The sequence below is a fragment of the Rhodococcus sp. JCM 9793 genome (assembly GCF_055380405.1).
Genome location: NZ_AP043721.1, coordinates 4,420,941 through 5,343,686, shown reverse-complemented (window position 1 = coordinate 5,343,686; position 922,746 = coordinate 4,420,941). Strand labels below are relative to the sequence as shown.

The 922,746-nt window shown below is 65.5% G+C and carries 833 protein-coding genes, 5 tRNA genes, 9 pseudogenes and 2 riboswitches (2 of these 849 running past the window's edge); of the genes and pseudogenes, 485 read left to right on the top strand and 362 right to left on the bottom strand.

Going from position 1 to position 922,746, the window contains the following annotated elements; genetic code table 11:
• Window positions 1-1,321 carry the 3' portion of a DUF6924 domain-containing protein gene (locus ACZ46K_RS26780; protein ID WP_464745731.1) on the top strand. It extends 839 nt beyond the left edge of the window, so 1,321 of the gene's 2,160 nt are visible here — the last part of the coding sequence; its start codon lies off the left edge, out of view; its stop codon occupies window positions 1,319-1,321.
• A gap of 3 nt (window positions 1,322-1,324) precedes the next feature.
• Window positions 1,325-2,152 (top strand): AAA family ATPase, encoded by an 828-nt coding sequence (locus tag ACZ46K_RS26775; protein ID WP_464745729.1) that lies wholly within the window; start codon window positions 1,325-1,327, stop codon window positions 2,150-2,152.
• A gap of 52 nt (window positions 2,153-2,204) precedes the next feature.
• Here the strand turns inward: ACZ46K_RS26775 and ACZ46K_RS26770 are convergent, their stop codons facing one another.
• Both ACZ46K_RS26770 and ACZ46K_RS26765 read right to left on the bottom strand, forming a co-directional pair.
• Entirely contained in the window at window positions 2,205-2,474 is a 270-nt protein-coding gene (locus ACZ46K_RS26770; RefSeq protein WP_054805515.1) for a hypothetical protein, read from the bottom strand.
• Window positions 2,475-2,500: 26 nt separating this feature from the next.
• Complete coding sequence (locus ACZ46K_RS26765) at window positions 2,501-3,424, bottom strand: nitroreductase family protein (RefSeq protein WP_054805516.1); 924 nt, start codon at window positions 3,422-3,424, stop codon at window positions 2,501-2,503.
• A 189-nt stretch (window positions 3,425-3,613) separates the two neighbouring features.
• Between ACZ46K_RS26765 and ACZ46K_RS26760 the strand changes: the two genes are divergently transcribed.
• Window positions 3,614-4,261 (top strand): response regulator transcription factor, encoded by a 648-nt coding sequence (locus tag ACZ46K_RS26760; protein ID WP_054805517.1) that lies wholly within the window; start codon window positions 3,614-3,616, stop codon window positions 4,259-4,261.
• Window positions 4,262-4,283: 22 nt separating this feature from the next.
• Here ACZ46K_RS26760 and ACZ46K_RS26755 read toward each other — a convergent pair whose 3' ends face one another.
• The 4 genes from ACZ46K_RS26755 to ACZ46K_RS26740 are packed head-to-tail and all read right to left on the bottom strand — an operon-like array spanning window position 4,284 to window position 8,569.
• Entirely contained in the window at window positions 4,284-5,945 is a 1,662-nt protein-coding gene (locus tag ACZ46K_RS26755) for a GAF domain-containing protein (RefSeq protein ID WP_054809685.1), read from the bottom strand.
• Window positions 5,946-5,950: 5 nt separating this feature from the next.
• A complete protein-coding gene (locus ACZ46K_RS26750; RefSeq protein ID WP_464745726.1) occupies window positions 5,951-6,595 on the bottom strand; it encodes an alpha/beta hydrolase family protein in 645 nt (214 codons plus the stop codon).
• A 19-nt stretch (window positions 6,596-6,614) separates the two neighbouring features.
• Window positions 6,615-7,691: a tellurite resistance/C4-dicarboxylate transporter family protein gene (locus ACZ46K_RS26745; RefSeq protein WP_464745724.1), complete on the bottom strand. Its 1,077-nt coding sequence runs from the start codon at window positions 7,689-7,691 to the stop codon at window positions 6,615-6,617.
• Window positions 7,692-7,702: 11 nt separating this feature from the next.
• The gene (locus ACZ46K_RS26740; protein WP_054809680.1) at window positions 7,703-8,569 is read right to left on the bottom strand and encodes an Fpg/Nei family DNA glycosylase; all 867 of its coding nucleotides are present in this window, start codon (window positions 8,567-8,569) and stop codon (window positions 7,703-7,705) included.
• An 86-nt stretch (window positions 8,570-8,655) separates the two neighbouring features.
• On the opposite strand from ACZ46K_RS26740, the gene ACZ46K_RS26735 reads away from it, so the two are divergent.
• From ACZ46K_RS26735 to ACZ46K_RS26725, 3 genes are read left to right on the top strand one after another with little or no spacing between them, the layout of a single operon-like run.
• The gene (locus ACZ46K_RS26735) at window positions 8,656-9,456 is read left to right on the top strand and encodes a thymidylate synthase (RefSeq protein ID WP_054809681.1); all 801 of its coding nucleotides are present in this window, start codon (window positions 8,656-8,658) and stop codon (window positions 9,454-9,456) included.
• Entirely contained in the window at window positions 9,453-9,944 is a 492-nt protein-coding gene (locus tag ACZ46K_RS26730; protein ID WP_054805518.1) for a dihydrofolate reductase, read from the top strand. The genes ACZ46K_RS26735 and ACZ46K_RS26730 overlap by 4 nt, the downstream gene beginning before the upstream one ends.
• Window positions 9,945-9,978: 34 nt before the next feature.
• Window positions 9,979-10,305 carry a cupin domain-containing protein gene (locus ACZ46K_RS26725; RefSeq protein ID WP_054805519.1) on the top strand — a complete coding sequence of 109 codons (327 nt, stop codon included), beginning with the start codon at window positions 9,979-9,981 and terminating at the stop codon, window positions 10,303-10,305.
• A gap of 28 nt (window positions 10,306-10,333) precedes the next feature.
• Here ACZ46K_RS26725 and ACZ46K_RS26720 read toward each other — a convergent pair whose 3' ends face one another.
• A complete protein-coding gene (locus tag ACZ46K_RS26720) occupies window positions 10,334-11,851 on the bottom strand; it encodes a carboxylesterase/lipase family protein (RefSeq protein ID WP_464745722.1) in 1,518 nt (505 codons plus the stop codon).
• A 116-nt stretch (window positions 11,852-11,967) separates the two neighbouring features.
• On the opposite strand from ACZ46K_RS26720, the gene ACZ46K_RS26715 reads away from it, so the two are divergent.
• From ACZ46K_RS26715 to ACZ46K_RS26690, 6 genes are all read left to right on the top strand, one after another.
• The gene (locus ACZ46K_RS26715) at window positions 11,968-13,824 is read left to right on the top strand and encodes a dynamin family protein (protein ID WP_464745719.1); all 1,857 of its coding nucleotides are present in this window, start codon (window positions 11,968-11,970) and stop codon (window positions 13,822-13,824) included.
• 38 nt (window positions 13,825-13,862) lie between these two features.
• On the top strand, window positions 13,863-15,260 hold the full coding sequence (locus ACZ46K_RS26710; protein WP_464745717.1) for a GTPase: 1,398 nt from the start codon (window positions 13,863-13,865) through the stop codon (window positions 15,258-15,260).
• Window positions 15,261-15,384: 124 nt separating this feature from the next.
• Window positions 15,385-16,398: an Hsp70 family protein gene (locus ACZ46K_RS26705; RefSeq protein WP_464745715.1), complete on the top strand. Its 1,014-nt coding sequence runs from the start codon at window positions 15,385-15,387 to the stop codon at window positions 16,396-16,398.
• A gap of 95 nt (window positions 16,399-16,493) precedes the next feature.
• The gene (locus ACZ46K_RS26700; RefSeq protein WP_054807681.1) at window positions 16,494-16,871 is read left to right on the top strand and encodes a hypothetical protein; all 378 of its coding nucleotides are present in this window, start codon (window positions 16,494-16,496) and stop codon (window positions 16,869-16,871) included.
• Window positions 16,872-16,893: 22 nt separating this feature from the next.
• Window positions 16,894-17,217 (top strand): hypothetical protein, encoded by a 324-nt coding sequence (locus ACZ46K_RS26695; RefSeq protein WP_054807680.1) that lies wholly within the window; start codon window positions 16,894-16,896, stop codon window positions 17,215-17,217.
• Between the two features lie 52 nt (window positions 17,218-17,269).
• Window positions 17,270-17,788 (top strand): RNA polymerase sigma factor, encoded by a 519-nt coding sequence (locus tag ACZ46K_RS26690; protein WP_054807683.1) that lies wholly within the window; start codon window positions 17,270-17,272, stop codon window positions 17,786-17,788.
• Between the two features lie 30 nt (window positions 17,789-17,818).
• On the opposite strand, the gene ACZ46K_RS26685 is transcribed toward ACZ46K_RS26690, so the two are convergent.
• A complete protein-coding gene (locus ACZ46K_RS26685; protein WP_464745712.1) occupies window positions 17,819-18,031 on the bottom strand; it encodes a hypothetical protein in 213 nt (70 codons plus the stop codon).
• An 84-nt stretch (window positions 18,032-18,115) separates the two neighbouring features.
• Between ACZ46K_RS26685 and ACZ46K_RS26680 the strand changes: the two genes are divergently transcribed.
• From ACZ46K_RS26680 to ACZ46K_RS26670, 3 genes are all read left to right on the top strand, one after another.
• Entirely contained in the window at window positions 18,116-18,742 is a 627-nt protein-coding gene (locus ACZ46K_RS26680; RefSeq protein ID WP_054807682.1) for a TetR/AcrR family transcriptional regulator, read from the top strand.
• Window positions 18,739-20,361: an acyl-CoA dehydrogenase family protein gene (locus ACZ46K_RS26675; protein ID WP_464745710.1), complete on the top strand. Its 1,623-nt coding sequence runs from the start codon at window positions 18,739-18,741 to the stop codon at window positions 20,359-20,361. Before ACZ46K_RS26680 ends, ACZ46K_RS26675 begins: the two co-directional genes overlap by 4 nt.
• 95 nt (window positions 20,362-20,456) lie before the next feature.
• Window positions 20,457-21,245 carry an FAD:protein FMN transferase gene (locus ACZ46K_RS26670; protein WP_464745708.1) on the top strand — a complete coding sequence of 263 codons (789 nt, stop codon included), beginning with the start codon at window positions 20,457-20,459 and terminating at the stop codon, window positions 21,243-21,245.
• A gap of 6 nt (window positions 21,246-21,251) precedes the next feature.
• Here the strand turns inward: ACZ46K_RS26670 and pgi are convergent, their stop codons facing one another.
• Entirely contained in the window at window positions 21,252-22,886 is a 1,635-nt protein-coding gene (gene pgi / locus ACZ46K_RS26665) for a glucose-6-phosphate isomerase (protein ID WP_054810933.1), read from the bottom strand.
• A 75-nt stretch (window positions 22,887-22,961) separates the two neighbouring features.
• On the opposite strand from pgi, the gene ACZ46K_RS26660 reads away from it, so the two are divergent.
• The gene (locus ACZ46K_RS26660; protein ID WP_464745706.1) at window positions 22,962-24,413 is read left to right on the top strand and encodes an NAD-dependent succinate-semialdehyde dehydrogenase; all 1,452 of its coding nucleotides are present in this window, start codon (window positions 22,962-22,964) and stop codon (window positions 24,411-24,413) included.
• 40 nt (window positions 24,414-24,453) lie between these two features.
• Here the strand turns inward: ACZ46K_RS26660 and ACZ46K_RS26655 are convergent, their stop codons facing one another.
• The gene (locus ACZ46K_RS26655; protein WP_054805351.1) at window positions 24,454-24,777 is read right to left on the bottom strand and encodes a chorismate mutase; all 324 of its coding nucleotides are present in this window, start codon (window positions 24,775-24,777) and stop codon (window positions 24,454-24,456) included.
• 209 nt (window positions 24,778-24,986) lie between these two features.
• On the opposite strand from ACZ46K_RS26655, the gene pcrA reads away from it, so the two are divergent.
• Complete coding sequence (gene pcrA / locus ACZ46K_RS26650; RefSeq protein WP_054805352.1) at window positions 24,987-27,353, top strand: DNA helicase PcrA; 2,367 nt, start codon at window positions 24,987-24,989, stop codon at window positions 27,351-27,353.
• A 39-nt stretch (window positions 27,354-27,392) separates the two neighbouring features.
• Here pcrA and ACZ46K_RS26645 read toward each other — a convergent pair whose 3' ends face one another.
• The gene (locus ACZ46K_RS26645) at window positions 27,393-28,352 is read right to left on the bottom strand and encodes a M23 family metallopeptidase (protein ID WP_464745703.1); all 960 of its coding nucleotides are present in this window, start codon (window positions 28,350-28,352) and stop codon (window positions 27,393-27,395) included.
• Window positions 28,353-28,827: 475 nt separating this feature from the next.
• On the opposite strand from ACZ46K_RS26645, the gene sucC reads away from it, so the two are divergent.
• Window positions 28,828-29,997: an ADP-forming succinate--CoA ligase subunit beta gene (gene sucC, locus ACZ46K_RS26640; protein WP_464745701.1), complete on the top strand. Its 1,170-nt coding sequence runs from the start codon at window positions 28,828-28,830 to the stop codon at window positions 29,995-29,997.
• Between the two features lie 13 nt (window positions 29,998-30,010).
• The gene (gene sucD, locus ACZ46K_RS26635; protein ID WP_464745699.1) at window positions 30,011-30,913 is read left to right on the top strand and encodes a succinate--CoA ligase subunit alpha; all 903 of its coding nucleotides are present in this window, start codon (window positions 30,011-30,013) and stop codon (window positions 30,911-30,913) included.
• Window positions 30,914-31,040: 127 nt separating this feature from the next.
• On the opposite strand, the gene ACZ46K_RS26630 is transcribed toward sucD, so the two are convergent.
• On the bottom strand, window positions 31,041-31,661 hold the full coding sequence (locus tag ACZ46K_RS26630) for an IMPACT family protein (protein ID WP_054805364.1): 621 nt from the start codon (window positions 31,659-31,661) through the stop codon (window positions 31,041-31,043).
• 64 nt (window positions 31,662-31,725) lie between these two features.
• Between ACZ46K_RS26630 and ACZ46K_RS26625 the strand changes: the two genes are divergently transcribed.
• From ACZ46K_RS26625 to purH, 4 genes are read left to right on the top strand one after another with little or no spacing between them, the layout of a single operon-like run.
• Complete coding sequence (locus ACZ46K_RS26625; protein WP_464745696.1) at window positions 31,726-32,640, top strand: DUF5336 domain-containing protein; 915 nt, start codon at window positions 31,726-31,728, stop codon at window positions 32,638-32,640.
• Window positions 32,641-32,689: 49 nt separating this feature from the next.
• Window positions 32,690-34,258 carry a cell division protein PerM gene (locus ACZ46K_RS26620; protein WP_464745694.1) on the top strand — a complete coding sequence of 523 codons (1,569 nt, stop codon included), beginning with the start codon at window positions 32,690-32,692 and terminating at the stop codon, window positions 34,256-34,258.
• 54 nt (window positions 34,259-34,312) lie between these two features.
• Complete coding sequence (gene purN, locus ACZ46K_RS26615) at window positions 34,313-34,960, top strand: phosphoribosylglycinamide formyltransferase (protein WP_464749479.1); 648 nt, start codon at window positions 34,313-34,315, stop codon at window positions 34,958-34,960.
• Window positions 34,947-36,542 carry a bifunctional phosphoribosylaminoimidazolecarboxamide formyltransferase/IMP cyclohydrolase gene (gene purH, locus ACZ46K_RS26610; protein WP_464745692.1) on the top strand — a complete coding sequence of 532 codons (1,596 nt, stop codon included), beginning with the start codon at window positions 34,947-34,949 and terminating at the stop codon, window positions 36,540-36,542. Before purN ends, purH begins: the two co-directional genes overlap by 14 nt.
• Before the next feature lie 55 nt (window positions 36,543-36,597).
• On the opposite strand, the gene ACZ46K_RS26605 is transcribed toward purH, so the two are convergent.
• The 3 genes from ACZ46K_RS26605 to ACZ46K_RS26595 all read right to left on the bottom strand — a co-directional run bounded on the left by ACZ46K_RS26605 (window position 36,598) and on the right by ACZ46K_RS26595 (window position 38,694).
• On the bottom strand, window positions 36,598-36,828 hold the full coding sequence (locus ACZ46K_RS26605) for a hypothetical protein (protein WP_464745690.1): 231 nt from the start codon (window positions 36,826-36,828) through the stop codon (window positions 36,598-36,600).
• Between the two features lie 274 nt (window positions 36,829-37,102).
• Window positions 37,103-38,074 carry an alpha/beta hydrolase gene (locus tag ACZ46K_RS26600; RefSeq protein WP_054805358.1) on the bottom strand — a complete coding sequence of 324 codons (972 nt, stop codon included), beginning with the start codon at window positions 38,072-38,074 and terminating at the stop codon, window positions 37,103-37,105.
• A 38-nt stretch (window positions 38,075-38,112) separates the two neighbouring features.
• Window positions 38,113-38,694, bottom strand: a complete 582-nt coding sequence (locus ACZ46K_RS26595; protein ID WP_054805359.1) for a DUF4126 domain-containing protein — start codon at window positions 38,692-38,694, stop codon at window positions 38,113-38,115.
• Between the two features lie 99 nt (window positions 38,695-38,793).
• On the opposite strand from ACZ46K_RS26595, the gene ACZ46K_RS26590 reads away from it, so the two are divergent.
• Window positions 38,794-40,179 carry a sigma 54-interacting transcriptional regulator gene (locus ACZ46K_RS26590; RefSeq protein WP_054805360.1) on the top strand — a complete coding sequence of 462 codons (1,386 nt, stop codon included), beginning with the start codon at window positions 38,794-38,796 and terminating at the stop codon, window positions 40,177-40,179.
• Complete coding sequence (locus ACZ46K_RS26585; RefSeq protein WP_464745687.1) at window positions 40,179-42,113, top strand: vWA domain-containing protein; 1,935 nt, start codon at window positions 40,179-40,181, stop codon at window positions 42,111-42,113. The genes ACZ46K_RS26590 and ACZ46K_RS26585 overlap by 1 nt, the downstream gene beginning before the upstream one ends.
• A 30-nt stretch (window positions 42,114-42,143) precedes the next feature.
• Here the strand turns inward: ACZ46K_RS26585 and ACZ46K_RS26580 are convergent, their stop codons facing one another.
• Entirely contained in the window at window positions 42,144-42,836 is a 693-nt protein-coding gene (locus ACZ46K_RS26580; protein WP_054805361.1) for an SDR family NAD(P)-dependent oxidoreductase, read from the bottom strand.
• A 135-nt stretch (window positions 42,837-42,971) separates the two neighbouring features.
• On the opposite strand from ACZ46K_RS26580, the gene ACZ46K_RS26575 reads away from it, so the two are divergent.
• The 8 genes from ACZ46K_RS26575 (at window position 42,972) to ACZ46K_RS26540 (ending at window position 52,803) form a co-directional block, all read left to right on the top strand.
• Window positions 42,972-43,871 (top strand): LysR family transcriptional regulator, encoded by a 900-nt coding sequence (locus ACZ46K_RS26575; protein ID WP_464745684.1) that lies wholly within the window; start codon window positions 42,972-42,974, stop codon window positions 43,869-43,871.
• A gap of 142 nt (window positions 43,872-44,013) precedes the next feature.
• Window positions 44,014-45,372, top strand: coding sequence for an MFS transporter (locus ACZ46K_RS26570; RefSeq protein WP_054805362.1), 1,359 nt, complete (start codon window positions 44,014-44,016; stop codon window positions 45,370-45,372).
• Window positions 45,373-45,431: 59 nt separating this feature from the next.
• Window positions 45,432-46,343, top strand: coding sequence for a shikimate dehydrogenase (locus ACZ46K_RS26565; protein ID WP_464749478.1), 912 nt, complete (start codon window positions 45,432-45,434; stop codon window positions 46,341-46,343).
• Window positions 46,340-48,289, top strand: a complete 1,950-nt coding sequence (locus ACZ46K_RS26560) for an NADH:flavin oxidoreductase (RefSeq protein ID WP_054810560.1) — start codon at window positions 46,340-46,342, stop codon at window positions 48,287-48,289. The genes ACZ46K_RS26565 and ACZ46K_RS26560 overlap by 4 nt, the downstream gene beginning before the upstream one ends.
• Window positions 48,286-49,164 carry an aldo/keto reductase gene (locus tag ACZ46K_RS26555; protein ID WP_464745681.1) on the top strand — a complete coding sequence of 293 codons (879 nt, stop codon included), beginning with the start codon at window positions 48,286-48,288 and terminating at the stop codon, window positions 49,162-49,164. The genes ACZ46K_RS26560 and ACZ46K_RS26555 overlap by 4 nt, the downstream gene beginning before the upstream one ends.
• A complete protein-coding gene (locus tag ACZ46K_RS26550) occupies window positions 49,164-50,243 on the top strand; it encodes a Gfo/Idh/MocA family protein (protein ID WP_054805363.1) in 1,080 nt (359 codons plus the stop codon). The genes ACZ46K_RS26555 and ACZ46K_RS26550 overlap by 1 nt, the downstream gene beginning before the upstream one ends.
• A gap of 8 nt (window positions 50,244-50,251) precedes the next feature.
• Entirely contained in the window at window positions 50,252-51,982 is a 1,731-nt protein-coding gene (locus ACZ46K_RS26545; protein WP_054810562.1) for an FAD-dependent oxidoreductase, read from the top strand.
• Window positions 51,979-52,803, top strand: a complete 825-nt coding sequence (locus tag ACZ46K_RS26540) for a sugar phosphate isomerase/epimerase family protein (RefSeq protein WP_464745678.1) — start codon at window positions 51,979-51,981, stop codon at window positions 52,801-52,803. Before ACZ46K_RS26545 ends, ACZ46K_RS26540 begins: the two co-directional genes overlap by 4 nt.
• Window positions 52,804-52,823: 20 nt before the next feature.
• On the opposite strand, the gene ACZ46K_RS26535 is transcribed toward ACZ46K_RS26540, so the two are convergent.
• From ACZ46K_RS26535 to ACZ46K_RS26525, 3 genes are all read right to left on the bottom strand, one after another.
• A complete protein-coding gene (locus tag ACZ46K_RS26535) occupies window positions 52,824-53,996 on the bottom strand; it encodes an MFS transporter (RefSeq protein ID WP_464745676.1) in 1,173 nt (390 codons plus the stop codon).
• A 3-nt stretch (window positions 53,997-53,999) separates the two neighbouring features.
• Complete coding sequence (locus ACZ46K_RS26530; protein WP_054807505.1) at window positions 54,000-54,392, bottom strand: flagellar basal body L-ring protein FlgH; 393 nt, start codon at window positions 54,390-54,392, stop codon at window positions 54,000-54,002.
• A gap of 102 nt (window positions 54,393-54,494) precedes the next feature.
• Window positions 54,495-54,902 (bottom strand): zinc ribbon domain-containing protein, encoded by a 408-nt coding sequence (locus ACZ46K_RS26525; RefSeq protein WP_464745674.1) that lies wholly within the window; start codon window positions 54,900-54,902, stop codon window positions 54,495-54,497.
• 74 nt (window positions 54,903-54,976) lie between these two features.
• On the opposite strand from ACZ46K_RS26525, the gene ACZ46K_RS26520 reads away from it, so the two are divergent.
• Both ACZ46K_RS26520 and ACZ46K_RS26515 read left to right on the top strand, forming a co-directional pair.
• Window positions 54,977-56,707 carry an ABC transporter ATP-binding protein gene (locus ACZ46K_RS26520; RefSeq protein WP_464745673.1) on the top strand — a complete coding sequence of 577 codons (1,731 nt, stop codon included), beginning with the start codon at window positions 54,977-54,979 and terminating at the stop codon, window positions 56,705-56,707.
• Window positions 56,704-58,494 carry an ABC transporter ATP-binding protein gene (locus tag ACZ46K_RS26515; protein ID WP_464745671.1) on the top strand — a complete coding sequence of 597 codons (1,791 nt, stop codon included), beginning with the start codon at window positions 56,704-56,706 and terminating at the stop codon, window positions 58,492-58,494. The genes ACZ46K_RS26520 and ACZ46K_RS26515 overlap by 4 nt, the downstream gene beginning before the upstream one ends.
• On the opposite strand, the gene ACZ46K_RS26510 is transcribed toward ACZ46K_RS26515, so the two are convergent.
• The 3 genes and pseudogenes from ACZ46K_RS26510 to ACZ46K_RS26500 all read right to left on the bottom strand — a co-directional run.
• Entirely contained in the window at window positions 58,483-59,409 is a 927-nt protein-coding gene (locus tag ACZ46K_RS26510; RefSeq protein ID WP_464745669.1) for an AEC family transporter, read from the bottom strand. The two genes, ACZ46K_RS26515 and ACZ46K_RS26510, sit on opposite strands and share 12 nt — an antisense overlap.
• Window positions 59,410-59,895: 486 nt before the next feature.
• On the bottom strand, window positions 59,896-60,153 hold the full coding sequence (rpsR, locus tag ACZ46K_RS26505; protein WP_054719669.1) for a 30S ribosomal protein S18: 258 nt from the start codon (window positions 60,151-60,153) through the stop codon (window positions 59,896-59,898).
• Window positions 60,154-60,231: 78 nt separating this feature from the next.
• Window positions 60,232-60,318, bottom strand: a pseudogene (locus ACZ46K_RS26500) (30S ribosomal protein S14); the annotation flags it as partial.
• Window positions 60,319-60,362: 44 nt separating this feature from the next.
• Between ACZ46K_RS26500 and ACZ46K_RS26495 the strand changes: the two are divergent.
• The 6 genes from ACZ46K_RS26495 (at window position 60,363) to ACZ46K_RS26470 (ending at window position 66,657) form a co-directional block, all read left to right on the top strand.
• Complete coding sequence (locus ACZ46K_RS26495) at window positions 60,363-61,052, top strand: response regulator transcription factor (RefSeq protein ID WP_464745667.1); 690 nt, start codon at window positions 60,363-60,365, stop codon at window positions 61,050-61,052.
• An 8-nt stretch (window positions 61,053-61,060) separates the two neighbouring features.
• Complete coding sequence (locus ACZ46K_RS26490) at window positions 61,061-62,440, top strand: sensor histidine kinase (protein WP_464745665.1); 1,380 nt, start codon at window positions 61,061-61,063, stop codon at window positions 62,438-62,440.
• Window positions 62,441-62,572: 132 nt separating this feature from the next.
• The gene (locus ACZ46K_RS26485; RefSeq protein ID WP_054807335.1) at window positions 62,573-63,787 is read left to right on the top strand and encodes a S1C family serine protease; all 1,215 of its coding nucleotides are present in this window, start codon (window positions 62,573-62,575) and stop codon (window positions 63,785-63,787) included.
• Window positions 63,788-63,861: 74 nt separating this feature from the next.
• Complete coding sequence (locus ACZ46K_RS26480) at window positions 63,862-64,359, top strand: MogA/MoaB family molybdenum cofactor biosynthesis protein (protein WP_464745663.1); 498 nt, start codon at window positions 63,862-63,864, stop codon at window positions 64,357-64,359.
• 808 nt (window positions 64,360-65,167) lie between these two features.
• Entirely contained in the window at window positions 65,168-65,968 is an 801-nt protein-coding gene (locus ACZ46K_RS26475) for an MspA family porin (protein WP_054810702.1), read from the top strand.
• A 53-nt stretch (window positions 65,969-66,021) separates the two neighbouring features.
• Entirely contained in the window at window positions 66,022-66,657 is a 636-nt protein-coding gene (locus ACZ46K_RS26470) for an MspA family porin (RefSeq protein WP_054807336.1), read from the top strand.
• Between the two features lie 90 nt (window positions 66,658-66,747).
• Here ACZ46K_RS26470 and mscL (ACZ46K_RS26465) read toward each other — a convergent pair whose 3' ends face one another.
• The 4 genes from mscL (ACZ46K_RS26465) to ACZ46K_RS26450 all read right to left on the bottom strand — a co-directional run bounded on the left by mscL (ACZ46K_RS26465) (window position 66,748) and on the right by ACZ46K_RS26450 (window position 69,070).
• Entirely contained in the window at window positions 66,748-67,182 is a 435-nt protein-coding gene (gene mscL, locus ACZ46K_RS26465; protein WP_054807338.1) for a large conductance mechanosensitive channel protein MscL, read from the bottom strand.
• 117 nt (window positions 67,183-67,299) lie between these two features.
• Complete coding sequence (locus ACZ46K_RS26460) at window positions 67,300-67,998, bottom strand: SAF domain-containing protein (protein WP_464745660.1); 699 nt, start codon at window positions 67,996-67,998, stop codon at window positions 67,300-67,302.
• Window positions 67,999-68,106: 108 nt separating this feature from the next.
• Window positions 68,107-68,406: an FmdB family zinc ribbon protein gene (locus ACZ46K_RS26455; RefSeq protein ID WP_054810913.1), complete on the bottom strand. Its 300-nt coding sequence runs from the start codon at window positions 68,404-68,406 to the stop codon at window positions 68,107-68,109.
• A gap of 61 nt (window positions 68,407-68,467) precedes the next feature.
• The gene (locus tag ACZ46K_RS26450; RefSeq protein WP_054807809.1) at window positions 68,468-69,070 is read right to left on the bottom strand and encodes a 5-formyltetrahydrofolate cyclo-ligase; all 603 of its coding nucleotides are present in this window, start codon (window positions 69,068-69,070) and stop codon (window positions 68,468-68,470) included.
• 60 nt (window positions 69,071-69,130) lie between these two features.
• Between ACZ46K_RS26450 and ACZ46K_RS26445 the strand changes: the two genes are divergently transcribed.
• The 5 genes from ACZ46K_RS26445 (at window position 69,131) to ACZ46K_RS26425 (ending at window position 73,343) form a co-directional block, all read left to right on the top strand.
• Complete coding sequence (locus tag ACZ46K_RS26445; protein ID WP_054810914.1) at window positions 69,131-70,042, top strand: UTP--glucose-1-phosphate uridylyltransferase; 912 nt, start codon at window positions 69,131-69,133, stop codon at window positions 70,040-70,042.
• Window positions 70,043-70,104: 62 nt separating this feature from the next.
• Window positions 70,105-71,367, top strand: a complete 1,263-nt coding sequence (glp, locus tag ACZ46K_RS26440; RefSeq protein ID WP_464745658.1) for a molybdotransferase-like divisome protein Glp — start codon at window positions 70,105-70,107, stop codon at window positions 71,365-71,367.
• On the top strand, window positions 71,364-71,999 hold the full coding sequence (locus ACZ46K_RS26435; protein WP_054810893.1) for a GNAT family N-acetyltransferase: 636 nt from the start codon (window positions 71,364-71,366) through the stop codon (window positions 71,997-71,999). Before glp ends, ACZ46K_RS26435 begins: the two co-directional genes overlap by 4 nt.
• 265 nt (window positions 72,000-72,264) lie before the next feature.
• Window positions 72,265-73,119 (top strand): divisome protein SepX/GlpR, encoded by an 855-nt coding sequence (sepX, locus tag ACZ46K_RS26430; RefSeq protein WP_054810894.1) that lies wholly within the window; start codon window positions 72,265-72,267, stop codon window positions 73,117-73,119.
• A 148-nt stretch (window positions 73,120-73,267) separates the two neighbouring features.
• A tRNA-Ala gene (locus ACZ46K_RS26425) sits at window positions 73,268-73,343 on the top strand.
• A 68-nt stretch (window positions 73,344-73,411) separates the two neighbouring features.
• On the opposite strand, the gene ACZ46K_RS26420 is transcribed toward ACZ46K_RS26425, so the two are convergent.
• Window positions 73,412-74,335, bottom strand: coding sequence for an AraC family transcriptional regulator (locus ACZ46K_RS26420; protein ID WP_464745655.1), 924 nt, complete (start codon window positions 74,333-74,335; stop codon window positions 73,412-73,414).
• 82 nt (window positions 74,336-74,417) lie between these two features.
• Here ACZ46K_RS26420 and ACZ46K_RS26415 point away from each other — a divergent pair, with 82 nt between their 5' ends.
• Complete coding sequence (locus ACZ46K_RS26415) at window positions 74,418-74,861, top strand: pyridoxamine 5'-phosphate oxidase family protein (protein WP_464745653.1); 444 nt, start codon at window positions 74,418-74,420, stop codon at window positions 74,859-74,861.
• 3 nt (window positions 74,862-74,864) lie between these two features.
• On the opposite strand, the gene ACZ46K_RS26410 is transcribed toward ACZ46K_RS26415, so the two are convergent.
• Both ACZ46K_RS26410 and ACZ46K_RS26405 read right to left on the bottom strand, forming a co-directional pair.
• A complete protein-coding gene (locus ACZ46K_RS26410; RefSeq protein ID WP_054807957.1) occupies window positions 74,865-75,206 on the bottom strand; it encodes a TfoX/Sxy family protein in 342 nt (113 codons plus the stop codon).
• A gap of 44 nt (window positions 75,207-75,250) precedes the next feature.
• Window positions 75,251-75,892 (bottom strand): class I SAM-dependent methyltransferase, encoded by a 642-nt coding sequence (locus ACZ46K_RS26405; protein ID WP_464745651.1) that lies wholly within the window; start codon window positions 75,890-75,892, stop codon window positions 75,251-75,253.
• A gap of 56 nt (window positions 75,893-75,948) precedes the next feature.
• Between ACZ46K_RS26405 and ACZ46K_RS26400 the strand changes: the two genes are divergently transcribed.
• A complete protein-coding gene (locus tag ACZ46K_RS26400; RefSeq protein ID WP_054806819.1) occupies window positions 75,949-76,371 on the top strand; it encodes a MerR family transcriptional regulator in 423 nt (140 codons plus the stop codon).
• A gap of 46 nt (window positions 76,372-76,417) precedes the next feature.
• Here the strand turns inward: ACZ46K_RS26400 and ACZ46K_RS26395 are convergent, their stop codons facing one another.
• The 5 genes from ACZ46K_RS26395 to ACZ46K_RS26375 form a co-directional block, all read right to left on the bottom strand.
• Window positions 76,418-77,752 carry an LLM class flavin-dependent oxidoreductase gene (locus ACZ46K_RS26395; RefSeq protein WP_464745649.1) on the bottom strand — a complete coding sequence of 445 codons (1,335 nt, stop codon included), beginning with the start codon at window positions 77,750-77,752 and terminating at the stop codon, window positions 76,418-76,420.
• A complete protein-coding gene (locus tag ACZ46K_RS26390; RefSeq protein WP_054806820.1) occupies window positions 77,752-78,525 on the bottom strand; it encodes a 3-oxoacyl-ACP reductase in 774 nt (257 codons plus the stop codon). Before ACZ46K_RS26390 ends, ACZ46K_RS26395 begins: the two co-directional genes overlap by 1 nt.
• A gap of 58 nt (window positions 78,526-78,583) precedes the next feature.
• Window positions 78,584-78,675, bottom strand: a riboswitch (TPP riboswitch).
• 43 nt (window positions 78,676-78,718) lie between these two features.
• A complete protein-coding gene (locus tag ACZ46K_RS26385; RefSeq protein WP_054806825.1) occupies window positions 78,719-79,309 on the bottom strand; it encodes a DUF998 domain-containing protein in 591 nt (196 codons plus the stop codon).
• A gap of 4 nt (window positions 79,310-79,313) precedes the next feature.
• Window positions 79,314-80,081: an ABC transporter permease gene (locus tag ACZ46K_RS26380; protein WP_054806821.1), complete on the bottom strand. Its 768-nt coding sequence runs from the start codon at window positions 80,079-80,081 to the stop codon at window positions 79,314-79,316.
• Complete coding sequence (locus tag ACZ46K_RS26375; RefSeq protein ID WP_054810024.1) at window positions 80,078-80,824, bottom strand: ABC transporter ATP-binding protein; 747 nt, start codon at window positions 80,822-80,824, stop codon at window positions 80,078-80,080. The genes ACZ46K_RS26380 and ACZ46K_RS26375 overlap by 4 nt, the downstream gene beginning before the upstream one ends.
• A gap of 112 nt (window positions 80,825-80,936) precedes the next feature.
• Between ACZ46K_RS26375 and ACZ46K_RS26370 the strand changes: the two genes are divergently transcribed.
• The 4 genes from ACZ46K_RS26370 (at window position 80,937) to ACZ46K_RS26355 (ending at window position 83,830) form a co-directional block, all read left to right on the top strand.
• Window positions 80,937-82,040, top strand: a complete 1,104-nt coding sequence (locus ACZ46K_RS26370; RefSeq protein WP_464745646.1) for a sensor histidine kinase — start codon at window positions 80,937-80,939, stop codon at window positions 82,038-82,040.
• The gene (locus ACZ46K_RS26365) at window positions 82,037-82,681 is read left to right on the top strand and encodes a response regulator (RefSeq protein WP_464745644.1); all 645 of its coding nucleotides are present in this window, start codon (window positions 82,037-82,039) and stop codon (window positions 82,679-82,681) included. The genes ACZ46K_RS26370 and ACZ46K_RS26365 overlap by 4 nt, the downstream gene beginning before the upstream one ends.
• Window positions 82,682-82,782: 101 nt before the next feature.
• Window positions 82,783-82,926 carry a hypothetical protein gene (locus ACZ46K_RS26360; RefSeq protein ID WP_464745642.1) on the top strand — a complete coding sequence of 48 codons (144 nt, stop codon included), beginning with the start codon at window positions 82,783-82,785 and terminating at the stop codon, window positions 82,924-82,926.
• Between the two features lie 46 nt (window positions 82,927-82,972).
• On the top strand, window positions 82,973-83,830 hold the full coding sequence (locus ACZ46K_RS26355) for an SDR family oxidoreductase (protein WP_054806823.1): 858 nt from the start codon (window positions 82,973-82,975) through the stop codon (window positions 83,828-83,830).
• A gap of 104 nt (window positions 83,831-83,934) precedes the next feature.
• Here ACZ46K_RS26355 and ACZ46K_RS26350 read toward each other — a convergent pair whose 3' ends face one another.
• Entirely contained in the window at window positions 83,935-84,414 is a 480-nt protein-coding gene (locus ACZ46K_RS26350; protein ID WP_464745639.1) for a heme-binding beta-barrel domain-containing protein, read from the bottom strand.
• A gap of 69 nt (window positions 84,415-84,483) precedes the next feature.
• Between ACZ46K_RS26350 and arcA the strand changes: the two genes are divergently transcribed.
• The gene (arcA, locus tag ACZ46K_RS26345; protein WP_054810025.1) at window positions 84,484-85,695 is read left to right on the top strand and encodes an arginine deiminase; all 1,212 of its coding nucleotides are present in this window, start codon (window positions 84,484-84,486) and stop codon (window positions 85,693-85,695) included.
• Between the two features lie 6 nt (window positions 85,696-85,701).
• Here the strand turns inward: arcA and arsC are convergent, their stop codons facing one another.
• Window positions 85,702-86,049 (bottom strand): arsenate reductase (glutaredoxin), encoded by a 348-nt coding sequence (arsC, locus tag ACZ46K_RS26340; protein ID WP_054807068.1) that lies wholly within the window; start codon window positions 86,047-86,049, stop codon window positions 85,702-85,704.
• Between the two features lie 127 nt (window positions 86,050-86,176).
• Between arsC and mscL (ACZ46K_RS26335) the strand changes: the two genes are divergently transcribed.
• From mscL (ACZ46K_RS26335) to ACZ46K_RS26310, 6 genes are all read left to right on the top strand, one after another.
• A complete protein-coding gene (gene mscL / locus ACZ46K_RS26335) occupies window positions 86,177-86,620 on the top strand; it encodes a large conductance mechanosensitive channel protein MscL (RefSeq protein WP_054807067.1) in 444 nt (147 codons plus the stop codon).
• Window positions 86,621-86,720: 100 nt separating this feature from the next.
• Complete coding sequence (locus tag ACZ46K_RS26330) at window positions 86,721-87,080, top strand: GntR family transcriptional regulator (RefSeq protein WP_054807066.1); 360 nt, start codon at window positions 86,721-86,723, stop codon at window positions 87,078-87,080.
• 459 nt (window positions 87,081-87,539) lie between these two features.
• On the top strand, window positions 87,540-89,144 hold the full coding sequence (locus ACZ46K_RS26325) for a BCCT family transporter (protein WP_464745637.1): 1,605 nt from the start codon (window positions 87,540-87,542) through the stop codon (window positions 89,142-89,144).
• On the top strand, window positions 89,141-89,566 hold the full coding sequence (locus tag ACZ46K_RS26320) for a hypothetical protein (RefSeq protein ID WP_054807065.1): 426 nt from the start codon (window positions 89,141-89,143) through the stop codon (window positions 89,564-89,566). The genes ACZ46K_RS26325 and ACZ46K_RS26320 overlap by 4 nt, the downstream gene beginning before the upstream one ends.
• Entirely contained in the window at window positions 89,563-90,864 is a 1,302-nt protein-coding gene (locus tag ACZ46K_RS26315; protein WP_464745635.1) for a class I SAM-dependent methyltransferase, read from the top strand. Before ACZ46K_RS26320 ends, ACZ46K_RS26315 begins: the two co-directional genes overlap by 4 nt.
• Window positions 90,865-90,961: 97 nt before the next feature.
• On the top strand, window positions 90,962-91,735 hold the full coding sequence (locus tag ACZ46K_RS26310) for a T3SS (YopN, CesT) and YbjN peptide-binding chaperone 1 (RefSeq protein ID WP_464745633.1): 774 nt from the start codon (window positions 90,962-90,964) through the stop codon (window positions 91,733-91,735).
• Window positions 91,736-91,791: 56 nt separating this feature from the next.
• Here ACZ46K_RS26310 and ACZ46K_RS26305 read toward each other — a convergent pair whose 3' ends face one another.
• Window positions 91,792-93,345, bottom strand: a complete 1,554-nt coding sequence (locus ACZ46K_RS26305) for a dolichyl-phosphate-mannose--protein mannosyltransferase (RefSeq protein ID WP_464745631.1) — start codon at window positions 93,343-93,345, stop codon at window positions 91,792-91,794.
• Between the two features lie 23 nt (window positions 93,346-93,368).
• On the opposite strand from ACZ46K_RS26305, the gene rsmI reads away from it, so the two are divergent.
• The 3 genes from rsmI (at window position 93,369) to ACZ46K_RS26290 (ending at window position 99,988) form a co-directional block, all read left to right on the top strand.
• A complete protein-coding gene (gene rsmI / locus ACZ46K_RS26300; protein WP_464745629.1) occupies window positions 93,369-94,235 on the top strand; it encodes a 16S rRNA (cytidine(1402)-2'-O)-methyltransferase in 867 nt (288 codons plus the stop codon).
• A gap of 77 nt (window positions 94,236-94,312) precedes the next feature.
• Window positions 94,313-95,710, top strand: a complete 1,398-nt coding sequence (locus ACZ46K_RS26295; RefSeq protein WP_464745627.1) for an alanine/glycine:cation symporter family protein — start codon at window positions 94,313-94,315, stop codon at window positions 95,708-95,710.
• A 309-nt stretch (window positions 95,711-96,019) separates the two neighbouring features.
• Window positions 96,020-99,988, top strand: coding sequence for an NACHT and WD repeat domain-containing protein (locus tag ACZ46K_RS26290; RefSeq protein ID WP_464745625.1), 3,969 nt, complete (start codon window positions 96,020-96,022; stop codon window positions 99,986-99,988).
• On the opposite strand, the gene ACZ46K_RS26285 is transcribed toward ACZ46K_RS26290, so the two are convergent.
• From ACZ46K_RS26285 to metG, 5 genes are all read right to left on the bottom strand, one after another.
• Window positions 99,933-101,243 (bottom strand): aminodeoxychorismate synthase component I, encoded by a 1,311-nt coding sequence (locus tag ACZ46K_RS26285; RefSeq protein ID WP_464745623.1) that lies wholly within the window; start codon window positions 101,241-101,243, stop codon window positions 99,933-99,935. The genes ACZ46K_RS26290 and ACZ46K_RS26285 overlap by 56 nt on opposite strands.
• 12 nt (window positions 101,244-101,255) lie before the next feature.
• Window positions 101,256-102,155: an RNA polymerase sigma-70 factor gene (locus tag ACZ46K_RS26280; protein WP_464745621.1), complete on the bottom strand. Its 900-nt coding sequence runs from the start codon at window positions 102,153-102,155 to the stop codon at window positions 101,256-101,258.
• Window positions 102,152-103,300 carry an NAD(P)/FAD-dependent oxidoreductase gene (locus ACZ46K_RS26275; RefSeq protein ID WP_464745619.1) on the bottom strand — a complete coding sequence of 383 codons (1,149 nt, stop codon included), beginning with the start codon at window positions 103,298-103,300 and terminating at the stop codon, window positions 102,152-102,154. Before ACZ46K_RS26275 ends, ACZ46K_RS26280 begins: the two co-directional genes overlap by 4 nt.
• 115 nt (window positions 103,301-103,415) lie before the next feature.
• Window positions 103,416-104,561, bottom strand: coding sequence for a DUF2786 domain-containing protein (locus ACZ46K_RS26270; protein WP_464745617.1), 1,146 nt, complete (start codon window positions 104,559-104,561; stop codon window positions 103,416-103,418).
• 130 nt (window positions 104,562-104,691) lie between these two features.
• Window positions 104,692-106,248: a methionine--tRNA ligase gene (gene metG, locus ACZ46K_RS26265; protein WP_464745615.1), complete on the bottom strand. Its 1,557-nt coding sequence runs from the start codon at window positions 106,246-106,248 to the stop codon at window positions 104,692-104,694.
• 22 nt (window positions 106,249-106,270) lie between these two features.
• Between metG and ACZ46K_RS26260 the strand changes: the two genes are divergently transcribed.
• From ACZ46K_RS26260 to ACZ46K_RS26235, 6 genes are all read left to right on the top strand, one after another.
• Window positions 106,271-107,101, top strand: a complete 831-nt coding sequence (locus ACZ46K_RS26260) for a TatD family hydrolase (protein WP_464745613.1) — start codon at window positions 106,271-106,273, stop codon at window positions 107,099-107,101.
• A 42-nt stretch (window positions 107,102-107,143) separates the two neighbouring features.
• Window positions 107,144-108,202 carry a maleylacetate reductase gene (locus tag ACZ46K_RS26255; protein WP_054805819.1) on the top strand — a complete coding sequence of 353 codons (1,059 nt, stop codon included), beginning with the start codon at window positions 107,144-107,146 and terminating at the stop codon, window positions 108,200-108,202.
• Window positions 108,203-108,314: 112 nt separating this feature from the next.
• Window positions 108,315-108,764 (top strand): DoxX family protein, encoded by a 450-nt coding sequence (locus tag ACZ46K_RS26250; protein WP_054805818.1) that lies wholly within the window; start codon window positions 108,315-108,317, stop codon window positions 108,762-108,764.
• Window positions 108,765-109,162: 398 nt separating this feature from the next.
• Window positions 109,163-110,290 (top strand): transglycosylase family protein, encoded by a 1,128-nt coding sequence (locus ACZ46K_RS26245; RefSeq protein WP_464745610.1) that lies wholly within the window; start codon window positions 109,163-109,165, stop codon window positions 110,288-110,290.
• A gap of 39 nt (window positions 110,291-110,329) precedes the next feature.
• The gene (rsmA, locus tag ACZ46K_RS26240) at window positions 110,330-111,235 is read left to right on the top strand and encodes a 16S rRNA (adenine(1518)-N(6)/adenine(1519)-N(6))-dimethyltransferase RsmA (RefSeq protein ID WP_054810568.1); all 906 of its coding nucleotides are present in this window, start codon (window positions 110,330-110,332) and stop codon (window positions 111,233-111,235) included.
• Window positions 111,236-111,457: 222 nt separating this feature from the next.
• A complete protein-coding gene (locus tag ACZ46K_RS26235) occupies window positions 111,458-111,661 on the top strand; it encodes a cold-shock protein (RefSeq protein ID WP_054717914.1) in 204 nt (67 codons plus the stop codon).
• 82 nt (window positions 111,662-111,743) lie between these two features.
• Here the strand turns inward: ACZ46K_RS26235 and ACZ46K_RS26230 are convergent, their stop codons facing one another.
• Window positions 111,744-112,013, bottom strand: a complete 270-nt coding sequence (locus ACZ46K_RS26230; RefSeq protein WP_464745608.1) for a hypothetical protein — start codon at window positions 112,011-112,013, stop codon at window positions 111,744-111,746.
• Window positions 112,014-112,078: 65 nt separating this feature from the next.
• Window positions 112,079-113,047, bottom strand: a complete 969-nt coding sequence (locus tag ACZ46K_RS26225; RefSeq protein ID WP_464745606.1) for a helix-turn-helix transcriptional regulator — start codon at window positions 113,045-113,047, stop codon at window positions 112,079-112,081.
• Between the two features lie 86 nt (window positions 113,048-113,133).
• Here ACZ46K_RS26225 and ACZ46K_RS26220 point away from each other — a divergent pair, with 86 nt between their 5' ends.
• The 3 genes from ACZ46K_RS26220 (at window position 113,134) to ACZ46K_RS26210 (ending at window position 116,505) form a co-directional block, all read left to right on the top strand.
• Window positions 113,134-114,060 (top strand): 4-(cytidine 5'-diphospho)-2-C-methyl-D-erythritol kinase, encoded by a 927-nt coding sequence (locus ACZ46K_RS26220; protein ID WP_054805817.1) that lies wholly within the window; start codon window positions 113,134-113,136, stop codon window positions 114,058-114,060.
• Window positions 114,061-114,110: 50 nt separating this feature from the next.
• The gene (locus tag ACZ46K_RS26215) at window positions 114,111-115,898 is read left to right on the top strand and encodes an ABC-F family ATP-binding cassette domain-containing protein (RefSeq protein ID WP_464745604.1); all 1,788 of its coding nucleotides are present in this window, start codon (window positions 114,111-114,113) and stop codon (window positions 115,896-115,898) included.
• A 169-nt stretch (window positions 115,899-116,067) separates the two neighbouring features.
• The gene (locus ACZ46K_RS26210; protein WP_054805816.1) at window positions 116,068-116,505 is read left to right on the top strand and encodes a DUF6069 family protein; all 438 of its coding nucleotides are present in this window, start codon (window positions 116,068-116,070) and stop codon (window positions 116,503-116,505) included.
• Window positions 116,506-116,636: 131 nt separating this feature from the next.
• On the opposite strand, the gene ACZ46K_RS26205 is transcribed toward ACZ46K_RS26210, so the two are convergent.
• Window positions 116,637-118,160, bottom strand: coding sequence for an acetyl-CoA acetyltransferase (locus ACZ46K_RS26205; protein WP_464745602.1), 1,524 nt, complete (start codon window positions 118,158-118,160; stop codon window positions 116,637-116,639).
• A gap of 209 nt (window positions 118,161-118,369) precedes the next feature.
• Here ACZ46K_RS26205 and ACZ46K_RS26200 point away from each other — a divergent pair, with 209 nt between their 5' ends.
• From ACZ46K_RS26200 to ACZ46K_RS26190, 3 genes are read left to right on the top strand one after another with little or no spacing between them, the layout of a single operon-like run.
• The gene (locus tag ACZ46K_RS26200) at window positions 118,370-118,855 is read left to right on the top strand and encodes a nuclear transport factor 2 family protein (RefSeq protein WP_054805815.1); all 486 of its coding nucleotides are present in this window, start codon (window positions 118,370-118,372) and stop codon (window positions 118,853-118,855) included.
• Window positions 118,856-118,895: 40 nt separating this feature from the next.
• Window positions 118,896-119,330 (top strand): VOC family protein, encoded by a 435-nt coding sequence (locus ACZ46K_RS26195; RefSeq protein ID WP_464745600.1) that lies wholly within the window; start codon window positions 118,896-118,898, stop codon window positions 119,328-119,330.
• A 60-nt stretch (window positions 119,331-119,390) separates the two neighbouring features.
• Window positions 119,391-120,431, top strand: a complete 1,041-nt coding sequence (locus tag ACZ46K_RS26190; RefSeq protein WP_054805814.1) for an enoyl-CoA hydratase/isomerase family protein — start codon at window positions 119,391-119,393, stop codon at window positions 120,429-120,431.
• A 38-nt stretch (window positions 120,432-120,469) separates the two neighbouring features.
• Here ACZ46K_RS26190 and ACZ46K_RS26185 read toward each other — a convergent pair whose 3' ends face one another.
• Together ACZ46K_RS26185 and ACZ46K_RS26180 are read right to left on the bottom strand one after the other, a co-directional pair.
• Entirely contained in the window at window positions 120,470-121,090 is a 621-nt protein-coding gene (locus ACZ46K_RS26185) for a hypothetical protein (protein ID WP_464745598.1), read from the bottom strand.
• A gap of 104 nt (window positions 121,091-121,194) precedes the next feature.
• The gene (locus ACZ46K_RS26180; protein WP_054805812.1) at window positions 121,195-122,889 is read right to left on the bottom strand and encodes a peptide chain release factor 3; all 1,695 of its coding nucleotides are present in this window, start codon (window positions 122,887-122,889) and stop codon (window positions 121,195-121,197) included.
• A gap of 204 nt (window positions 122,890-123,093) precedes the next feature.
• Between ACZ46K_RS26180 and ACZ46K_RS26175 the strand changes: the two genes are divergently transcribed.
• A complete protein-coding gene (locus ACZ46K_RS26175; protein ID WP_464745597.1) occupies window positions 123,094-124,728 on the top strand; it encodes a fatty acyl-AMP ligase in 1,635 nt (544 codons plus the stop codon).
• A gap of 51 nt (window positions 124,729-124,779) precedes the next feature.
• Here ACZ46K_RS26175 and pth read toward each other — a convergent pair whose 3' ends face one another.
• The 3 genes from pth to ACZ46K_RS26160 form a co-directional block, all read right to left on the bottom strand.
• Window positions 124,780-125,352 (bottom strand): aminoacyl-tRNA hydrolase, encoded by a 573-nt coding sequence (gene pth, locus ACZ46K_RS26170; RefSeq protein WP_054810509.1) that lies wholly within the window; start codon window positions 125,350-125,352, stop codon window positions 124,780-124,782.
• A gap of 131 nt (window positions 125,353-125,483) precedes the next feature.
• Complete coding sequence (locus tag ACZ46K_RS26165) at window positions 125,484-126,086, bottom strand: 50S ribosomal protein L25/general stress protein Ctc (protein WP_464745595.1); 603 nt, start codon at window positions 126,084-126,086, stop codon at window positions 125,484-125,486.
• A gap of 211 nt (window positions 126,087-126,297) precedes the next feature.
• Window positions 126,298-127,470, bottom strand: a complete 1,173-nt coding sequence (locus tag ACZ46K_RS26160; protein ID WP_464745593.1) for an aminotransferase class V-fold PLP-dependent enzyme — start codon at window positions 127,468-127,470, stop codon at window positions 126,298-126,300.
• Between the two features lie 155 nt (window positions 127,471-127,625).
• On the opposite strand from ACZ46K_RS26160, the gene egtA reads away from it, so the two are divergent.
• From egtA to egtD, 4 genes are read left to right on the top strand one after another with little or no spacing between them, the layout of a single operon-like run.
• A complete protein-coding gene (egtA, locus tag ACZ46K_RS26155) occupies window positions 127,626-128,852 on the top strand; it encodes an ergothioneine biosynthesis glutamate--cysteine ligase EgtA (RefSeq protein WP_464749477.1) in 1,227 nt (408 codons plus the stop codon).
• 2 nt (window positions 128,853-128,854) lie between these two features.
• Window positions 128,855-130,162 carry an ergothioneine biosynthesis protein EgtB gene (gene egtB, locus ACZ46K_RS26150; protein WP_054806591.1) on the top strand — a complete coding sequence of 436 codons (1,308 nt, stop codon included), beginning with the start codon at window positions 128,855-128,857 and terminating at the stop codon, window positions 130,160-130,162.
• Window positions 130,155-130,904 carry an ergothioneine biosynthesis protein EgtC gene (gene egtC / locus ACZ46K_RS26145; RefSeq protein ID WP_054806590.1) on the top strand — a complete coding sequence of 250 codons (750 nt, stop codon included), beginning with the start codon at window positions 130,155-130,157 and terminating at the stop codon, window positions 130,902-130,904. The genes egtB and egtC overlap by 8 nt, the downstream gene beginning before the upstream one ends.
• Window positions 130,901-131,857, top strand: coding sequence for an L-histidine N(alpha)-methyltransferase (gene egtD, locus ACZ46K_RS26140; protein WP_054806589.1), 957 nt, complete (start codon window positions 130,901-130,903; stop codon window positions 131,855-131,857). Before egtC ends, egtD begins: the two co-directional genes overlap by 4 nt.
• 96 nt (window positions 131,858-131,953) lie before the next feature.
• Here egtD and ACZ46K_RS26135 read toward each other — a convergent pair whose 3' ends face one another.
• From ACZ46K_RS26135 to ACZ46K_RS26125, 3 genes are read right to left on the bottom strand one after another with little or no spacing between them, the layout of a single operon-like run.
• Window positions 131,954-133,726: a GMC family oxidoreductase N-terminal domain-containing protein gene (locus ACZ46K_RS26135; RefSeq protein WP_054806594.1), complete on the bottom strand. Its 1,773-nt coding sequence runs from the start codon at window positions 133,724-133,726 to the stop codon at window positions 131,954-131,956.
• A gap of 2 nt (window positions 133,727-133,728) precedes the next feature.
• A complete protein-coding gene (locus tag ACZ46K_RS26130; RefSeq protein WP_464745590.1) occupies window positions 133,729-134,403 on the bottom strand; it encodes a hypothetical protein in 675 nt (224 codons plus the stop codon).
• A gap of 16 nt (window positions 134,404-134,419) precedes the next feature.
• Window positions 134,420-136,690 carry an ATP-binding protein gene (locus ACZ46K_RS26125; protein WP_054809967.1) on the bottom strand — a complete coding sequence of 757 codons (2,271 nt, stop codon included), beginning with the start codon at window positions 136,688-136,690 and terminating at the stop codon, window positions 134,420-134,422.
• A 227-nt stretch (window positions 136,691-136,917) separates the two neighbouring features.
• Between ACZ46K_RS26125 and ACZ46K_RS26120 the strand changes: the two genes are divergently transcribed.
• From ACZ46K_RS26120 to ACZ46K_RS26110, 3 genes are all read left to right on the top strand, one after another.
• Window positions 136,918-138,567, top strand: coding sequence for a flavin-containing monooxygenase (locus ACZ46K_RS26120; protein WP_464745588.1), 1,650 nt, complete (start codon window positions 136,918-136,920; stop codon window positions 138,565-138,567).
• 36 nt (window positions 138,568-138,603) lie between these two features.
• Entirely contained in the window at window positions 138,604-139,548 is a 945-nt protein-coding gene (locus tag ACZ46K_RS26115; RefSeq protein WP_464745586.1) for an alpha/beta hydrolase, read from the top strand.
• A gap of 163 nt (window positions 139,549-139,711) precedes the next feature.
• On the top strand, window positions 139,712-140,776 hold the full coding sequence (locus ACZ46K_RS26110; RefSeq protein ID WP_464745584.1) for a hypothetical protein: 1,065 nt from the start codon (window positions 139,712-139,714) through the stop codon (window positions 140,774-140,776).
• A 113-nt stretch (window positions 140,777-140,889) separates the two neighbouring features.
• Here the strand turns inward: ACZ46K_RS26110 and ACZ46K_RS26105 are convergent, their stop codons facing one another.
• The 5 genes from ACZ46K_RS26105 to ACZ46K_RS26085 form a co-directional block, all read right to left on the bottom strand.
• Window positions 140,890-141,546 (bottom strand): hypothetical protein, encoded by a 657-nt coding sequence (locus ACZ46K_RS26105; protein WP_464745582.1) that lies wholly within the window; start codon window positions 141,544-141,546, stop codon window positions 140,890-140,892.
• Between the two features lie 223 nt (window positions 141,547-141,769).
• A complete protein-coding gene (locus ACZ46K_RS26100; protein WP_054807120.1) occupies window positions 141,770-142,399 on the bottom strand; it encodes a DUF2461 domain-containing protein in 630 nt (209 codons plus the stop codon).
• Between the two features lie 29 nt (window positions 142,400-142,428).
• Entirely contained in the window at window positions 142,429-143,406 is a 978-nt protein-coding gene (locus ACZ46K_RS26095; RefSeq protein ID WP_054807119.1) for a ribose-phosphate diphosphokinase, read from the bottom strand.
• On the bottom strand, window positions 143,403-144,881 hold the full coding sequence (gene glmU / locus ACZ46K_RS26090; RefSeq protein ID WP_464745580.1) for a bifunctional UDP-N-acetylglucosamine diphosphorylase/glucosamine-1-phosphate N-acetyltransferase GlmU: 1,479 nt from the start codon (window positions 144,879-144,881) through the stop codon (window positions 143,403-143,405). The genes ACZ46K_RS26095 and glmU overlap by 4 nt, the downstream gene beginning before the upstream one ends.
• A gap of 82 nt (window positions 144,882-144,963) precedes the next feature.
• Window positions 144,964-145,035: transfer RNA gene (locus ACZ46K_RS26085), tRNA-Gln, on the bottom strand.
• Between the two features lie 211 nt (window positions 145,036-145,246).
• Here ACZ46K_RS26085 and ACZ46K_RS26080 point away from each other — a divergent pair.
• The 34 genes from ACZ46K_RS26080 to ACZ46K_RS25915 all read left to right on the top strand — a co-directional run bounded on the left by ACZ46K_RS26080 (window position 145,247) and on the right by ACZ46K_RS25915 (window position 180,952).
• The gene (locus ACZ46K_RS26080; RefSeq protein ID WP_464749475.1) at window positions 145,247-145,840 is read left to right on the top strand and encodes a TetR/AcrR family transcriptional regulator; all 594 of its coding nucleotides are present in this window, start codon (window positions 145,247-145,249) and stop codon (window positions 145,838-145,840) included.
• A 210-nt stretch (window positions 145,841-146,050) separates the two neighbouring features.
• A complete protein-coding gene (locus tag ACZ46K_RS26075; protein WP_378490420.1) occupies window positions 146,051-146,689 on the top strand; it encodes a ScbR family autoregulator-binding transcription factor in 639 nt (212 codons plus the stop codon).
• Between the two features lie 9 nt (window positions 146,690-146,698).
• Window positions 146,699-147,028 carry a helix-turn-helix domain-containing protein gene (locus ACZ46K_RS26070; RefSeq protein ID WP_054807117.1) on the top strand — a complete coding sequence of 110 codons (330 nt, stop codon included), beginning with the start codon at window positions 146,699-146,701 and terminating at the stop codon, window positions 147,026-147,028.
• A gap of 23 nt (window positions 147,029-147,051) precedes the next feature.
• A complete protein-coding gene (locus ACZ46K_RS26065; RefSeq protein ID WP_464745579.1) occupies window positions 147,052-147,654 on the top strand; it encodes a PIN domain-containing protein in 603 nt (200 codons plus the stop codon).
• 94 nt (window positions 147,655-147,748) lie between these two features.
• Window positions 147,749-151,405, top strand: a complete 3,657-nt coding sequence (mfd, locus tag ACZ46K_RS26060) for a transcription-repair coupling factor (protein WP_464745575.1) — start codon at window positions 147,749-147,751, stop codon at window positions 151,403-151,405.
• A gap of 7 nt (window positions 151,406-151,412) precedes the next feature.
• Window positions 151,413-152,081: a nucleoside triphosphate pyrophosphohydrolase gene (locus ACZ46K_RS26055; protein WP_054810337.1), complete on the top strand. Its 669-nt coding sequence runs from the start codon at window positions 151,413-151,415 to the stop codon at window positions 152,079-152,081.
• Between the two features lie 274 nt (window positions 152,082-152,355).
• Window positions 152,356-153,195: a glycosyltransferase family 2 protein gene (locus tag ACZ46K_RS26050; RefSeq protein WP_464745572.1), complete on the top strand. Its 840-nt coding sequence runs from the start codon at window positions 152,356-152,358 to the stop codon at window positions 153,193-153,195.
• Window positions 153,196-153,198: 3 nt separating this feature from the next.
• A complete protein-coding gene (locus tag ACZ46K_RS26045; RefSeq protein WP_054810336.1) occupies window positions 153,199-153,978 on the top strand; it encodes an NAD-dependent epimerase/dehydratase family protein in 780 nt (259 codons plus the stop codon).
• Window positions 153,968-154,384 carry a hypothetical protein gene (locus ACZ46K_RS26040; RefSeq protein WP_054810335.1) on the top strand — a complete coding sequence of 139 codons (417 nt, stop codon included), beginning with the start codon at window positions 153,968-153,970 and terminating at the stop codon, window positions 154,382-154,384. Before ACZ46K_RS26045 ends, ACZ46K_RS26040 begins: the two co-directional genes overlap by 11 nt.
• Window positions 154,381-155,349: a glycosyltransferase family 2 protein gene (locus ACZ46K_RS26035; protein ID WP_464745570.1), complete on the top strand. Its 969-nt coding sequence runs from the start codon at window positions 154,381-154,383 to the stop codon at window positions 155,347-155,349. Before ACZ46K_RS26040 ends, ACZ46K_RS26035 begins: the two co-directional genes overlap by 4 nt.
• Window positions 155,346-156,155 carry a polysaccharide deacetylase family protein gene (locus ACZ46K_RS26030; RefSeq protein WP_464745568.1) on the top strand — a complete coding sequence of 270 codons (810 nt, stop codon included), beginning with the start codon at window positions 155,346-155,348 and terminating at the stop codon, window positions 156,153-156,155. Before ACZ46K_RS26035 ends, ACZ46K_RS26030 begins: the two co-directional genes overlap by 4 nt.
• A complete protein-coding gene (locus tag ACZ46K_RS26025; RefSeq protein WP_464745566.1) occupies window positions 156,148-157,548 on the top strand; it encodes a polysaccharide biosynthesis protein in 1,401 nt (466 codons plus the stop codon). The genes ACZ46K_RS26030 and ACZ46K_RS26025 overlap by 8 nt, the downstream gene beginning before the upstream one ends.
• The gene (locus ACZ46K_RS26020; protein WP_464745564.1) at window positions 157,539-159,674 is read left to right on the top strand and encodes a hypothetical protein; all 2,136 of its coding nucleotides are present in this window, start codon (window positions 157,539-157,541) and stop codon (window positions 159,672-159,674) included. Before ACZ46K_RS26025 ends, ACZ46K_RS26020 begins: the two co-directional genes overlap by 10 nt.
• A gap of 53 nt (window positions 159,675-159,727) precedes the next feature.
• Window positions 159,728-161,305, top strand: a complete 1,578-nt coding sequence (locus ACZ46K_RS26015; protein ID WP_464745563.1) for an AMP-binding protein — start codon at window positions 159,728-159,730, stop codon at window positions 161,303-161,305.
• Entirely contained in the window at window positions 161,302-161,523 is a 222-nt protein-coding gene (locus ACZ46K_RS26010) for an acyl carrier protein (protein WP_054806043.1), read from the top strand. Before ACZ46K_RS26015 ends, ACZ46K_RS26010 begins: the two co-directional genes overlap by 4 nt.
• On the top strand, window positions 161,520-162,908 hold the full coding sequence (locus ACZ46K_RS26005) for a flavin monoamine oxidase family protein (RefSeq protein WP_464745562.1): 1,389 nt from the start codon (window positions 161,520-161,522) through the stop codon (window positions 162,906-162,908). The genes ACZ46K_RS26010 and ACZ46K_RS26005 overlap by 4 nt, the downstream gene beginning before the upstream one ends.
• Window positions 162,905-164,332 (top strand): KamA family radical SAM protein, encoded by a 1,428-nt coding sequence (locus ACZ46K_RS26000; protein ID WP_054806044.1) that lies wholly within the window; start codon window positions 162,905-162,907, stop codon window positions 164,330-164,332. The genes ACZ46K_RS26005 and ACZ46K_RS26000 overlap by 4 nt, the downstream gene beginning before the upstream one ends.
• Entirely contained in the window at window positions 164,329-165,177 is an 849-nt protein-coding gene (locus ACZ46K_RS25995; RefSeq protein ID WP_464745560.1) for a hypothetical protein, read from the top strand. Before ACZ46K_RS26000 ends, ACZ46K_RS25995 begins: the two co-directional genes overlap by 4 nt.
• 41 nt (window positions 165,178-165,218) lie before the next feature.
• A complete protein-coding gene (locus tag ACZ46K_RS25990) occupies window positions 165,219-165,380 on the top strand; it encodes a hypothetical protein (protein WP_464745558.1) in 162 nt (53 codons plus the stop codon).
• An 18-nt stretch (window positions 165,381-165,398) separates the two neighbouring features.
• Entirely contained in the window at window positions 165,399-166,757 is a 1,359-nt protein-coding gene (locus ACZ46K_RS25985; protein ID WP_464745556.1) for a GH39 family glycosyl hydrolase, read from the top strand.
• 217 nt (window positions 166,758-166,974) lie between these two features.
• Window positions 166,975-167,439, top strand: a complete 465-nt coding sequence (locus ACZ46K_RS25980) for a GyrI-like domain-containing protein (RefSeq protein WP_464745554.1) — start codon at window positions 166,975-166,977, stop codon at window positions 167,437-167,439.
• Window positions 167,436-167,861, top strand: a complete 426-nt coding sequence (locus ACZ46K_RS25975; protein WP_054810030.1) for a hypothetical protein — start codon at window positions 167,436-167,438, stop codon at window positions 167,859-167,861. Before ACZ46K_RS25980 ends, ACZ46K_RS25975 begins: the two co-directional genes overlap by 4 nt.
• Window positions 167,862-167,920: 59 nt before the next feature.
• Window positions 167,921-168,742 carry a hypothetical protein gene (locus ACZ46K_RS25970; protein WP_054806046.1) on the top strand — a complete coding sequence of 274 codons (822 nt, stop codon included), beginning with the start codon at window positions 167,921-167,923 and terminating at the stop codon, window positions 168,740-168,742.
• A complete protein-coding gene (locus ACZ46K_RS25965) occupies window positions 168,739-170,886 on the top strand; it encodes an Rv1355c family protein (RefSeq protein WP_464745552.1) in 2,148 nt (715 codons plus the stop codon). The genes ACZ46K_RS25970 and ACZ46K_RS25965 overlap by 4 nt, the downstream gene beginning before the upstream one ends.
• A 12-nt stretch (window positions 170,887-170,898) precedes the next feature.
• A complete protein-coding gene (locus ACZ46K_RS25960) occupies window positions 170,899-172,812 on the top strand; it encodes a putative bifunctional diguanylate cyclase/phosphodiesterase (protein ID WP_464745550.1) in 1,914 nt (637 codons plus the stop codon).
• 102 nt (window positions 172,813-172,914) lie between these two features.
• Window positions 172,915-173,973 (top strand): nucleoside-diphosphate sugar epimerase/dehydratase, encoded by a 1,059-nt coding sequence (locus ACZ46K_RS25955; RefSeq protein WP_464745548.1) that lies wholly within the window; start codon window positions 172,915-172,917, stop codon window positions 173,971-173,973.
• 26 nt (window positions 173,974-173,999) lie between these two features.
• Window positions 174,000-175,010: a UDP-glucose 4-epimerase GalE gene (gene galE / locus ACZ46K_RS25950; protein ID WP_464745546.1), complete on the top strand. Its 1,011-nt coding sequence runs from the start codon at window positions 174,000-174,002 to the stop codon at window positions 175,008-175,010.
• Between the two features lie 103 nt (window positions 175,011-175,113).
• Window positions 175,114-175,875 carry a lytic transglycosylase domain-containing protein gene (locus tag ACZ46K_RS25945; protein ID WP_464745544.1) on the top strand — a complete coding sequence of 254 codons (762 nt, stop codon included), beginning with the start codon at window positions 175,114-175,116 and terminating at the stop codon, window positions 175,873-175,875.
• Window positions 175,876-176,002: 127 nt separating this feature from the next.
• Entirely contained in the window at window positions 176,003-177,289 is a 1,287-nt protein-coding gene (gene eno / locus ACZ46K_RS25940; protein WP_464745542.1) for a phosphopyruvate hydratase, read from the top strand.
• Window positions 177,290-177,351: 62 nt separating this feature from the next.
• A complete protein-coding gene (locus ACZ46K_RS25935; RefSeq protein WP_464749473.1) occupies window positions 177,352-177,999 on the top strand; it encodes an FtsB family cell division protein in 648 nt (215 codons plus the stop codon).
• Complete coding sequence (locus tag ACZ46K_RS25930; RefSeq protein ID WP_054805574.1) at window positions 177,996-178,523, top strand: DUF501 domain-containing protein; 528 nt, start codon at window positions 177,996-177,998, stop codon at window positions 178,521-178,523. Before ACZ46K_RS25935 ends, ACZ46K_RS25930 begins: the two co-directional genes overlap by 4 nt.
• A complete protein-coding gene (locus ACZ46K_RS25925) occupies window positions 178,520-179,473 on the top strand; it encodes a Ppx/GppA phosphatase family protein (RefSeq protein ID WP_054809819.1) in 954 nt (317 codons plus the stop codon). Before ACZ46K_RS25930 ends, ACZ46K_RS25925 begins: the two co-directional genes overlap by 4 nt.
• A 110-nt stretch (window positions 179,474-179,583) precedes the next feature.
• Window positions 179,584-180,774 carry a lipase family protein gene (locus ACZ46K_RS25920; RefSeq protein WP_464745540.1) on the top strand — a complete coding sequence of 397 codons (1,191 nt, stop codon included), beginning with the start codon at window positions 179,584-179,586 and terminating at the stop codon, window positions 180,772-180,774.
• A 101-nt stretch (window positions 180,775-180,875) separates the two neighbouring features.
• Window positions 180,876-180,952: transfer RNA gene (locus ACZ46K_RS25915), tRNA-Leu, on the top strand.
• Window positions 180,953-181,329: 377 nt separating this feature from the next.
• Here the strand turns inward: ACZ46K_RS25915 and ACZ46K_RS25910 are convergent.
• Window positions 181,330-181,641 (bottom strand): DUF3303 family protein, encoded by a 312-nt coding sequence (locus ACZ46K_RS25910; protein WP_054805583.1) that lies wholly within the window; start codon window positions 181,639-181,641, stop codon window positions 181,330-181,332.
• 449 nt (window positions 181,642-182,090) lie between these two features.
• Here ACZ46K_RS25910 and ACZ46K_RS25905 point away from each other — a divergent pair, with 449 nt between their 5' ends.
• Window positions 182,091-182,603, top strand: a complete 513-nt coding sequence (locus ACZ46K_RS25905) for a nitroreductase/quinone reductase family protein (protein ID WP_054805575.1) — start codon at window positions 182,091-182,093, stop codon at window positions 182,601-182,603.
• A gap of 70 nt (window positions 182,604-182,673) precedes the next feature.
• On the opposite strand, the gene ACZ46K_RS25900 is transcribed toward ACZ46K_RS25905, so the two are convergent.
• Window positions 182,674-183,348 (bottom strand): TetR/AcrR family transcriptional regulator, encoded by a 675-nt coding sequence (locus ACZ46K_RS25900; RefSeq protein WP_054805576.1) that lies wholly within the window; start codon window positions 183,346-183,348, stop codon window positions 182,674-182,676.
• A 212-nt stretch (window positions 183,349-183,560) separates the two neighbouring features.
• On the opposite strand from ACZ46K_RS25900, the gene ACZ46K_RS25895 reads away from it, so the two are divergent.
• Genes ACZ46K_RS25895 through ACZ46K_RS25885 form a run of 3 tightly spaced genes read left to right on the top strand, consistent with a single transcriptional unit; the run spans window position 183,561 to window position 187,094 of the window.
• A complete protein-coding gene (locus ACZ46K_RS25895) occupies window positions 183,561-184,364 on the top strand; it encodes an SDR family NAD(P)-dependent oxidoreductase (protein ID WP_054805584.1) in 804 nt (267 codons plus the stop codon).
• Between the two features lie 11 nt (window positions 184,365-184,375).
• Window positions 184,376-185,524 carry a DUF5938 domain-containing protein gene (locus ACZ46K_RS25890; RefSeq protein WP_464745537.1) on the top strand — a complete coding sequence of 383 codons (1,149 nt, stop codon included), beginning with the start codon at window positions 184,376-184,378 and terminating at the stop codon, window positions 185,522-185,524.
• A 28-nt stretch (window positions 185,525-185,552) separates the two neighbouring features.
• Window positions 185,553-187,094: an acyl-CoA synthetase gene (locus ACZ46K_RS25885; RefSeq protein WP_054809822.1), complete on the top strand. Its 1,542-nt coding sequence runs from the start codon at window positions 185,553-185,555 to the stop codon at window positions 187,092-187,094.
• Window positions 187,095-187,482: 388 nt separating this feature from the next.
• Here ACZ46K_RS25885 and ACZ46K_RS25880 read toward each other — a convergent pair whose 3' ends face one another.
• The gene (locus ACZ46K_RS25880; protein ID WP_464745534.1) at window positions 187,483-188,628 is read right to left on the bottom strand and encodes an MFS transporter; all 1,146 of its coding nucleotides are present in this window, start codon (window positions 188,626-188,628) and stop codon (window positions 187,483-187,485) included.
• Between the two features lie 106 nt (window positions 188,629-188,734).
• Between ACZ46K_RS25880 and ACZ46K_RS25875 the strand changes: the two genes are divergently transcribed.
• Together ACZ46K_RS25875 and ACZ46K_RS25870 are read left to right on the top strand one after the other, a co-directional pair.
• On the top strand, window positions 188,735-189,097 hold the full coding sequence (locus ACZ46K_RS25875) for a MerR family transcriptional regulator (protein ID WP_464745530.1): 363 nt from the start codon (window positions 188,735-188,737) through the stop codon (window positions 189,095-189,097).
• A gap of 192 nt (window positions 189,098-189,289) precedes the next feature.
• Window positions 189,290-189,763: a hypothetical protein gene (locus ACZ46K_RS25870; protein WP_054805578.1), complete on the top strand. Its 474-nt coding sequence runs from the start codon at window positions 189,290-189,292 to the stop codon at window positions 189,761-189,763.
• A 1-nt stretch (window position 189,764) separates the two neighbouring features.
• On the opposite strand, the gene ACZ46K_RS25865 is transcribed toward ACZ46K_RS25870, so the two are convergent.
• Window positions 189,765-190,565 carry a replication protein gene (locus ACZ46K_RS25865; RefSeq protein WP_464745527.1) on the bottom strand — a complete coding sequence of 267 codons (801 nt, stop codon included), beginning with the start codon at window positions 190,563-190,565 and terminating at the stop codon, window positions 189,765-189,767.
• Between the two features lie 222 nt (window positions 190,566-190,787).
• On the opposite strand from ACZ46K_RS25865, the gene ACZ46K_RS25860 reads away from it, so the two are divergent.
• Both ACZ46K_RS25860 and ACZ46K_RS25855 read left to right on the top strand, forming a co-directional pair.
• Window positions 190,788-191,720 carry a tyrosine-protein phosphatase gene (locus ACZ46K_RS25860; protein ID WP_054805579.1) on the top strand — a complete coding sequence of 311 codons (933 nt, stop codon included), beginning with the start codon at window positions 190,788-190,790 and terminating at the stop codon, window positions 191,718-191,720.
• A gap of 178 nt (window positions 191,721-191,898) precedes the next feature.
• Complete coding sequence (locus ACZ46K_RS25855) at window positions 191,899-193,632, top strand: hypothetical protein (protein WP_464745523.1); 1,734 nt, start codon at window positions 191,899-191,901, stop codon at window positions 193,630-193,632.
• A 5-nt stretch (window positions 193,633-193,637) separates the two neighbouring features.
• On the opposite strand, the gene ACZ46K_RS25850 is transcribed toward ACZ46K_RS25855, so the two are convergent.
• Window positions 193,638-193,784, bottom strand: a complete 147-nt coding sequence (locus tag ACZ46K_RS25850; protein ID WP_464745522.1) for a hypothetical protein — start codon at window positions 193,782-193,784, stop codon at window positions 193,638-193,640.
• A gap of 217 nt (window positions 193,785-194,001) precedes the next feature.
• Here ACZ46K_RS25850 and ACZ46K_RS25845 point away from each other — a divergent pair, with 217 nt between their 5' ends.
• The gene (locus tag ACZ46K_RS25845) at window positions 194,002-195,465 is read left to right on the top strand and encodes a SulP family inorganic anion transporter (protein ID WP_464745520.1); all 1,464 of its coding nucleotides are present in this window, start codon (window positions 194,002-194,004) and stop codon (window positions 195,463-195,465) included.
• A gap of 50 nt (window positions 195,466-195,515) precedes the next feature.
• Entirely contained in the window at window positions 195,516-195,710 is a 195-nt protein-coding gene (locus tag ACZ46K_RS25840) for a hypothetical protein (protein WP_054805580.1), read from the top strand.
• A 69-nt stretch (window positions 195,711-195,779) separates the two neighbouring features.
• On the opposite strand, the gene ACZ46K_RS25835 is transcribed toward ACZ46K_RS25840, so the two are convergent.
• Window positions 195,780-195,977 carry a CsbD family protein gene (locus tag ACZ46K_RS25835; protein ID WP_054805581.1) on the bottom strand — a complete coding sequence of 66 codons (198 nt, stop codon included), beginning with the start codon at window positions 195,975-195,977 and terminating at the stop codon, window positions 195,780-195,782.
• Between the two features lie 147 nt (window positions 195,978-196,124).
• On the opposite strand from ACZ46K_RS25835, the gene ACZ46K_RS25830 reads away from it, so the two are divergent.
• Window positions 196,125-196,286 carry a hypothetical protein gene (locus tag ACZ46K_RS25830; protein ID WP_464745518.1) on the top strand — a complete coding sequence of 54 codons (162 nt, stop codon included), beginning with the start codon at window positions 196,125-196,127 and terminating at the stop codon, window positions 196,284-196,286.
• A 10-nt stretch (window positions 196,287-196,296) separates the two neighbouring features.
• Here the strand turns inward: ACZ46K_RS25830 and ACZ46K_RS25825 are convergent, their stop codons facing one another.
• Window positions 196,297-197,307, bottom strand: a complete 1,011-nt coding sequence (locus ACZ46K_RS25825; RefSeq protein ID WP_464745516.1) for a magnesium transporter CorA family protein — start codon at window positions 197,305-197,307, stop codon at window positions 196,297-196,299.
• An 18-nt stretch (window positions 197,308-197,325) separates the two neighbouring features.
• Complete coding sequence (locus ACZ46K_RS25820) at window positions 197,326-200,823, bottom strand: protein kinase domain-containing protein (RefSeq protein ID WP_464745514.1); 3,498 nt, start codon at window positions 200,821-200,823, stop codon at window positions 197,326-197,328.
• A gap of 161 nt (window positions 200,824-200,984) precedes the next feature.
• Between ACZ46K_RS25820 and ACZ46K_RS25815 the strand changes: the two genes are divergently transcribed.
• From ACZ46K_RS25815 to ACZ46K_RS25780, 8 genes are all read left to right on the top strand, one after another.
• Window positions 200,985-201,347 (top strand): hypothetical protein, encoded by a 363-nt coding sequence (locus ACZ46K_RS25815; protein WP_054809821.1) that lies wholly within the window; start codon window positions 200,985-200,987, stop codon window positions 201,345-201,347.
• On the top strand, window positions 201,338-202,468 hold the full coding sequence (locus ACZ46K_RS25810) for a class I SAM-dependent methyltransferase (protein WP_464745511.1): 1,131 nt from the start codon (window positions 201,338-201,340) through the stop codon (window positions 202,466-202,468). The genes ACZ46K_RS25815 and ACZ46K_RS25810 overlap by 10 nt, the downstream gene beginning before the upstream one ends.
• A gap of 123 nt (window positions 202,469-202,591) precedes the next feature.
• Window positions 202,592-203,443, top strand: coding sequence for a Bax inhibitor-1/YccA family protein (locus ACZ46K_RS25805; RefSeq protein WP_054807523.1), 852 nt, complete (start codon window positions 202,592-202,594; stop codon window positions 203,441-203,443).
• Between the two features lie 102 nt (window positions 203,444-203,545).
• A complete protein-coding gene (locus ACZ46K_RS25800) occupies window positions 203,546-204,931 on the top strand; it encodes a cystathionine beta-synthase (RefSeq protein WP_464745510.1) in 1,386 nt (461 codons plus the stop codon).
• Window positions 204,932-204,943: 12 nt separating this feature from the next.
• Window positions 204,944-206,095: a cystathionine gamma-synthase gene (locus tag ACZ46K_RS25795; RefSeq protein WP_464745508.1), complete on the top strand. Its 1,152-nt coding sequence runs from the start codon at window positions 204,944-204,946 to the stop codon at window positions 206,093-206,095.
• A gap of 84 nt (window positions 206,096-206,179) precedes the next feature.
• Window positions 206,180-207,403 (top strand): threonine ammonia-lyase, encoded by a 1,224-nt coding sequence (ilvA, locus tag ACZ46K_RS25790; protein ID WP_464745507.1) that lies wholly within the window; start codon window positions 206,180-206,182, stop codon window positions 207,401-207,403.
• Window positions 207,404-207,472: 69 nt separating this feature from the next.
• Entirely contained in the window at window positions 207,473-209,392 is a 1,920-nt protein-coding gene (locus tag ACZ46K_RS25785) for an SEC-C domain-containing protein (RefSeq protein WP_464745505.1), read from the top strand.
• Between the two features lie 150 nt (window positions 209,393-209,542).
• Window positions 209,543-210,886 (top strand): NlpC/P60 family protein, encoded by a 1,344-nt coding sequence (locus ACZ46K_RS25780; RefSeq protein WP_464745503.1) that lies wholly within the window; start codon window positions 209,543-209,545, stop codon window positions 210,884-210,886.
• 66 nt (window positions 210,887-210,952) lie between these two features.
• On the opposite strand, the gene greA is transcribed toward ACZ46K_RS25780, so the two are convergent.
• Window positions 210,953-211,447 carry a transcription elongation factor GreA gene (gene greA, locus ACZ46K_RS25775; protein WP_054810756.1) on the bottom strand — a complete coding sequence of 165 codons (495 nt, stop codon included), beginning with the start codon at window positions 211,445-211,447 and terminating at the stop codon, window positions 210,953-210,955.
• A gap of 227 nt (window positions 211,448-211,674) precedes the next feature.
• Window positions 211,675-212,103, bottom strand: coding sequence for a DUF4307 domain-containing protein (locus ACZ46K_RS25770; protein ID WP_054807140.1), 429 nt, complete (start codon window positions 212,101-212,103; stop codon window positions 211,675-211,677).
• A gap of 160 nt (window positions 212,104-212,263) precedes the next feature.
• Here ACZ46K_RS25770 and mca point away from each other — a divergent pair, with 160 nt between their 5' ends.
• From mca to ACZ46K_RS25755, 3 genes are read left to right on the top strand one after another with little or no spacing between them, the layout of a single operon-like run.
• The gene (gene mca, locus ACZ46K_RS25765) at window positions 212,264-213,142 is read left to right on the top strand and encodes a mycothiol conjugate amidase Mca (RefSeq protein ID WP_054807144.1); all 879 of its coding nucleotides are present in this window, start codon (window positions 212,264-212,266) and stop codon (window positions 213,140-213,142) included.
• A complete protein-coding gene (locus tag ACZ46K_RS25760) occupies window positions 213,139-213,447 on the top strand; it encodes a hypothetical protein (protein WP_054807139.1) in 309 nt (102 codons plus the stop codon). Before mca ends, ACZ46K_RS25760 begins: the two co-directional genes overlap by 4 nt.
• A 19-nt stretch (window positions 213,448-213,466) precedes the next feature.
• Window positions 213,467-215,461 carry a thioredoxin domain-containing protein gene (locus tag ACZ46K_RS25755; RefSeq protein ID WP_464745500.1) on the top strand — a complete coding sequence of 665 codons (1,995 nt, stop codon included), beginning with the start codon at window positions 213,467-213,469 and terminating at the stop codon, window positions 215,459-215,461.
• Between the two features lie 15 nt (window positions 215,462-215,476).
• Here the strand turns inward: ACZ46K_RS25755 and ACZ46K_RS25750 are convergent, their stop codons facing one another.
• The gene (locus ACZ46K_RS25750) at window positions 215,477-216,175 is read right to left on the bottom strand and encodes a TetR/AcrR family transcriptional regulator (protein WP_464745498.1); all 699 of its coding nucleotides are present in this window, start codon (window positions 216,173-216,175) and stop codon (window positions 215,477-215,479) included.
• A gap of 109 nt (window positions 216,176-216,284) precedes the next feature.
• Between ACZ46K_RS25750 and ACZ46K_RS25745 the strand changes: the two genes are divergently transcribed.
• On the top strand, window positions 216,285-218,381 hold the full coding sequence (locus tag ACZ46K_RS25745) for an ABC transporter permease (RefSeq protein ID WP_464745496.1): 2,097 nt from the start codon (window positions 216,285-216,287) through the stop codon (window positions 218,379-218,381).
• On the opposite strand, the gene ACZ46K_RS25740 is transcribed toward ACZ46K_RS25745, so the two are convergent.
• Complete coding sequence (locus ACZ46K_RS25740; protein WP_054810188.1) at window positions 218,378-219,295, bottom strand: mechanosensitive ion channel family protein; 918 nt, start codon at window positions 219,293-219,295, stop codon at window positions 218,378-218,380. The two genes, ACZ46K_RS25745 and ACZ46K_RS25740, sit on opposite strands and share 4 nt — an antisense overlap.
• 65 nt (window positions 219,296-219,360) lie before the next feature.
• Window positions 219,361-220,026, bottom strand: coding sequence for a PAQR family membrane homeostasis protein TrhA (trhA, locus tag ACZ46K_RS25735; protein WP_464745493.1), 666 nt, complete (start codon window positions 220,024-220,026; stop codon window positions 219,361-219,363).
• Between the two features lie 157 nt (window positions 220,027-220,183).
• On the opposite strand from trhA, the gene ACZ46K_RS25730 reads away from it, so the two are divergent.
• Window positions 220,184-220,951, top strand: coding sequence for an isoprenyl transferase (locus tag ACZ46K_RS25730; protein ID WP_464745490.1), 768 nt, complete (start codon window positions 220,184-220,186; stop codon window positions 220,949-220,951).
• Between the two features lie 21 nt (window positions 220,952-220,972).
• On the opposite strand, the gene coaA is transcribed toward ACZ46K_RS25730, so the two are convergent.
• Window positions 220,973-221,905 carry a type I pantothenate kinase gene (gene coaA, locus ACZ46K_RS25725; RefSeq protein ID WP_054806325.1) on the bottom strand — a complete coding sequence of 311 codons (933 nt, stop codon included), beginning with the start codon at window positions 221,903-221,905 and terminating at the stop codon, window positions 220,973-220,975.
• A 175-nt stretch (window positions 221,906-222,080) separates the two neighbouring features.
• Between coaA and ACZ46K_RS25720 the strand changes: the two genes are divergently transcribed.
• From ACZ46K_RS25720 to ACZ46K_RS25705, 4 genes are all read left to right on the top strand, one after another.
• Complete coding sequence (locus tag ACZ46K_RS25720; protein WP_054806326.1) at window positions 222,081-223,280, top strand: hypothetical protein; 1,200 nt, start codon at window positions 222,081-222,083, stop codon at window positions 223,278-223,280.
• A gap of 94 nt (window positions 223,281-223,374) precedes the next feature.
• Window positions 223,375-224,670, top strand: coding sequence for a serine hydroxymethyltransferase (gene glyA / locus ACZ46K_RS25715; RefSeq protein ID WP_054810189.1), 1,296 nt, complete (start codon window positions 223,375-223,377; stop codon window positions 224,668-224,670).
• Window positions 224,671-224,873: 203 nt separating this feature from the next.
• Entirely contained in the window at window positions 224,874-225,560 is a 687-nt protein-coding gene (locus tag ACZ46K_RS25710) for an isochorismatase family protein (protein WP_464745488.1), read from the top strand.
• A 256-nt stretch (window positions 225,561-225,816) separates the two neighbouring features.
• A complete protein-coding gene (locus ACZ46K_RS25705; RefSeq protein ID WP_464745486.1) occupies window positions 225,817-227,136 on the top strand; it encodes a PhoH family protein in 1,320 nt (439 codons plus the stop codon).
• A gap of 72 nt (window positions 227,137-227,208) precedes the next feature.
• On the opposite strand, the gene ACZ46K_RS25700 is transcribed toward ACZ46K_RS25705, so the two are convergent.
• On the bottom strand, window positions 227,209-227,619 hold the full coding sequence (locus tag ACZ46K_RS25700; protein ID WP_054806327.1) for a carboxymuconolactone decarboxylase family protein: 411 nt from the start codon (window positions 227,617-227,619) through the stop codon (window positions 227,209-227,211).
• 52 nt (window positions 227,620-227,671) lie between these two features.
• A complete protein-coding gene (locus tag ACZ46K_RS25695) occupies window positions 227,672-228,106 on the bottom strand; it encodes a limonene-1,2-epoxide hydrolase family protein (RefSeq protein ID WP_464745482.1) in 435 nt (144 codons plus the stop codon).
• Between the two features lie 244 nt (window positions 228,107-228,350).
• Here ACZ46K_RS25695 and ACZ46K_RS25690 point away from each other — a divergent pair, with 244 nt between their 5' ends.
• A complete protein-coding gene (locus ACZ46K_RS25690) occupies window positions 228,351-228,950 on the top strand; it encodes an LGFP repeat-containing protein (RefSeq protein ID WP_464745480.1) in 600 nt (199 codons plus the stop codon).
• A 440-nt stretch (window positions 228,951-229,390) separates the two neighbouring features.
• The gene (locus tag ACZ46K_RS25685) at window positions 229,391-230,599 is read left to right on the top strand and encodes an IS30 family transposase (protein ID WP_464749314.1); all 1,209 of its coding nucleotides are present in this window, start codon (window positions 229,391-229,393) and stop codon (window positions 230,597-230,599) included.
• A 66-nt stretch (window positions 230,600-230,665) separates the two neighbouring features.
• Here ACZ46K_RS25685 and ACZ46K_RS25680 read toward each other — a convergent pair whose 3' ends face one another.
• Complete coding sequence (locus ACZ46K_RS25680; RefSeq protein ID WP_054807884.1) at window positions 230,666-232,084, bottom strand: class II fumarate hydratase; 1,419 nt, start codon at window positions 232,082-232,084, stop codon at window positions 230,666-230,668.
• Window positions 232,085-232,168: 84 nt separating this feature from the next.
• Window positions 232,169-233,206 (bottom strand): class II fructose-bisphosphatase, encoded by a 1,038-nt coding sequence (gene glpX / locus ACZ46K_RS25675; RefSeq protein WP_464745478.1) that lies wholly within the window; start codon window positions 233,204-233,206, stop codon window positions 232,169-232,171.
• A gap of 189 nt (window positions 233,207-233,395) precedes the next feature.
• On the opposite strand from glpX, the gene ACZ46K_RS25670 reads away from it, so the two are divergent.
• Window positions 233,396-233,965, top strand: a complete 570-nt coding sequence (locus tag ACZ46K_RS25670; protein WP_464745476.1) for a DUF4245 domain-containing protein — start codon at window positions 233,396-233,398, stop codon at window positions 233,963-233,965.
• Window positions 233,966-233,981: 16 nt separating this feature from the next.
• Here the strand turns inward: ACZ46K_RS25670 and ACZ46K_RS25665 are convergent, their stop codons facing one another.
• From ACZ46K_RS25665 to ACZ46K_RS25655, 3 genes are read right to left on the bottom strand one after another with little or no spacing between them, the layout of a single operon-like run.
• Complete coding sequence (locus ACZ46K_RS25665) at window positions 233,982-234,236, bottom strand: exodeoxyribonuclease VII small subunit (RefSeq protein ID WP_054807543.1); 255 nt, start codon at window positions 234,234-234,236, stop codon at window positions 233,982-233,984.
• Between the two features lie 11 nt (window positions 234,237-234,247).
• Window positions 234,248-235,495: an exodeoxyribonuclease VII large subunit gene (gene xseA / locus ACZ46K_RS25660; RefSeq protein ID WP_054807544.1), complete on the bottom strand. Its 1,248-nt coding sequence runs from the start codon at window positions 235,493-235,495 to the stop codon at window positions 234,248-234,250.
• Complete coding sequence (locus ACZ46K_RS25655; protein ID WP_464745474.1) at window positions 235,492-236,313, bottom strand: lipid droplet-associated protein; 822 nt, start codon at window positions 236,311-236,313, stop codon at window positions 235,492-235,494. Before ACZ46K_RS25655 ends, xseA begins: the two co-directional genes overlap by 4 nt.
• Window positions 236,314-236,391: 78 nt before the next feature.
• Here ACZ46K_RS25655 and ACZ46K_RS25650 point away from each other — a divergent pair, with 78 nt between their 5' ends.
• Entirely contained in the window at window positions 236,392-237,390 is a 999-nt protein-coding gene (locus tag ACZ46K_RS25650; RefSeq protein ID WP_054807545.1) for a 4-hydroxy-3-methylbut-2-enyl diphosphate reductase, read from the top strand.
• A 17-nt stretch (window positions 237,391-237,407) separates the two neighbouring features.
• Here ACZ46K_RS25650 and ACZ46K_RS25645 read toward each other — a convergent pair whose 3' ends face one another.
• Both ACZ46K_RS25645 and ACZ46K_RS25640 read right to left on the bottom strand, forming a co-directional pair.
• Window positions 237,408-238,325 (bottom strand): DUF6542 domain-containing protein, encoded by a 918-nt coding sequence (locus tag ACZ46K_RS25645; RefSeq protein ID WP_464745472.1) that lies wholly within the window; start codon window positions 238,323-238,325, stop codon window positions 237,408-237,410.
• Between the two features lie 24 nt (window positions 238,326-238,349).
• Complete coding sequence (locus tag ACZ46K_RS25640) at window positions 238,350-239,513, bottom strand: DNA recombination protein RmuC (protein WP_464745470.1); 1,164 nt, start codon at window positions 239,511-239,513, stop codon at window positions 238,350-238,352.
• 78 nt (window positions 239,514-239,591) lie between these two features.
• On the opposite strand from ACZ46K_RS25640, the gene ACZ46K_RS25635 reads away from it, so the two are divergent.
• Window positions 239,592-240,785, top strand: a complete 1,194-nt coding sequence (locus ACZ46K_RS25635; RefSeq protein WP_054810988.1) for an exonuclease SbcCD subunit D — start codon at window positions 239,592-239,594, stop codon at window positions 240,783-240,785.
• Window positions 240,782-243,760 carry an AAA family ATPase gene (locus ACZ46K_RS25630; protein ID WP_464745466.1) on the top strand — a complete coding sequence of 993 codons (2,979 nt, stop codon included), beginning with the start codon at window positions 240,782-240,784 and terminating at the stop codon, window positions 243,758-243,760. Before ACZ46K_RS25635 ends, ACZ46K_RS25630 begins: the two co-directional genes overlap by 4 nt.
• Window positions 243,761-243,767: 7 nt before the next feature.
• Here ACZ46K_RS25630 and ACZ46K_RS25625 read toward each other — a convergent pair whose 3' ends face one another.
• On the bottom strand, window positions 243,768-245,015 hold the full coding sequence (locus ACZ46K_RS25625; protein ID WP_464745464.1) for an AI-2E family transporter: 1,248 nt from the start codon (window positions 245,013-245,015) through the stop codon (window positions 243,768-243,770).
• Window positions 245,016-245,177: 162 nt separating this feature from the next.
• Between ACZ46K_RS25625 and ACZ46K_RS25620 the strand changes: the two genes are divergently transcribed.
• Entirely contained in the window at window positions 245,178-245,606 is a 429-nt protein-coding gene (locus ACZ46K_RS25620; RefSeq protein WP_464745462.1) for a hypothetical protein, read from the top strand.
• Between the two features lie 36 nt (window positions 245,607-245,642).
• Window positions 245,643-246,722, top strand: a complete 1,080-nt coding sequence (ychF, locus tag ACZ46K_RS25615) for a redox-regulated ATPase YchF (protein WP_054807444.1) — start codon at window positions 245,643-245,645, stop codon at window positions 246,720-246,722.
• Window positions 246,723-247,029: 307 nt separating this feature from the next.
• On the opposite strand, the gene ACZ46K_RS25610 is transcribed toward ychF, so the two are convergent.
• Window positions 247,030-247,701, bottom strand: a complete 672-nt coding sequence (locus tag ACZ46K_RS25610) for a TetR/AcrR family transcriptional regulator (protein ID WP_464745460.1) — start codon at window positions 247,699-247,701, stop codon at window positions 247,030-247,032.
• Between the two features lie 144 nt (window positions 247,702-247,845).
• On the opposite strand from ACZ46K_RS25610, the gene ACZ46K_RS25605 reads away from it, so the two are divergent.
• Window positions 247,846-248,604 (top strand): SDR family NAD(P)-dependent oxidoreductase, encoded by a 759-nt coding sequence (locus tag ACZ46K_RS25605; protein ID WP_054810490.1) that lies wholly within the window; start codon window positions 247,846-247,848, stop codon window positions 248,602-248,604.
• 136 nt (window positions 248,605-248,740) lie between these two features.
• A pseudogene (locus ACZ46K_RS25600) lies at window positions 248,741-249,022 on the top strand (PIN domain-containing protein); the annotation flags it as partial.
• Between the two features lie 22 nt (window positions 249,023-249,044).
• Here ACZ46K_RS25600 and ACZ46K_RS25595 read toward each other — a convergent pair.
• Window positions 249,045-250,676 carry an MFS transporter gene (locus tag ACZ46K_RS25595; protein WP_464745458.1) on the bottom strand — a complete coding sequence of 544 codons (1,632 nt, stop codon included), beginning with the start codon at window positions 250,674-250,676 and terminating at the stop codon, window positions 249,045-249,047.
• On the bottom strand, window positions 250,630-250,842 hold the full coding sequence (locus ACZ46K_RS25590) for a hypothetical protein (protein WP_464745457.1): 213 nt from the start codon (window positions 250,840-250,842) through the stop codon (window positions 250,630-250,632). The genes ACZ46K_RS25595 and ACZ46K_RS25590 overlap by 47 nt, the downstream gene beginning before the upstream one ends.
• Before the next feature lie 94 nt (window positions 250,843-250,936).
• Here ACZ46K_RS25590 and ACZ46K_RS25585 point away from each other — a divergent pair, with 94 nt between their 5' ends.
• Together ACZ46K_RS25585 and ACZ46K_RS25580 are read left to right on the top strand one after the other, a co-directional pair.
• Window positions 250,937-251,308: an ArsR/SmtB family transcription factor gene (locus ACZ46K_RS25585; RefSeq protein WP_464745455.1), complete on the top strand. Its 372-nt coding sequence runs from the start codon at window positions 250,937-250,939 to the stop codon at window positions 251,306-251,308.
• Between the two features lie 133 nt (window positions 251,309-251,441).
• Window positions 251,442-251,675, top strand: a pseudogene (locus tag ACZ46K_RS25580) (zinc ribbon domain-containing protein); the annotation flags it as partial.
• Between the two features lie 206 nt (window positions 251,676-251,881).
• On the opposite strand, the gene ACZ46K_RS25575 reads toward ACZ46K_RS25580, so the two are convergent.
• Entirely contained in the window at window positions 251,882-252,448 is a 567-nt protein-coding gene (locus ACZ46K_RS25575) for an RBBP9/YdeN family alpha/beta hydrolase (protein ID WP_054805185.1), read from the bottom strand.
• 60 nt (window positions 252,449-252,508) lie between these two features.
• Between ACZ46K_RS25575 and ACZ46K_RS25570 the strand changes: the two genes are divergently transcribed.
• Window positions 252,509-252,862: a MerR family transcriptional regulator gene (locus ACZ46K_RS25570; protein ID WP_054805163.1), complete on the top strand. Its 354-nt coding sequence runs from the start codon at window positions 252,509-252,511 to the stop codon at window positions 252,860-252,862.
• Window positions 252,863-252,923: 61 nt separating this feature from the next.
• On the opposite strand, the gene ACZ46K_RS25565 is transcribed toward ACZ46K_RS25570, so the two are convergent.
• The gene (locus ACZ46K_RS25565; RefSeq protein WP_054805186.1) at window positions 252,924-253,415 is read right to left on the bottom strand and encodes an SRPBCC family protein; all 492 of its coding nucleotides are present in this window, start codon (window positions 253,413-253,415) and stop codon (window positions 252,924-252,926) included.
• 216 nt (window positions 253,416-253,631) lie between these two features.
• A complete protein-coding gene (locus tag ACZ46K_RS25560; protein ID WP_054805164.1) occupies window positions 253,632-254,486 on the bottom strand; it encodes an NAD(P)H-binding protein in 855 nt (284 codons plus the stop codon).
• An 81-nt stretch (window positions 254,487-254,567) separates the two neighbouring features.
• Between ACZ46K_RS25560 and ACZ46K_RS25555 the strand changes: the two genes are divergently transcribed.
• Window positions 254,568-255,230, top strand: a complete 663-nt coding sequence (locus ACZ46K_RS25555; RefSeq protein WP_464745453.1) for a TetR/AcrR family transcriptional regulator — start codon at window positions 254,568-254,570, stop codon at window positions 255,228-255,230.
• 50 nt (window positions 255,231-255,280) lie between these two features.
• Here ACZ46K_RS25555 and ACZ46K_RS25550 read toward each other — a convergent pair whose 3' ends face one another.
• Window positions 255,281-255,943, bottom strand: a complete 663-nt coding sequence (locus ACZ46K_RS25550) for a FadR/GntR family transcriptional regulator (RefSeq protein WP_464745451.1) — start codon at window positions 255,941-255,943, stop codon at window positions 255,281-255,283.
• Between the two features lie 188 nt (window positions 255,944-256,131).
• On the opposite strand from ACZ46K_RS25550, the gene ACZ46K_RS25545 reads away from it, so the two are divergent.
• Together ACZ46K_RS25545 and ACZ46K_RS25540 are read left to right on the top strand one after the other, a co-directional pair.
• Complete coding sequence (locus ACZ46K_RS25545) at window positions 256,132-257,367, top strand: MFS transporter (protein WP_054805166.1); 1,236 nt, start codon at window positions 256,132-256,134, stop codon at window positions 257,365-257,367.
• The gene (locus tag ACZ46K_RS25540) at window positions 257,360-258,154 is read left to right on the top strand and encodes an ABC transporter ATP-binding protein (protein WP_054805167.1); all 795 of its coding nucleotides are present in this window, start codon (window positions 257,360-257,362) and stop codon (window positions 258,152-258,154) included. Before ACZ46K_RS25545 ends, ACZ46K_RS25540 begins: the two co-directional genes overlap by 8 nt.
• A gap of 100 nt (window positions 258,155-258,254) precedes the next feature.
• Here ACZ46K_RS25540 and ACZ46K_RS25535 read toward each other — a convergent pair whose 3' ends face one another.
• From ACZ46K_RS25535 to ACZ46K_RS25525, 3 genes are all read right to left on the bottom strand, one after another.
• Complete coding sequence (locus ACZ46K_RS25535) at window positions 258,255-258,461, bottom strand: hypothetical protein (protein WP_464745449.1); 207 nt, start codon at window positions 258,459-258,461, stop codon at window positions 258,255-258,257.
• Window positions 258,462-258,622: 161 nt separating this feature from the next.
• Window positions 258,623-259,123: a DinB family protein gene (locus tag ACZ46K_RS25530; RefSeq protein WP_054805169.1), complete on the bottom strand. Its 501-nt coding sequence runs from the start codon at window positions 259,121-259,123 to the stop codon at window positions 258,623-258,625.
• Window positions 259,124-259,159: 36 nt separating this feature from the next.
• Window positions 259,160-259,696: an SAM-dependent methyltransferase gene (locus ACZ46K_RS25525; protein ID WP_054810164.1), complete on the bottom strand. Its 537-nt coding sequence runs from the start codon at window positions 259,694-259,696 to the stop codon at window positions 259,160-259,162.
• A 182-nt stretch (window positions 259,697-259,878) separates the two neighbouring features.
• Between ACZ46K_RS25525 and ACZ46K_RS25520 the strand changes: the two genes are divergently transcribed.
• Complete coding sequence (locus ACZ46K_RS25520) at window positions 259,879-260,448, top strand: helix-turn-helix domain-containing protein (RefSeq protein WP_464745446.1); 570 nt, start codon at window positions 259,879-259,881, stop codon at window positions 260,446-260,448.
• A 20-nt stretch (window positions 260,449-260,468) separates the two neighbouring features.
• Here ACZ46K_RS25520 and ACZ46K_RS25515 read toward each other — a convergent pair whose 3' ends face one another.
• On the bottom strand, window positions 260,469-260,861 hold the full coding sequence (locus tag ACZ46K_RS25515) for a DUF4259 domain-containing protein (protein ID WP_054805170.1): 393 nt from the start codon (window positions 260,859-260,861) through the stop codon (window positions 260,469-260,471).
• A 112-nt stretch (window positions 260,862-260,973) separates the two neighbouring features.
• Between ACZ46K_RS25515 and ACZ46K_RS25510 the strand changes: the two genes are divergently transcribed.
• Entirely contained in the window at window positions 260,974-262,221 is a 1,248-nt protein-coding gene (locus ACZ46K_RS25510) for a DUF4303 domain-containing protein (protein WP_464745444.1), read from the top strand.
• A gap of 30 nt (window positions 262,222-262,251) precedes the next feature.
• On the opposite strand, the gene ACZ46K_RS25505 is transcribed toward ACZ46K_RS25510, so the two are convergent.
• Together ACZ46K_RS25505 and ACZ46K_RS25500 are read right to left on the bottom strand one after the other, a co-directional pair.
• Window positions 262,252-264,150: an ABC transporter ATP-binding protein gene (locus ACZ46K_RS25505; protein WP_464745442.1), complete on the bottom strand. Its 1,899-nt coding sequence runs from the start codon at window positions 264,148-264,150 to the stop codon at window positions 262,252-262,254.
• Window positions 264,147-265,739 carry an ABC transporter transmembrane domain-containing protein gene (locus tag ACZ46K_RS25500; RefSeq protein ID WP_464745440.1) on the bottom strand — a complete coding sequence of 531 codons (1,593 nt, stop codon included), beginning with the start codon at window positions 265,737-265,739 and terminating at the stop codon, window positions 264,147-264,149. The genes ACZ46K_RS25505 and ACZ46K_RS25500 overlap by 4 nt, the downstream gene beginning before the upstream one ends.
• A 294-nt stretch (window positions 265,740-266,033) precedes the next feature.
• Between ACZ46K_RS25500 and ACZ46K_RS25495 the strand changes: the two are divergent.
• A pseudogene (locus ACZ46K_RS25495) lies at window positions 266,034-266,195 on the top strand (hypothetical protein); the annotation flags it as partial.
• 104 nt (window positions 266,196-266,299) lie between these two features.
• On the opposite strand, the gene ACZ46K_RS25490 reads toward ACZ46K_RS25495, so the two are convergent.
• Entirely contained in the window at window positions 266,300-267,259 is a 960-nt protein-coding gene (locus ACZ46K_RS25490) for a pseudouridine synthase (RefSeq protein ID WP_464749471.1), read from the bottom strand.
• A 159-nt stretch (window positions 267,260-267,418) separates the two neighbouring features.
• Between ACZ46K_RS25490 and ACZ46K_RS25485 the strand changes: the two genes are divergently transcribed.
• From ACZ46K_RS25485 to ACZ46K_RS25475, 3 genes are read left to right on the top strand one after another with little or no spacing between them, the layout of a single operon-like run.
• Window positions 267,419-267,709, top strand: coding sequence for a zinc ribbon domain-containing protein (locus tag ACZ46K_RS25485; protein WP_464745438.1), 291 nt, complete (start codon window positions 267,419-267,421; stop codon window positions 267,707-267,709).
• A 39-nt stretch (window positions 267,710-267,748) separates the two neighbouring features.
• Window positions 267,749-269,002, top strand: a complete 1,254-nt coding sequence (gene fmdA, locus ACZ46K_RS25480; RefSeq protein WP_464745436.1) for a formamidase — start codon at window positions 267,749-267,751, stop codon at window positions 269,000-269,002.
• 38 nt (window positions 269,003-269,040) lie between these two features.
• Window positions 269,041-269,916, top strand: a complete 876-nt coding sequence (locus tag ACZ46K_RS25475) for an alpha/beta fold hydrolase (RefSeq protein ID WP_054805173.1) — start codon at window positions 269,041-269,043, stop codon at window positions 269,914-269,916.
• Here the strand turns inward: ACZ46K_RS25475 and ACZ46K_RS25470 are convergent.
• Window positions 269,904-270,779, bottom strand: a complete 876-nt coding sequence (locus ACZ46K_RS25470; RefSeq protein WP_054805174.1) for an RCC1 domain-containing protein — start codon at window positions 270,777-270,779, stop codon at window positions 269,904-269,906. The two genes, ACZ46K_RS25475 and ACZ46K_RS25470, sit on opposite strands and share 13 nt — an antisense overlap.
• Before the next feature lie 215 nt (window positions 270,780-270,994).
• On the bottom strand, window positions 270,995-271,378 hold the full coding sequence (locus ACZ46K_RS25465) for a VOC family protein (protein WP_054805175.1): 384 nt from the start codon (window positions 271,376-271,378) through the stop codon (window positions 270,995-270,997).
• 120 nt (window positions 271,379-271,498) lie between these two features.
• On the opposite strand from ACZ46K_RS25465, the gene ACZ46K_RS25460 reads away from it, so the two are divergent.
• Window positions 271,499-273,121 carry a long-chain fatty acid--CoA ligase gene (locus ACZ46K_RS25460; RefSeq protein WP_054805187.1) on the top strand — a complete coding sequence of 541 codons (1,623 nt, stop codon included), beginning with the start codon at window positions 271,499-271,501 and terminating at the stop codon, window positions 273,119-273,121.
• A 52-nt stretch (window positions 273,122-273,173) separates the two neighbouring features.
• On the opposite strand, the gene ACZ46K_RS25455 is transcribed toward ACZ46K_RS25460, so the two are convergent.
• The 3 genes from ACZ46K_RS25455 to ACZ46K_RS25445 are packed head-to-tail and all read right to left on the bottom strand — an operon-like array spanning window position 273,174 to window position 274,576.
• On the bottom strand, window positions 273,174-273,443 hold the full coding sequence (locus tag ACZ46K_RS25455; protein ID WP_054805176.1) for a hypothetical protein: 270 nt from the start codon (window positions 273,441-273,443) through the stop codon (window positions 273,174-273,176).
• Window positions 273,444-273,500: 57 nt separating this feature from the next.
• Window positions 273,501-273,923, bottom strand: a complete 423-nt coding sequence (locus ACZ46K_RS25450) for a hypothetical protein (RefSeq protein WP_054805177.1) — start codon at window positions 273,921-273,923, stop codon at window positions 273,501-273,503.
• 8 nt (window positions 273,924-273,931) lie between these two features.
• The gene (locus ACZ46K_RS25445; protein ID WP_464749470.1) at window positions 273,932-274,576 is read right to left on the bottom strand and encodes a DNA alkylation repair protein; all 645 of its coding nucleotides are present in this window, start codon (window positions 274,574-274,576) and stop codon (window positions 273,932-273,934) included.
• Between the two features lie 153 nt (window positions 274,577-274,729).
• Between ACZ46K_RS25445 and ACZ46K_RS25440 the strand changes: the two genes are divergently transcribed.
• Entirely contained in the window at window positions 274,730-275,098 is a 369-nt protein-coding gene (locus ACZ46K_RS25440) for a hypothetical protein (RefSeq protein WP_054805178.1), read from the top strand.
• On the opposite strand, the gene ACZ46K_RS25435 is transcribed toward ACZ46K_RS25440, so the two are convergent.
• Window positions 275,078-275,677, bottom strand: a complete 600-nt coding sequence (locus ACZ46K_RS25435) for a helix-turn-helix domain-containing protein (RefSeq protein ID WP_054805179.1) — start codon at window positions 275,675-275,677, stop codon at window positions 275,078-275,080. The two genes, ACZ46K_RS25440 and ACZ46K_RS25435, sit on opposite strands and share 21 nt — an antisense overlap.
• 48 nt (window positions 275,678-275,725) lie before the next feature.
• On the opposite strand from ACZ46K_RS25435, the gene ACZ46K_RS25430 reads away from it, so the two are divergent.
• The 3 genes and pseudogenes from ACZ46K_RS25430 to ACZ46K_RS25420 form a co-directional block, all read left to right on the top strand.
• Complete coding sequence (locus tag ACZ46K_RS25430; RefSeq protein WP_464745434.1) at window positions 275,726-276,565, top strand: class I SAM-dependent methyltransferase; 840 nt, start codon at window positions 275,726-275,728, stop codon at window positions 276,563-276,565.
• Window positions 276,565-277,527 (top strand): NAD(P)/FAD-dependent oxidoreductase, encoded by a 963-nt coding sequence (locus tag ACZ46K_RS25425; protein ID WP_054805180.1) that lies wholly within the window; start codon window positions 276,565-276,567, stop codon window positions 277,525-277,527. Before ACZ46K_RS25430 ends, ACZ46K_RS25425 begins: the two co-directional genes overlap by 1 nt.
• A 133-nt stretch (window positions 277,528-277,660) precedes the next feature.
• Window positions 277,661-277,858, top strand: a pseudogene (locus ACZ46K_RS25420) (putative sulfate exporter family transporter); the annotation flags it as partial.
• Between the two features lie 95 nt (window positions 277,859-277,953).
• Here the strand turns inward: ACZ46K_RS25420 and zapE are convergent.
• Window positions 277,954-279,000, bottom strand: a complete 1,047-nt coding sequence (zapE, locus tag ACZ46K_RS25415; protein WP_054805182.1) for a cell division protein ZapE — start codon at window positions 278,998-279,000, stop codon at window positions 277,954-277,956.
• 41 nt (window positions 279,001-279,041) lie between these two features.
• Here zapE and ACZ46K_RS25410 point away from each other — a divergent pair, with 41 nt between their 5' ends.
• From ACZ46K_RS25410 to ACZ46K_RS25400, 3 genes are all read left to right on the top strand, one after another.
• Window positions 279,042-279,635: a TetR/AcrR family transcriptional regulator gene (locus ACZ46K_RS25410; protein WP_054805183.1), complete on the top strand. Its 594-nt coding sequence runs from the start codon at window positions 279,042-279,044 to the stop codon at window positions 279,633-279,635.
• 16 nt (window positions 279,636-279,651) lie between these two features.
• Window positions 279,652-280,194 (top strand): helix-hairpin-helix domain-containing protein, encoded by a 543-nt coding sequence (locus ACZ46K_RS25405; protein WP_054805184.1) that lies wholly within the window; start codon window positions 279,652-279,654, stop codon window positions 280,192-280,194.
• A 150-nt stretch (window positions 280,195-280,344) separates the two neighbouring features.
• Window positions 280,345-281,370, top strand: a complete 1,026-nt coding sequence (locus tag ACZ46K_RS25400) for an alpha/beta hydrolase (protein WP_464745431.1) — start codon at window positions 280,345-280,347, stop codon at window positions 281,368-281,370.
• Between the two features lie 25 nt (window positions 281,371-281,395).
• Here the strand turns inward: ACZ46K_RS25400 and map are convergent, their stop codons facing one another.
• Complete coding sequence (gene map / locus ACZ46K_RS25395; RefSeq protein ID WP_054810480.1) at window positions 281,396-282,166, bottom strand: type I methionyl aminopeptidase; 771 nt, start codon at window positions 282,164-282,166, stop codon at window positions 281,396-281,398.
• A gap of 74 nt (window positions 282,167-282,240) precedes the next feature.
• On the opposite strand from map, the gene ACZ46K_RS25390 reads away from it, so the two are divergent.
• The 10 genes from ACZ46K_RS25390 (at window position 282,241) to ACZ46K_RS25345 (ending at window position 294,992) form a co-directional block, all read left to right on the top strand.
• Entirely contained in the window at window positions 282,241-282,516 is a 276-nt protein-coding gene (locus tag ACZ46K_RS25390; RefSeq protein ID WP_464745429.1) for a helix-turn-helix domain-containing protein, read from the top strand.
• A 90-nt stretch (window positions 282,517-282,606) separates the two neighbouring features.
• Entirely contained in the window at window positions 282,607-282,813 is a 207-nt protein-coding gene (locus ACZ46K_RS25385) for a hypothetical protein (protein WP_054810874.1), read from the top strand.
• Between the two features lie 96 nt (window positions 282,814-282,909).
• Complete coding sequence (locus ACZ46K_RS25380; protein ID WP_054807780.1) at window positions 282,910-283,413, top strand: DUF2505 domain-containing protein; 504 nt, start codon at window positions 282,910-282,912, stop codon at window positions 283,411-283,413.
• A 137-nt stretch (window positions 283,414-283,550) separates the two neighbouring features.
• Window positions 283,551-283,892 (top strand): hypothetical protein, encoded by a 342-nt coding sequence (locus ACZ46K_RS25375; protein WP_464745427.1) that lies wholly within the window; start codon window positions 283,551-283,553, stop codon window positions 283,890-283,892.
• A 96-nt stretch (window positions 283,893-283,988) separates the two neighbouring features.
• Window positions 283,989-284,498, top strand: a complete 510-nt coding sequence (locus ACZ46K_RS25370) for an SgcJ/EcaC family oxidoreductase (protein ID WP_054807781.1) — start codon at window positions 283,989-283,991, stop codon at window positions 284,496-284,498.
• Between the two features lie 78 nt (window positions 284,499-284,576).
• The gene (locus ACZ46K_RS25365; RefSeq protein WP_464745425.1) at window positions 284,577-284,810 is read left to right on the top strand and encodes an RNA-binding S4 domain-containing protein; all 234 of its coding nucleotides are present in this window, start codon (window positions 284,577-284,579) and stop codon (window positions 284,808-284,810) included.
• Window positions 284,811-284,919: 109 nt separating this feature from the next.
• Complete coding sequence (gene recC, locus ACZ46K_RS25360; protein ID WP_464745423.1) at window positions 284,920-288,276, top strand: exodeoxyribonuclease V subunit gamma; 3,357 nt, start codon at window positions 284,920-284,922, stop codon at window positions 288,274-288,276.
• A gap of 29 nt (window positions 288,277-288,305) precedes the next feature.
• Window positions 288,306-291,605 (top strand): UvrD-helicase domain-containing protein, encoded by a 3,300-nt coding sequence (locus tag ACZ46K_RS25355; RefSeq protein WP_464745421.1) that lies wholly within the window; start codon window positions 288,306-288,308, stop codon window positions 291,603-291,605.
• A complete protein-coding gene (gene recD, locus ACZ46K_RS25350; RefSeq protein WP_464745419.1) occupies window positions 291,602-293,482 on the top strand; it encodes an exodeoxyribonuclease V subunit alpha in 1,881 nt (626 codons plus the stop codon). The genes ACZ46K_RS25355 and recD overlap by 4 nt, the downstream gene beginning before the upstream one ends.
• 76 nt (window positions 293,483-293,558) lie before the next feature.
• Window positions 293,559-294,992, top strand: a complete 1,434-nt coding sequence (locus ACZ46K_RS25345) for a lipase maturation factor family protein (protein WP_464745417.1) — start codon at window positions 293,559-293,561, stop codon at window positions 294,990-294,992.
• Window positions 294,993-295,016: 24 nt separating this feature from the next.
• Here the strand turns inward: ACZ46K_RS25345 and ACZ46K_RS25340 are convergent, their stop codons facing one another.
• The 4 genes from ACZ46K_RS25340 to tnpA all read right to left on the bottom strand — a co-directional run bounded on the left by ACZ46K_RS25340 (window position 295,017) and on the right by tnpA (window position 298,992).
• Window positions 295,017-295,604 (bottom strand): hypothetical protein, encoded by a 588-nt coding sequence (locus ACZ46K_RS25340; RefSeq protein WP_464745415.1) that lies wholly within the window; start codon window positions 295,602-295,604, stop codon window positions 295,017-295,019.
• Window positions 295,601-296,737 (bottom strand): flavin-containing monooxygenase, encoded by a 1,137-nt coding sequence (locus ACZ46K_RS25335; RefSeq protein WP_054809909.1) that lies wholly within the window; start codon window positions 296,735-296,737, stop codon window positions 295,601-295,603. The genes ACZ46K_RS25340 and ACZ46K_RS25335 overlap by 4 nt, the downstream gene beginning before the upstream one ends.
• A 106-nt stretch (window positions 296,738-296,843) precedes the next feature.
• Entirely contained in the window at window positions 296,844-298,475 is a 1,632-nt protein-coding gene (locus ACZ46K_RS25330) for a LuxR C-terminal-related transcriptional regulator (protein ID WP_464745413.1), read from the bottom strand.
• Between the two features lie 100 nt (window positions 298,476-298,575).
• Window positions 298,576-298,992: an IS200/IS605 family transposase gene (gene tnpA / locus ACZ46K_RS25325; RefSeq protein WP_464745411.1), complete on the bottom strand. Its 417-nt coding sequence runs from the start codon at window positions 298,990-298,992 to the stop codon at window positions 298,576-298,578.
• Between the two features lie 24 nt (window positions 298,993-299,016).
• On the opposite strand from tnpA, the gene ACZ46K_RS25320 reads away from it, so the two are divergent.
• On the top strand, window positions 299,017-300,261 hold the full coding sequence (locus ACZ46K_RS25320; protein ID WP_464745409.1) for an RNA-guided endonuclease InsQ/TnpB family protein: 1,245 nt from the start codon (window positions 299,017-299,019) through the stop codon (window positions 300,259-300,261).
• Window positions 300,262-300,322: 61 nt separating this feature from the next.
• Here ACZ46K_RS25320 and ACZ46K_RS25315 read toward each other — a convergent pair whose 3' ends face one another.
• From ACZ46K_RS25315 to ACZ46K_RS25295, 5 genes are read right to left on the bottom strand one after another with little or no spacing between them, the layout of a single operon-like run.
• Entirely contained in the window at window positions 300,323-301,405 is a 1,083-nt protein-coding gene (locus tag ACZ46K_RS25315) for an ABC transporter ATP-binding protein (protein WP_054805808.1), read from the bottom strand.
• A gap of 57 nt (window positions 301,406-301,462) precedes the next feature.
• Complete coding sequence (locus ACZ46K_RS25310) at window positions 301,463-302,353, bottom strand: carbohydrate ABC transporter permease (RefSeq protein ID WP_378559678.1); 891 nt, start codon at window positions 302,351-302,353, stop codon at window positions 301,463-301,465.
• Window positions 302,350-303,279 (bottom strand): ABC transporter permease subunit, encoded by a 930-nt coding sequence (locus ACZ46K_RS25305; RefSeq protein WP_054805807.1) that lies wholly within the window; start codon window positions 303,277-303,279, stop codon window positions 302,350-302,352. Before ACZ46K_RS25305 ends, ACZ46K_RS25310 begins: the two co-directional genes overlap by 4 nt.
• A 32-nt stretch (window positions 303,280-303,311) precedes the next feature.
• Window positions 303,312-304,691 (bottom strand): ABC transporter substrate-binding protein, encoded by a 1,380-nt coding sequence (locus tag ACZ46K_RS25300; RefSeq protein WP_464745407.1) that lies wholly within the window; start codon window positions 304,689-304,691, stop codon window positions 303,312-303,314.
• A gap of 5 nt (window positions 304,692-304,696) precedes the next feature.
• Complete coding sequence (locus ACZ46K_RS25295; protein WP_464745405.1) at window positions 304,697-305,752, bottom strand: sugar-binding transcriptional regulator; 1,056 nt, start codon at window positions 305,750-305,752, stop codon at window positions 304,697-304,699.
• 125 nt (window positions 305,753-305,877) lie between these two features.
• On the opposite strand from ACZ46K_RS25295, the gene ACZ46K_RS25290 reads away from it, so the two are divergent.
• The 6 genes from ACZ46K_RS25290 to ACZ46K_RS25265 all read left to right on the top strand — a co-directional run bounded on the left by ACZ46K_RS25290 (window position 305,878) and on the right by ACZ46K_RS25265 (window position 312,675).
• Complete coding sequence (locus tag ACZ46K_RS25290; protein ID WP_464749469.1) at window positions 305,878-306,909, top strand: NAD(P)-dependent alcohol dehydrogenase; 1,032 nt, start codon at window positions 305,878-305,880, stop codon at window positions 306,907-306,909.
• Window positions 306,896-308,368: a mannitol dehydrogenase family protein gene (locus tag ACZ46K_RS25285; protein WP_054805806.1), complete on the top strand. Its 1,473-nt coding sequence runs from the start codon at window positions 306,896-306,898 to the stop codon at window positions 308,366-308,368. The genes ACZ46K_RS25290 and ACZ46K_RS25285 overlap by 14 nt, the downstream gene beginning before the upstream one ends.
• A 14-nt stretch (window positions 308,369-308,382) precedes the next feature.
• Window positions 308,383-309,309: a carbohydrate kinase family protein gene (locus ACZ46K_RS25280; protein ID WP_464745403.1), complete on the top strand. Its 927-nt coding sequence runs from the start codon at window positions 308,383-308,385 to the stop codon at window positions 309,307-309,309.
• On the top strand, window positions 309,306-310,724 hold the full coding sequence (locus ACZ46K_RS25275; RefSeq protein WP_464745401.1) for a xylulokinase: 1,419 nt from the start codon (window positions 309,306-309,308) through the stop codon (window positions 310,722-310,724). The genes ACZ46K_RS25280 and ACZ46K_RS25275 overlap by 4 nt, the downstream gene beginning before the upstream one ends.
• Before the next feature lie 118 nt (window positions 310,725-310,842).
• Window positions 310,843-311,316: a glyoxalase family protein gene (locus ACZ46K_RS25270; RefSeq protein WP_054806025.1), complete on the top strand. Its 474-nt coding sequence runs from the start codon at window positions 310,843-310,845 to the stop codon at window positions 311,314-311,316.
• 39 nt (window positions 311,317-311,355) lie between these two features.
• Complete coding sequence (locus ACZ46K_RS25265) at window positions 311,356-312,675, top strand: MFS transporter (protein ID WP_054806020.1); 1,320 nt, start codon at window positions 311,356-311,358, stop codon at window positions 312,673-312,675.
• A 178-nt stretch (window positions 312,676-312,853) separates the two neighbouring features.
• Here the strand turns inward: ACZ46K_RS25265 and ACZ46K_RS25260 are convergent, their stop codons facing one another.
• Window positions 312,854-313,555 (bottom strand): type 1 glutamine amidotransferase domain-containing protein, encoded by a 702-nt coding sequence (locus ACZ46K_RS25260; protein ID WP_054806019.1) that lies wholly within the window; start codon window positions 313,553-313,555, stop codon window positions 312,854-312,856.
• A gap of 133 nt (window positions 313,556-313,688) precedes the next feature.
• On the bottom strand, window positions 313,689-314,648 hold the full coding sequence (locus ACZ46K_RS25255; protein WP_054806024.1) for a hypothetical protein: 960 nt from the start codon (window positions 314,646-314,648) through the stop codon (window positions 313,689-313,691).
• A 227-nt stretch (window positions 314,649-314,875) separates the two neighbouring features.
• Between ACZ46K_RS25255 and ACZ46K_RS25250 the strand changes: the two genes are divergently transcribed.
• Together ACZ46K_RS25250 and ACZ46K_RS25245 are read left to right on the top strand one after the other, a co-directional pair.
• On the top strand, window positions 314,876-315,499 hold the full coding sequence (locus ACZ46K_RS25250; protein WP_464749467.1) for a ClpP family protease: 624 nt from the start codon (window positions 314,876-314,878) through the stop codon (window positions 315,497-315,499).
• A complete protein-coding gene (locus ACZ46K_RS25245) occupies window positions 315,496-316,092 on the top strand; it encodes an ATP-dependent Clp protease proteolytic subunit (protein ID WP_054806018.1) in 597 nt (198 codons plus the stop codon). The genes ACZ46K_RS25250 and ACZ46K_RS25245 overlap by 4 nt, the downstream gene beginning before the upstream one ends.
• Window positions 316,093-316,111: 19 nt before the next feature.
• On the opposite strand, the gene ACZ46K_RS25240 is transcribed toward ACZ46K_RS25245, so the two are convergent.
• Together ACZ46K_RS25240 and ACZ46K_RS25235 are read right to left on the bottom strand one after the other, a co-directional pair.
• Window positions 316,112-316,606: a hypothetical protein gene (locus tag ACZ46K_RS25240; RefSeq protein ID WP_054806017.1), complete on the bottom strand. Its 495-nt coding sequence runs from the start codon at window positions 316,604-316,606 to the stop codon at window positions 316,112-316,114.
• A 131-nt stretch (window positions 316,607-316,737) separates the two neighbouring features.
• Window positions 316,738-317,076 carry a helix-turn-helix domain-containing protein gene (locus tag ACZ46K_RS25235; RefSeq protein WP_054806023.1) on the bottom strand — a complete coding sequence of 113 codons (339 nt, stop codon included), beginning with the start codon at window positions 317,074-317,076 and terminating at the stop codon, window positions 316,738-316,740.
• A 194-nt stretch (window positions 317,077-317,270) separates the two neighbouring features.
• Between ACZ46K_RS25235 and ACZ46K_RS25230 the strand changes: the two genes are divergently transcribed.
• From ACZ46K_RS25230 to ACZ46K_RS25205, 6 genes are all read left to right on the top strand, one after another.
• Window positions 317,271-318,530, top strand: a complete 1,260-nt coding sequence (locus ACZ46K_RS25230) for a DUF6986 family protein (RefSeq protein ID WP_464745399.1) — start codon at window positions 317,271-317,273, stop codon at window positions 318,528-318,530.
• Window positions 318,527-319,882, top strand: coding sequence for an allantoinase AllB (gene allB, locus ACZ46K_RS25225; protein ID WP_054806022.1), 1,356 nt, complete (start codon window positions 318,527-318,529; stop codon window positions 319,880-319,882). The genes ACZ46K_RS25230 and allB overlap by 4 nt, the downstream gene beginning before the upstream one ends.
• On the top strand, window positions 319,879-320,847 hold the full coding sequence (alc, locus tag ACZ46K_RS25220) for an allantoicase (RefSeq protein ID WP_054806016.1): 969 nt from the start codon (window positions 319,879-319,881) through the stop codon (window positions 320,845-320,847). The genes allB and alc overlap by 4 nt, the downstream gene beginning before the upstream one ends.
• Window positions 320,848-320,973: 126 nt before the next feature.
• Window positions 320,974-322,368 carry a nucleobase:cation symporter-2 family protein gene (locus ACZ46K_RS25215; RefSeq protein ID WP_054806021.1) on the top strand — a complete coding sequence of 465 codons (1,395 nt, stop codon included), beginning with the start codon at window positions 320,974-320,976 and terminating at the stop codon, window positions 322,366-322,368.
• Window positions 322,349-323,398, top strand: coding sequence for an isopenicillin N synthase family dioxygenase (locus ACZ46K_RS25210; RefSeq protein WP_054806015.1), 1,050 nt, complete (start codon window positions 322,349-322,351; stop codon window positions 323,396-323,398). The genes ACZ46K_RS25215 and ACZ46K_RS25210 overlap by 20 nt, the downstream gene beginning before the upstream one ends.
• On the top strand, window positions 323,395-324,126 hold the full coding sequence (locus ACZ46K_RS25205; protein WP_054810212.1) for an alpha/beta fold hydrolase: 732 nt from the start codon (window positions 323,395-323,397) through the stop codon (window positions 324,124-324,126). Before ACZ46K_RS25210 ends, ACZ46K_RS25205 begins: the two co-directional genes overlap by 4 nt.
• A gap of 82 nt (window positions 324,127-324,208) precedes the next feature.
• Here ACZ46K_RS25205 and ACZ46K_RS25200 read toward each other — a convergent pair whose 3' ends face one another.
• Genes ACZ46K_RS25200 through ACZ46K_RS25185 form a run of 4 tightly spaced genes read right to left on the bottom strand, consistent with a single transcriptional unit; the run spans window position 324,209 to window position 328,884 of the window.
• Window positions 324,209-325,237, bottom strand: coding sequence for a BMP family protein (locus ACZ46K_RS25200; RefSeq protein ID WP_464745397.1), 1,029 nt, complete (start codon window positions 325,235-325,237; stop codon window positions 324,209-324,211).
• A 58-nt stretch (window positions 325,238-325,295) separates the two neighbouring features.
• Window positions 325,296-326,258, bottom strand: a complete 963-nt coding sequence (locus ACZ46K_RS25195) for an ABC transporter permease (protein WP_464745395.1) — start codon at window positions 326,256-326,258, stop codon at window positions 325,296-325,298.
• Window positions 326,255-327,331 (bottom strand): ABC transporter permease, encoded by a 1,077-nt coding sequence (locus ACZ46K_RS25190; protein WP_464745393.1) that lies wholly within the window; start codon window positions 327,329-327,331, stop codon window positions 326,255-326,257. Before ACZ46K_RS25190 ends, ACZ46K_RS25195 begins: the two co-directional genes overlap by 4 nt.
• Window positions 327,328-328,884: an ABC transporter ATP-binding protein gene (locus tag ACZ46K_RS25185; RefSeq protein ID WP_464745391.1), complete on the bottom strand. Its 1,557-nt coding sequence runs from the start codon at window positions 328,882-328,884 to the stop codon at window positions 327,328-327,330. Before ACZ46K_RS25185 ends, ACZ46K_RS25190 begins: the two co-directional genes overlap by 4 nt.
• A 128-nt stretch (window positions 328,885-329,012) precedes the next feature.
• Between ACZ46K_RS25185 and ACZ46K_RS25180 the strand changes: the two genes are divergently transcribed.
• Window positions 329,013-329,585 (top strand): helix-turn-helix domain-containing protein, encoded by a 573-nt coding sequence (locus tag ACZ46K_RS25180; protein WP_054807201.1) that lies wholly within the window; start codon window positions 329,013-329,015, stop codon window positions 329,583-329,585.
• 85 nt (window positions 329,586-329,670) lie between these two features.
• Window positions 329,671-330,630 carry an isopenicillin N synthase family dioxygenase gene (locus tag ACZ46K_RS25175; protein WP_464745389.1) on the top strand — a complete coding sequence of 320 codons (960 nt, stop codon included), beginning with the start codon at window positions 329,671-329,673 and terminating at the stop codon, window positions 330,628-330,630.
• 56 nt (window positions 330,631-330,686) lie between these two features.
• Here ACZ46K_RS25175 and ACZ46K_RS25170 read toward each other — a convergent pair whose 3' ends face one another.
• The 11 genes from ACZ46K_RS25170 to ACZ46K_RS25120 all read right to left on the bottom strand — a co-directional run bounded on the left by ACZ46K_RS25170 (window position 330,687) and on the right by ACZ46K_RS25120 (window position 342,405).
• On the bottom strand, window positions 330,687-332,180 hold the full coding sequence (locus tag ACZ46K_RS25170) for an aldehyde dehydrogenase family protein (protein ID WP_464745387.1): 1,494 nt from the start codon (window positions 332,178-332,180) through the stop codon (window positions 330,687-330,689).
• Window positions 332,177-333,055, bottom strand: a complete 879-nt coding sequence (locus ACZ46K_RS25165) for a hypothetical protein (protein WP_054807202.1) — start codon at window positions 333,053-333,055, stop codon at window positions 332,177-332,179. The genes ACZ46K_RS25170 and ACZ46K_RS25165 overlap by 4 nt, the downstream gene beginning before the upstream one ends.
• The gene (locus ACZ46K_RS25160; RefSeq protein WP_464745385.1) at window positions 333,052-334,620 is read right to left on the bottom strand and encodes a GMC family oxidoreductase; all 1,569 of its coding nucleotides are present in this window, start codon (window positions 334,618-334,620) and stop codon (window positions 333,052-333,054) included. The genes ACZ46K_RS25165 and ACZ46K_RS25160 overlap by 4 nt, the downstream gene beginning before the upstream one ends.
• Window positions 334,607-335,230: a thiamine pyrophosphate-dependent enzyme gene (locus ACZ46K_RS25155; protein ID WP_464745383.1), complete on the bottom strand. Its 624-nt coding sequence runs from the start codon at window positions 335,228-335,230 to the stop codon at window positions 334,607-334,609. The genes ACZ46K_RS25160 and ACZ46K_RS25155 overlap by 14 nt, the downstream gene beginning before the upstream one ends.
• Complete coding sequence (locus ACZ46K_RS25150) at window positions 335,227-335,727, bottom strand: thiamine pyrophosphate-binding protein (protein ID WP_054807350.1); 501 nt, start codon at window positions 335,725-335,727, stop codon at window positions 335,227-335,229. The genes ACZ46K_RS25155 and ACZ46K_RS25150 overlap by 4 nt, the downstream gene beginning before the upstream one ends.
• Before the next feature lie 32 nt (window positions 335,728-335,759).
• On the bottom strand, window positions 335,760-336,347 hold the full coding sequence (locus ACZ46K_RS25145) for a glutathione S-transferase family protein (RefSeq protein ID WP_464745381.1): 588 nt from the start codon (window positions 336,345-336,347) through the stop codon (window positions 335,760-335,762).
• On the bottom strand, window positions 336,347-337,006 hold the full coding sequence (locus tag ACZ46K_RS25140) for a Rieske 2Fe-2S domain-containing protein (protein ID WP_054810447.1): 660 nt from the start codon (window positions 337,004-337,006) through the stop codon (window positions 336,347-336,349). The genes ACZ46K_RS25145 and ACZ46K_RS25140 overlap by 1 nt, the downstream gene beginning before the upstream one ends.
• Complete coding sequence (locus tag ACZ46K_RS25135; RefSeq protein ID WP_464745378.1) at window positions 337,003-337,323, bottom strand: hypothetical protein; 321 nt, start codon at window positions 337,321-337,323, stop codon at window positions 337,003-337,005. The genes ACZ46K_RS25140 and ACZ46K_RS25135 overlap by 4 nt, the downstream gene beginning before the upstream one ends.
• A gap of 164 nt (window positions 337,324-337,487) precedes the next feature.
• Window positions 337,488-340,202 carry a molybdopterin-dependent oxidoreductase gene (locus tag ACZ46K_RS25130; protein WP_464745376.1) on the bottom strand — a complete coding sequence of 905 codons (2,715 nt, stop codon included), beginning with the start codon at window positions 340,200-340,202 and terminating at the stop codon, window positions 337,488-337,490.
• Entirely contained in the window at window positions 340,199-341,026 is an 828-nt protein-coding gene (locus ACZ46K_RS25125; RefSeq protein WP_054810450.1) for an FAD binding domain-containing protein, read from the bottom strand. Before ACZ46K_RS25125 ends, ACZ46K_RS25130 begins: the two co-directional genes overlap by 4 nt.
• 5 nt (window positions 341,027-341,031) lie before the next feature.
• Window positions 341,032-342,405, bottom strand: coding sequence for an 8-oxoguanine deaminase (locus ACZ46K_RS25120; protein WP_464745374.1), 1,374 nt, complete (start codon window positions 342,403-342,405; stop codon window positions 341,032-341,034).
• A 142-nt stretch (window positions 342,406-342,547) separates the two neighbouring features.
• On the opposite strand from ACZ46K_RS25120, the gene ACZ46K_RS25115 reads away from it, so the two are divergent.
• Window positions 342,548-344,050, top strand: coding sequence for a PucR family transcriptional regulator (locus ACZ46K_RS25115; protein ID WP_464745373.1), 1,503 nt, complete (start codon window positions 342,548-342,550; stop codon window positions 344,048-344,050).
• On the opposite strand, the gene pucL is transcribed toward ACZ46K_RS25115, so the two are convergent.
• Genes pucL through uraD form a run of 3 tightly spaced genes read right to left on the bottom strand, consistent with a single transcriptional unit; the run spans window position 344,032 to window position 345,814 of the window.
• Complete coding sequence (gene pucL / locus ACZ46K_RS25110) at window positions 344,032-344,952, bottom strand: factor-independent urate hydroxylase (protein WP_464745371.1); 921 nt, start codon at window positions 344,950-344,952, stop codon at window positions 344,032-344,034. The two genes, ACZ46K_RS25115 and pucL, sit on opposite strands and share 19 nt — an antisense overlap.
• Window positions 344,953-344,954: 2 nt before the next feature.
• A complete protein-coding gene (uraH, locus tag ACZ46K_RS25105) occupies window positions 344,955-345,281 on the bottom strand; it encodes a hydroxyisourate hydrolase (RefSeq protein ID WP_054805621.1) in 327 nt (108 codons plus the stop codon).
• Window positions 345,278-345,814 carry a 2-oxo-4-hydroxy-4-carboxy-5-ureidoimidazoline decarboxylase gene (gene uraD, locus ACZ46K_RS25100; protein ID WP_464745369.1) on the bottom strand — a complete coding sequence of 179 codons (537 nt, stop codon included), beginning with the start codon at window positions 345,812-345,814 and terminating at the stop codon, window positions 345,278-345,280. The genes uraH and uraD overlap by 4 nt, the downstream gene beginning before the upstream one ends.
• A gap of 205 nt (window positions 345,815-346,019) precedes the next feature.
• Between uraD and ACZ46K_RS25095 the strand changes: the two genes are divergently transcribed.
• Entirely contained in the window at window positions 346,020-346,412 is a 393-nt protein-coding gene (locus ACZ46K_RS25095; RefSeq protein ID WP_054805626.1) for a hypothetical protein, read from the top strand.
• A gap of 100 nt (window positions 346,413-346,512) precedes the next feature.
• Here ACZ46K_RS25095 and ACZ46K_RS25090 read toward each other — a convergent pair whose 3' ends face one another.
• Window positions 346,513-348,210 carry a fumarate hydratase gene (locus tag ACZ46K_RS25090; RefSeq protein ID WP_054805625.1) on the bottom strand — a complete coding sequence of 566 codons (1,698 nt, stop codon included), beginning with the start codon at window positions 348,208-348,210 and terminating at the stop codon, window positions 346,513-346,515.
• Between the two features lie 219 nt (window positions 348,211-348,429).
• Here ACZ46K_RS25090 and ACZ46K_RS25085 point away from each other — a divergent pair, with 219 nt between their 5' ends.
• The 3 genes from ACZ46K_RS25085 to ACZ46K_RS25075 all read left to right on the top strand — a co-directional run bounded on the left by ACZ46K_RS25085 (window position 348,430) and on the right by ACZ46K_RS25075 (window position 350,316).
• Window positions 348,430-349,179: a lysostaphin resistance A-like protein gene (locus ACZ46K_RS25085; protein ID WP_464745367.1), complete on the top strand. Its 750-nt coding sequence runs from the start codon at window positions 348,430-348,432 to the stop codon at window positions 349,177-349,179.
• Window positions 349,180-349,289: 110 nt separating this feature from the next.
• Window positions 349,290-349,700 (top strand): YciI family protein, encoded by a 411-nt coding sequence (locus ACZ46K_RS25080; RefSeq protein ID WP_054805620.1) that lies wholly within the window; start codon window positions 349,290-349,292, stop codon window positions 349,698-349,700.
• A 91-nt stretch (window positions 349,701-349,791) separates the two neighbouring features.
• A complete protein-coding gene (locus tag ACZ46K_RS25075; protein ID WP_464745365.1) occupies window positions 349,792-350,316 on the top strand; it encodes a 2'-5' RNA ligase family protein in 525 nt (174 codons plus the stop codon).
• An 18-nt stretch (window positions 350,317-350,334) separates the two neighbouring features.
• On the opposite strand, the gene ACZ46K_RS25070 is transcribed toward ACZ46K_RS25075, so the two are convergent.
• A complete protein-coding gene (locus ACZ46K_RS25070) occupies window positions 350,335-350,550 on the bottom strand; it encodes a hypothetical protein (protein ID WP_054810141.1) in 216 nt (71 codons plus the stop codon).
• An 88-nt stretch (window positions 350,551-350,638) separates the two neighbouring features.
• The gene (locus tag ACZ46K_RS25065) at window positions 350,639-351,415 is read right to left on the bottom strand and encodes a helix-turn-helix domain-containing protein (protein WP_464745363.1); all 777 of its coding nucleotides are present in this window, start codon (window positions 351,413-351,415) and stop codon (window positions 350,639-350,641) included.
• Between the two features lie 87 nt (window positions 351,416-351,502).
• Here ACZ46K_RS25065 and ACZ46K_RS25060 point away from each other — a divergent pair, with 87 nt between their 5' ends.
• Entirely contained in the window at window positions 351,503-351,841 is a 339-nt protein-coding gene (locus ACZ46K_RS25060) for a DUF1330 domain-containing protein (protein ID WP_054805617.1), read from the top strand.
• Here the strand turns inward: ACZ46K_RS25060 and ACZ46K_RS25055 are convergent, their stop codons facing one another.
• Together ACZ46K_RS25055 and ACZ46K_RS25050 are read right to left on the bottom strand one after the other, a co-directional pair.
• Complete coding sequence (locus tag ACZ46K_RS25055; protein ID WP_054805616.1) at window positions 351,842-352,411, bottom strand: mismatch-specific DNA-glycosylase; 570 nt, start codon at window positions 352,409-352,411, stop codon at window positions 351,842-351,844. It abuts the gene before it with no gap.
• Window positions 352,412-352,420: 9 nt separating this feature from the next.
• Window positions 352,421-353,791: a carotenoid oxygenase family protein gene (locus ACZ46K_RS25050; RefSeq protein WP_464749466.1), complete on the bottom strand. Its 1,371-nt coding sequence runs from the start codon at window positions 353,789-353,791 to the stop codon at window positions 352,421-352,423.
• Between the two features lie 179 nt (window positions 353,792-353,970).
• On the opposite strand from ACZ46K_RS25050, the gene ACZ46K_RS25045 reads away from it, so the two are divergent.
• Both ACZ46K_RS25045 and ACZ46K_RS25040 read left to right on the top strand, forming a co-directional pair.
• Window positions 353,971-354,906 carry a restriction endonuclease gene (locus tag ACZ46K_RS25045; RefSeq protein ID WP_054805615.1) on the top strand — a complete coding sequence of 312 codons (936 nt, stop codon included), beginning with the start codon at window positions 353,971-353,973 and terminating at the stop codon, window positions 354,904-354,906.
• A gap of 110 nt (window positions 354,907-355,016) precedes the next feature.
• Entirely contained in the window at window positions 355,017-355,739 is a 723-nt protein-coding gene (locus ACZ46K_RS25040; protein WP_054805624.1) for a glycoside hydrolase domain-containing protein, read from the top strand.
• Window positions 355,740-355,758: 19 nt separating this feature from the next.
• On the opposite strand, the gene ACZ46K_RS25035 is transcribed toward ACZ46K_RS25040, so the two are convergent.
• The 3 genes from ACZ46K_RS25035 to ACZ46K_RS25025 form a co-directional block, all read right to left on the bottom strand.
• Window positions 355,759-357,186, bottom strand: a complete 1,428-nt coding sequence (locus tag ACZ46K_RS25035) for an MFS transporter (RefSeq protein WP_464745360.1) — start codon at window positions 357,184-357,186, stop codon at window positions 355,759-355,761.
• Between the two features lie 130 nt (window positions 357,187-357,316).
• The gene (locus ACZ46K_RS25030) at window positions 357,317-357,661 is read right to left on the bottom strand and encodes a hypothetical protein (protein WP_054805614.1); all 345 of its coding nucleotides are present in this window, start codon (window positions 357,659-357,661) and stop codon (window positions 357,317-357,319) included.
• Window positions 357,662-357,771: 110 nt separating this feature from the next.
• Window positions 357,772-358,608 (bottom strand): Rv1157c family protein, encoded by an 837-nt coding sequence (locus tag ACZ46K_RS25025; RefSeq protein ID WP_464749465.1) that lies wholly within the window; start codon window positions 358,606-358,608, stop codon window positions 357,772-357,774.
• A gap of 351 nt (window positions 358,609-358,959) precedes the next feature.
• On the opposite strand from ACZ46K_RS25025, the gene ACZ46K_RS25020 reads away from it, so the two are divergent.
• On the top strand, window positions 358,960-360,204 hold the full coding sequence (locus ACZ46K_RS25020) for a mannosyltransferase (protein WP_464745358.1): 1,245 nt from the start codon (window positions 358,960-358,962) through the stop codon (window positions 360,202-360,204).
• Here ACZ46K_RS25020 and ACZ46K_RS25015 read toward each other — a convergent pair.
• Entirely contained in the window at window positions 360,149-360,436 is a 288-nt protein-coding gene (locus ACZ46K_RS25015) for a 4a-hydroxytetrahydrobiopterin dehydratase (protein ID WP_464745356.1), read from the bottom strand. The two genes, ACZ46K_RS25020 and ACZ46K_RS25015, sit on opposite strands and share 56 nt — an antisense overlap.
• A gap of 64 nt (window positions 360,437-360,500) precedes the next feature.
• Complete coding sequence (locus tag ACZ46K_RS25010; RefSeq protein WP_054810343.1) at window positions 360,501-360,683, bottom strand: hypothetical protein; 183 nt, start codon at window positions 360,681-360,683, stop codon at window positions 360,501-360,503.
• 357 nt (window positions 360,684-361,040) lie between these two features.
• On the opposite strand from ACZ46K_RS25010, the gene typA reads away from it, so the two are divergent.
• From typA to ACZ46K_RS24985, 5 genes are all read left to right on the top strand, one after another.
• On the top strand, window positions 361,041-362,939 hold the full coding sequence (gene typA, locus ACZ46K_RS25005; protein ID WP_464745354.1) for a translational GTPase TypA: 1,899 nt from the start codon (window positions 361,041-361,043) through the stop codon (window positions 362,937-362,939).
• A 121-nt stretch (window positions 362,940-363,060) separates the two neighbouring features.
• Window positions 363,061-365,037: an ABC transporter family substrate-binding protein gene (locus ACZ46K_RS25000; protein ID WP_464745352.1), complete on the top strand. Its 1,977-nt coding sequence runs from the start codon at window positions 363,061-363,063 to the stop codon at window positions 365,035-365,037.
• A complete protein-coding gene (gene mshB, locus ACZ46K_RS24995) occupies window positions 365,034-365,918 on the top strand; it encodes an N-acetyl-1-D-myo-inositol-2-amino-2-deoxy-alpha-D-glucopyranoside deacetylase (RefSeq protein ID WP_464745350.1) in 885 nt (294 codons plus the stop codon). Before ACZ46K_RS25000 ends, mshB begins: the two co-directional genes overlap by 4 nt.
• 35 nt (window positions 365,919-365,953) lie before the next feature.
• A complete protein-coding gene (locus ACZ46K_RS24990) occupies window positions 365,954-366,112 on the top strand; it encodes a hypothetical protein (protein WP_199233193.1) in 159 nt (52 codons plus the stop codon).
• A 55-nt stretch (window positions 366,113-366,167) separates the two neighbouring features.
• On the top strand, window positions 366,168-366,602 hold the full coding sequence (locus ACZ46K_RS24985; RefSeq protein WP_054805623.1) for a hypothetical protein: 435 nt from the start codon (window positions 366,168-366,170) through the stop codon (window positions 366,600-366,602).
• On the opposite strand, the gene ACZ46K_RS24980 is transcribed toward ACZ46K_RS24985, so the two are convergent.
• The 3 genes from ACZ46K_RS24980 to ACZ46K_RS24970 all read right to left on the bottom strand — a co-directional run bounded on the left by ACZ46K_RS24980 (window position 366,565) and on the right by ACZ46K_RS24970 (window position 369,310).
• Window positions 366,565-367,257, bottom strand: a complete 693-nt coding sequence (locus tag ACZ46K_RS24980) for a uracil-DNA glycosylase family protein (RefSeq protein ID WP_054805622.1) — start codon at window positions 367,255-367,257, stop codon at window positions 366,565-366,567. The two genes, ACZ46K_RS24985 and ACZ46K_RS24980, sit on opposite strands and share 38 nt — an antisense overlap.
• A gap of 41 nt (window positions 367,258-367,298) precedes the next feature.
• Window positions 367,299-368,771, bottom strand: coding sequence for a PH domain-containing protein (locus ACZ46K_RS24975; protein ID WP_464749464.1), 1,473 nt, complete (start codon window positions 368,769-368,771; stop codon window positions 367,299-367,301).
• Between the two features lie 62 nt (window positions 368,772-368,833).
• The gene (locus tag ACZ46K_RS24970; RefSeq protein ID WP_464749463.1) at window positions 368,834-369,310 is read right to left on the bottom strand and encodes a PH domain-containing protein; all 477 of its coding nucleotides are present in this window, start codon (window positions 369,308-369,310) and stop codon (window positions 368,834-368,836) included.
• A 603-nt stretch (window positions 369,311-369,913) separates the two neighbouring features.
• Between ACZ46K_RS24970 and ACZ46K_RS24965 the strand changes: the two genes are divergently transcribed.
• The 9 genes from ACZ46K_RS24965 (at window position 369,914) to ACZ46K_RS24925 (ending at window position 380,845) form a co-directional block, all read left to right on the top strand.
• On the top strand, window positions 369,914-370,129 hold the full coding sequence (locus ACZ46K_RS24965) for a hypothetical protein (RefSeq protein ID WP_330136297.1): 216 nt from the start codon (window positions 369,914-369,916) through the stop codon (window positions 370,127-370,129).
• 55 nt (window positions 370,130-370,184) lie between these two features.
• On the top strand, window positions 370,185-372,884 hold the full coding sequence (locus tag ACZ46K_RS24960; RefSeq protein ID WP_464745348.1) for a bifunctional FO biosynthesis protein CofGH: 2,700 nt from the start codon (window positions 370,185-370,187) through the stop codon (window positions 372,882-372,884).
• A 150-nt stretch (window positions 372,885-373,034) separates the two neighbouring features.
• Window positions 373,035-373,358, top strand: coding sequence for a ferredoxin (fdxA, locus tag ACZ46K_RS24955; protein ID WP_054807352.1), 324 nt, complete (start codon window positions 373,035-373,037; stop codon window positions 373,356-373,358).
• A gap of 6 nt (window positions 373,359-373,364) precedes the next feature.
• Entirely contained in the window at window positions 373,365-374,474 is a 1,110-nt protein-coding gene (gene dapC / locus ACZ46K_RS24950) for a succinyldiaminopimelate transaminase (RefSeq protein ID WP_464745346.1), read from the top strand.
• Window positions 374,475-374,533: 59 nt separating this feature from the next.
• On the top strand, window positions 374,534-376,189 hold the full coding sequence (pruA, locus tag ACZ46K_RS24945) for an L-glutamate gamma-semialdehyde dehydrogenase (protein WP_464745344.1): 1,656 nt from the start codon (window positions 374,534-374,536) through the stop codon (window positions 376,187-376,189).
• Window positions 376,186-377,175: a proline dehydrogenase family protein gene (locus tag ACZ46K_RS24940; protein ID WP_464745342.1), complete on the top strand. Its 990-nt coding sequence runs from the start codon at window positions 376,186-376,188 to the stop codon at window positions 377,173-377,175. Before pruA ends, ACZ46K_RS24940 begins: the two co-directional genes overlap by 4 nt.
• 30 nt (window positions 377,176-377,205) lie before the next feature.
• Complete coding sequence (locus ACZ46K_RS24935; protein ID WP_464745340.1) at window positions 377,206-377,901, top strand: rhomboid family intramembrane serine protease; 696 nt, start codon at window positions 377,206-377,208, stop codon at window positions 377,899-377,901.
• 53 nt (window positions 377,902-377,954) lie between these two features.
• Window positions 377,955-379,397, top strand: coding sequence for an acyl-CoA synthetase (locus ACZ46K_RS24930; RefSeq protein ID WP_464745338.1), 1,443 nt, complete (start codon window positions 377,955-377,957; stop codon window positions 379,395-379,397).
• Between the two features lie 227 nt (window positions 379,398-379,624).
• Window positions 379,625-380,845 (top strand): PucR family transcriptional regulator, encoded by a 1,221-nt coding sequence (locus ACZ46K_RS24925; RefSeq protein WP_464749462.1) that lies wholly within the window; start codon window positions 379,625-379,627, stop codon window positions 380,843-380,845.
• Window positions 380,846-380,902: 57 nt separating this feature from the next.
• Here the strand turns inward: ACZ46K_RS24925 and ACZ46K_RS24920 are convergent, their stop codons facing one another.
• Entirely contained in the window at window positions 380,903-382,234 is a 1,332-nt protein-coding gene (locus ACZ46K_RS24920; RefSeq protein WP_464749461.1) for an amino acid permease, read from the bottom strand.
• 85 nt (window positions 382,235-382,319) lie between these two features.
• Window positions 382,320-383,273, bottom strand: a complete 954-nt coding sequence (dapD, locus tag ACZ46K_RS24915) for a 2,3,4,5-tetrahydropyridine-2,6-dicarboxylate N-succinyltransferase (RefSeq protein ID WP_054810781.1) — start codon at window positions 383,271-383,273, stop codon at window positions 382,320-382,322.
• A 98-nt stretch (window positions 383,274-383,371) separates the two neighbouring features.
• Here dapD and dapE point away from each other — a divergent pair, with 98 nt between their 5' ends.
• The 10 genes from dapE to ACZ46K_RS24865 all read left to right on the top strand — a co-directional run bounded on the left by dapE (window position 383,372) and on the right by ACZ46K_RS24865 (window position 391,932).
• Window positions 383,372-384,448 carry a succinyl-diaminopimelate desuccinylase gene (gene dapE / locus ACZ46K_RS24910; RefSeq protein ID WP_464745335.1) on the top strand — a complete coding sequence of 359 codons (1,077 nt, stop codon included), beginning with the start codon at window positions 383,372-383,374 and terminating at the stop codon, window positions 384,446-384,448.
• A 10-nt stretch (window positions 384,449-384,458) separates the two neighbouring features.
• Window positions 384,459-385,271 (top strand): TIGR00730 family Rossman fold protein, encoded by an 813-nt coding sequence (locus tag ACZ46K_RS24905; RefSeq protein WP_054807693.1) that lies wholly within the window; start codon window positions 384,459-384,461, stop codon window positions 385,269-385,271.
• Window positions 385,265-385,825: an LOG family protein gene (locus ACZ46K_RS24900; RefSeq protein ID WP_464745333.1), complete on the top strand. Its 561-nt coding sequence runs from the start codon at window positions 385,265-385,267 to the stop codon at window positions 385,823-385,825. The genes ACZ46K_RS24905 and ACZ46K_RS24900 overlap by 7 nt, the downstream gene beginning before the upstream one ends.
• A gap of 115 nt (window positions 385,826-385,940) precedes the next feature.
• On the top strand, window positions 385,941-387,716 hold the full coding sequence (locus ACZ46K_RS24895) for a long-chain-acyl-CoA synthetase (RefSeq protein WP_464749460.1): 1,776 nt from the start codon (window positions 385,941-385,943) through the stop codon (window positions 387,714-387,716).
• Between the two features lie 19 nt (window positions 387,717-387,735).
• Window positions 387,736-388,689, top strand: coding sequence for a dihydropteroate synthase (folP, locus tag ACZ46K_RS24890; RefSeq protein ID WP_464745331.1), 954 nt, complete (start codon window positions 387,736-387,738; stop codon window positions 388,687-388,689).
• Window positions 388,686-389,603, top strand: a complete 918-nt coding sequence (locus ACZ46K_RS24885; protein ID WP_464745329.1) for a glucosyl-3-phosphoglycerate synthase — start codon at window positions 388,686-388,688, stop codon at window positions 389,601-389,603. Before folP ends, ACZ46K_RS24885 begins: the two co-directional genes overlap by 4 nt.
• Before the next feature lie 34 nt (window positions 389,604-389,637).
• Window positions 389,638-390,084 (top strand): DivIVA domain-containing protein, encoded by a 447-nt coding sequence (locus tag ACZ46K_RS24880; RefSeq protein ID WP_464745327.1) that lies wholly within the window; start codon window positions 389,638-389,640, stop codon window positions 390,082-390,084.
• Window positions 390,081-390,653, top strand: a complete 573-nt coding sequence (locus ACZ46K_RS24875) for a DNA-3-methyladenine glycosylase I (protein WP_464745325.1) — start codon at window positions 390,081-390,083, stop codon at window positions 390,651-390,653. The genes ACZ46K_RS24880 and ACZ46K_RS24875 overlap by 4 nt, the downstream gene beginning before the upstream one ends.
• A gap of 151 nt (window positions 390,654-390,804) precedes the next feature.
• Window positions 390,805-390,972, top strand: a complete 168-nt coding sequence (locus tag ACZ46K_RS24870) for a DUF3117 domain-containing protein (RefSeq protein ID WP_011211259.1) — start codon at window positions 390,805-390,807, stop codon at window positions 390,970-390,972.
• Window positions 390,973-391,077: 105 nt separating this feature from the next.
• The gene (locus tag ACZ46K_RS24865) at window positions 391,078-391,932 is read left to right on the top strand and encodes a putative RNA methyltransferase (RefSeq protein WP_054806955.1); all 855 of its coding nucleotides are present in this window, start codon (window positions 391,078-391,080) and stop codon (window positions 391,930-391,932) included.
• Here the strand turns inward: ACZ46K_RS24865 and glgA are convergent.
• Window positions 391,919-393,091 (bottom strand): glycogen synthase, encoded by a 1,173-nt coding sequence (gene glgA / locus ACZ46K_RS24860; protein ID WP_054806956.1) that lies wholly within the window; start codon window positions 393,089-393,091, stop codon window positions 391,919-391,921. The genes ACZ46K_RS24865 and glgA overlap by 14 nt on opposite strands.
• 144 nt (window positions 393,092-393,235) lie before the next feature.
• Between glgA and glgC the strand changes: the two genes are divergently transcribed.
• Window positions 393,236-394,450: a glucose-1-phosphate adenylyltransferase gene (gene glgC / locus ACZ46K_RS24855; protein ID WP_464745320.1), complete on the top strand. Its 1,215-nt coding sequence runs from the start codon at window positions 393,236-393,238 to the stop codon at window positions 394,448-394,450.
• A 22-nt stretch (window positions 394,451-394,472) separates the two neighbouring features.
• Here the strand turns inward: glgC and ACZ46K_RS24850 are convergent, their stop codons facing one another.
• Window positions 394,473-395,108 (bottom strand): O-methyltransferase, encoded by a 636-nt coding sequence (locus ACZ46K_RS24850; protein ID WP_054806957.1) that lies wholly within the window; start codon window positions 395,106-395,108, stop codon window positions 394,473-394,475.
• 285 nt (window positions 395,109-395,393) lie between these two features.
• Between ACZ46K_RS24850 and sigE the strand changes: the two genes are divergently transcribed.
• The 4 genes from sigE to tatB all read left to right on the top strand — a co-directional run bounded on the left by sigE (window position 395,394) and on the right by tatB (window position 398,570).
• On the top strand, window positions 395,394-396,020 hold the full coding sequence (gene sigE, locus ACZ46K_RS24845) for an RNA polymerase sigma factor SigE (RefSeq protein ID WP_054806959.1): 627 nt from the start codon (window positions 395,394-395,396) through the stop codon (window positions 396,018-396,020).
• 16 nt (window positions 396,021-396,036) lie between these two features.
• Window positions 396,037-396,408 (top strand): hypothetical protein, encoded by a 372-nt coding sequence (locus tag ACZ46K_RS24840; protein ID WP_054806958.1) that lies wholly within the window; start codon window positions 396,037-396,039, stop codon window positions 396,406-396,408.
• 177 nt (window positions 396,409-396,585) lie between these two features.
• Window positions 396,586-398,082 (top strand): S1C family serine protease, encoded by a 1,497-nt coding sequence (locus ACZ46K_RS24835; protein ID WP_464749459.1) that lies wholly within the window; start codon window positions 396,586-396,588, stop codon window positions 398,080-398,082.
• 68 nt (window positions 398,083-398,150) lie between these two features.
• Window positions 398,151-398,570, top strand: a complete 420-nt coding sequence (gene tatB / locus ACZ46K_RS24830; protein WP_054807532.1) for a Sec-independent protein translocase protein TatB — start codon at window positions 398,151-398,153, stop codon at window positions 398,568-398,570.
• Window positions 398,571-398,626: 56 nt separating this feature from the next.
• On the opposite strand, the gene ACZ46K_RS24825 is transcribed toward tatB, so the two are convergent.
• The 5 genes from ACZ46K_RS24825 to ACZ46K_RS24805 form a co-directional block, all read right to left on the bottom strand.
• On the bottom strand, window positions 398,627-399,760 hold the full coding sequence (locus ACZ46K_RS24825) for an Mrp/NBP35 family ATP-binding protein (protein ID WP_464745317.1): 1,134 nt from the start codon (window positions 399,758-399,760) through the stop codon (window positions 398,627-398,629).
• Window positions 399,761-399,785: 25 nt separating this feature from the next.
• Complete coding sequence (locus tag ACZ46K_RS24820) at window positions 399,786-400,667, bottom strand: lytic transglycosylase domain-containing protein (protein ID WP_054810761.1); 882 nt, start codon at window positions 400,665-400,667, stop codon at window positions 399,786-399,788.
• Between the two features lie 301 nt (window positions 400,668-400,968).
• Complete coding sequence (locus tag ACZ46K_RS24815; RefSeq protein ID WP_464745315.1) at window positions 400,969-401,892, bottom strand: lysozyme family protein; 924 nt, start codon at window positions 401,890-401,892, stop codon at window positions 400,969-400,971.
• Window positions 401,893-401,985: 93 nt separating this feature from the next.
• Entirely contained in the window at window positions 401,986-402,507 is a 522-nt protein-coding gene (locus tag ACZ46K_RS24810; protein ID WP_464745313.1) for a DUF1003 domain-containing protein, read from the bottom strand.
• Entirely contained in the window at window positions 402,500-403,774 is a 1,275-nt protein-coding gene (locus ACZ46K_RS24805) for a magnesium transporter MgtE N-terminal domain-containing protein (RefSeq protein ID WP_054810926.1), read from the bottom strand. Before ACZ46K_RS24805 ends, ACZ46K_RS24810 begins: the two co-directional genes overlap by 8 nt.
• A gap of 400 nt (window positions 403,775-404,174) precedes the next feature.
• Between ACZ46K_RS24805 and ACZ46K_RS24800 the strand changes: the two are divergent.
• The 3 genes and pseudogenes from ACZ46K_RS24800 to ACZ46K_RS24790 form a co-directional block, all read left to right on the top strand.
• A pseudogene (locus tag ACZ46K_RS24800) lies at window positions 404,175-405,043 on the top strand (zinc ribbon domain-containing protein); the annotation flags it as partial.
• Between the two features lie 78 nt (window positions 405,044-405,121).
• A complete protein-coding gene (locus tag ACZ46K_RS24795) occupies window positions 405,122-406,078 on the top strand; it encodes an HpcH/HpaI aldolase/citrate lyase family protein (RefSeq protein ID WP_054810559.1) in 957 nt (318 codons plus the stop codon).
• 102 nt (window positions 406,079-406,180) lie between these two features.
• Window positions 406,181-406,666, top strand: a complete 486-nt coding sequence (locus tag ACZ46K_RS24790) for a YflT domain-containing protein (protein ID WP_054807018.1) — start codon at window positions 406,181-406,183, stop codon at window positions 406,664-406,666.
• 34 nt (window positions 406,667-406,700) lie between these two features.
• Here ACZ46K_RS24790 and ACZ46K_RS24785 read toward each other — a convergent pair whose 3' ends face one another.
• Together ACZ46K_RS24785 and ACZ46K_RS24780 are read right to left on the bottom strand one after the other, a co-directional pair.
• Window positions 406,701-407,360, bottom strand: a complete 660-nt coding sequence (locus ACZ46K_RS24785) for a response regulator (RefSeq protein WP_464745311.1) — start codon at window positions 407,358-407,360, stop codon at window positions 406,701-406,703.
• Entirely contained in the window at window positions 407,351-408,640 is a 1,290-nt protein-coding gene (locus ACZ46K_RS24780) for a sensor histidine kinase (protein WP_464745309.1), read from the bottom strand. Before ACZ46K_RS24780 ends, ACZ46K_RS24785 begins: the two co-directional genes overlap by 10 nt.
• 285 nt (window positions 408,641-408,925) lie before the next feature.
• Here ACZ46K_RS24780 and ACZ46K_RS24775 point away from each other — a divergent pair, with 285 nt between their 5' ends.
• The 4 genes from ACZ46K_RS24775 to ACZ46K_RS24760 are packed head-to-tail and all read left to right on the top strand — an operon-like array spanning window position 408,926 to window position 413,246.
• The gene (locus ACZ46K_RS24775; protein WP_464745307.1) at window positions 408,926-409,129 is read left to right on the top strand and encodes a hypothetical protein; all 204 of its coding nucleotides are present in this window, start codon (window positions 408,926-408,928) and stop codon (window positions 409,127-409,129) included.
• Window positions 409,126-409,905, top strand: coding sequence for an ABC transporter ATP-binding protein (locus tag ACZ46K_RS24770; RefSeq protein WP_054807015.1), 780 nt, complete (start codon window positions 409,126-409,128; stop codon window positions 409,903-409,905). Before ACZ46K_RS24775 ends, ACZ46K_RS24770 begins: the two co-directional genes overlap by 4 nt.
• Window positions 409,902-412,391 carry an ABC transporter permease gene (locus ACZ46K_RS24765; RefSeq protein ID WP_464745305.1) on the top strand — a complete coding sequence of 830 codons (2,490 nt, stop codon included), beginning with the start codon at window positions 409,902-409,904 and terminating at the stop codon, window positions 412,389-412,391. The genes ACZ46K_RS24770 and ACZ46K_RS24765 overlap by 4 nt, the downstream gene beginning before the upstream one ends.
• A gap of 21 nt (window positions 412,392-412,412) precedes the next feature.
• The gene (locus ACZ46K_RS24760) at window positions 412,413-413,246 is read left to right on the top strand and encodes a hypothetical protein (protein WP_464745303.1); all 834 of its coding nucleotides are present in this window, start codon (window positions 412,413-412,415) and stop codon (window positions 413,244-413,246) included.
• On the opposite strand, the gene ACZ46K_RS24755 is transcribed toward ACZ46K_RS24760, so the two are convergent.
• Entirely contained in the window at window positions 413,235-413,672 is a 438-nt protein-coding gene (locus ACZ46K_RS24755; RefSeq protein ID WP_464745302.1) for a protein-tyrosine phosphatase family protein, read from the bottom strand. The genes ACZ46K_RS24760 and ACZ46K_RS24755 overlap by 12 nt on opposite strands.
• Window positions 413,673-413,749: 77 nt before the next feature.
• On the opposite strand from ACZ46K_RS24755, the gene ACZ46K_RS24750 reads away from it, so the two are divergent.
• The 3 genes from ACZ46K_RS24750 (at window position 413,750) to ACZ46K_RS24740 (ending at window position 416,810) form a co-directional block, all read left to right on the top strand.
• On the top strand, window positions 413,750-414,865 hold the full coding sequence (locus tag ACZ46K_RS24750) for a winged helix DNA-binding domain-containing protein (protein WP_464745300.1): 1,116 nt from the start codon (window positions 413,750-413,752) through the stop codon (window positions 414,863-414,865).
• 22 nt (window positions 414,866-414,887) lie between these two features.
• Window positions 414,888-416,126 (top strand): GNAT family N-acetyltransferase, encoded by a 1,239-nt coding sequence (locus ACZ46K_RS24745; RefSeq protein ID WP_054807515.1) that lies wholly within the window; start codon window positions 414,888-414,890, stop codon window positions 416,124-416,126.
• Between the two features lie 90 nt (window positions 416,127-416,216).
• On the top strand, window positions 416,217-416,810 hold the full coding sequence (locus ACZ46K_RS24740; RefSeq protein WP_054807516.1) for a suppressor of fused domain protein: 594 nt from the start codon (window positions 416,217-416,219) through the stop codon (window positions 416,808-416,810).
• A 3-nt stretch (window positions 416,811-416,813) separates the two neighbouring features.
• On the opposite strand, the gene ACZ46K_RS24735 is transcribed toward ACZ46K_RS24740, so the two are convergent.
• Window positions 416,814-418,616, bottom strand: coding sequence for a hypothetical protein (locus tag ACZ46K_RS24735; RefSeq protein ID WP_464745298.1), 1,803 nt, complete (start codon window positions 418,614-418,616; stop codon window positions 416,814-416,816).
• A complete protein-coding gene (locus ACZ46K_RS24730) occupies window positions 418,607-419,719 on the bottom strand; it encodes a magnesium and cobalt transport protein CorA (protein WP_464749458.1) in 1,113 nt (370 codons plus the stop codon). Before ACZ46K_RS24730 ends, ACZ46K_RS24735 begins: the two co-directional genes overlap by 10 nt.
• Window positions 419,720-419,797: 78 nt before the next feature.
• Here ACZ46K_RS24730 and ACZ46K_RS24725 point away from each other — a divergent pair, with 78 nt between their 5' ends.
• From ACZ46K_RS24725 to ACZ46K_RS24710, 4 genes are all read left to right on the top strand, one after another.
• Complete coding sequence (locus ACZ46K_RS24725; RefSeq protein WP_464745296.1) at window positions 419,798-420,652, top strand: PHP domain-containing protein; 855 nt, start codon at window positions 419,798-419,800, stop codon at window positions 420,650-420,652.
• Window positions 420,649-421,077 (top strand): hypothetical protein, encoded by a 429-nt coding sequence (locus ACZ46K_RS24720; protein ID WP_464745294.1) that lies wholly within the window; start codon window positions 420,649-420,651, stop codon window positions 421,075-421,077. Before ACZ46K_RS24725 ends, ACZ46K_RS24720 begins: the two co-directional genes overlap by 4 nt.
• A 466-nt stretch (window positions 421,078-421,543) precedes the next feature.
• Complete coding sequence (locus ACZ46K_RS24715) at window positions 421,544-422,737, top strand: NAD(P)-dependent malic enzyme (protein ID WP_464745292.1); 1,194 nt, start codon at window positions 421,544-421,546, stop codon at window positions 422,735-422,737.
• 104 nt (window positions 422,738-422,841) lie between these two features.
• Window positions 422,842-423,792 (top strand): glycine betaine ABC transporter substrate-binding protein, encoded by a 951-nt coding sequence (locus ACZ46K_RS24710; RefSeq protein WP_054807566.1) that lies wholly within the window; start codon window positions 422,842-422,844, stop codon window positions 423,790-423,792.
• A gap of 13 nt (window positions 423,793-423,805) precedes the next feature.
• Here ACZ46K_RS24710 and ACZ46K_RS24705 read toward each other — a convergent pair whose 3' ends face one another.
• From ACZ46K_RS24705 to ACZ46K_RS24695, 3 genes are read right to left on the bottom strand one after another with little or no spacing between them, the layout of a single operon-like run.
• Window positions 423,806-424,711 (bottom strand): alpha/beta hydrolase, encoded by a 906-nt coding sequence (locus tag ACZ46K_RS24705; RefSeq protein ID WP_464745290.1) that lies wholly within the window; start codon window positions 424,709-424,711, stop codon window positions 423,806-423,808.
• Window positions 424,712-424,719: 8 nt separating this feature from the next.
• Complete coding sequence (locus ACZ46K_RS24700; protein WP_464745289.1) at window positions 424,720-425,547, bottom strand: SDR family NAD(P)-dependent oxidoreductase; 828 nt, start codon at window positions 425,545-425,547, stop codon at window positions 424,720-424,722.
• Window positions 425,544-427,112 carry a flavin-containing monooxygenase gene (locus ACZ46K_RS24695; protein WP_464745287.1) on the bottom strand — a complete coding sequence of 523 codons (1,569 nt, stop codon included), beginning with the start codon at window positions 427,110-427,112 and terminating at the stop codon, window positions 425,544-425,546. Before ACZ46K_RS24695 ends, ACZ46K_RS24700 begins: the two co-directional genes overlap by 4 nt.
• Window positions 427,113-427,183: 71 nt before the next feature.
• Between ACZ46K_RS24695 and ACZ46K_RS24690 the strand changes: the two genes are divergently transcribed.
• Entirely contained in the window at window positions 427,184-427,849 is a 666-nt protein-coding gene (locus ACZ46K_RS24690; RefSeq protein WP_054807228.1) for a TetR/AcrR family transcriptional regulator, read from the top strand.
• Window positions 427,850-427,886: 37 nt separating this feature from the next.
• On the opposite strand, the gene ACZ46K_RS24685 is transcribed toward ACZ46K_RS24690, so the two are convergent.
• The 5 genes from ACZ46K_RS24685 to ACZ46K_RS24665 all read right to left on the bottom strand — a co-directional run bounded on the left by ACZ46K_RS24685 (window position 427,887) and on the right by ACZ46K_RS24665 (window position 438,417).
• Complete coding sequence (locus ACZ46K_RS24685) at window positions 427,887-431,552, bottom strand: multifunctional oxoglutarate decarboxylase/oxoglutarate dehydrogenase thiamine pyrophosphate-binding subunit/dihydrolipoyllysine-residue succinyltransferase subunit (RefSeq protein ID WP_464749457.1); 3,666 nt, start codon at window positions 431,550-431,552, stop codon at window positions 427,887-427,889.
• Between the two features lie 258 nt (window positions 431,553-431,810).
• On the bottom strand, window positions 431,811-435,674 hold the full coding sequence (locus tag ACZ46K_RS24680; RefSeq protein ID WP_464745285.1) for an ABC transporter ATP-binding protein: 3,864 nt from the start codon (window positions 435,672-435,674) through the stop codon (window positions 431,811-431,813).
• Between the two features lie 37 nt (window positions 435,675-435,711).
• Window positions 435,712-436,491, bottom strand: coding sequence for an ABC transporter permease (locus ACZ46K_RS24675; protein ID WP_054806540.1), 780 nt, complete (start codon window positions 436,489-436,491; stop codon window positions 435,712-435,714).
• Entirely contained in the window at window positions 436,488-437,555 is a 1,068-nt protein-coding gene (locus tag ACZ46K_RS24670; RefSeq protein ID WP_464745283.1) for an ABC transporter ATP-binding protein, read from the bottom strand. Before ACZ46K_RS24670 ends, ACZ46K_RS24675 begins: the two co-directional genes overlap by 4 nt.
• Before the next feature lie 127 nt (window positions 437,556-437,682).
• Window positions 437,683-438,417, bottom strand: a complete 735-nt coding sequence (locus tag ACZ46K_RS24665) for a hypothetical protein (protein ID WP_054810215.1) — start codon at window positions 438,415-438,417, stop codon at window positions 437,683-437,685.
• A gap of 43 nt (window positions 438,418-438,460) precedes the next feature.
• Between ACZ46K_RS24665 and ACZ46K_RS24660 the strand changes: the two genes are divergently transcribed.
• Window positions 438,461-439,309, top strand: a complete 849-nt coding sequence (locus tag ACZ46K_RS24660; protein ID WP_464745281.1) for a helix-turn-helix domain-containing protein — start codon at window positions 438,461-438,463, stop codon at window positions 439,307-439,309.
• A gap of 19 nt (window positions 439,310-439,328) precedes the next feature.
• Window positions 439,329-439,766: a VOC family protein gene (locus tag ACZ46K_RS24655; protein WP_464745279.1), complete on the top strand. Its 438-nt coding sequence runs from the start codon at window positions 439,329-439,331 to the stop codon at window positions 439,764-439,766.
• Here ACZ46K_RS24655 and ACZ46K_RS24650 read toward each other — a convergent pair.
• Both ACZ46K_RS24650 and ACZ46K_RS24645 read right to left on the bottom strand, forming a co-directional pair.
• Complete coding sequence (locus ACZ46K_RS24650) at window positions 439,760-440,833, bottom strand: glutathione S-transferase family protein (RefSeq protein WP_464745277.1); 1,074 nt, start codon at window positions 440,831-440,833, stop codon at window positions 439,760-439,762. The genes ACZ46K_RS24655 and ACZ46K_RS24650 overlap by 7 nt on opposite strands.
• Window positions 440,834-440,875: 42 nt before the next feature.
• Window positions 440,876-441,556, bottom strand: a complete 681-nt coding sequence (locus tag ACZ46K_RS24645; protein WP_054806541.1) for a GNAT family N-acetyltransferase — start codon at window positions 441,554-441,556, stop codon at window positions 440,876-440,878.
• Between the two features lie 151 nt (window positions 441,557-441,707).
• Between ACZ46K_RS24645 and ACZ46K_RS24640 the strand changes: the two genes are divergently transcribed.
• Window positions 441,708-442,763: a class I adenylate-forming enzyme family protein gene (locus tag ACZ46K_RS24640; protein ID WP_054806542.1), complete on the top strand. Its 1,056-nt coding sequence runs from the start codon at window positions 441,708-441,710 to the stop codon at window positions 442,761-442,763.
• Window positions 442,764-442,894: 131 nt separating this feature from the next.
• Entirely contained in the window at window positions 442,895-443,851 is a 957-nt protein-coding gene (locus ACZ46K_RS24635; protein ID WP_054806543.1) for an adenosine deaminase, read from the top strand.
• A 15-nt stretch (window positions 443,852-443,866) separates the two neighbouring features.
• Here ACZ46K_RS24635 and ACZ46K_RS24630 read toward each other — a convergent pair whose 3' ends face one another.
• Window positions 443,867-445,171 carry a D-arabinono-1,4-lactone oxidase gene (locus ACZ46K_RS24630; protein WP_464745275.1) on the bottom strand — a complete coding sequence of 435 codons (1,305 nt, stop codon included), beginning with the start codon at window positions 445,169-445,171 and terminating at the stop codon, window positions 443,867-443,869.
• A 76-nt stretch (window positions 445,172-445,247) separates the two neighbouring features.
• Here ACZ46K_RS24630 and ACZ46K_RS24625 point away from each other — a divergent pair, with 76 nt between their 5' ends.
• From ACZ46K_RS24625 to ACZ46K_RS24615, 3 genes are read left to right on the top strand one after another with little or no spacing between them, the layout of a single operon-like run.
• Window positions 445,248-445,889, top strand: coding sequence for a TetR/AcrR family transcriptional regulator (locus ACZ46K_RS24625; RefSeq protein ID WP_464745273.1), 642 nt, complete (start codon window positions 445,248-445,250; stop codon window positions 445,887-445,889).
• Window positions 445,890-445,905: 16 nt separating this feature from the next.
• A complete protein-coding gene (locus tag ACZ46K_RS24620; RefSeq protein WP_054810218.1) occupies window positions 445,906-447,111 on the top strand; it encodes an alanine racemase in 1,206 nt (401 codons plus the stop codon).
• Window positions 447,112-447,142: 31 nt separating this feature from the next.
• Entirely contained in the window at window positions 447,143-447,766 is a 624-nt protein-coding gene (locus ACZ46K_RS24615) for an alpha/beta hydrolase (RefSeq protein ID WP_464745271.1), read from the top strand.
• Between the two features lie 94 nt (window positions 447,767-447,860).
• Here the strand turns inward: ACZ46K_RS24615 and ACZ46K_RS24610 are convergent, their stop codons facing one another.
• Together ACZ46K_RS24610 and ACZ46K_RS24605 are read right to left on the bottom strand one after the other, a co-directional pair.
• Entirely contained in the window at window positions 447,861-449,663 is a 1,803-nt protein-coding gene (locus ACZ46K_RS24610; RefSeq protein WP_464745269.1) for an AMP-dependent synthetase/ligase, read from the bottom strand.
• A 153-nt stretch (window positions 449,664-449,816) separates the two neighbouring features.
• Entirely contained in the window at window positions 449,817-450,467 is a 651-nt protein-coding gene (locus ACZ46K_RS24605; protein WP_464745267.1) for a phosphoribosyltransferase, read from the bottom strand.
• A gap of 336 nt (window positions 450,468-450,803) precedes the next feature.
• Between ACZ46K_RS24605 and ACZ46K_RS24600 the strand changes: the two genes are divergently transcribed.
• Window positions 450,804-452,666 (top strand): DEAD/DEAH box helicase, encoded by a 1,863-nt coding sequence (locus tag ACZ46K_RS24600; RefSeq protein ID WP_464745265.1) that lies wholly within the window; start codon window positions 450,804-450,806, stop codon window positions 452,664-452,666.
• A gap of 4 nt (window positions 452,667-452,670) precedes the next feature.
• On the opposite strand, the gene ACZ46K_RS24595 is transcribed toward ACZ46K_RS24600, so the two are convergent.
• From ACZ46K_RS24595 to ACZ46K_RS24585, 3 genes are all read right to left on the bottom strand, one after another.
• A complete protein-coding gene (locus ACZ46K_RS24595; RefSeq protein WP_464745263.1) occupies window positions 452,671-453,204 on the bottom strand; it encodes a mycothiol transferase in 534 nt (177 codons plus the stop codon).
• On the bottom strand, window positions 453,201-455,102 hold the full coding sequence (locus ACZ46K_RS24590) for an ABC transporter ATP-binding protein (RefSeq protein WP_464745262.1): 1,902 nt from the start codon (window positions 455,100-455,102) through the stop codon (window positions 453,201-453,203). Before ACZ46K_RS24590 ends, ACZ46K_RS24595 begins: the two co-directional genes overlap by 4 nt.
• 77 nt (window positions 455,103-455,179) lie before the next feature.
• The gene (locus tag ACZ46K_RS24585) at window positions 455,180-455,758 is read right to left on the bottom strand and encodes an AMIN-like domain-containing (lipo)protein (protein WP_054806362.1); all 579 of its coding nucleotides are present in this window, start codon (window positions 455,756-455,758) and stop codon (window positions 455,180-455,182) included.
• A 125-nt stretch (window positions 455,759-455,883) separates the two neighbouring features.
• On the opposite strand from ACZ46K_RS24585, the gene ACZ46K_RS24580 reads away from it, so the two are divergent.
• The 3 genes from ACZ46K_RS24580 to ACZ46K_RS24570 are packed head-to-tail and all read left to right on the top strand — an operon-like array spanning window position 455,884 to window position 458,002.
• Window positions 455,884-456,615, top strand: coding sequence for an ABC transporter ATP-binding protein (locus ACZ46K_RS24580; RefSeq protein ID WP_054806363.1), 732 nt, complete (start codon window positions 455,884-455,886; stop codon window positions 456,613-456,615).
• A 2-nt stretch (window positions 456,616-456,617) separates the two neighbouring features.
• Window positions 456,618-457,373: an ABC transporter permease gene (locus ACZ46K_RS24575; protein WP_054806368.1), complete on the top strand. Its 756-nt coding sequence runs from the start codon at window positions 456,618-456,620 to the stop codon at window positions 457,371-457,373.
• Window positions 457,370-458,002, top strand: coding sequence for a TetR/AcrR family transcriptional regulator (locus ACZ46K_RS24570; protein WP_054810136.1), 633 nt, complete (start codon window positions 457,370-457,372; stop codon window positions 458,000-458,002). The genes ACZ46K_RS24575 and ACZ46K_RS24570 overlap by 4 nt, the downstream gene beginning before the upstream one ends.
• On the opposite strand, the gene ACZ46K_RS24565 is transcribed toward ACZ46K_RS24570, so the two are convergent.
• Window positions 457,971-458,696: an SDR family NAD(P)-dependent oxidoreductase gene (locus tag ACZ46K_RS24565; protein WP_464745260.1), complete on the bottom strand. Its 726-nt coding sequence runs from the start codon at window positions 458,694-458,696 to the stop codon at window positions 457,971-457,973. The genes ACZ46K_RS24570 and ACZ46K_RS24565 overlap by 32 nt on opposite strands.
• Window positions 458,697-458,796: 100 nt before the next feature.
• On the opposite strand from ACZ46K_RS24565, the gene ACZ46K_RS24560 reads away from it, so the two are divergent.
• The gene (locus ACZ46K_RS24560) at window positions 458,797-459,672 is read left to right on the top strand and encodes a helix-turn-helix domain-containing protein (RefSeq protein WP_464745258.1); all 876 of its coding nucleotides are present in this window, start codon (window positions 458,797-458,799) and stop codon (window positions 459,670-459,672) included.
• 35 nt (window positions 459,673-459,707) lie between these two features.
• Here the strand turns inward: ACZ46K_RS24560 and ACZ46K_RS24555 are convergent, their stop codons facing one another.
• From ACZ46K_RS24555 to ACZ46K_RS24545, 3 genes are all read right to left on the bottom strand, one after another.
• A complete protein-coding gene (locus ACZ46K_RS24555) occupies window positions 459,708-460,076 on the bottom strand; it encodes a VOC family protein (RefSeq protein ID WP_464745256.1) in 369 nt (122 codons plus the stop codon).
• A 178-nt stretch (window positions 460,077-460,254) separates the two neighbouring features.
• The gene (locus ACZ46K_RS24550; protein WP_464745254.1) at window positions 460,255-461,025 is read right to left on the bottom strand and encodes a deoxyribonuclease IV; all 771 of its coding nucleotides are present in this window, start codon (window positions 461,023-461,025) and stop codon (window positions 460,255-460,257) included.
• Window positions 461,026-461,093: 68 nt separating this feature from the next.
• A complete protein-coding gene (locus tag ACZ46K_RS24545; RefSeq protein WP_054806365.1) occupies window positions 461,094-461,717 on the bottom strand; it encodes a T3SS (YopN, CesT) and YbjN peptide-binding chaperone 1 in 624 nt (207 codons plus the stop codon).
• A 178-nt stretch (window positions 461,718-461,895) separates the two neighbouring features.
• Here ACZ46K_RS24545 and ACZ46K_RS24540 point away from each other — a divergent pair, with 178 nt between their 5' ends.
• From ACZ46K_RS24540 to ACZ46K_RS24530, 3 genes are all read left to right on the top strand, one after another.
• Complete coding sequence (locus ACZ46K_RS24540; RefSeq protein ID WP_054806366.1) at window positions 461,896-462,657, top strand: SDR family NAD(P)-dependent oxidoreductase; 762 nt, start codon at window positions 461,896-461,898, stop codon at window positions 462,655-462,657.
• Window positions 462,658-462,733: 76 nt separating this feature from the next.
• Complete coding sequence (locus ACZ46K_RS24535) at window positions 462,734-463,510, top strand: ABC transporter ATP-binding protein (protein WP_054810137.1); 777 nt, start codon at window positions 462,734-462,736, stop codon at window positions 463,508-463,510.
• Window positions 463,511-463,522: 12 nt separating this feature from the next.
• Window positions 463,523-466,051 carry an ABC transporter permease gene (locus ACZ46K_RS24530; RefSeq protein ID WP_464745252.1) on the top strand — a complete coding sequence of 843 codons (2,529 nt, stop codon included), beginning with the start codon at window positions 463,523-463,525 and terminating at the stop codon, window positions 466,049-466,051.
• A 13-nt stretch (window positions 466,052-466,064) separates the two neighbouring features.
• Here ACZ46K_RS24530 and ACZ46K_RS24525 read toward each other — a convergent pair whose 3' ends face one another.
• Complete coding sequence (locus tag ACZ46K_RS24525) at window positions 466,065-467,294, bottom strand: FAD-dependent monooxygenase (RefSeq protein ID WP_464745250.1); 1,230 nt, start codon at window positions 467,292-467,294, stop codon at window positions 466,065-466,067.
• Window positions 467,295-467,396: 102 nt separating this feature from the next.
• On the opposite strand from ACZ46K_RS24525, the gene ACZ46K_RS24520 reads away from it, so the two are divergent.
• The 5 genes and pseudogenes from ACZ46K_RS24520 to ACZ46K_RS24500 form a co-directional block, all read left to right on the top strand.
• Window positions 467,397-467,969, top strand: coding sequence for a TetR/AcrR family transcriptional regulator (locus ACZ46K_RS24520; RefSeq protein WP_054807737.1), 573 nt, complete (start codon window positions 467,397-467,399; stop codon window positions 467,967-467,969).
• A 115-nt stretch (window positions 467,970-468,084) separates the two neighbouring features.
• Window positions 468,085-469,728 carry an alpha/beta hydrolase gene (locus ACZ46K_RS24515; protein ID WP_464745248.1) on the top strand — a complete coding sequence of 548 codons (1,644 nt, stop codon included), beginning with the start codon at window positions 468,085-468,087 and terminating at the stop codon, window positions 469,726-469,728.
• On the top strand, window positions 469,725-470,213 hold the full coding sequence (locus tag ACZ46K_RS24510; RefSeq protein WP_054807736.1) for an LppA family lipoprotein: 489 nt from the start codon (window positions 469,725-469,727) through the stop codon (window positions 470,211-470,213). Before ACZ46K_RS24515 ends, ACZ46K_RS24510 begins: the two co-directional genes overlap by 4 nt.
• A gap of 59 nt (window positions 470,214-470,272) precedes the next feature.
• Complete coding sequence (locus ACZ46K_RS24505) at window positions 470,273-471,391, top strand: hypothetical protein (protein ID WP_464745246.1); 1,119 nt, start codon at window positions 470,273-470,275, stop codon at window positions 471,389-471,391.
• A 59-nt stretch (window positions 471,392-471,450) separates the two neighbouring features.
• Window positions 471,451-472,413: pseudogene (locus ACZ46K_RS24500) on the top strand (MsnO8 family LLM class oxidoreductase); the annotation flags it as partial.
• On the opposite strand, the gene ACZ46K_RS24495 reads toward ACZ46K_RS24500, so the two are convergent.
• A complete protein-coding gene (locus tag ACZ46K_RS24495; protein WP_464745244.1) occupies window positions 472,383-473,378 on the bottom strand; it encodes a glycerate kinase in 996 nt (331 codons plus the stop codon). The pseudogene ACZ46K_RS24500 and the gene ACZ46K_RS24495 overlap by 31 nt on opposite strands.
• Entirely contained in the window at window positions 473,375-474,283 is a 909-nt protein-coding gene (locus tag ACZ46K_RS24490; RefSeq protein WP_054810768.1) for a hydroxymethylglutaryl-CoA lyase, read from the bottom strand. Before ACZ46K_RS24490 ends, ACZ46K_RS24495 begins: the two co-directional genes overlap by 4 nt.
• 184 nt (window positions 474,284-474,467) lie before the next feature.
• On the opposite strand from ACZ46K_RS24490, the gene ACZ46K_RS24485 reads away from it, so the two are divergent.
• From ACZ46K_RS24485 to ACZ46K_RS24450, 8 genes are all read left to right on the top strand, one after another.
• Window positions 474,468-474,680, top strand: a complete 213-nt coding sequence (locus tag ACZ46K_RS24485) for a hypothetical protein (protein WP_054807902.1) — start codon at window positions 474,468-474,470, stop codon at window positions 474,678-474,680.
• A gap of 189 nt (window positions 474,681-474,869) precedes the next feature.
• The gene (locus ACZ46K_RS24480) at window positions 474,870-476,975 is read left to right on the top strand and encodes a hypothetical protein (protein ID WP_464745242.1); all 2,106 of its coding nucleotides are present in this window, start codon (window positions 474,870-474,872) and stop codon (window positions 476,973-476,975) included.
• A 51-nt stretch (window positions 476,976-477,026) separates the two neighbouring features.
• Complete coding sequence (locus ACZ46K_RS24475) at window positions 477,027-477,923, top strand: hypothetical protein (protein WP_464745240.1); 897 nt, start codon at window positions 477,027-477,029, stop codon at window positions 477,921-477,923.
• Window positions 477,924-478,050: 127 nt separating this feature from the next.
• Window positions 478,051-484,980 carry an amino acid adenylation domain-containing protein gene (locus tag ACZ46K_RS24470; RefSeq protein WP_464745238.1) on the top strand — a complete coding sequence of 2,310 codons (6,930 nt, stop codon included), beginning with the start codon at window positions 478,051-478,053 and terminating at the stop codon, window positions 484,978-484,980.
• The gene (locus ACZ46K_RS24465; RefSeq protein ID WP_054807007.1) at window positions 484,977-485,618 is read left to right on the top strand and encodes a DUF6875 domain-containing protein; all 642 of its coding nucleotides are present in this window, start codon (window positions 484,977-484,979) and stop codon (window positions 485,616-485,618) included. Before ACZ46K_RS24470 ends, ACZ46K_RS24465 begins: the two co-directional genes overlap by 4 nt.
• An 18-nt stretch (window positions 485,619-485,636) precedes the next feature.
• Complete coding sequence (locus tag ACZ46K_RS24460; protein ID WP_054807006.1) at window positions 485,637-486,572, top strand: LysR family transcriptional regulator; 936 nt, start codon at window positions 485,637-485,639, stop codon at window positions 486,570-486,572.
• Between the two features lie 160 nt (window positions 486,573-486,732).
• Window positions 486,733-488,070, top strand: a complete 1,338-nt coding sequence (locus ACZ46K_RS24455; protein WP_464745236.1) for an MFS transporter — start codon at window positions 486,733-486,735, stop codon at window positions 488,068-488,070.
• Between the two features lie 3 nt (window positions 488,071-488,073).
• Window positions 488,074-489,972 carry an FAD-dependent oxidoreductase gene (locus ACZ46K_RS24450; protein WP_464745234.1) on the top strand — a complete coding sequence of 633 codons (1,899 nt, stop codon included), beginning with the start codon at window positions 488,074-488,076 and terminating at the stop codon, window positions 489,970-489,972.
• Window positions 489,973-490,069: 97 nt separating this feature from the next.
• Here ACZ46K_RS24450 and ACZ46K_RS24445 read toward each other — a convergent pair whose 3' ends face one another.
• Window positions 490,070-490,729 (bottom strand): SDR family oxidoreductase, encoded by a 660-nt coding sequence (locus ACZ46K_RS24445; RefSeq protein WP_054810460.1) that lies wholly within the window; start codon window positions 490,727-490,729, stop codon window positions 490,070-490,072.
• A 160-nt stretch (window positions 490,730-490,889) separates the two neighbouring features.
• On the bottom strand, window positions 490,890-492,143 hold the full coding sequence (locus ACZ46K_RS24440; RefSeq protein ID WP_464745232.1) for a TetR/AcrR family transcriptional regulator: 1,254 nt from the start codon (window positions 492,141-492,143) through the stop codon (window positions 490,890-490,892).
• Window positions 492,144-492,145: 2 nt separating this feature from the next.
• Here ACZ46K_RS24440 and ACZ46K_RS24435 point away from each other — a divergent pair, with 2 nt between their 5' ends.
• Window positions 492,146-492,277: a hypothetical protein gene (locus ACZ46K_RS24435; RefSeq protein ID WP_464745230.1), complete on the top strand. Its 132-nt coding sequence runs from the start codon at window positions 492,146-492,148 to the stop codon at window positions 492,275-492,277.
• An 18-nt stretch (window positions 492,278-492,295) separates the two neighbouring features.
• On the opposite strand, the gene ACZ46K_RS24430 is transcribed toward ACZ46K_RS24435, so the two are convergent.
• A complete protein-coding gene (locus ACZ46K_RS24430; protein ID WP_464745228.1) occupies window positions 492,296-493,492 on the bottom strand; it encodes an FAD-dependent monooxygenase in 1,197 nt (398 codons plus the stop codon).
• A 109-nt stretch (window positions 493,493-493,601) separates the two neighbouring features.
• On the opposite strand from ACZ46K_RS24430, the gene ACZ46K_RS24425 reads away from it, so the two are divergent.
• The 4 genes from ACZ46K_RS24425 to ACZ46K_RS24410 are packed head-to-tail and all read left to right on the top strand — an operon-like array spanning window position 493,602 to window position 497,169.
• Window positions 493,602-494,474 carry an IclR family transcriptional regulator gene (locus ACZ46K_RS24425; RefSeq protein ID WP_464745226.1) on the top strand — a complete coding sequence of 291 codons (873 nt, stop codon included), beginning with the start codon at window positions 493,602-493,604 and terminating at the stop codon, window positions 494,472-494,474.
• A 57-nt stretch (window positions 494,475-494,531) separates the two neighbouring features.
• On the top strand, window positions 494,532-495,617 hold the full coding sequence (locus tag ACZ46K_RS24420; RefSeq protein WP_464745224.1) for a cupin domain-containing protein: 1,086 nt from the start codon (window positions 494,532-494,534) through the stop codon (window positions 495,615-495,617).
• A 5-nt stretch (window positions 495,618-495,622) separates the two neighbouring features.
• Complete coding sequence (locus ACZ46K_RS24415; RefSeq protein WP_054806116.1) at window positions 495,623-496,444, top strand: fumarylacetoacetate hydrolase family protein; 822 nt, start codon at window positions 495,623-495,625, stop codon at window positions 496,442-496,444.
• 11 nt (window positions 496,445-496,455) lie between these two features.
• Window positions 496,456-497,169: a maleylpyruvate isomerase family mycothiol-dependent enzyme gene (locus ACZ46K_RS24410; protein WP_464745222.1), complete on the top strand. Its 714-nt coding sequence runs from the start codon at window positions 496,456-496,458 to the stop codon at window positions 497,167-497,169.
• Window positions 497,170-497,248: 79 nt separating this feature from the next.
• Here the strand turns inward: ACZ46K_RS24410 and ACZ46K_RS24405 are convergent, their stop codons facing one another.
• The 3 genes from ACZ46K_RS24405 to ACZ46K_RS24395 all read right to left on the bottom strand — a co-directional run bounded on the left by ACZ46K_RS24405 (window position 497,249) and on the right by ACZ46K_RS24395 (window position 500,586).
• Window positions 497,249-497,650, bottom strand: a complete 402-nt coding sequence (locus ACZ46K_RS24405; RefSeq protein WP_464745220.1) for an excalibur calcium-binding domain-containing protein — start codon at window positions 497,648-497,650, stop codon at window positions 497,249-497,251.
• Between the two features lie 112 nt (window positions 497,651-497,762).
• Window positions 497,763-499,706, bottom strand: a complete 1,944-nt coding sequence (locus ACZ46K_RS24400) for a ketoacyl-ACP synthase III (protein WP_054810355.1) — start codon at window positions 499,704-499,706, stop codon at window positions 497,763-497,765.
• A 49-nt stretch (window positions 499,707-499,755) separates the two neighbouring features.
• A complete protein-coding gene (locus tag ACZ46K_RS24395) occupies window positions 499,756-500,586 on the bottom strand; it encodes a beta-ketoacyl-ACP reductase (protein WP_054806117.1) in 831 nt (276 codons plus the stop codon).
• Between the two features lie 690 nt (window positions 500,587-501,276).
• On the opposite strand from ACZ46K_RS24395, the gene ACZ46K_RS24390 reads away from it, so the two are divergent.
• The gene (locus ACZ46K_RS24390) at window positions 501,277-502,038 is read left to right on the top strand and encodes an alpha/beta fold hydrolase (RefSeq protein ID WP_464749456.1); all 762 of its coding nucleotides are present in this window, start codon (window positions 501,277-501,279) and stop codon (window positions 502,036-502,038) included.
• 119 nt (window positions 502,039-502,157) lie between these two features.
• Complete coding sequence (locus tag ACZ46K_RS24385; RefSeq protein ID WP_054806118.1) at window positions 502,158-502,580, top strand: RodZ family helix-turn-helix domain-containing protein; 423 nt, start codon at window positions 502,158-502,160, stop codon at window positions 502,578-502,580.
• A 72-nt stretch (window positions 502,581-502,652) separates the two neighbouring features.
• On the opposite strand, the gene ACZ46K_RS24380 is transcribed toward ACZ46K_RS24385, so the two are convergent.
• Window positions 502,653-508,130 (bottom strand): ATP-binding protein, encoded by a 5,478-nt coding sequence (locus tag ACZ46K_RS24380; RefSeq protein ID WP_464749455.1) that lies wholly within the window; start codon window positions 508,128-508,130, stop codon window positions 502,653-502,655.
• Between the two features lie 792 nt (window positions 508,131-508,922).
• Here ACZ46K_RS24380 and ACZ46K_RS24375 point away from each other — a divergent pair.
• The 5 genes from ACZ46K_RS24375 to ACZ46K_RS24355 all read left to right on the top strand — a co-directional run bounded on the left by ACZ46K_RS24375 (window position 508,923) and on the right by ACZ46K_RS24355 (window position 512,983).
• Window positions 508,923-510,107 carry a hypothetical protein gene (locus ACZ46K_RS24375; RefSeq protein WP_464745218.1) on the top strand — a complete coding sequence of 395 codons (1,185 nt, stop codon included), beginning with the start codon at window positions 508,923-508,925 and terminating at the stop codon, window positions 510,105-510,107.
• Between the two features lie 159 nt (window positions 510,108-510,266).
• Complete coding sequence (locus ACZ46K_RS24370) at window positions 510,267-510,734, top strand: hypothetical protein (protein ID WP_464745216.1); 468 nt, start codon at window positions 510,267-510,269, stop codon at window positions 510,732-510,734.
• An 83-nt stretch (window positions 510,735-510,817) separates the two neighbouring features.
• Window positions 510,818-511,675: an AAA family ATPase gene (locus tag ACZ46K_RS24365; protein ID WP_054807877.1), complete on the top strand. Its 858-nt coding sequence runs from the start codon at window positions 510,818-510,820 to the stop codon at window positions 511,673-511,675.
• On the top strand, window positions 511,672-512,178 hold the full coding sequence (locus ACZ46K_RS24360; RefSeq protein ID WP_464745214.1) for a hypothetical protein: 507 nt from the start codon (window positions 511,672-511,674) through the stop codon (window positions 512,176-512,178). Before ACZ46K_RS24365 ends, ACZ46K_RS24360 begins: the two co-directional genes overlap by 4 nt.
• A gap of 49 nt (window positions 512,179-512,227) precedes the next feature.
• Window positions 512,228-512,983, top strand: a complete 756-nt coding sequence (locus tag ACZ46K_RS24355) for a hypothetical protein (protein ID WP_464745212.1) — start codon at window positions 512,228-512,230, stop codon at window positions 512,981-512,983.
• A gap of 7 nt (window positions 512,984-512,990) precedes the next feature.
• On the opposite strand, the gene ACZ46K_RS24350 is transcribed toward ACZ46K_RS24355, so the two are convergent.
• Both ACZ46K_RS24350 and ACZ46K_RS24345 read right to left on the bottom strand, forming a co-directional pair.
• Window positions 512,991-513,410: a CoA-binding protein gene (locus ACZ46K_RS24350; protein ID WP_054811023.1), complete on the bottom strand. Its 420-nt coding sequence runs from the start codon at window positions 513,408-513,410 to the stop codon at window positions 512,991-512,993.
• A gap of 38 nt (window positions 513,411-513,448) precedes the next feature.
• The gene (locus ACZ46K_RS24345; protein WP_464745210.1) at window positions 513,449-514,288 is read right to left on the bottom strand and encodes a hypothetical protein; all 840 of its coding nucleotides are present in this window, start codon (window positions 514,286-514,288) and stop codon (window positions 513,449-513,451) included.
• A 108-nt stretch (window positions 514,289-514,396) separates the two neighbouring features.
• On the opposite strand from ACZ46K_RS24345, the gene ACZ46K_RS24340 reads away from it, so the two are divergent.
• The 3 genes from ACZ46K_RS24340 (at window position 514,397) to ctaD (ending at window position 518,156) form a co-directional block, all read left to right on the top strand.
• Window positions 514,397-515,374 (top strand): TauD/TfdA dioxygenase family protein, encoded by a 978-nt coding sequence (locus tag ACZ46K_RS24340; RefSeq protein WP_464745208.1) that lies wholly within the window; start codon window positions 514,397-514,399, stop codon window positions 515,372-515,374.
• 171 nt (window positions 515,375-515,545) lie between these two features.
• Entirely contained in the window at window positions 515,546-516,229 is a 684-nt protein-coding gene (locus tag ACZ46K_RS24335) for a hypothetical protein (RefSeq protein ID WP_054806851.1), read from the top strand.
• A 172-nt stretch (window positions 516,230-516,401) separates the two neighbouring features.
• A complete protein-coding gene (gene ctaD / locus ACZ46K_RS24330; RefSeq protein WP_464745206.1) occupies window positions 516,402-518,156 on the top strand; it encodes an aa3-type cytochrome oxidase subunit I in 1,755 nt (584 codons plus the stop codon).
• 3 nt (window positions 518,157-518,159) lie between these two features.
• Here ctaD and ACZ46K_RS24325 read toward each other — a convergent pair whose 3' ends face one another.
• A complete protein-coding gene (locus ACZ46K_RS24325) occupies window positions 518,160-518,858 on the bottom strand; it encodes a TetR/AcrR family transcriptional regulator (protein ID WP_464745204.1) in 699 nt (232 codons plus the stop codon).
• A 176-nt stretch (window positions 518,859-519,034) separates the two neighbouring features.
• Here ACZ46K_RS24325 and ACZ46K_RS24320 point away from each other — a divergent pair, with 176 nt between their 5' ends.
• From ACZ46K_RS24320 to ACZ46K_RS24295, 6 genes are read left to right on the top strand one after another with little or no spacing between them, the layout of a single operon-like run.
• A complete protein-coding gene (locus ACZ46K_RS24320) occupies window positions 519,035-519,877 on the top strand; it encodes an urea amidolyase associated protein UAAP1 (RefSeq protein WP_464745202.1) in 843 nt (280 codons plus the stop codon).
• Between the two features lie 3 nt (window positions 519,878-519,880).
• A complete protein-coding gene (locus ACZ46K_RS24315) occupies window positions 519,881-520,531 on the top strand; it encodes an urea amidolyase associated protein UAAP2 (RefSeq protein WP_054806850.1) in 651 nt (216 codons plus the stop codon).
• A gap of 7 nt (window positions 520,532-520,538) precedes the next feature.
• The gene (locus ACZ46K_RS24310; RefSeq protein ID WP_464745199.1) at window positions 520,539-522,509 is read left to right on the top strand and encodes a 5-oxoprolinase/urea amidolyase family protein; all 1,971 of its coding nucleotides are present in this window, start codon (window positions 520,539-520,541) and stop codon (window positions 522,507-522,509) included.
• Complete coding sequence (locus tag ACZ46K_RS24305) at window positions 522,506-523,258, top strand: hypothetical protein (RefSeq protein ID WP_464745197.1); 753 nt, start codon at window positions 522,506-522,508, stop codon at window positions 523,256-523,258. The genes ACZ46K_RS24310 and ACZ46K_RS24305 overlap by 4 nt, the downstream gene beginning before the upstream one ends.
• Complete coding sequence (locus ACZ46K_RS24300) at window positions 523,255-524,283, top strand: isopenicillin N synthase family dioxygenase (protein WP_464745195.1); 1,029 nt, start codon at window positions 523,255-523,257, stop codon at window positions 524,281-524,283. The genes ACZ46K_RS24305 and ACZ46K_RS24300 overlap by 4 nt, the downstream gene beginning before the upstream one ends.
• Before the next feature lie 19 nt (window positions 524,284-524,302).
• On the top strand, window positions 524,303-525,784 hold the full coding sequence (locus tag ACZ46K_RS24295; RefSeq protein ID WP_054809853.1) for a high affinity choline transporter 1: 1,482 nt from the start codon (window positions 524,303-524,305) through the stop codon (window positions 525,782-525,784).
• Window positions 525,785-525,803: 19 nt separating this feature from the next.
• Here ACZ46K_RS24295 and ACZ46K_RS24290 read toward each other — a convergent pair whose 3' ends face one another.
• Window positions 525,804-526,562 (bottom strand): aminotransferase class V-fold PLP-dependent enzyme, encoded by a 759-nt coding sequence (locus tag ACZ46K_RS24290; RefSeq protein WP_054805662.1) that lies wholly within the window; start codon window positions 526,560-526,562, stop codon window positions 525,804-525,806.
• Between the two features lie 48 nt (window positions 526,563-526,610).
• On the bottom strand, window positions 526,611-526,835 hold the full coding sequence (locus ACZ46K_RS24285) for a twin-arginine translocation signal domain-containing protein (protein WP_464745193.1): 225 nt from the start codon (window positions 526,833-526,835) through the stop codon (window positions 526,611-526,613).
• A 352-nt stretch (window positions 526,836-527,187) separates the two neighbouring features.
• Here ACZ46K_RS24285 and ACZ46K_RS24280 point away from each other — a divergent pair, with 352 nt between their 5' ends.
• A complete protein-coding gene (locus ACZ46K_RS24280) occupies window positions 527,188-528,108 on the top strand; it encodes a phosphodiesterase (RefSeq protein WP_464745191.1) in 921 nt (306 codons plus the stop codon).
• A gap of 9 nt (window positions 528,109-528,117) precedes the next feature.
• Here ACZ46K_RS24280 and ACZ46K_RS24275 read toward each other — a convergent pair whose 3' ends face one another.
• From ACZ46K_RS24275 to ACZ46K_RS24260, 4 genes are all read right to left on the bottom strand, one after another.
• The gene (locus tag ACZ46K_RS24275) at window positions 528,118-529,602 is read right to left on the bottom strand and encodes a stealth family protein (protein ID WP_464749454.1); all 1,485 of its coding nucleotides are present in this window, start codon (window positions 529,600-529,602) and stop codon (window positions 528,118-528,120) included.
• Between the two features lie 316 nt (window positions 529,603-529,918).
• Window positions 529,919-530,947: a 4-hydroxy-2-oxovalerate aldolase gene (gene dmpG / locus ACZ46K_RS24270; RefSeq protein WP_054809855.1), complete on the bottom strand. Its 1,029-nt coding sequence runs from the start codon at window positions 530,945-530,947 to the stop codon at window positions 529,919-529,921.
• Window positions 530,947-531,888, bottom strand: a complete 942-nt coding sequence (locus tag ACZ46K_RS24265) for an acetaldehyde dehydrogenase (acetylating) (RefSeq protein ID WP_054809856.1) — start codon at window positions 531,886-531,888, stop codon at window positions 530,947-530,949. Before ACZ46K_RS24265 ends, dmpG begins: the two co-directional genes overlap by 1 nt.
• Window positions 531,885-532,709 (bottom strand): 2-keto-4-pentenoate hydratase, encoded by an 825-nt coding sequence (locus tag ACZ46K_RS24260; RefSeq protein ID WP_054805660.1) that lies wholly within the window; start codon window positions 532,707-532,709, stop codon window positions 531,885-531,887. Before ACZ46K_RS24260 ends, ACZ46K_RS24265 begins: the two co-directional genes overlap by 4 nt.
• 36 nt (window positions 532,710-532,745) lie before the next feature.
• Between ACZ46K_RS24260 and ACZ46K_RS24255 the strand changes: the two genes are divergently transcribed.
• From ACZ46K_RS24255 to ACZ46K_RS24245, 3 genes are all read left to right on the top strand, one after another.
• Window positions 532,746-533,534: an IclR family transcriptional regulator gene (locus ACZ46K_RS24255; RefSeq protein ID WP_054713175.1), complete on the top strand. Its 789-nt coding sequence runs from the start codon at window positions 532,746-532,748 to the stop codon at window positions 533,532-533,534.
• An 83-nt stretch (window positions 533,535-533,617) separates the two neighbouring features.
• The gene (locus ACZ46K_RS24250) at window positions 533,618-533,977 is read left to right on the top strand and encodes a PadR family transcriptional regulator (RefSeq protein WP_054805659.1); all 360 of its coding nucleotides are present in this window, start codon (window positions 533,618-533,620) and stop codon (window positions 533,975-533,977) included.
• Window positions 533,977-535,335 carry a permease prefix domain 1-containing protein gene (locus tag ACZ46K_RS24245; RefSeq protein ID WP_464749453.1) on the top strand — a complete coding sequence of 453 codons (1,359 nt, stop codon included), beginning with the start codon at window positions 533,977-533,979 and terminating at the stop codon, window positions 535,333-535,335. The genes ACZ46K_RS24250 and ACZ46K_RS24245 overlap by 1 nt, the downstream gene beginning before the upstream one ends.
• Before the next feature lie 9 nt (window positions 535,336-535,344).
• Here ACZ46K_RS24245 and ACZ46K_RS24240 read toward each other — a convergent pair whose 3' ends face one another.
• The 10 genes from ACZ46K_RS24240 to ACZ46K_RS24195 form a co-directional block, all read right to left on the bottom strand.
• The gene (locus ACZ46K_RS24240) at window positions 535,345-535,506 is read right to left on the bottom strand and encodes a hypothetical protein (RefSeq protein ID WP_464745189.1); all 162 of its coding nucleotides are present in this window, start codon (window positions 535,504-535,506) and stop codon (window positions 535,345-535,347) included.
• A gap of 27 nt (window positions 535,507-535,533) precedes the next feature.
• Window positions 535,534-536,193, bottom strand: a complete 660-nt coding sequence (locus ACZ46K_RS24235; protein WP_464745188.1) for a hypothetical protein — start codon at window positions 536,191-536,193, stop codon at window positions 535,534-535,536.
• A 56-nt stretch (window positions 536,194-536,249) separates the two neighbouring features.
• A complete protein-coding gene (locus ACZ46K_RS24230) occupies window positions 536,250-537,164 on the bottom strand; it encodes a type IV toxin-antitoxin system AbiEi family antitoxin domain-containing protein (protein ID WP_054805657.1) in 915 nt (304 codons plus the stop codon).
• Between the two features lie 91 nt (window positions 537,165-537,255).
• A complete protein-coding gene (locus tag ACZ46K_RS24225) occupies window positions 537,256-538,026 on the bottom strand; it encodes an 8-oxoguanine DNA glycosylase OGG fold protein (RefSeq protein ID WP_464745186.1) in 771 nt (256 codons plus the stop codon).
• A 76-nt stretch (window positions 538,027-538,102) separates the two neighbouring features.
• Window positions 538,103-538,438, bottom strand: coding sequence for a hypothetical protein (locus ACZ46K_RS24220; RefSeq protein WP_054809857.1), 336 nt, complete (start codon window positions 538,436-538,438; stop codon window positions 538,103-538,105).
• Window positions 538,439-538,470: 32 nt separating this feature from the next.
• Window positions 538,471-539,067 carry a DUF3558 domain-containing protein gene (locus ACZ46K_RS24215; protein WP_054805655.1) on the bottom strand — a complete coding sequence of 199 codons (597 nt, stop codon included), beginning with the start codon at window positions 539,065-539,067 and terminating at the stop codon, window positions 538,471-538,473.
• Between the two features lie 135 nt (window positions 539,068-539,202).
• The gene (locus ACZ46K_RS24210; protein ID WP_464745183.1) at window positions 539,203-540,150 is read right to left on the bottom strand and encodes an exodeoxyribonuclease III; all 948 of its coding nucleotides are present in this window, start codon (window positions 540,148-540,150) and stop codon (window positions 539,203-539,205) included.
• A gap of 2 nt (window positions 540,151-540,152) precedes the next feature.
• On the bottom strand, window positions 540,153-542,375 hold the full coding sequence (locus ACZ46K_RS24205; protein ID WP_464745181.1) for a glycoside hydrolase family 3 C-terminal domain-containing protein: 2,223 nt from the start codon (window positions 542,373-542,375) through the stop codon (window positions 540,153-540,155).
• A 49-nt stretch (window positions 542,376-542,424) separates the two neighbouring features.
• Window positions 542,425-542,808 carry a RidA family protein gene (locus ACZ46K_RS24200; RefSeq protein ID WP_054805654.1) on the bottom strand — a complete coding sequence of 128 codons (384 nt, stop codon included), beginning with the start codon at window positions 542,806-542,808 and terminating at the stop codon, window positions 542,425-542,427.
• Window positions 542,805-543,374, bottom strand: a complete 570-nt coding sequence (locus tag ACZ46K_RS24195; protein WP_054805653.1) for a DinB family protein — start codon at window positions 543,372-543,374, stop codon at window positions 542,805-542,807. Before ACZ46K_RS24195 ends, ACZ46K_RS24200 begins: the two co-directional genes overlap by 4 nt.
• Window positions 543,375-543,436: 62 nt before the next feature.
• Here ACZ46K_RS24195 and ACZ46K_RS24190 point away from each other — a divergent pair, with 62 nt between their 5' ends.
• Window positions 543,437-544,369 (top strand): helix-turn-helix transcriptional regulator, encoded by a 933-nt coding sequence (locus tag ACZ46K_RS24190; RefSeq protein WP_464745179.1) that lies wholly within the window; start codon window positions 543,437-543,439, stop codon window positions 544,367-544,369.
• Between the two features lie 61 nt (window positions 544,370-544,430).
• Here ACZ46K_RS24190 and ACZ46K_RS24185 read toward each other — a convergent pair whose 3' ends face one another.
• Window positions 544,431-545,249 carry an SDR family NAD(P)-dependent oxidoreductase gene (locus tag ACZ46K_RS24185; RefSeq protein ID WP_464745178.1) on the bottom strand — a complete coding sequence of 273 codons (819 nt, stop codon included), beginning with the start codon at window positions 545,247-545,249 and terminating at the stop codon, window positions 544,431-544,433.
• A gap of 269 nt (window positions 545,250-545,518) precedes the next feature.
• Window positions 545,519-546,148: a TetR/AcrR family transcriptional regulator gene (locus ACZ46K_RS24180; protein ID WP_464745176.1), complete on the bottom strand. Its 630-nt coding sequence runs from the start codon at window positions 546,146-546,148 to the stop codon at window positions 545,519-545,521.
• A gap of 285 nt (window positions 546,149-546,433) precedes the next feature.
• On the opposite strand from ACZ46K_RS24180, the gene ACZ46K_RS24175 reads away from it, so the two are divergent.
• From ACZ46K_RS24175 to ACZ46K_RS24130, 10 genes are all read left to right on the top strand, one after another.
• The gene (locus tag ACZ46K_RS24175) at window positions 546,434-547,912 is read left to right on the top strand and encodes an aldehyde dehydrogenase family protein (RefSeq protein WP_054809663.1); all 1,479 of its coding nucleotides are present in this window, start codon (window positions 546,434-546,436) and stop codon (window positions 547,910-547,912) included.
• Window positions 547,913-548,185: 273 nt separating this feature from the next.
• Complete coding sequence (locus ACZ46K_RS24170; protein WP_464745174.1) at window positions 548,186-549,109, top strand: HpcH/HpaI aldolase/citrate lyase family protein; 924 nt, start codon at window positions 548,186-548,188, stop codon at window positions 549,107-549,109.
• Window positions 549,106-549,861, top strand: a complete 756-nt coding sequence (locus ACZ46K_RS24165) for an SDR family NAD(P)-dependent oxidoreductase (protein ID WP_054805092.1) — start codon at window positions 549,106-549,108, stop codon at window positions 549,859-549,861. The genes ACZ46K_RS24170 and ACZ46K_RS24165 overlap by 4 nt, the downstream gene beginning before the upstream one ends.
• A 31-nt stretch (window positions 549,862-549,892) precedes the next feature.
• Window positions 549,893-550,855, top strand: a complete 963-nt coding sequence (locus ACZ46K_RS24160) for a TIGR03621 family F420-dependent LLM class oxidoreductase (protein ID WP_464745171.1) — start codon at window positions 549,893-549,895, stop codon at window positions 550,853-550,855.
• Window positions 550,856-550,867: 12 nt separating this feature from the next.
• Window positions 550,868-551,782, top strand: coding sequence for an enoyl-CoA hydratase/isomerase family protein (locus ACZ46K_RS24155; RefSeq protein ID WP_054805093.1), 915 nt, complete (start codon window positions 550,868-550,870; stop codon window positions 551,780-551,782).
• Window positions 551,783-551,785: 3 nt separating this feature from the next.
• On the top strand, window positions 551,786-552,970 hold the full coding sequence (locus ACZ46K_RS24150) for a CaiB/BaiF CoA transferase family protein (RefSeq protein WP_464745169.1): 1,185 nt from the start codon (window positions 551,786-551,788) through the stop codon (window positions 552,968-552,970).
• A gap of 39 nt (window positions 552,971-553,009) precedes the next feature.
• Entirely contained in the window at window positions 553,010-554,299 is a 1,290-nt protein-coding gene (locus tag ACZ46K_RS24145) for an aromatic ring-hydroxylating oxygenase subunit alpha (RefSeq protein ID WP_054809664.1), read from the top strand.
• Between the two features lie 11 nt (window positions 554,300-554,310).
• Window positions 554,311-554,646, top strand: a complete 336-nt coding sequence (locus ACZ46K_RS24140; RefSeq protein WP_054805094.1) for a hypothetical protein — start codon at window positions 554,311-554,313, stop codon at window positions 554,644-554,646.
• A 4-nt stretch (window positions 554,647-554,650) separates the two neighbouring features.
• Entirely contained in the window at window positions 554,651-555,487 is an 837-nt protein-coding gene (locus tag ACZ46K_RS24135) for a TauD/TfdA dioxygenase family protein (RefSeq protein WP_054805095.1), read from the top strand.
• Window positions 555,484-556,236: an SDR family NAD(P)-dependent oxidoreductase gene (locus ACZ46K_RS24130; RefSeq protein ID WP_054805096.1), complete on the top strand. Its 753-nt coding sequence runs from the start codon at window positions 555,484-555,486 to the stop codon at window positions 556,234-556,236. The genes ACZ46K_RS24135 and ACZ46K_RS24130 overlap by 4 nt, the downstream gene beginning before the upstream one ends.
• A 112-nt stretch (window positions 556,237-556,348) precedes the next feature.
• On the opposite strand, the gene ACZ46K_RS24125 is transcribed toward ACZ46K_RS24130, so the two are convergent.
• From ACZ46K_RS24125 to ACZ46K_RS24100, 6 genes are all read right to left on the bottom strand, one after another.
• Window positions 556,349-556,678, bottom strand: coding sequence for a hypothetical protein (locus tag ACZ46K_RS24125; protein ID WP_054805097.1), 330 nt, complete (start codon window positions 556,676-556,678; stop codon window positions 556,349-556,351).
• Window positions 556,679-556,701: 23 nt separating this feature from the next.
• Window positions 556,702-557,295, bottom strand: a complete 594-nt coding sequence (locus ACZ46K_RS24120) for a DUF3558 domain-containing protein (protein ID WP_054805098.1) — start codon at window positions 557,293-557,295, stop codon at window positions 556,702-556,704.
• Window positions 557,296-557,515: 220 nt separating this feature from the next.
• Window positions 557,516-557,818: a hypothetical protein gene (locus ACZ46K_RS24115; RefSeq protein WP_054805099.1), complete on the bottom strand. Its 303-nt coding sequence runs from the start codon at window positions 557,816-557,818 to the stop codon at window positions 557,516-557,518.
• 78 nt (window positions 557,819-557,896) lie between these two features.
• Window positions 557,897-558,886 (bottom strand): linear amide C-N hydrolase, encoded by a 990-nt coding sequence (locus ACZ46K_RS24110; protein ID WP_054809665.1) that lies wholly within the window; start codon window positions 558,884-558,886, stop codon window positions 557,897-557,899.
• A gap of 397 nt (window positions 558,887-559,283) precedes the next feature.
• Window positions 559,284-559,502: a hypothetical protein gene (locus ACZ46K_RS24105; protein WP_054805100.1), complete on the bottom strand. Its 219-nt coding sequence runs from the start codon at window positions 559,500-559,502 to the stop codon at window positions 559,284-559,286.
• Complete coding sequence (locus ACZ46K_RS24100) at window positions 559,499-559,900, bottom strand: mechanosensitive ion channel family protein (RefSeq protein WP_464745166.1); 402 nt, start codon at window positions 559,898-559,900, stop codon at window positions 559,499-559,501. The genes ACZ46K_RS24105 and ACZ46K_RS24100 overlap by 4 nt, the downstream gene beginning before the upstream one ends.
• 512 nt (window positions 559,901-560,412) lie before the next feature.
• Here ACZ46K_RS24100 and ACZ46K_RS24095 point away from each other — a divergent pair.
• Together ACZ46K_RS24095 and ACZ46K_RS24090 are read left to right on the top strand one after the other, a co-directional pair.
• Complete coding sequence (locus ACZ46K_RS24095; protein WP_054805102.1) at window positions 560,413-561,267, top strand: 3-hydroxyacyl-CoA dehydrogenase; 855 nt, start codon at window positions 560,413-560,415, stop codon at window positions 561,265-561,267.
• 18 nt (window positions 561,268-561,285) lie between these two features.
• Window positions 561,286-563,052, top strand: a complete 1,767-nt coding sequence (locus ACZ46K_RS24090; RefSeq protein WP_464745163.1) for an oleate hydratase — start codon at window positions 561,286-561,288, stop codon at window positions 563,050-563,052.
• A 25-nt stretch (window positions 563,053-563,077) separates the two neighbouring features.
• Here ACZ46K_RS24090 and ACZ46K_RS24085 read toward each other — a convergent pair whose 3' ends face one another.
• Genes ACZ46K_RS24085 through ACZ46K_RS24075 form a run of 3 tightly spaced genes read right to left on the bottom strand, consistent with a single transcriptional unit; the run spans window position 563,078 to window position 566,050 of the window.
• Window positions 563,078-564,043: a zinc-binding dehydrogenase gene (locus ACZ46K_RS24085; RefSeq protein WP_464745161.1), complete on the bottom strand. Its 966-nt coding sequence runs from the start codon at window positions 564,041-564,043 to the stop codon at window positions 563,078-563,080.
• A 1-nt stretch (window position 564,044) separates the two neighbouring features.
• Window positions 564,045-565,469 carry a DHA2 family efflux MFS transporter permease subunit gene (locus ACZ46K_RS24080; RefSeq protein ID WP_054805103.1) on the bottom strand — a complete coding sequence of 475 codons (1,425 nt, stop codon included), beginning with the start codon at window positions 565,467-565,469 and terminating at the stop codon, window positions 564,045-564,047.
• The gene (locus ACZ46K_RS24075) at window positions 565,466-566,050 is read right to left on the bottom strand and encodes an NADPH-dependent FMN reductase (protein WP_054713509.1); all 585 of its coding nucleotides are present in this window, start codon (window positions 566,048-566,050) and stop codon (window positions 565,466-565,468) included. Before ACZ46K_RS24075 ends, ACZ46K_RS24080 begins: the two co-directional genes overlap by 4 nt.
• Before the next feature lie 91 nt (window positions 566,051-566,141).
• Here ACZ46K_RS24075 and ACZ46K_RS24070 point away from each other — a divergent pair, with 91 nt between their 5' ends.
• Complete coding sequence (locus tag ACZ46K_RS24070; protein ID WP_054805104.1) at window positions 566,142-566,717, top strand: TetR/AcrR family transcriptional regulator; 576 nt, start codon at window positions 566,142-566,144, stop codon at window positions 566,715-566,717.
• Window positions 566,718-566,774: 57 nt separating this feature from the next.
• On the opposite strand, the gene ACZ46K_RS24065 is transcribed toward ACZ46K_RS24070, so the two are convergent.
• The 8 genes from ACZ46K_RS24065 to ACZ46K_RS24030 form a co-directional block, all read right to left on the bottom strand.
• Window positions 566,775-568,346 (bottom strand): ABC transporter substrate-binding protein, encoded by a 1,572-nt coding sequence (locus ACZ46K_RS24065; RefSeq protein ID WP_054805113.1) that lies wholly within the window; start codon window positions 568,344-568,346, stop codon window positions 566,775-566,777.
• Between the two features lie 217 nt (window positions 568,347-568,563).
• Window positions 568,564-569,400, bottom strand: a complete 837-nt coding sequence (locus tag ACZ46K_RS24060; RefSeq protein ID WP_464745159.1) for a mycofactocin-coupled SDR family oxidoreductase — start codon at window positions 569,398-569,400, stop codon at window positions 568,564-568,566.
• A 93-nt stretch (window positions 569,401-569,493) separates the two neighbouring features.
• On the bottom strand, window positions 569,494-570,186 hold the full coding sequence (locus tag ACZ46K_RS24055) for an SRPBCC family protein (protein WP_054809667.1): 693 nt from the start codon (window positions 570,184-570,186) through the stop codon (window positions 569,494-569,496).
• A gap of 29 nt (window positions 570,187-570,215) precedes the next feature.
• A complete protein-coding gene (locus ACZ46K_RS24050) occupies window positions 570,216-570,686 on the bottom strand; it encodes a (2Fe-2S)-binding protein (protein ID WP_464745157.1) in 471 nt (156 codons plus the stop codon).
• Entirely contained in the window at window positions 570,679-571,554 is an 876-nt protein-coding gene (locus ACZ46K_RS24045; protein ID WP_054809669.1) for an FAD binding domain-containing protein, read from the bottom strand. The genes ACZ46K_RS24050 and ACZ46K_RS24045 overlap by 8 nt, the downstream gene beginning before the upstream one ends.
• Window positions 571,551-573,890: a xanthine dehydrogenase family protein molybdopterin-binding subunit gene (locus ACZ46K_RS24040; RefSeq protein WP_464745155.1), complete on the bottom strand. Its 2,340-nt coding sequence runs from the start codon at window positions 573,888-573,890 to the stop codon at window positions 571,551-571,553. Before ACZ46K_RS24040 ends, ACZ46K_RS24045 begins: the two co-directional genes overlap by 4 nt.
• A gap of 564 nt (window positions 573,891-574,454) precedes the next feature.
• The gene (locus tag ACZ46K_RS24035) at window positions 574,455-575,738 is read right to left on the bottom strand and encodes a cytochrome P450 (protein ID WP_464745153.1); all 1,284 of its coding nucleotides are present in this window, start codon (window positions 575,736-575,738) and stop codon (window positions 574,455-574,457) included.
• Window positions 575,735-576,439, bottom strand: a complete 705-nt coding sequence (locus tag ACZ46K_RS24030; protein WP_464745151.1) for a TetR/AcrR family transcriptional regulator — start codon at window positions 576,437-576,439, stop codon at window positions 575,735-575,737. Before ACZ46K_RS24030 ends, ACZ46K_RS24035 begins: the two co-directional genes overlap by 4 nt.
• 156 nt (window positions 576,440-576,595) lie before the next feature.
• On the opposite strand from ACZ46K_RS24030, the gene ACZ46K_RS24025 reads away from it, so the two are divergent.
• From ACZ46K_RS24025 to ACZ46K_RS23980, 10 genes are all read left to right on the top strand, one after another.
• Window positions 576,596-576,793: a ferredoxin gene (locus tag ACZ46K_RS24025; protein ID WP_054805107.1), complete on the top strand. Its 198-nt coding sequence runs from the start codon at window positions 576,596-576,598 to the stop codon at window positions 576,791-576,793.
• Window positions 576,794-577,086: 293 nt separating this feature from the next.
• Window positions 577,087-577,617: a hypothetical protein gene (locus ACZ46K_RS24020; RefSeq protein ID WP_464745149.1), complete on the top strand. Its 531-nt coding sequence runs from the start codon at window positions 577,087-577,089 to the stop codon at window positions 577,615-577,617.
• Window positions 577,584-580,349 carry a vWA domain-containing protein gene (locus ACZ46K_RS24015; RefSeq protein ID WP_464745147.1) on the top strand — a complete coding sequence of 922 codons (2,766 nt, stop codon included), beginning with the start codon at window positions 577,584-577,586 and terminating at the stop codon, window positions 580,347-580,349. The genes ACZ46K_RS24020 and ACZ46K_RS24015 overlap by 34 nt, the downstream gene beginning before the upstream one ends.
• 42 nt (window positions 580,350-580,391) lie before the next feature.
• Complete coding sequence (locus tag ACZ46K_RS24010) at window positions 580,392-583,967, top strand: tubulin-like doman-containing protein (RefSeq protein ID WP_464745145.1); 3,576 nt, start codon at window positions 580,392-580,394, stop codon at window positions 583,965-583,967.
• Entirely contained in the window at window positions 583,967-586,696 is a 2,730-nt protein-coding gene (locus ACZ46K_RS24005; RefSeq protein ID WP_464745143.1) for a magnesium transporter, read from the top strand. The genes ACZ46K_RS24010 and ACZ46K_RS24005 overlap by 1 nt, the downstream gene beginning before the upstream one ends.
• A 14-nt stretch (window positions 586,697-586,710) precedes the next feature.
• Window positions 586,711-588,717 carry a hypothetical protein gene (locus tag ACZ46K_RS24000; protein WP_054804702.1) on the top strand — a complete coding sequence of 669 codons (2,007 nt, stop codon included), beginning with the start codon at window positions 586,711-586,713 and terminating at the stop codon, window positions 588,715-588,717.
• Window positions 588,701-591,463 carry a GAP1-N2 domain-containing protein gene (locus tag ACZ46K_RS23995; RefSeq protein WP_464745141.1) on the top strand — a complete coding sequence of 921 codons (2,763 nt, stop codon included), beginning with the start codon at window positions 588,701-588,703 and terminating at the stop codon, window positions 591,461-591,463. Before ACZ46K_RS24000 ends, ACZ46K_RS23995 begins: the two co-directional genes overlap by 17 nt.
• Window positions 591,463-592,491: a hypothetical protein gene (locus tag ACZ46K_RS23990; protein ID WP_464745139.1), complete on the top strand. Its 1,029-nt coding sequence runs from the start codon at window positions 591,463-591,465 to the stop codon at window positions 592,489-592,491. Before ACZ46K_RS23995 ends, ACZ46K_RS23990 begins: the two co-directional genes overlap by 1 nt.
• Window positions 592,491-593,654: a TRAFAC clade GTPase domain-containing protein gene (locus ACZ46K_RS23985; RefSeq protein WP_464745137.1), complete on the top strand. Its 1,164-nt coding sequence runs from the start codon at window positions 592,491-592,493 to the stop codon at window positions 593,652-593,654. Before ACZ46K_RS23990 ends, ACZ46K_RS23985 begins: the two co-directional genes overlap by 1 nt.
• A gap of 332 nt (window positions 593,655-593,986) precedes the next feature.
• Entirely contained in the window at window positions 593,987-594,316 is a 330-nt protein-coding gene (locus tag ACZ46K_RS23980; RefSeq protein ID WP_464745135.1) for a PASTA domain-containing protein, read from the top strand.
• A gap of 82 nt (window positions 594,317-594,398) precedes the next feature.
• Here ACZ46K_RS23980 and ACZ46K_RS23975 read toward each other — a convergent pair whose 3' ends face one another.
• Window positions 594,399-594,704: a maleylpyruvate isomerase N-terminal domain-containing protein gene (locus tag ACZ46K_RS23975; RefSeq protein WP_464745133.1), complete on the bottom strand. Its 306-nt coding sequence runs from the start codon at window positions 594,702-594,704 to the stop codon at window positions 594,399-594,401.
• A 4-nt stretch (window positions 594,705-594,708) separates the two neighbouring features.
• On the opposite strand from ACZ46K_RS23975, the gene pip reads away from it, so the two are divergent.
• From pip to ACZ46K_RS23960, 3 genes are all read left to right on the top strand, one after another.
• Window positions 594,709-595,794: a prolyl aminopeptidase gene (pip, locus tag ACZ46K_RS23970; RefSeq protein ID WP_464745131.1), complete on the top strand. Its 1,086-nt coding sequence runs from the start codon at window positions 594,709-594,711 to the stop codon at window positions 595,792-595,794.
• Window positions 595,795-595,957: 163 nt separating this feature from the next.
• Window positions 595,958-597,781, top strand: coding sequence for a TerD family protein (locus tag ACZ46K_RS23965; protein WP_464745130.1), 1,824 nt, complete (start codon window positions 595,958-595,960; stop codon window positions 597,779-597,781).
• A gap of 231 nt (window positions 597,782-598,012) precedes the next feature.
• Window positions 598,013-600,742 (top strand): GAP1-N2 domain-containing protein, encoded by a 2,730-nt coding sequence (locus ACZ46K_RS23960; protein ID WP_464745128.1) that lies wholly within the window; start codon window positions 598,013-598,015, stop codon window positions 600,740-600,742.
• Between the two features lie 244 nt (window positions 600,743-600,986).
• On the opposite strand, the gene ACZ46K_RS23955 is transcribed toward ACZ46K_RS23960, so the two are convergent.
• The 13 genes from ACZ46K_RS23955 to ACZ46K_RS23895 all read right to left on the bottom strand — a co-directional run bounded on the left by ACZ46K_RS23955 (window position 600,987) and on the right by ACZ46K_RS23895 (window position 613,157).
• Window positions 600,987-601,691, bottom strand: a complete 705-nt coding sequence (locus ACZ46K_RS23955) for a helix-turn-helix domain-containing protein (protein WP_464745126.1) — start codon at window positions 601,689-601,691, stop codon at window positions 600,987-600,989.
• 134 nt (window positions 601,692-601,825) lie between these two features.
• A complete protein-coding gene (locus ACZ46K_RS23950; RefSeq protein ID WP_054804710.1) occupies window positions 601,826-603,397 on the bottom strand; it encodes an ABC transporter substrate-binding protein in 1,572 nt (523 codons plus the stop codon).
• A gap of 62 nt (window positions 603,398-603,459) precedes the next feature.
• Entirely contained in the window at window positions 603,460-604,908 is a 1,449-nt protein-coding gene (locus ACZ46K_RS23945; RefSeq protein WP_464745124.1) for an aldehyde dehydrogenase, read from the bottom strand.
• A gap of 47 nt (window positions 604,909-604,955) precedes the next feature.
• Window positions 604,956-605,276, bottom strand: coding sequence for a hypothetical protein (locus ACZ46K_RS23940; protein WP_054804711.1), 321 nt, complete (start codon window positions 605,274-605,276; stop codon window positions 604,956-604,958).
• A 29-nt stretch (window positions 605,277-605,305) separates the two neighbouring features.
• The gene (locus ACZ46K_RS23935; RefSeq protein WP_464749452.1) at window positions 605,306-606,592 is read right to left on the bottom strand and encodes a metal-dependent hydrolase family protein; all 1,287 of its coding nucleotides are present in this window, start codon (window positions 606,590-606,592) and stop codon (window positions 605,306-605,308) included.
• Window positions 606,589-606,924 carry a hypothetical protein gene (locus ACZ46K_RS23930; RefSeq protein ID WP_054804712.1) on the bottom strand — a complete coding sequence of 112 codons (336 nt, stop codon included), beginning with the start codon at window positions 606,922-606,924 and terminating at the stop codon, window positions 606,589-606,591. Before ACZ46K_RS23930 ends, ACZ46K_RS23935 begins: the two co-directional genes overlap by 4 nt.
• The gene (locus ACZ46K_RS23925) at window positions 606,921-608,201 is read right to left on the bottom strand and encodes an aromatic ring-hydroxylating oxygenase subunit alpha (protein WP_464745122.1); all 1,281 of its coding nucleotides are present in this window, start codon (window positions 608,199-608,201) and stop codon (window positions 606,921-606,923) included. The genes ACZ46K_RS23930 and ACZ46K_RS23925 overlap by 4 nt, the downstream gene beginning before the upstream one ends.
• Window positions 608,202-608,262: 61 nt before the next feature.
• On the bottom strand, window positions 608,263-609,105 hold the full coding sequence (locus ACZ46K_RS23920) for a TauD/TfdA dioxygenase family protein (RefSeq protein ID WP_054804713.1): 843 nt from the start codon (window positions 609,103-609,105) through the stop codon (window positions 608,263-608,265).
• A gap of 71 nt (window positions 609,106-609,176) precedes the next feature.
• Window positions 609,177-609,515: a hypothetical protein gene (locus ACZ46K_RS23915; RefSeq protein WP_054804714.1), complete on the bottom strand. Its 339-nt coding sequence runs from the start codon at window positions 609,513-609,515 to the stop codon at window positions 609,177-609,179.
• Window positions 609,512-610,786: an aromatic ring-hydroxylating oxygenase subunit alpha gene (locus ACZ46K_RS23910; RefSeq protein WP_464745120.1), complete on the bottom strand. Its 1,275-nt coding sequence runs from the start codon at window positions 610,784-610,786 to the stop codon at window positions 609,512-609,514. The genes ACZ46K_RS23915 and ACZ46K_RS23910 overlap by 4 nt, the downstream gene beginning before the upstream one ends.
• The gene (locus ACZ46K_RS23905; protein ID WP_464745118.1) at window positions 610,783-611,403 is read right to left on the bottom strand and encodes a carboxymuconolactone decarboxylase family protein; all 621 of its coding nucleotides are present in this window, start codon (window positions 611,401-611,403) and stop codon (window positions 610,783-610,785) included. The genes ACZ46K_RS23910 and ACZ46K_RS23905 overlap by 4 nt, the downstream gene beginning before the upstream one ends.
• The gene (locus ACZ46K_RS23900; RefSeq protein ID WP_464745116.1) at window positions 611,400-612,203 is read right to left on the bottom strand and encodes an SDR family NAD(P)-dependent oxidoreductase; all 804 of its coding nucleotides are present in this window, start codon (window positions 612,201-612,203) and stop codon (window positions 611,400-611,402) included. Before ACZ46K_RS23900 ends, ACZ46K_RS23905 begins: the two co-directional genes overlap by 4 nt.
• Window positions 612,204-612,215: 12 nt before the next feature.
• Window positions 612,216-613,157, bottom strand: coding sequence for a 2Fe-2S iron-sulfur cluster-binding protein (locus ACZ46K_RS23895; protein WP_464745114.1), 942 nt, complete (start codon window positions 613,155-613,157; stop codon window positions 612,216-612,218).
• A gap of 393 nt (window positions 613,158-613,550) precedes the next feature.
• On the opposite strand from ACZ46K_RS23895, the gene ACZ46K_RS23890 reads away from it, so the two are divergent.
• Entirely contained in the window at window positions 613,551-614,189 is a 639-nt protein-coding gene (locus ACZ46K_RS23890) for a TetR/AcrR family transcriptional regulator (protein ID WP_054804716.1), read from the top strand.
• Window positions 614,190-614,229: 40 nt separating this feature from the next.
• A tRNA-Cys gene (locus ACZ46K_RS23885) sits at window positions 614,230-614,301 on the top strand.
• Between the two features lie 9 nt (window positions 614,302-614,310).
• On the opposite strand, the gene ACZ46K_RS23880 is transcribed toward ACZ46K_RS23885, so the two are convergent.
• The gene (locus ACZ46K_RS23880; protein ID WP_464745112.1) at window positions 614,311-616,788 is read right to left on the bottom strand and encodes a LuxR C-terminal-related transcriptional regulator; all 2,478 of its coding nucleotides are present in this window, start codon (window positions 616,786-616,788) and stop codon (window positions 614,311-614,313) included.
• A 374-nt stretch (window positions 616,789-617,162) separates the two neighbouring features.
• Here ACZ46K_RS23880 and ACZ46K_RS23875 point away from each other — a divergent pair, with 374 nt between their 5' ends.
• Window positions 617,163-621,992: an AAA domain-containing protein gene (locus ACZ46K_RS23875; protein ID WP_464749451.1), complete on the top strand. Its 4,830-nt coding sequence runs from the start codon at window positions 617,163-617,165 to the stop codon at window positions 621,990-621,992.
• 65 nt (window positions 621,993-622,057) lie between these two features.
• Complete coding sequence (locus ACZ46K_RS23870) at window positions 622,058-622,477, top strand: cupin domain-containing protein (protein ID WP_054804727.1); 420 nt, start codon at window positions 622,058-622,060, stop codon at window positions 622,475-622,477.
• A gap of 12 nt (window positions 622,478-622,489) precedes the next feature.
• On the opposite strand, the gene ACZ46K_RS23865 is transcribed toward ACZ46K_RS23870, so the two are convergent.
• On the bottom strand, window positions 622,490-623,323 hold the full coding sequence (locus ACZ46K_RS23865) for a helix-turn-helix domain-containing protein (protein WP_054809670.1): 834 nt from the start codon (window positions 623,321-623,323) through the stop codon (window positions 622,490-622,492).
• Between the two features lie 50 nt (window positions 623,324-623,373).
• Between ACZ46K_RS23865 and ACZ46K_RS23860 the strand changes: the two genes are divergently transcribed.
• Window positions 623,374-624,084, top strand: coding sequence for an SGNH/GDSL hydrolase family protein (locus ACZ46K_RS23860; RefSeq protein WP_464745110.1), 711 nt, complete (start codon window positions 623,374-623,376; stop codon window positions 624,082-624,084).
• A 291-nt stretch (window positions 624,085-624,375) separates the two neighbouring features.
• Here ACZ46K_RS23860 and ACZ46K_RS23855 read toward each other — a convergent pair whose 3' ends face one another.
• A complete protein-coding gene (locus tag ACZ46K_RS23855) occupies window positions 624,376-624,870 on the bottom strand; it encodes an HNH endonuclease (RefSeq protein WP_054804719.1) in 495 nt (164 codons plus the stop codon).
• 223 nt (window positions 624,871-625,093) lie between these two features.
• Between ACZ46K_RS23855 and ACZ46K_RS23850 the strand changes: the two genes are divergently transcribed.
• From ACZ46K_RS23850 to ACZ46K_RS23835, 4 genes and pseudogenes are all read left to right on the top strand, one after another.
• Window positions 625,094-625,906, top strand: a complete 813-nt coding sequence (locus tag ACZ46K_RS23850) for a GIY-YIG nuclease family protein (protein ID WP_054804720.1) — start codon at window positions 625,094-625,096, stop codon at window positions 625,904-625,906.
• Window positions 625,907-626,177: 271 nt separating this feature from the next.
• Window positions 626,178-629,264 (top strand): annotated as a pseudogene (locus ACZ46K_RS23845) (AAA domain-containing protein); the annotation flags it as partial.
• Window positions 629,265-629,400: 136 nt separating this feature from the next.
• Window positions 629,401-630,048 (top strand): type IV toxin-antitoxin system AbiEi family antitoxin, encoded by a 648-nt coding sequence (locus ACZ46K_RS23840; protein WP_054804721.1) that lies wholly within the window; start codon window positions 629,401-629,403, stop codon window positions 630,046-630,048.
• Window positions 630,045-630,794, top strand: a complete 750-nt coding sequence (locus tag ACZ46K_RS23835; RefSeq protein ID WP_464745108.1) for a nucleotidyl transferase AbiEii/AbiGii toxin family protein — start codon at window positions 630,045-630,047, stop codon at window positions 630,792-630,794. The genes ACZ46K_RS23840 and ACZ46K_RS23835 overlap by 4 nt, the downstream gene beginning before the upstream one ends.
• A gap of 9 nt (window positions 630,795-630,803) precedes the next feature.
• On the opposite strand, the gene ACZ46K_RS23830 is transcribed toward ACZ46K_RS23835, so the two are convergent.
• A complete protein-coding gene (locus tag ACZ46K_RS23830) occupies window positions 630,804-631,601 on the bottom strand; it encodes a restriction endonuclease (RefSeq protein ID WP_464745107.1) in 798 nt (265 codons plus the stop codon).
• Window positions 631,602-631,660: 59 nt separating this feature from the next.
• The gene (locus ACZ46K_RS23825; protein ID WP_464745105.1) at window positions 631,661-631,867 is read right to left on the bottom strand and encodes a hypothetical protein; all 207 of its coding nucleotides are present in this window, start codon (window positions 631,865-631,867) and stop codon (window positions 631,661-631,663) included.
• 708 nt (window positions 631,868-632,575) lie between these two features.
• Here ACZ46K_RS23825 and ACZ46K_RS23820 point away from each other — a divergent pair.
• A complete protein-coding gene (locus ACZ46K_RS23820) occupies window positions 632,576-639,265 on the top strand; it encodes a DUF3320 domain-containing protein (RefSeq protein WP_464745104.1) in 6,690 nt (2,229 codons plus the stop codon).
• Between the two features lie 101 nt (window positions 639,266-639,366).
• Here the strand turns inward: ACZ46K_RS23820 and ACZ46K_RS23815 are convergent, their stop codons facing one another.
• The 8 genes from ACZ46K_RS23815 to ACZ46K_RS23780 all read right to left on the bottom strand — a co-directional run bounded on the left by ACZ46K_RS23815 (window position 639,367) and on the right by ACZ46K_RS23780 (window position 661,930).
• Complete coding sequence (locus ACZ46K_RS23815) at window positions 639,367-640,026, bottom strand: hypothetical protein (protein ID WP_464745102.1); 660 nt, start codon at window positions 640,024-640,026, stop codon at window positions 639,367-639,369.
• A 96-nt stretch (window positions 640,027-640,122) separates the two neighbouring features.
• Window positions 640,123-642,363: a 3'-5' exonuclease gene (locus ACZ46K_RS23810; RefSeq protein ID WP_464745100.1), complete on the bottom strand. Its 2,241-nt coding sequence runs from the start codon at window positions 642,361-642,363 to the stop codon at window positions 640,123-640,125.
• Window positions 642,363-645,113, bottom strand: coding sequence for a DUF262 domain-containing protein (locus ACZ46K_RS23805; protein ID WP_464745098.1), 2,751 nt, complete (start codon window positions 645,111-645,113; stop codon window positions 642,363-642,365). The genes ACZ46K_RS23810 and ACZ46K_RS23805 overlap by 1 nt, the downstream gene beginning before the upstream one ends.
• 3 nt (window positions 645,114-645,116) lie before the next feature.
• Entirely contained in the window at window positions 645,117-651,452 is a 6,336-nt protein-coding gene (locus ACZ46K_RS23800; RefSeq protein WP_464745096.1) for a DEAD/DEAH box helicase, read from the bottom strand.
• A 189-nt stretch (window positions 651,453-651,641) separates the two neighbouring features.
• Entirely contained in the window at window positions 651,642-652,571 is a 930-nt protein-coding gene (locus tag ACZ46K_RS23795; RefSeq protein WP_464745094.1) for a hypothetical protein, read from the bottom strand.
• A gap of 266 nt (window positions 652,572-652,837) precedes the next feature.
• A complete protein-coding gene (locus ACZ46K_RS23790; RefSeq protein ID WP_464745092.1) occupies window positions 652,838-654,439 on the bottom strand; it encodes an ATP-dependent nuclease in 1,602 nt (533 codons plus the stop codon).
• Entirely contained in the window at window positions 654,429-659,027 is a 4,599-nt protein-coding gene (locus ACZ46K_RS23785; protein WP_464745090.1) for a DNA methyltransferase family protein, read from the bottom strand. Before ACZ46K_RS23785 ends, ACZ46K_RS23790 begins: the two co-directional genes overlap by 11 nt.
• A 2-nt stretch (window positions 659,028-659,029) precedes the next feature.
• Window positions 659,030-661,930 (bottom strand): helicase-related protein, encoded by a 2,901-nt coding sequence (locus tag ACZ46K_RS23780; protein ID WP_054810171.1) that lies wholly within the window; start codon window positions 661,928-661,930, stop codon window positions 659,030-659,032.
• A gap of 222 nt (window positions 661,931-662,152) precedes the next feature.
• Between ACZ46K_RS23780 and ACZ46K_RS23775 the strand changes: the two genes are divergently transcribed.
• Window positions 662,153-663,547 (top strand): IS1380 family transposase, encoded by a 1,395-nt coding sequence (locus ACZ46K_RS23775; RefSeq protein ID WP_054811013.1) that lies wholly within the window; start codon window positions 662,153-662,155, stop codon window positions 663,545-663,547.
• Between the two features lie 175 nt (window positions 663,548-663,722).
• On the top strand, window positions 663,723-664,247 hold the full coding sequence (locus ACZ46K_RS23770; RefSeq protein WP_054807653.1) for a hypothetical protein: 525 nt from the start codon (window positions 663,723-663,725) through the stop codon (window positions 664,245-664,247).
• Between the two features lie 144 nt (window positions 664,248-664,391).
• Here the strand turns inward: ACZ46K_RS23770 and ACZ46K_RS23765 are convergent, their stop codons facing one another.
• Window positions 664,392-664,739: a hypothetical protein gene (locus ACZ46K_RS23765; protein ID WP_464745088.1), complete on the bottom strand. Its 348-nt coding sequence runs from the start codon at window positions 664,737-664,739 to the stop codon at window positions 664,392-664,394.
• Window positions 664,740-665,319: 580 nt separating this feature from the next.
• Between ACZ46K_RS23765 and ACZ46K_RS23760 the strand changes: the two genes are divergently transcribed.
• Window positions 665,320-666,063: a DUF4352 domain-containing protein gene (locus tag ACZ46K_RS23760; protein ID WP_464745086.1), complete on the top strand. Its 744-nt coding sequence runs from the start codon at window positions 665,320-665,322 to the stop codon at window positions 666,061-666,063.
• A gap of 120 nt (window positions 666,064-666,183) precedes the next feature.
• The gene (locus tag ACZ46K_RS23755) at window positions 666,184-666,663 is read left to right on the top strand and encodes a hypothetical protein (RefSeq protein ID WP_464745084.1); all 480 of its coding nucleotides are present in this window, start codon (window positions 666,184-666,186) and stop codon (window positions 666,661-666,663) included.
• Window positions 666,664-666,678: 15 nt separating this feature from the next.
• Here the strand turns inward: ACZ46K_RS23755 and ACZ46K_RS23750 are convergent, their stop codons facing one another.
• From ACZ46K_RS23750 to ACZ46K_RS23700, 11 genes are all read right to left on the bottom strand, one after another.
• Window positions 666,679-667,287 carry a DUF2510 domain-containing protein gene (locus ACZ46K_RS23750; protein ID WP_054810792.1) on the bottom strand — a complete coding sequence of 203 codons (609 nt, stop codon included), beginning with the start codon at window positions 667,285-667,287 and terminating at the stop codon, window positions 666,679-666,681.
• 321 nt (window positions 667,288-667,608) lie between these two features.
• Window positions 667,609-669,003 carry an IS1380 family transposase gene (locus ACZ46K_RS23745; protein WP_054811013.1) on the bottom strand — a complete coding sequence of 465 codons (1,395 nt, stop codon included), beginning with the start codon at window positions 669,001-669,003 and terminating at the stop codon, window positions 667,609-667,611.
• A 187-nt stretch (window positions 669,004-669,190) separates the two neighbouring features.
• Complete coding sequence (locus ACZ46K_RS23740; protein ID WP_464745082.1) at window positions 669,191-669,961, bottom strand: replication protein; 771 nt, start codon at window positions 669,959-669,961, stop codon at window positions 669,191-669,193.
• A 227-nt stretch (window positions 669,962-670,188) separates the two neighbouring features.
• Window positions 670,189-670,596, bottom strand: coding sequence for an SgcJ/EcaC family oxidoreductase (locus ACZ46K_RS23735; protein WP_054805288.1), 408 nt, complete (start codon window positions 670,594-670,596; stop codon window positions 670,189-670,191).
• Between the two features lie 351 nt (window positions 670,597-670,947).
• Window positions 670,948-671,400 (bottom strand): hypothetical protein, encoded by a 453-nt coding sequence (locus ACZ46K_RS23730; RefSeq protein WP_054809699.1) that lies wholly within the window; start codon window positions 671,398-671,400, stop codon window positions 670,948-670,950.
• 245 nt (window positions 671,401-671,645) lie between these two features.
• Window positions 671,646-672,752, bottom strand: coding sequence for an ABC transporter ATP-binding protein (locus tag ACZ46K_RS23725; protein ID WP_464745079.1), 1,107 nt, complete (start codon window positions 672,750-672,752; stop codon window positions 671,646-671,648).
• A complete protein-coding gene (locus ACZ46K_RS23720; RefSeq protein WP_464745077.1) occupies window positions 672,749-674,080 on the bottom strand; it encodes an ABC transporter substrate-binding protein in 1,332 nt (443 codons plus the stop codon). The genes ACZ46K_RS23725 and ACZ46K_RS23720 overlap by 4 nt, the downstream gene beginning before the upstream one ends.
• Window positions 674,081-674,115: 35 nt before the next feature.
• On the bottom strand, window positions 674,116-674,937 hold the full coding sequence (locus ACZ46K_RS23715) for a carbohydrate ABC transporter permease (protein ID WP_199233166.1): 822 nt from the start codon (window positions 674,935-674,937) through the stop codon (window positions 674,116-674,118).
• Window positions 674,934-675,884 (bottom strand): carbohydrate ABC transporter permease, encoded by a 951-nt coding sequence (locus ACZ46K_RS23710; protein WP_464745076.1) that lies wholly within the window; start codon window positions 675,882-675,884, stop codon window positions 674,934-674,936. Before ACZ46K_RS23710 ends, ACZ46K_RS23715 begins: the two co-directional genes overlap by 4 nt.
• A complete protein-coding gene (locus ACZ46K_RS23705; RefSeq protein ID WP_464745074.1) occupies window positions 675,881-678,016 on the bottom strand; it encodes an outer membrane protein assembly factor BamB family protein in 2,136 nt (711 codons plus the stop codon). The genes ACZ46K_RS23710 and ACZ46K_RS23705 overlap by 4 nt, the downstream gene beginning before the upstream one ends.
• 34 nt (window positions 678,017-678,050) lie before the next feature.
• On the bottom strand, window positions 678,051-678,917 hold the full coding sequence (locus tag ACZ46K_RS23700) for a MurR/RpiR family transcriptional regulator (protein WP_464745073.1): 867 nt from the start codon (window positions 678,915-678,917) through the stop codon (window positions 678,051-678,053).
• Window positions 678,918-679,121: 204 nt separating this feature from the next.
• Between ACZ46K_RS23700 and ACZ46K_RS23695 the strand changes: the two genes are divergently transcribed.
• A complete protein-coding gene (locus ACZ46K_RS23695) occupies window positions 679,122-679,763 on the top strand; it encodes an HAD family hydrolase (RefSeq protein WP_054809704.1) in 642 nt (213 codons plus the stop codon).
• A gap of 28 nt (window positions 679,764-679,791) precedes the next feature.
• Here ACZ46K_RS23695 and ACZ46K_RS23690 read toward each other — a convergent pair whose 3' ends face one another.
• From ACZ46K_RS23690 to ACZ46K_RS23675, 4 genes are all read right to left on the bottom strand, one after another.
• The gene (locus tag ACZ46K_RS23690; protein ID WP_464745072.1) at window positions 679,792-681,387 is read right to left on the bottom strand and encodes an alpha/beta fold hydrolase; all 1,596 of its coding nucleotides are present in this window, start codon (window positions 681,385-681,387) and stop codon (window positions 679,792-679,794) included.
• Window positions 681,388-681,419: 32 nt separating this feature from the next.
• A complete protein-coding gene (locus tag ACZ46K_RS23685) occupies window positions 681,420-682,148 on the bottom strand; it encodes a MerR family transcriptional regulator (RefSeq protein ID WP_054805316.1) in 729 nt (242 codons plus the stop codon).
• 26 nt (window positions 682,149-682,174) lie between these two features.
• On the bottom strand, window positions 682,175-684,088 hold the full coding sequence (locus tag ACZ46K_RS23680; protein ID WP_132471252.1) for a S9 family peptidase: 1,914 nt from the start codon (window positions 684,086-684,088) through the stop codon (window positions 682,175-682,177).
• 105 nt (window positions 684,089-684,193) lie between these two features.
• Window positions 684,194-685,690, bottom strand: coding sequence for an alpha/beta hydrolase (locus ACZ46K_RS23675; RefSeq protein WP_054809705.1), 1,497 nt, complete (start codon window positions 685,688-685,690; stop codon window positions 684,194-684,196).
• A 164-nt stretch (window positions 685,691-685,854) separates the two neighbouring features.
• Between ACZ46K_RS23675 and ACZ46K_RS23670 the strand changes: the two genes are divergently transcribed.
• The 4 genes from ACZ46K_RS23670 (at window position 685,855) to ACZ46K_RS23655 (ending at window position 690,175) form a co-directional block, all read left to right on the top strand.
• Window positions 685,855-686,460 (top strand): TetR/AcrR family transcriptional regulator, encoded by a 606-nt coding sequence (locus tag ACZ46K_RS23670; RefSeq protein ID WP_054809706.1) that lies wholly within the window; start codon window positions 685,855-685,857, stop codon window positions 686,458-686,460.
• A 207-nt stretch (window positions 686,461-686,667) separates the two neighbouring features.
• On the top strand, window positions 686,668-687,663 hold the full coding sequence (locus ACZ46K_RS23665) for an AraC family transcriptional regulator (protein WP_464745070.1): 996 nt from the start codon (window positions 686,668-686,670) through the stop codon (window positions 687,661-687,663).
• Window positions 687,664-687,771: 108 nt separating this feature from the next.
• Window positions 687,772-688,971 carry a methyl acetate hydrolase AcmB gene (acmB, locus tag ACZ46K_RS23660; protein WP_464745068.1) on the top strand — a complete coding sequence of 400 codons (1,200 nt, stop codon included), beginning with the start codon at window positions 687,772-687,774 and terminating at the stop codon, window positions 688,969-688,971.
• An 82-nt stretch (window positions 688,972-689,053) separates the two neighbouring features.
• The gene (locus ACZ46K_RS23655; protein ID WP_464745066.1) at window positions 689,054-690,175 is read left to right on the top strand and encodes a hypothetical protein; all 1,122 of its coding nucleotides are present in this window, start codon (window positions 689,054-689,056) and stop codon (window positions 690,173-690,175) included.
• A gap of 494 nt (window positions 690,176-690,669) precedes the next feature.
• On the opposite strand, the gene ACZ46K_RS23650 is transcribed toward ACZ46K_RS23655, so the two are convergent.
• Genes ACZ46K_RS23650 through ACZ46K_RS23640 form a run of 3 tightly spaced genes read right to left on the bottom strand, consistent with a single transcriptional unit; the run spans window position 690,670 to window position 694,111 of the window.
• Window positions 690,670-691,422 carry a hypothetical protein gene (locus ACZ46K_RS23650; protein WP_054805304.1) on the bottom strand — a complete coding sequence of 251 codons (753 nt, stop codon included), beginning with the start codon at window positions 691,420-691,422 and terminating at the stop codon, window positions 690,670-690,672.
• Window positions 691,419-693,752, bottom strand: a complete 2,334-nt coding sequence (locus tag ACZ46K_RS23645; RefSeq protein ID WP_464745064.1) for a TPR repeat domain-containing protein — start codon at window positions 693,750-693,752, stop codon at window positions 691,419-691,421. Before ACZ46K_RS23645 ends, ACZ46K_RS23650 begins: the two co-directional genes overlap by 4 nt.
• Before the next feature lie 53 nt (window positions 693,753-693,805).
• The gene (locus ACZ46K_RS23640) at window positions 693,806-694,111 is read right to left on the bottom strand and encodes a hypothetical protein (protein WP_054809709.1); all 306 of its coding nucleotides are present in this window, start codon (window positions 694,109-694,111) and stop codon (window positions 693,806-693,808) included.
• A gap of 151 nt (window positions 694,112-694,262) precedes the next feature.
• Between ACZ46K_RS23640 and ACZ46K_RS23635 the strand changes: the two genes are divergently transcribed.
• From ACZ46K_RS23635 to ACZ46K_RS23605, 7 genes are all read left to right on the top strand, one after another.
• Window positions 694,263-697,373, top strand: a complete 3,111-nt coding sequence (locus tag ACZ46K_RS23635; RefSeq protein ID WP_464745062.1) for a DEAD/DEAH box helicase — start codon at window positions 694,263-694,265, stop codon at window positions 697,371-697,373.
• Window positions 697,374-697,722: 349 nt separating this feature from the next.
• A complete protein-coding gene (locus tag ACZ46K_RS23630) occupies window positions 697,723-698,091 on the top strand; it encodes a cupredoxin domain-containing protein (protein WP_054717689.1) in 369 nt (122 codons plus the stop codon).
• Between the two features lie 504 nt (window positions 698,092-698,595).
• Window positions 698,596-698,769, top strand: a complete 174-nt coding sequence (locus ACZ46K_RS23625; protein ID WP_464745060.1) for a hypothetical protein — start codon at window positions 698,596-698,598, stop codon at window positions 698,767-698,769.
• A 117-nt stretch (window positions 698,770-698,886) separates the two neighbouring features.
• Window positions 698,887-699,009, top strand: a complete 123-nt coding sequence (locus ACZ46K_RS23620) for a hypothetical protein (RefSeq protein WP_464745058.1) — start codon at window positions 698,887-698,889, stop codon at window positions 699,007-699,009.
• Window positions 699,006-699,170, top strand: coding sequence for a hypothetical protein (locus ACZ46K_RS23615; protein ID WP_158289129.1), 165 nt, complete (start codon window positions 699,006-699,008; stop codon window positions 699,168-699,170). Before ACZ46K_RS23620 ends, ACZ46K_RS23615 begins: the two co-directional genes overlap by 4 nt.
• 105 nt (window positions 699,171-699,275) lie before the next feature.
• Window positions 699,276-699,494 (top strand): cold shock domain-containing protein, encoded by a 219-nt coding sequence (locus ACZ46K_RS23610; RefSeq protein ID WP_054807845.1) that lies wholly within the window; start codon window positions 699,276-699,278, stop codon window positions 699,492-699,494.
• A 75-nt stretch (window positions 699,495-699,569) separates the two neighbouring features.
• Entirely contained in the window at window positions 699,570-700,502 is a 933-nt protein-coding gene (locus ACZ46K_RS23605) for a TIGR03619 family F420-dependent LLM class oxidoreductase (protein ID WP_054720184.1), read from the top strand.
• A 74-nt stretch (window positions 700,503-700,576) separates the two neighbouring features.
• Here ACZ46K_RS23605 and ACZ46K_RS23600 read toward each other — a convergent pair whose 3' ends face one another.
• A complete protein-coding gene (locus ACZ46K_RS23600) occupies window positions 700,577-701,146 on the bottom strand; it encodes a dihydrofolate reductase family protein (RefSeq protein ID WP_054807846.1) in 570 nt (189 codons plus the stop codon).
• 518 nt (window positions 701,147-701,664) lie between these two features.
• Here ACZ46K_RS23600 and ACZ46K_RS23595 point away from each other — a divergent pair.
• The 3 genes from ACZ46K_RS23595 (at window position 701,665) to ACZ46K_RS23585 (ending at window position 704,669) form a co-directional block, all read left to right on the top strand.
• Window positions 701,665-702,969 (top strand): lipase family protein, encoded by a 1,305-nt coding sequence (locus ACZ46K_RS23595; RefSeq protein WP_464745055.1) that lies wholly within the window; start codon window positions 701,665-701,667, stop codon window positions 702,967-702,969.
• A 63-nt stretch (window positions 702,970-703,032) separates the two neighbouring features.
• Window positions 703,033-703,671, top strand: a complete 639-nt coding sequence (locus ACZ46K_RS23590) for a DUF3159 domain-containing protein (RefSeq protein WP_054805828.1) — start codon at window positions 703,033-703,035, stop codon at window positions 703,669-703,671.
• Window positions 703,672-703,820: 149 nt separating this feature from the next.
• Window positions 703,821-704,669, top strand: a complete 849-nt coding sequence (locus ACZ46K_RS23585; protein ID WP_054805844.1) for a Cof-type HAD-IIB family hydrolase — start codon at window positions 703,821-703,823, stop codon at window positions 704,667-704,669.
• A gap of 34 nt (window positions 704,670-704,703) precedes the next feature.
• On the opposite strand, the gene ACZ46K_RS23580 is transcribed toward ACZ46K_RS23585, so the two are convergent.
• Window positions 704,704-706,266 carry a class I adenylate-forming enzyme family protein gene (locus ACZ46K_RS23580; RefSeq protein ID WP_464745053.1) on the bottom strand — a complete coding sequence of 521 codons (1,563 nt, stop codon included), beginning with the start codon at window positions 706,264-706,266 and terminating at the stop codon, window positions 704,704-704,706.
• Window positions 706,267-706,546: 280 nt separating this feature from the next.
• Here ACZ46K_RS23580 and ACZ46K_RS23575 point away from each other — a divergent pair, with 280 nt between their 5' ends.
• From ACZ46K_RS23575 to ACZ46K_RS23565, 3 genes are all read left to right on the top strand, one after another.
• On the top strand, window positions 706,547-706,807 hold the full coding sequence (locus tag ACZ46K_RS23575; RefSeq protein WP_464745051.1) for an RGCVC family protein: 261 nt from the start codon (window positions 706,547-706,549) through the stop codon (window positions 706,805-706,807).
• Window positions 706,808-706,930: 123 nt separating this feature from the next.
• Window positions 706,931-707,896, top strand: coding sequence for a TIGR03557 family F420-dependent LLM class oxidoreductase (locus tag ACZ46K_RS23570; protein WP_054809927.1), 966 nt, complete (start codon window positions 706,931-706,933; stop codon window positions 707,894-707,896).
• A gap of 148 nt (window positions 707,897-708,044) precedes the next feature.
• Complete coding sequence (locus ACZ46K_RS23565) at window positions 708,045-708,410, top strand: VOC family protein (RefSeq protein ID WP_054805845.1); 366 nt, start codon at window positions 708,045-708,047, stop codon at window positions 708,408-708,410.
• A gap of 27 nt (window positions 708,411-708,437) precedes the next feature.
• Here ACZ46K_RS23565 and ACZ46K_RS23560 read toward each other — a convergent pair whose 3' ends face one another.
• The 3 genes from ACZ46K_RS23560 to ACZ46K_RS23550 all read right to left on the bottom strand — a co-directional run bounded on the left by ACZ46K_RS23560 (window position 708,438) and on the right by ACZ46K_RS23550 (window position 710,846).
• Window positions 708,438-708,866 (bottom strand): hypothetical protein, encoded by a 429-nt coding sequence (locus tag ACZ46K_RS23560; RefSeq protein ID WP_054805831.1) that lies wholly within the window; start codon window positions 708,864-708,866, stop codon window positions 708,438-708,440.
• A 91-nt stretch (window positions 708,867-708,957) separates the two neighbouring features.
• Window positions 708,958-709,998, bottom strand: a complete 1,041-nt coding sequence (locus ACZ46K_RS23555) for an SMP-30/gluconolactonase/LRE family protein (protein ID WP_464745048.1) — start codon at window positions 709,996-709,998, stop codon at window positions 708,958-708,960.
• 119 nt (window positions 709,999-710,117) lie between these two features.
• On the bottom strand, window positions 710,118-710,846 hold the full coding sequence (locus ACZ46K_RS23550; protein ID WP_464745046.1) for an IclR family transcriptional regulator: 729 nt from the start codon (window positions 710,844-710,846) through the stop codon (window positions 710,118-710,120).
• 125 nt (window positions 710,847-710,971) lie between these two features.
• Between ACZ46K_RS23550 and ACZ46K_RS23545 the strand changes: the two genes are divergently transcribed.
• Window positions 710,972-712,558 (top strand): ABC transporter substrate-binding protein, encoded by a 1,587-nt coding sequence (locus ACZ46K_RS23545; protein ID WP_464745044.1) that lies wholly within the window; start codon window positions 710,972-710,974, stop codon window positions 712,556-712,558.
• On the top strand, window positions 712,555-713,736 hold the full coding sequence (locus tag ACZ46K_RS23540; protein ID WP_464745042.1) for a hypothetical protein: 1,182 nt from the start codon (window positions 712,555-712,557) through the stop codon (window positions 713,734-713,736). Before ACZ46K_RS23545 ends, ACZ46K_RS23540 begins: the two co-directional genes overlap by 4 nt.
• 14 nt (window positions 713,737-713,750) lie before the next feature.
• Here the strand turns inward: ACZ46K_RS23540 and ACZ46K_RS23535 are convergent, their stop codons facing one another.
• The gene (locus ACZ46K_RS23535) at window positions 713,751-714,632 is read right to left on the bottom strand and encodes a ferritin-like domain-containing protein (RefSeq protein WP_464745040.1); all 882 of its coding nucleotides are present in this window, start codon (window positions 714,630-714,632) and stop codon (window positions 713,751-713,753) included.
• 38 nt (window positions 714,633-714,670) lie between these two features.
• On the opposite strand from ACZ46K_RS23535, the gene ACZ46K_RS23530 reads away from it, so the two are divergent.
• Window positions 714,671-715,333: a hemerythrin domain-containing protein gene (locus ACZ46K_RS23530; RefSeq protein WP_054805837.1), complete on the top strand. Its 663-nt coding sequence runs from the start codon at window positions 714,671-714,673 to the stop codon at window positions 715,331-715,333.
• A 9-nt stretch (window positions 715,334-715,342) separates the two neighbouring features.
• Here ACZ46K_RS23530 and ACZ46K_RS23525 read toward each other — a convergent pair whose 3' ends face one another.
• Window positions 715,343-718,663: a BTAD domain-containing putative transcriptional regulator gene (locus ACZ46K_RS23525; RefSeq protein ID WP_464745038.1), complete on the bottom strand. Its 3,321-nt coding sequence runs from the start codon at window positions 718,661-718,663 to the stop codon at window positions 715,343-715,345.
• 126 nt (window positions 718,664-718,789) lie between these two features.
• Here ACZ46K_RS23525 and ACZ46K_RS23520 point away from each other — a divergent pair, with 126 nt between their 5' ends.
• From ACZ46K_RS23520 to ACZ46K_RS23490, 7 genes are all read left to right on the top strand, one after another.
• On the top strand, window positions 718,790-719,935 hold the full coding sequence (locus ACZ46K_RS23520) for an RNA-guided endonuclease InsQ/TnpB family protein (protein ID WP_054809918.1): 1,146 nt from the start codon (window positions 718,790-718,792) through the stop codon (window positions 719,933-719,935).
• Between the two features lie 125 nt (window positions 719,936-720,060).
• Entirely contained in the window at window positions 720,061-721,776 is a 1,716-nt protein-coding gene (locus tag ACZ46K_RS23515; RefSeq protein ID WP_054809917.1) for a CocE/NonD family hydrolase, read from the top strand.
• A 55-nt stretch (window positions 721,777-721,831) separates the two neighbouring features.
• Complete coding sequence (locus tag ACZ46K_RS23510; RefSeq protein WP_464745036.1) at window positions 721,832-723,220, top strand: maltokinase N-terminal cap-like domain-containing protein; 1,389 nt, start codon at window positions 721,832-721,834, stop codon at window positions 723,218-723,220.
• A gap of 108 nt (window positions 723,221-723,328) precedes the next feature.
• On the top strand, window positions 723,329-723,784 hold the full coding sequence (locus ACZ46K_RS23505) for a MarR family winged helix-turn-helix transcriptional regulator (protein WP_464745034.1): 456 nt from the start codon (window positions 723,329-723,331) through the stop codon (window positions 723,782-723,784).
• A gap of 8 nt (window positions 723,785-723,792) precedes the next feature.
• On the top strand, window positions 723,793-724,215 hold the full coding sequence (locus ACZ46K_RS23500) for an organic hydroperoxide resistance protein (protein WP_054809618.1): 423 nt from the start codon (window positions 723,793-723,795) through the stop codon (window positions 724,213-724,215).
• A 45-nt stretch (window positions 724,216-724,260) separates the two neighbouring features.
• A complete protein-coding gene (locus tag ACZ46K_RS23495; RefSeq protein WP_464745032.1) occupies window positions 724,261-725,064 on the top strand; it encodes an NAD(P)H-binding protein in 804 nt (267 codons plus the stop codon).
• Window positions 725,065-725,134: 70 nt separating this feature from the next.
• Window positions 725,135-725,545 (top strand): flavodoxin domain-containing protein, encoded by a 411-nt coding sequence (locus tag ACZ46K_RS23490; RefSeq protein ID WP_054809617.1) that lies wholly within the window; start codon window positions 725,135-725,137, stop codon window positions 725,543-725,545.
• 27 nt (window positions 725,546-725,572) lie between these two features.
• Here the strand turns inward: ACZ46K_RS23490 and ACZ46K_RS23485 are convergent, their stop codons facing one another.
• The 6 genes from ACZ46K_RS23485 to ACZ46K_RS23460 all read right to left on the bottom strand — a co-directional run bounded on the left by ACZ46K_RS23485 (window position 725,573) and on the right by ACZ46K_RS23460 (window position 731,413).
• Window positions 725,573-726,466, bottom strand: a complete 894-nt coding sequence (locus ACZ46K_RS23485; protein WP_464745030.1) for an alpha/beta hydrolase family protein — start codon at window positions 726,464-726,466, stop codon at window positions 725,573-725,575.
• An 89-nt stretch (window positions 726,467-726,555) separates the two neighbouring features.
• A complete protein-coding gene (locus tag ACZ46K_RS23480; RefSeq protein WP_464745028.1) occupies window positions 726,556-726,933 on the bottom strand; it encodes a DUF4345 domain-containing protein in 378 nt (125 codons plus the stop codon).
• A 61-nt stretch (window positions 726,934-726,994) separates the two neighbouring features.
• Window positions 726,995-727,132: a helix-turn-helix domain-containing protein gene (locus ACZ46K_RS23475; RefSeq protein WP_464745026.1), complete on the bottom strand. Its 138-nt coding sequence runs from the start codon at window positions 727,130-727,132 to the stop codon at window positions 726,995-726,997.
• A 105-nt stretch (window positions 727,133-727,237) separates the two neighbouring features.
• The gene (locus tag ACZ46K_RS23470; protein WP_464745024.1) at window positions 727,238-728,530 is read right to left on the bottom strand and encodes an amidohydrolase family protein; all 1,293 of its coding nucleotides are present in this window, start codon (window positions 728,528-728,530) and stop codon (window positions 727,238-727,240) included.
• Window positions 728,531-728,592: 62 nt separating this feature from the next.
• Complete coding sequence (locus ACZ46K_RS23465) at window positions 728,593-729,975, bottom strand: ABC transporter substrate-binding protein (protein ID WP_464745022.1); 1,383 nt, start codon at window positions 729,973-729,975, stop codon at window positions 728,593-728,595.
• 232 nt (window positions 729,976-730,207) lie between these two features.
• Complete coding sequence (locus ACZ46K_RS23460) at window positions 730,208-731,413, bottom strand: CaiB/BaiF CoA transferase family protein (RefSeq protein WP_054805153.1); 1,206 nt, start codon at window positions 731,411-731,413, stop codon at window positions 730,208-730,210.
• 173 nt (window positions 731,414-731,586) lie between these two features.
• On the opposite strand from ACZ46K_RS23460, the gene ACZ46K_RS23455 reads away from it, so the two are divergent.
• On the top strand, window positions 731,587-732,405 hold the full coding sequence (locus ACZ46K_RS23455) for an NAD(P)-dependent oxidoreductase (protein WP_054805152.1): 819 nt from the start codon (window positions 731,587-731,589) through the stop codon (window positions 732,403-732,405).
• Window positions 732,406-732,465: 60 nt separating this feature from the next.
• On the opposite strand, the gene ACZ46K_RS23450 is transcribed toward ACZ46K_RS23455, so the two are convergent.
• Window positions 732,466-733,950: an aldehyde dehydrogenase family protein gene (locus ACZ46K_RS23450; protein WP_054809616.1), complete on the bottom strand. Its 1,485-nt coding sequence runs from the start codon at window positions 733,948-733,950 to the stop codon at window positions 732,466-732,468.
• Window positions 733,951-733,982: 32 nt separating this feature from the next.
• Window positions 733,983-734,546: a nuclear transport factor 2 family protein gene (locus ACZ46K_RS23445; RefSeq protein ID WP_054809615.1), complete on the bottom strand. Its 564-nt coding sequence runs from the start codon at window positions 734,544-734,546 to the stop codon at window positions 733,983-733,985.
• A 191-nt stretch (window positions 734,547-734,737) separates the two neighbouring features.
• On the opposite strand from ACZ46K_RS23445, the gene ACZ46K_RS23440 reads away from it, so the two are divergent.
• The gene (locus ACZ46K_RS23440) at window positions 734,738-735,391 is read left to right on the top strand and encodes a TetR family transcriptional regulator (protein WP_054805151.1); all 654 of its coding nucleotides are present in this window, start codon (window positions 734,738-734,740) and stop codon (window positions 735,389-735,391) included.
• Here the strand turns inward: ACZ46K_RS23440 and ACZ46K_RS23435 are convergent.
• Entirely contained in the window at window positions 735,384-736,568 is a 1,185-nt protein-coding gene (locus ACZ46K_RS23435; RefSeq protein ID WP_054805150.1) for a cytochrome P450, read from the bottom strand. The genes ACZ46K_RS23440 and ACZ46K_RS23435 overlap by 8 nt on opposite strands.
• Window positions 736,569-736,714: 146 nt before the next feature.
• Between ACZ46K_RS23435 and ACZ46K_RS23430 the strand changes: the two genes are divergently transcribed.
• From ACZ46K_RS23430 to ACZ46K_RS23405, 6 genes are all read left to right on the top strand, one after another.
• Window positions 736,715-737,485, top strand: a complete 771-nt coding sequence (locus tag ACZ46K_RS23430; protein ID WP_464745020.1) for an SDR family NAD(P)-dependent oxidoreductase — start codon at window positions 736,715-736,717, stop codon at window positions 737,483-737,485.
• A gap of 129 nt (window positions 737,486-737,614) precedes the next feature.
• A complete protein-coding gene (locus ACZ46K_RS23425; RefSeq protein ID WP_054805147.1) occupies window positions 737,615-738,367 on the top strand; it encodes an SDR family NAD(P)-dependent oxidoreductase in 753 nt (250 codons plus the stop codon).
• An 82-nt stretch (window positions 738,368-738,449) separates the two neighbouring features.
• Window positions 738,450-739,310, top strand: coding sequence for a mycofactocin-coupled SDR family oxidoreductase (locus tag ACZ46K_RS23420; protein WP_054805146.1), 861 nt, complete (start codon window positions 738,450-738,452; stop codon window positions 739,308-739,310).
• Window positions 739,303-740,655, top strand: a complete 1,353-nt coding sequence (locus ACZ46K_RS23415; RefSeq protein WP_054809614.1) for a cytochrome P450 — start codon at window positions 739,303-739,305, stop codon at window positions 740,653-740,655. Before ACZ46K_RS23420 ends, ACZ46K_RS23415 begins: the two co-directional genes overlap by 8 nt.
• 103 nt (window positions 740,656-740,758) lie before the next feature.
• Window positions 740,759-741,373, top strand: coding sequence for a PaaI family thioesterase (locus ACZ46K_RS23410; protein ID WP_054809613.1), 615 nt, complete (start codon window positions 740,759-740,761; stop codon window positions 741,371-741,373).
• Between the two features lie 70 nt (window positions 741,374-741,443).
• Window positions 741,444-742,004, top strand: a complete 561-nt coding sequence (locus ACZ46K_RS23405) for a PaaI family thioesterase (protein ID WP_464745017.1) — start codon at window positions 741,444-741,446, stop codon at window positions 742,002-742,004.
• A gap of 234 nt (window positions 742,005-742,238) precedes the next feature.
• On the opposite strand, the gene ACZ46K_RS23400 is transcribed toward ACZ46K_RS23405, so the two are convergent.
• The gene (locus tag ACZ46K_RS23400; RefSeq protein WP_054805142.1) at window positions 742,239-743,147 is read right to left on the bottom strand and encodes a zinc-binding dehydrogenase; all 909 of its coding nucleotides are present in this window, start codon (window positions 743,145-743,147) and stop codon (window positions 742,239-742,241) included.
• A 713-nt stretch (window positions 743,148-743,860) separates the two neighbouring features.
• On the opposite strand from ACZ46K_RS23400, the gene ACZ46K_RS23395 reads away from it, so the two are divergent.
• The 4 genes and pseudogenes from ACZ46K_RS23395 to ACZ46K_RS23380 all read left to right on the top strand — a co-directional run bounded on the left by ACZ46K_RS23395 (window position 743,861) and on the right by ACZ46K_RS23380 (window position 749,528).
• On the top strand, window positions 743,861-744,472 hold the full coding sequence (locus ACZ46K_RS23395) for a carboxymuconolactone decarboxylase family protein (protein WP_464745015.1): 612 nt from the start codon (window positions 743,861-743,863) through the stop codon (window positions 744,470-744,472).
• Window positions 744,473-744,791: 319 nt separating this feature from the next.
• Window positions 744,792-745,282, top strand: a pseudogene (locus ACZ46K_RS23390) (AMP-binding enzyme); the annotation flags it as partial.
• A 149-nt stretch (window positions 745,283-745,431) separates the two neighbouring features.
• On the top strand, window positions 745,432-746,745 hold the full coding sequence (locus tag ACZ46K_RS23385) for an MFS transporter (protein ID WP_464745014.1): 1,314 nt from the start codon (window positions 745,432-745,434) through the stop codon (window positions 746,743-746,745).
• Window positions 746,742-749,528, top strand: a complete 2,787-nt coding sequence (locus ACZ46K_RS23380) for a DUF2804 family protein (RefSeq protein WP_132471211.1) — start codon at window positions 746,742-746,744, stop codon at window positions 749,526-749,528. The genes ACZ46K_RS23385 and ACZ46K_RS23380 overlap by 4 nt, the downstream gene beginning before the upstream one ends.
• Before the next feature lie 21 nt (window positions 749,529-749,549).
• Here the strand turns inward: ACZ46K_RS23380 and ACZ46K_RS23375 are convergent, their stop codons facing one another.
• On the bottom strand, window positions 749,550-749,678 hold the full coding sequence (locus ACZ46K_RS23375) for a hypothetical protein (RefSeq protein WP_464745013.1): 129 nt from the start codon (window positions 749,676-749,678) through the stop codon (window positions 749,550-749,552).
• Window positions 749,679-749,894: 216 nt separating this feature from the next.
• Entirely contained in the window at window positions 749,895-750,644 is a 750-nt protein-coding gene (locus ACZ46K_RS23370) for a GntR family transcriptional regulator (protein ID WP_054805141.1), read from the bottom strand.
• A 168-nt stretch (window positions 750,645-750,812) separates the two neighbouring features.
• On the opposite strand from ACZ46K_RS23370, the gene ACZ46K_RS23365 reads away from it, so the two are divergent.
• The 6 genes from ACZ46K_RS23365 to ACZ46K_RS23340 all read left to right on the top strand — a co-directional run bounded on the left by ACZ46K_RS23365 (window position 750,813) and on the right by ACZ46K_RS23340 (window position 757,338).
• Complete coding sequence (locus ACZ46K_RS23365; RefSeq protein WP_054714791.1) at window positions 750,813-751,934, top strand: TIGR03364 family FAD-dependent oxidoreductase; 1,122 nt, start codon at window positions 750,813-750,815, stop codon at window positions 751,932-751,934.
• Between the two features lie 173 nt (window positions 751,935-752,107).
• Entirely contained in the window at window positions 752,108-753,046 is a 939-nt protein-coding gene (locus tag ACZ46K_RS23360) for a phosphate/phosphite/phosphonate ABC transporter substrate-binding protein (RefSeq protein WP_464745011.1), read from the top strand.
• A 33-nt stretch (window positions 753,047-753,079) separates the two neighbouring features.
• Window positions 753,080-753,895 (top strand): phosphonate ABC transporter ATP-binding protein, encoded by an 816-nt coding sequence (gene phnC / locus ACZ46K_RS23355; protein ID WP_132471369.1) that lies wholly within the window; start codon window positions 753,080-753,082, stop codon window positions 753,893-753,895.
• Window positions 753,892-755,568, top strand: a complete 1,677-nt coding sequence (gene phnE / locus ACZ46K_RS23350) for a phosphonate ABC transporter, permease protein PhnE (RefSeq protein ID WP_054714785.1) — start codon at window positions 753,892-753,894, stop codon at window positions 755,566-755,568. The genes phnC and phnE overlap by 4 nt, the downstream gene beginning before the upstream one ends.
• A gap of 52 nt (window positions 755,569-755,620) precedes the next feature.
• Window positions 755,621-756,304 carry a phosphonatase-like hydrolase gene (locus ACZ46K_RS23345; protein ID WP_054805140.1) on the top strand — a complete coding sequence of 228 codons (684 nt, stop codon included), beginning with the start codon at window positions 755,621-755,623 and terminating at the stop codon, window positions 756,302-756,304.
• 56 nt (window positions 756,305-756,360) lie between these two features.
• Window positions 756,361-757,338, top strand: a complete 978-nt coding sequence (locus ACZ46K_RS23340; protein ID WP_132471367.1) for a zinc-binding dehydrogenase — start codon at window positions 756,361-756,363, stop codon at window positions 757,336-757,338.
• A 225-nt stretch (window positions 757,339-757,563) separates the two neighbouring features.
• On the opposite strand, the gene ACZ46K_RS23335 is transcribed toward ACZ46K_RS23340, so the two are convergent.
• From ACZ46K_RS23335 to ACZ46K_RS23310, 6 genes are all read right to left on the bottom strand, one after another.
• A complete protein-coding gene (locus tag ACZ46K_RS23335; protein WP_054805751.1) occupies window positions 757,564-758,085 on the bottom strand; it encodes a hypothetical protein in 522 nt (173 codons plus the stop codon).
• A complete protein-coding gene (locus ACZ46K_RS23330; protein ID WP_464749450.1) occupies window positions 758,082-759,110 on the bottom strand; it encodes a zinc-binding alcohol dehydrogenase family protein in 1,029 nt (342 codons plus the stop codon). Before ACZ46K_RS23330 ends, ACZ46K_RS23335 begins: the two co-directional genes overlap by 4 nt.
• Window positions 759,111-759,236: 126 nt before the next feature.
• The gene (locus tag ACZ46K_RS23325) at window positions 759,237-759,587 is read right to left on the bottom strand and encodes a hypothetical protein (RefSeq protein WP_054713146.1); all 351 of its coding nucleotides are present in this window, start codon (window positions 759,585-759,587) and stop codon (window positions 759,237-759,239) included.
• A gap of 38 nt (window positions 759,588-759,625) precedes the next feature.
• Window positions 759,626-760,321, bottom strand: coding sequence for an SIMPL domain-containing protein (locus ACZ46K_RS23320; protein WP_054713134.1), 696 nt, complete (start codon window positions 760,319-760,321; stop codon window positions 759,626-759,628).
• A 56-nt stretch (window positions 760,322-760,377) separates the two neighbouring features.
• Window positions 760,378-760,881 carry a hypothetical protein gene (locus ACZ46K_RS23315; protein ID WP_054805752.1) on the bottom strand — a complete coding sequence of 168 codons (504 nt, stop codon included), beginning with the start codon at window positions 760,879-760,881 and terminating at the stop codon, window positions 760,378-760,380.
• Window positions 760,882-760,986: 105 nt separating this feature from the next.
• On the bottom strand, window positions 760,987-762,510 hold the full coding sequence (locus tag ACZ46K_RS23310; protein ID WP_132471207.1) for an MDR family MFS transporter: 1,524 nt from the start codon (window positions 762,508-762,510) through the stop codon (window positions 760,987-760,989).
• 209 nt (window positions 762,511-762,719) lie between these two features.
• Here ACZ46K_RS23310 and ACZ46K_RS23305 point away from each other — a divergent pair, with 209 nt between their 5' ends.
• Complete coding sequence (locus ACZ46K_RS23305) at window positions 762,720-763,751, top strand: TIGR03617 family F420-dependent LLM class oxidoreductase (protein ID WP_054713147.1); 1,032 nt, start codon at window positions 762,720-762,722, stop codon at window positions 763,749-763,751.
• A 98-nt stretch (window positions 763,752-763,849) separates the two neighbouring features.
• On the opposite strand, the gene ACZ46K_RS23300 is transcribed toward ACZ46K_RS23305, so the two are convergent.
• Window positions 763,850-764,395 carry a helix-turn-helix domain-containing protein gene (locus ACZ46K_RS23300; RefSeq protein WP_054713136.1) on the bottom strand — a complete coding sequence of 182 codons (546 nt, stop codon included), beginning with the start codon at window positions 764,393-764,395 and terminating at the stop codon, window positions 763,850-763,852.
• 81 nt (window positions 764,396-764,476) lie between these two features.
• On the opposite strand from ACZ46K_RS23300, the gene ACZ46K_RS23295 reads away from it, so the two are divergent.
• From ACZ46K_RS23295 to ACZ46K_RS23285, 3 genes are read left to right on the top strand one after another with little or no spacing between them, the layout of a single operon-like run.
• Window positions 764,477-764,842, top strand: coding sequence for a hypothetical protein (locus ACZ46K_RS23295; protein ID WP_054713137.1), 366 nt, complete (start codon window positions 764,477-764,479; stop codon window positions 764,840-764,842).
• Complete coding sequence (locus tag ACZ46K_RS23290) at window positions 764,839-765,558, top strand: ABC transporter ATP-binding protein (RefSeq protein ID WP_054713138.1); 720 nt, start codon at window positions 764,839-764,841, stop codon at window positions 765,556-765,558. Before ACZ46K_RS23295 ends, ACZ46K_RS23290 begins: the two co-directional genes overlap by 4 nt.
• Window positions 765,555-766,352 carry a fused MFS transporter/spermidine synthase family protein gene (locus ACZ46K_RS23285; RefSeq protein WP_054713139.1) on the top strand — a complete coding sequence of 266 codons (798 nt, stop codon included), beginning with the start codon at window positions 765,555-765,557 and terminating at the stop codon, window positions 766,350-766,352. The genes ACZ46K_RS23290 and ACZ46K_RS23285 overlap by 4 nt, the downstream gene beginning before the upstream one ends.
• A 3-nt stretch (window positions 766,353-766,355) precedes the next feature.
• Here ACZ46K_RS23285 and ACZ46K_RS23280 read toward each other — a convergent pair whose 3' ends face one another.
• Window positions 766,356-767,030: a maleylpyruvate isomerase family mycothiol-dependent enzyme gene (locus ACZ46K_RS23280; protein WP_054805753.1), complete on the bottom strand. Its 675-nt coding sequence runs from the start codon at window positions 767,028-767,030 to the stop codon at window positions 766,356-766,358.
• A 107-nt stretch (window positions 767,031-767,137) separates the two neighbouring features.
• Between ACZ46K_RS23280 and ACZ46K_RS23275 the strand changes: the two genes are divergently transcribed.
• The 5 genes from ACZ46K_RS23275 (at window position 767,138) to ACZ46K_RS23255 (ending at window position 770,735) form a co-directional block, all read left to right on the top strand.
• Window positions 767,138-767,542 carry a MarR family winged helix-turn-helix transcriptional regulator gene (locus ACZ46K_RS23275; protein ID WP_054713148.1) on the top strand — a complete coding sequence of 135 codons (405 nt, stop codon included), beginning with the start codon at window positions 767,138-767,140 and terminating at the stop codon, window positions 767,540-767,542.
• Between the two features lie 233 nt (window positions 767,543-767,775).
• Window positions 767,776-768,210, top strand: coding sequence for a serine/threonine protein kinase (locus ACZ46K_RS23270; protein ID WP_132471203.1), 435 nt, complete (start codon window positions 767,776-767,778; stop codon window positions 768,208-768,210).
• Window positions 768,211-768,296: 86 nt separating this feature from the next.
• The gene (locus ACZ46K_RS23265; protein WP_054805757.1) at window positions 768,297-768,860 is read left to right on the top strand and encodes a dihydrofolate reductase family protein; all 564 of its coding nucleotides are present in this window, start codon (window positions 768,297-768,299) and stop codon (window positions 768,858-768,860) included.
• A gap of 144 nt (window positions 768,861-769,004) precedes the next feature.
• Window positions 769,005-769,790 carry a bifunctional 2-polyprenyl-6-hydroxyphenol methylase/3-demethylubiquinol 3-O-methyltransferase UbiG gene (gene ubiG / locus ACZ46K_RS23260; protein ID WP_132471202.1) on the top strand — a complete coding sequence of 262 codons (786 nt, stop codon included), beginning with the start codon at window positions 769,005-769,007 and terminating at the stop codon, window positions 769,788-769,790.
• 66 nt (window positions 769,791-769,856) lie between these two features.
• Window positions 769,857-770,735 (top strand): sulfurtransferase, encoded by an 879-nt coding sequence (locus ACZ46K_RS23255; protein WP_054810038.1) that lies wholly within the window; start codon window positions 769,857-769,859, stop codon window positions 770,733-770,735.
• Window positions 770,736-770,792: 57 nt separating this feature from the next.
• On the opposite strand, the gene ACZ46K_RS23250 is transcribed toward ACZ46K_RS23255, so the two are convergent.
• Both ACZ46K_RS23250 and ACZ46K_RS23245 read right to left on the bottom strand, forming a co-directional pair.
• Window positions 770,793-771,914 (bottom strand): DNA alkylation repair protein, encoded by a 1,122-nt coding sequence (locus ACZ46K_RS23250; RefSeq protein ID WP_054810040.1) that lies wholly within the window; start codon window positions 771,912-771,914, stop codon window positions 770,793-770,795.
• A 128-nt stretch (window positions 771,915-772,042) separates the two neighbouring features.
• The gene (locus ACZ46K_RS23245) at window positions 772,043-773,269 is read right to left on the bottom strand and encodes an oxygenase MpaB family protein (protein WP_054805755.1); all 1,227 of its coding nucleotides are present in this window, start codon (window positions 773,267-773,269) and stop codon (window positions 772,043-772,045) included.
• Between the two features lie 174 nt (window positions 773,270-773,443).
• Here ACZ46K_RS23245 and ACZ46K_RS23240 point away from each other — a divergent pair, with 174 nt between their 5' ends.
• On the top strand, window positions 773,444-774,082 hold the full coding sequence (locus tag ACZ46K_RS23240) for a TetR/AcrR family transcriptional regulator (RefSeq protein ID WP_054713143.1): 639 nt from the start codon (window positions 773,444-773,446) through the stop codon (window positions 774,080-774,082).
• Between the two features lies 1 nt (window position 774,083).
• Here the strand turns inward: ACZ46K_RS23240 and ACZ46K_RS23235 are convergent, their stop codons facing one another.
• Window positions 774,084-775,730 carry an FAD-dependent oxidoreductase gene (locus tag ACZ46K_RS23235; RefSeq protein ID WP_464745008.1) on the bottom strand — a complete coding sequence of 549 codons (1,647 nt, stop codon included), beginning with the start codon at window positions 775,728-775,730 and terminating at the stop codon, window positions 774,084-774,086.
• A gap of 93 nt (window positions 775,731-775,823) precedes the next feature.
• Between ACZ46K_RS23235 and ACZ46K_RS23230 the strand changes: the two genes are divergently transcribed.
• From ACZ46K_RS23230 to ACZ46K_RS23195, 8 genes are all read left to right on the top strand, one after another.
• The gene (locus ACZ46K_RS23230; RefSeq protein ID WP_132471199.1) at window positions 775,824-776,591 is read left to right on the top strand and encodes a helix-turn-helix transcriptional regulator; all 768 of its coding nucleotides are present in this window, start codon (window positions 775,824-775,826) and stop codon (window positions 776,589-776,591) included.
• Between the two features lie 147 nt (window positions 776,592-776,738).
• Window positions 776,739-777,767: an iron-siderophore ABC transporter substrate-binding protein gene (locus ACZ46K_RS23225; protein WP_054805756.1), complete on the top strand. Its 1,029-nt coding sequence runs from the start codon at window positions 776,739-776,741 to the stop codon at window positions 777,765-777,767.
• A 74-nt stretch (window positions 777,768-777,841) separates the two neighbouring features.
• Window positions 777,842-778,807: a FecCD family ABC transporter permease gene (locus ACZ46K_RS23220; RefSeq protein WP_132471365.1), complete on the top strand. Its 966-nt coding sequence runs from the start codon at window positions 777,842-777,844 to the stop codon at window positions 778,805-778,807.
• Window positions 778,804-779,856, top strand: a complete 1,053-nt coding sequence (locus ACZ46K_RS23215; RefSeq protein WP_054719748.1) for a FecCD family ABC transporter permease — start codon at window positions 778,804-778,806, stop codon at window positions 779,854-779,856. Before ACZ46K_RS23220 ends, ACZ46K_RS23215 begins: the two co-directional genes overlap by 4 nt.
• Complete coding sequence (locus tag ACZ46K_RS23210; protein WP_132471198.1) at window positions 779,853-780,656, top strand: ABC transporter ATP-binding protein; 804 nt, start codon at window positions 779,853-779,855, stop codon at window positions 780,654-780,656. The genes ACZ46K_RS23215 and ACZ46K_RS23210 overlap by 4 nt, the downstream gene beginning before the upstream one ends.
• Before the next feature lie 65 nt (window positions 780,657-780,721).
• Window positions 780,722-782,314 carry an FAD-dependent oxidoreductase gene (locus ACZ46K_RS23205; protein ID WP_464745005.1) on the top strand — a complete coding sequence of 531 codons (1,593 nt, stop codon included), beginning with the start codon at window positions 780,722-780,724 and terminating at the stop codon, window positions 782,312-782,314.
• Window positions 782,311-782,649 carry a 4Fe-4S dicluster domain-containing protein gene (locus tag ACZ46K_RS23200; RefSeq protein WP_054808031.1) on the top strand — a complete coding sequence of 113 codons (339 nt, stop codon included), beginning with the start codon at window positions 782,311-782,313 and terminating at the stop codon, window positions 782,647-782,649. The genes ACZ46K_RS23205 and ACZ46K_RS23200 overlap by 4 nt, the downstream gene beginning before the upstream one ends.
• A 213-nt stretch (window positions 782,650-782,862) precedes the next feature.
• Complete coding sequence (locus ACZ46K_RS23195; RefSeq protein ID WP_464745003.1) at window positions 782,863-784,017, top strand: LLM class flavin-dependent oxidoreductase; 1,155 nt, start codon at window positions 782,863-782,865, stop codon at window positions 784,015-784,017.
• Window positions 784,018-784,076: 59 nt separating this feature from the next.
• On the opposite strand, the gene ACZ46K_RS23190 is transcribed toward ACZ46K_RS23195, so the two are convergent.
• From ACZ46K_RS23190 to ACZ46K_RS23180, 3 genes are read right to left on the bottom strand one after another with little or no spacing between them, the layout of a single operon-like run.
• Window positions 784,077-784,874 carry an ABC transporter ATP-binding protein gene (locus tag ACZ46K_RS23190; protein ID WP_054715279.1) on the bottom strand — a complete coding sequence of 266 codons (798 nt, stop codon included), beginning with the start codon at window positions 784,872-784,874 and terminating at the stop codon, window positions 784,077-784,079.
• A complete protein-coding gene (locus tag ACZ46K_RS23185; protein WP_464745001.1) occupies window positions 784,871-785,932 on the bottom strand; it encodes a taurine ABC transporter substrate-binding protein in 1,062 nt (353 codons plus the stop codon). The genes ACZ46K_RS23190 and ACZ46K_RS23185 overlap by 4 nt, the downstream gene beginning before the upstream one ends.
• On the bottom strand, window positions 785,929-786,762 hold the full coding sequence (locus ACZ46K_RS23180) for an ABC transporter permease (protein ID WP_054715288.1): 834 nt from the start codon (window positions 786,760-786,762) through the stop codon (window positions 785,929-785,931). The genes ACZ46K_RS23185 and ACZ46K_RS23180 overlap by 4 nt, the downstream gene beginning before the upstream one ends.
• A 459-nt stretch (window positions 786,763-787,221) precedes the next feature.
• Here ACZ46K_RS23180 and ACZ46K_RS23175 point away from each other — a divergent pair, with 459 nt between their 5' ends.
• From ACZ46K_RS23175 to ACZ46K_RS23145, 7 genes are all read left to right on the top strand, one after another.
• Window positions 787,222-787,983: a GntR family transcriptional regulator gene (locus ACZ46K_RS23175; RefSeq protein ID WP_054715269.1), complete on the top strand. Its 762-nt coding sequence runs from the start codon at window positions 787,222-787,224 to the stop codon at window positions 787,981-787,983.
• A complete protein-coding gene (locus ACZ46K_RS23170) occupies window positions 787,980-788,207 on the top strand; it encodes a 4Fe-4S dicluster domain-containing protein (protein WP_054715267.1) in 228 nt (75 codons plus the stop codon). The genes ACZ46K_RS23175 and ACZ46K_RS23170 overlap by 4 nt, the downstream gene beginning before the upstream one ends.
• A 19-nt stretch (window positions 788,208-788,226) precedes the next feature.
• Window positions 788,227-789,651 (top strand): ABC transporter substrate-binding protein, encoded by a 1,425-nt coding sequence (locus ACZ46K_RS23165; RefSeq protein ID WP_054810345.1) that lies wholly within the window; start codon window positions 788,227-788,229, stop codon window positions 789,649-789,651.
• On the top strand, window positions 789,648-790,487 hold the full coding sequence (locus tag ACZ46K_RS23160; protein WP_054715265.1) for an ABC transporter permease: 840 nt from the start codon (window positions 789,648-789,650) through the stop codon (window positions 790,485-790,487). The genes ACZ46K_RS23165 and ACZ46K_RS23160 overlap by 4 nt, the downstream gene beginning before the upstream one ends.
• A 93-nt stretch (window positions 790,488-790,580) precedes the next feature.
• Complete coding sequence (locus ACZ46K_RS23155; protein ID WP_054806855.1) at window positions 790,581-791,729, top strand: RNA-guided endonuclease TnpB family protein; 1,149 nt, start codon at window positions 790,581-790,583, stop codon at window positions 791,727-791,729.
• 109 nt (window positions 791,730-791,838) lie between these two features.
• Window positions 791,839-792,567 (top strand): ABC transporter ATP-binding protein, encoded by a 729-nt coding sequence (locus ACZ46K_RS23150; RefSeq protein ID WP_464749448.1) that lies wholly within the window; start codon window positions 791,839-791,841, stop codon window positions 792,565-792,567.
• A 10-nt stretch (window positions 792,568-792,577) separates the two neighbouring features.
• Window positions 792,578-795,346: a fumarate reductase/succinate dehydrogenase flavoprotein subunit gene (locus ACZ46K_RS23145; protein WP_464744998.1), complete on the top strand. Its 2,769-nt coding sequence runs from the start codon at window positions 792,578-792,580 to the stop codon at window positions 795,344-795,346.
• Here ACZ46K_RS23145 and ACZ46K_RS23140 read toward each other — a convergent pair.
• The 4 genes from ACZ46K_RS23140 to efeU all read right to left on the bottom strand — a co-directional run bounded on the left by ACZ46K_RS23140 (window position 795,341) and on the right by efeU (window position 799,040).
• On the bottom strand, window positions 795,341-795,607 hold the full coding sequence (locus ACZ46K_RS23140) for a hypothetical protein (protein ID WP_054715804.1): 267 nt from the start codon (window positions 795,605-795,607) through the stop codon (window positions 795,341-795,343). The two genes, ACZ46K_RS23145 and ACZ46K_RS23140, sit on opposite strands and share 6 nt — an antisense overlap.
• Window positions 795,608-795,728: 121 nt before the next feature.
• The gene (gene efeB, locus ACZ46K_RS23135; RefSeq protein ID WP_464744996.1) at window positions 795,729-796,970 is read right to left on the bottom strand and encodes an iron uptake transporter deferrochelatase/peroxidase subunit; all 1,242 of its coding nucleotides are present in this window, start codon (window positions 796,968-796,970) and stop codon (window positions 795,729-795,731) included.
• Window positions 796,967-798,106: an iron uptake system protein EfeO gene (gene efeO / locus ACZ46K_RS23130; RefSeq protein ID WP_464744994.1), complete on the bottom strand. Its 1,140-nt coding sequence runs from the start codon at window positions 798,104-798,106 to the stop codon at window positions 796,967-796,969. The genes efeB and efeO overlap by 4 nt, the downstream gene beginning before the upstream one ends.
• Before the next feature lie 46 nt (window positions 798,107-798,152).
• Window positions 798,153-799,040: an iron uptake transporter permease EfeU gene (gene efeU, locus ACZ46K_RS23125; protein WP_464744992.1), complete on the bottom strand. Its 888-nt coding sequence runs from the start codon at window positions 799,038-799,040 to the stop codon at window positions 798,153-798,155.
• A gap of 610 nt (window positions 799,041-799,650) precedes the next feature.
• Between efeU and ACZ46K_RS23120 the strand changes: the two genes are divergently transcribed.
• Genes ACZ46K_RS23120 through ACZ46K_RS23110 form a run of 3 tightly spaced genes read left to right on the top strand, consistent with a single transcriptional unit; the run spans window position 799,651 to window position 803,806 of the window.
• Entirely contained in the window at window positions 799,651-801,018 is a 1,368-nt protein-coding gene (locus ACZ46K_RS23120) for a WS/DGAT/MGAT family O-acyltransferase (RefSeq protein WP_464749447.1), read from the top strand.
• Between the two features lie 29 nt (window positions 801,019-801,047).
• On the top strand, window positions 801,048-803,063 hold the full coding sequence (locus ACZ46K_RS23115) for an ABC transporter ATP-binding protein (RefSeq protein WP_464744990.1): 2,016 nt from the start codon (window positions 801,048-801,050) through the stop codon (window positions 803,061-803,063).
• Window positions 803,063-803,806 (top strand): energy-coupling factor transporter transmembrane component T family protein, encoded by a 744-nt coding sequence (locus tag ACZ46K_RS23110; RefSeq protein ID WP_054810015.1) that lies wholly within the window; start codon window positions 803,063-803,065, stop codon window positions 803,804-803,806. Before ACZ46K_RS23115 ends, ACZ46K_RS23110 begins: the two co-directional genes overlap by 1 nt.
• 4 nt (window positions 803,807-803,810) lie before the next feature.
• Here the strand turns inward: ACZ46K_RS23110 and ACZ46K_RS23105 are convergent, their stop codons facing one another.
• The gene (locus ACZ46K_RS23105) at window positions 803,811-804,443 is read right to left on the bottom strand and encodes a maleylpyruvate isomerase family mycothiol-dependent enzyme (RefSeq protein ID WP_054810014.1); all 633 of its coding nucleotides are present in this window, start codon (window positions 804,441-804,443) and stop codon (window positions 803,811-803,813) included.
• 44 nt (window positions 804,444-804,487) lie between these two features.
• Here ACZ46K_RS23105 and ACZ46K_RS23100 point away from each other — a divergent pair, with 44 nt between their 5' ends.
• Window positions 804,488-805,522, top strand: a complete 1,035-nt coding sequence (locus tag ACZ46K_RS23100; RefSeq protein ID WP_054807234.1) for a DNA polymerase IV — start codon at window positions 804,488-804,490, stop codon at window positions 805,520-805,522.
• Here ACZ46K_RS23100 and ACZ46K_RS23095 read toward each other — a convergent pair whose 3' ends face one another.
• Window positions 805,523-805,951 carry a PPOX class F420-dependent oxidoreductase gene (locus ACZ46K_RS23095; RefSeq protein ID WP_054807233.1) on the bottom strand — a complete coding sequence of 143 codons (429 nt, stop codon included), beginning with the start codon at window positions 805,949-805,951 and terminating at the stop codon, window positions 805,523-805,525.
• A 129-nt stretch (window positions 805,952-806,080) separates the two neighbouring features.
• Here ACZ46K_RS23095 and ACZ46K_RS23090 point away from each other — a divergent pair, with 129 nt between their 5' ends.
• Complete coding sequence (locus ACZ46K_RS23090; protein WP_054810013.1) at window positions 806,081-806,779, top strand: hypothetical protein; 699 nt, start codon at window positions 806,081-806,083, stop codon at window positions 806,777-806,779.
• Between the two features lie 12 nt (window positions 806,780-806,791).
• On the opposite strand, the gene ACZ46K_RS23085 is transcribed toward ACZ46K_RS23090, so the two are convergent.
• Window positions 806,792-807,637: a helix-turn-helix domain-containing protein gene (locus ACZ46K_RS23085; protein WP_464744987.1), complete on the bottom strand. Its 846-nt coding sequence runs from the start codon at window positions 807,635-807,637 to the stop codon at window positions 806,792-806,794.
• 37 nt (window positions 807,638-807,674) lie between these two features.
• Here ACZ46K_RS23085 and ACZ46K_RS23080 point away from each other — a divergent pair, with 37 nt between their 5' ends.
• The 5 genes from ACZ46K_RS23080 to ACZ46K_RS23060 all read left to right on the top strand — a co-directional run bounded on the left by ACZ46K_RS23080 (window position 807,675) and on the right by ACZ46K_RS23060 (window position 812,563).
• Window positions 807,675-808,238, top strand: coding sequence for a maleylpyruvate isomerase family mycothiol-dependent enzyme (locus ACZ46K_RS23080; protein WP_054807231.1), 564 nt, complete (start codon window positions 807,675-807,677; stop codon window positions 808,236-808,238).
• A 16-nt stretch (window positions 808,239-808,254) separates the two neighbouring features.
• Entirely contained in the window at window positions 808,255-809,169 is a 915-nt protein-coding gene (locus tag ACZ46K_RS23075; RefSeq protein ID WP_464744985.1) for a pseudouridine-5'-phosphate glycosidase, read from the top strand.
• 160 nt (window positions 809,170-809,329) lie between these two features.
• On the top strand, window positions 809,330-809,890 hold the full coding sequence (locus ACZ46K_RS23070) for a TetR/AcrR family transcriptional regulator (protein WP_054807230.1): 561 nt from the start codon (window positions 809,330-809,332) through the stop codon (window positions 809,888-809,890).
• Window positions 809,887-811,293, top strand: a complete 1,407-nt coding sequence (locus ACZ46K_RS23065; protein WP_464744983.1) for an MFS transporter — start codon at window positions 809,887-809,889, stop codon at window positions 811,291-811,293. Before ACZ46K_RS23070 ends, ACZ46K_RS23065 begins: the two co-directional genes overlap by 4 nt.
• A 37-nt stretch (window positions 811,294-811,330) precedes the next feature.
• On the top strand, window positions 811,331-812,563 hold the full coding sequence (locus ACZ46K_RS23060; protein ID WP_464744981.1) for an HNH endonuclease signature motif containing protein: 1,233 nt from the start codon (window positions 811,331-811,333) through the stop codon (window positions 812,561-812,563).
• A gap of 39 nt (window positions 812,564-812,602) precedes the next feature.
• On the opposite strand, the gene ACZ46K_RS23055 is transcribed toward ACZ46K_RS23060, so the two are convergent.
• Together ACZ46K_RS23055 and ACZ46K_RS23050 are read right to left on the bottom strand one after the other, a co-directional pair.
• On the bottom strand, window positions 812,603-813,232 hold the full coding sequence (locus ACZ46K_RS23055; protein WP_054712814.1) for a histidine phosphatase family protein: 630 nt from the start codon (window positions 813,230-813,232) through the stop codon (window positions 812,603-812,605).
• Window positions 813,232-813,906 carry an NUDIX hydrolase gene (locus ACZ46K_RS23050; RefSeq protein WP_054807268.1) on the bottom strand — a complete coding sequence of 225 codons (675 nt, stop codon included), beginning with the start codon at window positions 813,904-813,906 and terminating at the stop codon, window positions 813,232-813,234. The genes ACZ46K_RS23055 and ACZ46K_RS23050 overlap by 1 nt, the downstream gene beginning before the upstream one ends.
• A gap of 62 nt (window positions 813,907-813,968) precedes the next feature.
• Here ACZ46K_RS23050 and ACZ46K_RS23045 point away from each other — a divergent pair, with 62 nt between their 5' ends.
• Window positions 813,969-814,916, top strand: coding sequence for an ADP-ribosylglycohydrolase family protein (locus ACZ46K_RS23045; protein WP_464744979.1), 948 nt, complete (start codon window positions 813,969-813,971; stop codon window positions 814,914-814,916).
• Between the two features lie 9 nt (window positions 814,917-814,925).
• Here ACZ46K_RS23045 and ACZ46K_RS23040 read toward each other — a convergent pair whose 3' ends face one another.
• Together ACZ46K_RS23040 and ACZ46K_RS23035 are read right to left on the bottom strand one after the other, a co-directional pair.
• Window positions 814,926-815,105 carry a hypothetical protein gene (locus ACZ46K_RS23040; protein ID WP_054712836.1) on the bottom strand — a complete coding sequence of 60 codons (180 nt, stop codon included), beginning with the start codon at window positions 815,103-815,105 and terminating at the stop codon, window positions 814,926-814,928.
• A 68-nt stretch (window positions 815,106-815,173) separates the two neighbouring features.
• On the bottom strand, window positions 815,174-817,228 hold the full coding sequence (locus tag ACZ46K_RS23035) for an elongation factor G-like protein EF-G2 (RefSeq protein ID WP_464744977.1): 2,055 nt from the start codon (window positions 817,226-817,228) through the stop codon (window positions 815,174-815,176).
• Window positions 817,229-817,452: 224 nt separating this feature from the next.
• On the opposite strand from ACZ46K_RS23035, the gene ACZ46K_RS23030 reads away from it, so the two are divergent.
• Together ACZ46K_RS23030 and ACZ46K_RS23025 are read left to right on the top strand one after the other, a co-directional pair.
• Entirely contained in the window at window positions 817,453-818,652 is a 1,200-nt protein-coding gene (locus ACZ46K_RS23030) for an MSCRAMM family protein (protein WP_054810762.1), read from the top strand.
• A gap of 1 nt (window position 818,653) precedes the next feature.
• On the top strand, window positions 818,654-819,265 hold the full coding sequence (locus tag ACZ46K_RS23025; RefSeq protein WP_132471178.1) for a class F sortase: 612 nt from the start codon (window positions 818,654-818,656) through the stop codon (window positions 819,263-819,265).
• On the opposite strand, the gene ACZ46K_RS23020 is transcribed toward ACZ46K_RS23025, so the two are convergent.
• Window positions 819,249-819,926 (bottom strand): TetR/AcrR family transcriptional regulator, encoded by a 678-nt coding sequence (locus ACZ46K_RS23020; protein WP_241996884.1) that lies wholly within the window; start codon window positions 819,924-819,926, stop codon window positions 819,249-819,251. The two genes, ACZ46K_RS23025 and ACZ46K_RS23020, sit on opposite strands and share 17 nt — an antisense overlap.
• A 291-nt stretch (window positions 819,927-820,217) precedes the next feature.
• Between ACZ46K_RS23020 and ACZ46K_RS23015 the strand changes: the two genes are divergently transcribed.
• The 11 genes from ACZ46K_RS23015 to ACZ46K_RS22965 all read left to right on the top strand — a co-directional run bounded on the left by ACZ46K_RS23015 (window position 820,218) and on the right by ACZ46K_RS22965 (window position 830,457).
• Window positions 820,218-821,597, top strand: coding sequence for an aromatic ring-hydroxylating oxygenase subunit alpha (locus tag ACZ46K_RS23015; protein ID WP_464744975.1), 1,380 nt, complete (start codon window positions 820,218-820,220; stop codon window positions 821,595-821,597).
• Between the two features lie 50 nt (window positions 821,598-821,647).
• Entirely contained in the window at window positions 821,648-822,118 is a 471-nt protein-coding gene (locus ACZ46K_RS23010; RefSeq protein ID WP_054712805.1) for a hypothetical protein, read from the top strand.
• Window positions 822,119-822,165: 47 nt separating this feature from the next.
• On the top strand, window positions 822,166-822,705 hold the full coding sequence (locus ACZ46K_RS23005; protein ID WP_132471175.1) for a hypothetical protein: 540 nt from the start codon (window positions 822,166-822,168) through the stop codon (window positions 822,703-822,705).
• A gap of 69 nt (window positions 822,706-822,774) precedes the next feature.
• Window positions 822,775-823,581 (top strand): TauD/TfdA dioxygenase family protein, encoded by an 807-nt coding sequence (locus tag ACZ46K_RS23000; protein WP_054712801.1) that lies wholly within the window; start codon window positions 822,775-822,777, stop codon window positions 823,579-823,581.
• Entirely contained in the window at window positions 823,578-824,282 is a 705-nt protein-coding gene (locus ACZ46K_RS22995) for an SDR family oxidoreductase (RefSeq protein WP_054810078.1), read from the top strand. The genes ACZ46K_RS23000 and ACZ46K_RS22995 overlap by 4 nt, the downstream gene beginning before the upstream one ends.
• Before the next feature lie 313 nt (window positions 824,283-824,595).
• Complete coding sequence (locus ACZ46K_RS22990; protein WP_132471174.1) at window positions 824,596-825,987, top strand: ABC transporter substrate-binding protein; 1,392 nt, start codon at window positions 824,596-824,598, stop codon at window positions 825,985-825,987.
• Complete coding sequence (locus ACZ46K_RS22985; protein ID WP_464749446.1) at window positions 825,987-828,110, top strand: branched-chain amino acid ABC transporter permease; 2,124 nt, start codon at window positions 825,987-825,989, stop codon at window positions 828,108-828,110. Before ACZ46K_RS22990 ends, ACZ46K_RS22985 begins: the two co-directional genes overlap by 1 nt.
• Window positions 828,088-828,801: an ABC transporter ATP-binding protein gene (locus ACZ46K_RS22980; RefSeq protein ID WP_054805434.1), complete on the top strand. Its 714-nt coding sequence runs from the start codon at window positions 828,088-828,090 to the stop codon at window positions 828,799-828,801. Before ACZ46K_RS22985 ends, ACZ46K_RS22980 begins: the two co-directional genes overlap by 23 nt.
• Complete coding sequence (locus tag ACZ46K_RS22975) at window positions 828,798-829,499, top strand: ABC transporter ATP-binding protein (RefSeq protein ID WP_054810076.1); 702 nt, start codon at window positions 828,798-828,800, stop codon at window positions 829,497-829,499. The genes ACZ46K_RS22980 and ACZ46K_RS22975 overlap by 4 nt, the downstream gene beginning before the upstream one ends.
• Window positions 829,496-829,852, top strand: coding sequence for a hypothetical protein (locus ACZ46K_RS22970; protein ID WP_464744972.1), 357 nt, complete (start codon window positions 829,496-829,498; stop codon window positions 829,850-829,852). Before ACZ46K_RS22975 ends, ACZ46K_RS22970 begins: the two co-directional genes overlap by 4 nt.
• A 53-nt stretch (window positions 829,853-829,905) precedes the next feature.
• Window positions 829,906-830,457, top strand: a complete 552-nt coding sequence (locus tag ACZ46K_RS22965; RefSeq protein ID WP_054712789.1) for an MTB12 C-terminal domain-containing protein — start codon at window positions 829,906-829,908, stop codon at window positions 830,455-830,457.
• 77 nt (window positions 830,458-830,534) lie between these two features.
• Here the strand turns inward: ACZ46K_RS22965 and ACZ46K_RS22960 are convergent, their stop codons facing one another.
• Window positions 830,535-832,295, bottom strand: coding sequence for a sulfite reductase subunit alpha (locus ACZ46K_RS22960; protein WP_054805435.1), 1,761 nt, complete (start codon window positions 832,293-832,295; stop codon window positions 830,535-830,537).
• Window positions 832,292-837,781: a glutamate synthase-related protein gene (locus ACZ46K_RS22955; protein ID WP_464744970.1), complete on the bottom strand. Its 5,490-nt coding sequence runs from the start codon at window positions 837,779-837,781 to the stop codon at window positions 832,292-832,294. Before ACZ46K_RS22955 ends, ACZ46K_RS22960 begins: the two co-directional genes overlap by 4 nt.
• A 341-nt stretch (window positions 837,782-838,122) precedes the next feature.
• On the opposite strand from ACZ46K_RS22955, the gene ACZ46K_RS22950 reads away from it, so the two are divergent.
• Both ACZ46K_RS22950 and ACZ46K_RS22945 read left to right on the top strand, forming a co-directional pair.
• Window positions 838,123-839,547 carry an aldehyde dehydrogenase family protein gene (locus ACZ46K_RS22950; RefSeq protein WP_464744968.1) on the top strand — a complete coding sequence of 475 codons (1,425 nt, stop codon included), beginning with the start codon at window positions 838,123-838,125 and terminating at the stop codon, window positions 839,545-839,547.
• A gap of 154 nt (window positions 839,548-839,701) precedes the next feature.
• Entirely contained in the window at window positions 839,702-840,193 is a 492-nt protein-coding gene (locus ACZ46K_RS22945) for a hypothetical protein (protein WP_054805436.1), read from the top strand.
• Between the two features lie 95 nt (window positions 840,194-840,288).
• Here ACZ46K_RS22945 and ACZ46K_RS22940 read toward each other — a convergent pair whose 3' ends face one another.
• Window positions 840,289-840,588: a chorismate mutase gene (locus ACZ46K_RS22940; protein WP_054805441.1), complete on the bottom strand. Its 300-nt coding sequence runs from the start codon at window positions 840,586-840,588 to the stop codon at window positions 840,289-840,291.
• A gap of 313 nt (window positions 840,589-840,901) precedes the next feature.
• On the opposite strand from ACZ46K_RS22940, the gene ACZ46K_RS22935 reads away from it, so the two are divergent.
• Window positions 840,902-841,780: a hypothetical protein gene (locus tag ACZ46K_RS22935; protein WP_464744966.1), complete on the top strand. Its 879-nt coding sequence runs from the start codon at window positions 840,902-840,904 to the stop codon at window positions 841,778-841,780.
• A gap of 170 nt (window positions 841,781-841,950) precedes the next feature.
• Window positions 841,951-843,135 (top strand): thiolase family protein, encoded by a 1,185-nt coding sequence (locus ACZ46K_RS22930; RefSeq protein WP_464744964.1) that lies wholly within the window; start codon window positions 841,951-841,953, stop codon window positions 843,133-843,135.
• A gap of 66 nt (window positions 843,136-843,201) precedes the next feature.
• Here the strand turns inward: ACZ46K_RS22930 and ACZ46K_RS22925 are convergent, their stop codons facing one another.
• Genes ACZ46K_RS22925 through ACZ46K_RS22905 form a run of 5 tightly spaced genes read right to left on the bottom strand, consistent with a single transcriptional unit; the run spans window position 843,202 to window position 852,113 of the window.
• Window positions 843,202-844,761 carry a long-chain-fatty-acid--CoA ligase gene (locus tag ACZ46K_RS22925; protein ID WP_464744962.1) on the bottom strand — a complete coding sequence of 520 codons (1,560 nt, stop codon included), beginning with the start codon at window positions 844,759-844,761 and terminating at the stop codon, window positions 843,202-843,204.
• 49 nt (window positions 844,762-844,810) lie between these two features.
• Window positions 844,811-845,305: an NUDIX domain-containing protein gene (locus tag ACZ46K_RS22920; protein WP_054805438.1), complete on the bottom strand. Its 495-nt coding sequence runs from the start codon at window positions 845,303-845,305 to the stop codon at window positions 844,811-844,813.
• 30 nt (window positions 845,306-845,335) lie between these two features.
• On the bottom strand, window positions 845,336-849,493 hold the full coding sequence (locus tag ACZ46K_RS22915) for a TIGR02680 family protein (RefSeq protein WP_464744961.1): 4,158 nt from the start codon (window positions 849,491-849,493) through the stop codon (window positions 845,336-845,338).
• Window positions 849,490-850,641 (bottom strand): TIGR02678 family protein, encoded by a 1,152-nt coding sequence (locus ACZ46K_RS22910; protein WP_464744959.1) that lies wholly within the window; start codon window positions 850,639-850,641, stop codon window positions 849,490-849,492. Before ACZ46K_RS22910 ends, ACZ46K_RS22915 begins: the two co-directional genes overlap by 4 nt.
• Entirely contained in the window at window positions 850,635-852,113 is a 1,479-nt protein-coding gene (locus ACZ46K_RS22905; RefSeq protein WP_464744957.1) for a DUF2397 domain-containing protein, read from the bottom strand. The genes ACZ46K_RS22910 and ACZ46K_RS22905 overlap by 7 nt, the downstream gene beginning before the upstream one ends.
• A gap of 275 nt (window positions 852,114-852,388) precedes the next feature.
• Between ACZ46K_RS22905 and ACZ46K_RS22900 the strand changes: the two genes are divergently transcribed.
• The gene (locus tag ACZ46K_RS22900; protein WP_054806961.1) at window positions 852,389-852,880 is read left to right on the top strand and encodes a MarR family winged helix-turn-helix transcriptional regulator; all 492 of its coding nucleotides are present in this window, start codon (window positions 852,389-852,391) and stop codon (window positions 852,878-852,880) included.
• Entirely contained in the window at window positions 852,873-854,669 is a 1,797-nt protein-coding gene (locus tag ACZ46K_RS22895) for an AMP-dependent synthetase/ligase (RefSeq protein WP_464744955.1), read from the top strand. The genes ACZ46K_RS22900 and ACZ46K_RS22895 overlap by 8 nt, the downstream gene beginning before the upstream one ends.
• A 3-nt stretch (window positions 854,670-854,672) precedes the next feature.
• Here ACZ46K_RS22895 and malQ read toward each other — a convergent pair whose 3' ends face one another.
• On the bottom strand, window positions 854,673-856,793 hold the full coding sequence (malQ, locus tag ACZ46K_RS22890) for a 4-alpha-glucanotransferase (RefSeq protein ID WP_464744953.1): 2,121 nt from the start codon (window positions 856,791-856,793) through the stop codon (window positions 854,673-854,675).
• Window positions 856,794-856,851: 58 nt separating this feature from the next.
• On the opposite strand from malQ, the gene ACZ46K_RS22885 reads away from it, so the two are divergent.
• Window positions 856,852-857,367 (top strand): O-acetyl-ADP-ribose deacetylase, encoded by a 516-nt coding sequence (locus tag ACZ46K_RS22885; RefSeq protein ID WP_054806962.1) that lies wholly within the window; start codon window positions 856,852-856,854, stop codon window positions 857,365-857,367.
• On the opposite strand, the gene ACZ46K_RS22880 is transcribed toward ACZ46K_RS22885, so the two are convergent.
• Window positions 857,364-858,776 carry a T3SS (YopN, CesT) and YbjN peptide-binding chaperone 1 gene (locus ACZ46K_RS22880; protein WP_464744951.1) on the bottom strand — a complete coding sequence of 471 codons (1,413 nt, stop codon included), beginning with the start codon at window positions 858,774-858,776 and terminating at the stop codon, window positions 857,364-857,366. The genes ACZ46K_RS22885 and ACZ46K_RS22880 overlap by 4 nt on opposite strands.
• A 118-nt stretch (window positions 858,777-858,894) precedes the next feature.
• Here ACZ46K_RS22880 and ACZ46K_RS22875 point away from each other — a divergent pair, with 118 nt between their 5' ends.
• Window positions 858,895-859,461 (top strand): potassium channel family protein, encoded by a 567-nt coding sequence (locus ACZ46K_RS22875; RefSeq protein WP_464744949.1) that lies wholly within the window; start codon window positions 858,895-858,897, stop codon window positions 859,459-859,461.
• A gap of 79 nt (window positions 859,462-859,540) precedes the next feature.
• On the opposite strand, the gene ACZ46K_RS22870 is transcribed toward ACZ46K_RS22875, so the two are convergent.
• The 6 genes from ACZ46K_RS22870 to ACZ46K_RS22845 all read right to left on the bottom strand — a co-directional run bounded on the left by ACZ46K_RS22870 (window position 859,541) and on the right by ACZ46K_RS22845 (window position 864,720).
• Window positions 859,541-860,101, bottom strand: a complete 561-nt coding sequence (locus ACZ46K_RS22870; protein WP_464744947.1) for a LysM peptidoglycan-binding domain-containing protein — start codon at window positions 860,099-860,101, stop codon at window positions 859,541-859,543.
• Window positions 860,102-860,225: 124 nt separating this feature from the next.
• Entirely contained in the window at window positions 860,226-861,233 is a 1,008-nt protein-coding gene (locus tag ACZ46K_RS22865; RefSeq protein WP_054810375.1) for an alpha/beta hydrolase, read from the bottom strand.
• Window positions 861,234-861,412: 179 nt separating this feature from the next.
• On the bottom strand, window positions 861,413-862,162 hold the full coding sequence (locus tag ACZ46K_RS22860; protein ID WP_054806947.1) for an ABC transporter ATP-binding protein: 750 nt from the start codon (window positions 862,160-862,162) through the stop codon (window positions 861,413-861,415).
• Window positions 862,159-863,022 carry an ABC transporter permease subunit gene (locus tag ACZ46K_RS22855; protein ID WP_054806946.1) on the bottom strand — a complete coding sequence of 288 codons (864 nt, stop codon included), beginning with the start codon at window positions 863,020-863,022 and terminating at the stop codon, window positions 862,159-862,161. The genes ACZ46K_RS22860 and ACZ46K_RS22855 overlap by 4 nt, the downstream gene beginning before the upstream one ends.
• Window positions 863,003-864,025 (bottom strand): ABC transporter substrate-binding protein, encoded by a 1,023-nt coding sequence (locus ACZ46K_RS22850; RefSeq protein WP_464744945.1) that lies wholly within the window; start codon window positions 864,023-864,025, stop codon window positions 863,003-863,005. The genes ACZ46K_RS22855 and ACZ46K_RS22850 overlap by 20 nt, the downstream gene beginning before the upstream one ends.
• Window positions 864,010-864,720 carry a TenA family protein gene (locus ACZ46K_RS22845; protein ID WP_054806948.1) on the bottom strand — a complete coding sequence of 237 codons (711 nt, stop codon included), beginning with the start codon at window positions 864,718-864,720 and terminating at the stop codon, window positions 864,010-864,012. Before ACZ46K_RS22845 ends, ACZ46K_RS22850 begins: the two co-directional genes overlap by 16 nt.
• Window positions 864,713-864,809: riboswitch (TPP riboswitch) on the bottom strand. It overlaps the preceding gene by 8 nt.
• An 86-nt stretch (window positions 864,810-864,895) precedes the next feature.
• On the opposite strand from ACZ46K_RS22845, the gene ACZ46K_RS22840 reads away from it, so the two are divergent.
• From ACZ46K_RS22840 to ACZ46K_RS22825, 4 genes are all read left to right on the top strand, one after another.
• Window positions 864,896-866,437, top strand: a complete 1,542-nt coding sequence (locus ACZ46K_RS22840; RefSeq protein ID WP_464744943.1) for a carboxylesterase/lipase family protein — start codon at window positions 864,896-864,898, stop codon at window positions 866,435-866,437.
• Window positions 866,438-866,509: 72 nt separating this feature from the next.
• A complete protein-coding gene (locus ACZ46K_RS22835; RefSeq protein WP_054806945.1) occupies window positions 866,510-867,163 on the top strand; it encodes a TetR family transcriptional regulator in 654 nt (217 codons plus the stop codon).
• Window positions 867,164-867,183: 20 nt separating this feature from the next.
• Complete coding sequence (locus ACZ46K_RS22830; RefSeq protein WP_054806944.1) at window positions 867,184-868,110, top strand: ABC transporter ATP-binding protein; 927 nt, start codon at window positions 867,184-867,186, stop codon at window positions 868,108-868,110.
• The gene (locus tag ACZ46K_RS22825; RefSeq protein ID WP_464744941.1) at window positions 868,107-869,747 is read left to right on the top strand and encodes an ABC transporter permease; all 1,641 of its coding nucleotides are present in this window, start codon (window positions 868,107-868,109) and stop codon (window positions 869,745-869,747) included. The genes ACZ46K_RS22830 and ACZ46K_RS22825 overlap by 4 nt, the downstream gene beginning before the upstream one ends.
• A 10-nt stretch (window positions 869,748-869,757) precedes the next feature.
• Here ACZ46K_RS22825 and ACZ46K_RS22820 read toward each other — a convergent pair whose 3' ends face one another.
• The 7 genes from ACZ46K_RS22820 to ACZ46K_RS22790 are packed head-to-tail and all read right to left on the bottom strand — an operon-like array spanning window position 869,758 to window position 873,258.
• Window positions 869,758-870,045 carry a GNAT family N-acetyltransferase gene (locus ACZ46K_RS22820; RefSeq protein ID WP_054806413.1) on the bottom strand — a complete coding sequence of 96 codons (288 nt, stop codon included), beginning with the start codon at window positions 870,043-870,045 and terminating at the stop codon, window positions 869,758-869,760.
• Between the two features lie 10 nt (window positions 870,046-870,055).
• A complete protein-coding gene (locus ACZ46K_RS22815) occupies window positions 870,056-870,694 on the bottom strand; it encodes a Type 1 glutamine amidotransferase-like domain-containing protein (protein WP_054810382.1) in 639 nt (212 codons plus the stop codon).
• 3 nt (window positions 870,695-870,697) lie between these two features.
• Window positions 870,698-871,501 (bottom strand): maleylpyruvate isomerase family mycothiol-dependent enzyme, encoded by an 804-nt coding sequence (locus tag ACZ46K_RS22810; protein WP_054806412.1) that lies wholly within the window; start codon window positions 871,499-871,501, stop codon window positions 870,698-870,700.
• Between the two features lie 38 nt (window positions 871,502-871,539).
• The gene (locus ACZ46K_RS22805) at window positions 871,540-871,980 is read right to left on the bottom strand and encodes an HIT family protein (RefSeq protein ID WP_464744939.1); all 441 of its coding nucleotides are present in this window, start codon (window positions 871,978-871,980) and stop codon (window positions 871,540-871,542) included.
• A gap of 4 nt (window positions 871,981-871,984) precedes the next feature.
• Window positions 871,985-872,728 (bottom strand): SIR2 family NAD-dependent protein deacylase, encoded by a 744-nt coding sequence (locus ACZ46K_RS22800; protein WP_464744937.1) that lies wholly within the window; start codon window positions 872,726-872,728, stop codon window positions 871,985-871,987.
• Window positions 872,729-872,751: 23 nt separating this feature from the next.
• Window positions 872,752-872,886, bottom strand: a complete 135-nt coding sequence (locus tag ACZ46K_RS22795) for a hypothetical protein (protein WP_464744935.1) — start codon at window positions 872,884-872,886, stop codon at window positions 872,752-872,754.
• Between the two features lie 9 nt (window positions 872,887-872,895).
• A complete protein-coding gene (locus ACZ46K_RS22790; RefSeq protein ID WP_054806410.1) occupies window positions 872,896-873,258 on the bottom strand; it encodes a DUF488 domain-containing protein in 363 nt (120 codons plus the stop codon).
• 257 nt (window positions 873,259-873,515) lie between these two features.
• On the opposite strand from ACZ46K_RS22790, the gene ACZ46K_RS22785 reads away from it, so the two are divergent.
• Genes ACZ46K_RS22785 through ACZ46K_RS22775 form a run of 3 tightly spaced genes read left to right on the top strand, consistent with a single transcriptional unit; the run spans window position 873,516 to window position 876,403 of the window.
• Window positions 873,516-874,643: a Re/Si-specific NAD(P)(+) transhydrogenase subunit alpha gene (locus ACZ46K_RS22785; protein WP_464744933.1), complete on the top strand. Its 1,128-nt coding sequence runs from the start codon at window positions 873,516-873,518 to the stop codon at window positions 874,641-874,643.
• Window positions 874,644-874,979 carry an NAD(P) transhydrogenase subunit alpha part 2 gene (locus tag ACZ46K_RS22780; RefSeq protein ID WP_054806409.1) on the top strand — a complete coding sequence of 112 codons (336 nt, stop codon included), beginning with the start codon at window positions 874,644-874,646 and terminating at the stop codon, window positions 874,977-874,979.
• On the top strand, window positions 874,979-876,403 hold the full coding sequence (locus ACZ46K_RS22775; protein ID WP_464744931.1) for an NAD(P)(+) transhydrogenase (Re/Si-specific) subunit beta: 1,425 nt from the start codon (window positions 874,979-874,981) through the stop codon (window positions 876,401-876,403). Before ACZ46K_RS22780 ends, ACZ46K_RS22775 begins: the two co-directional genes overlap by 1 nt.
• Window positions 876,404-876,460: 57 nt before the next feature.
• Here ACZ46K_RS22775 and ACZ46K_RS22770 read toward each other — a convergent pair whose 3' ends face one another.
• The 4 genes from ACZ46K_RS22770 to pdhA are packed head-to-tail and all read right to left on the bottom strand — an operon-like array spanning window position 876,461 to window position 881,056.
• On the bottom strand, window positions 876,461-877,597 hold the full coding sequence (locus tag ACZ46K_RS22770) for an MFS transporter (protein WP_464749445.1): 1,137 nt from the start codon (window positions 877,595-877,597) through the stop codon (window positions 876,461-876,463).
• A gap of 53 nt (window positions 877,598-877,650) precedes the next feature.
• Window positions 877,651-878,955, bottom strand: a complete 1,305-nt coding sequence (locus ACZ46K_RS22765; RefSeq protein WP_464749444.1) for a dihydrolipoamide acetyltransferase family protein — start codon at window positions 878,953-878,955, stop codon at window positions 877,651-877,653.
• A 23-nt stretch (window positions 878,956-878,978) separates the two neighbouring features.
• Entirely contained in the window at window positions 878,979-879,962 is a 984-nt protein-coding gene (locus tag ACZ46K_RS22760; protein ID WP_054806408.1) for an alpha-ketoacid dehydrogenase subunit beta, read from the bottom strand.
• Complete coding sequence (gene pdhA / locus ACZ46K_RS22755) at window positions 879,959-881,056, bottom strand: pyruvate dehydrogenase (acetyl-transferring) E1 component subunit alpha (protein WP_464744929.1); 1,098 nt, start codon at window positions 881,054-881,056, stop codon at window positions 879,959-879,961. The genes ACZ46K_RS22760 and pdhA overlap by 4 nt, the downstream gene beginning before the upstream one ends.
• A gap of 170 nt (window positions 881,057-881,226) precedes the next feature.
• Here pdhA and ACZ46K_RS22750 point away from each other — a divergent pair, with 170 nt between their 5' ends.
• Entirely contained in the window at window positions 881,227-881,703 is a 477-nt protein-coding gene (locus ACZ46K_RS22750; protein WP_054806407.1) for an Lrp/AsnC family transcriptional regulator, read from the top strand.
• Window positions 881,704-881,710: 7 nt separating this feature from the next.
• Here ACZ46K_RS22750 and ACZ46K_RS22745 read toward each other — a convergent pair whose 3' ends face one another.
• Window positions 881,711-882,175 carry a thioesterase family protein gene (locus ACZ46K_RS22745; RefSeq protein WP_054806406.1) on the bottom strand — a complete coding sequence of 155 codons (465 nt, stop codon included), beginning with the start codon at window positions 882,173-882,175 and terminating at the stop codon, window positions 881,711-881,713.
• A gap of 130 nt (window positions 882,176-882,305) precedes the next feature.
• Between ACZ46K_RS22745 and ACZ46K_RS22740 the strand changes: the two genes are divergently transcribed.
• Together ACZ46K_RS22740 and ACZ46K_RS22735 are read left to right on the top strand one after the other, a co-directional pair.
• Window positions 882,306-883,139, top strand: a complete 834-nt coding sequence (locus ACZ46K_RS22740; protein WP_464744928.1) for a sulfurtransferase — start codon at window positions 882,306-882,308, stop codon at window positions 883,137-883,139.
• A gap of 67 nt (window positions 883,140-883,206) precedes the next feature.
• Window positions 883,207-884,064: a DUF5995 family protein gene (locus ACZ46K_RS22735; RefSeq protein ID WP_464744926.1), complete on the top strand. Its 858-nt coding sequence runs from the start codon at window positions 883,207-883,209 to the stop codon at window positions 884,062-884,064.
• A gap of 13 nt (window positions 884,065-884,077) precedes the next feature.
• On the opposite strand, the gene ACZ46K_RS22730 is transcribed toward ACZ46K_RS22735, so the two are convergent.
• Window positions 884,078-884,899 (bottom strand): shikimate 5-dehydrogenase, encoded by an 822-nt coding sequence (locus tag ACZ46K_RS22730; RefSeq protein ID WP_054810717.1) that lies wholly within the window; start codon window positions 884,897-884,899, stop codon window positions 884,078-884,080.
• Between the two features lie 68 nt (window positions 884,900-884,967).
• On the opposite strand from ACZ46K_RS22730, the gene ACZ46K_RS22725 reads away from it, so the two are divergent.
• Window positions 884,968-885,753 (top strand): enoyl-CoA hydratase/isomerase family protein, encoded by a 786-nt coding sequence (locus ACZ46K_RS22725; RefSeq protein WP_464744924.1) that lies wholly within the window; start codon window positions 884,968-884,970, stop codon window positions 885,751-885,753.
• 3 nt (window positions 885,754-885,756) lie between these two features.
• Here ACZ46K_RS22725 and ACZ46K_RS22720 read toward each other — a convergent pair whose 3' ends face one another.
• The 3 genes from ACZ46K_RS22720 to ACZ46K_RS22710 form a co-directional block, all read right to left on the bottom strand.
• Window positions 885,757-886,470: an HNH endonuclease family protein gene (locus tag ACZ46K_RS22720; RefSeq protein ID WP_464744922.1), complete on the bottom strand. Its 714-nt coding sequence runs from the start codon at window positions 886,468-886,470 to the stop codon at window positions 885,757-885,759.
• Between the two features lie 128 nt (window positions 886,471-886,598).
• Complete coding sequence (locus ACZ46K_RS22715) at window positions 886,599-886,925, bottom strand: hypothetical protein (RefSeq protein ID WP_054807675.1); 327 nt, start codon at window positions 886,923-886,925, stop codon at window positions 886,599-886,601.
• Between the two features lie 86 nt (window positions 886,926-887,011).
• A complete protein-coding gene (locus ACZ46K_RS22710; protein ID WP_464744920.1) occupies window positions 887,012-887,938 on the bottom strand; it encodes an NADP-dependent oxidoreductase in 927 nt (308 codons plus the stop codon).
• Window positions 887,939-887,988: 50 nt separating this feature from the next.
• Here ACZ46K_RS22710 and ACZ46K_RS22705 point away from each other — a divergent pair, with 50 nt between their 5' ends.
• The 7 genes from ACZ46K_RS22705 to ACZ46K_RS22675 all read left to right on the top strand — a co-directional run bounded on the left by ACZ46K_RS22705 (window position 887,989) and on the right by ACZ46K_RS22675 (window position 897,207).
• Window positions 887,989-890,868, top strand: coding sequence for a DEAD/DEAH box helicase (locus tag ACZ46K_RS22705; protein ID WP_464744918.1), 2,880 nt, complete (start codon window positions 887,989-887,991; stop codon window positions 890,866-890,868).
• On the top strand, window positions 890,868-891,626 hold the full coding sequence (locus ACZ46K_RS22700; RefSeq protein ID WP_054806460.1) for an SWIM zinc finger family protein: 759 nt from the start codon (window positions 890,868-890,870) through the stop codon (window positions 891,624-891,626). The genes ACZ46K_RS22705 and ACZ46K_RS22700 overlap by 1 nt, the downstream gene beginning before the upstream one ends.
• Before the next feature lie 141 nt (window positions 891,627-891,767).
• Window positions 891,768-893,300, top strand: a complete 1,533-nt coding sequence (locus ACZ46K_RS22695; RefSeq protein ID WP_464744916.1) for a CoA-acylating methylmalonate-semialdehyde dehydrogenase — start codon at window positions 891,768-891,770, stop codon at window positions 893,298-893,300.
• 12 nt (window positions 893,301-893,312) lie between these two features.
• Entirely contained in the window at window positions 893,313-894,467 is a 1,155-nt protein-coding gene (locus tag ACZ46K_RS22690; protein ID WP_464744914.1) for an isobutyryl-CoA dehydrogenase, read from the top strand.
• Window positions 894,464-895,525 carry an enoyl-CoA hydratase/isomerase family protein gene (locus tag ACZ46K_RS22685; RefSeq protein WP_054811024.1) on the top strand — a complete coding sequence of 354 codons (1,062 nt, stop codon included), beginning with the start codon at window positions 894,464-894,466 and terminating at the stop codon, window positions 895,523-895,525. Before ACZ46K_RS22690 ends, ACZ46K_RS22685 begins: the two co-directional genes overlap by 4 nt.
• The gene (mmsB, locus tag ACZ46K_RS22680) at window positions 895,526-896,434 is read left to right on the top strand and encodes a 3-hydroxyisobutyrate dehydrogenase (RefSeq protein WP_464744912.1); all 909 of its coding nucleotides are present in this window, start codon (window positions 895,526-895,528) and stop codon (window positions 896,432-896,434) included. It abuts the gene before it with no gap.
• The gene (locus ACZ46K_RS22675; protein ID WP_464744910.1) at window positions 896,431-897,207 is read left to right on the top strand and encodes an enoyl-CoA hydratase; all 777 of its coding nucleotides are present in this window, start codon (window positions 896,431-896,433) and stop codon (window positions 897,205-897,207) included. Before mmsB ends, ACZ46K_RS22675 begins: the two co-directional genes overlap by 4 nt.
• Window positions 897,208-897,269: 62 nt before the next feature.
• Here ACZ46K_RS22675 and ACZ46K_RS22670 read toward each other — a convergent pair whose 3' ends face one another.
• Both ACZ46K_RS22670 and ACZ46K_RS22665 read right to left on the bottom strand, forming a co-directional pair.
• Window positions 897,270-897,797 carry a MarR family winged helix-turn-helix transcriptional regulator gene (locus ACZ46K_RS22670; protein WP_054810628.1) on the bottom strand — a complete coding sequence of 176 codons (528 nt, stop codon included), beginning with the start codon at window positions 897,795-897,797 and terminating at the stop codon, window positions 897,270-897,272.
• Window positions 897,798-897,826: 29 nt separating this feature from the next.
• Window positions 897,827-898,840 (bottom strand): ABC transporter substrate-binding protein, encoded by a 1,014-nt coding sequence (locus ACZ46K_RS22665; protein ID WP_464744908.1) that lies wholly within the window; start codon window positions 898,838-898,840, stop codon window positions 897,827-897,829.
• A gap of 231 nt (window positions 898,841-899,071) precedes the next feature.
• On the opposite strand from ACZ46K_RS22665, the gene ACZ46K_RS22660 reads away from it, so the two are divergent.
• Window positions 899,072-899,641: an arsenate reductase/protein-tyrosine-phosphatase family protein gene (locus ACZ46K_RS22660; RefSeq protein WP_464744906.1), complete on the top strand. Its 570-nt coding sequence runs from the start codon at window positions 899,072-899,074 to the stop codon at window positions 899,639-899,641.
• On the opposite strand, the gene ACZ46K_RS22655 is transcribed toward ACZ46K_RS22660, so the two are convergent.
• The 3 genes from ACZ46K_RS22655 to ACZ46K_RS22645 are packed head-to-tail and all read right to left on the bottom strand — an operon-like array spanning window position 899,626 to window position 902,741.
• Window positions 899,626-900,774: a sulfotransferase family protein gene (locus ACZ46K_RS22655; protein ID WP_464744904.1), complete on the bottom strand. Its 1,149-nt coding sequence runs from the start codon at window positions 900,772-900,774 to the stop codon at window positions 899,626-899,628. The two genes, ACZ46K_RS22660 and ACZ46K_RS22655, sit on opposite strands and share 16 nt — an antisense overlap.
• Before the next feature lie 12 nt (window positions 900,775-900,786).
• Window positions 900,787-901,578: an SDR family oxidoreductase gene (locus ACZ46K_RS22650; protein ID WP_464744902.1), complete on the bottom strand. Its 792-nt coding sequence runs from the start codon at window positions 901,576-901,578 to the stop codon at window positions 900,787-900,789.
• Window positions 901,575-902,741, bottom strand: coding sequence for a hypothetical protein (locus tag ACZ46K_RS22645; protein WP_464744900.1), 1,167 nt, complete (start codon window positions 902,739-902,741; stop codon window positions 901,575-901,577). Before ACZ46K_RS22645 ends, ACZ46K_RS22650 begins: the two co-directional genes overlap by 4 nt.
• Window positions 902,742-902,870: 129 nt before the next feature.
• On the opposite strand from ACZ46K_RS22645, the gene ACZ46K_RS22640 reads away from it, so the two are divergent.
• Together ACZ46K_RS22640 and ACZ46K_RS22635 are read left to right on the top strand one after the other, a co-directional pair.
• Complete coding sequence (locus ACZ46K_RS22640; protein WP_054807753.1) at window positions 902,871-903,998, top strand: 3'(2'),5'-bisphosphate nucleotidase CysQ; 1,128 nt, start codon at window positions 902,871-902,873, stop codon at window positions 903,996-903,998.
• Between the two features lie 298 nt (window positions 903,999-904,296).
• Window positions 904,297-905,286: an MBL fold metallo-hydrolase gene (locus ACZ46K_RS22635; protein ID WP_464744898.1), complete on the top strand. Its 990-nt coding sequence runs from the start codon at window positions 904,297-904,299 to the stop codon at window positions 905,284-905,286.
• A 54-nt stretch (window positions 905,287-905,340) separates the two neighbouring features.
• Here ACZ46K_RS22635 and ACZ46K_RS22630 read toward each other — a convergent pair.
• The 3 genes from ACZ46K_RS22630 to ACZ46K_RS22620 form a co-directional block, all read right to left on the bottom strand.
• A tRNA-Arg gene (locus tag ACZ46K_RS22630) sits at window positions 905,341-905,416 on the bottom strand.
• A 120-nt stretch (window positions 905,417-905,536) separates the two neighbouring features.
• Window positions 905,537-906,271 carry a DUF305 domain-containing protein gene (locus ACZ46K_RS22625; RefSeq protein ID WP_464744896.1) on the bottom strand — a complete coding sequence of 245 codons (735 nt, stop codon included), beginning with the start codon at window positions 906,269-906,271 and terminating at the stop codon, window positions 905,537-905,539.
• Window positions 906,272-906,273: 2 nt separating this feature from the next.
• On the bottom strand, window positions 906,274-907,113 hold the full coding sequence (locus ACZ46K_RS22620) for a DUF3105 domain-containing protein (RefSeq protein WP_054806894.1): 840 nt from the start codon (window positions 907,111-907,113) through the stop codon (window positions 906,274-906,276).
• A gap of 133 nt (window positions 907,114-907,246) precedes the next feature.
• Between ACZ46K_RS22620 and argS the strand changes: the two genes are divergently transcribed.
• The 8 genes from argS (at window position 907,247) to prfA (ending at window position 917,780) form a co-directional block, all read left to right on the top strand.
• A complete protein-coding gene (gene argS / locus ACZ46K_RS22615) occupies window positions 907,247-908,899 on the top strand; it encodes an arginine--tRNA ligase (protein WP_464744894.1) in 1,653 nt (550 codons plus the stop codon).
• The gene (lysA, locus tag ACZ46K_RS22610) at window positions 908,896-910,317 is read left to right on the top strand and encodes a diaminopimelate decarboxylase (RefSeq protein WP_464744892.1); all 1,422 of its coding nucleotides are present in this window, start codon (window positions 908,896-908,898) and stop codon (window positions 910,315-910,317) included. The genes argS and lysA overlap by 4 nt, the downstream gene beginning before the upstream one ends.
• Window positions 910,314-911,642 (top strand): homoserine dehydrogenase, encoded by a 1,329-nt coding sequence (locus ACZ46K_RS22605; protein WP_464744890.1) that lies wholly within the window; start codon window positions 910,314-910,316, stop codon window positions 911,640-911,642. The genes lysA and ACZ46K_RS22605 overlap by 4 nt, the downstream gene beginning before the upstream one ends.
• Window positions 911,639-912,730, top strand: a complete 1,092-nt coding sequence (gene thrC / locus ACZ46K_RS22600; RefSeq protein ID WP_464744888.1) for a threonine synthase — start codon at window positions 911,639-911,641, stop codon at window positions 912,728-912,730. Before ACZ46K_RS22605 ends, thrC begins: the two co-directional genes overlap by 4 nt.
• A 35-nt stretch (window positions 912,731-912,765) precedes the next feature.
• A complete protein-coding gene (gene thrB / locus ACZ46K_RS22595) occupies window positions 912,766-913,695 on the top strand; it encodes a homoserine kinase (RefSeq protein WP_464744886.1) in 930 nt (309 codons plus the stop codon).
• Window positions 913,696-914,124: 429 nt separating this feature from the next.
• On the top strand, window positions 914,125-916,215 hold the full coding sequence (rho, locus tag ACZ46K_RS22590) for a transcription termination factor Rho (protein WP_464744884.1): 2,091 nt from the start codon (window positions 914,125-914,127) through the stop codon (window positions 916,213-916,215).
• Window positions 916,216-916,334: 119 nt separating this feature from the next.
• Window positions 916,335-916,568, top strand: coding sequence for a 50S ribosomal protein L31 (rpmE, locus tag ACZ46K_RS22585; RefSeq protein WP_054806063.1), 234 nt, complete (start codon window positions 916,335-916,337; stop codon window positions 916,566-916,568).
• A 132-nt stretch (window positions 916,569-916,700) separates the two neighbouring features.
• Complete coding sequence (gene prfA / locus ACZ46K_RS22580; protein ID WP_464744882.1) at window positions 916,701-917,780, top strand: peptide chain release factor 1; 1,080 nt, start codon at window positions 916,701-916,703, stop codon at window positions 917,778-917,780.
• Between the two features lie 36 nt (window positions 917,781-917,816).
• Here prfA and ACZ46K_RS22575 read toward each other — a convergent pair whose 3' ends face one another.
• Complete coding sequence (locus ACZ46K_RS22575; protein ID WP_054806062.1) at window positions 917,817-918,284, bottom strand: hypothetical protein; 468 nt, start codon at window positions 918,282-918,284, stop codon at window positions 917,817-917,819.
• A 111-nt stretch (window positions 918,285-918,395) separates the two neighbouring features.
• Between ACZ46K_RS22575 and prmC the strand changes: the two genes are divergently transcribed.
• The 5 genes from prmC to atpB all read left to right on the top strand — a co-directional run.
• A complete protein-coding gene (prmC, locus tag ACZ46K_RS22570) occupies window positions 918,396-919,319 on the top strand; it encodes a peptide chain release factor N(5)-glutamine methyltransferase (protein WP_054806067.1) in 924 nt (307 codons plus the stop codon).
• Window positions 919,320-919,379: 60 nt separating this feature from the next.
• Window positions 919,380-920,042, top strand: coding sequence for an L-threonylcarbamoyladenylate synthase (locus tag ACZ46K_RS22565; protein WP_054806066.1), 663 nt, complete (start codon window positions 919,380-919,382; stop codon window positions 920,040-920,042).
• Between the two features lie 19 nt (window positions 920,043-920,061).
• Window positions 920,062-921,267, top strand: a complete 1,206-nt coding sequence (locus ACZ46K_RS22560) for an MraY family glycosyltransferase (RefSeq protein ID WP_054806061.1) — start codon at window positions 920,062-920,064, stop codon at window positions 921,265-921,267.
• A gap of 77 nt (window positions 921,268-921,344) precedes the next feature.
• Window positions 921,345-921,767, top strand: coding sequence for a hypothetical protein (locus ACZ46K_RS22555; protein WP_464749443.1), 423 nt, complete (start codon window positions 921,345-921,347; stop codon window positions 921,765-921,767).
• A 260-nt stretch (window positions 921,768-922,027) separates the two neighbouring features.
• Window positions 922,028-922,746 carry the 5' portion of a F0F1 ATP synthase subunit A gene (gene atpB, locus ACZ46K_RS22550; RefSeq protein WP_464744880.1) on the top strand. Its footprint extends 130 nt past the window's final position, so the window shows 719 of its 849 coding nt (coding positions 1-719); it begins with the start codon at window positions 922,028-922,030; the stop codon falls past the right edge of the window.

Genomic DNA, 922,746 nt, shown 5'->3' with positions numbered 1-922,746 from the left:
GATCCGCAGTCACCAGGACATCAGCCGGGACGACTGCGCTCGGATCGTGGATTCGATCGTGCCGGTTGACCCACCGAATCGCGACCCCGCTGAGATCACCGCCGAACTCGCTGCCGAGGAGCACGATCGCCGCGAAGCGGAGGTGCTCGCCACCCTCGGCGCAGGACGGGTTCTCACCGATCATCTCGAAGGCGAGTCACTGCTCATCCGTACCGACTTCACCGACGACGCCGCCTGGCGAGACATTGCCGTAGCGGCCATGGCTCCGGTGCCGCAGGGAGACGGCACCGATTTCGCTGCTTACCTCACGTGCATCGACAACCCGGAGTACGACGGGTTGACCGTCGACGGGCTTCTCGAGGCAATAGGCGAGTCGCCCACGTACTACGCGTTTCTCGCCGACACCGAGACGGTGAGGGACCCCGAGATGCCCATCGTCGCCGCCTACACGGGGCCGGACGAACCGGAACGGCCTCGCGGAAGAACATTCCGCGTCATTCCCTCGGAGATGTGGGGTGTGGAGAACAACCTGTCGATCGCGAACATGGACTTCGAATCTTTCGCAGACAGCGCCGACGACGACGGGGTGTTTCGAGGCTTCCCGGAACCGGAGCGTCCCGTCGAGGAAGTGACCACCCGCGAGATCGCGCAGTGGATCGCAGACGAGCTCGATACCGACGCGCTCCGGGAGTTCCATGCCCAGATCGCCGGGCGGAAGTACCGCTATCCGGTGTCGTTGTTCGAGGTCGACCTGGCAGCGGTACACGCTCACACCCGCGACACCGAACACGGAACGCACGCCGAACTTCTCGGGTACGACGAGTTCTTGGACGCGACTTCGGCTGAGGGACCGGCGCTGCGCGGTACGGTGCCGACGCACAACGGCTACTGGACCTTCGTCCTCGACCGCGTCTCCCATCGACCGATCGCGGCGTACCGCATCACCTACGCACCCTACGTGCCTCCGGCACCTCAGGACGGTGTGCGGCAACCGATGAGGTTCGAGGTGCCGTTCGTATGCACTGAACCGGTCTCGTTCTCGACGCTGACCGATGATGATGATGATCTGATCGACCGAGATGTCGTGCAGCGAGCTGTTCTGGCCGAAGCTGCACGCCTGCACCCCGACAGCGACATCACGGGTGGCGAACCACTCCTTCAGCGGATCCCTAGCCTCGTGGGTTTCAATATCGGGTGCCACGTGCACATCGATGGCCGGCCGGTGTTCTATGTGGTCATCGTGACCGACGTCGACGACGAGTTCATCGTCCAGGAGACTCCACCCGAGGGGATGCGCGTGGTCGGCCCGGGGGAAGCGTGAACGATGACCACGCCAGACATCTTGTTCACCCTCGAGGATTCTTCAGTGAAAGCTCAGGTAAGGGGATTGGTGGATATGGATCGAACTCGGCAAGGGTCGGACAGATCGCGCTTCATTCGGCACTTTCGAATCGATAGCCCTCCCGGTTCGAGTTCTTACCCGTTCTGTTTGCCGGTCGTGAAACATCTCTACGAGACGGGCGGTTTCTCTCTACGCGGCGGGCTGACCTTCCTCGTGGGTGAAAATGGTAGTGGGAAGTCAACTCTGCTTGAAGCTTTGGCGGTGGCTGCGGGAATGAATGCTGAGGGCGGAAGTCAAAACTATCGATTTGCAACTCGATCGAGTGAATCTTCCTTGTCGCAGTATCTCAGCCTTGCTTGGGGTATGGAAAAGCCGCGCAGCCGATTCTTCCTGCGAGCCGAGACTTACTACAATGTAGCGACCGAGACGGAGCGGCTCGGCCACGCGCAAATAGCAGCTCTTGGAGGGGTATCCCCGCACCTACGTTCACACGGCGAGTCCTTTGTAGATTTGATGGCGCATAGATTCCACGCGGGCGGCCTCTATTTCATGGATGAGCCTGAGGCTGCATTGTCCCCTCACGCTTGCCTGGGGGTAATCGCGCGATTAGCTGACCTCGTCGAGCATCAACGATGTCAAGTCTTGGTCGCGACTCACTCACCGATGCTTTTGGCTGTTCCTGGGGCTCAGATTTGTGAGATCCACGACGACGGGAGCATTGTCGACACTTCCTACAATGATGCGTCGCCAGTCCGTCTGACCAAGGACTTTCTCTCCGATCCGGATCGGTATCTACGTCACCTGATCTGAACGTCGTAGCTATCGCGGGGATCGGCGACTCCCACAAGCCCGTGGATGCCTGTCAGCCGAACTCGTCGACGCCGTCCGTCTGCAGGCGACGCCACAAATCGGCCGGGTGCACACCCTCACGGATTGCATTGTTCTCGATGAGGATTCCCAGCATTTCCGTGCAGGTGTAGGCGAGATCCTCGAGCGGAAGACCGCTGTAGCGTGCCGCCAGCCAACCCGAGGTGTTGCCGGCTTTCGCTGCCTGCGCCATGTCCAGAACGACCTGGAACAACTCGGCGTTCGACGGCCCATCGACTTCGATGCGGGTGAGTTCTTGTGTCACCTTCGGGGATCCTTCCTCACGGGCGGTCAGTAGCCGATGCGCATGATCAATTGCGGCGGGGCGGCCATACCCAATCGTGCACCGAGTCGGTAGGCGGAGTCTTCGATTCGGAGCGGATGGGTGAGAACCGACGCCGAGAGCCGGGCATCGACGGCCGCCAGCCATGCACGTTCGGTGGCCATCCCGATCCGGACCAGATCGATCGGGTCGTCGGACGCGGCGTAGAACAGCAGTACGGTCTCGCGGTCGATCGCGGTGGCCAGCGCCGATGTGTCGGGCACATCGGTGGTGATCATGGCTTTGCCCGCGGCACCGTGCTCGTCCAGCGTGGCATCCCAACCCTCGACGACCTCGGCGTTGCCTTCCGGCTGCCAATGCGACGTCCACGAGAACATCTCGCGTTGATAGTGGGGATTGCGACGCTTGGCCTCGGCCGAGTAGGTGAGCATGTCGGCGAGAGCCTGGGCCTCGTCGGACGCCAGCAGGCGGATGCCGACACCGGGTACCTGGACGCCTGCGGCGACGACGTCGCCGATGGTCTCGGCGGGAACAGGGATGTCCGCGAAGGCGTCGCGGTGGCTCTTGCGATGTGAGATCGCGGCGTACAGCCGAAGGTCCGAACTGTCCGGAACGGAAGTCCCGAGCGTCTCGATCCGCGTGATCACGGCCGGACGTTCGGGACAGGGAAACAGGTCGGTGCATATTTGCCTGCCGAGGACGCGCATCGCGAGTTCGAGATGGGCCACGGCGGTTCCGCACGAGATGAGCCGGTCGGGGCGTAGGGGATCCGCGCCGGGCTCCGCGAATTCGAGGCGTTCCTCGAGCTCCGCGGCGGAACCGGGAAGCCTCAGGTTCCACGGCTGGGTGTCGTGCACCGAAGGCGCCTCGATGACGGCTCGCGCAATGATCTCCGTATCGCTGGGCGACCAGGTTTCGGAATCGACGGTCATCGCTACCTCCTCATCCGGCCGTCACCGGGTTCGGACACATGTCCCGGTGTATAGGGAGCGTCTCTCACAGGGCTCGGCGGTCGCACGGGGCGAAGGTCCCGAATCTGGCGTCGAACGGCCCTGGGGTGAATATGGTCGGAGGGAGCTGCGACGATGGCACGAAATCGAGCAGAACGAAAGGTGCGTGCAATGCCCCGCATATTTCTCGTCGACGACCACGAGATCGTGAGACGTGGACTGGTGGACCTGCTCAGCAGCGTCCCCGACTTCACCGTGGTGGGTGAGGCCGCGTCCGTGGGCGAGGCGCTCGCTCGGATTCCCGGCAGTGGCGCCGACGTCGCGGTCCTCGATGTTCGCCTTCCTGACGGCAACGGCGTCGAACTGTGCAGGGAACTGCGTGCTCGGATGCCCGAACTGCGTGCTCTGATGCTCACGTCGTACTCCGACGACGAGGCGTTGTTCGACGCCATCATGGCCGGCGCATCGGGATTCGTTCTCAAGCAGATCCTCGGCACCGATCTCGTGTCGGCGGTCCGCACCGTGGGTGAGGGCGGCTCGCTGCTCGACAGCCGCGCCACCGCCGCTCTGATGAATCGGATCCGCGCGTCGCGGAACGCCGATCCGTTGGCGGAGCTCTCTGATCAGGAGAAGGCCGTCTTCGAATTGATCGGCGAGGGCATGACCAACCGCGAGATCGCCGAGCGGCTTTTCTTGGCCGAGAAGACGGTGAAAAACTATGTGTCGCGGTTGCTGTCGAAGCTCGGGATGCAGCGCCGCACCCAGGCGGCGGTCCTTGCGACCGAGTTGAGGAAAGGTAAGGAGCAGGGACAGTCCTGATCCTGCTCGGCTGCAGGGTGATTCAGAGGGGGGTTCGCCACAGCACCCGGGTTCCGCCGATGTCGCCGGGGCCGATGGTGCACATCCCGCCACATTGTTCGGCCCGGCGTTCGAGATTGGCCAGCCCGCTTCGCCGCGCGGTGGTGGGAAGTCCGATGCCGTCGTCGAGGATTTCGATGCGGAAATCGGCGTCGGCGGTCACCGACACCGTGATGTTCTCGGATTGTGAGTGCCGCAGTGCATTACTCAGACCTTCGCGCAGCACGGCTTCGGCGTGTGGATGGATGCGGTCGGGTACCAATGTGTCGATCGGGCCGATGAACTGGACATTCGGTGCGACTGCCGAGTGGACGCTGAGATCGCCGACGACGTCGAGCAATCGCCGTCGGAGACTGGTGCCCACCGCCGCCCCCGTCGTGTGCAGATCGAAGATGGTCGTGCGGATCTCGCGGACCGTTCGGTCGAGTTGCTCGACGGCGTGATGGATCACGTCGGTGACCCGTCCTGAATCTGGGCCGGGCACCATTACGCTCTGCAGACTCATTCCGGTGGCGAAGAGCCGTTGAATCACGTTGTCGTGCAGGTCTTGCGCGATCCGATCACGATCGGCGAGGACGTCGAGCAGTCGTTTCTTGCGTTGCTGCTCGGCGAATTCCAGTGCCACCGCCGCAAGATTCGCCATCGAGTCGAGTCGCGCGATCTCCTCGTCGTCCCACGGGTCGGACCGGGCCTCGCGGGTGACGATCAGCACGCCGGTGATGGTGGACGTCGCCGACAGTGGAAGTACGATCGCGTTGCCCTCGTTGCCGTTTCCGGCCGACGGCAATCCCGTCAGTGTGTCGGTGAGAACCGCCTGCCGGGTCTTGAGTGCATGCAGCACCGGCGTATCGGTCAGGTCGATGCGCACCGTGTCGGTTGCGGGTGCGGTCGGTGACGCAGCGCGAAGCGCACCGTGCGATCCGTCCACGAGGACGACGAAAGCTCCGGCACCACGGGCAAGTTCGCGGACCTGGCCGGTGAGTAGACCGAGGGTTTCGTCGACCGAGCCGCCCACGAGTAAGCGCGCGTTGATCGAGGCCATCGCCGCGAGCCACCGTTCGCGGGTCCGCGACCCTTCGAACAACCGGGCGTTGTCGACGGCCATTGCCGCGGACGTCGCCAGCACTTTCAGGATCACCGCGTCTTCCTCTGTGAACTCCGGTTCGCCCAGTTTCTCGGTCAGGTAGATGCTGCCGAACACCTTGCCGCGGATCATGATCGGAGTGCCCAGAAAGGACTTCATCGGCGGGTGGTTGGGAGGGAAGCCGATCGACGCCGGATGCTTCGACAGGTCGGAGAGTCGGACGGGGCGAGGATCGTTGATCAGCAACCCGAGGATGCCGCGGCCCTCAGGAAGATGTCCCATCTTGCGGCGTTGAGCGTGGCTGATGCCCTCGTATACGAACTCCGACAGGCCGCCGTCGGCTGCGCGCACACCGAGTGCACCGTATCGGGCATCGAGCAGCGATACTGCAGACTGGACGATGCGTTGCAACACGGAGTCCAGTTCGAGCCCCGACCCGACCACGAGCACAGCCTCGAGCAGGCTGCGCAGAGTCTCCGGTGCAGTGGAAGTGTTGTCGAGACGGTCGCGCAGCTCGGTCAGGAGGGTGTCGATCGGCGCTTCGGTGACCGCGTCGGGCATATCGTTCACAGGGAGTCTCCCAGTAGGTCGAGTATCGCGGTGACCGCCGCGTCGGACGGGTCGGTCTTCGCACGGCTCAGATCGTGACCGGCGGCGGGCACCTCGAGAAGGGTCGTGGGTCCGGTCACCAGTGCTGCGGCGGCGCGAATCTCGTCGAGGGTGCCGAACGGGTCGCGGGCGCCGTGCACGAACACCGTCGGCACCGTGATTCCGGGCAGATGTTCGGTTCGGGCTTTCTCGGGCTTACCGGGGGGATGCAACGGGTAGGACAGAAGCACCAGAGCATCGGCGATCCGGGGTTGCTCCGACACGAGCATCGATGTCTGCCGGCCCCCATAGGAGACACCGCCGACCAGGATCGGTCCGGTGTGCCGTTCGCGCAGCGCGGCGGCAGCGTCGGCCACTCCTGCCCGGTCTTCCCCCGCGCGGGCCGGTTGTGGCGGTCCCTTCGGTTTGCGTCGCCGGAACGGCAGGTCGTAACGCAGCGCGAGAAAGCCGTGCTCGGCGAAGCGGTCGCACATCAGCTGCAGGATCGTCGCGTCGCTGTTGCCGCCGGCACCGTGGGTGAGGGCTATCGCGCCACGAGGCTCCCCGTCGGGAAAATGCAGGTGGCCGTGCACCGTGCCGGTGTCCAGGAGTTCGACGCTCACCAGACCACCGTAACCGCGCTTAGGGAACATTCCGGTCGGAAGGAACTTTTGTGGGTGTGACGCGGGGGCGCAGGAGCGTCGTCCACAGGTGGCGCAGCATCGACGTGAACACGAGCAACCACGCTGCTATCGCCACCCACAGTTCGGCCTCACCGACCGCGCCGACGAGCGGCAGATCGTCGGCTCGGCCGAGGTAGATCCCGGCGACGGCGTACATGCCGAGGGGGAACACGATCGACCACAGCGACGAGTCGTAGGTCAACGGCACCTTGTGGACGCGGTGCCGCCACCAACCTGCCGCGATCAGAGGTGGGAACAGCCATGTGGCGAACGCCCAGATCACCACGGCCAAACCCGCGATCAGGCCACGGGTGGCATCGACCATGGGTGCGTCGGCCATCTCGACGATCTGCGCGCCGGCCACGACCGTGATCGAACACGCTCCCATCGCAACCCAGTAGGGAGCGGTCAGGTCGGTCGGGCGCACTGGATACTGCAGCATCCGCGCGCCGACGAAGATCCCGGCCGCGGCGTACAAGAACAGGCCCACACCCCACGAGAACACCGCGACCGCAGACAGCAACCGGTTCAGGTCCTGGTAGACGGGCTGCAGCGCAGCTGCAGCGATGGCGACGGATTCGCTGGCCACCACCCAGATGAACCAGGTTCCGTTGGCCTTGGCGAGGACGGGGCGTTTCGTGGTGCCGAGGACCGCGGTCCACGGGATGACATATCCGAGTACCAACCAGGTCAGCGCGGCGACGAGGAGCAGCACGGCCGCGGTGGAGTGCCAGCCCTCCATCATCAACCGCACACCGAGCACGTTGCTCCCGGCGATGAAGGTGAAGAATCCGAATGCTCGCGACGAATCGGCCATGTCGTCGTACAGATCGCGCCGGAACTTGATCAGTCGCCAGGTCGAGAGCACGACCAGAACCGCGTACGACACGGCAGCGACGATCAACAGGATCACCGACGCGACGTCGAAACCTCGGAGATGAGTTCCGATCGAGATGATGCCGCTCGACATGACGAGCGCGAAGTATCCGGGTGCGAGCGTCCGGACCGCCGCGCTCGAACGGGTCGAGAGATCCACGTCGGCACACCCTACTTCAGCAGCCGGGACATCCTGCGATCAGCGAGGACCTTCCCGTCGGTCTGGCAGGTGGGGCAGTACTGGAAGGACCGTTCGGAGTACGACACCTCGCGGACCGTGTCGCCGCACACCGGGCACGGCAGCCCTGCCCGGGCGTGCACACGCAGACCCGAGCGTTTCTCCCCTTTGAGTCGGGCGGCGTCCTGACCCACCGACCGGTCGACGGCATCGATGAGGACCGAGCGCATCGCGTCGTAGAGTGCGGTGACCTGTTCGTCGGTGAGACGCGACGCAGTGGCGAACGGAGACAGCCTTGCGACGTGCAGGATCTCGTCGGAGTACGCATTGCCGACCCCCGCGAGCACCGACTGGTCGACGAGAAGCGTCTTCAGCCGCGCGGTACTGGTCCCGAGCAGCGTGCCGAACTCGTCGGCGGTCACGTCGAGAGCGTCCGGTCCGAGCCGTGCGATACCCCGGACCTGGGCGGGGTCGCGGACGACCCACACCGCGAGTCGCTTCTTCGTGCCGGCCTCGGTGAGGTCGAACGCGGGGGTGGTGGCGTCGGGGCGGAACAGGTGCACGCGCAGCGCCAGCGGTCCCTTGCCGAGCTTCGGTGGTGTCTGCGACGGCTCGTCGAGCCAGCGCAGCCACCCGGCCCGCGACAGGTGGGTGATCAGCGACAGTTCGCCGCAGTCGATGACGAGGAACTTGCCGAACCGGCGGGCACCGGTGATGTCGTGGCCCTGCAACGCGGTGATCGGCGGGTCGGCGGTCTGCAGCACACTGAGGGCCGCCACGTCGATGCGGCCCACCACGGATCCGAGCGCGTGTTCACGCAGGAACACGGCGAGCGCTTCCACTTCGGGGAGCTCGGGCATGCCTCTCAGGCTACGACCCGTGCGCGCTTCGAGTAGCCCTGACGACCAGAAACGCGCACGGCCGGCCGGCCGCATAGACTGCCGTCGTGACTGTCCCGACGCCATATGAAGATCTGCTGCGCCTCGTCCTGACCACCGGGACCCCGAAATCCGACCGCACCGGCACCGGCACACGCAGCGTGTTCGGGCATCAGATGCGCTTCGACCTCGCGCAGGGGTTCCCGCTGATCACGACGAAGAAGGTCCACCTCAAGTCGATCGTCTACGAGCTGCTGTGGTTCCTGCGCGGCGACTCGAATGTCAAATGGCTGCAGGAGCACGGCGTGTCGATCTGGAACGAGTGGGCGTCCGACGAGGGCGAACTCGGACCCGTCTACGGCGTCCAGTGGCGCTCGTGGCCGACACCCGACGGTAGGCACATCGATCAGATCACCGGCGTCCTCGACACGATCCGCAACAATCCTGATTCGCGTCGCATGATCGTCTCGGCGTGGAACGTCGCGGACCTCGACGACATGGCGTTGATGCCGTGCCACGCGTTCTTCCAGTTCTACGTCGCGGACGGCAAGCTCAGCTGCCAGCTGTATCAGCGCAGCGCCGACATGTTCCTCGGCGTGCCGTTCAACATCGCCAGCTATGCACTGCTCACCCATATGGTGGCGCAGCAGACCGGACTCGAGGTCGGCGAGTTCATCTGGACCGGTGGCGACTGCCATATCTACGACAACCACGTCGAACAGGTCACCGAACAGCTCACCCGTGAGGGGTACCCGTACCCGACGCTGAAGCTGGCGCAGCGCGACTCGATCTTCGACTACCGATTCGAGGACGTCGAGATCGTCGACTACCGCCACCACCCGGCGATCAAGGCACCGGTGGCGGTATGAGCGACCACGTCACGCTGATCTGGGCACAGGCCCACGGTGGTGTGATCGGCCACGACGGCGCGATCCCGTGGCACGTCCCGGAAGACATGGCGTTCTTCAGGAAGGCGACGATGGGCAAGCCCGTGGTGATGGGCAGGCTCACGTGGGATTCGCTGCCGGAACGATTCCGGCCGTTGCCCGGTCGCCGCAACGTCGTGGTCACCCGCAATCCCGACTGGGCTGCCGATGGCGCTGTCACCGCATCGAGCGTCGACGAGGCGCTGAAGGCGGCCGGTGACGGCGAAGTCGTAGTGATGGGCGGCGGCCAGATCTACGCGCAGGCGATGGACCGCGCGACGCAACTGTTCGTCACCGAGGTCGATCTCGAGGTCGACGGCGACGCCGTTGCACCGGCAATCGGGCCGGAGTGGATGCCGGGGGTCACCGGCGAGTGGGCGACGTCGACCTCCGGAACTCGATTCCGGTGGATCAGGTACATCCGAAGCTGAGTGTCGGGTCGTCCGGTGCGCCATACTGCGAACCATGGACAAGCTCTCGCTCACTGCGCTGGCCAGACAACAACTGAAACTCGCCGCCACCTCGAGTAGCGGACGCAGCTCGCACACCGTGTTCGGCGGACACGCCAAGAGCCTGCGGCAGACCGTCGTCGCGCTCCAGGCCGGGCGGGAACTGCGCGAGCACGACAGCCCGGGCGAGGCCACCCTGCAGATCCTCACCGGTCAATTGCAGCTGATCGCAGGAGAGAATTCGTGGAAGGGCTCGCCCGGGGATCTACTGATCATCCCGGCGGAGCGACACAGTGTCGAAGCGCTCGAAGACGTCGCATTTCTGCTCACGGTGTCCATGTGAGGGCAATGTTCACGCGAGGGGCAGGGGTTCACGTTCGGGCAGGGGAGTAGCCCCGATAGCCCTCCCACGCGAGCCGGCGCTCACTACGGGGATCATGCTCCACGCGGGTCGGCACGTCGAACACCACAGTGGCGCGGTCGGTCTCGCCGTAACCGGGCCACGACGGCAACGGCTCGCCGTGTCGCGCGAACTGCAGCCAATGACGCTGCACCGATCCGGAAACAGTCCTCAGGTCACGACGCCCACCCACCGACGTCAACAGCTTGCCCAGTAGTTCGTCGGCTTGTCCGAACACGGCGAACAACTCGACGGCGTGCGTGGCGTCGAAGCCCGTCCACCGCAGCAGCCGGGGAGCGAAATCGTAGCGGTAGGCGAACGTCGGTGCGTGTCGTGTGTGGGCCTGGGCGATCTGCACCGTCGGATACCAGAATGTGGTGTCGCCGCCGAGGTCGATGGCTGCACGCTCGGAGGGATATCCGGGATACACCGCGGTGATGCGATCGTGCGCGTCGGGATCGGTACCGGCGAACATCCGCTCGATCCGCCGCGGATCGGTGGGGAGCGCATCGAGGAACCGCGGGAAGAGCGCACCCTCGCGGTCGTTCGTGCCGATGATCAGAGGAACCGGGTGCGCAGAGCCCGTTTCGTAGGCCTCGAGCGGTGGAACCGGCAGGTAGTCGCCGTCGACGACGGGACCGAACGGATGCAGCCCCGGCGTCGAACGCAGCACCGAGGCGCCGAGACGTGAGCCGGTACGACCCAGTTCGGCCGGGGTCGCCTCCGACAGTGCTGTCGCCGCGGTGTCGGTGTCCGCGCCGAGCAGTTCGACGAAGCGTCGACCCCACTCGCGGGTGCGGTCGACGGTGTTCACCAGTCCGGGTGCGGGACTCTGTGCGATCGCGCGCGCGAACAGCCCGCGCGCTGCAGGAGTCGCGAGAAGAGTCGTGATCGACGTGCCGCCTGCGGACTCGCCGAAGACGGTCACGTTGTCGGGGTCTCCGCCGAACGCGGCGATGCTGCGCTGGACCCATTCGAGCGCGGCCACCTGGTCGCGGAGGCCGAGATTGGATTCGAAGGGGCGCGCGGCGTCGGAGTACTCGGTGAAGTCGAGATAGCCGAGCGCTCCGAGACGGTAGTTGAGCGAGACGTACACGAGGTCGCCGCCGCGGACGAGGGATTCTCCGCCGTAGAGCGACAACGCACTGGTGCCCATGGTGAAGGCGCCGCCGTGGATGAACACCATCACCGGCCTGGGTGTGTGGACGCGGCCCGACGGGGCGAGCACGTTGACCGTCAGACAGTCTTCACTCGAGGCGACCCGGCTACCGACGCCGGTGACGAGGCCGCGCGGATGCTGGCTCGCGGCGTTCCCGAAATGTGTCGCATCGAGGACACCCGACCACGGCTCGACGGGTTGCGGTACACGCAAGCGCAGCGGGCCGACCGGCGGCGCGGCGTAGGGGATACCTCGCCATGCGAGGAGGTCGCCGTTGCGGACTCCGCGGACCACGCCGTCCGGGATTGTGACGAGCGTCTCGGACGTCATGCTGGGCACTGTACGTGACGGGCGGTCACAGCAGGGTGAGCGCCCTGCGATGTCCGGTAATGCCCGATTTTCGCCTGTCCGATACTGTCGCACCCGGTGCAGGAGAGGAGGCGTTGGTGACCGGAACCGAGACCACACAGCCCGCGCAAACCACTGCAACGACCCCTCGTTCGGAGGCCGTCGACGTGGACGTGCTGATAGAGGCGTCGGTGAAGGTGCTGCGCGCTTACGGTCGGAACGCCACGGCCGAGCTCGCCTTGGACAAATCGAAGGCATCCGTGCAGCGACGCACCGTCGTGGTCGTCGGTGAGGTGCAGCGCGGTAAGAGCGCGCTGGTCAACGCGCTCGTCGGGGAGCTCGATGCGTCGCCGTCCGCCGTCGAGACCACCACGTCCGCAGCGGTGCGGTTCGTGCCACCCGACGATCGGCACCCGCCGGGATCCGCCGAACTGCTGTACGCCGACCGGAGTGTGCCGATCCCTCGCGCCGAACTCCCGGACTGGATCACCAGCACCGGTGCGCGCGTCACCGACCCCACGATCGAGGACCTGCCGACCGGCGCGGTCGTCGCCACCGCGCAGCCTGTCCTCGGCGGAGCTGTGGTCGTGGACACCCCGGGCTCCGGCGGGCTCGTCGCCTCCCACACTGCGCTCGCCACACAGTCGGCCCGCCAGGCCTCGGTGCTGGTGATGGTGTGCGACGCCTCCACGCCGCTGACCGAACCCGAGATGAACTTCCTGCGCGATGCGTCCGCCTCTGTCGAATCGGTGGTCGTCGCGGTCACCAAGACCGACAAGAACCTGCGACGCTGGCGCCCCATCGTGGGCGAGGACCGCGCGTTGATCGAACGTCACCTACAGCGGCAGATACCGGTGCTGGGTGTGTCGAGCCTGCGTGCGGCACTCGCCGCGCAGATGCCACCCGGGACCGCGCGAGACCGGGCCGAACGGGCGTCGGGGATCGTCGAACTGCGCGCACAGATCGATGCTCTGCTCGACGCGAGAGCAGAACTTCCCCAGGCCGACGCGCTCCGCACCCTCCTCGAAGGGCTTCGCCGCGTCGAGGAACGGGTCGCTTCGGACATCGCGGTGATCGAGGACAGCGCCACCGCAACCGCTGATCTCACTGCTGAACGCGACCGCCTGCAAGACCTGAAGAACAGGTCGCAACAGTGGGAGCAATACCTCGCCCGGGATCTGACTCTGGCCCGCCAGGCTGCGCTCACCCATCTCGATGAGGAACTCGACCGGATCAAGCAACAGTGGACGACCCGGGTCAACAAGTCGTCGCTCGAGGTGATGCGGCGCAGCGCACAGAGTTTCACCGCCGACATGCAGACCGACCTGCTCGCGGCGATGGAATCGGCAGCGCAGGTGTTCCTCGAACGTATCGAAGCGATCGTCGCGGAACTGTTCGGCCCGAACTCGCCGCAGTGGTCGGAGATCCGCGAACGTGTGTGGGCTGCGATGCAGACCGGCACCATCAATGCGGGCGAGGTCGGCTCGAAGCGGCAGGGCCTGCTCGACCCGAGTGTGCTGACGATGGGAATGATCGGCACGTCGATGCTCGGCGCAGTCATCGGTGTGGGTGCCGTGGCCGGGGTGGTGTGGGTCGCCGTCAACCTCGGTTACAAAGCGATGCGGACCGGAAAGACCAACCTGCTCAACTGGTTGCGTGAGACCTTGGCCGCGACCCGCACAGGCACCTCGCGCATGCTCGAGTCCGCATTGTCGGTGGGGCGGCCGGAGATCGTGCTACGCCACCGCGACGACCTGAAGAGCCGGATCGAGGATCTGCAGGGCCAGTTGAAGGAAGCGCAGGAAGCGGCCCGGCTCGACGCCGCGACCAGAGAGAAGACCCTCGAGCGGTTGACGAAGAACCGGAAGATCGTGCAGAACCGGATCGACGCGATCGAGAAGTTGCTGGCAGGCGCACAGAGTTCAGGCGCACAGAGTTCAGGGGCACAGAGTTGATGCATCAGGGCGGAAGCCCCCAGCGAAGCAACGACCCGGTGCACGCTCGGATCGAGTCGGCCCTGCACTCCCTCGCAAATCTGGGCGGCGACCTTCCGTCGCATGCATCGCGGATCGGGGCGATCCTGTTCTCGCCGCCGCAGATCGTCGTCGTCGGCCGTCTCAAGGCCGGCAAGTCGACTTTGGTCAATGCGCTGATCGGTGCGCCGCTGGCGGAGACCGCGGCGCTCGAGGCGACCAACGTCGTCACCGTCTACCGCAACGGTGCGCCGTCGCGAGCCGAGGTGGTCACACTCGACGGCAGTGTCGTTCCTCAGCCCCTGAGTTTCGGTGGGACGGTCGTGCCGGCTTTCCCTCCCACCGAAATCGCCTATGTTCAGCGGTTTCTCCCGTCCCAGTCGTTGTCGGACATCACTCTGATCGACACTCCGGGCCTCGCGACGCTGACGGTCGACAACGCCGCCACGACACGGCGAGCACTGATCGACGGATACGAGCAGACCCGCGCGGCATCGGTGGATGCCGACGCGGCGATCTTCCTGTTCGATTCTGCACCGCGCGCCGACGAGGTCGACTTCCTGCATCAACTCGGCTTCACACCGCTGACGACGCTCGGGGTGCTCTCGCGTGCCGACGGATTCGGTGAGGGAGCGTTGGGGCGCCGCGATCCACTCGCACACGCCGCCGATCACGCCGCTGTGCTGGCCGGGCAGCTGCCCGGACTCGTCGGCTCGGTGATTCCCGTAGCGGGTCTGCTCGCGGAGACCAGCCACACGGGCAGGGTCACGGAGACGGATGCGCGGGCGTTGCGTTCCTTGGCCGGACCGCCCGGTCGTGAACTGTTCGACATCATCGACGTCGGCGACCCCATGCCGGTGGACCCACCGACCGTCGAGCGACTGCTCGACCTCGTCGGTGAGTACGGGCTGGTACACGGACGGCAGGTGGCCACGGGTGGTGCGCATGCGCTGGGGTCCTGGCTGACCGAACGGTCCGGCATCGGTCGTCTCCGCGAGGTGTTGCACACGTCTCTGCGCGAATACGCGGTGCTGCAGCGTGCCGGCCGGATTCTGCAGGAGATCGACTCGCTCGCCTACAGTCATCCCGCCCGTGACCACATCCGGTCGATCGCGTACGGGCTCGAGAACGATCCGGCACTGACCCCGGTGTTGCTGCTGAGGGCGCTGAGGGCGCTGCTGCGGGCGGATCCGTCTGCGCCGCTGGTCGCGGAGTTGGCGGACCTGCTGCGTGGCCGGACCTTCGCCGAGCGGTTGCGCGTGCCCGCGTCGGCGCCTCCGGGCATGATCCGCGATGCGGCGGCGCAGCGACTCGCGGCGGTCCAGCAGCGCACGTTGACTGCGTCCACTGCGGCCGAGGATGCGGCCCTGACGGTGCTCACCCGGGCCTATACCACGATCTGGCGGACCCATAGTTGATTCCGGCTTCGAATAGGGCATGATGTCGGACGACACGGTGTGTTCGTAAGGGGGTTCGTTGTCCGGCTGGATGCTGTCGATCGATTTCGGTGCGTCGAATACGGTTGCTGCGCACACTAATCCGGTGCGCGGAACGGTCGAGTCGCTGATCGTCGATGATGCGGTCCGGCCTATCGAGGCGGTGTACGAACGGACACTCGCCACGCATGACGGGCAACGTCCGAAGGTCGTGGTCCTCACACATCCGGACTCCTGGTCGGAGCGACAGGTCCGGACGCTCGCCGACGCCGGGGCGCGGGCAGGAATCGATGCGCGCACGATCGTGACGGTCTCCGAGGCGCGGGCCACCGTCGAGTACTGCACCCAGGGGAGGGCGCTACGGTGCGGGACGGTGTTCGCGGTCTGCGACTTCGGCGGCACCTCGCTAGATACGGCAGTCGTCGTCGTGACGGAGACCGGGGGATTCGACGTGGTCGCGACCCGCGGCGACGACAACCTCGGCGGCCGCGCCCTCGACGCTGCCGTGCGCAAGTGGGCAGAAGGGGTCTTCACCGCGCGCGAGCCGGGATTCGCCGCGAGCCTGCAGCAGGCGCCGCTGGGTGTGCATCGGGAGTTCGACGAGCAGGCGCGTCGCGCGAAGGAAACGTTGACGAACGCGCACACGGCGACGATTGTCGTGACGCTGGAGGGCTGCGAGCACACAGTGACGCTGACTCGCGAGGATCTCGATGCGGCGATCACACCGCACATCGACCGCGTGGTCGAGACGATGTGGGGGACGCTGACCGATGCCGGGTTCGGGGTGGGGGACCTCGATGCTCTCTGCGCGACCGGCGGGTCGGCGCGGATCCCCCTGCTGCGTAACCGGCTGGCGCACCTCGGCCCTCTTGCAACCCCGAGTGACCCCGTGGTGGTCGCAGAGGGTGCGCTGATCGTGGCCGAGAACGGCCGGAGGACCCTGCGTGCCCGCGCGATCGGCTGGATCCGGCCCGTGGGGATAGCGGTGGCGGGCGCCCTGATCCTGGCCGGTGTCGCCCTTGCCGCGGTGCGGGGTCTTCCGGAGAATTCTTCTGCTCACGGGGGCGGAACGATCCCGTCGACGGCAGAGTCGACGGTCGTCGACGAGACCTGGTCGTAGCCCTCGGGCGCGACGAATCTTCGTCGGCCGGGAACATTCGTGGTCGCCGCTGCATCTCATTGTTGTCAGCACGGTGAGTAGCGAGAAACGAGGACATGATGGCGGAGAATCCTTACGGTGTCGGACCAGGATCCAACTCGGAGCAGGGTCCGATCCCGAACCCGGCGCTCGGCGACGGTGCGGTCGACCGTGACGGCGACGGAGTGGCCGACACCCTGTATGTCGATCTCGACGGCGACGGCCGCATCGATGGCGCGCTGTTCGACCACAACGAGGACGGTGTGATCGACGAAGGCGATTTCGACATGGACGGCGACGGTATCGTCGACACTGTGATGATCGACGTCGATGGCGACGGCGTGGCAGACGTGATGGGCGTCGACCACGACCAGGACGGTTATGCCGACGAGGTCTACACACTCGAACCCGACACCGGATCGGCAGGGTCCACCGACTCGACCGACCTGATGTGACCGACTCCGGGAAGGTGACGCGATGAACGACTCGGATGTCTCCCTGTGGGAGGCCTTGGGACTGCCGCGCGACAGTGCCCTCGAACCAGTTCCCGACGACGTGTGGACTGCTGCTGTGGGAGCGGCTGTGGATCCCGATGCGGCGGTCGTCGCCTCCGAACTCGTGCCGGATGAAGCATCTGCACCGGCCGGCGTCGACGACATCGTTCCAGGAGATGAAGGCACCGTTCTCGACGACATCGATTCCGGCCCGGTAGACGACACCCCCGACGTGTACAGCGACCTGGGCGCAGACCTGGACGATCCGGCCGCGGGTGGCCTGGACGGCCTCGACCAGGGATGGTGATGCTCGACCGAGGTCGAGGGCGGTACTCTACCGCCACGACATGGGGGTGCGAATGAACGACGACGAGCTGATCGAGCGGTGCCGAGCCGGCGACACCGCGGCGTTCGGTGAGCTGGTGGGTGCGTATCGAACCCGGACCTGGGCGGTGTGCCTCCAGATCACCGGAAATCGGCACGACGCCGAGGATGCACTGCAGGATGCATTGACTGCGGCATGGCAGAACCTGGACAAGTTCCGGGGCACCGCCAAGTTCAGTACGTGGCTGCACCGCATCGCGGCGAACGCTGCTCTGGCGACCGTGCGACGTCGCCGCGAGGTCATGGTCGACGAGATCGATCTCGGCGCGAGTTCGGAGTCGTCGGTGGCCGACCGCGTCGTCGACGTCGACGCGGTGCGCCGCGCGCTCGCGGATCTGCCCGACGAATACCGCACGGCGGTCGTCCTTCGTGAATACGCGCAGCTCAGTTACGCCGAGATCGCCGAGCATCAGGGAATTCCGGTGCAGACCGTCAAAAGCCGTATCAACCGTGCGCGCACACGTCTGGTGGAGGCTCTCGCTCCCGTGGTGTGACCGGAGAACGTAGCGCGCAAGCCCGGTCCTTCAGGGCCGGGTCAGCGCATCAATCATGTCGGTGGTCGTGGCTATGGTCTCGCTGTGCAGCTTCGATACGCGGCCGGTCAGTTGCAGGGCGTCGCGGAGGTCGGAGTCGGATGCGTCGGATGGTCCGGCTTCGGTGGCGATGCCTTTTCCTGCCAGGGCATCGGCTACCGCGTCGATGAGTCCGGGCGCGTCGGTGAGGCCGTGCGAGCACACGAGCGAAGACGACGGTATCGCCGACTCCCGGTCGGGGCAGCCGTTCCCTTGACTCAAGTGATGAATGCAGGTTCAATTCTTGGTGTGGCGTATCGGCGTACCCCCGCAGTGCAGCAACGACTCGACGCGCAACGCGACTCGATCGCGTCCGCGGCGGTCGCGCTGCTGACCGCACACGGGTATCGGGGTCTGTCCATCGCGGCCGTCGCGGAGAGCGCCGGGGTCGCCACCGGCACCGTCTACCGGCATTTCACCGACAAATCCGATCTCATGGTCCGCGTCTTCCGCGAGCAGTGCAGCCGCGAGGTCGACGCCGTCGACGCCGTCGCCTCCACCGGGTCGGCCGCCGAACGGGTCGCGCGGGTCGTCGAGACCTTCGCTCTTCGCGCGTTACGGAAACCCACATTGGCATACGCACTGCTCGCAGAACCGGTCGACGCCGCCGTCGACGCCGAACGTCTCGTCTTCCGCCGTGCGTTCGCCCGAGCTTTCGCCGATGCGATTCGCGTCGGCGTCACCACCGGCGAGCTTCCCCCGCAGAACCCCGACCTCGTGGCCGCCGCCCTCGTCGGGGCCGTCGGCGAAGTCCTCACCGGCCCCCTCAGCGCCGGGGAGACATCCACCACCACCGTTCCCGATCTCGTCACCCTTGCCTTGCGCGCAGTGGGATCCGACCCTGTCCTGGACCGGCACGAAGGAGCATCGTCATGACATTCCCGGCCACTCACGAAGTACTCAATCAGGTCCCGGACCTCGTGCCCTTCCAGGCCGCCGACGACCAGGCACTGCTCGAAGGTCTCCGCCGCGAAGGCGCGTCCTGGGCAGAGGACGAGGTCCGCGAACTCGGTGCTCGCGCCGGTGGTGTCGAGGCACAGGAATGGGGCAGGCTGGCCAACGAGTACCCGCCCGTACTGCACACTCACGACCGCTACGGAAACCGGATCGACGAGGTCGAATTCCATCCGCACTGGCATGATCTGATGACCGTCGCTGTCGAGCACGGCCTGCACGGGGCACCCTGGAGCGACCCTCGCCCGGGTGCGCACGTCGCCCGTGCCGCCAAGTTCTACGTGTGGGGGCAGGCCGACGCCGGGCACATGTGCCCGATCTCCATGACCTACGCGGCGATCCCCGCGCTGCGGCACAACCCCGAGCTCGCCGCGATCTACGAGCCGCTTCTGGCGGCACCCCACTACGACTTCGGCCTGCGTGAACCGCTGTCCAAGCGCGGTCTGATCGCCGGCATGTCCATGACGGAGAAGCAGGGCGGCTCCGACGTCCGCGCGAACACTACGACCGCGACGCCCAACGCCGACGGCAGTTACACGATCGTCGGGCACAAGTGGTTCACCTCCGCTCCGATGTCCGACGTGTTCCTGACCCTCGCCAACACCGAGAACGGCTCGTCGTGCTTCCTGCTGCCGCGCGTGCTGCCGGACGGCACCCGCAACCGCATCCACATCCAGCGTCTCAAGGACAAGCTCGGCAACAAGTCCAATGCGTCGTCCGAGATCGAATACCAAGGCGCGATCGGTCGGCTCGTCGGACCGGAGGGTCGCGGCGTCAACACGATCATCGAGATGGTGAACATGACCAGGCTCGACTGCGTCATCGGCTCGTCGACCGGCATGCGTGCGGCCACGCTGCGCGCCGTGCACCACGCCCGTCACCGCAAGGCCTTCGGTGCGCTGCTCATCGATCAGCCGCTCATGCGCAACGTCCTTGCCGATCTCGTCGTCGAATCCGAGGCAGCCACCACCGTGATGATGCGGCTCGCCGGCGCGACCGATCGCGCGGGCGGCGACGAGCAGGAAGCGGCGCTGCGCCGGATCGCGTTGGCGGTGACCAAGTACTGGGTGTGCAAACGCGCCCCCGCGCACAGCGCCGAAGCCCTCGAATGCCTCGGTGGCAACGGCTACGCCGAGGAATCGGGAATGCCGCGGCTCTACCGGGAGGCCCCGCTCATGTCCATCTGGGAGGGCTCGGGTAACGTCGCGGCGCTCGACGCACTCCGCGCGATGGTCAAGCAACCCGACAGCGTCGAAGCGTTCTTCTCCGAGGTCCGACTGGCCGAGGGATCCGACAGCCGGCTCGACAACGCGATCGCGCGCGTGGGTAAAGAACTCGCCGACTTCGAGAACATCGAATACCGCGCCCGCCGCATCGTCGAACTCATGGCGCTGGTGCTGCAGGGGGCCCAGTTGGTCCGCCACGGTCACCCGGCGGTGGCCGACGCATTCTGCGCGAGCCGACTCGATTCCGACTGGGGAATCGCACTGGGCACTTTGCCCACAGGAGTCGACACCGCGGGCATTCTGTCTCGAATCTGACTACTACCGAAGTCGGTTTCGGCACCTGACCGGCGCGAATATTCAAGGCATACTGGAAGCCGACGTCCCAGAAACGATTGCGGGTGGTGCCCGTCATGATCAGCAGCACACAGTGGCGGGGGTGGGGGGAAAACGTAGCGCTGGCAGTTACCGAGTGCGCAGCACTCGGTGATGCCGAAGAGCTCGTGCGGTCGGTGATCGAAGAATCCGCGGCCGCATGCGACCTCCTGCGCGGCGACGCGGAGATCCATGCTGTGAACCTGGCACAGGGCACACCCGTGCGGGTGAGTCCCAGGTTGGCGGCACTCCTGCGGTCGGCGCTGTGGGCCGCGCGGATGACCGACGGCGCGGTCGATCCTGTCGCGGGCGACGACGCAGCACTCGACACCGAGTCAGTGCCCCCGATCCACCCGATTCCGCGCTATCTCGACGTCCAGCTCGACGACGACACGGTGCTCGCGCCGTGGGGCGCGAGCCTCGACATCACCGCTACCGCGCACGCCGATGTCGCCGGCAGAGCAGCAACGCTCGTCGCGACCGTCCTCGAATGCGGGGTACTCGTGCAGATGGGCGCCACGATCGCGACTGCAGGGCACTGCCCGGCGGGCGGGTGGCAGGTGTCGCTGCCCGGCCACGGAATCGTCGAGCTCCCTGCAGGTGCTGCGATGAGTTCGCGCACATCGGCCGACGACGATCAGCGCTGGGGCACGGTCACCGTCATCGCAGCGGACGCGGTGTGGGCCGATGCCGCCGCGACGACGGCCCTGTACCGGGGAATCGGGGCGCTGTCCTGGCTCGAGCAGTACGAATTGGCCGGTCGTCTCATCGATTCGAGGGGGCGGATCCACACGACGTCGACGTGGTCGGATCCGCGCGCGGCCTGAAGTTCGTCAGCGCTGTCGCATACGGTGATACGTGCGGATGAGTGCGTCGGTCGAGGCGTCGCCCGTCGACGGGGCGCTGTCGCTCTCCAATGCCGGCTGCAACGCCGTGGCCTGGACCTTCCCCAACTCCACACCCCACTGATCGAACGAATCGATACCCCACACCACACCTTGTACGAACACCTGGTGCTCGTACAACGCGATCAGCTGGCCGAGCGTGGACGGCGACAACTGCGGCGCGAGGATCGTTGTCGACGGCCGATTGCCGGGCATCACCTTGTGCGCCACGAGGTCGTCGGCGGTGCCCTCGGCGCGGATCTGCTCCGCAGACTTCCCGAACGCCAGCACCTTCGACTGCGCCAGCATGTTCGCGATCAGGGTCGCCTGCATCGAGCCGGTGCCGTCGCGGCCCGGTAGGTCTACGAGTGCCCGCGCGAACCCGATGAAATCGGCCGGCACCAGGTGCGTGCCCTGATGTAGAAGCTGATAGAACGCGTGCTGCCCGTTCGTGCCCGGCTCACCCCAGAAGATCTCACCGGTCGGGTAATCGACGGCAGACCCGTCGACCCGCACCGACTTGCCGTTCGACTCCATCGTCAGCTGCTGCAGATACGCCGGAAACCGCACCAGGTCATTGGCATACGGCAGCACCGCCCGCGATTCGGCACCGAGGAAACTCGTGTACCACAGGCCCAATATCCCGAGCAGGATCGGAGCGTTCTCCTGTAGCGGCGCCGTGCGGAAATGGGTGTCCATCGTGTGGAAGCCGGCGAGGAGTTCCGCGAACCTGTCGCGGCCGATCGCACACATCACCGACAACCCGATCGCCGAATCCACCGAGTAACGGCCACCGACCCAGTCCCAGAATCCGAACATGTTCGCCGGATCGATGCCGAATTCGACGACCCGCTCACGATGCGTCGAGACCGCCACGAAATGCGATGCCACCGCGTCGTCTCCGAGTGCGGCGACCAGCCAGCGTCGTGCAGCCGTGGCGTTCGACAGGGTTTCGAGCGTCGAGAAGGTCTTCGAAGCCACAACGAACAACGTCGTCGCAGGGGTGAGGCCGGTGAGCACTGCCGTCAGATCTGCCGGGTCCACATTCGATACGAACCGAATCTCGGGGCCGTCGGCGTAGTACCGCATCGCGCGGGTGACCATCACCGGTCCGAGATCCGAGCCGCCGATACCGATGTTGACCACCGTCGCGATTCGCTCACCGGTGGCGCCGCGCCACTCACCCGAACGCACCCGGTCGGTGAACTCACCCATCGCGTCGAGTACCTCGTGGACCTGCGCGGCCACGTTCTCACCGTCGACGACCAGCGATGAGTCGCGGGGCAGTCGGAGTGCGGTGTGCAGCACGGAGCGGTCCTCGGTGAGGTTGATCCGCTCGCCGGCGAACATCGCGTCCCGCCGTTCCTCGACCTGCGCCGCCCGCACGAGATCGAGCAGCAACTCCAGGGTCCGGTCGGTGATCCGATGCTTGCTGTAGTCGATCGCCAGATCGCCCGCGGACGTGCACATCCGCGTGGCACGCTGAGGGTCCTGCTCGAAGAGGTCCCGCAGGTGTATCGACTCCACCTCCGCCCGATGCGCAGCGAGTTCCTGCCATTCGACCGTGGAGGTGATGTCGATCATGTCAGAAGACTATCCCTCACCAGCGGTTACTGCCGGGTTGCTGACGGGCGGTGTCCTATCAAGCATTATGAGGAAATGGACACCGCAGAGTTGATCCGTTCCGTTCCCACAGACCTGTTTCTCGGCGGCCGTTGGATACCCGCCGAGGGCGGCAACACCTTCGCCGTCCGTGACCCCGCCACCGGAGACGAACTGACCCGAGTGGCAGATTCCTCGGCCGGCGACGCCGCGAGGGCGCTCGACGCGGCCGTCGCTGCCGGACCCGACTGGGCCGCGACCCCTCCGCGGCAGCGCGGCGAGATCCTGCGGAGTGCGTTCGAGAAGATCACCGCCCGCGCTGACGACTTCGCCCACCTCATGTCGCTCGAGATGGGCAAGGCACTGCCCGAGAGCCGATCCGAAGTCGCTTACGGCGCCGAGTTCCTGCGATGGTTCTCCGAGGAAGCAGTACGCATCGCCGGTCGCTACACCCACGCCCCGGCCGGGACGGGGCGCATCCTCGTCACGAAGCAGCCGGTGGGGCCGTGCCTCGCGATCACTCCGTGGAACTTCCCTCTCGCGATGGGTACCCGGAAGATCGGCCCGGCTTTCGCTGCCGGCTGCACCATGCTGGTCAAACCCGCATCCGAAACGCCGCTGACGTTGCTGCTGCTCGCACAGATCTTCGCCGAAGCGGGACTTCCCGAAGGCGTACTGTCGGTGCTGCCGACGTCACACGCGAGCGCCGTCACCGGACCCCTCCTCGAGGACCCACGGCTGCGGAAGCTCACCTTCACCGGATCGACCGGGGTGGGCCGCTCGCTCGCCGAAGCCGCCGGCCGGTCGCTGCTGCGCACATCGCTCGAACTCGGCGGCAACGCGCCGTTCCTGGTGTTCGACGACGCCGATCTCGACGCCGCCGTCGAGGGTGCGGTGGCTGCGAAACTCCGCAACGGCGGCGAAGCCTGCACGGCCGCGAACCGATTCCACGTCGCGAACTCCGTGAAGGAAGAATTCGTCACCAGGCTGCTCGAACGGATGTCGGAATATCGGATGGGGCCGGGCACCGACCCGGAGACGACCCTCGGGCCCCTGATCAACGAATCCCAGCGAAACACGGTCGTCGAACTCGTCGACGACGCCGTCTCGGCCGGCGCGCGCGTCCGCCTCGGCGGACAGATTCCGGACGGTCCGGGGTGGTTCTATCCCGCGACGGTGATCGACGACGTTCCTCGACAGGCCCGCATCCTGCGCGAGGAAGTGTTCGGGCCCGTGGCCGCGATCAGCGGGTTCGACTCGGAAGAGGAAGCGATCGCCGCAGCGAATGCCACAGAGTACGGATTGGCGGCATACGTCTTCACCAAGGACCTGGACCGGGCATTACGCCTGTCGGATGCGATCGATTCCGGCATCCTGGGCGTCAACCGCGGAGTGGTCTCCGACGTCGCGGCGCCGTTCGGTGGTGTCAAGGACTCGGGACTCGGTCGGGAAGGCGGCAGTGAGGGGATCGAGGAGTACCTCGACACCAAGTACATCGCCCTGCAGTGACCGGCGGGGCCGTGCAGTGACCGACCGGTCGGGGCGTCTCCTAGTGGCCGAGGCGTCCCCGGCCGAGGCGCAGCAGCAACATCGCGAGGGTGTGGCCTTCCTGGCCGAGCTCGCTGAAGCGTTCGAGTACCTTCATCTCACGGCTGTGGACGAGCCTGGTGCCACCGGAGGCCATACGAGTACGGCCGATCAGACGGGACACCTCGGCGCGACGCTTGACCGCGGCCAGGATCTCCGAATCGAGCCGGTCGATCTCCTGGCGGAGCGTGTCGATCTCGGCCTCGGTGGTGGGCACCGGGTCGGTGGCGGCACCGTTCACCGCGGCAGCACCGTCGGACAGGGAAGCGTCGATGTTCGTGCTCATGTCATCTCCTCGCGTCAGCTCTGAAATCGTCCGGGAAACGGGGGCTGTTACCGGAATCGGAAAACGTCGGTGGTCGAGACGTCGAGCCGACCGTATGCTCGAAGCTCGGCCGAACGAAGGACACATGACATAGCGTCCAGTTTGCCACCCGGACACCTCGCGGCCAAGTCGGATTCGATGTCCGACCCGTCCGGTAGTTTGGGATCACGATGAACACTCCTGCAGCGCTCGCCCATTCGCTCCCCGCTTCCGACGCCCTCCTCGAGGGTCTCAATCCGCAACAGCGGGAAGCAGTCACCCACGAAGGTGCACCGCTGCTCATCGTCGCCGGAGCGGGTTCGGGAAAGACTGCGGTGCTCACCCGCCGGATCGCATACCTGCTGGCCGAGCGCGGTGTCGCACCCGGGCAGGTGCTCGCCATCACGTTCACCAACAAGGCGGCGGCCGAGATGCGCGAGCGTGTCGCGGGTCTCGTGGGGCCGCGCGCACATTCGATGTGGGTCTCGACGTTCCATTCGAGCTGCGTGCGGATTCTCCGGGCGCAATCGGCATTGCTGACCGGCATGAACTCGAACTTCACGATCTACGACTCCGATGATTCCCGTCGCCTGCTGACGATGATCGCGAAGGATCTCGAGCTCGACACCAAGAAGTACTCCGCGCGGCTGCTCGCCACCCAGATCTCGAACCTGAAGAACGAACTGATCGGCCCCGACGAGGCCGCCGCGACCGCGAGTTCCGATCCGGCTCCGCTCCCGAAGATCGTGGCGAGTGTATACGCGCAGTATCAGAAGCGGCTGCGCGCGGCCAACGCTTTCGACTTCGACGACCTGATCGGAGAGACGGTCGCGCTCCTGCAGGCTCATCCGCAGGTCACCGAGTATTACCGTCGTCGATTCCGTCACGTTCTCGTCGACGAGTACCAGGACACCAACCACGCGCAGTATGTGCTCGTGCGCACTCTCGTGGGCGACTCCGACGAACCGGCCGATGTCCCGCCGAGCGAGCTGTGCGTGGTGGGCGACGCCGACCAGTCGATCTACGCGTTCCGCGGCGCGACGATCCGCAACATCGAGGAATTCGAGCGCGACTACCCACAGGCCCGCACGATCCTGCTCGAGCAGAACTACCGGTCGACGCAGAACATCCTGTCGGCTGCGAACGCCGTCATCTCCCGCAATACCGGGCGCCGCGACAAACGACTGTGGACCGACGCCGGCACCGGTGAGGCAATCACCGGCTACGTGGCCGACAACGAGCACGACGAAGCCCGGTTCGTCGCCTCCGAGATCGACAGACTGGTCGACACCGGCGAGGTCAAGTACTCCGACATAGCCGTCTTCTACCGCACCAACAACGCTTCCCGGCCTTTCGAGGACGTGTTCATCCGTCACGGAGTGCCCTACAAGGTCGTCGGGGGAGTGCGGTTCTACGAGCGCAAGGAAGTGCGCGACGCCGTCGCGTACTTGAGGGCCCTCGACAACCCCCACGACACGGTGAGTCTGCGTCGTATCCTCAACACTCCGCGTCGCGGTATCGGCGATCGCGCCGAGGCGTGTGTCGCCGTCCATGCGGAACGGCACGGTGTGAGTTTCGGGCAGGCGCTGCTCGACGCCGCGGAAGGCAACGTCGCGTTGCTGAACACGCGTGCACAGAAGGCGATCGCGGGATTCGTCGGAATCCTCGACGATCTGAGAACGATGTTGAGCGAGACCGACGCCGACGGAAACGACGCGGTCGACATCGGCGACGTGGTCGAGGCGATCATCGAGCGCACCGGCTACCGCGCCGAACTTGCCGCCAGCGACGACCCTCAGGATGGCGCACGCCTCGACAATCTGCACGAATTGGTCAGTGTTGCACGGGAATTCAGTTCCGATGCGCGCAACGCGGCCGGTCTGGACGACGTGGCGCCTGCGGAAGGGGAGCCGGCTCCGGGGTCGCTTGCCGCGTTCCTCGAGAAGGTGTCGTTGGTGGCCGACGCCGACCAGGTCCCCGACAACGACGACGGCGTCGTCACGCTCATGACGCTGCACACCGCGAAGGGGCTCGAGTTCCCAGTGGTGTTCGTAACCGGTTGGGAAGACGGGCAATTCCCGCACATGCGGGCACTCGGAGACCCGGCTGAACTGTCCGAGGAGCGGCGCCTCGCGTACGTGGGGATCACCCGCGCGCGTCGTCGGCTCTACCTTTCCCGTGCGGTGCTGCGCTCGGCATGGGGCCAGCCTGTGACCAACCCGGAATCACGTTTCTTGCAAGAGGTTCCGCAAGAGCTCATCGATTGGCGTCGAACCGATCCGGGTCCGATGCGAGGGCAGTCCATCGGGTCGGGCACCGGATCTCGTTTCTCGGCTGGCGAATCACGCTCGGCCACTCCGAGTTTCGGCCCCGCGCGGGGCCGAAACAATCATCTCGTGCTCACCGTGGGCGATCGTGTCACGCATGACAAGTACGGACTGGGGACGGTGCTCGAAACCAAGGGTTCCGGACCCACTGCGACGGTGGTCATCGATTTCGGAAGTGCCGGCAAGGTGCGGCTGATGCTGGTCGGTGGCGTGCCGATGACCAAGCTCTGAGGGGCACCGCAGGGTCGGCGTGGTGCTCGAGTGGTGTGCTCAGTCGGCGTACTGACCGAGGGAGATCCCACGGGTGGCGAGCCACGGCAGCGGATCGATCTTGTCGACGCCGTTCAGGTGAACCTCGAAGTGCAGGTGCGGGCCGGTGGAAAATCCGCGGTTGCCCATGGTGGCGATCTGATCGCCCGCCATGACGTGCTGGCCGACGGTGACGAGCGATTCGTTGATGTGTCCGTACACGGTGATCGTGCCGTCGGCGTGGAGTAGACGGACCCACATGCCGAAGCCCTGCGCCGGACCGGAATCGATGACCTCGCCGTCGGCGACCGCGAGGATCGGGGTACCGATGGGGCCTGCAATGTCGACGCCCGCATGCAGCGTGCCCCACCGGGCTCCGAAGTTGGAGGTGTGGCTGCCGACGGCGGGCAGGACGAACAGGGGACGACGGGCGGCTTCTTCGCGCGCTGCCCGCTCCTCACTGAAACGCTGGCCCTTGGCGAGCAGGTTGGAGAACTGCGACAGATCGTTGGGATCTGCGATGTTGAGGACCTGGGGTGCCTGTGAGGGAGCTGCGCCGGCGCTCGCTGAATCGGAGGCGAACTGGGCAGCCTGCGGAACGGCGGTCGCGGTGAGGGTGTTCGCGTCCGAGGCGTCGGCGGCGAGTGCTATCTCCGAGGTCGCGGGGCTCGAACCCGAGTTGCTGGTCGCGGCCTGTCCGGCGGCGACGACGGCACCGGCGGCGACAGCAAAGACGGCTGCGCGACCTTTGAGTGCAGTGGGGGGAGTGGGGATGCGGTGGGCGCCGGTACGGGGCGCGTGGGAGTCGACGTTCTCGACCGGTTCGCTGCCGTAGTAGGTCGGTTGTGCCTTACCGGTGTTGCGGAAGTCGGTATCGCGGAAGTGCGGGGCGCCGGAGGAGTTCCAGGGATCCCAGGCCTCGTCCGGTTCGGTGGTGGAGCGGCGAGCGGGGCTGCCGGTGATCTGGCTGCCTGGACGCATGCCGTCCTCCTTCGTCGTGACCTCATCGTTACTTCGGCTGGCAGTGACGGTAACGAAATGGTCGCGTGGGTGGCAAGCCGTAAGCCCGAACCCGTCGTTTATGTGACTGGCATCACAGTTTGACCTGGCCTGATCGGGTATTTGCCCCCAGGTCACGAATTCGCCCCACTGGATATCGCCGAGATCGCAAAATGTGATCGGCGAGGACGACGTGCGGCTGTGCGCTCGACCATCGGAGTGCCGGTCGCCGTGCGATCGCAGCCACCTGTCATTCTGGGTCAGGTGGTCCTCTCGGTTGTCGTACAGTGCCCTCCCGGAGGTAACCCCGTGAGGTAGTACGAGACCTGCGGAGTCCGTGATGTGCGCCACAGAGCGCGGGCGCGGTCGTTTCGTGGGTCGTCCGAGAAACTAGAGTCCGAAATCGGCCCGCTCAATACCCCCGAGCGGGCGAGAACGCAGACGAGACGGTGAGCAGATGGATCTCTTCGAATACCAGGCGAAGGAACTCTTCGCCAAGCATGACGTGCCGACTTCGGCCGGCCGTGTGACCGACACCGTCGCCGGTGCCCGCGAGATCGCCGAGGAAATCGGCAAGCCCGTGATGGTCAAGGCGCAGGTCAAGGTCGGTGGCCGCGGCAAGGCAGGTGGCGTCAAGTACTCCGCCGACGTCGATGCCGCCCAGGCCAACGCCGAGGCTATCCTCGGCCTCGACATCAAGGGCCACGTCGTCAAGAAGCTGCTGGTCGCAGAGGCGAGTGACATCGCCGAGGAGTACTACATCTCCTTCCTGCTCGACCGCACCAACCGCACCTACCTGGCGATGTGCTCGGTGGAGGGTGGCGTCGAGATCGAGGTCACCGCCGAGGAGAATCCCGACGCACTCGCGAAGATCCCGGTCGACGCCGTCAAGGGTGTCGACCTCGCTTTCGCCCGCGAGATCGCCCAGGCCGGCAAGCTGCCCGCAGAGGTCCTCGACGCGGCCGCCAACACCATCCAGAAGCTGTGGGAGGTGTTCATCAAGGAGGACGCGCTCCTCGTCGAGGTGAACCCCCTCGTCCGCACCCCCGACGACCAGATCCTGGCGCTCGACGGCAAGGTCACCCTGGACGCCAACGCCGACTTCCGTCAGCCCGGCCACGCCGAGTTCGAGGACAAGGACGCGACGGATCCGCTCGAGCTCAAGGCCAAGGAGAACGACCTCAACTACGTCAAGCTCGACGGCGAGGTCGGAATCATCGGTAACGGCGCGGGCCTGGTCATGTCGACCCTGGACGTCGTCGCCTATGCCGGCGAGAACCACGGCGGCGTCAAGCCCGCCAACTTCCTCGACATCGGTGGCGGCGCTTCCGCTGCCGTGATGGCTGCAGGCCTCGATGTCATCCTGAACGACGCGCAGGTCAAGAGCGTGTTCGTGAACGTCTTCGGCGGCATCACCGCGTGCGACGCGGTCGCCAACGGCATCGTCGGTGCCCTGAAGACCCTGGGCGACGAGGCCAACAAGCCGCTCGTCGTGCGCCTGGACGGCAACAACGTCGAGGAGGGTCGCCGCATCCTCGCCGAGGCTGCTCACCCGCTGGTCACGGTCGTCGCCACCATGGACGAGGCTGCCGACAAGGCTGCCGAGCTCGCCTTCGCAGCGAAGTAAGGGATACAGAACAATGGCAATCTTCCTTACCAAGGATTCCAAGGTCATCGTCCAGGGCATCACCGGCGGCGAGGGCACCAAGCACACCGCACTGATGCTCAAGGCCGGCACGCAGGTCGTCGGTGGCGTCAACGCTCGCAAGGCCGGCACCACGGTCTCGCACACCGACAAGGACGGCAACGCGGTCGAGCTGCCGGTCTTCGGGACCGTCGCCGAGGCCATGAAGGAGACCGGCGCGGATGTCTCCATCGCGTTCGTTCCCCCGGCCTTCTCCAAGGACGCGATCGTCGAAGCCATCGACGCGGAGATCCCGCTGCTCGTGGTCATCACCGAGGGCATCCCGGTGCAGGACTCCGCGTACGCGTGGGCCTACAACGTCGAGAAGGGCAACAAGACCCGGATCATCGGCCCCAACTGCCCCGGCATCATCACCCCGGGCGAGGCGCTCGTCGGCATCACCCCGGCGAACATCGCCGGTACGGGCCCGGTCGGCCTGGTCTCCAAGTCGGGCACCCTGACCTACCAGATGATGTTCGAGCTGCGCGAGTACGGCTTCTCGACTGCCATCGGCATCGGCGGCGACCCGGTCATCGGTACCACCCACATCGACGCCATCGAGGCGTTCGAGAAGGATCCCGAGACCAAGGTCATCGTGATGATCGGTGAGATCGGTGGCGACGCCGAGGAGCGTGCCGCCGACTACATCAAGGCCAACGTCACCAAGCCGGTCGTCGGCTATGTGGCCGGCTTCACCGCTCCCGAGGGCAAGACCATGGGCCACGCCGGCGCCATCGTCTCCGGTTCCTCGGGCACGGCCCAGGCCAAGAAGGACGCACTCGAGGCTGCAGGGGTGAAGGTCGGCAAGACGCCGTCCGAGACCGCTGCGCTCGCGCGTGAGATCCTCGCTTCGCTCTGAGCCTGTAGCGCCTGAGCAGATTCACCGCGGCGCCTGCCCGGACCACACGGTCCGGGCAGGCGCCGCGTTCTCGTTTTCACCCGTTGGTCGCCCGACCTCTGTCCCTTCGCTCCGATCGGGGAGGGAGTCAAAGGTCGATCCATTCGGTGCCCGCGGGTTCGAGCCCACCTGCACCCGAGGTGAGCGACGCAACGAGGCCTTCGAGTTCTGTCGCATCGCCCGCGACCGTGAACACCACCTGGTCGGCGTAGGCGACGTCGAGCATTGCTACTCCGCGCCCGCGCAGTTCGGCCTCGAGCCGACCGGCGTCGGCATGCCCCACCTCCAACGTGAACTTGTCGCGTTTCTGTCGTTCGACGAGCGACGCGGTGTCCAATGCCGTCGACACAGCACCGGAGTAGGCGCGGACGAGACCTCCCGCACCGAGTTTGATGCCGCCGAACCAGCGCGTGACCACCACGACGAGGTTCACGAGATCGCGGTGGTGCAGCACCTGCAGCATCGGGACACCGGCCGTGCCGCCGGGCTCTCCGTCGTCGCTCGACCGTTCCGCCCGGTGCGCCTGATCGTCACCCACGACGAACGCCCAGCAATGGTGACGCGCGTCCGGATACGACCGACGTTGTTCGTCGACGAATGCAGTGGCGTCGCCGGACGAGTGCACCCGACGGATCGCGGCGAGGAACCGTGAATTCTTCACCTCCGTCTCGACGACGATGTCCGATCCTGGCGCGAGTGTGTGCGGCATGGCCACCATTCTGGCGCCGGGTGCATAGGGTGGTCATCAGCGACCGACTACTGCAGGAGGATCGATGTCATACCCCAGCGGCCCATCCGTCCAGAGCAAGGTTGTGCCGTTGCTGTTGCCGATCGGCGTGGCGGTGCTCGGCGTCGTGAACTTCATCGTCGGGCTGGCCCCGTACGTGAGGATCACGTTCGGCTCGTTCGTGTCGTTGTCGTCGTTCGACTTCGGGTTTGCAGTCGTGCCGCTGGCGTTGCTGCTGTTCGGCGGCGGTTGTGCGGCTCTGTCGTTGCTGCCCGGTCAGGATCTGCGCGCGGCCGCGGTGGTCGCGTCGGGGGTCGGTTTCGTGACGTCGATGTTCCAGCTGTTCCACCTGCCCCAGGACACAGGTATCGCCTGGGGTGGCGTGACGATTCTCGTTCTCGGTCTCCTGCAGACGGCGCTCGCCGTGTTCGCGCTGCTCTTCGGGATCGGCGTGCTGGTGCCGGGACAACGCCCTGCCCCGCAGGGCGCGTACGGACAGGGCTTCCCGCAGCAACCCCTCCCGCAAGGTGCACCCCAGCCGGTCGGTCCCCAGCAGGGCGGTCCGCAGCAGAGCCAGCAGTTTCCGACGGGCCGGTTCGACACGCAGTATCCCGCCCAGCAGTTCGGAGCCCAGCAGTTCGGAACTCAGCAGTTCGGAGTGCCGCAGCAACCCGGTCAGACGCAGTACCCGGGGATGCAGCAGCACTACCCGGGCCACCAGGGCGCGTTCTCGGGGCAGAGTCCCCAGCAGGCGCCCTACAGCGAATACCTGCAGCCGTACGCGGCGGCACAGCGCGACGCGGAGCAGCCGCACGAGCCTGCCCAGCCGCACGAGCCTGCCCAGTCACAGGATGCCGAGCCCGAGCCGTCCCGCGACACCGGATCGGCCACGGCGCCTGTGGCGGAGAACACCGATGATGCGCCGACCCAGGTGTTTCGTGCACCCGACGACCAGCGGTGATCGGCGCGCCTGACGCAGTCGGCCGACCGACGGTGTAACCATCGAGATGATGACTTCGACGCTAGGCCGGCCAATTCGGCACACACCTTCCGAGGACGACCGGATCGACTCGGAGCGCTTCCGGATCCTGATCGCAGCGGCGGCGCGTGTTCCCGCAGTGACGATCGCCTTCGTCGCGACCGTCGTGGTGATCACGATGGTCGCGGTGAACAGTGATCTCACGGGAATCTACGCAGCGATCGCCGGGACGTGGCTTGCACTGCATCAGGTGACCCTGACGATCGACGGCACGTCACTCGGCGTGCTGCCATTGCTCCCCACGGGGCTGATCGTGTGGCAGGCTGCGCGGGCAAGCGCCGCAGCCGTGGATGCGACCATCGACCACACCGAACAGAACCTGACGCTGCAGGACGCCGCGCGGATCGTCGTCGCGACCCTTGCGGGGCCCTTGATCGTCACCGTGGTCGCGCTCGTCGTGATGCAGGATGCCGCGGGTGTGCTCCCGGTGGCGCCACCCAACGCGGCTGCCGCTCTCGCATGGGTGAACGGTCTGTATTTGCTGGCCGCCGTGTTGGGGATCGGTGCCCGGACATGGCCCGTGATGTGTCGGCGGTACGACGTTCCCGAATGGCTCGTTCTGTCGGTGCGTCCGGCGATGCGAGCGCTGCTGAGCATGTTCGCGATGGGTGGCGTACTCACCCTGGTCGGCATGGTGTTGTCGTGGACCACGATGGGCGACCTGCTCGAGCGCGGTGGGGGAGTCGTCGGCGTCCTCGGGCTGACAGTGCTGTCCATTCTCTATCTCCCCAACGTCTTCCTCGGCGCCTCGTCGATTCTTGCCGGTAGTACCGTGCAGTTCGGCGACGTCCGATTGAGTCTGTTCGAGGCGAGCGGCGGCGACCTGCCGGCACTCCCCGTCCTCGCCGTGATTCCGGCCGGTCCCGCAGCTGCATTCTGGCCGGTGATGCTGGCTGTTCCCGCGACTGTCGGCGCGCTCGCGGGCAGGTTCGTCGCTCACCGCGTCCTGCAGGCACAGGCCGACGGTGTTCCGGTGCGCAGCGCCGACGCGTCGCTGACGCTTCTCGCGGCCGCCGCACAGACCGGCGTCACGATCGCGCTGCTGACCTGGGCTGCGGGTGGCCCGCTGGGGATATTCGGGATCGTGGGCAGCAACTGGTGGCTCACGGGTGTTCTGGTCTTCGCGTGGGTCGGGTTGCTCGGGCTGATCACCGCACAGCTGCTGATGTGGCGCGAAGGCAGGTTCGCTGCGGCACAGGCGGTCGAGGACGCGTACGACGACTACGAGGACGATGACGACCTCGATTCCGATGATGACGACGTCGATGTCGACGACGAGATCAAGGCGATCGAGGGGCCCGATGCGGTGGCTACCGATGACCTCGACGATGCCGACGATGCCGAAGACGCCGAGGAGGCCGAAGACGCCGCCGACGACCCGAACGTCATCGAGGCCGAAGTCGTCGACCTCGACGAAGACGAGACGGACACGGACGAGACGGACACGGACGAGACGGATACCGACGAATCGGATGCGGGGGCGGCGCCCGACACTGTCGACGGGGAGGTCGAAGTCAAGCGTGAGAAGGACGGCGACTAGTCTCTGAAGCGGCCGCCTTTCCGGCCTGCCCCCTCGAGTTCCAGGAGTAGAGCGCTGACTGCCTCGCGTGACCAGCTGCCGCCCACCGCGCCCGCGCGGATCGTCGTCCTCGCTTCGGGCACGGGAAGTCTTCTGCGCTCGCTCATCGACGCGGCTCTCACCGGCGGGTATCCCGCGCAGATCGTCGCAGTCGGCGTCGACCGCGAGTGCACCGCGCAGGAGCACGCCGACGCCGCCGACATCCCGCAATTCAAGACGACACTGCGGGACTACGCCGACCGCGGCGAATGGGATCGCGCTCTCACCAAGGCCGTCGCCGAACACGAACCCGACCTGATCGTCACCGCTGGGTTCATGAAGATCCTCGGCACCGCGTTCCTCGAACGATTCGGCGGGCGCATCATCAACACGCACCCCGCTCTGCTGCCGGCGTTCCCCGGTGCGCATGCTGTCCCCGATGCGCTGGCGTACGGCGTGAAGGTCACCGGGTCGACCGTGCACCTCGTCGACGGTGGTGTCGACACCGGGCCGATACTTGCGCAGGAACCCGTGCCGGTCCTCGACGGCGACGACGAGGCTGCCCTGCACGAACGCATCAAGATTGTGGAACGACGCTTGCTGGTCGACGTTGTCGCCGCCGTCGCGACCCGTGGAGTTGTATCCGATGGACGAAAGGCCGTGATCCCCAGTGACCGAACGTAAGGCTGTGCGCCGCGCACTGGTCAGCGTCTACGACAAGAGCGGACTGGCCGAGCTGGCGAGTGGGCTGCACGATGCGGGCGTCGAACTGGTGTCCACCGGCTCCACTGCCGCGACGATCGCCGGAGCAGGAGTGCCCGTGACTCGCGTCGAGGAGCTCACCGGGTTCCCCGAATGCCTCGAAGGTCGCGTCAAGACGCTGCACCCGCGCGTGCACGCCGGCATCCTCGCCGACACGCGTAAGCAGGACCACCTCGACCAGATCGCTGATCTCGGCATCGAGGCGTTCGAGCTGGTGATCGTCAATCTGTATCCGTTCACGCAGACCGTGGCCTCGGGCGCGACCCCCGACGAGTGTGTCGAGCAGATCGACATCGGCGGTCCGTCCATGGTGCGCGCCGCGGCGAAGAACCACCCGTCGGTCGCGGTGGTCGTCGATCCCGACGCCTACGGTGACGTCCTCGACGCCGTCAAGGGCGGCGGATTCACGCTCGCGCAGCGCAAGCGTCTTGCGTCGCAGGCTTTCCAGCACACCGCTGCGTACGACGTCGCGGTCGCGAGCTGGATGAACAGCGGTTATGCAGCCGAGGCGGGGGTGAGCGAAGTGACGGGGGGTGTCGCAGAGGAAGTGCAGTCGCAGTTCCCGGCGTGGGCGGGAGCCACGTGGACCCGTTCGAACGTGCTGCGTTACGGCGAGAACCCGCACCAGGCTGCCGCGCTGTACGTGTCCGAGGGCGGCGAGCCCGGATTGGCGCAGGCCGAGCAGTTCCACGGCAAGGAAATGTCGTACAACAATTACCAGGACGCCGACGCTGCGTGGCGTGCCGCGCACGACCACAGCGAGCCGTGCGTCGCGATCATCAAGCATGCCAACCCGTGTGGCATCGCGATCGCCGACGACGTCGCTACGGCTCACCGCAATGCGCACGAATGCGATCCGGTCTCGGCATTCGGTGGCGTGATCGCCGCGAACCGTGAGGTGAGCGTGAAGATGGCCGAGCAGGTCGCCGAGATCTTCACCGAGGTGATCATTGCTCCGTCGTACGCCGACGGCGCCGTCGAGGTGCTCTCGCGTAAGAAGAACATCCGCATCCTGCGCGCGGATTCGCCGAAGGCCGCGCAGATCGAGATGCGTCAGATCTCGGGTGGCCTGCTCCTGCAGGAGCGCGACGCGCTCACCGCAGAGGGCGATTCGCCCGCCAACTGGCAGCTTGCGTGCGGTGACCCTGCGGACGCGGCGACCCTGCGCGACCTCGAGTTCGCGTGGCGCACGGTGCGTGCCGTGAAGTCGAACGCGATCCTGCTGGTGTCGGGCGGCGCGACCGTCGGCGTCGGTATGGGCCAGGTCAACCGGGTCGATTCGTCGCGGCTCGCGGTGACTCGCGCCGGCGATCGGGTCGTCGGTTCCGTTGCAGCGTCCGACGCGTTCTTCCCGTTCGCGGACGGCCTGCAGGTTCTGACCGAGGCGGGCGTCAAGGCCGTGGTGCAACCGGGTGGATCGGTGCGCGACAACGAGGTCATCGACGCTGCTCGCGAGGCCGGGATCACGCTGTACCTGACGGGTGCGCGCCACTTCGCGCACTGATCTCGAGCTGAGCGAACCTTTTCGCAGGGCCACCGCCCACTCGCAGTTGCCGTTCTCAGGCGGCGTGCGGGTGGGCGGTCTGCTGTGCGGGGGCGTCGAGGACGCCGCGATCGTCTGCGATGACCAGGCGCGCAGCGCCGCGGTCGAGCAGTTTGCGGATGAGGACCGCAGCTTCAGCGCCCTTTTCGGCGTCCACGTGGCTGAGGTCGATCGTGATGGCGTGGCCCGTCAGATCGTCGGGTAGATCCTTCGGGATCTCGCCGGTAGGGGTGAGTCGGAATTTCATGGTGTTCTCCTGTCGGAAGGTAAAGAAAAAGGCACCCGGGGCGATGTGCCCGGGTGCCCGAGAGGCCAGTCGTTGAGGACTTTATTCTCGGGGTTGCCGCGAGGCTACGTGGGAGTGGAAGAACGCGAACGGAACGGAACGGCGCTTGCAGAACTGATGCTTGTGATGCATCGGACCGTACCTTTCTCGTGTACTCCAGCGGGTTAACGGCAAACCATACACTATCGACGCGAAAGCGACATTTTGTATTCCGCGCAGGTTGCGGGTGCCCTGGTCAGAGGGATGCGAGCCATTTCTGGAACCCGGAGGTGAACTCCTGGGAGTACGGCAGGTCGGCGACGTAGTCGGAACCGGTGGACTGCTGGTCGCCGATGTCCTTGAGAACGTGGTTGGTGCGCTGCATGCGCAGCGACGTCAACCGAGTGTGTACGAGCGCGGAGTCGAGCGCGTCGACGTCTTCGATGCGGACCTGGATGTCCTTCGACGAGACGGTCGTGAGGACGGGGAGATTGCCTTCGACCTGCGCGGCGAGCATCCGCGGATCGAGCGCGTCCTCTTCGGCGAGTGCCTTAGCGTTCGCCGAGACCAGACCCGCATTGCGCAGCGGCTCGGGCAGGTTGTCGCTCAGTGTGCCGTCGGCGCGCAGTGACTCGACCGCGCCCGCCAGCGCGACACGCAGTTCGTCGGCGATCTGCACGGGCAGCTGTCGCGCGGACACCACGGCGTCGAGCTGGGCGTCGATCTGGGCGGTGAGTAGGTCGAGGAGGCGCACGGCCAGCGGCTCGAGCAGTCCGAGGCCCTTGATGTCGTGTTCGGTGCGGGCGTTGTCCTGAGCGAGCGACAGGGCGATCAGTGCGCCCTCGCTGTGCCCGATGACGTACATCCGAGAGGAATCGACGCCGCGTTGCCGAGCGAGGAAGGCCAGTGCGTCGGCGGCGGCATCGATGAAGGTCGAGAACCCGAGATCGGCGACGTCCTCGACGTCGTAGGGGCCCAGGCCCGTGGTGCCGCTGCCGAGCTTGTCGTAGCGCAGGCTCGCGAATCCGTTGTCTTCGAGGACGTCGGCAAGGTGCCGGAGGGTGCCGATCTGTCCCGGGAGCAGGGAGCTGTCGCCGTTGCGATCGGTGGGGCCGCTGCCTGCGAGCAACAGGACTGCCGGTACCGCTCCCTTGATCGAGACGGGGATGCGCATGCTGCCGTGCAGGGTCACATCGCCGCTGGAAAAGGTGATCTCGGTGTCCGACATGTCATTTGTCTATCAGAAGGGCCGCACCCTGCGAACAGTCAGGCCGTTCGTGCGCGGCGCGCGCGTCGCATCCGTCCGTATCCCTTGAACCCGAGCCACCCGAACAAGATCAACAGAGGGATCACCAGCAGCGGCAGGACCAGCGCGATCAACGACGTCACGAACGACACGGTGCTGTCGATCACCGACAGCACAGGGTTGCCGACTCCTGCGGTTGTGGCGGTACTCACGGCGCGGGTACCGGTCTGCGCGGTGCTCACCGCGAGCGCGGTGGGCGCGCCCACGACGATCCCGGCGATCGCCGCCCACGTCGGATCGAGGTTGCTGAACGCCGCCCACGCCACCAGGGCCCCCGCGATCGGACGGGTGACCGTACCGGCCAGGAACAACGCATTGTCGACCAGCGGGATCAGATCGGCGAGCACTTCCGCGACCGTTGCGATCGCCAACGCGGTGAGCGCCGCCGTGGAACCGACCCACTGCATGGAATCGCCCACCACGATTCCGAACAGTTCGAAGTGCACGGCCGCGCTCAACATCAGCAGGGGAAGGAACGTGCGCAACCCGGTCGCGGCGGCCAGGCCGAGCCCGAGCAGCACCGCCAGGAGCCAGGTGTCCATGAGCGGAAGTGTATGCGCGGCGCCGCAGATTGCCGTCCTTTCGCCCGCCCGATTCGCGAGGGGATGCCGAAACGTCGCGACGGTCGTACCTTTGGTGGGGTGACGTCCCCCTCATCCCGCCCGTCCACTCTCGGTGATCTGCGCGCGTCCGGACACGTGCAGCGTTCCGTCAAGGACGAGATCAGACAGAATCTGCTCACCGCCCTGCGCGACGGCACCGATCCGTGGCCAGGAATCGTCGGATTCGACGAGACGGTGGTCCCGCAGCTCGAGCGGGCGCTGCTCGCCGGCCACGACGTGGTGCTGCTCGGTGAACGAGGCCAGGGCAAGACCCGCCTGCTGCGCACCCTGCCGCTGCTCCTGGACGAATGGACACCAGTGATCGCCGGGTCGGAACTGGGCGAACACCCGTACGAGCCGATCACACCCGCGTCCATCCGCCGCGCGGCCGAACTCGGCGACGACCTGCCCGTCGCGTGGCGGCACCGCAGCGAGCGTTACGCGGAGAAGCTGGCCACCCCGGACACATCCGTCGCCGACCTCGTGGGCGACGTCGACCCGGTCAAGGTCGCGGAGGGGCGTAGCCTCGGCGACCCCGAGACCATCCATTTCGGTCTCGTGCCGCGGTCGCACCGCGGCATCGTCGCCGTCAACGAGCTTCCCGACCTCGCCGAACGCATCCAGGTGTCGCTGCTGAACGTCATGGAGGAACGCGACATCCAAGTGCGCGGGTACACCATCAGGCTGCCGCTGGACGTGCTGCTCGTCGCGAGCGCCAACCCTGAGGACTACACGAACCGCGGACGCATCATCACCCCGCTCAAAGATCGCTTCGGCGCGGAGATCCGTACGCACTACCCGATGGAACTCGACGACGAGATCGCGGTGATCCGGCAGGAGGCCGAACTGCAGTCCCGTGTTCCCGGTTTCCTGCTCGAGATCCTCGCGCGCTTCACCAGGCTGCTGCGCGAGTCGACTTCGGTCGACCAACGGTCCGGTGTCTCGGCACGGTTCGCGGTCGCGGGGGCCGAGACCGTCGCCGCTTCGGCTGTGCGCCGCGGTGCGGTGCTGGGGGAGGACGATCCGGTGGCGCGTCCGGTCGATCTCGGCACCGTCGTCGAAGTATTGCGCGGCAAGGTCGAATTCGAGTCCGGTGAGGAGGGGCGAGAATTCGAGGTCCTCGACCACCTGCTGCGGCGCGCTACCGCCGAGACCGCCCGTGCTCGCCTGGCCGGCATCGACCTCGCCCCGCTCGTTGCGGCCGTCGAACAGGGAGATCCTGTGGTCACGGGGGAGCGGATCACCGCGAAGGTGCTGCTCGACGAACTTCCCGAACTGCCCGTGCTCGACGACATCGCCGACCGCCTCGGCGCGAGCGATCCCGGTACTCGCGCCTCAGCGATCGAGTTCGCACTCGAGGGGCTCTACCTGGCGCGGCGCATCTCCAAGGACACGGGCGACGACGGCGCGGCGGTGTATTCCTGATGAGCAGGGCAGCTCGCTACGGTCCCTATCACGGAGGTGATCCGCTCGCCCCGCCGGTGGACCTGCGTGATGCCCTCGCGTCGATCGGCGACGACGTCCTCGCGGGCAGTTCGCCGCGACAGGCTTTGCGCGAGCTCCTCCGGCGCGGACAGGGCAACATGCGTGGCCTGGACAAGCTTGCAGCGCAGGCGAACAGGCGTAAGCGTGAGCTGCTCGACCGCAACAACCTCGACGGCACCCTGCGGGAGGTGCGCGAACTGCTGGACAAGGCCGTCCTCGAAGAACGGAAGACGCTCGCGCGGGCCCTCGACGACGATGCGCGCTTCTCGGAGATGCGCATGGAGGAACTCCCGAGCTCCACGGCGCAGGCCGTGCAGGAACTGGCCGACTACGACTGGCGGAGCGCCGAGGCGCGCGAGGACTACGAGAAGATCCGCGACCTGCTGGGTCGGGAGATGCTCGACCAACGGTTCGCCGGTATGAAGCAGGCGCTAGAGGGCGCGACCGACGAAGATCGGCAGCGTATCGCCGACATGCTGTCGGACCTCAACGATCTGCTCGACAAGCACTCGCGCGGTGAGGACACCCCGGAGGACTTCGCGCAGTTCATGGCCGAACACGGCGACTTCTTCCCGGAGAATCCGCAGAACGTCGAGGAACTCCTCGATTCCCTCGCACAGCGTGCCGCGGCAGCGCAGCGACTACGCAATTCGCTGACGCAGGAACAGCGCGACGAACTCGATGCGCTGGCCCAGCAGGCATTCGGCTCGCAAGACCTCATGCAGCAACTCGACCGGCTCGACGGCAACCTGCGCGCAGCCAGGCCCGGCGAGGACTGGACGGGTTCGCAACGGTTCCGCGGCGACGAGGGCATGGGGCTCGGTGAGGGCACCGGTGCGCTGCAAGAGATTTCCGAACTCGACCAGCTCGCCGAGCAGCTCTCGCAACAATACGCGGGTGCCTCGCTCGACGATGTCGACCTCGATGCCCTCGAACGTCACCTCGGCCCCGAAGCCGTCGCCGATGCGCGGACCCTCGCCGAACTCGAGAAGGAACTGCAGAAGCAGGGATTCTTCGACCGCGGAGCCGACGGGCAGTGGCGTCTGTCTCCGAAGGCAATGCGGCAACTCGGGCAGCACGCGTTGCGCGATGTGATGAACCGGATCTCGTCGCGGGGCGGGCAACGCGAGACGCGGCGCGCGGGGGCGATGGGGGAGCCGACCGGAGCGGCCAGGCCGTGGGAGTTCGGCGATACCGAACCGTGGGATGTCGTGCGCACGTTGACCAATGCGACGCTGCGCGATCCAGGTGTACCAGTGCGGATGGCGGTGTCGGACGTCGAAGTGGTCGAGACGGAACAGCGCGCACAGGCTGCGGTCGCGCTTCTCGTCGACACCTCGTTCTCGATGGTCATGGACGGGCGATGGGTGCCGATGAAGCGCACTGCACTCGCGTTGAACCACCTCGTGTCCACCCGATTCCGCGGTGATGCGTTGCAACTCATCGCGTTCGGACGGCACGCGCGGGTGGTCACGGCTCCTGAACTCGCAGGGTTGGACGGCGTCTACGAGCAGGGCACCAACCTGCATCACGCGCTGTTGCTCGCCGGCAGGCATCTACGACGACATCCGAACGCGCAACCGGTGGTCCTCGTCGTCACCGATGGGGAACCGACCGCGCACCTGGAACCGGACGGGTACGCGGCGTTCGACTATCCGCCGAGCGCACGGACACTCGGGCTGACCGTGCGCGAACTCGACCACCTCGCGAAGATCGATGCGCAGGTGACGATCTTCCGACTCGGCGACGATCCCGGACTTGCGCGGATCGTCGACAGGATGGCACGCCGTGTGGGTGGTCGGGTGGTCGCGCCGGACCTCGACGGCCTCGGTGCCGCTGTGGTGGGCAATTACGTGCGGATGCGGCGTCGCTGACCTCGCGCTGGTACCGGCACGACAGTTGCGTCAGTACGACGCACGCCCACCGCTCGCGTCGTACACGGCGCCGGTGGAGTAGCTCAACGCGTCCGAAGACAGCCACGCGACGAGTTCCGCAATCTCCTCCGGGCGGCCCATCCGGCTCATCGGAGTCAGGCTCTGTGAACGGGCGAGGATCGCCGGGTCGGTGTCGGCGTTCATGGGGCTTTCCACGGCCGCCGGGGCGACGACATTGGCGAGCACGCCCGTCGTGGCGATCTCCTTGCCGAGGGATTTGGTCAAGGCGATCACGGCGGCCTTCGACGCCGAATATGCGCTCTGGGTGGGGTTTCCGTCCTTCGCCGCGATGCTCGCCAGGTTCACGATGCGTCCCCATCCGGACTCGATCATGCCAGGGGTGAACGCGCGGCACATCAGGAAGGTGCCGTCGACGTTGACGCGGAAAGTGCGTTGCCAGTCGGTGAAGTCGACGTCGGTCACGGGTGCGGACGGGCCTACGATGCCGGCGCTGTTGACGAGGATGTCCACCTTGCCCACGCGCATTCGCAGCCGGTCGACGGAATCAGGGTCGGTGACGTCGAGATAGTCGTCGGCGCCGGGGGCGATGTCGGCGGTGGTGACCTGCACACCGGCATCAACGAGGCGTTTCGCGCACGCTGCGCCGATTCCGCTGGCACCTCCGGTGACGAGTGCGGTCGCGCGTGTGGGATAGGTGATCATCGGAGGTCTCCTCGGGGAACTATGTACGAACCGAGTACAAACTATGTACAAAGTCGGCATAATTGATGTCACTGTTGTGTGCGAGACAAATATACGGCCGCGGAGGCGGGCGTCAATTCCTCGAGGAGGAAATCGGTGGAAATTCGCTGGATACAAGCGTTCGTGGCGGTCGCCGAGGAACTGCACTTCGGCCGCGCCGCCCAACGGTTGCAGATGGCGCAGTCGCCGCTGAGCCAGACGGTGCGCAAACTCGAGAAGGATCTCCGCGTCACTCTGTTCGAACGCAACACCCGCAGTGTCGCGCTCACTGCGGGCGGGCACGCCTTTCTTCCGCACGCCTACCAGATTCTCGAAAATGTCGAGACGGCCAGGCAGGCCGCCCGCGCCTCGGAAGGGCGCGTCTACGGCCGGATCAGGATCGGGTTCACGGGTGTGCTGAACCATCTGGCGCTACCGCCGCTCACCCGTGCGCTACGTCAGCGCTATCCGGACATCGAACTGACTCTTGTCGGTCGAATCATGACGCGTGATGCGGTGGATCAACTGGAAAGCGGCGCACTCGATCTGGCCTTCGTGGGGCTTCCTGTGCAGTCGGTGAGCGTCGCGACGCGGCTGATCCGTCGTGAACCGTTCGGGGCGGTGCTACCGACAGACCATCCACTCGCCGGTGAATCGGAGATCGACCTCCGCGATCTCGCCGACGACGGGTTCATCACCACGCCGATCTCCGCGGGATCGTCGTTGCAGGAAGTGGCGATGCGCGCCTGTCTGGACGCGGGCTTCCGGCCACGCATCGTGCAGGAGATCACCGACCCGTACATGATCCTGCTGCTCGTCTCGACCGGAGTCGGTGTCGCGCTCATGACCTCGGGAATCGCACCGATCGCCCCGCCCGGCACCGTGTTCGTGCCCCTTGCCGGTGAGCCTGTCTATATGCAGCACGGTCTCGGGTGGTCGCGCAAGCGGATCTCGCCGGCATTACAGGTAGCGCTCGATCTCGCCGAGGAGATCCTGCCCGGCCCTATTGAGACGTAATCGGTCTTTTTCAAAGACTTTTTCAGTGTTGGACGCGAAATAGTGCTGCGTGTCACTCTCGTTTCGTTCCGGCGAGTATGAGGGCCGTCTTCTCCGAGGAGTCCTCGGTGTTCGTCGGATTCTGGGACGAAAGGAACATCAGATGACGAACAGCCACGCGGCCGCGCCCGGTACGGGCAGCACCGCGAACGCCCGCCGGGCGGCGATCTCCGGCTTCCTCGGAAGCACACTCGAGTACTACGACTTCTTCATCTACGGCTCTGCCGCGGCCCTGGTCTTCAGCCACATATTCTTCCCCGGCGGCGGCGCGACCGCGACTCTGCTGTCGATCAGTACCCTGGGCGTCGCGTATGTGGCGCGTCCGCTCGGCGCGGTGCTGTGGGGACACTGGGGCGACAAATTCGGCCGGCGCAACGCGCTTCTGGCTTGTTTGCTCATGATGGGGGTCTCGACGTTCATCATCGGTTGCCTGCCCACCTACGACCAGATCGGTATGGCCGCACCCGTGATCCTGGTGCTGCTCCGGTTGTTGCAGGGATTGTCCGCCGGCGGTGAATCGCCTGGGTCGTCATCGCTCACCCTCGAGCACGCTCCGGAGCGCCGTCGCGCGTTCTTCACGTCGTTCACCATGAGCGGCATCATGTTCGGAATCGTCGTGTCGAGCCTGGTCTTCATTCCGGTGGCGTCGCTGCCTGATGAGGCCCTGTACTCGTGGGGCTGGCGGGTCCCGTTCTGGCTGAGCATCGTTGTGACGGTCGTTGCCGTGTGGCTGCGTCGCAAGCTCGACGAGCCCGAGGTGTTCGAGGAAATGCAGGAGAACGGTGAGACGGCGTCGCTGCCCGTCGTCGAGATGTTCCGCTCGCATTGGCGCACGGTGATCCGCGTCAGCCTGTCGTCCAGCTTCGCGATGATCAACACCATCGTCAACGTTTTCGCCCTCGCGTACGCAGTCGATGTGCAGGGCATGGACCGGTCTTCGATGCTGTGGGCGATCGCCGCCGCCAACTTCGTCGCGGTGCTCACTCAACCGCTCTTCGGGATCCTCGCCGACCGCATCGGACGCAAGCCGGTGTTCGTGTTCGGCGCGATCGGATCGGGCGGCATGGTGTTCGTGTTCTTCCATGCGATCAGCACCGGTAGCGCACCGATGGTCTTCGCCAGCGGCATCATCATGATCGGTTTCTTCTATGCGATGCCCAACGGCATCTACCCGGCCTACTTCCCGGAGCAGTTCCCCGCAAAGGTGCGCTACACCGGCATGGCCGTGAGCCTGATGCTCGGTCTGCTGGTCGCCGGATTCACCCCCGCGATCGCGCAGGTCATCTCGTCCGGTGACGTCGCAAACTGGGCCCCCGTCGCGTGGATGTGCTTGGGCTTCGCCGTCCTGTCCGCGGGCGCTGCGCTGACCGGTCCCGAAACCTACCGCACCCCCACCGAGGAACTCGGCGGATCGAGCCCCAGCTCACCGGCGAAACTCGAGAAGAGCTTCGCGGACGCCTGACCGATCGCCCTCACCGAGGTGCTCCCCGTGAGCGCCGAAGCACCCCACCCCACAGGAGCATCATAGTGTCCACCGCGCACCGTATCGCGCTGGTCGGCGCCGGAATCGGCTCGTCGCTGTCGCCGGCCCTGCACACCCGCGAAGCCGTCGAGCTCGGTCTCGGCAACTACCGCTACGACCTGATCGACCTCGACGCCGAGAACCTGGACGTCTCCGACACCGCCGACGTCGTCCGCAAAGCGGTCCGCGACGGCCACACCGGGTTGAACATCACACATCCCTGCAAACAGCTCGTCATTCCCGCCCTCGACGACCTGTCGGACAACGCGCGGCTGCTGGGTGCCGTCAACACCGTAGTGGTGGACGACGGCCGGTTGATCGGTCACAACACCGATCACAGCGGCTTCCTGACGGCTCTGCGTGGTGGATTGCCCGGAGTCGACCTCCACACTGTGCTCCTCGTGGGGGCGGGCGGCGCCGGCTCCGCCGTCGCGTATGCGCTCGCCGCCGCAGGAGTTGCACACCTGCAGATCGCGGACGTCGACGCGGACCGTGCTGCGGCTGTGTGTGCGCGCGTGTCCGCAGCAGTCGGCGGCATCCGCACGACACCTCTCGCAGTGACGCAGATCGGCGATGCACTGCCCGCGTGCACCGGTGTGGTCAATGCAACGCCGATCGGCATGACCGGCCACCCCGGCACCCCTTTCGATCCCGCGGCGCTGCGCCCGGACCTGTGGGTCGTCGACATCGTCTACCGCCCGATGCGCACCGAACTGCTCTCGGCTGCACAGTCTCTCGGATGCGAGGTCCTCGACGGCGGGCACATGCTCGTTGCTCAGGCAGCCGATACGTTCACGCTGCTCACGGGTGTGCGCGCCGACGCAGACCGTATGCGCCGCCATCTTGCCGAACTGATCGCCGAACGTGCACTCGCGACTTCGGCAGCAACCCGGACTCAGGAGACCCGATGACCACCCCCGCCTTCGCCCGGCCACTCGAACTCGGGCCGGTGCGACTGCGCAACCGCTTCGTGTCCGCGCCCATGGAACGCAACTACTGCGACCCCGATGGCACCATGACCGACGAGTACCTCGCCTACCTCGAACGCCGCGCCGCCGGCGGCGCGGCGCTGGTGTTCACCGAAGCCGCCTATGTGCGGGCCGACGGCAAGGGCCGTATCCGGCAGATGGGTGTCGACGACGACGATCGCATTCCCGGCATCGCCCGCATGGCCGAGGCAGTGCACGCGTACGGCGCGCTCGTCGGGGTGGAACTCAACCACGGCGGTCGCACCGCACAGGGCGCCGTCAGCGGATTCGTTCCGGTCGCACCCACCCCCATCCCGTGCATGGTCGTCGGTGGCGAGATGCCCGAGCAGCTCGAGGACGACGACATCGAGCACATCATCGAGTGCTTCGGCGAGGCCGCCGCGCGCTGCGCGCGGGCAGGCGTCGACGTGTTGTCGCTGCACGGCGGCCACGGATACCTCATCCACCAGTTCCTCTCGCCCGCCTACAATCAGCGCGACGACAAGTGGGCCGATCCCACCCTGTTCGTCAACCGTGTCATCGACGCCGTGCGTTCCGCGGCGCCCGATCTGGCACTCGGTATCCGTTTCTCCGCGTTCGAAGGCGTCGAGGGCGGTCTCGATGCCGACACCACCCGCGCGCGCCTCGACGCAATCGATACGCGCCGCCTCGATTTTCTCGACGTGTCGGCAGGAAACTATGAAGCGGGGCAGTGGATCATCCAGCCCGGTGAGTGGGCTCGAGGCCTGCTCGCCCCCTATGCCGAGCAGTACACGCGCGACTTCGACATCCCCGTCGGTGTTGCCGGTCGCATCAGCACCCCCGAATCGGCCGAGGAGATCATCGCCTCCGGCCAGGCCGATTTCGTATCCATGGCCCGCACACTGCACGCTGACCCGGACTTCCCGAACCGTGCGCTCGAAGGCCGGCGCTACCGCCCGTGCATTGCCTGCAACTACTGCATAGACAGCCTCGCCGCCGGAGCTGTTCCCTGCTCGGTGAACCCGTGGGTGGGGCGAGAACTCGATCAGCCCACCGAATCGGCCCGTACCCCGGTGCGCGTCGCCGTCGTCGGCGGTGGACCGGCCGGTCTGTCGGTGGCTCGCGAACTGGCCGTCGTCGGCCATCACGTGGATATCTACGATGAACGTGACAGCCTCGGAGGGGATTTCGCGCTCGCAGCCGATCTCCACGAATACCCGGAGTATCGGCGGATCATCGACTGGTATCTCGCTGAACTAGCCGATCTCCCGGTGACCTGCCACACCGGGGTGAGCGTGGATGCCCGGACTCTTGCCACGCTCGATTTCGACGCGATCGTGCTTGCCACCGGAGGACGCGGTCCCGCCCTCGACGTGCCCGGCCTGCACACCCGGCGCGTCCGTGACGTCCGGGACTTCCTCGCCTCCGGTGAACCGGCACCCGACGCCATCACCATCTTCGGTGCCGATCGCGAAGCCGCCGCCGTCGCCGACGACCTGCTGTTGAAGGGAACCGACGTCGTCATGATCGGACCGCAGCCGACCGTCGCTCACGATGTCGGACGCCGCGCCAAGATCGTCCTGCTGCCGCGCCTCGCCGCCGCCGAGAACTTCACCGCACATCTGTCCTCGAGCCTCGTCCGGATCGACACCCATCGGATTGTGATCTCCACCAAGGGCGAGACCCGAACCGTGGACGCGCCCGGCGAATTACTCGTCTCGCAGGGCATCGAACCGCGCGCCGACCTGCTCACGGAACTGCGACGCCTCACCCCGCCGTTCGGTGTACACAGTGTGGGCGACGCCAGTGGCGATGGCGGGTCCATCCACGCAGCCAACATCACCGCCGCAGACGTGGCCGCACGCATCACCGCAGCCGCAGACACCCGCTCGGAGGCCCTCGCATGAATCCCCCTGTATACACCGACGGCACCGCCGTCACGACAGACACCGACGGCACCGCCGTCACGACCCGGGATGCCGTGCGCGCCGCGCTGCCGCCCATCGGACTCGGCACCTGGCCACTGGTGGGGCAGGACGCCACTACCGCCGTGCTCAGCGGCATCGAGTCCGGTTACCGCTTGATCGATACCGCCGCGATCTACGACAACGAAGATGCTGTAGGTGTGGCCCTCGCCGAGTGTGGAGTACCCCGCGACGAACTGTTCGTGACCACGAAACTACGTGGCAATGATCATGTTTCGGGAGATGTCCGGGGAGCTGTCGAGCGGAGCCTCGACAGGCTGGGGCTCGAGTACCTCGACCTGTTCCTCATTCATTGGCCGCTACCCCGACTGGACCGGTACGTCGCCGCGTTCGAGGGAATTCTCGAGTGTCGCGACGCGGGCCTGGTCCGCTACGCGGGCGTGTCCAACTTCCTCGAGCACCACCTGCGCAGGGTGGTCGTCGAGACGGGAGAAGCCCCCGCTGTCAACCAGATCCAGATGGACCCGACCATCGCCCGGTTACCCGTGCGCCACGCCGACGACGAACTGGGTGTGTTCACCCAGTCGTGGAGCCCCCTCGGCCGGGGCGAGACCTTGGGTTCACCGGTGGTCACCGCGATCGCGGACCGTCTCGGTGCTACTCCGGCCCAGGTGATCCTGGCGTGGCACCGGGCACACGATGTCGTCCCGATCGCACGGTCGGCGAACCCGCAGCGTCAGTCGGAGAACCTGGCCGCCGTCCGCGTCCATCTCGACCCTGCGGACGTCGCCACCCTCGACGCGCTCGACCGCGGTGAGGGCGCTGCACGCGATGTCGAACGTGAGGAGCACTTCTGATGGCGCTGCGCATCGGTATCGTCGGATGCGGCCGGATCACCGGCAACCACGCCCGCGCTCTGCAGAACATCCCGGGTGTCGAGATCGTCGGTTGCGCCGACGCGGATCTCGATCGCGCCCGCGTGTTCGCGCAGCAGCACGGCATCATGCACGCCGTCTCGTCCGTCGAGGAGTTGTTCGCGCTCGGACTCGATGCGTGCACCGTGTGCACCCCACATCCCGTTCACGAGCAGATCGTCCTCGCCGCTGCGGATGCCGGCATCCACGTGTTGTGCGAGAAACCGATCGCCGTGGATGTGGCCGCCGCCGACCGCATGATCGACGCGGCCGACCGGGCAGGCATCACGTTCGGAGTGCTGTTCCAACGCCGCTTCTGGCCCGCCGCACAGCGCATCAGAGCCGCGATCGACGACGGCCGACTCGGCGCACCCGTGCTCGGCGAGGTGTCGGTGCTGCTGCACCGTCCGTCGAGCTACTACTCGGCGGACGCATGGCGTGGCCGGTGGGACACCGACGGCGGCGGTGTGCTCATGACGCAGGCGGTCCACCAGATCGACATGCTGGCGTGGTTCATGGGAGACCCCGTCCGTGTCTTCGGGACGATAGGCACTCGATTCCATGGCGACCACATCGAAACCGAGGACACCGCCTCGGCCGTCGTCACCTTCGCATCGGGTGGCACCGCCACGATCACCGCCACCACCGGTGTCGATCACAACCTCGGTAACCGGGTCACCGTGATCGGGCGGACCGGCGCTGTCGCGAGCGTGCACGAGTTTCCCGAAGGGCGCGAAGGGATCAACGAGATCTGGACCGTCCCAGGAGAACTCGAACTCGACAGCCCGCTGGACCCGAGGATCGACGCGAACCTCGATGTCGGCGACGTCAATGCGGGCCTGATCGACTTCCACACCCTGCAGGTGCAGGACTTCGCCGACGCGGTACGCACCGGACGCAACCCTGCCGTCACCGGTCGTGACGCCCGCACATCACTTGCGGTGATCGAAGCGATCTATCGCTCCGCCCGCACCGGTGGGCCCGTCGACCTCGAGCCCGCACCCACCCTTCAAGAAAGGTAGAGAATCCGATGACCTCCGCAACACCCACAGGCGACCCCGACTACGATGTGGTGGTCGTCGGCTCCGGTGCAGGTGGCCTGTCCACCGCCATCGCTGCGGCCCACCACGGAGCATCCGTGCTTGTGCTCGAGAAAGCCGACGTGTGCGGCGGCGCCACCGCATGGTCGGGAGGCTGGATGTGGGCACCGCGCAACATGTTCGCGCGTGCCGACGGCGTCGACGAACCCCGAGGGCTACCGCGTACCTACCTCGAGCATCGGCTCGGCGACAACTTCGATGCACCGAAGGTCGACGCGCTGCTCGACGGTGCACCGGAGATGGTCGAGTTCTTCGAGACGAAGACCGCTCTGCAGTTCGTGCCCGGCGCCGGCATCGCGGACATCCACGGCGACACTCCGGGCGCCGGTACCGGGCACCGCTCCGTCGGGCCTCGGCCGGTGAACCTGCGCAAGCTCGGACCCGACGTGGCGCGCCTACTGCGCAGGCAACTGTATGAGACGTCGTTCCTCGGGATGGGCATCATGGCCGGCCCCGACCTGCAGGCGTTCCTGCATTCGACGCGTTCACCGAAGGCCTTCGTGCACTGCGCGCGGCGGGTATCCGCGCACATGCTCGACCTCGTCACCAAGCAGCGCGGTCAGCAGCTCGTCAACGGCACCGCACTCGTCGGCCGGTTGCTGCGGTCGGCGCTCGACGTGGGTGTACACATTCGGGTGTCCACCGCGGTCACCGACCTGACCACCGACGGCACCGGACGCGTCGCGGGCGTACGAGCAGAGGGACCCGATGGCGCCTACACCGTGACTGCGCGGCGCGGTGTGGTTCTCGCGACCGGAGGCTTCAGCCGCGACGTCGACCGTCGACGCGAATTGTTCCCACGCACCCCCACCGGGCACGAACACTGGACGCTCACACCGCCGACCACCACCGGCGACGGCATCTCCCTCGGTGAATCCGTCGGAGGTCGCCTCGACCGTACAGTCGCGTCACCGGTGGCGTACTGCCCTGTCTCGCTCGTGAAATACCGCAACGGCAAGGAGAGCGTGTTCCCGCACATCATGGATCGCGCCAAGCCCGGAGCGATCGGGGTTCTCGTCGACGGCAAGCGATTCGTCAACGAAGCGCTCGGTTACCACGACTACACCCTTGCAATGGTCGAGCAGGTGCCTGAGGGCGACGAGGTGTGCTCGTGGCTGATCGCCGACGCCCGCTACATGAAGTACTACCCGCTCGGCATGGCGAAGCCGCTTCCGATCCCGATGCTGCCGTATCTGCGTTCCGGATATCTCACCCGCGCCGCGACGATCCGGGAGCTCGCCGCGAAGATCGGTGTAGACCCGGACGGTCTCGACAAGACCGTCACCGTGTTCAACGAACATGCCCGGGCCGGTGAGGATCCCGAGTTCGGTCGCGGTTCCACACCGTTCGGCGTCAGATCCGGTGACGCCGACAACCCTTGGCCCAACGCCTCTCTGGCACCGCTGGAGAGGGGGCCTTTCTACGCCGTGAAGGTAGTGCCGGGAAGTTTCGGGACCTTCGCGGGCCTGGCCACCGATGCCGACTCGCGGGTGCTCGACGACAACGACACCCCGATCGACGGTCTCTATGCGGTCGGCGTCGACCAGGCATCCGTGATGGGCGGGCATTACCCGTCGGGCGGCATCAATCTCGGCCCCGCCATGACCTTCGGCTACCTCACCGGTCGCCGCCTCGCCTCGACTCCAGGAGAACACCGATGACCGCACCGCTGGGGCTTGCTGCCCTCACCGTCCTCGACATCGCGCCGCTGCAGCATGTCGAGCTCGCCGAACAGCACGGTTTCGACACCATCGGTCTGCGTCTGCTCCCGGCTGCGCCGGGCAGCATCGCGTACCCGCTGCACGAGGACCCGGTTGCGCTCGACACCCTGATCCGGCGGCTCGACGACTCACCGGTCGACGTGTTCGATCTCGAGATCATCCGCATCGGTGAGGATTTCGATGCCGCCGCGTATGTGCCGATGCTCGAAGCGGGCGCGCGGCTGGGCACCCGCGCCGTGCTCGTGGGCGGGGACGACCCGGACCGTGGTCGGCTGACCGACTCGTACGCCGCGCTCGCGCAGCTGTGCGCGCAGTACGGGCTTGTCGCGAGCCTCGAATTCATGCCGTGGACAGCTGTGCCCGACGCGAAGGCCGCGGTCGAGATCGTGTCACAGGCCGACGGCCCGGCCCGCAGCGTTCTCGTCGACGCACTGCACGTCGGACGGTCCACGACGTCCCTCGACGACCTGGCCGCGATTCCGCGGGAATGGCTGCACTATGCGCAGATGTGCGACGGGTCGGTGCCCGCCCCGACCGACGACGCCGAACTGATCCGGCACGCTCGTGAAGAACGACTCGTACCCGGGACGGGGGGCATCGATCTCCCCGCGATCTGGGCGACGCTGCCCGAGCATCTGCCGGTGAGCATCGAGCTACCGAACGAGGCGCTTCGTCGGGCAGCGGGTACCGGGCCGTGGCTCGATCGGCTGGCGGCCGCGACGAGGGACGTACTCGCGGCGGTGCCGTCGGCCTGTCACTGAGTCGCTGCACCCGGGCAGCGTCAGCTGCGCAAGGCGCGCCACGTGGAGGTGGCGGCGGCGGACAGCAGCGCTGCCGTCACCCAGAACACCGAGGCAACCCCCGCGACACCGGCGATCGCGCCCGCCGCGAGTGGCACGGCGACCTGCCCGAGGCGGTTGCCCGTCAGCCGCACCGCCAGCGCCGACGCCCGATCCGGCGGCACGACCAATTCGACGACCCACGTCATCGTCAGCGGCTGGCCCACGCCCCAGAACACTCCGCACACCGCAAGCAGCACCCCGATCACCCACGGGTTCGGCACCAGCGGAATCAGCGCGACCGGCACAATCGTGCCTGCGGTCGCCGACAACAACAGCTGCCGCCGGGGGATCCGTCGCAACGCCCACGGCAGTAGCGCGCGCGAGACTATCGACGCGACCGTGCGCGCGGTGAGCAGCACGGATACGAGCAGCACTCCGAAGCCGAATTGCTCGCCGAGCAGCGGTAGGTACACCACGATGAGGTCGACGGAGGCCAGCACGATGAGACTCGACAGCATCGCCGGTTTCATGCCGGGCGTGGCGAGCATCGAGCGAACCGACTGGGGTGGACCGTCCTTCGCGGTGCGCCCGGATCCGGGCGGTTCTCGCAGCCTGATGACGAACGGCAATGCCAGCGCGGCCAGCACCGTCATCGCGATGAGCGCACCCGTGGTCTCGACGGCGCCGTCGCCGGTGCTGTGTGTCGCGGCGATCGCACCCGCGACCGGCACTCCCACCGCCTGCCCGATCGACACGCCGAGCGTGATCCCGGCGAATCCGCGGTCGAGTTCGCCCGGCGGCGACAGGATCGAGACGAACGCCTGACCGGAGACGGTGACGAGCAGCTGGCCGAGCCCGAGCACGATGTTGCCGAGCCCCAGCACCAGCAGGCCGGAACTCAGGGCGATCAGCCCGACACCCACCGTGGACACGACGATCCCGCCGCGCAGAATCACCGTGGCGTGGCCGCGGTCGACAGCGCGCCCCATCCGGACCGCCGCGAGCAACGGCACGAGCGCGTAGAGGGCGGTGATGATGCCGATCGTCGCGGCGTCGCCACCGAGGGAGAGGATCCGGTAAGACACGAGGACACGCACCGACTGGAACGCGGCATGCAGCAGCGCGGTCGAGGTGCAGAGATAGAACAGCCAGTGGCGTGGAGGGGACTGCATCGATCAGGAAGCGGTGACCACTCGATCCCCGAGCGGCGAATCCAACTGAACCTCGACGGTTCCGAACACCGCGACCATGATGCACATACTGTCCCGCATCTCCGGCAGTGTGCCGCCCATCAGCGACACGGTCACGACGTCGTCGGTCTCGGTCACGGTCGGGTCGACGCCGAAGCACTCCGGAGTTCCGGTCTCGAAATGCAGCGAGATCCGGTCGTCGCCGCTGCGCGAGAAGGACGTGATCGTCAGAGGGTGAGTCTCGACGATGTCGGGTCGCGCCGAAAACACCGTGGCACCCGCCGGTTCGGGACTCTCCGGTAGCGGCTCGACGTCCGGGGGTGTGGAGCCGCACGCGACGGCGAGGAGACAGCTGGCGAGGAGCACGAACAGGCGCATGCTTTCCACCGTAGGCGTGCCACGTGGCAATGTGTGGAGGCCGCGCACGATGTACGGAGGACCTGAACGTCTCTCCTGTCCTGTTGGCAGGAGATTCCCGACTCAGACCGCACCCGAACCACCCCCAGAAGGAGGCGGATCCCAATGACCTACGTCGTCGACACCGGTGTGGCCACGCTCTGCCACAGCCAGAATCACTCTGGCAGCGTTCCGATCCCGACACGCGGTATGCCCGCACGCCCAGCATCGGAAGACTCGTTCAGCGAGTCCGAGGGGTTGCTCGGCTCTCGCGAAACACCCCGAACACGTCATCGCCGCATCCGCCGCCTTCCGCGCCATCTTCGACTTCGCGAGAAACTTGGGCTTGAAGTCCTCCACCGCCAGCAGCTGATGCTCACTGACGACACGCTTGGCCCAGACCAGTCCGTCGTGCCGGTTCTGCCGGGCCGCCTTCTTCTGCACCTTCGCGCCCACCGACACGGTGTGCTCGGCCCGATTCGGTTGCTCCACGCAGCCCACCCCATGGAAGGAGGACGGCGCTTCCTCTCACTCGTGAACGAGGGAGTATCCGCGCCGGATAATAGATGAAGTTGCCAGTGTTTTTCGATCCGCCTCCCCAAGCGATGCCGACGCCCGAGGTCGGCGTCGACGACACGACCACACCGCGCCGCTTCACCGTGCGGACGATGCTGGCGGCGAAGAAGTGGACGATCCCCGCCGCGCTGCTGGTCGCGATCCATCAGGTATGCGAGACGCTGGTGCCCGTCGTCATGGGGCAGGCCATCGACCGGGCGGTCGCCACCAGGGACTTCGATGCGCTGTGGCGGTGGCTGCTCGTCCTCGCCGCGGTCTTCGCCGTCCTGACGGTGTCGGCGCGATTCGGTGGGCGGATCGGGCAGGCCGGCATGCTCGCGGTGCAGCATCGGATGCGCACGCGCGTCACCGACCGGATCCTCGACGTGCGCGGTGTGGGCGGCCAGCAGCGGACCCCCGGCGACATGCTCAACATCGCGACGTCGGACGTCGAACAGCTCGCCAGGGGCATCGCCGTCATGGTGTACCCGATCGGGCACGTCGCCGCGGTCGTGTTCGGAGCGATCATGCTTCTGAGCGTGTCGTGGCCACTCGGACTGGCGATCCTCATCGGGGCACCGGTGATCCTCTGGCTGCTCGACAAAGGCTCAGGCCCGTTGCGTCGGCGCAGCTTCGAGGAACAGCGGGTCGCGGGTGCGGCCGCAGGCACCGCCACCGACCTCGTCACGGGCATTCGTGTCGTCAAGGGCATCGGTGCCGACGCGGAGGCGTCGCGGCGGTATCTCGGAGCGAGTCGCCGTGCTCTCGACGGCGTACTCCGTTCGGCGCGTGCCGAAGGCGCCTACGTCGGAACCATGGAATTCGCGTCGGGCCTGCTCATCGTCGGTGTCGCTGTGGCGGCAGGCGCGATGGCGGTGACCGGGTCGTTGACCGTCGGGCAGCTCATCACCGTCGTCGGCGTGACACAGGTGATCATGGGTCCGCTCGCTGCACTCGGATCCAACATGGGTGCGGTGTGGGCGGCAGCCGTCGCTTCCGCGGAACGGGTCCTCAGCGTGCTGCAGGCGCCGCCCGCCGTCGACACCGGTGATCGTGGGGCCCCCGGCGACTCGGCCGTCGAATTCGATTCGCTCACTGCCGGACACGCATGCGACCTGGATCTGAGCATCGCTGCGGGCACCTTCGTCGTGGTGCACACCGACGCCGAGACCACCGCCGATCTCGTCGCGGTGCTGTCGCGATCACGTCACCCGGAACACGGGCGCGTCCTCATCGGCGGCGTCGACCTGTTCGATCTCGGATCCGACGCGGCGAGGCGCAGCATGCGGGTGGCGCCGCACGCGTCGCACCTGTTCGAGGGCACCGTCGCCGACAACATCGCCGCGGGAATCCCGGTGGGTGCTTCCGACACCGATGCGAAGGTCACCCGCGCGGTATTCGCTGCCGCGTGCGACGACGTCGCGCGAGTACTGCCCGCCGGACTCGACACCCCGGTCGGTGAGGCGGGGCGGCTGCTGTCCGGTGGACAGCGTCAGCGTGTCTCGCTCGCACGTGCGCTCGCCGCGCCCGCTGATGTGCTCGTGCTGGTCGATCCGACGACGGCCGTCGACTCCGTCACCGAGGCCACGATCGCGGAACGTCTACCGGAGCTGCGGCGCGGACAGACCACGGTGGTGTTCACCCGATCGCCCGCGTTCACGGCAGCGGCCGACGACGTGGTGGTGCTGACCGACCGAGATGTACCTGGACGTTCCTTCGCATCCTCTGGGGAGAGCCGATGACCACCAATGGCATTCGTGCAGGTGAGCGGTTCCGGACCGCGGATGCGCGCAGCACCATCCGCATCTCGCGGTCGGCGTTCGCAGGTAAGGGACCCGCGGCGTGCGGCCTGTTCGTCGTGCTGGTGGTCGGTGCGGCGGCCGGACTGGTAACGCCGTGGGCGATGGGTCGGTCGGTCGATGTCGTGCTCGACGGCGGCGACCTCACCGATATCGCGTGGCTCGCCGCGGCGATGGTCGTCGGTGTCGTGGTGTTCGCTGCATTGAGTGGGCTCGGCCTGATGCTCACCTCACAGCTGTTCGAGACCGGTCTGGCACGCTTGCGCGAACGCATGCTCGCGGCGGCGATGCGTATGCCGCTGGCCCGGATCGAATCGGCCGGTAGCGGCGACCTCGTGTCGCGGGCGACCGACGATGTCGCTCAGGTCAGTTCCGCGATCCGGGAGGCAGCCCCCGCGATCTCCGGCGCGCTGTTCACCGTCGCGCTCACGATGCTCGGCCTGGCAGTGCTGGACTGGCGGTTCCTGATCGTGCTGATCGTGGTGCTGCCGGTCCACTATCTGGGTGCGCGCATGTACACGCGCGACGCCCCGCCGATCTATCAGAAGTCACGGATCGCGATGGGGGAGCGTGCACACCACGTCCTCGGCGGAATTCGTGGTCTGCCGACGGTGCACGCGTTCGATCTCGGCCCGAGCCTCGCCGGCCCGATCGACGAACATTCGTGGTGGGTCGCGAGGTGGGAGCTGCGGGCCCGCATCGTCGTGAACCGCCTGTTCGGCCGGGTGAACCTCGCCGAATTCCTCGGGATGGCGTCGATCCTGTTCGTCGGGTTCCTGCTCGTCGACGGAGGCGCAGTCACCGTCGGTGTCACGACCACCGCGATGCTGTTCTTCCTGCGACTGTTCGGGCCGCTCGGGCAGCTGCTGATGGTGATGGACTCGCTGCAGAGCGGACTCGCGTCGCTGTCGCGGATCGCAGGTCTGATCGAGGAGTGCGAAGAGTACGACAGCGCCGATCGCGAGCAGGCCGAGGCGCCGGCGCCGGTCGGCCGCGAGCTCGTCGCGCGCGACGTGCGGTTCGGATACGAGAGCGGACCCGAGATCGTGCACGGGGTGGATCTGACGATCGGTGATGGCGAACATGTCGCACTCGTCGGTGCATCCGGTGCGGGAAAGACCACCTTCGCGGCGGTGCTCGCGGGTGTGCATCCCGCACGCGCTGGAACCGTGACATTCGGTGGAGTCCCGATCGCCGAGCTGGGCGACGAGCGTCGTACCCGCGAGATCGCTCTCGTCACCCAGGAAGTGCACGTGTTCTCCGGGGCAGTGCGCGACGACCTGCGGATGGCCGCTCCCGACGCAACGGACGAGCAGCTCGTCTCCGTGCTCGAAAGGGTCGGTGCTCACGGCTGGGTGTCGCGGCTGCCGTCGGGGCTCGACACCGAGGTGGGCTCGGGCGGTCACGTGCTCACCCCGATGCAGGAACAACAGCTCGCGCTGGCGCGCCTGATCCTGCTCGACCCGGCCCTGGTCATCCTCGACGAGGCCACGGCCGACGCCGGGTCGGCCGGTGCCGACGAGCTCGAGGAGTCTGCGGAGGAAGCGTTGAAGGGGCGGAGCGCGCTGATCGTCGCGCACCGCTTGAGCCAGGCGGCGCGCGCCGACCGGATCGTGCTGATGGACGACGGCCGGATCGTCGAACAGGGCTCGCACGACGAGCTGGTTCGTCGCGGCGGCCGGTATGCGCGACTGTGGGCCGCGTGGTCGGTGGGTAGGTCAGGCGAGTAGCGCGGTGGCGATTCCGATCCCGGGGATCGCCGCGATAGTCGTGACGAGCGCGGCGTCGCGGGCGAGGACCATCCCGCGGCCGTAGGCGCTCGCGTAGACGAACACGCTCTGCGCGGTCGGGAGCATCGCCACGACGACCACCGCGAACAGTTCGGTGCCGTCGAGTCCGAGCAGGTAGCGACCCATCGCCCACGCGAGCACCGGCTGGACGACGATCTTGAGTAACGACGCGAGCGCGATGTCGCGTCTCGGGCTGGTGCCCTTCTGGAGTACCCGCACGCCCTGCAGCGACAATCCGAACGCGAGAAGTGCGCCGGGCACCGACGCGCCACCGAGCAGTTGGATCGGTTGCAGCAGTGCGTCGGGCACGCTCCACCCCGTCCCTGCCACGACGAGCCCGGCAGCACCGGCGACGACGATCGGGTTCTTGAACGGCGTGATGAGCGTCTGGATCCGCGACGCTCCCGGTCGCGCGGTGGACAGGTCGAGGGCGGTGAGCGCGATGGGGGAGAGGACCACGATCTGGAACAACATCAGGGGCGCGACGAACGAGGCGTCGCCGAGCACGAACACCGCAATGGGGATTCCGAGATTGGCGGAGTTGACGTACCCGGATGAAAGCGCGCCGACCGTCAATTCGGGGACCGCGCGTTTCAACCACAGCCGCGCGATCACGATGTAGGCGATGGACACGGCGAATGCGGTGGCCGCGCCGACGTAGAGGTGTTCGGAGAAGATCGTCGACAGGTCGGAGGTGGCGAGTGCGTCGAACAACAGCGCGGGCGTGGCGACGACGAACACGATCCGGCTGAGCACGTTCTGCGCTTCGGCACCCAGCGTGCCGCGTCGGCCCAGGACGAAGCCGATTGCGATGATCACGAAGATCACTGTGAATCCCGAGATCACGCCAGACATGGTTGCCCAGTCTAAAGACCTTCCCGGTAGGTCCTCGCTGGGCGTGCACATCTCGTCGCGAATGTCACGAGAATCGCCCGGATGTGCACAACCACGAAGTTGTCCAATGGCCGACGGCAGACTGACGCTGCGACAGCTTCGCCACTACCGGCGGGTACACCGCAACGTCTACGTCCATCCGGATGTGGAGGTGACACCGGTGCTGCGAGCGCGGGCCGCGTGGCTGTGGTCCGGGTTCGGTTGCTGCTCATCCGCAGCGGCCTACCTGTGCCTGAGACCCAGGTGCCGGTTGTCGACGGGTCGCGGGTGGTCGGGCATGCCGACATGGGATGGCGGCAATGGCGCGCCGGCTCCGTTTGGCCGGCGCTCTGGTCTGAACGTGCACAACTCGGCGCGCAGATCGACTACCAGCGACAACAACTGCGCACTCGACCAACGACAGGCGCCCCTCCCGAAGAATCGGGAGGGGCGCCTTCGATGCGCGTGTTACTTGCTGCTGACGTAGGGCAGCAGAGCCATCTCACGAGCGTTCTTGACGGCGATGGCGACCTCGCGCTGCTGCTGCGGGGTCAGGCCCGTGACGCGGCGGCTGCGGATCTTGCCGCGGTCGGAGATGAACGTGCGGAGCAGGTTCACATCCTTGTAGTCGACATGGTCGATCTTCGCCGCGAAGAGGGGATTCTTCTTCGGCTTGCGGCCCTCGACGGCACGCGACTTCTTCGACGGTCCTCGCTTGACAGCCATTCCTCGCTCCTCACCAGCTCGACGTGGACGCCGGGTGATCCCGGGGCGGGCAGGCTCACGTATCCATGAGAACCCGAACTTCCGCAGGTGGCCGCGTGGGCGACCGTCCGCAGCGTCTCGATTGCGCAATCGTACCGGACTCCCATCGCGGGGTTGACAGCGCAACCGTTCTCAGGCACCTCTCAGCGCTTCGGTTCACACTGGTGTGCATGCGCATCTTGGTGGTCGACGACGACCGGGCGGTGCGGGAATCCCTGCGCCGATCACTCAGCTTCAACGGATACACCGTCGACCTGGCGTTCGACGGGCACGACGCACTCGAGAAGGTCGCTGCAGCCCGACCGGACGCGATGGTGCTCGACGTCATGATGCCGCGCGTCGACGGGCTCGAAGTGTGCCGGCGACTGCGCAGTACGGGAGACGACCTGCCGATCCTCGTGCTCACCGCGCGCGACTCGGTCTCCGAGCGGGTGTCCGGGCTCGACGCAGGCGCCGACGACTACCTGCCCAAACCGTTCGCACTCGAAGAACTCCTCGCACGTCTCCGGGCCCTGCTGCGACGCGCCACCCCGGATCCGGACAGCGGACTCGAGGACGCGATGTCCTTCGAGGACCTCACCCTCAACCCCGCGACCCGCGAGGTCACCCGTGGGGACCGGCAGATCAGCTTCACCCGCACCGAGTTCGCGCTCATGGAGATGCTCATGGCGAACCCGCGACGGGTGCTCACGCGCAGCCGGATCCTCGAGGAAGTGTGGGGCTACGATTTCCCGACGTCGGGCAACGCCCTCGAGGTGTACGTCGGGTACCTGCGTCGTAAGACCGAGGCAGGCGGCGAACCGCGACTCATCCACACGGTGCGCGGCGTCGGCTACGTACTGCGCGAGACTCCTCCGTGAGTGGCCAGATGAGACCCCCCATGTTGTTGACCCGGTCGGTGCCACTGCGCACCCGGGTCACCTTGCTGGCTGCCGGAGCGGTGGCGCTCGCGGTCGCCGTGACGTCCATCGCCGCGTACATGGTGGTGTCGCGTGCCCTCTACTCCGACATCGACAAGCAACTGCACGCGCGCGTGGCCGCGCTCGTCGAGTCGAGCACCCTGATCACCTACGACCCCCGCTACATCGGCGGTGCCCAGCTCTACAGCTCCGACATCAGTGTCGCACTCATCTATCCGGACCTCGGCCGATACGTGCCGCCCGGATCATCGGTACCGATCGGCGACCCGGAACTCGCCGTCGCCGAAGGTGACCAGATGTCGTCGTTGCGGACCGTCGCACAGCAACGGGTGCTTGCGCAGCAGATCCCGGACGGCAGCACCATCGTCATCGCGCAGCGGCTGCGACCCACGGTCGAAGTGCTCAACCGGCTCGCGAGCGTGCTGTTCATCGTCGGCGGGTGCGGTGTGGTGCTCGCCGCGGCCGTCGGCGCAACGGTGGGTCGCACCGGTCTGCGTCCGATCGCGCGACTCACCGCCGCCGCCGAACGTGTCGCGAGAACCGACGATCTGAGACCGATCCGGGTGACCGGGCACGACGAGCTCGCGCGACTCACCGAGAGCTTCAACATGATGTTGCGGGCGCTCGCCGAATCGCGGGAGCGGCAATCCCGGCTCGTGGCGGATGCCGGCCACGAATTGCGCACGCCGCTGACCTCGCTGCGAACCAACATGGAACTGCTCATCGCCGCGAGCCGCCCCGGGGCGCCGAGCCTGCCCGACGACGACATGGCCGAACTCCGCGAAGACGTTGTCGGCCAGATCGCGGAACTGTCGACCCTGGTCGGCGACCTCGTCGATCTTGCACGGGAGGAGGCGCCGGAGACGGTGTTCGAGGCCGTCGACATCGCGGATGTGGTCGATCGCAGCCTCGAGCGCGCACGACGGCGTCGCACGGAGATCGATTTCACCGCCACCACCGAACCGTGGTTCGTGTTCGGCGACCACGCGACCCTCACCCGTGCAGTGGTCAACGTCCTCGACAATGCGGCGAAGTGGAGCCCGGCGGACGAGGACGTGGTGGTGAAGATGCACCAGATCGGCCACGGTCTGATGGAACTGACCGTCGACGACGCCGGACCGGGCATCCCCGAAGAAGAGCGGGAGCTGGTGTTCGAACGGTTCTACCGGGCGACGACGGCTCGTTCCATGCCCGGCTCCGGGCTGGGTTTGGCCATCGTGCGGCAAGTGGTGATGAAACACGGCGGCACGATCGCAGTGGACCGCTCGGAGCGCGGGGGCGCACTGATTCGCATCGTGCTTCCCGGAACACCTCAGCTCGATGCGTAGCGAACGCAGCCGAACCGTGATTGCCAGGAAATTCCGAGCCAGTTCTTCAGGCGGTTCTCAGCTGTTGGGTCCATTGTTGAAGGAGTCAAGTCCACATCTCCGCTCGACCCGAAGGATGAAGGCGACGAACCGATGACCGACGACCCCAACCACGGTGCCGGACAATCCGGGCAGCCCCAGCAGCCGTACCAGAGTGGAATGCCACCGAGCGCTCCGTACCAGCAGGTGCCTCCGCAGCCTCCGCACCAGCAACCGCAGCGCACGTCCGGGCGTACCGCCCTGGTGGCAGGTGCAATCGCCTTGGCGCTCGTCAGCGGCGGTATCGGCGGTGCGGTGGGTGCATGGGCGATGCGTGATTCCGGCAGTGTCGCAGTGACGAACGCGCTCGACGCACCGCGCCCGGACACCACCACCGTGGCGAACGCTCCCGACGGGTCTGTGCAAGCGGTCGCCCAGAGGGTGGTCCCCAGCGTCGTGCGTATCGAAGTGGTCGGGCGTTCCGGGGCGGGCGAGGGGTCGGGGGTGGTCCTCTCGTCGGACGGCCTGATCCTGAGCAACAACCACGTCGTGGCGGGAGGCGGCCAAGGTGCGCAACTCACCGTGTACTTCTCCGACGGATCATCGGCACCGGCCAGCGTCGTCGGGACGGATCCGATCACCGACATCGCGGTGATCCGAGTCGACGGACGCACCGACCTCACTCCGATCGAACTGGGCAACTCGGACAACCTTCAGGTGGGCCAGCCCGTGGTGGCGGTCGGTTCGCCGCTGGGGCTCGAGAGCACTGTGACCTCGGGAATCGTTTCTGCGCTCAACCGGCCCGTCTCCACCAGCGGCGAGACCGGTAACCAGAACACGGTGATCGACGCGATCCAGACCGACGCCGCGATCAACCCCGGTAACTCGGGTGGTGCGCTCGTCGACATGGAGGGCAACCTGGTCGGAATCAACACCGCCATCGCGACCTCGGGTCAGCAGTCCGGTTCGATCGGTCTCGGCTTCGCGATCCCCGTCGATCAGGCCAGGCGCATCGCCGACGAACTCGTCGGCACGGGAACCGCGACGCACTCTCTCATCGGTGTCCAGGTGCCGGCGCAGGCCGCCGTGAACGGTGCCGCCGTCGCCGAGGTCGTCCCTGACGGGCCTGCCGAGCGTGCCGGGATCCCCGCCGGCTCGGTCATCACGAAAGTCGACGACCGGGTCGTCACGGATGGTGATTCCCTGATCGCGGCGATCCGTTCGCAGGCGCCGGGAACCACGGTGAGCGTCACGTACACCGACGCACAGGGCAACAACCCGACGACGGTCGATGTTCAAACCGCCTCCGACGCGGATGGTGGCCGATGATTCAGGAGGCAGACATCATGGAATTAGTCGAACATACAGCGCGTCCGGACGACCTGCGAACTACCTTTGACTCCATGGAACTCGAAACCCCCCGAAAGGGACGCGCACTCGTCGTGATCGTCGACGACCGGGTCTCGCACGGCGACAGTCCTGATTCGACCGGCCCACTGGTGACGGAACTGCTCGTCGAAGCCGGCTACGTCGTCGACGGCGTCGTGTCGGTATCGGCCGACGAGGTCGAGATCCGCAACGCGCTCAACACCGCGGTGATCGGGGGAGTCGATCTCGTGATCTCCGTCGGCGGCACCGGTGTGACCCCGCGCGACGTGACGCCGGACGCGACTGCGGACGTACTCGATCACGAGGTCCGGGGGATCGCCGAAGCTCTGCGGTCGTCCGGTCTCGCATCGGGTGCCGTCGACGCGGGCCTGTCGCGCGGGCTCGTCGGGGTGTCGGGTTCGACGCTCGTCGTGAATCTTGCGTCGTCGCGTGCGGCGATCCGCGACGGGATGGCGACGCTGTTGCCGCTCGCGACCCATGTCATCGACGAGTTGTCGCGAGTGGAGGAGTAACCCATCTCTGCCGACGACAAGACGGACGACGACGAGAACGACCCCATCGCGCCGTCGGACAGCACTGCAGAGACGAAGAGCCGCGCCCGGATCGACCGGGCGCGGCTTGCTCGGATCTTCGGTGATGCACTTCCGGACATCACCAAGGACGAACGCGGGGTCGATGAAGAGCGATCGGGCGACTCCGACGAATGGCTCAAACGTCAGGTACCTCCTCACCACGGATGATTGTGATATCTGTCACTTTGCATAGGGTTACTTAAGTCTTGACTGCGCTCGGGTGTCGGCGTGTCGCAACCGGTTCGTAATGTCGTGTTTCCCTGCAGGGGGAGGATGCGGCTCGCGACGTCGGTGTTCACGGTCACAGTCACCTGCCGTGTATCTGCACTTCAAGTGCACGTAATCCGAGCAGCCACCTGCGGGAATGTCCGAATCTTCATGGCGGTATCCAATGGGTGCGGGGGACTCCGGGATCTTGGGGTGAATCCCGGTAGCGCATATCTTGCGTTTCCGACTTGTGTCCGACTGTGTTTCGTGAGTGTTCCTCTGCCTGGGTGTAGCCATTGCCTCGAGATTGGTCACGGTCTAATCTCCTCACAGGTTCGATCAGGTCAAGGAAAGGTCGCGGCGACCCCACTTTGATCACGAATCGGTAACGCAAACCGTGCGGACGTTGATCAACAACGAGCTCACCGACGGCAACGACCGGCGGTGAGCTCTGTGTGGGATGCGCCTCGCGGACGGCTAGGGCGACCAAGTTGTCGGACGCGGGCGCGCAAACCGGCACCAGAGAACGAATGAGGCATTCATGAAGATTCAGACGCGACGCGGTTTCCGGACCGCCCGCAACGCCACGGTGGCGGCGGCCGCTGTGGCCGGTCTGGTTCTCGGATCGGCCGGAGCGGCAAGCGCCGAGGTCAATGATCAGAACCGGATCGTCTCCGACGGCCACGAGGTCATCGTCACCCAGGAAGACACCTTCATCAACGGTGTGCCCCCGATCGGTGGCAGCCCGCTGAGCCGTGAGTGGTTCCACAACGGTCGCGGCCTCGCCAACATCGTCGGACCCGACGCAGCGGACTTCGAGGGCTCGACCTTCCAGTTCGGCTACCAGGTTGCATGGTCGGCGTCGCTCGACGGTGCGATCGGGTTCAGCTGGAGCAGCCCCGACGCGGACCTCGGTCTGAAGGCGGCGCGCTCGGAACGGGTAGAGCCCGTCATGATCGACAACCCGCTCTATGACGCAGACACCAACCCGGATGTGCCGCAGCAGATCCAGGCCCGGGTTGACCAGGATGATCCGGATAGCCCCGGGTTGTTCACCGTCATTGAGGGCGGCGGAGAGATGGAACTTACGGAAGCTACGCCCACCCTGAAGGGCATCCTTCCGCAGGCGACCATCGGCGTCGAGCTGACCCCGGCCCCCGGCATCGAAGAGATCGTGGTCGCCGAGGGTGAGTTCGACGGCGACTTCAAGGAAGTTCAGATCGCCAACGTCCACGGTGCCGCCACCGGCGTCATCGGTCCGGTCTCGCTCCGTCCGTTCGTCCGTGTCATCACGGACAACGGCGACAACGTCACCACTTACGGCCAGGTCTGGACTCTCTGAGTCCGGTCCGAGCAATCCCGCAGTAAATCCCCACCACCTAGTACGGAGTAATCATGGGAATCAAGTCGCGTGGCTTCAAGGCCGCACGCAACAGCGTCCTGGCCGGTGCCGCCGTTCTCGGCATGGTCATCGGTGCCTCGGGTGCCGCTTCGGCCGAGGTCAACGACCAGAACCGCATCGTCTCCGACGGCCTCGAGGTCGTCGTGACGCAGGAAGACACCTTCATCCAGGGTGTCCCGGCGCTCGGTGGCAGCCCGTTCAACCGCGAGTTCTTCCACAACGGCCGCGGCACCGTGAACCTCCTCGGTGAGGGCGCTGCGAAGGAAGCCGGCACCACCATGCAGTTCGGCTACCAGTTCGCATGGGCCGGCAGCATCGACGGCGCCATCGGCGTCACCTACTCCACCCCGCAGCTCGAGCTTTCGCTGAAGCAGAGCGGTCCGGAGGCCAAGGTCACCGACATCCTCCCGCAGGCGTACGCCGAGCTCGAGCTGACCCCGGCTCCGGGCATCGAGGAGCTCGTCGTCGCTGAGGGCGAGTTCGACGGCGACTTCAAGACCGTCCAGTTCTCCAACGTCCACGGCACCGCCTCCGGCGTGCTCGGCGCTGTCCAGGTGCGTCCGTTCGTCCGCGCGATCACCGCAAACGGCGACAACGTCACCACCTACGGTCAGGCCTGGACCGTCTAAGTAGACGTCCGGCGCAAGCCGAAGCTCGACAAGCTGGGCCCGCTCGCATTGCGAGCGGGCCCAGCTTTTTCTTGTACCTGTCGGCTGCGCTCAGAGCTGGTCGGGGGCGGGCTTGGCATGGGCGCCGCCCTGCCCCGCCTGCGCGGCCTGAGTTTCGAGGATGTCGCGGATCTGGATGAGCAGGTCTTCGGCGCTGGCCTTCTCGTCGGATTCCTCGGTGACGAAGCGCTTCTTCGCGGCGTTGGCCGGCACGATCAGCACGAAGTACACGACCGCGGCGATGATGATGAAGTTGATGGCCGCGGAGATCACGGCGCCGATGTTGATGAAAGTCGACGGGTTGTCGGCGAGGATCTGAAAGCCCCACCCCATCTCGTTGTCGCCGCCCAGTGCGGCGATGAGCGGCTCGATGACGAATTCGGTGAACGCTGTCACGATTGCGGTGAACGCGGTGCCGATCACCACCGCGACGGCAAGATCGAGGACGTTGCCCCTCAGCAGAAAGTCCTTGAATCCCTTCAACATGGTGCTTTCCCTTCGGCCGGACCGCGTGAAGGCGGCATCGACGTGTCCGTGATGTGGCGTGTTCCGCATCACATGCCGATGGAAGGACGATAAACCGCGCAGACGGTCTGTGTGGTCTCAGTGGAGAGTGACGGTCAACGCGCTTGTCAGCGACGCGGCCGCCACCGACACGGCCTGTTCCTGCTCGAGTGCCACGAGAATCACGCGTTCGCGCTGATCGGAGGACTCTTCGTGCTGAGCGAGAACCACCACGGCTCCCCGGGCCAACACGTGGGCGTCACCCATTGCTGCGTCGGACTCGCCGGTGACGGTGAGGACGTCCACTTTGTCTCCTTCGCGCAACAACCGGCCGACGCCCGCGTCGGCAAGCCGGATGGGCACGACGCGCGCATCGTCGGTGCCGACGGCGGCGGCTGCGAGCCGCGGCCCGAGAATCCTCGTGTCGATGAGCGCCTCACCGCCGGGCACCGGACCGGCGAGGGTGTGTCCGACGGCGTCGGCGACATCGGTGAGGGTGCCCGTTACGACGGCAGAGGCGTCGCGATCGGCGACCGCGACATCTTCGGCGGTGAGCGTGACACCCGGAGCCAGATCGCGAGCGGCGACCACCACGGCGGTCCGGTCGGCCGCGGGGTCGTCTCGGAGGGCGAGGACTGCAGCCAGGACGACGAGCAGCGCCGCTACGACCCGCCTGGCGGCAACGGTGCGGGCCCAGCCGGGGCGCATGAGGGTGCGGATGCGGTCGGGGAGGTTCGACTCCAGCGACGATGCGGGGCGCGGAGCATGGTTACGAAACGACAGAAGTCCGACGGGCATTCTCCGAACCTAGGGTTCGGATCTGCCCATCGGACCTGAGAACCGGCGAATTCGGGCAGCCTGTGGATGAACAGGGTGCCTGTGGACAACTCCGGGGAGTTGGACCTGTCAGCTGGCGGCTGCGACGGTCGAGGTCGAGGTCGACGATGCGGACGTCGATGCCGCGGCAGGCGCCGGATCCGACTTGGTCTCGGTCTTCGCAGGGGTCGAGGATTCGCTCGAGGTGCTGCCGCTGCGCGAATCGGTGCGGTAGAAGCCGCTGCCCTTGAAGACGATGCCGACCGAGTTGAAGAGCTTGCGAAGCTTTCCGGCGCATTGTGGGCATTCGGTCAACGACTCGTCGCTGAACGACTGCACGATGTCGAACTTGTTGTCGCAGGTCGTGCAGGCGTAAGAATAAGTGGGCACCGGGGACTCCTCCGCGTATAAGTTCGGCTTTAGCACTCTACAGTCGACAGTGCCAACAAATCTAGGGACTGTGTTGTTCCGCACCTCGGCCGGAGCCGAGGCGAACCAGTCCCGATCCGGGTGTGAGCGCCCACCCCATCCGAATGTCGTGCGGATCTTCGGGCAGTTCGTCGACAAGTTCGTCGTCGCGCACCACCGCAACGATCCGCGCATCAGGCGCGGCCAGGTGGAGGGTGCGGTCGTAGAACCCGGCGCCGCGGCCCAGCCGCACGCCACGAAGGTCCACCGCGAGAGCCGGGACGAGAACGGTGTGTGCCCGGCCCACCGTCTCGGGCGGCAGTACGTCGCCGGTGGGTTCGTGCAATCCGAAACCGGCCGCGACCAGTGTGTCGGGACCGAGGAAGCGTGCCCAGCACAGCGGCGCGTCCGGCCGAGTGATCGGTACGAGGACCTCGGCACCCGCATCGGTGAGCGCGTCGAGCATCGAGATGGCGCCGGGCTCGGAGCCGACGGGCACGTACGCGCACACGGTCGTGTCGGCGGGAACGAGCGTTGCGGCTAACGTGGCCAAAGCGGCATTCTCGCTACGGCGTCGTTCGGCGCCGAGCGTGCGCCGTCCATCGAGAACCTTGGTGCGCCAATCGGCCTTGGTCGGGGGATGCATATTCGTCACCTTAGGATCACCGAGCCATCACTTCGTCGGCAAAAGTTAGGGTTGGAGCTTATGACGAACAATTCGACCGAGGTCGCGCGGCATTTCAGAACCGCGGTCGTGCCGGCGGCGGGTATGGGTACTCGCTTCCTCCCCGCCACCAAGACCGTGCCGAAGGAACTGCTACCCGTGGTCGACACACCGGGGATCGAGCTTGTGGCGGGTGAGGCGGCCGAATCGGGCGCCGAGCGTCTGCTGATCGTCACCTCGCCCGGCAAGGACGGCGTGGTTGCGCACTTCGTCGAGGACCTCGTCCTGGAGTCGAAGCTCGAGGCGAAGGGCAAGTACGAGCTGCTCGCGAAGGTCCGTAAGTCGTCCGGAATCCTCGAGGTGGACTCGGTGATCCAGGCTCAGCCGCTCGGGCTGGGACACGCGGTGTCCTGCGCCGAGGATGCGCTGGACGACGACGAGGATGCGATCGCGGTGCTCCTGCCCGACGACCTTGTACTGCCCGTCGGCGTCCTCGAAACCATGCAGAAGGTGCGCACCAAGCGCGGTGGTTCGGTGCTGTGCGCGATCGACGTGCCGAAGGATCAGGTGAGTGCCTACGGCGTGTTCGACGTCGAAGTCGTGCCCGACGCCGCCAACCCCGATGTACTCAAGGTGCTCGGCATGGTCGAGAAGCCTGCCATCGAGGATGCGCCGTCGACCTTCGCCGCGGCGGGCCGCTATCTGCTCGACCGTGCGATCTTCGACGCGCTGCGTCGCATCGAGCCGGGTGCAGGTGGAGAACTCCAGCTCACCGATGCGATTGCGCTGTTGATCTCCGAAGGTCACCCCGTACATGTCGTGGTTCACCGCGGGACTCGACACGATCTCGGAAATCCCGGTGGCTACCTGCGTGCTGCGGTTGACTCTGCGTTGAACACCGAGGAGTACGGTCCCTCGCTTCGTGAGTGGCTGGTCGAACGTCTCGAACGATGACGTCGAACGGGTGTCTGTGAACGGTGACGTCGGGTAGCGCGGGCTGGAGGACGGGTAGCGGTATGCGGTCGGTTGAGGATCAGCAGACCAGGGTGACGGCGGCAGCCGTGGCACCCAGGCCTGTGCGGGTGGCGATCTCCGAGGCACAAGGCCTGCTCTGCGCAGAAGAAGTGGTCACCGAACGGCCGCTGCCGGGATTCGACCAGGCCGCGATCGACGGCTATGCGGTCCGCAGCGTCGATGTGCAGGCGGTGGGCGCACGCCCCGACCCGGAATCCGGGGAGGAACCCCCCGAGGTGACGCTCCCGGTCGTCGGCGAGGTTCGTGCAGGCTCCCGTCAGCCGATCCGGTTGCAGCCGCGACAGGCCGTGCGCGTCGATACCGGTGCGCCGCTGCCAACACTCGCCGACGCGGTGCTCCCGCTCGAGAGCACCGACGGGGGTGACGCCCGGATCAAGGTCCTCGAACCGGTCCGGTCGGGCGACTACGTGCGACGCACCGGCGATGACGTACAGCCCGGCGACGTGGCTGTGCGTGCGGGCTCGATCATCGGTGCCGCGCAGGTGGGTCTGCTCGCGGCGGTCGGGCGCGACAAGGTGCTCGTGCACCCGCGACCGCGGCTGTCGGTGATCTCGGTCGGTGGTGAACTCGTCGATATCGACCGCACGCCGGGGCCGGGGCAGGTCTACGACGTGAACTCCTACGCGCTGGCCGCGGCCGCGCGCGATGCGGGCGCCGATGTGAACCGGGTCGGGATCGCGGGCACCGAGCCGAAGCGGCTGCGCGAGGTGGTGGAGGGTCAGCTGATCCGCTCGGAGATCGTGGTGATCGCGGGCGCGGTCGGCGGCGGTGCTCTCGACGACGTCCGCGAGGCCCTGAGCGACCTCGGGACGCTCGAGGTCGAGCGGGTGGCCATGCATCCGGGGTCCGTTCAGGGCTTCGGGCAGCTCGGACGCGACGAGGTGCCCACGTTCTTGCTTCCGTCGAATCCGGTGAGTTCTCTGGTCGTGTTCGAGGTGATGGTGCGTCCGCTCATCCGGATCGCGCTGGGACGACGTCAGCCGATGCGACGGATCATCACGGCCCGCACGGTCGCACCGATCACGTCGATTCCCGGGCGTAAGGGTTTCCTGCGCGGACAGCTCATGCGCGACGAGGCGACGGGCGACTATCTCGTGCAGGCCCTCGGCGGTGCCACAGGCGGGTCGTCGCACCTGCTTGCGACCCTCGCGGAAGCGAATTGCCTGGTGCTGGTTCCGCCGGATGTGTCCGAGATCCGCACGGGCGACCCGGTGGATGTGTCGTTCCTCGGGCAGCGTGGATGAGTCGTCACCCTGGGTGGCCGGCCGATCTGGGGCCGCTTCGCGTCGCGGGTGGGCTGGTGACGGTGCGGTCGGTGCGCCTGAGGGATGCCGCAGCCTGGAGTCGGCTGCGCACGCGTGACCGCGAGCATCTCGAGCCGTGGGAGCCGACGGGGGAGTCGCCGTGGGATATGCGGCACCACATCTCGGTGTGGCCGGGTCTGTATCGGAGTCTGCGCGCGGAGGCCCGCAAAGGGCTGATGGTGCCCATGGCGATCGAGCTCGACGGTCGGTACTGCGGTCAGATCACGGTGGGCAACATCGTGCGCGGTGCACTGAGATCGGCGTGGATCGGATATTGGGTCGAGAAGGAAGTCAACGGACTCGGGGTGGCGACGGCAGCTCTCGCGCTCGGGCTCGATCACTGCTTCGGACCCCTCGGCCTGCACCGTGTCGAGGCGACTGTGCGCCCGGAGAACGAGCCCAGCCGCGCCGTGCTGCGGAACGTCGGTTTCCGCGAGGAAGGCGTGTTGCAGCGGTACCTCGATGTGCACGGACGGTTTCGTGATCATCTTCTCGTTGCGATGACTGCCGAGGAAGTTCCGGGTTCGGTGGCAGACCGATTGGTGCACAGTGGCCGCGCGACCTGGGCCTGAGTGTCCGTCGCTGCTCGATCCGGAGAGAACCGTCCGCTGCGTGTAATGCAAGTTACGTGCAATCTGAGTAACAATCCTCAGCGCAGATATATATCTGTGTGACTAGAGTGAAGAGTGTGTCACATGGTTTCGCGTGACTCGTGTGACGGCAGTAGCCGTCTGAGTCGGCGTTTCTGTAGAGATAAGAGTGATGATGCCGTTAACCTGGGAAGGGTCAGTGGCGTCGACGGACTGGTAGGCGACAACTGGGAGGAGGGCCGCCGGAATGCCGAACTCACTCCTGTGGATCGGGCTAGTTGCCGTGTGGTTGTTCGTCCTGGTTCCCATGCTGGTCACGAAGCGTCCTCGCATCCGTCAGACGACCGACGCCGCACTCGCAACACGGGTTCTACATCGCGGTGACGAGAAGCCGAAGGCCCCCCGCGGGCCCGCGGCAGGTCACCGCACTGATCCGAACTGGCGTCCGAGTCGTGATCACACGCACCGCCATGCGGAGGCTCGTATGAACACTCAGATCGACGACAGGCCCGACACCGAACTCGAATTCAGCGACCTCGACGGCGCCGAGCAGGTCGACTCCGACGATTACCAGTACGAGGCCGACGGTCCGCCGGTTCGGCAGAGCGTCCCGCGTCGCCGTGGCCGAGGTGGATTCGATCCGCAGGCCGACGCAGTGGCTTCGGCCGAACGATACGAGTTCCGCCAGCGCGCCGTCCTGGGTCTGCTCATCGGCGCCATCATGACTGCGGCGCTGGGCTTGATCCTGTCGCCCGTCATGTGGTGGGTGTGTGGCCTCGTGGTGGCAGTGTTTGTCGGCTACCTGTTCTATCTGCGTCGCCAGGTCCGCCTCGAACAGGACATTCGTCGGCGCAGAATGGCCCGCCTGCAGCGGTCGGCGGCAACCGGAGTGCACGTGCGCGGCGAGGGTGACTTCGGCGAAGTTCCGTCGCGACTGCGTCGCCCGGGGGCAGTGGTTCTCGAGGTCGACGACGAAGACCCCGAATTCGAGCACCTCGACAGGTTCGACGCCGACTACGGCGACTACGCCGACTCGGGCCATGTCGGCTCGGGCTACGACGAACCCGACGACTTTCCGGTCCGGCGCGCCTCCGGCGCATGACCGGAAACCTGGGAGAACGACTTCGGAAGGCCCGTATCACCAGGTGCGGGCCTTCCGCCTTTAGGACCTGCGACCTGCGTATATACCCGGATTTCGTGTTCACGGTCCGCGTTTGCTAAGGTTTGCGAGTTGGTTCTACGGAACCTTCGGGGCTGTGGCGCAGTTGGTAGCGCGCTTCGTTCGCATCGAAGAGGTCAGGGGTTCGATTCCCCTCAGCTCCACCATCTCCAGGGCATGATCTCCATCCGGAGATCGTGCCCTTTGTCGTAGCGCCTCACATATCCGACCGATTTCACGCCTGGATTCGCCGGAACTCGCTCGGGTTGGTGCCTCGAACTCGTTTGAACGCTGCACTGAACCCGAAGGGATCGGAGTACCCCACAGCGCGGGCAACGTCCGCGATGGTTGCCCCCTCCTGTTCGATCAGCAGATCCGCTGCGAGCATCATGCGCCGGCGGGTGAGGTAGGCCAACGGCGGTTCACCGACCAGATCGGCGAACCGTTTGGCCAGTGTCGACCGCGACACCCCGGTGCGGTGGGCGAGCGAAGAAACAGTCCACGGCGCCGCAGGGTCGGCATGAAGCAGCCGCAGCGCGTCGCCGACCACCGGATCCCGTTGCGCGGCCCACCAGGCGGGCGGTTCGCCGCCGGGCCGGTCGAACCACTCGCGCAGCGTGCACACCAGCAACCAGTCCAGTAGTCGGTCCAGCACCACCTGCTGGCCGGGAACGTCGGCGGAGGCTTCGGTTGCAAGGTGGTCGAGCACAGCATCTCCTGTGCCTCCGGCGCACACGCGCAGCACGACAGGGAGTTCGTCCAGTAGCCGGCGGCTGATCTCGCCGTGCACCGGGTACGCGCCGACGATCAGTGTTGTCCCGCTGTTGTCGCCGGAGTCCTTCCAGCCTCGCCGATGTCGAGTGCCGCCCTGCTCGGGCGCCGCACAATGCTCACCACACGCGATCGGTTCCGCCGGGGTATCGAGGTCGTCCACGAAGGTGAAGGTCCCAGGGCCCCGCACGACTATCGTCTCGTGATCGCCGAGCGGCTCGGGCGGGCAACGGTCTGTGACGATCCAGCCCGACCCGCCGAGAACGGTGCACAACGTCAGCGGTGCACCGTCTACGAAGTGCAATGCCCACGGCGGCGACAGTGTGGAGCTTCCGAACAGCGAGCCATGTGCCCGCACCTCCCGGAAGAGATCACCGAATATGTCCACGACGTCGAGATTAGACGATCACACAGGTAATCCGGCCTATCACCCATGGATTCGTCCAGTCGGGTGGCGTTCACTCGACTTCATGGTCAACGACATCACGATGAGCACCGCTGCCGGTTCGCTGACCGGCAAGGACCTCGAGTTCCTCCGTCGCCCGCTCCACGGGTTCCTGACGGTGTCCGGAGGACAGCACCCGCAGCCCCGACCGGTGTGGTTCGAGGCCACCGATGAGGGCGACATCGAGATCTTCACCGCCCCTGACTCCCTGAAAGTACGGCGGCTGCAACGCGATCCCTGGGCCTCGATCGTCGTCGCCGCCCCGGTCGGTGAACGCGAACGCTGGATTTCGGTTGCCGGCCGCGCCACGGTCGTACCCGAGGGAGCGCACGAGTTGTGTTCCCGCCTCGCCGCTCGTTACTGGGACATCGGTGATCCGGCCCGTGCCGCCGATCTCGCCGAAATCCTGGCCGCCGAACAGGTTCGGATCGTCATGCGTCCCGAGGCCGTGCGCCGGTACGCGCTGTGATCTCTACTTCCCGGTCACGAGCCGGTTGTGGTCCATTGCGATCGCGACCCAGTACGACAAGCTCTCGTCGTCGAGGATCGCCTCTGCAGCGACGTCGATCCAGCCGGGGCCCATCGTGCGTCCGGCGCCCATTTCGGCCTGCGTCGCTCCGGGCTTGCTGAGGAGTTCGTCGTGTCGGTCTGCGGCAGCGCGAACCAGCAGGCCACCGTCCTTCAGCGCGCTGACGACCATTTTCTCGTCGACCATGAACGCGCGACCACCGAACATCGATACCTCGCGCGTCACCGACCCGCCTGCGAGCAGTTCTCGGAGGCGTTCGATCAACGCATTCTGTGCAGGTCGCATCACATAGCGCGAAGCTGCCGCCGGACCTCGCCCTCCCGATTCGCTCAGAGTCGCTGCAGAACCACGACGGTGTCCTCGAGCACGGCTTGTGTGCCATCAGGGCCGATGGCCTCACGTTCGCGGGTCTCGGCGATCCGCACCTCCCATCGGTTCGGTTCCAGGTCGAGTGCCTCGATCTCTTCCTGCGGACTGAGGAACCGATGGTCGCCGTGTCCTTCGCGTGCGTCGGCATCGGCCCACGGTGGGAACGCGGCGTGCGAGACGATCACGAGGTGCCCGTTCCGCGCGACGAGTCCGGCGGCGCGGCGAAGCACGTCGGTGCGCGGAAACTCGACGGGCGAATGCAGGAAGGACGCGGCGACAAGGTCGTAACTGCCGTCTTCGTGCCAACTCGACAGGTCTGCCGCGACGAATCGGATTCGGTCGTCGGGAACTCCGCCGGCGCGCGCAGCGTCGGTGGCGCGGCGGACGGCAGTGGGGGAGATGTCGATTCCGGTCGCGATCCAGCCTCGGCGTGCCAGCCAGATGGTGTCGGCGCCCTCGCCGCAGCCGAGGTCGAGGGCGGTGCCCGGTGTCGACCCGGACACCGCGTCGACGAGGGAGGCATTCGCATTGCCGGACCACAGGCCCTCGCTGTCGGTGTAGCGGTTCTCCCAGAACTGCGCTGGTGGTGTGTCGGTGTGCATGCGCTCTCCTTCGGTACGGGCTTGCATCACCGCCGATAATGCGACTTCATGTTGACATGAAGTCAAATGCGAAGTGGACGATCGGTGAGGTGGCCGAGCGCTTCGGCCTTGCCACGCACGTATTGCGGCATTGGGAGGACGCCGGGCTGCTCGCGCCCGACCGCGACACCGCAGGTCGCCGCCGCTACCGGGAACTCGATGTCACCCGGGTGGCGGTGATCATCCGCAGCAAGTCCGCCGGAATGAGTCTCGACCAGATCCACGTCCTGCTGGCAGGCAGGGCAGACGAGCGTCGCGACGTGCTCACCGCGCACCTCGACGACCTGGAGCGACGGATGGCAGAGATGGCCCGCTCCCGTGAGATGACGCGGCATGCACTCGAATGCCGCGCCCACGACATCGCCACGTGCCCCAATTTCGCGGCAGGCGTCGCCGATCTCCTCGGGGGCCGCACGGACACGCGTCCTGTTTTCGACTGAGGAAGGGGATCTATGAATCATTCACCGACGCAACGTAATTTGCTCGCTATCCGACAATCGCCCTGTGCCTGTGCGGCAGAGCCGGCACCGCCAGCCCCAGCGAGTCACGCAAGGTAGTGCCCGGGTACTCGCTGCGGAACAGGCCGCGGCGCTGCAACTCCGGCACCACGAGGTCGACGAAGTCGTCGAGGGAATCCGGGTAGGCAGGGCACATCAGGTTGAAACCGTCACAGGCACCGGCGACGAACCACTCCTCGATTCGGTCGGCGACCGACTCGGGTGTGCCGATCATGGTGGCGTGACCGCCGCCGGCAGCGAGAAATCCGAGCAGTTCTCGCAGAGTGGGTCGTTGCGTCTCGATGATTCGTTGCACTGTTGCGTACCGTCCCTGCGGGCCGGTGAACTCCGAGATGGGCGGCAGGTCCGAGACCGGAGCGTCGAGGTCGTGGCCGGTGTAGTCCTGGCCGGTGAAGGACCCGAGTTGGGCGAGTGCGCCCTCGATATCGAGGTACGCGTCCAATTCCGACTTCTTCGCCTGCGCTTCATCGACGGTGCGGCCGACGTAGGTGACGAGTCCGGGGAGGATCGCGAGCGACGTGGCATCACGTCCCGCGGCGGTGGCGCGGGCACGTAGGTCGGTGGCGAATTCGAGCGCCGCCGGAAGATCCCAGGCAACCGAATACACGGCCTCGGCGTGGCGGGCCGCAAGGTCACGTCCGGTGTCCGAGGCGCCGGCCTGGAACAACACCGGGCGTCCCTGCGGGCAGCGCGGCACCGTGAGCGGACCGTCCACACGGAAGTGCTTGCCGCGGTGCTCGATCCGGTGGATCGCGTCGGCATCCAGGAAACGTCCGGCCGAGCGGTCCGCGATCACGGCGTGCTCGTCCCATGAATCCCACAGTGCGACAATCGCGTCGATGAACTCCTCTGCCCTGCCGTAGCGTTCGGTGTGAGCCGGTAACGAATCCGATCCGTGGTTGCGGGCTTCGGCGTCGAACATCGACGTCACGATGTTGGCACCGGCGCGTCCACCACTGATGTGATCGAGTGACGCGAGCATACGGGCCGCGTGGAACGGTGTGTAGAAGCTTGCGGACACCGTGGTGACCAGCCCGATCTTCTCGGTGGCTCGCGCCATCGCCGACAGTGCGGTGATCGGTTCGAGAAACCACGTCGTGCCCGCCGTGTACGCGGGGTTCACACTGTGGCCGTCGGCGAAGAACACCGCGTCGAGGCGTCCCCGCTCGGCGGTGCGCGTGAGTTCCTCGAAATAGGCGATGTCGCCGATGCGCTCCGCAGCGGAATCCGGGTGCCGCCACGCAGAGGAATGGTGACCTGCGCCGTACAGAAATGCGTTGATATGCAAGGTGCGTACCGCCATCAGTTCATCACCAGACCGCCGTCGACGACAAGGTTCTGCCCGGTGACTGCACGCGACCAGTCGGACGCGAAGAACAACACGGCCGCGGCGAAATCCTCCGGGGTCGTGACCTTGCGCAGCGGGGTCGACGCGGCGATCAGGTCGAAGACCTCCGGAGGTGTCGCGGACGATGCATCGGTGGTGCGCAGGAGCCCACCCGACACCATGTTCACTCGGATGCCTTCGGGGCCCAGATCTGCAGCGAAAGTACGGGTCGTCGACAACAAGGCTGCTTTGGCTGCGGTGTAGTCGTGGTACGGCACGACCGGGTTCTGGAACAGGTTGGTCCCGATATTGACGATGCTGCCTCCGCCGGCTTCTCGCATTCCCGGCAGTGCGGCCTGGATGGTGTTCACCGCACCACCGACGATGCCTTCGAGTTGGGCGGCAAAGGCGCCGTATCCGATTCGATCCGCCTTGTCGCGGGCGTCACCGTTGAAGGAGAAGTCGGGCAGGGCGTTGTTCACCACAGTGGTCACCGGACGGCCGAAATATTCGCGCGCCCGGTCGAACACGGCCTCTACTTGCGTGCGGTCGGTGACGTCGGCCTGCACGGCAATCGCGCGTTCGGTACCGATGCTCTCGGCGAGAGCCCGTGCCGCGTCGTTGCTGCGCCGGTAGTTCACGACGACGGACGCACCTTCGTCTGCGAAAGCCTGTGCGATGCTGCGGCCGAGCCCGCGGCCGGCGCCCGTGACCAAGACGATCCGGTTCTTCAGTGCTGTTGTGGACATTGTTGTGACGCCTTCCCTTCGGACCGAAGGGATACGCAGACGGCGTCGGACCTCTGGCCTGTCGCCGGCTCGGCATCCCTTCGCTCGCATGATCGAGATCAGGTTCGACGGGTGTGTTCTCAGCCGTGTCCGGCACCCCGTGTCGAGTTTCGAACGCCAGGTTAACAGCTCGGTTCGACCATGCTGCGGCGCGTCACGTTCCGGCATGGAGGAACAGCAGTGCGAGCCACGCCCAGCCGACGACGATCACTGCCCGCTGGATGAGGCCGGCGTAGCGGGAATCGTTCTCCCACGCCTGCCCGAACACGATGAAACCGACGGTCAGCGCGGCAGCGGTCAGGCAGGAAAACCACGTCCATCCTGCACCGGGCACGGTGAAGACTGCAATGATCGCCGCCCCTGGAAGCGAAGTGAACACGACCGCGCCCGCCTGGTCGTGGATAGTGTGCCGCCGCGAGTACTCCGTCGGGGTCTCGTCCGGTGTGCCAGGCGGATATGCGCGCATGGCATCCATCGGGAAGAGCCCCGAGACCAGGAGCGACACACCGAACACTCCGATCGCCACGCCGAGCAACACACTGCCGAATGTGTGGGCGACGCCGATCGCTCCGGCAGTCACTACTGCACCGCACACGATGAAGTTGGTGGCCTGAATCCAGCCCCGGTGGCCCAGCGCGAGTGCACTGACGGGCTGACGCACCGGGTGGTAGCCGGGGCGGGTCCATCCGTCGACGAGGAAGACCACGACGAACACCGCGAGTGCGATCGAACCGATGATCGTCACGCGATCACTCCCACCGGAAGAGCGCAGCCGCGACCACGACACCGACCACGATCGTCACACCGAGCGCGACGAAGTGAGCCGGGTCGGCGGGGTTCCCCGCCCAGGCCGCGGACATCGCCTCGACCGAGGCACCGAACGGCAACCATTCTCCGATCGTCGCGACCGGGTCGGGAAGCGCATCGCGGCTACCGAACAAGCCTCCGGTCGCACCCAGTGCGAAGAATGCGACGAGTCCGATCGCCACCGCGGAGTTCGGGGTCGGTGAAATCGCCGCGACGATCATTCCGACGGCGTACATCGCCGCCATCGACAGCACGAACACACCGACAGCAGTGCCGAGATGCACGGGCAGGCGGGCGTCGAAGAAGACAGTGGCCACGACGAGAGCTGCGGTGAGCCCGACCAGGGTCTGCAGCACGCTGACCACGACCTGGGCGACCAGGACCATAGCGGGTGACGCGGGCGTCACCGACAGTCGTCGCAGTATTCCGGTGCGCCGGTAGTACGCGAGGAAACTCGGCATGTTGATGACACCGATCGTGGCGATGATGATCGTGAACACCAGCGGAAGAACGAACACGTCCAGCACCGAGCGCCCGTTCGCCACGATTTCGCTGCTCGCCGACGACGCGCTCATGATGAGGATCAACAGCGGAAGTCCGATCGGAACGACGAGCCCGGCGGTGTCGCGTGCGACCATCTTCGCTTCACACACGGTCAGCGTGAGCCAGGCGGCGGCTCCTGGACGGTGGGTGTCGACGGCGGTGCTCATGCGGTGTCCTCCAACTCTTTTCCGGTGAGTACGACGAACGCGTCGTCGAGGTTCTCCGCCGCTGCCTGCGCGACGAGACCGGCCGGGGTGTCCAGTGCGACGATGTTTCCCGCGTCGAGCAACGCCACGCGGTCGCAGAGGTGCTCCACCTCTTCCATCGCGTGACTGACCAGCAGAACTGCGACGTCGCCGGCGCGTAGTCGTTCGATCGTCTTCCACATCTGTCGCCGCGCACGAGGATCGAGGCCGGTGGTCAGTTCGTCGAGGATGACCACACGTGGCCGCCCGACGAGTGCGAGCGCGATAGACAACCGCTGCTGCTGCCCGCCGGAGAGCTTCTCGAATCGGATATCTCGTTGTTCGGTGAGGCCGACCATCTCGAGAAGTTCCCCGGCAGGAACGGGTTGCGGATAGAAGGTGCGATACAGGCCGACGAGTTCGGTGACGGTCAGCGACCCGTGCAGTGTGGACTGCTGCAACTGCACGCCGAGGATCTGCCGGAGCTGTGCCCGGTCACGGTGCGGGTCGAGGCCGAGTACGCGCACGTGCCCCCCGTCCGGGTTCCGAAGCCCCGCCACCATCTCGACGGTGGTGGTCTTCCCTGCTCCGTTCGCCCCCACGATGCCGAGCGTTTCGCCGAGCTCGAGGGTGAAACTCACGTCGTCGACAGCGACCCGGCCGCCGTACCGCTTGTGGAGATGATCGGCGTGGATCGCAGGTGGGCTCTCGGTGATCCTGTCCATGATGCCGACGCTACGAGTCGCGGGTGGGTCGTCGCGTGTGCCGGATGTCAGGAATGTGTGCCATGACTTTCGGCACCCCCGGAGGGGGGCTACCGGAGCTTAAAGTGGTGACGTGCAACGTTGGACACCGGAGGGCCTGTCGGGCGTAGCGATGCTCGTCGTCTCGATCGTGGTGGGCGGGCCGGTGCTGTTCGGAGCCGCGCAGACGGAAATCCCGCGCGCCCTGTGGATCGTGCTGTTCGGTGTCCTGCTCGTCGCGCTGTTCCTCGCCGCTGCGAGAGAACGGCCTTCCGCGGTCGGCAGGGCGGCGTGGGCGGTGGCAGTCGTGACGGCCTGGACAGTGGTCTCGACAGCGCCGGGCATGGGTCTGCTGCCGGTTCTGCTGGTCGTCGTCGCAGCGGTGAGCGTCTACATCGTGCCTCTACGTGTCGGTCTGGGCGTGGTGGTACTCAATACCGTCGTCATTGCGTGGGCTACGGCGCAGCAGAGCGGTGATACGGGTGCGACCACCCTCACCAGCGGCTTCTATCTCCTCATCCAGCTGGCGACGCTGTTCAGTTCGGTCTCGCTCCTGAGGGAACAGCGGATGCGGAGGGAGTTGACCGAGGCCCATGTCGAACTACAAGCGGCGAGCGTCCTGTTGTCGGAGTCGGCCCGCACCGCGGAACGGCTGCGGATCTCTCGCGATCTGCACGACCTCATCGGTCATCAACTCACCGTTCTGGCTCTCGAACTCGAAACAGCGCGACACCGCGATGGCGAGCAGGCACGTGAGCACGTCGAGCGGGCGAACGGTGTCGCGCGGGAGTTGCTCGCCGACGTACGTTCGACGGTGGGTGAGCTGCGGGTCGAACCCTTGGACCTGGCCGCCGCGTTGACCCGGGTGGTGCGTGATCTGCCGGGCCTCGAGGTTCAGATCGATGTCGCTCCCGACGTGGACGTCGGTGAAGAACAGGCTGCCGCATTCGTGCGTGCCGTGCAGGAGATCGTCACCAACGCCCTTCGTCACGCCGGTGCTCGCACACTGCGGATCGAGGTGTCGTCGGAGCGCGGCGGTGCCGTCCTGTCCGCGGTGGACGACGGTGCCGGCGCGCGGAAGCTGACCGTCGGTAACGGTCTGCGGGGTCTCGTGGAACGTTTCGAGGCCCTCGGTGGAAGCGCCTCGTTCGATGGAACCTGCGGGTTCCGGGTCACTGCGTGGGTACCGGCCTCATGACCAGTGTCGTGGTGGTCGACGATCAGACCCTCGTGCGCCAGGGAATCCGGAGTCTTCTGGAGGTCGCCGAGATCGAGGTGATCGGTGAAGCCGACGACGGCAGAGTGGCCCTCGACGTCATTTCCTCGACGGATCCCGACGTGGTGCTCCTGGACCTGAGAATGCCCGGATACGACGGTATCTGGACACTCGACCGGTTGCGTGAGCGGGACATCGCGGTACCCGTACTCGTGCTCACCACGTTCGACGACGATGCACTCGTTCTCGCTGCGCTTCGTGCAGGCGCGCGCGGATACCTCCTCAAGGACGTCACTCTGGAGCAGTTGACGCATGCGGTGCGCACTCTGGCGGACGGTGGCACACTTATCGCGCCCTCGATCACCGACCGACTCCTCAGGGCGATCCGGTCCGGACCGTCACCGTCAGGGGCGGAGACCACTCGGGCACAGGACCTCACCGACCGGGAACTCGAGGTGCTCCGCCTGATGGCCGAGGGCTTCAGCAACCGCCGAATTTCCGAAGCGCTGTTCCTCGCCGAGGGCACGGTGAAGAACCACGTCTCGTCGATTCTGCTGAAGTTCGGTGCCCGCGACCGCACCAACGCGGTGTTGAGGGCTCTCCACGAAGGCGTCCTACGCTGACGCCCAGCTGTCTGTGAGCACAATCTCGACCGTGCAACCGTCTCCCGAGACGATGGCGCCGATCCGGAGAACCCGGCACACTGTGTGACATGGACCACAGGATGAGTGACGACGAATTGCGGCGCGCGATTCGGGTATTGCGCGAACGCGCGGATCTTGCTCGCAACGAGGGCCGCGAGGACGACGCCGCAATGCTGGAACGGACCATTCTCGATTACCAGAAGGAGATGTCGCAGCGACTCTGAGTGCAGGTTTCGCGCTCCGGGGCGTCGTGGCGGTTAGGGTGTCGCCATGGCGATCAAGGATCTGCGCGGCGCGAGGTTTCTCGTCACGGGCGCGGCCAGTGGAATCGGCCGGGCTCTCGCTTTCGCTGCGGCCGAGGAAGGCGCCGAACTCATCCTCACAGACCTCCACCCGGACGGCCTCGACGATGTCGTGACGGCTGTCCGCAACAGCGGTGGGACGGTGCTGCATTCCGCGGCGTTCGACATCTCCGACTACGACGCCGTCACCGCGTTCGCGAACGAGGTCCACGAGCGATGCGAGTCCATCGATGTCGTCGCCAACGTGGCCGGGGTGTCGGTGTGGGGCACCGTCGACCGACTGGAACACAAGCACTGGAAGCTCATGGTCGACGTCAACCTCATGGGGCCCATCCACGTCATCGAGAACTTCGTGCCGCCGATGATCGCGGCGCGACGCGGCGGGCACATCGTCAACGTGTCGTCGGCCGCGGGATTGCTCGCCCTGCCCTGGCACTCGGCATACAGTGCCAGCAAGTTCGGGTTGCGAGGTGTCTCGGAGGTGCTCCGATTCGACCTCAAACGCGACAAGATCGGCGTCTCGCTGGTGGTGCCGGGTGCGGTGGCAACTCCGCTGGTCGACACGGTGCAGATCGTCGGTGTCGACCGAGATGCGCCCGCGGTCCGCAAGCTCACCGGTCGTTTCGTGAAGCACGCGGCCTCACCGGACAAGGTGGCCGACCGCATCCTCGCGGGTATCAAGAAGGACCGGTTCATGGTGTACACGTCGTTCGACACCCGGTTCGGTTTCTGGTGGGCCCGAAAGTTCGCGCCACCCTACAACCTCGTCATGCAGGGAGCCAACGACTACTTTCGTAAGGTTCTACGCTCGGGCTCCGCGAAGTAGCCGGAGCTGAGCACCGCAAACGTAAGGTTCGCAACGCTGGTGGTCGACCATCGGCGTTGCGAACCTGACAAAAGGTGTGCGAGCCTCGACCGCGCGAAACCGAATTATGTGTCGCGCTGGAGTTGCGCGTGCAGATGATGGGTGAGCGGGGTGTCGGCGTGCGCCATCCACATGTCGTAGGTGAGAGTATCGCCGTCGAGAACGAATCGGCGCTTCAGTTCGTGCACCGGCTTCGCGTCGGGGGAGCGTTCCAGTACGACGGCGACCAGGTCGAGCACGCCGTGGCTGAGTCGGCCGCGTTGGATCTCGACGAACCCCGTCGGCTGCGACACGAGTAGTTCGATGTCGTGACCGCTGTTCCGGAGGTACCCGTTCTCGGTGTGGAGTGGCCGGGCCTCGATGCGGTGACGGGTCCGGCTCACGTACATGAGGAACGGTTTTCCGGGGATCGAGGCGAATTCGATCGTCTCGTCGTACGTGAAGTCGTCGATGGTGGGGTAGTGGCCTTCGCCGCCTCCCACCCAGCGACCCGCGAACGGGGCGAGTTCGCCGAGCGGATCGTTGTCGGCCGGACTGTCGGACATGGGGAACTCCTCGAGGGTGGGCTGCGCGTGTGCTCCCGCCATCCTCCCGTAGCGAGTTACCGTTGTCGCATGAACCAGCAGTGGGGTGTCGATTCCGAGGTGGGTGCGCTCACCTCCGTGATGTTGCATCGACCCGGCGCGGAACTCGAGCGGCTCACACCCCGGAACAACGATCAGTTGTTGTTCGACGCGTTGCCGTGGGTGTCGCGTGCGCAGGAAGAACACGACGCGTTCGCCGACTTGCTGCGGAGTCGCGGTGTGGCGGTGTTCCTTCTCTCGGACCTGCTCACCGAAACCCTCGAGGTCAGCGGAGCGGCACGGGTGCAGAGTATTTCGTCGGCCGTCGATCCGCGTCGGCTCGGGCATTCGCTGGCGCAGGAACTCGCAGCCCATCTGCGCACCACCGCTGCGCCCGAGCTCGCACGAATCCTGATCGCCGGGATGACTTTCGACGAACTGCCCGCAGCGGGGATGGGTGCACCGCCGTCGCTCGTACGACTGATGCATCACGGCCCCGATTTCGTGATCGACCCGCTCCCCAACCTGCTCTTCACCCGGGACTCGTCGTTCTGGGTGGGCTCGCGCGTGGCGATCTCGACGCTTGCGCTCCCCGCGCGGCGACGGGAAACCAATCTCACCGACCTCATCTATGCGTTCCATCCGAAGTTCCTCGGTGTACGACGCGCGTACGAATCGCACACAGCTCCCGTCGAAGGTGGAGACGTGTTGCTTCTCGCGCCCGGTGTGATCGCGGTGGGTGTGGGGGAGCGGACGAGCCCGGCAGGTGCAGAAGCATTGGCGCGCAGTGTATTCGAAGACGGACTCGCGCACACGGTGCTCGCGGTGCCGATCGAGCAGCGGCGCGCGTCGATGCATCTCGACACGGTCTGCACCATGGTCGACGTCGACGCCGTCGTGATGTACCCCGCCATCCGCGACACGTTGGAGGCGTTCACGATTCGGCGCGAGGACGGCAGCGCGCGGATATCGGGGCCGCAACCATTTCTCGAGGCGGCAGCCGACGCGATGGGAATCGAGAAGCTCCGCGTGATCGATACCGGGCTCGATTCCGTTGTCGCGGAACGTGAACAGTGGGACGACGGAAACAACACCCTCGCGGTCGCGCCGGGAGTGGTCGTGGCGTACGAGCGCAACGTGGAAACCAACACGCGGCTCGAGGATTCCGGAATCGAGGTGCTGCGGATCGCCGGGTCGGAGCTGGGCTCCGGCCGCGGCGGTCCGCGATGCATGTCGTGCCCGCTGGCGCGGGCGGCGCTGTAGGGCCCGTCAGAGAATGTCGCGGACCTTGTCGACGGGGCGCGCGAGCACTGTCCCCTTGTCGGTGACGACGAGGGGACGTTCGATGAGGATGGGGTTCTCGGTCATCGCGACGAGCAGGTCCTCCTCGGATGCCTCGGCGAGGTTCAGCTCCTTGTAGAGCGATTCCTTCTTGCGGATCGCTTCGCTGGGCCGCAGTCCCGCGTCGTCGAGGAGTTTGCGCAGACCGTCGCGCGACGGTGGGGTGTCGAGATACTTCACGATCGTCGGTTCGAGACCCTCTTCGCGCAGGAGCGCGAGGGTGTTGCGGGACGTGCTGCAGCGAGGATTGTGGTAAATCGTTGCGGTGTGTGCCATGTCTCGATTGTGCCCTGCCGGAAGGACTGCCGGAAATGTCTCTGTTGAGCGTGACTGCCGGCCCCTCTAAAATTTCCGGGTCAATGTATCTGCACCATGTGGCTCAACCGTGAAAGGCACGGGCGAAATGCTCAAAGGCTTCAAGGATTTCCTGCTGCGCGGAAACGTCATCGAACTTGCAGTTGCAGTCGTGGTGGGTGCGGCCTTCACTGCGATCGTCACGGCGTTCACCGACAACATCATCAATCCGCTCGTCGCAGTGGTCGGTGGCGAGAACGAGATGGGATGGGGATTCCAGATCCTCCCCGACAACGCGGCCACCTTCATCAACCTCGGCGCTGTCGTCTCGGCGCTGATCAACTTCATCATCATCGCCGCGGTCGTGTACTTCGTGCTGATCGTGCCCGTCAACGCCGCGAAGGCGCGCTTTGCTCCGGACAAGGAACCGGAGGACGAGCCGTTGAGCGAGACGGATCTGCTCATCCAGATCCGCGACCTGCTCGAGAAGGGCAGCTACAACACCGTCGACGACGACACCGACGGTCGCCACAGCGACAAGGTCCGCGTCTGATCTTCGCGGTCACTCGACAGAGCCGGCGGTCCCACCTTGTGTGGGACCGCCGGTTTCGCTTCCGGTCGAAACCTTCGGGGGACGCTGCTAACCTGCAGTAATGCTCGATATCGTGATCGATTCGGACTCGCCTGTCCCCCCGTTCGAGCAACTCCGTCGGCGAATCGTGGAACTTGTCCGGGAAGGGGAGTTGATCGCCGGTACGAAGCTGCCCACCGTGCGCGGCATGGCCGAGACCCTCGGGATCGCGCCGAATACGGTGGCGAAGACGTATCGGGAGCTCGAGCAACTCGGAGTCCTCGAAACGCGGGGTCGGGCCGGGACGTTCATTGCGGATTCGGGCGACCCGACGCGCACGCTCGCACAGCAGGCGACGATCGACTACGTCGCATCTGCGCGTGTGCTGGGGATGTCCGACGAGGAGATCATCGAGTTCGTCGAGGCCGCGCTACGCGCCTGAGAGACGACCTTCGCGCGATAACACAACGGTGCTCACCGCCCCGCCCCCGGTGCTTCGGCAATATCGGTCGCGGAGATGAGATGATCGAGAACCATGGCACGGAACAACCACTACGAGGCGTTCCCGCGACAAGTCTCGACATTTGTAGGTCCACGCTGGATGCCCCCACCTGATCAGGGGCTTTCGGTCCCGGCCGGCCCACGCGGCACCGGCAGCATATGGAACAAATTGCACTTCAAATGATTTCGCCGCAACGATGGATCCATCGTCGGCATTCCTGGAACCCGCGCCGGCCCCCGAGCCGGCCACGTCACCGCACCCGCGTCAGCGGCGTCATCCACTACCGTGGCCACGCACCGGGAACAGTGGCCCGGACGGCGCAGGAAATACCGCACAGTGTGCCGATCAAGTTCTGCAAAAGCGGCACAATTTCGAGTCAATGAAGGAAAGTTGGGACATATGACTGTGCCAGACGACCGGACTCACGACGCTGTAGCCGCTGTGGCCGTCGGACCACCGGATACTCCGCCGACCGACCCACCGCGCATCCGCACCGATCGCGTGGTGTTCGGAATCTCCGCGGCCCTGGTTGTCGCCATAGTCGTGTGGGGCCTCGCGGCTCCGGACAGCTTCAACTCCGTGACCGGATCCGTTCTCGACTGGATCGTCATCGAGATGGGCTGGCTGTTCGTCATCAGCGCCACCGCGTTCGTCATCTTCGTGTTGTGGATCGCGGTGAGCAGATACGGGAAGATCCCGCTCGGCAAGGACGACGAGGTGCCGGAGTTCCGCACCGTCAGCTGGATCGCGATGATGTTCAGCGCCGGGATGGGCATCGGACTGATGTTCTTCGGCGTGTCCGAGCCGGTGTCGCACTATGTGACACCGCCGCCCGGCACAGATGGTGGAACGGGCGTGGCGATGGCGACCACGATGTTCCACTGGAGCCTCCACCCGTGGGCGATCTACGCGGTAGTGGGTCTGGCGATTGCATACGGCACCTTCCGCAAAGGCCGGAAGCAACTCGTGAGCGCCGCGTTCATCCCGCTTCTCGGACGCCGTACCGAAGGACCCCTCGGCAAGCTCATCGACATCCTCGCCCTGTACGCGACGCTGTTCGGAACGGCTGCGTCGCTCGGCCTGGGCGCACTTCAGATCGGGTCGGGATTCGAGGTCACCGGGTGGCTCGAGACCGCCGGCGTGGGGCTTCTCGTGGCGATCGTCGCGGTCCTCACCCTCGCGTTCGTCGCGTCCGCCGTCTCCGGCGTCGCGAAGGGCATCCAATGGCTGTCGAACATCAACATGGTGCTCGCCGGAGTGCTCGCCCTGTTCGTATTCGTGCTCGGACCGACGATCTTCATCCTCAACCTCATCCCCACCACGCTGGGCGCCTACGCCGCCGACCTCGCCGAGATGTCGGCTCGTACTGCGGCGTCCGGACCGGAGGCGGGCGAATGGTTGTCCAGTTGGACGATCTTCTACTGGGCCTGGTGGATCTCTTGGGCGCCGTTCGTCGGGATGTTCCTGGCGCGGATCAGCCGTGGTCGTACCATTCGTGAATTCGTGATCGGCGTGATGATCGTGCCGAGTGTCGTGAGCCTGTTGTGGTTCGCCGTCTTCGGTGGCGCCGGGATCGATCAGCAGGAGGAAGGATACGACATCGCCGACGCCGGAAGTGTCGAAGCACAGCTGTTCGGGATGCTCGATCATCTGCCGCTCGTGGGCATTTCCACCGTCGTCGTGATGGTGCTCGTGGCGATCTTCTTCGTCTCCGGCGCCGACGCTGCATCGATGGTGATGGGCAGTCTCACGCAGCGGGGAACGCTCACACCGAGTCGCGGCATCGTGGTGTTCTGGGGTGGCCTGACCGGTGGTGTCGCAGCGCTGCTGCTGTGGACGGGCGGCTCCGAGGCACTCAACGCACTGCAGACGATGACGATCATCGCGGCCGCTCCGTTCGTCATCGTGATGATCGGTCTGTGCGTGTCGCTGTACCGCGACCTGAGACGAGACCCGCTCATCACCGGTGGCCGACGACGGCGACTGCTCAGACGCGTCGAGTGACCTCCGGGCGTGCGGCCTTCGCGATCGAGGTGACGGATCCGCAGCCGGGATGCAGTGTCCTCGTGGTCGGAGCGGACACCGCAGCCGACGCGTTCGCGGTGCGTGTCGGACCAGGGGGCGTGATCCGTACCAGCGACTCCCTATCCGACGCCACCGGAGTCTCCGATCTCGTCTGTGTGTTCGGGATGCCGGAGTTCCGCGGGCGCGATGTGTCGCGGCTCGCCTGCATCCCCGACCTGCTCGGACCCGCCGGGGAACTGTGGGTATTCGATTCGCCGGGGCACGGCGAGTCGACCGGGCCGCTGTCGATGCAGATCAGCACGACGCTCTCGCGTGCAGGACTCGCGATCGTCGACATACTCGAAGGCCGGTGCATGGAAGGCCGGTGCGTGATCGCGCTCTGTGCAATGGTGAAGGGATGAGCGCCGCACGCGACCTCCTGTCGACCTTCGAAGAGTTTCTGCGAGTGCCACTTCCAGTGCACCTCCGGTGCTGGGACGGATCGGAAGCGGGACCACCCGATGCCGCGGCCCGCGTCGAATTCCGCAACCGCCGGGCGCTGCGCCGCGTTCTGTGGGCACCCAACGAACTCGGCCTGAGCCGCGCCTACGTCAGCGGCGACCTCGTGATCGACGGCGATCTCTATGCGGTTCTCGGGCTTCCGGACCTCGTCGGCAGACTCGGTAGCCGTTCGCTGCGCGACACATCGCCGCGTGAGTTCGCGCATCTTGCCCGGAAGTTCGCCGCACTCGGCATCGTAGGACCCCCGCCGCGACCACCATCGGTCGAGATTCCTCGCCGACGCGGCGCCCTGCACAGCAAGCGACGTGACGCGCAGGTCGTCTCGCACCACTACGACGTCGGAAACGACTTCTACAGGCTGTTTCTCGGCCCGTCGATGGTGTACTCGTGTGGTTATTGGAGCCGGCCCGAGACCGGCACTCCCGGTCTCGAGGACGCACAGCACGACAAGCTCGATCTGGTCTGCCGCAAACTCGGACTCGAACCGGGCATGCGACTGCTCGACGTCGGCTGCGGGTGGGGATCGATGGCGTTGCACGCCGCGCAGCACTACGGCGTCGACGTCGTCGGCGTCACCCTCAGCGCCGAACAACGCGACTTCGCGAGAGCGCGAATCGCCGAGGCGGGTATGACGGATCGCATCGAAATCCGGTTGCAGGACTACCGCGACATCGACGAGAGCCCGTTCGACGCCATCTCGAGCATCGGCATGTCCGAACACGTCGGGGCCGCAAAGCTCCCCGAGTATGCGCGCCACCTGCACGAACTGCTAGTCCCCGGTGGACGGCTGCTCAACCACGCCATCGCGTCGGTGGTGTACCGACCCGAACCTCGCAGTCGGCCCGCGACATTCATCGACCGCTACGTCTTCCCCGACGGCGAGATACTACCGCTGAGCCGGACCGTCGACGCGTTCGAGCGTGCCGGGCTCGAAGTTCGTGACTCAGAGGCGCTGCGCGAACACTATGCGCTGACACTGCGCGCATGGGTCGCCAACCTGCTGGAATCGTGGGACGGCGCGGTGTCCCTCGTCGGCGCCGAACGTGCCCGAACCTGGTTGCTGTACCTCACGGCGAGCGCACTCGGGTTCGAGGAACCCGGACGTTTGACGATCCACCAGGTTCTCGCGGTGCGGCCCACCAGCACGGGCGTGAGCGGAATGCCGCGAACCCGTCACGAATGGCTCGCAGCCGGGTGACGTCGCGGTGTCGGCCCGGTGCGCCTGACAGGAGTTGTCGGCACCTCGCAGTAGCGTGACCGCAGCCCGCTGTTGCACTGCGAGAGGGGAGAGCCGGATGGCCCGCACAGACCGCTTCGACGGAATTCTGGAACGGGGCTGGAACCGTTTCCGCACTCGACTCGCCGGACGGATCGCGGCGCTCGGGAAAGGCGAGCGGATCGAAATCGCCGCCGAGACCGCAGGTGAATACAGCACGCTGGTGACGATCGTGGCGCTCGACGCACGGAGCATCGAGGTCGACATGACGAGCACCGGGCCGAGCATCAGCCCTGCGCGTCAGGCCGACCGGATCGCGCAGCGCATCGTCTCGGCATTGCGCGAGACCTACGGCGTGCTGCACCCCACCTTCCTGCGCAGCGACGAACCCGACGCCCCGCACACACTGCGCTCCCGCGTCGGTGAGGCACTGCATCTACAGTTCGGTCGGCCGATCCCCATCGACGCCGACGGAGACTACGTCGTCATCGTCGATTCGCAGGCGGTGTTCGTCGTGGTCGACGACAGCGCCCGCACCATCCAGCTGTGGGCGCCCCTGCTGCACGGCATCACCGAGCGGGCCCGGGCGGCCGAGGAACTGCTCGAACTCAACCGCGCCTGGCCGCACATCAAACTCCTTCTCGTCGAAGACCGGCTGGTGGCGACGGTCGACGTGATGGGCGACCCGTTCGTGCCCCGACACCTCGCCGACCTCTTCGGCGCACTGAGAGTGCTCCTCGGCACCATCGACACCGGATTCGCACAGCGCTTCGACGGGGAGCGGTACACCGGCGACACCGATGCGGAGTCCACCCTGTTCGACGAACCGACCGTGTTCGACGAACCGAGCTGAACAGACACCGAGCCGAACCGATACCGCGTAGGCGCGAGACCGTCCGATCAGGAGCGTCAACGCCAGCTGGGCAACCACAGCTCGTTGTGCCAATGTTCCACCGTGATGGGCAACCCGGTCAGGATCGGCCACAACCACACGAAGTTCGCCACCACCAGACCCACGTAGAGGCAGACCACGAGCAGACCGGTGGTGCGTCGCTCCGTCGACGCGTGACGCTGTCCCAGCACCTCGCCGAGAACCAGCGTGACTCCCATGACGAGGAACGGCGCGAGCGGCACCGCATAGAAGTAGTACATCTGCCGATCGAGGCTCGCAAGCCACGGCAGGATTCCCGCCCCGTAACCGGTGAGGATCGCCGCCCAGCGCCAGTCGCGACGAACCAGCATCTGCCACAGACCCCACATGAGGACGGGTATCGACACCCACCACAGTGCCGGAGTGCCGATGAGCATCACGGCTTTGACACATTCGTCGGCTCCGCAGCCGTCGATCTGCGATCCGTCCGCGAAGTAGTACAGCATCGGGCGCAACCCCATCGGCCACGTCCACGGCTTCGACTCCCACGGATGGATGTTGCCCGCAGAGTTGGTCAGACCCGAATGGAACTGCAGGACACTCGCGCTGTAGTACCACAGCGACCGCAGCGCGTCCGGCACGAACGAGAAGGCGCTGTCCTCACCGATCTGATTGCCCACCGCATGTCGGTAGACGCCCGTCTCGCTGGCGAACCACGCCCAGAACGTCGCCAGATAGACACCGACGGGAATCACCACCAGCGCGTACAGCGCGGGACCGATGTCTCGGAGCGCGGTACCCACCCACGGTCGCTGCACACCGTAAGCGCGGCGCGCAGCGAGGTCGAATGCCACCGACATCAGACCGAAGAACGCAATGAAGTACAGCCCCGACCATTTGGTGCCCGCAGCCAGACCCAACAGAACGCCGGCTCCGAAACGCCACCACCGCACCCCGAAACGAGGCCCCCACACGGAGTCACCGAGACGGCCCTCGGCGTACACGAGGGCCATCCGCCGCCGGATGTCGTCGCGGTCGACGATCAGGCATCCGAACGCAGCGACGACGAACACCGCCTGGAATATGTCGAGCATGCCCATACGTGAGGAGACGAACGTGACTCCGTCGACGATGAGGAGGAGCCCGGCGACGGCGCCGAGCATCGTCGAATGCGTCATCCGGCGCACGATGCGCACCACCAACAGCACCAGGACGACGCCGGCGACGGCAGACGAGATCCGCCAACCCCATCCGTTGTAACCGAACAATGCCTCGCCCACCGCGATGAGCTGCTTACCCACCGGCGGGTGCACCACGAGCCCGTATCCGGGGTTGTCCTCGATCCAGCCGCCGGTGAGGACCTGCCAACCCTGCGGGACGTAGTGCTTCTCGTCGAACACCGGCGTCCTGGCGTCCGTCGGATAGTTCAGCATCGTGAAACGCGTGATGGCGGCAAGAACGGTGACGAACGCTGTGACGATCCAGCCGCGCGCCCGATCGGTAGGACCTGGCTGCGGCGGTGGCACCTGCGGAGCGGGGCTCAAGAGGCGACGGGGCGGGGCCTCGGAAGGGCGCAGGTCCGTCGCGATCACAATCCGATCGTAGGCTGAACCGCATGCAGGCAGACAATCCGGGACAACACTCGAATCCGGGACAGGGTCGGCTCGTGCTGGCCGCCACACCGATGGGCGATGTCGGCGACGCGTCCAAGCGGCTCTGCGACGCGCTGGCCACCGCCGACGTCGTCGCCGCGGAGGACACCCGCCGCACCAGGTCTCTCGCCTCTGCGCTCGGCGTGACCATCACGGGCCGCGTCGTGAGCTTCTACGACCAGGTGGAGGTGTCGCGGGCGCCCGCGCTGATCGCCGACATGGAAGGCGGCCGGACGGTGCTGCTCGTCACCGACGCGGGTATGCCGTCGGTGAGCGATCCCGGTTATCGTCTGGTCTCCGCATGCGTCGAGGCGGGCTTACCCGTGACGTGCCTGCCGGGCCCGTCCGCGGTCACCACCGCGCTCGCATTGTCGGGTCTGCCCGTCGAACGTTTCTGCTTCGACGGATTCCCGCCGCGTAAGCAGGGTCAGCGCCGCACCTGGCTGGCGACACTCGCAACCGAGCCTCGGGCCGCCGTGTTCTTCGAAGCCCCGCACCGATTGGCCGCGTGCCTCGCCGATGCCGTCGAGGTCCTCGGCGGGGAGCGTCGCGCCGCGGTGTGTCGCGAGCTGACGAAGACTTACGAAGAGGTCAAACGCGGAACCCTCGCCGAACTGTCGGAGTGGGCAGCAGACGGAGTTCGGGGTGAGATCACCGTCGTGCTCGAAGGCGCTGCCCCGCGCAGCAGTGACCCTGCCGACCTCGTCGACGACGTCGAAGAACTGGTCGCGGAGGGCATACGGCTCAAGGATGCGTGTGCTCAGGTCGCGGGGACTGCCGTGTCGAAGAAAGAACTGTATGACGCGGTACTGGTCGCTCGGCGCGTCTGACCTCTGCACCGACCCACCGCGGGCCTACACTTCTCCTCCATCGGATTCAGCCATCGGTCGACGAGCAGGAGAAGTCCATGGACGTTGTCAACGATTTCCTCGTCGAGGTGGCCGGGGTGGTGTGGGGCCCGTTCCTCCTGATCCCGCTTCTCCTCGGAACGGGCCTGCTTCTGACCATCCGGCTCCGGGGAGTGCAGTTCCGCAAGTTGGGGCCCGCCCTGAAACTGGGGTTGATCACCCGTAACGACCCCGGTGCTGCCGAAGGCGACATCTCCCAGTACCAGGCGTTGACCACCGCGCTGGCGGCGACGGTCGGCGTCGGCAACATCGCCGGTGTCGCGACGGCCATCTACCTCGGCGGCCCGGGGGCGTTGTTCTGGATGTGGGTGACCGGCCTGGTCGGAATGGCGAGCAAGTATTCGGAAGCGTTCCTGGGGGTCAAGTACCGCAAGACCGATGCGAAGGGCGAGATGAGCGGCGGGCCGCAGTACTATCTGGCCCGCGCGATCCCGAACAGGTTCGGGCTGGTGTTGAGCCTGGTGTTCGCAGTGTTCGCGGTCCTCGCGAGTTTCGGTATCGGCAACATGACGCAGGCGAATACCGTCGCGACGCAGATGGACGGCACCTTCGGGGTACCGACGTGGGTGAGTGGCGCGGTGATGACAGTGCTCGCCGCCGCTGTGCTTCTGGGCGGAATCAAGTCGATCGGCAGGGTCACCGCCGGGTTCGTGCCCGCCATGATCATCTTGTACGTCGGTGCGGGCATTCTCGTGCTCGCCGTCAATGTCGGCGAGATTCCCGCAGCCCTCGGCCTGGTGTTCAGCGACGCATTCACCGGCACCGCCGCGACCGGCGGTTTCATCGGATCGGTGTTCATGGCTGCGATGCGCTACGGCGTCGCGCGCGGCATCTTCTCCAACGAGTCGGGCATGGGTAGTGCCGCGATCGCAGCCGCGGCAGCCCGGACGACGCATCCGGTGCGGCAGGGCCTGGTGTCGATGACCCAGACGTTCATCGACACCATCATCGTGGTGACCTTCACCGGCATGGTCATCATCACCACCGGTGCCTGGAAGTCGGGTGAGGAGGGCGCGGCGATGACCTCCACGGCGTTCGCAGACGGTCTGGGTGGTGAATGGGGGCACTGGATCGTGGCGATTTCCGTGGTCTTCTTCGCCTTCTCGACGATTCTCGGGTGGTCGTACTACGGCGAGCGCTGCGTCGAACGTCTGGTCGGCCGCGGTGGCGTGGTGCCGTACCGCGCCATCTTCGTGGTCGTCGTGTTCATCGGTGCGACCACCGAGTTGCAGGTGGTGTGGAACTTCTCCGACGTGATGAACGGCCTGATGGCGCTGCCGAACCTCATCGGCCTGATCATCCTGTCCGGGATGATCGCCCGGGAGACGAAGGCGTACCTCGACCGCGACCCGTACTTGTTGGGGGAGCCGCCGGCCCGAGAACCCGACAACGCGTAGTCGGAACGTAGGTACCGAGAAACGCGACGGCCGGACGATCGTAGATCGTCCGGCCGTCGCTCTCCCGATTCAGGGCGCTCCCCGCGCCGAATGGAACTACCCCTCGATCAGTTCCACTCGGTGCGGACACCCGCCCTGGTGCAAGGTGACCTTGCGTGGTGATCAGTTTTCCGCCCATGGCAACGCTCTCCAATCCGAAATCCCCGCGGAACAGGTATCATCCCAGCTCGGACATGGTGAGGAATTTTTCCGCAGCGGACTTTCGAGGGCCGATTCTCTCGCGGAAGGAAGATCGGAAGGGCACGGAACGTGAGGGCGGACGAGACGCAGGGCGCACACCAGCGGCGCTTCTTCGCCGACCAACTCCTCATGCTGTTCGCCGCCGCGGGACGCCCCGCGCTGAAGAAAGTCGTGTCGGGTGCGTCCGCGATCTCCCGCTCGGTCGGAAGCGATCGCACCGTGTCGGTGCAGCGGATCAGCGACTGGCGTAGCGGTAAGCGTGTGCCCGCGAGCTTCGAGTCGGTCCACCCCGTACTCGTCGTACTGATCCGCTACGCCCGCGAACTCACCGCCGAGCCCCCGGCACCGGGTCTCTACTCCCTCAAACAGTGGGAGACGTGGTGGAAGGCTGCGCGTGGCGAGACCGGTGGTGCCCGGTCGACGGACAGGTCACTCACGATGATCGCGGACACACGCCCGTACAAGGGGCTGTCGGCGTATCGCGCCGACGACGCGCGGATGTTCTTCGGCCGGACCAGGAGCATGCGGATGCTGGCCGACACCGTCGTCGCGGCGCACGGTCGAGGACCGGTGATCGTGACCGGTGCGTCCGGCGTCGGGAAGTCCTCACTCGTCCAGGCCGGTCTGATCCCGTTGATGTGCGGCGGCGGCGACTGCGCCTCCGTGGTGTTCACCCCGGGCTCGGAACCGGTGGCCCGTCTGATGGAAGCGTTGCCGACTCTCGCCGGACTCGAAGAAGCACCCGGCGACAGCGCGGCCGATCGGGCAGCAGTCCACGAGGCGATGGCCACCGAAGCGGAGAAGGCATCGGTCTCGACGTTGCTGGTCGTGGTCGACCAGCTCGAGGATCTGTTCACCCAATGCGACGATCCCGACGACCGCACACGTTTCCTGACGTTGCTCGAACACATGTCGACGGCCGGAGACACCGATGCGTCTGCCTACGTCGTCGCAACGATGCGTTCCGATTTCTACGAGCAGGCCGTGACGCACCCGGCGCTCGCCCGTGCGCTCGAACGTCGCAGCAAGGCCGTGCAGCCGTTGGACCGGGACGGTCTCGTCGAGGTCATCGCCGCGCCGGCCAAGCTGCTCGGCGTACGACTCGAACCGGGACTCGTCGACCTGATCCTCCACGACCTGGGCGTGCTGGCGCCAGGGGACATCACCGGCACCGAGCTGCCGCTGTTGTCACATCTGCTCGACACGATGTGGGACAAACGCGCCGGTGGTGTGCTCACGGTGGCAGGCTATCGCGCGACCGGCGGCGTGCGCGGTTCGATCGCTGCCGGCGCCGAACGTGCATGGGAGAGTCTCGACGAACGCGACCGCGAGATCGTGCGGACGATGATGGTCCACCTCGTCTACGTGACGAACACCGGCACGGACGTGAAGATGGCCCGCCCGCTCTCTGTGCTTCTCGCGGTGGGAGGCGAGGACCGCGCGGCCGCGGCGAGAGTCGTCGACCATTTCGTGTCGGCGCGCGTGCTCGTCGTCCGCGAGGGCCATGTCGAACTCATTCACGACGCGGTGATCGTGGCATGGCCGCGTCTGAAGTCGTGGATCCAGGAGGATCGACAGTTCGCCGCGTCACGTCAGCAGATCGAGGCCGACGCTGCGAACTGGATCGAGAGCGACCGCAACAAGGGCATGCTCTATCAGCGCGGCCGGATGGATCTGCTCTCCGAACAGGGTGCGCGTTTCGGTGGCGCGGCGGCCGGGGACCGGCCGTTCGCCGCGGTCAATCCGGCGGCTCGCGAGTTCCTCCGGGCGTCCCGGCGACAGATCGATTGGCAGCGACGTCGCCGCGGTGGAGCACTGGCAGGGCTCGTTCTGCTGACGATCGTCGCCTTGGTCATGGGTGGGTTGGCGTGGATCGGCAAGAACCGGGCCGACGAGGAACGAAAGGCAGCGCAGTTCCAGCAGGTCGTGGCGCTGTCGGATTCGACCCGCTCGGACGATCCGACGGTATCGGCGCACCTTGCGCTGGCCGCGACTTCTCTCGACGGCGACAGCGAGGTGGCCTACTCGCGACTCCTCGCCACGCAGGGGGTGCCGCTGGCCCGCGTCCTGGTCGGGCATACCGGGCCGATCTACGGAACCGCGGTCTCGCCCGACGGTGCGACGTTGGCCTCGGCGAGTGACGACGGCACCGTGCGACTGTGGTCGTTGGCGGGGGACGTCTCGTCGATCGGCGACCCGCTGGTGTCGTCGTCGAACTACATGGCGTCGGTATCGTTCAGCCCGGACGGGCGCTATCTCGCCGCCGGCGGTGGCGACGGAGGTGTGTGGATCTGGGACATGTCCGACCGTGCTTCACCGCGACCGGTGCTCGACCATCGCGTTCTGGGTTCGGGCGCGGTGCACAACGTCCGATACGGTCCGGACGGGCGGACACTGGCGGTGCCCTACGACGACGGCTCCGTAGTTCTCCTCGACACCTCGGCACCCGCGACCGGCCGATTCCCGGATACCCGGATACACGGACACGAGGGCGGTGTGCGGACGGTCTCGTTCCGCACCGACGGTTCGGTGCTGGCCACCGCCAGCGACGACCGCACGGTACGGCTGTGGGACGTGTCCGAACCTTCGGCACCGTCCCCGCTGGGGGAGCCCCTGACCGGATTCGGTGATGTCGCGCATTCCGTCGGGTTCAACGCGGACGGCACCCTCCTGGCCGCGAGCAGCGACGACGGTGTGCTGTGGCTGTTCGACACCACCGATCCGCGGGCACCCGAGTTGCTCGGCACACCGGTACGGGCACACACCGGCGGAGTGTGGAGCGTGTCCTTCCTGCCGGACGGCACCACACTTGCAAGTGCGTCGTGGGACGGCACCGCGAAGCTGTGGTCGGTGGACAAGGAAACCCAGCGGATCGACGAGCTCACGCCCGCACTGACGGGACATGGTGGCGGAGTGCCAGCGCTGACGGTCACACCCACCGGCGACACGATCATCACAGGAGGTCAGGACGCGAACCTGCGCATCTGGACCATGCCGCATCGCCGCGTGTTCGTCTCCGAGGCGCCGTTGACACTGCCCGTCACCGACCGGACCGGCGACGTCGTCGCCACCGGAAGCTACGACTCGGTCGTCCGGTTGTGGCACGTCGACGAGGGCGGGTGGTCCCGTGTCGGCGAGGTCGAGCTCGCACGTCCGCTCGGCGGCGGCTACATGAGTGCACTGTCACCGTCGGGTGAGGTTCTGGCGACGGCGGCGACATCGGGGGGAAGCGTCGAGTTGTGGAACGTGGCAGACCCCGCGGCGCCGCGACGACTGGGCGGACCGCTCGCGCTCTCCACCCGATTCACCTCGGTCCTCGAATTCGGTCCGGAGGGCACGACGCTGGTCACAGGCAACGACGACTATTCGGTGCAATTGTGGGATCTGTCGGATCCGGCAGCGCCGAAGCCGTGGGGGGATCCACTCGGCGGACCGACCAACCTGGTGCGGCACGCCGCGATCAGCCCCGACGGGCACAGTCTCGTGGCGACCAGCGCAGACGGCCGGATCTACGCCTGGGACATCACGGACCGGTCCGCGCCCCGCTCCGTGAGCGTCACGGAGGGGCACTCCGCAGGAGTGAACGGTGCGTCCTTCGCCCCCGATAGTTCGATTCTCGTCACCGGTGGTGACGATCATCAGGTCGTGGTGTGGGACCGCGACGACACAGGAGGTTTCGTCGCTCGCGACACGACGCTGCGCGGTCACACGGGCACGGTGTACTCGGTGTCGGTCTCTCCCGACGGTGAGCACGTCGTCAGTGGTAGCGACGACGGTACGGTCCGATTGTGGGATGTGTCGGACCCCGAGGGCATGCGCGCCGTGGGCGGACCGATCACCGATACCGGGGTGGGGCGGTGGCAGGTGATGTTCCATCCGAACGGCACAGTGATCGCCGCGGGCGGTGACGGCGTGTTGCGCACCTGGAGCCTGGATCCCGACACGGTGGTCGAGCGGATATGCTCCGCAACCGCAGGGCAGCTCAGCGAACTCCTGCCGCGATTCGGGCTACCGCTTCCCGGCGACGAGGTGTGCTGAGAGACAGGATGCTCGCTGCCTTGTCGAGACATTCCTGCCATTCGGCGGCGGGGGCGGAGTCGATGGTGATGCCGCCGCCCACACCGAGTGCGCAGGTTCCGTCTGCACCGAATTCGACGGTGCGGATCGCGACGTTCAGTTCGGTGCCCGCAAGCGGACTCGCCATACCGACCGTGCCGCAGTAGATGCCGCGCGACGACGGTTCCCACCGCTGCAGTAGTTCACGGGCGCGAGTCTTCGGGCACCCTGTGACCGAGGCGGGCGGGAACGCGGCATCCAGGAGATCGCGGGTGGACACGCCGGGACGGGCGGTCGCGGTGACGGTCGAGACCAGGTGCCATACACCGGGTGCGGGCCGGACGGCGAGGAGTTCGGGCACGGTGACGCTGCCGGGTTCGGCCACACGGCCGAGGTCGTTGCGGACCAGGTCGACGATCATGATGTTCTCGGCGACATCCTTGACGGACGCACGCAGCTCGTCGGGGTCGCGGTCCAGTGGAAGGGTGCCCTTGATGGGGCTCGAGGCGAGTCGGTGACCGTGACGGGAGACGAACAGTTCCGGCGACAGTGACGCCACTGCACCCCACGGCCCTTCGAGATAGGCAGCGCGGGCGGGGCCCGTGCGGGTGATCGCGTCGGCGAAGAAGGCGAGGGGATCGCCCGTGTAGTCGCCGATGAACCGGGTGCACACGCACGCCTGGTACACCTCGCCCGCGCGGATGGCGTCGAGGCACTGCTCGACGCCGTGTCGGTGGGTGTCGCGGTCGGGCAGGAACCAGTCGATGCCCCAGCGTGGCTCAGGGATCGCTGTGTTGTCGAGAGTGTCTGTCTTGCCGACAGTGTCTGCGAGATCGAGTGCCGCGCGGCTCAGATAGTCGGGGCATGTTCTGTCGGTGAGAGTTTCGTACCACCAGCACCCGTCGTGATCGAGACGCAGGATGGTGTCGGTCCAGCCGCCCGCTGCGGCGGGGAGTGCGGGGGCCTGCGATGTGGTCGTGTCCGGGTAGGCGAGGTATCCGATCCACCCGCCGCCGATGTGTGGACCACCTGCCCGGACCTGTGCGTCCGGGCAGGTGAACGCCTCGGCGGCCGACACCGGCGCCGCGTCGAGCGACGGTGCGATCACCGCTGCGGCACCGAACCACGATCCGGTGATCGCCGCCGGTGGAGGTACACCGAGGCGCCGTGCGCGCTCACCGAGAGCGTCGAGCACCTGACCGGGTATACCTCCGCGTCCGAGTCGTTCCATCCGCATCCGACCAGCCTGTCACGACGGGGCCGATGCCCCGAATCGGGTCAGCTTGTCGGGATTGCGCACCGCATACACACCGGTGATCAGGCCGTCCACGATCTCGAAGAGGAATACGAGATCGATGACGCCGCGCGAATACACGATCAGACCGGGAGCGGTGTTGACGACGGCGGCATCGATCCTGATGTCCGGCAGCCCCACACGCGCGAGCCCGGAGAACAGGCGCGCCACCTTCTGCGCGCCGTGGACCGGCACCTTCGCCGCCGTGACCTTCCCTCCGCCATCCGCGATGTACACGGCGTCGGGCGCGAGCAACCGCAGCAGCCCGTCGAGGTCGCCGGTCATCGCGGCCGCGAAGAACTCACCGACCACGCGGTCGGTCTCGTCGCTTGCGGGTGTGAACCGGCGTCGCCGCTCCTGAACGTGGTCGCGGGCGCGGTGTGCGATCTGCCGGACGGAGGCAGCGGTGCGGTCGACGGCGTCGGCGATGTGTGCATAGTCGAATCCGAATACCTCGCGCATCACGAACACCGCCCGCTCGAGCGGGCTCAATGTTTCGAGCACCAGCAGCATCGCCATCGACACCGATTCGGCGAGTTCGACTTTCGTCGACGGATCGGCGCCGCTTTCGTCCGCTGCGGTGAGGAGCGGTTCGGGCAGCCACGGCCCGACGTATTCCTCACGCCGCCGCTGCGCCGAGCGCAGCGCATTGAGGGCCTGCCGCGTGACGACCTGCGCCGCGTATGCGCGCGGATCCTGCACGGTGTCGGGATCTACCTTCGCAAACCGCAGGTAGCTGTCCTGGAGGACGTCTTCGCTGTCGGCGACGCTGCCTGTGATCTCGTAGGCGATGGAGAACAACAGGCCGCGGTGCTCGGTGAACACCCGGGCCGACGACGTGTCGTCTGGTGTCACTGCGCGACCACCTCCTCGTGCGAGGGGCCTGTCGGAACGAACGGGGCGTGGCCGCGTGCCTGGCGTCGCATGAACCAGATGGTGCCACGAAGGATGCCCTCCTTGACTGGTGCAGCGAGCCGTCCTCTCACCGCCGCGCCGCGTGGTGCGTCGTCGGACGCGGTGAACTGCAGCGCGGCCCGGCTGCGACCCAGCGAGATGCACTGCGCGGTGAACCCGAGCGACAGTTGCTCGGGGTCGCGACCCTGCAGTACGTCCCACACGGTGCCGGCGCCGTGTACGCCGAGCGGAATCGCGGCCTGGCAGCTCATCCGGATGTAGGGCCGGTCTGCGATGCTGACGGCGTCGCCCACGCCGATCACGTTGCTGCGGCTCGTCGACCGCAGGGTGGCATCGACGCGTAGACGTCCGCTGGCGTCGACGTCGAGCCCGCTGCGGCGTGCGAGATCGGGTACCGAGAATCCCCCCGCCCACACCGTGAGGTCGGAGGGCATTTCGGTTCCGTCGTCGAGGTGCACATCGTCGTCGGTGATCTCGGTGACGGCTACGCCCGCCAGGATCTCGATTCCGAATCCGGTCAGGGTGTGTCGCAGGTACCGGCGGGTGCGGTCGGGGAGATCCGGGCCCGGATCGCCGACGAGGGTGTAGCGGTGCCGCCGGTGCGCCGCGGCGAGTTCGGTGACGGTTTCGATGCCGGTGAATCCGGCGCCCACGACCGTGACCGCGGCACCGTCGGGTAACGCCTCGATCGCGGTGTGCAGCGTCGACGCGGATTCGAGGTCGGATACCGAATGCGCATGCTCGCCGCCGGGAATATCCACCCGGGCGGGGCCGCTTCCGACCGCGTAGACCACGGCGTCGCAGGTCAGCACCGATCCGTCGCCGAGAAGTACTGCACCGTCGTCGATCCGCAGGGCGGTGCCCACGCGCAGCTCGGCGCGGGGATGGAGCAGATCGGTGAGGCGGTGTGTCGCTGAACCGGTCGCGGCCGCATGCTGGTGCAGCCGGGTTCGTTCGACGAACACCGATCGTGGATTCACCACCGTCGCCGCGACGTCGGGGTGCTCGGAGAGGAGTCGGTTCGCCGCCATGACCCCGGCGTACCCGGCGCCGACGACCACCACGTGGAATCGGGTGTTGTTCATGTTCTCGCCCCAATGCAGTCGTGTCGAAATGCAGACGTGTCGTATGTGTCAGTGATGGGACACCGCACGGATCGAGAATGTGACACCGCGCGAAAAAGACCTCGGTGTGCGCGGCTCAGTGACCCAGCGGCGACTGTCCCGGCGCGAGCGATGCGTTCTCGGCGGCGCCGCGGCCGGCATGGAAACCGTCGGAGTCGACACCGCGCCCGCCCGAGGAGCGGGTGGTGGGGAACAGACGCCGGAACTCCGCGTCGACCGCTTCGGAGCGTTGCGCGAGGATGGGCGCGAGATCTGTCATCGGTACCCGCGCGTCGGCGGCGGCTTCGGCGGTGGCGTGGGCCTGCACCTCGCGGAGCCGCTCGCCGATGCGGTTCGCGAAACCGGTGAGGAAAGCGCGGCGGAACGAGGTGGCGCCGCCACCTCGTCGGCCGGCGGTGCCGGCGGCGTTCATGGCGCGCGTGCTCTGGACGAGCAGCGATGTGAACAGGAGCTCGACCTGCTCGAGGTCGATGACGGTGCCGACGATGGTCGCGATCTGTACGCGGGTGAACCACACCGTGCGGACCCGGTTGGCGTCGCCGATGGCGGTGAGCAGCAGTACCTTTTCTTTCGCGTAGGGGCGTTCGAGGTGGAGGCGCCGGCCCCGCACGGGGCCGGAGGCCGACCCCGCACTGTCGAGCACGGCCGCACCCACCGCGTATCGGGTCATGAGTTGCTGAGCCTTTTCTGTGAATGCCTCGGCCTCGTCGGGGAATTCGGTGGATTCGGCTTTCGAGAGCAACCCGCGGATGCGTTCGAGTACGCGTGGGTCCGGGGCGGCGGGAACGGTGCCGTCCGGTGCCGTGCGTATCTGGGGCCACTGCGACGGAGGTGTGGTCAGGTGGGTGAACCGGGGGAGGTACTTCCACGTGTAGGCGAGTCCGTCGACCTGGAACCGCGACACGTGAGGCAGTACGCGGAGCAGGCTCGTCTCGAACGGGTGGTCGGGTTCGGTGATGCGGGCGATCGCGGGGTGGCGGTCGCCGATCGTGCGGACCTGGTGCAGCCATTCGGTGGGTGCGCGGTGGGCCGCGCGAGTGCGATGGGCATCGAACAGCACCGACGCGGCGGCGAGGGGGATGTCGGTGGGGTCTCCCGAGTGCGCGGCCATATGGAGTACGTCGGCGGGCTGCCATCCGCGCTCGTAGGCGCCGTTCAGCTCGTCGAGCAGAATCTCGGCGCGCACCTCATTGGTTCGAATGTATGTTCCATTGCTCGGCATGGGGAGAGTGTGGCGGAAGCCACCGACAAGTTCCGATTCGACTCTGTCTCTTCCCGACACGACAGAGCCCGAGCCGCTTTACGATGCGGCCCGGACTCCGGCGGTGCGATCCTCGCTGGACGGTGCTCTACTACTCCTCGTCGACGAAACGCGGGAACACGGGTGACGGCGCCGGCAGAGCGGTGCTCGGCACGAGACGCGTCGCGATATCGGAGAACTGCCTGGCCTCCGGCCCCTGACCGAGCAGGTCGAGGATCTTGGAGCCCGCGTCCGGCATCACCGGCTGGACCAGGATCCCCACGACGCGCACGACCTCGAGCGTCACGTACAGCACGGTGGCCATCCGTGCGGGATCCGTCTTGCGCAACACCCACGGCTCCTGCGCAGAGAAGTACCGGTTCGTCTCGCCGAGCACATGCCAGATCGCTTCGAGGCCGAGGTGGATCTGCTGTTCCTCGAACTCGGCGCGGACCTTCCCGAGCAGCGCGTCGGCCTGCGCGAGCATTGCCTCGTCGTCGGCGGTGAACTCACCCGGCGTGGGTACCTGCCCGTCGAGATTCTTCGCGACCATCGTCAGTGAGCGCTGCGCGAGGTTGCCCAGATCGTTGGCGAGATCGGCGTTGATGCGAGTGACGATGGCCTCGTGGCTGTAGCTGCCGTCCTGGCCGTACGAGATCTCACGGAGCAGGAAGAATCGGAGCGGATCGAGGCCGTACTTCTCGACCATCTCGATCGGGTCGACGACGTTGCCGACCGACTTCGACATCTTCTCGCCCTTGTTGAACAGGAACCCGTGCACGAACACCCGCTTGGGCAGTTCGAGATCGGCCGACATGAGGAACGCCGGCCAATACACGGTGTGGAAGCGGGTGATGTCCTTGCCGATGATGTGCAGATCGGCCGGCCAGAACCGCTTGTACGACTCCGACTCGGTGTCGGGGAAGCCGGCGCCGGTGAGGTAGTTCGTCAGGGCATCGACCCACACGTACATCACGTGATCGGGATGGCCGGGAACCGGAACACCCCAGTCGAAGGTGGTGCGGGAGATCGACAGGTCCTTGAGCCCACCGGAGACGAAGCTGACGATCTCGTTGCGTCGTGTTGCGGGGGCGATGAACTCGGGATGCTCGTCGTAGAGCTTCAGGAGCTTGTCCTGGTAGGACGACAAGCGGAAGAAGTACGTCGACTCCTCGGTCCACTCGACCGGTGTGCCCGTGTCGGTGGACAGACGGGACCCGTCGTCCTGCAGTGTGGTCTCGGCCTCGGTGTAGAACGCCTCGTCGCGCACCGAGTACCAGCCCGCGTAGGTGTCGAGGTAGATGTCGCCGTTGTCGACCATGCGCTGCCAGATCGCCTTGCTGGCCTCGAGGTGATCGTCGTCGGTGGTGCGGATGAACCGGTCGTACGAGACGTTGAGGGCTTTGTCGAGGGCCTCGAACACATCGGAGTTCCGTCGCGCCAGCTCGGTGACGGAGATGCCCTCCTTGGCCGCTGTCTGCTGCATCTTCAAGCCGTGTTCGTCGGTACCGGTGAGGAACCGGACGTCGAAGCCATCGAGGCGCTTGAATCGCGCGAGGGCGTCGGTGGAGATGTACTCGTACGCGTGCCCGATGTGCGGGACCCCGTTGGGGTACGCAATCGCAGTGGTCACATAGTACGGCGGTCGGGTGGGGTCAGCGGCAGTCATGATGGCCACTACTTTATAGGGCGTGAGTACAAGTCGTCCTGCCCCCGAAGCCCCGGAACCGCTGGCACCGCTCGTCGATGCCCACACCCACCTCGATGCGTGCGGTGCGGTCGATCCCGCGACCACCGCCGCGATCGTGGACCGGGCAGCCGCGGTGGGTGTCGGTCGCGTGGTCACCGTCGCCGACGACCTCGACGCAGCGCAGTTCGCGGTGCGGGCTGCGCACTGGGATCCACGGGTGTTCGCGGCCGTGGCAATCCATCCGACGCGCGCGAACAGCCTCGACGACGCGACGCGCGCCGAGATCGAGCGACTCGCCGCGGACCCGCGGTGCGTCGCGGTAGGGGAGACCGGCCTCGACCTGTACTGGCCGGGCAAGCTCGACGGCTGCGCCGAACCGGCCGAGCAGGAAGAAGGTTTCCGGTGGCATATCGATCTCGCGAAGCGGCTCGGTAAGCCGCTGATGATCCACAATCGGGAGGCCGACGACGATCTGCTGCGGGTGCTGCACGACGAGGGAGCACCCGAGACCGTGATCTTCCACTGCTTCTCCTCGGGTCCCGAGATGGCGCGGGCATGCGCCGACGCCGGCTACCACCTGAGTTTCTCGGGCACCGTCAGCTTCAAGAACGCCAAAGCGTTGCGTGAGGCCGCGCCCCTCGTGCCGCGCGAGCAGGTCCTCGTCGAGACCGACGCGCCGTTCCTGACTCCGCATCCGTTCCGGGGTGCACCCAACGAGTCGTACTGTCTGCCCTACACGGTGCGTGCCCTCGCCGAGATGCGTGGCGACGACGCGCTCGAACTCGCCGCAGCAACCACCGCGAATGCTGAACGGGTGTACGGACTTTCGTGAACATGCCTCGCGTCGACAACTCGGACGTGAGACCGTGGGCGCATGCACAACTTCGTCTACACGGCACAACCGGCTCGGGTGATCTTCGGTACGGGCACCGCGTCGAAGGTCGGCGACGAGGTACGCCGACTCGGTAGATCGCGCGTGTTGCTGCTCGGTGGCGAGCACGTGCGTCCGCAGTCGGATCTCGTCGAACGTGCGCTCGGGTCGTTGCAGGTGGCGCGATTCGACGGTGCGGTGATGCACACGCCCGTCTCCGTGACCGAGCGGGTCCTGAAGTACGTCACCGAACACGAGGCGGACGCGGTCGTCGCGGTCGGCGGTGGATCGACCACGGGTCTGGCGAAGGCGCTGGCCGTCCGGACGGGGATCGACCAGGTGATTCTGCCGACCACGTACGCGGGCTCGGAGGTCACGCCCACCCTCGGTGAGACGGCCGACGGGGCGAAGACCACGCGGTCGTCGCCCGACATCCTGCCGGAGACGGTGATCTACGATGTCGAGTTCAGTGCAGGGCTGCCGGTCCCGATGGCCGTGACCAGTGCGGTCAACGCGCTGGCGCACGCGGTGGAGGCGTTGTACGCGGAGCACGCCAACCCCATCGTCGATGCCCTCGGGCTGCAGGCGATCACCTCGATCGGCCGGGGGCTTCCCGCGCTCGGAGTGGACGGTGCGGATCTCGAGGGCCGCTCCGATCTACTGCTCGCGGCGTGGCTGTCGGGCGTGTGCCTCGGGTCGGTGGGGATGGCGCTTCATCACAAGTTGTGTCACGTCCTCGGTGGGTCGTTCGATCTTCCGCACGCAGCCACACACACCGTGATGCTGCCGCACGTCATGGCCTACAACGCCCCGTCGGTCCCTGGGGTGATGGCCCGGATCGCCGATGCGCTCGGGGTGGACTCGGCGCCCTCCGGGGTGTACGACCTCATCGCTTCGGCGGGGGGACCGACGGCGCTGGCGGATCTCGGCATGCGTGAGGCCGACCTCGACGAGGCCGCGCGTCGGGCGACAGAGCGGACGTATCCGAATCCGAGGGAGGTGACCTATGTGGGCGTGCGCAGGTTGCTCGGCGAGGCATTTTCGGGATCGCGCCCGCAGTGACCCCGCCTACATCCCGCCCGATTAGGTTGAACCTACAACCATCGATTGCTACTTTTGGTTGCGTTGTCAACTAGAAGGGGCCTTTCGGCCTCGCAACCGAAGGGTCATCCCCATGAACAATCCGCTCGTTCGCGACATCGGCATCCTGATCGCACGCCTCGGCCTCGGCATCATCTTCCTGACCCACGGCCTGCAGAAGCTCACAGTGTGGGGTCAGTCCGGCACCACCGCCGGCTTCGAGGGCATGGGCGCGCCCGCGCCTTCTGTGAGCGCATTCGCCGCAACCTGGATCGAGACGCTCGGCGGAATCGCGCTGATCCTCGGGGTGCTCACGCCGATCTTCGGTGTCCTGCTGTTCCTCGTCATGACCGGTGCTTTCTTCATCGCCCACGTCGATAACGGCGTGTACGTGACCGACGGCGGCTTCGAGCTCGTCACTGCACTCGGCCTCGGCGCTCTGCTCCTTGCCGCAGTGGGTGCGGGACGATTCAGCGTCGACCGTCTCCTTGCGCCGAAGCTGCCGTTCCTCGCGCAGAAGGATCCGGCTCTCAGCGCTGCGTAATCGATCTCGGAACGTCGCGTCGAAGGGCGCATCGCGGGTGATCACACGATCGCCGGCGGTGCGCCCTTCGTGTCGTCCGGGCTGTTCGAGATCCGGCCCGGACCGGTATCGGCAGGGTGGCAGAGCTGTGGATCGCGGGGGGAGCGACCGAAAAAATCGACGCCATATACAGGTAGTGATCGGAAAATTATTCACTTCGAAGGAAATGTAATCCCGGCCACAATATTCGCAGATCTGGTACGGGCGGAGCTTTTGTATCAACCCGTTTTGTGATCGAAAATATCGACTTATCACTGAACGGTTACACATATAACCACTGGTAGATGGTGTCTAGTTGCCATATCAATTCACGTTCGTTACCGTGCCGTGATCACAGTCGTCGTCTGTCTGGAATTGTTGTGTCACCCTTCACCAAGATCAACCGAATCAAATCCCCGGTGTTCTTCGCGGTCGTTGCGGCATTGTTCGTAACCCTCGGAGCCGGCGGGATCACCGCACTCGTCATGCACAAGGACGTCACGCTCGACATCGACGGAGAGCAGCGCGCCTTCGGCACGATGAGCTCGAACGTCGGCGACATCCTCGCTGCTGCCGGCTACGAGGTCGGGGAACACGATGTCGTCGCTCCGGCCGCCGATTCCGCGGTCTCCGATGGCGACACCATCGTGCTGCGTCAGGCCCGCGAGATCGCGTTGACCGTCGACGGCGACGAGCGCACGGTGTGGACCACCGCGCTCACCGTCGACGAAGCTCTCGCACAGTTCCAGCTGGACGGCGATGTCTACGTCTCGGCATCGCGTTCGCATCGCTTGCCGCTCGACGGCACCGACCTCGAGGTCGTCAGCCCCAGGACCGTGCAGTTCGCCGACAACGGCGCGCCGGCTGCGCCGGTACGGATCGCGGCCCCGACAGTGGGTGAGTTCCTGAAGGTGCACAACGTTGCGCTCGAGCAGGCCGACAGCGTGAACATCCCGGCCGACGCCGCGCTCGACGAGGGTATGGAGATCGTCGTGACCCGCGATCGCGTCGAGAGCCGCATCGAGAACCTGCCGATCGAGGCGCCCCAGAACCGGGTCGACGATCCGAACATGACCGAAGGCGAGACCGTGCTCGACCATCCGGGTGTCCCCGGTGAGCGTTCCGTCACCTTCGACGTCCACACCGTCAACGGTGTCGAGGTCGGTCGCACCGAGACGGCGTCGAATGTTCTGACCGAACCGCAGCCCGCGACCCTCCGCGTGGGCACCATGCCCAAGCCGGCCGTCCCCGCATCCGGTCGAGCATCCACCTGGGATTCCATCGCACAGTGCGAGGCCACCGGAAACTGGGCCATCAACACGGGCAACGGGTTCTACGGCGGCCTGCAGTTCACGCAACAGACATGGGCCGCGTTCGGCGGCACCGAGTACGCGGCGCGTGCCGACATGGCCTCCCGTGAACAGCAGATCGCGGTCGCCGAGAAGGTTCAGGCCGCGCAGGGCTGGGGTGCTTGGCCTTCATGCACCAGCAAGCTCGGACTGCGCTAGGACGACATGACGCACTCTCCGGTGCGCTAGGTTCGCCTCGTGCAAGCAGACGATTCAGATGCCACCCCGGCTTCTCCGCGCGGCCTCGCCGCGTTGCTCGGACCCGCAGAGGTCCGGACTCTCGCGGAGGAGTTCGGGGTGCGTCCGACCAAGCAGCTCGGTCAGAACTTCGTGCATGACGCCAACACGGTGCGGCGCATCGTGTCGGCCGCAGGTGTCGGCCCCGACGACGTGGTGCTCGAGGTCGGGCCAGGGCTGGGGTCTTTGACCCTGGCCCTGCTCGACGTCGTCGACCGCGTGGTCGCGGTGGAGATCGATCCAAGGCTGGCCGAGCGTCTGCCTGCGACGGTCGCGGCGCGTGCCCCGCAGCTCGCCCATCGTCTCGATGTGGTGCCGATGGATGCGATGAAGGTGTCGGGCGCCGATCTTCCGTCGCAGCCGACTGCGCTCGTCGCGAATCTTCCCTACAATGTGGCGGTTCCGGTGCTGTTGCACCTGTTCGCCGAAATCCCTTCGCTACGCACAGCTCTGGTGATGGTGCAGCTGGAAGTGGCCGATCGGCTCGCGGCGCCACCCGGCAGCAAGGTCTACGGCGTACCGAGTGTCAAGGCTCGGTTCTTCGGCGATGTCCGCCGTGCCGGCTCGGTGGGACGTTCGGTGTTCTGGCCTGTGCCGCAGGTCGAATCGGGTCTCGTGCGCATCGACCGCTACGAAAACCCGCCGTGGCCCACGGACCCGGTGCATCGCAAGACCGTGTTCGCGGTGGTCGACGCGGCATTCGCTCAGCGTCGCAAGACGTTGCGCGCTGCCTTGAGCACGTGGGCGGGATCGCCCGCCGAGGCCGAACGTCGCCTGGTCGCAGCGGGTATCGAGCCTTCGACGCGAGGGGAGCGGCTCGATGCGGCCGCCTTCGTCCGACTCGCGTCGATCGGAACTGAGGGTTGAGTCACCTTGTAGTGGCGCCGCTGCACGATGTGTGATCTACTTGCATCTGGTCGTTAGGTAGTGTGTTTGTGGTTAACCCTCGCACATTTCTAGTTGCGAGCGGATGCGATACCACTGCGGAATCGTTTCAGCCGTCGAGTGACAGACCCGGAAGTCGATACCGACTCCCGACGAGACAGGACGGCAAACGTGCGTCCTGCCTGCAAGTGAAGGAACAGCAAAATGGCTGAAGGTACTGTGAAGTGGTTCAACGGCGAAAAGGGCTTCGGCTTCATCGCTCCGGCCGACGGTTCGGCTGACGTCTTCGTGCATTTCTCCGAGATCCAGGGCCGCGGTTTCCGCACCCTCGAGGAGAACCAGCGCGTGAGCTTCGAGATCGGCCAGGGCCAGAAGGGCCCGCAGGCCACCGGCGTCAACGTCATCTGACACCGGTACTCTCACCGGCAGGGCCGGCACCCGTTTCGGGTGCCGGCCCTGCCGTGTTGTGTGGATCGAGTGTCGAACGATGTCAGCCGATCACGGCGCCGTGGCCGGTGATGCCGACGTTCGACGAACCGGTCGACGAACCCGTGCCGTCGGCCGAACCGGTTGCGATCCCAGCGGATCCCGTCGGCGGGTTCACGCAGTCGACCATGTTCAACGACCTCAGGACGAGGTCGCCCAGGGAGCACACGCGAGGTACAGGTGCGGGCTCTGCCGATGCAGTGACTGATGTACCCAGGGCAGCTGCCAGTGCGAGCGCGCCGACCGCAACCGTGCTTCGCAGAACTCGTCTCATATATCTCCTCCAGATCCGGCGCCGGTGTTGTGATGACGGCGATCGCCCGAGCATAGATGCCGATGTCACGCGCGCGAATACCTGTCGGCGAGGAGCCGGAGTTGCTCACTCTGCGCCCGGCACGCGTCGCGCAGGCCTGCGGGTTCGAGCACAGTGAAGTCCACGCCGAACGCGACGAGCCACTCGGCGATCCCGTCGAGCGACCGTCCGCCGAGCACGATCGCGCAGGTTCCGGCGTCGATCTGCTCGAGACTTCCCCACCTGTCGTCGACCATCGGGGTGATGGTCTCGAACGGTGCGTGCAGCAGCACTCTCGCGGTCACCGGCGCGGCGCCGCGCGCAATGCCGCGCGAGACGAATTCTGCAGCACCCCCCGGCGGAAGTTCACGTGGAACGAACCGCGGGCCGGTGGGGATCTTCGGCTCCATGCGATCCACGCGGAACGAGCGCCAATCGTCGCGCGAGAGGTCCCACGCGACCAGATACCAGCGAAGTCCTGCGCGCACGACCCGGTACGGCTCCACCTCCCGCCGCGACGACGTGCCGTCGTGTGTGCGGTAGGCGAAGCGCAGACGTTCGTGGTTGTGGCACACGGTCGTCACGGTCGCGAGCAGTTCCGCGTCGACCGCGGACGCGACCGGGCTCCGTTCGACGACGTCCACGCTCAAGGCGGCGAGGCGGTGCTGCAGTCGCGACGGCATCACCTGTCGCAGTTTCGCAAGAGCACGTGTCTCGGCGTCGCCGATACCGGTGACCGCGTCGTTCGTGCCGGAGCGCAACGCGAGTGCGACAGCGACGACCTCGTCGTCATCGAGCAGCAGCGGCGGCATCTCGGCGCCCGCACCGAGCCGGTACCCACCCCCGACCCCGACGTTCGCGTCGACGGGGTATCCGAGGTCGCGGAGCTTCTCGACGTCGCGCCGGACCGTGCGGGTGGTGATCTGCAGGCGCTCGGCGAGGTCGGCGCCGGACCATTCCCTTCGCATCTGCAGGAGCGACAGGAGACGCAACAGGCGGGCGGAAGTTTCGCGCATGATCGGACTGTGCCACGGATCCCGGACAGTTTCAGTCCTCGATTGCGGTCGTTGCTGTTCCCTCAGCGCGGGTAAGCTGTGTATTCGTGCTTTCCGTCGTCCCCGCCTCCGTCACCGTGCGGGCTCCGTCCAAGGTCAACCTGCACCTCGCGGTCGGGGACCTACGCCCCGACGGTTACCACGATCTGCGCACAGTGTTCCAAGCGCTGTCGCTGTACGACGAGGTCACCGTCGCCCCCTCCGACACCCTCCGCGTCGAGGTCCGTGGCCCCGACGCGTCATCGGTGCCGACCGATTCGTCGAACCTCGTCTGGCGTGCCGCCGAGATGGTCGCCGAGCGCGCCGGACGCACAACTGACGTCGAGATCACCATCGGCAAGGGGATCCCCGTGGCCGGAGGCATGGCCGGAGGCAGCGCCGACGCGGCCGCGACGCTCGTAGCCCTCGACGCACTGTGGGGGCTCGGAGCCAGTCGTGGCGATCTCGACGAGATCGCCGCCCAGCTCGGCAGCGACGTGAACTTCTGCCTGCACGGCAACACCGCGCTCGGAACCGGACGCGGAGAACAACTTGTGCCCGTCCTGTCGCGGGGGCCCTTCCACTGGGTGCTCGCCATCGCGAAGGACGGTCTGTCCACACCCGTCGTCTTCCGCGAACTCGACCGGTTACGCGCGAGTGGTGATCCGCAGCGCGTGGGCGACACCGACGAGTTGCTGCACGCGCTCGGCGCCGGTGACCCTCACTCGCTCGCGCCGCTGCTCGGCAACGACCTGCAATCGTCGGCGCTGTCCCTCAAACCGGCGCTGCGCCGTACCCTGCGGGCAGGGATCGAAGCGGGAGCTCTCGCCGGCATCGTGTCCGGCTCCGGGCCCACCTGCGCGTTCCTCGTCGACGATCAACGCGCCGCCGTCGAGGTGAGCGCCGAACTCGCAGGTGCCGGGGTGTGCCGAACCGTGCGTATCGCGTCGGGTCCGGTACCGGGCGCGCGCGTCGTCGATCCGGCTCGACCCTGACACTCCATTCCTGATACACCGATACACAACTCCGGAAGGCTCTGCACCACGTGGCGAATCTGATCAACCTCGAACAGGTCTCGAAATCCTTCGGCATCAAGCCGTTGCTCGACTCCGTGTCGCTCGGCGTGGAAGAGGGCGAACGCATCGGCGTGGTCGGCCTCAACGGCGGCGGCAAGACCACGATGCTCGAGGTGCTCGCAGGCCTCGAGGAACCGGACTCCGGTCGTGTCAGCCGGGTCGGCGGCCTGCGCATGGCGGTGGTGACCCAGCGCGGTGTGCTTCCCGAGGGCTCGACGGTCGGCGATGTGGTGCTCGGCCCGCTCGGGGTGGCCGAACACGAGTGGGCGGGCGATGCGCGCATCCGTTCGGTCCTCGCCGGGATCGGCGTCGACAAGCTCGGTCTCGACGCCGTCGTCGACGGATTGTCCGGTGGCGAAAGGCGACGTGTCGCGCTGGCGGCCGCACTCGTGCAGGAACTCGACCTGCTCGTGCTCGACGAGCCCACCAACCACCTCGACGTCGAGGGCGTGCAGTGGCTGGCCGAGCACCTGCTCGCGCGTCGCAGCGCGCTCGTCGTCGTGACCCACGACCGGTGGTTCCTCGACACCGTCGCGACCCGGACGTGGGAGGTCGTCGGCGGCAAGGTCGAGTCGTACGAAGGCGGCTACAACGACTGGATCTTCGCGCGGGCCGAGCGTTCCCGTCAGGCCGACGCCATGGAGGAGCGGCGTCAGAACCTGGCGCGCAAGGAACTGGCGTGGCTGCGCCGCGGTGCGCCCGCTCGCACGTCCAAGCCCAAGTACCGTATCGAGGCCGCGGAAGCGCTCATCGCCAACGTTCCGCCGCCGCGCGATTCGGTGGCTCTCGCGTCGTTCGCGAAGCGCAGGCTGGGACGCGTCGTCATCGAACTCGAAGACGCCACCCTGGCCACCCCGGACGGTCGCGAACTCGTCCACGATCTGACGTGGCGGCTCGGGCCGGGGGAGCGGATCGGTCTGGTCGGAGTCAACGGATCCGGGAAGACGACGTTGCTGCGCACTCTTGCAGGCGAGCGCGAACCCGCGTCCGGCAAGCGCATCGAGGGGCAGACGGTCGAGATCGGCTGGCTGCGACAGGAACTCGACGACCTGCCCACCGACATGCGGGTGCTCGACGCCGTCAAGGACGTCGCCGAGCGAATCATGCTGGGCGACAAGGAGGTATCGGCCGGTCAATTGGCGGAGCGCCTCGGGTTCACCCCCGCCCGTCAGCGCACTCCCGTCGGCGATCTCTCCGGTGGGGAACGCCGTCGCCTGCAGCTGACGCGCGTGCTCATGGCGGAGCCCAACGTGCTGCTGCTCGACGAGCCCACCAACGACCTCGACATCGACACCCTGCAGCAACTCGAAGATCTGCTGGACAACTTTGCCGGGACACTCGTGGTCATCAGTCACGACCGGTACCTGGTCGAGCGTATCTGTGACTCGACGTGGGCGTTGTTCGGCGACGGCAGGCTCACCAACCTGCCCGGCGGCATCGAGGAATACCTGCGACGACGCGCGGCGATGGGCGACGGCGGGGTGCCGTCGGTGGCGTCCCAGGTGTCGAAGGGCGCCGAAGTGTCGGCGCCGAAACGAGACGGCGCCGCCGAGCGCGCTGCGCGTAAGGAACTCTCCCGTCTCGAGCGGGCGATCGCCAAGCTCGACGAGCGCGAATCGAAGCTGCACGTGCAACTTGCCGACGCGGCAACCGATCCCGAGCGACTGCAGAAGCTCGACGCCGAGCTGCGTCAGGTGGTCGCGGACAAGGAAGCCGCCGAGGAACAGTGGATGGAGCTTGCCGACACGCTGAACTAGCGGGGCGGAAGTTTCCACACCTTGTGCGGGTTTCCGTTGGCTCACGACCCACGGGAACCCGCGGAGGGCAAGGAAAGTTTCCGGATCCGTGATCTTTCCTCTTGACCTCGAGTCTGCTCGAGGTTGCAGGCTGGGCGCAGTCAGTTGAACACGCCAAGAGGAGAGCAACATGTCTGTCACCCGAACATCTTCTGTTTCATCGATATCCGTGTGGTCGCGCGAATACGGGCGACCCACGATCGTCGTCGCCTCGGTTCTCGCAGCACTGATCGCCAACCTCGTGCTCTGGCTGGTGGGTCTGCTGGCCGGTGGATCGTTCGAGCACACCGATGCCGGGACGATCGCGAGTGCGGCGCCGGGTGGTGTGGTGCTCATGACCGTTGTCCCGCTCACGGTCGGGCTCACCGTCGCCGCGCTGCTGAGCCTGTGGTGGAACCCGATCGTGCGGATCGCCCAGGTGGTCGGTGCGCTCCTGCCGCTCGCGACGATCGCAGGGACGGTCAGTGCGGACTTCGACGGCCCGAGCACGGCCACGCTGGTGCTGATGCACATCGTCATCGCGGTGGCGGCCGTGCTGGGGCTCGAGAAGATGCGCGTCCGTATCTAGTGTCGGACCCCGAGATGCCGCGCCCCGGGGCAGGGTGAGGCAGATGCACCACAATTGGACAGGTACGCACCGATGACGTTGGTTGTCAGGATGACGGTGTGTACCTGTCCAATTCGATCGCGGTTGTATGTTTATGAAGTCGTCGGCGTGACAGTCAGACTGCCTCCGCAGTCGACGACGTGCACGGTGGTGCCTACGATATCGGCGCCACCGGCGAGGATCTGCGCACCGAGCGCGTCGGTGTGACCCGACACGCGACGCCCGTCGGGGGTCGCGCCGATGAGGAATCCGATGGTGGGGCTGCCCTCGCGACCGAATTCTGCAGTAGCCGTGATGACCTCGACTTCGCCCGAGTAGTCGGGTGCAGGCTCCGTTTCGGACGCGGGAATCAGGACCGGTTCGGGATCGCCGATGTACCCGTCGGTGTGCGGTGCCGATCCGAGCACCACGACATGCTGGTAGGTGAGGTACCCACCGTTGCCGTGTACGAGTGCGAGCTCGCCGTCGATACGCAGGCGACGCGCGACCGCGACGATCGAATGCAGCGTGTAGCTGTTGAGCGGACCACCGAAGAACGAGTGGCCGCCCGTCACCGAGGGGACGGTGTCGCGAGGGAGACCGAGGTGCTCGACGAGCAGCTTGGGTACCACGGGGAAACAGGTGTAGGCGTCGATGACATCGAAGTCGCCGGCGCGCAGGTCGGCGCGGTCGAGCGTGCGCTGGAGTGCATCGGCAAGGGCCGCGGAGCGGCCGAGATCCGTGCGGGAGAGGATGTCGGCCGGTTCGGTCGCGCCGGCCCCGCCCCACACATAGAGCAGACGGTCGTCGGCGACACCCAATTCGCGCGCCGTTTCGAGTGAGGTGACGACCACGGCCGCGGCCTGGTCGACGAACGGCATCGCATTCATCATCAGCGGATACGGATCGGTCACCGCGCGGTTCTTGGGTCCGACGGTGCAGATGTCCGCGGCGGTGCGCGGATCGGGGTGCCATGAGGTGGGGTTGTCCGCCGCGATCGCGGAAAAAGCGCTGTACAACTGTGCGGACCACGCGATCGACTGGTCGCGGGTGTGTCCGGCTCGGTGACTGAGCCGGTTCTCGAACAGTGGGTACACGCGGGTCGGGGCGATCAACGATGCTCGCTGCATCTCGGCGCTGCCCAGGTCGTTCGGATCGAACGCCGGAGGGCCTCCGGGGGCGGTGACCCAGCCGAGAGAAGCCGGATCCGTGCCGGTCTTGTAGGCATTGGTGACCGACGCCTGCGACTCGCCGCCGACGAGTAGCGCGACGGAGCTGGTGCCGGCCGCGACGTCGTGTGCGATGCGGTCGAGCAGAGCCGCCGGCCAATGGCCGCCGTGCGGGGTCGTCGATGTGTGCTCGGGAGTGGCTCCGATGCGTTCGGCGAGCAATCCGGGCAGGTCGTCGTACGACCAGCTGGCCGTCTTGACTGCGCGAACGGTGTCGATGCGGGATGCGAGTTCGACGGCCGCGCCGCTATCGGCGAGAGCGGCGCGGGTCGCCTCGAGGATGAGATCGAGTGGTTCTCGTGGATCGGCGGGCGAGCCGGCGCGTCCGGATCGCAGGTCGCCGACACCGATCACGACCGGTATCCGTGCGGGTTCGGGTCGAGGCTTCGTGGTCGTAGGGGATGGCATCCCGAGAGTATCCTCGACTCGGTCCTCGAGGTCTCGATGTGGGTCGTCGGTGGGCCGCAAAATACTGGGTCGGTGTCCGATCCGAAACGCAAGCTACAGAACGTCACCGAACTGCAATCGAGCTGATCGGCGAGTCCTCCATTCGGGCGCTGTCGGACCGTGATCCACGCTAGCCTTGCAACCAGGTACACGGTGACGGGAGATCAGCGATGGATCTGGAGGCGAAAGAGCAGATCGCGCAGGTCAAGTATCGCTACGCGCGAACTCTCGATACGAAGAACTGGGAAGAACTCGCCGACACTCTCGTACCCGAAGCAACCGCGGTATACGGCGAACATCTCAGTTTCGAATCCCGGGACGTCTTCATCAACTTCCTCGAGAACACGCTCGGCCTCCACATGGTCACAGAACACCATTGCAGTCATCCCGAGATCCGGATCGACGAGGGTGGTCGAACAGCAACGGGCACCTGGCTGCTCGCGGACACCGTCATCGTCCCGGAAGACGGCATGATCCTGCGCGGGTCGGCGTACTACCACGATCGCTACGTCCGCTGCGACGACGATGCCTGGCGGATCGCGCACACCGGATACGAACGAAACTGGGAGACGGTCGTATCCCTCGCAGACATGCCCTCGTTCCGGCTGAGTAGCAACCGATGGGCAATGCTCCAGCAGCCTCCACGCGCATCCTGAATCGCACGAGAGGGTGAGACGTCCGAAAGGAGAGATGTCCATGGCGACCCCCGACGACACACTGTTTCCTCCGGCCGGTGCGATCCCCTATCTCACGGTGGGGCACGGGCGCGACGCAATCGACTGGTATGCGAGCGCGTTCGGAGCCATGCTGCAGGGTGAGCCGATCTTCATGGACGACGGCAGGCTCGGCCATGCCGAACTGGGATTCCCGACCGGCATGGTCTATCTCGCCGAGGAGTTCCCGGAGATGGGCCTGACTGCACCGGCCGGGGGAGCCACATCGGTGAGCTTGATGCTTCCGGTCGCCGACACCGACACCGTCCTCGAGCGTGCCCGCGCCGCCGGCGGGAGGGTCGAACGGTGGATCTCGGAGAACCACGGTCATCGCAATGCCACGTTGATCGACCCGTTCGGGCATCGGTGGATGCTCGTCGGTCCGCTCACCGGGAGCCCGGCGACCGGCGAACCGTAGAATTCGCCGACCCGCGTGCACAGATCACACTTGTCGTGCGCGACCGGTAGGCTCCGGCCCGTGAAAAAGTCCTTCATCCGCACACGTGTCGTCAACGGTGTCGGCGAGATACAACTCGACCGGCCCGAAGCGCTCAATGCGCTCGACCCGTCGATGATTCGAGACATGCACGCTGCCCTGCTGCAGTGGCGCGACGACCAGGCTGTCTCGGCGGTACTGGTCACGAGTTGCTCGGAGCGTGCCTTCTGTGCGGGCGGTGACGTCAAGCCCGCCCGCGACGCGGTGCTGGCGGGAGACTTCGACGCTGTGCGCGAGTTCTTCGCTGCCGAATACCGCCTCGACGAACTCGTGGCCACCTACCCGAAGCCGTATCTTGCTGTTCTCGACGGTGTCACGATGGGCGGCGGGCTCGGAATCTCGGTCCACGGCGGGGTGCGGGTCGTGACGGAGAAGGCATCGTTCGCGATGCCCGAGACGGCGATCGGTTTCATTCCCGACGTCGGATCGAGCCATTTTCTTCCTCGGCTGCGGGGCACCGCCGTGCGCTGCGATGCCGTAGGAATGTATCTGGCTGTGACGGGAGCCCGCATCGGGGCGGGCGACGCACTCGCGGTGGGGCTGGCCACCCATTTCGTGCCCCGCGAACTCGTCGGCGATCTTGCCGACCGTATCCGCGCGGGAGATTGGCAGGAGGCTCTCGACGAATTCGTCGTACCGGCACCCGAATCCGAATTGGAACAGCGCTTCGCCGACATAGAGAAGGTGTTCGGCGCCGGAAACGTCGACGACATGCTCGGCCGGCTCACGGCCACCGATACCGGTGTCGATCCCGAATGGGCCGAGCGGACACACTCGGCGCTGCGCGCGCTGTCGCCGACCAGTGTGCGTGCCACCGTCGAATTGATGCGCCGTGGCGCCGAGAGCACTCTCGAAGAATGCCTGGCGCGCGAACTGGAGGTGGCCGTGCGGATCAGTGCTGCGCCCGACTTCGTCGAAGGTGTGCGCGCGGTGCTGGTCGACAAGGACCGCGCGCCGCGATGGTCGCCGTCGCAGATCGAGGAGATCGATCCGGCAACCATCGCCGCGCTGTTCGGCGACTGATCTCCACGGCGACTGTCTGGCGCCTGGTCCCTACTGCGTCAGCGGGTGAAACGATGCGGTGACTGCAGGTCGACGACGATCGGCTGACCACCGAGGGTGGCGTGGATCTCGGGCTTCTCGAGGCCACCGGCCACGAGGTACTCACCGAGAAGTTGCAGCAGTTCGTCGTTGTCGGTTGTCGGATCGATGCCGAGGGACGACCGCGAACCGAGTTCGCCCTGCGCCAGGCGCGCAGCGATCCGGACCGATGCGACACCCATCGAGTTGCGCCGCGCGGGCGCGCCGGACGTCGATGCTGCGCCGACCGGGCCCACCGCGCTGGTGTCGGCTGCCGAGCCGTTCGTATTGCTCGTGCTGCCGTTGGTGCTGGTGCTCGTCACCGAGGACATCCCTTCATTCGTGGTTCCGGCGCCCACCCCGCCGGCCGGGTTGCGGTCGATTGCGTGCACACCCGGTGTTTCGCCCGTGGTGAGCACCGTCATCGGTGTACTGCTCGGGATCGGCGTGCTCGGCAGCGGGTAGACGAAAGTGCCCGACCGCTTCGGGCCCTTCGACCGCCCACCCGACCGGGACCGGCCGGCCTCGGTGGTGCCGGCCTCGCTGGTCCCGCTCTTCGGCAGTTCTCCCGACGGCACGGACGATGCATCGTCGTCGTTCATTGACAAGCTCCTGAAATCACCCGAGCGTGTGTGCTCGACGGCAGCAAATTACCAGCAGGAGGGTGTCCGCGTCACCCCGTATGTCCGGTATTGCTGCCGGCGGATCAATCCGTCGCGGCAACCAAGGGCTCGAGGGTGAGGTCGGGGAGTTCCTTCTGGATGTACTGCAGCCGCCACTTGTCGCTGACCAGTGCGAGCAACACACCGTCGGACCGCTCGAAGACCTCGACGCCACGCTGACGGTTGAGTTCGACGGTCGATTCCGCATCGGTGCGGCGTGCCAGCGAGTACCCGAGCGGCTCGATCTTCGGGTCGACGTTGTACTCGGCCTTCATCCGAGCCGCGACCACCTCGAACTGCATGGGGCCGACCGCCGCCATCACCGGCGACGCATCGCCGCGGATGTCGTTGCGGAGGATCTGCACGACGCCTTCGGAATCGAGCTGGTCGACGGCCTTGCGGAACTGCTTGTACTTCGACGCGCTCTCGGCCCGCAGGATCGCGAAGTGCTCGGGTGCGAACGACGGGATGGGCGGGAACTCCACCTTCTTGTCGACGAACAGCGTGTGGCCGGGCGCCAGGGCGGTGGCGTTGACCAGACCGACCACATCGCCCGGGTACGCGTTCTCGACAGTGGTGCGTTCGCGGCCGAAGACGGTGAGTGCGTACTTCGTCGCGAAAGGCTTGTTCGTCTGGGCGTGGGTGACGACCATGCCGCGTTCGAACACACCCGAGACGACGCGCATGAACGCGAGGCGGTCGCGGTGGGCGGTGTCCATTCCTGCCTGCACCTTGAACACCACCGCAGAGAACGGGTCGTCGACCTCGCGGGGTGTGTCGTCGACCGCGAGGCGTGCTCGCGGTGGTGGTGCGAGCGCGACGAGGGTGTCGAGGATCTGGCGGACCCCGAAGTTGAGCATCGCCGACGCGAAGATCACCGGTGATGTCTGACCCGCCAGGAACATCTCCTGGTCGTGATCCTGTCCGCTCGCCGACAGCAGCTCAGATTCCTCGGCGGCCTCCGTCCACGTCTCGCCCTCGCGCTCGAGCGCGATCTCGGGAGTGAGGATTTCCTCGGGAGCGATCTTCGCGCCACCGGCGGTACGTGTGAACTTGATGTACTCGACCGCTTCGCCGGCTTTGTCGTCGGAACCGCGTCGCAGGAGACCGCGGAAGTCGCCTGCGATACCGACCGGCCAGAACAGTGGTGTCGGGGTGAGACCGATCCGCTCGTCGATTTCGTCGAGCAGCTCGAGAGGGGTCTGACCGGGGCGGTCCCACTTGTTGATCACCGTGATCACCGGGATGCCGCGGTGGCGGCACACCTGGAACAGCTTCAACGTCTGCGGCTCGAGGCCCTTCGCTGCATCGATGAGCATCACGGCCGCATCGACCGCGGTGAGTACCCGGTAGGTGTCCTCGGAGAAATCGGAGTGGCCGGGGGTGTCGACGAGGTTGATGACGTTGACGGTGTCCACACCGTCCTCCGACTTCGGGGCCTCGGTCGACGCGTAGTTGAACTGCAGCGCGGTGGAGCTCACAGAGATGCCGCGGGCCTTCTCCATCTCCATCCAGTCGGACACGGTCGACTTGCGGCCGGCCTTGCCGTGGACGGCACCGGCCTCCGAGATGACCTTCGCATGCAAGGCGAGTGCCTCGGTGAGCGTGGATTTACCGGCGTCGGGATGGGAGATGACTGCGAACGTGCGCCGCCGCAGCGCTTCGGAACGGACTTCGTTCGTCGAAGCGGGCTTCGCGGCGTTGGTGGATTCGCTGGCGGAGGCGGGCGGGGTACTCAACGCGGGAAACCTCTCGAAACTTTCGTGGGGGAGCTATCGCATGCAACTCGTCCATGTTACTAGGCGATTCGGTGACGTTTTCCCTGAGATTCGATCACGTTTCCTGGGGGAGGTCCCCGGTTGCCCGATTCGAGGTCACGCTGGGTCGTGGGGCCGGGATTTCGCCGCGGGAGGACCCGGCCGTATCGGAGCAAGGAGTGTTTCGTGAGCAGATTCACCGATGAGATGTATACGACGGGGCGGAGCAGCACACGGGGGCTGATCACCGGCGATCCGGACTCGCCGCGTCGGCAGACCTGGATGCAGATCCATGCGCAGGCGCGGTGCATGGCAGGACGCCTGGCCGCGGACGGGGTCGTACCGGGCGACGCGGTCGCGATCCTGGCCGGATTTCCGGTCGACATCGCCCCGATCAGTCAGGGCGTGTGGATGCGCGGCGCAAGCATCACGATGCTGCACCAACCCACCCCTCGCACCGACCTCGACGGGTGGACGCGCGACACCGAGGCAGTGTTGCGCATGATCGGCGCCCGAATCGTGGTGCTCGGAGCACCGTTCGACATCGCGGAACCGCTGCTCCGGGAGCGGGGCATCGAGGTCGTCACCGTCGATGCACTGCGCGCGGGCAGGGCGATCGACCCGGTCGAGACCGAGGAATCCGACATCGTGCTGCAGCAACTGACGTCCGGATCCACCGGATCGCCGAAGGCCGTGCAGATCACGCACGAGAACTTCTATGTCAACGCGTACGCGATGTTCGAACGCATCAAGTTCTCGCTCGACGACGACGTCATGATCAGCTGGCTGCCGCTGTTCCACGACATGGGGATGGTCGGATTCCTCAGCGTCCCGATGCAGATGGGCGGCGAAGTGGTGTCGGTGACTCCGCTCGACTTCCTGCGGTCGCCGATGTTGTGGGCGGAGCTCATCACCAAGTATCGCGGAACTGTCACGGCTGCACCGAACTTCGCGTACTCGTTGCTGGCGCGCAAGCTGGCGCAGGCCGAGGACGGTGCGGTGGATCTGTCGTCGGTCAAATGGATGTGGAACGGCGCCGAACCCGTCGACCCCGACACCATGGAGGCGTTGGCGCAGGCAGGCACCCGATTCGGGCTCGATCCCAGCGCTCTCGCACCCGTGTACGGGATGGCGGAGACTACGCTCGCGGTGTCGGTGCCCGACCCTGGTCGAGGTCAGGTGCTCGACGTCGTCGACCCCGACCTGCTCGAATCGGGCGGGATCGCGGTGCCGTCGGGTCATTCGAATGCCCGTCGGCTCCCCACGCTCGGGCACCTCGTCCAAGGACTCGAGGGCCGGGTTGTGGGGCGTGACGGACAGGAACTTCCGACCCGCGGGGTCGGGATCATCCAACTGCGCGGCAAGGCGGTCACACACGGATACGTCACGGTCGATGGGCAGGTACCCGCGCAGGACCGCGACGGTTGGCTCGACACCGGCGACGTCGGATACTTCACCGAAGAAGGCCTCGTCGTCGTGTGCGGGAGGGTCAAGGACGTCATCATCATGGGCGGACGCAACATCTACCCCACCGACATCGAGCGCGCCGCCTGCGGTGTCGCCGGGGTGCGTCCCGGCAATGCCGTTGCGATCCGGCTCGACGCGGGACACAAACGGGAATCGTTCGCGGTTGCGGTGGAAACCAACCTCATCGACGATCCCGCAGAGACGGACCGGATCGAGCACGAGGTGGTGCACGCAGTATTCACCGAGGTGGGGGCACGTCCCCGCATGGTTGCGGTGCTCGGCCCGGGCAACATCCCGAAGACGTCGTCGGGCAAGCTGCGCCGCGGGACGTCGGCATCACTGCTTCACCACTGATGCTGCCAGTGCGTGCATTCGGTAGTGGCCACTACCGGAAGCTCGCACGGGTCAGTGGATCCGGTTCTGGGCGCCTTCGAGACCGAGCTTCAGAAGTAGTTCGACGGCGTCGGCGCCCTCCTCGCAGAACACCCCGAGATCCTTGCGTTCGGTGGAGGAGAACGGCTTGAGGACGAAGTCCGCCGGATCCTGACGGCCCGGCGGCCGACCGATCCCCATGCGTACCCGAAGGTAATCCTTGGTGCTCAGCGCCGAGGAGGTGGACCGCAGACCGTTGTGCCCGTTCTCGCCGCCGCCCTGCTTGAGGCGAATCGTGCCGTAGTCGAGGTCGAGCTCGTCGTGGATCACGATGATGTTCTCGGGCGAGACCGAGAAGAACTTGGCCAGACCTGCGACCGGACCACCCGACACGTTCATGTACGTGCGGGGCTTCGCGACGATCACCTGCCGTCCGTCGAGGCGGGCCTGCACGACCTCGGCGTTGCTCTTCTTGTGCGCGCTGAACTTCCCTCCGACCCGGTCGGCCAGCACGTCGGCAACCATGAAACCGATGTTGTGCCGGGTGGTCTCGTACTTGGGACCGGGGTTTCCCAGACCCACGACGAGCGCGGTGTCCTCGCTCACGTGCAGATCCTTCCTCGAATCATGTGCAGCGGCGTGCTGCTCGACAGAACACGCCTGCGGCGCGCCACCCCGAAGGATGACGCGCCGCACGAATGACTTCACTGAGCCCGAAGGGTTCAAGCGGGGGAGGCTCAGGCCTCTTCTGCTGCTTCTTCGGTCTCTTCTGCTGCGTCTTCGGCGTTCGCCTGAGCCGCGGCCTCGACGATGTTCACGAGCAGCAGCTCGGGATCGTCCTGAAGGGTCGAGCCCTCGGGAAGCTCGATGCCACCGGCGAGGATCCGGGTGCCGATGGGAGCGCTCTCGATCGAAATCGAGATCTCCTCGGGGATGTTGAGGGCGTCGGCCTCGATCTTGATGGTGCTGGTTTCGTTGACGACCAGCGCGCCGGAGCCTGCAATGCCGGTGAGAACGACGGGGACCTCGACGGTGACCTTCTCGCCCTTCTTCACGACGAGCAGATCGGCGTGCTCGATGTTGCGGCGGATCGGGTGCGTGGTGACCGACTTGGTGAGCGCGAGCTGATCGGTGCCCTCGATGTCCAGGGTCAGGATGGCGTTGGTGCCGTGGTTACGCAGGACGGCAGCGAACTCGAGGGCGCCCAGCGAGAGGTGCTTGGGATCGGTGCCATGGCCGTACAGGACGGCGGGGACCTGGCCGGCACGACGGGTGCGGCGGGCGGCGCCCTTGCCGAACTCGGTGCGGACAGCGGCTACGAGACGGTTCTCGTTGGACATGGTGCAACGGCTCCTACGCTAGTGAACTCTCACGGGGTCGGTCTTCTCGGCGAATGCGGGACCGGACACGCGCGGCAGTGGAGCGTTTTCTACGCTCTGACGGAGCCGCAGCCGCGTCGATCACGGTGAGCCAACGATTACGCGGTTCACCCTCGCCGAGACAACTCGACATACTTTACCGGATCCGAATGCGCAATGCGAACGGGCCTCGCTATGTAAGTGAACGCACCGCGACGAGGAAGCGATCGACGTCGGCGGGGGAGACGAAATAGTGCGGCGACGCACGCACCACAGCTTCGAGTCTGCGCTGTGACATGTCGAGGAGAGTGGAGCTGCGTGAGCTGACGGTGACGGTGATCGACTGTGCGGCCAGCGCGTCGCGTACCGCAGTCGGCTCGATGCCGTCGACGGTGAACGACACGATCCCATTGAGAGGCGCGCCGCGATCGTGCACGGTGACAGACGGGATCCGCTCGAGCCCGTCACGGATGTGCGCGGCGCGGTAGCCGATGGCCTCCGCCACGGCATCGATTCCGAGGTCGAGCAGATAGTCGATGGCGACGCCGAGCCCCAGCCGGGCCGCGACGTCGGTCTCCCACATCTCGAAGCGCGACGCGTCGGGAGCGAGCTCGTACGTGTCGGGAGACGTCCACGTCGCGCTGTGAAGATCGATCATCGCCGGCTCGAGGTCGGCGATCAACCGTGGCCGCACGTAGAGGAACCCTGTGCCCCGAGGGCCGCGCACCCATTTACGACCGGTCCCCGAGAGTGCATCGACGTCGAGTTCGGGCACGCTCACGGGCAGTTGTCCCACCGACTGGCACGCGTCGAGCAACACCAGCGCGCCCACGGCATGTGCAGCGTCGGCGACCTCGCGGACGGGATTGACGAGACCGCCGTTGGTCGGTGCGTGCACCACCGAGACGAGTCGGACGCGTTCGTCGAGCAGCTCGCGTAGTGCCTCGACGTCGATGCGGCCGTCGTCGTCGGAAGGAACCACCTCGACGCAGGCACCGGTGGCGCGGGCCCGTTGCAGTGCCGCGACGGCGTTGGCGGCGTATTCGGCCTGCGACAGCAGGATGCGGTCGCCCGGTTCGAGCGGCACCGCGTAGAAGAACGACGTCCATGCCCGCGACGCGCTGTCGGACAACGCCACGGAGGTAGCGTCGACCCCGAACAGTCGTCCGAGGGAGGTCTTCACTCCGGCCAGGTCGTCGAGCCGCTCGTCGGCAGCCGCGTATCCACCGATCTCGGCCTCGCGTCGTAGGTGGGCGACGACGGTGTCGACGACCGGAGTCGGAGGGAGTGAGGAGCCTGCACTGTCGAGGAACACCCGTTCGAAACAGCCGGGTGTGTCGCGGCGGGCCTGTTGCACATCGAGCATGGAAGTGGGCCTCCATTTCCTGTCGGCACGGTCTACTGTCCGAATCCAGTGTGGTCGGTGTGGCGCCGGAGCGTTCTGCGGGCGTTGCGGCGATACGCGCGTTAGGCTCGCTCAGTGACCGGGCCCACCGACAAAGGAGGGTGGATCGAGTGGTGATGGCGATGGACGCGGCGATGCCGCGCGCCGACAGGGAGCTCGGTCCGCGCGCCTCCGCCGAGGAGTACGTACGCCGGGTGAGCTTCCGATTCGGCCCGCCGCGGGTGATCGGCGCGGAACTCGAATGGCTGACCGCGCGCGCCGACGGAACCGCGTCGCGGCCGGAGCTCGTGTCGATCGTCGAAGCGCTCGGACCTCACGCCCCGAAGGCCATCGCGCCGTCGTCGTCGGCTCGCCCGCTGCCGTCGGGCAGTGCGGTCAGCCTGGAACCGGGCGGGCAGGTGGAGTTGGCGAGCGTGCCGTGCACGTCGGCGCGGCAGACGGTGGATCGCCTGAATGCCGACGCGAAGATGCTGCGGTCGTTGCTCGCACGCCGCGCGGTGACGATGCTCGACACCGCGACCGACGAGATCCGGCCGCCACATCGTCTGCTGCGCACACCGCGATACTCCGCGATGGAGCTGCGGTTCGACCGGATCGGCCCCCTCGGACGGCTGATGATGAACAGCACGGCCGCGGTGCAGGTCAGTGTCGATGCGGGCGTCGACGACGTCGAACTCGCCCGGCGCTGGGAGCTGCTCCACGCGATCGGCCCCGCATTGATCGCGGCATTCGGGTGTTCGCCCTCGCTGAGAGGCGCTCCGGAAGGGGACTGGGCATCGCAGCGGATGCGCACATGGTTGTCGCTCGATCCCGATCGCACCACGTTCGTGGCCGATCCGCAGAAGTATCCGGCTTGGGCACTCGACGCTCCACTGCTGTGTGTCCGATCGACCGACCCGGAGTGGCACGCACCCCCCGGGGCGTCATTCGCCGAGTGGCTGAACGGGAGTCTCGACGACGAACTCGGTCGCCGCCCCACTTTCGCCGACCTCGACTATCACCTGACCACCCTGTTCCCACCGGTGCGTCCGTGCGGTCACCTCGAGGTCCGCTATCTGGACGCGCAGCCGGGTGACCTGTGGCAGGTGCCGATCGCGACCATCGAAGCTCTGCTGAGGAGTTCGGAGGTCATGACGGAGGCAGCGGCGATCGCCGAACCGGTCCGTCAGCTCTGGGTGGAGGCTGCGCAGCAGGGGCTCGCTGCCGTCGAATTACGCGCTGCTGCAGTGGGGTTGCTGTCCCTGGCGGCCGAGTCGTCACCGGACATGAGGTTCACCACGGCGCTCGACGCCGCCGCGACACGCTGCTTGCGCGGGCAGTCGCCGGGGGTGGCCGAACGGTGAGGATGCTGCGCGACCGTCTCGAGCGTGATCTCGAACGCGCTCGTGCACGGACATGTGCGCTCACGAGCGTCGACGATGCTGAACTGACGCAGCAACATTCGCCGTTGATGAGCCCTCTCGTCTGGGATCTCGCGCACATCGCGAATCAGGAGGAGCGCTGGCTGTTGCGTGAGGTCGCGGGGCACGGCTCGGTGCGCGACGGGATCGACGAACTCTACGATGCGTTCCTGCATCCTCGCGCGGGCCGGACCGCGCTGCCCCTGCTCGGCCCCGACGATGCGCGCCGGTATGCGGAACAGGTGCGTGATCTGTCACAGAAAGTACTGCGGAGCAACAACTTCGATTCCGAACTCACCCGCGACGGCTTCGTCTTCTCGATGATCGCGCAGCACGAGCAGCAGCACGACGAGACGATGCTCGCGACCCACCAGTTGCGAGCCGGGCCTCCTGTGCTCGACGCCCCGGAGGCGCCACGCGAGACGACACGCCTGGAGCGCGAACGGGTGGTGATCCCGGCCGGGGAGTTCGAGATGGGCACCTCGGCCGACCCGTGGGCCCTCGACAACGAGAAGCCCGCGCATCGGGTGCATGTGCCAGCCTTCGCGCTCGACACCGTGCCCGTGACCAACCGGCAGTTCACCCGATTCATCGAGGACGGTGGATATCGACGCCCCGACCTGTGGAGCGTCGAAGGATGGGGTCACCGCTGCGAGGCAGGTCTGGAAGCGCCCCAGTTCTGGCACCGCGACAGCGACGGGCTGTGGTGGCGGCGCAGTTTCGGGCGGGAGGCGCCTCTGCACCCCGACGAACCTGTCGTGCACGTGTGTTTCCACGAGGCCGATGCCTTCGCGCGCTGGGCCGGAGCGCGCCTGCCTACCGAGCCGGAATGGGAGAAGGCCGCGCGGTGGGATCCCACGACGGGGCGCGCTCGGCGGTATCCCTGGGGAGACGACGACCCCGGTCCGGAACACGCGAATCTCGGCCAACGACACCTCGGACCCGCAGTGGTGGGTGCCTACCCGGCGGGAGCATCTCCGCTCGGCGTGCATCAGCTGATCGGTGATGTGTGGGAGTGGACGTCGTCGAGTTTCGAACCGTACCCGGGTTTTCGGGCATTCCCGTATCGGGAATATTCGGAAGTGTTCTTCGGCGGTGATTTCCGCGTGCTCCGCGGTGGCTCCTTCGGTACCGACCAGGTTGCGTGCCGCGGAACGTTCCGGAACTGGGATCATCCGATCCGCCGCCAGATCTTCGCGGGTTTCCGCCTCGCACACGACGTGTCGGATTCGGCCGAGGCCCCGGATGTGTAGACATCTGGGGTACCTCGGCCCGGTCGAATCGGTTTCCTGCCTGCTCACCGACGGTCCCAATTCGCTCGTGCGGCAATCATGGGCGCCGACCGACATGCGCGGCGGTGGCACCGTCAACGCCGACGGTTTCGGTGTCGCCTGGTGGTCGGAAGCCGGTGTCCTCGGCCGCTATCGCTCGTCTTCGCCGGTTTGGTCCGATCCGTTCGTCACCGAAGGGCTGCCGACGATCCGATCCGAAGCGGTCATGATCGCCCTGCGATCCGCTACGGAGGGGATGCCGGTGGAACGTAGTGCCACTGCACCGTTCTCGGACGGGCGTTGGGCGTTCAGCCTCAACGGTGTGGTGCGCGGCTGGCCCGGATCGCTGGTCGAGCTCGCGGAGAATCTCCCGATCTCGGAACTGCTAGAACTGGATGCCCCGACCGACTCTGCTGCGCTGTGGATGCTGTTGCGTTCGCGACTCCGTTCGGCGGAACCGGAACCCGCGCTGATCTCGCTTGTCCACGACGTCATCGCACGAGCGCCTGGATCCCGATTGAACATGCTGCTGTGCAACGGAAGTAGCTTGTGGGCAACCGCGTGGTACCACTCGTTGTGGACGCTCGTGGACGAGAATGTCGCCATCGTCAGCTCTGAACGATTCGATGACGACCCGCGCTGGCAAGAGGTCCCCGACAAGCACCTCGTCAATGCGATACCAGGCAAGCTCGTCGTTACTCCTCTGGAGGTGTCCGCCACGTGACCATCGACGTGTTCATCACGCCCGAACAACTGGACGAGACACTACGTGCGGACGCGCGCAGTGGGCTCACGTCCGTCCCGAAGCGTCTGTCGCCGACGTGGCTGTACGACGAGCGGGGAAGCGAGTTGTTCGATCGGATCACGTCGCTACCCGAGTATTACCCCACCCGAACCGAATTCGCGTTGCTGGTGAACCACGCCGCGGATATCGCGGAGGTGGCGAGGCCTGAGATGCTGGTGGAGCTCGGGTCGGGCTCGTCGGAGAAGACTCGGGTGCTGCTCGACGCGCTGAAACCGTACATTCATACGTATGTACCGCAGGACGTGTCCGAGCCGGCGTTGAGCGCGGCGGTGCATCGCTTGTCGGTCGACTATCCGGATGTGACGGTGCGCGGCGTGGTCAGCGATTTCACCGGTTCCCTCGAACACCTGCCCGCCGGTGGGCACCGCATGGTCGCGTTCCTCGGCGGCACGATCGGCAACTTCGCGCCTGCCGAACGCTCCGAGTTCCTTTCTCACCTCGGGACGATCCTGAACACCGACGAGTGGTTGCTGCTCGGTGCCGGTCTCGTCGTCGACCTCGATATCCTCATTCCGGCCTACGATGATGCCGCCGGTGTGACAGCCGAATTCGACCGCAACGTGCTTCACGTGGTGAACCGCCGGCTGGACGCCGATTTCGAACCCGACAAGTTCGTGCACCGCGCAGTGTGGGATGCAGAGAACGAGTGGATCGAGATGAGACTCGAAGCGACCGAGGCGATGACGGTGCACGTGCGTGGGCTCGATCTCGAACTCGAGTTCGCCTCCGGGGAGCAGATGTGCACCGAGATCTCCGCGAAGTTTCGGCTCGAGGGGATCGGAAAAGAACTCGACGCAGCCGGATTCACGGTCCGACACGAGTGGGTCGATCCTGACGGGAGATTCGCGTTGTTCGCTGCGGCTCGCCGGTGACACCGGTTCGAGGGAAGAGTTTCCACCCGTCATGCGGGTTTCCGTTGACTCACGACCCACGGGAACCCATGCAACCGGGGGAAAGTCGCCTCCTGTCTACAACCCTCGCGCCACCACCGCGTGCGTGACGCGGTCGTCGATCGACGAGACCGGGTTCTCGCGTCCCACCCATCTCTCGCCCCCGAAGTACGTCTCGACGATCTTCTCAGCGGTGCGTGTCGCGAGGGCCTGGGTGGTCAGGGTCGGGTTGGGGCCGCCCAGGCTGTTCGGGAGCGCCGAGTTGTCGGCGATGTAGAGCCGCTTGACCCAGCGCGCCTCCGCAGAGGCGTCCAGGATCGAATCCTTCTCGTCTGTACCCATTCTCATGCTCGATTGTGCGTGCAGGATCAGCGGCGGCCAGTCGCAGCGGTGCACCGACTTCGCGCCCGCCGCGCGCATCAACTCGACGGCCTTGCGGGTGCAGTACTCCCGGTTGCGTCTGGTACGGGCGGATCTCTCACGGTGCTTCACCGTCACCCGCGGAACCACGCCGTGTTCGTCGGCCGGAAGTAGACCGGGCACACTCACGCGGTTGCCGCGTTCGACGTCGTCGTCGGTGATCACGAGTGCCCCGAGCACACGGTCGGCGTCGGAGAGAGTGGTCAGCAGATCGCGACCGACCAACCGGCCGAGGCTGTCGGCTCCCGCAGCATCGACCACGCCGCCCGCACGGCCGTAGCCATGGATACCCGAGTCGCTGTAACCCAGCGAGTACGCCAGCAGCGCGGGCGGCATCCCCACCTGCTCGATCGCGCCGTATCCCGGAAGGTCGACGCGCGCATTGGAACCGGCACCGCGCGTCTCACCGGTGTACTCGTCGAACACACCGAACACCGCGTCCATGTGGTGGTCGGTCAGGCCGCGACCCACCCACTCGCCCGGGTCGGGGAGTTCCGAGTTGAGCCACAGCCGCGGCGACTCGATTGCGCCTGCGGCAAGCACGACGACCTTCGCTTCCGCTTCCTGCTCCTCGCCGTCGGCCGTCCGGAATCGCACGCCGTGCGCGACCGTTTCGCCCGAGACCTCGTGGACGAGGATCTTCGTGACCCCGGCATCGGTCATGAGGGTCACCGGCCTACCGTGCGGTGACCACGCGTCGGCGGTGAGCATCATCGGCACGTACGAGTTGTCGGTGGAGCGGCGAGCCTTGAGATTCCTCGGTGCTCCCAGCGGCAGATAGCAGCCCTGGTAGCAGTGCCCGCACATCGTGCAGCCGCGGGCTTGGGGGTGATGGAGCAGCGCGGCGTCGCGGGTGCGTCCGGCCGTGCCCCCGGGTTGCAGGATCGCGTTCTGCTGCGCGCGATGTGCAGGCCCGGTGGTATCGAGAGATGTCTGGTGGGGGAGACCCATCGCTGCGGCGCCGCGCAGGAACACCTGTTCTTTCGTGCCCATCGGCGCGGTCTGCACTGGCAGTGTCGCCTCGACCCACTCGTAGTAGCGGCGCAGTTCCTCGTATCCGAACGGGAACAGGTGCTCGGTGTCGTACATGTCGCGGTCGGCGCCGTCGTATCCCTGGAATACTCCGGGCACCGCGCGGGGTGAGTTGCCGAAGTAATGGAGCGTCGCACCACCGACACCGGAGACCTGCCACACGAACGAGTTCTGCGGCAGGTCGCGCAGCCACGGCCCCTCGGATCTGTCGCCGGGGCCTTCGCGGAGGAACCCGGTGATCGGGTTGTTGGCATCGTTCTCGAAGTGTGTCCACTGGTTTTCGGGGTCGTCGAAGCGTGGCCCGGATTCGAGTACCAGTACGTCGAGACCGCGTGCGGCGAGTTCTTTCGCGACGACCGGCCCGCCACCACCGGCGCCGATCACGATCACATCGGTCAACGTCATCCCTCCGCTCGATCGACGCCGCCGTAGTAGCCCTGGAACTCGTCCCACCCGTCGCTCACGCCCGCGTATCCGGTCAGCTCCCAGCCCACCGGGCGGCCGGTCGGCGCACGGAGTTCGCCGTCGAATGCGGAGACCTCCGAGTAGGCGACGAATGCGGCAAGCGTGGGAATGGCGTTGACCGCGTACTCGATGGGGCGGCCGGGGAACTGCGGCTCGGTGTCGAGGAGTTCGAAGACGTGCGCCTTGGCGGCGTGCGACAGGTTCGCGAACGGCGACGCGAACGGTCCGGTCACCGAGGCCGGTTCGGCGGTCACAGCGAACAGGTTCACCAGCGCCGCGATCGCGGAAGAGCCCGTGACGTCGATGCCGAGCATGTCGACGAGGGGGATCGGGACAGCCAGATCGAAGGTGCGCTCGAGTGTCTCCGCGGTACCCGGTGTGGCACCGCCGGGCGACTCGGTCGACACCCCCTGGTGCTCCGAGTACGGGTCGTTGCCGGGCGCCACGAACGCGAGGATCCCGTTGATCGTGTCGCGGACGGAGGGGCCGGCCTGCGGAGGACACGCCGCCGCTTCACCGGTGAACGACCAGACCACGCCGGTCAGTGCCGCGCCGGTCGCGACGGCACCCCCCAGGAATCGTCGTCGACTCCACAGTCCATTCGTCTCCACGCCACTCCCTCCTGATTCAGTCGTCATGAGCCGCCACCCACGTCGCGATCCGAGTCCGGGACGTGACACCGAGTTTCGCGAGGATACGTTCGACATGCCCGTCCACGGTGCGCGGCGAGATGACGAGTTTGTCGGCGACGGCACGGTTGCTCATCCCGTCGGCGACGAGGCGGGCGATCTCGAACTCCCGCTTGGTCAGAGGCGAGGTACCCGGGACAGGCCGGTTCGGTGGGGCGGCGTGTTCACCGAGGGCGAACGAGACGGCCTGATCGATGGTCATGTCGTCCGGCGGAGACGAGAGTCTTTCGAACACGTGGTCGCCGAGTGCGGTCCGGGCCGCTTCGCGGGCCGCATGCGAATCGTCGGCGGTGTGCGGACCGAACGCGGCCACCGTGGTGCCCAGTCGCGTCCACACCACTGCGGCGATCCCGAACAAGCGCGCCGACAGTTCGGCGTCGGCATCGGCGACCGCGGCCCACGCGAGGACTTCGATGGACAGCGCCGTGCAGATCTTGTCCTTGTAGTGCTGCTGTATCCGCAGAGCCTGTCGAGCGGCATCGACCGCGGCCGCGATGTCGCCTCGGTGGACGTGCACGAGGGCGGACACCCACAATGCGTAGGCGCGGTTCCACTTCTCCCCGTAGCGATCCGCCAGTTCGAGGACCCGGTTGCAGGTCGCCAATGCCTCGTCGTGCAGGCCTTCGTAGCATTCGGCCATAGCGAGCTGGAACTCGGCGGTGAGCATGGACGCCGCGTCGTCGTTCTCGTGATGCACCCTGATCGCTGCACGGTAGAGCTCGATCGAATGCGCGGTGTGGCCACTGAACAGTTCGTGCAGACCCAGCCAATGATCGGCATGCGCGCGGAGGACGATGTCGTCGAGTGCAGTGGCGAGAGAAGTGCATTCGTCCAGGTATCGACGTGCAGCGTCACGATCGCCCTGAATCAGTGCAATCCACGCGGCGACCCACAGTGCGTCCCCGCGCTCACGTACCGGATCGATCAGGCGCCCCAGAACCTGCTCGACTCGGCGTCGACCGTACGACAGATTGCCACCTGCGATCCAGTGGTAACGCAGCGCGACAGCGAACTCGGCCGCGACTTCCACTTCGCCGGAGGTGCGAAGGGACCAATCGAGGGCGGCCATGAGGTTGGCATGGTCGCGCCGCAACTGTGCCAGAAGGTCGGATTGGTCCGGGCCGCACCAGTATCGGACGGATCGCGATGCGAGAGCAGCGAAGTGATCCCGGTGTCTGCGACCGAGTACGGCGGTGTCGCCGGCGGCGTCGAGTAACTCGCTTCCGTACTCTCGCACCGTCATGAGCTGGTTGTAGCGAACCGAATCCGGCGACCGATCGACGATGACGAGAGACTTGGCAATCAACCGGTCCAGCAGGTCGACGACGTCGCCTGATGGGATGTCGCCGAACCCGCACACCGACTCCACGGCATCCAGGTCGGACCCACCGGCGAAGACCGACAATCGGGCCCAGAGTGAACGTTCGGGGCCGGAACATAATTCGTAGCTCCAGTCGACGAGCGCACGCAGCGTCTGCTGGCGAGGAAGTGCGTTCCGATCGCCACCCGTGAGCAGGGCGAAGCGGCGGTCGAGTCGTTCGACGAGCTGGGCGGGAGAGAGCGAGCGCAATTTCGCGGCGGCGAGTTCGAGAGCGAGTGGAATCCCGTCGAGCCTTCGGCAGAGCTGCACCACTGCAACGGCATTGGCATCGGTGAGCGCGAAGTCGGCGACTACGCTCTGTGCTCGTTCGACGAGCAGCGACACGGCTTCGAAATGGGCGACCTCCGCGGCGAGGTAATGCCCGGAGGGATCCGGGAGGGCGAGAGGAGGCAGGTCGTAGATCTTCTCGCCGGCGACGCGTAGCGGCTCACGGCTCGTCGTGACGATACGGCACTCGGGAGCGGCTGCGAGTAGGGTCGAGACCAGTTCGACGACGGGCGTCAGCAGATGCTCGCAGTTGTCGATGACGATCAGTATGTGTCGGCCACGAACGCGATCGGTGAGCTTGTCGGCCACCGGCTTGCTCGATTGATCGGTGACCCCGAGCGCTACGGCGGCGGCGGACGGTACCGCATCCGGTTCGCGGATCGGCGCCAGATCGATCCACGCTGATCCGTCGCGGAAGACCCGCGCAGTGCGGTCGACGAGTTCCTCGGCCACCCGGGTCTTGCCCACGCCTCCGGGCCCGACCAGCGACACCAGCCGTGACTGCTCCAGGCATGCGCGGGCTGCGTCGAGTTCGTGGCGACGCCCGACGAAGCTGGTCATGGATCTGCGAGGCAGTGAGTGGGAAGGCAGCGCAGGCTCCTGATTCGTGTCCGGGGGGTGCGGACCGAACTTACTCCACGGAATGTGTCGGGCAACACAGGTAGCCAATGGGGTGATTCACCCCGTGTCGGGGATGTGTGATGTGCGTCATGGTTGGTTTCAGCCCGAGCGGCCCACGGTTGCCGATCTCGCGACTTGAACCACCGCACTTCACTAGGAGCGAAGATATGTCCACATTCCGTCCCGCGGCCCCCGACATCGACGTCATCGTGGTGGGCGCCGGTTTCACCGGGCTGTACGCACTGCACAAGTTCCGCGACCGGATGGGTTTGTCGACCCGGGTCTTCGATGCCGCGGGTGATGTGGGGGGTACCTGGTACTGGAATCGCTATCCGGGTGCCCGTGTCGACATCGAGTCGGTGCACTACTCGTACTCGTTCTCGGACGACCTCCAACAGGAGTGGACCTGGAGCGAGAAGTTCGCCGCGCAGCCGGAGATCCTGAGGTATCTCGAACACGTGGCGGATCGGTTCGATCTCCGCAAGGACATCACGTTCGACACTCGTATCGAGTCGGTGGTGTGGGACGACGACGTCCGCGTCTGGACGGTGACCACTGACACCGGCGAGACCGTGACCAGCAGGTATTTCATCTCGGGTGCTGGAAACCTGTCGGTGCCGAAGACTCCGGAGTTCCCGGGCATCGACACGTTCGTGGGCGAGGTCCACATGACAGGAAACTGGCCGCACGGCGGCGTGGATTTCACCGACAAGCGGGTCGGTGTCATCGGCACCGGATCGAGCGGAATCCAGGCGATCACCGAGATCGCGAAGGAAGCCGGTCACCTCACGGTCTTCCAGCGCACCCCGAACTACGCGACGCCGATCGGCAACGCACCCGCGAACGAGACAGAAACAGCGCACGCCAAGGCGAACTACAAGGAACTTCGCGACGCGGCCCGCAACCACTTTCTCGGTGTGCCGTACGACCAGGTACAGGATTCCGCGCTCGCAGTGTCCGCGGAGGATCGGCGCAAGGTGTTCGACGAGCGGTGGGACGCCGGCGGATTCCGCCTGTTCATCGACAGCTTCCGCGACATCCTGTTCGACAAGGACGCGAACGACACCGTGTCCGAGTACATCCGCGAACGAATCCACGAGCGGGTGAACGACCCGGAGGTCGCACAACTACTCGCACCGAGCACCTACCCGTACGCCACGAAGCGACCCCCGCTCGAGACCGACTACTACGAGACCTACAACCGCGACAACGTCACCCTCGTCGATGTGAAGAACACGCCGATCGACGAGATCACTGCGGCGGGTGTGCGCACCGGCGGCGTCGAACACGAACTCGACGTCCTCGTTCTCGCTACCGGATTCGACGCGATGACCGGCCCGCTCCTGGCGATGGGAATCGTCGGGCGCGACGGGCATCGCCTCGAGGACAAATTCGAGTACGGCCCCCGCACCTACCTGGGCCTGATGATGCACGACTTTCCCAACCTGTTCCTGATCACCGGTCCGCAGTCGCCGTCCGTGCTCTACAACATGCCGTTGGCCATCGAGGACCACGTGGATTTCGTGGCTGACGCCATCGCGAATCTGCACGCCGATGATCTCGACACCATCGAACCGCTCGCCGACGCGGAGAACGAATGGGTCGAGCATTGCGCCGAGCTCGCGAGCGCGACGCTCATGCCCGACACGGACTCCTGGTACATGGGCGCGAACATCCCGGGCAAGCCGCGAGTGTGCCTCGTGTATCTCGGTGGCGCACCGACCTACCGCGCCAAGTGCGCGGAGGTGGTGGAGCGCCGGTACGAGGGCTTCGTTCTCACCGGCGCGGACTCGAACCGCGCGTCGTTGGCTTCCTGATCCTCATCGCCGTCACCGAACAACGAAGGAATTCCCATGGCTCTGGACGAACATGTATCCCAGCTCATCGACGCACTGAATTCACAGGGGTTCACCTCATTCGAGCAGCTCACCGTCGAGCAGGCACGCGGAGTCGTCGACACTTTCACTGGGCTTCAGGCGCCGGCGCAGGACGTCGCACGCGTCGAGAACCTCATCTACCCGAGTGAAGACGGCGACCTGCCGCTGCGCATCTATGTTCCCGAGGGGTCAGGGCCGCGACCCGTCGTGCTCTACCTGCACGGCGGTGGCTTCATCGGTGGCAGCATCGACGTCGCCGACGAGCCGTGCAGGGCGATGGCGAATGCGACGGGGGCGATCGTGGTGTCGGCAGAGTACAGACTGGCGCCGGAACACACGTTCCCCGCCGCGCCCGACGATGCCTATGCGGCACTGATCTGGGTGGCCGCTCGTATCGCGGACTTCGGTGGCGACCCGGACAACATCGTGATCGTCGGCGACAGCGCCGGCGGTAACCTCGCAGCCGTGACGGCGCTGCGCGTCCGGGACGAGGGTGGACCGCGGCTGCGCGGGCAGGTGCTGATCTATCCGGTGATCGATCCGAACGCGGATTTTCCGTCGACCCGCGAGTATGCGGACGGCTACATCATCACGAAGCCAGGTCTGGACTGGTTCTGGAATCACTATCTGGCGGGCCCCGGCGACGCGACCAACCCGTACGCCGTGCCGTCACGCGCCGCCGATCTCAGTGGGCTCCCACCGGCGCTCGTGCTCACGAACGAGTACGAAGTCGGTCGCGACGAAGCGGAGGACTACGCGGCGAGGCTGCAGGCCGCCGGGGTCGACACCGTGGTGCGCCGATTCGATGGGCTAGTTCACGGTGTGTTCTGGATGTCGGGCGCGGTGCCTCGTAGCGGTGAGGTTCTTGCCGCGGTGTGCGATCACGTCAGATCGATCACGGCTCCCAGCACAGTGCCATGATGACCCGAGCCACACGGTGACGGCCCTGTTCGGCGCGCGACATGCCGCGCGCCGAACAGGGCCGATTCCCAGCGAATGACGTAGCTTTGTGACGTCGAACTTGACGATTGTTTGACGATTGCTTGGGAAGTCGGTGGTCGGTGTGCGGGGAGGAACGCGTTCGATGGCGGCTGCCGTCATCGCGTGCGTTGTCGTGCCATCGGCCCTGACAGGATGCGCGACGGTCATGGCCGGAACCCCGGTGGAGACTCCGCCTGCTCCCGTCGGCTACCTCGCCCCCAACACCCACAGTCGCTCGATCGCCGGGTCCGACAAGATGCTGCTCGAGGTCGCGGAGAGGCTACGACGACTCGATCCGTGCGGGCTGCTCCCGGAGTCGGTGGTTGCCCGGTACGGCGAAGTGCGTCAGTTCGGACCGCAACGAGCACTCGACACGTGCACTGCCGTCGCGCACCCGTCCGGGGGAGCGAAGTACGACGAGCTGGACGTGACCATCGACCTGTCGCCGGTTCCGAATACCGATGGTCAGCGCGACCGGTCGTTCGACGACACCGAGGTCTATCGCACCACGACCACGCACGACAACTCGCTCGGCTGCACATTGACGTTCGCGCTAGACATCCCGGTCACGGTCATGGCCGATGCGGTACCACCCTCGCGGTTCGCGACGATCGAGGTCGCGCAGTACCGCTCCGAGGATTCGATCGGGGAAAGTGTGCCGGTGTGCGCGGTCGCGGCGGATGTTCTCTCGGAGACGCTGGCGCTCGTGCCCTCGCTGCCGGCGCGGCCGACCAGCGGTGCGGGCCGAATCCGGCTGGCAGCGGCCGACCCGTGCGAGATCGTCGGCAATTTCGTGCCGGAAGAACTGGTGGGGTGGCAGATCGACAGCGACCCGTACCGGTGCGTGCTCACCCCGCACCAGGATGGAGCCGCGCCGGCGACGTGGAGCATCTACTACGGCCTCGAACCCGAATTCCCGTCGCCACAAGACGACGACACCCGTGAGGTGACGTCCGACGGACTGACGTTGCAGGTCCGCGAGACGGGCCACTCCTGCCGGATCTCGACGCCCGTCGAATCGGTGGTCGACACCAATCGGCCCGGTGCGGAGCGTTACAACAGATCGCGTGGCCGCAACGTTCCCGCGGTGATTCTGATGAGCGACACGCTGAACTGCGACGACCTGGTCCCGCTGGCAGTGGACATTGCCGACGGTGCCCTCACCTGACGGCTCGTCGTGCTCTTACGTGACAGCTCGCCGTCGCACCCCGGCCTGATCCGCCTGCGCCGCGGGTCCCGGGGTCTGTGATCGAAACGCCCGAGACCGACGCGGCAGCGGCTCTACTTCGCGGCGCTGAGCCGAGCCTTCTCCAGTGCAGCGAGAGTCCGCAGCACGGTCGCCTTCTGCTTCTCGAGATCGCTACGACGAGCACGGGCCGCGAGACCGGACTGCTCGGCGACCAACGCGAGCTGTGCATCGATCGCGGAGAGCTGATCGAGCAACGCGAGTGCACGGCTCTGGATCTCGTCGAGGTCGACGCTCGTGGTCGCTGCTGCCGCTGCGGTGGTGGTACGGCGCGGAGTCGACGACGAGCGCGATGCCGTACTCGACTTCGTCGCAGTGGGCGCGTCAGCGACGATGGCTGCGGCGCGGGGACGCAGAGCCTTGCGGACGAGTGCGGGGTCCGGTTGTTCGTCGAGACGAATGTCGTTGAGGACACGGCGCGCATCCCGTGCGGCGACCCGGTGCTCGTACTCTTCTTCGTCGTCCGACTGCAGGGTCCCACCGATGGGCCGCAGACCGTAGGTGCCCATGAAACGTCGGGCTTCGTCGACCACGGATTCGTGTCCGCGGCAAGTGGCGCAACGGGGTTCGTTTCGGAACTCTTCGACCGAGTCGGTGTCGCCGCACCACACGCAGGCGCCGGGGGACCACCTTCGCGCAATCCGATTTGTCGGGGTTTCCATGGGGGCCTCGAGAGTATGCGCGTCGATCACGAGGAGCCACCTTAGGTGAAACGTCCCGCTCTCCGCTGCCCGGGGTCTGTTTCGACCTGCGGCATTCGGCGGCGGCGTGATGAAGATCATTCATGGACGTGCGATAGCGGCCGGGTTGCGTGAGGATGACGTGAGAGTGACGACAATTCATTGCGCCGCACGACATTTGCATACCGAACGGTTTGATCGCCGGCGCGGACAGTTCTATCGTCGGCGAGGCCGATCACGTCGCCATCGCTGCCGTGAGCCACTCGACGAGTGGGCGGAACTCTCGCCAGGAGCCGCGCACCTCGTCGAGGGTGCGTGCGGTGTCGAGCCACGGTGGTGACACGTCGGTGCGACCGGCATGCAGCGACTTGTGCCGCAGAAGTTCGATGCGCGGATGATCCGCGGAGTAGCCGCGCGGACGGGTCTTCAGTTGCTCGCCACCGATCTCGTAGCCGGCGCGTTGCATGCGGCGCACGATCTTGTCGAGTTCGGTGCCGCGACGCTCGTCGTCGATCGTGGAGCGGAGCGCAGCAAGCTGAGCCGATGTCGCAGCGTAGGATCCGCCGGCGAGCCGCAGCCCGGCAGCATTGATCTCGACATAGAACCCGATACCTGGACCGGTCGCGACGTAGCCGCCCTGATGGGTCTTGTAGGGGATCTTGTCCCTGCTGAATCGGACATCCCGATACGGACGGAACATCTTGCCCTCACCGAACTCGTCTTCGAGTTCACCGAGCAGGGCACGCATCGGGCCGCGCACGCAGTCGTCGTAGACGGCCTTGTGCGCGGCCCAGAACGCTTTGCTGTTGTCGGCCTCGAGGTCCTCGTAGAAATCGAGTGCCGCGACGGGAAATCCTGTGAACATCCCGTCAGTCTGCCTTGTGGTGGAACCGATCAGGCGACGCCGTTGAAGAGCGACGTGACGGAGCCGTTCTCGAACACTTCGCGGATCGTCTGCGCGAGCAGCGGTGCGATGGAGAGCACGGTGAGCGACTCGAACTGCTTCTCCGGCGGGATCGGCAGCGTGTTGGTGACGATGACCTCCTGTGCGCCGCAGGCAGCGAGGCGCTCGGCGGCCGGATCGGAGAGCACGCCGTGTGTGGCGGCGATGATGACATCGCTCGCGCCTGCCTCGCGCAGGATCTTGACGGCGCCGGCGATGGTGCCGCCGGTGTCGATCATGTCGTCGATCAGGATGCAGGTGCGGCCTTCGACCTCACCGACCACGCGGTTCGACTTCACCTGGTTCGGCACCAGCGGATCGCGGGTCTTGTGGATGAACGCGAGGGGAGCGCCGCCGAGGGTGTCGGCCCACTTCTCCGCGACACGCACGCGACCCGAGTCGGGGGAGACCACTGCGATGTTGTCGACGCCGTACTTGCCGCGGATGTACTCGGCGAGCTGGCCCTGCGCGTGCATGTGGTCGACCGGACCGTCGAAGAAACCCTGGATCTGGTCGGTGTGCAGGTCGACCGTGATGATGCGGTCGGCGCCGGCGGTCTTGAGCAGGTCGGCGATGAGGCGGGCCGAGATGGGCTCGCGGCCGCGGTGCTTCTTGTCCTGGCGCGCATACGGGTAGAAGGGGAGGATCGCGGTGATGCGCTTGGCAGAACCACGCTTGAGCGCGTCGATCATGATGAGCTGTTCCATGACCCACTCGTTGAGCGGGAACGGGTGGCTCTGCAACACGAACGCGTCGGAGCCGCGGACCGACTCCTCGAAGCGGACGAAGGTCTCGCCGTTGGCGAAGTCGCGGGCGGTCTGCGGGGTGAGGGGGACGCCGAGTTCCTTAGCGACCTGCTCTGCCAGCTCGGGGTGTGCCCGGCCGGAGAAGAGCATCAAGTTCTTCTGGTTGTCGATCCAATTGGTCACTGGTCCTGGCCGTCCTTCTGACGCTCGTCTTCGTACTCTGCTTGCTGTGCTTGCGATGCTGCCTCGGCAGCCGCGGTCCCAGCGCGGTTTCGCTGGACCCACCCCTCAATATTGCGCTGTGGCGCACCCGACACCGCCAGTGCCCCCGGCGGAACGTCGCGACGCAGCACCGTTCCGGCACCGGTGTAGGCGCCGTCACCGACGTTCACCGGCGCTACGAACATCGTGTCGGACCCGGTGCGGACGTGCGACCCCACCACAGTGCGGTATTTCTCCACACCGTCGTAGTTCACGAAGACACTCGAGGCGCCGATGTTGGAATGCTCGCCGATCTCGGCGTCGCCCACATAGGTGAGGTGGGGGACCTTCGAATGGGCGCCGATCTGCGCATTCTTGGTCTCGACGAACCCGCCGAGCTTGCCGTGTGCACCCAGTTCGGTACCGGGGCGCAGGTAGGCGAACGGGCCCACGGTCGCGTACGCGCCGATCGACGAGCCGGCGCCCTGCGTGCGCACCACGGATGCTCCCGAGCCCACCTGCACATCGGTGAGTGTGGTGTCGGGGCCGATCTCGGCGTCCTCGGCGATCACGGTGCGGCCGCGGAGCTGGACACCGGGTTGCAGGGTCACATCGGGGGCGAGGACGACCTCGACGTCCACCCACGTCGTCGACGGGTCGAGCACGGTCACGCCGGAGCGCATCCAGTGTTCGAGGAGGCGGCGGTTGAGTTCGGACGTCAGCGCGGCGAGTTGCACGCGGTCGTTGACGCCGGCGACACGCACCGCGTCGTCGGTATGCACGGCGCGAACGACGTCGCCGCTGCCGCGGGCAATGCCGATCACGTCGGTCAGGTACAGCTCGCCCTGGGCGTTGTCGGTGCTCAGTTCGCCGAGCGCTGTCCGCAGGCGTGCGGCGTCGAATGCGTACACACCGGAGTTGACCTCGGTGATGGCGCGCTGTGCGGTGGTGGCGTCCTTCTCCTCGACGATCGAGGCGATGTCGCCGTCCGTGGTGCGGACGATGCGTCCGTAGCCGGTGGGTTCGGTCACCGTCGTGGTCAGGACGGTGACCGCTGCGGGCTCAGGATCGGCGTGGGTCTCGAGAAGCTCGCCGATGGTGTCGCCGTCGAGCAGCGGCACGTCGGCCGCGGTGACGACGACGGTGCCGGTGAAGTCCTCGGGCAGCTGCGTCAGGCCGCACTGGACGGCGTGGCCGGTGCCGTTCTGGGCGTCCTGGACCGCGATGGTGACGGTGCGTCCGAGTTCCGACGCGATGTCGGCGACGGCCGCCTCGACGCGTTCGCGTTCGTGACCGACCACCACGACGAGGTGAGCCGGATCGACGGCGGAGGCAGCGTGCAGGGAATGCGAGAGCATCGAGCGGCCGCCGAGTGTGTGCAGGACCTTCGGGGTCTTGGATCGCATTCGCGTTCCCGCTCCGGCGGCCAGGACGATCATCGCGGTCTGCACTTGCATGTAGCTCCCTCGGCGCGGCGTGCGTGCGGACGCCCCGACGACGTGCGCACGGGAGCTCGACGGCTCCGGCAAATGTCCCCCGCTCCGCCGCCAGGACTCGAACCTGAACTATCTGAACCAAAATCAGAGGTGCTGCCGATTACACCACGGCGGACTGCGACATCCCCGGAACGATCGAGCCCCGGGCATGCGCCCCTGATCTTCGCACGAGACGGTATGGACGTCGAATGTGGGGGGCCTTGTCACGCGTGTCGCTAGGGTGGTTCGGAACAGACCGGACGACGGTGCCGGTGGGTGCCGTGGGGAGAAGGAGTCAGGTGTCGCGATCATCGCAACCCCCGGCCGAACGGAATCCGCGCATCCGCATGACCGGCACCCAGCGGCGTGAGCAGTTGATCGAGATCGGTCGTGCCCTGTTCGCCGAACGCGGATACGAAGGGGCGTCGATCGAGGAGATAGCGCAGCGGGCGCAGGTGTCCAAGCCAGTGGTGTACGAGCACTTCGGAGGTAAGGAAGGCCTGTACGCCGTGGTCGTGGATCGGGAGATGACGATCCTGATGTCGATGGTCACCGAATCCCTGACACGCAACCGGTCGCGTGTTCGTGTCGAGCGTGCCGCCCTCGCATTGCTCACCTACGTCGAGGAGCGCACCGACGGTTTCCGCATCCTGGTGCGCGACTCGCCGATGGCGGCCGAGGAAGGTACCTACTCGAGTCTGCTCAACGAGGCCATGCGCCAGGTAGGGCAGTTGCTCGCCGGCGATTTCTCACGACGGGGGTTGAATCCGGAGCTCGCGCCTTTGTACGCGCAGGCGCTGGTGGGCATGGTCGCGACGACGGCTACGTGGTGGCTCGACGAGCGGACGCCCTCGAAGGAAGTGGTGGCCGCGCATCTGGTCAATCTGTGCTGGAACGGTTTGACCCGCCTCGAATCCGATCCGGCGCTGGGAACCGACTGAATCGTCGACGACCTTCGTAGGTTCACCGGATCGTGTCGTTTTCGGGACGGCATGTCACCTGCATACAGTCTGTCTGAAAGTGCTACGGTAGGCGAGCTGTCGTCTATTCGGGTGACTTCCGGTCAGGTATGAGGTAGAAGACTCTCTTTCGTACCGTTTCCCGGGTTTGGCGGCACAACTGACGTGGTCGTTGACGAGGGAGGCGGCGGGATGGCGCGCCAGGTTCGGGCGGAAGCAACGCGTGAGGCCGTACTCGGTGGCGCGGCGGAAGTCTTCGTGCGACTCGGCTACGCCAATGCGAGCCTCAACGAGATCATCGACGAGGCGGGTGTTACCAAGGGCGCGCTCTACTTCCATTTCGGTTCCAAGGAAGAACTCGCTCGCGGTGTGATCGATTCCGGCTGCGAACGATTCGCCGCCGCCGCGCTCAGCAAGATGGAACAGCGCGCCCCCGCACTCGAAACTGCCATCGAAGTGTCCGTCCTCAACGCCAGCCTGTCCGAGTCCGATCGGATCGTGCGGGCGATGTTCCGGCTGCTCGTAGAGATCGGTGACTACCACGGAAACGAGGTCGCACCGTTCGGCTCGTGGTTCACTTCCATGCTGGACCTCATGCAGCGCGCACACGACGAGGGCGATCTGGAACCCTCCATCGACGTCGATGCGCTGTCCTTCCTCCTCCTGCAGTCGCTGATCGGGGCGCGCACCGTATCCGCTGCGCTCGGCAGAACCGACCAGCTGATCGAGCAGATCGAATCGATGTGGTCGATCCTGCTGCCCGCGCTCGTACCCGCAGACAAACTCGGTTACTTCCGTCAGTTCGTGTCGCGGCGGTTGCGCGTCTCGTAAGGTCGCGCTGTGAACTTCGGACCCTTCGACGCGAAGCAGGCGCCGAGCGCACTCGTGCGCGCCATCGACGACCTCGGACCCGACGTCGCGATCACATTCTCGGCGGTGCCGGCACTGTTGACGGTCAGGCAGGCGGCGGATGTCCTCGGTAGCTCACGGCATCACGTCGCACAGCTGATCGACACCGGTGCCCTGCCCGCAGAATTCCACGGACTGCACCGCCGGGTGTCGCGTACCGATGTACTGGCCCTCGCCGACAGGCAGAGCCGGATCCGCACCGAGGTGCTCGACAGTCTCGCCGAGCTGTCACGCCGAGAAGGTCTGTACGACGAGTTCTGACGAACTTCGGAAAGGGGACGGCCGTGCCGGTTCGGGTTGTCTTGGGGGCGACCGCGTTGGTCCGACCACGAGTTCGTGACGTCGCGTTGGCTTTCGCCGAAGACGGTCACTGCCAACCCTTCTGGAGTGACGGCATCATCGCGGAGGTCGACCGCCGGTTGCCGGCGGATCTGTCGCGTCCGACACGGGACTATTTGTTCGCCGAACTCGAGCGTGCATTCCCCGAGGCGCGGGTGACATGGCCGGCAACCGTGCTGCGGGAGGTTCCGTATGTCGTCGACCCCGCGGAAACACACATGATGTCGGTGGCGTTGCTCGCGCACGCCGACGCCGTGGTCACGCAGACCCCCTCGCTGGCCGCGGCCCTCGAACAGGTCGACGTCGAACCGTGGACCGTCGACGCATTCGTCACCTTCGTCCTCGACGCGGCTCCCGAGGCCGCTCAGCGCACTCTGTTGCGTCTGGTGCGCCGGCGTTGGTTGCCACCGCACCCCGATGCGTCCGAGTCGGACGGTCCCACCGACGCCGATCTGCTCGGCCGGCTCTCGGAATGGGCGGGGCGTGCGCTCGGTGCCAGCAGCGCGGGCTTGCTCGCGGCCTACGCCGACGAGGCGCGGTTCGGGTAGCGCCGGGCCGACACCATGACCTGGCCGTCCGCACGTGTCGCCCCCACGGCATAGACTCGTCACGGTCTTCGTCTCACACTCAGGAGCGCTTTCCTTGTCCGCTGTGTCCCCGGCCGCCACCCCTCTGTCCGGATTGGCGCGGATCGCGCTGGCCGACGACCAGTTCCGCAAGGTCGCCGAACTCGCCGGATCCGCCGAACAATCATTGGTCGCGCCGCCCGCCGTACGCCCGTTCGTCGCCGCGGCCCTGGCCGAGAAGGCACCTCTGCTCGTCGTCACCGCCACGGGTCGCGAAGCCGACGACCTCACCGCCGAGCTCGCGGAGATGCTCGGTGAGTCCGTCGTGCAGTTCCCGTCGTGGGAGACGCTCCCGCACGAGCGGCTGTCGCCGAGCGCCGACACCGTGGGTAAGCGATTGCAGGTGTTGCGCAGGCTGGCAAGGCCCGACGACCGCGACCTCGGCACCGAACTGCGCGTCATCGTCGCGACGGTGCGTTCGCTCGTGCAGCCCATGGCGCCCGGCCTCGGTGAGATCGAACCGGTCACCCTGCGGGTCGGCTCCGAACACGACTTCGACACCCTCGTCGAGCGGCTCGTCGAACTCGCCTATGCGCGCGTCGACATGGTCGGCAAGCGCGGCGAGTTCGCCGTCCGCGGCGGCATCCTCGATGTCTTCCCGCCCACCGCCGACCATCCCGTCCGAGTCGAATTCTGGGGCGACGAGGTCACCGAGCTGCGGCCGTTCTCCGTCGCCGATCAGCGATCGATCACCGACGTCGAAGTGCCCACCGTCATCGCCACGCCCTGTCGGGAGCTGCTGCTCACCGAGACAGTCAAGGAACGGGCGGCGCAGCTCGCGAAGGACAATCCGGCCGACGCCTCGCTCGTCGAGATGCTCGACAAGATGGCCGGAGGAATTCCAGTGGAGGGCATGGAGGCGCTCCTGCCCGTCCTGCAGCCCGGTGAACTGCAGCTGCTCACCGATGTCCTGCCGTCCGGCACGCATGTGCTGCTGTGCGACCCGGAGAAGGTACGGACTCGCGCGACCGACCTGATGCGCACCGGCCAGGAGTTCCTCGAAGCATCGTGGACGGCCGCGTCGATCGGCGGCGCTGCACCGCTGGACGCGAGCAACCTCAAGGGTGTCGACGGTAAGCCGATGGACCTCGCGGCGTCGGCGTACCGGTCGCTTCGGCAGGTCCGCGAAACTGCGCAGGCCGGCGGCACCCCGTGGTGGACCCTCTCGCCACTCGCCTCGGGATCCGACACCGAAACGGTGCTCGAGGTGCAGTCGGCCCCCGAGGTGCGCGGCTCCGAGGATCTGCTGTCGATGCTGTTCGTGAACCTGCGCGCGCACGTCACCACAGGTGGGCGCGCCGCGATCGTGGTCGCGGGTACCGGCACCGGGCTGCGCATACTCGAGCGGCTCAAGGAGAACGAGGTCCCCGCGGCCGAGCTGGAACCCGGAGCGGAGCCCGTCCGTGGACAGGTGGGCGTCATCAAGGGTGCGCTGCACGAGGGACTGGTGCTCGCCGGCAACGGTGACAACCAGGTGCCGGGCCTGGTCCTCGTCACCGAATCGGATCTCACGGGTAATCGCGTCGCTGCTGCGGAAGGCCGCAAGACACCGGTCAAGCGTCGTAACCAGGTCGACCCACTGGCATTGACCGCCGGCGACTACGTGGTCCACGACCAGCACGGCATCGGCCGTTTCGTGGAGATGGTCGAACGCACCGTCGGCGGTGCGCGCCGTGAATACCTCGTGATCGAATACGCGGCGAGCAAGCGCGGCCAGCCAGGCGATCGGCTGTTCGTCCCGATGGAATCGCTCGATCAGCTCTCCCGCTATGTCGGCGGTGAGTTGCCTGCTATCAGCAAGCTCGGCGGGTCCGACTGGGCGAACACGAAACGTAAGGCACGCAAGGCGGTTCGGGAGATCGCCGGTGAGCTGGTGCGCCTGTACGCGGCGCGCCAGGCCTCGCCCGGCCATCAGTTCGGCCCCGACACCCCGTGGCAGAAGGAGATGGAGGACGCCTTTCCCTTCACCGAGACGCAGGATCAGCTCACGGTCATCTCCGAGGTCAAGACCGACATGGAGAAACCCGTGCCGATGGACCGCGTGGTGATCGGCGACGTCGGCTACGGCAAGACCGAGATCGCCGTGCGGGCGGCATTCAAGGCCGTGCAGGACGGCAAGCAGGTCGCGGTGCTGGTGCCCACGACCCTACTCGCGCAGCAGCATCTCCAGACGTTCACCGAGCGCATGGCAGCGTTCCCTGTGGTGGTGAAGGGCCTGAGTCGTTTCACCGACGCCGGTGAATCCAAGGAGGTCCTCGCGGGCTTGGCCGACGGTGAGGTCGACATCGTGGTGGGCACCCACCGCCTGCTGCAGACCGGTGTGCGCTGGAAAGACCTCGGTCTCGTCATCGTCGACGAGGAGCAGCGATTCGGTGTCGAGCACAAGGAACACATCAAGGCGCTGCGCACGCACGTCGACGTGCTCACCATGTCCGCGACCCCGATCCCGCGCACACTCGAGATGAGCATGGCGGGGATCCGTGAGATGTCGACGATCCTCACCCCGCCGGAGGAGCGGCACCCGATCCTCACGTATGTGGGTGGGTACGCCGACAAGCAGGTGGCTGCGGCCATCCGCCGCGAGTTGCTGCGCGACGGCCAGGTGTTCTACGTGCACAACCGTGTGAGTTCCATCGAGAAGGCCGCCAAGAAGATTCGCGAACTCGTGCCGGAGGCCCGTGTCGTGGTGGCGCACGGGCAGATGAACGAGGACACCCTCGAGAAGACCGTGCAGGGATTCTGGGAACGCGAATTCGACGTACTGGTGTGTACGACGATCGTCGAGACCGGTCTCGACATCTCCAATGCCAATACGCTCATCGTCGAGCGTGCCGACGCGCTCGGCCTGTCGCAGCTGCATCAGCTGCGCGGCCGCGTGGGACGTTCCCGCGAGCGTGGCTACGCATACTTCCTCTACCCGCCCGAGAAGCCGCTCACCGAAACGGCCTACGACCGGCTCGCGACGATCTCTCAGAACTCCGACCTCGGTGCCGGTATGGCGGTCGCGATGAAGGACCTCGAGATCCGCGGCGCCGGTAACGTGCTCGGTGCCGAACAGTCCGGCCACGTTGCGGGAGTCGGTTTCGATCTGTATGTGCGGCTCGTCGGTGAAGCGGTCGAGGCGTTCCGTGCCGCCGCCGACGGCACACCGATCACGACGGACGAGGCGCCGAAAGAGGTGCGGGTCGATCTTCCGGTCGACGCACACATCCCCGCCGATTACGTCACCTCCGACCGCCTGCGACTCGAGGCATACCGAAAGCTCGCCGCCGCCACCGACGACGCAGCCATCGGTGCGGTCATCGACGAACTCGTCGACCGCTACGGTCCGCTCCCCGAGGAGGTACGCCGACTCGTCTCGGTCGCGAAGCTGCGGTTGCTCGCGCGTGAGTACGGCCTCGAGGAGGTGGCGGTCACCGGTACGCAGTTGAAGATCTCGCCGATGGAACTTCCCGACTCGAAGCAGATGCGACTCAAGCGTCTCTACCCGTCGGCGCAGTACCGTGCCACGAGCGGCATCGTACAGCTGCCGTTGCCGCGGACCGGTGGGATCGCGTCCGATCGCGTTCGCGACGTCGAACTGCTTCAGTTCATCGCCGATTTCCTGCTTGCGATGGACGGAAAGCCTCAGGGTTCGGTGGATGTGCGAGTCGAGTCCGGCGCACAGGTCTGAGCCGGCGATGACCGACACGGGAGACGCGCTGCGCAGAGCCGCCGAGGTGATGGATCGACTGTGGTCCTTCGGTGGGTGGGAGGTCACGCAGACACACGAGAGCCTGCGGCGGTATCTGGTCGAGGAGACCTACGAGGTTCTCGACGCCATCGACTCCGGTGATCCCGGCTCTCTGCGTGAAGAACTCGGAGACCTGTTGTTACAGGTTCTGTTCCACTCGCGGATCGCTGAGGCAGCGGGGCAGTTCACCGTCGACGATGTGGCCGCGACGCTGGTCGCGAAGCTGGCTGCGCGTAGCCCGCACCTGACCAACGGGCACACCGGTCCGCTCGATGTCGCCGAACAGGAGGCGGCATGGGAGGCCGCGAAGGCAGTCGAGAAAGCGCGACCGTCCTGCCTCGACGGCATCGCCATGGCGCAACCGGCTCTGGCGCTGGCCGACAAGGTGCTCGAGCGGGCGCGACGGGCGGGGTTGCCCGACGATCTCGTGCCGGATGGTCTCAGGTGCGTTCGCGTAGGCGAATCCGGCGACACGGAGTCGACGTTTCGCAGCGCGGTGCTGGAATTCGCCGCGGCGATCCGTGCGGCCGAGGAGTCGGCGGCCGGCGGTGTCGATCGGGGCGCTCCCGGTACCGGCCTCGATGCGGAGGCGTGGCGTCGCCACTGGCGTCGCTGAGTTCGGGACTGTAGACCTCTTGGTCGTCCAACTTGCGAAACGCAAGGATTATTTCTCGGGATAAAACAAACCTAGATACTGTTTTATGGCTTACCATCGTACTCACGACAGGTTAATCACCGGGAGAGGCAAACTCCGGTAAACGAATGTCGGGTTCGGACCAGCGGAATTTGCCACACGCGCCGACGTGCGACGTGCCCAGAGCAGATCGGAGTCCAGCATGACCCAGGTACGCCCGCCCAATGGGCTCGTGACCGGAGCATCATCAGAGCGGATGGTCGACCCAACCGAACATTTCCGGCCGGGGAGACCCACGCGAGCCCCCGACGATATTGCCGACAGCGCACGCCTCGACCGGGTCGACACCACCGTCCCCGCACAGAAGCCCACCGTCAGTCTGATCATCCCGGTCAGGAACGAAGGACGGAACATCGCCTGGGTGCTCGAGCAGGTTGCCGACGAGATCAGCGAGATCATCCTGGTCGACGGGAACTCGACCGACTCGACGCTCATCACCGCCAACAGTTGCCGGCCGGACATCAAGGTCGTGCCCCAGGAAGGCACCGGCAAGGGCAGCGCGCTCAGGACCGGGTTCCTGGCCGCCACCGGCGACATCATCGTGATGATGGATGCAGACGGAAGCATGGCGCCCCAAGAGATTCGGCACTATCTGCACTTCCTCAACAACGGATACGACTTCGTCAAGGGCTCGCGGTTCATCGTCGGTGGCGGTTCGCTCGACATCACACCCTTCCGCCGGCTCGGAAATCGCTTCCTGCTGAACGTCTTCAATACTCTCTACGACGCCGAACTCACCGACCTGTGTTACGGCTTCTGTGCATTCCATCGCCGCTACCTGGAGCTGTTGTCTCTCTCTGCGCCGGGTTTCGAGATCGAGGCGGAAATGGTGGTACACGCGATGCAAGGTGGATTGCGGGTCGTGGAGGTGCCGAGCCTGGAAATGCCTCGGCGGTCCGGAAAATCGAATCTCCACGCGATCCGTGACGGTATCAGGGTGCTGCGCACCGTCCTCCGCGGGCACGATTCCGGGATGTCCGGCTATCTCGCACAGGCCCTTTCCCGCGGCGGCGCCCCCGAGCTCGCGAAAGAATGAGCCGTGCGGACACTGGTCACCGGCGCTGCAGGGTTCATCGGGTCCGCTCTGGTCGATAGACTCCTCGACGAGGGGCATCACGTGGTCGGAGTCGACGATCTCAGTTCGGGCACCACCGCAAATCTCGAACGTGCCATGCTCCGAAGAGATCCGAGCACGGGCCGATTCAGCTTGGTGCAGCGTGGTATTCAGAGCCCCGAACTGGTCGACGTCGTGGCCGGAACCAATCCTGAAGTCATCTTCCATCTCGCCGCGCAGACGGACCCCGCCGTGTCGTCGTCCGATCCGCAACTCGATGCCCGCATCAACGTGCTCGGCACCATCAATCTCTGCGAAGCAAGTCGGCGGGCCGGCATACGCAGAATCGTCTACGCGACATCGAGCAGTCCTCGGTGCAGCACCACGAGACTCGTATCCGAGGTGGAGGACTCATGGGCCACTCCGCGATCGCCCTACGAGGCGGCGAAACTCGCCGGTGAACTCTATCTCGGTGCATACGCGGAGATGTACGGTCTGGCACCGATCTGCCTGGCGCTCGCCGACGTCTACGACCCCCGCGAGGAAGACGGTGTGCAAGTGGATTTCACCCGGGACCGTATCTGCATCGACGATGCCGTCGAGGCCTTCGTCCGCGCCGGCCGCGCCCCCGTCTCGATCACAGGCACCTACTACATCGGAACCGGTCGGACCCGGGGGATTCCCGCGGATGTGGGACGGGACCTCGGGTGGACCGCAGCGGTCGACCTGTCCGCGGAGGGAGGGGGAGTTCGTCGTGCTTCGTGACACCGCCGCGCGCCTCCGGACGGCAACAAGGGCTCCGCGAGGAGGTGCACGACTCGAACACCGCCTCCTCGCCGCAGCGGTGACCGCTCTCGGGGGAGTGGCGATCGCCGTGAATGTTCCTGGTCCTTGGGGAATTTCGGGTCGACTGTGGGTCGTGTCGTTCGTCGTTGCGGCTCCGCTGATCGCGATCGTCCGGCTGCTTCCTGGCGTCAATGCCGTACTCGCTCTGATCGTCAGTGCCGCCGGCGCCCTCGTCGTCAACGTTCTGGTCGCGCAGACGATGTTGACGGCCGATGCATGGTCGCCTCGCGCAGGCGTGGTCGCAGTGGGCGTTGCCGCGGCCCTGCTGTGGCTGGTGCCGAACGACCACAACTCGCTTCCACATACGAAGGACGATGCTCCATGACCGCCGCAATACCCCCGCGCACAATGACCATGGACGTGGTGATCTGCGCATACACACTCGAGCGCTGGGGCGACACTCTCGCTGCCGTCGAATCGGTGCGGAATCAGACGACGCCGCCGCACGAGATCGTCCTCGTCGTCGACCACAATCCCGATCTGTACGAACGCTTCCGCGCTGCCCTGCCCGACGTGACCGTCGTGGAGAACCGGAAGCAACGCGGATTGTCCGGCGGGAAGGACACCGGCGTCGACATCACCACCAGTGATGTGGTGGCCTTCTTGGACGACGACGCAGTGGCTCATCCCGAGTGGCTCAGGCACTTCCGTGATGCCTACGTCGACGAGAACATCGTCGGCGTCGGAGGCACCACCCTGCCGGCCTGGGAATCCGAGCGGCCCCGATGGTTCCCGGAAGAGTTCGACTGGGTTCTGGGTTGCACGTTCACCGGACGGGAGCCGGGGACGGTCCGGAACCTACTGGGTGGCAATGCGTCCTTCCGCCGTGAGGTCTTCTCGGTGGCGGGGGGATTCCCGAGTCACATCGGCCGCACCTCGGAGCAGAGTCGTCCGCTGGGCTGCGAAGAGACGGAGTTCTGCATCCGGGTCCGTCAGCATCGCCCCGACTGGACCTTCGTCTTCGAACCGCAGTCGGTGATCTGGCATCGCGTACCGGCTGCGCGGGAGACCTTCTCCTACTTCCGCTCCCGCTGTTTCGCCGAAGGACTGTCCAAGGCGGCTGTGACGCGAAGCGTGGGTGTCACAGATGGGCTCTCGGCCGAGCGTAGCTACACCACCCGCACCCTCACCCGGGGCGTGGCGCGGGGGATAGGTGAAGCGCTCCGCGGAGAACGAGCCGGGATCGAGCGTTCGTACGCCATCTCGGTAGGCCTGCTCGCCGCCGCAGCAGGTTATGCGCGCGGCGGTGTACCGCTCCGTCGGAGACCTGCAATGACGGAGGCATCATGAACGAGGGCAGCATGAACGAGTCGATTCCGATACTCATGTACCACTCGGTGTCGGAACACCCCACCGCCGCGACACGTCGTCTCTCCGTCGGCCCCGCCTCGCTCGATCGGCAGGTCACCTTCCTTACGCAGAACGGCTACACCGGGATGACCTTCTCCCACCTCGCCGATGCGTTCGCGAAGGGCTTACCCCTGCCGGAGAAAACGGTGGTGCTCACATTCGACGACGGATACGCGGACTTCGCGCACGTCGCCTGGCCGATCCTTCGGCGCCACGGGTTTCCGGCGACAGTGTTCGTCACGAGCGGCTGGATCGACGACGCCGGCTCCAACGCCGCCGGACATCCGCTGGGACCGATGCTGAACTGGGCGCAGGTCAGAGAACTCGCGGGCGCAGGAGTCGAGATCGGGGCCCACAGCCACAGCCACGCCCAACTCGATCAGTGTGCGGACGCCGCACTGTGCGAGGAACTTCGCATCGGTCGGATTCTCCTCGAGGACTGCGTCGGTACTCCGGTCCGCTCCCTCGCCTACCCTTTCGGCTACTCGACCCCGCGGGTGCGGGTCGCTGCCAGAGCAGCCGGTTATCGGTGCGCAGCATCCGTGAGGAACATTCGCGCGACCGCATCCGGCGACCCGTTCATGATCCCGCGGCTGACCATCCGCAGAAGTACCGACGACAACGACTTCGCATCGATCATGAGCGGCGACAAGCAGTTCTACCTCCGGGACCGCGTACTGACTGCGGGATACGCGACCGTGCGCGGCGCACGGCGTGCAGGTAGACGGGCCGCACGACATGGCTGAGAGCGTGCTCGCGATCGACACCGCCGACGACGGTCCCACAGACGATGGTCGCGGGACCGGTCGGCCGGTCAGCGGTCGGGCTCACGGTTCGCTCTTTCTACGGAACACCTATGCGCTCGTCCTCAACACCGGAATCACCGGCGCGCTCGGCCTGGGGTACTGGATCCTCGCCGCGCACTACTACGACGATTCGGACGTCGGTCGCGGATCCGCCGCGATCTCGGCGTTGATGTTGTTGACCGGACTGGTGTCGGCCAACTTCGCGGGCACGCTGAACCGCTTCATACCGAAGACCGGAAAGCGCACCGTCCACGTCGTCGCGTTCGTCTACCTTCTGACTTCCGGCGTGGTCGCCGTTCTTGCGGTAGCCCTTCTCTTCACGCTCGACCTCCTGGGCGGTCCGGCATACGACATTCTGCGCGAGCCGAACATGCGCCTGTGGTTCATCTCCGCAGCGGTGGTCGCGAGTGTGATCACGGTGCAGGACAGCGTCCTGACCGGCCTGCGCGTAGCCGTCTGGGTACCCGTGTGGAACGCGGCCTTCGCTGTCGCCAAGCTCGGCCTGCTCGTGCTGCTGGCCGAATCGATGCCCCGCACGGGAGTGTTCTTCTCCTGGATCATCTCCATGTTCATCGTCGTGTTCCCGGTGAACCTGCTGATCTTCGGCAAGCTCCTACCTCGACATGTACGCACGTCGACGCACGACGTCGCGGTGCGAGCCGCACAGGTCGGCCGGTTCTTCGCCGCAGACTACTTCGGTGCGCTCCTCCAGTACGGCACGATTTTTCTCGTTCCCGTCCTGGTGGCGTTGCGGGTGGCTCCGCATACATACGCGTACTTCTTCCTGGCCTGGTCCATCGCCAACATGATGAATCTCGTGGCCGTCAACACTGCGGTGTCTCTTGCAGTGGAAGGAGTGTGCGCCCCTTCGCGATTGGCCGACTACTGCCGCGCCGCACTCATCAGGACCTTGGGTCTGCTCGTCGTCGGCTTCGTCGTGGTCGGCCTCGCGGCTCCGTACGCCATGGGTCTGCTCGGTGATGGATACCTCGACGCGGTGCCATTGCTGCAACTGCTGGCACTCGCCAGCCTGTCCAGCGCAGTGGTGGACATCTACCTCGGAACGCTGCGGGCACGGACCCGAAGCAGACGGATCATCGTCGTTCAATCACTTCGGGCGACAGCCGTACTGGGGTTGGTCGTCCTACTGCAGCAATACCACCAGGTGTTCGCGCAGTTCGGCGATCCGAGACTCACCGCAGTGGGAGTGGCGGTACTGCTCGGTCAACTCGTCGCGATGCTCACGGTGCTTCCGGACCTCAGGAGGGTCCTGCGGTGGCGCCCACAGCCCGCCCCGCAGATCGAGACATACGAGGAGACCGTATGTCCCTGATCGACGCGGACAAACGCCGGCCCGAGGCGGCCGAGGTCGCTCCACGGTTCCACGAGACCGGAGCGCAGCCGTCGCTGCCACCGCGGGACCGCCGGCAGCGGCTGTCGGTGGCGATCCTCTGCTTCGCGCCCGTCGCGGCAGTCGCGTTGTACCTCGTCGGGTTGCGCAGCGTCGATCTCGGAGCGATGACCGGGCTCGGATTGATATCGGTCCTGACGGTATCGACCCTCCTCGGACCGGGTCTCCTCGTCCTCGGCTTCATCGGGACGTTGTCGCTGGCACGGCCGTATATCTGGTTGCTCGGCATCCATCTGGTCCTGCTCGTGCTCATGTTGCACGGCATCACCCTGCTGCTCGAGTCGGAGCCACGATTCCCGATCAGCTGGGTTCACATCGGCTTCGTCGAATACATCGCCCGAACCGGAACCATGGCACCGGACCTCGACGCCCGTTGGTCCTGGCCGGGCTTCTTCGCGCTCGCCGCGTTCTGGGGTGGTTCGGGAGACCTGACGGCTCTGCACGCCGCCGTGTCCGTGGCCTCGGTGGTCACCAACCTGCTGTATCTCGTCGCACTCGCGCTACTGATGAGCCCGCTCCGGATGTCTTGGCAGGCGAAGTGGCTGGCGGCCATGTTCTTCTGCCTCCTCAACTGGATCGGGCAGGACTACTTCTCCCCGCAAGGCTTCGCGCTGCTTCTCTACCTGCTCTTCGTCGGCTTTCTCGTCATCTGGTTCCGTACGCCTCACTCCTCGTCGGGAGATGTCCCGTGGCCGTTGCGCCCTGGAAGCAGGCTGTGGCGATGGCTCTGGGGCGACGCATCGCGCGGTGAGTTACCGCCCAGGAAGTCCGCGCAGTCGGAACGGGTTGTGGTCCTCGCCGTCGTGGTGGGTCTGTTCGCTGCCGCCACCGTCTGCCACCAGCTGACCCCCTTCGCCATGATCATCAGCGTCATCGGGCTGGTCGTCGCGCGGCGATGCGTGCTCGGGGGACTCCCGGTGTTGCTCGTCGTGATCGTCGTCGCCTGGGTCAGCTACATGACCCAGGCGTACTGGGGAGGTCACTTCGGTGAAGTGATGAGTGGTGTCGGCAATGTCGGGTCGACGGTATCTGCGAACATCTCGGATCGGGCAGGCCTCGGAAACCCGGAACACCAATGGGTGGTGCGCGCTCGGATGCTCACGACCGTACTGGTTTTCGTGATCGCCGGAGTGGGCCTGCTCCGACGGCGGCGGGGAGGAATCGAAGACCGTGTGCTCCTCGTCCTGATCGCCGCTCCGATCGGCTTGGCGTTCATGCAGAGTTACGGCGGTGAAATGGCGCTGCGTGTCTATCTGTTCGCGCTTGCACCTGCTTCGGTGCTCGTCGCCCTCGCCCTGTTTCCTCGCCCGGTATCGCGGCCGTCCTTCCTTGCACGCAGCGCCGCCGGTGTTCTCGGGCTGGTCATGCTCTTCTCCTTCTTCATCACCCGATACGGCAACGAGCCGTTCGAGCGGATCGACAGCGGTGCGGTGAGCGCGGTGGGATCGGTCTACGACCAGACCACCGATGACGTGCGGTTCCTCTACGTCACCGCAGTACCCGAACTCAATTCGACCCCATTCATGCCGCTCGGCTACCGCGATGTGGAACGAGTCCACTGGTCGAACACGATGGCACCGCTCGATCCGACCGATGTGGCAGGGGTGCTGCAGGCGCTCCGCGAAAAGGGCCCGGACACCTACCTGATCACCACGCGAAGCCAGGAGGCGTTCGTCGAGCTCGGTCAGGGATACCCCCTGGGTTGGGGCGAGGAGTTCCGCGACTCGCTGGCCGACGCGCCCGGGCTCCGAGCGGTCGTCGAGAACCAGGACGCCACCATCTACTCGTTCGACTGGCCTCCGGAGGCCGAAGCCGACCACAAGGAGCTGATGTCCACCGGAGTGCAGGTGTGGCTCACTCCGTGGACCGGTGTCGGTGTGGCCTTCCTGGTCCTGCTTGTGGGCACCCTGGGCGTGCGTGAGGCATGGCGACTTCGCCTCGCACCCGACGAGTACACACGTCTGCGCCCACTCACGTTCGCCGCGATACCACTGCTCATCGGATTCGTGCTCGTGGTACTCGAGCGTTTCGTGATGTTGACGTCATGACGAGGAAGGAGCGAATCGCACCGCAACCGAAATTCACCGACAACGAGGAAATCATGTCTCAGAACACTCTTTCCGAACCCGGTGTCCATCTCGCCGGCGATGTGGTGACGGACTTCGTCGCCGCGGCACAGGATCTGCCCGGACATGCGGCCCTCGTGCACAACGGGTCCGTCATCACCTACGGGGACCTTGCCGAGCGGGTCCGCCTCACCGCATCGAGATTCCGCACAAGGGGACCGGACACGGACGGACCTGGCGCGAACAGGGAATCCGACCGAATCGGCGCGGTCGTGTCGCACGCTCCCACCGTGGTGGAGTACCTGCTCGGGATCCTGCAGGCCGGTGCCACCTACTGCCCGATCGACTCGGCGCTTCCCTTCGGCCGCAAGCATTCTCTCGCCGAAGCCCTCGCAGTGGACCGCGTGGTCGACACCGACCGTGACACTCGCGACTCGGACAACCTGCGGATCGACATGCTCGGGAACGCGGTAGCCCTGGACAGCGACCTGCCGTACTGTTCGTGGCTCCCGGACGATTCCGCGTATGTGCTGTGTACCTCGGGTTCCACCGGGGTCCCGAAGCCGGTCGTGATTTCGCGGCGTGCGCTTGCCGTGACGGTGCGCGCCTTGCGCGATCTCTTCGAACTCACACCCGACGATCGTGTACTCCAATTCGCCTCTCTCGGCTGGGATACCTGCCTGGAGGAGATGTTGCCCGCGTTGATCACCGGGGCAACAGTGGTGTTCGACGACGCGGCCCACATCGGATCGTTCCGGCCCTTCGTACGCATGCTGGCCGAGCAGGAGATCACCATGATCGATCTGCCGACGGCGTACTGGCACGAGCTCGTGCTCTACCTGCACGAAGAGCAGATCGGTCTGCCGGACCACCTCCGATTGGTGGTGATCGGCGGTGAGCGGGTCGATCCGACCCGATTGCGGCAATGGCGTGAGCTTCCCGTCGGGAACATCGTGTTGCTCAATACCTACGGTTGCACCGAGACGTCGATGGTGACCCACGCCGTGCGGCTGAGCGGGCCGGGCACAGAATCGGAGGTGGCGGCACACGACATCGACGCACCACTCGGGCGCCCGCTGCCCCACGTGCGTGATCACATCACCGAAGAGGGTGAACTCGTGGTATCCGGGCCGGCCTTGGCCACCGGCTACCTGGGGATGCCGGAGCACACGGCGACGGGATTTCCCATCGCCGATCACGGAACGGGACCGGCCCGGTGGTTTCGCACGGGAGATCTCGCCACTCGCAGCGACACGGGGCTGGTGTTCTCACGAGGGCGCGCCGATGACCAACTGAAAGTGCTCGGCGTGCGTGTGCATCCGGCGGAAGTCGAGGCGCAGTTGAACACCCATCCCGCAGTCGCGGGTGCAGTGGTGGTCGGGGAACTGCTGCTCGGACGAATGTCGCTGACGGCCTATGTGGTTCCGGCAGGGGGAACGACTCCGACACCGGTCGAGCTGAAGCGTTTCCTGCGCGAGCGGCTGCCGAACCAATTCGTCCCTGCCCGAGTGAATTTCGTCGCCGGACTGGAATACACAGCCAGCGGAAAAATCGATCGATCGGCCACGCAGCGTGCCGCACTGAACGATGACATCAAAGGAGTAGAGCGATGAGTCCCGACCACATTGTCCAGATCTTCCGCCGGGTCCTCGAGACCCCTGACGTGAATGCCCGATCCGACTTCTTCGAACTCGGCGGCGATTCGCTTCTGGCGACCCGGGTGCTCAGTGCAATCGCTCGGGACTTCGGAATCGAATTGCCGTACGACGACTTCCTCGATGCACCCTCTGCCGAAGGGCTGTTCGCCAAAGTGACGGCGGTAGCACCATGAACGGGATCCGCATGCGGGTCGTCGTGGTCGGTGCGGGGCTTGCCGGGCTGACTGCCGCTGTCGATCTGGCGGCGGCGGGCGCGGACGTCATCGTCCTGGAGGCACGCGATCGCGTGGGTGGCCGGATGCACGGAATTCCGGTGTCCGCGAGTGTCTCAGCAGATGGCGGAGCCGCCTATCTGGGTGTGCGGCACACCGAGCTTCTCGCGCAGTTGCGCGACTACGGACTCGGTCTGGCTTCCACCGAGATGACGGGGGAGAGCACCTTCCTGATGTCGGGGCAGCGGACGACCACCGCGGGTCGGGTGCCTCCGCTGGGCGCTGTGGCACTCGGTGATCTGTTCGATCGGCTCGACGAGGTCGTCCGATCCGTGCGTACCGATGCTCCCTGGCTGAGCCCGGACGCGGAACGCCTCGACCGGATCTCGGTTGCAGACTGGGCGGCCGAGGAGATCGACCATCCGGACGCGCAGACGTTTCTCCCGCTGTTCCTCGGCGAGATGATGGCGGCGGACCCCGCGTCGATCTCCTTGCTGCACATGGCTTTCTATTTGTCGTCCGGGGGTGGGATCCGGTATCTCAACGCGTTCGAGGGCGGAGCACAGCAATGGCGGGTCGACGGAGGTTCGCACCTCCTGTGCGAGGCTCTCGCCGACCGACTCGGTGACCGAGTGCGGTTGGGTCGTCCGGTTCGGGCGATCGACCAGGGCGGGGACAAGGTCGTTGTGGACTGTGGTCCGGACAACGAGGGCGTGTCGACCGCGTACCGGGCCGACCGCGTCGTCGTTGCCGTCCCGCCGCTGCTGGCCCAGCAGATCGAGTTCTGGCCCGGTCTGCCGGAGCCGCGGGCGACTGCGGTCACCGGCCGCGGGTGTGCAGTGAAGGTGCACGTGAGCTACCCGGCGCCGATATGGCGTGAGAGTGGTCTGTCCGGGTGGTCCGTGAGTGCAGAGGGGCCGTTGTTGTCCACCGTCGACGATTCCCCTCCGGACGAATCCGTCGGTGTACTGACAGGATTCGTCACGGGCGCCGCGGCATCGTCCTTCTCCGCAATGCCGAAGGCGACGCAGAAGGAGGCGGCGCTGGCCCACATCCGCCGGCTGTTCCCGCAACTGCCGGCGCCGTCGCAGTGCACGGTGACCGATTGGCTGTCCGAGCCGTACAGCAAGGGATGCTATGCCGCGCTGTTCGGTCCCGGTGATTGGCTGCAGCTCGGACCGAGCCTGACCGAACCGCATGGCCGAGTGCACTGGGCCGGTACCGAGACGAGCCTGGAGTTCTTCGGGCTCATGGAAGGGGCGATCCGGTCCGGCCGTCGTGTCGCCACCGAATTGATCTCGACCGGAATTTCGGAGACTGATTCGCGGAAGGTTGTATCACGATGACCACATACATCGAACCCGAGAAGACCGGATTCGCCTACGCCACCGATCAGCCGTACAGGTATGTGCGCAAGCAATTGATCGAGCCGGACTGGCGGCGATATCCGGGGTGGGCGGCGGTCACCGAGTCCGAGTGGCGCGATGCGCAATGGCAGCGTGCACACTCCGTCAAGAACATCGCGCAGTTGCGTGCGGTGATGGGTGACCTGCTCGACGAGCAGTTCTATGCCGACCTCGCTGCTGATCAGCAGGAGCGCGCGACGATGTCGATGCTGCTACCGCCGCAGATGCTGAACACCATGACGCCGCTGGGCACGACACGCTGCGGATTCACGGAGGCCTTCTATGCCGATCCGATTCGTCGCTATATGTTGCCTGTGCTGAGCGATCGCGACCCGGAATGGACCTCTCATCCGTACGCCGAGCGAGATTCGTTGCACGAGAGCGATATGTGGGCAACGGAGGGCCTGACCCATCGGTACCCGACCAAGGTTCTCGCCGAGCTGTTGTCGACGTGTCCGCAATACTGCGGCCATTGCACACGGATGGATCTCGTCGGCAATTCCACACCGACGATCGGCAAGACGAAGCTGGATCTGCGCCCCGCCGACCGGCAGGAGCGGATGCTCGATTACCTGCGTGCGACACCGTCTGTGCGGGACGTGGTGGTGTCCGGTGGTGATGTGGCGAACCTTCCCTGGCCGCGGCTGGAAGCCTTCGTCATGGAGTTGCTCGAGATCGACACGGTTCGCGATATCCGTTTGGCGTCGAAGGCTCTGGCAGGATTGCCGCAGCATTGGCTGCAGGACAAGGTGGTCGACGGAGTCGCCCGGGTGGCGCGCGTCGCCGCGGATCGGGGGGTCAATCTGGCATTGCACACCCACATCAATCATGTGCAGTCGGTGACTCCGCTGGTCGCGGAGGCGACGAGGGCACTGCTCGACGCGGGTCTGAGGGATGTGCGAAACCAGGGGGTGTTGCTGCGCGGGGTGAATGCCACGACTACCGACCTGCTCGACTTGTGCTTCGCCTTGCAGGGTGAAGCGAACATCCTGCCGTACTACTTCTACATGTGCGACATGATCCCCCACGCCGAGCACTGGCGGGTCGCGCTGTGGGAGGCGCAGCAACTGCAACAGGAGATGATGGGATACCTGCCGGGATTCGCGACGCCACGGATAGTGTGCGACGTTCCCTTCGTCGGCAAGCGATGGGTTCACCAGGTGGTCTACTACGATCGGATCCGCGGGATCTCGCACTGGAGCAAGAACTATCGCACCGGGCTCGACGGCATGGACGTCGACGCGTTGAACCGGGTCTATCCGTATTACGATCCGATCGACACACTCCCGGTATCCGGACAGACGTGGTGGCGGAATGCGTGCACCGTTCCATGCGACATCTCCGGAACGGTCTCTGCACCATGACTGTCGAGCTGACGCCGATCACCGAAGCCGACCTCGCGGAAGTGGCCGACTTCCTGAGCGTCAATCACAACGACCGAGTTCCGTGGGAATCGGCATGCTCGACAGTGCCGTGGAAGGTGGAGGCCCCCAATTTCGGATTCATGCTGCGGGACGGTCCGAATGTGGTCGGCACATTGTTGGCTCTCTACTCCCAGCGACGGGTCGCGGGGAGGGTGGAGCGCTTCTGCAACATGGGATCGTGGTGCGTGCTGTCCGAGTACCGGTCGCGCAGTATGTCGTTGCTCGATGCATTGCTGGCGCAGGACGGGTATCACTTCACCGTGCTGTCACCCGACGACGGTCCTCGGGAGATATTGGCCTGGCGTAGGTTCCGGTTTCTCGATACGTCGGCGGCGCTCATTCCCAATCTCCCGTGGCCGGCCCCGTTTTCGCGGACGAAGGTCAGCTCCGACCCACAGGTCATCGCGCGCACGCTCACCGGCGCCGAGTTCGACCTCTACCGTGACCACGCACACGCGCTTGCCGCGCGTCATCTCGTGGTTGTCCGTGGGCAGGAGTCCTGCTATGTCATGTACCGGAAATGTCGGTACAAGGGCATACCTGTGTTCGCCGTGGTTCTGCATGTGAGTAATCCGGACCTGTTCCGACGTGCCCTGATGCCGTTGACGCGACACCTGCTGGTGCGGCACAGGCTTGTGGCGACGCTTGCCGAGCTGAGGCTGATCGAGCGTCGGCCTCGGATGTCGTTCGAGTTGGACAGTTGGCCCAAGATGTACCGCAGTGCCGACCTGGAGCCCGCGCAGATCGACGACCTCTACAGCGAACTCGTGTGTGTCCCGTGGTAGCCGGGCACTGAATACGACGATGAGAAAGGAATCGGATCAGCATGACAGAGATGGTGATCAACGCACTGGTGATACTCGTCGTAGGGTTCGTGGCCGTGTTTCTCCTGCTCGTGGTGGTGAACGTTGTGCTCTTCCTCGGTCTCCGAGCGCGCATTCCGCAAGGGGAATTCGCGCCGTCCGAGCACGGATCGACGCATGCCTGACATCGAGGTCGCGGGGCCATGACGCATCACATCCGGACGGGACCGGCCGTACGAAGAGCGATTCGGCGGTGGGGCACGGTCAGGTTGCCGGTCGCGACGGCGGTGGTGGCAGTGCTTTTCGCTGTGCACCTGGGATCCCCCGGAATTCCTCCGTCGAACGGAGTCGAGAGCATCCGGACCCCAGGATGGGGTTTCACCCATACGCAATTCAGCGCTGACACCGGTAGCCCCTTGGGGATCGCTGCCGCAGAAAGGGCCGTCGGGTCGGTGCCGATGGTGCAGGCGCAGGCCATCATGGGGTGGGGAGTGGACAACCCGGAGCCTTCGCCAGGCCAGTACGACTTCGAAAGTCTCGACCGTCGAATGGAATTCATTCTCCATAGCGATGGCACTCCGGTCATAGTGCTGTGCTGCGCTCCGGACTGGATGAAAGGTGGCGAACCAGGGGAGACCGACTGGGACCGCCTCGAGGTGGCTCCGAGTCCCGAACACTTCGCTGATTTCGCCGCACTGAGTGCCGAAGTGGCACGACGTTATCCTCAGGTCCGGCATTTTCTCGTGTGGAACGAGTTCAAAGGGTTCTTCGACGACGAGATCAATCGCTGGGATGCGCAGGGGTATACCACCTTGTACAACGCGGTATACGACGCAGTGAAGGCAGTGGATCCGGCGAACCAGGTCGGCGGGCCTTACGTCGAGTTCGCGAGTAAGCCGGTGGGTGCGCTCGGTACTTCCCCGCAGCTGGAGGGGCCTTGGGGGGCGGTGGATCAACGGTACCTGGATGCGTTCATCTTCTGGAACATGCATCGGAAGGGCGCCGACTTCGTTGTCGTCGATGCCCACGCGACCACGGCTCAGGGTGCGCCGGACGAGTTCACTGCAGTGCAGAAGTTCGCTGCGGTCGATGAGTGGCTTCGCGAGCAGGTCGGTCTGCCCATCTGGTGGGCCGAGTGGTACGTCGAGCCGCCGGGGCCCGGCTGGTCGTGGGAGCGTCAGGTTGCTCTGCGCGTCGCCGCGATGATCGAGCTCGCGGGGAGCGGCGCAGACACGGTCCTCTACTGGAACCCCCGACCTGATGGTGCGGAGTGTGCGACTTGCCTCTGGACGGACACCTGGAACGCCGACGGGGGTCGGCCGCTGCCGTTCCTCGATGTCCTTCAGCGCTTCGCTCGTTGGTTTCCATCGACCGTAGATCGGCGGACGGTGCAGTTGGCGGACGGGTTGCTTGCGCTCGAGACGGACTTCGCGCGCGTGATCGTCAACACCACGGGCACCACGACCAGTGCTTCTGTCGACGGTCGGCAGTTCGAGTGGTCGGCGTACGAGGTCCGGTGGTTCACGGTGGCAGAGTCGTGGGCCGGTGCCGCGGACCGGTAGATGTCGAGTCGCGCTCGAAAGTGATCTTGGGTGGTATGCCCGCCGATCGTAAACGACCACAAGGCCAATAATCAAGCAAAAACATACTTCAGGTTGATTTCTGGGAATGTTTGAAACCAGGGGCTTTTGGATCTAGTCTCGAATCGTCCGGGTATTGCGTGCGAGGGGTCGGGCAGCGCGCGCAGGGGGAAGACCGTGCTGCTTGGAGGTACACCCGATGCCGTTTCGACTGATCGACCGCAAAGAAACCTTTGTCGCGGGCCTGCCGGTGAGAAGTCCGCGCCGCGCGCTCGGCAAAGTGCGCGACCCGCACCTGGAGAAGGCGTGGTTCGCAGTCCTGAACGGGGAGAACTCTGGGCCACTCGCGTCGACATACACGGATCACGCCGAGGAGGTCGGGTCTTACTACATTCAGACGGTCGGATACTGCTGCGACTCGCTCGACGACGTGCCACCCGGCTACATGATCTCCCGTCTACCTGCGGGAACGTACGCAAAGTTCTCTGTGACGGGCGACGATTTCGCTGAGATCTACTCCAGGCTGTGGGACGAGATCTGGGAAGCGGAGCGTCGTGGCGAGATCGAGCGGACGTTCACCGGGGACTTCGAATACTATCCGCATGCCTACGGGGTCGACCTGTACATCGCCGTGCGATCTACGAAGTGCGGTGAACTGCAATGACATTCACCATTGTCAAAGTTGGGCCGTATCGAGTCGGTGGACTCGTGGTGCCGGGGGCCGAGCCCGGGGTTCTCGGCCCTGCCGCAGATCTCATGAGCTTCACCCTGGAGCGACTCCGCGAACGTGGTGTCCGGGACTTGACGGTGGTCTACGTCAGACATCCCGAAGCGGGATGGTCGGCAGTCGCCGGATATCGTTGCGACAACATCGAAGATCTGGCCGTCGGAGACTCGCTGGTCAGAGTGTCCGAGAAGTATGCGGCACGCTTCGTTCCCGACGGTGCATCACCGAACCAGTGCGAAGATCTGTGGGACCAGATCGAGGCGGCGGACAAGAGGGGCGAGATCACGAGAGCCTTCGCGGAGGAGATACTCGTTCTTCCGGAGCATGGTGAAGCAGACCTGTATGTGTCCCTGGGATGAACACTCCGCCAGCATGATTCTGCCTCGGAATTCCGGTAACGGTGACGAGCGGCGCCCGGATGGGTGACGATATCGGAACAACCCTGTCACCGGTCGTGGGCGAGCGCGAACGGCGGCTCGTCAGGGTCGTCGACGCCCGGGCCTCGGATGCATGGTGGTCGGATGCGTCGGACGGCTGCCGATCGGAGGCCGAGGTGGACCGCAGCGTCGAAGGACTGTCTCCGATATTCGTGGGGCGGACCCTCGAATTCCACGATGAGAATTCGGGATACCGATTCATCGCAGCGTCCCCCGCTGCAGAGCCGGACCTGTGGGCGGAGTTCGTCTCCGGAGCGGTCGTCGCGTACCGGAAGTACGGGGTCGAGTCGGCAGTGGAGTACGACAAGATCATCGATGGTGTCTCCACGACGTATTTCTTCGCCGCGATCGACGCGAAGGGCGCGGTGGTGGGCGGATCACGAGCACTGGGGCCCTATAGGAGTGTCGACGATGCGCATCCGATGATCGAGTGGACCGATCCGGTGCAACAGTCTGCGATCCGCCGAGTCCTCGGCGAGTGCCTTCCTCACGGTTTGGTCGAGTCCAAGATGGGGTGGGTCGCGGCGGGGGTTCCGAAGCGACGAGAACTGAGTGCCGCGGTCGCGCGTACCACGACCTACTGCATGGAGCTCCTCGGCGCCAGGTATCTCGTGGGCACTGCCGCCGACAACGCCCTGGCGATGTGGACGCAGTGCGGTGCTCGCATCGTCTACGAGATTCCACCGTGTCCATACCCGGATTCGCGTTACCGGACACGCCTCCTCCTCTGGGATGTCCGAGGCAGCCGGTCGGGCGAGCGGACTCGCGAACTCGAGAAGCTCCTGACATCGGATATCGGATGAACCCCGTGCCGGGCGATGACGAGGTGTACTCGGCGGTGCTCTTGTCCGAAGAGCATCCGGACCACGTCGAGGAGCTCGAGCGACTGCGTACCGAGGCCGGGGTCGTGCTGGTCGACCGGCTGGCAGACCAGTGCGACGGCCTGCATCGGCTCGGTGGTCCTGCCGCTCGTGAGGAGGCCCCACGGTGGGCGTACTACCCGTGGCGGCGCACCGCGATCAGGGTGCTCGGACCGTCGTCGTTCCGGAGGCTGCGCCTCGATCGGAACCGGAACAAGATCACCGCTGCCGAACAGGAGCGGCTCGAATCCGTCACGGTCGGGGTTGTCGGCCTCAGTGTCGGGCATGCTGTGGCGCACACCCTCGCCCTCGAAGGCGTCTGTGGTGAGATTCGACTGGCGGACTTCGACGTGCTGGAGTTGTCGAATCTGAACCGGGTGCCGGCCACATTGCTCGATCTGGGTCTCAACAAGGCGGTGGTCGCCGCTCGGCGTATCGCAGAGGTGGACCCCTACCTGCCTGTCTGGGTGTGGTGCGACGGCGTCGTTCCCCGCACTGTGGGCGACTTTCTCGACGGTCTCGACGTCCTGGTCGACGAGTGCGACTCCCTGGACCTGAAGATGCTGTTGAGGGCGGAGGCGTCACGACGGCGCGTGCCTGTCGTGATGCATACCAGCGACAGGGGGTTGGTCGATGTCGAGCGATTCGACCTCGAGCCGGAACGCCAACCGTTCCACGGTCTGCTCGGCGATGTCGACGTCGAGGCGCTGTCAGAGCTGTCCAGTCGAGACAAGGTTCCGCATGTGCTGCGAATCCTCGGTGCCGGTGAACTGTCGATGCGTTTGGCCGCATCCATGCTGGAGATCGACGAGACACTCGAAGCCTGGCCGCAATTGGCAAGCGACGTGGCGCTCGGCGGCGCAACGATAACAGGGTTGATCCGCCGAATTGCGCTCGGGGACAAAGTCGATTCGGGACGCGGGCGGATCGATCTCGACGAACTTCTCCAGCGTCTCGAATCTCCGGCCGCGGAAGCGGGCGAGGCATCGACGGGGCGGATCGACGACGAAGAGGTGCCGGAAGGGCCGGTCGAGGCGCTGGTCCACGCCGCGGTTCGGGCACCGTCCGGAGGCAACAGTCAGCCATGGTCGATCACCGTCGAACGTCGAAGGCTCGTCTTTTCGGTCGCTTCGGAGCCTGCTCCGGTACTGATGGACCTGCATCACCGTGGCAGCTGTATCGCTGTCGGGGCAGCTCTGTTCAATGCGAAGGTGGCCGCGGCAGCACACGGAATCCTCGGCCCTGTGACGCTGCCTTCCAACGACACGGTCGATCCGAATCATCCTGTTGCGACTCTGGAGTTCGGCGACGGGGACGATCCTCACCTCTCGGAGTTGTACGGTCCGATGCTCGCGCGTGCGACGAACCGCCATCCCACCCACGACCGCACTCTCACCGGCCGCGAGGCCGTGGCGTTGTATGACGCAGCGGCCCTGGAAGGCGGCCGGATCAGAATCGTGACAGATTCTGCGACCCTCGATGAGAGCGCGGGGATTCTGGCCGAGTCGGACAGAATCAGGTATCTGACCCGAGAACTCAGGCGCGACATGGTCGGTGAACTGCGGTGGCACGGCAGTGAGAACGCCGACAGTGGCATCGAAGTGAATTCACTGGGGCTCGACGCGGCGGAGAGCGCGTTGCTCGATGTAGTCCTACGCGACGATGTTCTCGACCAGCTCGACGACTGGGGTCTCGGAGGCGGACTCGGGCGCATCACGAGAGATCGGGTACGGGGAAGCGCAGCCCTGATAGCGGTGGTCACCGAAGGGGACTCCGCAAGCGACTACGTGCACGCCGGCACGGTGGTCGAAAGCGTATGGGTGCATGCGCAGGCCCTCGGGCTGGCAGTCCAGCCGGTCTCTCCGGTCTTCCTGTATGCCGACACGCCCGCCGACCTCGGTCGGCTGTCGCGTCGAGACGCCGATGTCCTCGACGCGCTACGAACGAAGTTCAGCGTGTCGCTGGGCGTAGCGGATGACGACCGAATCGCACTCGTCATGAGAATCGGGAGGACCCGGCACGCGGCAGAACGCAGCCGCCGTCGCCCGGATCGAGTGCGGTACAGCCACCAGAGTGAACAGGGCTGACGGAGGACGGAGATGAGCAGCACCGAGAACACGCTCGACGCACTGGTCACCCGGGTCGCTGCGCACCTGATGCCTGCCGATGCCGCCACCCAGGTCACCACGGCGCGGGAGGTGCTCCGCGAACTTGTCGAACATCTCGGCGTGGATACCGCTTTTCTCCGGTACAACGACCATGACATCGGCGCCACGCTCCTGATCGCCGAATGGCCTCCGAGGCCGGAGATTCCGGATCCGGACCCGTTGGGAGTGATCTACTTCCACGAAGCAGATCCCATCTTCGCGGCTTCCGCCACCATGAAGGAACCGCTGTTGAGTCGTCCGGGCCCCTCGGACGGCTCAGATCCCAGCTGGGAAGGATACGGCCACCGGGTGTTCGAAGGATCCGGGATGCCGAACGTGTCGGTGGCTGCCGTGCCACTGGTGGCCGGGCAGATCACGACCGGCGCGTTGGGGCTGATCAAACAGGGCGATCGGGCCTGGAACGACAGTGAGGTCACCACACTCAAGTTGATCGCCGCACTGCTGACCCAGGTGCAGGCACGCATTTGTGCGGAGGAGGATCTGAGGTACGCGGCGTACCACGATCCACTGACCGGACTCGCGAGCAGGCGCGCCCTGTTCGAATATCTCGACGACCGACTGTGCGCAGGCAATCCCGGCCCCGTCGGAGTGCTGTTCCTGGATCTCGACCGATTGAAGGCGCTGAACGACTTTCTCGGTCATCGCGCAGCCGACACGTACCTGTGCCGGATAGCTCAACGACTGTCGGAAGGAAACGGGCACGACGACATGGTCGCCCGGTTGGGCGGCGACGAATTCGTGGTGGTGCTCGATGGTCCCGCAACACTCGACCAGGTGACGGCTCGTGCAGAAGCGCTGCTGCAGCATGTCGGCGAGTCGGTCGCCCTGGACGGCCAGACCGTGGGGCGCGGTGTGAGTGTGGGGGTCGCGCTCGGAGAACCCGGCGAAATCCTGTCGGTCACACTGCTCAGCCGGGCGGACCAGGCAATGATGTCTGCGAAGGCACAGGGCGGGAACAGTGTCGGCGTCTTCACCGAGGACATGAACGACAGGGGCGAACGGCGAACGATCATCGAGATGAACCTGCGCACGTCGATCGACGACGACCACCTCACGCTCGAATACCAACCCGAGGTCGATCTGCGAACCGGGAGGATCCTCGGCCTCGAAGCGCTCGTGCGATGGAACCACCCGGTGCTGGGGCAACTGCAGCCGCTCGAGTTCATCGATGTCGCCGAATCCACCAATCTTGCAGGTGAACTCGGCGCCTGGGTTATGGACACCGCATGCGCCCGGCTGGGGCAGTGGAAGCGTGATTTCAGGGACCTCGATCTGGTCATGAGTGTCAACGTGTCGCCGGTCCAGTTGGTCTCCTCGGATTTCGACGTCGATGTGAAACAGGTTCTCGAGCGGTACGGTCTTCTCGGCTCGGAGCTGTGTCTCGAAATCACCGAGAATGTGGTCGTCGGCGACCTGCGGCGTACGCGGTCCACACTCGCGAAGCTCGAGCGCTTGGGAGTTCGGATCGCAATCGACGACTTCGGTACCGGATACAGTTCCCTCGGGCATCTCAAGTCCCTGCCGGTAGACACTCTCAAGATCGACAAAGTGTTCGTGCAGAATCTCGATCGAAGCGAAGGTGACCGGGTCATCATCGATTCGATTGTCGGACTGGCTGCGTCGTTCGGGCTCGACGTGGTCGCCGAAGGTGTCGAATCAGTGGGTGCGGTGAGCTACCTCCTGGATGTGGGTTGTGTTCGTGCGCAGGGTTTCCTGATGAGTAGACCGAAGGGTCCGGAGGATATCGAGCGATTGTTGGAGGTCGGTGCACTCGCGCTCCCCTGGAACGCCCACGGCAACGATGCCCGCCGAATGTTCCTCGGGGACGCCGCGCTCGAGCAGTAGTAGTAGTGGTGGTGAACTTTCGGTTTGTTATTGTGTAAAAAACAGTCTCAAGGTACGGTTTGAGAGTCGGGGGTCCGACGGCTCCGAACAGGGGTGACCTTGATGTACAAGCGCATCGGCGAGTTTGCTGCAGTCGCCGCACCGGTACGTGATCCGATGATTCCGGCTCGTGTTTTCACGGCGCCCCCGGCGGTCGTGCCCGACCGCGTGGTACGTCCCGCGAGGTGGGAGCGTCGCTACGAAGTGTCGGTGCTGTGCTGCGACCTGCTCTGCCTCGCTCTGGCAAACCTGATCGTTGCCGTCGGATACCGCCCGACCACCGCACTCGCCGATGGGCAGAGAATTGCTGTGATCGTGGTCTGTACCGTCGTCACGGTGCTGTCGATGGCATTTCAGAAGGGTTGGGACAGAAGAATTCTGGGATCTGGACCGGAGGAGTACCGCAGAATCGTCCGTGCATATCTCTACGCGGTGGCGTCGTCGGCCATTCTCGCCTTTTCGCTGGGCGCGGATCGGGCCCGAGCGTACATCTTCGTGGCGTTACCACTTGCGCTGATGCTGACCCTCGCTGCTCGGAAAGTGCTGCGAATCATGGTGTTGCATGCCCGAACGCAAGGTCGGTGCCTGCGCTCCGTGCTTGTTGTCGGGAATGCGGAAGAGGTCCACGAACTCGTCAGCCGCACGAACGGAGCGGGTGAGTCGGGATGGAAGGTCGAGGGCGTCTGCCTCGCGGACGCCACGGGGGAAGACGCTCTTCCCGTTCCCCGCGGATCACCCGTGGCGATCGACGACGTTCCGGTGCTGGGAACCGACGCCGACATTATCCGGATCACCGAGATACACAGGTTCGATGCGGTCGCGTTGCTCCCGTCCGACCGGTGCTCCTGCGCGAGAATGCGCAAGCTCGACCAGGTCCTCGAGGACACCGGCGTCGACCTCCTCATCGCCCCGGTCCTCATCGACATCGTCGGCCCGCGCCTGCACATCTCGCCTCTCGCGGGGCTCCCTCTCCTGCAGATGAGCGCCCCTCGGTACAGCGGCCCGGCCCGGGTCGTCAAGAGGATCGTCGACCGGATTCTCGCACTCGTCGCTCCGTGGCGACAGAAACGGACCGACCGGACCGAATCGAACAGAGCAGGAAAAGGTTTCGAGCACGTATGACTCTCCCGACATGAAGGGTGGAAGCTATGTTGTTGGTGACCGGAGGCGCGGGGTACATCGGTACACACGTCACTCGCTCCCTGATATCGGGCGGCCGAGACGTAGTGGTGGTGGATGACCTGTCGGCCGGGCATCCGGAACTGCTCCCGGCCGGAGTGCCCGTCGAAGTGGGAAGTGTCCTCGACACCGACTTCCTGATGGACGTGATCGACATGTACGACGTCGAGGGCGTTGTGCACCTCGCCGGTCGGAAGGCCGTCGACGAGTCCATCACCCGCCCCTCCTACTACTACCGGCAGAACGTGTACGGCATGCAGAGTGTCCTCGCTGCCATGGTGCGGTTGCGGGTTCGCAGGATCGTGTTCTCGTCGAGTGCCGCGGTGTACGGCGCTGTGGGCGACGACACGGTCACGGAAGACGCTCCGACGCTGCCGCAATCACCCTACGGAAGAAGCAAACTCATGTGCGAGTGGTTGCTTCGCGATATCGCCGCTGCCGAAGGGATGAGCTGGTCTGCGCTCCGCTACTTCAACGTGGCCGGTGCCGGCGACAAGGACCTTGCGGACCGGGGCATCCACAACCTCGTCCCGCGCGTGTTCCAGGCAATCGACCGCGGCGAGGCACCGTCGGTGTTCGGCGACACCTACGACACCCCGGACGGCACCTGCATCCGCGACTACATCCACGTCACCGACCTCGCCGCCGCGCACGCCACTGTCGTCGACGCCATGGACACTGCTCCCATGGCGGCCGTCTACAACGTCGGGTGCGGGTGCGGCGCCAGCGTGCTCGACGTGATGCGCGCAGCACGGCAGGCGAGTGGCGTGCCGTTCGACTGGCAGATCGACGAACCCCGGGCCGGTGATCCGGCACGAGTGGTCGCCGACGCCGCCCGGATCCGCGCGGAACTCGGCTGGAAGGCACGGCACGACCTGGACGACATCGTCGGCAGCGCGTGGGAAGCATGGTCGACGTCGAGGTCGGCCACGATGACGGCGTCGAAACAGGGCGCTGCACTCGCGGTGGGAGCCCGTTAGACCCCTCGGGGTTTCCACCGTCCGAGTCTGCGCGGGTGATCTTCGTGATCGCCCGCGCAGGCGCGTTCACCTGCGCTTGTTCGAACATGTGGAAGATGGAGACGTGTATCCCGCTCCACGACGTCGTCGCTCGGCTTGGCCGCTGCTCGTGTTCAGCGCGCTGATAGTGGTGGTGATCATCGCGGTGGGTTCCAACCTTCGCTCACCCCAATTGCCGCGAATAGAGGTTCCCGACGGTGTCCCGCCGGTCCCCGGTGCGCCGGTGCCGCCGATCGATTTCGAGGGCCCCGGCCGAACCGCGGCACTCCTGCGCGACTGGGCCGAACCGCAGGCCGACACCCTGGGCATCCCGGTGGTCGCGCTCGAGGCCTACGGACACGCCGCGGCCGTCCTGGCCTCCTCGAACAACGGATGCGGACTGGCCTGGACCACCCTCGCGGGAATCGGCAGCGTCGAGAGCAACCACGGCAGGCACGGGGGAGCGACCCTCGACGAGAACGGAACCGCCACCCCTGAGATCCGCGGGGTTCCGCTCGACGGCGGGCCCGGCCTCGCCGAGATCCGCGACACGGACGGCGGCGAACTCGACGGCGACCCGATCCTCGACAGAGCGATGGGGCCCTTGCAGTTCATCCCCGAGACATGGAAGCGCTGGGGTGTCGACGCGAACGGTGACGGTGTCGCCGATCCGGACAACATCGACGACGCGGCTCTCTCGGCGGGACGCTACCTGTGCGATCGAGGTGGTGATCTGACCACGGCGGAAGGCTGGACTCGGGCGCTGATGGCCTACAACCTGTCGGGGGATTACCTCGCGCTGGTGCGCGACCGCGCCGCCGCATATGGGGTCGGTGTGCGGCCGTGACGGCCGAGTCGACGCTCCCGTGCTTCTCCGGGCGGCGCGCCCGTGCTTCACTGCCTGGTCGTGGCGGTTAGGCTGTCCCCAGCGTGCAGACCCCGCAGCGTGAAGTCCATCGAAGGAGAATCAGCCAGTGGCCATCATTGAGCAGGTAGGAGCCCGCGAGATCCTCGACTCCCGTGGCAACCCCACAGTCGAGGTCGAGGTGCTGCTCGAGGACGGAAGTTTCGCTCGCGCTGCCGTGCCGTCCGGTGCCTCCACAGGCGAGCACGAGGCCGTCGAGCTGCGTGACGGCGGCGACCGCTACAACGGCAAGGGCGTCGAGAAGGCCGTCGAGGCCGTCCTCGACGAGATCGCCCCGGCCATCATCGGCATCGACGCCACCGAACAGCGCACCGTCGACCAGGCACTGCTCGACGCCGACGGCACCCCCGACAAGGGACGCCTCGGTGCGAACGCCCTGCTCGGTGCGTCGCTCGCCGTCGCCAAGGCCGGTGCAGAGACCTCCGGTCTGGAGCTGTACCGCTACCTGGGCGGCCCGAATGCGCACATCCTGCCGGTGCCGATGATGAACATCCTCAACGGCGGCGCCCATGCCGACACCGGCGTCGACGTCCAGGAGTTCATGGTCGCGCCGATCGGCGCCGCCACCTTCAAGGAGTCCCTGCGCTGGGGCACCGAGGTGTACCACGCGCTCAAGTCGGTGCTCAAGGCCAAGGGCCTGGCCACCGGACTCGGCGACGAGGGCGGCTTCGCGCCGGACGTCGCGGGCACCAAGGAAGCACTCGATCTGATCAGCGTGGCCATCGCCAAGACCGGTCTGAAGCTCGGTAGCGATGTCGCGCTCGCGCTGGACGTCGCGGCCACCGAGTTCTACACCGACGGCACCGGCTACGCATTCGAGGGCAAGAACCGCACTGCCGACGAGCTCGCCGACTTCTACGACGACCTGCTCTCGGCATACCCGCTGGTCTCCATCGAGGACCCGCTGTCGGAGGACGACTGGGACGGCTGGGTCGCGCTCACCGACAAGATCGGCAACAAGATCCAGCTTGTCGGCGACGACCTGTTCGTCACCAACCCGGAGCGCCTCGAAGACGGAATCGTCAAGGGTGCGGCCAACGCGCTGCTCGTGAAGGTCAACCAGATCGGCACCCTCACCGAGACCCTCGACGCCGTCGACCTCGCGCATCGCAGCGGCTACAAGACGATGATGAGCCACCGGTCGGGTGAGACCGAGGACACCACCATCGCCGACCTCGCCGTTGCCGTGGGCAGCGGCCAGATCAAGACCGGTGCCCCGGCCCGCAGCGAGCGTGTCGCCAAGTACAACCAGCTTCTGCGCATCGAAGAGTCGCTCGGCGACGCTGCCCGCTACGCCGGCGAGCTTGCGTTCCCGCGTTTCAACATCGAGGGCTGAAGTCAGGTATGAGCCAGCGCGGTAGATCCCGACCCGGCGCCCGCCGCAGCCGCACCGAGGGTGTGGTGGGGGCGCGTCGTCCCGGTCGGACACGTCCGTCGGGATCTACCGCACCGGCCGACCTCGGTCAGGAGACCGCGGGCGCACGGCCCGCAGGCCGAGAGGACCCAGCTCACTCGTCCCGTCGTGGACGAGGCAGCACGGGTCGTGCTCGGCCCACCCGCGTCGGAGCTCCACGGGACGGGCGTCGCCCCCGTACCGAACGCACCATCCTCGGATTGTCCACCGGACGCGCAGTGATCCTCGCGCTCGTCGTCTGCGGACTCGCATTGACCCTTGCGGTGCCGCTGCGCACCTACGTCAGTCAACGCTCGGAAGCAGATCAGGTCGCACAGGAGCGTGAACAGCTCGAACGCGAGATCGCTGCGCTCGAAGAGCAGAAGACGCACATGGAAGATCCCGCCTGGATCCGTGCGGAAGCACGCGAGCGACTGCGTTTCGTGATGCCCGGCGACATCCCTTACCAGGTCCAGCTGCCCGGCGACGTGACCCTCGTCGACGAGAAGAAGGAACCGGAAATGCCGTCCACCGGTGCCTGGTACAGCGACCTGTGGCTTTCGGTGGTCGAACCGCCACCCGAACCCGACACCGACCCGGTGCCGCAGCGTATGCCCGTGGCACCCCCAGAACCAGGAGATATCCCCGGGTGACCGCTCCCGTTCCGCAGGAAGACCTCGACGCCGTCGCCGCCCAGCTCGGGCGCGAACCCCGAGGTGTCCTCGCCATCGCCTACCGCAGCCCCGACGGCGCACCCGGTGTGGTCAAGACCGCACCGAAGCTGCCCGACGGCACCCCGTTCCCCACGCTCTACTACCTGACCGATCCTCGGCTCACTGCAGAGGCGAGCCGTCAGGAATCGGCCGGCGTGATGCGGGAGATGACGGAGCGACTCGGCACCGACACCGACCTTGCCGCCGGATACCGACGTGCCCACGAGTCGTACCTCGACGAGCGCAACGCCATCGAATCCCTCGGCACCGACTTCACCGGCGGCGGCATGCCCGACCGCGTCAAGTGCCTGCACGTACTGATCGCCCATTCGCTCGCGAAGGGGCCGGGAATCAACCCGCTCGGCGACGAATCGGTGGCGCTCGCCGCCGATGCCGGCCTGCGCGGCACCGCGATCCCCGCAGACTGGCCCACCTACGCCGAGCTGCGCGGAGAACCTCAGTGAGCACAGTTCGCGTCGCCGGCATCGACTGTGGCACCAATTCGATCCGCCTGCTGATCGCCGATATCTCGGACGACGGCACCCTCACCGACGTCGCCCGGCTGATGAAAGTCGTGCGGCTCGGGCAGGGTGTCGACGCGACGGGTCGTCTCGCCCCCGAAGCGATCGAACGCACTCGCGTCGCACTGGTCGAATACGCGGACCTCATTCGCGAGACCGGAGCCACCGCAGTGCGGATGGTCGCGACGTCGGCGACCCGCGACGCGCAGAATCGCGAGGACTTCTTCGCGATGACCCGCGAGGTACTCGGCGCAGTCGTTCCCGGTGCCGAAGCCGAAGTGATCACGGGCAACGAAGAAGCACGCCTGTCGTTCACCGGCGCGGTCGGCGAACTCGATCCGGCCACGGGGCCGTTCGTCGTCGTCGACCTCGGTGGCGGATCCACAGAAGTGGTTCTGGGCGACGAGAACGGTGTGCATGCGGCATATTCCACCGACATCGGCTGCGTGCGTCTGACCGAGCGGTGCCTGCACGACGATCCGCCCACCGCCGACCAGGTCGCGGCTGCGCGCATGGTCGCGGGGGAGAAGATCGCCGAAGCGCTCGAACACGTTCCCGTCGAAGAGGCACGCACCTGGGTGGGTGTCGCGGGGACCATGACCACACTGGCCGCGCTCGCCCACGACCTCGACGTGTACGACCCGGCGAAGATCCACCTGTCGTCGGTCCCGTTCGACCGGTTGAAGGAAGTGTGTGACGGCCTCGTCGCCGCGACCCGCGCCGAGCGTGCGGCGCTCGGGCCGATGCACGAAGGTCGCGTCGATGTCATCGGTGGTGGTTCGATCGTGACCACCGTGCTCGCCGAGGAACTCGGCCGACGAGCCGGGATCACCGAACTTGTTGTGAGCGAGCACGACATCCTCGACGGAATTGCTCTTTCCCTCGTGCGGTAGACAAATTTCCGTCGCGAGTACCGAGGTCTGAGACCATTCGGTAACGATCGGGCGGAGCGTGAGTATAGAGCGGTTGGCCGCTGATCCTGCGGTAATCGAGAGGGATACTCATGCGACAAAGGTTCGGCGTGTTTATGACAGCGGTCCTCGGGGCCGTTCTCGTGGGGATGAGTGTGCCGCTGGTAGCGGCAGCCGATCCCATGTATCCAGTGCCTGATCCGGATCCGTTCTATCTGGCGCCTGCCGACCTCGACACCAAGCAGCCCGGCGATGTCGTCCGCACACGCCGTATCGATACCTGGATGTATCCGAACTCGGACGGCTGGCAGGTCGCGTTCCGGTCGACCAACTCGCTGGGGAACCCGATTCTCGGGGTCACCACGGTGTTGCTGCCCCACGGTGTCGCCAACCCACCGCTGGTGTCATACCAGGCGATCATCAACTCGCTGGGCACCAAGTGCGCGCCCTCGCGCTCGCTGTTCAACATGGAGCTGCAGGAATCGCCCGGGATGATGTTGGGTCTCGAACGTGGGTGGGCGGTGTCCGTCCCCGACCATCTCGGCCCCACCGGTGCCTACGGCGCAGCGAAGCTGGGCGGCATGATCACGCTGGACAGCGTGCGCGCGGTACAACGTGTCGCCGAACTGGGTCTGACCGACAGTCCCGTTGCGTTGGCCGGGTATTCGGGTGGGGGCATGGCAAGCGCGTGGGCTGCGGCGCTTGCACCGACCTACGCGCCGGAGCTGGAACTGGCCGCGGTGGTGGCGGGTGGCATTCCCGCCGACCTCGAGCAGATGGCCGACGGCCTCGGCCTCGAACCGCATCCCGGCTTCGGCTTGGCCTTCGCCGCTGCGATCGGGCTCGAGCGTGAGTACCAGGAGCGTCTGCCGATCTCGGATCAGCTCAACGAGACGGGCATGTGGTTGCGGGATTGGACGGGCAACGAGTGCCGACGTTTCCTGCTTTTCCACGGAGCCTTCCGCAGCGCCGGTGAGGTCGCAGTGAGCACGAGTCTGTTGAGCAGCCCGGAAGTCCGTCAGATATTGCGGGAGAACAGCCTGCGTCATTTCGATGGTGTGCCCACCGCGCCCGTCTACCTGTGGCAGGGAACGCTGGACGGGCTCACCCCCTTCGACTCGGTCGAGGAAGTTGCCCGGCGCTACTGCGCGGAGGGCGCACCATTGACCTTCGTGCAGTACGAGATCGCCGAGCACATGACGACCGCCGTCGCTGGGTTCCCGGATGCCTACGAGTACATCGACGCGCGATTCCGCGGTGAGCCGGTACCGACCAGCTGCTGACTCGAATTCGATGCCGACACTTCTTCTGATCGGGGCGAGGCCGTGAAACCCACGGCCTCGCTCCGAGCGGACGTCTGCCACCCGCTAGGCTGATCCGGTCGGCCCCCATAGCCCAATTGGCAGAGGCAGCGGACTTAAAATCCGCACAGTGTCGGTTCGAGTCCGACTGGGGGCACCATATTGTCGCAAGCAGGCCGGTTCGGCACCCTTGCTCGTGTTCTGCCGCACCCTCGCTGGCGCGGCGTGAGCCAGGAGATCGGGATCCGCCGTCCGATCTGTGCCGTCTTGGCGCGATAGTCGTGGTACCCGGCACGGGAGCGCGCGAAGCGCTCCACGCACTTGTACGCGGGGCCGTGCTTCGTGGTCGGAGCGACGCGCCGCAGTGGCATCAACGGCAGTACCTCCAAGTCAGCGCAGACTGACCCGACATCACTCCGCCGGTGTCGGCCCCGCCTTACCCTGTCACGCAAGTTCTGCTCCGGATCCGTCGGGTGTCCCGCCAAGATCTGGGGAGGGCAAGAGGCTGCAGAGGTACCTGCAGGGGCAATTCCGGCATCAGTCGACGGAACTGCGGAACTCCGCTCCCTCCTGGAGAACTCGGATTCCTTCGGCGACATCCACGACGGGATAGATGTGGAAATCGAAGAATGGAAAGAACCTCGTGGGTCCGTCGGCCACATCAGTGGGGTTGTCCGACTCGACGATGGCGAAGCCGCCGCCGAGGTCGAGGCGACTCACGAATTGGTGGAAAGTCGCACTCTCCGGTGGTGCCCACTTCGCGAACACCTGAAGGAGGCGCTGCACCTCCGTTTCCCTGTCTGTGGCCGATCCGCCGGCCCTGTCCTCCCACGCGACTACGTACTTCATCTCGTCTCCCTGGATTGTCTTGGGCGCCAAGGCCATCGCTTCGCTGTGAATATCGGGATCGGAATGACGGGTATCAGGATTCGGATGTCGAAATACCGTAAATCGCGATAGTCGGGAAGATGAAGTCGTGATGTTTGGTCGTACACCGCTGCGCCGCAAAGTATTCCGATGCGCAAATTCGCGGACCCACCTTCCGTGTAGGGAGATGGTGGGATCGACATCACTCGAGGCCAAGCGCGACTTCAACAAGGATAAACCCTCGTTGCGGCAGGGGGAAGGGTGCGGATGCATGTCGGGAGGGCGCACCTTCGATCCAACGTCGTAGACCGTCGGTCTGATCACCGCCTCGTAAGGCAGGGAATCACCGCCTACGCCGACACCGATGTGGTGATGGAAGGCCGTCTCATTTTAGGACGGTATTTGTCCTATATCCGCGACACACTCGAATCATGAGCGAAACACACTCGACTGCAGGACAGCCGGATCAGGCCGACATCACCGATTACGACGATCCGAACGCGCCGTGGAACCAGGCTTGGGACGAGGAAGGCAGCATCGCCAACTGGAACGATGACGTGATCAAGGAGTTCCGGGAGAACTCGGGCAAGGTGGGCGGTGCTTACGCGGGCGGAGACCTCATCCTGCTCACCACCACGGGAGCCAAGAGCGGCAAGCGGCACACGACTCCACTGGGGCCTCTGCACCGGGGCGACACCATGTACGTGAGCTCGTTCATCGAGGACAAGTACCCGGCCTGGTGGTACAACGTCAAGGCGAATCCACAGGTCACTGTCGAACTCGGGGGCAAGACCCACCAGGCGAGCGGCAAGGTGCTCGAAGGCGCGGACTACGAGGAGTTCGCAACCTGGGTACTGGCCAACAACCCCCTGCTGGCGGACTTCCAGTCCAAGATCGATCGGCCCATTCCGCTGGTCGTGCTGACCCTCGACGGCGAGGTCTGAGCGCTCCCCGAGACCTCCGGGTCACACCCCGCGCTCTGGCAGGCACTCGCCGAACAGGCCGCCCGGCCTGTCAGGGTGCGGCGACGAGGTCCGGAAGAAGTGTGAGCGCTTTGTCCCGCAAGCGATCCGACGCCTCCGTCGCGGAAGCATCATCGGTTTCACCGGCTTCCGTGCGAGTATCGCGCTCGATGAGGTGCTCGAGCAGCGCCGCGAGAAATATGCCGTCGAGCATCGAGTACGTGACGTTGCGGTCGTACCTCGGGACCGCGTCCGACAGTTCGGCGTAGCGAGTGAGGACCCGGTCGATCATGTCGCACAGTCCGTTGTCGATCGCGGATACGTCTTCGCGTAACTCGGGATCGAACATGGCCTGGTTGCGCAGGTCGTACCAGAGGCGGTGCATCGGAGCCTCGGTGCGCAAGGTCTCGAGGAGCTTGTCTGCGAATCCGCGGCGCAGTTCGTCTGCGGTCGAGGCACTGTCGACGATTTCGTCGTATCTCGTCATGCATCGGGACTTGTAATAGCGGACGCAGTGCAGGATCAGCTCGGTCTTGTTCTTGAAGTAGTAGTGCACCACTCCGTGTGAGAACGGCGAATTCTGCGCGATCTCGCGCAGGGATGTGCGGGCATAGCCCAGCTCGCCGAGGGTAGCCAGGGCGGACTCGGCCAGTTGCACACGACGTTCGTCGTACTTGTCCTGCCGGTTGCGAAAAGACCGCTCGGCGGGTGCTGCCACGGGGTTCATCGCTGCCAGTGTAGGTGACCGGACGAGTTCGTGACACTTGGCAAGAAAGATCAGGCCACTTGACCGGAAAAGTCTTGACAGTCGTCAAGACTTGGGTAACGCTGTGACTCACACCACTCGTTCGGTCGCACTCGATGAGGCGACCCGGCCGCACCACGGCCCGATATTCGCTGAACGGTCCGTCAGAACTGCAGATACCGGAGGAGACACCGATGACCGTGTTCGATCTGACCGGGCGCCGTGCCCTGGTCACCGGCGGGGCCCAGGGCCTCGGTGAAGGAATGGCTCGCGCGCTCGCGTCGGCAGGTGCAAGTGTCGTGATTGCCGATATTCAGGACAGCGGGGAGCAGACCGCAGCCGACCTTCCCTCGGAGGGGCAGCAGAAGCATGCTTTCACTCGCCTCGACGTCACCGAGGAATCGGACTGGGAACGGGCGATCACGGCGACGATCGACGCCGTCGGCGGTCTGGACATCCTGGTGAACAACGCGGGCATCGAGATCTCGAGCTTGCTCACAGAGGTCGCCTCCGACGACATCCGTCGCATGCTCGAAGTCAACGTCCTCGGTACCACGCTCGGGCTCAAGCACGGATTACGCGCCATGCGACCGGGTGGTCCGGCCGGAAACGGCGGCGTGATCGTCAACGTTGCCTCTGTGGCAGCGACGATCGCGTTCCCCGGGATCTCGGTGTACTCGGCGACCAAATCTGCCGTCGACCGGCTGACGCGTGTGGCGGCGATGGAGAGCGGCAAACTCGGCTACCGCGTCCGCGTCAACTGTGTCTATCCCGGTCTCGTGCCGACTGCGATGGGTGCGGGACTCGCGAACGACATGGCGACACTCGGGTTGTTCGGCTCGCCGGAGGAAGCGGTCGGCGCCGTCGTGGATCTGACTCCCTCCGGGCGTCTGGGCACGGTCGAGGACATGGCAGACGCTGTCGTGTTCCTCGCGTCCGACGCAGCGCGATTTGTCAACGGCGCCGGCCTTCCGGTCGACGGCGGAATGGGAATGTGAGGGAGAGACCTGTGAGTACACCGACATCGAAATCGCCGCGCCGCGTCGTCGTCTACGGCGCCTCCGGGTACACAGGCCGACTCGTCTGTGAGTTCCTGCGCGAGTTCCGTATCCCTTTCGTCGCTGCCGGCCGCGACAAGGGCAAGATCGACGAATCGATGCGGACCAACGTTCCGGGCATCGAGACAGCGGATTACGAGGTAGCACAGGTCGAGCACACCGTGGAGGCGCTGACCGAACTGTTCCGCGATGTCGACGTCGTCCTCAACACCGTCGGACCGTTTTCCGATCTCGGCCCCGAAGTGGTGCAGGCGTGCCTGGCCGCAGGCGCGCACTATACCGATACGACCGGTGAGCAGGACTGGCTCATCACCTGCGAGGAACAGTACGGAGCGGACTTCGCAGCGGCAGGACTGCTGCTCGCCCCGGGGATCGCGCAGATGTACACCATCGGGGAGATCGCGGCCCAGTTGTGTCTCGAGACGCCGGGACTCGACACTCTCGACATCGCAGTGTTCTGGGGTGGAAGCCCGACCATCGCGTCGACTCGTACGATCCTCGTCAACGCCGCGACGTCGGCGGCGCACTATCTCGAGCAGAACGAGTATGTGCCGTTCGACCCAGCGCAAGGGCTTGTGCCGCTCGTGGTACCCGGTCAGCACGAACTCGCCCAGTCCTTGCCGTGGGGCGGGACGTCGCACCCGGTGTGGTTCCGCCGCGACCCGCGCGTCGCGAATGTCAAGGCGCAGGGTGGAGTCTTCAACGCCGCACTGATGCACGGGGTTCCACAGATCGTCGCGCAGGCTCTCGAGGCAACCAAAGACATGTCACCCGAGGACCGCGACGCAGCCCTGACGGCAACCGCGCGTCAGGTCATGGATGTCATGCCGCCCCGCGAGAACCCTCGCGTCAACAAATCTCTCGACTCGGTGCACGCGTCGGGTCCACTCGGGCGAGCCCACTGCGTGATCCACGGCAACAGTAACTACAAGCAGACCGGGCTCCTGCAGGCATTCGCCGCGAACTGGCTGGTGCAACAGCCGCCGAAGCGGGTGGGATTCGCCAGCGGTTGTCAGGCGTTCGGTCACCACGAACTGCTCGGAGTGCTGCGCAGCTTCGGTCTGGTCGCGAAACCTGTTCTCACCGTGCAGGACTTCTGAACAACCGCTGAATCGGATGGAGGACTCGATGCGGATAGTCGACTACCTCGACAAGGGCGCCTCGCTCGGGCCGGACCGTCCGTGCTTCACGACCGACGGCGACACCTGGACGTACGCCGCCGTCCAGGGTCTTGCCGACGATGTTGCACGCGCGTTGGTTGCCCGTGGCGTGCGGCCTGGAAGCAAGGTCGCCGTGCTGTCCGGCAACGATCCGCTCGCGTTCGCGTGTGTCTTCGGCATCAGCAGAGCCGGGGGAGTGTGGTGCCCGATAAACCCGCGCAACGAGGCGGCCGAGAACCGTGAGATCCTCGACCGCTTCGACTGCGAGGTGTTGTTGTACGCATCGGCCTATCGGGAGCTCGTCGACAAGATCCGAGCGGATCTTCCCGGGATCCGCACGTGGGTGCAGCTCGATGGCGAAACCGACGGGAACACACTGGGTTGGGACGATTTCAGTGCTTCGGGCGGCGACTCCCACGACGCTCCCGATAGGTGTGCGCCCGACGACCTCGCGATGATCGTCGGCACGGGCGGTACGACCGGCAAACCGAAAGGCGTGCTGCTGACCGGCACCAATCTCGAGACGATGACGGCGCTCACGCTCATGAGCTATCCGTTCCCTACTCACGGTGCCCGTCCGGTCTACCTCGCGCTTGCCCCGCTCACCCACGCGGCCGGGGTGTTGTGCTTTCCCGTCCTGGCCAGCGGCGGCGAGATCGTCATCATGCGTAGCCCCGACGTCGGCCGGTTCCTCGAACTCGTGCCGGCACACGGGGTCACCCACACGTTCCTCCCCCCGACCCTGATCTATATGGTCCTCGCCCACCCTGATCTGGATACGACGGACCTGTCGAGCCTGCAGTGTTTCTGGTACGGAGCGGCACCGATGAGCCCGACTCGGCTCGTCGAGGCGCTCGAACGGATCGGCCCGATGGCGCAGCTCTTCGGACAGACCGAGGCGCCGATGATGATCTCGGTGTTGCCGCCCGACGAACACCGCCGGTCCGACGGATCGATCGCCACCGAAGTTCTGTCGTCGGCCGGTCGTCCGTCGCCACTCGTGACCGTCGCGGTGATGGCCAAGGACGGAACGTTGCTCCCGTCCGGTGAACGCGGAGAAATCGTGGTGCGTTCCTCGCTCGTGATGGCCGGCTACTACAAGAACCCCGAGGCAACCGAGGAAGCAAGTAGGTTCGGGTGGCACCACACCGGCGACATCGGCTACCTGGACGAGTCCGGTCTGCTGTTCATCGTCGACCGCGCCAAAGACATGATCATCACCGGTGGCTTCAACGTGTATTCCACGGAAGTCGAGCAGGCGATCCTCGCGCATCACGCGATCCAGGACTGTGCGGTGATCGGCCTGCCCGACGAGAAATGGGGTGAACGCGTCGTAGCGGTCGTGCAACCGCACTCCGGCGAGCATGTCGATCCCGCAGAGCTCACCGCGTTCGTCAAGGAACGCATCGGATCGGTCAAGGCACCCAAGCAGGTCGAGGTGTGGCCGGATCTTCCTCGATCGAAGGTCGGCAAGGTGCTGAAGACCGACATCAAGGCGAGGTTCACTTGAACCCTCGCTCAGCGAGCGAGAACTTCATGATTCCCCGACGGCGGACGCGTACCGGTGCGAGAGACGTGCACATGCCTCCGCAAGTTCGGCCATGTCTGTCGCGGGTAGCTGGGCTCGGAGTCGGGGAGAAAGAACCTGGTGGATCGTCGCGAGAGCTCTCGCAGCGGCTTCGCGCCGAACCGGTCACCGTGCTGGGGGCCAGCTGAAGCGCCAGTACCACCGCGACCGCTTGGTCGGCATCGAAGGAGAAGCGGTGGTAGATCTGCACCGGGCCCCCGCGGGGGCTGTGGCACTCCCCGGTTACTTGAAAACCTTCCTCCCATCGCACGGGTTTCCTCGGATCGTCGGCGTGAGGAAACCCGTGGAGACGGAGGGAACTTTCGAACGGTCAGCTCGGGGAAATCGAGCTGTCACGGCGGGGTCTTGTCAGGAGCAGCACCGCGACACCCGACGCTCCGGCGACGACCCCCGCGAGCACGACCGTTCCGGCCCCCGAGTCGAGCAGCGCCGCCCCGATCAGTGCTCCCACCGCGATGCCGAGGTTCAACGCGGTGATGACGACTCCACCGGCGATCGGGCGGAACGCCACTGTGGACACGCGGAGAACACGCGCTTGGAGAATCGGCGGAAAGGCACCGGCAGCGATTCCCCAGAGGACGACTCCGACGGCAAAAACAGCGGTGGTATCGGTTCCGAGTCGGAGCGTCAGCACGCCGAGGGCGAGTAGCGCAGCGGCGGCCGGCGCGGCACCGCGTGGGTGACGATCGGAGACGACTCCGGCGGCGGCGACCCCTACGGCATTGGCGACGCCGAATGCAAGGAGTACTGAGGCGATCGAAGTCGGGGCGAACCCACCGAGGTCGACAACGATGGGCGCGACGTAGGTGAACACGGCGAAGTGGGCGGCGATCACGAGACTGCCACCGGCCGCCACGGTGAGGACTTGTCGCGCGCTGCGGTCCCACCGCCCCGGTTGTTCCTGAGCATCGGAGTTGTTCTCAGGGCCGCCGACGACCACCCATACGGCAATCGCGATGGTGAACAACAGGATCGACAGGACGAGGAGCGTCGGTCGCCACCCCACGGCGTCCGCTACGGCGGTCGCCGCCGGAAGCGAGACCAGGCCTGCGAATGCCGGTCCCGCCAGGACGATCGACAGTGAGGTGCCGAGTTTCTCCGGTCGTACGATGCTCGCCACGAATGTCACGACGAGTGCCCAGAAGAGGCCGTGTGCGCCTGCAGCAACGAGACGCCCGAGGAACGCGACGGCGAAGTTCGGTGCGAGTGCTGTGGCGGCGTTGGCGACGGCGGTCACCGTAAGGGCGGCAGACAGCAGAGTCCGCCTGGGTATGCGGGAAGTGGCCCGGACCAGGGGGATGCTTCCGAGTGCGATCGTCAGCGCCCACACGGTGACCAGGAGGCCGACGGCGCCGAGCGGCACCCCGAGGTCGGTGCTCATGTGCGGCAGCAGACCGGACGGCGCGAGTTCCACCGTGACGGTCGCCAGCGTTGCGAGGGTGAGTACGGCGATCACGCCGGTTGGGCTCGTTCGGCCCGTGTTTCTCGTCGAGTGTTGCGTTGTCTGGGTCATTGGAGGACGGTAAACATTGACATCTATGTGAATGTCAAGGGCGAAGGGTATGCGTATGAAGATCGGCGACCTCTCCGAACGCACAGGCGTGCCCACGCGGATGCTGCGGTACTACGAAACCCAGGGCTTGCTCGCACCCGGCCGTGCGGGCAACGGATATCGGCAGTACTCGGAGGAGGACGTGCACACGGTCGAGATGGTTCGGTCCCTGGTCCGTTCCGGTGTGCCGACGCGGTTCATCAAGATCGTCCTCGACAAGCAGAGTGGTGCCGTGGACTGGGGTCCGCGCTGTGATGCCGTCCTGTCGGACATGATTCGCGAGCAGATCGTCGACCTCGACGCGAAGATCGCGTGCCTGAGCACCAGCCGCGCTGCACTCGCGCACCTTGTCGGCGAAAGTGTTGAATCCTGAATCAATTCCACCACGAAGACAACCGCGACCACGGCAGACACGAACATCCTGTCGAACCGTTGCTCGTGTCCGCGGAGCGTGTACTTGTTCCCGACTTTGCCGAATCGGGGAAGGATTCACCGCCGAACCGACCAAAAGCGTTCGTATTCATGGTGCACTGGCCGGACTGTCTCCGATCGGAAAGGTCTATTCATGTCTTCACGAGCCCTTCGCCGCGCCGGCGCCGCCACGCTTGCTGCCGCAGGCATACTCACAGGACTCGCGGTAGGAACCGGGACGGCCGCGGCCGACACGGTCGAGGTACCGATGGATCGGTGCTGGGGCGTGAGCCCGTACATCGTCGACCAGCCCTACGCGCCGGCACGCTTGTTCAGCTGGCAGACCGAGCCGGGCAGAACACAACTCCAGATGCCCGACGTGGCGAGCCTATGGTTCTTCACCGGCGGCTATCAGACCGACGTGAAGCTCGACTGGCACAACGTCGACACCGGCGAACGTGGCACGCTCTACGACAACGCGACCGTGTCGAACCCAGGTAATGACGTCGTGACATTCGATCTGAATTCGGGACCCGGTGACGTCGAGTTCACGGTGAGCGCCGTCAACAGTATTCCGCTGTGGAGCATCCCGACCACGTCGTGCGGTGGTGTCGTCAGCGTGGCGTGAGTCAGGCGGCGACCGGCACGCGACAACCACACCGGACGGCGCGTCCGTGTTCGTCGTCGTCGAGCCAGCCGTATTCGTCGCACTGCCCGCACCTGGGAGGCAACGGCATCCGGGGTGTGGGCAGTGCGCGCCAGAGGCGCAGCCACCCGTGCACGTGCATCGTCGGATTCGCCGGTCGATGAGCAGTTTTCGCGGCCGATGCGAGAGCTTCGACGCCGTGTAGTGCCGCCAGCGCAAGGATTTCGCATCGTTGCTGCGGCTTGATCTTGGCGAACGAGGCCATCAGGCCCGCGGAGACCGTGGCGGCTTCGAGGGCGTCGAGGACGCGGTCGTCTGATTCAGGACAAGTCGACGCCGCGACGTCGTTGTTCGTCTCAGTTCTTGGTTTCCGAGTACTTGTAAGAGGGGCGGGCCTTCCGATGTCGGCGGCTCCGGCGGGCGGTTTCCCAGGCCTCGGCGGAACAGGAGTTCCGCCGCGCGGTTCCTCGTAGATGGTCTGGATCGTGAACCACCTCCCACGCTCGTCCTGGAACTTCTCCACCACGAGATACCCGACCTCGGCAAGTTCGCGCATGGCGGTGCGGATGGCGTCGCGGCCTTCCTTGGGGGAGTGGCGCGCGATCGACTCGGAGCGGATATGCCAATCGGCAGGGTTGCTGAGCAACATGATGAGCAGGCACCTGGCGCGAAAACTCAGCTGGCCGTCGTTGATGACGGTGTTGGAGAGGACGGTGAAATTGTCGGCCAGGCGCGGGCCGCGTCTGATTCCGCCCTGTAATGGGGCATGGGTATGCTGTGCCACGTTCGACTCCTTTGAGTAAGTCGGACGACGCTCGTCGCGAGGGCCAACTCGCGGCGGGCACCTTTTCTTTTGTGGCGATGATCTTGGCGCAGCGTTGTACGCGATGTCTACGGAATGTTGCAGAGCGCGTGGATTCGCCGATCCCACCAACCGAGAGTGGCACCCATCACAGCGCTGTCCGTGTCTAGGGTTCGGGCGCTAAACCTTACCCATAGGACGGTCATGAAAACTGGATTCACCATCGCAACCGCATCTTTCGGCGTGATCACCGCGCTGACGCTCACTGCATGCGGTAGCGCAGTCACCGAAACCACCGGAGCATCCCCGACCTCTGCGACCGAGAGCGTCGCGGAACCTGCCGCTTCGACGCGTCACTTCGCGCTCGAGGGGGCACACAATGTGCGCGACATCGGCGGATACAGTACCGCCGACGGAAAGACGGTCGCGTGGGGGCGGGTGTTCCGCGCAGACAGTCTCGACTCACTCACACCCGACGACCAACGTGCAGTCGCAGACGCGAACGTGGGCACAGTGGTCGATTTCCGCGGCGCGGACGAGATCGCGAAGTCCGGTGTCGATCAGGTACCGGAGAGCATCGACGTCGTCAACATCCCGCTACTCGACGAAAGTACGCAGGCGTTGTCGGAGGCCATCCAAACCGCGATGACCACGGGTGACCCCGCCGTGATGCAGGAGATGCTCGGCGACGGCAAGGCCGAGCGCATCGGCGACGAGGGGTTCGTGGTCCAACTCGACCAGCCCGAGACGATGGCCGGGTATGCCGACACGATGAGGCTCATCGCCGACTCCGACGGTGCACTCGTCTATCACTGCACCGCAGGCAAGGACCGAACCGGAATGATGACGGCTCTCCTGCTGGGTCTTCTCGGCGTCCCGGACGACACGATCGTCGACGATTTCGTGCTCTCCAACGAGTTCAATCGTGAGCACAACGAGGAGACGTACGCGTTCCTGGCGAGCAAGGGCGTCGACATCGACCTCATCCGTCCATTGACGGAGCAGAGCGCCAGCAAGATCCAGCCTGTGCTCGATGCTGTGAACAACGAGTACGGCGGCTGGGACGGATTCGCGACGACCGTTCTCGGGCTCGACGGCGACACGGTGACCAAGCTTCGCGACACCCTGCTGACGTAATCCCGGTCGGTTCGGTAGTTCTGACCGCGTACAGGGCGGTCGGACCACCAAATCCCTACAACCACAATGTCTGCGGACAGAAGCGGCCTCCCCGAACTGTTGCTTCTGTCCGTGGACCGTGTTTGGGTCGCCGTTGAAATAGTCGAATCTCCCGTCGAGGTCCGGGCGGGTCCCTATTGTGTACGCATCACTGGCGATGGGGGCGGCGATGGGCAGCAGCGCAATCCGGATAGTTCTCGCGACAGCAACGGCATTCGCTGTCGGCGTCGGCGGCGCTCCACACGCCTCCGCTCAGGACGACAGAACCGAGACGACCTACGCCTCCACCGCGCCGCTCGCCGGCGAGGTGATCGGCTCGGTAGTGACGATCCCCGCGCCCCTGCCGGGGTACGTCGGCCCGCGACCGGAACGGTGCGATCGCCTGTCCTACCTTCGCTGGCGATCGGCCGACGGGCCCGGCAAATCGTCGGACGCCGACCGCATCTTCGTCGCTCAGCCCGGAATTTTCGAGGGGGCAGGGGCATTCGAGAGCATCGCCCGCAATACCGTCGTCGCCGCAGACAGGCGGGGTGAGCACGTCGAGTTCTGGGCGCTGGACCGCCGCTCGAACTGCCTCGAAGACCACACCGGAGTCCAGGCTGCACTCGCGACCGGCAGCTTCGACACCGCCACCGACTACTACTTCCACGGCGCGGAGGTCGACGGGTCGCGCTTTGCGGGCTACGCCTCGGACGCCGACGTCGCATGGCTCGCCCACGTCGGGCTCGAACAGACCCTCCGCGACCAGTACGACCTCCTGCGACACGAACTTCCCGACCCCCAGGTCCGCAGCGACAAGGTGCTCTGCGGCGGGCACTCTTTGGGAGGATTCATAACTGGTTTCTTCGCCGAATGGGATTTCGACGGGAACCCGCAGACCCTCGACGACGCCGGATTCAGCCAGTGCTCGGGATATTTCGCGCTCGACACCGTGATCGCGGCGCAATCTCCCGCACCGGTGGGCGGATCGTTCCCGCAGATGCCCGACATCATGAAAGCTCCGCTCGACGTTGCGACGGGAGCGATCACCGGGGCCATGCCGGTACTGGCGCTTCCGGCGGTGATCAACCCGGAGACGACGAACCTGCTTGCTCTGGCAGGTCTCGCAGCACGTCTCGACCCGGAGGGCGTCAACGATCTCGTCGAGCGGTTGCCGGACAACCCCAACGTCGACTGGACGTTGCGGGCTCTGCTCGCGAAGGACGCCGCGATGTTCGCGACCGGGAAACCGCAGGTGCGCTCACTGAATGCCACCAACGAGGCGGTTCTCGGAGCGATCCTCGACGACAATTCGCAGCCGTTCGGGTTCTTGCAGGCCAGCGTCGGTTTCATCACGGGAGCCCCCGTGCAGGACAAGCTGTTTCCCGTCCCGAGCACACCCGAGATATTGGGGTCGGGATTTTTCGGCGACGCACCGAAAGCGTCACCGTCGGTATACAGCAGGCAGGGGACGCTCTACCGGTGGCTCGATTACGACGAGGTGGGATCCGAAGACTCGCTTCTGGACGAGGCGCGCTACACGACTCCGGCGAGCGAGGTCACGTCGATCGCTGAACTGGCGCGCAATCTGTCGGAGCCCCCACTCGACTTCACCGAGTGGTACTTCCCGACTCGGCTGCCGTCGGACCTGGCCCTGTCGTCGGCTCCGTCGTTCGCGACACATCACATCCACAGGGACGGGGTCGCGCGGCATCCGATTCTCACGCTGCAGGGCAGCGGCGGTATCGCGCTTCCGGAGTCAGAACATCCGGACGACGTGCCGGTCGTGTTGTCGGGCTACAACCACATCGACGTACTCACCGCAGCCGGCGAGCGGAACGACGGGCGCCCCGAACCGGTTTCGGAGGCACTCGCCGACTTCGCGAGGAGATAGGTGGTTCAGGCTCCGCGCGACGAGAAGATCGAGGTGTAGTCGAACGGCTCGGGTGAACTCTGGTGCTCGGCTTCCACCACTTCGGGCTCGGTCTGGTTCGGGTTGACCGGCTGCAGGAACAGCGGTCCGGTGTCTTCGGTGTACTGGCTCATATGAGTCCTTTCGGGTACTGCTTCGACCACTTCATGTGTTGACGAGGAACACGCGGGTGCGGGGTACGCAAAACCAGGAGCGTGCAGCTCGGGGGATGATCATCGAGGTTCGTATCGGGGAAGATGTCCGGATGTAGCGAACCGGTCGATGGTCCAACTCTACACTGTGCACTCCCGTGGCGCGCGATGCCACGACGCGCGTGCCTAGACTTCATCGGTGCATACCGTCCTCACAACTCTCCGATCGCCCCGCCGGTTGACCACCGAAGTCCTCGCCGGGCTGGTTACTGCGCTTGCCCTGATTCCGGAGGTCGTCTCGTTCGCGGTGATCGCAGGCGTCGACCCGAAGGTAGCGCTGTACACGTCCTGCATCATGGCCATCACCATCGCGTTCGTGGGTGGGCGTCCGGCGATGGTGTCGGCGGCTGCGGGTGCGACGGCCCTGGTCATCGCGCCGTTGGTGGCCTCGCACGGGCTCGACTATCTGATCGCCGCCGTGTGGCTGGCCGGCGCGCTGCAGATTGTGCTGGCCCTGACCGGTGTGGCGCGGCTGATGCGGTTCATCCCGCGCTCGGTGATGATCGGGTTCGTCAACGCACTGGCGATCCTCATTTTCAGCGCGCAGCTCGGACATCTGTTCGACGTGCCGTGGCTGGTCTATCCGTTGGTTGCCTTCGGTATCGCGATGGTGGTGTTCATCCCGCGGCTCACCACGGCGGTGCCTGCCGCACTGATCGCGATCGTCGTGCTGACCGGCATCGTCGTGCTGTTCGGTGTGGACGTTCCGGACGTAGCCGACCAGGGCGAGCTTCCCGGAGGCTTCCCGAGCTGGATGATCCCCGACGTGCCGTTCACGGTGGAGACACTGGGGATCATCGCGCCCTACGCGGTGGGCCTTGCGCTGGTGGGGTTGATGGAGTCGCTGATGACGGCGAAGCTCGTCGACGACATCACCGACACCCATTCCGACAAGACCCGCGAAGCGTGGGGTCAGGGCGTCGCGAACGGCGCCGCGGCCCTGTTCGGCGGGATGGGTGGCTGCGCGATGATCGGCCAGACCATGATCAACGTCAAGGAAGGTCGGGCACGGACCCGCATCTCGACGTTCCTCGCAGGTTTGTTCCTGCTCGTGTTGTGCGTGACGGTGGGCGACGTCGTGGGCTCGATCCCGATGGCGGCGTTGGTCGCTGTGATGATCGTGATCGCCGTGACCACATTCGACTGGCACAGCATCGCCCCGCGCACCTTGAAGCTCATGCCGATCAGCGAAACGCTCGTCATGCTGGTGACTGTGATCGGAACGCTGGCCACCGACAATCTCGCGATCGGTGTGGTTGCGGGGGTGCTCACCGCGATGGTCGCGTTCGCACGCCGGGTCGCGCACATGACACGGGTGCACGCCTCCGACGCCGCCGACGGAGTGCGCACCTACACGGTGTCGGGCGAACTGTTCTGGGCATCGAGCAACGACCTTGTCTACCAGTTCGATTACGCCGGTGATCCCGACCATGTCGTCATCGACCTCACCGATGCGGAGGTGTGGGATGCGTCGACGGTCGCGACCTTCGATTCGGTGCTGCACAAGTACTCCGAGAAGGGGAAGACCGCGCAGATCGTCGGCCTGGACGGCGCCAGCCTGAGACGTGTCGAGATGCTGTCCGGGAAGCTGGGCGACAGCTGACAGGGTTGCAGCAACGTTTGATCATTGCCGCTTCCGGGAAGCCCCACCACATGGCAACGTACAGAGTGATCGACCCCAGCGGGGATGTAGTGGACACCAAGGACATCGAGAGCGCCGACGACGCGCACGCGTGGTTCGTCGACATTCGGGCGGACAACACCGAACTCGGATGGCGTATGGAGGCGCAGCACGAGAACGACGGGACGTGGCACTTCTTCGACAGCACCGAGGGAGCGTCGGAATAGACGCACAGAACGAGGGGCGGTGTACGGATCTGCCGTACACCGCCCCTCGTTCGTTTCATGGTTCAGCGGCTACTTCTTGAACGCGTTCTTCACGTCGTCCACAGCGTCGGAGACCTTGTCCCCGGCCTGCTTCAGGCCGCCCGAGGCGCGGTCACCCTTGCCTTCGGCTTCGAGGTCGCGGTCGTCGGTAGCCTTGCCGGTCTGTTCCTTGGCCTTGCCGGTGGCTTCTTCCACCTTGTGCTTGGCCTTGTCGATGAAGTCGGCCATCGATCCTCCTCGTGATTGCCGATGCAATACTCGTGCCCTTCACGGGTACCCACCGGTTCGGCGCGCAAACGTCCGCACAGCAGCGACCCACACGTGTAAGACTGCCTGAGTACACCGGCGTCAGTACACGATGATTCGGGAGGTGCCATGTCCCATTCGAACGATGGAGACCCCATCGGCGACGCACCGGACGCCGACCCTGAACTGGTGCGCAGCGGCGCAGGTGGACGCCGCACGTCCGTGGTCTCGGTGATCGCAGCAGTCATCGCAATAGTGCTGATCATCGTGCTGATCCTCGTGTTCGTCTGAATACGCGTGGTCAGAGCCAGTCGCGTCGCTTGAACAGCAGATACAGCAGCCCCGCCGACCCCACGATTACGCAGGCGCTGACGAGCACACCCCACGGCTGATCGAAGCCCGGATAGGGCACGTTCATGCCGTACCACCCGGTGACCGCAGTGGGGACCGCGATGATGGCGGCCCACCCGGTGAGCTTCTTCATGACCGTGTTCAGTCGTGCGTCCTGCAACGACAGGTTGGTCTCGAACAGGGTGGTCACCATATCGCGTAGTGATTCGGTCCATTCCGTCGCGCGGATCACGTGGTCGTAGAGATCGGTGTACCAACCGTCGAGTTCTGCGTGGTTGCCGGCCTCGGCGCGGTGCCGCATCACCGCGCTCACGACCTCGCGCACAGGAAGCACGATGCGTCGTAGCTGTACGAGTTCTTTGCGGAGCCGGTAGATGCGGTGCTGGGTCGCGCGGGTCATCGGTGTGTTGCCGAAGAGGCCGTCCTCGATGTCCTCAATTGCGTCGTCGAGGGCTTGGATGGTCTCGAATTGGCCGTCCACGATGACGTCGAGCAATCCGTGCAGGAGCGCACCGGTTCCGAACTGCATGAGGTCGGCGTGATCGTCCCATCGGGTCGTGACCTCGTCGATGTCGAACGGCCCGCCGCGACGCACCGTGACGATCCCGCGCGGCAGTATGAACGCCGACACGCGGGTGGTGTGCAGCCGGGATTCGACCGTGTCGAGGCCGGATTGTCGATCGAGGTGGGTCGCGTACACCGTGACGAAGGTGTGGGTGGGGTAGCGGGTTGCCTTGGTGCGCTCGCTGCGCGCCACCGCGTCTTCGACGGCATGGGGGTCGAACTCCAACTCGGCGGCGAGTGCACTCATCTGGGCGTGTCCGGGGTCGTGCAGGTCCACCCACACCAGCGCGTGCTCGTCCGCGAGATGCTCGGAGATGTCGTCGAGCGGGAACCCGTCCGCGGCGAGCACACCATCGCGCCACAATCGTGTGCGCACGTCTCCGGGGAGATTGGTCATGCTCGAAGTGTGCCCCACTCAGAGCTCGGTGCTGGTCTCTCCGGTTTCGGTGAGTCGCAGCATCTCGTCGAGGAACGCGGAGTCGACGACAGGCCATTCCTTCGGCCAGCGGTCCTCGCGCAATCTGTCGCGGAGCGAGGTGAGTACGGCGACGACGTGAGTACCACCGTCGACGAGATACCGAAGCATTCCCCGGTCGCCGCAGATCTCGACGGCCGGTGCGAGGATGTGTTCGGCGTCTTCGAGTCGTCCCGCAGCATGCAGGCACGCGGTGAGCAGCCGGGTTGCCTGCAGGTGCGCGCGTCGTCGTCCGTTGACGGCGGTGCGTCGGTGCCACAACTCGGCCCATTCGACGGCGTGGGCCACGGACTCGGGGTCGTCGCTGCTGTACAGGAGACGGATCGCGGTGGCGTCCTCGATCTGTGCGGTCACCTCGGCTACACCGTCGGGGTCGGGATCGTCTGTCGTCGGCATTTCCCGGGCTTCGCGCGGCTCCGCGGGCAGACCCAGCCGGACACGTTCGTTGTCGACGCGGGCGCGTAGTCGCGGGAGGCGGTGGGCGGCAGCTGCCCGTCGGCCTTCGTCCAGCAGGGCGACGGCGGCGTCGTGATCACCGCGCGCCATCTTCGATCGGGCGGCGGTGGCGAACCGTGCGATCATGAAATCTGCAATGCCGCCTTCGATCCCGAGCTGGGCGCTTTCGTCGAAGAGCGCTTCGGCCTCAGTGAGCCGACCCTGCTCGTAGAGGAGTTCCCCCAGCATCGCGGCGGCGAGTCGGCCGCCGTGGGAATGCACGCCGCCGCTGCGGCGTGCAGTGCGCAGTGCCGCACGAAAGTGCTTCTCGGCGACCGCCACATCGAGCAGCTCGCCGGCGGCAATCCCGGAGAGGCAGTGCCCGTAGATTCCGGCGAACGGGCCTTGGGTGCCCCGGTGGTACGGTTCGGCCCATTCCTGCCATCGCTGCGCCTCGACGAAGTCGAATCGGAATATGGAGGTGTAGGTCGCGAAGACGGCGGCAGCGGCCACCACCCACGGGCGGAGCGTGTCGGCGCGGTCCAGGCACGGCCGGATGAGCCGGTCGATGTCGGCGACATGATCGGCGTTCATGAGGATTGCCGCTTCGGCCACGTCCATCTCGATGCGAAGCGCTTCGATCTCGCCCTCGGGAAGAGCGCTCCGCCCGAGTGCGTCGCGGGCGGCCTCGAGTGCAGCCCTGGCCTTGTCGCCCCGCTGTAGCGCACCGCTGGCCCACGAACACGACAGTTGGAGCCGTGGATCATCCGACACGGCGCGCCGCGGAAGCTTCTCGATGAGCGCGAGCAACGTCGTCATGCGGCCGTGTTCCATCAGATACATCCCGTCGATGGCGACCAGGTCCACCGCGAACTGCGTGTCGTCGGCGGCCAGTGCGTGATCGACCGCCTCGCGCAGCATGTGGTGACGCGCGAACCACTGTGCGGCAATGCGATGCAATTCGGGAATTCGCTCGGGCCTGTCGCGTTCGAGGCGACGGCGGAGGAAGTCGAGGAACATGTGGTGGTAGCGGAACCAGACGCGTTCGTCGTCGACGTGTCGTAGGAACAGGTCTCGCTGCTCGATCTCCTCGAGCATTGCCTGCGCTCGTGGATTCCCGGTGAGGGTCGAAGCAAGACTGCCGCTGATGGATTCGGTGATCGACGTCGACAACAAGAACTCGTAGACCTCGGGCTCGAGTGTGGAAAGAACGTTGTCGGCCAGGAATTCACCGATTGCATGATGGCGTCCGGTGATGTTCTCGATCATCCCTGTCGGATCATCACTGTCGCGCAACGACAACGACGCGAGCTGTAGCGCCGCGGCCCACCCCTCGGTGGAGCGGTTGAGATCCTGTACATCCTCGCGGTCGAGGTGCAACCCGCCCACTTCGCGCAGGAAGGAATCGGACTCGTCGGTGTCGAATCGCAGTACGCTCGAATCGAGTTCGACGAGTTCGTCGCGCATTCTCATGCGGCTCAACGGCAGTCCGGCCTGAGTGCGACTGGTGACCACGATCTGCAGATGGTGGCACCCGCGCTCGAGGAGGAAGTCCAGCACGGCGATCGTCTCCGGCGAGGTGACCCGATGCCAGTCGTCGATCATCAAGGTGGTCTGGACCTCATTGCTGTGAAGATCGTCGATCAAGGTGCTCAGCACGTATCGCTCGGCGTCGTCGCCGTGGGATTCGAGGATCTGCGCGAGCTGACGGCTCAGATGCGGACGCACTTGCTTGATCGCCTCGATCAGATGGGTCAGGAACCACAGGACGTTGTTGTCGTCGCTGTCGACGGCGAGCCACGCGACCGGGATGCCGTCCTCGGCGAGAACGTCGCGCCATTGGGCGGCGAGGGTCGACTTTCCGAATCCGGTCGGCGCGTGGATCGCAGTGAGCCGCCGCCGCTGACCCGCGCGCAACAGGTCGATCAACCGGGTCCGATCGATCAGCGGCCGGTTCGGCGCCGGTGGCCGGAAGCGAGTGGACGGTGACGTCGACGGCGAGGTGAACGACGTCGACGGGAGCTGCCGTGAATCGGTCGTCGGGCCGGTCGACGGGAGGGACTCGTGCGTCGATCGGGTCGGGACGTCCTCGGGCAGCGCCATGTTGTCCACGGTCAAACCGAAGCTGCTTTCGAGTTGCTGGAGTTCTTCGCCGAATTCCCGGGCAGACTGCGGGCGCGCCGCAGGATCGGTCGACATGGCGCGCTCGAGTACATCGCAGACCGAATCGGGGAGTCCTCCACCGCGGAGGTCGGGGATGGGCTCGGACGTGATCCGGAGGAACTGCGCCACGACCTTCTCGCCCTCCCGTCGCTCGTACGCGGCGTGTCCGGTGATCGAACAGAACAGGGTCGCCGCGAGCCCGTACACGTCGGCGGCGGCGGTGGGAGTGTCGCCGTGCAGGATCTCGGGGGCTGTGAATGCCGGCGACCCGGTGATTGCTCCCGACGAGGTGCGGAACCCGCCTCCGACGCGCGCGATGCCGAAATCGGTGAGCTGGGGTTCGCCGTACTCGGTGATGAGGATGTTGCCGGGCTTCACGTCGCGGTGCAGGACGTCGTTGCGGTGTGCGGTTTCGAGAGCACCCGCGACCTTGATTCCGATGCGGACGGCCTCCGGCCACTCCAGTGGGCCGTGCCGGCGGATGCGCGCTTCGAGCGAGTCGTGAGGGTGGTAGTGCATCACCAGGTACGGCAGCCCGGTGTTGCCGGTGCCGGCCTGCAGGACGGTGACGATGTGCGGGTGACCCGAGAGCCGTCCCATCGCTCGCTGCTCGCGCAGGAACCGGTCGAGGTTGTCGGGGTCGAGGGTGGTGCTGAGAACCTTCACCGCAACGGTCCGATCGAGCGACTCCTGACGGCACCGGTAGACGACCCCGAAACCGCCGCGGCCGATCTCCTCCGGGTCGGTGAATCCGGCAGCGGTCAGTGCCCGAACGGTATCGGTCTCGTCAGCGGTGAGGACCGGTGCGGCTCGGGTGGTGAGCGGGTCGTTGTCGGTCATCTTCATGCCTCGTTCAGGTGTTTCTCCAGGATAGTCCCGCTGGGTGCACGCCCGGCGCCGATCGATTCACCGGTCTCGATTACCTTTGTGCGGCCGGGCTGCACGGGCGAACCCGACGACCCGGACGAAAAAGACACTGCTACGAGAAGTGGGACACATACATGAAGAAGACTCTCGCGGTGCTGCTCGGTGCAGGCGTGGTCCTGCTGTCGGCGGCGTGCGGATCCTCCGACGAGGCATCCGACTCGACCGAGGACACCACCAGCACGACCACGTCCGCATCGGCCGAGTCCGGCACCCCGAGCAGCCCCGCCGTGAATCTCGGTGACAGCTACGAGGACAACTGCGCGGCAATGCTCCCGTACCTCGACGAGCTCGAGGAGTGGGGTCAGGATCGTTCCGCCGCTGCAGCCGCTGTGGCCGAAGCTCAGCAGCAGCTGCCGGAATGGGCGAACCTGAGTGAGGAAGAACAGGCCGATACCCTCAAGGCCATCGAAGACGCCGGTAAGGGGCAGTGCTCATAAACAGCGAGTTGTTCGACAGGTTGCGGCGCTTCCCCGACGTGGAAGCGCCGAATCTGCTCGCCGTCGACGCGGCGGATCGTCTCATCCTCGATGAGGCGGACGCCGCGCTCGTGGCTGCGCCCGACGGATCCGTCGTCGTCATCGATGACCACTTCGGTGCGCTCACACTCGGTGCCGCCGTGCGTCACGACGCATCCGGACTGCGTGTCCACCAGGACTCGATCGTCGCCGAACGTGCGCTTGCCGCGAACGCCGAACGTGAAGACCTGGCGGATCGCTTCACCTCCCACGGTCTCGACGCGGAGCTTCTCGCCGGGGCTCAGGTGGTGCTCATGCAGCTGCCGCGCTCACTGAGCGCACTGACCGAGATCGCCGAAGTCGTCGCCCGACATGCGTCGCCCGACGTGGCCGTGTTCGCCGGCGGGCGCGACAAGCACATCACCGTCGCCATGAACGACGTTCTCGGGCGATCGTTCGGTGAGGTGCGTGCGTCACGGGGACGACAGAAGTCGAGGGTGCTCACAGCCCGCGCACCGATCCCCGGTGAGCCGACCTACCCGGTCACCGAGACGGTGAGCGACCTCGATCTGAGGGTTGTTGCGCACGGAAGCGTCTTCGCGGGCGCGCGCCTCGACATCGGAACCCGCTACCTCCTCGACTTCCTGCGTCAGACTCCGCGGGACATCGGTGTGGCGGTGGACCTCGGATGCGGCACCGGGATCCTCGCCGCGGAGCTGGCCAGGCTCCGGCCGTCGACGCGGATCATTGCGACCGACCAGTCCGCCTCCGCAGTGGCCTCGGCCGCTGCGACCGCCGCTGCCAACGGCCTGGCCGACCGCATCGAGACCCTGCGCGACGATGTCGCGTCCTCGTTGCCCGACGCCTCCGTCGACGTGGTGGTGTGCAATCCGCCGTTCCACGTCGGTGCGGCGGTCCACACCGGTGTCGCAGTCAAGATGTTCGAATCGGCCGCCCGCATCCTGCGTGACGGCGGCGAATTGTGGACCGTGCACAACTCCAACCTCGGCTACCACGCCAACCTGCAGCAACTGGTCGGGAGGACGACAGTTGCGGGTCGCAACCGTAAGTTCACCGTGACCCGATCGGTCCGCAGCCGGTAGAGTCCGGTTTGTCCGAGGTCCGCTCGGCGGCGCCGAAGACGGTCCGCTCCGCGGTGGCGGGAACTTCCGCCGCGGCTGCCTCGTTCAACGGACAGTAGCGAACCATCAGAAGGGAAGTGCACGGTGCGCACCACCAGTAATCCGGTGTTCCGCAACCTGCCCAAGCAAGAGGGCGGCGGATACGCCTCATTCGGCTCTGCGACAGCGGGCGCCGCTCAGGCCACCCAGCAATTCGGGCAGCCGCAGCACGCGCCTGCCGATCCGTGGGCACGTCCCACCGATCAGCGGTCCATGACGATCGACGACGTCGTCACCAAGACCGGCATCACGCTCGGCGTACTCGCCGTCTCGGCGCTGATCTCGTACGTGCTCGTCAACTCCAACGTGTCCCTGGCCACGCCCTTCGTGATCGGTGGCGGCCTGATCGGCCTCGTCCTGGTCCTCGTCGCGACGTTCGGTCGCAAGATGGACAACCCGGCCATCGTCCTGGCCTACTCCGTCGCCGAAGGCATCTTCCTCGGTGCACTGTCGTTCATGTTCACCGACATCACGTTCGGCGGAGCCGGCGGCGCGACACTCATCGCGCAGGCGGTCCTCGGCACGTTCGGTGTGTTCTTCGGCATGCTCGTCGTCTACCGCACCGGCGCGATCCGCGTCACCCCGCGGCTGACCCGCATGATCGTCGGCGCACTCGTCGGTGTCCTGGTCCTCGCACTCGGCAACCTGATCGCAGGCTTCTTCATCGACGGAGGCCTCGGCCTGCGCGACGGTGGCGCCCTTGCCATCATCTTCAGCCTCGTGTGCATCGGCATCGCTGCGTTCAGCTTCCTGCTGGACTTCGACGCTGCCGATCAGCTGATCCGCGCCCAGGCGCCGGAGAAGGCTGCGTGGGGTGTGGCGTTCGGCCTCACCGTGACCCTGGTCTGGCTGTACGTCGAGATCCTCCGATTGCTCACCTACTTCCAGGGCGACTAACTGCAGCGCACAACGGCCGGACCACCACACGGTGGTCCGGCCGTTCGTCGTTCCAGGACGGGTACCCCGCCCCGAACAACCGCGGTCTGAGAACATGGTGGTATGCGCATCGCGGATTCTGTCGTCGACCTCATCGGCAATACCCCCTTGGTCAAACTCAACTCGGTGGTCAAACCCGGATCGGCGCTGGTAGCAGCGAAGATCGAATACCTCAACCCCGGCGGAAGCTCGAAAGATCGCATCGCCGTGAAGATGATCGACGCGGCCGAGGCCTCGGGCGAACTGAAGCCGGGCGGCACGATCGTCGAACCGACCTCCGGGAACACCGGTATCGGCCTGGCCCTCGTCGCCCAGCAGCGCGGATACAAGTGCGTGTTCGTCTGCCCCGACAAGGTCAGCGAAGACAAGCGCAACGTGCTCAAGGCCTACGGCGCCGAAGTGGTCGTGTGCCCGACCGCGGTGCCGCCGGAGCACCCCGACAGCTACTACACCGTCTCCGACCGGCTCGCGCGCGAGCTCCCCGGCGGCTGGAAACCGAACCAGTACTCGAACCCGGGCGGCCCCGAGAGCCACTACGAGACCACGGGCCCTGAGATCTGGAACGACACCGACGGCAAGATCACCCATTTCGTTGCGGGCGTCGGCACCGGCGGCACCATCAGCGGCACCGGCCGCTACCTCAAGGAGGTGTCGGGCGGCAAGGTCAAGGTCGTCGGCGCCGACCCGGAAGGCTCCGTGTACTCCGGCGGCACCGGCCGCCCGTACCTCGTCGAAGGTGTCGGCGAAGACTTCTGGCCGGCCGCATACGACCCCGCCATCCCGGACGAGATCATCGCCGTCTCCGACGCGGATTCGTTCGAGATGACCCGTCGCCTCGCCCGTGAGGAAGGTCTGCTCGTCGGTGGCTCGTGCGGAATGGCAATGGTCGCGGCCCTCGAGGTCGCCGAGCGTGAAGGCCCCGACGCGGTGGTGGTGGTGCTGTTGCCCGACGGTGGACGCGGATACCTGTCGAAGATCTTCAATGACAAGTGGATGGCGTCCTACGGTTTCCTGCGCGCCCCGCTCGACGGCAAGCCCGACGACTCCGTAGTCGGCGACGTGCTGCGCGGCAAGACCGGCGACCTGCCTGCACTCGTGCACACCCACCCGTCGGAAACCGTGCGCGACGCGATCGAGATCCTCCGTGAATACGGCGTCTCGCAGATGCCTGTCGTCGGTGCCGAGCCGCCTGTCACCGCAGGTGAGGTCGCCGGTTCGGTCAGCGAACGTGAACTACTCAGCGCCGTCTTCGAAGGACGCGCCAACCTGGCCGACTCCGTCGAGCAGCACATGAGCCCGCCGCTGCCCAACATCGGTGTCGGCGAAGCGATCTCCTCTGCGACGAAGGCGTTCGGCGACACCGATGCGCTCATGGTGATCGACGACGGCAAGCCCGTCGGCGTCATCACCCGCCACGATCTGCTTGGTTTCATCTCCGAAGGCCGATAGGACACCAATTTCATGACGGACAACACCCAGCACGGCTTCGCCACACGCGCCATCCACGCCGGCTTCGAGCCCGACCCGCAGACCGGTGCGGTCAACGTGCCGATCTACGCGTCGTCGACGTTCGCTCAGGACGGCGTCGGTGAGATGCGCAACGGCTTCGAGTACGCGCGTACCGGCAACCCCACCCGCCGCCCCCTCGAAGCGAACCTCGCTGCCCTCGAAGGCGGCACCTACGGTCGCGCGTTCGGTTCCGGTATGGCCGCCACCGACTGCCTGCTGCGCTCGGCGCTGCGGCCCGGCGACCACCTCGTGATCCCCAACGATGCCTACGGCGGCACGTTCCGGCTCATCGACAAGGTCTTCACACAGTGGGGAATCGAGTACACGCCCGCCGCGGTCAACGACCTCGACGAAGTGCGCGCGGCCCTGCGTCCGAACACCAAGCTCGTGTGGATCGAGACCCCCACCAACCCGCTGCTCAACATCGGCGACATCGCTGCACTCGCCGACATCGCGCACACCGGCGACGCGAAACTCGTCGTCGACAACACCTTCGCGTCGCCGTACCTGCAGCAGCCGCTGTCGCTCGGCGCCGACGTCGTGCTGCACTCGACCACCAAGTACATCGGCGGTCACTCCGACGTCGTCGGTGGCGCTTTGGTGACCGACGAGGAAGAACTCGACACCGCGTTCGCGTTCCTGCAGAACGGTGCAGGTGCGGTCCCCGGCCCGTTCGACGCCTTCCTCACCCTGCGGGGCATCAAGACCCTCGCGGTGCGCATGGAACGGCACAGCGACAACGCCGAGAAGATCGTCGACGCGCTCTCCGGGCACAAGGCCGTCACCCAGGTGCTGTATCCCGGACTCGAGTCGCACCCCGGCCACGAGGCCGCAGCGAAGCAGATGCGCCGGTTCGGTGGCATGATCTCGGTGCGTCTCGCCGGCGGACGGCAGGCTGCGCTCGACTTCTGCAAGCGCACGGAGATCTTCACCCTCGCCGAGTCGCTCGGCGGCGTCGAGTCGCTGATCGAGCACCCCGGCGCCATGACCCACGCGTCGACGGCGGGCTCGGCCCTCGAGGTGCCGGACGATCTCGTACGGCTCTCCGTCGGCATCGAAGATGCCGTCGATCTCCTCGCCGACATCGAGCAGGCACTGCGGTAGTCACCTCGTCGCTTCGGTGACGACACGACAAGAGGCGCCCTTCGGGGCGCCTCTTTCGCGTTCCGGGTCGCCTACCCTGAGGCGATGGGTGCATTCGATCAGGTGCGCATAGGAGAACCGGAGATCCGTGCGGCCGCGGAAGTGCTTGCGCCCGTCATGCGGAGAACACCGGTGTTGCCGTCGCGTGTGCTCTCCGAACGTACCGGTGTCCCGGTGTGGTTCAAATGCGAAAACCTCCAGCACACCGGCTCGTTCAAACCGCGTGGCGCGTACTACCGCATCGCCCGCCTCGGGCCCGATGAGCGGGCGCGCGGAGTCGTGGCGGCGAGCGCGGGGAATCACGCGCAAGGAGTCGCGTGGGCGGCGACCGGACTCGGCATCGCCTCGACGGTGTTCATGCCCGTCGGTGCTGCTCTACCGAAGGTCGTCGCGACCCGTGCCTATGGCGCCGACGTCCACCTCGCCGGTCAGACGATCGACGACGCCCTGGTGGCGGCTCAGGAGTTCGCGGCCGACACGGGTGCGGTGTTCATCCACCCCTACGACCACGAGGATGTCGTGGCCGGACAGGGCACTGTCGGCCTCGAGATCGCCGAACAACTCCCCGACGTGAGCGCCGTGGTTGTCCCGACCGGCGGTGGCGGTCTGCTGGCCGGCGTCGCAGCGGCGCTCGCCGCCGTCAGTCCGGAGGTCCGGGTGATCGGTGTACAGGCGGAGGGTGCGGCCGCGTGGCCCGGGTCGTTGCAGGCGGGCCACCCCGAACGAGCGCGGAACATGTCGACAGTCGCCGACGGTATTGCTGTGGGAATGCCTGGGTCCGTGCCGTTTCCGCTCGTGCAGGACCACGTCGACAGCGTCGTCACAGTCAGCGATGATGCCCTTGCCCGAGCGTTGGTGCTGTGCATGGAACGATCCAAACTCATCGTCGAGCCTGCGGGTGCTGCTGCGGTCGCTGCGCTGTCCACCGCGGGGCTGGAGTTCGACGGTCCGGTCGCCGCGATCCTCTCCGGCGGCAACATCGACCCCTTGGTTCTGACTCATGTGATCGGGCATGGGCTACGAGCAGGAGGTCGCTATCTCGCGGTGCGCGTGTCGATTCCGGATCGTCCGGGTGCGCTGGTCGGGCTGCTGAAAGTGGTCGGCGACTCCGATGCCAGCGTCGTCGACGTCGTGCATTCGCGCACGGCCGGGCAGCTCGCACTCGACGAAGTGCAGGTGGCTCTCACGATGGAAACCCGTGGTGCACAGCACCGTAGCGAGGTACTCGATGCGTTGCGCGATGCCGGTTACGTGGTGGAGATCGAATAGCGAGACATTCGCGCGGCGAAGTCGTCTGCCACGACCTGCGCGTCGCGCCCGCCCCGTACGATCACGCATGTGGACTTCGACTACGACCTCGCCGCCGATGATGCACTGATCGCCGCCGTGCTTCCCTTGCTTCGGGAGCTCGGCCCGCTCACGCTCGACGAGATAAGGGAGCGACTCGCATCGGGTGACGACGCCGACGCTCCGAACCTGGCCATCGATGAGCTGCCCGAGCATCCGATGCTGGCCTACCTCAGCGACGGCCGATACGCCGCATTCGACGCGCTCCTCGGAGGCCGTGTCCTGACGCATCGGCTCACCGAAGCCGAGGTGGCGTCCGCTGTGCTCCCCATCGACGACATCTACCCGCTGCTCGTGTTCGTGACCGGCGACGAGGACTACGACCTCATCGAGATCGACCGAGAATTCGACCGGCTCGAGGATCGTGGCATCACCGACCTCGCACCGTTCGGCAACGAGGCGCTCGTGTTTCCCCGGGGTGCTTTCGCCGAGTTGTCGCCCGGCGACCTCGTAGCCGCGACCGTGACGGAGACGGGATTGGTGATCGCACCGGCGACCGCCGAGGTCGACACCGTTCCCGAGTTGACTGCGTTGCTGGGGGAGGCTCTCGCGTCGGGCGACCCGGCGTACCTCGAAATGTCGGTGTTCGCAGCGATGGTCGAGGTGCCCACCTCGTTCACCGTTCCGTCCCTGCCGTTGTCGGAACAGATCGAGAAGGCGGGACTCGAGGTGTCCGGTGGTCTCGTGGCACCGCCCGGGTTCGATTTCGCAGGCTATCTTGCGCAGAGTGCAGTCGATTCCTATGCCGAGCAGGTCGGTGTACCGGTCGAGGCTGTGCCGGGGGTCGTCTTGTTCGCGTCGTTGGTCGACGCGATCAGTGCCGGGGACGACAACGATCTCGAGTCGCGGTTCTCGGAGGGCAAGTCCGGGCTGTTCGCGGTGTTGGCCGACCCCGATATCGCGCTGACGGTCCTCGATGAACTCCTCGAGCAGGCGATCGATCCGGAGTCGATCGAACGGGCGGCGTTGTGGATGAAGGACCACGGCCCGCGGAAGGTCGACGCGGCGGCGTTCTGGATTGCGGGTAAAGCCGCGGAGACCGCGGCTCGCGTCGATGACGCGGCGCGTCACTTCGAGCGTTCCACCGACCTGGATTCGGAGTTCGATCCGGCCCTCGAGGATCTCGCGCGATACGTCTCCGACCGCGGGGATGCGGTCCGCGCGCTGTCGTTGCTGGGCAGGTCGCTCGACGGTCCGGATCACCCGTTGTATTCGGTGTTGGAGACCTTCCAGCCGGTCGAGCGCCCCGGTCTGGGCCGCAACGATCGGTGCTGGTGCGGGTCGGGTCGTAAGTACAAAGCGTGCCATCTCGGCAAGGCCGAGTACACGCTGGAAGACCGCGCGCCCTGGCTGTACTACAAGGCATGCCTGCAAATGTCGCAGGTCTCGTGGCGGGACCATCGCTTCGCGCTTGCGGAGGCGCGCAGCGGCTACGTCGACAACGATGACGATCTGTTCGAGGCGTTGTCCGATCCGCTGCTCGACGACGTGATGCTCGGTGAGGGCGGAGGGCTGGCCGAGTTCGCGGAGGTGCGTGGACACTTGCTGCCCGACGACGAACGCGATCTTCTTGCGCAGTGGCTGCCGGTGGAGCGGTCGGTGCACGAGGTCGAGGCTGTCCGAGTAGGGGAGGGGCTGACGCTGCGCGACGTGCGAACGGGCGAGCGGCGCGACCTGACCGCGCCCGAGGTGGGCGAGGACGTCCCCGTCGGCGGACTGTTGTGTGCGCGGGTCGTTCCGGTGGCGGGCACCTGGCGGATTCTGGGGGCTGCCACACCGGTCACCCAGGAGCAGAGCGACGCGATCGTTCGGTTGTTCGGTGACGGCGAGCGGGCCGACGAGTACGCCGGTGTCGAGCTCGTGGAGTTGCTGACCGATCCGGCGTTGTCTGTGCAGGCAACGGACGGATAACAGCGGGTATCTCCAGTCACACTGATCCCACTCGTCACACAACTAGAACGTGTTCCTAAATATATGTGATATCAAGTAGCGGAACCCATGCTCGTGATCGGCATCACAAGTACGGTTGGGGTCGTTCGAAGACGGATGTGGGGGTTGCGTATGTCGGTAGACCCGTCTGCTGTCATCGTGGCAGTGGCCACGGCAGCGAGTGCGCTCGTGCAGGGAGCGGACATGCCAGCAGAGATACAAGATCAGGTGACGGCGGCGATCGAGTCGTTCGAGGCGGGGGCCCCGGACACAGACAAGCAGGTCGAGGACTTCGTCGCGTCATTACCCGAGCAGGTGCAGGGACAGGCCGAGCAGATGGTGGCCGACACCACCGAGTCGGTCGCGACGGCCATCGAACCGCACCTGCCGGAGGAGGCACTCGAAGCGCTCCGCCCACCGGGGCTCGCACCCGAATCAGGGATCGCACCGGCAACTCCCGCGCCGCGGCCGAGCGCGTTCGGGATCGCACCGGTGCCCCAAGCTCCGGTACTCGGCCCGCAACCCACCGCGACGATCGGTGGCGTCACCCTTCCGTCGATCCCGGCGATCCTGCCCGGCACGGGCCTGGCGCCCATCGGTGCGATCGCGGTGTTCGCTCCGTGGCTGCGCAAGGCCGGTGAAATCTGCGACGGAATCACTGCGCCGGTCCTCGCGGCCCTGTACTCGGCAGAGAACGGTTTCCGTTTCGGAGCCACTGCGCCCGTGTCGCCGGTCGGCGCAAAGGGTCCGGGGCAGTTCATGCCCGGCACGTGGCGCGAGTACGGAAAGGACGCCGACGGCGACGGCAAGGTCGACATCCTCGGTATCGCCGACCCCGTCATGGCGTCCGGCAACCTGCTGTGCGACAACTACAAGCAGATCGACGACTGGAAGAACCGCGGACTCGTCCAAGGCAACACGTTGGATCTGACGATCGCGGCGTACAACGCGGGTGCGGGTGCGGTCCGGCGGTCGGGTGGTATGCCGTCCGGGTCACCCGACTACGAGAACCAGACCAAGCCGTATGTCGCGAAGATCCGCGCCACCGAAGCAGCGTTCTCCCGGCTGCTGTCGCCGTTCTTCGGTCTCGGTCTCGGTGGTGCGAGCGACGTCGGAAACCGGGTCGTCGACCTCGCGTTCAAGTTCCTGGGTCTGCCCTATGTCTGGGGAGGCGGCAACATCAACGGGCCGTCCGGCGGCGGTTTCGATTGCTCGGGTCTGACGTCGTACGCGGTGCACGCCGCGACCGGCATCACTCTGCCCCGCACCTCGGAAACCCAGTGGCATGTGGGCACAGAGATCCCGCTCGAACTGGCCCAGCCGGGCGATCTGCTGTTCGGCAACTGGCAGGCCGGCGGACCCGGTCACGTCGCGATCTACATCGGCGGCGGCCAGATGGTGCATGCACCGACGACAGGCGACGTGGTGCGTGTCGGCACGGTCTTCCCCGACATGAAGGCGCGTCGGATCATCTGACGCGGTGGGAGCGCAGCGAGGCCCGGCCGGAAAATCCGGCCGGGCCTCGCTGCGCGTACGTCGGAATCAGCCGTGGTACGGCTCTGCGGAAACCAGCGTCACCTTCATCGTCTTGCCGTTGGGCAGCGCGTACTCGCGTGTCTCGCCGACCTTGGCCTCGATGAGGGCCTTGCCGAGCGGTGAGCTGGGCGAGTAGGTCTCGAGATCGCTGTTGCGTGCACCTTCTTCGCGGGTCGCGATGAGGAACGTCTCCTTGTCGGATTCGTCGCCGTCGTAGTACACGGTGACGACCGAGCCGGGCAGTGCGACACCGGACTGCGTGGGTGCGACACCGACCTTCGCGGCGCTGAGCAACTCCTGCAGCTGACGGATACGTGCTTCCTGCTGACCCTGGTCTTCGCGGGCGGCGTGGTAACCCCCGTTTTCCTTGAGGTCACCTTCTTCGCGCCGCTCGTTGATCTCGGCCGCGATGACGGGACGATTGGCGATGAGCTGGTCCAGTTCCACCTTGAGGCGGTCATGGGACTCCTGCGTCAGCCAGGTCACCTGGGTCTCGGTCATCATCGATCACTTCCTTCGGGTTGGAGCCCCCGGCTCCGCGGACAAGTCGTGCATACGCAACGACCACAACAGCACGACCCTCGTCGTTCCCCCCTGAAATGTGGTGAACGGGGTCGTACTGTTTCTAATGCAGCAATACACGGCCCCAATGGGTGGAACCGTGTATCTGCATATTCTAGCACCAGATTCCGGTTACCCGCGGAAGTCGCAGCGTAACGGCACTGTGATCAGGGTGCGCGCAGGTATTCCGGAACATTGAAGCTGCAACCGTACCCGTCGCCCATGCCGGGGCGCTGTGATGTCTTGACGGTCGAATCCAGTACCACCGTCGATGTGTCCGACGCCGGGACGAGGATTTCACGCCGGCCGGTTTCGCTACCGTCCCGCGATCGGGCACGGACGATGCACACAGCTTCCTGCGAAGGGTCCTGGCGCGTGACCGACAGCTTGATGTCGAGGGTGTCGTCGTCGACGACGTCGAACGCGACCACTTCGTATTCGATCTCTGCGGGCCCGAACTGCTGGTACATCACGAGTCCGAGACCGATGCCCGCGATGATGCCGAGGGCCGTGAACCCCCACTTCTTGCCGCGAGTCGTCCGTTTCTTCGACGGATATGTCGCGGTGCGGCGGGGTTCTTCTGTGGTGTCGGTCATCGGTTTCTTTCGTGCCGGGGCCGAAGTTCGGGTGCTCCCGTGGGGCCACGGCTGACGGAGGAGTTGTCAGGTGGAACTATAGGGGAGGGATCCGAACGGCCCGCACCGGCGGTAGCTGTCCGGTCCCGAGATGTACACGACGGTGAGGTGGAGGAAACACGTGAGCGGACTACGGCTCATGGCCGTGCATGCCCATCCCGATGACGAGTCGAGCAAGGGTGCCGCCACTACGGCCCGCTACGCGGCGGAGGGGAACGACGTGCTCGTCGTGACTCTCACGGGTGGCGAACGAGGAGACATCCTCAATCCTGCGATGGACGTACCCGGTATCCGGGATCGTATGCCCGAGGTTCGTCGGGAGGAGATGGCGGAGGCGGCCCGCCACCTCGGCGTGCAGCATCGCTGGCTCGGTTTCATCGATTCCGGTCTTCCGGAGGGCGATCCCAAGCCGCCGCTGCCCGAAGGGTGCTTCGCGGTCGTGCCGCTCGACGAGCCCACGCGCAAGCTCGTCGAGGTCATCCGGGAGTTCCGTCCCCACGTCATGACCACGTATGACGAGAACGGCGGCTACCCGCACCCCGATCACATCCGGTGCCACGAGGTGTCGATGGCTGCGTACGAGGCGGCGGCCGATCCGAACTACCACCCCGAGCTCGGCGAGCCGTGGGAAGTGCAGAAGGTCTACTACTCGCACGGCTTCATCCGTAAGCGCATCGAACTGTTCCGCGACGAGTACGAACGCCGCGGCGAACCGTTCCCGATGGAGGAGTGGCTCAGCCGCTGGCGCACCGAGCAGGGCGATCTCATGGCACGGGTCACCACCCAGATAACCTGTGGTGACTACTTCCCGAATCGCGACGACGCGCTTCGGGCACATGCCACTCAGATCGATCCGAACGGGTCGTTCTTCGCGGTTCCGCTGGACATCCAGCAGAAGGTGTGGCCGACCGAGGAGTTCGAGTTGGCAAAAACCCGCGTCACCACGAAGATCCCCGAGTCGGATCTGTTCGCGGGTATCGAGGACGGACAGGTGAGATGACGTTAGGCACGCTGGCAATCGAGGTTCTTGCGCAGGAACCCGCCGGCCCCGAGTTCGGTAAGGCGTCGCCGCTCGGACTGGCCATTGTGCTGGTGCTGCTCGTCGCCATCGCTCTGCTCGTCTGGAACATGAACAAGCGCCTGGGCAATCTCCCCGAGACCTTCGATTCGGACAGTCCCGAGGCCGACCAGGCGGCAGACGAAGGCACCGACCGCGGCGCCACCACGGTGAACGTCGAGGAGTCTCCTGCCGAGACGGGCGAGACGGAGACGAACGGCCGGCACACCACACCCGGAAAGAACTGACCGCACGTAGCGTGGGGGAATGGCGAACCGGCTTGCCGAATCCCTCAGCCCGTATCTGCGTCAGCACGCAGACAACCCCGTGCACTGGCAGGAATGGGGCGACTCCGCGCTCGCCGAGGCCCGCGGCCGGGACGTGCCGATCCTCCTGTCCGTCGGCTACGCCGCGTGTCACTGGTGCCATGTCATGGCGCATGAATCGTTCGAGGACGATGCGACCGCTGCCCTGATGAACGCGCATTTCGTGTGCATCAAGGTCGATCGGGAGGAACGCCCCGACATCGACGCCGTGTACATGAACGCCACCGTCGCCATGACGGGGCAGGGCGGGTGGCCCATGACCTGCTTCCTCACACCCGACGGAGAACCTTTCTACTGCGGCACGTACTACCCGAACGCGCCGCGCGGTGGGATGCCGTCGTTCACTCAGTTGCTGGGCGCGATCACCGACACCTGGCGTAATCGTCGCGCTGACGTCGCCAAGGCCGCGGCCGCGATCGTCACCGAGTTGACGCGCAGCAGCGGCGGGCTTCCCCCGGGGACCCGCACGGTCGACCCGGCGCTGCTCGACGAGGCGGCCGCGGCGGTCGCGGGCGAGGAGGACAGGGTTCACGGCGGCTTCGGCGGCGCACCGAAGTTTCCGCCGTCGAACCTGCTCGAAGGCTTGCTCCGCGGGCATGAACGCACAGGGTCGCCCGAGACCCTGAGACTCGTCGAACGCACGGCCGAGGCCATGGCGCGCGGAGGCATCCACGACCAGCTCGGTGGTGGATTCGCCCGCTACAGCGTCGATTCGGGTTGGGTCGTACCCCATTTCGAGAAGATGCTCTACGACAACGCGCTGCTCCTGCGCGCGTACGCGCACCTCGCCCGGATCACCGATGCGCCCGTCCCGCGTCGAGTGACGGAGGGCATCGTCGCATTCCTGCTTCGCGACCTGCGCACCGACGAAGGGTGTTTCGCGTCGGCGCTCGATGCCGACACCGACGGAGTCGAAGGGCTCACCTACGTGTGGACGCCGCAGCAACTCGTCGATGTTCTCGGCGACGCGGATGGTGCGTGGGCAGCGGATTTGTTCGCTGTCACCGACACCGGAACTTTCGAGGAAGGGACCTCTGTTCTGCAGTTGCCTGCCGATCCGGCCGATCAGGCTCGTTCCGATTCGGTTCGTGTGCGGCTGCTCGCGGCACGGCAGTACCGATCTCAGCCGGGCCGCGACGACAAGGTGGTCACCGCGTGGAACGGGTTCGCGGTCACGGGTCTCGTCGAGGCCGGTGTCGCGTTGGGGAGGCCGGACTGGATCGACGCTGCCGCGACGTGTGCTCGTGCGCTTCTGGGCCTGCACCTGGTCGACGGTCGTCTGCGGCGCGCATCACTCGGCGGGGCCGTGGGAGCGCCCGTCGGCGTGCTCGAGGACCACGGTGCGCTGATCACGGCACTTCTCGCGTTGTACCAGGCCACGGGTGATGCCCGGTGGCTCGAACCCGCCCGCGAGCTGGCCGACATCGCACTGACGTACTTTGCCGACCCGGACCGGCCGGGTAGCTGGTTCGATACCGCGCACGACTCACCGGAGCTGGTGGCACGACCCCGCGATCCGGTCGATGGTGCGACGCCGTCCGGTGCCTCGCTGATCACCGAGGCGATGCTTTCGCTGGCTGCGGTCGTCGACGACGGGGCCCGCTACGCGGAGATGGCACACGCGTCGTTGGACGATGCGTCACTGCTGCTCGACCGGGCGCCGCGTTCGGCGGGGCACTGGCTCACCGTTGCAGAGGCGGCGGTTCGCGGGCCGATCCAGGTGGTGGTCGTGGGTGGGGGAGAGTTGCTCGAGGTTGCGCGGCGGGTGGCTCCTGGCGGATCGCTCGTCGTCGGTGGCGAGCCGGGGTCGTCCCCGCTCTTGGTCGACCGGCCTCTGGTCGACGGCGCGTCCGCTGCCTATGTCTGCCGAGGGTTCGTCTGTGATCGACCGGTCACGTCTGTGCCCGCGTTGCGCGAGGCCCTGGCTGCCCGTTGACTGCTGTCCGGGTGGTCACGGCCAGACCAGGGAGCTGCGCGCTCCGAGGAAATCTCCCTCGCTGGTCACCGGTGCTTCGAGCAGTCCTGCGCATGCGTCGATGAGGAAGTTCGCGAAGCCGGTCCAGTTGGGCTCGGCGTGTCCGGCCCCGAGTCGCTCCTCGTAGTCGGCGCAGAGGTCGGTGATGAGACGACCGAGGATCCACGACCGGCCGGTGAGTACCGACGACGGGATCTCGGTCAGCAGTGCGCGTATGCGCTGGGTGAGTTCGTCCACGACCGGATCGGCCGTGATGGTGCCTGCCACGATCTCGGCAATCGACGGAACGCTTCGCATCTGGCGGAGGAACCGCGCACGCCAACCAGGGATCGGCATCGACGCCAGCTGGTCGGTGAACGGAACGATGAGGCAGGTCAACAGATCTCGTAGGCCCGAGTCAGGGCCGAGCATGGCGAGGAGTTCCCGTCGCCGGGCATAGGTGTCGTCGGAGAATCGGTGCAACAGGGCGCGGATGAGTTCGTCGCGGCTGCCGAAGTGATAGTTCACTGCGGAGTGGTTGGAGTTGCCGGCGTGTTCCGCGATGCGCCGGTTCGACACCGCGTCGATGCCGTGCGCGGCGAAGAGTTCTTCCGCGGAGTCGAGCAGAGCCTGCCGAACCCGATCGCCGTAGCTGCCCATGCCCGCTTCCGTCGCTTTCTCGAGTCGGTCGAACATCTCCCCCGGGGTGGGACGAAGGTCACCAGTCTTGCATCTTGGAGGATTTAAGACACGTAGCGTAGCATTTTTAAGTCAAGCAACGTAATTATTCGAGGAGTATCTCGCTATGTCCACATCGACCCTCGAGCAACCCGCAGGCGGACCGCCGGGCGACGACGAGACCACCGAAGCCGATCTTGCTCGCGCCCGCAAAGAGCAGATCGGCCGTATAGTCGCCATCTTCGTCATGCCCTTCCTGATGGTCGGGATGATGGTCACGGGGTACCTCTTCGCGATGCACGCCCCGGCACCCCACAACATGCCGATCGCTGTGGCCGGTGCGAGCCAGCAGGTGGACCAGTTCGCTCGCGCGCTCGAGGACGCCGACCCCGACGCCGTCGACGTCCGAATCGTTGCGACCGACGAACAGGCCCGTGACCTCGTCTTCGATCGTGAAGTTGCCGGCGCCGTCTCGCTGTCGGACACCGGAACCGCCACGCTCTACACTGCGGGCGCGGCAGGGGCATCCCAGTCATCCACCGTCACCGGCCTGCTGGCACCTCAGGTCATCGGTCAGGGTCTCGACCTCGTCGCCGAGGACCTGGCACCGTTGCCCGGCCATGACACCGCCGGCCTGGCGGCCATGTTCATGGCGACGGGTCTGATGCTCGCCGGCTACATGCCGTGGAGCATCACGCTGTCCAACTCGCCCGAGCTCCTCCGCAAGCGCCGTGCGATTCCGCTGCTGGCCGGTTGGTCTGCGCTGATCGCTGCCATCGTGTGGTTCGTCGCCGGCCCGATCCTCGGAGCGATCGAAGGGCACACCGCAGCGATTCTGGGAATCTCCTGGCTGGCAGTGTTCGCCGTGGGGTCGGTGCAGTTCTTCCTCACCCGGATCTTCGGTCCGATGGCCGTGCTCGTCGGCATGCTCTTCGTCATGGTGCTCGGTGTACCTGCGTCCAACATGGGCATGTCGATCTACACGTTGCCTTCGCTGTACGTGAAGTTGCATTCGTTCCTGCCGACCGCGGCGACCGGCGAAGCGCTGCGCTCCGTCCTCTACTTCGACGGCGTCGGGCTCGGTTCGCACGTACTCGTCATGGTGATCGGTGCGATCCTCGCGCTCGCTGCGGTCTTCGGCATCGATGCGCTCAAGCGCAAGCGGAATCCGGATGCGGGCGACCCCGAGGTCACGGTCGCCTCGCTCACTGCGGGCCCGCGCCCCCAGCGCAACTGGGTTCGCTATGTCACGCTCGGAGCGTTCCCTCTCGCCATGGTCGTCATGATGTTCTCGATCATGCTCGGTGCGATGTACAAGCCGGCACCTCGTGAGATGCCCGTGACGGTGGTCGCCGCCACCGAGGATGTGGCAGAGCAGACGGTGGCAGGCTTCGAGCAGAACATGAACGGTCTGTTCGACTTCACTGCGTCGGCATCCGTCGACGAGGCGCGCGCCGCAGTGCAGGACCGCAGTGTCGTCGCCGCGTTCGTGCTGCCGTCGGCCGAGTCGCCGACAGCCACGCTGATCACGAGCCAGTCTGCCGGTATGAGCCAGCAGCAGGTGGCTGCGATGACCTTCGAACAGGTTGCCGCAGGAATGCAGGTGCCGCTGACCACCGAGGACATCGCGCCGTTGCCCGGATCCGACACCATGGGCACCGTGTCCATGTACGTCGCGATGGGCTGGATCATGTCCGGCTTCATGCTCGCCGTGGTGGGGAACAGCGCCGCTCCGGCAGCCATGCGCTTGAAGTCGCTGCTGCCGATTGCGGCCGGCTTCTCCGTGTTCATGTCGCTCGTCGTGTGGGTGATCGCTGCTCCGCTTACCGGCGCCGTCGACGGGCACTTCCTGCAACTGTTCGGCATCGGCGTCCTGGCGATCTTCTGTGTCGCGATGTTCGCCACGGTCCTCACCCGGCTGTTCGGGATGCTCGCCGTCGTTCCTGCCGTCGCGATCCTGATGTTCGTGGGTGTGCCGGCGTCGAACGGTGCGATGTCGATCTTCATGAGCCCGGAGATCTTCCGAGTGCTGCACGAGGTGCTGCCGATGCCGGCGGCGGTGGAATCGATCAGGTCGATCCTGTATTTCGGTGCCGACTCCGTGGGGACCCACTTGGTGACGTTTGCGATCTGGGGTGCTGTCTCACTGCTGTGCATCATCGCAATCGACGTCGTTCGTGGCCGCAAGGGCGCGGCTGTCGCCGAGGAGGTCGCGGTCTCCTAGGTTCCCGCGACCGGCGCGAGCATCAGCGACGGGGACTCGATGCCGTTCGAATCGAACGCCTCGAGTACCGACCCGGTGAGCGCGCGCCGGACCGCCCACTGCTTGCCTGCTCTCACCCTCACGGTGATGCGCAGGGTGACCGCGCCCGCGGTCACCGAGTTCACGCCGAGCAGTTCGGGCTTCTCGAGAACGAACGGAGCAATATCGTCACGTTCGGCCGTGTCCAGCACCGCCCTGAAGGCGACCTGCTGGGCACGGTCGACGTTTGCGGTGGGGGCGACCGGTACGTCGACGACCGCGACTGCGTGGCCCTGACTCATGTTGCCGACGCGCAGGATCTCGCCGTTGCGGCAGTACCAGAGCGTCCCGTCTATATCGCGGATCATCGTCACCCGGAGCCCGACCGATTCGACGGTGCCGATCGCGTCGCCCACATCGACCACGTCGCCGACGCCGTACTGGTCTTCGAGCAGCATGAACATGCCGGAGATGAAATCCCGGACGAGATTCTGGGCACCGAAACCGAGCGCGACACCGGCGATGCCGGCCGACGCGATGAACGGTGCGACGTTGAACCCGAGCGTGTCGAGGGTCTGAAGAACCACCCAGGCCAGCACGATGATCGACACGCCCGACTTGAACACGGAGCCGATCGTCTGGGTCCGCTGCGCGCGTCGCTCACGTGCGGCCGGGTCGCCGAGGGCCTTGTTCGTGCGATCCTGCAGAGGGCGCAGCATCGACCGCTTGGGCGGCCGACCGGGATCGCGAGGCAGTGTCATGCGGTCGATCAGTTTGTGCAGCACATACCTGAGGACCACTGCCACGACGATGTAGCTCACGATCGAGAGCGGCTTGTGGATCAGCCACTCGCGATTCGTCTCGGTCAGTTCGAAGGCGAGAAGCGAGATAGACATTGCCCGCGAGGTTACCGAACTGTGACCATTGGCGGGGACAGGTGTGACGAGTCCTATCCCACGATTCAGCCGAACACGACGAGCCAGACTGCGACCGCGTGGCACAACGCTGCGATGACGGTGGCAGCGTGGAAGAACTCGTGGTGCCCGAAGGTCGACGGCCACGGATTCGGCCACTTCGTCGCATAGAGGATCGCTCCTCCGCTGTAGAACAACCCGCCCGCGAGGAGCAGGACCATCGGGGCGACGCCCGCTTCGGACACGAGGTCGCCGGCGACGGGTACGATCGCCCAACCGAGCAGCAGGTAGAGCGGCACACCCACCCAGCGGGGAGCCGTCGGCCACAGCATCTTCAGTGCGACGCCGGCCACTGCTCCGGACCATACGATCGCCAGGATGGTGCGTCCGGTCTCGGGTGGCAACGCGAGCGTCGCGAACGGCGTGTAGCTGCCCGCGATGAACACGAAGATCATCGAATGGTCGGCGCGTTTCATCCACATGCGGTGACGGGGATCGGACCAATGTACGCGGTGGTAGAGGGCACTGACGCCGAAGACTCCGCACACCGTGATGCTGTAGATCGCGGTCGGCCACGCCGCGGCGGGGTGCATCGCCGCGGCGACGCTCACCAGGACGATTCCCGCGACCACTGCGGCCCCGAACGCCCAGAGGTGGATCCACCCGCGCATGCGGGGTTTGACGGGCAGTTCGTCGATTCCGAAGACCGTCATATGTGTGGATCCTTCCCGACCGGCCAGTAACCTACGGTCACGTAGGTTTGCTGGTCGTCACGCTACCGGGGGGTGGGCGGAGCGCGCGAGTGTTGTTGCCCACCGCCGCAACCGCGACAACTCGTGAGCGTAATGTGACTCACGTGGTGATGACGCGGTGAGGCTCAGTGGCGTGCTGTACGGGCTCTACGAGCGGCGGTTGCTCCGGGAGCTCGAAGGGGCTCGCCACCCGCGACACGTCGCGGTGATGTGCGACGGAAACCGCCGATGGGCCCGAGAGAACGGGTTCACGGACGTCGCTCACGGCCATCGCATGGGCGCCCGCAAGATCGCCGAATTGCTGAGTTGGTGCGACGCCGCAGGGATCGAGACCGCGACGATCTATTTGCTCTCCACCGAGAACCTCCGTCGCGACCCCGAGGAGCTCGACGCGCTCCTCGAGATCATCGCCGACGTCGTCGAAGAGATCTCGGCGCCGGGCCAGAACTGGAGCGTGAAGATCGTCGGTACCCCCGAACTGTTGCCGGACGATCATGCGAAGAGGCTGCGCGAGGCCGCTGCGGGCACCACGGGGCGTACCGGCACGCACGTCAACGTCGCGGTCGGATACGGCGGCCGCCAGGAGATCGTCGACGCCGTGCAGGCGCTGCTGCGTGAAAAGCAGGCGGAAGGGCTGTCGGACGACGACCTGATCGAGGCCGTCACCGTCGACTGCGTCGACAGTCACCTCTACACCTCGGGACAGCCCGACCCGGATCTCGTCATCCGCACCTCCGGTGAGCAGCGCCTCTCGGGATTCCTGCTGTGGCAGAGCGCGTACTCGGAGATCTGGTTCACCGAGGCGTACTGGCCCGAGTTCCGACGGGTCGACTTCCTGCGTGCCCTCCGCGACTTCGCGGCCCGGCATCGACGTTACGGAGTCTGACCGAACTCCGGCCGAGTTCGGTCAGATCTTCCGCAGTCGCAGCCGGTTGATCGAATGATCGGCGTCCTTGCGCAGGACGAGCGTTGCGCGTGGCCGGGTGGGGAGGATGTTCTCCACCAGGTTCGGCAGATTGATCGAATGCCACAGCTCTTTCGCGGCACTCATCGCGTCGCGATCGGACAGTCCCGCGTAGTGATGGAAATGTGCGTCGGGGTTCGAGAATGACGTCTTCCGGAGAGCGAGAAACCTTTCGACGTACCATCTCTCGATGTCTTCGATGCGTGCGTCGACGTAGATCGAGAAATCGAACAGATCCGAGACCATCAGGCGGGGGCCGGTCTGCAGGACGTTGAGGCCTTCGATGATGAGAATGTCCGGCTGCCGCACCACGTGGTACTGCCCGGGGATGACGTCGTACGAGATGTGCGAATAGAGCGGAGCTGCAACTTCTTCGGCTCCAGACTTGACATCGGTGACGAAGCGCAGCAACTTCCGTCGGTCGTAGCTCTCGGGGAAGCCCTTCCGGTGCATGATGTTCCGGCGGATGAGTTCGTTCGACGGATACAGGAACCCATCGGTGGTCACCAGATCGACCCGGGGGTGATGTTCCCATCGCGCCAACAGTGCCTGGAGCACGCGCGCGGTGGTGGATTTGCCCACTGCGACGGAACCCGCCACGCCGATCACGAACGGAACCTGGCGGTCGGGGTGCTTCTCTCCGAGGAAGGTCGCGGTCGCTGCGAAGAGGCGTTGCCGCGCTGCGACCTGGAGGTGGATCAGACGAGCGAGCGGCAGGTACACCTCCGCCACTTCGGCGAGGTCGATCTGCTCGCCGAGGCCTCGCAGCCCGACGAGTTCGTCCTCGGTGAGCACGAGGGGAGTCGACTTGCGCAACGTCCGCCACTGCTTGCGGTCGAACTCGACGTACGGGCTGGGTTCGCTCAGGCGAGCCATCGGCACGTCCCCCCGACGAGGCATCTCGAATCGATGCGGCCCGTATGTGGATCGCGGCGCTGCTTGTCCATGCATCGGATTGTGCTCGCTGACACAGGGTGATGCGCCGTCGGGGTACCCGCAGGCGGCAGAACCGCGCGTCGTCCCATCGGAGGAGCGACTAGGGTTGCCGGGTATGGGATCGGACGCATTCGTACGGGAATACCTGCTGCTCGGGCTGGCTTTCGACCGCCTCGAAGAAGGGTTCGTCGACGCCTACACCGGAGACCCCGAGTTGCGCCGGCGGACGGAGAACGCGCCTCCACCGGCACCTCGTGATTTATCCCACACGGCGCGGAGGCTCCGCGACGAACTTCCGGCCGCGGGACTCTCGGACGAGCGAACCCGATTTCTCGACGCACATCTGCGAGCGCTGGACTGCTCCGCCCGCAAGTTCGCAGGCGACGACATCGGATTCGTCGACGAGGTCGAGGCCTACTTCGACGTACACATCGAACCCGGAAACGAGGACGATTACCGCGACGCGCATCGTCGCCTCGACGCGCTTCTCCCCGGCGGGAGCAGTGGAGCGTCGCTCGCCGAGAGACTGCAGGCCCATCGCAAGACGGAGACGATCCCCGCCGACCGGCTCGCCGAATGTGTGGAGGCGTTCTCGAGCGCTCTTCGTGACAAGGTCCGCGAGGTCTACCCGCTGCCCGAGACGGAGCGCGTCGAATACGAGGTGGTCGGCGACAAGCCGTGGTCCGGATTCAACTACTACCTCGGCGACTACCGGTCGCGGGTTGCGATCAACTCCGACCTCGAGCAGCAGATGTCGAATCTGCCACGACTGATCGCGCACGAGGCCTACCCCGGGCACCACACCGAACACTGCCGGAAGGAAGCGGGCCTCGTCGCCGGCGGGCAGGGGGAGCAGACGTTGTTTCTCGTCAACACCCCGCAGTGCCTCATGGCCGAAGGCCTCGCCGATCTCGCGCTCGAGGCGATCGTCGGCCCCGGGTGGGGGATGTGGGCGCAGGAGATCTACGCGGACGTCGGACTGCGATTCGACGGCGAACTGGCGGAGAAGCTGGGTGAGGCGTCCGCTGGACTGCTGACGGTCCGTCAGGATGCCGCGCTGCTCCTGCACGACCGCGGGCGTAGCCACGACGATGTCGCCGAATTCCTGCAGCGTTGGTCGCTGTCGACTTCGGAACGCGCGCGGCAATCGTTGCGGTTCCTGTCGTCGCCGCTGTGGCGGGCCTACATCAGCACTTACGTCGAGGGCTATCGGCTGCTCGGTGGCTGGCTCGCTCAGGCCCCGCTCGGTGACGAGCGCGCCGAACGCTTCCGCCGCCTGCTCGACGAGCCGCTCGTGCCGAGTTCATTGCGGTGACCCCGGTCACCTGCGGGGACCGGGTTCCTCGATTCGGGGTGCGGTTCGTAGACTGGACGTCGTATCCTGCCGCCCTCAGCTTGGAGAATCCTCGATGACAACTGTGCCCGGCACTGACGTCAACACTGCTTCGCTCGCCGATCTCGACCCGGAGGTCGCGCAGGCGATGGCGGGCGAGTTGTCCCGTCAGCGCGACACCCTCGAGATGATCGCGTCGGAGAACTTCGTGCCGCGCGCGGTCCTGCAGGCTCAGGGCAGCGTCCTGACCAACAAGTACGCCGAGGGCTACCCCGGTCGCCGCTACTACGGCGGCTGCGAGCATGTCGACGTCATCGAGGACCTCGCCCGCAACCGTGCGAAGGAACTGTTCGGCGCCGAGTTCGCGAACGTCCAGCCGCACTCGGGCGCGCAGGCGAACGCGGCGGTGCTGATGGCGCTCATGACGCCGGGGGAGAAGCTCCTCGGTCTCGACCTCGCGCACGGCGGTCACCTCACGCACGGCATGAAGCTCAACTTCTCCGGCAAGCTGTACGACGTCGCGTCCTACGGGGTCAGCAAGGACGATCACCGAATCGACATGGACGAGGTCCGCGACATCGCACTTCGTGAGAAGCCGAAGGTCATCGTCGCCGGCTGGTCGGCGTACCCGCGGCAGCAGGATTTCGCGGCGTTCCGGTCGATCGCCGACGAGGTCGGTGCGTACCTGTGGGTCGACATGGCGCACTTCGCGGGCCTGGTCGCTGCGGGTCTGCATCCGTCGCCCGTTCCGTACGCCGACGTCGTGTCGACCACGGTGCACAAGACCCTCGGTGGGCCCCGCTCCGGCCTGATCCTCGCCAAGAAGGAGTGGGCCAAGAAGCTCAACTCCGCGGTGTTCCCCGGCCAGCAGGGCGGTCCGCTCATGCACGCGATCGCCGCGAAGGCCGTCGCCCTGAAGATCGCCGCAGGCGCGGAGTTCAACGACCGTCAGGTGCGCACTCTGTCGGGCGCGCGGATCCTCGCCGACCGTCTGTCGCAGGCCGATGTGGCCGACAAGGGCATCTCGGTCCTGACCGGCGGCACCGACGTCCACCTGGTCCTCGTCGACCTGCGTAACTCGCAGCTCGACGGACAGCAGGGCGAGGATGCGCTGCACGAGGTCGGCATCACCGTCAACCGCAACGCAGTGCCGTTCGACCCGCGCCCGCCCATGACCACCTCGGGCCTGCGCATCGGCACCCCGGCGCTCGCGACTCGCGGCTTCGGCGACGAGCAGTTCACCGAGGTCGCCGACATCATCGCGCAGACCCTCATCGGTGGCACCGATCTCGACGCATTGCGTGCCCGCGTGAGCAAGCTGGCACAGGACATCCCGCTCTACCAGGGCCTGGAGGACTGGCCCCTGATCTGAGTTCTCGGTACTTCGCTTCTCGCGAGCCCGGTCCGCACCGAAATCGGTGCGGACCGGGCTCGTGTCGTATGTCGTTCGGGTCGTGAGTGTTCGGCGACCACTCCGGGGTGCATTAGGGTAGCCTATGCTCCGTTGTGGCCTGTTCGATGGCTGCACACCTTCACGACGACATTTGTGCCCCGAGACCAGAAGGACGACGCCGCATGGCTATTCCCGCCATCTCCCCGTACTCGATGCCCACCCGCGACGAGCTCCCGGATGCCAGAGTGGAGTGGGCTCTCGAGGCCTCTCGTTCCGTCCTGCTGATCCATGACATGCAGAGGTACTTCATCGACGCCTACCGGCCCGACGTCGAACCGTTGTCCGCTGTGGTCCCCAACATCGTCCGCATCCGCGAGGCCTGCAAGGCGGCGGGAGTGCCCGTCGTGTACACGATGCAGCCGGGAGACCAGCACCCGTCGCGCCGGGGCATCCTCGCCGACTTCTGGGGCACGGGCCTGACCACCGGACGCGACACCGAGGTGATCGACGAACTGACCCCCGACGCCTCCGACATCCAGGTCACCAAGTGGCGCTACTCGGCATTCCAGCGCACCGACTTCCGGCAGCTGCTCGCTCACTACGGCCGGGACCAGCTGATCGTAACCGGCGTCTACGCGCACATGGGCTGCATGCTCAGCGCCGCCGACGCCTTCATGAGTGACGTCGCGCCATTCATGGTCGTCGACGGCACCGCCGACTTCTCCCGCGACGAGCACGTGATGGCCCTCGGCTACGTCGCCAAGCGGGTCGGCAGGGTAGAAACGACCGATGCGGTGATCGAGGCGCTCGAAGCGACGGCCCACCGCAACGTCCCCCACGACGACCAGCTGGCGGCCGCGCTTTCGTGATGTAGTGCGGGCAGGACAGCTCCGGTTAATCCGATCTTCATCGACACGCCTCACCGCTGCCGAGCGAACCGGCCGTGTCAGGGCTAGCGTCGGTGGTGTAGGCGGCGCAGTGCCGGCTACACGGGAGGTCCCTGATCGTGCGGCAGAAGAGTCCGAGCGAGGGGCCGGCACCCGGCCCTCGTGTCCGCGAGGACCACCAGGGAACGACCGGCCACCGAACAATCTGCGCGGTGTCGCGCAGGTCGAGGAGCCTCACGTGAACGCAACACGCTCCGTCCCAGCTGTACGCACCTACGTGCTGGACACTTCCGTATTGCTCTCCGACCCGTGGGCGGTCACGAGATTCGCCGAACACGAGGTCGTGCTGCCCCTGGTGGTGATCGGCGAGCTCGAGGGCAAGCGTCACCATCACGAACTCGGATGGTTCGCGCGGGAGTCACTGCGGTTGCTCGACGACCTGCGGCAGCGCCACGGTCGGCTCGACCGTCCGATCCCCGTCGGCGACTCCGGTGGGATGCTGCACGTGGAGCTCAACCACACCGACCAGATGGTCCTGCCCTCCGGTTTCCGGACCGATTCGAACGACTCGAGGATCCTCGCGTGTGCGATGAACCTCGCGGCGGAGGGGCGCGACGTCGTCCTCGTCAGCAAGGACACGCCGCTGCGGGTCAAGGCCGGGGCGGTCGGCCTGACCGCAGACGAATACCACGCGCAGGACGTGGTCACGTCCGGCTGGAGCGGCATGACCGAACTCGAGGTCGACAAGGCGCTGATCGATGACTTGTTCGCCGAGGGCGTCGTCGATCTCGAAACGGCCCGGGATCTTCCGTGTCACACCGGTATCCGGCTGCTCGGAGGAGCGTCGAGTGCGCTCGGTCGCGTCACCGCCGACAAGCAAGTGCAGCTGGTCCGTGGAGACCGCGAGGCATTCGGTCTGCACGGACGCTCTGCCGAGCAGCGGGTCGCGCTGGATCTGCTACTCGACGAATCGGTCGGCATCGTGTCTCTGGGTGGTAAGGCAGGAACCGGCAAATCGGCGCTGGCCCTCACGGCGGGGCTGGAGGCGGTACTCGAGAGGCGGTCTCACCGCAAGGTCGTGGTGTTCCGACCTCTCTACGCCGTCGGCGGTCAGGAACTGGGCTATCTCCCGGGGACCGAAGCCGAGAAGATGAACCCGTGGGGCCAGGCCGTGTTCGACACCCTCGAAGGGCTCGCGAGCCCTCAGGTGATGGAGGAGGTCATTGCCAGGGGGATGTTGGAAGTGTTGCCGCTCACCCACATTCGTGGGCGGTCGTTGCACGACTCGTTCGTGATCGTCGACGAGGCGCAATCCCTCGAACGCAATGTGCTGCTGACGGTCCTGTCGCGGCTGGGCGCCGGGTCGCGGGTGGTGCTCACCCACGACGTCGCGCAGCGTGACAACCTGCGTGTCGGGCGGTACGACGGCGTGGCAGCGGTGATCGAGAAGCTCAAGGGGCACCCGCTGTTCGCGCATATCACGCTGACTCGCAGCGAGCGTTCGCCGATCGCGGCGCTCGTCACCGAGATGCTCGAGGAGTTCGCGCCGGGCGCGTAACACATCGACCGAATGTCACCTTCGGCACGGCTGAGATAGCCGAAGGTGACATTCGGCCGATGGGTCCATGGTCTAGTCGGAGTCGGGGAGCGGGCCGAGTTCGGTCTCGAGCACTTCCTGGACGACACGCATCGCAGCGAGCGCCGCCGGAGCGCCGCAATAGACGCTGCAATGGATCACGGATTCGACGATCTCGGTGCGGGTCAAGCCGTTCCGCACGGCACCTCGCACATGGCCGCGCAGTTCGTTCTCGGCGCGCAGCGCAATGAGCATACCGAGATTGAGCAGGCTGCGGCTCCGACGGTCGAGCCCGGGTCGCGACCACACTGCACCCCAGGCGTGTTCGGTGACGAACTCCTGAATTTCTTCAGAGTCGGTGCCCCGTGCGCGGTCGAAGGCCCGCTCGACGAAGTCGTCTCCCATGACTTCGCGCCGGATCTCGAGTCCCGCTGCAAATCCCGGGTTGTGCTCGGCGTCGGACATGTCACTGCTCCCTGTTCGATGGCCACCGAACCGTTCGGTCGCCGCAGAGAGTTTACGGCCGCCGGAATACGGCGCGGACGAGACCGAGTGCAGTGGCGCCCAGGAAGCCGAGGACGTCGAAGTGGTCGCGCCATACCAGGATGCGTCCGTCGCGAAGTTCGAACGTGCCGCACACCGGGAAGGCGATCTCGACGCGGCCGACGCGGAGTACGTCGGTGCGTTCAGTGAGGACGACCTCGACGCTTTCGGCGGCGATGTGGTGTACGACGACGTCGAATCCGATCGACGGCTTCTCGAGGCCTGCGAGGATCGTGCTGATCCGCTGGGCGCCACGCAAGGTGGGGAGCGAAGTGTTGTGCCACGACATGTCGGGGTCCATGAGTGGCCTCGTATCTCGGGGTCGGCTCTCGGCCATTGCTTCGAGGAATTCCCGGACTGTGGTGACGGCAGTGTCGGGTGTGGTCGGTGTGGCCTCGATGCCGGTCATGGAATCCCCCTTTGTCGACTGCGGGCATGGTACGACCCTGTTCGCGTCGTGTCGACGAGAATGCCCCTCTCGGGATCGAATCGAGCCCATCGTGAGTCGCACGAAAAATGCACTTCGAAGAAAGTGGACTTATACGGGCCGAACGGCAACGAACACCGGTCGCCCGTGGTTACGTTCGGGGCGTCCGCTTGTCCTACCCCGTGCGCGACGACCGGTGCGGGTGGCCCGACAGGAGTAGATACACATGAATCGAATCAACCGTCGAATGGCGGCAACCGTTGCTGCGTTTGCTGCAGTAGGCCTGGTCGCTTCGGCATGCGGCGACGACAACTCTGCAGAGGACGTGGTGGGTAGTGCCACCAGCGCCGTGCAGTCCGCAGCCGAGAGCGTCGCGTCAGAGGCTCAGGGCGCTGACGAGACCACTGGTGCCGACGGGACCACAGACGCTGAGGGGACGGAAGGCACCGAACCGGCGGAGGATCAGACCAGCGCAGTTCCGGGTCCGGATGGCGAATCGGTCGAACTGAGCGGGGAGATTCTCGCCAAGTACAACGAGGTCGGCGGTGAATCGAGCCCGCTCGGTATGGCCACCGGAAACCAGGAGGACGTCGGCGACGGCAACATCGCAGAGTTCGAGGGAGGCATCATCGCGTGGAGCCCCGACACCGACGCGCACATCGTGTGGGGGGAGATCCGAGTGGCGTGGGAGGCCGAAGGTGGAGCCGGTGGCGAACTGGGCTTCCCGGTCAGCGACGAACACCCGATCGAGAACGGGCTGCAGAGCGACTTCGCAGGCGGCAACATCACCTATATCGACGGCCAGACCGAAGTGACGGTGGGATGACCCGACTCCGGCCCCGGACTGGCGGGTTCACATGATCGTCGCAACACTCTCGATGAGAGGTTGCGACGATCATGTCGTTTCAGGAGGACTGCCTTCGGTTCGGTGACGAGCTGGCCCGGCTCACCGATGCCGGTATGCCAGTGAAAGAGGCGGCAGTCGTGATGGGGCTGCCTCGCGGTCGCCGCTATGCCATCCTGCAGGCGATCGGCCTGCCCGCCGGCCAGCCACGCGGTCCAGGCAAGAGCGGTGATCAACGTGGGGTCCCCGATCGAATGGTGATCGTGGCCGTGTTCGACAAGACCGGTTCGATCAACCAGGCCGCGAAAGCGTGCGGGGTCTCGCCTTCGGTCGCACGCAGAATCCTGGTCTCGGAGGGTCTGGTGACCAGCGAAAAGATCCCACCTCGAGGCAAGAGCGAGGCCAAACACCGCTTCGGGGAACTGGTCGCACAAGGCTGGTCGATAACGCGAGCTGCCCACGAAGTGGGCGTCCACACGCGCACTGCCCGTGACTGGCGCAAAGGCATCCGGAAGGTCGGCAACACGCGAGTCCATCCTGATGGCAGGGTCGTGGACTACAGGCGCGGAACCGTCTACGAACAGACGGTGACCAGTGCGATCTGTGATGATGCCGTAAAGCCTGCGGTCAGTGATCGCTCGGTCAGTGATCGCTACCTGTCGATCGAGGACCGGGTTGCGATCGCCGACGGCCTGGTGGTCAAGGACTCGCTGCGCACAATCGCTGCACGGATCGGCAAGAACGTCTCCACGGTCTCGCGGGAGGTACGCGGGCACAGCATCGAAGGCCGGTATCTGCCGTATCAGGCCGATCGGGTTGCTGCCGCGGCCCGGGCGCGGCCCAAGCAGTCCAAACTGGTTCAGAACGCGGTCCTGCGGGCAGCGGTCGAGGAAGGCTTGTCCCGGAAGTTGTCACCGGAACAGATCTCGCATCGCCTGCGCCGGGATCACCCTGACGACGAAAGCATGCGGGTGAGCCACGAGACGATCTACCAGGCATTGTATTTTCAGGCCCGCGGAGGACTGAAACGCGAAGTACAGCAGGCACTTCGAACCGGTCGAACGAGGCGTGCACCGCAGCACAAAGAGGGTGAACGGTATCAGCGGTTCACCGATCCGATGATCATGATCAGTGATCGGCCCGCCGAGGTCGCCGACCGCGCCGTACCCGGGCACTGGGAAGGCGATCTGATCACCGGTGAACAGAACAAGACCGCGATCGGCACCCTGGTCGAACGTTCCACCCGCTACACGATGCTGCTGTATCTACCCGACGGGCATGACGCCGAACAGGTCCGCGATGCGCTGATCGTGGCCATGCGTGAGTTGCCTGCGCATCTACGTGGGTCGCTGACGTGGGATCAAGGAGCCGAGATGGCCAGACACAAGCAGATCAGCGTCGCTACCGAGATGGCCGTCTACTTCTGCGACCCGGCCAGCCCCTGGCAACGCGGTAGCAACGAGAACACCAATGGACTGCTCCGGCAGTACTTCCCCAAAGGCACCGACCTCAGTGTCTACGGACCGGAAGACCTCGAGCATGTTGCCCAGGAACTCAACGGCCGTCCACGCAAGACGCTCGGCTGGGATACTCCAGCCGAGCGTCTGCGTGATCTAATCACCACCAACTAACAGCGGTGTTGCGTCGACCCCTTGAAACCGCCACTCCGGGGCCGGGATCGTCCGTCCCGATCTCCATCACCGCTCGGGTTCGACCTTCGCCATCGCGAGTACGTCGAGGCGACGGTCGAGTTCGTCCTCGCTGAGGTTCTCGCCGATGAGCCCGCGGTCGATCACCGTCTGCCGGATCGTCTTCCGTTCCTTCAAGGCTTCCTTGGCCACCGCGGCGGCCTCTTCGTAGCCGATCGCCGAGTTCAACGGGGTCACGATCGACGGCGACGACTCGGCGAGCGTCCGAAGATGCTCGACGTTCGCGACCAGACCTGCGATGCACCGGTCGGCGAACAGTCGAGAGACGTTGGCGAGCAGGCGAATCGACTCCAGAACATTGCGCGCCATCATCGGGATGTAGACGTTGAGTTCGAATGCCCCCGCCGCGCCTCCCCACGCGACCGCGGCGTCGTTGCCGACGACCTGCGCTGCGACCTGCGTAACCGCTTCGGGTAGAACGGGGTTGACCTTGCCTGGCATGATGGAACTTCCGGGCTGTAGATCGGGCAGACGGATCTCCGCGAGACCGGTCAACGGGCCCGAGCCCATCCAGCGGACGTCGTTGGCAATCTTGGTCAGCGACACCGCTATCGTGCGCAACGCGCCGGACACCTCCACGAGTCCGTCCCGCGCTGCCTGCGCTTCGAACCGGTTCTGTGCGGGCCTCAGAGCATCGACACCGGTGTCCTTGACGAGTTCAGCAACGACTCGCGGCCCGAAATCGTCCGGAGCGTTGAGGCCGGTGCCGACGGCGGTCCCGCCGATGGGAAGTTCACCGAGGCGCGGCAGGGTGGCCTTCACCCGCTCGATGCCGGCCTCGATCTGGCGGGCATACCCGCCGAATTCCTGACCGAGAGTGACGGGTACAGCGTCCATCAGATGCGTGCGACCGGATTTGACGACGGTCCGCCACTCGGTGGCCTTGTCGCTGAGCGCACCCTCCAGTTGCTGGAGTGCCGGAACGAGATCGGCCACGGCCGCTTCGGTCGCGGCGACATGAGTTGCGGTGGGGAACGTATCGTTCGACGACTGCGACATGTTGACGTGATCGTTCGGGTGGACCGTGACGCCGGCCTGCGCGCAGATCGACGCAATCACTTCGTTCGTGTTCATGTTCGAGCTTGTCCCCGAACCGGTTTGGAACACGTCGATCGGGAACTGATCGTCGTGTTCACCGTCGGCGATCTCGCGGGCTGCGGCGATGATGGCATCCGCCTTCTCGGCGTCGAGGAGGCCGAGATCCTTGTTGACCTGTGCACATGCGCCTTTGAGAAGTCCGAGTGCGCGGATCTGTGCGCGGTCGAGGCCGCGGCCGGAGATCGGGAAGTTCTCGACAGCGCGCTGTGTCTGTGCGCGCCAGAGGGCGTCGACCGGGACCCGGACCTCGCCCATGGTGTCGTGCTCGATGCGGTATTGAGGGGAAGACTGCTCGGAAGTGTCGGTCATACGTCCACGGTAGGCCCGCCGAGCTCGATTGTGGGGTGCAAGAACTCGAACACGTTCTTGCACCCCACAAAAGGGAGTGTCAGGTCACGGTAGCGGCGGGGCAGCGCCGTCGACACCCGCGAAGTCGATCGACGAGAACTCGTTGAGCTTCGTCAGGCGGTGATAGGCCTCGACCATACGAACGGTGCCGGACTTGCTGCGCATCACGATCGACTGCGTCTCGGCTCCACCAGGCGTGTACCGGACACCGCGCAGCAGTTCACCGTCGGTGACGCCGGTCGCGCAGAAGAAGATGTTCTCGCCTGTCACCAGTTCACTCGTGGTGAGTACACGGTCGAGATCGTGACCCGCGTCGATGGCCTTCTGACGTTCGGCGTCGTCGGTCGGAGCCAGCCGGCCCTGCAATGCACCGCCCATGCAGCGCAATGCGGCCGCGGCGATGATGCCCTCAGGGGTGCCGCCGATACCGAGGAGCATGTCGACACCGGAGCCGGGGCGTGCCGCAGCGATGGCGCCGGCGACATCGCCGTCGGAGATCAACCGGATGCGGGCACCCGCCTCGCGTACCTCGCGGATGATTCCCGCGTGCCGTTCGCGATCGAGGATCGTGACCGTCAGATCCGGGATCGCGATGCTCTTGGCCTTCGCCACACGACGGATGTTCTCGGCGATCGGTGCGGTGATGTCGATGACCTCGGCGGCCTCCGGTCCGACCGCGATCTTCTCCATGTAGAACACGGCCGACGGATCGAACATCGCGCCGCGCTCGGCGGCGGCGAGGACTGCGATCGCGCCCGGCGCGCCCTTCGACATGAGGGTGGTGCCGTCGATCGGGTCGACCGCGACATCGCACAGTGGGCCGTCGCCGTTGCCGACTTCCTCGCCGTTGTAGAGCATGGGCGCTTCGTCCTTCTCGCCCTCACCGATCACGACGACGCCCTGCATCGACACCGAGCTCACCATGTGGCGCATGGCGTCGACGGCGGCTCCGTCGCCGCCCTCCTTGTCGCCGCGCCCGACCCAGCGGCCTGCTGCCATCGCTGCGGCCTCGGTGACGCGCACCAGTTCGAGCGCGAGATTGCGGTCGGGAGCCTCGCGGCGCTGTGGGGTGCTGGCCGTCATGGGCTACTGCCTCCTGATGAAAGTCGGTCGGCGCTCGAGTGGCGCCGGCACACATGTGGCCGCCGGGATCGGGGCCGCACGATCGGATGGGTGTTTCGCGTGGTCATTGTCTCATCACCCGGGCCGTGATGGCCTGTCGGACCCAGGGCAGGCGCACCACAGATCGGAGCGGGCTGTCAGACTGGATGGGTGGCTCCCAAGAAACCTCGCATCCTGAACGACACCCGCGATATGGCCTGGTCGCTGATTCCGCTGGTTGTCGCAATGCTGGTCATTGCCGGAGTCGCGAGCCAATGTTCCTTCAGCCCAGGTGGGCCGACGGCGGGTCCCGTGCCCGCCTTCGACCTCGATGCGGGTCTCGAGTACGACGCGAAGGAGCTGGGCTTTCCCATCCGGCACCCCGAGGTGCCTGAGGGCTGGCAGTCCAACTCGGGGAGCCGCAGCATCATCTCCGGCAACGAAGGCGGCGATTCGAGCACCGTGGGGTTCGTCACTGCAGGTGGTCGCTACGTGCGTTTCACCCAGTCCGATGCCGGCGAGGACGAACTCGTCCGGTTCGTCGCGGGTGGTTCACGTCGCGTCACCGGCGCCCAGCAGATCGGCACCCGGGACTGGACGGTCTACGGGGGCGACGGCGTCGAAGCGCTGTGGGTGTCCGATTTCGGTGACGTCCGCATCCTGATCGGCGGTTCGGGCACCGACGAGGAGTTCACCGAGCTTGCGACCACAGTCGGTGTCGCCGAGCCGTTGACTCCCTGACCGGTTCGTAGCCCGCCTAGTCCTCTTCGCCTTCATCGCCTTCATCGCCTTCATCGGCGTCGTCCGCGTGCGCGAGCGCGTTCTCGACACGCTGACGTGCACCGGCGAGGTGCTCCTCGCACCGTGTGGCCAGTGCTTCTCCGCGCTCCCACAGGGCGAGTGAATCGTCCAGATCCAGACCGCCCTGCTCGAGCATCTTGACGACGTTCACCAGTTCGTCGCGCGCGCGTTCGTAACCGAGTTCGGCAACGTCGGAATTCGTGTCGCTCACAGCGTGATCCTCTACTTCTCTCGTCCCATGACGACGGCGCGTACCGCGCCGTCACCCACTCGCACCCGGAGCTGTGTGCCCGGCGGGGCATCGTCGACCGAGCGCACCACCTCGGGATCCCCATCGGCGACGACCCGCTGCACCACGGCGTAGCCGCGAGCGAGGGTTGCTGCAGGTCCGAGTGTGGACAGGCGTGCCCGCAGATGCTCGACGGTCGTTGCCTCATATGCGACCGTCCGCGAGATGTCGCGACGCGCGGCCACCCGCAGTCGTTCGATCTCGTCGGTGCGCCGGTCGAGTGCAGCGATCGGATCTGCCAGCACCGGCCGGTCGCGGAGCTGGGCGATCACGTGTTCTTCACGTCGCACCCAGTTCCGCAGGGCACCGGCCGCCCGGTCCCGGAGGTCGTCGACGAGTTGTTGCTCGGCGACCGCGTCGGGCACCACACGCTTCGCGGCATCGGTGGGTGTCGCTGCCCGTAGGTCGGCGACGTGATCGGACAGCGGGTTGTCCGGTTCGTGCCCGATCGCGCTGACGACAGGCGTGGTGCACGCGACGATCGCGCGGCACAGCGCTTCGTCGGAGAAGGGCAGGAGGTCTTCGACGCTGCCTCCGCCACGAGCGAGGATGATGACGTCGACGTCGGGGTCCTTGTCGAGCGCCGCGAGCGCGTCGAGGATCTGCGGTACCGCGGTGGGCCCCTGGACCGGAGTGTTGCGCACGTCGAACTGCACGGCCGGCCATCGCCGCTGCGCGACGGACACCACGTCGCGTTCGGCAGCGCTCGCCCGACCGGTGATCAGACCGATCCGCTGTGGCAGGAACGGCAGTGGACGCTTGAGCCGCGGATCGAAGAGCCCTTCTGCGGCGAGGAGGCCGCGCAGCCTTTCCAGGCGAGCGAGGAGTTCACCGATACCCACGGGACGGATCTCGGTGATCCGCAACGCCAGGCTGCCGCGTCCCGGCCAGAACGTGATCTTCCCGAACACGACGACACTGGTGCCCTCAGTGAGCGGCACCGTCGACGAGCGCAGCAGCTGCGGGTCGCAGGTGAGCTGCAACGACATGTCGACGGACGGGTCGCGCAGAGTCAGAAACGCGGTGCGCGTCCCGGGGCGAGCATTGATCTGGGTGAGCTGGCCTTCCACCCAGACCGTGCCGAGCTTGTCGATCCACCCGGAGATCTTCTGCGACACGTTACGCACCGGCCATGGGTTCTCCGCCGAGTTGACGCGACCGCCGGTCTGCTCTGTGCTCACTTGCGTTCGGCGCTGGAGATCCGGTTGGACAGCATCGTGACGAACGGAGCACGGCCGGCGTGTGCGTTCTCGTAGGTGAGCAGCGCGGTGAGGTCCTCGACCGACAGCGTCCGGAGACGGGCACGCAGCTGCGCGAGGGTCAGCGAGTCGTAATCGAGGTACTCGGCGATCTCGGCCGGCTGTGTCGGCTTGGATGCCGAGGCGGGTGCCGCTTTCGCAGGAGTCTTCTTGGCCGCTGACTTCTTCGCCGGTGAGGCTTTCGTCACAGCCGACTTCGATGCGGAGGGCGGTGCGGCGGTGGCCTTCTTCGCCGGAGCCTTCTTGGCGGCGGTCTTCTTCGCGGGAGCCTTCTTCGCCTCGGGCGGAGCGGGAACCTTTGTCTCGGCGGTGGGGGACTCGGACGATGCAGCAGCGGTGGTGGACGGCTCCGCCGACGCGGGGGCGGTGGCAGGCTTGCCGGCCTGCTCGCCCGGCGGTACCGAGTACAGCGCGAAGCGACCGGATGCCGCTGCAGGCGTCGGAGCCGCGGCATCGACCGGCTTCACGGATGCTTCGTTGCTGGTGAGGGGCTCTTCGTCCTCGTCGAACACCGCCCACTCGGGTTCCTCGGACGGCGCTGATCCGAACACGTCGAACAGCTGATCGCCCTTGATCGCCAGGCCGGTCATCACTTGCTGCATCCGCATTGCGGTCTGCAGGATCTGGCTCACCGTGGTCATCGGGAGCGCAACCGCAGTACTCGGGAGTCGGAGGGTCTCTTCGTACGCGGTGACGGCCACGCCGGCGGCCACCCGTGCCATGAACGGTGGACGGATCATTCTCTCACCCTGCCTCACGATCGGTGTCTTTGGTAGCCGAGCGGGTCGGTGTGACCGCTCGGCCCGTACTCTGGAGCCATGTCTGCGCCTGTCCCGCTCGAACTAGGAATCACACGGTCACCCGGCACATCGACGCCGGGGAAGCGCGTCCTTCTCGCCGAGCCGAGAGGATACTGCGCCGGCGTGGACCGTGCAGTGGAGACCGTCGAGAAAACTCTCGAGAAGCACGGCGCTCCGGTCTACGTCCGTAAAGAGATCGTGCACAACCGACACGTCGTGGAGACCCTTGCCGAGCAGGGCGTCGTGTTCGTCGACGAGACCGACGAGGTCCCGGAGGGATCGGTCCTCGTGTTCTCGGCGCACGGCGTCTCGCCGGCAGTGCACGACGCCGCGGCCACCCGAAATCTCCACACGATCGACGCAACCTGCCCGCTGGTGACGAAGGTGCACCAGGAGGCGAAACGATTCGCCCGCGACGACTTCGACATCCTGCTCATCGGCCACGAAGGCCACGAGGAGGTCGAAGGCACCGCGGGGGAGGCCCCCGACCACGTCCAGCTCGTCGATGGCCCCGACGCTGTCGACGCGGTGACGGTGCGCGACCCGTCGAAGGTGATCTGGCTGTCGCAGACCACCCTGAGTGTCGACGAGACGATGACCACCGTGCAGCGGCTGCGCGAGAAGTTCCCGCAGCTGCAGGATCCGCCGAGCGACGACATCTGTTACGCCACCCAGAACCGTCAGGTCGCGGTCAAGGCGATGGCCCCCGAGTGCGATCTGGTGATCGTGGTCGGCTCTCGGAACTCCTCGAACTCGGTCCGGCTCGTCGAGGTCGCACTGGGTGCGGGCGCGAAGGCCTCGTACCTGGTGGATTACGCCCGCGAAGTCGACCCCGCCTGGCTCGAGGGAGTCGAGACCATCGGCATCACCTCGGGTGCCTCCGTGCCGGAGATTCTCGTCCGAGGCGTGATCGATCTGCTCGACGAGTACGGATTCCACACCGTGCAGTCGGTGACCACCGCGAACGAGACCCTTGTGTTCGCGTTGCCCCGGGAGCTGCGGGACGCTCGCCACTGAGTGGACGGCCTCGCGTCTCAGTCTTCGACGCGATCCCGGTAGCGCACAGCCGGTGGCCGATACCCCGGGGCCTGCCTCGGCGCACCGGCCATCGGCGTGGGCTGCGGCGTGCGGAGGGAAGCTTCCTCGGGTCGGGGGCGTCGCCGCGGGGCAGCGTCCCGCCTCGGATCGACATCGCCGCGGCGCGGTGCAGGCGTTGCGCGCGCTACCGGCTCGCTCGCCGTGGGTGGCGTACTCCGTCGACGAGGTGCCGCCCGGCCGCGTGAACCAGCGACGTCGCGGACCGAGGCCTTCGTCATCGGTGGCTCGGCCTGCTCTGCACGCGCCGCGGGGTTGCGCACCGCAGAAGGCCGCGGCGACGAGGCATTGCGGGAAGCGTCGGCCCGTTTCGGTGCGTCCGATGCAGGACGCTTCGCGGTACTTCGGCGCGGAGTCCGGGCAGCGGCACTGCGTGACGGCGCGGCCCTACGTGACTGCTGGGCGCGCGTCCGGGCACCCACGTTCTGCTTCGCGAGGAAGATCCGTGCAGCACCGATAGCCAGCACCACCACTGTGGCGAGGAACATCGCCGGGAACCGGTTGACCAGTGGATATGCGACGTTCAACGCCAATTCCCTGAGGCCGCTCGTGCTGCCGGACGCAAGGATTTCCTGACCGATCGGCACCGCCAGCAGCAGCAACAACGGCGGCTGGGCCATCGCGGTGAACAATCCGCGATACCGGACCGCGGCAACGGCCACGATGCATCCGAGGACATAGAAGACAGTGAATGTGGACGTCAGCTGGTCTCCGCCGGTCGCATCGATCAGCAGCCCGACGAGGGTCACGCCGACGGCGATGAGCGGTGCACCCCACCAAGGGACACCGGGAAGCGATGGAACCAACGACCGCATGTCGAGCGGCACTGCCGAGCGAGCGCGTTGGGATGCAGACACAAGGTAAACAGTAACCCGACAGAATCAGCTTGCTTCGTCGACAGGACCGTCGGTTTCTGCACTTTCTGCGAGTGTGCTGCGCCGCGGCCACGAGTCGACGCGCCCGATCTCGGGCACGTCGCCGTCGAAAAGTTCCAGCTCATTGAGCTTTCGGGCCGTGACTCCCACCCGTGTCTCCATCGACGACACCGTGAGGTTGAACGAATCGACCGCTTTGCCCAATTGCCCGCCGAGTCGGTCGAGGTGCTCGCCGACCGTGCCGAGTCGTTGATACAGCTCTCTACCCAGCCTGTGGATGGTTGCGGCGTCTCGTGACAGGGCTTCCTGACGCCACGTGAAGGCGATCGTGCGGAGCAGGGCCACGAGAGTGGTGGGGGTGGCGAGGATCACGTTCCGTGCGAACGCGTACTCGAGGAGATCCGGGGCCGCCCCGAGCGCTGCGTCGAGGAAGGGGTCGCCCGGTACGAACAGCACCACGAATTCCGGCGTCGGATCGAACGACTCCCAGTACGACTTCGCGGAAAGCTGGTCTATATGGGTACGCAACTGCCGTGAGTGCCGAGTCAGATGCCGATCGCGCTGCGCCGAGTCTTCCTCCTGCGCTGCGTCGAGATAGGCAGCGAACGGCACCTTGGCGTCCACCACGATCTGCTTGCCGCCCGCGAGGTAGACCAGCAGATCGGGACGCACACCCTCCTTCGTCACCTGCGTGTCGAAGTCACAGTGCCGCACCATCCCGGCCAGCTCGACGACGCGCTCGAGCTGGATCTCACCCCACCTGCCGCGCACCTGCGGTGCCCGCAGTGCAGTGACGAGCTGCTGGGTCTGCGTCGACAGCAACTGTGAGGCGCGGTGCATGCCCTCCACTTGCTCGGTCAGCCCCGCATACGCGTGGATCCGGCTCCGCTCGACGTTCTCGACCTGCCGGGACAGCGCGCCGACGGCCTCGTGCAGGGGCCCGACCAGCCGCGACACCTGCTCGCCGACAGCTCCGGACTGCCTCCGCGCGGCGTCCTCGTTCACCACGCTCAACGATTGTCGCAACTGTGACTCGTTGGCCTCGAGTGCAGCGAGCTTCGCCTCGGCGCGTGCTGCCCGGTCGCCGCTGCGCGACGCGTGCAACAGCCAGCCGAGTGCCACCCCGAGGGCGAGTGCGACGACGAGACCCAGTGCCGTGAGAGCTGACATGAGCCGCATGATGCCGCACCCCGGTGACAGTTGCCCGGAACCGGCGCGTGTCGGTGTCGTCCTCTACCGTCTGACGACATGCGGATCCTGCACACCTCCGACTGGCACATCGGTCGCACCTTCCACGGTGTAGACCTGCTCGCCGACCAGGCCGCGGCGCTCACCGCCATCGCCGAACTCGTCGCGGAGCACGGTGCCGACGTGGTGGTGGTGCCCGGCGACATCTACGACCGCTCCATTCCCAGTGCCGACGCCGTCGCGGTGTGCAATGCCGGGCTCGAAGCGATCCGCGCCGCCGGTGCAGTGATCATCGCAACGTCCGGCAACCACGACTCGCCCGTCCGCCTCGGAGCGGGTGCGGCCTTTGCCGCGCACGGGGGGCTGCACCTGATCACGCGGGTATCGCAGGTCGCTCGGCCGTTGGTGCTGAACGACGAGCACGGGCCGGTCGCGTTCTACGGCATCCCGTATCTCGAGCCCGAGATCACCCGCGCCGAACTCGACGTGCCCGGTGCCCGCTCGCACCAGGAGATCCTCGACGCCGCGATGGCCCGGGTACAGACGGACGCCGCCGAGCGCAGCGGTCGCGCTGTGGTGCTGGCACACGCCTTCGTCGTGGGTGGGGAGCCGACGGAGTCGGAACGGTCGATTTCGGTCGGCGGTGTCGAGACGGTGTCGGCGGCTACTTTCGACGGCGCCGACTATGTGGCACTAGGGCACCTGCATTCGCCGCAGACGGTGTCCGAACACGTCCGGTATTCGGGGTCGCTGTTGCCGTACTCGTTCGGCGAGCGGTCGCACCGCAAGGCGGTGTGGCTCGTCGACCTCGACGAGTCCGGGCTCGCGTCCGTCGATCGCGTCGACCTTCCGGTGGTGCGAGAACTGACCCAGCTCAGCGGCGACCTCGACGATCTGCTCGCGGATCCGGCTCACGACGCAGCCGAAGACCACTATGTCGCCGCAGTCCTGACCGACCGGGCCCGCCCGGTCGATGCGATGCGGCGGCTGCAGGAGCGGTTCCCGTACGCGGTGCACGTGCAGTGGGAACGACCCGCGTCGGAATCCGAAGGCAGCTACCGCGAGAAGGTGCGGGGACGCACCGACCTCGAGATCGCCTCGTCGTTCCTCGCCGATGTCAGATCCGAGGCGTCCGCACGCGAAACAGGATGGTTCGAACAGGCACTCCGCGACGGAGATCGAGGCCGCGGCATCGGCGACGAATCGCGGCGTGACGATTCCGGTCGCGACGAACGGGCGGACGTGCCGGCATGAGATTGCATTCGATCGAGATCACCGCCTTCGGGCCGTTCGCCGACACCGTCGCCGTCGACTTCGACGACCTCGGCGCCGACGGGCTGTTCCTCCTGCACGGACAGACCGGTGCGGGGAAGACATCGATTCTCGACGCCGTCGCGTTCGCGCTCTACGGGACGGTGCCCGGTGCCCGTGCCGGAGGGCACCGGCTGCTGTCGGATCATGCGCCCGTGGGTGCCGTTCCGACGGTCTGCCTCGAAGCGACGATTTCCGGGCGGCGAGTGCGCATCGCGCGCAGCCCCGAATTCGAACGTCCGAAGAAGCGTGGGGTCGGCACCACAAAGCAGAATGCGAAGGCAACCCTGGAATGGCTCGACGGTAGCGGCGAGAACCTGTCACGCAGCCAAGAGATCGGCGACGTGGTCAAGGCGCTGCTCGGAATGAGCGCCGAACAGTTCTTCCAGGTCGTGTTGCTGCCGCAGGGCGAGTTCGCGAAATTCCTGCGGGCGGACAGCGAGGAGCGAGGAAAACTCCTCGAGCGACTGTTCGACACCACGAGATTCGGCGACGTCGAGCAATGGTTCCGCGATCGCCGCGGATCCGGCGCGAAGGCGCTCGCCGAGCAGCAGAAGGCCGTCGACGTCCTCGCCGCGAAAGTTGCTGCAGCCGCCGGTATCGAGGCCGGGGCCGACGCCGAGCCGGTCGAGTGGGCCCACAGGTTGCTTGCTGATGCCGCCGATGTTCGCGACGCCATCGCGGTCGTGCACGCCGAGGCCCGCGAGCTCGACCGCGGCAACCGCGTGTCGCTGGACAGCGCGATAGCACTGCAGGAGCGGCTCCGGCGTCGCCGCGAAGCCCTCGAGATGAAGACCCGGCTCGACGCCGGCGAACCGGAGCGCGCAGCGATGGCCGTCGAACGCGACGCAGCGCATCGCGCGCAGCTGGTGGCGGTGCTCGATCGTGAAGCGGCCGGAGCCGCCGCTGAATCGGAGGCTGCGCGCAGCGAACTCGACTCCGCCGCAGCAGTTCTCGAGAAGTCGGCCGAGGGTCGCGCGCTGCTCGACGAGGCGCCCGGACCTCCCGACGACAGCGACCGCACGCTGATCCGCCCCCGCTACGAGCAGTGGTCGAGTGAGGTGACCACACTCGACGCCTTGATCGACCAGCAGCGACGAAGCGTCGAGATCGCCTCCCGCCGTGAAGTGTTGGGGGAGAAGCGGCACGCCGTCGCCGCAGAACTCGAAGGTGTTGTCGCGGAACGCGCTGCGCTTCCAGGCCGCGTCGCGGAGGCGACGGCCGCAGTTGCGGAATCGGAGAAGGCTGCAGCGTCGCTGCCCGGGCTCCGTGGTGTCCGCGACCGGGCCGCTGACGCGCTTGCTGCTGCTCGTGAACTGCGCTCGCGCAGTGCAGAACTCGAACAGCTGGAGAGGATGTCCGCGCAGCGCCATACGGATCACAATCTGGCGCACGAATCGCTGCTCGATATTCGTGCACGTCGAATCGCGGGGATGGCCGCCGAACTGGCCGCGAGGCTGGTCGAGGGCGACCCCTGCGAGGTCTGTGGAGCGGCGGAACATCCGTCGCCGGCGCAACCCGCACCCGACGCCGCGACCGAGGACGACGAAGAACGTGCCCATGCCGTCGAGCGACGTGCAGCGAAGGCGCTCACCGACGCGCGCGCAGCGGTCGGCGATGCCACGAGCACGGTGGCGATCCTGCGTCAACGCAGCGGCGACACCCGCCCGGACGACCTGGCTGCAGCGCACGCCGACGCCGTCGAGGCGCACGACACCGCTGGATCCGTGGCAGCACAGCTGGATCGACGTCGCAGCGCGGTCGACGATCTCCACGAGCGCGATCTCGCGCTTCGGTCCCGCGAGCGGGAGGCCGAGACCGCTCTGGCCACCATCGCCCGCGACGACGCCGTACTCGCATCGGAGGCCGACGAGATCGGCCGTCGTATCGCAGCGGCAATCGACGGCAGCGAGTCGCTGTCGGCCAAGCGTGAGCGCCTCGCTGCTCTGGTGGAAGACGCCACTGCGTGGCTCGATGCCCGGCTCCGGGTGGCCCAGGTGCGTTCGGTCGCGCAGAAACGGATGCGTGAAGCGGAGGTCGCGGCAGCCGACGGCGGATTCACCGATCTGGTGCAGGCGCGTGCTGCTCTGCGTCCCGCATCGAGAATCTCCGAGGTCGATCGTGAGATCCGCGATGCCGAGAACCGCCGGGCAATCGTCGCCGCGGTGCTCGCCGAACCGGAGATCGATGTGCTCACCGGCGACGAGGTCGTCGACGTCGAAGCGGCGCGCGCGGTGGTCGCGTCCGGTGCTGCGGCACTCGAATCCGCACTTGCCGCCGCGACCGAGGCGCACCGCCGTCACACCGACATCGCGACCTACGCGAACCGGCTCGAGCGGGCCTACGAGGCGCTGGTGCCACTGCGCGACGAGCAGGCCGAGCTCACGGCACTCGCCGACGTCGTTGCCGGTGGGGGAGCGAACAACCGCAAGATGTCGTTGCGTTCCTATGTGCTTGCTGCGCGTCTCGAGGAAGTGGCGGAGGCGGCGTCCGAGCGACTGCGCAGAATGTCCGGTGGCCGCTACGAATTCGTGCACAGCGATGCGGCCGGCAGCCACGGCAGGCGCGGGGGGCTGGGCCTCGACATCCATGACGAGTACACAGGTGCGGTGCGCTCCACCAAGACACTCTCGGGTGGTGAATCGTTTCAGGCATCCCTGGCGCTTGCGCTCGGGCTCGCGGATGTCGTCGCCGCCGAAGCAGGTGGTGTGGTGATCGACACCATGTTCATCGACGAAGGATTCGGCACCCTCGACGCCGACGCGCTCGACGCGGTGATGGGGGTCCTCGACGAACTGCGTGCCGGTGGTCGCGTGGTGGGTGTGGTCAGCCATGTCGACGAGCTGCGGCAACGTATTCCGAGCCGCCTGCACGTGTTGCGCGGCCGAACCGGCTCCACCGTGCGGATGGTGAGTTGAGTCGTGCCTACGAGCTGGTAGGGGAGGCGTTCGGGTCGGGTGCCGAGGTGTCGCCCGGTGCGGGCAAGGCCATCTGGTCGTCGTCTTCCGCGTCGTCACCCTGTCCCGGTTCGCGCTCCACCGACCGAGCGTCGATCTGTTCACCGATGTAGCGGATGACGACCGCTGTGACCGCGGCGACCGGGACAGCCAGGAATGCGCCGATGATCCCGAACAGCGACGCCCCGGCTGTCACCGCGAGCAGGACCACGACGGCGTGCAGTTTCATGCTCTTCGACTGCAGCACCGGCTGCAGCACGTTCCCCTCGATCTGCTGCACCGCGATGATCAGGATCAACACGATCACCGCCGTGGTGAACCCGTTCGCAACCAGCGCGACCAGCACAGCGAGGGCGCCCGCGACGAACGCACCGACGATCGGAATGAACCCACCGATGAACGTCAGGATGGCAAGCACCGGGGCGAGGGGCACACCCAGGATGACGAGGCCGATACCGATGAACAACGCGTCGATGAAACTCACCAGTGCCTGAGTTCGGATGAATCCGCCGAGCGTGGACCACATCCGCAGGAGCACCTCTTCGAGGTGATGACCCGCCCGGCGACCGCCTACCGAGTGCAGCCACGGCAGGAACCGCGGCCCGTCCTTGATGAAGAAGAACGTCAGCACGAGTACCAGGCCCAACGTCACCAACAGTGATCCCGCGGTGCTCACCCCGGAGAACACGCCACCGGCAATCGAGGCGGCACTGCCCTGCACACGTTCGATGACGACGTGTACCGCGTTGTCGAGCTGTTCGTCCTGCAGGTTGATCGGTGGGCCCTGCACCCAGTCCTGCACGGTGTTGATGCCCTCGGTGGCCTTGTTCGCGAGGTCGGGAACCTGCGCCACGACGGACGGGACGATGCCGGCGATGATCCCGCCGACGACCGCGAAGAACAGCACGAGAGTCAGCCCGGCCGCTGCCGCGGGCGGAACCCCACGTTTGGTCATGCCGCGCGTCGGCGGCCACAGGATGGTCGACACGACGATCGCGAGGGCGACCGGCAGGAGGATCACCCACATCTGCTCGATGATCCAGCCGAGTACCACCGCTGCAGCAGCGATGAGAACGAGGCAGCCCGACCACTTCGCCAACCAGATTCCACCGACCCCGATCAAGGCCCCGCGATCGGGCTTGACGGCAGCTTTGTCGCCCGCATTGTGGTCGGAGGTGTTCTTCGACTCGCTCAACGGTGGTCCTTCCGCACGCATGTATTCATCGCCTCGATCGATATTCGCCAATCTACGGCCAGAGTGCCGGATCTGCCGGGGGATACGGTTTTGCCGGATACGCCCGTGTCCAGCGCGAACGCGTGGCATCCTCGATGGATGTTTCTGCACATCGAGAATTACGTTTCTCGCAGGGTTTTGTGTGTGATCACCGCCATCGCGTGTGCTGGAGTCCTCAGTGCGTGCGGCGAGGACGACTCGGCCACGTCGGAGGGCGTACGTTCGTCGGCTGGTGTCGCGGTCACTTCCGTCCAGGAAGGCGCGGAGGGTGCAGCCTCATCCGTGCAGAGCGCGGCGTCCAGTGTTGCCGAACGGGCAGGGGACTGGTTCGACGACGCCAAGCTCGGCGCATTCGTCACCGCGTTCCGCGCCGCCTACCCGAACCTGTCATCCGATCGTGAAACCCAGTCGATCGAAACGATCGTGACCGAAACCTGTCCGCTGATCGAGAGCGGCGCCGACGATGCCGAGGTGAACGCGAAGGTCGGCGAACTCGCCACCAACGGCTCCACAGAACCCACCGAAGATCAGGCTGCACGCATCGCCCAGTTGGTTCGAGTGGCGTGCGGATGAGGCGGAAGCGCAACGACCACGTAGACTCCTGATTCCGTGAGCCTTACCCTCGGAATCGTCGGACTTCCCAACGTCGGCAAGTCGACGCTCTTCAATGCGCTGACCAAGAATGATGTGCTCGCCGCGAACTACCCGTTCGCGACGATCGAGCCGAATGTCGGTGTTGTCGAACTGCCGGATCCGCGCCTGAACAGGCTCGCGGAAATCTTCGGTTCGCAGCGCATCCTCCCTGCCACCGTGTCGTTCGTCGACATCGCCGGCATCGTCAAGGGAGCGTCCGAAGGTGCCGGGCTCGGCAACAAGTTCCTTGCCAACATCCGCGAGGCCGAGGCCATCTGTCAGGTCGTACGCGTCTTCGCCGACGATGACGTCATCCACGTCGACGGTCGCGTCGACCCACTCGCCGACATCGAGATCATCGAGACCGAGCTCATCCTCGCCGACATCCAGACCCTCGAGAAGGCCTTGCCGCGCCTCGAGAAAGAAGCGAAGAAGAACAAGGAGCTCAAGCCGCAGCACGAGGAAGCGCTCAAGGCGCAGGCCGTGCTCGACGAGGGCAACACCCTGTTCTCGAAGAAGGACACACTCGACTTCGGGTTGCTGCGCGAGCTCAACCTCATGACGACGAAGCCGTTCCTGTACGTGTTCAACGCCGATGAGTCGGTGCTCACCGACGACGCGAAGAAGCAGGAACTGCGCGACGCGGTGGCCCCGGCCGACTGCGTGTTCCTCGACGCCAAGGTCGAGTCCGAGCTCATCGAACTCGAACCCGACGAAGCGCAGGAACTGCTCGACTCGATCGGCCAGGACGAAGCCGGACTGGATTCGCTCGCGCGCGTCGGATTCCACACCCTCGGCCTACAGACCTACCTCACGGCGGGCCCCAAGGAAGCGCGCGCCTGGACCATCCCTCAGGGCGCGACCGCGCCGCAGGCGGCCGGTGTCATCCACTCCGACTTCGAGCGCGGGTTCATCAAGGCCGAGATCGTGTCGTTCGCCGATCTCGACGACGCCGGTTCGATGGCCGAGGCCAAGTCGCGGGGCAAGGTGCGCATGGAGGGCAAGGATTACGTCATGGCCGACGGCGACGTGGTCGAGTTCCGCTTCAATGTGTAGCGTTATTGACGCTTCGCGTCATATCCCGGCCCTGTGTTCAGATCGATTGGGAGCCAGGACACCGGGAAGCTGCGGCGTCAGCAAAACGTCGAACGCGTCGATCTGACTCTGCAGCGGGCGACACCGCGGACGCTCGAATAGATAAAAGGACGTCGAGGACCTCTGGAGCTTGCCAGGGGGGTCCGTCCGGCTCAGCCCTCGGGCATCTCGGAAAAGGTGATGGACGCACTGCGGCCGACCTATCAGCTGTGTCCTGGCGCTCACATTGCCGGCTCGTCATTGTTGCCATCACATCGTCGGGGGCGGGCTAGGTGTAGTTGGTCATGACGTCGCCGACGGCGACGGGATCACCCGGTTCATGGGGTGTGTTCATGCTTTCCCGGCGATCGGCCGAGGTGGGCAGGAGTTGGGCTGCTAGCGAATGGGCGGTCGCTGCCAGCGTCTCGACGTCCATCCCGGTGCGGCCCATGAATGTCAGGCCCTGCTGGGTGGCCAGCAGGGCCCTGGCGACGCTGACAGGGTCGACGGAGGCGCTCAGGTCGCCCTCGACCTGAGCCCGCAGCACGCCCTCGGTCAGCGTCACTGTGATCCCCTCGTATGCTCGCCGAGCCTCCGCGGCGACGGTGGGATCGGTGGAAGCCAGTTCGGTTGTGCTGTTGGCGAGCAGACAGCCGCGCCGGGCGGACCGGCCTGCGGGGTCGCCCACTGGCGTCATCACGAACGAGCGAAGGGCGTCGACCGCGCGTGGAGCCGAGTCGATCGACCCACGCACCGCGTGGTCGAGCGATGCCACGTACCGGCGCAGCACCCGGAGGAAGAGCTCGTGCTTGTCTCCGAAGGCGGCGTAGAGACTGCCCTTGCCCAGGCCTGTGACTCGCATGAGGTCCTGGAGCGAGGTCGCCGCATAGCCCGCGTTCCAAAACTGGTCGCAGACTGCGCGCAACACCGTCTCCTCGTCGAACTGCCGTGGCCTCGCCATGCCCCCACCATACTGTTATTGACCGATCGGTCCATCATGGATATTGTGGACCAATCGGTCAATAACAAGTTGCCAAGCCATTGCGACCGTCGCCCACCCGCCACTCCGGCGCTTCACACACGACACTGCAGAGGACGAACACCTATGGGTCAGCTAGCCGACAAGACAGCCCTGGTCACCGGCGCGAGTACGGGCATCGGGCTCGCCACGGCCGAGCGCTTCATCGCCGAGGGCGCGCGTGTCTACCTCACGGGACGCCGAAAGCACGTGCTCGACGCCGCGGCCCAGGAACTGGGCGACCGGGCGATCGCGATCCAGTGCGACGTCTCCGACCTGGACGACCTCGACAGGCTGTTCGACCGGATCGCCGCAGACGAGAATCGCCTCGATATCCTCTTCGCCAATGCCGGCGGCGGCGAGGCGAACCAGCCCCTCGACGCGCTCTCCCCTGAGGCCTTCGACCACACCTTCGGGATCAACGTGCGAGGCACCGTCTTCACGGTCCAGAAAGCGCTCCCGCTGCTGAACGACGGCGGGAGCATCGTGCTCACTGGTTCCAGCTCGGCACGCCGCGGCACCACCGGCTTCGGCGTCTACTCCGCGACAAAGGCGGCCATCAGGCAATTCGGCCGAGTCTGGGCCGCCGAGCTCGCGCCCCGCGGCCTGCGCGTCAACACGATGGTGCCCGGCCCCACCGACACCCCGGGGCTCCGCGGCCTCGCCGCGAACCCGGAGCAAGCGGGCGCGTTCCTCGATGAGCTGGCGAGCAGCACACCCCTACGACGCGCCGCTGATCCGACCGAGATCGCCAACGCCGTGCTCTTCCTGGCCTCGGATCAGTCCAGCTTCGTCACCGGCAGCGAGCTGTTCGTGGACGGCGGCGAGGTCCAGGTGTACCCCTGACTGGAAGGGCGGCAGGTTCAGCCTCGATTCACCAATGTGCCTCGTGCGGGCTTGGTCGATGTGAACGGTGACGGTCGCACGAGATCACAGATTGCCCTACGTGTGGAGACGCGGTCGAATTCCGCTTCAACGTGTGATTCCAGCAGGCTTCGCGCTTCGTCCCGGACGTCGTGCGTTCGATCTGCCGCCTCTGGCGATGATGCCGATCGAGCATCTGACGCCGGCGATGGAGGACCGGGCGTTCGAGGTGCAGATGCTGCTGGCAGACCGCGGTCAGCATCGTGCGTCGTCGATCCCGGATCTGCTGATCGCAGCGACGGCGGAGAAGGCTGGGCTCACGGTGCTTGCCGCTGTCAAGGATTTCGACCTCATCGCGGAGGTCGCGGGGCCGTCGGTCGAGACCCTCGCGGCGAGCTGACCCATCGAGCCTCGTGAGGTTTCTATCCGCGGCGACGTGGTGGTGTTCCGCTTGATGCAGTTCCCTCGACCGCCCAGCTGGCATATTCGCGTGCGGTCTCATCCAGTTCGGTTTCGCTGAAGTCTCCCACGCCGTGGACGAAGAACCCGGGGCGATAGGACATCCCAACTCGTGCCGCGGTGGTGGCGAATGGTGAGGTGAGCTGGTCCATTGTTCGTCCGTAACGCCCATCAGGCACGTAGTCGTGCGCGCGGGACCAGGTGGATATTGCGATGGTCAGCTCTTTGCCTTCCAGGGCGTGTCCGCCGGGCCCGTATGCCCAGCCGCGTTCGAGGGCGGCCTCGAGCCATTCGGCCAGCAGTGGCGGGGCGCTGTACCAGCGGAACGGGAACTGCAGGACGATCCGATCGTGCTTGGCGAGCTCCAGTTGCTCAGCCGCGGCGTCGAAGCCGTCCGGTCCGCGGACGTCGGCAAGCGCGCGGACGGTGATCTGTTCTTCGTCATGGAGTGCTCGGAGCCAGGCGGCGTTGACGCGTGACTTCTCCAGGTTGGGGTGGGCGGCGATCACCAGTGTCGATGGCTGCATGGTCTTGTCGTCTTCTTTCGTTGGTGTGGGTCCGGGTGATTCGTTCTGTGTGCTGGCGCGCACGGCGATCAGGGCGATCATCGCTACGGCACCGAGAATCGCTGCGAATGCGATCACGGCATTGCTGAGTCCGATGGCGTCAGCGAGATAGCCCGTCGCTACCGGCAGGGCTCCGGCGGGGATGTATCCGGAGATGTTGAGCGCGGCGTTGGACTCGGCGCGCCGGTCCGGAGAGATCCGCGTGGCGATGAGCGTGAGGCCGGCAAGTTGGCCCAATCCTTGTGCGGTACCCGCGAGCAACGTGGCAGCAAGGAAAACCGGCCACCACGGCGTCACTGTGACAGCGAGGGCCAGCACCCCCATCGAGGCCACTGCGGCAATGGAACTGAGTGCGAGATGTGAGCGAGTGGAGAGGCGGCCCGCGGCGAACTGGATCCCGGTCGCAAGAAGGAACATTGTGCAGGCGATGGCCCCTGCAATCAATGGGTCGGAAACGCCGATGGGGCCGGCCAGCACCGAGGGGCCCAGTGAGAGCACGAACGAGGTCGCTGTGATACCTGGCCCGAAAGTCGCTGCGCCCCAAAGAAGTTCACGCCGCCGATCGCGTGGAGGTATCGGCAAGCGAAAGAGTCGTTCGCGCGTTCGTCCAACAAACACTGGCCGTGCCAACGGTAGCCGCGTGCTCACCGCCAGGGCGGCGATCCCCATCGCCGTGACGATCGCGAACGTCCACAGTTGCGGAGCGGCGGTTGTCTTCGCGGTGACGCCCGACAGCATCGGGCCGAGGCCCGCGCCGAGCACCATGGAGGCGGAGGCGATCAGTCCTCCGGCCCGCTTGCGGGTGGTTGGGGCGACGTCAACGACCGCGGCCATTCCCGCCGTCACCGCTCCGCCGACGGCAACGCCGGCGAGCAGTCGGGCCACGAGGAGCCACAGCACACCTTGGGCGAGCAGGAACAACACCCCAGCCGCGACAGCTGCGAACATCGCGGGCACCAGGACCACGCGACGCCCGTATCGGTCAGCGAGCCTCCCTGCGACGACGAGTGTGCCCACCAGGCCGGCCATGTAGCAGGAAAAAAATGATCGTGAGCATTCCGGACGAGAAGCCCCACGCGTGCTGCCACTCGGCGTACAGCGGCGTCGGCGCGTTGGACAGCACGAATACCGCTACGACCGTCAATGCTGCGGCTACCGACCATCGGAGATCCCGCTGCTCGACTGCTCTCTTCATCTGCGCCACCTAGTTCGAGATTTCTCGTATCTGTACGAGTTGAGTCGAACTTACATCAGTACGAAGAATCTCGTACATTAGCTACTCTGGAGGCATGCACACACTTGCGCCGACCTACACGCTCGGTGAACTACCCGGCGAGCTCCCTGAACGGCTGCCCGAGCCTGCGTTGGAGGAGATCCGTCTCGAGCGCATCATGGGTGTGCTGGCCGAGCCGCTGAGGTTGACGATCATGCAGCGACTCCTGCTGTCGTCCGAGGACTTCGACCAGAACTGCGGATGGTTCGGTTTCGATCGCCCGAAGTCCACGCTCACCCACCACTTCAAGGCGCTGCGCGAAGCCGGCGTCATCACCCAGCGGCAGTACGGGCTCGAGCGACGCAGTCGCGTTCGACTCGAGGACCTGAATACTCGTTTCCCCGGAATTGTCGACCTGGTGCTCGACTGGAAGCCGGACGTCAGTTGAATCGTCGCCGCCCTGGAGCGAGATGCATCCTGGTGGGCGAGGTCGCTGATCGCTTCGCCGACGATGTCATGGATCTGCTGGCGGAGGCGATCACGCTCGGGTACGAGTGGTGGAGACGTTGAACGCGTCGGGGATGCGGTCGGCAGGTGGCAGTCGGAAGAAGGGCCTGAACCTGGCCCTCGTGGACGCGGCGTTGGCGCAGATCCGCCGGATGCTGTCGTACAAGACCCGCTGGTACGGCTCTACGTTGGTGGAGGCCGGCCGGTACTTTCCGTCCAGTAAATTGTGTTCGGGGTGTGGCAGGCGAAAACCAAACCTGACGCTCGCGGACCGGATGTATGTGTGCGATCACTGCGGAGTGACGATCGATCGTGATCGTCGGTCCTCCGACCACCACCGTGAGGGCGTAGACCGTGACCAGCAGGCCTGCGGTTGGGATGGTCACCGACAGGTCGCGGGAGAGTTCCCCGAGCATCCCGCTGGGCGAGAGTTCGGCAGTGCCGACGCAGAAGATGCCGAGGATGAGCACGGCCATCCGGAGATGCATGGATGTCCCTTCGAGCGACAGCGGATTCAGGAAGCGATGGCGTCGTACGCGGCGGGCAGGGTGCTGTGGCCATCGGCGGCGAGGAAGTGCCCTGCGCCGGGGACCCTCAGTGCCCTGGCCCCGAGAAGATCGGCCAGCCGATCCGTGTGAGAGGGCGGCACGAGGGGATCGTCGTCGGAGCGGATCACGATGATCCGGTCGACGTGCTCGCGCAGCTCGGTCACGTCGCACCCGTCGCCGATGAAGCCGTCCAATTCCGGCAGCACCGGCAGCGGATCGAGGAACCCTGATACCAGGACGAGGATTCCTAGCCGCCACGCGCCTGTCAGTGATGCCAGGTGCCGCAGTACGGCGAGGCAGCCGAGGCTGTGCGCGATCACGACCGTGCCCTCGGCCGGCTCGCCCACCGCAGCACGTACGGTCTCCTGCCACCGGGGCGCATCGGGCGTGAGAGGGTCGGGCAGTTCGGGGACGACGGCCCGCATGTTGGCGGTGTCGAGTTGTTGGGCGAGCCAGCCGAACCAGTGATCGTCCGGGGTGGCCGCGTAGCCGTGGAAGATGAAGGCGTTCTGCAGTGTTGTCGAGGAAGTCACGAGCGAGAACGTACGGCCTGACGCTAGCGTGAAGGTCAAGTCCGATAAGAGGAGACAGCGGTGCAGATCGGCGAACTCGCCAGGAAGACTGGGGCCAGCGCTCGCGCGCTGCGCCACTACGAAGAGCGCGGACTGCTCGTCCCCGAACGCAGCAGGGGAGGAGGCTACCGTGACTACACCTCAGAGGACATCGTCCGCGTCGCGCAGATCAAGACCATGATCGACGCCGGCCTGACCACCGCAGCCGTCAAACGCTACATCGACTGCGCCCGAGACGGAGACCACGGCATGTGGCTCGAGCTGTGCCCGAATCTCCGCGCCGAGCTCGCCTCTCTCTCCGAATGCCTCGACGCAAGGCAGGCTGAGCTGTACGAGCGACAGCAACGACTGCACGACCTCACATCTGCCGGTTGAGAACCGTCCGGCAGGTCGGACATTCATCCGAATCGCTGGGCGCATCAGCCCAGTGGTGGAGTCAGATCCTCCCTTCGCGGACATCCTTCCCTTGTTCGGCGAATTCCTTGAAATCCTGCATGTGCTGTTGCGACTGCTTGCGGAACGCGTTGGACGTGAGCAGCCCCACCAGACGCATCAGCAGGCCGCTGAACCGGTATTCGCTCTCTTGCTCCCAGTGCGTCGTCTGCGGATCGGCTTCGGTCAGCCGATCGCGGATGACGCTCCACATGCCCGCGCCGACGATCTCGCGGTCGAAGTGGACGACGACCCCTTCAGGGATCTCGTGTAGGTCTGCCGGCTCCCGGCGTGTGATCGTTTCGGTGCACTCGAGCTCCCGCTTCCCGGATTGCATCACGACCCGCGACTCGGTTCCGAGCTGCCCATGTATCCCGCTCACCGGTTCGTGCCGGACCACCCCTCGCAACCACCTCGGTATGTGTGCCGGGTCGGCCAGCAGCTGAGCCACCTTCTCCCGTGGAAGGGCAATCTCAATCGAGTTGGTGTACTTCATGGCACGCATTCCTTCCGGGTGTGGGCCAACATGCCGTCGTGCTGCTCGTGCTGCTCTTCGAGAGGGCAGTCTGACATCCGTCGCGCGATTGGTGACTCTCATCGGGGGTGCCCCGGCCAACCCACCGCATCGGGGAAGCTAACGCCGTCGAATTCAGATTCAACGTGTAGCCGGGTTCGGTGTCCAGACGGGAGCCGGCAGAACCGGGGCCGCGAATCAGCCGACGATCTGGTCTGCGAGTTGATCAGCAATGCTCCGCGGCTCCCGCCCGAGGAGACTGCGGAGCGTGCGGTCGGATTGCGCGAAATGGCCGCTCCGTGTCGCCTGGAACATTGACAGTGTGAAGCGCGCGACTGTCTCAGGCACCCCGTTGGCCGTCTCGCTCGCGACCCACTCCTCGTCGTCGACGATGATGCGGTCGATGTGGTCGCCGGTCAGTTCGGATGCTGTTGCGGCGAAGTCCGTGAGAGTCACCGGTGAGGACAACGTCAGATCGACGGGGCCGTCGAACGACGAATCACTGGTGAGGATCGTCGCGGCCGCCTCCGCGGCGTCGCGCCGATCGACCCACGAGAAAGGACCATCGGCCGGCTTGGCGATCGCGCCGGTCTTCTGCCAGGGGCCGAGTAGTTGGCTGAGATCACCATAGAAGCCGTTGCGCAAGGCGATCCATGGGACGCTGGATGCTGCGAGGTGCTCCTCAGTTGCCGCGTGGATCGCAAGCGGAGCGTAGGGACTGTCGAATCCGGTCCCGTGGGCGCTTGTGTACAGGATCCGTTGGGCTCCTGCCTCAGTCGCGGCCTCGATCGCCGTCCGGTGTTGGTTGACGACGTCGGCATCGAGGTCGCTCGAGGAGACCAGGAGCACCTGCTCGGCATCGGCAAACGAGTGGCGTAGCGCTGCAGGGTCGTCATAGCTCCCTCGTCGTACGCGTATCCCACGGTCGGCAAGGTGCCTCGCACGTTCCGGGTCACGCACGCTGACGCCGATGGTGGCTGGCTCAACCCGCTCGAGGAGGTGATCGACCGTGGCGCCGTTGAGGGCTCCGGTCGCTCCGGTGACGATGATCATGGACACGTCCTTTCGATGAACACGATAAGTTGACCAGGGTGGTCAACTTGGGTCATTCGGTAGCCTGCAGTAACCTGACCAATGGAGTCAAGTTCGGTTAGGCGCAGACGGAGGCTGATGGTGGGAGACGGTCGATCCATGTCAGCGGGTCGGTCCATGCCAACGCTTCGCAGGGATGCGCGCCGCAATGTCGACCGGATTCGCATTGCAGCGATCACCGTGTTCAGTGAGCGGGGGCTGTCAGCACCGCTCGAGGATGTCGCTGCAGCCGCGGGTGTCAGCAAGGCGACGATCTTCAATAGATTTGGGGGGCGGATCGGTCTCATCGATGCAGTGATCAGTGACGTCGTCGCGACGGAGTTGATGCGGATCATCGATGACGCACGAGCGGTCCCTGGCGTCCAAGACCGAATCTCCTCCTACGTCGGCGCGATCCGGGATCTCCAGTACCGCTTGCCAGCGATCAATGACGTCCTGCTGCAGCAGTTTCCGGACTCCGAACAGCTCATGGAGCTCTGCCGAGCCGGAGGCGACTTCCATGACGATCTTGTCAGGGACGGGCATGCCGCTGGTGTCTTGGCTGACGGGTTCACGCCAGGTGATTTTCAGGCGATGACTATCGACAACGCCCTTGCCCTCGAGCATGGAGGTCTGCCGCCCCGGGTGGACTACGACCGTCGAACTGCTTTTGTCCTCGGCGGAATCTGCAGGTCGCCACAGTCGTCGGTTCAGTCACGCAACTGAGCAGAGGGATCTGGTCGACTCGAGTGGGATCCTCGAGAGGCGGCTATGCCTCACCCCATCTTCAGTGTGAGCAAGTGCTCCCGCGCCAGCGCTGACGCTGTCTGACCGTCGCGGTCGGCGATCGCATCAAGGATGCTGGTGTGCGCGTGCTGGTCGGCATCGCTTCCGAACTCGCCACGCAGGCGCAAGAGGTCGATCATGGCTTGCCGGCTGCGTGGAGTGAAGCTGTCGAACAAGTCGACGAGAATCGGGTTGTGCGCCGCTGTGACAATCGCTCGATGGAACGCGATGTCCGCGTCGACGTGCGCTTCAATGTCGGTTCTCTGCGCGTCGCGCTCGTCCCCGGCTCGTTTCATGGCGCGCAACTCCGCGGCAGAGCGACGTTCGGCAGCGAGAGCAGCAGCTTCGACTTCGATCGCGATGCGAGCTTCGATCACCGAGTTGATGTCGGCCTTTCGCAGTGCCGCACTCCAGTCCTCGACCACATCGAGTGCAGCCACGAAGACGCCGGCCCCCTGACGAGTCGCCAGGACGCCCTGTCCTGCGAGGCGACGGATGGCTTCGCGCACCGTCGAGCGGCCGACACCGAGCTGCGGGCCCAACGTGTTCTCCCCGGGGAGCTTCGACCCGAGCGGCCACTCGCCGGCGCGGATTCGCTCGAGAAGCAGATCTGCCGCTTGCTCTGCGAGCGGGGCGCGTGTCACCTGTGCCATGAATCCTCTACTTCGCTACTTGTCTGAGAAGTTGTGTAGAGTCTAGCCCATGCCTCAGCGACTTGTCCTTCGTCGCCGCAGCAGGGGCTGACCCGACCGGCCACCCTGCTCGCGGAGTGATTTCACCTCTGCCGGTCTCCTCGCTTTCCTGCGCGCCATGTTTGCGCGCGTCAGATCGAAAGAAGCACATGAGCACGTCCCCACCTCATACTCGCGACAGGTTTGGCCTGTGGGCACTGACCGCCACCCACGCGGCAAACGACTTCTACACCGGCGCGGTCGCAGCGCTGCTGCCGTTCTTCGTGCTCCATGCGGAGTACTCCTATGCCGCAGTCGCAGGGATCACCCTGGCGGCCACTGCGCTGTCGAGCGTCGCCCAGCCGATGTTCGGATACCTCAGCGACCGCTACGGGATGCGCTGGATGAGTCTCGCGGGGCTCCTCGCCGCCGGAGCGGGTATTGCCCTGAGCGGCATCGTGGTCGACTCCTATGCGGCCGTCTGGATCGTCGTGGCCATCTCGGGTATCGGCGTCGCGGCGTATCACCCGGCGGCGACGATGGAGGCCCGCGAACTCGGTGGCGGCACCAGCGGATCGATGAGCCTGTTCTCAGTCGGAGGGAATGTCGGTGTGGCGCTTGCTCCGTCGGCAGTGATCCTCGTCGTCGGCACCTTCGGCCTGTCAGGCTCAGGCTTCCTCGTCATTCCCGCGCTGGTACTCGGGCTGGTGTACGCCATGGTCTCATGGCGGAACCTGTTCTCGCGCACAGTATCCGCCGATCCAGTGCCTGCAGCTGCCAAGGTGTCGATCCCGGACGACTGGCGTGCCTTCGGTTGGCTGACCGCGGTGCTGGCCACGTGGTCGGTCGCGTACGTCGGCACCTCGACCTTCATCTCGCTGTACTCGATCCAGCGGTTCGACGTGACCACCGGCTTCGCGTCGATCGCGCTGTCCGTGTTCCCGGCAGCCGGCGCGGTGGGGACCCTCGCCGGAGGCTGGCTCGCGGACCGCTTCGGGAGGCTGCGTGTTGTCCGTACCGGATATTTGCTGGCGGCTGTCTCGACCATCGCGATCGTGCTCGCCCCATCGCCTGTGGTGGTCATCGTCGCGACCGCAATGTTGGGGGCGAGCCTGTTCCTGCCGTTCGCTGCGCAGATCACTCTGTCGCATTCCTACCTGCCGAACCGGATCGGCATGGCCAGCGGCGTCACCTTGGGGCTGACGCTCTCGCTGGGTGGGCTGGTGAGCCCGTTGCTGGGGTCCATCGCGGACCGGGCAAGCGTGCAGTCGGTCTTCGTGATCGTCGCTGCGCTACTCGTGGCCGGCTTCGGGCTCTCGTTCATCCTCGAAGAACGCCGGAACACTTCTGCAGAGAGCCCCGAGACGCACAGTCAGACCACTGAATTGGAGAGCGCCCATGACTGACCGGGAGATCCTTCGTCTCGAGACCGTCGACTTCGTTCGGGAATCCCGACAGATCCTCACTGCCATCGACCTGACTGTTCGCGCGGGGGAGCGATGGGCGCTGATCGGCCCGAACGGAGCCGGCAAGAGCACCATCTTGAGCATGTGCGGGGCGGTTGAACACCCCACCCGCGGCAGCGTGCACATCCTCGGCCGCAAGCTCGGTCGTGTGGACATCCGGGAACTGCGGGAGTCCATCGGACATGTCAACCCACGCCACCCGCTGAGCTCGCCGCTCACCGTCCGCCAAGTGATCCTCACCGGCGCGACGGGCACGACCGAGCTGATGCCTCGCTGGATCGCCGACGCAGCCACCCAGGCTCGTGTCGACGAGCTGATCGACATGCTCGGACTCGCTGGCCTCGAGGCTGCCACCTGGCCGACGATGTCGCAGGGCGAACGCGGGCGCGCGCTCATCGCGCGTGCACTGCTGTCTGATCCTCCGCTCCTGTTGCTGGACGAACCTTCCACGGGACTCGACGTCGCCGCTCGCGAGCAGTTCCTCACCACAGTCGACCAGCTGCACCACGCACGACCAGGCCTCGCCACCATCCTGGTGACCCATCACTTGGAGGAGCTCCCCACAACGACGACGCACGCCCTGCTGGTCAAACACGGTCAGGTGCATGCAGCCGGCCTAGCCCGAGAAGTCCTGACGACCGAGCTGGTGAGCGAATGCTTCAACCACCCGATCGCGATCGAGCACCGTGCTGGTCGCTGGCAGGCACGAGCGCTCGTGAGGAGCTGAAAGTTCCGGATGCGCATGGCGGTTGACGCTTGCTACTCGCTCGAGGATTGGTGCGGGGGCTTCTCATGCACCGTGGTCTCCAGAACAAGGGGGCGGTCAGTCAGGCGAACCAGAGCACCGTCTCGCCCGCGTAGGGTTCTGTGATCAGTCCATTGAGGTCGTCGACCAGCAGCGCGCAGTGTTGCTGAAGTCCATCCACCACCGTGCCCCAGCTCGGGATCCCCTCGGTGATTTCGAGGAAGTCGCCCGTCGCGAGGTCGATAACGATCATCCAATGGGCCTGCATGATCGTCGCGCCCTCGTGCACCAGTCCCTTTCGCGGATAAGTGTGATCGCAGTGATCTCTGACCACGGGGTGAGCACGCCGAACGTCTCGACGCCATGTGTCGTGATGTTGTGATCCATCAGCGGTGCTGCCTCCTTCGTAAGACCATCGATGCACGCTATCGAGACAGGGCGCGAGTCTCGTTATCTTCCCGCGGTTCCGTCGATGAGTTCGCGGAGGATGTCTGCGTGTCCGGCGTGGCGGCCGGTCTCTTCGATCATGTGTGTCAGCGCCCAGCGTGTGCTAGGGCCTGGACGGTCACTGCCGGCATGGGGAACGGGCCCGGAGAGGTCGTCACACGTGTCGAGCACCGCGTTGGCTTGCTCCACCGCAGAGCGGTAGCGGGCAACCACGTCTTCGCGCGTATCCGTTGCGGCGCACCGGAACGTCGCCGGCCAGTCGGTGGTCCGGTGGCCGAGGAAGATTGATTCTTCGACGTGGGTGAGGTGATTGAGTAACCCAAGGAGATTCGTTCCCGACACCACTTGGGCGGTTCTGACGTCAGGCTCGGGCGTGGTCTCCACCTTGGTTGCGATTGAATTTCGGAGATAGTCGAGGAAACCACGAAGTACTTCGGCTTCAGTGTTTCCGGTTTTCGGCGGAGGTGTATCGCGACGTTGTGAGCGCCGTCGGGGTGCGGTCATGAAAGCTCGTCCTCGAGAGTGTCAGGTTCTTCGGCGTCAGCGCTCGGTGCGCCGGATCATCAGGATGTGGTCGGTGACCTCGGTGGTGCTCCCGTTGGGGCCGGTCGCCATGCGTTGCCGGGCGTCGGCGATGAGGACCTGCCATGTCGAGGGGTTGAGATCGATGTCGGCGTTGACCTCGTGCGGGCTCGGGTAGTGCACATCGGGGTCGCGATTCCACGACCAGGGAGCGGTCGAGCCATGGTCGACGATCAGGAGATGTCCTCCGGGCCGCAGGGCGTGGGCCGCGATTCTGAAGAGCCCGGTGCGGTCCAGGCTGGGCACGGCATGCAGATAGTGGGCGTTGATGAGGTCGAACTCGCCGGAAGGCAACCCCTGGTTGAGATCTGTCCGGGTCGCGGTGATCCGATCCTCGAAGCCGGCCGCTTGGGCATTGTGCGTCAACCGATCCACCGATGTCGCAGAGATGTCGAGCGCGGTAACCTTCCAGCCGCGCTGGGCGAGCCAGAGCGCATCGCCACCGTTGCCGCAGCCCAGCTCCAGGGCCTGTCCCGGGGTGAGTTCAGAGGTCATCTCAACGAGACGAGTGTTTGGTGCGGGGCCCTTACCTGGCACAGAGCAGATGGATGTAGCGGTGGTCACGAATGCTCCTGTTGTCGTCGGGTCACCTGATCTACACTCGCAGCCCTGTTGCGAAATACGCCAACAACTTTGCAGAATTGCAACGGCGATCGTTGTCCGGAAAGCAGGGGAATATGGATGATGGCGAGGTACTCAGCGCGGTTGGGCCGAGGTTGCGGGGATTCCGTCAGGCGCTCGGGCTGAACCTGGCCGAACTCGCCGAGCGCAGCGGGATCACGGCCAGCACTATCTCCAGGTTGGAGCGGGGGCTCGTGCGCCCCAGCTTGGAGCAACTTCTACCTCTTGCGAGAGTCTATGGGCTGCCCCTGGACGAGCTTGTCGCGGCTCCCCGCGTCGGCGACCCGAGAGTTCACCTCAAGCCCGTCCGCAGGCACGGCCTGACCTTCGTGCCACTCGGCGTCCATGCCGGAGGACTGCAGGGCTTCAAAGTGATCTACCCGCCGAGCGCGAAGGCAGGCCCCCTGAAATACAACACTCATCCCGGGCGTGAGTGGTTCTACGTTCTCGAAGGCGCGGTCACCCTTGCGCTGTCCGATCAGCGAACTGTCCTCGAAGCCGGTGAAGCTGCGGAGTTCGACACGATGACCCCGCATTGGATCGCGAACGCTCGCGAGGACCGGCCCGCCGAGATCATTGCACTCTACGGCGTGCAGGGTGAACGCCTCCACGTGATTGACGTCTGATCAGATGGATGAACCTGCGATCACTCCGTCGAAGGCTGGGAAGCGCGCGATGACTGTAGCCAATTGCTGAAGTCGTCTGTCTCTTCCCATAGTTCACGCACTTCGGAGGACTCGCTGTCGGACAGCGACCGGTCGAGTTGCGCCTGGATCCATGCCAATCGCTGCGGGTCCAATTGCGCGGTGAAACTCTCGAGTTGGGCAGCCCCGATTTCCGTCGGTGCGGGGACCTCGCCGTGTGTGACCCGAACCAGCGCGGCCAATGCGATCGCGATCTGCCCGCCGTCGACTTCGAGATAGTCGGGGTCTTCGAACGCCCACTCCACACTCTGGAACGAGAAATCGCCGTGGCGGATCGCCGCCAGGAGATCTCCTGCGCCGTCGTTCTCGAACGGCCCGTATCCCCACGCTCCCATGGAAGGAACATAGTCGATCAGGGCGAAGGTCCGGCAGTCACGGTGCTCGACCAGCTGGAGGATGCAGGAATCCGCATGGCGGAATCAGGGGTCCGCGAAGGAGAATGCCGATATGGATACGAGCGAGACGCGGATAAGCATCGTCGTCGACGACACCCTGCCGATTCGGCAGGCGTTCGAGTTGCATCAATTGCTCGGCATCGGTGTCGCCGAGGTCCGTGAGTGCTTCGCGGCCCGGCGACCACTGCTCGATGAGGCAGTGTTCGGCAACAACCATCTCGCTGTGTCCCGTGTGCTCCTCGGTGCGGCGGACATCCTGGCCGACACACAGTTCTCCATTCATGAGTGCGTGGACGAGCAGGCGCCGTCGCGCGAGAACGAGATCGACCTCGCCACACTCCGACAGATCCTCGCACCCCAGATTCCGGAACCCCTCCGGACTCGCCCGATCGCGAACCTGCGTGCGGCGCAGGTGATCGCGGAGGCAACGCGCGCAGCCTTGTCAGAACTCCGCGCGACGCATCCGGAGACGTTCCATGTCGTCGGTCTGGCAGACGCCGGTGCTCCTGCGCCGCCTTACCTGATGGTGGGTTCTGCAGAAGGCGATGCTCGGTCCGGTGTGGATCGATGGGATCTTGCGGCGAGTCCGTACGCGGTGTGGGGCTACGACGACCATTTCGGGTCGGTCATCGAATTGTACGAGGACGACGGTCTTTTCGCGATGGACCGCGACATCATAAGCAAGGACGCACAGTTAGTCGTCGCCCACGCGAATCACCTTGCGACGTTGGAAGAAGCGCTGCGCATTCTGGACATCGATGGATTCTTCGGTACGGGGGCAGACCGTGAATCCGTTCTGCTCACAGTCGAAGTCACGCCGCCCGATCACATGAACGTGGGTTTCGCTCGTCGGCTGAACCCCGACGGGCCATTGCTCGATGAGTGGCTCACAACAGTGGCGGAGCTGCCACTGCTGGATCCCGACCCGGTGGCGACCGCGGAACTCGCGGAAGTTTCGGAACCACTCGCCCCGCCTCCGAACGTGACGATGGCGCGCCTGTGGCGGAGGACGCCCGGGCTGTATCTGCTGGACGGTACTGCGATATACGGGCCGCACTCGATCAGGGAACGCAACGAAACCTACGAAGCGGCCGAGTACTGCCCGGAATGGGTGCTGATCGGTGACGACGGCGGCGGCAGGGGATATCTCATGCGTGCCACGGGAAACGTTTTCGATCCCGCACAGGGGGGTGATGCCTCCGATGTCTACCTCGTCGATCACGGTGCGCTCACCGAGCATATCGAGAAGGTCGGTGAGTTCGTCACCGGCGACCTTCTCGGATGGCTGGTGCGCGAGTGAGTAGAGTGACGCGTCGGTAAGCCGGTTGAGCTATGCCCTCATGCCCGTGGTCGTGAGGTCAGGGTCGGAATCATTATCTCGAGCGTAGCCACCGACTTCGTCCGTGACCGCGGTACCGTGGCCGACGTTGCTGATCTCGTTCCGACCGGCAGTCCATGCGGACCACAATCGGTGGTAGATCCCACCACGAGCGAGCAACTGGTCATGGGTGCCCTGCTCCACGACCTGACCCGAATCCATGACCAGAATGTTGTCGGCACGTGAGGCCTGGTCCAAGCGGTGCGCCACCACCAGGGCCGAACGATCACGGGTCACTTCGTCGGCTGCATCCTCCAACGCCCCCGCCCCAGCGGAGCCCGCCTCGGCAGTCGCCTCGTCCATGATGACGACGGCCGGGTCGAGAAGCAGGACGCGAGCCAGTGCCAGCTGCTGCGCGGCCACAGGATCCAGCTGGATGCCCCGGGCCCCGACCACCGTGTCGAGGCCCTGAGCAAGCCGGTCGAACCACGAGCGCGCATGAACCAGATCGAGTGCTGCGATGAGTTCTGCATCGGTGGCATCGGGCTTGGCGAGAGTCATGTCCTGGCGCAGGGTTCCGGAGAAGACGTGCACCTCCTGGCTGACCATGGCGAGCCGGGCGATGCGCTCACGGTCGGACAGTGCGGACACGGGGTACCCGTCGACGAGCACCTCACCCGCATCGGGTACGCGCAATCCCGCCACCAACGCTGCCACCGTGGTCTTTCCGGCTCCGGACGCCCCGACGACGGCGACGGTCTCGCCCGGGTCGATGGTGATGTCGATGTTGCGTACTGCCCAGGCATCGCCGTAGCTGAAACTGACGCCGCGCAACTCCACGCGGCCCTGCGGAGCATCGACACCGCTGTCGGGCACCGGTATCGGCGGGTCGGTGACCACGCCCACGACACGCGCCAGCGAGGCATACCCGGACTGCACGACGTCGAGCACGCGCATGAACGTGTTCAGAGGTCCACGGAGCCGGATGATCATGAGAACCGCCCCGGTGACGGCACCGACGGTGAGAGCCCCGGTGGACACCAGGTGGTATCCCACCGACAGCGCGATTGCCAGCATGAGGAACTCGGCAACAAGCATCCAGGCATTGAGGACGAGCATGGTGGTGCGCGCCCGGATACCCTTGCGGACCACACTCCACGAGGCATTCCCGATCTCGGTGTGCATGCGCTCTTCCATCGAGAACGCCCGCACCGTTGCCCGACCTCGGATGGCTTCCAACACGCGACGGGCACGCTCGGCCATCGCGGCGCGTTCGTCGGCATAACGCTGGGGTGCTTTGGCGAGATAGAGGCGCGCAGCGAGGAAGTACACCGGCGCGACGATGACCGGGACGATCAGGAACTGCCAGTCCAGTGTGAACAGGGCGATGACGGTGGCAATGACTGTGAACAGCGAGGTGGACAACGTCGGCACGGTCTCGGTGACGGCGGCCGACAGCTCGGCGACGTCATCGGTGGAACGGCTGACCAGATCACCTGTCCCGGCATCCTCGACTCGGTGGGTGGGCAGCCCGAGGGCGGTGCCGACCATGTCCTGGCGCAGGTTCGCGATCACGCGCTCGGACAGCCGTGCCACGAGGTAGAAGCCGGAGGCGCTCAGGACCGCGCCGGCGATCGCGGCGGATATCAGACCTGCGCCGATGGGCCACAGAGAGTGCTGGGCGTCGTCCAACACCAGGTCCACGATCCGGCCCATCAACTGAGGGATCAGCACACCGGCGTACGCGCCGAGGCCGAGTAGCACCAGTGCGAGCAGGAACCACAGCTTCGCGTGGGGTATCCGACCCAGCTCACGTGCCACTTCGCGCCGCACTTGACCTGGCGTGGCCAGGGGGAACCGAAGGGCTGTGTCGGACTTGGCAGGTGCGCTCGTACTCGTCGACTGACTCATCGAGTTGCCCCCGCCAGCAGATCCTCCGTTGTTGCCTTCAGGTCCTCCACGCTCAGGTGGTGGGCAGCCACAGCATTCCATGCAGGGGCCTCGCTGAATATCAGCGTGATCTTGCCCGCCCTGTGTCGGGACACCTGTTCGGCAATGTTCTGTTCTGTCACCGAGTCCACCGCGGTGGTCGGATCCTGCAATACGAGGAGCTCGGGGTCGAAGGCGATTGCGCGCGCCAGGGCCACGCGCTGGCGCTGACCGCCGGACAGCATCCGCCCGTTCTCGCCGACGCGCTTGTCGGGGCCTTCCGGGATGTCGTCGCAGCAGGCGACGCGGAGTGCTTGCTCGGCCGTGGCCCGGTCGGGGTGGACATTGTCGGCGACACTGCCGTCGAACAGGTCGGCCGCGTGCGGGACGACGATCACTCTGGTTCGGGGCAGCGACTCGACTCGGGCGATCAGCTCGTGATCGGTACCGCGGACGACGGTGAGACCGGTCGGCAGGGTCGCCATGAACCGGGTGGCCTCGGCCGCGTCGACCTCGCTGGTGCGCTCGAAGTCCGCTCCGAGAACCTCGCGGATGCGCCGCCCGGATGCCTCGGCGGAGGCCCAGCGCGAGGCGAGGTTCCTGCCGAACATCGTCATCGGGGTGATCAGGAACTGCGTCAGGCCGACGACAGTGATGAGTTCGCCGATGGACACATGCCCGTTGAGTGCAAGCACGCCGGTGGCGATGCCGAGGGCGGAGACGAAGATCGCGCCGGCGGCCTCGGTGGCGCCGTTGAGGCGCGCCTCTGCGGCGTCGGCATGAACGGTTTTGCGGTAAGCGATGTCGGAGACCTCGTCATATCGACCGCGGACGGTGACGATGGCGCCCAGTCCCTTGAGGATGCGTAAGCCCTGCACCACATCCGTGGCGGTGGCCGCGGCCTGCGCGATCGCATGTTGACGCGTGATCGAACGGCTCTGCAGTGGGCGGGCCACCCCAAGAGCCACGACCACGAGGAGTGGGCCACCGATGAGGGTCGCCAGGCTCAGCCAGGGATTGATGGTGAACATCATGACGGCGCCGTAGGTGATGGCGGCGGCCTCGGCCACCGGCATGACCGTCATCATCACGATGTCGCCGACCCGGTTGGTGTCGGACGACGCGATCGACAACAATCCGCCTGCGGTGCGCTCGCGGCCGGCGAACCCACGCGGATCCTGGATTCGATCGGTGACCATGGTGCGCAGATCATGGCTGACCAGCTGTTGACTACGGATCAGCATGAAGCGCGCGATCCAGTTCACGCCGATCGCGACCACGAACAGGCAACCCAGGACGAGGATCCAGAATCCCAATCGGCCGAGTGACGAGGTCGCGATGGCTTCGTCCACGGCCTTGCCCACCACGACGGGCGTCAGACCGTTACAGACGAACGAGGCTGCCATGCCTGCCGACGCAACGAAGCTCCACGGGCGCTGCGAGAGCGCCACCTTCAGCGTCCATGCCCGCGCATCGAGCGCGGGCATCTTGGACTTTTGCGCACGCGGCCCGGGTAGCGCCGAGTAGTCGACGACACTCTCCTGCTCAGAAGAGTGAGGGATGTTAGGCATAGGAGACGATATTACTTTGTAGGCGAAGTAAAGACTGTGGTCACATCCGGCGAAGCCGTTCTGGGCTTTGAACGGGCGCTTCCACCGTTTCTTCATCTGTTCGTGTGCCGAGCGTGATCGGTGTTGCCGCCGCGAACGGACTCGCGTAGGTGCCGGTCCTGCGCCTTGATGATCTCGTCGGCTGTTTCTCCGTGGAGGTCTGTGTCGCAGGGGCCTCCGAGCTGCCGGCAGAGTGTGCGCCCGGAGGTCAGCTGCCGTCAACGGCACGGTGCGTGCCGATGCGATGGGGCGTGAATGAGCGAGAGCAACCGTCGCCGGAGTTGCGGGCGCCGCGGTGCCGCGGCGCCGCGGAGAAGTGCTGACCCGGCAGACCGCATCAGACTCGCCCAGAAACATGGAGAGCTCGAGCCTGGCGTGGACCTGACGATCCCCGCCGAGGTGCTCGCGGGAGCGCTCTATTACCGGTTGCTCCTGGCCGGTCGACGAACAGATCATCGACGGACTCATCGACATGTTCCTCGCTGCCTACGGCGTCACCGGAAAATATGTGCGGCAGTGCCTCAATGCTCCGTAAGAGGTGCTTCACTCAACGCCAGGCCGGTGACGAACCGTCGGAGATGCCCTGACAGAGGATCGGTGAAATCCAGTTCCCGCGCGAGCAATTGGAGGGGCAGGGAGTGATCGTCCGGAGACTCGGGTAGAAGGTCGGGATACCAACGGTCGCCCAGGATCCCGATTCCGAGTGCCGCCAGATGGACCCGCAGCTGATGCATCCGCCCGGTAGATGGGCGCAGGATCGTATGGAGCACAGTGCGTCCGGAGGTACTCACTCCGGTCCCGAGCACGTCGATCACGGTCTCGGAATTGGGTTCTCGGGCGTCGTCGACGACCACTCGCAACTCGCCTCTACGGGCCTCGATGTGGTTCCGATAGATGATGGGAAGCGCGTGCCCCGCAAGTATCGGTGCGTCGGGATTCCAGTCTGCCGGTCGCGCCGACACCGCTTCGTAGACTTTCGCGACCCGACGCTTCTCGAACAGCGATTGATAGGCGCCGCGCGTTGCAGGGCGGGTCGAGAACATCACCAGTCCGGCCGTCGCGCGGTCGAGTCGATGAATGGGTGTCAGGTCGGGGTTGTCCAGACGGATCCGCAATCGGACGAGTGCAGACTCGTGTAGGTACCGCCCACCCGGGGTGGTGGGGAGGAAGTGTGGTTTGTCGATGACAACGAGGTCGTCGTCGATGTGCAGGATCTTCTCGTGGAACGGCACCGGATCTTCCGCAGGTAGTTCGCGGTAGTACCAGATGAACCGGTGGGTGCCCAGGATCGTGTCGCGGTCGATCGGACCGCCGTCGGCCCCCACGATCTCGCCCTCGTCGAACCGCTGATACAGGGTGCCGGCGTCCATATGGTCGAACCTCGCGACCACGTATTCGGCGATCGTCGACCACGGACCGGAGGCCGGCACACTCAGACGAGTCGGTCCGACCCCATTCCTGACGGGGAGCGGTGAAGGCATCGGCACGGGGTCGATTCTCCCATCGACGACTGAGCGGATGGCCGGCAGGACCGATTGCGACGGGGTTACCCGGGAGTTACGAATTTCGTCGACGTGGCGCGCAGAACAGGCCGGTCGGTTACGGTTTCGGCAGCCGATCGATTCGAAAGGTCGATACCGATGCCGCTGTACGACTTCCGGTGCGCCGAGTGCGGTCTGTTCGATGCGTCCATGCCTATGAGCGAAGTCGGGCCGTCCACTGCGTGCCCCTCGTGCGGGCAGCAAGCGTCCCGCGCGATCACCGCGGCGCGTCTCGGTCGCGGCGCGTCTACCGCGATGCGCCTTCACGACGCTACAGCGCGCACTGCGTCCGATCCGGGCGTCGTATCGGGTGCGCTCCCCAGTGGCCCGCGGCGGTCGTCGCGTCCGGTCTCGACCGACCCGAGGCATCGGCTGCTACCTCGCCCTTGAACGCGCCCTTGAACGAGATCGATCGACCCAGGAGGTCCAGTGCCCGACGTCGTCTTTCCCCTCGACTCGACCCGCCGCTTCACCGATCAGGACAAGATCGGCCACAACCGTTGGCACCCCGACATCCCGCCTGTGGCCACGCTGAAGCCGGGGGAGTCGTTCCGGGTGCACTGCCGGGAATGGTTCGACGGGGAAATCCACAACGACGACTCCGCTGACGACATCCGCAACGCGCCGCTGCACACGGTGCACGCGTTGTCGGGGCCGTTCGCGGTCGAGGGCGCGAAACCGGGTGACCTCCTGATCGTCGACATTCTGGACCTCGGCCCGATCCCGCAGGAGGATTCGGGCCCGCTGGCGGGACAGGGCTGGGGCTACACCGGCATCTTCGCCAAGCCCAACGGGGGCGGCTTCCTCACCGACCAGTTCCCGGACGCTTACAAGGCAGTCTGGGATTTTTCGGGCCAGAAGGCCACCAGCCGTCACATTCCGCACGTGTCGTTCACCGGCATCGTGCATCCGGGGTTGATGGGGACGGCTCCGTCGCACGATCTCTTGTCCACCTGGAACACCCGTGAGGCGGCTCTGATCGCGACCGACCCCGATCGGGTGCCGCCGCTGGCGCTACCGCCGGAGCCGAACGGCGCGATCCTGGGCAGCCTCACCGGGGCGGAGTTCGACCGTGTCGCGGCGGAAGGTGCACGCACCGCCCCGCCCCGCGAGAACGGCGGCAACCAGGACATCAAGAACCTGACCAAAGGCAGCCGGATCTTCTACCCGGTGTTCGTCGACGGCGCGAACCTGTCGGTCGGCGATCTGCACTTCTCGCAGGGCGACGGCGAGATCACCTTCTGTGGCGCCATCGAGATGGGTGGCTTCATCGATCTGCGCGTCGACCTCATCCCGGGTGGAATGGACACCTACGGGGTGAGCGAGAATGCGATCTTCATGCCGGGTAACACCGACCCCCAGTTCTCCGAATGGCTCGCGTTCTCGGGTACATCGGTGACCCTCGACGGTGAACAGCGCTATCTCGATTCGCAATTGGCATATCAACGGGCATGCCTGCACGCCATCGAATATCTCACGAAATTCGGATACAGCCCGGAGCAGGCGTACCTTCTCCTCGGTGCCGCACCGATCGAGGGGAGACTGTCCGGAGTCGTGGACATCCCCAATTCCTGTGCCACAGTCTATCTTCCGACTGCGATCTTCGACTTCCCGCTGTCGCCGACGGTGGACGGTCCGGTCCGGATCGACCCGGGTATGGGGGCGCCGCGTTCTCCTGCGTGAGTCACGTGATACGCAACACCAGGAGTTATGTTCGTCGTATGGGTGAACTGGTCGGGAAATTCGAGAACGCGCGGTCCGAGGAGCATTTTCTGGATGCCTTCGACAAGGCGATGGCGAAGTGGCCCGATCGTGAAGATCGATCGGTGGAGACGAGTTTCGGGTCGACCACAGTCTCGACGGTCTGCAGCTCGGGGACCGGGGACCCACTCGTGCTCCTGCAGGGTGGGGGCAGCACCGTCGCGGTCTGGGATCGGTTCGCCGAGGCGTGGCAGCTCGACAGGCCGATCATCGCGGTGGACACCGTCTGGGATGCCGGTCGCAGCGTGCAGCGCCCGCCCGTCGGCGATGGGAGGGACGCAGCAACTTGGTTGGAAGAGACACTCGCCGGCCTGGATATCGATCGCGCGCACCTCGTGGGTTACTCGTACGGTGGGTGGGTCGCGCTCAATCATGCTGTCGAGGCCCCCGAACGTCTCCTCAGCGTCACGGCGATCGAGCCGCCCGGAGCGATCGTGAGAATGCCTGTGCGTGCGTGGTGGAAGATGCTGCGAATGCTGCTCGGCGATGACGAGCAGTATCGGGCATACCTCACATGGGTGCGTGGAGGACGGCTACCGGAATCCACGATGCTCGACCTACTGATGGCCGCTCGTACCGACTTCGTGCAGCGGGGAACGCCGCGCCCGACGCGGCTGACGAACGACCAGTGGATAGGCATCCGAACGCCCCTGACCATCATGCTCGGAGGGCGGAGCCGGCTGGTTCCGTCGATGCGGGCGTCGAAGGTGGTTCGCGGCGTCTCACCCCACGCCGAGCTGCACATACTCCCTGATGCAAGCCACGCGGTGCTGGTGGACGAGCCACAGGCGGTCATCGACCGGGTTCGCGAATTCGTCGCTCGTCACGATCGGTAGGGCCATTGCGGATGAGGTCGAGATCTGGGTAGCCGGATGTCGTGCCATTCATCGACATCGCATCGACCATCCTTCGGACCACCCACCGCAACGACCGTGCCGTCGGCGCATAGACCGAGCGTATGAGTGGAGCCCGCCGCGACCGCGACGATGCCGTGCCACCGGTGGACGTCGCACTGTCCGTGGCTGTTGTCTCCGACGGCGCGAACCCTGCCGCTCGCGAGCACGCCGACGGTGTGATGACTTCCTGCGGCCACCGACGTCACTTCGACCCACTCGTCTACGTCGCATGCGCCCGATTTACGTTGCCCCGCAGCGAGAACGGTTCCATCGCTTCTCAGGCCGGCGGTGTGGAGGTATCCCGCGGTGATCGCGGTGAGATTGCGCCAGTCGTCCATCTCGCACTGTCCGAATCGATTGTTGCCCGTGGCGATGGCAGTTCCGTCGTTCCGGACGCCGACGGAATGCCAGTCACCGGCGGCGACGTCCACGACCTCGCGCCAGGAGTCGACGTCGCACTCCAGTTCGTTGTTGCGGCCGGCAGCCACGACGATGCCGTCTGCCCGCACTCCGAGCGTGCGACGCCAGCCTGCAGCGACCGCGACTATTTCGTGCCACGTGCCCACGTTGCACTGCCCGTCGCCGTTCCACCCCGCGGCCATGACCGCCCCGTCGGACCGCAGGCCGACGGTGTGAGACCTTCCTGTGTTCCGGGCGGTGTGTACATTCCCGGCAGCCACTGCGACGATGTTCCGCCATCCGAGAACGTTGCACTCGCCGGCAGAGCCATTTCCTGCAGCGACGACGGTTCCATCGGCGTGGAGTCCAACGGAATGACGTCTGCCTGCGGCAAGTACGGTCATGCGATTCCATCCTGCCGGCCGTGAGAACGCCGGAACGATTCGAGCCTGCCACACGCTTGGCGGCGGGAGGCCGTGGCGACACTTCCCCCAATTGTCCGGGTTCCCGTTGCCTCACGACCTACGGCAACCCGGGCCGCAGGAGGAAAGCTCTCGTGCGAGGCGCTCGAGCCCGAGGGGCGTGGAGTCGCCGGCCGGCGGACGTAGGTTGTCGCGGGTCAGTCTTCGAGGAACGCCGGCGGCTCATAGCGAGGTTCGTACAGCATGATGTCGTCGGCGCCCGGCACCGCGACATCGACGGTGAGACCGTAGCCGTCGTCCCGGACGTCGCGGGTGAATCGAGCGCCCTTCGACGACAGGTCTGCCATTGTTGCTTCGAGGTCGTCGCACATCAGTGAGATCGCGTGGTGGCGTGGTGAGTTGTACTCGACACCCTCCTGAACAGTCGACGTCGGATGCACCCCGAGTTCGGACGGCCCCGTTCGGAAGATGAGCCAACCTCCGCCGGTATCGGCGAAGGCGAATCCGAGTACGTCGCGGAAGAAATCTCGTGTCGCTTCGGGATCGTCGGTGTAGACCAGTGAATGCAGGCCGGTGATCATGCCGTGACGCTATCCGGCCGATGCGTGAACTGTCCGTTCAACGGCGCAGAACACCTCGATGGTCCGGAATCGGGTGGCGTGCGACACAATGGTCGCGAACCGATCGAAGAGGAGCGATTCATGTTGAGCACCATGCAAGACGCACCCTTGTCCATCGCGCAGATTCTGCGCCACGGCAGCTCCGTTCACAGCGAAGCGGAGGTGGTGACCTGGACCGATTCCGGTGCGCGGCGGCGTAGCTACGCCGAGGTAGGTCAACGGTGCGCGCAGCTCGCGCATGCTCTGCGCGGCCTCGGCGTGAACGGCGACGAGCGTGTCGCGACGTTCATGTGGAACAACGCCGAACACCTCGAGGCGTATCTCGCGATACCGGCGATGGGCGCCGTCCTGCACACCCTCAACATCCGCTTGTTCCCGGAACAGCTGATCCACGTGGCCAACCATGCCGAAGACCGCGTGATCATCGTCGATTCCACGCTCGTCCCGTTGCTCGCACCGCAGCTGGCGCAATTGACCACCGTCGAGCATGTGGTCGTCACCGGCGACTCGACCGCCGGTCTCGAGGTCCCGGACGGTGTGCAGCTGCACACCTACGAGGGGCTCATCGCCGACCGGCCGACCACTTTCGACTGGCCCGAGGTGGACGAGCGGTCCGCCGCCGCGATGTGCTACACGTCCGGTACCACCGGTGACCCGAAAGGTGTCGCATACTCACACCGTTCGATCTATCTGCATTCGATGCAGGTGTGCATGACGGAGGGACCTGCCCTTCGGCAGGGTGACCGGGCGCTGGCGGTGGTTCCGCAGTTCCACGCCATGTCGTGGGGTCTGCCGTATGCGGCGTTCATGATCGGTGCGTCGCTGATCATGCCGGACCGTTTCCTGCAGCCTGAGCCGCTCGCAGCGCTCATCGCCGCCGAGCGCCCGACCTTCGCCGCCGCCGTCCCGACCATCTGGCTCGGACTTCACCAGTATCTCGAAGAACATCCGCAGGACATCTCCTCCATGAAGGAGGTGCTGATCGGTGGATCGGCGGTGCCGCCGTCGCTCATGCATGCGTTCGAGACAGACCACGACGTGCAGGTTCTGCACGCCTGGGGAATGACCGAGACATCGCCGCTGGGTTCGGTGGCGCGACCGCCGGCGAGTGCCGAGGGCGACGAGCGGTGGCGCTACCGGTACACGCAGGGACGATTCCCGGCGTCGGTGCAGGCCCGTCTCGTCGGCGATGACGACGTGGTGGTTCCGAACGACGGTGCCAGCATCGGTGAACTCGAGGTTCGCGGGCCGTGGATCGCAGCCTCCTATTACGGTGTGGAGGCGCCCGACAAGTTCCACGACGGGTGGTTGCGCACGGGCGACGTCGGAACCATCACTCCGGACGGCTATCTGACGCTGACGGATCGCACGAAGGACATCATCAAGTCCGGAGGCGAGTGGATTTCCTCGGTCGATCTGGAGAATGCGGTCATGGGGCACCCCGAGGTTCTCGAGGCAGCGGTGATCGGTGTGCCCGACGACAAGTGGGACGAACGTCCGTTGGTCGCCGTGGTGCTGCGTGCAGGGGCCACTGCGACAGTCGACACGCTGCGCGAATTCCTGTCGGACAAGGTCGCCAAGTGGCAGCTTCCAGAGAACTGGACGGTCGTCAGCGAGGTTCCCAAGACCAGCGTCGGCAAGTTCGACAAGAAGCGCCTGCGGTCGCAGTATCACGACGGCGGGCTGGACATCACCCGGATCTGACGCGCACCGAAGGGCCTGCCGCACCGTCACCGGTGCGGCAGGCCCTTCGCTGTCAGCCCACGGACGAGCTCGAGCGCCCTTTCCACCAGAACCACGCCGCGGTGACGATGACGGCGCCGACGATGGAGCCGATGATGCCGCTGGGGCGGAAATCGAGACCGTCCCCGGCAAGCAGACTGATGAGCAGGCCGCCGACGAACGAGCCGCCGATTCCTGCAGCGAACGCTACTGTCCAATCGATTCCGGACGTGGACTTGCCCAGAATCAATTGGGCACCTGCGCCGATGAGTATTCCGAACAGGATGATCCCGATGATCAGCATTGCCGGAGTATATGCAGCGGATTCTTCCTGACGTGATGTTTCTCGATGGGACGCCGCCTACGGCACCTGGAATGTCGCGATGCCGGGGGTGACGGGCCCGGCCGCTGCCGAGGTCAAGAGGACGGCGACCTGCCCGGCGCCGGTATCGATAGTGGCGAATGCCGGAATACCGTTGAGCCCGTCCGACAGGCGGGTAGATCCGGATTCGCCGGTCGACAGGTTCACCCATTGCACATCCGCGTAGAGGAGGCAGCCCCAGCCGTCCTCTTTCCCGCCGGTGATCGTGACGACGCCCGACTCTTCGCCGACCACCGCGACGCAGCGGATCGATGGAGCGTCGAAGCTTCCGTTCGGATTTCCGTATGGTGCTGGATCGATCTGGAACGCGACGGTCTCCGAAGCCGAAGCCACTCCTGCAGCGAGCAGGGCCGACGTGGCAATGGTGGTGGCGCAGACGCCGACGGCGCGCATCAGTTTCATCAAGGGCCTCACTTGTCGGTTTTCCGGTTCACCATCTCGGTGATCCAGATCGGGGCGAACGGGGACGTACAGCCAGGGGAGGTCGGATAGTCCTCGAGCACTTTCAATCGCTCGCCGATATCGAGGGCCCGGGCGCGATACTCGGCGTGCTCGATCCCGATCTGGGCGAGACAGGTGTTCATGGCCCACTGGAGGCGTTCCGGAGCATCCTGCATCTGCACTTCGATGGTGTCGAGCAGCGCGGAGAGATCGAGACCCGCGGGCTTTTTCACCACTCGTTCGGACGTCAGGGCCCAACCTGCGCTCGCTACGACCTGGTCCGGATCGTCGAACCACAGTACGCGCAATTCGTCGGCGTGCGGGCTCTTCTTCACGATGTAGTTGACCAGCCAATCCTGGACTTTGGGTACGCGTGCTTCCCGCAACATGGTGTCGAGGGTGTCGCGTGTGAACGCCTTCGGCCGACTGATGAGGATTGCGAGCAGTCTCGCCGCGCTGTCGCCGGTCTCCCAGAGTTCCCCGGCGAGGTCCTGCTGGATCTTCAGCCTCTTGGCGATCGCGCGCAGTCGGGTGAGGTTGACCCCGTGGTCGTCGCCGTGTCTGACGTTCACCTCGCGGATCTTCGGGTCTTCGAGCTCCGCCAATTCGGCCATCAACTCCGCCACTGTCGGCGGTTCCACCGTGGTTCCGGCCACCGTTCGCTCCGTTCTTCGCCGATTCGGAAATCACACTACGTGCGTCGATCACCCGTTCATCGCGTTACGCTGCCACCGACCGCAATCCGGGGGGATCACGTGGGAGCCGAAATGAACCGGGACGAGCTCGCTCGGGTATTGCTCGGACTCGATGGTGTCGGGTGCGCGGCCGCCGCGGTGGCAGTGTCGGTCGACGAGCGGGTCGTAGGTTCGGTAGACCCGTCGCACCGTGTACGTGTATCTGTTGCTGTCGCACTGGGCGCGACCAGCGTCGTCCTGGGGCGCGCGGCCGTTCGCCGTCCGGCACGGCGCCGCGATCTCGAAATTGCTGCGGTGGTCAACCTCGGCTGGGTGGCGGCGTGCTGCGTCGGATTGTCGCGGGCACCGTCGCGGCCGGGTCGCGGCCTGCTCATCACCACTGCGCTTCTGGACGGTGTCGCGGCGGCTGCGCAGTGGTATCTACGGCCGAGTGTTCGCTGACGCACTGTTGCCGTGCAGGTGCGCGCGCTCTCCGTTGTGATCGAGAATGGTGAGGATTTCGACGACGCCGTCGTGGGCGCTGATCGCGTGCGGCGTCATCGTCGAGAACTCGGCTGCGTTGCCCTCCTGGATGAGGATGGTGCGTTCACCGAGTTGAAGGCGCGCGGTGCCGGTGAGGACCGTGAACCATTCGTGTCCGGGGTGGACCGGCAGCGTGTCCGTCGGTCTGGGGTTTTCGTTGGTGATGCGCATCTTCGCGATCGTGACTCCGTTGAGGGATCGTTCGCGTGAGAGAAGCCAGGTTGTGAAGCCGGGGGTGTCGCACGGTTGCGGCCTGATCACCACATCCTGGTCGTCGTCGGTTTCGACGAGGTGATCGATCGTGGTGTCGAGTGCACGTGCGATCGGGACGAGCTGGTCCAATGCGATTCTGCGGCGGCCGGTTTCGATGCGACTCAGATTCGATGGGCTGATGTGACAGCGGGTTGCGAGCGCATCGAGTGTCCATCCGCGCGCCAGGCGCAGACTTCGGATGCGCTGCCGAACGACCTGGTCCAAGTCGACCTCTTCTTGCTCCATAGGCAAGATGGTATGCCGAATCTGCATTGAACGCTATAGCGTGGGGGAATGCATCATCACAGTCATCATGAAGAACACCGGCACAGCGACTCCCCGGCAGATCTGCTGGATCTCGATGCCGACGTGCATCGAAGCTATTTGGACGGACTGGTCGACTGGGTCGCCGATCGGGTCGATCCTCGTGTCATCGTCGACGTGGGGGCCGGAACGGGGACGGGTACGCGCGCTCTCGCCACACGGTTCCCCGAAGCGGAGGTGATTGCCGTCGATCGGTCGCCGGAGATGCTGGCCCGAGTCCGCGACACTGCCGGCCATCACGGTTTTCGGGGCCGGGTGAAGACTGTCGAGGCGGATCTGGACGCCGGCTGGCCTGCCGTCGACTCGGCCGATCTCGTGTGGTCGGCTTTGTCGTTGCATCACGTCCAGGACCCCGACGTCTTCCTGCGGCAACTCCACGATTCGCTGAATCCTGGAGCGCTCCTGGTAGTAGTCGAAATGGAATCCCAGCCGAGATTTCTTCCCGACGACATCGGGATCGGCACACCGGGACTCGAGGCGCGCGCTCATGCGCTTGCGGGTGAACGTGGGTGGAACGTCCACCCGGACTGGAGCGAGGACCTCGAACGTGCGGGCTTCGACGTCGAAGCTGTGCGCCGCACCGAGATCGATCTCGACGGCACCACGCCGACTGCCCGCACCTATGCGCGCACGGTGTTGAGCAAGCTTCGTGAAGGGCTCGCAAGCGGCCTGTCTGCTGACGACCTCGATACCTTGGACCGGCTGAGCGCGGACCACGGCCCCGACTCGGTGCTGACCCGGTCTGATCTGAGGGTCCGTGGGAACCGAACCGCATGGGCGGCAAGAAAACTCGAGCGAGGAGACAACTGATGAGTTCGAACACCGACCGGCCCGCCATTGCACACTACGATGTTGCCGTGATCGGGGGTGGTGCAGCAGGATTGAGTGCTGCGACCGCGCTCGCTCGCTCGCGACGCTCGGTGCTCGTGGTCGACGCCGGAGAACCGCGTAATGCGCCGGCCGCTGGCGCGCACAACGTCCTCGGCCACGACGGTATTCCACCGCTCGACCTCCTCGCCGCCGGTCGCAAGGAAGCAATCGGGTACGGGGTGGAGATTCGCGTCGACACCGCAGCAGCGGCGCGCCGCAACGGTGACGCGTTCGAGTTGGACCTCGAGGAAAGCGGAACCGTCCGGGCGCGGCGACTCGTACTGGCATCGGGACTCGTCGATGAACTTCCCGACCTGCCCGGCGTGAAGGAGATGTGGGGCAGGAAGGTGCTTCACTGCCCCTACTGCCACGGATGGGAAGTGCGCGATCAGCGCGTCGGCGTGATCGGGTCGAGCCCGATGAGTGTCCACCAGGCGCTGATGTTCCGGCAACTCACCGCCGACGTCACGCTGTTCACCCACACGATGCCGGAACTCGACGCCGACGCGACCGAACAGTTGGCGGCGCGGCAGATCCGTGTGGTCGACGTCCGCGTCGAGGGCCTCCGCGACGAGGGGGAGAGGGGCGTGACCGTCGTACTCGACGGCGCACCCGAGGCCGAGCAGGACGCAGTGGTGGTTGCTCCGCGGTTCCACGCCCGGGCAGACCTCTACGAACAGCTCGGCGGAACGGTGACCGACCACCCGCTCGGAGAGTTCATCGACTCCGACCCGATGGGGAAGACAGAGGTTCCCGGAGTCTGGGCTGCGGGCAATGCGAGTGACCTGTCGGCGATGGTGATGGTGGCATCGGGGGCAGGTGTGATGGCCGGTGCGGCCGTCAATGCAGATCTCATCGCGGAAGATGTGGCGGTGGCGGTCAGCGCGCGGGCTCAAAGGTGATGAGGAGACCGACGCGCCGGTGTAGTGGTACCGGGTGGGGAACAGCTCGGTGAGAATCGCTCGGACAGTGCTGACGGTGGCACCGTTGAGCAAGGTCAAGCCGATCGTGAAGGTGGCGATGAGCACGACCACCGGTGTGCTCGACGTGGCAAAAGTGGTGCAGACCTCGTTGCTCACCGCAGCAATGTTCGCACTCGGCACCGGCGTCCATATTGCGACGATCAAGAAAGTCGGCGCACGACCATTCGTCCTTTCCGCTATTGCAACCATCTGGGTAGCAGGTATTGCGTTGGCGGGCGTGTTGCTCACGAATGTGTCGACCTCAGTCTGAATACTCAGCAGATCGATATTCGGCAGATCGTCGAACTCGGAATTTTCATAGGTCGAAGGGAATTCGAGAATGGTGGTCCAGGATTTCGAAATCGATCAATGCGGATCCTTCCTGGAAGAGTCCGGCGCCGAATTGCGGTGTCGGCACCCGGCGTGGGTGGCCAGTTGACCGAGCCTGCTCATGATTCGCGCGATGTCGTGGGGGAGTGACGCGCCGTCGGTGAACTCGCTCAGCGGGACGGCCGAGATGAATGTGGTGGTGATGTCGCGGTCGTAGAGAACGTCGATGACATTCGCGAAACGTTGAGTGGGTTCCCGTCCCGCGGTCAGGAGGCCGGGGATACCGCTGATGATCCAGTGCTGGAACGATTCGGTCAGGGCGAGATAGTCCGACGGTGCGGTTGTGTCCACGCACAGGTCGGAGAAGTCGATCCAGAGCCTGCCATCCGTGGCGCGCCGGAGGCGGATGGGGTGGCCGGCCGGTGTGACTGTCACCGATTCGTCCGGCCGGGGGTGTGGGTGTGTGCAGTCGGGTGTGATCCACGTTCCGGCCGCAAACCCGGTGTCGTGGCCCGACACGGTGCGATAGTCGATGGGGCCGTCGACCGTCACGACTGTCAGATGTTGTTCGATCAATTCGATGGTCGGCACGAAATCGTCGTGGAACAGTGGATTCGGCATGAGGGATCGCGGCGGGTAGTTCGACGTCAGGACGACTTCGACATCACGGCTCAGGAGTGCGGGCAGCAGGCGTGAGATGAACCTGCCGTCGGCGGGATCGTGGACGTGGAACTCGTCGAAGCACACCACCTCCGCTCCGTCGAGAAGTTCGTCCAGGGCGGAATCGAGGTTGTATCGGTGCCGCCTCATTGCGGTGTGCAGGTCGCGGAAGAATTCGTGGAAGTGGATCCGACGCTTGCGGTGAGTCGGCAGTGCATCGAAGTACATCGACATCAGCAGACTCTTACCGCGTCCGACCGGCCCCCACAGGTACACGCCTCCCTCTGCGGTCACGAGTTCGAGCGAGGCCAGCCGCTGCGCTGCATCCAGGGTGAGCCCGAGTTTCTCTGCGGCGGAGTCGAATGCTTCAGGGGCCACCCCGGGAGGTGGGTCTGTTCGGGTTGCGCGGCGAAACCATCCCATGAACGAGACTCTACTATCGTAGAGTCTGCGAGGATGGAGACATGCCTCACCGCACCTCCCGCCGAGACCTCATCTGCGACGCAGCCCTGGATCTCGCTGCAGAGGGCGGCAATCACGCCCTCACCCACCGGGGTATCGACGCGCGACTCGAACTCGCGCGCGGTTCGACGTCGTACTACTACCGAACCCGACACTCTCTGGTTTCCGCCGCGATCGCCCACCTCACGCGACTCTCGAGCGAATCGTTCCGTGGCGCGTTACCCGCCGCGCCGCCCCGGACGGTTGCGGAGGCGAGTGCACTGATCACCGACCAGCTCGAAACTCTGATCGTGGACCGACGCCGAGATGTTCTGGCCAGGTACTCGCTGGCAGTCGATGCATCCGGCGACGACGAATTGCGTGCAGCACTGGCGTCGTGTCTCTTTTCTCGGCCTGCCGCAACCACACTGATGGACTCGCTGGGATCCGGTGATCCGGACGGCGCCGCACGCGACCTGATCGCTCTGCTCGAAGGATTGGTATTCGATCTCACCTATGGGGCGCGGGTAGTGGGCGCCGACACCCGGTTCGTCGATCATCGGCAATCCGTGCAGCGTGCGATCACCCTCTGGATCGGCGTGCTCTGCGATCAGTAGCCCTAGGATCGGAAGCATGACCACAGCGCGACAGGTGCGTAAGGCAGCGCTCGAGCTTCCCGAGGCGGAGGAGCGGACTGCGGCCGAAGCGGTCACCTACTCGGTACGGAACAAGGTCTTCGTTTCGGTCGCCGACGGCGTCGCGGCGATCAAGCTGCCCGACGAGGTGATTGCCGGTGCGCTGGAGGATCATCCGAGCGCCGAACGGGTCGAGTATCGGGGCGCGTCGAGCGGATTCCGGATATCTCTCGCCGACATCAACGGGCAACATCTCAACGGGTTGGTGCGCCAGGCGTGGATCTCGCGAGCTCCGAAGAATCTTGCTGCGGCATTGGTCGAGGCCGATTCGGGGGCGGTTCCGTCCGACAGTGACCTACCCACCTCCATCGGGAAGCCCGCGACACGGGCCCTCCTCGGCGCCGGAGTGGTGACACTCGACGACGTCGCAGCCCGTTCGGCGGCCGAACTCGCGGCGCTGCACGGGGTCGGTCCCAAAGCGCTTCGGATCCTCGCGGAGGTAGTGCGGGAGAGCGGCCGAATCCAGGAATCGGAGGAGTAACCAGAGACGAAAGAGGTGTGTTCGTGAACGTAGCCGCCACCCTTCGAGATCATCCCGATGTGTGTGTCCGGCACCCGAGCAGTTCACCTGCAATGATCGGGTGAGGCGCGACTCCTGCTCGAGGGGTCACATTCTGGGCGGGAGACTGCGATGGCAGCCGAGCAAGCTGTGGCGCGACGTCCGCGACGGCACATCCTGAGATGGATTGTGCTCGTGCTCGCGTTGGTGCTGGTGGTCGCGGTGGCTGCGTTCGTGCTGAGCCCGACTCCCGGTGCACTCGTCGTCAGGGCGGTGTTCGAGCGTGGTGCCGAGGAGACGACGGCGAACCTCGAGGAGGGAGCGCCGGCCACGGATCTCGTCGCCGATATCGCATACCGCAACGGTGATCCCGACGCATACCTCGACGTCTACACGCCGACAGGGACGACGGAGGCGCTTCCCACCATCGTGTGGACCCATGGCGGCGCATGGATTTCGGGAAACCGCACGAACTATGCCGGGTACTACCGACGGCTGGTCGATGCCGGATTCACGGTTGTGTCGCTCGGCTACTCGCTCGCGCCGGAACACCGCTATCCGACACCGGTCCACCAGCTCGACGACGCGCACGCATACCTGCTCGCGCACGCCGAGGACCTCCATATCGACCCGGACCGGATCGTGCTCGCCGGGGATTCCGCAGGCGCTCAGTTGTCGGCGCAACTCGCCGCGGCGATCACCGATCCGGATGTCGCCCGCGACCTCGGACTGGAACCGTCGCTGTCTGCGGATGCTCTCCGTGGTGTCGTGCTCAATTGCGGGATCTACAACGTGCCGGCCATGGACGGTGCGGGCGGACTTGTCGGTTGGGGAGTCCAGCAGGCGCTGTGGTCATACACCGGCGACCGTGACTTCGTGGCGTCGGACGCGGCACGGCAGATGTCGAGCCTGTTCGTCGTCACGGAGAACTTCCCGGCAGCGTTCATCAATGGCGGCAACGCCGATCCGCTCACCGACACGCAGTCGAAACCGCTGGCGGCGAAGCTGTCCGAGCTGGGTGTCATGGTGGACGAGGTGTTCTACCCGGACGATCACACGCCCGAATTGGGGCACGAGTACCAGTTCGACCTGTCGCTTCAGGACGCCCGCGACGCACTGGACCGCACGATCACCTTCGTCCGGAAAGTGACTGCGTAGTCCGAAGAAAGCTCGGGCTGCGAGGTCACGCTGCGGGCGCGGTCAGGATCTGCGGGGCGTCGTCGGTGACGGCGATGGTGTGTTCGCTGTGCGCTGTGCGGGATCCGTCCGCCGAGCGGATGGTCCAACCGTCGGGGTCGTACACGATCTTGTCGGTTCCCGCTGCGAACCACGGTTCGAGGGCGAGGGTGAGCCCGGGACGCAGCACCAGGCCCCGGCCCGCTCGGCCCGTGTTCGAGACGTGCGGGTCCTCGTGCATGGTGCGCCCGAGGCCGTGTCCACCGAACTCGGTGTTGACCGGGTATCCGTATTCGGCCGCGACCGCGCCGATGGCCGCAGAGATGTCGCCCAGCCTGTTGCCCGGACGCGCCGCCGCAATGCCTGCGTCGAGCGCTTGCCGCGTCGCGTCGATCAGCCGTAGATCTTCGTCCCTCGGCGTTCCGACGACGATGCTGCGTGCCGAATCGGCGACCCAGCCGTCGATCGAGACCGCGATGTCCATGCTGAGGAGATCGCCGTCGCGCAACGTGTAGTCGTGGGGGAGACCGTGCAGCACGGCGTCGTTGACGGACAGGCAGATGACATTGCGGAACGGGCCGCGTCCGAACGAGGGTGAGTAGTCCCAGTAGCAGGACACCGCGCCGCGCTTCGCGATGAGATCGCGGGCACGCTCCTCGAGGTCGAGAAGGTTCACGCCGGGCTCGGCGCGGTTCGAGAGATCGGTGAGCAGGCCGGCGATGAATGCGCCCGTGACACGCATGGCGGCAACTTCTCCGGGAGTCTTGAGTTCGAGCATCGGCAGTCCTTCTGGCGTTGGTCGACAACAACTGTATCGGTATTTTAATACCAGATCAGTGTAGGATCATGCGTATGGTTCGTCTCCCGCTCACCCCGGAACAGCTCGCCGCCGGTCGGCGCCTCGGTGGCCGCCTCCGCACGGCGCGCGGCGCCCGCACGCTCGCCGAAGTTGCGAGTGAGGCGGGGATCTCACCCGAAACTCTCCGCAAGATCGAAGCGGGCCGGTTGGCAACACCCGCATTCGTGACGGTTGCCGCATTGGCACAGGTCCTCGCGGTTTCCCTCGACGAACTCGCGGAGCTCACGCTTGTCGTCCCCGTCGAAGAATCGGTCCGGTCTGCCGGGTAGGGCGCGGTCGTGTGGGTTTGGGATGCGTCGCGCCGGGGAACACGGTTCCTCGAACCCTGGGTCGAATGAGTCGGAAGTGGGGACGAAGCGATGGCAACTGCAACACCTGTACGGATCGACGCCCCGGGTCGAGAGCAAGCGCTGACCGAGAGCAGGGCGGCAGGTCTCGTACTCCTGGTGATCATGGTCGTACTCGGTGGCCTCGCAGTAGCCTTCGTCGCCGGTTCTCCCCTCCTGGGGGTCGCGGCAGCCGCTGTGGTCGGTGTCGGCGCTCCCATCCTTGCCGCCCAGCTGTGAGGTTCTTTCGGGTACGGTGAGCAGGCCTCGTGAGGCGGAGCCGAAGCGGGTGATCCCGTGGCGGAGCTGTGATGTGGGCGAGCTATTGTTCCGGCCATGTCGAAAGCATTTACCTTCACCACCGAATTCGAGCACGGCGTTGACACGATGCACGCCGTCTTGACCAGCGAGGACTTCTGGAAGAGCCGCGGCGGGGCCGACGCCGAAGGCAGCTCGATCGCGGTGTCCGCTCCCGGCGGCCCCGGAACGATTCGTGTCGAGATCACCGGCCGGATGGATCCTGCGGGTCTGCCCGCCGTGGTTCGCGGGATCCTGCGCGGCCCGCTGGAGATGAATCGGGCCGACGAATGGAGCGCCCTCGACGGAGGGCAAGCACAGGGCACGATGACCGGTGGTTCCTCGAGCCTGCCCGTCTCGATCGAAGGGCGCTCCGAGCTGCGCGCGTCCGCATCGGGTGGTTCCATCGTCGAGGTCACGGGTGAAGTCGCCGTGAAGATTCCGGTCGTCGGCGGACAGGTCGAGGGTCTTGTGATCCAGATGGTCGAGAGCATCGTCAATGCCGACCAGAAGGAACTGAACGACTGGCTCGCTGCCAAGTGACGAGGTGGGGCCGCTCCGGCGGCCCCGCTTTTCCTGTATGTGTCGGGACGAACGTGGACACGGCCTGCGGGCTTTTCGTCGGACGAGATCAGCGAAATAGCGCAGATCACCTACGAATTCGCCGGACCCGATGTGCTGTGGGTATCGGTGGACGTGCGGGGTCGGTCGCGTCGCTCATCCGCCCGGGATACGCTGATGTGCTTGTGATCTGCGACACGCCGCCGTCGGTCGTTGCAGGTGGCGCACAGCCGGAGCAGTATCGGGCCATGTCGGCACCGTGGGATGACGATGGCGGCTTCGCATGGGAGCAACGCGAAGCCGGGCACACCTGGGATCAGATCGGCGCCGAGCTCGGATGCCCCGCACATGTGGCGCGCGAACTCGGCGAGCGGTACCACGCGGAATTCACGGCGTTGGCACTGCGTGATCAGCTCCCGCTGTTCGATATTCCCGGGGGAGGTGGTTCCCGGATGGCATGACCTGGGGGTGGAAATGGGTATTGTCCCGGATGCCTCCAGAGGGTCGCGCAGCGCACACTCGACATCGAGAATCCTCAGTAGCCGAAGGAGTTCGCGATGTCGAGGAAGCGAAATGCAGTGTCTGCATGTGTGATCGGTGCAGCCATACTGTTGGGTGGTGCAGCAACAGCAAGTGCCGTACCGCCGTCAGCGGCGGAAGAACTCGCGTCCGATCTCCGCGCGATCGAAGAGCTACGTGTGCGCCAACACGAAGCATGGAAGAACGGTGACGGCAATGCATACGCCGCGATCCACACGCACGACGCCGATGTGGTGACCTTCAGTGGCGACGTGTTGCACGGCCATGACGAGATCGCGTCGGGCATGCAGTACTTCTTCGACACCTATGTCGGCGGCACCGAACTGAAGGAAGTCTCCGAGAACATCGCTTTCCCCCGCCCGGACATGGCGATCATCATCCGCACCGGGTGCGTGCTCTGGAACGGCGAGACGGAGTGCAGCGACGAGGCATTGTCGCGTAATACGAGCGTCGCGTTGAAGGCGGATGGGCAATGGCTGATCCGCTCGTTCCAGAACACCCGTCTCGATCCGCTCCTGAACGGGTGAGCCCAGTTGGTTGCGAGTTCATCTGATCATCACCGGCCGGTGACCGTGTTGATGCATTGCCCCGCGACCATCGAATACATGCAGGCACTCGTGCCCGACTCACTGTTCGGTTTCCTCCAGGAAAGTGGCTTGGCCACCTCCGGGGGTGAGGCCGCAGCGCTCCTCATGGAAGGCGCTGTGTGCGTCAATCACCTTCCCGTGCGGAGTCCACGGAGGCGTCTGCACGCGGGCGATGTGGTGTCGGTCTCCGGTAGCCGCCTCGTCGCTGTGTTCGGTACGAAGCTCCCCGCCCTGAAGAAGACGCAGCTCTGACGAAAGCGCAGCTCTGACGAACGTTCGGACATGCGCAGGTCGGCGATTGTCGGTTCGGTGTGATAAGCCGTAGCCGACGGATCGAACGACCCACGAGGGGGACCTGCGCGTGCTGAGACTGCATCGTGCCGAGCGCACCGACATACTGGCCGATGCACTCGCAGAGCTTCTGTCCACCCCGCCCGCCGACCCGTTCGCACGCGAGGTCGTCGCGGTACCGGCTCGCGGTGTCGAGCGGTGGCTCACACAGCGGCTTTCGACGGTGCTCGGGGCTGTCGCCGGCGACGGGATCGCCGCGAACATCGCCTTCCCTTCGCCTTCCCGTCTCGTAGACGAGGCATTGTCAGCTGCCGCGGGTACCACGGCCGACGACGATCCCTGGCATCCGTCGCGAGTGCTGTGGGCGCTGCTCGACGTCATCGACGAGAGCCTCGGCCTGCCGTGGTGTGCGGCGCTGACGCGGCACCTGGGCCACGGCGCCGACGACCACCGGGCCGGACGTCGCTACGCCACGGCCGAACATGTCCGCGACCTGCTGCGTAGCTATGGGCAGCAACGGCCGCGCATGCTCACCGACTGGGCTGCCGGGCACGACACCGACGGCACCGGGGCCCCGCTCGACGAGCACTTGCGGTGGCAGGCCGAATTGTGGCGCCGCCTGCGCGACCGCATCGGTGTCGACAGCCCCGCCCAGCGGCTCGACGAGATGTGTGAGCGACTGCGCGCAGAACCGGGCATCGTCGACCTGCCGGATCGGCTGTCGCTGTTCGGGCCGACCCGTCTCGACCGGGTGCAACTCGAGGTGCTGGCGGCGCTGGGCACCCGCCGGGACGTCCACCTGTGGCTGCCGCACGCGAGTCCTCGGATGTGGGAGAAACTCTCGGACTGCGAGCCGGTCCTGCGGCGGGCGGACGATCGCAGCGTCGATCTCGTCGGTCATCCCCTTCTCGCCGCACTCGCCCGCGACGTCCGCGAACTGCAGGGCAGGCTGTCCGAGCTCGGTGCGGTCGAGGAACGGCACGCCGCGCCCTCGCCCCCCGACACGCTGCTCGGCAGGATTCAGGCCGACATCCGGGCCGACCGCACTCCGGAGGCGGCGTCCGCCGAGGGGCGAGCGAAGCGACAGGGGGTGTCCCAGGCCGATGGCACTGTGCAGATCCACGCGTGCCACGGGCCGACACGCCAGGTCGAAGTGCTGCGCGAATGCCTCCTGCACTTGTTCGAGGACGATCCGACGCTCGAACCTCGCGACGTCATCGTCATGTGCCCGGACGTCGACACCTATGCTCCGCTGGTCGCGGCGTCGTTCGGCCAGGACATCGGCGGACATCCGGGTCACGGTCTGAGAGTCCGGCTCGCCGATCGCGGCCTGCGTCGCACCAACCCGGTCGTGTCCGTCGTGGCGGCGCTGCTCGGCCTTGCCGATGCGCGGGTCACCGCGAGCGACGCACTCGATCTGGCCGCATCGGCACCCGTGAGACGGATGTTCTCGTTCGACGACGACGATCTCGAGCGGCTGCAGGAATGGACCGCAGAATCGGGTGCTCGCTGGGGCCTGGGTAAGCGTCAACGCAGCGCGTTCGGTCTTGCGGACTTCCCGCAGAACACCTTCGGCACCGCACTCGACCGGGTCCTGCTCGGAGTCACCGCCGACGGTTCCGACAGTGAATGGCTTGCCCTTGCAATGCCGCTCGACGACGTCGAGAGCAACGACATCGATCTTGCCGGGCGATTCGCCGAATACGTCGATCGGCTCGACAAAGCGTTGTGGGGTCTGCGTCGGCCCCAGGCCGCAGGGCGGTGGGCGGAAGCGCTCACGCACGCACTCGATCTGCTGGTGGATGTTCCGGCGGCCGACACATGGCAACGCGCACAGGCGCATCGCGAGATCGGTGCTGCCGTCGAACACAGTGGAGACGCCGAGTTGCGGCTGGCCGATGTGCGGGCGATGCTCGCCGGTCGATTGGCGGGCCGGCCCACCCGGGCGAACTTCCGCACCGGCGAGCTCACGGTGTGCACCATGGTCCCGATGCGCTCGGTGCCGCATCGGGTGGTAGTGCTGCTCGGCCTCGACGACGACGTCTTCCCCCGCAGCGCCCACATCGACGGCGACGACGTGCTCACCCAGAATCCCCGCATCGGCGAACGTGATCCTCGAAGCGAAGACCGGCAGTTGCTGCTCGACGCGATCATGTCGGCGGGTGAGAAGGTGCTGCTGTTCTACACCGGCGCCGATCCGGTCACGGGGGCATCGCGGCCACCCGCGATTCCGCTCAGCGAGGTGCGCGACGTGGTGGCCACGATGATCGACGTCGCAGACGGCGACGCGAATCCCGTTGTCCGTCATCATCCGCTGCAGCCGTTCGATGCCCGGAACTTCCTGCCCGAGGCGCCGTTCAGCTTCGACGAGACGGCGCTCGCCGGTGCCCGCGCCACGCAGAACCCGGACACGGCGGAAGCGGCCCCGGTTCTCGCACAGGTGCTTCTTGCCCCGGCACCGAACCCCCCGTCGCTTCGCTCGCCCCGGTCCGAGCAGCGAGCGGATCTCGATCTCGCCGACCTCGTGTCGTATCTCGTGCATCCTGCCCAAGGGTTTCTGCGGCAACGGCTCGGTATCCGGATTCCCGAACTCGACGAGGGCACGGCCGACGCGCTCGATATCGATCTCGACCCGTTGGCCCGCTGGAACCTCGGCGACCGGATGCTCGAATCCCGGCTCGGCGGCGTCTCCGCAGCCGATTTCCGGGCCGCGGAGTGGCGCCGCGGGACGCTCCCGCCGTACGCGCTCGGCGAGAGCACACTCGACGACGTCACCTATGCGGTGGAAAGCCTCGTTTCCGCGTGCGCGCCCGTGCACAGCGGGCGGCCCACCACCATCGACACGATGGTCGACCTCGGCGACGGGCGACGGCTCACCGGCACCGTCGGTGGGGTCCACGGCAACGTGATCGCGCGCAGCATCTTCTCGAAGTTGGCTGCCAAACACCGGATCACCGCATGGGTCCAGCTCCTGGCAGTCGCTGCGTCAGGTCATGACGGGAGGTGGCAGGCCGTGACCACCGGTCGCGGGCGCGGTCGGATGCCGGCGTGGCGTTCGACGACGGTCGCGCCCGACAACGCACACGAACTGCTCCTGCAACTCGTCGATCTCCGCGACCGCGGCATGGGCGCGGTGCTGCCCGTGACGACGGGGGCGGCCGCAGCGTATGCGGAGCAACGCGCCCGTGGCGGCTCCCTCGACATGGCACTCGAATCCGCCGGCAACGAGTTCGGAGGAAAGTTCGGAGACGGGAAGGACCGGCACGTGCAGTATCTGTACGGCAGTAGCGTCGGGTTCGGCGATCTCACCGCAGCAGAACCGCTCGCCGACGAACGAACCTGGTTCGACGACCCGACCCGCTTCGGTGTGCTGTCACGCCGATTGTGGGAACCGCTGCTGGCAGCGGAGAAGCAGGGGCGTCCGTGATGGGGAGTGACATCGTGTCCGAAGATGTAATGCCTGAGAATGCAACGGTCTCGGCCGCAACCGGTTTCGACCTTCTGGGGGCGCTCCCGACAGGGACGACGGTACTCGAGGCATCGGCCGGAACGGGGAAGACCTACGCGATCGTGGGCCTTGCGACCCGGTACGTCGCCGAAGGTATCGCCGACCTGTCCGAACTCCTGCTCGTCACGTTCAGCCGCGCAGCCACACAGGAACTCCGGGAACGGACCCGTGCTCGGTTCGCCGAGGTCGTCGAGGCCCTCGCCGATCCGGAGTCTGCTGCAGCCGACAACGACCGACTGATCCGGCATCTGGCCGCCCACGACGTCGACAACCGCCGCACCCGCCTGCGGCAGGCACTGTCGGACTTCGACGCCGCGACCATCGCCACGACCCACGGGTTCTGCCAACGGATGCTCGACGAACTCGGCATCGCCGGCGAGCGTGAACCCCACGTCACGGTGGTCGAGGACGTCGACGACCTCACGGTCGACGTCGTCGCCGACATCTACCTGCAGAGATACGGGCGAATCCCACCGCCCATCACCTACGCGGAGGCCATGGTCGCCGCCCGCGCGGCGATCTTCGATCAGCAGGCCGCGCTCGCTCCCCAGAACGCCGACGGGACTCCGGCGGGGGAACGCGTCGGTTTCGCGCAGCAGGTGCGCGCCGAGGTCGAGCGCAGGAAACGGGCGACAGGGCTGCGTGACTTCGACGACCAGCTCGCGTTACTGCACCGTGTGCTGAGCGATCCCGAGCACGGCACGGCCGCATGCATGCGGATCCGCGCACGATTCGATGTCGTCCTCGTCGACGAATTCCAGGACACCGACCCCAAACAGTGGGAGATCCTCCACCGGGCGTTCCACGGCCACAGCACTCTGGTGCTGGTCGGCGATCCGAAACAGGCGATCTACGCTTTTCGTGGGGCCGAAGTGCTGAGCTACCTCGATGCGGTGAACACGTCCGATGCGCATCGGGAGCTCACCACCAACTGGCGCAGCGACGCCGACCTGATCACCGCGCTCGACCACGTGTACGGCGGTGCAGCACTGGGGGATCCGAGAATCTCCGTGCACCGGGTCGACGCCGCACGCGACGGGACCCGCCTTTCGGGGACGGCCCCGCTGCGCCTGCGTCATCTGCCGCGCACCGGGGCCGGACCATTGGGCAAGTCCGGCTATCCGACTGTCGGGCCACTGCGAGCCAACGTCGCCCGCGACGTGGCCGCCGATGTGGTCGCGCTGCTCGACGGCAACGTCACCATCGAGCGAGGCGGACGTGAGGAGCCGGTGGAGCCCGGACACATCGCGATCCTCGTCCGGACGCATGCCCAGGTCTCCCTCGTGTACGAGGAGCTGCAACGGACGGGTGTGCCGTGTGTCCTGGCCGGCGGGACGAGCGTCTTCACGACCCCCGCAGCCCAGCAGTGGTTGTGGACCCTGCAGGCGCTCGAACAACCGCACCGCGCTGATCGGGTGCGTCTCGCAGCACTGACACCATTGCTCGGATACACCGCAGAGGATCTCGTCGCGCGCGGCGACGAACTGGTCGCGCAGGTCGGTGGTGTGCTCCGCGATCTTGCGATGGTGTTCGCACAGTCCGGATTCGCGGCGTTGTTCGAGCGTCTCGCCACCGTGGGCGAACTCGAGGCGCGCCTGCTCCGAACGGCGTCGGGGGAGCGGCAACTGACCGACATGCGGCACATCGCGGAGTTGCTCGACGATGCGGCCACGTCAGACTCGTTCGGTATTGCGTCGCTGACGCGATGGTTCGAAGATCGGATGAACGATCCGGGACGCGGCAGCTCCGACCGTAGTCGTCGCCTCGACAGCGACGCTGCAGCCGTGCAGATCCTCACGGTGCACGGCAGCAAGGGACTCGAGTTTCCGGTCGTCTACGTACCGTACGCATGGGACGCCGCGAAGAACCCGAACCCCGACACCCTGCTGTTGCATCATGACGGCCGCCGCATCCTCGACGTCGGTGGTGAGGGCAGTCCGGGCTACGGCGAGCGGCGCCGCACCCACGAGGCGGAGGAAGCCGGTGAGGAACTGCGACTGCTGTACGTGGCGCTGACCCGTGCCTGCTGCCAGCTGACCCTGTGGTGGGCACCGTCCTACGGGACGGCCCGCTCACCGCTGCACCGAGTGCTGTTCGCGCGCAACCCGGGCAGCTCCGAGGTCGCGCCCGCAGCGGGCATTCCCGCCGACTCGGTGATGGCCGAACAGTTCGCATCGTGGGCGAAGGCCTCCGGCGGTCTGATCTCGGTGGAAGCCACGGGAATCGTCGGCAAGAAGGAGATCACCTGGTCGAAGCCGCAGCAGGACGACGTGTCCCTGATCGCTGCACGGTTCACCCGGGTGCTCGACAACACGTGGCGACGCACCTCGTATTCGGCGCTCACCGCGTCGGCTCACGACGGTGTCGGCGTCGGCAGCGAGATCGAAGAACCCGAGAAGGACGACGAGCCGGAAGAACCCCCGTTGGCGACACCCGATCCCGCGGCGGAGGGGATCCCGTCGACCATGAACCACCTACCCGGGGGCACGGTCTTCGGCACACTCGTCCACGCCGTGTTCGAAATCGTCGACACCTCGGCCGCCGACCTCGAAGCCGAACTCACCGCATGCTGTCGCGACGTGGTGGCACAGCGACTGTCCGACATCGACCCCGACGAGCTCGCGCACGCACTGCTGCCCGTCCTGTACACCCGGCTCGGTCCGCTCGCGCGCACGCTGGCGGACTTCTCACCGAAGGACCGGCTCGCAGAGCTCGACTTCGAGTTGCCTCTCGCGGGCGGCGACGATCCCGCTGCCGTGACCGTCACCCTGGGGCAGGTCTCCGATCTGCTGCGACGCCACCTCACTCCCGACGATCCGCTCGTCGAGTACGCCGATCACGTGCGTACCCTCGAGCCGGTGCCGCTGCGCGGATACCTCACGGGGAGCATCGATGCCGTCCTGCGCATCGACGGCCCGAGGTTCGTCGTCGTCGACTACAAGACCAACCGGCTCGCCCCCGGTGAGTTGACGACGGGCCACTACACCCGCGACGCGATGGCAGCGGAGATGATCCGAGCCCACTATCCGATGCAAGCGCTGCTGTATTCGGTTGCGCTGCACCGATACCTTCGGTGGCGTCTGTCGGGGTACGACCCCGAGATCCATCTCGGTGGCTCGCAATACCTGTTCGTTCGCGGCATGGCCGGACCGGACAGTCCCCCCGGTAGCGGCGTGTTCGACTGGACGCCGCCCGCCGCGCTCGTCACCGACCTGTCGGATCTTCTTGCCGGAAGGGCCCTACCGTGATCGACTCCCGAATTGCGCAGCGAGGCAAAGGCGCCCTACGCGACTTCAACGAGGCCGGGGTGCTGGCCGCTGCCGACGTCCATGTCGCTCTGAGACTCGCGAACCTCGGCGGCGAACCGAACGCCGACGTGCATCTTGCCACCGCCCTCGCCGTTCGTGCCGTGCGCTCCGGTTCGGTGTGCCTCGATCTGACGCGACTGCGCGACGTCACCGTCGACGAGGACGAGGACGGAAACCCGGTGGTCGACCCGGAGTCCTTGCCGTGGCCACACGACGACGAGGTCCTCGGCGCCCTGCAGCGCAGTCCGCTCGTGATCGGCGGCGACCGCGGGTCGCTGCGACCGTTGCGCCTCGTCGATACCGACGAGGGCCCGCTGCTGTATCTCGACCGGTACTTCCGGCAGGAACAGACGATCCGGGAGGTCCTCGTCGCCCGCGGCGACGGCTTCCCCACGGTCGACGACGACCGGCTCACCGTTGCACTCGACGAGTTGTTCCGCGACCAGCACGACCGCACGAAGCCGTCCACGGCGCCCGATCGTCAACGTGTCGCGGCTGCGCTCGCCGCGACACACCGGACCACCGTGATCGCAGGCGGCCCGGGAACCGGGAAGACGCACACTGTCGCGCGGATTCTTGCTCTGCTCGAGACCATGGAAGGCCCTGGCCTCCGCATCGGACTTGCGGCACCCACCGGCAAGGCAGCGGCTCGTCTGCAGGAGTCGGTGCGCGAGCAGGAGTCGGAGTTGACGCTGCCGCCGGGGCTCACGGCCATGACACTGCACCGCATGCTGGGCTGGCAACGTGGCCGCACCCGCTTCCGTTACCATGCCGACAACCATCTGCCGTACGACGTCATCGTCGTCGACGAGACCTCGATGGTGTCACTGACGATGATGTGCCGGCTTCTCGAAGCGGTCCGCCCCGATACGCGCCTCGTCCTGGTCGGCGACCCCGACCAGCTCGCCTCCGTCGATGCCGGTGCCGTGCTCGCCGACCTGATCGCGCGGCCCGTCTCCGGCGACGTGAACCCGGTGTTCATCCGGGCCGCAGCGCGCGACCTCGAAGCCTCCGGTGATCCGGACGAGGCCGCCTTCAGACCCCTCGAACACGACCGGTTGCGGGGCGGGATCGTGCGGTTGAGCCGCGGTCGCCGATTCGGTGGTGAGATCGCGCGCCTGGCAGTTGCAGTGCGCGACGGCGACGGCGACAAGGTCATGGAGATCCTGCGCTGCGGGGCGCCGGAGATCGCGTTCCACCCGCCCGACGACGTCGAGTCGCTGCGGCGCGACGTGGTGGGCTCGGCGCAGGAGGTCACCGCAGCCGCTCTGACCGGCGACATCCACGCAGTTCTCGAACGGTTCGAGACCCATCGTCTGCTGTGCGCGCACCGCGACGGTCCGTACGGGGTGCAGTGGTGGGCGCGGCAGGCCATGGAATGGATCGGTGCGTCGACCGGCCGCCGACTCGACCCCGAGCGGTGGTATCCGGGACAGCCGCTGCTGGTCACGGCCAACGATCACGAGGCTCGCATCTACAACGGTGACACCGGTGTCGTCGTGCGCCGCGACGATGGCGAACTCGTTGCCGCCTTCGCGCGCGGTGAGCACCCGTTCGTGCTCCATCCGAGTCAGCTGTCGGCGGTGCAGACCGTGTATGCGATGACGATCCATCGCAGTCAGGGCAGCCAGTACGGCACCGTGTCGGTCATCCTGCCCGACGAAAGATCGTCGCTGCTCACCCGCGAGCTGCTGTACACCGCGATCACGCGTGCGCGGTCCAAGGTGCGGATCGTCGGGACGGAAGCGGCGGTGCGCGCGGGCGTGGAACGTCAGGTGCTGCGAGCCAGCGGGCTGCGTCGCGAGATCCGCGTCTGACTCCCCGGGCGACCCACCGGCGTGCCACTCTGGAGTGAGACTTCGCGCGGCGAATTGCCGGCGAGGAGTGACGACGATGAACTGGCTGGATGCGGACGGGTATGTGATCGGGCGGCTGCTGGTCACCCGAGGGATTGCCGCGCTGTACCTGGTGGCGTTCCTTGCAGCATTGCTGCAGTTTCGTGCACTGATCGGCGAACGAGGAATGCTGCCGGTGCCCGAGTTTGTGCGGGACCACCCGTTCCGTTCCTCGCCGAGCCTGTTCCACTGGCGGTTCACCGACCGTACCTTCGCCGCAGTGGCAACGATCGGAGCGATCCTGGCGGCGCTGACCCTCGTGGGTGTCACCGAGCGCCTGCCGTTGATCGCCTGCATGTTCGTGTGGTTCGCGCTGTGGGCGGCGTACCTGTCGATCGTCAATGTGGGGCAGATCTGGTATTCGTTCGGGTGGGAATCACTGCTGCTCGAAGCCGGAGTACTCGCCATCTTCCTCGGAAACGCGGAGACCGCACCGCAGTTCCTGGTACTGATCATGGTGCGGTGGTTGCTGTTCCGGGTCGAATTCGGGGCGGGACTGATCAAGTGGCGCGGCGACCGCTGCTGGCGCGACCTGACGTGCCTGTACTACCACCATGAGACCCAGCCGATGCCCGGCCCGCTGAGCCGTTGGTTCCACCAGCTGCCGCGGCCGCTGCACCGGATGGAAGTGGCAGGGAACCATGTCACGCAACTCGTGGTTCCGTTCGCATTGTTCACGCCGCAGCCGGGGGCAGGCATCGCCGCCGGGATCATGATCGTGACGCAACTGTGGCTGGTGCTCAGCGGCAATTTCGCGTGGTTGAACTGGGTCACCATCGTGTTGGCGTTCTCGGTGTTGCCCGACAGTTTCTACTCCGCTGTGGTCACCCCGGACTCCGACTTCGCACCCACGCCCGAGCCGTTCACCGCAGCGGTTCTCGCGCTGACCGCCGTGGTCGTCGCTCTCAGTGTCCAGCCCGTGCGGAACCTGATGTCGAAGCGGCAGGCGATGAATGCGTCGTACAACCCGTGGCACTTCGTCAACACCTACGGCGCGTTCGGCAGCATTACCCGCACCCGCAGGGAGGTGATCGTCGAGGGCACGACCGATTCGGTGGTCACCCCGGCGACCGAGTGGCTCGAGTACGAATTCAAAGGCAAGCCCGGCGACGTGCTTCGCCGACCTCGGCAATGCGCGCCCTACCATCGTCGGCTCGATTGGCTGATGTGGTTCGCCGCGATCTCGCGGGACTACGCCGTCGGCTGGTTCCCCCGGTTCGCCGCGCGACTCCTGGACAACGACCCCGACACCCTGCGATTGTTGCGTCACAACCCGTTTCCTGATGTGCCTCCCGCGCTGGTTCGCGCACGCGTGTTCCGCTATCGGTACTCCACGTCGGCCGAGTATCACGCGACCGGAGCATGGTGGGTGCGTACCCCGGAGAGCAGCTTCATGCTGCCGGTGTCGAGGGTGGACCTTGCAGGTTTCTGAACGCACCCACCACAACTCAGGACTTCACCACAACCGGTAGTCGTCGGCGGACACAGTGAATCCGTGCGCGTCCGACTCACACGTGACGCCGGTACTTTCGTCGATCGTGCAGGTGAACACGCTGACCTTCAACGCCTCCCCGTACGGGAGGACCTGCGCGGTCCGGTCGGGATCCATGAAGGCGATGTCGCCGATGTTGCTGAACTGGCCCTGGCCGGACGATTCCACGATCACGACGTTCGCCGGCACCGTGACATCCGCTGCTCCGCTACCCGGAACGCGGGGCGCACTCGACGGCATGGTGCCCTGGCAGCCCGCAACGGGGTCTGTGTGGGTCAGGATCGCGCACTCGAACTTCCCGCTTTCGGACAGGAAGTAGTACACACCGGGCTGCGCGCCCGCGTAGTCGTCGGAGTCGGCGGGAACGGGTGCCTTCGTGGTCGTGGTCGTGGTTGTGGTTGTGGTCGTCGGTGCGGTCGATGTCGTCTGCGCCGCCGATGTTGTCGGGTCGGCGGCGGTGGCCTCTCCGGATACCGTGTCGCCGCAGGCTGTGACGGTGACGAGCGTTGCGGCGAGTGCGATGAACGATGCGGTGGTGCCCCGGCTGATCATGCCGGGAGCATAGCGATCCTCTCCGGGCGGTGTTCCACCAGATGCTCGACGACGAACTTCGCGTCTGCGCCCGCGCCTCCGACCAGCATGGACCGGAAAGACGACTGGAATGCCAGGCCGGTGAAGTACAGACCGGGAGCATCGGCGACGACTCCGCGCTGCTCGAGTGGCCAGCCGTCGTCGCCGACGACCGGGAGATCGATCCAGCTGTAGTCCTGATGGAACCCTGTGCACCAGATGATGTTTGCCGCGTCGACGACCCGGTCGTCACCGAGAACCGCGCGACCGCCGCGGACGCCGGTCATGCGGTCGATGACGCGTTCGACGCCGACTGCTGCGAGATCCTTGCGCTTGACCCGCAGTGCCGGGGCGCCGTGGAGGCGTTCGTGTTGCCGGAGTTTCCTCCCGATCGGTGTGCGCAGCGACATGACGTGTCCCCACACGAACCAGAGGACGGGAAAGAGCATTCGCATCCGGCGGGTTTCCAATGGCACAGGAATCTGGCCGGTGTCGCGCCCGCACAGGAGTGTCTGATGCGACCCCGCGACTTCGAACGCGATGTCGCAGCCCGAATGCGAGGCGCCGACGACCAGAACCGGTCCGTCCTGCAGCTGCTGCGGGTTGCGGTATTCGCTCGAGTGCAGCTGCAGGATCGAGGGGTCGAGTTCGTGCGCGAAATCGGGAACGGCCGGGGCCCGTCCGAAGGTGCCGGTGGCCACCACGACGTTGCGCGCGACGAACCGCGCAGTGCCGCACTCGACGAGAAACCCGTCGTCGGAACGTGAAATACGATGCACCAGAGCGGAGGTGCGCACCGGAAGGTCGAATGTCTCCGCGTAGGTTTCGAGGTAGTCTGCCACCTGATCCTTGCCGGGGAACGAATCGGGCGCCGCGGGGAACGTCATGCCGGGCAGACAGTCGCGAGCGGCCGGGCTGTAGAGCCGGAGCGAGTCCCAGTGGCAGCGCCAATTGTTGCCGAGCCGGGGGTTCGCGTCGAGGATCACGAAACGTCGACCGTTGCGGGCGAGGTGGTACCCCGTGGACAAGCCCGCCTGTCCCGCACCGATGACGACGGTATCGACGGATTCGGTCAGTGGGAGTGCATCTGCCGGGGAGAGCGGTGTCGTAGTCATACTTCGACGGTATGGGCGGGGCAGCTGCTGTCGCATCGGGCGATCTGTGCAGATCGGTCCACGCCGGTGGCATGGGTCATTCTGTGTAGATCCCGGCACGTTCCTGTCAGACGAGGTGGTGCTCGTACGCGTAGGCGGTGGCGGCCGAACGCGACGAGACGCCGAGCTTGGCGAAGATGTTGCTCAGATGGCGGGCGACCGTCTTCTCGCTGAGCACCAGCGCCTCGGCGATCTCACGGTTGGTGCTGCCCGCCGCGACGACTCGCAGCACCTCGATCTCGCGCGCGGTCAGTCCAGCGGGCGTCGGCGGGCGCGGGTTGTAGCGCCGGAGCAGCTGCAGATCAGGTGCCGCCCCGAGTTCTCGGAATGCCGTCGCGGCCGACTCGAACTCCATCAGCGCGGTGTCGTGGTCCCCGAGCGCGTCGCAGCAGCGTCCTTGCAGTACTCGGACATGCGCGCATGCGTAGGGCGCGTCGAGGTCCTGCCACAGTCGCCACGCGGTGCGGAGCCGGTCGAGCGCCGGTCGCGGATCGCCTTCTGCGAGCAGCACGGCACCGAATGCGTGGGCGGACATGGCGGTGAGCGCCGTCGACTCCACTGCGGACGCCACCGCTTCCAGTTCCTCCGCGAACCGTCGTGCATTCACGACGTCGCCCTCCGCGAGTGCCATGTCGACCGCGGCCTCGAGCATCCGCGGGCGGAAGAGGGACGTCGATTCGGACAACGCGCGACCTATCCCGGCGCGGGCGCTGTCGAGGTCGCCTTGCGCGAGACGGAGCCGAGCCAGACCCGGTTGGGTCTCATGTCCGGTGAGCGCGGCCCGGCGGTACGCGGCATCGGCGGCCGAGAACTCGCCGCGTAGGCGGTGCAACTCGGCGAGCTCGTAGTGGGCCATGCCGATCGCTGGATTGGCCGTCGGCTCCGATAGCCTGCGGCACGCGAGGCGCACCTGCTCCATCGCTTCCCGCCACGCACCGTGCAGGTGCAGCATCTCGGCCCGGTGGACGAGACATTGGCCGCGGAACGGTACGAGGTCGGGCTGGGCATCGCACCAATCGCCCAGAGCGCGCGTCCACTCGGCGGCGCGGCGCAGCTGATAGGTCTCGTGGCAGGTGATGATCACGGCGCAGTACAGGATCCCGGTTGCGATGGGGGAGACCTCGCCGGTCGTCACCGAAACCATGGTCTCGTCGAGCACTGCCAGACCGGCACGGGCGTCGCCGAGCAGGATCCGTGCCTGCCCGACGCCGACACCGCTGAGCGCAATGAGGTCGCGATGCCCGCACTCCACACCGACTTCGCGCGCTGCGGTAAGAGTGGGAAGGGCCGACTCCGGATCGCCTCCGAGCAAGGTTCCGATGGCCTGAGGCACCGTGAGGAGTGCTCGGACCGACCGGACGGCGTCTGTCGGCGGTTCGCCGTCGAGGGCGCGTCGGGCGCGTGCGATCCACCCCGATGCGCGTGCGGAGTCTCCCGAGCTCGACAGGATGTAGGCCAACCAGAATGTGCTCTGGCCTGCGGCAGGTCGATCGTCGACGTGTTCGACGACGGCGCGCTCGAGCAAGCGGATGCACTCGTCGTCGTTGCCGGTCAGGTATGCGCACTGCGCAGCGCGATCGAGATCGTCAGCTCCGAGCGGCCGGAGTTCGTCGGCCGCTCGAAAATGTGCGGCCGCATCAGCCCACATGCGATCTCGGAATGCGAGGTGTGCTCGCTCGAACGCGTCGGTGGCGTCCATCCGAGCTCCCATCGCCCATGGTCGCCGGAAAGCTGTCAGGTCCGAATTCTACCGATCTCGGTGAGAGTGCTCCATCGTTCACGGTGGAGGTGAAACACCGTTACGCAGGGCGACGTTGAGACGTCACGTACTCGGCAATCACCGACAACGGCGCGCCGCCCGCAGTCCCGCAGTAGTAGGAGCGGGACCACAGATGCCCGCCCCACAGGTACCGGGAAAGGTGCTCCGCGTGATCGCGCCGCAAGTGCCGCGATGACACACCTTTGAGCGAATTCACCAGCTTCGACAACTGCACCGTGGCAGGGAAGTCGACGAGCAGATGCACGTGGTCATCCTCGCCGTTGAACTCCCGCAGCTCACATCCGAAGTCCGCACACACCTTCCGCATCACTTCCTCGCAGTCCGCCAAGATCGCGCCGGTGAACACACCGCGCCGATATTTAGTGATAAACACCAAATGTGCATGACAATCCCAAATTGCGTGTCTACCAACTCTGATTAGCTCTTCCTTACCCATGACACCAAATGCTATCGTGCTGATGTGTTGAAGCGATACCGCTACCGCGCCTATCCCGCAGGGGAGCAGCAGCACGCGCTGTCTCAACTGTTCGGGTGCTGCCGAGTCGTGTTCAACGACGCGCTTGCCGCCCGCGAGTCCGCCCGCAAAGCCGGAAACCGGGTGCCCGGCAAAGGTGAGTTGTCGGCGGCGCTGACCGCCGCGAAAACAACTCCCGAACGGGCGTGGCTGGCTGAGGTGTCGTCGGTGCCGTTGCAGCAGTCGCTGGCGGACCTGCATCGCGCGTACGCGAACTTTTTCGATTCTCGTACCGGGAAACGTAAGGGCCGCAGGGTCGGTGCGCCACGTTTCAAGAAGCGGACACATCGTCAGTCTGCTCGTTTCACCCGTAACGCGGGTTTCTCGGTTCTCGAGCCGGGCGGTGGGATCGGCCTGGTCAGGTTGCCGAAGATCGGGCGTGTGCGGTACGAGTCGTCGCGGCCGTTGCCGGCGGACCCGTCGAGTGTGACGGTGATCCGGGAGGCCGACGGTCGGCACTATGTGTCCTTCGTCGTTGATGAGCCGGCGCCGGCGGTGGTTCCGGCTCCGCCGGCGCGGGCTGCCGGTGTGGATGTCGGGTTGACGGATCTGGCGACGATCGTCTATGACGACGGTACTCGCGAGAAGATCGACAATCCTCGCTGGTTGCGGTCGAAGGAGCGAGGATTGGCCCGTGCACAGCGGGCGTACTCACGCTCGATGAAGGGGTCGAAGAATCGGGACAAGGCGCGTCGGAGGGTGGCGGTGGCGCACCGGAAGGTGCGCGAGACGCGGTGGGATCACCACCACAAGCTGGCACTGAGGTTGGTCCGCGAGAACCAAGCGGTTGCCCTCGAGGGATTGTCGGTGGCGGGTTTGGCGCGCACGAGGTTGGCGAAGTCGGTGCACGATGCCGGCTGGTCGACGCTGACCCGGTTGATCGAGGAGAAGGCCGCCGAGCATGGCCGGGTGGTGCACACGATCAGCCGGTGGGAACCGACGTCGCAGGTATGTGCGGGGTGCGGGGTGCGGGACGGGAAGAAGCCGTTGGATGTGCGGGTGTGGGTGTGCCCGTCGTGTGGGTTGGTGTTGGATCGGGATTACAACGCCGCTGTGAATGTGTTGCTCGCCGCTGGGCTGGTGGAGAGGGTAAACGCTTGTGGAGGGAGCGTAAGACGTGTGCTTGCATGCGCGGACCCGGTGAAGCAGGAACCCGCTGAACAGACCGCACCTTCTGGTGAGGCTGCGTAGGAATCCTCCGTGTTCACGCGGAGGAGGAAGTCAAGCGGATATACCGCGGCGACCACCAAGGTCAGTCGCCCACTCGCTCCCCGGTCTCGGGGTGGAACAGGTGCACGATGCCCTCGCGTTTGCGGAGGCGGATGGTGTCGGCCAACCGCGCCGGAGTGCGTGTCAGCGACCGCGCGACGATCTGGTTCCCGCTGCCGGGTACCCGCGTGTGCACATACGATTCGCTGCCGAGTTCTTCCACGAGTTCGACGACGGCTTCCACGCCCTCGCCATCGGTGAGTTCGAACTGTTCGGGTCGGATACCGGCCGTCACCGACGTGATGCCCGCCGAGTGCAGACTGCTGATGCGCTCACGCTCGACCGGGATCACGGTGTTGCCGATGAGAACTCCGTCGTCGGTGACGGTCGCGGGAAGGAGGTTCATCGCGGGGGATCCGATGAAGCCGGCCACGAATGCATTCGCGGGCCGGTCGTAGAGTTCGGTCGGCGATGAGAACTGTTGCAGCTGCCCCCTCTTCAACACCGCAACGCGGTCGCCCATCGTCATTGCCTCGACCTGGTCGTGGGTGACGTACACGGTGGTGGTGCCCAGGCGACGCTGGAGGGCGGCGATCTGCGTGCGGGTCTGCACACGCAACTTCGCATCGAGATTCGAGAGCGGCTCGTCCATGCAGAACACCTGCGGTTCACGGACGATTGCGCGCCCCATTGCGACACGCTGACGCTGACCGCCGGACAGCTTGGCGGGTTTGCGGTCCAGGTACTCGGTGAGGTCGAGGACCTTGGCGGCCTCCTCGACCTTCCGTCGGCGTTCCTCGGTGCTGACTCCGCGCATCTTGAGAGCGAAGCCCATGTTCTCGGCGACGGTCTTGTTCGGGTACAGCGCGTAGTTCTGGAACACCATCGCGATGTCACGGTCCTTGGGCGGCACGTCGGTCATGTCGACGCCGCCGATGGAGATCGAGCCTTCGTCGATGTCCTCGAGGCCGGCGAGCATGCGCAGCGCGGTGCTCTTGCCGGACCCGGACGGTCCGACGAGGACGACGAACTCGCCGTCCTCGATGTCGAGGTTCAGCGAGTCGACGGCAAGCGAGTCGGAGCTCTCGTAGATGCACGAGGCGTTCCGGTAGGTGATCTCGGCCATGATGGAAACCCTTCGTATCAGCAGTGGTTCGAGTGAGGCGGTGCTTCTCGACGTCGGTTATTTGATGGCGCCGAACGACAGGCCGCGCACGAGCTTGTTCTGTGCGACCCACCCGGCGAGGACGACGGGCAGCGCCGCCATGGTCGCAGCGGCCGACAACTGTGCCCAGTACAGGCCCTCACCGGTGATGAAGCCGACCATGAACACCGGAATCGTCTGCGCTTGCACAGCAGTGAGGTTGACGGCGAAGAAGAATTCGTTCCACGAGAAGATCACGCAGATGAGCGCGGTCGCGGCGATGCCAGGGGAGACGAGCGGGAGGATGACCTCGCGTACGGAGGTCCACAGGCTCGCGCCGTCCATGCTGGCGGCCTCGAGGAGTTCACTCGGAACCTCGAGGAAGAACGATCGCATCATCCACACCGCGATGGGCAGGTTCATCGCCGTGTACAGGATGATCAGCGCCCAGATGTTATCGAGCATGCCGATATTCGCCACGATCACGTACAGGGGGATGATCGCCGCGACGATCGGCAGCATCTTCGTACTGATGAAGAAGAACAGTGCGTCCTGGGTCCTGCGTACCGGCCGCAGCGACAACGCGAAAGCCGCGGGAACACCGAGCAGGAGCACGAATACGGTCGAGACGATGGTCGCGAACGCCGAATTGAGCAGCGCTGTGCTCGCACCGGTCTCGAAGACGGACCGGAATTGGTCGAGGGTGGGTGTGAAGAAGAACTTCGGGGGATCGGAGTATGCGTCCGACTCCTGCTTGAAGGCAGTGAGCACCATCCAGAACACCGGGAAGAAGAACCCGATACCGGCGATCCAGGCGATGACACCCCACGGGTTCATCTTGCGGTGCTTGCGTTTACGGACCGTCCGTGTAGCCTCCCCGGTCGGCAGCGTGGTGTCCGATGTCTGCGGACCCGCAGCTGTGGTGCTCATGCCGCTTCCTCCTTACCGGTGAACGACTTGAAGATCAGGCGTAGTGCGAAGGTCGCAATGACGATCGTGGCGATCACTACGACCACACCCATCGCCGCGGCTTGGCCGATGTCGAAGCCGAGGAAGGCGCGCTGGTAGATGTAGAACGGCAGATTCGCGCTCGCGGTGCCGGGCCCGCCCTGCGTCATCATGTAGATCGCGTCGAACGTGTTGATGAGATAGATGGCGCCGAGCACGGTGCCCAATTCGATGAATCTGCGCAGGTGCGGGAGGGTCAGCTCGCGGAACAGTGCGAATCCGCTCGCGCCGTCGACCCGGCCGGCCTCGAGAATGTCGCGGGGCATCGACTGCAGCCCGGCGAGGATCAGCAGCATCATGAATGGCGTCCATTGCCAGATCAGCGCGACCATCACGGTGGGTAGCGGATATCGGCTGATCCAGTCGACCTCACCGACGCCGAACGGGGACAGCACCCAGTTCACGATGCCGAAGATGGGGTCGAACATCGAGGTCTTCCACACCAACGCTGCGGCGACGGGGGTGACCAGGAACGGTGTGATCAGCAGGGTGCGGACGATGCCGCGACCGAGGAAAGCCCGGTCGAGCAGCAGTGCGAGGAGCAGGCCCAGTATCACGGAGATCAGCACGGTTCCGACGATGAGGATCACCGTGTTGAGCGCGACCTGCCAGAACTGACTGTCCTGGAAGACATCCACGTAGTTCTGGAGACCGACGAACCGGCGGGAGCCGGGGTTGACGAGGTTCCAGGACTGGGTGGAGTAGAAGAGGGTGAACAGGAACGGTATCTGCGTCACCACGATCATGAAGATCAGGGCGGGCAGTAGTGGCCCGCGCAGCCGCCAGCCTTCGGCGCGGGAGACCTTCTCGTTCTTCGCTGCCTTGACGCGGCGGATGCGTTCGGTCATATCCGGTGTCTGTTGAGGCACCTCGAGGGCAGTCACTGCGATTCCTCCCGATACGTTGCGCCGACGGCTTCGGCGTACTTCTGGGCTTGATCGAGCGCTTCGGCGACGGTCTGACGGCCGGCGATGGCGGCGCTGATCTGTTGGCTCACCCGGGTGCCGAGGTCCTGGAATTCGGGTATCGCCAAGAACTGGATTCCGGTGTAGGGGACCGGGTCGACCGTGGGGTCCGATTGGTCGGCGCCCTCGATGGATTCGAGGGTGATGGGCCCGTACGCCTGTGCTGCCTCCTTGTACTCGGGGATCTCGTACGTCGAGAGGCGGCTACCGGGGGGAACGCGCTCCCATCCGAGTTCTTCACCGACCAGGTGCATGTAGCTCTGGTCGGTCATCCACGAGATGAACTTCCACCCGTCGTCGGCGTTCTCGCTGCTCGTCGGGATCCCGAGCGACCAGGTGTAGAGCCAGCCGGACGGGTCCTTCTCCATGACGGGTGCGGCCGCGTATCCGATCTTGCCGACGACGTTGCTCGACGAGGGGTCTTCGAGGGTCGAGACCGCGGAGGTCGAGTCGTACCACATCGCGACACGGCCCTGCGCGAGTTGCGTGGCGCATTCGGTGAATCCACTGGTGGCGGCTCCGGGCTGACCGTGGGAGCGGACGAGGTCGACATAGAACTCGACGGCGCGCTGCACCTCGGGTGAGTCGAGTTGGGCGTTCCAGTCCTCGTCGAACCAGCGGCCGCCGAACGTGTTGATCACGGTGTCGAGTGGCGCCAGCAGCTCACCCCAGCCCGGCTTGCCGCGCAGGCAGATCCCGTTGATGTCGGGGCCGTCGAGTTGCGCGGCGGCGTCGGCGACCTCGGTCCACGTCGGCGGGTCGGACAGGGTGATGCCCGCTTGTTCAAAAAGGTCCCTGCGGTACATCAGAAAGGACGATTCACCGTAGAACGGGACCGAGTACATGTCGCCGTCGTACGAGAGCGCCTCGCGCAGTGACGGAATGAAGTCCTCTTGGTCGTATCCTTCGGTGGCTTCGATGAAGGGGCCGAGGTTGGTCAGCCACCCGTATTCCGCCCACTGCGGCGTTTCGTAATTGCTGATCATCACCACGTCGAATTCTCCACCGCCCATCGCTGTGGATGCGGTGATCTTCGCGCGGGCCTCGTTCTCCGACAGTGTGACGAAGCGGAGATCGATGTCAGGATTCTCGGCTTCGAACTGTGATGCGAGCGAGCGTGCATCCGTCATCTGGGAATTCGACACCATCGCGATGGTGACGGTCCGGTCGGATGCACCGATGGATCCGGCGCCGGCGCAGCCGGTCAGTGCCAGGCACAGAGCTCCGGCTCCGGCCACCAGCTTTCCGGTGAAACCGATTGTGCGGGTACTGCTTCCGGGTGGTTGCACGGCCATCTACCTCATTTCGGTGGGGTCCTGTCCGAGTCGTGCGAGTGGGTGTGGGATCGATCGAGAAGCCATTCTGCGCAGGCGATGTCGCACACGAGCATGGTTGCGTACCCGCCGTGGAGGGCGCCGTGGACCGCACGATGTTTCGAAGCGCCGCCGGCTACGAGGATCGTTGTGGGGCATGCGGCGATGTCGGGCAACGGCGTCGACATCGTGCGGGTTTCGAGTTCGACGTGCGCGGGCGTTCCGTCCTCTCGGAAGAAGCGGCCACCGATCTCCCCGACCGCTCCCAGTTCGTCGAGGGTGTCGAGCATCGCGGTGTCGAGGAAGCTGCCCTCGAACAGGGTCGTGGAGGAGGACACTGCGCCGACGCCGAACATCATCGCGTCGGCTCGGGCACCCAGTTCGAGCGTGCGGGAGATCACCGAGTCGGTGCGCATGGACGCGACGGTCGTCGCGTCGGCGTACAAGGGGGTGGGGAGCCGAACCGGTTGGGCCTGAAGCTGTTCGGCGCAGCGGCCCAACACGTACTCGGTGCCGGTCTGGTAGGTGCTGGTGGTGACGGAGCCGTCGAGTTGCACGATCGTCGCGCACGTCGCGACACCCGACGGGATTGCCTGGGCGACAGCGATGGTTTCGGGGCCCCAGGTGAATCCGAGAGTGTCGGCGGGCCGGAGTCGGCGGGTCAGGAGTGAGGCGGCTGCGCGGCCGAGCACAGCGAAGCTCGCCGAGTTGTCCACTGGTCCGCGGTCGTCGACCCGGACGCCGACGACGACCGCTTCGGTGAGTCCGAATCGTTCCTCGAGCGCGTGTTCGATGTCGGCGTGCAGGTCGTCTCGCAGATGGGGAGGTGTGGTGACCTCGATGCGGACGAGGCCGTGCGAGCGGGCACGGGCCACGAGTCGTCCGGCTGTCGCGCGGGAGACGCCCAATCTGTCTGCAACCTGGGCCTGGGTGAGGCCGTCGAGGTAGTAGAGGGTGGCCGCGCGCAGTGCCAGGCGAAGGTCCTCGGGCGCGGCGGTGGTGTCGCCGTCCGGTGCCTTCGGTACTGCACTGGGGTTCGTCACGGAGAGGCTCCTCTATGACCTGGAGCATGTGCCTCTATGAGCAAATGCGCAGGGGTGCGTTCATGTGCTCAGTACGTTAGCATCGAGGTGTGATCTACACAACAGAATTGACTCTCCCCGCGACGATGCGCGCGGCAGTTCTTGTGGAGCCGGGGCGGATCGAGATCGAAGAACGGCCAGTTCCCGAGCCCGGCCCCGGTGATGTGCTGGTCCGTGTCGCCTCGGTGGGGGTCTGTGGGTCCGACGCGCATTACTACCGTGAAGGCCGCATCGGCGAATTCGTCGTCGAGGCCCCGCTCGTGCTCGGACACGAGGCGTCCGGCACCGTCGTCGCCGTGGGTCACGGAGTGCCCGCCGAGCGCATCGGGCAGCGGGTGTCGATCGAACCTCAACGCCCGGACCCGGGCAGCCTCGAGACCCGTCGGGGCGAGTACAACCTGTGCCCGCACATGCGGTTCTATGCCACACCGCCAGTGGACGGGGCGCTGTGCGACTACGTGACCATCGGTGCGCACTTCGCTCATCCCGTCCCGGACGCGGTGTCCGACGATGCCGCGGCGCTGTGCGAGCCGCTCTCGGTGGGCATCGCCGCGGTCCGTAAAGCGCGAGTGACGGCCGGGTCGAGTGTGCTCGTCAGCGGCGCCGGCCCGGTCGGTATCGTCACCGTCCAGGTCGCGCGGGCATTCGGAGCCGTCGACATCGTCGTCACCGACCTCGATGAACATCGACGAGAGGTGGCTCGCAGGTTCGGCGCCACCGTCACCCTCGACCCGCGATCGGACGACACCTCGGATCTGAGGGTCGACAGCTACATCGATGCGTCCGGATCGCCGGCGGCCGTCGACTCCGGTATCCGCGCAGTCCGTCCTGGCGGCACCGTCGTTCTGGTGGGGTCGGGCGCCGAGACGATGCCGCTACCCGTGCAGGTGATCCAGAACCGGGAATTGGTGCTCACCGGCGTCTTCCGATATGCGAACACGTGGCCGACGGCGCTGAGCCTTCTCGAGTCCGGTCGGGTCGACCTCGATTCGATGGTCACAGCGCACTTCCCGCTCGAGAAGGCAGTCGACGCCCTCGAATCCGATCGGGTCCCCGGCTCGATCAAGGCCGTTGTGCAGGTATCGCCCACCGTGGAGGAGCATCGTGGAACCGAGTGAAAAGACCCTTCCTGACCTGGGGATACCCACCCCCACCTACTCTCGGGACGACGTGACCGTCGGCATCGTGCATTTCGGTGTCGGTGGTTTCCATCGCGCGCACCAGGCGATGTACATCGACCGCCTGCTCGAGCAGGGCCTCGCGAAGGACTGGGGGATCTGCGGGGTCGGCGTGATGCCGGGGGATCGGCGCATGCAGGAGGCACTCGCTGCGCAGGATCACCTCTACACTCTGGTCCTCACACACCCCGATGGAACGTGGGAACCCCGCGTGATCGGGTCGATCGTCGACTATCGGTACGCGCCCGACGAACCCGAAGCCGTCATCGAGCTTCTCGCCGCACCCACCACGAAGATCATCTCGTTCACCGTCACCGAAGGCGGATACAACATCCGCCACGACACCGGCGAGTTCGACGCCGACAACCCGGCGGTCCTGCAGGATCTGGCTGCTGAAGGCCCACCGGCCACGGTGTTCGGGCTGGTCGTCGAAGCACTGGCTCGCAGGCGGGCGCGTGGCATCCCGTCCCCGACGCTCATGTCCTGCGACAACATCGAGGGCAACGGTGTCGTCGCCCGCCGGGTCTTCACCTCCTACGCGCGCCTGGTGGACCCGGATCTCGCGGATTGGATCACCGAGAACACCCGGTTCCCGAACTCGATGGTCGATCGCATCACCCCCGTCACCACACCACCCGTGATCGACGAGCTGTCGTCGCGGTTCGATGTACAGGATCGCTGGCCCGTGGTCGCCGAACCGTTCACCACCTGGGTCCTCGAAGACGATTTCGCCGATGGGCGGCCCCCGCTCGAAGATGCCGGTGTGCACGTCGTCGACGACGTCGCCCCGTACGAGCTGATGAAGTTGCGGCTGCTCAACGCGAGCCACCAGGGCCTCTGCTATTTCGGGTACCTGATGGGCTATCGGTACGTGCACGATGCGGCGCAGGATCCGTTGATCGCGCGTTTCCTTCTGAATTACATGGATCTGGAAGCGATCCCCACTCTGAGGCCGGTACCGGGGATCGACCTGACGGAGTACACCCGCACCCTGATCGAACGGTTCGCCAATCCCGAGATCCGTGACACCATCGCGAGGCTGTGCGCGGAATCGTCCGATCGCATCCCGAAGTGGTTGCTCCCGGTGATCCGGGAGAACCTCGCGCACGGCGGCAATGTCGTCCGTTCCGCCGCGATCGTGGCCTCGTGGGCCCGTTACGCAGAGGGCGTCGACGAACACGGTGTCCCGATCGAGGTGGTGGACCGTCTTGCCGAGCAGCTGGTGCCGCTCGCGCGGAAGCAACTCACTCATCCGGCAGCCTTCATCGAGAACACGTCGGTGTTCGGGGATCTCGCCCGCAACACACGGTTCGTCGATGCCTACACCTGGGCGCTCAACTCCCTGCACAACGAGGGCGCGAAAGGCACTCTCGAAGCCTTACCCGTGGAGCCGGAATGAGTGGGGGAGCCCGAATGAACGGCCAGGCACTGATCGTCGGGGAAGCCCTCGTCGACATCGTTCGACGCGGCGGCGACGACCCCGTCGAACACGTCGGTGGGAGCCCCTTGAACGTCGCTGTCGGGTTGGGGCGTCTCGACCGGGAGGTCCGGCTCGCCACGAGTCTGGGCGCCGACGAGCGTGGTGGACGCATCGCGCGGCATCTCGATGCGTCCGGTGTCGTCCTGACCCAGAGCAGTGTGTCGGCGATGAGAACCGCGACCGCATCGGCGACCATCGGCGACGACAACGCGGCCACCTACGAATTCGATATCGCCTGGCAGCCCCGACTTCCGGAGCCGTCCGCCGATGCGGTGCTCGTCCACACGGGGTCGATCGCGACCGTACTCGAACCGGGATGCGACGCGGTCGCCGATCTCATCGAGCAGCAGGCCCAGACCTCGACGGTGAGCTTCGATCCCAACATCCGGCCCGCTCTGATCGCCGACGACGCGCGAGGCCGCGAGCGAATCGCACGTCTGGTGGCGCTCTCGGACGTCGTCAAGGTCAGTGACGAGGACCTCGCTTGGGTCGAACCGGGACGCGACCCGCTCGACGTCGCATGCGACTGGTTGTCGCGGGGGCCGGCGATCGTCGCTGTCACCCGCGGAGCGGCCGGTGCTGTCGCCGTGTGCCGCGCGGGTGTCGTCGAGGTGCCCGCGAGGAAGGTCGACGTGGTCGACACGGTCGGTGCAGGAGACGCATTCACCGTCGGACTCCTCGACGCACTGTGGACACTCGGCTTCCTGGGAGCGGAACAGCGCGAGAGGTTGCGCGAGATAGGCACGGGCGACCTCGAATCCGTCCTACGCACGGCTGCTGTGACGTCGGCGCTCACGGTCGCGCGGGCGGGCGCGGACCTGCCCACGCGTGCGCAGCGCGACCGGGCGGTGACACCATGACGTTCGTAGCCGGTGTGGATTCGTCCACCCAGTCCTGCAAGGTGATGGTGTGCGACGCGGACACCGGCGCCGTGGTCCGGGAAGGTCGAGCGCCGCACCCGGACGGGACGGAAGTGGACCCCCACGCGTGGTCGGCTGCGCTCGACGAGGCGATCGCCGCGGCGGGGGGCCTCGAGGACGTCGCTGCGCTGGCGGTGGGTGCGCAGCAGCACGGGATGGTGTGCCTCGACTCCTCCGGTCAGGTGGTTCGAGATGCTTTGCTGTGGAACGACAACCGATCTGCCGTATCGGCGGCGGATCTGGTCCGCGATCTCGGTGGGCCCGACGCATGGGCGGACGCCGTCGGAGTCGTGCCGGTTGCCTCGATCACCATCGCGAAAGCCCGTTGGCTCGCCGACCACGAACCCGACAATGCTGCGCGCACAGCCGCGTTGTGCCTACCGCACGATTGGTTGACGTGGCGAATGGCCGGCAGCTCCGATCTCGGCGCGCTCGCCACCGACCGTAGCGACGCGAGCGGCACCGGCTATTTCGATGCCACTACCGGCGACTACCGTCGTGATCTGCTCGAGCTCGCATTGCGCCGCCCGGGTCCTTCGCTGCCGCCGGTTGCGGGGCCTGCCGAATCCGTCGGGGAAGCGTCGTGGGGCGCTCTGATAGGACCGGGGGCCGGTGACAATGCTGCCGCGGCACTGGCATTGGATGCCCGCGAAGGTGATGTCATCGTGTCGATCGGAACATCCGGCGTCGTGTGCGCTGTGTCGGCGACCGCACCTCGCGACCCCGACGGATACGTCGCCGGGTTCGCCGACGCGACCGGACGACACCTGCCGCTGGTGTGCACCCTCAACGGGGCGCGGGTGCTCGACGCGACCGCAGAGATGCTCGGCGTAGAACATGCCGAATTGGCTCGGCTCGCGCTGTCTGCTCCCGCGGGCAGCGGCGGCCTCGTGCTCGTGCCGTATCTCGAGGGCGAGCGCACCCCGAACCGTCCGGACGCGACGGGTGCGATCCACGGCCTACGACTGACGAATTCGACGCCCGCACACCTGGCCCGCGCTGCCGTCGAAGGGTTGCTCTGTTCGCTGGCCGAGGGTGTCGACCACATCATCGGTCAGGGCACACCGGTGCGGCGGGTACTGATGGTTGGAGGAGGAGCGAGGTCCCAGGCCCTGTGTGAGCTCGCGCCGGCGATCTTCGGTCTGCCGGTGGACGTACCCGAACCGGGAGAGTACGTCGCCCGCGGCGCGGCGAGACAGGCGGCGTGGGTTCTTCGCGGTGGAGACGAACCACCGAAGTGGGCGGAGGGCGAGATTCGACGCTACGAGGCCGACCCGACCCCGCATGTCCGTCAGCGGTATGCCGAAGTGCGGGATCTGACGGACGGTGCCACTCCCAGGAATGACCGAAGGTGACGTTCGGCCATCGGAGCGCGGGGCGGAAGCGACAGCCAGTCGAATGAGGCGATGAGTTTTCGTGTTCGAGGAGGTCTGTCTTCACGCCAGCGACCTCCATCGACGAAGGAGCCTCACGATGCCTGCTGTCACACCCTGTCTGTGGTTCGACATGAACGCCCAGGAAGCGGCCGAGCTCTATACGACCGTGTTCCCCAACTCGAAAGTGGTGAGTACCTCCTATTATCCGGAGGGCGCACCGCTGCCCGCCGGTACCGTGCTGACCGTCGAACTCGAACTCGACGGCTCCCGCTTCACTGCGCTGAACGGTGGGCCGCAGTTCAAGTTCACCGAGGCGGTGTCGTTCCAGATCGACTGCGGCGACCAGGACGAGGTCGATCACTACTGGAATTCGCTCATCGCTGACGGAGGTGAGGAATCGCAGTGCGGTTGGCTCAAGGATCGGTTCGGGGTGTCGTGGCAGGTGGTGCCCCGGAGACTCACGGAGCTGCTCACCGATCCCGACCGGAAGGTGCTGGAGCGGGTCAGCGACGTGATGATGAAGATGCAGAAGATCGAGATAGCCCCGCTCGAGGAGGCCGCGCGCGGCTGACCACGCAGATCAGGAGGTGGCGGGTGTAACTTCCGATCTATGCCCACTCGCACCCAGCGGCTCGACGAACTGCCGTTCACCGCCAAGCATCGACGCCTGTTGGGTGGTTCAGGCGTCGGCTGGGCGCTCGACGCGATGGACGTCGGCCTCATTTCGTTCGTCATGGCGGCGCTGGCGGTCCAGTGGGAACTGTCGTCCACTCAGCTGTCGTGGATCGGCTCCATCGGGTTCCTCGGCATGGCGATCGGTGCGTCGGTCGGTGGCCTGCTCGCCGACCGCATCGGCCGCCGGCAGGTGTTCGCCATGACCCTCCTCGTCTACGGGCTGGCGACGGGCGCCGCGGCGTTGTCCACTTCGGTCGTGATGCTCATCGCCCTTCGTTTCGTCGTCGGCCTGGGGCTCGGCGCAGAACTTCCGGTCGCGTCGACGCTGGTCAGCGAGTTTGCGCCGCGCAAGATCCGTGGTCGCGTGGTGGTGGCGCTCGAAGCCTTCTGGGCTGCCGGGTGGCTTCTTGCAGCATTGATCGGGTACTTCGTCGTGCCGTTGAACGACGACGGGTGGCGGTGGGCGCTCGCGATCGGCCTAGTTCCGGCCGCGTATGCGCTCGTCGTGCGTCTCGGGTTGCCGGAATCGGTGCGGTTCCTCGAGAGCAAGGGGCGCTACGCGGAGGCCGAGGCCATTGTCCGTGACTACGAGCGCTCGGCGGAAGTCGCGGCACCGGGAGAGGGGATCGTCGACGCACCGGCCGAAGCAGCGCCGGCCGAGGTGCCGCGGCGATCGATCTGGGACGAGGGATTGCGTGCCCGCACCGCCGCGCTGTGGATCGTCTGGTTCGGCATCAACTTCTCGTACTACGGCGCGTTCATCTGGTTGCCGAGCCTGCTCGTCGCACAGGGCTTCGACCTGGTCACTTCGTTCGGCTACACGCTGATCATCACCCTTGCCCAGCTACCCGGCTACGCCGTCGCCGCGTGGTTGATCGAGACGTGGGGCAGGCGCATCACCCTGGCGGCTTTCCTCGCGGGCTCGGCCGTGTCCGCGGCCCTGTTCGGACTCGCCGACACGCCCGCAACGATCATCGCCGCCGGCATGGCCCTGTCGTTCTTCAACCTCGGTGCGTGGGGCGCGCTGTACGCGATCGGGCCGGAGATGTATCCGACTCCGGTACGCGGATCCGGCACGGGCGCCGCCGCAGCGTTCGGCCGACTCGCGTCGATCATTGCCCCGCTCCTCGTGCCGTTGCTGCTCGATGGCGGTGGCAACGCCCTGGTCTTCGGTACCTTCGCAGTGGCGTTCGTCGTCGCGGCAGTCGCCGCGTTCACACTGCCGGAACGTGCCCGGGTAGCGCTCGAGGACTGAGACGTGTCCATCGGAATCGAAGGTTGTCATCGTCCATTGCGTGGGCAATGTCTCGATCTGGCCGACCGGCAACCCGGCGCGCAGGATCTGTTCGCGAACTTCACAGCTGGGCGTGTGTCCCCACGCGCAACCCCTCTCCGGCTCGTGAGGCCCGATTCGGAACTGGTTGCACCGGCTGTCAAGGTGAGACTTCGGCGACAACGCGTTCGGCCAGCGGGCGCGACGACGCCGGGTTCTGACCCGTGTACAGGCCTCGGTCGACCACCACGTGTGGTTCCCACGCATCGGCGGACGAGAAGAGCGCGCCGGCCTCCTGGAGCCGGTCCTGCAGCAACCAGGGGGCCTTGTCGGCGAGTCCCGCCTGTACCTCCTCGAGGTTCGTGAAGGACGTCAATCGGTAGCCTTCGAACAACCAGCGTCCTCCCGACGCGAACGCGGGCAGCAGCGCTGCGGGTGCGTGGCATACCATCGCGACGATCTTGTCGGACTCGACGAAATGTCGCACGAGTTCACCGAATCGTTCGTCGACGGAAAGGTCCTCCATCGGCGCATGACCACCGGGCACGAACAGCAGATCGAAATCCTCGGCGCGTCGGCTTTCGAGCGGTACAGCATTCGCGAGTACGGGATGTAGCTCGTCGAGATACGTCTTCAGCGCGGCCGCGCGGTCCTCGCCTCCTGCCGCGTCGGGTTCGAGACTGGCAGGGTCGACGACCGGGGTGCGCCCGCCGGGAGTCGCGACGGTGATGGTGTAGCCGGCCTCGGTGAATGTGGTGTAGGGCTCCACGAGTTCTTCGGCCCAGAAACCCGTGGGATGACGGGTGCCGTCCTGGAGAGTCCAATGATCGGCTGCGCTGACGACGAACAGGACATCGGTCATGGGGGTTCCTCTCGCAGGGCGTACTGATGACGTACCCACTGTGGGTTCCGGCGACACGGAACAGCCCGAAACGATCGCCGGGTCCGAACCGCAACCCCGCGATCGTGACGGAACTGCCGCTACGCGGGGGCGATCAGACGCCGACCACGTCCTGCGCAATGGCAGCCAGACGGGTCTGAGCAGCCGAGACAACGCCGTGCCGCGCCTTGTGGGCTTCCTCGTATGCCACGATGGCGCGAATGTCTGCGGGCTCGGTCAGCTCTTTGACCGCCTCGACGGCCTTGGGGACGGTGAGGTCGTCGTAGTCGCGGATCGGCAATTCCTCCGGGGCGAGAACTCCCGATTCGCTCCGGACCTTGTGCAGGGCGTCTGCAGCCCCCTCGGCCCCTTCGCGCCGACTCACGCGCTCGGCCGTCTCGAGGGCCGCGTCGCGCGACGCACCGATCGTCGTAGCTGCGACGTCACCGGCATGCGCGCCCCGCGAGAGCAGCGATTCGATTCGGGGTCGCGTCGAGCGTGCGACATCGATCGCACGGTCGATTCCGCGGGTGGACCAGGTGACCGGCGTATCGACCAGCCGCACTGCCGCACCGACCGCGGCCTGGAGGGGGGTGCGGCGCAGAGCCGTGGGGCCACCGAGGGCTTCCTCCGCGAGGACGGTGGTCAGCCATTCCACCGTTGCTGTGTGGGCTGTGATCAGGCGGTCTGCCAGCGACACGATGGGCTTGCGGTCATCCGCGGTGGCCAGCGCCTTCACGTATCGGGCACGGTCGAGCAGTTCATGCTCGAGCGTGAGGTCCGACAACAGCGCTTCGTCGAACGGCTGGGCCTGCTCTGCAAGGGTTTTCACCATGACGGCAGCTCGGCCGAGGAACGGCCCCACTACATCCGGGAACCCACCGAGGTCGCGGAGGGCTTCTTCGACGGCAATCGCGCGGATCCGACAATTCTCCGCGTTCTCGGTCAGTTCCTTGCGTACCGCTTCGGTACGGGCCTGAGCGACGCGGGTCTCGGCAACCTGAGTCTCGGCATGGGTCAGTTCGTGGAGTGTGCGCAACTGTGTGAGCAACGCGGCGGTACGGTTCTCGGTCATCGTGCGTTCGCCTCCTTTGTATTGGAAGGGTCGGTGACCTACCGACGAATTCACATCGATCGGAAACACGACGTGACAACTCTCGACTACCCGGATCCGCGCCCGCCAACGCTTATGTGACCGATGGCACATGTTTCGGGGCGGAGGTTGCTCTCCGGGACGCCGTCTGCCCTGGGCGGACAAACGGAGCGATTCACGCCGACGGCGGCGAGGGTGGTCGCATGACAATGAACGGAACATCCACCTATCGCGACACCCTCGTCGAGAGACTCTTCCGGCACCGCACTCTCCTCCTCACCGGCGAAGTCGACGACGAGATGGCCGAACGAGTCTGCTCGGAACTGGTGCTCCTCGCCAACGACGACGACAGGCGCGACATCGTCCTCCACATCAACTCTCCGGGAGGATCGGTCCTTGCCGGGATGGCGATCTACGACACCATGCGGCTGGTCCCCAACGACGTCGTCACTGTCGCGGTCGGTTTTGCCGCGAGCATGGGACAGGTGCTCCTGGCGTCGGGATCGAAAGGTAAGCGGCTGAGCTTGCCGCACAGCCGCATCATGATGCACCAGCCTTCCGCGGGGTTCGCCGGTACGGCAGTAGACATCGCTATCCAGGCCGAGCACCTCGAATACATGAAGCAGCAGTCGCAGCAGATCCTCGCCGACGCCACAGGGCGTTCGGTAGAGGAGATCACCCGCGACAGTGACCGCGACCGGTGGTTCACAGCAGATCAGGCTCGCGAGTACGGCATCGTCGACGCCGTCGTGGGCTCGCTGCAGGAAATCGCCCCGTTTGCGGCGACACGTCCGCTCGGGTTGTTCGCCGATCGGCGGGAGGACGTCCGATGAGCTCGTACACGATCCCCAACGTCATCGAACGCACGCCGGCAGGGGAGAGGTCGTTCGACGTCTTCAGCCGCCTCCTCAACGAGCGGATCATCTTCCTCGGCACCGAGATCGACGATGGTGTCGCAAATGTCGTGATGGCCCAGATGCTGCACCTCGAAGCCGAGTCGCCCGACCGGGAGATCGGTCTGTACATCAACTCACCGGGCGGGTCGACCACGGCGATGCTCGCGATCTACGACACAATGCAGTTCCTGCGAGCCGGGGTCGCGACGTACTGCATGGGGCAGGCCGCGTCGGCCGCGGCTGTGCTCCTGGCTGCCGGCACGGAAGGACGACGGCATGTGCTCGCGCATTCGAGAGTGCTGCTCCATCAGCCGTCGTCGCAGGGCCAGGGCACCATCTCCGATCTCGCGTTGCAGGCCGCGGAGGTGATGCGGGTACGCGCACAGACCGAGGAGATACTTGCGGCGCACACCGGCCGAGACGTGGAGCAACTTCGCCGCGACACCGACCGCGATCGCATCTTCGTTCCGGAGGAGGCTGTCGCCTACGGGCTCGCCGACCACATCATCGTCACCCGTGACGACCTCTAGGGAGTGAGTACGGGGCGTGTCAGGGCACCGTGTACTCGGAGGAGCAATCGAGCGTCGTGACATCCTGGCCGTTGTCTGCAGTATTTGTAACCCGGGTGACTGCGGTGACACGACCCGGGCCTGTGTCCTGCACCGGCACGGTGAGTATCGTTTCACCCGCTCCGACTCGCGCTGAGGTGTCGCCGACACCGCTGATTCCGCTGTCGAGGTTCGCCCAGGATACCGACGCGGCTTGTGTGTACGGTGCCGTGGTCTGCGACCGCGTGTGGAATGTGAACCGCACCTGCCCATCCGCCGGAGAGGACACCGTCACGTCGCTGGTGTCGATGCGGTCGAACTGGTTGGGGTCGGGGTATTCGATGCTGCAGAACGGTGTTTCGACGGGATCGGTCGGCGGAGTGAAGTCGATCGATCCCAGGGGGTTCGCGTGGGCCGCGCCTACGCTCAGTGACAGAGCAGCAGCGGTGGCGGCGACGAACGAGGTGACGACGAGACCGGGAACTTTCCGGTACATGCCTCTCCTTTGACGAGTCGGCAGCGTGAGATATCACGTGTGGACGGTTGTTTCCCTGCCGATTGTGGCACTGTGCAACGAATCCGGAGACCAAAGCCTCGAAATCTGTTGATTTACCTGGTGGATCAGAGTCAGGCCGCGCGCAGCTCCACGGTGGTCTGCTGTGTGGTCCCGATCGCGCGGTGTGCTGACATGCGACGGATTCCCCGCTCGAGGAGTCGTTCCACCGGCATGCCCAGCGCAGTGCAGACGGAACCGAGTATCTCCGACGAGGGGTCCTTGCGTCCGCGCTCGATCTCGGACAGATACTGCTTCGACATGCCCACGGCGCGGGCGACGTCGTCGAGGCTGCGGTCCTGGTCGCGCCGTTCGTTGCGGAGGACCTCGCCGTAGACCTGACGCAGCAGACGCGGCTCGCGTGCAGCGCGCGCGGCTCCGAGATCGACGACTTTCCGTGGCTCCGGTTCCATACCGCCCATTGTTCCGCCGCGGAGCGTGACGCGGGCTCGGTTCCGCTGTCGACGAACACACGTGCTCCCACGACTCCTCTGGCCGAGGGTGTTACCGGTCCGTAACGTCAGTTAACGGAACACATGACCTGCCGTCGATACCGTCGGGGTATCACGCCGTATACAGCGGTGGATGCAGGACAGGAGTGGTCGGCTTGACCGAACTGGAGAACCTCGCCGCGGCACTGGACGGGCAGCTCGCGGATGTCGATGCGGCCTACGCCGCTGCCTACCCCGGCGACACGGACACCCGTCAACCGGTGAACACCGTGTACATCCCCGCCGACCGGTACGACGCCGGGACGGTCGCGCGGTGGGGAGCCGAAGCCCTCGATACCCTCGACTCCCACCTGGCCGGGTCATCCGACCTCGCCGAGGTGACAGGTATCGAACCCGAGATCGCCGAAGCTGTCCTGCCCCTCGTCCGCGCAAAACTGCGGGACGAGCCGATCGAAGACCTGCGGATCGATTTCGAGGACGGATTCGTCCAGCGCGGCATCACCGCCCGCGACCGCGACGAAGACGAGCACGTCGCGCGGGCCGCCGCAGCGCTCGCTGATGAACCCAGCGCGACTCCCTTCGTCGGAATCCGGATGAAATCCTTCGAGGCCGCGACACGACACCGTGGACTACGCACACTCGATGCGTTCGTCGCCGCGCTGACCGAGAAGAATGCTCTTCCTGAGGGTTTCATCGTCACGCTGCCGAAGGTGACCGCCCCGGAGCAGGTGGCGGCGATGGTGACCGTGTGCGAGTATCTCGATCGGACGTATTCACTCGCTGCGCCACTCGGGTTCGAGATCCAGATCGAGACACCCCAGTCCATCTGCGGTCCCGCCGGAACCGCCGCGGTCGCGACGATGATCCGCGCCGCGAAGCGGCGATGCACCGCTCTGCACTACGGCACCTATGACTACTCGGCCGCATGTGGCATCGCCGCCGAGTATCAGGCGATGGACCATCCCGTCGCCGACCATGCCAAGGAAACCATGCAGGTCGCGGCGGCAGGAACCGGCGTCCGACTGTCCGACGGCTCGACCAACCGGCTTCCCGTCGGCACCCGCGACGACATCCGCGCCGCGTGGAGCCTGCACGCGCGACTCGTCGACCGATCGTTGCGCCGCGGCTTCTACCAGGGCTGGGACCTGCACCCCGCGCAGCTCCCCACCAGATACGCGGCGACCTTCGCGTTCTACCGTCGGTCGCTCCGAGTTGCAGGCGCACGTGTTGCCGCCTATCTCGACCCCGGAAAGACCTCGGGCTATCTCGACGAACCCGCCACGGCCCGCGCTCTCGCATCGTTCCTGCTCCGTGGGCACGCGTGCGGCGCGATCACCGACGCAGACATATCCGAACACGCAGGTGTGGGACTCGACGAACTCCTCGCGCTCAGGGCGTCAGGGGCAGTGCAGTGAACACCGTCATCCGCGCACGCCGCGCTGTCGTCGGCGACCAGGAACGCAGCTGTGCCGTGCTCATCCACGACGGCAGGATCACCGCGATCGACGATTACGACAGCCCGTCACCGCGCGCCGCACGCGAGGTGATTCTCGCCGACGACGAGGTGTTGCTTCCGGGCCTGATCGACACCCACGTCCATGTCAACGAACCCGGGCGCACCGAATGGGAGGGGTTTGCAAGCGCGACCCGTGCCGCAGCGGCGGGCGGAGTCACCACGCTCGTCGACATGCCACTCAATTCGATTCCGTCGACGACCGACGTCGCGGCCCTCGCGGTGAAACGACAGGTTGCCGCAGGCAAGGTCACGGTCGACACCGGATTCTGGGGTGGTGCCGTTCCGGAGAACCTAAATGATCTCGAACAACTCTGGGACGCAGGAGTGTTCGGATTCAAATGCTTTCTCGCCCACTCGGGACTCGACGAGTACCCACCGCTCGACCGGCAGCAGATGGTCGAGGCGATGCGGACGATCGCCGGGTTCGGCGGACTACTCATCGTGCACGCCGAGGACGGACCGACCCTCGCCGAGCAGGCCCCACCCACCGGACGACGATACGACGATTTCCTGCACTCGCGGCCATCCGTCGCCGAGTCCCGTGCCATCACGCAGGTCATCGAGGGGGTACGGGAGACCGGATGCCGGGTCCATATCCTGCACCTGTCGGACGCCGGCAGCCTGCCGCTCCTCGCCGCTGCGAAGGCGGACGGCCTGCCGATCACGGCCGAGACCTGCCCGCATTATCTGTCGCTTTTCAGTGAGGAGATCCTCGACGGGTCGACGCATTTCAAATGCTGCCCGCCGATCCGCGAAGCACGTAACCGGGAGAGTCTGTGGCGAGCCCTCGCCGACAGCACCCTCGACTGCATCGTGTCCGACCACTCGCCGTGCATACCGGAACTGAAGAAGTTCACCAGCGGCGACTTCGGGGAAGCGTGGGGCGGCATCTCGTCGCTACAACTCGGCCTCCCCATCGTGTGGTCGGAAGCGCGCAAGCGTGGCCACACACTCGTCGACGTGTGTCGCTGGATGTCCGGCAGTACTGCGGCACTCGTCGGGCTGGACCACCGCGGTTCCCTTGCCGTCGGCAACAATGCAGACCTGTGCGTCTTCGCGCCCGACGACGCATTCGTCGTCTTACCCGAACGGTTGCATCACCGCAACGCCGTGACCCCCTACGCGGAGCGCGCGCTCGCCGGTGTCGTCCGGCAGACCTGGCTCGCGGGGGAGCCGCTCACCGTCACCCTCGCCCCCATTGACGACCCGGCGCCGCGCGGCGCCCTCCTGACCAGGAAGGACAACCGTTGACCACAGCGGAATTTCTGCAGCTGCCCGATCTTGCTTCCCGCGAGCTCGCGGGATCGGTCGTCTACGCGAACGACGAGTTCTTCGCCGGGCGGGAGAACCTCATCTCTCCCGGCGCTCCGGCTTTCGACCCCTCGGAATTCGGGCACAAGGGGAAGGTCTACGACGGGTGGGAAACTCGTCGTCGCAGGGAGTCCGGCCACGACTTTGCGATCGTCCGGCTCGGCGTTCCGGGGATCATCCGTGGGGTTGTCGTCGACACCGCCTGGTTCACCGGGAACTTCCCGACCTTCGCGTCGATCGACGGGGTGAGCGTCGAGGGCTACCCGACGGCACACGAATTGGTCGACGCGCCGTGGGAATCGATCCTCGACCGGGTGGCACTCCGGGGCGACACCGCCAACGCCTTCCCCGTGACCGGCGAGCGTAGGTGGACGCATGTGCGCCTGAACATCTTTCCCGACGGCGGGGTGGCGCGGTTCCGTGTTCACGGAGAAGCGCGGCCGGACCCCGCCTTCCTGACCGGCACAATCGATCTCGCCGCGATCGAGAACGGGGGAGACGTCGTCTCGTGCTCCAACCGCTTCTATTCGTCGCCGCGCAACATCATTGCGCCGGGTAGGTCCCGGCATATGGGGGAGGGCTGGGAGAACGCGCGCAGGCGGGACGACGGCAACGACTACGTCGTCGTACGTCTGGCCGGGGAAGGGTTTGTCGACCACGTCGAGATCGACACCTCGTACTTCGTCGGCAATGCACCCGGATCGGCATGCCTGCACGGGACCTCCACGGAGGAGCAGCTTTCGGACGAGGCGGCGTGGATCGAACTGCTTCCTCGCACCGCGCTGCTACCGGACTGCCGGCACCGGTTCCGTGTCGACGCCGATATGCCGGTGAGGTTCGTGCGGATCGACGTATATCCGGACGGTGGTATCGCTCGGCTGCGGGTGAACGGGCGCTTGACATAGGCCCCACCGAGTGACGGTGAGCCCTTCCTTACCGGTGTGAAACATTCGGACTCGAGTTCGAAAACTTCGGAGCCCAGGATGAACTCGTCAGCGTATACAGCCCTGTATCCGAACTGGAGCATCCACATGGACACAGCAGTACACTCCGTCGACGCGAAACTGCCGTTCTTCCGGCAGTTCGCATTCGGACTCCAGCACGTCCTGATCATGTATACCGGGTGCGTCACCGTGCCACTCGTGTTCGGTGCCGCAGTCGGACTCGACCGCGACACCATCGCGATGCTCATCAGCGCCGACCTGCTGATCGCCGGCCTCATCACCGTCATTCAGAGCCTTGGCATCGGCAAGCTCGTCGGGGTTCGGATGCCCATCATCTGCGGCGCCACCTTCGCGGGGCTGACCCCGATGATCCTCATTGCGAACCAATACGGACTGCAGGCCGTGTACGGCTCGATGCTCGTCGGCGGCATCGTGGGTCTCGCACTGGCATGGCCGTTCGCCAAGCTCGTCAGGTTCTTTCCGCCGCTCGTCACCGGCGCGGTGCTCACCGTAGTGGGTATCTCGCTCATCGGTGTCGCGGGTGGACTCATCGTCGGCAACGACCCCTCGTCACCGGACTTCGCGTCACCCACGAACATCATGCTGGCTGTTGTGGTGATCGCCGTAGCGGTCGGCTTCCTGTGCCTCGGCCGTGGGATCTGGTCGCAGCTCGGGGTGCTGATCGCCCTTCTTGCCGGTACCGCACTCGCTTTCCCGTTGGGCATGATCGACGTCGGTGGGGTCGCGGACGCCGCGTGGCTGGGGTTGCCCACCCCGTTCCACTTCGGTGCACCGGAGTTCCCCGTCACCGCGGTTGTCGCCATGAGCATCGTCATGGCGGTCGTGTTCGCCGAATCCACCGCGAGCATGCTCGCATTGAGCGAGATCACAGGGAAGCGGTTGAGCAAGGCCGACATCGCTCGTGGACTCGCCGGCGACGGCCTCTCCGCCATACTCGGCGGGATCTTCAATGCCTTCGTCGATACGGTCTTCAACCAGAACGTCGGCGCCGTTGCCACCACTCGCGTTCACAGCCGATACGTCACCGCCACCTCCGGTGTGATCCTCATCGTTCTCGGCGTACTGCCCAAGGCCAGTTCGGTCGTCGCGGCTCTGCCGCAGCCGGTGATCGGCGGTGTCGGCCTCATCCTGTTCGCGACGGTGGCTCTGGTCGGCATCGAGACGTTGCGCAAGGTCGACATGTCGGACCGGATCAACTCCACCATCGCGGCCGTCGCGGTGGGTGTCGGTCTGCTGCCCGAGTTCGCCGAAGGACTGTTCGATCACTTCGCATCGTCCGCGCAGATCATTCTGGGTAGCGGGATCACGCTCGCAGCGATCACGGCATTCTCGCTGAACCTGCTGTTCAATCACACCCGGCTCGGAACGTCGGCCCGCGCCGCCGTTCGTCGCGATACCCCCGTCCCCTCGCCCGAATCCCCTTCCAGGACCGGAGTTGCCAATGAACCCGCACACATCTGACACCTTCGATGTGCCCGCCGTCGACATCGGCCCGTACGTGTGTGCCGGTAGCGATGCCGATCGCATCCGGGTGGCCCGCGAGATCGACGATGCCTGTACGCGAGTCGGATTCGTTCAAATCTTCGGGCACGGAATCCCGGACGACGTACTCGACGGACTGGCCGGCGCAGTCGACGACTTCTTCGGCCTGTCGCTCGACGAGAAGAAGCAGTATCGGGTCGAGGGCGCCAACCGAGGCTACAGCCCACCCAAGAGCGAAGCGCTGAGTCTGAGCCTCGGCGTGGAGTCCGCAAGCAAGATGAACGACTTCTTCGAAGCGTTCAACGTCGGCACCGAGGCGCGGTCGTTCGCCGACCTCGACCTGTCGGAGGACGACTACGGCCTCAATCTGTGGCCGGAGGTCGCCGGCTTCCAGGATCGGGTGCAGGCCTATTACACCGAGGCGTCCCGGGTCGCCGGGACTCTCACGCATATCTTCTCTGATGCGCTCGGCCAGGAACCGGATTACTTTGCACGGCTGACCGACCACTCGATCGACGTGCTGAGGATGAACAACTACGCACTGCCCGAAGGCACCGTGACTCTCGACGGGGACCTCACCGGCATGGGCGAACACACAGACTTCGGTCTGGTGACCGTCCTGTGGGCCGACCGCGTCGCGGGGCTGCAGGTTCTCGACGGCGCTGGTGTGTGGCACGACGTCGTACCGAAGCCGGGCGCGTTGCTCGTCAACCTCGGCGACCTCACCGCCCGCATCACCAACGACCGTTGGATGTCCACCCTGCACCGGGTCAAGCCGCCCATTGTGGACGGCGCGATCCAGCGGCGACGCTCGGTGGCGTTCTTCCACGACGGCAACGTCGACGCGGTCATCTCCACGTTGCCGGAGTTCGTCGACGACGAATGCTACGAGCCGATCACCGTGCGCGACCACATCGAAGCGAAGCTCGCGGGATCGCGTCAGGGCAAGGCGAACACCAAGGCCGCCAGAGAAGCCGCCCGGGTTCTGGCTGCGGCAGGCAAGCGGTGAGCCACGTTGTCCTGGTGCACGGTGCCTGGGCGGGTAGCTGGGTGTGGGACACGATCCTCACCCCGCTGCGCGCAGCCGGACATACGCCTCATCCCTTGTCGTTGCCCGGTGTCGGGGGGTGGGGCGAAGACGATGTCACGCTCGATGACGTCGCCGGCGTGGTTGCCGACTACGTGATCGAGCTCGACAAGGACGTGGTTCTCGTCGGGCACTCCGGCGGCGGCATCGTCGTGACGCAGGTGGCGGAGATGCTGACCGACCGCGTGACCGGTGTCGCGTACGTCGCGGGCATGATGCTGCCGTCCGATGTCGATTTCGGGATGCTGTGCAGCGGGATGGGACTTCTTCCGCCTGTGGGTATCTCCGCGTGGATCGAGCCCACACCGGATGGACGCGGCACCGTCGTCCCGCCGGAAGCGGGTGCGGCGGTGTTCTTCCACGAGGCGAGCGCTGCCGACGCCATCGGCGCTGCACGCCGGCTCGTCCCGCAACTCGAAACCGCACGGCTCATGGCGCCGACCTGGTCGGCCGAACGTTTCGGGACCGTGCCGCGCCTGTACATCGAAGCAGCGCTGGACCGTTCGGTCCCGATCGCAACCCAGAGGGAGATGTGGCGGCTCACACCCGGTGCGTCCGTCGTGACTCTCGAGTCGGACCATGCGCCGCAGCTGTCTGCCTCCGATGAGCTTGCTGCAGAGCTTGTTCGGTGGCTTTCCTCGCTCGTATAGCAACCAAGAAAGTTCCCCCTGTCGCAAGGCTTTCCGTTGGTTCAGAACCAACGGAAAGCCGAGCAACGGGAGGAAACTTCATCTACTCTCCGCCCTTGTACTCCACCTCGTACTCACCGGACTTGATCTTCTCGCGGTACTCGTCGAAGAGTGCCATCGCTTCGGGTGAGATGCGGTCGGCGAACACCGGGTTGATCACGACGTCGACGCCGCCCTCAGCGAAGTCCACCTCGTAGTACTTCGCGGGATCGATATCGCCCGCTTCGACGTCGGTGATCATCGCGCGAAGCACCTCGTCGAGATTCCACACGATGGACGACACGACGCTCTCGGGAGCGAGCGGAGTCTGGTCCATGGCGTATCCCGCGACGTAGACACCTCGCTGCTTGGCGCCTTCGATGGTGGCCGCGTCGACGCCGCACGTGGTGAACTGGTCGGCGCCCTGGTCGACGAGGGCGTTGACGGCTTCGACGGTCTGGGCTGCGGCATCGGACCATCCGCCGATGTATGCGGGCTTGAGCTGGATCTCGCCTTCGCCCTGATAGGTCAGCCGCGCGCCGTCGGCGAACGATTCGATCTGGGCTTTGCACACTGGGATCTCGAAACCGGCGGTGCCGGCGAGGATACCCGATTCAGTGAGATCACCGGCGAGGATGCCGGAAAGGAAGGCGCCCTCGTAGAACGGCTGGCTGTAGTCCGCCAGGTTCTCGGTGATGTCCCCGAAACCTCCCGCATACGCAAACAGTACGTCCGGATAGTCTGCGATGATGCCCTTGATGGGTTCGCCGTAGTTGAACGAGTGACCGACGATGAGCTGATTACCGTCCTCGGCGAGGTCGGTGACGATCTGCGCGATCTGCTCGGACGTCGCACCCGAGTCCTGCTGGACCACGGTAAGATCCAAAAGCCCTTCGGCTTCGAGCTTCTCGGCGCCCTCGACCATGCCCTGATTCCAGCCCAGATCGTTCACGGGGCCCGACGTGACGATTGCCGCCTTGACGACACCGTCGGACGAGACCGACGAATTGCCGCCGGAATCGGAACTCGAACATCCTGTGACGGCCACGCCGACGACAGCTGCTGCGGCGATGGCGGTACCCAGTTTCTTCACGGATTCTCCTAGAGGGGGCACGACGGATTCGACGGTGTGAATCCTGTTGACGAAAAATTCATTTGGCAGGGACGAAGGGGACTCCGAGTGCCTTCGGGGCATTGCCGCGGGCAAACCACACAGTGGTCCCCACGACGGCGATCAACGTCACCAGGTACGGCATCGCCTGGAACAATTCGTAGGGGATCGATGTGGATTGCCCGCCCGAGGCCGCCTGCACCCGCAGCTGGAATGCATCGACGAGACCGAACATGAAGCCACCGGCCATGGCGCCGAGCGGATTCCAACGGGCCAGGATCACGACCCCGAGTGCGATCCAGCCGCGACCCCCGGTGATGCCGTCCTGGAAGAAGCGCAGGCCGTCGACGACCAGGGCACCGGCCATGCCGGCTGCTGCGCCGGAGATCAGCAGCGTGATCCAGCGCGTACGTGTAACGGAGATACCGACCGAGTCGGCGGCATCGGGGCTCTCACCTGCCGCACGCACCGAGAGGCCGAACGCGGTGCGGGAGAGCAGCCACCACAGTGCGACGACCAGCAGGAGCGCGATGTGCACGAGCGGGGATTGTGAGAAAAGGATCGGGCCGAGGACGGGAATGTCGGACAGTACGGGCAGATCGAGCGGTGTGGTGCCCTCGATGCGCGGCGGCGTACCGGTGATGCCGAACACCTGGAGATACAGGAAGGCTGCGAGGCCCGAACCGAGAATCACCACAGAAATGCCGGTGATGATCTGGTCGATCGCCATCGTGATGGTCAGGTATCCGACGAGCACCGCAGTGAGGAGGCCGGCCGCCGCGCCGGCGACGGCTCCGAGCATCGGTTGTTCGGTGTAGTAAGTGGTGATGAAGGCCGCGACTGCCCCTATCATCATCTGTCCCTCGATACCGAGGTTCATCAGGCCGGAACGTTCGGCCAGGCAGGCTCCGGCCGCAGCAAGAATGATGGGGGCGGCCAGACGCAGTGCTGCGGTGAGCAGCGGGATGAGCGCACCTGCGCCCATGACCTCGGACCAGTTCATCGGGCACGCTCCACAATTCTGTTGGCTAGCAGCACCGTCACGATCATCACGGCCTGCACGACGGTGCCGATGGACGCCGGAATCTCCTGGGTTCGCTGCACGGCCTGGCTGCCGAGAGTGAGCCCCGAGACCAGCGCCGCCGCGAGGACGATGCCGAAGGGATTGCGACGGCCGAGCAGCGCCACGACGATCGCGGTGAATCCGATACCCGACGACACCGCCAGCGACAGACGGAACTCGCTGCCGAGCAGCATGATTGCCCCTGCGATACCGCCGAGCGCACCGCTGACCAATGCGGAGGTGACGATGATCCGGGAGACGGGGATGCCGTTGGCTGCGGCGACAGAGGGACTTTCACCGACCACCTGCGACGCGAACCCGAACCGCGTCGAGCGCATGAGCCACCACACGAGCGGCACCGCGGCGATGGCCACGAACACGCCGACGTGGATGCGGGTGCCGGGAATGGTCGCGAGCATCGCCCAATCGGGGATGCGTTCGGACTCCGGGGTGAATCCGTTCGGATTGGCGAGTGGTTTCCGTACCGCCCACGCGAGGCCGTAGAAGACCAGGTAGTTGAGCATGAGCGCGGAGATGATCTCGTTCACGCCGAGCCGCGCCTTCAGGATTCCGGCGATGCCACCGATGAACGCGCCCGCGGCTGCCGCGAGGACGGCGACGACGGGGATCGCGACCCAGCCCGAGTTGAGCGGGACAGTGAGTACCACCGCCGCGGCGGTGATCGCACCGACGTCGTAGTGACCTTGAGCGCCGATGGTGATGAACCCGGTGCGGTACGCGATCGCGTATCCGAGACCGATCAGCACGAGGGGAGTCATCCCCGTCAGCAGGCGGCCGAGCTGCGTGTCACCGCCGAGTGCGGCATCGAGCATCGTCGCGTAGGCGTCGATCGGATTCCCGCCCGCGAGAAGGATGAGGACGGCGCCGACGGAAAGACCGGCCGCCACGGCGAGTAGCGGGACCGTGGCCGAGGCGGCGAGGCGCTTGGGGCGCGATGTCGTCGCGGGGTCGGTGACCGGGGACGATCCCGGGGGCGTGAGAGTGGCGGTCACGCAGCAGCCTCCTGGAAGCCGCCCATCGCTGAGCCGATGGCCTCGCGATCGAACGGGCCTTCGTCGAACTCGGCGACGATGCGCCCGCGGTAGAGGACGACGACGCGGTCGGCGAGACTGCAGACCTCGTCGAGGTCCGAGGAGATCAGGAGGATCGCGGCGCCGCGGGAGCGGTGTTCCACGAGGGTGTCCCACACGAATTCGGTGGCGCCGATGTCGAGGCCTCGGGTGGGCTGCGCGACAACGAGGACGTCCGGTTCGCCGTCGAGGACCCGACCGAGCACGACGCGCTGGGCGTGACCGCCGGACAGTGTTCCGGCGAGGGTGCGCGGGCCCGGGGCCTTCACCGACAGTGCCGCGATGATTCGCTCGGCGCGTTGTCGAATCGCGTTGCGCGACACACGGCCCCACCGCTGCGCTACAGGGGGTGTGGTGTAGCTGTCGATGGCGAGGTTGGTGTCGATGCCGAGTGACCTGACCAGCCCGCGGGTGTAGCGGTCGGCGGGCACGATGCCGACACCGGCCTCCCGGAGGTCGCGCGGGCTCGACGTGTCGATCTCACGCTCGTCGATGCACACTGCTCCGGACGAGTCGGCGGCAAGGCCGGAGAGCGCATCCTCGAGGGCGGACTGGCCGTTGCCTTCGACCCCCGCAACTGCGACGAGCTCGCCTGCACGTACTCGCAGATTCACCTCGTCGAGCCGGCCGGGCACCGACACGCTCACGAGTTCGAGCATGCGGTGACCCGCCGGCTCGGTGGCCGCTCGGCGGATTCCGAGCCCGACATCGCGGCCCACCATGTCGCGGGCGAGTTCCGCGGTCGTGACGTCGGAGACGGGCTTCTCCGAGACGAGTGTGCCCCCGCGTAACACACCCACGCGGTCGGCAGCCTCGATGACCTCTTCGAGATGGTGCGTGATCAGCACGATTCCGACACCGAGATCGGTCGCGAGACGCCGTACCTGTGCGAGAAGTGAATGTATCTCTGCAGGTGCAAGATTCGCGGTCGGTTCGTCGAGGAGCAGGTAGCGGGCCCCCAGGTGCAGGGCCCTGAGGATCTCGACACGTTGCTGTTCGCCGACCGACAGCGTCTCGACGCGGGCGTCGGGCGTGCATGCGAGACCGGTGTCGCCGGCGAGCGCGGCGATCTCCTCTCCCATGCTGTGCAGGCGGCTCCGCCCGACGACGCCGCGCGAGCGCCCGAGCAGGAAGTTCTCGGCCACGGTCATACTTGGTACGAGCATGAAGTGCTGGTGAACCATGGCGATGCGGTCTCGCCCGCCGTCGGCGAGGGGCAGGCCGTCGATGGTGATGTCGCCGGCATCCGGGGGGAGCAGGCCCGTGAGAATGCGCATCAGCGTGGACTTTCCGGCGCCGTTCTCACCGAGGAGTGCGTAGACCTCGCCGGGGCGGATGTGCAGCGACACGTCGCGCAGGACGACGTTCTCGCCGAACGAACGATGGATGCCGTACATGACGACTCCCTCGACACGGCCTGTGCTCTCGCTGTCGAGGGTGCCGGTGGTGCCGGCCGGGGATACTGCTGTCACCATGCGATGAGACCTTCCAGGTAATCGCTATTCGTTAAGTCGGAACTCTGCAGGTGCATAGTTGAGTAGCAATGACCGGATCGTGACGATTGTGTTTCGGACTTCGTGTACGGATGAATCGGAGGAGTGTTGTGCGGGAAGAGGATCGCGTCGCGCGAATCGGAGTTGCGATTCGTGCTGCGCGTAAGCGGGACGGTCTCAGTGCCAGGGGATTGGCGGAGCGGGCGGGCGTCAGTCAGGCGTTTCTCAGTCAGGTGGAGCGGGGGCTGAACGCTCCGTCGCTCGCGACCCTGTACAGGATCGCCGATGCGCTCGGGCGATCACCGTCGAGTTTCCTCGACCCCGCCCCCGACGCGGATGTCCTGGTTGTGCGCGCAGAAGGGCGCATTGCGCAGGCTGTGACCGGTACTCCGACCGCACCGGTGACGTGGCTGGCGCGCGGGAACGGCGCGATTTCCGAGGTCTATCAGTACCTCATCGGATCGGACGACGACGTCAGCGGCTGGTTCCGTCGTGCGGACGATCTCGTCGTGGTGGTGACAGGTGGCAGCCTCGAGGTGCAGGTACGGGACCGTGAACCGGTCGTTCTCGTCGAGGGGGATTGTTTGTTCGCTGCGGCAGGAACCGAGATGCAATGGGTCCACAGGGGTGACGAATCCGCCCGTGTCGTGCTGTGCGTGGGAGCGACACCCGAGCATTCGTAACGCGGATCTCACAGGAGTGAGACGAGACGGTAGCGCCGCAAGAATTAACTGATAGCGATCATTCGCCTCGTGTCTGGAGAACGCCATGGACTCGCTTCCCATCATCGATCTGCGCCCGCTACGCGACGGGGGTGACCCCCTCGCGGTTGCCGAGACTCTCGACGCGGCCTGCACCGACCTCGGATTCTTCGTCGTGACAGGGCACGGACTCGCTTCCGAGCTCCGCGCTGCGATGATGGAGCAGGCGCGACGGTTCTTTGCGCTGCCGGCGGACGAGAAGATGCAGATCTGGATCGGTAAGTCGACCTGCCACAGTGGATATGTTCCTCCCAAGGCCGAGACTCTCAATGCTGCACTCGGAGCGGACAGCAAGGAAGCGCTCGACATCACCATCGACCGCGGCCCTGACCATCCGGAAGTACTGGCAGGCACACCCCTGCACGGACCCGCGCAGTGGCCTGACTCGCTGATGCCCGAATTCAGGGGCCTCGCCGAGGAGTACTCGAAGGCCTGTCTCGATATCAATGCTCACCTGATGCGTGGACTTGCACTCGCCCTCGGCCTGGAGGTCGACACGTTCGAGCCGATGTTCACCGATCCCATTGCCTCGCTGCGGATGCTGCATTATCCGCCCGCCCCTGCCGGCGATCTCACGCCGGGCGCCGGTGCACACACGGACTACGGCTCGCTCACCCTGCTCGCGCAGGACGACATCGGCGGACTACAGGTGGCCGCCCGGGGAGGAGGATGGATCGACGTAGTCACCCCACCCGACGCCTTGATCGTCAACCTGGGAGACATGATCGCCCGGTGGACGAATCACCGCTACGTATCGACACGCCATCGGGTACTCAATCCGGTGGGTGCACATCGGTATTCGATCCCGTACTTCGTCGCCCCGGACTTCCACGCCGTGATCGAAGCGATACCGACCTGCGTCGAGCCCGGGGCAGAACCGATCCATCCTCCGATCGAAGCGGGTGAATACATGCTCTCGCGTTTCGATGCGACGCATGACTACCTCGAGGACAAACAGGTCTCGTAGAGAAGTGTCGCGACCTGGCGCGCGTGTCTCCGGCTCGGCCCGGGTGGGGCGACGGATCAGACCGTGAGGCAGACGGTCTTGGTCTCGAGATAGTTTTCCAGTCCCGCTGCACCGTTCTCGTAACCCCACCCGGATTCCTTGTGCCCGCCCTTGACCAACTCGGGAGAGAAATAGGAGTGGCAGTTGATCCACACGGTTCCGGCCCGGATCGCGTCGGAAACACGATACGCGCGTGAGAGGTTGGACGTCCATACGCTCGAGGCCAGGCCGTAGTCGGTGTCGTTGGCCCAGGCGATGACCTCCTCGGTGTCGTCGAACGGACTGACGGTGACGACGGGACCGAAGATCTCCTCACGCATCATCGGCAGCTCCGCGGCGGCATCGACGACGACGGTCGGCTCGTAGAAGCTGCCGATCTCACCCACCGCACGACCCCCGGCGACGACCGTCGCGCCACCGCGCACACCGTCGTCGACGTACGACGCCACGGTGTTGCGGTGCCGCCGGCTCACGAGTGGACCGAGGTCGGTGCCCTCGTCGAGCCCGTGGCCCAGACGAAGTGACCGGGCAGCGGTGGCCAGGCCGTCCACCACCTGTTCGTACACCGACCGTTCGGCGTAGACACGCGATCCGGCGACACACACCTGACCGCAGTTCGAGAAGATGCCCCGCGTGATACCGGGGACGGCCGTGTCGAGGTCGGCGTCGCCGAACACCAGAACGGGTGACTTTCCGCCGAGTTCGAGCGTCAGGCGCTTGAGGTTGCTCGCGCCGGATGCGGCCGTCAGGGCTCGCCCGGTCGCGGTGGAGCCCGTGAATGTCACCTTGTCGACATCCCGGTGGGACGCCAACCACGCGCCGACGGTGCCGTCACCGGTGAGAACCCCGACGACGCCCGGCGGTACTCCGACCTCGACCATGAGCTCACCGAGGCGCAGTGCAGTGAGCGAGGTGTCCTCGGCCGGTTTGAGGATGACAGCGCATCCCGCCGCGAGGGCCGGTGCGAGCTTCATCGCCGCCATGAGCATCGGCGAATTCCACGGGACGATCGCCGCGACCACACCGACCGGTTCGCGCACCGTTTGCGCGACCACCCGTTTCCCGGGTGGTTGGTAGGTGATCGACGGCGTGATCGTGGTGCCGGTGATCTTCGTCGCCCATCCGGCGTAGTACCGGAACTGTTCTGCTGCCGAAGGGATCTCCGCGAATCGGGACGTCGCCCACGACTTACCCTGGTCGAAGGTCTCCAATTCGGCAAGTTCGTCGGCATGGGCATCGATGGCGTCGGCGATCCGCCACAGCATCCGGGCGCGCGCGGCGGGTGTCCACGTTCGCCACTTCCCGTGCAGCGCGGCATGTGCCGCTGCGACCGCTGCGTCCACATCGTCGGGACCTGCAGAGGACAGTGTGGCGAGGACTGCGCCGGTGGCGGGATCGGAAGTCTCGAACGGAGCTCCCGCTCCGGCGATCCATCGTCCGTCGATGAGCAGGCGCTTGACGTTGCCGTCGAGGAAGGCGGCGCTGTGCCGCGGTGAGATGCCGGTGGTCATGGACGTGCTCCTGCGGTGTGGACGGGCCGGAACGGGAGGGCTCCCCATCGCAGCCCTTTGGCTTTGAGCCAGCGACGGTAGGTGACGGAGGACGCGTCCGCCCGGGTGGGGATCTCGTCACGGGGATCGAGTGGGAGCAGCAGCGGCCTCTGGTTCTCGACGATGATGCGGTCCTGCAGGAAGATCACCTGCTCGAACTGGGTCAGATCGGTGTGGGTCGAATCAGGATCGACGAGATACATCACCGGCTGTGCACGACACAACGTTTCCGTGATCGGCTGGATGAACAGCGCGATGGCATCGAGACGTGTCTCGTCGGAGGGTGAAATCCGGTACAGCATCACCTGATACGGATCCGGTACACGATAGGTCAGATGTGCGAAGGTGCCTTCCGACGCCGCGGACATCTGAGGCTGGAAGAACTTGCAGTCGGTGGCCCATACCTCATCGGTGTCCTTGCGGATTTCCCAGTTGTAACGGGCGACCTCGGTCGCGGCCTCACCGCCGAGGATCCCGGTGTGCACGAAGGGGAAGTGGGCCATGTCGAGGAAGTTCTCGACGACGCGGCCGGGAGACGATCGGAGTGTCACCCATCCGCACGCGACGTATCGGCGGTCGGCTTCATCGGCCTCGTCGATCGTGAAGACGTCGCGGACAGGTGCACCGAGTGTGGTCCACACGAATCCGAACTTCGTACGCACCGGCAGTTCGCGATCTGACGTGTGGACGACGGGATGGCCGTCCTGGTCGTGTCCGCAGGTGAGGTCGGCGCCGAGCAATGTGGTGGCGACAGTGGCGGCGTCGAGTTCGTTCTCGGCGCAGACCGGGTACCAGCGGTCGAGGACGACGGGGTCGTCGCACAGGGTGGTGGTCATGTGGGGCTCCTTTCGTGTCCGCTGATCAACGCGGCGGCGCGTTCTGCGAGAGCGATGACGGGTGCGTTCGTGTTGCACGACGGCAGTATCGGAATCACGGATGCGTCGACGACGCGCAGCCCGTCGACGCCGTGGACCCGTAGTTCGGGGTCGACGACCGCGTCGGGGCCGACACCCATCGCGCAGGTGCCGCCGACGTGGAAGAACGTCGAGCAGCTTGCCCGGACGAACACTTCCGCTTCGGCCCGGTCGAGTCGCCGATCGGGCGCAGCGGGTGCGTCGATCAGGCTACGCAATGCTGCGGTACCGGCGAGGTCGAAGATGCGATCGAGGCCGGAGACCAGGGCGTCGAGGTCACGTGGATCGGACAGATAGCGGGGGTCGATGTCGGGTGCGACCTCGGGGTCGGCAGAACGCAAGGACAGTCGCCCGACGCTGCGGGACCGCATGAGACCGGGGGAGATGGCGAAGATGTCACCGGCGACGTCGTACCGTTTCGTCACCTCGGGGGTTGCGTGCGGTCCCTGCACGATGAATGCGTGCAGATCCGGAAGATCCAGGGCCGGATCGGATCGCCAGTTCAGGATTGCTCCGCCGCCGTTGTCCCGCACCGGTCCGAGCGGACGACGGGACCGGAAGTTCACGCCCATCAGCAAGGGATGATCCTGAAGATTGCGTCCGACACCGGGAAGATCTGCGCGGACAGTGACGCCGTGCTCACCGAGGTGTTCAGGATCGCCGATGCCTGCGAGCAGCAGCAGATGTGGGCTGGTGATCGCGCCCGCGCACAGCAGTGTCTCGGCGTGCGCGCGGACCTCGACGACGCCGTCCGAGCGGTACCGCAGGCCGTGCGATCGGTACCGCACGCCGGTGCACCGCGTCCCGGCGAACACGAACTCGGTGACGGTCGCGCCGGTGCGGACCGTGAGATTCGGCCGGGCCCGCACCGGATCGAGGTAGGCGCGAGCGGTGCTGCCGCGATGCCTGTCATCGATGTTGAGGTTCGCGAGGGCGGCACCCTCGATGTCGGGTCCGTTGCAGTCGTCGAGCACCGCCATGCCGAGTTCGGCTGCGGCGTCCAGCAATCCGATGGCAACGGGGTGAGGATTCGGCGGCGTGGTGATGCGGATCGGGCCACCGGCGCCGCGCTCCGCGGTCGCACCGCCCTCCCAGTCCTCGGCGCGCCGGAAGTACGGGAGCAGCGACGCGTAGTTCCAGCCGCTCGCCCCCGCTGTCTCCCATGCGTCGTAGTCCGACGCGTGCCCGCGGTACCACAGCATCGCGTTGATGCTGCTCGAGCCGCCGAGCACGCGTCCCCGCGGAATCGGCACTTCGCGTCCGTCGAGCAGCGGGTTCGCGGTGAAGTGGTAGCCCCAGTCGTATTCGCCGCCGAGCAGAGAAGCCCAGGTTCCCGGCGTGTCCAGCGAGCCGATTCTTGCGTGGTCCGGTCCGGCCTCGAGGAGAAGCACAGTGACGTCGGGGTTCTCGGTGAGACGGGCCGCGAGGACGCACCCCGCTGACCCACCCCCGACGACGACGTAGTCGTAGCCGTCAGTTGTGTTCACTGGGACCCATGATCGTGATGTTCTCCGTCGCCTCCACGTGGCGGACGAAGATGTACTTGTCCTCGCGCCCGTCGCTGTGCTTGCGCTTGATGCCGGGCTGGACGATGCTCGAAACCTTCGCGACGAGCACATACGGTTCGTCTGCCGCGAGCCCGGCCACGCAGTGTTTTTCGAAATCATCGAGAGTCGTGGCCGTGTAGGACTTCTCCACGCCGGCTCCGCGCGCGATGGCAGCGATGTCCACATTGCCGTGAGCGGTGTGGGTGGGTGGCCCGCCGATCGACTGGTAGCACTCGTTGTCCCACACCACCGTGAAGAGGTTGTGGGGCCGCTCGTTGCCGAGTGTCGCGAGGATACCCAGGTTGAACAGCATTCCACCGTCGGTGTCGAGAGAGATGATCCGACGGTGGGGCAGGCCCACCGCGAGTCCGAATGCCTGCGGGGTGACGCAGCCGAGCTGCTGCTGGAACAGGCTTGCCTGTCGCATGTGCGGTGCGGCGTTGTACCACTCGTCGACGCTGGCACCCAGGGACAGGATCACCAGTTCGTTGTCGAGTAGGGCTGCGAGCGCCTGCATGCACTCGAATCGGGTCATGCGCATGGTGGTCATCGGACGAGTCCTCCTCCGAGGGCGATGGCGGAATGATGGTAGGCCGAGTAGGACCATTCGAATGCGTCGTGGATTGCTCGTTCTATCGCATCCTCTTCGCGGACGATGCGGTACGGGATACGCAGCGCATCGAGGATCGGCTCCATGGTGATGCCGTGTGGCACCGCCCACCAGTTGTTCTCGCCGAGTTCGCCGCGATAGCTCATGAGCATGATCACGGGGATCCCCGCACCGAGACCCATCCGGGCCAATGGTTCGACGGAGGCGCGGAGGCCCGAGTTCTCCATGATGAGCACGCCGCGTGTGCCGGACAGGAACATCCCACCGCAGATGGCGGCGCCTTCGCCTTCGTTGGTGACCTGGATGGTCCGGATGGTCGGATGCGCATCGAGCGCGGGGTACAGCTCTTTGAACAGGGAATCGGGGAGGTAACACACGGTGCTGACACCGGCCTTCTCGAGGCCGCGGATCACCGCGTCGACGGTCGACTGTTCCATGAGGATCCTTCCGTGGGAAGTTCAGGGGAAGTTCAGGGGAAGACGGGAATGCCGGGCATTTCGACGAACCCGGGAAGTTGTTTGATGAGGCGCATCCACCGTCGCAGTCCGGGGTACGCGTCGTGATCGATACCGATGTCCCGGCTCAGTGCGGCAGCCGGATAGACCGCGAGGTCGGCCGCTGTGGGCCGATCACCGGCGAGCCAGTCGCCTTCCGAGCGTGAGACGGCGAGATGGTCGTCGACATGCTGGAGTACTGCCCGCGCAGTGTGATTGTCGATGGGATCGGTGGTGAACAGGGACCTCTCGCGGCAGGCATACACCTGCTCGAGGGGCCCGGAAGAGAACTGAAGCCACCGATCGTCGGGCGGCGCCCATGCGGTGCCGGCAACGATGCGCATGAGTACCGATTCCATGCCGACGAACACTCGCTCCTCGGTTTCGAGTACCGGTAGGACCCCGGGCGGGGTGAGCTCGAGGTATCGCCCTTCGAGGTGTTTCGCGCCCGGGAACACGTCGACGGGCACGATGGCGTGCTCCATTTCCATGAGCGACAGCGTCAGTCGCGCCGAATAGCACCTCGGGTCGAGCGGGAAGTCGTGCAACGCAGGGATTGTCATCACTGCACCGCCTCGACTGTCGTGGTCACCGAGTCTCGGATGTCATGCAGGCGTCGTACGAGCCGGGTCACGGTCTCCGCCGGAAGTTTTCCGACTGCGACGACATGTACTGCCGTCGTGGTCTCGTCGACCCTCTGGATGCCGGCGCGGATCTCCACGCCGTCGATCCGCCCGGTGGCGACGTGCTCGTCGAGGTCGAGATCCTCCACCTCGGAGCGGAGCCGGTCGATCACGCGCCCGGTTTCGGCGGTGAACCACACCGACCGGATCGGTTCCGTTGCGGTCTCGGGGGCGGGTCGTTCGGGGACGGCGGTGTCGCTGGAGTCGGCCGTCGACACCCACGCGATTCCGCTGCGGTCGACAGCTCGGTAACGGACGGGCGACACGGTACTCGGCGGGGTCATATTCGGGTGAGCCGGCACCTGCCTGCACGCACCTTCGACATCGAATTGCCAACCGTGATAGAGACATACGAGTCTGTCTCCGCGGACGAATCCGAGGCTGAGGCGCATTCCCCGGTGTGGGCACCGGTCGGCCCACGCCTGCAGCGTGCCGTCGGCGCCGCGCCACAGTGCCACGGCTGCACCGTCCACCGCGGTGCCCGTTGCGGAACCGGGTTCGATATCGCGGGTGAGGGCAACGGGAACCCAGAGGGTCACGGCACTACCTTTCTCTCGGGCGATGTGGACTGAGGGACTGTGCACTCGAAAACGACGTTGTCGCCGGGTGCGAGTGCGCAGGCCGCTTCGAAGGCGTCGACGAGGTCGGGGTCGCCGCGCGTGTGGAGTGTGATGTGATGTTCCGTCGCAGACAGGACGGTTGCGTGCACCTGAAGGAGATCCGCTCGCGCAGCGATGAAACTCGTCATGACCTCGGGGTCGAAGCATCCCACCAACTCGAGGGTGGGTGGGAGCATTGCCGAACAGATCATGCGGTCCTCCGGAGACGTGGGATGCTCGTCTGGGACGGCCCTCACACCCGTCTCCGGAAAATCCTCCTCCGGAGGGGAGCTCCGGATCGTTCACCGGCGGAGTCCTGGCGGACACTCGCGCGGGCGGACTGCATCGGATCGAATACCGTTGCAGGAAGTTATGTTACACCTGAATCGGCGCGATTCGTCTCTGCTGCGTCAACGTTGAGTTACGACTGTGTGGCATTCTGCAGCAGTCGCCACACGCGGTCGCGGGAGAGTGGCAGCTCGTGCGGGCGCACCCCGATTGCGTTGCGGACAGCGTTCGCCAGGGCCGGCGAGACCGGATTGAACGGTGCCTCGCTCATCGACTTGGCTCCCATCGGTCCGAGCTCGTCGTAGGTGTCGGCGAAATACACCTCGGTTCGGGGCAGATCGGCGTACTGCGGGATGTGGTAGTTCCGTAGGACGTCCGTCGTCACCCGCCCGTGTTCGTCGGTGATCAGCTCCTCGTACATCGAGACGCCGATAGCCTGGGCCGCGCCGCCCTCGACCTGCCCTCGGCACTGTTCAGGATTGAGCACGGTGCCCGCGTCGGCGGACTGGATGGACCGGAGGATGCGTACCTCACCGGTGCGGATGTCCACCGCGACGCGGAAGGCCTGCACATTGAACGACAACGAACGCGGCAGACCGCCGTGGCGACCCTCGGCGCGTAGGTGCCCGCCCGACGAATCGAGCAACTCGGCGGGTGAGACGAGCGTGTCGCCGCACCGCACACCGTCCGGGGTGAGTTCGGCGTTGTCGGGGTCGGTGCCGGTGAGCTCGGCCGCGGCCTTCGCCATGCGTCGGTGTAGCTCCCGTGCAGCCGACAGCAGCGACTTCGCCGCGACGACAGTGCCCGCCGAGCCGAACGCGCCGGTGTCGTGCGTGGTGACGTCGGTGTCGGACTGCCGGATCTCGATGCGATCCGGGACGGTGCCGAGTTCGGTGGCCGCGATCTGTGTGTGCACGGTCGTGGTGCCGTTGCCGAACTCCGCAGTCCCGACCCGAGCGACGAACCGCCCGCCGGGGAGCAACTCGATCGAGGTGTCGGCGATGTGCCCGTTGGGCGGGTTCGTCGCGATCATCGCAAGGGCCATTCCGTCGCCGATTCGCCACTGGTCGCCGACGGGGGCGGGTGTGCCGCCGCTCCGCGACATCGCACGCTCGGTGAGGTCGAGGCACTGGTCCAGCCCGTAGCTGCCGTACATCAGGTCGGCGCCCTCCGGGTGGGCCGCGACGAGCGGGTCGCCCGGTATGACGATGTTGCGGCGCCGGAGTTCGTACGGATCGGCGTCGAGCCTCACTGCGAGTTCGTCCATCGCCGACTCGACCGCGAAGATCACCTGCCCGAGCCCGTAGCCGCGGAACGCTCCGGAGGGGCGGTTGTTCGTGTACACGGCTTGGGCGTCGACCCGCTTGTTCGGTGATCGGTACACCGCAATGGATTCGGTGCAGCCGTGGAACATCACGCCGGCCGAGTGGTTGCCGTACGCGCCCGCGTCGGACAGGACATCGATCGCGAGTGCGGTCAGGATTCCGTCGCGCCCCGCAGCGAGGGTCACGCCGACGCGCATGGGGTGCCTGCACGGTGCGATGGTGAGCTGATCGGTGCGGGTGAACTCGAACTGCACGGGCCGCCCTGTCTGCAGCACTGCCGCAGCGACGACGTCCTCGACGAGCATCTCCTGCTTGGCTCCGAATCCACCGCCGACCCGAGTCGCGAACACACGGACCCGGTCTTGGTCGAGTCCGAACACGTGGCACAGTTCGTCGCGGACGAGAAACGGGACCTGTGTGGAACTGCGGATGACGAGCCGTCCGTCGTCGTCGAGATATCCGATGGCGCCGTGTGTTTCGAGATGCGTGTGTTGCGCGCGATGGGTGTCCCACCGGCCCTGCACCACGACCTCCGCGGCTGCGACGGCCGTGTCCACGTCCCCGGTCTCACCGTGGAGTTCGGCGACGAGGTTGCGGCCGGGGTCGGCGATGCGCGACTCGGTTCCCTTGTCGGCATGGAGCAGCGGCGCACCCGGCTTTCGTGCGATATCCGGGTCGAGGACGAACGGCAGTTCCTCGTATTCGACCCGGATCAGCTCGACCGCCCGCTGCGCGACCGTGGTGCTCTCCGCGACGACCGCGGCGACCCGCTGCCCGCGGAACCGCACGATCCTGTCGAACAGGTAGGTGTCGTCGGGGTCGTCTTCGCGATGTTCGTGCCGCGCTGTCGAGTACGCCGTCGCAGGAGCATCACGGTGATAGAGCACTGCATGCACGCCGGGTAGAGCCTCGGCGGCGGTGGCGTCCACCGACACGATACGAGCGTGCGGATGCGGACTTCCGAGCACCGCGACGTGCAGCAGACCCTCGACCTGAGTGTCCAGGGTGTAGCGCTCGACGCCGGTCACCACCCGGGTCGCGGCGGGCGCGCGCTGCGACCGTCCGCACGACGCTCCCTCGGTGACCTGCTCGGCGTTCCGGTCGCCGCGCAATGCATCATCGATCGAGCGGTAGCCGGTGCAGCGACACAGGTTGCCCTTCAACCGATTCGGCAGATCATCCAGGTCGTCCTCGGTGAACGTGGATGCGGTGACGATCATGCCGGCGGTGCAGAATCCGCACTGGAAACCGGCCGCGTCGACGAACTTCTGCTGCATCGGATGCAGGTTGTCGGGGGTGCCCAGGCCGGCGACGGTCGTCACCTGGTGCCCGCCCGCGCGCACGGCGGGGTAGATGCACGAGTGGACGGGTTCTCCGTCGACGAGGACGGAACACGCGCCGCAGTCGCCGGCGTCGCACCCCTTCTTGACCTCGAAGTGGGTGCTCTCCCGCAGCAGTGTGCGCAGGCATTGGCCGGGTCGAGGATCGGTGTCGAGTTCGCGGCCATTGACGGTGAATTTCATGCCGGGACCTCCCCGTTCGACAGCTCTGCCCGGACCTCGGCGGCGAGCACTGCGGTGACGGCCCGCCGCCAGTCTGCCGCGCCGTGCGCATCGGTGTGGTACGCCTCGACCGGAATGCTCCGGGTGAGCGCGTCGGAGAGATCCCGCTCCGACGGGAGCTCGGGAAACCGCAGAACATACGGGCGTACGGTGGACGCGGTCACCGAGAGTACGAAGCCGCCGTCGACGTCGATTCGTCCGATGACGACCGCTCCGGAGCGACCCAGAGGCGACAGCGCGATCTTCCGGAATGCGGTGCGTGCCCGGAGTACGGACAGCGGGATACGGATACTGCGCAGCACGTCGCCGGGTGTCAGCACATTGGATCCGGCCCCGGTGACGAAATCGAGTATGGGAAAGTAGGTTTCACGACCATCTGCAGTCCATATCACGGCGGTGGCCTCGAGTGCGGAGGCGAGGGAGATCATCGCCCCCGCGGGGAACGACAGGCAGATGTTGCCGCCGACCGTGGCACTCTTCCAGATCTTCCACGACGCGAGCAGGGCCTGCGCGCATTGCCGGAACAGCGGCGCTGCCGGCCACTGCTCGGTGGTCGAGAGCTCCGACAGGCGTTCGACCGTGCAGGTGGCTGCGATCTCGAGGTGATCGGCGGTGAGCGTCACTGCGGGCCAATCGAGCCCGGTCAGATCGACCAGCCGGTGCAGATGCAGCTGGGGTTCGGAGAACATCCACGTCCCCCCGGCGACGAACGCCTCACCGGGCCCGATGTCCAGGTCGCCTCGTTCATGAGCCAGGTCGTACGCGGTGATCGTGTGGAGATCCACGGCACTCACCCCGCTTTCGCGACGAGCTTGACGTGTTCGTCGGCGACCTGCCGGGCGACGACCTCCTCGTCGACCGTGCACACCACGTCGCGGCGCACCACGTCACGGCCGTCGACCAACAGCAGTTCCAGCGGCGGTTGGCTGCCGAGGACCAGCGCCGCGACCGGGTCGGTGATCCCCGAATGCGCGAGACCGTCGAGGCGCCACAGCGCCAGATCGGCGAGCTTGCCGACTTCGATCGATCCGATCTCGTTCTCGCGGCCCAGAACGTGCGCGCCGCCGATGGTGGCGAGTTCGAGGCTCTGCCGCACCGTCATGGCTCGCGGTCCGCTGCGGGCGCGAGCGAACAGCGCTGCATGATGGGCTTCTTCGAGCATGCAGCACGATTCGTTGCTTGCGGCGCCGTCGACACCGAGGCCGAGGGGCACACCTGCGGCGTAGAGGTCGGCGGCCCGTGCGATGCCTGCGCCGAGGCGCGCGTTGGAAGTAGGACAGTGGGCGGCGCCGGTGCCCGATGCGGCGAGCACCCCGATGTCGTGGTCGTCGAGGTGCACGGCGTGCGCGTACCAGACGTCCGAGCCCGTCCATCCCAACGACTCCATGTACTGCACGGGCCGGCAACCGAACTTCTCGAGGCAGAAGTCCTCTTCGTCGAGGGTCTCGGCGAGATGGGTGTGCAGCCGGACTCCGAGATCGCGGGCGAGCAGCGCAGACTCCCTCAACAGATCGCCGGTGACCGAGAACGGTGAACACGGCGCGAGAGCGACCCGCAACATCGAATCGAACGACGGATCGTGCCAGGTGTCGACGGCCTCACGGCTGCCCTCGAGGATCGCGTCGAGTTTCTCCACGATGTGATCGGGTGGGAGACCGCCTGCGCTCGCACCGAGGTCCATCGAGCCGCGGCACGGGTGGAACCTGATGCCGACCTCGGCCGCAGCGGTGATCTCGGCGCCGAAGACATCGCCACCGTCACGCGGGACGACGTAGTGGTGGTCGGTGCTCGTGGTGCACCCGGTGCGGACGAGGTGGGCCAGGGCGCCCTTGGCTCCGACGTGGACGGCATCGGCGTCGATGCCACCCCAGATCGGGTAGAGCGTGGTGAGCCACTCGAAGAGGGTGTGATCGACCGCGAGCCCGCGGGTGATCCATTGATACAGGTGGTGGTGGGTGTTGATGAGACCCGGTGTGAGCACGCACCCGGTTCCGTCGACGAGCTGCGCGTCGTCGTAGCCGACGGGTTCGCCCGGTCCCACCGCGACGATGCGGTTGCCGTCGACGACGACGTGTCCGGTCCGGTATTCGGCGCGCGCGGAGTTCATCGTCACGATGTGCGCGCCGCGGATCACACGCTGCGTGTCGGTGAGGTGCGGGTGCATCGGTGACTCCTCGAAACTCGTCGGAGCCTTCAGTCAACGCCGTCGGAGGTCGAAACCTCTCCGGCAGCACACACGAAACGCTCCGGAAATCTTGCGCTCCTACTGTTCGATCATCCAAGACGATCACAAGTAGGTGAACAGCGTGCTTCTTTGCGATGTGGTGGCCTCACCGGATCTGGGAATTCGGGTGCTCTACGGCGAGACGGACGCGCTCACGCGTCCGGTGCTGAGAGCCTGCACGACCGACATGCCGGATCCCACGCGCTACGTCTCCGCGGGTTCGCTGGTGTTCACGGGACTGGTATGGCGGCGTTCGTCGGAGGACACCGATCTGTTCGTCAAGCGACTGGTTGCCGCCGGTGTCTCCGCGATGGCAGCGGGGGAGGCCTTGCACGGTCGGGTACCGGACGACGTGGTCGACGCCTGCGCTCGACACCGATTACCGCTGCTGGTGGTGCCCGAAGACGTGCCGTTCAGTCGAGTGATCGAATACATGACCGGCCGGATGGCCGGGGCGCGCATGGATCGTCTGCAGACCGGGCTCGCGCGGCAACGGCAGTGGCTCGCCGCTGTCGCCGACGGCCGCCCCGTCGATGAGCTTCTCGACCGGCTTGCGCAGCAGTTCGGGGTGCAGACATGGCTGATCACCGCAACGGGGGTGACGGTGACGGACACCCCGCCGCTCGACGACACCGCACTCGACCGCGTCACCGCCGCTGCGCTCACTGCCTCGAGGTTTCCGGTCGAGACGCCCGGTGGGTTCACGCTCCTGTCTGTGGGCCGCGGTCTCGGCGACCGGCTCGACTCCTGGTTCCTCGTGATCCGGGACCGGGACGGGTGTGTGCATGTCGAATCCGAGTGCCTGGAGGCATTCGGCGAGCTCGCGACGGTCGTCGCGTTCGACCGGGTACGACGTGACGAGCGCCGCCGGACATCGTGGGAGATCGCCGATCGCTCGGGTGGTGCCGCACCGGCGGGCGACCGGTTCTCAGAGACCGACCTGGTCGCCGTGGTTGCCGAAGCCGAGGGTCGTATCCCCGCAGACATGCTGCGAGCCCTGGTCGAGGACGTCCTGGGGTCACCCGTCACCTCGATGGATGCGTCGGGTCGGGTGGTCGCGCTGACCAGTGGCACGGAGGAGGAGATCGCCGCGATCCTGCGGCGCCGCCTGGGCAGGCTGACGCCGGCACTACGGCACGACCGGTTGTTCGTCGGGGTCAGCGACCGCTGCACCGGCGACACACTCGACGGCGGGATCCGGGCCGCGACCGCTGCGTCCGCTGCGGCCCGCAACGACGCGGGACCGGTCGCGGTACGCCGCGCCGAACTCGATTCGGCGGTCGGGCTGTTGTCGACCCTGCCGGACGAACTTCTCCGCTCCTATGCGGACCGGATCCTCGGTGACGTGATCGAACACGACCGCCGCACCGACGCCGGGCTGCTCACCACACTCGAGGCCTTCCTGGAGTGCGACGGGTCGTGGCGGCGCACAGCCGATCGGCTGCACGTGCACCTGAACACCGTGCGGTACCGCGTCGGCCGAGTCGAGGCGCTCACCGGACGCAATCTCACCCGCACCGGCGACCGCCTCGACGTCTACCTCGCGCTCCGCTCACTCGGCGACTGTCATACCGCGCCCGTGTAGGGATCCCAGGCGATTCCGGCGTCCGGAGCGTCCTCGCGCAGCACACTTGCCTGGATCAGACCGTAGGGGCGGTCGTCCGCGTGGAAGACCTCGTTGTTGTTCTCGACTCCGAACCGGTCGAGGTCGTAGACGAAATGGTGCTTGTTCGGTGCAGACAGCCGGATCTCCGCGATGAACGGGTACTTCTCGAGCACCGCGCGACCCATCTCGAACAGCGTCTGTTGCAGCGCCTTCGACTGCAGCGTCGCGAACACCTCGAGCATCGTCGCTCTGATCCCTGCGTAATCGGCGTCCCAGTCGACCGCGGTGGTGGTGAAGCGCCACTGCGCAACGAGGCTCGTCGCCATGACGCGATCCTCGGTCGGTTCGAGCACGGTGTAGGGGTCGGTGAGGAAGCCCGCGAACTCCGAGCCCGTGGACTTGAGGACGACGAGATCCTTCAGTCCGCCGATCACCCATTCCTTCCGGTCCGCGCCGGTGCCCTGCACGGTGAGCGCGGCGGTGCGCACCTCGGATCCCTTGCGGGTCCATGTGTGATCGTGTTCGGCGCCGTCGACGACGACGCGCTCCCACGCGTACTCTTCGATCTCGATCCGCGCGGAGTCCACCGGGTCGACGTCGTCGACGAAGTGTCGCGCGAGGGCCAGCCCGTAGTCCTCGATGAAGGCGACACCCTTTTCCTTGGCGTAGGAGAAGATGGTCTGCTTCTGGGAGTCGGTGGGCAGCACGGTGGCCTGATCGCCCTCGAGGTGCGCAGCGTCGAAATCGCCTCGCAGGCAGGACGACACGTTGAGGTCGCGAATCTCGTGGCGTGCCGTGTCGCGCACGATGCGAACCACACGATTCTCGGCCTTGCCGTAGCGGTGCGGGCCCAGGACGATCTTGCCGGTCAGTTCGGTCATGTTCAGCTCCCGCGGTAGGTGGAGTACGAAAACGGTGACAGGAGCAGCGGCACATGGAAGTGGCTCTGCCCGTCCGGGATACGGAAAGTGATGGTCACTTCCGGATAGAAGTTCTCGACGGCGCGGACGGCGAACCAGTCGCCGGTCGCGAAGGTGAGGGCGTACGTTCCCGTGGGGAGGGGAGATTCGGTCATCGAGGTGATCCGGCCGTCGTCGTCGGTGACACCGGTACCGAGCACTGTGCCCGCCGAATCGGTGAGCGTGACCTCTACCTCGGAAGCGGGAGTGCCGGCGGTGGCGTCGAGGACGTGGGTGCTGAGTGTGTTCATGGCGTGCCTTCCGGGATAGCGGTGATCAACCGTTCGAGGCGCAGGCGGGTGATATCGGCCAGAGCGCAGCGGACCTCGCGCTGCTCGGTCTGCGGGTCGTTGCCGAGTCGGTGTTCGAGGATGGTCAGCAGTTCGGACGCGGATCGACCGGCGGCCCGGACGAGGTAGACGTGTCCGAATTTCTCCTCGTACGCGCGGTTGCCCGCGGCGATCCGTTCGAGGAGGTCGGCGTCCGCGGTCGTGACGGCGGCCTGCTCCCGGCGTGACGATGCGTTGTCCGCGCGTTCCCCGATACGCGGGTGTCCGGCGAGGGCGTCGTCGAGGTCTGTGCCGGTGAGACGCCCGGCAGCGTCGCCGGCGTCGTCGAGTAGTGCGGATCGTGATCCGTAGGGTCGGGCGGCCGCGACGGATCGTGCCCAGGAGAGGCTTTCGCAGCACTCGAGCAACACTGCCATGGCGTCGTCTTCGGGCATGGTGTCGAACTCGGTGATCGTGTGGTGCACGGAACCTCCCGTCGTCGGTGGTTCCATCATGTCGGCGCAGTGGCCTTTCGCGCAGGCACAGTGGATACAGAGTTCGCCGTTCATCGGCCGCGACGATTGGATCATCCGCCAATGCCTCGGTGTGCACGTCGCTTGCGGAGTTCAGGTTTTTCTGGAATAGTTCCAATAACTGGAATTATTCCAGAAAGATGTCGGCCGGAGTACGATGGCCGAAGAGGTACTAGGAGAGATTCGCATGTTCACCGCCGACCGTTCCCGCACCGTGACGCTTCCGCCGTTGGTGCTCGGTGGACTGCGACCGCTTCATCGTCAGCTACTCCGCAACAATGTGCCGTCCGCGTCGTTCGAGCACCGAGCCGGCGGCGAACTCTTCGAAATCTGCCTGGCCGAGGGCGAGCACGGACCGGAATTGCTGGTGCGTTCCCGCAGGCACGGAATCGGATTCACACTGTCGATGACGACACACTTCCGTGTCGCGCCTGTGCTGAGCGACGACACATACCGCAAGCTCTGCGAAATCCTTTCTCCGGGTGAAGAACCTGCGCCCGGCGTCGTTGTCGAGTTCCTCCAGGATGTTGTCGCGCAGTCGCCCGCTGTCCTGTCGCGCACGCACTCCTGCGCTGCCTGACGGACATTCGTTTCCGCGACCGCGGGTTGCGGTTGTCCGGCCGGACGACGAAACGGTCCGACAGTGACACTGCCGGACCGTTTTCGATGTCGGATGCGTTCTAGAGACCGGGGCGCTTACCGACCGTGAGGGTGACCTCGCCGGTGTGGGCGAAGAAGTCGTTGCCCTTGTCGTCGACGACGATGAACGCCGGGAAGTCCTCGACGTCGATCTTCCACACGGCTTCCATTCCGAGCTCTTCGTACTCGACGATCTCGACGTGCTTGATGCAGTCGAGTGCCAGACGCGCAGCCGGGCCGCCGATCGAGCCGAGGTAGAAGCCGCCGTGCGTATTGCACGCGTCGGTGACCTGTTTCGAGCGATTGCCCTTTGCGAGCATCACCATCGAACCGCCAGCCGCCTGGAACTGCTCGACGTACGAGTCCATGCGACCGGCCGTCGTCGGGCCGAACGACCCGGATGCCAGACCCTCGGGAGTCTTGGCGGGGCCGGCGTAGTACACCGGGTGGTCCTTGAGGTACTGCGGCATCTCCTCGCCTGCGTCGAGGCGTTCCTTGATCTTGGCGTGCGCGATGTCGCGCGCCACGACCAGCGGGCCTGTGAGCGACAGGCGCGTCTTGACCGGGTGCTTCGACAGTTCCGCGAGGATCTCCGGCATCGGCCTCGTCAGGTCGATCTTGACCGCTGCGCCCTTACCCGTGCCGGAGACCCCGGAGGTCTCGGCGTCGAGCTGGCTGTCGGTGACCTCGGGCAGGAACTGGCCGGGGTTGAACTCGAGCTGCTCGAGGAACACACCCTCGGGCGTGATCTTCGCCTTGGCCTGACGGTCGGCGGAGCAGGACACTGCGATCGCGACGGGCAGTGACGCGCCGTGACGGGGGAGACGGACGACGCGGACGTCGTGGCAGAAGTACTTACCGCCGAACTGTGCGCCGATACCGATCTTCTGGGTGAGTTCGAAGACCTTCTTCTCGAGATCGTGGTCGCGGAAACCGCGGCCGGTGATCGCGCCCTCGGTGGGCAGCTCGTCGAGGTAGTGCGCGGACGCGTACTTGGCAGTCTTCATCGCGAACTCGGCGGACGTGCCGCCCACAACGATCGCCAGGTGGTACGGCGGGCAGGCCGCGGTACCGAGCGAGCGGATCTTGGCCTCGAGGAACTGCATCATCGAGTCCGGGTTCAGGATCGCCTTGGTCTCCTGATACAGGAACGACTTGTTGGCCGATCCACCGCCCTTGGCCATGAACAGGAACTTGTAGGCGTTCTCGTGGCCCTTCGCGGTATCGGCGTACAGCTCGATCTGCGCGGGCAGGTTGTTGCCCGTGTTCTTCTCCTCCCACATCGTGAGAGGAGCGTTCTGCGAGTAGCGCAGATTCAGCCGCGTGTATGCGTCGTAGATGCCGCGGGCGATCGCTTCCTCGTCGTCGCCGGGGGTGAGCACCTGCTGTCCGCGTTTGCCCATGACGATCGCAGTGCCGGTGTCCTGGCACATCGGCAGTACACCGGCTGCCGAGATGTTCGCGTTCTTCAGGAGATCGAGGGCGACGAACTTGTCGTTGTTCGACGCTTCGGGGTCGTCGAGGATCCTCGCGAGCTGCTTCAGGTGATCAGTGCGCAGGTAATGCGAGATGTCGTGCAGCGCGGTCTCCGTGAGCAGGCGCATCGCCTCCGGTTCGACCTTCAGGAAGGTGCGGCCGTCAGGGCCTTCGACGGTAGACACCCCCTCGCTGGTCAGCAGCCGATATTCGGTGGGGTCTTCACCGATCGGCAGCAGGTCCTCGTAGAGGAAGTCGGCCATTGTTTCTCCTGGAAAGAGGCTGATGTTCGCCAATCAGATTAGTCGCGTCGACGCAAGGCCTTGACAACGGGGCGTGTGACACAGCCCTCGGACGCCCTGTTCGTGATGCGCATCACGGGAACGCGGTGCCTCGATCCGTATACTGGAAAAGATGCTTCAGAGTCACCTGCACGACACCCCCTGTTCGCTCCGATCACGCCGGATCGAGGGTGGTCTCGCGTGACCGTCGAAGTCGAACGAGTCGTCCCGCTGGTCAGGCGAGTTCCACAGTTCCACGCGTGGGTCGACGTCGCTGTGGTCGTGGCCGTTCTCGTTGCCACCAACCTCGTCGCGCACTTCACCACGGTGTGGGCGTCGATCGCCACTGTGCCCATCGCCGCTGGCGTACTCGTCGCGATCATGCGGCAGCGCGGCATGCACTGGAACGAACTCGGGCTGTCACCGCGACAATGGAAGCGCGGCACCCTCTACTCGGTGGGTGCGGTCGGGTTGGTCGTCACAGTGGTCGCGGTGGGCATCGCACTACCGTTCACCAGGCAGTTCTTCCTGTCCGAACGGTATGCGACCGTATCCGGCGCGCTGGTGGCTTCGATGATCATCATCCCGTTGCAGACCGTCATCCCCGAGGAGCTCGCGTTCCGTGGTGTGCTGCACGGCACCCTCGAACGCGTGTGGGGAGCCCGAGGCGTCTTCGCGGTCGGCTCGCTGTTGTTCGGGCTGTGGCACATCGCGTCGTCGTTCGGGCTGACCGCGGGCAACGCCGGACTGAGTGCCTTCCTCGGCGCCGGGATCTGGGCGCAGCTCGCAGGGATCGCCGGGGCCGTGATCGCGACCGCAGCGGCAGGGTTCGTGTTCACCTGGCTCCGCCGGCGCAGCGGCAGCATCCTCGCACCGATCGCGTTGCACTGGTCGCTCAACGGTGCCGGTGCGCTCGCTGCGGCGCTGGTGTGGCACGCGACCGTGGCCTGATCCGCTCCGAAGTTCCTCATACGCGCCGATAATTTCTTCCGAGAGGATGTCCGGATCTGCTCACCGGCTCCGACGCCCCCCATTCGGACTGCCACGGAGGAGGAACCGCCATGAAATTCATGATCGAGAGCTATGCCACCCAGCAGGACTACGACGGCATGGCAGGAACGAGCACCGACACTCCCGCGTGGTCGCAGGACGATTTCGCGGCGATGGTCGAGTTCATGACGACACTCAACGCAGAACTCGAAGAATCCGGTGAACTCGTCGAGACTCGGGGATTGGCGGCGCCTGTTCACACACGGCGCGTCGGACCGGGCACGCTCGTGACCGACGCACCCTACGCGGCGACCGAGGAAGTGCTCGCCGGTTATTGGATCGTCGAGTGTGACAGCTTCGACCGAGCCACTGAGATCGCGATCCGGCTCGGCGGATGCCCGGGCCCACCGCATGTCCTCGAGACCGCGTACGCCGACATCCGCCCCATCGACGAAGGCCCGTCCCCGGGACCCGCACTGTAGAGATGCGCGACACCGTGATCGAGGACGCGGTGCAGGAAGCGCGCCTTCCCCACCTGCGATACCTACGCGCGCGAGCCGAACGTCTCGGCTGATGGCACTCGCCGTCTGCCTGCTCTTCGACACTCGTACCGACCGAGCGGTGCGGGCCTTGTGGGGCAGGCTCGAGGACACCGGGATCCCGACGTTGCTCACGCACACTCACCGCAGGCACGTGCCGCACCTGTCGTATGCGGTGCTACGGACCTACGACACGGACCGCGTCCTCACGGCGCTCGAGGCTCTGCCCGACGCCGAGTCGATCCCACTGCGGCTCGACGCCGTGGGCCTTTTCCGCAGGGGGCGGGCATGCTTGATCCCCGCGCCGACTGCGGATCTGCTCGACCGTCAGGAACGCGTGGTGCGCGCAGTGGAGGACACCGGCGCCGAACTGCACCGCCACTACCGACCCCGGTCTTGGACGCCACACTGCTCGCTCAGCCCGAGGACCCGGCGCGACGAACTCCCGCGGTTGACCGCCGTCGTCTACGACGTGTTACCCCTCGAAGCCACCGTCGTCCGAGCAGCGCTCATCGACACCGTGACCGGCGAACACCGTCGGTTGCGCACTCTGCCCTGACGACCTACCCGGGCAAGTTCAGTCTTCCGGGTTCTCGACCCAGTGCCCGTACGGCGGCGGTCCCTCGCTCTGGATCTGGATGCCGAACGCCGGCGAGTGCTTCCACACGTATCCGTGCAGCACATGTTCTTCGGACGAGGACTTGTTCGTGACCACGATGTCCCCGGTGGAACGTTCTTCGACGGCGAATCCGTCTTTCCGCCCGTCGATCACCCACCACTTCGCAGTGCTCATGATCGGTCGCCTCCGGATCAGTTCGAACAGCTTGTCTTCGAACCGTACGCCCGTGATGTTCGATGAGTGTGAGGTTCGCGCGACGGGCTCATCCGTGCAGCGCAGCGGCGGTTGCGTCGTCCGCAGGATAGAACGCTTCGATTGCGAGCTCCGAGACCGTGACGTCGAGCGGTGTCCCGAACAACGTGGTGGTGCTCAAGAACGACAGCTCGCCGTCGTCGGTGCGCAACCGCAGGGGAACCACGAGAGAATGAGCTTCTGCCGTCTCGTCCGGGTCGTCGCACGGATAGCCGGACAGTTCGTCGTACAAGCGGAGAAGGACGGGGTCGGCGGTCGCGCCGATCTGATGACGGAGCCGGACCAGCAGGTGGGAGCGCCACTGTCCCAGGTTCGCAATCCGCGGGGCCAGGCCTTTCGGATGCAACGACAGGCGCAGCACGTTGACCGGTGGTTCGAGCAACTCCGGTGAGCAGCCCGCCACGAGCGCACCTATCGCGTCGTTGGCATCGATCATCGTCCAGTGTCGATCCACGACCAGCGCGGGATACGGCTGGTGAGACCGCAGGATCCGCGTGATGGCGTCGGACACTGCGGACATGGGTACGTCGCCCAGGTGATGCTCGGGATAGGCGGGCGCCAGACCCGCGGCCATCAGTATCGAATTCTGCTCGCGCAGAGGTATTTCCAGCTCATCGCAGATGTTCAGCAGCATGTCGCGGGACGGGCGTGACCGGCCGGTCTCGACGAAACTCACATGCCGCGCAGAGACGCCTGCGCGGTTCGCGAGTGCGAGCTGGCTCAGGCCTCGGCGTTCCCTCCAGTGTCGGAGCATTGCGCCGGCCGGTTCTGACTGCAGCGTCGTCATGTCTGCGACCTTAGGTCCGTGAGGGAAGCATTGCCATTACCTCCGGGGTAATCGATTTATCGCACCCGACGTCGAATAGTCGACAGCATGAACGCCTACGCACTCGCCCACCTTCGTTCCGTCGACTTCGGAGCGGACATCATCCGATACCTCGAGACGATCGACGCCACCCTCGTTCCGTACGGGGGACGTTTCCTTGTTCACGGAGTCAACCCGGAGGTGTTGGAAGGACCGTTCCCCGGGAATGTCATCGTCATCGAATTCCCCGATATCGAGCGTGCCCGCGACTGGTACCACTCGCCCGAGTACCAGGAGATCCTCCCGCTCCGCACGGACAACTCCGACGGTGTCGCCGTCCTCGTCGAGGGAACGGCGGACGGCTACCGAGCGACCGACTACCTCGCGAAGGTGACCGGTCGCGCCTGATCACTGCGCGAGGATTCCTGCTGCCCGGGCGGGCGCCGCGTACGCCTCGGCCAGCGAACCGACGGTGTCGTGGGCATTGAGGCCGCTCGGGTTGGGAACCACCCACAGGGGAACGCCACCGATGGTCTCCTCCTGTCGCCCGGTGGTGGCCTTGCGTCGACCGAATGCAGTGCGGTACGCGGTGATTCCCGCAACTGCGATCACACGCGGTCGCCACTGTGCGACCACCTGGGTCAATCGCTCAGGACCTGTACGCAATTCGTGGGAGGTCAGCTCGTCCGCGCGGGCAGTCGCTCGGGGCGCCAGGTTGGTGATACCGACGCCGCGCTCGAGCAGATGCGCGGTGTCGGCCTCGCTCAGCCCGGCTGTGGGATCGACGGGGCGGGTGATGATTCCGGCCTGCAGCAGCGCGGGGTAGAAGCGGTTGCCCGGCCGCGCGAAATGGGCCCCGGTCGCGGCCGTCCACAAACCCGGATTGATGCCGACGAACAGAAGACGGCAGCCGTCTCCGATCAGGTCGGGGACCACGGCATCGCGGAAGGACTCGAGTTCGGCGCGTGTGAAACCCACACGCTCACGTTAGGAGATGTCGGGAAGCCACGCCCCATGGAGTCCCGCGGGAACCCGGATCGGCAGCGATACCTCTGCGACCGGGCCGGTTGCGGGGTCCTCGGCGGGGAAGACGAGGAAACGGCTGGTCATGTCGGTGCGGTCGGTTGCGATCGTTCCCCAGTAGCCCGGTCCTCCGGACGAGCTCGACAGGTAGGCGGGTTCGCCGACAGAATAGTTGCCCGCATCCCACGTCGTATCGGTGCCGGCGACCACGTCGAACCAGCACAGTGCGTCCGCGTCGCCGGGTGGGATGTGGCGCTCTCCGGTCTTGTCGACCGTCGCGACCGTCCGGTGCTCGCCGGTCAGGAGGCGGTCGTCGATACGGGGGAACTCGATGGTGCGTTCGACGAACGGCGTCCGGGTGACTCCGGCGTCGGAGATGACCGCGCGTGTGAGTGAGCCTTGGTTCGGCTCCTTCGATTCGATGATTCCGCCCGGATATCGCCATTCGATGTAGTCGAGGGTGACATCGCCGTTCGGCATGTCGAAGGCGTTGGCTGTGTGCCACACCCAGAACGCGTCGGTGGTGTGCCAGCGCACCGGGCCTCCGTCGCGGGGGATCAGTGCGATCCGGGTGCCGAGCTCCGGCAGCCAGGTCAGTGGCGAAGCACCGGAGAAGACCCGCTCCATCTGGAACACGCATGGGGCCAGGATCAGCACGATGTAGCGCGACGTCAGCGCCATGTCGTGGATCATCAACGGTCGGTCCGCGCCGTCGACGGGCGTCGGTGGGCGGATGACCGTGCCCTCGGCGTCGATCACCGACCAGGTGAGATACGGGGATTCGAACATGTAGCAGAACACCACCATCTCGCCGGTGTTCGGATCGACCTTCGGGTGGGCGGTGAGGCCTACCGGCAGCCCGCCGTCGAAAGTGTCGCGAGCGAGTGTGTCGAGGTCGGATCCGAGTGTGTACGGCGGCGCGGCCTCGGCGAGTGCGAACAGCTTTCCTCCGTGCCTGATCACGTTGATGTCGGGGAGTTCGCGCATGGTGTTCGCGAGGTTCGGACCTACCTCGTCGGCGGACGGGAAGTAGGGATCGGTGATTCCGGCCCACAGTGCGCGCCCGGCCTTCTCCTCCGCCACGACGTTGGGGGTGCGAACGAACCTGTTGGTGTATCGCACTGTGCCATCGGAGATTTCGATGCGATGAACCATTGCGTCGCCGTCGAGGGGATATACGTAGGTGCCGATAGGGTCGAATCTGGGGTTGGGTCCGTTGCGGAGATAACTCCCATGGAGATCAGGCGGCAGCTCACCGACGATCGGCAGGTTCGCCACGGCCACTTCTTTGCGTTGCGGGGCGAACACCCCGCTCAAGTAGGGGTGGTGGGCCATGTCGATCGGTGCGGGGCGATTCACGGCCGGCCCGCGGACCTCGTGGGGATCACGGATTCCATCGTAGGACGCGAGACGGGTGCCCGCGCCGAAACGGACACCGTCGATCCGATAGGGTATTTCCCGACCCGTAGGAGCGACCGGCGGCACTGAGCAAGGCCGCAACGATTGGGGAAGGTGTGCAGCGCCGAAACGTTGTCGGAAACCCCCTCGGAAGCACGGCAAGCACAGCCGGCGACGAGAGCGCGCTCCCGCCCTACACGGATCTGTTGTGGCCGACCCTGCAGGCGGTGATCGGGCTCGGCGGATCCGGCGCGATCGACGAGATCGACGCAGCCGTATCGGAACGCGCTGGACTGTCTGCGGCGGTGCGCGCGATCCTGCACGGCGATGGTCCTGGGACCGAGATCGAATACCGAGTGGCCTGGGCGCGCACCTACCTCAAGGGCATGGGGCTTCTCGCCAACGTCCGTCGCGGGGTGTGGAGCGCCACCGATCAGGGGCGTGCCGTGCGGGAATCCGAGATCAGACCCATGCAGATCGCCTACACCGCGGAGAAGCGACGCAAGCGGATGGGACGGACCTCGTCGGGTGCGCAGGTCGTGCCTCTCGTCGCAGCCCCCGAGGATCCGGAACTGTGGCGCGAACCAGTACTGGGGGCCGTCACCGACCTACCCGACGACGGCTTCGAGCGGTTGGTCACGGCAGTGCTTCGCGCGGCCGGGTTCACGACGCTGGCGACCCTCGACCCTGATGAGAGCACCGACGTCGACGTCGTCGAGGGCACTGGAGTGCTGCGGGTGTCGCTGCTCAGCTTCTCGGTGTTCTTCCGCTTCGTCCGCGGTCGTGAGCGGGTGGGTGCCGACGTCGTCCGAGAGTTCCGTGCGGCGATGGTCGGCCGGGGCGAGAAGGGCCTGCTCGTCTCCACCGGCGAGTTCACCGACGACGCCCGGGCGGAGGCGCACCGGCACGGAGCTCCGCCGATCGATCTGGTCGACGGCGAAGGCCTGTGCGATCTACTCAAGGAGCACGGATTGGGTGTGCACACCGCGGTGCGGACCGTCGAGGATGTCGCTCTGGTGCCGGCGTTCTTCGCGGAGCTCGCAGGGCACTGACACCGGAGATCCGGACGAATCGGTCGCCTTCGTCGATGCGACAGGTGTGACCGGTGTTGCTGTGGTGCAATACCGGGTGGCATCTGCCCTACCTTCGAAGCGAGGCGCGCATGACACTCACCCGTCGGGAACTGTTGCGGTATACGGCGATCGGATCAGGGGCCGTGGTTGCATCCGCGTTCGCCGCGCCGGGGATCGCCCAGGGGCGCGAGGTGCTCGGCACCATCGTCGACTACTCGGCGGCGGTACCTTCCCCATCGTCGATCCGTGCCGCCGGGCACATCGGCGCGATCCGCTACGTATCCGACCGCCGGCCGGGCGCCGAATGGATGATGGCCAAGCCGCTCACCGAGAGCGAAGCCGACGCCCTGACCGGCGACGGACTCGAAGTGGTGTCGTGCTACCAGTTCGGTAAGGGAGAGACCTCCGACTGGCTCGGCGGGTACGAGTCAGGATTGAAGCACGCGCGACGCGGACTCGAACTACATCGCGCAGCGGGTGGTCCCGACGATCGGCCGATCTACGCATCGATCGACGACAACCCGACCTTCGTGCAGTTCACCACCCAGATCGTTCCGTATCTGCTTGCGTGGCAGGAAGTGGTCGGGCCCGAGAACACCGGGGTGTACGCGAACTCGCCGACCATCGGGTGGGCGACGACAGTCGGACTCGGAGCCTTCTACTGGCAGCACAACTGGGGAACACCCAAGGGTTTCGTCCACGGAGCGGCCCACCTGCATCAGGTGTCCGGCGGTGAGATCGACGGTATCGGTATCGACGTCAACAACGTTCTGGCTGCCGACTACGGGCAGTGGTCGCTCTCGCAATTCTGATTTGCCACCGCGGCTCCGCTCACTTCTCGACGCGACGTGCAGTCGGATGTACGCGCGGGATGAGCGCGGTGAACATCAACGAGACGAGCGCCGCGACGATCGCGACGAGGAAAGTGATCCGGAAGGCGTCGAGAGAGGGAACCACGGCGTCGCCGATCAGGGTGGTCATGGCGGCGAGTACGACACCGATGACGGCCGCGGACGTAGACGTACCGATCGAACGCATCAGAGTATTGAGGCTGTTGGCCGCTGCCGATTCGCTCAGTGGCACCGCTGCCATGATCAGGGCAGGCATAGCGGCGAACGCCAAGCCGATTCCGGCACCGATGACCATCGCTGCTACGAGGATGTGCCATACCTCGGTGTACAGCACGTATGCCACCAGGTATCCGATCCCGACGATCGCTGCACCACATGCCAGAGTGACGCGCGGACCGAACCCTTGGGTGATGCGGGCCGACACCGGTGACAGCGCCATCATCACGAGTCCGCTCGGGGCCAGCACGAGGCCCGCAGCCACCATCGAGAGCCCGAACCCGTACCCGGTCTCGGTGGGGGCCATGAGCAGCTGCGGAAACGCGAGGGCATTGGAATACATCGCGAACCCCAGTGCAATCGACGCAAGGTTGGTCATGAGTATCGGGCGTCGCCGGGACAACCGGAGGTCGACGAGAGGTCTGGGACGACGCAGCTCGTACACACCCCACCCGACGAACACGACGACAGAACCGGTGAACATTCCGATCGTCGTCGGGCTCGTCCAACCCCACGTGTTGCCCTTGCTGACCGGGAGGAGGAGAAGCACCAGCGCGATCGACAGCAGGATCGCGCCGACGAAGTCGAAGCGGCCCGGATTGCGCTGCGGAGATTCGGGAACGAAATACAGCACCGCCGCGATACCGAGAGCGCCGATGATCCCGGAGACCACGAAGAGCATGTGCCAATTGGTCAGCTGCGCGACGAACGCCGCGAACGGCAGACCGATCGCGCCGCCGACACCGAGGGTGGCGCTGATCGTCGCCATGGCGCCGGGAATCTTCTTGGGCGGTAGTTCGTCGCGCAGAATCGCGATGCCGAGGGGGATAGCGCCGACCGCGGCGCCTTGAAGGGTGCGGCCGACGACGAGGGGAACCAGGGTGGTCGACAGGGCACACACGGCCGAACCGAGCACCATCATGCCGAGGCTGGCGATCAGCATCCGTCGTTTGCCGAACATGTCGCCGAGGCGTCCGGAGATGGGGGTGATGACTGCCCCGGCGAGCAGCGTCGCGGTCACCGCCCAGGACGTGTTCGCCGGGGTCGCGCCGACGAGTACCGGCAGCTGCGGCAGGAGCGGAACGATGAGCGTCTGCATCAGCGCCACGCTGATACCGCACACTGCGAGAACCGGAACTAACGCGCCTGGTGCGGGCCGTTCCCGTGTGGGAATCGGGCTGTCGACGGCCATGGGGTCCTCGTCCGGGCCGCGCGCGAGCGCGGCCTCAACTGTGATGTGTGCGAAAACAACGATGTCGCAACTTGTCTAACATGCTGACGGTCTGGAAGCCCAGCGGACCCACCGGGTGCGGGTCAGGGGGTCAGCACTGACAGTGACCGGCGGGATCCGATTCGTCGGCGGTCACCACGAAACGTGGATGTTCCTCGGGCGACGAATGCACACCACGCCAGGACATCAGCGACCAGCGCGACAGCGCCGACATACACGAACCCAGGCTGCCGAACGACAACGACGACAGCGCCGAGGCTGCAGATCCGGCGGACCCGACCGACAGGATCGAGCCGACACTGCCGATCGACAGGATCGAATAGGCGGACCCGATGGACAGGATCGAGCCTTCGGAGGCGATCGACAGTATCGAGCGGTGCGAGCGAAACGAGCGGATCGAACTCTGCTGTGGTCGTGACTGTGGAGTGCGGGCCATGTCTCGGTCTATCACGTGCGGTGGCAGGTGCGGGGGGAACGAGAAACTCGGACCCGTACGCGACGAGGCCGCCGGAACGAATTCCGGCGGCCTCGTGCTGAATTCATCTATCAGGGAACTGCGACGAGCCCCAGGGTCGGCAGGAAGGTGCACGAGCGCGGATCCGCGCCCTCTTCCTGCGTGGTGACGCCACCCGAGATCACGGCGACGACCTGGCCGGGCCCGGTGTCGGCGATCGCGGTCAGCGTGGTCGGGCCGTCCGGGTTGACATTGGCCGCGTTGGTCAACGGCTGTGTACCGGTGCGACCGTTGGAGACGTTGATCCAGGTCAGGGTGAGCGGCTCGGCCTGCTCAGCGGCGGCCGGCGCGGTACCGAGGGCAGTGAACACGAAACCGGCCTGACCGGCGCCCGGTCCGGGGGGCGGCAGCAGTGCCGGACCCGCGACTGCGAGTGCGGTGCCTACGGAGTCGGCGCCGTCGCCGATGCAGTCCTGGCCCAGCGTCGGGTACAGGAACTGGGAGATCACGACTTCACCCGGTGCCGGGAGGTCGGGGCCGCCGCCGCCGCTGCCGTCGAGGAAGGTGATGACCCTCTCGAGGGTGCCCTTCACCGAATCCGGAAGTTCGGAGTTCGCGAGCAGTTCCTTGGCCTGAGCGAGGATGTCGTTCTTGCCGTCGTCCGCGATGTCGGAGGGGCCGGCGGCGGCACCCACGATTGCGGGCGCGAGAGACGCGAGGGCCTTCGTCTCTTCGAGGTTCACTTCGGTCTGGGGGAGGAACTGCGTCAGCGACTCGATGGACAGTTCGGCCGGCACAGCGAACTGGGGGAGCGTGACGAGCTCGGCCAGATCCGGTAGTGCGGGCGGTGCAGGTTGCGCGACTGCGTGCGTCGGCACGGCAAGCCCCGCGGTGGCGGCGAGTGCGCACACCGTGAGCGCCCTCCGCATTCCTCGAGTACGAAGCACTGTTCCCCATCCTTGTCGTTGAAGTATCCGGTGTCCTGGACAGGCAACCAGATACTGACGGCTCGAGGAGACACTCTATGTAGCCCCCCCGTCCGGTACAAGCGGCAACGCCCGTTTGTCGAGGGCGTGGGCTGATACCTGCGGGGAGTGTAGCTACAGGGTGTTCCGTATGGCGGTTCGCGGTTGACGGTAACTCGATTCGGATGTGAAAAGTGTGACCAGAGATGAAATTGTTACGTGAGGGGCTGTCGTTTTTCGATCTGTTGCATCGCACCGGTAATCTCTGACGCCGGGTCGGAGCACCCGGACGACGACGACGGGAGGCGCACCGCAGTGCCAGAACGTGCTCGGTCGTACCGCCTGTGGTGCGTGCTGCTTCTGCTGTTGTCGGTGGTCACCAGGCTTGCATTGGGCCTGCTGACTCCCAACGGCATGAATCTCGTCGACCTGCATGTGTACGTCGACGGTTCCGCCGCACTCCTGAGCGGCGAGCTCTACGACTTCACCTATTCGCGCGACACTCCCGATTTCCCGCTGCCGTTCACCTATCCGCCGTTCGCGGCTCTCGTATTCCTGCCGCTGCACTATCTGCCGTTCGGGGTTCTCGGCATCCTGTGGTTGCTTCTGACGATCGCAGCGCTTTTCTGGGTCATCCGGATCGCACTCGACCTGCTCGTCGGTCCGGTGGCCCGCGGAAGTCGCTGGACGTCGGTGGCGTTGGTCTGGACAGCGATCGCGGTGTGGATCGAACCGGTGCGCACGACCCTCGACTACGGGCAGATCAATGTCTTCCTGGTGCTGGCCGTGATGCTGGCGGTCCGCAGCAACCGGTGGTGGCTGTCCGGTGGGCTCGTCGGGATCGTGGCCGGCATCAAGCTCACTCCCGCGATCACGGGCGTGTACTTCCTGGCCAGGCGACGCTGGCGGGAGGCGTTCTTCTCCGCCGTCGTGTTCGGTGCCACCGTCGCGGTCAGCAGCGTGCTGCTCGGGGAGCAGGCGCGTACCTACTTCACCTCGATGTTCGGCGACGCCGATCGGATCGGCCCGGTGGGATCGGTCTGGAACCAGTCACTGCGGGGTGCGCTCAGTCGGCTTCTCGGCCGTGACGTGGATACGGGTGCGGTGTGGATCGTCGCGGTCGCCGCGTGCGCGGTCCTCGCGTTCGCGGCCTGGCGGTCACTCGGCCCCGACGACCGTCTCGGCACGCTCGTCATCGTTCAGCTGTTCGGTTTGTTGGTGTCGCCGATCTCGTGGGTGCACCACTGGGTGTGGGTCGTACCGATGTTGCTGTGGCTCGTCTACGGGCCACTGGCCGGTCGTCTCGGTACCCGGGTCGTGGCGGTCTGCTGGGGGGCGGTGACGCTGGTGGGCGTGCCGTGGGTGCTGAGTACCTTCCAGGCTTCTATGTGGGACATCGACAGGCCCGCGCCGCTCGCGTGGCTCGGAGCGGTGAACGTCGTCGGCGTCCTCGTCGTCTATCTGTGGATGATCGTGGCTCCGCGATGGGGCAGCAGCGATTCCGTTACGGTCCTGCCAGCGCATCGATCTTGTGAGCCAGATCCGGATCGGCCGCGGTGATCCCCCCTGCGGAGTGGGTACTGAGCGAGTAGGTCACCTTGCGCCACCGGATGTCGATATCGGGGTGGTGGTTCGCTTCCTCCGCGACCTCGGCCACCCTGCCGACCAGGGTGATTGCGTCGGGAAACGTCGGTGATTCGATCGTGCGCACCAGGGCGTCGCCGGCCCGGTGCCAATGCGGAAGGTCGGACAGTGCGGCGTCGATTTCTCCGTCTGTGAGCAACTGGGCCATGACCCATTGTGTCGTCTCGCCGGAGCCACCCGCAATGACCGGAGGTGACCGGGTAGGCGCCGAGTCAGGCGGCGCGGACCTTCTCCAGGTGCTTGCGCAGCTGCTTCTCGCTCATCCCGTTGTCCTGGACCTTCTTCATGCGCATGATCACGACGGGGCATTTCACGCAGCGCGTCTTCTTGCGGCAGCACTTCTTCTTCGGCTTCAGACCTGCGACAGTGCTCGCTTTGAACTTCTTCTTGCCCATCGTCGTCCTGCTCCCGTCCGTGCGCTTGGAAGTCAGGTTAGCGTTCCCTCACTTGAACACCAAGGGTCACATTGGGCTGTCTTCCAGTCGTGAAGTTGGGCTCTCTCGCGTGTCGAACATCACTCCGAGGTACGCTGAGCTGGGCCGATAGGTTCGCGATGCCGCGTGCACACCCCTGCGGGCTGTAGGGTATTCGTGGCCGCAGTGCCTGCATGGACCTTCGGAGATTTGATCTCGAAGTCCACGCCGGGTGTGTCGCATTCGCGTGGCGGCCCAGAACGAAATTTGCGCCGTACGGGCGAGGTGCCAACCGGGTCCAGTGCCGTGTGGCCGGACTACAGCCAGGAGAGCCATCGCGTGAGCACCGCTGATTTTCGAAACGTCGCCATCGTGGCGCACGTCGACCATGGAAAGACCACCCTCGTCGACGCCATGCTGCGCCAGTCGGGTGCGTTCGCGGAGCGTGCTGAACTCGTTGACCGAGTCATGGACTCCGGCGACCTCGAACGCGAGAAGGGCATCACCATTCTCGCCAAGAACACCGCGGTGCATCGGCACCATGCCGACGGCAACGTGACCGTCATCAACGTCATCGACACCCCGGGCCACGCCGACTTCGGTGGCGAGGTCGAGCGCGGTCTGTCGATGGTCGACGGTGTCGTCCTTCTCGTCGACTCCTCCGAGGGCCCGCTTCCGCAGACCCGCTTCGTGCTCCGCAAGGCGCTCGCCGCGTCGCTGCCGGTGATCCTGGTCGTGAACAAGACCGACCGCCCCGACGCCCGCATCGCAGAGGTCGTCGAGGAAAGCCAGACCCTGCTCCTCGACCTCGCGTCCGACCTCGACGACGAAGCAGCAGAAGCCGCCGAGCTCGCCCTCGGACTTCCCGTGCTCTACGCCTCGGGTCGTGAAGGCAAGGCCAGCCGCAAGCAGCCCGAGAACGGCCAGGCTCCCGACGCCGAGAACCTCGACGACCTGTTCGACGTGCTGATGGAGTACGTCCCTGCACCCAAGGGCGACGTCGCGGCACCGTTGCAGGCACACGTCACCAACCTCGACGCCTCCGCGTTCCTGGGCCGCCTCGCGCTGGTCCGCATCCACAACGGCGAGCTCCGCAAGGGCCAGACCGTGAGCTGGATGCGCGAGGTCGACGGTGAGCCGGTCGTCACCAAGGCGAAGATCACCGAGCTGCTCGCGACCGTCGGTGTGGAGCGGCATCCCGCCGAATCCGCCGTCGCCGGCGACATCGTGGCCGTCGCCGGGTTCCCCGACATCATGATCGGCGACACCCTGGCCGACCTCGAGAACCCGGTGGCGCTGCCCCGGATCACGGTCGACCAGCCGGCCATCTCGGTCACCATCGGCACCAATACGTCGCCGCTCGTCGGGCGCGTCAAGGGCCACAAGCTGACCGCGCGCATGGTCAAGACCCGTCTCGATTCCGAGCTCGTCGGCAACGTGTCGCTGAAGGTGCTCGACATCGGCCGTCCCGACGCGTGGGAGGTGCAGGGTCGTGGTGAGCTCGCGCTCGCCATCCTGGTCGAGCAGATGCGTCGCGAGGGTTTCGAGCTCACGGTCGGCAAGCCTCAGGTGGTCACCAGGACTGTCGACGGCAAGCTGCACGAGCCGTACGAAGAGCTGACGATCGACAGCCCCGAGGAGTACCTCGGTTCGATCACTCAGCTGCTTGCGAACCGCAAGGGCAAGATGGTCCAGATGACGAACCAGGGCACGGGCTGGGTCCGGATGGAGTTCCTCGTCCCGTCCCGCGGTCTCATCGGGTTCCGTACCGACTTCCTCACGGAAACCCGCGGCACGGGTATCTCGAACGCGATCTTCCACGGCTACGCGCCGTGGGCGGGGGAGATCCGCGCACGCCACACCGGGTCGCTCGTGTCCGACCGCACGGGATCTGTGACGCCGTTCGCCATGATCCAGCTGGCCGACCGCGGCACGTTCTTCGTCGAGCCCGGAGCGGACACCTACGAGGGCATGGTCGTGGGTATCAACCCGCGTCAGGAAGACCTCGACATCAACGTCACCCGCGAGAAGAAGCTGACCAACATGCGTCAGTCCTCCGCCGACGTGATGGAGACCCTCGCCAAGCCCATCGAGCTGACTCTCGAAGCAGCCATGGAGTTCTGTGCCGCTGACGAGTGCGTGGAGGTCACGCCGGAGATCGTGCGGGTGCGCAAGCTGCACCTGTCGGCCACCGACCGTGCCCGTGCGCGTTCGCGTGAGAAGGCCCGCAACCAGTAGGAATAGTGTGAGAGTGGCCCCGGTAGCCCAGGCTCCCGGGGCCGTCACATACCAGCAGGTCGTCACAAGGGAGCCTCGAGTGTTGCGTTCGCACGTCCGGCGTCGGCGGTGGATCGGTCCGGTGGCAGTCGTGGCGGCCGTGCTGGTGGCGTCGGCGTGTACCGCTGATCCGCCTCCGCCGATCGAGCAGACAGAGCCGACGGCAACGCCCGCGCCCACCCAGAAACGCAACACCGTGGTCGTAGCGATCGACGGTGTGGAGACCGGTTTCAACCCGCACCTGCTGGCAGATCAGTCACCGGTCGGCGCTGCGATCGCAGAACTGGTCCTGCCCAGCGCATTCCGCCCTGTGCCGAACGCGGAGGACCCTGCCTTCACCGAATGGGTGCTCGACGACTCGGTACTGGTGTCCGCGGAGGTCGTCTCGCAGGCGCCGTTCACCATCGAATACGAGGTTCGGACCGACGCCCAGTGGTCGGACAGCGCCCCCATCGCGGCGGAGGACTTCCACTACCTCTGGCAGCAGATGACCTCGCAGCCTGGAGTCGTCGACGCCGCCGGCTATCGGCTGATCGAGAACGTCCAATCCTCGGGCGGCGGCAAGACGGTCACCGTGACTCTGCGCGAGCCGTATCCCGCGTGGCGAGAACTGTTCGCCGAGATGCTTCCCGCACACCTCGTCAAGGACACCCCGGGTGGTTTCGACACCGGCCTGTCGGAAACGATCCCCGTGTCGGGAGGTCCGTTCAAGGTGGAGTCCGTCGACCGTGGTCGTGGCGAAGTGCTGCTCGAGCGCAACGACCGGTTCTGGGGCGAGCCCGCCCTGCCCGACGAGATCCTCATGCGACGCGGTGGCAGCGACGCCCAGCTCACCGAATCGATGCGTAGCGGCGACACCCAGATCGCACAGGTATCCGGCGGATCGGCTCTGCTCGCCCAGCTCGGTGCAGTACCGGACCTGCGCACTCACGTGCAGCTCGAGCCCAGGACGCTCGAATTGACGCTCAACACTCGCACTCCCGCCCTCGCCGACCCGAGGGTGCGCCGCGGTGTGCTCGGCCTGCTCGACCCGGAGATGCTCGGGCTGGTCGCGGCGGGTTCCGAGGCCGAGGTCGTTCCCGACAGGGCTCAGATCCTCGCGCCGTCCGATCCCGGATACACACCCACGATGCCGCCGCGACCGAGTCGAGAGGAAGCGCTGGGGCTGCTCGCGGACGCCGGGTATCTACCCAACGTGCCTGCTGTGCCGGACCCCGAGCCGTCTGCGGATCCGTCGTCCCCTGCCGAAACGGCGACCCCGTCGACCGGTGCATCGGAGTCGTCGTCCTCGGACGAGGAGTCGCAAGAACAGACGCCCACAGGACGCGCAGAACCGATCGCGGACGGCGCGCTCGTTCGCGACGGCGCCCCGCTCGTGCTCGTGCTCGGTGTCGCCGAAGGGTCGGAGACTGCACGCACCGTCGCACGGACGGCGGCGGACGTACTGTCCGGCGCAGGAATCGCGGCCACGGTGAGCGAACTACCGCCGGACGAACTCTACGGAGACGCCCTCGTCGACGGTGATGTGCACGCGATCGTCGGCTGGATGCAGGCGGGTTCCGACCCCGCAACCCGGGCCCTCTCCCGGTTCGGGTGCCCGCCCACGCCTCCTGCTCCGTCTGTATCGGAGACGGTCGGGTCGGCGGAGACGACGGAGACAGCAGAGTCGGCGCCCACGTCGAGGAGCGGAGCCGCGGCCACCACCGCAGCGGACGACTCCGATTCGGGTGTTGGAAACGAGGATGCGGGCGACCAGGAATCGGGGGATGACGCGGAGGAAGCCGCCGTCGCCCAACTCGAAGCACCCAGCAATCTTTCCGGTGCCTGTGATCCCGCAGTGCAGACTCGGCTCGTCGATGCCCTGCACGGTACCGGCGACGTCCCGGCGACCCTCGCCGCGGTGGAACCGCGGCTGTGGGATCTCGCAGTGAACCTCCCGATCATTCAGGGCCGGTCCGTCGCCGCTGCCGGTCCCGGTGTGGACGGAGTGGCCTTGGCCGGCCCGGTGCCCGCAGGCATCGTCGGCGACGCTCGATTCTGGTGGAGGAACACGCAGTGACCGTTGACGAACCCCGCAGGCTGTTGCTCGTACACGCACATCCGGACGACGAAACTCTCACTACGGGTGGCACTATCGCCCGTTATGTCGCCGAAGGGGCCGAGGTCACCGTGGTGACCTGCACCCTCGGCGAGGAAGGCGAGGTGATCGGCGACGAGTGGGCGCAGCTCACCGCAGACCGGGCCGACCAGCTGGGTGGCTACCGCGTGCTGGAGTTGACCCGGGCGCTGAATGCACTCGGAGTCGACGCGCCCTGCTTCCTGGGTGGGGCAGGCCATTGGCGGGACTCCGGAATGGCCGGCACCCCGTCGGCGGCGAATCCCCGCGCGTGGGTCAACGCCGATTCCGATGAAGCTGTCGCGGAGCTTGTTGCCGTCATCCGGCGCGCACGGCCCCACGTGGTGGTCACCTACGACCCGGTCGGCGGGTACGGGCACCCCGACCACATCGTGGTGCACGAACGCGTGACCGCTGCGGTCGAGCTCTCCGGGACCGAGGACTACCCGGCTGCCGGCGCACCGTGGAGCCCGGCGAAGGTGTACTGGACGGTGACCGAGAAGTCGGCGCTCGAAACGGGTGTCGCCGAGATCGGCGACCTCCCGGACGGGTGGCGCCTGCCCGATCCGGGGGAGCTTCCGAGCGTGCCCGACGATCACGTGACGGCCGTCGTCGACGTCCGCGGGGTGCTCGACGCGAAACGTTCCGCGATGGCCGCCCACGCGACTCAGGTGATCGTGGCGTCGGGCGGAGAGCAGTTCACGCTGTCGAACCTCGTCGCCCAACCGGTCTTCGGCGAAGAACATTTCCGCCTGGTTCGCGGAGAGCCGGGCGAAACGGACGATTCCGGGCGGGAGCGTGACCTCTTCTCCGGCATCGGATAACGTGACCGCCGTCACCGATGAAGGGGAGGGCGGCGATGTACGACTGGTCCGTTCAGAATCAGATCATCGCGTTCGTCGACTCGTTGCGTCCGCACGCCGACGAGATCCGCGCCGGTTATTTCGACGCGCTCTACGGGTTCGTCGACATGCAATCGCACCTGCTGACCATGCTCGGCTACCCACCCGTGCCGTGACCAGGCGGCCGACCCCGGTTGGCTCGGGCAAGGGGTCGTCGCGCACTATGGAACGATGACGGTCGACCCTGCAACCGCACTACCGGACGTACCCGCGCTGCCGCCGGAGCCCCGTAGAGGTGTGGTCGCGTTGCTCGTGTTCGACGGGGTCCTGTGCGCGATCCTGTCGGTGATGTTCCTCGGTCTCTACATCGGTACGGTGCCGTTCCCGATCACGATCCTGCTCGCCGCAGTGATCAATCTGCTGCTGGTCATGGCCGTATACAGCGAAACCGGGTCGTTTCGTACCGCGATGCTGCCGCTTGCGGCGTGGTTGCTCGGATTCGCTGCGTGTCTGGCCGTCGGGCCGGGTGGCGATCAGCTCGCCATGGCCGACTGGCGGATCCTGATGTTGCCCGTCGCGGCGCTCCTACCCGCAGGCGGCTACCTCTTCTCGGCGCGGATCAAAGCGATCATGCAGTCAGGCCGGCCGCCCGCGCAGCAGATGTGAGCACCGTCGTGGTCATCTCCCGGGTCAGACGGCCGGTGAAGGTGTTCTGCTGACTGACGTGATAACACCCGAACAAGTGCAGCGGGGCCTTCTCCTCGGTAGAGGGGGAAAGAGTGACGCTCGCACCATGCCCGAACCGAGGGCGCGGAGACGGCACGACCCACCCTGCGGCAGCCAGTACCGGGAGCAGCGCCTGCCACCCGAATCCACCGAGCACGACGACGGCCCGCAGCGTCGGCGAGAGCAACGCGAGTTCCTGCTCGAGCCAGCCTCGGCACGTGTCCCGCTCGGTCACGGTCGGTTTGTTGGCGGGGGGTGCGCAGTGCACCGGTGAGGTGATCCGGCTACCGAGCAGTTCGAGTCCGTCACCGGGCCGTGTCGCGGTGGGTTGCGACGCGAGACCCGCCTCGTACATCGCGGCATACAGGAAATCGCCGGAACGGTCACCGGTGAACATCCGTCCCGTCCGGTTGGCGCCGTGCGCGGCAGGCGCCAACCCCACGATCAGCAGCGCTGCGTCCGTGGGGCCGAAACCGGGCACCGGTCGACCCCAGTACTCCTCGTCGCGGAATGCGGCCCGCTTTTCCCGCGCGACCCGTTCACGCCACTCGACCAGCCGTGGGCACGCGCGGCACTCGACGAGGAGCGAATCCATACCGGCGAGTGTGTCGGCGCCGGGCCTGTGCCAGGGATCGATCACGAGACCGGGCCTCCGCGTGTCCAGATGTCGCCGGCGCCGGGAGTCACGGATTCGATCAACGACCAGGCGTCGCACTCGGGGACGTCCACGACCGCGTAGTGGCCCGCTCCGGCGGGAGTCGCAGCGATCACCGTTGCCACGCCGGCACGCCGCTGGAAGAACGTCTGGCGCACGGTCCACCCGATGATCCCGTCCGCCTCGAGACTGATCCGGTGGCGGTCGAGCGAACCCGCACGTGTGACGAGATACCCGGCGGGTGAGGCATGCCCGAGACCCTTGTATCGATCCCACCCGAGCGCTGCCGCGGCCACCACGAGCACAGCCGCGCCCACCACGATCGCGGGCAATGGCAGCGGCCGGTCGACGAGTGCGGCGACCGCGATGCCGACCGCCATCAGGCCCACCACCGGAGTGACGGCCCGGGTGAAGCGACGACGACGTGCCGCAGAGCCGTGGGGGACCAGTGGCGCCCTCAGGGGCGAGTCGGTGGTGAGTACCTCGCCGGCGACCCGACGTACCTCGCCGTCCGGCGCCGACGGCAACACGAGCGATGACTCGCCGCGTTCGGCCGACACCCCCGTCATGATCGCGTCGAGGCGCGCCGCTCCCACGAGCCTCAACGCGAGCGGTTCGTGGACGTCGACGCCGCGAAGCCGCGCGCGATCGAGCGTCGTGTGCCGCACCCGCAGCAGGCCCCGCCCGACCCGCAGCATCCGCCCGTCATCGGTGACCATCAGGTTCCCGTACAACAGCAGGTACCGGATGCACGCGGCGATACTCGCCACGACGAGGATCACGACGATAGCCACACCGACGACGACCGCGATACCGGCCGCCGCGAGCGCATCGACACCGCGCTCGACGGTGTCCGATTCGGTGAGTCGTTCGCCGATGCCGTACTGGAACGCCAAGCCGACCACGGCGGCGACGCCGATCAGCCCGGTGGCCGAGAACGGTGCGTACCGCACCCATCCGGGCCGGAAACGGGCAAGTTCGCGTTCGCTCGGAGCAGCGTCCACACGGTGGGACTCGGGAGTGCTCGCTGGTGTGACGGGATTCTGTCCGCCCTCGAGGAGTGCGGCACGCAGAGCAGGGACGTCTTCGATCGCGATGCCGTTGAGCTCGAACCTGTTGTGGTCGGAGCTGCTACCGCCCGATTGTCCTGTGCCGATCTTCACGACCGCGAGACCGAGCAGCCGGTGCAGCAGGCGCCGATCGACATCGACCGACCGGATGCGGCTGCGAGGGATCGACAGCTCGCGGCGCTGAACCAGGCCGCGGCGCAGCTCGACGTGCACGGGTCCGACCCGATAGCTCGTGGTGAACCAGCGTGCGAGTCCGACGAGAACCAGCAGCGCCGCGACACCGAGCCCCCAGTACGGGTTTCCGCTGCTGCTGCCCAGCAGCACCGAACCGATCAGAACGGGAAACAGCTTCAGGATCTCTTCGACCGGATGAACCAACAGCATCCGGCGGTCGAGACGCTGCCAGCCGACGGTGTCGTCGGTGACAGCGGTATCGGATTCCGGGTTCACGTCGCGTCGGCCCCGTTCCGGCCAGCGATCGTGGTGAGCCGCGCCACCGTCTCGTCGGCCACCGCCGTGTCGAGCGCGGTGATCTCCACGGCCCCGGCGGACGACGCGGTGGTGACGGTGACGGTCGCGAGCCCGAGCCACCGGTCGATCGGGCCGCGTTCGGTGTCGACGGTCTGAATCCGCGAGATCGGGGCGATCCGGCGCTCCTGGGTGAACCAACCCGAGCGGGTGTGCACGGCGGTGTCGCTGATTTCCCACCGGTGCACCCGATACCGCCAGAGCGGGACCACCCCGACGTGCAGACCGGCGACGACGACGGTCGCGACTGCCGCCGCTACATGCCACCCGATCCGTCCGGAGTCGAGCACACCCCACACGACCTGCGCAATGACGATCGGTATCCACATCAACGTGGCGTTGATCGCCCACAACGCGCGCGCCTTCGGACTCGGCCGCCACGCGGGTTCGGTCATCACCGTCCCGGTGCTGCTCTCCACATTCACACTCCCGACTCGGTTCCGGGTTCCAGGCTTACAACAGTCGACGAGAAATCTGACACTCCCTCATACTGTCGGATGCCTCCTCCGCCTCGTGACGAAGCCGCGGAATGCTACGACGTTCCAGTAGTGCAGGTCGCCACTGCATCAGAGCCCCGGTTCCCCTATTCGTCGCACCGGGTGCGATCGCCGCACCCCCGAAGAATCAAACCTTCACACGGACCGGGACGACCTGCAGCACGCCCGGCACCGGCCGGACAAATATGTCGGCGCCCCGCGTGGCTGCTCGACCTGATCACCGGCGCCGAAACCGACCTGCTTACGCGACTGTGGCATCCGGTCACCTTCGACACCCTCGCCGCAGGCCACGACCGCGACGGCCGGGAACTACCGAAACACGGATTTGTCGTGGCCGCCCGACTCGGCTGGCCGTGAGGAATGTGAATCTCCACCGCCTGCCACCTAGTGGCAGAAAGCATCAGGTCTACGTAGACGTTAGGATTGCGAAGGCCCCCGATTCGGGTGGCCCCGGGTATCCCCACACCGCCGGGCGTTTCAGCCACGACGAGGAGGATCGACATGAGTGAAGCCGACATGACCGACACTTCCGATGCAGTCGAGTTCCCGAGCCTGTCGACGGAGGATTCCGAAGGGGATCGCGTCGAACAGTCGACGCCTGCCTACGACGATCCTCGCGACACGTTCCCATCCGACCTGCCGCTCGAGGTCGACCCCGCCGACGCCGCCGAGCAGAATCGCGAGGTATCCGTGGACGACGACTATCCCCACGAGTGACCGGAGGTGACACCCCGAAGTGGCATGCGACACGGCGGGAGCGCATGATCGGCCCATGACCGATTCCGCTGACGACACCCAGCACTCCGCGATGCTCCCGTCGCCGTCGCTGCGACCCGGTGCCGCCCCACAGCCGACAGCGTCGGCAGGTGCTCCACAGCCGACAGCGTCGGCAGGTGCTCCACAGCCGACAGCGTCGGCAGGTGCTCCACAGCCGACAGCGTCGGCAGGTGCTCCACAGCCGACTCCGTCGGCGATGCGCCGGGCGTTGCGCCGCGCTCGCGACGGGGTGAGTCTCAACGTCGACGAAGCCACTGTGCTGTTGCAGGCGCGCGGCGCGGATCTCGACGATCTGTGTATGTCGGCGGCGCGGGTACGCGATGCGGGTCTGCTGGCGGAGGATCGTCCGGGAACCGTCACCTACTCGAGGAAGGTGTTCGTCCCGATCACGCGGCTGTGTCGCGACCGTTGCCACTACTGCACGTTCGTCACCGTCCCGGGCAAGCTTCGCGCTGAAGGCCGAGGCATGTACCTCGAGCCCGACGAGATCCTCGAGATCGCACGACAGGGCGCCGAGCTCGGCTGCAAGGAAGCGTTGTTCACCCTCGGCGACAGGCCGGAGGACCGATGGCCCGAGGCGAGACAGTGGCTCGACGAACGCGGATACGACTCGACGCTCGACTATGTGCGGGCGATGTCGATCCGGGTGCTCGAGGAGACCGGGCTGCTGCCGCACCTGAATCCGGGTGTGATGAGCTGGGCCGAGATCTCACGGCTCAAGCCGGTGGCGCCGTCGATGGGCATGATGCTCGAGACGACGTCGGAGCGGTTGTTCACGGAGAAGGGCCAGTGCCATCACGGCAGTCCCGACAAGGAACCATCCGTGAGGCTGCGGGTGCTCACCGATGCGGGTCGCTTGTCGGTGCCGTTCACCACGGGCATCCTCGTCGGCATCGGGGAGTCCTTCGTCGAGCGTGCCGAGTCGATCCTGGCGATCCGGAAGACACACAAGGCGTTCGGGCACATCCAGGAAGTCATCGTGCAGAACTTCCGGGCCAAGGACGACACCGCGATGCGCGACGTCGACGACGCCGCGCTCGACGAGTTCCTCGCTGCGATCGCGGTCTCCCGTCTGATCCTCGGCCCGGGTATGCGCATCCAGGCGCCGCCGAACCTGGTGTCGCTCGACGAGTGCCGCGCACTGCTCGCGGCGGGAGTCGACGATTGGGGTGGCGTGTCGCCGCTGACACCGGATCACGTCAACCCGGAGCGGCCGTGGCCGAATCTCGACACGCTGGCCCAGCTCAGTGCCGAGGCGGGATTCCGGCTCACCGAACGCATCGCAGCGCAGCCGCAGTACGTGCTGGCCGGTCAGCCGTGGATCGACCCGAGGATCACCGCTCATGTCCGTGCGCTGTCCGACCCGGAGACGGGTCTCGCGCAGCAGGTCATCCCGTCGGGGCTGCCGTGGCAGGAACCCGACATCGAATGGGAGTCGTCGGGACGTGTCGACCTCAACTCCGAGATCGACGTGACCGGACGCAACACCGTTCATCGCTCCGACCTGGGTAGTGCCTTCGGTGACTGGGACACCGTGCGCGAGCAAGTGCTCGCGCTCGGCGAAAATGCGCCGGTGCGGCTCGACAGTGACGTGCTGTCGGCCCTGCGGTCTGCGGAGCGCGACCCGGGCGGGTGCTCCGACGCCGAGTACATCGCTCTCGCGAACGCCGACGGGGCGGGTCTCGAGGCGATGGTCGCGCTGGCAGATCAGCTGCGTCGCGACACGGTCGGCGACGACGTCACGTATGTCGTCAACCGGAACATCAACTTCACCAACATCTGTTACACGGGTTGTCGGTTCTGTGCGTTCGCGCAGCGTAAGGGCGACGCCGACGCCTTCACGCTCTCCTCGGAGGAAGTCGCCGACCGGGCGTGGGAAGCGCACGTCGCCGGCGCCACCGAGGTGTGCATGCAGGGCGGCATCGACCCCGAGCTGCCCGTCACGGGCTACGCCGATCTGGTGCGAGCGGTCAAGGCGCGGGTGCCGTCGATGCACGTGCACGCGTTCTCGCCGATGGAGATCGTCAACGGTGTCGCGCGAAGCGGTACGTCCATCCGTGAATGGTTGACGGAGCTGCGCGAAGCCGGCCTCGACACCATCCCGGGCACGGCCGCGGAGATCCTCGACGACGAGGTGCGCTGGGTCCTCACGAAGGGCAAGCTGCCCACCGCGGAGTGGATCGAGGTGGTCACCACTGCGCATGAGGTGGGATTGCGTTCCAGTTCGACGATGATGTACGGCCACGTGGACCAACCGCACCACTGGGTCGGGCACCTGAATGTGCTGCGTGGGATCCAGGACCGCACCGGCGGGTTCACCGAGTTCGTGCTCCTGCCGTTCGTGCACCAGTCGTCGCCGCTGTATCTCGCGGGTGCGTCCCGCCCGGGACCGACGATGCGCGACAACCGCGCGGCGCACGCGCTGGCGCGCATCATGCTGCACGGGCGCATCGAGAACATCCAGACCAGCTGGGTCAAGCTCGGTGTGGCCGGGACGCAGGCGATGCTCGAGGGCGGAGCCAACGATCTCGGTGGCACGTTGATGGAGGAGACGATCTCGCGGATGGCGGGTTCGCAGCACGGTTCGGAGAAGACCGTCTCCGAGCTGGTGGCGATCGCCGAGGGCATCGGTCGCCCTGCCCGCGAGCGCACCACCGCGTACGCCCGTCGTGAGATCGGCGTCACTGTCCGCTAGGTCAGGCCTGGCTCCACGGTCAGGTCAGGGCACCCTAACGGGAAGGTGAGGACCGGCGACGGTGGATACTGTTCGGTTGTGGGCGCCGGTGCGCCGATGCGCTGGGACCGTACGGGTCGGCGGGCATTCAGAGAGGCAGGGAGAACAGCAGTGACGTACACGATTGCGGAGCCGTGCGTGGACGTGTTGGACAAGGCATGCATCGAAGAGTGCCCGGTCGACTGCATCTACGAGGGTGGTCGCATGCTGTACATCCACCCGGACGAATGCGTGGACTGTGGCGCCTGCGAGCCCGTGTGCCCCGTCGAGGCGATCTTCTACGAAGACGACGTACCGGACGAGTGGACCGAGTACGTGCAGACCAACATCGATTTCTTCAACGACCTCGGATCTCCCGGTGGTGCGGCGAAGCTCGGCAAGGTCGACTACGACACGCCGTTCGTCAAGAATCTGCCTCCCATGGGTGAGGAATAGGCGCCGGTGGCCACACGCACACGCCGGTCGGTCGCACAGAGCCTTCCGGATTTTCCGTGGGATTCACTGACCGACGCAAAGGCGAAGGCCGCCGCCCACCCGGACGGGATCGTCAACCTCTCGGTGGGGACGCCCGTGGATCCCGTCGCGCCGGTCATCCGGGATGCACTGGCGTCGGTCGCGGAAGAGCCGGGATACCCGACGACTCACGGCACACCCGAGTTGCGGCACGCCGCGGTCGGGGCGCTTGCGCGTCGTTATGGGATCACGGGCATCGACGAGGCGTCGATCCTGCCTGCGATCGGTACCAAGGAGATGATCGCGTGGTTGCCGACCCTCCTGGGTATCGGCGCTGAGGATCTCGTCGTCATTCCTGAGCTCGCGTACCCGACCTACGAGGTCGGCGGACTGCTCGCGGGTGCACGGTTGATCCGCGCCGACGGTCTCACCCGGCTCGGGCCCGAAGGCGCGTCGCTGGTGTTCGTCAACTCGCCGTCGAACCCGACCGGCAAGGTGCTCGGCCTCGATCATCTGCGCAAGGTCGTCGACTGGGCACGCAGCCGGAACGCGATCGTCGTGTCCGACGAGTGCTACCTCGGGCTCACGTGGGAGGGCGAGGCCCTGTCGATCCTGCATCCGAGCGTGAGCGACGGCGACCACACCAATCTGCTTGCGGTGCATTCGCTGTCGAAGACGTCGAACCTCGCGAGTTACCGCGCGGGATTCGTCACCGGCGACGCCGAACTCGTCGCCGACCTGCTCGAGGTGCGCAAGCATTCCGGCATGATGGTGCCGCTGCCGATCCAGGCCGCGATGACCGCGGCACTGAACGACGACGAGCACGAGAACATCCAGCGTGAGCGGTACCGTGCGCGTCGTGAGACGCTGCTCGCGGCCGTGCGCGGCGCCGGGTTCACCGTCGACCATTCCGAGGCCGGTCTGTACCTGTGGGCAACCCGCGGTGAAGAGTGCCGCGCGACCGTCGACTGGTTTGCCGAACGCGGCATTCTCGTTGCACCGGGCGAGTTCTACGGGCCCGGCGGTGTGTTGCACGTGCGGATCGCGTTGACGGCCACCGACGAGCGGATCGAGGCGGCGGCACAGCGACTGGCCTGATCGATCGGAACTTCCCGCTCGATCGTCAACCCGGCGCTACCCTGGGCCCAGGAGGCACCATGGACGCCGTCACAGTTGTTCCTGAGCCGACGAACGAGCCGGTGCACGGATACGCCCCGGGCAGTCCCGAGCGCACTCGCCTGCTCGGGAAGCTCGCGGAGCTCTCCGCCGACCCGATCGATGTCAGTCATGTGATCGGGGGAGCCCACCTCCACGGCGAGGGTGATCGCGTCGACATCGTGCAGCCGCACAACCACGCTTCGGTGCTCGGCACCCTCCGCAACGCCACCGTGGCGGACGCGGCAGCTGCAGTCGATGCCGCCACCGCGGCGGCACCGGCGTGGCGCGATATGCCGTTCGACGCGCGCGCCGCGATACTTCTGCGGGCTGCCGACCTGATGTCGGGCCCGTGGCGCGAGACCATCGCCGCCGCGACGATGCTCGGTCAGTCGAAATCGGTGCAGCAGGCCGAGATCGACGCACCGTGCGAGCTGGTGGACTTCTGGCGTTTCAACGTGCACTTCGCACGTGAACTCCTCGCGGAGCAGCCGAAGTCGTCGCCGGGCGTGTGGAACCGGATGGATCACCGTCCGCTCGAAGGATTCGTGTACGCCGTGACGCCGTTCAACTTCACGGCGATCGCCGGCAACCTGCCCACCGTACCCGCGCTCATGGGCAACACCGTCGTCTGGAAGCCCTCACCCACGCAGTCCCTGGCCGCCTACTGGACGATGCGCGTGCTCGAGGCGGCCGGGCTTCCGCCCGGGGTGATCAATCTGCTCACCGGCGACGGCAGAGCCGTGTCCGACGTCGTTCTGAGTGACCCCCGCTTCGCGGGTCTCCACTTCACCGGATCCGTCGCGACGTTCCGGCATCTGTGGAAGGAGATCGGCGGCAACCTCGACGCGTATCGCACCTATCCGCGGATCGTGGGGGAGACCGGCGGAAAGGATTTCGTCGTCGCGCATCCTTCCGCCGACCCCGCTGTCCTGGCCACTGCGCTGATCCGCGGCGCGTTCGAGTATCAGGGGCAGAAGTGTTCGGCGGCGTCGCGCGCGTTCGTGCCGCGTTCGGTGTGGTCGCGGATGCGGGAGGATTTCCTCGCGGAGGTCGATGCGCTCACCTACGGCGACGTCACCGACCTGTCCAATTTCGGTGGCGCGTTGATCGATCGCCGCGCATACGAGAAGGCCGTCGGTGCCCTCGACCGCGCTCGGGACCGCACCTGCGTGGAGTTCGCCGTCGGCGGTGGGTACGACCAGTGGGTCGGATGGTTCGTACGACCCACGGTGCTGCTCGTCGACGATCCCGGCGACGAAGCGCTCACCACCGAATATTTCGGCCCGATCCTCGCTGTGCACGTCTACGACGACACCGTCACCGGTGCGTGGGAGAACGTGCTCGAGATGATCGACACTGCAACCCCGTACGCACTGACCGGGGCCGTGGTCGCGGAGGATCGCGCCGCGATCGAGCAGGCTGCCGCCGCACTGAGATTCACGGCGGGCAACTTCTACGTCAACGACAAGCCCACCGGCGCGGTCGTCGGACAGCAGCCGTTCGGCGGTGGTCGGCTCTCGGGCACCGACGACAAGGCGGGCTCGCCGTTGAACCTGCTGCGCTGGGTGTCGCCGCGTGCGCTCAAGGAGACGTTCGTCCCGCCCACCGCTCACCGCTATCCGCATATGGAACCCGATCCCGGGGCGGGGTCGTGAGCAGTACGGGCCAGAGCGGTGCGCTGTCGAACCCGCTGCGCCCGGTCATTCTCGCCGCATCGAAATCGAACGCGGTGCGTCGCCTGATCACCGGGGCACCTCCCACGCGCCGGATCGTCGACCGGTTCGTCGCCGGAACCACCCGCGCGGACGCGATGACCGTCGCCGCGCAGCTGCTGGGCTCGGGCACGGGGGTGAGCATCGACCATCTCGGCGAGAACACCTTCGATGTCGGGCAGGCCCGCGCCGTCGTCGGTGAATACCGTGAGTTGCTTGCCGATCTCGGGACGCTCGGCGAACTCACGCCCGAGACGTTCACGGGTGCGCCCGCCGTCGAGGTGTCGGTCAAGCTCACCGCGCTGGGGTTGTCGCTCGGGACGGACGGCAGCAAGATCGCGCTCGATCACGCCCGGGAGATCTGCGCCGCCGCGCAGGATGCAGCCGCGTGGGTCAGCATCGACGCAGAAGACCACACCGTCACCGACGACACTCTCGCAATCGTCCGCGACCTGCGCGCCGATTTTCCCGACGTGGGAGCGGTCGTGCAGGCGTATCTGCGCCGCACCGAAGGGGACTGCCGCGAACTGACGGCGCCGCGGTCGCGGGTGCGGCTGTGCAAAGGCGCCTACGACGAGCCGGCGTCGGTGGCGTATCGGGATCGCGCCGAGGTCGATGCGTCGTATCTGCGGTGCCTGCGGATCCTCATGGCGGGCGACGGGTACCCGATGGTCGCCTCGCACGATCCCGCCGTCGTCGCGGCGGTCGACCCGCTCGCCGCGAGCGTGGGACGTGGCCGCGGCGAGTTCGAGCATCAGATGCTGTTCGGGATTCGGGCCGGGGAGCAGCAGCGCTTGGCCGGCGTCGGGCGTCGGGTGCGGGTCTACGTACCGTACGGGTCGCAGTGGTACGGCTATCTCATGAGGCGTCTTGCCGAGCGGCCCTCCAACCTGCGATTTTTCGTGCATTCACTTCTGAGTGGCGACTGAACGGACCACCTCGCCGGTAGATTGGCGCCCGTGAGCACCTCCGGAGACGACCCTCGTTCGTGGGTGCTCTATGTCGTCGTGGTGGCTCTGACCGCTCTGATTGCCGCCCCGCGTCGTGGCCACGACAGACGCGCCGCGAAGGGCTGGTGGTGGCCGCCTCCGGTCGCGGCGACCGTCTTGTGGGCGGTGGTCGCGGTGCCGTCGGTGATCCGGTTGATCGAGCCGTCGATGGTCGGGGTGTTCCGTCGTGACCCTGTCCGTACCCGCGACGGTGAATGGTGGCGGGTATTCACCTCGGCGCTGACACAGGACGGTGGTGTCGCCGGGACGATCGGCACTCTTGTGATGCTCGCGATCATCACGATCGCGGCGGTACGCGTCTGGGGATGGCAGCGCGCGGTCGCGTTGTTCGTCGTGGGCCAGCTCTTGTGGGGGTTGTTCACGTCGTTCGTCGAGCCGTCGGTGGGGGCGGGAGTCTCCGGTGCGTCGTTCGTGATGGCGGCGTCCCTCGCGGGTCTGTGGCCGGTGGTGGGGGCGCGGCGCACACTGCTGGTGGCATCGGCCGGCACGTTCGTCGTCGGGGTACTGCTGGTGATCCTCGACGATGCCCACGGTGTCGCTGTGCTGATCGGCATGCTCCTCGGGGCAGTGCTCGGAATCGTGCTCCCGCCGTCTCGGCAGGTCACCGCGTCCGGCCCCGAGGTGCACGGTGGTCTCCGTTCCTGACCGTGCGCACAGCGATACGTGCGATCGGGGACCGCGACAGTATCGTGACAGCTGTGTCTGCACTACTGCGATCGTTGAACCCGCTTGCCGTCGCCCGCGGTGACGATGTGTCCGATGCCGTCCGGATCGACGGCCATACCTTGTCGCGCAGCGACATTCTCGGGGCAGCGACCGCGGTGGCCGCCCGCGTGTCGCGAGCCGAGCGGGTCGCGGTGCTAGCGACTCCCACCGCGACGACGATCGTGGCGGTGGTCGGCTGTCTGCTTGCGGGCGTCACGGTGGTGCCGGTGCCGCCGGACTCGGGTCCGGCCGAACTCGCTCACATACTGAAGGATTCGGGTGCACAGGCCTGGCTCGGGCGTGCGCCCGACGCGGGTGACGCTGCCACGGATGCGCAGGTGCCGGAACTTCCCGTGTTGCCGGTGCGACTGCACGCGCGCGACTGGCATCACGTGCCGGAGCCGAGCCCGACGAAGATCGCGTTCGTGCTCTACACATCCGGCACCACGGGAGCGCCCAAGGGTGTATTGCTCAGCCGCCAGGCGATCGCCGCTGGTCTCGACGCGCTCGTGCGGGCATGGGACTGGACCGAGCGCGACACCCTGGTGCACGGACTGCCGCTGTTCCACGTGCACGGCCTGATTCTCGGTGTGCTCGGTTCACTTCGGGTGGGCAGCAGGCTCATCCACACGGGCAAGCCGACGCCACAGGCGTACGCGGAGGCTGCCGGCACCCTCTATTTCGGTGTGCCGACGGTGTGGTCGCGTGTGGTCGAGGACGAAGAGTCCGCGCGCGCTCTGAGCAGTGCGCGACTGCTCGTCTCGGGCAGTGCCCCGCTTCCGGTGCCGGTGTTCGAGAAGTTGCGCGTGCTCACGGGGCAAGCTCCGATCGAGCGCTACGGCATGAGCGAAACAATGCTCACGTTGAGCACCCGTGCCGACGGTGAGCGTCGACCCGGCTGGGTGGGGACACCGGTCGCCGGGGTGCAGACGCGGCTGCGGGACGAACGCGGTGCCGACGTGCCCCACGACGGGGAGAGCATCGGCGTGCTGCAGGTGCGAGGTCCGATGTTGTTCGACGGCTATCTGGGTCGCCCCGAGGCCACGGCTGCATCGTGGACGGACGACGGCTGGTTCATCACCGGTGATGTCGCGGTGATCGATGCCGAGGGCTTCCACCGGATCGTCGGCCGGGAGTCGACGGATCTGATCAAGACGGGCGGCTTCCGGGTGGGGGCAGGGGAGATCGAAACCGTGCTCCTCGGACATCGGTCGGTAAGAGAGGTTGCGGTTGCGGGACTGGAAGACGATGATCTCGGCCAACGTATCGTCGCGTTCGTGGTTCCTCACGTCGATGGTCCGGAAGTGGTCGAGGAAGAGTTGATCACGCTTGTTGCTCAGCAGCTTTCGATCCACAAGCGCCCGCGTGAGGTGCGAGTGGTCGACTCCTTGCCGCGCAACGCGATGGGAAAGGTACAGAAGAAACTGTTGCAGTAGCGGCGCCGACGGAACAATTTCCGGCCGAGTGTCGGTGCAGACGGAAAGTCGACACACAGTCGGCTCGGGGGGTTGCGTGTGCCACACTCCAGGGCGGATTGTCTACTGCAGAGTAAGTAGGTCTACTCACTTCGATGGGGGTTCGAGGTATGTCTCTGACGGATCAGGTTCGCGAAACCGAGCAAGCGCTTCGTCCGGATCGCTACGGCAGCGCGAGCCCGGCCTTCATGGTCGACGGCAAGCCCGCATCGGTTCCGCTTCGCGACCTGCCGGCGGTGGCGCGCAAGCTGGTCGCGCACTTCGCCGACAACGTCGCGCCGTGCTCGCTGCGTCCCGGCGAGTCGCTGCGCGGCGACGTCACCGAGGTCACCGTCCGGTGCCTGCGCATCGCGATCCACCTGCTCGACTCCGGTGAACTCCCGACGGACGCCGATCTCGCAGATCTGCGCAGCAGCGCAGCGCAGTGGGCGCGGGCGGGATTCCGCCTCGAATACATGCTGCGGATCTATCACGAAGGGATTCGCCTGGGCTGGGAGCTCGTCAGCGACCGGGCTCGCGAAGGCGACGTCCTGTCGGTCGCCGACGCCTCGCGGCTGTGGATGGCACTGCTCGAACGGGTCACCGTGACCGCCACGACCGGATTCGTCTCGGAACTCGAGGTCATCCGCCGCGAGCGCGACGTTGCCGCACAGGAACTCATCGCTGCACTTCTCAGCGGCCAGGATGCCGCGTCCGTCGCGCGTCGTTCCGGGCTCGAACTCGCCGACGGATACACCGTGCTCGCCGTGTCGCTGGCGCGGCACCCCGACGAGCGGAATCCGCACGTGCGCCCCGAGGTCGTCGCACGCCGGACCCTGCGCCGCGTCGAGGTCGAACTGGAAGCCATCTGCGACGGCAAGCACCTGGCGCTGCTCGGCCCCGAAGGGGGCACGGTACTGCTCGCAGGTTCGTCGACGTCGCCCGCGGTCGACGATCTGCGCCGCCGGATCGAGTCGGTGGCCGGTGTGTCGGTGACCGTGGCGCTGGTGCACGCGTCGGTGCCGGAAGTTCCGGCAGCAGCGAAGCAGGCCCACGAACTGCTCGACCTCGCCCGGTTGCTGGGCCGCCCGGTCGGGACGTACGGGATGCACGACCTCGCTCTCGAATATCAGCTGACCCGGCCCGGGCCGGCCCGGCAGTATCTCGCGCGGGTCCTCGACCCGCTGGACGACTCACCCGAACTCGTCGAGACTCTCGAGACCCACATCTCGCACGATCTGAGCCGACAGCTGACCGCGCGCACGCTGCACGTGCACGCCAACACTGTCGACTACCGTCTCAAGCGGGTTTCTCAGCTGACCGGCTTCGATCCCACCCGGCCCTCGGGTCTGCGGCAGTTGCAGGCCGCGTTGATCGCGCGACGGCTCGAAGGCATGGGTACGGATCGGGAGTTCCTCGCCGCACAGTAGGTTCTCGCCCACGCAGTCGGGACTGGGCCCAGCGCGCGGCTGGGCCCAGTACTCCGTTCAGGATGCGGGAAGGTCGGCTGCGTCGTCTGAATCTGCAGGATGGTAACGGCGCCAGACGAAGCCGATCACGGTGATGATCACGAACAGCACGGCGGTGGCCGTGAGCTGCGCCCGGGCGTCGGAATCCGAGAGCATCAGGACGATGAACGCGACGAGGAGCGCGAGCGTGAACCAGCTGAGATAGGGGAACGCCCACATCTTCAGCTTCAGCGTGCCGTCCTGCTCGAACCGCCGCCGCAGCCGCAGGTGCGCAACCACGATGAACAGCCAGATCGCGATCAGCGCCGAGCCGACGGCATTGAGCAGGATTCCGAGGATCTGATCGGGAAGCAGCCAGTTCAGCCACACACTGACGAAGCCGAAGAAGACCGACACCAGCACCGCGTTGCGAGGTACTCCGTTGTGCGAGAGCTTGCCGAGCCATGTCGGTCCGTCCCCGCCGCGCGCGAGGGAGTACGCCATCCGCGACGTTCCGTACACGTTCGCGTTGAACGCCGACAGCAGCGCGATGACGACGACGAGTTCCATGAACCCGGAAACATAGGGGATCCCGGCGATGTCGAGGACGGACACGAACGGCGAGGTGTCGCCGCTCGCGGTGGTCCACGGCAACACGAGCACCATGATCGCGATGGAGCCGAGGTAGAACAGGCTGATACGCCAGACGACCGAGCGTACGGCGGTGGCGATCGACCGTTCCGGATCCTTCGATTCGGCAGCGGCGATCGTGACGATCTCGATGCCGCCGAACGCGAACGCGACCGCGAGCAGACCCGCTGCGATGCCTGCGATGCCATTGGGCGCGAAACCGTCGCCGTCGCCGAGTAGGTGCGTCGTGCCGACCGGATCGGTACCGGGCAGCAGACCGAACACCAACAGCACACCCAGTACGAGGAAGCCGAGGATGACGGCGACCTTCAATGCGGCGAACCAGAACTCGAACTCACCGAAATTCGCGACCCGCGCGAGGTTGACCACGGCGAAGAAGGTGACGAAGACGAGCGCCACCACCCATTGAGGTAGACCGGGCACCCACGACTGCACAATGGCCGATGCGCCGGTGATCTCGACGCCCAGGACCATGATGAGCATGAACCAATACAGCCACCCCATCGTGAACCCGGCCCAGCGGCCGATTCCGATGCGGGCGTAGTGCGAGAACGACCCTGACACCGGTAGCGCTGCGCCCATCTCACCGAGCATCCGCATCACGAAGATGATCATGATGCCGGCGAGGGCATACGAGACGAGGACGGCGGGACCCGCTGCGGCGATACCCACACCGGAGCCGAGGAACAGGCCCGCGCCGATCGCGGAGCCGAGCCCCATCATGGTCAGATGTCGGACTTTGAGTCCGCTTCCGAGATGTTCGGGTTCGGTTGCGGGCGACTCGGCTGTGCTCACGATCGTCTTCTCAGTCGTTGGCGTGGAGTGCTGCGTTCAGTTCGACGCCGGTGCCCTTGTTCGGGACCACTTCGACAGCACCACTGACCGAATTGCGGCGCAGCAGGAGGTTGGACTTTCCGTTGAGTTCCTTGGCCTTGACGACAGTGCCGTCGGGGCCGGTGACCTTGGTTCCTGCGGTGATGTACAGGCCGGCCTCGACGATGCAGTCGTCGCCGAGCGAGATGCCGACACCGGCGTTCGCGCCGAGAAGGCAGCGCTTGCCGATGGAGATGACTTCCTTCCCGCCGCCCGACAGGGTGCCCATGATCGAGGCGCCGCCGCCCACATCGGAGCCGTCGTCGACGACGACACCAGCGGAGATGCGGCCTTCGACCATCGAGTTACCGAGGGTGCCTGCGTTGAAGTTTACGAAGCCCTCGTGCATCACAGTGGTACCGGACGCAAGGTGCGCACCGAGACGGACACGGTCGGCGTCGGCGATGCGGACACCTGCCGGCACGACGTAGTCGACCATGCGCGGGAACTTGTCGACGCCGTAGACGGTGACGGGTCCGCGGATGCGCAGGCGCGACCGGACGAGTTCGAAACCGTCGACCGCGCAGGGACCGTAGTTGGTCCACACCACGTTGGCGAGGAGACCGAACTGGCCGTCGAGGTTGATGCCGTGCGGCTGGACGAGGCGATGCGAGAGGAGGTGGAGGCGCAGGTAGACGTCGTGTGCGTCGACCGGAGCCTTCGATAGATCGGCGACGGTGGTGCGCACCGCGACCTGGTTGACGTCGCGCGCCTCATCGGTACCTGCGAGGAGCGCGAGGTCGGACGGGATGTCTTTCCCCTCGAGCCGCGTCGTCCCGGTTTCGGTGTATTCGCCCAGCGTGGGGGCCGGGAACCAGGTGTCGAGGACGGTGCCGTCCGCCGCGATGTTCGCGATACCTACTGCTGATGCTCCGTGTGCACTCACGGTCGAGAAGCGTACGCGAGGCACCCATGCTCCTGTGTAGGCCCTGTGAAAAACCGATGCCGAACCTGTGAAAAACGATGATTCCGTATTGTGCGGCTATGGCCGCACCACACCTTGACCTGCACTCCGATCCGATCGACCTCACCGCAGCCCTGGTGGATATCCCCAGTGTGTCGCAGGACGAATCGGTCATTGCCGACGCCGTCGAGAAGGCGCTGCGCGAACAGACGTCCGGGTTCGAGGTGATTCGCAGCGGCAACGCCGTCCTGGCCCGCACGAATCGCGGCCTCGGCAGTCGGGTGATGATGGCCGGTCACCTCGACACGGTGCCGATCGCCGACAACGTGCCGTCGCATCGCGAGGGCGACCTGATGTACGGGTGCGGGACCTCCGACATGAAGTCGGGCGACGCGGTGTTCCTGCACCTCGCGGCGACTGTGGCCGAACCCGCACACGATCTGACACTCGTGTTCTACGACTGCGAGGAGATCGCCGCCTCCTTCAACGGACTCGGCCGGATCGAGACCGATCTGCGCGAATGGCTCGACGCCGACGTCGCGATCCTCGGCGAGCCCACCGGTGGGCTGATCGAAGCGGGCTGTCAGGGGACGCTGCGGGTGAGGATCACCACGGGCGGTGTACGAGCGCATTCGGCCAGGTCCTGGCTCGGCGACAATGCGATCCACAAGCTTGCGCCTGTGCTCGACCGGCTGTCACGGTACGAAGCACGGTCGGTCGACATCGACGGCTGCGTGTACCGAGAAGGACTGTCCGCCGTGCGTCTCGGTGGGGGAGTGGCCGGCAATGTCGTGCCCGACGCGGCGGAGGTCGACGTCAATTTCCGGTTCGCACCGGATCGAAGCCCCGATGCGGCTCTCGCGCATGTGAAGGAGGTCTTCGCGGGCCTCGACATCGCGATGGAACTGACCGACATGTCGCCGGGCGCTCTGCCCGGCCTGTCGAACCCTGCCGCGGCGGCGCTGGTGGCGGCGGCCGACGGCCGATTCCGCGCGAAATACGGATGGACCGACGTGTCGCGGTTCGCGGCCCTGGGGATCCCCGCCGTCAATTACGGTCCGGGCGATCCGAACCTCGCGCACAAGCGGGACGAGAACGTGGACGTGCGTCACATCACCGAGGTGACCGCAGTGCTCCGCGGGTACCTCACCCGATAACGTGACCGACATGCCAGGCGACGAACCCCCCACGAACTCTGACAGTCGACGCGATCGCGACGAGATCGTGCATCGGGGACCCGTGCAGTTGCGCGGCGACCGTGCGTTCGAGTCCACCATGATGGATCAGCGCCTGCTCGACCGGCGCGGCCCCGCCGACTGGGTACACACCGACCCGTGGCGGGTGCTGCGGATCCAGAGCGAATTCGTCGAAGGGTTCGGTGCGCTCGCCGAGGTCCCGCGCGCCGTCGCGGTGTTCGGATCGGCGCGTACACCGACGGACCACCCGGACTACGAGATCGGTCGCCGCCTCGGTGCTGCACTCGTCGATGCGGGTTACGCCGTGATCACCGGTGGCGGTCCCGGAGCGATGGAGGCCGCGAACCGCGGGGCGAGCGAGTCGGGCGGTTTCTCGATCGGCCTCGGCATCGAACTGCCCTTCGAGCAATCGCTCAACGACTGGGTGGATCTGGGCCTGAACTTCCGGTACTTCTTCGCGCGCAAGACGATGTTCGTGAAGTACTCGCAGGCGTTCGTCTGCCTGCCCGGTGGATTCGGAACGCTCGACGAGTTGTTCGAAGCGGTCACGCTGGTGCAGACCCACAAGATCACCCAATTCCCGATCGTGTTGTTCGGCACCGAGTACTGGTCGGGGCTGCTCGAATGGATCCGCTCGACGATGCTGCACGAGGGCAAGATCTCGGCCGAGGACCTCGACCTGATCTCGGTGACCGACAGTATCGAGGAGGCGGTGCAGATCATCGTCGCCGCGCACCGCGGTGAGGACGAGCACGAGCTCTACGGTGAGGAGGCCTCGTGGTGAGCGAGCCCGGCCTGGCGGTGTGCGTCTACTGCGCGTCCGGTCCGGTGGACGCGTCGTACCTCGAGTTCGCGACCGCGGTCGGCACGGCGCTGGGCCGCCGCGGATGGCGGTTGGTCTCCGGCGGGGGCAACGTGTCGATGATGGGCGCGATCGCCGAGGCCGTCCGCGCTGCGGGTGCGCACACGGTCGGAGTCATCCCGAAGGCGCTCGTGCACCGCGAGGTCGCCGACGTCGATGCGGACGAACTCGTCGTCACCGACACGATGCGGCAGCGCAAGGAGATCATGGAGTCCCGCGCCGACGCGTTCATCACCCTGCCCGGTGGAATCGGCACGCTCGAGGAGTTGTTCGAGACCTGGACCGCGGGATACTTGGGGATGCACGACAAGCCCATGGTGCTGCTCGATCCGGTCGGGCACTACACCGGATTGCTCGCATGGCTCGAGTCGATGGTCGACACCGGGTTCGTGGCTCGGCGCGCGCTCGATGCGTTGCAGGTCACCGGCGATATCGAGGACGCGCTCGATCGGTGTGGCGTGGACGTGCAGGCGTAGAGGGGGTTCCGCTCGACCGATCGATTATCTACTCTTCGGTAAGTTCGGGGGAGCTACACCTTCGTCCGAACCTGCTGCCCTGCCGACGCCGTGAGGAACGAAGTTGAACAACCCCGTGTCCACCGAGCGTGATTCGACGGTCTCCCCGATCGGTCTGCTTGCCCAATTACCGGCCATGCTGCCCGATGCGCCGAGTCTGTTGCGCGGGGCGCTCGGGATGACCCGCACCCCGCAGGCCCGCGAGACGATCGGATCGGTGTTCCAGAAACTCGCCGACCGTCGGCCCGATCAGCCGTTCCTGCGCTTCGACGGCGATACGCTGAGCTACGGCGACGCAAATGCGCAGGTCAACCGATATGCGGCCGTGCTGACGGCGCGGGGCGTCCAGGTGGGTGACGTCGTCGGCATCCTCATGACGAACCGACCGGAGGCGCTGCTCATCACACTCGCAGCCGTCAAACTCGGTGCCGCAGCCGGCATGATCAACAATCACCAGCGCGAAGAGGTGCTCGCCCACAGCCTCGGACTGCTCGACTGCCGTGTCCTCGTGATCGGCGAAGAGTGCGAAGAGGCGATCGAGTCCCTCGATGGGCCCCCGCAGGCGGGGGCGGTACTGCGCGTCGACGAACTCGACTCCCTCGCCGCAGAGGCCGATTCCGCGAACCCGGCGGTCACCGAACGCCTGAAGGCCTCAGAGACCGCGTACTACATCTTCACCTCGGGAACGACAGGCCTGCCCAAGGCCAGCACGATGTCGCACTTCCGCTGGCTCAAATCGATGTCCGGGCTCGGAGGGTTGGGCGTGCGCCTGCACCGCGACGACACCCTGTACTGCTGCCTGCCGCTCTATCACAACAACGCACTGACGGTCGCCCTCTCGTCGGTACTCGGCTCGGGCGCGACCCTCGCGCTCGGCCGCAAGTTCTCGGCGTCGGGATTCTGGGCGGATGCCCGCCGCAACGGTGCCACCGCGTTCATCTACATCGGTGAGATCTGTCGATACCTGCTCAACCAGCCCGAGCGTCCCGACGACCGCGACAACGGCATCCGGCTGATGGTGGGAAACGGACTGCGACCCGAGATCTGGACGGAGTTCACCGAACGCTTCGGAATCGAGCGTGTCGCCGAGTTCTACGGCGCAAGTGAATGCAACATCGCCTTCATCAACGCCCTCAACCAGACCCGCACCGCAGGCATCTGCCCACTGCCGCACGCAGTGGTGGACTACGACCCGGACACGGGTAAGGCGCGACGCGGTGCTGACGGGCGACTGCGGGGCGTGCGGCGAGGTGAGGTCGGTCTGCTGCTCGCGAAGGTAACCTCCCGCGCCCCCTTCGACGGGTACACCGATCCCGACGCGACCGAGGCCAAACTCGTCCGCGACGCGTTCGACGACGGCGACGTCTGGTTCGACACCGGCGATCTCGTCCGCAAGCAAGGCTTCCTGCACGTGGCGTTCGTCGACCGCCTCGGCGACACTTTCCGGTGGAAGGGCGAGAATGTCGCGACCACACAGGTCGAAGGGGCAGTCTCGGCGCACGAGTCGATCGCCGAGGCGGTCGTCTACGGGGTCGAGGTGCCCGGTATCGAAGGCCGCGCGGGCATGGCCGCGGTGACTCTGCATCCGGACGCGGAATTCGACGGTGCCGAGCTCTACGCCGCTCTGCACCGCGCGCTCCCGGACTACGCGGTGCCGCTGTTCGTGCGGATCGTCGACGAGCTGGAGCACACGACGACCTTCAAGAGCCGCAAGGTGGATCTGCGCAAGCAGGGATACACCGACATCGGCTCCGACGCCCTGTTCGTCCTCGCGGATCGCTCGGAGGGATACCGCCCCCACTACGACGGATACGTCGATGCAGTCACGCGGGGTGAAATCCCCCGGCGTTGACCGTGTCAGGATGGGAGCCATGACCGGTTCCGCCGCAGAGGTTCCCGAGTTGCCCGCGCAGTCCGACGTGCGCCCACCCGGGCCTGCGTCTCGGCCGCCGGACGGACGACCGTCTCCGACGCTGTGCGGCCGGCCGGTCCCGACCGACCGGGCCCTCGTGATGGCGATCGTCAACCGCACCCCGGACTCGTTCTACGACCAGGGGGCCACGTTCACCGACGCGGCAGCTCTCGCCGCTGTCGACCGCGCCGTCACCGAGGGCGCCGATCTCGTGGACATCGGCGGTGTCAAGGCGGGACCCGGCGACCTCGTCGACAGCGCGGAGGAGATCAGGCGGGTCGTGCCCTTCGTTGCAGCGATCCGTGAGCGGTACCCGGATGTGCTCATCAGTGTCGACACGTGGCGCAGCGAAGTGGCCCGGCGCGCGGTCGCCGAGGGCGCCGACCTGATCAACGACACGTGGGCGGGCGCCGACCCCGAACTCGTCGACGTCGCAGCCCAGCTCGGAGTTGGCATCGTGTGCTCCCACACCGGTGGCGCGATCCCGCGAACGCGCCCCCACCGCGTGCGGTACGCCGACATCGTTTCCGAAGTTGCTGCCGAGGTCGTCGGAGCCGCCGAGGACGCTGCGAGGCGAGGTGTCGCGACGGACTCGATCCTCATCGATCCGACCCATGATTTCGGGAAGAACACCTACCACGGGCTCGAATTGTTGCGGCACGTGGACGTTCTCGTAAATAGCGGGTGGCCTGTGCTCATGGCGCTCAGCAACAAGGACTTCGTAGGCGAGACTCTTGGTGTCGAACTCGCCGAGCGGTTGGAGGGCACATTGGCAGCGACAGCATTGTCCGCGGCAGCAGGCGCGAGGGTGTTCCGAGTACACGAGGTCGCAGCGACCCGTCGCGTGGTCGACATGACGGCAGCGATCGTCGGGACCCGCCGGCCTGCACGCACCGTGAGGGGACTGGCATGAGCGCCCCCACACGCATCTGGAGCGAAGCGAACAGTTGGGACCGTCCCACGTGGACGGTCGCCGAACTCGAGCGCGCGAAGGCCGGCCGCACAGTCACGGTCGTGTTGCCCGCCCTCGACGAGGAGGAGACCGTCGGGAAGGTCGTCGACACGATCCATCCGCTCCTGGGCGGTCTCGTCGATGAGCTGGTGGTGCTCGATTCGGGCTCCACGGACGACACCGTGGCCCGTGCGCGTGCCGCCGGCGCGCGCACGATCTCACGCGAAGAAGCAGTGCCCGGTCTGCCACCGGTCCCCGGCAAGGGCGAGGTTCTGTGGCGGTCGATCGCGGCGACGTCCGGCGACCTGATCGCGTTCGTCGATTCCGACCTCATCAACCCCGACCCGGCGTTCGTACCGAAGCTCCTCGGCCCCCTGCTGCTCGGCGACGGAATCCACCTCGTCAAAGGTTTCTATCGTCGACCCCTGCGGGTCAGTGGCGCGGAGGACGCCTCCGGCGGTGGCCGGGTCACCGAACTGGTCGCGCGACCCCTGCTCGCCGCACTGCGGCCGGAACTGACGTGTGTGCTCCAACCCCTCGGAGGTGAATACGCGGGTACCCGGGAGCTGCTGCAGTCGGTTCCGTTCGCGCCGGGTTACGGCGTCGAGATCGGACTTCTGCTCGACACGTACGACCGGCTCGGTCTCGATGCGATCGCCCAGGTCAACCTGGGGGTGCGTAAACATCGGAACCGGCCCCTGTCGGAACTCGGCGCGATGAGCAGGCAGATCGTCGGAACGATGCTGGGTCGATGCGGAATCGCGGATTCGGGGGCGCCGCTGACGCAGTTCCTCGTCGACGGCGACTCCTTCAGTCCCGTCGAGACCCATGTGAGTCTCGAGGACCGTCCACCGATGATGACGATCACCGGCTGACTCGGATGTCGGCGCGGCGTGTCAGGATCGAGGAATGCTGACGATTCTGCTGTACGTGCTCGTCATCGTCGTCGTCGGCGCCGCACTGTTCTTCGTCGCGAGCGTGGTGTTCGGGCGTGGTGAGGCGCTCGCGCCCATCCAGCCCGGAACCACCGCGACGGTTCTGCCCGCGGCGGACGTGACGGGGACGGACGTGCGAGATCTGCGTTTCCAGCAGACCCTGCGCGGATACAAGATGGGCGAGGTCGACTGGGCGCTCGATCGGCTCGCCCGCGAGATCGACGAACTCAGGCTTCGGATCGAGGAGTACGAGGGATCCGCCGAGACCCTCGGCGACGACGCACCTGTGTCCGAGGATCGCGTCGTCGAGGAAACCGACGACGGTCCTGACGATCCCGAGGTTCGGGAGCCTGCGGGATCCGAGGAGTATTCGGAGGCCGAGGAGGAGAAGCAGGACGCCGACAAAGGAGCCACGCCATGACCGAGGACGGACGGGTGCGCTGCCCCTGGGCGATCGATCGCCCAGGGGAGACGCTCTACCGCGTCTACCACGACACCGAGTGGGGACGAAAACTACACGGTCGCGACGAATTGTTCGAGCGACTTGCCCTCGAGGCGTTCCAGTCGGGTCTTTCGTGGTTGACGATCTTGCGTAAGCGCGAGAGGTTCCGTGCGGCGTTCGACGGTTTCGACGTCGATGTCGTGGCTCGCTACGGCAACGAGAAGATCGCTGAGCTGATGGCCGATGCGGGCATCGTCCGCAACCGGCGCAAGATCGAGGCGGTGGTGTCGAACGCGCGAGCGGTGCTCGATCTCGACGATTCCGATCTCGACACGTTGCTGTGGTCGTTCGCACCGGCGCGGCGCGCCGACCGATTCGATTCCGTGGACAGAATCCCCGCGGTGACCGCGGAATCGACGGAGATGGCACGTGAGCTCAAGCGTCGAGGCTTCCGTTTTGTGGGCCCCACCACCGCATATGCCCTCATGCAGGCCACCGGGATGGTAGACGACCACATCGCGGAGTGCTGGGTTCGAACGGACGTCTGACCTACACCGCGTGGGCGCGCGCGGGAGTCCGCTGCCCAGCAGGGACTGCGATAGGGAACAATGGTGGAGCGCGCATCGTCGACCGAGACGAGGCAACCACACGGTAACCCACGCGCCCGGAGGTCGGGTGCAGATTTGGAGGGAGCAGAGGATGGCGGCCATGAAGCCCCGGACCGGGGACGGTCCCCTCGAAGCAACCAAAGAGGGACGAGGAATCGTCATGAGGGTTCCACTCGAGGGCGGCGGACGTTTGGTCGTCGAGCTCACGCCGGACGAGGCTGCGGCCCTCGGCGACGAACTCAAGAGTGTCACCAGCTGATCAGCGCCTCGTTCGACGATTCCGGGCCTCGCGCTGCTCTATGTGCGCGGGGCCCGGATTCGTACGGGTGAGCTGTGCCGTGTGCGTCGTGGATGAAGGGAAGCCATGCTCGACTCGGTGATCGGCCTCTTTGCATGCCCGCACTGTGAGTCGGCGATGGACCTCGACGACGCAACGGTGCTGTGCGAACGAGGCCACAGCTTCGACATCGCACGACAGGGATACGTCTCACTCCTGACCGGCGCGGCAACCCGGTTCACCGGCGACACCGCGGAGATGATCGCCGACCGCGCCGCGTTCCTCGGTGCCGGCCACTACGACCCGATCCGCGACGCGGTGGCGACCGCGTGCGCGTCCGTCCCGTCCGATTCCGGCGTACTCGAGTTGGGCGCGGGAACCGGCCAGTACCTTGCGTCGGTGCTCGACGGGATGCCAGGCTCCCGAGGTATCGGTCTCGACGTGTCGAAACCTGCGGTCCGTCGAATCGCCCGGAGCCATCCCCGCACCGGAGCCGTCCTGGCGGACGCGTGGGCACAGATCCCGGTGCGGTCCGGGGCGCTCGGGCACGTGCTGTCGGTGTTCGCCCCGCGCAATGCGTCCGAGGTCCACCGGGTCCTCGAACCGGGCGGGACGCTCGTGGTGGCCACTCCGACACCGGATCACCTGCGTGAGCTGGTGTCGCTGCCCGGAATGGTCAGCGTCGACGAACACAAGACCGAACGCTTGTCGGCCGCGCTGTCCGGCCGGTTCGAGCGACACGAGCGCACCGAGATCCGGTTCACGATGGAGTTGCCCCGCACGGCACTCGAGGCTCTCGTGGGTATGGGTCCGTCCGCCTTCCATCTCACCGTGCAGCAACGCGCCGAGATGGTGGAGGTGCTGCCCGACGGCTTCGAGGTGACCGCGTCGGTGGTGGTGTCGACGTGGGTCCGGAAGGACGGTGCGGTCAGCGGCGACTGATCGCGTCCTGGTAGACGGCGAGGGTATCGCGCGCGATCTGCGCCCACGAGAACTCGGTGACGGCCCGTGCGCGCCCCGCCCGCCCGTATTCGGCCGCGCGTGACGGATCGGAGGCGAGATCGTTGACGGCGTCCGCGAGAGCCTGTTCGTAGACCGCGGGTTCGTATGAGTTGTAGTGCACCAGTGTGCCGGTGACGCCGTCCTGCACGACCTCGGGGATCCCACCCACATCCGATGCCACCACAGCCGTCTCGCAGGCCATCGCTTCGAGATTGACGATTCCGAGCGGCTCGTACACCGACGGGCACACGAAAACCTGTGCGGCAGCAAGGAGTTCGCGGACCGATTCGCGTGGGAGCATTTCCTGCACCCAGATGACGTTGCCCCGTGAGCTCTGCAATTCGGCGACGGCCCGTTCGGTGTCCGCTGCGAGTTCAGGGGTGTCGGGCGCGCCCGCGCACAACACGAGTTGGATCTCGGGTGCGATGCGGTGCGCGGCCGCGATCAGGTGACCGAGACCCTTCTGTCGGGTGATCCGTCCGACGAACACGGCGATCGGGGCTGTCGGGTCGACACCGATCGTCGGCAGGACCGATTCGGCACCCGGCGCGAGGGGCCTCGGATGCCACACCGAGGTGTCGATTCCGTTGCGCACGACGTGGACGCGCGCGGGGTCGACGAACGGATACGCGTCGAGGACATCGAGTCGCATGCCGTCGCTGACGGCGATGACGGCGTCCGCGTACTGTACGGCGTTGCGCTCGGACCACGACGAAATCCGGTAGCCGCCGCCGAGCTGTTCGGCTTTCCAGGGGCGTCGGGGCTCGAGTGAGTGAGCGGTGAGGATATGCGGGACGTCGTACAGTTCGGCGGCGAGATGGCCGGCCAGACCCGAGTACCAGGTGTGTGAGTGGACGATGTCCGCTCCGGCAGCCCCGTGGGCCATGCGCAGTTCCGCCGAAAGGGTCGTCAAGGCGGCGTTGGCGCCGGAGAGAGCCGGGTCGGGGGAGTGCACGATCGCGGTCTCGCGGGGTGCCCCCATACAGTGCACGTCGACCTCGCACAGTCGCCGTAGTTGCGACACGAGCTCGGTTACGTGAACGCCTGCGCCGCCGTATACCTCGGGCGGATATTCCCGTGTCATCATTGCCACCCGCACCGCATCAAACTATCGGGCCGCCGAAGTTCCGGCTACTCGATCCCCGAACGCCGGGACAATAGGACACATGCGACACCCGAGGCGCACCGAGCCCGATTGGCACTTGGCTGGCGGCATCGTGGGGAGTGCGGATAGGTTGAGCGTGTGAGGAGCCAGCCACATGTGCTTGGAATTGTGCTCGCCGGCGGCGAGGGTAAGCGGCTGTATCCGCTGACCGCGGACCGCGCGAAGCCCGCGGTGCCGTTCGGGGGTGCCTACCGGCTGATCGATTTCGTGCTGAGCAACCTCGTCAACGCGGGATATCTACGCATCTGCGTGCTGACGCAGTACAAGTCGCACTCGCTGGATCGGCACATCTCGCAGACCTGGCGACTGTCCGGCTTCACCGGCGAGTACATCACCCCGGTGCCCGCACAGCAGCGCCTGGGGCCGCGCTGGTACACCGGGAGCGCCGACGCGATCCTGCAGTCGCTGAACCTCGTGTACGACGAGGACCCCGAATACATCGTGGTGTTCGGCGCCGACCACGTCTACCGCATGGACCCCGAGCAGATGGTGCGTCAGCACATCGAATCCGGCGCCGGCGTCACCGTCGCGGGCATCCGAGTCCCGCGCAGCGAAGCGTTCGCGTTCGGATGCATCGACAGCGACGAGAACGGCCTCATCACCCAGTTCCTCGAGAAGCCTGCGCACCCGCCCGGCACACCCGACGATCCCAACGTGACCTTCGCGTCCATGGGCAACTACGTCTTCACCACCAAGGTGCTCGTCGAGGCATTGCGGGCGGATTCGGAGAACTCGGACTCCGACCACGACATGGGTGGTGACATCATTCCCGCGCTCGTGGCGCAGGGCACCGCGCACGTCTACGATTTCAACGACAACGTGGTGCCGGGTGCCACCGAACGTGATCGCGGCTATTGGCGAGACGTCGGAACACTCGATGCGTTCTACGACGCACACATGGACCTCGTGTCCGTCCACCCGATCTTCAACCTCTACAACAAGCGCTGGCCGATTCGCGGGGCCATGGAGAACCTGCCTCCCGCCAAGTTCGTCCAGGGCGGCCTCGCTCAAGAGTCGATCGTCGGCGCCGGAAGCATCCTGTCCGCCGCGACCGTCCGCAATTCGGTGCTCAGCTCCAACGTCATGGTCGAGGACGGCGCCACTGTCGAGGGCAGCGTGCTGATGCCCGGCGTGCGGATCGGCAAGGGCGCAGTCGTGCGCCACGCGATTCTCGACAAGAATGTCGTCGTCGGAGACGGCGAGATCATCGGAGTCGACCTCGAGCGCGACCGTCAGCGTTTCGCGGTGAGCAACGGCGGAGTCGTCGCAATCGGTAAGGGCGTGTGGATCTAGCTCACCTCGTGCGCACCGGCGTTCAGCTCATGCGTACAGCGCACAGCAGTCCGTCGCCGAGCGGCAGTACCACCGGCGCCAGTCGTTCGTCCTGAGAGATGGCGCGCGCGGCTTCACGAACAGCGAGTACCGTCGAGTCCCGCGCGGCCGGATCGGCGACGCGCCCGTCGAGCAGAGCGTTGTGCAGCACGATGACCCCGCCGGGTCTGAGCAGCCGTACACCCTCTCGGACGAAGTGCGGGTGGTCGGCGGGGGTGGCGTCGACGAAGACGAGATCGTATCCGGAATCGGCGAGCCGCGGCAGTACGTCGAGTGCGCGGCCGTTGATCAGCCGGGTGCGCGAGGCGACCACTCCGCCGTCACGGAACGCGATCTTCGCGGCGCGCTGATGCTCGGGTTCGCTGTCGATGGTGGTGAGTACACCGTCCTCGCGTAGTCCGTGGAGCAACCACAGGCCGCTCACGCCGGCGCCGGTCCCGATCTCGACGGCGGTGCGCGCATCGAGCATGCGTGCGAACAGGGACAACGCTGCGCCCACGGACGGTGAAACGGGTTCGGCGCCGAGATCGAGGGCGCGATCGCGTGCGTTGACGAGAGTGTCGTCCTCGACGACGACATTCTCCGCGTGGGCCAGGATCCGGTCGGCATTGGTCTGCACCCTGATGAGGCTATCCTCGCGACCGCATCAGTGCAGGCAGGCGCGCCCCAGAATCCGCATTCATGGTTTCTCAGCCGACTCTCAGGGTACTCATACAGCGTCCACATCGCCGTGGTGAAAAGTGATGATCGGATACGCAACAGACCGCAGGTTCGACGATCGTGAAGTGTCGACCGGGAGAAGACGACGAAACGGATGCCGCGGAAATAGATCCCCGCACCCGAGCGTTTACACCGGAGAATGTTTTCGATCAGCGGTCCCGAAGAGGAGGATCCACCGATCCACATGCAAAGATCCGACACCGTCCCCACCCCCGAGGTGTTCACGCCCGCCGCCGCCGACATCAGCGGCACAGCGGTGTTCGATGCCACCGGTGATCGTGCTGCCATGCCGTCGTGGGACGAGCTGGTCCGCGAGCACGGCGACCGCGTGTACCGCCTCGCATACCGCCTTTCCGGCAACGCACAGGATGCCGAAGATCTCACCCAGGACACATTCATCCGGGTGTTCCGTTCACTGCAGGACTACCAGCCGGGCACATTCGAGGGCTGGCTGCATCGAATCACGACCAATCTCTTCCTCGACATGGTGCGCCGCCGGAATCGCATCCGGATGGAAGCGCTGCCGGAGGACTACGATCGGGTACCGGCCCACGGGCCGAACCCCGAGGAGATCTATCACGACGCCCGCCTCGGTGCCGATCTGCAGTCCGCACTGGACTCGCTGGCACCGGAGTACCGTGCGGCAGTGGTGCTCTGTGACATCGAGGGACTCTCCTACGAGGAGATCGGTGCCACACTGGGTGTCAAGCTCGGTACGGTGCGTAGCCGCATCCACCGGGGCCGCCAGGCGCTGCGCGAGCACCTGCGCGAGCATGGGAAGGTCGAAGTCGGTCGCGTCGATGCGGGGTAGCCGCCGGGAGGATTTGATGACGATGGTGCAACCACCTCGCAGGTTCGGTTCCACGGAGCACCTGGCCAGCGAAGCCGTTGCCGCATTCGTCGACGGGGAGCTCCGGATGTCGGCATATCTCCGCGCCGCTCAGCACCTGTCCATCTGCGCCGAATGTGCAACGGAGGTCGAGGCACAGGACCAGGCCCGCCGCGCACTGCGGTCGGCGGCCCGTCAGGCGCCGCAGATGCCGTCGTCGCTGCTCGGTGCTCTCAGCAACATTCCCAGCCATTTGTGCGACAGGCCCGCCGACCCCACTCGTTCGTCGGACCCGGGTGGTCTTTTCGGCGCTACTGCCCAGGATCCGCGGAGCGCCTCACGTCGATGGTCGATCCTCCGTCGTCGGTGACAGCGAGCGGGCGGTAGCAGCAGACACAGTGCCATCGGTGATACTGGGCTGCGTGACGGACCTACACGGGGGAGACGGACACGCGTGAGCGGCGATTCTGTGCAACGGACGGGTGTGCAACGTAACGGGCGAGGCGACATCGGGGCCGACGACTTCGGGACTGCGCCCGCCGACGGCATGCCCGACGCCGCTTCGGGGCGGCCCGACCGGTCGTCCGGGGTGATCGACCGACCCGCCGACGCGCCGCGCCTCGAACCTCGACCCGTGTATCGGCCCTCCGTCGATCCTTCCGCCGCGCAGGTCTTCGGTCGTCCCGCCGGTGCTGTCGAGTCCTTCGGTGCGGTTCCACGAGACCGGACCCCCGATCCGCGGATCCAGCACGCACCCCCCTCCGACCCGATCTTCGCGGAAGCGTACGGACGGCCCGGCGATGCCACCGATACCCTCCAGCGCCCACCGGATGACGCCGACGAGGAACCCGCCGAGACCATCGAACCCGATCCGTGGCGCGACCCGGACTCGGCCGTGCGACTCGGCCCGCCTATCGCGGACGCCGTCGACGACGAACTCCCGCCGGCCCGCAAACTGGCCCTCCGCGAGGTGCTCTTCGACCGCCGCGTCGAACCGCGTGCACTCGCCACCCTCGCGGCCGTTGCCGTCGTCATCGGAATGGTCGGTGGGCTCGTCGTCGCACTGGTGCTGTCCGAGGACGGATCGCTGACCAGTCGCGGTGTGTCGCTGACACAGGTCGCGGCAGGCGAGGAAGTCCCGACCGGCACCGTGGCGCAGATCGCCGACGCCGTGTTGCCCGCGGTCGTGTCGATCCAGGTCACGCTCGGCCAGGACGCCGGAACAGGGTCGGGTGTCGTGATCGACGGTGAGGGCTACATCGCCACCAACAACCACGTGGTGTCGATGGCCGCCAACAATCCTGAAGCCAACGTGCAGGTGACGTTCAACGACGGTACGAAGGTGCCCGCGTCGATCGTCGGACGCGACATCAAGACCGACCTCGCGATCCTGAAGGTCGAAGACGTCGACAATCTCGTCGTCGCCGAACTCGGCCGGTCGGAGGACGTTCAGGTCGGCGAGGATGTCGTCGCGGTGGGGTCGCCGCTCGGACTGAACAAGACCGTCACCCGCGGCATCGTCAGTGCGCTGCACCGGCCCATGCGCTTGAACGGTCAGGGCACCGACACCGACGCGGTCATCGATGCCGTGCAGACCGACGCGGCCATCAACCCAGGTAATTCGGGTGGACCGCTCATCGATTCGGAAGGCCGGGTCATCGGCATCAACTCTGCGATCAAATCGGAGACCGGCGGATCCGTCGGCCTGGGCTTCGCGATCCCGATCGATACCGTCACCGAGGTTGCGCAGGCGCTCATCGGTGACGGCGTGATGCACCATCCCGAGATCGGCGTGAATGCGCGGACCGTCGTCAACGATGTCGCCAGCGGCGCCGAGGTGGCCAATGTGCAGCAGGGCAGCCCGGCACAGCAGGCCGGCATCGTCGAGGGCGACGTGATCGTCAAGGTCGGCGACCGGGAGGTCACGAGCGCCGACGAACTCGTCGTCGCAGTTCATCTGCAGGAGACGAATCAGCCGGTCACCGTGCAGTTGGTTCGCGAGGGGCGCCTGGTCGACATCGAGGTCACCCCCGTATCGGACTGACCCCGATCGGGGGATGTGACTTCCACTGCCGGTACTGCAATTCTGCGTGGACCACGTAGTCTGGTGCGGTGTTCGGCAACATCGGTTGGGGCGAGTTCATGGTCCTCCTCATCGCGGCCCTCGTGGTCCTCGGTCCGGAGCGACTTCCGGGTGCGGTGTCGTGGGTGACCAAGTCGCTGCGTCAGGTGCGTGAGTACGCGTCGGGTGCCCGGCAGCAACTCAAGGACGAACTCGGACCGGAATTCGAGGATCTGCAGAAGCCCCTGTCCGAGCTCAATCAGTTGCGCGGGATGACGCCCAAGGCCGTCATCACCAAGCATCTTCTCGACGGTGACGATTCGATCCTCACGGGCAACTTCGACAAGCCGTCGACACCGTCGGCCAACGGCTCGGGTTCGTCACCGGGCGGCTCGACGTCCTCGCGGCCGAACATGTCGAAGCCCCTCGCTCCGGGCGAGACGCCGCCGATCGATCCCGACGCGACATAGCGTCCTCGCCTCGATGAGGGCCGTGCCCCTGAGGGGGCTGAGGTGCTTCGAACAGCTCAGAGGTGTCGAGTGGTGTCGATCCCCAGCGACATGCCGGCCAGACCACGGCGACGGACTGCAAGCTTCTCGGCGATCTCCCGCATCGCGATGCCCGGTGCTGAATCGGGTGCACTGAGGACGATCGGGGTGCCCGCGTCGCCGGACTCACGGACGGCCGGGTCGAGGGGAATCTGTCCGAGCAGCGGCACCGTGGCTCCTACGGCGCGTGAGAGCCGCTCTGCGACAGCCTGGCCGCCACCGGTTCCGAAGACATCCATCTTGGTGCCGTCGGGTAGTTCGAGCCACGACATGTTCTCGACGACGCCGGCGATGCGCTGACGGGTCTGCAATGCGATCGACCCGGCACGCTCGGCGACCTCAGCGGCTGCCTGTTGCGGGGTGGTCACCACGAGGATCTCCGCGTTGGGGACCAACTGTGCGACGGAGATCGCGACGTCGCCCGTGCCGGGCGGAAGGTCGAGCAGAAGCACGTCGAGATCGCCCCAGAACACATCGGCGAGGAACTGCTGCAACGCCCGGTGCAGCATCGGGCCGCGCCACACCACCGGAGTGTTTCCTTCGGTGAACTGGGCGATGGAGATCATCTTCACTTCATGCGCGACAGGCGGCATGATCATCCGCTCCACCTGGGTGGGCTTGGCGGACGTGCCCAGCATGCGGGGAATCGAGTGGCCGTAGATGTCGGCGTCGAGCACACCCACGGACAGTCCGCGATCGGCCAGCGCAGCAGCGAGGTTGACGGTCACGGACGATTTGCCGACGCCGCCCTTGCCGGAGGCCACCGCGTAGACGCGGGTGAGTGACCCGGGTTGCGCGAACGGGATGACGGGTTCGGCGGAATCGCCGCGAAGGGACTTGCGCAAGGCGGTCCGCTGCTCGTCGTTCATCACGTCGAGCGTCACCCGGATCTCACCCACGCCTGCGACGTCGGCTACGGCCTTGGTGACGCGATCGGTGATCTCGGTGCGCATCGGGCACCCGGCCGTCGTGAGATACACCTCGATATCGACACTGCTGTCGTCGCGGATGTCGACGCTCTTGACCATTCCGAGGTCCGTGATGGGCTTGCGGATCTCCGGATCCTGGACCCGTGTGAGCGCGCTTCGGATTTCGGACTCGAGGACTGCCATGGTGACCATGGTAGGTGGCGGTGGGTCAGTGGATACGCGGCAGGTCGGCTGCGCTGGGTGAGATGCCGGTGGAGTAGGCGGCAGACCAGGCGAGGACGTTCGCGACATACGCCATCGAGTTGTTGTAGCGGTGGATGGCCTTCGTCGAGTGCGCGAGGTTGCGCATGTCGAGGCCGCCGTCGCACAGGTACCGCGCGGTCGTCAGCGTCGAGTCGTAGAGGTTCTGGGGATCGGCCTTACCGTCGCCGTTGCCGTCGCCCGCGTACTGGTTCCAGGTGGTGGGGATGAACTGCATCGGTCCGACGGCCCGGTCGTACACGGCGTCGCCGTCGAGGGCACCACCCTCGGTGTCGTAGATGACGGCCTGGCCGGGGAGGCTGCCGTCGAGCGGCAGGCCGATCACGGGGTCGTTCAGGTTGCCGTGATCGTCGGCCTGGCCGCCGTTCGCGTGTCCGGACTCGACGCGGCCGATTCCGGCGAGCAGCGTCCAGTACATGCCGCAGCCGGGGTTCTCCTCGTTGAGGATCCGCTCGGCGTTGGTGTAGGCGTCGAAATTGATACCGGGAATGCCGAGGGGGCCCTCGTGCAGAACCTTGGGTTCGGGTTTCGGTGCGGGCGCGGCCTTCGGTGCGGGCGTGGCGGCGGGTTCCGGAACGAGCATGACGTTCTGGGCGACAGCGATGGCCTGCGGGATGTCGACGGAGTTCACGGCTGCGGTGATGTCGTCGATCGGTGTCGCGGCCGCTGCGGGTTCGGTTTCCTGCTGATGGATTCCGAGCAGGGTGCGGGGTGATGCACCGGCGGTAGTGGCGGCTGCAGCAACTAAGCCCACCGGCACCAAACCCGTCATGGCGATGACGGAATTGCGACGGATCTTCGAATCCAATGGCTTAGCGTGCCGGCCCACTACTACCTCCCTCGGGCGTCCCCTCGAGACGCCTCCGTTATATGGCCGGGCCGACACTACAGGATTTGATGCGCTTCCGTTATTCAACCGTGATGTAACGAGGGTTTACGGATACCTGGATGTGGCGTCATCGCCGGTGATGGCGGCATTCGAAAACGCACGGTCGCGCCGCTACGAGACGCTTCGCGGCGATCGGATCCTCGCAAACTGGGGAAAACTACCGTTACGCAGGTGTGATTTTAGTAACAGTAAAGATGGGGGGAATGTCCGTCTCTGCGCAAGGCCGGGTGTCCTGTGTGTGTCACTGCCCGCAGAGGGTGGGGACGAGGCACGGGATTTCCGGCAGTGCCGGAATCGTCATCATGGGTGATTCCGTCGCGGTCGGGCCGGTCTGCTCGTCGGCGGACTCGTCGGCGGTGTCGGGTGTGGCCGGGGCGGCCGCGTCCGCGGTGGGAAGCGGGACGGCGGCAGGGGTGGGGACAGCGGTCGGTGGCGTTGCGGGGACCGCCGGGGCGACCTCGGCGCCCTTCTTGTAGGCGTCGGACCACTTGTGCACATTCGCCAGGTACTCGGGGGAGGAATTGAACATGGCAGCCACTCGGGCCTCGCCGGCCTCGTCTCGCGCGGACGCGCCGTCCGCGCAGGCCCACACGCCCGCTGCGAGAGTCGCATCGAACACGTTCTGTGGGTCGGTCACGCCGTCCGCATTCCCGTCCGAGGGGAATCGCTCCCACGCGCCGGCAGGAAGCTGCATCGGACCGACACGGCCGTCTGGGGTCGTCCGTGCTGCGGTGAGGGTGCCGAGGACGTCCGTGTGCCCGTTCTCGGCGTGATTCGATTCGAGACGGCCGATCGCCGCCAGTAGGTGCCACGGCAGCCCGCATTCCGGCGAGTTGATCGCGAGTTGCATCTCGGCCGCGCGGTACGCGTAGAACACGAGTTCCGGGATCGCGAGGGGGCCGTCGCCGAGAATGGCGAATCCGTCACCGGGCATCGCCGGCGGCGTCTGCGCGAGGGGGTCGGCCGGGTCCCCGGTGACTGCGGACGGACTACGCATCGCCTGCGGAGCTGCCGGCTCGGCGGGCAGGATGCCCACTTCCTGCGCGACAGCGGTCTGCGTGGGCACGGGATCGACGGAGGCGCCGCTCGGTGCGGGCGTCGACGCTGTCGCTGCGAAACCTGCTGCCGCGAGCAACGGAACAACCAGAGTCGTCTGCCAGCGCACCGGAACACCCACCTTCGACCGAGCCCACATCACACCTGTTGTGACGCACATTACAGAAACAGGTCGGATTATGTGCAACCGGACGTTTCGGTATCAGCGACGGGGTGGTCTCGCCTGGTCGGTACCGGCGTCGTCTCCCTTGTCGGCTTCGGTGATCAATGTCTTCAGGTCTTCGAGTTCTCGGCGCAGATAGTCGCGTGTTGCGACCTCACCGACCGCGAGGCGCAACGCTGCAAGCTCACGTGCCAGGAACTCGGTATCGGCCTTCGTCTGCTCTGCGCGAGTCCGATCCTCTTCGAGCGACACACGGTCCCGGTTCTCCTGACGGTTCTGTGCGAGCAGGATCAGCGGCGCGGCGTAGGCGGCCTGCGTGGAGAAGGCGAGATTGAGCAGGATGAAGGGGTACGGATCCCACTGCAGACCTATCGCGAAGATATTGAGCGCGATCCAGACGATCACCACGACCGTCTGGATCGTCAGGTAACGGCCGGTGCCGAGGAAACGTGCGATCGACTCACTTACGCGGCCGACGGCCTCCACATCGAAGTTGACCCGGAATCGGGAGGTGCGGGGAGTCTCGAGCCGCTGCGTACCCAGGGGGTTGCGGTCACTCATCCTCTTCCTCCTCTTCGCGCCAGTCCTCGGGCAACAGATGGTCGAGCACGTCGTCGACGCTCACCGCGCCGAGCAGGTGCTGCTCGTCGTCCACGACCGGAGCGCACACCAGGTTGTACGTCGCGAAGTATCGGGTCACCGAAGCCAGGGAGTCCTCGGGATCGAGTCGCGGGAGATCGTTGTCGATGACGCCGCCGACGAGGCTCGCCGGCGGTTCGCGAAGCAATCGTTGCAGATGGACGCAACCCAGATATCGGCCGGTCGGTGTCGCGGTCGGCGGCCGGACCACGAACACCATCGATGCCAGCGCCGGGGTGAGATCCGGATTGCGCGCTCGGGCGAGCGCCTCCGCGACCGTGGTCGCGGGAGTGAGCACCACCGGCTCCGGGGTCATCAGGCCACCCGCCGTATCGGGTGAGTGCTCGAGAAGGCGTCGGACCGGCTCGGAATCCTCCGGATCCATGCGTTGGAGGAACCACTCGGCGTCGGTCTCGGGTAATTCGCCGAGCAGGTCCGCGACGTCGTCAGGGTCCATGGCCTCGAGGACGTCGACGGCACGGTCGACCTCGAGGTGCTTGAGTAGATCGGTCTGGTCGTCCGCGGGCAGTTCCTGCACGATGTCGGCGAGTCGTTCGTCGTCGAGCGCAGCCGCAACTTCGTTGCGGCGCTTGACAGGGAGATCCCGCAGCACGTTGGCGACGTCGGCGGGACGCATGTCCTCGAACTGCATCAGCAGCTGCGAGACACCCTGACCGGGTTGAGCGAGTGCCTGTTGCGTCAGGCCGTGCACGTGCTGCCATTCGACGACGTGTACCGGGGCGCGGCGGGAGAGTCGTCCGCGGTGGCGTCGCACCGCGACACGCGCGACCAGCCAGTCCCTGCTGCGGGTGAGTTCGATCCCCAGATCGACAACGGTGACGTCCACCCCGGACAGGTCGGTGAGCTCAGGATCGTCGATCCGCACGCGGGAGTCCAACACCTGCGCGAGGGCAAGCACCTCGGACGGGCGCTGCATGAACCTGCGCAGACTCACGTTGCCGGTGACGAGCGTGACCGAACCCGGCGCGATGGCCGTCACCCGCAACATCGGAACGAAGATCCGTTTCCGGGTCGGAAGTTCCACGACCAGACCGAGCACACGCGGCTGCTGGCGGCCTATTCGGATGGTGAGCACGACGTCGCGGACACGACCGATCGATTCGCCGTCGGGGCCGAGCACGACCAGGCCGGCCAGCCTCGCCGCGAATACCTTGCTCACTGAAGCCAATGGGTAACTCCCAACCAATCGGTGTCAATGGGCCAAGCATAGAAGCGGCCCCGGACCGGGCTTCCCTCCCGATTCCTGGGTCGTGACTCACAACGGGTAGAGCTCCGTCATGAACCGGATCGTAGAGCGCGGCTACGAGTGAGCATTCCTGTCGGTGTTCGGCGTTACGGTCGAGGCACGGTCGGACCACAGCGAGGTACTGGCAGCGGAACTGATCGACAACGCTCGAGGCAACGGGGGAGTTGTGACGGCCACCATCGACAGACGTCAGTTCGCGTTCACCACCCGACCCCACCTCGCGGTCGACGACACCACCGGCGACCCGATCGGACTCGACGACCTCGATGTCCGCATCCGGTGGCTGCTCGACCTGATCACCGGCGCCGAAACCGACCTGCTCATCCCGACCACCAGCGCCCCGATTACGCGGGCGCAGTGGCGGGCGGTCCGGTTGACCGCGACACTCCCACCACACCTGCATGGTCGGGCGGTCACGCAATGGCATCGCCCGACCCTGACCTTCGATGGCCGCGGGCTGTTGCTGCGGTGCGCGGCCACCGAGGCCGTCCCCACCAATGATCTGGCGGCCGGCACGGTCGCGGTGGGGGTGGACTGGTCACCGGCCACCCTCGGGGCCGCCGCTATCGCCACCGACACCGGCGGCGGGTTGATGTCGGACTATCAGGGCTACACGTACGACGACCGGGGCCTCGGCATCAAGCTGGCCCGGTTGCAGGAGGAAGGGCAACTGCTGCAACGCAAGTCGGCGCGCCGCAAAGCCGCCCATGCGCTTGCCCATACCGCCGCCCGGGTGGGTGCGGTGGCGGTGACGGTACCGGCGCGGGGGTCGTCGGCGTTGTGTCCGGGGTGTAATGCGCCGCTGGCCCGGCCGGGTGGTTATCACCACGCGTGGTGCGAGTCCTGTCGACTCGGTGGGAATCGTGATCATGTGGCGGGGTGAACCTTGCCAAACGTGCCCTCCTCGGCCGAGGTGCGGCGGTCCGAACCCGCAGTGGAAGCCTGGAGATTCGGACCACCGAGCATGCCGCGGTGCGCCAGTGTCGCGACAAGACCGGCCCGACCCCGAGGAGGCCGCGGCATCGCCGGGTCCGCCACAGTATTGCGACCCCGTCACCCTCGAAGGGGGTGAACAAGTCGAGACCTCATCCTGCATCTGAAGCGTCGGTGTGGGACACGGTCGAGCCTGCAGCATCGGATGATGGTGTGGGTAGCCGTGAGGTACGTTCGTCTTCGCCGCCTGCCACTTAGGTGGCAGAAGGTGTCAGATTTACGTAGACGCCAGATCCTGCAGACGCAGATCACGGAACACGGAGGTTCGGTCACCCCATGTCGTTCTCATTCAGGCCCAGACGGTCGGTACTCGCGGTTCCGGGTAGCAGCCGCAAGATGATCGACAAGGCGAAGGGCCTCCCCGCCGATGCTCTCTTCCTCGATCTCGAGGACGCCGTGTCGCCGCTTGCAAAGGAGCAGGCGCGCACGACCATCGTCGAGGCATTGAACGAGGACGGTTGGGGCGACCAACTCAAGGTGGTGCGGGTCAACGACTGGACCACCGACGCCACCTACCTGGATGTGTCGACCGTCGTCGGCGGCGCGGGTGCGCACCTCGACGCGATCCTGCTGCCCAAGGTGCCGGACGCAAGCCACGTGAAGGCGCTCGATCTACTGCTCACCCAGGTGGAGAAAGCTCACGGACTCGAGGTCGGGTGCATCGGGATCGAACCGCAGATCGAAGACGCGATGGGTCTGACGAACATCAACGAGATCGCGACGGCCAGCCCGCGCGTTCAGACCCTCGTGTTCGGCCCCGCCGACTTCATGGCCAGCATCAACATGCGCACCCTGGTGGTGGGGGAGCAGCCCGAGGGCTACGACCGCGGCGACGCCTACCACCACATCCTCATGACGATTCTCATGGCCGCGCGTGCACACGGACTGCAGGCCATCGACGGCCCCTACCTGCAGATTCGCGACGTCGAGGCGTTCCGTCGGTCGGCGCAGCGCTCGGCAGCACTCGGATTCGACGGCAAGTGGGTGCTGCATCCCGGTCAGATCGATGCTGCCAACGAGGTCTTCAGTCCGCGGCAGGAGGATTACGACAAGGCGGAGATGATCCTCGACGCCTACGAATGGCACACCTCCGCGGCGGGTGGTGCTCGTGGCGCCGCGATGCTCGGGGACGAGATGATCGACGAAGCGAGCCGCAAGATGGCCCTCGTCATCTCTGCGAAGGGTCGTGCTGCCGGTATGGCGCGTACCACGTCGTTCGAGCCGTCGCAGTAGCTGTTTCGCCGTCCGTGTTTCGAATCCCGGCAGAATGGACACGAGCGTGGATGTCGCGTCGCAGGGAATCGAGACGATGACGGCAAACGAGAAGGAGCAAAGATGACGAATCCACTAGGGGCCGGCCGGCCGGCCCCGGGCCTCCCGGAACCGCCGAGCGGGTGGCCGGTCGGCTCGTACACGACCTATGCCGAAGCGCAACGTGCTGTCGATCATCTCTCCGACCAGAACTTCTCCGTCGAGGACGTCACGATCGTCGGTGTCGACCTCATGCAGGTCGAACGAGTCACCGGCCGGTTGACGTGGGCCAAGGTGATCGGCGGCGGCATCGTTTCCGGCGCGTGGCTGGGCCTGTTCTTCGGCCTGCTCCTCGGGATCTTCTCCACCGACTTCATCGGTCCGCTCATCGTGGGCCTGGTCGGCGGCATCATCTTCGGGTTGATCTCGGCGACGATCCCCTACGCGGCCACGCGCGGGCAGCGCGACTTCTCGTCGACGATGCAGTTGGTCGCCAGGCGCTACGACGTCCTGTGCGATCCGCGTAGTGCAGAGAAGGCACGCGACCTGCTGGCCAAGCTGGCTCTGTAACCACGCGGGTCTCGTTCCCACCCGAGGTTGCGTGTCATCCTCGAGCGCCGGTGGCGTCGAGGTGCCGCAGCACTGCGACGACCCGCCGGTCGGAGTCGTCGCCGGCCTGCAGACCGAGCTTGGCGAAGATGCTCCGGATGTGCTTGTGGACCGCATTCTCGGAGATGAACAACCGAGTCGCGATCGCGCCGTTGCCGAGCCCTTCGGCCATCACGGCGAGGACCTCGCGCTCTCGCCCCGTCAGGTCGGCGAGTCGGTCGGCGGCGCGTTGCCGTGCAAAGAGCTGGGCAACCACCTCGGGATCGATCGCGGTGCCGCCGCCGGCAACGCGGTGTAGGGCTTCGAGGAAGGTGCCGACCCGCCCGACACGTTCCTTGAGCAGGTATCCGGTGCGATGCGCACCGCCCGCGAGTAGTTCGGTGGCGAAGCTCTGCTCCACGTATGCGGACAGCACCAGGACGGCGAGCTCGGGATGAGCAGCCCGGGCTGCGACGGCAGCCCGGATGCCTTCGTCGGTATGGGTCGGTGGCATTCGGACGTCGACGATCGCGACGTCGGGGCGATGCTCCTCCACGGCGTCGAGCAGCGCGTCCGGATCGCCGACGCCGGCGACCACGTCGACTCCCTCGCCGCGCAGCAACAGTACGAGCCCTTCCCGGAGCAACGCATCGTCCTCGGCCACCACTATCCGCACGGGATCACCGCCGTCACTGTCGTCGGCCCACCGGCCGGGCTGTCCACCTGCAACGTCCCATCATGCGCCTCGACGCGTCCGCGGATCCCGGCGAGTCCGGAACCGAGTCCGACGACCGCACCCCCGGAGCCGTCGTCCGTCACCTCGACCACGAGTGTGTTGTCCTGCCGCTGCACCTGCACATCGGCCCGCTGAGCACCGCTGTGGCGGGTGACGTTCGTGAGCGCCTCGGCCACGGTGTAGTAGGCCACCGCCTCGACGGCCACGGGGCATCGGGGAGAGACATGTGCGTCCACCCGGGTCTCCACGGGGCATTGCGCGGCCAGCGCCGACAACGCACCCGGCAATCCCTCGGACTCCAGGACCGGCGGCAGAATGCTCCGCACCACCGAGCGTAGTTCTGCGAGGGCAAGTTCGGCGCTCTGCTGGACCCGCTCGAGGAGTGGGTCGGCGGTGGCAGGATCCCGGGCCAGGGCCTGGCGGGCCGCTCCGGTGAGCACGGCAACGGTTACGAGCCGATTCTGCGCGCCGTCATGCAGCGCCCGCTCGATCCGACGCAATTCCACCGCGTGGGCGTCCAGCGCGGCCGCTCGTGTCGCCGTCAACTCGGTGACACGAGCGGACAGGTCGACGTCCGGATGCGGCGGCAACCACCGGTTACCGGGAGCGACCTGCGCCCGCAGAAGCGAGGGGGGCAACACGAACCACAGGATCGCCCAGCAGATGCCGGTGACGATCGCCCAGCGTGCATCGGCCGAGGAGTCGATGGGCAGCAGGCCACCGAGCATGGTCGCGCCACCGGGCGGAGCCAGGTGCCACCACAGCGGTGCGGTGAGCTCCTCCACCGCATTCGAGAGCAGTTCCAGCGGCAGTAGGCCGACGACGAGCCCGAACGTCGCATGGATGCACAGCCATGCGATGTCCCGCCGAGGTGCGGGATCGGAGCGCAGGAACTGCCACGCCTCACGCCACTCGGTGGGATTTCTGCTGTACGGCTGTGGGACAGGACTTCCGATCGCAGTGAGCCGTCGTCGTTCCAGATCTGCGATCCACCGGACGGCGGACAGCATCGGTGCGAGCAGAAACACTCCGATACCCACCAGGCAGAACGCTGCGACCAGGGCCGAGGCAATCACGCCGACCAGAGCCAGGATAGCGGTGCCGGCTCCGAGCACCAGCCATTTCGTCGCGACGGCCGCTTTCTTCACCGCTGCTACTGCATTCTCGCGCAGCGTGGTTCGTCGAGAGTCGCTCCCGGCTGTCGAGGGCTCACTGGTCATAGATCCCCCTCGAATGCTCGCGTGGTGGGTGTGCGTGTAGGTGTGCCGACGGTATGCCCTGTGCGGCTGCGCCGTCCATGCGGGCGCACAAAGGTACAGCCTGCTGTACCGGAAGCCGGTAGCCGTCGGGATGTCGGGACGACGTGGCCGCTCATAGCGTCGAGACCAGTGAACGAACGACTGCGCCGCGCAGTGTTTGCGGCCTCGACTCCTGGAGGAGACATCGTGGACGACCCGTACAGCATCCGACCGAACCATGGGTCCGGAACACCTGAGCCACACTCGATGGCAGACACACGACCGGGCGGGGATCCCCCCGACCGGGCGACCGGAGCGCTGTGGGTCGCGCTCGCGGTCTTCGTCGGCCTGAACGCGGTGTCCTCGATCGCAAGGCCCGACAATGTTCTGTTCTCACTGGTTTTCGGGATTCCCGCCGTCCTCTGCCTCGCGGCACTTGTGGCGCGCTACCTGAAGCGGCGACGCCCGTGAACACCGCCGTAGAGAGCATACGCACCACTGCCGAGCGTGAGTCCGTGTCCGCCGCGATCCGGCTGGAGGCGGTGACCAAGGTCTATCGGTCCAAGAACAATCGAAGCGGCACAGCAGCACTCGACGACGTGAGCTTGACCGTCCCGCGTGGCGTGTTCCTTGCCGTCATGGGTCGGTCCGGTTCCGGGAAGAGCACGCTCCTGCACTGCGCGGCCGGACTCGACGCGCCGACTCGCGGCAAGGTGTGGATCGGCGACACGGAGATCGGTCGGTTGCGGGAAACCGCCCGTACGCGGTTGCGACGCAAACGGGTGGGATTCGTATTCCAGGCCTACAACCTGATCCCATCCCTGACCGTCGAGGAGAACATCACCCTTCCTTTGCGCCTGGCCGAGACACCCGGCGACACAACGTGGCTCGCCACGATTGTCGACCGGGTAGGACTCCGCGACTTCCTCTCTCGCACACCCGGTGAGCTCTCGGGCGGACAGCAACAGCGGGTTGCGATGGCCCGCGCCCTCGCGACGCGCCCGGACGTCATCTTCGCCGACGAACCGACGGGCGCCCTCGACCCGGCCACCGGCGACCAGATCCTTTCCCTCCTCGACGATCTCGTGCGTGACCTCGGACAGACGGTCGTGATGGTCACCCACGATCCCGTGGCCGCGGCCCGGGCACACGACGTCGTGGTGATGGCGGCCGGACGCATCGATCGGGTCCTACGCGGTGCCGACGCACGTACCTTGACTGCCCTGCTCGGAGGCCGAGCCCGATGACAGTGCGTTTGCCGGCCCGGGTCGGTGAAACACTTGCGGTGATCTGTGCTGTGGCGGTGGGTGCGACCCTGGTCACGTTCTGTCTCGTCATGGCCGAGTCGGGGCTGCGGTCGAAGGTGCCCACGGAGCGGTTCGCGGGCATCGACATGGTCATCGGCGGCGACCAAAGCGTCCCACAGGACGAAGACTTCGATCCGGTGCTACCCGAGCAGGTCGGGGTTCCGACCGATCTCGCCGACGACCTGTCGCAGATACCGGGGGTGCGTGCGGTTGCGGCGGATCTGAGCTTCCCGGCCGTGGCGACCAACGGTCGCGGCGCGGTGCTACCCGCGGAGTCGGTCCGAGACAATGGACACGGGTGGAACTCCCTTCTCGGAACGGTCGGCCTGACCGGTGATGCACCGAGCGGTCCCACCGACGTTGTACTCGCCGCGGATGCAGCCCTTGCGGCCGGTGTCTCGGTCGGTGACCCGGTGGAACTATTGCTCCGCGGACAACTGCAGGACATGAGCGTCACCGGCATTGCAGATCTCCAGAATGGCGGCGTCTTCGTCAGCGACACCACCGCGCGCGAGCTCTCCCGGAAGCCGGCGGACGCCGCGGACCTGCTCACCGTCGCTTTCGACGACGACGCGGATTCCGCCGCGATCACCGGCCGTGTGGAAGAACTTGTGGCGGGACGAGATCTCGTGGTCGCGACGGGCGATGACATCGGCCGTGCCGAACGACCCGCGGCGGCGTCGGGGACCGGAATGCTTACGGCCGCAGCGTTCTCCGTCGGGGGAGTGCTGGTGGTCCTCGTCGGATTCATCACCGCGGGAGCGGTGTCCGTCGGCGTGGCGAATCGGTCGCGGGAAATTGCATTGCTCCGAGCCGTGGGGGCGACACCGCGACAGATCCGGTCGATGACCGCGCATCAGACGAGCCGCGCGGCGTTCGGAGCTGTGGCCGTGGGCGTGATCGGCGGCTACCTGCTGTCTGCGGCGGCCACACGGCCGTTGACCACCGTGGGCATGCTCGCACCCGGGCAGCTACCGAGCTGGAGTCCCGGTCCGGCGCTCGGTGCCGGCCTGCTGATGCTGGGCATGGTTCAGGTGGCTGCGCGCGCGGGGTCGCTGCGAATCTCCCGGATGCCGGCCACGGAAGCGATCCTCGATACCGAGGCCGAACCGCGCGGCGGAGGTCCGCTCCGGACCAGGGTGGGATTCGTGGTGTTGGCGTTGTCGGCCGGATCAGCCGTCGTCCCCCTCGTGATCCGCAGCGAGGAAGCTCTGATCGGTACGGCATCGGGAACACTCCTGGCGATCATCGGCGTGGCGCTGATCGCCCCCGCGATGGTCGGTCGTGTCTGCCGGTGGATCGCACCCAGGACCGGTGCTGCGAGCAGGTGGCTGGCCGTGCGGAACTCGGACAGCTACGCCCTGCGGACCGGTGGTGCCATCAGTGTCCTCGCACTCGCGGTAGGACTGTCGACCACACAGATCTTCGCGCTGACCACTGCGAGCGCCACCGCGGACCACGAGGTGGGCGAAGGCACCGTCGCGGAGGTGGTCGTGTCCGCTCCCGCTGCGGGCGGCGTGTCGTCGTCGGCGCTCGAGTCGATCCAGCGCGCATCCACGTCGACCACTGCCGTCGCACTGATCCGGTCCACCGCGATACGTCCGTTCCAACAGGACGGCGGGCCGCGCGCCGAGGAATACCCGATGCTCGCTGTCGGGTCCGACGTCGGACAGGTACTCGATCTCGGTGTCACCGACGGCGACTTGTCGGGCCTGACCGGTGCTTCTGTGGCAATGGATTCCGGTGCCGCCCGGCTCGCCGGGGTCGACGTCGGCGACACTCTGCCGCTGATCCTGTCGGACGGGACCGAGGTGGAGCCGACTGTGGTGGCAACCTACACCCGTGGCTTCGGCTTCGGCAAGATCGTCGCGTCGCTGGATCTACTCCCGCAGGGCCCGGGCGGGCCCTACGACCAGGTGCTCGTCGCCGGTGACCACGAGAGGATCACCACCGAACTCGCACCGCTTCTCGCGGATTCACCCGGGCTGCGGATCGACGATTCGTCCACGGCCCTGGTGGGCCCGGCTGCCCAGGACCCCACGCGCGTACTCAACATCGCTGTCTCTCTGGTCCTGATCGGGTACATCCTGCTCGGCATCGCCAATCGGCTCGTGGCGACCACACTCCGGCGCCGACGGGAGTGGCAGCTGCTGCGGGCCGTCGGGGCCACTCCGCGCCAGCTCCGCTCGATGGCGTGGTCGGAAACCGCGCTCGTCTGCCTTGTCGGATCCGTCATCGGACTCGCGATCTCTCTCGGTCCGATGACGATGTTGGCCATCGGATTCGTCGGAAAGCCTTGGCCCCAGGGCCCGCTGTGGTCCGTGGTGGGGACGGTGATCGTCACCTGCGTCGTCGCGTACCTGGCGACGGCACTGCCTGCACGCCATCTCCTGCGGGGATCGGGTGTCCCTGTGCCGGCAGGGTGATCGGCCACTACTCTCGATCACATGCCCACGCTCGACTCGGTGGCGGACTCCCTGTACCGCCTCGACCCCGGGGAGTTCATCGCCGCGCGCACCGAGTACGCGGCGCAGGCCCGCGAGTCGGGTGATCGCGAGCTCACCGCCGCGATAGGCCGACTCCGCAAGCCGACGGTCGCGGCGTGGCTGGTGAACCTGCTGGCACGTGAGCGGGCCGACGAACTCGGTGTCCTCCTCGACCTGGGCGACGCCCTGCGCACTGCGCAGCGAACATTGTCCGGCCAGGACTTGCGCGCATTGTCGACACAGCGCCGGCAGGTGATCTCCGCGCTCGAACGGGACGTCGCCGAACTCGCCTCCGAACGGGGGAGAAACGCCAGTGAGAGCGCCCTGCGGGAGGTCGCACAGACCCTCAACGCCGCTCTTGCGGACCCGGCAATTGCCGACCGCGTGCGCGCGGGGCGGCTCGACGCGATCATCGAGCCGAGTGGCATCGGCGACCTCGGCGGTTTCGGCGATCTGTCGTCGGCGCCGCTGAGCGTGGTTCCCGATCGGGCACCTGCACGAACCGAACGAGCAGCAGAGCGAGCCGAACTGAGCGACGCGATCACCGCGGCGGAGGAGGCGCGCCGCGCGGTCGATCGTGCGCGTGCTGCGGCCGCGGAGGCCGAGCGGGACTTCGCCCGCCACGAAGCGGGGGTTGCGGCGCTGCAGGAGAAGCTGGACTACGCGGAGCAGCAGCGCAAGTTCGCGCGGCGCGCGGTCGCGGCGGCGAAGAAGGACGTCACCGCTGCGGAACGCGAGGCATCCGCGGCAGAGACAGACGTGGCACGCCTGAGGGGGCGCCGCTCACGCGAGTGAACGGAACCGGGCGACGAATCGGCGCTGCCACGGGGTTTCGACCGCGCGAGGATCGTAATGGCGGCGGACGAAGGCGACGGCCTCCTTCGCCGGGATTCCGTCGAGCACCGCGAGGCACGCGAGCGCAGTTCCGGTGCGTCCCCGACCGCCGCTGCAGGCCACCTCCACCCGTTGCCGTCCCGCGCGGACCCACACCTCGTACAGAGCGTCGTAGGCGTCTCGGCCGTCGGACGGCACGCGGAAGTCGCGCCATCGAACCCAACGTGAATCCCAATCGATCGGGACCAGCGGACGCCCCTGGAGGTACACACCGAATTCGGGTAGCGAGCCATCTGGCAGCGGGGCGCGTAGACCACGCCCGCGTACGCGCCTCCCCGACGGCAGCTGCAGTACGCCGGGAGACTCGATGTCCCATTCCTCTTGCACGAGGGAAACCTACCCGTGCCGATGGCGCCCCCCTGCTCCGCACAGCGTCGTGTCGGACGTGTGTGTCAGGGTGCACTGTGACCACAGGCACCTTGACCGATCGTGCGCTCGGCCGCGCGACGCTTGCCCGTCAGCATCTGCTGCGCCGCAGCGACATGGATCCACTGACCATGATCGAGCACCTGATGGGCCTGCAGGCACAGGCCCCGACCCCGCCCTACTGCGCACTGTGGACCCGACTCCGCGGTTTCCGTCCGGAGTCGCTGTCTGCGCTTCTCGAGTCCCGGAAGGTGGTGCGGATCGTGCTGATGCGCGGCACTGTGTTCGCGGTGTCCGTGGCGGACGCGCACGCACTCCGCCCGTGGGTGCAACCATTGCTCGACCGCGACCTCAGCACGAATCAGACCTATCGCGAAGGACTGCGCGGCGTCGATCGAGCGGCGCTCTCGTCGTTCGCACGAGAGCTGCTCTCCGACACTGCGCGCAGTCAGATGGAGCTCCGACCGCTGCTCGCCGAAAAATTCCCAGGTCATGACCCTGCGGCACTCGCGCACGGTGTGCGGTGCCTGCTTCCGCTCGTGCAGGCCACGCCGCGCGGGTTGTGGGGGCGCTCGGGGCAGCCGCGTCTCGCGCCACTGGACGTGTGGGTGGGTCGGCCGGAATCGGATGTTCCCGGTCCGGATCAACTGATCCAGCGGTATCTTGCGGCGTTCGGCCCGGCGAGCATCCGCGACGCGCAGGCGTGGTGCGGTCTGACGCGGCTGTCGGAGATCTTCGAGCGGCTGCGTCCGGAACTCGTCACCTTCCGCGATGAGCGCGGCATCGAACTGTTCGACCTACCCGACGCCCCGCGCCCCGACCCGTCGACACCTGCTCCGGCGCGGATTCTCGCTCAGTTCGACAACGTGCTGCTCTCGCACGCCGATCGCCGGCGCTTCATCTCGGACGAGCACCGCGCCCGCATGATGACGAGGAACGGGATCATCCCGTCCATGGTGCTCGTCGGCGGCCGGGTGGCCGGCGCAGCGAAGTTGACGACCGGCAGCAGGTCCGTGGTGCTGGAAGTGACCCCGTGGAGGCCGCACACGGCATCGAACCGGTCGGCGATCGAGGCAGAAGGGATTCGGTTGCTGAAGTTCGCTGCCCCGGATGCGGACGACCACGACGTGCGTTTCGTCGACGACCCGGCATGAGAATGGCTCTAGTCTCGGGCTCATGAGCGCACACGAGAATCACGGTGAGCCCGAGATCCGAGTCCTCGGCACCGAGCAGGAGTTGCGGCAGGCGATGGCACTGTTCCGCACGGCCATGGTCGGCCTTCCGCCGGGGCCGGATTATCCCGAGGGCCGTATGGGCGACTATCTCGAGGAGGGGCGCACTCTCGGTGCATTCCTCGACGGTGCGCTCGTCGGCACCGTCGATGCGACGTCGGGATTCCTGGTGTTGCCCGGTGGTGCTCGGGTTCCTCATGCGGGTGTCACCCACATCGGAGTGCTGCCGACCCACACCCGTCGCGGTGTCGTCACATCCCTGGTGCGCCATCAGTTGCGCGCCGCCCAGGACCGCGGCGACGTCGTCGCGAGTCTGCGCGCCTCCGAGGCGACGATCTACGGCAGGTTCGGCTATGGCATCGCGTCGATGTCCACGACCCTCGAAGTGGATACGCATCGTGCGGTACTGCACCCGAACGTGACAGAAGGTGGGCCAGTTCGGTTCGCTCAGGATTCCGAGGTGTGGGATCTGTTGGAGCGCATCTATTCCGAACATGCGACGGATCGTCCGGGGCGGATCGAGCGCACATCGTACTGGTGGGCTTCGCAGCGTTTCCGCTTCTCGGCGGTGTCCGGCCCGGTCTACGTCGCGGTGCACGGCAACGCAGGTGCCGAGGACGGGTTCGTACGTTATCGCCCGGAGAACACGGGGGAATGGTTCGGCGGGCGCGAGCGCACGATCGTCGTGAGCGACTTCTTCGCTCCCACCGCAGAATCACACGCGGGGCTCGTCCGGTTCCTGCTGAGTCTGGACCTCGTCGACCGGATCGTATTCGACGGGGTACCCGCCGATGATCCACTGCCGTGGATGCTGACGGATCATCGCGGCGCTCGTGTCGCTTCTGTGTCGGACGAGACCTGGCTTCGCATCCTCGACGTGCGGCGGGCACTCGAAGCCCGGTCGTTCGTGGGCGCCGGGAGGGTCCGGATCGCGGTGACCGACCCCGTCTTCGCGGAGAACACCGCGGTCTTCGAGATCTCTGCCGACGGTGTGTCCACCTCGAGCGACCCGGCGCACCTCGAGCTCGGCATCGCCGAACTCGGATCGCTGATGCTCGGCGGGGTCGGTTGCCACGCACTGGCGGGAGCCGGGCGCATCACGGTGCACGACGGTGCTGCACTCCCGGTCGCCGACGCACTGTTCACGTGGCCTGTGGCACCGTTCGCCGGAACCATGTTCTGAATGCGACAGCGCGGCATCCAGGTGTGGTCGCCGCGTACCGGTGGGCACCACGGATGACGGTTCCGGGCCGAGGACGGTTAGATTGCTGAGGTGACCGAAGCTGTTCTCACCGCAGTCCGTGCCCACCTCGTCGCCAGTCTGTCCGGGGCAACCGGACCGGCGCCCGAATCTGCGTCGGTGACGTTCCTCGGTCTCGAGCCCATCGAGATCCTGCGGTTCGGAGCGGACGACTACCTCACCAGATTCGCGACACTCGGTTGTTCGCGTCATCCGATGGCCGACCCCACCGAGACCGTCGCCGATCCCACTCGGGGCCCACGCGCCGAGTTGGTGCTGAGCTTGCGTAGGGTGGATGGGCTCACCGCAGGTGTGCACCGCAGCCTGGCTGTGCTCGCGGCACTCCCGGCCGTGGAAGGGGTAGTACTCACCGCAGATGCCCTCCTCGATCTCGGTGAGCCACTGTGGGAGGGTGCGCCGTTCACCGCGGTGCTTCTCGAAGCGAGCGCCGTACCCGATCTGGAATTGCCCGAACCCGCCGATCCGGTGCGGTTCTTCGATGCGGTTCCGATCACGGCGAAAGAGGCGGCATGGAAGCGGCTGCGCGGCGCAGATGCCCTCCGCGAGGCGTGGGTGGAGGCAGGGATCGATATCCGCGACCCGGAGCGAGGCGCGGCGCGGATGTGACGGTCAGCTCGGGACGACGACTCCCATGGATCCGCCGCCGATGCACACGTTCAGGCCCGGCGTTGCCGACTCGACCTGCAGTGCAGCCCCGCCACCGGGGATCCGCACATACACCGAGTCGAGTCCTTCGGTGACCGGCACGGTGACGCCGGGGCTCCCTGGGAATCCGAGGTCTATCGCACCGTCGTCGGCGGCCATGTAATTGAGTTCGACGGTCCACTCCCAATCGCCGGCGGGCTCGTTCAAGCGCATCGATGTGACCATCCCATCGGTCACGGCGTACCCGCACTCGGGCACGTTTCCGGGAAGAACGCCGCGTAGCGGCATGAGTTCGGCGGGCACCAGCGCGCCGCGATCGTCGAGGACGCTCAGCGCGGTGGTGTGGTCGCTGATGTCGGAGCGTCCGGGCAACGCGGAGAAGACCGATCCGACGAGATTGTGCGGGTGCGTGATGGGCAGCAACACCCACACGGACACCGGGTGATCGAGCACGGACTCCTCCGGATGTTCGGTGAGCGCAGCCTTCGCGGTCGCGAGATATTCTCCGGTGGGGTTGTCGGTCCAGCTCCGGGCGAACGTCGCGGTCGACCACACCGAGCTCACGACGAACGCGACGGCACATGCGAGGGCGACCGCGCGTGACCACCTCGCCGACGGTCTGCGTTCGGGGGCGCGCAGGATGAGCGCAGCCGCCACCGCGACGATCACGGACGAATCTGCGAAGTAGCGCAGGGTCTGTGCCAATTCGTATGTCGTCTCGGGACCGAACCGCGTGCTGATCATGGCTACGAGCGAGGCGCACACGTACGCGACCGACGCGACCCACACCCATCCGGTCCGGGCCCGGCAGCGCAGACTCCATACCAGCGCACCCGCGACAGCGACCCACGCCGCGACCACGAGGACCAGCGGCGGGTCGGCCCACGGCGGACTCGGATTCCACCGGTCCCACTGCCACGGCCCACCGAGTAGCGACGGCGCCAGACCGTACGACAGGCCGTGGTGGGTCAGCCCCGCCACCATCGGCCAGGGCGGCACACCGAACCGCGATGCGACGACGGTGGCGTACCAGACCACCCAGACCGCCAGCACGACTCCGGATCCGAGCCACAGGGGGCGCGCTCGCTGCCACGCGACACGGACCGGCCGCCGAACACCGTCGACGCGACACAGCAGGGCGACCGTCACGAACGCGGCGAACGGTACGAGGATCGACTTCTCGAAGAACATCAATGCGCAGAGCGTGACCACGACGCCGGAGACGGCGTGCCGCCTCCGGCCCGTCGTCGCGAGTTGCAGGGCGTCACCGGCCACCCAGGCGAGCGCAGCCTGCATGGGGAGCGAGTTGAGGCCGGCAGCCCACCAGGCGAAGGCGGGCAGCGTCAACGGCGAGAACAGGTAGAACAGCAGCGGGCCCCACAACACCCGGCGTGAACCGAGGATCAACCACAACAGCCGCAACACTGCGAGCGACGCCAACAGCTGGCCTACTACGAGAGTCAGTGCGGCAGGCCACCATTGCATCGGTGCGAGCCACGTGACCAGTGAGGCAACTGCGAACGCCCCCGGCATCAGATGGCCGTCGTGGTCGTAGCTCAGCATTTCCGGTGACAGCAGCGGGTACGTTCCCGCGCGGCCGATAAGAATCAGGTCGTCCCAATAGAATTCGCCCCGGAAGGCGAGGACGCCGCGGATCGTGACCTGTATCGCGATGAGTGCGAGCGCGATGACCAGGACCGAACGCCTGCCGGGGCACGAACCGGCCGAAGCAGATTCGCGCTCGAGAAGTGTGGTGCTCACAGCCACTTGTTGCGGCGGAACAGGACGAACAAAGCCGTCACGATCAGGGCTATGGCACCGACCACCACGTAATAGGAGTATTCCCAGTGCAACTCCGGCATGTGGTCGAAGTTCATGCCGTACACACCCGCGATCATCGTGGGTACTGCCGCAATGGCAACCCACGCGGAGATCCGGCGCATATCGGTGTTCTGCTGAACCGTGACCTTGGCGATCGCGGCGTCGAGCAGAGTGCTCAGCGTTTCGTCGAAGGTCGCGATGCGGTCGGACACCGTGGTGTGGTGGTCGGCGACATCGCGGAAGTAGCGCCGGATGTCTTTGGGAATCGGATTTCCAGGTGACCGAATCAGCCGCTGGAGTGGCTCCGCGAGTGGCACCACCGCCCGTCGAAGCTGGACGATCTCGCGCTTGAGGAGGTAGATCTGCTCGACGGCGATCCTGGTGTCGGGAGTGAAGACGAATTCCTCGAGATCATCGACGTCCGGTTCCACCGCGGTGGTGACCGCGAGATACGAGTCGACGACATGATCGGCGATCGCATGCAGCACCGCTGCCGGCCCGAGACCGAGTTGCCGGGGATCGGCTTCGAGGTGGGAGCGCACTGCGGACAGCTCGGAATGATCACCGTGACGCACGCTGATGATGAAGTCGGGGCCGGTGAACAGCAGGATCTCCCCGGTTTCGACGATGTCGTTGGTGGTGGTCACCGATTCGTGCTCGACATAGGTCACTGTGCGCAGCACCAGGAACAGCAGGTCGTCGTAGCGCTCGAGCTTCGGGCGCTGATGGGCGTGTACCGCGTCCTCGACCATCAGCTCGTGCAGATCGAACGTGCGCGCCACGCTCGTCATCTGATGTTCGTCCGGTTGGTGGAGTCCGAGCCAGACGAAGCCCTCGCCGCGTCGACGAACCTCCGAGAGGGCGGCGGCGTGGGTGTACCGGCCGGGGAGTCGCGTGCCGTCGATGTAGATCGCGCAGTCGACCACCGCACGTTCGGCGGGGACGTGGATCGTCGGTACGTCGGTTGTCGTGCGGCGTTCCGGACGCGGCAGGGAGGGGTTCGGCAACGGGTTCCCTTCCGTGTCGAGGTGCCTTCGGCACGTGCCCATGGGGTGCTTTCGGCATGAGTCGAAGGCGCCGTCCGGTCGCTGGATCATCGTAGTCGCTGCACCTGACACACTTGTGTGGTGCGCATCGACCTTCACACCCATTCGGCCGCCTCCGACGGTACGGACACCCCCGCCGGGTTGGTCCGGAACGCGGCGGCAGCGGGCCTCGACGTGGTGGCTCTGACAGACCACGACACCACCGCGGGGTGGGACGAGGCCGTCGGTGCTCTGCCCTCCGGTCTGCGGTTGGTCCGGGGAATGGAGATGTCCTGCACCGGTCGCGGCGAGGACGGGTATCCGGTCGCGGTGCACCTGCTGGCGTATCTGTTCGATCCCACGGATCGGGTGTTCGTCGACGAACTCGAACGTTTGCGCGGTGAGCGCGTGTCGCGGTTGCGAGTGATGGCTGAACGTATGGCAGCGGACGGGCTGCCCATCGACGCGGACCGTGTCCTGGAGCAGGCCGGACCGGCGGCAGGTCGCCCGCACCTCGCGCGTGCGCTCGTCGAGGCCGGCGTCGTGCCGACGATCGGCGATGCCTTCACCGAACTGTTGGCGCCGCGGGGCCGCTACTACATCGACAAGAACGACACCCCGTTGGCCGAGGCCGTGAAGATGGTGGAGGCCGCCGGTGGCGTCACGGTCGTCGCGCACGCCCGGGCGAGATCTCGCGGGCGGATGCTGGCGCTGGATCAGATCGAGGAGCTCGCCGAGATCGGGCTCGGGGGTGTCGAGGCCGACCATCCCGACCACAGCGACGCGGATGCTCGGCTGATGAAGGATCTGGCGTCGAATCTGGGACTGTTCGTCACTGGTTCGTCCGATTATCACGGCGACAACAAATCGGTCGGGCTCGGCCGGTTCACGACCGACCGCGACGCGTTCGAGGACCTGCTGGATCGCGCGCACGGCGCCGAGGTGGTCGACGGATGAGGTCGCGGGACCCGCGTCGCCACGGCGGACATCAGGATGAAAACTACCGAGACAGTAACCATTACCACGCCGAGTACTACGCGGGCGAGTACTACTCGAATGAGTATTTCGGCGACGATGCACGCCACGGAATTCCTTCCGGGCGGGCCGGCATCGTGGTGAGGGCGGCACGCGTCGTCTCGGGGATCGTGACCGGCGCAGTTCTGGCTCTCATGATTCTGGTGTGCGGGGCCCACTATCTCGGGGGCAACGGCGATTTTCCCGGTCCGGGGACCGAATCGGTGGTGGCGCACGTCGTGGCGGCGGTCGTCGCGGTGGTGGCACAGGTCATCGCGGACCGCAGGCGGGGGCCGATCTCCGTCGCCGCCGCCATTGTGGTGGTTTTCACTGCATCGATTCTGTTGATCACTCAGTGGTGGGGTTGAGGGTGTGAAATCTCTGCGCTACTCGCCGGTAGTTCGGGCGTAACCCCAGGAACCGCTGAGGTATCACCGAAAAATCGACTGTCGGGGTTGCAAACTCACAGGTGGGGAGTGCAAAGCAGTGAGAACCTTCGCAACCAACACCGATTTGATGTTTGGTCTGTGAAGGTGGCAAACTTCTGTGTGGTTCGAGGTGGTGCTACCGCCCCGCTTCGGGCAGAAGATGGCAGGTCCTGCTGAAGGGCCGCCGCCAGGGCCACCCTCCTCGGCGCCATCACGCTCCGGAAGTCGTACAGCGTTGTACAGCGGCAATCGTGATCGCGCCCGGAAGCTTCACCGAACCCGTCCTTGGCGAAGCTGCTGCAACTACATATGGTGGATGCATATTGGTGCATGCCAATGATGTTCTGTTGCAGTTACTTCGCAGTAACCGGGACCGACTGGTCTCGGAACACGCAGGAGTGTCATCGTGTCTATTGTGTCCGACGCAAAAACCCCTCAGAAGCTCGCATTGACGGACGACGAGATCTTCGGCAGCCACGTCGACGGCAAGCTCTCAGTCGAGCTCACCTCGCCGCTGGACACCCAGCGCGACCTGTCCATCGCGTACACCCCGGGCGTTGCCCAGGTCAGCCGCGCGATCGCCGCCGACGCGACGCTCGCCGAGCGGTACACCTGGACCAACCGTCTCGTGGTCGTCGTGTCCGACGGCACCGCTGTTCTCGGACTCGGCGACATCGGCCCACGCGCCTCCCTTCCGGTGATGGAGGGCAAGGCCGCACTGTTCAAGAAGTTCGCCGGGCTCAACTCGATCCCGCTGGTCCTCGATACCAAGGACCCCGACGAGATCGTCGAGACCATCGTCCGGTTGCGCCCGAGTTTCGGTGCCGTCAACCTCGAAGACATCTCCGCCCCGCGTTGCTTCGAGATCGAGAAGCGCCTGATCGAGGCGCTCGACTGCCCGGTCATGCACGACGACCAGCACGGCACGGCGATCGTCCTGCTCGCCGCACTCAAGGGCGCGGTGAAGGTGCAGGGCCGCGACATCACGAAGCTGCGGGTCGTCATCTCCGGCGCAGGTGCGGCCGGTGTCGCGTGCGCCAACATCCTGCTCGCCGCAGGAATCGACGATGTCACGGTGCTCGATTCGAAGGGCATCATCTCACACGAACGCACCGACCTGTCGGGCGTGAAGACCGATCTGGCCGATCGCACCAACCCGTCCGGTCGCCACGGCGGAATGGTCGAGGCGCTCGACGGTGCCGACGTGTTCGTCGGCGTGTCCGCGGGCACCGTCCCGGAGGAGATCGTCGCGACCATGGCCGACGACGCGATCGTGTTCGCGCTGTCGAACCCGGATCCGGAGATCCACCCCGACGTCGCGTCCAAGCACGTCGCGATCGTTGCGACGGGACGCAGTGACTTCCCGAACCAGATCAACAACGTGCTCGCCTTCCCCGGTGTGTTCAAGGGTGCGCTCGACGCCGGCGCCCGCCGCATCACCGAGGGCATGAAGCTCGCCGCCGCCGAGGCCATCCTCTCGGTCGTCGGTGATGAGTTGGCTGTGGACAAGATCGTTCCGAGCCCGCTCGATCCGCGTGTCGCGCCCGCCGTCGCAGAGGCCGTTGCGGCCGCCGCGAAGGCAGAAGGTGTCGCCGACTGACGTGATCGCACCGTGCGCCCCGGCTCGAACCCGCACCAAGGTTCGGACCGGGGCGTTCGGCGTCGGTACACCGGGCGCCCGGTGCCTGTCGACGATGCGCGACAATGACCGCCGTGGGAATCCAGTGGATGCGAAACCGGTTGTCGGTCGTGGCGGTCGTGGCTGCGTTGCCGCTCTCGGCCGGATGCGCATCGTCGGTACTCGACCCGGCGGGGGTGTCCGGTCCCGTCGTGGTCGGGGCGCGGGACGGCGCGGATGGTGCACTGCTCGCGCACCTCTACGCCGGAGTGCTGCGTACGACCGGTATCGACGTGCAGGTGCGTGATGCTCTCGGCGACCGCGATGCGGCACTCGCTTCGCTCGATACCGCCGAGGTGACGGTGATCCCGGATTACTCGGGTCTGCTGCTGGAGCATTATGACCCGGGAATCACCTTCGGTGATGTCACTTCCGGGGACGCGGAGGACGTCTTCGAGGCGCTGGCTCGTGCGCTCCCCGACGAGCTGACGATCGCGGACTATGCGTCCGCCCAGAATCGTGCAGTGCTGGCCGCAGGCACCGAACTCGCTTCACAACAGGATGTCGCCGGCCTCGCAGACCGTTGCGCCGGACTGACATTTGTTCTCACCCCGGAATTCGAGGCCGTGGGCGGACTCGACTCGCTCACGGGTATCGGATGCGAGCCGCGGACGGTGGAACATGCGGACTCCGCCGAGGCCTTCGGCGCGGCGTCCGGTGACACCGTCGCGGGACTGACCACTCTCGCGTCCGTGTTCTCGGAGGAGAGCAGCGGAAGCGATGTGGTCACGGTGCCCGACGCTCCGGATCGCGCACCCATGGAAGAGGCCTCCGTCGACGCGGAGACACCGGTGTTCGTCGCGCAGAACGTCGTCCCGGTCTTCCGTAAGGACGTGTTCGGCGAGCCCCAGCTCGATGCACTCCGCACCGTTGCCGGCGAACTCACCACCGCAGATCTGGCCGAGATGCTGGCCCGCATCGACGACGGCGACGACATCGCCGGGGTCGCCGCCACCTGGCTTGCCGAGCACACCTGACAGCGCCGACCGATCAGAGCAGCGACGACGCTGTCATGTGTGAACGCAGGAACTCGCCGAATTCGACCACCGCGTCCGCGGCCTCCTTCACGAGAGAGGCCTGCAGCCCCGCAACATGCCACAGCTCCGGCTGCTCCACCAGTGTGAGATCCACACCGGCTGCGCGCAGCCTGCCCGCGAATTCGAGGATCTGCGGGTAGAGCACCTCGGTGGTGCCGACCTGGATCAGCGTCGGCGGCATGCCTGTCAGGTCCGCGTGCATGGGCGCGTAGCCCGGGTCGGTGGGGTCGCCGTCGCCGAGGTACGCCTCTGCGGAGGCATACGCCCACGCGGTGTTGACGACGACGTCTCGTTCGAATGGTGCGGTGCGCGAACCCGGATCCGTCCACGGCGAGAACAGGCCCACGGCGGCCGGGGTGACGCCGTGTTCGCCGATGAGCCGGTTCGCGGTAGCGACGGAGAGGCCGCCACCCGCCGAATCTCCTGCGATGGAAATGGATTCGGGGGCGAAGTTGTGTCCGTCGAGGAGTTCGAGGTAGGAGCCGACCGCGTCGACCAGAGCGGCCGGGTACGGATGCTCCGGCGCGAGGCGGTAGTCCACCGCGTAGACCACGGACCCGCTTGCGGCCGCGAGATGCGCGACCAGTGACCGGTGCGTGCTCGGCGACGCGCAGGTGTAGGCACCGCCGTGCAGATACAGCACCGCGGTGGGTCGTTCGGTGGCGCCCACCGTCACCCGCTCGGCCGGCCGGCCCGCCAGGGTGGTCGGTCGGATCACAGTGCCGGCGGGCAGGGTCTGGATCGGCGCGGCGGCCTCGAGCAGGCGACGTTGCACGGGATAGGGGAGTCGTGCGTTGAGCGTGAGGCCGTACAGGGGTCGGAGTGCGGCGCGGACGAGCGGCAGCGGCAGGTGGGGCATGACGAACGCTAACCCTTCGGCAGGACGCGCGCCGTCACGAACGCGACGACACGCTGGTACGACGGACCGACGAGGCGCACCCATCCGTCGAGCAGTTTCGCGTCGGCGCCGATCAGCACGCGGCCCTTGTTCTTCCGGACGCCGTTCACGATCGTCGCGGCTGCATCCTCGGGGCTGGTGCGGGCCAGCTTGCTGTCGAAGAACTGTGCGAAGGACACCTGATCGTCGCCGTCGGGCACGGCCGCGTTGCGCGCGATCGCCGTCTTGATTCCGCCCGGATGCACGCACGTGACCTGGACGGGATGCTTCGCGACGAGCATCTCCTGCCGCAGCGACTCGGTGAATCCACGTACCGCGAATTTTGCTGCGTTGTACGCACTCTGACCGGGAATGGACAGCAACCCGAACAAGGACGACACATTGATCAAGTGGCCGTCACCAGATGCGATCAGATGTGGGAGAAATGCTTTGGTGCCGTTGACTACTCCCCAGAAGTCCACATCCACGACGCGCTCGAAGTCCTTGAACTCGGTGCGCTCGAACTCGCCGTGATAGGCGATACCCGCATTGTTGTAGACCTGGTTGACCACGCCGAAGCGCTCGACGACCTTGTCCGCGTACTCCATGACCTTCTCGCGCTGCGAGACATCGAGGGCGTCGGCCTGTACTTCGGCGCCGAGATCGCGGGCGCGGCGGGCGGTTTCTTCGAGCCCGACGGTGTCGACATCGGACAACGCCAGCCGGGCGCCCTTCGCTGCAAGATTCAGTGCGAGGGCGCGCCCGATGCCCGAGCCTGCGCCGGTGATGACGACGACCCTGCCGGTGAATTCACTCATTGTGCTGCGACCTCTCGGGTGAGTTCGGTTTCCGCTGTCTGCCCGGGAACGGGGGCGGGAAGGTCGACGGCGGCGACGCTACGGTACGCCTCGAGGTCGAATTCCTTCGTGATGTTGCGGAATTCGAAGGTGAATCCCGGCCATACCGTGGTGTTGTTGCCGTGCTTGTCGAGGTACCAGCTCGCGCAGCCACCGGTGTTCCACACGCTCGATCCGAGGGCGTGCTGAAGTGTGCGGTTGTAGTCGTTCTGGGCGTCCTCGCGCACTTCGACGGTGCCGATGCGGTGCTGGTCGACGGTGCGGATCGCGTCGACGAGGTAGTTGAGCTGTGATTCGATCATGTAGACCATCGAGGTGTGGCCGAGTCCGGTGTTGGGCCCGACGAGGAAGAACATGTTCGGGAATCCGGCAACGGCGGTGCCCTTGTATCCTTGCATGCCGCTGTGGTCGAAGACCTCGGCGAGCGAGCGGCCGTCCTTGCCGAAGATCCCGGCGAATGTGGGGGAGTCGGTGACGTGGAAGCCGGTGGCGACGACGATCGCATCCACCTTGCGGGTGGTGCCGTCCTTCGTGACGACGCCGTCGGAAGTCACCTCGCTGATACCGGAGGTGACCAGGTCGACGTTCGGCCGAGTGAGCGCCGGGTAGTAGGCGTTGGAGATGAGCATGCGTTTGCAGCCGATCTTGAAGGTCGGGGTGACCTTGCGTCGCAGCACCGGATCAGCGATCTGCCGACGAATCTGGGCTCGGGCCGCGAGTTCGAGTGGTTTCATGAAGATCGGGGCCTTGGCGAGACCGATGACCTGCGTCTCGCGAGTCAAGTACTGGACTGCACGGGAGAGGCGCTGGAAGCCCGGTACATAGCGGAACGCGAATCGCTCGGCCTTGGTGTATTCGCGGTCGGCGCGGGGGAGGATCCACGGCGCGGTGCGCTGGTAGACGTCGAGATGCGAGACCTTCCCGGCGATCGCGGGAACGATCTGGATGGCAGACGCTCCGGTGCCGATCACGGCCACGCGCTTGCCCGTGAGGTCGGCGTCGTGGTTCCAGCGCGACGAGTGGAAGATCTCGCCCTCGAAGCCGTCGATGCCCTTGATGTCGGGCAGCGACGGCTCGCACAGCGCACCGACTGCAGAGACGAGGATCTTCGCGCTGAATGCGCCCTTGGTGGTCTGGACGTCCCATCGGAACGTCGTCGTGTTCCAGGTCGCGGAGTGCACGTCGCATCCGAAGACGGTGCGGCGGCGCACGTCGTACTTGTCGGCGACGGAGGAGATGTATGCCTGGATCTCGGGCTGAGGGGAGAACGAGCGGGTCCAGCCGGGGTTGAGGGCGAAGGAGTACGAATACAGGTTCGACGGCACGTCGCACGCGGCGCCGGGGTAGGTGTTGTCGCGCCAGGTGCCGCCCACGTCGTTGCCGCGCTCGAGGACGAGGAAATCCTTGCCCGCGCGGGTGAGCTTGATGGCGGCGCCGAGTCCGGCGAATCCGCTGCCGATGATCAGCGTGTCGACGAGGCGGGGGCTTGTGTCGGCCGCGGTGGTGTCTGTAACCGGAAGACTCATGTAACTCAGCGTAGGTACTTGTTGAGCGCCGGTCAATAGTCTTGTTGACTCTAATTCAGTAACGCTGTTGCATGGAAGGTGTGAAAGGCACCGACACCAAACGAAGAAGGCTCGGACCGGCGGAACGCCGCGCCCAGTTGATCGACCTCGGGATGCGGATGCTCGCCGAACGTCCACTCGATCAGATCTCCGTCGAGGACATCGCCGACGAAGCAGGAGTGTCGCGCGGACTGCTCTTCCACTACTTCTCGTCCAAGCACGAATTCCACGTCGAACTCGTCCGGCACATCAGCCGCGACATGCTCGAATGCACCGCACCGGACGACACCCTCGAACCCTTCGACATGCTGCGCGGCACCATCGTCGCCTATGCCGACTACGTGACCGAGCGCCGCGACACCTACGTGTCGATGCTGCGCGGAACCGCGAGCGGAGACCCGGACATGCGCGAGGTCTTCGAGCAGACGCGCACCGCCATGGTCGAGCGAACCCTTCGATACCTGCCGGACATCGGGATCGAGGCCGGCCCCGCGGTCCGCCTCGCCGTACGCGGCTGGGTGGCGTTCGTCGAAGACATCACCATCGCGTGGCTCCGCGAGCCGACCATCGACCGCGACCAGTTCATCGAACTCGCGGTCGGCGCACTTCCCGCCGTGACCTACGCAGCGGTCGCACTCGGTGGAACGGCGCGAGCCGGGTCGGTCGTCCCGAAGGACGAACCGACCCGGCTCGCATGAGAACCGTCATGCCCTGATCGAGCACGAACGGGGCTTGCTAGCGTTCGAAGGCCTTGTCGAGGATCTCCTGCTGCTCGACCGCGTGCACCTTGCTCGAGCCCGACGACGGAGCAGACATCGCGCGACGCGACACCCGCTTCACACCGGAGAGGTGATCGGGAAGAAGCTCCGGCAGAGCCAGCCCCAGGAACGGCCATGCACCCTGGTTGGCCGGCTCCTCCTGCACCCAGAAGAACTCGTTGGCATTCGGGTACTTGTCGAGCGTCTCGGCGATCCGTCGACGCGGCACGGGGTACAACTGCTCGACACGGACGATCGCGATATCGTCGCGGCCTTCCTTCTGCTTCTTCGCGAGGAGCTCCCAGTAGATCTTTCCTGAGGTCAGCAGCACACGAGTGACCTTGGACCGGTCGGCGCTTCCGTCCTCGAACGGGATCTCTTCGAGAAGCGAGCGGAACTTGCCCTGCGTGAAGTCCTCGACGTTGCTGACCGCAGCCTTGTTGCGCAGCATCGACTTCGGAGTGAAGACCACCAGCGGGCGGCGGATGCCGTCGAGGTGATGGCGACGCAGCAGGTGGAAGTAGCTCGCCGGCGTGGACGGCACCGCCACAGTCATCGAGCCTTCTGCGCACAGCTGCAGCCAGCGCTCGATACGGCCGGAGGTGTGGTCGGGGCCCTGACCCTCATGGCCGTGCGGCAGAAGCATCACGACGTCGGAGAGCTGACCCCACTTGGCCTCACCGGACGAGATGAACTCGTCGATGATCGGCTGGGCGCCGTTGACGAAATCGCCGAACTGCGCCTCCCACAGCACCAGCGCCTCGGGATTACCCACCGAGTAGCCGTACTCGAAGCCCAGGCCCGCGAACTCGGTCAGCGCCGAGTCGTAGACCATGAAGCGGCCACCCTCACCGGAGTTCGCGGCGACCTCGGCGAGCGGGTTGTACTCGTCGCCGGTCTTGCGGTCGATGAGGACCGAGTGGCGCTGTGTGAACGTGCCACGCCGCGAGTCCTGTCCGGCAAGACGCACCAGTGCGCCCTGCTCGGCGAGCGAGCCGAACGCGAGCAGTTCGGCGTACGCCCAGTCGATGTGGCCGCTGCGGGACATCTCGCGGCGCTTCTCGATGACCGGCTTGACGCGTGGGTGCACGCTGAAGCCCTCGGGGACGTTCACGAATGCGTCGCCGATGCGGTCGAGCACGCTCTGGTCCACCGCCGTGGTCAGGCGAGGCGCAGGCGTCTGGTCGAGTTCGACGGACTCGGACGGTTCCGGCTGGAACTTCTCGAGTTCGCGGACCTCGTTGAACACCCGCTCCAACTGGCCCTGGTAGTCACGCAGTGCGTCTTCGGCTTCCTTGAGCGAAATGTCGCCGCGGCCGATCAGGGCCTCGGTGTAGCTCTTACGGACGCTGCGCTTGGTGTCGATCACGTCGTACATCGCCGGCTGTGTCATCGACGGGTCGTCGCCCTCGTTGTGGCCGCGACGGCGGTAGCAGATCATGTCGATCACGACGTCCTTGTGGAACTTCTCGCGGAAGTCCACGGCGAGCTGCGCAACCCACACGCATGCTTCGGGATCGTCACCGTTGACGTGGAAGATCGGCGCGCCGATCATCTTCGCGACGTCGGTGCAGTACTCGGACGAACGCGAGTGCTCCGGCGCGGTGGTGAAGCCGACCTGGTTGTTGACGACGATGTGCACGGTGCCGCCGGTGCGATACCCGCGCAGCAGCGCCAGGTTCAGCGTCTCGGCGACCACACCCTGACCTGCGAACGCGGCATCGCCGTGCAGCAGCAGCGGCAGGACGGTGAAGCCGCTCTCACCCTTGTCGAGGATGTCCTGCTTCGCGCGGACGAGGCCCTCGAGGACCGGGTCGACCGCTTCGAGGTGCGACGGGTTCGCGGTCAACGAGACCTTGATGTCGTTCTCGCCGAACATCTGGATGTAAGTGCCCTCGGCGCCGAGGTGGTACTTCACGTCGCCGGAGCCGTGTGCGGCCGACGGGTTCAGGTTGCCCTCGAACTCCGTGAAGATCTTCGAGTACGGCTTGCCCACGATGTTGGCGAGCACATTCAGGCGACCACGGTGCGGCATCGCGATCGCGACCTCGTCGAGCTGGTGCTCGGCGGCCTGATCGATGATCGAGTCCATCATCGGAATGACGGACTCGGCACCCTCGAGGGAGAACCGCTTCTGCCCGACGTACTTGGTCTGCAGGAACGTCTCGAATGCCTCGGCGGCATTGAGGCGGCTCAGAATGTACTTCTGCTGCGCAACGGTCGGCTTGACGTGGTGCGCCTCGACCCGTTCCTGCAACCACTGCTGCTGCTCGGGCTCGAGGATGTGTGTGTACTCGATGCCGACGTGGCGGCAGTACGCGTCGCGCAGAACCGACAGCACGTCGCGCAGCTTCATGCGCTGCTGGCCGTGGAAACCACCCACGTTGAACTCGCGGTCGAGGTCCCACAGGGTCAGGTCGTGGGTGGTGACGTCGAGGTCGGGGTGAGAACGGAACTTGTCGCGTACGAACTGCAGCGGATCGGTGTCCGCCATCAGGTGACCACGGTTGCGGTACGCCGCGATCATCTCGAGCACACGGGTGTGCTTGTCGACGAGGCCTTCCGGCACGTCCTTGCGCCAGCGGACCGGCTCGTAAGGGATGTGCAGCGTGTGGAAGATCTCGTCGTAGAACTCGTCGGAGATCAGCAGCCGATGGATCTGACGGAGGAATTCGCCCGACTCGGCGCCCTGGATGACGCGGTGGTCGTACGTCGAGGTCAGGGTCAGCAGCTTGCCGATGCCGATTTCGGCGATGCGTTCGTCGGAGGCGCCCTGGAACTCGGCGGGGTACTCCATCGCGCCTGCTCCGATGATCGCGCCCTGACCGTTCATCAGACGCGGAACCGAATGCACGGTACCGATGCCGCCCGGGTTGGTCAGCGAGATCGTGACGCCGGAGAAGTCCTCACCGGTGAGCTTGCCGTCGCGGGCACGACGGACGATGTCCTCGTACGCCGAGTAGAACTGCGCGAAGTTCATCGTCTCGCAGTTGCGGATAGCAGCAACGACGAGTGAACGCTGCCCGTTCTTGCCGGGAAGGTCGATGGCGAGACCGAGGTTGGTGTGCGCCGGGGTGACGAGGTTCGGCTTGCCGTCGATCTCGGCAAAGTGGTTGTTCATGTTCGGGTACGCCTGGATCGCCTGGACGATCGCGTAGCCGAGCAGGTGGGTGAACGACACCTTGCCGCCGCGCGTGCGCGCGAGGTGGTTGTTGATGACGATCCGGTTGTCGAACATCAGCTTCGCCGGGACGGCGCGGACGCTGGTGGCGGTCGGGATCGACAGCGAGGCGTTCATGTTCTTCGCGACCGCGCCGGCAGCACCGCGGAGAACCTTCTTCTCCTCGGTTGCGGGTGTGGCGGAAGGCGCAGCAGCAGCCTTGGGTGCGGGCTTCGCTGCGGCGGGCTTGGCGGCCGGGGCCGCCTGAGGTGCAGGCGCGGCCTTCGGGGCTGCAGCCTTGGGGGCAGGAGTGGCCGAAGCAGTCGTGGCGGGTGCGGACGTCGCCGGTGCGGGCTTCTCGGGTGCCGTGGTGTCGGATCCGTTCACACCTCCTGCAACCGCTGCTTCCGGCGAGTAATCGGTCAGGAACTCGTGCCAGCTCGCATCCACGGACGACGGGTCGTCCTGGAATCGCTGGTACATCTCGTCAACCAACCACTGGTTCTGTCCGAACTGTGATGTAGAGCTGCTGCTCACGGCAGTTGTTCGCCTCGTTTCTTTCTTCGGTACCCGATCGGAGCGCCTGTGGTTATGAGGCTAGCCCTTGGCATGTGACGATTCGAACCGATCGTTCATGCGCGAGAGCCACCTCACAATCTCGAGTCGACGGGGTCTCCATCGATGACGGTTCTCGACCGCCGATTATTCCCTGTTACGTGCATCGCCGCAGCACTGGCCCCGTTACAGATTCGAGCTGTGAGGGCTCGCAACCGGTTCGGCGTTCCGTTCGGGCGTGTCGGCCGCGACGTCCTGGATGTCGGGGACGAGCGTTCCGGTAGCAAGATGCCACAATGTGGTGTACAGACCGCCTGCACGGTGCAGTGTCTCGTGCGGTCCGCTCTCGACCACTCGGCCCCCGTCGATCACCACGACCAGGTCGGCGCGAGCCGCGGTGGCGAGCCGGTGCGCGACGATCACCGCAGTCCGTGAGCGCGTGAGCGACGCCCCGGCCTCGAGCACGGCCTGCTCGGTGGCCGGATCCAGGGTGGCAGTCGCTTCGTCGAGCAGAAGCAGATCCGGATCGACGAGTTCGGCCCGTGCCAACGCGATCAACTGACGCTGTCCGGCCGACAGACCCTGACCACGCTCGCCGACCGGGTGCAGCATCCCTCCGTCGAGACCGGCGATCATGTCGAGTGCCCCCACCGCGCGCGCCGCGGATTCGATGGCGGACCGGTCGGCGTCGGGTCGGCCGTACGCGATGTTGCTCGCCACCGTCCCGGTGAACAGATGCGCCTCCTGCGGCACCACGCCGAGCCTGCCGCGATACTCGGGCAGCCGGTACCCGCGCAGATCCGTCCCGTCGACCCGCACCGAGCCGGACGTCGGGTCGTAGAAGCGGGCGAGCAGTTTGACGATCGTCGACTTCCCGGCACCCGTGCGACCCACCAACGCGACGGTCGATCCAGGCGGAAAGCTGAGGTCGACGTCGGCGAGCGCTGCCGTGTCGGCCCCGCTGTAGCGGAACCCGACATCGTCGAGACGAACGTCGCCGCGCAGGTGCCCGGACACCTCGACGGTGCCCGCCGGTCCGGACTCGAGAGAACTCTCGGTGGCCAGCAGATCACCGATTCGGCGCAACCCGACGCGTGCCTGCTGATAGCCGTCGAACACCTGCGACAACTGCTGGATCGGACCGAACAGCAGGTTCAGGTACAGGACGAACGCGATCAGCACACCCGCGGTCGTGGCGCCGGACGCGACCTCGCGCGCACCCACGAATACGACGGCCGCCAACGCCAGATCCGACAGGAACGTGATGAACGGGAAGTACAGGGAGATCGCCCGCTGCGACCGCATGCGGCTGCGGCGGTACGCGTCGGCGCGTTCGGCGAACCGGCGTGCAGACGTCTCCTCGCGGCGGTACGCCTGGGCCGCGCGCAGTCCGGTGATGTTCTCCTGGAAGTCGGCGTTGACCACGGAGATGCGTTCCCGCGAGACCGCATAGGCCGTACCCGAGACCTTCCGGAACCAGAGCGTCGCCGCCACCAACACCGGGATGACACCGAGCACCACCACGGCGAGCGAGGCGTCGGTGACCAGCAGGGCCACCGAGATGCCGAGCAGCGTCAACACGCTCACCACCGCGGTCGACAATCCCGTCTGGATGAACTGCGACAGCGCGTCGACGTCGGTCGTCATCCGGGTCATGATCCGGCCGGACAGTTCGCGCTCGTAGTAGTCGAGGCCCAGTCGCTGCAGGTGCGCATAGCTGCGTACCCGCAGCCCGAAGAGCACGCGTTCCCCGGCTCGGGCGGTGAGTACCGTCAGGACGGCGACCGCGACCCACCCGAGCAGCGCGAGTCCGACACCCATCGCTCCAGCGATCCACAGCATGTCGGGGTCGCCGGGGGTGACACCCCGGTCGACGGCGAACCGCACGATCGACGGGAACGCGATGTTGATCGCGGACTCGACTGCCAGACACACGATCACTGCGGCGAGCAGCCGACGCACCGGGCGCAGCGTTCGCAGAAGCCGGAACTGCGGGTCGGGTCGGCGCAACGCACGCAACTGCAGTTCGGGGTCGGTGCCGGGTTGTTCCGCGGCCGGGGGCAACGCGGCGACCGCTGCGCGCAGTTCGGGGGTGGGTGCCACCGCGCCGAGCGCGCCGCTCACGGGGCCGCCCGCACTGCGCCCACCACCGGAGCCGTGGGTCGCGGGAGCGAGGGCAGCCGGCCCGCTCGGTGAACCGTCGCCGGGCGAGGCCTCCGCGGCGGGCCACAGCGCATGAGAACCGGGGGGCACACTTCGCCCGGGTGATACGGCCTGTTCGGATGGGGCATCGGGTGATGTGCCCGTCAACAAGCGGCGGAACACCGGACTGCGCCGATCGAGTTCGTCGACGGTCCCGACGTCGACGATCCTGCCGTCGTCGAGCACCGCGACACGGTCGGCGAGTGCCAGCGTCGACCGGCGGTGTGCGAGCACCAGGGTGGTGCGGTCGGTCTGTGCGCGGAGCGCGGCGTAGATCGCGGCCTCCGTCTCGGCATCCACTGCGGATGTCGCGTCGTCGAGGACCAGCACCCGGGGACTGAGCAGCAGGGCTCGAGCCAGCGCAACACGCTGCCGTTGCCCACCCGAGAGCGTGAGACCGCGCTCGCCGACGACGGTGTCGTACCCGTCGGTCAGGGAGTCGATGAACTCGTCGGCGCGGGCCGCGACCGCGGCGGCGCGGATCTCCTCGTCGGTGGCGTCGGGCCGGCCCAGCGCGATGTTCGTCGCGATGGTGTCGGAGAACAGGAACGGCTCGTCGAATACGAGGCTCACCGCTTCGCGCAGCCGGTCGGCGCGCAGCGAGGCCACATCGACATCGCCGCCGTCGGACGTCAGGCACACCGCGCCTGCCGATGGCGTGTAGAAGCGTGGTGCCAGCAGAGACAGAGCGGTCTTGCCCGACCCGGCGGGCCCGACGATCGCGACGGTCTCGCCGGGCAGCACCTCGAGGTCCATCCCGTCGAGGACGTCGCGGCCCTCGTCGAAACCGAAAGTGACATCGCGGAACGCGAGCCCGAGCGGACCGTCGGGGAGGGATACCGGATGCGGAGGATCAGCGACGTCGGGCTCGGTGTCGATCACCTCGTACACCCGCTCGACCGCGGCGCGCGAGAGCTGCGCCATGATCACGACCTGGGCCAACGTACGGGTCGTCGCGCTCATCGTCGCGACGTACGCGGTGAACGCGACGAAGGTGCCGACCGTGATCGTGCCGTTCAAGGTGAGCCAGCCACCGAGCACGATCGTTGCGACCAGACCGAGCTGCGGGATCGCGCCCATCGGCGCAGCGAACCGCGCGTTGATCCGTGCCGCCCGCATGCGCTCGGAGTACAGGATCCGGCCGTGGTTCTCGAGCTGGTCGACGGCACGGTCCTCCTGGCCGAAGCCTTTGACCACCCGGACTCCGGTAACGGTTTCCTCGACGTGCTGGGCGAGGTCGGCGGCCCGCTGCTGCGCCGACCATGTCGCGGCGAAGACCTTGGGGCGGACCACCCGCACGATGGTCACGATGACGGGCACTGTGGCGACCGCGATCAGCGTGAGCAGCGGCGAGAGCGACGTCATGATCGCGAGAGCCAGCAGGAGCTGCAGCAATGCGCCTGCCGACATCGGAACCATCGCGAGCAGACCCTGGATGAGCTGAAGGTCGGTGATCGAGCGCGACACCACCTGTCCGGTGCGGATGCGATCCTGACCGTGGCCGTCGAGGCGTTGCAGCGATCCGAGCAGACGTAACCGGAGGTCGTGTTGGACGTCCAGCGAGAGCCTTCCCGCCAGCATCCGTCGCCCGTACTGGCATCCGAACCGGACGGTCGCGCCCACCGCGATCGCAGCGGCCGCGAGTCCGATCAGGTTCGGGATCGAGGCGAATTCAGTGGCCTCCCCGGTGGCGCTGTCGAGTGCGACCTTGGTGAGCAGTGGGAACGCGATATCGATCAGCGCGGCGATCGCTGTGAGCGCGAGCGCGCCGATCGCCGTTCTGCGGTGGCGCATGCATTCTGCACCGAGGCGGCGGACCCAACCTCGAGAGTGTGTGTGGTGTGGCATTTCCTCCGACATTAGACCCGGGCTGCGACAGCAGTACTCAGGTGAGATCGCGACTGCGGGTCCGCCACCACCCGAGCCCACAGATCAACGCGGTCCAGAAGATCAGGACGAGCGGGGCAAGCGGCCACGACACCGGCATCTCGGCCTCGCCGGACACGTCGACGACACCGAACAGTGTGTACCAGGTGATCTGGGCAGGGAGGAACTGTGCGACGCCACCGAGACCCATGCCGTGCAGCACGAGGGACACGGTCAGCTCACCGAACGGAACCCACGCGCAGATCGCGAGGACGCTGCCCACCATCGAGCCGGTGAACAGTCCCAGACCCGAGCCGATGAGTGCCCACAGCACCGCGCAGAGCAGACCGGTGCCGAGGACGCCCGCGATACTGCCGAGATCGGCGCCCGAGAAGCCACCGCCGAACATGAGGATGGTCAGGGCCGACACGACCTCCGTGATCACGCAATACAGCAGACCGAACAGCGCCGCGGTCGCGTACTTGGATGCGATGACCAGGTCGCGCCCGCGTGTGGTGAGGAAGGTGGTGATGATGGTGCGGTGCTGGTATTCGCCGCCGGAGTCGACGACGCCGAACAGCGCGGCGAACAGGAACACCAGGGCGAGCGCGAACGAGATGCCCACTGCTGCTGCAGCGGCCTCGGCGAAGCCGGGCCCGAGGATGTCCTCGACCTGACGCATCACGGGGAGCGTGAGAGCTCCGCAGAACAACCCGACCACCAGCGGGGCGATACCCAGGATCCACCAGTACCGCAGGCCGAGTACCTTCCGGAACTCGGCTGTCAGAAGTGCGGTCACGGGTGTCCTCCGGGTCCGGTCGGCGGTTGCTGGAAGGTCGGTCGGCCTTGGAAGTTCTGCAAGTTCTGTAAGTTCTGGGGCGCGCCGAAGTTCTGCGGTGCAGCCGTGTACTGGCCGGCCGTGATCGCGAGGAAGACCTGTTCGAGGTCGACATGCTCGATGCTCGTACCGAACAGTGTGATGCCGTGTTCACTCGCCAGTGCGGCGATGCGATCGGGTTCGACGCCCACGACGGCCAGACGGCCGTCGGGCTGGATCTGCGCATCGGTGAAACCGCTCGCGGCGAGTGCCGTCGCCAGCTTCACAGGGTCGGATACCGCAACGAGTACCCGCGACCGGTAGGCGTTGCGAAGTTCCGCCATGCTGGTCTGCATCACGAGCGCACCGCGGCTGATGATCACGAGGTGGTCGGCCATCTGCTCGACCTCGCGGAGGATGTGACTCGAGATCAGAACGGTGCCGCCGTTTCGCGCGAACGTCACGAGGAAGTCGCGAAGCCATGCCATTCCCTCGGGGTCGAGACCGTTGGCGGGTTCGTCGAGGATCAGATAACGCGGTTGGCCGAGTAGCGCGGTCGCCAATGCGAGGCGTTGCCGCATCCCGAGCGAGAACTCACCGATCCGCCGACGCGCTGCGGAAGTCAACCCCACGAGGTCGAGCATCCGGGCGGCCCGATCGTCGGGCACACCCATCGCCGCGCAGTACGCCCTCAGGTGTGTGGCTGCAGTGTGCTTCGGGTGCGCGCTCTGCGCATCGAGCACCGCGCCCACGATCTGAGCGGGGTGTTCGAGCCGGCCGAACGGCACACCGTCGACGTATGCAGTGCCGGCGGTGGGTCGTACCAGCCCCGTCACCATGCTCAGTGTCGTCGTCTTGCCCGACCCGTTGGGGCCGAGAAACCCGGTGATCGAACCCCGCGGCACTGTGAAGCTCAGATTCGACACGGCGGTGACACTGCCGAACGTCTTGGTCAGCCCGTCCACTGCAATCCCGGGAGGGGGTCCGCTCGCCGGTGCCGTGAAATGCGGCTGCCCGTGCGGAGTGTTCGCTGACGGTGCTGTCACAGAAATGTTCCCCCGGTTACCTCTCGCGATTGTGCCGCCGCGAGCATACGTGCAGGCAGTGTCGAGACGACTGACCCAGGTCGAGGTCGAGACGACCGACCCAGGTCGAGACGAGTGCGTCGGACTCTCAACTCCGGTGAGGGGCGGGCAGCGTGCCCTGCTCGGCCGGCCACATCGCGGGAGGTGCTCCGAAGGCCTCGCGCGCGTTGATGATCGTGCGCTTGCCGATCGTCCGGTTCCCGGCACCACCGATCGCAGCGCCGATACCCGCGGGCACGAGTTTGCCGACGATCAGTGCACTCCGCCTGGCCGCGTACTTCCGGACGAACTTCTTCACGAGCGTGTTGTTCATCAGTTTGAGCTGTTTGCTGCCGACCTGGCCCGTCAGCGCCTTCGGCCAGTTCTTCAGCGACGTGCCGGTTGCGGCCGCGACGATCTCCTTACCGGAATCCCCGAGCGCAACCGCGAGCACGAGCGCGCGCCGCTGGTTGTGGTCGTGGGGTTCGATTCCGTACACCGACGCGACAGCGAGCGTGAGCAGCGCCGATGCTTCGAGGAAGAACACCGACTCGGCGCCGATCGCACCGATGGCGGCGATGGTGCCGACGCCGGGGAAGGCGGCGGTGGCGCCTGCTGCGGCACCACTTCCCGTGATGGTGGTGAGGAACTGCTTCTCGAGCCGCGTGATGATCTGCGCGGGCGACTCGTCGGGATGTGCACGACGCAGCCTCTCGACGTATTTCGCGACCGCGGGGCCCTGCAGCCGGCTGCCGTTGTCGAGCAGCCTGATGAGCGCGCGTTCGATCGCACCACCCTTGATGGCCTCACCGTTCTTGTCCAGTGCGACAGACTTTTCGCCCATTTCGATCCTTGTCGTGTGTCCGCCGGTGGCTACGCTGGTAATTGTGACCCGGTCGTCAACTGTTGTCGGCATTTCCGACGGGGCCCGGCAGCGGCCCGCGCCGTTGCTGCAACCCTACGTGCGTTGGTACGAAGGATATCGGCTGACGGGCTTCCCACCGGGGCAGCATCTGGGTCTGTCGTCGCCGGATCTCACCGTCGTTCTCAGTCTCGATCAGCCCGTCGACATCACCCGGGCGGCCGCGCCCGGTCAGCAACCGGGACGTTTCACCGCATTGGCGAGCGGTCTGGCCACCTCGGCGGTGACGATCGCGCACGACGGCAACCAGCACGGTATCCAGCTCGCCCTGACGCCGGCCGGAGCCCGCGCTCTCCTCGGGGTTCCGACATCCGCACTCGGTGCGTGGGTGGTCGAACTCGAGGACCTGCTGGGGCCCGACGCGCAGGAACTGCTCGAGCGGATCGCCGCGACACCCGAATGGCGGCAGCGTTTCGCGATCCTCGACCGCGTCCTCACCCGACGGCTGTTCGATGCTCGCGATGCCGTGCAGATGGATGCGCGTGTCGCGCACGCATGGCAGCAGCTCGTCGCCCGACCCGGCACCGCAGTGCGCGCGGTGGCCGACGATCTCGGATGGAGTCGCCGCTATCTGACCTCACGCTTCACCGCGGAACTGGGCATCACTCCCAAGGAATCCGCGCGCATCGCCAGATTCGACAGGTCGAAGGCGATGTTGCGCAGGCCCGAAGCGCTGCTGTCCGACGTGGCGGTCCGCTGCGGGTTCTACGACCAGGCCCACCTCGCCCGCGAGTGGCGTGAGTTCGCGGGTGTGCCGCCGTCGCGTTGGAGGCAGGACGAAGTGTTCCCATTCGTCCAAGACTCCGGCGCCTGATCGGAGGAGCCTTGTCTCCATGACCAGCACAGCAGCAAACCAGGACAAGACCGACAAACGCGCCCCGAATGTATGGCCGTGCCTGGCCTACACCGACGCTCGGGGCGCCATCCGGTTCCTCGTCGGCACACTCGGATTCACCGAATCGGCGTGCTACGGCGAAGGTGACACCGTGGACCACGCAGAACTGACGTGGCCGTACGGCGGCGGAATCATGCTCGGCTCCGCCGGGCGTGACACCCCGCTCGATCAGCACGCCGACTCGGGCTCCATCTACCTCGTCGTTCCCGAGGCTGCGATCGCCGACGCCCTCTACGAGAAGGTCCGCGACTCTGCCGCGACCATCACCGTGGAGATGCGCGACGAGGACTACGGCTCACACGGCTTCACGTGCCGCGACCCGCAGGGAGTGTTCTGGAGCATCGGCACCTATGCGGGGCACGGGTTCGGTCAGTGAACGCCTGATCGCAGAGGTGTGTGATCCGCCGGCACCGTCTCCTTCGCACGCGGCGGGGGAGGCGGGGTGCCGTCGCCGAACGGCCGGCCCCCGAGAGATTCCCGGCCGTGCGGCGTCACCCACCCCGACAGGTCGGGGCCCTTCGGCACGATCTGCGTCGGATTCACATCGGTGTGGACGATGTAGTAGTGCTGCTTGATCTGCACGAAATCGGTCGTGTCGCCGAATCCAGGGGTCTGGAACAGGTCGCGCGCGTAGCCCCACAGTGCCGGGAACGCGGTGAGCGGATTCCGGTTGCACTTGAAATGACCGTGATAGACGGGATCGAATCGGGCGAGGGTCGTGAACAACCGGACGTCGGCCTCCGTGATCGTGTCGCCCACCAGGTAACGCCGGTGGGTGAGCCGGTCCTCGAGCCAATCGAGCCGAGCGAACAACCGGTCGAACGCGGCGTCGTACTTGTCTTGTGAGCCGGCGAACCCGCACCGGTAGACGCCGTTGTTGACGTCCCGATACACAAGATCAGCTACCTCGTCGATCTCGCTCCGCAACGACTCCGGGTACAGGTCCGGTGCTCCGTCGCGGTGGAATGCGGTCCATTCGGTCGAGAAGTCCAGCGTGATCTGCGCATAGTCGTTGGTCACGACCTTCCCGGTCGGCACATCGACGATTGCCGGCACCGTGATGCCGCGGGGATAGTCGGGTTGTCGCGCGAAGTACGCGTCCTGAAGCCGCTCGATGCCCAGCACCGGGTCGACACCACCGGGGTCGAGGTCGAAGGTCCAGCTGCGCCGGTCGTGGGTCGGGCCGCACAGTCCCAGCGACAACGCGTCCTCGAGGCCGAGCAGTCGTCGCACGATCAATGTGCGGTTGGCCCAAGGGCATGCACGTGCTGCGATGAGACGGCAGCGCCCCGCTTCGACCGGGTATCCGTCGCGGCCGTCGGCGGTGATTCGCGTCGAGATGTAGTGGGTGTCGCGGGTGAACTCGGCTCCCGGCTCGACGTAACTCGCCTCGCCCGCCGTGTCTGCGCTGTCGGCGGCTGTGCCCGTGTCTTTGCTGCTCATGAGGATCCCTTGGAATCGAATTGGTCATCCGGTCCGAGTCGGCTACCGGACCGACAAACGCACTGTGACGAGGGTTCCCCACTCGACGTACCCCGACACCGCCGCCAGCCCCCGTGCCGCGAGATTGTCGCGGCGGGTCCGCCACAGGGGAATCAATCCGGCGTCGAGCGCGTCGTGCGTGCACAGTGTCGCGACGGTGGCGCCCAACCCGAGTCGTCGATTCTCCGGTGTCGTCAGCACCCTCACATCCGCAAGCAGCGACTGGAGTTCGCGGTAGCCCGCACCGGCGAGAGGCTGGTGGTCGTCGTCGAGCAGGACGAACGCGCGATCGGGTACATCCGCGCCGACCTCGGTGCTGTCGTCGGGCGGGCAGCGTCGCACCAGTTCGGCGAGGTACGCGGTGTCGTGCGAGATCAACGGATCCTTGATCCGCACCGCATCCGTCCACTCCGGACACAGGCCGAGCTGCTCGGTGCGGGCCGCGTAACCACCTGCCGCAGCGCGCACCGCGCCTTCGTCCGAGGGCTCGGCCAGAGCTGCCACAGCGGACACTGTGGGCTCGGGACCCACCACCGCGACCGTGTCGCCGATGCTGAGCACTCGGACCGTGGTGGCCGTCTCGTCCGCTTCCGTCACAAGTCCACCGGAAGAGAGGGCGTCGTCGGCGAGGCCGAGTTCGCGACACCACGCGAGGGCCGCGATGCTCGAGAGATGGGGGTCCACGCGAACACCGTATCCCGCAGACCGCGGAGAGGACGTGTCGTGGGTTCAGGGGGCGAGCCCGCCGTACCCGGCGCACATCGGAATCCAGTTCTCCGGCCAGAATGTGACCCACGCCATATAGTGCAAGCACGGACAGCGTTGGGAGGTGGCCATGTCGCTGGCGGTCGTCGGAGTTCCCGCGGGAGCGGGCTGGCTGCAGAGTGAACGCGCCATGCGCCGCTGCGGCGGGATTCTGCACTACGAAGATCTCGAACCATGCCTTGCCGAAATGCTCGATCGCAGCGCGTTGCGGTACTCGAACCGTGTCGCTGTGATCGACGGGGACGGTCGCACGGTCACCTACCGCGACCTCTGGACCGAAGCGGCGAAGGTCGCGGGAGGGCTCCTCGACCAAGGAGTCGGCCCGGCCGATCGCGTCCTGGTGCATTACCGGAACGGATTCGAGTGGCTGCACGCATTCCTCGGGGTCGTCCTCGCCGGCGGTGTGCCGGTCCTGCCCGATCCCACGTGCAGCGACACCGAAATCGACTGGATGGCATTCGACAGCGGCGCCGTACTCATTCTCGACGGGCCCCTCCCCGACGGAGTCCCGTTCCTCGATGGTGGTGCGTCACCGGACGAACTGGCGCTGCTCTACTACGTCCGAGGCTGTGGCGGTGACCTGCGAGGTGTGGAACTCACCAATACGAACGTCCTGTCGACGATCGAAGCCGTGGGGCACGCGATGGATCTGGCGAACGAGCCCGGCCGCACCGTGATCACCGCACCGCTGTGCACGGCGGTCGGATGCAGCGTGCAGTTGCTCCCGACCCTCGCGTTCGGAGGGACCGTCGTCGCGGCGCGCGCTCGAGGGACCCGTGTGCCGTGGAGGCACTTGCGAGCGTCCTTCCCCACCTCGCGTTGCGTCCGAGGTTGGGGTGTGGCCGAGACCGGAGGGATCGGCCTGCTGCTTCCGTCCGAGAATCGCCGAAGGCATCCTCGCAGTGTCGGTGTACCTTTCGGCGGAATCGAGGTCGCGTTGCTCGGCCCGGATGCCGAGGAAGGAAGGGGCGAGCTGCTGTGCCGCGGGCCGAGCGTCGCCCGCGGTTATTGGAACAATCCGGCCGCGACCGCCGAGATGTTCGACGACGGCTGGTTTCGCACCGGCGACCAGGTCTCCATCGACGACGCAGGCTTCGTCAACCCCGTCGCCGTGCGGGTGTCATGACGTGCGACTGCCGTCCATGACGTGTGTGACTCAGCGCGCATTCGCAGGTCAGCTATTCTTTTTCGCAGCCGTGCGAGCGTGCAGACGCACTCGCGGAGAAGCACACACCCGTCTGGAAGGGCATCTGAGCAATGGTCGAGGAAGGCGCGGTGCCGCACGAGCACGGCTTGGCGGAACTGCACGTGCACATCGAAGGAACCCTCGAACCCGAGCTGATCTTCGCCCTCGCGGAACGCAATCGCATCGAGCTTCCGTACCGGGACCTCGACGATCTGCGCGGCCGATACGAGTTCGGGGACCTCGTGTCGTTCCTCGACCTCTACTACGCCAACATGGAAGTTCTGCGCACGGCACAGGATTTCGCCGACCTCGCCCGCGCGTACTTCGCGAGGGCGGCGCGGGCCGGCATCACGAGAGCCGAATTCTTCTTCGATCCGCAGGCCCACACGGCTCGCGGAGTCGAGTTGCGTGAGGTCGTCGACGGTCTCGCGGACGCCGCCGCGGGTGCGCGCCGCGAGTACGGCATCGATGCCGCGATGATCGCGTCCATCGTGCGCGATCGTCCAGTGCCGGAGGCGAACGACACCTTCTCCGAGCTGATGAAGCTGCAGGCCCCGATCATCGCGCTCGGACTGGATTCGGCGGAAGTCGGATACCCGCCATCACTGTTCGAGGACGTGTTCGCGCGGGCCCGTGCAGAAGGTCTGCACATCACGGCGCACGCGGGGGAGGAGGGACCTCCGGAGTATGTCCGGCAGGCACTGGATCTACTCGGCGCCGAGCGCATCGACCACGGCATCCGGTCCCTCGAAGATCCGGAACTCGTCGCGAGGCTGGTGGACGAACAGATTCCGTTGACGGCGTGCCCGTTGTCGAATGTCCGGTTGCGAGTGGTCGATACGCTTGCAGATCATCCGTTGCGCCGCATGCTCGAGGCAGGATTGTCGGTGAGTGTGAACTCCGATGACCCTGCGTACTTCGGCGGATATGTGGACGACACGTTCACTGCGCTGCGTGAGCAGCTGGGATTGACCGATGAGGAAAGACAGGTCCTGGCCGACAATTCGATGCGCGCTGCATTCCTCTGAATCGGACCCGCACCTCTACGCGCCGAGTACGCGCTGCAGGTATGCGTTGTCGAACACGCGCTGCGGATCGACACGGTCGCGCACTGCGAGGACGTCGTCGAATCGGGGATACGCCTCGCTCAGCTCGGCGGCGGTGAGTCCGTGCAACTTCCCCCAGTGCGGGCGTCCGCCGACGGACCGAGCGATGGCCTCGACTGCCCGGAAGTAGTCGCGGTGCTCGCTGCGGTGGAACTGGTGCACGGCCACGTAGGCGGTGTCGCGGCCGTGGGCGGTGGACAACCAGACATCGTCGGCGGCCGCGAATCGTACCTCGATCGGGAACCCGATCCGCACTTCGGAGCGGTTCAGCCATGTCGCGATTTCGCCCAGCACCGTGGGTAGCGCGTCGACCGGTATGGCGTACTCCATCTCCCTGAATCGCACACGCCGATTCGACGCGAACACCCGGTGACTGCGATCGGTGTACGTGCGCTCCGACAATGCGCGCGACGACACGGAATTGAGCCGTGGAATCAACGCGGGCACCCGGGTTCCCAGGTGCTGGAACGCGTTGAACACGCCGTTGGACAGGATCTCGTCGTCGACGAATCCCCGAATCCGCCCGACAGGGTCGACCGGCGCGGTACCGGGTAGTCGGGTGTTGCTCTTGGTGAGGACGCCGTCGGTGTGGGGGAACCAGTAGAACTCGAAATGGTCGGCGCGGAGCCGGTCGTGGAGGCCGTCGAGCGTCTCACTCAGCGAGGCCGGCGCCTCGTGGGCACGCAGCCGGAATGCGGATACGCAGTCGAACGTCACACTCGAGAGAACACCGAAAGCACCGATTCCGAGCCGGGAGACCTCGAACAACTCGGGTTCCTGTTCGGGGGCGCACTCGACGACCGATCCGTCGGCCAGCACCGTCGTCACCGCACGAACCTGAGCTGCGAGACCGGTGAAAGCCGACCCGGTGCCGTGTGTTCCGGTGGAGATCGCTCCGGCGACGGACTGGACGTCGATGTCGCCGAGATTGGGCAGCGCGAGACCGAGTGCCCACAGATGCTCGCTCAGGTCATGCAGGCGCGTCCCCGCCCGCACACTCACGAGCGCGCCGGTCGCCGTGGGCGATACGGTCTCGATCCCGGTCATCCGGTCGAGCGACAGGAGGGTTCCATCTGTGACGGCGACGCCGGTGAACGAATGGCCCGCGCCGACAGCTTTGACGCGTCGACCCTGTTCGGCAGCGCGCGCGATCGCTGTTGCAAGTTCGGCCGTGCTGTCCGGTGTGTCGAACCGATACGGGCTCGAAGACTCGGTCCGTGCCCAGTTGTGCCACGTCGCCATCCCCACATGATCGACCTGGACACGCGTTCAGGTCAATACCCTGCTTCCCGCGAGCCTCCCGAACTACCATCGGGGAATGTCGAACCGGTTGCCTGCGGATGAGCGTCGAGCCCAACTCGTCGAATCTGCACTGGAACTCGCCGAACGCGGTGGTGTCGGCGCGGTCACCGTGCGGGCAGTTGCGGAGAACGCCGGGGTGTCGTTGGGGGTGGTCCACTACTGTTTCGACAGCAAGGAGGCCCTCGTCGTCGCGATGGCCGAGACGCTGATTCAGCAACTCGCCGACACTATGCGCACGGCGTTCGATGTCCCCCACGACCAAGCCGCGCCGCAAGGCGTTCGCGGACTGCGAGAGCTGCTGTTCAATGGGCTCAGCGCCGCGTGGCCGTCGATCGAGGCGACCGCCGGACGTCAACTTCTCACCTATGAGATCACCACCTACTCGCTTCGTCACCGCAATACGGGCGCACTCGGTGGCGGCATCGCGATGCAGCAGTACCGCATCATGGACGAACAGGCGCACGCATTCCTCACAGCGTGTGCCGAACAGACCGGGACGACGTGGACGGAGCCGATCGAATCCGTGGCGCGCACCGCGCTTGCGCTCATCGACGGTTTCACGCTGCGCTGGCTCGTCGACCGGGAAAGCGACTCGATCGTCGGCGAACTCGACGACATGGCGGGGATCATCGCGGCCCGTGCTGTCGGGAATCCCTGACCTCACCTGCGTACCGATGGGACAACCCTTGAACACTGCTGCACTCCGTCACACCGCTGTACTCGACCGCCTCGACGCAGCGACGTCGGATCTGGACCCGCCCTTCGCGGCATTGGACCTGACGGCATTGCGGTACAACGCGGACGATCTCGTTCGTCGCGCGTCGGGCACCCCCGTACGGGTCGCCAGCAAGTCGGTGCGCTGCCGAACCGTGCTCGAAGAGGTCCTCGGTTCCGATCTCACCGCGCGGGGCGGATTCCGCGGCATCATGTCGTACTCGTTGCGTGAGGCGCTGTGGCTCGTCGAGTGCGGTGCACGCGACATCCTCCTCGGATATCCCACCGTCGATCGCGTGGCCCTCGCGGAACTCGCGACCGACCCCGTCGCGATCGGGTCGGTGACCCTCATGATCGATTCCTCGACGCAGCTGGATCTGATCCGAAATGCGTTGGGTAGCCGTACTGTTCGTCCCCGAGTGTGCCTCGATATCGATGCATCACTCCGTGTCGGACCGGTGCATCTCGGAGTGCGACGATCACCGCTGCGCACTCCGGATCAGGCAGCTGCGCTCGCACGGGTCGCTGAGTCCGAGGGGTTCGACGTCGTCGGAATCATGTTCTACGAGGCACAGATCGCGGGCCTGCCCGATTCGTCGCTGCCGGTGCGGGTGGTCAAGAAGATGTCGGCGCGGGAACTCGCGACACGGCGAGGCGACGTGGTCGACGCGGTACGCGCCGTCGTCGGCGACCTCGAGATCGTCAACAGCGGTGGCACGGGATCCCTCGAGGTGAGCTCGGCCGATCGGGTGGTCACCGAGGTCACCGCCGGATCGGGACTGTACGTACCGACACTGTTCGACGCCTATGACTCGTTCACGCCGAATCCCTCGTTGTTCTTCGCGTTGTCCGCCGTGCGCAAGCCGACACCGTCGATCACCACCCTGTTCGGCGGCGGGTACATCGCGTCAGGACCGCCGGGTGCGGCCCGTGTTCCCCGGCCGGTCCGGCCCGCAGGCCTGAAGCTTCTGCGCAACGAGGGAGCGGGGGAGGTGCAGACCCCGGTGCGCGGCCGCGCTGCCTCGGATGTCCCGATCGGTGGGCGTGTGTGGTTCAGGCACGCGAAGGCGGGGGAGTTGTGCGAGAGGTTCGCGCAGATCCACGTCGTCGAGGACGGTGCTCGCACCACCGTGCCCACCTACCGCGGCGAGGGGCACTGCTGGTGACCAGTGGCGGTGGTGAGCGGATAATGCACCCATGCCGTTCTTCGACGGGGCCGCAGGCCGCATCCACTACCGCACCTGGAATACCGACGCAGCGTCGGTCGGTATCGTCTTCGCACACGGCATCGGGCAGCACACCGGCAACTACCACCGCTTCGCTGCGGGCCTCGGCGCTCGAGGTATCGCACTGTGGGGCATCGACCTGGCCGGACACGGATTGTCCGAGGGCGAACTCGATGCCGCGGGGTCCGTCGAGTCCCACGCGGCCGACCTGTCCGCGTTGACCGCGATCGCGGAGGACACCGGGATTCCGCTCGTGCTGATGGGGCATTCCCTCGGTGCAGCGTCGGCGCTCGCGCTGCTGCGCACCGACGCCGGCCGATTCCGGGCCGCGGTCCTGTGCGGGACCCCGCGGTCGGCGACACGGCCCGAGTTCGCTCGGGCATGTGCCGACTCCCGCCTTCCGGTCCTTGCCGTGCACGGCATCGACGACCGACTCGCGCCGATCGAACCGGTGCGGGCGTGGGCTGTGCAGGTACCGAACCTGCAGCTCGACGAATTCCCCGACGCGGGGCACGATCTGCTCCACGAACCCGTCCATCGTGCAGTCACCCGTGACATCGCAGAATTCGTCCTCGAGGTCACCGCCCGACGCTGACCGCTTCCCCTGAGCGAGCGAAAGTGCCGTTCGTCTCGACCGGGCGAGTGAACGGCACTTTCGGCTCAGAAGTGCTCGGGGTAAGGGAGACGGGTCAGGAGTAGAGCGCCTCGATCGCCGAGCCGTGCTTGTCGTGGATGATGTTGCGCTTGAGCTTGAGTGTCGGGGTCAGCTCGCCGGTCTCGATCGTGAAGTCCGTCTCGAGAATGCGGTACTTCTTGATGGCCTCGGCCTTCGACACCTTGGCGTTCGTGGCTGCCACGGCCGAATCGATCTCCGCGATCAGATCGGGGTTCGTGATCAGATCTGCGACGGTGCTGTCCGCGGGCAGGCTGTGGCGCGCGAGCCAGCCGGGGAGAGTCTCCGAGTCGATGGTGACGAGCGCACCGATGAACGGCTTCGCGTCGCCGACGACGAGGACCTGGCTGATCAACGGGTGCGCACGCAGGGAATCCTCGAGGATCGCGGGCGCGACGTTCTTGCCGCCGGCCGTGACGAGCAGTTCCTTCTTACGTCCGGTGATCGCGATGAACCCGTCGGCGTCGATCGTTCCGATGTCGCCGGTGTGGAACCAGCCGTCGCGGATCGAGTCGGCGGTGGCCGCGTCGTTCTGCCAGTAGCCGTCGAACACAACAGGGCCCTTGAGAAGCAGTTCGCCGTCCTCGGCGATCTTCGCGGAGTGCCCGTTGAGGGGCCGTCCGACCGTTCCGACCTTCTGATGTTCCGGGGTGTTCATGACAATGCCGCCGGTGGTTTCGGTGAGGCCGTAGCCCTCGTACACCGTGACGCCGATACCGCGGAAGAAGTGGCCGAGGCGCGCACCGAGTGCGGCGCCGCCCGACACGGCCCGGGTCGCGTTTCCACCGAGCGCATCGCGCAGCTTGCCGTAGACGAGCTTGTCGAACAGCGCGTGCTTGGCCTTGAGGGCGAAGCCGGGACCTCCCGTTTCGAGTGCCTTGCTGTACTCGATCGCGGTGTCGGCCGCCTTGTCGAAGATCTTGCCCTTGCCGCCGTCGTACGCCTTCTGCTTGGCGGAGTTGTAGACCTTCTCGAACACGCGCGGAACCGAGAGGATGAAATTCGGCTTGAATGCGGCGAACTGGTCGAGCAGGGTCGTCAGATCCGAGGTGTGACCGACAGTGACCTTGTGATCGAACGACGCGAAGGAGATGAGTCGCGCGAACACGTGAGCGAGTGGCAGGAACAGCAGTGTGCGCTGACCGGCTTCCATCGAGTCGGGCAACCCCAGCTGGGCTGCCGTGGACTCGGAGTAGAAGTGGCGATGTTTGAGCTGCACGCCCTTGGGCCGGCCGGTGGTACCCGAGGTGTAGATGAGAGTGGCGGCGGATTCCGCGTTCACCTGCTTGCGGCGTTCCTCGACCTGCTCGTCGGTGACTGCAGCGCCGCGGGCGGTGAGCTCCTCGATTGCGCCCTTGGTGCCCGGGGCAGGATCGATCTGCAGCATCTCGCGCACGGACGGCGCAGCCTCGGCGACCTCACGGACGATGTCGGCCTGCTCGGTGTTCTCGACGATGAGCAGGGATGTTCCCGAGTCTTCGAGGATCCACTTCGACTGGTCGGCCGCGGAGGTCTCGTAGATCGCGACCGTGGCGCCGCCTGCGGTCCAGATCGCGTAGTCCAGCAGAACCCATTCGTAGCGAGTGCTCGAGAGGATCGCGACGCGGTCGCCGAGCTCGACGCCGGAGGCCATCAGGCCCTTCGCGACCGCGCGGACCTCGGCGGCGAACTGGACTGCGGTGACCGGAACCCACTTGCCGTCGATGAGGCGCTCGAACGGCACGAAGTCGGGAGACTCCTTCTCGTGCCGGAACACCGAATCTGCCATCGACACGTCGTCCGGAATCGCGAACGACTGCGGAACAGTGATCTCACCCATCTGTGACCCCTCCATCTTTTTGAACTTGCGATGTGCATTGCATCACAGAGCGTCCCCGTCCGCACCATCCGGGCTGCCGGTTTTGGGAAGTTTCAGGGTTCATTGTGCGTGATGTACGCCACGAAAGCTACCCGTTGGTAGCTTGTATCGAAGTCATGTTCGGGGCGGTCGGGTGCTCTCTCGCAGGACGCCGGCGGCTTCGTCGTCACTCAGCTGATGAAAATCGGAGTAGGCCGCGCCCACCGAGTCGTAGCCCGTGGGCGCCCACGGGCAGATCACTTCGTCTGCGTCCCGCGCGACCCGTCGCACCGCTTCGGGGGATGCGATGGGAACGGCGAGCACCACCCGCGCGCTGCCGGCGGCGCGCGCGGCCCGGCACGCGACTGCTGCTGTAGCTCCGGTCGCCATCCCGTCGTCGACGATGACGGCGGTCCGTCCGTTCAGCGCGACACGTTCGCGACCGGAACGCAGCAGTGCGCCACGGCGATCCAGTTCGACCTTCTCACGCGCCTGAATGTGTTCGATGGACTCGGCGCCGATCCTGGCGAGCCGGATCACGTCGTCGTTGAGAACACGGATGCCGCCTTCGGCGATCGCGCCCATTGCGAGTTCGGGATGCCAGGGCACCCCGAGTTTGCGGACGACGAGGACGTCGAGGGGAGCGCCGAGAGCGCGAGCGACTTCGCGGGCCACCGGAAGCCCACCGCGGGGTAGAGCGAGGACGACGGTGTCCGCTCCGCGAAGATGCTCGACCGAGCGCGCGAGTCGCCGTCCGGCCTCTTCTCGTGAGGGATACCGCCGCACTACCTCAGTATGAACTCGGCGCGAGACGAAATCAGCTCGATTCGCCGGACCTCGATTCGCCGGACGGAGACGAGTAGTGGACCGGGAACGATGCCCTCGGTGCGAGCGAAGGTCCGGCGCGGCAGACGCGTCGGTCTGCCCCCGGACGTAGCCGAGTTCGACGGTGTGTTTCCGGGGTGATGACGGCGGGCGCGCTCCACTGTTCTACCAGCGGGTAGAGTCCGGTATCGAGGCGTCTGATGAGTGCCGACACACCCCTGCTCGGGGCGTGTTTCGGCACACTCTTGCATGGGTCTGGTACGGAATCGGCGTGCCATCCGATAAACTGCTGGTCAAATGAGTGAAATTGAAAACGCCCCCGACCAGGAGACCGCATCCCTCACGTTTGCCGATCTCGACATCGACGACCGTGTGCTGAAGGCTCTTTCGGACGTGGGTTATGAGTCCCCGTCGCCGATCCAGGCGGCAACCATCCCACCACTGCTGGAGGGTCGGGACGTCGTCGGTCTCGCTCAGACCGGCACCGGCAAGACTGCCGCGTTCGCAGTGCCCATCCTCTCCCGGATCGACACTTCGAAGAAGCGGCCCCAGGCGCTCGTGCTTGCGCCCACCCGAGAACTCGCGCTGCAGGTAGCGGAGGCTTTCGGTAAGTATTCGTCGCACATCCCGGGCCTGCATGTGCTGCCCATCTACGGCGGTCAGGCCTACGGTGTCCAGCTCGCCGGGCTGCGCCGCGGTGCTCAGGTCATCGTCGGCACCCCCGGACGTGTGATCGATCACCTTTCCAAGGGCACCCTCGACATCTCGGAGCTCGAGTTCCTCGTCCTCGACGAGGCCGACGAGATGCTCACGATGGGCTTCCAGGAGGACGTCGAGCGGATTCTTGCCGACACCCCCGATACCAAGCAGGTCGCGTTGTTCTCGGCGACGATGCCCGGCGCGATCCGCCGGCTGTCGAAGCAGTACCTGAACAACCCGCAGGAGATCACGGTCAAGTCGAAGACCACGACCTCCTCCAACACGACCCAGCGCTGGGTGCTCGTGTCGCATCAGCGCAAGCTCGATGCACTGACACGCATCCTCGAGGTCGAGTCGTTCGAGGCGATGATCATCTTCGTCCGGACCAAGCAGGCCACCGAGGACCTCGCCGAGCGGCTGCGCGCACGGGGGTTCTCCGCTGCCGCGATCAACGGCGACATCGTGCAGGCGCAGCGTGAGCGGACCATCGGTCAGCTCAAGAGCGGAGCCCTGGACATCCTGGTCGCCACTGACGTCGCGGCCCGCGGTCTCGATGTGGAACGCATCAGCCACGTCGTCAACTACGACATTCCCCACGACACCGAGTCGTATGTGCACCGCATCGGCCGCACCGGTCGTGCAGGGCGCAGTGGTGACGCACTGCTGTTCGTAGCGCCCCGCGAGCGGCACCTGCTCAAAGCGATCGAGCGGGCCACCCGCCAGCCGGTCGCCGAGATGCAGTTGCCGAGCGTCGACGACGTCAACGCGCAGCGTGTGTCCAAGTTCAACGACTCGATCACCGAGGCGCTGACGTCCGAGCACCTGCAGCTGTTCCGCACGTTCATCGAGGATTACGAGCGAGAACACGACGTTCCGCTCGCCGACATCGCGGCCGCGCTGGCCGTGCTCTCGCGCGACGGGGATTCGTTCCTCATGGAGGAGCAACCGGAACCGGTCGCGCCGCCGCGCCGCGAGCGTGAGCCACGCCCGCCTCGCCGGTTCGAGGACGACGGCGCGACACGTGTCGGTCGCGACGGCCAGGAGATGGCGACCTACCGCATCGCGGTGGGCAAGCGGCATCGCGTGCAGCCGGGTGCGATCGTCGGTGCGATCGCCAACGAAGGCGGCCTGCGTCGCGGCGATTTCGGGCACATCAGCATCCGCGCCGATCACAGCCTCGTCGAACTCCCCAAGGACCTGCCGCAGCAGGCCCTCGAGGCGTTGCGCGCCACCCGGATCTCGGGTGTGCTGATCCAGCTTCAGCGCGATGCCGGTGCGCCCGGCGGACGTCCCGCGTCGGCCCGCGGCGGTGATCGCGGTGGCGATCGTCGTGGTGGAGACCGGCGTGGTGGAGACCGCGGTGGCGATCGTCGCGGTGGCCGCAAGGAATACGGCAGCGGAGATTTCACCCACCGCAGCGATCGCGGCGACCGTGGTGGCCGCGGCGGTTACCGCGACTGACAGTTCACGGAGTATCGATCGACGGCGCCTCCGCCAGCACATCTGCGGTGGCGCCGTCGATCGATTCCCGGATGATGTCGGCGTGGCCCGCATGCCGGGCCCACTCCTCGATCTGATGCAGGACCAGGAACTGCACGGTGAACGGCACGCCCTGATCGAGCCAGACCACGGCCCCCGCGGGAATTTCGACGACGCGATCGAGGTCGGGTTCCGCGCGTAGCGTCGCCGCGAAACGGTCGGCGGTGGCGTCGAGGCGGGCAATCTGGTCGGCGACCGCCTCGTCGGCTACCTCCCATCCGGCCATCCACGCGGCGACCGGATCGGCGGCGCGGCTCTGCTCACCGGAGATCCGATCGATGGTCGCCGCGAGCCCGTCGATCAGGTGGTTCAGTAGCGAAGCCAAACTCATCGCCGACGCGCTCGGGACGCTGCGCGCCTGTTCTGCCGTCAGACCGGACAACGATCCGCGCAGTCCGGCGAACTGGTTTCCGAGAATTGTCAACAGCAGTTCGGTTTCCTGGGTGCTCTGTGTCGTCATGGCTGAAGTATCGGCATATTCGCGGACGACTTCGGTCCGGAATCGGCGAATTGGGTTCGATACAGCTCGGCGTAGCGTCCGCCGGCCGCAAGCAACTCCTGATGCCCGCCGCGCTCGACTATGCGTCCTGCCTCGACCACCAGAATTTGATCGGCGGCCCGGATCGTCGACAAGCGATGCGCGATCACAATGGATGTGCGAGCCGCGAGTGCCTCGGTGAGCGCTTCCTGCACGGCGGCTTCGGATGTCGAATCCAGATGTGCGGTCGCTTCGTCGAGGATCACCACACGCGGTTGCGCCAGCAGGAGGCGTGCGATGGTCAGTCGCTGACGTTCGCCACCCGACAGGCGGTAACCGCGTTCTCCGACGACCGTGTCCAGACCGGTCGGCAGGCTGCGGATCAGTTCATCGAGCCGGGCACGGCGCAGCGCGTCCCAGACCTGCTCCTCGGTGGCTTCGGGCCGTGCCAGCAGAAGATTCCCGCGGACCGTGTCGTGGAACAGGTGCCCGTCCTGCGTGACGAGTCCGACGGTGGCCCGGATCGAATCCGCCGTCAGCGTGCGCACGTCCGTGTCGCTGAGCAGTACGGTGCCCGTGTCGACGTCGTACAACCGCGGAATCAATTGCGCAATGGTCGATTTCCCCGCTCCGGAGGATCCGACGAGCGCGACCATCTCGCCCGGCTCGACGCGGAACGACACGTCGTGCAGCACCGTCTCGCCGCCACGCGAGTCGAGCACCGCGACCTCCTCGAGCGATGCGAGCGACACCTTGTCGGCCGACGGATATGCGAAACCCACATCGCGCACTTCCACCGCAACAGGGCCGTCCGGAACGGGCTTCGCATCGGGGATCTCGCGGATCAGCGGTGTCAGGTCGAGGATTTCGAAGACCCGCTCGAAACTCACCAGCGCACTCATCACGTCCATCCGCGCGCTGGCAAGTGCGGTCAGAGGGGCGTACAGGCGGGTGAGCAACATGGCCATCGCGACGACCGAACCCGGATCGAGCTGTCCACGTAGCGCATAGAAGCCGCCGAGGCCGTAGACCAGGGCCAGCGCGAGCGCGGAGACGAGCGTCAAGGCGGTCACGAACACGGTCTGCAGCATCGCGGTGCGAACCCCGATGTTGCGGACGCGCCGTGCGCGCACGGCGAACTCGGACGATTCGTGGGCGGGGCGTCCGAACAGCTTGACGAGCGTGGCGCCGGGCGCCGAGAACCGCTCCGTCATCTGCGTGTTCATCACCGAATTGTGGTTGGCGGCTTCGCGGCTCAGCTGAGCGAGCTTCGTGCCCATCGTGCGAGCGGGAATGATGAAGATCGGCAACAGTAGCAGTGTCAGCAGGGTGATCTGCCACGAGATGCCGAACATGACGACGAGAGTGATCACGAGTGTGACGACGTTTCCGGCGACACCGGACAGCGTGTCGCTGAACGCGCGCTGCGCGCCTATCACGTCGTTGTTCAGTCGCGAGACCAGCGCACCGGTGCGGGTGCGGGTGAAGAACGCGATCGGCATGCGCTGCACATGATCGAAGACCGTCGTGCGCAGATCGAGAATCAGATCTTCGCCGATGCTGGACGACAGCCATCGATTGGCGATGCCCAGCCCCGCCTCGACCAGCGCGATCGCGGCGATGACGACCGCCAGCCAGACGACGACCGACAGTGCGGCGTTGTCGACGATCGCGTCGACGACGCGGCCGGCGAGGACCGGTGTGGCCACCCCGAGTGCTGCGATGAGCACACTCAGGATCAGGTACGCGATGATGTTGCGTCGATGTGGCCGCGCGAATGCACCGATCCTGCGCATGGTTGCGCGGGAGAACGGGCGTCGATCGCTCTCGGCGTGCATCGCGTTGTACATCGCGTTCCACGCCGTGACTTCCATGCTCATGGGGGAGCCCTCCTTGTGTCGCGCTCGACGTTAGAACCTCGAGCGCGCTCGAGGTCAAGCGTAGGCGCGGGGGAGGACTAGTTCGCCACGTCGATCACCAAGCGAGTGGGATCAGTGAGGGAAGAGACGGAGAACGGGGTGTCCGGGTCGGCCACTCCGATGAACGACTGCGTCACGCCCTCGAACACACCCGATCCGTTGACTTCGACGACGGATCCGCCAGGTGACCCGAGAACCGGGTTGGGACCCGAATACGGTTCGACGCCGATGTCGAACGGATACGCCGATCCGTCGATGAGGACCTGGATCACGGCGCCACCGGCGACGGGGATCTCGTTGCCGCTGCCGTCCTGGATCGCGCTGTCGACGTAGCCGACCCGCCACCCGGGGATGCCTTCACCGGCGAGTTCGTACACGACGCGGTCGAAACCGTCGTGCTGCCCGGTGCGGATGTCGGTGACCGTGAGCTTCGCGCTGTCGCCCGCGGAGGAGACCTTGTCGGCCGCGTCGGTGGGCAGCGTTGCCGGTGCGTCCGGTGTCGTGGCCTGCGTTTCGATCGATGCCGCAGACTCGGGTACGGGGTCGCCGTTGGCGGTGCATCCCGCGAGAACCAACGCGGCGGCGGTGATGGCGAGGGCGTGACGGGTGCGAAGCATGAGCCTCATGATACGGCGCCGATGCGTCGGACAGAGGGAGATGCGGTGCGGGTCTTGACGGGCGAGGATCCGAGTTGCAGAATTCAACACACGATGATTTCAACACTCGATGAATTGAGTGGACCATGAACGTCAGATCCGAATCTCTCGCCGTCGACGTCCGTGACCTGGAGGTCCGACGCGGCACCCATCGAGCACTCGACGGCGTGACCGTGCAGGTCTCCAGGGGCTCCATCACCGGACTGCTCGGACCCTCCGGCTGTGGAAAGACCACGTTGATGCGGTCGATCGTCGGCACTCAGATCGTCGAATCGGGCAGCGTCACCGTGCTCGGGAAACCTGCGGGATCCGCAGACCTACGCCGGCGTGTCGGCTACGTGACCCAAGCGCCGAGCGTGTATCTCGACCTGTCGGTCACCGACAACGTCTCCTACTTCGCGGCGCTCTACGGCCGGCGAGGCTCTGCCGTCGCCGACACGATCGCCGCAGTCGGACTGACCGACCACGCGCGTAATGCTGCGAGTGCCCTGTCCGGTGGTCAGCTCGGGCGCCTGTCGCTCGCCTGTTCACTCGTCGGCGACCCCGAGCTTCTCGTGCTCGACGAACCCACCGTCGGCCTCGACCCGGTGCTGCGCGCCGAACTGTGGGACCACTTCCGGGCATTGGCCGGTCGAGGCACGACACTTCTCGTGTCCAGCCACGTCATGGATGAAGCCGACCACTGCGACCAACTGCTTCTGCTGCGGGAAGGCCGGTTGATCGCGCAACTCACCCCCGGTGAACTGCGCGACCGGACCGGCGAGCCGAGCCTCGAGGATGCGTTCCTCAACCTGATCCGAACCTCGACGGGAGCATGATCATGAGCGCCGTCATCTACGCCTCCACCACCACGCGAATTCTTCGCCAGCTCAGATCCGACCACCGCACCGTCGCGATGATCGTGTTCGTGCCGAGCCTGCTGATGATCCTGCTGTACTTCATGTACCAGAACGCACCCGTCGGGCCGGGCGGCTTCTCGCTGTTCGACCGGATCGCCGTGACGATGCTCGGGATCCTGCCGTTCGTCGTGATGTTCCTCGTCACGTCCATCGCCATGCAGCGCGAACGAAGCTCAGGAACCCTCGAACGCCTGCTCACGACACCTCTGACGAAACTCGACCTCCTTGCCGGCTACGGCAGCGCGTTCTCCGTCGCGGCCGCACTCCAGGCCGGGCTTGCATGCGCCGTGGCATTCTGGCTGCTCGGCGTCACCAGCGCCGGATCGGTGGCGTGGGTACTCGTGACGGCAGTGCTCGTCGCTGTACTCGGCGTCTCTCTGGGACTGTTGTGCAGTGCATTCGCCCGCACCGAATTCCAAGCGGTGCAGTTCATGCCGGTACTTGTCATCCCACAGTTCCTGTTGTGCGGTCTGCTCGTCCCACGCGACCAATTGCCGGACTGGTTGCGCTGGATCAGTAATGTATTGCCGCTCAGCTATGCGGTGGAGGCACTGCAGGAGATCACGACACACCCGGGGACCACTGCTGTCATGGTTCGTGATCTCATCGTCGTTGCCGTATTCGCTGCGGCAGCCCTCGCGCTCGGCGCTGCGACCCTGCGCCGCAGGACACCGTGACCACCGAATCGCGGAGCCCTCGGCGTTCGGGCCGGCGCCCCGGCAACTCGGGTGCACGCGAAGCGATCCTCGTATCCGCGCGGGAACTGTTTGCTGCCAACGGGTTCGACAAGACGACGGTGCGTGCAGTGGCGGCACGTGCACGAGTGGATGCAGCGCTCGTCCATCACTACTTCGGTACGAAGATGGAATTGTTCACCGCATCCATCGCGCTGCCCGTCGACCCCAGAGAAGTCCTCGCACCGGTGTACGAGACACCGGTCGCGGACCTCGGTCACGCACTTGCCTCCGCCCTGATCGGAATATGGGAGTCCCCGCACCGCGATGCGGCGGTGGCGATGTTCCGAGCCCAGATCAGCGGTGGCGAGAGCGGACTGATCCGAACATTCCTGCTCGAGGTGGCGCTCGAACCGTTGCTGGGCAGGATCGATCAACCTGAGGGCACTGGTCGGTTGCGGGCCGAGTTGGTAGCGACCCAGATGGCGGGGGTGATGCTCGTGCGTTACATCCTGGCACTCGAGCCCCTGGCGTCGCTGCCCCCGGGACAACTCGTCGAGATTATCGCGCCGACACTGCAGCGCTATCTCACCGGCGGGATCACCACGGCACCGGACCGCGACGGTCGATGAACATTCCCGCTGGTGAAGGTGCGGTGCATGCCTCGACGATCGCAGCGGTGCCTTCTTCGACCGATTGGGTGCCGGAGAAGCCGTTGAGTGCGGTCGCCGTGTAACCGGGGTCGACAGCCACGACGCGAATATCCGGAAGTGCCTTGGCGTACATGGTGGTCACCATGTTCAAAGCCGCTTTCGACGATGGATACACAAGGCCGTGCAACGTGGATTCGATGCGCGTGGAATCGGTCGTCACGCCGAACGAACCCATTCCGCTCGACACCATCACCAACCGCGGCGACACGGACTGCGTGAGCAACGGCAGGAAGGCATGGGTCACGCGGACAGGTCCGAGCAGGTTCACTCCGAAGACCGGCAGGAAATCGGTGGGGACGGTGTCGGTGGGAGCGGCGAGTCTGCCCGCGATACCGGCGTTGTTGACGAGGACATCGAGACCTGTGCCCGACTCCGACACTGTCTGATAGGCAGCCGTGGCGGAGTCGTCGCTGGTGACATCGAGTTCGACGACGCGAACATCGGAGCGGGGGCTGTCGACTCGGATCTTCGCGGCAATCTCATTGCCGGCGTCGACGTTGCGCACGCCCATCCAGATGGTGTGTCCGGAAGCGGCGAGACGGCGGCAGGTTTCGGCGCCGAGCCCTCCGGTGGCGCCGGTGACGAGAACTGTGGATCCATGTTGTGTGGTCATGCCACCACTGTCATCGCTCGATCCACTCGGGACCAGGACCGGACGATCGTGGGATCGGCAGTACTACCCATGCGGCGCACAAGGTTGTCATGCTGGAGGAATGGCGATCGATCGCACCGAACTGGCGGCCGCGCTGCGGCACGCTCGTCAACGAATCACGCCTGGCGAGGTCGGTCTGCCGTCGGGTTCGCACCGCCGCACCCCCGGGCTGCGTCGGGAGGAGGTCGCGATGCTGGCGGGGATCAGCGTCGACTACGTCGTCCGCCTCGAACAGGGACGCGGACCCGTTCCGTCGGCGCAGGTTCTCGGTGCCCTGGCCAGGGCGCTGCGACTCGACCTCGACGGTCGTAATCAGCTGTTCCACCTGGCAGGGGTCTCGCCTCCCGGCCCGGGCACGATCGACATGCACGTGCGGCCGAGCGTATTGCGCCTGATCGACCGGTTCGCAGACCTGCCCGTCGTGGTGATGAGTGCGAAAGGTGATGTCCTCGCCTGGAACGCGATGGCCTCTGCGCTGCATGGCGATTGGTCGGCGTTGCCCCCGCACCGTCGCAACATCAACCGACTGCGCTTCCTTCCCGACCCGGCCGATCCTCCGATGAGCACGGTCGGTACAACCGATGAAGAATTCGAGGCGACGGCGGAACAATCGGTCGGGAGTCTTCGCGCCGCGTCGGCCCGCTATCCGAGCGACTCCGGCTTGAGCGCACTTGTCGATGAACTGCGCAGCAGATCGGAGCAGTTCGCGACCTTGTGGAATAGCGGCACGGTCGGTGGGTGGCGGACACACACGAAGACGGTGAACCACCGGGCGTTGGGGCCGATCGTCCTCGAGTGCGACGCGTTGCACATCCCGGACGTCGACCAATCGGTCATGGTGTATTCGGCAGCGCCCGGCACGCCGGCGGCCGAGTTGCTCGCGTTGCTTACAGTGGTGGGAATTCACGAGTGGGACGGCGACTCGGCTCGGTCATGACGGCTCGGCCGTGACAGCGGTCGGGCACGAGCGAACTATTTGTCGTCGGTGTCCTCCAGGTAGACCAGACCGTTGCCATCGGGGTCGGTGAAGGAGAACATCGCCGGCACACCCTCCATGCGGATCAGGTCGTCGTTGTGCAGGGTCGTCCCGGACGCGCGGATCGTGTCGTGCGCGGCACGAGCGTCGGAGGTGCCCAAGCGGATCGCGACCGGTATCTCGCCGACGGGCGGTAGAAGTAGCAGGGAGACCTCCGAACCGGACGGCACGACCTCGATCAACCGTGCGCCCGGCCAGATCTCCACGTCGGCGCGGAGTTCGCACCCCAGCGTCTCGGTGTAGAACTTCAGTGCGGCATCCTGGTCGGCCACCGGAACCGACACGCTCAGTACTTTCGTCGTCATCGTCATACCTGGGTCGACCGCGCAGCAGGCCGAAACTCATCACGGCAGCAGGGAGCGTCGCCCCCACCCGCGACAGCTTCGGCGGATTCACCAGGCGGTGTTCGCGGTCCTCGCGTTGGAATCGGAGCCGGTCGACCCCCGACTATGAGGCAGCCGAGCCGGACCGGATAACCACCGCTCAGGACGTCTGCTCACGCAGATAGGCGATGTCGTCGGCCAGCCCCTCGGCGGGCGTCTCCAGAATCACCGGCGCATTCGCCTTCAACGCGACCTCGGCGAGCAACTGCGGGTCGATCGTGCCGTCGGCGAGATTCGCGTGGCGGTCGCGGGCGGAATCGAACTCGTCGCGGGAGTTGTTCAAATGCACCAGATCGATGCGGCCGGTCAGCGCCCGCACCCGTTCGACGGCGTCGACGAGGTCTTCACCCGCCGCCCACGCATGGCATGTATCGAGGCAGAATCCGACGTCGTAGTCGCCGATCGCGTCCCACAGCCGGCCGATGGCATCGATGTAGCGGGCCATCGCGAAATCCCCGCCGGCGGTGTTCTCGACGAGGATCGGCACCGCGAACCCGCCCTTGTCCTCCTGCCGTTCGAACAGTTTGCGCCAGTTCTGGACGCCGGAGGCCACGCTCTCGCCGTCGCGGACGTGCCCGCCGTGTACGACGAGTCCGAACGCGCCGATCTTCGCCGCAGCGTCGGCGTGATCGGCGACGGCTTTACGTGACGGCATCCGAAGCCTGTTGTTCAGGCTCGCCACGTTGATGACGTACGGCGAGTGCACCACGACATCGATCTCAGAGGCGAGAATCTGCTCGGTACGAGGGTGCTCACCCGGCGTATGCCACTTCTGCGGGTCCGACAGGAACAGCTGCACGAGATCTGCGCCGAGCCGTTTGCCCTGGCCGATGGGATCGTCGTCCTGCCTGACATGCGCACCTATCCGCATGCCGTACAGACTAGCCCTGGATCGTGGTGTCCCGAGTGGGTTACGCCCGAGTGATCACGCCACCAGGGTTACGCTTCGGGCTGTCCCACAGGGATGTCCGCACCCAGGTCGCCCGCATCCTCGCCGCCGTGGCCGCAGGTGCAGCCTTCACCACAACCGCCACCACCGCACGGTCCGGCATATGACGTGTCGTCGGCATCGCAGTCGAGGACACCACCGAATCGTGCTGCGAAGTCGTCGTCGAGTTCGTGCGTGAGGTCGTGGATCTCGTCGATCAGGTTGATCAGGTGCTGCGGCGCGAAGGGATCTGCATCGAGGATCGTCGAGACGAGCAGGTGCCCGTCCTGGATGGTGAAACGCAGGCGCGCCCACTCGCTCGACAGGTCTGCCAGCTGATCGGCAGCCTTGGAGCGGTCGGCGAGATCACCGAGCAGCGACGACCAGATGTGCAGCTGCGGGCCGTCCTCCGCGACCGTCACGTACACACCGAATCCGTGGACGGGAATCGCGATGTCGCCGTCCTCGTCGGGCTCCGGCGCGCTGCCGAGCAGGTCGGTGAGCGCGTGGATCGCCAGGTCGCGGAGCTGCGTGTACTCCTCGGTCGCGACGGCCAACGCGCCGTCGATCCGGAGGGGCTCGGCGGCAGCGTTGCCCTGGCCGTGATCGTGGCCGTCGTGGTTGTGCTCGCTCATGCTGCCCTCGCTTGTGGTGCCTGCGGACCGAGGTGGTCCGGTGTCGAGTAGAGCCTAGCCCGTGTCGCCACGACGTAACTCCTGCGGAGTGCGGGGCATTCCGGTGAGCAGGACCGGCGAGTGCTCGGAAACGGTGGGGTCTGCTTCCATGCGGGGGCCGAGACAGGGAGGTCGCCGCATGGGCGCAATGGATGGCAAGGTCGCGTTGATCACCGGAGCAGGCCAGGGGGTGGGGCAGGGCATCGCCTTCGCGCTCGCCCGCGAAGGGGCTGCGATCGCGGTGACGGGACGGACCGAATCGAAACTCGTCGACACGGTCGAGCAGATCCGCGGGTTCGGTGGTACCGCCGAGCCGATTACCTGCGACATCTCCGATACCGCGCAGATCACCGCGGCGGTGGACAAGACCGTCGAGGCGTTCGGAGGAGTGGACGTCCTCGTCAACAACGCGAGCCTGAATCCGCTCGGTCCGGTGCTCGATCTGACTCCCGAGCTGATGACGAAGGCGTACGCATCCGGTCCCATCGCGTCGCTCCATGCGATGCAGTCGGTGTATCCGATCATGAAGCAGCGTGGCGGTGGATCGATCGTCAACATGGTCTCGTCGGCTGCGGTGCGGTGGGACATGAGCGGCTACGGGGGATACGCCTCCGTCAAGGAAGCGCTGCGCAGCCTGACGCGGGCCGCGGCCGCAGAATGGGGTGTCGACGGCATCCGCGTCAACGCGGTCGCCCCGCACGCGCTCTCACCCGGACTGAAATGGTGGACCGAGAACCGGCCCGACGAGGCAGCGGAGTTCGTCAGGAGCATCCCGCTCGGCCGCATCGGCGACTGTGAAGAAGACATCGGACGGGCCGTTCTGTGGATCGTCGGCGACGGCGCGCGCTATCTCACGGGCGCCACCATTCCTCTCGATGGTGGGCAGGCACGCTGGAGCTGACACCCTGACCACCCTGATCACGAATCAGGGTGGTCCCCGATGGTGCGATTAGGCATCACCGGGAAAGATGGTGCGCATGCCTTCGCATTCGGCCCCGGCCGCTCGATCCCAGGACCTGAAGAAAATCTACGGAACCGGCGAAACCGCAGTTCACGCACTCGACGGCGTGACGGTGGAGTTCGCCGCCGGTGAGTTCACCGCGATCATGGGCCCGTCCGGATCCGGTAAGTCGACACTGATGCACTGCCTCGCAGGCCTCGACAGTGCGACCTCGGGCGCGGTGCTCATCGGCGACACCGACCTGACGACCCTGTCCGACAAGGCGATGACCCAGCTCCGGCGTGACCGCATCGGCTTCGTCTTCCAGGCGTTCAACCTCGTCCCCACACTCACAGCGCTCGAGAACATCACGCTGCCGCTCGACATCGCCGGGCGCAAAGTCGACACCGAATGGCTCGACACCGTGGTCGGCAGGCTCGGGCTGGGGGACCGTCTGGACCACAAACCCGGCGAACTGTCCGGTGGCCAGCAGCAACGTGTCGCGTGTGCTCGTGCATTGGCAGGTAGGCCGGAGATCATCTTCGGCGACGAACCGACCGGCAACCTCGACTCGCACTCATCCGGTGAGGTGCTGGCGATTCTGCGCGCCGCGGTCGACGAGTTCGAGCAGACCGTTGTGATCGTCACCCACGATCCGCGTGCTGCCGGGTACGCCGATCGCGTCGTGTTCCTGTCCGATGGCCGCATCGTCGACGAGATGCGCGAGCCGACCGCCGACTCGGTGCTCGACCGCATGAAGCAGTTCGACACCGCTGCCGCTGCTCCTACAGCCACTGCCCCTACGGCGCAGTAGGAGTCGGCGACCATGAGTGGAAATCCCATCCGCAAGGTTGCGCTGCGCAACCTCGCTGCACACAAGGTGCGGCTCGCCCTGACGGTGCTGTCGGTGGTGCTCGGCACGGCCTTCATCACCGGGTCGTTCGTGTTCACCGACACCCTCCAGCGCACGTTCGACGATATCTTCGGTGACGTCGCCAAGGGCGTCGACGTTCGCGTCAGCAGCGAAGAGTTCGGCTCGAGCGGTGTACCGATCGACGACATCACCCGTGTCGATTCACTCGACGGCGTCGCACGCACGGCACCGACGATCGGTGGCGGACTCATCGTGCTCGGCTCCGACGGCGCCGCGATCCAGACCGGCGGTGCACCCGCCGAGGGGTACGCGTGGTTCCCGCCGGAACAATCGGTCGGAGAGCCCGAGGTGTTCGCCGAAGGCACCCCGCCCACGGCGCCCGGGCAGATCGCGCTCAACACGAGCGCAGCCGAGCGTGGCGACCTTGCGATCGGCGACGAGACCAAGGTCCTCACGATGTCCCAGGGCATGGTTCCCGTCACCGTGAGCGGCATCTACGACCTCGACACCGACACCGGCGGATACATCGGTGTCCTGTTCACCGAGCAGCAGGCGAGCCAGTTGTTCACCGACGGTCAGCACGTCCAGTTCCTCGATATCGTCGGCGACGGGTCGATGACCCCGGAAGCGCTGCGTGACGAGGTGGCCGGCGCGTTGCCCGACATGAAGGTGCAGACGGGCGCCGAAGTCACTGAGGAAACCCAGAATCAGGTGTCGGAAGCGTTGAGCTTCCTCAACTATTTCCTGCTCGCATTCGGTGCCATAGCACTGCTGGTCGGCACCTTCATCATCTACAACACGTTCTCGATGATCGTGGCTCAGCGCCTGCGCGAACTCGCCCTGCTGCGTGCCATCGGTGCGAGCCGCAAGCAGGTCGGCCGGTCGGTCACCCTCGAAGCGCTCGTCGTCGGTGTCATCGGCAGCGTGATCGGGATCGCGGCGGGTGTCGCGCTCGCCTACGGGCTGCGCGCGGCGCTCAATGCCGCGGATCTCGGACTGCCGTCCGGCCCGCTCCAATTGTCGCCGCGGACGGTGATCGTCGCGTTGCTCGTCGGCATCATCGTCACCGTCGTCAGTGCGTACGCGCCTGCCCGGCGTGCCATGCATGTGCCGCCGGTCGCTGCGATGCGTGAGGAATCCACGGCGTCCGTCGAGTCTCTGAAGATCCGCACGATCGCCGGTGCGGTCGCTGCTGTCGTCGGTGCCGTGCTCGTCGCGGTCGGTTCCCAGAGCACCGGAGGTGGCGCTGCCGCGACCGTCGGAGCAGGCGCGTTGGCGCTGATCCTCGCCGTGTTGTTCGCGGCTCCCGCTCTGTCTCGACCGGTCGTGAAGGTCCTCGGTGCAGTATTCGCACGACCCTTCGGTGCGGTCGGACGATTGGCCCGCACCAACGCGACCCGCAATCCGCGTCGCACCGCGGCAACTGCCTTCGCGCTCACTCTCGGCCTCATGCTCGTGTCCGTCATCGGCGTGTTCGGTTCGTCCGCGAAGGCCAGCGTCGACGCGCTCGTCGACACCGGCGTCAAGTCCGAGTTCGTGCTCACAGGGCCGCCGATGTTCGGACTGCCGATTGCGGCCGAGGACGCTGCGCGTGGCGTCGACGGCGTCGTGGAAGTGGTGTCCTCCCATGGTGTGCAGGCGACGATCGACGACGAGCCTGCATTCGGCACGGCGGTGACAGGTGGCTCCATCGACGACGTCCTCTCGCTGGAGATGAAGGAAGGAACCGACACCGTCACGGGCGACCAGATGGTCGTGTCGGAGACTGCCGCGTCGGACAACGGTTGGCAGCTCGGTGCCACCGTGCCGCTCACGAGCAAGGACGGTGAGACGGTCGACACCAGCGTCGTCGGGATCTATGCGGACAACCAGCTCATCGGTCCGTGGATCGTCTCGAACGAACTGTACGAACAGTTCACCCCGGCGGCGTCGCGGTCGGCGCAGGTCGTGCTCGTCAATACCGCCGACGGTGCTGATGCGGAGGCGGTCCGGACGGGACTCGAGGACGCCACCAAGGACCTCGTGATCGTCCAGGTCATGGACCGCGAGCAGTTCAAGGGGCAGCAGGCCCAGCAGATCGACATGCTCCTCGCGATCCTCTACGGATTGCTCGCACTCGCTGTCGTCATCGCGATCCTCGGCATCGTGAACACGCTCGCGTTGTCGGTCGTCGAGAGGCGACGCGAGATCGGCATGCTCCGCGCCGTCGGGATGCAACGCGCACAGGTCAGACGCACCATCTACATCGAGTCGCTGCTCATTGCGGTGTTCGGTGCGGTCGTCGGCCTCGCGCTGGGGCTGGTGTTCGGCTGGGCGTTCGTGAGCACCCTCGCCGATCAGGGACTCGACCGGATCTCGGTGCCGTGGGGTCAGGTCGTGGGGATGCTCATCGGTTCCGGTGTGGTGGGTGTGCTGGCTGCGCTGTGGCCGGGGCATCGGGCTGCGAAGACCCCGCCGCTGGAGGCCATCTCCGACATGTAGAGGCAGCACCGCGTCAACGAGCGGTGGGAGCGGAATCGACGGGATACGAAGGCAATTCGTACTCGTCGGTTCCGCTCATCATTTTTCTCATCATCGGGCGCAGCGGTCGCGAGACCATGACTCGGGCCATGGCGCGGGTGAGTATCGAGCCGATCCTGGTGGCCGGCAGCATCATCTTGACGCCCCCGCCGGGGAGTTCCTTCGCTTTGTCGAGGAACGGCGTCACCGTGGATTCGTAGCGGGCCAGAGCCGCCACCGGGTCGGTCGGGTCGGCGGCGAGTTCCCCGGCGAGCACATACGCACCGACGAGTGCCATGGCGGTGCCCATCCCACTCAGGGGTGACCCGCAGTAGCCGGCGTCACCGAGTAGGGTCACCCGTCCCGCCGACAGGTGCGGCACATCGATGCGGGTGAGTTCGTCGAAGTAGAAATCGGGGGTGGCGGCCATCGCTTCGAGGATCTGAGGGGCCAGCCAGCCCGCGTCGGCCAGCATCCGACGGACGAACCGTTGCTGTGCATCGACGTCGCGCCGCAGGGCAGGGTCGGCGTCGACGCGCAGCATGACGAGGGCTTTGGACGTGTCCGGATCGACGTCGGTACGGAGCCCGATCGCGGCGCCCCGCATCGGGTGCATCGTCATCCAGTCGGGTTCGATCCCCGAAGGGGTCGGGACGGAGAAGTGGGCCATGTATGCGCCGAGATAGGTAGCGAACTGTGCTTCGGGACCGAAGGCAAGTTGTCGGGTCGCCGAGTGGACGCCGTCTGCTGCGATGACGAGATCGAACCGTTCGACGCTGCGCGACGCGAGGACGACCTCGACGCCATCCGCGTCCTGTGTCATCGATTCGATCCATTCGCCGTAGCGGTAGTCGAGCCCTTCTCCGACCGAGGCCAGCTCGTCCAGCAGTACCTGGTTCAGATCGCCGCGGGCGATCTCGATATCGGCCACCGGGCCATTGCCGTCGAACATGTCTGCGGGCATCCGGCTGTACGGCTGTCCGTCGCGGTCGACGTAGACCATCCCCTGCTCGTGCAACCGGTGTGCGCGGATGCCCGGCATCAGGCCCATGCGCTGCGCAACCTCACGGCTCGGCCCCCGCAGGTCGACGGCTTGGCCGCCGGGGCGCGGGGCAGTGGCCCGCTCGACCACCGTGGTGCGGATGCCGGCGCGAAGCAATTGCAGTGCAACGGCATTACCGGCGATCCCGCCGCCGCTGACGAGTACGTGCAGATCGAAGTCCATGCTGTGCCCCTTTGTTAGAACGAATGTCTTAGACATATGTGTAACACGACGATGGAACATATGTCTAGAACAAATGTCTAAGACGACTGCTAGGCTGTCGACATGGGAAATCGAGAGGATCTGCTGGAGGGGGCCCGCAAGGCGATTCTCGAGCACGGGTCGGCCAAGGTCACCGCGCGTGATATCGCGACGGCGGCCGGAGTGAGCCTGGCTGCCATCGGCTACCACTTCGGATCGAAGGACCGGCTCGTCACCGAGGCGCTGACCGAGGGCGTAGGGAGCGGGATCGGCGACCGCATGGAAGATGCGATCCGCAGTGCGGGTGCGGGGCGGCCCCTGCACGAGACGCTCGGACCGACCTGGGACGACATGATCGCGATCCTGGGCGACCACCGCGAGGACCTGATGTTGAGCATGGAGAACCTCGTGCACATCGCACACTCCGACGACTCAGGGCATTACATGGCCGAGGCGTCCGAGCGTGCACACCTCGACCTGACAGCCGCGTTGCGCGACACTCACCCCGACCTTTCGGAGGCGCACGCCGCTGCGCTGGGCAAACTGCTGTTCGTCCTGTTTCAAGGGGTCGCGACGCTCTCGCTGGCAGCGCCGACCGCGCACCTGCTCGACGGCCACGACCTGATCCTCGCTGTCGACGCGATACGAAAGACGTAACTGCTCTCGGGAGCGTCGCCGACAGGCGACGCCCCGGGTTGTCCACAGGCAACCGATTCATCCACAGATATCGGCCCCGAGGCCCTCCCCGGGCCGGTAGTCGTATGCACGCCCTATGCTTTCGCGGCAGGGGGGTGGACACGACATGGACCTGCGCGATCTGGCCCGGTGGAATCCGGATGCATTGGAAGGCCTCGGCGCCGACCTCGATGGGCGTGCCGAGGAACTGAACCGCATCGCCGGTGACATCCGCCGAGCGGCCACGTTCGGGGGAGCCTGGACCGGCGGCGCGGCGGATGCCGCAGCGATATCGTTGCGAACACTCGTCGATGCTGTTGATGTTCAGGCTGATTCGTATCGACGGGTGAGTGCGTGCGCAGCCGTCGTGGTTCCGCAACTACGCGCATTGCATACCGAGCTCGCGGCTGCACACACCTGGGCGGACGAACACGGCCTCGTCATCGAAGCGGACGGCGCGCTCATCGAAGCCTCCGGACGTGTCGGAGTCGAACCGGACGCCGACCGCAGTGCATTGCGTGCGCGACTCGACACGCTCCTCCGGCGCGCACAGCAACTCGGCGATGAGGCAGCATCGATGCTCGCGCGCGCCCACCCTGATGAGAGTTCCGTCCCGGCAATGCAGTTCGTCCACGCCTCCACCCGGTTTCCGGCGATAGGTCCGGTTCCCGATCCCGGATCGGATCCGGGTGTGGTCGCCGCCTGGTGGAACGGCCTCAGCCCCTTCGACCGCACCGTGCTGCTCACCGAATATCCGGAGCGAGTCGGGAGCCTCGACGGAGTGCCCTCCGAGGTTCGCGACCTCGCGAACCGCGCCCTGCTCGGAATCGAACGCGAACGGTTGGAGGCAGTTGCCCTGCAGCTACAGGAAGAGCTGGAGAACAACGTATTCGGCGGTCTTGTTTCCAATGCCGATGCGGGGCTCGCACAGACCCTGAACAAGCTCGACGCCCTCGACGCGATCGACCGCACACTCGCGCTGGACGACCGCCGACTGCTCGCACTCGACATGTCCGGCCGCGAGGCGATGGCTGCAGTCGCGGTGGGCGACATCGACACCGCCGACCACATCGCGGTGTACACCCCGGGTGCGGGATCGACAGTGCAGGGAAACCTCCACGGATACGACCAGCAGGTCTCCGCGTTGCGCGACGAAGCCCGACGAGAACTCGGTCGTGTCGACCGAGGCTCCGAGACCGTTGCCGCTGTCACCTGGATGAATTATCAGGCACCGCATTTCGGTTGGGGACTCGCCTTCACCGAGCGCAGTCCCGTCTCGGATCTGTCCGCGACGCTGGCCGCGCCGCGCCTGGCAACTTTCCTCGACGGGCTCGATGCGTCTCGCCCCGACTCGCCACCACACGTGACCGCGATCGGTCATTCGTACGGAGCACTCGTGACGAGTCTCGCGTTGCAGCAGGGTGCGGAGGCCGACAAGGCGGTCTTTGCCGGCGCCGCCGGCCTCGGTACCTCCGACGTCGGCACACTCGGAATGGCGCCCGGATCGATGTTCCTCATCGAGGCAGATGAAGACCTCATCGCCGACACCGGGATCTTCGGCGGCGACCCCAGTCGTCTTCCGGGCCTGACCCGTCTTTCCAGCGATGCGGGAGAAGATTTTTCGGGTGATCCGCGCACCGCGTCGGTAGGACACAGCTCCTATCTGGTGCCCGGTTCCATGAGCACCTACAACATTGCGGTCGTCATCGCGGACACCGCCGACGAACGGAGTATCCGATGAGTGAGGTTTCTGTTCTCAGCGCATGCATCGCTGCAGCCGTGACCCTGACGGTGACCGGATGCGCCACAGCGAGCTCCCGAGCGGTTCCCGAGCCGGTCGCCGACACCAGCGCCGCAGCCGTCGAGTACTACCTCCAGGTCCAGCGCGACGTCACGGACGCACTCTCCGAGGAATTCCCCGAACTCGAGTTCTCCGAGAAATACTCGCGCACGAACGCGGGGTGCACCCTCGCCGACGGAACCTACGGAATGTCGGTCCACCTTCCCATCCAGGGAAGTTCGAGCCCTGTACCGGTGGCAGATCTGCAGCGTGCCGCCGACCTGTTCGAGCGCACCGCCGCCGGTGCGGGCTTCCACGGACGTCAGGTCCTGCCACCCGACACAGGGTTCTCGATGCGGATGTTCGCCGCCGACGGTTCGTACATCACCTTCGGCAGCTATGTGGCGGCGATCGTCGGACTGACCGTCGGGTGCTACCGGATCTGAGCATCGAATTCGGTTACGCTCGTGCGGTCCGTGACGATCTTGGCGAAGAGGCGGTGACGATGCGTCCTGTACTCGGCGTTGCCGTCGACGACGGTGAGGTATCCGCAGTCCTCGTCGACGCCGACGTTCCGCAGCTCGGCCCCTTCGACTCGCAGCGCTGGGCGGCCGAACCGGATGTGTCGGAGGCCGACGCCGTCGCGCGGGCCGTGACCTCGATGGCGGAACGGGCGGAGAACGCGTCGCTGACCGTCGGCGCGATCGGACTGGTCGCCCTGCCGAGCAGCGACGCCGACACCGACACGGTCGTGGAGGCGATCCGCGCGGCGAGCGAGGCACCGGTCGAAGTGGTCCCACTCGACGCGGCACGGCTTGCGTACCTGGCCGGAGCACCCGAACTTGCAGACACTCCCGTCCTGGCCCTCCACACCCGCACGGGGGGTGTCGAGTCGGCGTCGATCGTCGATACCCGATCCCGGACGGTGCTGTCTTCGGTTGTTCGTGGCGACGACGCCCTGCCCGACACCGCCGCCCTGCCCGATGCCATGGACGAAGCGCTCGCCCGGGCCGGCGTCTCACCGGCGGCGCTGGTCTTCCTCGACCTGCGCCCCGGCGACGTGGTGTCCGCCCGGGAACTCTCCACGATCCTCGGTGTCCCGTTCGTGACGCCGCACGGTGTGCCATGGCACCGCCCTACCGGGGCGGCCCTGGTCGCATCACGACGTCTTCCATTGCAGCCTGCTGCTGCGGCGGGTGCGGCATCGACTCGCCGAAACCTGGCTCTCATGGCCGTCGTCGTCGCTCTCGTTGCGATGCTCGGCGGGGGTCTGGCGCTCGCGATGGGCGGTTCCGGCGGTGGGGCCGAAGGTTCGAGCGGTGTCGAGGGGCCTGGCAGTTCCGCTGGACAGAGCGAGAGATCCGGCACCACCGAGTTCGCGCCCGAAACGGACACCCCGGAACTGTGGGATCGTCTCGCCCCGCATCCTGTTCCCCGCGACGCGGAAACTCCGGGCGATGCCGACACATCACAGAACCCGGCACCCGAGGGCAGTGATCCGTGCGGCGCCGCGCAACCCGCGTCGTGGCCGGCCCGCGGGTCCGACCCCGCCCCGAGCCCTACACCGGAACCTGCACCGGAGCCGACACCGCCCTGCGAGCAGCCGGTCGACCCGGCGTCCTGACCACTGCAGGTAGGGCTCCTCCGGGATGATCGCCGCACAGTGAGGCGTTGACAACCCACATGGATGTCGCACTGTCGCTGCTCGACCGCTCCCGCACCAGGGAGGGGCAGGACGACGCTTCTGCACTACGGCAGACCCTGCACCGCGCGGAGCTCGCGGAAGCCGCGGGATATCACCGTTTCTGGGTCGCCGAACATCACGCGGTGCCGGGTGTGGCATCCGGCGCCCCGGCACTGCTGATCCAGGCCGTCGCCGACCGTACGCATCGAATCCGGGTCGGGTCGGCCGGGGTGATGCTGCCCAATCATCAGCCGATCGTCGTCGCCGAACAGTTCGCCACACTCGGAGCGCTGCATCCGGGGCGGATCGATCTCGGTGTCGGGCGGTCGCTCGGCTTCACCGCGCCTATTCGCGAGGCCTTGCGCACCACCCGCGCGGACCCGGACGACTTCGCCGCAGATATCGCCGAACTGCGCGCATATCTCGACGACACGGCGCCGGTGTCGATCAGGCCACGTGTCGCGCAACCTCCGCCGCTGTTCGTGCTCGGGACCGGTGCCGGCCTTCAGGTGGCCTCACACCTGGGCCTACCCGCAGTCGTCGCAGGTCCGATCCTGACGCGGGGACCCGAACCGTTCGACCGCTATCGCGCCGACTACCGGCCCAGCGCAGCGAATCCCGAGCCGTACCTGGTGGTCGGTGCCGACATCCTCATCGCCGACACCGAAGCGGACGCGGCCGACCTGCTGTTGCCGGAAGGGTGGGCGATGGCGCTGTCCCGAGAGCGCGGCTACTTCCCGCCGCTGTCGCCTGTCGAGACACTGCGCGACCTACCCGTCACCGAGCGCCGACTGCGGGTTCTCGACGGCACAGCGGCTGCGGCGATCGTCGGCACCGAGGATCAGGTCGCCGAACAGATCGAGAAGATCATCGCGACGACAGGCGCCGCCGAGGTACTGAGCTCGGGTTCCACATACGACCTCGACGCGCTCTACGCGTCGGACGCGCGGCTGGCGCGACTGTTCGGCCTAGGCCCGGCGAGCGCCGCCCCCGCAGCCCGCATCGTCTCCGCATCCGATGCCACCAGTACATCCGCGAACCGCGACCGGTAGTCGCCGAGATCGTCACCGACCGACCCCACCACCGCGACGACAGGCGCCGAACCACTACGCGCCAGGATTGCCGAGATGATCTTGCCGGCACGCGACTGTGCGTCGAGTCGTCCCTCGCCGACCACGACGAGGTCGGCGGCGGCGAGCGCGGCGTCGAATCCGGCCACGTCGAGCACGTAGTCGGCGCCGGGGCGCAATTCGGCGTCGAATCGGGCCCACAGTCCGCCCGAGAATCCGCCTGCCGCACCTGTGCCGTCCACCTCCCGCGGGTCACGAGGCAACGACGCTGCAGCTTCGTGCAGTCGCGTCGTCAGCAGTGCGACGGTCGCGGGGTCGGCGCCCTTCTGCGGTCCGAACACCCGCGCGGCGTCGGTGTAGCGGGTGGTGACATCGGTGAGCACGACGACCGACGCGGAGCCCAGGCCGCCGGCGTCGTCGATCGCTGCGATCGCTCCGAGACCACCGTCGGTGGTGGCCGACCCGCCCGCGGCCACGACGATCTGTCGGGCACCATGTTTCGCCGCGGCGGCCATGATCATCCCGGTGCCGTACGTGTCGGCGGTCGCAGCATCGCGAACACCGTTGTGCGCGGTCGTGATTCCACTGACCGTGGCAAGCTCGACGATCGCGGTGCCGTCGGGGGACAGGCCGAAGAATCCAGGACAGGGCACGCGCCACGGGTTGACTGCGTCGACGTCGATCCGTTCGAGTCCGAGCGGATCCGTGAGGACGTCGAGGGTGCCCTCACCGCCATCGGCCACGGGCATGCGGACCGCCTCATGGCCCGCGGATTCCGCTCCTGCAGCGATCGCGTCGGCGACCTCGGCCGCGGTGTAGGTGCCCTTGAAACTGTCGGGTGCGATCAGGATCCTCACGCGCGGACGACCCATTCGAACGCGTCGGCCTCCGATCGTGCGCCCTGCCGGGCGCGGGACCGGTTCGGCTCGTCGAGTTCGGCGACGACATCCTCTCCGAGCCGGACGATGTCCGCGAACACCTGCGGTGAGAGCCACGACGGGCGGGTCGCGAAGAGCAGATCCTCGCTCGCGGTGTTGCCGCTCGCTCCGGGGGCGAACGGGCAACCACCGAGCCCACCGAGCGCGCCGTCGACGACGTTCGCGCCCGCCTCGATCGCGGCGAGACTGTTCGCGACACCCAGACCCCACGTGTCGTGGCCGTGGTAGACGATCCGACGGTCGGGTGACTCCGCGCGGATGCGAGAGACAAGCGCGCTGACCTGTCCGGGAACGGCTTGGCCGAGGGTGTCCGCAACGACGATGTCGGCCGATCCGTCGGCCCGCGGGTCGCATGCGATCTCGAGGACACGGTCGGGATCCACGGGCCCGTCGAACGGGCAGGTGAACGAGGTCGCCAGACACAGCTGGATATTGCCTCCCGCGGCGTGGGCCAGTTCCACGGCGGCGGGCATCGCCGCGAGGCTGTCCTCGGTGTCGCGGCCGATGTTCGCGCGGTTGTGGGAATCGGACACCGAGAAGCAGTACTGGAACCGCCGCGCTCCTGCGGCGAGTGCCTTCTCCACATGTCGCGGGGTGGCCACCCAGATCCAGCAGCGGTCCAGCTCTTCCTCGGTGAGCGCAGACACCAGTTCGAGGGTGTTGGCCATCGGCGGCACGAGGTCGGCGCGGGCCAACGACCCGATCTCGAGCTCGGGTACCCCCGCGGCGAGGAGAGCACGTACGATCTCGACCTTGCGCTGTGTCGGGAGCAGCTTCCCGGTGAGCTGCAGCCCGTCGCGCAAGGTCACATCCCGCAGGATCACATCGTGCCCGGTCGACCGTGTATCCACGTCGTGCCTCCCATCTCTCGCGCCATATTGTGCCGAGTATCCTCGCGCCGCGATTCGTACACCAATCGGGGACACACCGCCCGAGTGTTGCCGCATTTGTGACAGGTGACACTATCGTTGCGACCTGTATGGGGACTTGCCGGAAGGTATTTGAGAAATGGGAGCGTTCGTCGGGAAAGCGCTGCTGTGGTGTGCACTGGTGGTAGGGCTGATCGGGTCCGGGATCGCCGTGTACGCCTTGCACGTGAACGGGGCAGTGGGCTCGCTCATCGTCGCATCGGTCGCGGGGCTCGTGCTGTTGCGCCTGCGGCCGGAGGACGGAGGACAGGGGGCCGGCGATGATGCCCCTCACGACGCGGCAGTGACCTGACGTCGGCCGCGCCTCCACATGGTGGGCCGACGAAGGATCGATAGGGCTCCGCTCACCGAACAGCAGTACCGACTTACGGCGAGACCGCGGTTTCGGCCGGTATGCTGAGCGGTCGGGCGTCCGCATGGACGTTCCGCACGGAGGGACCTACGACGGTTCCCACGGGACGTCGAAGAGGAGCATCGGTTCGTGTCGTTGTGGTCACGTGCGCTTTCGGTCGACGAACTCGACGACCGAACCTGGCTCGAGCTCATGCCGTGGCTCGATCGCTACGGTTCTGCGCGCACCGCAGCGTTGAATGCGCTCGCGCCGACGCCGAGCTGGTGGGAAACGCAGTCACCCGCTCAGACCGCCGCCGACACCGAGATCCCGGAGCTGTGCGCGGAACTGTCCCGGATCTACGTGACCGACCACCCCGAGCTACGGTTCGCGGACGGCTTGATCCGCACCGTCGAAGTCGCCGTGGAAGCCCTCGACCTGGGGGTGTCGGCCGCGACGATCGTTGCGCGCCTCCCGCATGCCCCCACCACCGCGGAGCTGTTCAGCCGCAGCCCCGCCGATCTGTTCGAGGTGCGCGGCGCAGACGGCGACGCGGTCTACGAAATCGTCTGCGCGGCTCTCGTACTCACGGTGCTGCGCGACCCGGCCACGCTCGCACCGGAAGAGTCGGCAGCGCCTGTCCCGGCGCTCGCGCTTCTCGTCGACGATCTCGCTGCCGTCGCACGGTGGCGGACGCTGTGCGGCGAGCGGGACCGACCGCTGCTGCGCATCGGCCTCGACACGGGTGCGCCCGAGGAGATCCAGGAGGCCGTCGCACGGCTCGGGGCGATCGCCGCCCGGGATCTTCCGGTGGGGGGCCCGGCCGATCCGGTGAGCGAACTCGCCGACTATGTTGCGTCGTTACCCGACACCGAGCGCGAAACCCTGCGACGCCGCATCCATGACGATGTCGACGCCGATTCGTCCCAACCTTCGACATTCCCGTTCGGCACCGCGGTGGGGGACTTCCTGGCGGCGCTGCGTACCGACGTGCGCCCGGTGGCCTCGTTCGGCCGAATCCTGCGCGACCGCCCCGTGCTCGCGCAGATGGTGCCGGGACTCGACGCGCCGTTGTGGAAGGTCCTCGACCGCCTCGACGATCGCTGCACTGTCGCGGGTGGATGGATCGCCGTGCCCGACCTCGCCGAGGCGGAGAAGCAGACTCGCGCGCTGCTCGGTGAGTTCGAATCCGCCAACGGAGTGGTACCACCCGCAGGGGTCGCGGCGATATGGGACCTGCCCGCGGACGAATTCGAATCGTGGATGAACCACTGCGGCACCACCATGTTCGACGGCCGGATACTCATGCCCCAGGAGACCGTCGCCGGTCACGCTGCGCAGATCCTCGAGGTGGTAGGCGACCCGCTCTCCGTCGAAACACTCGTCGCGCGCATGGACGCGAACATCGACATCCACAGCGTCGTCGAAGAACTTGGTGACGACGACCGGTTCACCGTCACCGAGGACGACGGCCTGTGGGGCCTACTCGAATGGGAGACCGACCTCGTCACCGCCGTCGGTGCGCGCATCGCGCGGCTCGTCGATGGTGCCGGCGGCTCGATCGAGCTCGACAAGGTGGCCGAAGCACTGGTCCAGCGGTTCTCGATCTCCGATGCATCCGCCCGGGTATTCGCGGCGAGCGGGGATTTCGAAGTCGTTGCCGACTGCGTCCGCCGTCGGCGACGCACCCATGTGCCCGCCTTGCCCCCGGAACGCACCAGACGCCTGTACCGGCTCGACGAGCACTGGCGGCTGCGGATTCCCGTGACGCGCGACCACATGCGTGGCGCCGAGGTTCCGATTCCGTCCGCTGTCGCGGGCATCGTCGGGTGCGAGCCCGGCGCCGAGACCGTGCTGAAGTCGAGGCTCGGACCCCAGGTGTTGCGGTGGACCGGGCCGATTCCACAACTCGCGTCGGTGCGTCGGTTCCTGGACGAGATCGGTATCGACGAGTACGGCGAGCTGTTCTTCGAAGTCCGGTCGGACGGCCGGTTCGACGTGCTGCCGCTGCGCACGTTCGCTTCCAATGCCGATCCCCTCCGCAAAGCGCTCGCGCTCATCGGCTACACGACGCCGGAGGTCGTGCCCGAGGAGAGGATCGCCGCCGCGTTCGCGACGGCGATCGGGCTCGCCGGCGAGACCCGCCCGCGCCGCATCCTCAGCGCCTACCGTGCACGTCACGAAGCCGAGGTGGTCTCGTTGCTCGAGAGTGCGTGGGTGCGCGTACCCAGCGGTCAGGATCGTCCTCACCTGTGAGTGGAGTTGCCGGGTGGTGCATCGGGGGTACCTCGTAGCACGATGGTGCATATGAACGACCTGCCGAATCCCGACGTTTCCGGCGCGATCCCTGCGGATGCGATCGTGCGTGCGCTGGCGGGGGTCGTCGGATCGGTCGAAGCCGCGATCGTGCGGCTCGGAGGCGACGACGCCGAACCCGACACCGTCGACAAGATCCTCGCGGCGGCCGGCGCTCCCGATCTCGGCGACGTCGTCGCCCACCACAACACGCTGACGCGCGCGATCGCGATCGTCGATCACCGCGGATCGCTCCCCGAGGAAGAGTGGGGCACGATCGCAGAACTCGGACCGCTGCTCTCCGTGGTGGTCCAGCGACTCCGCGCCTACGCCGTCGCGCTCCTCGACCCGGTCGAGCCCGGCATCACCGTCTCCGCACACGTCGCATTGCTGCTCACCATGGCCGATGAGGGCCGATTCGGTGAGACGTTGCAGCTGCTCGTGCTCGTCGAGGACGCCGCGACCATGTGGCAGCGACTGTGCATCGAACACGCCCGCACTGCTGGACCGGATGAACTGAGCCGGATTCTCAGCGCGTCGCGCATCCTGCTGGCCGAGCACTTCGAACAGGACGGCGAGCTGCTCCGCCGAGGACGTCGCGCGCTCGCCCGCCTCGCCGAGGGCACCCCTCTCGAGGTCGTCAGACGATTGTCCTCACCGCGCATCACGCGCACGCTCGCACGATTGAGAGAGGACCTCGAGGATTTCCGTGCGGCGTGCCGCGCCGACGCGGCAGGCTGGCTCGTCGACGAGGATCCCGAGATCGCCGACGCACTCGATTCCATCGACAGTCCGCTCAAGTCGGTCGGTGGTGCCCTCGGCCGAGGCCTCGCGAAGGTATCCGACGCGCGGCATCGCGCAGTCGAGAGCGACGGCGAATCCGAGGAGCCGGCTCCCGAACCGGACTAGGTGGTGGGGGCCGACACCTAGGGTGCGTATCTGCGAGGTCGTGCCCGCGGGACAGTAGTGGAGCCGGTTTCTCCGGTCGTCCGGAACGAATGGACGCCACCTCCGCCGCTACCCCGGGTGTGATTACATGGCTGTCGCCACGACCGTTGTCCACGAACCATTTCCACTGTCTCCCGCCCAGCGTGGGTTGTGGTTCGCTCAACAGCTCACACCGCACGTGCCGATCTGCATCGCGCAATACGTCGACATCCGCGGCGCGCTCGACGTCGACCTGTTCCGCCGGGTCTCGCTCGTCGCCGCGCACGAGTTCCAATCGGTGTTCCTCCGGCTCGTCGACATCGACGGCGAACCCCACCAGGTCGTCGCGCCGCCGCCCGACGCCGAACTGGACGTGCACGACTTCCGAGTGGCGCCCGACCCGGCAGCGGCAGCGCGCGAGTGGATGGACCACAACCACACCGTCGGAATCGATCTCACCGACGATCCACTCACCGAGGCCGCTCTGCTTCGGATCGCCGACGACCGGTACTTCTGGTACACACGCATCCACCACATCGCGCTCGACGGACACGGTGCCGCAACGATGGTCGATCGGGTCGCCGAGTTGTACACCGCGGCGTTCGAGAATCGGGAACCACAGCCGAATCGCGCCGCAGACCTGCGCACCCTGCAACAGATCGACAACGACTACCGCGCATCCGGTCGGCACCAGCACGACCGTGCCCACTGGGCGGCGCGCCTTCACTCACGTTCGGCTGCAGTCACACTCACGGACACGATCGCTCCGCCCTCGGTCCGCAGCCGGGTCGCCCGTGCCGCGCTCACCGAGGACACGACAGCGCGACTGGACGCATCGGGGGCCGACACGGCCGCACGGATCGTTGCGGCATTCGCGTGCCACCTCGCGGGTGCTACCGGGCGGCAGGAAGTGCTCGTCGACATCCCCGTCTCCGCGCGCACCACCGCTGTGCTCCGACGGTCCGGGGGTATGCTCGCCAACGTCGTTCCACTGCTCGTGGCGGTGCGCACCGACGACACCGTGGGCACGCTCGTCGAACGGGTCCGGCTCGAACTCACCGGCGCACTGCGGCACCAGCGCGGGAACGTCGAGGACATCCTGCGTGAGCTGGGCGTGAATGCCTCGGCCCGCCGGATCTCGTCGCCCGTCGTCAACGTGATGCTCTTCGACAGGGAATGGCGATTCGGTTCCGCTACGGCCGACTTCCACATCCTCACCGCGGGCCCGGTGCCGGACATCATGATCAACATCTATCGTTCCGGCCACCCGCCCCGGACGATCGTCGAGGTTCGCGCCAATCCCGGTCGCTACACCGACGACGAGGTACACCGGCACCATGCGAGGCTCGTCGAACTCGTCGATGCGTTCGCGCTTGCCTCGTCGGACACGTCGTTGACGGGCATCGGGGCCACCGATGTGCCCGGTACTGTCTGCGGTGCGGCAGGCGAGACCGGTATGACGATGCCCGATGTCCTCGCGGCTGCCGTCGCCGCGAATCCGCAGGGTGTCGCGGTGCAATGCGAGGGTCGCACCGTCACCTACGCCGAACTCGACGTCGCCTCCGACCGGATCGCGCACGCCCTCCGCAGCTCAGGGGCCGGCCCGGAGACGATTGTGGCGGTCGCGATCGCGCGGTCGATCGAATCGGTGGTGGCGCTGTGGTCCGTCGTCAAGAGCGGCGCAGCGTTCGTCCCCGTCGACCCCTCGTACCCGGCAGAACGGATCGAGCACATGCTCACAGATTCGGCTGTGGCGGTGGGGATCACCACACCGGAGTTCCGCACAGCGCTGCCCGACGAGGTTCGTTGGCTCGAGCTCAGGAATGGCCTACCCACCGCGGAGCCCACTGCGCCCGAGCCCGCGGTCGTGCACCCCGACGCGCCCGCATACTTGATCTACACGTCCGGTTCGACTGGTCGTCCCAAGGGCGTCACCGTCACCCACCGCGGTATCGCCGACCTCGTTGCCGAGCAGCGCGATCGCTTCCGCGGGAACCCTGATGGACGTGTGTTGCACTGCGCCTCAACGAGTTTCGATGCCTCCGTGTTCGAGATCCTGTGGGCAGCGGGCAGCGCAGCACGACTGGTCGTGGTTCCGCACACCGTGATGGCCGGTGTCGAACTCGCCGAGATTCTCCACCGCGACGCTGTCACCCACGCTGTCCTCACTCCCACGGTGTTGTCCACGGTGCCACGGCTCCCGAGCTCCCTGCACACGCTTGCGGTCGCGGGGGAGGCCTGCCCGGCCGAACTCGTCGAGCGATGTGCTCCCGGTCGCACGATGATCAACGGTTACGGGCCGACGGAATCGACGGTCATGTCGAACGCGGCGACGCTCGCGGACGGCGAGCCCGTGACAGTCGGCGGTCCGGTCCGCGGGCTCACCGAAACCGTCCTCGACGACCACCTGAACCCTGTCCCCGTCGGTGTGGCGGGAGAACTGTACGTGGCGGGTCCGGCGCTGGCACGGGGCTATCGCAACCGCGGGGCCCTCACCGCGACACGTTTCGTCGCAGCGCCCGGCGGCACACGCATGTACCGGACCGGCGACGTGGTGCGCTGGCGGCGACTGCCCGACCACACCCTCGTCCTCGACTATGTGGGCCGCTCCGATTTCCAGATCAAGATCCGGGGTATCCGGGTCGAACTCGGCGAGATCGACGCAGCCCTGGTCCGGCACCCCGTCGTCGCCGCGGCCGTGACGGTCGGGCGCCCCGACCCGTCCGGTGACGTCGTTCCCGTCTCGTACGTCGTTCTCACCGCGGGCAAGCCCGCGATTGTCACTGCAGACGAGGCCGCCGCACGTGAGCTCACCACCTACCTGCGCGGCTGCGTGCCCGCCCACCTGGTGCCTGCCGCGATCGTCGTTCTCGACGAACTGCCTGTCACGCCCGTCGGGAAGCTCGACCGCAACGCTCTGCCGAAACCCGTGTTCGGCGCCGGGAACGCAGTGTTCGTCGCACCGGAAGGGAGAGCCGAACACGCTGTCGCGGAGGTGTTCGCCGAGGTTCTCGGGCTCGAGCGGGTGGGTCGCGACGACCACTTCTTCGACCTCGGCGGCAACTCCCTGAGCGCGACCCGCGCGGTCGCCCGCGCGAACGCCGCGCTCGGGGTCGGGCTCGGGGTCCGCGACCTGTTCGAGACGCCGGTCGTCGCGGACCTCGCAGCCCGCGCACGCAGTGCTGCGCCTGCAGCGGCGCTCGTTCCTGCCGGACCCCGACCCGACCGGATTCCCCTGGCGCCGGCTCAACAGCGCATGTGGATCGTCAACCAGGTCGACACCGCTTCGCCCGCATACAACGTGCCCATCGCATTGCGCGTCACCGGAGATCTCGAGCTCGACGCGCTGCGGGCGGCCTTCGCAGACGTCGTGGCGCGACACGAACCGCTGCGCACCCGCTACCCGTCGTCGGATTCCGGTCCTTACCAGGAAGTCCTCGACGACACGGCGTTCGATTTCGCACCTGTGCCGGTCCACGGCGAAGACGGCATGCGCGACGCGCTGCGCGAACTCGCGGCGGCGGGATTCGACGTGAGCCGCGATGTTCCGGTGCGCGCCACGCTGTTGCAGGTGGGCCCCGCCGACCACGTCGTCGTGGTGGTCGTGCACCACATCGCAGCCGACGGCGCGTCGACGCTGCCCCTCGCCCGCGACACGATGCTCGCGTACACCTCCAGGGTTCAGGGGCACGCACCCGAATGGGCTCCGTTGCCTGCGCGCTACACCGACCACGCGCTGGGGCATCTCGGCCGACTCGGCGACGCCACCCACCCGCAGTCCCTCCTGTCGCGGCAGATCGACTTCTGGCGGTCGACGCTCGACGGTGTTCCCGAACTCCTCGACCTTCCCGTCGACCGACCTCGGCCCGCGCGGCGCACCCACCACGGTGCTGCTGTGTCGTTCGAGATTCCTGCAGAACTGACGTCGGGTGTGGTTGCAACGGCCCGCGCCCACGACGCAACACTCTTCATGGTGATGCACGCGGCATTCGCCATTATGCTCGAACGGATCACCGGTGCAACGACACTGGCGATCGGGACTCCCGTGGCGGGCCGCGGGGCCGCCGAACTCGACGACATGGTCGGCATGTTCGTCAACACGGTCGTGCTCCGCTCCGACATCGATGCATCCGCGTCGTTCGGTGAACTCCTCGACCGCACCCGTGACCGCGACCTGGATGCCTTCGACCACTCGGACGTGCCGTTCGACCAGATCGTGCAGGCACTCGATCCCGCACGGTCGACGTCGCACACCCCGTTGTTCCAGGCCCTGCTCGAGTTTCGCAACATCGCACCCACCCGCATCGACCTGCCTGGCCTCGTGGTCGACACCGTCGACGCGCCGCCGCCGGTGGCCAAATGCGATCTCCACCTCGCCGTGGAGGAGCCCCGAAGCGGGAGTGCAACGACAGCCGAGTTCGGCTACGCCACCGATATTTTCGATGAGACGACGGTTCGGCGATTCGCTGCGGCATTCACACGGGTCCTCGCCACGGTCGTCACCCGACCCGACGTCGAGGTCGGTGCGATCGACATCCTGAGCTCGTCCGAACGCGCAGATCTCGTGCCGGTATCGGGTCGGCCGATGGAACCGGCCGTGGCCCTGCCGCGACTGCTGGCACGCGGTGCGACGATCGGTGGCGATGCTGTCGCGGTGGTGTGCGGCGATGAGCGCCTCACCTACCGTGAACTCGATTCGCGCTCGAATCGACTGGCGCGCCGACTCATCGACCTCGGTGCGGGACCTGAAACCGTGGTCGCCGTCGCGCTGACCCGCTCGGTCGAGTCTGTGCTGGCGCTGTGGGCGGTCGCGAAAACCGGTGCGGCCTTCCTCGCAGTCGACCCGAAGTACCCCTCCGCGCGGATCGCGCACATGATCGAGGATTCCGACGTGACCCTCTGCGTCACCGTCGGGATGCTGCACGCCGAACTTCCACCCCAGCGCTGGGTGGTGCTCGACGATGCCGCCGAAAGTGCCGCGATCGCATCCCATTCGGACCGCGCGGTCGAAGACGTCGACCGCCGCGCACCGCTGCGCCCCCACCAGGCGGCCTACCTCGTCTACACCTCGGGATCGACAGGAACTCCCAAGGGTGTCGTGGTCACTCACACGGGACTCGCGGGGTTCGTCGAGGAACAGCGCACGAGGTTCGTGCTCGGATCGCGGTCGCGGGTCCTGCACTTCGCGTCACCGAGTTTCGACGCCGCGATCCTCGAACAGCTGTGGGCATTCGGGTCGGGCGGGTGCTTGATCGTCGCTCCACCCACTGTCTACGGCGGCTCCGAACTTGCTGATCTTCTTGCTCGAGAAAGGGTCACGCACATCGCATTGACACCATCGGTGCTCGCGACCATGGCTCCGGCAGGACTCGCGCACCTGCGCACCGTCGTCGTCGGAGGTGAAGCCTGCCCGCCGGAACTCGTGGCGCAGTGGGCGCCGGGCCGCGACATGGTCAACACCTACGGGCCCGCCGAGAACACCATCCAGACCAACGCAGGCTCGCCACTGGTTCCCGGCGGTCCTGTCGAACTGGGCGGACCCATTCGCGGAATCACCGAGCTCGTCCTCGACCACCGTCTCCGCCCGGTCCCCGTCGGAGTGGTGGGGGAGTTGTATGTGAGCGGACCCGCAGTGGCCCGCGGTTACCGAAACCGACGCGGCGGCACGGCGTCCCGATTCGTCGCCGATCCGTCCGGGACGCCGGGTGAGCGGATGTATCGCACCGGCGACCTCGTACGGTGGCGCCGCGCCGCCGACGGCACACCCGCCCTCGACTACGTCGGCCGCAGCGACCTGCAGGTCAAGATCCGTGGGTTCCGCATCGAACCCGGTGAGATCGAATCGGTGCTCCTCGATTCCCCCGGGGTGACCCGGGCGGTGGTCACCGTGCGCCGCGACCGCCTCGACGGTTATGTCGTTCCGGTTCCCGGCACAGAGCTCGTCGCCGACGATGTTCGCGCCCACGCCCAGACGCGACTTGCTCCGCACATGGTGCCCGCGACCCTCACCGTGCTCGACGCGCTCCCGGTCACCCCCAACGGCAAGCTCGACCGGGCGGCACTGCCGATCCCCGACCTCACCGAGGGACGCCGACCCTACCGGGCGCCGCGCGATGCGACGGAGCAGGCCGTGGTCTCCGCGTTCGCCGGAACCCTCGACACACCAAGAGTGGGGCTCGACGACGACTACTTCGCGCTCGGGGGAACCTCACTCGGTGCGACCACCGTGGTCACGGCGCTGTCGCAGTCGCTGGGCCGCCCGGTCCCGGTGCAGTGGATCTTCACTCACCCGACCCCGGGGTCCCTGGCCCGACGCCTCCTCGACTCGCCGCTCATCGATGACTCGTTCGACGCGGTGCTCTTGCTGCACGAGAGCGGGCCCGGGGATCCGCTGTTCTGCGTCCACCCCGCGGCCGGCCTGGCGTGGTGCTTCGCCGGGCTCGCGCGACGCATCGACGACCGGCCTGTGTACGGGCTGCAGTCGCCGCTGCTGACCGATCCGGATCGTGAGATCGGCACCCTGGCAGATCTCGCCGCCGCGCACATCGACAGCATCCGGGCGATCCGACCACACGGTCCGTACCACCTGCTCGGCTACTCGGTGGGCGGGCAGATCGCCCACGAGATCGCGGCTCAGCTCACCGCGGAGGGGGAGGTGGTCGCGAGTTTGACCATGCTCGACACTCACCTGCAGGACCGGACGCCTACGGCGGAGACCGTCGCTGCCGAGATCGAGGCAGCAAGCCCAGGATCGGTGCCACAACACCGGGACGTCCTACGCAGCGCCTTCAGCCGGACCATCGGTTTCGCCACCGGCCACCGACCGACCGCACGACCCGCCGCAGACCTGGTGTTCTTCGAATCCGCCGACGCCGTCGCCGCGCGGATGCCCGAGCCCGTCGAAGTCTGGCAACCGCACATCGACGGACACATCGTCACCCACCGCCTCGACGTCACGCACCGGGACATGACCGGCCCGCACGCACTCGACCAGATCACCCCGGTCCTCACGGACCATCTCCGGAAGGGACTGTCATGACCGATCAGACCAGTGTTCTCCGTGGCCGCCGATCGGGCATCGAGCCGGTGAGCGTCTTCGACGACGTCCGCGACGACGAGCATCCCCGCACGGCAGAGTTGCGTCGCTGGGCAGTCGATTTCCTGTGCAGACCGCACGACGACCTCGGACGCAGCGGCGCGGTCTGCCCGTTCGCGGCGCCGTCGATCGGCCGAGGACTGTTCTATGCGGTGTTCGTGCCGGGTGCGATCGACGCGCAACGCATGCGGGACGTCGCCGACGACCTCGCAGAACTCTTCCCGCATCTGTCGCCGGCCTCCGGGCCGGACGCGGCACTCAAGTCCGTCGTCGCGGTGTTCCCCGACGTCACCGACTACGACGTGATCGACCTCGTGCAGAACGAACGCAAGTCGGAGTTCGTACTCGGCGGGCTGATGCTCGGCCAGTTCTATCCGGGCTGCACGGTGTCCGGTCTGAGGAACAGTGCGTTCCGGGCGCTCGACGCACCACTGCCCATGCTCGCCGTCCGTCACATGGTGGGGTCGGACTTCCCGTTCCTCGCATCGGAGCGTGAATGGGTCGTCGCCTACCTGAAGAAGTTCGCCGCGAGCGTGCCGTCGGTCGTGCGATCGGACATTGCCGATCGGGTGGTCATGTAGTCGATCTACGGTGGGCACATGGTCAGATCCGAGGGCGTACCCGCGTACACCATCCGTCAGCTGGCAGCCTTCGTCGCCGTCGCGGACTGGGGGACCATCACCGCGGCAGCCGACGCACTGCACATGTCGCACTCGGCGGTGTCCGCGTCCATCAACGATCTCGAGCGGACCCTCGACGTCACACTGTTCGTGCGGCAGCGGGCCCGCGGGGTGCGGTTGACCCCGACGGGGCACGCGGTCCTCGAGCGTGCCAAGACGGTCCTGCACTTCGCCGCGGAACTCGAGAGTGATGCCCACTCCGAGGCGGGATCCGTCGTCGGTCCGGTCGCTGTGGGGTGCTATCCGTCCCTCGGGCCGACTCTGCTGCCGTCGTTGATCGCGGGATTCACCGAGGCGCATCCGCGGGCACGCGTCGATTTCCGGGAGGAGACCCAGGACCGGTTGCGGTCGCTGCTCGACTCCCGCGAGCTCGACGTCGCATTCCTGTACGACCTCGAGCTCGATCCGGGGCTCGAGACCGTCCTGCTCGACTCCCGGGAACCGATGCTGCTTCTGCCCGCCGAACACCCGGCAGCGTTGTCGGGGGATCCGGTGCGATTGACGGACCTCGCGCACGACCCGATGGTGATCCTCGATGCACCGCCGAGTTCGGGTCACGCGATGAGCCTGTGCGCCGAAGCAGGGTTCTCACCGGTGGTCGCCTATCGCACCCAGAACTACGAGACTGCCCGCTCCTTCGTCGGCCGAGGGCTGGGGTGGACGCTGCTGCTGCAGCGTCCCGCACAGGACGTGAGTTACGAGGGGCTCCCGATTGCGGTACGGCCGTTCGCGGAACCGAAGCCGGCCCCCGTCGGAGTGTTCCTCGCATGGCGGAAGGACGCGTTGCAGAGTCGTGTCGCGCAAACTTTTGTGGACTTCGTCCTCACGGCACGCGGAGGCCGAGAGCCCGAATGAGCTGGGGAAACGAATCGAATCACGGGTTTTCGGTGATTCATCCCCGACTTTATCCGCTTTTCAAACGAATGTGATCGCCCTCATGATGTTCGTATCGCGTCCGAACGCTCGTTAACCGGAACGCACCCCCGATTCATCTCGCCGAAGGGCACCCGTACTCATGACCGTCCTTGACTCGCCGCCGCAGGCCTCGGCCAAAGCCGCGCGCAAAGCCGCACTGGGCAGCTTCGTCGGTACCGCAATCGAGTGGTACGACTTCTTCATCTACGGCACTGCCGCAGCGCTCGTACTCGGACACCAGTTCTTCCCCGGTTCGTCCGATGTCGCGGGCACCCTCGCTGCCTTCGCGACGCTCGCTGTCGGATTCATCGCCCGCCCCATCGGCGGCGTGGTCATGGGTCACTTCGGTGACAAGGTCGGCCGCAAATCGATGCTCGTCACCTCGCTGCTCCTCATGGGCTTCGCGACCGTCGCGATCGGCCTGCTGCCGAACTTCGACGCCATCGGCGTCGCCGCCCCGATCCTCCTCGTGGCCCTGCGCTTCATCCAGGGGCTCGGTGTGGGTGGCGAGTGGGGTGGCGCGGTGCTCGTCGCCACCGAGAACGCCCCCGCAGGCAAACGCGGCCTCTACGGCGCCGCGCCCCAGCTGGGTGTGCCCGCCGGTGTGCTGATCGCGAATCTCGTCTACCTGCCGCTCACCGCGTTCCTCAGCGAAGAGGCCTTCTACTCGTGGGGCTGGCGCGTGCCGTTCGTCATGTCGGCCGTCCTCGTCGTCGTTGCCCTGTGGATCCGTCTGGGCCTCGAGGAGAGCGCCGAATTCAAGGCCACCAAGGAAGCCCCCGCCGCGGTCGACGAGAAGATGCCGATCCTCGAGGTGCTCACCAAGCACTGGAAGACCGTCCTGCTGGCAGGCGGCACGTTCATCGCGACCAACGGCATCGCCTACGCCTACATGGTCTACGTCCTCAAATACGGCGAAACCGAACTCGGCTACAGCAAGACCACGATGCTCTCGCTGCTCATCCTGTCCTGCCCGTTCTGGATGGCCGGCATGGCCTACAGCGCCTGGCGCTCCGACCTGGTCGGTCGACGCAACATCTACATCAAAGCATCGGCTGCGCTCGTCGTCGCTGCAGCCCTGTTCTTCCCGCTGATGGACACCGCGATCCTGCCGGTCATGGCGCTCACGATGATCGTTCTGGGATTCACCCTCGGATGCTGCGCCGGCCCGCAATCCGCGCTGTTCGCCGAACTGTTCCCCGCCAAGATCCGTTACAGCGGCGCATCCCTCGGCTACCAGATCGGCGCCATCCTCGGCGGTGGCCTCGCACCGATGATCGCGACCTCGCTGTTCGCCGCGACCGGCACCTCGATGTCCATCACCGGCTACTTCGTGCTGATCGCCCTGATCAGCCTCATGAGCATCCTGCTGCTGCGCGTGCCCTCCGCCGGCACGAACACCGAGCAGAAGCAGTCCCCGTCCCAGGAAGGTGTCTGACCCATGTCGACCTACTACCAGCCTCCCAAGTACCCCGCGTCGACGTTCGAGTCGATGACTCCGTCCGACGAGACGCTTCCCGTCGTCGTCGTGGGTGCCGGACCGGTCGGCATGGCCACCGCACTCGGACTCGCACAGCGCGGCATCCCGGTCACCGTCATCGAGGCCGCCGACCAGGTCTCGTTCGGTAGCCGCGCGATCTGCATCTCCCGACACAGCCTCGAAGCTGCCGGTCGCCTCGGATTCGGTGAGCAACTCGAGAAGATCGTTCTCCCGTGGGTCGGTGGCCGCAGCTACTACCGCGACGAGCAGGTCCTTCACTTCGAGATGCCGCTGCGCGACTTCGACGTGCGCCCGCCCATGATCAACGTCTCCCAGTCGGAGTTCGAGCAGATCATGGTCGACACTCTCGAGCAGAACCCCCTCATCACCCTGTACTGGCAGACCTCCATCGCCGGCATCCTGCGCGGCGACGACGAGGTGACCCTCGAGGTCGACACCGCCGACGGCAAGCGCCACCTGCGCGCCCGCTACGTCGTGGCTGCCGACGGCGGCCGCAGCCGCATGCGTGAGCTCGCCGGTCTGCGCCTGCAGGGCACCAGCTACGAGGGCCGTTACGTCATCGCCGACATCCACTGGGAGTCGGATCTGCCCGCCGAGCGCATGGTGTGGTTCGACCCGCCGAGCAACCCGGGCTCGACGATCATCATGCACAAGCAGCCCGGTAACATCTGGCGCATCGACTACCAGCTCGATCCGTCCGAGGACGCCGAGATCGAGACCCAGGAAGACGCCATCCGGGCTCGCATCACCAAGCACCTGGACTGGCTGCAGAACGACCTACCGTGGACCCTCGAGTGGAAGGGTTTCTACAGCGCCCGCGCGCTCGCCCTCGACGAGTTCACCCACGACCGACTGCTGTTCGCCGGCGACGCGGCGCACCTCGTCCCCATCTTCGGTGTGCGAGGCCTGAACTCCGGCATGGAAGACGCCGAGACCCTCGCGTGGCAGCTCGCCGCCGTCATCCACGGCAACGCCGACGAGACCCTGCTGCAGGCATACTCCTCCGAGCGCCACAATGCGTGGGAGCAGAACGTCGCCAACGCCGGCAAGTCCACGCTCATCATGAGCCCGGGCAGCCACGGCTACCGCACCACCCGCGACGCGGTACTTGCACTCGCGGTGGGCCGCCCCGAGTTCGGTCACCTCATCAACCCGCGCCAGTCCAGTGCCACCCACGCTCGGCTCTCGCCGCTCACGTGGTCGGTGGCTGCCGGTGCCGAAGGCGTGCTCCCGGGTGACCCGATCGAGGATCGCAAGGTTCGCGTCGCGGGCGCCGACACCTCGCTCAACGTCGCACGTGGCACCGGTTTCGCCGTGCTCGGCGTCGGACTCGATGAGGCAGGCAGCGTCGCGCTTGCGACCGCGGCCACCGAACTCGGCGCGGCTCTGTCGCCCGAGAGCGTGCGCGCACTCGCTGTCGACAGCGCTGCCGCCGACGGCGTCACCGTCCTCGACGCTGCCGACCTGGCGGATGCGCTCGGCGCGACCCCGGGCGAAGCGTTCGTCATCCGTCCCGACGGGTTGCTGCTGTGCCGCGTGCCCGTCTCGCAGTTGTCCGGTGTCGCGGACGCGCTGCGGTCCGGTACCGCACCGGCCGGTGACGCACTGCCCGCACGCCCGGCCGAACACGTCACCGAGGATGAGCAGCGTCGCGAGAACGTGTGGCTGGGCCTGTCCACCGCGCTCGACCAGGTCGCCGAGAACGATCGTGAAGGGTTCCTCGCCCGCCTCGCGCTGATGCTCGGATCTCAGGTCGATCACCGGCAGTTCGAGGAGGCCATCGCGGCGGCTTCCGACACATCCCCGGTCCGCGTCGAGGAGCTTGCTCCGCAGGCCTGATCACCACTGCAAAATAGCCGAATGCCACCTTCATACAGTCCAATTGGATGAAGGTGGCATTCGGCCGTTTCGCGGGTCGACTTCGAGGTGCCGAACGCTATTCGAGCGCGTCGAGCGCCTCGGCGATCGGGATATCGCCGTTATTGAATTCGATGGTGCGACCCGCAGTCTCGGGACGCTCGAGCACCGCCGCGACGACGGCGGCAACATCGGCGCGCGACACCTGCCCCTTGTCGCGCGCGCCCTGACCGGCGATCTCGATCCGTCCGGTCGGAGGATCCAAAGTGAGGGCGCTCGGTCCCAGGATCGTCCACTCGAGATCGGTGCCGCGGAGGTGTGCATCTGCGGCGGACTTGGCTTCGGCATACGCGAAGAAGCTGTTGTCCTCGGGTACCCCGTGGTCGGGGCGGGCCCCGAAATAAGACACCATCACATATCGGCGCACACCGGCCTCCCGCGCCGCGGTCATCGACGCGATTGCCGCGTCGCGATCGACAGCGTAGGTACGGGCCGGGTTGCCGCCACCGGCGCCCGCCGACCACACGACCGCATCATGGCCCTGCAGCAGTTCGGTCAGTGCCGTGATGTCGAGTTGCTCGACATCGGCCACCACGGGTGTGCCGCCGGCGGCACGTACGTCGTCGGCGTGGTCGGGGTTGCGGATGAACGCACTGGTCTCGTGCCCGTCGTCGGCGAGTAGCCGCTCGAGGTGCAGTGCGACCCTGCCGTGTCCGCCGAAGAGTGCGATGCGTGCCATGTCGGGTGCTCCTTGTGTCCTGGGGATCGGTGTCACCTCCCAGCATGCCTTCCTTCTGATGGCCGCGCGCGAAGAAGGCATGCACATTCGGTCGACGGACGGTGCCTGCCTTTTCTGTTCGCGTGTGTTGCGCCTCCAGAGCAGTCCGGGCCTCAGCGGCTCAGCGGCACTCGAATTCGGTACACGGAATGTGTTCGGATTCGGATCCGAGCAGCACCGACATCATCACCACATGGATGCGCGGTGCCTGCTGCCGCACAGCGTTGGGGCCGAGGAACACTTCGAGGTCGGGGACCAGGTCGAGTGCCGCGTACAGAAGGAATCGAGATTCGACGGACGACAGCTCCGGACGCAATTCGTTGAGGAGAGGGGCCCACGGCTCGACGTCGAGCCGCTGACGCATGCGTAGATCCGCTCGCGGTCCGGGAGGCACGTTGATCAGCTCCGCAAAGTACACAGACATCAACTCCCGCTGCGAGATACAGAGGTCGATATACACCGCGGCGAGTGCTTCGAGGCCGTCTCGTGGGTTCGAGGCCTCGTGAAGCGCCGACTCGATCGATGTCTCGAGACGATCGATCGCACGGTAGAAGGCGGCTGCGAGGATATCGGCCTTCGATGGGAAGTAGCGGTAAATACCCGATGCGGGAAGCCCTACGGTCGAGGCGATCTCCTCCACCCCGACCTCCGCGTATCCCTCCCGATGGAAGAGTTCTATCGCCGATTGCAGAAGATCCTCGCGCATGTTGTTCACTGACGGCGGGCGGCGCGGAACAAGGGGTATCGACGGAAAATGTTCTTCCGAAAGGAGATCCGAACGGGACAATGCCATGCACGCGTCGAGAAGAATGTGTTCGATGCGGCGCGGAGCAAGGGTGAGGTTGTGCGCGGTGATGCTGCCGATTGCGCTGAGCATCGAGGCAACGAGCACGAATGTGTCCGTGTTGGAGATATCCGGGCGGATACGGCTCATGCATTCGCCGATCCTGCGGTTGACCTCCCACGCGCGCCGGCGGATAGGGGAGCGATCCTCCGGTCGCAGATACCGCCGTTCCCAGCGGTAGATGCCTGCGGTGCGTCGGTTCGCGATCGTGGTGCCGATGATGGCGCAGAGATACGAGCGGAGCTCGTCCGGAGCTGATTCGGTGTCGCCCGTCGGTGAGCTCTCGAGAGCGGTCTCCAGGGCATCCAGGAGTATGAGAGCCGAATTGAGGAAGAGGGCGTACTTTCCCGGGAAATGGCGGTAAAGGGCAGATTTGGTGATTCCTACCTCGTCGGCGATGTCTTCGACACTCACGCCGTGGTAGCCACGTTCGCTGAAGGCGATCGCGGCCGCGGTGGCGATCTGGTCCCGCCGATTCTTCGGCCGGGGCCTGCGCTCGGCCCGGGGGGAAGACGCGTGCGGTTCGTGCATTGATGCATCCCAATGCGCAGAAGATGTGGGGTGTGCAGGTCGGTGCGGGCGATCGCCGGGCCTTGCGGCGTTACGTACTGCGCCGCAAGGCGATTGTCGCGTTGTCGTCCCCGCGGGATCCACTGCGAGTCTGACGGGAACGACCGGAACGGTCAGCGATTGCGATCGGAGCTGTAATCCCACAGCCAGTCGGTGTACTTGTAGCTCGACGTGTCGCGGGTGCGGAACAATTCGTTGCGCGCTTCGCGGCCCGCGCCGTCGAGGTGCCACAGATCGCCCCACATGCGACCGACCGTGAGGATGCGGTTGCAGCGCGGCGCGCGTTCGGCGTTGACATCGCGCAGGATCTTCGGCCAGTTCTTCGTGTCGCCCCGAAGATCCTCGGCGGCGTAGTCGGCAAGGCACCGTGCGTCCTCGAGCGCCATGACTGCCCCGGACGCCAGGTATTGCAGTGGCGGGTGCGCAGCATCGCCGAGCAGGAGCATGCGGCCGTCGACCCAGTTGTCGACCGGGTTGCGGTCGAACATCGGCCACCATCGGTCGGTCCACAGATACTTCAACGCTTCCTTGACCGAGTCGTGGCAGTGGTCGTAGGCCTGTGCCAACTCCTCTGGGCTGCCCCACTTCTCCTCACCGCGCAGGAACGCGGGCGACTGGAAGACGGCCACCTGGTTGAGCATCTCGCCGTCCCGCAGCGGGTACTGGATGAAGTGGCAGCGCGGGCCGATGTAGCCGACGACGTCCTCGATCTCCTCCTCGAGCGGAACCTCGTTCATCGGGAATGTGCCTCGGAATGCGACGTATCCGGAACCGACGGGCTTGTCGTCGTGCAGCTTCGGACGCAGACGCGAGTGCAGTCCGTCCATGCCGAGCGCGACGTCACCGACGTGCTCGGAGCCGTCCTCGAGGATGACGCGCACGGTGTCGCCCTCGGTGATGACGTCCTGCACGGTCGAACTGACGCGAAGATCAGCGCCGGCCTTGCGGGCAGCCTCGACGAGCACCGAATGCAGGTCGGAGCGGTGGACCACGAAGTACACGCCGCCGTAGTGCTCTTGGTACTCGCGACCGAGATCGACCTTGGTCAGGATCTCGGAGGTGACGGCATCGCGGAAGACGAGATTCTTGGGCAGGACACCCTTGGAGATCACCTCGTCGTAGACGCCGAGTGACTGGAGGATTCGGCTGCCGTGTGGGCCGATCTGAAGGCCGGCACCGACCTCACCGAATTCCGGGGCCCGCTCGAACAGCGTGACCTGGGCGCCCTTCAGGGAGAGGGCCAGGGCATTGGCGACGCCGCCGATGCCGCCGCCGGCAATGAGGACCCGTGCGTCCTTCAGATCGGGCATCAGGTGAGGCTCCTTCGGTTTCAAGGGTGGTCAGGTCAGCGGGCCGTGTCGCCCTGCGAGTTTCTCCACCTTGGGTGTGGTGCGGACAGCCATGCAATAGAGTTCTGCTATGCAGAAGAAACCGGGCAGGATCGAGCGGCCGACATATGCTCTGGAGTCGGTCGACAATGCACTTCGCCTGCTCCAGATGCTGCGTGATGTGGGTGCGCTGCGCTTGAAGGAAGCTGCGGAAGAGCTCGGGACGGCACAGTCGACCGCGCATCGCCTGCTCGCCATGCTGGTCTACCGCGGGTTCGCAGTGCAGGATGAGAAGCGGATCTACCACCCCGGACCGGCCATGGGGGTGGGGCCGGCGCGGCAGGGCTGGACCCGCGAACTCACCGAACTGTCGCGGCCGCACATGGAGGCGCTCGCCTCGCTGGCAGGGGAGACTATCAACCTCGTCATCAGGATCGGGTCGCAGGCGCGGTTCCTGTGGACCGAGGAGACCGAATCGATCCTGCGGGTGGGCGATCGGCAAGGCCAGGTTCTTCCGGCCGAGCTCACAGCGGGTGGGCGCATCCTCCTGGCCGAGCAGCCGCGCGCGGTTCTGGAGCAGTTGTACCTGCGTCCGGCCGACGAGCCCCGAATCGATCAGGGGCCTTCGCCCGCCTACGACACCGATCGGAGGATGGCGGTGGGGGAGTTCGAGGTCTTCGTCCACGAGCTCGAGGCTGCGCGGAACGTGAAGTTCGCGGTGAACGTCGAGCACACCGAGGAAGGGGTCGCGGCACTCGGTGTGGCGATCCGCAACGGCAGGGGTCACGCGATTGCGGCGCTGACCGCCGCGGTGCCCGTCACCCGCTACCGGGCACATCTACGCGGGCAGTTGGTCAACCAGATGCACGCTACCGTCCGTGGCATTCAGTTGGACGTCGCGGGCATCGAACCGGACGAGGTCAAGAGTTCTGCACAGAAGAAACTAGTACCGCTCGATGAGTGACCGGACATACGTTGGACGGCAAGCCGGACATGTGCTGCACGTTTGACGAGGAGACCGATGACCGCCACCGAACCCATGGACCCCGAACCCATGGACCCGGAACTCAGCAAGCTCTACGACGACTTCGCCACCGAGAACCTGAACCCTCTGTGGACGCAGCTCGGCGACCTCATGCCGATGGCGCCGACGTCCAAGGCGGTGCCGTTCGTATGGAAGTGGTCGACGCTGTACCCGCTCGCGCAGCGCGCCGGTGATCTCGTGCCGGTCGGTCGCGGCGGTGAACGTCGCGCCATCTCACTTGCGAACCCCGGCCTCGGCGGCGTCCCGTATGTCACCCCCACCCTGTGGGCCGCGATCCAGTACCTGGGGCCGAAGGAAACAGCACCCGAACACCGTCACTCGCAGAACGCTTTCCGCTTCGTCGTCGAGGGCGAAGGCGTGTGGACCGTCGTCAACGGCGACCCGGTCGCGATGCGCCGCGGCGATTTCCTGCTCACGCCCGGGTGGAACTTCCACGGTCACCACAACGAGACCGATCAGCCGATGGCATGGATCGATGGGCTCGACATTCCGTTCGTCCACTACACCGACACCGGATTCTTCGAGTTCGGGTCCGACGGTGTGACCGACGAGAGCACCCCGGACATCTCCCGCTCGGAGCGGCTGTGGGCGCACCCCGGTCTACGTCCGCTCGTCGGACTCGACCGCAAGTCCAGCTCACCGATCGCGTGCTACCGCTGGGTCCACACCGACCGAGCTCTCGATGAGCAGCTGGCGCTCGAGGACGAGGGCTACGCAGCGACGCCGGAACCGGGCCACGCCGCGATCCGCTACACCAACCCCACCACCGGCGGCGACGTCATGCCGACGATCCGCGCCGAGTTCCACCGCCTCCGCGCCGGTGCGCACACGCGGAAGCGCCGCGATGTCGGCTCCGTGGTGTTCCAGGTCTTCGAGGGCCAGGGCCGCTTCCATCTCGGCGATCAGAGCCAGGATGTCGCTAAGGGCGACATGATCGTGGTGCCGTCATGGACGGAGTGGTCACTCGAAACCGACAACGGAATCGACCTGTTCGCGTTCTCGGACGCACCGATCGTCGAGCGTCTCCACTTCAACCGCACCATCATCTCCGAAGGAGCCTGAAACTCATGCGACTCGCCACTCTCCGCCTCGACGGCACGACCGCTGCCGTGAGGGTCGACAGCGGCTCCGCCGCAACCGTGATCGACGGTTACGCCGACCTGTCCGCGCTGCTCGACGATGCAGGCTGGAAGTCCGTCGCCGAAAAGGCTTCCGGCAAGACCGTCGACCTCGCGAACGCCGATTACGCACCGGTGGTGCCCAGCCCCGGCAAGATCGTGTGTGTCGGCCTGAACTACGCAACGCACATCAAGGAGATGGGCCGCGACCTCCCCGAGTTCCCGACCCTGTTCTCGAAGTTCAAGGAAGCCCTCACTGGCCCCTACGACGATGTGATCGTGCCCGAATACGCAGGTTCGCAGCTCGACTGGGAAGCGGAACTGGCTGTCGTCATCGGCAAGCAGGCCTACCAGGTGTCCGAGAACGATGCCGCCGACTACATCGCAGGCTACTCGGTGATCAACGACTACACGATGCGCGACTACCAGTACCGCACGCTGCAGTGGGACCAGGGCAAGACCTTCGAGAAGACCAGCGGCTTCGGACCGTTCCTCGACACCGACTACACGCTCGGCACCAAGATCGAGACCGTTCTCGAAGGTGAAATCATGCAGTCCTCGAACACTCGGGACCTGGTGTTCACCCCTGCCAAGCTCGTCGACTACATCTCGCACATCGTCACCCTGCAGCCCGGCGACGTCATCATCACCGGCACCACCGGCGGCGTCGGCCACGCCCGCAAGCCCGCGCGGTACATCCAGAACGGCGAGACTGTCGAGGTCACCATCGAAGGCCTCGGCACCGTCAAGAACAAGACGATCATCAAATAGGAGAACCGGACGTGGGATTCAACGATCTCGAACTCTCCGAGCGTCTGCTGATCGCCCGGCGCGGCACGGCATATCTGTCGCAGCGGCTAGCGGAGCTGACCGATGACGAACTCGACGGACCGACCCTGCTCGACGGGTGGACCCGACGGCACCTCGTCGCACATATCGGGTACAACGCCGCGGCCCTGTGCCGGCTTCTGGATTGGGCTGCAACAGGTGTCGAGACCCCGATGTACTCATCGACCGAGCAGCGTGGCCAGGAGATCGCAGAGGGAGCCACGCTGAGTCCCGCAGCGCTCCGGAACCTGTTCGCCCACACCGTCGCACGGCTCGACGAGAAGTGGCGGAACCTGCCGGAGTCGGCATGGCAGGCGCAGGTGCGTACTGCACAGGGCAGACTTGTTCCCGCGGAGGAGACTGCGTGGATGCGCACCCGCGAGGTGTGGATCCACGCAGTCGACCTCGACAACGGCGGACGTTTCAGCGACTTCCCGACGGTCGTCCTCGAGTCTCTGCTCGACGACATCGTCGGAATGTGGCGCAAGAAAGATCTCGGTGCGGGTATTGCGATCGAGGTCGACGGCAGCACCCCGGTCGTGGTGCAGGAGGATTCCGAGATCACCCACAAGGTGCAGGGCTCACTTCCCGCTGTCGTGCGCTGGGCTGCCGGCCGTGGCGCCGTCGGAGTCGAAGGGGGAGAGCTGACACCCCCGCGTTGGCTCTGACATCACAACTATGTAGAGGCTCTTCCGTCGGATCGGACGGAAGAGCCTCTACCTGTATCAGGATCAGCCTGTATCAGGATCAGCGCGGATCGTTCTCGCAGCCGATGCCGTCGCTGTCGCGGTCGAGGCGCGGTGCGTATCCCGGATCGTCGCGGTAGACAGGTGCTGCCCCGGCATTCCACGCTTCGGTGCAGTTCTTGAATCCGCCGCTCGGCGCCGAACGCGGTGCAGGTGCGGGGGCAGACTGCTGCGGTGCCGGTGCCGGTGCTGGTGCCGGTGGAAGGTCCTGCGGCTGCGGCTGCGGCGCTTCGGGCGCCGGAAGCGGCGGGGGCGCGAACGGGTTCCACGATCCGCTCGGAATCAGATCGGCTACGCCCTTGGGGAGGAGATCGACCAGGGTGAACGCGTTCGCAGAAGCGGGAGCAACGACCGTCAGGGCCAGGCAGCTCAGAGTTGCGGCAGTCAGACGCCGAATTTTCATTGGGTATGCCTTTCGGATCATGTCGAGGTCATCCGGGAAATGCGACCTCGAAATGGGTATCGTCCCGTCCGCACAAAACGTTGCGAACGGGACGATCGGCACAAATGGTCTTCTAGTTGAACGCGAGCTCCACGTCGGACGGCGACGGCTGCCCCTGGGTCGGATCGATCGCGGCGTGCTCTTCCGCCGCGCGGAACGGGGCGACCACCTTCGGATCGATACGCATCACGGTGTAACCCGCAACTGCGCCGGCACCGAACCCGGGTGCGAAGATGCGGACCGGCTTGTCGATAACACCGTCGCGGACAGCATCGTGGATCGCGAGCGGGATGCTCGCCGACGACGCGTTGCCGACCTGTTCGATGTTGAAGTACAGACGATCGGCCGACAGCCCTGCAGCCGCGGCGAGCTCGATGATCATCGTCTTGTTCGCCTGGTGCGGAACGATCAGGTCGATGTTGTCGAGCAGCGACCCGTCCTTACCGGCCGGGGCGGGCAATTCCTTGATCTCGTCGAGCATTTGCGTCAGGTAACGGCCGGCCAGAGATTTGACCTCGGGTCCGTAGACGGTGATGGAGTTGTCGAAGTCCGGGTTGGGCCAGATGATCGAATTGACCTCGCTCGTAGGACCACTCGCGTAGCTGTTGAAGTACTCGATGTCGGTGTCGGCCTCTTCATCGGCCGGCGACACGACGATCGCCGCAGCACCGTCACCGAAGATCATGCGCGAGGGACGCACATTGCCGATCTTGTCGGAGAACTTCTCGACGCACACCACCAGCACCGGCCGCTTGACCTGCTGCATGATCCGGGTCGCCTCGGCAAGTCCGTAGGGCATGCCCGCGCACGCCGCGATGAGGTCGTACGACGCGTGGCTCTGCGCGATTCCGAGTTCACCGGAGATCCATGTGGCGAGCGACGGGATCAGCCGTCCACTCGTGCAGGTGCACACGATGACCGCGCCGATATTCTCGGGGCCGACCTTCGCGTGCTCGACTGCCTGCTTCGCAGCCGACAGCGCGAGATCTTCGAACGTGCCGGACGTGTAGCGGCGCTGCTCGATCCCGGTCTTCGCGGCGATGGACTCGGCCGTCATCGGCGACCAGTTGTATGCGGTGTTCCGGATCAGGTCTTCGTTGGTGCAGACAGTGTCGCCGTGCGCGACCGCGAGAGCATCGATGCGCGGCCGGACCGCGAACTCCTTGTTGACGTCGATGGCCGGGAAGGGCTTCGACGGCGCGACGGGCGTGGGGCTGGTGTAGCTCACGCCCTTGCGGGTCTTGCCGGACGTCGCACGGGTGATGAAGCGCTGCACTTCCCGGTCGCGCGGTGTGAAGATGACGACGTAGTCGTCGTCTCTCAGATCCGAGACCTTCACGACCTCGATGTCGTTGCGGTTGTAGGGATGCTGGTTGTGCAGCACCATCGACCACCGACCGAGTGCCTCGAGCTCGGCGACGTCCTCGCTACTGTCGAGGACCTCGTCGTACGTGTAGATCGGGAAGTCGGGATCGTGATTGCCGATCCGGAGCGTCATGTTGTTCGGGTCGGAGAGCAGCTGCTCGACCGTCGGCTTGACGGTGGGTAACGATCCCGCGATGTGCCGGCGAGACCCGAAGACATTGAACAGTCGCGCGAAGATGAGATTCTCGGCGGATTCGTCCCACGCGGCAGGAAGTTCGCGATAGGCGCTTTGGACGGCAGCCATGCGATCCGCTGCCTCCGGCCACGGAGTGAGCGTCGGCATGTAGATGTCGTCGCGGTTCCGGGGGACATCGGACCACCGCGTCGGCTTCTTGTCGAACATGGTGAGCGCGAACCGATTCGCCCAGAACCCGCTCAGTGCCATGTCTCGCATGAGTTCGAACTTGGACTTGTAGACGCCCTGAGCGCTGCGCGAGAGAATTTCGGAGACCGAGGGGGCCTTTGTATCGAAATCGCGGCGGATCACCGCGTCGAGATGCTCGACGCTGGTGAATGCCGAGAAATCGAGATCGGGAAAGAAGTTGGACGGGAAGACGATCTTGCCGTTCCGGTTGAGCTCGAAGGATTGCATGTGAGATGTGAACCGTTCAGTGGTGTGGGATGGAAAGTGAAGTGAGCGGTCACATGTCGAGTCCGCCGTTGACGCCCCACACCTGACCGGTGATGTAGGAAGAGGCGTCGGCAGCGAGGAAGTGGACGACCCGGGCGATTTCCTGCGGGTCGGCAAGGCGCTTCACCGGGATGCTGTCGGTGATGCGTCCGAGGACCTTCTCCGGGATGGACTCGACCATTTCGGTGGCGACGAAGCCCGGGGTGACAGTGTTGACAGTGACGCCGATGCTGTCGGGGGTGAGCAGGCCGGCCTTGCCCAGGTGGAACGTGGCTTCCTTGGCAAGAGTCTTGGTGAGGCCGAAGAGACCTGCCTTGGATGCGGCGTAGTTCGCCTGGCCGATGTTGCCTGTCTCGCCGATGACCGACGACACGTTGACGATACGGCCGGTACCGCGCTCGAGCATGTGGCGAAGAGCCGCCTGGGCCAGGTAGAACGCGCCGGAGAGGTTGACGGAGATGACCTTGTCCCAGTCGTCGTCCTCCATCTTCAGCACCGTGCGGTCGATGGTGATGCCGGCGTTGTTGATCAGGATGTCGATACGGCCGTGCTCGGCGATGACCTCGTCGATGGTCCGGCGGCAGTCCTCGGCGCTGGCGACGTCACCCTTGTGTACGGAGTAGTTGACGTCGTTGCGACCTGTGGCATTCAGGTCGGCCAGGAACTGGTCTGCCTGTGAGGTGTTGCGTGCGTAGCCTGCTGCCACGGTCGCGCCCTGAGTGGCCAGGCTGCGGCTGATTGCGGCACCGATGCCCCGGGTGCCTCCCGTGACGAAGGCGACTCGTCCACGCAGCTTGTTACCCTGAACGATCTGCTTGGTGGGTTCGGCGGTGCTGGTCATTGTCGTCTCCTCTGACTGACGGCGATCGCTTCAGGCACGGCGACGTGCCTTCGGAGCTGCGTATGCCCGATGGTCTTGTGGTAGTTCGCGATTGCGAGTGGTCCCCTGCTTCGCGTGTGTTTGTCGAGCGCCCCTGCTCGTTGTTCCCTGCGCATTCAATGATGCAGTACATTCCCGCGATTGTCATGTGCAATGTATCTCCTCGAAATCCCTCACCGAATCGAGAAACATGTGTAAGTGATTGGTATGCAGGCAAATAGAAGGAAATTCGAATATTACCCTCGGGTACGGACATGGTGTTTGTTCGTTGCCGGGTCGATTCTTCGGACCGGGGTGGAGTCCGGAATTACCTGTGGCGCACAGTGTTACTTGCCGGTCAGGTCGAATGCGTTCTCTGACGGAGCGATCTTGATCGGCCGGCTCAGGTGCTTGAAATCGGTTGCGGTGTAATCCATTCGAGGCGCCAGCGATCTTTGTATCGTGAATGCACTGGATGCATCAATTCGTAGCACCGAGTGCCGGAGAATGCGATTTCGGATCGTCGTAGGTGGCTTGCCCCGGACGCTCGCATCGGTAGTTGAAGATTCTGTGATTTTGCGCACAAGAGGTCCCGTATGTGTCGAACAACCGCCCTTCCTCATCACTGTGAGCCGACCACCTGGAATGATGGACGGCGTGACGGAGACTCGGATGATCAACACGGGCCGAACGGAACTCGAAGTCCAGGTGAACGGCAGTGGCCCGATGGTGGTCCTGTTGCCGTCGCTCGGCCGCGACTCCTACGAATTCGAGCCGATTGCGCAGGATTTGGCCGACGCGGGATTGTGTGCCGTGCGTCCTCAGCCTCGAGGTGTCGGCGCAAGTGGGGGGCCTCTCGAGGATCTGGACCTGCATGACCTCGCAGGTGACGTCGCCGATGTACTCGTCGCGCTCGAGGGCGCGCCCGCGATACTGGCGGGCCATGCGTTCGGGCACTACGTCGCTCGTGTCCTGGCCGTGGACCGTCCCGATCTGGTCAGGGGCGTCGCTGTACTGGCTGCGGGTGCCCGCCGATTCCCTGCGTCGCTGACCGAACGAGTGGCGAAGTGCTCCGACCTGACGCTGCCCGATTCCGATCGCCTCGTGAACCTGCGGGAGGTGTTCTTCGCCGACGGTCACGACCCGTCTGTGTGGCTCGAGGGCTGGTGGCCCGACGCCATCGCCTCCCAGCGGGCCGCGATGTCGGCGACGGACAAGGAGTCGTGGTGGCCACTCGCCCCGTCGCCGCTGCTGGATGTGCAGGCCGGCGACGACGTGTTCCGTCCGCCCGAGACACGCGCCGAGCTCGTCGACCAGTTCGGGAGCGAACTGGTGTCGACCGTTCTCATCCCGGGCAGCGGACACGCGCTGATTCCCGAGGCTCCACACGAGGTCGCGGCGGCGCTCGTCGAATGGATCCGAACGCTCGCGTGAGCACGCGACGGGCGCTCGTAGATGAAGAATCCGTCATCTACGCCTCATGGAAGCCTCATCGTTGAGCGCCAGAGTAAGGGATGTCCAGAACGGAACACCCGTTACGAAGGAGAACGATCATGGCTCTGAGTCGCACTTGGTGGGCAGCCGCAGCGCTGACGACCGCGGTGGCAGCCGGAACAACCGGTTTCGTGCTTTCGGACTCGAAGGACAGTGAACCTACTGCGTCGTCGACCTACATGATCTCCACGGTGGCGGATGCAGTGTCGGCAGGATCCGAGCCTACCGTGCCCACGCCGTCCACCACCGTTGTGAGCTCCGCGACCCCGACGGGGTTCGGGACCGGTTCCGCAGACCTTGCATCGGCATTACCGCCCGGAATCCCGTTCATCGATACCAACACCTGCGACGCCTGGTTCGAGGACTGGGACGACAGGGTTCCCGACTTCGTGGAGGACTTCTACGACGACTGGGACGATCGCTGCGACGACCTGCACGATGACGACCTGCACGATGACGACTGGGACGACTGGGACGACTGATCCTGTCCGGATCGGACAGACCGAAGCCCCGCACCGGAATCCGGTGCGGGGCTTCGGTCGTCCTACGACGCGTTACGCGAGGGTCCGCGCAATGCCACGCTCGACAGCCGCGATGATCTGCGGGCGCAGTTCGGCAGCGGGGACGATCGCGTCCACCGACCCGACCTGCTGAGCGCGCTGGATGTTGTGGATCGCCTCGAATTCTGCGGCGACCTCACCGAGCTTCTCCGACCGGACCGAGGTCCGAACCGACGCGAGCTCGACACCGAGACGTGCCTTCTCGCCGTCCTCTGCCGCCGCGATCTGGGCTTCGAGCTCGACGATGCGCGAATCGCTCGCAGTGCGCTTGTTCACGTCGCGGGTGAACACCACGGCAGCGGCGGGTGCCCCACCGAGCACTGAGGCGAACGAACCCTCGACGGCGAGAACTTCCATGTTCTCGTTGAGCGCACCGGAGAACACGACGAACGCGCCGCCGTGGTAGCGGGAGACCACGACGAACACGATGGGTCCGTCGAAGTTGACGATCGCGCGGCCGATCTCGGCGCCGTTCTCGAGCTGCACATTGCGGAGCGACTCGGGGGAGCCGTCGAAGCCCGACAGGTTCGCGAGCACCACGAGCGGACGATTACCGCTCGCTGCATTGATCGCCCGAGCCGTCTTCTTCGACGACTTCGGGAACAGTGTGCCCGAGGTCCACTGGTCCGGTCCGTCGGTCGGGAACCAGCCCTTACGAGCGATGGCCCGCGACTCGATACCGATGACGGAGACCGCATGTCCGCCGAGGTGTGCATCGAACACGACCGAGGTGTCGGCGTCGGCCATGTCGGCCCAGCGCTCGAGCACCGCGTGGTCCTGGTCGACGACGGCACGCATCACCGTGCGGATGTCGAACGGCTTCTTCCGGTCCGGGTTGGTTTCCGACGAGAAGATGTCGCCGACGGTGGTGAAGTCGCTCGACGGGTGGACGTGCGGGTAGACGCGCACGTCGCGGTCGATCGGGTCGGTCGACTCCGCCTTGCGGGGGAAACGCTCGCCGGAAGCAATGTAGGCATGGGCGTAGTGCCCGAAGAGCACCTCGATTGCGGCGGTCAGGTTCGGGGCCCAGTACTGTGCCTGGCCGTTGGGGCCCATGACGCGGTCGTAACCACCGATACCGAAGTTGTCCTCGGCCGAGACGCCACCGGAGTAGTCCAGCGACTGCTTGCCGGTGAGCACCATCGCGCTGTCCGGGGTCATCACCAGGATGCCCTTGGTGTGCATGAGCATCGTCGCTTCGGCATTCCAGTACGGCTGCGCGCCGACGTTGATGCCGGTGACCACGACGTTGATCTCGCCGCCGTTCTGCGTGAACGTGATGATGCGACGCAGTGCACGCGACACCCAGTCCATGTTCTCGGTACCCGAATCCATCGAGATCGTCGCACCCGACGACAGCGCAAACCATTCGACGGGGGCACCGAGCTTCTCGGCGAGGTCGACGGCCGCGACGACACGAGAGCATTCGGCCTCTGCGACGGTGCCGAGCGCCTTGGTCGGGTCACCGAACATCGCGACGCGGGTCATGCCCTCGGGGTACAGCTCGGTCGGGGTGGTGATCACACCGACGATCAGACCGGCCTTGTTGCGACCGTATGCGCGGTCGACCGGAACCAGCTCACCCTTGTCGTCGAAGTCGTACTCGACGAAGCTGCCGTTGTTGCCTGTGAGCAGCGGAATCAGCTCGTACGGGTAGACGGTGTTGCGGGCACGCGAGCGCTGCACCTTCTGCGTGTACTCGTCGAGCGGCTTGAGGGGTTCCTTCGGCGGATCGGTGAGGCGCACGACCACACCGGCACCCGAGCGGTACGAGAATCGCAGTGCGACCTCACGCGCGGGCTGATCCGGGTTCTCGCGAAGCCAGCCGATGACGGTGATCTCCTCGAGTCCCGCGCCGACGGTGAGCGGTGCGGTGTTCTGGCCGATTCGACGCAGGTCGTCGACGGTCAGGTCGACGACGGGCCACACGAACAGCACCACTCGATTCGCGTCGAGGCGACGCCCGCCTCGGGCGGCCTGCGCGCGGCGCATGCTGTCGAGGGAGCTCGCGAGTGCCCGCTCGAATGCGGGCAGGCCGACGATCACACCGGACTCGTCGCGCTGCGACGTCAGGTCCCGCACCTCGGCGAGGGCGATGAACCGTTCGTCGGAGGGGTTGTCCTGCGCCACAATGTGGTACAGGTACGTGTCCAGGTTCGCAGGCAGGCGTGTGCCGTCGAAGTTCTTCAGGCGCCACAGGTCGAGGCGCTGGCCGGTGAGCGGGTGGATGTCGCGGATGTTGCTCTCTTCCGCATACCCCGACTCGTAGGGCCGGAAAGTGAAGACGTGCTCTTCGGCGTTGTCGGTGTGACACACAGTGACCGTCACGCGACGCGCGGTCGCGGTGACCGTCCTGGCTGCCAGGACGGTCTGCAGGGCCTGCGCCTGAGCGTCGGCATCGGCGGGGGCATCGTCCCAGGCCAGGTAGAGGTCGATGACAAGGTTCTCGGTGCTCGGCAGCGGCTTCGCGGCGTCCTCGACGGAGTCGAGCAGCGCGGCGAGATCGGAGTTCGTCGCCTCGGCGGAGATCAAGTACAGGCGGGTGCCACGCAGATCGAAGTTGCCGGTGACGAACTGGCGACCGCCGCGGACGTTGGATTCGACGTCCTCGAGGGTGCGGATCTTGTAGGCGCGCCGCGTGATCACCTCGAGCAGCGGACCCGGCACCGATTCGGGACGAGCGATCTGCTGCGCGAGGAGATCGATGAGCGGCTCGGGGGTGGCGACGAGTGCCTCGACACGCTGCGCGTAATCGTCGGAGTCCTGGTGTTCGGCGAGGTAGGCGAGCGAACCGCGCACCCCGTCGTAGACCTGCGCGCGAGCCTTGCGGATCACGGGCTCCTCGAAGTAGTGGTAGCGCAGGTTGCGGGCAGTGTCGCCGATGACAGGGAAGCGGACCTGCGTCGCGACGATGAGTCGGTCGAGAACCTCGCTGAGCTCGCTCGCCACGCCGGTTTCGCCGGTGCCGTGTTCGAGCCACCGGTCGAGCAGGGCGGAGACCACAGGGATCTGAGCTTCGATGCGTTCCTGCGCGCAGAACAGCCGGTAGACGGCCTCCTCGAGCTCGGGTGTGCGCTCGAGTTCGGTGACGTCGTAGTGGCGAAGCGCGCGCGAGAGCCGACCGCGGAAGCTCTCCGGCAGTCCGCCGACCTCGACGTCGAGAGACTGGAGGTAGCCGTGGAAGAACTCGCGGGGGCTGTGCACCCGGTCGTCGCTGTTCTCCTCGTCCTGCGTCGGCCGGTTGCGCGACAGTTCGCACACGTCGGCGAACGTCGTGAGCAGCGCGAGTTCGGCGCGCACCAGGTCGCAGGACGCGGCCTTCGTGGTGAGCTGCTCGTACTCGCTGAGCAGGGTTGCGGTGCGCTCTGCCGACACGTCGTACCCGGTGATCAGTGCTTCGAGCCGGTCGAGACGAGCGTGGGCATCTGCGACCGCATCGTCGGTCACGGCCGGTGCTGCCGCCGGGAATTCCACCCGCTCGGTCACCGTGGTGGTGACTTCCTCGGCGGTCTGATCGACCCGAAGCAGCGGGGCACCGGCGTCGACCTGGCCGTTGACGACCGCGAGGATCTCGCGGACCTTACCGGCGAACGGTGCGCGGACAGCGGTTTCCATCTTCATGGACTCGAGGACGACGAGTGTCTGGCCGGCCTCGACCTCGTCGCCCACTGCGACGGGAACAGCGACGACGACAGCCGGCGCGGGCGTGCGCACCACACCTGCTTCGTCCTGGCTGATCTGGTGGCTGATGCCGTCGACCTCCACGAGGAAGCTTGCGGGTCCGGCGATCGAGACGATGTTGTGGCGTTGTCCGTCGAGCGTGAGTCGTGTTTCGTACTCACCGAGACGCTCGATGTCGACCTCGAGCTCGGACTCGCCGGCACCGATGCGGTAGCGGTGCGGTCCGATCTGTCCGACGAGCAGTTCGTAACCCTGACCCTGGTAGCTCAGTTCGACCTTGCGAGTGCCGGTTTGGCCGGCGCGGGGTCGTCCACCGCGAGCCGAGGCCAGGAATCCGGCGCGGGCGCGGGCCTCATCGGCGTCGTACACATCGGCGGCGGTTGCGAGGAGGGCGATGTCGGCGACCTGCGACGGCCCGACGGCCGTGCCCGCTCCGGTGCGGTCGAGCCAGCCGGTGTCGGCGGTGGCCTCGATGACCTCGGCGCGGCGCAGCAGGTCGAGGAGGAACGACTTGGTGGTGGTGCCGCCGTCGAGGACGACGGTGGTCTCGCGCAGCGCGGTGCGGAGGCGGGCGAGGGCTTCGTCGCGGTCGCGGCCCCACGCGATGATCTTGGCGACCATCGAGTCGTAGTCGGGCGGGATCACGTCACCCTGGGCGATGCCGGTGTCGACGCGCAGGCCCGAGCCGAGCGGGAACTTGAGCAGCTGTACGGTGCCGGGCGCGGGGGCGAAACCGTTGTCGGCGTCCTCGGCGTTCAGGCGGGCCTCGACTGCGTGGCCGAACTCGGGCGGGCAATCGCCCTGGAGCTTCTCGCCGGCCGCGACGAGGATCTGCAGCTTGACCAGATCGATACCGGTGGTGATTTCGGTGATGGGGTGTTCGACCTGCAGGCGGGTATTGACCTCGAGGAAGGTGAACATCTTCAGGTCGGGCTGGTACAGGTACTCGACGGTGCCGGCACCGCTGTAGCCCGCGGCACGGACCAGATCTGCGGACACCGTGCGCAGCTCGTCGGCCTGTTCCTTGGTGAGCAGCGGGGAGGAGGACTCTTCGATGACCTTCTGGTTCTTGCGCTGGATGGAGCAGTCGCGCACGCCGGGCGCCCACACGTTGCCGTGGTTGTCGGCGATGACCTGCACCTCCACGTGGCGGGCGTCGGTGACCAGTCGTTCGATGAACACGACCGGGTCGCCGAAGGAACGCTCGGCCTCACCCTGGGTGCGTTCGAGGGCGAGCTCGAGCTCGTCCTCGGCGTAGACCTTGCGGATGCCACGTCCACCGCCACCGGAACGGGCCTTGATGATCAGCGGGTAGCCGATGGCCTGGGCGTGACGGCGTGCATCGGCACGGTTCTCGACGGGACCGCCGGACCACGGCGCGACGGGCACGCCGACCTTCTCCGCGAGGAGCTTGGCTTCGACCTTGTCTCCGAGCAGGCGCATGGCGTCGGCGGACGGGCCGATGAAGGTGATGTTCAGCCGGGCGCACACGTCGGCGAATCCGGGATCCTCGGCGACGAAGCCCCAGCCCACCCACACGGCGTCGGCCTTCGATTCGATCAGCGCGCGTTCGAGCTCGGCGTGATCGAGGTACGGGGTCGCCGCTGTCGCGGACGGGCGGAGGATGACACCCTCGTCGGCCTGACGGACGAACATGGCCCGTCGTTCGGCCTCGGTGTGCAGCGCGATCGTCGTGATGTCGTAGTCGTGCTCGGAGTTCAGCTCTCGGACTGCCCGAATGAGGCGTACGGCTGCCTCACCCCGATTGACCACTGCGATCCGTTCGAACATACTCGTTGCCACCGTTTCTCCATGGTTGTGCGCACTACCGTGCTCGTCGAAGCTCAATCCGATCGAGGAAGCCGAGTCCACCGACTGCGCGTGCCACGTCATTGGTGGATACCGCGGCCGGGAACATGTATCGGTCGACTCCTCGTGGTTGGCGTGGGCATGCGTGTCGGTCACCTGCCCGTGGGCCCTGCCCCAGGGCGGTTCGGCCGGATCGTTGCGTGAAGCCCGCGGCTGTCGTCCTCGTCGCGGTGCGACAGTTCGAGGCTGACAACACCCGCCCCCTGCTTCGGGTGATCCGTCCGGCTACAGCATGGAGCAAACATGAGGGTTTGTCACGTTTTGGCTACCGGTGGCCGGGATGGGCGGTTGTGGCGGTGTGCGCGATCAGGAGGGTGTGTGGGGCAAGGTGTTTCGGTCGAATCGGTGCGATCGGCGCCATGATTGCGGTAGATGAGGCCGGATGTACCCTCGGGTAACACTCGTGGGTAACTTGCGTACGGTTCGGAGTGTCGGTGCGAGTGGATGAGTACTTCCATTGCAGTGCAGTGTAATTGGACTGTCCTGATACAGCCTGCAGGCACTCGGTTGCGGCCACTACCCGAAGTGCCGGGTTTTTCCGTGTGACATCCATCACGGCAGGTCAATGTCTCATTCGGTCAACCGAACTGGGCCGAATACGACACCCTTTCGCAACCGCGGGGTAACCCTGGGTGAAACCTGGGTATAGCGCATACCGGCCCCGACAGGCAAATTCTGGAACAGTGTAGGTCGAGCACCCCGAGGAGGGTCACGATGCCCGAGCCCGACCAGACACGAGTTCCGATGGAGTTCGAATCAGAGCCTGAACGGCGTGAGCGGATCGCCACGCAGGTCCGACTCTGTTGCGACCGATGCCGGATCGACGGCAGACACGACCCGCTGTCGGACGACGCCGCGATTGCGATTGCGTCCGGCTACCTCGATGAACCCGCCCGCGCGGTTCTTGCGGCGCGTCGGCGCCTCGTGCGTCGGATTCCTGGCATCGGTGGGTTCGGCGAGCTCCGGCTCCTCACCGACGAACGGGAAGGGTTCGCTGCGCGGGCGGCGGCGCAGCGTCCCGGCGTCACCCGGCTGATGTTCGAATACCGCGCAAGCGAGATCGACAAGAGGATCCGGTCGGCGCGGCAGTCGATCGTGCACTCTCCGGCCCACTACGCGCAGGGGGTGCGCGCTGTGCGTCGCGAACGCCGCGACGGTGTTCATCTCGAACTCGAGCAGCGCGAAGCGTTGTTCCGGGCGCTGCAGCACACCCCCGCCCCGATTCCGGTGGCTGCGGTGGACCGCGCCCGCGACACGATGCTGGGTATCGCGAGCGATCGAGTGGGTCGGTGGTCCGAGCGCACGCCCGCAGCAGACGCGGGACGGCGCGCCGCTGAGGTCCTCGCCCGGCAGGCCTCAGGTGAGGCCGATCGCTTCGTCGATCGCTACGACACCCTCTTGTTTCTCGCCGGAACCTTGTACGACCAGATCGAATCGTCGCCGGCATGGCATTCGGAACACCTCGCCGTGCAGCGATCACAGCTGAACCTCACCGACGAGCTCACTCAGATCGCCACCGACACGATCGCGCTGCGAGGTCTGCTCGCCGAGCTGGAAGACGCGATCAGCACCGCGCCTGCCGCCCGGGCGGGGCTCGAGTCCCGGATTGCGGCGCTCGGCCCGGTCTGGACGCAGCTTCTCGACCGGGTTGCGGCTCTCGCTCGCATCGGAGACCTCCTCGGATTCGCGGACGGTCGGATGGCCATCGTGGAAGTTGCGCAGCGCGCGGCAAGCCTCGACGAGCGGATAGACGACCTCATCGGTCGCTCCGGTACGCGAGAGCTGTCGACCGACAACACCAACTTCGTCGGCGACCAATTCGGTGGTGCCGCGGAATCGATAGGTGTGCTGCAATCTGCGCTTCTCGGCGACATTGCGGAGCTGACAGCAAAGGATTGACATAGGGATTTGTGAATCGCCACAAGGCCGAATTGGGTGTCCCATATAGCTCCGATTCGGCTTCGATAATAGTGATCGGCACCACTGATCCACCAGGTCTGTCGGTGTTAGCGTCCGTCGCGTTCCGTGAGGGGGACAAAAGTGACGCGAGGGGCAGAAGTGACATTTCGCAGGGGATTGAAATCGACAGTATTCGGTGGTGTGGTTGCGGCGATGTTGGTGGGTTGCGGCTCCGGAGGCACTGTGACCGTGGTCGATGATCCGAAAATGGAATCGGAGTTCGACACGGTTCTGGTGTCGGGGCAGCAGCGGAGCCTCGGTGAGATCACGGAGGCAGGTGGGCTCGAAAGCAACTCGTGGGACCGGATGTACTACTTCAGCGCACCGCTTCTCATGAGCGAGATGAATCGCTCGCTCGGTACCGAAGGTGCGGTGTGGGAAGGGCTCCCCGGCGACGAAGCCAAAGGGATTCTCGTGTTCATGTCAGGTGGCGACGTCGTAACTGCCGTGATCGACCACAAGCCGGCGGTGTCGCTGTCGGGATATGCGACCGCGGACTCGATGGTGGGTCGTGACCAGGCAATTGCGGACTACGAGCGCGTCGCAGTGGAGTCGCAGGGGCACTGAGCGGGTCCCGCGTCGCCTTTGTCCACATTCCGGTGTAGTTTGCTGCAGCGACGTGTAGCAACATTTTCCGGAGGAGTGCGGTGGTGGCGCGGGTTATCGCGACAATCAACCTGAAGGGCGGCGTCGGTAAGACCACGACGACGGCTGCGCTGGGTGAGTTCATGGCGGCCGAGTTCGGCCAGCGGGTACTGCTCGTGGATCTCGATCCACAGACCAACCTCACGACGATGATGATCGGAGAGGAGCGGTGGCGGGAACTCAACGAACTCGGCCGCACGCTCGCCACACTCTTCCAGCGTGCCGTGGAACCGGACGCCGACGCATTCGACATCGACAAGGCACTGCAGCACGACGTTTCACCTGTGACGGCGGTGCGCGGCGTCGACCTCCTCGCGTCCTCGCTGGATCTCATGGAGATCCAGGAAGGCCTGAGCTTCCAGCAGTACGCCGATCCCCGATCGCAGCGGCCGATCGAGGTCCTGCACTCTGCGCTCGAACCGATCGCCGACGACTACGACTACATCCTCGTCGACTGCCCGCCCAACCTCGGGATGCTCACACTCAACGGACTCCGTGCCGCCGACGGCTACATTGTCCCCACAATTCCGGACATCCTGTCCACCTACGGGATTCCGCAGTTGCAACAGAGGGTGGAGAAGTTCTCCGATCGCACAGGACATTCGATCCGTGAGCTCGGCCTGGTGATCACCAAGTACCGTAGCGCATCGAACCTGCATCGCACGATCATCGAGCAGCTGCAACGCGACGACAGGATAGCCAACGTCGTTCCCGCGTGGATTCCCGAAGCGAACCAGATCGCCGCGTCGGCAGAGTTCGTGCCCTACGGCACGCTCAAACGTAAATATGGTGGTGCAGGACAGTTCGATGCCCTGCGCATGCTTACCGAGACGATCCTGATGAACGCGCAGGTGTACCTGTGAACGGCGAGGCCGGCAGTGGTGTACCCGACGCCCGGTTGCGGGTTCGGATCGGTGAGGCGAGCGCCGCGCTGCTACGGCTCAACGGCAGCACTCCGAGCGCAGCGGCATCTCTCGTCGCGCTCGTTCGTGTGATTGCGGACGAAGCCGCACGTAATCAACGATTCGCCAACGCGATCGCGGGCGCGCTCGGGCCTGCGACCGCCGCCGTCGATGCGGCCCCGGCGCCGTCTACCGGACAAGCTCCGGCCAGGAAAGACCCGGTTCGGCGCGCCAAGCGTGCAGCCGGCCCGTTCGACCCGTTCGAAGTGTTCCGTGACGGGGGCGAAGCTGGTCTGCGCGACAGGCTCGAGCCGCTCGATGTCGATCGGTTGAAAGACATCATCGCCGAGCATGCGATGGACTACGACAAACTCGCGATGCGCTGGCGCACCCCGTCCAAGCTGCAGGAACGCATCGTCGATCGTGTCAAGGCGTTGTCCACCAAGGGCGATGCCTTTCGGTGACCGGTACGGGGGCTTTCCGACATCCGGTATGTAACCGTATGGTTGGCCCATGGAAGAGTCAGCCGACAGGGGCGTCCGGGCGTTCGTCACCGATGTCGTTCAGCGAGGCGGAAGCGCTACACAGCTGAAGGGCTCTCGTTCTGTGCGGGTCAAGGGGGTGGACGGACGCAGTTGCGTGGTCCGGGTGCGATCGACGACCCGAGATCAGTGGATGGCACGCCGGCAGGACGGCACACCGGGCAGTGATCCCACGGGGTCGTCGTACTGGGTGTTCGTGGACCTCGCCAAGGAGTCCCCGGAGTTCTACATGGTCGAATCCGACGAGGTGGAATCAGGGATCGCGGCAGACGTCGAACTGTGGCTCGCCGAGCGTCCTGGTCGTGTACCCACCGGCAGTCATCCCATCCCGATGAGCAGTGTCGCGCACGGACACGATCGGTGGGATCTGCTCAACCTCAACCGAGTTCGCGATTCTCGTCATCGTAAGGAAGTGTCGCGGCCGCGAACCCAGCCCGCGAAGGCGATCAAGCCCGCGGCCGAACCCGAATTCGTCGATCCCAGAACGGCGATCGTGTCGGACTTCGGCGGATATCGGATCCAGGCGCGCTTCGATCCGGAGAACAGCAACGTCGAGATCACCCGTGGCCCGATGGAAGGCCGCCGATTCAGCCATCCCACCACCGCGGCGAACGCCGTCACGAAGTTCGTCAGCGACGACGACGCCGAATATGACGGCTGGACCTTCTGGCGCCTCGACGATCAGTCGGGTGAACCCCTCGGAAAGAGCCTGTCGCACAGCGGATAAAGGAAGCTCAGTTTTTTTCCTGCATTCCCCATTCGATGGCGGGGCAGGTGTCCATTACCATTGCGACCCCGGCGCCGGTCGTCCGCGCGAAGGCGTCCTCGTCGATCACACCGAGCTGAAACCACACGCCTTTCGCGCCGATGTCGACGGCCTGATCGGCGAACTCGCCGGCTGCGTCGGACCGGCGGAACACATCGACGACGTCGATGGGGAACGGTACATCGGCGAGGGTCGCGTAGCCCTGCTCACCGAAGACGGTCGGAGCGTTCGGGTGGATGGGCACAACCCGTTTCCCCCGCTCGCGGAGTAGCTTCGCGATGCGGTATGCGGTCCGGTTGGGGTCGCCCGACAGGCCGACCACTGCCCATGTTGCGCAGTCGTCGAGCATGAGGGACACGGAGTCGGGATTCTGCCATGTGGTGCTCATGTTCTCCACGGTACGTGCGTACGTCGACGGGCAACGGGTCACACTCCGCAGAATACGGCGGCCTGCTGTGGGGGAACAGCGTCGAGCAGCGCTTGCGCGGGTGCAGCCAGGGCCGAATCGCCGGCGAGCCACGCGACGGCCGGGCAGTCCGCGAGTAGATAGCCGTGTTCGGCGGGAGAGGGCTCACCCTCGGTGAACGCGCCCAGGACGTTCTCCGTCAGTTGGTCGGCCGACCCGTATGCCGACGCGGCGACGGAGAAATCGGTTCCGAACGATGCAGATGCGTGGAACGCGCGGTCGTCGCTCCAACCCCACTTGGTGCCGATCACCCCGGCGAGCAATGCGGTACCGAAGTTCTGCGGGTAGCCGTCGGCGGCGGTTTCGTGGGCGGACGCCATCGCGGCGAGGACGGGGGAGCCCGGGTCGGTGCGCTTCTTCGCTTCGAGGTAGGTCACCATGTCGTGCGTCGACGTGGTTCCGAAACCCCAGTAACCGGGCACGTGAGTGTCGACGAGACCGAACTCGGCGACCGTCGTGGAAATCGCCTGTGGATACTTCGCGTACAGCCGATCGGCGATGGCATCGTTCGACGAGCGGATCATCTCGACGGCGTCCGCCTGGTCGGCCGGATCACCGTGCCGAACTACGTATTCGGCCAGATACAACTTGACGATGGAGACCCCGGCTCGTGACTCGTGCTCGTTCGCGGTTCCGGCGCGCGCGCCAGACGGGGTGTGTGCGAACGAGATCTGGGTGGAACTCGGGGCGACGATGGTCCCGTTGCCGTCCACGATCGGTGCGGGTGCTGCCGCTGCGGTGCCTGTAGTAGCCAGGACGATCGCCGCTGTTGCGAGAAGAACTTCTGCCGAGGTTCGCATGGGCATCGAGGGTACCGGGTTCGGATCTGTGTGAGCGGAACCGTCGACCTGTCGCAGTCGTGTTGGAAGTCTGTGCACAGGCATTCGACAACGACCCAGGAGCCTCACATGACACTCAGCGAACTCGACCGCCCGGCAGCCACAGCGGACGACATCTACCGCGCCGGCGGAATCGTGGTCACGAAGCTCGGTGAGAATATCGGGGCTCGCATCGACGGAGTGAAGTTGTCCGGCGATCTGTCATCCGAGACGGTCGAGGCCATCCGCTACGCGCTGGCCGCGAACAAGGCGATCGTCTTCCAGGACCAAGACCATCTCGACGACGAGTCGCAGTGGGCATTCGCCGGGCTGCTCGGCCGGCAGACGCAGTCGCACCCGACGGTCCATTCGAAGGGAAAGCGGCTCCTGCCGATCGAGGGTGCCGCGAACAGTTGGCACACCGACGTCAGCTTCGTCGACCGCATACCGAAGTCATCGATCCTGCGAGCCGTGACCATCCCGCCGTACGGCGGCGCAACCACGTGGGCGTCCACGACCGCGGCCTACAACCAGCTACCGGAGGCGCTCAGGTCGTTGGTCGACAACCTGTGGGCACTGCACACGAACCTCTACGACTACGCGGAGAAACTCGATGCCGGAAGCTCGACTCTCACCGAGGAGCGCAAGCGGTATCAGGACGAGTTCCGCCGCAATACCTACGAGACGATCCATCCTGTCGTCCGCGTCCATCCGCAGACGGGGGAACGCACCTTGCTCCTCGGGCATTTCGTCAAGGAGTTCTTGGGATTGAAGTCGTCCGAGACGACCGCGCTCCTGCAGCTCCTGCAGGCGCGGGTCATCAAGCTCGAGAACACCTTCCGCTGGGCATGGTCGCCCGGTGATGTCGCGATCTGGGACAACCGCGCCACCCAGCACTACGGAATCGCCGACTTCGGCGACCATACCCGTCGCCTGCACCGAATCACGCTCGCGGGCGACCTTCCGGTCGGGATCGACGGCACCGAGAGCCGCGTTGTGCAGGGGGACGCGTCGGAGTACTCGGTGGTCGAGACCCCGTCGCGCCTGCCAGGTTTCGAGAGCGCCTGACATCGGTGCCGGAAATGCTGGTTGGTGTACCGAAATATCGGACACCAACCAGCATTTCCGACCTCTACGTCAGCCGCCGAGTTGTCCACAGGCGACGGGTTCATCCACAGAACCACCCAATTCGGTCGTGGCCGGGCCGGAGCCACTCCGTCGTGCGGCAGGATCGCCGCCATGGGAGATCCACAGGTGGTGACGCGCACACAACTGATCGAGGCGGGGACGTCCGCGTTCGAGATAGCACGCGAGCTGCAGCGCGGCGGCCTGGTCCGGATCGCACACGGCCGGTACCTGCATCGTGGCGACTTCGATGCACTCGACGAGATCGGGCGGCACCGGGTCCTCGCCCGCCACATCGGTTCCACGCTGGGGCCGGGGAATGCCCTGAGTCACGTCTCGGCGTCGATCCTGCACGGGGCGCCCGTCTGGAACATTCCGCTGGTGCGCGTGCACGTGTCGCGGGGAGCAGGCGAGGAGGCGCGCCGAAGAGCGTGGATACACACTCATGTTGCACAGTGGGCGGAAGCAGACCTCACGATCGTCGACGGCGTACCGGTGACGTCGGTGGCCCGGACGATCGCGGACCTCGCGCGCTCGGTACCGAAGCCGCACGCAGTCGCCATCGGCGATGCGCTGCTGCGCATCGACCCCGACGCTGCGTCGGCACTGCCGTCCGTCGTCGATGCTGCGATGGGATTACACGGTGTCGGACGTGCACGAGCAGTCGTAGGTTTCCTGGACGCGCGGAGTGAAAGTGTCGGCGAGTCGTTGTCCGACGCTTCGAGCGAGCGAGGTCCCGTAGAAGGCGGAAATGACGGTATGTGTTCGATATTTCGATACACCAACCAGCATTTCTGACGCTTACGTCGGTAGCTGCGCGTGTGCCTGATTCAGGCAATCCACCGCCACCCGATGGGACGAGGTCTACGCTCGGGGCTGCCGGCCTGTTCCGGGAGAGTCAGGCATGCAGGGGGGCAGGTGCCGGTGGAATGCCGCATGTCGGCGCCGCGGTCGTCCGGGAGGTTCGTCCATGAATCCGGTGGTGGTGGAGGCCCGAGCAACAAGGCCCTATCCGGAAAGACGCGCCCGCAAGGGAGCGGTGCTCTACAAACTCATCACGACGACCGACCCGAAAACGCTCGGGATCATGTACATCGTCACCGCCTTCGCCTTCTTCCTGGTGGGCGGGTTGATGGCGATGCTGATGCGTACCGAGCTCGCGGTGCCGGGATTGCAGTTCCTGTCGAACGAGCAGTACAACCAATTGTTCACCATGCACGGCGGCATCATGCTGCTGCTCTACGCGACACCCATCGTGTTCGGCTTCGCCAATTACATCCTTCCCCTGCAGATCGGTGCGCCCGACGTCGCCTTCCCGCGATTGAATGCGTTCAGCTACTGGTTGTTCTTGTTCGGTGCGCTGGTCGTCCTGTTCGGTCTGATCACACCCGGCGGCGGCGCCGACTTCGGCTGGACCTCCTACATGCCGCTCGCCAATGCGATCCACGCGCCCGGGGTGGGCGCGAGCCTGTGGTTCGCGGGGCTGGCGGTCACCGGCCTGGGCACCATCCTCGGGGGTGTCAACATGATCACCACCGTGGTGTGCATGCGTGCGCCCGGCATGACGATGTTCCGGATGCCGATCTTCACCTGGAACGTCTTCATCACCATGATCCTGGTCCTGCTGGTGTTTCCGCTCCTCACCGCGGCCTTCATGGGTGCCCTGGCCGATCGGCTGCTCGGTGCACATGTGTACGATCCGGCGACCGGTGGCGTGTTGCTCTACCAGCATCTGTTCTGGTTCTTCGGGCATCCCGAGGTCTACGTCGTCGCCTTGCCGTTCTTCGGCATCGTCACCGAGGTGTTCCCGGTGTTCAGCCGAAAACCGATCTTCGGGTACTCGGGTCTGGTCTACGCAACCATCGCGATCGCCGCTCTGTCGGTCGCCGTGTGGGCCCACCACATGTACGCAACCGGTGCGGTGCTGCTGCCGTTCTTCTCGTTCATGACCTTCCTCATTGCGGTGCCGACCGGGGTGAAATTCTTCAACTGGATCGGCACGTTGTGGCGAGGTCAGATCACGTTCGAGACACCGATGCTGTTCGCCCTCGGTTTCCTCATCACCTTCCTGTTCGGCGGTCTGACCGGTGTCATCCTCGCGAGCCCGCCGCTGGACTTCCACGTCCACGACACCTACTTCGTGGTGGCCCACTTCCACTACGTTCTGTTCGGCACGATCGTCTTCGCGACCTACTCCGGCATCTACTTCTGGTTCCCGAAGATGACGGGCCGCATGCTCGACGAGCGTCTCGGCAAGTGGCATTTCTGGCTGACCTTCATCGGCTTCCACACCACGTTCCTGGTGCAGCACTGGCTCGGTAACGAGGGTATGCCGCGCCGCTACGCCGACTACCTGCCGTCCGACGGCTTCACCACCCTCAACACGGTCTCCACGATCGGGGCATTCGTCCTGGGCGCGTCGACTCTGCCGTTCGTGTGGAACGTGTTCAAGAGTTACCGCTATGGGCAGGTCGTCACCGTCGACGATCCGTGGGGCTACGGCAATTCACTCGAGTGGGCCACCACATGCCCACCGCCGCGCCACAACTTCACCGAGCTTCCACGGATCCGCTCGGAACGCCCGGCGTTCGAACTGCACTACCCGCACATGTCGGCTCGGATGCGCGCCGAATCCCACGTCGGTCCGGGTTCACAGAAGCACAATGTGACAGTGGTCGAGGGCGCCGACCGCATCCCACCCGACACGTCGTACGACCGGCACTGACCCTCACTCGCGCGCGCGAACAGCACTGAGGGAGTCGACCGAGACTCCGACGAGCAGTGCCCGCGCCCGGTCGACGATGCCGACATCGGTTCGTCCGAGAACGGTCAGTGCCGCAGTCGCCAGGGTCTCGGGAAGCTGTGCGTCGATCGTCTGCCCGTCCATCTGCCGGTCGGCACGGATGTCGATGACCGACTCCACGAGACGGAACGGCAGGTCGGCGCGTGGATCGCCGCCTGCGAGTGTCCCACCGCCGAGTACCTCGACGGCGAGGTCGTGGTAGCGGCGGGCCAGGCGTAGCCGGCCGAGCCGGAACGTGTCGAACGGCTCGGTGCGGATCTCCGGCAGCAGGTACAGTGCGCCGAGGTTCCACCGTCCCGCGCACAGTTGTGCCGCATCGAACCATGTCAGGGCGCACAGCCGTACGTCGGCCGGTTCGGCATCGTCGAGGCTTTCGTCGAACTCGACGGTCGGAGTGACTGTGTCATGGAGCAGGGTGACGAGGATGTCGTTCTTCGTCGCAAAATGGTTGTAGAGCGACGCCTGGCGGATGCCGACGGCGTCGGCGATCTGTCGCGTCGTCGTGGTCGCGAAACCGCGTGTGCTGAACAATTCTGCGGCGGCATCGAGGATCTCCGCGCGGGCGGTGTCGCCGGGGCGTCGAGGGCTTGTCAGGCGTGGGCGGCCTGGTCCGACTCTGGTCACAGCACCACCATGACACAGCGAGTTATGTTGCTACCCAGTCAGATCGATGTGTGAGCGTTCCGTCATCAATTGGAAACATCGGCCACACACTCGTTACGCGGGGGACATCCTCCGAAGATGCGCGCTCTGAAAACTGTCAATCGACAGTTTCCCCGTCCGCCACGAATCGGAGCGCCATGACCGAGACACTCGCGACAGCCACAACCCACGCCGCACGAAGTCATGCACGGGCTCAGGCCGGCACCGTCTCCGACGCGATGCCGACTGTGCCTGCATCCGCATGGCCGACCCCTCCCGACGGTTGCCATGCGTCGATGACCTGGGCCGAGACCGTGCCGGGTGGCCGCTACACCAGCAAGGTCCTCGCACGCGGCACTCGTCTGCGTCTGCGCGACCTCGACGGCGCCGCGTGCGCGAACCTCCTTCTGTTCCGCTCCGATGCCCCGCACGAGCGACTCAACGTCGCCGACACCGTGAAGGTGCCGTGGCAGGCCTACCTCGGCGCCGGGCATCCGCTGCTGTCCGATCAGGGCCGGGTGCTCGCAACCATCGTCGCCGACACCTCCGGCCACCACGATGCCCTGTGCGGCACAACTCATGCGGCCGGGAACACGGCCCGCTACGGAGCCGGCGCGCTGCACTCGCAGTCGCCCTCGGGCCGCGAACTCTTCAAGGTTGCTGCAGCCAAGCATGATCTGCAGCCCCGCGACCTGCCGCCATCACTGTCGTTCTTCCACGGCGTCCGCGTCGAAGACGACGGCACGCTCGCCAGCACCGGAACCGCCGGCGCCGGTGCGTACGTCGAACTGCTCATCCACCTCCCGGTCGTCGTGCTCATCGCCAACACTGCGCACCCTCTCGACCCGAACCCCGACTTCGCCACCACCACACTCGAAGTGACGGCGTGGCGCGCCGCCGGCGGCCTCGACTCGATCGACACCACCGAACCCGAATACCACCGCGCGGTACTCAACACCGAAGACGCCTGGGCTGCTGCCGAACCCGGAATGGAGAACTGACCTGTGACCGCCACCCTCGATACTGCTGCACTCGTCCCCGGAACCGTTGTGCTCGACGAGAGCGTCGCGCTTCGCGGACCCTGGTCGGCGATCGTCGCCGCCGGCGACGTCCTGACCATCATCGACCTGCACGGCAACCAGGCCGTCGACACCCTGATCTACGACGCCCACGACACTGCTTCCCGCTACAGCGCCCCCGCAACCGTTGCGGGACAGGGGAACCTGTTCCTCACTACCGGATCGGTACTGCGCGATGCCGACGGCGAACCTCTCATGACGCTCGTCGGCGACGAGGTCGGCAACCACGACACCGTCGGCGGCGCCTGCTCGCAGGAGTCCAACACCCTCCGCTACGGGCACCACACCAAGCATCAGCACGCATGTGTCGAGAACTTCCTCATCGAAGGCGCCAAGTGGGGCCTCGGCAAGCGAGATCTGGTCTCCAACATCAACTTCTTCATGAACGTGCCCGTCGAGGCGGACGGCACCCTCGGCATTGTCGACGGACTCTCTGCGCCCGGCAAGCGCCTCGCGATCCGGGCGGACCGCGATGTGCTGGTGCTCGTCTCCAACTGTCCGCAGATCAACAACCCGTGCAACGGTTTCGATCCGACACCCGTGCGGATGATCGTCACGCGTCCACAGGAGGTGTGAGCTCGCCATGACCACGAAGATCGCCGTCGAACGCCCCGGAATGCTCACCACCGTCCAGGATTATCCGGGACGTGCCGGATACTGGCAGATCGGTGTCCCGCCGTCCGGACCCATGGACGACCTGTCGTTCCGCCTCGGCAACACCGCACTCGGAAACGACGAGGGAGTACCCGGACTCGAATCCGCCATGGTCGGACCGTCCCTGCGATTCACCGAGGACACCGAGGTGTGCGTGACGGGAGCCCCGGTCACAGTGCGTGTCGACGGTACGATCGTGCCGCAGTGGCGACCGGTCACCGTTCCAGCGGGCGGCCTGCTCGATGTCGGGGCGCTCACCGGACCTGGCCTGCGCGTGTACGTGCTGGTCGCCGGTGGCCTCGACGTCTCTGAATTCCTAGGCAGTACAGCCACCTTCACCCTCGGAGCCTTCGGTGGTCACGAGGGGCGCACGCTCCGCGAAGGCGATGTCCTCGTTGTCGGCGACGACGACACCGACCGAAGTGCTGCAGTGCCCTCCGAACATATCCCCGCCCTGTGCACGCACTGGCAGATCGCGGTGACCGAAGGTCCGCACGGTGCGCCCGAATTCTTCACCCGCGCGGACATCGACACCCTGTACGCCACCGACTACGAGGTGCACTTCAACTCCGACCGCACCGGCGTCCGCCTCGTCGGACCGGTACCGGAATGGGCCCGCACCGACGGCGGCGAGGCCGGACTGCACCCCTCGAACATCCACGACAACGCGTACTCCGTCGGTGCTCTCGACTTCACCGGTGACACCCCGATCCTCCTCGGACCCGACGGGCCGAGCCTCGGCGGCTTCGTGTGCCCGGTGACGGTGGCGTCCGCCGACCGCTGGAAGATCGGACAGCTCGCCCCAGGCAATACGATCCGGTTCGTGCCGGTGCACGCGGAACGTGCGGCATCCCGCCGCGCACTCGGCGTCGGGCGGCGCGCCGGACTATCGCTCGTTGCCTCCAGTAGTGGCGACGGCGACGACGGTGTGCTGGCGCGCCGCGACGGCCACACCGCCGTCACCTACCGGCGCAGCGGCGACGACAACGTGCTCGTCGAATACGGCGACATGACCCTCGACCTCGGTCTGCGCGCCCGCGTGCACGCACTGCATCAGCGGCTCGATGCCGACCGTCCCCGCGGTCTGCTCGAACTCACACCGGGCATCCGGTCGCTGCAGGTGAAGGTCGATCCCGACGTCCTGCCCGTTGCAACCCTGCTCGACCACCTCGCCGAGGTCGAGGACACTCTCGGCGACAGTGACGAACTCGAAGTGCCGAGTCGGGAGGTGCGACTCCCGTTGTCCTGGGACGATCCTGCGACCCGCGAAGCCATCCAGCGCTACATGCACGGCGTGCGTTCCGATGCGCCGTGGTGCCCGTGGAACATCGAGTTCATCCGCCGGATGAACGGGCTCGACGCCGTCGCCGACGTGTTCGACACCGTCTTTGCCGCCGAGTACATGGTGCTCGGGCTCGGCGACGTCTACCTCGGTGCGCCGGTCGCGACCCCGCTCGACCCGCGACACCGACTTGTCACCACCAAGTACAACCCCGCACGCACCTGGACGCCGGAGAATGCGGTCGGAATCGGCGGTGCGTATCTGTGCATTTACGGAATGGAAGGCCCGGGCGGCTACCAGTTCGTCGGACGCACCACACAGGTGTGGAACCACCGGCATCCACAACAGGCAGGTCCGTTCGAGGACGGCACCCCGTGGCTTCTGCGTTTCTTCGACCGGATCTCCTGGTACCCCGTCGATCCCGAAGAACTGCTCGACCTGCGCGCCGACCTCGCCGCCGGTCGAGGTGGGGGAGTGGAGATCACCGACGGCACCTTCTCGCTCGCCGAACACCGGAAATTCCTGGTGGACAACAGCGAATCGATCGACGCCTTCCAGCGAATCCAGTCCGTGGCATTCGCACAGGAGCGTGCACGGTGGAAGGAAAGTGGCGCGTGACGGTCGCTGCGTCGCTCTCGGGAACCCGTTTCGAGCGCAGTCTGCTGCGGAGACCGGAGCATCCGGACGACACGACGACTCGTGTCACCTGGCTGCAGGGACGCGCACTGTACTGCGATCTTCGACAGCCCGCCGCGCTACCGAAGATCGAGGCACCCGCGCTTCGTGCCTTGGGTATCGGAGACCTCCTCGTGCTGGCTGATCAGGACGGATTCGCCGGCCCACTGTTCGACAACGGCAACCACGTCGAATGGGGACGCACAGTCGCGCTGCACCCGGCAGGCCCGACACCGGACGCGGGCGCTCTGAATGCATTCGACCACGGCACCCTCGTCGAGCAAGGCATATTCGAGGACTACATCGAACACTGGCGGATCGCGGCTACCTCACAGGACATCGACGAGTACCTGCTCGAGGAGCTCGACACCGGTGCACCCGGAGTCGTCGTGCGGGTGGGCAGCGACTTCGCATTCGCCCGGGGTCGTACCCACGTGCTCGACGGTCCCTTGAACGAGCAGATCCGCGGAGCCGCGAGCATGCGTGCGGCACAAGACCTATTCGACTGTGAGATCGTGCTCGGCGTTGTGCGCGGCGAGCAGTGGATCATCACCGCCTCCAGTCTCCCGTATCGGGTCGGTGCACACCTGAATCCGGTGTTCGGCGACCGGATCGGCACTCGCGACCACGATCTCGACGGGAATCCCGTCGTACGGAACTGGCGGCGCCTCGACTCCAGGAGAATCCCGTGACCTTCACCAGTATTCCGGTCATCGACGTCACCGCTCTCGTCGCCGGTGGGGACGGACGCGACGCCGTGGTCGGCGAACTCGGCCGAGCCGCACGCGAGGTGGGCTTCGCCCAGATCATCGGTCACGGAATCGATCGCACCCTGATCGACGGACTGAAGGACGCAGCCGAGCGATTCTTCGCGGAACCGGACGACATGAAAATGTCCGTGTACATCGGTAATTCCACCAATCATCGCGGATATGTCCCGGCAGGGGAGGAAGTATTCGCGGGAGCCACCCCCGACCACAAAGAGGCATACGACCTTTCGATCGATCTCCCGGACGACGACCCGGACTATCTCGCGGGCAATCCGTTACTCGGACCCAACCAGTGGCCCGCGCTCGACAACTTCGCCGGCTCCGTCACCGCCTACTACGTCGCGATCTTCGGTCTCGGCCGAGTCATACTGCGCGCCTTTGCCGAAACCCTCGGCGAGTCACCGGATCTTTTCGATCGATATGTCACCACCCCGCCAGCGCAGCTGCGGATGATCCACTATCCGCACGACCCGAGTGCCGACGACCGGCCGGGCATCGGTGCCCACACCGACTACGAGGTGTTCACGCTCCTGCTGCCGACGGCGCCGGGACTTCAGGTCGTCAATGCCGAGGGCGCCTGGATCGACGTTCCGTACCGCGACGACGCATTCGTACTGAACATCGGTGATCTACTGGAGATTTGGACCAACGGGATATTTACAGCGACGTCACATCGGGTGCGTAAGGTAGCCGAAGAGCGTTACTCGTTCCCGCTCTTCTTCAACGTCGACTACGACACGTGGGTTGAACCCCTGGATCGATTCGTCGGTGAAGACGGGCCGAGGTACGACGGTGTACGAGCGGGCGAGCACCTGTTCGCGCAGACCGCCCAGAGTTTCGTCTATCTCCGTCGCCGTCTCGCTGATGGCGAGATCGCTCTTCCTGACAATGCACGCCCTCTCTACTCGCTCGGACGCGAAGCCCAACGCAGCGCTCCTGCCGTCTGACCTTCTCGATGGAGCTGTCATGATCATCACCGGTGTCGCCGTGTGCCTCGTAGTTCTGATCGGGGCCGGTTTCTATTCCACTCGTAAAGTTCGCGGAGATACCGGGAACTTCCTCTTGGCAGGTCGCTCACTGGGCGCGCCCGTCCTCGCGGTCCTGCTCATGTCGCAGGTCGTCGACTCCAACGCAACCCTCGGCAGTGCAGACCTGTCCGCCGCATTCGGTTTCTGGGCCGGCGCTGCGATGCCACTGGGTATTGCAGTGAGTGTGCTCCTCGTGGGCCTGTTCTTCGCGAAGAAGCTACGCGCCACCGGAGTGGTGACCCTTCCCGAATACTTCGGGCAGCGGTTCGGTCGCGGTACCGAGATCACCGCATCGGTTCTCACAGTGATGAGCTTCGGGATTCTGCTCGCCGGTAACCTCGTCGCATTGGGGTACCTGCTCGAGTACTTCCTCGGCCTGAACTACACGGTCGCGGTGCTGGTGATCATTCCGTTCGTCCTCGTGTACACGATGGCGGGCGGGATGTTCGCCAGCGTCTACACCGGCATGGTGCAGTTCGCGATCATGGTCGTGGGGATCATCTCGCTCCTCGTGTGGGTCGCGGCCGGTCCCGGGTTCTCCAGCCCTGAGGGTCTCGGTATCGGGAATCTGGGTCAGCTCACCGATCCGGTGCAGGGCGCCGCGATCAATTGGGCGACGATCGTCGCACTCGGCCTCGGCAACCTCGTCGCGATCGACCTGATGCAGCGCGTGTTCTCTGCGAAGTCGCCGCACGCCGCGCAGCGTGCCTGTTTCTCCGCCGCGACCGGAATCCTGCTGTTGTGTGTGCCCCTGTCGTTCGTCGCACTTGCTGCGGTCTCGATAGTGGGCGACAGCGCAGCCGACGCGCCGATCCTGTACGTGCTGCTCGGCGAGTACACCCCGCAGTGGCTGTCGATCCTTGTGCTGTCCGGTCTCGTCACAGCATCGCTGACCACCGTCAGCGGAATCCTGCTCTCCACCGCGACGGTACTGGTGCGCAACATCTTCAGGGTGGGCGGCGCGCACGCCGCGATGTCGTCGGACGTCATGAGGGCCACCCGGTGGGCGATGCTCCCGATGGCGGCGCTCGGTGCGATCGTCGCACTCCGTGTCCCGCAGACCGGCATCCTGCTCACTCTCACCTTCGACCTGCTGCTTGCGTCGCTGGTGGTGCCGTTCATCCTGGGCCTGTTCTGGACGCGCGGAGACGGTGTCGCGGTGGCCGTGTCCGCGGTCGCGGGAATCGGGGTGCGCGTCGGGTGCTTCGTGCTCACACCCACCATCTACGGTGTCGACAACACCCTGCTGTACATACCGAACGATCTGGTGTCGGCCGATGTCGACGGTTGGACGACGTTCCTCGCGGCGTTGGTATCGCTCATGGTGTACGTGAGTGTCGCGCTGGTACGACGGCCGGTTGCCTCTTCCGCTCCCGTTGCCACCGTCGAACCGGTGCGCGTACCTGTCGGCGTCCGGTAAGGATCGTGGACCGGCCCGGTCAGAAGAGCCGCACTGCCTCTCCGAGCGCAGACGCCAGCTGCTCGCACTGATCGGGACTGGTCCACGGTGCGACCGTCACACGAATGACCTCGCCCTTGTCGACACCGCCTCGGCGCACCGTCAGAATTCCCTTTTCGTCGCGAAGCCACGAAGCGATCGCCGTCGACTGCTCCGTGGTGGTGTTGCCCTCGATACGGAAGGCAGTCAATGCCCCGTACATGCTCGGATCGTCCGGAGTGAGAATGTGCATTCTGTCCAGCCCCGAGACCTCGTTCACCCAGAGGTCCCGGAGATATTGGACGCGTGCCCGCTTCGCATCCGCGCCGAGCGCCTCATGGACGTCGAGCGCAGCCGGAACGGCCAGGTAGTTCGCAGAGTTGGAGGTGCCGGTGTGGACCCGGGAGCGGATGTCGCTCGCGTCGTAGTCCTCGTCTGCAAGGTCGCGATCGATGTCTCCCAGCTGGTCCTTGCGGACGTACGTCGCGCCGCATCCCAGCGGGGCACCCATCCATTTGTGAAGATTGAGCCCGATGAACGGTGCTGCGAGATCCGGTAGCTCGAAGGGGATCTGACCCCACGAGTGGGCCGCATCCACGATGACGTCTGCGCCGTGGGATTCGGCCAACTCCGTTATCTCTGCAATCGGTATCACCAGACCGGTCCGATGCGACAAGTGCGTGGTGAGCACCACCCGCACTGCGGGATGCTCGATCAGCGCTGTCTTGTCGAAGAATGTGTCCTGCACAGAATTCGCCATGCTGCCGAAATATCCATACTCGAGATTGACGATGGAGTCGTCGAGTGTCTAGTTGTCGCGCACGGCATTCCAGAAGTCTTCGTTCGAAGCGAGTTCCTTCAGGTCGCTCGTGGGACGGTCCGGAATGGAGAATGTGCGCGGGTTTCCGGGTGTCCATATTCCTCCGCCCGGAGCGTTCCCTGCGCTGGCCTCGCTGCATGCAGATGCGGCTCCAGCGACACCTACGATCCCGACGGCACCCAAGAACCCTCGTCGCGACACTGCTCGTGACATGCTGATGTCTGACTCCCATGCATCTGTTGGCGAAGTGGGACGAACCGTTGTTCGGCCGTGCCGGCGCATGAAATTACTTACCTTCTACAACGAACAACCGTCGTCGAGTCCAACCGGATGTGAACACGCAGGATCGCATTCGGCGAGTTGTCGCCTTCCGGCCGCGCCGCCGCCACGGGCATGTCGGCTCGAGGCGACTCCACGTCTTCGCAGGTTACGGTTGGTCATCGGGAGTTTGCCGGGCCGTTCCCAGACGAGACCGAGGCAGTCGAGTTGGAGAGGTACAACAGACGCAGTTAGCCTCGAAGTCGGCGTGGAATCCTGAAACGTCGCCGAACGGAAGCGAGTGATCATGACCGGCTCCGCCGAGTCAGAGCGAGTGGCCGAGTACCCGCGGCCGTCGCACACCCTCCTGCACCTCAGCGACACCCACCTGGTAGGCGGTGCCGAGCTCCTCTACGGAACGGTCGACGGCGACGCCCACATCCAGCGCATCATCGACGACATCCGTGCGTCGCAAGTCCGGCCCGACGCCCTGATCTTCACCGGCGACCTGGCCGATCGAGGCCAACCCGATGCGTATGTGAAGTTGCGTGCGTTCGTCGAGCCCGTCGCGGAGGAACTCGAGGCCCGGGTGATCTGGGCGATGGGGAATCACGACGACCGCGCGACCTTCCGTGAACGTCTGCTCGACCAGGCCCCGGGTTCCGGCCCGATCGACCGGGTCGACGACGTGAACGGACTGCGAGTCATCACTCTGGACAGTTCCGTGCCCGGATTCCATCACGGCGAGATCCGCCATGAACAACTCGAATGGCTCCGCAGCGAACTCGAGACCCCCGCGCCGTTCGGAACCGTGCTCGTACTGCATCACCCTCCGGTGCCGTGCGTGTTCGACCTCGCGGTCCTCGTCGAACTTCGAGACCAGACCGGGCTCGCCGACGTGGTGCGCAACTCGGATGTCCGCGCAATTCTGGCGGGTCACCTGCATTACTCGACGACGGCGACGTTCGCCGGAATCCCGGTGTCGGTGGCATCGTCCACGTGTTACACGCAGGACCTCAACGTCCCGATCGACTCCCAGCGAGGTCGCGACGGAGCGCAGGGATTCAACCTGGTACACGTCTATCCCGAGACCATCGTGCATTCCGTGGTGCCGGCCGGCAGCTATGCCACCGCCGGTCGGCACGTCACCGCAGAGGAAACCGCTCAGCGTCTCGCGGATGCGGGAGTCCGAATCCCGGAGAACCCGGGGCTCACGCTCGACGCCTGACCGGAACGGTCAGCGGGGATAGGCGGTTTCCCACGGTGCGGGAATCGGATAGTAGTGGTCGAGGAACTGCGTGACCTTCGCGGTGCGCACCTCCAGGTCCACCTCAGGGGCGCTGCCGTCGTTGAGGCAGATGAAGTCGGTCTTGCGCTTCGCGAGCAGCGTGTCGAGTTCCCGCAAGCCGGAGTGCGTCGTCGTGTCGACATAATTCACTCGGGCGGACAGTTGCTGCACCGCGCGTCCCGTCATCAACGCGTAGTAGTGGTAGAAGGAGTTCGTCACCGAGATGTTGTCGACTCCGCGGAACGGACTTCCGGCAGTTGCCATGAACTCGGTGTCGAACTCGCGCTCCATCTCCGCTGCGATGCTCCGTCGCAAAGGTGCCGGTGCATGCTCGAGGTGATGGGTGATCGTCACCCCGAAACGCTCACGCAGCAGCCCTCGATTGACACGCGCCGAGTTCTCGAAACCGCTGCGTTCGCTGTGGTTTCGTCCGAGACCGATCTGGATATCGGACTCGATGAACTTGCTGATCCCGGCCGGAGAGAAGAACACCTGAGGATCCACCGAGCGGCCGAAGAACATGTCGTCGTTGGAATACACGAAGTGCTCCGCCAGTCCGGGAATGCGGTGCAGCTGCGCCTCGACGGCCTGTGAATTGTGCGTCGGCAGCATCGATTGGTCGGCGAAGAACTCTTCGCTGCGCACAAAAGTGACCCGGTCGTCGTCGGCAAGCCATGAGGGGCGATCGGAGTCGGTCGCGACGAAGATCCGACGCACCCAAGGGGCATACATGTTCACCGAGCGGAGCGCGTACTTCAGTTCGTTGATCTGCCGATAGCGTGCGGGGGAGTCGTCGCCCTCACCCACCACATAACTCTGCATGAGCTTGGCGCGCTTGGCCTGAAATGTCTTCGACGAGCCGTCGACCCACGAGAAGACGAGATCGATCTCGAACGGAAGTCCCGACGGATGCGCGTCGAACATGCCCTCGATGGTCGGCCATACCCGTCCGTACAGCTCGACGGTGGTGGACACCAGTTCGCTTCGCAGCACCGTATTGCGCGTGAGGGCGTTCGCGCCGGGGAGCACGAGCTCGTCACCACGTCGTTGCCACAGCTCGATCCCCACACCGCTGGACGCGCCGTACCGCAGGCCGCTCAACGGCTCCACTCGCGGACGGTACAGCCGGAACGCGCGCGCCTTCCGCGTCGGGGACAGGCGCCCGTCCGCTACGAGCACAGGGCGAATTCCCTTCTTCCCGAGCGGTTTCGAATAGAACGGTTGATCCGAACAGGCCGAGGCCAGACTTGCCTCGAGGATCTTCCGATCGGCCCTGTCGACGGCGAGGCAGGGGCGGTCGTCTGCTCTGCGGATCAGTGTGTACGCGATACCCGCAGTGTCGAGGACGTCTCGGATGAACAGCAGGTCTTCGACCATCGCTTCGTGCGGTGTGGTCGTGGTGATGGGCAGGGCATACCGGTCGATGCACCAGATCGGATCGAGCGGCAGAGTCGGGGTCGGCGTGAGTGCGGGAGTGGCCACCGCACCCGGGGTTGCGGGGATATGGGATGTCGAGGGCTGTGCCTGGGTGATCGTGGAGTGCTCCGTTCGGCGAAATATTTCCGGTAGGGCGTCATCCTAGTCGCAAATGTTCACCGGGAGAAGTGGGGGAAATCGCAGGTGAAACGGGATGCCGACAAATTTCGGTGCACGAGTGTTCGCCGTGGGAGATCCCATCGGCGCTGCCGACGACGAAGTCCCCGCCCGAGAACCTCGGACGGGGACCTCTTGCTCGACTGAACCGAGTGCGTCAGGCGCTCGCGGCCTCGCGCTCGGCGACAAGGTTGAGCGCGATGTCGACGATCATGTCTTCCTGGCCACCGACCAGCTTGCGCTTGCCTGCCTCGAGCAGCAGGGTGCGCACGTCGATGCCGTAGCGTGCCGACGCGGTCTCCGCGTGACGAAGGAAGCTCGAGTACACACCGGCGTAGCCGAGAGTGAGGGTTTCACGGTCGACCCGCACCGGGCGGTCCTGCAGCGGGCGGACGATGTCGTCGGCTGCGTCCTGCAGCTTGAACACGTCGCAGCCGTGCTTCCACTCGTACAGATCCGCAACAGCGATGAACGCCTCGATCGGGCAGTTGCCGGCACCGGCGCCGTGGCCGGCGAGCGAGGCGTCCACGCGGTACACGCCTTCCTCGACGGCGATGACACTGTTCGCCACCGACAGCGACAGGTTCTCATGTGCGTGGATACCGATCTCGGTGCCCTCGTTCAGGATCTCGCGGTACGCGCGGACGCGGTCGCGCACACCACCCAGGGTCAGGCGTCCGCCGGAGTCGGTGACGTAGACGCAGTGCGCACCATACGATTCCATGAGCTTGGCCTGCTTGGCGAGCTCCTCGGCCGGGGCCATATGGCTCATCATCAGGAAGCCCGAGACATCCATGCCGATCTCGCGGGCGGTCGCGATGTGCTGCGCGGAGACGTCGGCCTCGGTGCAGTGGGTTGCGATGCGCACTGAGCGAACACCGAGATCCCAGGCGCGCTGCAGGTCGTGGACGGTGCCGACACCGGGGAGCAGCAGCGTGGTCAGGCGGGCGTTCTGCAGCACCTCGGCTGCGGCCTCGATCCACTCCCAGTCGGTGTTCGAGCCCGGGCCGTAGTTCACGGAACCGCCGGCGAGGCCGTCGCCGTGCGCGACCTCGATCGCGTCGACGCCCGCGTCCTCGAGAGCGGAGACGATGCGCTTGACGTCGGTCGGCGAAATACGGTGACGCACCGCGTGCATGCCGTCGCGGAGGGTGACGTCCTGAACGAAGACGGTGGTGTTGCTCATCAGGCGTTGTCCTTCTTCTGTGCGATCCGCTCAGCGATCTGGAGTCCGGCGGAGGTCATGATGTCGAGGTTGCCGGCGTATGCGGGCAGGTAGTGGGCAGCGCCCTCGACCTCGAGGAAGATCGAGACCTGGTGCGTCGGGCGATTGCCGTCGACGAGCAGCGTCTCGACCGGCTGATCCTCGGGGATCTCGCTGATCTGCACCTGCTGCTTGAGGCGGTAGCCCGGCACGTATGCCGCGACGTCGCCGACCATCTTCTCGATCGACTGACGGATCTCGTCGTGGGTGGCCGGGTCCGGGGCGTCGACGAGGCAGAAGACCGTGTCGCGCATGATCAGCGGCGGCTCGGCCGGGTTCAGGATGATGATGGCCTTGCCCCGGCGGGCGCCGCCGACCGTCTCGATTGCCGACGACGTGGTCTCGGTGAATTCGTCGATGTTCGCTCGGGTACCGGGACCGGCCGACTTCGACGCGATCGACGCGACGATCTCGGCATACGCGACCGGCACGACGCGGGACACGGCCGCGACCATCGGGATGGTGGCCTGGCCACCGCATGTCACCATGTTCACGTTCTGCGCGTCGAGGTGCTCATCGCCGTTGACGGCGGGAACCACGAACGGGCCGATCGCGGCGGGCGTGAGGTCGATCAGTCGCTTGCCCAGCGGAGCGAGACGCTCGTTGTTCGCGATGTGCGCCTTCGCGGAGGTCGCGTCGAACACGATCTCGATCTCGTCGAAGTTCGGCAGATTCACCAGGCCTTCGACGCCTTCTGCCGTGGTGGGCACCTTCAGGCGTGCGGCGCGGGCGAGGCCGTCCGACTCGGGGTCGATACCGACCATGGCGCCCATCTCGAGAACCTCGGAGGTGCGCAGAACCTTGATCATGAGATCGGTGCCGATATTGCCCGATCCGATGATCGCAACCTTGGTCTTGCTCATGCTTGCTTTCCTTCCACGAAACGGGCTGTCACGGTGCCCAGGCCGGACACGGTGACGGAGACGGTGCTGTCTGCGGAGACGGACGCCATCGGGCCGAGTGCACCCGACAGGATCACCTGGCCCGCCTTCAGCGGCTGGCCGAGTTCGCGGGCGGTCTGTGCGAGCCAGACGACGGCTTGGATAGGGTCGCCGAGGCAGGCGGCGCCGTTGCCGGTGGAGACCTCGGTGCCGTCGATCTCCATCGACATGGTGACGTCGACGGGTTCGATCTCGTCGAGGGTGCGGCGCTCGGTGCCGAGGACGTACACACCCGAAGATGCGTTGTCGGCGACGGTGTCGCCGAACTTGATGTCCCAGTTGGCGATCCGGCTGTCGCAGATCTCGAGAGCGGCGACGGCGTACTCGATGGCGTTGCGCACCTGAGCGGTGTCGAGCGGGCCGTCGACGAGATCGGAGCCGAGCACGAACCCGACCTCACCCTCGACCTTCGGCTGGATCAGCAGGTCCATCGGGATATCGGCGCCGTTGTCGAACGCCATGTTGTCGAAGAGCACTCCGAGGTCGGGTTGACCGACACCGAGTTGTTCCTGCACGGCCTTCGAGGTCAGGCCGATCTTGCGACCCACGATGACGGCGCCCGCCTCCGTGCGGCCCTCGTTGAAACGTTGCTGAACGGCGTAGGCCGCGACGAGGTCGCTCTCGCCGATCAGGTCGCGGATCGGAGCGGTAGGGGTGCCGCTCGCGGCGGCGGACACGAGGCGGTCCGCTGCGGCGGCGATGTCCGCCTCGCTGACCGCGGTGGTGTTCGTGGGGTTGCTCATGACCTCTACTGTCCTGCTTCGAGGGCTAGAGAAACAATGGTTCGTCTCACTGAGCGATACGCTGTTTTCGTGACGGCGAATCTGGACACGGTGCTCGGCAAGGCGGTGACGATCCTTCGTGCCTTCCGGCCTGACGACAATGTTCTCCCGCTGGCCGAACTCGTCCGACGCACCGAACTCCACAAGGCGACCGTCCATCGCCTCGCCGGGGAGCTGGTCGCGAACCGATTGCTCGATCGGGTCGACGGCGGATACCGCCTCAGTGGGGGACTGTTCGAACTGGGGATGCGGGCCTCCGTCGAGCGCAGCCTGCTCGAGATGGCCATGCCGTTCTTGCAGGATCTCTACGAACGCACTCACGAAACCGTGCATCTGGGTGTGCGCGACGAACTCGATGTCGTCTACGTGGTGAAGCTCGGCGGTCATCGGCAGGCGAAGTCACCGTCGCGGACCGGTGGACGAAATCCGTGGTATTGCACCGCAATCGGAAAAGCGTTGCTGGCGCATGCGGACGGAGAACTCGTCCACGAAGCGCTGTCGATGCCCAAGGTCCGTCGCACGCCGCACACGATCGTCGCCCCCGGAATTCTGCGCACGCAGCTCGAACGGGTCGTCGAGACCGGTGTCGCATTCGAGCGGGAGGAATCGGCGCTGGGCATCACATGCGTGGCTGCACCGGTGTTCGGGATCGACGACGAGGTCATTGCGGCAATCAGCGTCACCGGCCCCACTGGTCGATTCACTCCCGAAGCCCACGTCGCGGCGGTGCGCGCGGCAGCGGAAGGGCTGCGCAGCACCGTCGGGCGACGTGAACGGTTGCGCTGAACAGCCCCTGACACCTAACAGCCCTATGTACCTAGATCTGCTAGGGTCAGCCCACACCTAGAAGTGCTAGGTATAGGAGGGTCATGTTCATCGACAAGGACCTCGTGGCTGCGTCGGCCACGCCCCTGGTGCTCGGGATTCTCGCCGAGGGCGAGTCGTACGGCTACGCGATCATCAAACGCGTCAACGAACTGTCGGACGGTCGCATGCAATGGACCGACGGCATGCTCTACCCGCTGCTGCATCGGCTCGAACGTGCCGGCTGTGTTTCGGCGTCCTGGAGTACCGCAGAGAACGGTCGTCGGCGGAAGCACTACACGATCACCGACGCAGGCAGGAACATGCTCGCCGAACGTGCCGCGCAATGGACGGTCGTCGCGGATGCCCTGCATCGGGTGTGGGACTCCACTGTGCTGCCGCCGGCGGCGGAAGGATGGGCGTGATGGACATCGACGCGCAGCTGGAATCTCAGATCGCGCAGTGGCGAGGATATGTCTCGGGACATCGGGTGATCTCGACCTCCGATGTCGACGAATTGGAAGAGCATCTGAGAGATCAGGTTTCGGATCTGTCGACCGCGGGACTCACGTCGAGCGAAGCGTTTCTCGTCGCTGTGGGGCGGATGGGTAGCGTCGACGACATCTCCCGGGAGTTCGCACGAGAACACTCCGGCCGGTTGTGGAAACAGCTCGTGCTGGTCTCTGCCGATCCAGATGGCGGAGCCCGGCGCCGGCCGCGTGAACTCGGCGTGGTTCTCGCTCTCGCTGTCGCGGCAGGTCTGGTCGTCAAGGCCGGGGCCGAATGGCTTCCCGAACAGGTCCTCGTACGCAGCCTGAGCATTCTGGTGCTGCCCTTCCTCGTTGCGTACTTCGCGTGGAAGCGGAACATGACTGTTCCGGGCATCGCGGCACTGGTAGCTCCGTTCGTGGTGGCGGCACTGGTGCTGAACGTCTACCCGTTCGACAGTGGCGGAGCCACCGAGATCATCGCGGCGATTCACGCCCCGATCGTTCTGTGGCTCGTGGTCGGTGCGGCATACGTCGGCGGTGATTGGCGTTCGGACCGCCGACGCATGGACTTCGTCCGGTTCACCGGCGAATGGATCGTCTACATGGTGCTGCTCGCGCTCGGTGGGGGAGCGCTCATGGGCCTGACGGCAGGAACGTTCGCGGCGTTGGACATCGATATCGAGTGGTTCTTCGAAGCGTGGGTCCTCCCGTTCGCGCCGGTGGGCGCGATGGTGGTGGCAGCGTGGCTCGTGGAAGCGAAGCAAGCGGTGATCGAGAACATTGCGCCCGTGCTCACCCGGGTCTTCACGCCGCTCACAATCCTCATGCTGCTCGCGTTGTTCGCAGCATTCGTGATCGCGTTCGTCTCGTCTCAGAGCGTTCTCGACGTCGACCGCGACCTGCTCATCCTGATGGACCTGATCCTCGTCCTCGTTCTGGGACTACTGCTGTATGCCATCTCCGCTCGCGATCCACACGCAGCGCCCGATGTGTTCGACGTGGCTCAGATGGTCCTCGTTGTGGCTGCGCTGGCCGTCAACGTCCTGATGCTCGGCGCCATGCTCACGCGCATCGTGGAGTTCGGTTTCACAGCGAACAAGGTCGTCGCGCTCGGATTGAATCTGGTCCTGCTCGTCAATCTGTCCTGGGCGGCGTGGCTGGGCATCCGGTTCATCCGTGGGCGGTGCGGATTCGGTGCCGTCGAACGGTGGCAGATGCAGTATCTACCCGTCTACGGCGCATGGGCTGCGCTGGTGGTCGTCGCGATCCCACCGCTGTTCGGCTTCGTATGACGCGGACCGTCACAGAGCGCGGAGGGGCTCGACCGCGTACAGCCAGGGAATGCGCTCCTGCTCGAGTCGGAGCCCGCCGCGTACCAACTCGAACGCGGCTCGCTCGGTGTCGATCTGGGCAGGGAGATGTGCGAACTCGTCGGCGGCCGTCGGTGGCTGGGAACCCCACACCGCGAGGGCCGATCAGTTCGAAGAGGCCTAGGACGTGCTCGCCCGTGCGGGCGAGATGGTGGCGCCTGGTGATTCAAGGACCGGATTGCGGCGTCCTCGAACTGCGACGACTTCGGTAGAAGAGGGTGTGCGACTCGTGCGGGGCAGCCATTGCGTTCGACGTCCAAGCGCCAACCGTGAGGCATGAGCGGCAGATCGGTGGTCGACGTCAACGACAATGCCCGGGCGTCCACGTCGCCATGCTCGAGCTATCGACGACCGCTGTGTGTCGACACCCCGCCACCGCACCGGGCCGAAGATCAGAACCATCACTACCGTTAGGGCGACGGCGGGCCAGAAGATCCGTGAGTAGAGCACCGCGTACGACGCGGTGGTGGAGAACGCGGCGAGGGCGGTCGGTGCGAACGTGACTGCGTAGAAGGCCATCGCCACACCCCAGGGGTGTGTGCCGCCGATGAGCCACGCCAGCAGCGCGATCCTGCACGCACCGACAACCGTGAGCAGGAAGAGGAACTGTGGCCACGAATCGGTGACCACCAGCAGCACCCGCAGATCAGCGAACATGTCCAGAGGAGGCAACGCCACCAGGTGCACCAGACCCGGCCAGGTGGGTATCACTCCCGTCGCGGCGAGGAGCACGACCAGCCCCGTGGCCGCCGCGAACGGCCACCAGCGCGTGCGAATCATCCTCGTGTCCATCGGGTCCCCGTCGTTGCCTCGACTGGTAGGCCGAAACGGTGGCGTTATTGCGCTCGATCGAGTGCCCACATCCGGCGCCGGGCGACTGCGCGCTCGAACCGTCGCACAACCACCTCGAAGGTCTCCAGCTCCTCCGGATCCCAGCGGACGACCTCGAGCCCCAGGTCGCGAAGTCCGTCTTCCCGGCGCTTCTCGTTGATGAGGTCGCGCGGCCCGGTGTACTTCTCGTTGTCGTCGAACTCTCCGACAACCCCGAGGTCTTCCCAGTAGAAATCGACGCGGACACGTCGACCGTCGAAAATGACGAGTTCGCGTTGGAGGTCGGGAACGGGCAGGCCGTATTCACGCATCCGGATCCTCGACAGCGACTCGCCGATGCTCTCGCTACGGCCGTCCAGGAACTGCAATACCGACGACGCCGACACCAGACCGTAGCGGCAGCGGGACGCCTCGAGCACACGGGAAATCTGGGATGCGGCGCCCGGGTCGAGGCGCAGCCCCGCATCTCCGACCGCGATGGCCTGGTCGCGGGGGAGAGTCCGGGCGAGGTCGACGATGGTGCGGGCAATCGACGTCACCGGAACGCCGAGGACGTGCGTGATCTCGCCGTCGTCCCAGTGCGTGGTGTGAGCGTGAAGACCTGCCGTCACGCGACCACTGCGGCTGGGCGGTCGGGAGACGTGAACGCGGCGCAGCGAAACATCCCACACGTCGATGCGGTGCAGCGTTGCCGCCGAGATGTGGCTGATCGCCTCATCCGTGTCCAAGGTGGAACCGACGTGTCGCGCATGCACGCGGTGACGCTCCACGGTGCCGAGCGCATCGAAGTCCTTGCGCCACAGATACAGTCCGTGAGCGACGTTGGCGAGCTCACCCGACCGCAACGCCCTCCTGATGCTGTTCTCGGACATGCCCGACGCGATGAGCGTTTTCCTGGTGAGTCCCCGTGGTTCGTCCATGAGCGGATACTGCCGCCCGAAGAGCGTCGCGCGGCAGCGAAAATCGTGTTGCTGCCGAATCTGTGGATGAAATGCGTGCCTGTGGACAACTTCAGAACAAGCGCGGAGTCGCGTGCGAGCCGTCGCGCACCTCGGCCATGCGGGCATCCCAGCGTTCGACGAGCCACATCTCCACCAGCTCCGGGCGGGTCTGAATCTTCTCGGCCCACCCGCTGAGGAGCCCCACGTAGCGGAGGTAGCGGCGCAACGTGAAATCGGCGACCGCAGGATCCTCCAACCAACCCTCGTGCACGAGCGTCGACACTCCGTGCTGATCGAGCAACTGCGCGGGACCGGCATCGGTGTGGACATCGACGGCCCACAGATAGGTCGCGAACAGCGGAACTCCCACGCCGGGGGTGTCGGGCCATCCCGACCACGTGAGTCGGGAGTTGTCGGGCAGCGCCTTCGTCTTCGCGCAGTAGTCGAGGACGCCCTTGATCTTGTCGAGAGGGTCGCGTCCGGCGGGTGCATGGGCGTCGACGACATTCGGGAAACGTCGCGCCGAGCGTCGCCGAGGGTGCGCGCTGCGCCATGCCGCGCACAGGAACAGCAGCCCCACACCGTCGTGATCGGCGTTGACGAGTTCACTACCCAACCGCAGGTCGTTGCGGGGGACGACGGCCTTGCCGCTGGTGACGATGCGACCGTCGAGGTTGCGTCCGCGCAACCGAATATCGTGGCCGGCGTCCTTGAGGTGGTCGTTCCACCACTTCAGGTCGACTGTCACCCCGTCGTCGAGCACCTGCAGGTCGTACATGCGGAGACGACACCACTCGGCGCAGGCTTTCGGTGGCTCGAACCCTTCGTCGTAGGCATGCATGCAGGTCAGCCTGCCACGAGAATGTCATTGCCCCCGGTGATGACACGCGAGGCGTGATCGACTCGATGCTGTTCGGTCAGACGACGGAGCTGGTATCGATCGCCTGTAGCCGGCGGACCCAGTCGAACTCGGCCTCGAGGAACGCTTCGCCGCCGGAGGCGAAGGCGTGCTGCAGTTGTGTGAAGGCGTCGATGAACTGGTCGACTCGTTCCTGGGCCGATTCCGGTGTCCCGGACGCTTTTCTGGCGTAGCCGGCGGCGAGTTGTTTCGCGGACTCGAACTCGCCGAAGCCTTGCGTGTCGGTGAGGCTGTCTGTGGTAATTCTTGCGTCTCTCAGGGCATCGATCGCAGTCTGGCAGATTGCGACGATCTCCTCGATGACCTGGGGTTCGAGTCGGACGAACTCGCCCATGCGGGATTCCTTCCTGGACTGGCTCGAGTGCGTTATCGGTGGAGGTGGGGTTCTAGCTGGGCCACTAGTTCATCGATGTCCGAGCACCATTCGTCGATCGGCACCTCGCGCGCGTGATCAGCGAAGTATGTCCGCCTGAAGATCACCATGCCGAAGTCGGTTCGAACGGTGATCGCGCAGTTGTTCTTGTTGCTCGGGTCGAGTTGGAGCAGAGCATCGCGCCCATTGACGTTGGTATGGCTGGATACGTGCCCGTCCTTTTCCCATTCCTCTTCCAGCGTGACGTTTCCCGCCAGAATGGTCAACCGGTATTCGTCGAGGACATCGGGGATGTGGAAGGTGCCTTCGAAGCTGCAGCCGAGGAAGGTGTAGGTCTCCATCGGATACTCCGAGGGGCGCTTCGACTTCGGGTCATACTGCGCTTCGACGAGCACGTCGTCGGGGATGTCGAGGCACGGGTCGAAAGTGATCGCCGGTCGGCCGGATTCGTCGACGATGCGGGGAGTGCGCGTCGTCGAGGTGACGGTGTCGGCTGCACTCGGTGGATCTGCGGGCGGTGCGTCGGTCCCGCATGCCGTTGTCGCTGCGATGAGCGCGATGCTCCCCGCGACACGTTTCCACCCGCCCACGCGACCCCCCGATCCGCCGAATTCCGGGAGAGACGCTAACACAGTGCATGCTGCGCGAGCGGACCACTGAGGCTCGCAACGCATATGTGAGGCCCGCAACCTCAGTGGTGAACCACCAGGTTTGCGAACGTCACATCAGCGTTGCGTACCTATCCGGCTCTCCAGCACTGCGAGGTCGTAATCGACGACGACGGGCGCATGATCGCTGATCCGACGGTCTGGAGCCGGATCGCGATCGGTCCCGGCCGACACCGCTGAACGCGCGAGTGCGGGGGTGGCGAGGTGGTAGTCGATTCGCCAGCCGACGTCGTTCGCGAAGGACTGCCCGAGCCACGACCACCACGAATACGGACCGTCCACTTCTGGGTGGTGACTGCGCACCACGTCGACAAGAGTACGGGGAGACACGATCGAGCCGAACCACTCTCGTTCCTCAGGGAGGAAACCCTCGGCCTGATTGCTTCGTCGCCAGTTCCGGACGTCGTACCTGGTGTGCGCGATGTTGAGGTCACCCATCAGTAGCAGCTCCCGGCCCTGCGCGCGAGCTGTGCGCCGGGATCTCGTGAGCTGACGGGCGAACGCGTCGAGGAAGCGCATCTTGCGGTCGTAGCGTGCGCCACCGTCCGGTGCCTCCCGCATCCGTCCGGGCTTCTGCAGGTGAGCGGGCAAGCCGCCCTTCGGCAGATACAACGACGCCACCGTGATCGGTGCGTCCGCGAGGTCGACCTCGACGTAGCGGCCCTGATCGGCGAACTCCCGCAGGCCTCGTGCCAGCGGAGCGGGGTCGAGCTCCACCGTCTCGATGTGGTCGTCGCTCGGGTGTCGTAGTAGCGCTGTGCCGCTCCAGGTTCGCACCGCGCTCGGCTCCTTGCGCGTCAGGATCGCGACGCCGTTGCGGCCCGGCAGTGTGCCCTGCTCGTAGGTCAGATGATGATCACCGAACACGCCCTCCGGAATCGCCGATGCGGGGGCGCGGAGCTCCTGCAACGCCACCACGTCGGGGTCCCGCTCACGCAACCATTTCTCGAACCCGCGACGTTGCGCCGCGCGAATCCCGTTGATGTTGAATGTTGCTATGCGCATGGTCATTTCGACCCGGCGTTCACGATGTCCAGTTGCCGCTGAATCTCGTCGCGCCCGATTCCGAAGTTTCCGAAGCTCAGGATCCGCTCGAGCGGCATCGACGCCGCCATTTCCAGTACCGCTGGGTCGAGGGCAGGGGTTTCACCGTCGGCGGTGGCGAATATCTTCGAAAGCACCTCTGCAGCTGCGGGGTTGGCAAGGATCTCGCCGATCGACGACTCCACGCTCAACGGGACCGACACCTCGTCCCCCGTGATCTCCGTGGTGCAGGTGGCTCGGATGTCGCGACTCGAAGCACCGACCTCGACGCGGTAGGCGCCGCCCTCGACCACCCATGCATCGACCCGGGTGTCCCAGTACGCGAGGTCCGCGCGCCGGACCGGAACCTCTACCTGTCGTGATTCGCCGGCGTCGAGATGCACCTTCGCGAATCCCTTCAACTCGCGCGGTGCGCGTACCACTGCGGAGTCGGCCACGCCGACGTACACCTGCACGACCTCGGAACCCGACCGGCTCCCCGTATTGGTCACGGTCACCGTCACGACGAGATCATCACCGACAGTCGCCACTGCGTCGGAGTAGGAGAAGGTCGTATACGACAGGCCGTGCCCGAACGGAAACGACACCTCGGTCCGATGCGCGTCGAATCCTCGATAGCCGACGAACAAGCCTTCGCCGTAGCGGACGTGCCCGTGCTCGCCCGGGAAATCCGTGTACGACGGAGTGTCCTCGAGTCGCACAGGAATAGTCTCGGCGAGCCGGCCCGCCGGGTCGACCAACCCGTACAGAACATCGGCGAGTGCGCCACCGCCTGCCTGCCCGAGCAGCCAGCCCTCGACGAGTGCGGGCACACGGTCGGCGAAACCGGAGACGCGCACGACACCACCGTTCGACAGCACGACCACGGTGTTCGGGTTCGCCGCGACCACCGCATCGAGCAAGTCCACTTGAGAATCGGGCAGTTCGAGATCTTCGCGATCGAACCCTTCGGACTCGAGTGCTGCGGGCACCCCGACGAACACCACCGCGACTTCGGCGGCCCGCGCTGCATCAACGGCAGCGGCCAGCAACTCCTCGGTGGAGGTGCCGTCGTCGAGGTAGCCGGGCGCGAACACCACATCGACGGACGCCAGCGACCGGATCTCGTCGAGCGCGTTGTCGAGGCGCGTCGGGTTGATCCGCGACGATCCCGCCCCCTGGTAGCGCGGGGTGTGGGCCAACTCGCCGATCACGGCAATCTTCGCGTCGACAGCAAGCGGCAGGACGCCGTCGTTCTTCAACAGCACCACGCACTCCGCGGCGACCCGGCGGGCGAGCGCGTGGTGCTCATCGGCGTCGAACACGGCATCGGCGTCGACCGCGGACTTACCGACAAGGTCGACGACACGTGTCGCGGCGGCGTCGACCACCGACTCGTCCAACGTCCCCGCGCGTACCGCGTCGACGATCTCCTGGTCTGTGCGACCCCCGGTCGACGGCATTTCCAGGTCGAGACCCGCCGCCAATGCCGCGACCCGGTCCGATACGGCACCCCAGTCGCTGACGACCAGTCCGTCGAATCCCCACTCACCTCGCAGGACGTCCGTGAGCAGCCAGCGGTTCTGCGATGCGTACACGCCGTTGATGCGGTTGTACGAACACATCACCGTCCACGGCTGGGCGTCTTCGACCACGCGCTGGAACCCGCGCAGATAGATCTCCCGCAGGGGACGTGGGTCGATATCGGCGGAGACCCGCATCCGGTCGGTTTCCTGATTGTTGGCCGCGAAATGCTTGAGAGACGCACCGACGCCCTGCGATTGGATCCCGCGCACGAGCGCCGCACCGAGCACACCCGACAGCAGCGGATCCTCGGACAAGTACTCGAAGTTGCGGCCACACAGCGGCGACCGTTTGATGTTGATGCCCGGGCCGAGCAACACACTCACCTGCGCTGCCCGCGCCTCGGCTCCGAGCGCAGAGCCGACGAGTTCGAGCAGCTCCGGATCGAACGAACATCCCATCGCCACCGCGGGAGGAAAGCACGTGGAGGGCACCGAGTCGGTGAGGCCGAGGTGATCACCACCCTCGGTCTGCTTGCGAACACCGTGCGGACCGTCGGTCAGCATGATCGACGGAATCCCCGACTGCGGATGAGGTTTCGTGTACCAAAAATTCAGCCCGCTGGTCAGGCCGGCCTTCTCCTCGAGCGTCAACGTGGAAACGGTCTGGGCTGGGTCGGTCATTCTGCTCCTCCGCGATCGGCGTCGGCTGCAGACTAACCCCCGGAGGGCTTCATTCGGGGACGACCGCGATCGCGTCGATCTCGACCAGTGCACCAGGCCGCGCGTGTCGGGCGGTGGTCACCACCGTGATGGCGGTACGCCGATCACCCCACACCGACCGTGACGCCGCGTATCCGACCTGCGCATCGACGCCGTCGACCATGTAGATGTTGAGCTTGACCACATGCTCCGGTGCAGAACCCGCGGCGGCCAGCACCGCCAGCACATTCTTCATCGCCTGCACGGTTTGCGCCTCGATGCCGTCGAGCATGGCGCCGGAGCCGTCGATGCCGAGTTGGCCACCGACGTAGACGGTCTTGCCGGCGGGGGCGATCACCCCCTGGGCGAAGGCCGGGCTGTACGCGAGTTCTTCCGGGTCGACCAGCGTGATCATTGTTCTCCTCGGGTGTGTGCGTAGAGGTCGCGAAGCAGCGAGACCTCGGACAGGTGGTGGATCAGTTCGCGGTGGATGTGGAGGACGAGGTCGGCCATCGCCAGCTCGGGGTAGGGCTCCTTGTCCCCGACCGGGGTGATCAACTCGATATTGCTGAGGCCGCGCACGCCCTTCACCCACACGTCGAGCTGGGTTTGGAGCTGGTCGAGCGCCTCACGGGCGGTGCCTGCGTACTCCCAGGATTCGTACGACGCCGGCGGCGCACCGAAATGAGCTGCGTTGCGCGCGGCGAGCACTCCGACGATGACATGTCCGAGCCGCCACGCGATCGTCGTGAACGGTGCAGGCTCGGGCTGGGGGAATGCGAAGTCGATGGTGAAGTCGCCTGCGCCGGCCTGCATGGGGGCGGTCGAGCTACCGCGCGGCCACACGCTCCACGGATTCGGTACGGGAGACCAGAAATACTCTTCGTCGGACAGACCCTCGAGTCGGGCCCGGATCTGATTGTTCCAGTGGAACTCCCACTGCTCGAGCAGCGAATGCTTCCAGTCGAATTCTGTAGCCATGGACATACTGTGACACCACAAGAGGACAGAATCGGTCCGCTGTGTCTGGCACTCTGGACTGCATGGACGACACGACCGAGCGTGTACTGACCCTGCTCGGCCTCCTACAGCAACGACAGGTGTGGACCGGCCCCGAACTCGCCGACCGGCTCGGTGTCACGCCCCGCACCGTCCGGCGCGACGTCGAGCGGCTGCGCAACCTCGGATACCCGGTGCATGCCAGCAAGGGCATCGGTGGCGGCTATCAGCTCGGGTCCGGCCAGGACTTACCCCCGCTGTTGCTCGACGACGAGGAAGCCATCGTCACGGCCGTCGCTCTGCTCGCAGGCGCGGGCGGCGCGATCGCGAGCGGCGGCGACGTTGCACTACGCGCGCTGACGAAACTCGATCAGGTGCTACCGGCCCGCTTGCGACACGAGGTGCGTGCGCTGTCGAGCTCGGTGGAGTCTTTCGGTGGAGGTCGCGACCCGGTCGATGCAGCGTCGCTCATGACGCTCGCCCGGGCCTGCCGCGACGAGGTGGAGGTCGGATTCGATTATCGCTCGGCACCGCGACGGCTCGAGCCCTACCGGCTCGTCGCCTCCGACCGGCGGTGGTATCTGTTGGCGTACGACCTCGACCGCGACGACTGGCGTAGTTTCCGCGTCGACCGCATGTCCGCAGTCGTCGCGCGGACGTGGAGGTTCCGTCCGCGCGCGGCGCCCGATGCAGCGACCTACGTGCAGGAAGGTGTCGCGAGTCGGGCGTATCGGCAGCAAGCGCGGTTTCTCGTCCATGCACCCGGCGATGTCGTGCGCGGGCAGATCTCGGCGTCGGCGGCAGTGGTGACATCGCGGGATCGCGACACCTGCGAAGTGGTCAGTGGCGCTGACAATCTCGACATCGTCCTGTGGCACGTCCTCATGCTGGGGCACGCGTTCGACGTACTCGAGCCGCCGGAACTCGCAATTCGCTGTGCTCAACTGGGGGAGAGGCTCACTGCCGCCGGGACGTGACGTGTAGGGCACTACGCACGAGAGGACGAGAGTATCGCGACACGACTTCGTGAACGTCGGATCAGGTAAGTGATACGCCGCCATCGATTTGCAGTACCTGTCCGGTCACGAATGCCGCCTGTTCGGAGGCGAGGTAGACACCGGCTGCCGCGACCTCCGACGCGAAGGCGAACTCGCGGCCGAGCGCAGCGGTGCGCCGGAACCGGGCGCGGTCCTCGGATCCGCTCGTCGCTTGCTGCATGAAAAGGCCGGTGTCCGGATTGAAGCGGCTGCCGGAACTGGTTTCAGTGGCCAGATCTCGAGGCACTGTCCCGTAGGGTGCGATGGCGTTGACGGTGACATCTGTCTTGCCCACTTCCAGCGCGAGCACTCGTGTGAAGGAATGGACAGCTCCTTTGGCCGCCGAGTAGACCGCCATGTGCGGGTCTCCGATCAACGCCGCCATCGAGCCGATGTTGATAATGCGGCCACTGCCACGTTTCAGCATGTGAGGTAGCACGCGATGCGTGCACAACAGTGTGCTGACGAGGTTGATATCGAGGTCCGCGCGCCACTGGTCAGGGGTCGAAGAGACGAACGGAGTGATCGCTGAGTTGCCGCCGACATTGTTGACCAACACGTCGACCTGACCGAACCGGTCGGTCACGCCCTCGATCAGCTCGGAGACCTCGGTCTCGACGGTGACATCGGCTGCCCGCCAATACACGTCGGCAGCTCCGCGTTCGCGGGCGAGCGCGCTGACTCGTCGCCCGGCCTCCTCGTCACGCCCGACGAGCACCACGCGTGCGGCCTCATCGGCGAAGGCCAGGGCGGTCGCCCGCCCGATGTTGGCAGTCGCGCCGGTGACGATGACGACCTTTTCGCTCAGTCCGGTATCCATGGTCAGCCTTCCTCGAACACGTTCGGACGGTCGTCGTGCATGCCGGTAGGTATTTCGGTCGAGGTCGGGGACCGGTGGAGCAGAAGAGCATTCTTCATGTCCGGAACCATACTCTTCATGAGGCCTGGATCGTCCGCGGGAGTACGGGTCGCCAGAGGTTGATCCAGCCGGGCCGGTTCGACGTCACCGCTGCGATGCCGGTGGGGTGCCCGTGTCGGCGGACCGAGAAGGGCAAGTGTGGCTGCCGGATCGAGGTGGCCGAGCCAGGTTCAGGCGCTGTCCTCGACTACTGAGATTCCGAGTGTGCGGGTCCACGGGTGCCCTTCGAAGACGCGCACGAAATCCTCCGCGAATTCTTCCAGATCTTTGTGACCTTGAGTGATGCCCAGGGTCGACTCGTTGGCGAGGGTCGCCCCGAGGCTGGAGATCATCACCGACATCAACGTCGGGGGCAGTGCATCGAGGTTGATGCCTCGGCTGCGGAGGATCACGGTGAGCGCGGCAACCTGACTCTCCCGGTACCGCTCTGCGTACGCCGCTATCTCGGTGCGGATCTCCTTTCGGTGATTCGCCAACGCCATGAACTCCATCAGCAGCGCGGCCCCACGGGGTTCGGTGGCCACCTCCCACAGTGCGCGCATGGGTGTCTCGGACGTGAGAGCCTTGCGCTGTCTCTCCAGATTGGCCTCGGCGCCTCGCCGGAGCACCGCGACGAACAGTTCGTCCATGGTGGGGAAGTAGTAGTACACGAGAGCTGGATTGACACCGGCCTTGGCCGCGACCCGGCGTGAGGTTGCTGCGGCGTAGCCGTCCTCGAGGAGGATGTCGCCGGTGGCTTCGATCAGCAGATCGCGTGTGTCGTTGGTGCCTTCACGACGCCGCTTTCGGGGAGCGCTCATGCGGCATCCTCGGAGCGTCCGATCCTTGACGCACTGATCATTCCGGTGCTATCCATGTGACGCAGCCTATCATTAGGCGATCGCTTAACAGGCTGTCGGATGCGGTGCCGCGCTCAGTCCTGTCCGTGGCCTCTTCATCCAGCGTCCGATGCTTGCACGTGCCCACGAATCAAATCGAATCACACGGTAGCACTTATCAATTCGCTCATCGAGCGAACTCGGTGGGAAGTCTCGATACTCCCACTGCGCATCGATTCACCTTTCGACCTTCGAAGGAGAAGATGAATGTCCTCTGTTGAACAGGAAGCCCCCACCGATGTCGTGACCGACCAGCGGTTGCTCATCGGTGGCCGGCTGCTCGACGCCGCCTCTGCCTACCCGTCCGTCAACCCTGCCACCGGCGAGATCTTCGGGTACGCCCCGGATGCGTCCGTCGAGGATGCCGAGGCGGCGATCGCCGCTGCCAGGCGCGCTTTCGAGACCACCAGCTGGTCGACGGATGTGGCGTTTCGGCAACGGTGCCTCGAGCAACTCCATCAAGCGTTGACCGATCACCTCGAAGACCTGCGAGATCTGACGATCACGGAGGTCGGTGCCACCGTCGCGCTGACCAAGGAAGCGCAGCTCGAAGGCCCGCTCGAGATCGTCCGCTACTACTCGGACCTGCTGAAGACCTACGAGTTCAGCGAAGAGCTCGGCTCGGCCGAATACATGGGCCAGCAGCACCGCCGCTGGGTGGAGAAGGAGGCAGCCGGGGTCGTCTCGGCCATCGTTGCCTACAACTTCCCCAACCAGTTGGCGCTGGCCAAGCTCGCTCCCGCGCTGGCCGCGGGCTGCACCGTCGTGCTCAAGGCGGCGCCGGAAGCTCCGCTGGTCACGTTGGCCATCGCCGAGTTGATCGCGCTGCACACCGATATCCCGGCGGGCGTCGTCAATGTCCTGTCGTCGACGGATGTGGCCGTCGGTGAGGTGATGACGACGCACCCGGAGGTCGACGTCGTCACCTTCACGGGTTCCAGTGTCGTGGGCCGCAAGATCATGAAGGCCGCCGGCGACACTTTGAAGCGAGTGTTCCTCGAACTCGGTGGCAAGTCGGCGCTGATCGTGCTCGACGATGCGGACTACGGGCCGATAGCTCCGTATGCGGCATTCGGCATCACGATGCATGCAGGTCAGGCGTGCGCACTCAACTCCAGGCTTCTGGTGCCGCGGAAGGATCACGACCGGATCGTCGAGGCAGTCGCGGCCATGATGGGCCGCGTCCGCTTCGGTGATCCTCGTGAGAAGAAGACCTATATGGGCCCGTTGATCAGCGAGAAGCAGCGCGACAAGGTGCACGGGATGGTCGAGCGCGCTGTGGCCGCAGGCGCGACCCTCGTGACCGGTGGCGAAAAGGTCGACCCGGGCTTCTTCTACACGCCGACGCTACTGGCCGGGGTGGACCCCGACAGTGAGATCGCGCAGGAGGAAGTGTTCGGCCCGGTTCTCGCGGTGATCCCGTACGACGACGAAGACGATGCCGTGCGGATCGCCAACAACTCCCCGTACGGGTTGTCGGGCGCGGTCTTCAGCGGCGACGAGCAGCGAGCGCTGAACGTCGCCCGCAGGATCCGCACCGGCACATTGGGTATCAACGGAGGCAACTACTTCCAGCCTGATGTTCCGTTCGGCGGTTACAAGCAATCGGGGATCGGCCGCGAGATGGGTGAGGCGGGGCTGGAGGAGTTCCTCGAACGAAAGGCCATGGCTACGATCCTCCCGTGAGTTAGGCGATCGACTAATTATTGGTCAAGGGTGCTGGGATTGCGTTCCGAGTGGCCGTATACATACAGCTAGACAGACCCATGAACTGGAATTGCCCCAGCACCCCTTGACCTTGATCGAATCCAAGTGTTAAACATATGACTAAGACGCACTACGCTCGAACGTCGATCGATCGCCACAGCCCGGCGACACCGCGACGGATATTCAGAGTTCGCCACAGCGCTGTACTTCAACAGTATTCAGCAGCACCCACACTTGAACGGGAGATGCGAAGTGACACGGGCACGACGCTCCGAGCTGGCAACGCCGGCAAGCAACGAATCGATGTGCGCGGCTGCGGCCCGCTCCGACGCCGACCTCGTCTTTCTCGACCTCGAGGACGCATGCGCGCCGTCGATGAAGAAGGCCGCGAGAGGGATTGCGGTGCAGGCGTTCACCGAGCTGGATTGGGGCCGGACCACCCGGGCGGTCCGGGTCAACGGCCTGGATACGCCGTGGTGCCACGACGACCTGATCGAGGTCGTCACCGGCGCCCGCGACACGCTCGACGTGATCATCGTGCCCAAAGCCCGCACCGCCCGCGACGTGTGGTGGGTCGATGTCATGCTCACCCAGCTCGAGTCGAAGCTCGGGCTCACGAAGCCGATCGGCCTCGAAGTGCTGATCGAGGAAGCGGAAGGCCTGTTCAACGCCCAGGAAATCGCGAAGGCGAGCCCACGCGTCGAGGCCCTCATCTTCGGTGTCGGTGATCTCTCGGCGTCACTGCATGCCCGCGTCGGCGGCAACTTCCGGCCCGCTCCCGGCACCTACCCAGGCGACTTCTGGCACCACGCACGCGTTCAAGTCCTCGCCGCGGCCCGGGCAGCGGGTATCGATGCGATCGATTCTCCCTACCCGGACTACGCCGACGCCGATGGCTACCGCACCGACGCCGAGCATGCCGCGATGCTCGGATTCGACGGCAAGTGGGCTATCCACCCCAGCCAGGTACCGATCGCAAACAAGGTCTTCACACCCACTCCGGACGAGATCGCACACGCTCGCAACCTGGTCGACGGCTACCGTGCCGCACAGACCGGTGGCGTCGGCGCGCTCGGCCAGGACGGTCAGCTCGTCGATGCCGGACACCTCCGCCTCGCAGAGAACGTCCTCGCGAAAGCTGAACTCGCACTGACCGACAGCGGAGCAGTCCGATGACGGGGCGCCTCGACGGCAAGGTCGCCATCATCACCGGCGCCGGTTCCGGCATCGGGCGGGCGAGCGCCAACCTGTTCGCCCGCGAAGGCGCCAAGGTGGTCTGCGCCGACATCAGTGGTCAGGAGAAGGAAACCGCCGACGAGATCGGGAACGCTGCGGTCGCGGTGCACGTCGACGTGGTGAACTCCGCGGACGTGCAAGACATGGTCGCCGCAGCGGTGGACTCCTTCGGTCGCCTCGACGTGCTGTTCAACAACGCGGGGCTCAGTGGCAAGCGCGGACCCATCGCCGAACTCGACGAGGACGCGTTCGACATGGTCGTCGCGGTCAACCTCAAGGGTGCCTTCCTCGGCATGAAGTATGCGATCCCCGCCATGATCGCCTCCGGTGGTGGCTCCGTCATCAGCACGGCGTCCGCGTCGGCGCTGGTCGGGTGGAAGGGCATCGCGGCGTATTCCGCAGCGAAGGGTGGCGTCGTGCAGCTCACCAAATCGGCCGCGCTCGATTACGCGACGAGCGGTATCCGGGTCAACGCGATCTGTCCGGGCATGACCTGGACGGGACTCGCCGGCGCTGCCGCCGACGGACACGTTGCTCCGCCCACCGGAGAAGGTCGGGTACCACCCCAGCCGATGAAGCGTTGGGGAGTTCCGCAGGAATTGGCCAACGCCGCACTGTTTCTCGCCAGTGACGAATCGTCGTTCATCACCGGCACTGCCATTCCGGTCGACGGCGGGTACGTCGCACGCTGACCTGCCCGACTCGACTGACGAACGGACAGCCATGACACGACCATTTCGCTTCGCCGTCCAGGCGAACAAAGCGGCCACTGCAACCGAGTGGCGCGACACGGCCCGCCGCGTCGAAGGCCTCGGATATTCCACGCTCTTTCAGTCCGATCACTACCTCGGCGCAGGCCCCGCGCAGCAGAAGTCGGGGTGGCCGCCCCAGTACCTGGCACCGATCGCATCGCTGGCGGTCGCGGCGGCCGTCACCACCACACTGCGTGTGGGATGCCGGGTCTTCTGCACCGACTACCACGTACCCGGGGTGCTGATCAAGGAAGCAGCGACCCTCGATCTCTTGTCCGACGGCCGATTCGAATTCGGCATCGGCTGCGGTTGGAGCGAACACGAATATCGTGCCATGGGTGTGCCTTTCGCACCGGCCCCCGAACGGGTATCGAAACTGGAAGAGGTCGTCGCCCTCTTCAAAGCGCACTGCACGGGGCAGCCCCTCGATTTGAGCGGCGAGTACGTCACCGCGCAGGACTATGCCGGATTGCCCCTGCCGGTGCAGCAGCCGCACCCGCCGATCATCATCGGTGGCAGTCGTAAGCGGGTGTTGTCGCTGGCCGGGCGTGAAGCCGACATCGCCAGTATCAGCACGGTGTCGTTCGAGCCGGTCAACGCGCAGGGCCGCACCCCGCAGCAGGAGGCGGTCAAACGCCTCCAGTTCGTCCGCGACGCAGCGGGTGATCGTTTCCCCGATCTCGACATCGAAAGCTCACCCTTCTTCGTCAAGATCACCGAAGATGCGGACACCGCACTGAACAAGATCGCCTCCCGACTGCGTATCAGCGTCGACGGACTCGCAGATCATCCGAATGTGCTGGTCGGCGGTGTCGACGGGGTCGCCGACCAGCTGCTGAAGCGTCGCGAGACCTTCGGTGCCAACTACATCTCCGTGCAGCAGAGCAATTTCGAGGAGTTCGCGCCCGTCGCGCAACGCCTCGCAGGACTCTAGAGAAGGACAGTCATGACCAAGAGATCACGTTTCAGCGAATACAAGGATCGCTACGCGAATTACAAGTTCGAACTCACCGAAGACGGCATCCTGTTCATGCAGTGCCACACCAACGGTGGGTCGCTGGTGTGGGACTGGAAATCACACGACGACATGGCGGATGCATTCGCCGATGTCGCGGGTGATCGTGAAATCAAGTGCCTGATCCATACCGGTACCGGCGAGAACTACAACGCCGACTGGGGTTACATGCCCGACGGCTCGCCGATCGACACACCGATCTACCAGGCGATGCCCGGCGACCGCGGTCTCTGGAAGCTCGACGAAAAGGCCTGGTACAACCGCAATCTGATGTTCAACGTCCTCGACGTCGACGTCCCCATGATCAGTGCGATCAATGGGCCGTGCAACATCCACTCCGAAGTGCCGCTGATGGGCGACATCGTGCTCGCCTCGGACACCGCCTGGTTCCAGGACGTCTCGCACTTCCCGCGCGGACAGGTTCCCGGCGACGGACAGCACGTGATCTGGAACTTCCTCGCCGGCCACAACCGCGGCCGCTACCTGTTGCTCACCGGCAAGAAGCTGTCGGCGGAGGAAGCCAAGGAGTGGGGTGTCGTCGCGGAGGTGCTGCCGAAGGACCAGCTGCTCGATCGCGCCTGGGAGCTGGCCCACGAACTCGTCCGGAAGCCCCCACTGACCCTCCGCTACACCCGACAGCTGTTCACCCATCAGCTCAAGCGGGCATTCCTCGACCAGATGAACCAGGGCATCGGTTACGAGACCTATGCCCAGCGCGCATTCTTCCCGGTCGGTGGCTACATGCAGCCGCTGGACCGTGCGTGGGACGACAAGCCCTGGACGAACCGGGACGACAGCGTCGACGCGGATGGCAACAACAACACAGCCGGCCCCGCGGAGGGCTGATCCATGCACGCGCTCGACGGAATCAAGGTCCTGGACCTGGGCACATTCATCGCAGGCCCGTTCTGTGCAACGGTGCTCGGTGAGTTCGGGGCGGAGATCATCAAGATCGAGCGCCCGGGCGTAGGCGACCACCTGCGCCGATTCGGAACAGAGACGGACTGCGGGGACACCCTCGTCTGGCTCAGCGAGGCCCGCAACAAGCGGTCGGTGACCTTGGACCTGACAGACCCTCGTGGTCAGCAGATCCTGCGGGAACTGATCGCCGACATCGTCATCGAGAACTTCCGGCCCGGGGTGATGGAACGCTTCGGGTTCGGATTCGACGAAATCCACGCGATCAATCCGCGCACCATCATGCTGCGGGTGTCCGCCTACGGCCAGAGCGGGCCGAACCGCGACCTTCCGGGCTTCGCTCGGGTCGCCCACGCGTTCTCCGGCCTGGCCTACCTCGCCGGCGAACCGGACGGCCCGCCGGTGACGCCGGGCTCGACGTCACTGGCCGACTACATGACCGGCTTGTACGGGGTGATCGGGGTACTCACGGCGCTGCAGGCACGGGAACGCACGGGTCGCGGGCAGGTCGTCGACCTGGCCCTGTACGAGACGATCTTCCGGGCCCTCGACGAGTTGGCCCCGGCGTTCCAGCAGTTCGGTTTCGTCCGCGAGCGGATGGGCGCCGACACCGTCAACGTCACGCCGCACAGTCACTACCAGGCCTCCGATGGCGGATGGGTGGCGATCGCCTGCTCCCACGACGACATGTTCGTCCGCCTCGCGAAGGCGATGGGCGACCCGGACCTGGCAAGCCCGGACCTATTCGGCCCCAAGGCCGCACGGCTGAAGGCCCGCGACGAGGTGAACTCCCTCGTCTCGAGCTGGGTCGGGTCGCTTACCCGCGACGAAGTGATCGCGCGATGCGTCGCCGCGGATGTGCCGGCGGGGCCGTTGAATTCGATCGCCGACATCGTCCGAGATCCGCAGTTTCTGCACCGGGGCACCATCACGACCACCGAGTCGCGAATCGGCCCACTCGCCGTCCCCAACGTCATTCCTGCCCTCTCCGACACTCCGGGTGAAATCAGGTGGCTGGGTAAGGAACTCGGATCCGACACGGATTCGGTGCTGCAAGAGCTTTTGACTCGAACTCCGAGCGAGATCGCCGCCCTGCGCGCAGATGGCGTGATCTGATCGCTCTCAACAGATTTGCTACGAGAAAGGTGCCACACCATGGCAATCCAGGAGAAGTTGGCCACCGGCCAGGGGAAGTTCACCCCGAGATATCCGGAACTGGGAACCGGACCCGTCAGCTACGACGACGCCGTCTCCGAAGAGTTCTTCCTCGCCGAACGCGAAGCAGTGTTCAAGCGGTCGTGGCTCAAAGTGGGGCGCGTCGACCAGCTGCCGCGAATCGGCAGCTTCTTCACCCGTGAACTCGTCGGGCTCGGTTCGATCGTCATCGTGAAGCAGGCCGACGGCACGGTCAAGGCGCTGCACAATGTGTGTGCCCACCGCGGCAACAAGGTGGTGTGGCAGGAGCATCCCGCAGAAGAGACGAAGGGCTCCTGCAAGGCCTTCACCTGCAAGTACCACGGCTGGCGGTACGGGCTCGACGGCAAGGTCGACCACGTCACCAACGAGGAGCAGTTCTTCGACCTCGACAAGGGCGCCCTCGGCATGCCGGAGCTGCACTGCGACACGTGGGCCGGCTTCATCTTCGTCAATTTCGATCCCCACGCTCAGCCGTTGCGTTCGTTCCTCGGTGAGAAGTTCACCGCGGTCGAGAGCTACCCGTTCGAGAAGATGACGGAGCACTACGGCTACAAGACGAAGGTCAAGGGCAACTGGAAGCTCTCCATCGACACGATCCTCGAGTGGTATCACCCGCCGTATGTGCACGGCCGGTTCATCGATCGCGACGTCTCGAAGGCGGAGAAGCTGGTGCCGCCGCCGGACTCCTACTATTACGACCTGTTCACCTCGCACATGCTCAACTCGGTGCCCGGTCCGCCGCAGCTGCCCCCGCGCAAGCCCGGTGAGCTCGGACCCGCCCAGCGCAATCAGCGCTGGATCTACAAGTTGCTGCGCGCCGGCCTGTTCGGGCCCGACGACGTGCAGGACATCGGCCCACTGCCCGACGTCCTCAACCCCGGCAACATCAAGTCCTGGGGCAACGACGCCTACTGGCTGTTCCCGAACTTCTCGGTGCAGATCTGGGCCCGCAACTTCTACATCACCTACCAGTACTGGCCCGAGACGGTCGGGGAGCACAGCTACGAGCTCGATATCTACTTCCCGCCGCCGCGCAATGCCGCGGAGCGTCTCGCCCAGGAGATGACCGCTCAGACCACCATCGAGTTCGCGATGCAGGACTCGAACACTGTGGAAGCAACACATTCGGCGCTGGCTACGGGCGCCAACCGGGAGTTCCACCTGTCGGATCAGGAACTGATGATCCGCAACTTCCACAAGGTTGTCCGCGACACGGTTACCACCCACCAGAACCTCAGCGAGAAGTAAGGACATTTCCGATGACGACTTCGACTCTGCCGGAATCATTCCGGGAACTCGAGCCCTTTGTCGACGAGTGGGCGCTGGCCACCCGCGAGGAACGCTACGACACGCGTATGGCTCGCACGATCGACGAACTCGACCGCTTCTACGATGCGATCGCGCCGCGTGCCGAGGAGGCGATCGACTACCTCAACGGATTCGATCTGCAGGACCTGCCCGAGGCCGAGACCACACTGTTGCACCTGATGTATTCGCTGGTCATGGTGTCGTACCCGGTCAACGTGTTCCGTCAGCCGAAGATCCCCGACTCCGGTGCCGCATTCTTCGACACCGTCGTCGAACCTGAGGTCTGACGCCATGGCCTACACCGTCACCGAGATCGGCCCCACAACGGGCGTCGAGATCAGCGGCTTGTCCGGGGCCGAACTCGTGGATCAGGATGTCGCCGATGTCGCGTTGGATGCACTGAACCGACGAGGCGTGGTGATCTTCAGGGAAGCGAACCTGTCCGAGGACGACCTGGTTGCGTTCAGTCGCCTGTTGGGTAAGGTTGCGCAACTTCCGCTGGGCGGCGATTCGAAGCATCCGGAGATCCAGAAGGTCACCCGCGATGCATCGCAGAGCAAACTCGCCGCCTACCGCGAGGGCACCTTCTTCTGGCACATCGACGGCACCACCGCCGAGGTGCCCGACAAGGCGACGGTGCTCATGGCCCGTCAGGTGTCCGACGACGACAGCGGTGACACCGAGTTCGCGAACACGTATGCCGCCTACGAGGAACTGCCGGCGGCCGACAGGGCAGAACTCGACGCGCTGCGTGTCGTGCACAGCTTCGCAGCCTCGCAGCTGCTGGTATATCCGGATCCCGACCCGAAGGAGCGAGCGGCGTGGGATCGCAATCCGTCGCGCGAACATCCGCTGGTGTGGACCCGGGGTTCCGGCAGGAAGTCGATGGTGCTGGGATCCACGGCCGAGCAGATCGTCGGTAAGTCCGAGGACGAGAGCAAGACGCTGCTGAACCGGTTGCTGGAATGGTCGACGCAGGATCGCTTCACACTCCGCCACCAGTGGCGGGTGGGTGACCTCGTCATCTGGGACAACACCGGAATGCTGCATCGGGCCTGCCCCTACGGCGAACAGTCCGCGCGTCTGATGCTCCGCACGTCGCTCGTCGGTGAGGAGGTCGTGCAATGACCGCGAAGGTTGCACTGGTGACGGGTGGCGGTTCGGGCATCGGCCGGGCCATCTCCCATCGGCTCGCCTCCGACGGGTATGCGGTGGCCGTGCTCGACCTGAACGCCGCATCGGCGAAGACGGTGACCGAGGAGATCCTCGAAAAGGGGCATACTGCAGTAGCATTCGGTGAAGTGGATGTGTCGGACCGATCGCGGGTGGACGCCGCCGTCGAAAGCGTGCGGGAAAGCCTCGGCGCGGTATCGGTTCTCGTGAACAATGCCGGCATCACCGGATTCAAGAAGTTCGGTCACATCACCGACGAGGTGTGGGAGCGCACCCTCGCGATCAACCTGTCGGGACCGTTCTACGCGTGCCAGGCCGTGGTACCCGACATGGTGAAGGCGGGCTGGGGGAGGATCGTGAACATTTCGTCCTCCAGCGCCCAAGGCGGTCAGCAGTTCATGACCCATTACGTGGCGTCGAAGGCCGGGCTCGTGGGTTTCACGAAGTCGTTGGCTCTGGAGCTCGGTCCGGAGGGCATCACCGTCAACACGATCCCGCCTGGTTTCGTGGACACCCCGATGCTGCGCGGGTCGGAGAAGGACGGTCTTCTCGGCGGCAGTGTCGACGAACACGCCGACCGCACACCGGTCCGGCGTGCCGGGAGGCCTGAGGATATCGCAGCGGCGTGTTCGTTCCTGTGCTCGGAGGAGGCCGGGTACATCACGGGCCAGGTCATCGGCGTGAACGGTGGGCGCAACACCTGACCTGAGAATCGGTAGTTGCTGTCGCACAGCATGCTTCCCGCGGCGATCCCAGTCATCCGCGTCTGCAGTCGCAGGCGCGGATGACTGGGATGTGCGCGGGAAGAGGGATAGGCTACGTGTCGACGTCGATGGCCTGAAGCTGTCGTACCCAATCGAACTCCGCTTCGAGAAAGGCTTCGCCGCCGGAGGCGAAGGCGTCGCGGAGTTGGGTGAGGGCTTCGATGAACTGTTGGATCCGTTCTCTCGCGGACTCGGGGGTGCCCGCAGCTTTCCTGTTGTAACCCGCCGCGAGCTGCTTGGCGGATTCGAAGTCGCCGAAGCCTTCAGTGATCTGGAGTCTGTCCGTGGTCTTCAACGCCCGCTCGAGTTCGGTGAGTGCGGTGTTGCAGATCGCCACGATCTCGTCGATGACGGGTGGCTCGAGTCTTACGAAATCCGACATACTTACCTCCGTGGTGGGGCTCGTCAGTGACTGATGAACGGCTCGACCGAAGACACAAAGTCTTCCAGCCCTGTACACCACTCGCTTTGAGCGGAGGGCCCCGGATGGTCCTTGTAGTGGAGTCTGCTGAAAATGACAATCCCGAAGTCAGTTTGAAGGATGTAGCGGCACGTATCGGTGGTGTTCGGATCGATTTCGACGAGGGCCGGCCGGTTGTTGATTGACGTGAGGGTGGCGACGTTGCCGTTCTTCAGAAGTTCTTCTTCGAGAGTGACGTTGCCCGCCATGACGTTGAGCCCGTAGCCGCGCCTGACCCCGGGGACTGGGTCGTCTTTCTCGTACGTGCATCCGAGAAACGTGTACGACCCCATCGGCATGTCCGCGAATTCTTTGTGCGCCGCGTCGTATCCGGCCGCGGTCATCACGTCGTCGGGGAGGTCGAGGCACGGGTCGAAGGTGATGTCGGGGCGGCCCGAGTCGTCGACGATGCGCGGGGTTCGGGTCGTAGGGGCGGCGGCCTCGGTGGTGGTGTCGACCTCTGTTGCCGGCGTTGGTCCGCAGGCCGACACAACCGCGACCACCGCAGCACCCAGCGCTGCATGCCTCCACCCGCCCACGCGACCCCCCGATTCGCTGAAAATCGGTTCGACGCTAGCACAACCGGTCCCACCATGATTCCCGTGCGGAAAGGGCGATGGCTACGTGTCGGCGTCGGAGTTGATGGTCTGGAGTTGCCGCGTCCAATAGAATTCGGCTTCGAGGAGGCTTCGCCGCCGGAAGCGAACGCGTCGCGGAGCTGGGTGAGGCTTCGATGAACCTGGTCGATGGATGCTTCATTCAAGCGTCGAGTAGCGGTTCGATTGCCGCGACGAAATCGTCCAGTCCCGCCCACCCCTCACCTTGCGGGACCGGGCCCGTATGGTCCTTGTGATAGGGGCGATTGAAGAAGACGACACCGAAATCGGTCGCGAGTACATATGTGCACTCGTCGTCGCCGAAGGTGATGTCGGGGCGGCCGAGTCGTCGACGATGCGTGGGGTGCGGGTCGTCGAGGCGGGGGCCTCGGTGGTGTCGTCGACCCCTGGTGCCGGCGCTGGTCCGCAGAACGACGCAACCGCGACCACCGCAGCACGCCCCCACCTGCCCACGCGACCCCCGATCCGCCGAAAAATCGGTTCGACGCCGACACTGCGGGCAGGAGGTGTCCGCAGTGGTGGTTCAGGACGGGAGTGTGAGGAACTGCATCGGGTCGCTCTTCTCGAAGTGGCCCGACACCTCACCGGCAAGGCCACCTTGTAGTGCGGTGTCGCTGAGAAGATCCAGCTTGCCCGCCCGCGCACCCTCGCTGAAGTCGAGATCGTCCAGATCGACCCACACGATGTTGGGTCGGGTGGTCGACTCGAACACGTATCGCTTGTTGGTCAGATCGGCAACGGTCTGCCAGATCGTCTGCGAAACATAGGGTTTTCCTGGAGCCGGTGTTCGGAATGGCTGCGCTGCATTGCGCATGACGCTGAGGATTCCTGCGACGGCCTCGACCGGGTTCTCCGGATCCGGTAGGCGGCCGACGTAATGTGCGGCGCGGGCAAACCTGTCGGATGCAGAATCGGTGCCGGGGATCGGCTTGTCACCCCCGAAACCCTCGATCTGCCTCAGCAAGTCGATCTGTTTGTCGTAGGTGGGGGAGTTGGTCATGACGACGTGGTCGCGGCTGTGCCAGATCACGGCCTTGCCATCGAGGTACTCGATGACCGCAGAGTCTCCGGTCGCGTCGTCCAGGGCCAAGTGCACTGCCGGGACTTCACCGGTAGCTGGGTCGCCCAGCGGCACTACCTGTACGCCTGTGCGGTCGATCCACGACACTGCCTCGTCGACTGTCGCGAAGTTGTCGAGGAAATACTGCATCCAGACGGCCATGCTGAGTCCGGGTTTGCTGTTGTCATATGTGCCGTAAGTGGATTCGGTGAGCCAGAGGATGTGCCCTGCCAAACCCTCCTCGTTCATACCATCGACGGTCATCATGTCGTAGGCTCCCGCCACGACGCTGCCGTACTTCGCCCTCCAGGCCAGGTTTCCTCCGACACCGTCGTTGCGTTCGACACCGCGAGGAAGCGACCACAGGTTCGTCCCGGTATCGCGGTGGTAGTCCATGTTGCGGCCGACAAGCACACCACCGGAGGGTTCGTTCCAGACGACTCGAGTGCACATTCTTTTGCCTTTCCAGGACGAGTACGGTTCCCGAGGCTGCGGTATGTCGATGACGTGTCCAGCGCGCATTTCTCGGCAATGGTGTATTCAGGTGTCGTGTTGAAACAGTGGGTTCTGCACTATCGTCCCGTGGCGAATAGAAACTCCTTCTCGAATGGTCTCCCAGAGTTTTCTATCACTCTTCTCCTGCGGATGAACCGTCTCGGTCGCGGGGGAGGGTTAGATCGAGGGGTGAATTTCAGCGCGTCATCGGTCGCTGGGCGACGTTGTCGGCACGGAGGGGGGTCGATGTCGGCGTCACCGAAGAGCCGCCGTGGAATGCGACTCCACAACGTCTGTCCGGTGGCAGGCTCGGTCGCGGCGGTTTCCGGTGGGCCGTCGTCGTGAGGGTCGGTGGTCACGCTGTGCCCTCGCGAGAACTCTCGGTGTCGTTGTTCTCCGGCACGCGGGCGATGCCGGCCCGAGCGAAGGCGCTGATGATGCGTCGGCGCAGGTCGCGACCGACTTCGAACTGTTTGCCCGGAAGGGTGCGCGCGACCATACGTACTGTCACCTTGTCGAGCTGGAGGCGGGTGCCTCCCATGGGGGACGGTTCGTCGAACAGCAACTTGTTCATCCGGCCATCGAGGAACGTTGCTGCCCGGCCTCTCGCAGGATGTCGTTGATCCGGCTCAGGTCCGCTCCGAGGGGCACGGGCACGTCCGCCACCGCGCGTGCCCAGTCCTTCGACAGGTTGGTTGCCTTCATGATCTGGCCGTTGGGGACGGTCACCATCTCCCCGTCGTTCGACCGCAGCTGGGTGGCCCGCAGGCTAACGTCCTCGACAGTGCCCTCGGTGGTGTTGGCTCCGGTGAGTGTGAGGGTGACGGTGTCGCCGAACGCGTACTGGTTCTCCGCAATGATGAAGACTCCGGCGAGGAGGTCTTGCACGAGGCGCTGCGCACCGAAATCGATCGCCGTGGCCGGCGCGACGATGCCCGTGACCGGTAGCCCGAGGTTCCGCAAGACGCTCACGAACGCGATCGTGCAGATCGCACGCGATCCAGGCGACGACCTGGGCGACGGAGTGCCGATGCTCGAGTGTCTCCGAGCGCACGCGAGGTCATCCGTCCATATCGGTGGCTCCCCTTCGAGCGCTCGCAGCACCGTCGATTCTTGTGCCCTGTTCGACACCGTCAACTCCCTGGGTGCACATCGGGACGAAATCCGGAATGTGCGCACGTGCTTGTGCGACACGACGAGATTGGTGTTGGAGGTGGCTGGTCGTGCCGTGGATTCGACGCTGGCAGAGGCCACGTACAAGCGGAGGTTTCGTCGAGTTCAGTATTCCGCCGACACCGGAGTTTGTTGTGATAGATTGCGAATCGTTCCAGTATCCGTTGCGCATCTGGTTTCCGTCCGGAATTCCGGATCTCGATTTGTTGGTGTATCCGACGCCCTTCGATAACCGCCGACTGTACGAGGCTGCGGTAATCATCCGACCGGCGGAGACGGCGAAGTCCCGGCAGGTCCACAAGGAGGTACGCATGAGTGAAATTCGAAAAGTCACTGTACTCGGTGCCGGCGTTCTGGGGTCCCAGATAGCGTTCCAGTCGGCATACAAGGGATTCGACATCACCTCCTACGACATCAGCAATGAAGCGCTCGACGGCGCACGGGAGCGGTTTGCCGGATTGGGTGAGACGTACAAGCGGGACGTCGCAGGTGCCACCGAGGACGCTGTTCGGGAAGCGCGCGAAAGACTCACACTGACAACGGATCTAGAAGAATCAGTGGCGAACGCCGACCTTGTTGTCGAAGCGGTTCCGGAGATCCTGTCACTCAAGCAGGAGATCTACGGGAAGATCGGGGCTGCAGCGCCGTCGAAGACCATCTTCGCGACCAATTCGTCGACGCTACTCCCGAGCGACCTGAAGGAGTCCACCGGGCGCCCCGATCGGTTTCTCGCGCTGCACTTCGCGAACCAGGTCTGGCAATTCAACACAGCCGAGATCATGGGCACTCCCGATACGGACCCGGCAGTGTTCGCAGCAGTGGTCGAATTCGCGACCGAGATCGGCATGGTGCCCATCGAACTGCACAAGGAGAAGGCCGGGTACGTCCTGAACTCGCTCCTCGTGCCCTTCCTCTCTTCGGCTGCGCAGCTTGCTGCCGGCGGATACGCCGACCCTGAGGCAGTGGACAAGACGTGGAAGATCGCGACGGGCGCGCCGATCGGACCGTTCCAGATCTACGACATCATCGGCCTCTCCACCCCGTACAACATCATGGCCAACGGCGACGATGAGCAGCAGAAACTCGCGGTGTGGCTGAAGGAGAACTACATCGACAAAGGCAAGCTCGGCCTCGCGTCGGGCGAAGGTTTCTACCGATACTCCTGAGACGAGAACTGAGGCGCGATGTACTACAGCAGCGGCAACTACGAGGCATTCGCCCGTCCACGCAAGCCAGAGGGTGTGGACGACAAGTCGGCGTGGTTCGTCGGCTCGGGACTGGCTTCGTTGGCGGGGGCAGCATTCATGATCCGCGACGGCAGGATGGCCGGCAACCGGATCACGATCCTCGAACGGCTGAAGTTGCCCGGCGGTGCACTCGACGGAATCAAGGAGCCGAAGAAAGGGTTCGTCATCCGCGGTGGGCGCGAGATGGAGGATCATTTCGAGTGTCTGTGGGATCTGTTCCGGTCCGTCCCCTCCCTCGAGGTCGACGACGCCAGCGTGCTCGACGAGTTCTACTGGCTGAACAAGGATGACCCGAACTATTCGCTTCAGCGCGTCACGGAGAAGCGTGGGCAGGACGCCCACACCGACTTCAAGTTCGATATGAGCTCGAAGGCGCAGAAGGACATCATGAAGGTGTTCCTCACGCCGCGTGAGGAGCTCGAGAACAAGCGCATCGACGAAGTATTCGGCCGCGAGTTCCTCGACAGCAACTTCTGGCTGTACTGGCGCACCATGTTCGCGTTCGAGGAATGGCACAGTGCGCTCGAGATCAAGCTGTATCTGCACCGGTTCATCCACCACATCCGTGGCCTACCGGATCTGAGCACCCTGAAATTCACCAAGTACAACCAGTACGAGTCGCTCGTGCTGCCGCTGTACACCTGGTTGCTCGACCAGGGTGTGAACTTCCGGTTCGACACCGAGGTCACGGACATCGATTTCGAGATCACGCCCGAGAAGAAACAGGCCACGCGTATCCACTGGATCTCCGACGGAGCCGAGGGCGGCGTCGATCTGGGTCTCGATGATCTCGTGCTCACCACCATCGGCTCGCTGACGGAGAATTCGAACAACGGCGACCACCACACACCGGCGCGCCTCGACGAGGGGCCCGCGCCGGCATGGGATCTGTGGCGTCGGATCGCAGAGAAGGATCCTGCCTTCGGTCGCCCCGACGTGTTCGGTGCGCACATCCCCGAAACCAAATGGGAGTCCGCGACCGTCACGACACTCGACGAACGTATCCCCGAGTACATCGAGAAGATCTGTAAGCGGGATCCGTTCAGTGGACGTGTCGTCACCGGAGGCATCGTCACCGCCCGGGATTCGAAGTGGCTGATGAGCTGGACAGTGAACCGTCAGCCCCATTTCAAGCAGCAGCCCAAGGATCAGATAGTCGTGTGGGTGTATTCGCTGTTCGTCGACGTTCCGGGCGACTATGTGAAGAAGCCGATGCAGGAGTGCACGGGCGAAGAGATCACTCAGGAATGGCTGTACCACATGGGTGTTCCGATCGGAGACATCCCGGAGCTCGCAGCGAATGCCGCGAAGACAGTGCCGGTAATGATGCCCTACGTCACCTCGTTCTTCATGCCGCGTCAGGCGGGGGACCGACCGGACGTGGTCCCGGAGGGTGCCGTCAACTTCGCTTTCCTCGGGCAGTTCGCGGAAACCACCCGCGACTGCATCTTCACCACCGAGTACTCGGTCCGCACCGGAATGGAGGCTGCATACGAGTTGCTGGGCATCGAACGTGGTGTGCCCGAGGTGTTCGGATCGACATACGACATCCGGAAGCTGCTGCAGGCAACGTACTTCCTCAACGACAAGAAGGAAGAGAACGTACCGCTGCCGAAGCTGATGCGTCGACGGCTGAGCAAGAAGCTCGACGAGAACGAGATCGGCCAATTGCTGCACGAGTACCACATCTTGACCCGAGAGTAACTGGGGCACCGCGGGTAGGTGGAGGTCAGACGGTGAGGATCACCTTCCCGCGCGCTGTCCGGCCCTCCACCGCCGCGTGCGCTGCTGCGGCCTCCGACAAAGGGAAGCGTGTGATCAGCGGTCGGAACTCCCCGGTCGCAGCGCGCTCCAAGGAGGTCGAGCGCAATGCGTCCCACCCGCCCGGCGGAACCATGCGTGGCCCCAGCGCCCAGGTCGCTGTGAGTTGCCGGGAGATCAGGTCGGTGGTTGCGATCTCGGTGGGTGAGCCGGATGCCCACCCGTAGAGGATGATCCGGCCACCAGGGGCGAGAAGTTCGAGAGCCTGTCGCCCGATCCGGCCGCCGACGCCGTCCATCACGACGCTGACCCGGGGTGCAGAGGCAAGGCGCTCCGGCCAGTCGGGATCGCTGTAGTCCACCGCGATATCGGCACCGTTGTCGCGCACTTGTGCGGTCTTCGTCGCACCACCGGCGGCCCCGACGACGAAAATGCCCTCACGATGCAAGCTCTGGACGAGCAGCGTGCCGATGCCACCGGCGGCAGAGAGGACGAGGACGGCATCGTCGACCGTCGGTTGTGTGGCGTGCAGTAGACCCAGCGTGGTTGCACCGGTGCCGACCATCGCGACGGCGACGTCGGCGGACAGGTCGTCGGGGATGGGGTAGAGGTTTTCCACGCGAGCGACGGCGAGTTCGGCGTAGCCGCCGTGGCCGTCGAGGTGCGCAGCGACTCTCCGACCGATCCATGTGGGCTCGACGCCGTCGCCGACCGCATCGACAGTACCGGCGACCTCCCCGCCCGGCACGAGCGGAAGTGTCGGTGGCAGATGCGGTCCCACCGTCTCGCCGCGCCGGATCTTCGTCTCGATGGTGTGTACTCCGGCTGCTTCGACCGCGACACGGACTTCGCCGGGCCCTGGAACAGGGTCCGCAAGGTACTCGTAGATCAGGTTGTCGGGAACGCCGAAGGCGTGCAGTCGTATTGCGTGCATGTCATACCTCGATGCGTCGGCGTGGAAGGAGCAGTGCGGGGAGAAGCGCAGCGGCCAATATTACGGCCACCCACAGGTAGGTGGAACGGAAAGCATCCGCCAGGAGAGGAAGGGAAGACTCGGGAAGTAGGAAGGCCTGCTCGAGATCCTGCACCTCGGGCAGGCGCTCGGTGACGGACCGCGCGAGCCCGGCCGAGAACACGGCAGTGCCCAACGCGACCGCGACCTGCTGAATGATCATCAGCCCGGTGCTGGCGGAGGGCACCTCGTCGTGGGTGAGGCCGCGGGTTCCCGCGGCAGTAGCAGGCATGAGCGTCATACCGATGCCGACGCCCATCACCGACATAGCGGCCATGAGCTGCCAATACGGGGTATCGGCAGAGACGAGGACGGCGAAGAGCAGAACCCCGGTGGGGGCAATGATCGTGCCCAGCGCGACGACTCGGCCGGGTGGAACCCGATCGACCAGGCGCGTGGCCACCTGCATCGTGAGGCCGGTCGCGACAACCTGCGGAATACTCAGCAGTCCGGTGGTGTGTGCGTCCTCCCCGCGAACCATCTGATAGTAGAGCGGCAGCAGGACCATGGACCCGAAGTACGCCGCTGCCGCGAACGTGAGGGTGAGAGCCGACGCGGCGAGTCTGCGGCGACGGAACAATCGGAGTTCGATGAGCGGCTCGTCGGTCGTGAGAGACCGGACGACGAATCCGGCCCCGAACAGGCCGCCGAGCGCGGCGAACATGATTCCTCCGCCGGTGAGTCCGAAGACCAACACTGCGAGTCCGCATGACAGCAACGCGAGCCCGATCCAGTCGAGGCTGCGTCGAGTGCGGGTCGGGTCGGTGGGGAGAAGGCGGGCGGCGAGTAGCACGCCGACGAGACCGACAGGAACGTTGATCAGGAAGATCCAACGCCACGATGCCGCGTCGATGAGGAGGCCGCCCAGTACCGGGCCGATCAATGGCCCGATGAGAGGTGGGATGCCGAGCATGCTCATGAGCCGACCGTTTTCGCCTTCGCCCGCTGCGCGGAGCACGATGGTCATGCCGACCGGCATCAGCATGCCGCCACCGAGTCCCTGCACTACACGAAAGACCACCAGCGACCACACATCCCATGCGCACGCGCACAAGACCGAGCCGAGCACGAACAAGATGATTGCGGTGAGGTAGAGCCGCTTGGTGCCGAAGCGTCCGACCGCCCAGGCGGTGATCGGGATGATGGTGACCAGCCCGAGGACGTATCCGGTGGTCACCCACTGGATGTCGGTCATCGTGGCGTGGAACTCGCGGGCAAGGGTGCCGATCGCGATGTGGACGATCGTGGTGTCGAGCACCACCATCAGCATGTTGAGTACGACGACCAGCGTCACGGTCATCGGCCGAACCGCCGCGCGTTGCCCGGCCCGGCCGATGACTGCGGTCATGCGGGCACTCGCAGCGATTTCAGTGCTTCCGACCAGGCGGAGACCTCGTCGATCAGGCCGGTCAGCGCCGGTTCCTGGTGCTGCCCAGGTATCAATGCTCCGGGTTCCAGTGGGTCGGTGATGTCGAAGTCGTGGTGCAGCGACAGTACTACCTGGGTGCGTACGGTCGCGACCTTGACCTCGGCCAGTACGAGCCGAAGGTGTTCGGCTGCCCGCACCCCTCCGGCTTGGACTCCGTACGTGACGAATCCTGCTGCCTTGTCGGCCCATTCGTCGAACAGGAAGTCGATGGCGTCCTTCAATGCTCCGGGGAAGGAGTGGTTGTATTCCGGTGCGACGAAGACGAATCCGTCGTACGCCCCGATCGTCGCGGCCCACCGTCGTGTGTGCTCCTTCTCGTACGTGCCGAAGATCGCGGGCGCGGACTCGTCGAGGTGCGGCAGGTCGTAGTCGCGTAGGTCTATGACGTCGTAGGTGTCGTCCGGCCGGTGTTGCTGGGCGACCTCGTGGACCCACTGCGCCACGGCTGCTGCGCGACGTCCGGGGCGGGTGCTGCCGACGATGATGGCTATCCGTGTCATGCGGTGTCTCCTCGGTCGTTGGGTGCACAAGTAAAGTACAACGGGTAATGTATAAAGTGCAATAGGTGTTGTACTTACTAAGGTGTGGACCATGGCGTTACGTGCTGACAAGCGAGAATCGATTCTGACCGGGGCGCTCGAGGTGTTCGCCCGCGACGGTTACACGCGGGCCGGCATCGACGTGATCGCCAAAGAAGCGGGAGTCTCGACGCGGACGATCTACAACCATTTCGGCGACAAGGCGACGCTCTTCCAGGCTGTCATCACCGCAAGCTCCGATCGCGTCGCGGCCGGGCACATGTCCGCGATCGACAACTACCTGCGTAAGGTCACCGACCTCGAGGATGACCTCACGGACCTGGGCGTTGCCCTGGTGTGGGACGAGGAGTACGTCACCCACTTCGCTCTCGTCCGTCAGATACAGGCCGACATCGACCACATTCCGCCCGCTGCCATCGACGCATGGAGAGACGCCGGGCCGCTACGCGTGCGCCGGCACCTCGCCGATCGTCTCGAGAAGCTGGACGGGCTGAACCTCGACGACCCGATGCTCGCCGCGTTCCATCTGATGGCATTGATCGGCCGGGACACCTCGGGCGGGGGGCGTTCGACCGAAGAGCATGTGCGCGCGGGCGTGCGGGTCTTCCTGCACGGCTATTGCGATTGATCCAGCACAAAGTGTGGATCTGAGCCCGGATTCCGGGCCCAGATCCACACAATGTTGTCAGTCGATCCACAGCTCCTCTGGCAGAGGCGAGCCGAGCGTGTACAACTCGACGCCATGGACGTCGTTGCTGTACATGACCGAGGGAATTGCACGGACGTACCAGATGCCCGGGATCACCTCGATCAAGCGTTCCTGCACGGTGTCGTAGGCGGCCTTGCGGTCATCGAACGCCTCACTGATGCGTCCGGTATCGAGTGCTGCGTCGAGTTCGGGATCGTTGGTGCCTGTGAAGTTGCCCGTCGATTGGGAATGCAGCGCGGTCCACAGCGCGAAATCGGGGTCCTGGACGATTGTGGCGGTGATGATCATGTCGAAGTCGCCGGTAGTGAGCCGCGTGGTGGCCGTCGCGGCGTCGAGCATGTCGACACCCACCTCGACGTTGTCGTACGCACTCAGCTGCGCCTGCACACCTTCGGCGAGAATCCTGGAATCAGTGGTGGGGAAGGAAGCGAAGGAGAAGCGGACAGGCGTGCCTTCTGCGGCCAGTTCGTCGAACAGTCGTTGGGCTTCGTCGGGGTCCGATTCCTGGAAGGCGACGTCGCTGAAGAAGGGTGATTGTTCGGGAAAGAAGGTCTCGGGGACTTCACCTTCGCCGTTGTACACGACGGTGTTGAGCGCATCGAGATCCAAAGCCAATCTCACGGCACGGCGGGCGCGCACATCGTCGAACGGGGCCCGACGCTCGTTCATTCCGATCATCTGGCCGCCGCCGGTGGGCAGGGTTTCGGTCTGGAGCCCGGCCTCACGAGCCATGTTGATATTGGCCATGGTCGACTCCAGAGACAGGTCTGCGGCGCCGGTGGTCATGGCATTGATGCGCTGGTTGGTGTCGTGAACGCCCTTGATCGTGAGGCGGTCGAGATAGGGTTTGGGCGCGTCCCAGTAGTCGGGGTTCTTCTCCAGCTCGATGGCGCTTTGGCGGGTCCAGTCGACCAATGTGAACGGTCCGGCACCGACCGGGTTCTCGTCGAAGGCTTGCCGCCCCTTCTGTAGGGCGGCCGGTGACGCGATCCAATTCAGCGCGCCGGCAACGAGTGATTCCGCGAAATGCGGGTTCGGTGCCACCATCGTGACCTTCAGATTCGTGGCATCGATGACCTCGGTGTCGGCAACCTGGACCGCTTGCCTGGTCGAGGTCGAACCGATACTGGGGTCGCGCAGGCGATCCCAATTGAACTTGACGGCTGCGGCGTCCAGCGGGGTGCCGTCGGTGAACATCAGACCGGGCCGGAGCGCCAGGTTGTAGGTGATGCCTCCGTCGGAGGACGAGAAGTCGGTGGCCATCTTGTACTCGATGTCGAACGTCTCGGGGTCGTTGATCATCAATGTCCCGTACAGCGCGTTACCCAATGCGGGGTGAAATGCGAAGACATTGGACATCGACGCCGGGTCCAGGGACGGGGGTTCGGCAGCCTGCATGATCGTCATCGATCCGCCGGCTACGGGACTACCGTCCTCGCCTCCGGATTCGCTGTCCGGGGTGCTGCCTCCGCAGGCCGCTACGAAAAGGAGCAACGCACTGCTGCACAGTGCTGAGACGAGCTTCGGATACGGTGAGATTCGGCGCATGATCGACCTCTCGGACTTGACGCACAAATGAGTCATGTGGGTGAAGCGGACGGCGGAACGTTCTCGGTCGCTTTGAACCGAGCGCTGATCGAGTGCTCTGTGTGCTGCCGGAGATCCGAACGATCGGTCGCCGATGCAGGTGCATCAGCGACCGATCACGACGCGACGTGGGGTAGAACGGGTCGGCGCGTTCGGAGTACCCCTGCTCTGTAGGTCCCTATCTGAGCAACGATCCAGCGTCGATGGGTAGGGCGACGCCGGTGATGAAGCGAGCATCGTCGGACGCGAGAAACAGTGCCGCCGCGCTGATGTCCTCTGGCTCGACCCACGGTGTCGGCAGGATCTGGCCCGTCTGAGCGACCTTGGCGAAGTCCTCCTTCGTCGGGTTCGGCAGGTCGGGTAGAAAGAGTCGGTAGGTTTCGTCATTGAGGAGCATCGGTGTGCCCACATTGGTGGGGCACAACGTGTTCACACGAATGCGCTTGTCGCCCAGTTCCAACGCCAGTGTGCGCATCAGGCCGATGACGCCGTGCTTCGCCGCGATGTAGTGGCCGATATGCCGCGCGCCGCGCAAGCCGCCGACGGAACTGGTCAAGATGATCGATCCTCCTCGGCCGCCGGCCACGATATGGGGAGTGGCCACCTTCGTGGTGGTCCATACGCCGGTCAGGTTGACGTCGATCATGTCGCGCCATGCCTTCTGGGTCATCTCGTCGAGGGTCGCGCCTTCGCTGGCCAACCCTGCATTGGCCACGACGACATCGAGGCGGCCGAACTTTTCGACGCCCTCCCGTACAACTTCTGTCATGACGTCTTCGTCGCGCACGTCCGCTTCGACGGCATGGATGCGGCGGCCCAACGCCTCGACCTGGTTGGCTGTTTCGGCGAGATCATCGGGCGTCGACATGGCGATCTTGACGCCGTCGAGTTGCTTGCAGACGTCGACCGCGATGATGTCTGCGCCTTCTTCGGCCATACGGACGGCGTGGCTTCGTCCTTGACCGCGGCCCGCACCGGTGATGAAGGCTACTTTTCCTTCGAGTTTTCCTGACATGTTGTGCCTCATTTCTGTTCATGAGCGGCTCCGCTGAGTCGCTCGTTCCGGCCGAATGGGCGCATTCGGCCGATCAACGCGAGAATCCGAGAGTCAGGCAGAAGTGCGGTGACGCCACCGAACCAACAGGGGGACCGCCAATACCACCGCCGCTGCGGGGATGAGCACTCGGGTGAGACGGCTGCGTCGGCCGCCGATATTGAGGAGATCTATCGGCGGTGCAGTAGCAGTGCGGCCTGCGATGGGGTTAGAGGTGTTGCTTGTTTTCACGTCTGCCGGCTCGGTACCGTCCGATGGGTTCGGGCCTATGCTCTCCGAGGCATCGACGTTCGAAGTTCCTGCAGACACAAGGATCTGTTCTGCGAGATTCGCGGCGAACTGCCCGATGAGCTTGTTGGACACCTCGGCAAGCGCTCCACGTCCGAACTGCGCGGGCTTTCCGGTGATGTCGAGTTCGGTCTCGACGAAAACATCGGTACGTCCGTCCGACTCGGACATGCGACACGTAATCACCGCGCTCGCCGTACCGTTTCCACGGGCCTCTCGACCGCTACCTTCGAAGACCACGACCTTGGCGGCCTCATCCTTCGAACGTAGTTCGATGATGCCGCCATATTTCAAGGCGATAGGGCCCACTTTGACCTTGATATTGCCGGAATACTTGTCGCCGTCATGGGACGTGATGGTAGCTCCGGGAACGCAGGGAGCGACTCTTTCGATATCGAGCAATACAGGCCAGGACTCGTCGACGGGGACAGCGATGCAGAAGGTGTTCTCGAGTTTCATATCGATCCTTGTGGTAGACGCATCGACGGTCAGGTGGTTGCCGACGCTGCACGGATGGCGGCCACAATCCCTTGATAGCCGGTGCAGCGGCAGATGCTTCCGGAAATTCCGTCGCGAATCTCTTCGTCCGTCGGGTCGGGATTGTCCCGCAACAGTGCCGTGGCAGTGACAATGAACCCTGGTGTGCAGAAACCACATTGGAGACCGTGGTGTTTGCGGAAGGCTTCCTGGATGGGTGCGAGCGTGCCGTCGGGAGAGGCGATGCCCTCGACGGTGGTGATGCAGGTGCCGTCGGCCTGGACTGCGAAGACAAGGCATGCCCGTACGGCCTCACCGTCCATCAAGACCGTGCACGCGCCACAGACGCCGTGCTCGCAACCCACGTGGGTCCCGGTCAATCCACAGTTGACCCGTAAGAAGTCGGCCAGCGTCAGCCGGGGCGGGACGGACGAGCGCCTCACCGTGCCGTTGACCTCGATCGTAATATCGACGTCAGTCATCGATTGCCTCCTCGAGAGCGCTCTTCAACGCGCGTGCCACCATGGTTGCCCCGACGCGTGTGCGGTACGCAGCGGAGCCGTGCAGGTCGGCAGGAACCGACTCCAGGTCGGACACCGCCGCGTGGCCGACGTCGCGCACCTGCAGGTCGTCGATCGAGCAACCGACCAGGGAGCGCTCCGTCGAGGTTGCCCGCATCGGTATCGACCCCAGGCCGAAGAGTCCTATGCTGCAGCTTTCGACTCGCGAACTGTCGTCGATCTTCACCGCTACGCAGGCTCCTGCCATGGCGAAGTCGCCTTTGCGGCGTGAGAATTCATTGATTGCGAACCCGCATCGTCCTTCCCGGACGGGGAAGGTGACCTTTGTGAGAATTTCGTCGTCGCGCAAGGCTGTGGTCCACATCCCGGTGAAGAACTCGGAAGCCGGTATGGTTCGTCGGCCGCTCGAGGACAGCGCCTCGAGTTCGGCATCGAGAGTCAACGCTACCGCAGGGTATTCCGCAGCAGCGTCTGCGTGAGCCACGGAACCACCGAGTGTGCCGCGATTGCGGATCGGGAAGTGTCCGATCAGCGGGGTGGCTCGGGAGAGCAACGGTACTGACTCGAGGACGGTGGTGGACAAGCCAACTGTGGCCTGGTTCGTCGTTGCACCGATAACTATGGAGTCCGAATCATGCGTTATTCCGGCAAGATCGGTGAGTCCTCTGATATCGATCAAGTGCTCGAACGCGGCCAGCCGAAGGTTGAGCATCGGCATCAAGCTCTGGCCACCCGCAATGAGCTTGGCGTCGTCCCCGAACTCTGTCAGGAGTTCGGCAGCCTCCTCGGGTGTGGTCGGCCGATGGTATTCGAATGCCGAAGGTTTCATGTGTTCGCCGCCGAGGTTCGGGAGGAGTCGAGCATGGCGATGATCGTGGCCGGGCTCAACGGCAGGTGATCGACCTCGACACCGAACGGCGCCAGCGCATCGACGACAGCATTGACCACGGCAGGAGCCGAGCCGATCGCTCCACCTTCGCCTACACCCTTGTGGCCACCTGGGCCCGGACCAGGAGTTTCGATGTGCCCCAACTCGATCACCGGGACCTCATTGGCCGTGGGGAGTAGATAGTCCATGAAGGTTGTGGTGATCGGGTTTCCGGTGTCGTCGTAGGCAAGATGCTCGTAGAGAGCGCCACCTATTCCTTGAACCGTACCGCCGTAGATCTGGCCTTCGACCACGTTCGGATTGATCATGGGGCCACAATCATCACTTACTATGTAGCGCAACAGTGTTACCTCGCCCGTTTCGATGTCTACTTCGCACGTGCACACGTGTGTCGCGTTGGCCCAGATCAGTGGACTCTGTGCTCGGTATCGTTCGCTGACCTCCACGCCGGAGGGGACGTCCGAGGGGAGAGTAAGAGTTTGGAAGTAGGCGATGTCGGCGATGTCGGCCAAGCTCAGTTCCCGGTTCGGCACACCTCGAACTGTGGCTCGGCCCTGTCGGAATTCGACGTCATCGGTGTCGACTTCGAACGCGTGCGCAGCGATAGCCAGAATCCGCTCACGCAGGACCCCCGCGGCCTGAGCCACGGCGCCGGCGGTCATCGAACCCGACCGGCTGCCGCCGGTACCGGCGCCGAAGGGAGTGATCGCGGTGTCGCCTTGCACCGTGTTGACATCCCCGATCTCGACACCGAGCGCGTCGGCGGTCAACTGGACCACCGTGGTCTCCAGGCTGTTACCGCATGAGCCACCCGCAACGTAGACGTTGACCTTGCCCGACGGTTCGATCCGAATGGTGGCGCCCTCCGTGGCGTGGAACGCGGTAGCGCCAGTTGTGGGCTCGAGATATGTGCATGTGCCGACTCCGATGTACCGACCGTCCTGGCGTGCGAGATGCTGCTCGCGGCGGAACGCCGGGTAGTCCAGGATGTCGAGCGCCTGCTCGAAGGTTTCACGCGGTGTCGCATCGGAGTACGGCATACCGTTGGGGTTCGATACCGGCAATTCGTCGACTCGCAGCAGGTTGAGCCTCCGGAGTTCGACCGGGTCGATGTCGAGCTTCCGTGCCGCGGTGTCCAGCGCTACCTCGCGCGCCATCGATTCGAACTGCCAGGGCCCGCGATAGGCAGTACGTCCAACTGTGTTGGAATACATCAGTTTCGTTCTGAATGTGGCCGCAGGAACTCGGTACGGTCCGGGGAACAGCATGCCGACAACCCCGCCTGCGGTCATCGGAGGTGTGACCGGGTAGGCGCCCACGTTCTGCACATACTCGAGGTCGGCGGCAAGGAGCGTTCCGTCGGCGTCGAACGCGAAGCGCCCTGTCCCATGTTCCTGGCGGGCCATTCCTGCAGACATCAGATGCTCTTGCCGATCTTCGATCCACTTGAGTGTGGCCCCGGCCTTCCTTGCGGCCAGCATGATGCAGATTTCCTCGCGCTGCGGTACCACCTTCTGCCCGAATCCGCCCCCTGTATCCCGGACGATCACTCGCACGTGGTGCTCATCGATTCCGAGGACCCGTGCGCATACCAATCGCACTTCATGTGGTGCCTGAGTGGACGTCCAGACCGTCATGTCGCCCGCTGCTGCCGACCATTCCGCGACCACTCCTCGCGTTTCCATCGGCATGGGCATGTGGGCCTGCTGGTGCACAGTCTGCTCGACGACATGCGCGGCACTGTCGAAGAGGGGCTCCAACTCCGACAACGGTCTACCGGAGAGTTCACCCGCCAGATTGCATGGCGCATACGAGTGCACGAGTTCGGTGTTCTCATAGGATGTTTCGTAATCGACTACCGGAGTCAGCGGCTCGTATTCGATGAGGACTCGCTCGGCTGCATCCTCCGCGACATAGCGATCGGCGGCGATGATGAGGGCGACCGGATCTCCGACGAACCGGACCTCGCCCTCCGCAAGTGGTACACGGATCAGACGATCAGCGACACGTTCTGCTGTGTACCTGAACTCGTGTACGTCGGAATTCAGGTCTGCCGCAAGATATATTGCGGTGACGCCGGCGATAGCGAGAGCTTCGGATATGTCGACATCGAGAATTCGTGCGCGAGCATAGGGGCTGCGCACGAAGCACGCATGTAGCATGCCGGGTCGAGTAATATCGTCAACGAATATGCCTGCGCCGGTGAGCAAACGAGCATCCTCGATTCGTGGAATGCGGACGCCGACCGAATTGCCCGTCTCCTCGATGATGGTCATCGGACTGCTCGCACTCGAGGTTGTGCGACGTCCGGCGCGGGCATCTCCGGACATCGAATGCTGTTGAGGGCCAATTGATTCCTTCCAGTAGATGCAGGTCGTAAACCCGATGGTGCAGTCCTGCGCAGGCGGACTCGCATCTGAAGGGTGGTGAACTACATGGGGGTGAGGACGTTCCGAACATCGACAAGGTATCCGTAGGTGCCCTGCAGTGCAGTCACCAGAAGCTGTGCAGAACTCGCGTTGTGCCTGGTTCAACAAGACTTGTTGGTCAAGTTAGCGGTTGTGCGATGTGGTGTCAATCATCGATTTGCAGACGAGGCGCGTTCGCAGGCCGTGTCCGATACATGTTGGCAGCGAACATATGTGGAGCGCTCGAATGAGCAGTTGGCGCCATGGAGGATCAGAGGGCTGTGGTGGCTCGAGATGTCGTCGAGGCACGTATCCGGTGTCGTCTGTGGCAGGTGTGAAGTGCCGATCCGATCACTGGATACGTGCCGGGGTACCGACGCCACTGCGCCGTAACTATCGTGCTGGATTAGCTCAGGGGCGAGGTAACGCGCTTCAGTCCCATGCCACGGGCAGTGAATGAACTCCGAAGACCACCATGTCTGTCCGTAGTGGGATTTCTGCGGCAGGCACGGTGAGTCGGAGACCCGGCAGGCGCTTGAACAGTTCGACGAGCCCCACGCGTAGTTCTACACGCGCGAGCTGCTGTCCCAGGCACTGGTGAATGCCGTAGCCGAAGGCCATGTGCCCGGTGTCGCGCGGACGGGTGACATCCAACTGGTCGGAGTCCGGCCAGCGCTCCTCGTCCCGGTTGGCGGTGGGCAACGAGATCACGACAGTGTCACCGGCCGGAATCGTCACCCCGCCAAGGGGTATGTCTTCCAATGCGATGCGAGTCGGGCCGGTATGCGACACCGACAGGTACCGCATCAGTTCTTCGATGGCTGCGTCGATGAGTGTCGGATCGTTCTGGAGCGCAGCAAGCTGCTCCGGGTGCTCCAGCAGTGCGAAGACGCTCAGTGCAAGCATGTTGGCTGTGGTCTCGTGCCCCGCGCCGAGAAGCGTCACGCCGATGTCGATCAACTCGGCGTCGGTCAGCGGTGGATCGGCGGCCAGCTCGCCGCTGATCAAACCCGAGAGCATGTCGTCACCGGGCTCGGCGCGTTTGGCGACGACCAGATTGCGCATGAACTCCCACAATGCGATCCCGGCGTCGCGCTGCTGTTCCGGGGTGTTGTTGATGTTGAGGGTGATCGCGCTCCGTTCCTGGAACTCTGCCCGGTCCTGGTACGGCACACCGAGCATCTCGCAGATCACCAGTGACGGTAGAGCCAACGCGAAATCTGCCACGAGATCGGCGCTGGTGCCGGCGTCCTGCATGGCGGTGATGAGTTCGTCGGTGATCTCGTGTACTCGCTGATCCAGGGCACGCATTCGGCGTACGGTGAACTGGCTGGTCAGTACCCGTCGTAGTCGGGAGTGTTCCGGGGGATCCATGAAGATGAACATGCCGTCGGTGCGCTGCAAGTCCGGTCGGGCGGGGCAGCCGCCGTCCGTCACCTGTTCGGAGGTCAAGGACATGGCGTTGATGTTGCGCACCACGTCGGAGCTGAGGCGGGTGTCCGAGATCGCTTTGCGGACTTCGTCGTAACCGGTGACAAACCAGACGTGTGCGCCGTTGAGCAGTGGCACTTTTGCGACCGGGCCCTGTTCCTCTTGTAGTCGGAACCGTGCGGCGGGCGGGTCGAAGGGGCACCCGGTCCTTTCGGACAGTTCAGGGGGGAGAGGTCGTCGGCCGGTCAACGATCCGATCGGGGCGGTCGTCTCGGTGGCATTCATGGGCTGTTCCCTTCGTTGGCTGTGGGTTCGGAGTGAGTGTTTCGGGGGTGCCGCGGGGCGGTGAGCATCCCGGTGACGGCGTCGATGAGCGCTTCGCCGATCATGGGCCAGTCGGCGGGCACGCCTGTGCTCGCGGCGAGACGTTCCTCGGCGGCGCAGGTGTGCAGGACGACCATCCGTATTGCCCGTCTCCGTAGGGCTTCCTCGGCAGGTGGAAGCTCCGGCACACCGGACCATGTGTTGTATCTGGGGACTTGCACCAGTGCGCCGGTCAGAATCTCGTCACGGAGCACGGGATCGACGTCGACCTGAGCGATGAAGCGTGCCTGCCAGCTCGGATTTCCGAGTTCGGCCAGGTGTTCGATATGCGGCCGGATGAAGCTCGCTACGTGGTCGCGGGGGTCGTCGGAGTCGCGCACCTGTTCGCTCAATTCGCGGGTGCGCGCGGCAATCGGTTCGCCATGTCGGCGGATGATCGCGCGGACCAGGTCTACGCGGTCTCCGATGTGGTATTTCAGCGCAGAATTGTTGCCGATTCCAGCTGCTTCGACGATGTGCCGCATCGACACCTGGGCCATGCCTTGTTCGGCGAACAGCTGTTCTGCAGTGGTGAGTAGTAGTTGTCGGGTGGCCTCGCCCTGTTCCTTTCGTGAAACTGGTTGAGGGGAGGAAGCAGACGAGTTCTTTGACATGGTCATCATTTTGTCTCCCACGACGCCCCTCGCGTTCCGCCGCCTCCGAAATTATCTCAGACACGTATCTGAGATGTGTTGTACCGTACTCGACAGGCGCATGTCTGCCAATGGTTTTCGTCGACAAAGGTGCGCCGCATGCGAACGGCGACAAGGAGATCTCCCATGAAGGTGAGCGTTGATACTCAGAAGTGCATCGGCTCCGGAATGTGCGTACTGCACACGCCGGAAGTATTCGACCAGCGTGACGACGACGGTGTGGTGATGCTGGCGACCGAGAGTCCCGTACCGGAACTGGACGGCTCGGTCAGGGAGTCGGCCGCCGCGTGTCCCGCTTCTGCGATCCATCTCGTCGAATCGTGAATCGTGTCGTGAGAAATGAAAGGCGTCCACCTGTAGGTGGACGCTTTTCGTCGTGGATGGCAGGTCTGTTGCGTCGGCGCGAGTATCTGTGACACTCAGTTGCAGAAGATATTCGGCGGTTATGTGACGGCATTCGGCGGTTCTTCTTAGGATTGGCCGAGGAGATGTGACCGAGAATAGAGCGCGCTCGACAATCGTGTAACGACTCTGGGTCGTTGCTCGATTGAATGATCAACTGCGCCGACTTGTGTGGGCGTCGCCCACGCGTGCGCGCTCGCGCCCGACCACGAGAGATGCCTGTGCCGTCAACGCCCGACCCGTTCGATTTCAGCGAGTATTCGACCTCGCGGGACGGTACCGATACGTCGCCGCCGGACTCGGGCGGTCCGGTGTGGGGTAACACCCCGACGTTCGGCGGTGGATTCACCACGTCTCCCGATCCGTTCGGGCCGGGCACGACGTCAGCCACACCCGACGCATTCGCGTCGGCGGCACCGGCTCGGTCGCCCTCGTTCGCGCAGGGAAGGACGCCCGCGGGATGGGCTGCCGCAGCGCTGGTGACAGCGCTCGCAGGAGTGGTACTGGCCATCGTCGCCCTGCTGGGCGGTGCGGTGGGATTTGCGGTCGCGGGATGGCTCCTCTCCGGGCCGACAGCAGCCCTGCTCCTTGCGAAGCACATGATCGCCGATACCACGGAGCGGGCCCTTCCTGTGTATCAACCGTCGAAGGCCGCGCAGACCCTCTATCGGGTGGCCGTCGGCCTCGCCGCGGCCGGGATCGTCGCAAGTGCATGGGTGATCGCAGAATGGGCGGGCCGGTTGTGAGAAGACTTGCCGTAGTCATTGCAGTCCTCCTCGGGTGCCTGGTCATGGCGCCCACGGCGTCGGCCCAGCCGCAAGACTCGCAAGAATCCGCCGTCGCAGATTTCGGCGGGTGCCTGGCGTCGCAGCGCGAAGGCGACCTGCTGCTGATGATCGACGAATCGGGAAGCCTGCAGCAGTCCGACCCGGATGCCGCACGCGTCGAAGCGGCGAACTACCTGCTCGGCCAACTCGAATCATTCGGTAGCTCGGCCGGCGTGGCACTCGACGTCGCGGTGGCGGGTTTCTCGTCCGATTTCACCATGCATGCTCCTTGGACTCGTCTCGATTCCGGCACGCTTCCCGAGTTGCAAGATGAGGTCGACGCGTTCCGGTCGCGTACCTCCGGTCTCGACACCGACTACTGGCTTGCCCTCGACGGGGCGCGCGGTGCGCTCGCCGAGCACGCGACCGGCGGTCCCGCGACATGTCAGGCGATCGCGTGGTTCTCCGACGGCAAACTCGACTTCACCGCACGCGACGGAGAGAAGCCGTACGCGCCCGGCATCTCGATGGCCACGGACGAGGGCGTCGCCCAGGTCGTCGACGCGGCCCGCGAGTCGATCTGCCGCCCCGCGGGCGTTGCCGATCAGCTGAGGTCCTCGGGCATCGTCACCTTCGCGGTCGGCCTCGCCAACGGCACTGCGCAGGTTGCGGACTTCGACCTGATGAAGTCCATCGCTACGGGTGAGCCGGCCGCCGGGCAGGCATGCGGCGCCCGGACCGAACCCACACCCGGCGACTTCTATCTGGCGCAGAACATCGACGATCTGCTGTTCGCCTTCGACGCGTTCAGCAGTCCGGGCCAGGCGCCACTCGAGAACGAGACCGGCGTGTGCGCCCTGGAAGTGTGCGACGAGGCGCAGCACCGTTTCGTCCTCGACAACTCCATCAGCCAGGTGACCGTCCTCGGATTCGCCGACGCGGAAGGCCTCGTCCCCACCCTGGTCACCCCGGACGGCACCGAACTGCCGATGGCCTACACCCCGACCGCCTCGAACACGATCGTCGACGGGGTTGCCGTCGACTACCGCTGGTTGTCGGACCGGTCGGTGTCGTTCACGATGCAACAGCCCGAGTCGGCGTCCGGGCAGTGGCAGGGCATGTGGGCGCTGGTGTTCGTCGACCCCGACGGATCCGATCCTGGTGCTCGATCCAAATCGAACATCCACATCTCGGGCAACCTCTTCCCGGCGTTGCTGGGACAGGACGTCACGGCCATCCACGCAGGTGAGGTCACCTCCGCTGTCCAGCTCGGCATCGTCGACAGCGACCGCGAGGAGATCGATCCGTCCGATCTGCTCGGGACTGCGTCGCTCTCGGTGTCCCTCACTGACGCCGCCGGAGTCGATCACACCCTGGCGTCGCAGGTGTCCAAGGACGCGATGGCCGCGCCGATCGAATTGGACCTCACCGACGTTGCGCCCGGCGCAGCGACGTTGCGGCTGGTTCTCGAAGTGACCACAGCCGATGCGACGAACGCGTCCGGCGCGGTCATCGCACCGGGCACCGAACTCACCCCTCAATACGTGGACGTGCCGCTGGCCCTCGCACCACCCATCGGTTTTCCGACGGTGCCCAGCAGCCTCGATCTCGGCGCGGTCGAAGGCTCGGGAACCTTCCCCAGCGACATGCAGATCGGCGGTCCGGGCTGCGTCTGGGTCGACCCGGCCTCACCGGTGCGGATCGACGCCGTCCCGGACGGCGTCGGCGACGCGACCCTCACTGTCGGGGGTGCCACCACACCCGAGAGTTGCCTGACGATCGAGGAAGGCGCCACCGGAACACTGCCACTCGAACTCGTCGTCCCCGAAGCCGGCAACGGCGCGTTCAACGGGTCCCTGCGCCTGATGATCGCTCCCACCGGCGAACTCGATCGCGCGATGCCCGTCGACGTGCCGTTCACCGCGGAGCTGCTCAAGCCGCTCAACAGCGGCCGCTTCTGGCTGGTCTTCGCGCTCGTGTTCCTCGCGGGAATCGCGATCCCCTTCGCGATCCTCTACGCGCTCAAGTGGTTCGCCTCCCGGATCCCCGCCGAGACCCTCAAGGCGCAGAGTTTCCCGGTGACGATCTCCGACAGCGGACTCCTGCGCAACGGGCAACCGTTCGTCCTGCACGACAACGACCTCATCGAAGCCGTCCGAGGTCTCGACACACCGGCACGCCACGTCGATGTCGACGGTGCCCGGCTCGAAACGCGTATGGGCGCCTCACCCGTCGGAGCGGGACACGTGGTCGTGAAAGCCGCGGGAATGCTCGGTGCGTCCGGTGCAACACCGGCGACCGATCGCCGCAGCGGCGACGCGCGACTCCCGCTGGCCGTGCACAACAACTGGGTGCTCCTGCACGACCCGGACGGACCACGTGACCACGCGACGCTAATGCTGCTCGTCGGGGGAGGGACCTCGTCCGAACGACGCAGTGCACTCATCGACGAAGCCGGACGCCGGGCACCTCGCCTCATCGACGAACTGCGCTCGCGCGGCGGCAGCGGAACACCTCCGCAGGGGCCGGCGCCGTCCGTGTCGGTCCCGGCGTCGTCGTCCCACGATCCGTTCGCAGCTCCCTCGGGACAACCGACCTTCGGCGCGCCCCCGCCGTTCACCGGAAACCCGGGACCCCCGCCTTCGGGGCCCCCGACTTCGGGACCACCGCCGGGGCAACCTTTCGACCCGTTCCGGCCGCCGGGTTCCTGACGGTCACGCAATGACAGTGTTTCTTGATTCGGAAGGACCGTAATGAGGCGATTTCTCGTAATAGGTTGCGGCGGATCCGGCGCTGTCACCCTCGCGTACATGATGGATCAACTCCGGTCCGACCTTGCCGCCGTGGGTGTCGACAAGATTCCCGGCGGCTGGCAGTTCGTCAGCGTCGACGTGCCGACCGCTCCCGAAGCCGGACCCGACGGACTCGGAAACGTCCGGGATCAGGGCGGCTACTACTTCGGCAGCGGACCGCAGGGTGATTCGTACGCGGTGCTCGACAATGCGTTGAGCAACCAACTCGGCGCGCGCAACAGCCTCGACGAGATCGGCACCTGGGCTCCGCGGGATCCGTCTGCCGTGACCGTCCCGATCGGGTCGGGCGCCGGCCAGTACCGTGCGCTCGGCCGCATGATCACCTTGAGCAAGGCCGGCGGCATCCGCGACACGTTGCAGCACGCGTGGGACCAGCTGTTCACGGTGCAGACCGCCAGCGAGATGTCGGCTCTGAAGATCCCCGGCAGTGGGAGTTTCGAGCAGGAGGAGTCGCCCGTCGTCCTGGTGGTGTCGTCGATGGCCGGTGGTGCCGGTGCGTCGATGGCCCTGGATGTGTGCCGGATCCTGACCCTCATCCCGAAGCTCGACCCGCGGCTCATGGGTGTGTTCATGGTTGCCCCCGACATCTTCGACGGGCTCGGCCGCAGCGCGACCACAGGTGTGCGCGCCAACGCACTCGCGATGCTCGGGGAGATCGTCGCGAGCCAGCTCGGGTCGGCCCGCGAGCACGACGTCGAGACTTTGCGTGCTCTCGGCCAGCAGAGCGGGACGGGGGAGAAGGTGCCGTTCGCGCGGGTGTTCCCCGTCGGCCGCCGCGTCGGCGTCGAAGGTGCACCGTTCGGTGACGGCTCCCAGAAGGCGATCTATCGAGGCATGGCCCGCGGTCTCGCCGGCATGATGATGAGCGGCGCCGCGACCCGCCAGTTCGTGCAGTACGACCTGACGAACGGTGCCGGGTTGTCCGGTCAGCGCGACAACATCGGCTGGGGCGGGCAGTGGGACAACCTGCCGTGGGGAACGTACGGTTTCTCGAGCCTGAGTATGGGACGCGACCGGTATGCCGAGTACTCGGCGCAGCGTCTGGCCCGGAGCACCGTCGACCGTTTGCTCGACGGCCACCGCAATCCCGCGAACGTGGCGTCGGACGACGATCAGGTCAACGCGATTCTCGACAGTCAATGGCAGACGTTGCTCCACACCATGGGATTGCCTGTGGTGCATGCGGATCCGCGCGGCGCCCAGGTCGGTGTCGGGCCGTGGCTCACCCAGGTGGTGTTGCCGTCGGACGACGGGTTGCGCATGTCACGGCAGATCGTGGAGAACGAACTGCGCGGCTACCTTCCTTCGGGCGGCGGGCTCAGTGCGTCGCAGTGGGTGCCCGAGATCAACCGGGCCCTCGCGTCGCGTCGTCAGGCGCTTGCGACGTCGGCGGAGCAGCACGCGCTCGGGCATGCCTTCCAATGGCATCGGCAACTCGGTGGTCGAATCGAGCAGGCGGTGTCGAAGGCGATCTCCGATCTGGGCCTGCCGTACGCGACGGCGCTGGTGAACCGGTTGTCCGTCCTCGTCAAGGATCAGGTCCGGGCCGGCGCCGACGAACTGTCGAAGCAGGGCCCTGCGGACATCACCGCCCAGTCTGCCGAGACCGCCCAGATGTTGGGGGCACTGAAAGGCAATATCGAGAGCGACGCCGACATCCTCGAACGTGTCATCTCGAGCTGCAGCCAGAATGTGTACCGGCAGCTGTATGCGTCGTTGTCCGGCAAGGTCTCCGAGGTCGCGGCGGCGCTGGTGCCCGAGATCCTCAAGCCGCTGCTCGATGCGCTCAACGAATCGCAGACTGCGCTGCGGAAGGCGCGGGCCAAGCCTGCGAGCGACGTCGGCCTGGCCCGGTTGTCCACCGACCAGTACGGCGCGTGGCCCGCGGACAAGAGCGACCGCGTCCCGAAGCGGTTCGCGGAGGCCAACAACGAGGTGATGCTCACGCCGTCGGCCGACTTCATGGACCAGTACAGGACGGACCTTCCGTTGGCGGTGTCGTCGGACGGTCCGGGGACACCGCCGTTCGAGGCCGCAGTCCACAGTGCGGTCGCCGATGTGGTGACCGGTGTCTGGTCGACCATCGACGGCAGCAGGCCCCCGGGCGACGAGCATCCCCTGCTCGAGCGCACCTCGGCGTGGCGTACCCGTGCGTTCCCGTTCGATCCGGGAACCCGCGAGGCGCTCGTCCCGTCCGCCGGACGCTACGACGTCCATGTGCGTCCCCACGAGCTGCTCGAGCGGGCACGTCAATTCGTGGCCCGCACCGGGGAGTCGTTCGACAGGTTCTGCCGGGTGTCGCTGCGCGAATACATCGAGGACATCACGGTCCCCGAGTACGCGCTCGACGAGCGCCGTGAGCGTCTGCGGTCGAAGTTCGTCGAGGCCTTGTCGCTGGCGCGTCCCCTGGCCAGCGTGAATCAGCAGGCGCTCGAAGCCCTGCATCCGGGCCAGCAGATCGAGTACCGCTACAAGTTCACGTCGATCCCGTTCCTCAATCTTCCGGTGGCGGATTCGCTGTCGCAGGTGCTGCAGAAGAACACGATGATCGACCACGAGACGCGCGCCGAGTTCGCGAGATTGCTGACCGAGGAAGACAAGCTCACCCGCATCGACATCTTCGGCTCGTACCCGAACTACTCTCCTTTGGCATACGATTCGGTGCTCACTCCGGCAGCGAAGCAGTGGGCGGATTCGACTCCGGCGCAACAGGAAGCGTTCTGGCAGTGGCGCCGCTCGCGCCCGTTGGCGGCGTCGTTGCCGATGCACGAGAGTGAACGTCGGGCCATGGCGGCCGGGTGGTTCCTCGGTCTGGTGGTGGGCCGTCTGCGTCTCCCGCCCGAACCGTACGACGAGCCGGTGCGGGTGTGGGATTCCGGAACCTCGACATGGGTGGACTTCCCGAATCCGCTGCTCACCCCGCCGGCCCGCTTCCTCGCCAACAACGACTGGTTGCCCGCGGTCCTCGAATCGGTGTTGCTGGCGATGGCGCGGTCGCACGAGTCGCCGGTGATGAGCTCGATGTTGCCGTATCGCGCACTGCGTGCGATCTACGACGCCTCCGCGGAGAAACCGGCGAGCGGCATCCTCGAGGTGTCGGCGAAGTCGGTGCTCACCGACTGGCTGCGCACCGGAAACACCGCGACGGGCTGGCAGTCGCAGGTCGCCGAGACCGGTGCGGGGATTCCGATCGACGTGCGAGCGAAGAACGCGATCACCTGGCTGTCCAGTGTCCGCGATCTGACCGGTCAGCACTATCTGGCGCCGGGCCACGACGGCGCCCCGGGTGGTGGCGTCTTCTCGACCATCACGGTGCGCGAACAAGCGTCCCAGACGCCGATCTACCGCGACATCGCCCCCGACGTGCATTGGGCCACAGGGGAACTCATAGAGCTGATCCAGGAGTGCGCAGTGCGCGCGGAGCAACCCGACCGTCCCGAATTCGACAAGCAGACCTCGAACGCACCGACACCCACAGCACAGACGTTCCAGATCCCGAACATGGGGCAGTTCTGATGGCAGCGCGCGGCACACAGATTCTGACGGTGTTCGTGGCCACGCCGGGTCCCGCCGAGGGGGTCCGGGATGTGCTGCGGGATCTGTCCGCAGCCGAGCTCGTCGGCTCGTACGTGTGGATCGACGACACCCGGGTCGACGCCCCCGGCACTCGCATACCGGCCGTGGAAACCGATCGGGGTGTCGACCATGTCGTCGCCCTCCAGGATCTTCTCGCCTCGCGTCACTACGACCTGGTGCGACTGTGTGTGCTGGTGCCCAGCGGCGCGACCGCGGTGCCGGTGCGACTCGAGACGGAGACCATGTTCGCCGACCTGCTGTCGTCGAACTCCGGTGGTGCACGGAGCGTTCGGATGCGTGTGCTGCTGCGACGCCCAGCGGATGCGCATGCGGTGTCGGCTGTTCCGGCGCTCGCCGGTTGGCACAACCTGATGGTGGCACCCGAAGATTCGCGGGGACCCGGCATGGGCCACGAGTCGCTGAAGCTGACCACCGATCCGATCGACGTCGGACGGCAGGCCGCGCCCGTCATCGCGGGCATCACCGGCCTGTGGACCGACGACGACCACACCCCGTTCGACGAACTTCCCGTCCTGCCCGGCAGCTCCCTGCGCGTGGTGCGCTCCTTCTACCGTCGGCTCGACACGTCCCACGCCGAACACCGATTGCACTCGGAACTCCTGGATTTCGACGGGCAGCTCCCACTCCCACGCGACGCCGGGACCGCTGTCCTGTACGTCGACGACGTGCCGACGGCCACCCGGCAGATGGCGCAGGCGCTGTGGACGAAACACGGGCATCTGCTGACCAGCGCCCGAATACCGACGCCCCGGAAGCGGGAACCGCGCCACATCCGGTTCCGCGACGCGCTACGCATGTTCGGCCGGTTCCTCGCCGCCGTCCTCACCAACGCGCCGTCCCGACTGATCGGCCGCGCGGAGAACCGGGCCTCGGCATCGCTGGCCGCCAAGACGCAACGCGCTCTGTTCGGTGGCTCGCAGAGCGCGTACCGCGTAGTGGTCGGTGGGGTCGATGCGGACGGTCATCGTGCCGGATGGGGCGAGTACGAATCGGCGTCGCGAGAGATCGGTGCTGTGCTCGACGGCGGCAAGAACGCTCCGCACGCCGCAGCACCCGACCTGTCCGCGCTGTGGCGCGACTATTCGCGGGCCGCGCTGACCCTGGCGGATGCCAGCGAACGATCAGCGGGACTACCACCTGTCCAGGTGGGCGCGCACCGCGCTGTGCTGCGCTCGGCGTCGGACATCGTGCCCGGCCCGGGCGAGGATTTCACCGACATCCCGGGCGTGGTGTCCGCAACCACGTCGACGCACGTCATCGAAGCACCCGACATCCTCGGGGTCGACGAATTCGGCCGCCGACTGCGGGAACTCGAACAGGATCCGGTGATCGGGTTGGACGCGCGCCGCACCGGCGCCGCGATCAAGAGTTGGCGAGAGCGCACCCGGGCGAGCTTCGCGGTCGGCTTCGGTTCGATCCTCACCGACCGGCTCGCGGCCGACGTGTCCGAGGCCGGCAGACTGCTCGAACGGTTGAAGAGCGCCGAAGCGCTGCGGGATCCGGCAGAGGAGAGCGCCGAAGTGCACAAGCGGATGTTCCGCAAGGTGCACATCGCAGGTGTGGTTGCGGTGGTGATCGCCGTCATCGCGGGTCTGCTGGCGTGGCAGGAGATCATCTCCTGGTGGGCCGGCGGCACCGTCATCGCGCTGTGCCTGCTGGGGTGGGCGATCGCGCTGACGGTGATCTGCTGGAGGTCGCAGCAGAACCTCGAGGAGCTACTCGTCGAACGCGAACGGACGACCGCCGCCCACGAGGCCGACCGCACCAACCTGCGTCTGACACTGCGTGAGATCGAGGTGCTCACCGGCGCCTACCGTCAATACCTGTCGTGGAGCAGAGCACTCGGAGCATTCCTGGCGAAGCCGCTCGGTGTGGCAGAGCATGTCCTCACCGCACGCAGACGCATCGAATGGGGTCTGCCGCGACACAGCGCCATCGGTTCGGGAATCCCCGCCGACGACACCGTGGCACGTGTCGCCGACGAGCTCCGTCAGGATCTGTTCACCGTCGGATGGCTCACCGAACCGTGGGACACCGTCGCGCGCGGCGCCGGAGCCGCTCTCGGTGGGTCGGCACAGGACATCGACCGCGATCCGAGCCTGCTCGCCGTGAAGGCCGGTGCGGGATCGGGTTCTCCGCTCGACGAGTGGTCGCTGCTGTTCCACCGAGGTCAGGTGCGGTCGAGCGGCGCGACGATGCTGTGGAATCGGGCAATGGCCGAACTCACCGGCCCACGAACCGAGCTCGCGCGAGAGCTCGTCGGTGTGGTCGAATACCGGGTCGACGGTGAGGTCCAGCACGCCGGCGTCGACGATTTTCTGGCCGGAGTCGGGATGCCCACGGAAGCGGGGTTCTTCGACCGGGCCGCGTTCAGCGACACCGCGACCATGCGAGGCACGTCCGCAGTGGCGGGAGAGGTGCTCTCGCGTACGAGGGTGGGATGCGGGCTCGTGGCCGTGACCACCCAGTTCACCGAAGGCATTTCGGGTGAAGACCTGGCACAGCCGCCCGCGAAGCACGCCGCTGCGGTCGAGGTCACGCACGTGCCGGACATCGAGTTGCGTCCCGCACAGCCCGAGGACACTCGGGTCGGGCGTGCGGGCAACGGTGCGTATGTGGCTCCGGCCATCGACGGCCTCGAGTTCTGAGAGCGAGGGGTTCAGTGTCCGAAGGTGTCTTCGAAGCGTTACAGCGGTGGCGACAGGGCGAGGTCGACGCGTCGCGGTTGCGGCCGGGCCTGATCAAAGACACGCACCTGCAGCAGATCATCCGATCGAATCGGCGAACGGTCGACGAGATCGAACCGATGTTGCCGCGGCACGCCAAAGCGCTCGTCGGCGGTATCGTCGAAGTCCTGGCAGCCACGGAGGAAACTGCTCCGGAGGGCGTCTCCACGTCGAAACACGCGGCGGTCGAGCCGGAGCCGGTCCCCGAGCCGGTGGAACCGTTACCGGGCAGCGAATTGCTGGTGGATCTGCACACCGAGGATTTCTGCGAGTTCCTGCACGGGGAATCCGAGTACGAAGTCGGTCCGATGGCCATCGCCCCGGAACCGCGTGGCGGGCACCGGCTGGAATGGACCGGACTGCCCGAGAGCCCCGGCACGACCGTGCTGTACCGGGTGGTGTCCGGTGAAACCCACCGCGCCTACAAGCCCGAGGCAGGCCGGCTTGTCGGCGTCACCCGCGGCACGCTGATCGTCGACACGGCGCCGTCGGCTGCCGCCGTGCGCTACCTGCAGGTGTGGGCGCACATCGGGAACAACGAACGCGACGCGGCCGAGCGCCAACCGGTCCTGGTGGCCGAAGGGCACCTGCTGAGCGCGGTGGACGGGTTCGTCGTCATCGAGGACGACGGCACCGTCATCGGCCAGTGGTCGGTGTGGCCCGGAGTGTCGCGAGTGCGGGTACTGCGGATCCCACTCGACGGACGATCACCCGTCACCAACGACCCCCGGCACCGCATCCTCGCCGACCAGCCGAATTTCGGCGGCTTCGTCGATCGCGACGCCCAACGTGGACACCGTTACCTGTACCGGGCGATCTGCGAGGTGGAGGTGGACGGCCACACCCGCCTGTCTCCGGCCGCGCAGTCGGAGGTTCTGGTGTCCGCTGTGCTCGAACCGGTGTCGGATCTGCAGATCACCACGTACGGGCAGGGCGACGATCTCCACTTCGACCTCGGCTGGACCCCACCGGACATCGGCGCGGTCGTCATGTACCGCACCGAAACCGCACCTCGCGCCGGTATCGACCGCACCCTCCTGGAAGCAAGTGCGCTCGACGTCTCCGGCGGCCTCCCGGAATCGGCGCGACTCGTTCACCCCGTGGTGGTCGAACAGGGCGGCCGACACGCCATGACCACCGTGTCGTGGCCGAGAGGGTGGGTGCGCGCGTACTTCACACCGGTGACGATGCTCGACGGTCAGGTTCAGGTGGGGCGCACCGTCATCGCGACCCGGCCGCTTCCGGCACTGACCGGTGTCCGGATCGTCGAGAGGTGCTCCGAGCAAGTGGTGACCTTCCCGTGGCCGGACGGGGCGGCGTCCGTGTCCGTGTACGTCAGCGCGCCCCAGGTTCCGGCGGAGCATGCCATCGAACAGCGACCGGTCGCGGAGATCTCACGATCGCAGTACGAGCGGGACGGTGGCCTGCACCTGACGGACCAACTCGCCGCGCAGGGTTGTGCGGTGCATGTGGTCGCGATCGCCTACACCCGCGGTGAGCGCATCGTGGGCATTCCGGCGACCGTCGACTATCCGGGCCTACTGCGCATCCAGTACACGGTCACGCCGCGCATCACACTCGGTGGTGGCGTCGTTCTCGCGATACAACTCGCATCCGAGATCGAACTGACCACGGCACCGCCCTTCGTCGTCATCCACAACCTCACCCGGTTGCCGCTGAGCGCGAGGGACGGACAACCCTTGGAGGTCCGCGGAGGAGTCGGCACCCATCCGGGCGCGCGTAACTTCCATCCGAAAGGACTTCGGCGCGAATGGGGACAGCCATGGCTGGTCGACGTCGGCGACACCGACACGGGATTCGTGCGAGTGTTCCCCGACGTGCGTCCCGAACAGGCATGCACCATCGCGCTGCTCGACCCGCCGATCGAACAGATCGACCTCCGCCTCATCGATCGGACACCGATCGATGACCCGGTGGAATGACGTGACCGCCGACGACGCCGACCGTCCACGGTTCGGCCAGCTCTCCTACACCTCCTTCGACCGCCCCGGGGGCGCAGGGGGCGGTGGCTGGCAGGTCAAACAGACAATCGGAGGACTCGACGCGGGCGAGGAAGAACGACTACGGGAAGGGGTCGTGACGCGGTTCGAATCGGTTCCCCCGATCCCGCGGTTCCCGAACGCCGACGAGGTGCGCCGCCGCCCCCGCCGACTGATGTATGCGCCGGGGACAGGCACGACAGGTTTCTACTGGCACACGGTCCCGGCCGGCGCCGATGCCTCCGGAAGACCCGGCAACGTCTTCGCCCACGCGCTCCTCGACCGGCGTACCGATTCCGCAGACATCACGCGACCGATCGAACGATGGGGCGCGCGCGAATGGCTCACGCCCTACGGCTCGGAAGATGTTGCCACCGCGGAATTCTCGAGATTCGATCCTGCGCCGAGCGGCCGCACCTCCCGCGACGCCACCTTGGGATTCCTCCTCGACCCGACCACCTGGCGTATCGGCATCTTCAGCGTCCTGCTCGACGCCGTCGCTCGGGCATTGAACCGTGGCTCTCCCGTCGTTCTCGGCTGCGCAGACCCGGACAACGCGGCCCACTGGATCGCTGCGGTCTCCCATTTCATGTCGCCGGGAACCAGCCGATGTTTCGGATGGTCGACCTTCGATCGACTCCACACCGTCGCCGACGCCGTCGCCCGCGGCGCGCACCTGGTCGCGGTGCCACTCGAAGATCTTCCGGGTGACACACCCGGATGCGTCGTATTCGGCGAGAACGAATCGACCGATCTCGGCGAGCTCGACGGGGAACCACACTGCGTCGACAACGGCGATATGGTGCCCGTGACCCCGTGGTCGCTGATGGCACAGACCGTTCTCGTCGACGAATCGGTTGCCGCACGCACCCTGGGCCTGCAGGACGAGATAGCGACCAAGGTGGGCGACCACCGACTGTCCCCGATGTGGCCGCTGGCGATGGCGGTGGTGGCGGACAGCACCCTGCACGACTCGCTGGACGAAGCGACGACGGTGCTCCTGGAACAGAGCCCCGACGCGGTGACCGAATCGGAATTCGCGTCGTTGATCGTCGACGTCGTCGACAGAAACCTCGGCGACACCGTCGACGAAGCCGCCCGTGCGCTGGGCCGATGGCACGAGGACGACGGCCTCGCTCCCGTGGTGCGCAGCCTCGCCGGCCGAGTGTTCGCATACCGGGTCTTCCACGATCGCGCATGGTTCCGGAACGCCCAGCCGTCGCAGCGCGTGTTGCTCGAATACTGCGACCGGACAACCGAGCTCGTCATGGAAGCCGATCGTCTTCTCCGCGAACTGCGCGCACGCGCACATTCGGCACAGCGGATCGATGACGTTGCGGCCGAAGCGCTCTGCACACTCGATGCGCTCATCCGAGCGGATCTCGTGAGCAGACACGGTGAAGATCAGGTCTTCGAAATCCTCGAACTCGTCGTCGTGCCGGTGCTGTGCGACCCGACTGCAGGCCGGCAACTCGTCGCTGTGGTCGGAGCGGTGGGGGAGAGCACATGCACCGACTACCTGCAGCCGGCCGTGATCACACACCCTGATTTCCTTGCGCGGCCGATCGGTGCGCGACTCGACAACTCCGTGTTCACGTGGCTGGCGAGCAGCCTCACCGGAGTTCCCACCTTCGACGAGTTCGCAGCGGATCCATCCATGACGACCACACCGCAGAGCGTGATCATCGCCGAAGGAGTGTTCTCCCTCGCCGCACAGGGAGAAGGCGCGCGAGTGCGCCCCGAGCTGGCCGCCGTCGCGCTGTGGCGCGCGTTCTTCGAACTCGACGAAGGGGCAGGGCCGATCCGCGAGCTGGACACCCTCGTCGACTCGCCGCAGTGGTCTGCCGCGCAATGGTGCCGAGTAGTCGAAACCCATCGGCGAGTGGTCGCTCCGCGCTTCCTGCAGGACGCCGTGGTGGGTGAGCCGTGGAGCTCGGAGGTCGAGATGCTTGCCCGGCACATTCTGCACCTCCTCGACAACGACCGTTCGGTGTCGTGGCCGCAGGATCCGCGTCATGACGCACTCGCCGGGGCATGGGCGTCGATTCGGCTGCGGAACAGCTGGAACGGGATCGGAGACCGCGATCTGGACCGCGACCTCGGCCGGTGCGGCCTACCGGCCATCGCTGATTACGCCCGACACTACGACGCTGGTCTGCCCGATGATGTCCTTGCAGGACTGGCCGTGTTCATCGTGGCAGCGAAGGCCCGCTCGATAGAGATTCCCGCACTACCGCCGAAGCATGTGGACGCACTGGCCGACGCCGTCGACCTCAACGCAGGATTCGTCGTCGACTCGCTTGTCGCCCTCGCGCAATCCGGTGCAGTAGAAGAACAGTGGGTCATCGCCTACGCCGTGTTGAGTTCACCCGACGCTCCCGACGTGGCTCGGGTGATCGACTCCCTCGGTGTGCTGGCGCATTTCGTCGTGGGGCGTGGCTCCGAGGCCGGATCCGCGCGGCGCGGGCTTCTCGACGAGGTCGCCACCGAGATCCTGCCGGAGCCGTGGAACCTCGGCCCCCGGGATCTTCGCGGGGTCCACGCGGCCGTGCGCGCCGAACTCATGGAATTCCGCGACCGCGGTGTCGACAGGGCCCGCGACGCCTATGCCGCGTTCGTCGAGTGGTGGTACGACCAGCGGCTCTCCGACGCAGAACACGCACTTTCCAGGCCGAGAGGACAGATCTGATGCCCGGTTACGTACTCGATGGTGCCGGTCGGGTGGAGCTATCGCGACAACCCCTCGCGATCACGGTGACCGCGCTCGACGTGCCGGTGACGGTACGCGCGATCACCGCAGACGGTGCAGACGCCCCGTCGGTGCTGTACCCGAAACCCGGCTTCGTGGTGCTCCCGCGCGTCGACGCGGAAGTCGTCGTCGTGGCGACACCGGGCCACGATCTGGGCTTCCCCCAGGGAACCGTGCTCCAGGCCACCGTCGCTGTCGACAGCAGCCACAGCCTCGACCCCGACCGTGCCGAGCTCACCCCACTCGACGTGTCGGGGCTACACCACGTCGAACTCGCCACGATCACACCGGTCGGTCAGCGGCTCGCCGTGGCCGCACGGAAGACTGCCGTCGACGTTCCCCTCACCGACCTCGGTGCCCGGGCACGATCCGCTGCGCGCGGGGCGCTCGGCGTCGACCGGTTGCCCGAACGCCGCCAGGTACGGGTCGAGGTGGACGTCGACACCACGATGTCGATGCTTCCACTCATCGAGGACGGCAGCATCCGTGACGTCGTCGACCTGCTCACCGGTGTCGCCGCGGTCATCGGACGTCGAGAAGAACTGCATGTCAACCTCATCGGCCGCGACGTGACCGCAGTGCACATCGGTGAACTGCGGGGCGCGGCTGCAGCCGCGCAGAAGGCGCTCGACTCCGCGGGATTGGGTATCGGGTTCCGCTCGGCAACAGTGGATCGATCCCGCTACATCGAGCCGACGCTCGTTCTCACCGTCACCGACGGCGTACCGGCAGATCACGCTGCCGCCGTCGCAGGGGTTCGCAGACGTCCGATCGTCCTTCAGGTCGGTGGGGCGGCGGCCGAGATCGAGCAGATGGGGAGTGTCGAGCGGAGGCGGACTTCGGTGGTCCCGGCAGCTGGCCATGCTCTCGCGGGTCGTGGTTGGCTGGACGACCCTCAGGAACTGTTCCGGACGGTGAAGTCGCTCGTGTCGGGTCTGCCGACCACGGAGTCGGAAGGTGCCCTGTGATGACGAAATGCCCACGGTGTTTCACGGTATTGTCTGCGGACCGGACTGCATGGGTGCCGACCGCGCCGGCAGAAGTGGAGCCCGACCAGGTCGCCACCGCATATCAGGGCACGCCCGTGCGCTCCGGGAAGGTCGTGCACCTCGACCGTCCGGCCGGTGCCGCCGATGAGTGGGCGCCCGGTGCCGATGTGGTCGAGGAGAAGGCAGGCGGGCCCGCCGCCGAGGTGTGCACGACATGCCACTACCGACTCCCCTCGGGGTTGCGGGGCTCGCAGACCACGTGCATCGCAATGGCCGGTGCCCGTGCAACGGGAAAGACCGTCTATATCGCAGTCCTCGTCAAGACGCTGCAGTTGTTGGGGGAGCGTCTCAATTGCGTGGTGGAGCCGGCGACCGCCGAAACCGAGATGGTGTACCGGGAGCTGTACGAAAAGCCGCTGTACGAAGAGCGCGGCATCCTCGAATCCACGCCCGCCGCCCACACGAGCAATCAGTATCAGCGGGAACCGCTGATCTTCTCGCTCGGCACCTGGAAGGGGCGACGACAGTACCTCGTGCTGCGCGATGTGGCAGGGGAGGACCTGGAGAACCCCAATAACGTTCACGTGCAGCACATGCGGTTCTTCGCGCAGGCCGACGGAGTGGTGTTCATGTTCGATCCACTCAAGGTCGAATCCGTGCGGCAGCAACTGCACGATCTCGTTCCGGTTCAGGAGCGAGTGGGTGGTGATCCACGTTCGGTGCTGCGGACGGTGCTGTCGATCATCGGAGATTCCACTCCGAACCTCGCCGTCGTCTTGTCGAAGTTCGATGCGCTGCAGTCACTTCACCACGTCGAAGGTAGCGGCTGGAGCGAGGTGATGGCGCAGCGAGGAGCAGCCTTCTCCCGCGACCCGAGCCTCCAGTACGCGCCGTACAACGAGGTCGACGGGCGGCTGCTGCACGAGGAAGTGCGGAGTCTGCTCGACAAACTCGAGGCCAAGTCGATGGTGATGGCGGTGGATCAGCCGCACACCGGCACCGTGTTGAAAAACAGGTTCTTTGCCGTCTCTGCGCTCGGCGAATCGCCTGTCGGGGATCGGCTTCACCACAACGGGATTTCACCGTTCCGGTGCCTCGATCCCGTGCGGTGGGTGCTCGCTCAGCGGGGTGTGTGGGTGTAGTCCGATCGAACGACATTTGGGATGTAACACCCGAACATGCGTGCCGATGAGTGTGTAGACGTACTTGTCGTATCAAATACTCTCTACACGTGTGTTTTTGAAGGGAATCGAATATGTCGTGGGTTCTGGGCTCGGGTATGTCGCGACGCATCGGTATGACGAGTGGACGACGCACTGTCGCGACAATTCTGACGATCGCGGGGTTGGTGACGGGACTGTCGGCTTGCGGCTCGGACGCGGAGACGGGTTCCGCCGCAACATCTGAGGCGACGTCGTCGGCGCAGCCGTCTACCTCCTCGGCAACTCGGACTTCGTCAGCATCATCAACGACAGTGCCGACGAGCACGACGACGGAATTGCCTGTATCGACAGATGTGGTCAAAGCCGCACCGGCGCCGGTTGTCACCTCCTCGACTGCACCGGTTGTGACTTCGGTCCCGATGCCGAATGTCGTATGTATGAATCTTCAGGATGCGCAAGATCTGATTCAAGCGCTGGGTGTGTTCTATTCGCGGAGTTCGGATGCGACAGGTAAGGGACGGAATCAAGTGCTCGACGCGAACTGGGTTGTAGTCGGCCAGAACCCGGATGCAGGCGTTCCGATCAGTGAAGGTGATGCAGTTCTTTCGGTAGTCAAGATCGGCGAAACGAACGCATGCTGACACCGTGAATATCCTGGTTCAACGGTCGTCGCCGGGCACTCACCGCATCACCGGGAGGACTGCGCTGTTGGACCGCCAGAGGCTACCTCGACGAATGCGCGCGGATCGGGCACGGCAACGAGGACATCTCGCGCACGATCTCGGCGAGCTGTGCATGCATCGGTTCGGCCGCGACAGGATCGGCGAGCATTGTGATCATGACGTCCGGAGTGACGTGCATGTAGATGTCCCGGACGGTCCACCCCGGTAACCGGGTCTCGGCAGCCCACTGCTCGTCGGACAGTTCCGCGGCCCGCTTCGCCCACATCCGCCACAGTCGGATCAACAAATCTCGGTCTTGCTCGAACTCCACCACGACAGCCCCCGCATCTCCATGTGACAAACTCACTCGAATGGATCTGTTCCCCGCGATCGAACCATACGAATCGGGCCATCTCGCGGTATCCGACGGCAATTCTGTGTACTGGGAGACCATCGGCAATCCGGCAGGCCTTCCCGTCGTGTATCTCCATGGCGGTCCAGGGGCGGGTTGCACCGTGGGCATGCGGAGGTTCTTCGACCCGACCGTGTTTCGTGCCGTGCTGTTCGATCAGCGTGGTTGTGGGCGCAGCACGCCCCGCGCTGACGATTCGGCCACCGACCTCTCCACGAACACAACCGACCACCTCATCGTCGACATCGAGAGGCTTCGCGAACATCTCGGAATCGAGAGCTGGGTCGTGGCGGGTGCATCCTGGGGCGTCGCACTCGGATTGGCCTACGCGCAAGCACACCCTGACCGGGTCATCGGGATGGCGCTGGGCGCGATCACCTCGGGTACACGCAGGGAAGTGGAGTGGATCACCCGCGACATGCGGCGCATCTTTCCACGCGAATGGGAGCGGTTCGTCGAACCGGTGCCGGAAGACGAGCGGGACGGCAACCTGGCAGCCGCCTACGCCCGTCTGCTCACCCATCCTGACATCTGTGTTCGAGAGAACGCTGCGCTGCGGTGGTGCGAGTGGGAGGACACTCACATTTCGTTGATGCCAGGATGGGCGCCCTCCCTCAGATACCAGGACCCGACATTCCGGATGGTGTTTGCGCGCTTGGTCACCCACTACTGGGGCAATGATCACTTCTTTGTCGAGAATCAACTGCTCGATGGCATGGAGCAACTCACGGGAATCCCCGCGATCCTCGTTCACGGCCGATACGACGTGTCCGGTCCGCTCGACACCGCGTGGGAACTCTCCCGCCGGTGGGACGGCAGTCGTCTGGTCGTCATCGACGACGCCGGCCATGGTGGTGGCAGCTTCACCGGCCACCTCATCGAAGCGATCAACTCATTCGCCGGGAGGGCGGGTCGTGCACGCGACCTCTGTCGTGAGCGTCGGCGTGCGGCGCGTGCGATCGAGGTGATGAGTCGTCGGTGGAATGCCGGGGATACCGCTGCATTCGACGACCTCGCGGCCCCGCGTCGCACGCAGGATCGGTAGGTGTCGCCGAGCTATGAAAACCCCTGGATATCGCCTGGTCCGGGCGTGGTGTTACACAAGTCGATTCGGCCGTGACCTGCATTCCGCGCTGTCGGTGAGGTCCGGTAAGAATGTCGGTCATGTCGGTTTTCCATCCCGACGCGGAAGACATCAGGAGGTCGACGTGATCGATACGCGCGGACATGCGAACGGGCCTGCGACCCTGCCTCGTGGGCACCGCTGGGTGGTCGTCGACGTCGAGACGTCGGGTCTGCGTCCCAATGCGCACCGAGTGCTCAGCGTCGCAGCGTTGTCGCTGCGTGAAGACGGTTCCGTCGAACGCGAGTTCTCCACCCTCGTCAATGCCGACTGCGACCCCGGCCCGGTGCACATCCACAACCTGACGCGCGAGCGGCTCGCCGACGCGCCCCGCTTCACGGATATCGCCGGCGACCTCGCCGACATACTCGACGGCGGCGTGCTCGTCGCACACAACGCGTCGTTCGACTACGGATTCCTCGACGCCGAGTTCCGGCGGGCGGGCAGGTCGATTCCGGCCGGCCAGCGGCTCTGCACTCTGGCGTTGTCGCGGCGTCTGGAACTCGATGTCCCCAACTTTCAACTGTCGACCCTCGCCCAGCACTGGCAGGTCCAGCAGTTGCAGGCACACGACGCGTACGACGACGCACGCGTGCTCTCCGAGGTGTTCGTGCGCAGCGCCACCATGGCCGAGAGCCTGCAGCTGCCCTTGCCCGTGGTGAACTGCCGCAGCCGGAAGTCGGTGTACCCCGATTCGGTGCAGCGAGTGCCGTGCCAGTGGAAGAACCCGGGTCGCCTCACCGAGGCGGGGCTCGTCCAGGGCATGAAGGTGGTGATCAGTGGGTCCACCGACACTCCGCGGCTGACGTTGGCCGGGCGGCTGACGGAAGCAGGGCTCGACGTACTCAACAGCGCGAGTCGCCAGACCAGCGTCGTCGTCTGCAACGATGTCGCCGTGCAGACCGCCAAGGTGCGCAAGGCCATGGCCGAGGGCATTCCCGTCATCACCGAACAGCAGCTCGAAGCGCTGCTGGAACGAGTGGTGGCCGGCGAGCCCAAGGTGGCGACGGTGATCGACGTCGTCCCGCAGCAGGAAACCCCGGTGACGACGGCGACGCCCACGGCGGAGCCGCAGAGCTGGGCGCTCCAGGGCAAGAAGCCCAAGTTGTGGTCGGGGCGTCGAGTCCTCCTGCTGGGCGGCACCCACCTCGAAGCGGTCATGATGCGCTCCCGCATCGCGCAGCTCGGCGCCCGACCGTCCATCAACTTCACGGCCGCTGTCACCGACGCACTCGTACTCGAGGGCGCCGACGCGGACAAGCGGATGACGCGGGTCAACGATCGTCGGCTGCCGGTACTCACCGCGGACGACGTGAATGCGGCGATCGAGAAGGGCGTCGTCCCCGCGCACATGCGCACCGAATCCCGCCTGGCGGCCCCGGTGCTCTCCCAGGGCGAAGTGATCGACCTTCCGGCGAAGACCGAGCGGTGGTCGGTCAACATTGCCTGGAAGGCCGAAGCTGTCGGAGACGAATTCGACGTCGACATCGTCGCGTTCTTACTCGACAGTAATGAAAGAGTCGACACCGACGACGATTTCGTCTTCTACAACAACCCCGCTTACGACGACGGCGTGGTCGAGTTGACCATGGACGGCAGCAGCGAACAGTCCATCCGCGTCGACCTCGCCTCGATTCCGGACGACTGCGAGCGCATCGCGATCGCGGCGGCGATCGACGGAGACCGCACCTTCGGCGACCTCGGCGCGGTCTCCATCAGCGTGGACAGTGAGGCGGGCACTGCCGCCACCGCGGTACTCGACGCAGGCACCACCGAGCGCACCATGGTGCTCGCCGAGATCTACCGACGGTCCGGGAAGTGGAGGTTGCGGTCGGTGGGGCAGGGGTACGACGACGACCTCGCCGCGCTCGCAGTGCGATACGGCGTGGACGTGGACGGTATCGACTGACCGGTCTCGCTGTGGTGGGCATCCGCGCTGGCCTAGTATCAGTGGTCATGGATCCCACCGAAACTGCACCCGAGCAGGTCTCGATCGGGCGCGCCTGGAAGCACGCGCTCTCGGCCCGTCCGATGGTGTCCCAGAATCGGTGCAGGTCATGGTGTCACCGTCCGTCGTGATCCACAAGCCCCTTGTGGTTGACGCTTCGTGCGACTCGGATCGGCGAGTCGGCAGAGCGTCGTGACTCCCGTTGCCGACCACCCGAGGTTCGGTCAGCTCACCTACACCTCGTTCGACCGCCCCGGCACTGCCGGCGGCGGCGGTTGGCAGATCAAGCAGACCACCGGCGACATCGACGCGGACGAAGCGGAAAGACTGCTCGCCGGCGTCGTGACGCGGTTCGAAGAAGTTCAGCCGATTCCCCGGTTCCCGACTGCCGAAGAAGTGGAGAACCGACCCCGTCGATTGATGTATGTACCGGGAACAGGCAACTCGGGTCTGTACTGGCACACCGTTCCATCCGGCGCAGGATCCTCCGGGTGGTTCGGAAACGTGTTCGCCCACGCACTACTCGACCGGCACGCCGATGCGGCAGACACCCCGCGGCCGATCGAACGATGGCGCTCGCCCGAGTGGCTCACGCCGTACGGACCCCGCGACGTCGCTGCCGCGATCCTCTCGTCTCCCGAACCCCGGCCGAGTGATGTCGCTTCGCGCGCCGCCACCGTCGACTTCCTCCTCGAACCGAACGCATCGCGGATCGGTATCTTCAGCGTCCTGCTCGACGCGGTTGCTCAGGCATTCCGCGGGGGCTCACCCGTCGTCCTCGGGTGCACGGATTCGGACAGTGCAGCCGGATGGATCGCGGCAGTTTCACACTTCATGTCGCCCGGAACCAGCCGACGCTTCGGATGGTCGACCTTCGACAGGTTGCACACCGTCGACCACACGGTCGCGCGCGGCGCGCACCTCGTCGCGGTTCCGATCGAGGACCTTCCGGGCGACACCCCAGGTTGCGTCGTGTTCGGTGAGAACGAATCGCCGGCCCTCGGCGTGCTCGATGGGGAACCGCATTGCGTCGACAACGGCGACCTCGTACCTGTGACCCCTTGGTCGCGGCTGGCGCAGATCGTCCTCGTCGACGAATCGGTTGCCGCCCGCACCCTGGCGCATCAGGACGAGATCGCGAGGAAAACGGGCGACGACGATCTCTCGCCGATGTGGCCGCTGGCGATGGCGGTGGTCGCAGACAGCGACCTGCACGACTCGTTGGACGAGGCGACGACGGTCCTGTTCGAACAGAGCCCCTCCACGGCGATGGAGTCGGAGTTCGCGTCCCTGATCGTCGACGTAGTAGACAGCAGCTTCGGCGACACCGCGGCGCACGCCGCCAGAGTATTCGGCGCGTGGCATGCCGGCGACCGGCTGGCTCCGGTTGTGCGGACCCTCGCCGGACGAGTCTTTGCATTTCGGGCGTTCCAGGATCGCGCGTGGTTCCGGAACATAGATCCATCGGATCGTGCACTGCTCGAATACTGCGATCGGACTCCCGAACTGGTGATGGACGCCGACCGCATACTCGGTGCGCTACGAAGCCGCCTGAATCACCCGTACGAGATCGAAGATGTGGCGATCTCGGCACTCCAGGTGCTCGATGCGATCATCCGAGCCGATCTCATGAGCGATGTCGGCCACGAGCTGGCCCTCGAGATCCTCGAACTCGTGGTGGTGCCGGTGTTGTGCGATGACGCCCGAGGTCCGCAGCTCGTCGCGGAGGTCGGCCCGGTCGGTCGCTCGACGTGCACCGACTACCTGCAGCCCGCAATGATCGGCCATTTCGACTTCATCGGCAGACCGCTCGGGTCTCGACTCGAACCTTCCGTGTTGGCGTTCGTTGCGAGCAGCGTGGCCGAAGTGCCCACATTCGACGAATTCGCGGCGGATCCGTCCCTGGTGAACACCACCCAGAGCATCATCACCGCTGAAGGTGTCTTCGCTCTCGCCGAACGAGGAGAGGGGGCGCGGGTGAGGAGTGAGCTGGCCGTCGTCGCCCTGTGGCGCGCGTTCTACGAACTCAACGAAGGCTCGGGGGTGATCCCGGGCCTGGACGACGTCGTCGCCGCCCAGCAGTGGACGGCTGCCGAGTGGCGTCAGATGGTCCAGACGTATCCGAGTGTGGTTGCCCCGCGCTTCCTTCAGGACGCTGTGGTGTGTGAGCAGTGGAGCACGGACGTCGAATTGCTCGCGCGTCACATCCTGAACCTCCTGGATCATGCAGGAGTCGCGCCGTGGCAGGAGGATGCACATCACGACGCACTTGCCGGGGCATGGTCGTTGATTCGGCTGAGGAACAGCTGGGACGGGATCTCCGAGCCGGAACTCGATGAGGATCTCGGGCGGTACGGTCTGCCGACGATCACCGACTATGCCCGGCACTACGAAGCGGACCTGCCCGATGACGTGCTCGCCGGTCTCGCGGTGTGCATCGTCGCTGCGAAGGCTCGTTCCGCGGTGCTTCCCGCGTTACCTCCGAAGCATGTTGCTGCACTTGCCGATGCAGTCGAAGTCAATGCCAGGTTCGTCGTCGACTCGATCGTCGACCTCGCACAGGCCGGTGCTCTGGACGAGAACTGGTTGATCTCCTACGCGGTGATGAGCTCGCCCGGCTCCCCGGATGTGGTGCTGGTATCCGAAACGGTCGGTGTTCTGGCGCATTTCGTCGTCGGATCCGAATCCGATCAGCATGGGATTCTCGACGAGGTCGCCACCGCGATCCTTCCGGAGCCGTGGAACCTCGGCCCACGAGACCTTCGAGGGGTGCAGGCATCGCTGAGTGCCGAACTCATGGAGTTCCGCGACCGCACCGTCGACCTGGCCCGCGAAGCGTATGCCGCATTCGTCGAGGGATGGTACGAGCAGCGGGTGGCCGGGGCGGAGCGCGCAATCTCCAGGCTGCGGGGGCCGTTCTGATTGCGCTCGCGCGAGACCATGTGTCCGACCCGTTGGGGCTGCCCGAGTTGCAGTTAGCGTCGTGTGGCGTCGATGAATGGTTCGGTCCACGAGATCGAGGTCGACGGTGGCGCGGTAGGGATTCGACAGCCGCGACAGTACGGCGAGGCCGCCGACCCTGGCGGGTGGCTGTTCGAGGAGCGCTCGGACTTCGACGATGCCGTGTACGACAGCGGCCATCGCATCCCCGACGAAGGTGACATGGTTACCAGACACGAGTCCACCGTTCGTCGGGGGTCCACATGTCCAGGATCTCGTGTCCCCGTCCCGTGTCCTGGGCCAGATCGAGTGCGACGAACAGTGGATGCGCCAGCGGCCACTCGAGGTGATTGGCATCCACGTCGACTCGGTGCTGTACGACAGCCGGCACAGGGGCGACTCTCACCGTGGCCAGTGCTTGCCGGTCGGATGCCGCCGCACCGAGCAGGGTGGTAGCACGCCGGACAATCGAGTGGTCCGGAACGAAGAAGTCGAGTACCTGACCCGAGCGGAATGCCACTGGCGCGCCGTATGCAGCGGCGGCAGCGGAGTCGGTGAGCGCCCACCCGGGCTCGTTCCCCGTTGAGTCGAGGCCGAGCCGCAGCGGTCGGATCAAGGTCGCGTCGCCAGGTGACGGCAGTGAGGCCAGATGAACACGTCTGTTCGGCCAGTGCTCGGCGACCTGCCAGAACAAATCGGTCCCCGACACGGCGTTGCGTGCATCGACGACGCCGTCACGGCGAAGCGCGGCGAGGATCTCCGAGACCGTGCTGGGGGAGCGGCCCACTTCGCGCGCCAGCTCGCGTACGGCCGCCGCACGCTCGGGTTGCATCAGTAATGCGGTCGCGACCTCGAGTCCGGCTTTGCCGGTGAGGGCATGGGACCGAGTAGCGCGTTCGGTGACCGTCTCGACCTGAGCGTCGATCACCATTCGGTCGGTGCGCAGCGCCAGCCGCCCCCGAAGGTCGAGGTAACCGGCACGTTGCCGGATGAGTGCCGTGCGTGCCGTTTCCGTCCGCTCGGTGTTCGGTCAATACCGAACACCGAACACTGAACACTCGGGCTCTATCCGGTGACCCAGAGTTCTTCGGGCATGATCGAACCGAGCGTGTACACGTCGACTCCTTGCACCTTCTCATCCCAGACAAGTGACGGCGTCGCGCGTGAGTACCAGATTCCAGGGTTGAGGTCGAGCAATCTTTGTTGCACCGTGGCGTATGCCGCTTTTCGATCCTCGAGAGTGGTGCCTATGCGACCGGCATCCAAGGCCGCATCGAGTTCAGGGTCGTTGACGCCGGCAACATTGCCGACCTCTGACGCGGAATGAAATGAGGTCCACAACGCGAAATCGGGGTCTTGGGCGACTGCGGACGTGACGGCCATTCCGAAGTCTCGGGTGGTGACCCGCTGCGCAGCTTGGACGAACTCCAGTGCATCCACTTTCACCTCGACATTGTCGAACGCGCTGAGCTGTGCCTGAATAGCTTCGGCGACGCCTTTGAGCTCGACTGTCGAGTAAGCGAGGATGGTGAACTCCACCGGCTTGCCCTCTGTTGCGAGTTCATCGAACAGTTCCTGGGCAGCCTCGGGGTCGGGTTCCGGAAATGGTATGTCTTCGTAGTACGGAGATTCCTCGGGGAACAGGGTCAAAGGAACCAGACCTTCGCCCTTGTAGACAGCGTTGTTGACCGCTTCGGCGTCCACGGCCAGCGCCACTGCGCGACGAGCCCGCTCGTCATCGAACGGAGCTTGCCGGAAGTTCATCCCCATGAACAGGCCACCACCGGTGGACACGATCTCGGTCGATAGCCCAGCTTCGTTCGCCTTCAGGATGTTGCCTCGATTGGTCTCCGACGAGAGATCGGCGCCTCCGGCCAGCATCGTGTTTGCACGCTGATTGACGTCGGCGACCGTGCGCACCTCAATGGCATCCAGATATGGTTTCGGCGCGTCGTAGTAGTCGGGGTTCTTCTCGAGCTTGATCACATCACCGCGTCTCCACTCGCTGAACGTGAACGGCCCTGCCCCGACCGGATTGACGTCGAATGCCTCTTGTCCCTTCTCCAGTGCAGTAGGCGAGGCGATCCAGTTCATGCTGCTGGCCATGGCTGCTTCGGGATAGTGGGGGTTGGGCGCCACCATGGTGACGTGAAGGGTGGTGGGGCCCACGACTTCGCTCGTAGCAATCTGTGAGGCCTGCCGGATGGCCTCGGAACCGACGGCCGGGTCGAGCAACCTGTCCCAGTTGTATTTCACTGCCGCGGCGTCCAGCGGGGTGCCGTCTGTGAAGGTGAGGCCGGGTCGGAGTTCCAGGGTGAACGTCGCACCGCCGTCCGCGGTCGAGAAATCGGCAGCCAGATCGAATGTGGTTTCCAGGGTTTCGGTGTCGTTGGTGATCAACGCCCCGTACAGTCCGTTGCCGACGAGACTCTGATGCACCCAGGTGTTGTTCAGCTTCGCTGGATCGAGAGATCGGGGTTCGGTGAGTTGGATTGCCTCGAGTGTGCCTCCCGCGACCGGCTCACCCGACGCATGTGCCGCGTCGTCGGGGTCTGATGCGCCGCATGCCGCGGTGAACAGTACGACGCTGCAGGCAGCGGCAAGCGCTGCAAGATGGGGGCGTAGTTTTCGGGACATTCGTTGCCTCTCATAGCGAATGCGGCACGTGCGGGCCGACGATGCGTTCGGGTCGTGGAGAGTCAGTGCGCGACGACGGAGAGCGACTGGGTTTCGAGGTACTCATCGAGACCTTCGGGCCCGAATTCGCGCCCGTAGCCACTCATTTTCACACCGCCGAAGGGTGCGGAGGGATCCATACTGTAGGCCTCGTTCACACCGAAGGTGCCGGTGCGCACGCTCCGCGCGACACCGATGCCCCGGTCGAGATCGGGTGTCCACACCGACCCGGACAACCCGTACTCGCTGTCGTCGGCGATGCGGACGGCATCGGTGTCGTCGGTGTAGGGGATGACGGTCAGCACGGGTCCGAAGATCTCTTCCCGCGCTATCCGCATCGAGTTGTCGACATCGGCGAACAGTGTCGGCCGGATGTACCAACCGCGTTCCATGCCTGTCGGCATGCTGCTCCCGCCTACCACCCGCCGCGCGCCCTCCTTGTCGCCCAACTCGATGTAGTTGCGGATCCGGTGTTGTTGTCGGCGGCTCACCATCGGGCCGACTTGCGTGGCGGGGGCGAAGGGGTCGCCGACGTGCAGTGCTTGCAGCATGGCCGCGAGAGCGTCGACGTGGTCGTCGTACCGGGATTCCGGTACCAGAACGCGTGTTTGCGCGACGCATGCCTGGCCGCCGTTCATCAGACCGGCCACTGTGATGCCGGCGGCAACCCGTTCGGGATCGGCATCGTCGAGGACGATCGCGGCCGACTTACCACCCAGTTCCAGACTCACCCGTTTGAGACCCGCCGCACACGCGGTCGCCACCTGTTTGCCGGACTCCGTCGACCCGGTGAACGACACTGTGTCGACTCCCGGATGGGCGACGAGATACTCGCCAACTTCCCGCCCGCCGGGAAGGATGCTGACAACACCGCTGGGTACGCCGGCGTGCTCGAGGAGCTCCGCGAGAAAATACGCATTCAACGGGGTTTCCGGCGACGGTTTGAGCACGACGGAGCAGCCTGCCAGTAACGGCGGGATCAGTTTGACCACTGTGAGGAACATCGGCATGTTCCACGGGATGATCCCGGCTGCGACACCGACCGGGCGCTTGCGGACGACGACCTCGTTCCCGAGAAATCCTTGTCGGGTTTCTTCCCACGTGTGTTTCTCGGCGAGGGCGGCGAAACCGGACATCAACACGCCGGGAAGCCGCGCATGCGCCGACGCCGAGAATGTGATCGGCGCACCCATTTCGGAGGTGACGAGTTCCGCGAGCTCGTCGCGGCGCGGTTCGTACAGCCCCAGTAGTGTCCGGACGACGTCGACCCGTTCCTCGGGGTCGGTGTGCGGCCACGGCCCTTCGTCGAATGCGCGGCGGGCAGCGTTCACGGCCCGGTCGATGTCGGCTGTCGCGGGGGCCGCCACGCGTGCGATGGTCTCTTCGCTGTGCGGTGAGACGACGTCGATCACGTCGGTGCTGCTGGGGACGACCCAGTCGCCGCCGATGTAGAGGCGGGTGTGCTCGTGCATGTGATCTCCTGCGTCGGTGGGTGGGCCGCCGTTGGTCGCATTGCCGGTCAGGGAACGTGCGAGGCGATCTCGCGGTAGTAGAGCGTCGTTGGTGGAGGCGAGGTTTGAACACCAACCGGAGGAGACATCTCTCCGGATCGGAGACTTTCCGTCAGCCTGCTCCGCACGGCATCGAGATCGTCTGCGTCGAGTTCGTAGATGGCGATGTACGAGCCGGTGTTGTCGAGCGGTGCGTATCGGCGCGCCGCCACAACCCCGTCGATGGCGGAAATCTCGCTGAGGTGACGCTCGTTGTACCACTCGTGGTACGCGGCTTCGTCCTCCGGTGACTTCGGTCGTGATTCGACGTACATGATTCCCTTGGGCATGTGCCCACCTCCTGGTAATGGGTGAATGTTCAGTGCTGCGTGACGGGTTCGAGGTTGTCGAGTTCGGCGACCCGAGTGTTCTTGTGGACGTGCCCGTCCTTCATTACGAACTGCACGTCCTGCAGTGCCGTGATGTCCTCGGTGGGATCACCTGGCACCGCGATGATGTCTGCGAGCAGGCCGGTCTCGAGCCGTCCTCGGTCTTCGACGCCGATGAGATCGGCGCTAGTGAGTGTGGCGGCCCGGATCGCCTGGAGCGGGGTCATGCCGCGATCGACCAAAGCCCACAATTCCATGGCGTTCCGACCGTGCGGGATCGCGGGCGCATCCGTACCGCACGAGATCCTGACACCGGCGTGGATGGCCTTGGTGAGAGTGCGACGCGCTTGCGGGAAGACTTCGGCAGCCTTCTTCTGCAGTGCGGGAGCTGCTTTCGACACGTCGAGCCCCTCGGACAGATAGCTCGTGGGGACGAGAAATGTGCCGTGCTCGACCATCATGGAGATGGTGTCGTCGGATGCGAGGGAACCGTGTTCGATGCAGTCGACTCCCGCGCGGATGCAGGCCCGGATTCCGGCATCGCCGTGGGCGTGCGCGGCGACCTTCACACCCGCCCGATGTGCCTCGTCGACGATCGCCTCGAGTTCGTCGTCGGAATACTGCTGTGCACCCGCGGCCGTGCTGTGGGACATCACGCCGCCCGACGCCGAGATCTTGATGACTTCGGCGCCGTACTGGATCTGGTATCGCACGGCCCGGCGGACTTCGGGGACTCCGTTCGCCATGCCCTCGTCGGGCGAGAGCGGCATGATGTGTGGTGCGAGGCGCTGGAACATCCGCGGATCGAGATGCCCACCCGTGGGAGTGATGGCGTGGCCCGCACCCACGATGCGCGGCCCCTGCACCCAGCCTTGCTCGATGGCCCTGCCCAGGTCGACGTCCAGGAGATACCCGCCCGTCTTGACCATGAGCCCGAGGTTGCGGACCGTCGTGAACCCGGCCGCGAGCGTGGTTCGGGCGTTCTCGGTGGCGCGTAGCGTGCGGTAGACGGGATCGTCCTGGACACCGTGCATCGGATTGGGGAGCCCCGTGGGTGTGTCGGGACCGCCGATGAGCAGGTTCACCTCCATATCCATGAGCCCCGGGAGCAGGGTGACGTCCCCCAGATCGATCACGGTGCCTGCGGCCGGTTCGTCGACCGGGTTCACTGCGGCGATGAGGTTGCCTTCGACCACCACCGTGGCCCCGTGGTGCATTACCCCGGTAGCCACATCGAGCAGGCGAGCGGCGCGGACGATCGTCGGCAGGCCGGTCATGGCGCCGGCTCGATCACGCATTCGAGCATTGCTGCGCCGGAATCGGGCACCCGAGGCTGGCTCCACACCTCCACGGGAAACGACACCATGATCATCGAATACAGCAGGTAGAGGAGGTTCTGCACGTCCGAGGGCAGTTCGTCGAGCGGGAACTTGTCGCAGTACGCGATCGCGGTCTCTGCGCGCGGCGAGATCGCGTCGTAGAACGCCTGCATCTCCTCCATGGAACCGGCGAGCCGTGCGGCATAGCGTTCCGGCTCCGAGCCGAGGCACCATGTGCTCGCGTACGGCTCGAGATCGTGGAACTCCTCGGGCAGCATGGCAGTGGTCATCGGCTCAGCTCCTCGGCTTTGTCGTTCCGGTAGTCATCCACCCACTGCGCTGCCACATGGTGCAGGTGGCGCAGCAGGATTTCCTGGTCGTTGAGAGGGAACGCGGAGACGACCCCGGATTCGAGCATCGACTGTGTCGCCTCCAGGGTGTTGCTGTCCTGGAGCGCATATTCCTTGAAGGTCACCGCGGCCATCTCGTGGGCGACCCGCTCCCTCGCTGTCCGGGCGGGAACGAAGTATGCGTTGCCTTCGAAGATGTGGGTGTTGTGGGACGTCGGCCAGTATTGGTAGGTGACGTACCAGCCACTCGACCACACCAGGATGGTGAAGTTGGGCCACAACTGGAAGGAGTCGAGGCCCCACGGGTCGCACTTGGCGGGGTTGAGTCCCGGCGGCATCTCGGCGACACCCAGGTCCGGAACGTCCCACGGACCGAACAGCCCACTGCGCGTGATGTCTTCCATCGGTTTGCGCATCTCCGAATCGAGCTCCCAGGTCACCACACCCGAGGTGCTGACGAGGCGATGTGGTCCGTCCAATTGGTAGTGGGGTGCTTCGAAACCCGCTTGGGCGGCAGCGGCCGAGAATTTGGCGGGAGACTGCCTGCCGTGCAGGATCGGCGCGTGATAGAACTCTTGGAAGGCGTCCATGTAGAGCTTCCAATTCGCCTTGATTTCAGCACGATACGAGAATCGTTCGGTGAGGTTGCCGAACGGATAGCCATCGAGTGCGGTCACCATCGGACCGAGGAAATCTGTCAGCGATTGCTCCGGTTGCTTCGCGAGGTTGACGAAGATGAAGCCGGCCCACACCTCGCAGTGCACGGAAACCAGGCCGTAGGCGTCCTTGTCGAGGTCGAAGAACTCCTCCTCCTGCTGCACGAAGGCCAGCGCGCCGTCCAGGCCGTAACGCCATCCGTGGTACTTGCAGGTGAACTGGCGGCACGTCCCTGAGGTTTCCTCGTTGGGGAAGTCGTTCCACACCAGCTTGTTTCCTCGGTGCCGGCAGATGTTGTGAAACGCGCGGACCTCACCGTCGGAACCGCGCACGACGATGATCGAGGTCTTGGCCGCGTTGATCTCCTTCGTGAAGTAGCTACCTGTGCGGGGGACTTGCTCGATGCGGCCCACGTTCAGCCACGCGCGCTTGAAGATTGCTTCGCGTTCGAGCTCGTAGAACTCGGGACTGGTGGAATCGTCGTACGACATCGGTGCAGTACCGAGCTGTGAATAGTGCTCGGTCCAGCTTCCTTCGGGGGGCTTCGGCCAGCGGGACATGCGGTACTCCTCTGGTGGGCGGTGAGCTGTCGAATCGAGGTGCACTAACGAATTGGGAGGATCATTGGATCGGTTCGTCTCCGAGCACGGTGGTCCTGAGCATTTCGCGCTCGGAGTCGGGCTCGTAGGGGGCCGCCCGGTGGATTACACCGCGGTTGTCCCAGATGACGGTGTCGCCGACAGACCAGGTGTGCCGATACACCCGGTCGGCGCGGGTGCAGCGTCGGAGCAGGTCGTCGAGCAGTGCGCGACTCTCGTCGGTGTCTTTTCCGACGACGTGGTCGGTGGAGGCGCCGAGGACCAGTGAGCGGCGACCCGTTCGGTGGGTCCACACCAGGGGATGCACCTTGGGCGGCCGCGCGCGCCACACCGCCAGCTGTTCGGATGTCGGATCGGGGGTGACCAGTCGTTGTGAGGCCTCGAGCGAATGGACGACGCGCAGGCCGAGCAGGTCCGTCTTCTCGTCGTCGCCGAGGGCATCGTATGCGTCGTAGGTGCTGGCGAATTCCGTCTCCCCGCCGCGCGCGGCGACGGCATGGGCACTGAGGATGGTTGCGTGTTGAGGGTGGATGTCGCCGTCTGCTGTGCAGCCGTCGATGTGCCAGTCGAAGGTTGCACGCAGATAGCTTGCCGAGGTGTTCTTTGCGGTGTCGAGGCTGACCCTGTAGATGCCTTCGACGGCGTGGTGCCCTGGGGACGTGTCGATGTCGCCGAGTGTGCGGGCGAAGGCCACCTGGGTCCGCGCGTCCAGATGGAGGTCACGGAAGACCAGGACGCCGTGTTCCTCGAGGAGTTCGAGGACGTGGTCGGGGAGCGTCTTGTCGTCAAGGAGTGTGTCTCGGTCGACGCCGATGATTTCTGCGCCGACTCGTTCGCTGAGACGTCGGATGGTGAGGGTGTTCATGAATACCCGCTTTCGCGAAGCTCGTCATGTGCGCGTGCCGGTGTCGCGCGGTGGCAGGTGTTGCCGGAAGGTCACGGGAACGGTTCCTTGACCCGGTCGATGCGGGCGGCAGCACTGTCCACGACCTTGGGCTGATGGAAGATCTCGACCGACATCGACACGGTGACCAACGAGTACACGAGGTGCAGGAGGTTCACCGCGTCGTCGGGCATGTCGTCGAGTGGAAACTTGTCGCAGTAGGCGATGGCCTCTTCGAGTTGCGGGAAGAATGCGTTGTAGAAGGGCAGCATCTCGCTCATCGAACTGCTCATCCGCTGGGCATACCGTTCGCGTTCGGTTGCGAGGCACCAAGTGTGGGCGTAGTTCTCGAACTCCGCGAACGCGGGTGGAAGCAACCTGGGTGCGGTCATGCCGGGACCTCCGTCTTCGCTTGCTGATATGCGCGCACCCAGTCGCCGACGACCTTGTGGAAATGCCGGACGAGGATTTCCTGATCGTTGACGACGAATTCGTGGAGACCGGCCGAGTAGTACGCAGCTTCGAGCGCGGTCTGGGTGCCGTCGAGCATGCCGGCGTCCTGCAGCGCGAACTCTTTGAAGACCACCGACGCGACCTCGTGTTCGACACGCTCGCGGGCCGAGGTGGCGGGTTGGAAACAGAGCACGCCTTCGAATCGGTGGGTGTTGTGGGACGTCGGCCAGTACTGGTAGAGCAGGTACCAGCCTCGGTAGATGAGGATCTCCACGTTCGGGAAGATCTGGAAGTTGTCGATGCCCCACGGGTCGATACCGCCCGGGTTCAGACCCGGTGGTGTATCGCCGAGGTCGGGCGATTCCCAGGGGCCGACCAGGCCGCTGTGGGTGACGCGTTCGATCGGATACATGAATTCGGGCGGCAGCGTCCAGCGCCTGGGCCCTCCGGTGCTGGTCATCCGATGCGGGCCGTCGAGTTGGAAGTGCGCGCACTCGAAGCCCTTCTTCGGGTTCCTCACCGCGGTCGGGACCTGCTGGGAGTGGAGGCCTGGCACGTGGTAGTACTCCTGGAAGGCATCGGCGAAGAGCTTCCAGTTGCTGCCATTGCGTGCCGTGAACTCATATCGCTCGGTGATTTTGTCGAAGGGATAGCCGTCGAGGGCCGTGATCATCGGTCCGAGGAACTGTGTCAACGACTGCTCGGGTTGTTCGGCCAGGTTGATGAAGATGAACCCCGCCCACACATCGCAGTGCACGGGAACCAGTCCGTAGGCATCCTTGTCGAGGTCGAAGAACTCGTCTTCTTGCTGTACGAACGCCAGCGAGCCGTCGAGGCCGTAGCGCCAGCCGTGGTACTTGCAGGTGAACTGACGGCAGGTGCCGTCGACCTCGTCCTTTGGGAAGTCGTTCCACACCAACTTGTTTCCCCGGTGGCGGCACACATTGTGGAATGCTCGGACGACTCCTTCACCGTCCCGGACGACGAGGATGGATGTGCCGGCAACCTCGATTTCTCTGGTGAAGTAGCTGCCAGTGCGAGGGATCTGCTCGACGCGTCCCATGTGCAGCCAGGCGCGTTTGAATATCGCTGCGCGTTCGAGTTCGTAGAACTCGGGTGACACCGAGTCCTCGAACGAGATGGGGCCGGTGCCCAGATCCGGATAGTGCTGCGTCCACGTACCTTCGGGTGGTCTCGGCCACTGTGTCATGACTGGTCCTCCAATTCCGGAAGTTCGGGTATCGCGGTGAGATCGATGCTCGGATCGAGTGGGAGCGCCACGCTGTTGAAGACCATGGCGAGGCACACATACGTGCCGGCGACGAACAGTGCTTCGAGAAGTTGCCTGGGCTCGAGCGAGTCTTCGAGCATCGCCCAGGTGCTGTCGTCGACCTGATGGTGGTCGATGAGCTGATCGACAGCGGCGAGCAGCGACGATTCCAGCGGAGTCCAGACTCCGGCGTCTGCACCGAGGCCGATTCGGGTGATCTCGTCGTCAGTGATGCCGTGTGCTCGTGCTGCCACGATATGCTGGGCCCACTCGTAGGTCGAGCGAGTCCGCCAGGAAATGCGCAGGATCATGATTTCGCGAAGCCGCGGATCGAGCGTGGGATTGTCGAGGAGCACCCCGTTGTAGGCCAGCCAGGCGCCGCCCAACTCGGGGTGGTGGCCCAGGAGTCCCAGTACGTTGGGAAGCGGAGGGCGCTTGGGTGAATCGGACAGGTAGCGGTCTGCGGCGTTCAGGTGTCCGCGCAAGATCTCCCGGGACCCGGGGGCCCAATGAGCCAGCGGGAGCGGCGCCAAGCGCCCGGTGGGTGTTGCCCTCATATGACGGTGCCGCCGTTCACGCCGAGGACCTGGCCGGTGATGAACCCGGCGGCGTCGCTGCACAGAAAGCAGCATGCTGCGGCGATGTCTTCGCCGGTTCCCATTCGGCCGATCGGCACCGATTTGGAGAGGGTGTCGTTGTCGGCATAGTGCCCTGCGGCTTGAGAGCTGCGCGACATGGGTGTGTCGATCGCCGACGGCGGAATGTTGTTGACGGTGATCCCGAACGGCGCGTACTCGCGTGCCAGCCCTTTCGTCATCGCGATGACGCCGCCCTTGGAGGCGGTGTAGTGAATCATTCGTGGGGATCCGCGTTGCGCGCTCGACGACGAGATCGTGACGATGCGACCCCAGCGCTGCTCGACCATGTCGGGAATCGCCGCCTGAACACAATTGAACGTCCCCGTCAGATTTACTGCGAGGACCTTGTTCCACGAGTCTTCGGAGATGTCGGTGAAGGTGTCGAATGCGACGACCCCCGCGCTGGTCACCAGGATGTCGATCGACCCGAATGCGGCACGGACCTTGCCCAGGGCGTCATCCACCACCGGCCGGTCGGCGACGTCGACGTCGTATCCGCACGCGGTGGCGCCGTCAGCGACCAATTCGTCGGCGACGCGGAGTGCGGCCTCGCCGTCGAGATCGAGGACGGCGACCGTGTGTCCCGTGGCGGCGAACTGCCGGCAGATGGACAGGCCCATTCCGGAAGCGCCGCCGGTGACCACTGCGACGCGTCCGCGTGTATGCGGTGAACGTGTGCTCGATGGCGCGGAGTCGTCGCGCGTGTGCGGGCTGGTCATGTCTTGCTCCCTCTATTCGTAGACGACGTGGATGCGCGGGCTGGTTGCGACGGCCTGGCAGGTCAGCACCAACCCCTCTGCGACCTCGTCTTCGGTCAATGCTTCGTTGTTGCGCATCGCGGCGGAGCCTTCGACGACCTGGGCGATGCACGTGCCGCAGGTGCCGGCTTCGCAGGTGGACGGTGGTCTCAGGCCCATAGCGCGTGCGGCTTGAAGGACCGTCGCATCGTTTCTGATCTCTCGTGTTTCGGTGCGCCGTCCGAGTTCGACGGTCATCGCTACCTGCCGAGGGCCGGCCGGCGCCGCAAAGTCGTCGTGTTCTGTTCGTGGAGTGAAGCGTTCGATGTGCACCTGGGACGCCGGGATATCGGTGTTACGGAAGGTGCGCTCGACGAGATCCATGAACGGAGTGGGGCCGCAGATGTAGATCTCGCCGTCGTCGGCTCGTTCTCGAATGCGATGCACGTCGTGTGCGCCGATGATTCCGGATTCGTCATCGCGGTGATGGACCATGTTCAGACGGGCCGGGTGACGAGCAGCAAGACGGTCGAGATCGGCGGCGAACAAAGCAGATTCGCGTGTGCGATGCGCGTCGAGGAGGTGGATTCGCCGGTCTGTCGTCGCCAACGCGGTTTTGACGATCGAGATGATCGGCGTGATTCCACTTCCACCGGCGTAGGCGACGATATCCCGACGGGAGTCGTCGAGGACGAAATCACCTGCGGGCAGTGTCGCGTCCAACTCGTCGCCTGGTCGTAGCGTGTCGTTGATCCAGTTCGAGACCGTGCCACCGTGCACTCGCTTCACGGTGACGGTCATACGGTGGTCGACCGCAGGTGACGACGACAGCGAGTAGGACCGGACGTGGGTCTCGCCGTCGATGGTGAAACGGAAGGTCAGGAATTGCCCGGCGCGGTAGCGGTACTGCGGGGCGATCTCACTCGATGGTTCCAAGACGAAAGATTTGGCATCGCAGGTTTCCTGCACCACGTCGAGAACGCGCACGCGGTGGCTGCCACGAGGCGGGCGGGCTGCGTGTGAAGCGGACATGGTCGGTGCGGAGCCGCTCGAGACGTTCGAGGACGCGGTTGCGCGAACTGACACCGAAGTCTCCATTCTGCTTCTGACCGTGCACATCGACGACGTGGCGCGGGGGATTCTGCAGCGGAACCGTCAAGCTGAAAGCTCTTAATCAAGTGATTAACCTTAATCAAGTGATTAAGAGATATACCGGGGCTCAGGTGTTGCCGTCAAGGGGAGCGGGAAGGTTGCTTTTGAGCAGGAGCACCGGCCCGCCTTCACGTGGCTACACTTGGCCCGCGGCAATGCAGGTGAGGTGGAGGACGAATGGTGAAGCCGGATCGTGGCGTCGGCGGGGACAACTCCACCACGCGACAAGCACTCCTCGACGCTGCGCAACAGCTCATGCTCGACGAGGGCTACGCTGCGGTCAGCACGCGCCGAGTCGCCGGGATGGCCGGGGTGAACTCGGCACTCGTCTCCTACTACTTCGGGACGATGGAAGGCCTGTTCATCGAGTTGTTCCGGCGCGGAGCCGAACGAAGCTACGAACTGCAGGTGGAGGCCCTCGCCTCCGAACAGCCGCTGTGGGCTCTCTGGGAAGCTATTCACGACCAGTCGTCGACGGCGCTGACCCTCGAATTCGTCGCACTCGCAAACCATCGAAAGGCAATCCGCGACGAAATTTCGCGGTCGTCGCAACGGTTCCGTGAACTCCAGCTCGACGCGGTGTCGGCAACCCTCGAGAAGCACGGTGTCGACACCGACGAGTACCCACCTCTCGCGGTGATCGTCCTCATGTCCGGTGTCTCGCGATTCCTCCGCATGGAGGAGGCCTTCCACACCGACATGGGGCACGCGTCGACCATCGCGCTGGTCGAGCGGTTCTTGACCAAACTCGAAGGTGAGCGACGAACCCCTGCCGTCAAGGGGGCGAAGAAGCCCCTGGATTCACGCCGATTCTAAATCGTGAACTCATCAGCTCGGCATGAAAGTTTATACACATGCGGGTGTGGCCGAGGTGGCAAGGCAGCGGTCTGCAAAACCGTCAACGCGGGTTCGACTCCCGCCATCCGCTCTGAGCGGGCTACTTCAGGAGGCCCAGTTCCCGCGCTCGGACGAGCGCCTCACTGATGGTGTGCACCCCGAGCTTGCTGTAGATGCTGCGCAGCTGCGTCTTGATGGTGTTGTACGAGACGAACAGGGTGTCTGCCAGGTCCTTACGCTCGACGCCACGATCGAGCTGAACGAGCACTCCGAGTTCGCGTGGGGTGAGTGCGATCTCGACCACCACGTCAGGAAACACCGCGTCGGGTATGCCCTCGGGCACAGCGATGCCGGTGGCAGCGGCCAGTTCGTCTCTCACCTGCGTCGACACGGTGGTGAACACCCGCCGGTTGCCGAAGGTCTCGGCCAGAGTGACGGTGCGTGCCCACGCGCGCGTCGCGTTGTCCCGGTCGGTGTACAGCGTCGCAGCGGCCTCGATCAACAACGCCTCGAGGTGTGCCCGTGGCCATCCGCAGCTGGGCCACGTGATCCGGCTGAGCACCGCGCGTGCTTCCTCGAGATGACCGGTGAGAAGTTCCACGCGGGCCGCTGCCACCACGATCAGCGGGTGACCGGTGGTATCGGACTCGGCCAGCGTCCGAGCTCGATTGCCGTTGCCCAAGGCCAGTTGCAGATCGATTTCGGTGGCGGTCAATAGCACGTCGGACAACGCTCCTGGCTGGTGCAGGCTGCGATGACCGTCGATGATGCGATGGAGCCACGCCACTCCCGTGTACGCGTCAGACGTGGACAATGCGTGCTGGGTATGGGCATACGCCACGAGCCCCCACAACTCTTCACCTGCAGGCGGGACACCGAGCAGATCCAAGGTGGTCTTCGCCCGATCGTGGTCGAGCCGGTCGAGGGCGACCAAGGTGCGTGCCACACGACCCCCGACGCGGATCATCTCGTCCCAGTACCCGACGCTGGTGTCGACCCGGGATTCGGCGGTGATCCATTCGTCCGCCCGCATCGGATCTCCGAGTATCGCCCAATTCGCTGCGATGCTCCCGGCGGCATTGAGGACCACGAAATCGAAGCCGGCTTTGAGCGCATCACGGTAGGCGAGTTCGAATTCCGATGTGGCGGTCTGGAGATCGCCCGCCAGTTGCATACCGATGGCCCATTGCAGGCGGATGGTGGGCAATTGAGCGGTGACGTTGTGCTGTTGATGGGTCTGCATGGCGTCCACAAGCGGAATCAACGTCGCTGCGCGGTCTCCCGCCTCACGCAGACTCCCCGCCATTCGCAATGCGATGGCCTGAACGAGGCCGACGTGCAGTATCTCGGCCGCATCCGGCCCCGCTCCGACCACGGCCAGCTCGTCCGGATCGGTCGGAATATCGACGTGCAGCATGGGGTGCCCGGCCAATGTGTTCAGGAACAGCGCCCGCCCTGCTGCGATTCCGGGGCGGCGGTCTGCGATCTCGTCGGGAATCACTCGCAGCAGATGCACCAGCATCTCGAAATCCTGCGCGACGAGGTCACTCCAGTGCTCGTCGATGAGGTGGACGGCGGTATCCCATTCGCTCCCATCGACGGCATAGGCGGCGGCGTCGGCGTAGTTGCCCGCCGCGAGGTTCTCCTCCGCCAGGCGGACGAGAGCGTGGTCGATGCTGTCGGGTCGTTCGCGTCGTGCGAGGTCGAGGATCCTGTCGCGCACTGCGGCCGGCCACACCCAGCTCCGGTGCACACCGTCGAATCGACCGAACATCAGGCCTACAGAATCGAGGCGTTCGAGCAGCTCCTCGCACGACTCGAGCCCGGTCGTCTCGGAAGCCTCGACCACCGTGCAGTGACGCAGCACCGCCACCCCGAGCGCGCCCTTTCGTGCTGCGTCATCGAGGCCGGCGAGGCGCTGTTGGACATAGTCGTCGACCACTCGATCCACCGGCGGAACCAGACGTCTGTCGGCGTCGACGGGCGCGACCGGGGCGATACGCAGCATCGACACTGCCGTGGCCACCAACGGAGGGACCCCACTCAGCGCGTTGCGCAGGTCGGCGCACTTTTCCTCGCCCAGAGACAGGTCTTTTGCCCGGCACAATTCCACGGTGTCGGCGACGGTGAAACACAACTGCTCCGCACCGATCCAACGGCAGTCGATATCGCGGACCGCTGCCGCGTGCGAGGGTTTGATCGTGCCGTGCAGCGTCACCACCGCGTTCGCGGACGGGCATCGTTCGAGTATGTCCCGCACGGCTTTGAGCACCATGGCCGCCCACGCCGACGGCACCCCTGCCACCACCAGCAATCGAGCACCGAGGTCGGAGAGGTTCCGGATCTGCTCGCCGCATCGCTCGGCCGCATCCGCCGCGGAGTGCTCTGCCGCTGCGGTGGCGTCGACCCAGGTCACGTCGCGACCCGAGGCGCCTCCGCGGTGCAGCCAACTCGCGACGAGCGAGCGCGTACCGAACCCGCGCGGTGCCTGCAGCACGGTCAGAGCGGGCTGCTGGTCCAGGAGCGCGAACAGGCGGGTGCGCGGTATGGCGTCGAGTACGGAACGGGAGAGGGGCACACCAGATCGGACACCGTCAGCAAAGGCCACCGGGGCAGAGTCCTTCCCTTGTTGCTCGAGGCGCCCCGTCGCCATGAATGATCACAATATGTCCGATACGTAACGAACGAGTGGGACGAATGACCGGAGATATGACCAACGCCACCTTCGTGCAGGCAGATCGTTGTTGCCGCCACCACGAACTCTCTGCCCCGAGGAGGGCGTCAGGGTATTCGCTCGGACGACCGCTCTGTCCGCAGTCACGTCCTACCGGCACCGGGAAGGAGATGCGGTGATCTGACGGTGGGACCGGCGGTGGACATGTCGGTCACGACTCCTAAGGTGATCTTGCCCGTCTCTGTCGTCGGGTATGCCGTGGAAGCGAGGTGAGTGGAGTGGTTGTGGAGTCGAGAGAGAACGATCCTGAGCTGAGGGATCGCGTGCAACGTCTGCTCACATTCTTGTCCGACCTCGTCAAAGCACGCAGCGCGCCCGTCCGGGTTCTCGACCAACACCGTGGCGTGGTGTCTCTCGACGAGGGAAATCTCGACGTCGGACTCAGTGCCGATGCCGGAGCAGGCGACGTCGTCCTCCGCGCGCGGCGCGTTCACCTCGAAGACCCGCCGCGCCCTCCGGAGCAGATGGCGGCGTATGTGCATGGGGCGATCGACGACGCCACCGTCGAACCCACACTCGATCCGCAGGTTCCCGGCGGCGTCGGCGGCTTCGATACCTGGCTCACCGAGTGGCGGGCGTGGGCGGCCGTCGACCGTCAGCGACGACCGGCGTCGCAGCTCTACACGTTCCTGCAGCGCGCGGTGCTCGACCTCGAAGCCCAACCGGAATCGGTCGAGCTCGTCCTCGCGTCGGGGTTGCTGCAGCTCTCCGAGGCTGTGGCAGGCGAGGAGGTGCGCACGCACCTGATCACGCAGTCCACCCTCGTCGAGCGGCACCTGGAGTCCGGCGACCTACTCGTCCGGTTGAATCCCGATGCCGGCCCGTCACTCGAAGACATCGAGGTCCTCACCGGGCTGGAGGTGTTCGATTCGTCGAGCACCCGCAACCTGCACGAATCCCTCGTCACCCATGTCGCATCACCCGTCGACCCGGCGGCCCGAGTGTTCCTCAAGGAATGGGCCGACCGCGCCCTCACCGTGCGCGTCGACGTCGTCGACCGTGCAGAGGATGCACCGTCTCCCGACATGTTCCTGACGCCGTCACCCGCGCTGGTGCTGCGCAAACGTGGCGCCTATGCGCTCATCGAGTACTACAACCGCATGATCGAGGCCGCGGCCGACGAGTCGAACCCGGTGCCGCTCGGTCTCGCGCAGCTCGTCGAAGCGATCGAACCGACCGACCGTGTCGCATGGCTCGACCGCACCGGCACGTCGTCTGCCCTGCTCGCCGACGGCGATCCACTGTTCCCGCTGCCCGCGAACGAGGAGCAGCGCGACATCATCGACAGGCTCGCCGCCGACAGCGGTGTCGTGGTCGAAGGACCGCCCGGCACCGGCAAGACCCACAGCATCGCCAATCTCGTGTCGGCGCTGCTCGCGCGCGGCCAGCGCGTACTGGTGACCAGTGAGAAGGCGCAGGCTCTGCGCGTCCTCCGCGACAAACTCCCGCCCGAACTGCAGGATCTGTGTGTGTCGGTGACCGACGCGGCGCGCGGCGGATCTGCCGAACTCAACCACAGTGTCAGTGAGATCGCCACCCGCAAAGCACAATTCAACCAGCGTCGCACGGCGCAGCGCATCCGCGACCTCGCAACACAACGCACCGATGCAACGCGGCGTCGAGCGACTCTGACAGAACAGATCCGGAAGGCCCGCGCGGAAGAGACCGTCGTTCACCCCGAGGTCGTCGCCGGCTATCAGGGGACGCTCGCGTCGATCGTCCGGCAGGTCCGCGCACAGGAAACCCGATACGGGTGGCTGCCCGCGCCCCTTCTCACCGACGCGCCCCCGCTGAACACCGAGGAACTCCACACCCTCCTGTCGCTGCACCAGCGCTCGAGCGCCGAACGCGCGCGGCGCCGCCACCAGGTGTTCCCGGAACTGTCGCTTCCCGGCCAGGACGATGTGCAGTACGCGTGCAACGCGGTCGCGCAGGCGCCACGTGAAGTGACGGGCAGCGAAATGCCGGGACTGCTGAGGATCCTCGAGGGCGCGTCACCCGCCGCGCTCGATCACATCCGCGGCCTCTGCGAACATCTTCAGGGGGCTCTGCAAGACGCAGAACAACTCGACCCGCGATTCCAACGCGTGGCCGACGACGTCCTGTCGGGGAAGGCCCAGCACCTGTGGGGGAAGACCGCTGAGTTCGCGGGCCTCGTGCAGGCCGCGCAGGACGCCGACCGTTTCATCGGCGCCGGCAACGTGCACACGCCGGTGGTGGGGCGGCACGCGTTCGAGGCGTACGACGCGCTCGCCCACAAGCTGGACGCGGGGGATACGTGGCGCAGTGGCCTCTCCCGGTTCCGGAGAAGCGACGAACAACATGCGGTCGAGGCGCTCGGCGAACCCGCGACCGTCGACGGTGTCGCGGCAACCACCGCCCACACCGTGCGTGTCGTCGCCGAGCACCTCCGTGCCTTCGACGCAGTCCGGGTGGTGGGCATCGTTCTCCACGATCTCGGCGTCGACATCGCACCCGACGAGTCGCGCAGCCGTGCCGTCGGAACTCTGACGTTCGTCAACCGGGAGCGTGAGGTCATCGACAGCCTCGTCGCGCGGGTACGCGACGTCGAACTGGCGCTGCAGGAGGTCAACCCCGGTGCGCCTCGGATCGCGAACATCGAACAGGCACAGTCGGTCGCGGAGTCGGCGCGAGCCATCGCCGCGGCAGGCACTGCGGAAGCGAACAAATCCTGGCTCGAAACCGTCGCCGTGTATGTGCGGGACGAGATCAGCGCGGGAGTCTCACCCGAAGGGCGCGCGCTGGTGCAGGCCTTCTACGACGCGGATTTCGATGCCATCAGCGCAGCGCTGGATGCGTGGGGTCATGCGATCGGCGAGCACCGTGAGGAGCTCGAACGTGTATCCCTGCACGCACGATTGACCGCTGCCGCGCCCGCACTCGCGCAGGCCATCGCCAAGAATCCGACCAGCCCCGAGTGGCCGGCCCGACTCACCCAGGTCGAAAACGCGTGGGCGTGGCGCCGCGCCGAGGAATGGGTGCGACGCAACCACGAGCGCCGCGACGACGGGCAGCTCGAACGCGACCTCGATGCCATCGAAGCAGACATCTCGCATCTCACCGCCCAGCTCGCGGCGGAGAAGGCGTGGAACGCGTGCCTCGACCGCACCACCGCAGAGCAGGTCCAAGCCCTCCATTCCTACCGCGACCATGTCGCGAGCATCGGCAAGGGCACCGGCCGGTACGCGGAGCGCTATCGTGCAGCGGCCCGAGGGGCCATGCAGGTCGCGCAGGGTGCAGTACCGGCGTGGGTGATGCCGCTGCAGCAGGTGTTGGCATCGATTCCGGCCGAACAGAATTCGTTCGACGTCGTCATCGTCGACGAAGCGAGCCAGGCCGACATCAGCAGCCTGTTCCTGCTGTGGCTTGCGCCGCGGGTGATCGTGGTGGGCGACGACAAACAGTGCGCACCGAGTGAGATGTCGTTGGGTGCGCTCGACGGCGTCTTCAGTCGCCTCGACTCGTACCTGCCCGACATCCCGAAGTATCTGCGCGACAGCTTCACTCCGCGGTCCAGTGTGTTCTCGTTGCTGCGATCACGGTTCGGGAGCGTCATCCGGTTGCGGGAGCATTTCCGGTCGATGCCGGAGATCATCGCGTGGTCCAGCGACCAGTTCTATGCGGATGCACCGCTGGTTCCGGTGCGGCAGTTCGGATCCGACAGGTTGCCGCCGCTGCGCACCACCTACGTCGAGGGTGGTGTCGTCACCGGGCAGAACTCGTCGTTGACGAACTATGTCGAAGCCAGTGCCCTCGCCGACACTCTCGTGCAATGCCTCGGCGACGACGCCTATGACGGCAAGACGTTCGGTGTGGTGGTTCTGCAGGGGCAATCACAGGTCGACGCCATCCAGAACGAACTGCTCGACAGGCTCACTCCGGATCAGTGGGAAGAACGCCGGCTCCGCGTGGGCACGCCCCCGGATTTCCAGGGCGACGAGCGGAACGTGGTGTTCCTGTCTATGGTCGTCGCGCCCGATCAGAACATCGCGGCGATGACGAGGACCGAATACCAGCGGCGATTCAACGTCGCTGCGTCGCGGGCGCAGGACCAGCTGTGGTTGTTCCATTCGCGGACGGCCGACACACTGCGGTCGTCGGACCTCCGGCATTCACTTCTCACCTACATGCAGTCGACGTCGCCGACACCTGCCGATCCGATGCCCGACGGCGCCACACGCGACGAGCGGCACGGAGCGTTCGGCAGTCTCTTCGAGCAGCAGGTGTTCCTCGACATCGTTGCTCGCGGCTATCACGTGAACCCGCAGGTCGAGGTGAACGGTCACTTCATCGACCTGGTGGTGACGGGTGCGGCAGGCAAACTGGCGGTCGCGTGCGACGGCGACCTTTGGCACACCAGCCCCGACCAGCAGCGAGCCGACCTCGAACGCGAGCGCGAACTGCAGCGGAGCGGATGGAAATTCTGGCGGGTCCGCGAATCCGAGTACTACCTCGACCCGACCGCTGCAATGGCCGGCCTGTGGGGCGAGCTCGAACGGCGGGGAATCACACCCGACGTCGCGGATGCTGCAGTCGTGGTCGATGTGGGTTGGACGCCGGTCGAGTTGGTGGATGACGGCCCGCCGGCCGACGACGTTGTCGACATTGCGGAGCCGCCGGTGGCACCGCCGGTCGCTGCAGAGATCGTTGAGGCTGTTTCCGTGGAGGTTCCGGAGCCGGACAACGAATCCGCGATCACCGAGATGATTCCCGTGATCACGGTGCCGGTCGCAGAGCCTGCCGGAGCCGCGGATTCGTCGTCGACTGCGTCGGCGCCGGCGCCGGTGAGCCTCGAGGACATGATCGTGAATGCGCTCGGGAACGGGACATACCCGGTGGTGGAGCTTGCAGGCCGGCTCGACATGGACTGGAAGGATGTGCTCGCGGCGCTGGAAGAACTCGTCGTCGCGGGGGTGGTCGACGAGATCTCGGTGCTGGGGGAGCGGAGGCAGTACCGCGTAGCGGGAGCTGTCGATCCGCATGCCGATGATGTTCGAGAGCAGAGCGGGATGCCGAGGCTTCGTTAGTGACAGGTTGCGAAGGTCTCATTTCTTCAAGACCGGGCAGGGATCTTCTTGACAACGTGTTGTGCATGAACCTTCAGTTGACAGACTCCCGCGTTGCCGTAAACCTGCAGTCCACCCCTTTGCATCTCGGTCTCGGATGCCGATCCCGACCGGTCGAGGGGTTCACGTTCGAACCTGCGGCCCTCGATGCTTACGCGGCGGCGGTCGCCGACGACGGCAATGAGGGCCGGCTCGTCGTCCTCATCGACGAGCAGGGCCGCGGGAACCACTGGGAGCGGCACCCCGCGGGTGACGAGGTGATCGTGTGTGTCAGCGGCACGATCACCGTCATACGAGAGATCGGCGACGGGACCGAGCAGGTGACTCTCGGTCCGGGTGAGGCCACGGTCAACCCTGCCGGTGTATGGCATGCGGTCGACGCGGACGGCGACGCGCGGATCCTCACGATCACTCCAGGGCTCGGCACCGAGCACCGGATGCGGTAACCGTTGACGGCGCTAGTGAGCGAGCAGTTCGCTGCCGCGCCAGGCCGTTGGGGTGAGCCCTGTGAAGTCGCGCCAGTCCCGGACGAGGTGCGCTTGGTCGGCGAATCCGGTCGCTGCAGCGATTGTGGACCATGAGGGTGGGGTTCCTGCCGTGGCGAGGACGTAGGCGTGCTCGAAGCGCAGAACACGTGCAGCTTCTTTGGGCGTCAGGCCGATCTCACTGTGGAACTGCCTGGTCAGGTGGCGTCGACTCCATCCGAGTTCGGCTGCCAACAATCCGATCTGGGCTGTGCCGCGGGAGCTCAACAGTCGCCGCCATGCCTCGCGGACCTCGGGCCGAATGGCAGCACGCGCCGCTGGGCTCATGTCGTGCCGGCGGACGGCTGCCAGGAGGACGTCATCGAGGGCAGCGAATCGCTCACGCCACGAATGAGCTTCGCGGCTCCGCTCGCTGAGTTCACGACCGAGTCCGCCGAGAATGTGGCCGACGTCGACCACGTCGTTCGCGAGGGCGGCCGCGGGCATCCCGTAGACGGCCCGGGCTCCCATCGGAGTCAACGACACCTTGACGCCGTGCTGACGGCCGTCGTGCCTGATCGCGACGGCTTTCGAAGTCAGGCCACCTACAACGGCATCGAACCGCCCGTCGCGAACCGTGCAGCCCTCGACCGGAACGACTCGGATCGGCTCGGACAGGGAGACGATCAGCGTGAGGTAGCGCCCCGGTACGCCCCGATGAACGCCAGGTGGAAACCCCTGCTGTTCGAAACCGTCGTACGACATGACATACCCGCGCAACGCCGGGGAAGGCTGCGCGGTCACCCGTGTCGCTGAACCCACAGTCACCCCATCAATCTACGCACGAGCGCCACGAGCGCTCACGGGAAGGACCAATCATGATCCGCCTGTCGGCAATTGGCGACAGCCTGACCCGAGCGCAGCTCAGCGCCGACTATCTCGCCCCGCTCTCCGCGCTGATGCCCGGACGTGTGAGCACGAGCCGATTGGCGGCCAACGGTGACTTCGCGTGGAATCTGCTGCAGCGGCTCGACGAAGTGGTGTCGACCCCGGCTGACGTGGTCACGGTCATGATCGGGACCAACGACGCAAGAGCGAGCCTGCCCGGATTCGCCCTCGATCGCTGGAAGAAGCGCAAGCAGCTGCCGACCGAGCCTTCGGCAGGCTGGTTCGAGGACTGTCTCGGCCGCGTGGTCGACAGGCTCCGGTCCGAGACCGATGCGGAGATCGGCCTGGCCTCCATTCCTGTGCTCGGACAGGACCTGGAAGCGTCGCCGGCAGAGGCGTCGGCGCGGTACAGCACGATGATCGCCGACCTGGCCGCCAGCCACGGGGTCGTCTACCTACCCGTCCATGAGCGGCAGGTCGAGGAGCTCGCGGCCGAGAGGCCCGCCGCCGTCCCATACCAGGAAATGACCGTGCCGGGGTTCCTCGCCATGCTCGCTGAGCGTCGGGTCCTGGGCCGCAGCCTCGACACGATCTCCGATCGGAGAGGGCTCCTCCTCACCGTCGACCACGTCCACCAGAACAACAAGGGCGCGGCCCTGATCGCCGAGACACTCGAAGCCGGGCTGCTGCGCAGGCATTGACCCTCAGCCGACTCCCTGACGCCTCACAGTTGCCGAACACTTTCCGTGGATCTTCGTCGAGTTCGAGGGCCTCGAGCGCCTGGTAGACGTTCTCATCGGTGTCATAGGTCGTGAGGATCAGGAGCTGTGCACGCTCCAGTCCTTCTGTTCGATAACAGAGCCGCTGGAGAGCTTGTAGCGTGGAGGCGCCGTTTCACCTTCTGGCGCAGAATCGGTGGAGACGTAGACACTGCGGATTGAGTGTGCGTTTCGTAGGGTTGTGGCCTACGCGGTCGCAGGTGCTCGGTGGAGCTAGACCGGTTGTGTTATCCAGCTACATGATTTCCGGTGGCGGGCAAGAGCATCTGGGTCCGGGTGGTGCATCGGATTCTTGGGTAGTTCGAGCGAGGCCCCATCGTATTCGCCGTACTCGCTGTCTTTCAGCCAAGGCGCCACCTTGACGGTCAGTTCGTCACTGACAGTCCACAGCTGGAGGTCGAACAGTGTGTGGAGGTCAGCGCGCAGAAGGAGGCCGTTGGTGACGTGATTGCTGTGATCGCCGAAGTATCGGTCGATATGCGCTGCTTCGAGAACGGAGTAGACAGAGGATCCAGTAACCGCGCAGCGGTTTCTGTAGGCGGCGAAGAGCGCTTTGCGGAACTTCTTCTGGCCTCGGTGCACCGTGATTTCTCGACGCGCACCTGTGCGTAAGTCCTCACCCTTCTCGTAGTTTGTGGGGGCATCGTGTTTCCGTCCCTCGAAGTTGGAGAGGTCGTCGAATGCAGAGTCGCTTTGAACGGAGAACAACGAACGTCTGGGACGAGACGACCAGTACCAGGTATGGGGCCCTAACTCGCCTTGCAGCCGCTTTCGATCTCCAAGGACAGGCGAGCAGGCGAGTCGGCACCCATTCCTCCAGGTCCTGGAGCTCGCCGTCTTGGTAGCGGACCCGGCGCTGAGCGAATTGCCCGCCGATGTCGCAGAGAATGCCTAATGTGCCCTACGTGACCAGAGAAGGGGTGATGCGCCGATGTCGCTTACGTTCGGTGCGATCATGCACAGCGCCGGCATCGATCCGGCTGAAGCTCATGTCCTCCGCCACGCTTACGTGCGCGAGCATATCGACAGCGGTCTGCAGGGCATCCACGCGGATTCCACCGACACGGAGATCTTGAAGTACACGAGCCAGCAGTCCGCGAAACCTCGCGTGTTCCCGATCGTTCCGCCGCGGATCTGGCTCATCTTCATCAGGGAAGGCGGCGACAGGGCCCGGCTGTGGTCGGTGCTGGAGAACAACGGCGAGACGTCGAACGACGGAAAGCTGCGCACCTTCGACGTCGCCCCTTCCGGACAGCTCGCCGACCTCAGAAACCGATTGGTGATCGGGTGGAGGTCACCGCGCGCTTGGCGGATCAACGCCACAACGGCAGCCGCCTATCCGGTCGTGGAGATCGCCGACGCTGAGCCGATTCCGTTCCCCGGATTTGACCAGCTCGTTCTGGACTATGCCCGGCTTCAGGCCGTGATGCGTGAGCATCGCTACGCCTCGTGGCGCACCGCGCTGGCATCGGTGGCCGGCGTCTACCTGATCACCGACACCCGCGATGGACGCCAGTACGTGGGCAAGGCCGACGGCGCGGAGAGCATTCGCCAGCGCTGGAACGTCTACGCGACCAACGGCCACGGCGGCAACGTCGAACTTCGCAACGTCAGCCCAGCGAGCTTCAGATTCTCCTTGCTGCGCGTGTTCGACCCTGCGACTCCCACCCGCGAGATCGACGCAGCAGAGAGCCACTTCAAGGTCGCCCTCGACACACGCAGGCACGGTCTGAACGGCAATTGATTTGCCCCGCGAGTGGGACCGGACATCGACATGTCGGTGGCGGTTCCTGGAGTGGACTTGCCCGCTCCGTCGACGAGCGGAAGAGGTGACGGCAGATGAGGGAGCGGGCGTGGAGTCGAGGGAGAACGATCCTGAACTGAGTGATCGCGTGCAACGCCTGCTCACCCTTCTTGTCCGAACTCGTCAAAACCCGCAGCGCACCCGTTCGCGTCCTCGACAAGCATCGTGCCGTGATGCCCCTGTCCGTGCACAGGAAACCCGACACGAGCGATTGCCCGTGCCGCTCCTCACCGCCACACCCCCGCTGACCGTCGAGGAACTCCTCACTCTCCATTCGCTTCACCAGCGGTCGAGTGTCGAGCGCGCGCGGCGCCGACACCAGATCTTTCCCGAACTGTCCCTGCCCACCCAGCGGGAGGTGCAATACGCGTGCAGCGCGGTTGCGCAGGCACCTCCGGAGGCGACGAGCAGTGAGACTCGGGGATTGCTGGCGATACTCGAGGGTGCGTCACTCGAGACGCTCGCCCGCATCCGCGACCTCTGTGAACAACTGCAGGGTGCCCTGCACGACGCGGAACAACTCGACCCACGATTCCAACGTGCGGCCGACGACGTTTTGTCGGGGAGAGCGCACCACCTGTGGGGAAAGACCGCTGAGTTCGCCGACCTCGTGCAGGCCGCGCAGGATGCCGACCGCGTCGTCGGTACCAGCGCAGTGGAGACACCAGTGACAGGGCGGGCCGCGTTCGAGGCGTACGACGCACTGGCCCGCAAGCTGGATGCGGGAGATACCTGGCGCAGCGGCTTCTCCCGGTTCAGGAGGAGCGACGAGCAATCAGCGGTCGAGGTGCTCGGCGAGCCTGCGACTGTCGACGGTGTCGCGGCCACCACCGCCCCCACGGCGCGCATCGTGGCCGAGCATCTTCGTGCGCTCGATGCGGTGCGGGTGGTGGGGATCGTCCTCCGCGATCTCGGCATCGACATCACGCTCGACGAGTCGCGCAGCCGTGCAGTCGGCACCCTGGCGTTCATCAATCGGGACCGCGGCATCGTCGACAGTCTCATTGCACGGGTGCGGGACGTCGAATCGGCGTTACGGGAGGTCAATCCGGGTGCGCCCGCGATTGCGAATGTCGAACAGGCGCGATCCGTTGCGAGGTCGGCGCAGGTCATCGCCGCGGCAGGCACTGCGGAAGCAAGCAAGACCTGGCTCGAATCCGTCGGCATGTATGTGCGGGGCGAGATCGCCGGGGGAGCATCACCCGAAGGGCGCGCGTTGGCACGGGCTTTCCACGACGCGGACTTCGACAGCATCAACGCAGCATTGGACGCGTGGGACCGTGCTGCAGGCGAACAGCGTGACGAGTTGGACCTCGTATCCCTGCATGCGCGATTGACCGACGCAGCACCGGCGCTCGCGCAGGCCATTGCAGAGGATCCGTCGAGACGGGACTGGCCGGCTCGACTCTCCCGCATCGAGAGTGCGTGGGCGTGGCGCCGTGCAGATGAGTGGGTGCGGCGCTACCACGAGCACCGCAACGACGGGCAGTTCGAACGCGACCTCGACGCCGTCGAGAAGGACATCGCGCGGCTCACCACGCAGCTCGCTGCGGAGAAGGCGTGGAGCGCATGTCTCGACCGCGCGACCGCCGAGCAGGTCCAGGCCCTCCATTCCTACCGCGACCATGTCGCGAGTATCGGCAAGGGCACCGGCAGATACGCGGAGCGTTATCGTGCTGCGGCCCGTGAGTCCATGCAAGTCGCGCAGGGTGCAGTGCCGGCGTGGGTGATGCCGCTGCAGCAGGTGTTGGCTTCGATTCCGCCCGAGCAGAATTCGTTCGACGTCGTCATCATCGACGAGGCGAGCCAGGCAGACATCAGCAGCTTGTTCCTGTTATGGCTGGCTCCGCGGGTGATCGTGGTGGGCGACGACAACCAGTGCGCGCCGAGCGCGGTGTCGTTGGGGGCACTCGAAGGAGTGTTCAGCCGCCTCGACTCGTACCTGCCCGACATCCCGAAGTATATGCGCGACAGTCTTACTCCGAGGTCGAGCCTGTTCTCGTTGCTGCGGTCGCGGTTCGGGAGCGTCATCCGGTTGCGGGAGCATTTCCGGTCGATGCCCGAAATCATTGCGTGGTCGAGCGACCAGTTCTATGCCGATGCACCGCTGGTTCCGGTGCGGCAGTTCGGATCCGACAGGTTGCCGCCGCTGCGCACCACCTTCGTCGAAGGTGGTGCCGTCACCGGACAGAACTCGACGCTGACGAATCACGTCGAGGCTCATGCTCTCGCCGACACTCTCGTCCGGTGTCTCGATGACGAGGCGTATGCCGGGAAGACGTTCGGTGTGGTGGTTCTGCAGGGTCAGTCGCAGGTCGACGCCATCCAGAACGAACTACTCGACAGGGTGAGCCCGGAGCAGTGGGAGGAGCGCAGGCTCCGAGTCGGCACGCCCCCAGATTTCCAGGGCGACGAACGGCACGTGGTGTTCCTGTCGATGGTCGTCGCACCCGAACAGAACATCGCGGCGATGACGAGAACCGAATACCAGCGAAGGTTCAACGTTGCCGCGTCGCGGGCGCAGGATCAGCTGTGGTTGTTCCATTCGCGGACTGTCGACACGTTGCGGCCCACGGACCTGCGGCATTCCCTGCTCACATACATGCAGTCGACGTCGCAAGCGCCGGCCGCGCCCATGCCGGAAGGCGTCACCCGCAACGAGCGACACGAGGCGTTCGGCAGTCTCTTCACGCAGGAGGTGTTCCTCGACATCGTTGCTCGCGGGTACCACGTGAATCCCCAGGTGAAAGTGAACGGCCACGTCATCGACTTGGTGGTGACCGGCGTGGCAGGGAAGTTGACTGTCGCGTGCGATGGCGATCAGTGGTATTCGAGCCCTGATCAGCAGCGCGCCGATCTCGAACGCGAGCGTGAGCTGCAACGGAGCGGGTGGAAGTTCTGGCGGGTGCGTGAATCGGAGTTCTACTTCGACCCGGTCGCGGCGATGGCGGAGCTGTGGGGTGAGTTGGAGCGGCGTGGCATCACGCCTGATGCTGGTGTCGTGCTCGATGTGGGTTGGACGTCGGTCGAATTGATGGACGACGGTCCGCTGAGTGAGCCTGCCCGGGCTGCCGATTCGTCCGTGGTTACCTCCGCGTTATCGGGGCGCGCGGAAACGATCCTGAGAGCACTCGGGAATGAGGCGCATCCGGTGGTTGAGCTTGCAAGCCGACTCGACATGGACTGGACGGACTTGCTCCTGGTGCTGGACGAACTTGTCGTCGTGGGGGTTGTTGACGAGATCTCAGCACCTGGAGAGCGGAGGCAATATCGCGCAGCGGGTGTTGTTGATCCGTAGGCCGATGATGTTTGAGAGCAGAGCCGACTGGCGAGACCGCACCTGAGGCGGATGCGAAGGCTCACTCCATTGCGGATTCAGTGTGCGTTTCGTAGGGTTGTGGCCTACGAAACGCACACTGAAAGGCGGGTGGGCCGTGAGTGTGGTGAGAGGAACGCCCCTGCCGGCGGAGTTGGCGCGATCCGTCATGCGAACGTTCCGTCCTCAGGACGTAGCTCACGTGTACGCGCACCCGCGGCCGGAACTGTCGCGGCTCACTGACAGGGGCCTGCTGCACAGGGTCGCGCCGGGCTACTACATCGTTGTCCCGCAAGAGCAGGTGGGACGACGGTGGCTTCCCGACCTCGAGGCTGCGGCCGCGGGGGTCGCGTCGACGATCTACGGAGCAGACCACGCGGTGCTGATGGGTGTCAGCGCTGCACGGGTTCTCGGCGCGATCCCACGTGCACTGGCCACTGCCGTCGTCGCCGTTCCCCGTGCGCACCGGCCCATAGAATTGAGCGACCGCGACGCTACGGTCCGGTTCGTGCAGCGTGATACGGACTCGCTCGATGCGGAACGTGTGGAGACATCACTCGGGCCTACGCTTGTCACTACTCCCGAACAGACAGTGCTCGATCTCGCCCGTCGCCCGTTTCTCGGTAATGCAGAAGATGAGGTTCCCGCTGCGACCGTAAATCTCTACAGCCGCAGTGATCCTGAACGGCTCGAACAGCTTGCGGTGCCGCAGCGCCTCGTTTCAGCATTGCGTCGTGCTGAGTCTTGGGTAGGAATACGTTCATGAACCTCGACGAACGTGACGCTGTTGCTGCGCAGTTCGGGGTCTCGGCGGAGCAGGTGGAACGCGACCACCTCATCTCCCATCTGCTCGCCGCGATTGCAGGACGATTCGTCGACCACCTGCACTTCATCGGCGGAACTGCGCTCGCACGCACCTATCTCCCGCATGGGCGTCTCAGCGAAGACATCGACCTCGTAGCTTTAGGTAACCGCACGGAGTTGGCTGCTAAACTCGATGCTGCGCTTGAGCGCGCTGTCGCGCGGACTCACGGTCGATTGGTTTGGGATCCGGCGCTTTCTGTCGTCAAAGACACCCAGGCAGCGAATCTCCGCACCGCCAGTGGCCTTTCTGTCAAGATCCAGTTGCTGTCCTCGCGAGACCGCACTGTGTGGCCTGCGGAATCCCGAGATCTGGAACAGCGCTACAGCGACGCACCCCAGGCGATGTTGATCGTGCCTACGCGGTCTGCCTTTGCGGCGGCAAAGACCGCGACATGGCACGATCGACGTGCTCCGCGCGACCTGTGGGATCTGTGCGCACTGGCCGAGATCGGAGCGATCGATGCGGAGGCCGCTAGGTTGTTCCGTAATTACGGTCCGACGAACAGGATGCCAGGAACGCATCTGTTCGAGCAGCCACCCAGCGAAGCGGACTGGCGGTCTCAACTTGCTGGTCAGACTCGTCTGACCAGGACTGCATCCGAGACGCTTGTCATTGTCCGTGACGCGTGGGCGCGCGCCGCGCACTGATGGTTGCTTCTAGTCGGCGGCATCCGCAACGACCAGCAGTGAAGTCAGAGGAATTACCGACCGCCAATGATCGGGAAGGGTCTCGTAATGGTCGAGGACAAGGGTGACTACGTCTTCGCCTGAGAGTAGACGCAGGCCGGAGCGCTGCCGTTCGATCATCAAAGCATCGCGGCTATATGCGCCCAGCGCGACGAACAAGGCAAGTTCCCCGTCTCCTTGGCTACCGATCAGTTGCTGAACTTCGGGCGCACCGGTGGTGTTGGTGCGATGTTTGCATTGGACCTTGATCTGAGGCGGTTCGACTCCGAGAGGGTCTTTGTGTGCGATCACGTCGACGCCGCCGTCCTGGGAGTAGGCCGTGACTCGAGCTTGGTATCCCATTGCTCTGAGTAAGTCTGCGGTGAATTCCTCGAATTGCCGGTGAGTCAGCTTGGTGCTCAACGACTCCAGTATGAAATCCCGGGTGTGCCGTTCGATCCTGGAAGCGCGAGGCTCTTCGGAGGGTTCGTCTTGTGAACGCTGGGCGGCGGCATCATCGACGACACGGGTGACGGTGTCGACATCGTCGACTGCAGCATCGGTTTCGAGTGCGGCGAGAAACTCTGCTGTATGTGTCTTGATTCGAAACAGAGTCAATGCTGATCCGATTTCGTACAACGCAGGCTGAGTGAAGACGGTTCGTGACAATCCGGTCTTCTTCCACTCGACTCGCACACGGTGACGGTGAGTAGGCGCCGAACTTTCATAGTAGTAACCACTGGTCACTACGCCGATATTTATCGTACTGTCCGGCTTGTACGGCGCCACAATGACATCGCCTGGCTTGATCTCGTGACCGACCTTGTACAGGATGCCCGCCCAATTGGCTACCGCCCCCGGCTTACTGTCGGGCCGATCGGTGACGAGCCGTTGTTTGAGTTCGTCACGTCCACCAGGGATCTGATGAAGGTCCCGATCTCGTCCCAACCGATGCTGACGAAGCCCTCGTTCACAAGCTCTTCGGTCAGCGTGTCGTTGTGGATTCCCCAGACCGTCATTTTGCCTGTTCCCGTCTCAGCGTCGATCCCATGCATGATGTGAACCATATGCGTCCAGACGTGGGCCGTGGCCGGCGGCTGGGTTGGCTGTGAATCTTTGCTTCGAGGGCTGGGGCGACCGAGCCCGGAACAGCTAGCGTCGATGTCCTTGACCATCGCAGTGTTCGCCCAACGTCATCGTGAATCGACCCGGGTCTGGTGCACATCAAAGTCTCAACCCGGTCCAGGGCGGTTCACGGACTGGCGCACGGTACTCAGCAAAGATCGATGTTGGTTGGGATGACCGCTTGTGACAAAGGCATGTCGGGTGGCCTACCAGCGGCATGGGTAGGTGCGGTGAAGAACCTGGCGCGAATCTGAGAGTGAGAGAGTTTATCGCGCCCCGCAGGGTCTCCGTTACGCGAGACAGCGAAGGCGAGGGTCGAATTCCACCATGTCGGAGCGATTAGGAAGAATGTCCGAAATAATGAACTACCGACGAGAGATGGCAAGGAGGTCGTCGTGAGCGATTCAACCGCCAGCACGCGCGTGGGCTTGCTGGCATGCGTCAGTCAGCAACTCGGTTAGGAGCATTGGGTGCACGCATTCCGTAGGCGCCAGGACGGACGGTTGGCGCCTTCGATCGAAGACGGCGCCCCAACACGTTCCAGCTGACGACCGCTTATGGAAGTCCTTCACAAGGCTTCCGTACATACCTCCGGCAAGCCAAGCGCGGCGTTCGCGTGGCTTCACGAACGATAGAAGATGGCAGTGATGAGTGTGGCAACTTCGAGCGAACCTGTGGACGACGCCGAGCGCCTGAGCGGTGTGGTCGCCAAATGGCGCACTTCTCTGGTGGACTTGAGCGGTCGAAACCGCCTGTTGAACTTCCGCCACACGCGCGCGGCAACGCTGGAGATCACACATCCTTCTGCCGTTGCACTCGTCGCGGGCCTTGAACGCGGATGGGATTTCGAGCACCTTCCGGAGGAAGAATCTGAACCAGGCCAGCGGATCGTCCCCGATACAACAGGTAAGAACCAGCGGGTTGTGACCCAGAAGACGACTGCACCCGCTCTGTTGCGAGCACAAAGCAATCTTCGGAAGAAGTCGACTCAGGTCTTCAATGACTACGGCATTTGGACACTTCAGTTGGGCGTCGGAATGCTCAACTGGCGAGAAGATGGTGCGGAAGCGGGAAGTGATGCTCCCCTCGTACTATTTCCGGCGTCACTCGAGCGCACTGCGAACGGTCGGATCCGGCTCGTTCTCAATGAGGATGCGGAACCGAAGCTCAATCCTGCATTGCCAGTGAAGCTGGAACAGTTCCATATCGACTGGTCGCCTGTCGGGGAGCTGGATCCGACGGACGTGAACTCGGTGATGGCCGCAGCGAGGTCGTGCGTTGCCGGAAAAGCAGGTTGGCAGGTGACGGAGCGCGTGGTCCTAGGGCAGTTCGCGTCGCATAAGGAGTCCATGTACCAGGACCTATTGGAGAACGAAAAGGAGGTCATGCGTAGCGACCTCATCAAGGCTGTTGCACTCGGTCCCGCTGCAAAATTGGCAGCCGACCGTTTTGACTTCGAGGAAGTTCAGCTCGACCGCATCGATGAGCTTGCACCTCCGGAGGAAAGCCCACTCGTTTTGGACGCTGATTCGTCGCAACGGCAAGCGATCGCTGCGGCGGTGGCGGGCAATTCATTCGTGATGGATGGCCCTCCGGGCACCGGCAAGAGTCAGACGATCGCCAACATGATTGCAGGGCTGATCCATGCTGGTCGAAGCGTGTTGTTCGTGAGTGAGAAGGCCGCAGCCCTCGATGTGGTTCTTGACCGTCTTCGCGCGGTTGGACTGGGTTCATATGTCCTGGCATTGCATAGTAATTCTGCGAGTCGAGGTGCGGTCGCCAAGGAACTAGGCCGTGCGTTGGACGAGGAACCTCGGGCTTCAGGGTTGACGGACGTTGCAAAGATGGAGGTGCGAGAGGCGCGTGAAGCGCTCACCGGGTACGCCGACGCTATGAACGAGACTCGTGATCGGTTGGGGAGGACCCTTCACGATGTGATCGGCAGGATTGGGGTCCTTTCCGGAACCACGATTGCATACACCGACCCGTCCACTTCAGACAGCGGCTTCCGAGTGGAGGAACTCGGTAGCCGGGACCTGGACAGCATCATTGCGGCGACCGAGGTGATTTCGAGGGGGTGGGCTGCAATCGCGGACCCTAAATTCCCATGGAGAGATGTGCGTCGGGACGTTGGGAACGCAAGGCCAGCGCTTACCCAAGCCAAAACCGCGCTCGGGGAACTAGTGAGAACGGTCGACAAATTCCGTGAGTCGGCAGGATCCGAACTTCGTATGCGCGACGAACGTGATGTCGAGCGATTGGTCAACATGCTCATCTTGGTGCGTTCGAGGCTCCCGGTTCCACAGCAGTGGTTAACTACGCACGACTTCTCTGACGTGGTTGAAAACCGCACGGATAAATTCTTGGCAGAACTGGAGACTGCTCAGAGTGCGCTTCTCGAAGCACAATCGGTCGGTGGCGCGCGCTGGCAGGAATTGCCGCCCCGATTCGCAGCGGGTAGCAGCGCGGCAGAAGACGCCCTATCGGCGATGTCGCCCAAGGCGCTGGATCTGCGAGGGTTGGACGAACGCCAGGCCCGAGCGACCGCGGTCAGCTTTCGTGAAGTAGCCGAACAGTTGGAGCGGACGCACGGACTCATCATCCAGCTCGCAGACCTGCTTGGGCTCGAGCATCCGCAGGATGCAGAAGGGGCCTACAGGATTTGCGAAGTCATCGAACTCACCGCCACCGAACATCGGCCGCTTGGTCAGTGGCTCACTCCAAACGGTGCGAGCAAGGCACATCACGCGGCCGTGGAACTGATGGCAGAAAGAATTGATGCATTCATAACCAGGCGTGACCTTGCGATTCGAGCAATTGAACGAGCGGTTCAGTCGGCGGGTCCCCAGTGGCATCAGGTTGAAAAGTCACTCACCGCAGTACGGCCAGCGCCCGAGTTGGCGCTCGTGGAACTACATCCGCCGGGGTTGGGCCTCGAGCCGTTCAGCCGCAAACAGCTCGGTCGTATTCAGGATGTGCTCGCGGGGGCAGTATCGCTGCTCGAAGAAGGCGAGGTCTTGGCGGGCGCGATGGCTGACCGTTTGGGCTGCCCTGATCCTGATTCGGTCGGGGCGGCTGAAGCGCTCGTTGAACTTGTCGAGGTTAGTTCGATCCCAGATCGAGCGTTGAAGCAATGGTTCGACGTCGAAGTCCTCGAGCAGGTACGGGAAGCGGTCGCGGATGTGACTGCGGCGGTCGACCGGTTGTCTGCGGCTGAATCACACGGGAGCGACATATTCCTACCGACCATCGTCGAGGTACCTGATCTCCCGGACGTGATTTCTCGCCTTGATGAAGGACCTCGTGGCATCGGATCGTTCTTCTCCAAACAGGTTCGGGCAGACAGGAACCTGATCGCAGCGAGTACTGTCCACGGCACCTGGCGAGGGGACCACTACGATGCCTTACCCAGTGCATTGGAGTGGTACGCCGCACGCCAGAGCCTTGGCGCTTTATGCGATTTGCATGGCGCTTTGCTTGGGCGATTCGTGGACCCGCAGTGCGTGAGTGCGGACACCGATTCGCTTATCTCGGCGTTGGCTCACGCGGAAGCGGTCCATCGCCTTGCACCGATTGCTGTCGCGAATCCGGTAGGAAGAGAATCTATTGCGGGCGAGTTGCGCGACGGAGGTGCACTCGACCCTGTGTTGCTCGATAACGCGGCTCAGCTGAAGGAGCTGCTGGGCGCGTGGAGGAAAGCGCTCGAATATCCGGAACTTGCTGAGAAATCCCCTGAACTCTTGGGCGTCTCTCTTGGGCGCGCCGCGTACTGGGCAAGCGCTCACGCTGAACCGCTGCATCTCGCCTCTGAACTTATCGAAATGGCGCAGCCGACAATCGGCCGCTTCGCACCTGATGCCCAGGAGCATTCGCTTGGTACGGTCAGGGCTGCCATCGCGTACGCGCATGATGCTCGGGTGAAAGGGGAGAGGTTTCAAGCTGCGGAGTCTCAGGATCGAGAATTGCTCGGACCGTTGTACGACGGGCTCGATACTTCACTCGTCTCGCCGGACGGGACGCCAGTTCTTACCTTGGCAGGGCACGGATCTGCTGGCCGCCTCATTAAAGGTGCTCTCGAGAAGCTCGCTCGCCAGCCCGAATGTCGTGCATCCATCCAAAGGATCGAATTTCTTGATGGCTACGCTCCACAGGGTAATCCAGATGTAGTGCGACTTTCGGAGGCGCTCGAAGTAGCCGAATCAGCTGCTCGATTGGCGCCGGCTACTCTCTCTGACCCTCAGCAGCGTGTGAAGCTGGTTTCGGCGCTGGCCGGTGGACCTGCAACAGCGGAACTGCAGAGGATCGGGCAAGATCTCCTCGGTCGGCTTGCGGTATGGGAGCGAATGGTCTGTCGCCCTGAGCTGGAAAGCGCGGGCGCTGCCTTGCTGGCCATGCCAGCCGATGACGCGGCGAAGTGGTTCCGCAATCACTTGGAGCCTTTGTCGGAAGTCGCCGAACTATTGCGCGCGGTGGGAAGAGTAGTCGATGGAGCCGCGAATCTTACAGTCAAGGAGGCGCGTTCGATAGTTTCCGCAGTATCGAAGGCGCGTGAATCAGAAGAGGCCTTCTTGGCGGGTCATGAGCAGCACAAAGCTCTTCTTGAGTCTTTGCACGAAGGAATTGTCACCGATCCCGTACGGATCCGCGACGCTGTCGAGTGGGCCCGATCGGTCCGAAGGTCTGCGAACGACGGTGTATCGAGGCCTGTAGACGACCCTCTCGCGCTGCTGATGCTCACAACGGATCCGGACGCCTCGTTGCAGAGGCATCTTGAGGACTGGCGGCAGCAGAGAACGAGCCTCCTCGAGTGTTTCCAGAAGGAGCGTCGTCGGGAGCTTGATGGCGAGCTTTCCAGTACGTTGGTCCATGCGGTGGCGGTGCTTGACCTACTCGAGAGCGACCCATTTGGGCCGGAAACATGGGTGAGCTGTACCGATGCTCTTGTCGTTCTCAGCAAGTACCACTTGGACGGATTGCCATCGCAGCTTGCTCGGCGCGGTGTATCAGACCGCGAGTTCCCGTCTGCTGTCGAAAGGGCAGTTCTCGTCGCCTGGGTTGAGCGCCAACTCGCGGTTGACGAGAGACTCAAACCTCACAGAGCGAGTGATCGGGACAATCTTGTGACGCAGTTTCAACATCTTGACCTCCGGTTGGTTGAGAGCTCACACGCCGACGTGATTGTCGCCTGTAATGCGCGTCGGCCACGAAAGACAAACGTCGGACAGGCAGCGGCACTCCGTCGGGAAGCTGAGAAGCAGCGGCGCCATATGCCGGTCAGAAGACTCCTTGACGAGACGCGTGATGTCGTTCGCCTCATCAAGCCATGTTTCATGATGAGCCCGCTCACTGTCAGTCAGTTCTTGTCGGCGGACTATCGATTCGACGTGGTCATTTTTGACGAGGCTTCGCAGGTGCTGCCTCAGGATGCGGTGAACTCGATCTATCGCGGCGACGCGCTCGTCGTCGCAGGTGATGCACGCCAGCTACCGCCGACATCGTTCTTCAGTGCGGCAACTGACAGCGACGACGACGATGGATGGGATGAGGACGATGTCAGTTTTGAGTCGATCTTGGACGGTTGCAAGGCGAGCGGGGTCCTTCGTTCGCTCCCGCTTCGGTGGCACTACCGGAGTCGACACGAAAATCTGATCGCCTTCAGCAACTTTGAATTCTACGACAACTCCATGGTTACGTTCCCAAGCGCACGCGAGAACGGTCATGACATCGGAGTCCAGTTCTTCAAGGTCGACGGCGTATACGACCGTGGCGGACGTCGGGACAACCAGGTCGAAGCGGCTTACGTGGCCGAACGGGTCCTTCACCACTTTGCGACTCGGCCGAATCTGACCCTCGGTGTGGTCGCCTTGTCGAAGGCGCAGGCCGAAGCGGTCGAGGAAGCTGTTGAGCAGGCAAGGAAGACGCGACCTGAACTCGCGCAGTTCTTCACTGATGATCGTTTGGGTGGATTCTTCGTTAAGAATCTCGAGACCGTCCAGGGCGATGAGCGTGACGTCATCATTCTGTCTGTTGGATACGGCCCTGATGTGCAGGGTCGCCTTAGGTCCGAGTTCGGGCCCATCAATAGAGAAGCAGGTTGGCGACGACTGAACGTTGCTGTCACACGCGCACGTCGGCGAATGGAAGTTGTGTCCTCCTTCAGGGGTAATCAGCTGCCGGACAGTACTAATAGGAGCGTCCAGCACCTGAAACGATATCTGGAATACGCTGAACGGGGCGCGCACATCCTTGCCACTCAGCCGGCAGATCCTGACGCAGTTCCGGAGAGTCCCTTTGAGCAAGAGGTTCTCGATGTTCTAAGTGAATGGGGATATGCGGTGCAACCGCAGGTGGGTGTCGCAGGTTTCAGGATTGATATGGCAGTCCGTCACCCCGAGGCTCCTGGAACGTATGCCTTGGGAATCGAATGCGACGGCGCGATGTATCACTCGTCGCGCGCAGCTCGAGACCGAGACCGGCTTCGCGAATCCGTCCTCAGGGATCTTGGCTGGAAGCTCCACCGGATTTGGGGTACCGACTGGTACCGAAATCGACCAGCTGCGACGGCGCGTCTCCGAGAGGCAGTTGAAGCTGCGTGTGCCCTTGATCCGAACGCCGCGAGCGATCTTCCCGATCCCACCCAGCCAGAGGCCAATGCTCAAGCTGAAACGGGTGTTGCTCTGCAAGGCGCGACCCCTAATGGCCCGCGAGTTATCGAGTTCGTTCCTGTGGAGGAAGTTGTTTCCGAATGGGCGCGTGGCTATGAATCTGTCGGGAACGATGAGCTTTGGGAGACTCGACACGCAGCAGTCAATGAGTCCGTTGGCCATTGGGTCGATCTGCAAGAAAGTGGATCTGCGAGTGTGATCGCCGCGGTTGTGCTGAAGGTGCTCGACCGTGAAGGGCCGATCGAGGAGGATCTCATATTCATACGAGTGCGGACCGCGTGGACACTGTCCAAGTCGGGACAAGTCATTCAGCAACGGATCCGCGCCGTCCTGAAGGCCTTAGTCAAGAAGGAGCTCATCGTTCGAGTCGGTTCGGCATACAACCTCCCAGATCGGGAGATCGATGCTGCACGCACTCCTACTCCTCAGTGTCTCCGAAAAGTTGCTCAAGTGCCCGCAATTGAACGGCAGTTTGCTCTGGAGCATGTTGTGGCAGATAGTCCAGGGATCTCGCGTAATGAGTTGCTGCGGGAGGTTGCGCGTTTCTTCGGCTGGGCGAGAACGGGGTCTGATATCAAAGCGGCGTTGACACGGGACCTTGACTGGTTGATGGAACAGGGTGTTGTCGTGGAATCTGAAAGTGGTTACATATCTTTGGTTTAGGTCGATGACGAGCGGCAGCATGCAGTGTCGCGCATTGCCTGGGCGGACACTCATTCAGGTTGAGGTGAATGAATGCTTTGCTCTACAAATCACAAGACCCGCTAAGTCAGGTAAATTGAAAGAACGCCTAATGCAGCTATGGTGACCGTCGCTGCGGTGCCAACGCCAAACAGCCTGCTGCCTTGGTTTCGATTCTTGCTTCGGGACAATCCTTCTGGGCTTGCAGTTTCGCGCTCCCAGTTGAGCAGGAGCAGTTTGTATTCGACGAGTGAGGCCTGATGCTGAGCATCAATTTGTACCTGCTCTGTGGCTCGCTTGGCCTCGGCTGCAGCCTGCAATCTCTGCCACTCCTCGTATGCTGGGTTCGGCACAGTGGCATACCGAGGGCCGTGGGTTTTGATGCAAGTTGAGCCAACCCGTGCGCGCATGCTTTGTGGGTTCGTCAGTGCACGACCGCAAATCAGGCAGTGGGTGGCAAGCAGTGGAACTTGCTTCGCTGGTGCCCACGGCAGCCTATCGCGCTTCGCCTTCTTGGCACGGGGCTTCTGTGGTTGAGGCGGGTTTCTGTGTATGTACCACAGCACGGCACCTCGGATCAGCATAGCTATGGAAACCACGATGAGAGGGAGAAGTAAGAACAGGAACACCACGCTCACTGTGATGCTCGCGAGTGCGGCCAGTAGTCCGAAAGCAATCAACGCTATGGGCGTTCTCATGCGTCCCAGTTGATCGGTGATATCGATTTGAGATGAACTCGGCACGGTCCTTGATTCCTAGTGTTCTATTGGTGAGCCAAGGGTGTGAACCCAGTTGGAGCGCGCCGTTGACCCGCAAACCTGTCTTACCGTGTGCATTGTCTATCCCAGCAACTCCGACCGCCTCCCACTCCACGTCACCACCAACGCATCTCGCGCACGGCTGGCCGCGACATACAGCAGAGACCGCTCTCGCAGAAGCGCTTCGGCCTGTTCTTCCACCGGCACAGACCGGAGCGTTGCGGCGGAGGGGACATGCGCATGGTCTACGCCGGCAAGGATGACGCGTGAGAACTCCATGCCCTTCGCGCGGTGCATTGTGAGGACCTGCACGTGTCCAGAGGTTGCAGGGTTCTTGTCCAGCGCGCGCGCTTCGATACCACGCTCGCCGAGTGCCCGAACGAACTGGCTACGATCGTTCTGACCGCGTGTAAGGACAGCGATGGTCGACGGGTCGACCTTGGTCTCCTCGTCGTCGGGTTCGATCCAGCCGCGAATCAAAGCTGCGACCTGGTCCAGTTCGTCTGCGGGATCTTTACACTCGACCAACTGCGGATCCGGACCCAACCGAGCAGACCTGTATTCCGTCGTCGATTCTTCGCCCTGTTCGAGGTCCTTGTACTCCGCCCCGGCGAGAACGCTCACAGCGAAGTGCAGGTTCTGCGCCGTGGTGCGGTAGTTGAGTGTCAATCGCCGGGCGCGCCCCACAATCTTGATACCGAGCCGCCCGAGCACGACGGGCTGTCCGTAGATCCGCTGGTGGGAGTCTTCGGCGATGAACAGGTCGTTCGGACCTTCCGCGACCAGACTGCGAAGTAGAGCCCAGTGCGTTGCGTGCAGGTCTTGAGCTTCGTCGATGAGTACATGGTCAGCGATGAAGTCATTGCCGGCTTCGGCGCGCAGCCGTAGTTGTTCGGCGGCGAGCGCAAGAATCTCCGGGAAGCTCAGGCTGCCGTCCATGCGGCTCTGCCTTCTGAATGCCTCGACGAGCTTCCAAACAGCGATGCGTTGTGGGCGGGTCAGGCGCACGCCCCGGCCCGGACGTGCGACCTTTGCGTACTGTTCGAGCGTCGTCACCTTGTTGGCGAGAACCACAGCCACATACTCGTTCTCGAGGAACCCGGGTGTTGCGAGTTTCGGATCGAGCCCACTGCTGACCGACTGCGCGACCTCGCGCCACAGCTTGTCGGTGGAAGTTCTCTGGTGGGTGAGTTCTGTGCGATATCCGAGTACAGCTTCGGCAGCGTCACCGATGTCGCCGGTCTGGTTGAGCACTGCGTAGCCGAGCGCGTCGATGCCGTCGACGTAGATCCCTGGTTCGCCGGGGCGGTCCGCAACGGGAATCTCGGGGTCGAGGGTCTTCAATGCAGCCTTGAGATCAGCAGCAAGGGTCTTGTTGTAGGTGGTGAGCACAATCCGCGCGGTCGGGTCTGCCTTCGCCATGCGACGAGCCCGATGGATCGCTACCACGGTCTTGCCGGTGCCGGCGCCACCGGACAGGCGGAAGGCACCGTTGAAGTTCTGCTCGACATACTTGCGCTGCTCCGGATGCAAGAACGTCCGCCATGCCGCGAAGTCGCCACCCTCGATGACGCGACGAAGCTCCTCGTTGTCTTCGACGAACGTGAACTGCATCTTCGACGCAGGCTGTTCGAGCGCCTTCAGAATCTGCTCGTCCTCGTCGAGAGTGTCGTCGACGGGGCTGTCGGTGAAGCCGTGTTTCTCGCGGATCGAGTCGATGTGCAGGCCAGTGGCAAGGTCGAGTAGAGCACTGCCCTGCCATCCCACTGCATTCGCTGCGATGTCGAGAACGGCGTCCTCGTCGGGGGCGGCCAGTGCACGTTCGGCCAAGTCGAGTTTCAGGCCCAGGCGATCGGTGAGGTCCGAAAGACTGAACGTTGCACCGAGGTACGACTTCGGCTGTTCCTTCACAGCTCGGTTCAGCTCGCCTCGAGGATCGGGCACGACAGTTCGCTTCTTGCGGTCTTCTTCACCATCGAGTTCACCGACGATGCCTTCGAGGACGCCGTTGATCGGGTTCACCCGCAAGCGGGAACGTTCCGCCAGCTTGTTGGCCTCGTCATGCGGCCAGGTTCCCATGTAGATGAAGGTGGGGTCGTCGCCAAGCTTGTCGTCGACCTTGAACAGGATTGCTCGGAAGTGCAAGTCCACGCGGCCGGTGCGGACGCGCGGATCGACGGCGGCGTTGAGAGGCTCGATGTGGAGGCCAGGTGCGGTGTGGTCGGCGGAGAGCTTTTCGATGAACGCCCATACCTTGTCTTTGGTGCCTTTGTCGAGCTTCTTCATCGCCTTGGTGTTCGACGCGATGACAAGGTTCGCCACTAGACCACTCCGTTCTTCATCACTGCTGCGATTTGCGCGGCATCGGGCGGGCACAGCGTCCAACCCGCTTCGGACATCGCATGTGCGGTGTTGTCGTCGGCGTCGAGAAGCACCCCTATTTGGAGGTCATCCCACGCGAAGTCCACAACCTCGCCGCCGTCGATCTCATAGCCGACGGTCGGTATCGGAAGGCCGGTTGCAGCGAGTGCGGTCACCAGCTCCTTCTCATCGTCGGAGACAGTGGCGTCAAAAAGTTCCTGCCACTCCGAGGCTAGCGGGATCAAGGCTGGGGCGCCGGTGTCATCGCAGCTACCAGTGGTGACACGGTGTCCATCACCGATTTCCAACGGATTTGAAGCCAGTGCGGTCAGCCACCGCACGACCGTTCCCGAGGTGATCAGGCGGTGGAACTGAGGCATCATGCTCTCGACCTGAAACATCATGCTCAGGGCGGCGAGAATTTCCTCAGCCGTTGCCTTTTCGATGAAGCCCTCGGTCTCCAAGTCGGGCAGGTTCTTGCCTGGAAGCGCCGCCTGAGGGTTCGCGACGGTGAACTTTGCGAACGCTTTGGTGAACTCGGCGCGGAGGTCCCGACTGTCCTCGTCAGTGGCTACGGTAGAAGAGAGTTCCACCATGCTGGGAAGGAACTTCGTCAGCTCCGCATACGGACCGGGTTCGTCCACGGTCTCCTCGAGATCGGTGGTTTCGGTATTGCGGAGTGTGAACACCAGATCGTCGGTGTCGATCTCGAGGTGGTTGAACAGCTTCCGCAGGGTCGACAGCTTCGAGCGGGTGGAATTTGCCGTCATCAGTGTCAGTCCCGGTACCACCGCGGATTCCCAGGAAGGTATCTCGTATGAATCATCGACTACCGTCAGATCATTCGATTCGGAAGCGTACGCGAAGACCTCTTCGCGGCGTTCATCGACGAGAAGGCGGATCACCTCGACGTACGCAACCTTCCAGCTAGCGACCGTCTTGCGTGTGTCGCCGAACTCGAACGAGACGATGGTGCGGTTGGTGAAGGACTCGTCGTCGCCCATCGGTACGGTAGGCAGCGGCGGCACGTAGGGCTCGAAGTCCGTGGATGGCAGCGGCCAGTACTTCAGCGCGATGCCGGTCAGCTCCCGGGTTCGTTCCTCCAGCTGCGTCACCATCCAGACATCCGAACTCTTCAGCAGCGCATTGAGACGATACGGTGAGGCGTCGAACCCGTTGTCGCGCTTCTTCTTGTCCGCGAACGCTGAGTTGGAGTAGCTGGAGTTGTAGCCGGTTACCGTCAGGTTGCCGATGCGATTGCACCAGGTTGCGTGGATTTCCTCGGAATCGGGGCCCAGGTCCTGCCGCCACGCCGTGGTCAGCGTCTGGGGCATGATGTGCTCGATGCTGATCGATTGGCTCTCGAGCGCTTTGGCGATGTCGTGGGTGTCGTTGGACCAGTTGTTTTCGAGGCACTCGAACAGGTAGCTGCGGTTCTCGCCCTTTATGTTGTACAAGTTCCGGGTGGCGAAGGAGTCCTTGAACTCATCGTCGGTGGGGAACCGGCCAGAGGCAGTCCGTCGGCGCAGCGAATACGCCAGGACATCGGAGAACCGGTCGCCCTGGCCGCGGAGGCGATGAATCTCGGAGTACAGGGTCGCGAAGATCTTGTTGAGACCGTGGGTCGGGACACCGCTGATGAAGCGTCGGAACAGGTAAGAGTCAAGGATTCCGACTACCTCGGTGAAGTCCTCCTCTGTCACTGTTTCGGCCTTCACCTCGCCGAGCAGTGGCATGGTCAGCGGCAGTGTCACGTCGTGCTTGACCATATTGAAGCGACGTAGTCGCTTGTCCGCGGCGGCGATTCCGGTCCTGGCGGTGTTGAGTTCGCGGCTGTAGTCGGCGTAGTCGCGCATCTCGGAGAGGATGTCGCGGGTGTTTGCCTTGGCGTTCTTCTGGTACTCGCGGAACGCCTCGTACACCCCGTCCTGTCGCGGTGTCTTGCCTGTCTTCGACACCAGGTAGAAACGGATGAACCAGTCAGTGCGGTACTCGACCGCTCTCTCGATGCGGTTCCAGTAGTTTTCGTACAGATCCTCTTGCTCGTGGCTCGGCTGGTGCATGAGCACAACGTTGCGGATCTTGTCGGCTTCGCTGAGTTCGAGGCCAGTGGAGTTGATGCTCTCGAAGATCCGTTGCGGATCGTCCTGCTTTTCCAGGTCCAACGCCATCACCTGGAGACGGAAAATGGCCTCCCAGATCTGGTCACCATCGAGATCACCCCCGGCGATACGCTCGCGGAAGTACCGGTAGTTGGCGGTGATGGTGGATGACTCGATCGGGGTATCTGCGCGAAGCAGGCGGCTGTAGGCGTCGTTGTCGTTCTTGACCGGCTTGAGCTTGAACTTGATCGCCTCGTGTTTGGCCTTGAGCACGAGGAAACTATCGCGGATGTCCGACGCCAGGTTCGGATCCTTGGAAGAAACGGTGCCCTCATCGAGTGAGTGGACCAGCGCAAGCATCAGCAAACTCGTGGTGGTCAGCCGCTGCTGGCCGTCGATCACGACGTAGGTGAAGGACGTCTCCGGGTTGCCCACGATCGCGCCGAAGAAGTGCGTCTCTCGGTCCTGGCGGATGATGTCGACCAGATCGTCGAACAGCCTGGCACAGTGTTTGATCTTCCAGTCGTAGTTGCGCTGGTACACCGGGATCAGCAGGTGCTTGCTGTTGCCGTCGAACAGCTCGGTGATTCGCCTGATACTGCCCTTCACTGGCTAGGACACTCCGTTCTTCAATGCTGCTGCGATCTGTTCTATATCCGGTGGGCACATCGTCCACCCGGATTCGGACATCGTACGAATGACCGCGTCGTTCGGTTCGACCAGTACGCCGATGCGGTGGTTTCCCCACACGAAGTCCACCACGTCGCCGTCGTCGGTTTCGTAGCCCACCTCGGGTACGGGCACGCCGGCATTGGCGAGTGCGAGGACGAGTTGCTTCTCGACGTCGGAGACGGTGGAGTCGAACACTTCCTGCCATTCAGGGCTGAGTGCAGCTGATGTCGGCGCTTCGACGGGTGCACTGGAGTCGAGCTCCAACAACTTCCGGGTGGTGATGCGATGGCTACCGCCGAGGCCGAACCAGTTGGACAGTCGTAGCCATTCCTTCCAGGCGCGACCGTCGAGCATTTCGATCCGCTCGTCGTGATCGTCCACCACGACGACGGCATTCATCGCGCGGGTACCGGTTCGCATGGTGGCGGTGACGGTCAGTGGTCCGTCGGCGTATGCCCAACACATGTCGACGCCGTTCCCGAATGTGGCCTTGCCGCCGTCGAGAAGATCGAGCGCGGCGGTGGCGATGGTGTCGCCGTCTCCTTTAGCGCGGTTACTGCCGTTGACGAACGCGAACGGCAACCAGCGACCGACCATCTCCCATGCTTCGAGTTCTGGGTCGCTGATGAATGCGAGCAGCATGGTGATCGGATCTGCGGACAGCAGTTTGACGATCGCTGGCCGGAGATTACCGGCTTTCATCACGTTTGCAGCGACCTGGTCGGTGAGCCACGCCGGCGTCACCGTTTCGTTCTCCTTGAACCGTTGCAGGTCCTCGTGTCCGAAGGACCAGACAAGGTGCCCACTGTCGCGCAGGATCGCTCGCTTGGTCGCGTCGTCGGCGAGGCGATTGAGGTTGCCAGGCATCGCGTGGTATTTCCTGCCGTCTGCAAACAGCGCGATCCGCGGGATATCCGGATCCGGGGTGCTCAGCTCATAGTCCGGCTTCGAATTGGCCATATGCACCTGCGGTGTGAGCTTCCACGTGCGGATCTTCTTGCCGGGAAGCACAATCGACGCGGACGGTCCGTAGGTGCCGGGGGATTCCTTCACGGTCGCGCCGATGGAGCGCAACCGCTCGACGAACGCGGCGTAGAACTCCTTCTCCAGCGGAGATTCCTCGCTACCGACCGGCTGCGAGGGCGCTTCCTCAGTGACCGCCGCAAGCCACGCCTGTTGGTCCGGTTCTGCGTCATTGTCGACGCCGAGGATCTGCTCGAGCACCCGCACCGCGACCTTCCGCGAGACCCGGTCGAGTTCGTGCGGCGGCGAGAACGGCAGCAGGCACTTGTGGCATGCCAACCGATCGTGGTCGGCGCAGTCGCAGCTCTTCACCACGGTACGCGCAGCGTCGAGCACCGCCCATACCTTCGCCGGGTCGGCGAACTCGGCGAGGTAGCCGGTGCCGCCGGGGACGGTGTCGTGGATGAGTAGCGCCCGCTGAGTCGGTGCGTAAAGGGCGTCGGTGATGGTGACGACGTCGAGGTGTTCGGGGGACCCTCCGATCACCTGTCGCAGACCCAACAGGATCGCCGCGCTGAGGCTGGGATGCGCGAACATGTCGTACTCGAGCGAGCGGGGCAGGTGCAACAGCACACCCTGAGTGCGCAGCGTCCGTGCGAGTGCGATCTCCCGGACGTGTTCGGTCGTTGCGTTCCGGTGCCGACACCAACTGCGGTGCTCGTATCGGGAATTGCGGCCCACAGCCTTGTCAAGCTGCCCGCACGACGAGCACACCCGGAACAACCCGGTAGTGGATTCCTGCCCGGCGATGTGACGGGTGCGTCCCTGCGACGTGCGTCGACCCATGTTCAGCCAACGAACGTCTATGCGGCGCAAGTATTCCGCGCCAAATTCGTGGTCCTCGACGAACCACGCGCGGTCCACGTTGACGGGGTCGATGTCGGCGGCGGTGACGACGGTGAACGATTCCTTGTGCCGTTCGTCGCGAGAATCGTTGATGGATGCTTCGTCGCGGCGAACTTCTGCCGACACACGAGCCATCTCGACCACTTGCAGTTGCTGGCTGACGTCGGCGATGGCCCCGGTCCCGCAGCGCGGGCACGAGTGCACGATCGGGGGTTCCTCCCCAGCGAGGGTGATCCCTGCCCATCCGCACTGCGGGCACAGCCGCCAGGTATGGATGTTGGACTCGCCGGCGCCGAGATCGACAGCGTCGATGCGTACGGCCAGGCCCTGCGCGTAGAAGGTGGCGCCGGGCGCGAGTTCGGTCAGTGCGACCCGCGAGCCGCGCTGGTAGCTGGTGGCCTCGCCCATGTATTGGTTGGTGTCCGGGTCGATCCAGGTGACGCCGACGTCGAGGGTCACCGAGTCGTCGAGCAGCGTGTAGTTCGGCAGCACGCCGTAACGCTCGAGAACGCTGATCCAGTAGTCGTCGGTGAGATCGTGGATCTGTCCGCCGAGCAGCCGCAGGGACCCCTTCGCGGTGCGCAGGTCGCGCAGGTCATCGTCGGTAGCGGCGGGCGACGCCGCGCGGCGCTCGAACTCGGGCATCTCGGCTTCGACGGCGGCACGGCGCGCGGTGAGTTCGGTGAGGTCGCGGTTCCAGCGGTGCACGGCCTCCTGCAGATCGGAGATAAGTCCGCTGGGCATTCCATCGTCACCCGGGGTTGCCCAGGTGCGCAACGAGTCTCGGGTCGCGGCGTCGAGGACGTCGTCGAACTGAGCGAGGAACTCGTCGACCTGCTGATCGGCGTCGGTGGCCACCGAGGTGAGCAGACCCGCCATCCAACTGTCCGGGTCGAAGCTGCCGAGCACGGCGCGGGCGCCGCGCGGGGCGACGGTGTTGGGGTCGCGGGCGAGCCGGTCGATCACGTGCGCGACGTACTGGCGCTGCAGGATCTCCTCGGCGGTGAGGAAGGTCGCGGGCGGGCGGACGACGCCCTGGATCACCGACGTCGGGTCGTACAGCTTGGGTAGGTGTTCGCCGCGACCGCGGACGAACGCGAGGACCAGCGAGTTGCCGGTCAGACGTCCGGCGCGGCCGACACGCTGCAGATACGACGAGACGGTCCGCGGCAGCGACCCGAGCATCACCGTGGACAGGTCGCCGATGTCGATACCCATCTCGAGGGTCGGGGTGGCGACGAGGACGTTGGGGGCTTGCGGGTCGCCGCCGCGTTTGAACGCGGTTTCGTAGCCGAGTCGGGTCGCGGTGGGCAGCAGCGACGTGTGCTCGCGCGCGACGACCCGCTTCATCTCGGAGCTGTCGTAGAGGCGACGATAGAAGTTCTGTGCCTTCGGCGCGCGGGTGAGCGTGCCGGGGCAGCGGACGAGCAGGCATGGTGCGCGGTCGAGTTCGTCGACCACCCTCGCGGAACCCGGGGTGGGAGTTTGGCACACGCTGCACACCAGCAGGTGCCGGCGCGCGGCGAGATCCTCGTCCGACGGAGCCGAGACAGTGATCGCTGTGGGCGGCAGGCCGTAGGCGGTGAGTCCGCTTTCGGTGAGGATCGCGGTGAGCACTCGTTGTTCGGCGAGGACGGAGAACAGCGACCGTGCGAGGAAGCTGCCGTCGAACGGGGAGACATCGAGGCATTGGGACGCCCAGCGTGCGTACCAGGAGGAGACGGCGGTGATCGCGTCGAATCCCTCGGGAACGGTGCGTGATCCGATCGCGGGGAACGCGGGGGCCGGTCGGCCCTTCGGGAACGCGGGCATGCCTTCGCCCTTGGGGCGGGCGCCCCATACCCAGCGGCGGTTGGCGTCCTTCTCGATGTACTTGAGCAGCCACGGGTGGCGGATGGCGCCGCGGGTGCGGACCCGTTCGACGGTGCCGCGGACCCAGCGGGCGATCGCTGCGTTGTCCGGCGGTGTGAGCGAGAGCTGGTGTTCGGTGGCATTGAGTGCGGCACGGCCGAGCCGCACTGGGCGTTCCGGTCCGCCGAGGTCGACTTCGGCGACGGCGCTGCCGGTGAGTTCGAGGGTGCGGCCGAGTCTCGACTGCAGGCCGAATTCCAGGTCGATGTCGAATTCGAGGCGCTTTTCCACCTTCTTGGTCGCGTCCTTGCGGGCCTGGGTCGGGGCGTCGGGTTTCCAGAATGGGGTGAACTCGTCGTGATCGACGATGTCCGGGGCGAGCAGGTGGTAGCGGCGAGCCGGATCGTCACCGGCGCGGGAGACGACGGCCTCGCACAGCTCCGGCAGGCTCAGCGCGGAATCGCCGAGGGCACTGCGCAGCGTCGAACGCAGGCTCAATGTGTGCGAGCGGGCCTGGACGAAACCGGCGCGGTGCGCGGCGTCCTGCACGCTGTCGGTGAACATCAACGCCTTCTTCTCCTCGGCGTCGAGGGAGGCGTCACCGAAGAGGTTTGACAGCGTCACCGAGAGCTGGGTGGCGACGGCACTACCGAGGAAGCGGATGCCGTCGGCGACACCGCAGGCCGGGCATGTGTCGTTCTTGGAGTCCTCCTCGGCGTTCTCACCGGTGAGGACGAGCACCGGCAGGACTTTGCCTTCGAGTTGCTCAGTGCCGTCGGGATCGGGTGCATCGTCGGAGATTTCGCGGTCGTCGATGCGGAACCAGCGCAGATCCTCGATGGGTGAATCGGGTCGGGTTGCGCCGAGTAGTGCTTCGGCGGGCGCTGAGATCAGCGCGCGGAAGCGGGAGGCGCCGGCAGCATGGTCGGCGCGAATGGCGTCGTCAGTGACGTCGAGGGTATGGCCGGTGGGCGCGAGGCGTGCACCCCACCCGGAGCGGCCGCAGTGCCGGCAGAAGACAGCCGGCAGGTGCATGACGTCGCCGTCTTCGTGGACGCCGTCGTCGGACCAGCGATACGACGTGCCCGTTGCGACAGCTCGATCGATACGGGACAGTTCCCGAATCCACAGGTGCACATCGACGTTCAACGCAGAGCGTCCCACTTCGGCGCGGATGTGAGACAGCGCAGCGAACAGGTAGTCGAGGAACCGCTGCTGCTCGGCGCGAACTCGGCGGGTGTCACGCTCAGAGGTGGGGGCGTCGAACAGTGCCACGGTGAGGTCAGCGAGGGAGATCGCGTCGACGGCGTGGTCGAGCAACCGGTGCATCAGAGGGTGCGCCTTGAGCAGGTGCAGTTGCTCGGCAGCGTCGAGGTGGCGTAGCTCGGTGGGAGAAAGCCCGCGATCGGTGTCGAGGTCGTCGGCGCGCTCGAACAGCTCTGCCAGCACGGCGGCCGTGAGTGCAGCGTTCCCGAGAGTTCGGGCTGTGTCATCTAGATCTGTGATGGCGTCGGTGATCGACGGAGTGATCGGACGATACAGCCGGTCGAGCGTGGTGTCACGGTCGGCGAGCCACTCCGACGTACTCAACCGGGTCTCGCCGATGACGGCATCTGCGTCGAAGCTTTCACCGAAGACGGTGTGTGCGAACTCGAGCATCGCGGTGGGTTCGGCTTTGGACCCGAGGGTGGCGGAGGTGGCGACGGGCGTGATGCGGCCAAGCGGGCGGGCGCGGTCGGCCTCGGTGACAGGGGAGGCGTCGGTCCAGTGGGACTTGACGGTGAGGCCGAGGCGGCGCAGCAACATGGCGACGTCGGTGCCTTGGGCGCCGTCGTAGGTGTGGAATTCGTCGAGGACGACGTACTGTAGCGAGCCCGCGGAGAGGCGCCAGATGTCGGCGCGGTCCGGATGCAGCAGTAGATGGTCGAGCATTTTGTAGTTGGTGAGCAGGATGTCAGGGGGTGCGGCGTGCATCAACGAACGGTCGGTGATGAGGCCCTCTTCGGTCACCTTCGTTCGCCCACCGGTGGATTGTTCGCCGGTGTAGAGACCAGCGGAGACGCCGGAGAGCTCAGGGTATTCAGTGATGAGACGCGCGAGGCGCTCCGCCTGGTCGTTGGCGAGCGCGTTCATCGGGTAGAGGATGAGTGCCTTCATCCCGGTGACGCCCGCGGCCTTCGAGCGCAGGACGTGCTCGAGGATCGGGTAGAGGAATGCCTCGGTCTTGCCCGAGCCGGTGCCGGTGGTGACGAGCGTGGGCTGCGGTCGATTGTGGAACTTGGTTGAGAGGCGTTCGAACGCGGCGCCTTGGTGGCCATAGGGTATGAATCCCGTCGGCCACCAGTCCAGGTGCATGCTCCAGTTGCCTCCGGCCGGTGCGAACGGAAGTCGAAGGCGGACGTAGGGGCCTTTGAACATGCCGGTGTCGGGGTGACCGACGAAGTCCGACAACGCGCTCTGCGCGTCGGGGTCGGTGAGGGCGAACGTGGTCGCCAGGTAGTCGGTGAGGCCCTCGCGCAGGTGGTTGGCCTGGATGGTAGGTAGCAGCGCGCCCATTGCCTACATTCTCCTCGAACACGTCAATTGGGGTGCAGGCGCCAATTCTATTGGCAACCTTGTGGTTGTGAAACGGAAACCGAGTCGATCGAGATCTCACACGTTGCTAGGTGTCCTGATTCGGGATCAGCTCCTCGCAAGTTCGTATTTTGATGCGGGCGATGGATTGATCCGATCACCCCTTGCCGGCTAATCTGCACAATCATCAGATTCATCAAAGTCGGCAATGTCAAAATCTGACAACTCCATCTCGTATGGAATTCCTGAGGCAGGAAGGCTGGCTCCTCGGAGGGATAGCCCGCACAGTCGGCATTCAAGGTGGTCGGCATAGAAGAACACAGAGACGGCCGTATTGGAATTCCTCGGGACATCCTCGCTGCCAGACGCTCTGGACCACTCCGCTTCCGATGTACCGAAAAGGAGAGCGGTGCATTGACATGCGGGACATTCGATCGGTTGAGATTCGTACCTGTATTCCAGGTCGGTTCCGTTGAGTGCTTCCTCCAAATTCGGGCTTGGAATCGAGTCGCCGTATCGTCGACGGTATTCCGCCTGTGCGGCAGCAATCGCCGCGGAGGTAGCTATTCGGACACGGTCGCTAGATTTGTCTACCAGGTCTTCGATGAGGTCATTGAAGTGTTCATAGAATGATTCGCGCGCAACGTCGAGTTCTTTCAGGATGCAACTCTGCAGCAAGGCAATGTTGATTAGATCGCTGGTTGCGTCCCCTCGAGCTGTGATTCCGATATGCGCCGCGCCGTTCCGGTAGGAAACGAGCTGCTTCAAATCAATCAGAATCGGCTTCATGGAGGGGTTGATCGTCTGGTATCGGGTCAGTGCTTCGCTAACTGAAATTGTTTGAAAAATTGGGGGTGGAATTTCGTCGTCTGGCATCTGCGCTAGGAGCAGTATCGAGTTGAAACTCTTCGGATCTGCGATCAGAACTGGGCTTATCGAGCATAAGCGCGCCTTGAGTAGGTGTTCCAGCCCAATACCGGCGTTGAGATAGAAGGATGAAATTCGTGAGTCTGCGTACGACTCCAGTGCCACCCCGGTGAACTCGCTAGCGGTTCGAATCAAGTTCTTCGTGAGGCGGTTGTTGGCCTGCGGAGAACTCACGTTTCCTTCTGTACGTGTTTTGCTGATTGAGTGTGGACTACTGGAATCTCTTCCCGTAGTAGGCCCTTGATGTGGAGGTGTGCGAGTTCCTCGTGCTCCTCGCATTCGACGCCCCGTGAACTGCTCCTTGCAGATGATTCTGTCGACAGCGAGTCCGATGTGTTTGAAGGCATTGTTGTTGCGCTGTTTCCATGTCTAGTGTCTCTTCGCTGCGGACTCGCCACACTCCGCTGGCATTGGCGCGACTTAGGCGTCATCACGCTCTTTCATAATCGCTGTTCTTGGAGGGGAAAACCCTTGAACTCTCCGTTAAGCATTCGCTCGACTTGACCCGCAAACCCATCCATATCGACAGCGAGTAGGTATCCGCGAACCACGGCGTCCAAGGTCGACCCTTGGTCGAGCGCGATGGCTTGACTGAGCTCGTAGAACAGAGAATGATGACTCCCCGGAGCTACAATTGCGGAATTCAGTGCGTTCCGAAACTCTTCGACATCGACTCTGAGGAGATCGGCGGTTTCTTTGAGGGTATCTTCATTAGCTAGAAGAGTCGCCTTCATTGCGATTTCGGGTGGAAATCGCTTTCCGGTGATATCAGTGATCTCACTTCCGTCCTCGGATGCGCCACTCGGAAACCGGAACCACTCGATCAGATTATAACCAGGTGATTCCGAAATCTGTGAAGACCTGTGCGAGTCCAGGATTTCCTTGTCGGTCATATCGCTGTCCCATACAATCAGAATAGGAACTAGTGGGTGGGCCTCGGACAACGTCTTTGCCGAGGATTGCAGGTGCTGTTTCGCGCCAAGCGAGAGGATCTTTATTCGTCGCCGAACCGGAGTGGAAAGTCGTGTGTTGATGATCTTTTCTGCAACATCGTCTTCACAGACGATGTACAGTTCGGGCAGGTTTGTTCCTGAAATTCCCGCTACTGCCGTTCGTGTGGTTACTCCATTGAAGGACTGAACGACTCCCGAGGTCGTCCTAGCTATGGAGATTCGTGCAACTCGGGGGAGTGCGTCAATGAACCACTCGCTATGTGAAGTGGTTATGATCTGTATGTCCTTCTTGTCGGCAATCTTAACGAGCACTCTTGCTAGGTTCGCGGAGGCGCTGGGGTGGAGTCCCAATTCGACCTCTTCGATTATCGCGATACCGTGCTTTGGGACCCGCTGAAGCTCGGTGAGAATTTGTACTACTGCACCCTCCCCGGTGCCCATGTTGAAACCTGAGTACGGCGCTGCCGACGCGGGTGAGAATCGCGGAAGGTCGTATCGTCCGCTGTGATCTGTCGATGCACTGGAGTAGTCGGTGGCCAGTACTTCAGATAGATACAAGGTGAAGTCGTGGTTTAAGGGAAGCGATTCGGAAGCTTCCGAGGAGAACGCCCGCCGGTGCGCGGAGCTTTCGGCCGGCGCAGCGATTCGCGAGATCCCTACAAATCGGACGGGGCGTTTTGGGCGGCGCTCGTAGTGCATCCACTTTTTGGTTGACCGACGAATGGCGGCCAGGTCGTCAATTTCTGAACCACGAAATGACCATCTAATATCAATTCCAGTCGACGGCGCTTCGCCGTGTGCGACAGAAAAGAAGTCTGTGAACGTGTAGTTTAAATAGCCATAATCTTCTGGCGGGGCGTAACTCAACGCCGCGAGGTGCAGAAGGGTTGTCTTCCCTGTCCCATTTTTTCCGACTAGTACGCTGACAGGATACTCAAAGTTTATTTCAGCCTGACTGATGCCACGAAGGCCAGTAGACTCTTCATGCGAATCAATGTAAATCCCGGTAAGGTCCAGGCTGTCAGTCGATGGTGCATCCCACCGCTTCTGGAGGCGTTTCTCGGTGTTGCTCAGATTCTTACCGGGCATCGTCGTCGGCTCCTACTGCTGCAGCGAAATGCTGATAGGCAAGTTGCATGTCATTTTCACGGTCGACGCCGGTGAATGGTTCCTGGTAGGTAATGCCGTCGACGGTGTGTTCGGCCGGCGTGAGGGAGCCCTTCTTGCGGTACTCGGATGCGAGCCTCGGTGGGAGTTGGCGGCCTGTTGCGTCGTACAAGGCTTCGCGCTCGTACTTCTGTAATACCGGAAACTGGGTGCGGTAGATGGTCAGCAGTTCCTCCGCGCTGATGCCGAGCATGATCGCGACGATCGCGTCGATCTCCACAAGGGCCTGGCGGCGGTCAGCGGCGCGGCGGAGAGGAGTGAATTGTTCCCACTGTGGCTGCGCATCACCGAGTCCGATTCGGGCGGAGTGATCGACTCCGATATTCGGAACCCAAGAGTCCTGGCGCCACGCATCGTCGTACAACGCTTCCCACAACGGTGCATGTGGACGGACCAGGCAGTTGAGTCGGAGAGTGCGGAGTATGAGTTGGGATTCGAGCGGGTGGTTGCGGGTGTGGGGAAGTCGGGACACAACACTCTTGGTCAGGTCGGCGACTCCGGCGACTTTCGCAAAGTAGTCAAGCGGCAGAGATGCCCAGTGTCCCGCAGCGATTGCCAGATCGCGATGTGATTCGAGGGTTGCCGAGAGCATCAGATGCACGTGGGTCGGCCCGGGCGGAAGGATCGCCGGATGCATGCTTCGAACAGTCGCCGCGTCGGCCATCCGTCGCCATGCGAGGCGGAAGAACGATGAACTGGACTCGCCGTGCCACTTTGGGTAAGCGGCGATGTACTCGTCAAAAGGTTTCGATACTTGATAGTTGGTGCGAGGGACGAAGTCACTGCAAATTTCATCAACACTCAGGTCCGACCAGTCAAGGTTGTTTCGCATGGTTGGATTCGGCTGCTTGAATAAGGGCGTCGCCACGCTTACATGCGGTCCCTGAAGGATGACGTCAGTCCACCGTGTGGGGATCTCGGACCGTGACTCGAAGAAGCCGAGTTTTCGATCTCGGTCTTCCTCCCATCCTCGCGTCCAATCGAATTTCATGTCCCCGAACCGCGGCGCGTTCGCAATCTTGTCGAGTACAGCGGCGCTCGCACGGTTAACCGGATAGACCATGCGAGCCTCAGGTGCTAAGGTCCCTGGCTCGTCGATGAGCGCTGCCCACGTCGTGAGCTGTTCTTCCCGAATCGCGATGATTCGCTCGGAATGCGGGCGCAAATCCCAATGCCCTTCAGCGTCCTTGATTCCGGGTGAACTCCCTGATCCGTCATGCGTGAATGAGCGGTCGACAGTGTCAGGGTGATACAGGTTAGAGCCTTGAAGAAAGTCCACTGAAGAATCCCGTCCGTAGACGTGGACACCCCATAGCCGAGTGTGGTTGATCTCGGAGAAGAGCTTCAATTCATTTCGGAACTGCCAATGACGCCTGAGCCGGCGGTATGTCTCCCGGCGAAGCCCGCTTGCGCGAAGCTCCGTGAAGTGGCTCTCCGGATGAATCAACGCTACGGTTCCAGTCGCACTCATCGACCGCCATGTCCGTTCCATAAAGCAGCGGTACAGATCGGGCTGTAGTCCACTCAGGACCGGGCGATCAATTCCAGATCCAAGATTTTCCTTCACCCCGGCCTGCTCGGCCCGTTCGTCGAGGTAGGCCGTGTGAAGGTCGGGCTGGGCGAGTGCTTCGTTGCGTGTCGCGCGCTTAACCGCCTCGGCTGGCTTGTCTGCCAACTGCCACCACGGATCGAACTCCGCCAACACTCCGGCCTCGTCCCAGTCCGGCCGCACCCATGGTGGGTTTCCAACCTGCAGGCCGAAGCCTCCGTGTGCAAATACCGGAGCGAAGTCGAGCTCCCAGTGGAAGAAGCCTTGCTTCTCGGCGATCTCTTGCGCGACATCCAACCACGGGAAATTGTGGTATGCATGGCCGACCGCCATTGCGCGTGACAGCAGCAGGTCGTTCTCCTCGGCGAACCCGAGTTCCTGCCACCTGGTGTCGCGTCCGATGCTTAGCTGTCCGCGTCTCTCGGCGGCAGTCTCCTTCACTGGCACACCGAGTACGGCCTCGAGCCCGCCCACCCACCGATCCCAGTCTGGCGGCTCGACATCTGTGGTGAGCGGCCACGACCAGATCGCGCACCACGCGTCCATCACTCGACGCAGACGCTGGTATGCACCATTCGGATCGCTGAGGACGTTCTCGATCTCCTCACGCGACACTGCCGGTGTGTGCTCGACCGGGTCCGAACCCCACAGGTGAATGTCGCGGCGGATCTCCGATTCTGCGATCGTAAGCCGCCGCAGGGTGAACTCCCACAATGTCTCCACCCGCTGGGCGAGTGCCTGCAGACGCTTGATGATCGGTTTCCTCGGCGACTTGCGGATCTCGTTGCGCCACAGCCGCAGCTTCTCGCGCTTCTCCGGCGCATATGTCTTGGCTTCAGCGGTGTCGATCACTGCACCCCAGCCCTCCGAGGGCAGTAGGAAGTGGTGGATGCCGGCACCGATCTCCTGGCCGAGCGGAACATCTTTCGCCGGCGTCTTGAGCCACTGCTTCTTCGCCAGCAGGTTTGGTACGTATACCGACCGGCGTGCACCGATCAGCGAGTTTCCGCGGCGGAGGTGCAGGCCGAACCACGGGGCCTGCAGGCCAGCGACCATCGTGTCCAGCCAGAGGGAGATCTCGGCGAGCTCGACCGCGGTAGCGTTGAGGTCCACTCCGTACACCTGGTGCAGGGCGATGTGCGCCTTCACCTTCTGCAGCTCGACCGGGTACTGGTCGGCGTCGATCAGCTCGCCGAGATCCTCCTGCTTGCGCTTGAGGTACTCGGCGGCGAGCTGGCGGACGGCCTCGATGGCGAACGCGCCCGACCCGAGCGCGGGCTCGCAGATGGCGAGCTCCAGGATCTCCTCGGGCGTGGTCCGCTCGCCATTCTGATCCAGCAGTTCCTCGAGGGCCTGCGACACAACGAACTTTGTCAGCACCTCAGGGGTGTAGTACGAGGCCGACTGCTGGCGCTCGCGGCCTGCGAGGCGGAACACGAAGGTGCCCTTTTCATGTAGGACCGGCTTCTCTTCGCCGGTTGCCTCGTCGACCTTGCGGACGAAGTCGGTAGGTGAGAGGTGATCGGAGCGGTCAACCGGGACCACCCACGAACCCTTCTCCGGATCTCCGTTCTTCGCGACCTCGTACAGATCTTCCTCGGCGAAGAATCCCGTGTACGACATGAGACCCTCGTACACCGCACCCAGCTGGTTGATGCCCAGCTCCGCGTACGAGATGAAGCCGCGATCCCCGCCCTTGCGGCCCTTCGACTCCTTCGACAACAGTAAATGTTCGAGCACGCGCTGCGTGGCCTCGTTGCCGAGACCCACCTCGTCGATCAGGGCGGTTGCAGTGGGGGAGAACAGGTCTGCGCGCAGTGGCTGGAACTCGAGACCCGGCGCCGGGTCGTCGGGATACTCGTCCCGGACGGCGGGGGTGTGGCCCTTGTCCACAAGCTGGAATAGCTTCGCCAGCGACTCGTACAGATGCGTACCGGTTCGGGACCGCTCCGACACCAGCTCAGTGAGCGTCAGCTCGCGCAGCCGGTCAAGTCCGTAACCCTCCTCGTACTCTGCGGCGCCGGTGGGCAGTACCCGCATCTCGGGCGAAGCCTCCGCATACAGCAGGAACAGGATGCGATACAGGAACCGCAGAGAATGCTTCGCCAGATTCTGTCCGTCGATCCCGTCGAGTGTGAGGTCCTTCGCGGCGCGTCGTTCGACGACCTCATTGGCGATGATCTCGATGGACAGGCGGATGCCCTCACGCAGGTCTTTCGATACCCCGACGGTGTGCTTGACCGAATCCTTGAGCACCCCCGCCCACCACACGTTTCCGTCTGCATCCGGCAGGAGCGCCTGCTTGCCGAAGATGGCTGCGACACGGTCTATCTCGCCGCCCTTGGCCTCATGTCGACGCTCCGCGACGACGAGCAGGTCGACGGCCAGGTAGCGGCCCTCCGCCCAACGTTCCGCCTCGGCGAGCAGCAGCCATTGACCGGCCTGCACCACCACGAATGCTGGCGGCGCATCCGACCGGAACGCTGCCGACACCGCCTTTGGCGCGGATTCGATCGGCTTGCCGTCCTCGACAGCCGCCGTGATCAGAAGACCGGTATCAGGGTCGAGAAGATATTCGATCGAAGCGACAGGAGCCGCCTGCATGAACAGCACCTCGGCAACACCGTCGAGCTTCGCGTTCGGGATCTCCAGCTCGGAGCCCGCGCGCTCGGCGGTGAAGGCCGACAGCGCGGCCGGGTAGCCGAACGTCGTCCGAACCAGGGCATGCACCTCGGAGGCGTTGTCCGGATTCTCGGCGAGCCCGGCAAGTGCGGTCTGCAGGTCCTTGGTGGCGGCGAGCAGGTCGTCGCGGACCGTCGTACGCCCTTCCTTCTTCTCCGCATCCCACAGCTTGCGCAGTTCGAGAACCTTGCCGTGGAACGACTCCTTTGCGGAGTCGGTGGTGAAGTAGTGCTCGCTGATCCAATCCTCGCCGATGACAATGGAATCGAAGGAGGCCACGACTACTGGTCCTTTCCGGTGGTCTGAACGGCGGGAGCAATCAGGAGCAGTGGGCGCACCAACTGCTGAGTGGGGGCGAGAGATTCGGCGAGGCGCTGCTCCTCCGCGATCCGGCGCGACAATGTGTCTACCTTCTTGCGTTGCCCGGCGAAGAGCTCGAGTTGCTCCGCACCTGCATGCCACCGATCGGCGCGCTTGCGCCACCGATCGAGCCGCTCGGTGGCCGCGGACTCCTGGGCATCGAGCACCATGCGCATCGCGGTCGTCGCTTCATCTACGGCGATCGGCACCAGCGTCTGGTACTGCTCGGCGTCGGCGACTGGTCCAGGATTAGCCGATCCCGGCCGCAGGCCCGTGTCAGTGGTGAGGAAGTCGAGATCCTCAAGCGTCTCCACCACACAGAACGACGGATTGGAGGGGCTGGGGAACGAGGCGGTCGAGAACACTCGCGAGATCAACTGACCGCGGCGGTTCATCAACGTGCCCATCAGCAGCACCATCGGCGCGTCTACGTCACCGCGGATCACAAAGATCTGGTTGCGGCCCAACGCGCTCAGCGCACGGTCACTCGCCCAATCGAGGACCGGGTGCAGCGGCCCGAGGTAGTGCGCCTCCGGCCACGTCGTACCCGCGACACCCTTGCCCTCCCGCGCTGCGGCGAGCTGGGCATTACCGATCTCGGGGGAGGTAGCGAGGGTGAGGCGTTCCAGGACCTTGCCGTGTTGCAGGTAGTTCTGCGGCAGCTGACCGAGGCGCTGTCGCAGATCCCGTGGTGGAGTCAGCTCCGCGACCGCATGGTTGGCGTGCACCGTCCAACCCACGCCGCCATCCTCGAGCTTCGCGTTCGGCACGTCGTGGAAGGCGGCCTTGAGTGCTTCGTCGAGGAAGGTGAGGTCGTCGGGGTAAAGGCTCTGTCGCGGGGCCTGCGGCAGCGCGGACTTCGGATCATCCTCGGCGGTCTCGTCGAGGTCGAACTGCGCGAAGTACGCGTCCAGGTCGTCGCCGTCGGCCACGTCGTCGATGTCGCGGATCTGCTCGTTGAGCGTGGACTTGCCGATCAGCACGTCGCGGATCGCGTTCTCCTCGTCGGTCACCGAGTGCTTGCCCATCAGCGAGGCGACATCACCCAGGGTGACGTGTGCCTGATTCTCCCGCTCCAACAGCCGGGAGAGCACCCGCAGGTCGCCGGAGAATTCGGAATCGGACGGCTCAAGGATCAGTGACGAGATCACCGGGGGATGCTTCTGCCCGTATCGGTCGACGCGGCCGTTGCGCTGCTCGATGCGGATCAGCGACCACGGGATGTCGTAATGGATCAGGTGGTGGCACTGCGCGTGCAGGTTCACGCCTTCGGATGCGACGTCGCCGGTGACCAGCACTCGGATCCGGGACGTCTCCAGCTTGAAGCTGTCGACGATCTCCTGCTGTTCCACGTCGGACAGCCCGCCATGCAGCATCGCGATGTTCTCGGGTTTGAGGCCCAACGTCTTCGGCAGGTGCTCGGTGAGCCACCGCAACGTGGCGACGCGCTCAGCGAACACCACCGCGCGCATCGGCGATTTCGCGCCGACTCCGATCTCCTTCAACCGCTGCACCAGTGCAGCCTGCTTGCCGGCCGATTCGTTGAGGGCCTTCGCGTTCAGCTCGTCGAGGGTGGTCAGTGCGGCCAGCTCGACGGCCTGCTCCGCGTTGTGCGGGTCGAGTTTGCTCCGCCGCTGCTTGACCGACTCGGCAAGTGCGGCGGGGGAGGACAGGAATGCCTTCGCCAGCGTCCACGGGAACAACGCTTTCGTCTCACCTGAATACGGGGAACATCCCGATTCCGGGTGTAGCCATGTTTGTGAGAGCTCCTGAGCAACAGCATCTTCTGCCGGCGACGGCGCGACGAGTGTGTGCACAGGCTCGGCACGTTCCGCCCAGTCGCTGCCGACCTCCGCGGACACCTCCGGGTGGTGACGGTGACGGCGGATCAACAGCGACGCGACATCTTCCTTGGTGAACGTCCCGTCGGCCGCGACCGCCGTCGGGTCAAGCAACCGCAGCAGCTCCGCGAACGACTCCTCACGGCCGTTGTGCGGGGTGGCCGACGCAAGGATCAACGCCTCGGTGTTCGGGGCGAGGACGCGCGCCAGTTCGTTGTTCTGGGTGCCGACGTTGGTGAGGTTGTGCGACTCGTCGATCACCACCGCATCCCAGTGCTGACGCTGCAGGTGCGCCTTGTAGCGCGGGCTCTTGAGCGTGTCGATCGAAATGATCGCCCGCTTGAAGTACGTGAACGGGTTGCGGGTGGCCGGCAGCTTCTGGCGCACCTTCTGGATACCCGCCGAATCCAGGCGGACGAACGGGAGCGCGAAGCGACACCATAGCTCGTGCTGCATCTGTTCGAGCACGTGCTGCGGGGTGACGATAAGGATCCGCTCGCCGCGCCCACGCCGCACCAGCTCTGACAGGATCATGCCGATCTCGAGGGTCTTGCCCAGGCCGACCGCGTCCGCGATCAGGATGCGCGGGCGGATGTGTTGCGGGTCGAGGGCCTTCGCGACCGCGGCTCGCTGGTAACCAAGGGAGTCGGCGAGCATCTGCGTCGACACCGTGAGCGTTTGGTCGCCGTAGGGGAACGGTGTCTTGCGTAGCAGCGCTTCGAGCCACAGTCGTGACTTGCGATAGCCCGACGAGTCGTCGGCAATGACCTCGGCCTCACGGGGGTCCTGCACCTCGATCCGGTCGAGGCTCGAATAGAACGTCGCAGTGGTCTCGGAGACCAGCTCCGACAAACCCCGAGCCTTCACCAGCCATCCATCCGAACCCTGTTCGGCGGACGTGACCAGCCACTCCTCGTCGCGAACGACCACGATCGACCCCGGGGCGACGTTGAGCTCCTCGCTCGGTAATGCGGTGGTCATGCTGTGGGTGCTCCTGCTGTGTCGAAGTCGTGATGTATCAACTTAACGTCCCGGAACGAAACAACCGTTACATGGGCGGTTCGTGAGGTCTGTCGGATTAGCCTCGCGCTTTCGTGCTGATTGAGCGAGCGGCCGTGTCGAACACAAAGAATGGTGCCCTGAGCTGGGATAATTCGACTTGCTGAGGGTCGAGTTTCAACCAGTTCGAGGAGCACCATTCCGGTGAGCAAGTCTACGTCCCCCTACCCACACGTGTCCGCATCGGCCAACGGAACCGGCATCGTGTCACATGCCGGCGCCGTCCTGCTGTTGCGCACCGCCGAGAAAACCGGCCTCACCACGGCATTGACGACCGAACTCGCCCGGTTCCGGAAACCGTTGGCACGCCACGATCCCGGCAAGATCCTCCTCGACCTCGCAGTCTCCCTCGCGCTCGGCGGGGACTGCCTCGCCGACATCAACCAACTACGCGCCCAGCCCGAACTTTTCGGCACGGTGGCCTCCGACCCGACCGTCTCCCGCCTGATCACCACCCTCGCGGGTGACGCCGACATCGCACTGGCCGCCATCGGACGGGCCCGCACCGCCGCCCGCGCCCACGCCTGGACCGCCGCCGGCTCCTCGGCACCGGATCACACCATCGACGAGCGGACACCGCTGGTTGTCGACATCGACGCCACCCTCGTCACCGCGCACTCGAACAAAGAACACGCCGCCCCGAACTTCAAACGCGGCTACGGGTTTCATCCGTTATGCGCGTTCGTCGACCACGGTGAGCACGGCACCGGTGAACCCGTCGCGATGCTCCTGCGCCCGGGTAACGCCGGTTCGAACACCGCCGCCGACCACATCACCGTCGTGCAGGACGCCCTCGCGCAGTTGCCGTTCGATCCGGGATATCGGGTCGGGAAGAAGGTGCTGGTCCGGATCGACGGCGCCGGCGGCACCCACTCCTTGATCGAGTATCTGACCAAGCGCAGGCTCTCGTATTCGGTCGGATTCGGGTTGACCGACGCCCACGCCGCCGCGATCGATCTCGTTCCTGATCAGGCATGGACGCCGGCCTACGACTCGGACGGGCAGGTCCGTGACGGCGCTTGGGTCACCGAGATCACCGGGTTGCTCGACCTGTCGACGTGGCCGAACGGCATGCGCGTGATCGTGAGGAAGGAGCGTCCGCATCCGGGTGCGCAGTTGCGGTTCACCGATCGTGACGGACTGCGTCTGACGGCGTTCGTGACCAACACCCGCCGCGGGCAACTGCCCGATCTGGAGTTGCGGCACCGGCGTCGGGCTCGGTGCGAGGACCGGATCCGGACAGCGAAAGCGACCGGACTACAGAATTTTCCGTTGCACGGGTTCGATCAGAATCGGATCTGGTTGGCGCTCGTGCAACTGGCGTGCGAGCTGCTCGCGTGGATGCAGATGCTCGCGTTGACCGACACGACTGCACGCAGGTGGGAGCCGAAACGGTTGCGGTTGCGGGTGCTGTCGATCGCCGGGAAGATCGCCCGGCATGCCCGCCGGGTTCGGTTACGGCTGGCCGCGACGGCTCCTGGTGTCGATGTTCTCGTGGCCGGTCTGAACCGGCTTGCAGCACTACCTGCACCTGTGTGACCTGCACGAATCTTCTTCATCGAGACGAAAGGGACGCTCAGCTTGGGGCCGTGGACCCCGGCGTCACCCGACCGTGTCGGGTAGTCGATCGTGGAAGCACACCGGATCCACGGTTTTCCACGTCCAATCCGAACTGCTCAGGCCAGCGCGTCACCCGCGCGAAAGATTGAGGTTAGTGAGCAAGGTTTGCTTGCGAGGAGGGGGAGTTTGCGTTGAGTGGGCGTCGTTCCGGCAGCAATGGCTGTCCGACCAGGAGTTCGAGATCACGCGGCGACTGGAGAAAGCGTCCCTCGTAGTCGAGATCAACCTCGACGAGGACGAGATCCGCCGAGCTCAGGAAATGTACGGCCGCCAAGCTGCAGACATGCTCCGACTCGGCCGGATCGCCGAGGACGTCATAGCGAAATACCCGGCACTGACACTCGCGATCCTCGTCGGCCAGGCCGCGCTGGGTTACGAACAGCACCGCTACTGGGACGAGTTCTTCACCCGACTCGATCTTGTTGCCAGTGAGGCTCGGCCACTGCTGTCTCAGCTCGCAGAGGCGGGTGCGCCTCTCCCCGGAATCAGAGCTGAAGTGGGAGACGGGTGGGTGGTGGAGATTCTGTGGGAGAGCCTGAAGCTCGCGATCCTCACTGACGCTGATAGCGATCGTGACGAGTGGCTGGCTGTCAACGGGCTACGAATTCATGCCGCTTGAACGCACAGACGCGAGTGCTCTTGTCGCGAAGTTGAGACGAGAATAATCAGGTCGTGCAAATGTCGGTCCGTCGCTGTGTTCTCAGAGTGGCGGGCCGACCATCAACTCCGCTCGAAGCTTCACACGGGAACGGTGATGAAGCGCTCAGTCCTTGATTCCGAGCTCTCTGAGGAGAGACTGAAATACGGGAGATTCGTCGACCGGCCACGCTATGTCGGAGGCGCCCCGAGGGCCGGGCAGGGCAGCCTTGGCCGCAGGAAGGATGTCCGGAAACACTTTGAGAAGGACCTCGATGAGCTGGACTGCCATGTCACGGTCTAATTGGATGGACTGACTGCTCTTCGGCTTGGACTGGCGATAGTCGGAACCGAACGTGCTCAAGTGCAGCAGGCGGGTGTCATCCTCATCGATGATGTTGTAGTAACAATCGACTTCGGTCGGATGTGCTTGGACCTTCTGCGTGCCTGCGGCGATGGAGCGGATGCGAGCCATGGTGGGAGTGTAGCGATCTTCAAGATCGCAGCAGGGATGCCGTCCGGGTTGCAAGGTGGAAAGATTCTGGTGGCCATGGCCACGATGGAGTCGGATCCATCACCGAACAAGATAGCTGGATGGCGGGCCATAGCCGATCTGCCCGTGCTCACGGACCAGTTCACTCGCCCCCGCCGATGGCCCGCTACAAAGGCGTCTCACTTCTTGTGGTCCTCGTCATCTGTCCGAACGACACGAACCCGTCTGAGTGCTGTCAAACTCTGCTCGGGCCCGACCGCCGCTTGAGTTCGTTGACGAGGAGCCCGGCCCCGACACACGGTCATAACGATCTTGCCGTCCAATGCGGCGTTCACGTCTCAAGGCTGTTGAAATTGGTCCAGAATTAGCCGTGGGAAGATCGTCAATCGGATGGTTAGATTGATTGTCCTGCAACTAATTTCACCTGGACCGAAATGGTGAGTGGCTGCGGAGTGGAGGAGAGGCTACAAAATCAAGACTCCGTCAGATCGATCGAGGTTGTAACGGGCCGGTGCGGCCGATCGAACTACAAGTAGAAACCTCGCAGAACGGACACGTATCCATGCTTCCACCCTCCGGATGGCATCCAGACCCGCACGACCCACGCCAGTACCGCTGGTGGGACGGTCAGCGGTGGACGTCGTCGACATATCCACGCGCAGTTGTTGGTGCAGTGCCAGTTCCAGCCACTACCGCTGCGGATTCTCCGGGGCCAACGGCAGAGCCGCCGAAACGCAAATTCGACAAGTGGAAGCTCCCGGTTGTCGTACTGTCCATACTGGTGGTTATGGGCATTGGCTCGCTTGTTGTGAAGAACAGTGATAACTCCCGCTCGACGGCCGCCGAACGGACTACTGTGGCGTACACAGCTCCGTCAACGACACCACGTCCGGCCACGGTTCGGCAGCCCACCAGCCCCGCTCCGGCTTCTGCACCCGTAGCAGCAGTTGCTCCCCCTACCTCACCAGCGGCCCCAGCTGTTCCATCAGGTCTTGGAAAACCCTATCGTGACGGCAAGTTCGAGTTTGTTGTCCACACGTGGGATGGTGCGACAGCATCGATCGAAATCAGGAACATCGGAGATCGTCCACAGACGGTATCGGTGAGCTCGCTATATCTCATAGATAGAAATGATCGAAAGTTCGAGCCGGAGTTCGACTGGACGTCGGATTTAGTGTTAGCCAGCCTGAATCCAGGACAATCGGTATCCGGGAATCTTACATATGTGCTCAGCGGTGCTACAGCGTCACACCTCGAACTACACGACTCGATGTTCTCGGGCGGTGTCGATGTCCCACTTCGGTGACCGACTCGGGTCGGTTCAGCGGCCGAGTGCTGTGAGGTGGTTGTATACGGAGTACGGCACTCGCCGTGACTTGTTCCGAATTCTCGCGGCAACGACTCGGCACGATGTGAGGATGGGATAATGAGGTTGCGTCACTACTTGGTCTCGCTCTTCGCGGTTCTCGCAATTGTTTCCTGCGCCTCGTCGGGCGATGAGCCTTCTCCTTTCGATCAAACGGTCGCGGAGAGTGTGGCGGCGGAAGCTCCGAGTTCGTCAGTACCGACGACTCGTGCCGTCCCGCGTGCCACTGAGCCGGCAGCCTCGATGGCTGAGCAGCATGAACGGATGACATCGACGAAGTGTCGTGATGACGTCGATCCGGTGCAGTGCATGTATGACCGGCAGGCGTATCTCGAGTTCTTCGAACGTTCCGCTGCGCAGAGTCTGGATCCCTCCTACGACGAAAGCCTGAATGGAATGTTCGAGACTCTGTACGGTCAGCACGCTGAATTCGTATCCAAGGGGTGCCCAACTGACCCATCAGCGGAGGGATGTTCGTTTGCCATCATGTTCTCGGACATTGGGATGACCGCGCTTGGTGTGATGTTCTCTGTGAAGTGAATCTACCTGGAAGGCTTAAGGAGCGCCGAATCCATACGTGTAGGTCTCCTCTTCCCAGTTCATAGTTGCGTGGTATTTGTATCCGCTCCTGGAACCGTTCGGATTGACTTCCGTGGCTGCGAAACACTCGAGTACAGTCGTGAGGGCGAGAAGGTCATCTACCGATCCTCCGCTGACCGGAGAACATGATACGGAGATTACCGGCCCATCGATTATCGATGAGTTTGCGTGGCCCTCGGCCATTTCCATGATGCTGGACTCGACTTGAGTGATGCTCATGCGTCGTATCGCCCTTTCGGCCTCTTCGCGCCGCTCTCGATCGGCGTTCTCGGTAGCGATTCGTTCGGCTTCTCTTTGCTGCGCCTCGGAAGTTGCAGATTCGGCGGCTGCCATTTCGGTCCTGGCATTGGCATCGTGGCTGAGTTTCATGGCGAGACCAATTCCCAGCGCGAGAATGAGGCAGGAGACTGTTATCCACCCAACCTTGCTGTGTGCAAGCGTTTTCCATTGTGGAGGCTGGGGTTCAGGATTGGGGAGATCGAGCCACTGCGCGCCGTCCCAGTATCGCTTTTGCCCGTCAGGATCCGGATACCAACCGGGGGCCGCATTGTGCTCCTCGTGCATGGCTCGCACCTCCAGGAAACGGCAGACTCTACTTCTGCGCTCTGGTTCAGCGTATCGCCACACGAAGTAACTGGTGTCTAATCAAGAAGTCAAGATGAGCATCCCCTGCTTGAGCCGCGTTGTGGATGAGGAGTCGATGCGGCCGTTAGCCTCAATCTTTCGCGCGGGTGACGCGCTGGCCTGAGCAGTTCGGATTGGACGTGGAAAACCGTGGATCCGGTGTGCTTCCACGATCGACTACCCGACACGGTCGGGTGACGCCGGGGTCCACGGCCCCAAGCTGAGCGTCCCTTTCGTCTCGATGAAGAAGATTCGTGCAGGTCACACAGGTGCAGGTAGTGCTGCAAGCCGGTTCAGACCGGCCACGAGAACATCGACACCAGGAGCCGTCGCGGCCAGCCGTAACCGAACCCGGCGGGCATGCCGGGCGATCTTCCCGGCGATCGACAGCACCCGCAACCGCAACCGTTTCGGCTCCCACCTGCGTGCAGTCGTGTCGGTCAACGCGAGCATCTGCATCCACGCGAGCAGCTCGCACGCCAGTTGCACGAGCGCCAACCAGATCCGATTCTGATCGAACCCGTGCAACGGAAAATTCTGTAGTCCGGTCGCTTTCGCTGTCCGGATCCGGTCCTCGCACCGAGCCCGACGCCGGTGCCGCAACTCCAGATCGGGCAGTTGCCCGCGGCGGGTGTTGGTCACGAACGCCGTCAGACGCAGTCCGTCACGATCGGTGAACCGCAACTGCGCACCCGGATGCGGACGCTCCTTCCTCACGATCACGCGCATGCCGTTCGGCCACGTCGACAGGTCGAGCAACCCGGTGATCTCGGTGACCCAAGCGCCGTCACGGACCTGCCCGTCCGAGTCGTAGGCCGGCGTCCATGCCTGATCAGGAACGAGATCGATCGCGGCGGCGTGGGCGTCGGTCAACCCGAATCCGACCGAATACGAGAGCCTGCGCTTGGTCAGATACTCGATCAAGGAGTGGGTGCCGCCGGCGCCGTCGATCCGGACCAGCACCTTCTTCCCGACCCGATATCCCGGATCGAACGGCAACTGCGCGAGGGCGTCCTGCACGACGGTGATGTGGTCGGCGGCGGTGTTCGAACCGGCGTTACCCGGGCGCAGGAGCATCGCGACGGGTTCACCGGTGCCGTGCTCACCGTGGTCGACGAACGCGCATAACGGATGAAACCCGTAGCCGCGTTTGAAGTTCGGGGCGGCGTGTTCTTTGTTCGAGTGCGCGGTGACGAGGGTGGCGTCGATGTCGACAACCAGCGGTGTCCGCTCGTCGATGGTGTGATCCGGTGCCGAGGAGCCGGCGGCGGTCCAGGCGTGGGCGCGGGCGGCGGTGCGGGCCCGTCCGATGGCGGCCAGTGCGATGTCGGCGTCACCCGCGAGGGTGGTGATCAGGCGGGAGACGGTCGGGTCGGAGGCCACCGTGCCGAAAAGTTCGGGCTGGGCGCGTAGTTGGTTGATGTCGGCGAGGCAGTCCCCGCCGAGCGCGAGGGAGACTGCGAGGTCGAGGAGGATCTTGCCGGGATCGTGGCGTGCCAACGGTTTCCGGAACCGGGCGAGTTCGGTCGTCAATGCCGTGGTGAGGCCGGTTTTCTCGGCGGTGCGCAACAGCAGGACGGCGCCGGCATGTGACACGATGCCGGTTCCGTTGGCCGATGCGGACACGTGTGGGTAGGGGGACGTAGACTTGCTCACCGGAATGGTGCTCCTCGAACTGGTTGAAACTCGACCCTCAGCAAGTCGAATTATCCCAGCTCAGGGCACCATTCTTTGTGTTCGACACGGCCGCTCGCTCAATCAGCACGAAAGCGCGAGGTTAGGCAAGGTCATCTGGAGTTGGCGACATTGGTGTAGGGATCAGAATCTCGATACTGACGATTTGCTAGGCCGCAGCTGGTGTCCGGCACCCACACCTCACGGCCCGCCCGTGCTCGTCGTCCGGCAACCACCCATACTCATCGCACGCCCCGCACTTGTCCGGCACCGACCGTGGCGCCGCCAACCCCTGCCAGAGTGGAATCCAGGCCTGCGCGAACCTCATGGGATTGCCCGGACGATGCACCGATTTTGCCGCCGCAACCAACGCCGACACCCCATGCACCTCGATCAGCTCGTCAATCGCTGCAGCCGCCTCGGGTTTGAGATATGCGAACGTCGCCGTCAATCCTGCATGTCGACACGCCGCCGCAAGGCCGGCGATGTCGGGACTGAGCGGGACGTTCAAAGACCGTGACGGGCGGTTGGTTTCAGTCCTTGGTCTATCAGTACTGATAAGAGCGCCTGGATTACCGTCGTCCGCGTCGCCGCGGGTCGGTTTTTCAGGCCCCGGGATGATGACGGGCTCTTCGTAGATGGTCTGGACGGTGCACCACTGGCCGAGCTCGTTCTGAAACTTCTCGCGCGCGAGGTAGCCGAGTTCGGCGAGCTCGCGAAGTGCGGAGCGGATGGCATCGCGCCCTTCTGTCGGCGACTGCGCGGCGATCGAGTCCGATCGGGTGCGCCAATCGTCCGGCTTCGACAGGAGCCAGATCAGTACGCCGCGCGCACGGAAGGAGAGGCGGTCGTCGTTGAGGACGGCGTTACTCAGGATGGTGAAGTTGCTGGCCAGGCGCGGTCCACGACGCACCCCACCAGCCAAGGTATTCTTGGCCACGTTCGACTCCTTGTAAGTCGGACAACCGGCCCGTCGGGAGCTGCAACTCCTGGCGGGCCTTCTTCACTTGGGACGCCGCTCGGATTGTCGGCGATCTTGGAATCTTGGCACCGTTCGTACAGCGAACGCAAGACCTTGGTCGAAAATCGCGTGGGTGCAGCAGATTACGAGAGCAATTCGTGTATTCACTGTCGAAAGTGGCAGCTCTCGCTGAACCGGCTTCAGGCCTAACTCGAGACGATGGTGTTCTGCCGCCTCCAAATTAACCAGCGACCGTCCCGCTTAACGAAAATATACAGCGCGTTCATCTCCGGCGGATTACCGTCGTCGGCGTCCTGCTTCGTCGACCATGCGTTCTTCCGAGCGGCGATGACATCGGGAGACAGCGCGGCGACGTCGCTCAGGTCGTAGTAGGCCGTCGACTCGTTCAGGTAACCGGCGGCGAGCGCGTCCTCCGACACCTTCTGGATTGCTGCGCGTCCGGCGAGGACCGCACCTCGTGCATTCACGACGATCGCGTCGTCGGCGAGATGAGCGTTCATCAGTGATGCGTCGTTGGTGTTGAAGCCATCCTGCACGTCGCGGACGATTGCCTGGATCTGCTCGAGGTCGTGGGGGTCTGGAGTAGTTGTCATGTGGGCGACAGTAGAACCTCGAGTGAACTCGAGGTCAAGGGTTTGGGTGGGAATCCGTGGGGTGCGCCGGTTCATCGTCCGCGCAACCCACGGTGCCGTCAACAACAGCAGGCAATCGGTGGCCGTGGCTCAACCCGCAACGAGCGCCGGGTCCCGAAGGCCGATGCCGCACTGCTGTGCGTTCCAGCTCTCGGACGAGTGCAGAGCCCCCTCTCCCAGGTGGAACCGTTCGGGCCGCACACCGAGTGTGTTGCGTCGTCGCCACCGGGAAGTGGACCGAAGCGCGACGTGCGGGCTTCGGGGTCGACGAGGCATCGTGAGCAAGGCAGGGGTCGCTTTCCGCCCACGAGCCTATAGGTTGTCAGGATGGGACGGTCGTCCTGTGCCGATCCAGTGGATCCCGTAGGGACCGGGCGAATACGGCTCGGGCAGATAGCGAGGATAGAACTCGCCGGTGTGCCAGGCTCCGGCGACCGATTCTGGATCGTCGGGTCGGAATCCTCCTCGCACCGTGGGGAGATGTTCGCACCACCCCACGAGGACGGAGTTGTCGCGGCCCCAGACGCGCACCACCAGGGTCATGATCGAATCGGCCCAGGTCAACCGTTCGATTTCGTAGACGCCGGTGTCCCACGGTCGCGCCGACAGATGCTTGGTCAGTGCGGACAGAAATCGCATGTCCCAGTCCGCCTGCTCGAAGTCCCCGTGCCGCACGGTCGGCGATAGCCACTCTTCATCACCAAGCTCGGCCGTGCTGTAGTACTCGTGTTGGTAGTCGTCGTCGCTGTCTCGGTTGCGGTCCATGGCCGGATTCTTTCAGCGCAGCGCGACTCTTGTCGGTGAACCGGTTCCGGATTACTCGGCGGTACGCCGATGCGCCCAAGGCCTAAACGTGGTCGTGTCGAGTGTTCGTCCGTCGCCTGCAGTGTTCCCGCTACATTTCCATTCATACGCGCGGGCCATAGCCGGTGTGTATGGCTGAGAATGTAGCGGGAACAGCGGGGCGGCAGGTTATTTCGAGGTCGTTTGCGTTCGGATGGTGCTATCGGTCAGCTGTGGGCCAGTGCGGGTTCGCGGATGTCGATGCCGCGTTCCTGTGCATTTCCGAGTCGTTGCTCGGTGACGTTCGAGTACACGTGCACATGACTGCGCTCGCACCACGCGGTGACGTGTTCACCGACGGCCGGTACCTGGTCGCTGCTCAGCAGAATCGCGAACGACTCGGATGTGGACGACTGGATGTGCACGATGCGTTCGCGGCCGGTCGGTTCGATGAGCACGACCCTGCCGTCCACACGCCAGATCTCCGAGGAGTGGAGAGCTCCATCTCCCAGGTGGAACCGTTCGGGCCGCACACCGAGTGTGATGTCGTCGTCGCCACCGAGAAGAGGACCGAAGCGCGACGTGCGGGTTTCGGGGTCGACGCGGAAGAGATTCATCGGAGGAGTGCCCACGAAACCTGCGACGAACAACGTCTGCGGCTGCCGGTACAGCTCATCGGGGGTGCCGAGCTGTTCAATGCGCCCCTTGTTGATGACGGCGATACGGGACGCCATTGCCATCGCGTCGGCTTGGTCGTGGGTGACGTTGATGCCGGTGGCACCCACCGACTGCAGCAGTCCCGCGATCTCCACGCGGAGGGCGGCGTGGAGCTGGGCGTCGAGCCCGGAGAGCGGTTCGTCGAGCAGCACGATGTTGCTGCGCCGAGCGAGCGCCCTGGCCAGCGCGATGCGCTGACGCTGCCCACCCGACATCTGCCGAGGCTTGCGATCGAGGAGGTGCTCGACCTGCATCCGGGTGGCGATGTCGGTGGCGCGAGCGTCTGCCTCCGCGCGGCTGAGCTTCTTCCCGTGTCGCAGGCCCAGGGTGATGTTCTCGCGACTGCTCAGATGTGGATAGAGAGCGTAGCTCTGGAAAACGATTGCCACATCACGCTTCTCGGGCGGGATCCCGTTCTGCGGCTCACCTCCGAACCGGATCTCGCCTGTGTCGACGGCCTCGAGGCCGGCGATGATCCGTAAGAGGGTGGATTTGCCGGAACCGGACGGTCCGAGGATGGCGATGTTCTCACCGGACTGGACGTCGAGGTCGATATCTGCGAGTGCCGCGACGTCGCCGAAGGTCTTGGTGACACCCGAGATCTGGATGGCGGTCACGACACGGCTCCTACGATTGCGTTGATGGACTCGACTGCGCTCTGCACGGTGCTTTCGGCGTCCGCGCCGGTCTGGAGCTGCTGGTTCATCACTTCGATGATGTCGTAGATCTCGGCGGTGTGCGCGCCCGGGAACCCACCCCACTGGGTGAGTTCGTTGTCGAAGGTCCACGCGAACGTCATCTGCGGGGTCGCCTGGTCGGATGCCAGAAGTTCGTCGCGAGCAGTGGTGTCCACGGGGATGTAGCTGCGCTGAGTGCCCGACGCCTGCAGCACGCTCTCCGGGGTCAGGATCTGCCCGATGAGCTCATTGGCGAACGCTGCGCGGCAGGGATCTTCCGAGAGGACCATGTAGCCGTTGCCGCCTGCGGGCAACGCGCGATCCTGGTTGCCGTCGACGGTCGGCAGTTTGATGGGCATCCAGTCGAACTTGTCGCCGATACCTTGGCTGATTGCCGCGATGTTGGACGTGGTGACCATCGAGATGGGCAAGGTGCCCGAGGTGAAGATGTCCATGGCCTGGGTGGCGTCGGGAATGCCTGCCTCCCACCCGTTGCTGCCGAGGTCGGACGAGATGCGCAGTGCGTCGACACCGGCAGCGTCACCGAATGCTGCGGCGCCTTCGGAATCGACGAGAGTGCCGCCGGAAGCCTGGATGAGTCCTTGCGCAAACCACTCGAGTAGGCCCGTAGGAGCGATCGAGACGGACGGCGACCCGGTCTTCGTGGTGACCTTCTCCGCGACACGCAGAAGATCGTCGTAGGTCTTGATATCTTCGGCTGCCCCCGCGTCGGCCTCGTCGAGCAGGTCCTGGTTGACTACTATGACCGGCGCGGAGATCTGCGCGGGCGCCACATAGGTGACACCGTCGCGAGCTGTGCCGGCGCCGAGGAACTGCTTCTGGTAGGTGTCGGCCAGAACCGAGGAGTCGAAGGGGACGGGGTCGTAGGCGTCGACCCAGAACTGCATCTGTCCGAGTCCGGTCATGATGAGGTCGGGGCGGTTGCCCACGGCGATGTCGGCGACGATCTGCTGGGTGAGATCGTCGTAAGACGTGGACGCTGCGGGTTCCGCGTCGAACGTCAGGCCCGGGTATTTCGCTTCCATCGCTTTCACGGCAGCAGCCATGGATTCGGTGGCCACCGAGTTGAATGCGACGTCGATGACGGTTCCTTCGACGGCGCACTGGTCGACATCGACGGCAGCGGCCACCGATGCTCCGTCTGCGGGCTGATCTGTCGTGGTGGTGCCGGCGCCGCCGCACGCGGCGAGACCGAAGGTGAGGGCTGTTGCGGTGGTGCCGACGAGGACACGTGTACGGGAACGCATGAGTCTGTTGCTCCTGTTGTGGGGTGTGGGGGTAGTTATCCGGTGATTTCGGTACCGCTCATGCCCCGCACGAAATGCTTCTGGGCGACGAGGAAGATGACGACGATCGGCACAGTGACGATCGCGGCACCGGCGGCAAGCGCGGGATAGTCGAATCCGGTGCTGGCGTCCTGGAAGATGGACAATGCCAGTGGGGGAGTCTGGATCTCGGGGCTTCGTGCCACGAGAAGGGGCCACATGTAGTCGTTCCAGTGAACGAAGATCGAGTACACGCTGAAGGCGGCGATACCGGGCATCGCGATGGGCGTGACGATGCTGATCATCGTGCGGATCGGCCCCAGTCCATCCATCTCGCATGCCTCGAACAGCGCCGCGGGGATGGACATCATCTGGTTGCGGATCATGAAGGTACCGAGCACCGATGTGGCGAACGGCAGGATCAGCGCGGCCAGGGTGTCGCCGAGTCCGACCTGGTTGAGGCCGATGAACAGCGGAATCATCGTGACCTGCGCCGGTATGAGCAGGCACAGCATGACGAACCCGAACAGCTTGCCGGTCCACCGCGCACGGTGCACTGTCAGCACGTACGCGGCCGGGATGCAGGTCAGCAGTTGGAGGGCCAGGATGCCGAAGGTGACGAGCAACCCCACCACCATGGCGTTGCCCAGCGACGCATCGTTCCACGCGCGGGCGTAACCGTCGAAGGTGATGCCGTCCGGCAGCAGGGAGAATCCGGTGCCGAATACCTGGTCGTGGTCTGCAACCGAGGTGCGGAGCATCCAGTAGAAGGGGAACAGCGAGATCAGGAGTGCGACGGTGAGGAGTACCCACCTGCCGGTCCGTAGGGCAGTGTTCATCGTTCGGCCTTTCCGGAGAGCATGCGTCGCTGCCAGATGCCGACTGCGAGCAGCGCCACCACCATCAAGAAGGACAGCGCCGACGCCGCGCCCAGATCGAAGTACTGGAAGCCCATCCGCCATGCCATGGTCAGGATCAGTTCGGACGAATGCTGTGGGCCGCCGTCTGTCATCACCCGAACCGTGTCGAATGCCTGGACGGATTGGAGGACGGCCATGACCACGGCGAACACCACGGACGGCTTCATCACGGGCAGCGTGATCTTCACCAGTCGCGTCCACCCGTTGATGCCTTCCATGCGTGCGGCCTCGTGCATGGTGTCCGGGACGGTCGCCAGGCCGGCGAAGAAGATCATCATGGTGAACGACGCGGTCCGCCAGATTCCGACGAGTGCGACGGTGAGCAGCGAGTAGTCCGTGCTGCCGAGCCAGTTGATCGGTGCGACGCCGATCATGCCCAGCAGGGAATTCGCGACGCCGCTACGGAAGTCGAACATGAACGTGAAGACCACGGCCATGGCGACCAGGTTTGCGGTCATGGGCAGGAAGAGCAGGGTACGAACCAGTGCCCTTCCGCGAGTGAGGGAATCGGCGAGCAGCGCCAGCAACAAACCGATCGCGAGGCTCGGGATGATCGTGCCCAGCGAGTACAGGACGGTGTTGGTGATCGCCTGCCACACCCGAGAGTCGCCGAAGATCTTCTGGTAGTTGGCGAATCCGACGAATGCCCATTCGCCGCCGGCCAGCGGAATGGAGAACCAGCTTCCGATGAACGTGAGAACCGCCGGGAGGAAGATGAAGACGGATGCCAGGATCGCCATGGGCGACACCATGATCACCGGGGCCCACCGACGCCATGCCGAGGGACGGTAGTCGGATTGCTTTGCGTCGGTGGAAGAGGACGGTGGTTTCTTCTCCTCGACCCGCGAGCTGAGCGTGGCGGTCACAGCAGCGCCTCTCGGTCCATCGCGAAGACGCCACCGTCCAGTCCGAACCCGATGAGGAGGTGCCCTGCGTCGACCAGCGGCGCAGCCACGGGCACACCGGCAGAAACGCTGGTGAGCGGTACGCCGTCGAGGGAGTACGTCCGGATCGTTCCGTCCAGGCAGGGAAGGAAGATCGTGTCGTCGAGCACCAGTGGCGGTGCGAGGACAGAACCGGCCTGCTTGGAGTAGGGCTGCATGGGGAACGGGGCGGCCGAGTCGATTTCGAGGTCCCAGAGGATGTGCCCGTCGGTGCGATCGAGCATCGTGAGCCCGCGTCCCACGACTGTCACGAGGATGCCTCGATCGGTGACCACCGGTGAGGTTGCACTGTAGTTGCCCGCATGCTCCGCCACCCACGTCAATGTTCCGGATGCGGCATCCACCGCGACTGTCGCTGAGTATCCGGGCAGGAGCACCGTCTCGGTCGCGGCGTCGTACGCGGCGGTGCCCATGACCAGCAGGCGCTTGGTCTTCCGGAAGTCCGCCGACGATTCCGCGGCAGCCTGCGTCCACAGGTTGTCGCCGGTGTCCAGACTCAACCCGATGGGATGTTCGGGGCTGGGCCAGAAACCTGCCACCACCAGGTCGTCGACGATCAGGGGAGCGGTATGACTCACGAGATTGTGATGGGGAGCCAGATCGGTCCGCCGCCAGAGGACACTGCCGTCGGCGACGTCGATACGGCGCAGGTCGGCCTGATCTCCGACGACCACACTGCCGTCGGCCTTCGACGGCGCTCCCCACGCGAAGCGTCGCAGAGGGTCGGGTGACGGACAGGTCCACAGCAGCGTGCCGTCGGCCCGGTCGTAGCCCGACACGTCGCCGGTGACCTCGACACCGACCACGACATCCCCGACGACCGTCGGGGCAACCTTGACAGACGACGAGGTGTGCGCGGTCCACAGGACGCGGCCCGTGTCGAGTTCGAGTGCCTCGACGGCTCCGCCCGGCGAGTCCTCGATCTGTGAGCCGACGAAGACCCGGCCTTCGTCGATCGACACGCCTTGTCGATGACCGCCGCCGGTGAGGAAGGTACGCCAGCGGACGGCCTCGACTGTCGATGCATTCGGTGCGGAGGCGATGGTGGACTTGCTCAGAACAGGGGCGAGTCGGGCGTCGTCGCACGAGTGGAGTGCCACGGTGTCGAGGGTGAACTCCGTGCCGTCCCAGACTGCTCGTCGCAGCGATGGCGGACTGTAGTCCAGTCCGGCGAAAAGCGTGGGCGCGGTGTTGACGTGCAGCGTGCCGTCCACCCGTACCACCCGCGAGGTGTGCCAGTGGCCTGAGAACGTGGCCACGGGCGGGCGAGGAACCTTAGTGAGCAGGGTGTCGTTCGGCTGGTCGTGGAACAGCAATGCCCACGGAGTGTCCGCAGACACCAGCGCCAGGTCGTTGCGGAGCCACTCTTCCTGAACAACGTTGTCGAGCCCCAGCTCGTGGGTGTGCCAGTCCATCGCGACGACGTGCAGGCCCGGAATGTCGAAGCTGTACCACCGGGGACCGAGATGGCTTTCGTAGGCGGAGGGGTCGGCCGTGTTCGTGAGGTAGTTGTTCGGGGAGATCACCGTCTCGCTGCGGCCGTTCATGTGATCGTGGTTTCCGGGAATCGCATGAACAGGAAGGGGGCTCGCTGCGAGCGCCTCGACCAGAGCTTCGTACTCATCGGAGACTCCGGTGTCCACGAGGTCGCCGGTGAGGAAGATCGCCTGTGCGTCGGGCAAGGTCGTCGGGAGCGAGCGCAGGAGTGTCGTGAACTGGTCCGACAGACCACCTTCCGGGTACATCGAGCGCCGTTTGCGTTCGGTGCCTTCCGCCACGCCACCGGGAACGCTCAGGTGCGTGTCGGTCAGATGCACGATTTCGAAAGGCAAGCTCTGCTGATGTTCCACGAGGTCGAAATCGACGGGTCCGGGCGTGGCGGGAAACCACCAGCGGGTAGCGGTGAACCCTTCGGGACGGGAGACGAAGACGAATCGTCCTCGTTCCGGGAGCGTGTATGCGCCGTTGTCGTCGCTGCGGGTGGTGTCCTGTCCATTGGAGACGATCACTCCGGGAAGGCCGATTCTGTCGGCGCCGCGGACTGTTCCATGCATGTTTGTTGCACCTTGCATTGAGGGAGGGGATTGGTCAGAAGCGGTGTTCGGCCAGGACGTCTGCAGTTGCCTGCAGATACCTCTCGACGTCCGGTACCTGTCGTTTGAGAATGATGTGGAGCGCGTCCAGGACAGCGAGGTGAACGAGCCTGCTGGTGACGGCTTCGACGCGAATTCGGGTTTCTGCGCTGCCGGCGATGATGGTCCGGTCACACAGTTCGGTCAGTGGAGATCGAGTGAAACTGGTGAGCGCCACGACTTTTGCCCCCGAAGCCTTCGCTGCGCGTGCCGCGGCCAGTGTTTCGAAGGTCGAACCCGTGTGGCTGATGGCGAACAGGAGATCGGTCTCGCGGAGCATCCGTGCCTGGATGTGTTGTGCGTGGACATCGGCGACATAGGTGACGTTGAGGCCGAGTGTGCTGAGTCGGTAGGCGCAGTCGGAGGCCAGCATCGCCGACGTCCCGACAGCGGCGAGCTGAATGCGCTGTGCGGAAAGTAGCTCCGCCACCACCTCATTCACCGATTCCATGTCGAGAGTGCTCGCGGTATCTCTCAGTGCGGCGGCGAAATCGCGCAGTATCGTTGTCGTCAGGTTGTGGCCATCGCGCTCGGTCTCGGAGTCGAGGTGTGTGGCGGGGACATGTTCGAGGGCGAGCCGTGTCTTCAGTTCCTGATAGCCGCGGAGACCGATGCTGGTGCACATTCGTACCACGCTTGCAGCAGATGTGTTGGCGCGCTCGGCAAGTTCGGTGACGGTGGTATCGAGCAGTTCCAATGAGTCCGACAGGACCACGTCGGCCACACGGCGCTCGGCGGGTGAGAAGGTGAGGAGGTGGGACCTGATCAGCTGCCGAATATCGCTGTGCGATAACGGAGCCGACGTCACGGCCTTGTCGGTCATGGCAGTGAACCTATGGGCTCGCCGTGAACCGGAGTGCCACCACAGGTGAACGACGAATGAAGTTTTCACAAGCGTGATGATTCTGAACAAAAGTTTCAGGAATGCGTGGCAATGTGAAGGTCAGCGGAGACACCTTCCGTGCAGAGATCTCTCGTATCCGGCGCGGTCGCGTCGGCGCATCCCTCGACTTCCAGGAGAAATTCCATGACCGTGCGTGCTCGCCTACTCGTCCTGTTCGACTGGAACGGGACAGTCATGGACGATCTCGACCGAGCTGTCACCGCGACGAACGACGCCGTCGCGGGCCGGGGGATCCCGACGATGGACCGCGCCACATTCCAGAATTCGTTCACGCTGCCGATGAAGGACTGGCTGCGCGGGATGGGCATCGCCGACTCGGAGGTCGATGGCGTCGAGGCGCGGTGGAACACGGTGATGGAGTCACCTGCACCGGTCCGTGATGGTGCGGCCGACATGCTCGCAGAGCTTCGGCGGCACGGCGTCGTCACAGGTGTGGTGACCGCTGCGGACGCTGCGGTCGTCCACAACGACCTCGAGCGCAACGGCCTGGCCGGGGTGTTCGACCATGTGCGTGCGTCGGTCGCCGACAAGGCGGAATGTCTGGCTTCGCTCCGGCCCCTCGGGGACGACGCGTTCTACATCGGCGACACCGCCTATGACATGACGTGTGCCCGGCGAGCCGGCTACACGCCGATCTCGATCGGTGGGGGCTACCAGCACCCGAGCATTCTCGCGGCGGCAGGAAGCGACCACCACCTCGAGGATCTCGCGGATCTGTCGAGTCTTCTCGGCCTGCTCGAAGAGGCTCCGGGGGCCAACTTGTAGGCCGCGCGAGGTCGGTGCAGACCGGTGGTCAGAGACTGCATCGGGAGTGTTCCGGCGGGGATGTCAGATCGATGAGGTAGTCGGCGACGATGGCGTCTACGCAATCGCTGGTGCCGTCGAATGCAATCGTGTGCTGATCACCGTCAACGGTGAGCAGGCTGCCGCCCAAGGTGTCGGCGAGGCTCACACCCGCCTCGTACGGTGTGGATGGATCGCCGGTGATCGAGATGGTCAGCGTGTCGGGTAGTCCGTCGATGTCGGTGGCATACGGGTAGTTCAATGTGGGTTCTGCGGGCCATGATTCACATGGGTCGCGTGCGCCTTCAGGGCCGAGTCCGGCGTCGGTGAACGGAGCGACCGCCTGGATCCGACGCTTCAGGTCGACTTCCTGTTCCGGAGTGTTGCGTTGTTCGTCCATACAGTTGATCGCGAAGTTCGCCTCGGGAGCGTTCGGATATGTACCGTCCTCTCCCCGGCCTCCGAACGCGTCGGTGATGCGCAGCAGAGTCTCGGGTGCACGCGCGCGTAACTCGCCGATCCCCTTGGTGATGACCGGCCATACCCGCGAGTCGTACAGCCCGGCTATCACTGCGCCGTAGGCGGCGTCGAAGTCCATCCGTCGCCCGTCTGCTGTGATGATCGGATCGTCGATGAGGGGACGAGTGATGTCGTGGAACATCTCGACGGCCCTGCTCGGATCGGTGCCCAGTGGGCAGTCCGGCGCCTTGGCGCACTCGGCTGCCATATCGTCGAAAGATCGTTGGAAAGCGGCGAACTGGGTGATGCGGCGTTCGGCGGTTCCCAAGTGCGGATCGATGGCTCCGTCGAGGACCATTGCCCTCACGTTGGCGGGGAACATCTCGGCGTACACCGCACCGAGCCTCGTGCCGTAGCTGCGGCCGAGGTAGCTGAGCTTGTCGTCGCCGAGTACGGCGCGGAGGATATCCATGTCGCGTGCCGTGTCGCGGGTGCCGACACCGGCCAGCACCTCGTCGCCGCCGGACCGTTGCGAGCATTGCTCCACCAGCGCTCGAGTATCGTCCTCGGTCCACGATCCGGAGCCGGTGAGCACGGTGGTCCCGGCTTCGCCCGCGTCGGTTTCGGCGTCGGTGAAGCAGTCGATGGCAGGTGTGGAGGCTCCGACACCGCGGGGATCGAACCCGACGAGGTCGAAGTTTGCGGTGAGAGGGCTCTCGGCCAAGGTGGTGGCGCCGACTGCGGCCATGCTCATGCCGGCACCTCCGGGTCCACCGGGGTTGAGAATCAAGGTCCCGACCGGTTCGCCCCGGGCAGGTGCTTTGAGCAGTGCGATCTGCGCAGTTTCGCCGTCGGGTTCGTCATAGTCGAGAGGAACTTCCACACGGGCGCAGCGGAATCCGGGATCGCTGGTGAATACGGCCTGGTCGGCGGCGGTGGTGGCGTAACCCTCACACGCGCCGAACACCAGGTCCTGGCCGTAGAAGCGTTGCAACTCCGCCGAGGACTCCGGCTCGGGTTGGAGTGCGTGCGACGTCGTCGGCCCGGAACTGCACGCGCCGAGGGCCAGGAGCGTCGAGGCCGCAACGGCGAGAACGGGCATGGGCTGTGGCAGTGAGAGCGCGCCTCGATATCGAGGTCCGAACATGGGAACCGAGCTCCGATCGGGAATGGGGATTGTCAGTTGTCGGCGCTGTCGTCTGTATGACGTGCCAGCGCCACTCTGCGCAGTACGTCGAGTTGTGCGGGGTTGTAGACCTCGGACATCACGGCTCCGATCTTGCGCGCAGTGCGGGGATCGTGTGCGATTTCGCTGTCGAATGCGCCGGGATACTGCTCGGTCAAGGTTTCGATTTCGGGGATCATTCGTCGGGCCAGGTCTGCCCGCGTCTGTTCGTCGGCGTCAGCAGGCAGGGCGTCGAAATCTGCGCTGGTCTGTGTGGCGGGGCTGCGCAACAATTCGCCGTATGCGTCGAGGTCGGATGGGCTGAGCACTCTGGTCAAGTACGTCGCGAAGGATCGGTCGGCATCGGAGAGGTCGCCGACATTGCCCGCGAGAGCCAATTCGGACGGAAGATCGGGTCTCGCGGAATGCCGCAGAAGAAGGCCGACCTCCATCCGCGCACGCTGTAGCCGTTCGATGGTGGCCGCCAATTCGGCGTCCAGCGCCTGCAACGACTGCACCGGATGCGTGATGTCCTCACCCATCTCGGCAACCTGCGCGAGCGAGAATCCGAGCGTGGTGAGGCGTTTGATCTGCAACACCCGAACAAGATGCGCGACGCCGTACTGCTTGTAGCCGTTGGATGCCCGCGGCGGCTGATCGAGAATGCCGATGTCGTGATAGTGCCGCACCGACTTCACCGTCGTGCCAGCGAGTTCGGAGAGTTCGCGAGTGCTCCACCCCATGCCGTCTCCTGTGTCTCGGTGTTCTGTCATCGTCTCCCACCGAGATGCTCGGCGAAGTGACGTACGACCGCATGGTAGAGCCGGTGTTGGTTCTCCGGGTTCGCGAAGCCATGGCCCTCGTCGTCGGCGAGGAGGTACTCGACCGGCACACCGCGATCTCGCAGGGATCGAACGATGTTGTCGGACTCCGCTTGGACGACGCGGGCGTCGTTCGCGCCCTGGGCCACCAAAAGCGGCGTACGGATCTTCTCGACCATGGTGATGGGTGATCGAGTGGCCATATCTTCTGCTTGGGCGGGATCGTCAGGGTTGCCGACATAGCGGTACCAGCTGTTGGTGAAGTGGGCGCGCGCGAACGGCGGCATCGACCGCAGGAAGTTCGCCAGGTCGGAGATTCCCACGTAATCGACCGCGGCGGCGAAATGGTCGGGGGTGACCGTGACACCGACAAGTGCCGCATAGCCGCCATAGGAGCCGCCGAAGATTCCGAGTCGGTTCGGGTCGGCGTAGCCCTGGGCGACGGCCCAGTCGGTGGCATCGAGGAGATCGTCGTGCATCGCACGCGCGAACTCGCCGATAGCAGCCGTGACATGCCGTCGGCCGTAGCCCGTCGAGCCCCGAAAGTTGACCTGCAGCACCGCATAACCACGGTTGGCCAGCAGCTGCGCCTCCGGGTTGTATCCCCAGGTGTCGTGAGCCCAGGGCCCGCCGTGGACCAGAAGGACCAGCGGCCGGTTTCGTGGCTCGATCCCGATCGGGAGGGTGAGGAACGCGTGCAGTGGTAGCCCGTCGCGGGCCGGGAATCTCACGGCTTCCATCGGAGCCAGCGCTGCCGTGTCCAGGTGTGGATACGGCCGGAACAGCTGCTTGCTCTCACCGGTGGCGTGATCGTAGAACCAGGTCACCGCTGGTTCGCGGTCGTGGATGAACGTGGCGATCCATCGTTGCTCGGACTCGTCCGACGACAACGTGCCCAGCACCCCGTCGGAGAGCTTCTCCAGCTTCGCGTGAACCTCGGCGAAGTGCGGATCAAGGACCTCGATTCTGGGCCTGTCCCCGACGAACCGAGCGGCGATCACCTCGCCGGTACGGCGGCTGAGGAAGACGGCCGGTGGCAGCAGGCCGGGGGCGTGGATGTCCAGAGTGCACAGGTTGTGCCCGTCCACGGCGCAGACCACTGTTTCCTCGCCGGTGTCTCGATCGATGCGGACCAGCCGCAGGTCGTCGGAGTCCTGGTAGCTGCCGAGTAGAAGCCCCTTTCCGTCGGGTGTCACGATCTGCGGGTAGATGCCGAGAGGATGCTCGGCTCCGCCCAGACGGTGCAGGAGGTGGCGGTCGCCGGTTGCGGGGTCCACCGCGGAGATCTCGAGGGTGCCGTCCTCGGTCTCGACAGTTTCGAAGGCCGCACACCCGTTGCGGTCGAGCAGTGTGCTGACGGTCGGTTCGGCTTGCTCCATATGCATCGCCGTCTCGCCGGCAGCGACATCGATTCGGAACACGTCGATGAACGTCGGTCGCTGATTCATCCACACCAGCACACTGCCGGGCGACGACGCCAGAGGCTCGACACCGAACACTCGTGATCCCGGTGGCAGCGGCGTCAGATCGACGGCCGGTACGTCCGGGGCATCCGGGTCCACTCGGTGGAGATGCCAGTCTTCGTTGCCGTCGGTGTCTTGAAGGTAGAGCAGCCAGCGGGAGTCGCCGGTCCAGTGGAAGGTCGAGATCCCGCGTCTGCTGTCGTGCGTGACGCAGACGGCGTCGTCGTGGTCCTCGTGAATGCCGCGCACCCACACATTGCGTCGCCCGTGTTTCGGTGCCAGGTAGGCCAGCCTGGTTCCGTCCGGCGAAATCGATGCGCCGGCGAAGTGCGGATCGGCGAAGAAGTCCTCGACGTCGATCAATTCGGGCAAGGAATCGTCGGTCCTCGGGGTGGGCATTCGGACTCCGATCAGTAGGGGCGTCGCGAGCGACACGGCGACCGGTTCGGTGACGAGATCGGTCGACCGCTCACCACAACGAAACACCGTGCCCCTAGGGCATGGTCAAGCCTCGCTGCACGTGGTGTCCTGTTCGGGCATGACGCCCTCGACCAGGTAGTCGGTGATGATGTCCTGTGCACAGGGGTTGTTGCCGAGGGCGTAGACCCCATGTCCGCTTCCGTCGACGGTCAGCAGCCGTGATCGCTCGCCGAACTTCTCATCGAGGAGTTCGCCGCCACGCAGAGGTGTCACGGGGTCGCGTCGGTTCTGTGCGATCAGGACATTGGTCGGACCTTCCGGGTCGATCGACACGGCCGGCTCGGCCGGCGTGTGCTGCCAGAACGCGCACGGCATGATGTTCGCGGTTGCAGCGCCGAAGAGCGGGTAGGTCTCGCGGTCTTCGTCCACTGCTCGTCGGTAGACGTCGACATCGTCGGGCCATTCGACGTCGTTGCAGGTGACCGCGAGGAATACCGACCAGCTGTTGTCTGCCGGCGATGGCCCATTGCCCGGCGGCGGCTCGTCCGCGGGTGCGGCCGTGGTGGGGTTCAGAAAGGACTGCCAGCTCTCTGCTGCTGTCTCGTAGGAGGCCTGATTGTACAACGTGACGAAGGTGGCCAATCGGAACACGCGGCCATCGATCCCGTCCATAGGTGTTCGATCGAGCTGTTCGGCGATGGTGAAGTAGGTGTCGCGCACCTGTTGCGGTGTTTCGCCCAATCCGTATCGATCATGCCGTGCGGCAGCCCATTCCGCGAAGTCGGGAAACGTCTCTTCCATGCCTCGTGAGTATCTGCGCATCCCGTCGTGATCGAGATGGGTGTCGCCGATGTTGCTGTCGAGCACCACCCGGTCCGTACTCTCCGGGAACATCGAGGCGTACGCGGCACCGAGCGCGGAGCCATACGAGTATCCGAGGAAGCTCGCTTTCTCCTCGCCGAGCGCCGCCCGGACGCGGTCCAGGTCGCGCGCCATGTTCGCTGTGTTCACGTGGCGCATTCGGCCGTTGTGGTCATTGGCTGCGCATCGTTCGGCGACTTCCTCCGCAGTTGCCGTCTGCTCGGCGAATGCTGCCTCGTCCACGACGTACGGCGGGACTGCGCCGTAGTACTGAAGGTCGTCGGTGAATCCGCAACTGATGGGCGAGGAGTGTCCGACTCCGCGGGTGTCCATGCCGATGAGGTCGTAACTGTCCAGCACGCTCGGCGATATGCCCTGCGATACAAGAAAGTTGGGCTGATCCAGGCCGGTCCCTCCCGGTCCGCCCGGGTTCAGTAGCAGCACACCCCGTCGCGCGTCCGGGTTGTTCGACGGCAGCCGGGAGATCGTGATGTCGATCTGTGCGCCTTCGGGATCGTCGTAGTCCAGGGGGACGGGCACAGTGGCGCACTGCAACTGGGGCGGGCCGTCTTCAGGATTTTCGACGCCATCGGGGCAGGCGCTCCATTGCACATCTGTCGAGCCCATCGACACTGTGCTGACGTGCGCGGGTGCCTGCGAACAGCCGGCGACGACCATGCTTGTCAGCGCAACGGCCACGGTCGTGGTGCGAGGTTTCATGTGATTCCTTCCTGAACTCGCAGGTTGGACGGGTTTCTTGCTGGAACGGCTGGCGACCAGCACGCTGTACTATTACGGGGTGACCCGACGGTAGCACATTGTGCTAGTACGGTGTGCTAGTACAGTGTGCTAGTACAGTGTGCTGGTGATGGAGGAGTAGGACGATGGAGCAAGATCAGGGCGGTCTCGACACGAAGGCAAGGATCATCATCGCGGCCTGCGAGCTGATCGAGGAGGATCCCGCGTCGACGCTCAGCGTGCGGACCGTGGCGGCACGAGCCGGGGTGAGCATGGGGTCGCTGCGTCACCACTTCCCGACCCAGCGCGCACTGCGCGACGCCGTCCTCGAAACGATCTACGACGTGGTCACACCCGATAGCGAGATCATTCACGACACGTCGGTGCCGGCTCGCGACCGGTTGGTTCAGTGCCTGAGGCAGGTCCTGAGCGTGGAGGTGGGTGAACGATCGCGACAAGTTTGGATCAAATTCTTCGATGCCTTCGTCGTCCCGGAACCCACCGACGAGATCCGAACTGCATACGTCGCCATGACAAGTGAAGGGGAGCGCAGGGTCGAACACTGGCTTACGCTCCTCGCGAATGAGGGCGCTCTACCCAGGGCCGACATCACAGCGTATGCAAGGCTCCTGAACACTGTTCTCACCGGCCTGTCGATGGAGCGAGCGTTACCGTCGGATCACTCCATTCTTCAACGAGAAACTGAAATCCTATACACAGCAGTCGATTCGATTCTCCGCTCACCCGAGTAGCAGCGAATCGTCCCTTGCAGACTCCAGCGTGAGCTCGTAAACCAACTCGTGTTGTTGCTCCCGGAGGCCGATGTCGCCGCGGTGCACAACATGGGTGGTTGGCCGTCGCCAATTATGTTCATGTCCTCCGGGTGCGTGAATGACTGACAGTCGTAGGGCCTGGGGCGCCGGCGCGCACCGACCGGTCTCGTCGCCTACCGTGGACGAGTGTTGCCACAGCCGGACCCGAGACCACCGCGTAGCCGTCACCTGGCCGCTCCCGAATCGGATTGGGACGCGATACGTGCCTGGACGGACGACAAGTACATGCGGTTCGACGTGCAGCCGATCGGCCGCAATGTCATTCCCGCGTCGTCGATGTTCTCCGTGCAGATCAGCACCATCACGATGACGCGATTCTGCTACGGCGTGGAAGTCGACCTCCGGAATTTCGACTCCGACGCGGGGAACGTCCTCGTGCTGACCACCCTGCAAGGATCGACACGTCACGCGGCAGGAACACGCGACGAGACAGAGCTGACCGTGGGTGGGACTTTCGTCGCCGACTGTAGCCGGGTGGATTATCGGCTCGGCGCGGCGCCCGACCACTTGCAGTTGAACCTGACGATTCCGCACCGGCTGCTGTCCGACCTGGCATTGCAGTGGTGGGGCCACGTCCCGGGTGAGCGGCTGTGGAGCCACCAGTGCGTGGTCGGCGGGCAGAACAGTCCGTGGCTGGCTCTGCTCGAGTACGCTGCGCGAACGGCGTCGACGGCACCCGAGGCGGTCGCCACCGGGCGAGTGGGCCGGAATCTGGAAGAGATGATCGCTGCTCATCTGCTTGATGAGTGGGCAAGCTCTGCCGGAATCGATCTCTCCGAGCCCCCTTCTGTCGCGGCGCCCGGGTATGTGCGGACAGCGGTGCAGTACATCGACGAGCACGTCAAGGACCTGCCGACCGTCGCCGAGACGGCACGGGTTGCAGGTGTCAGCGTTCGCGCGCTGAACGGCGCGTTCCACAAGTACGTGGGAATGTCGCCGCGCGCGTATCTCATCGAGCGTCGGCTGCAGGGTGTCCACCGGGCATTGACTGCGGGAGCATTGTCGGTGTCGTCGGCTGCCCACGAGTGGGGTTACGTCAACATGGGCGTTTTTGCAGCCGCCTATCGCCGCCGATTCGGGGAGAACCCGTCGGAGACGTTGGCGTGGCGGCGTAGGGGTTGACCGAGTCGTTGTTGCCGATTGAAGACGGTTGCTGCCGATCGCGGACGTAACCGGGTGAGCGATCGCCCTACCTTTCGTTGTGCTGCTCATCACACCGGAAGGATCGAAATGTCCACGCTGAAACAATCTCCGTTGAAGTCGACGCTCGACGATGCCCTCGCCGATGTCACCACCGCTCCAAATGGCCCCGACCTCGTTCCTGGTGTCGCTGCCGCGGTGACGCGCTCGACCGGATCCGTGTACGAGGGTGCGGCCGGTGTCCGGTCGTTGAACGATGCGGCACCCATGACGCCAGATTCAGTGTTCGCGATGTTCTCCACGACCAAGGCCATCACCGGAACGACGGTGCTTCAGTGTGTCGAGGAGGGGTTGCTCGACCTCGACGCTCCTGCTACGGATTATGTTCCCGAGATCGCAGACCTGTCCGTTGCGGAGGGATTCGATGATAAAGGGACCTTGAAGTTGCGAGCTCCCAATACGCCGATCACCACACGAATGCTCTTGTTGCACACGGCCGGACTCGGCTATTCGTTCTTCGACGAGACGTATCATCGTCTCGTCGTCGACGGCGTGCATCCGAGTGTCATCACAGCAACTCGTGCCGCCTTGAACACCCCGTTGTTGTTCGAGCCCGGAACCCGGTGGAATTACGGATCCAACATCGATTGGGCGGGGCTGGTGGTCGAGGCTATTCGCGGGAAGCGACTCGGGGAGGTCATGGCGGAGCGGGTATTCGGCCCTCTCGGAATGAGCGACACATCGTTCGTTCTGACTCCGTCGATGGAGGACCGGCGGACTGAGGTCCACCAACGTGGAGAGGATGGGACGCTGGAACCGACCGGTCTGGTGCTGCCGCAGGAACCCGAGGTGGATATGGGTGGCCACGGTCTGTACTCGACCGTCGGTGACTACAGCCGTTTTCTGCAAATGTGGCTGAACGACGGCGAAGGTGAACATGGCCGGGTGCTGCAGCCGGAAACCGTTGCGAACGCCGCGATCAACGGTCTCGGCAATCTTCAGGTGACCATGCTGCCCGGCGTCGAGCCGGAACTGTCGAACGACGCAGAATTCTTTCCCGGGCAGCGCAAGACGTGGGCCTACACTTTCATGGTCAACGAAGAGCAAGCGCCTACAGGTCGCAGCGCCGGATCGTTGAGTTGGGCCGGATTGGCAAATCTGTATTACTGGATCGATCGTAGTGCAGATGTCGCCGGGATCTGGGCGACGCAGATCCTGCCGTTCGCCGACCGCGCATCTGTCGACGGGTTCCTCGAATTCGAGTCACGCGTGTATCGATCGCTGGACTGATCAGTGGCAGGGCGTCCGGGTGCCCTGACGCCCTGCCGTACACCACCGGTGATTCGGGTCGTCCGGTGATCTACTGGTCCGCATGACGGCAAACGCATTGTTGACAGGCCCTCGCGGCCGCAGGTTGTTGTTGGAATTTGCGCGGGAAGCCGACCGCGCCACCTGGCAGAGCTACGACCGGAGTTCTTTCAACTCCGCCGTCTTCTACGCCGCACACAACCTCGACCCCAACCCGGGTGTCCTGTACGGCCCGGGTGCCGACGAGCCGCTGCCCGACATTCCACCGGAGGAGGTCGCCCGTAAGCTCTCGACCGTGCTGCTCCCCGAGGTGACGGCAGCGGTCCTGCGTTCGGCGCTCGGGATGGCGGTGGACAATGCCCGCTACTGGCAGGAACCCGACGGGGAAGACATCCTCGCCGCCACCACCCCCATGCGACGAGAACTGCGGCGCGTCGCCGACCACATCGCGCAGTCACCTCACGTCGACTGGTGGCCGACCGAGGTGGCTCGCGACGACCAATGGTCGGTGGGCTGGGCCGATTCTGCCGAATCATCTGTGCAGCAACCCCCCGAACAAGAGCCGCTCACCGACTGCCTGGTCGCATGGCGCGACCGCGTCGTCGACCAGGAAGCCAAAGCGGAACGCGAGCGCCCGCAAGACCCGAAGGCGAACTTCTCGGGTGAGTGGTGGTCTTTTCCGGGGGAGGCGCGCTGTTCGGCGCGGTCTCTTGATGACGGGTTGCTGGCGGGCGTCCTGTTCATCGAAGACAGTATGGGCTGGGAGCGGGCCTTCGCTCGACGCATGCCGGTGCCGTCGGGAATCGAGGTGTTCGAGATCGACGGCGCCGATGCGTGCGCCGATTTGTGCCGGCGTTTCCCGTTGGAGGTGACGGCGCAGAAACGTCACGACTGGTACCGGACCACCGGCCGCGACGGTCGCTGGGTGATGCCCGACTGGAGTCGCGTCGCCGAAATGTACGGGGGAGTGCACCTCACGGTGACGGGATATCTCGCCGCGGCGGGCACCGCGATCGACGTCGACGATGATGCCGCGAGTGTGATCGCCGGGTGGGCACCAGACGAGACCCACTGGCTCACCGACGCCGTCCGCCCCGACGGCGACGTGGTCGAGTGGATGCTCGACGACGACCGCGATCACTGGCGGCGAAAGACCGCTCGTGCAGGGGATGCGGGACCGCAGTGATAGACGTGCCGCCGCACCTCACGCCCATCGCTCCAAGGAGGAGCCCGACAACGACCGATCCTGCTGGAGGGCGAGCACCGACGGCGTCCCGGCGCCGTGCACCCATGCCCGAATCTTGCCCACACCTCTTCGGTGGTCACGTCGAATTGTCAACGGAACAAATCGATTTCGCCGCGCACGAATCGTTTCGGTTCGCTGACGGCGGGGATACCGCTCCGGTGAACATCCCGAGCACATCGAAACGATGATGGAGGGGGTCTTTGGTGGAATATTGGTCGCTGGTTGGGTAGAAATGCACCAAAGATGCCGGGCGCGGTGGCATCCTCCCGTATGCCGCGTACCTCCGGCATCGCGGAGATATATGGATGCGCCTGTGTGACGGAGTGATCGGCGCCCACTTGCTCGGACCCGCTCGCATCTCTCTGTGAATGCAGGGTGACGCCATGCGGTCTGGCTGTTTCACTGCATCAGATGCTCCGGACACACCCACGATTCTATGGATGCTCGTCGAGGAGGGTCGGCCAGCCGGGGTAGAACGGTTCGACGACGGGCGCGGCCGGAAGCTCCTCCTCTTGGGGTGCTTCCGGGTTGTATCCCGGCATGTCCTCATCGCAGATGGTCCACATGGGCCTCTTGCTGCCGCGGTCGCCATCTGCTCGTTCTATTTCGAGGCCTTCGAATACATTCCACGTCGGATAGGGAAGTCGATGCTCGTAGTCGAGTGCTGGAGTGGTGGCAGGGCCGTCGGTGGACAGTCGGATTCGTAGGGGCGTGTACCGCATTGTATGGATGCGTATCCATGCGTATTTTGTGGATATCGCGGTGTTCATATAGTCGCTGCACACCAATACTTCTGTTACGGGTTCGCCGATGTGGACGGAGGGTTCGATCAGGAGGATGTGGTGGTAGACCGTCCCGTATTCAGGTATGGGAGTGGTTTCCCATTGGGTTCGGACATCCCAGAATCCGGGGTGGACGCTGGCTCGATCTGCCGTGTGGTCGTAGGTGCTTGCGCTTTCGATGTAGGACCGGACCGCTTGTAGTTCTCGTGAGTCGAGTGAAACACCGTCTGGTGCATTCCAGCGATGTGACATCAGTTTTGCGTCGGCGTCGAGTGCTGCGAAGGAGACCTGTTCGGGTTCAGGTGGTGTCGGCACGGGGTCGGGTGTTGCGCAGGCTCCTGTCGTGAAGGTCAATGCTGCGGTGACGATCACGATGATGGTTTTTCCGGTGGTGGGATGTTTCATCGTGGGCTGCTCGACTCCCTTGTAGTAGGTGCGACGCTTCCGTATGCGTCGATGTAGTGCTCGCGGAAGGTGGAGAAGTCGATTCCGTGTGTCTCTAAAGTCCGGTCGGCGAGGTCGGTGATTTTGTCGAGGGAGGGGTCGCCGCTCGGGTAGGTGAGTGTTCCGTCGGATCTCAACAGTCCGAGTGTGCGAAGGTCGTCCACGATGGTGGGATCGTCCGGCAATCCGTACCGCCCCACCGCATTCTCCAGCAGGTTGTACGCGTTCGGCGCGCTGTATCGACTGAAGTCGCCGGTGAACGGGGTCAGCTCGGGGTTATCGAATGCCGGCACGAACGTGTCTCGGATAGAGGTGCTGTTGACGTCCATCAAGAGTCCGACCGTGCTGCTGAGGCGGGGATCGAGTGCGACAAGATTCCGGATGATCGTGTAGTTCGTGTTGAACGTGTCTTCTCGGCGCTGCTGCACGAACTCATCGATCCGAGCGCGGTCGTCGAACATTTCTCTTCCTGCGTTGTAGATGCCGGTATCGAGCAGCGCTTGGAGGCGACCCGCGTTGGAAGCACCGAGATACGAGGGGCCTTCGACGAAGTCGTCTGCGTAGTACCGACCGAATGCAGTAGCCGCGCTTCCGAATATGGCACTGGATTCCTGATCCGTCGCCATGAGAGTGAAGATGCGACGCGCGTTCTCGTTCGAATTGGGTGAATCGAGGTTGTCCTCTTTCCAGGCCCCTGACGCGTCCGCCCTGACAAGTTCGGGGATGTACCCATGCAACCCGTCGGCGAATGCTCGAACCAGTCCGGGATTCACCTCACCGATACTGGAGGTGTTCTCGCCGTGGACGTCCATCAATCGGTCGAAGCTCGCTTCGTGTGAAAGATACTGCGACAGGTGGAGCGCGGCGAGCTCCGCGCGGTCGGCACGTGCGGGGTCGCCGGCAGCGTGGGCGTCGCCGATCTCGTGGGTCATCCAGTTGGTGAGGCGTCCTGCAGACTCTCCACCGTCGTCCCAGGCATGAGTGAACAGTGGTGTGAGAATGTCGTCGCGTTGAATGTCGGTGCGGCCGTCTCCGTTCAGGTCTCCTGCAAGCACACGGGCACTGACGTCGTGGTTGCTCGTGGCGACGTCGAGCATCGATTCGCCGGCATGACCGACCGTGATGGGGATGGTGTCGTACGGCGAGGTGCCGGATCCGGGCGTATCGAGCACGGATGCCTGGGATGCGGCCGATTCGACGAGTTTCGTGCCGAGTTCGGCGCCGGGAGTGCCGTTCCCTGTTCCGACGAAGTCCCAGAATTCGCGCCCGCGGATCACGGAGTCGATGTAGGCGGCGTCAGCCGGATCGGCGAGTGCGTTGCGGTGTGCAGTGGCTGCGGCGCCTGGCTCGGATTCGAGCTCGCTCCGGATGTCGGGCGGCAGGGTGTCCATGAATGCGGACAAGGTGGGCGGGACCTGGTAACCGTCGAGCTGGGCCGAGCCGGGGCGCGCTTCGACGAGGTCGCGGATGTCCTGGGGCAGGCGGTCCCATCCGCCGCGGTCGTCGTCGACGTCGCGGACGTGTTCGTTCGACAGTGTGAGAATGCCGTTTGCGAGACTGTCGCGGGCGTCGAGTGCTGAGGTACTGCCGTCGGCAAGGAGTTGCTGCTGCAACTCCATGACGCCATCCGCTCCGGCTTCGCCGTACAGGTTCTCGAGGTAGCTGAACGCGCCTGCTGGAAGGGCGGTGACGACCTTGCCTTTCGCAAGCTCCTCGAGAGACTGCGGGTCGAGTCCGGCTGCGGCAAGGTTCGTGGTGAACCGTCCCAGATCTTCGGACGTGACCGTGCCATCGGTGAGCATGGCCCAGTCGTGGGCGGCTTCGTCGGGGGAGAAGGCTGCTGGTGATGGTGTGACGTCGATGAGGTTCGAGACGATGCCGGTGATGCGGCGTGCATGGTCGTCGTCCACCTCACCGATCACGCGCAGTGCGTCTTGAATCATGCCCCAATGCGCGGCGGCGTCGGGTTCTCCCTCGTAGACCCCTGTGAAGTCTGGCCCGGCGGTGACGCCCCCGTCACCGACAGTGAAGCCGGCTCGTTCGGCAGCGGCGATTCTGTCGAGAGCCACACGGGCTGCGTGTGCGAGATCTTCGTCGGCTCTTCCGGTGGCGGAGGCGATTTCGCGTAGTTCGTAGGAGATGGTGGTGTCGGACTTGCGTTCGCGGTCGAGGTGGTCTGCTGCGGCGTCGGCAGCGATACCCGTCCATGCAGACCAGAGGTCGTTGGTGGATGCGTGGATCGAGTCGCGGGCGTCCTCGAGTCGGGTGGCGACCGACTCTGTTGAGATCACCTGTTCGGACAGTGCGGACCAATTCCATTGACGTACATCGGATACCGAGGGAATCACGCGGACACCGCCCTCGCGAGTTCGTCCCTGAAGTGTTCCTCGGTTTGTGAGTAGTCCTCACACACGCGGTTCATGGTGTCGTGTAGTGCCCATGCCCGATCAGCGAGGATCAGCAGGGCGCGGCGGGTTGCTGCTTCGGCGCCGCCGAGCGCGGCGGCGACAGACGACACCTGCAGGAATCCGCTGGTCGAACTGGCCCTCATCGGTGAGGTGTCGATCTCGCAGAGCTCTTCGGCGTGCAGATCGAAGTGGCGTGACACCGACCGGATTTGTGGCAGGTCGGCTTCGAGCGTGTTGGTCATCCCCATGATCCCCCATCGATCGGTCCCCTTGTCCGATCCGCCACAGAATAGCGTCTCGGGTGGTGTCCACCAATTCCGCAGTGAACGGTCGCTGTGTCGGCACCCTTCGCTAGGGTTCGCAACCGACTTGACTGTGCAGTGAGGGGGAGCGGTGGACGCGGAATATCATCGGCAGGGCGGCATCATCGAGTTCTGGCGAGCGGTGGAGTTGTTCAGCCCTCAGCAGGTACCGAAGGTCGACAAGTTCGACGCTCTGTCGCCGGTGGAGAAGATGACGCCTCGGGATCTGCTGCCGTGGGAACACGGACACCGGCTGCGCATATCTCCGCGACGCGCCGGCTACGAGCGGCAGCACATCGTCTACTTCGGCGTGTACCGCATCGACGATGTGTGGTCCGCTGTCGACGAGATCCTCGCCCCTGGTGAGGAGAACTACGATCCGCGACCGTCGGGGGAATGCGCGCTGGCCGCACTCGTCGTCGACAAGTACGGCTGTGTCGTTTCCGGGTCCGAAGTGCTGTCCGGGCTGGCGTGGGCGGCCGGGCGTACCTGCAACCCGGGACCGGGCTCCGCGTCCTGGCTGCACGGACTGGACGACGCGCAGAAACTTCTGACCGAACTCCTCGACGACGAACAGCACATCAACCCCCGTTGCGGATGCCGCCTACCCCTGGACACCGAACGGCTCTCGGCGATACGGCGACGTATCGCCGCGCTTGTGGGCGTGAACGGCATGATCGACTGCGCGGAGATCCGTGTCCGGTCGGTGGAGGTCAAGCAGTCCGACGGTGTCGACGGCACCGACTTTCTCAACAGCTTCATCGCCGCCGACCTGGGAATGGTGGCCGGCCGAGTCGCCGCCGGAGACATCGGCACCGGACTCGCGCATTACCTCACCGAGGACGCAGTGCTCGACACGGCCCGACGCGTCGACGTCAGTGCTGTGCCGGCTGCGTCGTTCGTGGCGTGCCGGCCCGAAGCAATTCCGCCCGGCCGGTGGCCAGGAAAGCCCGAACATCCCTTGGCGCTCGGGCAGCAGTTCGCCGTCAACACGATCCTGGATGAGTTACACAGCAACGCCGGGATTTTCGCGGTGAACGGGCCACCGGGGACAGGGAAGTCGACGCTGCTGCGCGACCTCGTCGCCGCGGTCGTCGTCGAACGCGCCGATCGTCTCGCGCATCTCGCGAGCCCGGCTGACGCGTTCACGGCGACGCCACACCGCTGGAAAGCCGGCGAGTACACGAGGGTTGTGCAGCGGTGGACAGACGCCTTCCACGGATTCGAGATCGTGGTGGCCTCGTCCAACAACGGTGCTGTCGAGAACATCAGCTTCGAGATGCCCGCGGCGGACGCCATCGATTCCGACCGGTTCGACACCGACTATTTCGCAGACATCGCAACGGCGCTCTTGAACGACACCGGCAAGGATTCGAAGGCCTGGGGGTTGACCGCCGCCCGGCTCGGACGAAAGAGCTACCGCACCGGATTCACGAACACGCTCTGGTTCGACGAGAAGAGCAGCGGAAAGAAGGCCACTCGACGAGGACTGCAGTCGATCCTCAAGGAATTCGAATCGGCCGGGCCGACCAGATCATGGCACGACGCCGTCGCAGAGTATCGCCGCGCGCGCGACGCTGTTGCCGCGATGATCGACGAACGTCAGCACGGGTACGAGCGGTACCGCGAGCGAGCCCACCGCGACAGCGAACTGCGAGCAGTCCTGGACCAGGTGGAGGCCCACACCGAGGCACTTCGCTCCGCGGCCGGCATCGAAGTGGTGCAAGGCGGTACCGTCGACCGTCTCCAGCAGGGCCGGGCCACAGTCGAGAACGAACTCGCCGCGCACAACGAGCAGCGTGTGGCGTGGTGGCGGATGAGCCGCGGCGCACGCGAGGAACGTCGGCTCTGGCAGTCCCACCACACCCGGTTGACGGATGCACTCGCGGTGTGGGAAGAGAAGTACGCCGACGCGTTCGCAGCACACCAGCACACCATGCAGAAGCTGGTCGACCTACGGGGCACCCACGATCAACTCGCCCAGCGATCCGACGCAGTGCGGTATCGCCGCAACGAACTCGACTGCACTCTCGACGAGTTGCGGCAGAGGTGGGGTGGCGCGATGCCGGGGCCGGAGTGGGCCGACGACCCGGACCGGGAGCTGGCCGCGCCGTGGTCGGACATGGCCCTGAACGAGGCACGGTCACGACTGTTCGTGGCAGCGCTCGAGCTCCACAAGGAGTTCCTCGCGCAGGTGCCGAAACAGATGCGTCAGAGCATGCATGGGGCGATGGACGTCGTCGCAGGGAACGCGCCACACGACCTGGATCCGGCGGCCGTCGCCGACGCGTGGCGCACATTGTTCTTCGTCGTCCCGCTCGTGTCGACGACGTTCGCCTCCTTCGACCGGGTATTCCGTGGGCTCGGACGTGAAGCCCTCGGCTGGTTGCTCATCGACGAAGCCGGCCAGGCGACACCGCAGAACCCGGTCGGTGCGATCTGGAGGTCGCGACGGACCGTCGTCGTGGGCGACCCGCTACAACTTGAACCTGTGGTGACTCTGCCGTTCCGGGCACAGCAGGCGGTGCGGGGTGCGTTCGGCGTGGACGAACGGTGGTTGCCTGGGCGGTCGTCGACGCAGTCCATCGCCGACCGTCTCACTCGGTGGGGAACGACCTTGCGAGGCGACGACGAACCGATCTGGGTGGGTGCGCCCCTGCGTGTGCACCGGCGCTGTGCCGAGCCGATGTTCTCTGTCGTCAACACCATCGCATACGGCGGCACGATGATCCACGGAGGGAATCCGCAGCCGGACGGTGATCTGCCGCCGTCGCAGTGGTACGACGTGACCGGGACGTCGAACGGCCACTTCGTGCAGGCCGAACACGACCGACTCGTCGAACTTCTCGAGGACCTGGTGAGCAGGGAACATCCGATGGACGACGTGATCGTGCTCAGTCCCTTCCGGGACGTCGCGCGGCGCCTCGCGGGATTGCGTTCCCGGTACGACGGGATCACCGCCGGAACCGTGCACACCGCACAGGGACGGGAGGCGAAGGTCGTCGTCCTGGTGTTGGGAGGCGACCCGGCCCGTGAAGGCGCGAAGCGGTGGGCGTCGTCGAAGCCGAACCTTGTAAACGTCGCCGTGAGCAGGGCGAAGCAGCGCCTGTATGTGATCGGGGATCGTGCGGCGTGGTCGCGGCACCCGCGGTTCGATGTGCTCGCGCGGGAATTGGATCGTCACGCGGAGTGCAGTCGGTGACGTCGCCAGAACCGAAGTAGTCCCGGCCTTCCGGAAGAAGCATGCAACGCGAAGGTGAGCGCCGCAATCCGGATCCGACACGTCAAGGCGCCTTACGTTCGGACGCTGCGACGGGTTGCCGGCGGGCGTGCTGTTCGTCGAAGACGGTATGGGATGGGAGCGTGCCTTCGTTCGACGCATGCCGGTGCCGTCGTCGAAAGGGTGCTCGACGACGACCGGGAAAACTGGCTGCGAAAGGCTACCCCTACGAGGGGTGCGGAACCATGGCGAAGAAGTTCGGCTGATTTCGGGTCTTCTCGCGTCCATGGGGTGTTGAATTTGTAGCTGGGGGCCCGAACAGGAGGCACTCATGAAGCGCGCAGCGTTGCTCCTCGTAGCACTGTTGACTGCAGCATTCGCTCTGATCGCATGCGGGTCCGATACCGACTCGTCGACGGTCACCACGACCCCGGCCGACGACACCGGTAACGCCGAAGCCGTGATGATCGTCATCAAGGACTTCGCATTCGAGATCCCGGATTCGGTCGGCCCGGGCACCACAGTCACCGTGCGGAACGACGACCAGGTCGAGCACAGCGTCACGGCCCGCGACGACACCTTCGACGTCGAGGTCGAGGCCGGCGAGACGGTCACGTTCACCGCGCCGGAGGAGTCTGGTACCTACGACATCTACTGCACCTACCATCCAGAGATGACCGGACAGCTCACCGTCGGCTGACCGCGCCACGGGCTTACCACCCGATTGTCGACAGGTACTACCGCAACACCCGGGTGGGTCGAAAGTCCTCAATCTTTTCGCTGCACGACCCAAGCGCCGGCGTCGGAAGACCTTCGTGCCGCATCAGTACTGGGCTGCCTGTCCGAGTGCGGCACCGCACGGGTTGCGTAGAAAACCACTGTGATCAGGCACGGAGCCACCCGACCTGGCTGTGTGAACGTGGGCGCCGATAATCTGCACGAACGTACCGAAACCGCCCCTCACCAGCGCAAATCAGGAATTTACCTAGGTGGCCGCGATCACGATTGTGATGTAGAACTGGTTCCAGGGGCTAACAGGTTGTGATCTATCGCAAATTCAGGGGCCGATAGACACACACCACACACATGCCACACCCACAGTTCCCAGGGGGACCGGACCGTTCTTGATCCGGCTGGGATTTCGGAAAGGCCGAAGAACTTGCAGCTGCTGATGCCACAGACCGACTTGCGCATGGACACGCACATGAACCACGCGGAACCGTCGGACTCCCGATTTCGGTCGCACACGGTCATCGCCCTAGGCTCCGGTGTCCCGGCCGGCGCACCCATGTTGGTGCTGACCGGCTCACTCGCCCTGTGCGCGCTGATCGCCGTGCTCACCGTCGCCTGCGTCGGCCTCGCTGCCCTCATGATCTGACCGTCATGCAGCGTTCCTGCTGTATCGCAGTCGAAACATGCTTGAAAACAGAGGAATTCACGTATGAATACATCGCGCACACCGCGATCTCCCCACCGTGTGGCGACTGGTGGACCGATGAGCACCACGGAGATCAAGGCTCGCATCGAGGCCATGTACGCACACGACGACACCCCGCCTCGTACCGGCCGGCCGACGCGCAAAGACAGGAACTCGGGGCGAGGAAAGAACGCGGCGTGAACACCCCCGCCCACACACTGGCCCTGCTGGCCGCCGGACTCGCCGGGACCGTAGCGCTGCAGGGGGCGCTACGGTCCCGGCGTCTCGACCCGCGCCGACGTTCCTTCCGGCTCGGCGAACGCACTCTGCGCCCCTGCTACCCGGCCGAACGCGACGCGTGATCCGCTCGTCGAACGAGACGGGCCGGCCCGTGCTCGACACGGAAACCGAACAACACGGCGGGCGCTTCGGGACGCCTGCTGACACCGAAGATGGAGGTCGGAAGCGTGACGCAGGGCATCGTGAAGTGGTTCAACAACTCGAAGGGATTCGGATTCATCACCCCGGCCGACGGTAGCGCCGAGATATTCGTGCACTATTCGGAGATTGCGGGTAACGGCTTCACGACGCTGGAAGACAACCAGCAGGTCGAATACGAGATCGGCTACGGAGTGACAGGTCCCCAGGCCCAGAATGTGCGGACACTCCGACGGAACTCCCGCTGACAGAAACGCGGATTGATCGAGACAGACCCGACTGCCATAGTGCGCGAAACTATCGTTTCGTAACGAAGGAGCGCCATGCAGGTCGGTCTGAACATTCTCGGAGCTGAGAACCTCTACGGCGGCGCGATCCGTCCGGTGCTGGAGTTGGCTGCGCGCGCTGATCGCGCAGGAATCGACGTGATCACCACCGGAGACCACCTCGGTTTCAACGCGACCGCCCACGCGGAACGACGACGGACACACAACTTTCCGTTCCCGCTGGAACATGATTGGTACGAGCCTCTCTCGCTTCTCTCCTCGGTCGCCGCGGTGACCGAGCGGGTACTGCTGAATGTGTCGGTGCTGATCGCGACGGTGCGTCCGCCGGTATTGCTGGCCAAGCAGATCGCCACACTCGACGCGATCTCCGGTGGCCGCGCCGCAATCGGTATGGGTGTCGGCTGGCAGGAGGCCGAGTACACGGCCACCAACATGCCGTTCGACGCCCGATTCGGACGCATGGAAGACACCGTCCGAGCGTGCCGCGAGCTCTGGACGAAGGCGCCCGCAACCTTCCAGGGGCGCGAGTTCGCGTTCGAGGAGTTCCACTCGCTGCCCTTCCCGGTTCAGGAGCGGGTGCCGGTGATCTTCGGATTCGGACCGAGTAAGCGTAATTTCGATCGTATTGCTCGTGTTGCGGATGGATGGACCGTCAATCCCGCAGACATGCAGTCGTTCTCGGACAGCGTGGCACTGCTGCGCGACACGTTCGAGGAACATGGACGCGATCCGCGCTCGCCCATCGTTCAGGTGTCGGTGACGCCCGAACGACGGGACGACGGCACCGTCGATTACGGCGCGACCGCAGACAAGGCTCGCATGTGGCGCGACGCCGGCGCCACCATAGCGGTGTTCCGGCCGACGAGTTTCTGCGCAGCGGACGACGACGTAGTGCAGCTGATCGACTGGGCGGTGGACCTCAAGAACGAGCGCTCGCGCCATCGCTCAGACCTCGCGGCTCAGCCGTAGCACGCGTTTTCCCATCTCGTCACACAGCGTACGAATGCTGAGTAGCGCGACGCCCGACCGAAGGACCAATCACGTCAAGCCGATATTCGTGTGGGCCGGTATCGCAGGGCGGCCGCCCCCGACCGGAGCTCATGGCGATCCACGAGCTCGAGCTGGATGCGCTCGCGCAGACCCGCGAGCAACGTCGGCCCGTGTCCGGCAAGGACCGGCTGCACAACGAAGATGTACTCGTCGATCAACCCCAGATCTGCCAACGCCAGGGGGAGCGTCACGCCACCCATGAGAATGCCCTCGCCTGGCTCCTGCTTGAGCCGCTGAACCGCTTGCCCCAGGTCGCCTTGCACCAGTTCAGCATTCCAGTCGACCCCGGTCAGCGTGCTCGACACGACGTACTTCTTCGCGCGGTCGATGGTCTCGGCGAACGGGATCTCCCACTCATCCATCCAGTCAGGCCATGTTCCCGTGGCCGGCTTCCGCCACGCCGACTCCATCATCTCGTAGGTCACCCGGCCGTACAGCAGGGCATCGGCTCGTTCCATCTCATCGGTCCAGTAGCGCATCGATTCCGCGTCAGGGGGAAGCCCTGCCTCGTGATGGCAGCAGCCGTCGAGCGTGACGTTGATCGAGTATCGAAGTGGTCTCATCTCGTTGCTCTCCCTTGATGCGCGCAGGGCGTCTTCACCGGACAGCATTATGACTACTGTCGGCGCCATTTCTCATCGGCGGTGAGTGCTTGCACGCCGATCCTGTCGGGAACATTCTGTCGGACAGGGTGATTCATCGAGACGGCTACTGCCGCATCGGCTCAGATGTCGTCGGCGTGGGTGCGGTAGTGGGCCGCCGTGGAGTGAGTCGCGCGACGAACTTTTTACTGTTTCGCCGGTTACTGCGACAACTGGGACAAGCTCGACAATTATATATGTACGACGGGTGCGCCGACAGCGTTGGTGTGCGATGCGATCATGCTCGGAGTGCGCGTGCTTCCGCCGCTGAACATCGCTGATCTTGTTCCGCATCGCCTCAATGCTTGATGCAGTCGCGCCGAGGGCTCGCTCCGCACGTCGGATCACGTCCCGGTCGGTTCTTCGCCACTTCATCCGACGACGGACATCACCCCACCTGGTCCCCGGGCGGGAGTCGCGTCCGAGACAGGCTGCCCTCCATGCCCCCAGTCAGCTTCCCCGCCCGGCCGGTCCGGCGTTGTGCCGGCGCCGTGTTCACCGCCGCTGTCCTGCTCGCCGGGACGGCGGCCGGGGTCGGCACAGCGGCCGCACAGCCAGCGGCCCCGATGGTGGTTCCCTTGCCGTCGGCCGACCCGTTCTACACGTGGGACGGACCGCTCGACGACGTCGCACCCGGTTCGGTGCTGGACACCCGGACGATGCCCTACGGATTCCATGATCAGGCCACACCGATCACGAGCACCCAGGTGCTCTATCGGACCACCGACCAGTTCGACCGCCCGACCACGACAGTCGCGACGATCCTGCGGCCGTTGGCGCCCGGCCCGGCAAAGCTGATTTCCTATCACATGGCGTACGACGCGCTCGGGTCCGAATGCGATCCGTCGTACACCCTCACCGGGAACGGCACCTACAGTCAGGCGGGCACGTTCGAACAGGGCGTGATCACCGGCTATCTGACTTCCGGATACTCGGTGGTGGTCCCCGACTACGAGGGCCCCGATCTCGAGTGGACCATCGGACGCCAGTCGGCCTACGCGGCACTCGACGGGATTCGCGCCGCAGAATCGGTGCTGGGGCTTCCCGCGTCGACGCCGGTGGGGTTGGCCGGCTACTCCGGCGGTTCGGTGCCCACCCAGTGGGGTGCGGAGGTCGCGCCGGCGTACGCGTCCGAGTTGAACATCGTCGGCGCAGCTGCCGGTGGCCTGCCCGTGAACCTGGCCCACAACCTGCCCTACGTCAGCGGCAGCAAGGACTGGGCCGGTGTCATCCCGGCGCTGATCGTCGCCTACCAGCGCACCTACGGTCTCGACACCACCACGTTCCTCAACCCGCACGGGCAGGAGATCGTGGACACGGTCAGCTCTCAGTGCATCAACGCGTTCGCCTCCGACTACCCGGGCCTGACCGACACCGAGATGCTTCAAGCCCCCTACACGTCGCTGCTCGAGATCTCCGGCATCGTCCGCGCCATCAACGACAACATCATGGGCACGGCGGGCACTCCGCGGGTGCCGATGCTGTTGGCGGTCGGAGACGTCGACGGTACCGGCGATTCGGTGATGATCACCGGCGATGTCGAAGGGTTGGCGCACGAATACTGCGAGCGTGGTGTTGCCGTCACCTACGCGCAGTACGACCGTCTTTCGCACAGCGACGCGTTCCTGCCGTTCCAGGCGCAGACGGCACAGTTCTTCACCGATCGTTTCGCCGGTGCAGCCCCCACAGACAACTGCGCATTGGTGGGGCCCGGCAACGACCTCGCCCCCACTCCGGTTCCGTGACCGCCAGAGATCCCCGCACACCTCGGCCGTACCCACCATCCGTCCGGAAAGGACTGCAGTGCCATGCCTGATAATTCACCCAAGAATTTGAATCCGTTGTCGATCTTCGTCGGCTTCGTTCCCTGGATCGTGTTCACCCTGGTTGCCCAGCGACTGGCCGCGGACGGCGTCGCCTGGAGCGCACTGCTGGCTGCTGTGATGAGCCTCGTGTTCGTCATTTACGGGCGACGCACGTCAAGCCCCACGCAGATCGAGATGTACTCCCTCGTCCTGTTCACCGTGATCGCTGTGGTCGGGTTCATCGGCGACCACCGAGTGGACCAGTGGCTGTACGAGTGGGGACGTCCGCTGGTCGGTGTGGTCCTCGGTCTGGCCGTGTTGGCAACCTCGTCCATCCGCCCGTTCACCGCCGAGTACGCCAAGAAATCGACGCCCCGCGAATACTGGGGCTCGCCGCTGTTCCGGCGGATCAACCTGGTCCTGTCCGCGGCGTGGGGTGTCGCCATCACCTTGATGGGGGCAGCGGCCGTGCTCGTCACCGCCCTGGACGCCCACGCCACGGGCACCGACAGCCCGTACCTACTCGACTTCTTCCTGAACTGGGCAGTCCCGATCGGCCTGATCGTCTGGATGATCCACTTCACGAACACCTACCCCGACCGCGCCGAACGAGATGCGGAGGAGCCGAGCACTACCGCCTGAAAAGCGGACGGCGAGCACAGGCGGACGGGACGTCTGGTTGCTGCTGTGCGCGCGGTCACGACGATCTACCCTCTCTTGCACACAGCTCCCGGCAGTCACCGGGCCAGGTCTCAGGTGTGGGTGCACGTGCTGCCTGGCATCATGCCGAGGTGACGCAAATTCGGCTCCTCGCGACAGACCTCGACGGCACCCTTCTTCGGTCCGACCGCACGATCTCGCCTCGCACCGCCCAAGCCATGGAAGACGCGCGACGGTCGGGTGTCGAGGTGGTGTGGGCGACCGCTCGCGCTCGGCATTCGGTGCACGAGCTGGCGCAGTCGTGCGGATTCCGCGGCAAGGCTATCTGCGCGAACGGCGCGGTGGTCCTCGATCTGGCCGATGGAACTCCGGTGATCACGGCGACCACGACGATCGCGGTGGCGGCGGCCGCGGCGGCGATGGACCGGGTGCGGACGCTGATTCCCGGTGTCGTGTTCGCGAACGTCGGACCCACTCGCTTCGTCGCCGAGCGGGCATACGCGGCGCTGTGTGAGTACGCCGACCACCACCGGCATCCGCACGAGATGGCACTGTCGGAAATGCTGCCCGACATCGATGAGCCGATGGTGAAGATCGTCGCCCGACATCCGGAGGTTCCCAGCGCGGAGCTGTACCGGGTGGCAGTGGCTGCGGGTGTCGACGGCGTCGAGCTGACGCACTCCGGTGCGCCGTACGTCGAGATGGCGGCGTCCGGTGTCTCCAAGGCGAGTGCGCTTGCCGAGCTCTGTGCGGTCGACGGGATCGGTGCCGAGGAGGTGGCCGTCGCCGGCGACGCCATCAACGACGTCCCGATGCTGTTGTGGGCGGGCACGGCACTGTGCCCGTCCAACGCGATGCCGGAAGTCCTCGCGCTCGCCGACCACGTCCTGCCGAGTAACGACGAGGACGGTGTCGCCGGCTATCTGGAGAAGCTTGCAGGAGATGCACTCGATTCTGCTGCTGTACACAGTGATTGGTGATCTCCTCGGCGAGCTACCTTCGCCGAGCCGTGCCCTACGTCGCGTCGAGTTCTGCCGCGCGAAGATGCAGCGCGTGCCGGTCGATCTTGCCGACGTGGTTGCGCGGCAGGCCGGTCACGAACGTCCAGCGATCGGGCACCTTGTAGGCCGCCAGCCGCTCGGTTGCGAAGGCCCACAGGTCGGCTTCGGTGGGCGGGTCGGCGAGGCCGTGCTTTAGTTCGACGAACGCGTGCACGAGCGACCCGAGTCGCGCGTCGGGCGTGCCGACGACCCCGCACAGCTCGACGCCGGGACTCGCCTCGAGCACATCCTCCACTTCACCGGGGGCGATGTTGGAGCCGCCCTTGATGATGATCTCTTTGATGCGCCCCTGAAAGTGCAGGTAGCGATCGGCGTCGCGGCTGCCGAGGTCTCCGGTGCGCAGCCAGTCGCCGACGAATGTTGCCGCGGTGTGCTCGGGGTCGTCCCAGTACCCGGTCATCACCGAGTCGCTACGCACCCAGATCTCGCCGGTTTCGCCGAGTGCGGCATCCAGCACTTGCGAACCGTCGGTGTCATCCGCAGTGGGGGCTGCCGCGACGATGCGCACTTCGACGCCGGCGCGGGGAAGGCCGAACGAGCCACGTTCGACCAGCCCGAACGGCGGGTTCATGCTCACGGCTTCGCACTCGGTGAGCCCGTAGAGCTGGTTGAGCTGCAGGTCGGCGACCTTCGCGAACTCGTCGTAGAGGTCCGACGACATTTGATCGCCGCCGCACGCGACCTCCCGGAAGCTCCCGAAGTCCACGCTCGTCGCGCGCGGGTCGACCACGGCGTCGAGTAGCTGCGCGGGCAGCAGCACGGTGCGCGTGGGCCGGTGCGTGTTCACTGCGTCGAGGAACAGCCCCGGATCGCTCTCGGCGAGGATCACCACGGTGCCCCCTGCGTGCAGGGTCGGAAACGTCACGCCGATCGCGGCTCCGGCGTGGCAGATCGCAGTGGCCGCCAGCGAGATGTCGTCGGCGTCCAGCTGCTGTGTTGTCACGCGGCTTGCCACGGTCGCTCCGATCGAGCGATGCGTGTGGGTGACGCCCTTCGGCTTGCCCGTGCTGCCCGAGGTGTAGAGGATCATCGCGGGATCGTCGTCGTCGACCTCGGACCGTACGACCGAATCGGATGCCGCGGCGACCACATCGCTCCACCGGTTCGGCGCGTCCGGTGCTGCGTCGCCGCCGTACACGTACATCCCGATGAGGCTTGGCGCCTGCTCGGGCACGTCCTTCACGATCGGCAGCAGTGCCTCGTCGGCGATCAGCAACTTCGCCGTGCAGTGGTTGACGGCGAAGACGACCTCGTCGGTCTGGAACCGGTGGTTCAGCGGTACCGCGATCGCACCGATGCGAAAACACGCGAAGTACAACTCGACGTACTCCCACCGGTTGCGCATGAAGATCGCCACGCGATCGCCGCGGCCGATCCCGAGCGAGAGCAGGCCCCGGGCCGAACGTTCGATCGCGTCGTGCAGCTCCCGATATGACAGCACCGTGTCCTCGAATATGAGGGCGGGTTTGTCGGGAGTGGCGGCAAGCGCGTCCTGCATCAGGCGGCTGAGCAGCATACATGCCAATGTATCAGCGGGTTGCGCAGGGGCATACCGTGCTCTCGTCGGCGATGGTCGGGAAGTGGCCCGTACTCGAGACATCACACTTGGTTATTCGATTGAGACGTCGATTTGTAACGACGTTCAACCAGGACACGTAGAAGCCGTTCAGAGCGTGCACATCAGCGTCCTCGGTGGGTGATCGCCAATCCGACGGCAGAAGCGGGGATGGAGCGGTTCTGTCGGGTGCAAGGTAGCCTCGGGGTTGCCGAGGACATTCGAATATGTGCGGTCAGCCATGTCGTCCTCGATGCGTAACCCGGCCGGAAGTCGAAAGGCCGAGAACTGGAGCGCCACCATGGCGTCGAACCCGACCGACATGCTGAACCCGGTGCGCGCACCGGAATCAACGGTGTCCTGCACGGCATGTCCACACACCTTGGATTCCCACGACGCGCTCGGTATTCGCTTTTGCGGCGTGACCTCGGACCGACACCTCGACCGAAAGTGCATTTGCTCTGGCGAAGCACAGACTGCGCAGCACTACACCCGCTACTGAATGAGAAGGCCACCTGGCGTACCGGTCAGGCAGGTTCAAGAAGTGTCGCCGTGGGTAGACCGCTCTACAAGGTAGTCGTGTGCGATGGAGCCGCGCACTGCCGAGAGAGCGAACGGAGGCGCTGTGAAAGTCGGATACAAATTGTTCGCGGAGGCGTATTCACCGATCGAGCTGGTTCGGCAGGCGGTGCGTGCGGAGGAGGCCGGCTTCGATTTCGTCGAGATCAGCGACCACTATCATCCGTGGCTGCACGATCAGGGACACTCGGGGTTTGCGTGGTCGATACTGGGGTCGATTGCCGCGAAGACCTCGACACTCGGCCTGGCCACCGGCGTGACCTGTCCGTTCATTCGCTATCACCCCTCGATCGTCGCGCAGGCCGCGGCGACGACAGCGCTGTTGTCCGAGGGAAGGTTCGTGCTCGGCCTGGGAAGCGGCGAGCGGCTCAACGAACACGTGGTGGCGCGAGGCTGGCCGGCCGCCGCGACACGGACGGAAATGCTTCGCGAGTCGATCGAGGTGATCCGTTTGTTGTGGAGCGGCGGTTACCACAGCTACGACGGACGCCACATTCAGCTCGAAGACGCGCGCGTGTTCGATCTTCCCGACGAGCTCCCACCGATCGTGGTCGCGGGTTCGGGCGGGCCGGCAGTGAAGCTCGCCGCAGAGCTGGGTGACGGACTGTTCACCACCGATGCGGATCGCGATCTGGTCGACAAATACAAGAAGGCCGGTGGTGAGGGGCCGCGCTATGCCGAGGTGTCGTTGTCGTGGGCTCCGACGGAAGAAGCAGCGCTGAAGTCGGCCCACACTCTGTTCCGCTTCTCGGCAACCGGATGGAAGGTTCAGGCGGAATTGCCGAATCCGGTCAATTTCGAGGCCGCCTCGTCTGTTGTTCGTGAAGCGGACATAGCCGAGAGCTTCGCCTACGGTCCCGATGTGCAACGCCACCTGGAGAAGATCCGAACCTATGCGGACGCCGGATTCGACCATCTCGCCCTTGTGAATGCCGGGCCGGACGTCGACGGGTTCTTCCGCTTCTACGCGGACGAACTCGCACCGGCGCTGTCGAAGGATATCCACGAATGACGACCCCACGACGGGCTTCGCCGCAGCAGTGACCACCATCGCCGCCGCAGACGTGAAGGATGAAGGCGCGAGCCCGAACCGCCACGGGGATGCCCGTGCATGTAGTGGAATCGGGTGGAACGCACCCGAGTCCGAAGGAGATTCCGACATGCGTCCCACCGGTCTCACCGCAAACCTGAACGTCCCGAGCATCGAGGAAGCCCGCAGTTTCTACACCGACTATCTCGGTCTTTCCGTCGAGGAGATGAATCTGGGATGGGTCGCCCGGTTCACCACCCCGGACGGGCGCGCCACCGTGCAACTGGTGAGCAGCGATGAGACTGCGCCCGTGGATTCCGCATTGTCCATCCACGTCGGCGACGAGGTGGAGGCCGCCTACGAGGACGCGCAACGGCGCGGGTTCGAAATCGTGTACCCGCTGACGACGGAGCCATGGGGCGTGCGGCGATTCTTCGTGCGCGCGCCGGACGGCACCGTTGTCAACATCGTGAGCCACTCGGACGACGATCAATAGCTTGTCGGCGGCATCGACCCCGCTGCGTCAATCGGCTGCGTCGGGACCCGCCACCGGTGACGCCCTGTATTGCCGAGCGGTCTTGATCAGACCCGCCGCCACGATGACCTGACCGACCATGAGCGCCGTGGGCAACAGCAGCAATTCCCAGCCCGTCGAGGCGAAGCCGAACGCCCACACAACGATGACAAGCGCCAGCACCACCGTCGTCACCTGGCCGATGGTCATGAGGGCCGTCGCCGGCCCGTGAGTGCGCCGCCCGAGGGCACCGGCCACCCCGACGATGGCTCCGATGAGCGAACAGGGCAACCCGATCAGAGTCGGGAGCACCACCATGTACTCGACACTGCCCCCGACCTCGACCACTCCGGAGGCGACGAGCTGCGGAACGACGAAAAGCAGGATCGGCACCGCGCAGAGCGCAGAGATCGTCGACACAACCGGGAGGAGCCGCATGGGATCAACGTACTCGGATCAGGGACTGCACTGACAACAGGCGTGACGATTCGGTTCCTGTCTGGAGGTGGGACCGCGGCGTTGACGGACTTCACGTTCCACGCCGAGACCGTGACACGACGTGAGTCACTGCGATCGCGCGCTCGTGCAGACTGCCGAGGATCAAGGTGCCGTCGTGTTCGACGACTCCGGTGACCATGGCGTAGTCGGCTCCGTCCTGCTGCAGGTCGTGGACGATCGAACCGTCCGCTGCTACCCCCAGCACCCACGCGGTGCGGGCGGGGGCGGGCAAGAGCCGGTCGGGCAGCATCCACAACGCTCTGCGTAGGATGCCCGGAAGTGGAAGTGGAGTGTCCAGCACAGGGTTTCGTGGTGACGCGAGAGTAACCCAGATCAGTCCGTCGCTGCCGAGGGCGATGTTGTCGGGGAAGCCGGGCAGGTTGTCCACCAGTGTTTCCCGGGTGCCGGCTTCGGGGCCGCGCAGCCAGTAGCGGTTGAGTCGGTAGGCGGCAGTTTCTGCGACGATCAACGCCGAGCGGTCGGGCGTGAACGTCACGCCATTGGCGAACTGCAAACCGTCGAGCAGTGTCTCCACTTCGCCCTCGGGTGACAGGCGGAACAAGCGGCCGGTGCCGGAGTGTTCGACCAGATCGCCCTTCCACTGCTCCAGCGGCCAGCGACGCGAGGATGCGGTGAAGTAGATCGTTCCGTCATCCGGGTCGGCCACCACATTGCTCGCGAAGTTCAGTGGCTCGTTGTCGACCGTGTCGACCAACACCGTGACCGAATGTCCAGGACCGGGCCAGTGCAGAAGTCCGCGCTCGGCATCGCAGATGAGCAGCGACCCGTCCGCGCCGGCGTGGAGGCCCAGTGGGCGACCGCCTGTGTCGAGCACGGCGGTGACCTCCTCGGTGTCGATGTCGACGCGCAGAATCTCGCCGGTATCGATACCGGTGTAGATGCATCCGTCTGCACCGAGAACGACGTCTTCGGGGCCGGCGCCTGGCAGCGCGATCTGCCGAGCAGGGGGAAGTGGAGGTGTGCTTGATTTCCTCCTTGCTCGCTGTGGTGCCGGGGGTGGTGCCCAGCGGCGAGGCCGTAGACGTGTGGAGGAACGGGAAACTGCGGTCATGTCATCTCCAACTCCGACGGCGCACGCGAGGTGAACGTGATGGTACGGCGCTCATTACACATACATGTCGATCGGCAGTGTCGGCGCGTTGCTCTCGAGCTGCGTATCCGCGGAGGTCGTCATCCCCGCCGCATGATGCTCTCGGTCACCGTGCCCACCGTCTCCTGTAGCAACCGGACCCATTGTTGCTCCTCGGGTACAGCCGCTCCGACGATCCCGAGCGCCGCGGACATCCGCCCCGACGGTCCACGAATCCCGATGGCAACGCCGTAGCGTCCGTATCGGTATTCCTCGCGTTCCCCCGCGATGCCGGTGTGACGGGTCCGGGCCAGCGGCGCGGACAGTGCGGCGGTGTCGAGTGTGTAGCGGGTGTAGCGCTCGGTGACGGCCGCAGGTGGATCTCCCGCGGCGAGGAACACCTTGCCGACCGCGGTCGCGTGCAGGGGAAACCTGTCGCCGATCTCGACAGCAGTGCGGTCGCGCCGCGGGCCGAGGGCCCGGTCGACGATCACCACCGCACCTCCGACGGCTGCGCCCAGCACAACGGTGCGGCTACTGACAGCGGCGAGACCCCTTAGGTGCCATGTGGTTTCCCGTTGGATGCGCTGGACGCAGGGAGCGTGCGATCCGATCGCCCACATTCGCATGCCGACGCGGTAACTGCCGTCCTCGAGACGGTCGAGCGCGCCCCAGTCCACCAGTTCGCGGACCATCCGCAGCGTGGTCGCCGACGACAGGCCGCACCGCCGCGCGATCTCGTTGAGTCGCAGCGGCGACGAGGAGTCCTCGAACGCTTCGAGAACGCTGAACAGACGTCGGGCAACGCCCGTTCGGGTGGCGCTGGTCATGTGCTCGACCTCCGTGACATGGACAACACGATTTCAACCAATGAAATCCGAACGTAGACCAGTACCGCCCGGACGCGAAGAGTTCTGCTCACAGCATTCGTCCACCTCAGAAAGATCCGAAGCCCATGTCTGCTTCTCGAATCGTGCGCGCGGCGGGTACGGTCCTCGCCGCGAGTATCACTGCGTCCGGCCTCGCCGCCTGCTCCGACGACTCAACCGGCCCACGCTCGCTGCGGATCGCACTTTCCGCGGACCCGCAATGCCTGGACCCACATCAGGCCCCATACACCGAATCCCTGCATGTGGGACGGCAACTGGTCGCCAACCTCACCGACCAGGACTCGCAGACCGGCGAGATCATCCCCTGGATCGCCACCGACTGGTCGGTATCCGATGACGCCACTCACTTCCGGTTCACCCTCCGCGACGACGCCACCTTCAGCGACGGCACACCGATCGACGCGGCGGCCGTGGCCGCGAACTTCGAGGATCTACGCGACCTCGGTGCGAAATCCCCGTTCGGGCTCTCGTATGTCAGCAGTCTGCGGAGCATCGAGACTCCCGATACCCGCACCGTCGAGTTCTCGTTCGACGTACCGAACGCACAGTTCCTGCAGGCCACCTCGATGGTGACCACCGGGCTGCTCGCACCGGCGACACTCGACACGAGCCCGGAGGAGCGATGCACCGGGAAGCTGATCGGCTCGGGCCCGTTCGTACTGGACGAGTACGCCCCGAACGCGTCGGCAACCTTGTCGTCCCGCGCCGACTACAGCTGGCCCGGGGCGACCGCGACGCACTCCGGCGCCGCGGCGATCGAACGACTCGACTTCACGGTCATGACCGAGTCGGGGGTGCGGTCGGGGGCGTTACAGACCGCCCAGATCGATGTCGATACCGATGTTCAGGCGCAGGACGAGGCGGCGCTGTCCGACGCGGGCATCGCAGTGTTCGCGCGTCCTCGCCCCGGCATCGTCTACACACTCCTCGCGAACGACCAGAGCCCCGCACTGTCGGATCCCGCAGTGCGACGCGCGGTCGGCCACGCGATCGATCGACCGGAACTGGCCTCGGTACTGTCGCAGCACGAGAACTACGCCACCAGTGTGCTGTCCGCAGCGACACCCGGCTACGTTGACCTGTCCACCGAGCTCGCCTACGACCCGGATCGGGCGGCCGCCGACCTCGATGCTGCGGGTTGGCTGCCGGGACCGGACGGCATCCGTGTCCGTGAGGGGCACCCGTTGACGCTGCGTCTGGTGTTCGCGGCGACCGAGACCCGCTCGGACGTGTACGAGATCGTGCAGCAGCAGTTGGCCCGCGTGGGCGTGGACCTCCAGCTGGTGCCGCTCCACACGGGGGCGAATCTGGAAGCGCAGAACAACGGTGACTACGACTTCGTGTGCTGGGCGGTGACGCGACCCGACCCGGAGGTGCTGAACACCGTGTTCTCGTCGGCGAGTGCGGGCAACCCCACCCGGCGCACCGAGCCCGGCCGTATCGATGAACTGCTCGACCAGCTGGGAGGCGTCACAGAAGCGTCGTTGCGTCAACGTCTCACCGACGAAGCCGCGCTCGAGGTGATCGACCAGGGATATGCCATACCTCTGGTCGAGCAATCCGCTGTTGTCGGCACATCCGCGTCGGTCGACGGCATCGTGCTCGATGCGTCGAGCCGACCCCTCTTCTACGGAGCGAGGTTCGCATCATGACCGGATGGAACGACTGGGCCGGCGGTGTGCCGGTGACTGCGGCGGAATTCGTCCGCAGCGCAGGCGCCCTCATCGGCGCGGTGCTGGTGCAGGTCCCCGGCGAGCAGGTGCGGAGGGATCTCCTCGCAGGCCTCGCCGCGTCGCTGGCCACCGATGGGCGTGAGTCGGTTCTCGGAGTCGAGCATTTCGAGCGCACCGGTGACGACCGTCGACGGGAACTGGCGCGGCAGGCTCGCGTGATCGGTTCCGGCATCACGAATCTCGCCGAGCAAACCACGGTTCCGGTGGGCGGAGTGGTGTTGCGTAGCAACTGTGAGGGGCATGTGTGGACGCCGGCCGCAGCCGCGCACCTCACCGGGACGCCGCACGCTCCGGTGGTGATGCAGCTGTACAACGAATGGCTGCACCAACTGGTGCTCCTCCGCGACGCGCTGCTGCCGTTCCGTAACTGGGAGCAGGTGCGGCTGCGGGTCGACGAGCATGGTCTGCGCCGTATCGAGGATCCGCGTCGCGCGTTTCTGGCGGACTACCTCACCCGCTCTCCCCGACACGACGCGGTCGTGCGGTTCGCGGCGTCGTCGGTATCGGAGGTTCGGATTCCGCAACGAGCCTACGGCTTCCGCGTCGAGGACGGTATGGCGCTGTCCTCGGTGGTGACGGGTTCGCCGCTCCACTCGCCGCGCGGCCTGCTCGACTGGTCCGATGCCGCAGACGGTGAGCCGACCGCGTTCGTGCCGGCCCTCGATGACTACCTGGCAGTCCCTACTACCGACCCGGCGCGATCCGAACGGCCGAGGCGGCTGGAGCACTTGCTCGTGGAGACGGACGACAGTGCCGGGCGCTCACGACTGACGCTGCGATCCGATGACGCGCCGGACGTCGATCTCGGTCAGGCGCTGCGCGGACACCGGTACGCGTACTGTGCCATCGGCGGAGAGCCGCACGCACCCGGTGCCGGCGTTTCCCGCTACACGGCATCCCAGGTGCTGACCTCCGACTGCCTCGTCGACTTCCCTCCCGGAACACATCTCATCGACAACGTGCCGGACCACACCGCCCTGGCCGTCCTGGGAAAGATAGTGCCGCACAATATAGTTCTGTGGGACGGTCGTGACTGGGCGCGGGCAGTGGGTTCGGGGAAGGCCGGTCCGCCCCGGGTCGTGATGCGTGTCGTGTGATTGTTCGTCCGATGTCAGTGCGACGGCAAGTCCTCAAAGGCATCGAACCTGGTCGGTGAGCGTCGCTGATTGCCGGTCGGGCTCTGTGTCCTGAGGCCCTGGGTGGCCGAACCGGACGTGAACACCTCTGCGGTGGCACTGTCGAACAACCGCATGGTGTCGGAGATGAAGGCTCGCCGCGTCACTCCCGTCGCGCGTAGGGCGGACCCGTGGTCGAATGCGACGACCACCGCAACAGCACGCGCGAGGACGCGCCAGCCTTGCACAACCGCCATGCGGACCGGTGCTGATGTATGAGCGAATCCGACACGCAGGCGATGGCACTGGAACGGGACGTGGTGGTACTCGTCGTCGAGGATTCGCTCCGACACGTCGACCAGCAGCGCGTCGTCTCCGCCCTCGGCGAGGGCACGGTAATAGCGCAGCGCGACGACCTCGGCGATGGTCAGGACCATGAGTTCGAGCCGTAGACCCATCAGCCGGCGGAGCTGCACGAAAGTGGTGTCGGACCAGTGCCGGCCAATTGTCGGAATGCCGCCGGATTGCAGAAGCGACTCCAGCATCCGCGCATGGTTCTGCTCCTCGGCGACGAACAGTCGCACAGCGGCGGCATAGCCGGGGTCTCCTGCGGCATCGGCCTTTGCGATCAGGTGGGCTCCGTCGCCACTCTCTCCGACCTGGAACTTCTGCAGACTCCGCGCCACCGCAGGATGCAGACGGCAGTCGTGGGACCAGTCCGGCTCGGGTGTAACGGCGCGCCGCGACGCTCTTGCCGTGAAGTCGGCGTACCAGGTCTCCATGAAGAAAGAGTAGAGGTCGTTCGTCGTGTCGCCGCCTCCGGCGATACTCAGCTCTTCAGTGATCACCAAGTGACCGAGCGCATGCTCGACGCGCACACCGCCACCCGGTCGGTACAGACTCTCGGAGGATCCCCATGAACGGCACCACGACACTCACGACGGACGACGAACTGTTGGGCATTCGCCTGATGCACCGCGCCATGCGCACCGACCTGCATCGACTCGCGACCACGGCCGCTGAGCTGGCGCGGGACGACTGCCCGTCGCTGCGACGCATCACCGCGCTGTCCGACTACCTGCTTCTCCTCGCGACCAGCATCGACACCCACCATCGCATCGAGGACGACGAGCTCTGGCCGCTACTGCACACCGCGGTCGGACCGCACATCGACCTGAGCGAACTCGCCGACGATCACGCGGCGCTCGAGTCCCTCCTCGAGGAGTTGACGGCCGATGCCCACGACCTGAAGGCGGGAGGTAGCGGGGCATTGACGCGGGTTTCCGGCACGTTGGCGCAACTGCGGGACATGCTCGACGAACACATCGACGACGAGGAGCGCACGGTATTTCCTTTGATCACCGGGCACGTGAGCTCTGCACAGTGGAGTCGGGTCGACGTGATTGCCCGCGGGCACCTGCGGCTCGATTTCGACATGCCCCGAACCATGGCCGTCGCATCCGGGCCGGAGAAGAAACTACTCGTCAAGGGCGGGTTCAAGGACAATCCCTTGCTCTCGATCGTGCTGCCGGTACTCGCTGTGAAGCACCGTCGCAGGGAGCGTGCCGTATTCGGGTGAGGCGGCGCCTCAACTCGATTCCGCAGGGAACCTCGCCATGAGTGCCTGGGCGGACGCGCGGAATTTCGCAGCGGACGAGTGGTTGCCGAGTACATCCGCGGTCGCCGCGAGCGCTGCATCCACCGGCCCGGCATACAGGGAACCGGATTCGAATCCGGCGATCTGTCCGGAGAAAGCGCTCAGCTGGTGGTGCAGTTCGGTGCAGGCTCGGTGGTCTTCGAGACGTGCGGCAGCAAGCGCACGCAGGGTCGTCATCGGCAGCCAGTAGTAGTCGCGCGGGTGGGGGCGCGATTCGGCCCACGCGGTGCGCGCGCCCGGAATATCGCCTGCGTCGAACAGCGCCGACGCGAGAACCGCGCGCGTGATCGCCTGTCGTTCGGGGGTGACGTCGCGCAGTAGCGGTACGAGCGCCGCAAAATCGCCGGTAGCGGCTGCACAGCTGATCGCCCCCACGAGGTGGAACATCGGACCGGCGGCATTGCCCGACCGAGTGATGAGCTCGGCCAACGCGTTGTACGCCGATTGTGCTGCATCGAGTCGCCCCGCGTGCACGTCGCACAGCGCACCGTATGCTGCTGCGACAACCACCAATTCGCCGAGCTGACCGCCGCCTGCCACCGTCAGTGCATTGTCGAGTTGTGTCCGGGCGCCGGCGATGTCCAATCGGGAACTGTTCCACAGGAACAACTGGAAATGCGCCAGCACGCGGTAGTCGTCGAACCGGTGCTCGATCGCGATGGCGAGAAGTTCGTCGGCCACGGGTTTACGACGATCGTTCAGATCGGGCCCGTACGCCAGATACCCGACCGCGCCCAATGCGGCGCATCGCACACGATCATCGTCGACGGTGCTGGAGAGAGATAGTGCTTCGAGTGCAGCGTCGGCGGCGCCACGGTCGTCCACTCCCTCCAACTCGTACACGAGTGCAATCAACAGCAGGGCGCGGGTGCGGGCATCGGGCTCGTCGTCGAGTGCGGTGCGCAACGGCCGGACGATCGCGTCGTCGATCGTCGGGGTCACACGCAGTGTCCAAATCACAGGAGCGTTCCACGAGGTGAGCGCCACGAGTAAGCGTTCGTCGTCGCCTCGGCTCCCTGCCAATTCGACGGCACGTCGGCGGGCTTCGCGGGCGCCGACGATGTTGCCCGCCCGGGCACGTGCGGTGACCAGGGGAACGAGGAGATCGATGAGGGTGGAGCTCTCGGGGCGGTAGGTGAGCTCGTACGTGTCGAGTGCTGCACTCCGCCAGTGAGCGGCGTCGCGATGGGATGCCAGCGTTTCGGATTCTCGGGCCGCGGCGACTGCCCGCATCATTGCTGCCTCGGCCGTGGCCGGTGTTGCAGACAGCACGGCGTGGTGCGCCAATCCTGCCGCATCATCCGGGCGAAGATCGGACAGGGCCTCCAGGGCTGCGGCATGGATGCGCGTGCGCCGCATTCTCGGAACGTCCGAGTAGAGGGTGTCGCGCACCAGTGTATGGGCGAAACGCACTCGGTCGGGTGCGGGCTCGACGAGCAGACCGGCGGTCACCGCGGGTTCGAGATCGTCGAGCAGTTGTTCCTCCGAATCCGTTTGCTCCGCGGCGCTGCTCGTGTGGCCGATGAGCCGGACGAGGACGTCGAGGTCGAGTTCACGTCCGAGCACGGCCATGCGTCGAAGTGCCGTAACCGTGCGCTCGGGGAGGCGGGAGAGTCGTCGTCGCAGGATGTCGGCGACGCCGGTGGGGACGACGGATTTCGCCGCTTCATACCCTTCGGATACGACCAAGCGGGAAAGTTGCTGGACGAAAAGGGGATTGCCGCCCGTCCGGTCGACGAGCAGGTCCAAGATCTCCGGGTCGAGGGGCTTCGGTAGGCCGTGCTGGGCGGCGACGGTGGCGACTCCTGGCCGCGGCAGGCCGGACAGATCGAGGCGAAGGTCTGTGTCCGCGGCCGTAGCGGCCCACACGGTAGCCAGCGCGTCAGTGATGTCGGTGGGGCGATACGTGGCGACCACCAGAACCGGTGCGGCCCCGAGTTCCGACACTATCTGGTGGAGTATCTGGAGGGTCAGGTCATCGGCTCGGTGTACGTCGTCGAGCACGAGAAGCAGCGGGGCGCTCGCGGCGACTGTCACGAGGTAGGCGGCGAGTGCGCGGGACAGATGGAACGGTTGGATGGTGCGGGTGTCGTCCTCGTCGGTCGACAGGGGAGCCAGACGGTGCCGGTCCTGTTCGGAAAGCGGTATGCGCTCGGTCAAGGTGCTGAGTGTCTCCCGCCACGCCCACCCGGGCGGAGCCCCTTTCACTTCGGGGCAGCTCCCCCAGGCGATGTGCCAGTTCTCGTTCTGGAGTTCGGTGGCCAACAGACGGCAAAGTGTGCTCTTTCCCGCGCCCGCCTCGCCTCCCAACCAGACGAGGCGTCGACCGGAGGTGGCGGTGCTGCCGGCTTCGTCGAGTAGTGCCTGCAGGTCGCCGGGGCGACCGTTGACGAGGGACGGCCGGGGCGGTTCCACTGCGGGAGGGGGCGCTGGTGCCACGCCGATCGGTGACCTCATCAGGCTGTCGCCGTGGGTGAGGATCGTCGTTTCCGTTGCCTCGAGGGCAGGTCCGGGATCGAGTCCCAGTTCGTCGACCAAGTAGCGACGGGTGGAGCGGAGGACGGACATCGCATCTGCCTGGCGACCACACCGATAATGTGCGAGGGCGAGCAAGCGGGCGGTCTCTTCCCGATCCGGTTGGATGCGCAGGAGGACACTGAGTTCGGGGACCGCCGCCGCCGCGTCCGAGCAGTCGAGCATGGCTGCAGCCCAACGCTCTACGGCACTCCGGCGCAGTTCTTCGAGGCGGACCACTTCGGGGCCTGCCCAGCCTGTATCGGCGAATTCCTCGTAGGCGGTTCCGTTCCACAGCGTCAGCGCTCGTGCCAGAGTCCGGGCTCGAGCGTCGGCGTCCCGTTCCGTGACTGCAGCGGTGAAGAGATGCTCGAACGACCACGCGTCCACGGCTTCGTGGGGGAGGTCGAGCGCATAGCCGGGAGGCGATGTGACCAGGACACGTGCCGACGTCCGAGGCGCGCGACCCGGTTCGAGACAGCGTCGCAGGTTCGATACGTGAACCTGCAGTGCGTTGAGTGCGCGTGGGGGAGGTTCGCCGGCCCACAAATCGTCGATGAGTCGGTCGGTGCTCACCACTTTCCCGCCGGCGGCGACGAGTCGCGCCAACACCGCACGTTGAGCCGGGGAGCCCAATCCGACGGGTGCACCGGCGACATGGGCACGGGTCGGCCCGAGAACGGACACCTCGACGATGTCGTCTCCCGGGCCGGCCGAACCAGGCGTGTGTGCTGTCATGGCCGGTAAAGAGTAGCGCCGCCCCTGGCCGTACGTCATTGACCGGAGAACGTAGCGCGCAGGCCCGGTCCTTCAGGGCCGGGATAGCGCATCAATCATGTCGGTGGTCGTGGCTATGGTCTCGCTGTGCAACTGCGATACCAGTACCGCGTCTACCCGACGCCCGGCCAGCAGAACAGGCTGGCCCGAGCGTTCGGGTGTGCACGGGTGGTGTTCAACGATGCACTGCGTGCCCGGCAAGACGCGTATGCGGCCGGGGTGAAGCTCTCGGACACCGACGTGCAGAAACAGGTGGTCACCGCAGCGAAGAAGACCCCACAACGGGCATGGCTGGCCGAAGTAGCGTCGGTGGTGCTGGTGCAGGCCTGCCAGGACGCCCGGCGTGCCTACCGCAACTGGTTCGACTCGATGTCCGGGAAGCGGAAGGGCCGCAGGATCGGCCCGCCTCGCTTCCGGTCCCGCAAGGACAACCGGCAGTCGATCCGGCTCACCCGCAACGGGTTCTCGCTGCGTTCGAGCGGGAAGTTGTATGTGGCGAAGGTCGGCGAGGTGAAGGTGGCGTGGTCGCGGGAATTGCCGTCGGAGCCGTCGAGCGTGTCGATCATCAAGGATTCGGCGGGACGGTACTTCGCATCGTTCGTCGTCGAGGTCGACCAGCAACCGCTGCCCGAAGTCGACGCCGAGGTCGGAATCGACCTGGGTCTGGCAACGTTTGCGGTCATGTCGGACGGCAAGATTATTGCGTCGCAGAAGTTTCTGCGGCGTGCGGAACGCACGCTCCGTAAGGCTCAGCAGACCCTGTCCCGCAAGGAGAAGGGGTCGAGCAACCGGGCGAAGGCCCGGTTGAAGGTCGCTCGGGCACATGCCCGAGTGGCCGATTCGCGTCGCAACTTCGCGCACCAGCAGTCCACGGCGATCATCCGCGAGAACCAAGCGGTGTTCGTCGAGGACCTGGCGGTGTCCGGTTTGGCGCGGACCAGGTTGGCGAAGTCGGTGCACGACGCCGGATGGAGCATGTTCACCACCATGCTCGAGGAGAAGGCGCGTCGGTACGGACGGACCTTCGTGAAGGTGGATCGCTGGTTCCCGTCGAGTCAGCTCTGCTCGGCGTGTGGTCGGATCGACGGACCGAAACCGTTGTCGATCCGGGAGTGGACGTGCCTGTGCGGTGCGGTCCACGATCGTGATCTCAATGCTGCAAAGAACATTCTCGCCGCAGGACGTGCGGAGAGGCGAAACGCCTGCGGAGGGACCGTAAGTCCTACCGTCTAGCGGAAGGCGAGTCCCGGTGAAACAGGAACCCACCGAAGCGGTACGCCGTGTCGCAGTAGGAATCCCGGTCGTTCACGGCCGGGAGGACGTCAACCAGAACGGTGTTTCAGTTAAACTGATCCACCATGGGGGTCACAGGGGCGGGTATCGGTGGTCTGAGCGCGCTACGTCAACGTCTCGGCCGTTGGATTCAGGCCAAGACCATCAAAGGGCTCGAACCCGGACCATACGATATCGAGGTCCGCAAGAATCTCCGCGTCCCGATGGACGACAGCGTCATCCTCCTCGCCGACCTCATCACCCCGATCGGCGACCTCGATCCGCGCTTGCCCACCGTCGTGATTCGCGGCCCCTACGGGCGCAGCGGTGGGGTGGCGGGTTCGGCGCGCGCTCTCGCCCGCGAGGGTTTCCGGGTGTTGTTCCAGAGTTGCCGAGGAACGTGGGGGTCCGAAGGACTATTCACCCCGCAGATCGACGAACAGCGCGATGGTATCGCCACACACCGCTGGGTCCGCGCCCAGCCGTGGCACATCGGGCCGGTCGCGACCTTCGGCCCCAGTTACATGGGATTCACCCAGTGGGCGGTGGCCGCAGAACTCGAACGTGTCGACCCCGACAACGCTCCGGACGCGCTCTGTCTGCTCGTCACCATGCCCGACTTCGGCGCGATCACCTGGGACAACGGCGCATTCTCCATGCGCAATGCGCTCGGCTGGACGCAGATGATGGACAGGATGAACCACCGGGAGTTTCTCCCGCTGCTGCTGGGGCTACGCGGCCCGGATTCCACACTGCGGACGGCTTTCGACGTGCTGCCGCTGACTGCCGGCGACGTCGCAGCGAACGGACGGAAGGTCGGTTGGTATCAGGATTGGGTCACCCGCGAGGACCTCGCCGACCAGTACTGGACCCAGCAGTCGCATACCGCGTCCGTTCCCGAAGTCACCGCGCCGACCTTCATGGTCACCGGCTGGTACGACATCTTCCTGCCCTGGCAACTACGCAACTACGCCCAGCTCGCCGCGGTCGGCAGACCGCCGCGCCTGACCGTGGGGCCGTGGGCCCACCAGTCCCGCGGTATGGGCGCGCCCACGATCACGGGGACCGTCGAGTTCCTGAAGGAGCAGTTCGCCGATGCGCCCACCACACGCGTCGCCCCGGTCCGTGCGTTCCGCACCGGCGCCGACGAATGGCACGATCTCGACACCTGGCCACCCCACGGCGTCACCACCGAATCGCTGTTCCTCCAGCCTGCCGGCAGGCTCGGACCCGACAAGCCCGCTGGTGGCAGCACCACCTACGTCTACGACCCTTCCGATCCCACCCCTTCCCTCGGCGGCCCGAGTCTGGATCCGAAATCGGATCCGGTGGACAACACCGAACACGAACGCCGGGCCGATGTCGTGGTGTTCCGCAGCGACGCACTCGCTGAACCTCTGACGTTCGCAGGTGAACCTGTCGCCCGTATCCGATTCCGCTCGTCTCAGCCCAGCGCCGACCTGTTCGTCCGTATCTGCGACGTACATCCGGACGGCCGCGCGATGACGGTCTGCGACGGCATCCGCCGGATCGGCTCGGCCGGAACGAAAGCCACCGATCCCGAACCGGATTCGGATGGATTCCGCACAATCGAGGTCCGCTTGTGGCCGACCTTCCACGAATTCGCCGCCGGTCATCGCATCGGGATCCAGATCAGCTCCGGTGCGCATCCCCGCTACGCCCGCAACCCGGGATCGGGTGAACCCGCTGCGACCGCGACCATCCTCCACCGGGCGGAGCAGGAGATCTCCCACGAATCAGCCACGCCGTCGTGCATCGAACTCCCGACGTGGTCGCTTTGAACGCTGTCTCCGCTTACAGGGCAAGGCTCGTGCCGGCGGGAGCGGCGGTGCAGCCATGACCGAGTCGAACGAGCGGCTGTATCCGGATTCCGATCTCGAGGCTCACCTGGTGGGGTGGTTGCCGCATCAGCGGTGGTGTGCCGCGAAGGGACACACGATCACCGGCGTGAGGGTCGTGTTGCGACAAGCCCTGGCCGAGGAGCCAGGGTTCGGCGCCGACCACCTGCTGGTGGCGGTCACGTTCGACTCCACACCCGAACAGATCTATCAGGTGCCACTCGGTTATCGATCGCACCTGCCGGACGAGCTGGCGCCGTCGACGATCGCCGCGCCGGACGAGGCAGCCGGCCGCTCCGTGTTCGTCTACGACGGGCTCCGCGACCAGGAGATCATCGGTCTGTATGCGAACAGCTTGGCGCGTGCCGGAATCCGCGGTCCCATCGAACTACACACCGTCCCGGGCGCGGTGATCGAGCCGGGGATGCGGGGGCGCGCACTGAGCGTCGAACAGTCGAACACCTCTGTTGTACTCGGGGAACAATTGCTGCTCAAAATGTTCCGTCGTGTCACGCTCGGAATCAATCCCGACGTCGAACTCCACCTCGCGCTCGCCGCCGTGGAGTGCCGGTCGGTGGCGCCGGTACGTGCCTGGATCGAGGCGGACGTCGACGGTGTCCGTACCACCCTCGCGATGGCTCAGGACTTCGCGGCGAACTCCGCCGATGGCTGGTCGATGGCGCTCGGAAGTGTCCGCGACCTGCTCATAGAAGGGGATCTGCGCGCCGACGAGGCCGGTACGGATTTCGCGGGTGAGGCGTACCGGATGGGCGTCGCGGTCGCCGAGGTTCACGCTGATCTCGCCGCCGGCCTCGGTGTATCGGAGCGCCCGGCGGCGGACCTCGCCGCGGGCATGGTCGGGCGACTCGAGGCCGCGGTCGCCGATGTGGCCGAACTCGCTGCCTTCGTGCCCGACGTGCGGGCGTTGTTCGAGGAGGTCGCGGCGCTCGGCCCGGTCGCGGTGCAGCGCATCCACGGCGATCTGCACCTCGGACAGGTGCTGCGGACACCGAAGCGGTGGCTGCTCATCGATTTCGAGGGGGAGCCTGCGAAGTCGCTCGCGGAACGTCGACGCCCTGACACGACGCTGCGAGATGTGGCCGGGATGCTGCGGTCCTTCGACTATGCGGCACACCATTCGGTGCGGGAACCCGACGGCGGCACGGTGCGGCGCGAGTTCCGCGCGGGGGAGTGGGCGCAGCGCAATTCCGCCGCGTTGTGCGATGGATATGCCGCCGGGTCCGGATCCGATCCGCGGGAGAGCGGTGCACTGCTTCGCGCGTACGAGGTGGACAAGGCGATATACGAGGTGGTGTACGAGGCGCGGAACCGGCCCACGTGGTTGAGTCTGCCCCTCAATGCGATTCGGCGACTGACCCAGCCATGACAGACGGCGGTGCAGTTCACTGCGCTCACTCTTGTCGTGACGCGGTTCACCAGTGGATTGTGGACATTTCTATTGCGCACAACATAACTGTGCACTACCTTCAGTCTCGTGTCCGAAACCTTCGCACTCGACGAGCAGGTGTGCTTCGCCCTCTACCGGGCGTCCCGCGCCACCACAGCCGTGTACCGTCCGCACCTCGAGCGGCTGGGCGTCACCTACCCGCAGTACCTCGTGCTCCTGGCGCTCTGGGAACGTGATGCCCGCGGCGTGCACGATCTGTGCGACGCTCTCGATCTGGATACCGGCACACTGTCGCCGCTGCTCAAACGGCTCGAGACCGCTGGGCTCGTCGAACGCCGACGGCAACGCGCCGACGAACGCCGAGTCGTCGTCCACCTCACCGATGCCGGCACCGCGCTGCGCGAGGAGGCCGAGGACATCCCCGGCTGCGTCGCGCGCGCAAGTGGGCTCGACGTCGACGAACTGGTCGCGCTTCGAGACACACTCCACCGCCTGACCGCCGCGTTGCAGGACGCAACCGGCGGAACCTCCGAAGAAGGGTAAGACCAGACATGAAGATCATCTACACCGCAGAAGCTCTCGCTACCGGTGCCGGACGCAACGGCCACGCCCGTACCAGCGACGGAAAGCTCGACGTGAACCTCGCGATCCCCACCGAAATGGGTGGCAACGGCGAAGGCACCAACCCCGAGCAGCTGTTCGCCGCGGGCTACGCGGCGTGCTTCCACTCCGCCCTGCAGATGGTCGCGCGACAGGAAGGCGCCGACGTCAACGATTCCGCAGTCGGCGCTCGTGTCGGCATCGGCCCGACCGACGCGGGCGGTTTCGCGCTCGCGGTGACCCTCGAGGTTTCACTGCCGAATCTGACGCGCGACAAGGCGCTCGAACTCACCGAGAAAGCGCACCAGGTCTGCCCGTACTCCAATGCGACGCGTGGCAACATCGACGTCGTGCTCGAGGTCGCGGAAGACTGATCTGGTCTGCCCACCGGAGTCGCGGCGGCGGCCTACGCTGGAGAAATGACAATTCTCGTGACGGGGGCAACCGGAAACGTCGGCAGACTCGTGGTGGACGAACTGAGGCGCGCTGATGCCCCACGCGTGCGCGCATTGACTGTGAACCCGGCGCGTGCAGCATTGCCCGACGACGTCGAAGTCGTCGAAGGGTATGTGGGCAAGCCGGATTCGCTCGCCGGGGTGTTCAACGGCATCGACACCGTCTACCTTGCGCCAGTCCCCGCGGCAGCGCGGAAGGTCGCGATCCTCGCGCGCGACGCCGGGGTGCGCCGGTTCGTCACCCTCACCGGCGGACCTGGCACCGACTGGTACGGCATCGAGGCCGACGTCGAAGCATCCGGTCTCGAATATACCCACCTCGAACCTGGCGAGTTCATGACCAACGCAACCATCTGGGCAGAGCAGATCCGCACGACGGGCGAGGTCCGCGGCACGTATCCGACCGCGGCGAATGCCCCGATCGCGCTCGAAGACATCGCCGCGGTTGCGGCGCAGGCACTGCTCGGCGAATCCCATTCCGGCCGAACGTATGAACTCACGGGCCCACAGTGGCTGACCCATCCGCAGATGGTGCAGGACATCGGTTCGGCGCTCGGGCGCGACGTGCCGTTCGTCGAGGTGTCCCGGGAGGAAGCGGAAGCGGTGCTTGCTCGCGCGATGGGCGAGTACGCCGGGTGGTATCTGGATGGTCGGGTGCTGCTCGTCGATCATCCACAATCGGCACTCACGACGGTCGAGGAGGTTCTCGGCCGACCCGCGACGTCATTCGCGCAGTGGGCCGCCGCGAATGTCGAGTTGTTCCGCTGACGTCGCCACCGGCGCGGCCAATGATCGACGCTGATGTTTCCGGACACTGGTTCCGGGGAACCCGGTCGACATGTCCGTTCTTGTCGCAACCGAGAGCACTCGTGGCACAACCTGGCGCGCCGCCACGGTGATCGCGGGGTCGCTGACCCAACACGGATTCGAGGTCACGCTGGGCACCCTGTCCGACCTCGAACGGGCCGCGGAATTCGAGGCCATCGTCATCGGGAGCGACGCGGAAGGTGCTGGCTGGCCCGCTGTCGCGAGAGAGGCATGCAGACATCACGCCCCAGCTCTGAAACAACGGTTGGTCTGGCTGTTCTCCGGCCCTGCGCCCGACGACTCGACGAACGGCAACATAGACTTGTCCGAGCTGGCGGAGACGGTCACGGCACGGGACTACAAGTACTTCCCGGCGACCGATACCGAGCGAATCCTGTCGTGGACGGCATTCATCGCCGATGAACTCCTTGGGCACAGCTGACCTACGCAGGGCGGTTCACCATCGTCTTCAGACTCCTACGTGCTCCACGATGATCTGTTTCGCTGCGCTCCACGCGGGTGAATGGACGTCGCCGAACTCACCGTGTCCGAGCCCGTCGAGCATGTGCAGCTCGGCAGGATCACCGGCGGCCTGCGACGCCTCGACATACGAGCGTGACTGCACGGGATTCACGGTCTGATCTGCGGTACCGTGCACCGCCGTCACCGGCAGGCCGACGGGAAGATGCTCGATCGGAGAGGCAATCGCGTAGCGGTCGGGATGGTCCTCGGGCATGCCGTCGAGCAGCTCGCGTACGAACCCGTCGTGTCCGGCAGTGGCAGCCAGCGACAGATCGAACACCCCGGCCATGATGGTCGCGCTCACCGGACGGATCTGTGGTTGCGAGCCCGGGGCATCCGGGGGGAGGGTGTGTCGTCCTGCGATCCAGGCGGCAAGGTGCCCTCCTGCTGAATGTCCGGCGAGGTGCACCCGATCCAGATCGAGGCTCCCAGCGGCCGCATCCTGCACAGAAGTCGCGAGTGCTTCGGTGGCGTCGTCGGCATCGGCGAGCGTGATCGGCCATCCTCCGGCGCCCTCGACACGACGGTATTCGATGTTCCAGACCGCGATGCCCTCGTCGGCAAGCGATTGCGAGAGCGGCTCGAAATATGACAGGTCGTGATCTTCGAGCCACCCACCACCGTGCACCATCACCACCACCGGGTGCGGGCCGGCGCCACCGGGCAGGTGAAGGAATCCGTAATTGTCGGCATCGTCGCCGTAGGAGATGCGTAGTGCGTCCGGCTGCGTGTCGTGATCGGCTGCTGCGGTGTCACTCGGAGAGTTCGAGCAGCCGGCAGCTAAGGCGACGGCCGTCAGAAATACCGCAGTTCTCAGGCTTGTTGATCGGGTCGACTTCATTCGGCACACCTTTGTTGTCGAAGAGCGGAGAATCACCGGTCGCTACTCGGGGCTGTCACCGGTCGGCTCCGTTGCTCCGGGCGGGAAGCTCAACTGCGCGCGGGACGCTCGCGCCGACCCAGCACCTCCACTACGACCGGGGCAGCGAGCTCCACCGCGAGCAGCAGATCATGGAAGCGGTGGGGCCGCCCCAGAGTGGCACGGGTCGCGAGCCGGCCGACACCTCCGAGAGCCATCAGTCCGGCGAGCACACGCATCCGGTTCAGGTCCGGTTCGGGGCGAGCCGCGGCGTCGAGCCAACTCACACCGTAGCCGGCGAAGACGGGGCCCATGAAGCGCACGTGTGAATCCACGGTCGCGTCATCGGTCATACCGGGCTCCCCGGATACGCCGCCGACGAGCTGGATCCCTCCGATCGCGATGCAGGTCCATCCGGTCACGCGTCCTAAGATTCTCAGGGCTGACATGAGCTCATGATGACAGACACGGCGTTTGTCCGGACCGCGCCGACGATTCCGATGATCCACATCAGACATGAATGCCGAAGGTCTCGATTTTCCGATAGAGCGATGATCGGGCGATTCCCAGCGATTTCGCTGCTGCGACGCGGTTGCCGACACATTCGCGGAGTGCCACCACGGTGGCATCGTGTTCAGTGCTTTCCATCGTCGTCATCGTTCGCCGAGGCGCGGAACTGAGTGCGGGTGGCAGATCTGCAGCAGTGATCGCCCCCGCCGGCAACACAGCGAGGCCGATACTCCAGGGCCGAACTCAATCCTGCACTCCCGACACTGCTTTTGCACTCGCGGTGAACTCAGCGAAGCTCGTTCCGGACTTCTCGCGGGTACTCAGCGCTCGGACGCTGACATCGTGGTCGCCGGCGGCCTTGCGTAGCGACCCCACGGTGGCTTGCTCTCTCGGGGTGTGCGCGAATGGATCGAACGAGTACCAACGCATAGCGTTCTGGTGGGTCATCTTGTTGATGTCGTCATCCGAAACGCCATTGCTCTTGAAGACCGAATCGAGCTGTTCGGGAGCACTGGGCCACATCGAGTCGGAATGCGGATAATCCATCTCCCAGCAGATGTTGTCGATCCCGATGTCGTGACGCAGTTTCACACCGACCGAATCGGAGATGAAGCATGTCAGGAAGTGCTCCCGGAACACCTCCGACGGAAGCTTGCCGCCGAAGTCCTGCAATGTCCATGTCGAATGCATCTCGTAGGTACGGTCGACTCGCTCCAGGAAGTAGGGAATCCATCCGGTACCCCCCTCGGACAAAGCGATCTTCAGGTCAGGGTAGTCCTTGATCGGACGCGACCAGAGTAGGTCGGCTGCGGCCTGCACGATGTTCATCGGCTGCAGCGTGATCATCACGTCCATCGGGCTGTCGGGCGCAGGGATCGACAACCGACCCGACGAGCCGATATGCACATTCATCACTGTGTCGGTATCAACCAACGCTTTCCACAACGGATTCCAGTACTCGTCGTGGAAGCTTGGATAGCCGAGGGCGGCGGGGTTTTCGGTGAACGTAAGAGAATGCACGCCCTTCTTCGATACGCGGCGGACCTCTTGCGCGCAGAGTTCGGCATCCCAGATCGCCGGCAGCGCCATCGGAATGAACCGGCCGGGATGAGAGCCGCACCACTCGTCGATGTGCCAGTCGTTGTACGCCTGCACCAGGGCCAGCGAGAAATCGGAGTCATCTGTAGCGAAAAGACGTGCCGCGAAGCCAGGGAACGATGGGAAATTCATCGTCGCCAGTACACCTCCGGCGTTCATGTCCTTCACCCGTTCGCGTGGGTCGTAACAACCGGGACGGATTTCATCGAGGCCCTGAGGCTCGAGGCCGTACTCCTCCTTGGGGCGCCCGGCCACCGCATTGAGCGCAACGTTCGGAATGACGGTGTCACGGAACTTCCATGTGTCGCTGCCGTCCGGATTGTGGATCAGACGAGGTGCGTCGTCCTTGTATTTCGCCGATAGGTGGTTCACGAACATGTCGGGTGGTTCGATGATGTGGTCATCGATGCTGATCAGGATCATGTCGTCTTTGTTCACAGCACTTCCCTTCTCTTCGTCTCGGTCGTGCCGGCGACGCGACCGCTTTCCAACTGTGCGGGTTATTCGGTGAGCCAGAGTTCTTCTGGCAACACCGACCCGAGGCCGTAGAGGCTTACTCCGTGCACGTGTCCGTTGCTCACCACTGCCGGCGCCGCCCGGTAGTACCAGACGCCTGGGGTCAGTTCGGCCAGTCGTTCCTGCACGGTCTCGTAGGCCGCCCTGCGGTCCTCCACCGATGTTGCGATTCGACCAGCGTCCAGTGCAGCGCTGAGATCAGCATCGTCGATGCCCATGAAATTGCCACTGGAATCGCTGTGGAGTTCCGACCAGAGCGGGATGTCGGGGTCCTGGATGACAACTCCCGAAATGAACATGTCGAAGTCGTGGTTCACAGCGCGCGCGGTGGCCGTGCTGTAGTCCACAACCTCGACAGCGGCCTCGACATTGTCGAAGACACTCAGCTGCGCTTGGAGCGCCTCGGCGACAGTTCGGCTTTCCGTCGTGGGATAGGACATGAAGGTGAACGTCACCGGCTTTCCTTCGGCGGCAAGCTCGTCGAAGAGTTCCTGCGCGGCTGCATGATCCGTGGGTCCGAGGGCGATATCGCTGAAGAAGGGAGATCCCTCCTCGAACAGGGTCTGCGGGACCTTGCCTTCGCCGTTGTAGACCGCCGCGTTGATTGCGTCGGGGTCCACAGCGAGCGCCACCGCACGTCGGGCTCGCTGATCGTCGAACGGTGCGCGCCGGAAGTTCATTCCGATGTACTGTCCACCACCGGTGGGTGCGACCTCGTACGAGTATCCCGCGGCCTCGGCCTTCTTCAGGTTCGCCCAATTCGATTCGGAGGCAAGATCAGCGCCGTCGGTCGTGATTGTGTTGAGCCGTTGGTTGGTGTCGGCCACGGTACGGATCGTCAGCCGGTCCAGATAGGGCTTGGGTGCATCCCAGAAGTCGGGATTTCGCTCCAGTTCGATCGTGTCCTGGCGGGTCCAATTGGTGAGGACGAACGGACCTGCACCTACTGGGTTCTCGTCGAACGAGGCGGGACCCTTCTGGAGTGCTTCCGGAGACGCGATCCAGTTCAGACCACCGGAAACGATAGCCTGCGCAAAATGCGGATTCGGTGTCGTCATGACGACCTTCAGCGTGGTCGGATCGACCACCTCTGTCTCTGCGATCGCTGATGCCCATCGGGTCGACAGCGACCCGAGCGTCGGGTCGCGCAGCCGGTCCCAATTGAACTTCACTGTCGCGGCGTCGAGCGGCGTTCCGTCAGTGAAGGTCAGGCCTGGCTGCAACGTCAAGATGAACGTCGCTCCACCGTCGACGGTGGAGAAGTCCTCTGCCATTGTGTATTCGATATCGAAGGTGTCGATGTCGTTGACCATCAATGTGCCGTACAGTGCGTTACCGAGAACCGGCTGATGAGACCAGGTATTCATCAATGACGCTGGATCGAGTGATCGCGGTTCGCCCGTCTGAATGACGCGTAGCGTTCCGCCGGAGACCGGCTCTCCTGTTTCAGTGGACCCCTCGGCGACCGTGCCGGAACCCGGACCACCGCAACCACTCAGGAGAATCGTGCTGGAGAGGACCGCACCAAATGCGGTCAGTAGACGCCTTCGTCGAAGCATCGAGACCTCTCGTGCAGAAAGGGAAGTGGGAAGAAAGCTACTAGGTGACCGCGCCGGCCGTCTTGAGTTCGATGATGCGCTCCCAGTCGAGTCCGAGTTCTTGCAGGATCTCGTCGGTCTGTGCGGCGAACGCGGGGGCAGGCCCCGTTGCCGGTGCCGCGACATCGAATTGAACGGGGTTGGAGACCAATTCGAGTTCTCCTGCGCGAAGGACATACTCGTTTGCCCGGATCTGCGCGTCCTGGGTCACCTGGAGTGAATCCTGGATCGGAGCCCAGGGCCCGGACAGCGTCGCGAAGCGTTCCGTCCAGTCCCGAAGCGTGCGGGTGGCGATTGCCTCTCGGAGAATCGCCACAGCCTTGTCGGTGTTGGCTGCAATCTGCTCGACGTCGACGAAACGTGGATCGTCCGCCAACTCGGGGCGGTCGATGTGTCGGCAGACGTCTGCCCAGTACTTGTCCGGCTGCATCATCACGAACGACAGATAGCGGTCGTCGGCGGTGGCGTAGACCCCGACCAGCGGGTTGCTCGGCGCGCCATGGGCACCGATCGGCGGTGCGACCATCGGCTCACCGAGATGGGCAGACAGTGCAATCCCGTGTCCGAGGGCCCATAGCCCGCTGCCCAGCAGTGACACGTCGACCAAGGCCGGCTCACCCGTCCGTTCGCGGTGGAGGAGTGCTGCGGTAATTCCTCCGGCGAGGTTCGTTCCTGAGATGGTGTCGCCGAAGGCGGGGCCAGGGGGCGGAATCATTCCTTCGACCCCCGGAGGGGTGATGGTCGCGGCGACGCCGGCTCTCGCCCAGAAGGCCGTCATGTCGTATCCACCCTTGTCCGACTCGAGTCCTCTTGGGCCGAACGCGCTGCCGCGTGCATAGACGATCTTCGGGTTCACAGCGCGTATATCATCCACGTCGATTCGAAACCTCGTCCGCGCGTCGGGCAGGAAACTGGTCAGGAAGACGTCTGCAGTGCGGGCAAGGCTTTTCAGCACATCCTTGCCCTCGTCTGTCCCCATGTCGATACCGATGCTGCGCTTTCCTCGGTTTGCGTGCTCGATGTTGGGGTTCGGATCGCCCTCGACCCGCATGGGGCCGACTTGCCGGAGCCCGCGTTGGGGATCGCCCACGACGGCGTGCTCGACCTTGATGACGTCCGCGCCCCATTCGGCAAGAACTGCGCCCGCTGATGGGACGAAGCCGTACATCGCGACCTCGAGAACTCGGAACCCTGCGAGTGGCTTCATTCGGAGACTCCTCGGTTGGACTGACGGGAGGCCATTGTCGAATACGGGGAACGCCTGCTGTACGGGTGTACTGTAGCAACACCGGGGACTCTCGTATAGATCGAAAATCGGTTCCCACCAACATCACCCACGGGCAGGAAAGTCCTGGCCCGTTCCGGATCGGAGGATCGGCAATGCGCATCGGATTCATCGGAGTCGGAAGTCAAGGTGCTCCCATGACGCGCCGTATCATCGATGCGGGCTACGAGACGACACTGTGGGCGCGGAGGTCCGCCTCGCTCGAGCCGTTCTCGGGGACACCGGCAAAGATCGCGGGGTCTCCAGCGGAACTGGCTGCGGGAAGCGATCTTGTGTGCCTCTGTGTCGTCAGCGATGCCGATGTCCAGGAGATCATATCCGGGCAGCATGGAATCCTTGCCGGAATCGATGAGGGTGGTGTGATCGCCATCCACAGCACCGTGCATCCCGATACATGCCGCTCAGTCGCAGACAATGCCGCGGGACATGGCGTCGCGGTAATCGATGCGCCGGTGAGCGGTGGCGGCCAGGCTGCCGCTGCAGGGAATCTGCTCGTAATGGTCGGAGGCGAGACGAAGGTCGTGGAGCGGTGCCGGCCCGTGTTCTCGACTTACGGAAATCCGGTCGTGCACATGGGGGCTCTCGGATCCGGACAGGTCGCGAAACTTCTGAACAACCTTCTGTTCACCGCGAATCTCGGAGCTGCTGCGGATACGTTTGCGCTCGGACGTTCTCTCGGAGTCGAACCGGAGGCTCTGGCAGAAGTCATCACTCGTGGTTCTGCACACAGCTATGCAGTGGGCAGTATCGTCGCGGGCGGAGGCACCGTCGAACCCATCGCAGCGCTCGCTGGGCCACTGCTCAACAAGGATGTCGCGTTGGTGTCCGGTCTGGCCGACGCGGCTGACATATCGGCCGGAATCGCATTGACCGCGGCGGATGGGACTCTGGGTCTGATGAATCACCCACGCTGAGAGGCCGGGTGCCCCTCGCGCCTGAGGGGCACCCGACAATGCACTGCAGTGCCGGGGTCGTCAGCCAGGCAGGCCGATGGTCTTGATTTCGAGGTACTCCTCGAAACCCTGCGTGCCGTTGCGTCGGCCGAGTCCACTTTGTTTGGTACCACCGAACGGGCTGGTGATCCCGAAGAAGGATTTTCCGTTGACGGTGACACTGCCGGTACGCATGCGCTGTGCGACGGCCAGCGCTCGATCATTGTCAGCGCTGCTCACCTCACCGGACAGGCCGTAGATCGAGTTGTTGGCGATCGCAATGGCCTCGTCGTCGGTGTCGTAGGCGGTCACGGTCAGGACCGGGCCGAAGATTTCCTCTTGCGCGATTCTGGAGTCGGGATCGACGTCGCCCAACAGAGTCGGCTGCGTGTAGTAGCCCGTGGGCAGGTTCTCCGGAATGCCGCCGCCGGTGATGAGGGTGGCGCCGGATTCGACACCGTCGGTGATCAGGCCGAGTACCTTCTGACGCTGGGTTTCGCTGATCTGGGGGCCCTGCATGTTGCCGGGAACCCACGGGTCGCCCACCGGGAACGATTCCATGGTGGCCTTCAGCACCGCGATGCCTTCGTCGTAGCGGCTGCGCGGTAACAGGATCCGGCTGGGCAGGATGCAGCTCTGCCCCGACATGACGCATGCCATCACGGCCGCCATCGGGAGGGACGCGTCGAGGTCGGCGTCGTCGAGCACGATGTGGGCCGATTTTCCGCCGAGTTCGAGCATCGTCTTCTTGACCGTGGGTGCGGCGGCAGCCAGGATGGCTCGTCCGGTGGCGGTCGACCCGGTGAAGGTGATCATGTCGACCCGTGGATCCGCCGACAGTGCCGCGCCCACCTCGTTGGCGTTCGACAATACGACGTTGAAGACGCCGGGTGGGATGTCGGTCTCCTCGGCGACGATCCGTCCCAGTTCGCTGCCGGACCACGGGGTGAGCTGTGCGGGTTTGAGGACGACGGTGTTTCCGGCCATCAGCGCCGGCATCGTTTCGGCGATATTGAGATAGAACGGTACGTTCCACGGGGTGATCGCGCCGACGACCCCGACCGGGTCGAAGTGCAGGAGCCTGCGTGCCGGACCCATCACGGTGGGATGTGTGCCTGTGTCCTGCAGATAGTCGAAGTTCCGGCCGTAGTCGGCCCAGTGTTTCACCTCGTCGATCGGTTCTTCGATCTGGCTTCTGGTCACGCCGATGGGGCAGCCGACTTCGGTCACCACGATGCGGCGCAGGCGCTCCATGTTCCTGGTCAGCGCCTCGTGAAGCTGGATCAGGCAGTGGTAGCGGAACTCGACGTCGCGCGACCACTCGGTGGTGTCGAATGTGCGTCGGGCGGCGCCGATGGCGCGTTCCATGTCGGATACGGTGCCGTCGGTGGCGAGGCCGACGATTTCTTCACTGCCGGGGTGGATCACGTCGAATGTTGCGCCGCTGCTGGTGTGTTGCAGTTGGCCGTCGATCAGCATGCGATCGTCGCCGGCCAATATTCCGGTGTCGTCCTGTCCTGACGTCATATCGCTCCGTTCGCTCGGTTGATTGTCGGTAACTACCAAAGTTGTGGCGCGGGTGTATCGAGATCGAGAGGGCGTCGGTACGACAGATCGCGACGGTCCCTGGTCCCGGAGTGGTATCCCTGTTCTTTGAAGAATGGGGTCTGTAACACGCGGGCATCCGCCAAGAACATCGTCTCGACGGTTGATCTACGAAGGGCGATGCGCCAGTGACCGTCCCGTCGCTCCAGGCGGTCGATGTAGCGTCCGCTGACGAACTGTGCGGTCTTGCCGTCGGCGCCGAGGAGAACCACAATCGCGTAGCTGTCGGCATGTGCGATGTCGCCATCGATATCACACGAGTGGGTCGTGATGTTGTGGGTGTGCACCTGGGAGGTCGCGGCATGGGTCTTGTTGGCCCACTCGCCGTAATCGGGACCGGGATTCTTGGTGAGACCGTGTTCGTCGACTGCGTCGGGGTGATAGGCAGCGGTGATGAGGTCGATGTCGTGGCGGTCGCATCCGCGGGCGTGCCCAACGATGCAATCCAGAATGGCGGTTCGGTCCATCAGGTAGCGGACGTCCTGCTTCAAGGTATCCAGACCGGTTTCGGTGCTCATTACTCTCCTGTTCAAGTTGTCTCGACTCGCGCCGGTTGCGCAGCAGCTCGGCGACATCTCGATCCTGGTGGAACTTTACGGACGTATAGCATGCGGAGTGGGCGATTGTGAGGAATCATGGGTGGGTTGCCGGTGAGCCACGAGGTCCCGGCAGGTGCGAAGATGGATCGAGTACTACTGAGTGAGGTGGAATGGCTTCATCGCCGAGGCGCGTAGGTGCTGATACATCCAAGACGAGGGATGTTCTGCTCGACTGTGTCGAAAAGATGGTGCTGGCCAAGGGCTATGCCAGTGTCAGTTATCGCGCGCTCGCAACGGAGGCGGGCGTGACCGCAAGTCTCGTTCAGTACTATTTCCCCACTCTCGATGACATCTTCCTTGCTGCCATCAGGCGATATTCGGATCGCAATCTGGCTGCGCTGCAGAAGGCGCTCTCTCGTCGATCGGACGACCCTCTGCGAGCGCTGTGGGAGTACAGCTGGGACGAGGCGACTGCCACCCTCACGACCGAGTTCATGGCGCTCGGCAATCACCGCGAGTCGATCCGGTCCGAGATTGCGGAAGTCACCGAGCGCGTGCGGAGTCTGCAGCTGGACGTTCTGGCCGCAAAATTCGGTCGTGACGGCAGCCCGGACGGGCAACTCTCGATCGGTGCGGCGTTGCTACTGATCACCGGTATTCCCAAGTTTCTCAATCTGGAGGAAGGCATCGGCGTGACCACCGAGCATGCGGCGCTGGTGGATGCGCTCGAGCGCTACCTCGATTCGGTGGAGCCACGTACCGGGCCGGCGAAACGGAAACGCCGTCCGCGCACAGCGGCACCGGACAAGTCGTCCCTCAGCTGACCATCGCGGGCATCGAATCCCAGCCGCGTACCGTCGAGGTGCGCGACCGGCGCGCGGCATCGATATCGATGTCCCATTTCGGAAACCGGTTCAAGACCTCCTCCAGGGCGACGCGCCCCTCGATACGAGCAAGCGGAGACCCGAGGCAGAAATGCGCTCCGCGCCCGAAGGTCAGGTGCGACACCGATTTCCTGTGGATATCGAACCGATCCGGATCGTCGAAGTGCCGTTCGTCGCGGTTTCCCGACGCAAGCATGAGTAACATTGCGCTTCCTGCCGGGACGGTCTGCCCGTGGATCTCGACGTCTTCGGTGACATATCGCGCGACATGGGGACCTGGCGCCTCGTAGCGCAACAACTCCTCGATCGCGCCGGGAACGAGTGACCTGTCATCGACGAGTTCCTGACGCTGATCGGGGTGCTCGGCCAGTACCTTGCCCATCCACCCGAACAGGCGACCGGTTGTTTCGACACCTGCCCCTGCGATGACCGCAAGGAAGATGAGGATCTCTTCGGAGCTCAGATGCCGCGTCGTGCCCGACTCGTCGTCGAACTCGACGTCGAGTAGTTCGGTGATCAGGTCGTCGGAGGGGTTTTTCTTCCGCCATGCGACGTAGTCGGCGAACATGTCCCCGTCGAAATAGTGATCCTTTTTCACGGGCAACGGCTCGCCCGGTTTGTTCCGCAGCACGCGATGTGCCTGGGCTCGCACCGCGGGTTGGTCGGCGTCGGGAATCCCGACGAGCATCCCGATCGTCCGCATGGGTAGTTCCGCTCCGAGGTCCAGGACGAAGTCGAAGTTCTCGCCACCGACGAGTGGGTCGAGGCAGGCTATGCAGAACGCGCGGATCTTGTCTTCCAGTGCCCGCATTCTTTTCGGTAGAAAAGCGCGGGATACCAGCGCGCGATGGATGGTGTGCAACGGCGGATCTTCGTTGATGAATACACCTGGCGGCATGACCGGGTCGGCCTTGACGACCTCGAGGAGGTCCCCCTTTGCCGAGCTGAATCTCTTCGGATCCTTCAGGGCCGACTCGACGTCGTCGTACCGACTGAGGCCCCAGAAGTCATGAGGCTCGTTGTAATAGAGGGGCGCTTCGTCTCGCAGGCGTCGGTAGGTCGGATACGGGTCGAGGTCGATCTCGACGTGCCACGGGTCGTAATACAGATCGTTCAACTTCTCACTCCTCGTTTCGAATTCGATTTCACTCTATCGCAGTTGCTGTACGGTCGTATAGTGTCGCAATCCGGTAAGGCGCATACGGTTTCGGCCCGACCGGTGATCACCTACGCAAACGTCCACTTTCAGCCAGGAGCAGTCACATGAACGATCGGTTCTCCCTCGAAGGGCGCGTTGCCCTCATCACCGGCGGCGGCACCGGGATCGGACGCAGTGCCGCATTGGTCCTTGCCGAGCACGGCGCCGATGTCGTGCTCGCGGGTCGCCGCCCCGATCCGCTGGAATCCACTGCGAAAGAGATCGACGTGATGGGACGACGATCGCTGGCCGTACCCACTGATGTCACCAGTGCTGACGGGTGCCGGCAGCTGGTCGAGACCACCCTGCGGGAGTTCGGGCGGGTCGACATCCTCGTCAACTGTGCTGGTGGAGCGGACACTCAGCCGATCAGGAAGTGGGCCGACGATGAATTCGATCAGGTCATGGCGCTGAATTTCGGCGCTGTCTGGCATCTGTCACGGGCAGTGTCCACCCCCATGCTCGAACAGGGCAAGGGTGCGATCGTGAACATCTCGTCGGGCGCAAGCCTGCTGGCAATGCCTCAGGCTGCTCCGTACGCCGCAGCGAAAGCCGCAGTGAACAATCTGACGGGATCGATGGCCGCGGCCTGGACCGGCAAGGGTATCCGGGTGAACTCCATCGCTGTCGGCGCAGTTCGAGCGGCCACTCTACTCGACGACGCTGCCCGGTACGGGCTGGATCCCGAGACTTTCGGTTCGAGCAATGCCTCCAAGCGCCTGGGTGAGCCCGAGGAAATCGGCTATGGCGTCCTGTTCTTCGCGTCCGACGCCTCGAGTTTCTGCTCGGGTCAGACCCTGTACATGCACGGCGGTCCGGGCCCTGCAGGGGTGTGAGCACACACTCTCGGTCACTCGAGTACAAGAATTTCGATGTGCGCGTGACCTCGCCGGAGTTCGACTCTTGTGCGACGCAGGTCACATGCGCTATACATTCGTACAACACCCAGAAGACGGAGTGAACGCATGGAAAGTTCGACTCGCACCGCGGTGGTCACCGGTGGCGCTTCAGGTATCGGTCGCTCCGTCTGTGAGCACCTCGCCGCCCAGGGGCATCGCATCGGAGTTGCCGACGCGAACGCGGAAGCGTCCGAGAAACTCGTTGCCGAATTGCGCTCCGCTGGCGCCGAAGCGGTTGCCGTCGAGGTCGACGTTGCCGACTCTGCCGCGATCACAACGGCACTCGGTACGGTGCGCGAGGCGTTCGGGCCCATCGAAATCCTCGTCACCAGCGCCGCGCTCGGTGGATTCACACCGTTCGAGGAGATCACCCTCGACGACTTCAACCGGTATGTGGCCGTCAATCTCACGGGAACGTTCCTGTGCATCCAAGGAGTACTGCCGGACATGGTCTCCGCCGGATGGGGACGTATCGTGACGATCTCGTCGGCCGCGGGCCAGACCGGCGCCGTGAATCAAGGCCATTATGCCACGACGAAAGGTGGTGTCATCGCGCTGACGAAAACGGTGGCACTCGAGTATGCCGCTCGCGGAATCACCGTCAACACCATTCCGCCGTTCGTCGCCGACACACCGATGCTCCGGGGCCAGCAAGAAGCAAAGAAGCTGCCGCCGGAGAAGATTCTGTCCCGAGCAATTCCTATGGGACGACTCGGATCCGGCGACGATATCGCAGCGATGTGCGCCTTCTTGTGCACGGATGCCGCCGGATATGTCACCGGGCAGGTCATCGGGGTCAACGGCGGCGCTGTCGTCTGAACCGAGGCGACCGATAGGTGTCCTCGAGTCCGTCGTAGTACTGCAGGCCAGTTCTGAGTTCTCCGATCGAAAGGGAAACGTCATGAGTCGTGTACAAGGGAAAGTCGCCTTCATCAGCGGGGCGGCGCGCGGGCAGGGCCGCAGCCACGCCGTGCGACTCGCCGAAGAGGGTGCAGACATCATCGCGATGGACTTCTGTACCGATCTTGCGGCGGTCAACTATCCGATGGCCCGTCCGGAGGATCTCGAAGAGACAGCGCGACTGGTCGAGAAGGCCGGCCAGCGTGCCGTTGTCATCGAGGCGGATGTACGTGAACGCGCGCAAGTCATCTCGGCACTGGACACAGGATTGGCGGAGCTCGGAAAACTCGACATCGTGGTCGCGAACGCGGGGATCGCGGCGATGACAGGCGAACCGGCTCTTCAGGCGTGGTGCGACACCATCGATACGAATCTGGGTGGAGTGATCAACGTCGTTCAGGCCGCACTGCCGCACCTCAGCGAGGGGGCATCGATCATCGCTACCGGATCGACGGCCGCCCTGATGGACATCAGTAAGACCGATTCGCCCGGTCAGGACCTCGGCGGCGTTGCGTATCCTCTCGCGAAACGCATGCTATCCCAGTATGTTCACACCCTTGCGCTGCATGTGGCGCCGCGAAGCATCCGCGCAAACGTGGTTCATCCCACCAATTGCAACACCGACATGTTGCAGAGCGAGCCCATGTACAAGGCATTCCGTCCCGATCTCGAACACCCCGCGCGTGAAGACGCAGAACCGCTCTTCGCCTTCATGCAAGCAATGCCGATCCCGTACGTGGAACCTGCCGACATCAGTAACATGGTGTTGTTCCTCGCATCCGACGAGTCACGGTACGTGACCGGCATGCAGATGCGTGTCGATGGTGGCGGCTATCTCAAGTGGTACGACTACCATGTCTGACGTCGCCGACACTGCCAGGAAGGCGCCTCGTTATCACTTCGACCGACACACTCCCGAGTATCGTGCGCGGTTCGACGAGATCACCGAGGAGATGCATCAGAAATGCCCGATTGCGTGGACGGACACCTACGACGGACACTGGGTTGCCGCCAGTAGTCAAGCGGTATTCGAACTTGCGCGGTGCCCGTATGTCTCCACCGACCACGATGTCCACGGGCAACGCCGCGGGTACAAGGGTATCGGGATACCGGTGCTGATGGACACCCACGGCATCCGGGGCGGCATGCTGGAAATGGACGATCCGGAGCACCGGATCTATCGAAGTGCGTTGAATCCGTATCTGTCACCGGCGGCCGTCGCACGGTGGGTGCCGTTCGTCGACGAAGTCGTGCGTGCGTGCCTCGACGACAAGATCGAGGACGGTCAGATCGACTTCGTCGACGACCTGGCCAATATCGTGCCGGCGGTCTTGACCTTGGCGATGCTCGGTATCCCGTTGAACAAATGGGCGATCTACAGCGAACCGGCACATGCCTCCGTCTACACATCTCCGGACTCGCCCGATGCGGAACGTGTGCTGGACCTTTTCATGGCCATGGGCACGGACCTGTTCACCAGTATGATGGAAATCCGAGACACTCCACGCCCGGGAATCATCCACGCGCTCAACCAGGTCCGCCTCGACGGTCTTCGACCGGACGACATGGAGATCATCGGGATGTTGAACCTGGTGATCGGCGGTGGGTTCGACACGACCACGGCGCTCACCGCCCACGCGCTCGAGTGGTTGTCCGAGCACCCGGAAGAACGTGGTCGGTTGAGTGACGAGCGGGCGACCCTGATGAAGTCGGCGACCGAAGAGTTTCTGCGGTTCTACACGCCGGCACCTGGTGATGGGCGCACCGTCGCGGAAGACGTCCATGTCGATGGTGTGCAGTTCCGGGAGGGAGATCGACTTTGGTTGTCATGGGCGATGGCCAACCGCGACCCCGCGGTATTTCCCGAACCGAACCGGATGGTGTTGGACAGGCCGGGCAATCGACACTTCAGCTTCGGGCTGGGTATGCACCGGTGTATCGGATCGAATTTCGCACGCACAGTGTTCAAGTCGATGGTCATGGCGGTACTCGATCGAATCCCCGACTACCGTTGCATACCCGAGCAGACCGTGCACTACGACACCATCGGAGTCATTCAAGGCATGCGGAACCTTCAGGCGACGTTCACGCCGGGGAAGAGAGTCGGCGCCGGCCTCGACGAGACACTCGATCGATTGCAGAAGATCTGTGATGAGCAGGAAATCGCGAGGCCCGTCACGGAAACACAAGCCCGCGTCAGAATCTAGGTGACTTGGCTATGAGGAAGCGATCGATCGGAAGGTCGACGACGGCCGACGGAAGCGGGAGGCGCCCACATCGTATGAGAACCAGCGCCGACGGTGCCTCGTGATGACGGGCATGGACCCGCATGCCGACGGTGTCTCCCGAGCTGTGAATGCAGTACGAGGCGCTACCGCAGCGTTGTTGACGACTGGTGAGAGCCGGGCGGGGCTCGCCGCGATCGCGGCGCGGATCCACGCGGCTGCGGACCGTCTGGAGGTCCGCGCAGACACAGTGGCCGACCGGTTACAGCAGATGGACAAGATCGGCCGGATCATGCGATACAGCCCAGTGGTAGGTTCGGTGAACGCCATCGCCCCGCCGCTTCGGTTGCAACCTTCCGAGAGTGGTCTCGAAGGCACGGTGTGTTTCTCGGCCGCGTATCGAGGTGTGAACGCGATGGTGCACGAGGGTGCCGCCGCGTTGGTTCTCGATGTGGCGTTGGCCGAGGCCAATATTCATGCGGGTGCGGTCGGCGTGACTGCGCAACTCACGCTGCGCTTCCACCGACCGATTCCAGTGGGCTGTGAACTGCGCGTCACTTCCCGGCACGACAGCGTGAACGGACGGAAGATCTTCTCATCCGGTCAGTTGTGGATGGGCAAGGAACTCTGTGTGAGTGCGGAAGGACTGTTCGTTGCAGTACCACGAGAGGTACCCGGTGCACCCCGACGACCAGAGTGAAGCAGAGCAAGTGCACCCACTCGAACATGCTGCGAACGGCTTACGGCGGCTGACCAGCTTGCTGTTGAGAGTGTACGAGGACGATCGCGCGCTTCTCGCGGTCGCAGAAGAACTCGAAGAGATCAGAGACCGGCTCGAGAAGGACGCGGGTACGGCACACGATTCGGTGCGCGATGGCAGTAGCTCTGATCCGGTGTCTGGGCGCGTCAACGCTCTAGCACCGCCGTTGACGATGAAAGTAGGCGACGACGGATTCGTCGCGGCCAGCGGAGCCCTCGGCCTTGAATACCAAGGACCGCGTGGAATGGTGCACGGGGGAGTGTCGGCGTTGCTGCTTGCGCATGTGCTCGTCGTGGCAGCCGGCGCCGAGGGAGTTTCGGCGGAGACACTGTCGATCCGCTACGGCCAACGGGTTCCGTTGTTCGAAGAACTAGTGGTCACCGGTGGTGAAGTGGAACGGGCCGTCGGCCGAGTCGCAGTCCGCGGTGCCATCACGGTAGCGGGGAGCGTGGCGGTTTCCGCGGAGGGACGGTTCGTTGCACGGGCCGATCCCGACCTCTCGTCGCAGCAGATGTCACCAGGTGGCCGAGATGGCCGGTCTCGAGAATCTCCACGCCATCGTCCACGGTGAGGTCACGCCCGATTTCGCTGAGTGACATGCATTTTCGGTGTTGATCCGTTCGGTCCCCCGAGCTTGCAGTCGCACCCGGGCCGATAGTGGACCGGGTGCGACGAGTAAGGAATCCGGATCGAGGTACAGCTCAACGCATTGCGGACATTGTGCTCGATGGCACCGACAATGGCAGTCGCCGGAGGAATCGTCGACGATTCGTCCTCGAGTCAGGCGTCGGTGTCAGCTTCGGGCTCACGGTCCCCAAGGGGTCAATGCAAGCTTTCCGCGAACTCGTCCTGATTCGCTGAGCTTGTGGGCCTCGGTGATATCGGCAAGTGACATGGTCTGTTCGACCTCGACCCGTACCTTCCCGTCGGCGGCGAGTTGCCCGATGGAAGTCAGGTCGGCAGGAGATGGGTGCCCGACTACTCGGCGGTAGCGGGGGTCGTCAGTGGCGTCCGAGCCTTGTGCATCAATGTATCGGCCGTCGGCTCGCAGTATCCGCAGAGAGCGTGATCCGTACGCGCCGCCGACGAGATCGATCACGGCGTCCACTTCTTGGACTGAAGCGGCGAAATCTGACTCGGTATAGTCGACCAGTTCATCGGCGCCCAGTGCCCGAAGGAAATTGTGGTTCACGGTACGGGCGGTGCCGATCACATGTGCGCCTCGACGATGGGCGAATTGGACCGCAAGGTGGCCGACGCCGCCTGCTGCAGCATGGATCAGAACACGCTCGCCATTGTGCACATCTGCGAGATTGATTGCCTGCCATGCTGTCAGCGCGGCCGTTGGCAGGACGCCGGCATGAATGGGATCCAGGTTCGCTGGCCGTAGCGCGAGAGTATCGGCGTTGGCGAGAGCGAATTCGCCGTAGGCGCCCTTTTTGCTGAAGATCATGCCGAACACTTCGTCCCCAGGCTGAAACGACTCGACTTCGGGCCCGATCTCGACGACGGTGCCGGAGAGATCGAATCCGAGGGTGAAAGGCGGGGGCCCGAGGTGAGTGACGACGCCGGCCCGAAGTTTGCAGTCGACCGGATTGACCGATGTGGCGCACATGCGGACAAGTACCTGACCCGTACGCGGCGTCGGACGCGGGGCCTCGACCGTTCGTAGTACTTCAGGTCCGCCCAGGATGTCCTGGCTGATCGCTTTCATTGACGGGGGCATCAGCACTCAGTTCTCTCAGTCGAGGTGTTGTCGGACCGCAGCCGTGCAGGCGCGTAGATTTTCGGTTCGTTGCGTATAGCCGTTGTTCTTGCTGGTTCGGCCGCCCGCGCGGCGAGCGACGCCCTGTGCTCCATTTGTGCTCTCGTGGCGCAAGTATACGACTGTACAGCAAGTGACGCTGATGTGAGAGACGCGTTTCGAACCGATGCTGGATACAGTGCGCAGTCCGGCCACCGATACTTCGCTCGAGATCGAGGAGTTTCGGCAGGTCGGTGATCAGCTCGAAGAAGGCTACGGAGTGACGACCTTTCGCAGTGCATGAGTAAGAGGCCGAGGTGACTGCTGGCCTGGTTCAGTACTACCTTCCATCGTCGGACGACCTCCGTGTGGGTGTGTACTTGAGTGAAAACTGCGGTCGCCCTGGTAGTTCGCCGGCGCTCGTTACCCGCCACCTCGACACATACGTTGGCGTGACAGATGCTATACGGATGTATAGTATCGGTCCATGGGGGTGCGCATGTGAACGACCTGAAAGGCTATGTCGATTGCGGGCCGCGAGCATTGCTGGTGGCGTCACCTCATCGGACGGGGAGTGATTCGAGCGTCCTCGAGATAGCTGAAGTAATAAGCGGTCAAAGATTGCAGCGGCACAACATATCGGCCCAGCACGTGCTGGGCCTGACAGAAGGGATCAGCCAGGCATGGCTCGAATCGAACCAATTCCGTTCGCCGAGTGGTCATCGGCCATGCGCGAGGCGATCACCGCGCTCGTGCCAGAATCGCCACGATACCCTTTGCGCTCCGGGAAAAATCGCCCCCGAGCGGAAAACGCACTCGGCACGCTCGCACACCATCCGAGGTTGGCCAGGGCCTTCTTCGGTCTCAACGGCCACCTGATGACAACAACCACACTCAGCGAAAGGCAGCGGGAACTACTCATCATGAGAGTTGCCGCCGTTCGCGAATCTAGCTATGAATGGGCGCAGCACTATTTCATCTCGCGCGAGATCGGTCTCGATGCCGAGACGATTGCGCGTATCGCTTTCGGTCCGAACGCTCCATTGTGGGAGCCGATCGACGCGGCGTTGCTGCGCGCTGTCGACGAGCTGATCGAGGAGGGTGCAATCACCAGGGCTACCTGGTCCACACTCGCGACCGAGCTCGACTCTCAGCAGATGCTCGACGTTATCTTCACCGTCTCGGGATACGACGCGTTCGCACGCGTACTGCGTTCGTGTGAGGTCGAACTCGACGCTGACCTCATGCAATTCGCCAGTGATAGCTCATTCTCGCCCGACACGGGCGACTCCTGAGATCGATCTCGCGGTCTCGCCGTAGGAGATTGTGTTACCGCAACCTGCAGGTGAATCCCAGTACGCAGATAAAGGTCGGATCAGAGAAGGTCGATGGAGGCGCACATAATATGCGGTCGACGACTATTCGCCGGCCGGCGTACGCGTATCAGGCTGCGGTTGTAGTCCGGGCGCTACGCATCCCCATTCCTCCACCTGAGCGAGCACGCTTCGATGCGCAGTATTGCCACGACGAATCCTAAGGTATTCATCACCTTCGATGAGTTCGGTCCTCTACGGTACAACGCCGGACTTTCGGCAGACGTACCGATTGTCGGGCGCGGCTCCGGTCGGCCATTTCATCGGTATGCTCAATGCGTTCTTGATTCCCGTCCTGCAGGGAACCGCCATTTTCATCACTGATGCATGGAATCCTCACAAGACACTGAGCCTGATGCTCAGGGACAAAGTGACCTTCGGTGGCGGCACACCTTATTTTGTCATCAGCTTCCTCGATCATCCCGACTTCAGGCCGGAACACCTCGAGTTCATGCGGTACGCAGGAATGGGCGGATCGTCGGTCCCCGCACTGTCACCGACAATAAAAGCGACATCATCATTCGCGGTGGAGAGAACATCAGTGCACTCGAGGTGGAGGAAGCGCTTCTCGGTATGCCCAGTATCGCGGAAGCAGCTGCGGTTGCGGCACCGAACGCCAGGCTCGGCGAACACACTGCTGCGGTGGTGCGTGTACGACCGGGATCGACTACGCCCACCATCAGCGATATTCGTGCACATTTCCCCCGTACTGCCACCGGTAAAGTGCAGAAGGCCAAGCCAGCCACTTGCTGCCTCTTGTCGCCGGCAGGATCGGTGGACAGTGATGCTGCGAAGCGCTGCGTCCATGGGCGACATGACAAGGTCCGACACGGTGGGATCGGTCCACGCGCCGGGATGGTGCGAACCACTATGGTCGCGGGATGCACGAACGTGTGGCAGATCGTCGCCTCTGGACCTGGGTGGTGCTGCTCGGACTGACGGGCCAACTGGCCTGGACGGTCGAGAACATGTACCTCAACCTGTTCGTCTACAACACGATCACCGACTCGCCGACGGTACTCGCCACCCTGGTCGCGACGAGTGCCGTCGCCGCGACCCTGGCGACACTGCTTGCGGGCGCGGCGTCGGACCGAACTGGCAGACGACGCGAGTTCATCGCGGTCGGGTACGTGCTGTGGGGCCTCTGTACCGCCGGTTTCGGGCTGGTGAGCGTCGATGCCGCCGCATCATTGTTGCCGATGTTCGATGCGGTGACAGTCACGGTGATCGCTATCATCGTACTCGACTGTGTGATGAGCATTTTCGGGTCGAGTGCGAACGACGCCGCGTTCAATGCGTGGGTCACCGACTCGACCCGCCCTGACAATCGCGGCCGCGTCGACGGCGTGCTGGCCACGATGCCATTGCTGGCGATGCTGCTGGTGTTCGGTGCGCTCGACCCGCTCACCAGGGGCGGCCAGTGGATGCTGTTCTTCACGATCATCGGCGGCGCCACCGCGGCGGTCGGGGTGATCGCCTGGTTCGGGGTCCGCGAGCCGCGACAACCGAGACCGAGCGGCAGTTACCTGTCGTCGGTGGTCCATGGCTTGCGTCCCAGCACCGTGCGCGACAATCCGCGGCTGTATCTGGCATTGCTGGCCTGGGCGATCCTCGGAACGAGCACCCAGGTGTTCCTGCCGTACCTGATCATCTACGTGCAGCGGTACCTCGACATGGACGGATACGCGATCGTCCTGGCGTCGGTGTTGATCGGTGCGGCAGTGATCAGCGTGATCGGCGGCCGGGTACTGGACCGTATCGGCCCATCCAGGGGAATCCTGCCCGTCGCCGTTGTCTATGTCGTCGGTCTGCTCCTGATGTTCCCTGCGCGGGGAATGCTCGCTGTCATCGGAGCAGGCATCGTGATGATGGCGGGATTCATGCTGGGGGTCGCGGCGATCTCGGCAACCGTTCGGAACCTGACTCCGCTGGATCGCGCGGGCCAGGTGCAGGGACTGCGGATGATGTTCGCCGTCCTCGTGCCGATGGTGATCGGACCGTTCCTCGGTGCCGCTGTGATCACCGGTGCCGACGAGACATTCGTCGATCTCGGGGTCGTGAAACAGGTGCCGACACCGTGGATCTTCCCTGCCGCCGCAGTCGTGGTGGTATTGATCGTCATCCCCGTCGTCCTGCTGCGGAAGGTAGGCGGCGCACAGACACTCGCACCGAAACCTCTGGAGACCAGCCTGTGATCACCGAATGGGGCGAAACCCTCGATCCCGACCGCGTCCTGCCCGAATACCCGCGCCCACAACTCATGCGCGACTCCTACGTCAACCTCAACGGCCACTGGGACTATGCCATCATCTGCGCCTCGGTCACCGAGCGACCCCGCGACTGGGACGGGGAGATCGTGGTGCCGTTCTCACCGGAAGCACCGCTATCCGGCGTCGATCGGATACTGCAGCCGGGCGAAGCGCTGTGGTATCGGCGGAGCGTCACGCTGCCTGCGGGATTCGTGCGTGATCGTGTGTTGCTCCATTTCGGAGCCGTCGACCAGGATTGCGAAGTGTGGGTCGACGGCACATTCGTCGGGGGGCATCGAGGCGGATACCTGCCGTTCACCCTCGACGTCACCGACGCTCTGCGCGGTGAGAGTCACGAACTCGTCGTCCGGGTCCGGGATGTCACCGACACGTCGTGGCGTAGCCGCGGAAAACAGAAACTCGAGCGCGGTGGTATCTGGTACACACCGCAATCCGGGATCTGGCAGACGGTGTGGCTCGAATCAGTGCCGCAGCGGTGGGTCGAGCGGCTCGATCTCGTGCCGCACGTGGACACCGGTGAGGTCGAGGTGTGTGTGGTGGTCGGCGGCACTGGCGAGGGTGCTGCCGTCGTCACGATCGGTGCCAACGGCAGCGACGTCGTTTCGGGCAGCGTGCCGGTCGGGGTGCCGACGCGGTTGCGGCTCGGCGACGACGTGCGTCTCTGGTCGCCCGAGGATCCGTTCCTGTACGACGTCGAGGTCACCCTCGGTGCCGACAACGTGTCGAGTTACGTCGGGATGCGTTCGTTCGGTATCGGACCCGATGCGACAGGCACCATCCGACTCCTGCTCAACGGCGAACCGTATCTGCATGCGGGCCTGCTCGATCAGGGGTACTGGCCCGACGGCCTCTACACCGCGCCGTCGGACGACGCGCTCATCCACGACATCGTCACGGCCAAGGAACTCGGTTTCACGATGCTGCGTAAGCACATCAAGATCGAGCCGCTGCGCTGGTACCACCACTGCGACCGGCTGGGCATCCTCGTGTGGCAGGACATGGTCAACGGTGGTCGGAGCTACCGGCAGGCGGTCGTCACCGCACCCGTCGCTCTACCCGTGAAGTTGGACGATTCTCACTACACCTGGTTCGGACGGCAGGACGCCGAAGGACGCACCGAGTTCCTCGAGGAGCTCGATACGACTGTGGCGCTGCTGCGTTCGACACCGAGCATCGCCGCATGGGTGCCGTTCAACGAGGCATGGGGACAATTCGATGCCGTCGTGGCCTCCGCGCGAATCAAGGCGCTCGACGCCACCCGGCCCGTCGACCATGCCAGCGGTTGGCACGACCAAGGTGGAGGCGACATGGCCAGCCGGCACGTCTACTTCCGGCCCTATCGGCTGTCGCGGGCCGACGCGAAAGATGAGCGTGTCGCGGTGTTGTCGGAGTACGGCGGGTATTCCTATCGGGTCCCGGGGCACGTGTGGAGCGACAAGGAGTTCGGCTACCGCAAATTCGCCGACCAGTGGACCTACGAGCGCGCCTTTCTGCGTCTGCAACATACGCAAGTTGCCCCGGCAGTCGAGGACGGGCTCGCGGCCTTCATCTACACCCAGCTCGCCGACGTCGAAGAAGAGACGAACGGTCTGATGACCTACGACCGTCGGGTCCTGAAGGTCGACGCCGACGCCGTTCGTGCGTCGAACCTTCGGTTGCGCGGCCGACACGACCACGCCGCCGGGGGAGCGGCATCACCTCTCGCAGTGCGGGAACGGGAGATCACCGATCCGGTACCCCTGACCCGGCCCGACGGACGCCTGAACCCCGGCGCGGTCGGGTGGACGCGCACACCGCTGATCACCACCGACGGTATCGGCCGCGGCAGGGCGGGGAAAGGACGCAACAAGCGGTGGGAGTACTGGGCGGTGACCACACCGACCCATGTGGTCGCGCTCGTGGTGTCCGACATCGATTACGCAGCAGTGCACGGTATCTGGCTACTCGACCGGGCAAGCGGGGAAACGATCGCATACGACGCCATCGGGTTGCCCCGCACCGCGACCTTGCCGGCCAATCTCGGTGAGGGTCCGGTTCGATCCCGCACCGGGAAAGTACGGATCGATATCGACGAGGTCGACGGCGGGACGCGGTTGTGGGCGCGCGGCGAGCGTGTGGAGATCGACATCCTTGCTCAGAGACCGGAGTGCCACGAGTGTCTCGGTGTCGTCGTGCCGTGGACCGATCGACTGTTCCAGTACACCGTCAAGGACGTCGCTCGGCCCGCCACCGGGACCATTCGTGTCGACGGCGTCGTCTCGGACGTGCCCGAAGGGGAGTCGTGGGCGACGCTCGACCATGGGCGCGGACGCTGGCCGTACGCGGTGCACTGGAACTGGGGCGCGGGATCCGGCCGCACCGACGGCAAGGTGATCGGAATCCAAGTCGGTGGGAAGTGGACCGACGGATCCGGATCGGTGGAGAACGCACTGGTCGTCGACGGGCATCTGTCGAAGATCAGCGAAGAGTTGGTGTGGACCTACGATCCGGGCGACTGGATGGCGCCGTGGCGGATCACCGGCGACACCGTCGACCTCACCTTCACCCCGTTCCACCTGAAGAAGTCCGTCACCGACCTGAAGATCTTCTCCTCCCGCACCCACCAGTGTTTCGGCCATTGGTCCGGCACGGTCGCGGATGACACCGGCGCTCGGGTGCGCGTCGAGGACATCGTGGGGTGGGCGGAGGATGTCCGGAACCGCTGGTGACGTGGTATCGGCAGGCAAGTGCTACGAGGCGATCATCGCCTCGACCACGCTTCGATAACGCCGGATCACCAGCATCCCGACGGGGATGACGATGTCGGCGGTGTCCGACTCTGGAGACAGCCACGCGACGGGCAGAACGATGAAACCCATGTCGCTACGAGGCAGGCGATGATTGCCATACCGTGAGCAGGGCGGCGTGGTTCGAGGACGATCGCAATCTCGGTCGCACTTCACATGGCCAGGGCGAGCATCCCGAAAAGGATCGCTGCGGTCAGCATGTACCTCTTCTTCGCTTGGCGTAGGACTTCTTTGATCCGGAGAGCACCGACGAATCCGGTGCCCGTGCTCGGTATGGAGAGATCGTGACTAACGGGCGGACACCATCGACAGGGGGGACGGGTTTCCGCGGATCGTGTTCAGCGTGAAGCTCGCTGTCCCCGGCAGGTACCTGTCATCCGAGGATTCGACCGTCTTCCCATTGCTGCTGAATGCTCGGCGGCGGACTCTCAGCAACGGAGTCCCTTCGGTGACTTCCAGGAGTCGGGCATCGTCCGCGTCGGCACCGATGGCGTCGATGGTGCGCGTGGCGTTGTCGATATCCACCCCGGAGCTGATCAGGTGCTGGTAGATGGAGCCGGAGTCGGTGTCGAAGGTGAGGAGATGCAGCCCCACCTCGAGGGGGTAGTTCAAGCGTTCGACCATGGCAGGCATGCCGTTCAGGAGCCGAAGCCGGAACACCGAGACCACCGGGGACTTCGGTTCGATATCCAGGGAGGCGGCCAGCGCTTCGTCTGCAGGTCGGCGTGTGACGCTCTGGGTGACCTGCCCCGGTTCGAATCCCGACTGGCGGCACCACTCCGAGTAGGAGATCACGCCGTCGAAGGACTGGGTCGGTACCGTGTCGAGCACGATGGTCCGCCGCCCTCGACCCGATGAAATCAACCCCTCCGAGCGCAGCGTGGCCATGGCCTGGCGAACAGGCCCACGGGACGAGCGGAATCGTTCGCACAGCTCGGACTCGGAGGGAAGCGGTTCTCCGGGGGCGAACTCCTTGCGGCTGATGGCGTTCCGGAGGAAGGCCGCGATCTCTTGATGTTGCTGAAGCGTGGTCCCCATGGTGGTTCGTACTCCCTCTTCCGGTGACGACTTATATATACAGTAAATGTTTGCTGTGCTGGGGCAACGGTTCATGATCCGGAGGGTGTGGTGAAATGTGGGTGAACAGCCAGCAAATATGTCTATACATGTACTGAATGAGGTGTCGAGTGCTCATACTATCGTCGAATGCGTAATCACTCCGACCTTCTTGTCATCGGCTCCGGCATCATCGGCCTTGCCACCGCATTCCTGGCTCACGAGCAGGGTCGGTCCGTCCGCGTCATCGACAGCGATGACCGCCCCGTCGGTTCCTCGATCCAGAACTTCGGTCACGCCTGCTTCACCGGCCAGGCGGACCTCATACAAGGCGTCGCCGATCGTGCCAGGTCGGGCTGGGTGAACGCGGCCGAGCAGGCCGGCTTCTGGGCATCGGAAGGTGGTACGTATATCCCGGCGACCACGGAGGCCGAGCATCAGGTCCTGCGAGAGTTCGCCGAGCATCGCGGCCCCGATCGGGTCACCTCCCTGAGTGGAGTCGAAGTGGCTGACGCCATCGGAAACCCCGGTCTGGCAGCGCTTTCCGGGGTGCACCTGCCGCGGGATATGAGGGTGAACCCGCGTGAGGCGGCGCCCGTGCTGGCTCGCTGGCTCGCGGCGCAGGGGGTCGACTTCGCTTGGAGTACCCAGGTCACCGCCGTGGCCGACGGTGTCGCGGAGACGAACCGCGGCGATTACACGGCCTCGCAGATCGTGGTGTGCCCCGGTTACCGGCTCAGCCACCTGTTCCCCGACCTCGCCGAGAGTCACGAGGTGCGAACCTGCACGCTCGTCATGTCCCTGATCGACCGGCCGCACGCCGTTCCGGCGGATCTCGCAATGCTGACCGGCACCTCCCTCGCCCGGTACGAAGGCTTCACCGCCATGCCATCCGCACCGGAACTTCGCCGCGAGCTGGCCGAACGGGAGCCGGAACTGGTCGAGTGCATTGCGAACCTGATGGTGACGGGTCTGGCGGATGGGTTGCTCATCGGAGACAGTCACGCCTATGCGGCGAGCCCGGAGCCGTTCATCGACGAACGTGTCGGAAACCTGTTGCTTGCACGCGCCACGGAAATCCTCGGAATCACGGCCCCGGTCGTTCGTCAGCGCTGGCTGGGCCGTTACGCCGACAGTCGCTCGACCAACCTCGTGCTCGAGCGCCCCGATCAGCGCACCACAGTCGCCGTCGTCACGTCCGGGATCGGCATGACCCTGTCTTTCGGAATCGCCGACCTTGCGCTGAACGGTGGCTCCGTACCCGGCTTCTGACCCACGCGTGGCCGGTCGATGAGCGCTCGGTGAACACTTCATGAACCGGCCCAATATGTATATACATGTTGACTCACGATGCGGCACACTGGAACCCGACATCACCGGGCTGTTCCCCCACTGCTGTTCGAATGCGGAACGCACGGCTCCGAGCCCCCCTCAGAAAGAAACCTGTGAAGACCTTCTTCTCCCCGAAATCGACTGCTGTTCGCGCCGTCGTCCTCGCTTCGGCCACTGTTCCTATCCTGGCTGCGTGCGGCAGCGGGACCGGCGATGAGACCATCACGTTCGCGGCAATCCCGGCCGAGTCGTCCTCGTCCCTGGAAAGCGATTACTCGAACATCACATCGCTCATCGAGCAGGAAACCGGTCTCGACGTCGAGTTCCAGAACGCCTCCGACTACGCCGCGGTCATCGAGGGGCAGCGCGCCGGGCAGATCGACATCGCGTCCTACGGTCCGTTCTCCTATGTCATCGCCAAGGACTCGGGCGTGAACATCGACGCCGTCGCCGCGCCTACCGGCGACCCCGCCCAGCAGCCGGCCTACACCTCGCTGGCGTACGTTCGCGCTGATTCCGATATCAAGGGCCTCAACGACCTTCGTGGCCGGACCGTGTGCTTCGTGGATGCGGCCTCGACGTCCGGCTATCTGGTCCCCATGGAGGGCCTGATGAATGAGGGTATCAACCTGGAGACGGACCTCGAAGCAGTCCTTGCCGGTGGCCACGACGCTTCGCTGCTCTCACTCGAATCCGGCTCGTGCGACGCCGCTTTCGCTCACGACACCATGCTCAACACGCTGGTCACGTCCGGTCAGGTCGACGACGGTGCCCTGCGGTCCGTCTGGGAGTCCGAGCCGATCCCCGAAGACCCGATCGCCCTGAACCTCGACACTCTCGATCCCGCTGTGGCCGAGCAGATCTCCACGGTCATCCGCGAGAAGGCCAACAAGCCGGCGCTGGTCGCGGCGGGCATCTGCGCCTCCGAGGGGGAGTGCGTCCTGCCCGAGGAGATCGAGTACGGCTACCTGCCGGTCGATGACACCGATTTCGACGCGATCCGTGAAATCTGCGCTGCCACCGATGCCGCAGCCTGCCACAGCATCAACTGACCTGGCATGACCACTGCCATCAAGGACCTGACCATGAACAACCCCCTTGCGGACACCGACGCCCGGCCCCGCCCGGCCGTGCGACTCGAGCATGTGACCAAGGACTTCGGCGCAGGCGTCCTCGGCCTCGACGACGTCACCACGGAGTTCCGCACCGGTGCCATCACCGTGCTGCTCGGCCTGTCCGGCTCGGGCAAGTCAACCCTGCTCCGGCACCTCAATGGATTGCATCGCCCGACATCCGGCTCCGTCTCGGTCCTCGGCCAGGACGTGGCGTCCTTGCGGGGCAGGTCCTTGCGGACACTTCGACGTGAGATCGCCGTGATATTCCAGCATTTCAACCTAATTGGTCCGATGTCCGTGCTCGAGAACGTGTGCACCGGCCGACTCGGATCGCTCGTCGGTCCCCGGCTGTCGCTGATGATGTATCCCGAGAGCGTGCGACGGGAGGCACTCGAGAAGCTGGACCGCGTGGGTCTCGCCGACCGGGCCTACCAGCGTGCCGACACGCTGTCCGGCGGTCAGCAGCAACGCGTGGCCATCGCGCGAGCGCTCATGCAGCATCCCAAGGTCCTCCTGGCGGACGAACCGGTGGCGTCCCTCGACCCGGTATCCGCCAGGGAAGTCATGGGTCTGCTCCAAGAGATTTCGTCCGAGAACCAGCTGACGGTGATTGCCTCGCTGCACCAGGTGCAGCTCGCCATCGACTTCGCCGACCGCATCGTCGGACTGCGCAGTGGGCGGATCGTCCTGGACCAGACCACCGGGGGTCTGCATGCCGAGGAAGCGTCACAGATCTACACCAGTGTCTCCGGGATGGCCCTGGCCGGCCATGGTGGTCGGCAGTGAACACGACCGCTACCCGGAAATCCCCCGTCGAATTCCCTCCGAGACCCGCCCCGCGAGTCGGGTCCGTTGCGGCCGCGCTGGTCATGATCGTCCTCGTGGTCGCCGGTGTCTTGTCGGTCGATTCGCTCGGAATCAACCTCGCGACCATTGCCAGATCACTGGACAACGGTGTCGCCTTCATCCAGCGGATGTTCCCCCTCGACTTCCCGCCGGTGGCCGAGACGGTGAGTCTGATCTTCGAGACCCTGGCCATCGTGTTCCTGGCCACGTTCCTGGCCGTAGTGTTGTCCGTCCCACTGGCTCTGGCTGCCGCGAAGGCCACCACGAGGGGTCGTCTCTCGCAGGGCACTGCCCGCACGCTGATCGTCCTGGCCCGCGCGGTCCCGGACCTTGTGTTGGCCATCGTGTTCCTGCGTATGTTCGGGCTGGGCGCGACGGCCGGCATCCTCGCCATGGGCATCCACTCCGTGGGCATGGTCGGCAAACTCTATGCAGACGCGATCGAGGAACTCGACGACGGCCCCCGCGAGTCGATCGAATCCGCCGGTGGCAGTCGCGGTCAGCAGATCTTCTCGGCCATCCCCCAAGTGCTCTTGCCTCAGATCGTGGCAACCGCCCTGCACCGCTTCGACATCAACCTGCGCACATCGGTGCTGCTGGGTTATGTCGGGGTAGGCGGGATCGGTCTGGCCATCGCCGACGCACTCCGGACCCTGGATTACCAGCGAGGCATGGCTTTGGCCCTGCTCGTGCTGATTCTCTGCATCGCAGTCGAACTGCTCTCCGGGGCAATCCGAGCCGCCATCATGAAGCGATCCGGTGGAGCGGTGGTAGGAGGTACGTGGTCCGACCGGCTGTTCAACCGCGGTGCAGCCGGTCTGTCGGGCGACCTGCGTCTGACCCCGCCGTGGACTGCGGCACGGGTTCGGAGGTTCATGTCCGGCGGCGCCATCGTGGTGTTGCTGGTGGCGTCGCTCTGGCGCGTCGACATCTCCATGGGTGCCCTGTGGGACGGCCTGCTTGCACTCCCCGACACGCTGGGGCTGTTCCTACCTCCATCGACGGGTGGCGCACTCGGCACGCTCGTGGAGCAGCTGCTGGTCACTGTCCAGATCGCGCTGGCAGCCACCTTCATCGGAGCGGTCCTGGCCATCCCGATCGGTATCCTCGCCGCGAACAACGTGGTGGCGAACAAGGCCGTCCGCTCCTTCTTCCGCATGCTCATCGTGGTGGTTCGCGGCATCCCGGAACTGATCCTCGCCATCATCTTCGTGGTCGTCTCCGGTCTCGGCGCTGTGGCAGGCACCTTGGCCCTGGCGGTGGGCGCGGTCGGGCTGCTCTCCAAACTCGTTGCCGATTCACTCGAAGAGACCGACACCGACGTCCAGGACGCCCTGCGCACCGCCGGGGCCTCCGAGATCCAGGTGTTCTTCGGCGCGACGCTCCGGCAGTCCGCACCGGCCTTCATCGCCCACACCATGTACCTCCTGGACTCCAACATCCGCTCCGCCACCCTGCTGGGCGTCGTCGGCGCCGGCGGCATCGGATTCCTGCTCCTCAACGCTTCCCGCGTCAACCAGTTCGACGTGGTGACCACGATCCTCATCCTCATGGTCGCCGTGGTGCTGGCGGTCGAGGCGCTCTCCATGTGGCTGCGCAAGGTGGTCCGCTGATCGATCTGCCCCACAACACTTCCTACCCGAACTGCACGAAAGAGAAGACATCATGATCGAACTCGCCATCCTCGACATGGCAGGCACCACCATCGATGACCGCGACGAGGTATACCGCGTCCTACGCGAGTCCACCGAGCGCCACGGAGCGACCTACACCGACGAGGAATTCCAGCAGTGGATGGGCACCGAGAAGCGGTGGGCCATCGAGAATCTGCTGAAGCTCGGCGGTGTTGACGCCGACGAGATCCTGGTCGAGCAAGCCTGGGCCTGGTTCCGCGAAGAGTTGCGGCAGACCTACACCGACACCCCGCCGACGCCTCTCGCGGGCGTCGAAGAGGCCCTGCGCGAGCTGAAGGCGAACGGCATCAAGATCGGCCTGACAACCGGATTCTCCCGGGAGATCGCAGACTTGATCCTGGATTCTCTCGGCTGGAAGGAGGGGGAGATCATCGACCACATCGTGGCCGGCGACGAAGTGCCCGTCGGTCGTCCCGAGCCCTTCCTGATCCAGGCGGTCATGGCCCATCTGGACGTGCACGACACGGCCGCCGTCGTCAGTGCAGGAGACACCGCCTCCGACGTGGAATCGGCCCGGCGCGCCGGAGTGACCTCCATCGGTGTGCTCACCGGGCACCTGACCCGCGCGGACTTCGACGCTCTGGATGCCGATCTGGTGCTCGGGTCCGTTGCCGACCTCCCATCGCACACTGTCATGGCGAGGGAAGTCCGGTGACGGCGACAGCGCACGCCGTTCTGTGGCGCGGCGGCACAGACTTCGGCACCATCGAAATGCCCCTTCCCGAGCCGGGACCCGGAGAGACATTGGTGCGTCTCACCGCGGCCACGGTGTGCGGTTCGGACCGGCATACCGTCAACGGACGACGTGAGGCTCCGTGCCCGTCGGTTCTCGGGCACGAGGGCGTCGGCGTGGTGGTCAGCACCGACAGGGGACACCTGGTCGACGGCTCCCCGGTGAGCCCCGGGACCCGGGTGGTCTTCGGCGTGACCCGGTCCTGCGGCCGCTGCGAGATCTGTCGGCGCGGGCTCACCGCCAAGTGCACGAGCGTGCAGAAGATCGGTCACGAGTCGTTCGAGAGCGACTGGCCACTGTCGGGAACCTACGCCACTCACATCCTCCTACGGGAGGGCCAGGCCGTGGTGCCGGTGCCCTCTTCTCTCGACGATGGCGTCGCGGCCACCGCCGGATGTGCTGTGGCCACGGTGATGGCTGTCCTCGAACGCGCCGGTGACCTGTCAGGGCGACGCGTGCTGGTGAACGGGCTGGGCATGCTGGGACTGGTGGCCGTGGCCGCGGCCCGTCGACGCGGTGCCGCCGCAATCCTCGCCGTCGACCCGAATGCGGCCCGGCTCAGGCTGGCCCAGAGCCTCGGGGCCACCCCGGTGTCGCCCGAGGCCGGGGCCTCCGGCACCGTGGACGTGTCCCTCGAACTCTCCGGCTCGCCCGTCGGCATCCGGAATTGCATCGACGCCCTGGGCATCGGCGGCACCGCCGTCCTCGCCGGCAGCGTTGCACCGGTCGGCGCGACCGAAGTGGATCCGGAGTGGATCGTGCGTGGATGGCGCACCATTACCGGGGTCCACAACTACGAGCCGCGGCACCTGCAGGAGGCTGTGGAGTTTCTCGCGTCTGCCGGAGACGACCTGCCTTGGAAGGACATCCTGGACGGCCCGATCACGGCCGATCAGCTCGCCGAGGAGTTCCGCCGGAACGACGTACAACGGCTACGCACCGTGGTGACGATGTAGTCGCTCCCTCCGTCGGGCCGCGACGTACCGGCCGTCGGCGAGGGCCGGAATCGACGTGAATACCGGATCCGACAACGCCTGCTGTGATCCACCCACTGCGAAGAAACTCAGCAGCAGGATGTCGGCGCGGATGAAGGGCGGGTGCCTGTCCTGTCATCCGAAGAGTCCGCCGACGGAAGAGGAAGTCCTCGTGTTCGCACGGGAGGGGAAGCGTTAGAGGACTGTTCATGTGCGCGGCCGGGTCGCGAGGTGCCCGGTTGCTCGCGCGGCCAGCGCGAATCCGATCAGAGCCAGGTCTGTTGCTTGATGACCTCGGAAGTCACGCCGATTCGAGCATTGCTGTTCCAGCGCGCTCTGAGGTATCGGGTAGTACTTGGTCGCTGGGTTTCCTCCCGCGATTGTCAGTTTATCGGCCGACAGCGGATCGACGACGGATCCACACTCGACTGTCCGCGGCCCGACACTGTCGACCGGGATGGAGAAGGTCGACAAGAATGCAACACCGCTCACTCCCAGGGACATAGCTGCGAAGAAACCGCAGGTAGCACCGAACAGGACCGCGTACCGACCACCGTGGTGTCGCTTCCACCACAGGTGGATGAGCGCCGCTGACGCTGCGAGGTAGATCAACTCTTTCCACCAGCCGAGAAGCCCGAGCCAGTACGCGAATACGGCCGTGATGATCCAGAAGGCCGCGGTGAGCCACTTCGTGCGTGAACGTGTGTCCGGCGGATCCTCCAGCGTCATCGTGCGATTGTCGCTCCGAATTTGCGGTCGGGTACCAGAACGGCAGCGCCGCGGACACGATCGTCGGCGAGATCCGTCAATGCTCGGTCCGCATCCGACAGACGGTAGCGCATCGTGCTGACCTGGATCCGATGCTCTCCGGCGAAGCGCATGAAGGTGCGCGCGTCGTCGCGTGTATTGGCTGTCACCGAGCGGATCTCCCGCTCGTAGAACAGATGCCGCTGGTAATTCAGCGGAGGGACGTCGGTCATGTGGATGCCGGCGAGTGAGAGGATGCCACCGCGGTCGAGTGCCTCGAGTGCGGTCGGAATCAGATCTCCGACCGGAGCGAACACAATGGCGGCGTCGAGTGGGACGGGCGGCTTGTCGGCCGAGCCCTGCACGGACTCTGCGCCGAGTTCCTCGGCGAGCGCGCGGGCGTCGGCGCTCCTGGTCATGACATGAACCGACACGCCCCGATACATCGCCACCTGCGCCGCAATATGGGCGCTACCACCGAAGCCGTAGATGCCCAGGCGTCCGCCTTCTGGAACGGCCGCGCGCTCCAATGCGCGGAACCCGATGATGCCGGCACACAACAAAGGTGCAAGTTCGACGTCGTCGTAGCCCTCCGGGAGAGGAAGTGCGAACTCTGCAGGCACGGTGACGAATTCGGCGTACCCGCCGTCGTCGTCCCACCCGGTGTATCGCGAATGAGGGCAAAGGTTCTCGCGTCCGCGCAGGCAATACCGACAGTGGCCGCAGGTGTACCGGAGCCATGCGACACCGACGCGGTCGCCAGGTGAGAACCCGCTGACCGCAGCGCCCGTCCGGTGCACGGTGCCTACGACTTCGTGTCCGGGCACCACATTGTGCCGATGGACGGGCAAGTCGCCTTCCGATACGTGCAGGTCGGTCCTGCACACCCCGCAGGCCTGAACTTTGATCAGTAACTCGTCCGGACTCACCGTGGGGATCGGGCCGGTTTCGAAGACCAGCGGTTGCTCGTGGATCGGTCGCGGGTCTGCTACCCGCCACGCCATCATCGTCTCGTTCGAGTTCACGGCGACTCCCGGTTTCTGCTGCCTGCTCAACTGTAGGCCAGGTGTCGCCGTTCGAGACTTCAGTTCGGTGGGATCTTGCCCGCAGGGCGAACTCCAACCCACCAAAGATCATGCGGAGTCGAGCTCGAGGACCACCTCGACGTTACCGCGGTCGTCGCGGTGTGCGACGGCATGGCCTGTTCGCTCTTCGTCGAACTGAATGCTCATGGGCGCTCCGTCGCCGAGGAAGTTGCGCCACCACGACTTCTGGTCGGGCATCGCGACACCGATTTTCACGGTGTCGCCCGAGATACGGTAGCCGACCGGAAGTGTGATCACCCGGCCGGATTTGCGACCGACATACGTGATGGGTGCGACGTAGTTACGGATGCGGCTGCCGATGACCGGGAGGTCGGCGGCGGCCATGATGACTGCGTTGAAAGGTCCCGCGAAGCGCAGGATTGAACTGCTGAGTGACATGTGTTCCTCCCGAAACCACGGTACGGACTTCTCCCGCGTCATGATGCCTCGAAGCGCGCTTCCACGTCGGCACTGAGAGTGATGCGGTCGGGTTCGAGGACGAAACCGCTGCCGCTCTCCTCGGACGCCGATGCCATGTCGGAACGCATCGCGTGCATCATGGGCGCACCCGCTGCGCGCGGACTCGGACCCGGTTGAAGTCCAAGCATTCCCGGATCGGCGATGGCGACCGCTCGGAAGTCGCTGTAACCCAGGCTCTTCGTGTAGCCCTTGGCCTTGGCGAGGGCATTGCCGACCGCAAGGTCGCGTACCTCCGCGATCCGCTTCTCCCGAGTCTTGCGGGTGATCCACCAGCGCAGGTCGGTGATTGCGACGGCCTCGATCTCCGAGACGGTGTCGACGAACCCGCTGACCGCGTCGAATTCGTGGAACGTAACCGTGAGCGACGCAGACGACGTGTACCGCCACGGCCGGGTCTTGCCCTCGTTGCTGTACGGGCGGTGGCGACTGTGCCGAACCTGGTCGAAGGTCCATCGTCTGACGGGGGTGTCGTCGCGTTCGCGTAGTTCGGTGACGAGGCCGGTCAGCGTGGTGATCGCGGAAGTGACGGGATCGGCGGCGTGCTCGCGCGTCGTGCCGTCGGCGTGCACGCGGAGCACGACCGTGCACCGGTTGGGTGCGAACTCGCGTTCGGCGTGGCCGGTGACAGTGATGGTGACGGGGCGATCGCTCATGGAGGCGAGTGTGCCAGCTCGATAGGGCCTGTTGGGAGAACCCAGGGCTCCCCTCCTTACTCGAGCGATTCGATGGGTCGGTCGGTGACCAGCGCGGTGAGGATCATCGGGGCATCGCCGTCGCACTGATTGAGAGAGACCGCGACCCATCGGGAATGTGACGCAGTGACCGGTCCCCAGACGTTGAGGTCGCCGAGGCAGTCCATGGCGACCAGGGTGCGGAAGGGCTCTGCGGTGGGCGGATTCCACAGAGCCGGACCCATCGTCACCGTGCGGTGCGGCCCCCATCTGCGGTCCAACTCCGCAACCAACGCTGAGAGATGACCTTCCGCCATGTCCTCGACGTCGTTCCATTCGGGTTGGTACACGCCGACGAGGTCGTCGCTTTCCCGGAGGGGAAACAACATGAAGCCGTCACCTCGCGTGGACGTCCATTCGCCGGTGGCCGGCTCGCCCGCATCGGTGGTCGGCCCGGATGCGGGGAGGGGAACGAGCAGGGCTGTCTCTACATCCGACGCGGACCGATCCGGATCGAAGGTCTCACCTGCGCGGGCCGTCACCGGGCACACCTGTTCAGTCGACGTTCGCTCATGGGGCGAGTGTGCCAGCAGGATATGACAACTGTGATCACGCGTCGTCGACCGTGAAATCAGTTCGGAGAGGTTCTATTCCTTCTTGCCTACCGTCTGCGGCGCTTCTCGGCGGTCACGAGCTGCGTGGCGGGGCAGGAAGGATGCGGGGATGAGGATCAGGGCCGTGAGCGCGAAGGCGATCCAGAACGCATATCCGAACGAATCGGACAGGGCCGGGCCGACCACCGCCATGGCTTCGGGTGGGAGCGAACTGATCTGGTCGGCCCCGTTGCCCGTCGTCTCGACGCCTTGGGAGCTCAGCTGGTCGGTGAGCCGCTGCGTCAGCGCCGTCACGAGCAAGGCGCTTCCCAGCGACGCCCCGACCTGCTGAATCGCCGACAGCGTCGGTGCTGCCCGCGATATCACGTCCTTGTCCAGCTCGGTGTAGGCGGCGGAGATCGTCGGCATCATCACTGCTCCGAGACCCATGCCGCGAACGAACAGGGCTGCGCTGAGCCAGAGGTAGGAAGAGTCGACTCCCACTTGGGTGAACGGCACGGTGCCGAGAAGCGCGAGCACGACGCCGACGGGGACGACGTAGCCCGCGCCGATGCGGTCGGTGAGCCTGCCTCCGATGACGATTGCGACGATGGCGCCGAGGCCCTGGGGTGCGAGCAGCAGACCGGCGTTGAGTGCGCCTTCACCGCGGACGGTCTGGTAGTACAGCGGAAGCAGCAGCATGCCGCCGAACATTCCGATGGCGACGAGGAAGACCGCGACGGTTCCGCTGGCGAACAGCCGGTTGGTGAGCAGACGAACGTCGATGATCGACCCGGTGCCTTTGTTCAGACTGTGCCAGGTGTAGAGAGCCAAGCCGGCAGCGCCCCCGATGAGCCATCCGAGCACGTTCCACTCACTGAATCCGCCGTGGGAACTTGCACGGGAGAGCCCGTAGAGCAGACACACCAGGCTTCCGGAGAGCAGGACGAGACCGCGCAGGTCGAGACGCCCGAATTCGGGCAGGGCACCGCCGCTCGGTAGCTTCCACACCGCGAGTGTGAGCGCGAGGGCGCCGACGGGGACGTTGACGAGGAAGATCCAGTGCCAACTCGCGTATTCGACGAGCAGGCCGCCGATCACTGGCCCGAACACCGGACCCAACAGCATAGGAACGCCGAGGATGCTCATCGCGCGTCCGAGGCGTTCCGGGCCCGCGGCCCTCGTGATGATGGCCTGACCGGCGGGAAGCAGCATGCCGCCGCCCAACCCCTGGATCACGCGGAAGGCGATCAGGCTGTCGATCGACCACGCGGCCGCGCACAGGGCGGAACCGGCCATGAACAGACCCACTGCTGTAATCCAGGTCGGTTTCGGCCCGAACCGATCCATGGCCCAGCCGGAGAGTGGGATGACCAGGGCCACGGCGAGCAGGTAGCCGGTGACGACCCATTGGGTGGTGGACAACGGCGCGTCGAGCTCCCTGCTCAACGAGTCGAGGGCCACGTTCACGATGGTGGTGTCGAGAACCACCATGATCATGCCGGACACGACGACGAGCCCGGTGACGATGACGTCGCGGTCGAGCTTGTCCGAGCGACGATCGGTGGAAGGTTCCATGTTCGGCTCCCGGTCGGTAGGGGAGTTCATCCGCCACTACGATGCTGGGCGCGGTTCGGGGTGCGGTCAATACCGAAACACCGAGTGCTGCTGAGGGGAGCGAAACGGTTCTTCGTTATCGACTTCGGGAAGGTTCCGGGTCGGTGCACTTAGCGGTCGCTATACTCGTCCGAAGTTCTGGCCGTGATGGTGTGATCGCAGGAGTGTGCATGAAGGTCGTACTACCGTTGGCTTCCCGGACCGGCGCGCTCGCCGACGTTGCAGACATGGCACGCCAGGCCGAGGAGAGCGGCTTCGACGGGGTGTCGTTCAGCGAGGTCGTCTCGGATCCGATCCTGCATCTGACGATCGCTGCCGGCGCGACCGAGCGTGTGGACCTGCTGACGAACATCGTCGTGGCATTCGCGCGGTCTCCGATGACGCTTGCGGTGCAGGGGCGGGCTCTGCAGGACTACAGCGGCGGTCGACTGACCCTCGGTCTCGGCAGTCAGATCAAACCGCACATCGAGAAGCGCTTCTCGATGCCGTGGAGCGCGCCGGCGGCACGGATGGCCGAGTTCGTCTCCGCGATGCGAGCGATCTGGGATTCATGGGCCACCGGCGCGAAGCTGGACTTCCGCGGCGACTTCTACACGCACACCCTCATGACCCCCATGTTCACGCCGCTGAGCGAGCAGCCTGCACCCGAAGTTCTCCTCGCTGCGGTCGGCGAGAAGATGACGGAGACGGCCGGTCGTGTCGCTGACGGAATCCTGTTGCATCCCTTCACTACCGAGCAATACGTGCGGGAGGTGACGTTGCCGGCGCTGGCCCGGGGTCGCACTGCGTCCGGTGCGCCGGAAGGTGACCCCGAGATCATTGCATCCGGATTCATCGTCACCGGAAACACGGACGAGGAACTCGCGACGTCCAAGGCGGCGGTGCGGCGGCAGATCGCGTTCTACGGCTCGACGCCCGCCTACCGCCCCGTTCTCGACCTGCACGGACTCGGCGATCTGGGCGACGAACTCAACCGGCTCTCCAAGACCGCAGACGACGGCAAGTGGGCTACCATGGCCGACCTGATCGACGACGGCATCCTTGCGTTGTTCGCGGCGGAGGGCGCTCCGGCCGAGGCAGCGAATATGCTGTTCGGCCGCTTGGGTGATATCGCAACCCGCTACACGATCAACAATGTCGGTGTGCAGACTCCGGAGTTGCAGCGCGAGGTGGCGGGTCTTCTGCAGGCCGTCGACTCGTAGATCATGCAGATGTGGTTGGTTCGACTGCACATAACGACGTCGAACCAACCAGATCTGCATTGCGTGACCCGGACGATGCATCGCGCCCGGAGCCGTATTCACGTATCCGAATCAGCTGGGGGAGAAGGGATCACTGCAGTGGTCAGCGTAATGCGCACGGAGCCGTTGTCGCGATCCGTCCGATAAGGCTCGAGGAGTTCGGCGAGTTTCGTCTGGATTTCCATGAGATCTTCGGTGGTGACGTAGAGCGGTGTCGTGCCGAATCCCAGGTAGTTCCTGAGGTGTTGATCTCCCGCGTCGATGAACTTGTCGAATCCTTCGCCGACGGTGCCGAGAAATGACAGAAAAGCGTTGCGGAGTTCCGCATCGCTCATCGCGTCGAGGTCGTCCTGCCCGACGTGGGCCATGCGCTCACCGAGTGCGAGGGTTCGTTCGATGGTGCCGCGCACTCGTCGTTCGTCCACGACGGTGACGATCTGCGCCGCGATCAGGGCGGCTACATGCCGGTACAGCGTGGCCTGGGTGATGTCCGGCAGTTCCTCGCGGAGCGCTGCGGTGGTCAGCTGTCGACCGCCGAGCTGTTGGACGATCCGTAGTCGGACCGGATGCAGCACGATGTCGGCAATCGACGGTTCGCTGTCCATGGGCCCCTTCCTCCATTGTTCTCACTCTGATAATGTTCTCACTATCGAATTGATACTACCGCTGACGGAAGGGCTGACGCCGTGGCCGAGTTGAAGCGCAGTGAAACTGATCTGAACGTGACCTTCACCTGGTGGGAAGCTCTGCTGGTCCGTCGTACCGAGTTGGTGATTCCTCGGTCTTCGATCGCCCGCGTCGATGTGCTACCGGGATGGACATCCGAGATACTCGGCTTTCGAAATGGCCTCGTCATCTCGAAGTTCCTCAAGGTCGGCACATTCACGCATCCTCGTGGCATCACACGTCTCGTCGTCATGAGACGAGGAGAACCGTTGCTGCGCATCGTGCTTCGAGGGCAGACGGCTGGCGATGAATTCGACGAGCTGCTCATCAGCGCCTCGAACGCGAACGACATCGGCGGGGTGCTCCAGCAGGTACAGCAGTCATGACCGGCGTCGCCATCCACGTCGAGAACCTCACCAAACGGTTCGGCGCGCTCGATGCTGTTGTCGGCGCGACTTTCACTGCCGGTCCCGGCCGCGTGACAGGATTCCTCGGCCCCAACGGCGCCGGCAAATCCACAACCCTACGTATGCTCCTCGGTCTGATCAGACCCGATGCGGGCACTGCCCTGTTCGACGGGGTTCCGTACAGGGGTCTGGCGTTTCCTGCCGGCACGGTCGGTGCTGTTCTCGACATCGCAGCGGCGCACCCCGCGACCACGGCCCGCGCGCACCTGCGCACCTGCTGTGCGCTCGGCGGTCACCCGCCGGAACGAGTCGGCAAGGTGATCGAACTGGTAGAACTCGACCGGTTCGCCGACCGTCGCGTCGGCGGCTACTCGACGGGGATGCGACAGCGCCTCGCCCTGGCCACCGCGCTTCTCGGCAACCCCGAGACGTTGGTCCTCGACGAACCGTCGAATGGGCTCGATCCCTCGGGAATCGTGTGGCTGCGCAGCTTTCTTCGCGAGTTCGCGGCGAGTGGCGGAACGGTGTTGATCTCCAGTCACGCGCTCTCCGAACTGCAGAACACGATCGACGACGTGGTGCTCCTGGACCGCGGACGCATCGCTTGGACGGGCGAACTCTCCGAACTCGTCGCCACCGGGAACACCCTCGAAGAGGCCTTCCTCAGTCTCACGACCCGTGTAGGTGTGAAATGAAGAACGCAGTCCGTGGTGAATTCATCCGACTGTTCTCCACGCGCCTGCCCGTGTGGGCGATCGTCGCGGCAGTGCTGTCCGGTGCCGGACTCACCGGCGTTCTCGGCCTGGTCGGACCGGAGAACGCGTCGCCGCCGATGCCCGGCCTCGATACGCCGCAGGGCGTGGCGATCGCCGTGGGACTCACCGGTCTGTTGCTGTTCGTGCCCGCGCTGTTCGGGACGATTGCAGTCACGGGCGAGTACCGCCACAAGACGATCGGCACGACGTTCCTCGCGGTACCGCGGCGAGGTGCAGTGCTCGGGGCAAAACTGTTCGTCTACAGCGTCTTCGGTCTCGTCTACGGACTGTTGATGGCGTTGTCGTCGGCGCTTGCTCTGTGGTCTGTCACGGCTGTGAGGGGAATCGAGCTCGGTGCGTCGGCGGGCGACCTTGCGACGATTCTCTCCCGCGTGGCCCTGGCTGCGGCGATCTACACGTTGCTGGGTGTCGGGATCGGCGCGCTCGTGCGCAGTCAACTCGTCGCTGTCGGGATTGTGCTCGGATACTTCTACTTCCTCGAACCCGTGCTCATGATCCTGCCCGGCTTGAACACGCTCTACCCGTTCATGCCGGGAGGGGCGACGGCGGCGTTGACGGACTTCACGTTCCTCAGCGACACCGTGTCGGGGGAGATGTCGTTGGGGGCCACGACTTTGCTGACCCCGATGCTCGGCGCGCTTGTTCTGGTGACGTACGCGGCCGTGGCCTCGGCGGCGGCGATCGTGGCTCCGCTGCGGCGTGATCTGGTGTGAAACTCACCCAGGGGGTGTCTGTGGCGGATTCGAGGTCGCCTGGGGAATTGCTGCGAGCCCGTCGCCGGAGAGTTGACCGAGGCCGATGTCTCGGCCGGCCAGAATCAGGAGCAGGGTCGCCATCGGGGCGCGGATCTCCGGCCCGGTGCCCGTCGACCAGTCGACGTCGGTCGCGCGCAGGTGCGATCCGCTGAATCGGCTTTGCTGGAATACCCTCGACTTCCAACCTTTGCCATAGGACAGGACGTAGGTCGCGGCTTCAGCGGCGGCCTCGGGTGATATTCGCAGCGTTCGGCCGAGTGGAATCGCGATGTCCTGTCCGTGGACGAGGATGTCGATGAGAGGTTCGCGGGGAGTGAGTCCGATGTTGTGCTTCCGGGATCCGATCATCGCGCGAATCTCGCGGACAAGTCGGTCGGTCGGTGTTGCTGCTTTCCGTTTCGCGGAATAGTGGATCACCGCGTTCATGCCCCCCGGGTGTCGGAGCACGAAGGGAAGCATGGTGATCGCTTGGCGAACGTCGATCTGCTGCAACGTCAGATGCGCCGCAACGTCGCGCACCGTCCATCCGTCGCACAGTGAATTCTGTTGCCACTCCTCGTCGCGGAGCATCTCGAGTAGATCAGCGGTACGGGTGCGGTGGTCGTCGATCGCTACCCAGACGTCGTCGATGTTCATGGTCGATCCCGGTAATATCAGTTCGAAGTTGGGACTAATATTAGTCCCAACTTCGAATCAATGGCAAGGGGAGGGTCGTCGTGGACGAACCGCACATCGCCGTCTTGATGTTCACCGCACACCGCAGTGCAGAGAGGCGCGTGTTCGACGCCGTTCGCAATGCCGGGTTTGCGGGGATCACCCTGGCCCAGGCTCGCATCGCGGCGCGCATCGGCCCCGATGGGACACGGCTCTCCGAGCTCGCCGAGCAAGCCCTGGTGTCGAAGCAGACTGCAACGCACCTCGTCGACCAGCTGGAAAGGGCGGGGTATGTCGAACGTGTCGTCGACCCTAGCGACGCTCGCGCCCGCCTCGTCCGCATGTCGCCGCGTGGCGCGGAGGTGATCGCGGTTGCGCGCGCTGAAGAGGCGCGGATCGATGAAGAGTGGACGAAACACCTCGGCGGTCCCCGCATGCGCGAGCTGCGGGATTCGCTCACCCTGCTCCGTGAGATCACCGACCCTCACGCGTGACCCGGCGAGCCTGGTGATCACCACCACGGAATCGGCCCGAATGTGTGGCGATCCATGCTCATGTAGTTCGAACGATGGACACCGTCAGCCGTCCGAACCGTGCAACGTACAGACTGTCGGCTACGTCGGCTGACCTTGTGCGGTGCTTGCCGTAATGAGCTCGACGGCTTGTATGTGCAGGTCGGTGGTGTGAAAGGCCCGAGAAGTAAATGGAGAAGAACTCGAATTCCACGATGCCGTTGATTGCTGCGGCAGTCGTCTTCGTCGGACTCGCCGCAATCGGACTCTTTCTGATCTGGCCGCAGCTCGACAACGACAGCGAAGCGACGACGGCGACGTCGACCGCCGCCGTCGCGGTATCCGAAACCACCGACCGCGTTCCTGTCGCGGGACTGGAGGGTCTGAAGCGTGTGCCGGAGGATGCGACGTCGTGCCCCAGTACATTCGGCAGCCCGGACGTGACGAGTTCCGCGGTCGCAAGCCCGGCCACGTCCTGTGAATTCGCCGAAGAGGTGCGAGGTTCCTATCTGAAGCAGCCCATGCGGTACGGGCTGGTGACGGTCGATGCGCGCAACCCGGCGATGGGCCGGACCCAGACCATGAAATGCTCGGGTAGCCCCGTGGTCACCTGCGTCGGCGGTGACGACGACGTCGTTTATCTGAACTGATCCGCGGGCTACCGAGGAGTCCGTGGTGTCACAATGTGAACGGAGCTGTTCAACGTATCGATCTCCTGGGCGGAGGCGTGACCGATATGGCTACCTACACATTCGATGTGTTCTCCACACTCGACGGATACGGATCGTCGGAAGTCTGGCCCGGTTACTGGGGCAAAGAAGGCCCCGAACTGGTCGCGGATCGCGAGAAGGTCTTCTCACCGGACAAGATCCTCGTGCTCGGCGCGACGACCTACCGGACGTGGTCGAAGCTGTCGGAAATGATCGACGATCCGAGCTTCGACTGGCTCTATGCGATGCAGAAGGTCGTTCTCTCGACCACGCTCGAAGGGCCTCTGAAGTGGCCGAACACAACCCTCATCGCTGAGGATGCACTCACCGCGGTCCCTCGTTTGAAGGCCGAATCCGACCTGCCGTTGCGCTCGCACGGAAGCATGACGATGAATCGTGCGCTCATGGCTGCTGGTCTCGTCGACCGAATCGAGGTCGTCGTCTTCCCGGTGATCACCGGCGCGAGCGGGCTCGATCCGATCTGGGCCGGCGCCGCGGACTTCGATCTCGAACTCATCGAGGCACGAACCTTCGACGGGCGCACCCAGCAATTGGTGTACGTCCCGCACCTTCACGATCACACCACGTAACCACACTGTGGGAAGTGGAGCACCGACCTGCAGTTTCCTTAATTTGTCAGGGCTCCCGTCGGTGCAGAACCGGTGGGAATCCCGGCACCGGGAGGTAGCTTGGCAGGGACAGGTCCAGGAGACGACCTTCTCGAGGATGCGCAGGTGACTCCCGTGCCCATCGACAACGATGTGTACAACCGAGTGGGCGCCACGTGGTGGGACGAAGACAATCCGCTCAACTTGCTGCACGGAAGCCTGACGCCGGGTCGGTTCGCGTACTTCCGGGAGGTGCTCACAGATCGGGTAGGCCGCGAGTACGCGGGGATGCGTGCGCTCGATGTCGGATCGGGTGGTGGATTCCTGGCGGAAGAGTTCGCGAAGGTCGGATTCTGTGTAGTGGGCGTCGACCCGTCGGCGGTATCGCTGGCCACGGCACGCGCCCACGCGGCCGAGGGCGAACTCGAGATCGAATACCTGCTCGGCATCGGTGAGAAGCTACCGGTGCGCGGCACCGAATTCGACGTCGTGTACTGCTGTGATGTGCTCGAGCACGTGACCGACCTGGATGCGGTGATCGATGAGATCGCACGGGCCCTCAAACCCGGAGGACTATTCCTGTTCGACACAATCAACCGGACCACGACCAGCAAACTCGTCGCGATCAAGATGATGCAGGAATGGCGGTGGACCCGGTTGTTCGACACCGCCATCCACGATTGGTCGATGTGTGTGAGGCCAGGCGAGCTCGTGGAAGTCATGGGACGCCACGGCCTGCAGGCCGGCGACATCGTGGGTCTCGGCCCGCGGTCGACGAATCCGCTGCGGTTACTCGACATGACGCGGGCGGCGCGAGGCCGTCTCCCGTGGGGAGAGATGAGTCGCCGGCTCGACTTCGGACGAACGAGGTTCACCGGGATCTCCTACATGGGCTATGCGGTCAGAGCATGAGCTCGGAGAGTGCTCTACTGGAGAAAGCTTCGACTGGAGCAGACACCGAGAGCAGAGGAGGGTTCGATGAGCGAACACAAGCCGCACACCGTCTCCCCGGAGTGGTTGTACGAACAGGTCGGTGACGAAGACCTGGTCGTCGTCGACGCGACCACCCACCTGACCATGCCGCCGGACGGGTCCGTGCACATCGAGCCCGGTCTCGCGACGTACCTCGAAGCCCACATCCCGGGTGCGGTGTACGCGGACCTGTTCACGGACTTCTCGGAGCACCTGGCTCCGCTGCCGTTCACCGCAGCGTCCTCCGAACGCTTCGCGGCAGCCGCGGGTGCGGTGGGGATCGGACAGGGGCGTCGGGTCGTGGTGTACGACCAGTCGTCCGGAGTCTGGGCGGCGCGCCTGTGGTGGCAGTTGAGATTCGAAGGTTTCGACGACGTCGCTGTCCTCGACGGTGGACTGCCCGCCTGGCAGGCGGCAGGGTTCCCGGTGTCGGATGAACAGGTGATCCCGCATGCGACGACCCTGACGACGAACCGCCGTCCCGAGTTGGTGCGTTCCACCGATGAGGTCGCGGGTGCTCTCGACGACGAGAACACACTCATCATCAATGCCCTCGACCCCGCGACCTATCGGGGCGAGAGCCCGTCGTACCCTCGTCGCGGCCACATTCCGGGCAGCATCAACATCCCGTTCGGCGATCTCGTCGATCCGGCGACCGGACGTCTGAAGCCGACCGACGAGTTGCGTGCAGTGTTCGAGAAGGCGGGTGCTCTCGATCCGAAGGTGCACCCGGTGACGTACTGCGGTGGCGGGATCGCCGCGGCAGGTCTTGCACATGCGCTTGCGGTGGCGGGGCGTTCCGACGTTGCGGTGTACGACGGGTCTCTGAACGCGTGGACCGCCGACGAGTCGCTGCCCCTGGTGGAAGGCCCCAATCCTCGTTGAACGACGGAGGTGTCGTGAACGCTGTGATGTGCTCGCGGCTGACCTCGGCAGCATCGCTCACCGTGCGGAAATCCCGTTTTCCGGGAGCAGTTCGAAGGGGGCCGGGGCCGTCGCGACGCCGTTGATCTGGAGGGCGACGGCGTGCTCGCCGGGGTAGTAGCGGCGGGTGGTGATCGGCCGGAAAGAGTGTTCCCTGTCGATTGTGAATTGCTCCCCGGGGTCCAGTTCGCGGGTGGTGAGTTTGAAGACCTTCGTGCTCGAGGCGCCGTTGGCCTTGCGGTGATGGATGACGTAGTCGATCGCCAGGCGCGCCGGCTCCGTACCCGTGTTGCGGAGAGCCGCAGTGAATTGGACCGTGCCGCTCCAGGGCACTCGCGCGGCGACGATGTGAGGACCGTCGACATCGACCGATGCCGGCGCGAAGCCGAGCAGGGCAAGTGCTCCGACATTGCCGCGTTTGACGAGCGTCCGCAAGCCGTGACGAACGAGCGCCGTCGTCGTGTCGGTCGGGTCGCCGAGCCACCTGCGTGCGGTGTCGACGACGAGATCGGGATCGTCGCGGCTGAGGTCGTTCAGGTGATTGGCCACCGAGCGACGCACGTACTCACTGTCATCCCGGTAGAGGGCGTCCAGGATCGGGACGGTGATGCCGCCCCGCGACACGATCTCCGGAACCCGCACTGCCCAGGGAAGGTAGGGCCGGGTCCCTTCGGTGGCCAACCGTCTGACGTGTTCATCGGTCGACGTTGTCCACTCCGCAACGATGATGAGTGCTCGGTCGAGGTCGTGACGTAGCAGTGTCCGGATGGCGAATTCGGAGGTCAGGCGGCCGGTCAACTCCGCCAGTAGCGCCATTGCATCGCTGAATGCCGCGTCGCTGTTGTCGTGTACGGCCCTGGTGGCGACAGCGCTGGTGACCGGCCAGAGCAACCATCCACCGAAATCCGGCGTGTGGTGGTAGGCGCCGCGGACGACTGCGGCGAGGGTGGCATAGTCTCCGGGGACGTCCGCCAGCAGTGCGTCGCACAGAAGATCGGCGCGCTCGCGCAGGGACAATCCGTCGAGTTCGTGGGCGGCGCGCGGAAGCTCCCGTAACGGCTGTTCAGGTGCGGCGTCCTGGATCGACGTCGTCAGCTGTTCGGCGACGTGTGGCCCGATGAGCTCATCAGCAAAAGGCATGCGTCCATCATCCCTGCTGGGCTGAACTTTCCTCCCCACGCACGGCATTCCACGGGTTTCGAACCAGTGGAAAGCTGTGGACGTGGGGGGAAGTTCGTGCACACCTCCGAGTGATGCTCGGGAATCGGTCAGGGGTAGTTCGGGTTGTTGAACTCCGGGATCTCGATGCTGATCGTCTGTAGTTCGGACATGTAGAGCAGAACGAACTGGCGGAGCAGTTCGTCGAACGTCCAGTACGCTTCCGGTGCCAGCGGCAGGGGAAGCAATCCTTCCCGCACCGCAATGAAAGGCCCCCACGCCACATTGAGCAGGTTGTCCCACAACAATTCCCGGGGGATGTTCAGCCAGTTGGCGATCTCGTCGCCGAGCATGAAACGTGTGAGGGCGCCCAGGATGGGCCGGCTGAGAAGCGTGAGATCGAGCCCTGCACCGAGATCGAGGAGCATGTCCGCAAGTTTGAGTCCCTCGGTGGTGGGAGCAAGAACCGGATCCAGCGATTCTCGGGCTTGGGCGTCGGCATCGTCCCACGTCGCGGGGATGTACTGGTCTTCGATCCCGAGCATGTGCGCGCTGATCTGCCAGGAGTGGAGGAAACCCTCGGACTCGTCGGCAGGGATGGGCACCTTCCACTGCTTCAGTGTGCGCATGACGGTGGTGGGCAGGCTGTGCCAGGTGACCATCATGTCGTGCTGGCTGATCGGGATGTTCTCCGGCGCAGCCTGATCCCAATGTGGTGACTGCGGGAGCAGGTGTCGTACACCGGCGTGTACCAGCCGGGTCTTCAGACCCGTCACGATCATTTCACCGTCGTCGAGATATGCGTTGCGCGAACCGATGTCGTAGCCCAGTTTCGCAGTCTTCGAGATGCGGCGCTTCATGTTGGCGCCGCCCTTCGAGTAGTACACGGCGAGGGCTTCTTTCGGGATGACGGTGCTCATCATGCCGCTGGCGAAACCGTACAGCACACCGAGATAGAGACCTCGCTTCTCGTTGAACCGCACGGCAGTGGCGAGTTTGTTCCGATCTGCCCACTCCGGCAGCTGCCGGTGGCGTTCCATGAAGTCCTTCAGGTCGGGCGGGAGTCCATCGGGCAGCGGCTGCCCGTTCTTCGTCCACGTCCGGAGAAGTTGGTTGACCCTGGGTACGTCGCCGCGGTCGAGAAGCGACGCGACCAGCGGGTCGGCTTCGGTGTCCCAGACGGTTCTCGGGTCTGCGCCGCTGCCGGTGCCCGGAATCGAGCCCGCCGGCGACCACCTCCAGGGCTGTGCGTTGGCGGGCGACGCGAGGGCGATCGCGCTGAGCGCACTCAGCGCCCCACCCGCCTGCAGGATCTTTCGTCGACTGAAGTCTGCCATGCCATCTACCCCCGGTGAGATGCAGAGAAACAGGGTTACAAGATTCGTTACTGCGTATCATTTTCTAGCACGGTGTGATGACGCACGTGTGCAGTTTTGTGAAATTGCAGTATCGCGCGGCGTGTAATCTCGGATGCCCAGGAGGTGATCGTGGATTCTCGGCCACACGCCCGGATGTCGACTTCGGAGTCCCTGCTCGAGCGCGCGTTGCTCGAGGCTGTCGAACGCGCAGACGAAGTCGACACGGTGCGCGCACGCCTGTTGGACGCTGCCTACGAGCAGTTCTGCCGGTCGGGTATCCAACGTTCATCGATGGAGGAAGTGGCCCGACGGGCCGATCTGTCCCGGGTCACGCTTTACCGGAAATTCGAATCCAAGGACGCGCTCGTCGAGCAGGTGCTGCTTCGCGAGTTCCGTCGCTACTTCGACAGCTTCCTCGTCGAGATCCGATCGGCCCGGACCGTCAGTGAGCGCATCGTGCTGGGATTCGTGAGTTCATTGCGTGCCATCCGGACCAACCCGTTGATCGGCGGTCTTCTCGATGCAGAACCGACCTTGTTCGCGGGTTCGATGGTCAGCGACGGCCGTATGCTCGTCATCGCGCGACAGTTCGTCGCACGGCAACTTCGTCGTGAGCAGAAGGTCGGGGCGATCGCGGACACGGTCGACATCGATCTCACCGCCGAGATGATGGTGCGGATTTCGGCGTCGTTCCTGATGGTCCCCACCGCCCTCGTCGACCTCGACGACGACGACCAGCTCGCGGCGATCGCGCGGAAATTCATCGTGCCGATAGTCGAACCCGGCGGATAGCTCACGATCCGATGCGCACGATGTTCTCGAAGTAGCCGGCGAGACGGTCCATGCTCGGTTCGCTCGTGCGGAAACCCACGTATCCATCGGGTCGCACGACGACGGCTTCGGGCGCGGCGGCGAAGCCGTACAGCCGTGTGACATTGCCATTTTCGTCACGCACCACTCGTCCGTCGGCGGGGTCGGCGTCGGGGGAGACGGTATAGGCGCGCACCACGTCGCCGAAGCGCTCGACTGTCGTGTCGGCGAGTGAGGCGAGAGCGGGCACGGCTGCCGCGGTCGGGGCCCACAACAACACCGTGTGCCCGGGATGACGAAGCAGGTCGTGCAGCCGCAGCGGGGTGGCAACTGTGTCCTGCCGCAGGTCGCGGGCATCGGGTGCGCGGTCGCCGGGAGCCGGACTCGAGTCGGATCGGCCGTCTACGATCGCACTGTCGCGGTAGCCGAGCAGCAGCTGGGCCTCCCGCATGATGATCGTCTCGGCGTCGCTCTCGCCGTGGCCGATGCCCTCGCGCGCGTGACGCACCGTGCGGCCCACCACTTCTTCGCCGATGGGACGACGTTCGGCGTCGTAGCTGTCGAGCAGACCGTCGGCGGCGTGTCCGCTCACGGCGAGCGCGAGCTTCCAACCGAGGTTGTAGGCATCCTGGATGCCGGTGTTCATGCCCTGCGCGCCGGTGGGTGGATGAATGTGTGCGGCATCGCCGGCGAGGAACACGCGCTCGGTTCCGTAGCTGCCGGCGATGCGGTGGCTGATCCGGAACACCGACGACCAGAGCATGTTTCGAGCCGTGGTCGGTTCCGGAGCGAGTCGGTCCACCACGGCCTGGATGTGCCCGAGGGTGGGAGGGTGCTTTCCTTCGAGGCCGTGGGTGACGGCGCCGGCCTCGGCGGTGGTGGCCAGGTCGGGGGCGACGAACGACGACACACGATAGCGGCCGTCGCCGGGCAAGGGGATGCAGACCATCAGGTCGGAGGTCGTACCGTCCTCCTGTGTCATCGCGCGCACTCCGTACCCCGACGGTAGCGACCAGTCCAGTTCGACGTCGGCGAGCATGTACTCCTCGGGGAACGCGTCGCCCTCGAACGACACTCCCAGGCCTTTGCGGACGGCGCTGTGTGCGCCGTCGCAGCCGACGAGGTATCGGGCGGTGAGTCGCGTCGTCTCGTCGCCATCGCGGAGAGTCGCGATGACGCCGTCGGTGTTCTGCTCGTAACCGGTGAGCTCGACACCGCGGCGTACCGCCGTGCCGTGTTCGGCCAAGGCTCGTCGCAGAACGTGTTCGGTGGCGTACTGCGGCATACACGTGAACCGGTACGGCACGTCGTCGGGGAGTTCGAGGTCGAGGCGCATCACCTCGGCTCCGTTGACGAACACGATCTGCCCGTGCATCGGTGTCGAGCGGTCGAGGGCGGGCCGCACCACTCCCATTGCATCCCACACTTCGAGCGTTCGTGGCTGGATGCCCACGGCCTTCGCGTAATGCGCGGGTGTGGGCAGGCGATCGATGACGACGACGTCGATTCCGCGGCGGCGAAGCTCGAGAGCTGCCGTCAGCCCGACCGGGCCGGCGCCGACGATCAGGACGGATGTTTCGCTGTGTTCGGACACGGGTGCGCCTTTCGTAGCGAAGGGGGTCCGATCCATTGTCGCGCCGCAGGTCGTCGCACGGGTCCGAACGCGGACCGTTCGTCGCGCGCGACATACTGATCGCCGAACCCCCTGGATCGAGGAGGAACCATGGAGAGTCGATCCCTGCCGATCTATGCTGCCGGGGCGATCGATGTGCCGTTCGTGATCGCGGGGATGGACGAGCTCATCGGACGCGACACTCGGTTCGAGGAGCATTCACATCCGACCCACGAGTTGTTGTGGAACGAGCGCGGCGCATCGAGTGCAACCATCGGCTCCCAGACTTGGACGATCACACCGAGCATCGGCCTGTGGATCCCGGCGGGCCGGCTGCATTGGGGCATCATGCCGACGGGAACGTGGTATCGCACTGCGCATTTCGGTATCGATCATGCACCGCTGCTGTCCGACGGCGCGGTGGCCGTCGAGATGACACCGCTGCTGCGTCTGCTGCTCGATCGCCTGACCGACGAGTCGCTGGACGGAGCGTCGAGGTCGTTGACGGAGAAGATGGTGATCGACGTGCTCGCGCCCGCTGAACACGAGCTGCTGGTGCAGGTGCCGACGTCACCCCTGCTGCGACCCATTGTCGAGGTGGTCGGCGAGGACCCCAGTGACCCGCGAACGTTGTCGGATTGGGCAGAGGAACTGGGTGTCAGCCGTCGCACCGTCACCCGCGCGTTCCGTGCGGAGACGGGGCTGAGCTTCGGGCGATGGGTGGCGGCGGTGCGCGCGCAGCGTGCGGTGATCCTTCTGGGGCACGGTCTCGAACTGGGTGAGGTCGCCGAGCGGATGGGCTACCGGTCGGTGAGCGCGTTCGGTGCGGCGTTCCGGAGAGTCACCGGTGCGACTCCCGCGACGTTCCGGGCGGGCTGATCTTCGAAGGGTGTGACCCGATCGCAACATCTGGTGGCCCGATCACGCGATTGCGTCTCGGGACGGTAAACATTAGATTTAGGCAAACCTCGCCTAATATCCGAGTCCGGATGTGGGCATCACCTGCACGAAAGCGAGTTCGTCTCCATGCGTTCAAAGCGCTTCCTGGCGGTGGCCGCGACCGCGGTCGCAGTCACACTCGGCATGTCGGCATGTAGCTCCGACTCGGAGACCACCGACACCGCCACCGCGTCCGGCGAATACCCGGTCACCATCGAGCATGCCCTCGGCACCACCACGCTCGACGCGAAGCCGGAGCGCGTCGCCACCGTCGCGTGGGCCAACCACGAGGTGCCGCTCGCACTCGGAGTCGTGCCCGTCGGTATGGCCGCCGCCAACTTCGGCGACGACGACGGCAACGGCATGCTGCCGTGGGTCGAGGAGAAGCTCGAAGAACTCGGCGGCGAGACCCCCGTGTTGTTCGACGAGACCGACGGCATCGACTTCGAAGCCGTGTCCGATACGAACCCCGACGTCATCCTCGCCGGCTACTCCGGACTGACACAGGAGGACTACGACACCCTCAGCGAGATCGCTCCCATCGTCGCATACCCGGAAGCCCCGTGGGCGACAGCGTGGCGCGACATGATCGCGATCAACAGCGAGGGCATGGGCATGGCAGAGGAAGGCCAGGAGCTCATTGCGAGCCTCGAACAGGAAATCGCCGACACCGCGGCCGCGCATCCGGAGCTCGACGGTAAGGCGACGATGTTCCTCACCCACGTCGACACCGCCGACCTGAGCCAGGTCAGCTTCTACACCGCGAACGACACGCGCGCCGCGTTCTTCGAGGACCTCGGCATGTCCACACCGAAGAGCGTCGCCGACGCCTCTACCGGCGACGAGTTCTCACAGAAGGTCAGCGCAGAGCAGGTCGACGTGTTCGACGACGTCCAGATCATCGTGACCTACGGCGACCAGGCGCTCGTCGACTCCCTGAAGGCCGACCCGCTGCTGTCGCAGATGCCCGCCGTCGCCAACGGCGCGATCGTCTTCCTCGACGGATCCGGCCCGCTCGGTACGGCCGCGAACCCGACTCCGCTCGCCATCTCGTGGGTGCTCTCGGACTACGCCGACATGCTCGCCGAAGCAGCAGGCAAGACGAACGCGGAGTGACCTCAGTACAACAACCCCCGACGCCGGGCGCCGCACTTCCGCGACGCTCGGCTCTCGGTAACTCTGCGTGGCTCATGGTTCTGCTCGGGGTGCTCGTGCTCCTCGTCATTGCGTCGGTGACCATCGGGTCGCGCGATGTGGAATGGGCCGACATCATCGCCGCGCTCGGTGGGTCGACCGACAACATCGGTCAGGGCGCCATCGCGAAACGCATCCCGAGAACCGTGCTCGCGCTACTCGTCGGAGCAGCGTTGGGTCTGGCGGGTGCGGTGATGCAGGGCATCACCAGGAATCCGCTGGCCGACCCCGGCATCCTCGGCGTCAACATGGGTGCGTCGCTCGCGGTGGTCGTGGGCATGGCGTGGTTCGGGTTGTGGACACAGACCGCGATGCTGTGGGTCGCAATTTTCGGCGCCGGGATCACCGCGGTGTTCGTCTACATGATCGGTTCGCTCGGTCGCGGTGGGGCCACGCCACTCAGGCTTGCGCTCGCCGGCGCAGCCACCGCGGCAGCACTGTCGTCGTTCATCACCGCGATCATCCTGCCGCGGAACGACATCGCCGGGAATGTGCGGTCGTGGCAGATCGGCGGTGTGGGAGGCGCGAACTTCGACGTCATCGGGCAGGCGCTGCCCTTCCTCATCGTGGGCTTCGCCATCTGCTTGCTGTCGGCGCGCAGCCTCAACTCTCTCGCTTTGGGCGACGAACTGGCTGCCGGACTCGGTGAGCGTGTCGCGCTCGCGCGCGGTCTCGCGGCGCTCGGGGCCGTGCTGCTGTGCGGTGCGGCCACCGCGATCGCGGGGCCGATCGCCTTCGTCGGACTGGTCGTACCGCACCTGTGCCGGCTGTTGATCGGCGTGGACAACAGGTGGCTGCTGCCGTTCTCCGCGCTGGTGGGAGCCGGGTTGCTCACGGCTGCCGACGTGGTCGGCCGCATCGTCGCCCGACCCAGCGAGATCGACGTCGGCATCATCACCGCGCTCATCGGCGCACCGTTCTTCGTGTACATCGTCCGACGGCAGAAACTCCGAGAACTGTGACAGCGACACTCATCACCATCAAGCCCGACGTCGACGAAGTCGCAGCGAGCCGTGTGCGTCGCGGGCGACGTCGTCGCATCGTGATCGGGATCCTCGGGGCACTCGTCGTCGCCGCATTCGTCGTGAGCCTGATGTTCGGGAAGACCTTCTATCCGCCGTCCGACATCATCCGTGTGATCCTCGGCGAGAACGTGTCGGGCGCGACGTTCACCGTCGGTCGACTCCGCCTGCCACGCGCTGTGCTTGCTGTGGTCGCGGGAGTCTGCTTCGGCCTGGGCGGCATCACGTTCCAGACGATGCTACGTAACCCGCTCGCGAGCCCCGACATCATCGGAATCAGCGCCGGAGCGAGTGCCGCGGCCGCATTCGGGATCATCGTGCTCGGGCTCGGGAGCACACAGGTGTCGATCTTCGCGATCGTCGCGGGGCTGGGTGTGGCGCTGTTGATCTATGCACTGTCGTATCGCGGTGGGGTCGCCGGTACTCGGCTGATCCTCATCGGGATCGGCATCGCGGCCATGCTCGAGAGCGTCACTTCGTACCTGCTGAGCACCGCAGCTGCATGGGACCTGCAGGAGACCATGCGATGGCTCACCGGCAGCCTCAACGGCGCCACGTGGGGCGCGACCCTGCCCGTGATCGCCGCCCTGGCGATTCTCGGTCCCATTCTGTTGGGGCAGACCCGAAACCTGTCGATGATCCAACTCGGCGACGACGCCGCTCAGGCACTCGGCGTGCGCGTCGAGCGCACCCGACTCGTGGCCATCATCGCGGCCGTCGGACTCATTGCGTTCGCCACCGCAGCTGCAGGACCTATCGCATTCGTCGCGTTCCTCTCGGGTCCGATCGCCGCGCGCATCATCGGGCAGGGCACGTCGCTGTTCGTCCCGGCCGCGCTCGTCGGCGCTCTGCTGGTGCTCGTCGCCGACTTCATCGGCCAGTACGCCTTCGGCACCCGCTACCCGGTGGGTGTCGTGACCGGTGCGCTCGGAGCGCCGTACCTCGTCTACCTGATCATTCGCTCCAACCGAGCGGGAGGCTCGCTGTGACCGCATCGCACACTCTGACGGTCGAGAACCTGAAACTCGGCTACGGGAATCGCACTGTCGTCGACTCCCTCGATCTCGACGTTCCGCCGGGGAAGATCACATGCATCGTCGGAGCCAACGCGTGCGGCAAATCGACGTTGCTGCGGTCGATGTCGCGTCTCCTGACCCCTCGCGGCGGGCACGTGCTGCTCGACGGCAAGGACGTGCACAAGCTGCCCGCGAAACAGCTCGCCCGCACCCTCGGGTTGCTGCCGCAGTCACCGATCGCGCCGGAGGGGATCGTCGTCGCCGACCTCGTCGGTCGGGGCAGGCATCCGCACCAGCGCGTCCTGTCGCGGTGGAGTCGCGAGGACGATGCGGCAGTCGCAGATGCGCTGGCCGCGACCCAGATCACCGAACTCGCCGAGCGCTCGGTCGACGAACTGTCGGGTGGGCAGCGCCAGCGGGTCTGGATCGCGATGGCGCTGGCCCAGCAGACCGACGTGCTGCTGCTCGACGAACCCACCACCTTCCTCGACGTGAGTCACCAGGTGGAGGTACTCGACCTGCTCACCGACCTCAACCGGGACCGCGGCACGACGATCGTGATGGTGCTGCACGATCTGAACCTCGCCGCCCGATACGCCGATCATCTCGTCGCGATTGCAGACGGAAGCATCTATGCGCTGGGTGATCCGGCGGACGTGCTCACCAGCGAGACCGTCGCCGCGGTGTTCGGGCTCGACAGCCGTGTGATCCCCGACCCTGTCTCCGGTAAGCCGATGGTGCTGCCGGTCGGGCGACATCACATCACGGTGTGAGGTCTTTAGCATCACGCTGATTTCAGACGTGGTGGGCCGGGCGCGGGATCGGAATGATCTTCGTCATGACCGAACCTCTCGATCTGGCCACCGACGTCCTCGTCATCGGAGGCGGGCCCGCCGGCACCTGGGCCGCACTGAATGCGCGCAAGGCCGGTGCCGACGTGATCCTCGTCGACAAGGGATACTGCGGAACCAGCGGCGCCACAGCACCGTCCGGAACCGGAGTCTGGTACATCGCACCTGACCCGGAGCAGCGGGCGAAAGCCAAAGCGAGCAGGGAAGCGCTCGGCGGGTATCTGGCCGACCACGCGTGGATGGACCGCGTGCTCGACCGCACCTACGAGAACATGCACCTTCTCGGCGACGAGGGGCGCTATCCGTTCCCGGTCGACCCCGACACAGGACACCGGATCCGCACCGGTGTACAGGGCCCCGAATACATGCGGCGCATGCGGGCGTGGGTCCAGCGGCTCGGGGTCCGCATCCTCGATCACTCACCGGCGCTGGAGCTGTTGGTCGACCGCGACGGGGTCGTGCGCGGCGCCGCCGGATACCAGCGGCAGGCCGATCGCGACTACCGGATCACGGCGGGGGCGGTGGTGATCGCCAGTGGAGGTTGCGCGTTTCTGTCCGGTGCGTTGGGTACCAATGTCGACACCGGCGACGGCGCCCTCATGGCCGCCGAGGTGGGCGCCTCCTTCTCCGGTATGGAATTCGCCAACGCCTACGGGATTGCGGCAGCGGGTTCGACGATCACCAAGACCGCGTACTACGGCTACGCGACCTTCTTCCACGCAGACGGCAGCGTGCTCGAGGGCGCGGGATCCAGCAAGGGGCGTTCGATCATCGCGAAGACGTTGCAGAGCGAGCCGGTATCGGCTCAGCTCGATAGGGCGGACGCCGAGGTGCAGCGACAGATGCGGCTCGGCCAGCCGAACTTCTTCCTGCAGTTCGACCGGCGAGGAATCAACCCGTTCACCGACAAGTTCGAGGTGACGATGCTCGCCGAGGGGACCGTGCGTGGTACGGGCGGCATCGACGTCGTCGACGATACGTGCGCGACCTCGGTACCCGGGTTGTATGCAGCGGGGGACGCCGCGACCCGCGAACGCATCTGCGGTGGCTTCACCGGGGGTGGTAGCCACAACGCGGCGTGGGCGATGTCGTCGGGAAGCTGGGCCGGGCGGGGGGCGGCCCAGTTCGCGCGACACGTCGCCGGGGTGCGGGCTCGTGACCTGCACGGGGCCGGTCGCGCTGGGCTGCGACCGGCCCAGCGCACCGAGCTCGACGCCGCTGCAGTGCTCGCGGCGGCGCGCGCCGAGCTGATTCCGTACGAGAAGAACCTCTTTCGGAACGGCGTGGGACTGCAAGAATCGATCGACGAGCTCGAATCACTGTGGACGGCACTCGCATTCGGCCTTACCCCGGGCGTTGGCACGGACCGTATCCGGGCGAGACAGGCTGCGGCGATCACGGCCGTCGGCCGTTGGGCCTACCACTCCGCATCGGCCCGCACCGAGACTCGCGGTATGAGCAAACGCGCGGATCATCCGGATCTCGATCCGGCCCAGCATCATCACATTCTCACCGGGGGCCTCGACGAGGTGTGGGCGCGGACCGTTCCGGTGCGCAATTCGGTGTTGGTGGCATCGTGATCGAGATCCTGCTGGCCGACGCGTGCATCGGCTGCGACAAGTGCGTCGACGTGTGCCCGACCGACGTTTTCGATCGCACCGAGTCGGGAATCCCGACGATCGCGCGGCAGCATGATTGCCAGACCTGCTTCATGTGCGAGGCGTATTGCCCGACCGACGCGCTGTTCGTGCATCCGCAGTCGACACCACGTGAGGCGCAGGGCAATGGCGATGGTCAGATCGGGCAATATCGGGCGCAGATCGGTTGGGGGAGTGGACGGATCGCGGGATCTCGTGTCGCGGTGGGGCCCGAGCTTCCGCGTGGTGCGCCACCACCGCGCCTGGTATCGTCGTGATCGTCCGTGCAGCAGAACACAGAGGTCACAGCCATGTCCGCCACCGATCGACCGCAGCCCGCGTCGCTGCGCACGGTCTGGCACAGCTGGCGGCTCTATGTGGACCTGTGTCGCACCGGCACCGAGCGCTGTCGAACGTAGGCTCCGCTCGATCACCGTGGTGATCGGGCAAGACGATGCCTGCTCGGTTCCCACACCTCGAGGATTCCTCTCATGTCTCTGTCCTTCCACTGGTTCCTGCCCACCTCCGGCGACAGCCGCTCGATCGTCGGCGGTGGGCACGGCGCCGACCTGCGCGCGAACGCCGGCGACCGTCCCGCGACCCTCGACTATCTCGGCCAGGTCGCCCGTACCGCCGAGCAGCTCGGATTCGAGGCCGCGCTGACCCCGACGGGCCTGCAGTGCGTGGATGCGTGGGTCACCACGGCGATGCTGGTGCCGCAGACCCGGCGACTGAAGTTCCTCGTGGCGTTCCGTCCCGACGCGTTGTCGCCGACGCTGGCCGCGCAGATGGCGACGACATACCAGGAGCACTCCGACGGGCGACTGCTGATCAACATCGTCACCGGTGGTGAGAGCAGCGAACAGGGTGCGTACGGCGATTTCCAGCCGAAGAACGAACGGTATCGGCGCACCGACGAGTTCCTCAGCGTGGTGAGGGGGCTGTGGCGCGGCGATCTGGTGTCGTTGGAGGGCAAGCACGTTCACGTCGAGGGCGCACGGCTCGACAAGACCCCGGCCGTGACACCGACCGTGTACTTCGGGGGGTCGTCGCCCGCGGCGCTTCCGGTGGCCGGCCGGCACGCCGATGTATACCTGACGTGGGGTGAGCCACCGGCCCAGGTTGCGGAGAAGATCGCACGGGTCAGGGCCGCGGCAGCCGAGTTCGGCCGTACGCTGCGTTTCGGCGTCCGCCTGCACACGATCAGCCGCGACACCTCCGAGCAGGCGTGGGACGAAGCTCAACGATTGCTCGACGACATGAACCCCGACGACATCGCGCTCGCACAGGCCGGCCTCGCGGCCAGTGAATCCGAAGGCCAGCGTCGCATGAGCGAACTGCACGGCAGCGCACGACGCCACGACGGTGGTGCCCGCACCCTCGAGATCCACCCGGGTCTGTGGAGCGGAGTCGGATTGGTGCGCGGTGGCGCCGGGACCTCACTGGTCGGCAGCCACACCGAGGTGGCGTCGCTGATCGAGGAATACCGGGCGGCGGGCGTCGACGAATTCGTGCTGTCGGGCGTGCCGCATCTCGAAGAGGCATATTGGTTCGGCGAAGGTGTGCTGCCGATCCTCGAGAGCAGAGGACTGTGGACGCATCCGGATCGAGTCGGTGCCGACCGCAAGCCTGCGTTCGCCCTCTGATCGAGACTCGAACCCGGCCGTGTCCTCGAGCGAGGACGCGGCCGGGTTTCGTGGTGTGATCAGCTGTGCGCGTGGTAGATCGCGCTTGCGATCGTCTCCTTGTATGCGGCGAACTCCGTGGATGTGCGCACGGTGGCCGACCGTCGCTCGTCCGTGGAGTCCTCGGGAAGTTCGATCGGGATGTCCTGCATGATCCGGCCGGGGCGGGCGCTCATCACGAGCACCCGGGTGCCGAGAAGCACGGCCTCGTCGACGCTGTGCGTCACGAACAGGACCGTGCGGTGGTGCTCGCGCCAGATGCTGAGCAGCTCGAGCTGCAGTTTCTCGCGGGTCAACGCGTCGAGCGCGCCGAACGGCTCGTCCATCAGGATGATGCGGGGATCGTTGACGAGCACCCGTGCAATCTGGGCGCGTTGCTGCATACCGCCCGACAGTTCGTAGGTGCGGCGATCGGCGAAATCGGCCAGCCCGACCATCTCGAGAATGTCCTCGGCCCGCGCGCGACGATCCTCCTTCGACGCCCCGCGCAGGCGCGGTCCGAGTTCGACGTTGGCGCGCAAGGACTTCCACGGGAAGAGATTGGGTTTCTGGAACACGACCCCACGTTCGGGTCCGGGGCCGGTGACGACGTCGTCACCGATGCGGATCGATCCGCTCGTGGGCTGCTCGAAACCGGCGAGCATCTGGAGCACGGTCGTCTTTCCGCACCCGGACGGCCCGACCAGACACACGAATTCGCCGGGCTCGATCGTCAGGTCGGTGGTGTCGACCGCGCGCACCGCGGTGGCTCCGTCGCCGTACGCCTTCGAGACCCCGGAGAATTCGACTCGGCCGGGGGCCGTCCGTGTGCCGGTCACTGTTCCGCGACCGCGTTCACTGCGTCGACGTACACACCGTTGCTGTATGTCTCGGGTGCGCTGACCTCGGTGATCTCGCCCTGGCTGAGCAGGAACTCCGCGGTGGACTGCAGGTTGGTTGCCATCGCGCCGCCGAGGTACTCGGGTGAAGCCTGGTCGGAGGCGCGAAGGAACTCGAGCCCCTCGAGCTGCTGAGTTGCCTCGTCGGGGGTGATGCCCAGCTGCACCGCGAGTGCGACGGACGCTTCCTGGGGATCGGTGAGCAGCTGCTCGACGGCCCAGTCCTGCGCGCGCGTCCAGGTCTCCATGAACTCGGGGTTGCTCTCGATGAAATCGCGGGTCGCACCGGCGAGGTCGAAGGTGGGAACACCCTCGGCGGCGGTGTCGGCGCTGGTGAGCAGCACGTGTCCGTCGGTGAGCTGCGACAGGGTGGGCTCCCAGATCCAGGTGCCGTCGATCTCCCCGCTCTGCCACGCTGCGACCGTCGCATCCGGGGCGAGATTGACGAGCGTGACCTGGTCGGTGATGCCCGCCCGATCCAGAGCGGCGAGAAGACTGTAGTGCGCGGTCGACGCGAACGGCGTCGCGATCGTCTTACCGGCGAGCTGTTCGACCGAGGTGATCGCGGGGTCGCGGACGACCAATGATTCGGCGGCGCCGATCACGTCGTGGATCCAGATGACCTGCATGCCGATGTTCAGCGGCGCCGACAATGCCTTCGTGGCGGGACTGGACCCGAGCAGCCCGAGATCGACACTGCCCGAACCGAACGCCTGCACCACGTCGCCGCCCGATGCGAAACGGTTCCACGAAATCGTGGCGTTAGGGAGGCAGGCCTCGAGAATGCCGGCATCCTTGACGAGCAGGTCGCCGTTGGGGATGTCCTGGAACGCGATGCGCGCGTCGGTGGTGACGGATTCGTCGACCTCGAACGGGCAGGCCTGCGAGTCGGAGGACGTGTCGCCGCTGGGCGAGGTCTCACGATCGGATGATACGCAACCCGACAGGAGGGCAGTGGCCGCGATGGCCGCTGAGACGTACAGGACTGTGCGTTTCACGATTTTCCTTTCCACGGCACGGCCAGCACGCCGATCCATTTGATGAGTGCGTCGAGAACCAGAGCGGTGATGCCGATGACGACGATGCACGCGATCGTCAGTGGCGTGTCGAGCTGTGTACCGGAAAGATAGGCGAGACCACCGATACCGGGGATTCCGTTGTTCAGTTCGGCTGCGACCACGGTGGTCCACGCGAACCCGACGGCGATGCGGATCCCGGTGAGAACCTCCGGCGCGGTCGACGGGAGCACGACGTGGGCGAGGACCTGGAGCCGGTTGGCGCCGAGTGACCGAACCGCATTGATGTAATCGCGGGGGACCGAATGGACTCCGTTGATGGTCGCGATCGTGATCGCGGGGAATGCTGCGAGGAACAGCAACCAGATCTTCGATGTGTCGCCGATGCCGAACCACACGATCAGCAGGCCGATATAGCCGAGCGGCGGCAGTGCGCGCAGGAAGTTCAGATAGGGCTCGAGCAGCGTATTCAGTGGCCGCCACATGCCCATCGCGAACCCGAGGAGCGGGCCGACGATGATGGCTGCACCTACACCGGCGAAAATGCGCTGACAGCTTGCGAGTAGGTGTTCCCACAGGAAGTAGCCCTGCTCGCCTTGCACGAGGCGATCGACCCCCGGCGCGACCCGGTGCCATGTGTTGGCCTGGACGAATGCGTCCCACACCGCGCCCGGGGAGGGCAGGAACAGGGGTTTGATCAGGCCGGCGGCAGTGACTGCCCACCATGCGAGCAGGAACACGACCAGCGCGAGCACACGCCCGCCGATACGGCGTAGTTGCCCGGATCGGCGATGCTGAGGTGCGTCGCCCATGTCGGGCGTCACCTTGTCCGTTTCCTGCACAGGCGTCTGCGCGGTGAAACTCATACCGGAACCTCCTGGCCGGACGATCCGGGCCGTACCTTCGAGATGTTCAACCGCACCATCCTCGGGCAGGTCGGCTACCGAGGTCCACAGTTGAAATCGTGACGATTCGAACTACGGCCACAGTGGTTTCCCGCGTGCTACGGATCGAAAAACCTCTCGTTCCGGAAGTGGGGGCGATCTCTCTCGGCACTCGACGAATTCGGATCAGCGTGATTCGAACTCGCGGAATGCATGGCGAGGTGGCGTAATACCGGACTGTGAGTCCGGGTACCTCTATCGATCCGGAACCCTTACCGGCGCAATGTCCCGCGGCTCGATACGGTCACTTGCCGTCGGATCCGGGCTCGATGCCGTCGGCGATATCGTCCTGTTTCGTCCGAATCGAACTTCTCGGGGGAACAGATTATGAGTGACGTCGCGCGGCTGCGCCAACCACGCTCCGACCGGGCGCGACAGGTGTCCGACGTGTTGCGCCGGCAGATCCACGGCGGCGCGTACGAATCGGCATTGCCTGGCGAACAGGACCTCGCGCACGAGTTCGGGGCATCCCGCAACACAATCCGCGCCGCACTGTCCCTGCTCAAGGACGAGGGTCTGATCGATCGGGCGCCGAAAGTGGGAACCCACGTCGTCGGGCGCAAGTACGAACACGGGCTCGACGCACTGCTCGGTCTGAAGGAGACGTTGCGCGGCTACGGTGAGGTCCGCAACGAGGTGAGGGCCGCATCGGTCATCACCGCGCCCCCGGCTGTTGCCCGTCGCCTGCAACTGGACCCGGGCAGTCCCGTCGTCTACGTCGAACGACTCCGCTATCTCGGTGATCTGCCCCTGAGTCTCGACCAGACCTACCTCGAGCCCGAGATCGGAACCGAACTGCTCGAACGCGACCTCGAATGCAATGACGTGTTCGCGCTCATCGAGGAGATCTGCGACCGGCCACTCGGGGGAGCGGACCTCGGGCTCGAAGCGGTCACCGCGGATGCCCATTCCGCTGCGCTCCTGCAGACCTCCGAGCACGCGGCGCTCCTGCTGCTCGAACGCCTCACAGCGCTGGACGACGGGCGTCCCGTAGACCTCGAGTACATCCGCATGCGCGGAGATCGAATCACGATGCGCGGCAGTCTTGCCCGCAGGCCGGAACCGACAGGGTGGGAGATCACCACATGAGTTTGATCAATCAGCGCGCCGACGTACCCGTCACCATCGACGAGTCACTGTGCATCACAGGATGCACGCTGTGCGTCGAGATCTGCCCTCTCGACTCACTCGCCATCAACCCGGAGAACGGGAAGGCATTCATGCACGTCGACGAGTGCTGGTACTGCGGTCCGTGCGCCGCGCGCTGCCCCACCGGCGCGGTCACCGTGAACATGCCCTATCTCCTCCGCTGACCCGAAACGGATGAACCACATGAAGCGCACTGTCACGGCGTTCGCGCTCGTTGCCGCCGTCTCGTCAACCGCCGCCTGCTCCCTCGAAGGCGCAGGTTCATCCGACGACACCGTCCGCGTCGTCGTCGGATACCAGTCGAAGACCATCAACACCGTCACCGCCGGCACATTGCTGCGCGCCCAGGGCTATCTCGAACAGCGACTGCAGACGCTCACGGACTCGACCGGTGTCGAATATTCGGTGGAATGGCAGGACTACGACACCGGCGCACCCATCACCGCGCAGATGGTCGCCGAGAAGATCGACATCGGGTCGATGGGCGACTATCCGATGCTCATCAACGGGTCTCGGACACAATCGAACCCGAACGCGGAAACCGAAATCGTCTCGGTCACCGGATACAACCCGAAGGGCGCCCTCAACATGGTGGTGGTGCCACCGGAGTCGCCCGCGCGAAGCCTCACCGACCTGGCCGGGCAGAAGATCTCGGCCAGCGTCGGGTCTGCGGGCCACGGCACACTGGTACAAGCACTCGACAGGGCAGGAGTCGATTCCGACACCGACGTCGAGGTTCTCAATCAGCAGCCCCAGGTCGGTTCGTCAGCGCTCGAATCCGGGCAGGTGGCGGCGTTGTCTCAGTTCGTGGCCTGGCCCGGTCTTCTGGTGTTCCAGGACAAAGCTCAGCTGTTGTACGACGGAGCAGAGTTGAACGTCCCGACGCTGCACGGTGTGGTGGTGCGCGAATCCTACGCAGCCGACCATCCCGAAGTGCTCGATGCCTTCCTGCGCGCACAGCTCGACGCGACCCGGTTCATCCAGAAGGAACCGCTGGAAGCCTCACGGATCGTCGCCGAGGACTCCGGTCTGCCGCAGGAAGTCGTGTACCTGTACAACGGCCCGGGCGGCACGTCGTTCGACACCACCCTCAAGCCGCATCTGGTCGACGCACTGAAAGGCGATGTGCCGTACCTGAAGTCGATCGGCGACTTCGAGGAACTGTCGATCGACGGATTCGTCGACGACGGCCCGTTGCGCACCGCATTCGAGGCCGAAGGGCTCGACTACGACGTCACCCTCGCGCAGACGGGTAATCCCGCCGAGGTCACCGGCGCGGACCCGGTGTGCGGTTCCGATGCGACCGACCCGGCCTTGGCAGGAGAGATCTGGTTCGACGGCGCCGACACGACCCAGGTCGCGGCCGACCCGACGTGCCTGCTGCGTGCGGTCAAGCACGCGCGAGCAGCCGGTGAGACGATCCGCGCCGCATACGTTCCGGACGCGGAACTGGGCACCCGCTGGTTTGCCGACAAAGCGCTGTGGGTCCGCGACGGAGACACATACTTGCCGTTCATCACGCACGCCGCGGTCGATCGGTATCTCGCGACCGACCCGACCGCCACCATCGTCGATTACGACACCGCCGTGAACGAGGTGCGACCTTGACCGCTGTCGTCGATAAATCCGTCGGCCTCGCCGAGGAGGAGGCTGCCGACACACCGACCACCAGACGATGGCGCTCACGCCTGCTGCGCGGCATATCCGTGCTGGCCGCGGTCGGATTGTGGCAGCTCCTCACCGCACACGACGTCCGCATCTGGCTGCGGTTCGATACGTTGCCGACCGTCACCGATGTCCTCGCAGCCTTCGGCGCGCAACTGCGCGGCGACCTGTTCTACCTCGATCTCGCTCAATCACTCCTCCGCATCCTCACAGGATTCGGTCTCGCCGCCGTGATCGGAGTGATCGTCGGTGTGGCGCTGGGACGTTCGTCCATGGCCGCGGACACCATCGGACCGCTCGCGGAGTTGGCCCGCCCGATCCCGGCGATCGCGGTGGTGCCCGTCGCGATCCTGCTTTTTCCCAGTGACGAGGCCGGCATCGTGTTCATCACCTTCGTCGCCGCGTTCTTCCCGATCATGGTCAGCACCCGGCATGCGGTTCGTGCACTGCCCACCCTGTGGGAGGACTCGGTGCGCACACTCGGCGGAAGCCGGTGGGATGTGCTGGCACGTGTGGTGCTTCCCGGAATCCTCCCGGGGGTGTTCTCCGGATTGTCCGTGGGACTCGGAGTGGCGTGGATCTGCGTGATCTCCGCAGAGATGATCTCCGGACGTCTCGGCGTCGGCTACCGCACGTGGCAGGCGTACACGATCGTCGACTACCCCGGAGTGTTCGTCGGGATGATCACCATCGGAGTGCTCGGCTTCGCCACCTCCGGCGCGGTCGAACTGCTCGGTCGCCGAGTCACCCGGTGGCTGCCACGAGGAGAACAGCGATGACCGCACTATCTTCGGCGCAAACCCGGTCGTTCACGGCCGGGATAACCGATCCCTCGAGCGGTGTGTGTCGGTGGTCGCTTGTATGGTGCGGGCGTGCAACTTCGATACCGCTACCGCGTGTATCCGACGCCCGGCCAGCAAGACATGCTGGTCCGGTCGTTCGGATGCGCACGGGTGGTGTTCAACGATGCACTGCGCGCCCGACAAGACGCGTACGCGGCGGGGGTGCGGCTGTCGGACACCGCCGTGCAGAAACAGGTGGTCACCGAGGCCAAACGCACCCCGGCGCGGGTGTGGCTGGGCGAGGTGTCGTCGGTGGTGCTGGTGCAGGCCTGTCAGGACGCGCGTCGCGCGTATCGGAATTGGTTCGAGTCGCTGTCCGGGAAGCGGAAGGGTCGCAGGGTGGGGGCTCCGCGGTTCCGATCTCGCAAGGACACTCGGCAATCGATCCGGCTCACTCGGAACGGGTTCAGTGTCCGGGACAACCGGACACTGTATATCGCGAAGGTCGGCGAGCTGAAAGTCGCCTGGTCGCGGGAGTTGCCGTCCGAGCCGAGCAGCGTCACGGTCATCAAGGATTCGGCGGGCCGCTATTTCGCGTCGTTCGTGGTGGAGACCACCGACGAGCCGATGCCCGAACTCGACTCCGAGGTGGGGATCGACCTCGGGCTCACGACATTTGCGGTGCTCTCGGATGGAAAGGTGATCGAGTCCCCGAAGTTCTTTCGACGCGCCGAACGGAAACTGCGAAAGGCCCAGCAGAATCTGTCCCGCAAGGAGAAGGGCTCCAACAATCGGGCCAAAGCCCGAATCAAGGTTGCGAGAGCTCACGCGAGGGTGGCCGATGCCCGCAGCGAGTGGGCGCACACACAGTCCACGATGATCATCCGCGAGAATCAAGCGGTGTTCGTCGAGGATTTGTGTGTCGCGGGTTTGGCGCGGACGCGGTTGGCGAAGTCGGTGCACGATGCCGGGTGGGCGATGTTCACCCGGCTGTTGGAGGAGAAAGCTGCCCGGTATGGGCGGACGTTCGTGAAGGTGGATCGCTGGTTTCCGTCGTCGCAACTGTGCTCGGTGTGTGGGGTGCGGGATGGCCGGAAGCCGTTGTCGGTGCGGGTGTGGACCTGCCTGGGGTGTGGTGTGGTCCACGATCGCGACCTGAATGCAGCACGGAACATCCTCGCCGCCGGACGGGCGGAGAGGCGAAACGCCTGCGGAGAGACGGTAAGTCTCCCCGCTTAGCGAGGAGCGCGGCTCTGTGAAACAGGAACCCACCGAAGCGGCACGGCGTGCTGCAGTAGGAATCCCGGTCGTTCACGGCCGGGAGGACGTCAACAGTGTGATCAGCGGAATGACCCTCGACCTGGACGACGTCACCCTCTCCTACACGGGCACCCCCGTCGTCCGGCGGCTGTCCCTCGACGTGCGGCCCGGCGAGATCCTCGTGCTCACCGGAGCGTCCGGCTGCGGCAAATCGACGGTCCTGCGTGCACTCGCAGGTCTGCTCGTCCCGGACTCCGGAGAAGTGCGCGCGGACGGAAAGCCCGTCACCGGAACCGACCGCGACCGTGCCGTCGTATTCCAGGACAACGCGCTGCTGCCGTGGCGTACCGTCCGCAGCAACATCGGCCTCGCACTGTCGCTGCGTGGCGAACCGCGAGCGGGCCGACGCGAGGCAGCCGACCGGTGGATCGAGGAAGTCGGCCTCACCGGATTCGGTGACTACCTACCGAAATCGTTGTCCGGCGGTATGCGTCAACGCGTCCAACTCGCACGGGGGCTCGCCGGAGCGCCACGCGCGGTGATGATGGACGAACCGTTCGGAGCCCTCGACAGCCAGACACGCGGCGCCATGCAGCGCCTGCTCATCGACACATGGCGCACCCACCCGACCACCGTCGTCTTCGTCACCCACGACGTCGACGAGGCGGTGCTGCTCGGCGACCGCGCGGCCGTGCTGGGACGAGGCGGAGAGCTACGTGAACTCCTCGACGTCCCGCACCCGCGCGTGGCCGACGCAGCCGACCGTCCCGACACACGCGCCGTGCGCAGCGCACTGCTCGCCGCGCTCGAGCGCTGAGGAGAACACGATGGACATTCCGGATCTTGATGATGCTGTGCGGCTCGACTGCGATGTGCTGGTGATCGGAGGCGGCACCGCGGGCACGATGGCCGCGCTCACCGCCGCCGAGAACGGCGCGAACGTGCTGTTGCTCGAGAAAGCTCACGTGAGACACTCGGGCGCCCTCGCGATGGGGATGGACGGAGTCAACAATGCCGTGATTCCCGGTAAGGCGGAGCCCGAGGACTACGTCGCCGAGATCACCCGCGCAAACGACGGCATCGTCGACCAGCGCACCGTCTATCAGACCGCCACCCGTGGCTTCGCGATGGTGCAGCGACTCGAGAAGTACGGCGTGAAGTTCGAGAAGGACGAGTACGGCGAGTATGCAGTGCGACGCGTGCACCGCTCGGGGTCGTACGTGTTGCCGATGCCGGAGGGCAAGGACGTCAAGAAAGCCCTGTACCGGGTGCTTCGGCGCCGGGACATGCGGGAGAAGATCCGCATGGAGAACCGGCTCATGCCCGTGCGTGTCCTCACCGCCGACACCCCGCAGGGGCGACGCGCCGTCGGTGCGGCCGCGCTCAACACCCGGACCGGGGAATTCGTCGCGGTCGGCGCCAAAGCGGTGATCCTCGCGACCGGTCCGTGCGGCCGGCTCGGACTCCCCGCGTCCGGGTACCTGTACGGAACCTACGAGAACCCCACCAACGCCGGCGACGGGTACTCGATGGCCTACCACGCAGGTGCAGAGTTGAGCGGCATCGAATGCTTCCAGATCAACCCGCTGATCAAGGATTACAACGGTCCTGCCTGCGCGTACGTCGCGAACCCGTTCGGCGGCTACCAGGTGAACGCGCTGGGGGAGCGGTTCGTCGACTCGGATTACTGGTCCGGGCAGATGATTTCGGAAGTTCGACGTGAGATCGAATCGGCGCGGGGGCCGATCTATCTGAAGGTGAGCCATCTTCCGGAGGAAACCCTCGATTCGCTCGAGTCGATCCTGCACACCACAGAGCGACCCACGCGCGGGACATTCCATGAGAACCGTGGCCACGACTACCGCACGCACGACATCGAGATGCATGTCTCCGAAATCGGCTTGTGCAGTGGACATTCGGCATCAGGCGTGTGGGTGGACGAGCACGGCGCGACCAGCGTGCCGGGGCTCTACGCCGCGGGCGACCTGGCATGTGTTCCGCACAACTACATGATCGGGGCATTCGTCTACGGCGACCTCGCCGGAGCGCACGCAACCGGCACTCTCGACGACGTGCCGCCGCCGACGGATCTGCCCGCAGACCAACTCGCGGACGCCCACGAACTGATCTACCGGCCCCTGCGACATCCCGACGGCCCACCGCAACCCCAGGTCGAATACAAGCTGCGCCGGTTCGTCAACGACTATGTCGCACCGCCGAAGACCGGCACGAAACTGTCGATCGCGGTGGAGACGTTCGACCGCATGACCCACGAGATCGCAGAGATGGGCGCTCGCACACCGCACGAGCTGATGCGGTGCGCCGAGGTCACTTTCATCAGGGATTGCGCCGAGATGGCCGCGCGCAGTTCGCTGGTGCGCACCGAGAGCCGATGGGGGCTCTATCATGAGCGCGCCGATATCCCGGAACAGAACGATGACACCTGGGGCTATCACCTGAACCTTCGGCGCGGCGCCGACGGGACGATGGAATTCCTGAAGCGTCCGGTTGCCCCCTACCTGGTGTCTGTCCCCGAATACGATCACCTCCCGCCGGCCGATCGGTCGGTGATTCCGCTCGCGCAACCCGAGATCCGGGTCGGTCGCGCCCCGAGTGCCGAACGTGAACAGGCGGCGGCGCAACCGGAGCATCCGTCGTCGCCGCAGATCGTGGCACTACTGCGCCTGGACGAACCTACGGTCGCCGACCTGCAGGTGTTTCTGCAGAGCGATGATCCGCAGGTGCGGGCAACCGCGGTGTCGGTGCTGACGGAGAACACACCGGAGGGATTCTCCGTGGCGCTGATCGAGGCGCTGGGAGACCCAGGTCCGGCGGTGCGCCGCACCGCGGCCGAGGGTGTGCGGGAACTCGTGGAAGTCCTGCCGGAGGTGGAGAGGATCGCCGCATACCTCCGCTCGGCCGATCCGCTGGTTCGTGCGACGGCCGTCGACGTGCTGCGTTCCCGGCATGCCGGGCGGCGCGAACAGTTCCTGGAGGCGGTCGCGGATCCCGATCATCGCGTGCGGGTCGAGGCGATCCGCGCATTGGTCTCATTGGACGAGTGGAAAGCGGTCGCCGACGCGTCTGCGGACCCCAATCGTGAAGTCCGTGTCGTCGTCGCCCACGGACTCGCCACCATCGGGAGGGGAGGCGCAGAGTCCGTTCGCGCGCTCGCCGCGGATACCGACCCGCTGGTGCGGGCGGCCGCGCTGACCGCGTTCGCGTCGCTCGGATGTGGAGAGCAGGATGCAGGCACGCTCGTGAAGGGGCTACGGGAATCAGCGTGGCAGGTGCGTCAGGGCGCTGCGCGCGGGCTGGCCGGGGCCGATCCGGATCTTGCTGTCGACGTGCTGGCAGGAGCGCTCGAGGATGTTCATCTCGACGTGCGCAAAGCGGCTGTGTTGTCGTTGATGCAGTGGTCGGCGACACCGGAGGCGAGAGACGCATTGACCGGCGCCCTCGACGATGTCGATGCCGATGTGCGGGCGTACGCGCGCCGAGCCCTCGTCGTTGAGGGGGCGGGTGCGCCCGTCGGTCGAGGAGGTGGATCCGCGCCCGGAATCCCCGGGCTCGGATCCACACCATGCACTCTATGAGGAGAGATGCGCAGCCGAGTAGGCGTCCTTGATCGCGTCGAGCGCGCTAGTGCAGGGGATGTGAGCCTTGCGAACCTCGGCGACCACCTCCGCCTCGTCGGCCAGGACGCTGCTGGCTGCAACCGCCCACACGACCTTGCCCGGGTCGAACTTACGGGTGGAGACCCAGCCTCGCTGCGGAGCAAGTTCGCGCAGCGTGCTCCAGTGCGCGATCTCATTTGCGTCCGGACGTCCGATGAACAGCAACTGCTCGTGTGCCACGGTGAACCCCTTTGTTCTGCATGCCTCGATAGGAGTGTCGTCCAGTGTGTTCTTTTCGTTACATTGCGCTCGGACGAAATTTGTGCCTGGGCCAGGACTCGGGGAATGTCCTGGCCTCAGGTCAGGCCTCGAAGAGAGTCTGGCCCCAGTACTCGTTCTCGCCGGGACCGGGCGGGCACGCGAACACCGCCGATCCGACGTGCTGGATGTATTCGTTGAGAGCGTCGGACCGGGCAAGCGCGAGTTGCATCGGCACGAACTGGGTCAGTGGGTCGCGACAGAAGGCGATGAAGAACAAACCAGCATCGAGATGGCCGAAGCCGTCGGACCCGTCGGTGAAGTTGTAACCGCGACGCAGGATCTCGATGCCACCGAGATGTTGCGCCGACGCGAGCCGGACGTGCGCGGTGGTGGGGATGAACGGCCCGTCGGGACCGTTGGATTCGAGATCGAGTTCGTCGAACTCGTGGGTCTTCCCGAGCGGTGCGCCCTCTCTCTTGTCTCGCCCGATGACCGCTTCCTGCTCGCCGAGCACCGCACGATCCCACTGTTCGATGAGCATCCGGATGCGTCGCGCCACGAGATACGTGCCGCCGCCGAGCCAGGGCTGATCATCTGGGGGTGCGATCCATACCGACCGGTCGAGTGCGGCAGGATCCTCGGCTTTGAGGTTGTTCGTTCCGTCCTTGAATCCGAACAGGTTCCGCGGCGTCGTCTGCGATGTCGACGTCGACGAGGTCCGCCCGAAACCGAGTTGCGACCAGCGCACCGATGCGGTTCCGAACGCGACGCGTGCGAGATTGCGGATTGCGTGCACCGCGACCTGCGGGTCGTCGGCGCACGCCTGGACGGCGATGTCACCGCCGCCACGCGTCGGGTCGAGATTGTCGGCCGGGAAGTGCGGGAGGTCTTCGAGTGCTGTGGGTCTGAGGTGGGCGAGCCCGAATCGGTCGTCGAACAGGGACGGACCGAATCCGATGGTGAGTGTGAGGTGCGATGCGCCGAGGTCGAGTGCTTCACCGGTATCGCTCGGTGGACGATAGGCGCCGTCGCCTGTCGCACCGTCCTCCGTGGCCTCGAGGCCGGCGGTCATCCGGTCGGCCATCTCGGTCCACGTCTTCAACAGCGCGATCAACGCGTCACGGTTGTCGGTGGTGACATCGAACGCGACGAAATGCAAGCGGTCCTGCGCCGGAGTGACCACCCCGGCCTGATGTGCCCCTCGAAACGCGACGACACCGTCGGTCGTGTCGGATTCGGGTGCGGTGGCTCTGCCGATCACCGCACCCGCTCCTGCGATCACCGCCCCGGCCCCCACCGCGCCGAACAGTCGGCGGCGGGTAATCCCCGGGTTCTCGGTCATTGCCCCGATGCCTCCGCAACAACACCCTGAACCTTGCTGACTTCAGCGGACAGTGCGTCGAGCAAGCGGGACAGTTCTTGACGCTGCGGTGCGGTCACCGTGTCGTAGGAGACGAACCCTTCGCCTTCCCGATACTGCTGCAGGGCTGCATCGAGGTCGGCGAACCGACTGTCGATCACCGGTCCGAGTTCTGGATCCTGCTCGTCGAGGACCGGACGCAGAGCGGCGATCGCAGCCTGCGAACCGTCGACATTGGCCTGGAAGTCATAGAGATCGGTGTGAGAGAAGATGTCCTCCTCGCCGGTGATCTTCGAGGTGGAGATCTCGTCGAGGAGGCCCTGTGCGTCGCCCGCGATGCGGGTGGGATCGATCATGTAGTCCTCTGCATTCACCAGGTCCGCGAGCTCCTGGATGTCGACCACGAGCTGATCGGCAATGGCGTTCGTGTCGGGCTGGGGCCCGTCGACCCACAGGTCCTTCTCGATGCGGTGGAAGCCCGTCCATTCCTGACCGGGTTCGAGGTCGGCCTCGCGCAGGTCGAGGCGCGGATCGAGGTCGCCGAAGCTTTCGGCCTCGGGCTCGATGCGTTCGTAATATGTGCGGGTCAAGGGGAACATCCGCTTGGCTTCGTCGACATTGCCGGCCTTGACCGCGGCGACGAACTCGCCGGTGGTGGTCACCAACGCCTCGGTCTGGCTTCGGATGTAGCGGCGGTAGCCGTCGGCGGCCTCGGTGAGTTTCCCGTCGGCGTCGGTTGCCGCCTGGGAGTCTCCGGTGACGGTGAACGGCTGGCGGACACCGTCGCCCACCATGCCCGGCCTGCATGAGAGCTCGTACTCACCGGCTTCGGGGATACTGACGATGAGCTGCCGAGTCAGGCCCGGGCCGATGTTCTCGACCTCACCGAGCGCGCGGTCGCCCGTGGCGAACACGTAGAACTCGGTGACCTTGGTGCCGTTGTTGGTGATGGCGAAGGTCGAATGGCCGGTGACGCCCTCTGCCGTCGATACGTCGCAGGACGTGTCGGTGGCCGTCACCGTGATCGCATCGGTGTCGGGCGACGCTTTTTCCGTGCATCCGGCGAGGACCAACGGCAGCAGGGCGGCAGCCCCGACGCAGTAGAGGGAACGACGCATATTCGTACCTTTCGAGCGAGCGCACACGGATCGCGGACGGGCGAAATCAGGGGGTGGCGGCGGCCTGCGACGGGCGGATCTGCTCCTCGACCGTGAGCGGCCTCAGGAACAGGAACAGGACGACGACCAGGTACAGGAGCCACGCGGTGAACTGCAGGACCGTCGGATCGGGGCGGAGGTTGAAGATGCCGCCGAGGACCGTTCCGTACCAGCTGCCGGCGTCGTAGGTGTCGGACACATCGAAGGCAAGGGACGTGCCACCGGGCAGTACCCCGCCGATCTGCAATGCACGCACGCCGTAGCCGAGGATCCCTGCCGCCACGACCACGAGGAACGCTCCGGTGAAGATGAAGAACTTCGCCATGTTGATTCGGATCGCGCCGAGATACATCAACACGGTGATGCCGGCGGCGGCGGCGATTCCGAGCAGGAGCCCGATGAGCGGCCACGGGCTACCGGCGGTGTTCTCGGCGTAGCCGACCATCAGCAACGCGGTTTCGAGACCTTCACGGCCGACCGCGAAGAACGACAGGGACAGCACTGCGACCGGTCCGACGACCAGCGCCTTCTCCATGCCGGACTTCAGGTTGCCGGAGATCGTCCGGGCAGCCTTACGCATCCACAGCACCATGGTCGTGACGATCACGACCGCGATGAGTGAGGCGATGCCCGCCGCGATCTCGGCGGCCAGACCGTCGAGCGTGTTCGTCCCGAAATGGATGATCAGGAACGTGGCAGCGACCAACGCGACAGCGATCCCGACGCCGAGCCACACCCATTTGAGGGCATCGCGTCGTTCGGATTTGACGATGAACGCTACGAGGATCATGACGACGATGCCGGCTTCGAGCCCTTCGCGGAGGCCGATGAGCCCGGACCCCACCAGCTGAGTGGCAATGGACGGTGCATCGGAGCCTGCAGCCAGAGCGGACATGGAGCAACTCCCGTACTGAGGTGAGCCGACCCTCACTGAGTCGCGCGGACAAGAACATACACCCATCGGCCACCTCTGTGGGAGGGGCTTTCGTGCTATTACCTGCGCATTACCGAGCTGGAGCGCTCCATTACTCGTCTGTGCTGTGCTGTGCTGTGCTGTGCTCTGCCGTCGACCGCATGCGTCGCACGACGGCGTAGGCAACGTCCGAGTGAGTACAGGGTCCGAGTGAGTACTGGCCGAGTGCCCCGACCTCCGATCCGAGTGCGGTCCAGCCGAGCGCCCCGAACAGAGTGAAGCTGCCCAGGCTCGCGGCGAACCCACGATAGGGCGGTCACGCGGAACATATCGGGCGAGCGGTGGCGGTGGAGGGGCGCGGGCTACGGGACATATGGACCTCGATGTGTCCCGTAGAGGGCAAACCGGGCAAAAGGCTGAGCGACTGTCCGAATGAGGCCCTTCGGCACTCTGGCGCCAGGTCACGGAACGGCGTAGTAATAGTGACGTTTCACATATCGTGCGCGGGGGCGCCGTGGAGAAACGATCACGGTCGGGTCGCAGGGGACCCGCCGACAAGCTGCTCGGAACCCGAGTGGAGGAAAACGTGCTCATTCGACCGCCGATGTCGCCGACCGACTCGATGTTTCTTCTCGGAGAATCTCGCGACCACCCGATGCATGTGGGTGGACTTCTTCTCTTCCGTCCCCCGGAGGGCGGTGATGCCGACGACGTACGCGCCGCATTCGACAAGGCGCTCCGTGAACCGGACGCCGATCCACTGTGGCGTCGGCGCGCTGTGCGGTCGATTTCGACCTTCGGACAGTGGGCCTGGGAAGACGACCGCGACTTCGATCTGTCCCATCACGTGCGCCTCGATGCTTTGCCTGCCCCGGGTGGACTCGACGAACTGTGGAATCTCGTATCGCGACTGCACGGCACGCTGCTCAACCGTGATCGGCCCCTATGGGAGATGCACCTGATCGAAGGTCTCGCCGACGGCCGCTACGCCGTGTACACCAAGATTCACCACGCGCTGGCCGACGGCGTCGGCGCCATGAAACTGCTGCGGCGTGCCCTGAGCCCGGATCTCGAACGAACCGCGATGCCCGCCCCGTGGGCACCGGTGGACGCACCCGTACACACCCGCGACTCCCGAGTTGCGCTCCCGACAGCAGCCCTCCGGACAGTGCGGACCGTACTGTCCGAGGCCGGCGGACTCGTCCCGGCGCTCGCCGGGACGGTGGAACGGGCAGTACGGGGTCGGGGTGGATCACTGTCGCTTGCCGCACCGAACACCGTCATCAACGTCCCGATCAGCGGGGCACGCCGGTGCGCGGCCCGGTCATGGCCACTCAAGAGACTCCGCGCGGTCGCCACGGCATCCGACGCGACCGTCAACGACGTCGTCCTCGCGATGTCCTCCGGGGCTCTGCGCTCGTACCTGCTGGACCAGGACGCCCTGCCCGACAGGTCGCTCGTGGCGATGGTTCCGGTGAGTCTGCGACCGGACAAGGAGTGTTCCGGAAATCAGGTCGGCGTCCTCATGTGCAACCTCGCCACCGACACTGACGACCCGGCCGAACGTCTCCGAACGATCCGTGAGTCCACGACCCAGGGCAAGGACGCGATGCGCGGCATGCCCGCAGTGTCGCGGCTGGCGACGAGCGCACTGGGCGTGGCGCCGCTCGCTGTCGGAATGGCCACCGGGAACCGTGCGCTGCCGAGGCCACCGTTCAACATCATCGTGTCGAACGTGTCGGGTGCGGCGCACCCCCTCTACTGGAACGGTGCTCGCGTCGATGCGGTCTATCCGCTGTCGGTTCCAGTCGACGGGCAGGCCCTGAACATCACGTGCACGAGCACTGATGACGACATCGCGTTCGGTCTGACATCCTGCAGTCGCACGGTGCCGCGGCTCGAGCCGCTGCTCGATCTACTCGACGCCGAACTCGACTCCCTGGAGCGCGCGTTCGAATAGCAGGCGCGGACGCTGGCAGACTGGGCCCAGTGAAGGCGGCGACCAGAACCAGAACCAGAGGACCACTTCGACCGCCCGAGCTTGCCGCCGCGGCAGTGTTCGGAGCGCTCACTGCGGTGTTGTCGGTGGTCGCGGGGTTGATTCCGGTGGGGATCGCGCAGGTGCTGGTCGCGCTGCCCGTCGCGTTCCTCGCCATCACAGGTCGTGTGCGCACCGTCATCGCTGCCACCACTGCAGCGGGTGTCGTGGCGCTGATCGCAGGTGGGCCGTTCGCGGTCGCGGCAGTGGTGCTGCTCGCATCGATCGGCACGCTTGTGGGGTTCGCACAACGCCGCTGGGGACGATCCGCGGTATTCGTCATCTTCGCCTGTTCGGTACCGATGGGTGTGGCAGTGGCGGCGGCGGTCGTCGGGCTGCTGGTCGTGTTCGAACAGACCCGTATCCTGCTGCTGGAGGCACTGGTCAACACCATGCGCGGCGTGCTGACCACGTTCGAGGCAGCCGGGTCCGATCCGGAGCTGAGCCGCGTGGTGAACGAGACCATCGACTTCCTCGTGACCTACTGGTGGCTGTGGATCGGCAGCGCCGTCGTCCTCGGAGTGGTCGGGACAGCACTGCTGGCATTCGGGGTCTTCGCATCCGTCGCACGGCGCAGCACCTGGCCTCGTCAACAGGCGGGATGGCCGGAACGGACCACCGAACGTGAACCCGGCCCGCTGCCCGTGAAACTGAACTCGGTCTCCTACCGCTACCCGAATGCGACCGTCGACGCGCTGTGCGCCGTCGACCTGACGATCACCGAAGGCGAGTTCGTCGCGGTCGTCGGCGCCAACGGCTCCGGCAAATCGACACTGGCCCGCATCCTGGCAGGCCTCGACCCCACATCGGGTTTCGTCGATCGGCCCGGCCCCGTGGGGCTCGGCGCGCCGGACGGGACAGTGCTGGTCTTCCAGCATCCGGAGGCCCAGGTGCTCGGCCGCACGGTCGGTGAGGACCTGCGCTGGGGAACGAGCAGCGACATCGACATCGACGCCCTGCTCGCCCGCGTCGGACTCGAGGGCATGACCGACCGCGCCACCGAAGATCTCTCCGGCGGGCAGCAACAGCGACTGGCATTGGCCGCCGCACTCGCGCGCTCACCGAAACTGCTCATCGCCGACGAGATCACCGCGATGGTGGACGCCGACAGCCGCACCGCGCTGATCGGCCTGCTCGGGGAGATCGCCGCCGGCGGCACCACCGTCGTGCTCATCACCCACCTCGACGACGAAACCGCACGGGCCGACCACGTCGTACATCTGGAACGGGGACGCATCGTCGGCCCGTCCGCTCCCACACCGCGGCGCGAGGCGATCCCTGCCGTCCCGCCGGCGCAATGGCTCCCGGCCCTCGAACTCCGCGAGGTCACCCACACGTATGCGGCGCGCACGCCGTGGGCGCACACCGCATTGCGCAATGTATCGCTGACCGTCGGTCGGGGGGAGGGGGTCCTGGTAGTCGGCGCCAACGGGTCGGGCAAGACCACCCTGGCATGGACCATCGCGGGTCTGCTGCGACCCACGAGCGGCACATGCACCGTGCACGACACTCCCACCGCGAACGTGCGCGGCGAGGTCGGACTCGTGTTCCAGCAGGCACGGCTACAGCTTCAACGCCCCACCGTGGCGCGCGAGATCTCCGAGGTCGCGGGTCTGGACCGCACCGACCACCGGTACGTCGCTGCTGTCCTGAAGCGGGTGGGATTGAGCGTCGACCTCGCGGTTCGACCCATCGATCAGCTCAGCGGCGGCGAGATGCGACGCGTCGCGATCGCCGCGCAACTGTCGCGGGCACCGCGTGTGCTGGTGCTCGACGAGCCCCTCGCGGGCCTCGACACCGCGGGCCGACACGAACTGATCTCGATCCTGGTGTACCTGCGGACCGTCGAACACGTCACGATCATCGTCATCTCCCACGACCTGCACGGCATGGAAGAGGTGTGCTCGCGCACCGTGGTACTCGAGGACGGCACCGTCGTCGATGACGGAACGAAGGCGGTCGCGTGATGAAGAAGCAACGTCAGCGTCGCCCCCTGATCCTGCTGCGACCGGTTCCGCGCGAGACACCCCTGCACCGCGTGTGGGCGGGCACGAAAGTGATTGCTGCCGCGGTGCTGTCGGTGGTGGTGAGTTTCCAGCCGTCGTGGGCCGGACTCGGCGTCATCGTCGCCGTGCTCCTCGCGGGTCTGCTCGTCGCGCGGATACCGCGCGGGGTGGTGCCGACCATCCCATGGTGGGTGTTCGCGTTCCTCGTCTTCTTCGGGGTCATCAATGCGATCGGTGGAGGTATCGACACGTACATCCGCGCGACGCTGCTGGGCATCGCACTGTTGGTTCTTGCGTCGCTGGTGGGGTGGACGACGCGGTTGTCGGAGCTCGTCGACGCCCTCCCGGTCCTCCTGGCGCCCCTGCGCCTGGTGCGTATCCCGGTCGACGAATGGGTGACCACCTGCGCGTTGGCGCTGCGGGTGCTGCCGTCGATCCGCGGGGAGCTGCGCATGTTGTTCGCGGCGCGACGCCTGCGGGGGCGGGCCGGCATACCGTCGCCGCGTGGTTCGTGGAACGAGGTCATCGACGCGGTGGGCGCGGTGGCGTCGGTGTCGATGCGGCAGGTGCGTGATCTCGGGGACGCTCTGTCGGTGCGGGGCCCTCGACCCGTTGCGCGGACATGGCCCCGACTCGGGATGGGTGATCTGGTTGTGGTGATCGTCTTGGTCGCCGCGTGTATCGCGGTGGGGCTTCTGGGGTGAGCTGTTACGAACAGCGCGCGCGGAGCATTTCGGCACCGGGCCCGGTGAGGTCGTCGCAGTAGGCGCCGCGACCTGCGATTGCCATGGTCAACGACAGTGTCGGACCGCTGACTTCGAGCCCTGAACCCGCGGTGAAGTCACTGTCCGTTGCGGTCAGTCGCAGCCCGTCGGCCGCGGTTCCGCTGTTCACCGCGAAGTCTTTTCGCGCATAGAAGCGTGCGACTTCTGTGGTTCCCTCGATGGCCGGTGCGCGGGGGATGCCGAGGGGGCGACGAATGTCCTGTGCGTGCACGACCACCTCACCCAGCCATGCCGCGGTCGGCCCGAGCGGAGCTGTGGTGCTGGTGAGCACCCGTCGAAAGTTCGCGAAGGTGTCGTCGGGTGTGGTGCCGAGGTGCTCTGCAAGTCGTCGTGCGTTGTGGAGGTCGGTATCGAAGCGGGCGCCGAGGACACTTGCGACCCACCGCAGAGGTCCCACACTTGCGACCGCGGTGAGATGTGCAACGACCTGCTCGACCGTCCACTCACCGCACAGTGACCGACACGCCCACTGGGCGGAATCGAGTTCTGCGAGGTCGTCCGCCAGCGCCGACCGTTCGGCGTGCACCAGCCTCCAGAGTTGATCGTGGTCGGTCACGCTGGTGACAATATCGGGTTCGGAGGTCCGATTCCGACGGTAGCGTGAACGATGTGCGTTGGGTCCTGCACGTCGACCTCGACGAGTTCCTTGCTGCCGTCGAAGTACTTCGTCACCCCGACCTTGCCGGAAAGCCGGTGGTGGTCGGTGGGCGTGGCGACCCCACAGAACGAGGCGTGGTGTCGACAGCCTCGTACGCGGCCCGCAAGTTCGGAGTGCGGTCGGGAATGCCGCTGCGTATCGCGGCCCGCAAGATCCCCGACGCAGTGTTCCTGCCTGTCGACGCGGACGTCTACAACGAAATGTCGCAACGGGTGATGGATACCCTGCGAGGGTTGGATGTCACGGTGGAAGTGCTGGGGTGGGACGAAGCGTTTCTCGGGGTGGATTCCGACGATCCCGAGACATTCGCGACGGTCGTACGGCAAGCGGTGCTGGACTCGACGGGCCTGCATTGTTCGGTGGGGATCGGCGACAACAGGCTGCGCGCGAAGATCGCGACCGGATTCGGTAAACCTCAGGGCCAATTCACCTTGACCCAGGACAACTGGTTTGCGGTGATGGGAGATCTGCGCCCGATCGCGCTGTGGGGGATCGGGTCGAAGACCGCGAAGAAATTGGAGGCCTTGGAAATTCGTACGGTTCGAGAGTTGGCTGCGTCGTCGGTCGAGGACATGGCGGCCAGGTTCGGACCGAAGATCGGGCCGTGGCTCGTAGGCCTCGGTATGGGCGCGGGGAGCGCGGAGGTGTCGGACGAACCGTGGGTGGCGCGGTCGCACAGCAGGGAAACGACGTTCCAGCACAACGTCACCGACTGGGGCGAGGTCGCCGAGCACGTACGGCGGTTGGCCGAGCGGGTAACCGAAGACATCCGGGCCGAGAAGCGGCCCGGCGTGCGGGTCGAAGTCAAACTCCGGTATGCACCGTTCTTCACGCGCACCACCAGCCGCGCGCTGCCGGATCCGACACTGGATCCTTCGGTGATCTCGACGGCAGCGGTGTCGCTGCTCGAACGCTTCGATCACGAGCGGCAGGTGCGGCTGGTGGGGGTGCGGGTGGAGATGGTGGAAACCGGGTAGCTACCTGGCGACGCCGTAGAACCGATCGACACGCACTCGCAGAACCAATCGTTGTTCGTCGACCATCGCCGCGCGGAACTCGTCCCAATCAGGATGCTCACCCTGGACCTGCCGGTACAGCACGACGAGTTGTTCGGTCGCGTCATCGTTCGGAGTGCGCGCCACGTCGGACAGTTCGGCGTTGCCTTCCGCGACGGCGTAAGACCAGCCGTCGTCGGAGTCCTTGAACAGACTCACTCGGGAGTCGCGGCGCATGTTTCTCGTCTTCGCGCGGGTGTCGGTGATCGAGATGGAGAACGTGTGGGTTCGGTGATCGTAGTGGTAGAGGATGTTCGAGAGCTGTGGTCTCCCCGCGCGTTTGAGGGTGACAAGCGCGGCGACTCCGGTGTCTCCGAACAGGGCTTCGAGCGTGGACTCATCAGCTGCCATGGCGTCAGGATACTTGGACCGAATATGACCGTCATGCAGTCGAAGTGACCGAATGAGACATTCGGCCATCATGCCAGGTTTACCCTGAGTGTGGGTCGGGTTCCCAATGTCGCTACACATGAGGCAGCCATGGCTGACAATTCTGTGAACAAGGCCGCTCGATCTCCGGGACAGGGGCGGGCGGCGTCGACCCTCGACAAGATATTCGACGGACCGTTGACAGGCCTTGCACCCTGGATCTTTCTCGCAATATTCGAAGGGCCCGGAAGTACCGGCTGGGTCTCCGCCGTGGCGCTGGCCATCTCGTTGTTCTTCGTCGTGTACGACAGGATCCGAGGCAAGCAGCTGAAGATACTGGGGGCCGTCGACGTCCTCTTCTTCGCGGGCCTGTTCATTCTGCATTTCTTCTTGACCGTCGACGGGCAAGTGTGGTTGGAGAAGTGGGTCGGTGAGATCGCGAACATCACTCTGGTTCTCATTGCAATCGGATCGATCCTGTTTCGGGTGCCCTTCACGCTTCAGTACGCGCGCGACATGGTCGAACCGGAATACTGGAATACCCCACTGTTCGTGAAGACCAACTACATCATCACCGGGGCGTGGGCGGTGGCGTTCGCTGTTGCGGCGGCCGCAGGTTGGTACGGCGATGCGATTCTCGACGACAACAACAACATCTGGACCGGGTGGGTGTTGCAGACCGGAGCGATGGTGTGCGCGATCAAGTTCACCGATTGGTATCCGGACCATGTCCGCGCGAAGGCGATCGCCGAACACGAAAGAACCGAACAGGGCGCGCCCGGGCACGACCCGACCGGCGAACCCGCCTGACCACCAGCACCGTCAGAGTCCGTATCGCTGCGCGAAGACCGCGGGTGTCATGCCGACGACCTTCGCGAAGTCGCGCACGAAATGCGGCTGATCGGCATACCCGAGGAGCGCGGCCATCTCGGCGAGCGGTGTCGCGCGCTCGCGCAATCGGCCGGCCGCCTCCTGGAGCCGGCGACGCTGGATCAACCACTTCGGCGTCAAACCGATCCGTCGATGCACGAGGCGCTGCAGCGCCCGCTCCGACAATCCGAATTCGTCGCGGACCTGCTCGACGCGCAGGACGTCGGGATTGTCCTCGACGAAGGCCACCACCTCGTTGATCAGATGACCTTCGTCGTCGACCGTGGCGAACGGACGGAGCATGTCGTCGAACAAATCCATGGAGACACGATGCGACTCGGGGGATCGGGGGGCGTCGGCCATCGCGGCGCGGACGCTGCCGGCGAGGCGTGTGCTGCTATCGCCGAAGACTTCGCTGAGGTCGACGAACCGATCGGTGAACGCCGCGACCGGTGTACGTGTGAGCAGGTGGCCTGCAGCCGGGGTGAACATCACCCCGACGGCCCATCCGTCGCCTGCGAGAGTGGTGCGGGACAGTCCCGAGGTGATGCCGTAGAAGCGTGCGTAGTCTTCCGCGACGACAGCCAGACACACCGGGTACTGCAGAACGCGTTGTACGGAGTCTTGGCCTTCGGGCACCGACCACACAGGAATCCAGTATCGGCGCATCAATGCTGCAAGGTCAGATGAGGCGGGATATCGGAAGACTCGGCTCGAGGTGTCCGTCGGGTCGTTCAGATGGGCGCGTTCGATCGGCTGACGGTCCGAGCCGTCGACCGGATCGGTGTCGGGTTTCATCAATACCCCGCCCCTTCCGTAGAAATACCGTCAAGTCATGACTACAGCCCCTACCAATACAACAGCACTCCGACACGAAGAAGCGACCGATCCGCTCGCCGCCGTGATCGACGCGGTCGAATCGACCGACTGGGAGGCGAAGTCGCCGTGCGAGGGATGGACGACGCGCGACGTCGTCGCCCACATCGTCGACACCCAGCGCGGCTTCCTCGCCGGTCGCGGAGTCGACGTCGGCGACCGTCCTGATCTCGACGATCCTGCCGTCGCATGGCACGAACACACCACTCGCGTCGCAGCCGTGCTGGCCGATGACGAGCTAGTCCGTGCACCCTACGAGGGGTACTTCGGACCCACGACACTCGGGGCCACGTTCGAACAGTTCTACATCTTCGATCTGCTCGTACATCGGTGGGACATCGGGCAGAGCGCAGGGATCCCGGTGACCTTCACCGATGCCGAACTGGACCGGATGGAAGGCGGAGCGGACAGCTTCGGCGACTCCCTCTACATGGACGGTGTCTGCAAGTCCGGGGTGGAAGCCGCGTCCGACGACCGGCAGTCGCGGATCCTGGCTCGATTGGGACGTCGAGTAGACGGATGACGCCTATCGTCGGCCTATGACCGAGCGGATCGCCATCGCCGACGAGGTGCGCGCTGCCGTCGCTTCGGGGCGGCCCGTGGTGGCGCTCGAATCGACGATCTTCACACACGGGCTGACTCGTCCGCGCAATCTCGAGGTGGCGTTCGACGCCGAACGGTTGCTGCGAGATGCGGGCGTCACCCCTGCGACGATCGGCGTGGTTGCGGGCGTCCCCACCGTGGGCTTGTCGCACGATCAGATCGAGATCATCGAGGCTGCGGATGCGGGGACGGTCAAGACCGGGATCCGCGACCTGCCCGTAGCTGCGGTGAAGAGGCTGCACGGCGGAACGACGGTGGCGTCGACTGCCTTGCTCGCGCATCGTGCGGGGATCGGGGTGTTCGCGACCGGTGGTCTCGGCGGAGTCCATCGCGGTGCATCGTCGACCTTCGACGAGAGTGCAGATCTTGTTGCGCTGTCGTCTATTCCGGTTCTCGTCGTGAGCGCAGGAGTGAAATCCATCCTCGATGTGCCCGCGACCCTCGAACGCCTCGAGACGCTCGGCGTGATCGTGCTGGGATATCGCACCACCCGATTCCCGGGCTTCTATGTGCGCGACAGCGGCTGCGTCGTCGACACAGTGGACTCGCCACAGGAAGCAGCTGCGGTGGCTCGTGCCCGCGACGCTCTGGCGTTGCGGTCGGCGGTGCTCATCGCGAATCCGGTCGCGGTCGACAAGCAGGTGGATCCTGCCCTGCATGATCGTGTGCTGGCCGACGCGGAGCGGGAAGCATCGGACGCGGGTGTCAGAGGGAAAGGCCTGACGCCGTTCCTGCTCGACCACATGCACCGCGGGACAGGGGGCGCCACGCTCGACACGAACGTTGCGGTGTATCTGGGGAATGTCGAGGTTGCTGCGGAGATCGCGACAGCCCTCGTCTCTACACCCTGACGGAAGGAGGTCGCCTCCGGCGCCGGAACGACCGGTCGACGGCGCTCAGTATGTGCACCGCACTCAAGCCTGCGCGTTGCATGACGCACAGCGCCCGCCCGACCCCTTAAGTATGTAGTTAGTTACTAGTAACTTGATGTCCATGACTCGACGTCAACGAATGAGCGGACCAGACCGCAGGCAGCAGATCCTTCGGATCGCCGCAGACGAGTTCGCAGGCGGAGGCCTGCACGGGGCCTCGGTGGAGAACATCGCTCGCCGAGCCGAGATCACCCAGGCCTACGTCTTCCGAATCTTCGGGACAAAGAAGGCCTTGTTCGAAGAAGTGATGGTCACAGCATTCGACCGACTGACAGACGGAATGAGGGAAGCCGCTGGAGAAGAGACCGGACGCGAGGCACTCGCCCGCATGGGCAGCCGTTACAACGACATGCTCACCGACCGAACATCCCTCCTGCTCCAACTTCAGGGCTTCGCCGCCTGCGGCGACCCAGACGTCCGCGACGCTGTCCGTGCCAGCGTCGCCCGGATGTGGTCGGTCGTGACCGACACCACCGGCCTCGACCCGGTCACGGTCAAGTCGTTCGTCGCCTTCGGCATGCTCCTCAACACGGGAGCGGCTCTACAAGCCCACGAGGTCGACGCGCCCTGGGCCGCCGGGATCACGACCCATATCCACGCCGGACTCTTCGACCACATCACCGACGAGAACAACAAATGAACACACCGGCGAGCGCGGCCGAGACGCACGAGTCGCGACTGCTGGTCCCGTCTTTGGTGTTCATCGCGCTCGTCGTCGCCGCGATCGGCAGTCTCGGTGCGCCCTTGATCACCAGCGTCGCCACCACACTGGATGTCTCCCTTGCCAGCGCGCAGTGGACCCTGACGATCACCCTGCTGGCGGGCGCTGTTGCCACCCCGATCCTCGGGCGTCTCGGAGCGGGCGCCCACCGACGGAGCACTGTCCTCGCCACACTCGCGGTCGTCACCGCCGGCAGCCTGCTCACCGCGGCACCACTGCCGTTCGCGTGGCTACTCGTCGGCCGCGCCGCTCAAGGCATCGGCCTGGGCCTGACCGCACTGATGATGGGCGTCGCGCGCGATCATCTGCCCGAAGGCCGCGCGGCAGCCACCATCGCACTGCTGTCCGTCGCGTCAACCATCGGTATCGGTATCGGCTACCCACTGGCCGGGCTGCTCACCGAACTCGGGGGCATACGCACTGCCTACGGTCTCGGCGCTGTCGTGACCGCGATGGCGTTTCTGGCGGCTTGGCGCAGCGTCCCCACCTCACCCGCAGTTCGATCGGCTCGAGTCGACCTGCCCGGCGCACTCCTACTGACCGGAGGACTTGTCCTCGTTTTGCTCCTGGTCAGCGAAACCGGACTATGGACCCGGCATCTGGGCCTGGCAGCCTTCCTTACCGTCCTCGCGGTGCTTCTCCTCGCAGTCTGGATTCGCACTGAACTACGCTGCACCGCGCCGCTGGTCGATGTGCGACTCCTCCGGCACCCTGCGGTCGCAGGCGCCAACGCCGTCATGCTCGTCGGCGGTATCGGGATGTACCTGCTGCTCACCCTCGTCACCCGCTACGCCCAAACTCCCGGCGACGCTGGATACGGCTTCGGTCTGACGACCTTCGTCGCCGGACTCGTGCTGATTCCGTTTTCTCTGCTCGGCTTCGTGGCTGGCAAAACCACCCCCCGCATGCGCCGATGGTTCGGTGCGCCGACCCTCCTGGCGACCGGCGCCCTCGTCGTTCTCGCCGCGTTCGCAATCTTCGCCGGCGCACGCTCGAACTTCGTCGAACTACTGGTCGCGATGGCGATCCTCGGCTTCGGTGTCGGCAGCTTCTCGGCCGCTATGCCCGCTGTCATCCTCGCAGTCACTCCTCAGCGCGAGACCGCGAGCGCCATGAGCGTCAATCAGGTCGTCCGCAGCATCGGCTTCTCACTCGGCAGTGCGGTAGGTGGCCTGGCGCTCGCCGCTGGCACCCCTGTCGGTGACCTGTTTCCCACAAACGACGCCTACACCGCTGCGGCATGGATCGGCATTGCGGCGATGACGGTCACGGCACTGATGTGTACGGCGCTCGGCAAGATATCGAACAAATATTCGCATTGATCTTGAAACTCGAATGTCAGTTCTATAAAATTCGGTCATGGGTGGGGAACTCTGGAAACTCGACAACAAGCAACTGATGGCCGAGGCACTCGCCGTCTCCGCCGAAATCCATGCGTCGCAGGTGCAGCGAGTGGATCTGATGATCGCGATGTTCGAACGCGACACCGTCAAAGACCACGGCTACCGCAGCCCCGCCCACTGGCTCGCCGCAGCAACGAACCTCGAACTCGGTGAATGCCACCGCATCGAATCACTGGCTCGTCTACTACGACTCGAACCGGAAGTGCGTGAGGCATACAGCTCGGGGCTGCTCGATGCAGACAAAGCTCGCCAGATCGCGTACTTCTGCCAACACTACCCACGGAATATGAACCCCTGCGACTTCGAGAAAGCCCGCACCATCCTCATCGACCACGCCAGCAAGACCGTCGCCACCAAAGCCACCGTCCGAGCGCTGATCCGCCGACTCGAACACCTCTACGGCACCGGCGACGGACCACCACCCGGTGAGGATTCCACACGCAACGAACTGTTCGTCTCCACCACCCTGCGCGGGCGTGTGGTGATCGCAGGCGACTTCGACGCCGTCACCGGCGCCCGCCTGCGCCACCTGCTCTCACCACTGTCGGCACCGAGGCCCGAAACGAACGGCATCACCGACGACCGACCGGCCTCCAAACGCACCGCCGATGCGTTCGAGCAACTCTTGCAGTGCGTCGAAGCCGCCGGGCTCGTCCCCGTCGAAGGTGGTGTGAAACCGCACGTGACGGTCACCGCGTCGATCACGGATCTGACCAAGAACACCGCCGTCAAAGAACTCTTCGCGAACTCCCCGGAACAGGGCTACGTCACCGAACCGTGGGCCGGACCGTTGTCGATCGACACCGCCCGGATGCTCGCCTGCGACTGCCAGGTCACCCGGATCCTGCTCGACGAACACGGCGTGCCGTTGGCGCACGGCCGGACGCACCGTTCCGCGACGGTCGCGCAACGCCGCGCCCTCGCAGTGCGAGACGGCGGATGTGCTTTCCCGGGGTGCACCACCCCACCGGCGTGGGCGGATGCCCACCACATTGACCACTGGGTCGATGGTGGTGATACCGACCTCGACAATCTGGTGCTGCCCTGCGGACATCATCACCGGTTGATGCATCACGCCGAGTGGGAAGTCGAGATGACCGAAGAGCGTCGGCCGCAGTTCATTCCACCCGCGAGCATCGATCTGTTCCGGACACCGATACCCGGGAACAGACCGGAGTTGGTCGCCTAGTTCACACCAGATCATAAAGACAGCCACCGCTGCCCTGCGTCAGGTCAGGTGGCCGAGATCTCCGAGAGTGTGCAGCGTGCGGTTGTGGAAGACGTCGTCCTGCTCGAGCACCGTGATGCTTCCAGGGCCGGCGCGATAGGCCACATACGCGCATGCGCTGATCGGAAGTCGCTGCCAGGCGGCAATGACCCAACTGAGCGAACCACCGTGGGTGACGACAATGCGATGTTCCGTGTTGTCGGCGGTGATTCGATCCATGGCTCGGTAGACGCGAGTGACACATTCGAGCTTTGTCTCCGCTCCTTCGATTCCTTCGTCGTGATCCAAGCGTTCTCCGACAGCAGGCGGAGCGACGAAATGCGCGTCGAGCCACTCCTGCGGACGCCCACCCGCAACTCCGTAGGACTTCTCCCGCAGGTCCGAAAGGAGGGTGGGTTCGACGTCGAATACTTCCGCGATGGGGCCGGCGGTCTCGGTCGTACGGGCGAGATCCGACGTGTACAAAGCCGGAACCGAACCGAGGGGAACGAGGTCCCACAGTCGTGCCGCGATCGCGTGCGCGTGAACCACTCCACGCCGGGTGAGTGCGGAGTCGTACCAGCCGCCGACGAGACCGTCGACGTGATGGGTCGCCTCGGGATGGGTGACGACGTAGATGCGCTCGCCCATCAGCCGGACCGGTTCCAGAGGAAAGGCGCTGCACCTGGAAGCAGCGGCGTGTGTGTCTTCCGGTAGAGCTCGGCAGGTCTGCCCACCCCTTCGCGGCTGAGTTCGCCCGTTGCTTCGAGGCCGTGTGACAGGTGGCGTCGGAAGGTGTCCTTCGGGAATCGGCGCCCGTAGATCACCTCGTACAGGCGGCGCAGTTCGAGGATGGTGAACTCGTCTCCGATCAACCCCGACGGATCGACCGCCGTCGAATAGCGGCGACGGAGATCGTCGACGGCGAGGGTGACGATCTCGGCGTGGTCGAACGCGAGTATCCCGGTATCTGCCACCGCTACCGACTGTGCGCCGGTGGGGAAGCGCTCGAACGGCACCACTGCGTTGTGAGCCATCGACAGGACCCAGCCGCGGTCGTCGCGCTCGGGATCATCGAGCATTGCCATCTGGTGGAACTCCACGCTGTCGAATCCGGCTTTGTCGTGGAGTGCACGACGTGCGGCGTCGGCGAGACGCTCACCGGGATGCAGGAATGTCCCGGGTAGCGCGCGTCCCCGCGGATGATCGACCACCAGCACTTTCACGGTCTCATCGATGACGGTCAGTACGGCCACGTCCACGGCGACCGAGGGGCGCGGATAGTCGGTGAGTGGCTTGCTCGGTGACCCGGGATTCTTGCTCACGTAGACATTAAATCAAACATGCGCTAACTTCATTAGCGCAATACTGAGCAAAGGGGGGCCTTGTGGAACTGGATATGCAGCAGACGGATCGTGTCGCGGGAGTGCTCGTGGCAACAGCGGCAGGCGATGCGCTCGGCGCGGGATACGAATTCACCTATCCGCGACCGGACCTCGCGATCGACATGATCGGCGGAGGTCTGGGCCCGTTTGCGCCGGGGGAGTGGACCGACGACACCTCGATGACCCTCGCCATTGCCGAGGTATCCGCCTCGGGACGAACGATCGGGCACGGCGAAGGGCTCGATGCCGTCGCAGCGCAGTTCGTGCGCTGGTACGACACCCACCCGAAGGACATCGGCAACCAGACGCGGGCCGTGCTCTCCGCGCGGCCGAGGTCGGCCGCGGCGATGCGGCAGTATGCCCTCGAACTTCCGGGACGCAAGGCGGGCAATGGGTCGCTCATGCGCACCGCGCCCGTCGGCATTGCCTACCTGCACGACGCCGACGCGTGTGTCGCCGCGGCCGGCGACATCAGTGCCCTGACCCACAACGACCCTCAGGCCATCGAAGCGTGTCGCCTGTGGTCGTACGCGATCCGTCACGCCGTGCTGCACGGCAACTTCGACGGTGCCCGACTGTATCTCGACGGAGCATCCGACGAGGTGGCCGATTTCTGGGGAGGACTCCTCGACGAGGCCGAGAAGGCAGATACTGCACAAGTATTCGACAAGAACGGCTGGGTCGTGCACGCACTGCAGGTCGCGTGGTGGGCCATCACCCACACCGATGCCTCAGGACCGGATCACCTCGCCGACGCACTCGAGTCCGCGGTGCGCGCGGGTGGCGACACGGACACCACCGCCGCAATCGCCGGCGGCCTCCTCGGCGCCCGCTGGGGCGCATCGGCGGTGCCGGAACGATGGAAGCAGATGCTTCACGGATGGCCCGGCTACCGCGTCGACGGACTCATCGAACTCGCGTCGAAGACGGCCGCGAACACGGCGGGCTAGGAATCCGGTTCAGGAGGGGGCCTGGTCATCGGGTTCGACCTTCTCGGTCTGCTCGCGGTCGGTGGGATTCCCCGGAACTCCCTCCTCGTCTCGTTCCTTCTTGACGTTCTCTTCCATGTCGTCGATGAGCCGAGACAGGTTGTCGCCGGTCAGATCGTTGTCGTGTGCACGTCGATCGGGGTCGGACATGGTCTTCCTTTCGTCGTGCGGGTCTTTGCGTCCGACGGTACCCGGCTCGGTGCGCCGGGAAACCCCTCTCACGAACGAGTCGGTGCTTTCCCATCGAGGAACTGTGCGGCGAGCGATGCGGGCATCGGCTCGTGCCGCAGATAACCCCGAGCGAAGTCGGCGGTGCCCTGAGTGATCGCGCGCAGGTCGATCGGGTAGCGGCCGAGTTCGAGCTCGGGCACCTCCGCGCGCAGCAGTGCGACGCCCGGGCCGGGAGATTCGGTTCCCAGCACCCGGCCCCGGCGTGCCGATAGATCGCTCAGCACCGACCCGAGATGTTCCTCGGGCACGGTCACCCGCACCGCAGCGACCGGTTCGAGCAGTCGGGTCTCACCGTGGGATGCGGCATCGCGTAGCGCCAGGCCGGCGGCTGCCTGGAATGCGGCGTCGGACGAATCCACCGAGTGGGCCTTGCCGTCGACGAGTGTGACCCGCACATCCACCATCGGATTACCTGTCGCCACCCCCTTGGCGGTCTGCGCCCGCACACCTTTCTCCACAGACGGAATGAACTGCCGCGGAACCGCGCCTCCGACGACACGTTCCTCGAATACGACCCCGCTGCCCACGGGGAGGGGCTCGATCTCGAGGTCGCACACCGCGTACTGGCCATGTCCTCCCGACTGCTTCACCAGGCGCCCGTGCCCCGAGGCCGGAGCCGCGAACGTCTCGCGAAGTGGAACACGATGTTCGACAATATCGACCTGCACTCCGTGTCTGTTGCGGAGCCGGTCGGCGACCAGCTCGGCGTGTGCCTCCCCGGTGCACCACAACACCACCTGATTGGTGTCGGGATTCTGTTCCACACGCACCGCGGGATCTTCGGCCGTCAACCGTGACAGGGCCTGGGACAGCTTGTCGTCGTCGGTGCGTGAATGCGCCTCGATCGCCAGCGGGAGGAGTGGTTCGGGTATCGGCCACATCGCAAGGTCGGCGGGGTGATCGGGGTCGTGGAGCGTGTCACCGGGGCGCGCGGTCGCGAGCTTGCCCACGCACACGAGATCACCCGACACGGCCTCACCGACGGGGCGCTGCTGCTTGCCGAACGGATTCGTCAGTGCGGGGATGCGTTCAGCCGAGTGGTCGCTTCCTGTCAGCGTCGCCGTCGTGTCCGGGCGCAACGTGCCCGCGTAGACGCGGACCAGGCTGATCCTGCCCACGTACGAATCTCCGGTCACCCGAACGACCTGAGACACGAGTGGCGCGTCGGGATTGCATGGGGGAGCTCCACGCAGCCGGTGGGTGGGGTCGGGGAATCCAGTGACGATCAATTCGAGCAGCTCGACGGCGCCCACGCCAGTGTCCGTTGCGGGAATTGCGGGGTGCATTGCGCACGAGAGAATTTCGCGAGTGAGGCCGTCTTGCAAGGAATCCGGATCGAGCTCTTCGCCGGAGACGAACCGTTCCATGAGTGTGTCGTCCTGACCGGAGATCGCCTCGACCAGGCTTTCGCGTGCGGCGTCGGAAACCGGACACGGACCGGGTTCACCGTAGCTACGGCCGGTCAGCAGGCCCATCGACCCGACCGGACGATCCCCGTCGAACACCGGATAGAACAACGCGCGCACCGTGTCGGGGCCGAGACCGAAGGCATCGTGGCACTGCTCGAGCAGTTCGTCGTAGCTGTGCCGTGCGATGTCGAGTTTGGTCACGACGATCGCGCGTGGAATCTTCTCTTCGTCACATTCGCGCCACAATGCGCGCGTCGCGGCAGTGATGGGGTCGGTGGCCGAGACGACGAAGATCGCGGCGTCGGCGGCGTGCAGCCCAGCGCGGAGATCGGCATCGAAATCGGGGTGGCCGGGCGTGTCGATCAAGTTGATCTTGATGCCCTTCCATTCGAGGGGCAGCACAGCCAGCTGCACCGAGCGCCGGTGCTGTTGCTCGATCTCCTCGTAGTCGGACACCGTGGTGCCGTCGACCACGCGCCCCGCGCGACCGATCGCTCCCGACGCGAAGGCCAGCGATTCCGCGAGTGTCGTCTTTCCCGTGGCGCTGCATCCGACCAGCGCGACGTTGCGAATGGCGTCCGGCGTTTCCGCGACGGGTGTCTGCCGGGTGCGTGATGCGGTGCGATCGGACATCGACCTGCTCCTCGTGTTGCCTCCGCCCAGTTTAGGCAACCGCACCCGCTCCGCGGGTCGTCTTCGGCGCGCCCAAGATCGTGGGCGACTGCAAGACACTTCGTGGTGTCGGAGTGGCAACAGCTCGGTCTCGAGTCGCTCGCGATGCTAACGGGCAGGGCGGCGGGGCCGACCACACCCATGTCGGGGTACCCACCTTTCGATCGTCGAAGGAGGCACCCACCATGCGAGCACCCTCACGCATCCTCTCCGCACTCTTCGGGGCGACACTGATCGTCGCTGTCGCCGGCGTTGCGGGCGCAGAACCGTCGGGGACGGACGTCGAGCCCACCGCCACCACGACGACCAGCGCGCCGGCACTCCCCACCACCACGGTCGGGGACGATGTCAGTGATCCGGAGGTCACGTCGCCCGTCACCACACCGCCCGTGACCACACCGTCCGATCCAACGACTCCGACCACACCGCCACCGGATGTCGGGATCGAGATGGGGACGGTCGCGATCCGCGCGGCGACGCTGTCCGACGATCAGCCGATCGCGGGCGTGTCCGTCGCCGTTGCACGTTGTGAAACCGGGGAGATCGTCGGTACACCGGCAACGGGCCCTGATGGAACCGCGAGCGTCTCCGTCTCGCTCGGGTGTTACGTGGTGTCGCTGGCGGGTTTCCCTGACGGGTACGACCCCGCGTCGGCGGGTCCGTGGCAGGTCGATCTCACGACCCCCGGCCAGGTCCAGAACGTGGGATTCGTCTTTGCTCGTTGGACGCCGCCCGGTGAGGGCACGATCGCGGTCCGGGCCCGTCACGTCGATGCCGGGAATCCTGTCGCCGGTGTGACGTCGTCCGTAAGGTCCTGCGTCGACGACGTGCCGTACGGCTATCTGACCACAGACATGAATGGCAATGCGTCGGCGCAGTTCCCGCTGGGTTGCTACGTAGTGGAGACGACGACGATCCCGGCCGACACGGCACTCGTGTACGGCGGCCCGTTCACTGCGGAACTCGACGCCCCCGGCGTGGTTCGCACCGCAGAGTTCACGTTGAACTTCTCGCTGCCACCGGAGCCACCGGTACCGACCGCGCACGGCCGCATCGTCAAGATGGACAGGATCTCCGGAGAACCGTTGGAGGGGGCGATCTTCGTGGTGGGTCCGTGCCAGTCGGAGTGGAGCCATCGGGAGGTCAGCGGGCCTGACGGCCACATCCCGCTCGCCCTCGTCCCCGGATGCTATGTGGCGAAGGAGATCGCTGCCCCGGATGGTTACATCGCCGACACCAGGCCGATCACGTTCTACGCGACGGAGAACGACTTCTTCACCGTTCAGGCGCTGAACATGCCCGAGCAGCAGGGGCCGATCTTCCGCAATCCTGCGGTGCGCGTCCCCATCCGCTCGATTCCTGCCGGGCCGGTGGAAAGGAACTGAGATGCGTTCGCGCACAGTCATCGCAGCGCTGGCGGGGGTTGCGCTCCTCCTCGCCGGCGGCTGCGCCGAGGCCACAGAGTCCGTCGCGGACTCCGCGCCTCGGTCGACACCGCAGGAACCGGGCAAGCACGACATGCCACCTCCGGTCGTGGTGATCGCCGACGATCCGGCCGCTCCGATCACGCTGACGATCGGAGACACCTCGGCCCCGACCGACCCGGTCGCGACCGATGCCGCCGGGGTACTGCTCCCGCCGCAGGACGTGTCGCGGCTGGGGTGGTGGGCTGATTCGTCGCTGCCCGGATCGGGCGCAGGCTCGATCGTGGTGACCGGGCACATCGACGACATCGCGCAGGGCGACGGTTTTGCCGCGCGATTCGCAGGCCTGTCCGAGGGCGACGAGGTGGCTCTGGAACTGGGCGACGGATCGTCGCGGCGGTACCGGGTCGATCGGGTGATGAGCGTCGGTAAGGACGGCGAACTACCCCTGGGCGAACTGAACCGCCTCGACGGCCCTGAAACCCTCATGCTCGTGACCTGCGGTGGGGAGTTCGTCGGGCCGCCACTGGGGTACGCGAACAACGACTTCGTGTTCGCTACGCCCCTGACGTAGCCGAGCCCTGCCCCGGTCGGGTCGAGTGTCCGGACGAGTGACGGGGGAAGCTGAACAACGAGCCCTGAATCAGCATCCTGACCGCATGATGCGTGGCCTCGTATTGCTCGGGGGTCGCCGTCGCGGCGTGGTCGTGCAGGCCGCGGAGGACCGTGAAGATCGCGTCGGTTGCCCCGTCGATGTCGGTGTTGAGTATGCCTTCCTCGGCTGCTTGTTCGACGATCCCGGTAATCACGCTGTGCAACGACGTGAAGATGACGTCGCTGTTCTCACTGAGATGGAGGTGCTCGGCGTTCTCCATTCGCAGCGCCCGATCGAAGGCCACCGAGTGAGGGTTCTCGTACAGAACCGCCGCGCCTTCGTCGAAGACGGCGAGGAGCTTGTCCAGAACACCCTCGGCGCGGTCTGCGGCGGCAGCCAGACGTGGAAGGGACACTTGCGCGATCTCCATGAAAGCCGCTTTGACCAACTCGGCCTTGTTGGGAAAGTAGTGGTACAGGCTGCCACTCGTGATGTCCGCGTACCGTGCGATCTCGCGGATTGTCGCTCGCGAGTACCCTACTTCGCCGACGCAGCGCATCGCGGCATCGAGGATGCGACGTCGCGTTACCTCGCTCTTGGTTCCGACCGGCCGGCCCAGCTGCGATGACGCGGACGACAACGGGCACCTCCGGGATATGTGGACCGAGTCCCAAGCATTGCATGCCCGCCGGCGCAGTGCCCGAGTAGGCGGGCGCCTGCGGAAGAACCGGGCATTGACAACCCTTTGTGTGAGCTGCATCATTTGGAATCAATCACGCGATTGATTCTTGTGCTCGCGCAGCCCAGCGAGCAGTGTGAGGCTCACTCGGCCTGCTCGGCCGAGCCGTACCAGCTGTCCGATCTGCTTCAGCTTTGCTTCAACATCCGTGTCACCACGCATCGTTCGTCGAATGTGAAGGAGTGTGCAGCCATGACGTCCACACAGCCCGTGACGTCGAATCGCCCGGGGGACTGGGTCGATACCGCGCCCCGACTCGCTGATCTCGAACCGGGACGCTTCAATATGGAAATTTCCACCGATCGCTATGTCTCGCCTGAAGTTCAGCAACGCGAACGTGAGTCGATCTGGATGAAAATCTGGCAGGTGGTCGGCCGCGAAGCAGACCTGCCCGAGGTGGGGGACTGGAAGGTCTTCGAACTGTTCGACCAGTCGTACATTCTCGTTCGCGGTAACGACGGTGTCGTCCGCGGCTTCGTCAATGCCTGCCGGCATCGCGGCAACCCCTTGTGTAACGGCAGTGGGAATTCCAAGCGTGGTTTCCTTTGTCAGTACCATTTGTGGTCCTACGATCTCGAGGGCGCGCTGAAAGGGATCCTGGCGGAGAAAGACCTAGCCCCGATCGACAAATCGAAGAACTCGCTCATTCAGGTGTCAGTGGATACCGCAGCGGGATTCCTCTTCCTCAACCCGGACCCGAAGGCAGAGTCGCTCGGCGACTATCTCGGTGCCGAAGTGCTCGACATGCTCGAGCCGTACCACCTCGACCGGATGGTCACCGTCATGGATGTGCGCGAGAAGATCGACTGTAACTGGAAAGTCGTAGTCGATGCATTCTCCGAGGGCTATCACATCTCCGGAATTCATCCGCAATTGTTGCGCGTCATGACAATCGAATCGGAGAAGAGTAGGTATCGCCTGCTCGAGCGTCACGCGGTGTCGTGCTCACCGTTTGAGGTCGCGCACGTCGACAAGTACACCCCCGAAGAACAGGTTCAGGGGATTCGCGAACTGCCCGAGACATTTCCGTCCCTCATGCGGGTTCTCCCACGGTTCGAGGAAATCGTAGACAGTCACCGAACCGACGGCGAACCCCTGTCCTTCCCGGATGGCGTCACGGCGCGGACGATCCTCCAGAAGGCCACGCGTGAAGTTCTGACAGAGACCGGCCTCGACGTCGACGGCCTCACCGACGCGCAGATGAGCGACAATCACGGCTGGGTCCTGTTCCCCAACTTCTTCATGACCGTCAGGGCCGGCGAAGCCACTGTTATTCTCGCGCAGCCGGATCCGGAAGGGGATCCCAATCGGTGCGTCTGGCAGATCATCAGTTTCATGTATTTGCCCGACGAGATGACGGACGCTCTGCGTGCGACACCTCTCGAAGTGAAGGAGCCCGGCGAGTTCAAGTACTTCGAAGCACTCCAACAGGACTACGAGCAGATGCCCCGCCAGCAGCGAGGCCTGCGGAACGAGGCACTCGATCATCTGTTGCTGGTGTCGGAGGAAGTCGTCGTGGCGCACTTCCATTCGGTCCTCGACCGGTACCTGGCGGCGGGCGCGGACGCCTGACGGGGTTCTTCGCTTCGAATGCACTACCACATCACCTCGAGGGGAAAGAAATGGACTTGCACGAAATTGCTGACGTTGCGGACGGCTACACCGGAAAAGCCCGCACAGTACTCGAGTACAGCCTTCTCATGAAGTCACTCGTGGAACTCGCCAAAGGGCCGGGATTCTCGAAAGACAGCTGGGCGCCGCTCGCCGACATCGTCGCCACCGATGAGTTCGTCCGGGTCGGAAACTTCAAGGAAGTGATGAACTGGCCCGAGTACGTCGACTTCCTCACGAACTGGGCCACTGCCTCCACCTGGGAGGGTTCGTTCAAGCGACTCACCGAAACACCCGACCTCGTCATCCTCGAACTCGAGGAACGCAGCAGTGTCGGAGATTTCTCCAGCGTCGTGAATTCTGTATCGGTCTACGAATTCGACGACGCGGGAAAGATCAGCCACATCGATGTCTACCTGCAGATGGCACTCCCCGAAGGCGCCATGCTCGGCAGTTATGAGGACGTCCGGATCTCCGAATGAGTTCTCTTCCACCCCAACAGGAAACGACCCACCGTGAAAGGACATCTATGACTCCCGAAGAGCGCATCACACAGCACCGCCGGTTGGCCGAGAGCTATCGGAACGCCTACCTGCGCGAGGGTGTGAAGGACGGCGAAGAGTACACCGACGAAAACGGGCACGATGCATGGAAGTTTGCCGACGGTGCGATCTACACCTCGCCCTACTTCACGGGTGACGAGACTATCTTGATGAGCGAAGCGCTCGTCGACACCGGCCGGGCAGCGACGATGGAGGCCAAGGCATATTCGCTCGTCTTCCCCGAATGGAAGCCGACCAGTTTCGAATACTGGCCCGCCGACAACGGAGTTGTCTGGAAGACCCGGTGGCAGGGAACCACCGTAGAGGGAACCTCGATGGGCTTCTATTCGTACAGTTTCATCGAAACCAACGAGAACGCCGAGATCACCCGCTGGGAAACTCACGTCAACGACGAGTACAGCCCGTTCCTCGAAGCTGCGATCGGTGTGAGTGGTCCGTTCCACGGCAACGCCGAGTACCTCGAGGCGCTCGAACGATGCCTCGAAAAGGCGGGCGTCACCGTCTGATTCGGTTTCTCGCTCGGGGGCGGCACCGCCGCCCCCGAGTCTCTTCCAGGTGTGAAAGGAACGCTCCACATGGAGTCCGTAGCGTTATCCCCGTTGTTCGGCACAGAATTCCGCAGGATCGAGAACCTCGACGACGACGTCGTCGTCGCCCGGGTACTCGAAGCCCTGAAATGGCGGGGTGTCGTACTCATCCGCGGCCTACACCTCGACAATGATGCCCAGATCGCCTTCAGTCGTCGGCTCGGCGAGGTAGTGGAGCCGGTGAAGAACGAGAAGATCATGACGGTCTCACTCGATCCTGAGAAGACGGCGTCGGCCCAGTACCTCAAGGGCACCTTCAGCTGGCACATCGACGACACCACCAACAAGGTTCCGGCGAAAGCCACCACGCTGACCGCACGGCAGGTCGCTGAAGTCGGTGGCAGAACCGAGTTCGCCAGCACGTACGCAGCGTACGAGCAAATGTCCGAGCACGAGAAGAAGCGGTACGAGGGGCTGCGCGTTGTCCACAGTTTCGAGGCTGCGCAGCGCACCGTGTATCCGGATCCTACCGACGAGCAGGTCGAGTTGTGGCGCAAGCTCCCGCAGAATGAATCATCGCTGATCTGGGATCGTCGTGACGGGCGGCGTTCGCTGGTGGTGGGTGCAACAGCAGATCATGTGGTCGGAATGGATCCGGATGAGAGTCGCCGGCTGCTGGACGACGTACTGGCGTGGAGCACGCAGAAGCAGTTCTCCTACCTGCATGAATGGGAGGTCGGGGATCTCGTCCTGTGGGACAACACCGGGATCCTGCACCGCGCCGAATCCTACGACTCCGCGTCGGGGCGGTTGATGCAGCGAACAACGATCGCGGGAGACGAGCCATGGACGTGAGAACGGCTGTTGTCACCGGGGGTGGATCAGGGATCGGCCAGGCCGTGGCTGCCCGGTTACGCAAGGACGGACATCAGGTGGCAGTGTTCGATATCGCGCCGTCAGGTCAGGAGCTGGAATACAAGGTCGATGTGACCGACCGTGTCCAGATCGACCGGGCGTTGACCGAGGTCCGCGAACGGTTGGGACCTGTGACGATTCTCGTCAACGGTGCGGGAGCCGAGGTTTACAAACGGTTCATCAACCTCACCTGGGAGACGTGGTCGCGGGCGATCGATGTCAACCTGCACAGCGTATTCCACTGCACCCAGGCAGTGCTGCCCGACATGATCGATGCCGGCTGGGGACGCGTGGTCAACATCTCCTCGTCGAGCACCCATTCGGGGCAGCCATTCATGTCGTCCTATGTTTCCGCGAAGTCGGGGGTCAATGGGCTGACGAAATCGCTCGCGCTCGAGTACGGCCCACATGGGATCACGGTCAATGCTGTGCCCCCGGGATTCGTCAACACCCCGATGCTGCGTCGCGCAGAAGAGCGAGGGTTGCTCGGCGGCACCATCGGCGAGCACATCCAACGGACGCCGGTGCGCAGGGCGGGACGCCCGGAGGACATCGCCGCCGCCTGCTCGTTCCTCACATCGGAGGAAGCCGGCTACATCACTGGGCAGATCCTCGGCGTGAACGGCGGGCGCAACACCTGAACGGGTGTGGTGATGGATCTGCGCCGGAAAACATACCCACGAGGAAAGTTATTCCACGTCGAAATAACGTATTTCAAGAATGAGAATTGCGTTATTGACATTCGAGTATGTGAGTTGCACCATATGTGAGTCGATCGCAGATCGAACGCGCTCGATGTGGTGGGGGGCTACGGGGCAGAGGGGTTGAAACGGCAGCATTTCCGAGAAAGTGCGCGGCGAGTGGCATCGTTCGCTTTGTCAACGATCCACTCTCCCTGGGGTTTTCCGGGCGCGGGGATAGCCCGAATCATCAGCACGGCCGGAAACGGCCCGGATGAAGGACTCGATATTGAAATTGCACAAGGTGGTTGTGGCGTTCGCGGCTCTCGCAGTGCTCGCAACTGGATGTGGTGGCAGGGATGGCGCGGAGGAGATCGACTCCGGCTCGGGGCAATCCGACTCGGTGGCGACAGCGAACTTCGGCGACCTGAGCGAGGTGTGCGGTCCGGGTGACGCCTCCACGGCCTCGGCCCAAGGCGTGACGGCCGACTCGATCGAGGTCGGAGTGTTCTCCGACATCGGATTCACCAAGAACTCCGAATTCGTCGACACCGCGAAGGTCTTCACCTCGTGGTGCAACGAGGCAGGCGGGATCAACGGCCGTGAACTCGTGGCCAACACCCGCGACTCGAAACTCATGGAACCACGCCAGCGAATGATCGAGGCGTGCCGCGACGACTTCGCCCTGGTCGGGGGTGGTGCAGCACTCGACGGGCTCGGCGTCGAAACCCGTCTCGAGTGCCTGCTTCCGAGCTTCCCTGCGCAGGCCGTTCAGGAGAAGTCGGCGGGCGCCGACCTGGAGGTCTCGGCATCGCCGTCGAAGATTCCCGGCTACGACAATTACGCGGGAATCCGTACCTGGTTGATGGACGAGGCGTACCCGGAGTCCAAGGGTGCGATCGGCATGCTGAACGGCGATGCTGCGGTATCCAAGTTGATCGGCGACATCAACCGCGAGACCCTCGTGGACCTCGGCGCCACTATCGTCTATGACGAGCTGTTCCCGCTGTCGGGCGTGACGGACTGGACTCCGTATGCGCAGGCCATCAAGTCCAGCGGTGTTCGCGGTCTCGTCTTCCTCGGCACTTTCGACTCGCTCTCCAAACTCGAGGAGTCCCTCACCAACATGGACTACAAACTCGACTGGATCGACGCCAACAACAACGCATACAACGATCAGTTCATCCAGTTGTTGGGGAGGTCTGCGGACTTCCAGAACAACGTCGTCGACCTCAGCGGTGTCGCTCCACTCGAGAGCGATGAGCCCGCGGTGGAAGAGTTGAAGGCTCTGTTCGACAAGTACGCGCCGGGTGCACAGATCACACTTCCCGCGATGCGCGCGTGGTCGTCGTGGCTGCTCTTCGCAAAGGCCGCTACGGCATGTGGCGACGACCTGACACGAACGTGCGTCTACGAGACGGCACGGGAAGAAACCGCCTGGACCGGTGGAGGACTTCACGTGGCCAACGATCTGGCAGAACCACTTCCGCCGCAGCCGTGCTTCAACGTCGAGCACGCGACGTCCGAGGGATGGGAGCCCGCAGATTTCGGAGCCGACAACGGCCTGTACCGATGCGACATCCCGGCGCGTGAGCTCTCCGACGGAACCTCGAGTGCACCGCTCACCCTCGCCGATGTCGGCAAGAGCATGAACGACCTCGAATGATGGACCAGTTCATCGCTTTCGGAATCGTCGGACTGTCGACGGCCGCCATCTACGCGATCATCAGCAGCGGGCTGGTGGTCACCTATGCCACCACCGGTGTCTTCAACTTCGCGCACGGCGCGACCGGCATGATGGCAGCGTTCGCCTACTGGCAGCTCAGTGTCGGTTGGGGATGGCCCGTATGGCTTGCGCTACCGGTCATTCTGGTCGTGCTGGCACCGCTGTTCGGGATCCTGGTCGAACTGCTCATGCGGCCCGTCCAGGGGCTCGGCGACGCCGAGAAACTCGTGATGACGATCGCGCTGCTGAGCGGGCTCATCGCGCTTGCACGGTGGATCTGGGATCCGATGGAGCCGCGGTCGCTGCCCAGTTTCTTCGCAGATCGGGCGCCGTTCCACATAGGTTCGGCGACAGTCAGCTGGCATCAAGCACTGACGATGGTGATTGCCATCGCGGTGGCGCTCGCGCTCCGCGTCCTGCTGTTCAACACCCGCACCGGCGTCGAGATGAGGGCCACCGTCGACGACCGTGCGCTCGTCGGACTCACCGGAGCAAATCCGGTGCGGGCCAACCGGGTTGCCTGGGTGGCAGGCACGGTGCTTGCCGCTCTCGGTGGGGTGCTGATCGCCTCGATGGTCTCGCTCGACGCAATGCAGCTGTCGCTGTTGATCGTCAGTGCGTACGCGGCGGCGATCTTCGGAAGATTGACAAGCCTGCCGATGACATTCGTCGGAGCGATCGTTGTCGGATGCATGGAGGCGTATCTCGCCGGCTATCTGCCGCAGAACGAGTATCTGCCAGGTCTTCGGCTTGCGGCGCCGGCGATCCTGTTGTTGATCGCACTGCTCATCTTCCCGCATCGGAAACTGCGCGGACGCGAACGCAATCTCACCCAGGTGCCGGTTCCCACCGTACGGGGCACGATCGTATTCGCCGTCGTCATCGTCGTCTTCGGTCTCATGCTGGCGACGGTGCTCGGTGAAGGAGACCTGATCACCTACGGTCAGATCTTCGCGTTCGGTGTGATCGCATTGTCGATGGTCCCGCTCATCGGGTACGCCGGTCAGATCTCGCTGGCCCAATTGGGAATCGCGGGAATCGGTGCCGTGGTGTGCGCCAACTTCGGTGCAGAGGGTCAATGGTGGGCGATACCCCTCGCGATGCTCGTCGCGGGTGCGATCGGTGCGCTCGTGGCGCTGCCCGCACTTCGGCTGTCCGGGGTGTATCTGGCCTTGGGTACCGGGGCTATCGCAGTGGTACTCGATCGGTGGATCTTCCCGATGGCCTCGCTCGAGCTCTTCGGGCAGGAGTTCGCCTTCTTCAACATGGGATCGGCAAACCTGGTCGGGCCCAGCCTGTTCGGATTCCATCTCGACAGCACCGCAGAACTGACGGTGTTCGCAGCCGTGTGCCTGGCATTGGCGACCGCTCTCGTCGCGGCTATTCGACGGGGCAAGCTCGGACGCCGCTTGATTGCGTTGCGCGACAGCGAAACCGCATATGCGACATTCGGCGGAAGTCTGCTGCTCATGAAGACCCTGGTGTTCGCGATCTCGGCTGCGATCGCGGGTCTCGGCGGGGCGCTGTACGGGATGCAACTGCAAGCAGTGGCACCCGAACAGTTCAACTTCGTCGCAGGTCTCGGCATCTTCCTGATCGCAGTGGTGGGTGGCCTCGGCGTGGTCGGCAACGGGCTGTTCACCGGCTCGATGATCGCCGGACCGATGAACGCGCTGGTGGCGCTGATTCCGGCGACACAGAACTTCGTACAGACACTCCCGGCACTGGCCGGACTCGCGTACGGATCCGGCTCGGTCGACGACGGTGTCGTGCCGTCTCTGAGAGAACGATTCGACGGTGCACTGCGCAACCCGATCGCGATGGGCTCGCTCGCTGTGGCGGTCGTCGTGCTGTGGATGCTGCGGCTCGCCGACCTGATCAACGGCTATGTGCTCGTCCTCGGGATCGCAATCGCAGCCGCGGCCGCATTCGGGTTGGGGACGCGGCGAGGCCCCGAGACCTACTCGGAGCCCGAGGTCCCCGTCGAATGGTGGGGACTGCAGCGCCCGTGGGACGAGAACGACGAGGAGGTGCTCGAACGTGCCATCGCAACTCGAGGTTGAAAACGTCACTGTGGCCTTCGGGGGACGCAGAGCCCTCGACGGTGTCGACCTTCGGGCCGAACCGGGGCATGTCACCGGACTGATCGGTCCCAACGGCGCCGGAAAGAGCACGCTGTTCGACGTGATCTCCGGGCTGCGCAAGCCGATGAACGGCAGCGTTGCCCTCGACGGCCGGGAGATCACCAAGCTCGGACCGGCCCGTCGCGCGCGGCTCGGGATGTCCCGTACCTTCCAACGGCTCGAACTGTTCGGGCGGCTCAGCGTCCGCGACAATCTGCTCGTCGCAGCCGAGATGGGTCCCGACCGGAAGACGGCGTCCGCGGTTGTCGACGGACTCCTCGATCGCCTCGATCTGCGCGCCATTGCCGACACGACCGCCGATGCGCTGTCGACCGGTATGGGACGCCTCGTCGAGGTGGGGCGGGCCCTGGCGGCACGTCCCAGCATCCTTCTGCTCGACGAACCCGCCGCCGGCCAGGACAGGGAGGAAACCGAGCGGTTCTCTGCGCTGCTGCGTACGGTCGCCGACGACGGCGTGGCGGTGCTCCTCGTCGAACACGACATGGAACTGGTGATGGAGGTGTGCGACACGGTCCACGTGCTCGACCTCGGAAAGATCATCAGCGTCGGCACACCCGACGAGGTTCGCAGCGACGAACGCGTCATCACCGCGTACCTGGGAGCGACATGAACCCGATTCTGGAACTTCGCGACGTCTCCGCTGCCTACGGGAAGATCACGGTGCTGCGCGGCGTGAACGTGAGCGTGATGCCCGGGCAGATCGTGGCGTTGCTCGGCCCCAACGGGGCAGGCAAGACGACGACGCTACGCGTAGCGTGTGGCGCGCATCCTGTCAGTTCCGGCCAATTGCTGCTCGGCGGCCGCGACATGACAGGTGTCTCGCCGCGCGACCTCGCCCGAATCGGCGTGTGCCTTGTTCCCGAGGGGCGCGGGGTCTTTCCCAATCTCACGGTCCGCGAGAACCTCGTGATGATGACGTTCACAGGTCGCTCGATCGAGGAGATCGAGGACATTGCCTACACGCGGTTCCCGATCCTCGGTAAGCGCGTGTCACAGACGGCGGGAACGATGTCCGGCGGCGAGCAGCAGATGCTCGCGCTGGCACGGGGATTGGCCACTGATCCGGCAGTGCTCATGCTCGACGAATTGTCGATGGGATTGGCACCGCGGATCGTGGCCGAGCTGTACGAGCACGTCGCCGAGGCCGCGCGGCAGGGGGTCGCGGTGTTGGTCGTCGAACAGTTCGCCACGGCGGTGCTTCACACCGCCGATCACGCCGCGGTGCTCGTCCGCGGCGAAATCGAGATCGAAGGCCCACCGGACGAACTCGGCGACGAGCTCGCGTCCCTCTATCTAGGAAGTGCATGATGACCGCGACGGAAACACGTGCCGACAAGTTCGCACGCGAGCTGACCGAACTGAAGATCCCTGATCCTGCCGCCGGCCGGTCCGGACTGTGGTTGAAACTCGGTGTTGCGCTGATGGTCCTCGGCCCTGTGCTGGCGATCGTGGCATACCTCATGTCGCACAACACCTCCGATGCGCTCGTCCAGCGCGACGCCATCATCGTCGCGCTGCTCGGGATCGCGGTGGGAGTCGTGGGATCTGCTGTATTCGTGCGATATTCGATCACAGGGTTCTTGCGCTTCTGGCTGGCTCGTCAGTCGTACGAATTCGCTCGGCTCAGTGAGCGACTCCCCGCAGACCCCACCGCACCCTGACTCGGCTGGACCACCCACGTGGACGAGGGTCCACTCTTCGAAAGGAACACCAAGTGCGCACACATTCCATCCGTCGGGCATTGGCGGTCGCCGGAATCGCCGCCGTTGCTCTCGCCGGAGTCGTCGGTTGCAGTAGCGACGATTCGTCGGACGGGACCGACGACACGACATCGACCACCGTCGCCACCGCGACTACAGAGGCCGACGGGACGACAGAGGCCGAGACGTCGGAGGCTGCAGGGGGCGCTGCCGACGCGGAGACGACGCAGGCCGTCACCGACGCCTGGGTCACGTTCTTCAACGGAACGACCCCGCCCGAGACCCGCGCAGGTCTCGTCGAGAACGGCGACGACTTTCTCCCCGCGCTGCAGGGGATGGCCGCAGACCCGCAGGCAACGGCGACCACTGCGACAGTGGAAGGCGTGATGAGCGCGGGCGATGATGCTGCCACGGTCTCGTGGACCCTACTGATGAACGGCGCTCCCGTACTTCCCGACCAGTCGGGTGAAGCGCTGCTCGAGGATGGTCAGTGGAAGGTCTCTGCTGTCACATTCTGCACGCTGCTCGCGATTCAGGGCGACGGTAGCACGGTGCCCGGCTGCTGATCTGCCGAAGCGGCATGGCCGAATGTCAATTTCGTGCACTTAGAGTGTATGAGGGTGACATTCGGCCATGGTGCGTGTCAGTAGACGTCGCGCACGTACCGCTTCTCGCGTTTGAGTGCGGTGACGTACTCCACGGCCTGCTCGTTGCTCATGCCGCCGTGCTCGGCGACAACTTCGTGCAGCGCGACGTCGACGTCCTTCGCCATCCTCGACGCGTCGCCACAGATGTAGAAGTGGCCGCCCTCTTCGAGCCATGTGAACAGTTCGGCGCCGTGTTCCTTCATCCGGGTCTGGACGTAGATCTTCTGAGCCTGGTCGCGGGAGAAGGCCAGGTCGAGGCGGGTGAGCAGACCCGATCCGACGAAATCCGCGAGTTCGTCTTCGTAGATGTAGTCGCAGCTGCGCTTCTGATCGCCGAAGAGCAGCCAATTCTTGCCGGTGGCACCGCGGGCGCGGCGTTCCTGCAGGAATCCGCGGAACGGTGCGATACCGGTACCCGGCCCCACCATGATCATCGGTGCGGTGTCGTCGGACGGGACGCGGAACGACTTGTTCTTCGTCACGAAGATCCCGACCGGGTTGTCGTCCCCGACGCGGTCGGAGAGAAAGGTGGAGCACACGCCGCGACGTTCGCGCTCGTCGGTGCCGTAACGCACAGCTGCAACCGTGAGGTGCACCGATCCCTCGGCGATGCCTGGGCTCGACGAGATCGAATAAGCCCGATGCTGCAACGGCTTGAGGACCGCGAGGAGCTCGTCCGCGGAGAAATTCGGGATCGGCTCGAGCGACAGGACGTCGAAGATATCTCGGCCCCAAAGCCATTCGTCGAGTGCGGCCTTGTCGCCGTGCCGCAGGACATAAGTGAGTTCCTCGTTGCCCGTGCGCTCTTCGACGGCTTCGAGCAGGTCGACGTTCGGTGCGGTGATCTCGTACCGATACGTCAGGAGGTGCTCGAGTGTGTCATCGTGGCCGGTCGGGATCGCGGCGCCATCGAGGGCGAGGAGAGCGAGCAACGACCGGACGAGGCCGGTGTCGTTGACCGGAACCACGTTCAGTGCGTCGCCCGCTTCGTATTCGATGCCCGAGTCGGCGAGTGCGAATTCGAAGTGCCGGATCTCCTTTGCGGAATCGGTACCCGACAGCAACCGATTGGTCGTCAGTGTGGCGGGGTACGGGTTCTTCCTCGTCCACTGTGACTTCGCCCGTGCCGGTGTGGTTTCGGGAGGAGATGCAGCGACACCCTCGCCGTTGATGCCTTCGACGGCTGCGACGAGCGGTAGTGTCTCGGCGATCCAAGTTGCGGCAATGTCCTCGAACTCGACGTCGCAGTCGACCCTCGGCACGATGCGCTCGGCTCCGAGTTGCTCGAGGCGCATATCGATCAGCTTGCCGGCCTGGCAGAATCCGTCGTAGCCGGTGTCGCCGAGAGCGAGCACCGCGAAGTCCACACCGTCGAGCCGCGGTGTGGATTCGGCCGACAATGCGTCCCAGAACAGTTCGGCGTTGTCGGGCATCTCGCCCTCACCGTAGGTGGACGTGACGATGAGAACCCGGCCGAGCGACGTGAAGGTCGCGGGATCGACATCGTCGAGTGCGCGCACGACGGGAGAGAACCCGTGGGTGCGCGCCGCAGCGGCGGCATCTTCGGCGACCGATTCCGCATTACCCGTCTGCGACCCGTACAGGATGTGCAGGGTAGGGGCCGAGCCGGTGGTCCCGACAGCGCTGGCGGAACCACCGGAGAACAGGCGGGTCTGCATTCCCGCGAGGAAGCCGGCCAGCCACGAGCGCTGGTCGGTGGTGAAAGGAGCGTCGGCGGGAATGAAAGGCGCGGTCATGCGGGAACTCCCAGGGTCGGGGCGACGAGACCGGGCACCGCGTGGCGGGCGAACAGTTCCTCGTAACCGGGTAGATCGCCGGCAATGTCGAGATTCTTGCGGCTCTGCCACAGGATCCACCCGTAGGTGCCGGGCGCATCCACCGAGCGAACGTTGCGCAGTGCGAGCGCCTGCGTGTAGTCGGTGAGCCGCTTGTCGGCGACGAGCGCCGCGAGCTGCGTATCGGTGTGTCCCGAGATCGCCTCGAGCGCATAGCGTTCGAGCTTGTTGATGAGGAAGAAGTCTTCGGTGAGCAGCAGGTTTCGTGCGGCCTTCTGGACCGCGGGGTCGTCGGTTCCGGTCGAGCCCGGCACCTTCTGCAACGCCATCTCCTGCGCGGCGGCGAGCACCGTGTAGTTGTTGAGCAGCGCATACATCGCCTCGGTGTCGGTGCCGTTCGGGGTGACGCCGCCGGCGACGGGCGTGCCCGACCGGTAGCTCGCCTTGAACTTGCGTACCTGGTGGGCGACGAGTGCTGCCGCCACCTCGCCGGCGAGCTCCTTGCGGGTGGCGGCGGCGAGGATCTCGTCGAAGTCCTGGTACTGCAGTAGTGCACGCGGCATGCCGTACGCGAAGTGATGCTGCTCGACCTGCCAGTTGTCGATCAGGGACCGGGCCTTCTCGGATCCGGTGGCCTCGACGTGCAGGTGCAGCAGCTGCAGCACGGTCGCGTTGTGGATCGCGGCTTGCGGGTCGTCGCCGATGATCGAGCCGAGCACGATCGAATCGGCGCTTGCCCTGTCTGCGAGCAGTCCTTCGGGGTCGTACTGGTACAGGAACCCGCCGGACATGCCGTTGCCCACCCCCTTGCCGAACCCGCCGATGTTGAGCACCGAGCCATTGGTCATGTACTCGCACGCGAAGTTGCCGACACCTTCGACGACGGCCGTCGCGCCGGAGTTTCGGACGGCGAACCGGTCGCCTGCCTCGCCGTGGACGAACAGGCGGCCGCCGGTGGCTCCGAACAGAGCGAAATTACCGATCAGCACGTTGCCGCCGCGATCGTGAGAGCCGCCGCCGGGGGAGGAGACGACGATGCGGCCGCCGCACTGGCCCTTGCCGACACCGTCGTTGGCGGTACCGGTGTGGCGGAGCACCATGCCGTCGTTGCAGAACGCGCCGAACGACAGACCGGCCGAGCCGGTGGTGGTGATCGTGACGGTGCCGTCGCGCAGCCAGCGGCGTCCACGCTCGTCGGTCAGCGCAGACGGTATGCGGCCGAGCTGCTCGTGGTTGAGCATGCGCTCGATGTCGACAGCGAGCTGCGCGCCGACGCTCTTGTTGTTGTTCGTCAAGCGCACGCCCTCGCCGAGGAGAACGGTGAGCTCGTTCTTGTTGTCGAGGGCGCCGCGGAGTTGGTTGATCCACTCGTCGTCGAGGGAGTAGTCCTTCTCCAGGTACACCGGATTGTCGATGTGGACCTCGGGGACCACCGCGAGCATCGCCCTCAGATCCAGTTCACCGACGCTCGACGGATGGTCGAGCAGGTGCAGCAGGTCGGACCGGCCACGCGCGTCGCGGAGCGACTGCAAGCCCAATCGCGCAAGCAACTCGCGGGTCTCGTGTGCGATATTGAGCAGGTACTGCGCCATCGCCCGCGGATCGCCGTTGAACATCTCGGGGTTGGTTGTCAGGCCCGCGGGACACTTGACGTTGCAGTTCTTCGCCATTACACAGCCGAGCATCATCAGCGCGGTCGTGCCGAACTCGAAGCTGTCGCCGCCGAGCAATGCGGAGACGATGACATCGGAGGCCGTCTGATGGGCACCGGAGCACCGCAGGATCACCTTGTCGCGCAATCCGTTCGCACACAGCGCCTGGTGGACCTCGGCGACACCGATCTCCGCGGACCGGCCGGCGTACTTGAGTGAGGTCACCGACGCGGCACCGGTGCCGCCGGTGTTACCTGCGACGTTGATGACGTCGGCCCCGGCCTTGGCGACCCCGACGGCGATCGTGCCGATGCCCTCCGACGAGACGAGCTTGACGATCACCCGAACGCGGGCGGCCTTCGCATCGTGGATGAGCTGCGCGAGATCCTCGATCGAGTACGTGTCGTGGTGCGGGGGCGGGGAGACGAGCTCGACACCGGGAGTCGCGCCGCGGGCAGCGGCGATCTCGACGGTGACCTTCTTCGCGGGGAGCTGGCCGCCCTCGCCGGGCTTGGCGCCCTGTGCGATCTTGATCTCGATCTCCTCGAGCATCGGATCGGCCAGGTACCCCGCCCACACGCCGAAGCGACCCGACGCGAACTGCTTGATCCGCGAGCCGCGGATGGTGCCGTAGCGGGAGATGTGCTCGCCGCCCTCACCACAGTTCGACATGCCGCCGACCATGTTGGTGCCGTGCGCAACAGCCTCATGGGCATTGGAGTTGAGCGCGCCGTGACTCATCGCGCCGGACGCGAGGGTGCGGGTGATCTCGTGGGCCGGCTGGATCCGGTCGAGACGCAGGCTCTGCGGCGCCTGCCGGATCTGTCCGAGGTAGTCGGCGGCCTGCCCGAGTGCCTGCACGGTGAGGGTGTCGCCGTAGCAGCGGTAGGCGACGATCGAGTCGCCGAACCGTGCAACGAGTGACTGCGCGAGCGCCTCGGGACGGGTGTGATCGTCGGCCAGCGGACCGGTCAGACGCAGCACGTACTCGTTGTCGCCGACGCGGGACGCGGAAAGCCCGCGCACCAGCATGGAGTTGTTCCCGTACCGGGCGAACCGGCCCATCTCGCGCTGGAAGTCGTCGGCGGCCGTGACGTAGGTGACGTCGGCAGGCAGCGCGAGAACGTCGCGGAGCGCTGCGGGGCGGTGCATGCGCTCGTCGGCGACCGTGCGCGCGAAGGCGCGGTAGCCGGGGGTGATGTCGAACGCGTCGATCTCGTTCGGGGTGAGCGCGCGGAACCCGCTGTAGCGATAGGCGTCGTCGTCGAGTCCGTGCGCGTCGGACAGACGGTGCAGCGGAAGCAGGCGCAGCGCGTCGGTCAGATCGGCCTCGCCTGCCTGCGTGACCGGCAGCGTGATCGCTTCCTCGGTCATGTCGACGAACCCGCGCACCGCGGTGGTGCCGAACGAGTGGCCGGCGCCGTCGGCACGTTCCTTGAACAGGCCGAGCAACGGCACGTCGGTCTCGCCCTGCACGTTCAGGGCGTGCTTGTGCCAGTCGGCGACGGCCTGCGCGATGGTGGCGAATCCGACGCCGCCGACCGGGGTCTTGACGTTCGGGAACCAGCGGCTCAGCACCTCGTCGTCGGTATCGAGATAGCTCGGTTCGAAGAACTCGCCGCCGATGTACGACTCGACGGTGCACAGACCCACGCGACCCATGGTCTTCATGAGCGACTTCTCGGCTGCCTTGCGGAACTTCAGGAACGCTGCGTCGGCGTCGTCACTGAACTTCTCCTCGGCGCGCATCTGTACCGTCAGGGGGTAGACGGAGGCGGCACCGAAGCCGAGGGTCGCGGCGATGTGGTGCGACGAGAACAGCTGACCGGATTCGACGATCACGGACACCCGAAGACGCACACCGTCGTCGATGAGTCGCTGGTTCACGGCCGCGATCGTGAGGATCATCGGCAGCGGCGCACGGTCGGCAGACACGTGACGGTCGGTCAGGACCGCGATACCGCCTGTGGTGCGTGCGAACTCGGTGATACGGTCGGCGACACCGTCGACGGCGGCGGCGAGTGCTGCAGAATTCGCCTCGGTGTCGTCGAACACGGGGGAGTACAGCATCTCGAAACGCTGCACCGGCGTCTCGGACTGCTCGCGGATCCGGAGCATCTCGAGGTGGGTGAGGATCGGGGTGGGCACCACGAGCTGGGCAGCGGACGGCGCACCGCTACCGGGACGTGCGCCGAGCGCGACCCGCAGCGTCATGCCGTCCGCTTCGCGAATGGAGTCGAGCGACGGGTTGGTGACCTGGGCGAATCGCTGGGAGAAGTACTTGGCGACACCACCCTCCTGATCGGAGAGCGCATTGATCGCGTTGCCGTAGCCCATCGCCGAGATCCGCTCCTGACCCGACGCGAGCATCGGGTCGAGCATGAACCGGAACGATTCCTGGTTGAGCGAGTACGACACGTAGCGCTGGTGACGTTCGAGATCGCCGTTGTAGCGCAGTGGTGAACCGGCCTTCTCCGCCGGGACCGGGGGCAGCGAATCGAGGTTGCGGCGGGCCTCGTCGACCAGCGTCGCGTAATCCCGCTGGGCCGCGAGGATCTCGAGTGCCTCGTCGGTTTCGTACGACCGTCCGGTGCGGTGGTCGAAGTACAGCATGCCGCCGGCTTCGATGCGACCGCGACGGGTCACCGCTTCGGGCTCGAAGTCGAACTGGCCGGCCTCGGAGGTGACCGCGAGAAACTCGTCCGTCTCGACGGTTCGCAAGGGACGCAGGCCGAGTCGGTCGAGGCGCGCGCCCACTACGGTGCCGTTGCCGAAGATCAGTGCGGCGGGTCCGTCGTTCTTCTCCTCGTAGAGCGAGAAGAACTCGAGCATCGCGCGGACCGGTGGCGGCACGGTCGGATCGTTCTCCCACGCGGGCGGGACCATCTGAACGACGGCGGTGACGAGGTCCAGGTCGCCGGGTGCGATGCGCGCGGCGAGTGTCTGGTCGAAGCGGCAGCTGTCGGACTGTCCTGGCGGACGGATGATGTCGCGCCCGGCGGCCCGCGCCTGGGCGCCTTCGAAAAGGCGGTTCTTCCGGTCGGTGTTGAGCTCACCGTTGTGGGCCATCAGCCGGAACGGTTGCGCCATTGTCGGATGCGGGTCGGTGTTGGTGGAGAAACGGGTGTGGAAGTACAGGGTGTGCACCGTGTGTCGCGGGTCGACGAGGTCGCGGAAGTAGGGGATGACCTCATGAGAGTTCAAGCGTCCCTTGAGGACCTGAGTGTGTGCGCTGAGCGAAAGAGGGTAGAGGCCGGTCAGTGCGGGCTCGGTGTAGGCACGGGACTCGATCGTGAGCAGGACTTCGTGCAGGATGCGATCGAATTCGGCTGCCGACACGCAGTTCTCGGGGCGGGAGAAGATCCACTGACGGATCGGCAGTTGGTGCGCCGCGGCCGACGGCCGCAGCACGGAATCGTCGACGGGGACCTCGCGGACGGTGATGACGTCGATACCGGCTGCTGTGAGTGTGTCGGTGACCAGGGTGTCCGCGTCACCGTGCGACGACCCGTCGGTCGGCATGAAGAAGTTCCCGACGCCGAATTCCTTTGCGCGCAAGGCATGTCCGGTGAGGGACGAGAAGAAGTCGACGGACAGATCGACGTTGACACCGGCGCCGTCGCCGACACCCTCGGCCGACATGCCGCCGCGGTGGGGAACGACGCACAGCGCTTCATGCCCGCGGGTGAGAATCTCGTGGGTCTGGGTGCCGTCCTTGCGGGTGATGAACCCGACTCCGCAACTGCTCTTGTCGAGCGTGCTGTCATACAACCCGGTGTCGGCGTGATGCGTCAACGGACCATCCTCCTCGGCGATTCGAAGTCGACCGACGACGGCAGCGGAGGACGCAGGTGCGCAGAAGTGCTGCACAGAATACGCAGAAGACAGACCGGTGCCGGTGGCGGTGACCAAAGATCAGAAACAGACGTCTTTGTCCGAATGCGCCGAGCGTTGCGACGGTGAAGCGCGCGAGCAGCGTTGCCAATTGTAGCGCACAGGTTACGGCCGTGGGTCCGCGTGATACGTCACAATCGAGGGATGTGGGCGAGCAAGTGCTGCAGGTCACAGTGGTCGGATACGCTGCAGGGTGTCGTCAGATCTGTACGCCAACGTAGTCAGTTGAGGGGTAATCGAAGATGAGTGAAGTTCTCGACCGCACCAAGATCTACATCGGTGGGCAGTGGGTCGATTCCGACGGTGACGGCAGTATCGAGGTCGTCGATCCCACCACCGAGCAGGTCATCGCGAAGGTTGCGGAGGGCGTCGTCTCCGACGTCGACCGCGCGGTGGCCGCAGCCCGCGAGGCGTTCCCGGCGTGGTCTGCCCTGAGTGGTGCGGAACGCGCCGCCTATCTGGAGAAGGTCTCGTCGCTTGCCAACTCGCGTGTCGAAGAGCTCACCGCGATCGTGTCGCAGGACATGGGTATGCCGCTGAGCCTGGCGAAGCCGGTGCAGATCGGTATGCCGTTGAAGAACATTGCCGCATATGCCGCGCTGGCCGGCACCTACGATTTCGACGACCAGGAGATCGGCAACGCCCTCGTCGTGCGCGAGCCGATCGGTGTCGTCGGGGCGATCACCCCGTGGAATTACCCGCTGCATCAGGTGGTCCTCAAGGTGTTCGCTGCGTTGGCGGCGGGATGCACCGTGGTTCTCAAACCCACCGAAATTGCACCGTTGATCACCTATGCACTCGTCGACATCGTCGACGAGGCAGGGCTGCCGAAGGGTGTCCTCAACGTCGTCAGCGGGTACGGCCCGGTGGTCGGTGAGGCCATCGCCGCGCATCCCGAAGTCGACATGGTGTCGTTCACCGGTTCGACGCGCGCAGGCAAGCGCGTCGCGGTGGTCGCGGCGGAGACGGTGAAGAAGGTGGCGCTCGAACTCGGCGGCAAGTCCGCGAACCTGATCCTCGACGATGCCGATCTCACCGCTGCCGTCACCGAGGGCGTCGGTAAGTGTTTTCTCAACTCCGGCCAGACATGCACGGCACTGACCCGCATGCTGGTACCCGCCGAGCGCATTCCCGAGGCCACCGCCATCGCCGCGGAGGTGGCGAAGGCCTACACCGTCGGGCTTCCGTCGGAGAAGGGCTCGAAGCTCGGACCGCTCGTGAGCGGAACGCAGCAGCAGCGTGTGCTGTCCTACATCGAGAAGGGCGTGGCAGAAGGTGCCGAGTTGGCACTCGACGGTCGCGAGCACGGATTCTCCACAGGCTATTTCGTCGGCCCCACGGTGTTCGGCAATGTCACCGAGGACATGACCATCGCCCAGGAAGAGATCTTCGGCCCGGTGCTGTCGATCATCGGCTACAAGGACGAGGACGACGCGGTGCGCATCGCCAACAACAGCGAGTACGGCCTGTCGGGTGGTGTGTGGTCGGGCGACCCCGCGCGTGCCGAGGCTGTCGCGCGCCGCATCCGCACCGGCCAGGTGTACATCAACGGCGGCGCATTCAACACCGACGCACCTTTCGGTGGTTACAAGCAGTCGGGTATCGGCCGTGAAGCCGGCGTGTTCGGGCTCGAGGAGTTCTTGGAGATCAAGACGATCCTGCGCTGAGTGGCACCGCGTGCCGGTCGGCGACACGCTGGTTTCGGCAGTGTGTGACGTTCGACACTTTGTGGACGATAGTCGAAGTAGGCGATCGATCGCGGCTCGGAACATGCGATGAAGTCGCGGCGCAGGGCACAACGGCACAGGAAGAAGCGCGGCTATGTATTGGTCGGCGATTGCGGGAGATGGTGGACTCGGCGGGCTCGGCTACGGCGGTGGCCCGGGTGGGGGTTCACCGCCCCGTGGTCGTGGTGCCGAGCAATTACGCAGTGTCCTCGAAGCCAGGCTTCCGGACCTCGCACCATGTGCACGACTTCTGGCCGGCAGCCGAGAGGTGGACACCGCACTGCTCGATCGCGCAGTTGCCCGCGCGGCGGCGACCTGGCGCGAGCCGGTGGGGCCGGAGTTGTGCGCCTACGTCCTGTACTGGTTCGGGTACCTGCTGCATACGCAGCGGCCGCGGCTCGGCCCGCCGCATCCGGATCTCGGCGTCGACGACACAGTGCTCTTCGGAGCTCTGTCGCCGCTCGAACAGGTCACGATTGTGCTGAGTGCCTATGACGGTCTGCCCTCGGCTCGGGTCGCGGCGCTCGCCGGCCGCGCACTGGCGGAGTTCGAGCTGGACGAGTCGGCCCGCGTCGTCGTCGGATAGCGCGTGGCGGCCTGTGGAGCGGCGCCTCGATGCACGAAGCCCCCGCACAGTGAGTGCGGGGGCTTCGTCGAAACGGGGTGGTCGAATCGGGGTGGTCAGGACCGGCGCGTACGTCCCAGGCGCAACAGAGTCATGGCCAGGGTTCTGCCGTCGTTGCCGAGTTCGGCGAACCGGTCGAGCACGCCCATCTCATTGGTCTGTGCTTCGCGGGTCTCACCCGATTCTTTCGCTGCGGCGCCGATCTGCTGGGACAATTCGGAGCGCCGCTTGACCGCCTCGAGGATATGGGCGTCGAGGTCGCGGATCTGGTCGAAGAGGCTTCCCAGGTCCGTGTCGTTGGCCGACGATGCTGCTTCGGCGCGCTCGATGCCAGGCGAATCAAGCTGGATGGTCATGCAGATTCCTCCGGTCTCGTCTGAATCGTCACAGATTGTGTCGTGTTCACCGGCGAAGGTGTTACTCATCCGTACATGAATATTTTCGGACTTCGCAGCCATGACCGAATCGACCCCCCGTAAATCCGTTGTGAACTGGATAAATACCCCACCTGACCGGTGAGTATGGTAATCGTCACACTGGCGTGTGCCAAGACTTTGTGCTGGGTGTCCGACGGGGTGCTCATCCGTGCGGCCGGGTGCGGTAGCGTCGGGCCGCAACCGGCATTCACCGGAGGCGTCGGGGCCTCCGGTGCTCCGGAAGGGAGTACCTATGCAGCGGCCGATTCTTCGGAAGGGGCAGGGCTCGGAGGAACGCCAGGGGCATGTGGACGACCTGGTGCGTCCGGAGGAGTGGGGGCGTCCGACGTGGAACATCAGGGCCGCGATCTCGATCGTGCTGGCCGCTGTCGTGAGTGTTGTTGCCTTGGTGGGTGGGCTGTCGTCCACCGGTTCCCGCTTCGGGCCGGAGTCCCGCTTCTTTCTGATCCTCTCCGTACTGATGTTGCTCACCGCAGCGTTCGGATGTGTGTTCTGGTGGCCGAGGCGCGGTAGTCCCGGTGTGCGGACGCTGCGCCGGGGCGGTCTCGGTGCAGCGACCGAGGTGCGCTCGCGCATGTCGGTCTTCGTTGCTCTCGTCGCGATGGTGGGCTGCGCGGCAGCGCTCGCGGTGGGCGCCGCCGTCGAGGTGTTCCTGTTCAACAGCGGCATCCCGTGGGTGAGCCTGGTCCTGGCGCTGTTGGGTGTGCCGTGCGTGGCGTTCGTGGGTGAGGTGGCGCTCGGTCGACTGGCGGTGGGGGCGCTCGTGCTCAGTGCCGACGGCATCCGGCAGCGAGGATGGTCGTTCGAGTCGTACCTGCCGTGGATGTCGGTCGCACGGGTGCAGGCGCTGGATTACGGCTACCCGGAAACGTGGGTCGAGGGAACGACGACCGCGGCCTGGGCGCGTCGCCGCACGAGCACTTTGTTCAGGCTGGACCGGTTTCCGGAGGCACCGCGCATAGAGATCGACTCGCGGCGCTACGCGGTCGACCCCGTGCTGTTGCACAGGATCCTCGAGTTCTACATCGCCAACCCCGCGGCGCGGCGCGAACTCGGCACGGCGCGGGCGGTCGAGAGATTCCGGCGAGCGGACCTCGCCGTCCCCGACTGACCAGTCGTCAGGAAGGCGCATTCTCTGATTGTGAGAGTGACGCTTCCATAACGTTCCCGGTGAGAGTAGATTGTTTTTCCAGAGTATGCGGCACGGAGTGCCGTAGCCTGCGTCTGGGTGCACAGAATTGGGCCCAACACAAAAGTGTTCGACCAGATTGGATTGCAGATATGACCACTCCGGACCCGATTGTCATCGTCGACGGCGCGCGTACTCCCGTAGGAAGCTTCGGCGGCGTATTCAAGGATGTCCCCGCCCACGAGCTCGGAGCGGTGGCCGTACGCGCAGCGCTCGAGCGTTCCGGTGTCGTCGGCAACGACATCGAGGAAGTGGTCATGGGCTGCATCGGCCAGGTCGGCGGCGATGCATACAACGCGCGCCGGGTCGCCCTCGCCGCGGACCTGCCGATCTCGACTCCCGCATTCACCGTCAACCGCCTGTGTGGTTCCGGGTTGCAGGCCGTCTGGTCGGCCGCTCAGCAGATGCGCTGGGGTGCCGCCGACATCACCGTCGCCGGTGGCGACGAGAACATGTCGCGGATGCCGTTCTACGACTTCGCCGCCCGCAGCGGCTACAAGCTCGGTAACCGCGAGCTCGTCGACGGCACCACCGGCATGCTCACCGATCCGTTCAGCGGTAAGCACATGGGCGTCACGGCCGAGAACGTCGCCCGTGAATACAACGTCACCCGTGAGCAGCAGGACGAGTTCGCCCTCGAGTCGCAGCGCCGCGCCGACACCGCCGCTGCCAAGGCTGCCTTCGCTGAAGAGATCACCCCCGTCGAGGTCGGTGGCCGCAAGCCGTTCACCGTGACCACCGACGAGCATCCCAAGCCCGAGACCACCCTCGAAGGGCTCGGCAAGCTGCGGTCGGCGTTCATCAAGGACGGCACCGTCACCGCAGGTAACGCATCGGGTATCAACGATGGCGCCGGCGCGGTCGTACTGGCCAAGCAGTCCGTCGCACGTGAGCGAGGTCTCGCGGGCTCCGTGGTGATCGACTCTGTCGCTGTCGCCGCGATCGACCCCTCTCTGATGGGCTATGCCCCCACGCACGCCCTTGCGAAACTGTTCGAGCAGACCGGGACGACGCCGTCCGACATCGACACGATCGAGCTGAACGAGGCTTTCGCGTCGCAGGCCATCGCCGTGATCCGCGATGCGAAGCTCGACCCCGAGAAGACCAACCCGTACGGCGGCGCGATCGCTCTCGGCCACCCCGTCGGCGCCACCGGCGCCATCCTGACGGTCCGTGTCGCGAAGGACCTCGTCCGCCGCGACCTCGAGCTGGGCATCGTCACGATGTGCATCGGTGGTGGCCAGGCCCTCGCTGCGTTGCTGCGTCGCGTCAAGTAATCGAGTCGAGTCAACAGGCCACACGACATAGGTCGGGGACCGGGAAACCGGTCCCCGACCTCTGTGTCAGATGCTTCGTTCGCGTCCGTCCCAGTACGGCTTACGTAGCGAGCGCTTGAGGATCTTCCCCGTGGGATTGCGGGGCAGGTCGCCGACGATGTCGATGCTGCTAGGACATTTGAACTTGGCAAGACGAGACCGGGCGTAGTCGATCAGTTCGGCTGCGTCCGCCTTCTCGTCGGCGGTGAGCACCACGACGGCCTTGACCGTCTCGCCCCACTTCTCGTCGGGCACCCCGATGACCGCGACCTCCGCGACCGCCGGATGTTCGACCAACACGCGCTCGACCTCAGGGCAGTAGACGTTCTCGCCGCCGGTGATGATCATGTCCTTGAGCCGGTCCTCGATGAACACGAACCCGCCTTCGTCGGCGCGACCCATGTCGCCGCTGCGGAGCCAGCCGCCCTCGACGATGGCCTCGGTAGTGGCGTCAGGCCGACCCAGATACCCCGGTGTCGTCTGCGCCGACCTCCACCACAGTTCACCGATGGATCCCACGGGAACATCGGCGTTGGTGACCGGATCGACGATGCGGATCTCGACTCCCGGTATCGGGGTGCCCGCCGACGCCATCCGATGTTCCTGCGACGGGTCGCGGTGCACGTCGGGCATCAGCGCGGTGATCACCCCGGCGAGTTCGGTCATGCCGTACACCTGAACGAATTCGGAGTCCGGCCACGCGGCGAGCGCCGCACGCAGCAACGGCAGCGGCATCGGAGCCGCGCCGTAGGTGATGCGCTTCAATCGGGACATCGCTGCGATGGCCTTGTCGCCCGCGGCAAGAACGCCCGAGATCACGGGCGGTACGAGGAACGCGACGTTCGCGCCGGCCGCGATCCCGCCGAACAGCGACGCGGCATCCGCTTCGCGGGTGAAGATGCACCGGCGTCCGTCATGGATTCCGATGATCGCGTAACAGGTTCCGCCGACGTGGAACAGCGGCATCGCCACCAGCAGGCAGTCCTGGTCCCTGAACGGGAGGATCGCGAGCATGGCCTCGGCGTGCGCCACGAGGTTGCGGTGAGTGAGCTGCACACCTTTCGGGCGTCCCGTCGTCCCCGAGCTGTACAGAAGGAGTGCGGTCGTGTCGGGTGCGACGTCCGGCAGGGGGTGAGTAGGGTCGCCGGATGCGAGGAACGCCTCGAACTCGTCGTCGTCGCCACCGACGACTATCACCTTCGTCACCGTGCCGAGGTGGTCGCGGATCGACGCGATCACGTCGGTGAATTCAGCGCCGACGAACAGCAACTTCGCATTCGAGTCGCGGAGGATGTAGGCGAGTTCGTCTCCCGCCAACCGGAAGTTGGGGATCGCATTCGCCGCACCCAACGCGGATGCCGCGTAGGTGACCTCGACGCAGGCGAGGTTGTTCTTGTCGACGAACGCGACGCTGTCACCCGCGCCGATCCCCACGGAGGCGAGTGCCCCTGCGAGTTGTCGTACACGGTCGCGCCATTCGCGCCAGCTGTGTGACCGGTCCAGGTACTGGACCGAGGGGGAGTCGGGGATGGTCTGCGCCCAATGTTCCAGGCGGCTGACGAGCGTGGGCGAGTGCGGCGCGGACATGCGGACTCCTCTGTGTGGGATGTGTCACAGAGAATAGCGGTCACGCGGCCTATCGAGGAGGGGATAGATCGATGGGACGATCCGGCACAGGACCGTCGAGCAATCGTGGGTAGTCGCTGGCGAGCGACCGCGGACCGAGCAGATCGGGGCCCGTGTACGAGACGAGTTCGGACAGCGGCCACCAACGGAACGAAACGAGGTTCTCGGCTGCGAGTTCGACGGCCGTCAGCGTGGGACTCGGGACGAACGGCGCCGTACGGATCAGATAGAAATCGTTGACGATCCCGTCGAAACCCGGGACGTGATCGGGCGAGACGATCGCCGAATGCCACACGTGCGGAGGCTCGGCGTCGAGTCGGAAACCGACCTCCTCCATGAGTTCACGCGCCAACGCCTCGAGCTGCGTCTCACCGCTCTCGATGCCGCCGCCCGGTGTGATCCACACGGTGAAGCCGTCGGGTGTGCGCGCGCGGCACAACAGGAGTCGGTCATCGGGGTCGACGAGAAGGGCGCGGACCGAGTGGCGGAGGTTCGGGAATGTCACGTCAGTGAGAATAGGTCGATTTCCGACGAATCAGGAGTCGGTGCGTACGTGCCGGCTGCGTCCGTCCCAGTGGACTCGGGTTGTGACTGCGGAACTGTCGCCGAGACGCCGGACCTCGTAGATGTCGAGGGCCGGTACCTGTGGAACGCACCCCCACAGCGCGTGCCCCGTCATGACGAAATCGATGTCCTGGCGCACCAGCAGACCCATGAGTTCGCCGATCGTGGGCTCGTCGATCTTGGCGAACGCGTCGTCGAGCAGCACCATCCGCAGTGCGAGGTCGGTGTCGGGCAATCCGGACAGGTAGCCATCTGCCGCCGCGAACAGTGCGACGTACGACACGAACCGGGTCTCGCCCTGGGAGATCTTGGCCCGCTTCGAAATGCGACGCTCCTGATCGGGCTCTGGACCGATGATGGTCACGTCGACGGTGTGCCATGTCCGATAGTCCAGCGCGCGCGACAGATGCGCCGCGTATCCGGCCGATGGGTCATCGTCGTGCGAGACCTCCACGCGGTGGCGAAGCAGCTCGATCAATTCATCGCTGTCGCTGATCGCCCGGGCGCCGTCGGTGAGGAGTTCGGTGATGTGTGCCGCATCGGCGTCCTCACGGACCGGATGCCACCCGATACGGACCCCGATACCGTGGCTGGTCCTGCTGTCGGCGAGGCTCTCGTTCATCGCTGCGATCAAGTTCTCGGCCTGTGTGATCCGCCTGCGGAGTTCATCGGCGACGCCACCGAGCACGAACCCGGTGAACACATCGTGCTCGCGCTGGGACAACGCGGCCCGACCCTCTTCTGCACGGACAGTGAGGTGGGCGAGCACACCTGTCGGGGTGGTGTCGCCACCCGCGCCGGACAAGCGCACCACATGGGCGCCCGATTCCACGGTGTGCTCGATGTCGAGCTGATCGGAGATCTCCCGATCGAATCGCTGTAGCGCAGCGAGGACCCGGTTGTCGCCGGTGTCCGTCGCCCGGGGCAGTGCCGTCAGCACGGTTTCGGCGGTCTCGAGGACGTGTTGCGCGTCGTCGAGGTGCGCGATCGGGCCGCCCTCGACATCGGCGGCCGCCGACAGGGCGGGAACAGCCAGCTGCGCCTCGAGTACACCCGCTGCGTCCTCGAGTTCCTCACGGTGCCGGGTGAGGCGTTCCTGCGCCGCCGAAGTCTGCTGCAGCGCTGCTGCCACCGTTTTGCCGAGCTGCTCGCGGTGAGCGAGGGTGCGCCGGCATTTCTCGTCGGTTCGGGCTCGTTCCGTCTCCGAACTCCGCAGTTCCTCGGCGAGGTCGGCGACCTCGATGTCGACCGCCTGAGTCTGCGCGGCGACCACCGCTGCCCGGTCGTGCCACTCCTGCCAGCGGGACTCGGCCTCTTCTTCGGCTCGGAGACGGAGCTCGACCGCATGGGCGACCGCACGTGCAGACCTGCTGAACCGATCGTATTCGGCGAGGACATCGCCGGTGTCGCGGGCAAGACCTGTGCACGCTGTGTCCGCCTCGGCGCATGCCGCGACGATCTCGTCGAGGTCGGCGACACCGGTCGGCAACGCGAAATGGGCGCAGGCCGTCCGGTGGGACTCGAGGTCGGCCGCCCACCGGGAACGCAGCGCCCCGGCGCGCTCCCGAGCCTGGGCGGCGGCTTCTGCGCGTCGAGTCGAATGCTCGGCGTGCGCATGGGACCGCGCATACGCCCGGTGCAGAGCGTGGGCGGTCGGCGCGGACGCGATGTGCGTGTCGAGTTCGTCGTTTCGTATCGGCGCGACGCGGTTGTCGACTGCACGTTGCTGCTCGGTGAGGTCCATCCGGGCTATTTCACCGGTGATCTCGTCGAGCCTGGACCGACGCGCGGCCCCGGCTCGGCTACGGGCGGCTTCACCGATGAACCCGGGAGAATCCGCGGTGTGCCGTCCGCGCAGGACCCCGTTGTGCCACCGACCGTCGCGCGACACGGAGGCGAATGCCGCCGCGTCCTCGAACCCGATCGCGGCGAGCACCGAGGCGACCGCATCGGTCGGCACGTCGGAAGTCGGATCGGGCTGCAGGACCGTCGAGAGCGGCTGACGCGGGAGTTCGCCGCGTGGCGAGACGAGGATCTGCCCCGACGTGGCGCGCAGCCGACCTTCCCCGTCCACGGTCGCGGTGAGGAATCCCGCTGCCAGCAGAGCCGATTCGATGCCGGCCCGGTCGTCGTCGCCGAGGGTGTCGACGAAATCCACTGCCCGCCAGAGCGGAACGCCGATCTGCGGGCTGCGCCACGGGGCCATTGCGGGGCCGGCATCGTCGGATTCGAGGCGGTGTTGTTCTTCGAGCAGGGCCGAACGCAACGCGGTATCGGCCGCGTTGCGGGACTCGAGCGTGCCGGTGTCGGGTGCGTGGCCGGGGTTGCCGGGTGCTGCGGTTCGGATGAGTGCGACGAGTTCGGTGAGGACCGCGTCCGTGGCCGCAGGGTCGGGGTTGTCGCCGGAGAGCGATTCCACGGCGTCGACCAGGCGCTGCATCAGTGCCGCGCCGTGCTGGGCGACGTGGGGCAGCAACGTGGTGGTGCGCTCGGAGGTGAGCCATGCACGCCATCGGTGCTCGAGGTCGAGAGCCGCGTGGTCGAGAGCACGAGCGGCGGCATCGTGTTCCTGGGCTTGGTGTTCGGCGTCGTGTGCGGCGCGCTCGGCTTCGGCTTCGGCGTCGTGCACCCCCCGTTCGGCGAGTTCGAGGCGACGGGCCTCGACGAGCCGCCTCGACGCCTGATCCCGCTTGCGTCGTGCCGCCGTGGCCGCATGGTCGGCGGCGACACGGGCGTCGTCGCAGGCCTCCGGCAGCAGTCGTACGTGCGCCACGGTGGGTCTGGTGACCGCCTCGGGAACGGCTTCGCTCCGCGTGCGGACCGGTTCCGAATGTGCCTGGGGTCGCGCGATATCGAGGCGGATGCGCTCCGGGAGAGCGCCGGCCGGTACGGCCGCGGTGGCGAGTCGGAGTTTCGCGGCTGCGAGTGTCTCGGATGCCTCGGCGACCGTGTCGTTCAGATCCTTCAGGTGCCTCTCGGCGCGGTCTGCTTCGAGTGACTCGTGTTCCCTCGCCTGGGTGGCGTGACGCAACGCCTGGTCGGCAGCGCGGCCGAGCGCGTCGACGGCGAGGGCGCGCTGCGCCAGATCGTCCGCGCTGCGGAACTGTGCGTGCGACTCGAGGCCGCGGATCGCGCGATCGAGTTCGGCGAGTTGGTCGCGTCGTTCGCTCAGACGGGTGTCGGCTGCGGCTGCCTGAGCATCGAGGTCTGCGACCTCGGCTTCGGCCTCGTCGAGTTCCGCCCGTGTCCGGGCGACCCGCTCGGCGGCCTGCACCGCAGCTTCCGCGCTCGTGCGCAGCAGATCGGCAGCGTACCGCCGGTAGACGGCGTGGAACTGGCGGACCCGAGTGAGAGCGGATTCCAGTCGTGTCTGGGCGGCGCGACTCTCACCGAGTAGATCGAGGCGGTCGCCCGCCGCGGCGAGCATGTTCTCGTTGAGCGGAGGCAGCGCATCGGACAGGATCTGAGGTAGACGGCCCTCGTCGATACGGTTCCCGACGTCCGGTGACCGTAGGGTGTGCAGCAATTGCAGCAGCCCCGTGTACCGGTCGCGCCCGGACTCGCCGTGCAGACCGAACACCAGGGCGCGGACGGTGTCGCGGTGTTCCTCGGGGTTGCGCGTGATCCGGTCTGCGCCGATGCGGGCGGCGAGGTCGTCGCGCGAGAGCGGAACCCGATGCTCGTCGACCAACGGGAGGCCGGTGCCGACACGGGTGTCGGCGGTGAAGAAGTACACCTCGCTGCGATGCGCGGTCGCGCTGTAGCGAACCTGCGCGCCGATCGTGAGAAACCCGTCGGGGCGCGATAATTCGAGCCACAGGTAGCCGATCCTGTTGTTCTGGCCGCCCGCGCCGATACGCATCAGTTCGTCGAGATCGACCTTGCCTGCGCCTGTCGCATCCATGCGTTTGCGGTCGGCGTCGAGCAGGAACGGCAGCAGCATCTCGAGAGCACGTGATTTTCCGGATCCGTTGGTGCCGCGCAGGATCATGCGACCGTCGCTGAGTGTGAATTCGGTATCGAGGTAGTGCCAGACGTTGACGATGCCCGCGCGGGAGAGCTTCCAGCGTTGCGGGTGTGGTGAGGCAGTGGTGACATCGACTACGGGTACGTCGGACGAGTGGGTCATGAATGGGGGCTTTCGGCGATGGTCGGGCGATACCGGGCGGCGGGAGCAGCAAGCAGGAGTCCGTCGTCGTGAGGACGTGCGAGACCGAGACGGACCAGCAGTGCGGTGACGTCGCGGCGCAGCGCGGTGACGTCGCGGACGTATTCGCCGCGCCAGTTCCGGGAATGGGTGGCCACGAGACCGGTCAGGGTGTTCTCGAGGGTGGTCATGTCGACGTGCACCGCATTGCCGGGTACAGGATCGAGCACGTCGATCAGCTCGGAGATCAGCAGAAGCGCAGCCTGATTCACCGTCCCGGATCCAGGGAAGGGTAGGTCGGTGAGGTTTCCGTCCGGGTCGTAGGCGAGCGCGCCCTCGGTGCGTACCTCGAGCACCAGGCCGAAGTCCTCGTCCAACTGGCGTGCGATCTCGGCCCGCTCGCGGACCAGCACGTCGAGGGTCTCCGGATCGAGATCGTCGCGGGCCGTGAACGGATCTTCGACGAGCCTGCGATACAGCCTTCGTCGCGGCGTCTCGGGTCGCGCAGTGATCGCTGCAGACGGGCCGGGGAAGTCGTGCAGGGCGAAGGCTGTGAGGTGTCGCAGCAGTGAGCGGCAGACGGTGAGGACCACCGCGTCGCCGTTCCGGTTGTCCCCGCTCGGATCATCCCTGCTCGGATCGCCACCGAGGTCGGTCTCTCCGACCACACCCCACTCCATCAGCGCTTGCAACGCAGCCACGAGATGCCGTCGCTCCGACAGGCCGTCGGCGATCTCGATGTCCTGGGCCGCAGCGTCGGCGCGGACCTGCTCGACGAGCACGGCCATCGGAATGTGGTCGTCGAGACCCGGAGCGAGCAGCGCGGCGGCAGTCAACGCGAGGTAGGTGTATCCGATTGCGCCGAATTCCCCACCGGTCGCGCGGTGCAGCGGCCGCAGAGGTGCCGCGGCGTCGAGCGGTGTCTTCACCAGCCGAGCGAACTCCGTCTCGACGATCAATGTGTAGCCGAGACGATCAGCGAACATTGCGCGCAGAGCAGCGGAGTGACGCCGGACCAGATCGAAATTGTCGGGGTCGTGGGTTGCCGTGAGGATCGGCCGCTGCAGCATGGCCCGGGCTGCATCGCGGCGGCGGGCGGCATCTTGGACTGCGGTACCGGTGCTCACCACACCCCGATCGTCGGGGCGGACTCGGTGGGCACGAGGAGCGGCGAAGAGGTGCGAAGGATCAACCCGTGCACGGTGAGATCGCCGTCGGGGCAATGAACCGTGGTGTCGCGGCCGGGTTCGGCGGTCAGGGTGAGTCCCAGGTCGTGGTCGTCGATACGGTACACGCCGTCCAGTTCCTGGTGTCGTGCGAGAAGTACCGCGAGTCGGTCGAGCAGCACGTCGCGCGCGGTCGCCGAGATCTGTGCGCCGTGCAGATCGTCTGCGGCGCGCAGCTCAGCGACGGCATCGGCGCGTTCGCCGGACTCCTGTTCGGCCAGCGCCGCGATGCGGGAGCGGTCGATCGTCGGGTCCGGGATCCGCGCGTTTCGGCCGCGCGGCGAGCGGTCGCCGCGTTCGCGCAGCGAGACCGGTACGGACACCGGATCGGCGTTCCACCAGGATGTTCCGGCGCCGATTCGCGGATCGGGCTCTTCGGGGCCGAGCAGTAGGTGCCGGCTCGGATAGGCACCGAACGTGGCGGCGTGGAGCCGGTGGGCCTGCTCGTCCGAGGATTCCGAGAACCAGGAGGCCAGACGCAGGAGGTCGGCTCGGTGGGAGAAACCGGGAGCGTCGGAGGTGCGGCTCCGGGTGTGGGTGAGCAGCCGGTTCAGTGCCGCGGCCGCGGCGTCGCGCAGTGCTCTGGGGCCGGCATCCTCGTCGTACCAGGACGCGAGCTGTTCCCATTCGTCGCGTGTGCGTCCGGGGGAGCGAGTGACGGTGTCGCCGGGCAGGCCCGGATCGGGGAGTGCCGCGAGAAGGTCGTCGATGTGGGGGAGCAGGCGCTGCGCTGTCGCGCAGACCTGGGTTGCGTAGCGGCTCAGGTCGGAGGAGATGACATCGACGTAGTCGAGCAACAGGAGCTTGAATTCGGTGTAATCGTCGCCGGAGAGATCCGGTTGCCCCGAGACCACCGCGAGGTAGGTGTAGAAGTCGGCAACGCTGTCGGTGAAGGCGCTGTGGTGCACGAACACCCCGGTGACGTGGCCGGCGAGGGTGTTCGGATCGATGGCGAACCCGGTGCCGGTGGCCGCGTCGATGTGCGTGAGAGCGTCACAGATACGGGCGAGGGATTCCCGGGTGACCTCGCGGGCGCCATCGTGTGACGACAGCAGCGTGGTGGCCTCGCGGTGCACTCGGCCGCCGAGGACCGTCGGACGATAGAGGGCGGCGGCGCGGACGTAGTCGCCGACCGATCCGACGCGCGTGTCGCGGCTTGCCTCGCCGAGGTTGCCCCACGCGACGAGTTGTCGGCATCGGTTCTCCGCGACGTCGCGGTCGATGCGATGTCCACCGGCGGCGAGGGCGGCGGCGATGTCGACCGCCGTCGCGTCGGCGAGCAGGACGCCTGTGAAGTAGTCCATGATCGCGACGTAGTTGTCGGATTCGTCGGCGACCAGGTAGCGGAACAGGCCGCGGGACCCCCCATCACCCATCGGTCGTCCTTCCTGTGCGCCACCACCACGGTACGCACAGGCTAGTCGTTCGGTTTCGTCGAGCGTCGGGTGATGCGGGGTGCGCGCCCACGATGGGGCGATGACCGTCGGCGCGGTCGGGTAGTGGCGGGATTTCGACACTCTGCTGTACCACGAAAGGGACAGTTGCGTGCTCGCCATGCCCGTGTGCGGGCTGCCACCAACCGTTTCCGCTGATCAGCTGAGCGAATTGCCCTGGTTTGAGGCGTGGAGCACACCGGGCTTATAGTTGCAATATGCAACAGAAGCGACGGTCCGGTTCGCCGGATCGGACCGGAGTGGTCGAGGTCTACGACGAATTCGTTCACCTCGTACGTTTCCTCACTGCCGGGGAGCGGTCCGACGACAGCTCTCTGTCACTCGCGCAGCATTCGCTGCTAGGGTTCATCGCCCGCAATCCGGGTTGCCGCGCTACCGATATCTCGGAGGTTTTCGGCGTCAACCGGTCGACCGTCTCGAGGCAGGTTCGCCACTGCATCGACCAGGGTTGGCTCTCTGCGGACTCCGGACCGACAAGGTTGGGACACCCGCTCAGACTGACGGATCAGGGGCACACCATGCTCGCCGTCACAGTGACTCGCCGATACGACGAAGTCACCGCAGGACTGACGGGTTGGGGTCAGGATGAGATCGGCACGTTCGTCCAGTTGCTGCGCCGCTTCCGCTCCGGTGTGGACCCGTCCACCCCGCCTTCGACCGACCAGAACGATGGAGATTTCAGTGCGTGAGTACTCGACCCCCGCTCAGTTCACCATTGCAGACGATGATTCCGTCGTCCACACGGTATTCACCCAAGCGGAGAAGACGCCGCACCGCGTGATGTATTCGCGTCCGCTGGGTGACGAGTGGGTCGCAGTCACCGCATCGCAGTTCGCAGAGCAGGTCGCCGGTGTCGCCAAGGGCTTGATCGCCACAGGCGTGCAGCCCGGCGATCGCGTCGCGTTGCTGTCGGCCACCCGGTACGAATGGTCGTTGTTCGACTACGCGATCTGGGCGGCAGGTGCGGCATCGGTACCGATCTACGACTCGTCGTCGACCGAGCAGATCCGCTGGATCCTCGAAGACTCCGGCGCCTGCCTCGCCATCGTCGAGACCGCCGCCCATGAGGCGCTCTTCGTCGGCATGCCCGACACCCTCGGTGAGATCCACCGGATCGATGGTGGGGCAGTGGATGCACTCATCGCTGCAGGCTCAGGGATCGACGACGCCGAACTCGACGCTCGCCGCGCAGGCATCCGCGCCGACGACCTCGCCTCCCTCGTCTACACCTCCGGCACCACCGGCCGGCCCAAGGGGTGCATGCTCACTCACCGGAACTTCCTCTCGGAGGTCCGCGGAATCCTGACGGCGCCGATCGGTCGGATGGTTGCCAAGCCCGGTAACCGAATCCTGACGTTCCTGCCCCTGGCGCACGTGCTGGCGCGGGCAGTGTCGCTTGCGGTATTCGAAGGTGGTGCAGCGCAGTCGCACTGGGCTGACTTCGGTACCGTATCGGGCCAGTTCGCGCGCTACTCGCCGCACATGATTCTCGGTGTGCCCCGCGTGTTCGAGAAGGTTCGCGATGCCGCGGCCGGCAAGGCGGCAGCAGGCGGAAAGCTCAATGCGGCCATCTTCCAGTTCGCGGAGGAAACTGCCATCGCGTACAGCGAGTCGCTCGACCACGGTGGCCCGAGCCTGTTCCTGAAGGCCAAGCGGACCATGGCCGACAAACTCGTCTACGGCAAGCTACGTGAGGCCATGGGCGGCGAGTGCCAGATGGCCATCTCCGGTGGCGGGGCGCTCAGCACCAAGCTCGGACATTTCTTCCGCGGCGTCGGCGTGCCGATCTACGAGGGCTACGGCCTGACCGAATCGACTGCGGCACACACCGTCAACATGCCGGGATCGCAGAAGATCGGCACCGTGGGTATGCCCCTGGGCGGAAACAGTGTTCGTATTGCCGAGGACGGTGAGATCGAACTGCGCGGCGGAGTCATCTTCAACGGCTATTGGCGCAACGAGAATGCCACCGAGGACGCGTTCCACGACGGATGGTTCCGAACCGGCGATCTCGGCTCGCTCGACGCCGACGGGTACACCACGATCACCGGGCGTAAGAAGGACCTCATCGTCACCGCCGGCGGCAAGAACGTCTCGCCGGGCCCGCTCGAAGACCGGATGCGTTCGCACACCCTGGTATCACAGGCCGTCGTCCTCGGCGACGGACGCACGTTCATCTCGGCGTTGTTGACCGTCGACCCCGAGGTATTCGACAACTGGAAAGCAGAGAACGGCAAGCCGGCCGACGCCACCATCGCAGGTCTGCGCAACGATCCCTCGTTGCGCGATGCGATGCAGACGATCGTCGACGACGCCAACAGCACGGTCTCGCATACGGAGGCCATCAAGAAGTTCGTGATCCTCGACCGCGACCTGACGGAGGAGACCGGCGAGCTGACTCCGACGCTGAAGATCAAGCGGAACGTGGTCGCCGAAAAGTTCACCGACGACATCGAGGGCATGTACACGAAGCGGTGACTTTCACTCGGATCCGGCCTGGGCCAACGCCGAGGCCAGATTCGCGAAGCGCTCGTGGCCGGAGAGGTCGTCGATGAGGACGGCCTCTCCGTCGGCGTCGGCGAGCGGAACACGCCAGTTCGGATATTCGTCGACCGTGCCGGGCTGATTCTGACTCCGACGTTCACCGACCGCATCGGCCAGAGACAACGCCAGCAAGGCCGACGGGCTCGCTGCGATGAGCCGGTGCAGTGCCTCGACCTGACGCTCGGTGGTCTCGTTCTCGGTCTCGCCGAGCAGTCCCCGCTCGCGGGCGAGGCCGAGCACGGCGTCGCGTTCGGCTGCGGCCCCGGCCAGCTCGGTCTCCGGATCTCCCTTCAGTAGGCCGAGCCTCGATCTGATCGAAACATGCTCCCCGGCAAGGTATCCGGATGTCGGCGGTAGGTCGTGTGTGGTGACCGAGGTGAGGCACAACCGACGGTAGGTCTCGGGTGCGCGCGGGCTGTCGCCGTCCTTCTCGAACCACAGGATCGACGTACCCGCGACCCCGCGCTCGGCGAGATACTCCTGGACCCATCCCTCGAACACCCCGAGATCCTCGCCGATGACGACCGCATCCGCGCGGTGCGCCTCGAGCACCAGGATGCCGATCATCGCCTCGTGGTCGTACCGGACGTACGCTCCCTCGGTCGGTGAGGACCCTTCCGGAACCCACCACGTACGGAACAGGCCCAGGATGTGGTCGATCCGCACACCACCGGCATGCCGCAGCGCCGAGCGGAGCATCTCGCGATACGGGCGATAACCGAGTTCGGTGAGACGATCGGGACGCCAGGGCGGCTGGTTCCAGTTCTGCCCGTTCCGATTGAAGTCGTCGGGCGGGGCACCCACCGTAACCCCCGACGCCAGTGCATCGCCGAGGGTCCACGCGTCGGCGCCGCCGCGCTGCACACCCACCGCCAGGTCGTGTACGACACCGATGTCCATCCCCGCAGCGCGGGCGGCGTCCTGCGCGAATGTGAGCTGCTCGTCGCACAACCACTGCAACCATCGGTGGAAGTCGATGCGCTCGGCCAGCACGGCGCGTTGATGTACCACCCAGGGATCGTCCGGCGCGGTCGCCCGCTCGTCCCAGCGGATCCCACGGGGCCCGGCCTTCTCTGCGAGTGCGCACCACAGTGCGAAGTCGTCGAGTGCGCGGCCGCCCTCGGCGCAGAATGCCGCATAGCGAGCCTGACGGGCTGCCCCCCGGGGCACACGGTGGATACGTTCGAGCACTTCGAGCTTGGCTCGGAAGGTCGGATCTCGCTTCAGGCGCCCGGCCTTGTGGTTCGCCTTCGTGCAGTCCTGTGCGCGCTCGTCGAGGAGCTTGCGGTGCTTACGCGGAAGATATGCGACCTCGGGAATGTCTTCGACCCGCAGGTACAGCGGATCGACGAACCGTCGCGACGACGGAAGATACGGAGACGGCTCGTGCGGGGGCCGGGGCTCCGCCGCGTGCACCGGGTTGATCAATACGAAGTCGCCGCCGTGGCCCGCGGTCACCGCCGCGAGATCGGCGAGGTCGGCGAAATCACCGATACCCCACGACCGGCGTGACCGCACCGAATACAACTGCGCGGCCAGACCCCATCGCCGGCGGCGCAGCACCCGGTCGGCTGTGGACAGCCGAGCCGGTGTCACCACGAGCGTCGCGGTCGCCTCGACGTCGTTGCTGCGTGCGTGGATCGTGTGCCAGCCCAGCGGGAGATGTGGCACCGCGAACGTTGCCCGGCCGAGCAGCCGCCCGTCCACCGTTCTCGGATCGACCCACACATCGAGCTGGTCGACATCGACCTCGGCGCCGTCCTCCGTCACCACCCACACCGACACGGGGTCGCCGTGCGGCACATGCACGGCGAACGAACGTCCGTCGCCTTCGACGACGACCAGCGACAGCGGCAGCATCTGCCGCCATGGCAGGTTCGGGGCATCCGCGAGCGCGTCCTCGATCTCGGCGTCCGACCCGGCAGGCACGTCGAGGGCTGACAGGATCGTGCGCAAGGTGCGGTCGGAGACGTGATGTTCGAGGGTGTCCCACCCACGGTAGGTGCAGGACACACCGTGGTGCCCTGCGAGTTCGCGAAGCTTGTCCGACGACGTCACGCTCTGGAATCATGCCAGCAAACGCCCGCGGTGGCAGTACCCACGAACAGGGGAACACATGACAGTCATCGACGTCGTCGAGGGAGACATCACCACGATCGCGGTCGACGCGATCGTCAATGCCGCCAACTCGTCGCTGCTCGGTGGCGGCGGAGTCGACGGTGCACTCCACCGCGCGGGTGGGCCGGAGATCCTCGCCGAGTGCCGAGCACTGCGTGCCACGACTCTGCCGGACGGGCTCCCCGCCGGTGATGCGGTGGCCACCACTGCGGGTCGGTTACCCGCTCGGTGGGTGATCCACACCGTCGGCCCCGTGTACGCACCCGGCGACGACCGGTCACCGATCCTGCGCTCGGCCTATCGTCGATCGCTGATGGTCGCCGACGAACTCGGCGCGGCGACGGTCGCATTTCCTCTCATCTCCGCCGGAGTCTACGGATGGCCCCTCGACGATGCTGCCGAGCAGGCAGTTTCGGCGATTCGCACCACGACGACGTCGGTTGCGACGGTCACCCTCGTCGGATACTCGACCGCCGCCGCAGACGTGCTGCGACGCGCCGTGGCGGGTTCCTAGTCGCCGAAACCGTCGAAGAGTGTCGGCTCGTCCGGATTGTCGAACAGCGGCGGCTGGTCGGTGCTCGGACCCGCCGGTGGGCGTCGGCGCGTCGGAATGTCGGTGGGCTGCTCGAGGAAACTCAGCGCTGCAGCCAGAGACCAGCTCGTCAGCTTCCACTCGAGTGCCTTCGCGTCTGCGGCGGCGACACCGTCGTCGTCGCCCACGAATGCCCGGTTGAGGGATTCGCTGGTCCAGCCCACATGCTGCTCGGTGCTGAGTTCGAGGAACTGCTGCAGGCGCGAAGCCTCCTGGTCTCCGATCGCCGCGACCATCTCGACCGGGATGTCGGAACGCCCGTGAACGTGGTGATCACGCAGTTCGAGCAGGGCAGACGGAAGATCGTCTTCGAGACGGGGTTCCCACAGGTCGTCCTCGAACGGATCGTGGTCGTCGCCGCCCTCGAACTCCGAGGACTCGAAATAAGGGTCGTGACCGTGACCGCGCATCGGCAGGCCGCCGATATGCGCAGCGAAGTCGTGGTCGACGCCTTCGAGGAACAGGGACATGCGATCGAGAGCGGACACCAGATGCTCGGGCACGAAGGGCACCGCAGGCAGGTGGTTGACGACGGCGACGCGATCGTCGATCAGCACGAACTTCAGTTGCGGCCACTGCCGATTGAGATCGGAGACCACCTCCATCGCGCGGGTGCGACCACTGATCGAATGCACGATCGGCGCGAGCAGATCCACCGTTGCGGCGCCTGCGCCGACACCGACGAACACGAGGACATCGGCGATGCGCAGCACGAGGTCGCCGTCTTCGTCCCACGTCGGGGTGTCGCCGACCCGATCGCCCACGGTGTCTTCGATGAGTTCTCGCAGGTGCTCCTCGCCCAGTGGATGGACAGGCCCGCGGACCGGCACCTTCGGGGAAACCTCGGCGACCGGGGACGGAGTCTCGAACTCGTGTGTGCTGGCGGTCCCGAAGGATTCTGCCCTCAGGAACAACGGGTGAGGAACGCCCCACACGTCACGCAGCACGCGCACCGCGACCTCCGCGAGCCTGTCGGCCCACGCCGACGGAAGATCCAGCCAGAACGCAGGCGAGCCGCCGTCCTCCGGTGCATCGGGATCCCGCGACGGTGTTTGCCAGCCCAATTCCAGCAGCAATGCCTCATCCTGCGGCGACAGATACCGATCATCGGACAGATGGAGATTGGACGGCACTTCACAGCGCACCTGCTGATCGCCCCACGCGTAGAACTGCACGCACGGCCCGGCCGGCCCACCGGATTCCTCTGCCAGCGGCTCGAGCACGAGTCCGCCTCCGTCTCGCATGGAAGCGACGTGGTCGGCGAGGTCCCCCCGGAACTCGCGCCAGGCGCGGTCGACGTCGCGGTCGAATCCGCTTTCCGGCTCGCCCATGAACCTGCCCCCTTACCTTCCCGACATTGACCCGTGTGTCGTGAACACTAGTCGGACCCACCGACAGGACGCCCGTCGGTGAGCGTGCCGATCGGTTGGAAGGCGCATACTTGCACCTGTGCCGAACCGCGCGCGGTCCCCCGATGCAGACAGGTCCGCCCAGCTGCGCGGACTCACGTGGCGGGCGTTGCTTCGCACCGTGACGACGGTCGTGGTGGTGGGTACCGCCTACTTCACGTTGCCCTTCACCGGACTCGACGACCTCTCGACACTGTTCCTGCTGGTGTGCGGGTCGGCGGTGGTGTGCGCGGTCTGCGGCTGGCAGGTGTGGTGGGTCCTGCGCTCCCCGCATCCCATGGTTCAGGCGATGGAAGGGATCGCCGCGACCTCCACCGTCTACATTCTGGGCTTCGCGTCGCTGTACGCCGTGATCTCACAGGTCGACCCGGAGGGATTCACCGAGCTCCTGACCCGGATGGGCGCCCTGTATTTCAGTCTGACGGTGTTCGCGACCGTCGGATTCGGGGACATCGCCGCGGTCACCGATGGAACGAGGGCGGTGGTCTCGGCGCAGATCGTATGCAATCTGATCTTCCTCGCGCTGGTGGTGCGGCTGTTCGTGCTCGCGGCCAAGCATCGTCGGCAGCAGGTGGGGGAGAAGCCGATAACCGACGAGAGTCCGTGAATGACAGATTCTGTGAACGTGGACGTCCCCACCACCGAAGCAGGTGATGGGGACGTTCGACACTATGAGCCTGCAGGCATCACGGGATGGTGAGCACCTGGCCGGGCTGGATCAGGTCCGGGTTGGAGACGCCGCTCGCATCGGCGATGCGCTGGTACTGGCTGCCGTCGCCGTAGAAACGCTCGGCGATCGCCCAGAGGGTGTCGCCGGAAGCGACGGTGTGGGTCCGCGGTGCCGGAGCGGCGGGAGCAGGCGCGGCTGCTGCCGGTGCAGCGGCGGCAGGCGCAGCAGCGGGCTCGGCAGCCTTCGGAGCAACGCTGTTGCTCGCCCACACGGGCTTGTCGCCTGCGTACAGCACGACGTTGCGGTCGTCCTGCACCGTCAGGCGCACGCCCGAGTTACCGCTGGTCTCCGACGCCCACACCGGGGAGTTGTCGCCCTTGTACAGGACGAAATTGCCGTCCTCCTGGACATTCGCGCGCACGGCACCGGAGCCGTCGGTTCCCGCTGCCCACACGGCACTGCGGCCCTCAGACAGGACCAGGTTGCCGTCCTGCTGGAGCGTGAGGGTGTACTTGCCGTTGTCGGACTTCAGTTCCTGGCCCACACCGAGGCTCTGGCCGGCATTGAGAGAGCTCACGCTGTCCCTTTCGATCGATATGTTGAATTCGGGCAACCGGCTCGAACCGGATACCGTCACGCACAGTACCGCCGTCCTGGCTGCTCCCGGTGGATGCCGCCCACGGGTCTCACTGTTCGCCGGATCACACCATGTCGAGCGAGCGCACGAACCGACCGATCCGGGCGACAGCACGGCTGCCCTCGGGTACCAGCGACGCGGCCGCCTGGAACACGTGCACCTGCTTCTCCCACACCTGCAGTTCCGTGGGAACGCCGGCCGCTGCGAGACGGTACGCCATGGTCTCGGCGTCGATGAAGGTCATTTCCTCGGATCCGGTCTGGATCAGTGCCGGCGGCATACCGGTCATGTCGAGATCCACGGGAGAAGGCACCGGTTCGTACCGGTCGTCGATCCGCTCGGCCCGCTCGATCAGTGTGGACAGCACCGGCACCGCGCGTCGTGGAAACAGTGCACATTTCTGGGCGTTCGGGTGTTCGAGCTTGCGGTGGGGATCGAGGTCGGTCAGGGGTGAGATCGCGACGGTGCCTGCGGCCCGACCCATCCCCAGGCACAGCGCTTCGTGCGCCACGGAGAAGGTGAGGAATCCGCCCGCCGAGTCGCCGGCGATGACGATCCGTTCGATCGGGTAGCCGTGGGCGATCAACCATCGCAGTCCGGACAGAGCGTCGTCGACCGCGCGTCGGATCGGATGACGCGGGAGCATCCGATAGGCCACCGACAGCACCGGCGCGCCCGCTGCCGCCGAGATGCGCGACACCAGCTGACGATGGGTGGTCAGACCGCAGCACAGGAATGCGCCACCGTGCAGGTACAGGACCGCGGTGCGGCCGTCGGCGCCTGGCGCGCGCACGAACTCGGCGGGACACGTGTCCAACGCGACGCGGTGATGCTCGGTCCCCGATATCGGTAGTAGCGGGAACGCAGCGCGGTCGACCAGACCCGTCGGCCACGGAAGTGCCGGGGTGAGTGCCCAGGCATCGAGGAACGGCCGCACGGTGTGGCGCACGGACATGCTCAGCGCACGGGAGGCGAGGCTCACGCCGCCGTACTCCCTGACACGCGGGGCTTTCGCGGGTGTCGGCGACGCGGGTGTCGGCGATATGAAGGGATCGGACAATGCACTGCTCATATCGCCGCCTCCTCGCCGCTTCCGGACACCTGTTCGAACTACGGATTCCCCAAGGTACGCCCGAGAGACGGTGTGGGTGAGCGCTGTAATCCGATAGATACGGGGTGGCATCGCCGATGCAGGTGAGGCGGCGTCCTGTTACCGATTCGATATTCCGGTATTCCGAATCACGCGAGCCCTCAATGCATGTCGGACCGTGCGTGCAGCACCGACACGAGCTCACGTTCCAATGCCACGAATTCCGGGTCGGTGAGCAACTCCAACGACCGTGGCCGAGGCAGCGGAACCCGCACTTCGTGCAGGATCTTTGCGGGTCGAGGCGAGAGGACCAGGACCCGGTCGGACAGTAGAACGGCCTCGCGTACGTCGTGGGTGATCATCAGAACGGTCCAGCGGTCGCGCTGCCACACGTCCTGCAGCCACAACTGCATATCGGTGCGGGTGAGCGAGTCGAGAGCGCCGAACGGCTCGTCGAGCAACAGGATTTCGCGTTGCTGGACCACGGTCCGCGCCAGCGCGGCGCGCTGACGCATCCCGCCGGACAGCTCGTTCGGGCGGGCCTTCTCGAATCCGGTGAGTCCGAACGCGGGGAACAGAGCCCGCGCTCGCTCGCGTGCCTCCCGACGCGGCGCTCCCTGTACCTCGAGTGCGAGCGCGCAGTTGTCGAGGACGGTGCGCCACGGGAACAGGAGATCCTTCTGGGGCATCAGTGCGGCGCGCCCCGGCGCCGCGGGTGCTCCACCGACCGTGACGGTGCCCTCGTCGGGGGTGTCGAGGCCCGCCACCAAACCGAACAGAGTGGACTTCCCCGACCCGCTCGGGCCGATGACCGAGACGAATTCCCCTGGGGACACGTCGAAGTCGATGTCGGCGAGTACGTGGTTGCCGTCGAACGACCGGTGGACGCCGGAGACGATGACTGCGCTCATGCCCGACTCCCTGTTGTTCGATTCTCTGTCGGCCGATTCTCCGTGGTGAGCGCCCACGGTGCGATCATGTGTTCGGCCACATAGGTGAGCAGGTACAACACCAGTGACACGATCGCGGTGACCAGGACGGCTGCGAGCACCAGATCGGTGCGGAACGAGTTCTTCTGGGTGGCCATGTAGATGCCGAGCCCCGATGTGGCGCCGACATACTCCGCGAACACCGCGCCCACTACGGCGTAGGTGACTCCGATGCGCAGAGACGTGAAGAACCGCGGCAGTGCCGACGGGAGCCGCACATATCGGAACACCTGCCACCGCGTGGCACCCATGCTGCGCAGAAGTGCCCCCGCCTCCCGGTCGGTCGCTGCGAATCCCTCGATCAACCCGATCGCCATCGGAAAGAACGTGGCCAGGGCGATCACCAGGATCTTCGGCAGCAGACCGAAGCCGAACCAGATGATCATGAGCGGGGCGATCGCGATGATCGGTAATGTCTGCGACACCACGAACAGCGGAACGAACGCCCGCCGTAGCCATGGCGAGAAATCGACGGCGATTGCCAGCACCCACGCCAAGGTCAACGACACCGCGAACCCGACGATCGTGACCTGCAGAGTCGCGGCGGCATGCCCGGCGATGTCGCTGCGGTATGCCCACCCCTGCTGCAGCACTCGTGCGGGAGACGGCAGCACCTGCGGGCGGATTCCGCTGATCATCACGTAGAGCTGCCACGCTGCGACGAGTACCACTGCGACGAGAATCGCCGGCAATGCACGATTCACGCGGCGTCGGGCAGTCCTGACCCGGTCTGTCGTCCCCCGGGTGTCAGGGTGTTCGGCCTCAGGGCGCTTGATAGTCATCGGTGAGGTAGGTCGACCAGTCGGGTTCGGCGGTCAGCGGCGCGCCGTCGGGACCGGTGAGCAGTCCCTGCTCGTACAGGAACCGCGCGTACCCGGCCCATTTCTCCGCGTCGAGGGTACCGACGCGACCCTGCTCGTCCCGCATGTAGTCGGAGGCGAGCATCCGCTGGCTCTCGAAGACGAGCTCTTCGTCGGGAAACGCCCCCGGGTTGGCGTCGAGCAGCGCGCGGGCGCCTCGATCGGCATCGTCAGCGGCGATCTCGTACCCACGCTGAAGTGCCTGCACGAACGCGCGGCCCCGGTCCGGATTCTCGGCGAGCCAGTCCTCGTTGCCGTTCACGACGATCGCGTACTGGTCGGGGAAGCCGTAGTCGGTGTATTCGAAATAGCGCATCGGCAGTCCGCGATGCTCTGCTTCGAGTCCTTCCCACGCAAGATACGAGACGGTGAAGTCTGCGGTACCGGAGTAGACCGCCTCGTACGCGGACGTTCCGAGGACGACCTCCTCGAACTCGCCGCGTCCACCGTCGTTGCGGATGACCTGCGCGAGCGCCTCGCTGTCACCGGGGTCGGCGAAACCTGCGTAGACGTGACCGTCGAGGTCTGCCGGACGCATGAGATCCGCGCGGTCCGCCTTGACGCCGATCCCTGTTGCCCAATGCTGCAACGGAGCGAGCACGGTGACGGTGTGTGCCCCGGAAGCGCGGGAGAACGTCGCCATGCCGTGGGTGGAGATGCCGAACTCCGCGTTGCCGGCGTCGACGAGGGTGTCGGGTGTCGCCTCGTTGTAGGGCAGGATCTCGACGTCGAGCCCGGCATCGTCGAACAGTCCTTCCTGCAACGCCACATACAGACCGGTGTGGTTGGTGTTCGGGGTCCAATCGAGTGCGAACCGGATCGTGTCGTCGGAACCGCCACCGGCGCATGCGCCGACTGCGCACACGGTGATGGTGGCGACAGCGAGTGCGGTGATCCGGTGCCGCAGCGTCACGACGCGGGCCACGGCTGCGTGTTCAGGGCGGTGTCCCAGAACAGCAACTCGTAGCGGGTCGCGAGGGTGAACGCGTCGATCATCGCGTCGCGCTCGGTGTCGGTGGCGGCTGCCCCGGCGGCGTCGACGAGGGTGCGTGCGGTCGCGACGGAATCCTGGAATCCTTGGTCGTCGTAGGTGGCCACCCACTGCGCGTAGGGATGGGCCGGATCGGCGGCGAGCACGGCGGCTGCGCTGGAGGCCAGGTCGCGGCACACTTCGGCGTAGATCCAGAAGCACGACAACACTGCGGCGGCACCCACCGGATACGGTTCGGTCGCCACCGTGGCCGTCAGATACGACACGTAACCGAGGCACGCGGGGGAGTGCGCGACGGGTGCGTCGCTCACAGGCAGCACGCCATCGGTGAGAAGCTGCCGGTGCAGCGAGGATTCCTCGGTCGCCGCCGTCGCGGAACTGGTCGCCCAGAATGCGCCGGTGACCGGGTCCGGTGCCTTGGAGGCGAGGAGCGCGAGGGCCTTGGCGTATCCGGCCAGGTAGAGCGCATCCTGCTCGATGTAGAAGCGGAACGACTCGAGGGGAAGCGTGCCGTCGCCCAGGCAACGCAGGAACTCGAGGTTGTCGATGGAGTCGCGTAGAACCTTCGTGTGGTCCCACAGGACATCGGTGAAACGGTCGGTCGGTGAATCGTGCGCAGGCACAGTCATCCCGAAACATCCCTTCGTCAGCATTACCTGATCAGGTTCGACGGGTGTGATCTCAGCCCCGCACTTGCGGAGCACCCCGTGTCGGTCGGAGGCGACGATAGCACCTTCGCCGAGCGGCTGTCGGCTCGGTGTCCGGTGGGTACGTTGGGATGCGAGTAGCTCACCGGGAGGTCATGTGGACGCCGAGACACTCGTTGTCGGATGCAAGTACGGCGAAGCCCGCGGATTCCGCGACGGCGCGGTGTACTCGTGGAAGGGGATCCCGTTCGCCGCCCCGACCTGCGGTGACATGAGGTTCCGGTCGCCGGAGGGGCCTTCGCCGTGGTCGGGAGTGCTCGACTGCGAGCGGTACGGGCAGATCGCTCCGCAGAGCCGGAACAGCCCGATCGGGATCTCGTCCGACATGACCATCGGCGAGGATTGCCTCTCGCTCAACATCTGGGCTCCGGAACCGGACGGGCACAAGCGCCCGGTGATGGTGTGGATCCACGGTGGCGCCTATGTGATCGGCTACTCGGGTCAGAAGATCTACGACGGACGTGTGCTGAGCGAGACAGGCAACATCGTGGTGGTCACGCTCAATTACCGTCTGGGGGCGCTGGGGTTTCTGGACCTGTCGTCGTTCTCCACCGTCGGCGATACGTATGAGTCGAATCTCGGTCTGCGAGACCAGATTGCTGCGCTCGAATGGGTGCGCGACTGCATCGCGGACTTCGGCGGCGATCCCGACAACGTCACCCTGTTCGGTGAATCGTCGGGCGGGGGATCGGTCACGACGCTCATGACGGTGCCGCGCGCCGAGGGGTTGTTCCATCGGGCGATCGCGCAGTCGCCACCGGCGACGTCGGTATACGGTCGTGAACGCGCGGCGATGGTTGCTGAGCGATTCCTCGATATCCTCGACGTGTCGCCTGCTCGGGTGGGGTCCCTGCGGGACATGCCCTACGAGCAGCTCGTCGCCGCGGCCGAAACAGTGGTCGGGGAGATCCCCACGAAAATTCCGGGCACCTTGGCGATGACCCCGGTGGTCGACCGCGACCTGGTGCCCAAATATCCGGTCGCGGCGTTCCAGAAGGGTCTGTCGCATCGGGTTCCGCTCATCATCGGTTCGAACAAGGACGAGCCGTCGATCTTCCGTTTCATGAAGTCGCCGCTGATGCCCGTCGACGATTCGGCGGTCCGCGCCATGCTGGAGGCACTCGCGAAGGACCGTCCCGATCTCGAGCCGGAACGGCTCGCTGAGATCGCCGCGGCGTACCCTGATCTGCCGAAGCCGAGTGGTGCGATGGCCCTGTCGCGCGACGCGGGTTTCCGGATGCCGGTGTTATGGGTCGCGGAGGCGCATGCCGAACATTCCCCGACATGGGTGTATCGATTCGACCACGCGACGCCGATGCTCAAGGCCGCGCGGATCGGTGCCGGTCATGCAACCGAATTGCCATACGTGTTCGGCAATTTCGGGACGCTCGGTCGCGATCCGAGTTTCTGGCTCGGTGGTCGCAAGGGTGCGATCGAGGTGTCGGGGCGGGTGCAGCGTCGATGGCTGGCATTCGTCAAGCACGGGGTGCCGGCTGCTCTGGATGCGTCGAAGCACTGGCCGCAGTACGAGCCAGGCGAGCGCATGACCTTGCTGATCGATGCGCGCGACACGGTCGTGTCGGATCCGGATGGGTCGATGCGGGAGGTGTGGGGCAATCAGGTGATGGGCTTCTCCTGAAGCCGACCGAGTAAATCCTGTTGACGTGTAAATCCTGTTGACGTCATTGAACACGTGTGCAACCCTTGGAACATGCGTTCAGTCGAGGGCGTTTCCGACCTCACGACCCGTGCTCGCATCCGCGACGCAGCAATTCGTTGTGTTGCTCGGGACGGTGTGAACATTTCGCTGCGGGCCATCGCCTCCGAATGCGGTGTGAGCGCCTCGCTCATCGTGCACCACTTCGGTTCCCGTGCCGGTCTGCGTGAGCACTGCGACGCGTATGTTCTCGACAGCATCCGCGAGCTCAAATCCTCGGTCCTCGAACCGGGCAGTGGGGTCGCGGCGATGTTGGCGCAGCTCGAGAACATCGGGAGCTATGCCCCGCTCATCGGCTACCTGATTCGGAGCCTTCAGGCCCGGCGCCCGGCCTCTCGGGCGTTTCTCGATCATCTGGTGGCCACCACCGAGGGCTACCTCGCGAAAGGTACCGAGTCCGGCATCGTGAGTCCCAGTCGGGATCCCGAGGCACGGGCACGGGCGCTCGTCGAGTTCAGCACCGGCGCGCTGCTACTGCATGTTCCCGGCCCGAACGAGCCTCTCGATCTCGACGCATTGCCCGCGTGGCTGCGTTCGTACAGTGACCGTCTTCTGCTCCCCTTGCTCGAGCTCTACACCGAACCGCTACTCACCGACTCGACCATGCTCACCGCATATCTGGCTGTCCGGGAGGCAGCCGACCCGTAACCGACCACGGAGGTTGCACCATGGACACACCCGCCATCGACACCGTCGACCTCGTCAAGACCTTCGGCACCACCCGCGCTCTCGACGGATTCTCGATCGAAGTCGGAACCGGAACCGTAGCAGGGTTTCTCGGACCCAATGGTGCCGGGAAATCCACCGCGATCCGCGTGCTCCTCGGCATGCTCCGCGCCGACTCGGGCTCCGCTCGCGTCCTGGGGCTCGACCCGTGGACCGACGCGGTGGCGATCCATCGTCGCCTGGCGTACGTCCCGGGCGACACCAACCTGTGGCCGGCGCTCACCGGCGGTGAGATCATCGACCTACTGACCAGAATCCGTGGCGGCGACAACCCCTCACGCCGAGCCGAACTCCTCGAACGGTTCGAACTCGACCCCACCAAGAAGGCCCGCACCTACTCCAAGGGCAACCGGCAGAAGGTCGCGCTCGTCGCGGCGTTGGCGTCGGATGTCGAGCTGTACCTGTTCGACGAACCGACGTCCGGACTCGATCCGCTCATGGAGGCGGTGTTCACCGACGAAGTGCGTGCGTTGCGCGACGCCGGGCGCACGGTGCTGTTGTCGAGCCACATCCTGGCCGAAGTCGAAAAGCTCTGCGACACCGTGACGATCATCCGGTCCGGGAAAGACGTGGAGACGGGAACCCTCGCGCAGCTGCGGCACCTGACCCGCTCCGCGGTGCGGGCCACCGTACCCGCCCTCCCCATCGGATTCGCGTCGCTCCCCGGTGTGCACGATCTGACCTACGACGACGGGCATCTCGCCTTCGACGTCGACAATGCCTCCGTGACGTCGGTGCTGCGAGAGCTCACCGAACTCGACATCGCGAACCTGACGATCACCCCGCCGTCGCTCGAAGAACTGTTCATGCGCCACTACGGCGATACCCCCACAGACGTGCCCGAGGGTGAGCAGGTGGCGACCCGATGACCGCCACACTCGCCCCCCGGGCCGACCGTGAGACCCGAAGTTCCCACCGTTTCAACGGAATCGGCGACCTGCTCCGACTCTACCTCCGCCTGGACCGCGTCCGTATCGCCGTGTGGACGCTTGCGCTCGCCTTCACTGTGTACGTAACCGTCGAGAGTCTGATCGCCGCGTATCCGAACGCGGCCGCGCGGCAGGCCCGCGCCGACCTCCTCGAGAATCCGGCGGCGGTACTGATGACCGGTCCCGCCTACGGTGCCGACAACTACACCCTCGGCGCGATGACCGCGAACGAACTGAGTCTGACGGTGTTCGTCGCCGTCGCGATCATGAGCATCCTGCTGGTGGTGCGGCACACACGCACCCAGGAGGAGGCGGGCCGACTCGAACTGCTCCGTGCGCTCCCGGTGGGTCCGTTCGCGCCGCCCGCGGCCGCATTGCTGTCCGTCGCCGTCGCCGATGCGATCGTCGCCGTCGGCGTCACCCTCGCGCTGCTGGCCGGCGGCCTCGCGTTCGCGGGGTCGCTGCTGTTCGGTGTGGCCACGGCTGTCACCGGCCTCCTTTTCGGTGCTGTGGCGGTGGTGACCGCGCAGTTCAGTGAGCATGCGCGCGCCGCGACCGGGTCTGCGCTCGCGGTACTCGCGGTGGCATTCCTGGTGCGCGGATTCGGCGACATCATCGAATCCACCGGCTCGTGGTTGTCGTGGCTGTCGCCGATCGCGTGGGCGCAGCAGACCCGTCTCTACGTCGACGAACGATGGTGGCCACTGCTGCTGTCCGTGGTCGCGATCGGTGTGCTCCTCGTGGTCGCGGTAGCCCTGTCGCGGCGCCGAGACATCGGGGCCGGCCTGCGCGCCCCGAAACCGGGGCCCGACCAAGCGTCGCCGTCGCTGCTCACGCCGCCCGGACCATCATGGAGGCTGCTGCGCGGGACCTTCGTGGCGTGGACGGCAGCCCTCGCGATCCTCGGACTGGCGATGGGTACGCTCGCCGATTCGATCGAGGGCATGGTCGACAGCGTTCCCGACATCGGGGAGTTCCTCGGTGGCGACACACAATCGTTGACCGCGTCGTTCGGTGCGACGATGCTGATGTTCCTCGTCGTGGGGATCGCGGCGTTCGCGGTCTCGGCGGTGATGCGTGTCCGAGGAGACGAGGATGCGGGCCGGATCGGGCTGGTGATCGTCACCGGAACACGGCGCACGCGATTGTTCCTGTGGATCGTCGCGGTGATCGTGGCGCAGGTCCTCGTAGCACTGGTCGTCACAGGTGCCGCGACCGGACTGGGTATGGCCGCCGCGACCGGCGAGGCGGACTGGATCATCCGGATGTGCGGTGCCGCACTGGCATACGCCCCTGCTGTGTTGTTCGTCTTTGCGGTGGCGCTCGCGCTGGTCGGTCTCGTCCCGCGTCTGGCCGAGCTGGCGTGGATCCTCGTGATCTACGCGGTGTTCGTGGCGTGGTTCGGCGAACTGCTGAACCTGTCGCAGTGGCTGCGCGACCTCTCGCCGTTCTCGCACATTCCGTTGGTCCCTTACGACACTGCGAGTGCTGTGCCGATGCTCGTGCTCGGTATTTCTGCTGTGGTCCTGGTCGCGGCGGCGGTCGTGGGCTTCCGCCGCCGCGATGTGATGGTGTGACGGGAGTGCGTCAGTTTCGGTATTCGGGGTGCTCGGAGACGAACTTCTCGACATACGAGCAGGATGTGCCGATATTCAGGCCCTGCTCGCGGGTCGTGTCGAGTGCGTGCTGCACGACCTGCCCGGCAAGCCCGCGACCGCGGAAATCCGCTTCGGTGACGGTGTGGTCGAAGTCGCGCATGCCATCGACATCGCTGTAGTCGGCGTATGCCGCGAGATCGTCGCCGATGAACAGCGCGAACCGCGACTGCTCGGGCAGGTGTTCGATGCGGATGGCGGTCTCGGTGTTGTTCGACATGCTCACGACTTTACATGTGGCTCGGATCGTCGGTCTCGATCACCAGCGCGTCGTCGTCGCGCAGCGCCACGAACGGGATGGACTCGCGGCGAAGGTATTCCAGTGTGCGGTCGACACCGTCGTCACCCAGCAGGGAGTCTCCCGCATGGGGAACGATCGCGTGATCGACCCAGCCGAGTCCGTCCCACACCACAGGGCCCGCACCGATCTCGACGACCTCGGCGGGATCGTCCGAGAACTCGAGCCCCCGCAGCGTCGGTGTGGCGATGCACGCGCCGGCGCTGTACCCCGCATACGCGAGGGCGCCGGTACCCACCAGATCTGTGAGCACCGTGTCGCCGCCGCTGCGGGCGAGCTGGGCACGTAACACGAAGGTGTTGCCCCCTCGCACCCACACCGAGGAGAAGGCGCCCAGCCGCGCCCGGAGACTGCCCGGATCGCCCAGGTGATCGCGGAGATCCACCTCCTCCGGGTCGTATCCGAGACCCCGCAACGGCCCGAACTCGCTGGTCACACTCGATTCGCGGGCGCGGGACGGCCACGCATCACCAGCGTTGGCGATCACGGCGACCCGCCCGGGTCCGCGCGTCACCTCCAACAGACGAGTGGGATCGGATCCGAACCGGTACGAAGACAGGAACAGGCGCATCGGTCAGATCGTGAACGCGAGATTCTCGACGATACGACGCCCCACCTCGGTGTCGCCGCCGAGAGTGACTTCACCGAGTTTGTCGACGCCGCTGACCCGCCCACCTGCCAGCCGCACGAACAGGGCCGAATCCATCGTGATCGTGCTCGTCGCGGGCCCCGACAACGAGGGAACCGTACTCGCGCGACCCGCCACCTCGAGATGGATCGTCCGGGCGAGCGGCCCGGTGAGTTCGAGTGTGATCGACGAACCTTCGGGAGCCTTGCCGCGTTTGCCCACGACGAACGGCACCGCACCGAAGATCTCGGCGGAGCCGAGTTCGGCTCGGGCGCCGCCCTCACTGCCGACGGTGCCCAGTGCGTCGTGGATGTCCAATTCGTGTAGCCAGCAGTCGAACACCCGGATACGCATGAATCGGCCGTAGGTGGCCGGGCCCACCGGAGTATCGGCCGGTGCATCGAAGTCGGTCTGCGTCAGCGCACTCAGACTCGCGCGCCGCTGCGCCACGATATCGCGGTAGCGCGCCAGAACGTCGTCGCCGGACGCGCCGCGGAAATGTTCGACCCACTGCTCGTTGAATGCGCCGATCTCGTTGCGGACGTGGCCCAGTGCGTGCACATCGATGTCGACATGAGGTGCGGCGACACCGGCAAGCAGAGATTCGGTGCCGATCAGGTGCGCGACGATGTCCTTGACCGTCCACCCGGGAAGGTTGGTGGGGGTGAACCACGCATCGCCCTGGACCCCGGCCAGCAGTGCGTCGAGGACCTCGAATTGTTCGAGGAGCAACGGCCGGATGACGTCGATGGGGAATTCGCTGGTGCCGGAACTGTCGGACGGGGTTGTCACTGGTTCTCCTCGGTCGAGAGACGGTCGAGACCTGCGCGGATCGCCGCAGCGGTGGATTCGGGGTGGCGGGGCTTGCGACGTAGGACACCGATGCCCAGGCGGATCCGGTCACCGTTCCATCGTGGAATGACGTGCAGGTGCATGTGGAAAACGGTCTGGAATGCGGCGCGACCGTCATTGACCACCAGGTTGGCGCCGTCGGTGGCCAGATCTGATCGGGCGAGTGCGCGTGCCAAGCGTTGGCCGGCCTGGAACATCGATGCCGCGGAGGTGGGGTCGAGGTCCTCGAGCCGCTCCGAGTGGGCCCGCGGCACCACCAGAAGGTGGCCGCGCGTCAGAGGATGGATGTCGAGAAACGCGACCACGTGGTTGTCCTCGTAGACCAGCGCGGCCGGTGCACCGCCCCCGGCTATGGCGCAGAACACACAGGAGTCCACCGGTTCACTCTAGCGCCGACACCAATTCCGGTAGGCCGACTGCGGCCGTCGTACGCCATACCACGTCGACCTGATCGGACAGGTCGGTGTCCTCGGGATTGATCTCCACCACCGGAACTCCGTCGTTCCGTGCAAGTGACGGCAGTCCGGCCGCGGGGTACACCACGCCCGATGTGCCGACGACCAGCAGTAGATCTGCGTGGCGTAGCGATGCCGTCGCGGCGTCCCACGGTTGCTCGGGCAGCATCTCGCCGAACCACACGACGCCGGGGCGGACGACCCCGCTGCAGTTCCGGCACTTCGGTGGATCGAGTCGTTCGACAGGTTCCTCCGGCGGCTCGGGAACGTCTGCGCCGTGTCCGCAGTCGGCGCAGCGCGGCTCGAACAGACTGCCGTGCAGATGGGCGAGCACCGCACTGCCCGCGCGTTCGTGCAGATCGTCGACGTTCTGTGTCGTGATCTGTAGCTCTGCGCGCCGTCCCCATTCGGCCAGCGCGAGATGACCTGCGTTCGGTTGAACTCGCAGTACCAGCCCGACACGCCACTGGTACCAGGCCCACACAAGCGGAGGGTCGTCGTTCCACGCTTTCGGAGTTGCGAGCGATGCCGCGTCGAAGTCGGCCCACAATCCGGTCTGCGCAGCACGGAATGTCGGCACACCGCTCTCGGCGGACATGCCGGCGCCGGTGAGGACGGCGACACGTCGGGCGGGGCGCGCGAGGTCGAGGATCGGGGAGGGGACGGTCATGGCGTCACGGTATGGGAGTGATGTCAGATCGTCGGGGAAGTGTCCGGCACGTGCCCGCAGCGGGGGCACGGGATATCGGGATCGTCGAGGAACAGCCCGCAGTCCGGGCAGACGCGGTCGAGCCAGCACACCGGGTCGCCGCCGAGATCGTCGGTCATTGCTTCGTACTACCCCCCGCGCAGATGCTCGGCAAGTACCTCCGCGCCGCTGTGTTCGACATCCCGGGTCGCGGTGAGGAGAACAAGGGGACGCCCGTCGGCCAGGGTGTCGAGCCGCTCGATCGCGGCGCGGCCACCGGGCGATGCCAGCTCCTCGATGTAGCGATCGCGGAACTCGGCGAACAGGGCTGTGTCGTGCGAGTACCACTTCCGTAGGTCCGTCGAGGGTGCAAGTTCCTTCGCCCAGTCGTCGTAGTGGAAGGCGTCCTTGCGAAGTCCTCGGGGCCACAACCGGTCCACGAGAACACGCACGGATTCCTCGGCGCCGGGATGGTCGTAGACCCGCTCGACACTGACGTCACGTCGCGACATGTGTACCTCCCGAAGTCGTCTTCTCACAGATGCGAAGGTGCACCTGTGAAGTGAGGTGCCTCACATTCTTGCATTTTCTTACTGTTCGGACTCGATTCAGACAGACCGGGCCAGTTGCGACTCGGGAGTGGGAGCGGTAGGTCTGGCAAGGCTTACAACAACACGTGTAGGGCCGTTACATGGCCGACAGACACGCATTCGCCGCCGATCGCGGCGCCGCGCGCGGCAATTTCATTCGACGCAGGAGATAGAGAATATTGAGTAGCGAAGGATCGAACACGGAGAGCGGGGATCGTCGCCGCCCGGCCGTCGGTGTCGTTCGTGAGACGAACGACGGCGAGCGGCGTGTCGCGCTGGTACCGAAGGTTGTGCCCTCTCTCATCGCCAAGGGCTTCGACGTGGTTGTCGAGGCCGGCGCCGGGCAGAATGCGCTGATCCCCGATCAGGCATACAAGGAAGCGGGCGCCACCATCGGCGACGCGTGGTCGGCCGACATCGTCGTCAAGGTCGCACCGCCGTCGGACGCCGAGGTCGCCCGCCTGAAGTCGGGTCAGAAGCTCATCGGCTTCCTCGCCCCGCGCAATGCGGAGAATCAGATCGGTGCGCTGACCGCCGCCGGCGTCGAGGCGTATGCCGTCGAGGCCATTCCGCGTATCTCGCGTGCCCAGGTGATGGACGCGCTGTCGTCGCAGGGCAACGTGTCGGGCTACAAGTCCGTGCTCGTCGCCGCTTCGGAATCGACGCGCTTCTTCCCGATGCTGACCACTGCGGCCGGCACTGTGAAGCCGGCGACCGTGCTGGTGCTCGGAGTGGGTGTCGCGGGCCTGCAGGCTCTCGCCACCGCCAAGCGTCTCGGTGGTCGTACCACCGGGTACGACGTGCGTCCCGAGGTTGCCGACCAGGTGCGGTCGGTCGGTGCGCAGTGGCTCGATCTCGGTATCGACGCTGCAGGCGAGGGCGGATACGCCCGCGAGCTCACCGAAGAGGAACGCGCTGCGCAGCAGCAGGCGCTCGAGAATGCCATCAAGGGCTTCGACGTCGTCATCACCACTGCGTTGGTGCCGGGTCGTCCCGCGCCGCGTCTGGTGACCGCCGCGGCGGTCGAGGGCATGAAGCCCGGTTCGGTCATCGTCGACCTCGCCGGTGAAACCGGTGGCAACTGTGAGCTCACCGAGCCCGGACAGACCGTCGTCAAGCACGATGTGACGATCTGTTCGCCGCTGAACCTGCCCGCGACGATGCCCGAGCACGCGTCCGAGCTCTATTCGAAGAACGTGTCCGCGCTGATCGAGCTGTTGCTCGACGAGAGCGGCGCGCTCGCCCCGGACTTCTCGGACGAGATCCTTTCGGGTGCATGCGTGACGCGGTCGAAGGAGAACGTCTAGATGTACAACGAACTGCTCGCGAACATCGCGATTCTGGTCCTTGCCGGATTCGTCGGATTCGCCGTCATCTCCAAGGTTCCGAACACGCTGCACACGCCGCTGATGTCCGGTACCAACGCCATCCACGGCATCGTCGTGCTCGGCGCCCTGGTGGTCCTCGGGCACTTGCCCGGCGACGCCCACTGGGGAATCAAGATCATTCTGTTCGTCGCGTTGGTGTTCGGCACGCTGAACGTCGTCGGCGGCTTCGTCGTCACCGACCGCATGCTCAGCATGTTCAAGTCCAAGAAGCCCGAGTCCGGCAAGGACGCAGAGAAGAAGGGGGCTGACGCCTGATGGGCTACCTCGTCTCCGTCCTGTACATCGTCGCGTTCGCGATGTTCATCTACGGTCTGTCGGGCCTGACCGGACCGAAGACCGCCGTGCGCGGCAACTACATCGCCGCAGTCGGTATGGGTATCGCAGTCGTCGCGGTGCTCATCGACATCCGCGAGACCGACAACTGGGGCCTGATCATCGGCGGCCTGGCCGTCGGTGTCATCCTCGGCGTCCCGCCTGCACTCAAGACCAAGATGACGGCGATGCCGCAGCTGGTCGCCCTGTTCAACGGTGTCGGCGGTGGCACCGTTGCCCTGATCGCGTGGGCCGAGTTCCTCGACTCGTCGAGCTTCACCACCCTCGACGATGTTCCGACAGTCACCATGATCGTCGGGTCCCTGTTCGCCGCGATCATCGGCTCGATCTCCTTCTGGGGCTCGCTCGTCGCATTCGCGAAGCTGCAGGAACTGCTGAACAAGAACCTCGAGAAGAAGCTGGTCGCCGGCGCGAAGCTGTTCCAGCTCGCCAACATGGTGCTCGTGGTCGCGTCGATCGCGATCGCCGTGTACATCGGTATCAGCGCCGATGGTGAGCCGCTGGCCTCGTTCTGGATCGTGCTGCTGCTCGTCGTCGCAGGTCTGATGGGCCTGTTCGTGGTGCTGCCGATCGGTGGCGCCGACATGCCCGTCGTCATTTCGCTACTCAACGCCCTGACGGGTCTGTCGGCTGCGGCGGCCGGCCTGGCGTTGAACAACCAGGCGATGATCGTTGCCGGCATGATCGTCGGTGCGTCCGGCACCATCCTGACGAATCTGATGGCCAAGGCCATGAACCGCTCGATCCCGGCGATCGTGTTCGGCGCGTTCGGTGGCGGCGACGACGGCGGCGCTGCGGCAGGCCCCGGCGGCGGTACCGTCAAGGCGACCTCCGCTTCGGATGCGGCGATCCAGATGGCGTACGCCAATCAGGTCATCGTGGTGCCCGGCTACGGTCTGGCCGTCGCGCAGGCGCAGCACGCCGTCAAGGAGATGGCGGCGTTGCTCGAAGAGCGCGGCGTCGAGGTCAAGTACGCGATTCATCCGGTCGCCGGTCGTATGCCGGGGCACATGAACGTGCTGTTGGCCGAGGCCGACGTCGAATACGACGCGATGAAGGAAATGGACGACATCAACGGCGAATTCGGCCGCACCGATGTGACCATCGTCATCGGCGCCAACGACGTCACGAACCCGGCCGCGCGTCAGGATTCGTCGAGCCCGATCTACGGCATGCCGATCCTCAACGTCGACCAGTCGCGGTCTGTGATCGTGATGAAGCGGTCGATGAGTTCCGGATATGCCGGCATCGAGAATCCGCTGTTCACGCTCGATCAGACGTCGATGCTGTTCGGTGATGCGAAGAAGATGGTTGGTGAGGTCACCGAAGAGCTGAAGGCTCTCTAGTCGCTCACCCGAAAGTGTGGATCCGAGCCCGGAAACGCGCTCGGATCCACACTTGTGTCATTTGAGCGCCGGGGCGAGCGCCGCAGCGACGAGGACACACACCAACGGCACCACCATCGCCACCGTCAACGACGACACTTCGGAGATCCAGCCGATCGTCGCCGGTCCGGCCAGGAACCCGATGTAGCCCAGACCGACGACCCGCGACATGTTCTTACCCGGCGTGCCGGTTGCAATGTTGCCTGCAGCCGTGAAGATCTGCGGGACCGCTCCCGACAATCCCAGACCGAACAACGCCCACCCCGCGAGAGTCAGCGGCAACCACGGCGACACCATCACCAGGGCCATCCCCGACCCCGCCACGAGAGTCCCGTACCGGACCACGGCGACCCCGCCGATCCGGGCGCTGATCCGGTCGGCGACGAAACGCCCCAGCGTCATCGTCGCCGAGAATGCGCCGAACGCCAGCGCCGCCACCGAATCCGCCGCCCCCAGATGCTCCTTGACCTGAAGGGCACTCCAATCGTTGGCGACACCCTCGCTGAGCATCAACCCGAACGCGACACCACCGAGCAGGATCACCTCGGCCGAGTACCCTCCCCGGGCGCGCTCGGCCGGTGCGTGTCGTGGTGACGGTTCGCTGCGCACGAGATGTCGAGCGGCCCACACGATCGCGACGAGACCGACCGCTCCGGCGGCCGCCAGGGTCGCGGGTGGGTCGATGTCCGCAGCGAGCGTCGCGGCACCCACGAGCGCTCCGGCAATCCCGCCCATCGAGAACAGCCCGTGGAACGCGGCCATGATCGGGCGGTGATAGCGCCTTTCCACGACCACGGCCTGGGAATTCATCGAGACATCGAGCGCGCCGTTCGCGAAACCGAACACGACCAGCGCGACGGCGAGCTGCCACGGCGCAGTCGCGAGCCCGGGCCCGATCACCGCGACCGCGAGCATCACACCGAACACCAACGTCGTGCGGTCGCTGCCGAAGCGGTCGGCGAAGTAGCCGGTGGCCTGCATGCCCGCGATCGCACCCACAGCGAGCGCGAGCAACAGGGTTCCCAGCGCTGCGTGCCCGATACCCACCCGCTGCTGTACCACCGGGATGTGGACGACCCACATCGCGAGCAGGAAGCCGTTGAGCCCGAAAACAGTGAACACGGCGGCGCGGGCGCGAGTGAGAACAGCGTCGATCACGTAGGAGCACGCTACCGCCCGGCAGAAACTCTGCTCGGTGAGGCGAACGATCAGGGAGCCGAGACGAGCGTGGGCACCGGATCCATCAGGATCGCACCGATCGCCGCCAGGGCGCGCCCGGCCTGTTCGCCGTCGAGCAACCGATGATCGAACGCCAACGACAATGTGACGACCTTCCGCACGGCAAGCGCCCCGTCGACCACCCACGGCCGATCGGAGATGGCCCCGACCGCCAGAATCGCCGCTTCTCCAGGATTGAGGATCGGGGTGCCCGCGTCGACTCCGAACACGCCCACGTTGGTGACCGAGATCGTGGACCCCGTCAGATCGGTCGGCGAGGCTTCACCCGACCGCGCGCCCGCGGCTGCCGCGGCGATCGCGCCGGCCAGTTCGGGTAGACGCATCGCATGCGCATCGCGCACCACCGGCACCTTCAATCCCTCGTCGGTGGCCGTCGCGACGCCCAGATGCACACGGTGGTGAATGACGATCTCCTGTGATTCCTCGTCCCACGACGAGTTCAACGACGGCTCGTCGGCGACGGCCCGCATCAGTGCGGTCGCGACGACCGTCAGCGGCGTCAGGTGCGTGCCGTCGAACGGCGGTGACGACCGCAGCCGTGTCACCAGCTCGACTGTGTTCGTCGCATCGCACGTCAGGAAGACCGTTGCGTGGGGTGCTGTGAAGGCACTGCGTGCGACGGCCGCGGCACTGCGCTTGCGGATTCCGCGGATGGGGGTGCGTGTCTCGTCGTCGGTGCCCGGTACCTGCGGGAGCGCCAGGCCGTTCGCACCGGCGTGGATGTCCGCGCTGCGCCGGACATCGGCGCGGGTGATCACACCACCGGGGCCCGTGCCCTCGACTGTGGTGAGGTCGACGCTCGACTCTCTTGCCTCCTGTCGGGCACCGGGTTTCGCGTCGGGTCGGCGCATGAGAGCGCCGGTGGTACTTCCCCCTGGCTCTGCTTCGGTATCTGCCTCGGTTCCGGTCTTCCGGGAACCGCGTCTGCTGACCGGCGCCGCACCGGGGCCGTAGCCGACGAGAACCTGCGGTCGCTGCTGGGTTCCCGGCCCATCGGGCTTCGCGGGCGGGGAGACGGTATTCGAACTGTCGCTGTCCGACACCGTGATTCGCAGCAATGGTGCCCCCACCGGCACGGTGTCGCCGGAGGAGGCGAGCAGCTCCGCGACGGTTCCGGCATACGGCGACGGCAATTCCACTGTCGCCTTCGCTGTTTCCACCTCGGCGATCACCTGGTTGAGGTCGAGATGATCGCCCACCTGCACTTTCCACACGACCAGATCCGCGTCGGTCAGGCCTTCGCCCAGGTCGGGCAACCGGAACTCCTTGACGATGTCCACGATCGGTCCTCCGTAGGTCACGCCGCGAGGCTGCGGTCGACGGCGTCGAGAATCCGGTCGGGGTCGGGAAGATGGTGGGATTCGAGTTCTGCCGGGGGATAGGGAATGTCGAACCCGCCGACCCGGAGTGCCGGAGCCTCGAGCTGATAGAAGCAACGCTCGCTGATGCGAGCTGCGATCTCGGCCCCGACCCCGCAGAACACCGGCGCCTCCTGCGCGACGACAAGCCGACCCGTGCGGCGAACCGATTCCTCGATCGTGTCGAAGTCGATGGGGGACAGTGACCGCAGGTCGATCACCTCGATCGAATGTCCTTCGCTCTCTGCGATATCCGCGGCCTGCAACGCCGTCGTCACGAGGGCGCCGAACGTCACGAGCGTGGCATCCGTCCCGGCCCGTGCGATGCGTGCCTGGTCGAGGGGAAGTTCCGGTGCTGCATCGACGTCGATCGGGCCCTTCTCCCAGTACCGGTGTTTCGGCTCGAGGAAGATCACCGGATCGTCGAGCGCGATCGCCTGCTGGATCATGGCGAACGCGTCGGCGGGGTTGCTGGGGGAGACCACCCGTAGGCCCGCGGTGTGCGTGAAATACACCTCGGGAGATTCGGAATGGTGCTCGACTGCACCGATCCCACCGCCGTACGGAATGCGGATCGTGAGCGGTGCCCGGACGGTTCCCGCGGTGCGGTAGTGGATCTTCGCGACCTGCGAGACGATCTGGTCGAACGCAGGATAGACGAACCCGTCGAATTGGATCTCGCACACCGGCCGATAGCCGCGCAGTGCCATCCCGAACGCGGTACCGACGATCCCGGACTCGGCCAGTGGGGTGTCGATGACCCGGCCGTCCCCGAAGTCCTTCTGCAGCGTGTCGGTGATGCGGAAGACGCCGCCGAGTCTGCCCACGTCCTCGCCCATGATGACAACCTTGCGATCGTGTTCGAGGGCCCGTCGCAGGCCGGCATTGAGGGCCGCGCCGAGCGTCATCGTCGTGATGGTCATCGTCCGGCCCCCTCTGGGCTACCGAAGCTCGCGAGATAGTCGGCGTAGTCGGCGCGTTCTCGTTCGAGCAGCGGATGTTCGGTGGTGTACACGTGGTCGAACATGGTCAACGGTTCGGGATCGGGCAGATCGAGGGTGCCGGCGCGCAGACGGGTCGCGGCCGTATCGGCGGCGGCCTGCACCTCGGCGAAGAATGCGTCGTCGGCGAGGTTCTCGCGTTCGAGCAGTTTCCGGACTCGGTCGATCGGATCGCGCGCCCGCCATTCGTCGAGATCGGCGTCGGTGCGGTAGCGGGTGGGGTCGTCGGAGGTGGTGTGAGGGCCCATGCGGTAGGTCAGGGCCTCGACGAAGAACGGCCCGGCTCCGTCACGCGCATGCCGAGCCGCGCGGCGGGTGACGGCGAGCACCGCGAGTACGTCGTTGCCGTCGACCTGCACGGCAGGCATGCCGAACCCGGCGGCGCGTTGCGCGAGCGGAACGGGTGTCTGGATGTGTGTGGGGGCGCTGATCGCCCAGTGATTGTTCTGGCAGAAGAACACCACACCGACGCCCCAGCTCACTGCGAAACCGAGTGCCTCCGATACGTCGCCCTGGCTCGTGGCACCGTCGCCGAGATACGCGACCGTCGCTATGTCGGCGCCGTCGAGCTTGGCGCCCATCGCGTATCCGGTGGCATGCAATCCCTGCGAACCGACGACGATGGCCGGGTTGGTCATGTTCACGGTCGCGGGATCCCAGCCGGAGTGCGCACACCCACGCCACATTCGGGTCATGTCGGCGGGATCGACGCCGCGGCACCAGGCGACGCCGTGCTCGCGGTAGCTGGTGAAGATGTAGTCGTCGGGCCCCAGCGCCCGGGCGGACCCGACCTGCGCGGCCTCCTGACCGGTCAAGGGAGCCCAGAGACCGAGTTCGCCCTGACGTTGCAGCGCGGTGGCTTCGGTGTCGAGGCGGCGGACGACGACGAGATCGCGATACATCTCGCGCAGGTGTCGAGGACCGATGTCGGCGACGAGCGCGGAGAATTCGGGGCTGTGGACGCGCCGGCCGTCGGGCTGGATGAGCTGAACCGGATAGGTAGGGGATGCCACCATCGTCGATCACCTCGTCGGTGCAGGCCCGGAGCGCCCTTGTGGGGCGGGACCGGACTCCTATTGTGCTGTACCTCACATGATCCACGTTCAGGGAGGGTGCGCAATCGAACGCGGACCGATTGTGCAAGAAGCACGGATACCGGCCGGTTTCGGGTGACACACTGTGAAAGATGACCAATGTGGACGCGACCGACGCCCGTCTGCTGATGGAGCTTGCACGCACGCCGAGGGCGACAGGTGTCGAGTTGGCGCAGCGGCTGGGGTTGTCTCGCAACACCGTGCAGGCACGCCTTGCGCGATGGGATGCGGAAGGGCTGCTGGCCTCGTTCGAGCGGCGTGTCGATCCGGTTGTGCTCGGCTACCCGCTCGCGGCGTATGTCGCGACGACGGTCGACCAGCATCGTCTTGCGGATGTGGTCGATGCGCTGGAGGGAATTCCCGAGGTCGTCGAGGTCTACGGGCTCGCGGGTTCCATCGATCTGTCGGTCAAGATCGTCGCCCGCGACACGGACGACCTGTACCGGCTCGCGGGACAGATCCTCGAGATTCCCGGTGTCGAGCGAACCAACATGTCGCTGGTGATGCGCGAACTCGTCAGGCAGCGCACGGTGCCACTGCTCGGGAAGATCCTCGGCGACGGACGGTAGACCTGGCTCAGCTCGAGCGGGTGACGAGTTTCGTCACGGCTTTGCGGATCTGCTCGGGGATGGGGACGGGTCGTCGCGTATTCATGTCGACGTACACGTGTGTGAAACGCCCGGTGGCGGCAGCAACGAGCGTGCCGTCGGTCTCCTCGCGGAAGAGGGCGAGTGAGTAGCTGACCGATCGGCGGCCGAGATGGTCGACCGCGAGCCCCACCTGAAGGCGATCGGGGAACGACAGTTCCGCGAGATAGCGGCACGAGGTCTCGGCGACCACGCCGATTGCGTCGAGTTCGCGGATATCCACACCGGTCGTGGTCATGAGCCACCCGTTGACTGCCGAGTCGAAGTACGAATAGTAGGTCACGTTGTCGACGTGGCCGTAGTGATCGTTGTCGGCCCAGCGGGTCTGGACCGGCCACAGCACCGGAAACTGCCCCGGATCGGCTGAGGGTCTCGTCGGCTGGCGATTGGTCACGTCTCGACGATAGTGCTATCCGGACCGCAATTCCGATCAACAGTGCCCACATTGCAGAACCGACACCGAAAAGGGGCGAATCGGGTCCTTTGGCGGCACATCGACCCGGCGCTGCGTGCCATCATTCGGTATGGCCGACCAGAAGGTACTCATCTCCTCCGCCGAACTCGCCGAACGTGTCGACGGCGGTAAACCGCCGATCCTGCTCGATGTGCGCTGGGCCCTCGGAGACCGGCACGGCCGGGAGAACTACCGCGAAGGTCATATCCCGGGTGCGGTGTTCGTCGATCTCGACGTCGAACTGGCCGATCCTCCGTCCCTGGAACTGGGACGGCATCCGTTGCCGGACATCGAACGCCTACAGGAGGAGGCCCGCGGATGGGGGATCTCCGAGGACTCCACGGTGGTGGTCTACGACGCGATCGGCTCGATGGCGGCGGCGCGCGCGTGGTGGCTGCTCGAGTGGGCGGGTGTGCCGGACGTCCGCCTGCTCGACGGCGGGCTGCCCGCGTGGATCGCAGGGGGTCACCCGGTCGCGGCCGGTCCGGGTGCGGAACACCGTCCAGGCACGATCGCTCTCACCGCAGGGCACATGCCGACGATCAGTATCGACGAAGCCGCAGAATTTCCGTCGCACGGGGTGTTACTCGATGCCCGCACCGCGGCGCGCTATCTCGGGAACGAGGAACCTGTGGACTCGCGCGCCGGGCACATCCCGGGCGCGATCAGTGCGCCGACCGCCGGAAATCTCCGTGAGGACGGCACGTTCCGGCCGGTCGATCAGCTCGCCGCCCGGTTCGCGGAACTGGGTGTGACAGCGGACGTGGCCGTGTACTGCGGCTCGGGGGTGAGCGCGGCGCACGAGATCGCGGCGTTGGCCATTGTGGGGATCGAGGCGTCCTTGTTTCCGGGATCGTGGTCGCAGTGGTCCGGAGATGCTCGCCGGGACGTCGCGACGGGTTGACGGAGATGGCGCGGCAAAAATGAATCGGACATAGCCGGAATGTGAACCGCTGTGTACGTTACCTCTGGTGACCTGTACATCCATGACGCGCGTGACGTTCTCGTTCCTGGCCACGGCCGTTGCCGGTGCGATGATCTTCACGCCCATTGCAGCTGCGGCGCCGGTCGATCCGGGAGCGACCGCCGTATCCGACTGTGTTCCCGCCGACTCCGCGGCCGATCTCGGTGCGCTGACCGACCCAGCGGGAATCGAGACCTTCGCCGACGCGCGTGCCCGCATCAGTGCGCTGCGTGAAGTGCTCGCCCGGAGCGACGACTATCGCGGCACGTTCGTCCTCGCGTTCGACGAGATCCTTGCCTTGACCGAGCCGACCCTGAGTTCGGGCGTCTACGACGATCCGGTGTGGGCGGAGAACCTGGCGGTCGAGGTGGTGCGGTTGTACATGACCAACCTGCACGAATACGTCTCCGGAGGCACCCCCGCCCCGCACTGGGCCTCGGCGTTCGCGCTCGCCGAGCAGTGCGACCGGAGCCCGGGCAGGGTGCTCACCGGCGCGATCGTGGCGCACCTGGTGATCGATTTTCCCGAGGCGCTCGTGACGATCGGATCGACACCGGATCACACCCGTGACTTCTACACCTTCGGTGAGGCGCTCGTTGCCGCGGCGCCCGTGATCGCCGACGAATTCGAATACGTCTACGGAACAGATATGGGTCCGTTCTTCACGGGTTGGTTCGTCGGAGATCTCGTCGGCGACACCGCGACCACCACGTTCATGTTCCAGTCTGCGCGAACGGTGGCCTGGGTCAACAACTTCGGTCTGCAGAACCCGGCGACCCGCGACATCACCCGCGCCGAGATGAACCTCGCGGTCGACGCGGCGAGCGTGGTCCTGGACGGACTCGAGGCGATCGGGACCGTGTGAGGATCTCGGCGCGCTAGCTGCGTGAGTACTCGGATGCGCGCCGGATCTGTTCGTCGGTGGGTCTCACACCGGTATAGAGCTCGAACTGCAATGCCGCCTGCAGAGCGATCACCTCGTCGCCGGTGATCGTCGGTACTCCGTGTTCGCGGGCAGTGCGCACGAGCGGGGTGTCGGGTGGCATGGCAACCACGTCGAACACCATCGACGCTGCGACGATGGCGTCGTCGGGGAAGGGCAGGGCCTCGGATTCCGTCCCGCCCCCCGCCATTCCGATGGGCGTGGCATTGACGAGGAGTCCCGGCGTCGTGCCGGTCATGCCGGTGCGCCACGCGTAGCCGTATTTCTGGGCCAGGGCTCTGCCGCTGACCTCGTTGCGCGCGACGACGGTGCCTTCGGCGAAACCGCTGTGGCGCAGGGCTGCGGTGACGGCCTTGGCCATGCCGCCGCTGCCGGCGATCGTGACAGGCAGGGCAGGGTCGACCGCGTGCGCGGCGATCAGGTCCACCACGGCCTGGTAGTCGGTGTTGTAGGCGTGGAGGGCGCCGTCGTCGTTGACGATCGTGTTGACCGACTCGATTGCCCGGGCAGAGTCGTGAAGGACGTCCACGAGTGAGAGCACGGCTTCCTTGAACGGCATGGACACGCCCGCTCCGCGGATGCCCAGGCCGCGGATCCCGGCCACCGCATCACCGATGTCGGTGGGGTGGAACGCCTTGTATACGAAGTCGAGACCGAGTTCCTCGTAGAGGTAGTTGTGGAATCGGGTTCCGATGTTGCTGGGTCTGCCCGAGAGAGAGATGCACAACTGTGTGTCCTTCGAGATGCGCGAGGTCATTGCTCTACCGTAGTCCCGCCCCCTCCGGAATCCTGTTCTCTCAAACGAGAATGATGTATGTTCACGCTATGGGAGACGATCTGGGAGCCGGCGGACTGCGATTCGAGCGCGAAGGCGCGATCGGATGGTGCACCATCGACCGCCCCGCCGCACGCAACGCATTCACCCCGGCCATGTACTACGGCCTCAAACGCGCGGTGAAGCTGGTCAACAGCGACCCCGATCTCGGCGCGCTGATCATCACCGGAGTCGACGATGTCTTCGCACCGGGCGGCGACCTGGGCGGTCGCTCGGAGCCGGGCGACCGCCTTCCGGAAGGGCTCTCCGGTCACGAGGTCGTTCCCTTTCTGACCATCCGCGACAGTCGTGCACCTGTCATCTCGGCCGTCAACGGAATCTGCCAGGCCGGTGGGTTGCTCGTGGCCATGATGTCCGACATCGCGGTGGCCAGCGATCGCGCGACCTTCCGCGTGCCCGAACTTCTGCGCGGAATCCCCGACGCTACCTATGCCGCGGCGCTGCCCGCGCACGTCGGCCTGGCCGCCGCGCGCGATCTGATCCTCTCCGCCCGTAAATTCGATGCGGCCGAGGCATTGCGTCTCGGTGTGATCTCCCGCGTTGTTCCGCACGAGCAGCTACGGGAAGCCGCGCTGACCGCGGCCCGTGAGGTGTTGCAGACCGCGCCGATCGCGCGCGCCCAGGTCAAACGCATGCTCAACGATCGCTACGGACTGTTCGACTACCAGACGATGTTCGGTGCGCTCGAGACATCCCAGGAACCCCGCGAAGGGATGCGGGCGTTCATGGAAAAGCGCGATCCCGCGTGGATCCCGCAGAATCTGCCGTCCGCTTGACGATCACGACTGCGGGCACGTCTCCGCTGCGTCGGTGAGGGCGCCGTGATCCTCCACGGTGATCGGCAACTCGTATCTCAGCGCTACCGTCAGGTACTTGCCTGCGAACCAGCATCGGTAGCCGGTGGCGGGTGGTAGCCACGCGGCGGGAGTGTGATCTCGTTTGGTCATGTTCGCGGCGCCGTCGACGGCAATCAGGTTGTACACCACGTCGTTCGCGAATTGTCGCCGCAACTCGGCAGGCCAGCTCGCGGCACCGTGATCCCACGCTGCCGCGAGCGGATAGATGTGGTCGATGTGCACCGCATTCGCGTGTGCGCGCTGGAAATGCACCCGCGCACCGGTGTACGGGTCGTCGAGTGTTCCGGCAGTGACGATGCAGTTGTCGCTGCCCGGCCGGAACACGACGCCGCGCAGGTCTCGCGCGAGGACGTTGTTGCGAGTGTCGCAGCCGTCGTGCCCGCCCGGTCCGGGGTGTTCGTCGGTCCACGCCTCCCCGAAGACGCACCTGCCGCCGCCTCCACAGTCGCGCTCGTATCCACCGGGGTGCGGCCGCACAGCAACCACCGTCACCGCTTCGAGCAACTCGTCGATCAGGGCGCGCGACGGACTGCCCGGGGCGGGATCCGCCGTCTGTGGCGAAGGGTCGAACCACCAGGACACGATCATTGCGATCACCACCACCGGCACCCACCACTTGGCGTTCCCACCGCGCATCGGGTGATCATGGCAGGTCCGCGTCGGGGTATCGTCTTCGCGCGCTCCATGGATTCACGCGCGCGTCGTGGCGTGAGCACGGACCCATCTACGCGGCAGCGACCCCGACCGCCGGAGCGCAGCGGAGGTCAGCTCTCGGTGGTCAACGGGAAACGTGTCGCGCGGATGGAAGCGACGGTGCGGCCGTCGTGTCCGACGATCCACGAACCACCGGACTGGCGGCACTCGGCGATCCGGTCGTAGACCCTGAGTAGGAAGAAGATCGCTTCCTCGGGACTGGCGGTCGCGGCGAGCCGGTGCGACTCACCATGTTTGGTGCCGTCGAGCCACACCCCGCACTGGCCGTCGAGCCGCAATGTGGTGACGTGGTCCCAGTCGATGAACGCGTACTTCACCTGTTCCCACGGAGTGTGAGCACTGTGCGTCTGCTCGAGAACCTGGATCAGGACGGACATACGCCCATACTCCTCCGCCCACGCGTTCCGATCCAGGGGCCCCGGTCCAGAGGACGCTGAGTCGAGAGCGCTCAGGGCCGGAGTGCTCAACGGACTTTCAAGACCACCTTGCCGCGCGCATGACCGCCTTCGACGAGCGCCAGCGCGCGTCCGGCCTCGTCGAGCGGGAAGGTGTGCTCGATCCTCGGATCGAGCACACCCGATTCGACGAGCGCCGCGATACGTGCGAACACCTCGGTGGTGCGGCGGCGGTCGACGCCCGAACCGCCGAGGTCCGACGCGCGCGCAGGATCGGCGACGCTGATCAGACGTACATCGGGTCCGCATGCGGCAGCCGCGCGTGCCAGGACGTCCCCGCCCACCAGATCGACGATCGCCGTCACCTTCCCCGCGCTCTCACCGGCCGCGACGATCCGCTCTTCGCTGCCGGGGCCGGACTCGATCCAGATACCACCGTTGGCCTCCACCAGGTCTGTCTTGCCTGCACTCGCGACACCGAGCACCGCCGCCCCCTGTACGTGGGCCAGCTGGGTGACGGCGGAGCCGACGCCACCGCCCGCACCGAGCACGAGCACGGTATCTGCGTCGACGATCTCGAGCTGTTCGACGATGTCCAGCGCGGTGCCGGCAGCGACGGGAATGGTCGCGGCGGCGGCAAACGCGAGGCCTTCGGGCTTGTGTGCAGCGCTGTCGGCGTTGAGCACCGTGTACTCGGCGTAACCGCCGAAGCCGGTGGCGGTCGACCCGAATACGGCATCACCGACCACGAAACCCCTTCCGTTCTCACCCACCGCTGTGACAACACCGGACACCTCGCGTCCGAGGACGGCGGGCAAGGTCACCGGAACGGTGTCCTTGCGAGTGCCCGCCCGCACCTTCCAGTCGGCCGGATTCACCCCGGCAGCGTGCACCGCGACGACGAGCTGACCTGGCCCCGGCCGGGGTACTTCCACGTCGAAGACCTGTTGGGTGTCGGGTCCGCCGTATTCCGAGAATCCATACGCAATCGCCATCTTCACAGCCTGCCACTTCGGACGTCGGCGGGGGCTGGCACCATATAGGGATGTTCTTGCACGGGCTCTGGTCACCTGGATCGGGCCTGGTGCTGTGGCGCGAACCGGACGAACCGGCCGCAGCTGCCGTCCCTGCCGTCTCTGCCGACGACGCGGAGCTGCCGTCGGCGCTGCGCAGGTGGACCGACCGGCCGTTCCGGCACCGGGTCGAGCTGACACTGCCCGGCGACACGGAACCGCGCACCCTGCCCGCCGTTGCCATCGCACCGCCGGACGCGGCCGAGCTCCTGCTCGACATCCCACGCCGTGCCGAGGGCATTGCGGGCGACCTGCGATTCCTCGTGCACGTGGCGCGCGGCATCGAACGATGGGCTCAGGCCGGCCGCGTCGCGCCCGAGCTGGTGCGCGCGGAGAAGCAGTGGTGGGCGCGGTGGAGGCTTCTCGGCGGCGAGAAGACGCGGGCGTGGCTTGCGGAGCTCGCTGCGGCGATGCCGCCGGTCCAACGGCAGCTCGGCCGTCCCGTCGCACTACTCGACGACATGTGCGCCGAGCTGACCGACCCGATCGTCCGGGGTCTGCACAGGCCGTCGACGTCTCTGCACCCCCTCGTCGCCGCGCTGGCCGAAGCCACCCCGCACCCGCGCGGCAGTCAACGCATGGCCGATGCTCTCGACGAATGGCGGGCCAGTCTCGCAGGATTCGAACCCGACCTCGTGCTTCGCCTCGTGGAGCCCGATGACGACGATGACGCAGCCGTCGGTGCCGACGCTCTCTGGCGTCTCGAAGTGTGCTTGCGTACGGAGGGGCAGTCGCCGGTTCCGCTGCCGGTGGAATCGACCGACGCGCACCTGCTCCAGATCGGTGTCCGCAAGCTCGGAGCTGCCCTCAACGCGTACCCGCGACTGCAGGACGTCCCGCGCGACCCCGACACACTCGACCTGCTGTTGCCCACCCCGGTCGTGATCGATCTGGTGGAGCACGGCGCGCGCGCACTGCACACAGCCGGTGTGTCGCTGCTGCTGCCGAGGGCGTGGGCCACGGTCGACCCGTCGCTACGCCTGGATGTGCATTCGTCGGTCGCGCCGGTGACCGCCGACGAGAGCTCGGTGGGGATGAACGCGATCGTCTCCTACGAGTGGCAGCTCGCCGTCGGCGACATGCTGCTCACGCATTCCGAGATGGAAGATCTTGTCGCCGCGAACAGCGATCTTGTGAAGTTGCGCGGTAAATGGGTTCGCGCCGACAAGGAGGCGCTCGCGCGCGCCGCCAAGTACGTCAAAGCTCATTCCGAGAAGGACGGGTCGCTCGGTTCACTGTTTGCGCAGTTCACCGGCGATGATCCGCCTCCGGTCGAGGTCACCGACATCGCCGCGACCGGGTGGGTCGAGACCCTGCTCGACGGCCAGGTACATCCGGAGCCGGTGTCGGTGCCGAAGGACCTGCGCACCGAACTGCGCCCCTATCAGCAGCGGGGACTCGACTGGCTCGCGTTCATGACCCGGCTCGGTCTCGGTGCGGTGCTCGCCGACGACATGGGCCTGGGCAAGACCGTGCAGGTTCTCGCGCTGCTCGCGCATGAAAACGAGGTGGCACAGGCGGCCGGTTCGCTGACTGCCGGTTCGCGTACTGCAGGCTCGGCACCGACGTTGCTGGTGTGTCCGATGTCCGTCGTCGGCAACTGGCATCGGGAAGCCGAACGGTTCGTTCCCGGGCTGCGCGTATACGTCCACCACGGCTCCCAGCGTCTGCGTGGCGACGCGCTTGCTGCCGAGGTCGCCGATCACGACCTGGTGATCACCACGTACGCGATCGTGGCGCGCGATAGTGCGCAGCTGGTGGAGTTGTCCTGGCGGCGGATCGTGCTCGACGAAGCTCAGCATGTGAAGAACGCGAGCACCGGACAGTCACGGGCTACCCGCGCGATTCCTGCGGCACATCGCATCGCGCTCACCGGCACCCCGGTCGAGAACCGACTCGAGGAGCTCCGGTCGATCCTCGATTTCGCGAACCCCAGGTTGCTCGGCACCGCCGCTGGTTTCCGGGCGAAGTTCGCGGTGCCGATCGAACGCGACCACGACTCGGCGGCTGCGGCGCGACTGCGCGCCTTGACAGCGCCATTCGTGTTGCGGCGGGTCAAGACCGATCCCGACGTGATCTCCGATCTGCCCGAGAAGTTCGAGCAGACCGTCCGCGCCAACCTCACCGCGGAACAGGCCGCGCTGTACCGGGCTGTCGTCGACGACATGATGCGCAAGATCCGTGACAAGGAGGGAATGGCCCGGAAGGGCGCGGTGCTGGCGGCGCTGACTCGTCTCAAACAGGTGTGCAACCATCCCGCCCACTATCTCGGCGACGGGTCGTCCGTGTTGCGCCGTGGCCGGCACCGGTCGGGCAAACTCGGGTTGATCGAGGACATCGTCGAATCGGTGCTCGCCGACGGTGAGAAGATCCTGTTGTTCACGCAGTTCCGTGAATTCGGCACGCTGATCGCGCCCTATCTCGAGCAGCGGTTCGCCGCAGAGGTGCCGTTCTTGCACGGCGGTGTGCCGAAGGGAAAGCGCGACGACATGGTCGCCCGGTTCCAACAGGAGGACGCGGGTCCACCGATCATGCTGCTGTCGCTCAAGGCAGGCGGCACGGGTCTGAACCTGACGGCTGCCAACCACGTGGTCCACCTGGATCGGTGGTGGAACCCGGCCGTCGAGAACCAGGCGACCGACCGAGCCTTCCGTATCGGGCAACGCCGCAACGTGCAGGTGCGCAAGCTGGTGTGTGTGGGGACAGTCGAAGAACGGATCGATGAAATGCTCACAGGGAAGCAGGAACTCGCCGACCTCGCGGTCGGGGTGGGGGAGAGCTGGATCACCGAACTGTCCACGGATCAGTTGCACTCGCTGCTGACCCTCGGTGCCGACGCGGTGGGTGACTGATGGCGGGCCGGAAGAATGCGGGGCAGTACGGCGTCGCCGGACCGGCGGTGCACGGCGTCGAGGCGCGCACCAAACGTGGTGCGATCGGCCGCAGCTGGTGGTCGAAGGAATTGATCACGGCGATGGAACAGGTGGCCGACAAGGGGCGGCTGACCCGGGGGCGGGCGTACGCGCGCTCGGGTCAAGTGGTGTCGATGCGACTCGAACCCGGCGCGGCGATCGGCGAGGTGCAGGGCAGTCAGCTGCGCCCCTTCACGTCCACCGTCACGGTGCGCACACTGTCCGAGGATGCCGTCGGTGAGCTGATCGAGCAGGTGCGTTCGTCGCCCGGGCTACTCGCGCGCCTGGCCGGGGGAGTGCTCCCCGAAGAACTCGGACCGTTGCTGCTGCCCCGCCGCGCGGGCGAACTCGACTTCGACTGCACGTGCCCCGACGACGGCTGGCCGTGCAAGCACGCGGCGGCGGTGGCATTCCTGTTGGCCGAACACATCGATGAGAATCCCTTGTCGGTCCTGAGGCTGCGCGGGGTCGACCTGTCGATGCTCATCGGCGGGGTGGAGGAAGAGGCGCCCGACGACGGCGACTTCTACGGCGACGACACCGAACTACCGGAGCTGCCGGTCGAGCGCTTCCGGCCGGCCCTCGACGACCTGGATCCGATGTTGTTGCGCCGCGCGTTGCGAGCTGGCGGAACCGATGAAGCCGTGGTGATCCGGGGTATGTCCGACCTCGGGGATCTGTACCGTCGTTTGCGCTGATCTGCTGCTCGGCTCGCGGTGGTCCGGAATGTGACGGTAGACATACATGGACTTCCAACTATAGGATGGTCGAAGACTTCCGGGTGTGGTCTGCGGCTGCGCCTAGGTCATCGACACAACTATCTCAAAGGACTGGTCGACATGAGCGTTCGAGAACTCACCCATTTCATCGGCGGCGAGCATGTCGCCGGGACGTCCGGACGATTCGGGGACGTCTTCGAACCCAGCACCGGTGAAGTCCAGGCACGCGTCCCGCTCGCCACGAAGGCGGAGGTCGAGGCCGCCATCACGAACGCCGAAGAGGCGCAGAAGGAATGGGGCTCGTGGAACCCGCAGAAGCGGGTCCGTGTGCTGATGCGATTCGTCCAACTCGTGCAGGACAACATGGACGAACTCGCTGCGCTGCTCTCGAGCGAGCACGGCAAGACCATCCCCGATGCGCGCGGCGACGTCCAGCGAGGGCTCGAAGTCATCGAGGTCTGCCTCGGTGCAGCACACATGCTCAAGGGTGAATTCACCGACTCCGCCGGCACCGGCATCGACGTCTACTCGATGCGCCAACCCCTCGGTGTCGTCGCAGGCATCACCCCGTTCAACTTTCCCGCGATGATCCCGCTGTGGAAGGCCGGCCCGGCCCTCGCCAGTGGCAATGCGTTCGTCCTCAAGCCTTCCGAGCGTGACCCCTCGGTGCCGCTGCGTCTGGCGGAACTGTTCCTCGAAGCGGGCCTGCCCGCCGGGGTGTTCAACGTCGTCAACGGCGACAAGGAATCCGTCGACGTCCTGCTCGAAGATCCGCGCATCAAGGCCGTCGGGTTCGTCGGGTCCACGCCGATCGCGCAGGACATCTACGAGACCGCCGCGAAGAACGGCAAGCGCGCCCAGTGCTTCGGCGGCGCCAAGAACCACGCGATCATCATGCCCGACGCCGACATGGACCAGGTCGCTGATGCGCTCGTCGGCGCCGCGTACGGGGCCGCAGGCGAACGCTGCATGGCCTTGTCCGTCGCGGTGCCCGTCGGTGAGGAGACCGCGGACCGGCTCGTCGCCAAGCTCACCGAACGTATCGCCGATCTGCGCGTCGGTCCCGGTACCGACGAGAAGGCCGACTTCGGTCCGCTCGTGACGGCCGCCGCACGCGACCGCGTCCACGGCTACATCGCCAAGGGCGTCGAGGAAGGTGCCGAGCTCGTCGTCGACGGTCGTGATTTCGTCCTCGCGGGTCACGAGAACGGCTTCTTCTCCGGCCCCACCCTGTTCGACAAGGTCACCCCCGGTATGTCGATCTACCTCGAAGAGATCTTCGGGCCCGTCCTGACAGTCGTACGCGCCGCCGACTACGAGGAAGCATTGCGTCTGCCCACCGAACACGAATACGGCAACGGCGTTGCGATCTTCACCCGCGACGGCGACACCGCCCGCGACTTCACTCGCCGCGTCGAGGTCGGCATGGTCGGCGTCAACGTCCCGATCCCCGTCCCGATCGCGTACTACACATTCGGCGGCTGGAAGGCATCCGGCTTCGGCGACCTCAACCAGCACGGCCCCGATGCTTTCCGCTTCTACACCAAGACCAAGACCGTCACGCAGCGCTTCCCCTCCGGTGTCAAGGAGGGCGACCTCGAGGGTGCCCACGGGGGCGACACCGACCACTTCGTCATCCCGACCATGGACTAGGCGGCATCGACAATGTTCGCACTCACCGACGACGACCGGGCCATCCGCGACACCGCCCGCGACTTCGCCACCGAGTACCTGGCCCCGAACGCGGTCGAATGGGATCAGGAGAAGCACTTCCCGGTGGACGTGCTGCGCAAGGCCGCAGCACTCGGCATGGGCGGAATCTACATCCGTGAGGACGTCGGCGGATCCGGGCTGCGACGCCTCGACTCCGTCCGCATCTTCGAGGAACTCGCCAAGGGTTGCCCGTCGATCGCCGCCTACATCTCCATCCACAACATGGTGGCGTGGATGATCGACAAGTACGGCAACGACGAGCAACGGCGCCGCTGGCTGCCGAGCCTGTGCTCGATGGAACACCTCGGCAGCTACTGCCTCACCGAGCCGGGTGCCGGTTCGGATGCTGCCGCCCTGAGTACCAGGGCGGTGCGTGACGGCGACGAATACGTACTCAACGGCGTCAAGCAGTTCATCTCGGGCGCGGGCACATCCGACGTATACGTGGTGATGGCCCGCACCGGCGACACCGGCGCGCGCGGAATCTCCGCGTTCGTCATCCCGAAGGACACACCGGGTCTGTCGTTCGGTGCCAACGAGAAGAAGATGGGCTGGAACGCTCAGCCCACCCGTCAGGTGATCTTCGAAGACGCCCGCGTCCCCGCCGAGAATCTCCTCGGCGAGGAAGGTGGCGGCTTCCGGATCGCGATGCACGGACTCAACGGCGGACGCTTGAATATCGCCGCGTGCTCGGTCGGTGGCGGCCAGACCGCCCTCGACCGCACGGTCGCGTACCTCGCCGAGCGCAAGGCGTTCGGCGAGCGGCTGCTCGAGTCGCAGGCACTGCAGTTCCGGCTCGCCGACATGCGCACCGAACTCGAAGCCGCACGCACCCTGTTGTGGCGGGCCGCCGACGCCCTCGACACCGAGGCCGCCGACGTCGTGGAACTCTGTGCGATGGCGAAGCGGTTCGCGACCGACGCGGGTTTCGCCGCGGCGAACGAGGCCCTGCAGTTGCACGGCGGATACGGTTACCTTGCCGAGTACGGGATCGAGAAGATCGTGCGAGATCTGCGCGTTCACCAGATCCTGGAAGGAACCAACGAGATCATGCGGCTGGTCATCGCGCGCAGCGTGGTGGCGGCGGCGCAGACAGGAGCGGCATGACGGGGAACGAACCCGAAATCCTCATCGAGGCGAAGAACGGGCTCGGCCGGATCACTCTGAACCGGCCCAAGGCGATCAACGCACTCAACCACACCATGGTCCAGGCGATGGCCGAGGCGCTGCTCGAGTGGTCCACCGACGACACGATCCGTGCCGTCGTGGTCGCCGGTGCGGGCGAACGTGGCCTGTGCGCCGGCGGCGACATCGTCGCGATCTATCACGACGCGAAGGACGGCGGCACCGGCACACAGGACTTCTGGCGTGACGAGTACGTCCTCAATGCCGCGATCGGTCGCTACTCGAAGCCGTACGTCGTGATCATGGACGGCATCGTGATGGGCGGCGGCATCGGAATCTCGGCGCACGGCAACGTGCGGATCGTCACCGAACGCTCCTCTCTTGCAATGCCCGAGGTCGGAATCGGGTTCGTTCCCGATGTCGGTGGCACCTACCTGCTCTCCCGTGCACCGGGTGAACTCGGCACCCATATCGCCCTGACCACGGGACGGATGAAGGCCGGCGACGCGATCGCACTCGGATTCGCCGACCACTTCGTTCCGTCCGAGACGCTCGACAAGTTCGGCGCCGCACTCGAATCCGGTTCGGTCGACGACGCGCTTGCCGAATATGCACGGCCCGCACCGGAATCGGACCTGCTCGCGCAGCAGAGCTGGATCGACGCGGCGTACTCCGCCGACACCGTCGAGGAGATCGTCGAACGGCTTCGCGCCAGTGACGTTCCCGAAGCGCAGGCGACGGCCGAGACGATCCTCGGCAAGTCGCCCGCCGCGCTGAAGGCCACGCTGCGGTCGTTGCGGCACGCCCGGCAGCTCGGCTCCCTCGAAGAGGTCCTCGACGAGGAGTACCGCGTGTCGCTCGCGTCGTTGAAATCGCACGATCTCGTCGAGGGTATCCGCGCGCAGGTGGTGGACAAGGACCGCAACCCCGCGTGGTCCCCGGCGACCCTCGCCGACGTCACCGCTGCCGACGTCGACGCGTACTTCCAGCCGCTCGGCGATCTCGAACTCGGGCTCGCCGCCGACGAAGGAGATCGATAGATGAGCACTCTCCCCAGCGTGGCTTTCCTCGGCCTCGGGCACATGGGCGGCCCGATGGCCGCGAACCTGGTGAAGGCCGGCTATTCCGTGACCGGGTTCGATCCGGTCCCCGCCGCGCAGGAACAGGCCACCAGGGACGGCCTCGCCGTCGTCGCCTCGGCGGTCGAGGCCGTGGGCAGTGCGGACGTCGTCGTCACCATGCTGCCCAACGGCAAGCTCGTGCTGGACCTCTACGACGAGATCCTGTCCACCGCGAAGGCCGACACCCTGTTCGTCGACAGCTCCACCATCGACGTCGCAGATGCTCGTGAGGCCGCGTCCCGCGCGCAGGCGGCAGGGCATCGTGCCATCGACGCGCCCGTGTCCGGCGGTGTGGCCGGTGCGACCGCGGGCACTCTCGCGTTCATGGTCGGTGGCTCCGAGGCGGATTTCGGCTCGGCTGCGCCGCTGCTCGAGGTCATGGGTCGCAAGGTCGTGCACTGCGGCGGCGCGGGCAACGGCCAGGCCGCGAAGATCTGCAACAACATGATCCTGGGCGTGTCGATGATCGCGATCAGCGAGGCATTCGTGCTCGGCGAGAAGCTCGGCCTCGACAACCAGGCCTTGTTCGACGTCGCGTCCAACGCGTCGGGTCAGTGCTGGGCGCTCACGAGCAACTGCCCGGTGCCCGGTCCGGTGCCGACGACACCCGCCAACAACGACTACCAACCCGGATTCGCCGTCGCGCTCATGGACAAGGACCTCGGTCTGGCCTCGAATGCGGTGCGCACCAACGGTGTCGATGCCGAACTCGGGTTGCGCGCGGCGGAGCTCTACCACCGGTTCAACGAGGGTGGCGGTGGTGGTCTCGACTTCTCTGCGATCATCAACGACATCCGTACCCGTTCGACAGAAGAGGACAGCAAGTGAGCGAGTTCGAGACCATCCTGGTCGACCGTAAGGGCCGCGTCGGCATCATCACGCTCGACCGGCCCAAGGCGCTCAATGCCCTCAACAGCCAGTTGATGCACGAGGTCGTGGCGGCCGTCGAGGAGTTCGACGCCGACGCCGAGATCGGGGCGATCCTGCTCGCCGGTTCGGAGAAGGCCTTCGCCGCCGGCGCCGATATCAAGGAGATGGCCCCCAAGACGTTCAGTGAGGTCTATGCGGAGGATTTCTTCTCCGAGTGGGACCGCCTGTCTGCGGCACGCACCCCGATCGTCGCCGCGGTCTCCGGATTCGCGCTCGGTGGCGGCTGCGAGCTCGCGATGCTGTGCGACTTCATCATCGCCTCCGATACCGCGAAGTTCGGGCAGCCCGAGATCAAGCTCGGCGTCATCCCGGGTATCGGTGGCTCGCAGCGCCTGACCCGTGCCGTGGGCAAGGCCAAGGCGATGGAGATGATCCTGACCGGCCGCAACATGGACGCCGAGGAAGCCGAACGGGCGGGGCTGGTGTCTCGGATCGTGCCGGTGGCCGAGCTGTTCGACGCCGCGCTCGAGACGGCGACGACCATCGCCTCGATGTCGTTGCCCGTCGCGATCATGGCCAAGGAAGCGGTGAACCGTGCGTTCGAGACCACACTCGCCGAGGGTGTGAAATTCGAACGCCGCGTGTTCCATTCGACGTTCGCCACCGCCGACCAGAAAGAAGGCATGGCCGCGTTCGTCGAGAAGCGCGCACCGGAGTTCAAGAACGCCTGACCGAGCGAGTTCGGTAGAGACGAGTGAGGGCCGCCCCGACCGGGGCGGCCCTCACTGTTCGTTCACCACTTCGTCGGTGCGCCGCCCGTGTCGAAATCTCCTGCGTCATGGCGCATCACGGACAGAATTCGGAGCAGTTCGTCGAGGTCTGCTTCCGGGATGCCCGGACGCGCGAACACCTCGGCATTGAGCTTCTCGGTCGCTTCGATGGCGAGCGCGCGCCCCGCGTCGGTCAATTCGATCAACGTGGCGCGACGATCACTCGGGTGTGGAGTACGTCGAACGAGGCCGGCGGTCTCGAGCCGGTCGACGGCGTTGGTGACGCTGGTCGGGTGCACCTGCAGGCGTGCGCTCGCCTTGGCCATCGGAAGCGCTCCCGACTTCGTGAAGTGCAGCAACGTCAGCAGCTCGTAGCGTGCGAAGGTCAGGCCGAACGGCTTGAGGACCTCTTCGACGCGGGCGATCATGATCTGCTGTGCCCGCATCACCGAGGTCACGGCGGCCATGCCGTCGGCGACCTCGCCCCAGCCGTGGAGGGTCCACTGGCGGTGGGCTTCGGCGATGGGGTCGAGCGGAAGTGGTGCGGGCATGCCCCGATCATCCCACGCCGGAACACTCGTCAGGCGAACTGCTCCTCGAGGTGGTCGAGAAATGCCATCGACTCGTCGTAGTCGGCGCGAATCGCCCAGTACGGGATGTCGTAGACGTTCCCGGCCTGGAACGCGGGAAGGCCGGCGTACACGGGGTTCTCCGACAGTTCCGCCGCGCTCGGGCCGGGCCCGTTGAAGCCGGTGACGAACACCGTCGGGGTGGTCAGCACCTGTCCGATCGTTTCGAGCGAGGACTCGAACATATCGCCGCCGGTTGTGTAGGGCTCGGCGCCGCTGTTCGCGAACACGGGAGCCGGCTCGAATCCGAGCTCGGCGAGTTCCGCAGGCAGGCCCATGTCTTCGATGAGCACATAGGGCGTGCCATCGGAAGTGATAGCGAGATAGGAGACCGGGTTGGGCGGCAGGGTGAGTGCGTCCGCCACCTCCACCTTGCGGTCCTCATAGGCCTGAGTCAGGTCGTCCAGCACTTCGGGCTTGTCGAACACATCGTTGGCAAGGAAACCGAACTGCTGCTGCCAGGTCTGGAACTCCTTGTCGACCAGCACCGTCGGAGCGACCGTCGAGAGGTCGTCGTAGGCTTCGGTGGCCTGCAGGTAGGGAAAACCGATTCCTCCGGCGATGATGAGATCCGGTTGTATCGCCGCGACTGCCTCGACGTCGAAACCGTCCACGGTCCAGGGAAGGAATTCTGTTCCGGCCGCTTCGGCGTCCTCCGCCCAGAATTCGGAGAAGGTGCCGGATGCCTGGTTCGCATCTTCGGGTGTGACGCCGACGACGGGAACATCGAGGTGATAGAGGTAGCCGGCCAGCGCGTAGTTCAGTACGACGACGCGTTGCGCGTCCGCCGGAATCTCCACCTCGCCCATGGGCGTTGCCACAGCGCGGGTCTCCTGCGCCGAGCTCTGCTCTTCAGAACTCGTCTCGGCGGCGGTTCCGGAATCCTGTGCGCAGGCTGTCAACGCAAACGCTGTGAGTACAGCGGCGCACAGCGGGATGATTCTTCTTCGACGCGACACGTGCACGACACCTCCTGAGCGCGGAGTCTCCGCGAGAAGGCCAGGCTAACCGAAGTGCCCATGGGATGCACCACCCCGGTCCCACTGGAGGAGGCGCGGGCGCGCGGGCGTATACCCGCCGGCCCCGAAACCGCGCTCGGTGACGTGCAGGTGTTGTCCCGGTGAACGGAGGATGCACGCACGGTGACGATCATCTGCGCACGTCAGACGTGAAATTGTCCGGGTTACAGTACGCGGGTGCACATCTTGTTCGTCTGTAGCGGGAACGTGTGCCGCTCGGTGATTGCAGAGCGGCTCACGCTCGCGTACGCCACAGAACGACGGATCGGTGACCTCACCGCAGAGAGTGCAGGGACGCGGGCACTCGTCGGTTTCCCGATCGAACCGCGTGCTGCCGCGGTGATCGAGGGACTGGGCGGCGTCGTGACCGAACGGCGAGCACGCCGGGTCGACGCGGACATGATCGCACGGGCAGAGCTGGTGCTCACCATGACCGAGGACCAGCGCGACCGGGTCGCCACGCTGGCAGCAGGGTCATCGATGAAGTCGTTCACTCTCACCGAGGCGCACCGGATCGCCGTCGTGACCGGAGCCGACACCGTTGCCCGGCTCGACGCCTACCGGTCCACCAGCGATACCGAGGGAATTCCGGGGATCCCCGACCCGGTGGGGCTGTCGGAGCGAAAATTTGTCGAGACGGGCGACCGCATCGCTGCGGATCTGTTTCCGTTGCTCGACATCCTCACCACGCGCCACGCCGGGAACGATCCGGCTCTCGCCGGGTGGCGCGTTCACCGGTATGCGTAGTCGGGAAAACGTTCGTCGACGTCCTCGGCGCGCAACCCGAACTCCTCGAGGGTGTACCGGTGCGCGGGCTTGCGTGCTCCGCTGCGGCTCTCCGCGTGCATCGATGCCATCGCACGCTCCGCATCGGCGCTGAGATCGGTGCCGAGCCGGTCGTAGATGCCCCCGACCGTAGCCAGCGGATCAGCGACGAAGTCCCGGTAATCGACGTCGACGAACTGTGCGCGGTCGTGTCGCGTGCGAGCCTCGGTGAATGTCGTGTAACCCCGTGCCCACAGATCGAGTTGGCTGCGGCCGATGGTGTCGCCGACGAACGTCTCCGACCATCCGGCGGTCGCCTGGGCGGCAAGGCTGCAGACGGACGGAATGACGGTGCGCGGGTCGCGGTGGGTGACCACGACGAGGGCATCCGGATAGACAGTGAGCAATTCGTCGAGGGCGAAGAGATGGCTGGGGTTCTTCAACACCCACCGCTTGTCGGCGTCGGGCAGGCCGATCAGCTGGAGATTGCGGCGGTGACGCGCATACGCCCCCGTCCAGTCGCGACCTGCCAGCCACTGCGAGTAGCTCGGCAGGTGGGCGAGGGATTCGTACGAGATCGACAGGAACGACTGACGTAGCAGTTGCCAGCATTCCTCGACCTCCGCCGCCGACATGAAATGCACCCCCATGAACTCCGGGTGCTCGATGTGATGCTGGGAGAACGCCGCCTCGACCCCGGCGAAAACCGGGTTGTCGGCCCATGTCTCGCGGGGCGGGCGCGGTTGCGGCATCTCCGTCAGCCACATCTCGAGACCCTGGTGGGCAGGGTCGGCGGTGAGCAGCCGATGCAGCGCGGTGGTGCCGGTGCGAGGCAGGCCGGTGACGAAGACCGGTCGCGTGATCTCGACGTCCGCGTGCGCGGGGTGCTGTGCCCACGCCGCCTCGGACAACAGCCTCGCGACGAGGGCTCCGCGAAGGAACACCCGCGACATCTTGCTGCCGAGCGGGGTGAGTTTCTCGTCGCGCTCGTACGACTCGAGCAGGACGCTGAGCGCCTCGCTGTAGTTGTCGCTCCCGAAATCGGTCAGGCCCGTCAGGCGAGTGGCGGATTCGTGGAGCGATTCGGCAGTGCCGATCGTGGTGCGTTCCGTCATGATCAGTCCCCGTCAGTGGTGGTATTCGCCGCAATTGACGTCGAGGCACTGCCCGGTGATCGCCGACGCCATCGGTGACGCCAGGAAGATCACTGCGTCGGCGATGTCCTCGACAGTGGGCAGTCGCTTCAGGTCGCTTGCCGCTGCGGTGTGCTCGTAGATCTGGTCGACGGTCATGCCGTACTTCTCGGCCTGATGCTCGAAGTAACCGCGGAGGATCGGGCCCCAGATGTATCCGGGGGCAACGGAATTGACGCGGATCCCTTGCGGTCCGAGTTCCGTCGCGAGCGACTGTGACGCTGCGAGGAGAGCGGATTTGGCAAGCTTGTAGCTGCCGTAGCGCTCCTGGGAATGTCGCAGAACCATCGAATTGACGTTCACCACAGACCCCTTCGAGAGTCCGAGGGAATCGGTGAACAGCCGGGTCAGGCGCAGTGCGCCGAGCACGGTCAACTCGACGCTGTCGCGGATATGTTGAAAATCGGTGCGCGCCAACGGTTTCATTGCAGGGATGGAGAATGCGTTGTTCACCAGGGTGTCGACCCGCCCGAACTCCTGTACGGCGACCTCGGCGAGGTGGGCGGCCGAGTCGTCATCGGTGATGTCGGTGGGTACGGTCACCGCGCGACGACCGAGCGCGGTGACCTCGGCTGCGACCTGTTCGAGCCGCTCCCGGGTTCTGGCGGCCAGAACGACATCGGCGCCGTGCTCGGCACACCGCACCGCGAGGGTACGGCCGAGACCGGGGCCGACACCCGAGATGACGACCACCCGGTCACGAAGGAGGGCTGCGGGGGCGCTCATGCGAGCATCCGATCTGCCACACCGGCCTGGCGCGCGGCGATGCGCAGCGCCCAGTCCGCCGGCGTGATGCGGTTCGACGGGTGGAAGGGAAGCAGTTCGGCAACGCGGTCGAACGCGACGACCTCGGCGACCGGTCCCTCGCCTGGTTCGGGGTGGCGGTCGAGACGTTGCCACCGGAACTGCAGGATTCCGCGCTCGTGACCGACGGTCTCGACCCAGTTGGTCACCTCCGGATTGCGATGCGAGACGACGATCCGGACCTTCCCGTCGGGGTCGACCTGCGCCTGGGAGTTGTTGAGCGAGGTCTGGTGGCCTGTGTAGTCGAGCGAGACATACCAGAGGCTGCCGAGCTGGAAGCCCAGGTAGGGAGCGTCGGAGGCGGGCAGGGTGATGATCATCGCCTCGTCGTCGGACAGCTCGAAGTGCCCGACCGACGAGTACTGGGTGTCGAGGCCGCCGGGAGTGCGACGCGGTTCGGTGAGGGTGTTGACGGGAAGGTCCAGGTAGAACCACTGCGGGAACTGCAGCCATGTCTTCACACGAGACACCAGGGCCCGGGCCGCGCGGTCGTACCGTCGCGTGACGTCGTCGCGAGTGGGGGCGGGTGCGGGCGTACCCAGGGTGTCGAGCCGATCGATGCGGAGCGTCCCGCGACGCTGGGACCAGTCGCTGTACACCTCCCGGACGACGAGCTGCGACGAACCGGGCGCGAGGTGGAAGTAGTTGCGGGTGGGATCCGCGGAGCCGGGTCCGAACCGGACCTCGAAGGTGTTGTCGTCGGCGATGGTGATCGCGCGATCGTCGAACGCGGTCACATTGCCGGGCACGTTCGCGTCGGTGTAATTTCCGGCCATCACCTGGAAGCTCAGATCGCAGGTGGTGCCACGACGTCCGGTGACGACGTACTCGGCATTGTCGCGCACCGCGGCGCCCCAATACAGCGTGTCGGGATTGTCGAGACCCATCTTGGCGTAGGGGCCGGTGCCGGTGATGAAGGTCGGATGAGTGCTGCTGTGCGCGAACGCCGCGTGGACGCACGCAGAGATCCCCCCAGCCAGGTATTCGTAGCCCTCGGTCAGGTCCTGTTCGGTGCGGATGTGCGGTGCTGTGGCCACGAGTTTCTCTGCTTCGGCGATGGCCGTTGTCAATGGATCGGTGAGCACGCGCGTCTCCTGAAGGTCCGAATGTGTACCGCTGTGGGAGCTTCTTCCGGAGCCGACAATAGAACGTGTTCTAGGGCATGGTCAACGGTCGAACATCCGGCGGAGCAGGAACCGTGGTTTTGTGAGTGCATGACCGACGACGCAACCCTGGCCACCGAGATCGCCGCGGGCGCAGGAGAACTGTTGCTGACACTCCGCGCAGCCGCACCGTACGAGCACTATGGACGAGAACTCGGACGGCGCGGCGATCACGCGGCGAATGCGTTCATCCTCGAGCGGCTCGCGGCCGAACGACCCGGCGACCTGGTGCTCTCGGAAGAATCCGCCGACGATGCGGCGCGCGTCGACGCGGAACGGGTGTGGATCATCGATCCGCTCGACGGCTCGAAAGAGTACGGTCGGCCCGGCTACATCGACTGGGCGGTCCACGTTGCGTTGTGGCAGTCGGGGAAGGGTCTCACCGATGCGGCCGTCGCGCAGCCCGCCATCGGGGCGGTGTACTCGACGAGCGATGAGCCGGCTCTCGCCCACGAACCCCTCGGGCGGTACCGTCCCTCCATCGTCATCAGCGGCAGCCGCCCGCCCGCGTTCATCCGCGACGTTGCGCGCAAGGTCGGAGCCGATCTCGTACCGATGGGTTCCGCAGGGGCGAAGGCGATGGCTGTGGTGCGGGGTGAGGCCGACGCGTACGTCCATGCCGGGGGCCAGTGGGAATGGGATTCGGCGGCGCCCGTCGCGGTCGCGCAGGCAGCGGGGATGTTCTGCGCACGGATCGACGGCAGCCCGCTCGAATACAACCGGCCCCACCCGTACCTGCCGGATCTGGTGATCTGCCGTGCGGACTGGGCGCCGGCGCTCATGGCGGCCGTGTCCGAACACACGGATGCGCCCACCGACAGCGCGCGGGTGGCTATGGCACGCGCCTACATTCACTCGCTGATCAGCCACGATGCGTCACACGTGCGGCTCGCCGAAGACGCGTGGCGCGTCGAGAACGGTCAGCGCACCGGCAACAGCGGAATCGAGATACGCGACCGCCTCGAAAACGGTGCGGAGTACCGACAACTTCGCCGGGTGCGGGACCTGACGTTCCACGAGTGGCACCACGACGTCGTCGCGCGTTTCCTGCTGGACATCACCTCCGGTCCGAACGAGGTGACCACCGTGTCGATCACAGAACACTTCGATATCCCGGCGGGGGACATCCGGTCGATCGTCGCGATCATCGAGCCGTTGCCTTCTGGTGAACACACATGAGCTAGCCCTGTCTGCTTCTTCATCAGGCAGCCGCACCTTCCGGGCGCCTTGCCGGCCCCTGCGCCGTCCACCCGTCCGGGACCTCGAACCGAGCCATCGGGAACTCGCCTCGACCAGGCTGTCCTGCGTGGTGGCGGTGACCGCCTTGTGGAACACGTTCGATCATGTGTGTTCGCATTTGTTCACAGAATGTCGAGCAGTTCATAACCCTGTCCGGCAAAGAGTTGAACCTTTGAGCTAGTTTCGAAATGAGACGAATAGTGAGCAAAGCAATACAGAATCAGAATCAGGCGGTGCCATGACAGCTTCACTCGATATCGGCGATGGAATACACGCGATCTCCGTTCCCGTTGCGGACCTTCCGGTCGGCGACACTCAGGTCTACGCGGTGGAATCCCCACGCGGCGTGGTCCTGATCGACGCCGGCTGGAACAACGACACATCCTGGAGCGCGCTGCAACAGGGCCTCGCGACCGCGGGGCTGTCCGTGGCCGACGTCGAAGGCGTCGTCGTCACCCACTTCCATCCCGACCATGTCGGCCTGACCGCCCGGCTCCGGGAGGCTTCCGGATGCTGGGTGGGCATGCACGAAGCCGACTTCGAGCAACTCGGCCACATGATGTCCGACCTGGACTGGACCGACCGTGCCGTCGAACAGTGGCGTATAGCCGGGGCTCCGCCGGAACAGATCGAGGAGTACCTCGCCGACTCCGGGAAAGGTGAGGGCAAACCGGAGGCTGAGCCCGATCGCACACTCACCGACGGCGAGGTCATCCCGCTCGCAGGACGAACGCTCCGCACCGTGTTCACCCCCGGCCACACCCCCGGCCACGCGTGTTTCTACATCGAAGAACACGAGATCCTGTTCAGCGGCGACCACGTGCTGGCCAAGACCACACCGCACGTCGGTGAATTCGATTTCCCCGTCGCCGAACGCGATGCACTCGGCGAGTTCCTCGCTTCGCTCGACGCGGTCGGAAAGCTCCCCGCGAAGCGAACACTTCCCGCGCACCGGCAACCCATCGATGACCTCGCGGCCAGGACGACAGCGCTCATCGAACACCACGAAGAGCGACTCGACGACCTGTACGACTCACTCGGCGACGAAGGGCTCACGCTGTGGGAGGCCACGTCCCGCATGAAGTGGTACCGGCCGTGGGGCGAGACCCCTGCGCGCGGCAAGCAGATGGCGATGTCGGAGGGGTCCGCACACCTGCGGCACCTCATCCAGCGGGGGCGCGCCCGGCTCGTGCCCGGCAGCCATCCCGCACGCTTCGTGCGCATCTGAGCACCCCCGGAAACGACGTCACCCCCCGCTTCGCGAACGAAGCGGGGGGTGACGTGGTGCCCTCGGCAGGATTCGAACCTGCGACTTCTTGCTCCGGAGGCAAGCGCTCTATCCCCTGAGCTACGAGGGCAATCCGGGCCCGCCGGGTGACCAGCGGTGCGGGAGCCAGCCTAGCGCATTGTCGGCGCAACACCACATCGGCTGGTCAGAGCCGGTTTACGGGTCCGGACGAGTTCGCTCGGACCTGTTGTCAGTTCATCGGGAGCGGCTCGGCGCCGCGCTCGGCGAGCATCGACGTCATCAGCTGCGACTCGCTTGTCTGCGTGTCGACCATCTTCTGGGCGAGGCCCCGCACGACGGATTCACTCGCGTACTGCGCGCCGTATTCCATCATCGGCAGTCCGCCCTCGTGGTGGCGCAGCATCAGCTGCAGGAACAGCACGTCCTGCTCGACACCGGTCGCCGCACGCAGGTTCGCGAGATCCTCGGACGAGGCCATCCCCGGCATCATCGTCATCCCCGCGGACCCCGTCATGTTCTCGGAGTCGTCGTGCTCGTCGGAGGTGGCCCCGTGCGAATGACCACCGTGGTCGCTCATCCATGCCATGTACGGGCCCGACGGCAGCGGAGGCTGCCCCCACATCGTGAGCCAGCCCTCCATCTGCCCGACCTGATTCTGCTGGGTCGTGAGGATGTCGTAGGCGAGGTTGCGCACGTACTGGTCCTGCGAGCTCGTCACCGCGATCGCCGCCATCTCGATCGCCTGGTTGTGATGCACGGTCATGTCCTGGCAGAAACCGACATCGACCGAACCGGCCGTCGGATCCGCCGGCCTCGAGTCCTCCAGGGGGATCCGGGCCAGGAATCCGAGAAGGAAGCCGACCGCCAGCACGGCGACAGCGGCGAGCACCAGCAGCGTCCGGCGGTTTCCGATCCCGGGTGTGGGATCGGCCGAGTCGCGCGACAGATCGTCCGAGGCGCTCATCGTCAGTTCCCGGCCGGGGCCTGCATGTCAGCGGGAACCTGCTCGGTGCCGTCGACGGCGCCGCCGTCCATCGGCACCGCGTCGGGGCCGGGCGCGGACGCGTCGAACGGAGGCGGGTTCGCCGGATCGAAGGACGACGGCAGCGTCGAGCAGCTCGCACCGACCTCGGGGTAGGCGTACCGGTTCAGGCGCAACGCTTCGATGAAGTGGTCGATCCGCTCGTCATCGACACTGTCGACCTTGAGCTGATGACCCCACGACTGCAACGAGATCGGTGCGTCGAGCCCGGGGTACGGCGACATCGACATGTACGTGCGACCGTCGACCTTCGCTTCGAGAGCCGAAACCGTTGCGTCGTCGACCAGGTCGGGGTTGTAGGCGATCCACACGGCGCCGTGCTCGAGGGAGTGGACCATGTTCTCGGTCCGCACGGGCTGGTCGTACACGGTTCCTGTGCACGTGGCCCAGATCGCGTCGTGAGGTCCGCCGAACGGCGGACTCTGGTCGTAGGCGACCCGCTGGGTCGGGGCGACGTGCTGGCCCGCCGGGTACTCGACTTTCACGACACCGTCGATAGCGGTCGACGGATCCTGATTCTCTTCCGTCGGTGCCCACGCCGACAGTTCCTGCTGGTTCTGGTACCGCGGAATGATGCTGACCGCGATCACCGCGACCAGCGCGACGACGGCGATGATGCCACCGATCGTCACCCACGGAATCTGACGCTGCTTCGGGAGGCCCTTGGCCCCGCCGCTGTTCTTCTTGGCGGCCTGGATGGCCTTCGACGATTTGGCGCCGGTGTTCTTCTTACCGGAACTGCCGTTGCTCGGACCGCTGGGCATCGCTGGGTGCTCTTTCTACGGATGGACAGGCGAACGTGCGCACCATCGGGTACGCACACATCGTCAACTCTACGGGCGTCGGGAGCGGGGGAGCGTCCACGCCTTCACCCCCCAGCCAATAGGATGAACACCTGTGACTCCTGCCGATCTTGCCGAATTGCTCCACGGAACCGCTGCGAGAGTGCTCGCCGACCGTGACCTCGACGCGTCAGTACTGCCCGCAACCCTCACCGTCGAGCGACCCCGCAACCCCGAGCACGGCGACTACGCAACCAATGTCGCGATGCAGGTTGCCAAGAAGGTCGGCGTGAATCCTCGCGATCTCGCGACCTGGCTCGCCGAAGCGCTCACCGCCGCCGACGGCATCGACTCCGCCGACGTCGCCGGCCCCGGCTTCCTCAACATCAGGCTCGCCGCCGACGCACAGGGCGCGATCGTCGCCGATGTGCTCGACGAACGCGACGCGTACGGTAACGCCGACACCCTCGCGGGCCGGAAGATCAACCTCGAATTCGTCTCCGCGAACCCGACCGGCCCCATCCACCTCGGTGGCACCCGGTGGGCGGCGGTCGGTGATGCGCTCGGTCGGATCCTCACTGCGCAGGGCGGCGTCGTCACCCGCGAGTACTACTTCAACGACCACGGTGGCCAGATCGATCGGTTCACCCGGTCGCTGATCGCGTCGGCGCTCGGACAGCCCGCACCCGAGGACGGCTACTCGGGCGCCTACATCGTCGACATCGCGAAGTCGGTGCTCGAGCAACGACCCGACGTCCTCGACCTCCCCGAGGACGACCGCAACGAAGTGTTCCGTTCCCTCGGTGTCGACCTGATGTTCGAGCACATCAAGCGGACCCTGCACGAGTTCGGCGTCGACTTCGACGTGTACTTCCACGAGAACTCGCTGTTCGAATCCGGCGCCGTCGACAAGTCCGTCGAGACGCTCAAGAGCTCCGGCAACCTGTACTTCGACGACGGCGCATGGTGGCTCAAGAGCACCGACTACGGCGACGACAAGGACCGCGTCGTCATCAAGTCGGACGGCAACGCCGCATACATTGCCGGCGACATCGCCTACTTCCAGAACAAGCGTTCACGCGGCTTCGACCTGTGCATCTACATGCTCGGCGCCGACCACCACGGTTACATCGCCCGGTTGAAGGCCGCAGCGGCGGCCTTCGGTGACGATCCCGACACCGTCGAGGTCATGATCGGCCAGATGGTCAACCTCGTGCGCGACGGCCAGGCCGTGAAGATGAGCAAGCGTGCCGGCACAGTCATCACGCTCGACGACCTGGTCGAGGCCATCGGCGTCGACGCAGCCCGGTACTCGCTGGTGCGCTCGTCCGTGGACCAGAGCATCGACATCGATCTGGCATTGTGGGCGTCCGCCTCGAGCGAGAACCCCGTCTACTACGTGCAATACGCGCACGCGAGGCTGTCGTCGATTGCGCGGAACGCCGCCGACCTCGGGCTCAGCGGGGAGGGCGCCGACCTCGCGCTGCTCACCCACGATCGCGAAGGCGACCTGATCCGCACGATCGGTGAATACCCGCGGGTCGTCGCGAAGGCCGCGGAACTGCGCGAGCCGCATCGCGTGGCGCGCTACCTCGAAGAGCTCGCCGGTACCTATCACCGGTTCTACGACGCGTGCCGCATCCTGCCGCTGGGCGATGAAGAGCCGGGCGACCTGCATACCGCGCGCCTGGCCCTGTGCGCCGCCGCACGGCAGGTTCTCGCCAACGGACTCGGCCTCCTCGGCGTCAGCGCACCGGAGCGGATGTGAACGCGCATCCCGCGGGGCCGCGTCACGCCGAGATTCCGCACGCACCCGGCCTCCCGCAACGACCCGAGAACGCCTCCGAACTGAACGAGCTCCACCGGCATGTGTGGCCACGCAACACCACCCGCGGTGACGACGGCGTCACCCGCATCGCCGGTGTCTCCGTCACCGAACTCGCCGAAACCTACGGCACACCGCTGTTCGTCGTCGACGAGGACGATTTCCGGTCGCGGTGCCGCGAGATCGCGGAAGCATTCGGCCCCGAGGCGCGCGTCCACTACGCGTCCAAGGCGTTCCTGTGCACCGAGATCGCCCGATGGGTGCACCAAGAGGGACTGTGCCTCGATGTCGCATCCGGTGGCGAACTCGCCGTCGCGCTGCACGCCGGATTCCCGGCGCAGAAGATCGCGCTGCACGGCAACAACAAGTCGGTGGCCGAACTGCGGACCGCCGTCGAGGTCGGCGTCGGACACATCGTGCTGGACTCGCTCGCCGAGATCGACCGCCTCGACGCCATCGCCGGTGAACTGGACGCAGTTCAGGATGTGCTCATCCGCGTCACCGTCGGTGTCGAAGCACATACCCACGAGTTCATCTCCACCGCCCACGAGGATCAGAAGTTCGGTCTCTCGCTGGCCGGCGGCCACGCGATGGACGCGGTGCGTCGAGTGTTCGCGGCCGACAACCTACGCCTCGTCGGGCTGCACAGCCACATCGGTTCGCAGATATTCGACGTCGACGGATTCGAACTGGCCGCCCACCGCGTCATCGGGCTGCTGCGCGACATCGTCGCCGAATTCGGAGTCGACAAGACCTCGCAGCTGCACATCGTCGACCTCGGTGGTGGCCTCGGAATCTCGTACGTGCCGAGCGACGACCCGCCGCCTGTCACCGATCTCGCAGCGAAGCTGAACGACATCGTGCGCACCGAGTCCGCTCTGGTCGGGCTGCCCACACCGACCCTCGCCGTCGAACCCGGACGCGCCATCGCGGGCCCGGGCACCGTCACCCTCTACGAGGTCGGCACCATCAAGGACGTGGCCGTCGGTGCCGGCCAGAGCCGGCGCTACATCAGCGTCGACGGCGGGATGAGCGACAACATCCGCACCTCGCTGTATCAGGCGGAATACGAATCGCGCCTCGTATCGCGGGTGAGCGACGCCGAACCCGTCGTCGCACGGGTGGTCGGCAAGCACTGCGAGAGCGGTGACATCATCATTCGAGACGCCTGGATGCCCGCCGACGTCGGCGCGGGAGATTTGCTGGCCGTCGCGGCGACCGGTGCATACTGCTACTCGATGTCCAGCAGGTACAACATGCTGACCCGCCCCGCCGTCGTGGTGGTCAAGGACGGCGTCTCGCGCATCCTGCTGCGCAGGGAAACGATCGAAGATCTGCTGAGCTTGGAGGTTACGGAGTGACCAGCACAACGGTGGAAGGTGCATCCGGGCAGCGACCCCTCGGTGTCGCGGTTCTCGGCCACGGCACCGTGGGTGCCGAGGTCGTCAACATCATCCGGGAAGACGCACTCGACCTGCAGGAACGCATCGGTGCGCCCCTCGAACTGCGGGGCGTCGCGGTGCGCGACGCATCGTCGGATCGCGGGATTCCCGCGGAGCTCCTGACGACCGACGCGGAAGCGCTCGTCCGGCGCGACGACGTCGACCTCGTCGTAGAGCTCATCGGGGGTATCGAACTGCCCCGCACCCTGGTGCGGGCCGCGCTCGACGCCGGCAAGTCGGTGGTCACAGCGAACAAGGCACTCCTCGCCGCCTACACCGGTGAACTGGCCGAGGCAGCGGAGTCGCACAACGCCGACCTGTACTTCGAAGCCGCCGTTGCCGGCGCGATCCCGGTGATCCGCCCGCTGACCCAGTCGCTCGCAGGCGACCGTGTCGACCGGGTGATGGGCATCGTGAACGGCACGACGAACTACATCCTGTCCGCGATGGACGAGAGCGGCGCCGACTACGAGACGACACTGGCCGAAGCGGGTCGCCTCGGCTACGCAGAAGCCGACCCGACCGCCGACGTCGAAGGATTCGATGCCGCGGCCAAGGCGGCGATCCTCGCATCCATTGCGTTCCACACCCGCGTCACCGCCTCCGACGTCTACCGCGAGGGCATGAGCTCGATCACCGCGGCCGACCTCACCTCGGCCCGTGCACTCAACTGCACCATCAAGCTGCTCGCGATCTGCGAACGAATCCCCGGTCGCGAAGGTCGCGACCGCGTCTCGGCCCGCGTGTACCCCGCCCTCGTGCCGCGTGAGCATCCCCTCGCGACCGTCGCCGGTGCATTCAACGCCGTCGTCGTCGAAGCGCAGGCCGCCGGTCGGCTCATGTTCTACGGTCAGGGCGCCGGGGGAGCGCCCACCGCATCCGCCGTGATGGGCGACCTCGTCATGGCGGCGCGCAACCGCGTCCAGGGTGGCCGCGGTCCGCGCGAATCGAAATACGCCAAGCTCGAGATCGCCCCGATGAGCGACATCGTCACCCGGTACTACGTCAATCTGCAGGTCGCCGACCGAGCCGGCGTGCTCTCCGCCGTCGCCGCCGAGTTCGCGACGCGCGGCGTCAGTATCTCCGCCGTGCGCCAGGAAGGTGCCGGCGACGGCGCTCGCCTGGTGGTGCTCACGCACCGAGCCACCGACCGGGCGCTGGCGGACACCGTCGCAGCGCTCGAGAATCTCGAATCCGTAACTGCTGTCACCAGCGTCCTGAGACTGGAGGGATCCGCCGAATGAGTGCGGTCGACAAGAACACCACCCCCGTGCACACCCCGTGGCCGGGCCTGATCGAGGCGTACCGCAGTCGCCTCCCGATCGGCGACGGATGGAAGACGGTGACACTGCGCGAGGGCGGTACACCGCTGCTTCCAGCGGAACGGCTCTCCGAGCTCACCGGGTGTGAAGTGCACATCAAGGTCGAGGGACTCAACCCCACGGGTTCGTTCAAGGACCGCGGCATGACCATGGCCGTCACCGAGGCGCTCGCGTCGGGCAAGCAGGCCGTGCTGTGCGCCTCCACCGGCAACACCTCTGCCTCCGCTGCCGCGTACGCCGCCAAGGCGGGTATCGGATGCGCTGTCCTCGTGCCGCAGGGCAAGATCGCCATGGGCAAACTCGCCCAGGCCGTCATGCACGGCGCAAAGATCGTTCAGGTGGAGGGCAACTTCGACGACTGCCTCGAACTGGCCCGCAAGACCACCTCGGAGTTCGAGACCATCGGTCTCGTCAACTCTGTCAACCCTGTGCGCATCGAAGGCCAGAAGACCGCGGCGTTCGAGATCGTCGACGCACTCGGCGACGCACCCGACGTGCATGTGCTGCCCGTCGGCAACGCCGGCAACATCACCGCGTACTGGAAGGGCTACTCCGAGTACTTCGCCGACGGGCTGAGCACACGTCGGCCGCGCATGCTCGGCGTCCAGGCGGCAGGCGCTGCCCCGCTCGTCCTCGGCCATCCGGTCAGCAACCCCGAGACGATCGCCACCGCGATCCGGATCGGCGCACCGGCTTCGTGGAACGGTGCCGTTGCGGCCAAGGAGGAGTCGAACGGCGCATTCCGTGCGGCCACCGACGAGGAGATCCTCGAGGCCTACCGTCTCCTCGCGAAGACGGAGTCGATCTTCGTCGAGCCTGCGTCGGCAGCGTCGATCGCGGGTCTGCTCGCTGCGCGCAAGGAAGGTTGGCTCGAGCCGGGCCTCAAGATCGTGTGCACCGTCACCGGCAACGGGCTCAAGGATCCCGACACCGCACTGCGCGACGTGCCGGTGGTCGAACCCATCCAGGTCGATCCCGTGGCCGTGGCATCGGCGCTCGAGCTGGTCTAGTGACAGCCTCGCCCTCCTCCGTTGGGAAACAGGACATGACGCAGACGTTGCCCGTAGGGGTCTCGGTGACAGCTCGGGTGCCTGCCTCGAGCGCCAACTTGGGGCCCGGATTCGACACGCTCGGACTGGCGCTCGGGTTGTACGACGAGATCACCGTCACCACAACCGGTTCCGGTCTCGACGTGCGTGTCGAAGGGGAGGGTGCGCAGGAGGTGCCGTGGGGGCCGTCGCATCTGGTGGTGCGCGCGGTCGAACGCGGACTCGAGGCTGCAGGCGTGTGGGCGGACGGACTGGGTGTCGTGTGCCGCAACGTGATTCCGCATTCTCGCGGTCTGGGCTCATCGGCGTCCGCGGCCGTGGGCGGACTTGCTGCCGCGAACGGTCTGGTGCGGAAGATCGCGCCCGAGCGGGTACTCGACTCCGCGCAGCTCGTGCAGCTGGCGTCGGAATTCGAGGGGCATCCCGACAATGCGTCGGCCAGCGTTCTGGGCGGTGCTGTCGTGTCATGGAGCGAGGCCGAGGTCGACTCGGAGCGCCGCGGATACAAAGCGGTGTCGCTGCGAGTGCACCCGTCGATCAAGGCCGTCGCGTTCGTTCCGTCCGTCCGGTCGTCGACGGCCCACACTCGGGGACTGTTGCCCGACCTGGTCCCGCATCGCGACGCCGCGTTCAACGTCAGCCGCGCCGCGCTCGCGGTCGTCGCGCTGACGGAGCGTCCCGATCTGTTGATGCAGGCAACCGAGGATCTGCTCCACCAGGCGCAGCGTGCTCCGGCGCTGCCGTTGACGACCAAGTGGATCTCGATTCTTCGCGGCGCAGGGATCGCGGCCACCGTGTCGGGCGCGGGTCCTACGGTCCTGGCCTTGACGACGGAGCCGATTCCTGCTGAACTCCGCGCAGCCGCGGAGGGGGACGAGCTCACCGTGCTCGACCTCGATATCGCCGATGGGGTTCAAGTCGACTGACGACCGTCTCTCATGATCGCGACGGCAACGGCCGGCCCGGAATTCCGGGCCGGCCGTTGCCGTCTACACCCTGTGGTTGCGGTGGGAGTGGCGCATCACACACGAACCTCACGTCACACAGATTCTTGCCCTGCGTGCAGAACGTCGCTATCCTGAGGACGTCCGCACGTCGTGCGCTCGTGTCGCCGGGTTCTCCAGGACATTCACTCCAGCTCCATCGGGGCGTCCGATCCTGAGTCGATCCTCACCTGCTCCCGATTCGGGGAACGGGACAAGACCGTACCTAACCGACATCGGTGTGGTGGCGGACGTGCCGACCGTTCGACTTCCGTGAACTCGTACGGCAAATCCCAGCTCAGTGCATGAAAACTGATCTGCGGAACGAACCCTCGACTCTGCATCAGTGGGCGAGGGAAGGAAAGGATCTCCGTGACAGATACGGACCTGATCGCTACACCAGCCTCCGACACCGCCTCGGCTTCCGCGGGAACCCAGTCCGGCGATTCTGCACAGTCCTCGCGTGGCGCCCGTCGTGGCACCGGGCTTGCGGGCATGGTGCTCGTCGAGTTGAGGGCTCTTGCTGCCGAACTCGGTATCAAGGGCACGTCGGGAATGCGCAAGGGCGACCTCATCGCTGCGATCAAGGAAAAGCAGGGAAGCGGCGCCAAGAACGCTCCCGCCGGTGCCAAGAGCGCTCCCGCTACCAAGGTGCCGGCCGAGCCCGCCCAGGCTCCTGCCGACACCGCAGTTCCTGCCGACACCGCAGCTCCTGCCGATACTGCAGAGGAAGCACCGAGCCGCCCCGCGCGTACTCGCCGCACCCGCACTGCCGAGGCACCCGAGGGTGAATCAGCCCGAGCTGCGGCCCCCGCTGAGGAGTCTGCAGCCGCCGACAAGCCCGCCGTGGACGCGCAGCCGTCCGATTCCGACGCCGACGATGCACCCCGCCGTGGTCGTCAGCGACGCGGTCGTCGTGGTGCGGATCAGCTGGACCCGAACCAGAAGGGCGAGACGCAGGTTACCGGCGACTCGCAGGCCTCCGACACCGAGCGTGGCGGCGATTCCCGTGATCGGTCGAACGACCGCGGGAAGTCCCAGGACCGCACCGAATCCGAAGGCAACCGCCAGCGTGGCGACCGTAACCAGGGTGATCGCAACCAAGGTGGCGACCGCAACCAGGGCGGCAACCGCGACGATCGCAATCAGAGCGACCGGAACCAGGGCCCGCGTCAGGACAACCGTGACAACCGCGGGGACGACGACGAAGAAGGCGGCCGCGGTCGTCGGGGTCGTCGCTTCCGGGAACGTCGTCGCGGACGCGACCGCGGCGAATCCGGAGGCGGGGATACGCGCGAACCCGAGATTCGGGAAGACGACGTCCTTCAGCCGGTCGCGGGCATCCTCGATGTGCTCGACAACTATGCATTCGTGCGGACCTCCGGCTACCTCGCCGGACCGAACGACGTGTACGTGTCGATGAACATGGTGCGTAAGAACGGCCTGCGCCGTGGCGACGCCATCACCGGTGCGGTGCGTGTTCCGCGGGAGGGTGAGCAGGCCAACCAGCGCCAGAAGTTCAACCCCCTGGTGCGGCTCGATACCGTCAACGGCGGTGAGGTCGACGCAGCCAAGCGTCGCCCCGAGTTCAACAAGCTCACCCCGCTGTACCCGAATCAGCGCCTACGCCTCGAGACACAGCAGAACATCCTCACCACGCGTGTCATCGACCTGGTCATGCCGATCGGTAAAGGACAGCGTGCACTCATCGTGTCGCCGCCGAAGGCCGGTAAGACCACGGTGCTGCAGGACATCGCCAACGCGATCGCCGTCAACAACCCCGAGTGCTACCTCATGGTGGTTCTGGTCGACGAGCGTCCCGAAGAGGTCACCGACATGCAGCGCTCGGTGAAGGGCGAGGTCATCGCTTCGACCTTCGACCGGCCGCCGTCAGATCACACCTCCGTTGCCGAACTCGCGATCGAGCGTGCGAAGCGCCTGGTCGAAATGGGACGTGACGTGGTGGTCCTGCTCGACTCGATCACCCGCCTCGGCCGCGCGTACAACAACTCGTCGCCCGCGTCGGGACGCATTCTCTCCGGCGGTGTCGACTCGACCGCGCTGTACCCGCCGAAGCGATTCCTCGGTGCTGCGCGCAACATCGAGAACGGTGGATCGCTGTCGATCATCGCATCGGCACTGGTCGAGACCGGCTCGACCGGCGACACCGTGATCTTCGAGGAGTTCAAGGGCACCGGTAACGCGGAGCTCAAGCTCGATCGCAAGATCGCCGAGCGTCGCGTCTTCCCTGCGGTGGACGTCAATCTGTCCAGCACGCGCAAGGACGAGTTGCTCATGAGCCCCGACGAGTTCGCGGTCGTGCACAAGTTGCGGCGCGTGCTGTCGGGTCTCGATTCGCACCAGGCGATCGATCTGCTCGTCGACCGGCTCAAGAAGTCCAAGACGAACATCGAGTTCCTCATGCAGGTGGCGAAGACCGCACCGGGGGCACTGGAAGACTGACGTCGAGGCCCGGGAATTTTTCCCGGGCCGAAACGTTTGGCATAATCGAACAGCTCAGTCCGGTTCCGGTTCACGTCCTCGAATGGCGAGGGCGACCCGGCGACCACGAAAGGGACACCATGAAGGCAGGAATCCACCCCAACTACCAGGCGACGACCGTCGTCTGCGGTTGCGGTAACACGTTCGAGACCCGCAGCACGTCCGAGTCCGGCCGTGTCAACGTCGAAGTGTGCTCCAACTGCCACCCGTTCTACACGGGCAAGCAGAAGATCCTCGACACCGGCGGACGCGTCGCGCGCTTCGAGGCTCGCTACGGCAAGCGCGCCACGAAGAAGGCTGCAGACGAGAGCTAGCTGCACTGCCGACGCCCGGTCCTGTCTTCGTACAGGCCGGGCGTCGGCATTTTCGTTCCAGGTCCACGAGTGGCCGGACAACGGAACGATCTGCAGAGCACAGCACTTTCCCCACAAGAGCGGAGCGAACCCATGGCGGGGCAGACCAAGCCGTCGGCCATCGACGACATTCTGGCCGAACACGCGGGTCTGGAGCAGCAGCTGTCCGACCCGTCGTTGCACAACGATCCGTCGGCAGCCCGCAGAGTGGGCAAGCGCTTTGCCGAACTCGCGCCGATCATGGCGACCTATACGAAGCTGACCGCGGCACGCGACGATCTCGAAGCCGCCCGTGAACTCGCCGCCGACGACTCGTCGTTCGCCGCTGAGGTTCCGGACCTGGAAGAACGTGTCTCCGAGCTCGACAAGGCACTCACGGATCTTCTGGCGCCGCGCGACCCGCACGACGGCGACGACGTCGTACTCGAGGTCAAGTCCGGTGAGGGTGGCGAAGAATCTGCGTTGTTCGCCGGCGACCTCGCTCGCATGTACACCCGTTACGCCGAGCGCACCGGATGGCGTGTCGAAGTCCTCGGAGCCACCTATTCCGATCTCGGGGGCTACAAGGACGTGACCCTGTCGATCAAATCCAAGACCGACGTGCGCGACGGTGTGTGGTCGAGGTTCAAGTTCGAGGGCGGTGTCCACCGTGTGCAGCGCGTCCCGGTGACGGAATCGCAAGGCCGTGTGCACACGTCCGCGGCCGGCGTGTTCATCTACCCTGAGCCCGACGAGGTCGAAGAAGTTCAGATCGACGACACCGACCTGCGGATCGACGTGTACCGCTCGTCCGGCAAGGGCGGTCAGGGCGTCAACACGACGGACTCCGCGGTCCGCATCACCCATCTGCCCACGGGCATCGTGGTGACGTGCCAGAACGAGCGCTCGCAGTTACAGAACAAGGCCCGCGCGATGCAGGTGCTCGCTGCGCGCCTGCAGGCCGCGGCAGAAGAAGCCGCGGACGCCGAAGCGTCGGCCGGTCGTGCCAGTCAGGTGCGCACCGTCGACCGTTCGGAGCGGATCCGTACCTACAACTTCCCGGAGAACCGGGTCACGGATCACCGGATCGGGTTCAAGGCCCACAACCTCGACGCTGTGCTCGACGGTGAGATGGACGCGCTGCTCGACGCGTTGGGTACGGCAGACAGAGAGGCCCGGCTCGCGGCGGAATGATCGTCGGAACCGGACCTCTCGTCGAGTGGACGGTTCTTATCCTTCGTCCGTTTCGCCTTCGTCCGACTCGCCCGGCACCTGAGCGATGTCGACGCCGGGGAGCAGGAAGCACTGCTCACCTGCTTCGTTCTCGTGCATACCCCAGATCGCAGCCAGAACCGTTCCCGCCTCGGGTTCGGTCAGCGCGGCGGGAGCTCCCCACAGTCCCTCCGTCGATTCCAGAGTGGTATTTCCGGTTGCACCGGTGTTGATGTTGATCCAGGACACCGTCCCGCCGCCGACACTCTGCTGGTTGACGACGTAGAGGACTTCGTCACCTTCGACAGCGTCGTTCTCGTCGTGCGTCAATGACTGAGCCTCCGCGATTCCGGCAGGGCACAGCACCGGAATCGGCTGGAAGTCGATGGGAGCAGCCGCTGCGGTGCCGGTCCCTGCGAATGCTGCCGCACCGCCCATCGCGACCACTGCCGCGGCGCGGACAGCGCGTGATGTGTTCTTGTTCATGACACTCCTTTCGGTTTCCCCAACCCCCGGACGTTATCGACGATGTGGTGTCGGAGGTGGCGAAGTAGACCTATCCGTGTTCTGTTCGTGATCGCATGGGACCCTGTACACGTGAGTCGTCAACCCCTGCGCCTGGCCATCATCGAAGCCGTATCGGTGCTAGAAGAAGCGGGTGTCCCGAGTCCCCGTGTGGACGCCGAGCTGCTCGCCGCTCACCTCCTCGGAATCGAACGCACTCGCCTCGGTCTGGTGCCTCTCGTCGACCCCGCGATGGTCGACGCGTATCGGGCAATGATCGCGCAGCGGGCAAAACGGATCCCCCTCCAATACATCACCGGGACGTCGCCGATGGGCGCGATAGATCTTGCTGTCGGCCCCGGTGTGTTCGTCCCGCGACCGGAGACCGAACTGCTCCTCGGATGGGCACTGGCATTTCTCGAACAGTACGACCGACGAAACCCCGTCGTGCTCGATCTGTGCACCGGATCCGGCGCACTTGCGCTGGCGATCGCGAATGCTCGTCCGGACGCCGTGGTGCACGCGGTCGAACTCGAACCGAAGGCTCTCGCCTGGGCCCGCCGCAATGCCGAAGCCCGGGCACGGGAAGGCGACACACCGATCGTCCTGCATCAGGGCGATGTGACCGACCGGGGCTTGCTCGCGTCTCTCGAGGGTGTCGTCGACGTCGTCGTGTCCAACCCGCCGTACATACCAGAGGGAACGGAACTCGATCCGGAGGTGATCGATCACGACCCGTACACGGCGCTCTTCGGCGGGCCGGACGGACTCTCGGTGATCAAGCCGATGATCTCCAACGTCGCCCGGTGGCTGCGGATCGGGGGAGCCGTGGCCATCGAACACGACGACACCAACGGCGGGCAGGTCGCAGCCCTGTTCTCCCAGCGTCGGGTGTTCGGTGACGTGGCCGAGCATCCGGATCTGGCGGGGAAGCCGCGGTTCGTCGTTGCGCGGAGAATCCCGACGGAGCGGGAGGCGAATCGTGCGCAGCCGATACCGGCGGCCGAGTCCGATTGAACGCGCTCGACGAACGGGGCCGAACTTCGAGTGCACCGACGCGAGTGGAAGGATGACGGTGTGAGCACTGTGTACGACTGCAACCAACCGGATTCGCGTTCCGTAGGCCTGAATGCCGCCCGTGGTTCGCTCAAAGCGGGTCGTCTCGTCGTCGTCCCCACCGATACGCTGTACGGTCTCGCGGCAGACGCATTCGACAGCTCCGCGGTCGCGGCGCTGCTGCGCGCGAAGGGTCGCGGTCGCGATATGCCGGTCCCCGTCCTCGTGGGATCATGGACGACCATCGACGGGCTCGTGACCACGGTGCGTCCGGAAGCCCGCGAACTCATCCGGGCGTTCTGGCCGGGTGGATTGAGCATCGTGGTGCACGCTGCGCCGTCGCTCGCCTGGGATCTCGGCGACACTCGCGGAACCGTCATGCTCCGGATGCCGTTGCATCCCGTGATTCTCGAACTTCTCCGTGAGGTGGGGCCGCTCGCGGTCTCGAGTGCGAATGTCTCCGGGCAACCGCCCGCGACGACGGCCGCCGAGGCGCGGGAGCAACTCGGTGAGTCCGCATCCGTGTATCTGGACGGGGGCCCGGCCGAGCACGGGGTCGCCTCGACCATCGTCGACCTGACAGGTAGCCGACCGCGCATCATCCGTGAAGGCGCCGTATCCGCCGAAGCCATTGCGGAGGTGCTGGGCGACGACGCCGAGCGTCTGCGTACCGGCGGGGAGTGACGGTGGAGGACAGGAGTTCGTGACTTCAGTCGACTCAGCGGCCGTGGTGCTCGCCCAATCGGGGCAGGGTGCCGGAGTGCCGATCCGAGAGTTGCTTCTCGTTCTCCTCACCGCGGCGGTGGTGACGTTCCTTTCCACCGGACTCATCCGGATCCTCGCGACGAAATTCGGGGCTGTCGCGAAACCACGCGACCGCGACGTGCACGTGACGCCCACACCCCGGATGGGCGGCGTGGGGATCTATTTCGGTCTCGTCGTCGGAATCCTGTTCGCGCAGCAACTTCCTGCCCTGACAAGAGGTTTCGAATTCACCCCCGACATGGGGGCGACGCTGGTGGCTGCGACGATCATCGTTGTCGTCGGCATCATCGACGATCGATGGGGGCTCGACGCACTCACCAAATTCGTCGGGCAGGTCACGGCTGCCGGAGTGCTCGTCGTGATGGGCGTGAGTTGGATCGTCATCTACAACCCGTTCGACGGCTCCACTCTCGTACTCGACCAGCTGCAGGGTGGTCTCATCACGGTCGCGGTGGCCGCGGTCATGATCAACGCGATGAACTTCGTCGACGGTCTCGACGGCCTCGCGGCCGGACTGGGGCTGATCGCCGCAGTGGCGATCTGCATTTTTTCCGTGGGCCTGTTGCTCGACCAAGGCGGCGATGTCTCTGCCTATCCGCCGGCGTTGATCGCCGCCGCGCTCGCGGGGGCCTGTCTCGGATTTCTGCCGCACAATTTCCAACCCGCCCGGATCTTCATGGGCGACTCGGGATCGATGCTGATCGGGTTGATGCTCGCGGCGGTCTCGACCAGCGCGTCCGGCCGGATTCCTCTCAGCGCCTATGGTTCCCGCGATCTGCTCGGTTTGCTGTCGCCGCTGATCCTGGTGGGAGCGGTGACGTTCATCCCGATCCTCGACCTGCTGCTTGCGATCGTCCGTCGTACCCGCGCGGGTGTGAGTCCGTTCAGCCCGGACAAGATGCATCTGCACCACCGTCTGTTGCAGATCGGTCACTCCCACCGCAGGGTCGTGCTGCTGTTGTACTTGTGGGTCGGAGTTCTCGCGTTCGGTGCGGTCGGGTCGTCGCTGCTCGACCGGACGGCCGTCGTGCTCCTGACGGCAGGAGGGTTGGTGTTCGCTCTGGTCGTCACTGCGGTGCCGTCACTGCGTCATCAGGACGACGGCGGTGGCGGCCGAACCGGGCGTCGTAAACGCGTCCGTTAGGCTCGGTGATCGTGAGCTCTCCTGATCAGCACGGTTCCGATCCGATCCTGCCCGCACTGCCCGACTCGTCGGCCCCGATGCGCGCAGCGGTCCGCTACGGCGTGCTGGGTCTGCTCGCGCTCACCGTGATCGCGTCGGTGATCGGGTGGTTGGTCGCCGAGCTTCCCGGAGTGTGGGGAGCTCTCATCGGAGCAGCCGTCGGTGGGGGATTCATCCTGTTCACTGCGCTGGGAGTGCTTCTGACGGCGAAGCTTCCTGCGATCACCGCGGGTGCTGTCCTGCTCGGGACCTGGCTCCTCAAGCTCATTCTGGCGATCGTCGTGATGGCCCTGCTGAAGCCGCTCGACTTCTACAGCAAGGGCTCGCTGGTTCTCACGATCGTGTTCGCATTGATCATCGTCCTCGGGGCCGAGACCTATGGCGTGGTGTCACAGCGCGCGCTGTACGTCGAGCCGCGGTCGTCCGCCGCCGACGACCCCCCAGTAAACGACGCAGAGTAGTAGTTACGTGTGGCAATTACTTCCCTGGTAGTGCCCCACCTACGCACTGTCGTAGAACAGTTGATAGTGTGAGCATTACGCGAGTGGCACTGTGTGCACCTACTGGGTGAGCGCGAGCAGTTGTCACTTGGTAGGCGGTCGTGTTCAAATGGCCGCCGAGTCGACGAGAGTCGCCGACAACGGCAGAAGCAGAACCGAGTATCGCGGTTCGGAGCACTGGCGCACATGCGAGCCGACCTGGTCGACATGTTGGATCGTCAATGTCCGATCGAACCGCAGACGGCAATGCCTGCGGCCGACTACGGGAGAGAGCGCTGAGCGTCACCACCTTGGCAGCCGGAGAATTCCACGCGCCGTCACTAGCCGATTTTTTCCCACCGGCCGTCCTGTTCGAAGGTACCCCCTTCGAGATGGACAGGCTGATGATCATCCGCGTCGCCATGGCCGTGATCGTTGCGCTGTTCTTCGTGCTGGCCATGCGCAGCCCGAAGATCGTGCCTCGTGGCGTCCAGAATGTCGCCGAGATCATGCTCGACTTCGTTCGTATCCATATCGCCGAGGACATCCTCGGTAAGGAACAAGGACGCCGATTCCTTCCGGTTATCGTCACCATCTTCTTCTTGGTGGTCGGGATGAACCTGACATCGGTCATTCCGTTCCTCAACATTTCGTCGAATGCCCGTATCGGTATGCCGATCGTGCTCGCCGCGCTCGCCTACATCGTCTTCAACTACGTGGGCATCAAGAAGTACGGCTTCTTCCGCTACGTGAAGAGCAGCATCGTCATTCCGAACCTCCCCCCTGCGTTGCACGTGCTGGTGATTCCGATCGAGTTCGTCTCGACCTTCCTCCTGCGCCCGTTCACGCTGACCATTCGTCTCATGGCCAACATGCTGGCCGGCCATATCATGCTGGTGCTGTTCTTCAGCGCCACGCAGTTCTTCTTCTTCGATTCCGACGGAATCATGAAGGTGTTCGG

Bases quoted from the DNA above. Each gene is read 5' to 3' on its own strand.
- ACZ46K_RS26520 (WP_464745673.1), top strand. From the start codon at position 54,977: ATGAAGTTGCCAGTGTTTTTCGATCCGCCTCCCCAAGCGATGCCGACG.
- ACZ46K_RS25280 (WP_464745403.1), top strand. From the start codon at position 308,383: ATGAACGGCCAGGCACTGATCGTCGGGGAAGCCCTCGTCGACATCGTT.
- ACZ46K_RS26295 (WP_464745627.1), top strand. From the start codon at position 94,313: ATGGACGTTGTCAACGATTTCCTCGTCGAGGTGGCCGGGGTGGTGTGG.
- ACZ46K_RS24795 (WP_054810559.1), top strand. From the start codon at position 405,122: ATGTCGTTCTCATTCAGGCCCAGACGGTCGGTACTCGCGGTTCCGGGT.
- ACZ46K_RS26605 (WP_464745690.1), bottom strand. From the start codon at position 36,828: ATGAAATTCCGACTCACCCCTACCGGCGAGATCCCGAAGGATCTACCC.
- ACZ46K_RS24105 (WP_054805100.1), bottom strand. From the start codon at position 559,502: ATGAACAAGTTGCTGTTCGACGAACCGTCCCCCATGGGAGGCACCCGC.
- ACZ46K_RS26360 (WP_464745642.1), top strand. From the start codon at position 82,783: ATGAGTGACGACGAATTGCGGCGCGCGATTCGGGTATTGCGCGAACGC.
- ACZ46K_RS24810 (WP_464745313.1), bottom strand. From the start codon at position 402,507: ATGAGTGACCGCAACCCCCTGGGTACGCAGCGGCTCGAGACTCCCCGC.
- ACZ46K_RS23675 (WP_054809705.1), bottom strand. From the start codon at position 685,690: ATGAAACCTCGCACCACGACCGTGGCCGTTGCGCTGACAAGCATGGTC.
- ACZ46K_RS23445 (WP_054809615.1), bottom strand. From the start codon at position 734,546: ATGAGCACCGAAACCGGTCTGGATACCTTGAAGCAGGACGTCCGCTAC.
- ACZ46K_RS26730 (WP_054805518.1), top strand. From the start codon at position 9,453: ATGAGCGACCACGTCACGCTGATCTGGGCACAGGCCCACGGTGGTGTG.
- ACZ46K_RS22795 (WP_464744935.1), bottom strand. From the start codon at position 872,886: ATGACCGACGATCTCGGCGGCGACCCGGTGTGCTGGCTCGACCGCGTC.
- ACZ46K_RS24475 (WP_464745240.1), top strand. From the start codon at position 477,027: ATGAACGACCTGCCGAATCCCGACGTTTCCGGCGCGATCCCTGCGGAT.
- ACZ46K_RS25635 (WP_054810988.1), top strand. From the start codon at position 239,592: ATGCGGATCCTGCACACCTCCGACTGGCACATCGGTCGCACCTTCCAC.
- ACZ46K_RS24145 (WP_054809664.1), top strand. From the start codon at position 553,010: ATGGCAATCCAGGAGAAGTTGGCCACCGGCCAGGGGAAGTTCACCCCG.
- ACZ46K_RS24250 (WP_054805659.1), top strand. From the start codon at position 533,618: ATGTTCATCGACAAGGACCTCGTGGCTGCGTCGGCCACGCCCCTGGTG.
- ACZ46K_RS26255 (WP_054805819.1), top strand. From the start codon at position 107,144: ATGCACAACTTCGTCTACACGGCACAACCGGCTCGGGTGATCTTCGGT.
- ACZ46K_RS24005 (WP_464745143.1), top strand. From the start codon at position 583,967: ATGGCAGCGCGCGGCACACAGATTCTGACGGTGTTCGTGGCCACGCCG.
- ACZ46K_RS24395 (WP_054806117.1), bottom strand. From the start codon at position 500,586: ATGACCAGCACCGCCGAACCCACCAAGCAGATCGTTCAGGGTAACAAG.
- ACZ46K_RS24630 (WP_464745275.1), bottom strand. From the start codon at position 445,171: ATGGCGACGTGGCACAACTGGGCACGGACCGAGTCTTCGAGCCCGTAT.
- ACZ46K_RS23835 (WP_464745108.1), top strand. From the start codon at position 630,045: ATGAACCTCGACGAACGTGACGCTGTTGCTGCGCAGTTCGGGGTCTCG.
- ACZ46K_RS24840 (WP_054806958.1), top strand. From the start codon at position 396,037: ATGACGATGGTGCAACCACCTCGCAGGTTCGGTTCCACGGAGCACCTG.
- ACZ46K_RS24055 (WP_054809667.1), bottom strand. From the start codon at position 570,186: ATGAAACTCGAGAACACCTTCTGCATCGCTGTCCCCGTCGACGAGTCC.
- ACZ46K_RS24040 (WP_464745155.1), bottom strand. From the start codon at position 573,890: ATGACCATCATCGAGGAGACGGGCAATTCGGTCGGCGTCCGCATTCCA.
- ACZ46K_RS23395 (WP_464745015.1), top strand. From the start codon at position 743,861: ATGGCTCGAATCGAACCAATTCCGTTCGCCGAGTGGTCATCGGCCATG.
- arcA (WP_054810025.1), top strand. From the start codon at position 84,484: ATGAACCAGCAGTGGGGTGTCGATTCCGAGGTGGGTGCGCTCACCTCC.
- ACZ46K_RS24975 (WP_464749464.1), bottom strand. From the start codon at position 368,771: ATGCTGTTGGTTCATCCGGTCGAAGAGATCCTGAAGCTGTTTCCCGTT.
- zapE (WP_054805182.1), bottom strand. From the start codon at position 279,000: ATGGGATGGTTTCGCCGCGCAACCCGAACAGACCCACCTCCCGGGGTG.
- ACZ46K_RS24870 (WP_011211259.1), top strand. From the start codon at position 390,805: ATGGCGGCCATGAAGCCCCGGACCGGGGACGGTCCCCTCGAAGCAACC.
- ACZ46K_RS22975 (WP_054810076.1), top strand. From the start codon at position 828,798: ATGAACCCGATTCTGGAACTTCGCGACGTCTCCGCTGCCTACGGGAAG.
- ACZ46K_RS22970 (WP_464744972.1), top strand. From the start codon at position 829,496: ATGATGACCGCGACGGAAACACGTGCCGACAAGTTCGCACGCGAGCTG.
- ACZ46K_RS25745 (WP_464745496.1), top strand. From the start codon at position 216,285: ATGTCCACATCGACCCTCGAGCAACCCGCAGGCGGACCGCCGGGCGAC.
- ACZ46K_RS25335 (WP_054809909.1), bottom strand. From the start codon at position 296,737: ATGACTACGACACCGCTCTCCCCGGCAGATGCACTCCCACTGACCGAA.
- ACZ46K_RS26630 (WP_054805364.1), bottom strand. From the start codon at position 31,661: ATGCCGCACACACTCGCGCCAGGATCGGACATCGTCGTCGAGACGGAG.
- ACZ46K_RS23240 (WP_054713143.1), top strand. From the start codon at position 773,444: ATGTCGACTTCGGAGTCCCTGCTCGAGCGCGCGTTGCTCGAGGCTGTC.
- dmpG (WP_054809855.1), bottom strand. From the start codon at position 530,947: ATGAGCAACACCACCGTCTTCGTTCAGGACGTCACCCTCCGCGACGGC.
- ACZ46K_RS24595 (WP_464745263.1), bottom strand. From the start codon at position 453,204: ATGACGACACAGAGCACCCAGGAAACCGAACTGCTGTTGACAATTCTC.
- ACZ46K_RS26405 (WP_464745651.1), bottom strand. From the start codon at position 75,892: ATGCACACCGACACACCACCAGCGCAGTTCTGGGAGAACCGCTACACC.
- ACZ46K_RS23485 (WP_464745030.1), bottom strand. From the start codon at position 726,466: ATGAAGTCGACCCGATCAACAAGCCTGAGAACTGCGGTATTTCTGACG.
- galE (WP_464745546.1), top strand. From the start codon at position 174,000: ATGTTGTTGGTGACCGGAGGCGCGGGGTACATCGGTACACACGTCACT.
- ACZ46K_RS23655 (WP_464745066.1), top strand. From the start codon at position 689,054: ATGACGGCAAACGCATTGTTGACAGGCCCTCGCGGCCGCAGGTTGTTG.
- ACZ46K_RS26325 (WP_464745637.1), top strand. From the start codon at position 87,540: ATGACTGTGCCAGACGACCGGACTCACGACGCTGTAGCCGCTGTGGCC.
- ACZ46K_RS22750 (WP_054806407.1), top strand. From the start codon at position 881,227: ATGACCAATGTGGACGCGACCGACGCCCGTCTGCTGATGGAGCTTGCA.
- ACZ46K_RS26530 (WP_054807505.1), bottom strand. From the start codon at position 54,392: ATGCGCCTGTTCGTGCTCCTCGCCAGCTGTCTCCTCGCCGTCGCGTGC.
- ACZ46K_RS26515 (WP_464745671.1), top strand. From the start codon at position 56,704: ATGACCACCAATGGCATTCGTGCAGGTGAGCGGTTCCGGACCGCGGAT.
- ctaD (WP_464745206.1), top strand. From the start codon at position 516,402: ATGAATCCGGTGGTGGTGGAGGCCCGAGCAACAAGGCCCTATCCGGAA.
- ACZ46K_RS25795 (WP_464745508.1), top strand. From the start codon at position 204,944: ATGACGGACAACACCCAGCACGGCTTCGCCACACGCGCCATCCACGCC.
- ACZ46K_RS23515 (WP_054809917.1), top strand. From the start codon at position 720,061: ATGGGGGTCACAGGGGCGGGTATCGGTGGTCTGAGCGCGCTACGTCAA.
- ACZ46K_RS24635 (WP_054806543.1), top strand. From the start codon at position 442,895: ATGGTCGAGGAAGGCGCGGTGCCGCACGAGCACGGCTTGGCGGAACTG.
- ACZ46K_RS26185 (WP_464745598.1), bottom strand. From the start codon at position 121,090: ATGAACGACGACGATGCATCGTCCGTGCCGTCGGGAGAACTGCCGAAG.
- ACZ46K_RS23720 (WP_464745077.1), bottom strand. From the start codon at position 674,080: ATGCGTTCCCGTACACGTGTCCTCGTCGGCACCACCGCAACAGCCCTC.
- ACZ46K_RS24150 (WP_464745169.1), top strand. From the start codon at position 551,786: ATGCACGCGCTCGACGGAATCAAGGTCCTGGACCTGGGCACATTCATC.
- ACZ46K_RS23630 (WP_054717689.1), top strand. From the start codon at position 697,723: ATGAAGCGCGCAGCGTTGCTCCTCGTAGCACTGTTGACTGCAGCATTC.
- ACZ46K_RS25365 (WP_464745425.1), top strand. From the start codon at position 284,577: ATGCAGGCACTCGTGCCCGACTCACTGTTCGGTTTCCTCCAGGAAAGT.
- ACZ46K_RS22845 (WP_054806948.1), bottom strand. From the start codon at position 864,720: ATGACTGTGCCTGCGCACGATTCACCGACCGACCGTTTCACCGATGTC.
- ACZ46K_RS26690 (WP_054807683.1), top strand. From the start codon at position 17,270: ATGAACGACGACGAGCTGATCGAGCGGTGCCGAGCCGGCGACACCGCG.
- ACZ46K_RS22855 (WP_054806946.1), bottom strand. From the start codon at position 863,022: ATGACTATCAAGCGCCCTGAGGCCGAACACCCTGACACCCGGGGGACG.
- ACZ46K_RS23430 (WP_464745020.1), top strand. From the start codon at position 736,715: ATGAACGATCGGTTCTCCCTCGAAGGGCGCGTTGCCCTCATCACCGGC.
- ACZ46K_RS26560 (WP_054810560.1), top strand. From the start codon at position 46,340: ATGACCACCCCCGCCTTCGCCCGGCCACTCGAACTCGGGCCGGTGCGA.
- ACZ46K_RS24485 (WP_054807902.1), top strand. From the start codon at position 474,468: ATGGGAGCGTTCGTCGGGAAAGCGCTGCTGTGGTGTGCACTGGTGGTA.
- ACZ46K_RS25215 (WP_054806021.1), top strand. From the start codon at position 320,974: ATGGACACAGCAGTACACTCCGTCGACGCGAAACTGCCGTTCTTCCGG.
- ACZ46K_RS22760 (WP_054806408.1), bottom strand. From the start codon at position 879,962: ATGACCATCACGACGATGACGCTCGGCGCGGCCCTCAATGCCGGCCTG.
- rpsR (WP_054719669.1), bottom strand. From the start codon at position 60,153: ATGGCTGTCAAGCGAGGACCGTCGAAGAAGTCGCGTGCCGTCGAGGGC.
- ACZ46K_RS26285 (WP_464745623.1), bottom strand. From the start codon at position 101,243: ATGCGGATGGAACGACTCGGACGCGGAGGTATACCCGGTCAGGTGCTC.
- ACZ46K_RS22700 (WP_054806460.1), top strand. From the start codon at position 890,868: ATGGCGGGCCGGAAGAATGCGGGGCAGTACGGCGTCGCCGGACCGGCG.
- ACZ46K_RS23300 (WP_054713136.1), bottom strand. From the start codon at position 764,395: ATGGACAGCGAACCGTCGATTGCCGACATCGTGCTGCATCCGGTCCGA.
- ACZ46K_RS23955 (WP_464745126.1), bottom strand. From the start codon at position 601,691: ATGGTGATCGACGCTCAGGTCGAGACGGTCACCGAACGCGCTACTCGG.
- ACZ46K_RS25605 (WP_054810490.1), top strand. From the start codon at position 247,846: ATGGGTCAGCTAGCCGACAAGACAGCCCTGGTCACCGGCGCGAGTACG.
- ACZ46K_RS23580 (WP_464745053.1), bottom strand. From the start codon at position 706,266: ATGCTGCTCAGCCGCCTGATGCAGGACGCGCTTGCCGCCACTCCCGAC.
- ACZ46K_RS24920 (WP_464749461.1), bottom strand. From the start codon at position 382,234: ATGGGGCTCGGCTCCGCGATCGGCGCGGGCCTGTTCCTCGGCTCCGGT.
- ACZ46K_RS24865 (WP_054806955.1), top strand. From the start codon at position 391,078: ATGCTCGACTCGGTGATCGGCCTCTTTGCATGCCCGCACTGTGAGTCG.
- ACZ46K_RS22730 (WP_054810717.1), bottom strand. From the start codon at position 884,899: ATGACCTCGCGCATCTCGAAGGACACACAGTTGTGCATCTCTCTCTCG.
- ACZ46K_RS24130 (WP_054805096.1), top strand. From the start codon at position 555,484: ATGACCGCGAAGGTTGCACTGGTGACGGGTGGCGGTTCGGGCATCGGC.
- ACZ46K_RS23510 (WP_464745036.1), top strand. From the start codon at position 721,832: ATGACCGAGTCGAACGAGCGGCTGTATCCGGATTCCGATCTCGAGGCT.
- ACZ46K_RS25955 (WP_464745548.1), top strand. From the start codon at position 172,915: ATGTACAAGCGCATCGGCGAGTTTGCTGCAGTCGCCGCACCGGTACGT.
- ACZ46K_RS26005 (WP_464745562.1), top strand. From the start codon at position 161,520: ATGAACGGGATCCGCATGCGGGTCGTCGTGGTCGGTGCGGGGCTTGCC.
- ACZ46K_RS24080 (WP_054805103.1), bottom strand. From the start codon at position 565,469: ATGACCGCAGTCATCGGCCGGGCCGGGCAACGCGCGGCGGTTCGGCCG.
- ACZ46K_RS23245 (WP_054805755.1), bottom strand. From the start codon at position 773,269: ATGGCAGACTTCAGTCGACGAAAGATCCTGCAGGCGGGTGGGGCGCTG.
- ACZ46K_RS24320 (WP_464745202.1), top strand. From the start codon at position 519,035: ATGACCGAGACACTCGCGACAGCCACAACCCACGCCGCACGAAGTCAT.
- ACZ46K_RS23385 (WP_464745014.1), top strand. From the start codon at position 745,432: ATGCACGAACGTGTGGCAGATCGTCGCCTCTGGACCTGGGTGGTGCTG.
- ACZ46K_RS24200 (WP_054805654.1), bottom strand. From the start codon at position 542,808: ATGATCACGCTGGTCGACCCGGAAGAACTCGCGTACAGCCCGGCCTTC.
- ACZ46K_RS23680 (WP_132471252.1), bottom strand. From the start codon at position 684,088: ATGCCCACCCCGAGGACCGACGATTCCTTGCCCGAATTGATCGACGTC.
- metG (WP_464745615.1), bottom strand. From the start codon at position 106,248: ATGACTGCCGCTGACCCCACCCGACCGCCGTACTATGTGACCACTGCG.
- ACZ46K_RS25780 (WP_464745503.1), top strand. From the start codon at position 209,543: ATGTCGGTAGACCCGTCTGCTGTCATCGTGGCAGTGGCCACGGCAGCG.
- efeO (WP_464744994.1), bottom strand. From the start codon at position 798,106: ATGCGTCGTTCCCTCTACTGCGTCGGGGCTGCCGCCCTGCTGCCGTTG.
- ACZ46K_RS26510 (WP_464745669.1), bottom strand. From the start codon at position 59,409: ATGTCTGGCGTGATCTCGGGATTCACAGTGATCTTCGTGATCATCGCA.
- efeB (WP_464744996.1), bottom strand. From the start codon at position 796,970: ATGACCGAGAACCCGGGGATTACCCGCCGCCGACTGTTCGGCGCGGTG.
- ACZ46K_RS24085 (WP_464745161.1), bottom strand. From the start codon at position 564,043: ATGCACGCAATACGACTGCACGCCTTCGGCGTTCCCGACAACCTGATC.
- ACZ46K_RS23890 (WP_054804716.1), top strand. From the start codon at position 613,551: ATGGTGAAGCCGGATCGTGGCGTCGGCGGGGACAACTCCACCACGCGA.
- ACZ46K_RS23545 (WP_464745044.1), top strand. From the start codon at position 710,972: ATGTCTGCTTCTCGAATCGTGCGCGCGGCGGGTACGGTCCTCGCCGCG.
- ACZ46K_RS25650 (WP_054807545.1), top strand. From the start codon at position 236,392: ATGTCTGCGCCTGTCCCGCTCGAACTAGGAATCACACGGTCACCCGGC.
- ACZ46K_RS24510 (WP_054807736.1), top strand. From the start codon at position 469,725: ATGAGTGAGGTTTCTGTTCTCAGCGCATGCATCGCTGCAGCCGTGACC.
- ACZ46K_RS24550 (WP_464745254.1), bottom strand. From the start codon at position 461,025: ATGCGGATAGGTGCGCATGTCAGGCAGGACGACGATCCCATCGGCCAG.
- ACZ46K_RS26000 (WP_054806044.1), top strand. From the start codon at position 162,905: ATGACCACATACATCGAACCCGAGAAGACCGGATTCGCCTACGCCACC.
- ACZ46K_RS25900 (WP_054805576.1), bottom strand. From the start codon at position 183,348: ATGAACCCCGTGGCAGCACCCGCCGAGCGGTCTTTTCGCAACCGGCAG.
- ACZ46K_RS24095 (WP_054805102.1), top strand. From the start codon at position 560,413: ATGAGTGAAATTCGAAAAGTCACTGTACTCGGTGCCGGCGTTCTGGGG.
- ACZ46K_RS23555 (WP_464745048.1), bottom strand. From the start codon at position 709,998: ATGACCGCAGTTTCCCGTTCCTCCACACGTCTACGGCCTCGCCGCTGG.
- rsmI (WP_464745629.1), top strand. From the start codon at position 93,369: ATGCAGGCAGACAATCCGGGACAACACTCGAATCCGGGACAGGGTCGG.
- ACZ46K_RS23055 (WP_054712814.1), bottom strand. From the start codon at position 813,232: ATGGGCGAGCGCATCTACGTCGTCACCCATCCCGAGGCGACCCATCAC.
- ACZ46K_RS22725 (WP_464744924.1), top strand. From the start codon at position 884,968: ATGGGAGACGATCTGGGAGCCGGCGGACTGCGATTCGAGCGCGAAGGC.
- ACZ46K_RS24665 (WP_054810215.1), bottom strand. From the start codon at position 438,417: ATGGGCGAAAAGTCTGTCGCACTGGACAAGAACGGTGAGGCCATCAAG.
- ACZ46K_RS26450 (WP_054807809.1), bottom strand. From the start codon at position 69,070: ATGCATCCCCCGACCAAGGCCGATTGGCGCACCAAGGTTCTCGATGGA.
- ACZ46K_RS23550 (WP_464745046.1), bottom strand. From the start codon at position 710,846: ATGACCAGCGCCACCCGAACGGGCGTTGCCCGACGTCTGTTCAGCGTT.
- egtA (WP_464749477.1), top strand. From the start codon at position 127,626: ATGGCGATGGACGCGGCGATGCCGCGCGCCGACAGGGAGCTCGGTCCG.
- ACZ46K_RS23790 (WP_464745092.1), bottom strand. From the start codon at position 654,439: ATGCCCGGTAAGAATCTGAGCAACACCGAGAAACGCCTCCAGAAGCGG.
- ACZ46K_RS25195 (WP_464745395.1), bottom strand. From the start codon at position 326,258: ATGAACTGGTCCGAGGTCATGGGCGCAGGTGCGCTCATCCCGCTGCTC.
- ACZ46K_RS25500 (WP_464745440.1), bottom strand. From the start codon at position 265,739: ATGCCTAACATCCCTCACTCTTCTGAGCAGGAGAGTGTCGTCGACTAC.
- ACZ46K_RS23910 (WP_464745120.1), bottom strand. From the start codon at position 610,786: ATGACACAGTGGCCGAGACCACCCGAAGGTACGTGGACGCAGCACTAT.
- ACZ46K_RS25545 (WP_054805166.1), top strand. From the start codon at position 256,132: ATGAGCACGTCCCCACCTCATACTCGCGACAGGTTTGGCCTGTGGGCA.
- ACZ46K_RS22930 (WP_464744964.1), top strand. From the start codon at position 841,951: ATGACCACTCCGGACCCGATTGTCATCGTCGACGGCGCGCGTACTCCC.
- ACZ46K_RS26725 (WP_054805519.1), top strand. From the start codon at position 9,979: ATGGACAAGCTCTCGCTCACTGCGCTGGCCAGACAACAACTGAAACTC.
- ACZ46K_RS23940 (WP_054804711.1), bottom strand. From the start codon at position 605,276: ATGCCCAAGGGAATCATGTACGTCGAATCACGACCGAAGTCACCGGAG.
- ACZ46K_RS23420 (WP_054805146.1), top strand. From the start codon at position 738,450: ATGAGTCGTGTACAAGGGAAAGTCGCCTTCATCAGCGGGGCGGCGCGC.
- ACZ46K_RS26160 (WP_464745593.1), bottom strand. From the start codon at position 127,470: ATGCTCGATGTGCAACAGGCCCGCCGCGACACACCCGGCTGTTTCGAA.
- ACZ46K_RS23985 (WP_464745137.1), top strand. From the start codon at position 592,491: ATGACGAAATGCCCACGGTGTTTCACGGTATTGTCTGCGGACCGGACT.
- ACZ46K_RS25920 (WP_464745540.1), top strand. From the start codon at position 179,584: ATGCGACAAAGGTTCGGCGTGTTTATGACAGCGGTCCTCGGGGCCGTT.
- ACZ46K_RS22625 (WP_464744896.1), bottom strand. From the start codon at position 906,271: ATGAGCGCCTCGGACGATCTGTCGCGCGACTCGGCCGATCCCACACCC.
- ACZ46K_RS26050 (WP_464745572.1), top strand. From the start codon at position 152,356: ATGGTCGACCCAACCGAACATTTCCGGCCGGGGAGACCCACGCGAGCC.
- ACZ46K_RS22835 (WP_054806945.1), top strand. From the start codon at position 866,510: ATGCGTTCAGTCGAGGGCGTTTCCGACCTCACGACCCGTGCTCGCATC.
- ACZ46K_RS24245 (WP_464749453.1), top strand. From the start codon at position 533,977: ATGGACATCGACGCGCAGCTGGAATCTCAGATCGCGCAGTGGCGAGGA.
- ACZ46K_RS25700 (WP_054806327.1), bottom strand. From the start codon at position 227,619: ATGTCCGACGCCGAGCACAACCCGGGATTTGCAGCGGGACTCGAGATC.
- ACZ46K_RS26270 (WP_464745617.1), bottom strand. From the start codon at position 104,561: ATGCCGAGCAATGGAACATACATTCGAACCAATGAGGTGCGCGCCGAG.
- ACZ46K_RS25410 (WP_054805183.1), top strand. From the start codon at position 279,042: ATGCCTCACCGCACCTCCCGCCGAGACCTCATCTGCGACGCAGCCCTG.
- ACZ46K_RS23320 (WP_054713134.1), bottom strand. From the start codon at position 760,321: ATGAGCGATCGCCCCGTCACCATCACTGTCACCGGCCACGCCGAACGC.
- ACZ46K_RS25820 (WP_464745514.1), bottom strand. From the start codon at position 200,823: ATGACCGACAACGACCCGCTCACCACCCGAGCCGCACCGGTCCTCACC.
- ACZ46K_RS22820 (WP_054806413.1), bottom strand. From the start codon at position 870,045: ATGTCGAACAACACCGAGACCGCCATCCGCATCGAACACCTGCCCGAG.
- ACZ46K_RS26540 (WP_464745678.1), top strand. From the start codon at position 51,979: ATGACCGCACCGCTGGGGCTTGCTGCCCTCACCGTCCTCGACATCGCG.
- ACZ46K_RS23175 (WP_054715269.1), top strand. From the start codon at position 787,222: ATGAGTGACGTCGCGCGGCTGCGCCAACCACGCTCCGACCGGGCGCGA.
- ACZ46K_RS24160 (WP_464745171.1), top strand. From the start codon at position 549,893: ATGACACGACCATTTCGCTTCGCCGTCCAGGCGAACAAAGCGGCCACT.
- ACZ46K_RS22985 (WP_464749446.1), top strand. From the start codon at position 825,987: ATGGACCAGTTCATCGCTTTCGGAATCGTCGGACTGTCGACGGCCGCC.
- ACZ46K_RS24350 (WP_054811023.1), bottom strand. From the start codon at position 513,410: ATGAGCACCACATGGCAGAATCCCGACTCCGTGTCCCTCATGCTCGAC.
- ACZ46K_RS24175 (WP_054809663.1), top strand. From the start codon at position 546,434: ATGTCCTCTGTTGAACAGGAAGCCCCCACCGATGTCGTGACCGACCAG.
- ACZ46K_RS25980 (WP_464745554.1), top strand. From the start codon at position 166,975: ATGCCGTTTCGACTGATCGACCGCAAAGAAACCTTTGTCGCGGGCCTG.
- ACZ46K_RS24545 (WP_054806365.1), bottom strand. From the start codon at position 461,717: ATGAGCGAGCACAACCACGACGGCCACGATCACGGCCAGGGCAACGCT.
- ACZ46K_RS23450 (WP_054809616.1), bottom strand. From the start codon at position 733,950: ATGACGTCAGGACAGGACGACACCGGAATATTGGCCGGCGACGATCGC.
- ACZ46K_RS23310 (WP_132471207.1), bottom strand. From the start codon at position 762,510: ATGGAACCTTCCACCGATCGTCGCTCGGACAAGCTCGACCGCGACGTC.
- ACZ46K_RS26205 (WP_464745602.1), bottom strand. From the start codon at position 118,160: ATGCCATCCCCTACGACCACGAAGCCTCGACCCGAACCCGCACGGATA.
- ACZ46K_RS24265 (WP_054809856.1), bottom strand. From the start codon at position 531,888: ATGAGCAAGACCAAGGTTGCGATCATCGGATCGGGCAATATCGGCACC.
- ACZ46K_RS25240 (WP_054806017.1), bottom strand. From the start codon at position 316,606: ATGTACCGGAAAGTTCCCGGTCTCGTCGTCACCTCGTTCGTCGCCGCC.
- ACZ46K_RS26080 (WP_464749475.1), top strand. From the start codon at position 145,247: ATGACCGGCACCCAGCGGCGTGAGCAGTTGATCGAGATCGGTCGTGCC.
- ACZ46K_RS23425 (WP_054805147.1), top strand. From the start codon at position 737,615: ATGGAAAGTTCGACTCGCACCGCGGTGGTCACCGGTGGCGCTTCAGGT.
- ACZ46K_RS25590 (WP_464745457.1), bottom strand. From the start codon at position 250,842: ATGAAGAGAGCAGTCGAGCAGCGGGATCTCCGATGGTCGGTAGCCGCA.
- ACZ46K_RS23280 (WP_054805753.1), bottom strand. From the start codon at position 767,030: ATGAACATCGACGACGTCTGGGTAGCGATCGACGACCACCGCACCCGT.
- ACZ46K_RS24340 (WP_464745208.1), top strand. From the start codon at position 514,397: ATGACACTCAGCGAACTCGACCGCCCGGCAGCCACAGCGGACGACATC.
- ACZ46K_RS24745 (WP_054807515.1), top strand. From the start codon at position 414,888: ATGAGCGCACACGAGAATCACGGTGAGCCCGAGATCCGAGTCCTCGGC.
- ACZ46K_RS25010 (WP_054810343.1), bottom strand. From the start codon at position 360,683: ATGGGCAAGAAGAAGTTCAAAGCGAGCACTGTCGCAGGTCTGAAGCCG.
- ACZ46K_RS23440 (WP_054805151.1), top strand. From the start codon at position 734,738: ATGGCTTCATCGCCGAGGCGCGTAGGTGCTGATACATCCAAGACGAGG.
- ACZ46K_RS25815 (WP_054809821.1), top strand. From the start codon at position 200,985: ATGAAGAAGACTCTCGCGGTGCTGCTCGGTGCAGGCGTGGTCCTGCTG.
- ACZ46K_RS25565 (WP_054805186.1), bottom strand. From the start codon at position 253,415: ATGAAGTACACCAACTCGATTGAGATTGCCCTTCCACGGGAGAAGGTG.
- ACZ46K_RS25835 (WP_054805581.1), bottom strand. From the start codon at position 195,977: ATGGCCGACTTCATCGACAAGGCCAAGCACAAGGTGGAAGAAGCCACC.
- ACZ46K_RS25155 (WP_464745383.1), bottom strand. From the start codon at position 335,230: ATGACCACCATGCGCATGACCCGATTCGAGTGCATGCAGGCGCTCGCA.
- ACZ46K_RS23650 (WP_054805304.1), bottom strand. From the start codon at position 691,422: ATGAAACATCCCACCACCGGAAAAACCATCATCGTGATCGTCACCGCA.
- ACZ46K_RS23415 (WP_054809614.1), top strand. From the start codon at position 739,303: ATGTCTGACGTCGCCGACACTGCCAGGAAGGCGCCTCGTTATCACTTC.
- ACZ46K_RS26225 (WP_464745606.1), bottom strand. From the start codon at position 113,047: ATGCGCGAAACTTCCGCCCGCCTGTTGCGTCTCCTGTCGCTCCTGCAG.
- ACZ46K_RS23625 (WP_464745060.1), top strand. From the start codon at position 698,596: ATGAACCACGCGGAACCGTCGGACTCCCGATTTCGGTCGCACACGGTC.
- ACZ46K_RS26545 (WP_054810562.1), top strand. From the start codon at position 50,252: ATGACCTCCGCAACACCCACAGGCGACCCCGACTACGATGTGGTGGTC.
- ACZ46K_RS22900 (WP_054806961.1), top strand. From the start codon at position 852,389: ATGCAACAGAAGCGACGGTCCGGTTCGCCGGATCGGACCGGAGTGGTC.
- ACZ46K_RS25390 (WP_464745429.1), top strand. From the start codon at position 282,241: ATGGTTCGTCTCCCGCTCACCCCGGAACAGCTCGCCGCCGGTCGGCGC.
- ACZ46K_RS23225 (WP_054805756.1), top strand. From the start codon at position 776,739: ATGCGTTCAAAGCGCTTCCTGGCGGTGGCCGCGACCGCGGTCGCAGTC.
- ACZ46K_RS23820 (WP_464745104.1), top strand. From the start codon at position 632,576: ATGGCAGTGATGAGTGTGGCAACTTCGAGCGAACCTGTGGACGACGCC.
- ACZ46K_RS25530 (WP_054805169.1), bottom strand. From the start codon at position 259,123: ATGACCGCACCCCGACGGCGCTCACAACGTCGCGATACACCTCCGCCG.
- ACZ46K_RS24600 (WP_464745265.1), top strand. From the start codon at position 450,804: ATGAGTGAAATTGAAAACGCCCCCGACCAGGAGACCGCATCCCTCACG.
- ACZ46K_RS23095 (WP_054807233.1), bottom strand. From the start codon at position 805,951: ATGGCAGCTGATGAGTCCACGCTCGAAGCCCTGTTCGGAGACACCGGA.
- ACZ46K_RS22775 (WP_464744931.1), top strand. From the start codon at position 874,979: ATGGGCTACCTCGTCTCCGTCCTGTACATCGTCGCGTTCGCGATGTTC.
- ACZ46K_RS23465 (WP_464745022.1), bottom strand. From the start codon at position 729,975: ATGAATACCTGGTCTCATCAGCCGGTTCTCGGTAACGCACTGTACGGC.
- ACZ46K_RS24880 (WP_464745327.1), top strand. From the start codon at position 389,638: ATGCTGACGATTCTGCTGTACGTGCTCGTCATCGTCGTCGTCGGCGCC.
- glp (WP_464745658.1), top strand. From the start codon at position 70,105: ATGCGGTCGGTTGAGGATCAGCAGACCAGGGTGACGGCGGCAGCCGTG.
- ACZ46K_RS24280 (WP_464745191.1), top strand. From the start codon at position 527,188: ATGACCGGCTCCGCCGAGTCAGAGCGAGTGGCCGAGTACCCGCGGCCG.
- sepX (WP_054810894.1), top strand. From the start codon at position 72,265: ATGCCGAACTCACTCCTGTGGATCGGGCTAGTTGCCGTGTGGTTGTTC.
- ACZ46K_RS25095 (WP_054805626.1), top strand. From the start codon at position 346,020: ATGTTCACCGCCGACCGTTCCCGCACCGTGACGCTTCCGCCGTTGGTG.
- ACZ46K_RS23620 (WP_464745058.1), top strand. From the start codon at position 698,887: ATGAGCACCACGGAGATCAAGGCTCGCATCGAGGCCATGTACGCACAC.
- ACZ46K_RS26020 (WP_464745564.1), top strand. From the start codon at position 157,539: ATGTCCCTGATCGACGCGGACAAACGCCGGCCCGAGGCGGCCGAGGTC.
- ACZ46K_RS23605 (WP_054720184.1), top strand. From the start codon at position 699,570: ATGCAGGTCGGTCTGAACATTCTCGGAGCTGAGAACCTCTACGGCGGC.
- ACZ46K_RS26015 (WP_464745563.1), top strand. From the start codon at position 159,728: ATGTCTCAGAACACTCTTTCCGAACCCGGTGTCCATCTCGCCGGCGAT.
- ACZ46K_RS22620 (WP_054806894.1), bottom strand. From the start codon at position 907,113: ATGCCCAGCGGTCCGAGCAACGGCAGTTCCGGTAAGAAGAACACCGGC.
- ACZ46K_RS22710 (WP_464744920.1), bottom strand. From the start codon at position 887,938: ATGGCGATTGCGTATGGATTCTCGGAATACGGCGGACCCGACACCCAA.
- ACZ46K_RS25080 (WP_054805620.1), top strand. From the start codon at position 349,290: ATGAAATTCATGATCGAGAGCTATGCCACCCAGCAGGACTACGACGGC.
- ACZ46K_RS23800 (WP_464745096.1), bottom strand. From the start codon at position 651,452: ATGGGCGCGCTGCTACCTACCATCCAGGCCAACCACCTGCGCGAGGGC.
- ACZ46K_RS25490 (WP_464749471.1), bottom strand. From the start codon at position 267,259: ATGCCTTCACCGCTCCCCGTCAGGAATGGGGTCGGACCGACTCGTCTG.
- ACZ46K_RS25895 (WP_054805584.1), top strand. From the start codon at position 183,561: ATGACCGTGTTCGATCTGACCGGGCGCCGTGCCCTGGTCACCGGCGGG.
- ACZ46K_RS25185 (WP_464745391.1), bottom strand. From the start codon at position 328,884: ATGGTGACAGCAGTATCCCCGGCCGGCACCACCGGCACCCTCGACAGC.
- ACZ46K_RS24345 (WP_464745210.1), bottom strand. From the start codon at position 514,288: ATGCGAACCTCGGCAGAAGTTCTTCTCGCAACAGCGGCGATCGTCCTG.
- ACZ46K_RS26235 (WP_054717914.1), top strand. From the start codon at position 111,458: ATGGCTGAAGGTACTGTGAAGTGGTTCAACGGCGAAAAGGGCTTCGGC.
- ACZ46K_RS26445 (WP_054810914.1), top strand. From the start codon at position 69,131: ATGACGAACAATTCGACCGAGGTCGCGCGGCATTTCAGAACCGCGGTC.
- ACZ46K_RS25440 (WP_054805178.1), top strand. From the start codon at position 274,730: ATGAACCGGGACGAGCTCGCTCGGGTATTGCTCGGACTCGATGGTGTC.
- ACZ46K_RS22690 (WP_464744914.1), top strand. From the start codon at position 893,313: ATGTTCGCACTCACCGACGACGACCGGGCCATCCGCGACACCGCCCGC.
- acmB (WP_464745068.1), top strand. From the start codon at position 687,772: ATGTCCACGCTGAAACAATCTCCGTTGAAGTCGACGCTCGACGATGCC.
- ACZ46K_RS23690 (WP_464745072.1), bottom strand. From the start codon at position 681,387: ATGTTCGGACCTCGATATCGAGGCGCGCTCTCACTGCCACAGCCCATG.
- ACZ46K_RS22915 (WP_464744961.1), bottom strand. From the start codon at position 849,493: ATGACCCACTCGTCCGACGTACCCGTAGTCGATGTCACCACTGCCTCA.
- ACZ46K_RS26375 (WP_054810024.1), bottom strand. From the start codon at position 80,824: ATGGACAGGATCACCGAGAGCCCACCTGCGATCCACGCCGATCATCTC.
- ACZ46K_RS23750 (WP_054810792.1), bottom strand. From the start codon at position 667,287: ATGCACGAGGAGCACAATGCGGCCCCCGGTTGGTATCCGGATCCTGAC.
- ACZ46K_RS26755 (WP_054809685.1), bottom strand. From the start codon at position 5,945: ATGCCCGACGCGGTCACCGAAGCGCCGATCGACACCCTCCTGACCGAG.
- ACZ46K_RS24065 (WP_054805113.1), bottom strand. From the start codon at position 568,346: ATGCGCCGAATCTCACCGTATCCGAAGCTCGTCTCAGCACTGTGCAGC.
- ACZ46K_RS23080 (WP_054807231.1), top strand. From the start codon at position 807,675: ATGACTACAGCCCCTACCAATACAACAGCACTCCGACACGAAGAAGCG.
- ACZ46K_RS24790 (WP_054807018.1), top strand. From the start codon at position 406,181: ATGACGAATCCACTAGGGGCCGGCCGGCCGGCCCCGGGCCTCCCGGAA.
- ACZ46K_RS25435 (WP_054805179.1), bottom strand. From the start codon at position 275,677: ATGGAGCAAGAAGAGGTCGACTTGGACCAGGTCGTTCGGCAGCGCATC.
- ACZ46K_RS23455 (WP_054805152.1), top strand. From the start codon at position 731,587: ATGCGCATCGGATTCATCGGAGTCGGAAGTCAAGGTGCTCCCATGACG.
- ACZ46K_RS23085 (WP_464744987.1), bottom strand. From the start codon at position 807,637: ATGAAACCCGACACCGATCCGGTCGACGGCTCGGACCGTCAGCCGATC.
- ACZ46K_RS25210 (WP_054806015.1), top strand. From the start codon at position 322,349: ATGAACCCGCACACATCTGACACCTTCGATGTGCCCGCCGTCGACATC.
- ACZ46K_RS25340 (WP_464745415.1), bottom strand. From the start codon at position 295,604: ATGATCAGCCGGGGCACCACCGCATCGTTCATCGCACTCGCCGCAACG.
- ACZ46K_RS22880 (WP_464744951.1), bottom strand. From the start codon at position 858,776: ATGGGCGAGCCGGAAAGCGGATTCGACCGCGACGTCGACCGCGCCTGG.
- ACZ46K_RS26555 (WP_464745681.1), top strand. From the start codon at position 48,286: ATGAATCCCCCTGTATACACCGACGGCACCGCCGTCACGACAGACACC.
- ACZ46K_RS26570 (WP_054805362.1), top strand. From the start codon at position 44,014: ATGACGAACAGCCACGCGGCCGCGCCCGGTACGGGCAGCACCGCGAAC.
- ACZ46K_RS26625 (WP_464745696.1), top strand. From the start codon at position 31,726: ATGTCATACCCCAGCGGCCCATCCGTCCAGAGCAAGGTTGTGCCGTTG.
- ACZ46K_RS26485 (WP_054807335.1), top strand. From the start codon at position 62,573: ATGACCGACGACCCCAACCACGGTGCCGGACAATCCGGGCAGCCCCAG.
- ACZ46K_RS26030 (WP_464745568.1), top strand. From the start codon at position 155,346: ATGAACGAGGGCAGCATGAACGAGTCGATTCCGATACTCATGTACCAC.
- ACZ46K_RS23695 (WP_054809704.1), top strand. From the start codon at position 679,122: ATGACCGTGCGTGCTCGCCTACTCGTCCTGTTCGACTGGAACGGGACA.
- egtC (WP_054806590.1), top strand. From the start codon at position 130,155: ATGTGTAGACATCTGGGGTACCTCGGCCCGGTCGAATCGGTTTCCTGC.
- ACZ46K_RS25550 (WP_464745451.1), bottom strand. From the start codon at position 255,943: ATGGCACAGGTGACACGCGCCCCGCTCGCAGAGCAAGCGGCAGATCTG.
- ACZ46K_RS24025 (WP_054805107.1), top strand. From the start codon at position 576,596: ATGAAGGTGAGCGTTGATACTCAGAAGTGCATCGGCTCCGGAATGTGC.
- ACZ46K_RS25960 (WP_464745550.1), top strand. From the start codon at position 170,899: ATGAGCAGCACCGAGAACACGCTCGACGCACTGGTCACCCGGGTCGCT.
- ACZ46K_RS25245 (WP_054806018.1), top strand. From the start codon at position 315,496: ATGAGCTCGTACACGATCCCCAACGTCATCGAACGCACGCCGGCAGGG.
- ACZ46K_RS26435 (WP_054810893.1), top strand. From the start codon at position 71,364: ATGAGTCGTCACCCTGGGTGGCCGGCCGATCTGGGGCCGCTTCGCGTC.
- ACZ46K_RS22945 (WP_054805436.1), top strand. From the start codon at position 839,702: ATGTATTGGTCGGCGATTGCGGGAGATGGTGGACTCGGCGGGCTCGGC.
- ACZ46K_RS25750 (WP_464745498.1), bottom strand. From the start codon at position 216,175: ATGTTCGACCGACTCGAGAAAGCGACGGAAGCGGGCATGGGCAGCTAC.
- pcrA (WP_054805352.1), top strand. From the start codon at position 24,987: ATGAACACTCCTGCAGCGCTCGCCCATTCGCTCCCCGCTTCCGACGCC.
- ACZ46K_RS24190 (WP_464745179.1), top strand. From the start codon at position 543,437: ATGGACGACACGACCGAGCGTGTACTGACCCTGCTCGGCCTCCTACAG.
- ACZ46K_RS24875 (WP_464745325.1), top strand. From the start codon at position 390,081: ATGACCGAGGACGGACGGGTGCGCTGCCCCTGGGCGATCGATCGCCCA.
- ACZ46K_RS24285 (WP_464745193.1), bottom strand. From the start codon at position 526,835: ATGTCACGAGCAGTGTCGCGACGAGGGTTCTTGGGTGCCGTCGGGATC.
- pruA (WP_464745344.1), top strand. From the start codon at position 374,534: ATGGACGCCGTCACAGTTGTTCCTGAGCCGACGAACGAGCCGGTGCAC.
- ACZ46K_RS24205 (WP_464745181.1), bottom strand. From the start codon at position 542,375: ATGACCGACCCAGCCCAGACCGTTTCCACGTTGACGCTCGAGGAGAAG.
- prfA (WP_464744882.1), top strand. From the start codon at position 916,701: ATGGCGGGGCAGACCAAGCCGTCGGCCATCGACGACATTCTGGCCGAA.
- folP (WP_464745331.1), top strand. From the start codon at position 387,736: ATGACCGGTTCCGCCGCAGAGGTTCCCGAGTTGCCCGCGCAGTCCGAC.
- ACZ46K_RS23040 (WP_054712836.1), bottom strand. From the start codon at position 815,105: ATGTCCGACCCCGATCGACGTGCACACGACAACGATCTGACCGGCGAC.
- ACZ46K_RS25035 (WP_464745360.1), bottom strand. From the start codon at position 357,186: ATGGCCGTCGACAGCCCGATTCCCACACGGGAACGGCCCGCACCAGGC.
- ACZ46K_RS23205 (WP_464745005.1), top strand. From the start codon at position 780,722: ATGACCGAACCTCTCGATCTGGCCACCGACGTCCTCGTCATCGGAGGC.
- ACZ46K_RS25270 (WP_054806025.1), top strand. From the start codon at position 310,843: ATGCCTGCTGTCACACCCTGTCTGTGGTTCGACATGAACGCCCAGGAA.
- ACZ46K_RS26330 (WP_054807066.1), top strand. From the start codon at position 86,721: ATGCTCGATATCGTGATCGATTCGGACTCGCCTGTCCCCCCGTTCGAG.
- egtB (WP_054806591.1), top strand. From the start codon at position 128,855: ATGCTGCGCGACCGTCTCGAGCGTGATCTCGAACGCGCTCGTGCACGG.
- ACZ46K_RS25760 (WP_054807139.1), top strand. From the start codon at position 213,139: ATGACGTTAGGCACGCTGGCAATCGAGGTTCTTGCGCAGGAACCCGCC.
- glyA (WP_054810189.1), top strand. From the start codon at position 223,375: ATGACAACTGTGCCCGGCACTGACGTCAACACTGCTTCGCTCGCCGAT.
- ACZ46K_RS23475 (WP_464745026.1), bottom strand. From the start codon at position 727,132: ATGGAAAGCACTGAACACGATGCCACCGTGGTGGCACTCCGCGAATGT.
- ACZ46K_RS24165 (WP_054805092.1), top strand. From the start codon at position 549,106: ATGACGGGGCGCCTCGACGGCAAGGTCGCCATCATCACCGGCGCCGGT.
- ACZ46K_RS25520 (WP_464745446.1), top strand. From the start codon at position 259,879: ATGGATGATGGCGAGGTACTCAGCGCGGTTGGGCCGAGGTTGCGGGGA.
- ACZ46K_RS23290 (WP_054713138.1), top strand. From the start codon at position 764,839: ATGACCGGCGTCGCCATCCACGTCGAGAACCTCACCAAACGGTTCGGC.
- ACZ46K_RS24780 (WP_464745309.1), bottom strand. From the start codon at position 408,640: ATGACCAGTGAGCCCTCGACAGCCGGGAGCGACTCTCGACGAACCACG.
- ACZ46K_RS26600 (WP_054805358.1), bottom strand. From the start codon at position 38,074: ATGTCGGACACCGAGATCACCTTTTCCAGCGGCGATGTGACCCTGCAC.
- ACZ46K_RS23870 (WP_054804727.1), top strand. From the start codon at position 622,058: ATGAACCTTCAGTTGACAGACTCCCGCGTTGCCGTAAACCTGCAGTCC.
- ACZ46K_RS24530 (WP_464745252.1), top strand. From the start codon at position 463,523: ATGAGTGGAAATCCCATCCGCAAGGTTGCGCTGCGCAACCTCGCTGCA.
- ACZ46K_RS24925 (WP_464749462.1), top strand. From the start codon at position 379,625: ATGGTCGACGGCAAGCCCGCATCGGTTCCGCTTCGCGACCTGCCGGCG.
- ACZ46K_RS24195 (WP_054805653.1), bottom strand. From the start codon at position 543,374: ATGGCTACAGAATTCGACTGGAAGCATTCGCTGCTCGAGCAGTGGGAG.
- ACZ46K_RS24835 (WP_464749459.1), top strand. From the start codon at position 396,586: ATGCCCGACGCCGCTTCGGGGCGGCCCGACCGGTCGTCCGGGGTGATC.
- ACZ46K_RS26125 (WP_054809967.1), bottom strand. From the start codon at position 136,690: ATGACCAGCTTCGTCGGGCGTCGCCACGAACTCGACGCAGCCCGCGCA.
- ACZ46K_RS25720 (WP_054806326.1), top strand. From the start codon at position 222,081: ATGGGATCGGACGCATTCGTACGGGAATACCTGCTGCTCGGGCTGGCT.
- ACZ46K_RS26055 (WP_054810337.1), top strand. From the start codon at position 151,413: ATGACCGACACGGGAGACGCGCTGCGCAGAGCCGCCGAGGTGATGGAT.
- mmsB (WP_464744912.1), top strand. From the start codon at position 895,526: ATGAGCACTCTCCCCAGCGTGGCTTTCCTCGGCCTCGGGCACATGGGC.
- ACZ46K_RS23025 (WP_132471178.1), top strand. From the start codon at position 818,654: ATGCGTTCGCGCACAGTCATCGCAGCGCTGGCGGGGGTTGCGCTCCTC.
- ACZ46K_RS24730 (WP_464749458.1), bottom strand. From the start codon at position 419,719: ATGGGCACGTGCCGAAGGCACCTCGACACGGAAGGGAACCCGTTGCCG.
- ACZ46K_RS25385 (WP_054810874.1), top strand. From the start codon at position 282,607: ATGGCAACTGCAACACCTGTACGGATCGACGCCCCGGGTCGAGAGCAA.
- ACZ46K_RS24525 (WP_464745250.1), bottom strand. From the start codon at position 467,294: ATGGACTTCGATCTGCACGTACTCGTCAGCGGCGGCGGGATCGCCGGT.
- ACZ46K_RS22575 (WP_054806062.1), bottom strand. From the start codon at position 918,284: ATGAACAAGAACACATCACGCGCTGTCCGCGCCGCGGCAGTGGTCGCG.
- ACZ46K_RS24260 (WP_054805660.1), bottom strand. From the start codon at position 532,709: ATGAGCAACCCCACGAACACCACCGCGGTCAGCGAGGCGGACATCGCC.
- ACZ46K_RS26350 (WP_464745639.1), bottom strand. From the start codon at position 84,414: ATGTCCGACAGTCCGGCCGACAACGATCCGCTCGGCGAACTCGCCCCG.
- ACZ46K_RS25510 (WP_464745444.1), top strand. From the start codon at position 260,974: ATGGATACGAGCGAGACGCGGATAAGCATCGTCGTCGACGACACCCTG.
- ACZ46K_RS23935 (WP_464749452.1), bottom strand. From the start codon at position 606,592: ATGACCGGCCTGCCGACGATCGTCCGCGCCGCTCGCCTGCTCGATGTG.
- ACZ46K_RS22925 (WP_464744962.1), bottom strand. From the start codon at position 844,761: ATGTCCGCGCCGCACTCGCCCACGCTCGTCAGCCGCCTGGAACATTGG.
- ACZ46K_RS26400 (WP_054806819.1), top strand. From the start codon at position 75,949: ATGAAGTCAAATGCGAAGTGGACGATCGGTGAGGTGGCCGAGCGCTTC.
- ACZ46K_RS23145 (WP_464744998.1), top strand. From the start codon at position 792,578: ATGGACATTCCGGATCTTGATGATGCTGTGCGGCTCGACTGCGATGTG.
- ACZ46K_RS24425 (WP_464745226.1), top strand. From the start codon at position 493,602: ATGCAGAAGAAACCGGGCAGGATCGAGCGGCCGACATATGCTCTGGAG.
- ACZ46K_RS26670 (WP_464745708.1), top strand. From the start codon at position 20,457: ATGATCAGCAGCACACAGTGGCGGGGGTGGGGGGAAAACGTAGCGCTG.
- ACZ46K_RS22670 (WP_054810628.1), bottom strand. From the start codon at position 897,797: ATGCCCGCACCACTTCCGCTCGACCCCATCGCCGAAGCCCACCGCCAG.
- ACZ46K_RS24610 (WP_464745269.1), bottom strand. From the start codon at position 449,663: ATGGGTGAGATCACTGTTCCGCAGTCGTTCGCGATTCCGGACGACGTG.
- ACZ46K_RS24185 (WP_464745178.1), bottom strand. From the start codon at position 545,249: ATGGATACCGGACTGAGCGAAAAGGTCGTCATCGTCACCGGCGCGACT.
- ACZ46K_RS22780 (WP_054806409.1), top strand. From the start codon at position 874,644: ATGTACAACGAACTGCTCGCGAACATCGCGATTCTGGTCCTTGCCGGA.
- ACZ46K_RS26490 (WP_464745665.1), top strand. From the start codon at position 61,061: ATGAGACCCCCCATGTTGTTGACCCGGTCGGTGCCACTGCGCACCCGG.
- ACZ46K_RS24035 (WP_464745153.1), bottom strand. From the start codon at position 575,738: ATGAATGCCACCGAGACGACCGCCCCGATCGGATCGTTGACCGGCCGA.
- ACZ46K_RS24050 (WP_464745157.1), bottom strand. From the start codon at position 570,686: ATGACTGACGTCGATATTACGATCGAGGTCAACGGCACGGTGAGGCGC.
- ACZ46K_RS22695 (WP_464744916.1), top strand. From the start codon at position 891,768: ATGAGCGTTCGAGAACTCACCCATTTCATCGGCGGCGAGCATGTCGCC.
- ACZ46K_RS22740 (WP_464744928.1), top strand. From the start codon at position 882,306: ATGGCCGACCAGAAGGTACTCATCTCCTCCGCCGAACTCGCCGAACGT.
- ACZ46K_RS22715 (WP_054807675.1), bottom strand. From the start codon at position 886,925: ATGTCCGTCCTGATCCAGGTTCTCGAGCAGACGCACAGTGCTCACACT.
- ACZ46K_RS23150 (WP_464749448.1), top strand. From the start codon at position 791,839: ATGACCCTCGACCTGGACGACGTCACCCTCTCCTACACGGGCACCCCC.
- ACZ46K_RS26355 (WP_054806823.1), top strand. From the start codon at position 82,973: ATGGCGATCAAGGATCTGCGCGGCGCGAGGTTTCTCGTCACGGGCGCG.
- ACZ46K_RS24210 (WP_464745183.1), bottom strand. From the start codon at position 540,150: ATGCGCATAGCAACATTCAACATCAACGGGATTCGCGCGGCGCAACGT.
- ACZ46K_RS24720 (WP_464745294.1), top strand. From the start codon at position 420,649: ATGAGGTCGCGGGACCCGCGTCGCCACGGCGGACATCAGGATGAAAAC.
- ACZ46K_RS26495 (WP_464745667.1), top strand. From the start codon at position 60,363: ATGCGCATCTTGGTGGTCGACGACGACCGGGCGGTGCGGGAATCCCTG.
- ACZ46K_RS26165 (WP_464745595.1), bottom strand. From the start codon at position 126,086: ATGTCCAACGAGAACCGTCTCGTAGCCGCTGTCCGCACCGAGTTCGGC.
- ACZ46K_RS25695 (WP_464745482.1), bottom strand. From the start codon at position 228,106: ATGACCGGCATCGAGGCCACACCGACCACACCCGACACTGCCGTCACC.
- ACZ46K_RS23400 (WP_054805142.1), bottom strand. From the start codon at position 743,147: ATGAAAGCGATCAGCCAGGACATCCTGGGCGGACCTGAAGTACTACGA.
- ACZ46K_RS25655 (WP_464745474.1), bottom strand. From the start codon at position 236,313: ATGATCCGTCCACCGTTCATGGCACGGGTGGCCGCCGGCGTGGCCGTC.
- ACZ46K_RS23270 (WP_132471203.1), top strand. From the start codon at position 767,776: ATGCCGTTGATTGCTGCGGCAGTCGTCTTCGTCGGACTCGCCGCAATC.
- ACZ46K_RS24380 (WP_464749455.1), bottom strand. From the start codon at position 508,130: ATGTTCGAACGGATCGCAGTGGTCAATCGGGGTGAGGCAGCCGTACGC.
- ACZ46K_RS23075 (WP_464744985.1), top strand. From the start codon at position 808,255: ATGACCGAGCGGATCGCCATCGCCGACGAGGTGCGCGCTGCCGTCGCT.
- ACZ46K_RS26550 (WP_054805363.1), top strand. From the start codon at position 49,164: ATGGCGCTGCGCATCGGTATCGTCGGATGCGGCCGGATCACCGGCAAC.
- ACZ46K_RS26035 (WP_464745570.1), top strand. From the start codon at position 154,381: ATGACCGCCGCAATACCCCCGCGCACAATGACCATGGACGTGGTGATC.
- ACZ46K_RS23575 (WP_464745051.1), top strand. From the start codon at position 706,547: ATGTCGTCCTCGATGCGTAACCCGGCCGGAAGTCGAAAGGCCGAGAAC.
- ACZ46K_RS25065 (WP_464745363.1), bottom strand. From the start codon at position 351,415: ATGACGACGCTGCAGTCAGAACCGGCCGGCGCAATGCTCCGACACTGG.
- ACZ46K_RS24470 (WP_464745238.1), top strand. From the start codon at position 478,051: ATGGCTGTCGCCACGACCGTTGTCCACGAACCATTTCCACTGTCTCCC.
- ACZ46K_RS24375 (WP_464745218.1), top strand. From the start codon at position 508,923: ATGCCCGAGCCCGACCAGACACGAGTTCCGATGGAGTTCGAATCAGAG.
- sigE (WP_054806959.1), top strand. From the start codon at position 395,394: ATGCAAAGATCCGACACCGTCCCCACCCCCGAGGTGTTCACGCCCGCC.
- ACZ46K_RS23715 (WP_199233166.1), bottom strand. From the start codon at position 674,937: ATGAACACTGCCCTACGGACCGGCAGGTGGGTACTCCTCACCGTCGCA.
- ACZ46K_RS22830 (WP_054806944.1), top strand. From the start codon at position 867,184: ATGGACACACCCGCCATCGACACCGTCGACCTCGTCAAGACCTTCGGC.
- ACZ46K_RS23560 (WP_054805831.1), bottom strand. From the start codon at position 708,866: ATGCGGCTCCTCCCGGTTGTGTCGACGATCTCTGCGCTCTGCGCGGTG.
- ACZ46K_RS23860 (WP_464745110.1), top strand. From the start codon at position 623,374: ATGATCCGCCTGTCGGCAATTGGCGACAGCCTGACCCGAGCGCAGCTC.
- ACZ46K_RS23595 (WP_464745055.1), top strand. From the start codon at position 701,665: ATGCCCCCAGTCAGCTTCCCCGCCCGGCCGGTCCGGCGTTGTGCCGGC.
- ACZ46K_RS25975 (WP_054810030.1), top strand. From the start codon at position 167,436: ATGACATTCACCATTGTCAAAGTTGGGCCGTATCGAGTCGGTGGACTC.
- ACZ46K_RS23930 (WP_054804712.1), bottom strand. From the start codon at position 606,924: ATGACCACTGCCATGCTGCCCGAGGAGTTCCACGATCTCGAGCCGTAC.
- ACZ46K_RS22905 (WP_464744957.1), bottom strand. From the start codon at position 852,113: ATGGGTGATGGGGGGTCCCGCGGCCTGTTCCGCTACCTGGTCGCCGAC.
- ACZ46K_RS26585 (WP_464745687.1), top strand. From the start codon at position 40,179: ATGAGCAGGGCAGCTCGCTACGGTCCCTATCACGGAGGTGATCCGCTC.
- ACZ46K_RS25400 (WP_464745431.1), top strand. From the start codon at position 280,345: ATGGCAGCCGAGCAAGCTGTGGCGCGACGTCCGCGACGGCACATCCTG.
- efeU (WP_464744992.1), bottom strand. From the start codon at position 799,040: ATGTCCGCTCTGGCTGCAGGCTCCGATGCACCGTCCATTGCCACTCAG.
- ACZ46K_RS25515 (WP_054805170.1), bottom strand. From the start codon at position 260,861: ATGGGAGCGTGGGGATACGGGCCGTTCGAGAACGACGGCGCAGGAGAT.
- ACZ46K_RS25165 (WP_054807202.1), bottom strand. From the start codon at position 333,055: ATGACCACCACCCTGTGCGACGACCCCGTCGTCCTCGACCGCTGGTAC.
- ACZ46K_RS25090 (WP_054805625.1), bottom strand. From the start codon at position 348,210: ATGGCCGACTTCCTCTACGAGGACCTGCTGCCGATCGGTGAAGACCCC.
- ACZ46K_RS22720 (WP_464744922.1), bottom strand. From the start codon at position 886,470: ATGCGCGGTGGGAACGCCAAGTGGTGGGTGCCGGTGGTGGTGATCGCA.
- ACZ46K_RS25305 (WP_054805807.1), bottom strand. From the start codon at position 303,279: ATGACCGAACGCATCCGCCGCGTCAAGGCAGCGAAGAACGAGAAGGTC.
- ACZ46K_RS24710 (WP_054807566.1), top strand. From the start codon at position 422,842: ATGACCGCCGTGGGAATCCAGTGGATGCGAAACCGGTTGTCGGTCGTG.
- ACZ46K_RS25370 (WP_054807781.1), top strand. From the start codon at position 283,989: ATGTCGAGGAAGCGAAATGCAGTGTCTGCATGTGTGATCGGTGCAGCC.
- ACZ46K_RS25345 (WP_464745417.1), top strand. From the start codon at position 293,559: ATGAACTGGCTGGATGCGGACGGGTATGTGATCGGGCGGCTGCTGGTC.
- ACZ46K_RS24615 (WP_464745271.1), top strand. From the start codon at position 447,143: ATGCCGTTCTTCGACGGGGCCGCAGGCCGCATCCACTACCGCACCTGG.
- ACZ46K_RS26595 (WP_054805359.1), bottom strand. From the start codon at position 38,694: ATGGACACCTGGCTCCTGGCGGTGCTGCTCGGGCTCGGCCTGGCCGCC.
- greA (WP_054810756.1), bottom strand. From the start codon at position 211,447: ATGACCGAGACCCAGGTGACCTGGCTGACGCAGGAGTCCCATGACCGC.
- ACZ46K_RS23685 (WP_054805316.1), bottom strand. From the start codon at position 682,148: ATGGGGTGGAGCACTCGCGAACTCTCCGAACTCGCTGGCACGACGGTG.
- ACZ46K_RS25965 (WP_464745552.1), top strand. From the start codon at position 168,739: ATGAACCCCGTGCCGGGCGATGACGAGGTGTACTCGGCGGTGCTCTTG.
- ACZ46K_RS23370 (WP_054805141.1), bottom strand. From the start codon at position 750,644: ATGGGGACCACGCTTCAGCAACATCAAGAGATCGCGGCCTTCCTCCGG.
- ACZ46K_RS22960 (WP_054805435.1), bottom strand. From the start codon at position 832,295: ATGACCGCGCCTTTCATTCCCGCCGACGCTCCTTTCACCACCGACCAG.
- ACZ46K_RS25555 (WP_464745453.1), top strand. From the start codon at position 254,568: ATGGAGTCAAGTTCGGTTAGGCGCAGACGGAGGCTGATGGTGGGAGAC.
- ACZ46K_RS23365 (WP_054714791.1), top strand. From the start codon at position 750,813: ATGCGTAATCACTCCGACCTTCTTGTCATCGGCTCCGGCATCATCGGC.
- ACZ46K_RS23285 (WP_054713139.1), top strand. From the start codon at position 765,555: ATGAAGAACGCAGTCCGTGGTGAATTCATCCGACTGTTCTCCACGCGC.
- ACZ46K_RS23035 (WP_464744977.1), bottom strand. From the start codon at position 817,228: ATGTCCGATCGCACCGCATCACGCACCCGGCAGACACCCGTCGCGGAA.
- ACZ46K_RS25505 (WP_464745442.1), bottom strand. From the start codon at position 264,150: ATGAGTCAGTCGACGAGTACGAGCGCACCTGCCAAGTCCGACACAGCC.
- ACZ46K_RS23375 (WP_464745013.1), bottom strand. From the start codon at position 749,678: ATGGGTTTCATCGTTCTGCCCGTCGCGTGGCTGTCTCCAGAGTCGGAC.
- ACZ46K_RS23305 (WP_054713147.1), top strand. From the start codon at position 762,720: ATGAAGGTCGTACTACCGTTGGCTTCCCGGACCGGCGCGCTCGCCGAC.
- ACZ46K_RS26720 (WP_464745722.1), bottom strand. From the start codon at position 11,851: ATGACGTCCGAGACGCTCGTCACAATCCCGGACGGCGTGGTCCGCGGA.
- ACZ46K_RS24010 (WP_464745145.1), top strand. From the start codon at position 580,392: ATGAGGCGATTTCTCGTAATAGGTTGCGGCGGATCCGGCGCTGTCACC.
- ACZ46K_RS24310 (WP_464745199.1), top strand. From the start codon at position 520,539: ATGACCACGAAGATCGCCGTCGAACGCCCCGGAATGCTCACCACCGTC.
- ACZ46K_RS25710 (WP_464745488.1), top strand. From the start codon at position 224,874: ATGGCTATTCCCGCCATCTCCCCGTACTCGATGCCCACCCGCGACGAG.
- ACZ46K_RS26100 (WP_054807120.1), bottom strand. From the start codon at position 142,399: ATGTTCACAGGATTTCCCGTCGCGGCACTCGATTTCTACGAGGACCTC.
- ACZ46K_RS23235 (WP_464745008.1), bottom strand. From the start codon at position 775,730: ATGGATCGGACCCCCTTCGCTACGAAAGGCGCACCCGTGTCCGAACAC.
- ACZ46K_RS23015 (WP_464744975.1), top strand. From the start codon at position 820,218: ATGACGTCCACACAGCCCGTGACGTCGAATCGCCCGGGGGACTGGGTC.
- ACZ46K_RS23030 (WP_054810762.1), top strand. From the start codon at position 817,453: ATGCGAGCACCCTCACGCATCCTCTCCGCACTCTTCGGGGCGACACTG.
- ACZ46K_RS26195 (WP_464745600.1), top strand. From the start codon at position 118,896: ATGGCGACCCCCGACGACACACTGTTTCCTCCGGCCGGTGCGATCCCC.
- ACZ46K_RS25175 (WP_464745389.1), top strand. From the start codon at position 329,671: ATGGACTCGCTTCCCATCATCGATCTGCGCCCGCTACGCGACGGGGGT.
- ACZ46K_RS25255 (WP_054806024.1), bottom strand. From the start codon at position 314,648: ATGACCGAGAACCGTACCGCCGCGTTGCTCACACAGTTGCGCACACTC.
- ACZ46K_RS23905 (WP_464745118.1), bottom strand. From the start codon at position 611,403: ATGAGGGCAACACCCACCGGGCGCTTGGCGCCGCTCCCGCTGGCTCAT.
- ACZ46K_RS22685 (WP_054811024.1), top strand. From the start codon at position 894,464: ATGACGGGGAACGAACCCGAAATCCTCATCGAGGCGAAGAACGGGCTC.
- pucL (WP_464745371.1), bottom strand. From the start codon at position 344,952: ATGACCGAACTGACCGGCAAGATCGTCCTGGGCCCGCACCGCTACGGC.
- ACZ46K_RS25800 (WP_464745510.1), top strand. From the start codon at position 203,546: ATGCGCATCGCGGATTCTGTCGTCGACCTCATCGGCAATACCCCCTTG.
- ACZ46K_RS23090 (WP_054810013.1), top strand. From the start codon at position 806,081: ATGGCTGACAATTCTGTGAACAAGGCCGCTCGATCTCCGGGACAGGGG.
- trhA (WP_464745493.1), bottom strand. From the start codon at position 220,026: ATGACGGTCTTCGGAATCGACGAACTGCCCGTCAAACCCCGCATGCGC.
- ACZ46K_RS23780 (WP_054810171.1), bottom strand. From the start codon at position 661,930: ATGACCACCGCATTACCGAGCGAGGAGCTCAACGTCGCCCCGGGGTCG.
- ACZ46K_RS26660 (WP_464745706.1), top strand. From the start codon at position 22,962: ATGGACACCGCAGAGTTGATCCGTTCCGTTCCCACAGACCTGTTTCTC.
- ACZ46K_RS25640 (WP_464745470.1), bottom strand. From the start codon at position 239,513: ATGTCAGCTCTCACGGCACTGGGTCTCGTCGTCGCACTCGCCCTCGGG.
- ACZ46K_RS22705 (WP_464744918.1), top strand. From the start codon at position 887,989: ATGTTCTTGCACGGGCTCTGGTCACCTGGATCGGGCCTGGTGCTGTGG.
- ACZ46K_RS26210 (WP_054805816.1), top strand. From the start codon at position 116,068: ATGTCTGTCACCCGAACATCTTCTGTTTCATCGATATCCGTGTGGTCG.
- ACZ46K_RS26120 (WP_464745588.1), top strand. From the start codon at position 136,918: ATGTCCACATTCCGTCCCGCGGCCCCCGACATCGACGTCATCGTGGTG.
- ACZ46K_RS24825 (WP_464745317.1), bottom strand. From the start codon at position 399,760: ATGGCAGTCCTCGAGTCCGAAATCCGAAGCGCGCTCACACGGGTCCAG.
- ACZ46K_RS22655 (WP_464744904.1), bottom strand. From the start codon at position 900,774: ATGACGGAACGCACCACGATCGGCACTGCCGAATCGCTCCACGAATCC.
- ACZ46K_RS24560 (WP_464745258.1), top strand. From the start codon at position 458,797: ATGGCGATCGATCGCACCGAACTGGCGGCCGCGCTGCGGCACGCTCGT.
- ACZ46K_RS26310 (WP_464745633.1), top strand. From the start codon at position 90,962: ATGGCCCGCACAGACCGCTTCGACGGAATTCTGGAACGGGGCTGGAAC.
- ACZ46K_RS23760 (WP_464745086.1), top strand. From the start codon at position 665,320: ATGCTTCCACCCTCCGGATGGCATCCAGACCCGCACGACCCACGCCAG.
- ACZ46K_RS25315 (WP_054805808.1), bottom strand. From the start codon at position 301,405: ATGGCCGAGATCACCTACCGGAACGCCTCGTGCATCTACGAGAGCTCC.
- ACZ46K_RS22935 (WP_464744966.1), top strand. From the start codon at position 840,902: ATGCAGCGGCCGATTCTTCGGAAGGGGCAGGGCTCGGAGGAACGCCAG.
- ACZ46K_RS25355 (WP_464745421.1), top strand. From the start codon at position 288,306: ATGCCTGAGAATGCAACGGTCTCGGCCGCAACCGGTTTCGACCTTCTG.
- ACZ46K_RS23010 (WP_054712805.1), top strand. From the start codon at position 821,648: ATGGACTTGCACGAAATTGCTGACGTTGCGGACGGCTACACCGGAAAA.
- ACZ46K_RS26380 (WP_054806821.1), bottom strand. From the start codon at position 80,081: ATGAGCACCGCCGTCGACACCCACCGTCCAGGAGCCGCCGCCTGGCTC.
- ACZ46K_RS24905 (WP_054807693.1), top strand. From the start codon at position 384,459: ATGCCAGGCGACGAACCCCCCACGAACTCTGACAGTCGACGCGATCGC.
- ACZ46K_RS25995 (WP_464745560.1), top strand. From the start codon at position 164,329: ATGACTGTCGAGCTGACGCCGATCACCGAAGCCGACCTCGCGGAAGTG.
- uraH (WP_054805621.1), bottom strand. From the start codon at position 345,281: ATGAACACACTCAGCACCCACGTCCTCGACGCCACCGCCGGCACTCCC.
- ACZ46K_RS24765 (WP_464745305.1), top strand. From the start codon at position 409,902: ATGACAGTGCGTTTGCCGGCCCGGGTCGGTGAAACACTTGCGGTGATC.
- ACZ46K_RS26230 (WP_464745608.1), bottom strand. From the start codon at position 112,013: ATGAGACGAGTTCTGCGAAGCACGGTTGCGGTCGGCGCGCTCGCACTG.
- ACZ46K_RS23735 (WP_054805288.1), bottom strand. From the start codon at position 670,596: ATGACAACTACTCCAGACCCCCACGACCTCGAGCAGATCCAGGCAATC.
- ACZ46K_RS22650 (WP_464744902.1), bottom strand. From the start codon at position 901,578: ATGAGCGCCCCCGCAGCCCTCCTTCGTGACCGGGTGGTCGTCATCTCG.
- ACZ46K_RS25585 (WP_464745455.1), top strand. From the start codon at position 250,937: ATGCACACACTTGCGCCGACCTACACGCTCGGTGAACTACCCGGCGAG.
- ACZ46K_RS24705 (WP_464745290.1), bottom strand. From the start codon at position 424,711: ATGCCCCACCTGCCGCTGCCGCTCGTCCGCGCCGCACTCCGACCCCTG.
- ACZ46K_RS24045 (WP_054809669.1), bottom strand. From the start codon at position 571,554: ATGAAACCTTCGGCATTCGAATACCATCGGCCGACCACACCCGAGGAG.
- ACZ46K_RS23850 (WP_054804720.1), top strand. From the start codon at position 625,094: ATGTCGCTTACGTTCGGTGCGATCATGCACAGCGCCGGCATCGATCCG.
- sucC (WP_464745701.1), top strand. From the start codon at position 28,828: ATGGATCTCTTCGAATACCAGGCGAAGGAACTCTTCGCCAAGCATGAC.
- ACZ46K_RS22790 (WP_054806410.1), bottom strand. From the start codon at position 873,258: ATGTCGCGACGTGACGTCAGTGTCGAGCGGGTCTACGACCATCCCGGC.
- ACZ46K_RS26010 (WP_054806043.1), top strand. From the start codon at position 161,302: ATGAGTCCCGACCACATTGTCCAGATCTTCCGCCGGGTCCTCGAGACC.
- ACZ46K_RS25690 (WP_464745480.1), top strand. From the start codon at position 228,351: ATGAATCGAATCAACCGTCGAATGGCGGCAACCGTTGCTGCGTTTGCT.
- ACZ46K_RS23990 (WP_464745139.1), top strand. From the start codon at position 591,463: ATGCCCGGTTACGTACTCGATGGTGCCGGTCGGGTGGAGCTATCGCGA.
- ACZ46K_RS24090 (WP_464745163.1), top strand. From the start codon at position 561,286: ATGTACTACAGCAGCGGCAACTACGAGGCATTCGCCCGTCCACGCAAG.
- ACZ46K_RS25910 (WP_054805583.1), bottom strand. From the start codon at position 181,641: ATGAAGTACGTAGTCGCGTGGGAGGACAGGGCCGGCGGATCGGCCACA.
- ACZ46K_RS24075 (WP_054713509.1), bottom strand. From the start codon at position 566,050: ATGACACGGATAGCCATCATCGTCGGCAGCACCCGCCCCGGACGTCGC.
- ACZ46K_RS26765 (WP_054805516.1), bottom strand. From the start codon at position 3,424: ATGACCGTCGATTCCGAAACCTGGTCGCCCAGCGATACGGAGATCATT.
- ACZ46K_RS25450 (WP_054805177.1), bottom strand. From the start codon at position 273,923: ATGAAACTGATGCGCGCCGTCGGCGTCTGCGCCACCACCATTGCCACG.
- ACZ46K_RS26275 (WP_464745619.1), bottom strand. From the start codon at position 103,300: ATGAACAACACCCGATTCCACGTGGTGGTCGTCGGCGCCGGGTACGCC.
- ACZ46K_RS24990 (WP_199233193.1), top strand. From the start codon at position 365,954: ATGTACGACTGGTCCGTTCAGAATCAGATCATCGCGTTCGTCGACTCG.
- ACZ46K_RS26315 (WP_464745635.1), top strand. From the start codon at position 89,563: ATGAGCGCCGCACGCGACCTCCTGTCGACCTTCGAAGAGTTTCTGCGA.
- ACZ46K_RS25075 (WP_464745365.1), top strand. From the start codon at position 349,792: ATGGCACTCGCCGTCTGCCTGCTCTTCGACACTCGTACCGACCGAGCG.
- ACZ46K_RS25330 (WP_464745413.1), bottom strand. From the start codon at position 298,475: ATGGACGCCACCGACGCGTTCGAGCGAGCACACCTCGCATTCCGAGAT.
- ACZ46K_RS22950 (WP_464744968.1), top strand. From the start codon at position 838,123: ATGAGTGAAGTTCTCGACCGCACCAAGATCTACATCGGTGGGCAGTGG.
- ACZ46K_RS23640 (WP_054809709.1), bottom strand. From the start codon at position 694,111: ATGACCAACACGCTCGAAGCCGACCTGCCACAAATCCGGTCGGTGTCA.
- ACZ46K_RS23530 (WP_054805837.1), top strand. From the start codon at position 714,671: ATGAACGGCACCACGACACTCACGACGGACGACGAACTGTTGGGCATT.
- ACZ46K_RS23335 (WP_054805751.1), bottom strand. From the start codon at position 758,085: ATGACGCTGGAGGATCCGCCGGACACACGTTCACGCACGAAGTGGCTC.
- ACZ46K_RS26365 (WP_464745644.1), top strand. From the start codon at position 82,037: ATGACCAGTGTCGTGGTGGTCGACGATCAGACCCTCGTGCGCCAGGGA.
- ACZ46K_RS25680 (WP_054807884.1), bottom strand. From the start codon at position 232,084: ATGACCGACACTTCCGAGCAGTCTTCCCCTCAATACCGCATCGAGCAC.
- ACZ46K_RS23500 (WP_054809618.1), top strand. From the start codon at position 723,793: ATGAAGATCATCTACACCGCAGAAGCTCTCGCTACCGGTGCCGGACGC.
- ACZ46K_RS24235 (WP_464745188.1), bottom strand. From the start codon at position 536,193: ATGATTCGCACGCGCTGGTGGCCGTTCGCGGCGGCCACGGGGCTGGTC.
- ACZ46K_RS25130 (WP_464745376.1), bottom strand. From the start codon at position 340,202: ATGAAATTCACCGTCAATGGCCGCGAACTCGACACCGATCCTCGACCC.
- ACZ46K_RS25475 (WP_054805173.1), top strand. From the start codon at position 269,041: ATGGGTGAACTGGTCGGGAAATTCGAGAACGCGCGGTCCGAGGAGCAT.
- ACZ46K_RS25265 (WP_054806020.1), top strand. From the start codon at position 311,356: ATGCCCACTCGCACCCAGCGGCTCGACGAACTGCCGTTCACCGCCAAG.
- ACZ46K_RS26700 (WP_054807681.1), top strand. From the start codon at position 16,494: ATGATGGCGGAGAATCCTTACGGTGTCGGACCAGGATCCAACTCGGAG.
- ACZ46K_RS25300 (WP_464745407.1), bottom strand. From the start codon at position 304,691: ATGGCCGTGCAACCACCCGGAAGCAGTACCCGCACAATCGGTTTCACC.
- ACZ46K_RS25905 (WP_054805575.1), top strand. From the start codon at position 182,091: ATGAGCGAAACACACTCGACTGCAGGACAGCCGGATCAGGCCGACATC.
- ACZ46K_RS22640 (WP_054807753.1), top strand. From the start codon at position 902,871: ATGACCGACGACGCAACCCTGGCCACCGAGATCGCCGCGGGCGCAGGA.
- ACZ46K_RS25860 (WP_054805579.1), top strand. From the start codon at position 190,788: ATGAAAACTGGATTCACCATCGCAACCGCATCTTTCGGCGTGATCACC.
- ACZ46K_RS25250 (WP_464749467.1), top strand. From the start codon at position 314,876: ATGAACGGAACATCCACCTATCGCGACACCCTCGTCGAGAGACTCTTC.
- ACZ46K_RS22800 (WP_464744937.1), bottom strand. From the start codon at position 872,728: ATGACCGTCCCCTCCCCGATCCTCGACCTCGCGCGCCCCGCCCGACGT.
- ACZ46K_RS24775 (WP_464745307.1), top strand. From the start codon at position 408,926: ATGGCAGACACACGACCGGGCGGGGATCCCCCCGACCGGGCGACCGGA.
- ACZ46K_RS26410 (WP_054807957.1), bottom strand. From the start codon at position 75,206: ATGCGACCTGCACAGAATGCGTTGATCGAACGCCTCCGAGAACTGCTC.
- thrC (WP_464744888.1), top strand. From the start codon at position 911,639: ATGAGTGCGGTCGACAAGAACACCACCCCCGTGCACACCCCGTGGCCG.
- ACZ46K_RS25830 (WP_464745518.1), top strand. From the start codon at position 196,125: ATGTCCCATTCGAACGATGGAGACCCCATCGGCGACGCACCGGACGCC.
- ACZ46K_RS24225 (WP_464745186.1), bottom strand. From the start codon at position 538,026: ATGCATGCCTACGACGAAGGGTTCGAGCCACCGAAAGCCTGCGCCGAG.
- ACZ46K_RS25875 (WP_464745530.1), top strand. From the start codon at position 188,735: ATGCGTATGAAGATCGGCGACCTCTCCGAACGCACAGGCGTGCCCACG.
- ACZ46K_RS22865 (WP_054810375.1), bottom strand. From the start codon at position 861,233: ATGAGCAGTGCATTGTCCGATCCCTTCATATCGCCGACACCCGCGTCG.
- ACZ46K_RS23670 (WP_054809706.1), top strand. From the start codon at position 685,855: ATGGAGCAAGATCAGGGCGGTCTCGACACGAAGGCAAGGATCATCATC.
- ACZ46K_RS23410 (WP_054809613.1), top strand. From the start codon at position 740,759: ATGACGGGCATGGACCCGCATGCCGACGGTGTCTCCCGAGCTGTGAAT.
- ACZ46K_RS26480 (WP_464745663.1), top strand. From the start codon at position 63,862: ATGGAACTCGAAACCCCCCGAAAGGGACGCGCACTCGTCGTGATCGTC.
- ACZ46K_RS23000 (WP_054712801.1), top strand. From the start codon at position 822,775: ATGGAGTCCGTAGCGTTATCCCCGTTGTTCGGCACAGAATTCCGCAGG.
- ACZ46K_RS25840 (WP_054805580.1), top strand. From the start codon at position 195,516: ATGGCAACGTACAGAGTGATCGACCCCAGCGGGGATGTAGTGGACACC.
- ACZ46K_RS23480 (WP_464745028.1), bottom strand. From the start codon at position 726,933: ATGTCAGCCCTGAGAATCTTAGGACGCGTGACCGGATGGACCTGCATC.
- ACZ46K_RS25310 (WP_378559678.1), bottom strand. From the start codon at position 302,353: ATGAGCACCACAGCTGCGGGTCCGCAGACATCGGACACCACGCTGCCG.
- ACZ46K_RS24985 (WP_054805623.1), top strand. From the start codon at position 366,168: ATGACGGTCGACCCTGCAACCGCACTACCGGACGTACCCGCGCTGCCG.
- ACZ46K_RS24335 (WP_054806851.1), top strand. From the start codon at position 515,546: ATGGGAGATCCACAGGTGGTGACGCGCACACAACTGATCGAGGCGGGG.
- ACZ46K_RS24625 (WP_464745273.1), top strand. From the start codon at position 445,248: ATGTCGAACCGGTTGCCTGCGGATGAGCGTCGAGCCCAACTCGTCGAA.
- ACZ46K_RS22940 (WP_054805441.1), bottom strand. From the start codon at position 840,588: ATGACCATCCAGCTTGATTCGCCTGGCATCGAGCGCGCCGAAGCAGCA.
- ACZ46K_RS24465 (WP_054807007.1), top strand. From the start codon at position 484,977: ATGACCGATCAGACCAGTGTTCTCCGTGGCCGCCGATCGGGCATCGAG.
- ACZ46K_RS23255 (WP_054810038.1), top strand. From the start codon at position 769,857: ATGAGCGAACACAAGCCGCACACCGTCTCCCCGGAGTGGTTGTACGAA.
- ACZ46K_RS25595 (WP_464745458.1), bottom strand. From the start codon at position 250,676: ATGGCCGGCCTGGTGGGCACACTCGTCGTCGCAGGGAGGCTCGCTGAC.
- ACZ46K_RS23825 (WP_464745105.1), bottom strand. From the start codon at position 631,867: ATGCATGGGATCGACGCTGAGACGGGAACAGGCAAAATGACGGTCTGG.
- rpmE (WP_054806063.1), top strand. From the start codon at position 916,335: ATGAAGGCAGGAATCCACCCCAACTACCAGGCGACGACCGTCGTCTGC.
- pip (WP_464745131.1), top strand. From the start codon at position 594,709: ATGGATCTGTTCCCCGCGATCGAACCATACGAATCGGGCCATCTCGCG.
- ACZ46K_RS23925 (WP_464745122.1), bottom strand. From the start codon at position 608,201: ATGTCCCGCTGGCCGAAGCCCCCCGAAGGAAGCTGGACCGAGCACTAT.
- ACZ46K_RS24505 (WP_464745246.1), top strand. From the start codon at position 470,273: ATGCGTCCTGTACTCGGCGTTGCCGTCGACGACGGTGAGGTATCCGCA.
- ACZ46K_RS25560 (WP_054805164.1), bottom strand. From the start codon at position 254,486: ATGATCATCGTCACCGGAGCGACCGGAGCCCTCAACGGCGCCACGGTC.
- ACZ46K_RS22990 (WP_132471174.1), top strand. From the start codon at position 824,596: ATGAAGGACTCGATATTGAAATTGCACAAGGTGGTTGTGGCGTTCGCG.
- ACZ46K_RS26475 (WP_054810702.1), top strand. From the start codon at position 65,168: ATGAAGATTCAGACGCGACGCGGTTTCCGGACCGCCCGCAACGCCACG.
- ACZ46K_RS25770 (WP_054807140.1), bottom strand. From the start codon at position 212,103: ATGACCGACACCACAGAAGAACCCCGCCGCACCGCGACATATCCGTCG.
- ACZ46K_RS26675 (WP_464745710.1), top strand. From the start codon at position 18,739: ATGACATTCCCGGCCACTCACGAAGTACTCAATCAGGTCCCGGACCTC.
- ACZ46K_RS23275 (WP_054713148.1), top strand. From the start codon at position 767,138: ATGTTCACCGCACACCGCAGTGCAGAGAGGCGCGTGTTCGACGCCGTT.
- ACZ46K_RS24460 (WP_054807006.1), top strand. From the start codon at position 485,637: ATGGTCAGATCCGAGGGCGTACCCGCGTACACCATCCGTCAGCTGGCA.
- ACZ46K_RS24180 (WP_464745176.1), bottom strand. From the start codon at position 546,148: ATGAGCGCTCCCCGAAAGCGGCGTCGTGAAGGCACCAACGACACACGC.
- ACZ46K_RS23900 (WP_464745116.1), bottom strand. From the start codon at position 612,203: ATGACCAGCCCGCACACGCGCGACGACTCCGCGCCATCGAGCACACGT.
- ACZ46K_RS25610 (WP_464745460.1), bottom strand. From the start codon at position 247,701: ATGGCGAGGCCACGGCAGTTCGACGAGGAGACGGTGTTGCGCGCAGTC.
- ACZ46K_RS23340 (WP_132471367.1), top strand. From the start codon at position 756,361: ATGCCCCTTCCCGAGCCGGGACCCGGAGAGACATTGGTGCGTCTCACC.
- ACZ46K_RS24355 (WP_464745212.1), top strand. From the start codon at position 512,228: ATGGAAGAGTCAGCCGACAGGGGCGTCCGGGCGTTCGTCACCGATGTC.
- tnpA (WP_464745411.1), bottom strand. From the start codon at position 298,992: ATGGGTAAGGAAGAGCTAATCAGAGTTGGTAGACACGCAATTTGGGAT.
- ACZ46K_RS23950 (WP_054804710.1), bottom strand. From the start codon at position 603,397: ATGTCCCGAAAACTACGCCCCCATCTTGCAGCGCTTGCCGCTGCCTGC.
- ACZ46K_RS24680 (WP_464745285.1), bottom strand. From the start codon at position 435,674: ATGCCACACCACACACACTCTCGAGGTTGGGTCCGCCGCCTCGGTGCA.
- thrB (WP_464744886.1), top strand. From the start codon at position 912,766: ATGACGCAGACGTTGCCCGTAGGGGTCTCGGTGACAGCTCGGGTGCCT.
- ACZ46K_RS24440 (WP_464745232.1), bottom strand. From the start codon at position 492,143: ATGCACGAACCGCACGCGTCTTCCCCCCGGGCCGAGCGCAGGCCCCGG.
- ACZ46K_RS24435 (WP_464745230.1), top strand. From the start codon at position 492,146: ATGCATCCCAATGCGCAGAAGATGTGGGGTGTGCAGGTCGGTGCGGGC.
- dapE (WP_464745335.1), top strand. From the start codon at position 383,372: ATGGCCGCACCACACCTTGACCTGCACTCCGATCCGATCGACCTCACC.
- ACZ46K_RS24585 (WP_054806362.1), bottom strand. From the start codon at position 455,758: ATGCTTCGCACCCGTCACGCCCTCGCCATCACCGCCGCCGCGTTGGTT.
- ACZ46K_RS24580 (WP_054806363.1), top strand. From the start codon at position 455,884: ATGAACGTCAGATCCGAATCTCTCGCCGTCGACGTCCGTGACCTGGAG.
- uraD (WP_464745369.1), bottom strand. From the start codon at position 345,814: ATGATGGAACCACCGACGACGGGAGGTTCCGTGCACCACACGATCACC.
- ilvA (WP_464745507.1), top strand. From the start codon at position 206,180: ATGGGTGCATTCGATCAGGTGCGCATAGGAGAACCGGAGATCCGTGCG.
- ACZ46K_RS24700 (WP_464745289.1), bottom strand. From the start codon at position 425,547: ATGAGTGAATTCACCGGCAGGGTCGTCGTCATCACCGGCGCAGGCTCG.
- ACZ46K_RS23345 (WP_054805140.1), top strand. From the start codon at position 755,621: ATGATCGAACTCGCCATCCTCGACATGGCAGGCACCACCATCGATGAC.
- ACZ46K_RS26535 (WP_464745676.1), bottom strand. From the start codon at position 53,996: ATGCAGTCCCCTCCACGCCACTGGCTGTTCTATCTCTGCACCTCGACC.
- ACZ46K_RS24220 (WP_054809857.1), bottom strand. From the start codon at position 538,438: ATGGGCGAGTTCGTCCGACTCGAACCCCAGGTCATCGAGGAGATCGTC.
- ACZ46K_RS26200 (WP_054805815.1), top strand. From the start codon at position 118,370: ATGGATCTGGAGGCGAAAGAGCAGATCGCGCAGGTCAAGTATCGCTAC.
- ACZ46K_RS23945 (WP_464745124.1), bottom strand. From the start codon at position 604,908: ATGCACGAGCACACCCGCCTCTACATCGGCGGCGACTGGGTCGTCCCC.
- sucD (WP_464745699.1), top strand. From the start codon at position 30,011: ATGGCAATCTTCCTTACCAAGGATTCCAAGGTCATCGTCCAGGGCATC.
- ACZ46K_RS25235 (WP_054806023.1), bottom strand. From the start codon at position 317,076: ATGGAACCGGAGCCACGGAAAGTCGTCGATCTCGGAGCCGCGCGCGCT.
- ACZ46K_RS23765 (WP_464745088.1), bottom strand. From the start codon at position 664,739: ATGGCTCGCATCCGCTCCATCGCCGCAGGCACGCAGAAGGTCCAAGCA.
- ACZ46K_RS24965 (WP_330136297.1), top strand. From the start codon at position 369,914: ATGAGTGAAGCCGACATGACCGACACTTCCGATGCAGTCGAGTTCCCG.
- ACZ46K_RS25260 (WP_054806019.1), bottom strand. From the start codon at position 313,555: ATGACCGATGTCCTGTTCGTCGTCAGCGCAGCCGATCATTGGACTCTC.
- ACZ46K_RS25425 (WP_054805180.1), top strand. From the start codon at position 276,565: ATGAGTTCGAACACCGACCGGCCCGCCATTGCACACTACGATGTTGCC.
- ACZ46K_RS24520 (WP_054807737.1), top strand. From the start codon at position 467,397: ATGGGAAATCGAGAGGATCTGCTGGAGGGGGCCCGCAAGGCGATTCTC.
- ACZ46K_RS24230 (WP_054805657.1), bottom strand. From the start codon at position 537,164: ATGGACGAACCACGGGGACTCACCAGGAAAACGCTCATCGCGTCGGGC.
- ACZ46K_RS24400 (WP_054810355.1), bottom strand. From the start codon at position 499,706: ATGCAATCCTTCGAGCTCAACCGGAACGGCAAGATCGTCTTCCCGTCC.
- ACZ46K_RS25885 (WP_054809822.1), top strand. From the start codon at position 185,553: ATGCGGATAGTCGACTACCTCGACAAGGGCGCCTCGCTCGGGCCGGAC.
- ACZ46K_RS25405 (WP_054805184.1), top strand. From the start codon at position 279,652: ATGACCACAGCGCGACAGGTGCGTAAGGCAGCGCTCGAGCTTCCCGAG.
- ACZ46K_RS23590 (WP_054805828.1), top strand. From the start codon at position 703,033: ATGCCTGATAATTCACCCAAGAATTTGAATCCGTTGTCGATCTTCGTC.
- ACZ46K_RS24140 (WP_054805094.1), top strand. From the start codon at position 554,311: ATGACGACTTCGACTCTGCCGGAATCATTCCGGGAACTCGAGCCCTTT.
- ACZ46K_RS23600 (WP_054807846.1), bottom strand. From the start codon at position 701,146: ATGAGACCACTTCGATACTCGATCAACGTCACGCTCGACGGCTGCTGC.
- ACZ46K_RS25015 (WP_464745356.1), bottom strand. From the start codon at position 360,436: ATGGCCCAGTTGCTCACAGACGGAGAAATCGACGCCGCACTGTCCGAC.
- ACZ46K_RS24030 (WP_464745151.1), bottom strand. From the start codon at position 576,439: ATGATGACCATGTCAAAGAACTCGTCTGCTTCCTCCCCTCAACCAGTT.
- ACZ46K_RS26415 (WP_464745653.1), top strand. From the start codon at position 74,418: ATGGTCAACGACATCACGATGAGCACCGCTGCCGGTTCGCTGACCGGC.
- ACZ46K_RS26250 (WP_054805818.1), top strand. From the start codon at position 108,315: ATGAACAATCCGCTCGTTCGCGACATCGGCATCCTGATCGCACGCCTC.
- ACZ46K_RS24640 (WP_054806542.1), top strand. From the start codon at position 441,708: ATGTCGCTGGCGGTCGTCGGAGTTCCCGCGGGAGCGGGCTGGCTGCAG.
- ACZ46K_RS26645 (WP_464745703.1), bottom strand. From the start codon at position 28,352: ATGCGTCCAGGCAGCCAGATCACCGGCAGCCCCGCTCGCCGCTCCACC.
- ACZ46K_RS23170 (WP_054715267.1), top strand. From the start codon at position 787,980: ATGAGTTTGATCAATCAGCGCGCCGACGTACCCGTCACCATCGACGAG.
- ACZ46K_RS24420 (WP_464745224.1), top strand. From the start codon at position 494,532: ATGACCGCCACCGAACCCATGGACCCCGAACCCATGGACCCGGAACTC.
- pgi (WP_054810933.1), bottom strand. From the start codon at position 22,886: ATGATCGACATCACCTCCACGGTCGAATGGCAGGAACTCGCTGCGCAT.
- ACZ46K_RS24885 (WP_464745329.1), top strand. From the start codon at position 388,686: ATGAGCGCCCCCACACGCATCTGGAGCGAAGCGAACAGTTGGGACCGT.
- ACZ46K_RS25290 (WP_464749469.1), top strand. From the start codon at position 305,878: ATGCGCGCGGCAGTTCTTGTGGAGCCGGGGCGGATCGAGATCGAAGAA.
- ACZ46K_RS25990 (WP_464745558.1), top strand. From the start codon at position 165,219: ATGACAGAGATGGTGATCAACGCACTGGTGATACTCGTCGTAGGGTTC.
- ACZ46K_RS25060 (WP_054805617.1), top strand. From the start codon at position 351,503: ATGAACGCCTACGCACTCGCCCACCTTCGTTCCGTCGACTTCGGAGCG.
- ACZ46K_RS24125 (WP_054805097.1), bottom strand. From the start codon at position 556,678: ATGTCGGATTTCGTAAGACTCGAGCCACCCGTCATCGACGAGATCGTG.
- ACZ46K_RS25485 (WP_464745438.1), top strand. From the start codon at position 267,419: ATGCCGCTGTACGACTTCCGGTGCGCCGAGTGCGGTCTGTTCGATGCG.
- ACZ46K_RS25850 (WP_464745522.1), bottom strand. From the start codon at position 193,784: ATGAGCCAGTACACCGAAGACACCGGACCGCTGTTCCTGCAGCCGGTC.
- ACZ46K_RS25470 (WP_054805174.1), bottom strand. From the start codon at position 270,779: ATGACCGTACTTGCCGCAGGCAGACGTCATTCCGTTGGACTCCACGCC.
- ACZ46K_RS23005 (WP_132471175.1), top strand. From the start codon at position 822,166: ATGACTCCCGAAGAGCGCATCACACAGCACCGCCGGTTGGCCGAGAGC.
- ACZ46K_RS25145 (WP_464745381.1), bottom strand. From the start codon at position 336,347: ATGACAATCCCTGCGTTGCACGACTTCCCGCTCGACCCGAGGTGCTAT.
- ACZ46K_RS23330 (WP_464749450.1), bottom strand. From the start codon at position 759,110: ATGATGGCGTGGCGGGTAGCAGACCCGCGACCGATCCACGAGCAACCG.
- ACZ46K_RS22860 (WP_054806947.1), bottom strand. From the start codon at position 862,162: ATGAGCGCAGTCATCGTCTCCGGCGTCCACCGGTCGTTCGACGGCAAC.
- ACZ46K_RS23250 (WP_054810040.1), bottom strand. From the start codon at position 771,914: ATGCCTTTTGCTGATGAGCTCATCGGGCCACACGTCGCCGAACAGCTG.
- ACZ46K_RS24020 (WP_464745149.1), top strand. From the start codon at position 577,087: ATGCCTGTGCCGTCAACGCCCGACCCGTTCGATTTCAGCGAGTATTCG.
- glpX (WP_464745478.1), bottom strand. From the start codon at position 233,206: ATGACGGCCAGCACCCCACAGCGCCGCGAGGCTCCCGACCGCAATCTC.
- ACZ46K_RS24650 (WP_464745277.1), bottom strand. From the start codon at position 440,833: ATGAGCAGCAAAGACACGGGCACAGCCGCCGACAGCGCAGACACGGCG.
- ACZ46K_RS26775 (WP_464745729.1), top strand. From the start codon at position 1,325: ATGACCACGCCAGACATCTTGTTCACCCTCGAGGATTCTTCAGTGAAA.
- ACZ46K_RS23065 (WP_464744983.1), top strand. From the start codon at position 809,887: ATGAACACACCGGCGAGCGCGGCCGAGACGCACGAGTCGCGACTGCTG.
- ACZ46K_RS25070 (WP_054810141.1), bottom strand. From the start codon at position 350,550: ATGAGCACTGCGAAGTGGTGGGTGATCGACGGGCGGAAAGACGGATTC.
- ACZ46K_RS26075 (WP_378490420.1), top strand. From the start codon at position 146,051: ATGGCGCGCCAGGTTCGGGCGGAAGCAACGCGTGAGGCCGTACTCGGT.
- pdhA (WP_464744929.1), bottom strand. From the start codon at position 881,056: ATGGTGGCATCCCCTACCTATCCGGTTCAGCTCATCCAGCCCGACGGC.
- ACZ46K_RS23495 (WP_464745032.1), top strand. From the start codon at position 724,261: ATGACAATTCTCGTGACGGGGGCAACCGGAAACGTCGGCAGACTCGTG.
- ACZ46K_RS26470 (WP_054807336.1), top strand. From the start codon at position 66,022: ATGGGAATCAAGTCGCGTGGCTTCAAGGCCGCACGCAACAGCGTCCTG.
- glmU (WP_464745580.1), bottom strand. From the start codon at position 144,881: ATGCAAGTGCAGACCGCGATGATCGTCCTGGCCGCCGGAGCGGGAACG.
- ACZ46K_RS23995 (WP_464745141.1), top strand. From the start codon at position 588,701: ATGACCCGGTGGAATGACGTGACCGCCGACGACGCCGACCGTCCACGG.
- mscL (WP_054807067.1), top strand. From the start codon at position 86,177: ATGCTCAAAGGCTTCAAGGATTTCCTGCTGCGCGGAAACGTCATCGAA.
- ACZ46K_RS23920 (WP_054804713.1), bottom strand. From the start codon at position 609,105: ATGAACACCCTCACCATCCGACGTCTCAGCGAACGAGTCGGCGCAGAA.
- ACZ46K_RS24590 (WP_464745262.1), bottom strand. From the start codon at position 455,102: ATGAGCATGGAAGTCACGGCGTGGAACGCGATGTACAACGCGATGCAC.
- ACZ46K_RS23110 (WP_054810015.1), top strand. From the start codon at position 803,063: ATGAAGAAGCAACGTCAGCGTCGCCCCCTGATCCTGCTGCGACCGGTT.
- arsC (WP_054807068.1), bottom strand. From the start codon at position 86,049: ATGGCACACACCGCAACGATTTACCACAATCCTCGCTGCAGCACGTCC.
- mscL (WP_054807338.1), bottom strand. From the start codon at position 67,182: ATGTTGAAGGGATTCAAGGACTTTCTGCTGAGGGGCAACGTCCTCGAT.
- ACZ46K_RS24695 (WP_464745287.1), bottom strand. From the start codon at position 427,112: ATGAGTCTTCCGGTTACAGACACCACCGCGGCCGACACAAGCCCCCGC.
- ACZ46K_RS25150 (WP_054807350.1), bottom strand. From the start codon at position 335,727: ATGGAACAGTCGACCGTCGACGCGGTGATCCGCGGCCTCGAGAAGGCC.
- ACZ46K_RS22555 (WP_464749443.1), top strand. From the start codon at position 921,345: ATGCGCGCAGCGGTCCGCTACGGCGTGCTGGGTCTGCTCGCGCTCACC.
- ACZ46K_RS24070 (WP_054805104.1), top strand. From the start codon at position 566,142: ATGGCGTTACGTGCTGACAAGCGAGAATCGATTCTGACCGGGGCGCTC.
- ACZ46K_RS22635 (WP_464744898.1), top strand. From the start codon at position 904,297: ATGACAGCTTCACTCGATATCGGCGATGGAATACACGCGATCTCCGTT.
- ACZ46K_RS25540 (WP_054805167.1), top strand. From the start codon at position 257,360: ATGACTGACCGGGAGATCCTTCGTCTCGAGACCGTCGACTTCGTTCGG.
- ACZ46K_RS23755 (WP_464745084.1), top strand. From the start codon at position 666,184: ATGAGGTTGCGTCACTACTTGGTCTCGCTCTTCGCGGTTCTCGCAATT.
- ACZ46K_RS25630 (WP_464745466.1), top strand. From the start codon at position 240,782: ATGAGATTGCATTCGATCGAGATCACCGCCTTCGGGCCGTTCGCCGAC.
- ACZ46K_RS26580 (WP_054805361.1), bottom strand. From the start codon at position 42,836: ATGATCACCTATCCCACACGCGCGACCGCACTCGTCACCGGAGGTGCC.
- ACZ46K_RS24015 (WP_464745147.1), top strand. From the start codon at position 577,584: ATGGGTGATCGCAGAATGGGCGGGCCGGTTGTGAGAAGACTTGCCGTA.
- ACZ46K_RS23325 (WP_054713146.1), bottom strand. From the start codon at position 759,587: ATGTCACTCAGCAGTTCAATCCTGCGCTTCGCGGGACCTTTCAACGCA.
- ACZ46K_RS23230 (WP_132471199.1), top strand. From the start codon at position 775,824: ATGGAGAGTCGATCCCTGCCGATCTATGCTGCCGGGGCGATCGATGTG.
- ACZ46K_RS26620 (WP_464745694.1), top strand. From the start codon at position 32,690: ATGACTTCGACGCTAGGCCGGCCAATTCGGCACACACCTTCCGAGGAC.
- ACZ46K_RS23915 (WP_054804714.1), bottom strand. From the start codon at position 609,515: ATGACCGCACCCAGGTTGCTTCCACCCGCGTTCGCGGAGTTCGAGAAC.
- ACZ46K_RS23705 (WP_464745074.1), bottom strand. From the start codon at position 678,016: ATGCATGGAACAGTCCGCGGCGCCGACAGAATCGGCCTTCCCGGAGTG.
- ACZ46K_RS24390 (WP_464749456.1), top strand. From the start codon at position 501,277: ATGATCAACACGGGCCGAACGGAACTCGAAGTCCAGGTGAACGGCAGT.
- ACZ46K_RS24575 (WP_054806368.1), top strand. From the start codon at position 456,618: ATGAGCGCCGTCATCTACGCCTCCACCACCACGCGAATTCTTCGCCAG.
- ACZ46K_RS23265 (WP_054805757.1), top strand. From the start codon at position 768,297: ATGGCTACCTACACATTCGATGTGTTCTCCACACTCGACGGATACGGA.
- ACZ46K_RS24155 (WP_054805093.1), top strand. From the start codon at position 550,868: ATGACCAAGAGATCACGTTTCAGCGAATACAAGGATCGCTACGCGAAT.
- ACZ46K_RS24430 (WP_464745228.1), bottom strand. From the start codon at position 493,492: ATGCCCGATCTGAAGGACGCACGGGTCCTCATTGCCGGCGGCGGCATC.
- ACZ46K_RS23700 (WP_464745073.1), bottom strand. From the start codon at position 678,917: ATGACCGACAAGGCCGTGACGTCGGCTCCGTTATCGCACAGCGATATT.
- ACZ46K_RS24565 (WP_464745260.1), bottom strand. From the start codon at position 458,696: ATGACCACACAACATGGATCCACAGTTCTCGTCACCGGCGCCACCGGA.
- ACZ46K_RS23540 (WP_464745042.1), top strand. From the start codon at position 712,555: ATGACCGGATGGAACGACTGGGCCGGCGGTGTGCCGGTGACTGCGGCG.
- ACZ46K_RS25455 (WP_054805176.1), bottom strand. From the start codon at position 273,443: ATGCTGATCATCGGGATCATCCTGTTCGGAATACTCATCGGCGCAGGT.
- ACZ46K_RS23220 (WP_132471365.1), top strand. From the start codon at position 777,842: ATGGTTCTGCTCGGGGTGCTCGTGCTCCTCGTCATTGCGTCGGTGACC.
- ACZ46K_RS24970 (WP_464749463.1), bottom strand. From the start codon at position 369,310: ATGACCGAACCCGCGTGGCGGCCGAGTCCGAAGGCGCGCGCGTTGTGG.
- ACZ46K_RS24445 (WP_054810460.1), bottom strand. From the start codon at position 490,729: ATGGCACGCATCGCACTCTTCGGCGGACACGGCAGGGTCGCACTGCAC.
- ACZ46K_RS24540 (WP_054806366.1), top strand. From the start codon at position 461,896: ATGGGCGCAATGGATGGCAAGGTCGCGTTGATCACCGGAGCAGGCCAG.
- ACZ46K_RS24685 (WP_464749457.1), bottom strand. From the start codon at position 431,552: ATGTACCAGCGATTCCAGGACGACCCGTCGTCCGTGGATGCGAGCTGG.
- ACZ46K_RS23165 (WP_054810345.1), top strand. From the start codon at position 788,227: ATGAAGCGCACTGTCACGGCGTTCGCGCTCGTTGCCGCCGTCTCGTCA.
- ACZ46K_RS25025 (WP_464749465.1), bottom strand. From the start codon at position 358,608: ATGCGGAGGGCGCTCACGGTGTGCGCACTCGCCGCCACCGCGGGGCTT.
- ACZ46K_RS25970 (WP_054806046.1), top strand. From the start codon at position 167,921: ATGGGTGACGATATCGGAACAACCCTGTCACCGGTCGTGGGCGAGCGC.
- ACZ46K_RS24760 (WP_464745303.1), top strand. From the start codon at position 412,413: ATGCCCACGCTCGACTCGGTGGCGGACTCCCTGTACCGCCTCGACCCC.
- ACZ46K_RS26760 (WP_054805517.1), top strand. From the start codon at position 3,614: ATGCCCCGCATATTTCTCGTCGACGACCACGAGATCGTGAGACGTGGA.
- ACZ46K_RS24980 (WP_054805622.1), bottom strand. From the start codon at position 367,257: ATGGATTCGCTCCTCGTCGAGTGCCGCGCGTGCCCACGGCTGGTCGAG.
- ACZ46K_RS25445 (WP_464749470.1), bottom strand. From the start codon at position 274,576: ATGGCCGAATTGGCGGAGCTCGAAGACCCGAAGATCCGCGAGGTGAAC.
- ACZ46K_RS26695 (WP_054807680.1), top strand. From the start codon at position 16,894: ATGAACGACTCGGATGTCTCCCTGTGGGAGGCCTTGGGACTGCCGCGC.
- ACZ46K_RS23070 (WP_054807230.1), top strand. From the start codon at position 809,330: ATGAGCGGACCAGACCGCAGGCAGCAGATCCTTCGGATCGCCGCAGAC.
- ACZ46K_RS25380 (WP_054807780.1), top strand. From the start codon at position 282,910: ATGTCGAAAGCATTTACCTTCACCACCGAATTCGAGCACGGCGTTGAC.
- ACZ46K_RS22825 (WP_464744941.1), top strand. From the start codon at position 868,107: ATGACCGCCACACTCGCCCCCCGGGCCGACCGTGAGACCCGAAGTTCC.
- phnC (WP_132471369.1), top strand. From the start codon at position 753,080: ATGAACAACCCCCTTGCGGACACCGACGCCCGGCCCCGCCCGGCCGTG.
- ACZ46K_RS22815 (WP_054810382.1), bottom strand. From the start codon at position 870,694: ATGCGCCTGTTCCTGTCTTCGTACCGGTTCGGATCCGATCCCACTCGT.
- ACZ46K_RS24405 (WP_464745220.1), bottom strand. From the start codon at position 497,650: ATGAAAATTCGGCGTCTGACTGCCGCAACTCTGAGCTGCCTGGCCCTG.
- ACZ46K_RS25825 (WP_464745516.1), bottom strand. From the start codon at position 197,307: ATGACCAATCTCCCCGGAGACGTGCGCACACGATTGTGGCGCGATGGT.
- ACZ46K_RS25870 (WP_054805578.1), top strand. From the start codon at position 189,290: ATGTCTTCACGAGCCCTTCGCCGCGCCGGCGCCGCCACGCTTGCTGCC.
- ACZ46K_RS25625 (WP_464745464.1), bottom strand. From the start codon at position 245,015: ATGCGTGCGGAAGGACCACCGTTGAGCGAGTCGAAGAACACCTCCGAC.
- ACZ46K_RS25275 (WP_464745401.1), top strand. From the start codon at position 309,306: ATGACGTTCGTAGCCGGTGTGGATTCGTCCACCCAGTCCTGCAAGGTG.
- ACZ46K_RS23195 (WP_464745003.1), top strand. From the start codon at position 782,863: ATGTCTCTGTCCTTCCACTGGTTCCTGCCCACCTCCGGCGACAGCCGC.
- ACZ46K_RS24385 (WP_054806118.1), top strand. From the start codon at position 502,158: ATGGCTCTGAGTCGCACTTGGTGGGCAGCCGCAGCGCTGACGACCGCG.
- ACZ46K_RS23180 (WP_054715288.1), bottom strand. From the start codon at position 786,762: ATGGGCGACGCACCTCAGCATCGCCGATCCGGGCAACTACGCCGTATC.
- ACZ46K_RS24135 (WP_054805095.1), top strand. From the start codon at position 554,651: ATGGCCTACACCGTCACCGAGATCGGCCCCACAACGGGCGTCGAGATC.
- ACZ46K_RS26655 (WP_054805351.1), bottom strand. From the start codon at position 24,777: ATGAGCACGAACATCGACGCTTCCCTGTCCGACGGTGCTGCCGCGGTG.
- ACZ46K_RS24690 (WP_054807228.1), top strand. From the start codon at position 427,184: ATGGAAGGTGTGAAAGGCACCGACACCAAACGAAGAAGGCTCGGACCG.
- ACZ46K_RS24255 (WP_054713175.1), top strand. From the start codon at position 532,746: ATGGTTCGTCTCACTGAGCGATACGCTGTTTTCGTGACGGCGAATCTG.
- ACZ46K_RS25460 (WP_054805187.1), top strand. From the start codon at position 271,499: ATGTTGAGCACCATGCAAGACGCACCCTTGTCCATCGCGCAGATTCTG.
- ACZ46K_RS24415 (WP_054806116.1), top strand. From the start codon at position 495,623: ATGCGACTCGCCACTCTCCGCCTCGACGGCACGACCGCTGCCGTGAGG.
- ACZ46K_RS26460 (WP_464745660.1), bottom strand. From the start codon at position 67,998: ATGCCCGTCGGACTTCTGTCGTTTCGTAACCATGCTCCGCGCCCCGCA.
- ACZ46K_RS24620 (WP_054810218.1), top strand. From the start codon at position 445,906: ATGGGACAACCCTTGAACACTGCTGCACTCCGTCACACCGCTGTACTC.
- ACZ46K_RS24655 (WP_464745279.1), top strand. From the start codon at position 439,329: ATGACCAGCACAGCAGCAAACCAGGACAAGACCGACAAACGCGCCCCG.
- ACZ46K_RS25050 (WP_464749466.1), bottom strand. From the start codon at position 353,791: ATGGCCCACCACCCCTACTTGAGCGGGGTGTTCGCCCCGCAACGCAAA.
- ACZ46K_RS25030 (WP_054805614.1), bottom strand. From the start codon at position 357,661: ATGGCCCGCACTCCACAGTCACGACCACAGCAGAGTTCGATCCGCTCG.
- ACZ46K_RS24535 (WP_054810137.1), top strand. From the start codon at position 462,734: ATGCCTTCGCATTCGGCCCCGGCCGCTCGATCCCAGGACCTGAAGAAA.
- ACZ46K_RS25740 (WP_054810188.1), bottom strand. From the start codon at position 219,295: ATGTCTATCTCGCTTCTCGCCTTCGAACTGACCGAGACGAATCGCGAG.
- ACZ46K_RS24450 (WP_464745234.1), top strand. From the start codon at position 488,074: ATGTCGACCTACTACCAGCCTCCCAAGTACCCCGCGTCGACGTTCGAG.
- ACZ46K_RS23730 (WP_054809699.1), bottom strand. From the start codon at position 671,400: ATGGACCGCAACCGAGACAGCGACGACGACTACCAACACGAGTACTAC.
- ACZ46K_RS26395 (WP_464745649.1), bottom strand. From the start codon at position 77,752: ATGGCGGTACGCACCTTGCATATCAACGCATTTCTGTACGGCGCAGGT.
- ACZ46K_RS25040 (WP_054805624.1), top strand. From the start codon at position 355,017: ATGACACTCACCCGTCGGGAACTGTTGCGGTATACGGCGATCGGATCA.
- ACZ46K_RS25170 (WP_464745387.1), bottom strand. From the start codon at position 332,180: ATGACCACCGGCATCTCACCGCGGCACAGCGCCGCCTTCCTCGACGGC.
- map (WP_054810480.1), bottom strand. From the start codon at position 282,166: ATGCTCGAACTCAAGACTCCCGGAGAAGTTGCCGCCATGCGTGTCACG.
- ACZ46K_RS26110 (WP_464745584.1), top strand. From the start codon at position 139,712: ATGGCGGCTGCCGTCATCGCGTGCGTTGTCGTGCCATCGGCCCTGACA.
- ACZ46K_RS24295 (WP_054809853.1), top strand. From the start codon at position 524,303: ATGATCATCACCGGTGTCGCCGTGTGCCTCGTAGTTCTGATCGGGGCC.
- coaA (WP_054806325.1), bottom strand. From the start codon at position 221,905: ATGGCTCGCCTGAGCGAACCCAGCCCGTACGTCGAGTTCGACCGCAAG.
- ACZ46K_RS23460 (WP_054805153.1), bottom strand. From the start codon at position 731,413: ATGAAGCCACTCGCAGGGTTCCGAGTTCTCGAGGTCGCGATGTACGGC.
- ACZ46K_RS26025 (WP_464745566.1), top strand. From the start codon at position 156,148: ATGGCTGAGAGCGTGCTCGCGATCGACACCGCCGACGACGGTCCCACA.
- ACZ46K_RS24455 (WP_464745236.1), top strand. From the start codon at position 486,733: ATGACCGTCCTTGACTCGCCGCCGCAGGCCTCGGCCAAAGCCGCGCGC.
- ACZ46K_RS22885 (WP_054806962.1), top strand. From the start codon at position 856,852: ATGACAGTCATCGACGTCGTCGAGGGAGACATCACCACGATCGCGGTC.
- ACZ46K_RS25985 (WP_464745556.1), top strand. From the start codon at position 165,399: ATGACGCATCACATCCGGACGGGACCGGCCGTACGAAGAGCGATTCGG.
- ACZ46K_RS25465 (WP_054805175.1), bottom strand. From the start codon at position 271,378: ATGATCACCGGCCTGCATTCACTGGTCTACACCGACGATCCCGAAGCG.
- ACZ46K_RS25755 (WP_464745500.1), top strand. From the start codon at position 213,467: ATGGCGAACCGGCTTGCCGAATCCCTCAGCCCGTATCTGCGTCAGCAC.
- ACZ46K_RS24110 (WP_054809665.1), bottom strand. From the start codon at position 558,886: ATGTGCACTCGAGTCGTCTGGAACGAACCCTCCGGTGGTGTGCTTGTC.
- ACZ46K_RS24290 (WP_054805662.1), bottom strand. From the start codon at position 526,562: ATGGCGAATTCTGTGCAGGACACATTCTTCGACAAGACAGCGCTGATC.
- ACZ46K_RS24515 (WP_464745248.1), top strand. From the start codon at position 468,085: ATGCTTTCGCGGCAGGGGGGTGGACACGACATGGACCTGCGCGATCTG.
- ACZ46K_RS24060 (WP_464745159.1), bottom strand. From the start codon at position 569,400: ATGTCAGGAAAACTCGAAGGAAAAGTAGCCTTCATCACCGGTGCGGGC.
- ACZ46K_RS24960 (WP_464745348.1), top strand. From the start codon at position 370,185: ATGACCGATTCCGCTGACGACACCCAGCACTCCGCGATGCTCCCGTCG.
- ACZ46K_RS26740 (WP_054809680.1), bottom strand. From the start codon at position 8,569: ATGCCCGAGCTCCCCGAAGTGGAAGCGCTCGCCGTGTTCCTGCGTGAA.
- ACZ46K_RS25120 (WP_464745374.1), bottom strand. From the start codon at position 342,405: ATGCACCCGCACCTCACCGACACGCAGCGTGTGATCCGCGGCGCGCAC.
- ACZ46K_RS26115 (WP_464745586.1), top strand. From the start codon at position 138,604: ATGGCTCTGGACGAACATGTATCCCAGCTCATCGACGCACTGAATTCA.
- ACZ46K_RS23490 (WP_054809617.1), top strand. From the start codon at position 725,135: ATGTCCGTTCTTGTCGCAACCGAGAGCACTCGTGGCACAACCTGGCGC.
- ACZ46K_RS23525 (WP_464745038.1), bottom strand. From the start codon at position 718,663: ATGACAGCACACACGCCTGGTTCGGCCGGCCCGGGAGACGACATCGTC.
- ACZ46K_RS25525 (WP_054810164.1), bottom strand. From the start codon at position 259,696: ATGACCTCTGAACTCACCCCGGGACAGGCCCTGGAGCTGGGCTGCGGC.
- ACZ46K_RS23060 (WP_464744981.1), top strand. From the start codon at position 811,331: ATGGGTGGGGAACTCTGGAAACTCGACAACAAGCAACTGATGGCCGAG.
- ACZ46K_RS26390 (WP_054806820.1), bottom strand. From the start codon at position 78,525: ATGTCCACAACAGCACTGAAGAACCGGATCGTCTTGGTCACGGGCGCC.
- ACZ46K_RS23565 (WP_054805845.1), top strand. From the start codon at position 708,045: ATGCGTCCCACCGGTCTCACCGCAAACCTGAACGTCCCGAGCATCGAG.
- ACZ46K_RS24555 (WP_464745256.1), bottom strand. From the start codon at position 460,076: ATGACGACGAAAGTACTGAGCGTGTCGGTTCCGGTGGCCGACCAGGAT.
- ACZ46K_RS25430 (WP_464745434.1), top strand. From the start codon at position 275,726: ATGCATCATCACAGTCATCATGAAGAACACCGGCACAGCGACTCCCCG.